This is a genomic window from Sorangium sp. So ce119 (genome assembly GCF_051524405.1).
GTDB lineage: Bacteria > Myxococcota_A > Polyangia > Polyangiales > Polyangiaceae > Sorangium > Sorangium cellulosum_G.
This window is the reverse complement of the sequence record NZ_CP150310.1, coordinates 7,254,262-8,177,007: the sequence shown is the minus strand read 5'-3', so window position 1 is coordinate 8,177,007 and position 922,746 is coordinate 7,254,262. Positions and strand designations below refer to the sequence as shown.

Annotated in this window: 700 protein-coding genes, 3 tRNA genes, 2 other RNA genes, 5 pseudogenes and 1 riboswitch (2 of these 711 cut by a window edge); of the genes and pseudogenes, 369 read left to right on the top strand and 341 right to left on the bottom strand. The window is 72.3% G+C overall.

Annotated elements, in window-relative coordinates:
- Positions 1-184 carry the final stretch of a hypothetical protein gene (locus WME76_RS30830; protein ID WP_437955828.1) on the top strand. Its footprint begins 782 nt before the window's first position, so 184 of the gene's 966 nt are visible here — the last part of the coding sequence; its start codon lies off the left edge, out of view; it ends in the stop codon at positions 182-184.
- Between the two features lie 573 nt (positions 185-757).
- Positions 758-1,993, top strand: a complete 1,236-nt coding sequence (locus WME76_RS30825; protein WP_437955827.1) for a type I restriction endonuclease — start codon at positions 758-760, stop codon at positions 1,991-1,993.
- A 103-nt stretch (positions 1,994-2,096) separates the two neighbouring features.
- On the opposite strand, the gene WME76_RS30820 is transcribed toward WME76_RS30825, so the two are convergent.
- Positions 2,097-4,997 (bottom strand): Hsp70 family protein, encoded by a 2,901-nt coding sequence (locus WME76_RS30820; protein ID WP_437955826.1) that lies wholly within the window; start codon positions 4,995-4,997, stop codon positions 2,097-2,099.
- Between the two features lie 143 nt (positions 4,998-5,140).
- On the opposite strand from WME76_RS30820, the gene WME76_RS30815 reads away from it, so the two are divergent.
- The 3 genes from WME76_RS30815 (at position 5,141) to WME76_RS30805 (ending at position 9,673) form a co-directional block, all read left to right on the top strand.
- On the top strand, positions 5,141-5,650 hold the full coding sequence (locus WME76_RS30815; RefSeq protein ID WP_061617064.1) for an OmpA family protein: 510 nt from the start codon (positions 5,141-5,143) through the stop codon (positions 5,648-5,650).
- A gap of 459 nt (positions 5,651-6,109) precedes the next feature.
- Entirely contained in the window at positions 6,110-6,772 is a 663-nt protein-coding gene (locus WME76_RS30810; protein ID WP_437955825.1) for a hypothetical protein, read from the top strand.
- Positions 6,773-7,231: 459 nt separating this feature from the next.
- The gene (locus tag WME76_RS30805) at positions 7,232-9,673 is read left to right on the top strand and encodes a GH36-type glycosyl hydrolase domain-containing protein (RefSeq protein ID WP_437955824.1); all 2,442 of its coding nucleotides are present in this window, start codon (positions 7,232-7,234) and stop codon (positions 9,671-9,673) included.
- 46 nt (positions 9,674-9,719) lie between these two features.
- Here WME76_RS30805 and WME76_RS30800 read toward each other — a convergent pair whose 3' ends face one another.
- Positions 9,720-11,051: an amidohydrolase family protein gene (locus WME76_RS30800; RefSeq protein ID WP_437955823.1), complete on the bottom strand. Its 1,332-nt coding sequence runs from the start codon at positions 11,049-11,051 to the stop codon at positions 9,720-9,722.
- Between the two features lie 785 nt (positions 11,052-11,836).
- Here WME76_RS30800 and WME76_RS30795 point away from each other — a divergent pair.
- On the top strand, positions 11,837-12,295 hold the full coding sequence (locus tag WME76_RS30795; protein WP_437955822.1) for a hypothetical protein: 459 nt from the start codon (positions 11,837-11,839) through the stop codon (positions 12,293-12,295).
- A 176-nt stretch (positions 12,296-12,471) separates the two neighbouring features.
- On the opposite strand, the gene WME76_RS30790 is transcribed toward WME76_RS30795, so the two are convergent.
- From WME76_RS30790 to WME76_RS30775, 4 genes are all read right to left on the bottom strand, one after another.
- A complete protein-coding gene (locus tag WME76_RS30790; protein ID WP_437955821.1) occupies positions 12,472-13,350 on the bottom strand; it encodes a transglutaminase family protein in 879 nt (292 codons plus the stop codon).
- A gap of 123 nt (positions 13,351-13,473) precedes the next feature.
- Positions 13,474-15,351 carry an Hsp70 family protein gene (locus WME76_RS30785; protein ID WP_437955820.1) on the bottom strand — a complete coding sequence of 626 codons (1,878 nt, stop codon included), beginning with the start codon at positions 15,349-15,351 and terminating at the stop codon, positions 13,474-13,476.
- Complete coding sequence (locus tag WME76_RS30780) at positions 15,348-15,992, bottom strand: DUF2760 domain-containing protein (protein WP_437955819.1); 645 nt, start codon at positions 15,990-15,992, stop codon at positions 15,348-15,350. Before WME76_RS30780 ends, WME76_RS30785 begins: the two co-directional genes overlap by 4 nt.
- Positions 15,993-16,073: 81 nt before the next feature.
- Complete coding sequence (locus tag WME76_RS30775; protein ID WP_437955818.1) at positions 16,074-16,724, bottom strand: hypothetical protein; 651 nt, start codon at positions 16,722-16,724, stop codon at positions 16,074-16,076.
- 341 nt (positions 16,725-17,065) lie between these two features.
- Between WME76_RS30775 and WME76_RS30770 the strand changes: the two genes are divergently transcribed.
- The 3 genes from WME76_RS30770 (at position 17,066) to WME76_RS30760 (ending at position 21,207) form a co-directional block, all read left to right on the top strand.
- Positions 17,066-17,278 (top strand): twin-arginine translocase TatA/TatE family subunit, encoded by a 213-nt coding sequence (locus WME76_RS30770; RefSeq protein ID WP_433928658.1) that lies wholly within the window; start codon positions 17,066-17,068, stop codon positions 17,276-17,278.
- Positions 17,279-17,386: 108 nt separating this feature from the next.
- The gene (locus tag WME76_RS30765; RefSeq protein ID WP_437955817.1) at positions 17,387-20,533 is read left to right on the top strand and encodes an MXAN_5808 family serine peptidase; all 3,147 of its coding nucleotides are present in this window, start codon (positions 17,387-17,389) and stop codon (positions 20,531-20,533) included.
- A 119-nt stretch (positions 20,534-20,652) separates the two neighbouring features.
- On the top strand, positions 20,653-21,207 hold the full coding sequence (locus WME76_RS30760) for a TerB family tellurite resistance protein (RefSeq protein ID WP_437955816.1): 555 nt from the start codon (positions 20,653-20,655) through the stop codon (positions 21,205-21,207).
- Positions 21,208-21,276: 69 nt separating this feature from the next.
- Here the strand turns inward: WME76_RS30760 and WME76_RS30755 are convergent, their stop codons facing one another.
- The gene (locus WME76_RS30755; RefSeq protein WP_437955815.1) at positions 21,277-21,582 is read right to left on the bottom strand and encodes a hypothetical protein; all 306 of its coding nucleotides are present in this window, start codon (positions 21,580-21,582) and stop codon (positions 21,277-21,279) included.
- Positions 21,583-21,663: 81 nt separating this feature from the next.
- Between WME76_RS30755 and WME76_RS30750 the strand changes: the two genes are divergently transcribed.
- On the top strand, positions 21,664-22,644 hold the full coding sequence (locus WME76_RS30750; RefSeq protein WP_437955814.1) for a uroporphyrinogen-III synthase: 981 nt from the start codon (positions 21,664-21,666) through the stop codon (positions 22,642-22,644).
- On the opposite strand, the gene WME76_RS30745 is transcribed toward WME76_RS30750, so the two are convergent.
- Positions 22,623-23,429 carry a hypothetical protein gene (locus tag WME76_RS30745; protein WP_437955813.1) on the bottom strand — a complete coding sequence of 269 codons (807 nt, stop codon included), beginning with the start codon at positions 23,427-23,429 and terminating at the stop codon, positions 22,623-22,625. The genes WME76_RS30750 and WME76_RS30745 overlap by 22 nt on opposite strands.
- A 250-nt stretch (positions 23,430-23,679) precedes the next feature.
- A complete protein-coding gene (locus WME76_RS30740; RefSeq protein ID WP_437955812.1) occupies positions 23,680-26,463 on the bottom strand; it encodes a tetratricopeptide repeat protein in 2,784 nt (927 codons plus the stop codon).
- Between the two features lie 802 nt (positions 26,464-27,265).
- Here WME76_RS30740 and WME76_RS30735 point away from each other — a divergent pair.
- The 3 genes from WME76_RS30735 to pdxA all read left to right on the top strand — a co-directional run bounded on the left by WME76_RS30735 (position 27,266) and on the right by pdxA (position 30,871).
- On the top strand, positions 27,266-28,711 hold the full coding sequence (locus WME76_RS30735; protein WP_437955811.1) for a TldD/PmbA family protein: 1,446 nt from the start codon (positions 27,266-27,268) through the stop codon (positions 28,709-28,711).
- 106 nt (positions 28,712-28,817) lie between these two features.
- Complete coding sequence (locus tag WME76_RS30730; protein WP_437955810.1) at positions 28,818-29,780, top strand: winged helix-turn-helix domain-containing protein; 963 nt, start codon at positions 28,818-28,820, stop codon at positions 29,778-29,780.
- A gap of 71 nt (positions 29,781-29,851) precedes the next feature.
- The gene (gene pdxA / locus WME76_RS30725; RefSeq protein ID WP_437955809.1) at positions 29,852-30,871 is read left to right on the top strand and encodes a 4-hydroxythreonine-4-phosphate dehydrogenase PdxA; all 1,020 of its coding nucleotides are present in this window, start codon (positions 29,852-29,854) and stop codon (positions 30,869-30,871) included.
- Between the two features lie 56 nt (positions 30,872-30,927).
- Here pdxA and WME76_RS30720 read toward each other — a convergent pair whose 3' ends face one another.
- The 4 genes from WME76_RS30720 to WME76_RS30705 form a co-directional block, all read right to left on the bottom strand.
- On the bottom strand, positions 30,928-31,914 hold the full coding sequence (locus WME76_RS30720; protein ID WP_437955808.1) for a ketopantoate reductase family protein: 987 nt from the start codon (positions 31,912-31,914) through the stop codon (positions 30,928-30,930).
- Positions 31,915-31,985: 71 nt separating this feature from the next.
- Positions 31,986-32,438: a D-aminoacyl-tRNA deacylase gene (gene dtd, locus WME76_RS30715; RefSeq protein WP_437955807.1), complete on the bottom strand. Its 453-nt coding sequence runs from the start codon at positions 32,436-32,438 to the stop codon at positions 31,986-31,988.
- A gap of 2 nt (positions 32,439-32,440) precedes the next feature.
- Positions 32,441-32,905, bottom strand: coding sequence for a hypothetical protein (locus WME76_RS30710; protein ID WP_061614790.1), 465 nt, complete (start codon positions 32,903-32,905; stop codon positions 32,441-32,443).
- Positions 32,902-33,630, bottom strand: coding sequence for a hypothetical protein (locus WME76_RS30705; RefSeq protein ID WP_437955806.1), 729 nt, complete (start codon positions 33,628-33,630; stop codon positions 32,902-32,904). Before WME76_RS30705 ends, WME76_RS30710 begins: the two co-directional genes overlap by 4 nt.
- A gap of 657 nt (positions 33,631-34,287) precedes the next feature.
- Here WME76_RS30705 and WME76_RS30700 point away from each other — a divergent pair.
- From WME76_RS30700 to WME76_RS30665, 8 genes are all read left to right on the top strand, one after another.
- On the top strand, positions 34,288-35,865 hold the full coding sequence (locus WME76_RS30700) for a DUF882 domain-containing protein (protein WP_437955805.1): 1,578 nt from the start codon (positions 34,288-34,290) through the stop codon (positions 35,863-35,865).
- 12 nt (positions 35,866-35,877) lie between these two features.
- Entirely contained in the window at positions 35,878-36,426 is a 549-nt protein-coding gene (locus WME76_RS30695) for an NUDIX hydrolase (RefSeq protein WP_437955804.1), read from the top strand.
- 323 nt (positions 36,427-36,749) lie between these two features.
- On the top strand, positions 36,750-37,964 hold the full coding sequence (locus WME76_RS30690; RefSeq protein WP_437955803.1) for a serine hydrolase domain-containing protein: 1,215 nt from the start codon (positions 36,750-36,752) through the stop codon (positions 37,962-37,964).
- 254 nt (positions 37,965-38,218) lie between these two features.
- Positions 38,219-38,605, top strand: coding sequence for a hypothetical protein (locus WME76_RS30685; RefSeq protein WP_437955802.1), 387 nt, complete (start codon positions 38,219-38,221; stop codon positions 38,603-38,605).
- Positions 38,606-38,713: 108 nt separating this feature from the next.
- Complete coding sequence (locus WME76_RS30680) at positions 38,714-39,262, top strand: hypothetical protein (protein WP_437955801.1); 549 nt, start codon at positions 38,714-38,716, stop codon at positions 39,260-39,262.
- A gap of 143 nt (positions 39,263-39,405) precedes the next feature.
- A complete protein-coding gene (locus tag WME76_RS30675; RefSeq protein ID WP_434042492.1) occupies positions 39,406-39,804 on the top strand; it encodes a hypothetical protein in 399 nt (132 codons plus the stop codon).
- Positions 39,725-40,573, top strand: coding sequence for a Smr/MutS family protein (locus tag WME76_RS30670; RefSeq protein WP_437955800.1), 849 nt, complete (start codon positions 39,725-39,727; stop codon positions 40,571-40,573). The genes WME76_RS30675 and WME76_RS30670 overlap by 80 nt, the downstream gene beginning before the upstream one ends.
- Before the next feature lie 8 nt (positions 40,574-40,581).
- Positions 40,582-41,310: a hypothetical protein gene (locus WME76_RS30665; protein WP_437955799.1), complete on the top strand. Its 729-nt coding sequence runs from the start codon at positions 40,582-40,584 to the stop codon at positions 41,308-41,310.
- 136 nt (positions 41,311-41,446) lie between these two features.
- On the opposite strand, the gene WME76_RS30660 is transcribed toward WME76_RS30665, so the two are convergent.
- Both WME76_RS30660 and WME76_RS30655 read right to left on the bottom strand, forming a co-directional pair.
- Complete coding sequence (locus tag WME76_RS30660; RefSeq protein ID WP_437955798.1) at positions 41,447-42,274, bottom strand: hypothetical protein; 828 nt, start codon at positions 42,272-42,274, stop codon at positions 41,447-41,449.
- Positions 42,275-42,299: 25 nt separating this feature from the next.
- A complete protein-coding gene (locus WME76_RS30655) occupies positions 42,300-43,316 on the bottom strand; it encodes an isocitrate/isopropylmalate dehydrogenase family protein (RefSeq protein ID WP_061608404.1) in 1,017 nt (338 codons plus the stop codon).
- 297 nt (positions 43,317-43,613) lie between these two features.
- Between WME76_RS30655 and WME76_RS30650 the strand changes: the two genes are divergently transcribed.
- A complete protein-coding gene (locus WME76_RS30650; protein WP_437955797.1) occupies positions 43,614-44,495 on the top strand; it encodes an OmpA family protein in 882 nt (293 codons plus the stop codon).
- Between the two features lie 88 nt (positions 44,496-44,583).
- Here the strand turns inward: WME76_RS30650 and WME76_RS30645 are convergent, their stop codons facing one another.
- Positions 44,584-45,423, bottom strand: a complete 840-nt coding sequence (locus WME76_RS30645) for an AraC family transcriptional regulator (protein WP_433928615.1) — start codon at positions 45,421-45,423, stop codon at positions 44,584-44,586.
- Positions 45,424-45,514: 91 nt separating this feature from the next.
- Between WME76_RS30645 and WME76_RS30640 the strand changes: the two genes are divergently transcribed.
- Complete coding sequence (locus WME76_RS30640; protein ID WP_437285761.1) at positions 45,515-46,294, top strand: class I SAM-dependent methyltransferase; 780 nt, start codon at positions 45,515-45,517, stop codon at positions 46,292-46,294.
- A gap of 14 nt (positions 46,295-46,308) precedes the next feature.
- Here the strand turns inward: WME76_RS30640 and WME76_RS30635 are convergent, their stop codons facing one another.
- Both WME76_RS30635 and WME76_RS30630 read right to left on the bottom strand, forming a co-directional pair.
- Positions 46,309-48,102 (bottom strand): hypothetical protein, encoded by a 1,794-nt coding sequence (locus WME76_RS30635; RefSeq protein ID WP_437955796.1) that lies wholly within the window; start codon positions 48,100-48,102, stop codon positions 46,309-46,311.
- Positions 48,103-48,342: 240 nt separating this feature from the next.
- Positions 48,343-50,925 (bottom strand): alpha/beta fold hydrolase, encoded by a 2,583-nt coding sequence (locus tag WME76_RS30630; protein ID WP_437955795.1) that lies wholly within the window; start codon positions 50,923-50,925, stop codon positions 48,343-48,345.
- Positions 50,926-51,081: 156 nt separating this feature from the next.
- Here WME76_RS30630 and WME76_RS30625 point away from each other — a divergent pair, with 156 nt between their 5' ends.
- Entirely contained in the window at positions 51,082-51,414 is a 333-nt protein-coding gene (locus WME76_RS30625) for a transcriptional regulator (protein WP_433928607.1), read from the top strand.
- Between the two features lie 34 nt (positions 51,415-51,448).
- On the opposite strand, the gene WME76_RS30620 is transcribed toward WME76_RS30625, so the two are convergent.
- On the bottom strand, positions 51,449-52,402 hold the full coding sequence (locus tag WME76_RS30620; protein ID WP_437955794.1) for a hypothetical protein: 954 nt from the start codon (positions 52,400-52,402) through the stop codon (positions 51,449-51,451).
- Between the two features lie 341 nt (positions 52,403-52,743).
- Here WME76_RS30620 and WME76_RS30615 point away from each other — a divergent pair, with 341 nt between their 5' ends.
- The 3 genes from WME76_RS30615 to WME76_RS30605 all read left to right on the top strand — a co-directional run bounded on the left by WME76_RS30615 (position 52,744) and on the right by WME76_RS30605 (position 56,350).
- Positions 52,744-53,358 carry a hypothetical protein gene (locus tag WME76_RS30615; RefSeq protein WP_437955793.1) on the top strand — a complete coding sequence of 205 codons (615 nt, stop codon included), beginning with the start codon at positions 52,744-52,746 and terminating at the stop codon, positions 53,356-53,358.
- 234 nt (positions 53,359-53,592) lie between these two features.
- Positions 53,593-54,792: a threonine--tRNA ligase gene (gene thrS, locus WME76_RS30610; RefSeq protein ID WP_437955792.1), complete on the top strand. Its 1,200-nt coding sequence runs from the start codon at positions 53,593-53,595 to the stop codon at positions 54,790-54,792.
- Between the two features lie 124 nt (positions 54,793-54,916).
- Positions 54,917-56,350, top strand: coding sequence for a cytochrome P450 (locus WME76_RS30605; RefSeq protein WP_437955791.1), 1,434 nt, complete (start codon positions 54,917-54,919; stop codon positions 56,348-56,350).
- A gap of 46 nt (positions 56,351-56,396) precedes the next feature.
- On the opposite strand, the gene WME76_RS30600 is transcribed toward WME76_RS30605, so the two are convergent.
- Positions 56,397-57,716: a cytochrome P450 gene (locus tag WME76_RS30600; RefSeq protein WP_437955790.1), complete on the bottom strand. Its 1,320-nt coding sequence runs from the start codon at positions 57,714-57,716 to the stop codon at positions 56,397-56,399.
- A gap of 73 nt (positions 57,717-57,789) precedes the next feature.
- On the bottom strand, positions 57,790-58,167 hold the full coding sequence (locus WME76_RS30595; protein ID WP_437955789.1) for a Nif11-like leader peptide family RiPP precursor: 378 nt from the start codon (positions 58,165-58,167) through the stop codon (positions 57,790-57,792).
- A 298-nt stretch (positions 58,168-58,465) separates the two neighbouring features.
- Here WME76_RS30595 and WME76_RS30590 point away from each other — a divergent pair, with 298 nt between their 5' ends.
- From WME76_RS30590 to WME76_RS30580, 3 genes are all read left to right on the top strand, one after another.
- The gene (locus WME76_RS30590) at positions 58,466-59,032 is read left to right on the top strand and encodes a sugar O-acetyltransferase (protein WP_437955788.1); all 567 of its coding nucleotides are present in this window, start codon (positions 58,466-58,468) and stop codon (positions 59,030-59,032) included.
- Between the two features lie 338 nt (positions 59,033-59,370).
- The gene (locus WME76_RS30585) at positions 59,371-60,636 is read left to right on the top strand and encodes a pectate lyase family protein (RefSeq protein WP_437955787.1); all 1,266 of its coding nucleotides are present in this window, start codon (positions 59,371-59,373) and stop codon (positions 60,634-60,636) included.
- A 236-nt stretch (positions 60,637-60,872) separates the two neighbouring features.
- Positions 60,873-61,196, top strand: coding sequence for a hypothetical protein (locus WME76_RS30580; protein ID WP_437955786.1), 324 nt, complete (start codon positions 60,873-60,875; stop codon positions 61,194-61,196).
- Positions 61,197-61,230: 34 nt separating this feature from the next.
- On the opposite strand, the gene WME76_RS30575 is transcribed toward WME76_RS30580, so the two are convergent.
- Entirely contained in the window at positions 61,231-61,374 is a 144-nt protein-coding gene (locus WME76_RS30575) for a hypothetical protein (RefSeq protein ID WP_437955785.1), read from the bottom strand.
- A gap of 219 nt (positions 61,375-61,593) precedes the next feature.
- Here WME76_RS30575 and WME76_RS30570 point away from each other — a divergent pair, with 219 nt between their 5' ends.
- On the top strand, positions 61,594-62,925 hold the full coding sequence (locus WME76_RS30570; RefSeq protein ID WP_437955784.1) for an aminotransferase family protein: 1,332 nt from the start codon (positions 61,594-61,596) through the stop codon (positions 62,923-62,925).
- A gap of 110 nt (positions 62,926-63,035) precedes the next feature.
- Positions 63,036-63,863: a Uma2 family endonuclease gene (locus tag WME76_RS30565; protein WP_437955783.1), complete on the top strand. Its 828-nt coding sequence runs from the start codon at positions 63,036-63,038 to the stop codon at positions 63,861-63,863.
- An 84-nt stretch (positions 63,864-63,947) separates the two neighbouring features.
- Here the strand turns inward: WME76_RS30565 and WME76_RS30560 are convergent, their stop codons facing one another.
- The 6 genes from WME76_RS30560 to WME76_RS30535 all read right to left on the bottom strand — a co-directional run bounded on the left by WME76_RS30560 (position 63,948) and on the right by WME76_RS30535 (position 71,605).
- A complete protein-coding gene (locus WME76_RS30560) occupies positions 63,948-65,228 on the bottom strand; it encodes an RNA polymerase sigma factor (RefSeq protein WP_437955782.1) in 1,281 nt (426 codons plus the stop codon).
- A 128-nt stretch (positions 65,229-65,356) separates the two neighbouring features.
- Positions 65,357-65,806 carry a YciI family protein gene (locus WME76_RS30555; RefSeq protein ID WP_437955781.1) on the bottom strand — a complete coding sequence of 150 codons (450 nt, stop codon included), beginning with the start codon at positions 65,804-65,806 and terminating at the stop codon, positions 65,357-65,359.
- A 198-nt stretch (positions 65,807-66,004) separates the two neighbouring features.
- Entirely contained in the window at positions 66,005-67,009 is a 1,005-nt protein-coding gene (locus tag WME76_RS30550; protein ID WP_437955780.1) for a tetratricopeptide repeat protein, read from the bottom strand.
- Complete coding sequence (locus WME76_RS30545) at positions 67,009-68,619, bottom strand: protein kinase domain-containing protein (RefSeq protein ID WP_437955779.1); 1,611 nt, start codon at positions 68,617-68,619, stop codon at positions 67,009-67,011. Before WME76_RS30545 ends, WME76_RS30550 begins: the two co-directional genes overlap by 1 nt.
- 415 nt (positions 68,620-69,034) lie before the next feature.
- Positions 69,035-69,709, bottom strand: coding sequence for a VTT domain-containing protein (locus WME76_RS30540; RefSeq protein ID WP_437955778.1), 675 nt, complete (start codon positions 69,707-69,709; stop codon positions 69,035-69,037).
- Positions 69,710-70,078: 369 nt separating this feature from the next.
- On the bottom strand, positions 70,079-71,605 hold the full coding sequence (locus WME76_RS30535; RefSeq protein ID WP_437955777.1) for a deoxyribodipyrimidine photolyase: 1,527 nt from the start codon (positions 71,603-71,605) through the stop codon (positions 70,079-70,081).
- Between the two features lie 79 nt (positions 71,606-71,684).
- Between WME76_RS30535 and WME76_RS30530 the strand changes: the two are divergent.
- Together WME76_RS30530 and WME76_RS30525 are read left to right on the top strand one after the other, a co-directional pair.
- A pseudogene (locus WME76_RS30530) lies at positions 71,685-71,969 on the top strand (hypothetical protein); the annotation flags it as partial.
- A 154-nt stretch (positions 71,970-72,123) separates the two neighbouring features.
- Entirely contained in the window at positions 72,124-74,244 is a 2,121-nt protein-coding gene (locus tag WME76_RS30525; RefSeq protein ID WP_437955776.1) for a S9 family peptidase, read from the top strand.
- Positions 74,245-74,322: 78 nt separating this feature from the next.
- Here WME76_RS30525 and WME76_RS30520 read toward each other — a convergent pair whose 3' ends face one another.
- Both WME76_RS30520 and WME76_RS30515 read right to left on the bottom strand, forming a co-directional pair.
- Positions 74,323-74,781: a response regulator gene (locus WME76_RS30520; RefSeq protein WP_437955775.1), complete on the bottom strand. Its 459-nt coding sequence runs from the start codon at positions 74,779-74,781 to the stop codon at positions 74,323-74,325.
- Between the two features lie 178 nt (positions 74,782-74,959).
- A complete protein-coding gene (locus WME76_RS30515; RefSeq protein ID WP_437962170.1) occupies positions 74,960-75,745 on the bottom strand; it encodes a TerC family protein in 786 nt (261 codons plus the stop codon).
- A gap of 478 nt (positions 75,746-76,223) precedes the next feature.
- Here WME76_RS30515 and WME76_RS30510 point away from each other — a divergent pair, with 478 nt between their 5' ends.
- Together WME76_RS30510 and WME76_RS30505 are read left to right on the top strand one after the other, a co-directional pair.
- Positions 76,224-78,371, top strand: coding sequence for a hypothetical protein (locus WME76_RS30510; RefSeq protein ID WP_437955774.1), 2,148 nt, complete (start codon positions 76,224-76,226; stop codon positions 78,369-78,371).
- Between the two features lie 166 nt (positions 78,372-78,537).
- Entirely contained in the window at positions 78,538-78,918 is a 381-nt protein-coding gene (locus WME76_RS30505; RefSeq protein WP_061616178.1) for an STAS/SEC14 domain-containing protein, read from the top strand.
- A gap of 67 nt (positions 78,919-78,985) precedes the next feature.
- On the opposite strand, the gene WME76_RS30500 is transcribed toward WME76_RS30505, so the two are convergent.
- Together WME76_RS30500 and WME76_RS30495 are read right to left on the bottom strand one after the other, a co-directional pair.
- Positions 78,986-81,340: an Rv1355c family protein gene (locus WME76_RS30500; protein ID WP_437955773.1), complete on the bottom strand. Its 2,355-nt coding sequence runs from the start codon at positions 81,338-81,340 to the stop codon at positions 78,986-78,988.
- Between the two features lie 90 nt (positions 81,341-81,430).
- Positions 81,431-81,859: a hypothetical protein gene (locus tag WME76_RS30495; RefSeq protein ID WP_437955772.1), complete on the bottom strand. Its 429-nt coding sequence runs from the start codon at positions 81,857-81,859 to the stop codon at positions 81,431-81,433.
- Positions 81,860-82,548: 689 nt separating this feature from the next.
- On the opposite strand from WME76_RS30495, the gene WME76_RS30490 reads away from it, so the two are divergent.
- The 6 genes from WME76_RS30490 (at position 82,549) to WME76_RS30465 (ending at position 90,876) form a co-directional block, all read left to right on the top strand.
- Positions 82,549-83,997: a CoA-acylating methylmalonate-semialdehyde dehydrogenase gene (locus WME76_RS30490; protein ID WP_437955771.1), complete on the top strand. Its 1,449-nt coding sequence runs from the start codon at positions 82,549-82,551 to the stop codon at positions 83,995-83,997.
- The gene (locus WME76_RS30485; RefSeq protein WP_437955770.1) at positions 83,997-84,869 is read left to right on the top strand and encodes a nitrilase-related carbon-nitrogen hydrolase; all 873 of its coding nucleotides are present in this window, start codon (positions 83,997-83,999) and stop codon (positions 84,867-84,869) included. Before WME76_RS30490 ends, WME76_RS30485 begins: the two co-directional genes overlap by 1 nt.
- A 195-nt stretch (positions 84,870-85,064) precedes the next feature.
- Complete coding sequence (gene hydA / locus WME76_RS30480; protein WP_437955769.1) at positions 85,065-86,468, top strand: dihydropyrimidinase; 1,404 nt, start codon at positions 85,065-85,067, stop codon at positions 86,466-86,468.
- Between the two features lie 52 nt (positions 86,469-86,520).
- Positions 86,521-87,921 carry an FAD-dependent oxidoreductase gene (locus WME76_RS30475; RefSeq protein WP_437955768.1) on the top strand — a complete coding sequence of 467 codons (1,401 nt, stop codon included), beginning with the start codon at positions 86,521-86,523 and terminating at the stop codon, positions 87,919-87,921.
- Positions 87,922-87,924: 3 nt separating this feature from the next.
- On the top strand, positions 87,925-89,313 hold the full coding sequence (preA, locus tag WME76_RS30470; RefSeq protein WP_437955767.1) for an NAD-dependent dihydropyrimidine dehydrogenase subunit PreA: 1,389 nt from the start codon (positions 87,925-87,927) through the stop codon (positions 89,311-89,313).
- Between the two features lie 84 nt (positions 89,314-89,397).
- Positions 89,398-90,876: an NCS1 family nucleobase:cation symporter-1 gene (locus tag WME76_RS30465; protein ID WP_437955766.1), complete on the top strand. Its 1,479-nt coding sequence runs from the start codon at positions 89,398-89,400 to the stop codon at positions 90,874-90,876.
- Positions 90,877-90,910: 34 nt separating this feature from the next.
- On the opposite strand, the gene WME76_RS30460 is transcribed toward WME76_RS30465, so the two are convergent.
- Positions 90,911-94,555, bottom strand: coding sequence for a DNRLRE domain-containing protein (locus WME76_RS30460; protein WP_437955765.1), 3,645 nt, complete (start codon positions 94,553-94,555; stop codon positions 90,911-90,913).
- Positions 94,556-95,039: 484 nt separating this feature from the next.
- Here WME76_RS30460 and WME76_RS30455 point away from each other — a divergent pair, with 484 nt between their 5' ends.
- A complete protein-coding gene (locus WME76_RS30455) occupies positions 95,040-95,459 on the top strand; it encodes a hypothetical protein (protein ID WP_437955764.1) in 420 nt (139 codons plus the stop codon).
- Between the two features lie 87 nt (positions 95,460-95,546).
- Here the strand turns inward: WME76_RS30455 and WME76_RS30450 are convergent, their stop codons facing one another.
- Positions 95,547-96,785 (bottom strand): hydroxymethylglutaryl-CoA synthase family protein, encoded by a 1,239-nt coding sequence (locus WME76_RS30450; protein WP_437955763.1) that lies wholly within the window; start codon positions 96,783-96,785, stop codon positions 95,547-95,549.
- 362 nt (positions 96,786-97,147) lie between these two features.
- Here WME76_RS30450 and WME76_RS30445 point away from each other — a divergent pair, with 362 nt between their 5' ends.
- Positions 97,148-98,452 carry a hypothetical protein gene (locus tag WME76_RS30445; RefSeq protein WP_437955762.1) on the top strand — a complete coding sequence of 435 codons (1,305 nt, stop codon included), beginning with the start codon at positions 97,148-97,150 and terminating at the stop codon, positions 98,450-98,452.
- A 66-nt stretch (positions 98,453-98,518) separates the two neighbouring features.
- On the opposite strand, the gene WME76_RS30440 is transcribed toward WME76_RS30445, so the two are convergent.
- Positions 98,519-99,997, bottom strand: a complete 1,479-nt coding sequence (locus tag WME76_RS30440; protein WP_437955761.1) for a formylglycine-generating enzyme family protein — start codon at positions 99,995-99,997, stop codon at positions 98,519-98,521.
- A gap of 275 nt (positions 99,998-100,272) precedes the next feature.
- Positions 100,273-104,133 carry a serine/threonine-protein kinase gene (locus WME76_RS30435; RefSeq protein ID WP_437955760.1) on the bottom strand — a complete coding sequence of 1,287 codons (3,861 nt, stop codon included), beginning with the start codon at positions 104,131-104,133 and terminating at the stop codon, positions 100,273-100,275.
- Between the two features lie 211 nt (positions 104,134-104,344).
- Here WME76_RS30435 and WME76_RS30430 point away from each other — a divergent pair, with 211 nt between their 5' ends.
- From WME76_RS30430 to WME76_RS30415, 4 genes are all read left to right on the top strand, one after another.
- Entirely contained in the window at positions 104,345-104,956 is a 612-nt protein-coding gene (locus tag WME76_RS30430; protein WP_437285716.1) for a Dps family protein, read from the top strand.
- A 64-nt stretch (positions 104,957-105,020) separates the two neighbouring features.
- Positions 105,021-105,758 (top strand): enoyl-CoA hydratase/isomerase family protein, encoded by a 738-nt coding sequence (locus tag WME76_RS30425; RefSeq protein WP_437955759.1) that lies wholly within the window; start codon positions 105,021-105,023, stop codon positions 105,756-105,758.
- Positions 105,759-106,219: 461 nt separating this feature from the next.
- Positions 106,220-106,753, top strand: a complete 534-nt coding sequence (locus tag WME76_RS30420) for a hypothetical protein (protein WP_437955758.1) — start codon at positions 106,220-106,222, stop codon at positions 106,751-106,753.
- A 595-nt stretch (positions 106,754-107,348) separates the two neighbouring features.
- Positions 107,349-107,693, top strand: a complete 345-nt coding sequence (locus tag WME76_RS30415; RefSeq protein ID WP_437955757.1) for a hypothetical protein — start codon at positions 107,349-107,351, stop codon at positions 107,691-107,693.
- Between the two features lie 325 nt (positions 107,694-108,018).
- Here WME76_RS30415 and WME76_RS30410 read toward each other — a convergent pair whose 3' ends face one another.
- The 10 genes from WME76_RS30410 to WME76_RS30365 form a co-directional block, all read right to left on the bottom strand.
- Positions 108,019-108,441 (bottom strand): hypothetical protein, encoded by a 423-nt coding sequence (locus WME76_RS30410; protein ID WP_437955756.1) that lies wholly within the window; start codon positions 108,439-108,441, stop codon positions 108,019-108,021.
- 471 nt (positions 108,442-108,912) lie between these two features.
- Complete coding sequence (locus WME76_RS30405) at positions 108,913-109,992, bottom strand: hypothetical protein (RefSeq protein ID WP_437955755.1); 1,080 nt, start codon at positions 109,990-109,992, stop codon at positions 108,913-108,915.
- A 241-nt stretch (positions 109,993-110,233) separates the two neighbouring features.
- Positions 110,234-111,895, bottom strand: a complete 1,662-nt coding sequence (locus WME76_RS30400) for a protein kinase domain-containing protein (RefSeq protein ID WP_437955754.1) — start codon at positions 111,893-111,895, stop codon at positions 110,234-110,236.
- A complete protein-coding gene (locus WME76_RS30395; RefSeq protein ID WP_437955753.1) occupies positions 111,889-112,914 on the bottom strand; it encodes a hypothetical protein in 1,026 nt (341 codons plus the stop codon). The genes WME76_RS30400 and WME76_RS30395 overlap by 7 nt, the downstream gene beginning before the upstream one ends.
- A gap of 156 nt (positions 112,915-113,070) precedes the next feature.
- A complete protein-coding gene (hrpA, locus tag WME76_RS30390) occupies positions 113,071-116,841 on the bottom strand; it encodes an ATP-dependent RNA helicase HrpA (RefSeq protein WP_437955752.1) in 3,771 nt (1,256 codons plus the stop codon).
- Between the two features lie 147 nt (positions 116,842-116,988).
- Positions 116,989-117,147 (bottom strand): hypothetical protein, encoded by a 159-nt coding sequence (locus tag WME76_RS30385; protein WP_437955751.1) that lies wholly within the window; start codon positions 117,145-117,147, stop codon positions 116,989-116,991.
- A gap of 349 nt (positions 117,148-117,496) precedes the next feature.
- Positions 117,497-118,561 (bottom strand): DUF1835 domain-containing protein, encoded by a 1,065-nt coding sequence (locus tag WME76_RS30380; protein WP_437955750.1) that lies wholly within the window; start codon positions 118,559-118,561, stop codon positions 117,497-117,499.
- A gap of 887 nt (positions 118,562-119,448) precedes the next feature.
- Complete coding sequence (locus tag WME76_RS30375) at positions 119,449-120,129, bottom strand: hypothetical protein (protein WP_437955749.1); 681 nt, start codon at positions 120,127-120,129, stop codon at positions 119,449-119,451.
- Complete coding sequence (locus WME76_RS30370) at positions 120,126-121,064, bottom strand: PEGA domain-containing protein (RefSeq protein WP_437955748.1); 939 nt, start codon at positions 121,062-121,064, stop codon at positions 120,126-120,128. The genes WME76_RS30375 and WME76_RS30370 overlap by 4 nt, the downstream gene beginning before the upstream one ends.
- Before the next feature lie 13 nt (positions 121,065-121,077).
- Entirely contained in the window at positions 121,078-122,562 is a 1,485-nt protein-coding gene (locus WME76_RS30365; protein WP_437955747.1) for a serine/threonine-protein kinase, read from the bottom strand.
- 725 nt (positions 122,563-123,287) lie between these two features.
- On the opposite strand from WME76_RS30365, the gene WME76_RS30360 reads away from it, so the two are divergent.
- From WME76_RS30360 to WME76_RS30335, 6 genes are all read left to right on the top strand, one after another.
- Positions 123,288-123,935 (top strand): Isoquinoline 1-oxidoreductase subunit, encoded by a 648-nt coding sequence (locus WME76_RS30360; protein WP_437955746.1) that lies wholly within the window; start codon positions 123,288-123,290, stop codon positions 123,933-123,935.
- Positions 123,932-124,390 carry a (2Fe-2S)-binding protein gene (locus tag WME76_RS30355; RefSeq protein WP_437285706.1) on the top strand — a complete coding sequence of 153 codons (459 nt, stop codon included), beginning with the start codon at positions 123,932-123,934 and terminating at the stop codon, positions 124,388-124,390. The genes WME76_RS30360 and WME76_RS30355 overlap by 4 nt, the downstream gene beginning before the upstream one ends.
- Positions 124,391-124,392: 2 nt before the next feature.
- The gene (locus WME76_RS30350; protein ID WP_437955745.1) at positions 124,393-126,654 is read left to right on the top strand and encodes a molybdopterin cofactor-binding domain-containing protein; all 2,262 of its coding nucleotides are present in this window, start codon (positions 124,393-124,395) and stop codon (positions 126,652-126,654) included.
- A 147-nt stretch (positions 126,655-126,801) separates the two neighbouring features.
- The gene (locus WME76_RS30345; RefSeq protein WP_437955744.1) at positions 126,802-130,947 is read left to right on the top strand and encodes a YwqJ-related putative deaminase; all 4,146 of its coding nucleotides are present in this window, start codon (positions 126,802-126,804) and stop codon (positions 130,945-130,947) included.
- On the top strand, positions 130,944-132,236 hold the full coding sequence (locus tag WME76_RS30340) for a hypothetical protein (RefSeq protein WP_437955743.1): 1,293 nt from the start codon (positions 130,944-130,946) through the stop codon (positions 132,234-132,236). The genes WME76_RS30345 and WME76_RS30340 overlap by 4 nt, the downstream gene beginning before the upstream one ends.
- A gap of 75 nt (positions 132,237-132,311) precedes the next feature.
- Positions 132,312-133,490 carry a hypothetical protein gene (locus WME76_RS30335; RefSeq protein ID WP_437955742.1) on the top strand — a complete coding sequence of 393 codons (1,179 nt, stop codon included), beginning with the start codon at positions 132,312-132,314 and terminating at the stop codon, positions 133,488-133,490.
- A 148-nt stretch (positions 133,491-133,638) separates the two neighbouring features.
- Here WME76_RS30335 and WME76_RS30330 read toward each other — a convergent pair whose 3' ends face one another.
- On the bottom strand, positions 133,639-134,094 hold the full coding sequence (locus WME76_RS30330; protein WP_437955741.1) for a GNAT family N-acetyltransferase: 456 nt from the start codon (positions 134,092-134,094) through the stop codon (positions 133,639-133,641).
- Positions 134,095-134,323: 229 nt separating this feature from the next.
- Here WME76_RS30330 and WME76_RS30325 point away from each other — a divergent pair, with 229 nt between their 5' ends.
- From WME76_RS30325 to WME76_RS30315, 3 genes are read left to right on the top strand one after another with little or no spacing between them, the layout of a single operon-like run.
- Positions 134,324-135,043, top strand: coding sequence for a DUF969 domain-containing protein (locus tag WME76_RS30325; RefSeq protein WP_437955740.1), 720 nt, complete (start codon positions 134,324-134,326; stop codon positions 135,041-135,043).
- The gene (locus WME76_RS30320; protein WP_437955739.1) at positions 135,040-135,996 is read left to right on the top strand and encodes a DUF979 domain-containing protein; all 957 of its coding nucleotides are present in this window, start codon (positions 135,040-135,042) and stop codon (positions 135,994-135,996) included. The genes WME76_RS30325 and WME76_RS30320 overlap by 4 nt, the downstream gene beginning before the upstream one ends.
- 28 nt (positions 135,997-136,024) lie before the next feature.
- Positions 136,025-137,053 (top strand): DUF2891 domain-containing protein, encoded by a 1,029-nt coding sequence (locus WME76_RS30315; RefSeq protein ID WP_437955738.1) that lies wholly within the window; start codon positions 136,025-136,027, stop codon positions 137,051-137,053.
- Between the two features lie 4 nt (positions 137,054-137,057).
- Here WME76_RS30315 and WME76_RS30310 read toward each other — a convergent pair.
- A tRNA-Gly gene (locus WME76_RS30310) sits at positions 137,058-137,132 on the bottom strand.
- Between the two features lie 300 nt (positions 137,133-137,432).
- Between WME76_RS30310 and WME76_RS30305 the strand changes: the two genes are divergently transcribed.
- The 11 genes from WME76_RS30305 to WME76_RS30255 all read left to right on the top strand — a co-directional run bounded on the left by WME76_RS30305 (position 137,433) and on the right by WME76_RS30255 (position 150,102).
- Positions 137,433-138,803 carry an FAD-binding oxidoreductase gene (locus WME76_RS30305; protein ID WP_437955737.1) on the top strand — a complete coding sequence of 457 codons (1,371 nt, stop codon included), beginning with the start codon at positions 137,433-137,435 and terminating at the stop codon, positions 138,801-138,803.
- A 428-nt stretch (positions 138,804-139,231) separates the two neighbouring features.
- Positions 139,232-139,438, top strand: coding sequence for a hypothetical protein (locus WME76_RS30300; protein WP_437955736.1), 207 nt, complete (start codon positions 139,232-139,234; stop codon positions 139,436-139,438).
- 136 nt (positions 139,439-139,574) lie between these two features.
- Positions 139,575-140,882 (top strand): hypothetical protein, encoded by a 1,308-nt coding sequence (locus tag WME76_RS30295; RefSeq protein ID WP_437962169.1) that lies wholly within the window; start codon positions 139,575-139,577, stop codon positions 140,880-140,882.
- On the top strand, positions 140,879-141,424 hold the full coding sequence (locus WME76_RS30290) for a glycine-rich domain-containing protein (protein ID WP_437955735.1): 546 nt from the start codon (positions 140,879-140,881) through the stop codon (positions 141,422-141,424). The genes WME76_RS30295 and WME76_RS30290 overlap by 4 nt, the downstream gene beginning before the upstream one ends.
- Positions 141,421-142,590: an MFS transporter gene (locus tag WME76_RS30285; protein WP_437955734.1), complete on the top strand. Its 1,170-nt coding sequence runs from the start codon at positions 141,421-141,423 to the stop codon at positions 142,588-142,590. Before WME76_RS30290 ends, WME76_RS30285 begins: the two co-directional genes overlap by 4 nt.
- Positions 142,591-142,705: 115 nt before the next feature.
- Positions 142,706-144,349, top strand: a complete 1,644-nt coding sequence (locus tag WME76_RS30280) for a flavin-containing monooxygenase (RefSeq protein WP_437955733.1) — start codon at positions 142,706-142,708, stop codon at positions 144,347-144,349.
- Positions 144,350-144,758: 409 nt separating this feature from the next.
- Positions 144,759-145,931: a cytochrome P450 gene (locus WME76_RS30275; RefSeq protein WP_437955732.1), complete on the top strand. Its 1,173-nt coding sequence runs from the start codon at positions 144,759-144,761 to the stop codon at positions 145,929-145,931.
- A 17-nt stretch (positions 145,932-145,948) separates the two neighbouring features.
- The gene (locus WME76_RS30270; protein WP_437955731.1) at positions 145,949-146,989 is read left to right on the top strand and encodes an aspartyl/asparaginyl beta-hydroxylase domain-containing protein; all 1,041 of its coding nucleotides are present in this window, start codon (positions 145,949-145,951) and stop codon (positions 146,987-146,989) included.
- The gene (locus WME76_RS30265; RefSeq protein WP_437955730.1) at positions 146,986-148,248 is read left to right on the top strand and encodes an MFS transporter; all 1,263 of its coding nucleotides are present in this window, start codon (positions 146,986-146,988) and stop codon (positions 148,246-148,248) included. Before WME76_RS30270 ends, WME76_RS30265 begins: the two co-directional genes overlap by 4 nt.
- A 35-nt stretch (positions 148,249-148,283) precedes the next feature.
- Positions 148,284-149,489, top strand: coding sequence for a cytochrome P450 (locus WME76_RS30260; protein ID WP_437955729.1), 1,206 nt, complete (start codon positions 148,284-148,286; stop codon positions 149,487-149,489).
- A 52-nt stretch (positions 149,490-149,541) separates the two neighbouring features.
- Positions 149,542-150,102 (top strand): DUF6817 domain-containing protein, encoded by a 561-nt coding sequence (locus WME76_RS30255; protein WP_433928487.1) that lies wholly within the window; start codon positions 149,542-149,544, stop codon positions 150,100-150,102.
- Positions 150,103-150,165: 63 nt separating this feature from the next.
- On the opposite strand, the gene WME76_RS30250 is transcribed toward WME76_RS30255, so the two are convergent.
- Positions 150,166-151,314, bottom strand: coding sequence for an ATP-binding protein (locus WME76_RS30250; protein WP_437955728.1), 1,149 nt, complete (start codon positions 151,312-151,314; stop codon positions 150,166-150,168).
- A 250-nt stretch (positions 151,315-151,564) separates the two neighbouring features.
- Here WME76_RS30250 and WME76_RS30245 point away from each other — a divergent pair, with 250 nt between their 5' ends.
- Complete coding sequence (locus WME76_RS30245) at positions 151,565-152,182, top strand: ECF-type sigma factor (RefSeq protein ID WP_437955727.1); 618 nt, start codon at positions 151,565-151,567, stop codon at positions 152,180-152,182.
- Positions 152,166-153,791: a serine/threonine-protein kinase gene (locus WME76_RS30240; RefSeq protein WP_437955726.1), complete on the top strand. Its 1,626-nt coding sequence runs from the start codon at positions 152,166-152,168 to the stop codon at positions 153,789-153,791. Before WME76_RS30245 ends, WME76_RS30240 begins: the two co-directional genes overlap by 17 nt.
- Before the next feature lie 30 nt (positions 153,792-153,821).
- On the opposite strand, the gene WME76_RS30235 is transcribed toward WME76_RS30240, so the two are convergent.
- Positions 153,822-154,490 carry a hypothetical protein gene (locus WME76_RS30235; RefSeq protein ID WP_437955725.1) on the bottom strand — a complete coding sequence of 223 codons (669 nt, stop codon included), beginning with the start codon at positions 154,488-154,490 and terminating at the stop codon, positions 153,822-153,824.
- Positions 154,491-154,771: 281 nt separating this feature from the next.
- Between WME76_RS30235 and WME76_RS30230 the strand changes: the two genes are divergently transcribed.
- Positions 154,772-155,020: a hypothetical protein gene (locus WME76_RS30230; RefSeq protein ID WP_437955724.1), complete on the top strand. Its 249-nt coding sequence runs from the start codon at positions 154,772-154,774 to the stop codon at positions 155,018-155,020.
- An 86-nt stretch (positions 155,021-155,106) separates the two neighbouring features.
- On the opposite strand, the pseudogene WME76_RS30225 reads toward WME76_RS30230, so the two are convergent.
- From WME76_RS30225 to WME76_RS30210, 4 genes and pseudogenes are all read right to left on the bottom strand, one after another.
- Positions 155,107-155,211 (bottom strand): annotated as a pseudogene (locus tag WME76_RS30225) (GNAT family N-acetyltransferase); the annotation flags it as partial.
- A gap of 83 nt (positions 155,212-155,294) precedes the next feature.
- On the bottom strand, positions 155,295-156,617 hold the full coding sequence (locus WME76_RS30220; RefSeq protein WP_437955723.1) for a serine/threonine-protein kinase: 1,323 nt from the start codon (positions 156,615-156,617) through the stop codon (positions 155,295-155,297).
- Positions 156,618-156,978: 361 nt separating this feature from the next.
- The gene (locus WME76_RS30215) at positions 156,979-157,713 is read right to left on the bottom strand and encodes a zinc-ribbon domain containing protein (RefSeq protein ID WP_437955722.1); all 735 of its coding nucleotides are present in this window, start codon (positions 157,711-157,713) and stop codon (positions 156,979-156,981) included.
- Between the two features lie 369 nt (positions 157,714-158,082).
- Entirely contained in the window at positions 158,083-158,607 is a 525-nt protein-coding gene (locus WME76_RS30210; protein ID WP_437955721.1) for a GNAT family N-acetyltransferase, read from the bottom strand.
- A gap of 233 nt (positions 158,608-158,840) precedes the next feature.
- Here WME76_RS30210 and WME76_RS30205 point away from each other — a divergent pair, with 233 nt between their 5' ends.
- The gene (locus WME76_RS30205; RefSeq protein WP_437955720.1) at positions 158,841-159,509 is read left to right on the top strand and encodes a hypothetical protein; all 669 of its coding nucleotides are present in this window, start codon (positions 158,841-158,843) and stop codon (positions 159,507-159,509) included.
- Between the two features lie 272 nt (positions 159,510-159,781).
- Here the strand turns inward: WME76_RS30205 and WME76_RS30200 are convergent, their stop codons facing one another.
- Entirely contained in the window at positions 159,782-160,336 is a 555-nt protein-coding gene (locus tag WME76_RS30200; protein WP_437955719.1) for a GNAT family N-acetyltransferase, read from the bottom strand.
- Between the two features lie 241 nt (positions 160,337-160,577).
- Between WME76_RS30200 and WME76_RS30195 the strand changes: the two genes are divergently transcribed.
- Both WME76_RS30195 and WME76_RS30190 read left to right on the top strand, forming a co-directional pair.
- Positions 160,578-160,793 carry a hypothetical protein gene (locus tag WME76_RS30195; RefSeq protein ID WP_433928468.1) on the top strand — a complete coding sequence of 72 codons (216 nt, stop codon included), beginning with the start codon at positions 160,578-160,580 and terminating at the stop codon, positions 160,791-160,793.
- Between the two features lie 419 nt (positions 160,794-161,212).
- Positions 161,213-161,860 carry a hypothetical protein gene (locus WME76_RS30190; RefSeq protein WP_437955718.1) on the top strand — a complete coding sequence of 216 codons (648 nt, stop codon included), beginning with the start codon at positions 161,213-161,215 and terminating at the stop codon, positions 161,858-161,860.
- A 1,179-nt stretch (positions 161,861-163,039) separates the two neighbouring features.
- On the opposite strand, the gene WME76_RS30185 is transcribed toward WME76_RS30190, so the two are convergent.
- Together WME76_RS30185 and ssrA are read right to left on the bottom strand one after the other, a co-directional pair.
- Positions 163,040-163,939, bottom strand: a complete 900-nt coding sequence (locus WME76_RS30185) for an FHA domain-containing protein (RefSeq protein ID WP_437955717.1) — start codon at positions 163,937-163,939, stop codon at positions 163,040-163,042.
- A 537-nt stretch (positions 163,940-164,476) separates the two neighbouring features.
- Positions 164,477-164,821, bottom strand: a transfer-messenger RNA (tmRNA) gene (gene ssrA, locus WME76_RS30180).
- Positions 164,822-165,307: 486 nt separating this feature from the next.
- Here ssrA and WME76_RS30175 point away from each other — a divergent pair.
- Positions 165,308-165,598 carry an oxidative damage protection protein gene (locus WME76_RS30175; protein WP_437955716.1) on the top strand — a complete coding sequence of 97 codons (291 nt, stop codon included), beginning with the start codon at positions 165,308-165,310 and terminating at the stop codon, positions 165,596-165,598.
- Between the two features lie 115 nt (positions 165,599-165,713).
- Here WME76_RS30175 and WME76_RS30170 read toward each other — a convergent pair whose 3' ends face one another.
- Positions 165,714-166,466 (bottom strand): hypothetical protein, encoded by a 753-nt coding sequence (locus tag WME76_RS30170; protein ID WP_437955715.1) that lies wholly within the window; start codon positions 166,464-166,466, stop codon positions 165,714-165,716.
- Positions 166,467-166,876: 410 nt separating this feature from the next.
- Between WME76_RS30170 and WME76_RS30165 the strand changes: the two genes are divergently transcribed.
- Complete coding sequence (locus WME76_RS30165) at positions 166,877-167,935, top strand: esterase/lipase family protein (protein ID WP_437955714.1); 1,059 nt, start codon at positions 166,877-166,879, stop codon at positions 167,933-167,935.
- A gap of 98 nt (positions 167,936-168,033) precedes the next feature.
- Positions 168,034-169,809: a hypothetical protein gene (locus WME76_RS30160; RefSeq protein WP_437955713.1), complete on the top strand. Its 1,776-nt coding sequence runs from the start codon at positions 168,034-168,036 to the stop codon at positions 169,807-169,809.
- Positions 169,810-170,289: 480 nt separating this feature from the next.
- Here WME76_RS30160 and WME76_RS30155 read toward each other — a convergent pair whose 3' ends face one another.
- The gene (locus WME76_RS30155; RefSeq protein ID WP_437955712.1) at positions 170,290-171,852 is read right to left on the bottom strand and encodes a BamA/TamA family outer membrane protein; all 1,563 of its coding nucleotides are present in this window, start codon (positions 171,850-171,852) and stop codon (positions 170,290-170,292) included.
- A 244-nt stretch (positions 171,853-172,096) separates the two neighbouring features.
- Between WME76_RS30155 and WME76_RS30150 the strand changes: the two genes are divergently transcribed.
- On the top strand, positions 172,097-173,737 hold the full coding sequence (locus WME76_RS30150; RefSeq protein WP_437955711.1) for an NTP/NDP exchange transporter: 1,641 nt from the start codon (positions 172,097-172,099) through the stop codon (positions 173,735-173,737).
- Between the two features lie 2 nt (positions 173,738-173,739).
- Here the strand turns inward: WME76_RS30150 and WME76_RS30145 are convergent, their stop codons facing one another.
- The 5 genes from WME76_RS30145 to WME76_RS30125 form a co-directional block, all read right to left on the bottom strand.
- On the bottom strand, positions 173,740-175,302 hold the full coding sequence (locus WME76_RS30145) for a GDSL-type esterase/lipase family protein (protein WP_437955710.1): 1,563 nt from the start codon (positions 175,300-175,302) through the stop codon (positions 173,740-173,742).
- A gap of 52 nt (positions 175,303-175,354) precedes the next feature.
- Positions 175,355-176,866 carry an FHA domain-containing protein gene (locus WME76_RS30140; RefSeq protein WP_437955709.1) on the bottom strand — a complete coding sequence of 504 codons (1,512 nt, stop codon included), beginning with the start codon at positions 176,864-176,866 and terminating at the stop codon, positions 175,355-175,357.
- A gap of 463 nt (positions 176,867-177,329) precedes the next feature.
- Positions 177,330-178,016 carry a TIGR00266 family protein gene (locus tag WME76_RS30135; RefSeq protein WP_437955708.1) on the bottom strand — a complete coding sequence of 229 codons (687 nt, stop codon included), beginning with the start codon at positions 178,014-178,016 and terminating at the stop codon, positions 177,330-177,332.
- Positions 178,017-178,044: 28 nt separating this feature from the next.
- Complete coding sequence (locus WME76_RS30130; protein WP_437955707.1) at positions 178,045-178,713, bottom strand: TIGR00266 family protein; 669 nt, start codon at positions 178,711-178,713, stop codon at positions 178,045-178,047.
- Between the two features lie 52 nt (positions 178,714-178,765).
- The gene (locus WME76_RS30125; protein ID WP_437955706.1) at positions 178,766-179,461 is read right to left on the bottom strand and encodes a TIGR00266 family protein; all 696 of its coding nucleotides are present in this window, start codon (positions 179,459-179,461) and stop codon (positions 178,766-178,768) included.
- Positions 179,462-179,620: 159 nt separating this feature from the next.
- On the opposite strand from WME76_RS30125, the gene WME76_RS30120 reads away from it, so the two are divergent.
- Entirely contained in the window at positions 179,621-182,212 is a 2,592-nt protein-coding gene (locus tag WME76_RS30120) for a protein kinase domain-containing protein (RefSeq protein ID WP_437955705.1), read from the top strand.
- Positions 182,213-182,221: 9 nt separating this feature from the next.
- Here the strand turns inward: WME76_RS30120 and WME76_RS30115 are convergent, their stop codons facing one another.
- The 3 genes from WME76_RS30115 to WME76_RS30105 form a co-directional block, all read right to left on the bottom strand.
- A complete protein-coding gene (locus WME76_RS30115; RefSeq protein ID WP_437955704.1) occupies positions 182,222-182,743 on the bottom strand; it encodes a hypothetical protein in 522 nt (173 codons plus the stop codon).
- 10 nt (positions 182,744-182,753) lie between these two features.
- On the bottom strand, positions 182,754-184,610 hold the full coding sequence (locus WME76_RS30110; protein WP_437955703.1) for an ABC1 kinase family protein: 1,857 nt from the start codon (positions 184,608-184,610) through the stop codon (positions 182,754-182,756).
- A 73-nt stretch (positions 184,611-184,683) separates the two neighbouring features.
- Entirely contained in the window at positions 184,684-185,742 is a 1,059-nt protein-coding gene (locus WME76_RS30105) for a serine hydrolase domain-containing protein (protein ID WP_437955702.1), read from the bottom strand.
- Positions 185,743-185,960: 218 nt separating this feature from the next.
- On the opposite strand from WME76_RS30105, the gene WME76_RS30100 reads away from it, so the two are divergent.
- Positions 185,961-186,836, top strand: a complete 876-nt coding sequence (locus WME76_RS30100; RefSeq protein WP_437955701.1) for a protein-L-isoaspartate O-methyltransferase family protein — start codon at positions 185,961-185,963, stop codon at positions 186,834-186,836.
- A gap of 98 nt (positions 186,837-186,934) precedes the next feature.
- Positions 186,935-187,729: an AAA family ATPase gene (locus WME76_RS30095; RefSeq protein ID WP_437955700.1), complete on the top strand. Its 795-nt coding sequence runs from the start codon at positions 186,935-186,937 to the stop codon at positions 187,727-187,729.
- Positions 187,730-187,832: 103 nt separating this feature from the next.
- Here WME76_RS30095 and WME76_RS30090 read toward each other — a convergent pair whose 3' ends face one another.
- Positions 187,833-188,003 carry a hypothetical protein gene (locus WME76_RS30090; protein WP_437955699.1) on the bottom strand — a complete coding sequence of 57 codons (171 nt, stop codon included), beginning with the start codon at positions 188,001-188,003 and terminating at the stop codon, positions 187,833-187,835.
- 526 nt (positions 188,004-188,529) lie between these two features.
- Between WME76_RS30090 and WME76_RS30085 the strand changes: the two genes are divergently transcribed.
- The 5 genes from WME76_RS30085 to WME76_RS30065 all read left to right on the top strand — a co-directional run bounded on the left by WME76_RS30085 (position 188,530) and on the right by WME76_RS30065 (position 195,959).
- Positions 188,530-189,747 carry a type II secretion system F family protein gene (locus tag WME76_RS30085; protein WP_437955698.1) on the top strand — a complete coding sequence of 406 codons (1,218 nt, stop codon included), beginning with the start codon at positions 188,530-188,532 and terminating at the stop codon, positions 189,745-189,747.
- Positions 189,747-191,111 (top strand): sensor histidine kinase, encoded by a 1,365-nt coding sequence (locus tag WME76_RS30080; protein ID WP_437955697.1) that lies wholly within the window; start codon positions 189,747-189,749, stop codon positions 191,109-191,111. Before WME76_RS30085 ends, WME76_RS30080 begins: the two co-directional genes overlap by 1 nt.
- A gap of 222 nt (positions 191,112-191,333) precedes the next feature.
- Positions 191,334-191,939, top strand: a complete 606-nt coding sequence (locus WME76_RS30075; RefSeq protein WP_437955696.1) for an MlaC/ttg2D family ABC transporter substrate-binding protein — start codon at positions 191,334-191,336, stop codon at positions 191,937-191,939.
- Positions 191,940-192,158: 219 nt separating this feature from the next.
- Positions 192,159-194,624, top strand: a complete 2,466-nt coding sequence (locus WME76_RS30070; RefSeq protein WP_437955695.1) for a tetratricopeptide repeat protein — start codon at positions 192,159-192,161, stop codon at positions 194,622-194,624.
- A 45-nt stretch (positions 194,625-194,669) separates the two neighbouring features.
- A complete protein-coding gene (locus WME76_RS30065) occupies positions 194,670-195,959 on the top strand; it encodes an aspartate kinase (protein ID WP_437955694.1) in 1,290 nt (429 codons plus the stop codon).
- A gap of 213 nt (positions 195,960-196,172) precedes the next feature.
- Here the strand turns inward: WME76_RS30065 and WME76_RS30060 are convergent, their stop codons facing one another.
- Entirely contained in the window at positions 196,173-197,867 is a 1,695-nt protein-coding gene (locus WME76_RS30060; RefSeq protein WP_437955693.1) for a hypothetical protein, read from the bottom strand.
- A 447-nt stretch (positions 197,868-198,314) separates the two neighbouring features.
- On the opposite strand from WME76_RS30060, the gene WME76_RS30055 reads away from it, so the two are divergent.
- The 6 genes from WME76_RS30055 (at position 198,315) to WME76_RS30030 (ending at position 202,486) form a co-directional block, all read left to right on the top strand.
- The gene (locus tag WME76_RS30055) at positions 198,315-199,274 is read left to right on the top strand and encodes a DUF4388 domain-containing protein (protein WP_437955692.1); all 960 of its coding nucleotides are present in this window, start codon (positions 198,315-198,317) and stop codon (positions 199,272-199,274) included.
- Positions 199,271-200,299 carry a PAS domain-containing protein gene (locus WME76_RS30050; protein WP_437955691.1) on the top strand — a complete coding sequence of 343 codons (1,029 nt, stop codon included), beginning with the start codon at positions 199,271-199,273 and terminating at the stop codon, positions 200,297-200,299. The genes WME76_RS30055 and WME76_RS30050 overlap by 4 nt, the downstream gene beginning before the upstream one ends.
- 221 nt (positions 200,300-200,520) lie before the next feature.
- Positions 200,521-200,730 carry a DUF4911 domain-containing protein gene (locus WME76_RS30045; protein ID WP_433928418.1) on the top strand — a complete coding sequence of 70 codons (210 nt, stop codon included), beginning with the start codon at positions 200,521-200,523 and terminating at the stop codon, positions 200,728-200,730.
- Between the two features lie 7 nt (positions 200,731-200,737).
- Positions 200,738-201,460 (top strand): hypothetical protein, encoded by a 723-nt coding sequence (locus WME76_RS30040; RefSeq protein WP_437955690.1) that lies wholly within the window; start codon positions 200,738-200,740, stop codon positions 201,458-201,460.
- Entirely contained in the window at positions 201,457-202,020 is a 564-nt protein-coding gene (locus WME76_RS30035) for a TlpA family protein disulfide reductase (protein WP_437955689.1), read from the top strand. The genes WME76_RS30040 and WME76_RS30035 overlap by 4 nt, the downstream gene beginning before the upstream one ends.
- Positions 202,021-202,099: 79 nt before the next feature.
- Entirely contained in the window at positions 202,100-202,486 is a 387-nt protein-coding gene (locus tag WME76_RS30030; RefSeq protein WP_437955688.1) for a VOC family protein, read from the top strand.
- 360 nt (positions 202,487-202,846) lie between these two features.
- On the opposite strand, the gene WME76_RS30025 is transcribed toward WME76_RS30030, so the two are convergent.
- From WME76_RS30025 to WME76_RS30010, 4 genes are all read right to left on the bottom strand, one after another.
- On the bottom strand, positions 202,847-203,686 hold the full coding sequence (locus tag WME76_RS30025) for an SHOCT domain-containing protein (protein ID WP_437955687.1): 840 nt from the start codon (positions 203,684-203,686) through the stop codon (positions 202,847-202,849).
- An 83-nt stretch (positions 203,687-203,769) separates the two neighbouring features.
- Positions 203,770-205,047, bottom strand: a complete 1,278-nt coding sequence (locus WME76_RS30020) for an aminotransferase class I/II-fold pyridoxal phosphate-dependent enzyme (RefSeq protein WP_437955686.1) — start codon at positions 205,045-205,047, stop codon at positions 203,770-203,772.
- A 406-nt stretch (positions 205,048-205,453) separates the two neighbouring features.
- The gene (locus WME76_RS30015) at positions 205,454-207,382 is read right to left on the bottom strand and encodes a 2-hydroxyglutaryl-CoA dehydratase (RefSeq protein WP_437955685.1); all 1,929 of its coding nucleotides are present in this window, start codon (positions 207,380-207,382) and stop codon (positions 205,454-205,456) included.
- Positions 207,383-207,453: 71 nt separating this feature from the next.
- Positions 207,454-211,062 carry a BadF/BadG/BcrA/BcrD ATPase family protein gene (locus WME76_RS30010; RefSeq protein ID WP_437955684.1) on the bottom strand — a complete coding sequence of 1,203 codons (3,609 nt, stop codon included), beginning with the start codon at positions 211,060-211,062 and terminating at the stop codon, positions 207,454-207,456.
- A gap of 332 nt (positions 211,063-211,394) precedes the next feature.
- Between WME76_RS30010 and WME76_RS30005 the strand changes: the two genes are divergently transcribed.
- Positions 211,395-212,126 (top strand): TetR/AcrR family transcriptional regulator, encoded by a 732-nt coding sequence (locus WME76_RS30005; RefSeq protein WP_437955683.1) that lies wholly within the window; start codon positions 211,395-211,397, stop codon positions 212,124-212,126.
- A 33-nt stretch (positions 212,127-212,159) separates the two neighbouring features.
- Here the strand turns inward: WME76_RS30005 and WME76_RS30000 are convergent, their stop codons facing one another.
- Positions 212,160-212,906 carry a glutamine amidotransferase gene (locus WME76_RS30000; RefSeq protein WP_437955682.1) on the bottom strand — a complete coding sequence of 249 codons (747 nt, stop codon included), beginning with the start codon at positions 212,904-212,906 and terminating at the stop codon, positions 212,160-212,162.
- A 78-nt stretch (positions 212,907-212,984) separates the two neighbouring features.
- On the opposite strand from WME76_RS30000, the gene WME76_RS29995 reads away from it, so the two are divergent.
- Both WME76_RS29995 and WME76_RS29990 read left to right on the top strand, forming a co-directional pair.
- Positions 212,985-213,638 carry a YkgJ family cysteine cluster protein gene (locus WME76_RS29995; RefSeq protein ID WP_437955681.1) on the top strand — a complete coding sequence of 218 codons (654 nt, stop codon included), beginning with the start codon at positions 212,985-212,987 and terminating at the stop codon, positions 213,636-213,638.
- A 95-nt stretch (positions 213,639-213,733) separates the two neighbouring features.
- On the top strand, positions 213,734-214,924 hold the full coding sequence (locus WME76_RS29990; RefSeq protein WP_437955680.1) for an MFS transporter: 1,191 nt from the start codon (positions 213,734-213,736) through the stop codon (positions 214,922-214,924).
- Here WME76_RS29990 and WME76_RS29985 read toward each other — a convergent pair.
- Positions 214,900-217,404: an SUMF1/EgtB/PvdO family nonheme iron enzyme gene (locus WME76_RS29985; RefSeq protein ID WP_437955679.1), complete on the bottom strand. Its 2,505-nt coding sequence runs from the start codon at positions 217,402-217,404 to the stop codon at positions 214,900-214,902. The genes WME76_RS29990 and WME76_RS29985 overlap by 25 nt on opposite strands.
- A 181-nt stretch (positions 217,405-217,585) precedes the next feature.
- On the opposite strand from WME76_RS29985, the gene WME76_RS29980 reads away from it, so the two are divergent.
- From WME76_RS29980 to WME76_RS29965, 4 genes and pseudogenes are all read left to right on the top strand, one after another.
- Positions 217,586-218,155 (top strand): DJ-1 family glyoxalase III, encoded by a 570-nt coding sequence (locus tag WME76_RS29980; RefSeq protein ID WP_437955678.1) that lies wholly within the window; start codon positions 217,586-217,588, stop codon positions 218,153-218,155.
- Positions 218,156-218,374: 219 nt separating this feature from the next.
- Positions 218,375-219,481, top strand: coding sequence for an outer membrane protein assembly factor BamB family protein (locus tag WME76_RS29975; RefSeq protein WP_437955677.1), 1,107 nt, complete (start codon positions 218,375-218,377; stop codon positions 219,479-219,481).
- 190 nt (positions 219,482-219,671) lie between these two features.
- Positions 219,672-219,935: pseudogene (locus WME76_RS29970) on the top strand (zinc-binding dehydrogenase); the annotation flags it as partial.
- Positions 219,936-220,064: 129 nt separating this feature from the next.
- A complete protein-coding gene (locus WME76_RS29965) occupies positions 220,065-221,804 on the top strand; it encodes a carbon starvation CstA family protein (RefSeq protein WP_437955676.1) in 1,740 nt (579 codons plus the stop codon).
- A gap of 43 nt (positions 221,805-221,847) precedes the next feature.
- Here WME76_RS29965 and WME76_RS29960 read toward each other — a convergent pair whose 3' ends face one another.
- Positions 221,848-222,900 carry a Glu/Leu/Phe/Val dehydrogenase dimerization domain-containing protein gene (locus WME76_RS29960; protein ID WP_437955675.1) on the bottom strand — a complete coding sequence of 351 codons (1,053 nt, stop codon included), beginning with the start codon at positions 222,898-222,900 and terminating at the stop codon, positions 221,848-221,850.
- 281 nt (positions 222,901-223,181) lie between these two features.
- Here WME76_RS29960 and WME76_RS29955 point away from each other — a divergent pair, with 281 nt between their 5' ends.
- Both WME76_RS29955 and WME76_RS29950 read left to right on the top strand, forming a co-directional pair.
- Positions 223,182-224,708: an AlkA N-terminal domain-containing protein gene (locus WME76_RS29955; protein ID WP_437955674.1), complete on the top strand. Its 1,527-nt coding sequence runs from the start codon at positions 223,182-223,184 to the stop codon at positions 224,706-224,708.
- On the top strand, positions 224,689-225,246 hold the full coding sequence (locus tag WME76_RS29950) for a methylated-DNA--[protein]-cysteine S-methyltransferase (RefSeq protein ID WP_437955673.1): 558 nt from the start codon (positions 224,689-224,691) through the stop codon (positions 225,244-225,246). The genes WME76_RS29955 and WME76_RS29950 overlap by 20 nt, the downstream gene beginning before the upstream one ends.
- Before the next feature lie 7 nt (positions 225,247-225,253).
- Here the strand turns inward: WME76_RS29950 and WME76_RS29945 are convergent, their stop codons facing one another.
- From WME76_RS29945 to egtD, 5 genes are all read right to left on the bottom strand, one after another.
- Positions 225,254-226,426 carry a PAS domain-containing protein gene (locus tag WME76_RS29945; protein WP_437955672.1) on the bottom strand — a complete coding sequence of 391 codons (1,173 nt, stop codon included), beginning with the start codon at positions 226,424-226,426 and terminating at the stop codon, positions 225,254-225,256.
- A gap of 209 nt (positions 226,427-226,635) precedes the next feature.
- Complete coding sequence (locus WME76_RS29940; protein WP_437955671.1) at positions 226,636-227,343, bottom strand: TlpA family protein disulfide reductase; 708 nt, start codon at positions 227,341-227,343, stop codon at positions 226,636-226,638.
- Entirely contained in the window at positions 227,340-228,038 is a 699-nt protein-coding gene (locus WME76_RS29935; protein ID WP_437955670.1) for a hypothetical protein, read from the bottom strand. Before WME76_RS29935 ends, WME76_RS29940 begins: the two co-directional genes overlap by 4 nt.
- Before the next feature lie 7 nt (positions 228,039-228,045).
- On the bottom strand, positions 228,046-229,374 hold the full coding sequence (locus WME76_RS29930; protein ID WP_437955669.1) for a vitamin K epoxide reductase family protein: 1,329 nt from the start codon (positions 229,372-229,374) through the stop codon (positions 228,046-228,048).
- Positions 229,375-229,514: 140 nt separating this feature from the next.
- Complete coding sequence (gene egtD, locus WME76_RS29925; RefSeq protein ID WP_437955668.1) at positions 229,515-230,501, bottom strand: L-histidine N(alpha)-methyltransferase; 987 nt, start codon at positions 230,499-230,501, stop codon at positions 229,515-229,517.
- Positions 230,502-230,687: 186 nt separating this feature from the next.
- On the opposite strand from egtD, the gene WME76_RS29920 reads away from it, so the two are divergent.
- From WME76_RS29920 to ygfZ, 3 genes are all read left to right on the top strand, one after another.
- Positions 230,688-231,266, top strand: a complete 579-nt coding sequence (locus WME76_RS29920; protein WP_437955667.1) for a hypothetical protein — start codon at positions 230,688-230,690, stop codon at positions 231,264-231,266.
- Between the two features lie 110 nt (positions 231,267-231,376).
- Entirely contained in the window at positions 231,377-231,928 is a 552-nt protein-coding gene (locus WME76_RS29915; protein WP_437955666.1) for a hypothetical protein, read from the top strand.
- Between the two features lie 92 nt (positions 231,929-232,020).
- Complete coding sequence (gene ygfZ / locus WME76_RS29910; protein ID WP_437955665.1) at positions 232,021-233,025, top strand: CAF17-like 4Fe-4S cluster assembly/insertion protein YgfZ; 1,005 nt, start codon at positions 232,021-232,023, stop codon at positions 233,023-233,025.
- A gap of 123 nt (positions 233,026-233,148) precedes the next feature.
- Here ygfZ and WME76_RS29905 read toward each other — a convergent pair whose 3' ends face one another.
- The 3 genes from WME76_RS29905 to uppS all read right to left on the bottom strand — a co-directional run bounded on the left by WME76_RS29905 (position 233,149) and on the right by uppS (position 236,389).
- Positions 233,149-234,474, bottom strand: a complete 1,326-nt coding sequence (locus WME76_RS29905; protein WP_437955664.1) for a Glu/Leu/Phe/Val family dehydrogenase — start codon at positions 234,472-234,474, stop codon at positions 233,149-233,151.
- A 226-nt stretch (positions 234,475-234,700) separates the two neighbouring features.
- Positions 234,701-235,522, bottom strand: coding sequence for a phosphatidate cytidylyltransferase (locus tag WME76_RS29900; protein WP_437955663.1), 822 nt, complete (start codon positions 235,520-235,522; stop codon positions 234,701-234,703).
- 3 nt (positions 235,523-235,525) lie between these two features.
- On the bottom strand, positions 235,526-236,389 hold the full coding sequence (gene uppS, locus WME76_RS29895) for a polyprenyl diphosphate synthase (RefSeq protein WP_437955662.1): 864 nt from the start codon (positions 236,387-236,389) through the stop codon (positions 235,526-235,528).
- Positions 236,390-236,447: 58 nt separating this feature from the next.
- Between uppS and WME76_RS29890 the strand changes: the two genes are divergently transcribed.
- Complete coding sequence (locus WME76_RS29890) at positions 236,448-237,830, top strand: 3-keto-5-aminohexanoate cleavage protein (RefSeq protein ID WP_437955661.1); 1,383 nt, start codon at positions 236,448-236,450, stop codon at positions 237,828-237,830.
- The gene (locus WME76_RS29885; RefSeq protein WP_437955660.1) at positions 237,827-240,613 is read left to right on the top strand and encodes a hypothetical protein; all 2,787 of its coding nucleotides are present in this window, start codon (positions 237,827-237,829) and stop codon (positions 240,611-240,613) included. The genes WME76_RS29890 and WME76_RS29885 overlap by 4 nt, the downstream gene beginning before the upstream one ends.
- 45 nt (positions 240,614-240,658) lie before the next feature.
- Here WME76_RS29885 and WME76_RS29880 read toward each other — a convergent pair whose 3' ends face one another.
- Both WME76_RS29880 and WME76_RS29875 read right to left on the bottom strand, forming a co-directional pair.
- Complete coding sequence (locus WME76_RS29880) at positions 240,659-241,558, bottom strand: sigma-70 family RNA polymerase sigma factor (protein WP_437955659.1); 900 nt, start codon at positions 241,556-241,558, stop codon at positions 240,659-240,661.
- Between the two features lie 203 nt (positions 241,559-241,761).
- Entirely contained in the window at positions 241,762-242,946 is a 1,185-nt protein-coding gene (locus tag WME76_RS29875; protein WP_437955658.1) for a DUF882 domain-containing protein, read from the bottom strand.
- Between the two features lie 293 nt (positions 242,947-243,239).
- Here WME76_RS29875 and pilM point away from each other — a divergent pair, with 293 nt between their 5' ends.
- The 5 genes from pilM (at position 243,240) to pilQ (ending at position 248,639) form a co-directional block, all read left to right on the top strand.
- Entirely contained in the window at positions 243,240-244,301 is a 1,062-nt protein-coding gene (gene pilM / locus WME76_RS29870; RefSeq protein ID WP_433928365.1) for a type IV pilus assembly protein PilM, read from the top strand.
- The gene (locus WME76_RS29865) at positions 244,298-244,942 is read left to right on the top strand and encodes a PilN domain-containing protein (RefSeq protein ID WP_437955657.1); all 645 of its coding nucleotides are present in this window, start codon (positions 244,298-244,300) and stop codon (positions 244,940-244,942) included. The genes pilM and WME76_RS29865 overlap by 4 nt, the downstream gene beginning before the upstream one ends.
- Complete coding sequence (locus tag WME76_RS29860) at positions 244,942-245,577, top strand: type 4a pilus biogenesis protein PilO (protein WP_061618858.1); 636 nt, start codon at positions 244,942-244,944, stop codon at positions 245,575-245,577. Before WME76_RS29865 ends, WME76_RS29860 begins: the two co-directional genes overlap by 1 nt.
- Positions 245,574-246,227 carry a pilus assembly protein PilP gene (locus tag WME76_RS29855; RefSeq protein WP_437285569.1) on the top strand — a complete coding sequence of 218 codons (654 nt, stop codon included), beginning with the start codon at positions 245,574-245,576 and terminating at the stop codon, positions 246,225-246,227. The genes WME76_RS29860 and WME76_RS29855 overlap by 4 nt, the downstream gene beginning before the upstream one ends.
- An 87-nt stretch (positions 246,228-246,314) precedes the next feature.
- Positions 246,315-248,639 carry a type IV pilus secretin PilQ gene (gene pilQ, locus WME76_RS29850; protein WP_437955656.1) on the top strand — a complete coding sequence of 775 codons (2,325 nt, stop codon included), beginning with the start codon at positions 246,315-246,317 and terminating at the stop codon, positions 248,637-248,639.
- 37 nt (positions 248,640-248,676) lie between these two features.
- Here the strand turns inward: pilQ and WME76_RS29845 are convergent, their stop codons facing one another.
- Complete coding sequence (locus tag WME76_RS29845; RefSeq protein WP_437955655.1) at positions 248,677-249,624, bottom strand: LysR family transcriptional regulator; 948 nt, start codon at positions 249,622-249,624, stop codon at positions 248,677-248,679.
- Positions 249,625-249,880: 256 nt separating this feature from the next.
- Between WME76_RS29845 and WME76_RS29840 the strand changes: the two genes are divergently transcribed.
- The 4 genes from WME76_RS29840 (at position 249,881) to WME76_RS29825 (ending at position 256,036) form a co-directional block, all read left to right on the top strand.
- Positions 249,881-251,230, top strand: a complete 1,350-nt coding sequence (locus WME76_RS29840; protein ID WP_437955654.1) for a hypothetical protein — start codon at positions 249,881-249,883, stop codon at positions 251,228-251,230.
- An 11-nt stretch (positions 251,231-251,241) separates the two neighbouring features.
- On the top strand, positions 251,242-253,065 hold the full coding sequence (locus tag WME76_RS29835; protein WP_437955653.1) for an NAD(P)/FAD-dependent oxidoreductase: 1,824 nt from the start codon (positions 251,242-251,244) through the stop codon (positions 253,063-253,065).
- A gap of 134 nt (positions 253,066-253,199) precedes the next feature.
- A complete protein-coding gene (locus tag WME76_RS29830) occupies positions 253,200-253,844 on the top strand; it encodes a hypothetical protein (protein WP_437955652.1) in 645 nt (214 codons plus the stop codon).
- 587 nt (positions 253,845-254,431) lie between these two features.
- Positions 254,432-256,036 (top strand): peptide chain release factor 3, encoded by a 1,605-nt coding sequence (locus WME76_RS29825; RefSeq protein ID WP_433928351.1) that lies wholly within the window; start codon positions 254,432-254,434, stop codon positions 256,034-256,036.
- 31 nt (positions 256,037-256,067) lie between these two features.
- Here WME76_RS29825 and WME76_RS29820 read toward each other — a convergent pair whose 3' ends face one another.
- From WME76_RS29820 to WME76_RS29800, 5 genes are all read right to left on the bottom strand, one after another.
- Positions 256,068-257,768, bottom strand: a complete 1,701-nt coding sequence (locus WME76_RS29820; protein WP_437955651.1) for a DUF885 domain-containing protein — start codon at positions 257,766-257,768, stop codon at positions 256,068-256,070.
- A 254-nt stretch (positions 257,769-258,022) separates the two neighbouring features.
- Complete coding sequence (locus WME76_RS29815; RefSeq protein WP_437955650.1) at positions 258,023-259,213, bottom strand: hypothetical protein; 1,191 nt, start codon at positions 259,211-259,213, stop codon at positions 258,023-258,025.
- 67 nt (positions 259,214-259,280) lie between these two features.
- Positions 259,281-259,940, bottom strand: coding sequence for a DNA-3-methyladenine glycosylase (locus tag WME76_RS29810; protein WP_437955649.1), 660 nt, complete (start codon positions 259,938-259,940; stop codon positions 259,281-259,283).
- Between the two features lie 13 nt (positions 259,941-259,953).
- Positions 259,954-260,427, bottom strand: a complete 474-nt coding sequence (locus WME76_RS29805; RefSeq protein WP_437955648.1) for a peroxiredoxin — start codon at positions 260,425-260,427, stop codon at positions 259,954-259,956.
- 57 nt (positions 260,428-260,484) lie between these two features.
- On the bottom strand, positions 260,485-261,969 hold the full coding sequence (locus WME76_RS29800; RefSeq protein WP_437955647.1) for a sigma-54-dependent transcriptional regulator: 1,485 nt from the start codon (positions 261,967-261,969) through the stop codon (positions 260,485-260,487).
- A 359-nt stretch (positions 261,970-262,328) separates the two neighbouring features.
- Between WME76_RS29800 and frr the strand changes: the two genes are divergently transcribed.
- Positions 262,329-262,886, top strand: a complete 558-nt coding sequence (gene frr, locus WME76_RS29795; RefSeq protein WP_433928341.1) for a ribosome recycling factor — start codon at positions 262,329-262,331, stop codon at positions 262,884-262,886.
- Positions 262,887-263,233: 347 nt separating this feature from the next.
- Positions 263,234-264,097, top strand: a complete 864-nt coding sequence (locus WME76_RS29790) for a Stp1/IreP family PP2C-type Ser/Thr phosphatase (protein WP_433928339.1) — start codon at positions 263,234-263,236, stop codon at positions 264,095-264,097.
- 106 nt (positions 264,098-264,203) lie between these two features.
- Here WME76_RS29790 and WME76_RS29785 read toward each other — a convergent pair whose 3' ends face one another.
- The 4 genes from WME76_RS29785 to WME76_RS29770 form a co-directional block, all read right to left on the bottom strand.
- Positions 264,204-264,770, bottom strand: coding sequence for a hypothetical protein (locus WME76_RS29785; RefSeq protein ID WP_437955646.1), 567 nt, complete (start codon positions 264,768-264,770; stop codon positions 264,204-264,206).
- Positions 264,771-264,880: 110 nt separating this feature from the next.
- Positions 264,881-266,044, bottom strand: coding sequence for a cystathionine gamma-synthase (locus WME76_RS29780; RefSeq protein ID WP_437955645.1), 1,164 nt, complete (start codon positions 266,042-266,044; stop codon positions 264,881-264,883).
- A gap of 86 nt (positions 266,045-266,130) precedes the next feature.
- Positions 266,131-267,015: a protein kinase domain-containing protein gene (locus WME76_RS29775; protein ID WP_437955644.1), complete on the bottom strand. Its 885-nt coding sequence runs from the start codon at positions 267,013-267,015 to the stop codon at positions 266,131-266,133.
- A gap of 9 nt (positions 267,016-267,024) precedes the next feature.
- Positions 267,025-267,936, bottom strand: a complete 912-nt coding sequence (locus WME76_RS29770) for a hypothetical protein (protein ID WP_437955643.1) — start codon at positions 267,934-267,936, stop codon at positions 267,025-267,027.
- Between the two features lie 260 nt (positions 267,937-268,196).
- Here WME76_RS29770 and WME76_RS29765 point away from each other — a divergent pair, with 260 nt between their 5' ends.
- Positions 268,197-268,859, top strand: coding sequence for a hypothetical protein (locus tag WME76_RS29765; protein WP_437955642.1), 663 nt, complete (start codon positions 268,197-268,199; stop codon positions 268,857-268,859).
- A 93-nt stretch (positions 268,860-268,952) separates the two neighbouring features.
- Here the strand turns inward: WME76_RS29765 and WME76_RS29760 are convergent, their stop codons facing one another.
- The gene (locus tag WME76_RS29760; protein WP_437955641.1) at positions 268,953-269,474 is read right to left on the bottom strand and encodes a YqaA family protein; all 522 of its coding nucleotides are present in this window, start codon (positions 269,472-269,474) and stop codon (positions 268,953-268,955) included.
- A 104-nt stretch (positions 269,475-269,578) separates the two neighbouring features.
- Entirely contained in the window at positions 269,579-270,082 is a 504-nt protein-coding gene (locus tag WME76_RS29755; RefSeq protein ID WP_437955640.1) for a response regulator, read from the bottom strand.
- A 341-nt stretch (positions 270,083-270,423) separates the two neighbouring features.
- Here WME76_RS29755 and WME76_RS29750 point away from each other — a divergent pair, with 341 nt between their 5' ends.
- On the top strand, positions 270,424-270,705 hold the full coding sequence (locus WME76_RS29750) for a hypothetical protein (RefSeq protein WP_437285549.1): 282 nt from the start codon (positions 270,424-270,426) through the stop codon (positions 270,703-270,705).
- Between the two features lie 70 nt (positions 270,706-270,775).
- Here the strand turns inward: WME76_RS29750 and WME76_RS29745 are convergent, their stop codons facing one another.
- Positions 270,776-272,158: a hypothetical protein gene (locus tag WME76_RS29745; protein WP_437955639.1), complete on the bottom strand. Its 1,383-nt coding sequence runs from the start codon at positions 272,156-272,158 to the stop codon at positions 270,776-270,778.
- Between the two features lie 318 nt (positions 272,159-272,476).
- On the opposite strand from WME76_RS29745, the pseudogene WME76_RS29740 reads away from it, so the two are divergent.
- A pseudogene (locus WME76_RS29740) lies at positions 272,477-272,734 on the top strand (Uma2 family endonuclease); the annotation flags it as partial.
- A gap of 496 nt (positions 272,735-273,230) precedes the next feature.
- On the opposite strand, the gene WME76_RS29735 reads toward WME76_RS29740, so the two are convergent.
- Positions 273,231-273,306 (bottom strand) — tRNA-His (locus WME76_RS29735).
- Positions 273,307-273,560: 254 nt separating this feature from the next.
- The gene (locus tag WME76_RS29730) at positions 273,561-274,673 is read right to left on the bottom strand and encodes a histone deacetylase family protein (protein WP_437955638.1); all 1,113 of its coding nucleotides are present in this window, start codon (positions 274,671-274,673) and stop codon (positions 273,561-273,563) included.
- 81 nt (positions 274,674-274,754) lie between these two features.
- Between WME76_RS29730 and WME76_RS29725 the strand changes: the two genes are divergently transcribed.
- Positions 274,755-276,203: an MXAN_5187 C-terminal domain-containing protein gene (locus WME76_RS29725; RefSeq protein WP_437955637.1), complete on the top strand. Its 1,449-nt coding sequence runs from the start codon at positions 274,755-274,757 to the stop codon at positions 276,201-276,203.
- Positions 276,204-276,369: 166 nt separating this feature from the next.
- Here WME76_RS29725 and WME76_RS29720 read toward each other — a convergent pair whose 3' ends face one another.
- Complete coding sequence (locus WME76_RS29720; RefSeq protein ID WP_437955636.1) at positions 276,370-277,566, bottom strand: hypothetical protein; 1,197 nt, start codon at positions 277,564-277,566, stop codon at positions 276,370-276,372.
- A 223-nt stretch (positions 277,567-277,789) separates the two neighbouring features.
- On the opposite strand from WME76_RS29720, the gene WME76_RS29715 reads away from it, so the two are divergent.
- From WME76_RS29715 to WME76_RS29700, 4 genes are all read left to right on the top strand, one after another.
- Positions 277,790-278,773, top strand: a complete 984-nt coding sequence (locus WME76_RS29715) for a hypothetical protein (protein WP_437955635.1) — start codon at positions 277,790-277,792, stop codon at positions 278,771-278,773.
- 121 nt (positions 278,774-278,894) lie between these two features.
- Positions 278,895-281,225 carry a transglycosylase SLT domain-containing protein gene (locus tag WME76_RS29710; RefSeq protein WP_437955634.1) on the top strand — a complete coding sequence of 777 codons (2,331 nt, stop codon included), beginning with the start codon at positions 278,895-278,897 and terminating at the stop codon, positions 281,223-281,225.
- Positions 281,226-281,412: 187 nt separating this feature from the next.
- Positions 281,413-282,729, top strand: a complete 1,317-nt coding sequence (locus WME76_RS29705) for a hypothetical protein (protein ID WP_437955633.1) — start codon at positions 281,413-281,415, stop codon at positions 282,727-282,729.
- A 153-nt stretch (positions 282,730-282,882) separates the two neighbouring features.
- A complete protein-coding gene (locus WME76_RS29700; RefSeq protein WP_437955632.1) occupies positions 282,883-283,581 on the top strand; it encodes a DUF4230 domain-containing protein in 699 nt (232 codons plus the stop codon).
- Between the two features lie 94 nt (positions 283,582-283,675).
- Here WME76_RS29700 and WME76_RS29695 read toward each other — a convergent pair whose 3' ends face one another.
- The gene (locus WME76_RS29695; RefSeq protein ID WP_437955631.1) at positions 283,676-284,431 is read right to left on the bottom strand and encodes an SDR family oxidoreductase; all 756 of its coding nucleotides are present in this window, start codon (positions 284,429-284,431) and stop codon (positions 283,676-283,678) included.
- Between the two features lie 109 nt (positions 284,432-284,540).
- On the opposite strand from WME76_RS29695, the gene WME76_RS29690 reads away from it, so the two are divergent.
- The gene (locus WME76_RS29690) at positions 284,541-285,359 is read left to right on the top strand and encodes a helix-turn-helix domain-containing protein (RefSeq protein WP_437955630.1); all 819 of its coding nucleotides are present in this window, start codon (positions 284,541-284,543) and stop codon (positions 285,357-285,359) included.
- 89 nt (positions 285,360-285,448) lie between these two features.
- Here the strand turns inward: WME76_RS29690 and WME76_RS29685 are convergent, their stop codons facing one another.
- The 5 genes from WME76_RS29685 to WME76_RS29665 form a co-directional block, all read right to left on the bottom strand.
- Positions 285,449-286,117, bottom strand: coding sequence for a phosphoribosyltransferase (locus tag WME76_RS29685; protein WP_437955629.1), 669 nt, complete (start codon positions 286,115-286,117; stop codon positions 285,449-285,451).
- 138 nt (positions 286,118-286,255) lie between these two features.
- Entirely contained in the window at positions 286,256-288,082 is a 1,827-nt protein-coding gene (gene arsA, locus WME76_RS29680) for an arsenical pump-driving ATPase (protein WP_437955628.1), read from the bottom strand.
- Positions 288,083-288,340: 258 nt separating this feature from the next.
- Entirely contained in the window at positions 288,341-289,249 is a 909-nt protein-coding gene (locus tag WME76_RS29675) for a PLP-dependent cysteine synthase family protein (RefSeq protein ID WP_437955627.1), read from the bottom strand.
- 110 nt (positions 289,250-289,359) lie between these two features.
- A complete protein-coding gene (locus tag WME76_RS29670) occupies positions 289,360-289,620 on the bottom strand; it encodes a phosphate signaling complex PhoU family protein (RefSeq protein ID WP_437962168.1) in 261 nt (86 codons plus the stop codon).
- 196 nt (positions 289,621-289,816) lie between these two features.
- Complete coding sequence (locus tag WME76_RS29665) at positions 289,817-290,764, bottom strand: ribose-phosphate diphosphokinase (protein WP_437955626.1); 948 nt, start codon at positions 290,762-290,764, stop codon at positions 289,817-289,819.
- Between the two features lie 428 nt (positions 290,765-291,192).
- Between WME76_RS29665 and WME76_RS29660 the strand changes: the two genes are divergently transcribed.
- A complete protein-coding gene (locus WME76_RS29660) occupies positions 291,193-291,399 on the top strand; it encodes a hypothetical protein (protein WP_437955625.1) in 207 nt (68 codons plus the stop codon).
- Between the two features lie 244 nt (positions 291,400-291,643).
- Positions 291,644-291,871 carry a hypothetical protein gene (locus WME76_RS29655; protein WP_437955624.1) on the top strand — a complete coding sequence of 76 codons (228 nt, stop codon included), beginning with the start codon at positions 291,644-291,646 and terminating at the stop codon, positions 291,869-291,871.
- Here WME76_RS29655 and WME76_RS29650 read toward each other — a convergent pair.
- Together WME76_RS29650 and WME76_RS29645 are read right to left on the bottom strand one after the other, a co-directional pair.
- A complete protein-coding gene (locus WME76_RS29650; RefSeq protein ID WP_437955623.1) occupies positions 291,802-292,392 on the bottom strand; it encodes a DUF981 family protein in 591 nt (196 codons plus the stop codon). The two genes, WME76_RS29655 and WME76_RS29650, sit on opposite strands and share 70 nt — an antisense overlap.
- Before the next feature lie 375 nt (positions 292,393-292,767).
- Complete coding sequence (locus WME76_RS29645; protein ID WP_437955622.1) at positions 292,768-293,514, bottom strand: trypsin-like serine peptidase; 747 nt, start codon at positions 293,512-293,514, stop codon at positions 292,768-292,770.
- 707 nt (positions 293,515-294,221) lie between these two features.
- Between WME76_RS29645 and WME76_RS29640 the strand changes: the two genes are divergently transcribed.
- Both WME76_RS29640 and WME76_RS29635 read left to right on the top strand, forming a co-directional pair.
- Positions 294,222-297,287, top strand: coding sequence for a hypothetical protein (locus WME76_RS29640; RefSeq protein ID WP_437955621.1), 3,066 nt, complete (start codon positions 294,222-294,224; stop codon positions 297,285-297,287).
- A 90-nt stretch (positions 297,288-297,377) separates the two neighbouring features.
- The gene (locus WME76_RS29635; protein WP_437955620.1) at positions 297,378-298,001 is read left to right on the top strand and encodes a hypothetical protein; all 624 of its coding nucleotides are present in this window, start codon (positions 297,378-297,380) and stop codon (positions 297,999-298,001) included.
- Between the two features lie 46 nt (positions 298,002-298,047).
- Here WME76_RS29635 and WME76_RS29630 read toward each other — a convergent pair whose 3' ends face one another.
- Together WME76_RS29630 and WME76_RS29625 are read right to left on the bottom strand one after the other, a co-directional pair.
- Complete coding sequence (locus WME76_RS29630; RefSeq protein ID WP_437955619.1) at positions 298,048-298,494, bottom strand: DUF2147 domain-containing protein; 447 nt, start codon at positions 298,492-298,494, stop codon at positions 298,048-298,050.
- A 457-nt stretch (positions 298,495-298,951) separates the two neighbouring features.
- A complete protein-coding gene (locus WME76_RS29625) occupies positions 298,952-300,559 on the bottom strand; it encodes a PAS domain S-box protein (protein ID WP_437955618.1) in 1,608 nt (535 codons plus the stop codon).
- 242 nt (positions 300,560-300,801) lie between these two features.
- Here WME76_RS29625 and WME76_RS29620 point away from each other — a divergent pair, with 242 nt between their 5' ends.
- Both WME76_RS29620 and WME76_RS29615 read left to right on the top strand, forming a co-directional pair.
- A complete protein-coding gene (locus tag WME76_RS29620) occupies positions 300,802-303,525 on the top strand; it encodes a cation-translocating P-type ATPase (protein ID WP_437955617.1) in 2,724 nt (907 codons plus the stop codon).
- Between the two features lie 657 nt (positions 303,526-304,182).
- Positions 304,183-304,803, top strand: coding sequence for a pyruvoyl-dependent arginine decarboxylase (locus WME76_RS29615; RefSeq protein ID WP_437955616.1), 621 nt, complete (start codon positions 304,183-304,185; stop codon positions 304,801-304,803).
- 42 nt (positions 304,804-304,845) lie between these two features.
- Here WME76_RS29615 and ppsA read toward each other — a convergent pair whose 3' ends face one another.
- The 3 genes from ppsA to WME76_RS29600 form a co-directional block, all read right to left on the bottom strand.
- A complete protein-coding gene (gene ppsA / locus WME76_RS29610; RefSeq protein ID WP_437955615.1) occupies positions 304,846-307,176 on the bottom strand; it encodes a phosphoenolpyruvate synthase in 2,331 nt (776 codons plus the stop codon).
- Between the two features lie 144 nt (positions 307,177-307,320).
- On the bottom strand, positions 307,321-309,273 hold the full coding sequence (feoB, locus tag WME76_RS29605; RefSeq protein WP_437955614.1) for a ferrous iron transporter B: 1,953 nt from the start codon (positions 309,271-309,273) through the stop codon (positions 307,321-307,323).
- Positions 309,270-309,626, bottom strand: coding sequence for a FeoA family protein (locus WME76_RS29600; protein WP_437955613.1), 357 nt, complete (start codon positions 309,624-309,626; stop codon positions 309,270-309,272). Before WME76_RS29600 ends, feoB begins: the two co-directional genes overlap by 4 nt.
- Before the next feature lie 206 nt (positions 309,627-309,832).
- Here WME76_RS29600 and WME76_RS29595 point away from each other — a divergent pair, with 206 nt between their 5' ends.
- Genes WME76_RS29595 through hypE form a run of 11 tightly spaced genes read left to right on the top strand, consistent with a single transcriptional unit; the run spans position 309,833 to position 320,315 of the window.
- Entirely contained in the window at positions 309,833-311,074 is a 1,242-nt protein-coding gene (locus WME76_RS29595) for a 4Fe-4S dicluster domain-containing protein (protein ID WP_437955612.1), read from the top strand.
- 6 nt (positions 311,075-311,080) lie between these two features.
- On the top strand, positions 311,081-311,557 hold the full coding sequence (locus WME76_RS29590; RefSeq protein ID WP_437955611.1) for a cyclic nucleotide-binding domain-containing protein: 477 nt from the start codon (positions 311,081-311,083) through the stop codon (positions 311,555-311,557).
- Positions 311,554-312,426 (top strand): FAD/NAD(P)-binding protein, encoded by an 873-nt coding sequence (locus tag WME76_RS29585; RefSeq protein WP_437955610.1) that lies wholly within the window; start codon positions 311,554-311,556, stop codon positions 312,424-312,426. Before WME76_RS29590 ends, WME76_RS29585 begins: the two co-directional genes overlap by 4 nt.
- 5 nt (positions 312,427-312,431) lie before the next feature.
- Entirely contained in the window at positions 312,432-313,208 is a 777-nt protein-coding gene (locus WME76_RS29580; RefSeq protein ID WP_437955609.1) for an oxidoreductase, read from the top strand.
- Positions 313,198-314,613, top strand: coding sequence for a Ni/Fe hydrogenase subunit alpha (locus tag WME76_RS29575; protein WP_437955608.1), 1,416 nt, complete (start codon positions 313,198-313,200; stop codon positions 314,611-314,613). The genes WME76_RS29580 and WME76_RS29575 overlap by 11 nt, the downstream gene beginning before the upstream one ends.
- On the top strand, positions 314,610-315,110 hold the full coding sequence (locus WME76_RS29570; protein ID WP_437955607.1) for a hydrogenase maturation protease: 501 nt from the start codon (positions 314,610-314,612) through the stop codon (positions 315,108-315,110). The genes WME76_RS29575 and WME76_RS29570 overlap by 4 nt, the downstream gene beginning before the upstream one ends.
- Before the next feature lie 4 nt (positions 315,111-315,114).
- Positions 315,115-315,456, top strand: coding sequence for a hydrogenase maturation nickel metallochaperone HypA (locus tag WME76_RS29565; protein WP_437955606.1), 342 nt, complete (start codon positions 315,115-315,117; stop codon positions 315,454-315,456).
- A 2-nt stretch (positions 315,457-315,458) separates the two neighbouring features.
- Entirely contained in the window at positions 315,459-317,828 is a 2,370-nt protein-coding gene (hypF, locus tag WME76_RS29560; RefSeq protein WP_437955605.1) for a carbamoyltransferase HypF, read from the top strand.
- A 2-nt stretch (positions 317,829-317,830) separates the two neighbouring features.
- Positions 317,831-318,076, top strand: coding sequence for a HypC/HybG/HupF family hydrogenase formation chaperone (locus WME76_RS29555; RefSeq protein ID WP_061614726.1), 246 nt, complete (start codon positions 317,831-317,833; stop codon positions 318,074-318,076).
- Complete coding sequence (gene hypD, locus WME76_RS29550) at positions 318,073-319,290, top strand: hydrogenase formation protein HypD (RefSeq protein ID WP_437955604.1); 1,218 nt, start codon at positions 318,073-318,075, stop codon at positions 319,288-319,290. The genes WME76_RS29555 and hypD overlap by 4 nt, the downstream gene beginning before the upstream one ends.
- The gene (hypE, locus tag WME76_RS29545; protein WP_437955603.1) at positions 319,287-320,315 is read left to right on the top strand and encodes a hydrogenase expression/formation protein HypE; all 1,029 of its coding nucleotides are present in this window, start codon (positions 319,287-319,289) and stop codon (positions 320,313-320,315) included. Before hypD ends, hypE begins: the two co-directional genes overlap by 4 nt.
- Positions 320,316-320,413: 98 nt before the next feature.
- Here the strand turns inward: hypE and WME76_RS29540 are convergent, their stop codons facing one another.
- Both WME76_RS29540 and WME76_RS29535 read right to left on the bottom strand, forming a co-directional pair.
- Positions 320,414-321,250 (bottom strand): polysaccharide deacetylase family protein, encoded by an 837-nt coding sequence (locus WME76_RS29540; protein WP_437955602.1) that lies wholly within the window; start codon positions 321,248-321,250, stop codon positions 320,414-320,416.
- A 1,054-nt stretch (positions 321,251-322,304) separates the two neighbouring features.
- Positions 322,305-322,502 (bottom strand): hypothetical protein, encoded by a 198-nt coding sequence (locus WME76_RS29535; RefSeq protein WP_437955601.1) that lies wholly within the window; start codon positions 322,500-322,502, stop codon positions 322,305-322,307.
- A gap of 1,265 nt (positions 322,503-323,767) precedes the next feature.
- Between WME76_RS29535 and WME76_RS29530 the strand changes: the two genes are divergently transcribed.
- A complete protein-coding gene (locus tag WME76_RS29530) occupies positions 323,768-323,950 on the top strand; it encodes a hypothetical protein (protein WP_437955600.1) in 183 nt (60 codons plus the stop codon).
- Between the two features lie 617 nt (positions 323,951-324,567).
- Here the strand turns inward: WME76_RS29530 and WME76_RS29525 are convergent.
- Together WME76_RS29525 and WME76_RS29520 are read right to left on the bottom strand one after the other, a co-directional pair.
- Positions 324,568-324,705: a hypothetical protein gene (locus WME76_RS29525; protein WP_437955599.1), complete on the bottom strand. Its 138-nt coding sequence runs from the start codon at positions 324,703-324,705 to the stop codon at positions 324,568-324,570.
- Between the two features lie 210 nt (positions 324,706-324,915).
- Positions 324,916-325,251, bottom strand: coding sequence for a hypothetical protein (locus tag WME76_RS29520; protein WP_437962167.1), 336 nt, complete (start codon positions 325,249-325,251; stop codon positions 324,916-324,918).
- Between the two features lie 950 nt (positions 325,252-326,201).
- Between WME76_RS29520 and WME76_RS29515 the strand changes: the two genes are divergently transcribed.
- The 4 genes from WME76_RS29515 (at position 326,202) to WME76_RS29500 (ending at position 331,629) form a co-directional block, all read left to right on the top strand.
- Positions 326,202-327,008 carry a M12 family metallopeptidase gene (locus WME76_RS29515; RefSeq protein WP_437955598.1) on the top strand — a complete coding sequence of 269 codons (807 nt, stop codon included), beginning with the start codon at positions 326,202-326,204 and terminating at the stop codon, positions 327,006-327,008.
- Between the two features lie 50 nt (positions 327,009-327,058).
- A complete protein-coding gene (locus WME76_RS29510; protein ID WP_437955192.1) occupies positions 327,059-328,447 on the top strand; it encodes an IS1380 family transposase in 1,389 nt (462 codons plus the stop codon).
- Between the two features lie 262 nt (positions 328,448-328,709).
- Positions 328,710-329,756: an FG-GAP repeat domain-containing protein gene (locus WME76_RS29505; RefSeq protein WP_437955597.1), complete on the top strand. Its 1,047-nt coding sequence runs from the start codon at positions 328,710-328,712 to the stop codon at positions 329,754-329,756.
- Positions 329,757-330,240: 484 nt separating this feature from the next.
- Positions 330,241-331,629, top strand: coding sequence for an IS1380 family transposase (locus WME76_RS29500; protein WP_437955596.1), 1,389 nt, complete (start codon positions 330,241-330,243; stop codon positions 331,627-331,629).
- A 234-nt stretch (positions 331,630-331,863) separates the two neighbouring features.
- On the opposite strand, the gene WME76_RS29495 is transcribed toward WME76_RS29500, so the two are convergent.
- Together WME76_RS29495 and WME76_RS29490 are read right to left on the bottom strand one after the other, a co-directional pair.
- The gene (locus tag WME76_RS29495) at positions 331,864-336,516 is read right to left on the bottom strand and encodes a Kelch repeat-containing protein (RefSeq protein WP_437955595.1); all 4,653 of its coding nucleotides are present in this window, start codon (positions 336,514-336,516) and stop codon (positions 331,864-331,866) included.
- Between the two features lie 439 nt (positions 336,517-336,955).
- Positions 336,956-338,413 (bottom strand): Kelch repeat-containing protein, encoded by a 1,458-nt coding sequence (locus tag WME76_RS29490; RefSeq protein WP_437955594.1) that lies wholly within the window; start codon positions 338,411-338,413, stop codon positions 336,956-336,958.
- 84 nt (positions 338,414-338,497) lie between these two features.
- Here WME76_RS29490 and WME76_RS29485 point away from each other — a divergent pair, with 84 nt between their 5' ends.
- Positions 338,498-339,886, top strand: coding sequence for an IS1380 family transposase (locus WME76_RS29485; protein WP_437955192.1), 1,389 nt, complete (start codon positions 338,498-338,500; stop codon positions 339,884-339,886).
- 93 nt (positions 339,887-339,979) lie between these two features.
- Here the strand turns inward: WME76_RS29485 and WME76_RS29480 are convergent, their stop codons facing one another.
- From WME76_RS29480 to WME76_RS29465, 4 genes are all read right to left on the bottom strand, one after another.
- The gene (locus WME76_RS29480; protein WP_437955593.1) at positions 339,980-342,814 is read right to left on the bottom strand and encodes a kelch repeat-containing protein; all 2,835 of its coding nucleotides are present in this window, start codon (positions 342,812-342,814) and stop codon (positions 339,980-339,982) included.
- Positions 342,815-342,879: 65 nt separating this feature from the next.
- The gene (locus WME76_RS29475) at positions 342,880-344,682 is read right to left on the bottom strand and encodes a PEGA domain-containing protein (RefSeq protein ID WP_437955592.1); all 1,803 of its coding nucleotides are present in this window, start codon (positions 344,680-344,682) and stop codon (positions 342,880-342,882) included.
- Positions 344,683-344,700: 18 nt separating this feature from the next.
- Positions 344,701-346,383 (bottom strand): serine/threonine protein kinase, encoded by a 1,683-nt coding sequence (locus WME76_RS29470; RefSeq protein WP_437955591.1) that lies wholly within the window; start codon positions 346,381-346,383, stop codon positions 344,701-344,703.
- A gap of 634 nt (positions 346,384-347,017) precedes the next feature.
- Positions 347,018-348,520 (bottom strand): serine/threonine-protein kinase, encoded by a 1,503-nt coding sequence (locus tag WME76_RS29465; RefSeq protein WP_437955590.1) that lies wholly within the window; start codon positions 348,518-348,520, stop codon positions 347,018-347,020.
- 463 nt (positions 348,521-348,983) lie between these two features.
- On the opposite strand from WME76_RS29465, the gene WME76_RS29460 reads away from it, so the two are divergent.
- The 6 genes from WME76_RS29460 (at position 348,984) to tnpC (ending at position 359,032) form a co-directional block, all read left to right on the top strand.
- Positions 348,984-349,115: a hypothetical protein gene (locus WME76_RS29460; RefSeq protein ID WP_437955589.1), complete on the top strand. Its 132-nt coding sequence runs from the start codon at positions 348,984-348,986 to the stop codon at positions 349,113-349,115.
- Between the two features lie 130 nt (positions 349,116-349,245).
- Positions 349,246-354,057 carry an nSTAND1 domain-containing NTPase gene (locus WME76_RS29455; protein ID WP_437955588.1) on the top strand — a complete coding sequence of 1,604 codons (4,812 nt, stop codon included), beginning with the start codon at positions 349,246-349,248 and terminating at the stop codon, positions 354,055-354,057.
- Positions 354,058-354,390: 333 nt separating this feature from the next.
- A complete protein-coding gene (locus tag WME76_RS29450) occupies positions 354,391-355,728 on the top strand; it encodes an OmpA family protein (protein WP_437955587.1) in 1,338 nt (445 codons plus the stop codon).
- Positions 355,729-356,597: 869 nt separating this feature from the next.
- Positions 356,598-356,939: an IS66 family insertion sequence element accessory protein TnpA gene (gene tnpA / locus WME76_RS29445; RefSeq protein ID WP_437954793.1), complete on the top strand. Its 342-nt coding sequence runs from the start codon at positions 356,598-356,600 to the stop codon at positions 356,937-356,939.
- A complete protein-coding gene (gene tnpB / locus WME76_RS29440) occupies positions 356,936-357,307 on the top strand; it encodes an IS66 family insertion sequence element accessory protein TnpB (RefSeq protein ID WP_437954794.1) in 372 nt (123 codons plus the stop codon). Before tnpA ends, tnpB begins: the two co-directional genes overlap by 4 nt.
- A gap of 120 nt (positions 357,308-357,427) precedes the next feature.
- Positions 357,428-359,032 (top strand): IS66 family transposase, encoded by a 1,605-nt coding sequence (gene tnpC / locus WME76_RS29435; protein ID WP_437954795.1) that lies wholly within the window; start codon positions 357,428-357,430, stop codon positions 359,030-359,032.
- Between the two features lie 770 nt (positions 359,033-359,802).
- Here tnpC and WME76_RS29430 read toward each other — a convergent pair.
- From WME76_RS29430 to WME76_RS29410, 5 genes are all read right to left on the bottom strand, one after another.
- Positions 359,803-360,807 carry a hypothetical protein gene (locus tag WME76_RS29430; RefSeq protein WP_437955586.1) on the bottom strand — a complete coding sequence of 335 codons (1,005 nt, stop codon included), beginning with the start codon at positions 360,805-360,807 and terminating at the stop codon, positions 359,803-359,805.
- A gap of 37 nt (positions 360,808-360,844) precedes the next feature.
- Complete coding sequence (locus tag WME76_RS29425; protein ID WP_437955585.1) at positions 360,845-361,933, bottom strand: PEGA domain-containing protein; 1,089 nt, start codon at positions 361,931-361,933, stop codon at positions 360,845-360,847.
- Positions 361,934-361,977: 44 nt separating this feature from the next.
- Complete coding sequence (locus WME76_RS29420; protein WP_437955584.1) at positions 361,978-363,636, bottom strand: serine/threonine-protein kinase; 1,659 nt, start codon at positions 363,634-363,636, stop codon at positions 361,978-361,980.
- Positions 363,637-364,283: 647 nt separating this feature from the next.
- On the bottom strand, positions 364,284-365,036 hold the full coding sequence (locus tag WME76_RS29415) for a hypothetical protein (protein WP_437955583.1): 753 nt from the start codon (positions 365,034-365,036) through the stop codon (positions 364,284-364,286).
- A gap of 471 nt (positions 365,037-365,507) precedes the next feature.
- Complete coding sequence (locus WME76_RS29410; RefSeq protein ID WP_437955582.1) at positions 365,508-366,926, bottom strand: sigma 54-interacting transcriptional regulator; 1,419 nt, start codon at positions 366,924-366,926, stop codon at positions 365,508-365,510.
- 483 nt (positions 366,927-367,409) lie between these two features.
- Here WME76_RS29410 and WME76_RS29405 point away from each other — a divergent pair, with 483 nt between their 5' ends.
- Both WME76_RS29405 and WME76_RS29400 read left to right on the top strand, forming a co-directional pair.
- Positions 367,410-368,207: a GNAT family N-acetyltransferase gene (locus WME76_RS29405; protein ID WP_437955581.1), complete on the top strand. Its 798-nt coding sequence runs from the start codon at positions 367,410-367,412 to the stop codon at positions 368,205-368,207.
- Between the two features lie 30 nt (positions 368,208-368,237).
- The gene (locus tag WME76_RS29400; RefSeq protein WP_437955580.1) at positions 368,238-369,023 is read left to right on the top strand and encodes an iron-containing redox enzyme family protein; all 786 of its coding nucleotides are present in this window, start codon (positions 368,238-368,240) and stop codon (positions 369,021-369,023) included.
- Here the strand turns inward: WME76_RS29400 and WME76_RS29395 are convergent.
- Positions 368,995-370,074 (bottom strand): response regulator transcription factor, encoded by a 1,080-nt coding sequence (locus WME76_RS29395; protein ID WP_437955579.1) that lies wholly within the window; start codon positions 370,072-370,074, stop codon positions 368,995-368,997. The genes WME76_RS29400 and WME76_RS29395 overlap by 29 nt on opposite strands.
- 572 nt (positions 370,075-370,646) lie before the next feature.
- Between WME76_RS29395 and WME76_RS29390 the strand changes: the two genes are divergently transcribed.
- Positions 370,647-371,129 (top strand): transposase, encoded by a 483-nt coding sequence (locus WME76_RS29390; protein ID WP_437955578.1) that lies wholly within the window; start codon positions 370,647-370,649, stop codon positions 371,127-371,129.
- A gap of 1,212 nt (positions 371,130-372,341) precedes the next feature.
- Here the strand turns inward: WME76_RS29390 and WME76_RS29385 are convergent.
- A complete protein-coding gene (locus WME76_RS29385; protein WP_437955577.1) occupies positions 372,342-372,539 on the bottom strand; it encodes a hypothetical protein in 198 nt (65 codons plus the stop codon).
- Between the two features lie 445 nt (positions 372,540-372,984).
- On the opposite strand from WME76_RS29385, the gene WME76_RS29380 reads away from it, so the two are divergent.
- The 3 genes from WME76_RS29380 (at position 372,985) to WME76_RS29370 (ending at position 375,164) form a co-directional block, all read left to right on the top strand.
- Entirely contained in the window at positions 372,985-374,076 is a 1,092-nt protein-coding gene (locus tag WME76_RS29380) for a tyrosine-type recombinase/integrase (protein WP_437955576.1), read from the top strand.
- Between the two features lie 254 nt (positions 374,077-374,330).
- A tRNA-Leu gene (locus tag WME76_RS29375) sits at positions 374,331-374,413 on the top strand.
- Between the two features lie 550 nt (positions 374,414-374,963).
- A complete protein-coding gene (locus WME76_RS29370; protein ID WP_061607041.1) occupies positions 374,964-375,164 on the top strand; it encodes a hypothetical protein in 201 nt (66 codons plus the stop codon).
- 298 nt (positions 375,165-375,462) lie between these two features.
- Here the strand turns inward: WME76_RS29370 and WME76_RS29365 are convergent, their stop codons facing one another.
- Both WME76_RS29365 and hutH read right to left on the bottom strand, forming a co-directional pair.
- Positions 375,463-375,768 (bottom strand): hypothetical protein, encoded by a 306-nt coding sequence (locus tag WME76_RS29365; RefSeq protein WP_437955575.1) that lies wholly within the window; start codon positions 375,766-375,768, stop codon positions 375,463-375,465.
- Between the two features lie 149 nt (positions 375,769-375,917).
- The gene (gene hutH, locus WME76_RS29360; RefSeq protein ID WP_437955574.1) at positions 375,918-377,525 is read right to left on the bottom strand and encodes a histidine ammonia-lyase; all 1,608 of its coding nucleotides are present in this window, start codon (positions 377,523-377,525) and stop codon (positions 375,918-375,920) included.
- A 364-nt stretch (positions 377,526-377,889) separates the two neighbouring features.
- Between hutH and WME76_RS29355 the strand changes: the two genes are divergently transcribed.
- Both WME76_RS29355 and WME76_RS29350 read left to right on the top strand, forming a co-directional pair.
- The gene (locus tag WME76_RS29355; protein ID WP_437955573.1) at positions 377,890-379,614 is read left to right on the top strand and encodes a hypothetical protein; all 1,725 of its coding nucleotides are present in this window, start codon (positions 377,890-377,892) and stop codon (positions 379,612-379,614) included.
- 114 nt (positions 379,615-379,728) lie between these two features.
- Positions 379,729-380,718, top strand: a complete 990-nt coding sequence (locus WME76_RS29350) for a D-cysteine desulfhydrase family protein (RefSeq protein WP_437955572.1) — start codon at positions 379,729-379,731, stop codon at positions 380,716-380,718.
- On the opposite strand, the gene WME76_RS29345 is transcribed toward WME76_RS29350, so the two are convergent.
- Entirely contained in the window at positions 380,715-381,485 is a 771-nt protein-coding gene (locus WME76_RS29345; protein ID WP_437955571.1) for an NTP transferase domain-containing protein, read from the bottom strand. The two genes, WME76_RS29350 and WME76_RS29345, sit on opposite strands and share 4 nt — an antisense overlap.
- A 143-nt stretch (positions 381,486-381,628) precedes the next feature.
- Between WME76_RS29345 and WME76_RS29340 the strand changes: the two genes are divergently transcribed.
- Entirely contained in the window at positions 381,629-382,402 is a 774-nt protein-coding gene (locus WME76_RS29340) for an acyl-CoA desaturase (RefSeq protein ID WP_437955570.1), read from the top strand.
- A gap of 97 nt (positions 382,403-382,499) precedes the next feature.
- Here WME76_RS29340 and WME76_RS29335 read toward each other — a convergent pair whose 3' ends face one another.
- Positions 382,500-383,600 carry a hypothetical protein gene (locus WME76_RS29335; protein WP_437955569.1) on the bottom strand — a complete coding sequence of 367 codons (1,101 nt, stop codon included), beginning with the start codon at positions 383,598-383,600 and terminating at the stop codon, positions 382,500-382,502.
- Positions 383,601-383,735: 135 nt separating this feature from the next.
- Here WME76_RS29335 and WME76_RS29330 point away from each other — a divergent pair, with 135 nt between their 5' ends.
- On the top strand, positions 383,736-384,653 hold the full coding sequence (locus WME76_RS29330) for a TIGR01777 family oxidoreductase (protein ID WP_437955568.1): 918 nt from the start codon (positions 383,736-383,738) through the stop codon (positions 384,651-384,653).
- A 533-nt stretch (positions 384,654-385,186) separates the two neighbouring features.
- Here WME76_RS29330 and WME76_RS29325 read toward each other — a convergent pair.
- Positions 385,187-387,058 (bottom strand): HEAT repeat domain-containing protein, encoded by a 1,872-nt coding sequence (locus WME76_RS29325; RefSeq protein WP_437955567.1) that lies wholly within the window; start codon positions 387,056-387,058, stop codon positions 385,187-385,189.
- A 153-nt stretch (positions 387,059-387,211) separates the two neighbouring features.
- Between WME76_RS29325 and WME76_RS29320 the strand changes: the two genes are divergently transcribed.
- On the top strand, positions 387,212-388,477 hold the full coding sequence (locus WME76_RS29320; RefSeq protein WP_437955566.1) for a glycosyl hydrolase family 18 protein: 1,266 nt from the start codon (positions 387,212-387,214) through the stop codon (positions 388,475-388,477).
- Positions 388,478-388,507: 30 nt separating this feature from the next.
- Here the strand turns inward: WME76_RS29320 and WME76_RS29315 are convergent, their stop codons facing one another.
- On the bottom strand, positions 388,508-389,593 hold the full coding sequence (locus WME76_RS29315; protein ID WP_437955565.1) for an acyltransferase family protein: 1,086 nt from the start codon (positions 389,591-389,593) through the stop codon (positions 388,508-388,510).
- A gap of 367 nt (positions 389,594-389,960) precedes the next feature.
- Between WME76_RS29315 and WME76_RS29310 the strand changes: the two genes are divergently transcribed.
- The 5 genes from WME76_RS29310 to WME76_RS29290 all read left to right on the top strand — a co-directional run bounded on the left by WME76_RS29310 (position 389,961) and on the right by WME76_RS29290 (position 393,580).
- A complete protein-coding gene (locus tag WME76_RS29310) occupies positions 389,961-390,539 on the top strand; it encodes a thioredoxin family protein (RefSeq protein WP_437955564.1) in 579 nt (192 codons plus the stop codon).
- Between the two features lie 301 nt (positions 390,540-390,840).
- Positions 390,841-391,101: a hypothetical protein gene (locus WME76_RS29305; protein ID WP_437955563.1), complete on the top strand. Its 261-nt coding sequence runs from the start codon at positions 390,841-390,843 to the stop codon at positions 391,099-391,101.
- Positions 391,098-391,340 carry a type II toxin-antitoxin system RelE family toxin gene (locus WME76_RS29300; RefSeq protein WP_437955562.1) on the top strand — a complete coding sequence of 81 codons (243 nt, stop codon included), beginning with the start codon at positions 391,098-391,100 and terminating at the stop codon, positions 391,338-391,340. The genes WME76_RS29305 and WME76_RS29300 overlap by 4 nt, the downstream gene beginning before the upstream one ends.
- A 770-nt stretch (positions 391,341-392,110) precedes the next feature.
- Entirely contained in the window at positions 392,111-392,818 is a 708-nt protein-coding gene (locus tag WME76_RS29295) for a hypothetical protein (protein WP_437955561.1), read from the top strand.
- Positions 392,819-393,355: 537 nt separating this feature from the next.
- The gene (locus WME76_RS29290) at positions 393,356-393,580 is read left to right on the top strand and encodes a hypothetical protein (protein WP_437955560.1); all 225 of its coding nucleotides are present in this window, start codon (positions 393,356-393,358) and stop codon (positions 393,578-393,580) included.
- 165 nt (positions 393,581-393,745) lie between these two features.
- On the opposite strand, the gene WME76_RS29285 is transcribed toward WME76_RS29290, so the two are convergent.
- Both WME76_RS29285 and WME76_RS29280 read right to left on the bottom strand, forming a co-directional pair.
- Positions 393,746-395,254 (bottom strand): hypothetical protein, encoded by a 1,509-nt coding sequence (locus tag WME76_RS29285; protein ID WP_437955559.1) that lies wholly within the window; start codon positions 395,252-395,254, stop codon positions 393,746-393,748.
- Between the two features lie 2 nt (positions 395,255-395,256).
- Positions 395,257-397,473, bottom strand: coding sequence for an SUMF1/EgtB/PvdO family nonheme iron enzyme (locus WME76_RS29280; RefSeq protein WP_437955558.1), 2,217 nt, complete (start codon positions 397,471-397,473; stop codon positions 395,257-395,259).
- A gap of 500 nt (positions 397,474-397,973) precedes the next feature.
- Between WME76_RS29280 and WME76_RS29275 the strand changes: the two genes are divergently transcribed.
- The 4 genes from WME76_RS29275 to WME76_RS29260 all read left to right on the top strand — a co-directional run bounded on the left by WME76_RS29275 (position 397,974) and on the right by WME76_RS29260 (position 401,960).
- Positions 397,974-399,431 (top strand): porin, encoded by a 1,458-nt coding sequence (locus tag WME76_RS29275; RefSeq protein WP_437955557.1) that lies wholly within the window; start codon positions 397,974-397,976, stop codon positions 399,429-399,431.
- 275 nt (positions 399,432-399,706) lie between these two features.
- Positions 399,707-400,549 carry a hypothetical protein gene (locus WME76_RS29270; RefSeq protein ID WP_437955556.1) on the top strand — a complete coding sequence of 281 codons (843 nt, stop codon included), beginning with the start codon at positions 399,707-399,709 and terminating at the stop codon, positions 400,547-400,549.
- Positions 400,550-401,064: 515 nt separating this feature from the next.
- Positions 401,065-401,403, top strand: coding sequence for a transcriptional regulator (locus tag WME76_RS29265; RefSeq protein WP_437955555.1), 339 nt, complete (start codon positions 401,065-401,067; stop codon positions 401,401-401,403).
- 62 nt (positions 401,404-401,465) lie between these two features.
- On the top strand, positions 401,466-401,960 hold the full coding sequence (locus WME76_RS29260) for an RNA polymerase sigma factor (protein ID WP_437955554.1): 495 nt from the start codon (positions 401,466-401,468) through the stop codon (positions 401,958-401,960).
- A 256-nt stretch (positions 401,961-402,216) separates the two neighbouring features.
- Here the strand turns inward: WME76_RS29260 and WME76_RS29255 are convergent, their stop codons facing one another.
- The 3 genes and pseudogenes from WME76_RS29255 to WME76_RS29245 all read right to left on the bottom strand — a co-directional run bounded on the left by WME76_RS29255 (position 402,217) and on the right by WME76_RS29245 (position 405,921).
- A complete protein-coding gene (locus tag WME76_RS29255; protein ID WP_437955553.1) occupies positions 402,217-403,395 on the bottom strand; it encodes a hypothetical protein in 1,179 nt (392 codons plus the stop codon).
- A gap of 549 nt (positions 403,396-403,944) precedes the next feature.
- Positions 403,945-404,135: pseudogene (locus tag WME76_RS29250) on the bottom strand (IS1 family transposase); the annotation flags it as partial.
- A 595-nt stretch (positions 404,136-404,730) separates the two neighbouring features.
- Positions 404,731-405,921, bottom strand: coding sequence for an IS1 family transposase (locus WME76_RS29245; RefSeq protein ID WP_437955552.1), 1,191 nt, complete (start codon positions 405,919-405,921; stop codon positions 404,731-404,733).
- 291 nt (positions 405,922-406,212) lie between these two features.
- Between WME76_RS29245 and WME76_RS29240 the strand changes: the two genes are divergently transcribed.
- Together WME76_RS29240 and WME76_RS29235 are read left to right on the top strand one after the other, a co-directional pair.
- Complete coding sequence (locus WME76_RS29240) at positions 406,213-406,530, top strand: hypothetical protein (RefSeq protein ID WP_437955551.1); 318 nt, start codon at positions 406,213-406,215, stop codon at positions 406,528-406,530.
- Between the two features lie 502 nt (positions 406,531-407,032).
- Positions 407,033-407,491: a VOC family protein gene (locus WME76_RS29235; protein WP_437955550.1), complete on the top strand. Its 459-nt coding sequence runs from the start codon at positions 407,033-407,035 to the stop codon at positions 407,489-407,491.
- 160 nt (positions 407,492-407,651) lie between these two features.
- Here the strand turns inward: WME76_RS29235 and WME76_RS29230 are convergent, their stop codons facing one another.
- The 8 genes from WME76_RS29230 to WME76_RS29195 all read right to left on the bottom strand — a co-directional run bounded on the left by WME76_RS29230 (position 407,652) and on the right by WME76_RS29195 (position 414,937).
- Complete coding sequence (locus tag WME76_RS29230; protein ID WP_437955549.1) at positions 407,652-408,353, bottom strand: hypothetical protein; 702 nt, start codon at positions 408,351-408,353, stop codon at positions 407,652-407,654.
- 270 nt (positions 408,354-408,623) lie between these two features.
- Positions 408,624-409,562 carry a hypothetical protein gene (locus tag WME76_RS29225; protein WP_437955548.1) on the bottom strand — a complete coding sequence of 313 codons (939 nt, stop codon included), beginning with the start codon at positions 409,560-409,562 and terminating at the stop codon, positions 408,624-408,626.
- A complete protein-coding gene (locus WME76_RS29220; protein ID WP_437955547.1) occupies positions 409,559-410,098 on the bottom strand; it encodes an RNA polymerase sigma factor in 540 nt (179 codons plus the stop codon). Before WME76_RS29220 ends, WME76_RS29225 begins: the two co-directional genes overlap by 4 nt.
- Positions 410,099-410,221: 123 nt before the next feature.
- Positions 410,222-411,289: a hypothetical protein gene (locus tag WME76_RS29215; protein WP_437955546.1), complete on the bottom strand. Its 1,068-nt coding sequence runs from the start codon at positions 411,287-411,289 to the stop codon at positions 410,222-410,224.
- An 11-nt stretch (positions 411,290-411,300) separates the two neighbouring features.
- A complete protein-coding gene (locus WME76_RS29210; RefSeq protein ID WP_437955545.1) occupies positions 411,301-412,578 on the bottom strand; it encodes a lactonase family protein in 1,278 nt (425 codons plus the stop codon).
- A 28-nt stretch (positions 412,579-412,606) separates the two neighbouring features.
- The gene (locus WME76_RS29205; RefSeq protein ID WP_437955544.1) at positions 412,607-413,638 is read right to left on the bottom strand and encodes an HvfC/BufC N-terminal domain-containing protein; all 1,032 of its coding nucleotides are present in this window, start codon (positions 413,636-413,638) and stop codon (positions 412,607-412,609) included.
- Positions 413,635-414,498 (bottom strand): DUF692 domain-containing protein, encoded by an 864-nt coding sequence (locus WME76_RS29200; RefSeq protein WP_437955543.1) that lies wholly within the window; start codon positions 414,496-414,498, stop codon positions 413,635-413,637. The genes WME76_RS29205 and WME76_RS29200 overlap by 4 nt, the downstream gene beginning before the upstream one ends.
- 31 nt (positions 414,499-414,529) lie before the next feature.
- Positions 414,530-414,937 (bottom strand): hypothetical protein, encoded by a 408-nt coding sequence (locus WME76_RS29195; protein WP_437955542.1) that lies wholly within the window; start codon positions 414,935-414,937, stop codon positions 414,530-414,532.
- Between the two features lie 366 nt (positions 414,938-415,303).
- Here WME76_RS29195 and WME76_RS29190 point away from each other — a divergent pair, with 366 nt between their 5' ends.
- A complete protein-coding gene (locus WME76_RS29190) occupies positions 415,304-415,939 on the top strand; it encodes a hypothetical protein (protein ID WP_437955541.1) in 636 nt (211 codons plus the stop codon).
- Between the two features lie 173 nt (positions 415,940-416,112).
- Positions 416,113-416,496: a hypothetical protein gene (locus WME76_RS29185; RefSeq protein ID WP_437955540.1), complete on the top strand. Its 384-nt coding sequence runs from the start codon at positions 416,113-416,115 to the stop codon at positions 416,494-416,496.
- A 46-nt stretch (positions 416,497-416,542) separates the two neighbouring features.
- Here WME76_RS29185 and WME76_RS29180 read toward each other — a convergent pair whose 3' ends face one another.
- From WME76_RS29180 to WME76_RS29170, 3 genes are all read right to left on the bottom strand, one after another.
- On the bottom strand, positions 416,543-416,800 hold the full coding sequence (locus WME76_RS29180; protein ID WP_437955539.1) for a hypothetical protein: 258 nt from the start codon (positions 416,798-416,800) through the stop codon (positions 416,543-416,545).
- 115 nt (positions 416,801-416,915) lie between these two features.
- On the bottom strand, positions 416,916-419,477 hold the full coding sequence (locus tag WME76_RS29175; RefSeq protein WP_437955538.1) for an ATP-binding protein: 2,562 nt from the start codon (positions 419,475-419,477) through the stop codon (positions 416,916-416,918).
- Positions 419,478-419,613: 136 nt separating this feature from the next.
- Positions 419,614-421,236, bottom strand: coding sequence for an ABC-F family ATP-binding cassette domain-containing protein (locus WME76_RS29170; RefSeq protein WP_437955537.1), 1,623 nt, complete (start codon positions 421,234-421,236; stop codon positions 419,614-419,616).
- A 583-nt stretch (positions 421,237-421,819) separates the two neighbouring features.
- Here WME76_RS29170 and WME76_RS29165 point away from each other — a divergent pair.
- Positions 421,820-422,176 carry an arsenate reductase family protein gene (locus WME76_RS29165; RefSeq protein WP_437285430.1) on the top strand — a complete coding sequence of 119 codons (357 nt, stop codon included), beginning with the start codon at positions 421,820-421,822 and terminating at the stop codon, positions 422,174-422,176.
- Positions 422,177-422,264: 88 nt separating this feature from the next.
- On the opposite strand, the gene WME76_RS29160 is transcribed toward WME76_RS29165, so the two are convergent.
- The 4 genes from WME76_RS29160 to WME76_RS29145 form a co-directional block, all read right to left on the bottom strand.
- Positions 422,265-422,978, bottom strand: coding sequence for a hypothetical protein (locus WME76_RS29160; protein WP_437955536.1), 714 nt, complete (start codon positions 422,976-422,978; stop codon positions 422,265-422,267).
- 128 nt (positions 422,979-423,106) lie between these two features.
- Positions 423,107-424,123 carry a hypothetical protein gene (locus WME76_RS29155; protein ID WP_437955535.1) on the bottom strand — a complete coding sequence of 339 codons (1,017 nt, stop codon included), beginning with the start codon at positions 424,121-424,123 and terminating at the stop codon, positions 423,107-423,109.
- A gap of 208 nt (positions 424,124-424,331) precedes the next feature.
- Positions 424,332-425,831 carry a serine/threonine-protein kinase gene (locus tag WME76_RS29150; RefSeq protein ID WP_437955534.1) on the bottom strand — a complete coding sequence of 500 codons (1,500 nt, stop codon included), beginning with the start codon at positions 425,829-425,831 and terminating at the stop codon, positions 424,332-424,334.
- A gap of 340 nt (positions 425,832-426,171) precedes the next feature.
- Positions 426,172-428,244 (bottom strand): hypothetical protein, encoded by a 2,073-nt coding sequence (locus WME76_RS29145; RefSeq protein WP_437955533.1) that lies wholly within the window; start codon positions 428,242-428,244, stop codon positions 426,172-426,174.
- 282 nt (positions 428,245-428,526) lie between these two features.
- On the opposite strand from WME76_RS29145, the gene gndA reads away from it, so the two are divergent.
- Positions 428,527-430,059 (top strand): NADP-dependent phosphogluconate dehydrogenase, encoded by a 1,533-nt coding sequence (gndA, locus tag WME76_RS29140; protein WP_437955532.1) that lies wholly within the window; start codon positions 428,527-428,529, stop codon positions 430,057-430,059.
- A gap of 69 nt (positions 430,060-430,128) precedes the next feature.
- On the opposite strand, the gene WME76_RS29135 is transcribed toward gndA, so the two are convergent.
- The 5 genes from WME76_RS29135 to WME76_RS29115 all read right to left on the bottom strand — a co-directional run bounded on the left by WME76_RS29135 (position 430,129) and on the right by WME76_RS29115 (position 438,325).
- Positions 430,129-430,617: a hypothetical protein gene (locus WME76_RS29135; RefSeq protein WP_437955531.1), complete on the bottom strand. Its 489-nt coding sequence runs from the start codon at positions 430,615-430,617 to the stop codon at positions 430,129-430,131.
- Between the two features lie 339 nt (positions 430,618-430,956).
- On the bottom strand, positions 430,957-432,099 hold the full coding sequence (locus WME76_RS29130; RefSeq protein WP_437955530.1) for a hexokinase family protein: 1,143 nt from the start codon (positions 432,097-432,099) through the stop codon (positions 430,957-430,959).
- 130 nt (positions 432,100-432,229) lie between these two features.
- Positions 432,230-433,279 (bottom strand): AgmX/PglI C-terminal domain-containing protein, encoded by a 1,050-nt coding sequence (locus WME76_RS29125; protein WP_437955529.1) that lies wholly within the window; start codon positions 433,277-433,279, stop codon positions 432,230-432,232.
- A 159-nt stretch (positions 433,280-433,438) separates the two neighbouring features.
- Positions 433,439-433,873 (bottom strand): response regulator, encoded by a 435-nt coding sequence (locus WME76_RS29120; RefSeq protein ID WP_061617238.1) that lies wholly within the window; start codon positions 433,871-433,873, stop codon positions 433,439-433,441.
- A gap of 333 nt (positions 433,874-434,206) precedes the next feature.
- A complete protein-coding gene (locus WME76_RS29115; protein ID WP_437955528.1) occupies positions 434,207-438,325 on the bottom strand; it encodes a chemotaxis protein CheB in 4,119 nt (1,372 codons plus the stop codon).
- Between the two features lie 253 nt (positions 438,326-438,578).
- Here WME76_RS29115 and WME76_RS29110 point away from each other — a divergent pair, with 253 nt between their 5' ends.
- Positions 438,579-439,244: a hypothetical protein gene (locus WME76_RS29110; RefSeq protein WP_437955527.1), complete on the top strand. Its 666-nt coding sequence runs from the start codon at positions 438,579-438,581 to the stop codon at positions 439,242-439,244.
- Between the two features lie 280 nt (positions 439,245-439,524).
- On the opposite strand, the gene WME76_RS29105 is transcribed toward WME76_RS29110, so the two are convergent.
- Both WME76_RS29105 and WME76_RS29100 read right to left on the bottom strand, forming a co-directional pair.
- Positions 439,525-440,142: a hypothetical protein gene (locus WME76_RS29105; RefSeq protein WP_437955526.1), complete on the bottom strand. Its 618-nt coding sequence runs from the start codon at positions 440,140-440,142 to the stop codon at positions 439,525-439,527.
- An 88-nt stretch (positions 440,143-440,230) separates the two neighbouring features.
- Entirely contained in the window at positions 440,231-442,732 is a 2,502-nt protein-coding gene (locus tag WME76_RS29100) for a M1 family metallopeptidase (RefSeq protein ID WP_437955525.1), read from the bottom strand.
- A gap of 477 nt (positions 442,733-443,209) precedes the next feature.
- On the opposite strand from WME76_RS29100, the gene WME76_RS29095 reads away from it, so the two are divergent.
- The 10 genes from WME76_RS29095 to WME76_RS29050 all read left to right on the top strand — a co-directional run bounded on the left by WME76_RS29095 (position 443,210) and on the right by WME76_RS29050 (position 468,426).
- Positions 443,210-444,355 (top strand): hypothetical protein, encoded by a 1,146-nt coding sequence (locus WME76_RS29095; protein ID WP_437955524.1) that lies wholly within the window; start codon positions 443,210-443,212, stop codon positions 444,353-444,355.
- Between the two features lie 11 nt (positions 444,356-444,366).
- Positions 444,367-445,824 (top strand): OmpA family protein, encoded by a 1,458-nt coding sequence (locus WME76_RS29090; protein WP_437955523.1) that lies wholly within the window; start codon positions 444,367-444,369, stop codon positions 445,822-445,824.
- 304 nt (positions 445,825-446,128) lie between these two features.
- Positions 446,129-447,205, top strand: a complete 1,077-nt coding sequence (locus WME76_RS29085; protein WP_437955522.1) for a PAS domain-containing protein — start codon at positions 446,129-446,131, stop codon at positions 447,203-447,205.
- Between the two features lie 565 nt (positions 447,206-447,770).
- The gene (locus WME76_RS29080) at positions 447,771-454,889 is read left to right on the top strand and encodes an acyltransferase domain-containing protein (protein ID WP_437955521.1); all 7,119 of its coding nucleotides are present in this window, start codon (positions 447,771-447,773) and stop codon (positions 454,887-454,889) included.
- On the top strand, positions 454,886-460,621 hold the full coding sequence (locus tag WME76_RS29075) for a type I polyketide synthase (protein WP_437955520.1): 5,736 nt from the start codon (positions 454,886-454,888) through the stop codon (positions 460,619-460,621). Before WME76_RS29080 ends, WME76_RS29075 begins: the two co-directional genes overlap by 4 nt.
- A complete protein-coding gene (locus tag WME76_RS29070) occupies positions 460,618-463,911 on the top strand; it encodes a type I polyketide synthase (RefSeq protein ID WP_437955519.1) in 3,294 nt (1,097 codons plus the stop codon). The genes WME76_RS29075 and WME76_RS29070 overlap by 4 nt, the downstream gene beginning before the upstream one ends.
- An 87-nt stretch (positions 463,912-463,998) precedes the next feature.
- Complete coding sequence (locus WME76_RS29065; RefSeq protein WP_437955518.1) at positions 463,999-464,661, top strand: glutathione S-transferase family protein; 663 nt, start codon at positions 463,999-464,001, stop codon at positions 464,659-464,661.
- Between the two features lie 101 nt (positions 464,662-464,762).
- Positions 464,763-466,169 (top strand): amidohydrolase family protein, encoded by a 1,407-nt coding sequence (locus tag WME76_RS29060; RefSeq protein ID WP_437955517.1) that lies wholly within the window; start codon positions 464,763-464,765, stop codon positions 466,167-466,169.
- Positions 466,170-466,175: 6 nt separating this feature from the next.
- Entirely contained in the window at positions 466,176-466,871 is a 696-nt protein-coding gene (locus WME76_RS29055; protein WP_437955516.1) for a hypothetical protein, read from the top strand.
- Positions 466,872-467,280: 409 nt separating this feature from the next.
- Complete coding sequence (locus WME76_RS29050; protein ID WP_437955515.1) at positions 467,281-468,426, top strand: cytochrome P450; 1,146 nt, start codon at positions 467,281-467,283, stop codon at positions 468,424-468,426.
- Between the two features lie 18 nt (positions 468,427-468,444).
- Here WME76_RS29050 and WME76_RS29045 read toward each other — a convergent pair whose 3' ends face one another.
- From WME76_RS29045 to WME76_RS29025, 5 genes are all read right to left on the bottom strand, one after another.
- Positions 468,445-469,494 (bottom strand): hypothetical protein, encoded by a 1,050-nt coding sequence (locus WME76_RS29045; protein WP_437955514.1) that lies wholly within the window; start codon positions 469,492-469,494, stop codon positions 468,445-468,447.
- Positions 469,472-471,097 (bottom strand): protein kinase domain-containing protein, encoded by a 1,626-nt coding sequence (locus WME76_RS29040; protein WP_437955513.1) that lies wholly within the window; start codon positions 471,095-471,097, stop codon positions 469,472-469,474. Before WME76_RS29040 ends, WME76_RS29045 begins: the two co-directional genes overlap by 23 nt.
- Positions 471,098-471,169: 72 nt before the next feature.
- Positions 471,170-472,216: a TOMM precursor leader peptide-binding protein gene (locus tag WME76_RS29035; protein ID WP_437955512.1), complete on the bottom strand. Its 1,047-nt coding sequence runs from the start codon at positions 472,214-472,216 to the stop codon at positions 471,170-471,172.
- A 22-nt stretch (positions 472,217-472,238) separates the two neighbouring features.
- The gene (locus WME76_RS29030) at positions 472,239-473,021 is read right to left on the bottom strand and encodes a SagB/ThcOx family dehydrogenase (protein WP_437955511.1); all 783 of its coding nucleotides are present in this window, start codon (positions 473,019-473,021) and stop codon (positions 472,239-472,241) included.
- An 11-nt stretch (positions 473,022-473,032) separates the two neighbouring features.
- Positions 473,033-475,183: a TOMM precursor leader peptide-binding protein gene (locus WME76_RS29025; protein ID WP_437955510.1), complete on the bottom strand. Its 2,151-nt coding sequence runs from the start codon at positions 475,181-475,183 to the stop codon at positions 473,033-473,035.
- A gap of 955 nt (positions 475,184-476,138) precedes the next feature.
- Between WME76_RS29025 and WME76_RS29020 the strand changes: the two genes are divergently transcribed.
- Entirely contained in the window at positions 476,139-478,028 is a 1,890-nt protein-coding gene (locus tag WME76_RS29020) for an amidohydrolase family protein (protein WP_437955509.1), read from the top strand.
- A 31-nt stretch (positions 478,029-478,059) separates the two neighbouring features.
- Here WME76_RS29020 and WME76_RS29015 read toward each other — a convergent pair whose 3' ends face one another.
- A complete protein-coding gene (locus tag WME76_RS29015) occupies positions 478,060-479,148 on the bottom strand; it encodes a serine/threonine-protein kinase (protein WP_437955508.1) in 1,089 nt (362 codons plus the stop codon).
- A 617-nt stretch (positions 479,149-479,765) separates the two neighbouring features.
- On the opposite strand from WME76_RS29015, the gene WME76_RS29010 reads away from it, so the two are divergent.
- From WME76_RS29010 to WME76_RS29000, 3 genes are all read left to right on the top strand, one after another.
- Entirely contained in the window at positions 479,766-481,049 is a 1,284-nt protein-coding gene (locus tag WME76_RS29010) for a hypothetical protein (protein WP_437955507.1), read from the top strand.
- A gap of 51 nt (positions 481,050-481,100) precedes the next feature.
- Positions 481,101-481,736: an MBL fold metallo-hydrolase gene (locus WME76_RS29005; protein ID WP_437955506.1), complete on the top strand. Its 636-nt coding sequence runs from the start codon at positions 481,101-481,103 to the stop codon at positions 481,734-481,736.
- 278 nt (positions 481,737-482,014) lie between these two features.
- Complete coding sequence (locus WME76_RS29000; protein WP_437955505.1) at positions 482,015-483,136, top strand: branched-chain amino acid aminotransferase; 1,122 nt, start codon at positions 482,015-482,017, stop codon at positions 483,134-483,136.
- A gap of 18 nt (positions 483,137-483,154) precedes the next feature.
- Here the strand turns inward: WME76_RS29000 and WME76_RS28995 are convergent, their stop codons facing one another.
- The 10 genes from WME76_RS28995 to WME76_RS28950 all read right to left on the bottom strand — a co-directional run bounded on the left by WME76_RS28995 (position 483,155) and on the right by WME76_RS28950 (position 496,617).
- Positions 483,155-484,549, bottom strand: a complete 1,395-nt coding sequence (locus tag WME76_RS28995) for a sigma-54-dependent transcriptional regulator (RefSeq protein WP_437955504.1) — start codon at positions 484,547-484,549, stop codon at positions 483,155-483,157.
- A gap of 193 nt (positions 484,550-484,742) precedes the next feature.
- Entirely contained in the window at positions 484,743-485,141 is a 399-nt protein-coding gene (locus WME76_RS28990; RefSeq protein ID WP_437955503.1) for a CBS domain-containing protein, read from the bottom strand.
- 258 nt (positions 485,142-485,399) lie between these two features.
- Positions 485,400-485,843 carry a response regulator gene (locus tag WME76_RS28985; protein WP_437955502.1) on the bottom strand — a complete coding sequence of 148 codons (444 nt, stop codon included), beginning with the start codon at positions 485,841-485,843 and terminating at the stop codon, positions 485,400-485,402.
- Positions 485,844-485,911: 68 nt separating this feature from the next.
- Entirely contained in the window at positions 485,912-487,531 is a 1,620-nt protein-coding gene (locus WME76_RS28980) for a protoglobin domain-containing protein (RefSeq protein ID WP_437955501.1), read from the bottom strand.
- Entirely contained in the window at positions 487,525-488,058 is a 534-nt protein-coding gene (locus WME76_RS28975) for an adenylyl-sulfate kinase (RefSeq protein WP_437955500.1), read from the bottom strand. The genes WME76_RS28980 and WME76_RS28975 overlap by 7 nt, the downstream gene beginning before the upstream one ends.
- Positions 488,055-489,179 carry a phosphotransferase family protein gene (locus WME76_RS28970; RefSeq protein ID WP_437955499.1) on the bottom strand — a complete coding sequence of 375 codons (1,125 nt, stop codon included), beginning with the start codon at positions 489,177-489,179 and terminating at the stop codon, positions 488,055-488,057. The genes WME76_RS28975 and WME76_RS28970 overlap by 4 nt, the downstream gene beginning before the upstream one ends.
- Before the next feature lie 222 nt (positions 489,180-489,401).
- The gene (locus WME76_RS28965; RefSeq protein ID WP_437955498.1) at positions 489,402-491,360 is read right to left on the bottom strand and encodes a multicopper oxidase family protein; all 1,959 of its coding nucleotides are present in this window, start codon (positions 491,358-491,360) and stop codon (positions 489,402-489,404) included.
- A 227-nt stretch (positions 491,361-491,587) separates the two neighbouring features.
- A complete protein-coding gene (locus WME76_RS28960) occupies positions 491,588-493,474 on the bottom strand; it encodes a multicopper oxidase family protein (protein ID WP_437955497.1) in 1,887 nt (628 codons plus the stop codon).
- A gap of 329 nt (positions 493,475-493,803) precedes the next feature.
- Complete coding sequence (gene xylF / locus WME76_RS28955) at positions 493,804-494,892, bottom strand: D-xylose ABC transporter substrate-binding protein (RefSeq protein WP_437962166.1); 1,089 nt, start codon at positions 494,890-494,892, stop codon at positions 493,804-493,806.
- A gap of 78 nt (positions 494,893-494,970) precedes the next feature.
- Positions 494,971-496,617: a glycoside hydrolase 5 family protein gene (locus WME76_RS28950; protein WP_437955496.1), complete on the bottom strand. Its 1,647-nt coding sequence runs from the start codon at positions 496,615-496,617 to the stop codon at positions 494,971-494,973.
- A gap of 507 nt (positions 496,618-497,124) precedes the next feature.
- Here WME76_RS28950 and WME76_RS28945 point away from each other — a divergent pair.
- Complete coding sequence (locus WME76_RS28945; RefSeq protein ID WP_437955495.1) at positions 497,125-498,216, top strand: sterol desaturase family protein; 1,092 nt, start codon at positions 497,125-497,127, stop codon at positions 498,214-498,216.
- Here the strand turns inward: WME76_RS28945 and WME76_RS28940 are convergent.
- On the bottom strand, positions 498,173-499,075 hold the full coding sequence (locus WME76_RS28940; RefSeq protein WP_437955494.1) for a LysR family transcriptional regulator: 903 nt from the start codon (positions 499,073-499,075) through the stop codon (positions 498,173-498,175). The genes WME76_RS28945 and WME76_RS28940 overlap by 44 nt on opposite strands.
- A 500-nt stretch (positions 499,076-499,575) precedes the next feature.
- On the opposite strand from WME76_RS28940, the gene WME76_RS28935 reads away from it, so the two are divergent.
- The gene (locus WME76_RS28935) at positions 499,576-500,691 is read left to right on the top strand and encodes an ADP-ribosylglycohydrolase family protein (protein ID WP_437955493.1); all 1,116 of its coding nucleotides are present in this window, start codon (positions 499,576-499,578) and stop codon (positions 500,689-500,691) included.
- 54 nt (positions 500,692-500,745) lie between these two features.
- Here the strand turns inward: WME76_RS28935 and WME76_RS28930 are convergent, their stop codons facing one another.
- The 7 genes from WME76_RS28930 to WME76_RS28900 form a co-directional block, all read right to left on the bottom strand.
- Positions 500,746-501,777 carry a tellurite resistance/C4-dicarboxylate transporter family protein gene (locus WME76_RS28930; protein ID WP_437955492.1) on the bottom strand — a complete coding sequence of 344 codons (1,032 nt, stop codon included), beginning with the start codon at positions 501,775-501,777 and terminating at the stop codon, positions 500,746-500,748.
- Positions 501,774-502,001: a DUF6755 family protein gene (locus tag WME76_RS28925; protein ID WP_437955491.1), complete on the bottom strand. Its 228-nt coding sequence runs from the start codon at positions 501,999-502,001 to the stop codon at positions 501,774-501,776. Before WME76_RS28925 ends, WME76_RS28930 begins: the two co-directional genes overlap by 4 nt.
- A complete protein-coding gene (locus WME76_RS28920) occupies positions 501,998-502,654 on the bottom strand; it encodes a ubiquinol-cytochrome c reductase iron-sulfur subunit (RefSeq protein ID WP_437955490.1) in 657 nt (218 codons plus the stop codon). The genes WME76_RS28925 and WME76_RS28920 overlap by 4 nt, the downstream gene beginning before the upstream one ends.
- Before the next feature lies 1 nt (position 502,655).
- The gene (locus WME76_RS28915) at positions 502,656-503,312 is read right to left on the bottom strand and encodes a 4Fe-4S dicluster domain-containing protein (protein ID WP_437955489.1); all 657 of its coding nucleotides are present in this window, start codon (positions 503,310-503,312) and stop codon (positions 502,656-502,658) included.
- Positions 503,309-505,576, bottom strand: coding sequence for a molybdopterin oxidoreductase family protein (locus WME76_RS28910; RefSeq protein ID WP_437955488.1), 2,268 nt, complete (start codon positions 505,574-505,576; stop codon positions 503,309-503,311). Before WME76_RS28910 ends, WME76_RS28915 begins: the two co-directional genes overlap by 4 nt.
- Before the next feature lie 3 nt (positions 505,577-505,579).
- Complete coding sequence (locus tag WME76_RS28905; RefSeq protein ID WP_437955487.1) at positions 505,580-506,623, bottom strand: MFS transporter; 1,044 nt, start codon at positions 506,621-506,623, stop codon at positions 505,580-505,582.
- Positions 506,624-506,966: 343 nt separating this feature from the next.
- Positions 506,967-508,574 (bottom strand): DUF4215 domain-containing protein, encoded by a 1,608-nt coding sequence (locus WME76_RS28900; protein ID WP_437955486.1) that lies wholly within the window; start codon positions 508,572-508,574, stop codon positions 506,967-506,969.
- Positions 508,575-508,879: 305 nt separating this feature from the next.
- Between WME76_RS28900 and WME76_RS28895 the strand changes: the two genes are divergently transcribed.
- The 12 genes from WME76_RS28895 to WME76_RS28840 all read left to right on the top strand — a co-directional run bounded on the left by WME76_RS28895 (position 508,880) and on the right by WME76_RS28840 (position 524,540).
- Positions 508,880-510,166 carry an ABC transporter substrate-binding protein gene (locus tag WME76_RS28895; protein ID WP_437955485.1) on the top strand — a complete coding sequence of 429 codons (1,287 nt, stop codon included), beginning with the start codon at positions 508,880-508,882 and terminating at the stop codon, positions 510,164-510,166.
- The gene (locus tag WME76_RS28890) at positions 510,163-511,074 is read left to right on the top strand and encodes a carbohydrate ABC transporter permease (protein ID WP_437955484.1); all 912 of its coding nucleotides are present in this window, start codon (positions 510,163-510,165) and stop codon (positions 511,072-511,074) included. The genes WME76_RS28895 and WME76_RS28890 overlap by 4 nt, the downstream gene beginning before the upstream one ends.
- Before the next feature lie 116 nt (positions 511,075-511,190).
- On the top strand, positions 511,191-511,958 hold the full coding sequence (locus tag WME76_RS28885; RefSeq protein ID WP_437962165.1) for a carbohydrate ABC transporter permease: 768 nt from the start codon (positions 511,191-511,193) through the stop codon (positions 511,956-511,958).
- Positions 511,955-514,309: an alpha-xylosidase gene (gene yicI / locus WME76_RS28880; RefSeq protein WP_437955483.1), complete on the top strand. Its 2,355-nt coding sequence runs from the start codon at positions 511,955-511,957 to the stop codon at positions 514,307-514,309. Before WME76_RS28885 ends, yicI begins: the two co-directional genes overlap by 4 nt.
- On the top strand, positions 514,306-517,281 hold the full coding sequence (locus WME76_RS28875) for a glycoside hydrolase family 3 C-terminal domain-containing protein (RefSeq protein WP_437955482.1): 2,976 nt from the start codon (positions 514,306-514,308) through the stop codon (positions 517,279-517,281). The genes yicI and WME76_RS28875 overlap by 4 nt, the downstream gene beginning before the upstream one ends.
- Before the next feature lie 571 nt (positions 517,282-517,852).
- Complete coding sequence (locus WME76_RS28870; RefSeq protein WP_437955481.1) at positions 517,853-518,845, top strand: helix-turn-helix transcriptional regulator; 993 nt, start codon at positions 517,853-517,855, stop codon at positions 518,843-518,845.
- Between the two features lie 215 nt (positions 518,846-519,060).
- Positions 519,061-520,047, top strand: a complete 987-nt coding sequence (locus WME76_RS28865; RefSeq protein WP_437955480.1) for an NAD(P)-dependent alcohol dehydrogenase — start codon at positions 519,061-519,063, stop codon at positions 520,045-520,047.
- Positions 520,048-520,168: 121 nt separating this feature from the next.
- A complete protein-coding gene (locus WME76_RS28860; protein WP_437955479.1) occupies positions 520,169-521,074 on the top strand; it encodes a helix-turn-helix domain-containing protein in 906 nt (301 codons plus the stop codon).
- Between the two features lie 126 nt (positions 521,075-521,200).
- Positions 521,201-521,695 carry a VOC family protein gene (locus tag WME76_RS28855; protein WP_437955478.1) on the top strand — a complete coding sequence of 165 codons (495 nt, stop codon included), beginning with the start codon at positions 521,201-521,203 and terminating at the stop codon, positions 521,693-521,695.
- 243 nt (positions 521,696-521,938) lie between these two features.
- Positions 521,939-522,430: a DUF1360 domain-containing protein gene (locus WME76_RS28850; RefSeq protein WP_437955477.1), complete on the top strand. Its 492-nt coding sequence runs from the start codon at positions 521,939-521,941 to the stop codon at positions 522,428-522,430.
- Between the two features lie 122 nt (positions 522,431-522,552).
- Positions 522,553-523,791 (top strand): hypothetical protein, encoded by a 1,239-nt coding sequence (locus tag WME76_RS28845; protein WP_437955476.1) that lies wholly within the window; start codon positions 522,553-522,555, stop codon positions 523,789-523,791.
- A complete protein-coding gene (locus tag WME76_RS28840) occupies positions 523,788-524,540 on the top strand; it encodes a ferritin-like domain-containing protein (protein WP_437955475.1) in 753 nt (250 codons plus the stop codon). Before WME76_RS28845 ends, WME76_RS28840 begins: the two co-directional genes overlap by 4 nt.
- Positions 524,541-524,723: 183 nt before the next feature.
- Here WME76_RS28840 and WME76_RS28835 read toward each other — a convergent pair whose 3' ends face one another.
- The 7 genes from WME76_RS28835 to WME76_RS28805 form a co-directional block, all read right to left on the bottom strand.
- Positions 524,724-525,476: a dienelactone hydrolase family protein gene (locus WME76_RS28835; protein ID WP_437955474.1), complete on the bottom strand. Its 753-nt coding sequence runs from the start codon at positions 525,474-525,476 to the stop codon at positions 524,724-524,726.
- Between the two features lie 159 nt (positions 525,477-525,635).
- The gene (locus WME76_RS28830) at positions 525,636-525,800 is read right to left on the bottom strand and encodes a hypothetical protein (RefSeq protein ID WP_437955473.1); all 165 of its coding nucleotides are present in this window, start codon (positions 525,798-525,800) and stop codon (positions 525,636-525,638) included.
- A 39-nt stretch (positions 525,801-525,839) separates the two neighbouring features.
- Positions 525,840-526,691 (bottom strand): hypothetical protein, encoded by an 852-nt coding sequence (locus WME76_RS28825; protein ID WP_437955472.1) that lies wholly within the window; start codon positions 526,689-526,691, stop codon positions 525,840-525,842.
- A 910-nt stretch (positions 526,692-527,601) separates the two neighbouring features.
- Entirely contained in the window at positions 527,602-528,264 is a 663-nt protein-coding gene (locus tag WME76_RS28820) for a hypothetical protein (RefSeq protein WP_437955471.1), read from the bottom strand.
- A gap of 444 nt (positions 528,265-528,708) precedes the next feature.
- Positions 528,709-529,371, bottom strand: a complete 663-nt coding sequence (locus WME76_RS28815; protein WP_437955470.1) for a DUF4304 domain-containing protein — start codon at positions 529,369-529,371, stop codon at positions 528,709-528,711.
- Between the two features lie 6 nt (positions 529,372-529,377).
- Entirely contained in the window at positions 529,378-530,598 is a 1,221-nt protein-coding gene (locus WME76_RS28810; protein ID WP_437955469.1) for an RHS repeat-associated core domain-containing protein, read from the bottom strand.
- Positions 530,504-530,989 carry an SMI1/KNR4 family protein gene (locus WME76_RS28805; protein ID WP_437955468.1) on the bottom strand — a complete coding sequence of 162 codons (486 nt, stop codon included), beginning with the start codon at positions 530,987-530,989 and terminating at the stop codon, positions 530,504-530,506. Before WME76_RS28805 ends, WME76_RS28810 begins: the two co-directional genes overlap by 95 nt.
- 262 nt (positions 530,990-531,251) lie before the next feature.
- Between WME76_RS28805 and WME76_RS28800 the strand changes: the two genes are divergently transcribed.
- On the top strand, positions 531,252-531,611 hold the full coding sequence (locus tag WME76_RS28800) for a transposase (RefSeq protein ID WP_437955467.1): 360 nt from the start codon (positions 531,252-531,254) through the stop codon (positions 531,609-531,611).
- Positions 531,611-532,753 (top strand): IS3 family transposase, encoded by a 1,143-nt coding sequence (locus tag WME76_RS28795; protein ID WP_437955466.1) that lies wholly within the window; start codon positions 531,611-531,613, stop codon positions 532,751-532,753. The genes WME76_RS28800 and WME76_RS28795 overlap by 1 nt, the downstream gene beginning before the upstream one ends.
- Here WME76_RS28795 and WME76_RS28790 read toward each other — a convergent pair.
- From WME76_RS28790 to WME76_RS28780, 3 genes are all read right to left on the bottom strand, one after another.
- On the bottom strand, positions 532,748-534,598 hold the full coding sequence (locus WME76_RS28790) for an RHS repeat-associated core domain-containing protein (RefSeq protein ID WP_437955465.1): 1,851 nt from the start codon (positions 534,596-534,598) through the stop codon (positions 532,748-532,750). The two genes, WME76_RS28795 and WME76_RS28790, sit on opposite strands and share 6 nt — an antisense overlap.
- A gap of 441 nt (positions 534,599-535,039) precedes the next feature.
- A complete protein-coding gene (locus WME76_RS28785; protein WP_437955464.1) occupies positions 535,040-535,393 on the bottom strand; it encodes an immunity protein Imm33 domain-containing protein in 354 nt (117 codons plus the stop codon).
- Between the two features lie 2 nt (positions 535,394-535,395).
- Positions 535,396-542,082: an RHS repeat-associated core domain-containing protein gene (locus WME76_RS28780; RefSeq protein ID WP_437955463.1), complete on the bottom strand. Its 6,687-nt coding sequence runs from the start codon at positions 542,080-542,082 to the stop codon at positions 535,396-535,398.
- An 856-nt stretch (positions 542,083-542,938) separates the two neighbouring features.
- Between WME76_RS28780 and WME76_RS28775 the strand changes: the two genes are divergently transcribed.
- Complete coding sequence (locus WME76_RS28775) at positions 542,939-543,973, top strand: hypothetical protein (RefSeq protein ID WP_437955462.1); 1,035 nt, start codon at positions 542,939-542,941, stop codon at positions 543,971-543,973.
- A 164-nt stretch (positions 543,974-544,137) separates the two neighbouring features.
- On the opposite strand, the gene WME76_RS28770 is transcribed toward WME76_RS28775, so the two are convergent.
- Positions 544,138-545,232 carry a hypothetical protein gene (locus tag WME76_RS28770; protein WP_437955461.1) on the bottom strand — a complete coding sequence of 365 codons (1,095 nt, stop codon included), beginning with the start codon at positions 545,230-545,232 and terminating at the stop codon, positions 544,138-544,140.
- 593 nt (positions 545,233-545,825) lie between these two features.
- Between WME76_RS28770 and WME76_RS28765 the strand changes: the two genes are divergently transcribed.
- Positions 545,826-547,268, top strand: coding sequence for an RNA polymerase sigma factor (locus WME76_RS28765; protein ID WP_437955460.1), 1,443 nt, complete (start codon positions 545,826-545,828; stop codon positions 547,266-547,268).
- A 482-nt stretch (positions 547,269-547,750) separates the two neighbouring features.
- Here the strand turns inward: WME76_RS28765 and WME76_RS28760 are convergent, their stop codons facing one another.
- On the bottom strand, positions 547,751-548,689 hold the full coding sequence (locus WME76_RS28760; RefSeq protein ID WP_437955459.1) for a hypothetical protein: 939 nt from the start codon (positions 548,687-548,689) through the stop codon (positions 547,751-547,753).
- Between the two features lie 254 nt (positions 548,690-548,943).
- On the opposite strand from WME76_RS28760, the gene WME76_RS28755 reads away from it, so the two are divergent.
- Entirely contained in the window at positions 548,944-549,861 is a 918-nt protein-coding gene (locus WME76_RS28755; RefSeq protein WP_437955458.1) for an undecaprenyl-diphosphate phosphatase, read from the top strand.
- Here the strand turns inward: WME76_RS28755 and WME76_RS28750 are convergent.
- On the bottom strand, positions 549,843-550,127 hold the full coding sequence (locus tag WME76_RS28750; RefSeq protein ID WP_437955457.1) for a cupin domain-containing protein: 285 nt from the start codon (positions 550,125-550,127) through the stop codon (positions 549,843-549,845). The genes WME76_RS28755 and WME76_RS28750 overlap by 19 nt on opposite strands.
- 398 nt (positions 550,128-550,525) lie before the next feature.
- Here WME76_RS28750 and WME76_RS28745 point away from each other — a divergent pair, with 398 nt between their 5' ends.
- The 3 genes from WME76_RS28745 (at position 550,526) to WME76_RS28735 (ending at position 551,568) form a co-directional block, all read left to right on the top strand.
- Entirely contained in the window at positions 550,526-550,918 is a 393-nt protein-coding gene (locus WME76_RS28745) for an RNA recognition motif domain-containing protein (protein WP_437955456.1), read from the top strand.
- 108 nt (positions 550,919-551,026) lie between these two features.
- Positions 551,027-551,209, top strand: a complete 183-nt coding sequence (locus WME76_RS28740; RefSeq protein WP_081426496.1) for a hypothetical protein — start codon at positions 551,027-551,029, stop codon at positions 551,207-551,209.
- A complete protein-coding gene (locus WME76_RS28735) occupies positions 551,206-551,568 on the top strand; it encodes a hypothetical protein (RefSeq protein WP_437955455.1) in 363 nt (120 codons plus the stop codon). Before WME76_RS28740 ends, WME76_RS28735 begins: the two co-directional genes overlap by 4 nt.
- Positions 551,569-551,839: 271 nt before the next feature.
- Here the strand turns inward: WME76_RS28735 and WME76_RS28730 are convergent, their stop codons facing one another.
- On the bottom strand, positions 551,840-552,244 hold the full coding sequence (locus tag WME76_RS28730) for a hypothetical protein (RefSeq protein WP_437955454.1): 405 nt from the start codon (positions 552,242-552,244) through the stop codon (positions 551,840-551,842).
- 377 nt (positions 552,245-552,621) lie between these two features.
- Entirely contained in the window at positions 552,622-552,840 is a 219-nt protein-coding gene (locus WME76_RS28725) for a hypothetical protein (RefSeq protein ID WP_437955453.1), read from the bottom strand.
- A 552-nt stretch (positions 552,841-553,392) separates the two neighbouring features.
- Here WME76_RS28725 and WME76_RS28720 point away from each other — a divergent pair.
- The 4 genes from WME76_RS28720 (at position 553,393) to WME76_RS28705 (ending at position 559,627) form a co-directional block, all read left to right on the top strand.
- Positions 553,393-554,469 (top strand): DUF72 domain-containing protein, encoded by a 1,077-nt coding sequence (locus WME76_RS28720; RefSeq protein WP_437955452.1) that lies wholly within the window; start codon positions 553,393-553,395, stop codon positions 554,467-554,469.
- Between the two features lie 131 nt (positions 554,470-554,600).
- Positions 554,601-557,891, top strand: a complete 3,291-nt coding sequence (locus WME76_RS28715) for a hypothetical protein (RefSeq protein WP_437955451.1) — start codon at positions 554,601-554,603, stop codon at positions 557,889-557,891.
- 69 nt (positions 557,892-557,960) lie between these two features.
- Positions 557,961-559,064, top strand: a complete 1,104-nt coding sequence (locus tag WME76_RS28710) for a deoxyhypusine synthase family protein (RefSeq protein ID WP_433928102.1) — start codon at positions 557,961-557,963, stop codon at positions 559,062-559,064.
- Positions 559,061-559,627, top strand: coding sequence for a hypothetical protein (locus tag WME76_RS28705; RefSeq protein ID WP_437955450.1), 567 nt, complete (start codon positions 559,061-559,063; stop codon positions 559,625-559,627). Before WME76_RS28710 ends, WME76_RS28705 begins: the two co-directional genes overlap by 4 nt.
- An 18-nt stretch (positions 559,628-559,645) precedes the next feature.
- Here the strand turns inward: WME76_RS28705 and WME76_RS28700 are convergent, their stop codons facing one another.
- The 4 genes from WME76_RS28700 to WME76_RS28685 are packed head-to-tail and all read right to left on the bottom strand — an operon-like array spanning position 559,646 to position 563,644.
- Entirely contained in the window at positions 559,646-560,806 is a 1,161-nt protein-coding gene (locus WME76_RS28700; RefSeq protein WP_437955449.1) for a homogentisate 1,2-dioxygenase, read from the bottom strand.
- The gene (locus WME76_RS28695; protein WP_437955448.1) at positions 560,806-561,957 is read right to left on the bottom strand and encodes a 4-hydroxyphenylpyruvate dioxygenase family protein; all 1,152 of its coding nucleotides are present in this window, start codon (positions 561,955-561,957) and stop codon (positions 560,806-560,808) included. The genes WME76_RS28700 and WME76_RS28695 overlap by 1 nt, the downstream gene beginning before the upstream one ends.
- Before the next feature lie 38 nt (positions 561,958-561,995).
- A complete protein-coding gene (gene maiA / locus WME76_RS28690) occupies positions 561,996-562,670 on the bottom strand; it encodes a maleylacetoacetate isomerase (RefSeq protein ID WP_437955447.1) in 675 nt (224 codons plus the stop codon).
- The gene (locus tag WME76_RS28685) at positions 562,667-563,644 is read right to left on the bottom strand and encodes a fumarylacetoacetate hydrolase family protein (protein WP_433928093.1); all 978 of its coding nucleotides are present in this window, start codon (positions 563,642-563,644) and stop codon (positions 562,667-562,669) included. The genes maiA and WME76_RS28685 overlap by 4 nt, the downstream gene beginning before the upstream one ends.
- A 132-nt stretch (positions 563,645-563,776) precedes the next feature.
- Between WME76_RS28685 and WME76_RS28680 the strand changes: the two genes are divergently transcribed.
- Positions 563,777-566,236, top strand: a complete 2,460-nt coding sequence (locus tag WME76_RS28680) for a substrate-binding domain-containing protein (RefSeq protein WP_437955446.1) — start codon at positions 563,777-563,779, stop codon at positions 566,234-566,236.
- A gap of 52 nt (positions 566,237-566,288) precedes the next feature.
- Here the strand turns inward: WME76_RS28680 and WME76_RS28675 are convergent, their stop codons facing one another.
- Together WME76_RS28675 and WME76_RS28670 are read right to left on the bottom strand one after the other, a co-directional pair.
- A complete protein-coding gene (locus tag WME76_RS28675; protein ID WP_437955445.1) occupies positions 566,289-566,642 on the bottom strand; it encodes a DUF1801 domain-containing protein in 354 nt (117 codons plus the stop codon).
- Positions 566,643-566,897: 255 nt separating this feature from the next.
- Positions 566,898-568,304, bottom strand: a complete 1,407-nt coding sequence (locus tag WME76_RS28670; protein ID WP_437955444.1) for an NAD-dependent succinate-semialdehyde dehydrogenase — start codon at positions 568,302-568,304, stop codon at positions 566,898-566,900.
- Positions 568,305-568,516: 212 nt separating this feature from the next.
- Between WME76_RS28670 and WME76_RS28665 the strand changes: the two genes are divergently transcribed.
- The 3 genes from WME76_RS28665 to WME76_RS28655 are packed head-to-tail and all read left to right on the top strand — an operon-like array spanning position 568,517 to position 570,774.
- On the top strand, positions 568,517-569,500 hold the full coding sequence (locus WME76_RS28665; RefSeq protein WP_437955443.1) for a hypothetical protein: 984 nt from the start codon (positions 568,517-568,519) through the stop codon (positions 569,498-569,500).
- Positions 569,497-570,243: a metallophosphoesterase family protein gene (locus WME76_RS28660; protein WP_061617733.1), complete on the top strand. Its 747-nt coding sequence runs from the start codon at positions 569,497-569,499 to the stop codon at positions 570,241-570,243. Before WME76_RS28665 ends, WME76_RS28660 begins: the two co-directional genes overlap by 4 nt.
- Before the next feature lie 36 nt (positions 570,244-570,279).
- A complete protein-coding gene (locus WME76_RS28655; RefSeq protein WP_437955442.1) occupies positions 570,280-570,774 on the top strand; it encodes a metallophosphoesterase family protein in 495 nt (164 codons plus the stop codon).
- Positions 570,775-570,793: 19 nt separating this feature from the next.
- Here WME76_RS28655 and WME76_RS28650 read toward each other — a convergent pair whose 3' ends face one another.
- From WME76_RS28650 to WME76_RS28625, 6 genes are all read right to left on the bottom strand, one after another.
- Positions 570,794-571,615, bottom strand: a complete 822-nt coding sequence (locus WME76_RS28650; protein WP_437955441.1) for an alpha/beta hydrolase — start codon at positions 571,613-571,615, stop codon at positions 570,794-570,796.
- Positions 571,616-571,711: 96 nt separating this feature from the next.
- Positions 571,712-572,371 carry a glutathione S-transferase family protein gene (locus WME76_RS28645; protein ID WP_437955440.1) on the bottom strand — a complete coding sequence of 220 codons (660 nt, stop codon included), beginning with the start codon at positions 572,369-572,371 and terminating at the stop codon, positions 571,712-571,714.
- 142 nt (positions 572,372-572,513) lie between these two features.
- Complete coding sequence (locus tag WME76_RS28640; protein WP_437955439.1) at positions 572,514-573,059, bottom strand: hypothetical protein; 546 nt, start codon at positions 573,057-573,059, stop codon at positions 572,514-572,516.
- A 115-nt stretch (positions 573,060-573,174) separates the two neighbouring features.
- Positions 573,175-573,642: a peroxiredoxin gene (locus WME76_RS28635; protein ID WP_437955438.1), complete on the bottom strand. Its 468-nt coding sequence runs from the start codon at positions 573,640-573,642 to the stop codon at positions 573,175-573,177.
- 104 nt (positions 573,643-573,746) lie between these two features.
- A complete protein-coding gene (locus tag WME76_RS28630; protein ID WP_437955437.1) occupies positions 573,747-574,955 on the bottom strand; it encodes a serine/threonine-protein kinase in 1,209 nt (402 codons plus the stop codon).
- A 105-nt stretch (positions 574,956-575,060) separates the two neighbouring features.
- Positions 575,061-576,476, bottom strand: a complete 1,416-nt coding sequence (locus WME76_RS28625; protein ID WP_437955436.1) for a hypothetical protein — start codon at positions 576,474-576,476, stop codon at positions 575,061-575,063.
- Between the two features lie 143 nt (positions 576,477-576,619).
- Here WME76_RS28625 and WME76_RS28620 point away from each other — a divergent pair, with 143 nt between their 5' ends.
- Entirely contained in the window at positions 576,620-577,354 is a 735-nt protein-coding gene (locus tag WME76_RS28620; protein ID WP_437955435.1) for a hypothetical protein, read from the top strand.
- A 183-nt stretch (positions 577,355-577,537) separates the two neighbouring features.
- On the opposite strand, the gene WME76_RS28615 is transcribed toward WME76_RS28620, so the two are convergent.
- The 4 genes from WME76_RS28615 to recA form a co-directional block, all read right to left on the bottom strand.
- Positions 577,538-578,509 (bottom strand): HDIG domain-containing metalloprotein, encoded by a 972-nt coding sequence (locus WME76_RS28615; protein ID WP_437955434.1) that lies wholly within the window; start codon positions 578,507-578,509, stop codon positions 577,538-577,540.
- Between the two features lie 161 nt (positions 578,510-578,670).
- Complete coding sequence (locus tag WME76_RS28610; RefSeq protein ID WP_437955433.1) at positions 578,671-579,531, bottom strand: hypothetical protein; 861 nt, start codon at positions 579,529-579,531, stop codon at positions 578,671-578,673.
- A 300-nt stretch (positions 579,532-579,831) separates the two neighbouring features.
- Positions 579,832-580,335 carry a phosphohistidine phosphatase SixA gene (gene sixA / locus WME76_RS28605; protein ID WP_437955432.1) on the bottom strand — a complete coding sequence of 168 codons (504 nt, stop codon included), beginning with the start codon at positions 580,333-580,335 and terminating at the stop codon, positions 579,832-579,834.
- 19 nt (positions 580,336-580,354) lie between these two features.
- Positions 580,355-581,527 carry a recombinase RecA gene (recA, locus tag WME76_RS28600; protein ID WP_437955431.1) on the bottom strand — a complete coding sequence of 391 codons (1,173 nt, stop codon included), beginning with the start codon at positions 581,525-581,527 and terminating at the stop codon, positions 580,355-580,357.
- A gap of 521 nt (positions 581,528-582,048) precedes the next feature.
- Here recA and WME76_RS28595 point away from each other — a divergent pair.
- The gene (locus WME76_RS28595) at positions 582,049-583,317 is read left to right on the top strand and encodes a serine/threonine-protein kinase (protein ID WP_437955430.1); all 1,269 of its coding nucleotides are present in this window, start codon (positions 582,049-582,051) and stop codon (positions 583,315-583,317) included.
- Here WME76_RS28595 and WME76_RS28590 read toward each other — a convergent pair.
- From WME76_RS28590 to WME76_RS28580, 3 genes are all read right to left on the bottom strand, one after another.
- The gene (locus WME76_RS28590) at positions 583,265-585,391 is read right to left on the bottom strand and encodes an ATP-binding domain-containing protein (protein WP_437955429.1); all 2,127 of its coding nucleotides are present in this window, start codon (positions 585,389-585,391) and stop codon (positions 583,265-583,267) included. The genes WME76_RS28595 and WME76_RS28590 overlap by 53 nt on opposite strands.
- Positions 585,392-585,474: 83 nt before the next feature.
- Positions 585,475-586,089 (bottom strand): TetR/AcrR family transcriptional regulator, encoded by a 615-nt coding sequence (locus WME76_RS28585; RefSeq protein WP_437285339.1) that lies wholly within the window; start codon positions 586,087-586,089, stop codon positions 585,475-585,477.
- A gap of 74 nt (positions 586,090-586,163) precedes the next feature.
- Positions 586,164-586,898: a tyrosine-protein phosphatase gene (locus WME76_RS28580; RefSeq protein ID WP_437955428.1), complete on the bottom strand. Its 735-nt coding sequence runs from the start codon at positions 586,896-586,898 to the stop codon at positions 586,164-586,166.
- Positions 586,899-586,967: 69 nt separating this feature from the next.
- Here WME76_RS28580 and WME76_RS28575 point away from each other — a divergent pair, with 69 nt between their 5' ends.
- Together WME76_RS28575 and WME76_RS28570 are read left to right on the top strand one after the other, a co-directional pair.
- A complete protein-coding gene (locus WME76_RS28575) occupies positions 586,968-587,525 on the top strand; it encodes a hypothetical protein (RefSeq protein WP_437955427.1) in 558 nt (185 codons plus the stop codon).
- Positions 587,526-587,675: 150 nt separating this feature from the next.
- Positions 587,676-588,902 carry an ArsA family ATPase gene (locus tag WME76_RS28570; protein WP_437955426.1) on the top strand — a complete coding sequence of 409 codons (1,227 nt, stop codon included), beginning with the start codon at positions 587,676-587,678 and terminating at the stop codon, positions 588,900-588,902.
- A 52-nt stretch (positions 588,903-588,954) separates the two neighbouring features.
- On the opposite strand, the gene der is transcribed toward WME76_RS28570, so the two are convergent.
- On the bottom strand, positions 588,955-590,376 hold the full coding sequence (der, locus tag WME76_RS28565; protein ID WP_437955425.1) for a ribosome biogenesis GTPase Der: 1,422 nt from the start codon (positions 590,374-590,376) through the stop codon (positions 588,955-588,957).
- Positions 590,377-590,774: 398 nt separating this feature from the next.
- Entirely contained in the window at positions 590,775-591,707 is a 933-nt protein-coding gene (gene era, locus WME76_RS28560; RefSeq protein ID WP_433928042.1) for a GTPase Era, read from the bottom strand.
- A gap of 672 nt (positions 591,708-592,379) precedes the next feature.
- Here era and WME76_RS28555 point away from each other — a divergent pair.
- On the top strand, positions 592,380-595,109 hold the full coding sequence (locus WME76_RS28555; RefSeq protein WP_437955424.1) for a glycosyltransferase family 39 protein: 2,730 nt from the start codon (positions 592,380-592,382) through the stop codon (positions 595,107-595,109).
- A gap of 164 nt (positions 595,110-595,273) precedes the next feature.
- A complete protein-coding gene (locus WME76_RS28550) occupies positions 595,274-595,774 on the top strand; it encodes a TIGR02266 family protein (RefSeq protein ID WP_437955423.1) in 501 nt (166 codons plus the stop codon).
- 27 nt (positions 595,775-595,801) lie between these two features.
- Here WME76_RS28550 and WME76_RS28545 read toward each other — a convergent pair whose 3' ends face one another.
- Positions 595,802-596,794 (bottom strand): zf-HC2 domain-containing protein, encoded by a 993-nt coding sequence (locus WME76_RS28545; protein WP_437955422.1) that lies wholly within the window; start codon positions 596,792-596,794, stop codon positions 595,802-595,804.
- Positions 596,795-596,813: 19 nt separating this feature from the next.
- Positions 596,814-597,434, bottom strand: coding sequence for an RNA polymerase sigma factor (locus WME76_RS28540; protein WP_061613779.1), 621 nt, complete (start codon positions 597,432-597,434; stop codon positions 596,814-596,816).
- 504 nt (positions 597,435-597,938) lie between these two features.
- Here WME76_RS28540 and WME76_RS28535 point away from each other — a divergent pair.
- The 10 genes from WME76_RS28535 to WME76_RS28490 all read left to right on the top strand — a co-directional run bounded on the left by WME76_RS28535 (position 597,939) and on the right by WME76_RS28490 (position 612,422).
- Positions 597,939-598,850, top strand: coding sequence for a hypothetical protein (locus WME76_RS28535; RefSeq protein WP_437955421.1), 912 nt, complete (start codon positions 597,939-597,941; stop codon positions 598,848-598,850).
- Positions 598,851-598,876: 26 nt separating this feature from the next.
- Positions 598,877-601,285, top strand: a complete 2,409-nt coding sequence (locus tag WME76_RS28530) for a tetratricopeptide repeat protein (RefSeq protein ID WP_437955420.1) — start codon at positions 598,877-598,879, stop codon at positions 601,283-601,285.
- Positions 601,282-605,697: a tetratricopeptide repeat protein gene (locus WME76_RS28525; RefSeq protein ID WP_437955419.1), complete on the top strand. Its 4,416-nt coding sequence runs from the start codon at positions 601,282-601,284 to the stop codon at positions 605,695-605,697. Before WME76_RS28530 ends, WME76_RS28525 begins: the two co-directional genes overlap by 4 nt.
- Positions 605,694-607,052: a tetratricopeptide repeat protein gene (locus tag WME76_RS28520; RefSeq protein ID WP_437955418.1), complete on the top strand. Its 1,359-nt coding sequence runs from the start codon at positions 605,694-605,696 to the stop codon at positions 607,050-607,052. The genes WME76_RS28525 and WME76_RS28520 overlap by 4 nt, the downstream gene beginning before the upstream one ends.
- A 14-nt stretch (positions 607,053-607,066) precedes the next feature.
- Complete coding sequence (locus WME76_RS28515) at positions 607,067-607,315, top strand: hypothetical protein (RefSeq protein WP_437955417.1); 249 nt, start codon at positions 607,067-607,069, stop codon at positions 607,313-607,315.
- 78 nt (positions 607,316-607,393) lie between these two features.
- A complete protein-coding gene (locus tag WME76_RS28510) occupies positions 607,394-607,975 on the top strand; it encodes a hypothetical protein (protein WP_437955416.1) in 582 nt (193 codons plus the stop codon).
- A gap of 257 nt (positions 607,976-608,232) precedes the next feature.
- Positions 608,233-609,615: an AgmX/PglI C-terminal domain-containing protein gene (locus WME76_RS28505; RefSeq protein WP_437955415.1), complete on the top strand. Its 1,383-nt coding sequence runs from the start codon at positions 608,233-608,235 to the stop codon at positions 609,613-609,615.
- A 208-nt stretch (positions 609,616-609,823) separates the two neighbouring features.
- Complete coding sequence (locus WME76_RS28500; RefSeq protein WP_061619254.1) at positions 609,824-610,399, top strand: hypothetical protein; 576 nt, start codon at positions 609,824-609,826, stop codon at positions 610,397-610,399.
- A gap of 95 nt (positions 610,400-610,494) precedes the next feature.
- The gene (locus WME76_RS28495; RefSeq protein WP_437955414.1) at positions 610,495-611,829 is read left to right on the top strand and encodes a hypothetical protein; all 1,335 of its coding nucleotides are present in this window, start codon (positions 610,495-610,497) and stop codon (positions 611,827-611,829) included.
- A 29-nt stretch (positions 611,830-611,858) separates the two neighbouring features.
- Positions 611,859-612,422, top strand: coding sequence for a polysaccharide biosynthesis/export family protein (locus WME76_RS28490; RefSeq protein WP_437955413.1), 564 nt, complete (start codon positions 611,859-611,861; stop codon positions 612,420-612,422).
- 48 nt (positions 612,423-612,470) lie between these two features.
- On the opposite strand, the gene WME76_RS28485 is transcribed toward WME76_RS28490, so the two are convergent.
- Both WME76_RS28485 and WME76_RS28480 read right to left on the bottom strand, forming a co-directional pair.
- Positions 612,471-613,376 carry a PPC domain-containing DNA-binding protein gene (locus WME76_RS28485; RefSeq protein WP_437955412.1) on the bottom strand — a complete coding sequence of 302 codons (906 nt, stop codon included), beginning with the start codon at positions 613,374-613,376 and terminating at the stop codon, positions 612,471-612,473.
- Positions 613,373-615,394, bottom strand: coding sequence for an OmpA family protein (locus WME76_RS28480; RefSeq protein ID WP_437955411.1), 2,022 nt, complete (start codon positions 615,392-615,394; stop codon positions 613,373-613,375). Before WME76_RS28480 ends, WME76_RS28485 begins: the two co-directional genes overlap by 4 nt.
- A 167-nt stretch (positions 615,395-615,561) precedes the next feature.
- Between WME76_RS28480 and WME76_RS28475 the strand changes: the two genes are divergently transcribed.
- From WME76_RS28475 to WME76_RS28465, 3 genes are all read left to right on the top strand, one after another.
- Positions 615,562-616,221 carry a Maf family protein gene (locus tag WME76_RS28475; RefSeq protein ID WP_437955410.1) on the top strand — a complete coding sequence of 220 codons (660 nt, stop codon included), beginning with the start codon at positions 615,562-615,564 and terminating at the stop codon, positions 616,219-616,221.
- Positions 616,218-617,780, top strand: coding sequence for a hypothetical protein (locus tag WME76_RS28470; RefSeq protein ID WP_437955409.1), 1,563 nt, complete (start codon positions 616,218-616,220; stop codon positions 617,778-617,780). Before WME76_RS28475 ends, WME76_RS28470 begins: the two co-directional genes overlap by 4 nt.
- 88 nt (positions 617,781-617,868) lie before the next feature.
- The gene (locus WME76_RS28465) at positions 617,869-618,132 is read left to right on the top strand and encodes a hypothetical protein (protein ID WP_012238561.1); all 264 of its coding nucleotides are present in this window, start codon (positions 617,869-617,871) and stop codon (positions 618,130-618,132) included.
- Here the strand turns inward: WME76_RS28465 and WME76_RS28460 are convergent.
- Both WME76_RS28460 and WME76_RS28455 read right to left on the bottom strand, forming a co-directional pair.
- Entirely contained in the window at positions 618,113-619,144 is a 1,032-nt protein-coding gene (locus tag WME76_RS28460) for an RluA family pseudouridine synthase (protein ID WP_437955408.1), read from the bottom strand. The two genes, WME76_RS28465 and WME76_RS28460, sit on opposite strands and share 20 nt — an antisense overlap.
- A gap of 64 nt (positions 619,145-619,208) precedes the next feature.
- A complete protein-coding gene (locus WME76_RS28455; protein WP_437955407.1) occupies positions 619,209-619,769 on the bottom strand; it encodes an SMI1/KNR4 family protein in 561 nt (186 codons plus the stop codon).
- Positions 619,770-620,511: 742 nt separating this feature from the next.
- Between WME76_RS28455 and WME76_RS28450 the strand changes: the two genes are divergently transcribed.
- Positions 620,512-622,434 (top strand): MopE-related protein, encoded by a 1,923-nt coding sequence (locus WME76_RS28450; protein ID WP_437955406.1) that lies wholly within the window; start codon positions 620,512-620,514, stop codon positions 622,432-622,434.
- Between the two features lie 77 nt (positions 622,435-622,511).
- Entirely contained in the window at positions 622,512-623,033 is a 522-nt protein-coding gene (gene sixA / locus WME76_RS28445; RefSeq protein ID WP_061616461.1) for a phosphohistidine phosphatase SixA, read from the top strand.
- Positions 623,034-623,059: 26 nt separating this feature from the next.
- Here sixA (WME76_RS28445) and WME76_RS28440 read toward each other — a convergent pair whose 3' ends face one another.
- Complete coding sequence (locus WME76_RS28440; RefSeq protein WP_437955405.1) at positions 623,060-624,094, bottom strand: AAA family ATPase; 1,035 nt, start codon at positions 624,092-624,094, stop codon at positions 623,060-623,062.
- 131 nt (positions 624,095-624,225) lie between these two features.
- Between WME76_RS28440 and WME76_RS28435 the strand changes: the two genes are divergently transcribed.
- On the top strand, positions 624,226-625,770 hold the full coding sequence (locus tag WME76_RS28435) for a flavohemoglobin expression-modulating QEGLA motif protein (protein ID WP_437955404.1): 1,545 nt from the start codon (positions 624,226-624,228) through the stop codon (positions 625,768-625,770).
- Positions 625,771-625,828: 58 nt separating this feature from the next.
- Here the strand turns inward: WME76_RS28435 and WME76_RS28430 are convergent, their stop codons facing one another.
- On the bottom strand, positions 625,829-626,251 hold the full coding sequence (locus WME76_RS28430) for a sigma factor-like helix-turn-helix DNA-binding protein (RefSeq protein WP_437955403.1): 423 nt from the start codon (positions 626,249-626,251) through the stop codon (positions 625,829-625,831).
- Positions 626,252-626,347: 96 nt separating this feature from the next.
- Here WME76_RS28430 and WME76_RS28425 point away from each other — a divergent pair, with 96 nt between their 5' ends.
- Positions 626,348-626,605, top strand: coding sequence for a hypothetical protein (locus WME76_RS28425; protein ID WP_437955402.1), 258 nt, complete (start codon positions 626,348-626,350; stop codon positions 626,603-626,605).
- Positions 626,606-626,849: 244 nt separating this feature from the next.
- On the opposite strand, the gene WME76_RS28420 is transcribed toward WME76_RS28425, so the two are convergent.
- Positions 626,850-627,641: an enoyl-CoA hydratase/isomerase family protein gene (locus WME76_RS28420; RefSeq protein WP_437955401.1), complete on the bottom strand. Its 792-nt coding sequence runs from the start codon at positions 627,639-627,641 to the stop codon at positions 626,850-626,852.
- A gap of 84 nt (positions 627,642-627,725) precedes the next feature.
- Here WME76_RS28420 and WME76_RS28415 point away from each other — a divergent pair, with 84 nt between their 5' ends.
- The 5 genes from WME76_RS28415 to WME76_RS28395 all read left to right on the top strand — a co-directional run bounded on the left by WME76_RS28415 (position 627,726) and on the right by WME76_RS28395 (position 633,774).
- Positions 627,726-627,992 (top strand): phosphopantetheine-binding protein, encoded by a 267-nt coding sequence (locus tag WME76_RS28415; RefSeq protein WP_433927994.1) that lies wholly within the window; start codon positions 627,726-627,728, stop codon positions 627,990-627,992.
- Between the two features lie 25 nt (positions 627,993-628,017).
- Positions 628,018-630,336, top strand: a complete 2,319-nt coding sequence (locus WME76_RS28410) for a beta-ketoacyl synthase N-terminal-like domain-containing protein (protein ID WP_437955400.1) — start codon at positions 628,018-628,020, stop codon at positions 630,334-630,336.
- Between the two features lie 29 nt (positions 630,337-630,365).
- Positions 630,366-631,253, top strand: coding sequence for a hypothetical protein (locus WME76_RS28405; RefSeq protein WP_437955399.1), 888 nt, complete (start codon positions 630,366-630,368; stop codon positions 631,251-631,253).
- Positions 631,250-633,163, top strand: coding sequence for a beta-ketoacyl synthase N-terminal-like domain-containing protein (locus tag WME76_RS28400; RefSeq protein ID WP_437955398.1), 1,914 nt, complete (start codon positions 631,250-631,252; stop codon positions 633,161-633,163). Before WME76_RS28405 ends, WME76_RS28400 begins: the two co-directional genes overlap by 4 nt.
- Positions 633,164-633,288: 125 nt before the next feature.
- Entirely contained in the window at positions 633,289-633,774 is a 486-nt protein-coding gene (locus WME76_RS28395) for a hypothetical protein (protein WP_437955397.1), read from the top strand.
- Positions 633,775-633,789: 15 nt separating this feature from the next.
- Here the strand turns inward: WME76_RS28395 and WME76_RS28390 are convergent, their stop codons facing one another.
- From WME76_RS28390 to asnS, 4 genes are all read right to left on the bottom strand, one after another.
- On the bottom strand, positions 633,790-634,704 hold the full coding sequence (locus WME76_RS28390) for a patatin-like phospholipase family protein (protein ID WP_434042078.1): 915 nt from the start codon (positions 634,702-634,704) through the stop codon (positions 633,790-633,792).
- A 41-nt stretch (positions 634,705-634,745) separates the two neighbouring features.
- Positions 634,746-635,498, bottom strand: a complete 753-nt coding sequence (locus WME76_RS28385) for a hypothetical protein (protein WP_437955396.1) — start codon at positions 635,496-635,498, stop codon at positions 634,746-634,748.
- Entirely contained in the window at positions 635,473-636,210 is a 738-nt protein-coding gene (locus WME76_RS28380) for a class II glutamine amidotransferase (RefSeq protein ID WP_437955395.1), read from the bottom strand. The genes WME76_RS28385 and WME76_RS28380 overlap by 26 nt, the downstream gene beginning before the upstream one ends.
- Before the next feature lie 564 nt (positions 636,211-636,774).
- Complete coding sequence (asnS, locus tag WME76_RS28375) at positions 636,775-638,115, bottom strand: asparagine--tRNA ligase (protein ID WP_437955394.1); 1,341 nt, start codon at positions 638,113-638,115, stop codon at positions 636,775-636,777.
- A gap of 64 nt (positions 638,116-638,179) precedes the next feature.
- Here asnS and WME76_RS28370 point away from each other — a divergent pair, with 64 nt between their 5' ends.
- Together WME76_RS28370 and WME76_RS28365 are read left to right on the top strand one after the other, a co-directional pair.
- Positions 638,180-639,019, top strand: a complete 840-nt coding sequence (locus WME76_RS28370; protein ID WP_437955393.1) for a PDZ domain-containing protein — start codon at positions 638,180-638,182, stop codon at positions 639,017-639,019.
- A gap of 14 nt (positions 639,020-639,033) precedes the next feature.
- Positions 639,034-639,561, top strand: a complete 528-nt coding sequence (locus tag WME76_RS28365; protein ID WP_433927974.1) for a TrmH family RNA methyltransferase — start codon at positions 639,034-639,036, stop codon at positions 639,559-639,561.
- Positions 639,562-639,601: 40 nt separating this feature from the next.
- Here the strand turns inward: WME76_RS28365 and WME76_RS28360 are convergent, their stop codons facing one another.
- The 3 genes from WME76_RS28360 to groES form a co-directional block, all read right to left on the bottom strand.
- Positions 639,602-640,135 (bottom strand): GNAT family N-acetyltransferase, encoded by a 534-nt coding sequence (locus tag WME76_RS28360; protein ID WP_433927972.1) that lies wholly within the window; start codon positions 640,133-640,135, stop codon positions 639,602-639,604.
- A gap of 121 nt (positions 640,136-640,256) precedes the next feature.
- The gene (gene groL / locus WME76_RS28355; protein ID WP_433927969.1) at positions 640,257-641,885 is read right to left on the bottom strand and encodes a chaperonin GroEL; all 1,629 of its coding nucleotides are present in this window, start codon (positions 641,883-641,885) and stop codon (positions 640,257-640,259) included.
- 33 nt (positions 641,886-641,918) lie between these two features.
- Entirely contained in the window at positions 641,919-642,209 is a 291-nt protein-coding gene (groES, locus tag WME76_RS28350; protein ID WP_020738934.1) for a co-chaperone GroES, read from the bottom strand.
- A gap of 452 nt (positions 642,210-642,661) precedes the next feature.
- Between groES and WME76_RS28345 the strand changes: the two genes are divergently transcribed.
- The 11 genes from WME76_RS28345 (at position 642,662) to WME76_RS28295 (ending at position 657,967) form a co-directional block, all read left to right on the top strand.
- Positions 642,662-643,267, top strand: a complete 606-nt coding sequence (locus WME76_RS28345) for a hypothetical protein (protein ID WP_433927966.1) — start codon at positions 642,662-642,664, stop codon at positions 643,265-643,267.
- Positions 643,267-643,932: a hypothetical protein gene (locus WME76_RS28340; RefSeq protein ID WP_437955392.1), complete on the top strand. Its 666-nt coding sequence runs from the start codon at positions 643,267-643,269 to the stop codon at positions 643,930-643,932. The genes WME76_RS28345 and WME76_RS28340 overlap by 1 nt, the downstream gene beginning before the upstream one ends.
- Before the next feature lie 154 nt (positions 643,933-644,086).
- Positions 644,087-644,926, top strand: a complete 840-nt coding sequence (locus WME76_RS28335; RefSeq protein WP_437955391.1) for a response regulator transcription factor — start codon at positions 644,087-644,089, stop codon at positions 644,924-644,926.
- A gap of 339 nt (positions 644,927-645,265) precedes the next feature.
- On the top strand, positions 645,266-647,203 hold the full coding sequence (locus WME76_RS28330) for a hypothetical protein (RefSeq protein WP_437955390.1): 1,938 nt from the start codon (positions 645,266-645,268) through the stop codon (positions 647,201-647,203).
- A gap of 72 nt (positions 647,204-647,275) precedes the next feature.
- Positions 647,276-648,280, top strand: a complete 1,005-nt coding sequence (locus WME76_RS28325; RefSeq protein WP_437955389.1) for an AAA family ATPase — start codon at positions 647,276-647,278, stop codon at positions 648,278-648,280.
- Between the two features lie 18 nt (positions 648,281-648,298).
- A complete protein-coding gene (locus WME76_RS28320; protein ID WP_437285292.1) occupies positions 648,299-649,261 on the top strand; it encodes a DUF58 domain-containing protein in 963 nt (320 codons plus the stop codon).
- 2 nt (positions 649,262-649,263) lie between these two features.
- Positions 649,264-651,171, top strand: coding sequence for a vWA domain-containing protein (locus tag WME76_RS28315; RefSeq protein WP_437955388.1), 1,908 nt, complete (start codon positions 649,264-649,266; stop codon positions 651,169-651,171).
- Positions 651,168-653,990: a VWA domain-containing protein gene (locus tag WME76_RS28310; RefSeq protein WP_437955387.1), complete on the top strand. Its 2,823-nt coding sequence runs from the start codon at positions 651,168-651,170 to the stop codon at positions 653,988-653,990. Before WME76_RS28315 ends, WME76_RS28310 begins: the two co-directional genes overlap by 4 nt.
- A gap of 254 nt (positions 653,991-654,244) precedes the next feature.
- Positions 654,245-655,186 carry a homocysteine S-methyltransferase family protein gene (locus tag WME76_RS28305; RefSeq protein WP_437955386.1) on the top strand — a complete coding sequence of 314 codons (942 nt, stop codon included), beginning with the start codon at positions 654,245-654,247 and terminating at the stop codon, positions 655,184-655,186.
- 72 nt (positions 655,187-655,258) lie between these two features.
- Positions 655,259-656,590 (top strand): glutamate--cysteine ligase, encoded by a 1,332-nt coding sequence (locus WME76_RS28300; RefSeq protein ID WP_437955385.1) that lies wholly within the window; start codon positions 655,259-655,261, stop codon positions 656,588-656,590.
- A 63-nt stretch (positions 656,591-656,653) separates the two neighbouring features.
- The gene (locus WME76_RS28295; protein WP_437955384.1) at positions 656,654-657,967 is read left to right on the top strand and encodes a hemolysin family protein; all 1,314 of its coding nucleotides are present in this window, start codon (positions 656,654-656,656) and stop codon (positions 657,965-657,967) included.
- A gap of 1,700 nt (positions 657,968-659,667) precedes the next feature.
- Here the strand turns inward: WME76_RS28295 and WME76_RS28290 are convergent.
- Positions 659,668-661,590: a HEAT repeat domain-containing protein gene (locus WME76_RS28290; protein WP_437955383.1), complete on the bottom strand. Its 1,923-nt coding sequence runs from the start codon at positions 661,588-661,590 to the stop codon at positions 659,668-659,670.
- A gap of 185 nt (positions 661,591-661,775) precedes the next feature.
- Between WME76_RS28290 and WME76_RS28285 the strand changes: the two genes are divergently transcribed.
- From WME76_RS28285 to WME76_RS28265, 5 genes are all read left to right on the top strand, one after another.
- Positions 661,776-662,720: an XdhC family protein gene (locus tag WME76_RS28285; RefSeq protein ID WP_437955382.1), complete on the top strand. Its 945-nt coding sequence runs from the start codon at positions 661,776-661,778 to the stop codon at positions 662,718-662,720.
- Entirely contained in the window at positions 662,717-663,361 is a 645-nt protein-coding gene (locus WME76_RS28280; protein WP_437955381.1) for a nucleotidyltransferase family protein, read from the top strand. Before WME76_RS28285 ends, WME76_RS28280 begins: the two co-directional genes overlap by 4 nt.
- A 90-nt stretch (positions 663,362-663,451) precedes the next feature.
- On the top strand, positions 663,452-665,797 hold the full coding sequence (locus WME76_RS28275) for a xanthine dehydrogenase family protein molybdopterin-binding subunit (RefSeq protein ID WP_437955380.1): 2,346 nt from the start codon (positions 663,452-663,454) through the stop codon (positions 665,795-665,797).
- Positions 665,794-666,276, top strand: coding sequence for a (2Fe-2S)-binding protein (locus WME76_RS28270; protein WP_437955379.1), 483 nt, complete (start codon positions 665,794-665,796; stop codon positions 666,274-666,276). The genes WME76_RS28275 and WME76_RS28270 overlap by 4 nt, the downstream gene beginning before the upstream one ends.
- Complete coding sequence (locus WME76_RS28265; RefSeq protein WP_437955378.1) at positions 666,273-667,196, top strand: FAD binding domain-containing protein; 924 nt, start codon at positions 666,273-666,275, stop codon at positions 667,194-667,196. The genes WME76_RS28270 and WME76_RS28265 overlap by 4 nt, the downstream gene beginning before the upstream one ends.
- Here the strand turns inward: WME76_RS28265 and WME76_RS28260 are convergent, their stop codons facing one another.
- Entirely contained in the window at positions 667,197-667,394 is a 198-nt protein-coding gene (locus WME76_RS28260) for a hypothetical protein (protein ID WP_061618166.1), read from the bottom strand.
- Between the two features lie 246 nt (positions 667,395-667,640).
- On the opposite strand from WME76_RS28260, the gene WME76_RS28255 reads away from it, so the two are divergent.
- Positions 667,641-670,103, top strand: coding sequence for a TonB-dependent receptor family protein (locus tag WME76_RS28255; RefSeq protein WP_437955377.1), 2,463 nt, complete (start codon positions 667,641-667,643; stop codon positions 670,101-670,103).
- A 28-nt stretch (positions 670,104-670,131) separates the two neighbouring features.
- Here the strand turns inward: WME76_RS28255 and WME76_RS28250 are convergent, their stop codons facing one another.
- Genes WME76_RS28250 through WME76_RS28240 form a run of 3 tightly spaced genes read right to left on the bottom strand, consistent with a single transcriptional unit; the run spans position 670,132 to position 674,728 of the window.
- Positions 670,132-671,577, bottom strand: coding sequence for an HTTM domain-containing protein (locus tag WME76_RS28250; RefSeq protein ID WP_437955376.1), 1,446 nt, complete (start codon positions 671,575-671,577; stop codon positions 670,132-670,134).
- On the bottom strand, positions 671,564-673,033 hold the full coding sequence (locus WME76_RS28245) for an imelysin family protein (RefSeq protein ID WP_437955375.1): 1,470 nt from the start codon (positions 673,031-673,033) through the stop codon (positions 671,564-671,566). Before WME76_RS28245 ends, WME76_RS28250 begins: the two co-directional genes overlap by 14 nt.
- Positions 673,034-673,045: 12 nt before the next feature.
- Positions 673,046-674,728 (bottom strand): delta-60 repeat domain-containing protein, encoded by a 1,683-nt coding sequence (locus WME76_RS28240; protein ID WP_437955374.1) that lies wholly within the window; start codon positions 674,726-674,728, stop codon positions 673,046-673,048.
- 201 nt (positions 674,729-674,929) lie between these two features.
- Here WME76_RS28240 and WME76_RS28235 point away from each other — a divergent pair, with 201 nt between their 5' ends.
- Positions 674,930-675,094 (top strand): hypothetical protein, encoded by a 165-nt coding sequence (locus WME76_RS28235; protein ID WP_437955373.1) that lies wholly within the window; start codon positions 674,930-674,932, stop codon positions 675,092-675,094.
- A 66-nt stretch (positions 675,095-675,160) separates the two neighbouring features.
- Here the strand turns inward: WME76_RS28235 and WME76_RS28230 are convergent, their stop codons facing one another.
- From WME76_RS28230 to hisF, 3 genes are read right to left on the bottom strand one after another with little or no spacing between them, the layout of a single operon-like run.
- Positions 675,161-675,544, bottom strand: coding sequence for a TerB family tellurite resistance protein (locus WME76_RS28230; protein ID WP_437955372.1), 384 nt, complete (start codon positions 675,542-675,544; stop codon positions 675,161-675,163).
- Between the two features lie 33 nt (positions 675,545-675,577).
- Positions 675,578-678,334: a hypothetical protein gene (locus tag WME76_RS28225; protein ID WP_437955371.1), complete on the bottom strand. Its 2,757-nt coding sequence runs from the start codon at positions 678,332-678,334 to the stop codon at positions 675,578-675,580.
- Complete coding sequence (gene hisF, locus WME76_RS28220) at positions 678,331-679,143, bottom strand: imidazole glycerol phosphate synthase subunit HisF (RefSeq protein ID WP_437955370.1); 813 nt, start codon at positions 679,141-679,143, stop codon at positions 678,331-678,333. The genes WME76_RS28225 and hisF overlap by 4 nt, the downstream gene beginning before the upstream one ends.
- 191 nt (positions 679,144-679,334) lie before the next feature.
- Here hisF and WME76_RS28215 point away from each other — a divergent pair, with 191 nt between their 5' ends.
- Both WME76_RS28215 and WME76_RS28210 read left to right on the top strand, forming a co-directional pair.
- Positions 679,335-681,314: a zinc-ribbon domain-containing protein gene (locus WME76_RS28215; protein ID WP_437955369.1), complete on the top strand. Its 1,980-nt coding sequence runs from the start codon at positions 679,335-679,337 to the stop codon at positions 681,312-681,314.
- Positions 681,311-682,576 (top strand): hypothetical protein, encoded by a 1,266-nt coding sequence (locus WME76_RS28210; RefSeq protein WP_437955368.1) that lies wholly within the window; start codon positions 681,311-681,313, stop codon positions 682,574-682,576. Before WME76_RS28215 ends, WME76_RS28210 begins: the two co-directional genes overlap by 4 nt.
- 100 nt (positions 682,577-682,676) lie before the next feature.
- Here WME76_RS28210 and WME76_RS28205 read toward each other — a convergent pair whose 3' ends face one another.
- Positions 682,677-684,914 (bottom strand): alkaline phosphatase D family protein, encoded by a 2,238-nt coding sequence (locus WME76_RS28205; RefSeq protein WP_437955367.1) that lies wholly within the window; start codon positions 684,912-684,914, stop codon positions 682,677-682,679.
- 213 nt (positions 684,915-685,127) lie between these two features.
- Between WME76_RS28205 and WME76_RS28200 the strand changes: the two genes are divergently transcribed.
- The 3 genes from WME76_RS28200 to WME76_RS28190 all read left to right on the top strand — a co-directional run bounded on the left by WME76_RS28200 (position 685,128) and on the right by WME76_RS28190 (position 688,417).
- On the top strand, positions 685,128-686,579 hold the full coding sequence (locus WME76_RS28200) for a DUF6986 family protein (protein WP_437955366.1): 1,452 nt from the start codon (positions 685,128-685,130) through the stop codon (positions 686,577-686,579).
- A 56-nt stretch (positions 686,580-686,635) separates the two neighbouring features.
- Complete coding sequence (uraH, locus tag WME76_RS28195) at positions 686,636-686,977, top strand: hydroxyisourate hydrolase (protein WP_437955365.1); 342 nt, start codon at positions 686,636-686,638, stop codon at positions 686,975-686,977.
- A 228-nt stretch (positions 686,978-687,205) separates the two neighbouring features.
- Positions 687,206-688,417, top strand: coding sequence for a formylglycine-generating enzyme family protein (locus WME76_RS28190; RefSeq protein ID WP_437955364.1), 1,212 nt, complete (start codon positions 687,206-687,208; stop codon positions 688,415-688,417).
- A 259-nt stretch (positions 688,418-688,676) separates the two neighbouring features.
- On the opposite strand, the gene WME76_RS28185 is transcribed toward WME76_RS28190, so the two are convergent.
- Positions 688,677-689,363, bottom strand: coding sequence for a TetR/AcrR family transcriptional regulator (locus WME76_RS28185; RefSeq protein ID WP_437955363.1), 687 nt, complete (start codon positions 689,361-689,363; stop codon positions 688,677-688,679).
- A 240-nt stretch (positions 689,364-689,603) separates the two neighbouring features.
- Here WME76_RS28185 and WME76_RS28180 point away from each other — a divergent pair, with 240 nt between their 5' ends.
- The gene (locus WME76_RS28180; protein ID WP_437955362.1) at positions 689,604-690,041 is read left to right on the top strand and encodes a CHRD domain-containing protein; all 438 of its coding nucleotides are present in this window, start codon (positions 689,604-689,606) and stop codon (positions 690,039-690,041) included.
- Between the two features lie 36 nt (positions 690,042-690,077).
- On the opposite strand, the gene WME76_RS28175 is transcribed toward WME76_RS28180, so the two are convergent.
- Complete coding sequence (locus WME76_RS28175) at positions 690,078-691,631, bottom strand: allantoicase (protein ID WP_437955361.1); 1,554 nt, start codon at positions 691,629-691,631, stop codon at positions 690,078-690,080.
- Positions 691,610-692,968 (bottom strand): allantoinase AllB, encoded by a 1,359-nt coding sequence (allB, locus tag WME76_RS28170; protein ID WP_437955360.1) that lies wholly within the window; start codon positions 692,966-692,968, stop codon positions 691,610-691,612. The genes WME76_RS28175 and allB overlap by 22 nt, the downstream gene beginning before the upstream one ends.
- A gap of 192 nt (positions 692,969-693,160) precedes the next feature.
- Here allB and WME76_RS28165 point away from each other — a divergent pair, with 192 nt between their 5' ends.
- The 3 genes from WME76_RS28165 (at position 693,161) to WME76_RS28155 (ending at position 695,831) form a co-directional block, all read left to right on the top strand.
- Positions 693,161-693,985 (top strand): DUF3025 domain-containing protein, encoded by an 825-nt coding sequence (locus WME76_RS28165; RefSeq protein ID WP_437955359.1) that lies wholly within the window; start codon positions 693,161-693,163, stop codon positions 693,983-693,985.
- Between the two features lie 152 nt (positions 693,986-694,137).
- Positions 694,138-695,115, top strand: a complete 978-nt coding sequence (locus WME76_RS28160; RefSeq protein ID WP_437955358.1) for a LysR family transcriptional regulator — start codon at positions 694,138-694,140, stop codon at positions 695,113-695,115.
- On the top strand, positions 695,112-695,831 hold the full coding sequence (locus WME76_RS28155; protein ID WP_437955357.1) for a glutathione S-transferase family protein: 720 nt from the start codon (positions 695,112-695,114) through the stop codon (positions 695,829-695,831). The genes WME76_RS28160 and WME76_RS28155 overlap by 4 nt, the downstream gene beginning before the upstream one ends.
- Positions 695,832-695,847: 16 nt before the next feature.
- Here WME76_RS28155 and WME76_RS28150 read toward each other — a convergent pair whose 3' ends face one another.
- On the bottom strand, positions 695,848-696,654 hold the full coding sequence (locus WME76_RS28150; protein WP_437955356.1) for a class I SAM-dependent methyltransferase: 807 nt from the start codon (positions 696,652-696,654) through the stop codon (positions 695,848-695,850).
- 126 nt (positions 696,655-696,780) lie between these two features.
- On the bottom strand, positions 696,781-700,521 hold the full coding sequence (gene metH / locus WME76_RS28145; RefSeq protein WP_437962164.1) for a methionine synthase: 3,741 nt from the start codon (positions 700,519-700,521) through the stop codon (positions 696,781-696,783).
- Positions 700,522-701,127: 606 nt separating this feature from the next.
- On the opposite strand from metH, the gene erpA reads away from it, so the two are divergent.
- Positions 701,128-701,451, top strand: a complete 324-nt coding sequence (gene erpA, locus WME76_RS28140; protein ID WP_061620261.1) for an iron-sulfur cluster insertion protein ErpA — start codon at positions 701,128-701,130, stop codon at positions 701,449-701,451.
- 426 nt (positions 701,452-701,877) lie between these two features.
- A complete protein-coding gene (locus WME76_RS28135; RefSeq protein WP_061609350.1) occupies positions 701,878-702,729 on the top strand; it encodes a sigma-70 family RNA polymerase sigma factor in 852 nt (283 codons plus the stop codon).
- A 66-nt stretch (positions 702,730-702,795) separates the two neighbouring features.
- Here WME76_RS28135 and rnpB read toward each other — a convergent pair.
- The 3 genes from rnpB to proC all read right to left on the bottom strand — a co-directional run bounded on the left by rnpB (position 702,796) and on the right by proC (position 705,666).
- Positions 702,796-703,260, bottom strand: an RNA gene (gene rnpB, locus WME76_RS28130) — RNase P RNA component class A.
- 361 nt (positions 703,261-703,621) lie between these two features.
- Positions 703,622-704,311: a hypothetical protein gene (locus tag WME76_RS28125; RefSeq protein ID WP_437955355.1), complete on the bottom strand. Its 690-nt coding sequence runs from the start codon at positions 704,309-704,311 to the stop codon at positions 703,622-703,624.
- A gap of 497 nt (positions 704,312-704,808) precedes the next feature.
- Positions 704,809-705,666, bottom strand: coding sequence for a pyrroline-5-carboxylate reductase (proC, locus tag WME76_RS28120; RefSeq protein ID WP_433927880.1), 858 nt, complete (start codon positions 705,664-705,666; stop codon positions 704,809-704,811).
- A gap of 287 nt (positions 705,667-705,953) precedes the next feature.
- On the opposite strand from proC, the gene WME76_RS28115 reads away from it, so the two are divergent.
- Positions 705,954-707,435: a Do family serine endopeptidase gene (locus tag WME76_RS28115; protein WP_437955354.1), complete on the top strand. Its 1,482-nt coding sequence runs from the start codon at positions 705,954-705,956 to the stop codon at positions 707,433-707,435.
- A 60-nt stretch (positions 707,436-707,495) separates the two neighbouring features.
- On the opposite strand, the gene WME76_RS28110 is transcribed toward WME76_RS28115, so the two are convergent.
- Positions 707,496-708,731, bottom strand: coding sequence for a lysylphosphatidylglycerol synthase transmembrane domain-containing protein (locus WME76_RS28110; RefSeq protein WP_437955353.1), 1,236 nt, complete (start codon positions 708,729-708,731; stop codon positions 707,496-707,498).
- Between the two features lie 321 nt (positions 708,732-709,052).
- Here WME76_RS28110 and WME76_RS28105 point away from each other — a divergent pair, with 321 nt between their 5' ends.
- Both WME76_RS28105 and WME76_RS28100 read left to right on the top strand, forming a co-directional pair.
- Positions 709,053-710,177 (top strand): 6-phosphofructokinase, encoded by a 1,125-nt coding sequence (locus WME76_RS28105; protein ID WP_437955352.1) that lies wholly within the window; start codon positions 709,053-709,055, stop codon positions 710,175-710,177.
- Between the two features lie 205 nt (positions 710,178-710,382).
- The gene (locus tag WME76_RS28100; RefSeq protein WP_437955351.1) at positions 710,383-713,676 is read left to right on the top strand and encodes a response regulator; all 3,294 of its coding nucleotides are present in this window, start codon (positions 710,383-710,385) and stop codon (positions 713,674-713,676) included.
- A gap of 33 nt (positions 713,677-713,709) precedes the next feature.
- Here the strand turns inward: WME76_RS28100 and WME76_RS28095 are convergent, their stop codons facing one another.
- On the bottom strand, positions 713,710-714,174 hold the full coding sequence (locus tag WME76_RS28095) for a cytidine deaminase (protein WP_437955350.1): 465 nt from the start codon (positions 714,172-714,174) through the stop codon (positions 713,710-713,712).
- Complete coding sequence (locus tag WME76_RS28090) at positions 714,171-714,965, bottom strand: purine-nucleoside phosphorylase (protein ID WP_437955349.1); 795 nt, start codon at positions 714,963-714,965, stop codon at positions 714,171-714,173. Before WME76_RS28090 ends, WME76_RS28095 begins: the two co-directional genes overlap by 4 nt.
- Positions 714,966-715,123: 158 nt before the next feature.
- Here WME76_RS28090 and WME76_RS28085 point away from each other — a divergent pair, with 158 nt between their 5' ends.
- Complete coding sequence (locus tag WME76_RS28085) at positions 715,124-715,510, top strand: hypothetical protein (RefSeq protein WP_437955348.1); 387 nt, start codon at positions 715,124-715,126, stop codon at positions 715,508-715,510.
- Between the two features lie 120 nt (positions 715,511-715,630).
- On the opposite strand, the gene WME76_RS28080 is transcribed toward WME76_RS28085, so the two are convergent.
- Positions 715,631-715,867: a hypothetical protein gene (locus WME76_RS28080; RefSeq protein WP_437955347.1), complete on the bottom strand. Its 237-nt coding sequence runs from the start codon at positions 715,865-715,867 to the stop codon at positions 715,631-715,633.
- Between WME76_RS28080 and WME76_RS28075 the strand changes: the two genes are divergently transcribed.
- Both WME76_RS28075 and WME76_RS28070 read left to right on the top strand, forming a co-directional pair.
- Positions 715,862-716,797 carry an RNA polymerase sigma factor gene (locus WME76_RS28075; protein ID WP_437955346.1) on the top strand — a complete coding sequence of 312 codons (936 nt, stop codon included), beginning with the start codon at positions 715,862-715,864 and terminating at the stop codon, positions 716,795-716,797. The genes WME76_RS28080 and WME76_RS28075 overlap by 6 nt on opposite strands.
- 35 nt (positions 716,798-716,832) lie before the next feature.
- Positions 716,833-718,101 (top strand): FecR domain-containing protein, encoded by a 1,269-nt coding sequence (locus tag WME76_RS28070; protein WP_437955345.1) that lies wholly within the window; start codon positions 716,833-716,835, stop codon positions 718,099-718,101.
- Between the two features lie 76 nt (positions 718,102-718,177).
- Here WME76_RS28070 and WME76_RS28065 read toward each other — a convergent pair whose 3' ends face one another.
- Positions 718,178-718,483 (bottom strand): PilZ domain-containing protein, encoded by a 306-nt coding sequence (locus WME76_RS28065; protein WP_437955344.1) that lies wholly within the window; start codon positions 718,481-718,483, stop codon positions 718,178-718,180.
- A gap of 74 nt (positions 718,484-718,557) precedes the next feature.
- On the opposite strand from WME76_RS28065, the gene WME76_RS28060 reads away from it, so the two are divergent.
- Positions 718,558-719,679: a hypothetical protein gene (locus WME76_RS28060; RefSeq protein WP_437955343.1), complete on the top strand. Its 1,122-nt coding sequence runs from the start codon at positions 718,558-718,560 to the stop codon at positions 719,677-719,679.
- Positions 719,680-719,713: 34 nt separating this feature from the next.
- Here WME76_RS28060 and WME76_RS28055 read toward each other — a convergent pair whose 3' ends face one another.
- The 3 genes from WME76_RS28055 to WME76_RS28045 form a co-directional block, all read right to left on the bottom strand.
- A complete protein-coding gene (locus WME76_RS28055) occupies positions 719,714-720,277 on the bottom strand; it encodes a hemerythrin domain-containing protein (protein ID WP_437955342.1) in 564 nt (187 codons plus the stop codon).
- A gap of 167 nt (positions 720,278-720,444) precedes the next feature.
- On the bottom strand, positions 720,445-722,688 hold the full coding sequence (locus WME76_RS28050; RefSeq protein WP_437955341.1) for a hypothetical protein: 2,244 nt from the start codon (positions 722,686-722,688) through the stop codon (positions 720,445-720,447).
- Between the two features lie 59 nt (positions 722,689-722,747).
- Positions 722,748-723,152, bottom strand: coding sequence for a PilZ domain-containing protein (locus WME76_RS28045; RefSeq protein WP_437955340.1), 405 nt, complete (start codon positions 723,150-723,152; stop codon positions 722,748-722,750).
- A 48-nt stretch (positions 723,153-723,200) separates the two neighbouring features.
- Here WME76_RS28045 and WME76_RS28040 point away from each other — a divergent pair, with 48 nt between their 5' ends.
- The 3 genes from WME76_RS28040 (at position 723,201) to WME76_RS28030 (ending at position 727,040) form a co-directional block, all read left to right on the top strand.
- Entirely contained in the window at positions 723,201-724,940 is a 1,740-nt protein-coding gene (locus WME76_RS28040) for a class I adenylate-forming enzyme family protein (RefSeq protein ID WP_437955339.1), read from the top strand.
- Positions 724,941-724,992: 52 nt separating this feature from the next.
- Positions 724,993-726,093, top strand: coding sequence for a molecular chaperone DnaJ (dnaJ, locus tag WME76_RS28035; RefSeq protein WP_437955338.1), 1,101 nt, complete (start codon positions 724,993-724,995; stop codon positions 726,091-726,093).
- 101 nt (positions 726,094-726,194) lie between these two features.
- Positions 726,195-727,040 (top strand): pyruvate, water dikinase regulatory protein, encoded by an 846-nt coding sequence (locus WME76_RS28030; RefSeq protein ID WP_437285243.1) that lies wholly within the window; start codon positions 726,195-726,197, stop codon positions 727,038-727,040.
- Positions 727,041-727,317: 277 nt separating this feature from the next.
- On the opposite strand, the gene WME76_RS28025 is transcribed toward WME76_RS28030, so the two are convergent.
- The 6 genes from WME76_RS28025 to larE all read right to left on the bottom strand — a co-directional run bounded on the left by WME76_RS28025 (position 727,318) and on the right by larE (position 737,808).
- Positions 727,318-728,556 carry a TIGR02679 family protein gene (locus tag WME76_RS28025; RefSeq protein ID WP_437955337.1) on the bottom strand — a complete coding sequence of 413 codons (1,239 nt, stop codon included), beginning with the start codon at positions 728,554-728,556 and terminating at the stop codon, positions 727,318-727,320.
- The gene (locus WME76_RS28020; RefSeq protein ID WP_437955336.1) at positions 728,553-732,734 is read right to left on the bottom strand and encodes a TIGR02680 family protein; all 4,182 of its coding nucleotides are present in this window, start codon (positions 732,732-732,734) and stop codon (positions 728,553-728,555) included. The genes WME76_RS28025 and WME76_RS28020 overlap by 4 nt, the downstream gene beginning before the upstream one ends.
- The gene (locus WME76_RS28015; RefSeq protein WP_437955335.1) at positions 732,731-734,002 is read right to left on the bottom strand and encodes a TIGR02678 family protein; all 1,272 of its coding nucleotides are present in this window, start codon (positions 734,000-734,002) and stop codon (positions 732,731-732,733) included. The genes WME76_RS28020 and WME76_RS28015 overlap by 4 nt, the downstream gene beginning before the upstream one ends.
- Positions 733,999-735,621, bottom strand: coding sequence for a TIGR02677 family protein (locus WME76_RS28010; protein ID WP_437955334.1), 1,623 nt, complete (start codon positions 735,619-735,621; stop codon positions 733,999-734,001). Before WME76_RS28010 ends, WME76_RS28015 begins: the two co-directional genes overlap by 4 nt.
- Before the next feature lie 371 nt (positions 735,622-735,992).
- A complete protein-coding gene (locus tag WME76_RS28005) occupies positions 735,993-736,913 on the bottom strand; it encodes an MBL fold metallo-hydrolase (protein ID WP_437955333.1) in 921 nt (306 codons plus the stop codon).
- A 34-nt stretch (positions 736,914-736,947) separates the two neighbouring features.
- Complete coding sequence (gene larE, locus WME76_RS28000) at positions 736,948-737,808, bottom strand: ATP-dependent sacrificial sulfur transferase LarE (protein WP_437955332.1); 861 nt, start codon at positions 737,806-737,808, stop codon at positions 736,948-736,950.
- Positions 737,809-737,953: 145 nt separating this feature from the next.
- Between larE and WME76_RS27995 the strand changes: the two genes are divergently transcribed.
- A complete protein-coding gene (locus WME76_RS27995) occupies positions 737,954-738,757 on the top strand; it encodes an OmpA family protein (protein ID WP_437955331.1) in 804 nt (267 codons plus the stop codon).
- Positions 738,758-738,836: 79 nt separating this feature from the next.
- On the opposite strand, the gene WME76_RS27990 is transcribed toward WME76_RS27995, so the two are convergent.
- Positions 738,837-741,260, bottom strand: a complete 2,424-nt coding sequence (locus WME76_RS27990; RefSeq protein ID WP_437955330.1) for a fused MFS/spermidine synthase — start codon at positions 741,258-741,260, stop codon at positions 738,837-738,839.
- A gap of 220 nt (positions 741,261-741,480) precedes the next feature.
- Here WME76_RS27990 and WME76_RS27985 point away from each other — a divergent pair, with 220 nt between their 5' ends.
- The 3 genes from WME76_RS27985 to WME76_RS27975 are packed head-to-tail and all read left to right on the top strand — an operon-like array spanning position 741,481 to position 745,084.
- A complete protein-coding gene (locus WME76_RS27985; RefSeq protein WP_437955329.1) occupies positions 741,481-743,085 on the top strand; it encodes an ABC transporter ATP-binding protein in 1,605 nt (534 codons plus the stop codon).
- The gene (locus tag WME76_RS27980) at positions 743,082-744,182 is read left to right on the top strand and encodes an ABC transporter permease (RefSeq protein WP_437955328.1); all 1,101 of its coding nucleotides are present in this window, start codon (positions 743,082-743,084) and stop codon (positions 744,180-744,182) included. The genes WME76_RS27985 and WME76_RS27980 overlap by 4 nt, the downstream gene beginning before the upstream one ends.
- Positions 744,179-745,084, top strand: a complete 906-nt coding sequence (locus tag WME76_RS27975; RefSeq protein WP_437955327.1) for an ABC transporter permease subunit — start codon at positions 744,179-744,181, stop codon at positions 745,082-745,084. The genes WME76_RS27980 and WME76_RS27975 overlap by 4 nt, the downstream gene beginning before the upstream one ends.
- Positions 745,085-745,172: 88 nt before the next feature.
- Here the strand turns inward: WME76_RS27975 and WME76_RS27970 are convergent, their stop codons facing one another.
- Positions 745,173-745,769 carry a Uma2 family endonuclease gene (locus WME76_RS27970; RefSeq protein WP_437285236.1) on the bottom strand — a complete coding sequence of 199 codons (597 nt, stop codon included), beginning with the start codon at positions 745,767-745,769 and terminating at the stop codon, positions 745,173-745,175.
- A gap of 68 nt (positions 745,770-745,837) precedes the next feature.
- Entirely contained in the window at positions 745,838-746,368 is a 531-nt protein-coding gene (locus WME76_RS27965; RefSeq protein ID WP_437955326.1) for a hypothetical protein, read from the bottom strand.
- A gap of 107 nt (positions 746,369-746,475) precedes the next feature.
- On the opposite strand from WME76_RS27965, the gene WME76_RS27960 reads away from it, so the two are divergent.
- Positions 746,476-747,729, top strand: a complete 1,254-nt coding sequence (locus WME76_RS27960; protein ID WP_437955325.1) for a M14 family metallopeptidase — start codon at positions 746,476-746,478, stop codon at positions 747,727-747,729.
- Positions 747,730-747,738: 9 nt separating this feature from the next.
- Here WME76_RS27960 and WME76_RS27955 read toward each other — a convergent pair whose 3' ends face one another.
- The 3 genes from WME76_RS27955 to WME76_RS27945 all read right to left on the bottom strand — a co-directional run bounded on the left by WME76_RS27955 (position 747,739) and on the right by WME76_RS27945 (position 754,996).
- Complete coding sequence (locus tag WME76_RS27955) at positions 747,739-748,941, bottom strand: MFS transporter (protein WP_437955324.1); 1,203 nt, start codon at positions 748,939-748,941, stop codon at positions 747,739-747,741.
- Between the two features lie 188 nt (positions 748,942-749,129).
- Positions 749,130-749,765, bottom strand: a complete 636-nt coding sequence (locus tag WME76_RS27950; RefSeq protein WP_437955323.1) for an N-acetyltransferase family protein — start codon at positions 749,763-749,765, stop codon at positions 749,130-749,132.
- A 242-nt stretch (positions 749,766-750,007) separates the two neighbouring features.
- A complete protein-coding gene (locus tag WME76_RS27945) occupies positions 750,008-754,996 on the bottom strand; it encodes a hypothetical protein (RefSeq protein ID WP_437955322.1) in 4,989 nt (1,662 codons plus the stop codon).
- Positions 754,997-755,527: 531 nt separating this feature from the next.
- On the opposite strand from WME76_RS27945, the gene WME76_RS27940 reads away from it, so the two are divergent.
- Complete coding sequence (locus WME76_RS27940) at positions 755,528-757,621, top strand: protein kinase domain-containing protein (protein WP_437955321.1); 2,094 nt, start codon at positions 755,528-755,530, stop codon at positions 757,619-757,621.
- A 61-nt stretch (positions 757,622-757,682) separates the two neighbouring features.
- Here WME76_RS27940 and WME76_RS27935 read toward each other — a convergent pair whose 3' ends face one another.
- On the bottom strand, positions 757,683-758,792 hold the full coding sequence (locus tag WME76_RS27935) for a THUMP domain-containing class I SAM-dependent RNA methyltransferase (RefSeq protein ID WP_437955320.1): 1,110 nt from the start codon (positions 758,790-758,792) through the stop codon (positions 757,683-757,685).
- Positions 758,793-759,068: 276 nt separating this feature from the next.
- On the opposite strand from WME76_RS27935, the gene WME76_RS27930 reads away from it, so the two are divergent.
- From WME76_RS27930 to WME76_RS27895, 8 genes are all read left to right on the top strand, one after another.
- Entirely contained in the window at positions 759,069-759,422 is a 354-nt protein-coding gene (locus WME76_RS27930) for an SPW repeat domain-containing protein (protein WP_437955319.1), read from the top strand.
- Between the two features lie 158 nt (positions 759,423-759,580).
- Positions 759,581-760,315, top strand: a complete 735-nt coding sequence (locus tag WME76_RS27925; RefSeq protein WP_437955318.1) for a pyridoxine 5'-phosphate synthase — start codon at positions 759,581-759,583, stop codon at positions 760,313-760,315.
- Positions 760,316-761,229: 914 nt separating this feature from the next.
- Positions 761,230-762,234 (top strand): pectate lyase family protein, encoded by a 1,005-nt coding sequence (locus WME76_RS27920; protein WP_437955317.1) that lies wholly within the window; start codon positions 761,230-761,232, stop codon positions 762,232-762,234.
- Between the two features lie 307 nt (positions 762,235-762,541).
- A riboswitch (guanidine-III (ykkC-III) riboswitch) is annotated at positions 762,542-762,608 on the top strand.
- Between the two features lie 26 nt (positions 762,609-762,634).
- Positions 762,635-762,952 carry a quaternary ammonium compound efflux SMR transporter SugE gene (gene sugE / locus WME76_RS27915; protein WP_437955316.1) on the top strand — a complete coding sequence of 106 codons (318 nt, stop codon included), beginning with the start codon at positions 762,635-762,637 and terminating at the stop codon, positions 762,950-762,952.
- 65 nt (positions 762,953-763,017) lie between these two features.
- On the top strand, positions 763,018-764,043 hold the full coding sequence (locus tag WME76_RS27910; protein WP_437955315.1) for a dipeptidase: 1,026 nt from the start codon (positions 763,018-763,020) through the stop codon (positions 764,041-764,043).
- 81 nt (positions 764,044-764,124) lie between these two features.
- Positions 764,125-764,889, top strand: coding sequence for a class I SAM-dependent methyltransferase (locus WME76_RS27905; RefSeq protein ID WP_437955314.1), 765 nt, complete (start codon positions 764,125-764,127; stop codon positions 764,887-764,889).
- Positions 764,890-764,954: 65 nt separating this feature from the next.
- Entirely contained in the window at positions 764,955-766,193 is a 1,239-nt protein-coding gene (locus tag WME76_RS27900) for an NAD(P)/FAD-dependent oxidoreductase (protein ID WP_437955313.1), read from the top strand.
- A gap of 72 nt (positions 766,194-766,265) precedes the next feature.
- The gene (locus WME76_RS27895) at positions 766,266-768,026 is read left to right on the top strand and encodes a serine/threonine protein kinase (RefSeq protein ID WP_437955312.1); all 1,761 of its coding nucleotides are present in this window, start codon (positions 766,266-766,268) and stop codon (positions 768,024-768,026) included.
- A 31-nt stretch (positions 768,027-768,057) separates the two neighbouring features.
- Here WME76_RS27895 and WME76_RS27890 read toward each other — a convergent pair whose 3' ends face one another.
- From WME76_RS27890 to WME76_RS27880, 3 genes are read right to left on the bottom strand one after another with little or no spacing between them, the layout of a single operon-like run.
- Positions 768,058-768,915 (bottom strand): hypothetical protein, encoded by an 858-nt coding sequence (locus tag WME76_RS27890; protein ID WP_437955311.1) that lies wholly within the window; start codon positions 768,913-768,915, stop codon positions 768,058-768,060.
- Entirely contained in the window at positions 768,912-769,838 is a 927-nt protein-coding gene (locus WME76_RS27885) for a hypothetical protein (protein WP_437955310.1), read from the bottom strand. The genes WME76_RS27890 and WME76_RS27885 overlap by 4 nt, the downstream gene beginning before the upstream one ends.
- A 9-nt stretch (positions 769,839-769,847) precedes the next feature.
- A complete protein-coding gene (locus WME76_RS27880) occupies positions 769,848-772,037 on the bottom strand; it encodes a TonB-dependent receptor (RefSeq protein WP_437955309.1) in 2,190 nt (729 codons plus the stop codon).
- 294 nt (positions 772,038-772,331) lie between these two features.
- On the opposite strand from WME76_RS27880, the gene WME76_RS27875 reads away from it, so the two are divergent.
- From WME76_RS27875 to WME76_RS27865, 3 genes are read left to right on the top strand one after another with little or no spacing between them, the layout of a single operon-like run.
- Positions 772,332-773,294: an MbnP family copper-binding protein gene (locus tag WME76_RS27875; RefSeq protein WP_437955308.1), complete on the top strand. Its 963-nt coding sequence runs from the start codon at positions 772,332-772,334 to the stop codon at positions 773,292-773,294.
- 5 nt (positions 773,295-773,299) lie between these two features.
- Positions 773,300-774,553, top strand: a complete 1,254-nt coding sequence (locus tag WME76_RS27870; protein ID WP_437955307.1) for an MbnH family di-heme enzyme — start codon at positions 773,300-773,302, stop codon at positions 774,551-774,553.
- Positions 774,553-775,242 (top strand): hypothetical protein, encoded by a 690-nt coding sequence (locus WME76_RS27865; RefSeq protein ID WP_437955306.1) that lies wholly within the window; start codon positions 774,553-774,555, stop codon positions 775,240-775,242. The genes WME76_RS27870 and WME76_RS27865 overlap by 1 nt, the downstream gene beginning before the upstream one ends.
- A 6-nt stretch (positions 775,243-775,248) precedes the next feature.
- Here the strand turns inward: WME76_RS27865 and WME76_RS27860 are convergent, their stop codons facing one another.
- Complete coding sequence (locus WME76_RS27860; RefSeq protein ID WP_437955305.1) at positions 775,249-775,380, bottom strand: hypothetical protein; 132 nt, start codon at positions 775,378-775,380, stop codon at positions 775,249-775,251.
- Positions 775,381-775,544: 164 nt separating this feature from the next.
- On the opposite strand from WME76_RS27860, the gene WME76_RS27855 reads away from it, so the two are divergent.
- The 5 genes from WME76_RS27855 to WME76_RS27835 all read left to right on the top strand — a co-directional run bounded on the left by WME76_RS27855 (position 775,545) and on the right by WME76_RS27835 (position 780,404).
- The gene (locus WME76_RS27855; RefSeq protein WP_437955304.1) at positions 775,545-776,132 is read left to right on the top strand and encodes a hypothetical protein; all 588 of its coding nucleotides are present in this window, start codon (positions 775,545-775,547) and stop codon (positions 776,130-776,132) included.
- Positions 776,133-776,228: 96 nt separating this feature from the next.
- The gene (locus WME76_RS27850) at positions 776,229-777,965 is read left to right on the top strand and encodes an OmpA family protein (RefSeq protein WP_437955303.1); all 1,737 of its coding nucleotides are present in this window, start codon (positions 776,229-776,231) and stop codon (positions 777,963-777,965) included.
- Positions 777,966-777,968: 3 nt separating this feature from the next.
- Positions 777,969-778,490, top strand: a complete 522-nt coding sequence (locus WME76_RS27845) for a Rab family GTPase (RefSeq protein ID WP_437955302.1) — start codon at positions 777,969-777,971, stop codon at positions 778,488-778,490.
- The gene (locus tag WME76_RS27840; protein ID WP_437955301.1) at positions 778,490-779,641 is read left to right on the top strand and encodes a sensor histidine kinase; all 1,152 of its coding nucleotides are present in this window, start codon (positions 778,490-778,492) and stop codon (positions 779,639-779,641) included. Before WME76_RS27845 ends, WME76_RS27840 begins: the two co-directional genes overlap by 1 nt.
- Positions 779,642-779,645: 4 nt before the next feature.
- Positions 779,646-780,404, top strand: a complete 759-nt coding sequence (locus tag WME76_RS27835; RefSeq protein WP_437955300.1) for a response regulator — start codon at positions 779,646-779,648, stop codon at positions 780,402-780,404.
- A 94-nt stretch (positions 780,405-780,498) separates the two neighbouring features.
- Here the strand turns inward: WME76_RS27835 and WME76_RS27830 are convergent, their stop codons facing one another.
- From WME76_RS27830 to WME76_RS27780, 11 genes are all read right to left on the bottom strand, one after another.
- Entirely contained in the window at positions 780,499-781,233 is a 735-nt protein-coding gene (locus tag WME76_RS27830; protein WP_437955299.1) for a high-affinity nickel-transport family protein, read from the bottom strand.
- Between the two features lie 335 nt (positions 781,234-781,568).
- Positions 781,569-781,811: a hypothetical protein gene (locus tag WME76_RS27825; protein ID WP_437285208.1), complete on the bottom strand. Its 243-nt coding sequence runs from the start codon at positions 781,809-781,811 to the stop codon at positions 781,569-781,571.
- 153 nt (positions 781,812-781,964) lie between these two features.
- Positions 781,965-784,670: a vWA domain-containing protein gene (locus WME76_RS27820; protein WP_437955298.1), complete on the bottom strand. Its 2,706-nt coding sequence runs from the start codon at positions 784,668-784,670 to the stop codon at positions 781,965-781,967.
- Between the two features lie 372 nt (positions 784,671-785,042).
- Positions 785,043-785,942: a sterol desaturase family protein gene (locus WME76_RS27815; protein ID WP_437955297.1), complete on the bottom strand. Its 900-nt coding sequence runs from the start codon at positions 785,940-785,942 to the stop codon at positions 785,043-785,045.
- Positions 785,943-785,974: 32 nt separating this feature from the next.
- The gene (locus WME76_RS27810; protein ID WP_437955296.1) at positions 785,975-787,012 is read right to left on the bottom strand and encodes a 2Fe-2S iron-sulfur cluster binding domain-containing protein; all 1,038 of its coding nucleotides are present in this window, start codon (positions 787,010-787,012) and stop codon (positions 785,975-785,977) included.
- 272 nt (positions 787,013-787,284) lie between these two features.
- The gene (locus tag WME76_RS27805; protein ID WP_437955295.1) at positions 787,285-788,205 is read right to left on the bottom strand and encodes a LysR substrate-binding domain-containing protein; all 921 of its coding nucleotides are present in this window, start codon (positions 788,203-788,205) and stop codon (positions 787,285-787,287) included.
- A gap of 40 nt (positions 788,206-788,245) precedes the next feature.
- Entirely contained in the window at positions 788,246-791,887 is a 3,642-nt protein-coding gene (locus tag WME76_RS27800) for a S8 family serine peptidase (RefSeq protein WP_437955294.1), read from the bottom strand.
- 159 nt (positions 791,888-792,046) lie between these two features.
- Positions 792,047-793,573, bottom strand: a complete 1,527-nt coding sequence (locus WME76_RS27795) for a hypothetical protein (RefSeq protein ID WP_437955293.1) — start codon at positions 793,571-793,573, stop codon at positions 792,047-792,049.
- Between the two features lie 8 nt (positions 793,574-793,581).
- On the bottom strand, positions 793,582-796,245 hold the full coding sequence (locus tag WME76_RS27790) for a TonB-dependent receptor domain-containing protein (protein ID WP_437955292.1): 2,664 nt from the start codon (positions 796,243-796,245) through the stop codon (positions 793,582-793,584).
- A 258-nt stretch (positions 796,246-796,503) separates the two neighbouring features.
- Positions 796,504-798,231, bottom strand: a complete 1,728-nt coding sequence (locus WME76_RS27785; protein ID WP_437955291.1) for a serine/threonine-protein kinase — start codon at positions 798,229-798,231, stop codon at positions 796,504-796,506.
- A 362-nt stretch (positions 798,232-798,593) separates the two neighbouring features.
- Complete coding sequence (locus WME76_RS27780) at positions 798,594-799,757, bottom strand: hypothetical protein (RefSeq protein WP_437955290.1); 1,164 nt, start codon at positions 799,755-799,757, stop codon at positions 798,594-798,596.
- Between the two features lie 385 nt (positions 799,758-800,142).
- Here WME76_RS27780 and WME76_RS27775 point away from each other — a divergent pair, with 385 nt between their 5' ends.
- The 3 genes from WME76_RS27775 to WME76_RS27765 are packed head-to-tail and all read left to right on the top strand — an operon-like array spanning position 800,143 to position 804,306.
- The gene (locus tag WME76_RS27775) at positions 800,143-801,828 is read left to right on the top strand and encodes an FHA domain-containing serine/threonine-protein kinase (RefSeq protein ID WP_080682436.1); all 1,686 of its coding nucleotides are present in this window, start codon (positions 800,143-800,145) and stop codon (positions 801,826-801,828) included.
- A 15-nt stretch (positions 801,829-801,843) separates the two neighbouring features.
- Positions 801,844-802,482 carry a hypothetical protein gene (locus tag WME76_RS27770; protein WP_433927756.1) on the top strand — a complete coding sequence of 213 codons (639 nt, stop codon included), beginning with the start codon at positions 801,844-801,846 and terminating at the stop codon, positions 802,480-802,482.
- Between the two features lie 12 nt (positions 802,483-802,494).
- Positions 802,495-804,306, top strand: coding sequence for a hypothetical protein (locus WME76_RS27765; RefSeq protein ID WP_437955289.1), 1,812 nt, complete (start codon positions 802,495-802,497; stop codon positions 804,304-804,306).
- Here the strand turns inward: WME76_RS27765 and WME76_RS27760 are convergent.
- Positions 804,263-805,270, bottom strand: a complete 1,008-nt coding sequence (locus WME76_RS27760; protein WP_437955288.1) for an FG-GAP repeat domain-containing protein — start codon at positions 805,268-805,270, stop codon at positions 804,263-804,265. The genes WME76_RS27765 and WME76_RS27760 overlap by 44 nt on opposite strands.
- Before the next feature lie 37 nt (positions 805,271-805,307).
- On the opposite strand from WME76_RS27760, the gene WME76_RS27755 reads away from it, so the two are divergent.
- From WME76_RS27755 to rbfA, 7 genes are all read left to right on the top strand, one after another.
- Positions 805,308-806,516, top strand: a complete 1,209-nt coding sequence (locus WME76_RS27755) for a phosphoglycerate dehydrogenase (RefSeq protein ID WP_437955287.1) — start codon at positions 805,308-805,310, stop codon at positions 806,514-806,516.
- Positions 806,517-806,859: 343 nt separating this feature from the next.
- Positions 806,860-807,444, top strand: coding sequence for a ribosome maturation factor RimP (gene rimP / locus WME76_RS27750; protein ID WP_437955286.1), 585 nt, complete (start codon positions 806,860-806,862; stop codon positions 807,442-807,444).
- Between the two features lie 30 nt (positions 807,445-807,474).
- Positions 807,475-809,118 carry a transcription termination factor NusA gene (nusA, locus tag WME76_RS27745; protein ID WP_433927746.1) on the top strand — a complete coding sequence of 548 codons (1,644 nt, stop codon included), beginning with the start codon at positions 807,475-807,477 and terminating at the stop codon, positions 809,116-809,118.
- 35 nt (positions 809,119-809,153) lie between these two features.
- Positions 809,154-810,143, top strand: coding sequence for a DUF448 domain-containing protein (locus WME76_RS27740; RefSeq protein WP_437955285.1), 990 nt, complete (start codon positions 809,154-809,156; stop codon positions 810,141-810,143).
- A 15-nt stretch (positions 810,144-810,158) separates the two neighbouring features.
- Entirely contained in the window at positions 810,159-813,314 is a 3,156-nt protein-coding gene (gene infB, locus WME76_RS27735; RefSeq protein ID WP_437955284.1) for a translation initiation factor IF-2, read from the top strand.
- Positions 813,315-813,323: 9 nt separating this feature from the next.
- Positions 813,324-813,719: a DUF503 domain-containing protein gene (locus tag WME76_RS27730; protein WP_437955283.1), complete on the top strand. Its 396-nt coding sequence runs from the start codon at positions 813,324-813,326 to the stop codon at positions 813,717-813,719.
- Complete coding sequence (gene rbfA / locus WME76_RS27725) at positions 813,716-814,090, top strand: 30S ribosome-binding factor RbfA (protein ID WP_437955282.1); 375 nt, start codon at positions 813,716-813,718, stop codon at positions 814,088-814,090. Before WME76_RS27730 ends, rbfA begins: the two co-directional genes overlap by 4 nt.
- 39 nt (positions 814,091-814,129) lie before the next feature.
- Here rbfA and aat read toward each other — a convergent pair whose 3' ends face one another.
- The 5 genes from aat to WME76_RS27700 form a co-directional block, all read right to left on the bottom strand.
- Positions 814,130-814,852 carry a leucyl/phenylalanyl-tRNA--protein transferase gene (gene aat, locus WME76_RS27720; protein WP_437955281.1) on the bottom strand — a complete coding sequence of 241 codons (723 nt, stop codon included), beginning with the start codon at positions 814,850-814,852 and terminating at the stop codon, positions 814,130-814,132.
- A 62-nt stretch (positions 814,853-814,914) separates the two neighbouring features.
- Complete coding sequence (locus tag WME76_RS27715; protein WP_437955280.1) at positions 814,915-815,916, bottom strand: glycosyltransferase; 1,002 nt, start codon at positions 815,914-815,916, stop codon at positions 814,915-814,917.
- A gap of 57 nt (positions 815,917-815,973) precedes the next feature.
- A complete protein-coding gene (gene egtB, locus WME76_RS27710; protein WP_437955279.1) occupies positions 815,974-817,299 on the bottom strand; it encodes an ergothioneine biosynthesis protein EgtB in 1,326 nt (441 codons plus the stop codon).
- A gap of 54 nt (positions 817,300-817,353) precedes the next feature.
- Positions 817,354-818,106 carry a hypothetical protein gene (locus tag WME76_RS27705; RefSeq protein WP_437955278.1) on the bottom strand — a complete coding sequence of 251 codons (753 nt, stop codon included), beginning with the start codon at positions 818,104-818,106 and terminating at the stop codon, positions 817,354-817,356.
- A 96-nt stretch (positions 818,107-818,202) separates the two neighbouring features.
- Positions 818,203-821,091, bottom strand: a complete 2,889-nt coding sequence (locus tag WME76_RS27700) for a carboxypeptidase regulatory-like domain-containing protein (RefSeq protein WP_437955277.1) — start codon at positions 821,089-821,091, stop codon at positions 818,203-818,205.
- Positions 821,092-821,478: 387 nt separating this feature from the next.
- On the opposite strand from WME76_RS27700, the gene WME76_RS27695 reads away from it, so the two are divergent.
- Positions 821,479-822,906, top strand: coding sequence for a sigma-54-dependent transcriptional regulator (locus tag WME76_RS27695; RefSeq protein WP_437955276.1), 1,428 nt, complete (start codon positions 821,479-821,481; stop codon positions 822,904-822,906).
- Complete coding sequence (locus tag WME76_RS27690) at positions 822,903-823,907, top strand: ABC transporter ATP-binding protein (RefSeq protein ID WP_437955275.1); 1,005 nt, start codon at positions 822,903-822,905, stop codon at positions 823,905-823,907. Before WME76_RS27695 ends, WME76_RS27690 begins: the two co-directional genes overlap by 4 nt.
- Positions 823,908-823,984: 77 nt before the next feature.
- Here the strand turns inward: WME76_RS27690 and glmM are convergent, their stop codons facing one another.
- The 6 genes from glmM to WME76_RS27660 form a co-directional block, all read right to left on the bottom strand.
- A complete protein-coding gene (gene glmM / locus WME76_RS27685; RefSeq protein ID WP_437955274.1) occupies positions 823,985-825,427 on the bottom strand; it encodes a phosphoglucosamine mutase in 1,443 nt (480 codons plus the stop codon).
- Positions 825,428-825,567: 140 nt separating this feature from the next.
- Entirely contained in the window at positions 825,568-826,623 is a 1,056-nt protein-coding gene (locus WME76_RS27680) for an SDR family NAD(P)-dependent oxidoreductase (protein ID WP_437955273.1), read from the bottom strand.
- A gap of 155 nt (positions 826,624-826,778) precedes the next feature.
- Positions 826,779-828,110, bottom strand: a complete 1,332-nt coding sequence (locus WME76_RS27675; RefSeq protein WP_437955272.1) for a bifunctional folylpolyglutamate synthase/dihydrofolate synthase — start codon at positions 828,108-828,110, stop codon at positions 826,779-826,781.
- Positions 828,107-828,964, bottom strand: a complete 858-nt coding sequence (gene accD, locus WME76_RS27670) for an acetyl-CoA carboxylase, carboxyltransferase subunit beta (RefSeq protein WP_437955271.1) — start codon at positions 828,962-828,964, stop codon at positions 828,107-828,109. The genes WME76_RS27675 and accD overlap by 4 nt, the downstream gene beginning before the upstream one ends.
- 10 nt (positions 828,965-828,974) lie before the next feature.
- Positions 828,975-829,640, bottom strand: a complete 666-nt coding sequence (locus WME76_RS27665) for a CoA transferase subunit B (RefSeq protein WP_437285182.1) — start codon at positions 829,638-829,640, stop codon at positions 828,975-828,977.
- 29 nt (positions 829,641-829,669) lie between these two features.
- Positions 829,670-830,428 (bottom strand): CoA transferase subunit A, encoded by a 759-nt coding sequence (locus WME76_RS27660; RefSeq protein WP_063827168.1) that lies wholly within the window; start codon positions 830,426-830,428, stop codon positions 829,670-829,672.
- Between the two features lie 280 nt (positions 830,429-830,708).
- Here WME76_RS27660 and WME76_RS27655 point away from each other — a divergent pair, with 280 nt between their 5' ends.
- Positions 830,709-832,115, top strand: coding sequence for a penicillin-insensitive murein endopeptidase (locus WME76_RS27655; protein WP_437955270.1), 1,407 nt, complete (start codon positions 830,709-830,711; stop codon positions 832,113-832,115).
- Between the two features lie 147 nt (positions 832,116-832,262).
- Positions 832,263-832,889 (top strand): hypothetical protein, encoded by a 627-nt coding sequence (locus WME76_RS27650; RefSeq protein WP_437955269.1) that lies wholly within the window; start codon positions 832,263-832,265, stop codon positions 832,887-832,889.
- 108 nt (positions 832,890-832,997) lie between these two features.
- Here WME76_RS27650 and WME76_RS27645 read toward each other — a convergent pair whose 3' ends face one another.
- Positions 832,998-834,122: a hypothetical protein gene (locus WME76_RS27645; RefSeq protein ID WP_437955268.1), complete on the bottom strand. Its 1,125-nt coding sequence runs from the start codon at positions 834,120-834,122 to the stop codon at positions 832,998-833,000.
- Between the two features lie 105 nt (positions 834,123-834,227).
- Between WME76_RS27645 and WME76_RS27640 the strand changes: the two genes are divergently transcribed.
- Both WME76_RS27640 and WME76_RS27635 read left to right on the top strand, forming a co-directional pair.
- Positions 834,228-837,059, top strand: a complete 2,832-nt coding sequence (locus tag WME76_RS27640; RefSeq protein ID WP_437955267.1) for an ATP-binding protein — start codon at positions 834,228-834,230, stop codon at positions 837,057-837,059.
- Between the two features lie 87 nt (positions 837,060-837,146).
- Positions 837,147-837,638, top strand: a complete 492-nt coding sequence (locus WME76_RS27635) for an acyl-CoA thioesterase (protein ID WP_437955266.1) — start codon at positions 837,147-837,149, stop codon at positions 837,636-837,638.
- A gap of 9 nt (positions 837,639-837,647) precedes the next feature.
- On the opposite strand, the gene WME76_RS27630 is transcribed toward WME76_RS27635, so the two are convergent.
- Both WME76_RS27630 and WME76_RS27625 read right to left on the bottom strand, forming a co-directional pair.
- Positions 837,648-838,361, bottom strand: coding sequence for a M15 family metallopeptidase (locus WME76_RS27630; protein ID WP_437955265.1), 714 nt, complete (start codon positions 838,359-838,361; stop codon positions 837,648-837,650).
- 274 nt (positions 838,362-838,635) lie between these two features.
- Positions 838,636-839,031 carry a VOC family protein gene (locus tag WME76_RS27625; protein WP_437955264.1) on the bottom strand — a complete coding sequence of 132 codons (396 nt, stop codon included), beginning with the start codon at positions 839,029-839,031 and terminating at the stop codon, positions 838,636-838,638.
- Between the two features lie 211 nt (positions 839,032-839,242).
- Between WME76_RS27625 and WME76_RS27620 the strand changes: the two genes are divergently transcribed.
- Positions 839,243-839,788: a DinB family protein gene (locus tag WME76_RS27620; RefSeq protein WP_437955263.1), complete on the top strand. Its 546-nt coding sequence runs from the start codon at positions 839,243-839,245 to the stop codon at positions 839,786-839,788.
- Between the two features lie 341 nt (positions 839,789-840,129).
- On the top strand, positions 840,130-840,801 hold the full coding sequence (locus tag WME76_RS27615; RefSeq protein ID WP_437955262.1) for a DUF2378 family protein: 672 nt from the start codon (positions 840,130-840,132) through the stop codon (positions 840,799-840,801).
- A 163-nt stretch (positions 840,802-840,964) separates the two neighbouring features.
- On the opposite strand, the gene WME76_RS27610 is transcribed toward WME76_RS27615, so the two are convergent.
- The 5 genes from WME76_RS27610 to WME76_RS27590 all read right to left on the bottom strand — a co-directional run bounded on the left by WME76_RS27610 (position 840,965) and on the right by WME76_RS27590 (position 851,891).
- On the bottom strand, positions 840,965-842,536 hold the full coding sequence (locus WME76_RS27610; protein ID WP_437955261.1) for a hypothetical protein: 1,572 nt from the start codon (positions 842,534-842,536) through the stop codon (positions 840,965-840,967).
- Positions 842,537-842,751: 215 nt separating this feature from the next.
- Positions 842,752-844,140, bottom strand: coding sequence for an IS1380 family transposase (locus WME76_RS27605; protein ID WP_437955192.1), 1,389 nt, complete (start codon positions 844,138-844,140; stop codon positions 842,752-842,754).
- Positions 844,141-844,342: 202 nt separating this feature from the next.
- Positions 844,343-844,618: a hypothetical protein gene (locus WME76_RS27600; protein ID WP_437955260.1), complete on the bottom strand. Its 276-nt coding sequence runs from the start codon at positions 844,616-844,618 to the stop codon at positions 844,343-844,345.
- A gap of 106 nt (positions 844,619-844,724) precedes the next feature.
- The gene (comJ, locus tag WME76_RS27595) at positions 844,725-845,192 is read right to left on the bottom strand and encodes a competence protein ComJ (protein ID WP_437955259.1); all 468 of its coding nucleotides are present in this window, start codon (positions 845,190-845,192) and stop codon (positions 844,725-844,727) included.
- Between the two features lie 3 nt (positions 845,193-845,195).
- Positions 845,196-851,891 (bottom strand): RHS repeat-associated core domain-containing protein, encoded by a 6,696-nt coding sequence (locus WME76_RS27590; protein WP_437955258.1) that lies wholly within the window; start codon positions 851,889-851,891, stop codon positions 845,196-845,198.
- A 416-nt stretch (positions 851,892-852,307) separates the two neighbouring features.
- On the opposite strand from WME76_RS27590, the gene WME76_RS27585 reads away from it, so the two are divergent.
- Together WME76_RS27585 and WME76_RS27580 are read left to right on the top strand one after the other, a co-directional pair.
- A complete protein-coding gene (locus WME76_RS27585) occupies positions 852,308-852,751 on the top strand; it encodes a gamma-glutamylcyclotransferase family protein (RefSeq protein WP_437955257.1) in 444 nt (147 codons plus the stop codon).
- A gap of 182 nt (positions 852,752-852,933) precedes the next feature.
- Complete coding sequence (locus WME76_RS27580) at positions 852,934-854,721, top strand: sensor histidine kinase (RefSeq protein WP_437955256.1); 1,788 nt, start codon at positions 852,934-852,936, stop codon at positions 854,719-854,721.
- Between the two features lie 57 nt (positions 854,722-854,778).
- Here the strand turns inward: WME76_RS27580 and WME76_RS27575 are convergent, their stop codons facing one another.
- Positions 854,779-855,810 (bottom strand): isocitrate/isopropylmalate dehydrogenase family protein, encoded by a 1,032-nt coding sequence (locus WME76_RS27575; protein WP_433927700.1) that lies wholly within the window; start codon positions 855,808-855,810, stop codon positions 854,779-854,781.
- Between the two features lie 329 nt (positions 855,811-856,139).
- Between WME76_RS27575 and WME76_RS27570 the strand changes: the two genes are divergently transcribed.
- Positions 856,140-857,195, top strand: coding sequence for a serine/threonine-protein kinase (locus WME76_RS27570; RefSeq protein ID WP_437955255.1), 1,056 nt, complete (start codon positions 856,140-856,142; stop codon positions 857,193-857,195).
- 24 nt (positions 857,196-857,219) lie between these two features.
- Here WME76_RS27570 and WME76_RS27565 read toward each other — a convergent pair whose 3' ends face one another.
- The gene (locus WME76_RS27565; RefSeq protein ID WP_437955254.1) at positions 857,220-858,086 is read right to left on the bottom strand and encodes an oxygenase MpaB family protein; all 867 of its coding nucleotides are present in this window, start codon (positions 858,084-858,086) and stop codon (positions 857,220-857,222) included.
- 338 nt (positions 858,087-858,424) lie between these two features.
- On the opposite strand from WME76_RS27565, the gene WME76_RS27560 reads away from it, so the two are divergent.
- The 10 genes from WME76_RS27560 (at position 858,425) to WME76_RS27515 (ending at position 870,641) form a co-directional block, all read left to right on the top strand.
- Positions 858,425-858,769, top strand: coding sequence for a sigma-70 domain-containing protein (locus WME76_RS27560; RefSeq protein WP_433927697.1), 345 nt, complete (start codon positions 858,425-858,427; stop codon positions 858,767-858,769).
- A 220-nt stretch (positions 858,770-858,989) separates the two neighbouring features.
- Entirely contained in the window at positions 858,990-859,349 is a 360-nt protein-coding gene (gene hpf / locus WME76_RS27555; protein ID WP_437955253.1) for a ribosome hibernation-promoting factor, HPF/YfiA family, read from the top strand.
- A gap of 385 nt (positions 859,350-859,734) precedes the next feature.
- A complete protein-coding gene (locus tag WME76_RS27550) occupies positions 859,735-860,214 on the top strand; it encodes a PTS sugar transporter subunit IIA (RefSeq protein WP_437955252.1) in 480 nt (159 codons plus the stop codon).
- On the top strand, positions 860,211-861,506 hold the full coding sequence (hprK, locus tag WME76_RS27545; RefSeq protein ID WP_437955251.1) for an HPr(Ser) kinase/phosphatase: 1,296 nt from the start codon (positions 860,211-860,213) through the stop codon (positions 861,504-861,506). Before WME76_RS27550 ends, hprK begins: the two co-directional genes overlap by 4 nt.
- A complete protein-coding gene (gene rapZ / locus WME76_RS27540; protein ID WP_437955250.1) occupies positions 861,503-862,564 on the top strand; it encodes an RNase adapter RapZ in 1,062 nt (353 codons plus the stop codon). Before hprK ends, rapZ begins: the two co-directional genes overlap by 4 nt.
- An 11-nt stretch (positions 862,565-862,575) precedes the next feature.
- Complete coding sequence (locus WME76_RS27535) at positions 862,576-862,845, top strand: HPr family phosphocarrier protein (RefSeq protein ID WP_433927693.1); 270 nt, start codon at positions 862,576-862,578, stop codon at positions 862,843-862,845.
- Positions 862,842-864,947 (top strand): phosphoenolpyruvate--protein phosphotransferase, encoded by a 2,106-nt coding sequence (ptsP, locus tag WME76_RS27530; protein ID WP_437955249.1) that lies wholly within the window; start codon positions 862,842-862,844, stop codon positions 864,945-864,947. Before WME76_RS27535 ends, ptsP begins: the two co-directional genes overlap by 4 nt.
- A gap of 86 nt (positions 864,948-865,033) precedes the next feature.
- Positions 865,034-867,244 (top strand): bifunctional metallophosphatase/5'-nucleotidase, encoded by a 2,211-nt coding sequence (locus WME76_RS27525; RefSeq protein WP_437955248.1) that lies wholly within the window; start codon positions 865,034-865,036, stop codon positions 867,242-867,244.
- A 47-nt stretch (positions 867,245-867,291) separates the two neighbouring features.
- Positions 867,292-868,716: a hypothetical protein gene (locus WME76_RS27520; RefSeq protein ID WP_437955247.1), complete on the top strand. Its 1,425-nt coding sequence runs from the start codon at positions 867,292-867,294 to the stop codon at positions 868,714-868,716.
- A gap of 71 nt (positions 868,717-868,787) precedes the next feature.
- The gene (locus WME76_RS27515) at positions 868,788-870,641 is read left to right on the top strand and encodes a hypothetical protein (RefSeq protein ID WP_437955246.1); all 1,854 of its coding nucleotides are present in this window, start codon (positions 868,788-868,790) and stop codon (positions 870,639-870,641) included.
- A gap of 54 nt (positions 870,642-870,695) precedes the next feature.
- On the opposite strand, the gene WME76_RS27510 is transcribed toward WME76_RS27515, so the two are convergent.
- Together WME76_RS27510 and WME76_RS27505 are read right to left on the bottom strand one after the other, a co-directional pair.
- The gene (locus tag WME76_RS27510; protein WP_061619089.1) at positions 870,696-871,502 is read right to left on the bottom strand and encodes a helix-turn-helix domain-containing protein; all 807 of its coding nucleotides are present in this window, start codon (positions 871,500-871,502) and stop codon (positions 870,696-870,698) included.
- A 495-nt stretch (positions 871,503-871,997) separates the two neighbouring features.
- Entirely contained in the window at positions 871,998-873,686 is a 1,689-nt protein-coding gene (locus tag WME76_RS27505) for an acyl-CoA dehydrogenase family protein (protein ID WP_437955245.1), read from the bottom strand.
- A 298-nt stretch (positions 873,687-873,984) separates the two neighbouring features.
- On the opposite strand from WME76_RS27505, the gene WME76_RS27500 reads away from it, so the two are divergent.
- From WME76_RS27500 to WME76_RS27460, 9 genes are all read left to right on the top strand, one after another.
- Positions 873,985-874,464: an RrF2 family transcriptional regulator gene (locus tag WME76_RS27500; protein ID WP_437955244.1), complete on the top strand. Its 480-nt coding sequence runs from the start codon at positions 873,985-873,987 to the stop codon at positions 874,462-874,464.
- Positions 874,465-874,474: 10 nt separating this feature from the next.
- On the top strand, positions 874,475-875,536 hold the full coding sequence (cysK, locus tag WME76_RS27495) for a cysteine synthase A (protein ID WP_437955243.1): 1,062 nt from the start codon (positions 874,475-874,477) through the stop codon (positions 875,534-875,536).
- Entirely contained in the window at positions 875,533-876,549 is a 1,017-nt protein-coding gene (locus WME76_RS27490; protein WP_437955242.1) for a ThiF family adenylyltransferase, read from the top strand. The genes cysK and WME76_RS27490 overlap by 4 nt, the downstream gene beginning before the upstream one ends.
- 2 nt (positions 876,550-876,551) lie before the next feature.
- Positions 876,552-876,830: a MoaD/ThiS family protein gene (locus tag WME76_RS27485; protein WP_061619088.1), complete on the top strand. Its 279-nt coding sequence runs from the start codon at positions 876,552-876,554 to the stop codon at positions 876,828-876,830.
- 1 nt (position 876,831) lies between these two features.
- Complete coding sequence (locus WME76_RS27480) at positions 876,832-877,197, top strand: hypothetical protein (RefSeq protein WP_437955241.1); 366 nt, start codon at positions 876,832-876,834, stop codon at positions 877,195-877,197.
- Positions 877,194-878,144: a PLP-dependent cysteine synthase family protein gene (locus WME76_RS27475; RefSeq protein ID WP_437955240.1), complete on the top strand. Its 951-nt coding sequence runs from the start codon at positions 877,194-877,196 to the stop codon at positions 878,142-878,144. Before WME76_RS27480 ends, WME76_RS27475 begins: the two co-directional genes overlap by 4 nt.
- Positions 878,138-878,707 (top strand): Mov34/MPN/PAD-1 family protein, encoded by a 570-nt coding sequence (locus WME76_RS27470; RefSeq protein ID WP_437955239.1) that lies wholly within the window; start codon positions 878,138-878,140, stop codon positions 878,705-878,707. Before WME76_RS27475 ends, WME76_RS27470 begins: the two co-directional genes overlap by 7 nt.
- A 128-nt stretch (positions 878,708-878,835) precedes the next feature.
- Positions 878,836-880,581, top strand: a complete 1,746-nt coding sequence (sat, locus tag WME76_RS27465; RefSeq protein WP_437955238.1) for a sulfate adenylyltransferase — start codon at positions 878,836-878,838, stop codon at positions 880,579-880,581.
- 121 nt (positions 880,582-880,702) lie between these two features.
- Positions 880,703-882,037 (top strand): hypothetical protein, encoded by a 1,335-nt coding sequence (locus tag WME76_RS27460; protein WP_437955237.1) that lies wholly within the window; start codon positions 880,703-880,705, stop codon positions 882,035-882,037.
- A 153-nt stretch (positions 882,038-882,190) separates the two neighbouring features.
- On the opposite strand, the gene WME76_RS27455 is transcribed toward WME76_RS27460, so the two are convergent.
- From WME76_RS27455 to WME76_RS27435, 5 genes are all read right to left on the bottom strand, one after another.
- Complete coding sequence (locus tag WME76_RS27455; RefSeq protein ID WP_437955236.1) at positions 882,191-884,164, bottom strand: serine/threonine protein kinase; 1,974 nt, start codon at positions 884,162-884,164, stop codon at positions 882,191-882,193.
- Between the two features lie 402 nt (positions 884,165-884,566).
- Positions 884,567-884,890, bottom strand: coding sequence for a thioredoxin (gene trxA / locus WME76_RS27450; RefSeq protein ID WP_061615647.1), 324 nt, complete (start codon positions 884,888-884,890; stop codon positions 884,567-884,569).
- A 226-nt stretch (positions 884,891-885,116) separates the two neighbouring features.
- On the bottom strand, positions 885,117-885,557 hold the full coding sequence (locus tag WME76_RS27445; protein ID WP_437955235.1) for an Rrf2 family transcriptional regulator: 441 nt from the start codon (positions 885,555-885,557) through the stop codon (positions 885,117-885,119).
- A gap of 128 nt (positions 885,558-885,685) precedes the next feature.
- On the bottom strand, positions 885,686-887,425 hold the full coding sequence (locus WME76_RS27440) for a hypothetical protein (protein WP_437955234.1): 1,740 nt from the start codon (positions 887,423-887,425) through the stop codon (positions 885,686-885,688).
- Positions 887,426-887,586: 161 nt separating this feature from the next.
- Positions 887,587-889,035 (bottom strand): PLP-dependent aminotransferase family protein, encoded by a 1,449-nt coding sequence (locus WME76_RS27435; protein WP_437955233.1) that lies wholly within the window; start codon positions 889,033-889,035, stop codon positions 887,587-887,589.
- A gap of 155 nt (positions 889,036-889,190) precedes the next feature.
- On the opposite strand from WME76_RS27435, the gene yedA reads away from it, so the two are divergent.
- On the top strand, positions 889,191-890,399 hold the full coding sequence (gene yedA / locus WME76_RS27430; RefSeq protein ID WP_437955232.1) for a drug/metabolite exporter YedA: 1,209 nt from the start codon (positions 889,191-889,193) through the stop codon (positions 890,397-890,399).
- A 94-nt stretch (positions 890,400-890,493) separates the two neighbouring features.
- A complete protein-coding gene (locus WME76_RS27425) occupies positions 890,494-891,567 on the top strand; it encodes an SMP-30/gluconolactonase/LRE family protein (protein ID WP_437955231.1) in 1,074 nt (357 codons plus the stop codon).
- A gap of 34 nt (positions 891,568-891,601) precedes the next feature.
- Here the strand turns inward: WME76_RS27425 and WME76_RS27420 are convergent, their stop codons facing one another.
- A complete protein-coding gene (locus tag WME76_RS27420; protein ID WP_437955230.1) occupies positions 891,602-891,889 on the bottom strand; it encodes a hypothetical protein in 288 nt (95 codons plus the stop codon).
- A 404-nt stretch (positions 891,890-892,293) separates the two neighbouring features.
- Between WME76_RS27420 and WME76_RS27415 the strand changes: the two genes are divergently transcribed.
- From WME76_RS27415 to WME76_RS27405, 3 genes are read left to right on the top strand one after another with little or no spacing between them, the layout of a single operon-like run.
- Positions 892,294-894,477: a hypothetical protein gene (locus WME76_RS27415; RefSeq protein ID WP_437955229.1), complete on the top strand. Its 2,184-nt coding sequence runs from the start codon at positions 892,294-892,296 to the stop codon at positions 894,475-894,477.
- Between the two features lie 38 nt (positions 894,478-894,515).
- A complete protein-coding gene (locus tag WME76_RS27410) occupies positions 894,516-895,211 on the top strand; it encodes a helix-turn-helix transcriptional regulator (protein WP_437955228.1) in 696 nt (231 codons plus the stop codon).
- The gene (locus WME76_RS27405; protein ID WP_437955227.1) at positions 895,208-897,538 is read left to right on the top strand and encodes a M20/M25/M40 family metallo-hydrolase; all 2,331 of its coding nucleotides are present in this window, start codon (positions 895,208-895,210) and stop codon (positions 897,536-897,538) included. Before WME76_RS27410 ends, WME76_RS27405 begins: the two co-directional genes overlap by 4 nt.
- Before the next feature lie 225 nt (positions 897,539-897,763).
- Here WME76_RS27405 and WME76_RS27400 read toward each other — a convergent pair whose 3' ends face one another.
- From WME76_RS27400 to WME76_RS27385, 4 genes are all read right to left on the bottom strand, one after another.
- Positions 897,764-898,621 carry a fibro-slime domain-containing protein gene (locus tag WME76_RS27400; RefSeq protein WP_437955226.1) on the bottom strand — a complete coding sequence of 286 codons (858 nt, stop codon included), beginning with the start codon at positions 898,619-898,621 and terminating at the stop codon, positions 897,764-897,766.
- Positions 898,622-898,806: 185 nt separating this feature from the next.
- Positions 898,807-899,877, bottom strand: a complete 1,071-nt coding sequence (locus WME76_RS27395; RefSeq protein WP_437955225.1) for a 1-aminocyclopropane-1-carboxylate deaminase/D-cysteine desulfhydrase — start codon at positions 899,875-899,877, stop codon at positions 898,807-898,809.
- Positions 899,878-899,979: 102 nt separating this feature from the next.
- The gene (locus WME76_RS27390; protein WP_437955224.1) at positions 899,980-900,441 is read right to left on the bottom strand and encodes a PaaI family thioesterase; all 462 of its coding nucleotides are present in this window, start codon (positions 900,439-900,441) and stop codon (positions 899,980-899,982) included.
- A 64-nt stretch (positions 900,442-900,505) separates the two neighbouring features.
- A complete protein-coding gene (locus WME76_RS27385) occupies positions 900,506-902,134 on the bottom strand; it encodes a long-chain fatty acid--CoA ligase (protein ID WP_437955223.1) in 1,629 nt (542 codons plus the stop codon).
- 302 nt (positions 902,135-902,436) lie between these two features.
- Between WME76_RS27385 and WME76_RS27380 the strand changes: the two genes are divergently transcribed.
- Positions 902,437-903,348 carry a glutathione S-transferase family protein gene (locus WME76_RS27380; protein ID WP_437955222.1) on the top strand — a complete coding sequence of 304 codons (912 nt, stop codon included), beginning with the start codon at positions 902,437-902,439 and terminating at the stop codon, positions 903,346-903,348.
- A 31-nt stretch (positions 903,349-903,379) separates the two neighbouring features.
- On the opposite strand, the gene WME76_RS27375 is transcribed toward WME76_RS27380, so the two are convergent.
- Together WME76_RS27375 and WME76_RS27370 are read right to left on the bottom strand one after the other, a co-directional pair.
- Complete coding sequence (locus tag WME76_RS27375; protein ID WP_437955221.1) at positions 903,380-903,856, bottom strand: YbhB/YbcL family Raf kinase inhibitor-like protein; 477 nt, start codon at positions 903,854-903,856, stop codon at positions 903,380-903,382.
- A 315-nt stretch (positions 903,857-904,171) separates the two neighbouring features.
- Positions 904,172-904,855 carry a hypothetical protein gene (locus WME76_RS27370; protein WP_437955220.1) on the bottom strand — a complete coding sequence of 228 codons (684 nt, stop codon included), beginning with the start codon at positions 904,853-904,855 and terminating at the stop codon, positions 904,172-904,174.
- A gap of 203 nt (positions 904,856-905,058) precedes the next feature.
- Between WME76_RS27370 and WME76_RS27365 the strand changes: the two genes are divergently transcribed.
- The 4 genes from WME76_RS27365 to WME76_RS27350 are packed head-to-tail and all read left to right on the top strand — an operon-like array spanning position 905,059 to position 908,301.
- Complete coding sequence (locus WME76_RS27365) at positions 905,059-905,757, top strand: RibD family protein (protein ID WP_437955219.1); 699 nt, start codon at positions 905,059-905,061, stop codon at positions 905,755-905,757.
- On the top strand, positions 905,741-906,781 hold the full coding sequence (locus WME76_RS27360; protein WP_437955218.1) for a zinc-dependent alcohol dehydrogenase: 1,041 nt from the start codon (positions 905,741-905,743) through the stop codon (positions 906,779-906,781). The genes WME76_RS27365 and WME76_RS27360 overlap by 17 nt, the downstream gene beginning before the upstream one ends.
- A 9-nt stretch (positions 906,782-906,790) precedes the next feature.
- On the top strand, positions 906,791-907,189 hold the full coding sequence (locus tag WME76_RS27355; protein ID WP_061613642.1) for a 6-pyruvoyl trahydropterin synthase family protein: 399 nt from the start codon (positions 906,791-906,793) through the stop codon (positions 907,187-907,189).
- Between the two features lie 59 nt (positions 907,190-907,248).
- On the top strand, positions 907,249-908,301 hold the full coding sequence (locus tag WME76_RS27350) for a glycosyltransferase family 4 protein (protein ID WP_437955217.1): 1,053 nt from the start codon (positions 907,249-907,251) through the stop codon (positions 908,299-908,301).
- 4 nt (positions 908,302-908,305) lie between these two features.
- Here WME76_RS27350 and WME76_RS27345 read toward each other — a convergent pair whose 3' ends face one another.
- Both WME76_RS27345 and WME76_RS27340 read right to left on the bottom strand, forming a co-directional pair.
- Positions 908,306-908,836: a hypothetical protein gene (locus WME76_RS27345; RefSeq protein ID WP_437955216.1), complete on the bottom strand. Its 531-nt coding sequence runs from the start codon at positions 908,834-908,836 to the stop codon at positions 908,306-908,308.
- A gap of 297 nt (positions 908,837-909,133) precedes the next feature.
- Positions 909,134-910,078 carry a 1-acyl-sn-glycerol-3-phosphate acyltransferase gene (locus WME76_RS27340; protein ID WP_437955215.1) on the bottom strand — a complete coding sequence of 315 codons (945 nt, stop codon included), beginning with the start codon at positions 910,076-910,078 and terminating at the stop codon, positions 909,134-909,136.
- Between the two features lie 30 nt (positions 910,079-910,108).
- Between WME76_RS27340 and WME76_RS27335 the strand changes: the two genes are divergently transcribed.
- Positions 910,109-911,578 (top strand): cytochrome P450, encoded by a 1,470-nt coding sequence (locus WME76_RS27335; RefSeq protein ID WP_437955214.1) that lies wholly within the window; start codon positions 910,109-910,111, stop codon positions 911,576-911,578.
- A 64-nt stretch (positions 911,579-911,642) separates the two neighbouring features.
- Here WME76_RS27335 and WME76_RS27330 read toward each other — a convergent pair whose 3' ends face one another.
- The 6 genes from WME76_RS27330 to WME76_RS27305 all read right to left on the bottom strand — a co-directional run bounded on the left by WME76_RS27330 (position 911,643) and on the right by WME76_RS27305 (position 918,990).
- Positions 911,643-912,014 (bottom strand): hypothetical protein, encoded by a 372-nt coding sequence (locus WME76_RS27330; RefSeq protein WP_437285125.1) that lies wholly within the window; start codon positions 912,012-912,014, stop codon positions 911,643-911,645.
- A 443-nt stretch (positions 912,015-912,457) separates the two neighbouring features.
- A complete protein-coding gene (locus WME76_RS27325; RefSeq protein WP_437955213.1) occupies positions 912,458-913,753 on the bottom strand; it encodes an SGNH/GDSL hydrolase family protein in 1,296 nt (431 codons plus the stop codon).
- A gap of 311 nt (positions 913,754-914,064) precedes the next feature.
- Positions 914,065-915,483, bottom strand: coding sequence for a hypothetical protein (locus tag WME76_RS27320; RefSeq protein ID WP_437955212.1), 1,419 nt, complete (start codon positions 915,481-915,483; stop codon positions 914,065-914,067).
- 323 nt (positions 915,484-915,806) lie between these two features.
- Positions 915,807-917,138, bottom strand: a complete 1,332-nt coding sequence (locus WME76_RS27315) for an endo-1,4-beta-glucanase (protein ID WP_437955211.1) — start codon at positions 917,136-917,138, stop codon at positions 915,807-915,809.
- Between the two features lie 156 nt (positions 917,139-917,294).
- Positions 917,295-917,834 carry a hypothetical protein gene (locus tag WME76_RS27310; RefSeq protein WP_437955210.1) on the bottom strand — a complete coding sequence of 180 codons (540 nt, stop codon included), beginning with the start codon at positions 917,832-917,834 and terminating at the stop codon, positions 917,295-917,297.
- A gap of 70 nt (positions 917,835-917,904) precedes the next feature.
- A complete protein-coding gene (locus tag WME76_RS27305) occupies positions 917,905-918,990 on the bottom strand; it encodes a hypothetical protein (protein ID WP_437955209.1) in 1,086 nt (361 codons plus the stop codon).
- Positions 918,991-919,553: 563 nt separating this feature from the next.
- Between WME76_RS27305 and WME76_RS27300 the strand changes: the two genes are divergently transcribed.
- On the top strand, positions 919,554-920,978 hold the full coding sequence (locus WME76_RS27300) for a peptide MFS transporter (protein WP_437955208.1): 1,425 nt from the start codon (positions 919,554-919,556) through the stop codon (positions 920,976-920,978).
- Between the two features lie 161 nt (positions 920,979-921,139).
- Here the strand turns inward: WME76_RS27300 and speD are convergent, their stop codons facing one another.
- The 3 genes from speD to WME76_RS27285 form a co-directional block, all read right to left on the bottom strand.
- Positions 921,140-921,499, bottom strand: coding sequence for an S-adenosylmethionine decarboxylase (speD, locus tag WME76_RS27295; protein ID WP_437955207.1), 360 nt, complete (start codon positions 921,497-921,499; stop codon positions 921,140-921,142).
- Between the two features lie 126 nt (positions 921,500-921,625).
- Complete coding sequence (locus tag WME76_RS27290) at positions 921,626-922,351, bottom strand: hypothetical protein (protein ID WP_437955206.1); 726 nt, start codon at positions 922,349-922,351, stop codon at positions 921,626-921,628.
- 166 nt (positions 922,352-922,517) lie between these two features.
- Positions 922,518-922,746, bottom strand: partial view of a PaaI family thioesterase gene (locus tag WME76_RS27285; RefSeq protein WP_061608946.1) — the final stretch only. It continues 239 nt past the right edge of the window; 229 of the gene's 468 nt are visible here — the last part of the coding sequence; its start codon lies off the right edge, out of view — the gene reads right to left on this strand; it ends in the stop codon at positions 922,518-922,520.

Sequence of the window (922,746 nt, the reverse complement as noted above, 5' to 3'; positions counted from 1 at the left end):
CAGCGGGCTCTGCATCCGGAACAGCGGCGACGCGTGCACCACGGACGCCGACTGCTCCATTGGCGGCTGCGGCGGCGAGCTCTGCCACAACCCCGCCCTGAGCGGCGGCATCTCGACCTGCGACTGCACCAGCCCGGGGCTCGCCTGCGGGTGCGTCGACGGCACCTGCTCCTTCTGGAACTGAGGCCGGCCGTCAGCGGGGAGGCGGGAGGCGCGAGGGCCAGGCGACCTGGGCGCGCGACCTCGTGACCGCCTCCCGGGCGCGCCACGTCTCGCCGGGCGAGTTGCCCATGGCGCGGCGACGACGCGCCATGATGCTCGGGTGATTCGCGATAACGCTTCCACGGCGATCCACGGCTCTTCTGCTGGTGTGCGTCACTGTACCGGCGTTGGGGGGAGCCGGCGAGGGCAGTCACCAGCGAGCGATCAGAGCAGTAGCTCGCGATCCTCGATGCACCGCCGCGAACGCGCCCTCGCGAACAGCACCTGCGCCGTGTCCTTCGTTCACTGGCGCGCGCCCCCATGTGGTCGCGACGATGCCGAAGAGCGCGGTGCTGCCCCGTGAGGAGACAGCGCCGGGCATCCACGGTCATCCGATGTATTTCACCCACCAAACCGTCTTCGGACAGAATTTTCGTGTCGTGATGGAAAGACAACAGGTGTATCGATCAGTCTGAAGGAAAGTGCGCGCTCCTGTCCCGGGGGAGCGACCGCCAGCGAGTCCCGCTGGCTCCAAGCCGGTGCTCTCAGAGGGAATATGGCGCTCCTCGACAACATCCGTCGTCTCAGCGAGAACGTCCGTAGAAGGCAACCTCACACCCGGGGAGAGCAAGCGACCAAGAATGCGCTCATTCTCCCCTTCCTCGACGCGCTCGGGTACGACATCTTCGACCCCACGGAAGTCCACCCGGAATACATCGCCGACTTCGCCAAGAAGCGTCCGAGCGGTCCGTCCGAGAAGGTCGATTACGCGATCTACCTGAACGGCATGCCGATCATGTTCTTCGAGTGCAAGTCTGCGGATACCGAGCCGAACCTCCACAACGGTCAGCTCCAGCGTTATTTCAACGCGACACCGTCGGTGAAGGTCGCCGTCGTGACGAACGGCGTACGGTATCTGTTCTTCACCGATCTCGAAGAGCCGAACATCATGGATGGAAAAGCCTTCTTCGAGTTCGATGTGCTCGCGTTCTCCGAGCGCGACGTCGAGACGCTCGAGGCGTTCTCGAAGGCCTTCTTCGATGCTGCTCTCGTGCGGCATCGCGCCGAGGACATCATCTATACCGGCAAGGTGACGAGCTATGTCAACGAGCTCCTCCGGAACCCTTCGGAGTCGTTCACTCGGTTCCTGTTGAGCGAGATCAACATCACGACCGGGAAGCTCACGGCCAAGCGGGTCGAGAAGTTCGTGCCCATCGTGAAGAAGGCGATCCAGTCGACGCTCCTCGAGATGGCGACCCGCTCGATCAAGCAGGAGACCTACGAGCCCGTGCAGCAAGCCCCCATCGCGGCCGTAGCGGCGCCTCCTCCGGCGCCCCCGCGCCCTCCGGCGGAGTCGCAGCCTGAGATCAACAAGGGGATCGTGACCACAGCCGAAGAGCTCGAGGCTTACGAGATCATACAGCGTATCTGCGCCGACTCGGCGGTGAAGGACAAGCCCCAGGTCCAGTACCTCGACTCGGTGAACTACTTCGGTCTGAACATCGGCAACCGGAAGAAATGGTTCATGCGCCTCTTCTTCGATGGGCGTCGCAAGGCGGTGGTGACGCGCCTCGCCGTCGAGCGCGCCTCGCCGCTCGTCCCGGGCTTCGAGATCGAGCCCGCGCCCGAGAACGTCGGCAAGAGCCGCGTCTACATCGCGGGCCTGAAGGACATCGAGCGTCTGAGGCCCCTCGTGCTCCTCGCCTACGAGGAAGAGGTCAGGCGCGCGGAGGCGAGCGGCGGCGATGATGACGACGTGCCGGCCCCCGCAGCCGAGGCGCTCCGTCACTGACCCGATGACTTCACGCGCAGGGCGCTTCACGTAGGCGGAGGCTGTGGCCGACGCGCGGCGTGGCGCAGAGCGCCGCGAAAGAGCCTAATTCCAGGCCCAGCCCCTACTCGCTCACGAGCCGCAGCCCGACCGGCAGCCCTTCTCCGAAGAACGCCGCGCGCTCGGCCTCCTCCACGGCCACCACCTCGCGCACGGCCCTCACCCACGCCTCCGGCGCGCCCGCCTTGACGAGCCGCCGCTCCACCTCGCCGCGGATCCGGTCGGACACGTCGCGCGCCCGGTCGCCGGTCCTGCGCGCGAGCTGCACCGCGGCCGGCGCGGCCGACGGCAGCCCCTCCCACTTCTCGCGCAGCAGGTGGTCGAGCCACCGCTCGGCCGCCGCCGGCGAGACCACGTGGTGCACGCTCGCGTACGCAGGCACGCGCGCCCCGACGCGGCCGATCGCCGCCCAGAGCCGCGCGTCGCGGTCGGTCCACGTGCGCTCCAGGATCCAGGCGCCGAGCTCGCTCCTTCGGCCGGCGGGCGCGCGCTCGAGCGACGCGCACAGCTCGAGCAGGTCGTCGAGCGCCTCCGGCTTCACCCCCTTCGGCTTCTTCAGCCGCTGCTCGGCCGGGGCGAGGAACGGATCCGCGAGGTCCCGGATCGCCACCTGCAGCGGCTCGTCGAGCCCGCCGGCGACGCGGCGCCACGCGATCCAGAACTGCTGCCACGAGCGCGCCTCCTGCGGGAACGCGAGCCGCTCGGCGAAGAGCGGCGCGAGCGCCGCGATCCGCGCCGGGTCGCCCGCGTCGCCGAGGCCGGGGCGGAGGCAGTAGCCGGCCAGCGACCAGAACACGCGCTCGTGATCGGCCGAGCGCCGCCGCGAGCGCGCGCTCGGCGCGAGCGTGTCGAACAGCGCCCGCGCCGTCTCCGTCGTCCAGGCGGCGCGCTCGCCGAGCACGCGCTCGAGCTCGCGCACGAGGTTCTTCACCTCCCGCGGCGCGACGTCGGGCCGCCCCTTGCCGAACACCCGCTCGATCGCCTCCCGCGCCTCGTCGAGCCGCTTGCCCCCCGGCGTCGCCGCCGCGAGCGGCCTCGCCGGCGCCCGCTCCGCCGGCGCGCCGCCCGTCGCGCCTCCCCCGGCCTCGGCGGCGCCTGCGCCCTCCGCGCCGCGCGCCCCGCGGCCGTCCTCGCGCAGCTGGAACGCGAGCCGGAAGCGGCGCGGCGCCGGGACGCCCACCTCGACGCAGGCGAGATCCAGGGTGCCGATCGCGGTGAGCTCTCCCTCGATCTGGACGCGCACCTCCGCCCGCTTGCCGCCATCGGCGCGCGCGCGCGCCGCGTCGCCGGCGTCGAACGCCACCGCGACCGGCGGGAGCGCCTCGAACCGGTCCTCCTCGAGCGGGACGAGGTCGCCCGCGCGGTCCTCGCGCGCGTCGTCCGACGCGAACAGGTCGAACCGGACCGGTCGGCCCACGACGAGCGCGAAGGTCCGCCCGGCCGCCGCGTGCGCGCTGCCCTCCTTCGCGCCGCGCGGCACGACGCAGACCGCGGGCCGCGGCCCCCCGCCGGCGGGCGGCTCGAGGCCGACGTAGTAGCCGCGCGCCGCGCCCCCCTCGATGCGCACGCCGCGGCCCGCGAGCGCGAGGCCGTAGGCGACCGCGCCCCGCGCCACGGCGAGGTCGGGATCGGCGTGCGGGAGCACGTCGAGCGGCGGGCCGCCCCAGCGCTCGATGACGCGCGCGAGCCGCTCGGCGACGCGGCGCGCGCGGAAGACGCCGCCGTTCAGGAGCAGCGAGGTCGGCCCGAGCGACCCGGGGGCGTGGCGCGCGAAGAACCAGGCCACGTGCCGCGTGATCGCGACGTCGCGCTCGTACGGGAGCCCGAACGCGACGAGCCCGCTCCGCCCGCGCTGCGGCCGCGCGTCCCGCGGCGTCTCCGGGAGGAACCCGTCGAGCACGACGCGCTCGACCTCCTCGCGGCCGAGGCGCGTCGTCAGCGCGCCGCCGACGAGCCGCGCGCCGTGCGAGAGCACGGTGACCGGCGCGTCGTCCGGCGGCCCGGGCGCGCCGTCGGGCGACGCGCCGCCGAGCAGGCGCTCCTTGGCGGCGCGGCAGGCGAGCACGAGCTGCCCGAAGCGCGCCGGGTCGAGCTTCTCGCCGGCGCCCACGAGGCGCGGCTCGCAGAGGTGAGCGAGCGCGAGGTCCATGTTGTCGCCGCCGAGCAGCAGGTGGTGGCCGACCGCGACGCGCGAGACCTCGACCGGAGGACCGTCGAGGGGAGCGCCGTCGGCCGCGCCGGCGCGCCGCGCGACGCGGATGAGCGACAGATCGGTGGTGCCGCCGCCGACATCGCAGACGAGGACCAACGCCTCGCCGCCCGAGCGGGCGAGCAGGGCGTCGAGGCCTCCCGTCCCCGCGAGCCGCATGAAGTCGTAGAACGCGGCCTGCGGCTCCTCGAGGAGCCGCGCCGACAGGCCGGCGCGACGGGCGGCCTCGACGGTGAGCTCGCGCGCGACCTCGTCGAACGAGGCCGGCACGGTGAGCACGACCTCCTGCTCCGCGAGCGGTCGATCCGGGAAGGCCTCGTCCCAGGTGCGCCGCACGTGGGCGAGGAGCCGGGCGCTCGCGTCGAGCGGCGAGACGCGCGGCAGGTCGGCCGCGTCGTCGCCCGCGCCCCAGGGCAGGATCGGCGCCGTGCGATCGACGGCGGGGTGGCAGAGCCAGCTCTTCGCCGAGGCGATGAGCCGGCCGGGGATCTCCCCGCCGCGCCGGCGCGCCTGCTCGCCGAGGACGAACGGCGCGTCGCCGAAGGGGTCGGCCGGCGCCTCGCCGGGCACGGGCGCGTAGAGCAGCGACGGCAGCAGCGGGCGCGCCTCGACCTCCGTGGCCGTCACGAGCTGCGGGATCGGAAAGACGCGGATGGCGCCGGGATCGGCGTCGCGCTCGGCCCACGCCACGACGGTGTGCGTGGTGCCGAGGTCGACTCCGACGATCAGGCTCGGGTTCTTCGGGGGGGCGGACATGCGTGCGCGCAGCAACGATACTGGATCGCCGCGGCGCCTTCCGCCCGCCGCTCCGGCGGGCGGAGCGGCGGGCGACGCGCCGGCGGCTCGCCGGCGGTGTCAGCGCACTTTTTCCGGGCGATTCCCCGTGCTAGAGGCGCGAAATGCGAGCGAACCGAGCGATCTGGCTTGTGGTCATGGGCGTCCTTGCGGCGGGGTGCGGGTCGGCGAAGACCGAGATGTCGCTGGCGGCGAGCGCGACGCCGCCGCCCCCTCCTCCGCCCGCGCCCGTCCAGCCGGCGGCCCCCGCCGAGGCGGTGATCGAGGGGGATCGCATCAAGATCGCCCGCCCGATCTTCTACGACCTCGACAAGGACGAGATCCGGCCCGAGTCGTTCTCGGTCCTCGACGCGGTCGCGAACATCCTGAGGACGCACCCGGAGATCACCGCGCTCACGGTCGAGGGGCACACGGACAACCAGGGCACGGTGGAGCACAACATCAAGCTGTCCGAGCGCCGCGCGAACGCCGTGGTTCGCTACCTCGTCCAGCGCGGCGTCACGACGCCGATGACGGCGCCCGGGTACGGCGCCGGCGCGCCGCTCTGCTTCACGAACGACGAGGGCTGCCGCGCCATGAACCGGCGCGTGGAGTTCCGTATCAAGACGAAGTGAGGAGCCCGCGGCCCGGCGCCCCCGTCGGCCGCGCGTCCTCCCTCCGCCAACACGTCACCCGCGCCCGCTCTCCCGCGCCGCCCGAGCGCCGGGACAACAGGCCAGGTTAACACAGCTCCTCCCTCGAAATCGCCTGCTTTCCGCCGCCCTGCGTCCTCCGTCGTCCCGCGGGGCGGACGGCGCGCGAGAGTGCCTGTCCCTCTGTGCGCCTGTGGGACAAACGACTCCCAAAGATACTCACGCTGCAAATTTATATTGAACGGCGTCTCCCGATCGTGGTTAATACATCACGGGAATACGCGCGCTGAGAGCGACGCGCCGGTCCGAGCAACACATTGCATTGCGTGGTGGATCATGGCGAGCGTTCGTCGTTGTCCGTTGGGGATCGCTTGTCTCGTCCTTTCGGGGCTCTCGTGGCTCTCGCCGCGGCCTGCGGCCGCGCGTGACGTCGACCACCTCATGTGGGCGGAGCGACTCGTCGATAACGTCGCTCCTGAGAACAACGAATACTCGACTGCCAGCTTCGTCTCCTGGGCTGGCGTGTCCGGCGCGCGGCGTTACATGAACCGCACGCAGTGCGCCACCTTCTTGACGGAGATGCTCAAGCGGGGCTACGGGTGGTCCGAGTCGTCGTTCGACGACTGGCTGGGCAGCCGGAGCCCGAGCGCCTCCGCTTACTATGACGCGATCGTCGAGGAGAATGGATTCGAGAGGATCCACGACCTGGGGGACGCGCGCGCCGGCGACGTCATCGCCCTCCGTTATCCTGCGGGCGAGTCGTCGACAGGTCACGTCGCGATCCTCCGCCGGGCGCCAAGGCTGAAGCTCCCGGTCAGCCCCTTCGTGCTGGGCACGTTCCAGTACGAGGTGAGCGTGGTCGACTCGACGAGCTCACACCACGGCCCGTCCGACTCCAGGATGTCCTCCGGCGGCCGGTGGGCCACCGGCGCGGGTTACGGCGTGATGCGCGTCTACACGAGCACGTCGGACACCATCGTCGGGCACACCTGGAGCACGGCCGCCGGCACGGCCTATTATCCGACCACGGCGCGCCAGGTCGCCATCGGCAGGCTGGTGCTCCCCGACGAGGACCGGGACGAGGACTCCGACGACGATCGGTAGCCAAGGGCGCGCGACTGGCACGGTCCCCCAGGCTCACCCCTGGTGCGACGACCGCATGCCCGTCCGAGGTGCGAAGACCGTAGGCCCGAGGACCGCGCGCTCCCACGCCGCGCCGCGCCAGATCGGGCCGCACAGGGACGTGTAAAATTCACGCCGTGCCGTAATCTTGCGTTGTCCGCCACACAGCGGCCACGCCATCGAGCGCGAGGGCGTGGAGTGCTGCATTTCTCCGGGAAAAACGCCGGCCTACGCTCCCGCGGGCCCCGTTGACAACCAGCAGGGCAGGGGTCTAGAGTGGCGGCCCTCTGAGCTCGCTCGGAGGCCCCAGCCCAACAATCATCGGCTTATCGAACCCGGGGCAGCCCTGCCGCTGGGTTTTTTTCTGTCGTTGACGGGAGAGAAGCTCCCCGCTTCCGACCCAGCTTTCGACTCCACCGAATGCACGGAGACCGCGCGTCCATGAGCAATCAGTACGGCCATTTCGACGACGAGAGCCGCGAGTACGTCATCACCCGGCCCGACACGCCGCTGCCCTGGCTCAACTACCTGGGCTCGGACGAGATGTTCGGCCTCTGCACCAACACGGCCGGCGGCTACACGTTCTGGAAGGACGCCAAGCTCCGGCGGCTGACGCGCTATCGGTACAACAACGTGCCCATGGATATCGGCGGGCGCTACCTGTACGTGAACGACGGCGGGGTGGTGTGGAACCCCATGTGGAAGCCGGTCAAGACGGCCCTCGATCGCTACGAGTGCCGCCACGGCCTGGGATACACCAAGATCACGGGCGAGAAGAACGGCGTCGAGGTCGAGGTGCTCTTCTTCATCGTCCCCGGCGAGAACGTGGAGATCTGGCGCACCCGGGTCACCAACAAGAGCGGCGCGAAGAAGGACATCCAGCTCTTCTCCTTCCAGGAGTTCTGCTTCTTCGAGGCGCTCAACGACATGACGAACTACCAGCGCACCTACTCCATCGGCGAGGTGGAGGTCGAGGGGAGCGCCATCTACCACAAGACGGAGTTCCGCGAGCGCCGCTCCCATTACTCGCTCTTCGCCTGCACGCGCGCCGTCGACGGGTTCGACACGAGCCGCGACGCCTTCTGCGGCAGCGTCCACCACGGGCTCCACGAGGCCCAGGTGCCGGCCAAGGGCAAGGCCACGAACTCCAAGGCGTTCGGCTGGAACCCGATCGGCAGCCACCAGGTGAGCCTCTCGCTCGAGCCCGGCGCGAGCGAGACCCTGAGCTTCGTGCTCTCGTACGTGGACCAGGGGGATCTGCCCAAGTTCAAGGCGCCCTTCGTCCTGAACAAGCAGAAGGGCAAGGAGATCCTGGCCAAGTACTCGGCGCCCGGCGCCGTGGACGGGGCGTTCGCTCAGCTCAAGGAGGACTGGGCCGGGCTCCTCGCGAACTTCCAGGCCGACTGTCCGGACGAGCACGCGCGGCGCATGCTCAACACCTGGAATCAGTACCAGTGCATGGCCACCTTCAACCTCTCGCGGTCGGCCAGCATGTACGAGACCGGCATCGGGCGCGGCATGGGCTTCCGCGACTCGAACCAGGATCTCCTCGGCTTCGTGCACCTCATCCCGGAGCGCGCCCGCCAGCGCATCCTCGACATCGCGGCCACCCAGCTCAGCGACGGCACCTGCTACCACCAGTACCAGCCGCTGACGAAGAAGGGGAACGCCGATATCGGCGGCGACTTCTACGACGATCACCTGTGGCTCATCCTCTCCACGTGCGCGTACATCAAGGAGACGGGCGACAAGGGCATCCTCAAGGAGGCCGTGGGCTACGCCGACAAGCAGGGCTCCAAGGAGGACCTCCTGCACCACCTGGAGACGTCCATCGCGTACACGATGAAGAAGCGCGGCCCGCACGGCCTGCCGCTGATCGGCCACGCGGACTGGAACGACTGCCTGAACCTGAACTGCTTCAGCACCGAGCCGAACGAGAGCTTCCAGACCGCGGGCGACGTGAAGGACTCGAAGGCCGAGTCCGTGATGATCGCCGGCCTCTTCCTCTACGCCAGCCGCGAGATGGCCGCCCTGTATGACTGGATGGGCCAGAAGTCCGACGCGGAGCGCATGCGCGGGCAGTACGCCGACATGCTGGCCGTGGTCGAGAAGGAGGCCTGGGACGGCGAGTGGTACCGCCGCGCCTACGACGCCCAGGGCCGCGCCGTCGGGAGCAAGGAGAACGAGGAGGGCAAGATCTTCATCGAGAGCCAGGGCTGGTGCGTGCTCGGCGGTGCCGGCGCGGACAACGGCCGCGCGAAGCAGGCGATGGAGAGCGTGCACAAGCACCTCTACACGAAGAACGGCATCGTGCTGCAGCAGCCCGCGTACTCGACCTATCACCTCGAGCTCGGGGAGGTCACCTCGTACCCGCCGGGCGTCAAGGAGAACGCCGGTATCTTCTGCCACAACAACACCTGGATCCACCTCGGATGGTGTCTGCTGGGCGACGGCGAGCGCGCGCTCGAGTACTATCTCTCCATCTGCCCCTCCGCCAAGGAGAGCCAGATCGAGACGTACCGGGCCGAGCCCTACGTCTATGCGCAGATGATCGCGGGCAAGGACGCCCCCGTCTTCGGTGAGGCCAAGAACGCCTGGCTCACCGGCACCGCGGCCTGGACGTTCGTGTCCGTCAGCCAGGGGATCCTGGGCGTGCAGCCCCAGTACGACGGCCTGAAGCTCGACCCCTGCGTACCCAAGGCGTGGAAGAGCTTCTCCATCTCCCGCCGCTTCCGCGGCGCCACCTACGAGATCAACGTCAAGAACTCGGGGGTGTGCAAGGGCGTGAAGAAGCTCACCGTGGACGGCAAGGCGGTCGAGGGCAACGTGATCCCCCTGGCCCCCGCCGGCAAGACGGTGCGCGTCGACGTCGAGATGGGCTGAACGCTTCCGCCGGAGCGCGCCGCAGCCAGCCCGCGGCGCGCTCGGCTCAGTCGCCCTGGGGGGCGGCGACCCATCGCCCGTTCAACATGACCCGCCTCACGCGGCGCATCGCCCGGATGTCGGCGAGCGGGTCGCCCTCCACCAGGACGAGGTCGGCGAGCTTGCCCGGCTCGACGCTGCCGAGCCGGTCGTCGATGCGGAAGAACCTCGCGTTCTCGGAGGTGCCGGCGACGAGGACCTCCATGGGCGACAGGCCGCTCTCGACGAGCAGCTCCATCTCGCGCTGGTAGGCCCACCCTCGCTCGGCGCCCGGCACCGTGCCGTGGGAGCCGACGACCACCCGCACGCCGGCGCGCCGCGCCGCGCCGGTGAGCCTCATCATGTTCTCGAAGCCGCGCACGTGGGTCTCGGTCGCGCCCTCGTCGTTGGCGCGGCGCTCGAAGATGGCGAGGGTGGGGGTGACGAAGGTCCCGCGCGCGGCGAGCAGCCGGAGGAGCTCGGAGGTCCGCGGCGCGCCGAGGGAGATGCCGCGAAAGAGCTCGTAGCGGCCCTGGAGGCGCGCCTCGTTGCGGGCGATCACCGCCTGCCGGTAGCGCTCCGCCTCGCGCGGCGGCACGAGCGCGGTGCCCAGCGAGGTGATGTGCTCCAGGCCGTCGAGCCCGGCGCGGATCGCCGCCGCGGCGTCCACCGTCTCGAGGTGCGCGGTGGCGACCACGCCGCGCGCGTGCGCGGCCTGCGCGATCGCCTCGACGAGCCCGAGCGGCAGGCGGAAGTAGACCTTGATCGCCGACGCCCCGCGCTCGACCAGCCGATCGACCGCCCAGCGCGCCTCGGCCGCGTCGCGCACGATCAGCGCGCTCTCCGGGTAGGCGGGGTCCGGCCCGTCGAGCATCGGCCCCGCCAGGAAGAGCCGCGGCACCGGGCCGACCCTGCGCGCGGCGTCGTACGCCTCGATCCAGTGCCCGGGCTCGCGCAGCGAGGTCACGCCGCGCTGCAGGAAGAGCGCGGGCAGCGCGTCGTCGCCGTCGATGTGGAAATGCGCGTCGATGAGGCCGGGCAGGACCGAGAGCCCGTCGCCGCGGACGATCTCGGCGCCGGCCGGGACGTCCGTGGCGCCGCGCGCGCCCGCGGCGACGATGCGGTCGCCGCGGACCACGACGACGGCGTCCCGCACGGGCGGCCCTCCGCGGCCGTCGATGAGCGTGGCCCCGACGATCGCGACCGGGCGCGTCGCGTCCGGCCGCGCGATCGGGTTGATCTCCCGCGCGGGCTGGAGCTTCGGCTGCCCTTCCGGCGAGGGCCACTGCACGGGCGTGCTCGCGCAGGCGCACAGGCCCGCGAGCGTCGCCAACAGACACAGGCGCAACCGAAAGCTCATCGTGCCCTCCCCGTGACCTGAACCATGCGGCGACCGCGCGAGGAACGTGCGACGAGCGCGCGCGTCGCCGGCGCATCGCGGCGCGCGTGAGTCCATGTCGCTGGCGCGCAGCGCCCATGACCGCAGCGCGATGTCCGGAGCTGCGGCCGCGGGCGGCTGCGCCGTCGCGCCTCTCATCATAGCAGCTCCGGGCCGCTCGGCCGCGAACACGGGCGCTTTCCAACTTCCACGTTCATGTCGAATGAGCGCTCCGGCGAGGTCCACCGCCGTCTCCAGGCTCGCTCGATCCATCGCCACGGCGCGGCGAGATCCCGGAGCGGCGCCGGGCGCGCGCGAGGCCTTGTCCGAGCTCCGCCATGCGGGGTTTCGTGGGGCACAAGAAGGCTCGGAAATCGTGGCTCGCCGGATTCGGCATGACGCTCTGGTGCCCTCGCGGCGCGGCGCGAATGCGCGCTCGACTCGCGACGGGCGACTGCGGGTCTCCCGCGTTCGGCGCCGGGTCAGGCGATTCCCGAGCCGCGCGGTCCCGGCGGGTTCGTCCTCGGCGGGGCTCGTGTCACTGTATTTCGGTCGGGCGAAGCTCGGAAAGTCGTCTCTGTGAGCCGTATCGAGACAGTTGAGCGTCACAGCCTGGGTGCAGTAGGGTGCCACCGCCGGCGCGCGGGAAACGCCGCGACCGGCATGTCCCGGTGGGACCGGTGACGAAGCGATTATCGAAGGCTGGCGCTCGTTCAAGCGCGCTGGAGGATCTCATGCGTAGCATCAATCTTGTTGGCATTGTCTCGATGGCTCTCATGCTTGGCGCGACCGCCTTCTCCGCGGGGTGCGGGGACGACACGGACGGGGGCACGGGCGGCGGGACGACCGCGAGCAGCAGCAGCACGACCACCTCGAGCGCCACGACCGGCACCGGCGGCGAGGGTGGCGAGGGCGGCGGCGGCGACGGCGGCGGCGGCGGCGGCGGCGGCGAAGGCGTGGAGTGTGTGACCTGCTCGGCGCCCCTCCTCGAGGATGCCGATCCGAACGACCTGTGCGAGTCCTCGTTGCCGAAGTACGTGGCGCTCACGGACTGTATCTGCGAGGCCTGCGGCGCGGCCGACGGCGATCCCTGTTTCAACGAGTGCTCCCCGGAAGGGGCGGAGCAGAGCGACGAGTGTACGGCGTGCGGCAGCATGGTGGCCACCGAAGCGGACGGCGCATGCATCGAGCAGGGCACCGTCTGCCTCCAGGACACCGGCGAGTGATCTCGATGCGCTGAGGTATCGCGGACGCTTCCGACCGATCCTCGGCGATCAGCGCGCGGCCGCAGGGGCAGGCGGGATGCCTGTCGCCCCTGCGGCCGTCTTCGCGCGGGCTCCGCGATGCGCTCCTGCTGGCTGTGATGGGCCCTGTCGACGCGCGGTCGATACCGCAGCGAAGCTCACTCCACCTCGGACACCGTCACATCGACGGTCATCGTCTCCGCGGCGGGCGTGTAGAGCGTCCCCGCCGTGGGGGTGGCGTCCGTGGTGTTGCGGCCGTAGCCGACCCGCACGTGGTCGAGGCTGGGCAGCACGCCGTTCGTCGGATCGAACCCCTTCCAGCCGATGTTCGGGATGTAGAGCTGCGCCCACGCGTGCGTCGCGTCGGAGCCGGCGCGGTTCGTGCCGACATTGCCGGTATAGATGTATCCGCACACGTAGCGCGCCGGAATGCCCAGGAGCCGCGACAGGCAGATGAACAGGTTCGCGAAATCCTGGCAGACCCCGCGCCTGTTGACGAAGACGTCGTGAGGGGTGGTCGCCAGGTCGGTCGCGCCCGGCGTGTACCGGTATTCGCGGAAGAGCGTCAGGTTGATGGCGAAGAGCGTCTCCATCAGGTCCGCGTCGTTCCGCTCGACGAACGACATGGCATAATCGAAGAGCTCCTGGAGCTGGGGGGCAGGGAGCTCGGCGGGGCGCACGTACGGCGCGATGATCGCCTGCTCCCAGGGCATCCAGGCGAGGGGGAACGCGGGCCGGATCTTCGTCGTCGCGAACGCGAACGGATCCGCGTCGAGCAGCTCCACGACCGAGTCGGCCGATATCGTGAGCGCGGTATACGGGGAGGCGATCTCGAAGCGCGTGACCCGGTTTCCGAAGACGTCCTCGAACTCCACCGTGGGGACCTCCGGGTCGATCGCGAGCGCGTGCGAGAGGACGCGCTGATCCCGGTCGACCATCGGGCAGAGATGCAGCTTGTGCACGCTGCGCTCCACCGGGCGATCGTAGGTGTATCTCGTCGTATGGACGACGCGGAGCTTGCGAGTCGTGGGCGCCATGTCGTGGTGTCGTTTCCCGGTGAGCTCTTCCGGCGCCGTCACGGCCCCGCGCGTCGCGCCAGCGCGGCGTGCGCCGGGCTGGCGCGGCGCGTCAGCTCGCTCCCGACGCTGACGCGCCGCGCCTCACGTCTCGGCGCGCACCGACAGCTCGATCCGCCAGCGCTCGTTCGGCTTCTGCGCCTCGCGCGGGATCGCCTCCAGGAGGAGCGTCCCCACCTCGGTGACCGAGGCGCGCAGCCGCACCGGCACCATGTCCCCCTCGCGGCGCCCCTCGGCGGGCAGGGTGACCTCGATCGGCGAGAGCTCCTCGAGCTCGCCCGGCTTCCAGGCCTCGAGCTCGGCCCCGGCCTGGTCGTCCCGGCGCACCGACGAGCTGAAGAAGCGGAAGCGCACCGGCTCGCCGACCACCACCCCGAACTCCTGCGGCGGCAGCGTCGCCTCGGTGCCCTCCTCCATGCCGAACGGCGCCAGGCAGAGCGCCGTGATCGGCGGCTCCAGGCCGGGCACCGCCGGAACGGCCCCCTCGATGCCCACGTAGTACGCCCGCGCCGTCCCGCCGCGGATCCTGAGCCCCCGGCCGCGCCGCGCCAGGCCGTAGGCGGCGGCGCCGCGCGCGACCGCGAGATCCAGGTCGTCGATCGGGAGCACCCGCGGCCGCGGCGCGCCGTCCTCCTCGAGCCAGGCGCCGAGCGTCGCGACGAGCCGCTCGCGCAGCGCCGCGCTCTTCATGACGCCCCCGTTGAACAGCACCGCCGTCGGGTGCAGCAGGAGCGGCGCGCGGCCGGACCCGGCGCTCCCTTCCTTCGGGACGAAGCCCTCCAGCTTCGACGTCGCGCCGGCCTGCCGCCCCAGGAAGGCCGCGAGGTGGCGGGTGATCGCCGGGTCCTGCGCGTACGGCAGGCCGAGCTGCGTCAGGCCGGCGCGCGCGCGGGTCGCGGGGCGCGCCGAGGACGGGACCTCGGGGAAGAACCCGTCCACGAGCGTCCGCGTGATCTCGTCGCGCGTGAGCTCCGTCCGGATCGACGCGCCCAGCAGCTTCGAGCCGCGGCCGGCGATCACGATCGGCGCCTCGTTCATCGACGGATCGCCGAGCAGCCGCTCCTTCGCGACGCGCGCCGCGTGCGTGAGCGACGTCATCTGCCAGCGGTCGAGCTCCTTGCCCTCGGCCGCGAGCTTCGCCTTCACGACGTGCGCGAGCGCGAGGTCCATGTTGTCGCCGCCGAGCAGGATGTGATCGCCGACCGCCACGCGGACGAGCTCGAGCGACCCGTCGTCGCGCGGGACCGCGGCGATCGCGGAGAAGTCGGTGGTCCCGCCGCCGACGTCGACCACGAGCAGCACGTCGCCCGGCTGGAGGTGCTTGCGCCACGCCTCGCCGGCCGCGTCGATCCAGGCGTACACGGCCGCCTGCGGCTCCTCGAGCAGCGTGAGGTCCTCGAAGCCCGCGGCGCTCGCCGCCTCGACCGTGAGCTCGCGCGCGGCGGCGTCGAACGACGCGGGCACGGTGATCACGATCTCCTGCTTCGCGAGGGCGAGCTCCGGATCGTCCTTCGCGAACAGGTGATCCCACGCCTCGGTGAGGTGCTCGAGGTAGCGCCACGACGCCTCGACCGGCGAGATCTTCTCGATGTCCTCGGGCGCGCCGACCGGCAGCGTCGGCCCGCGCCGGTCGATGCCGGGGTGGCAGAGCCAGCTCTTCGCGCTCGAGACGAGGCGCGCGGGCGCGTCGACCCCGCGCGCGCGGGCGTGCTCGCCGACGACGAACCGCCGCTCGGCGTCCCACGGCAGCGCCTGGGGCCCCTCGCTCTCGAGGGGGATGTACATGAACGAGGGCAGCAGCGGCCGCGCCTCGAGCGCCCCCTGCGCCACGAGCTGCGGCACGGCCAGCACCTCGGGCGACGGCGTGAGCCGCGGATCGGCGCCCTCGTCCGGGACGCGCGCATGGGAGAGCGCGCAGTGGGTCGTGCCGAGATCGATGCCGATGATGTAGCGCGCGCTCATAGCTCGACCTCCGCGGGGGCGATGACGCTGGCGTCGTGGCCGGCGACAGGCGTCGGTAGCGATATCTCCTCGGCGCGCCAGCCCCGGTGGCGCAGGACCCCCCGGTACGGCGCGCTCCCGGACACGTTGCCGATGAGCTTGACCTCGGCGGGACTGTAGCCGGCCTCCAGCGTCACCCTGGCCCCCTCGTCCTCGCGCCGCACGGGCGCGAGCTTCGCATGGCCGCGCAGCGCCTTGCGGCAGCCTTCATGGACCATCCTCGCCGCCACACCGACGTCCGCGTCGCCGAACGAGGCGATGTCCTGCTCGAGGAAGTCGACCAGCCGCCCCTCGCGCTGGAGCAGCGCGAGGAGCTGGAGCGCCGAGGTCATGGCGGGCGCGGCCTGCGGCGCGGGCGCGGCCTGCGGCGCGGGCTCCTTCTTCGCGACCTCCGCGGCGCCGGGGAGGCGGGGCGCGCCGCCCTCTCGATCCCGCTCGGCCGGCTCCGGCGCGCCCCGCTCGGCCGGCGGCAGCGCGGCTGCCGCGCGCGCTCGCCAGGCCCGCGCGGCGAACTGCGCGTCGAACAGCACGCGGAAGAAGCACGCGAAGGCGAACCAGAGCCTCGTGGACCAGGGGAGCGGGGGATCGTCGAGATCGGCCACGGCGAAAGCCTAACGCCGAGCGTTGCGATCGGTACAGAGACCGGCGAGCGGGGCCCGCCGCGCGGGTCTCCGCCGGGCCGGTCAGAACGTCGCCCGGAGGACGGGGAAGCGGACCTCGTGCCCCTGCGCCACGCCGAACTTGAACATTTCGTCCTGCGAGTAGAGCGGCTTGAGCGAGAGCGCCGGCATGCCGAGCGCGACCCGGCCCGGCGTGATGTCGACGAGGCCGAGCCGGGGCTGCTCCCAGCGGGCTCCCCGGAGGAACGGCGCTGCGTCCGTCGTGAGCTGAACGTTGATGCCCGGCTGGGGGGGCTCCGCGGCCGGCTCGTTGCGAATGGGCTCGCTCTGGTCCGTCTCCGGCGGCTTGTACGCGGTGGCGTTCAGGGTGACGATGAGGGTCGGGATGACCAGCGCCATGCCGCCGGCGAGCATGTAGAGCGGCACCTCTGCGGGAGGCTCCGAGGCCTCGATGAAGTAGCCGGCGACGCCGCCGCCCGCCGCGCCGAGCCCGCCGAAGACGAGGTAGGGCCAGGCGCGCTCGACCCCGATCGCGCCCATCGTCAGCATCACGACCTCACCGCCGAGCAGCGCGCCGCCGACGATCCCCTTGCCGGTGACGCTCACCTTGTCGCTCGCGTCCGCGTCCTGGGCGCTCGCGCGCTCGGGAGCGCCGGCGAGCACCGCCGCCGCCACCGACGCCCCTGCCAGACAATGCGCTGCCTTTCGATTCATGCGGTTGATCGGCATCGTGTTTTCCCCGTGTCGATGATCGCGAAGCCTGCGAGGGCTGGAGCCCCGGACCGCCGCCGGCGCGCTCCCGCGGCCTGGCGTCCGGTCCGGCCGGTCGGCGACCCGCCTGGGCCGTCGAGCCGTTCTCGATTTCTGAACCGCTGGCGGAGCGAGCCTCCTCCCTCCTCCAGCGAAGCCGGTCGCGCGAGCCTAGCACGGGTTTCAAGGCTCCGAACCGCTGCATTGCCGGTGCGGAGGATGGGTGGTATGGGTCCACCGGAACCGGGCCGCAGCCCGCCGCCGCGTGTCGCGGGGAGCACGGCAGCCTTCGAGGGATCACCGCTATGGGCCGCATTGGACCGCTGGAAATCGCCCTTCTCATCGGGCTCGCCCTGCTCCTCTTCGGCGCGGGGAGGATCGCGGATGTCGGCAAGGGCATCGGCGAGGGCATCCGGAATTTCAAGAAGGGCCTCAAGGACGACGACGACGAGGACCCCGCGAAGCAGCTCCCCGCCAAGACGGACGCGAAGGAAGAGGACACACACAAGCCCGTGTAGTCCCCCCCTCGCGGCGCGGCGCGGCGCGTAGAGACGCGTAGAAACGCGCGCCAGCGCCGCGCGACGCTGGTCGACGCTCGCTGGCGCGCGTCTATACTCGAGCGCCGTATGCCTCACCGACTCCTGGAGCGCATCGTGAAGGCGCTCGTGGTCTCCGCTGCGTTCCCGCTGGCAGCGTACTTCGTTCTTCAGTTCGGTCCCGGGGGGCTCTGGCGAGGGTTCGAGCCGGCGCTCGCGGTCACCGGTCAGGTGGCCAAGGCGCCGTACGACCTCACCCGCCTCGAGGCCGTGAACGAGACGCTCAAGATGATCCGCGACAAGTACGTCGAGCCGGATCGCGTCAAGCCGAAGGAGATGCTGCTGTCCGCGCTGAACGCGGTGCAGCGCGACGTCGCGCAGGTGATCGTCCTCAACGAGGATCCCAACGAGGTCACCGTCCGCGTCGAGACCAGCGAGAAGAAGTTCCGGATCGACAACATCCAGGGCCCCTGGGACGTCTCGGCGCGGCTGCGCGAGGTCTTCAGCTTCCTGCAGAAGAACCTCAAGGGCACCGAGGTCGACCTCCGCGAGGTCGAGTACGCCGCGTGCAACGGCATCCTGCACACGCTGGATCCGCACTCGTCGTTCCTGAGCCCCGAGGCGTACAAGGAGATGAACCTCTCCACGTCGGGCGCGTTCGGCGGGCTCGGCGTCGTGATCTCGATCCGCGATCAGATGCTCACGGTGCTGAACCCGATGCCCGACACGCCCGCGGGCAGGGCGGGCCTCAAGCGGCTCGATCGGATCGTGAAGATCAACAACGAGTCGACGCTCAACATGCCGCTCGACGACGCCGTGCGGAGGCTCCGCGGCGATCCCGGCACCCCGGTCACCGTCTGGGTGACCCGCGAGGGCGAGGGCGGGTGGCAGACCCCGAAGGCGTTCGAGCTGACCCGCGAGGTGATCAAGGTCCGGTCCGTCGAGTCGCGCGCCCTGGACGGCGGCGTCGGCTACGTGCGGCTGAAGACGTTCCAGGCGACCTCGACCGCGGAGCTCGACGCGGCGCTCGACGGCCTGCGCAGCAAGGGGCAGCTGAAGGGGCTCGTGCTCGATCTGCGGGGCAACCCGGGCGGCCTGCTCGATCAGGCCGCGCGCATCGCCGACAAGTTCCTCGCCGACGGCGTCATCGTCTCGACGGTCGGCGCCTCCGAGGGGCGCGAGGAGAAGCGCGCCAAGGGCCCCGGCACGGAGCCGGCGTACCCGATCGTGGTGCTCGTGAGCGGCAACAGCGCGAGCGCGAGCGAGATCGTGGCGGGCGCGCTGAAGAACAACGACCGCGCCGTCATCGTGGGCTCGCAGACGTTCGGCAAGGGCAGCGTGCAGCTCGTCTTCCCCGACGTCACGGCGGAGAAGGCGGCGCTCAAGCTGACGATCGCGCAGTACCTGACGCCGGGCGACATCTCGATCCAGGGCGTCGGCGTGACGCCGGACATCGAGCTCGACCCGATGACGGTCGACGAGCTCGAGATGGATCTCACCGTGCAGAAGGACGGCCTCCGGGAGCGCGATCTCTCGGCGCACCTCTCGAACGCGCGCGCGGCGGCGGCGGGCAAGCCGACCGAGGTGGTCCGCTACCAGCTCACGAGCGCCGATCGCGAGCAGATGCGCGAGCGCGGCGGTGACATCGACGAGGACTTCGCCCTCGACTTCCCGATCCGCTTCGCGCGCGAGCTCGCCGCGCGGATGCCGCCGAGCACCCCGAGGCTCCAGCAGCTCCGGGCGGTGCACGACCACATCGAGCAGGTCGGCAAGGAGGAGCTGGGCAAGGTCGCGGCCGAGCTGGCGAAGCTCGGCGTCGACTGGTCCGACGCGCCCGAGGGCGCGACGGCGGCGGCCAAGTCCGAGCTCGAGGTGAAGGTCGAGACCGATCGCCCGAACGCCGAGGTGACCGCCGGCCAGCCGATGGAGCTCCGGGTCACGGTCAAGAACAACGGCAAGCAGCCGGTCTACCGGCTCCGCGGGACGACGGAGAGCGACAACCTCTACTTCGACAGCAAGGAGCTCATCCTCGGCAAGATCGGCCCTGGCCAGACGAAGACGGCGAAGGCGCCGCTCGGCTGGTGCGAGGTCGAGGGGCGGAAGGTCGGCTCGACGAAGCCGAGGAGGGCCAACGAGAAGCGCGTCTGCAAGATCCCGATGGACGCCCTCTCGCGGAGCGACGGCGTCAAGGTGAAGTTCGAGGTCGCCGGCGCGCCGGAGCCGGCCCCGGTCGAGATCCGGCCCACGGTGCGCGCGCTCGATCGGCCGCTCTTCCAGTACGCCTACCAGATCGTCGACGACCGCGAGGGCAACGGCGACGGGCTCATCCAGAAGGGCGAGCGGGTCAGCATGTACCTGACCGTCAAGAACGTCGGCAAGGGCCCGTCGTACGAGACGCAGGCGAACATCGCGAACCTCTCGGGCGAGGGGCTCATGCTGCACGCCGGGCGCTTCGACGTCTCGAACATCAAGCCGGGCGACGTGCGCAAGGTGGTCTTCACCTTCGACGTGGAGCCGGCGCTCTCGGAGCCCGAGGCGACGCTCACGCTCTCGGTCGGCGATCGCGATCTCCGCGAGTTCGCCAGCGAGAAGGTGAAGATCCCGATCTTGCCGCGCGTCCAGATCAAGGGCGGCGGCTCCACCGTGAAGGCCGGGGCGCAGGGGGCGACGCTGCTCCCGTCGCCCGAGGCGAGCGCGCGCGGCTTCGGCAGGCTCCCTGCGGGCGCCGTGGTCAAGGTGCTCGGCGAGGCGCCCGGCGGGTTCCTCAAGGCCGATCTCGGCGCCAACCGCTTCGCGTTCGTCGCGGCGCGCGAGGTGACCCAGGGCGGCGGGCAGGCGCCCGCGGTGGTCGCGTTCGAGGACGTCTACTCGCACGCGCCGCCGACGCTCGACATCGCCGCGGCGGCGCTGGCGACGACGGCCGGCACCGTGAAGATCACGGGGACGGCGTCGGACAGCGAGCGGCTGCTCGACACCTTCATCTTCGTCGGGTCGCGCAAGCTCTACTACAAGTCGAACCGCGACGGCGCGGACCCGAAGAAGGCGGAGTTCTCGTTCGAGGCGCCGCTCCGGCCGGGGGTCAACGTGATCACCGTCGTCGCGCGCGAGACGCCGGACACGACCACGCGGCGCACGCTCGTGGTGCGCAAGGACGGGCCCGACGGCTCGATCTTGAAGACCCCGAAGTCCGACAACCCGGTCGACGACTGGATTGCGGAGCGCGGGGGCGAGGACTAAGCCGCGGCATGGATCACGATGACGGGCGTAACGAGCGGCGCTTCGCCGGGCAGAGCAGCCCGGCGAGGCGGTGCTCCGTCGGGCTGCCCTGCCCGACGAGGATCTGGTAGCTTCAACGCGTGGGACTCCTCGCCTGGCTGGGCCTGAAGCAGGGGGGCTCGTTCCCGAACCTCGACGCCCTCCTGAAGGAGCTCCGCGCGGCGCTCCCGGACGACGAGGCGGTGGTCCTCCGCTACATCGCGACCGTCATCGTCCTGCTCGGCAAGGTCGCCTGCGTCGACGGCCGCTTCTCCTCCAAGGAGGACGAGCTGCTCCGCGAGCTGCTCACGCACATCGACGGGCTCGCCCCGAGCGGCGTCGACGCGGTGTTCAACGCGCTCCAGGGCAAGCTGCCCGCCCTCCAGGAGGGCGAGGTCGATCGCTGCTACCGCGAGCTCAAGGCGCTCTGCAACGCGAGCGAGCGGGTCGAGGTCGTGCGCCTCTTGATCCGGCTCGCCGCCGCGGACGGCGCGCCCACGCCGGCCGAGCGCGCGGAGATCACGAGCATCGCGGAGGAGCTCGGCGTCCCCCTCGCCGAGATCGAGCCGGACCTCGCCGGCCAGGCCGTGGTTCAGGACGGCTCCCCGGCGACGCCGGACGAGCAACGCGAGCGCGAGGGCGAGACCCGGGGGTGAGGCGAGCAGGCGCGGAGCCGCCGCGCCGCCCCGTCGATGCGTCGCGGAGCCGCCGCGCCGATCCGCCGATCAGTCGCGCGCGTCTCGCTGCTCGGCGGCGCTCTCGGCGCTCGAGGCGCGGCTCGCGGCGCCGAGCGCGCGGCGCTGCTTCAGCGCCGTGAGCGCCACGAAGAGGACGAACAGGACGGCCCCGAGCACCGCCACGAGCACGCCGAAGTTGAAGAGGTAGTGCGCGCCCGCCGCGCCGCCCACGCCCATCAAGAAGATGCCGAGCAGCGCGATGCCCGCGCCGATGACCGGATCGGGGCCGGCGTCGTTCTCCGAGGTCGCATGCGAGAGCCCGCCCCCCTGCACCCCGCCAGCCTCGTTGCTCATCGGATGGCTCACACGAGGAGCTTAGCAAACTGGTCAACCGCCCGAAACCCGCGCGAGCCGGACCCGGGCTATGCTGCGCGGGTGAGCACGCCCACGCACCCCCTGAACGACCGTCCTTCCCCTCCCGCGTCGCCCGACTTCGCAGGGCGCCGCGTCATCACGTTCGAGAGCCGCCGCGCCGCCGAGATGGCCTCGCTGATCCAGCGGTATGGTGGGGTGCCCGTCACCGCGCCGGCCCTCCGCGAGGTCACGATCGAGCGCAACGAGCGCGCGCTCGACTTCGCGCGGCGCCTCACGGGCGCCGAGTTCGACCTCGTGATCCTGTTGACCGGCGTCGGGACCAGGGCGCTCGTGGCCGAGGCGGCGCCCGCGCTCGAGCCCGCTCAGGGCGAGGGGGTGACGTCCGACCAGGACGGTAGCGCGGGGGCCCGGGGCGCCTCCCTCATGGCTGCGGCGCTGTCTTCCGTGCAGCTCGTGGTGCGCGGTCCCAAGCCGGCCGCGGCGCTGCGCGAGCTGGGCGTGACCCGGTTCGTCACCGTGCCCGAGCCGAACACCTGGCGAGAGATCCTCGAGGTCGTCCGTGGGCTCGGCGACCTGAGCGGCAAGCGCATCGCCGTCCAGGAGCACGGGGCGCCGAGCCATGAGCTCTACGCCGGGCTCGAGGCGGCCGGCGCCCGGGTCACGCCGGTGCCGGTGTACCGGTGGGCGCTCCCGGAGGACACCGCGGCCCTCCGGCAGGGGCTGCGCTTGCTGGCGGACGGCGGCGCGGCGATCACGCTGTTCACGAGCCGCGCGCAGGTCGAGCACGCGCTCCTCGTCGCGGCCGAGGAGGGGCTCGTCGAGCGGCTGCGCGCTGGGCTCGGGCGGGGCGTGGTGGCGTCGATCGGGCCGGTCTGCACGGAGGCGCTCCGCGCGGAGGGGATCGAGCCGGATTTCGAGCCCGAGCACCCGAAGATGGGCCACCTGGTCAAGGCGGCGGCCGCGCGCTCGGGCGAGATCCTCGCGCGCAAGGGGAACCAGGGCGACGCGCCCGCGTCGGCTCAGTCCTCGTCCTCTTCGTAGGCGGACTGCGCCACCGTCGCCGGCCGCGGCTCGGGGTGGGGCGCCGCGCCGGCGGCCGCCGCGGCCGCGTGCGGCGCGTCCATGTGTCCCCTGTCGATCAGCTCGGCCCGGTAGAGCACGCGGCCGTCCTCGGCGGTGATCTCGCCGCCCACGTCGCCCCAGGCGAAGTCGTCGCTCTGGAGCGTGCGCATCGTCGCCTTCGTCTTGCCGAGGCGCACGCGGAAGCTGGTCTTCTGGCAGGCGATGGCGGCGCCGCCGACCTCGACGTGCACCGCCTCGGTGCCGAGCACCTCCTCGTTCTCGTCGGCGGCGAGCGCGGTCTTGGCCATCATCGCGTCGTAGGCCGCGAGGGTCGCCGGGCGCTCGGCGCCACCGTCGATCCACGCGGCGCTGAGGATCTCGCCGCGCCGACTGGGCGCGTCGCTCATGCGGACTCGCAGGGCCTCGGTCTCCTTGTCGCCCTCGAGGGTCACGTCGACGACGAGGACGTCCCCCTCGCGCGCGACCACCCGCTGCGTGAGGAGCAGCGGCGTCTTCCTGAAGCTGCCCGAGAACCGGTAGGCCACGTAATCACCGGGCTTGCGCGCGGCGGCCGCCTCCTCGGCGCTCGGTTCCCCCTCGTCGGTCGCGCCCTTCGCGCGCTGCGCGACATCGCGCCGCGCTTCGGCCGCCACCTTGGCGGCGGCGTCGCGGGGGCGGCCGACTCGAGCGTTCGTGTCGATCCCGGCACCGCAGCCAGCGGTCAGCATCGACGTGAGGGCGGCGAAGAGGAGCGGTCGGTTCATGCACCCCCGGTATCCGAGAGCGCCCGTCGTGGCCCAATTTCTGGCATTCCACGGGCGCACCGAGGTTGAGCCTCGCCCGACCGAGGTTGAGCTTCGCCCGACCGAGGTTGAGCTTCGCCCGACCGAGGTTGAGCTTCGCCCGACCGAGGTTGAGCTTCGCCCGACCGAGGTTGAGCTTCGCCCGACCGAGGTTGAGCTTCGCCCGACCGAGGTCGAGCACGCCGGCGCCCGCGAGCGCCTCCGGCTGCGCTCAGGGCAGCTTGCCGCTCGGGAGGAGATCGTCGAAGGCGGAGTCGAACTCGTCCGAGATCATCTCGGCGCCGACGGCGCGCGCGGCGGGCTTCGGGACGTCGATGCGGCGCAGCCGCTCCGCGACGCTGCCGCGCGGGTCGCTGTAGCTCGGGCTCATCCGGGCGACGCGCTGGAAGTAGTAGAGCGCCTGCTCGGGAACACCGAGCATCTCGTAGGCGTTCGCGATCTCGTACGTCAGCGCGAGCTCCTGCTCGACCGTCTTGTGCGAGGCGTGCAGCCCGCGGATGAGCGCGTCGATGCCCGCCTCGATGTCGCCCATCTGGAGGTGGGTCACGCCGATCATCGACTGGCAGACGCACTCCCGCCCGGGGTCGCGGGAGGCGAGCTCGAACTCGGCGATGGCGTCCGCGTAGAGGCCCATCTCCTTGTAGGCCACGCCGAGATCGTAGTGCGTCGACGCGTCGGACTCCGAGACCTGCGCCGCCACCCCCGCCTTGAACTGCTCGAACACGCTCTCGACGCTGACCTGTCGAGGATCGTCCTGGACGCCCGTCACCGAGCCCGGCGCCACCTCGAGCTCGTCGATCATCTTCAGCGACTCGGCGATGTCGAACGCGCGATCCTCGTCCGGACGCTCGCTGCCGCGCGGGACGACCCGCGTGCCGCTCTGGTTGTCCGTCGCCACGCGCGCCTGCGACGCCAGCTCGGTGACGTCGCGCAGCCGCTCCATCAGGAGCGGGTGGTTCGGCAGCCGCGCGAGCTGCTCCTCGAGGATGTTCCGCGCCTCCTCGAACATCCCGTGCTGCGCGAAGAACTCGACCTCCTCGAGCGCGTCCTCGTCGAGCGCGTCCGCGCGCCGCAGCGACCCCGGCGGCACGGAGCGGGCGGACGCCGGCCGGACGGACGCCGGCCGAGCCGACGCCGGTCGGACCGACGCCGGCCGGACCGACGACGGGCTGTACAGGACCGGCGGCGCGGCGAGCACGGGCGGCGGGGGCATCGACGACGGCGACGGCGCCGGCGGCGCCTGAGAAGCCGCCACGGCGAGCGGGTGCGCGGGCGAGCGGCTCGGGTGGACCGACGCCGTCTCCTCGTCGTCGTCGTCCTCGACCTCCTCGACGTCCTCGACCTCTTCGACCTCCTCGACGTCGTCGATCGGGAAGCTCGGCAGCGGCGGCTCGTTCGCGAACGGGTCGTCGAGGTGCGTGACGAGCTGCGGGCGCCGGGGGAGCGCCTCGACGACGCCGTCTTCGTCGAGGGTGTACGCGGGCAGCGGCGCGTCGGGGTCGTAGAGGTCCTGGCTCGGCACCTCGGACGCGTACGCGTCGTTCTCGCCGGACGTCGGCGAGACCTCCGGGCCGGTGTGCTCCTCGTCGGCGAGCTCCTCCTCCTGCGGCACGGCGTAGCCGAGCAGGTTGAGCATCTCCGTGGCCTGGGCGTTCCCCGGATCGAGGAGCAGCACCTCGTCGAGGAGCCTCGCGGCCTCGTCGACGGCGTCTTCGCCGGAGAGCTGCTGCGCGAACGCGAGCATCTCCTCGACCGCTCCGTCCTGGTCGCCCGCCTCGATCAGGATGTCGCAGAGCTTCTCGCGCAGCTCCCGCGCGGCTGGCAGCCGCGCGATGCCGCCCCTGAGGAGGGCGACCGCCTTGTCGTACTGGCGGTCGCGCCGGAAGCTCTCGGCGTGCGCGACGAGCTGCCGCGGGCTCGCCACCGGGGACGTCGAGGGCTGCGACGCGCGCAGCGGGATCGGCGCCGCGGACGAGGGCTCGGCGTCCTCGACCTCGAGCTCCTCCGGCTCGTCGCCCTCGTCCTCCTCGAGCTCGACGTCGATCGACGCGCGCGTGCTCCGCGCCGGTCCGAGCTGGGAGGCGAGCTGGCGGACGCCCTCGTCGTTCGGGGCGCGTGCGACCAGGGCGGAAACGAGGGCGTTGAACTGGTCGAGCCGCCCCGCCTCCTTGGCGATGCGCGCCGACTCCTTCTGCACCTCGATCGCCTTCGCCGGCTGCCCGAGCAGGTCGAAGGCGCGGGCGAGGAGCGCGAGCGTCTCCAGATCCCGCGGGTTCTCCTTGAACGCGATCTGCAGCTTGGTGAGGGCCGACATCCCGTCGCTCGGGTCGCCGCGGTCGAGGTAGATCTCGGCGGCCATGCGGGCGAAGCGGGCGTCCGGGCGGTGCTGCAGCAGGCGCTCGACGACCTTCAGCGCGTCGTCGCGCCGACCGAGCTTGAGCAGGAGCTCGGCCGCCGTCCCGAAGCGCTGGATCGCGGCGTCGTAGTCGCGGACCCGGATCAGCGCCTCGGCGAGGCGGAGATACGCAAGCGGGTTGTTCGGATCGAGATCGACGACCCGCTTGAAGATGTCGATCGCGTCGCGGTCCCGCCCCGCGCGGAGCAGGCGCGTCGCGACCTCGTCATAGGCCGCGAGCGCGTCGCTCGTGAGCCCGAGCTGCGTGTAGATCTCCGCGAGGCGCGGGACGATGTGGCCGAAGCGGTCCTCGTGCTGCGGGACGTGCTTGTGGATGATCTCGCGGATCTGCTTATAAACGGCGATCGCCTTCAGCGCGAAGCCCTGAAGGGAGTAGAACTGGCCGACGCGCTCGTACGTGGTGATCGCCTCGACGTACTCCTCCGTCCGCAGGTAGAGGTCGCCGATCTTGAGCAGCGTCCGGACGTCCTTCGGATCCTCCGCGACCAGCTTCTGGTACTCGGCGATGGCCTTGTCGAAGCGCTTCCGCTCGACAAACTTCTGCGCGGTCTGGAGTACCTTGTCGCGATCGACCGCCACGGCGATGGGAGTCTCCTACTGAGGGCAGCGAGGCGTTGCTCGGGCGCCCCGCGGGCATCCCTCACCTCACCTAAAAACACCTAGCCAATCCCGCTACCACGTACAAGCGCGCGGCATCGGAAGTTCCGGAAGCTACCGCCAAGGTGCTTGTTTGCAGCATGCGCTCCCGCGGGTCCTTGTGGGGAGCGCGGCGACCGCATGGCGCAATGGCGTCGGGCCCCCGCCCCGGTCGGACGCCAGGCAGGTCCGGTCGAGGCGTGTGGAAGAGCGCGCCCCACGATGCAAAAGCGCGCCGATCAGCCGGGGAAGTGCGAAGATCACGGAGAAGACGGCCAGCGCCGTCATCCACGCGAAGACGGCTCAAAGCATAGCAGTCGAGCGACCTTCTTGCACATTTCTGCACACATGTCGGCACCTGGCGCCGCCGTGGATGGCCCCCGCGCCCGCGACGGGACGCGCGCCTGACGCCCGGGCGCGCCGATCTGACGGCGCCGGCGGCGGCGCGCGCCGGATGGCATGGATTCACGCCGCGAGCTCTGCTGTCGGCGGCGTCGCTCGCGTCGCCTGCGCCGCGCGCCCCGGAGCGGGTTCCTGGGCGCGGCTGCGATCGCTCGAACAGGTGGTACGGGGTGTTCAGCATTCCCGGCCGGAGGTCCCGGCGAGGAGGCGCCGCGCGGGCGCGGCCGTGCGCAACGGTTGCGCGCCGAGCGCGCCGCGCCGCGCCGAGCGAGGGCGCCGGGGAGGCCTCGAAGTGGTGACCGCTTCTCGACCGCCCCGGCGAATGGACCTAGAGTTGGCCACCATGTCGCGCAGCCAGGCCTACCGCGCCCCGTTCGCTCCAGGAGAGGAAAATGCCGTCGACGCAGCGCTCTGCGAGCGGCTCCTCTCGGTCGCCCTGTCCAAGGCGGGCGATTACGCCGACCTCTTCTTCGAGTACCGGGCGGGGGGCGGGTTCACGTTCGACGAGGGCATCCTCAAGGCGGCGTCGCGCGGCGTGTCGATGGGGGTCGGCGTCCGCGTCCAGCGGGGCGACGCGACCGGGTACGCGTACACGGAGGACCTCACCTGGGACGCGATGAAGCGCGCGGCCGAGACGGCGGCGCAGATCGCGACGGGCTCCGGCGGCAACCAGAAGATCGAGCTCCGCCGCCGCGAGCTGCCGGGCCGCTACGAGCTGCCCTTCGTCTCGCTCGACGTCCCCGGCCTCGACAAGCGAGCGCTGCTCGAGCGCGCCAGCGCCGCGGCGCTCGCCTTCGATCCCAGCATCGTCAAGGTGGAGGCCAGCTTCGCCGAGGAGGTGCGCGAGGTGCTCGTGGCCACCAGCGACGGGCGGATGGCGCACGACGTCCAGCCGCTCCTCCGCTTCGGCGTGCGGGCGCTCGCCGAGCGCAGCGGCAAGCGCCAGGAAGGCTCGAGCGGCGGCGGCGGGCGCATGACGACGGCCTACTTCGAGGGCAAGTCGCCGGAGTGGCACGCCGAGGAGGCGGCGCGCCAGGCGGTCGCGATGCTCGACGCGCGCGACGCGCCCGCCGGCGAGATGAACGTCGTGCTCGCCCCGGGCGACAGCGGCATCCTGCTCCACGAGGCGGTGGGGCACGGGCTCGAGGCCGACTTCAACCGCAAGGGGACCAGCAACTACTCGGGACAGATCGGCAAGGAGGTCGCGAGCCCGCTCTGCACGGTGGTCGACGACGCGACCCTCCTCCAGTCGCGCGGCACGATCAACGTGGACGACGAGGGCCACGAGCCCGAGCGCAGCACGCTGATCGAGAACGGCAAGCTCGTCGGGTACATGCACGACCGGCTCTCGGCCAAGCACTACGGCCTCACGCCGACCGGCAACGGGCGGCGCGAGAGCTTCGCCGCCGCGCCGATGCCCCGGATGACGAACACCATCCTGCTCGCCGGCCCGCACGATCCCGAGGAGATCGTGAGGTCCGTGAAGCGCGGCGTCTTCGCGAAGAAGTTCGGCGGCGGGCAGGTCGACATCTCGAACGGCGACTTCGTCTTCTCGCTGACCGAGAGCTACCTCATCGAGGACGGCAAGCTGACCGCGCCGCTCAAGGGCGTGAACCTCATCGGAAACGGCCCCGAGGTGCTCCGGCGCGTCACGATGCTCGGCCACGACGTCGCGACCTCCGACGGCATCTGGACGTGCGGCAAGGACGGACAGAGCGTTCCGGTCGGCGTGGGCTGCCCCACAATCAAGATCGATCTCATCACGGTCGGCGGAACGCGGATCGGCTGATTTCAAAGCACGAAACCAGGACGAAACGTGAGCCCCGCAGCGGTGTTGGTGGGTCTTGCGCGGTGCGTCTTGCAGGCCCGACGCCACACCCGTATACGGGGCGGACATGGCGCGTCGAAGCTTCATTGCCATCGTCGGACACGGACCTGACCTGGAGCGCGACGAGGGCGCCGCGTCGGTCCTGCGCTCGCTGGGCGCTGATGTGCGGACCCTCGACCTCTGGGACGATCCGCCGCGGCTCTTCGTCGACGACGAGAGCAAGGCGCGGGCGATCGTCGTCGAGGCGCTCGATCGGCCTGACCTGGCCGCGGCGGCGCTGCGCGCGCTGCGCCGCGAGCCGCGCCTCGAGGAGGTCGGCGCGCTCGTCGCGGTGAGCGTGGCGCAGATCGCGCGGATCGAGCCGTCGAGCGGCTTCGATGACTTCCTGCTGGTGCCGTACGTGCCCGCCGAGCTCTACGCTCGCGTGCGCCTGGTCGAGTGGCGCCGCAGCGAGTTCGCGACCGAGGAGCGGGTGAAGGTGGGCGCGATCGTCATCGATCGCGCGGCCCACGACGTGTCGGTGGGCGGCATGCACGTGCCGCTCACCGCGAAGGAGTTCGCGCTGCTCTCGTACGTGTGCGAGCGGCGCGGGAAGGTTGTGTCGCGGACAGAGCTGCTCCGGCGCGTCTGGGGGAGCCAGTACGAGGGCGGCGCGCGGACCGTCGACATCCACGTGAGGCGCCTCCGGGCGAAGCTCGGCGCGGCGCTGCCGCTCGTGACGCTGCGCGGGGCCGGGTACCGGCTCGAGTCGCCGCTGCCGGGCTCCGGCGGTCCCGAGGGCGGCGATGCGGCCCGCGCGACGCAGCGGGGCGGAGCCGGCGCGGACGCCCACGGCGACGAGCGCGGGGAGTCTCGTGACGAGGGCGACGAGGACGAGGACGAGGACGGCGACGACGAGGGCGACGAGGACGGCGACGACGACGAGGACGGCGACGACGAGCGCGAGGAGACCGCGCGGGCGGAGCGGCGCTCGGGGACGTCGGCGACCGGCGCTGCGACGACCGGGCGCGAGCGGCGTATCACCCGATGACGTCGTCTGAACGCCGCGCGCCGCGTGCCGGCGCCGGTACGCCGCGCGGCGGAGCTCGCTCGCGCAGCGCCGTGGCGCCGCCGATCGTCGCGATCAGCGTCGGGTGCCCCAGCGGGGTCGGCCCGGAGGTGGCCGTGGCCGGCGCTGCGTCCGTCGAGGGCGTGCGCTGCGTGCTCGTCGGCGACGAGGCGGTCCTCCGGCGCGCCGCGCGGCTCGTCCGGGTGGCCGCCCGCCGGCTCGTCGTGGTCGACGGGGGCGCCGCCATCGCGCAGCTCGCGCCCGGCGAGATCGGCGTCTGGTCGGGCAGCGCGCGGCTCTCGCGGCCGAGCGCGTTCGGCCGACCCGAGGCCGAGGACGGCGCGGCGCAGCTCGCGTGGATCGACATGGCGACGGACCTCGTGCGCGACGGCGTCGCCGCGGCGCTGGTCACGGGGCCCGCGTCGAAGCACGCGATCGCCACGAGCGGCGCGCCGGGGTCGGCGGACTTCCTCGGGCACACCGAGCACCTGGGGCGGCGGCTCCGCGCGCGGGAGGTCACGATGGCGTTCGCCTCGGGCAAGCTCGTGACCGCGCTCGTGACGACCCACGTGCCGCTGCGCGAGGTGCCCGAGGCGGTGAGCCCGCGCGAGGTGGCGCGCGCCGCGGTGTGGCTCGCGCGGCTCCTGTCGGATCTCGGCCGCGAGAAGCCGCGCGTCGCGGTCGCCGCGCTGAACCCGCACGCCGGCGAGGGCGGGCTGCTCGGCGACGAGGAGCAGGTGCGGATCGCGCCGGGCATCCGGCTCGCGGCGCGGCGGCTCGCGCGGTCGGGGCCGGCGGCGGAGCTCACGGGGCCTCTCGGGGCGGAGACGGCCTTCCGGCTCGCGGCGCGGGGCGCGCTCGACGGGGTGGTCGCGATGTACCACGACCAGGCCACGATCCCGAGCAAGCTCCTCGGCTTCGGCGAGGCCGTGAACGTCACGCTGGGCCTGCCGATCGTGCGCACGAGCGTCGACCACGGCACCGCCTACGACCTCGCGGGCACGGGGCGCGCCGACCCGCGCGGCATGCGCGAGGCGATCGCGCTCGCGGCGCAGCTCGCGGCCGCGCGCTGACGCTGCCGCCCGCCGACGCTGCCGCCCGCCGACGCTGCCGTGCGCCGACGCGCCGGTCAGCGCCCCGCCGGGCGGCGCTCGATCACGGTCAGCAGCCGCTCGAGCGCCGGCAGGCTCACGCCGTGCTCGCGGCCGAGCGCGACGAGGGTGGCGCCCATCGCGAGGTGCTGCGCGCGGAGCTTGGGGCCGAAGTGGACGTCGAGGAAGCGCAGCGCCTCGGGCGCCACGAGGCGCGCGAGCGCGACCCCGGGCTTCAGCGTGAGCGGGCCGATCGCCCGGGTCAGGAGCTTCGTCCACGGGGCCACGTCGCCCAGCCGGCCCGCGAGCGCCGCGCACTCCTTCGTGGCCTCGAGCGCGGCGCCGAGCACGCCCTCGTCCGCGACGAGCGCGCTGGTGCCGCCGCCCGCGTCGATGGCGGCGATCAGCGGGAAGAACGCGATCGTGGTGGCGAGGTTCTGCGCGTCCACGTCGCGCTCGAGCCGCGCCGGGATGTCGGCGATCGTGAGGCGGCGCGCGAGCTCGTCGAGCAGCGGTCGCTCCGCGGGGGCGCCGCCGTCCGCGTCGATGAGCGTCGACGTGAACCCGACGATCCAGGTGCGGACCACGCCGCGCTCATCGAGGTAGCCCGAGACGCTCGGCATCGCGGGGGTGATGCGGCGCTGCGCGGCCTCCTCGAGCGCCGCGCGCTCCGGGGGCATGAGCGGCGTGAGCACCACCACGGGGGCGGCCGGCCCGCCGCGGAGGAGATCCGCGACAGTCCTGCGCTCATCGGCGCGCGGCGCGACCCCGTCGGGCCGGGGGGCGAGCTGATCGAAGCGCACGGTGACCAGGATGACGTCCGTGTCGGCCGGGATGTCGGCCGCGAGGCGCGGGCGATCGAGCGTGTCACGGCGATCGGCGCTGTTCACCTGCTCGATGACGAACGGCCGCACGTCCGAGACGCGCTCGGGCCGGACCACGAACGTGACGTCGTCTCCCTGGGCGGCGAGGCGCACGCCGTAGATGCGCCCGAGCGCGCCTGCGCCCACGATGCTGATCCGCATGGCTGCCCTCGCTAGCGTGCGCGGCGCCGGGCGGGAAGGGGCGGTCGCCGGCGGCGCCCGTCAGGGCGGCGTCAGAACGTCCGCTTTGAATCGATCAGGATGGTGACCGGGCCGTCGTTCTCGACGAACACGCGCATGTCGGCGCGGAAGCGGCCGGTGGCCACCTCGAGGCCGCGCGCCCGCACGGCGGCGACGAAGCGCTCGTACAGCGCCTCGGCGCGCACGGGCTCCATCGCGCCGTCGAAGCTCGGCCGGAGGCCGCGGCGGACGTCGCCGAAGAGCGTGAACTGGCTGATCGCGAGCACCCCGCTGCCGGGCACGTCCGCGAGCGCCCGCGACATCTTGCCGGCGTCGTCGCTGAACACGCGGAGGCCCGCGACCTTGTTCGCGACCTGGTCGGCGTCCGCGTCGTCGTCGTCCTTCGCGGCGCCGACGAAGACCACGAGGCCGCGCTCGATCGCGCCGACCACCTGACCGTCGACCTCGACGCGCGCGGCGAGCGCGCGCTGCACGACCGCGCGCATGGCTAGCGCTGGGCGGCGCGCGGGGCGGGGGCGGGCTCCGCGCCGTTGCCCGCGCTGAGCCCGAGCTCGCGCATCAGCTTGGCCGTGAGCTTGAAGTAGGTGCTGCGATCGTAGGGCTGGTTGAGGATGTGGAAGTCCTTGCGCACGAGCCCCACGCAGCCGAAGCAGTAGGTGCAGCCGGTGCAGTCGACCGAGCGCACGAGGTACGACGACTGCGTGCACCGCTCGGACGCGACGCAGTGGCTGCACGCGATGAGGTCGCGGCAGCCGCGGCAGTGCGTGCTGTCCGAGCTGCGCTGCGTGTCGACGCAGTAGTGGCACCGCTGGAGCGCCTTCGAGTTGCGGCAGAACGTGCAGTCGACGCAGCGCTCGCACGACACGCACGCGACGCACCGCTCGTTGCCGGTGCCCGTCTCGAACGCCTGGACTAGCTTGCGGAGCTCGGCCTCGAATTCCGCGCGCGTCATTCCGCCTCGCCGCTCGCTTCGGAGATGCCGTCGGCCGCGTGGGGCGCGATGGCCTGCGGGCTCGACGGCCGCGCCTGGAAGCCCGCGTCGGCGGGGGCGCCGCCCGCGCTCGGGGCCTCGGGCCTGCCGCTCACCTGGCGGCGCAGCCGCTCGGCGGCCTCGCGCGTCGCGGGCTCCTCCGCGAACTCCTCGATGCGCCGCAGCCGCGACTCGAGCACGGCGCGCCGCTTCGGCAGCTCGCCGACGAGGATGCCGGAGAGCTCGTCGATCGCCTGCTGGATGCGCTGCTCGTCGCTGTGCTCGAGGAGCTGCAGGTACACGTCCTGCTCCGCGGGGAACGTGTGGCCGGCGCGGAGGAAGTCGTTCGCGGCCTTGGAGATGTTGGGCCGGCCCGACGCGCAGAGCAGCTTCGACAGGAGCTTCTGGCGCTCGACGGCCTTCGGGTCGCTCTGCGGGGGCGGCGCGAGGACGATGCGCCCCGGCGCCTTGGACGCGGCGTCGCGCCCGGATTTGACGCGCGTGCCCTTGCCGTCCTCTGCCTCCGGCTCCTTGCGCGGGGAGAACAGCGCCTCGAGCGCGGCGCGATGTTCCTTCGCCGCCCGCCGGTCCTCGCCGGTCTGGGTCGGGCGCGGCAGCCCCCCGGGGTTCGGCTGACCACGGGCATAGGCGGTGTGGAGCTCGGGATTGTGCCAGACCTTGGTTGCGTCTCTACGAATTCGCCGCATGTCGTGCCCCTGGTGACCTCGGAGCGATCATGGACGCGCCACCGGGCTCGGCTTCCGCATCCCGCGTGTGGCGCCCCGCTTGCATCGGTTGTGTGGTGATTGAGGCTGGTGCGTGTTGGACCGGGCTTCCCCCCGCGATCCGCGATGGCCCGGACGATGTTTCAACGGACGCGACGCCTATCTCTCCGCCGATCGTGTCGATCGCGGAGAAAGGGTCGCGCCGCAGTGCGCCGGGAGGTACCCGGCGGCGGACCGTGTGATGAGGGGCTCTGCCCCCAAGCACCCCGGATCCGCGCTCACGACCCGACCGCAGTCGCGAGGTAGCTGGTTCCTACCACAGCCTCTGGCCAGCGCCGCAGAAAATTGGGCTGCCCTCCGCACTTCATGACATTCGGTCCTCAGAGCTCCTCGATACGCATCGCTCCTCGATCCCTTCTGAGCTTCCGCGAGGGGCGTCCTGGAGACGCTGTGTCGAGGTCGCTGACCTCGTCCCAGGTTCCCTGTCCCCAGGTTGATTCAAGAAGCGGACCGCCGACTGCCTTTCCCAATCCCCATCCCGCGGACGGGCGGCGACGTCGTGTCCGGGAGATCCGATCCCAGGGTGGATGGCATTCGCACCCGACCCGACTGGAGCTTTCCATGATGAGCCTTCGATCCGTGAGCAGTGCAGGCGCGGCGCCGCGGGCCGCGGGGGAGCCCATGCGCAGCGCGGAGCCGCGCGCGCGCCTCACGCGTGCTCGCGCTGCCGTGCTGTCGGTGCTCGTGAGCATCGCGGTGCCGGCCGTCCCGGCGGGGCCGCTGCACGCGGAGCCGCTGCCCAGGGCGCACACCGCCGAGAAGGCCGGAGAAAAGGCCCGCGAAGATGCCGGCAAGCAGGCCCGTCGCGAGCGCTCGCCGGCGAGCGTCGCGGGCGTGGAGCGCGCGGGACACGCGCGCGGGACAGAGGAGCGGGCGAGGCCGCGCCGCGGCGACGCCAGGGCGGCCTCCGCAGCGGGGGCGAGCGGGGACGAGAGGACGGGCGGCGCGGAGAAGCGGAAGAGCCGTAGCGGCGGGAAGGCGCCGCGCGTGGCCGAGAGCGCGGCCGGGAAGGAGGCCGGCGCGGGGAAGGGAGCCCGGGAGAAGCGGAAGGAGAAGAAGAGGGCCGCGCGCACGGTGGAGAGCAAGCGACGGGCGGCGAAGAAGGGGGGGAGCCGCGAGGGGGGGAGCCGCGAGGCGCCGCCGAAGCCGTGCCTCGGTCCGACGCTGTCGATCGATCGCAGCGGGATCGAGCCCGAGCGCCTCGAGCTCGTCGACTGCGCGGGGAGGCCGCGCGAGGAGGCCCGGCGCGCCCTCTCGTTGATCGCGCGCCCGTGGGGCACGCCGCGGCCGTCGCTGCCCGACGAGCGCGCGCCTGCGCGGAAGCCGGAGGCGGCCGGCGGCAAGCGGCGGTCGGCTGGCGACAGGCGGGGAGCGGCCGGGGGCAAGCGGGGCGGGGAGCAGGCCGGGGAGATCGCGCCCGGCGTGCGGCTGCTCGATCCGGGGCTGCTCTCGCGCATCGACGCGCTCGCGCGGCGGTACCCGGGGCGGCTCGTGTCGCTCGTGAGCGGGTACCGGCCGCAGAGCCAGGGCAGCCTGCACCAGACGGGGCGAGCGCTCGATCTGCGCATCGCGGGGGTGCGCAACGACGAGCTCGCGGCCGCCTGCCGCAAGCTCGCCGATACGGGCTGCGGGTACTATCCGAACAGCTCGTTCGTGCACATCGACGTGCGTGCGCCGGGGACAGGGAGCGTCTCCTGGATCGACGCGTCCGGGCCCGGCGAGGTGCCCCGCTACGTCACCGCGTGGCCGCCGCCGCAGGAGGAGCAGCGGGCGGCGCCGGAAGGGGTGTCCGGCGACGATACGGAGGAGGTCCTCCGGCGGGAGCGCCGCGAGAGGCCCGCGACGGCGGTGGCGGCGAGCGCCGGGCTGGAGAAGGCGGCGAGCGCGGTAGTGGAGAAGGGGGCGATTGCCGGGCTGGACAAGGCGGCGAGCGCAGTGCCGGAGAAGGCGGCGACCGCAGTGCCGGAGCCGGAGAAGGCGGCGGGCGCGGCGCCGGAGAAGGCGGCCAGCGCAGTGCCGCAGAAGGCGGCAGGCGCGGCGCCGGAGAAGGCGGCCAGCGGAGTGCCGCAGAAGGCGGCGGGCGCGGCGCCGGAGAAGGCGGCCAGCGCAGTGCCGGAAAAGGCGGCGAGCGGCGCGCCCGCGCGCGGGGCCCTGTAGTATCGAGACCCGATGGGCATCACGATCCCTCGCCGACACACCTCGGCGGTCGCCGGGTTCTTCGGTCCGCTCGCAGTGCACCGCCACGAGGTCGTGGCCGCCGACGCCTCGTATACCGCCTTCACCCTGGAGCTCCCTGACTGGATCTCCGTGGCCGCGATCACCGATGCAGGGGAGTTCGTCCTCGTGCGGCAGCACCGGCACGGCGTCGACGCGGTGACCATCGAGACCGCAGGGGGCATCGTGGACCCCGGGGAGGAGCCGGACGCGGCGGCGCCGCGCGAGCTCCTGGAAGAGACGGGTTATGCGGCGGCCTCGATCGAGCCGCTCGGGTGGGTGCACCCGAATCCGGCGCTCCAGGGGAATCGATGCTTCCTTTATCTGGCGCGCGGCGCGCGGCGGGTCGGCGAGCCCGAGGGCGATGAGCACGAGAGCACCGAACCCGTGGTGATGAGCGCAGACGAGGTGATCGCGGCGATGCAGGACGGCCGGATCAGCCACTCGCTCGCGGTGATCACCTTGCTGCGGGCGCTCGCCGTCGCCGCGGCGCCGCCGCGCTGACCGAGGCGCGCGTCGGACGCCGACGACGCGACGCGGAGTCCCCAGAGTACATGGCGCGCGGGCGCTCCACGCGGAGGGAGATGCACGTCTCCTCCGTCGAGCGCGCGGGGATCCGTGGAGCGGCCTGTCGGCCCGCTCACGCGGCGAGTCGCGCTTTTGTCGTGGGGAGTAGGCGAGAGCACTGCCGCTGTGCGCGCGGGTTGACACGGTCGGATCCCTTGCGCCTTGATGCGCGCCCTTCGCGCGGCGCGCCCCTCAGCCTCTCGGGAGCGGCGCGACGGAGCGCAGCCATCCACCTCGTGGGCACCCTGGAGATCTGATCGATGAGCCGTGCTTTTCGGCGGACCGCTTTCATCGCTTGCGCCGGCCTCGCTTTGCTCATCGGGTGCGGCAGCTCCTCGCCGGCGCCGCTCGACCGGGCGACCGATGCTCACGGCGGCGGAGTCGGGAGCGGCGGAGTCGGGAGCGCTGATGCGGGGAGCGCTGACCCCGCTGACGCGAACGCCGCACCGGACGTCGATTGCGACGGGCTCTCGGCCGAGCTCCAGGGAGCGCTCGACGCCGCCGTGGACGCGCAGCGGCTGCCCGGCGCGGCCGCCGCCGTGAGCATCGGCGGGTGCCGGTGGCGCGGCGCAGCCGGGGTGGCCGACGCCGAGGCCAACGTGGCAATGCAGCCCGATGACCTGTTCCGCGTCGGGAGCATCACCAAGAGCTTCGTCGCCGCGCTGGCGCTGATGCTCCGCGCAGAAGGCCGCCTGTCGCTCGACGACGCTGTCTCCAGGTACGTGGACGGCGTCCCCCGCGGCGAGCAGATCTCCGTGCGGCAGATCCTGAACCACACGAGCGGGCTGTTCGACTTCACCTCCTGTGACGAGTTCTGGAGCGCGGCCCTCGACGATCCCACGCACGCGTGGACGCCCGCGGAGCTCGTCGCGCTCGCGGCGTCGAAGCCGCCGTATTTCGAGCCGGGGCAGGGCTTCGCCTACTCGAACACGAATTACATCATCGCCGGTCTGCTCGTCGAGGCGGCCTCCGGAGAGCCCGTCGGCGAGCTGCTCCGCGCGCGCGTCCTCGAGCCGGCGGAGCTCGCGCACACCTACCTCGACGGCGCCGAGGCGGCCTTACCAGGCCTCGTGCACGGCTACGGGCGAAGCCGGGGGCGGCTCGTCGATACGACGTCCGCGATCGACCCGTCCGCGGCCGGCACGGCGGGCGCGCTGGTCTCGACCACCGGCGACCTCACGCGCTTCTACCGCATGCTGCTGGACGGCACGCTGCTCGGCCCCGCAGAGCTCGCGGAGCTGACCACGTGGGTGGACGCGCCGCTCGGCGAGGGCAACGGGTACGGCCTCGGGCTGTCCCGCCGTGAATCGCCGCTCGGCGTCGAGTACGGGCACGACGGCAGCATCTGGGGCTTCACGTCGTCGTCCTATCACGCGATCGACAGCGACGCTTCCATCACCGTGCTCGTCAACCTCGAGAGCGGCGACGCCGGCAGGATCGTCGATGAACTGTCGAATATCCTGATCATGCCCTGAGCCCGCGTGGGGCGCTGTCACCAGAAGCACGGCACGATCGGGCGCTCCCGCCGGCGTGGCCGCTGTCCACCGCTTGCACACGTGACCCCCTGAGGGCCGCGCGCGCGCGGCCGATCCGAGGTTATCGGGAATCGACGCCGCCGCGCGCAGCGCCGGCGGTGCGTCGCGAACGGGCCTCTCGCTTGCATCACCATGGACGCAGCCTGCATGGGACGACGCCCGGCAAGCCGCTCGCATCGTGAAAGGAGTCCGTGATGAAGCTGGCGAAAGCGCTCGGCGCGCTGGCGCTGTCCGGGATGGCCTTCGGCGCCGCGCAGCTCGCTGCAGCGGGCGGCACAACGCCGATCCAGGATCTCGCGCTCGTCGAGGAGACGACGAGCCCGGCCCTCCCCGACGCTCGGATCCCCCCTGACGACCTCCCGTATGATGGGAGCATCCGGCCGCACCGGCCCTTCCGGCCGTACGAGCCAATCCGGCCGCACCGGCCCTTCCGGCCGTACGGGCCAATCCGGCCATTCCGGCCAATCCGGCCGTACGAGCCGTTCGATCCGTTCGGGTGGCCTCGTGAGCACCGGCGGTTCGAGGCACCGCCGGAAGGGGACCTCCCCATGCCGGTCGTGCGCCTCGGCGAACCTCGCTGACCTTGCGCTGGTACCAGCGCGGGGGCGAGGCGGGTCTCCGCTTTCCCACGTTTGCCGCGCTGCGAGACGGCCGGTCCTCCTCGGAGAGGGCCGCAGGAAGGGAGACTCATGGGCGAAAGAACACGACGCCGGGGCCTCGCCCTCATGACCCTGGCCGCGGCGGCGCACCTCGGGTGCGTCCTCCTCGGGGCGCTCCACGTCGACCCGCAGAGGGCAGGGTGGCTCGGCAGGGTGATCGCCTATCACAGCGCGCTCTCCGGGGCCGACAGCGGCTACAACTTCTTCGCTCCCTCGGTCGGCGCGCTGCCCTGGGCGAGATTCCAGGTGACCGACGCGCGCGGAAGGGTGAACGCCGATGCCCTGGAGTCCGGAGCGAACCACGAGGCGGATCTCCGCGTCAGGAGCCTCGTGTCGCTCTTCCTGACGGAGGAGGACGAGTCGCTGCGGCGCGCGCTCGCAGCCTCGCTGGCAGGCAAGGTGCTCGCGAGGTACCCCGGCGCCGCGAGCGTGGTCGTCCGGCTGGAGATCTGCGATCTCCCCTCGATGGAGGAAACCCGCGGCGGCAAGCGGCCCGCGTGGAACCTGATCTACCGGGCGAAGCTCGTCCCGCTGGCCAGGCTCGCGGCCGGCTCGCAGGTGGAGGGCGGCGCGCCGTGATCGGGCAGGACCGCGGCCGGAGCTCCCCCGCCTCGCAGCCACAGGAGGGCTCCGCTCGGCCGAGCTCGCCCGCGGTGCGCAGCGCGCGGCGCGCGGCGTCGGCAGACGCGGCGGCTCCGCGGCGGTGAAGTATCCTGCGCCCGATGCGCTCCCCCGACTCCGCCGGCGCCGATGCTGCCGGCCCCGGCGCCCCGCAGGCTCCCGCGCCGCGGGCGCCCCTCTCGCCCGCCGAGCTCTTCCACCGCGTCTTCGAGCTCCTCGCGGCCATGGAGGAAGCGCAGCGGGCCAAGGTCATCGACCTCGCGCGGCGCCTCGTCCCCCACCTCACGGCCGAGGACATCCGCAACCCGCACGACTTCCCCGACCTCGATGACCCCGACTGGCACTTCGAGGACGGGCAGCTCGCCGGTATCGAGGCCGTCCGGTTTGCGCTCCGCGGTCTCGCGAGCGATGTTCTGGGGGATGGCGAAGAGCGCGAAGCGCGAGCGAGACCCGAGATCGGCGGCCAGCCCCGCGAAGGCGGCGGCGCGCAAGGCGAGTGAGGCGTTCTACCAGCCGTTCTCCGCGCTCCGGCAGCTCACCAAGCCCAAGCCGAAGGGCGGCGCGCAGGCCGCGGCGCCCGAGGCGAAGCCCAATGCCGCGGCGCCCGCGCCCGAGGCGAAGCTCAGGGCCGCGGCGCCCGCGCCCGAGGCGAAGCCCAGGGTGAAGGCCCCCGCGGCCCACGGCGCCGGCGCGGCGCAGGCGGGCGTCGAGCCGGCGCCGCGGCCCGTCGACCCCGAGACCTTCGCCATCTACATGGCGGGCGTCCGCGTGCTCGAGGACCGCGTGAACCGGATCCCGGTCACCGCGAGCCGCGTCGAGCGGGCCGCGCTCCCGACGCTCGCGTCCGATCCGGACGAGGACGCGCGCTCGCGCATGCGCTCGCTCGTCATCGACGGGATCAAGTTCGAGATCACGGACGACAGCGAGCGCATCGAGGGCAGGCGGCTCGACGTCGACCCGCGCGAGCTCAGGCGGCTCCGCCGCGCCCGCTACGCGATCGACGGCACCCTCGATCTGCACGGCCTGCGGCTCGAGGCGGCGCGCGACGCCGTCGAGGCGTTCGTCTGCAAGCGCCAGCGCGACGGGGACCGCGTCGTCGCCATCGTCCACGGCAAGGGCACCCACTCGCCCCGCGGCCACGCCGTGCTCCGCGGCGAGATCGCCGCGTGGCTCAGCCACGGCCGCGTCGCCCGTCACGTCGCCGCGTTCGCGACGGCCCCGGACGCCGAGGGCGGCGCCGGCGCCCTGCTCGTGCTGCTCGCGCGATGAGGCCGTCGATGCGCGCCCACCTCGCCGGGGCGCCGGCCCCCGCGCGGCGATCGGCCACGCCCGCGGCGCGCCCGGCCCTGTGGCCCGCCGCCGCGCGGCTCGCCGCCGCGCGGCTCGCCGCCGCGCTGCTCGCGCTGCTGCCCGCGTGCGCGGCGGCCCCCGCGGCGCCCCCGCCGCCGCCGCGGGCTGCGCCGCCCCCGCCGCCGCCGTCCACGCTCGGGGACGGCGAGCTCGGCGAGTACCGCTCGGAGCGCTTCGATCTGCGGCTCCCGCTGCCGGACGCGCGCGGCTTCCGCGTCGAGGACGGCGAGGGACCGTGGCTCGTGGCGACCCACGCCGCGTCGTCGACGTCGCTGCTCGTGCGCACCTGGCGGGAGGACGGCCGCGCGAGCCGCGCCGCGTGCGAGGCGCGCGCGCGGCTCTGGCGCGACCTGCCGCGCCCCGACCGCAGCCTCACCGCCGTGGAGCGCCGGATCGACGTGCCCGAGGGCTTCGACACCGTCGTGGAGATCGGCGTCGCGGACGCCCCGCCCGGGGCGCCGCTCGCGGGCTTCGCGGTCGCCTTCGGCGGCTACGGACGGCGCTGCTTCGCCTTCATCGCCGAGACGCGCGCCGCGGGGCCCTCCGCCGAGCGGCTCGTCGCCGAGCGGCTCGCCGCGGTGGTCGAGATCTCGCTCGGCGGCCTCCGCCTGGAGCGCGAGGTCGCGCCCGCGGTGCCGCGCGAGCCGCCGCCCTGAACGCCGCACCGCCAGCCGCCCTGCCGCTCGCGCACCGCCAGCCGCCCTGCCGCTCGCGCACCGCCGGCCGCCCTGCCGCTCGCGCACCGCCGGCCGCCCTGCCGCTCGCGCAGCGCCGCCGCCGCGCCGCCCGCGCTCAGCGGTAGACGCCGCCTCGCGCGCGGGACTCGAGCGCCGCGGCGAGCTCCTCCTCGCCGATCGACCACGCCTCCGCCGACAGCTCGCGCGCCTCGGCGGGCCGCAGCGCCTCCACCGCGTGCGGCACGAGGCGCAGGCGCGACAGCGACAGGAGGCGCTCCAGCGCCTCGGACGTCACGCCGCTCCGGAGCTCCCGCCGCCACGCGCGATCGATCGCGTCGAGCCGCGCGGGGCTCCTCCAGGCGTCGGCGAGCACCACGCGGCCGAGCCGCGCGTCGATGGCGTCGATCCCCGTCGGCAGCGCGACGATCGCCTGCTGCGCCGCGCGCGACGGATCGCCGAGGCCGAGCGAGAGCAGCGCCCGCGCCGCGTCGAGCAGGCGCACCTCGTCGGGCCGGAGCGCGGCGCGGTCGACGTGCGGCAGCCGCTCCAGCGCGATCGCGTAGCGCTCGCGGCGCGCGGCGTCGATCACCTCCGCCAGCGCGCGCAGGACCCTCGCCGTCGGCGGCGAGAACCACGGATCCGCGCACGCGCGCGGCCGCTGCGCCGGATCCTCGAGGTCCAGGGCGGCGGCGCGCCACACCGACGCGCGCGCGTCGACGACGGCGCGCGCCGCCTGCACCGCCAGCACGAAGAGCGCGGCCGCGGGGAGCAGGCCTCTCGCGCCCCAGATCCCGCGGAGGAAGAAGCTCGCCGCGACGATCAGCGCGAGCGCGAGGAAGAGCTGCAGCCGGCGCCTCGCGCCGCCGGCGGAGCCGGCAGCCCCGTCCGTCGCGCCGACGACCTCGGCGCACCGCTCGAGCAGCCACGTCCAGGCAGATCCCACGTCCAGGGGATCAGGATGCCCCCCGCTACGCCTCCGCGCGAGGCCTTTCGATCGCCGCGCAGAGCGCCCGGGTGAAGTCGTCTGTGCTCGCCGCGCCGCCGAGGTCGCGCGTGCGCACCTGGCCGGCGCGGTAGACCTCCGTCAGCGCACGCTCGATCCGATCGCCCGCCTCGTGCTCGCCGAGGTGCCGCAGCATCATGACGGCGCTCTGCACGAGCGCCGTCGGGTTCGCGTAGCCCTTGCCCGCGATGTCCGGCGCCGACCCGTGCACCGCCTCGAAGACCGCCGCCTCGTCGCCGATGTTCGCGCCGGGCACGATGCCGAGCCCGCCGACGAGGCCCGCGCCGAGGTCCGAGAGGATGTCGCCGTACAGGTTCTCGGTCACGAGCACGCCGAGCCGGTTCGGGTCGCGGACCATCGTCATGGCCGCCGCGTCGACGATCATCTCGCCGAGCTGGACCTCGGGGTGCCGGTCGGCGACGCGCCGCGCGCAGTCGAGGGCGAGCCCGTCGGAGAGCTTCATGATGTTCGCCTTGTGGACGATCGTCACCTTGCTCCGGCCGTGCTGCTTCGCGTACCGGAACGCGAACTCGGCGATGCGCGTCGAGCTGCGCTCGGTCGTGAGCTTGATGCTCTGCGCCACGCCGGGCAGGATCATGAGCTCGAGCCCGGCGTAGAGGCCCTCGGTGTTCTCGCGCACGATGACCATGTCGACGTCGAACCGCGGCTCGACGCCCGGCAGGCTGCGGATCGGCCGCACGTTCGCGTACAGGTCGAGCGTCTGCCGGAGCGTCACGTTGACCGAGCGGAACCCGCCGCCGATCGGGGTCGTCACCGGGCCCTTCAGGGCGACCCGGTTCTTCCGCACGGCGTCGATGACGGGGAGCGGGAGCGGCGAGCCGGTCAGCTTCGCGACCTCGATGCCCGCGTGGTGGACCTCCCAGTCGACGGCGACGCCGGCGGCGGAGATCACGTCCTGCGTCGCCGTCACGACCTCGGGACCGATGCCGTCGCCGGGGATCAGCGTGATGCGATAGGCCATGGGCCGTCCCTTAGCAGGTGCGCAGGGGGGAACAATGGGCAAGCGCGCGCGACCGCCGACAGGGCGGGGAGCGCGGCGGCCGGCGGCGGCGACGCGCGGCGCGCCGCGCGCGGGGCGTCGAACGGGGCAGGGGGGCGGGTGGGGGCAGGTGATTGATGCGGCCTTTTACAATCGCGCTCGACCTCGCTAGGGTACGCCTCCGCACGGCCTGACGGGCCGATGTCACCTGGAACCGGGCGCAGGTCGAGCCCATCGATCGTCGCCCATGTTCCGCAACCAGGATGAAGGAGCGTGCTCATGCACCCTCGTGTCTTGAAAGGTCGCAGCACCGCGTTCGCGGCGTTCCTGCCTGCCGTGATCGCGTCGCTCTCGCTGGGGTGCGGTTACTCCGAGGAGGAGTGGAAGGCCCAGCTCGACAAGTACGGCCGCCTCCAGAGCCAGCAGCAGGCGACGGAGAGCCGCCTCGCCGAGACCCAGAAGGCGCTCGAGGCGGAGCAGGCGAAGGTCGCGGAGCTGACGAGGCAGCTCGAGGCGGCCGGCGTCGACATCAGCAAGCTGAACGAGAACCTCCAGGCGACGAGCACCCAGGTGTCGCAGCTCAGCTCGACGCTGGAGGAGCGGGAGAAGGCGCTCGCCGAGTTCAAGGCCCGCGCCCGCCAGCTCGAGCAGATCAAGGCGCGCTTCGAGACGCTGCGGAAGAAGCTGGACGAGCTCACGAAGCTCGGGCTGGCGGTGAACATCCGGAACAACCGGATGGTCATCTCGCTGCCGGGAGACGTCCTCTTCGACTCCGGGCGCGAGACGCTGAAGAAGGAGGGCAAGGACATCCTCGCCAAGGTGGCGACGGTCATCCGGAACGATCAGTCGCTGCTCCAGCGCTACTACCAGGTCGCCGGCCACACCGACAACAAGCCGCTCGCGGGCGGCCAGTTCCGCGACAACTGGGGCCTGTCGCTGATGCGCGCGCGCGAGGTGCTGCTGTTCCTCGTCAGCCCGGCCGACGTCAAGGGCGGCGGCGGCGCGCTCCCGGTCGCGAAGTGGAGCGCCGCGGGCTTCGCCGAGACCGACCCGGTCGCGACGAACGACACCGACGAGGGCCGGCGCAAGAACCGCCGGTGCGACCTCATCGTGGTCCCGAGCGTCGAGGAGATGCTCGACCTCAGGGCGATCACGCAGTAGCCCGGGATCGCGGCGCGCGCGGCGGAAGCGGCGCGCGCGCGCCGGCGTCACGCGCCGGCGTCACGCGCCACGACCGGCGCCTGCGCCGTCAGGCGAGCTCGGTCGAGGCGCTCCGCTCCTCGCCGTCCGGCGAGCGCCCGGCGGTCCTGCGAAACTCGCTCGGCGACTGGCCGGTCTCCGCGCGGAACGCGGCGGCGAACGCGCCGAGGCTCTGAAAGCCGACGTCGAGCGCGACCCGCGTGACGCTGGCGCTCGGGCTCGTGAGCAGGTCGATCGCCCGGAGCACGCGCGCGCGCGTGACGAAGGCGCGCCACGTGACGCCGGTCTCCTCGCGGAACCGCCGCCGCAACGTCCGCTCCGTGGCCCCGGCGAACGCCGCGGCCCGCGAGAGATCGGCGCTCGCGACGTCGCGGAGCGCGCACTCGATCGCCCGCTGCACGGGCCGCGTCCTGCCGCGGGGGAGCCGGTACGTGGCGCCCCGGTCGAGGAGCGGCCCGAGGATGTCCGCCATCGCCGCGAAGAACGTGTTGGCCGCGGCGTCGTCCGGGCGGCGCGCCACCGGCCACCGCCGCGCGTAGATGACCATCTCGCGCAGCAGCGCGGGCACCTCGAAGACCCTCACGGACGCGACCGGGCAGGGGAATGCGGCGGGATCGAAGTAGATCGACACGATGGACGCGTCGCGGCAGGTGGTCGCGTGCCGCTCGCCCGCGGGGATGAGCGCGGCGCGCTGCGGGGGAAGCAGGAACGAGGCGTCGTCGACGTCGAGGCGCGCCGTGCCAGCGAGCGCGTAGAGCAGCTGGTGCCGCTCGTGTGTGTGCCAGGCGTAGGCGGCTCCCGGCAGCTCGTCCTCGTAAGCGAACGCGCGCGCGGGCGCCTGGTCGAGCCCGATCTGCACGAGCCGCTGCGTGGTCTCCGTCGGGGTCAAGACGCGGGAATGCAAGGCATGGCCTCCGGGCGACGATCTTTGTCCGTTCGTCGGCAGCCGTCCAGGCGCAGCCCATCCATGCTCGAGCCGCATGACACACGCCGATCCGACGCATGATGCGCTGATACTGGAACAGTTCACCCGTCAGGCGAGGCCGTTCGCCGAGGTCCGGGCCCACTCGGCGGACGACGCCATGGCGCTGCTGCTCGACGCGCTCGCCCCGTCGCCGAGCGACACGGTCCTCGACGTCGCCTGCGGGCCGGGGATCGTCGCCTGCGCGCTGGCGCCGCGCGTGGCGAGCGTGCGGGGGCTCGACATCGTGCCGGCGATGCTGGACGAGGCGCGCCGGCGACAGGAGACGCTCGGCCTCTCCAACGTCGCATGGGAGCTCGGGGACGCGAGCCGGCTGCCGTATCCGGACGAGAGTTATCGCCTGGTCACGACGCGTTACAGCTTCCACCACCTGCTGGATCCGCTCGTGACGCTGCGCGAGATGGCCCGCGTCTGCGAGGGGAGCGGGCGAGTCGCCGTGATCGACGTGGCGCCCGCCGAGGACAAGCGGGACGCGTACGATCGCGCCGAGAAGATCCGCGATCCGTCGCACGCGCGCGCGCTCACCGAGCGAGAGCTCTGCGCGCTGTTCGACGCGGCGGGGCTCGAGATCGAGAGGCTGGCGCGGTACGGGCTCGAGATGGAGCTCGAGGCCTCGCTCCGGGCCTCGTTCCCGGCGCCGGGCGGGGCCGATCGGCTCCGGGCGCTCTACCGCGCCGACGTGGGCGTCGATGCGCTCGGCGTCGGCGCAGAGCTCCGGGGGGACGAGATCCGCTTCGCCTATCCGGTCGTCATCGTCGTGGGCCGCAAGCGAGGCTGAGGGCGCTCCGCGGCTCAGGGGACCGGCGCGGCCGGGCAGGAGGGGTCGGTCGTCACCTCGACGTCGTCGACGTGCAACGTCTCGCGATCGAGCGGCGCGTCGCAGACGCCGCTGGTCCCTATCTTGAACGAGAGGTGCTGGGGCCTGCCCGCCGTGCGCGGATCCAGGCAGATCGTCTGTTGCGTCCAGCTCTCGCTCGCGGGCAGCGCGGCGCCCGGTGTGGACGAGGCGGTCGCCGCGCTCAGGTGGCTCGTGCGGTACCAGAACTTCAGCGCCGGGCCGGCCGCCCCGTCGGGCTCGGGCACCGTGAACACGGTGGAGGCCGAGGGCTCCCGGCACGGCTTCCGCACGGACAGCGTCAGCGAGACCTCGCCGGAGCGCGCGGCCGTCGGGTCGATGGGGAGCGCGGCGCTACCGCCCGTGGTGTCGTCGTCGTTCAGGACCCATGTCGGCGCGAGGCCCTCGCCGAGGCCGGCGTTCTCGAAGCCGGGATCGAAGATCGGCGCTTCCTCCGGGCAGCGATCGTCGGAGACGAACGCGATGTCGTCGACCGCGAAATCCCGCTTGTTCTCGTCGGTGCACGGCTGGCTGCCCCGGTTGCGGTAGGCGAAGGCGAGCCGGTGCGCCATGCCGAGCGCCCACTTCGGCAAGCAGACGTGGGAGACCTGCGCCTCGCCCTTGCCCGCCAGGGCGGTGAGCTGGTGCGTGCTCAGCAGGACGTTGACGGTGGCGCCCGGGCTGCCCTGGCTCCAGATGCGGAGCGCCGGCTTCGGGAGCGCGGCGGACGGCAAAGGGGCCGAGACCATGCCCTCCAGGGTGGGATACTGGCAGAACAACGTGGTGGCGATATGCCCGCCCTGGCCGCCGCGCTGGCCCAGGCCGCCCTTCACCTCGGAGACGCCGTTCTCCGGGGTCGCCGTCCAGCCGGCGGCCCCTCCCTCGAAATCGCCGTTCAGCACCTGCCCCGGCGGCGGGCACTCGTTCATGGCGCCGCGCTGGATCGCGACGTCATCGAACGCGAGCGTGTAGCCCTGCCCGGTGGCGTCGTCGCAGTGGGGAGAGCGCCGCGAGGGCCCGAGGAGCAGCTCGACGGGCCCGCCGTAGGCGCGCGCTCCCAGGCACACGCGCTGGGGGGCGAAGGACGACGAGGGCATGAGATCGATGTTGCTGAAACTGCCATTGATCCTGACCCCGACCCCGGGGGGGCCGACGCAATCCATCATGGAGTCGCAGCCGATGCGCGCGGCGAACGTGAGCACGAGCGGCTCGGCGCACGCGAGCTCTGGCATCGTGAGCTCCTGAGAGAAGCCGGCCATCTCGCACAGCGCGTCTCTGCCGATGACCCCGGCCCCCGGGTTGCCGTTGCCCTCGGCCTCGGGAGAGACGAGCGCGGCGCCCGTCGTGCTCCAGGCGTCCGCGCTCTGAAACGAGGGATCCGCCGGGCCGCCCTGCCACACGCACTCGCCGTCGACCACCGCGTAGTCATCGGTGCAAGCGCAGCCCACGGTACACGCGCCGTCCACGCAGCGGAGCTCGCCGTCGCACTGACCCTCAGCGCCGCACGGGCAGCCTTCCTCACCGGGTGGACAGCCCGCGCCGCCCGCGCCGTCGCCCTCGCCGCCGGTGCCCCCGCCGACGCCGCCCGCGCCGACGGCGCTCTCTGGACCGCCTTCGCCTCCTGCGCCTCCTCCGCCCGCGTCGCTCGACGCCGCGGGGGCAGGGCCCTGCTCTGCCTCGGAGCAGCCGCTCGCGAGCGCGCCGAGCAAGACCCAGCCGCAGCAGGTCAACGCGCGTGTCCTGGTGACCATCAAATCAAGCTAGCGACCGAACCATGGTGTCGCAAGGTACAGACCCTTTTTCAACAACAAGAGAGTGAGATAAGGAGAACAGGAGAGTGAGATAAGGGGATCTCTCAAGTGGTATCGGGCAAAACCGCAGACGGCGACGCGCGCTCGACGAGCTCGATCGCACAGCGAGGGCTCGAGCAGTGTAGTCCGGCCGCGAGCGCCCGAGAGGCGACTCACGACGTGCCCGCGAGGGAGCGCGCGTCAGCTCCCGGAGGGCGCGCCGGCCGGGCCGAGCGGCGGAGAGGGCACGAGCGGCGAGACAGGGGTCCCCCCGGCGGCGTGCGCGCCGAGGAAGGCCCGCAGCTCGACGAGCAGCGGCCGCGGATCGCCGACGAACGGCAGGTGATCCTGGCCCGGCAGCTCGACATAGCGCGCGTCGCGGAGGAGACCGGCGAGGTCGCGCCCGGCCGCCGCGGGCACGGCCCGGTCGCCGGCCCGGTGCAGGACCAGCGACGGGGCGCTCACGCGGGCCAGCGCGGGCCGGATGTCGGTCGCCGCGTGGGCCCGGAGCATGCGCGCCGCCGCGCTCGGGCTCGCGCCGAGCCGCAGGTACGAGGCCCAGAAGCGCCGGAGCTCGCCGTCGTCCGCCGCCGACGGGGCGAGGCGGTCGAGGAAGAGCGGCTCGCCCCAGCCCGTCCGCACCGCGCGCTCGGCCTCCTCCGCGTCGTCGCCCGTGAGGCCGAAGAGGCACCCCGGCCAGGCCGCCATCTGCGCGGCGCTCCCGAGCGCGATCAGCGCGCGCGCCCGCGCGGGGCGCGCCGCCGCGAGCAGCGCGCACGGCGCGAACCCGGCGCCGACGCCGAGGAGCGCCGCCCGCTCCACGCCGGCCGCGTCGAGCACGGCGAGCAGATCCTCGGCCTGCTGCTCGGCCGGCGCGCCGGCGCCCTCGCGCTCGCTCATCCCGGTGCCGCGCTGGTCGAGCACGATGAGCCGCGCCCACGCGCTGAGCTCGGTGAAGAGCCGGAACGTCGGCGCGTGCTCCCACGCGGCCTCGACGTGCGTCACCCACCCCTGGACGAGCACGAGATCGATCGGCCCGTCGCCCGCGACCTTGTAGGCCAGGCTCGCGTCGGCGCGGGTGGCGAAGCGGGTCTCGGCAGGGCGCGGCTTCGCGGGCGCCCGCCTGGAGGGGACCGTCTCCATCCGCGCGGCGTCGAGCCCGCGCCGCATCGCCTCGGCGATCTGCGCGTAGGCGCCCGACCAGGCCCGCGCGGTGGACGGCGTCCACGCGTCCCCCTCGAGCTCCTCGAGCGCCTCGAGCAGCGCGCGCCCGATGGCGTCGAAGTGCTCGGGCAACGCGGCGTAGGCCGCGTGCCGGCGCCCGAGCGCCTCGAGCAGCTCGAGCAGCTTGTCCGGCGCGCGCAGGTTGTCGATCACGAGCTGCAGCGTCGCGGCGAGCTTGAGCCGCTGCTCGCGCATGTCCGGCGGGAACAGCGCCCGCAGCGCCGGCTCCCGGCCGAAGAGCCGCTCGTAGAAGCGCGCGACGAGCGCCTCGGCGCGCGAGGCGAGGCGCGCGAACGAGGCGCGCACGACGTCCGCGTCCGTCTCCTGCGTCCCCGCCGGGCTCGCCGTGCTCGAGGGGGGCCCGGCGCGCACGATCTGGAACGCCCGGCAGAGCGCCTCGGTCTCCTCGAGCGCGGCCTGCACCTCCTCGGCCGACGCGAAGCGCGCCCCCGGCGCGCGCAGGACGCAGCGGTCGATGACGTCGGCGAGCATCTCCGGGACCTCGGGGCAGATCGAGCGCAGCGGCGGGAGCGCCCGCGCCGTCACCCAGCTCGCGATGGCGTGCAGGTCGAGCCCCGCGTGGGGCAGCCGGCCGGCGCACAGCTCGTAGAGGACCAGCCCGAGCGCATAGACGTCGGACTGCGGCGTGGCCGTGGTCCCGGCCCAGAGCTCCGGCGCGAGGTAGAGCGGCGTGCCCATCATCATGCCGCCGTCGGTCAGGTTGGCAGTCGCGATCGCGCCGAACGCCTCGATCTCCCTGGGGATGACGGTCGTTACCGCCGACATGTCCGCGCGCGGCGGGGGCGGGGGCGCGGCCGGGGCGCTCGGCGCCGCGCCCCCGCTCTCCGGGTCGAGGCGGGCGGCGCCGGGCTGATCGACGAGCTTGGCGAGGCCGAAATCGAGCAGCTTCACCTCGCCGCCCCCGTCGAGCATCACGTTCGCCGGCTTGATGTCGCGGTGCAGGACGCCCCGCCGGTGCGCGGCGGCGAGCCCGCGCGCGAGGCCGAGCGCGATGCGCAGCGCGACCTGCCACGGGACCGGCTTCGGGAGCAGCTCGAGCGGCTCGCCCTCGACGAACTCGTAGGCGATGTACGGCCGCCCGCGCACCTCGCCGATCCGGAAGACGGCGACGACGTTGGGGTGCTGGAGGCGCGCGATCGCGCGGGCCTCGACGCGCAGCCGCTCGATGGTCCTCGGATCGGGGGTGTCGGCGGCGACGAACTTGAGCGCGACGGGCCGGTCGAGGACCTCGTCGTGCGCGAGGTACACGTGCCCCATGCCCCCGCGGCCGAGCGACCGGATCAGCCGGTAATCATCGAAGGTCGAGGGCGGCGCCCAGGGGACCGACGACGACGGGGGCGGCTCGGTGTCGCACGGGGGCCGCTGCGTCGAGGGGACGAGGAGCGGCGCGCCGATGTCGCTCTCGCTCGGGCTCGCCGAGACCAGGGCGCGGCACTCGGCGCAGCCGTCCACGTGCCCGCGGACGCCCGCCGCGGCGTCCTGCGGGAGATGGCCCTCGAGCCAGGCGGCCAGGGCGTCTTCGGGCGGGCACGGGCTCATGCGCTGCTGTTCTCCGGGCGGCATTCTCTGTGCGCGCTGTGGGCAGCGCAATGGCCGCGCGGGAGCTGCCGCGCGGGACGCACCCGCGGACGACTCGCGCCGGCGCGCGGCGCCGGCCGTGGCCTGGTCCCGCCGGAATGTCACGCTCCGGGCATCATGAGCAACCCGAAACCCCCGCCGAGCCCAGCGCCTCGCTCGGAGACGGTGCGACAGGCGCTCCTGGAGGAGCTCCGCAGGACCGCGGCGACCGCGTGGGAGCTCTCCACGCGCCTCGGGATGCGCGAGCGCGACGTGACGCCGCACCTCGAGCACCTCGCGCGCTCGCTGCGCGCGCGCGGCGAGCGGCTCGCGGTGGCGCCGGCGCACTGCCTGCGCTGCGGCTACTCGTTCGACGAGCGGCGCTCGCTCGCGAAGCCGAGCCGCTGCCCGTCGTGCCGGGGGGAGCGCATCGAGGCGCCGCGGTTCCGGATCGACGCCGGCGACGGATGACGCGGCCGCCGGGGCGAGCGCCGCGCGGGCGCGCTCACAGCGCCGGCCGGTCGAGGGGCTCGGCGCGCCTCAGACGCGCGGCGCGCGCCTCCACCTCGCCGAGCAGCCGCGGGCCCGCGCGGTCGCCCGCGCCGGCGAAGAACGCGCGGGCCTGATCGAGATCGCCGTGCGCGGCGTAGAGCTCGACGAGCTCCCGCTCCGCGGCCTCGTCGATCGCCGCCTCCGGCGAGCCGGCGCGCGCGGGGCCGAGCTGCACGATCGCGCGGAGCGCCCGCATGGCCTCGTCCGTGGCGGCGCCGCCGCCGAGGCCCCGCAGGCCCCACGACTTCACGTAGAGCGCGCGCTTGCGCAGCGCGTGAGGCGCCGCGCCGCGGAGCGCGGCGTCGCAGGCGCTCACGGCCTCGTCGAGGCGCCCGGCCGCGAACGCCAGGTTGGCCAGCGCGAGGTGGGCCTCGAGCGCCTCGCCGGACGCCGGGTGCTCCACGGCGAGCTGGCGCAGCCGCGCCTCGGCGCCGCGGCGATCCCCGCTGTCCTGGAGCGCCCGCGCGAGCCCGAGGAGCGCCGGGGGCCGCTGCTTCGCGGCGCGCAGCGCCGGCGCGTCGACGAGCGCGGCGTAGGCCGCGACCGTCCTCGCCTGCACCCGCGCCGCCTCGGCCTCGAGCGCCGCCCGCCGCGCCGCGCCGCGCTCGCCCGTCGCGCCGGCCGCGCCCGCCTGCGCGGCCTCGTCGAGCACGAAGAGCTGCACGCCGATGGCGCGGCGCCGGCTCGCCAGCGACTCCGCCTCCCGGAAGAGCCGCTCCGCCGTCGCCGCGCTCGGGGCCTCGCCGGCGCGCGCCGGAGCTCCCGCGCCGGCGCCCGGGGCCTCGCCGGCGCGCGCGGCGCACCCCGCCGCGGCGACGGCGAGCGCCGCGAGCGCGGCGAGCCGCCGCACCGCCCCGCCGCGGCGCTCCGTGAGACTCCCGTCTTCCCTCGCTGCGCGTTCGAGCATCCGTGAAATGTCCTCTCCTCGCGGCTCGCCAGCGGAGGAAGCGAAACGTCGCGCGCCTCGTCGAGCCGAGCGGCGCGGGAACATAGCGGCGAGCGTCGCGGGGACCAGCGCAATCCACGGCCGGCGCGCCGATTCTCGCCCTGAATGACGCGGAGAAAAGCGCCTTTCCAGCGCCCTGCGCGGCCGCGCACACGCGGCGCGCAGGGCCGAGCGACGCGCCGCCGTGACCGCGCCGGGAGCCCGCCCCGCCGCGGCCCGCCCGTTGCGTCTCGGCCTTCATCTTCCCCGTCCGGGCCGGCGCTTCACACCGGGCGAGGAACGCACCGACGGAGAGTCACGACATGGCGACAAAGGTGAACTGCCTTCCGTTCACGATCCCGACGCTGCCGCGCCTCGGGATCGCCGACATCGAGAAGCGCTTCGGACGGCTGGCGCGCCTGATGTACGACACGAGCGTTCCGCTCGCGACGCTCGAGAAGGAGGTCTATCCGTACCTCGCCCCTGGCATCGAGTTCGTCAATCCATGGCGGCGCGTGCGCGGGGTCGAGACGTACCGGGTCGACCTCTCCGGAGCTCGCGGCTGCGCCCGTTTCGACGTCGACATCTCCCAGCTGAGCGTCCGGCTCTCCGAGCCGCGCCACGCGGGGCGCGCCCTCGTCGACAGCACCCTGTACCTGAGGCTGCTTCCGCGCTGCGCGGTCCCCGTGCGGATGATCCTGAGCTACGACTTCGACATGATCGAAGGAGGCGAGAGCTTCCAGATCACGCGCCACGAGGAGATGTGGAGCTTCGGGGACGTCCTCCGGAGCGCTCCGTTGATCGGCCGCGCGTACGACGCCTTCCGGTCCTGCTCGGGTTACCTCTTCACCGGGGCGGTGCTCCTGTCCCGCGCCCTCTCCGGCGATCAGCCAGGCGCGGGGGCCGCGCGGGCGGCGTCGGCCCCCGCCGCGCCGTGAAGCGGTCCTGCAGACGTCCCGCTTGACGGACTCCGCACGCCGCTATACAACTCTCCTCGTGAACTTCTGTTTCACCGCGACCACGACGACCACTACCCGCAGCGGCGGGATTGGTCTCGTGTGCGTGCGGTGAACTGACGAACACACGAGAAACCAAGCCCCGCCGGAAAATCCGGACGGGGCTCGTCGCATTTCAGCGCTCCGTCCGGCCGGCCATCGCCGACGGAGACTGACATGCTCGACGAGGACGATCATCGTTATCTGGGCCAGCGCCTCGACCTGTTCCATTTCCAGGAGGAGGCGCCAGGCATGGTGTTCTGGCACGCGCGCGGCTTCGCGCTGGTGCGCCTCCTGGAGGAGGCGGTCCGGCGCCAGATGATGCGTGACAGCTATCAAGAGGTCCGCACGCCGCTGATCCTGCGGCAGGCGATCTGGAAGGCCAGCGGCCACTGGGACAACTTCTCTTCCAACATGTTCCGGCTCTCCGAGGAGGATCACGCGGCGGCCATCAAGCCCGTGAACTGCCCAGGTCACATGCAGATCGTGGCCCGCATGGCGCCGTCGTACCGGGATCTGCCGCTGCGGATCGGCGAGCTCGGCATGGTGCACCGGGACGAGCCGAGCGGCACGCTGCACGGCCTCTTCCGCCTGCGCCAGTTCACTCAGGACGACGGGCACATCTTCTGTGTCGAGGAGCAGATCGAGGCCGAGGTCGTGCGGTTCGCGAGCGCGCTCCGCGACTTCTATGCCGGCTTCGGCTTCCAGGACATGGCGGTCGGCTTCTCGACGCGCCCCGCCGAGCGCCACGGGAGCGACGCCGTGTGGGACCGGGCGGAAGCGGCGCTGTCCGCGGCGGCGAGGAGCGCGGGGCTCGATTACCGGGTGCAGCCCGGCGAGGGGGCCTTCTACGGGCCCAAGCTCGAGTTCGTGCTGCGCGACCGGCTCGGGCGGAGCTGGCAATGCGGGACGATCCAGCTCGATCTCGTGCTGCCGGAGCGCTTCGACATCACCTATGTCGATGCGTCGGGCGCGCGCCGGCGACCAGCCATCCTCCACCGCGCGTTGTTCGGCAGCGTGGAGCGCTTCCTCGGCATCCTGCTCGAACATTACCGGGGCGGGCTGCCGTTCTGGCTATCGCCCGAGCAGGTCGTCGTGGTGCCGGTGACAGACGCGCAGCGCGCCTATGCCGAGGAGGTCCTCCTGCGGCTCCGGGAGAAGGGGATACGCGCGATCCTCGACGCGGGCGACGATTCGCTCTCGCGGAAGATCGCCGTCGCGCACGCCGCCGCGATCCCGCTCGTCGCGGTGGTCGGCAAGCGCGAGGCAGAGCGCCGCTCCGTCGCGCTCCGGGAGCGGGAGGGCGGGCACCAGCGCGAGCTCCCGCTCGACGAGGCCGTCGTGGAGGTCGTGCGGCGGAGCGAGCTGCACGCCTGATCGGACGCGCGCCGGCGATCTTCCGGAACCAGACGTCGGCGCGCGTGTCGATCGTGTCCCCGGCGCCTTCGTGCACCCGGCCGGGGACAGCGCGACAACCCTCATGGACCCACGGAGCCACGCGATGGGAAACCTGCCGCCCGGGCCGAGGTCGTTCAGCCTCGTGGACTTCATCCGCACCGGATTCATCTCCCCCGAGCCGGTATTCAAGCGATATGCCGCCCAGTACGGCCCCACGTTTCGCGTGAAGTCGCCGAACGGGATGCTGACCATCACGGGCGATCCCGGGGCGATTCGCGCGATCTACACGGCGGATCCCGAGGTATTCGATGTCTGGGGCGTCGAGTTCACGGAGCCGGTCTTCGGGAGATCGTCGGTGGTGGTGACGACGGGCGCCCGGCACCGGCGCGACCGGAAGCTGCTCGGGCCGCCGTTCAGCGCCGGCGCGATGCGGGGTCACGGCAAGACGATCGCGGACATCAGCCTGGACGTCGCGTCGCGGTGGCGGCCGGGCCGCTCGTTCTCGATGCTCGCGGCGACCCAGGCGATCGCGCTCGACGTGATCGTCCGCGTGGTCTTCGGCGTGCGGGGCGAGGAGCGCATCGGCAGGACCCGCGAGGCCGTGCTCGGCCTCATCGGGTCGCTGAGCCCGAGCTTCATCGTCCTTCCCGCGCTCCGGCGCGATTTCGCCGGCTTCGGCCCTTACGCGCGCAACCAGCGCGCGACCAGGGCGCTCGACGCGCTGCTCGTCGAGGAGATCCGGGCGAGGCGCGCGGCGGGCGACGCCTCGCAGGACATCCTCGGGCTCATGATCAGCGCGCGCCACGACGACGGCGGCGGCATGACCGACGTGGAGATCGCGGAGCAGCTCCGCGCGATCCTGTTCGCGGGCCACGAGACGACGGCCATGTCCCTCGGCTGGGCGATGTACTGGCTGCACCGCGAGCCGGCCGTGCTCGCGCGGGTCGTCGACGAGATCGACGCGCTCGGCCCGGCCCCCGCGCCGGACGCGCTCGCGTCGCTGCCGTACCTGGAGGCGGTGTGTCTCGAGGCGCTCCGCATTCACCCGCCCGTGGTGGACGTCGCCCGGGTGGTGAAGAGGCCATTCCAGCTCGACGGCTACACCATCCCGGCCGGCGAAGCGGTCACGGCCTCTCCGCTGCTCCTGCACGGCCGTGAGGACCTCTATCCGTCGCCCGAGCGGTTCCGGCCCTCTCGCTTCCTCGATCGGAGGTTCTCTCCCTTCGAGTTCATCGCGTTCGGCGGCGGAGCCCGGCGGTGCCTGGGCGCGGCGTTCGCGATGGTCGAGATGAAGGTCGTCCTCGGCACGATCCTCGGAAAATACCGGCTCCGGCTCGAGAGCCAGGCGCCCATCCAGCACGTGCGCCGGGGGCTCACCATGGGGCCGAGCGGGGGTGTGGCGATGATCCTGGAGGGAGAGCGGGAAAGGCGCGCGGCGGAGCGGCGCGCTGCTGCGGTCCAGGGCAGCCAGGCAGAACCGGCGCTCCGGGATCCCGCCGCTCAGCCGCCGGCGCGGTGCCCCATGGGCTTCTCCTGAGCGCCGCTCGGGGGCACGCCGCCGAGCGGGGGACGCATCTCGACGTTCACGGAGCCACCGCGCTGTCGTGCGACCGTCGATCATCGGTCCTGCTGCGGCGCTCCGCGAGGATCGGCAATCCATCGCGCGGCACGAGCGGCCGCCGGCCGCCGACGCCCGCCTCGTAGCCCGCGGGCAGCTCGAACCGGAATTCCCGCACGAGCGCGGCCAGCATCAGCTTCATCTGCAGAAGGGCCGTCCGCTCGCCGATGCATTTGCGCATCCCGAGCCCGAAGGGGATGAACGCCGCCGACGGGCGCTCCTCGTGCAGCGGTGAGCCCGGCAGGAAGCGCTCCGGGAGGAACTCCTCCGGACGCTTCCAGTACCGCGGGAGCCTCTGCATGACATACGGGCTCACGAGCACCTCGTTCCCGGCGCTCACCGCGTGCGGCCCGTGGCGGAACTCCCGCCGCGCCTCGCGCGCCAGCACCCACACCGGCGGGTGCAGCCGCAAGGTCTCCAGCACCACCGCGGACAGCAGCGGGGCGCGCTCCACCGCCGCGCCCTGCGCGCCGATCCCGTCGAGCTCCTCCTCGAGGCTCCTGCGCGCCTCCGGGCGCTGCGCGAGCTCGTGGAGCGCCCAGGCCGACGCGGCGGCGGTCGGAACGTGCGTGACCAGCATCATGACGATCTCGTCGATCATGGCCTGCTCATCCATCAGCCCGGCGTCCACCGCGCGCACGAGCGGATCCAGCAGATCGGTCGAGCCGGCGTTGCCGGCGGCCCTGCGGTGCTCCGCCGCCTCCACGATGGACGCCGCGAGCGCCTCCCGGGCCCGGTCATAAGCCCCCTCGTCGTCCGCGGCGTGGCCCAGCCACGCTTCCACGCGGGGCAGCTCGGTCGCGATGCGCTCGACGACCCGCTCTCCCGCGTCCCCGAGGAGCAGCATCGACGCGCTCCGCAGGGCCATGTCCTCGAGCACCGGCAGCACCGCGCGCACCTCGCCGGTGCGCAGCCGCCCGAGCCCCTCGCGCGCCACGCGCTGGGCGGCTTCGACGCGCGCGCAGACCGCCTCCCGCTGGAACGCCGGCGCGAGCGCCCGCCGGCGCTCGAGGTGCTCGCTCCCCTCGAGGCGCGCGACGCTCCGCGGATACGCGTCCTGCATCCGGTGCGGCGGCGTCTTGTCCGTGAAGCCTTCCCGGTCCGAGAACACCCGGGTGATCGCGGCCGGATCCGAGACGGCAAAGCACGGCTGGAGCCCCAGCCGGAACCGGAAGAAATCGCCGTACGCCAGCGTGCCATCGAGCAGGAACGCGAGGGGATCCTCGCGGAACTCCGGCCAGGAGCCGTGCAAGGGGTGCCCTTTCGGACCGGGGGATGGGATCATGAAGGTCCTCCTGAGAGCGGAGAGCGGGGAGCCGTGGTTCGCGCGCAAGGTGGTGAGAGCGCGCCGGCGTTGTTCAGGACGACAGCAGGTGACCCGCGTCCGAGGGGGCGCGGAGGCTCAGGTACACCGCCGCGTGGCTGAGGTCCGAGGGCGCGCGGAGGCTCAGGTAGACGACCGGATACCCGAAGTCATAGGCCGAGCCGCCGGGCGCCGCGCGCACGTGCTCCTCGTACGCCCTCGCGAGGTCCTCCGCGGTGCACGAGCACCCCGCCTCGGCGGCGATCGCGAGGATGCGGGTCATGTCCCCGTCGGCCTCCGCCATCTTGTCCGCCAGGCGCTCGTCCACCTCGACCTGCGCCAGGAACGCACGCGCGTCGCTGCTCTGCACGTCTCCTGCTCTCGTTCCCTGATCCATGTGAGAGAGACCGATCGTCGCGAGTTGTCCGTTCATGTTGATGAGACCTCCTGTGGGGCCGCCCGAGGCCGCGGTACGGCGGCGGCGATATGCCGCGCGCTGTCCGCCGCCTCCCGGTCTCCCACCTTCAGAGCAGGTCCCGCGCCAGCGCCGCGAGCGCACGAAAGGGCCGATACACCACGCCCTCGCGGCGCGCGTTGTGCGTGAGATTGCGCGAGGCCGCGCGAGTTGAGCGAGATCCTGCGCAATCTGCGCAACCCGCGCGGCCGCTCCTGCTGGACCGGCCGCGCGGGCCGCGGTACTGGCGGCGCGTGCTCACCGACGAGGGAAGAGGATGAAGACCGAGAAAGAAAAGATGCTGGCGGGCGAGCCGTACGACTTCCGCGATCCGCAGCTCTGCGCCGAGCGGCGCCGCGCGCGCGACCTGTGCCAGGCGCTGAACGCGACCCGCGACGAGCAGCAGGACGAGCGCGCCCGCCTGATCCAGGAGCTGTTCGGCGCGCCCGTCGTCGCCTGGATCGAGCCGCCGTTCTACTGCGATTACGGCACCAACATCTCGCTGGGCGAGCGGGTGTTCTTCAACTTCAACTGCGTTGTCCTCGACGTCGGGCCGGTGCGCATCGGCAACAACGTCCTGTTCGGCCCCACGGTGCAGATCTACACAGTGAACCACCCGATGTCCGCGGCGGAGCGGCGCACGGGGGTGGAGTTCTCCCGCCCGGTGGACATCGGCGACGACGTGTGGATCGGCGGCGGCGCGATCCTCTGCCCGGGGGTGCGGATCGGCGCCGGCACGGTGATCGGCGCCGGCAGCGTCGTCACCCGGGATATCCCGGGCGGCGTGTTCGCCGCCGGCAACCCGTGCCGGGTTGTGCGCCAGCTCGACCCGCAAGGGACGTGAGGCGCGCCACAGGACGCTGATCCGGCGCCGCGCAGGCTCGCCGCGCCGGGGCCGAGCGGCGCGGGTCTGACGTCGTGCGGATCGCGGGGATCGAGCTCGTCCCCCTCGCCGCGCCTCTCGGTGCAGCGCCATTCGGCGCCGGGCCTCTGCGGGCGACGTCATGCGCGCCGCCTGGAGCACCTCGGATCGGTGTCAACCGCAGCTGTCAACACGTGTCAATCGCCGGTTGACGGCTCTCCCGACCGGGCGTCTCACCGGCCGGCTCGCATGGCGCTGGATCGTCGTGTGCATGGATCCGTCCAGCGCTCGACGTCATGAGCTGCTGATGAGAGGAACTCGTGAGCATCGAACAATTCAAGTGCCATGTCGGTGTCGCCATGAGGAGATCGACGATGTACGCGACCGCGGTGGCGTTCGGATGCGTGGCCCTCCTGGCCGCGTGCGGCGAGAGCGCGACGGACGACGGCGCGGAGCCCGATCCCGAGAGCGGCGTCACGCCCGGCGGCTCCTCGTCGAGCGGCAGCCCTGGCGCTGGAACGACCTCGGGCGGCGGCTCGGGCGCGACCTCCGGCGGTGGCCCGGGCGCCACGTCGGGCAGCGGTTCGGGCGCCACGACGTCGGGCAGCGGCTCGGGCGGCGGCTCGACTGGAGATCCCACCCTGGTGGGCTTCGCCGCCTACAGCGCCGATGGCCTGGACACCACGACCGGCGGCGCAGGCGGCGAGGTCGTGACCGTGACGTCCTACGCGGAGCTGGCCGCCGCCATCGGCGATCACACCCCGAGGGTGATCCGGATCTCGGGCACCATCGCGGGCCCTGCCGACGTCGAGATGCTGGACGTCGGCTCCAACAAGACCATCATCGGTCTGGGCACGAGCGCGACGATCGACGGCTTCGGCTTCGACATCAACGGCTGGACGCCGGATCTCGTCGCTGCGCACGGCGTCACGTGCGATCCCGACAAGGCGTCGCTCTTCACCCATGTCTCGAACGTCATCATCCGCAACCTGACCTTCATCAACTCGACGGACGACTCGATCAACGTCCAGTGCTACTCCCACCACGTGTGGGTGGACCACAACACGTTCCACGAGAGCTACGACGGCTCCGTCGACGTCAAGCGCGGGTCGGACTGGGTGACGGTCTCGTGGAACCACTTCGTCGAGACGGACAAGACCATGCTGCTGGGCCATGACGACAGCAACGGCCCGCAGGACACGGGGCGTCTGCACGTCACTTACCATCACAACTGGCTCGACCACACCGTCCAGCGGAACCCGCGCGTGCGCTTCGGCCAGGCGCACGTCTTCAACAACTTCGCGAACGAGATCAGCGACTACTTCATCGGCCTCGGCGCGGGCGCCTCCGTGCACGCGGAGGGCAACCACGTCGACACGGTGAAACGCACATCCAAGGATTACGGCGGGACCGACCTGACGTGGACAGACACCAACATCGTGGGCGAGACGCTGCACGGCGGGGTCGAGAACGGCAAGGGGTTCGACCCGACCGCGTACTACGCGATCCGCGCTGATCCGGCAGCCGACATCCCGGCCATCATCATGAGCCAGGCCGGCGCAGGGAAGCTGACCGGGATGGAGTAGCTCTCCGTGGGCTCGACGCCGATCCTGGAGGGGTCTGGCCGAACAGGTCGGTCACGAACCCGTACCGGTCGCCCCAGAACATGTCCCCGAGCGGCACCTCGACGGTCGAGCCCGCCTCGACCGCGCGCTTTCACCTCGCTGCGGCCAATGGAGAGCTGCCCGGCTTGTGATCCGGGCGAGCGGCTCCAGGATAGCCTTCCAGACAGACCCACGGCGCGAGGAGGCGCGAGAGAGCCATGCTGCAAAAGCCTATCGAAGGGGGTGCGTGTTTCCTGTGCGAGGCCAGCTCGGCGCGCTGGAACGACCCGGCGGCCGCCGGGGATCCGGCCCAGGCGGGCCGCGAGACGGAGGGGCTCTCGAGGCGGCTGGACGAGCTGAGGAGCGGGAAGTGCACCCCCGAGGACCTCCGGTCCCACCTCCTGCAGATGTGCGCGATGTGTCAGAAGGTGCTGATGGACGTGGGCGAGGGCGCGACGAAGGACGAGGTCATCTCCCGGCTGGAGTACCGCGTCGCCCGCCTCGGGGACGTGGCGCGGGCGGAAGCCGGGGCCGCGCGCTGAGGCGCCGGCGGGCGTCGCCCCGCCGCGCGGCGGCTCAGAAGCTCGCCTGGGGCGTGCTCTTCAGCGTCGCGTCGAGCGGGGCGACGCCCGCCGGCGGCTCGGCGTCGTGGGCCGAGCCGAACGCCATCTCGATCGAGAGGGCGAGCGACGTGCGAGCGAGGCGATAAGGACGGAACACGGCCTGCCTTTCCAGGCGATCTCGCGCAGCGCGGGGAGGCCGCTCGCGCCGCCCGGGCTTCAGAGGGCGACGGCGCCGCGCGACGGCGACGCTGCGCGGGAGAGCGCGGCGGAGCGCGCCGCCCGGAGCGGGAGCGGGCGAGCGGCGCGGGGAAAATCGCGTGCGAGGAGGTCGGTCCACCCTCTACGCTGGGCGCCTCCTCGAACCGCGAAGGTTGCCATGAGCGATGACATCGTCGAGCTGACCACGAAGCACACGTACGGCACCTGGCGCGCCCAGCGCGGCTGGAAGCCGATCCACGTCACCCGCGCGGAGGGCTGCGCCTTCTGGGACGCGGCCGGCAAGCGCTACCTGGACCTGTCGTCCCAGCTCATCTGCTCGAACCTCGGCCACCAGAACGAGGCCGTGATCGAGGCGATCTGCGCGCAGGCGAGGCAGCTCGCCTACATCAGCCCCGCGCACACGTGCGAGGTGCGGGCCAGGGCGGCGCAGAAGCTGCTCGAGGTGATGCCGAAGGGGCTCGACAAGTTCTTCTTCGCGACGTCGGGCACGGAGGCGAACGAGGCGGCGTTCAAGATGGCGCGGCTCACCACGGGCAAGCACAAGATCATCGCGCGCTACACGTCGTACCACGGCTCGACGGCGGGCTCGGTCGCGGCGACAGGCGACTTCCGCCGCTGGTTCATCGAGCCGGCGGGCAAGATCCCGGGCGTGGTGTTCGGCCCCGAGGTGAACTGCTATCGCTGCCCGCTCGGCCGGAGCTACCCCGAGTGCGGCGTCGCGTGCGCCGACTACCTGGCCTACATGATCGACCACGAGGAGAACGTGGCGGCGGTGCTCGTCGAGCCGATCGTGGGCACGAACGGCGTGCTCATCCCGCCGGCCGAGTACCTGCCGAGGATCGCGGAGGTCGCGCGCAAGCGCGGCGTGCTCCTCATCGCGGACGAGGTGATGAGCGGCTGGGGCAGGACCGGAAAGTGGTTTGCGGTCGATCACTGGGGCGTGGTCCCGGACATCCTGACGACCGCGAAGGGCGTGACGAACGCGGCCGCGCCGCTCGGGGTCGTCGCGACCTCCCGCGCGATCGCGGACTACTTCGACGACAACATGTTCGCTCACGGCCACACCTACGAGGCCCATCCGCTCACGCTGGCCCCCGTGATCGCGGCGATCGACGAGTACCGCCGGCTGGATCTCCTGAACCGCTCGACGAAGATGGGCGCGATCGTGGGCGAGAAGCTCCGCGCCCTGAAGGAGAAGCACCCCTCGATCGGCGACGTGCGCGGGCTCGGCCTCTTCTGGGCGGTGGAGCTCGTGAAGGACCGCGCGACGAAGGAGCCGTTCAACGTGCCGCAGGACAAGGCGGCCCGGCGGCCGCTCGTGGTCGACGCGGTCGTCGCCGAGGCGGCCAAGCGCGGGGTGTCCCTCATGGGCTGGGTGAGCCACCTGCTTGTGGCGCCGCCGCTCATCATCAGCGAGGCGGAGATCGACGAGGGGATCGCGGCGCTCGACGCGGCGCTCGACGTCGCGGATCAGAAGCTCGCGGCCTGAGGCGACGGGGGCGAGGCGGCCCCGCGCGGGCGGTCCTCGGGCCGGCACGACCCGGGGCGCCGCGAGCGGGGTGGGGTGGGGGGCTCGCGGCGCGTGCTATGCTGGCAGGCATGACGGCACGTACGAACGGCTTGCTGCCCCGTCCGCCCCGGAACACCGGGCCGATCGAGCTGCGAGACTTCGGCCCGACCGGCCGCCGGCTGGGCACCGAGGCCGACTGCTACGACGGCAGCCCGTGGGAGCTGCACCGCGGGGAGCTGATAGAGCAGATGGGGAGCAAGGATATCCACGGCATCGTGATGGCCCTCATCGCCGCGCTCTTCCGGACGCACGCGCGCGAGGGGCTCACCGTGATGACGGATGTCTATTGCGACCTCAGCGACCCGGGGGGGCCGTCGCTCCGGGCGCCGGACGTGGTGGTCGTGGGCGATCTGTCGTCGCCGCGGAACGACGCGTACCGCGGCAAGCCGGTGCTGGCCGTGGAGATCCGGGGCACGCAGTCGCGGCGTTACCTGGAAGAGAAGGTGAAGCTCTACCTGGAGCACGAGTGGCCGTGGGTATGGATCGCGCACGCGGAGCGGCGAGAGCTCGAGGTCGTGCGGCCGGGGACGGCGTCGATCACCTACCGGCCGGGCGCGGAGGTGCCGCTGCTGCCGGAGCTGGGCAAGCACGGCCTCGGCGCCGTGCCGGTCGCGGCGCTGTTCGAGGAGCGCGACGCGTCGCGGTTCACGGACGAGTGGGTGCAGGCGCGGGCCGAGGCGCGCACCCAGGCGCGCGCGATCCTCGCGGTGCTCTCGGCGCGCGGGCTCGCGGTGCCGGAGGTGGTGCGGGCCCGGGTGCTCGCGTGCGAGCAGCCGGCGTCGCTGGAGCGCTGGCTGACCAGCGCGGCGACGGCGGCGAGCGCCGAGGCGTTCGCAGCCGCGGTGGATCGGGGGTGAGCCGCTCTCCGCCGCCTGCCCGGCGAGACGGGCGGCGGCGCGGGGCACGCCTCCCGGGGATCGCCCCGCTGGCCGCGCCCGCCGTCACCGCGGCGGCGCCGAGCCGCCCGCGCACGCGGCGGCGCGCCCGAGGAGCAGCGCGCGCTCGCGGGCGTTGCGCGTGAGCGACGCCGCGCGCTCGAACTCCGCGCGCGCCTCGTCGAGGCGGCCGAGCTTCGCGAGCAGGTCGCCGCGCACGCTCGGCAGCAGGTGGTAGCTCGCGAGGGAGCGCTCCGACGTCAGCGCATCCACGACGGCGAGGCCCGCGGCCGGGCCGAACGCCATCGAGAGCGCGACGGCGCGGTTCAGCTCGACCACGGGGGACGGCGTGATCCGGGCGAGCGCCGCGTAGAGCGCCGCGATGCGCGCCCAGTCCGTCTCCTCCGCGGTCCGCGCGCGGGCGTGGCACGCGGCGATCGCGGCCTGGAGCGCGTACGGGCCGAGCGCGCCGCCGAGCGCCTCGGCGCGCTCGAGCGCCGCGAGGCCGCGGCGGATCAGCAGGTGATCCCAGCGCACGCGGTTCTGTTCGAGGAGCAGGATGGGCTCCCCCGACGGGCCGATCCGCGCCCTGGAGCGCGAGGCCTGGATCTCGAGGAGCGCGACGAGGCCGTGGACCTCCGGCTCCTTCGGGACGAGCTCGGCGAGGATGCGGCCGAGGCGGAGCGCGTCCTCGCAGAGCGCGGGGCGCATCCAGTCGTCGCCGGCGGTCGCCGAGTAGCCCTCGTTGAAGACGAGGTAGATGACCTGGAGCACCGACGAGAGGCGGGGGGCGAGCTCGTCGCCGCGCGGGACCTCGAAGGGGACGCGCGCCTCGGCGAGGGTCCGCTTCGCCCGGACGATGCGCTGGGCGACGGTCGGCTCCGGGACGAGGAACGCGCGCGCGATCTCGTCGGTCGTCAGGCCCCCGAGCAGGCGGAGGGTGAGCGCGACCTGCGCCTCGGTCGAGAGGACCGGGTGGCACGCCGTGAACACGAGGCGCAGGAGGTCGTCGCCGACGTCGTCGTCGAGCGCGGCGTCCAGATCCGGCGCGGCCTGCGCCTGCTGGGCCTCGATCTCGTGGCCGAGCTCCTCGTGCTTGCGCTCGAGCCGCTTGTGCCGGCGGAGCTCGTCGATCGCGCGGCGCTTCGCGGTGGCCATGAGCCACGCGCCCGGGTTGTCCGGGACGCCTGACTCGGGCCACCGCTCGAGCGCGGCGACGAGCGCGTCCTGGGCGAGCTCCTCGGCGAGGCCCACGTCGCGCACCATCCGCGCGAGGCCGGCGATGAGCCGGGCCGATTCGATCCGGAAGACCGCGTGGATCGCGCGATGCACATCGGGGGCCGTCACGGCGGCCGATCAGAGCACCTTCCTCCGCCGGCGCAAGCCCTCCGTCCGCCGGGGCAGGGCGCTCCGCCGGGGCAGGGCGCTCCGCCGGGGCAGGGCGCTCGGCCGGGGCGACCCCGCGCGCGCCGCGGCTACTGCTTCCCGGACGACTCCCCGCGCAGGCGCTCCTCGGTCTGCGCGCGCAGGCGCTCCTCCTGCTCCCGGAGCTCGGGCGTGAGCGCGGGGCCGAAGTCCTCTGCCGTGAACACCTGGCGAATCTCGATCTCGGACTCCTCGAGCATCGGGTTGGGGCAGCGCTTCACCCACGCGATCGCCTCTTCCTTCGACTTCACCTCCCAGATCCAGTAGCCGGCGATCAGCTCCTTCGTCTCGGTGAAGGGCCCGTCGATGACGGTCCGCTTGTCGCCGGAGAACCTGACGCGCGCGCCCTTCGCGCTCGGGTGGAGGCCGTCGCCCGCGACCAGGATGCCGGCCTTGACCAGCTCCTCGTTGAACTTCCCCATCTCGGTGAGGAGCTGCTCGCCCGGCATGACGCCCGCTTCGCTGTCCTTGGTGGCCTTGATCAGGATCATGAATCGCATGGTCGTGTCTCCTTGCTTCCGTGGTGGTGGAGCTGGGCTCCGGAGGGTCTCTGGCCCGGGGTGAACCCTGGCTTCATCGTCACGACGAACGGGGGACGGCGGGATCGACACGCCGGGCGATCTTTTTTTGCGGTGACGATAAGCTGGCGAAACGATTGAAAATTATCTGCTCGCCCGCCCGCTGGTCGCACCGGGATCTCAGAAGCGGCTGCGCAGCAGCGCGCCGCCGCCGCCCGGCAGGATCGCGGGCGTGAGGGCGACCGAGGTGCCCTGCTCTGGCGCCGTCAGGAGGAGCACCACGCCAGCGCCGATCCCGGCGAGCCCGAGGACGCCGAGCACGGTGCCTGTGGTGGTGAGCGTCTGACCCTGTGAGCGGAGGGACATGCCGCTCTCGCTGCACTGCGAGGGCGTCGGGCATTCCTTCTCGAGGTCGCCCTTCGTGCCGAGCGCGAGCCCGCCCATGATGAGGCTCCCGCTCACGGCCGCGACGCCGACGCCGCCGACCACGAAGGCGAGCGTGCGCAGGCCGCTGGATGCGGCGCCGGAGGCGTCGTGGGGAGGAGGCAAGGAGGCCTGCGGCGCGGCGGACTCGGGGGCTAGGGCCGGCGCGACGGCGGCCGGCGCGACGGTCGGCGGCTCGAGGCGGACGCCCTTGCGCGCCCCTTCGCCGAGCGACACGCGCGCCTCGGTCTGCCGGCCGTCTGCCCACCTCGCGACGATCACGTGGTCCCCGGGATCGACCGGGAGCTCGCTGCCGACGCTGCCTTGCGACAGCGGCGCTTCATCGAGGCGCAGCTCCGCGGGCGCCGGCGCGCCCTGCGCGAGCTCGATCACCACCCTGGGCAGGCGCGGCGCGAGCTCCGCGAGGCGCTGCTGGGTGACGGGTAGACGGGGGTCGCTGGGCTCCAGCTGCGGCAGCAGCTCCTTGTAATGCCGCGTCGCGCTGGCGATCTGCCCGAGCTCGGCCTCGCACTGCGCGAGGTTGAACAGGGTGCCGCGGGCCGGATACGTCTCCTGGCTCTTGCGGAAGAGCGGGATCGCGCGGGCGCAGTCCCGCGCCTCCACGGCCGCGCGGCCCTGCTCGAAGAGCGCCTGCGCGTCGGCCTTGGCGTTGCTGGGCTGCGCGGCCGCCGCATGGCTCATCGCGCAGACGAGGGCCAGCGAGAGAACGCTCCGTCGAGCGGCGAGATACGTTGTTCGCATCAATCCCACTTGTCTCCCATGTCGGGCGTCTTGCTCGCACCGGCGCGCGATGGCTGTTTGACCGGCAGCGCGGCGGTCGCGCTTGGCTTCGGCTGCGAAGCGATCGCGCTCGGCTTCGGCTGCGAAGCGATCGCGCTCGGCTTCGGCTGCGCTGCGGTCGCGCTCGGCTTCGGCGGCGCTGCGGAAGCTCCTGCGAGCTTCGCGTCGGCTCCGGCCGGAGCGCTCGCGACGGGCGCTGTCCTGGCCGGAGGCGCAGGGGGCTCGGTCTCGGCGGCAGCCATGGTGGGCGTCACCGTCACCGCGCCGGGGGACGCCGACGCAGGCTCGGGCGTCGGGATCGAGGCCGTCGGCGCGCCGCTGTCCGCGGGCCCGCTCGCCGTCAGGCGCCACACCAGGATGAACCCGGCCAGGGCGAGCGCGCCGGCGGCGCCGGCGAGCAGCGCCACGCGGCTGCGCGGCGCGCGCGTCCGCGTCGTGTTGCCCCAGGATGCGTGCGGCAGCGTCGCGTGCGCCGTCCCCGCCGCCTCGCCGCCCGGCGACGACGGCGCGCCGGCGCGAACCGGCATGGGCTCCGTCATGGCCTCGGGCGCGATGGGGGCCTCGCCCCGTGCGGGCGACGACGCGCCGAGCGCGCCGGAGGGCCCAGCGGCCGGCGGGTACCCGGCGCGGGCGGCGGGCTCCGGCAGGAGCCGATCGATGCTCTCGAACGAGAGCCTCGCGCGCTGCGTCCCGAAGGGCGCGAGCACGCGGCCGATCTCGGTCACGCTCTGGACGCGGACCGCCGGGTCCTTCGTGAGGCACCGGCCCACGAGCGCGCCCACGGCCGGCGGCAGATCCGGCCGCAGGGTCAGGATGGAGGTGGGCGTGTCCATCATGATCGCCGCCGTGACCGCGGTGATGCTGTCGCCCTCGAACGGGTGCCGCCCCGTGAGCATGCGATACAGGATCACGCCGAGAGCCCAGATGTCCGTGCGCACATCCGCGTATTTCAGGCTGCGAATCTGCTCGGGCGACATGTAGTGGATCGAGCCCATGATGAGGCCCGTCGCGGTGAGGCTCGCTTCCTTGACGGAGTCGCCGGTGGCGATGAACTTCGACAGTCCGAAGTCGAGGACCTTGAGGAGGGGAGTCCCGTCGGGGCGGCGGGTGAGGAAGAGGTTCTTCGGCTTGAGGTCGCGGTGGATGATGCCGCGCGCGTGCGCCTCGGCGAGCGCCTCGCAGGCCTGGAGGAGGTAGTCGGCGGCCTCGGCGAGCGGGAGGGGGCCGCGGGTCTGGAGCACCTGGCCGAGATCGTCGCCGGTCAGGTACTCGAGCACCATGTAGGCCGCGCCCGAGTCCAGCGTGCCGACATCGATGACGCGCGCGATGTGCTGTCCGTCGAGGGCGGCGGCGGCGCGGGCCTCGCGGAGGAAGCGGGCGCTGGCGTCGGGGAGCGCGGCCGCCTCCGGGAGGAGGAACTTGATGGCGACGCGGCGCTCCAGGACGAGGTGCCACGCCGCGAGGACCACGCCCATGCCGCCGGCGCCGAGCACGCGCTCGATGCGGTACTTGCCCGCGAGGACGTCGCCGGCAACGGGGACGCCGGAGGGGACCGCGGGGTGCTGCTGCATGGTGGGAGGAGAGGGTAGCCGGGGGGTGGTGAGGAGTACAAGAGGAGGCGGCTAAACGAGGAGGTCGGGCCGGCGAGGCCGCGATCGCAGGCGGCGCCTGATGCCCACGGTGGAAGCGCCCGGCGGGCCCGTGAACGTCAGCGAACGTCAGCAGGTCTTCCTCTTCGACCGCTTGGCTGACGCCCGAGGACACGCTTTCATCGGTGCCCGCCTGGCCCGCCTGATCCACGCGCGCGTTCGTCGGCGTCCGCTATCGTGTATCGTGTGCACGTGGCCGCCCAGGTGCTCTCATCGATGTTGCCATCATGTGGAGTCGACCGGCCACGCCCGTCCAGCTGGCTTGATGGCAGCGGGGTTGTCTGGAGCCCGATTCCTCGGCTTCTGCCGGGCGACCGGGGGGCGGCTTTCGCCCGGCCTACGGCTCGGCTCCGAGCCGCTCGGGGCCCTTCTTCTGCTGGAGCCGGTGCTTGATGGCCCCGAAGAGGACGGGCGCCACCGAGACGAAGATGATCAGGTAAACCACCCGCTCGATCTGCTTCGCGTCGAAGATCTTGCCAAGGAAGTACCCGAGGAAGGTCATCGAGAAGACCCAGAGAACGCCGCCCGCCACGTTGAAGATCGCGAAGCGCCGGTAGGCCATCTGGCCCACGCCCGCAACGACCGGCGCGAACGTCCGCGCGAACGGCATGAAGCGCGCCAGGATGATCGTCTTGCCGCCGTGCTTCTCGTAGAACTTCTGCGTCGCGATCAGGTGATCCTTGCGGAACAGCAGCGACTGCTCGCGCGTGAAGATCTTCGGCCCGGCGCGCCGGCCGATCGAGAACCCCACCGCGTCGCCGATGATCGCCATCGCCATCAGCGTGACGTTCATCAGGAGCAGGTTCTGGAAGTTCGTCAGGTTGAGCGGGTTGATGAGCCCCGCGTTGACGAGCACCCCGGCCGTGACGAGCAGCGAGTCGCCGGGAAGGAAGAACCCGATGAGCAGCCCCGTCTCGGCAAAGATGATGATCATCAGGACGGGGTAGCCGCCCCACTCGAGGAGCGACTCGAGCTCCCTCAGCCTGCTGAAAAATTCACGGAGGAGTTCCACGCCCGCTCGATAGCTCACCCCGGCGGCCGCGTCGAACCCCGCGTGCGCCCCCGCGCCGACCCCCCGCCGCCCGCAGCGCTCCCGGCGTCCGGCGCGGCCGCGCCAGCGTCGACGCCGGCCGAGGGGCGCCCGTCGACCCGCGGCGCTGCGCCGCGCCCTCCGGACCTAAGGAATCCCCTCATCTTGCAGCCATTTTCAGCGGGAAAATTGAACAGCGAGGCGGGGAGACGGGGAGTATTGGAAGATTTTCCTCCCCGCCTCCCCGCCTCCCTGTTCAATTTTCCCAAAGAATTCGAGGGGATGCCTCAGCCCGGAACCCCGGGGCGAGCCCCCGCGCCTCACGCCCGGCGCCGGCGGTGGTCGCGCGCGCTACGTCGCATACCGCGCCAGGTACTCCTTGAGGTGCAGCTTCCGGGCCGTGTTCTCGGACGACATGTAACGTACCGTGCCAAAGATCTCCCGCTCGGGGCCCCAGGCCCGATCGTAGCGGCCGAGCACCCAGAAGATGCCCGAGTAGGAGTTCGGATCGCGGCCGTCGAGCGCATAGCGGTTGTTGAGCTCGACCATCACCTCCAGCGCCTCGCGCGGGGTCGGCGACCACTCCAGGATCTTCTTGCCCCAGAGCATCCGCAGGTAGTTGTGAATCCGCCCCTCGCGGAGGAGCTCGCGCTGCGACGCGTTCCAGATCCGGTCGTACGTCGCCCCGGCCGCGAGCGCCTCGAGCGAATAGACGCGCGGGCGCCTGTCGCGCTCGTGCTTCTTCAGCGTCGCGAGCGCCCAGTCCGGAAGAGACTCGTAGTCGGTCGGGTCGCGCTTCCACGAGAGGCGCGGGCCGTCGCCCTCGCTCGCCCCCAGCGCGAAGGCGTTGAACCCGATCTCACGCCACGTGACGAGCTGCTCGAGGAACGCCTCGGCCGAGGGGCTCATCCCCCAGAACCCCTCGCGGCTGCCGCTCGGCCGCTTCACGCCGTCGTCCGGCAGGCCGAGCCGGTCGAGCCGGAAGCCCTCGCGCCGGGCGACGGCGGCGAACACCTCGTGCGCCGCGAGGTGGCCGAAGTGCAGGTACGGCGACAGGCCGCTCGCCGCGCCGGCGTCCGGGTGATCGCGGTCGTCCAGGTAGCGCGGGAGCCGCTCCGAGACGAAGCGCGCGAGCTCCTCGCCGGCCGCCTCGGGGCCGCCCCGGCGGGGCACCGGCGCGACGGCGTGATCGATGGGGAGCGCCGCGAGCGCGGCCGGGTCGCCCCCGAGCAGCGCCGGCGAGGCCGCGGGCCACCGCCGCGCGATCGCGCGGGGGAGGGGAGCCGCCGGCCGGAGCCGCGCCTTCTTCAGCGGATCGGCCGCGGGCAGCGCGCCGAGGTGATCGCCGATCACCCGCTGCCAGAAGATGCGGAACGAGCGCGCCGTCGTGAACACCCGATCGGCCGCGCGGACCGGCAAGAGGCCGTTCGAGTCCACCTGCTCGAGGCGGACCGGCGCCTGCCGCGCCGCCGAGGCGACCATCCGGGGGAGAAAGAAGCACGGGTAGTCGTCCGTCACCACCACGCAGGCCCGCGCCGCGAGCGCGGCGAGCAGGCCCTTGCCCGCCCCCTCCGCCGGCTCGACGTAGGGGTGATACAGCGCGCCCGCCGCCGCGAACCGGCGCGCGTTGTCGGCCATGCCGTCGATCACGAAGCGATGGAGCCTGTCGCTCGCCCAGCGGTAGCCGCACCGGAGCGCCTCGAGCACGACGAGCGGCCGATCGAGCTCCGTCGCCCAGGCGATCGCGCGCTCCAGGCCGAAATTGTGGCGTGTCCGGCGACTCGCGATCATCCAGTAAAGGACGTGATCGCCGCCCTCGCGCACGGGCAGGGCGTTGCGGGTGCGGATCCGGAGATCAGGGACGCTGCTCGCGATCACGCCGGGCTCCTAGCACGGCCCGGCCCGGGGCGCGCAGGGCGACCTGGAATCGCGCACGAAGCGGCGCGAGGGCGGCCGGACCCGGATCCGCGTCATCCCGATGAGCGGTATCACGCTCGAGGGCGTGCGGTTCCTGCACAGCCTCGCGCGCATGAACCGGGATCCACGCCGCGTGCTCGCCCAGGCGCGGCGCGCCGACCACCACAAGACGACGGTGGTGAACTGGCTCAACCCGCCGGACCAGTCGCCGCTCGAGACAACCATCGGATACGAGCAGGTCGCCATCGAGATCACCGAGCAAGCCGCCCTGTCCGAGCCCGATCCATACCTCGCGCAGGTCCATCGCTTCGGCATGCTCGAGGAAGCGGCCTGACGCGCGGTCCATCACCGCGGCGCGACGCGGGGCGACGCGGCGCGACACGGTGATGGACCGGCCCGCGGGATCTGGGTATGACGCTCGGCGCGCGGACGCGGCGCATGTGGGGTGCGGCCGCCGGCTCCGCGCGTCGGGTGAATCCATGAACCTGCCCCAGAAGCTCCGAACGCTGTTCCTGCTGCCCCTCGCCGCGCCGCTCGCCTGCGGCGGCGCTCCGGCGCCCGCACCGGCGCCGCCGCAGGAGGCCGCCGCGCCGCCGCCCCCGGCAGCCGCCCCGGCAGCCGCCGCGCCCGCCGCGCCGGCGAAGGAGGCGCCGCGCGCCGACCCGTCGCTCATGCCCAGGCGCCTGCTCTTCGGCAACCCGGATCGCATGTCCCCCAAGATCAGCCCGGACGGCCAGCGGCTCGGGTTCCTCGCCCCCTCCGAGGGCGTGCTCAACGTGTGGGTCGGTCCGGCCCAGGATCCGAAGGCGGCCCAGCCGGTCACGAAGGAGAAGAGCCGCGGCATCCGGACCTTCCTGTTCCCCTACGCGAGCGATCATGTCCTCTACCGCCAGGACAAGGGCGGCGACGAGAACTGGCATATCTACGCCGTCGAGCTCAAGACCGGCCAGATCAAGGACCTCACGCCGTTCGAGGGCATCGCCGCGCAGATCGAGGGGGTGAGCCAGAAGATCCCGAACGAGGTCCTGATCGGCATGAACGATCGGGACAAGAAGCACCACGACCTCTACCGCGTCGACATCCGCACCGGCGAGCGCAAGCTCGTGCGGCAGAACGACGGCTTCGCGGGGTTCGTCGCCGACGACGACTTCAAGGCGCGGTTCGCGATGCGGATGACGCCCGACGGAGGCCACGAGTTCCTCGACGTCACCGGCAAGGAGCCGAAGCCGTTCGTCGCGTTCGGGCCGGAGGACGCCGTCACGAGCAGCGTGCTCGGCCTCGACGCGGCCGGCAAGACGCTCTATTTCCGGGACAGCCGCGGCCGCGACACCTCCGCGCTGGTGACGCTCGATCTCCGGACCGCGAAGCCCACGGTGCTCGCCGAGGACGCGAAGGCCGATGTCTCCGGCGTCATCCGCCACCCGAAGACGGAGAAGGTCCAGGCCGTGGCCTCCGAGTACGAGCGCAAGCGCTGGCAGGTGGTCGACAAGGCCATCCAGCCGGACCTCGACGCGCTGCGCGCGGTCGCCGACGGCGAGCTGGACGTGCTGAGCCGCTCGCTCGACGACAGGCGCTGGACGGTCGGTTACACGGTCTCCGACGGCCCGGTCCGGTACTACCTCTACGACCGCGGCACGAAGAAGGCGACGTTCCTCTTCTCGAACCGGCCAGCGCTCGAGTCGCAGCCGCTCGCGAAGATGCGGCCCGTGGTCATCAAGGCGCGCGACGGCCTCGATCTCGTGAGCTACCTGTCGCTGCCGCGCGCCGCCGACCCCGACGGGGACGGCAAGCCGGACAGGCCGCTCTCGACGGTGCTCCTCGTCCACGGCGGCCCCTGGGCGCGCGACACCTGGGGCCTCAACGGGATGCACCAGTGGCTCGCGAACCGCGGCTACGCCGTGCTGAGCGTCAACTACCGCGGGTCGACCGGCTTCGGGAAGAAGTTCGTCAACGCGGGCAACCTCGAGTGGGCCGGCAAGATGCACAGCGACCTGCTCGACGCGGTGGACTGGACGGTGGCGCAGGGCATCGCCGACAAAGCCCGCGTGGCGATCATGGGCGGCAGCTACGGCGGCTACGCGACGCTCGTCGGCCTGACCTTCACGCCCGAGACCTTCGCCTGCGGCGTCGACATCGTCGGCCCGTCGAACCTCGTGACCCTGCTCGAGTCGATCCCGCCCTACTGGGCGCCGATGCTCGAGCTCTTCGCCAAGCGGGTCGGCGACCCCCGCACCGAATCCGGCCGCGACCTCCTGCGCTCCCGATCGCCGCTCTACCTCGCCGACAAGATCAAGCGGCCCCTCCTCATCGGCCAGGGCGCCAACGATCCGCGCGTGAAGCAGGCCGAGAGCGATCAGATCGTCAAGGCGATGACGAGCAAGGGGATCCCGGTGACCTACGCGCTGTACCCCGACGAGGGCCACGGCTTCGCCCGCCCGGAGAACGCGCTGTCGTTCAACGCGATCGCCGAGACGTTCCTCGCGCAGTGCCTCGGCGGCTCCTACCAGCCGGTCGGCGACGACTTCAAGGGGTCGAGCGTCACCGTCCCCGTCGGCGCCGAGGTCGTCCACGGCCTCTCGGCGGCGCTCCCCGGGCGCTGATCCCCGGCCGGGGGTCCAGCGCGCATCCGCCACCGTCCTGGGGCCGCGGCGCGGGCCGCCGCGGCCAGGGGGCCGGCCCTACGTCCGCTGCGTGGACGGGGGCCGCGCGCTCCGCCGCGATCCGGGCTCGCTCGCCGCGGGCATGCTCGAGAGGTCGTCGAGCGTCTCGAGGAGCTGCTCCAGGTCGAACGGCTTGTTGATGATCCTCGTCGCGTCCGGGTGGTTCGGGTCGATGCAGAAGCCCGGATCGCTGAGCGCGGTCACGAGCACGACCGGCACCGCCATCCCCTCGGCCGCGAGCGTCTCCATGAGGTGCGGCCCGTCCATGAACGGCATCACGCAGTCGAGGACGAGCGCGTCGGGCGGCGCCTTGGTGCGCAGCCGCTCCAGGGCCTCGAGCGGATCGGTGTAGCCCTCGACGTCGTACCCCTCCGCCAGCAGCACCTCTTCCAGCGTCTCGACGATCGCGTCGTCGTCGTCGACGATGACGATGCGCCGTCGCCGCCCTCGTTCTGCGTCTCCTTGCTCGTCGCTCACGCTCACCTCGGTGGAGAACCCCGGTGTCACTTCTGGGACCGGCCGCTGTCGCCGTCGACCCTCGGACGCCCCGTCTGTGCGAATTGTTTACAGGCTCTCCCGGAGCTCGCGCCAGCGGTCCCGGTCTCCGCCGCCCGTTTGGCCCTTCGTTGGCCGGGCGCGCCGGGCGCGCGCAGCCTCAGGACCTCGGCTGAGGCTGCTCACCCGGGGGCAGGAGATCCGGAGAGCTCGGCAACCTCGTGTGGAGCTGGACAGGCTTCTGGCGCAGCCGGAGGCGCATGTTGATGAGCTCGACGCCCAGCGAGAAGGCCATGGCGAAGTAGATGTAGCCCTTGCTGATGTGCTGGCCCATGCCGTCGGCCACGAGCACCACGCCGATGAGGAGCAGGAAGCTCAGCGCGAGGATCTTCATGCTCGGGTGGCGCTGGATGAAGGCGCCGATGCGCCCGGCGAAGACGAGCATCACGCCCACGGCGATGAACATCGCCACCATCATGATGGAGACGTGCTGCGCCATGCCGACCGCGGTGATGACCGAGTCGAGCGAGAACACGATGTCGAGCAGCACGATCTGCGCGATGACGGAGGGAAAAGACGCCCTCACCTTCGGCTGGTCGTCCCTGTGCTCCTCGACCTCGAGCTTGTCGAACATCTCGTGGGTCGCCTTGCCGATCAGGAACACACCGCCGCCGAGCAGGATCAGGTCACGCCCGCTGAAGTCGTGTCCCAGCAGGCTGAACAGCGTGGCCTTGAGCCCCATCACCCACGAGATCGCGAGCAGGAGGAGCAGCCGCATGCCGAGGGCGAGCAGGAGCCCGATCCGCCGGGCGACCGGTTGCCTCTCCGGCGGCAGCTTTGCCGTCATGATGGAGAGGAAGACGATGTTGTCGATTCCAAGGACGATTTCCAGCGCGCTGAGGGTCGCGAGCGTGATCCAGCCATCGGCGTGAAGAAAGGCGCTCATGTCAGGCATCGGGGTGACCCTCTGTAGCATGAGGCGCCGCGGCTGCCTGCAACGTCATCGTCACGACCGCTCCTCTCCCTGGCGCGGCACCCCGCGAGATCCCAGGGCAATCTCGCTCGCGCATTCAGGGAACCTCGCAAACATTCGAGGCGCGCGGCGCGGAGCGCGCGGCATGCGGCGCAGAGCGCGCGGCATGCGGCGCAGAGCGCGCGGCATGCGGCGCAGAGCGCGCGGCATGGCAGCGCGCGCCAGGCAGCGGGGGAGGGCCGCTTGACGTGGGATGTTGCGATCCGGTACAGATCATAGGAAAGTAAGGTCAAGTGTATCTGCCTTCTTCCTGGCGTTCAGGTGAGCTCCTGAGGGGTGTTGGCGAGCTCGCCGATCAATGCCGCGCCCTCGCCTTGCCACACGGGCGAGGCGACGGGGACGCCTGTTCCTCACCTGGAGCACGTCGTCTCGCGGCGAAGGGGGCGGCCTCGTGACCGTGGCACCGAAGGTCGGCTTTGGGCAGGGGGAGCGCTGGGGGGCCCGCGGCGACGACGAGGCGCTCTCGCTGGAGCGGCCCCTCCTCGAGGACGATCCGCCATCCGAGGTGCCGCAGGCGTGCTGGTTGCAAGGGGACGCGGTCTGGCTGCAGATCGAGGGGCTCGACCACGGCCACCAGGTCGTCCTGCTCGGCGCGATGGGCGCGTGGATCGAGCCCGACTACCGGACCTCGTTCCCGTTCGGCAGCGTGGCTTCCGTGCGCCTCTACTTCCGCGGCGCCGAGATCGGCCCGCTCCCCGCCCTGCTGGCGCTGCAGTCGATGGGCCTGCGGGGGCCGCTCGTCGGGCTGGTGTTCCAGGAGGTGTCGGCCCGCGCGGACGGCCAGATCCGCGACGCGCTGCGCGCCCTCGTGGACGCCGGGGTGGCCAAGCCCGCGGCCGCGAACCTCTTCAGGCCCTCGGCCTCCGACGCCGGGCAGGTGCGCGAGATCATCGACGACCCGGGGCGGGTGCGCGACATCCTGAGCGTCCTCCTGCGGAAGAAGGGGGTCGTCCGCGGCGACGCCGAGGGCGCGCCGTCGATGTGCGTGATGCTCAGCGAGGTGGGCGCCGGGACGGTCCGGTGGTTCGGCATCGAGGGCTGGAGCGAGGCCGCCGCGGTCGAGATCGCCGGACACAGCTCCGTCTTCCGGTTCAACATCCGGGCGGAGCAGGTGCGCCCGGGCGAGGTCGTGTCCGCGCTGCCGGCCAGGGTCGAGCGCGTCCGCCAGAGCCTCCAGCAGCGGGGCGTCGAGGTCGAGCTCACCGCGCGCTTCCTGCACCCCCACTGGCTCCACCTGCCGCCGGTCGAGGCCGAGGTGGTCGACGTGTCCTTCTCGAGCCTGCGGCTCGCGCTCGGGCAAGGGCAGCCCCCGCTCGAGCCGCGGCTCCAGCTCGCGCTGGAGCTCCCGGACGGCGACGACGGCGTCATCCACCTGAAGGGCGAGGTGCGGTCGGTGTCCGCGGGCGAGGGCGCCTCGGCCGAGCTCTGCGCCGTGCACGTCGTCGCCGCGAAGCGCGAGGACGAGCGGCGCTGGCTGCGGCTCGTGTCCCGCATCCTGCACGCGACCACCTACGGAGGGACGGCCTGGCAGGCGGAGTTCTGGGACCTCTTCGCCTCGTCAGGCTACTTCAACCTCTCCGGCCGGCGCCCGGAGCACTTCGAGTCCATCAAGCCGAGCTTCATGAGGATGGCGCAGCGGGCCGCGGCGGCGCCGCACCTCCTGCACAACGTGACCTGCCTCTCCGAGCACGGCATCGAGGGGAACTTCTCGGTGATGAAGCCTTACCACGGCACGTGGATGTTTCATCAGCTCGCGAAGCGGCCCAAGAGCGCCTCGAACCTGAGCTCCCGGCAGGTGCTCCGCGACATCTTCACGCGCTGCTGCGAGTACGCCCTGTCCGACCCGGAGTGCCGGTGGGTCATCGTCTACGCCGAGGCGCACGTCGCGTGGAACGAGCGGTCGTTCTTCGAGTTCGCCCGCAGGCACGAGGCGACGGGGCTCGCCCTCGCGCTGCCGTTCCGCCTCATGGGCGTCGACGTCCCGCTCCTGCCCCCGGCGGGCTCCGGGGCGGACGACGGGCCGCTCGAGATCGGCGAGGCGACCCCGGCGGAGCAGGCGGCGCTGCTCGGGCAGCTCTGCGCCACGTCGCCGCGCATCGTCGCGGAGGCGCTCGATCTCGTGCCGGGCCGGCTCGCGATGGGGCCCTGCATCGAGCGCTGGCGCAGCGCGGGCCTCGAGCGGGAGCGCGCGGTCCTCGTCGCGCGGGCGGCCGGCGAGGCGCTGGCGGCCGCCGTCGTCGAGCTCGGCGAGCTCGGCACGAACCTGTTCCGCCTGCTCGACTCGGTCCGCCTCGTCCCCCTGCGCTCCGGCGGAGACGCCGCGCTCGCCCCGCTGCTCGACGCTGTCTGCGGCTGGTTCCAGCGGCACGACAGGACGTCGTTCATCTACTTCGGCGAGCGCGGCAGGCTGACCTACTCCGGCCCTGCCAGCCTGAACGACCTCGGGGAAGGGCGTCTCTGGATCATCGCGAGGGAGCTCGTCCCGGAGTTCGTGGAGCATGTTTACCGGCTCACCGAGCCCAAGCCGCCTCACCGCTGAGCTCGCGTCGCGTGTTGGCGTCCCGGGAGCGCGGCACCTAGGCTACCCTCGGTCGATCCGGGTCCTCGGGCTCCGCCTTGGTCCCGGCTCTCAGGTCTCGGCTCCGGGTCCCGACTCTCCGGCTCTCGACTCTGGGTCTCGGTCTCGGCTCCCCAGGCGAGGAGGCATGTATCAGCTCAAGATCGACAGGATCAACGCCCTCATCGAGGTCACGTTCAAGGGCGTGGTGCGCGCGGAGGAGGCGCAGGCGTACGCCGCCGAGTACAGGAAGGCGCTCGGCTCGCTCTGCGGCCGGAGGATCCGCGTCCTCGTGGACTTCCGCGGGTTCTCCATCGCCTCCGAGGAGGCGACGGAGCTGCTCCGCGACATCGGGGCGACGTCGGCCGCGATGGGGGTGATCCGCACCGCCGAGCTGGTCCACAGCGATCTCGCGGCGCTGCAGGCGAGCCGGATCGCCCGCGAGGCGGGGACCTCGGGGCTCGTTCGCATCTTCAAGGACGAGGGCGCCGCGCGCGGCTGGCTCCTCGAAGGCCGCGCCGCGCCGTGAGGGCGCGGGCGCTCCGCCGGGCGCTGGCTCACCCGTGCCGCGCCGCGCCCGGCCGGCGCGGCCCCGGTCAGCGCACGACGAGCACGTCCTCGAGCGGGCGGCGGAGCGAGCGCGTCGACGGCGGGCCCGCGAGCGACAGCCGGAAGAGCAGGATCTCCGCCGTCGCGTCGGTGACGTCGAACAGCCGCAGGTACCGCGCCCGCAGCGCCGTCGCGAGCGCGACCGTCTCCGGATCCATCCCCTCGCCGCCGCCCCGGACGAGCCGCGCGAACAGGTAAGGCAGCGTCGCCATCGGGTAGACCGCGATGCCCCGCTGCGTCGCCGTCAGCCACGCCCGCTCGAGCGCCCTCCCGCCCTGGAAGTAGTCCGCGAGCCCGGCGCGCGGCATCGTGATCAGCCCGACGGCCATCGCGCCGGCGATCGCCTTGTGCGCCGTCTTCTCCAGCGCCCTGCCGCCGCCCCAGCGCCGCACGAGCTCGAGCGCGCGCCAGTCCCGGCAGACCCGGAACCCCGCGAGGTCGGCGGGCGAGAACTCGAACGCGCCGACGAAGATGCCGTCCCGGCGCGCCTCCGCCTCCGCCTCGGTCCAGCGGATCTCCTTCATCAGGTCGGCGTGCGTGCGCTGCACGAGCAGCCGCGCGCGATCGCCGGCGCCGAGGATCGCGGCGATCTCCTCGAGCTCCGCCGGCGACTCGAGCAGGTGCAGGTCCGCCCCCGGGACGGACCGGACCGCGGCGGCGAGCGCGGCCCGGTGCTCGTCCGCGAGCGCGGCCCGCTGGCTCTGGCGCCGGTTCGTGTGCCGGAGCCCGATCGCGTCCCCGAGGCCGTCCATCGCGCGGCCCTCGGCGTCGCTCCGCGGCGCGTGCGCGTCGAAGAAGTCGAACGTCGCGACGAGGTCGTCGTCGCCCGCGCGCGGGAAGGGCGCGACGCGAACGCTCAGCCCCTCGCCGTGCGCCGCGAGGACGACGTTCTCGGCGGCCGCGCCGAGCGCGACAACGCCGCCCGTCCCCTGGAAGTCGGCGAGCGACTCGGAGCGCGCCCGGTCGTGGAACAGCCCGAGGCGGCGCGCCTCGTAGACCCAGCGCCAGGGCTGGCAGTTGCCGCCCGAGGGCGCCGCGATCCCCGCCGCGACGATGCGCCGGAGCCGGTCCGGATCGAGCGCGACGGCGCCGTCCGCGCTCCCGAGCGGGCGCGCGAGCGACGCGGGGTCGAGCGCGGGGCCGCGCGCCGGAGGCGCCGCCGGGGCCCGCGGCGTGGCCGTCCCGGCGCCGCGCGCCGCCGCCGCGTCAGGTCCCGGCTCCGGCCCGCTGATGATCTGCTCCAGGTCGACGTAGTACCGGCCCGACCGCACCGGCTCTCCCAGGGCGAGCCGGCGCGCCGTGTCCGCGGCCGCCGCCCCGCCGTGGACGACCGCCGACCCGAGCTGGGGCCACGTGCTCACCGTCTGCTGGATCTCGAGCAGCGACGCGGCGAACCGCGTGGACAGCGTGTCCTGCCCGATGATCTGCATGACATAAGGCACCTTGTCCTCGGTCGACAGCCCGCGGATGCGCGCGGGCGTGAGGTCGCCGACGAGCCCGTGGAGGATCGGCCGATCCGGCTCCAGATCGAAGCGCTCGACGTCGATGAGCCCCCGGTCGCTCGTGTCCATCAGGACGGGGATGCGGTGCGCGCGCGCGCGGAGGCGGAGCTCCAGCTTGATATCGAGGCTGTCGCACTCGTCGACGACGATATCGAGCTTGCCCCCGTCGAGCAGGAAGGCATCCATGTTGTCCGGAGTGACCCCTTCGGAAAAGCACTTTACTTCGAGGAACGGGTCGAGCTCGGCGATGTCGCGCGCCGTGGCGACCACCTTGGGCACGTCGAGGTTGTGCACGCCGGTCCGGATCCGGTTCATGTTCGAGAGCTCGAGGTGGTCGAAGTCCGCGATGCGCAGCTCGCCGGCGCTCCGCTCGAGCGCGACCGTCAGCGCCACCGACTGGCCCACGGAGAGCCCGACGACGCCGATCTTCCGGCCCGCGAGCGCCGCCTGCTCCTCGGCGCTGATCTTGTGCTTGTTGCGGTTGGTGCGCAGCTCGACGAACTCGGCCTCGTCGAGCAGGTGCACGAGGCGGCGCGACCACGGGTAGTGGACCCAGACGCCGTACGCCTGCCGCGGGGCGCCGCGGAGGTGCTCCTCCACGAGCCGCGCGATCTCCTGCTCTCCGAGCGTCCGGCTCGGGTGCCGCGTCTTGACCAGGTCGGCGAGCTGCCGGTCGATCGCGTCGAAGACCTGGAGGCGCGCGTCGTCGCGGAGCAGGCGCCCGAGCGCCTCCGCGTCCTCCTCGCGCGTCGGCCGGAAGAAGCGCGGCCGCCACCCGGCCGACTCGGCGTCTCGTTGCGAAGAATGCGAGATGAGCTGCTGCCAGCCGGTCTTGGTCATCGTTGCTCCGGTACCTCCCCTGCGCCCGCGCGCCGCGCGCCGCGATCAACGCGCGCCCGCGCCGCCGTGACCCCCTGAGCCGCCCCCGGATCAGCGCGTCGTGCGGGGCGCGCGACCCTCGATCTCGAGCCGCATCCTCGCGACCTTGTGGTGCACGAGCGCGGCCTCGGGCCCGTTGACCTCGAGATAGCGCAGCGCCCCCGCGATGTCGTTGCCCCGGAAGGACCTGACCCGCGGGTTGAACCAGCTCAGCGCTATCGAGATCTGCCGCACCAGCAGCGCATCGGTGCAGATGGCCACCGTGAGCGTGTGCTTGCTCACGAAATCGTTGATGGACGAGCGCTGCTTCGCGTTCGGGCCGCCGCCGGCGGTCACCACCAGGGTCCTGGAGCAGGTCGGGGGGAGCGCGAGCACCGTCTGCATGTAGGCCTCCCAGTCCTCGTCGCTGGGCGGTTCCCTGCCGTGGACGGCGATGAGCACGTGCTCCGTCGTGTCGAACAGCATGGTGGGAAGGGTCATCGTCTCACCGAGCGCTCGCAGAGCTTACGTCCTCGCGCCGCCGAGCCGCCAGTTCGCGCAGGCTTCTCCCGGGACGGCCGTGCGTCCAGCGACAGGGCAGGGGTTCGCGAGGTCCACGGTCTGCACCTAGGACGGTTCGATCGACGCAGCAACGATCTGGAGCGACTTTCGACGCGGCGCCGGCGGGGAGGAGCGCGCAGCCCGCGGGGGAACGCGCGCGCCTCGACGCCGCGCTCCGCGACGCCGATCGATGCGATCGACGCGATCGACGCGATCGACGCGATGGACGACCGCCGCGGCGCGCTCGCGTCGCGCCCGCCGCGTCGGGCCAGCCCGACGCCCGCGGGCTGCAGCGGATGACGCCGCCCGAGCGGGACGGCGTTCGCGGGCGCGCGTCGCGCGCGTCGCGCCCAGGAACACCCTGAGTTGTTTCCAAAGGATTTCATGACGTGCTGCTGGGCAGTTGCACCGGAGGCTGCCAGCCACTCTGTGGTCTATACTACGGGATGTGCGTGAGGGGTCTTCCTTGCTCGAGCACAGCGCATGGGCTGTTGCACCGAGGCTTGACGGAGGGCCCCGACCGCATGTAGCGCTCGATCGGTGGGTTGTATTGTCCAGCAGACAGGGCCGGCGCCCTGCCTGCTGCGGTTGGCAATGTGACCACCTCGCGGGGGGAGGGGAGTTTCGCGATGCGCGTGCTGGAAAACTTCATCGGCGGCGCCTGGTCTCGCTCTTCGGGGAAGACGCACCTCGAGGTGAACAACCCGGCGACCGGGGAGCCTCTTGCCAAGGTCCCCCTCTCGACCGCCGGGGACGTCGACGCGGCGGTGAAGGCGGCCCAGGCGGCGTTCCCCGGCTGGAGCGCGACGCCGCCGGTGCAGCGGGCGCGCTACCTCTTCAAGCTGCGCGAGATCTTCGACGCCCACCGCGACGAGATCGCCGCCATCTGCACCTCGGAGCACGGCAAGACGCTGACCGAGGCGAGGAACGATTTCGGGCGCGGCATCGAGAACGTCGAGCACGCGGCGGGCATCCCGACCCTGATGATGGGGCAGGGGCTCGAGGACGTGGCGTCGGGGATCGACTGCCACACGATCCGCCAGCCGCTCGGCGTCTTCGCGGCGATCACGCCGTTCAACTTCCCTCCGATGGTGCCGCTCTGGTTCCTGCCGTACGCGATCGCGACGGGGAACACCTTCATCCTCAAGCCGTCGGAGCAGGTGCCGCTCTCGCAGCAGCGCATCTTCGAGCTGATCGAGCAGGCCGGGCTGCCGCCCGGGGTCGTGAACCTGGTGCACGGCGGCCGCGACGTCGTGAACGCCTTCTGCGAGCACCGGGACATCCAGGGCGTGTCGTTCGTCGGCTCGTCGGCGGTCGCGCGCCACGTCTACAAGAGCGCCGCGGAGGCCGGCAAGCGCGTGCAGGCGCTCGGCGGCGCGAAGAACTTCCTCGTGGTGATGCCGGACGCCGACCGGCTGAAGACGGTCGTCAACGTGGCCGAGTCGATCTTCGGCTGCGCCGGCCAGCGCTGCCTCGCCGGCGGCGTCGTCGTGTGCGTCGGCGACACGTACGAGGCCGTGCGCGAGGCGCTCGTGCGCTACGCGCAGGCGATCGTGCTGGGCGACGGGGCGCAGCAGGGCGTGACCATGGGCCCGGTGATCTCGGCGGCGCACCGGGACCGGGTGGTCTCGTACATCAGCAAGGGCGTGTCCGAGGGGGCGACGCTGCTCCTCGACGGCCGGGACGCGAAGGTCGACGGGTATCCGAACGGCAACTGGGTGGGGCCCACGGTCTTCGACGACGTGCGCCCGGGGATGGTGATCGCGACCGAGGAGATCTTCGGCCCCGTCGCGTGCCTGATGCGCGCGAACGACCTCGACGAGGCGATCGCGATCGCGAACCGGAGCGAGTACGGCAACGCGGCGTCGATCTACACCTCGAGCGGCCGCGCCGCGCGCGAGTTCCAGCACCGCGTCGCCGCCGGGATGGTCGGCGTGAACGTCGGCGTCGCGGCGCCGATGGCCTTCTTCCCCTTCGGCGGCCAGAAAGGCAGCTTCTTCGGCGACATCAAGGCGCACGGCCCGACGGCCATCGACTTCTACACAGAGCGCAAGATCGTCATCACGAGGTGGTTCTGATGGCACGAAACGTACTTGGCGGCTTGATCCAGTGCTCGACCCCGATCCTCGACGCGGGCGCCTCCGTCACGGCCATCCGTGACGCGATGTTCGACAAGCACCTCCCGCTCATCGACGAGGCGGGCAAGAAGGGCGTGCAGATCCTCTGCCTGCAGGAGGTCTTCAACACGCCCTATTTCTGTCCCTCGCAGGACGCGACGTGGTGCGACGTGGCCGAGCCCGTGCCCGGCCCGACCGTCGAGCGGCTCACCGCCTACGCCAAGAAGTACAAGATGGCGATGATCATCCCGATCTACGAGCGGGAGATGGCCGGCGTCTATTACAACACGGCGGCCGTTGTCGACGCCGACGGGACGTACCTCGGCAAGTACCGGAAGACGCATATCCCGCACACGAACGGGTTCTGGGAGAAGTTCTTCTTCAAGCCGGGGAACCTCGGCTATCCCACGTTCCAGACGCGGTATGCGCGGATCGGCGTGTACATCTGCTACGATCGCCACTTCCCGGAGGGGGCGCGGCTGCTCGGCCTGAACGGCGCCGAGATCGTGTGGAACCCCTCGGCGACGGTGGCCGGGCTCTCCCAGTACCTCTGGAAGCTCGAGCAGCCCGCGCACGCCGTGGCCAACGGCTACTTCATCGCCGCCTCGAACCGCGTCGGCACCGAGGCGCCGTGGAACATCGGCAAGTTCTACGGGACGAGCTACTTCTGCGACCCGAGGGGCAGCTTCCTCGCGACAGCGAGCGAGGACAAGGACGAGCTCGTCGTCGCCGAGATGAACCTCGACATGATCGAGGAGGTCCGGAGGACGTGGCAGTTCTACCGCGACCGCCGGCCCGAGAGCTACGGTGAGCTCACGAAGCAGCTCCCCTGACGGCCCTCGGCCGCGGCGGGAGGACGGCTGTCGCGCGGTCGCTCGACGAAGGGCCCTGCGAGGCCCACCGCGGAGGCACCAGCAGCGCCGGGGCGCTGGTCGCGGTCGGCATCTCCCCCGGCGTTTCCCTCGCCATGGCGGCGCCGCCCCCCCGCAGGGGACGCGCCGCCCGGCGCGCACCCGCGGAGAGGCAACATGGGCATCCTGATCAAGAACGGCGAGATCATCACGGCGAGCGACCGGTTCATCGGGGACGTCTACTGCGAGGACGGGAAGATCGTCGCCGTCGGCCCGGGGCTCGCGAAGGAGCGGGCGGGAGACACGGTGATCGACGCCTCGGGCCAGCTCGTCTTCCCCGGGGGCGTCGACGCGCACGTGCACATGGAGCTGCCGTTCATGGGGACGGAGAGCTCGGACGATTTCGAGACCGGCACCGCGGCGGGCGTCGCCGGGGGCACGACCTCGATCATCGATTTCGTGATCCCGAGCCGCGGGCAACCGCTGCTCGACGGGCTCGCGATGTGGAACGAGAAGGCGAAGAAGGCGGTCGCCGATTACGCCTTCCACATGGCCGTCACCTGGTTCGGCGACGACACCCTCTCCGAGATGGCCGTGTGCACGCGCGAGCGCGGTATCCCGTCGTTCAAGACCTTCATGGCCTACCGCGGGGCCATCGGCGTCGACGACCCGGAGCTCATCCAGGTGATGGCGGCCGCCAAGGATCTCGGCGCGCTCGTGACCGTCCACGCCGAGCACGGGGACGCGGTGGTCGCGCTGCAGAAGAAGCTCTCGAAGGAGGGCAAGACCCACCCGCGCTACCACGCCCAGAGCCGGCCCGCGCCGATCGAGGGGGAGGCGACGGGGCGCGCGATCATGCTCGCGCGGGTGCTCGGCGAGCCGATCTACATCGTCCACCTCACCTGCAAGGAGGCGCTCGCCGCGGTCGCCGAGGCGCGGAGCCGGGGGCAGGTGGTCATGGCCGAGACGTGCCCGCAGTACCTCCTGCTCGACGACTCTGTCTACGAGAAGCCCGACTTCGAGGGGGCGGCCTACGTGATGAGCCCGCCGATCCGGCCGAAGGGCCACCAGGACGCGCTGTGGGCCGCGCTGTCGTCGGGGCTCATCCAGACCGTGGCGACCGATCACTGTCCCTTCAACCAGGTCGGCCAGAAGGACATGGGCAAGGACGATTTCACGAGGATCCCGAACGGCGCCGCCGGCATCGAGAACCGCCTCTCCCTGCTCTGGACCTACGGGGTGCTCGCGGGGCGCATCGACGTCCACCGCTTCGTCGACCTTTTCTCGACGCAGCCGGCCAAGATCTTCGGGCTGTACCCGCGCAAGGGCTCGATCGTGCCGGGCGGCGACGCGGATCTCGTGGTCTTCGACCCGAAGGGGACGAGCACCATCTCCGCGAAGACGCACCACCACCGGTGCGACCGGAGCATCTTCGAGGGCTTCGAGGTGAAGGGGAGGCCGACGAGCGTCATCGTGAACGGCCGGGTCCAGTGCTCGGACGGCAAGCTCGACGTGGAGCGCGGCGCGGGCCGCTACCTGCCGCGCCGGCTCGGACCGAGCCAGGGCTCCCCGGCCGTCTAGCCGCCAGCGTCTGTCGATGACCGCATGACCGCATGACCGCGCGAGCAAGAGCATGACCCGAGCCCCAGCACGCCTGTCTCCCCTCCCGTCCGGCCGGATCGAGGAGCGATTCGAGGACAAGAACCCGCGGTACACCGAGGCCGAGGCGTTCGCCGAGGCGAACCGGTGCCTCTACTGCGTCGACGCGCCCTGCATCAAGGCGTGCCCGACGGCCATCGACATCCCGACCTTCATCCGGAAGATCGCGACCGGCCAGGTGAAGGGCGCCGCGCGCACCATCCTCACGGCCAACCTGCTCGGCCAGTCGTGCGGGCAGGCCTGCCCCGTGGAGGTGCTGTGCGCGGGCGACTGCGTCTACAACGCGTGGGGGCGCGAGCCGATCGCGATCGGCCGCCTCCAGCGCTACGCGGTCGAGGCGGCCCTCGCGCAGGGGCCGGCGCTCTTCCGGGCGAAGCCGCCCACGGGCCGGAGCGCCGCGCTCGTGGGCGCGGGGCCGGCGTCGATCGCGGCGGCGGGCTACCTCGCCCTCGAGGGGCACCGCGCGGTGATCTACGAGCGCAAGGCGATCCCCGGCGGGCTGAACACCCTCGGGATCGCGCCGTACAAGATGAAGGGGCACGAGGCGCTCCGCGAGCTCGAGTGGGTGCTGTCGCTCGGGGACATCGAGCTCCGCACCGGCGTGTCGGTCGTCGAGGAGGCGACCGCGCCGGGCGAGATCGCGGCGCGCGACCTGCTCGCCGAGCACGACGCGGTCTTCCTGGGGCTCGGCCTGGGCGACGACGCGCGCCTCGGCATCCCCGGGGAGGACGGCGAGGGCGTGGTGGGGGCGACCGCGTTCATCGAGCGGCTCAAGGCCGATCCGCGCCTCGGGCTCACCGGCGTGCGGCGCGCGGCCGTCGTCGGCGGCGGCAACACGGCGCTCGACGTCGCCCACGAGCTCGCGCTGCTCGGGATCGACGTGGCGATCGTGTACCGCCGGTCCGAGGCCGAGATGTCGGGCTACGCGCACGAGCTCGAGGGCGCGCGGATCGCGGGCGCGCGGCTCATCGAGAACCGGGTGCCTGTCGAGGTGGTGCGCGAGGGCGGGCGGCCCGTGGCGCTGCGGGTCGCGCCGGCGGACGCGCGGCGGGAGGCGCCGCAGGGCGCCGCGCAGGCCGCGGAGGAGCTCGTGCCGGCGGACCTCATCGCGGTCGCGATCGGGCAGAGCCGGGCGACGCGGGTGGCGCTCGCGTTCGAGGGCGTGGCGCTCGACGCGAGGGGGCGCGTGGTGGTCGACCCGGCGACGCACCGTACGGGCAACCCGCGGGTCTACAGCGGCGGCGACTGCGTGAACGGCGGCAAGGAGGTCGTCAACGCGGTCGCCGAGGCGAAGGTCGCCGCGCGCGCGATGCACGAGGCGATGATGCAGCGGGCGGGCGGCGCGGCGCCCGGGCCCGCACCCCAGGGGAGCTGAGCGATGGCCGACCTCTCTATCGACTTCGCCGGGATCAAGAGCCCGAACCCGTTCTGGCTCGCGTCGGCGCCGCCGACCAATACAGGGGATCAGGTGCGGCGCGCCTTCGACGCCGGCTGGGGCGGCGCCGTCTGGAAAACGCTCGGAAACCCGATCGTCAACGTGTCGAGCCGCTTCGGTGGCATCGACTACGGCACGATGCGGCTCATGGGGCTCAACAACGTCGAGCTCATCACCGACCGCCCGCTCGAGGTGAACCTCCGGGAGATGCGCGAGGTCAAGCGGCGCTACCCCGGCCACGCGCTGATCGCGTCGCTCATGGTCGAGACGAAGGACGAGTGGCGCGAGATCATCCGCAAGGCCGAGGACACGGGCGCCGACGGGCTCGAGCTGAACTTCGGCTGCCCGCACGGGATGTGCGAGCGCGGCATGGGCTCGGCGGTCGGCAACGAGCCGGCCGTCCTCCAGGAGATCGCGCGCTGGGCGGTCGAGTTCGCGGCGACGCCGGTCATCGTGAAGCTCACGCCCAACGTCGGCGACATCCTCGAGCCGGGCGAGGCGGCGCTCCGCTCCGGGGCGCACGGCATCTCGCTGATCAACACGATCAAGTCGCTGATGGGGGTCGATCTGGAGCGGATGGTCCCGCTCCCGCGGGTCGGCGGCGCGTCGACCAACGGCGGGTATTGCGGGCCCGCGGTCAAGCCGATCGCGCTCCACATGCTGAGCCAGCTCGCGCGCCACCCCGAGATCGGCCGGCTGCCCATCTCGGGCATCGGCGGCATCTCGAACTCGCGCGACGCCGCGGAGTTCATCGCGCTCGGCGCGACCAGCGTGCAGGTGTGCACCGCGGTGATGCACCACGGCTACCGCATCGTCGAGGAGATGATCGAGGGGCTCAGCGACTGGCTCGATGAGCACGGGATGCGCTCGGTGAGCGAGCTCCGCGGCAGGGCCGTCCCGCAGGTGCAGGAGTGGGGGGATCTCGACCTCTCGTACCGCGTGGTGGCGGACATCAGCCCCGAGAAGTGCATCGGGTGCCAGCTCTGTTATGTCGCCTGCATGGACGGGGCGCACCAGTGCATCCACCTGCCCGGCAGGACGGAGGCGGAGGCGCGCGCGGCGGGCCACACCCACCTCCCGAAGATCATCCCGGATCGCGCGGTGACGGCGAACCCGAGCGGGGTCGCGGCGCCGTCGCGCGTCCCGTTCGTGGACGAGGAGGAGTGCATCGGCTGCAACCTGTGCGCGCTGGTGTGCCCGGTGGCCGGGTGCATCACCATGAGGGAGGTGCCTTCAGGCAAGCCGCCTGAGACGTGGAACGACCGTGTCCAGAAGGGGACGGACTTCGTGCCTGGCGGGCTGGAAGCGACCGCCCGCGCGCGGAGCTCGTGATCCCGGGCTCCTGACCCGCCGGCCTGGAGCCCCCGACGAACGCTCGCGCGCTCGCGCCGGCGGAGCTGGCAGGGAGGAGCATCGATGTCCTTGATAAACGAAGATCTCGCGCCCACGCCCGAGGCGGCGCGCACCTGGAAGCTGGGGCATTTCACGGCGCTCTGGATCGGCATGGCCGTCTGCATCCCCACGTACACGATGGCCTCCGGGCTCATCGATCAGGGGATGAGCTGGCAGCAGGCGCTCGCGTGCGTGGCGCTCGGCAACGTCATCGTGCTCCTCCCGATGATCCTGAACGCCCACGCGGGCACCCGGTACGGCATCCCGTTTCCGGTGTTCGCGCGCGCGTCGTTCGGGGTGACGGGCGCGAACGTGCCGGCGGTGCTGCGCGCGCTGGTCGCCTGCGGGTGGTTCGGCATCCAGACGTGGCTCGGCGGACAGGCGCTCTGGCAGCTCCTCGTGGCGCTGCTGCCCGCGGCCGAGGCGCCGCTCACGTCGGCGGCGTTCCAGGGGGCGATCGGCATCCACCCCGGCGAGCTCCTCGGGTTCGCCGTGTTCTGGCTGATCAACCTCTATTTCATCCTGAAAGGCACGGAGTCGATCAAGTTCCTCGAGACCTGGGCGGCGCCGTTCCTCATCGTGATGGGCCTCGTGCTGCTCGGCTGGGCGTACACGCGCGCGGGCGGGTTCGGCCCGATGCTGTCGCAGCCGTCGAGGATCCCGGAGGGGCAGTTCCTCAGCGTGTTCGCGCCGGGCCTCACCGCGATGGTCGGGTTCTGGGCCACGCTGTCGCTGAACATCCCGGACTTCACGCGGTACGCGCGCAGCCAGCGCGATCAGGCCATCGGGCAGGCGCTCGGGCTGCCGGCGACCATGGTGCTGTTCTCGTTCATCGGCGTCGCGGTCACCTCGGCGACGCCGATCATCTTCGGGGAGCTCCTCTGGGATCCGGTGAAGCTGCTCGCCCGGATCGGCGGCGCCTTCATCATGGTCCTCGCGATGGTGGGCCTGTCGGTCGCCACGCTGTCGACGAACCTGGCCGCCAACGTCGTCTCCCCGGCCAACGACTTCTCCAACCTTTCGCCCCAACGCATCTCGGCCAGGGCGGGCGGCGTGATCACGGCGATCCTCGGGGCGGTGATCCTGCCGTGGAAGCTCATCGAGTCGTCGAAGGGGTACATCTTCACGTGGCTCGTCGGCTATTCGGCGCTCCTCGGGCCGATCGGCGGGATCATGATCGCCGACTACTTCCTCCTCCGGAGGACCCGGCTCGACGTGGACGACCTGTACCGGCGCGGCGGAGTTTACGAGTACCAGGGCGGGGTGAACTGGCGGGCGATGGCGGCCCTCGCGATCGGCGTGCTCATCAACCTCCCCGGCTTCCTGGCCGAGGCGGTCCCGTCGATGAAGGACGCCGTCCCGGAGGTGATGCGCTCGATCTACACGTACGCGTGGTTCGTGGGGTTCTTCGTCTCGGGAGGGCTCTACCTGCTGTTCTCGATGGCCGGCCGGGCGTCGCCCGCGGCCGCGTCCGCGGCGCAGGGGGCGTCCCCGGCGCGCTGACGCGGCCACGCACGGCGCGCGCCGCGCGCCCGGGTCAGGGGGCGAGCTTCACGATGTACGCGTCCCCGTTGTCGTGCGAGCCCGCGCCGATCACGTTGCCGGCGCTGTCCACGGCCACATCGAGGATGCCGCCGTTGTCCACGTCGCCGAGCGGGTCGACCGACCACAGCACGTCGCCCGACGGCGAGAGCTTCGCGATCGCGCCGTTCGGGTTGATGATCGTGTTGCCGGCGCCGTCGACGGCGACGGCATTCTGGCCGTAGTAGCCGTCCCACGAGCCGAGGCCGGTCGTGTCCACGCTCCACAGCGGCGCGCCCGAGGCGGCGAACCTCGCCACGGCGCCGTTGAAGGCGACGACGATGTCGCCGGAGGGCGCCACGGCGACCTCGGCCGACTGCGGCGTGTCGGAGATGATCTGGCTCCACACGTGGTTGCCGGCCGCGTCGAACTTCGCCAGGTACACGCCGTCGTCCATCGGTGAGCTCATGAGCGGCCCGCCGCCGAGGTCGAGGAGGCCGAAGCCGTTGCCGAGGACGATGACGTTGCCGGCGCCGTCCACGGCGACGCCCAGGGGTCCGCCCTCGTACGGGTACGCCGGGAAGGTCCTTGCCCAGATCGGCGCCCCCGCCGCGTCGAGCCGCGCTATCAGCAGAACGGTGCCCGGCTCGCCCCCGAGAGGGCCGGCGCCGAGATCCACCGTGTCCCAGGCGACGGCCGCGACCGCGGCGCCCGAGCCGGCCCGGGCGACCTCGATCTCCCGGAGGCCGCCGATCTGCGCGAGGAGGTCGCCCGACGCGCTGAACCGCCGCAGCGCGACGTGCGCGCCCGCGAGCAGCTCGCCGGAGCCCGACTCGGCGACGCTCAGGTAGACGCCGTCGCCGGACGGGCGCCTGTCCCACACGTAGCGCCCCGCGGCGTCGAGCTTCACGAGGAACGCCGTGTTGTCGATCCCGGCGGGCGTCGGCGCGCCCTGCCCGGCGAAGTCGGCCGGGCCATAGCCGTAGCCGCCGAAGATCACGCTGTCCCCGCTGCCGACCGTGACGGTGTACGCCCGCATCCCCTCGCCCCAGCCGTTGACGAAGAGCCTGCTCCAGAGGACGGCGCCGGGGGCGCACGGCGCGCAGCTCGGGCCCCCGCAGTCGACGCCGGACTCGGCGCCGTTCTGGAGCCCGTCCTCGCAGGTGTCGTGGTAGCAGACCGTGAGCGCCGGCCGCTCCGCGGCGGTCGCGCTCTCGCTGCTCCGCAGGGTGCTCCGCGTGACGGCGTCCTCCTCGATCAGCACGCCGTGGTTGCCCTGCGCGCCGCTCACCCAGGCCTGCGCGAGCGCGGTGACGTCGACGTTGCGGAAGCCGGTGGTGCCGCCGGCCCCGCCGGTGACGAAGGAGGCCTCGATCGCCGGATCGAAGTGGCCGCCGCCGCCGAAGCCGCCCCACGTGACGGTCGACTCCGACCAGGGGGCGGTGGCGCGGTGGACGCGCACGGCGCTGCTGTCGAGCTTGTAGGTCTGGTAGAGCGACAGGGTCGCCGAGGCGATCTCCGCGCTCGCCGGGATGCCGGCGAGGTCGAACCGGAGGAGGCTCCGCCGCGGGCCGCCCGTGCCGGTGCCGGTCGTGAGCGTGGTGCTCGCGCCGTCGTTCCACGAGGGCGATGTCTGCCAGAGCGTCGCGTCGGCGACCCCGCCCTGGCCGCCCCCCGGGCCGCGCCGGATCGTGACGCACCGCGGGTCGCACGCGTCGCCGAGGCCGTCGGCGTCGCCGTCCACCTGCGAGGGGTTCGCGGCGGCAGGGCAGTTGTCCGCGGCGTCGACCACCCCGTCGCCGTCGCCGTCCTGCGCGACCTCGATCGCGGTGGCGGGGGAGCCCACCAGGACCGAGCTCCCCGACACGGCCACGGCCCTGCCGAAGCCGCCGCCCATCGGGCCGCTGCCGGTGAGCTTGGCCCGCTCGATCTCGATCCACTCGCCGGCCGCCGGCGAGAACACGTACGCGGCCCCCGCGTCCGGCTGGTCGCGGCGGTCGGCCAGGATCGCGCCGGCGACCGCCATGTCGCCGGAGATCGCCACCGCGCCGCCGAGGCCGTCGCCGCTCGTGCCGTCGGTCCCGATCAGCCTGGAGTCCATCGTCCAGGCGTCCCCCGCGCGGTCGAACACGTAGGCCATGCCGCGCCCGAGCTGGTACCAGGGCATCGGCGGGCCGAGGACGCCCGGCGCGCCGACGATGATGCGCGAGCCCGAGATCGCGACCGCGCTGCCGAACCGGTCGTACTGCCCCTCCGGCGGCTGCGCCGTGAGCTTTTGCGGGGCGGTCCAGTCGCCCGCGTCGAACACGTACGCGGCGCCCACGCCGCCCTGATCCATCCACCATTCGTGCGCGGGCGAGCCCACGACCACGGTGCCGCCCGCGATCCCGACGGGCGGGGTTTCCCAGGTGTCCTCCCCGGCCGGGGGGGCGAGCTCGACCTCCTCGCTCCAGGCGCCGCCGCTCCGCGCGAACACGTAGACCGAGCGCTCGGCGGAGAGGACGGCCCGGTCGCCGTCGACCGCGACGGCCTGCCCGATGGGGTTGGACGCCCCGCCGCTCGCGACGAGCCTGGCCTGCTCGGACCACGCGCCCCCGCTGCGCACGAAGACGTAGGCGGCGCCCGCGCCCCCGAGCGCCCCGACCACGATCGTGTCCGCCGAGACCGCGACGGAGCGCCCGAAAGAGCCGCCTGCGCCCCCGTCGCTCGGGACGAGCCTGGCCTGCTGCGTCCAGGCGCCGCCGCTCTTCACGAACACGTACGCCGCGCTCCCGGGCGCCCCGACGACCGCGGTGTCGCCGGACACGGCGATCGCGGCGCCGCTCAGGTGGACCTGGGTCGACCCGTCGACCCCGATCAGCGCCGTCCGCCCCGAGGCGGCGAGCGGGTCCACGGTCACCGGGTACGCGGCCCCGGCGGTGTCGACGCGCAGCGACAGCGTGCGCCCGTCGACGCCGAGCTCCATCCACGCCGGCAGCGTCCGCCCCGCGGCGTCGGTGGCGTGCAGGTCCGTGTACCGGAGCGCCACCGCGCCGGAGGCGTCGCGCAGGGCGAGCCCGTCGCCGCCGCCGAGCGGCGCGGCGCGGAGCTCACCGCCGAGGGCGAGCTCGATGACGAGGTCCCGATCCCCCGGGGCGCGGCAGGGCGGCGCCTCGGGCACGGTGAAGCCCTGCTCCAGCCCGAGCGGGCCGTTCACGTACCACTCGACGAGCGTCTCGCCCGGCGAGGCGCCCTGCCGGCGGTACTCCACGCGGTTGTCCGCGGCGCTCGGCGCCGCGCTCGCCACCTTGCGCAGGTCGCCCTCGCACCCGTACCGCGCGGCGGCCATCCAGAAGGACCACGGCGCGTCGCCCTCCTCCGGCGCGATCCGCACGCCCGACGCGCTGAACTCGGACGCGAGCCGGTGCGCGGGGTTGGGCGCCCGCAGGCCCGCGTTCTTGCCGGCCGGAGACGCCTCGACGACCCGGTAACTCTCGGGCGCGCTCGATTGCACGGCCGCGATGTACGCCGCCCGCCAGCGCGCTGTCGCCGACGTCGCGCCCGGCGCCGTGGGCGGCGCCGCCGCGCCGTCGACCGACGGCGCGAGGTCTCGCGGCGCCTCGGTGGGGGCGCACCCCCCCACCATGGCGGCCGCCGCCATCACCTGTCCAATCCTCCCCATCCGATGTCCCATAGGCTGGCTCTCCATCCGGCCGACGCTCCCTCGCGCGCGCGTCCCGTACGTCGCGCGCGCCGGCGCGCTCCGCGCGCGAGGGCATCGAGCTCGGCGGCGCGTGCTCGCAAGGACCGCGCCCCTCGGCCGCCGATGCGCAGCGCCGCCGGCGCCTCCCGCGATCGGCCGCTCCGACGACCGCTTCGATGGCCGACTCGATGGCCGATTCGATGGCCGATTCGATGGCCCCTTCGATGGCCCCTTCGATGGATGGCGCGCCGCTGGCTCCTGGCCGTTGGCCGGCCGTCGGCCGGCCGTGCGACGGAGGCCGCGGGCGATTTCATGACAGGGGCGGAGGGGTGGCCGGAACAACCAACACGAGGGCGACGTGCCCTCGCTGGAGGTCCCATGGTTCCGGAACATCAAGCGACGAACGACCGGCTGAATCGCGGTCTCACCACGAACGCCACGGCGAAGAAAGGGCAGGCCGAGCATGTCTGAACACGAGGAGCGGGCCGAGCTGCTCGAGGACCACCGCGCGGCGCTCGGGCGGCTGCTGCGCGGCCAACGGAGGCGGAGCGGCGCCTCCTCGTCGCTCTCCGGGTATCTCCTCTCCTTGCGAGAGCCGACGGGCTACCTCGTCGCGGCCGGCCTGCAGCAGCGCGACCCGGGGCTCCAGCCCGAGCGCACGCTCCGCTCGGCCCTGGCCGCCGGCGAGCGCGCGCCGATCCTGGTGGGCGTGATGGGGCGCTCGGCGCTGGCCGAGATCATCGCCCCGCTGGCGCCCGTCACGCAGGCGGTCGCGGCGGAGCTCAGGAAGCCGGTCCCCGCCGGCGCGCTGCGCGTCCTCGTCGCGGCGGCCGCCGGGGCGGAGCTCTTCACCGTGAAGATCTCCGACCTGCCCTCCGGCTGAGCGAGCGGCCACGCAGGCGCCGGGGCGCCCCCGGCGCGCGCTCCCCCGCGGGGCGCGCAGCCGGTCAGGCGCTCCGCCGCCGCGCGCTCACCCGCCCGGCGTTCCCTCGTTCGCGTAGACGCGCCGCTCGCTCGAGTCGAGCCCCAGGTACACCACGCGGCGGTCCAGGCTCGCTCCCCCGCGCTCCGCGTTCTCCGGCGCCGGCCGCCGGTCGGCGGCCTCGTCGCTCTGGCGCAGCGCCTCGTACTCGGCGACGGAAGCGTGGCGGCACCCGTCGAGCGGGGCGTCGATCTCGAGCTGCGCCACGAACGCCGCGGCCTCCGGCCGGATCCTGCCCGCGAAGAACTCCGCGCAGCAGCCCGATCCGTAGCTGAACAGCCCGACGCGCTTGCCCTCGAGGGCGCGGGCCTCGGCGTTGAGCAGGGACGCGAGCGCGAGGTAGAGCGAGCCCGTGTAGATGTTGCCGATGCGCGCCGGCAGATCGAGCGAGGGCTCCACCTCGACGGCGAAGCTCTCGTCGGCGGCCTGCTCGGTCAGGCCGTCGATCATCCGCCGGTGCCGGTGGGCCTTGCGGGCCATCTTGCCGTAGGGGACGTGGTAGCAGGTGCGCGCGAGCGGCTCGCCGTCGCCGCCGAGGCGGCGCCACTCGTCGTAGGCCCCCGCGAGCGCGTCGAGGTAGCACTGCACCGAGAAGTGGCCGTCGACGAGCGCCTCCTTGTGGTGGAGCGGCCGCCAGAAGTCGTAGACGTCGCGCGCGTAGGTGCCGGTCCGGCCGACCTCGATCTCGACGAGGCGCGGGCGCTCGCGCACGAGCAGCGCCACGGCGCCGGCGCCCTGGGTCGGCTCGCCCGCCGAGCCGAGGGCGTAGCGGGCGACGTCCGAGCACACGACGAGGGCGGCGCGGCCGCGGGCCGAGCCCGACGCGATCCAGTCCACGGCGTTGAGCAGGCCCGCCGTGCCCCCGAAGCAGGCGTGCTTGGCCTCGAACACCCGGCACGCGCTGGGCAGCCCGAGCAGCCCGTGGAGGAAGGAGGCCGCCGGCTTCGCGTGATCGACGGCGGTCTCGGTGCCCACGACGCAGAGCCCGATGTCCGCCGGGCTCGCGCCCGAGCGCTGGAACAGGCGGCGGGCCGCGTTGGCCCCGAGGGTGATCGGATCCTCATCGGGCGCCGCGATCGCCATCCGGCGGGTGCCCAGGCCGGTCAGGTACTTGGACGGCGCGACGCCCCGGGCCTCGGCGAGCTCGCTGAGCTCGACGAAGCGGCGGGGGACGCCGAGGGCGATCGCATCGATGCCGATGGGGGGAAAGTCAGGACGTAGGCTCATGCCTGCATCCTAGGGGCGCATTGTGCAGGGACCATCGAGCCCCTGCGGAAGCTCGGAGGAGCCCGCCGGCCCGCCGCGGAACGGCCGAGCTCGGCGCCGCGACGCGCGGCGCGCACCGGCTCACGCGCCGCGTACCACCCCGCGCGTCGCGCGCCGGCTCACGCGCCGCGTACAAGCACCCTCACAGGACACAGTGATGGAACAGCCACCGGGAAAAATCGCGTTCGGGTCAAATTCGTCACCACATCTCGTTGCAGTCGTGCAATCTAGTTATTGCGCGTTCGTGCGCCCTAGCGCTCGAGGTTCATGTGAAGCTCTCCCGGTCTACCATGGTGGTTCCGCTTCTTGGGTTGGGTGTTCTGGTGATGACCGGCGCCGCGGGGTGCTCCTGCAGCTCCGGAGAAGGCGGCGCAGGTGCGACGGCGGGAGAGAGCGTCGGTGGGGCCGGCGGGGCTGGCGGCGGCGAGGGCGGCGCGGGCGCGGCCGGCGGCGGGGGCGGCGAGGGCGGCGCGGGCGGCGAGGACGGGATCGGCGTCGGCAGCGGCAACAACACGGGAGGCGCTCCTCCGGTCACGCCGGACACCGCGTGTGTCGCCACGGTCGCCGAGGCGACGCTCACGAAGCGGCCGGTCGACATCATCTTCGTGATCGACAACTCGTCCAGCATGGCGAACGAGATCATCAGCGTTCAGAACAACATCAACGAGAGCTTCGCCTCGATCATCGGCGCGAGCGGCATCGATTACCGTGTCATCATGATCTCCGCGCACGGCACCGCGCAGGCCGACGACTCGATCTGCGTCGGCGCCCCGCTGAGCGCGGCGAGCTGCACGCCGGTCCCGGAGCAGCCGGGGAACAACCCGCCCATCTTCTATCATTACAGCCACGAGATCAGGAGCAATGACGCGCTCTGCGTCCTGCTCGGCAGCTACAACGCCGTCCAGCCCGACCAGTTCGGCATCGCGCCGAACGGGTGGTCGGAGTGGGTGCGCGAGGACTCGCTCAAGGTGATCACCGTGATCACCGACGACCATGTGGGCTGCCAGTCGACCCACCTGCCGCGCAACATCTATATCGACGACACCCGGCAGCCCTGGGACGATGTCGCCGACGATTTCGAGGAGCTGCTGTTCGGCATGGAGCCGGCGGTCTTCGGCGACGCGGCCGCGCCCAACTACGTGTTCCACAGCATCGTCGGTCTCCTCGAGAACACGCCGGCCACGGACGCCTATGCGCCCGACGCCGACGTCGTCGATTCGACGTGCGGCACCGCCGTCGCGCCCGGCACGGGCTACCAGGCGCTCAGCAAGCGGACCGGCGGCCTCAGGTTCCCGCTCTGCCAGACGAGCTCCTATGACGTGGTCTTCCAGGCGATCGCCGAGGGCGTCATCACCGGCGCGGTGGTGCAGTGCGACTTCGCGGTGCCGGAGTCGCCGCCGGGGGAGGTCATCGACCTCTCGACCGTGGTCGTGCAGTACACGCCCGGCGACGGGGGCGAGGTGCAATCGTTCGATCAGGTGCGGAACGCCCAGGCGTGCACCGCCGGCTCGTTCTACATCGACGGCGACATGATCAAGCTCTGCCCCGACGCGTGCCAGGCGGTCCAGTCCGACGCCACGGCGGCGGTCGACGTCCTCTACGGCTGCGACCCCGAAGCGGCGAAGTGAGGTCCGCGGCCGGGCGGCGGCGCCGGTGAGCCCGGCCGCCGCCCGAGCCGCTCGGCTTCCGCGCCGCTAGAGGCAGCAGCGGAAGCCGATGTTCGGATCGCTCTCGAGGCGCCCCCTGGAGGCCGGCGGCTCCCTCTCTCCCCCGCCCACGGGCGGCTTCACACCGCAGAGGAGGTGATCGCTGTCCGAGATCTGCGAGCCGCCACGGACGAGGCAGTTTCCCGTCGCGTCGCAGGAGTTCTCCCACTCGGCCACGTTGCCGCTCATGTTGTACAGGCTCGTCACGCCGCCATCGCACGTCGGGATGGGCGGGGACGGGGAGGGCGGGCCGGGCTTCTTCGAGATCCCGGAGGTCGACTCGGCGCCCACGCACCTGTCCGGCAAATAGCTGTCGCCGTACGGGTAGTCGTTCGCCCCCTGCCCGGAGCACGCGTTGTACCACTCGCTCCGCGCGGCGCTGTCGAACTCGGCCACCGCGTTCTCTCCGCCCCCGATCCTGCCGCAGAGGTGCTTGCCGACATACGCGCAGTACGCGTAGGCATCGCACCAGTCGACGTAGCTGACGGGCTCTCTCCCCTCCGTGTAGGGCCACCCGTTCGAGGGCCGGTAGATGTTCCCGGAGCACGCGGCGGGCAGGCCGGCGAGCACCGGGTTCGCCTGGACGAAGACGTCATATTCCTGCTTCGTCACCTCGTACTGATCGATGCAGTAGCTCCCGCCGCCCGCCACGGGCGCGACCACCATCGACGCGGGGCAGGCGCAGGTACGGGTCGTGGTATTGCAGATCGACGTCGCGCAGTCGGCGCCGGTAGAGCAGCGCTGTCCCGCAGGGCACCGCGTGCTGCACGCCGCCCCGCCGCAGTCGATGTCGGTCTCGCTGCCGTTCTTCACGCCGTCGCTGCAGCTCGCCGGCTGACACTCCTCCTCGACGCAGACGAGCTCGCGGCAGTCGGTCGACCGGGAGCACGCCGCGCCGGGCGTGCAGCCGGGGCAGAGCCCGCCGCAGTCCCTGTCGGTCTCCTGGCCGTTCTTCACGCCGTCGCTGCAGCTCGGCGCCAGGCACCTGCCAGCCACGCAGCTCAGCGACTCGCAATCCGAGCCCACCGCGCAATCCTGGAGGTCCGCGCACGGCGGGCACGCGGGGTTGTCGCCGCGCGGCTTTTCGCCGCCGCCGCAGTCGTCGTCGGTCTCGTCGCCGTCCCGCACGCCGTTGTCGCACAGCGCCGCCGCGCAGGTGAGCCCGGCGCCGCCGGCGCTCTCCTCGCATCGCCCTGAGAGGCAGTCCTCGGGCGCAGCGCACGCCTGGCCCGCGCGGCACGGGGCACAGGTGCCGCCGCAGTCAACGTCGGTCTCCTTGCCGCCTTTCACGTGGTCGGAGCAGTCCGGCGCGAGGTCACCACCGCCGCCGCCCTGTCCGCCGGTGCCGCCGCCCTGTCCGCCGGTGCCGCCCTGTCCGCCGGTGCCGCCCTGTCCGCCGGTGCCGCCCTGTCCGCCGGTGCCGCCGCCCTGTCCGCCGGTGCCCGTCGTGACGCTGCCCGCGGGCACATCTCCTGGCATCGGAGGCCGGTGCGACCTTTCGCTGCTGCACGAGACAGCCACGGCGAGGGCCGCGAGAGGAATCAAGACGACGGACGAGCGGATCATGGAGCTGCCTCCCTGCGTTCGAACACGAGGTCAGAAATCAGGCCCAGCTTACTTGCGATGTCGCCTGTCCAGGGCGACAAAGATTGCTCCCGCCGAGTGGCCGGAAGACCGGAACGACCGCCGGATGTGGCCTCCCCGGCGCCGTGCCGGCCTCTCGGCGCAGGGCGGCGGGCGCTTCAGCCCTCGTCGAGCCACCCGCGGGCGAGCGCGAGGATCCGCGCGTTGTCCGGCACGTCGCGCAAAAAGCGCTCGCGCCAGGCCGGATCGCTGATCCTCCCCGCCCGCACGAGGAGCCCGTTGCGGGCCAGCGCGATCGCGCCCTTGGCCTCGGCCGCCTGGCCCACCGCCGCCAGCGCCTCGGCGTGGACGAGGCCCACGAGGAAGCCCTCCTCCTCGAGGCGGTCGGACTCGAGCCGCGACAGCGCCTCCGTCGTCGCCGCGAGCGCCTCGCCGGCGCGCCCGAGGTCGAGCAGGGCGCGCGCGCGGGCCGCCATCGCCGCGGGCAGCCGCTCCGGCGCCGCCCTCGCGAGCGCCTCGGCCTCGCGCGACTCCACCTCGGCGAGCGCGGGCTCGCCCGCGAGCAGCAGGACCCGCGCGAGCTGGAGCCGGCTCTCGCACTCCCGGCGCCGGTCGCCCCGGCGCTGCAGCGCCTCGATCGAGCTCCTCAGCGCCGCCTTCGCGGCGTCGACCTCGCCCGCGTGGGCCAGCGCGAGCCCGAGGTTCTGCAGCGCGTTCGGCACCCGGTCGTCCAGCGCCATCCGCTCCGCCTCCTCGAGCCCGGCGCGGAGCACCTCCGCCGCCGCCTCGAAGTGGCCGAACTGGACGTAGCAGAGCCCCATGTTGAGCCGCGCCCGGCACGCCTCGCGCCGGTCGCCGATGTCCTCGAACGCGGCGAGCGCCGCGCTCATGCTCGCGATGCACGCGCTCGGATCGCCGTTGTGCTGGCGGAGCAGCCCGTGCAGGTAGAGCAGCTTCGCCTCGATCATGAGATCGGCCGCCGACGCGTCCTCCGTCGCCTGCTCGACCGCGTCGATCAGCGCGTCGACGCACGCGTAGCGGCCGCCGAGCAGCAGCACGATCGCCCCCTCGAGCAGGCACGCGTTCCGCGCGATGAGCGCGCCGGCGAGCGGCTCGGTGCCGAGCACGACCATCATCCAGCGCTCGACGCGCTCGTAGTGGCCCTGCTTGTGCCCCGCCCCGGCGAGCTGCGTGAACGCCGAGAACCACGCCAACGAGCCCGGCGCGAGGTGCCGCGTCGCCTCGATCCCGCGCTGCTCCGCGAGCGCGGGCTCCCCGCGCCAGAGCAGCGCCTCGGCCTCGACCAGGCGGAGCGCGCCCACCGTGGCCGGATCCGGCGCGCAGGCGATGCCGCGCTCCGCGCAGGCGATCGCCGCGGCGAGGTCGTTGCCGTGCAGCGCCTTGTCGGCCGCGCGCAGGTACCACTCGGCGGCCTTGTCGGCCTCCTCGCCGCGCTCGAAGTGCTCGGCGAGCACCATCGGGTCGCCCTCGCCGGCCGCCTCGAGGAAGCTGCCCGCGAGCGCGTGGCCGATGCGGAGGTCGCGCGCGGTCAGCATGCCGTAGGCGGCCTCGCGCACGAGCGCGTGGCGGAAGCAGTACTCCGCGTGATCGCGCCGCCGCCCCTCGCCCCGCCGCACGATCACCTCCCGCCGGAGCAGCTCCGAGAGCAGCGGCGCGATGTCGACGCTCCCGAGCAGCGCCGCCACCGCGCTCGCCCGGAAACTCTCGCCGAAGATGCTCGCCGCCCTGAGGAGCCGCCGCGCCTCGGCGTCGAGCGTCTCCAGCCGCGCCTGCACCATGGCCACCACCGTCTCGGGCTCGCCCTCGCCGTTGCCGTCGGCGACCGCGCGGATCTGCTCCTCGAGGAAGAACGCGTTGCCGTCCGCGCGCTCGACGAGCCGCGCCACGAGGTCGTGCCGCGCGTGCGCGCCGAGCGCCTCGCGCACGAGCCGCTCGCTCGCGCGGCGCGGCAGCGGCGTGAGGTGGAGCTCGTGCGCCAGCCGGCCCTCCCAGAGCCTCGGGAAGACCCGGTGGACGTCGGGCCGCCCGAGCGCCAGCACGAGCAGCGGCATGTCCCGGTAGAGGCGCAGCGCCCCGTCCACCAGCGTGACCGTGGGGAGGTCGCCCCACTGCAGGTCCTCGAGCACGAGCAGCACGGGCCCCGCGCGGCACGCCGCGCCGAGGAAGTCCTCCCAGGCGAGGCGGAGCTGGTCGCCCATGAGCACGGCGTCGCGCCGCGCGAGCCGGAGCTGCACGTCGTTCTCGTCGGGGAACGGCGCGCCGACGAGCTCGCCGAGGAACGCGGTGACGCGCGGCGCCTCGAGCCCCTCGTGCTGCGCGACGCGGCTCCGGACCTTGTGCTGCCGCGCCTCCAGCGGCTCGCCCTCGGCGATGCCGAGCGCGTGGCGCAGCGCGCTCGCGAGCAGGCCGAAGGCGGCGCCGGCGCCCATGGGGTCGCCCTGCCCGATCCAGACCTCGATCCGGTCGCCGCGCTCGCGGAGCTTGCGGATGAGCTCCTGGCGCAGGCGCGACTTGCCCATCCCGGCCTCGGCGGTCACGAGGACGGCGCCGGCGGCGCCCTCGTCGATGCAGCGATCGACCTCCGCCTCGAGCATCGCGAGCTCGCGCTCGCGGCCGACGTACGTGGTCGGCCGGCCGAGGAGCTGCGCGGTGCGCTCGTCGCGCGCGCCGTGCAGGACGCGCCCCGCGGCGTCCTCGGCGACCTCGAACCGGGCGCCGATGAGGCCCGCGGTGACCTCGTCGACGCGGACGCCGGCGAGGGGGAAGCGGTCGTCGTCGGCCGCGAGCATCTGGAAGGCGCGGTCGATCAGCTCGCCGACGGGCACGCGCGCCGCCAGCTCGGCGCGGCCGGTGGCGAGGGCGACGGGCGCGCCGCCGAGCAGCTCCTTGAGGGCGAGGGCGCACCGCGCGGCCCGCGCCGCGAGGTCGGTCGGCGTGCCCGCGCCCGACAGCACGATGATCGGCGACCGGCCCTCGAGGAGCTCGAGCTCGCCGCGGTACTGCTCGGCGACGTCGTGGAGCTGCCAGAGCTGCGCGCGGCGCGGCTCGTCCGCGGCGTCACCCTCGGCGGGGCGCTCGCGGGTGACCACGAGGCACATCACGCGGCGCTCGCCGGTGGTGAGCTCCACCGCCCGCGGCGGGAAGGAGCGGGGGCCGCCCAAGCAGCTCTCGGGCGCGCCGCTCGCGGCGATGGCGGCGAGCTCGGCGGCGACCGCGTCGCCGTCGGCCGGCCGGTCCGACGGGGATTTCGCGAGCATGCGGGCGACGAGGTCGTCGAGCGCGGCGGGGATGCCGGGCCTCATGTCGCGCGCGCGGGGCGGGTCCTCGAGCAGGACCTTCATCAGCACGGCGAGCCCGGCGTTGCCCTGGAAGGCGGCGCGGCCGGTCAGGCACCGGTAGAGGATGCACCCGAGCGCGAACACGTCGACGCGGGCGTCGACGTTGAGCTCGCCGCGCGCCTGCTCGGGGGCCATGTACCCCGGGGTGCCGAGGACGAGGCCGGCGGCGGTGAGCGGCTCGTCGGCGGTGGTGCGGGCGAGCCCGAAATCGATGAGGGTGACGCGATCGAGCGCGCCGTCCTCGAGCAGCAGGTTGGTCGGCTTCAGGTCGCGGTGGACGAGGCCGAGCTCGTGGACGGCGCCGAGCGTCGTCGCGACGTGGAGGCCGAGCGCGACGGTCTCCTCGAGGGTGAGCCCGGTGCGCGTGAGCCGGTCGGACAGCGTCTCGCCGTCGAGCCATTCCATGGCGATGTACGGCTGCCCCCACGCGGTCGCGCCGTGCGCGACGTACCGCACGACGCCGGGCACGCGGGCGGCGGCGAGCGCCTGCGCCTCGCGCGCGAAGCGGCCGAGGTGCTGCGCGCCCTCGGCGGTCAGGAGCTTGATCGCCGCCGGCTGGCCGGTCTCCAGATCGCGGGCCCGGTAGACGGCGCCCATGCCGCCCGAGGCGGCCAGGTGCTCGATGCAGAACCGGCCGTCTATGATGTCTCCTGCCTGCATCGCTCGCCGGGACCCCGAGGATGGTCCTCACCGGCTGCCAGCCTGCCAGCGAGGCGAGCGCTGCGTCCAGTGCTCATTCGGGCCGCGCGCGACGCGCAAGGCGGCGCACCCGTTGAGGAAACCCGCGCGGGGCGGCGCCGCGGCGCGCCGGGCGGGGGTTGCCAACGGGCGATTCGAACGTGAAGAAGGCCTGGTAGCGGGAGGAGCGACCATGGCAACCATGACCCAGTTTCGCGGGCAGACGACCGGGGACGGCCGGCCCGGGGCCGAGGCCCAACCGATCTTGCGCCAGCGCGGGGAGGAGATTCAGCCGTACGGGGCGCTGGCGCGCTATCCGCTCGGCCTGAGCGACGACGTGCGCGCGGCGAGCGTCAAGGCGCTCAATCAGATCTTGAGCGACACGATGGTGCTGCGCGACATGTACAAGAAGCACCACTGGCAGGTGTCGGGGGCGACCTTCTATTCGCTCCACCTGCTGCTCGACAAGCACTATGAAGAGCAGGCCAAGCTGGTCGACGAGGTGGCCGAGCGGGCGCAGACGCTCGGCGGGATCGCCATCGCGATGCCGCACGACGTGGCGGAGATGACGAAGATCGAGCGGCCGCCGCGGGGGCGCGAGGAGGTGCCTGTGCAGATCTCGAGGCTGCTCGAGGCGCACGAGCAGATCCTGATCGAGGCGCGCGAGGCGGCCAGCAAGGCGGGCGAGGCGGGGGACGCCGGGACCGACGATCTGCTCATCAGCCAGGTCGTGCGCGTCAACGAGATGCAGGTGTGGTTCCTGTCCGAGCACCTGGTGGACACGCCGCTCGTCCGGGCGCGGTAGGCGAGGCAGCGGGGGCCGGACGCGCGATCTTGCGCCGTGATCGGCCCTGGGCGACGCTCTCGCCATGCAATTCATCGAGGTGTTCGAGAGCGGCGGTATCGCCGAGGTCGTGTTGAATCGGCCCAAGGTCAATGCCATGAGCCAGGCGGTGCTCCGCGAGATGGCCGACGTCTTCCGGCGGCTCGCGGAGGACGACTCCGTGCGTGGCGTCCTCGTCCGCGGCGCCGGCAAGTGCCTGTCCGCGGGGCTCGATCTGCGCGAGGTGGCGTCGCTCGATCGAGAGCGGCTCGCGGGCTTCCTCGACGATTTCGACGCCGCCTTCGGCGCGGCGTTCCGCTTCCCGAAGCCCTTCGCCGCCGCCGTGCACGGCCACGCGCTCGCGGGCGGCGCGGTGCTCGCGATGTGCGCCGACTACGTCGCGCTCGGCGACGGCGACCACAAGTTCGGGCTCCCCGAGCTCGCCGTGGGGATCCCGTTTCCGCGCGTCGCCTTCGAGATCGTCCGCGCCGCCTGTCCCACCCGCGCGTTCCGGAGGCTCGTCTTCGGGGCGGACAGCCATTCTCCCGCGGAGGTCTTCGCGATGGGCGTCGGCGACGCGCTCTCCGCCGATCCGCTCGAGGACGCGCGCCGCTGGCTCGCCACGGCGTGCAGCCGCCCCGCCGCGGCGTTCCGCTTCGTCAAGGCGAGCCACCGTAAAGAGGCGTGGGAGCGGATCGCTGCGCCGTCGCCCGAGGAGCGGGAGGCCTTCATCGACGCGCTCCTCTCCGCGAAGCAGGCGTTGACAGCGCCGCTCGCGGGGTGAGGCAGGGCATGGCCGTCGGCTCGCGCCGCCGCGGGGTGGTCGGCCTCTGGATGGGCGCGGCCTGAATCGCGTGCAGCGGGCGGTGGGGGGACCGTGGCGGGCGTGCAGCGGGCGGTGGGGGGACCGTGGCGGGCGTGCAGCGGGCGGTGGGGGGACCGTGGCGGGCGTGCAGCGGGCGGTGGGGGGACCGTGGCGGGCGTGCAGCGGGCGGTGGGGGGACCGTGGCGGGCGTGCAGCGGGCGGTGGGGGGACCGTGGCCGCGTGCAGCGGGCGGTGGGGGGGCCGGCCGGTGCCTGTTGTAGACGGTGTCGTGCTCGTTGGCGGGCGCTCCGAGCCACCGACCCGCCGCGCTCGACGCGCCGGTGAGGGTAGAGCGAGGACCTACTGGGGCTCAGGATACCGTTGACACCGCGTCCCGGGGGGAGAAGCATCCGCGACCGGGGGAAGACATGGGATACGGCTTGAAGCTGAAGACAGGCGCGCTCCTGTTGTGCGGCTGTACGTGCGCGCTCGTCGTTGATCCGTCCCCGGCAAAGGCCATCGAGCTCAGCGGTGGCGTGAGCGTGGGTGGAATCCAGATCGGGGCCGACCCAAAGCTTGCGGTGAGCCCTTTTGCCGGGTTGCTCTGGCGTCGAGAGAGAGAGTTCCTGCTCGAAGTCCACCACATGTTCAGCATCCTTCCTGGAGAACGGGTGGGGGCCTACGACCGAACGGCAGTCGCCCTTGTTTACGCGTGGAAGACAGGCAAAGTCAGCCTGGGCCCGTCTCTGTCAGTGTATTGGATGCCGGTGTGCGGAATTGCCATCTGCACCCGAGTGGTAGGGGTTGCTCCGGGCGCCCACGCCCAAACCGACTGGTATCTCTCCGAGGTTTTGGGGGCGTCCGTGAGCGCCAACCTGGACTGGGTCGGTGGAAGCAGCCGTGTGCTTCGAGACAATTTGGTGGCGATGGTCACTGCTGGACCTGTTTGGAGATTCAGTGGAGAGTCGCGATGAACAAGGCTTCTGCTATTGTTCTTATCAGCCTTACAGCGTGTAACTACGATGTGGGTGAGTGCTGGGTCCGCGGCGAGGGGCCGGACGGTGTGGGCGGCGGTGTTATTACCCTGACCACAGGTTCCGGGGACTTCGGGGACGAGCCTCCGGAACCGAGAGGAGCCGAAGAATCTACTGAATGCAAGGACACGGAGCCGAGTCGCCGAGACGACGACAGTCCGTCGCATGTTGACGCTCCGTCCGGTTCTGATGCTCCGTATGAAGCTGGTCTGAAAGTGTTCTGTTCCAAACCCGACCATGGTGCCACATGCTCAGAGCGGTGCTTCGCGAAAGGCGTTGGTTGTGTTGCGCTCGCCGTGCACCCCTACAAGCCTGATGGTGGAAATGGCAAACTATTCTCGTGTAACGATTTGGCGCTCGGGTATATGTGTAGGTATCACTACCCGAATGGCGATGATTGCTATTACCCCTTTGGAGGCCTTCCGTTTCCAAAGGTTTGTTCCTATTCTGGGAACGACTAGGTTGTCGACGGGGCGATGCATGTGCTGTTGTGGCAACGACGAGAGGGAGCGGGGTCCCGCTGAGGGGAATCGTGATGGATACCGAAGAGTTGTTGGTTGAGTTCTATAACGGTGCCCACATGGTTGATGCTGTCGCCGTGTGGGCTTACGTCGTTGCGAATCGGCAGGTCGTCCTTGAGAGTCTCGCGTCGTTCGAAAAGGCGTACGGACAGCTCATTGAGCTTCACGCGGCGGGCAAGCTTGGGGTCGGAACGGCCGACTTCTCATCCGGAAATCTCGAGGTGGTCAAGCGGATCAATCAGCTGATCGAGCCTGGTTTGGACAGCGATGAAGCGCGTCAAGCGGCTCGAGAGATACACGCTTTGGCTGAGCGCTGCGTGCGAGCGTTGAAAGGAAGTGACACGTCGCCGGCCGGGTAAGGAAGTTGATGAAGCCGTGACGGTGGGCAGCTCACACGAGACAAGCCCTATACATACGTGGATTGCTACAGGTGCGGTTTCGATGAGCATGCAGGGCCTCCCGATCTCTGTCGGTGCGACGCACATCGTCTTCGACACGCCAGCAGCAGAGCGTCTGGTGAAGCTCGGCGCCACGAACATCGTGCGCGCCCTGGAGAGCCTCCTCATGGGACCGAGCCGTCGGGATCCGCTGGAGCATACCCGGACGCGTGAGAGGTGGTTTTCTTCGTGTGAAGAGTGTTCGTACAGAGACGAGTCAGGCGAGAGCTTCGATCGGCTCTACTCGTCAGATGTCCGCTGGGAGCCGCCGGTTGTCTTGTGGGTGACAGAGAGCCTCGACGATCGGGTGAACCTCTGGCGTACCTGTAGCTGGTTGCGGCAGCAGTGGATCCGGTGGAGTGACGTTCTCGTCGTTGAGTTCCAGCCTGTGTACGGCACGATGAAGCGGTTTCCAGGGCCGACCAGGATACCGCCGTTCGACTGCTGCGGTTCGGTAGCCCATCATCCCGACGAGGTTCTTCTCGACCGTCTCGGCAAGGCGCGCCCTTGGCCGGTGGAACGCTGCGAGCGCGCCGTTCGCCTCTGGGAGAGCTACGTCGATGAGAACCCCCTGCCGTTCGTGGAGAGCTGCACGCGTGGTGTCGAGGGATTCCCAGAGCTTACACCCCTGTGGGGGGCTCCTCTCTCGCTTCTTTCCCAGAAGAACCACGGAAGGCACCCTACGTCTCAGTCGATACGACGAGCTTCTTCTCGCGATCCTTTCCGTGGAGGAGTGGCAGACTCCAGTGAGGGTGATCTGCAATCAATCGCAGCTCGGGCTGGACTTGAGGGATCTCGTCTCCTGCACAGGGGACCTGTTCCTGGGCGATCGCCTGGCCCGCTGGGCGCAGCATGATGCGAGCGCCGCTGTGGAGCGCGCACCTGGCCCGAAGCCGCCTGGCCACCCGATGCTCTCGAAGGTCTACCGCCTCACCGAGCGTGGGATGCGGCTTCGAGATGAGAGGCTCGAACAGCTCACGGATGCGCCCGTCCTGCCCATCGCTGGGACTGAAGCGTACGCGAGTTCAGCCCCGTGGGTGCTGTTAGAAAGCGGCCAGCTCGCTCGTTTGTGAGGAGCAGCGCGGCAGCGCCGCGGGCGCACGGGGCGAACGAGCCCTCGATGACCTCCCAGGCGGCCGGCTCACCGGCACGGCGCGCAACTGCCGCCGCAATCCACGCCGTTCTCGCCCTGGTTCATCACGCCGTCGGTGCACGAGGGCTCCCGGCAGATGCCCGCCCAGCAGACGCCGCTGTCGCACTCCGCGCCCGTCCTGCACCCTTGCCCGGCCGGACACCGCGGGCACGGCAGCGCGCCGCAGTCGATCCCCGTCTCGTTACCGTTCTGCGCGCCGTCGTCGCACGCGGGCGACGCGCAGCGACCTCCCTCGCAGACCTTGTTCTCGCAGTCGGCGCCCCTGACGCAGGCCTCGCCGTCGGCGCAGGGGCGGCACAGACCGCCGCAGTCCCGCGCGGTCTCCCCGAGCGCGGGATCGACAGCGTTGTTCGTGCAATGGGGCGGCACGCAGAGCACGCCATCGCACGCCAGGCCGTTGAGACAGTCGTTCATCGTGACGTCGCCGGCATAGCAAGCGACGCAGGCGCCCACATGGCACATCCCCTGTGGCTCGCCAGGGCACACCGCGCCCTCGGTCAAGGGCGTGTTGACCGGCCGGCCCTCGCCGCAACTGTCGTACGTGCACGGCTCGCCGTCGTCGTAGACGTCCGACGGGTCCTCGACCTCGACGAGCTCGCCTGCGGTCGTGCACTCCATCCGCCGGCAGTCCCCCTGGCGCTGCGAGGCGATCGGCCCGAAGCGGATCTCCACGTCGCACGCTCCCTCGACGCAGCGGCCGGCGCCGCATGCCGGGCTCGGCGGCCCAGGGCACTCGGCGTCGTTCCGGCAGCCCGCGTCGACGCCGCCGTCGGGCATGCACTCCTCGGTGCCGGGAGCGCACTCCGAGCAGGGCCTGCACGCGACGGGACAATCCGGATCGCTCGACTCGCTGGGAAGGCAACAGATGCGGCTGTCACTGTCGACGCACACGCACCGGCTGCCCGTGCAGACCGCGCCGGGGATGTCCTGATACCCCGTGTGACAATCGGCGTCGGCGGCGCAGTAGCCCCCAAGCCACGGCGCATCTCCGGCGCAAGAGGCGACGAGCCCCGCAGCGATCACGATGAACGGCGCGGCGAGCGCCACGCCGCGAAGAACTGGTCTCATGGCAACAGCACCTCCGGACACCCACCGTCGCTCGCCGGCGAAAGCACCAGCAGAGGCGCACGGACTGCCCATGTGCAGCCCCTCGTATACAGCACTTGAGTTGAGGACGCGCGTAAGAAATCGACAGAAGTGGCCGAGATTCGCTGGAAATTCGGAGTGCGTCAGTGGAACGTGGTGAAGCGCACGCCTGCCCGCTGCGCTCGAATCAAGGTGGCGCGATCGACTGATAATTATGATGGCGTCAGTGGAATGTAGTGGAGCGCGCGCCCGGCCACCGTGCTCCGCAGGTGTACCAGTCGGCGCCGCAGGGCGGCAGCGGCTCGTCCTCCTCGAAGGGCCGACGCGGCGCCGGCGTACGCACCGTCGCCTCCGGGCGCGCGCGCGGCGGCACCGGCGCGGTGCGCGGCGGGGACTCGCGGGGGACGGGCGCCGGCGCGTGGCGCTCCGACAGGGGAGCCGCGGGGGCGGGGACCAGCGCGCAGGGGCGCGGGAGGCGGGCGACGGGCGGGACGCGCGCTTCTCGGGGCGAGACGAGCTCGAACCAGGCGAGGAGCGCCGCTGCGGCCACGAGGGCCAGCGCGCCTGCCGCGCGGGCGATGCGCCGGTGGCGGCGGCGAGGACCGGGCGCCGGGGCTGCCGGTGGTGCCGGGGCTGCTGGCGCCGGCGATTCGACCGGAGGGGCCGGCTGCGGGGGTACGAACGGCGGCTCAGCGACCAAGAGCGGAGGCACCTCGGGCAGCGCGACCGGAGCCGCGAGGGGCGGCGTGTGCTGCGTGTCACGGTCGGCCGGGGCCGTGCGAGGCGGCGCACGCTGGGCGTCACGGTTGGCCGAGGCCGCGAGAGGCAGCGGGGGCTGCTCCTCAGAGTCGATCGCGTCCCCGGGATGCGGCGCATGGTGCCCTACGTCGTCCGCCGAGTCCCCGGGTGGCCTGCTCGTGACGCCGGAGGGCAGCGTCGGCGGTCCGGATCCCGGCGAAGGCGGCGCCGGAGGCGAAGGCGCCGGAGGCCGGGACCGCGCGCCGCCCGCGGAAGGCACCGGGATGCGCACGCCGGAGAGCGCGCCCTGCTCCGGGTCGGCCTGCCAGCGACACCAGCCCTCGATCGCCGCGTGGAGCGCCGCGATGAGCTCCTCCATGCCGCGATACCGGGCGGCGGGGTCCTTCTCGATGGCCCTCTTCACGACGCCGGCGACCGACGGCGGCAGCGGCACGAGGGTCTCGATCGCCTGCGGCGTCCCGTGCTGGACGCAGCGGGCGAGCTCCTCCGGCGCGCATCCCTCGAACGGCCGGCGCAGCCCGAGGAGCTCGTACAGCACGAGGCCGAGCGCGTGCACGTCGGTCCGCTCGTCGAGGGCCGGCGGCGTCGAGAGCTGCTCGGGCGCGCGGTACGCCGTCGTCATCGCCGCGCTCGCCGGGTCCGCCGCTGCCCCCGCGCCGGCGCCGAGACCGAAGAGCTGCGCGAGACCCAGGCCAGGGAGCCTGAACGAGCCGTCTCCGAACAGCACGATGGTGTCCGGGCTGAGATCCCCGTGGAAGATCCCCGAGGCGTGGGCCGTCCTCAAGACCTCCGCGAACTCTGCGACCTGCGAGAGCGCCCATGAAGGCCCGAGAGCCCGCGACCGGCCGTCGAGGAGCACGCGCAGCGACGGACCGTCGCACCGCTCGACCGCCGCCCAGCAGAACGAGGCGCCGACGCCCCCGTCGAGCACCCGCGGGAGCTCGTCGAGGAGCGCGCTCACCGCGCGGAGGCGCTCCAGGGTGTCGAGGAACCCCTCGGGCACCGACGCGCTCACGTACAAGAGCGCGCTCCTGCCCGCGCGATCCACCGCGGCATAGACATCCGCCGGACCGCGGCCGGTGAGCTGCGCGACGATCCGGTACCCGAGCCCAGCGCCGTCTACCATGTCATCTCCAGGCCGAGCTGCGTGCCGACGGCGGTCACCCTGGGGCCGCGGCTCCTCGGCAAGAGCGCGTAGATCAGCGTTCCCGCGCCGAGGAGCGCGCCGGCGGTCAGCGCGACCACGGCGCGCTCCTCGGCGCGCCCCATGGCACCGTAGGCGCTCTGCGCGCGCTGCAGCTCCGCGCCGGCGATCCGGTAGCCGCCGTGGTTGCGCGCGAGCAGCTCGTCGAACCTGCGCTGGTGGCCGTTCGCCTCCGCGAGGAAGATCGCGCCCAGCGTGATGCATCCGGCGGTCGCCGCGCCGCCCAGGAGGACGAGCGCCGTCGCCGGTCCCTCGCTCCCCGGCGCCAACCCCGCCGCCCCCGGCAGCCCCGCCGCCGTCGGCGCGCGCGGCGTCGCCTGCTCGGCGCCGGCCGGCGCCGCCGGAGCAAGGCCGCCGACCGGCGCCGGCGGCGCAAGATCGATGACCAGAAGGCGCGCCTCCCCCGCGCGCACCTCGACGGTGGTCTCCTTCGACGCCGCGCCGAGCGCCGCCCGGACGCGGTGCGAGCCGGGTTCCACGTACACCTCCCCGCCGAGCGGCGCCTGGCCGACAGGCCGGCCGTCGATCGAGAGCTGCGCCCCCGGCGGCACGGCGAACATCAGCGCGCCGACCTCCTGCTTCACGCGCGCGAGATCCAGCGCCCGGCTCGCGTACCGCTCTCGCTCCGCGCCGCTCCGGGGCGCCGGCGTCCTCTCGAGACACAGGGCCAGAAACTCCGCCGCTCTCGCCATGTCCCCGACACGGAACGCGAGCTGCCCCACATTGCACGCTGCCTTCTCGGACGGCGCCAGTTGCCACACCTGAAGCCAGAGGTCCCGCGCCTTCGCGAGCTGCCCTTCCGCCACGGCCCGGTCGGCCGAGCGCTCGAGTCGACGCTGCGCCTCGCTCGCTCCCGTGTCGGCGTGACCGGCCGAGGACAGGGAGACCGACGCGGCGACGATCAACGCTCGAGAGAGGGCTCGCAAGGCCGTCACGCTCATGACGAGCTACATATCAGGTCAGGTCAGGCGAAGGGGAACCTGCCGGCGTTTCCCTGGAGAGACAGAGAAACGAGAAAACAGATCTGAGCGTGAGAAGTCCGTGCGCCGAAAGGGAATGCGACCCGCGGCGCCTCACCGCTCCTCGCGCCGGCCGCGCTATCCCATCATCCGTTTCCACTGCTCCGACAGCCGCTGCGTCGAGACGGGGACAGCGGCCTTCAGCTCGGGCGCGAACAGCGACACCCGGAGCTCCTCTATCAGCCAGCGGAACGACTCCAGCTCTTCCGCGGGCACCCCCTTCTGGCGGAGCGCCTGCTGGTGCTTGAGGTAATCCTGCCAGAACGGCAGCACCTGCGCGGCCTTGGCCTGGTCCTTCTGCGGGCCGTTGGGCAGCCGCTCGAGCCGGATCTGGACCGCCCGCAGGTAGCGGGGCAGGTGGGCGAGCCGGTCGAGCGGGGCGCGCGAGAAGAGCCCCACCGGCAGCAGGAGCTCGACCTGCGTGCGCGCGTCGTCGAGCGCTGGCCTCGGCGCGCCCGGCTTGCCCGTCATCGACCGGAGCATCGCCTGGACGCGATCGAGCTCGACGCCGATGTCCCGCGCCAGCCCGGCGAGCTTGGCCAGCACGCCCTGGAGCGACCGCCGGCCGTCGTCCAGGCGCGCCTGGAACGCGGGGCGCGTCCTCGGGAACGAGGCGGGATCGCCGAGCTGGAATGCCTCGTCGAGCGCGCGCAGCGCGATCTGCCGGGCGAGGCCGGGCTCGCCGGGCGCGACCCGGGCGCCGAGCCCGCTCACGGCCACCGCGCTCCGCAGCGGCTGCTCGAGCTGGCTCATCTTGCCCCCGAGCTGGAGCAAGAGGAGCCGCCGCAGCCCGGCGCGCGTGGCCTCGTCGGCCGCGGCCCTCGAGGCGAGCACGCGCACCGACACGGAGGTCTCCCCGTCGATCAGCGCCGGATAGCCGAACACCTTGTGCCCCCCGGCGTCGACCTGCACGCGCTCGGGCAGCGACTCGACGCCGAACGACGTGAGGCCGTCCCGCTCGATCCCCGCCTTGCCGACCTTCGCCCACGCGTCGCGCGCCCGGCCGGACAGGCGATCCTTGAGCTCCCGCAGGTCGCGCCCCTCGCCGATCGCCCGGCCGTCCTCGCCGATCACGCGGAAATAGAAGCGCAGGTACGGCGGGAGCTCCTCGATCCGGAAGGCGTCGGCCTGCACGCGCTCGCCGGTGCGGTCCTCGACCGCGCGCGCGAGGGCGGGCCGCATCGGGCCCTGGAACGGGCGTAGCTCCGCGGCGATCTCGCGGGCGACCTCCCGCATCGGGACGAGCGCCTTGCGGAGCGACTTCGGCAGCGTCTCGAGCAGCAGCGCGATCTTCTCGGCGTGCCACCCGGGGATCGTCCACTCGAGCTGCTCCGGATCGGCCTGCGGCAGGAGCACGAGCGGCAGCGAGAGGGAGACGCCGTCGTCGTCCTCGCCCGGATCGAAGCGGTAGGCGAGCGGCACGGCCGCCCCGTAGAGATCGAGCGCGTCGGGGTAGCGGTCGGGCGAGAGCTCCGCGGCCTCGTCGAGCAGGACGTCGGCGATCGACAGGTGGAGCACCCGCGGATCCGTGGCCTCGGCCTCCTTGCGCCACGCCTCGAACGTCTTGCCGTTGTAGACCCCCTCGGGCACGCGCCTGTCGAAGAAGAGCTCGAGCGCGTGCTCGTCGGCCAGCATCTCGCTCCGCCTCGCCTTGTCGCGCAGCCGGCTGACCTCCTCGAAGAGCTCGCGGTTCGCGTCCATGAACGGCGCGCGCGTCGCGTACTCCTGCCGGACCAGGGCGTGCAGGAGGAAGATCTGGCGCGCCGCCCTCGGATCGATCGGCCCGTAATCCACCCTCCGGTCGCGCGCGATCGGCAGCCCGTAGAGCGTCACCTGCTCTCTGGCCATCACGGCCGCCGGCTTCGCGGCCCAGTGAGGGTCGCTGTAGCTGCGCTTGCAGAGCGGCCCGGCCGCGGCCTCGATCCACGCGGGATCCAGGGCCGCCGCCATCCGGGCGAAGAGCTGCGATGTCTCGACCAGCTCGGCGGCCATGATCCACGCGGGCGGCTTCTTCGCGAGCCCCGACGAGGGGTGGAGCTGAAAGCGCGTCTGCCGGGCGCCGAGATACACCTTGTGCTCCTGGTTCCACATGCCGATACGGCTGAGCAGGCCGGGCAGGAGCGCGCGGTGGATGGCCTCGCCCTTCGCGGGCGCCGCGTTCGGCGAGAACCCCATGTCCCGCGTGATGCGGCTGAGCTGCCGGTGGACGTCGACCCACTCGCGCATCCGCAGGTACGAGATGAAGTGATCGCGGCATGTCTTCCGGAGCTGGTTCTGGGTGAGCCGGCCCTGCGCGTCCTGGTAAAAGGCCCAGAGCTTCAGGAGCCCCGCGAAGTCCGACCCCTCGTCCTTGAACCTCCGGTGCGCGTCGTCGGCCTGCTTCTGCGCCGAGAGCGGCCGCTCCCGCGGGTCCTGCACCCCGAGCGCGGCGGCGATGATCAGCACCTCGGCGAGCGCCCCCTCGCTCTCGCCGCCCAGGACCATCCGGCCGATCCGCGGATCGAGCGGCAGCTTCGCGAGCTTCCGGCCGATGTCCGTGAGCGCGCCCGACTCGTCGAGGGCGCCGATCTCCTCGAGGACCCGATAGCCCTCGTCCACGGCGCGCTTCGACGGGGCGTCGAGGAACGGGAAATCCTCGATGTCACCGAGCCCGAGCGCCTTCATCTGGAGGATCACGCCCGAGAGGCCGACCCTCAGGATCTCCGGATCGGTGTAGGCGGGCCTCGCCTGGTACTCCTGCTCGGCGTAGAGCCGGAAGCAGACGCCGCTCTGCACGCGGCCCGCGCGCCCCTTGCGCTGATCGGCGCTCGCGCGCGAGATCGGCTCGATCTGGAGCTGGGTGACGCCCGTCCGGGGGCTGTAGCGATTGACGCGCGCGAGCCCGGCGTCGACCACATACACGATGCCTGGAATGGTGAGCGACGTCTCGGCCACGTTGGTCGCGAGCACGATCCGCCGCCCGGGCAACGACTGGAACACCCGCTGCTGGTCGCCCTGCGGGAGGCGCCCGTAGAGCGGCAGCATCGTCGTGTGCGGCAGGCCGTGCCGCTCCAGCTCGGCCATGGTGTCATGGATCTCCCGCTCTCCCGGAAGGAAGACGAGGATATCCCCGCGCGGATCGATGGAGGTGATCTCCTCGACCGTGTTGGCGACGGCGTCGGCGATCTCCGCCTCTCCGGTCTCCGGGGGACGGTGGATGACCTCCACGGGGTAGGTGCGGCCGGAGACCTCGATGACGGGCGCCCCGCCGAAGAAGGCCGAGAATCGATCGGTCTCGAGCGTCGCGGAGCTGACGATGACGCGGAGATCCGGCCGCCGCGGCAGGAGGCGCTCGAGGTAGCCGAGGAGGAAATCGATGTTGAGGCTGCGCTCGTGGGCCTCGTCGATGATGAGCGTGTCGTAGTCCGACAGCCGCGGATCGCCCTGGATCTCGGCCAGGACGATGCCGTCGGTCATGTACTTGACGTACGTCGCCGGGCTCGTCCGGTCCGAGAAGCGGATCTTGTAGCCCACCTCCTTGCCCAGCTCGACGTTGAGCTCCTTGGCGACGCGGGCCGCGACGCTGGTGGCGGCGATGCGGCGCGGCTGCGTGACGCCGATCCGGGCGGACAGCCCGCGGCCCATGGCCAGGCAGATCTTGGGGAGCTGCGTGGTCTTGCCCGAGCCGGTCTCGCCCGCGACGATCACCACCTGGTGCGCCTCGATGGCCCGGGCGATGTCGAGCACCCGCGCCGAGATGGGCAGCTCCTCGGGGAAGCGCACCGGCCCCCCGGAGGGGGGCGGGGACGAGGTCCGGCCGCCGGGGGCGGGCGGCGGGGCAGGATGCTCTTGCGGGACGCGGGTGCTCACGGCGCGAGGGGGTAGCACCTCCCGCCGCGGCGCGCCGTTCGAAGGCGCGCGCTCTGACGAGTACGGGTGGGTTATTTCTGCTGAGCGCTGAAGCCGCGGGCACACGTCGCCCTCCGGGCGTTGGTCTGGCCCGGGATGTTCTTGCGGCTACGCGGCGTCCCCGAGCGCCTTCCGGCGCAGGACGGTGCTCTTCCAGCAGGGCGGCCCCCGGTTGGGGGAGCGGCCTGGAACGTCGGTCGGCTCGCTGAGCGTGGTGAGGAAGCGGGCGATGCTGCTCGGCTCGATGAGCAGGGTGACGAGCTTCATCCTGCCCTTGCAGGGCCGGGCACTCGAGGAGAAGCAACGATGGCTCCGTCACGGGAGCCAGGGCAACACCTCGCTCTCGTCCTACTGCCAATGTGGCCGAGCGCTGGGCGGCTCAGACCCGCGGGGGGATCTTCGCGACCATCTTGGGCGACGCGAGATAGCCGCACCACACGAGGGCTGCGGCGAAGGTGGCTGCATTCGGGATCGCTGGCAGCTCCGCCTCGGTAGGCGGCGGGCGCGGGTCGTGGTCTTCTTGCTCAGGGGGCCTGGCGAGTCCCTCTATCACTTCGGTCTACGGGGCTGAATCCAGTGGGCCAGCTGGATTCCGATCGCGGGTTTACGCTAGCCCTCACAGGCGAGCGAGCCGTCCGTCTTCGAGCAGCACCCAGGGGGCCACAGGTGAGTACGCCTCGGTCCCCGCTACGGGAAGGCGCGGCGCGTCAGCGAGCTGATCCAGTCCCCTGTCTCGGAGCTGCGCGCCACGTTCGGTGAGGCGGTACACCCACGACTTCATCTCAACGTCAGGCCTTACGTCGGGTGCGCGCTCTACGAACTCGTTCGAAGCGTGCCTCGCCCATTGGGCCAGACGATCTTCCAGGAACAGGTCGCCTGTACAGGAGAGGAGCTCCCGCAGCTCCAATCCAGGCTGCGACTTGTGGCAGAACACGGACACGTCAGTTTGGTACTCACCTACCGAGAGGATGGTCAGGATGAGTTCATCGAGTTGGCTGAGGCGCAGGGGACCTTCCGTCGTCTTCCTAGGAAAGAAAGATGACAGAAGCCCCCACAAGGGAGCAAGTTCCGGAAACCCTTCGACACCAGCCATGCAGCTTTCGACGAAGGGTAAAGGATCCTCGTCGGCGTAGCTTTCCCAGAGGCGAACGGCACGATCGTAGCGTTCCACTGGCCAAGGGCACGACTTGGCGAGACGATCCAGAAGAACGTTGTCGAGATGGTCGGCGACCGACGCGGAGCAGTTGAACCGCGGCATGCTCGGTGGCTCGTGAAACCTATTCATTGTGCCGTAGACACGCTCGAGCTCGACGATGAGGACGTCACTGCGCGCGATCCCGAGGTGCCGCAGCCAGCTACAGACCCGCCATACGTTCACTCGTTCATGGAGGCTCACTGATGCCCACAAGACAACGGGCAGCTCCCAGCGAACATCCTGCGAATAGAGCTGATCCCACTTTTGGCCGGATTCGTCTGCACCAGAGCGCTTCTCAGACAAAGAGCACCAGGCCTCACGCGTCCGGACATGTTCCAGGGCATCGAGGCGGCTCGGCCCGACGACAAGGCAATCTGACGAACGCACGACGTTGGCCGCGCCGAGGTGCAACAGGCGGTCTGCTGTTGGTGGGTCAAAGGCAACATGCGTCGCATCGAGAAGGGCAGGCAGGTCCGTCGTATTCATTCGAATCCACAGCTATAGCATTCACTGTACTTGTACGGACGCTTGTCCTGGCAATCTTCGCGACAGTAATCACAAAGGCTCCGATGGCCGATCGGACGCGTGCACCGCCGCCCCATGTCCCTGCACTTTTCGTACATCTCGGTACATGGGTGAACTGGCGAACACGACCCCGCCATCTCAAGCTGTGCGCTGCCCACTTCGTCGTCGTCCGGCTCGTCATCTGCGCCGTTGCTTGGATAATCTCCCGCCCCCTACAGATCCTGTCGGAACTTCATCACCCACACCTCCCGGCTCCACCGTGTCGCAGGTGTAGGTCAAGTCGCATGCCGATGCGAGACCCATCGCGAGTCCGCACAGCACGAGCGCGCTCGCCTTCACCTTCACGCCGTGTCCCATGTCTTCTCCCCGTTCCGGATGCGCGCCTCTGATCTCCCAGCAGAGAGGCGGCGTCAACAGGTGACTTGGCCCACCTTACGTCCGTGCGATTCTTGCACATGGGAGCCGGTGTGCGACCGGCCGCGTGAGTGGTCGAGGCCTGTCGCAGCGAGCTCGGCGACATCTCGGCTACCCGCTGAGTTGTCGCGTCCAAAGCGGATTTTCGGTGATCTTCGTCGTGTTTCGGTCCACAGCGTTCGCCTGACGTGTGCTGATCCTATTCAGGAAACCGAAACGTCTCGGCGGCGATGCGCCTGCTGCGCTGAACGGCACGGCAGCGCCCGCGGTGCCCGGCGCCGCACCGAACGGCACGGCGCCTACCGGCTAGATATCGCCGCCCGTCTCCGCGGCGAGCGCTTCCCGCTCCCAAGGATCGGCTGCCCAGGCGGACGCACCGGCGGAGAGCAGGCAGACTCCCCCGCTTGCGGTGCCGTTCGCGAGGCGGGATCGAGCTAGTCTTCGGCCTCGCACTCCGGCTTCGGGCAGCGACCTTGCACGATGTCGCGGCACGTCTGGTTGCGCTTCGCGTCGTCCGTCTCTTCGAGCGCGCTGTAGATCAGCTGGAGGCGGCACTCGAACGAGCCTTCCTCCTTGAACGGTTTGCACGCATTGAAGATGGGCGGCGCCCCCGCGGCCAGGCACAGGAGCATGCAGCTATCGAGGCTCGTCAGCGCCAGCGTGTCGGGGCACAGCGCCGTGTAGAGGGTGCAGGCCGCCTCGCACCGCCCGATGCACCCGTCGGCGTCCTCCGGGCCGAGCACCCCGCCGGCGGTGCAGCCCGCAGGATCGCCCGACCCCACCGGGCGGCACGCGGCGTACTCCGCGGGCGACGGCATCGCCTCGCAGACAGCGCAGCACGTCTCGACCGACGGATACTGCGGCGTGACCTCGCAGGCATCCATCGACCCGGCGCAGTGCGTCGAGCACGCGGCGACCTCGCAGGGACCGGCCTCCTCCGCGGGCGGCGTGACCTCGGTTCCCTGGCTCGCCTCGCCCCCTCCCTCGTCGATCTCTCCGCCGTCCAGGCTCGGGGGACTGCCACCCTCGCCCCCGGCGCCGGGCAGCGGGGCGATGATCTGGCACCCCGCGACCCCCGCGGCGAAGAGGCACAGCGCTGCGAACCGCGTCGTCATAACGTCCCTCGTACGCCGATGTAGCCGGGCCCGACGGCCCACGTGACGCTCGAGGTCGGCCCCGTCGAGGTCTCCAGGCCGAGGGCGAGCCCGCCGACGGCCGCGCCCGCGATCGCGAGGCCGAACCCCACGTTCGAGACCCAGCCGAGGGTGTTCGCGCTGCCCCGTTCGTCCCCGGAGCAGCTCGCGGTGCCCTGCCGGCACGCCTCCTCGAGGTCGCTCCTCGCGTTCAGGTAGGCCACGCCGGCGCCGAGCCCCAGCGCGAGGCCGGCGCCCGAGGTCGCGAACCCGCCGATGACCCACGGGCTCGCGCCGCCGCCCGGGCTGCGCACCGGCGTGAGCGCCATGTCCAGCGTCGTGACCTCGCGCTCGGGGACGTAGACCCGCTGCCGGGCGCCGACGTAGCCATCGGCCTCGACCTCGACCCAGTGGTTGCCCGGGTCGATCGGGGAGCCCTCGGCCGAGGCCGTCATCGCCTGGCCGTCGACACGTAGCCTGGCGGTGGCCGGGGCGGGCGTGATCCTCACCCGGAGCCGCGGGATGCGCCCGCCGAGCTCGTCGCGCAGGGCCTCGGCCCGACGCCGCGCCTGCATGAACGGCCAGGGCTCTCCCGGGGTCGGGCGCGACGCGGCGATCGTCGACGCGAGCTCGCGCGCCTCGCTGAGCCGCCCGATGGCGGTCAGCGTCTTCGCCACCTCGATGGAGGTCGTGGGCACGCAGACGAGCCGCTCGGCGCGCTGGTAGGCGCGGAGCGCCTCGGCATACCGCTTCTGGGCGAAGAACTCGTCGCCCGCGTACACGAGCTCTCGTGCATCGCTCCGCGCCTTCTCGTCGGCGTCGCCGCCGCCCGTCTCCGGCGCCTGGGCGGCGCGCGCGGGCGCGGCCGCGAGGATCAGGCCGGCGAGCATCAGCAGCGTCCTGGGCCCGGGGTGCATGGCTCTCCTTATGTCAGAAGCCGAGATCGCGGCGAACCCGCGCGCGGTTCGCGACCTTCTTGACCGGCGCGGCCGCGGTGGCGGGCGCAGCCTGGGCGACAGGCGTGCCCGGGACGACGGCGGGCGTCTCGGACGCGGCCGGCGATCTGGATGCGGCGGACCCCTCGGGCTGCGGCGCTCTGGCCTGGGCCTCGGGCCGCGGCGCCGGCGTCGCGCACTGCGCCGCGGGCTCGGCGGCCGGCGGTGCGGCGGGGGCCGCGTGGGCTGCGGGCTCCGCCGGGCCGCTCCCGACCATGGCGAGCGACGCGCCCTGCGCCGCCGGCGCCGTCCGGCCGACGCCGGTGGCGCCCGCCCAGGCCAGCGTGCTGATGCCCATGATCGCAGCCGCCGCCATGGCCCAGGTGCGCGCGCGCGCCAGCTTCCGCGGCGAGCCGTCGCCGAGCGTGCCGAACGGCAGCAGCGTGGTCACGAGCGACAAGAAGCCCTCGGCCGAGGAGAGCGCCTCGCGCGGCGGCATGATCTCGGTCTCGCCGGCGGCCCGCGGGCTGTGCGGGGCGGCGAGGGCGGCGTCGAGCGCGTCGAGAACGACGCGGGCGCTCTGGGCGCGGCGCGCCGGGTCCGGCTCGAGCAGCGACAGGACCCAGGCGTCGATCGCGGGCGGGATCCCCGGGACGAGCCGGGACGGCGGCGGGGGCGGCCCGCGGTCGATCGCGACCGCGACCGACGCGATGGTGGCGCCGTTGAATGGGGTCTGCCCGGTCAGGCAGAAGTAGGCCACGACGCCGAGGGCCCAGAGGTCGCTGTGCGGTCCGACCCGCGCTCCGCCCGCCATCTGCTCCGGCGACATGAAGTGCGGCGTCCCCATGATGGCGCCCGTGACGGTGAGCCGCTCGGCCTCCTCGACGGTGTTCTTGGCGATGCCGAAGTCGAGCACCTTCACGAAGGGCTCCCGCTCGCCTTCCACGAGGAAGATGTTCTCGGGCTTGATGTCGCGGTGGACGATGCCCGCCTCGTGCGCCCGGGCCAGCGCCGCGCCGAGCTGGCGCAGGATGCAGACCGTCTCGCTCAGCGAGAGCCGCTGGCGGCGCTCCACGAGGTCGTGCAGCGTCTGCCCTTCGAGGTGCTCCATCACGATGTAGGGGACGCCCTGATCGGTGAACCCGACGTCGAACACGCGCACGACGTGCGGGCTCTGGATCCGGGCGGCCGCCTCGGCCTCGCGGTGGAGGCGCATGACGGCGAGGGGGAGATCGACGTACATGTCGCGGAGGAACTTCACCGCGACCTGCGTCTTGAGCGCGGTGTGCTCGGCGAGCCAGACGCTCCCCATCCCGCCCTGGCCGAGCGCGCGGATGAGCCGGAGCTGGGAGCCCACCTGCATTCCCGCCAGCGGCCCGCGCTCCGAGCTCGACGGCGCGGTGTGGCAGGTTGCCTCAGCCGGGGCGATCAGGCGCGGCGATGGCTGGGTGGCCTCGCCCATTCCTACCGTCTTGCTCATGCCGGAGCCGGCTTGCATGCGGCGAGCCAGCGCCCGGGATTCGATGGACAGGCGGCCATGAGCTGGAGTTGGCGTGGCGCATCGTGGCGTGCGGCCGCGCTGCACAGATCCCGCGTGACAGTTCGCTACAGGCATGATGGCCGCTGCGGGCCCTTGTCGCGGCGCGCCCTGCACCCACTTACGGCCGCTGTCATCGCGGGTTGCGGGCGGCGCAGCGTGAGGACGGTGACGTCGCTCGATACAGCGGCGGCGCCGGGAGGTCTCTGCCGCTCACCACAGCGCTGAACGGAGGAGGGTCGCGCTGCATTTCCGCGCGAGAGCGCCAGAGGGGCGATCGCGTTTCAACAGCGCATCGCGGGGCGCTCCGGGGCGCGGGGCGCGCTGCGAGGGGGCCGCTGGCGGCGCCGAGCTCGCGATATGGAGAGCGAGGCGACGGGACATGCAGTCGAGCGCGGCGTCGCCTGTCGACGACAGCATGCCACGCGTCTGTGCCATTGCCGACGTCAACGATCCTGGGGAGCGCCGCGCACCCCGGCGAGGTCGAGCGCGGCGTCGAGGACACCGGCTCGGCGCGGCGATCGCGCGCCTCGATGACGGGTCCTCTCGAGGCGAGCGCGGGGCGCTTCACGGCTCAGGCCGCCGTGCGAGCGAGCGAGCGTCTGCGGCGCGCGAGCGCGACGAAAGGCTTGTGCTGCGCGGTCGCAGCAAGCAGTCTAGGCCGCGCGATGCAGCCTCTCCACCTCTGGTTCCTGGCGGGCGTCGGCCTCCTCGCCGCGGCGTGCGACGCCCGCCCCGCGGAGGCGCCGAAGCCGGTCGTCCTTCCCCCCGTCGCGCCGGGCGAGCTCCGCGGCCCGGAGGCGTTCGCGTCGATCCGGGACGACGACGCGCGCGCGGCCTCGATCTTCCTCGAGGCGAGCAAGGTGCTCTTGCACCCGCGCTGCGTGAACTGCCATCCGCACGACGGCGTCCCGCGCCAGGGCGACAGCGGCGAGCGCCACAGCCCGCCGGCCGAGCGCGGTCCGCGCGATCGCGGGGTGGCCGCGATGGAGTGCACGTCGTGCCACCAGGTGCAGAACCTCGAGCTCGCGCGCGTGCCCGGCGCGCCCGGCTGGCACCTCGCGCCGGCGGAGATGGCGTGGCTCGGCAGGTCGCCGGCGGCGATCTGCGCGCAGATCAAGGATCCGGCGCGCAACGGCAAGAAGACGCTCGCGCAGATCGTCGAGCACTCCGCGCGCGACGCGCTCGTGGCGTGGGGGTGGGCGCCCGGCCACGGCCGCACGAAGGCGCCCGGCACGCAGGCGCAGTTCGGCGCGCTCGTCGATGCGTGGGTGAAGGCGGGCGCCGCGTGCCCGCCCGAGGAGGCCCGTCCATGATCATCCTGAAGGTGAACGGCGCCGAGCAGAAGCTCGACGTGGATCCGGAGATGCCGCTCCTCTGGGTGCTGCGCGACGTGCTCGGCCTCACGGGGACGAAGTACGGTTGCGGCCAGGCGCTCTGCGGGGCGTGCGTCGTGCACCTCGACGGCGAGACGGTGCGCGCGTGCGTGACGCCCGTGAAGCGCGCCGCGGGCGGCTCGGTGACGACCATCGAGGGGCTCAGCCCGGGCGGCGATCACCCGCTCCAGCGCGCGTGGGTGGAGCTCGGCGTCCCGCAGTGCGGCTTCTGCCAGTCGGGACAGATCATGAGCGCGGCCGCGCTCCTGCGGAAGAACCCGCGGCCCTCGAACGAGGACATCGACAAGTCGCTCGCCGGCAACATCTGCCGGTGCGGGACGTACACGCGCATCCGGGCGGCGGTCCGCAAGGCCGCCGGCCTTCCCACGGAGTGAAGATGGAACAGCAACGCGTCGTCCTCCTCCGCCGCTCTTTCCTCGCGGGGCTCGGGCTCGCGGTCTCCGGGCTCGCGCTCGGGCTCGCCGACGATGCCGAGGCCGCGCCCGCCGCGCCCGCGGGCGCGGCGGCGGAGCCTGGGCTCCGGACCGGGGTGTTCCTGCACCTCGCGCCCGACGGCACGGCGTCGATCGTCTGCCACCGGTCGGAGATGGGGCAGGGGATCCGCAGCTCGCTGCCGGTGCTGATCGCCGACGAGCTCGGCGCCGACATGGCGCGGGTGAAGATCGTGCAAGGCGACGGCGACAAGGCCTACGGCGATCAGAACACCGACGGCTCGCGCAGCGTGCGCAACGGCTACGAGCCGATGCGGCGCGTGGGCGCGACGGCGCGCGCGATGCTCGTCGCGGCCGCCGCGAAGAAGTGGCGGGTGCCCGCCGCCGAGTGCGTCGCCGAGCAGCACGCCGTCCACCACGCGAAGACGAAGCGCTCGCTGGACTTCCGCGAGCTCGTGGCCGACGCGGCGAAGCTCCCGGTGCCCGACGAGAAGACGGTCGCGCTCCGCCCTGTCGCGGAGCTCAAGCGCGTCGGCGGCATGCTGCCGCTGCTCGACGGGCCGGCGATCGTGACGGGCAAGGCCCAGTTCGGCGCGGACGTGCGGCTGCCGGGCATGCTCACCGCGGTGATCGCGCGCCCGCCGGTCGTGGGCGGCAAGGTCGTGCGGTACGACGGCGCGCGCGCGCTGGCGGTCCCGGGCGTGAAGAAGCTCGTGGATCTGCCGGGGCCGAAGGGCGGCGCTGTCGGGTTCCAGCCGCTCGGCGGCGTGGCCGTCGTGGCGGACTCGACGTGGGCGGCGATGCGCGGCCGGGCGGCGCTGCACGTCGCGTGGGATCACGGCGCGAACGCGGCGTACGACTCGGCGAGCTACCGCGAGGCGCTCCTGTCGGCGGTGCGCGCGCCGGGGAAGGTCGTGCGGAAGGTCGGCGACGTGGACGCGGCGTTCCAGGCGGCGGCGCGCACGATCGAGGCCGAGTACTACGTGCCGCACCTGGCGCACGCGGCCATGGAGCCGCCGTCGGCGGTGGCGCGGGTCGACGCGAAGGGGTGCGAGGTGTGGGCGCCGACGCAGAACCCGCAGGCGGCGCGCACCGAGGTGGCGCGGGCGCTCGGCCTCGACGAGGCGAACGTCACGGTGCACGTGACGCTCCTCGGCGGCGGCTTCGGGCGGAAGTCGAAGCCGGACTACTGCGCCGAGGCGGCGCTGCTCGCGCGGGCCATGGGCGCGCCGGTGCGCGTGCAGTGGACGCGCGAGGACGACGTGCAGAGCGGCTACTTCCACAGCGTGAGCGCGCAGCAGCTCAAGGTGGGGCTCGACGCGGCCGGCAAGGTGACGGCGTGGCAGCACCGGACAGCGTTCCCGCCGATCCCGTCCACGTTCGACGCGAAGGCGAAGACGCCGAGCGAGGGCGAGCTCGGCCTCGGCGTGCTCGACCTCGCGCTCTCGGCCCCGAACGTCCGCGTCGAGGCGTGCGACGCGCCGGCGCACGTCCGGATCGGCTGGCTCCGGTCGGTCTGCAACATCTTCCACGCCTTCGCGGTGCAGAGCTTCATCGACGAGATCGCGCACGCGCGGCAGGCGGATCCGCGCGACGTGCTGCTCGAGGTGCTCGGCCCGGCGCGCCGGGCGACGCCGGCCGAGCTCGGCGTCGACAAGGTCCCCAACTACGGGGCGCCGATCGAGCAGCACCCGGTCGACGTGGGCCGCCTGCGGCACGTGATCGACCGGGTGACGGAGCTCTCGGGGTGGGACGCCGCGCGCAAGGCGGGGCGGGCGGTGGGCCTCGCGGCGCACCGGAGCTTCCTCACGTACGTGGCCGTTGTCGCCGCGGTCTCGAAGGACGCGCTCGGCAAGGTGAAGGTCGACGAGGTGTGGCTCGTCGCGGACCCGGGCACGGTGGTCAACCTGGATCGGGTGCGCTCGCAGATGGAGGGCGCGGTCGTGTTCGGGATGAGCATCGCGCTCCACGGCGCCATCACGGTGAAGGGCGGCGCGGTCGAGCAGACGAACTTCCGCGACTACCCGGTGGTGCGGAGCCCGGAGGTGCCGCAGCGGATCCACGTGGAGATCGTGAAGAGCGACGCGCCGCCCGGGGGCGTCGGGGAGCCGGGGGTGCCGCCGGTGGCGCCCGCGATCGCGAACGCGGTGTTCGCCTTGACGAAGACGCGCGCGCGGGAGCTGCCGCTGCGGCGCCTGGGGCTGTGAGGGGGGCGGGGGGATCGAGCCGGGGGCTGTCGAGGGGGGACGGGTGAATTGAAATTCAACCCGGGGCTGTCGAGAGATGACCGCCCCGGGGCCATCCGGCACGGCAGCGGGTATTGACGCCCTGGCCGGTTCCGCGACCATCGCTTCATGGCACGCACAGCTCCGGTTCCGAACATCCCGGCCATCCCGGGGATGAACCCCGGTGTCTTCGTCATGGGCGGTGGTGCAGGCGGCGGAGGCAGCGGCGGGCGCGGCGGCAACGGGGGCGGCGGAGATCAGGGCGCGGGGGGCAATAGCGGCGGCAACGGCGCCCAGGGCGGTGGCCGCAACGCCGGGAGCTGCGGCCAGGGCAGCGGCGGCGGCTGCCCCAACCCGACGCACGGGGGCGGAGGAGGAACGCAGGCCGGACACCCCATCGATCCGGTCACGGGCCGCGTCTACACCCTTGCCGTCACCGACATGGCGCTTCCGGGAGCGTTCCCACTCGTGATCGAGCGCGCCTACAGCTCCGCGCAGCGCGACCTCGACTACGGGCTCGGCCACGGGTGGAACCACTCGCTCGGCTGGCGCGTCATCGAGCTCCGCCGCCGCAGGGTGCGCATCGTCACGGCGACGGCGCTGGCGTGCGAGGGCCGGTGCCCCGACGAGGGCGAGACCGTGAAGCTCCCAGTCGGACTGCTGACGCGGACCCGCGACGGCTATCTCCTCAAGGCCGACGACGGGATCACGCGGGTCTTCGATGACGTCTTTGCGATCGACAACGAGTTCCGCCTCAGCGCGCTCGTGGACCACAACGGCAACCAGGCCCGGCTCTTCTACGAGAACGGGACCGGCCCGCTCACGTTCGTGAATGACAGCGTGGGCCGCCTGCTTCGGGTACGGAGGCACAGCGACGGCCGCATCGCCGCCTTCGAGGTGAAGAACGCGTCCGTGAGGGGCGCCTGGACGTCGTTCCGAACCTACGAATACGACGAGCGCGGAGATCTGGTGGCCGCGCGCGACGCCCTGGGGCACGCGGTCACGTTCGATTACGACTCAGATCATCGGCTCGTCACGGAGCGCTGGCCCACGGGCCTCGCGGTGCACTACCGCTATGACGAACACGGTCGCTGCGTGGAGACGTGGTGCAACGATCCCAATGAGCGTGCGCTCCTGGCCGAGGGCGTGCCGGAGGTGCTCGCGGACGGCACGCGGGCGAAGGGGTTCCTGCACGCCAAGGTGGAGTATGGCGCCGGCGAGAACAACGTGATCACCTCGCGCGCGCTGCGGAGAATCGAGGTCAACGCATTTGGCAAGGCGGACCGGATCGTCTGGGCGGGGCAGGTGCACGACAACGCGTTCGACGAGGCGGGCGAGCTCGTGGGGTACCGTGACGGCCTCGGGCGCGCGTGGAAGATGGGCGAGTCCGGCGGCGCGTACCGCGTGGTCGACCCGCTGGGTCACGCGACGGAGTACCTGTACGACGACCGCGGCAATGTCGTGGCCACGCGCGGCCCCGACGGCCTGGAGACGCAGCACGCGCGCGACCCGAACGGGAACCTGATCTACCTGTCTGACGCGATGGGGCTCGTCGCGAGCTTTCGCCATGATGAGCGTGGCTGTCTGGTTCACGCCGAGACCGCCGATGGCGGCAAGACGACGATGAAGTACGACGCGCTCTGCAACCGCGTCGAGATCGTCGAGCCTCACGGCGGCACGCGAGCGCTGCGCTATGACTTCCTCGGGCGACTGGTGGAGATGCGGGACGAGAAGGGCGGGGTCCACCGCTGGCTTCATGACGCGATGGGCCGCGTCGTCGAGTATTGCTCTCCGCTCGGCGCGCGCACGTCCACGATCTACGACGAGGCCGGCCGCTTCGCCGGCGAGCGCGACGCCGACGGCCGCTGGTTCCGGCTGATCTACGCGGGCCTCAGCGAGGTGATCGCGGTCGAGCGGAGCGACGGCACGCGCGTCTCGTACGCCTACGATCGCGAGCTCGGCATGGTGCGCATCGTCAACGAGGAGGGCGACGTGCACACCATCGAGCGCGATCTCGAGGGGCGGATCCTCGCCGAGCGCACCTTCGACGGCCGCTCGCTGCGGTACAGGAACGACCAGGCCGGGCGGCTGTCGAGGATCACCTTCGACGATGGCGAGTTCGTCGAGATGACCTACGACGATCTCGATCGGGTGATCGGGCGCGCCTTCTCGGACGACACGTTCCACAGGTTGGAATACGACGAGCGCGGTCGCCTCCTGCACTTCGAGACGGAGGCCGTCCGCACGCAGTACACATACGACGCGCGAGGGCGATGCATCCGTGAGGACACGGCGTTGGTCAACGATCCTTCCTCCGCCGCGAGCGTCCAGCAGCTGTACGACGCCGGCATGAACCGCACGAGGATGGACGTGCCCGGCGCCTTCTCGATCGCCACCCCGCGCGACCCGGCCGGGCGGTGCTCCGCGCTCTTCTTCTCGGATGACAGGGGCGCGGATCAACCGATCGCGACGTTCGCGTACGACCTGATGGACGCCGAGACGGGGCGCCTCTTCGCGGGCGGCGGGGGCATCGCGCTCACGAGGGACGCGCACGGCAACGTCCTCCGCTCAGCCGTCTCCGGCCTTGGTGCGGCCGTCGACCGCCCGGGTGAGCCCATCTGGGTCGGCAAGCTGGGCGGCCCGGAGACCTTGCGGTTCGACTACCGATGGTCGCCCGCCGACGAGCTCCAGGTGCTAGCCGATCGCGATCGCGGGGCGCAGTCCTTCACGTACGACGCGCGCGGCCGCATCGCGCAGAAGCGGCACGAGAAGCGGGCCTGGACCGAAGATTACGTGCTCTCGCCGCGAGGCGACGTGCGCTGGATCGGCGGCCGCGCGCAGTCCCACCTGGTCGGCGGGCGCCTGGTGACCACGAACGGCGCGACCCTCACGTATGACGCGCGCGGCCGGCTCGTGAAGAAGGTGGAGGGGACCGCGGTGACGACCTACGCCTGGAGCGTCCTCGGCCTGCTCTCGGGCATGACGCTGCCCGATAGGACGCGGCTCGAGTTCGTCTACGACGGGTTCGCGCGGCGCCTCGAGAAGCGCGTGATGCGGCGAGACGCGGCGATGGTGCGGCACCGCTACCGCTGGGATGGCGAGGATCTCCTGGAGGAGACGGTGGAGCGCCAGGCGCCCACGGTTGGCGCTGACGTGCCGTTCACGCTGGTGGAGCGCCGGCGCTACGCGTACTCGCCGGACTCACCGGTGCCGATCGCGCAGGCGGTCGACACCGAGGCGGGCCCGGGCGCGTGGAAATACTTCGTGCACCGGGACGGGGCGCCTGTGCCGCTGGCGCTCGTGGATGCCGACGGGACCGTCGACCAGGTCTTCGAGACGGAGGCGTATGGTCGGGTGATCGCGGGCGACGCCGCGGCCACGCTGAGCCGGTTCCCGGGGCATTGGTACGAGCCGGAGACAGGGCTCCACTACAACCGGTGGCGGTATTTCGATCCGGCGAGCGCGACATACCTGAGCCCGGAGCCGCTGGGGCTCGAGGGAGGGCTCGAGGCGTACGGGTACGTGAGCGGGAGGCCGCTCGCCGTGATTGACGCCGATGGGTTGATGGGGTCCAGATTCAACACGCGGCGTCTCCCACGATCTCAGGGAGGCGGCACGCGAGAGTTCACCGGGCAGTCCGCCAGCGAGCGCAACGCCGGAGGCAGGGGGCCGCTGCACGATCTACACCCGGCCGTCGCTGCCGCGCTCCCTCAGGACTCCGGGCGCGGCCAGGGCAGGGACCCGTCCTGGTGTTCCGAGCCCCACGCGATCAGCAACTATCTCCGCGACTACGAGGACCGAAATGGGGTGAAATGCGATCCGGGCACACCGGAGGGCCAGCGGCACCTCCGCCGCGCTCTGCGCCGCATGGGACCGATCGGAAGTACCGACGTAAATGGCACAGATTGCGCGCCGTGCCCCAACTGCTCGCAGACTCTGGCTCGCTTGCACGCGCTGGCGGGCACGGGTCAGCAGCCAGAGACCATTCCCGCGTCGCCCCCAAGAGGTGGACCACCCCTCAACTTCAGGCCCGCAGGCGCGGGGACACCGCTGGATCGCGCGCGGCAACAGGCCGCCCAGGGGAACACGGCGCCTCTGGACGACGCTCGTCGGGCCAACGCGGCGCGCTACCGGCAGCAGCTCGAGGCCGATCGCACAGCAGGTCGCAACAATCACTCGGATGCGGAGATCCAGCGCCGCAGCAATCGTGTTGCCGGAATGACGCCGGGCGTCTTTGGAGGTACCGGCGAAAACAACGATTGGGGTCCGACATGAAGACTCGATTCAACCATCCACTCCTCGGAAGCATCGAAAAGGGCAAGCTCAGCCCCGCGCTCCAATCGATGTGCGGAACGAAGCAGCTCACGGCCTCCCTTTCGGAGTTGAACGAGGTGGCGGACAGGCTTGAGCCGTGGCGTTCTTCGAAGTTCGAGCTGCGCGTGCGCGTTCATCTCGGTAACTTCGAGCCGGAGACGGGACCGGTCACCGCGCTCGACAAGACGAGCGCTCTCGTCAAGGGCGTTGCTCGTCGGGTCGGTCAGGCAAGTCGCCCGTCCCGCCGGCACGGGTTCGAGTGGTACGTCTGCGACGCGGTGCTCGCCCTGCGAGATGATGTGTTCTTGCGGGTGCTGGGCCCCACGGCAGCCAGCCTGCGACCCTGGCTCGAAGAGTGCGCGGCCCTGCGGTTACAGTGCTTCTTTCCGGTGCTTCGAGCCGCCGGAGAGTCGCCTGCCGCGCCCGAGTCGGGCTGGATCGAGTTTCGCGACGACTACGCCGATTCGACGGGGCGTGCGGCTCTGGACAAAGAAGCAGTGCACCTCGATCTCCCGCTTGAAGAGGCGGGCGAACGGTTTAGCCAGAGCGTGATCGGGTTTCTTTGCGCAACCGTCGATCCTGCGTCGAAGACGCTTCCGCTGTCGCCTCGCGCGAGAGAGGCGGCATCGCGCTGGCTCTGTCGGATGCACGACCCCGGCGACCCTGCGCGGCTCGCCTCGTGGGTGCGGGAGAACGGGGGAAGCGAGGCGCTTGCCAGGGTGGCCGCGGACGCCGAGAGTTCGTTCGGCGGTCTGCGTAGCGTCGACCGGATCCAGCGCTTCGGCGGGATCCAGATGCTCGATCGAGCCCTCGCCAAAGGGAGCGTCGCGGAGTGGCCGCTTCAGCAGACGCCGGACGGCCCCGCACTCCTGGTGAGCCCACGAGATTTCGACAACCTCGACACACTCGCGTGCATCACGGAGGACGGCCGGATGTGGGCCTACGGGTTCGGCTGGGACGAGTGGGAGCGAACGAGCGACTCCGTGCGCACGTTCGTCTCCCGCGTCGCGCTGTGGGGACACCCCAAAGAAGTGCCGATTCACGTCTCACGGTCGTCGCACGGCCGTGAGCTCGCCCGGGCGCTCGGCCTGGAAGAGGTTGAAGAGGCCAGCGACTCCACTGGCACCTTCTACGCTGGCGACGCGGCGCTGGTGTTCGAGCGTAGGCTACAGGGCCTGACTGTGACGCGCATGCGGGAGCTTCGCCCCGAGGCGGTGCTCGCCTGGGACGACGTCACCTCGCCTGCCTGAGGCGCTGCGTGTCCGTGGACGCGAACTGCTCGCAACAGCGGCTCGAGGAAGTTGTGAGTTCATCGCAGAGGCTTCATGCTCGACTTTCCCGCGCTCCCCGGCGTCCCGTCCAGCGACCGCGAACGGCTCCGCTCGCGTTTCGCGGCGTGGAACGACAGCTATCTCGCTTGCACGGGCGCCCCCACCGTCGCCCGCGACGAGATCCTCGACGCCGTACGCGCGCGGGGCGGTGACGTGCCGCCTGCCCCGGAGTCGTGTGGCTCCTTCAGGTGGTACGAGGGCTCGGTGCTGGTCACCGAGAGCCGGGATACGTGGTGCCTTTACGCGCGGAGCGCCGAGCAGTTCGTCCCCTGGCTCCGGGCTTTCGGTGAGCGGCAGCCTCGCAAGAGGATCTGGTTCCCTGCCTACTCGGCGGTGCTCGCCGAGAGCGAGCTGCTGGAAGGCGAGGGGCTGCTGTTCGATGACCGGGAGCCGGGCGTCGAGGGGGCCTTCCTGGTGCGCAACGACAGCGCGGCAGTCCGCTACCGCCTCCCTGGCGGGGGGATGTCGCAGGGGCTCGACAAACGAGCGACAGCGCGCTTGCACGCCCCGTGGCAGTCGTCGTTCGACGGCGTGCCCACGGTCCCGGCATTCGTGGTCATCAACGAGGAGGGCTGCCCCGCCTTCCTCGAATGGCTGCATGCGCAGGGACCGTCATCATGCCTCGTCGATGCCGTCTCCGACGCGCTCGGCATCGGGCGTGGCATCCGGCGGTTCGATCGAACCGCCATGTGTGGTCCCGTCCTCTGCCACGCAGAGTTCTTCGCGGGCGCCGCTTCCGCGCAGGCGTTCGAATCGCCGCTCCTCCGCTCCGGTGACCCCTGGCTTCCAGCGGGTGAGCCGTCGCGGCTGCTCGTCGGCTACTGGGACATCGGGACATCGGACGCGTTCCTCTACCTCGGTGAGGACCGCCGCATCTACAGCTACACGTTCGAGGACGACCTGTGGTCCGTCTCCGCGTCGAGCTACGCCGCCTACGTCGAGCGTATCCTTCGTTTCGACGCGAGGATTGCGGCCACGCACGCTTCAGACCTCCCGATCGTCGAGCTCTGCGAGTCTCTCGGGCTCGTGGTCGACCCGAGCGGAACCGATGACTGGGCGACCCTGGCCGTCTCCAACGACCTCGTGGCGTTCCAGCGGCCCGGTGAGCGAGCGTTCCTGAAATGCTTCACCCCCCAGGCCGAGGCAAGGGCGCGCGCGCTCCTCTCGGGGTAGGTCGCCCGCCGAGGCGGCCCCCGACCCTCGGGGCGCCGCGCGCAGTGAGCGTCTGCGCTCCGCAGCTCGCGTTGCCGCGAACTCGCGCTGGAGCCGGTGAAGATCGCGCCCGCGGGGGACATGGCCCCGGGATAGGGACGCGCCGACGCTACGAGGTCCCCGCCTTTCCCCTCTGGTAGATGTCCTTGACGTTGATCTCCATGAAGTTGTCCGGCTTCTCGAGCGGCGTGAAGCCGTACTGCCGGTAAAGCCCGTGCGCATCGGCGGTGGCGAGCAGCGTCCGCCGCAGCCGGAGGCGACCGAGCGCCTCGGTGATGTGCGCGATCAGCGCCTTGCCGTACCCTCTCTGCTTCTCCTCGTCGACGATGAACACGTCGGCGAGGTACGCGAACGTGGCGTGATCGGTGATCACCCGGGCGAACCCGATCTGCGCTCCGGCCTTGTAGACGCCGAAGCAGAGCGAGCCCTGGATGGCACGCTCGACGACCTCGCGGGGGATGCCCTTGCTCCAGTAGGCCGACGCGAGGACGGCGTGGATCCGATCGAGGTCGAGGAGCGACTTGTCGGACGAGATGACGATGTCTTCGCTTGTCTGGTTCTCCACTGCGGCGATCCTCCGTTGCGCGGACATGCCGGGCGATCCTGGCCCCTGACGGTTTCTCCAGTGACCGCTGTGCTCGTCGCGCTCCGGGAGGCCACTCGTCGACGCGCCGGCCGGCGTCAAGCGCGGGCTGCCGGGCGCGTGCTCCTGCGCGTGCCCGTGGTCCTGCGCGCGCCCGTGGACGACGCCCTCGCCCGCGTGCGAGGTTGCCCGTGAGCACCAGGGAAGAAGCATGCTCACGCTCCTCGGGGTCGCGGTCGTGGTCGTCGGCTTCGTCGCCCGGATCCATCCGCTCCTCGTCGTCGCGGCGGCGGCCCTCGTGACCAGCCTCTCGGCGGGGATGAGCCCGATCCAGGCGATCTCCGCCCTGGGCAAGGCCTTCAACGACAACCGCTATGTCAGCCTGGTCTGGCTGGTCCTGCCGGTCATCGGCCTCCTGGAGCGCTCGGGCCTCCAGGAGCGGGCGCGCGCGCTGGTAGCGCGGGTGAAGACCGCCACGACCGGGCGGCTCCTGCTTGTGTATTTCGTGGTACGGCAGCTCACCGCGGCCCTCGGCCTGACCTCGCTGGGCGGCCACGCGCAGATGGTCCGCCCGCTGATCGCGCCCATGGCCGAGGGCGCGGCCGAGAACCGGTACGGGCCGCTGCCGGACCGGACGCGCTGGCTGATCCGCGCCGCTGCGGCGGCGGCCGACAACGTGGCGCTGTTCTTCGGAGAGGACATCTTCCTCGCCATCGCGTCGATCCTGCTCATCAAGGGCTTTCTCGAGCAGAACGGGATCCTGGTCGAGCCGCTCCAGGTGTCGATCTGGGCCATCCCCACGGCGATCCTGGCGCTCCTCATCCACGGGACACGGCTCCTCCTGCTCGACCGGCGGCTCCGGCGTGAGCTCGCCCGCGTCTCCCCCGCGACCCACGCCTCCCACGTAGATGCGGGGGAGCCGCGCGGATGATCACGCTCGATTTCGGCTATGCCGCAGGAGGGCTGTTCTTCGCGGCGTCGGCGCTCCTGAGCGCGGCCGATCGCGAGAACGCGAAGCGCTGGAAGAACGCCCTCTTCTGGGGCCTGCTGGCGACGAGCTTCCTCTTCGGCCCGCGCCTCGGGGATCTCGGGAACGGGGTGCTCGTGATCGCGCTCGTGCTGCTGGCGGGCGTCGGGGGCCTCGGGCAGGGTCGCCCCGCCACGACGACGCGCGAGGAGCGGCTCGCCAGCGCCGAGCGGCGCGGCGACCGCCTCTTCGCCCCGGCGCTGCTCGTCCCGGCCACCGCCCTCCTGGGCACGCTGGTCCTCCGGCGGATCGAGATCCTCGGGACCCCGCTGCTCGACCCGGGGCAGGCCACGCTGATCTCGCTCGCCCTCGGCGTGGTGCTGGCGCTCGCGGCGTCCGTGGCGTGGCTGCGCCCGCCGCTGCTCGCTCCGCTCCAGGAGGGCCGGCGCCTGCTGGACACGGTGGGCTGGGCGGCGATCCTGCCCCAGACGCTGGCCGCGCTCGGCGTCGTGTTCTCGGCGGCCGGCGTCGGCGACGTGGTCGGGCAGCTCGCCGGGGGCGTGATCCCGCTCGGCAGCCGGTCCGCCGCGGTGGCGGCCTACACGGTGGGCATGGCGCTGTTCACCGTGATCATGGGCAACGCGTTCGCGGCGTTCCCGGTCATGACCGCCGCGGTGGGGCTGCCCCTGCTCGTGCGCCGCTTCGGCGGCGACCCGGCGATCGTGTGCGCCATCGGCATGCTGTCCGGCTTCTGTGGGACGCTGATGACCCCCATGGCCGCGAACTTCAACGTCGTTCCCGCGGCGCTGCTCGGGCTGCCCGATCGCGACGCCGTGATCAAGGTCCAGCTCCCCACCGCGTTGCTCCTGCTCGTCGGGAACACGCTCCTCCTGTACCTGCTCGCGTTTCCACGCTGATTCCACGCTGATTCCGCGCCGAGGTCCCATGACGCACGCCCTGACCCCCGAGATCGCCTCGCAGCTCGCCGCCCTCGCGCTCGGGCACGTGACGCGGGAGTACCCGAACAAGCTCGATCACGTCATGACCGGCCCCGAGGACGTGAAGGGCCCGCGCGAGCTGCACCCCCTCTTTCACGGCAGCTTCGACTGGCACTCGTGCGTGCACGGCCACTGGCTCCTCGCGCGGATCCTCCGCCTCTTCCCCGGCGGGCCGGGCGCCGCGCCCGTGCGCGCGCTGCTCGAAGCACAGCTCACGGGCGAGAAGGTCGCCGCCGAGCTGGCCTATCTCCAGCGGCCGTCCAGCCGCGGCTTCGAGCGGCCGTACGGGTGGGCGTGGCTGCTCCTGCTGGCGGCCGAGCTCGCGCGGTACGACACCGAGGAAGGTCGCCGGTGGTCGGCGGCGCTGGCCCCGCTCGGCGACGCGTTCGCCGAGCGCTTCCTCGAGTTCCTGCCCCGGGCCACGTACCCGGTCCGCGCCGGCGCGCACACGAACACGGCCTTCGCCCTGGCGCTCGCGCTGGAGTACGCCGCCGTGAAGGGCGACGAGCGGCTGTCGCGGCGCTGCGCCGAGGCCGCGCGGGCGTGGTACGGCCGCGACGCGGACTGCCAGGCGTGGGAGCCCTCGCAGGACGACTTCCTCTCGCCCGCGCTCATGGAGGCCGAGTGCATGCGGCGCGTCCTGCCCGGGCCGGAGTTCCGCGGCTGGTTCGCGCGGTTCTTGCCGCGCGCGGCGCAGGGCGAGCCCGCCACGCTGTTCCAGCCCGCGACGGTCAGCGACAGGAGCGACGGCAAGATCGCCCACCTCGACGGGCTCAACCTGAGCCGCGCCTGGTGCTGGCGCTCCCTCGCGGCGGCGCTGCCCGGGGGAGATCCCGTCCGCGCCCGCGCGCTCGACGCCGTCGCGCGGCACCTCGACGCCAGCCTGCCGCACCTCGCGGGCGACTACATGGGCGAGCACTGGCTCGCGAGCTTCGCCCTCCTCGCGCTGAGCGATGACGGCTGCTGCAACGTCTAGATTGTGGAGCGGGAGACGGGATTTGAACCCGCGACGTCAACCTTGGCAAGGTTGCACTCTACCACTGAGTTACTCCCGCAAACGTCGATGACACGGATCAAGAAGCCACGCAGTGCGTGTGCGTGGCGCGTCTCAGAGAGAGCTCTGATTGCGCCGCTTCCTCACCCGAGGTCGTCTCCGTCGATGCGCGGCGGAGGAGTACCAACCGGCGTCGCCGTAGTCAAGCGCTGACGTGCGAGATCGCGGCGCTCGCGCCGGCACGAGGAGCTCGGCGCCGGCGCGCCCCGCGATCCGCGGCAGCGCTCCCGCGCGGACGTCCGCGCGGGGCGGGGCGGGGACGTTGACGGTGGAGACCGGCGTCGGTAGCGTCGGGGCGGCCATGAGCGCGCTGGACGAGCTCGCCCTCGCGCTGGGCGACGGCCTGATCACCGACAGGGATGTGATCGATGGCTATCGCCACGATCAGGCGATCTGGGCGACCGGCGGCTGGCCGCGCGCGCTGGCGCGGCCGTCGTCGACGGCGGAGGTGCAGGCGCTGGCGCGGTGGGCGACGCGGCACCGCGTCGCGCTGGTGCCGCGCGGCGCCGGGACCGGGGTGGCGGGCGGGGCGACGGCCGGCGACGGGTGCGTGGTGGTGAGCTTCGAGCGCATGAACCGCATCGTCGCGATCGACGAGGCGGCGATGCTCGCGGTCGTCCAGCCGGGGGTGATCAACGGCGATCTCAAGGCCGCCGTGCGCGAGCGGGGGCTGTGGTACCCGCCCGACCCGTCGAGCTACGCCCTCTCGACGATCGGCGGCAACGTCGCCACCAACGCCGGCGGCCTGTGCTGCGTGAAGTACGGCGTCACGGCCGATTACGTGCTCGGCCTGGAGGCCGTCCTCGCGGACGGGACGGTGCTCCGTACCGGCGGCCGCAGCCGCAAGGACGTCGCGGGCTACGACCTGACGCGGCTCCTCGTCGGCTCCGAGGGCACCCTGGCGATGATCACCGAGATCACGCTGCGCCTGCGGCGGCGCCCCCCGCCGTCGACAACGCTGGTCGCCACGTTCGGGTCGCTCGAGGCCTCGGGGCGCGCCGTCGCGGCGATCGTCCGGTCGGTCGACGCCTCGCTGCTCGAGATCATGGACCGCACGAGCCTCCGCGCGGTCGAGGCCCACGCGCGGCTCGACCTCGACACCGAGGCTGCGGCGATGCTGATCGCGCAGAGCGACGCGCCCGGCTCTGCCGAGCTGACCCGGATGCAGGAGGCCTGCGAGGAGGCCGGCGCGACGATGGTCGCCGCCACCGAGGACGAGGGCGAGGGGCAGATGCTGCTCACGGCGCGCCGCCTCGCGCTGACGGCGCTCCAGCGGCTCGGCACGGTGCTCGTCGACGACGTCGCGGTGCCGCTGCCGCTCTTGCCGGAGATGTTCCGGCGCATCGAGGTGATCGTCGCCGAATCGGACACCCTGGTCGGCACGGTGGCGCACGCCGGCGACGGCAACCTGCACCCCCTGGTCGTCTTCGATCGGGCCGACACCGCGGCCGAGGCGCGCGCCGTCGCGGCCTTCGAGGCGGTGATGGCGCAGGCGCTGGAGCTCGGCGGCACGATCACCGGGGAGCACGGCGTCGGCACGCTCAAGCGCGGCTTCCTCGCCCGCCAGCTCGGCGCGGCGTCGCTCGAGCTGCACCACCGCATCAAGGACGCCTTCGACCCGGCGGGGCTCCTGAATCCGGGGAAGGTGATCGCGCCGCCCGGCAAGCGCTGAGGCGGCCTGCGTCGAGCCCACGCCGCCGCGCCGGCATGACCGGTCGAGCGCTGACCCATGGACAGGCCGCCACGCCATCATGACGGCGTCTGCGCGGCGGTTCGCGGCGAACCGGGATAGAGCCGCGTGAATCGCGGGATCGCCGGCGCTCCTGGCGAGAACGTCGCGCTGCGCCTGAAGCGGCGCTGTCACCGGATCGCGTGGTGGCGCCATGCATCCCGGAATCAGGCCATTGAGATTCGTTATACCACGTCAATCGCTGATGCAGATCGCTTGACGGTCGTTGGTGCTCCAATATAGTCAGCGAGACGGTCGGGCGGATCACAATGGGGTCCGTCGGGCCGCGGGGGCACACGACCGCAGCGGCGCGCGGGCTGTGGAGATGTGCGTCGTCCATGCACCACCACCATGCGTTCACGGAGGCTCGAATGAAGCAATTGATTCAGCGGATCGCCCAGGATCATCTCTGGAATCAGTGGGTCGCGGCCAACTCGGCCGGTGAGCCGGCGCGCGCTGGCGGCCTGGCCAGGAAGGCCGGCTGTATCTCGAGGAAGGCCGGCTGCATCTCGAAGAAGGCCGGCTGCATCTCGAGGAAGGCCGGCTGCATCTCGAAGAAGGCTGGCTGCATCAGCTAGCAGCGTCGTCCGGGCCTGCGAGCGAGGCGGAGATCCCACCGCTTCTGCTGGGGGGCTCCTGCCTCGCTCGCGGCCGCCCGGACCGTGGATGCAACGCCTCGTGATGGCCTGTTCGGCCGTCCTCCTGGAGTCGACCATGGACGCCCATCGACAGACGCTCGCCGAGATGATCGATCAGGTCAGGGACATCCCCATCTACCGCCAGGCAGTCAAGGAGGGCTCCTTCCCGATCCTCGAGAAGCCGGAGATCGCCAGAGGCTTCCCGGACAACTGGATGACCCCGAGGCTCGCCGAGGCGCTGAGCGCCGGCGAGGCGGAGTTCGTCCTGTCGACCGGGACCAACCACGCGCGGATGCAGATCATTCGCCCGCCGTTCTTCCTGCTCAGGTCGTATTACCGGCTGTGGAGCGAGCACCCCGACGTCGACGTCACGTGGCAGCAGGGCTGCCAGCGCGTCTCGATCACCACGGTGCTGGCGACCGAGCACGTGGCGCGGCTCAACGCGAAGAGGCGAGGCGCCGAGGCGCCGGCGCTCCCGAGCCTGCCGGCGCTGCCGAGCCTGCCGGCGCCGCCGAGCCTTGAAGAGCGTCGACTCGACGCGCGCACGGTTTACCTCAACCTGCGGCTCGACCCGGCGCTCTGGGATCGCGGCGACGTGGAGCGCATGCTCGATGAGATGACCGCCGTCCAGCAGGCGCATCCGCGAGGCTGGTACCACCTCGACTGCGACAGCCTCCACCTCGCGCATCTTGTGCGGAAGGCGCTGGCCTGGGGGGCGTGGCCCCGCTTTCCGAGGCCGGCCAGCATCATTCACGCTTACGAGTTCACGCCGAAGAACGTGCGGCGGTTCTTGCAACAGCACTTCGAGTGCCCGGTCATCGACCTGTTCGGCAGCACCGAGCTGGGGTACCTGTACTACAGCGATCGTCACGGGCGGTACTGGCCCTACCTCGACGAGATGCACCTGGAGCTGATCCCGGTCGAGGAGGGCAGCTCGATCCACAGCATCATCGTCTCGAGCGTGCGCAACCCGTACATGCCGCTCATCCGGTATCGATCGGGCGACTGCGCCGAGACGGTCGATGGTTCCCCCGACCCGCTCCGGATCCGCCGGTTCTGCGGGCGCGAGCGAGAGCTGTTGTGGCTCGAGCGCGGGGGCGCGATCTCCCAGGCCCACCTCGACGACTGGATCGCCGCCGCGGCGCCGTCCGTCTTCCTCTATCAGCTTCACCCGGAGGGCACCCGGCAGGCGCGGTTATTGTACACCACCTTCGACGACGCGCCCCTCGACCCGGCCGCAGAGCGCGCGCTGAGGCAGCAGATCCTGGAGGGCGCCGGGCTCGATTGCGCCCTCGAGCGCCGCGCGCACATCGCGATCGGCAAGTCCGGCAAGTACGCGTGGTTGAACCAGGACGGCGAGACGACGGATCGAGGTGGCCTGTGACGATCGAGCGACCGAGGGTGACGACCGCCGCGCTGAGGGCGCTGCTCGGCGATGCGTTCTTCTCCGGCGTGGTGCGGCACTTCGCGCAGACCACCGGCGAGGAGCCGGCGTTCGTCGAGCGCCAGGTCCTCGAGTGTCTGAGATACCTGTACCTGATCTCGCGTCATCCGGAGCCGCTGGTCGGGCTGTTCTTGCCCGTGGAGCAGGCGATCGACGAGATATGGCATTACCTGATCCTGCAGACCCGGGAGTACCGCGAGCTCTGCGAGGAGCGCCTGCCGGGGCGCTTCTTCATCCATCATCGCAGCCTGCCGTACGAGGACTACCAGGAGACGCAGCCGAGCCGGGAGCAGGCGCTCGAGGAGGCGCTGCGCTGGCTGCCCCTGTACCGCGAGGAGTTCGGCCCCTTCGACGAGGGCGCGCTGCCGCACTGGACGATGGTGCGGTTCCTCCACGAGCACCTCGGCCTCTCCCTGGACGCCATCGCGGCGCTCGGCGCGGACGACAAGGCCGCGCGGCCCGACGCAGAGCGGGTCCGTTGATCCGCCGGGCCCTGCGGGCGGCGCCGGCCACGTCCATCAACACGCTGGTCCTGCTGCTGTGTCAGGTCCTCGGGATCGCGGGCGTGGTCGCGATCCAGTTCGCCGGCAGCCTGGTGGGCGAGCGGCTCGCGATGGACATGCGGCTCGCGACCTTGCCGGTGGCCGTGCTGGTGCTGTCGTCGGCCCTGGGCACCTGGCCGGCCAGCCAGATGATGCGCCGCTTCGGGCGCAGGCCCTGCTTCATCGCCGCGGCGCTGCTGTCCGCCGGCTGCCTGTCGCTCGCGGCGCGGGCGGTGGAGCTGTCGGATCTCTGGCTCTTCTGCGCGGCGGTCTGCGGCGTCGGCCTGCAAGGCGCCTTCGTGCAGCAGTATCGGTTCGCGATCCTGGAAGGGCAGCCGAGCGGCAGGGCGCCGCGCCTGCTGACCATGATCCAGCTCGCCAGCGCCGCTGGCATCGTCCCCGGCGTCTCGCTCTTTGGCCTGCTGGAGGGGCGGACGTCCAGCTACATGCCCTGTGCCCTGATGATCCTGGCGGTGCTCCAGGCGCTGGCCGCCCTCGCGTTCGTGGCGTACCGGCCGCAGGAGGCGCTCGTCGCCGGCGCCTCGGCCACGCCCGACGCGCGCGCTCGCGCGCTGTACTGGCCGATGGTGGCCATGGGCGCCGGCGCGTTCCTGGTGATGAGCCTGATCATGGTGCCGACGCCCTTGCAGATGTGCGGCATCGAGCGGACGTCGGTGCAGGAGGCGAGCTGGGTCATCCAGGTGCACCTGCTGAGCATGTACCTGCCCTCGCTCTCGCTGGGCGCCCTGCTGAAGCGGGCGTCGATCGCGCAGCTCCAGGCCCTGGGGCTGCTGTTCCTGCTCGTGGGGTTCCTCGTGAGCTGGCTCCCGGGCTTCGGAGGGCACCTGATCGGGCTGGCGCTCGTCGGGGTCGGATGGTGTTACGTGTTCGTGACCGCGACGACGCTCGTCGCGCGCAGCCGCCCGGGTCCCGAGCGCTTTCGCGCGCAGGGCGTCAATGATCTGTGCGTGTTCGCCGCCAGCGGCGTCGCGTCGCTCACGTCCGGGGGTCTCCTGTCGGCGCTCGGATGGAGCGGCCTGCTCACCCTCGGGCTGGCGCTGGTCCTGGGCCTGATGGCGCTCGCCTGGGACGTCCACCGCGGCTGAGGCCCGGCGGCGGCGGGCCTCAGCCGCGGCGCGGCGCGACACGCATCTTCTCGGGGATCGTGCGGGGGCGCGGGGCGCCTGGGCGCACACCCATGTCCAGAGGGAGGCCAACATCATGTCGGAATCGGAGTCGAGGTGTTCGAAACACGGCGCGGAGCGAGCCTGCCGCTTCGACGCCGTCATCGTCGGTGCCGGGTTCGCAGGCCTGTACATGCTCTACCGCCTGCGCCAGCTCGGCCTCGCGGCGCGGGTCTACGAGGCGGGCGGCGGGGTGGGCGGCACGTGGTTCTGGAACCGCTACCCGGGCGCGCGCTGCGACATCGCGAGCATGGATTACTCCTATTCGTTCTCGCCCGAGCTCGAGCAGGAGTGGAGGTGGACCGAGCGATATGCCACCCAGCCGGAGATCCTGCGGTATCTCGACCACGTGGCGGACAGGTTCGAGCTCCGCCGGGACATCCAGCTCAGGACGCGGGTCGACGCGGCCTCCTTCGACGAGGCGACGAGCCGGTGGTTGATCCAGACGGACGACGGCGCCAGCGTCTCCGCGAGGTTCCTGATCATGGCGACGGGCTGCCTCTCCGTCGCGAAGCGGCCCGACATCCCGGGGATCGACGCCTTCGAGGGCGACTCGTACCACACCAGCCGCTGGCCGCACGAGGGCGTCGACTTCACCGGAAAGCGCGTCGGCGTCATCGGTACGGGCTCGACCGGCGTCCAGGTCATCCCCGTTCTCGCCGAGCAGGCGAGCCATCTCTTCGTCTTCCAGCGGACCCCGTGCTTCAGCGTGCCCGCGCGCAACGCGCCCATCGACCCTGCCCACGAGGCCCGGATGAAGGCGAGCTACCCCGAGCACCGGCGCATGGCCCGCGAGACGCGCGCCGGGGTCGTCATGGAGGTCAACCCGAAGTCCGCGCTGGAGGTGTCGCCCGAGGAGCGAGAGCGCGAGTACAGGGGCCGATGGGAGCAGGGCGGCACCGGCTTTCTCGCCACGTTCTCGGACGTGATGCGCTCCCGGGAGGCCAACGAGACCGCCGCCGAGTTCGTCCGGGCCCAGATCCGCGCGACAGTCCGCGACCCGGCCGTCGCCGAGGCGCTGTCGCCGCGGGGCTATCCGCTGGGCACCCGGCGGCTCTGCGTCGACACGCGCTACTACGAGACCTATAACCGGCACAACGTCACCCTGGTCGACGTCAGGGCGTCGCCGATCGAGGAGATCACGCCGAGGGGGCTCCGGACGCGGCGCGCGGAGTACGCGCTCGACAGCCTCGTGTTCGCGACAGGCTTCGACGCGATGACGGGCGCCTTGACCAGCATCGAGCTCCGGGGGAGCGGCGGCGCGTCGCTGAAGCAGAAGTGGGCCGGCGGCCCCCGCGCCTACCTCGGCATCGCCATCGCCGGGTTCCCCAACCTGTTCACCATCACCGGCCCTGGCAGCCCCTCCGTGTTCAGCAACGCGATCGTCTCCATCGAGCAGCACGTGGAGTGGATCACGGGCTGCCTCACCTTCCTGCGCGAGCGCGGCATCGAGCGCATCGAGGCCACCGCCGAAGCAGAGGACAGGTGGGTTGACCACGTGAAGGAGGTGGCCGACGGCACGCTCTACCCTCTGGCGAACTCCTGGTACATCGGCGCAAACATCCCTGGGAAGCCGCGCGTCCTCATGCCCTATGCCGGCGGCGTCGGCGCCTACCGGAAGACCTGTGATGCCGTCGCGGCCCAGGGATACGAGGGGTTCCGCCTGTCGAAAGCAGGCTGAGGACATCGGCCGGGCCGCGGCGCGGGGAGCCGGGAATCTTTCGCTTTGGACGAACGTCCGGCGCGTCTTCACAGAGCGTCACGCAACTTAACAAATCAACACGTGACCCGATATGGCATCTGTGTTCCGGGGCCGCGTGACATAATTTGATTATGAGAGCGCACGGTTGTCGACGTGGCTCGCACCCGCTCGTCGAGATGCTGCGATACCGGCGTTCGACATGGCGATTGTCTTTGACGACTGACCTGCTGCCGCTTACCTTCAACTCCGTTCTTGCTTGCGACACCTCGCAAAAAGGAGGCCCCCGTGAAGTACTGCTGGTAATCTACAGGCCACCAGAGGGGGCCAAGTCGCATCCCGGCTTGGCCCCCTCGCTCTTTGTGAGAGCAAACCGATGCGAGAAGATCCGATGCCCCGCAGCCCGATCGACTATGATCCGCTGTCCCCCGAAGCCGTCGCAGATCCCTACCCGATCTACGCGCGCCTGCGCGCGTCGTGCCCGGTGCTATGGCATGATCGGCTCGACTCCTGGGTCCTGACTCGCTACCGCGACTGCATCGCCGTGCTGCGCGATCCGGCCAGGTTCGCCAGCGACGCGCGGCGCGCCGGTCACGAGGCGCCCCCCGGCGCGGAGCACCCGAGCTTGCAGGGGCTCGACCCGCCCGAGCACACGCCCATCCGCGATCTGTTCGCCAATGCGCTGCGCGAACAGGCGATCTCCGGGCTCGGTGAGCTCGTCGCCGTGGAGGCGACCGCGGCCTTCGCGCGTCTGGCCGACGCGCCGTCGTTCGACTTCACCGCCGACGTCGCGCGCCCCATCGCGCTCACCGCGATGTCCCGGCTGCTCGGCGTCGCGCCGCCCGCGATCGCGTCGATCGTGGCGCTGTCGGACGCCGTCGAGCGCGCCATGGACGCGGCGCTCGTCCCCGAGGCGATCGGCCCGGCGCTGGCGGCCCGGGGGCAAATGAACGAGCTCATGAAATCGTGGGTCGGCGACGGGCTGAAACCCGGGCTGCTCGCCCAGGTCCTCGACGAACGGCACGGCGCCGGCGTCCCGGAGGCCGCGGTGTGGAGCACGGCGCGGGTGATGTTCCTGGCCGGCTTCAGCACGACCGTGTCCGCGGCGTCCAACATGGTCCTGGCGATGTTCCAGCACCCCGGCGCGCTCGATCGCTTGCGCGACCCTCGCCTGCTCGAGACCGGCGTCGACGAGCTCATGCGCTACGACGGGCCCATCCAGGGCACGAGCCGCATCTGCCTCGAGGCGACCACGATCGACGAGACGCGCATCGAGCGCGGCCAGGTCGTGCTCCTCCTGTTCGGCGCGGCCAACCGCGATCCCGAGCAGTTCGCCGCGCCCGACGAGCTCACGCTGGACCGCCGGCCGAATCGACACCTCGCCTTCGGCCGCGGACCGCACGCCTGCACCGGCACCCAGCTCGCGCGGATCGTCCTGCAAGCGCTGCTCGGCAGCATGCTCCGGCTGCGCGCGCCGCTGCGCCTCGCGGGGCCCGTGCGCCGGCAGCGCCGCGCCACGGTCCGTTATCCCGATCGTCTACCCCTCACCCTCCAGGCCGCATGATGACGAGCGCTGCCCTCATGAACACGCTGCCGCCCGACCAGAGCACGGGCGATCTCGACCCCTGGCCGCTGGCGCCCATCCTCGCGAAGCTGCCCGCGACAGCGCGCCTCTCGCTCGGCTTCGACGTCGCCCGGATGCTGGCCGACGTGAGCGCGCTGCGCGAAAGGGAGTGGTCCAAGCCGACGATCCTCACCGGCGAAGGCGTGAGCCGCGGCGCCGACGTCGACTGGCGCAAGCTGCCGCTCCGCAGCATCGGCGGCGATCCGGACCGGACCGACCCGGGCGGTCCGTCGCTCGAGGAGTTCGCCGACACGCCGTGGCTGCGCGAGGCGCCGTACCTCGCCGAGGTGCTGGCCCGTATCCCGGCGCCGCTGCGCTGCGTGCGGCTGCAGTCGCTCGGGCCGGGCGCGGCGAGCCCGGTGCACAACGACACGAAGCACAGCCTGCCGTGGGGCATCGTCCGGCTGCACGTCCCGATCGTCACGACCCCCGGCGCGATCCTCACCATCCAGGAGGAGACCCACCGCTGGCAGCCGGGTGAGGTCTGGTATGCCGACTTCACCCGTCCGCACCTCGTGCGCAACAGCGATCCGGTGACGCGGATTCACCTGGTGATCGACTGCCATCCCACGCCCGAGCTGCTGCAGCTCTTCCCTGCGGAGTTCCGGGCGCCCGCGGTCGCGGCGAGCACGCTGTTCGCGGCGCCGGCCGTGCGGCTCTCCCTCGCCGAGCGCGACGCGTGCCGGTGCAGCTTCCAGATGCCCAGCTCGTTCCACTCCTTCGAGGAGCCGGACGGCGCGTTCCTCACGGCGCCGCGCACGCGGCGGGCCGCGATCGACGTCCGCGGCGACCGGCTCGTCCTCGTGATCGACGGCGAGCCTGCGTTCTCGCTCGTGCACGTCGGAGAGGGCGAGTTCCGCTTCGCCGGATGGACCCTGGAGCGGACCGTGCAAGTCACGCTCGACCCGACCCGGGCGCCGGTCGTGACGCTGCGCTCGCGCGTGGGGGACCAGACCCGGGTGCTCGATCTTCCCGCGGAGCGCGCGAGGCTCTCGTGACGTCGACGGCCACGATCGCGGCGCCGAGCCTGTTCCGCCATCGCAACTTCATGCTGCTGTTCGGCGCCGACACCATCAGCCAGATCGGCACCCAGATCACGCTGGTGGCGCTGCCGCTCGTGGCCATCCTGGCGCTCGACGCCGGGCCGTTCCAGGTCGGCCTCCTGTTCGCCGCGCAGACCTCGGCGTTCGTGCTCATCGGGCTCCCCGCGGGGGTGTGGGTCGACCGGATGCGCCGGCGCTCCATCCTCATTCACACCGATCTGATCCGCGCCGCGCTGCTCGGCTCGATCCCTGTCGCCTGGTGGCTCGGCAAGCTCAGCTTGCTGCATCTCTACGTGGTGGCCCTCGGCGTGAGCGTCGCCCGGGTGTTCTTCGATGTGGCCTACCAGAGCTACGTCCCCACGCTGGTCGACCGGGGTCGGCTCGTGGACGGCAATGGCAAGCTGGAGATCGTCAACTCCGGCGCGCAGGTCGCGGGGCCGAGCGTCGGAGGCTGGCTGGTCAACCTGCTCTCGGCGCCCGTCGCGATCGTGGCCGACGCCGTGAGCTTCGTTTGCTCGGCCCTGCTGCTCGGCCGCATCGACGCCGCCGAGCCGGCGCCGCAGCGCGCCCGCGCCCGCGGCCTGCTCGGCGAGATCCGCGAGGGCGTTCGCTTCGTGCTCGGCCACCCGATCCTGCGCATGATCGCGCTGCGGTCGGCGCTCGCCAACATGGCCTTCTCGGCCGCGCTGGCGGTGCAGGCGCTGTTCCTGCTTCGAGAACTGGGCCTCTCGCCCGAGGTCTACGGGGTGCTCCTCGCGGCGGGGGCGATCGGCGGTCTCGTCGGTGGGGCCGTTGTCGGACCGCTGACCCGGCGCATCGGCTCGGCGCGCATCATCTGGCTCGGTCCGCTCCTGTTTCAGCCGTTCGCGCTGCTCGTCCCGTTCACCCGGCCGGGCGCCGGGCTCGCGTTCTTCGTGGCCGGCACGTTCGTTGAGGCGATCGGCATCGTTGTCTACAACGTCTCGCAGATCAGCTTTCGTCAGGCGATCACGCCCGAGCGCCTGCTCGGCCGGATGAACGCGACCATGCGTTTCCTGGTCTGGGGCACCATGCCGCTCGGCTCGCTCCTCGGCGGCGCGCTCGGCGAGCGGTACGGCGTGCGCGCGGCGCTGTGGATGGGGATCGGCGGCCTGCTGCTCTCCCTCTTGCCGCTGCTCCTCTCCCCGCTGGTCCGCATGCGCGACCTGCCCGCCGCGTCGATGGAGCCTGCCTGATGAGCGCTCACGTGATGACTCCAGGGAGCCACCCCATGAATCGCATCGAAGAAGAGATCCTCCCGGCGTTCCCCATGCCGCGGCGCTGCCCGTACGCGCCGCCGCCCGAGTACGAATCCCTGCGCGACAAGGCGCCGCTCGTGCGCGTGTCGTTCCGCGACGGACCGCCGATCTGGGTCGTGACGCGGCACGCCGAGGCGCGCGACGTGCTCACCGATCGCCGCATCAGCACCGATCCGACGCGGCCGGGGCACCCGTTCGCGGCGATGGCGGGGACGGCGCAGGAGCAGGCGGGGCAGTTCATCGACATGGACCCGCCCGAGCACGACGTCTACCGGCGCATGCTGGCGGGCGAGTTCAGCGCGCGGCGCATCCGCGAGCTGGGCTCGTTCATTCAGGGCGTGGTGAACGAGCGCATCGACGAGATATCGCGGCGCCGCGAGGCCGATCTGGTGGAGTCGTTTGCCTTCCCGATCGCGACCCTGGTCATCTGCCAGCTGCTCGGCGTGCCGTACAAGGATCGCGAGGTTTTCCAGTCGCGCACGAACCGGATGATCGCCGGCTTCTTCAGCACGGAGGAGGCGATCCGCGCGCGCGCGGAGCTCTGGGGCTACCTCGATGATCTGGTCACGGCGGCCGAGTCCAGCCCGGGCGACGACCTGATTGGCCGCCTGGCCACGGAGCGGCGCACGACCGGCGAGCTGTCGCACGACGCGCTGGTGGGCATGGTGTTCCTCCTGCTCGTGGCCGGGCATGAGACGACGGCGAACATGCTCTCGCTCGGGGTGTTCACGCTCCTCCAGAACCCCGGGGCGCTCGCCGAGCTGCGCGCCCGGCCCGAGCTGTGGCCCGACGCGGTGGAGGAGCTCTTGCGGTACCACTCCATCGTGGACTGGGTGGCGTTCGATCGGGTGGCCCTCGAGGACATCGAGATCGGCGGACAGCGCGTGCGCGCCGGCGAGGGCCTCTTCGTGCTCGGCGCGTCCGCCAACCGCGACGAGCGGGCGTTCGCGAGCCCCGACGACTTCGACATCCACCGGAGCGCGCGCCACCACCTCGCGTTCGGCTATGGGATCCACCGGTGCCTCGGGCAGAACCTGGCGCGCGCGGAGCTCGAGATCGGCTACCGCACGTTGTTCGATCGGCTGCCGGCGCTGCGGATCGTCGGCGATGTCGAGGCGCTGCCGTTCAAGTACGACCGCCGCACCTTTGGCCTGTACCGGCTGCCCGTCGCGTGGTGACCGGCCCGGGTTTCATCATCGAGATGGTTCGACATTCTCTGGAGGGTTGATCATGGAACAGAGCGTCGCATTGCTGGTGTCCCTCGGGGCAGGAACGGTCAAGCACCCGGGAGGGACGCTGCTGGCCCACCTCCTCCGGGTCGAGAAGATGCTGAGGAAGTGGGGCGCGAGCGACGAGATCCGCGAGGCGGGGCTCCTGCATGCGCTCTTCGCGCCCGACGGCTCGCCCGATCCGTTCTACACGATGCTCTCGCTCGACGAGCGCCCGCGCGTGGCCTCGATCATCGGCACGTACGCGGAGGAGCTCGTCTACTTCTATGGCGCGTGCGATCGCGAGTACACCTATCCGCGGCTCATGGATCCGTCCGACCAGTGGCGCGATCGGTTCACCAACGAGGTCAAGACCCCCAGCGACGATCGGCTCCGCGGCCTCATGGAGATCACCGCCGCCAACGAGGTCGACATCGCCAGCCACAACCCCGGCTTCCGCGCCATGTACGGCGCCGAGCTGTTCGAGCTGTTCAGCCGCACGCGCCCGCTGCTCAGCGACGGCGCCTGGGCGCACTGCCAGTCCGTCCTCGGCGAGCAGGCGAGCCAGCATCAGCACGCGTGACGGTCGCGTCTCGCCGAGCCGCCGGGGCCTCGACTCGGGGCCGCCTTGCCTGAGCGGACCGAGCTACGACGAACGCGGGAGCATGACGCGGAACGTGGTGCCGTCGTCCGGCGTGCTCGTCACGTGGATGGAGCCTCCGTGAGCGCAGGCGATCGCCCTGGCGATGAAGAGCCCCAGCCCGAGCCCCTTCGATCGTCGCAGGTCGTCGTGCTGCTGCTCGCCCCGACGAAACGGATCGAAGATCACGGGCAACAGATCGGGCGGGATGGGGCTCCCGCGATTGTGCACCTCGAGCACCGCGATCCCCTTCTGCCCGTGCAGCTTCACCTGCACCGGCTCCTCCGGGGGGCTGTAGTCGACGGCGTTGCCGATCAGGTTCGACACGAGCTGCCCGATCCGGCCCGGATCCCACATGCCCTGCCCGTCGCCCTGGGCGTCGAGGCGGATTGTATGTTCCGGGTGGGAGGACTCGAGTTCCATGATCACTTGCCGGCAGATCGAGTGGAGATCGACCGGCTTCGGTTCGATCGGAAGACCGTCGTGAGAGCGGATGCGCGTCAGGTCGAGCATCTCCTCGACCATCCGCAAGGCCCTCTCGTTGCTCGCCGCGATCCGCTGGACGAGCCGCGCCACGGCGCCCGTGACGTCCTCGCGCTTGAGCAGGGCGGCGGTGGCGCACCGGATGGCGGAGAGCGGGTTGCGCAGGTCGTGCCCGAGGATCGCGATGAACAGCTCGCGGAGCACGACGTCACGGCGGAGCTCTGCGGAGCTCGCCCGTTCCACCTCGACGGCCGCGGTGACCATCGCCTCGTCGAGCGCCGCGTGCACGAGCTGGGCCTCGTCGCCGCCGAGGGGTGCCCTCGCCCGCGCGCACATGTCGATGATCACGGAGCGGAGGGCGCTGAGCTCGCGCAGCTCTTCCGCGAGGGTGTAGCGCTGGGCGATTCGATGAGAGGCGTGGAGCTTGGCGGACTCCGAGCTGCCGATCTCCTCGCCGCTCGCGCCGCCCGGCGTGCCTGGTTGCGCGCTCTGCGCGAGCGACTCGATGAGTTCGTCGAGGATTTTTTGGGTGTAGTCTCTCAGCTCCTCTTCGTTGAGCTCGCAGGCATGGGGGATCTTCGGATCCTTCCGCAAGCGTGATGTCCACTCACGTACGAGCTCGTCCTTTCGTTCACGCAGCAGGAGCGTGATGCGCGACAGTTGCTGGGCCACATGAGCCCCCTTGGTTTCGCTTCCGGTAGGCACGTTCCATCGTGCGTGGAAGCGCGGGCCGCCATCGCCGTGCACCCTGATATGCCACCCGGGAGAACACCGGACGAAGCGTGCAGGCGTACGGTGTACGGCGACTCCGGGCAGACCGCGACACGGCCCTGTGGACTCGGACGTCGCGGCGTGGAGCGCCGTCGGGCTCCTCAGCCCGGCTGTTTGGTGTACGCTCCGGCCCGAGCGAGGCGCACCCCCCATGAACGCGAGCGATCGACGCGCACCCCGGCCGAGCGCCGGCGAGGGCATCACGGTCCTCCTCCACGCGGCGCAGGAGGGCCAGAAGGACGCCGCGGACGCGCTCCTGCACGCCGTCTACGCCGAGCTCAAGATCATCGCCCTGGCCCGCGTCCGCCACCTTCGCGCCGGGCAGACGCTCGGCCCCACTGCCCTCGTCCACGAGGCCTACGAGAAGCTCTTCCGGGACGGCGAGGCCCGCTTCCAGAGCCGCGCCCATTTCTTCGGCGCCGCGTCGCAGGCCATGCGCGATCTCCTCGTCGATCACGCCCGCCGCAAGGCTGCCCAGAAGCGGGGAGGCGACCAGGAGCGCGCTCCCGAGGACGCCATCGACGCGCTGCCCCTCGCGATCGACCTCCCCTTCGAGGACCTCATCGCCCTCGACGAGGCCCTGCGCAAGCTGAGCGAGGAGCACCCGCGCAAGGCCGAGATCGTGATGCTGCGCTATTTCGCGGGCCTGACCGAGGACGAGATCGCCGAGCTCTCCGGCGTGACGACGCGCACGGTCGAGCGCGAGTGGCGGTTCGCGAAGGCGTGGCTCTACCGGGCGCTGCACGGCGGGGATGAGCCCGCCCCTTGATCCGAGCGAGGTAGAGGCGCTCTTCGAGGCAGCGGTCGATCGGCCGAGCCACGATCGCCGGGCGTTCCTGGAGGCTCGTTGCGCGGGCCGCCCGGAGCTCTTGCGGGAGGTGTGGAGCCTCCTCCGGTGCGACGGCGCGCAGCCGGACGGGTTCCTGAACGGCGCCGCCGTCGCCCTGCGCGCGCGGGATGAAGCGCTGAGCCCCGGCGCGCGCGTCGGGCGGTTCACGGTGCTCGACAGGGCCGGTCAGGGCGGCATGGGCATCGTCTACGCGGCGTACGACCCGGAGCTCGACCGCCGCGTCGCCCTGAAGCTCATCGCGCCGGGGACGTTCGATCCCGAAGGTCGGTCCCGCCTCGTGCGCGAGGCGCAGGCGATGGCCAGGCTCTCGCACCCGAACGTCGTTCCCATCTACGAGATCGGCGAGCACGGGCGGGGCGTGTTCGTCGCGATGGAGTTCGTCGATGGCCGGACGCTCCGCGACCTGTCCCGCGAGCCGCCGCGCGCGTGGGAGGCCGTGCTCGCCGCGGGGATCGAGGCCGGCCGCGGCCTCGCCGCGGCGCATCGGGAGGGGCTCGTCCATCGCGACGTCAAGCCGGACAACATCCTGATCGGCAAGGACGGCCGGGCGCGCATCGCCGATTTCGGCCTCGCGCGCCCGCAGCACGAGGAGGACTGGCTGTCTGTCGGCGGTCGCAGCGATGGTGTCCACGGGAGCGGCTCGCTCCGTGGGAGCGGCTCGCTCCGTGGGAGCGGCTCGCTCCATGTGCCCCTCACGGCCGGGAGCGCGTTCATGGGAACGCCGGCCTACATGGCCCCCGAGCAGGCCGAGCGCGTGCCGGCGACGTCGAAGAGCGATCAGTGGAGCTTCTGCGCGACGCTGTACGAGGCGCTGTACGGCGAGCTGCCCTTCGAGGGCGAGGATCTCCACGCGCGGCTCGACCGGGCGCGGCGAGATCTCCTGAGGCCGGCGCCGCCCGGCTCGAAGGTGCCCGCGTGGGTCCGGGACGCGCTCGCGCGGGGGCTGCGCGCGCGCCCCGAGGAGCGCTGGCCGAGGCTCGACGATCTGCTGGACGTCCTCGCCGACCGGCTCGCGAAGAGCTCCGACATCGATCTCACCGTATCGAGGCGCGAGCGTATCCGCTTCGGCCTCGCGATCGGCGCCGTCGGAGTCCTGATGGCGACGGCCGGCGTGGGCCGCTTCGTCCCGGTGGTCCGCCCCGCGCACCTGCTCGTGATGGGCTGCGTCACGGCGCTGATGGTGCTCTCGCTGCTCTGGGCGTTCCGCCGCCCGCTCTCGAGGAACGCGGTGAACCGGCGGATCGTTCATGTGGTGAAGGTGATGTTCGGCGCGATGCTCCTGCACCGGGCGTTCGCCGTGATCACGGACGAGCCCGTGGAGCGCGCGCTCGCGACGAACCTGCTCCTGTTCGCGGCGATCCACGCGACCGCCGCGCCGAGCCTGCCGAGGGCGAGCTGGCTCTCGGCCGCGCTCTGCGCCGCGTGCGCGGCGGCCGCCGCGGTGTTCCCCGAGCACGCCGGCGCGATCTACGTCGCCGGCGTGCTGGGTTCCCTGGCGAACGCGATCGTCGCGTGGCACCTCGATTAGCGCCGCGCCCGCGACGCGCGTGCCTGCGTGCTACTCGGTCACGATGGTGATGGGATTGAAGTAGACCCTCACGCCCGTCTTCGTCCCCGCCTCGTTGCCCTTCGTGTCGCCCACGTAATCCAGCTTGTTGACGAGGTTATCCGGCGCGAACGAGAAGATGTCGTGCGCGTGGTCCGTGTCCGTGTACGTGTGGTTGAAGGAGATCGGGCCGTCCACGTCGACGATGGGGCGGCTCGCTGTGTGCAGGCGGTACCAGGCGGTCCCCTCCGCGTGCGTCCAGTTGCTCCTGGTCTCCAGCGCGTCCATGTAGACGGCGGCCCAGAGCTCGTTGCCGTTGAAGACGCTGAGCTCGACCTGGAGCGACACGCTCGGACCGTGGCCGTCGAACTCGGCGTCTCCGCCGACGCGCGGGGGGACATAGAACCCCGTGGAGAGGCCGACGAGGGTGCTTGTCGAGAGGAGCGCGTCCCCGTCGACGCTCGCCGTCGAGAGCTCCGCGCTGCCATCGATCGCCGCAGGGGACAGCGTGGCTGTCAGCTCGTCGTCGGCGCTCCCGGTCTCCGCGCCGTCCGGGGCCGGGGCGTCCTCCGCGGAGGGGTCGGATTGCGGCTCGGCGGAGGTGGCCACGCAGCCGGGGGCGGCGACGAGCAGGGCGAGGGCGAGGGGCGAGAGGCTGCGGAAGAGGGCGATGTGGTTCATGATGGCTCCCAGGGTCTTCGTTCAGGTCAGGTGTTGAGCGCAGGCGAGCGGTCCCGGGGTGCTTCACCCCGCTGTTCGCTCGCCTCACCCGGTCATCCGGAAGCCGGGAGGAAAACCCGACAGGGGGTCGGTCGATTTTTTCTGGAGGCGCCCGAGGGGCGGGAGCAGGGCGAGGTCTCTGCCGGGCCGCTCTCCCGCCGCGGCCTGGTGGAACGTGCCTGGATGCCTCCTCCGGGGCCCCGGAGCTTCGGGGTCCAGAAGGGGGTGGCGGAGGCAACGGATTGCACCCCCCGCGGCGGGCACCGAAGATCTACTCTGCCGCCAGCGTGATCCGCCTGAGCCGTGAGCGTCTTTTCCGCGCCGACATCACCGCGCTGGAGCGGCTCGCGCGGTGGCTCGATTTGCCGGAGCCACGGCGCTGGCGCACGGAGCGCGAGCGCAGGGCAAAGATCGTCGAGGCGATCGAGAGGTGCGAGAAGCGGCTCGCGAAGGTGGAGGGGGCCGGGCCGCGGGGCCGGATGGGCGGGTAGGCCTGCCTCGGAGAGGTGCGGGCCCGCGCGGAGCGGCGGGGAATGAGCCACCCGCCGACGCAAGCCGCGGTTCCAGGCCCGGCTCTTCACGACGGCGGCGGGCTCCACACGTACGGCGTGGTGGTGGAAACCACGTGCAGTCCCAGCCGTTCCAGGATCGGACGGCTATCCGGCGAGGCATCCACCTGCAGGCCAGGCCGCCGCGACCTCACCGAGCCTGGCGACACCGACCGCTTCGAGTGCCGGTGCTCGCTACATGACGGAAGGCGTAGACTCAGTCCGTCACTCGCCGTCTGATGGGCTTCTTCTCCGGGAATTCGATGATGAAGGTGCTGGCAGGAGGGGGGCTGCTGGCCGCTGGCTCGCCGGGCACGACGGACGTGGCCACCGGCGGTGTGGCGGCTGCTGGAGAGCGCTCCGCGAGCATCCACGCCAAGGCTACCGCGCCGGCCACCAGAATGCCCGCTCCCGCCGCCATGAGCGGCCCAATGGCTCGCGTCGCGCCGCGCCGCTGTTCAGGATCTAACGAATCAGGATGGAGAGGTGCTGTATCCTCCATACGATCCGCTGCCGCCGCAAACGCGGGCTGCATGCTCGCCGGCTGCGTCGCCATGCTCGCCGCCCGTGCACCGGCGACCGCCGGGATCTTCGCCCCGGATCCCGGCGTCGATCGCGCGTGCGTGGCATCGTGCGGCGCGGGCGCTGCGGCATCTGGCTGGAGCCGTGCAATGCTCTCGAAGAGGAGATGGCCTCGCGCGCCGGCGAACGGCAGGAGGCTGCGCGCAAGCTCCGTGACGCTCTGCGCTCGCTGCGCCGAATCCTTCTCGAGGCAACGGGCGACGGCGCGCTCGATCCTCAGCGGAACATCCCACCGATGAGCCGACATCGGCAGCGGCGCGTCGGACAAGATGCTCGCCATGACCGCCATGAGCTCGTCGCCCCCGAACGGCGTGCGGGCCGTCAGCATCCGGTAGAGGGTGACCCCCAGCGCCCAGACGTCGGTGCGCACGTCCGTGTGCTTGAAGCTGCGGAGCTGCTCGGGGGACATGTAGTGGACCGATCCCATGATGACCCCGGTTGCCGTCAGGCTCGCCTCCTGCACAGACTCCGCGCCCGAGAGCAGCATCTTCGACAGGCCGAAATCCAGGACCTTGACGAGCGACGTGCCGTCCGCGCGCTGCGCCAGGAACAGGTTCTTGGGCTTCAGATCGCGGTGGATGATGCCGCGCGCGTGCGCCTCGGCGAGCGCCGCACAGATCTGGAGCCCGTAGTCGGCCGCCTCGCCGACCGGCAGCGCGCCGCGCGTGCGCAGCACATCGCCGAGATCTTCACCGACGAGGTGCTCCAGCACCATGTAGGGCGCGCCGGTGTCGAGCGTGCCGACGTCGAGAACGCGAACCACGTGCTCGCTCTCCAGCGCCGCCGCCGCGCGCGCTTCGCGGAGAAACCGGGCGCTGGCATCCGGGAGCGCGGCCGTGGCAGGCAGAAGGAACTTGATGGCGACCCGGCGACCGAGGACGTCGTCCGTGGCCGAGAGGACCACACCCATCCCACCAGCGCCGAGCACGCGCTCCACGCGGTACTTGCCGACGATCACTTCGCCAGGCCTGGGAACTCCAGCAGGGGGAGGCGCCACGGTCATGCCGTACCAGCCTATCCAGCAGCTGGTATAGGAGACAAGCCCACAGCCGGTGCTTCACGCCCCAGAACACGTGGCATCGGCGCCAGGTGACCAGCGCATCCGCCTGGGACGATTGCAAGGGCCGTGTCAGAGGCGGTCACGCGCGTGCTTCCAGGACGTACTCAGCTCAGGATGCACGACGTCCAAGGCTGGCGCCTCGAGACGCGTTGCCGAGCCGATTTGTCGTGAATGTGACGCAGTGTGCCCATGCCTATGTGTGTCACCTGTCAAGCCGTGCCGGCAACTGAGCGGGCTCGGGGTGTCGGGACCTGCTGGCTCAGGCCGGCTCCGGACCCTTGCTGTTCTGGCTCTTCGGGCTGGACGCGGCCTCGTCGACATCGGCTCGCTCCAGCCACTTCTGCGCCGCGCGCACGAGCGTCTTCACCTCGCGTCGGGAGAGGCCCTCGGCGCGCTCCAGGAACGCTTCGAGCGCCTCCCGAGTCTTCGCCGGCCGCCCTGCATGGGCCTGCAGTCTCCCTTCGTGATAGAGCGCCTCCACGAGCGACGGCCTCAGCCGCAGCGCGCGCCGGGCGGCGGCGATGCCGGCGTCGATGTCGCCGCCGCCGGTGTGCTCGCGGAGCGCGCAGGTCGAAGCGGCAAGGGCGAGCTGGGCGCCGGCATCGTCGGGGTGGGCGTGCGCGGCGGCCACCGCTTCGGCGTGATGCGCAGCGCGCGCCTTGCCCTGCCGGATCTGACGCCGGCAGCGAGCGCAGTGGACCGCGTCAGCGTCGATCATGAAGCGCAGCGTCTCGTACCAGTACCGTTGCTCGGTCGCGCGGAAGACGAAGTCTTCACCGCAGGTGCGACAGCGCCGCTGGCGATCGACATAGAACAGCACCGGGCCGCCGAGGCCGAACACCTGGCGCGAGACGTCGGCGCGCACGGCGCCGGGAGGGAGCTTGCGGGCGTCGTCGGGGTGCAGGTCCCAGAGCGAGAAGCTGCGTCCCTCGGGCGTAGTCACCGTGCGCTCGATCAGACGCAGCGCTCCGAATTCGGAGTTCCACACCTGCACCCTCGCCTCGGGGGAGAGGGGCGATGGATCGCGGCGCGCCCGGCGTCTGGCCATCCAGTACAGATAGCAAGATCAGGGCTCCAGCGCGAGAGCGGCCGCCGTCCTCCGAGGCCGTCTTCTCCCGATCTCGACGGCGGGCGCGCGACGCCTCGTGGCCCTGGCCACGCTTGCGGCGGTCCTGTGCGCGCTGATCCGCTGCAGTGCCTCGCAGCCCGCAAGCTCCTCCGGGAAGGTCGATTGCCGGCCAATCATCAACAATAGCGTTTTTCGTCGCAAGGTCCTATTGTGCTGACGGGCAGGGCTCCTTGCGGCCGAGTTGGCGGATGCGCAGGGCGCCAGTCGCGTGACGCCGGCGTGTGTCGCTCGTCGTCATGACTTGCCGAGATCGAGCCGCATCGCGCAGCGTTGCGCCGGATCGAGGCCGTGGCGCGCCTCGTTCTTCAGGATCGCGATGAGCCGGAAGGATGTCTCTGCTGGTGGCAGCTCTCGGAAGCCCATCGCGGCGTAGAACGGCCCGTTCCAGGGGACGGTCCGGAAGGTGGTGAGGGTGAGTGCCTGGAGCTTCGCGGTCCGCGCCCAGGCGATCACGTGGCGGAGCAAGCGTCGACCGAGCCCTTGGCCCTGGTGGTCGAGGTCGACGTCGAACTCGCGGATGTGAAGCTCGTCGCCGACCGCCTCGGCGCCCAGGAACGCGATCGGCCGGCCGGCGCCGTCGTCGACCACCCAGAGCGTCCCTGCGTGAAGCGCATCTCGCCAACCCTCCGCCGGGGTCACGCTCGTCAGGGTCTCGAAATTCATGTCCGTCCCCCGGAACGCCTCGGCGGCCGAGCGTTCGATCTCGGGGAGGCGAGACAGATCGGCCTCGATGGCTGGTCGTACGAACGTCGAGCGCATGCCGAAGAGTAGCCCGATGAGCGTGCCTCCGGTACCCCCGGCAGAGGCATCTCGCCAACCCGATAACCGTGAGCAGCGTTCACTCGCTTGATCTCCCCGTGCATCGCAGTTCCGGCCCCGGGATCCGCCCCGCCGACCTGGGGCACGCCATGGACGTCCATGGAGCCGTCGGCGCCGGCTCGCGAGCACCTCGGGTCGAGGCGTATCCCGCTGCGATCTGGTAGGATGTCGGGATGCGCTCTCAGAGCCGCCTCGCGTTCCCGTGGCTGATGAGCCTGACGTTGCCCGGGCCGATGAGCCTCGGGATGGTCGGATGCGGGAGCGACGTCGTCGTGCGCGACACGGGGACCGGCGCGGGCGGTCATCACGGAGGCACGGCCGCCTCGTCCTCGACTGGCCCGTCGTCGGCTGACGCTTCCGGCCCCAGCACCACCTCGGACAGCAGCGCTTCGGGCGGCATCGTGGACTGCCTCATCATGGTGGACCAGGACCATCTCCGGATGGATGTGGTCGGCGATGGCTCCTCACAGAGGCTGCCGCTCGGCTGCGGCGAGGACCCGATGCCCGTGGTCCAGATCGTGGGAGGCGGTGAGTGCCGGTACAGCTTGGCTGCGCGCGCGTGCACGACGCCGGAGGGCGGCGCGGCCCTGGAGCTGTATGCGCCCGGGCTGCGCGAGCCTGGCATCAGCGACGAGGCGCGCGTTCGTTACCGCGCCGCAGACGGCGTGGAGTATGAGGCCGCAGATGGACAGGTCGTGCTCGACGAGCTCGGTCATGTGGGCTCGACCGGCAAAGGCAGCTACTTCGCCACCGTGGTGAGCAAGGCCGACGGTGCGGCCACGCTATCTCTCCGCGGGGACTTCGTGCTCTGCCGCATCCCCGACGGGCTGCCCTGCCCGTGAGGAGGTGCTGCCGCAGGGGAGGGCACGTCGTAACGGGCTCATCAAGGACAGCAAGGTTAGACCCAGCAGGCCGCCGGTCGAAGCAACCCATGAGTCACTTGTTCCAGCAGGGATAACAACTCCTGTGCCTCTGCCGACTTGGCATCGGAGCCAGCGTCAAACTGCTCAGATCCATGGCATCCATAGATGTCGTTGCACATCCAGCATACGGATGCCTGAAGAACACGTCCTCGCTGCCGCTCCAGCGTGACCGCCCGGCTCGCGACGCCTCGTCAGGTCGTGCTCGGCCCTCCCTCCGGGTCCAGGTGCCGTTCAGGCGCGGACGCGACCGCGCCGGCAGCCACGTCCGCGTGGTCCTCGTGGGCCACAGGGCCCGTCAGATCGAGGTGATAGAGCGGCAGCGTGCGTCCGGGAATGGCATCCGACGGCGCCTGGCGAAGGTACCGCGCGCCCATGCGCTCGTAGAACGGCGCCGCGAACGGGTCCGCGAGGATCGTCATCCGGCAGCAGCCTCGCCGGCGCGCCTCGGCAGCGACGTGCACGAACAGCCCCGTGCCGACGCCCAGGCCCATGGCGGGCGGATCCACGAAGAGCAGCCCGAGCTCGGCGACGTCGGGCGCCTCGATGTCCAGGCGCGCGACGCCGAGCGCTCGGTCTTCCCTGTCGACGCTCACGAAGACGCGGCGCTCGCCGATGGCCTCCGCGTCGACCAGGAGCGCCGGCGCAGCGAGCCGCAGGAAATCGTCGTCGTAACCCCAGTGCGCCTTCGACCGCCGGCAGAGCGCGGTCAGGGAGCCTGCCTCGTCGAGCCGGGCGAGGCGAATCACGGGAGGCATCCTCTCAGGGTACATCATCGTTGGCTCCGCGGACCCGGGGTCGGCCCCCGTCGACTGGGGCCCTCCGTGGAGCTCCGGGGCGCCCCGCACCCTGGCATCACCCGCCGCGCCTGCTCCCCGTGGCCCACTTACCTCTACGTCACCCAGACGCGGGCCCGGCACCGCTGCCCGACCCGGCTGCTGGCCGTGACGATCGACGCAACGATGGCCCGGTGAACTCTCGCGCAGCTACGTGGAGAAGGGACGGCAGGAGGGCCGGCTGGAGGGAATCCTCGAAGCCAAGGCGAACGACGTCCTCGCCGTGTTCGAAGTCCGCGGGGTGGAGGTCCCCGCCGACGTGCGGGAGCGCATCCTCGCGAGCACCGACCTCGCCGAGCTTGACGGCTGGCTACGCCGGGCCGTCGTCGTCAGCAACGCCCGGGAGCTCTTCGCCACGACGGGCTCCTGAACAACGCCGCCGCTCTGCCTGCCAGCGGCCTGCCACCGTCTCGCATCTTTCGATCGCTCTCGCGGAGCCCCGTGCCCTGACGTCGGGGCACACGGAGGTTACACGGCGGCGCCGCCCCCTCGATGCTCACGGGGTGGAGATCCCCGCCGAGGTGCGAGCCGCGCCCGGCCTGCGCCTCGCCGTAAGCGCCCAGCCATCGCCATGGGGGCGACCCCCTGCGGCACTCGCGAGGGGTCGACCATGGAGCTCTGGGTTTACTTGCGTGACGTGCTCATCCTGCTGCCCACCTGGCCGCCCGAGCGTGCCATCGAGTTCGCCCCCAAGGCCTCGCCAATGGCTCCGCGGCTCCGCGGACAGCGCTCCTGCGCCGCGCCCTGGCACAGCTGAACGCCCGAGCACATTGACGAGGAATCCCTGTCATGACGATACACCGGCGCCCAATGCTCAGACCAGAGGACGCGTGTCGCCGGCTCGCTGCAGCCATCGGGCTCTCGGCTGGCGCCGCGATCGTGCTCTGGCCGAAGGCTGCCCTCGCGAATGCCGGCATCCCGATGATCGTCGTCGCGTGGCCCGCGTCATGGATCGCCTTCGTTCCCGTCGTGCTCGTCGAGGCTGCGGTGGCTCGTCGGGTCCTGGCCCTGCCGACGCGAGAGGCGCTCAAGCTCTCTCTGGTCGCGAACGCATGGTCCATGCTCGCAGGGATTCCGATCACGTGGGCTCTCCTGATGGCCCTCGAGATGCTCGTATGGCCCATGCTGTCGGTGGTTGGCCGTGATCTCGAAGCGGTCCCCTCATTGCTCTTGATACCGATCTATGCTCCGTGGATACCCCCCGTGGAGGAACCTTGGATCGTGTTCGCTGCCGGCGCCTTCCTTTGTGTGCCCTTCTTCTTCGCCTCCGTGTGGATCGAAGCGCGAAGCGCTGGACGCCGCGTGCCGGCGGCCGACGCGCTCCGCTGGGCCAGGAGGGCGAACGCCGTCACCTATGGCTTCTTCCTGGTCATGCTCGCGCTGGCCGCGTGGATGAGTCACGCGGGCAGCGTCGGCGGTTTGACGCGGGTGTCATAGCTCCGCCTTCTGGCCGAAGAGGTGTCGGCGAAGCCGCTCCAGCTCGATGCTGGCGAGCTCCTCACTGGCAGCCGAGTAGTGTCGGTACGAAGATATCTGCGCTCGTTGCTGTGACAAGTGCGTTTACGAGTGTTTTAGTCAGCCCTACCGGGCATGGGCCGGAAAGCATATATCATTAGCATTCGGCAAAGCCCGATTGCGCTACCGCGGCTGGCACTATGGAATTCTTGTCAGGCGCAACATTGAAATTCCCGTCGAAGTTAGCGCTACTTGCCTCGGCTGGGAAACCGGAGACGGTGTGCTGCGCGTCCAGGCCGGCATCGGAAACCCGATCGTTTCGGACAGCTCGTGGATCGAAAGCGTGCTGAATTTCTTCTCGAACAACCACCTAACGCCATATATTGACGCCGAAGTAGCCGGGGCGTTGGGGGGGAGCGGCGGTGTCAAGGAGCTCGGTCCTTGCTCGACGCTTGGGGTACGATCGTTCTATCCCACCGGCTCTAATTTTGACTCCTTCGTATGGGACATTCCGTAGCGTTTGCGGATGCTGCACCGTGGGTGATCGAGCAGTGCTCGGATATGACGTGGAGAGGTGGAGGACCGACCTCCCCCCGGAACGTGCTATGCGCCGATTTCTCGACGAATGTTGACCTGCGAATCCGTCAGGCAGGTCGTACGCGAGCTCCAGCACGAGGCCGGGCGCAACAGGCGGGGAGAGGGTTTCGACATCGGCTTCAGCGATGGCGTCGAGCTCGTCAGGGTCGATCACGCCGGAGGTATCGACGGGGCGGCGGTGCCGGTTGCGTGACGTCGGACGGCGGGCAGGTTTCCCTCGCCGAGCCGAACGCTCCGAGCAAGGGAGCTGAGACGGCGGTGCTCCTGGCGAGCGGCTCCTCGATCGTTCCGCTATGGCTGTACGTGAGCTCCCGGGGTCCTGCCTGCTGCAGGCACGCCTGCCGCCAGGCATCACGCCTCCCCGATCTCGAGCGCCCGCCACCATGACCCGGCCCGCCAGGTCGCGGCGAACAGGCCGGAGCTGTCGTAGGCGAGCTCCAGCACGAGGCCGGGGGCGACGGCAGGGAGGTTTCCGGCCGCTCAGCTCAGCAGAGCGGATCCGGCAAGGTTCGCTCTTGGGCCACGATAAAAACAGGGTTCATAATACCTGAATTGCCCCGTAGGTCAGCCCACGAGTAAAAATCGCATCTCTATGTCGCCAACTCGTATCTGGTCACCATGTTTCAAGCCATAGTACCGGCTTACCGGATTGTCGTTTATGGCGGTTCCATGTGATGAATTCAGGTCGTGCAGAAAATACCCGTATCCATTGCCGCTGCCGCCAACTCGAGTTTTTGTAGAGATGATGCAATGGTGCCTAGACACGCTTGGGTGAATCAGTGTTATGCTGTTTTTGTCCGAGCGACCGATCGTGTTGAATTCATTTAGGTGGATGGGCTGTAGCCCTTGTTTGGTTGCCTTCTCAAGAAGTGCACGTTGGCTGGGTTTGATACGCTCGGCTCGTTGTAGTTCCTCTACTGGATGCGTTCTGTACCAAGATACAAATGTTGGATCTTTTCCAAGTAAGTGGCGAACGCGGTCTATCAAGTCGCTCCATGCTGTATCTGGAACGGCTGTCTCCGATATGACTATTTCTTCGCCGGTCCATCTGTCGCCGAGGATTCCAAGTGGGGTACTTCGCCAGTCGCAGGGGCGTAGTACAGCTGGAACGATGCCTTTTGTGCCTGTAATTAGTGCATCGTAGAGCTCACGGTTGTAGAACTCGTCCATGGCAATATAATCGGCGCTGACTAGAACTATTATTATGTCGGCCGCGAGTATGTGCGAATCAATCTCGGCACTGCGGTCGCTTCCGGGGGCGATGTCTCCAGGATGCCATGCGTCGATACCTTCTCGGACCAGAGGAGCAAGGTGTCTGCTGAGCTGCAACATGTACGGCTCGTCAGCAGGCGCGTACAAGATCGCGATGCAGTACCCTCTCAACTCCCTAAAGTCGTAGCCGCAGTCGCATTGTAAAACAGATGAGTGCCTAGATGCTCCGCACTTTCGACAAACTCTGGTCATGTGCTAACTCCAGAGAGCGTGAGCCGGCTGAGGGCATGCTTGACGCGCCCCTGCGCCTGATGCGCGCATCTCGGTAGCGAGATGCTCAGGGAATGCAGCCCTTCACATGTACGGGCGTCCGGAGGTGTCTCTCTGGTCCTGGCCACTGCCGCCGCTACCTCCATGGATACCCTGATCCGCGAGGCCAGCGGATATACCGTCCCGTGTCAAGACGGGGCATGTGCTCGGCAGGGGGCCGCCGGCAGGGGACCGCAGCCAGGGTAGGGGCCGGCCGGCAGGGCGGGACCCCCCGCCGCCTACATCCCCGCAAAGCTGCGTCCGGTCGCCAGGCTCCGGGCTGCGCCAGCACGGACCCTGGCTCCGCCCCGCCGGCCTGGTGCCCGCCGTGGAGCCCCGTACCCCGGCGTCACCGGCCGCGACCGCTACCGGTATCCTGGGCTACATCCGGCCGCGCAGCGATCCAGCGGCGCCAAAGTTTATCAGGTCACACGCAGGTCACACGCCAAAAAAAAAGACACGGCTCTCGCCGTGTCTTTGTGGTGGAGGCGCCGGGAATCGAACCCGGGTCCGCAAGGCATCCAGTCTACCTTCGTTCACGTGCGTAGTCGCCATGCGCCGGCGACGGCGTTCGTAGATTCGGCTACGACCTATCCCTCACTGAATCTCGACCGCGTTATCGAGGGCGTCCTCACGCGGTCCAGCCCTGTGGTTGACACCCTTGGAGTACTAGGACGACCTTCTCCTCAGATGGCTTAGCGGTTCTTAGGCCGCGACAGCGTATGCGTTGTCGTTCGCACTTGTAACGTCCCGCTTGATAGGCGGAGCAGGAGCCGCCAGCACGCAGACAGACCTTCAGTCCCCACGTCGAAGCCGATCGCCCCCTCGTGGTTCGTTCAGACGGACCAAACATTGCTAGAAACTGCGCTGCCGTCAACCCCTTCGCGCCAGATCGCTCCGCCGCTGGCGCGCCCTGGGCGCCCGGTTCTTCGGCTCGTTCGCCTCCGGGGCCGGGAGCGTCCCGCCTGCTCCGCTCGTTCTTCCTGCCGGCTCCGCTCGTTTCGCCCGTTCTTGCGCGCTTCCGAGCCTCCCTGGTTCCGCGAGGCACGGCTCCCTCCTCCTGCTCGCTCCGGCCGCCGACGCTCCGCTCGCTCCCCGCTCTCCGCCGCCCGCGCCACCGTCGCGCTCGTCCACGCGACCGCCGCGCCTCCCTCCAGGTCCCGCCGTTCCGCTCCGTCTCCCCAATCCCGGCGCACTCCCCCGGCCTCCTCCTCCTCGCCGCCCGCCGCCCTCGTCCGCCTGCCCGCCGCTCTCGACGGCCCCCTCCGGCTCGGCTAAGAACCCCGCGAAAGAAAAGGAGACGCGCAAGTCATGTCGAGGATGGTCCAGTGCGTGAAGCTCGGCCGGGAGGCGGAGGGGCTGGAGAAGCCGCCGCTCAAGGGCGAGGTGGGCAAGCGGATTTACGACAACGTCTCGAAGGAGGCGTGGAAGATGTGGCTGGAGCACTCGAAGATGTTGATCAACGAGTACCGCCTCGACCTCATCTCCGAGGCTGGCCAGCGGATCTGGATGACCGAGCTCGACAAGTACTTCTTCAGCGGCGGGGGCGAGACCGCGGCGCCTCCGCCCGACTACGTGGCGCCCAAGGACAAGCAGGAGTAGCCGTCCCGGCATTGCCGTGACGGCACCGCCGTCCCGGCATCGCCCTCACGGCCTGGCCCTCCCAGCATCGCCGTCCCGGCACCGCCCTCACGCCACCTCCGTCACCCCACCGCCCTCACGGCAGCGCCCCCGGCGCCGGCAGCGCCCCGCCGCTCCGCACGTACTCGATCAGCGCCGCGCTCATCTGCTTGTCGACCTTCTCGCACTTCGCGGTGACCGCCCCCATCGTCGCTCCCTTGCACTCTTTCCTCCGCTCCGCGATGAGCGGCCCCACCTTCTCGTCCGCCTGGAACGCGTCGCGCGTCTTCTGGTCGAGGCTCTTCCACGGGATCGGCGCGAACTTCGGCTTCGGCGGCACGTGCAGCCGGACCTCCTCGGTCATCAGCGACGCGCACGTCCCGTCCCACCGCAGCACGTCGTAGCCGCCCCCGGCGCCGCTCACGACCATGCCCCCCGTGTCGGCCACGCGGCGGTAGAGGATCAGCACCTCCTCGTCGAAGAGCAGCTTGTCGTTCGAGCTCGACCCGCCCGACGCGTTCCACGCCTCGGTGTCGCGCGTGAGGTACCCGCGCGTGAACGGCGACCCCTTGGCGAACAGGCTGAGCGCCACGTCCGGATAGAACCCGCTGCAGAGCCGCTTCACGAACGCCGGCGGCGGCAAACACACGTTGTCCTTCTGCTCGCACGTCGTCGGGACCTGCCTCGACGCCTCCGCCGCCGCGTCGTCCTCCTTCTTCCCGTCCTTGCCGCCCCCGTCCTCCGCCGCCTCGCCGCCGGACTTCTCCGCCGGCGCCGCCGCCTCGGCCTCCGCAGGATCCGGCTCCGCCGGAGGCGGCGTCGCGCCGCCGCAAGCGACGACAAAACCCATCACAACAAGCGCAAAAGTGCTCTGGAAAGTGCTCTGGACAGACCGCATGGCCCATGAACCTACCGGAGCCGGCCCGCCCCTCCGCATGGAAAAACAACGCAGGCCCGCGACGCAATGCGGCAGCATGGCGTCCAATGTGCGTGGCGCATTGCAGGAAGCCGGCGCCACGTTCTCAACGCAATGCGCCAACGGACTGGACAGGTTCAGTTTTCCGACAGCACTTGACACAAGGCTTCCTTCAGCGGAGTCTGCGCTGATTCCGGCAGGAGGTGGTCATGCTGGATCTTGCTTCGTCGGCTATCTCATCCTCGTGCGTTGGCGGTTCGCGTAAGTGCAAGTCTCACACGGACGCTCGCTCGAGGCGAAGACGGGTGTCCGCTGGCCTCGGAGGGTGTGCGATACTCGCCTCCTTGTCTCTCCTCGCCGGCTGCGGTGCCGCGGAGGAGCAGTTCGATCCGTGGGACACCGGCGACGTGATCACGGGCGCCGGGGGTGGCTCGGGCTCGGGCGTCTGGACGGGCGGCCCGGACGGCGAGGACGGCGAGGACGGCTCGGGCGGCGTTGGCGGCGGCTGGCCGTCGGGGAAGCTCGGCCCGCCGTATCCCATCGTGCTCGCCCACGGCTTCTTCGGGTTCGAGGACTTCGCGGGCGCGGGATACGTCAGCTACTTCTACAACCTCAAACAGACGCTCGCCGAGGGCGGTGAGGCGGTCTACACCCCCTCCGTCGATCCATTCAACAGCTCGGCCTACCGCGGCGCCCAGCTCCTCGCGCGGATCGAGCAGATCCTCGCCGCGACAGGGCACGAGAAGGTCAACATCATCGCCCACTCGCAAGGCGGCCTCGACGCCCGCGTCGTCGCGCACGAGCGGCCCGATCTCGTCGCCTCGGTGGTCACCGTCGCCACGCCTCACCTCGGCTCGAAGGTCGCCGACATCGCGCTCCAGCTCGTCGCCCACGAGCGCCTGCAGGACGTGCTCGACGATCTCCTCAACGCCATCGGGGCGCCGCTCTACGATCAGATTGGCAACGAGACGAGCGTCTTCGCGTCGCTCGAGCAGTTCTCGACGCCGGGCATCGCGGAGTTCAACGCGGAGTACACCGACGCGCCCGGGGTGTTCTACGCCTCCTTCGGCGGCCGGACGGACCGCGCGATCGGCGGCAGCGATTGCCTGGCGCTCGACCCGGCGCCCTTCGTCGCGCAGTTCGACGAGGGCCTCGACCCGGTGCACCCGCTGCTCTCGCTCACGGAGACCATCCTCGACGGCGGCTTCGGCGAGTCGATCCCGAACGACGGCCTGGTGCGCGCGCGCGACGCGCGGTGGGGGAACTTCTGGGGCTGTCTGCCGGCCGACCATTTCGACGAGATCGGCCAGCTCTTCGGCCAGAGCCCGGGGGAGGGGAACACCTGGCTCTATATCGACTTCTACCGCGCCGTGATCGAGCGGCTCCGGCAAGAAGGCCTCTGACCCCCGCTGACCCCCCGCCGCGGCGCCCGCGATCCCCGGCGCGCGCCGCCGTCGAAAACCGCCCCGAACGGCGCTCCGTCCAGTACCATCGCGCGCCGATGCTCAAGGCGCTGCTCACCGGCTCGCTCCCGCTGCTCGCCCTGCTCAGCGCGGGCTGCAGCGCCGACGTGCGCCGGTTCCCCCTGCGCGACCCGATCTGGCGCGACGCCGATCTGAACCCCGTCTCGCTGCCCTGCCGGCCCGACCCCGAGGCGCCCAAGGACGACCCGCAGCACCGCCTCTGCACGCCCGAGGAGTACGAGTCCTCGTTCGCGTGGGACGCCGCCGATAACCTCGTGTTCCGGCCGGTGACGCGGTTCTTCGCGGTCGATCCGGGCGGCGAGGCGGTGAACGTCAACAGCGTCGACGAGGTGCCGGACTCGAGCTGGTTCACGAACCGGCTCGGGAAGAAGCCGATGTCCGTCGAGGAGCTCGTGCGCGGGCCGTGCGGCGACAAGACGCTGGACGACGACGCCCCCGACGGCTCCTGGGTCATCGACATGGGCAAGCCGAACGGCGCGAACCCCGGCTTCCGGGTCAAGGTCGAGGGCGTCGGCAAGTTCATGCTCAAGGCCGACCCCGCGGACCAGCCCGAGCGCGCCACCGGCGCGACCGCGATCGCGGCGCGCTTCTACCACGCGGCCGGCTACTGGGCGCCTTGCGACTCGGTGGTCTACCTGAAGCCCTCTGTCCTGAAGCTCTCGCCCGGGCTCACCGTGACCGACAACAGCGGTGTCAGCAGCCCCTTCGACCAGGCCGCGCTCGACGGCGTGCTCGCCAAGGCCGCGAAGCGGGGCGACCGGGTGCGCATGGTCGCCTCGCGCTGGCTGCCGGGCCGCGCCCTCGGCCCGTTCCGGTACGAGGGGACCCGCAAGGACGACCCGAACGACGTCATCCCGCACGAGGACCGGCGCGACCTGCGCGGCGGGCGGCTGCTCGCCGCGTGGCTCAACCACTTCGACTCGCGCGAGCAGAACTCGATGGATGTCTGGCTCGCCGAGGACGAGGACGACAAGGACGCCTCGCCGGGCCACGTGCGCCACTACTACATCGATCTCGGCGACTGCTTCGGCAGCGAGTGGGAGTGGGAGGAGATCTCGAAGCGCCTCGGGCACGCGTACTACTTCGACACCGAGTACGTGCTGCTCGACTTCATCACGCTCGGCATCCCCGAGCGGCCGTGGGACCGGGCGAGGCACGACCCGCAGGGCGACATCTTCGGCTTCTTCAGCGACCGCGACTTCCGGCCGGAGCACTGGCGCGGCGGCTACCCGAACCCGGCGTTCGGGCGGATGACCGAGCTCGACGGCGCGTGGGCCGCCCGGACGCTCGCGCGCTTCACGCCGGAGCTCATCGAGGCGGCGGTGCGGACCGGCGACTTCACCGCGCCGCGGCACACCGCGTTCCTCGTCGACAAGCTCATTCGCCGGAAGCACGCGATCATGGCGCGGTACCTCACGCGCCTGTCGCCTGTCGCCGACGTCGCCGTGGCCTCCCCGGCGGAGCTCTGCGGCGTCGACCTCGCCCGGCGCACGGGCGTCGCGCGCCCGCAGGACCTCCGCTACGAGGCCGCGATGTACGCTGGCGAGTCGCTCTCGCTGCGCGCGCGGCCCGCTGTGCGCCCGTCGCCGGACGGCCGCGTGTGCCTCTCGCTCCCGCACATCGCGGCCGATGGAGGCGCGCCCGACGACGCGCCCTCGCGCTATGCGATCGTCGACGTCCTCAACGGCCAGGCGCCCGGGCCGCTGCGCGCCCACCTCTACGACCTCGGCCCGCGCCGCGGCTACAGGCTCGTCGGCGTCGAGCGCCCCGACGAGGCCGACCCGCCGGGGTGAGCTCGCAGGCGGCGCGCCATCGGCCGTGGGTACCTCTCTCAAGCTGACGCCGGAGTACTGACGGTATTCACCTGCGCGACCAGTCCCACCGGTCCCCCGTCCCCCGTCTCCCCTCTTCCGTCTCCCGTCTCCCGTCTCCCGTCTTCGTCCTGTCGTCTTCGTCCACGTGCTCGTGCGCGTGCGCGTGCGCGTGCTCGTTCTATCCGTTCTCCCGTCACCGCAAGACGTGTAGCGGCATGACCGAGCACGAGCACGAGCACGAGCACGAGCACGCGCACGCGCACGCGCACGAGCACGAAAGAGGGGGACCGAAGATCGGAGACGGAAGACGGAAGACGGAAGACGGGAGACGGGAGACGGAACGGAAGACGCTCTCCTCTGTACCCTCTGTGCCTCTTTGGTTCATTCTCTCTTCACGAACCCCAGCGGACCCTCGTCCGCAGCACCCCCAGCCGCCCTCTCCGCGAGCGCTCCCCCGGCTCAGAACCCGCGGCTGGCGCCGGCCATGAGGCGCAGCTCCTGGAAGCCGGCTCCCTGCTCGAAGGTCTCGGTCCCCGAGCCGATCAGCAGGTCGAACGAGTGGTCGCGCGCGCTGCTCGTGCGCAGGCCGAACGTGAACGACATGCGGAGCAGGTCGAGCTCGAAGTCGCGGAGGTGCTCGCTGAACACGTTGCCCGCGGCGACCTGCACCGAGCCGTCGACGAACGCCCAGATCGGGTAGCGGTACTCGAGCGTGGCCGCGGCCGCGCTCCTGCCGTGGAGGCGCCCCTCGCGGAAACCCCGCATCGGCGCGTCGCCGCCGAGCACCGCGAGCTCGGTGAAGGGGACCTCCGCGACGCCGAGCGGGTCGGCGAAGGCCGCGGAGACCGTGAGGCTCACGACGCGGTCGTGCCCGGTGAGGTCGACGGACCCGCCCAGCGAGCCGCCGTAGCGGACCCACCGGCTCTGCAGCGGTCGCTCCAGGTCGGCGGCGTGCTCGCCGAACAGCTCCAGCCGGACGCCGTTGGCCCGGGCCGGGCGCGGCCGCCGCGAGTCGAGGGCGGCCTGGGCGCCGATCCGGTAGGCCGTGTAGCCCGTGTCGAACGCGGGGGGCAGCGGATAGCGGCCGTTCGCGACCCGCCAGCCGACCGTCGGGTCCTCGCAGCAGACGTCGTCGAACTCGACCGTCTTCGCGCCGGTGTACGCCTCGACGGAGCTGAACGCGTCGAAATCGGCGTGGAGCGTCACGCTGCCCTGGAAGCTCTGGGCGCTGTAGCGGGCCCAGTCGCGCTCCGACGACCTCGGCCCGATCCCCGCGAACAGCCAGTCGGGCCGGGTGTCCGTCTCGCCGCGGAGCTTCACGTACGCGCGCGCGTCGAGCGGGATGCGGTCGGCGACCGTGAGCCTCAGCCAGTCGATGCCGCCGGTCGCCGCGTGGACGCGGAGCTCGTTGCCGGGGAAGAAAAGGTCGTCGTAGAAGAAATAGACCCCGATGCTCGCGCGAAGGTCGAACTCGAGGAACGCCGTCGGGACGATGCCGATGCTGTCGTTCGGCCCGAAGGTGAAGATGTCCTTCAGCTCCTCGATCCACTCGCCCTGCTCCGCCGCGACGGTGAGGTAGCCGAGCGGCCGCCGGACCAGGTACTCGCTGACGAGGTAGGCGGGGAAGAGCACGACGCGCGGCACCCAGAGCAGCACGTCGCCTGCGCTGGTCCCCTCGTCCGCGCGACCATCGTAGTCCGGCGCGGGGCGCCTCGCGCTCGGCGCCTGCGGCGCGGCCGCAGCAGGCCGCGCCGCCGCCGCACGGGGAGCCGCCGGCGGTGCCCCCTGGGCCTGCGCCGGTGGCGCGGCGGCAGGCGCTGGAGGTGCTGGCGCGGGCACCCGCGGGTCGGCGACCCCCGCCTGCGGCGCCGCGCCTCCCGCCTGCGGTGCCTCGTTCCCCGCCTGCGGCATGGCCAGCGCATCGGCGCACACGGACAGCAGCGCACAGCTCGCGAGCGCGGCCGCGCGCCGCCGCCGCACCGTGCCGAGCGCGCGCGTCCAACCCTTCTCTCTCCTGCCCAATCCGCCTCGCCTCTCGCCCGCGAACCCGTCGCGGCGCGGCAGCATAGCGGAGTTCCCGACCCGGACGACGTTTGTCTGTCGCCCCCCGCGCGCGTGTCGCGGCCCTGCCCTGTACGGCGCTTCACAAGCCCTGCGCCGTGAGGGAGGTTGCCGGCCGGGAGCAGGCTCGATAGCCTGCCGCGCTCGGGCATCGGTCCTGTTCCGGTGCCGCCTGATCGGCGGTCTTCCCGGGATGGAGCGGCGCGTGGCGAGCACTGGCGAGAGCGAGACACAATCCCGGGGAGGGCTTCACCGCCTCCTGTCGATCTTCGCCGAGGTGAAGCCGCGCGAGGTGTTCAGCGTCCTCGTCCTGACGCTCAACGTCTTCCTCCTGCTCACCGGCTATTACCTCCTCAAGGTGGTGCGCGAGCCGCTGATCCTGGCGGGCGGCGGGCTCGAGATCGGCGGCCAGAAGCTCGACCTCGACGGCCCCGAGGTGAAGGCCTACGCGGCCGCCGGTCAGGCGCTGCTCCTCGTCGGCGTGGTCCGCGCCTATGGCGCCATGGCCAGGCGCTTCGGGCGCATGCAGCTCACCACCGCGCTCACGCTCTTCTTCGCCGGGAACCTCGTCCTCTTCTACTTCCTCGCGCGGCTCGGCGTCCCCCTCGGGGTGCCCTTCTATCTGTGGGTGGGCTGCTTCAACCTCACCGTGATCGCGCAGTTCTGGTCGTTCGCCAACGACGTCTACGACCCCGAGCAGGGCAAGCGGCTCTTCGCGATCGTCGGTATCGGCAGCTCGCTCGGCGCCATGCTCGGCGCGCAGATCGCGAAGCGCATCTACGTGCCAATCGGCCCCTACAACATGATGCTGGTCGCGGCGGGCGTGCTGCTCGTCTGCCTGTGGCTCACCTACCTCGTCCACCGCGACGACCTCGCGCGCCCCGGCGGCGCCCCGGCCAAGGCCGACGCCCCGCCCGGCGGCGCCTCGGGCGGCTTCAAGATCATCGCGCGCGACCGCTATCTCCTGCTCATCGCCGGCCTGACGCTCGTCCTCAACTGGGTGAACTCGACCGGCGAGTACATCCTCGATCGCACCCTGATCGAGTCCGCCACGAGCGCGCTCGCTCCAGCCGACGCGCCGCGCGACGGCGCGCAGCCGCGCGACGGCGCGCCCGGCGCGTCGGAGCCGGCCTCCCCCGGCGCGGACCCGGCCGCCCCGCTCGCGGCGGGCGCGCCCGTCTACCTCGTCGACCCGCAGGCGTCGCGCCTCCTCGATGGGAAGATCACCGCCGTCAAGGGCGGCGCCTTCGACGTCGAGGCGGGCGGCAAGGTCGTCGAGGGCGCCGAGAAGGGCCTCGTCCACCCGCACACCGAGGAGGGGAAAAAGAAGGCGCTCGGCGCGGTCATCGGGACGTTCAAGGGAGACTTCTTCTACTGGGTGAACACCCTCGGCGTCCTGGTGCAGCTCTTCCTGGTCTCCCGCATCTTCAAGTACCTCGGCGTGCGGTTCGCGCTGTTCATCCTGCCGACCATCGCCCTCCTCGGCTACGCGTCCCTCGCCGTCCTGCCGGCGCTCGCCGTCGTGCGCGTCGCGAAGATCGCCGAGAACAGCACCGATTACTCGATCCAGAACACCGCGCGGCAGGCGCTCTTCCTGCCGGTCGGCCGCGACGCCAAGTACAGCGCCAAGGCGGCCATCGACACCTTCGTCGTTCGCGCGGGCGACGTGCTCGCCGCCATCGGCGTGATCGTCGGTCACCTGCTCGCGCTCTCCACGCGCCACTTCGCGATCATCAACATCGCGCTCGCGCTCGCGTGGCTCGCCGTCGTGGTCGGCATCGCCCGGGAGCACCGGCGGCGCACCGCGGACGACGCGGAGACCCCGGAGGACGCGAAGGCCGCGTAGCCTCAGGGCCGGGGCGCGCTCGCCTTCCAGCCCTCGTAGGCCTCCATCAGGGCGAGGTACAGCCAGCGGCCGATCACCTCGGCCCCCGCGCCCGACGGGTGCGCGAGATCCGCGCCACCGAGACCGCGCTGCACCCAGATCCCCATCGAGCCGGAGCCGCCCATCGCGCCGAACGTGTCGAAGTAGCCGCAGCCCACCTGCGCGGCCACCCGGCGCTGGATCGCCGCGAGCTTCGGGATCACCGGGCGGCTGCGGTAGACCTCGCCCTTCTTGTCGGCGCGGTCCATCGGGCCGACGAGCAGGCACGACGACCCGGGCAGCGCCGCCCGCACCTGGTCGAGCACCGCCTTCATCGTCGACTCGACCTGATCGAGCGGGAACAGCTCGCCGTCCTCGCTCTCGTTCATGCCGTACTGGAACACCGTCAGCGACGGGCTCCGCGCGCGGAGCTGCTCGGCGAAATGGGCGTCGTCGCTCTTGTCGAGGAAGCGGATGCGGCAGCCCTGGATGCCGATCGCGTCGAGCACCACCCCCGGCGTATCCCGCTCCATCCACACGCCGAACGCGCGCACCCCCGGGCCGTGCGCGCGCACCTCGAGCGCGTGCGGGCCGTCGGGGACCTCGTAGGTCGCGATCGCCGAGGCGGCCTGGTCGGCCCGCGTGTCGATCATCTCGCGCGTCTCGCCGTCGATCTTGACCTCCATCCGCCCGCCCTCGGGGTGCTTCAGGTAGTCGACGGCGAACCGCGACACAGCGCGCCCGTAGGTCCCCGTCTCCGCGGTGGCGAAGCGCGAGAACACCCCCGCGCCCTGCGAGCGGAACGACACGCCGCCGAGCCCGTAGAGCCCGTCCTTCGCGAACGGGCCCACCACGCGGCTCACCTGCCAGCCGGGGCCGGCGAAGCGGACCACGTCGTTGTGGAAATATCCCGGCCAGGCGTTGGCCATCAGCATGAACCCGTGGCCCGCGTCGCCGAACCGCTTCTGCAGCTTGCGCCGCAGCGTCGCCGTCACGAAGTCGCTCGCCACGATCGAGTCGCCGAAGTAGGTGACGCGCGCGATCGACCCCGGCGCCTTGCGCTCCACCGCGGCGAGCGCGCGGAAGAACGGCGTCATCGCCTCGCCGCCCGGGTCCTCGATCGGGCGCGGCGGCTTGCCCTCCAGGGCGACCGCGGCGGGCATCAGCTCGACGGCCGCGGCCGGGAGCGCGACCTCCTCGGGCTGGCGCAGCTCGGCCTGCTCGGTGGTCTCCATCGCGAGCGTCGTCTCCCCGATCGACGCCGTCGGCGCCGGCGCCGGGACCACGACGAGCCCCTTGCCCTCGGGCAGCGGCGTGAGCAGCCGCAGCCGCCACAGGTCCGGGTGCGCGTAGGGCACCAGCACGAACAGCGCGAGCGTCGCCAGCGCCAGGGCCGCGGGCGAGGCGAGCCCGTTCCGCGGCGGCGAGGTCGCCGGCGCGTCGTTGTCCGAGGGATCGTGAGCCGGAGGCCCGTGGGCGGGCGCCTCGTGGGCGCTTGCCTCGTGCGCGGGCGGCTCGGGTGCGCTGGTGCTGCGGGAGGATGTCATCGACGCGCGGACGGGACGGAGGAGAGAAGCGCTCGGCGGTACGAGGCCCCGCTCAGGGGACGCGCTTCTCCAGCTTGTCCAGGGCCGCGGTCGCCTTGTCGCGGCAGCTCGCGTCGCCCTGGTGGATGCAGATCGCGCGCAGCAGCTTGATCTCGCTGGCCGACGCGCGCCCGCTCCAGACCTTCGGCTCGAGCGCCCTGCGCTGCGCCGGGTACGTGCTCGAGTCGAGCGGGGAGCCGCCCTGCGGCGCGCCCGACTCCGCCCCCTTCGGCGCCGAGGCCGACGCCGAGGGCGCGGGCGCCGGCGCGTGCGGCGACGGCCAGTACGACGGCGAGCCGCCGTTCGGCGCGGGCTCCGGCTCGGGCGGCGCGTCGGGGTCCACCTGCCGCCGCAGCTCGGCCACCTTCTCGCGCAGCGACGCCGGGACGCTCGTCGTCTTGGCGATCTCGTTCAGCAGCCTGAGCTTGTCGGCCTTCGTCCCGGCCTGCTCGACCTGCTGGAACATCTTCTCCGCCCAGCGCTCCTCGATCTGCTTCTCGACATCCTTGAAGCGCTGCGTCTCCCGGACCGGCGACGTGTCGGCGATCTCCTGCAGCTTCCGGTGCGCGGCCTCGACGTCCCCCGCCTGGAACCGCTCCAGCACGGCGTCGAGGAGCTGCGCGTCGCTGCCCCCCAGCTCCGGCGCGGTCGACGGCGCCTCCGGCTGGGGCACCGGCCCGTTCGAGCGGGCCCGGGTGACCGCGACCACCGCGATCGCGAGGATCACGGCGACGGCGAGCAGGATCCCCATCGCCTTGGTCGCCCCGCCCGTCGAGCGCGACGACTGCACGGCGGGCGCCACGCTCCCGTACGACCCCGGCGCGGCGCCCGCGCCGGGCGAGCCGTCCGGTCCGGCACGAAAAATCTTGCCAGCGGCGACGAAGCGGAGGCGCACGTCGCCGAGCTCGAGCGCGTCGCCCGCCTCGAGCAAGCCTCGCTTGAGCTCGACGCCGTTGATGCGCACGCCGTTCGCGCTCTGCTTGTCGACGACCTCGTAGCGGCCGCTGCCGAGGCTGATGAGCTCCGCGTGCAGGCGGCTCACGGAGCTGTGGTTGATCGAGATCGTCGCGTCCTCGGACCGCCCGACGGTGAAGCGCTCGCCGTCGAGCGGGAACTCCGCGCCCGGGGTCGGGCCGACGACCATGACGAGCCGGTTGGGGCGGGTGTGGAGCGGCAGGTGCGCCGTGCTGCGGCTGCCCGGCGGCGGCGTGGGGCTCGTCACGGCGGACGAGAGCGCCTCATCGACGATCTCGATGCGGTAGTCGCCGAGCTGCACGAGATCGCCGTGGCGCAGGTGCTGCTCGCCGGTGACGCGCGCGCCGTTGACGTACGTACCGTTGTAGCTGTCGAGATCCCGGATGACCCAGCCCTGGCCGTTCTTGGCCAGCGTCGCGTGACGGCGCGAGACGTTGCGATCGGTCAGCCGGATCGAGTTCGACTCTCCGCGCCCGAGCGCATACTCCTCATGGGCGAGGGGGAGCCCCGTCTGTTTCCCCTCGTCATCCTCGATCGTCAGCTTCCACATAGCGGGTTCGGGGCATTCAGGCGAAGCCAGGCTCGCTCCGCGAGCCCCCGTGGATCCATGGCACCCACCGCTCGCCGCACGAGCCTCCTCAGCGAGGCGGGACTACTTTAGCGAGTCCGCCTCCGGGAAGGCAACGACGGCGCGCCAGCCTCTGCCGGGCGGCCGGGACCAAGCCGTATCCATCGGCCAGCGCCGGACGGCGCGCGGGCGCGCCCGGCCCGGCATGGCCCGGCGGTCCGCCTGCCCGCGCCCGCGCGATCCGCGGACCGCCGAGCCATCCGCGCGGCCCGCAGCGCGCCGGCGGGGCGGGGCGCGCCGCGGCGGAGCGTCCGCGCCCGGCCGGCCGGGCGCGGACGTCCTGCCTTGCCCGAGGCCGCGGCCGCGCCCGTGCGCAGCCGCCGCCGAGCGCCCGGGGCCCCGAGGCATTCCGCCCTGGACCGCGGGCTTCTCGTCGCGCAGCGGCTCAATGGCCGCCGCCCACGGGCCGGAACGGGTGGAGGAACGCGGAGAGCGCCCCCGGGTTCCGGGTCTGCAGCCAGAGCCTGCCGTGCCCCTGGAACTCGCAGACGAGCCCCTCGCCCGACAGGAACAGGCCCTTCAGGCCGGCCAGCTTGCGCACCTGGTACCGCAGGCCCTCGGTGAACGCGAGCAGGTGTGTGTTGTCGCAGATATATCCCTCGTGCTCTCGGCCGACGTCGATCGTGTGGATACCGCCGTAGCTCGAGAACCAGATCAGCCCCTCTCCGTAGGCCCGGAGCAGCGACAGGCCGCCCGCGAAGAAGCCCTTCGCCCCCTGCCACTTCGTGTCGAGCGTGATGCCCGGCGTGGAGGCGAGATAGGCGCCCGACTGGAGGAATACCTCCATCCCCGAGCGCAGGATGATGCGCTCGATCGACCCCTCGGGGGCGGGGGCGAGCCGCATCGACTGCATGGGCGCCGTGGCCGTGAAGGTGTTCTGGAAGAGGCTCTCTCCGGCGGTCAACCTGCGTTTGAGCGCGCTGGCGAGCCCGCCCTGCAGGCTCGTCGTCATGTCGATGGCCGGGTCGCGCGCCACCATCGCGCCGCTCTCGGCGATGATCTGCTCGCCGGCGTGCTCGAACGTCACGTGGAGCACGCCGAAGTCGGGGTTGTCTCGGATGTCGTCGCGCACGTGGTCTCCGCCCGTCTCCCCTGTGCCTTCAAGGCTGCCGCGGGGCGAGCCGCGCGCCGATCGCCGCGCCGTACCGGCCGGCGTTGCGCGACTGGACCCACAGGCTGCCGTGCCCCTCGACGTGGCAGACGAGCCCCTCGCCCGAGAGCCACGTGCCGAGCCACGTCGACGTGTTCTTGCCGATCCGGCACGAGAGCGTCGACTCCCACGCTGCGAGGTGGCCCGTGTCGACGATGACGTGGCCTCTCACCGGGACCTCCTCGAGCGCGCCGAAGGCGCCGATGATCATCTGACCTTGCCCCGCCGTCTCCAGCGCGAAGAGCCCCGCCCCCGAGAAGAACCCCCGCAGCCCGCCCGAGCGCGTCTTCACCTCGACGTCGGGGCTCGACGCGACATAGGCGCTGCTCTGGACGCACCATTGCCTGTCGCCGACCTCGAGGACGGCCATGTCCCCGGAGAGCGGCGTCGCGAACAGCACCTCTCCGGGCGCGCCCTCCGCCGTGAACGTGTTCCGGTAGAACGACTCTCCGGCCAGCATCCGCTTGAGGCCCGACATGATGCCGCCCGACTGCGTCTCGACGTGCACGTGGGTCGACATGCCCACGAGCGCGCCGCTCTCGGCGATCACGCGCTCGCCCGGGGCGAGCCGGCACTGCGCGAGGGCCTGGGAGGGGCGGTAGAGGAGATTCACCTGCATCGGACGCCTGTCGATCTGCCTGTCTTCCTTCGTCGCGCGCTCGCTCGCTCGCTCAGGGCGGGAGCAGCGGCGCGAGCCAGCCCACGAGCGCGCCGGCGCTGCGCGACTGGATCAGCACGCGGCCGCGGCCGGTGAGCTCGCAGACGACGCCCTCCCCGGAGAGCACGAGGCCCATGAGCCCACCGCCAGGGCTCCTGATCTTGAGCGCGAGCGACGCGTCGAACCCGACGAGGTGCCCGCCGTCCACCACGAGCGACCCGTCGCACGGGAGCTCCTCGATCGCGCCGTAGCTCGTGATCCAGAGATCGCCGACGCCGGAGGCCTCGATGAAGAAGATGCCCTCGCGCGCGAGCACGCCGCGCAGCCCACCCCAGCGCACCTTGACGTCGATGTCGCCCGCGCTCGCGAGGTAGGAGCCCGTGCTGAAGAGCATCGTCTCGCCCCGGAGGGCGACGTGCTTGACCCGGCCGCTGAGCGGCGGGGCGAGCCACACCCACCCGCCCTCCGGCGCCTCGATCCGGTTCACGAAGAACGTCTCGCCGCCCGCGAACTTCCGGAGCAGCGCGATGAAGAGCGCCTTGAGCCGCCCGAAGAGCCCGGCCCCGCGCCCGGCGTTGAGCCGCACCTCGGTCCGCAGGCTCGGTGAGCGCGCGACCATCGCCCCCGCCTCCGCCGTCAACGCCTCGCCGGGGTCGAGGTGAACCTCCAGCAGCGCGGACGACGGCTCATGCTTGGTGCGATGCTGCATTCGTCCACCCGCGGGGCACGTACATATAACGGACCGACGCCGGGAGCGAAAGCAGGAAGAAGGTGTGTCGAGGTGAGCAGCCCGCGCCGAATCCAGTGTTTTCTGTCCAGCGTCTCGCTCGCGCTGACTTCCAGCCTCCGGCGTGGCTAGACTGAGCGCGTGAGCGACAGGCGATTGACGGCCTCCGAGCCGGCGCCACGCGCGGAGCCGCGCAGCGAGCAGGGGCACGGATCCGGCTTCGTCTCCGCGCCGCAGCGCATCGCCGGGCGCTACGAGATCCTCAGCCTGCTCGGCACCGGCGGCATGGGCAGCGTGTACCGCGTCCGCGACGTGGAGCTCGACGAGGTGGTCGCCCTCAAGATGCTGCGGCGTGATCTCGCCGACTCCGCCGGGATGATCGATCGCTTCCGCCAGGAGGTGAAGCTCGCGCGCCGCGTGACGCACAGGAACGTCGCCCGGACGTTCGATTTCGGCGACCACGACGGCGAGAAGTTCCTCACGATGGAGTGCGTCGAGGGCGAGTCGCTGCACAGCGTCCTCGGGCGGACGGGCCCCATGCCGGCGCAGCAGGTCATCGGCATCGGCTGCGCGCTCTGCGACGGGCTCGGCGCGGCGCACGCGGCGGGCATCGTGCACCGCGACCTCAAGCCCGAGAACGTGCTCCTCGACCGGGGCGGGCGGGTCGTCATCACCGACTTCGGCATCGCCCGCGCTTCGTCCGGGCCGAGCGCCGGCGAGTCGTCGGGCTTCGTCCTCGGCTCGCCCGCGTACATGTCGCCGGAGCAGCTCACGGGCGAGCCCGACATCGACGCCCGCACCGACATCTACGCGCTCGGCATGATCCTCTTCGAGTGCCTGACCCACCGGCGCGCCTGGCCGGGCGCCGGCGCGATCGCGGCCGCCATGTCCAGGCTGAGGTCCCCGCCGCCCGACCCGCGCGCCGTCCGTCCGGACGTGCCCCCCGCGGTGGCGGACGTCGTCCTGAAGTGCATGGCGATGCGGCGGGAGGAGCGCTACGCGAGCGCCGCCGAGGCGCACCGCGCGCTCCTGCTCGCGCGCTCGCGGGTGTCGATCGCCCCGCAGCCGGCCCAGTCGCTCGTCTCGGCCATCGCCGCCGCGTCCGCGGCCACGGGCGTGCCGACGGCGCCGCAGCCGATCGAGCAGAGCCCGACCCGGGTCGCCGCGGCGCCCGAGGCGGTCACCGCGGCGCAGCAGCGGCTCATGTCGCCCACGCTGGCGGCGCCCATGCCCACGCCGGCGCCGACGCCGTCGTCCCACCCGACGCCCGCGCTGAAGACGGTCGCCGTGCTCCCGTTCCGCAACGTGGGCGCGCCCGACGACGAGTACCTCGCCGACGGCTTCACCGAGGACCTCACCGACACGCTCTCGATGACCGCCGGCCTCAAGGTGCGGCCGCGCGCCGCGGTGGCGCGGGTGCGGCTCGAGGGCCGCGACCCCCGGGACGTCGGCCGCGAGCTCGGCGTGCAGGTCGTCGTCGAGGGGTCGATCCGCCGCAGCGGCGGCGGCCACGCCCAGGACGGGCCGCGCTCGCAGACGGCCGCGCCGTACTCGCGGCCGGGGTCGCGCCTCCCGTTCGGCGGCGTGCGCGTGACCGTGCGCGTCATCAGCGTCGAGGACGGGTTCCAGCTCTGGGCGAAGCGGTTCGACAGCTCGCCCGAGGCGCTGCTCGCGGTGAGCGACGACGCGGCCAGCGCCATCGCGGGCGCGCTCACGGTCGACGTCGCCAGCCGCGACCGCGAGGCGCCGAGCGACCCGCGCGCCATCGACCTCTACCTGCGCGCGCGCCACCAGCTGCGGCACCTCTGGTACGGCGACGCCGCGCCGGCGGTGGCGCTCTTCGAGGAGGCGCTGTCGTTCTCGCCGAACGACCCGAACATCCTGTCCGGCTACGCGATCGCCTCGGCGCGGCTGATGGCGGCGCGGGGCGACGGCAGGGCGCAGCTCTCGAAGGCGCAGCAGGCCGCCGAGCGGGCGATCGCGCTCGCGCCCTCGCTCGGCGAGCCGTGGGTCGCCCTCGCGACGGTCCGCTTCAGCGCGTGCGACCCGGTCGCCGCCGTGCCGGCGCTGCGCAAGGCGCTCCAGTGCGCGCCGAGCCTGGCCAAGGCGCACGAGCTGCTCGGCCGCATCCTGCTCGAGGCGGGGCTCGTCGAGGAGGCGGTCTTCCGGCTCGACACCGCGCTGTCGCTCGATCCGGCCGAGCTGTTCCCGCGGTGGGAGCTCGCGCGCGGCCGCGCGCTGCTCGGCGACTGGTCGGGGGCCGGCGCGCTGCTCGACCTGCCGGCCGACGACCCGTCGAGCCGCTTCCACAAGGCGGTGATGCGCGCCCGGTTCGGGCTGTGGCGCGCCCGGCCGTTCCCGATCGACGACCTGCCGCTCGCGACCGAGACCATCCCGATCCAGTACGCGCGCATCTACCGCGACGTGCTCGCGACGTCGCGGCTGTCGGACGAGCAGCGGGCGTTCCTGCGATCGAAGGCGGACAGCACCGAGCCGGGCAGCCGCCTGCGCCCGCTCTTCCTGCAGATGTACGCCGAGATCCTCGCCTACCTCGGCGAGGACGAGGCGCTCTTCCAGGCGCTCGCCGGCGCGGTGGAGGCGGGGCTCTTCGACGCCCTCTGGATGCAGCGCTGCGCGGTCCTCGAGCGCGCCCGGTCCGACGCGCGCTTCGCCCCGCTGCGCGCGCGGGTCGAGGAGCGCGCCGCGGCGATCGTCGCCGCGCTCAAGGCCTGAGCTCGGCGCTCAGCCCCTGCGCGCGCTCTTGGCCGCCCTGGACACGGCGGGCATGAGCACGTCGCCCTCCACGTGGCCGGAGACGTCCAGGATGGTGCGCCCCTCCGCGTCGCGCCCCGGGCGCTCGCGCGTGTAGCGCTCCGTGGGGGCGGCGAGCACGACGCCGAGCTCGCGCGCCGCGCCCGTGAGCTCGGCCGCGAGCGCCTCCTCGACGATGCGGGCGCGCTCGGCGCTCGGCGTGCCGGGGGGGATGGCGACGGCCACCGAGCCCGAGACGACCCCGCCCTGCGCGAGGAGCCCGTGCGGCGAGCCGGTCTTCTGCGCGAGCTTGAGCGCCACGCGCGCCGCCTCCAGGCGCTCGCGCGCGGCGGCGAGCGACGCCGCGCCGCGGCGGAGGACCTCGTGCGCGTCCTGCGACGGATCGCCGCGGTACTCCTCGGCCACCAGAGCGTTCTCTTCCCGGATCCGCGTGACCTCGGCCTCGGCGGCCGCGACGTCGGCCTCGTACTGCGACAGATCGATGGAGCTCATGGAGTTGTCGTCACCCTCGGTTCGTGAACAGGAGGCTGCCCGCGAGCAGCACCCCGGCGGCCGCGGCGCCGTAGAGGCAATAGCGCGCGAGCGCCGCGTGGCCAGCGAGGTAGAGCTGTAGCCCCGCGAAGCCAGCCGCGATCGCGAGCGCCGCGTAGATGAGCTGGCGCACCCCCGTGTAGACGAGCGACGCGGCCTGCGACAGGCCGCGGATCTTCACCTCGGCCTCGCCGCGGTTGGCGCGCGTGAGGTACTTGCGCAGGTCGTCGGGGATCGTCAGCGCCTTGATCCCCATGTCCTTCGCCGCCTCGAGCGCGATCTTGGCCCAGTCGCGGCTGCCGAGGACGAAGTCCTGGAGGTAGGGGCGCACCACATCCATCGGGTTGAGGTCCGGATCGAGCTGCGTGCACACCCCGGTGAGCAGGAGCAGGGTGCGCTCGAGCAGCACGAAGTCGCGCGGCACGTGGAACGCGCCGGAGAGCTCCTTCAGGCCGATGTTCATGCGCCGGAGGTCGATGAGGCTCTCGATGCCCTTCTGCGGGTCGAGCTTGATGTCCTTCAGGTTGAAGGACTCGAGCTTCACCTCGTCCTGGAAGCGCTGGTGGAAGAACTCGACGACCCGCTCGCTCACGTCGACGGTGTCGCGCCGCGACAGGAAGCCCATCTTGCGCAGCGCCTTGATGATCCCGTCCGTGTCGCGGCGGATCACGGCCTCGAGGAACTCGGGGATGCCCTCGCGCATCTCGTGGGAGAGCTCCGCGACGGCGCCGAAGTCGAGCAGGATGAGCTCCCCGCCCGGCCCGACCAGCATGTTCCCCGGGTGCGGATCGGCGTGGTAGACGCCGTCGACGAAGATCTGCTGGCAGAAGACCTGGACGATGTGCCGGGCGAGCGCCTTGCGGTCGACGCCGTGCGCCTCGAGCGCCGCGAGGTCGCCCACCTTGATCCCCTCGACGAACGTCGTCGTCATCACCCGGCGCGTGCAGTACGGGTCGATGGGGCGGGGGAACCGGACCTGCGGCTGGTTCGCGAAGTTGTCGGCGATGCGCGTGATGTTCCTGGCCTCGCGAACGAAGTCGAGCTCCTCCAGGATCATCGAGCGGATCTGGTGGTAGTAGGCGTCGAGCCCCTGCACCGGGACGAACTTCGCGATGATCGCCATGATGCGGCGGATGGTGAGCAGGTCGAGGCGGACGATCTCGTCGATGTCGCGGTGCTGCACCTTCACGGCGACGCGCGTGCCGTCCATGAGCCAGGCCTCGTGCACCTGGCCGAGCGACGCGCTCGCGAGCGGCTCCCTGTGGAAGCGGGCGAAGAGCTGCTCGATGGGGCGCCCGAGCTCGTCGGCGACGCGCGCCGAGATCTCCTCGTAGGGGCGCGGCGGCACCTGGTCCTGCAGCCCCTCGAGCCCCGCGCGCAGGGCGGCGGGGAGGAAGTTCGCCATGATGCTGAGCATCTGGCCGACCTTGATGAACAGGCCCTGGAGCTCGACGATGGTGCGCTCGATGCGGCGCGCGTTCCTCGCGTGGACCTCGTCGACGCGGCCCTGCGCCCAGGCCTCCCCGAGGAGGCGGCTCAGGAAGGAGAACCAGAGGTAGCTCGCGATGACGGTGAACGTCGTGAGGTAGGCGCGGACGAAGCGGCCGCTCTGCGCGGCGTTCTGCCGGAACGACCGCGGCGTCGCGACGGCGCTCCGCGGGAGCGGCGCCACCACCACCGTGGGCGGCGCGGGCGGCGCGGTGGACGGCGCGGGCGGCGCGGTGGACGGCGCGGCGGGCGGCGCGGACGGCGCTCGGGCGGCCTCGGCGGGCGCGCGCAGGAGCCCGGGGGACGAGCTCAGCTCTTCGGGGGCGGCGCCGTGGGACACCGCGGCAGCCTAGCATCGGTCGGCGCCCGCCCGTGAAAACGCGGGTGCGATGCGGTGCGCAACCGTCAGCGCGTCATCGCGCCCGCGCCATCGCCTCGGCGATCGCGTCGTAGGCGGCGGGCCGCGCGCGGCGGATCGCGTCGGAGGTGCGCGTCGGGTGGACCCGGTTCGTGAGCAGCACGCCGACGAGCCCCGCGTCCGGATCGATCCAGAGGCTCGTCCCGGTGAACCCGAGGTGGCCGAAGGTCCCCGGGCCGAACCGGGCGCCGGAGCTCGGCCTCTCGCCGCTCCTGCCGTCGAACCCGGCGCGCAGCGATCCGCCCGGCCGGGGCGCGACGAGCCGCCGGAGCTCGTCGCGCGAGAGCCACGCCGGCCGCTCGCCCGCGAGCGCCTCGAGCAGCGCGACCCCGAGCCGCGCCACGGACATCGCGTCGCCGAAGAGGCCAGCGTGCCCGGCCATCCCGTCGCGCGCGATCGTCCATGCGTTGTCGTCGTGCACCGCGCCGCGGATCACGCCCCCGCGGAACGCGACGTCCTCCGTGGGCACGACGCGCTCGTCGAACCGCGGATCGCGGCGCCTGAGCGCGCGCGCCGGCGCGATCGCCAGCCCGAGCGGCCCGGTCACCTCGCGCGCGACGACCTCGTCGAGCTCGGCCGCGCCGCGCCGCGCGAGCGCCGCGCCGAGGAGCAGGTAGCCGAGGTCGCTGTAGACCGGCGGAAACCCCTCGTCCGGCGGATCGCCCGCGCACGCCTCGCGCCGCCCGTTCGCGCACTCGAGCAGCGCGCGGTGAGGATCGATCGGCGCATCGTCGCCGGGCGGATGGAGCACGCGGTGCGCCTCGAGCCCGGCGCGGTGCGCGGCGAGGAGCTCGAGCGGCACGCGGGCCGAGCGTGTGCCTGCGAGCTCGGGCAGCACCTGACCGAGCGCCTCGTCGAGCCTCACCGCGCCGGCGCGCGCGAGCCGGGCGAGCGCGAGCGCCGTGAGCGGCTTCGTCACCGACGCGAGATCGAAGATCGCGTCCTCCGTCGCCGCGGGCGGCGCCGCGCCGCGCGCGCCCGGCGGCGGGCTGCCCTCGAACCAGAGGTGCCCGGCCGCGCCGAATCCGTACTGGACGTCGTCTCGGGTGCGCATGGCGGCGGCGACGCACGCGCAGGGGGCGGCGCGGTGTTCTTCGACCACGAGCTCTGCGACTCGCGTGAGATCGACGAGGGGCATGCCCGACGATGAGAAGGCTGCCCGTGCGCCCCTGTCAAACGGGCTCGGGCGGCGGGTCGATCGGGCCCTGAGAAAGGCGGAACGACCCCCGAAAAGAGCGAGCGGCGCAGGCGGTCCTGCTTCAGGATCCCGCCGTGACTTCTCCCACGAGCACCGAACTGCGGGCCGCCGTTGCGTCGCTCGCCGCGCTGGCGTCGCGGTACGACGGTCGCCGGCCCGATCGCTGGTCGCCGGTCCCCGAGCAGCTCGACGCGGCCATCGCGCACGACATCGAGCTCGCCGAGGCGGGGCGCGTGGCGCGCGCGCCGCTCGTGGCCGAGCTCGCGCGCCGCTTCGAGTTCCCCGCGCACTACCTCGACGCGATCCTGCTCGTGCCGCGCGAGCGCTTCGTCCTGCCGGAGGACCTCGCGGCCTCCGCGGACGACACCCCGTTGCCGCTCGATCGGGCCGGGCACGCGACCGTGAGCGCGCCGCACGCGTACCTGCTCACCTACAGCCTGCTCGCCCTCGCGCCGGGCGATCGCCTCCTCGAGCTCGGCACGGGGACCGGCTACGGGGCCGCGCTCGCGCGGCGCATCCTCGGCCCGACCGGGCACGTCACCTCGATCGAGATCGACCCCGCGTTGCACGTGCGCGCGGCCCGGCAGCTCGGCGCGCGGCCGGATCCTCGGGGCGACGACGAGGCGCTCGCGTGCAGCAGCGCCGGGCCGTCCTACGAGGGCGCGAGCGTCACGCTGCTGTGCGGCGACGGGCGCTCGCTCGCCGAGCGCGTGCTCGCTGTCGGTCGGACGTTGCCGTCGGAGCGCCCGTGGAAGGTCGCGGTGACCTACGCGCTGACCGCGCCGCCCGCCGCGCTCGAGGAGCAGCTCGCCGACGGCGGCGTCCTTGTCGCGCCGGTCGGCGCCTGGGAGGCCCACCAGGAGCTCATGCGGGTCGAGCGCCACCAGGGCGCGCTCCTCCGCGAGGTCCACGGCGCGGTGCGCTACGTCGCGGAGCGCGGGCGCGGGTAGGGGTCGCCCGCGACGCGCCCTGCGGCGGTCGAGCGGCTCCGGTGCGGCGACCACGCTCCTGTACCCGGCGCCGATCTCGGGCTAACGCAGGAGCGGCGATGCTCGCGGAGGCAAGTTTCAAGGATTTCAAGCTGCTCCGGGACGTGAGGCTGCCCCTTGGCCGGCTCAATGTGCTGGTCGGCCCCAACGCGGTGGGCAAGAGCACCGTGCTGGAAGGCATGCACGACCTGCTTCGGCTTGTCTCGGTGAAGCCCAGGAAGAAGGACAGTCACAAGACCGGCCGTCCGGGGGCGCTCTTCACGGGCAAGCGCGCGCTGGAGCTCCTGATCGCGAAGCCGGACGCCAGGGAGCTCGAGCTGGAGGCCGTCCTGACGGATGGCAGGCGCTTCGGTCTTCGAGGGACGCCGGCTTCACCCGGAGGTCCGGAGGCCGACAGCTTCCGTCTGTGGTTCGGCGACCACGTGCAGAGGGTGGAGCTCGACCTTCCCTGGAGGGACCGAGCCGACGACGAGGGCTTCGCCCAGGCGGTGGCGGCCGGGAGCTGGCCGTTCGAAGTCGTCATCGGCGCCCTTCCAGAGCCCGAGATCGAAGCCTGGCTGATTGCGGCGTGGGTGCCCGAGGAAGAGCCAGAGCGCAAGCGGCATGCGGCCCTCCGCGGCGAACTCCATTTCGACCCCTGCACGAAGCCGGAGCAGCTCACCTCGAAGCGCGAAGCGGATCGCAAGGACGCCAGGCGGATCCTCGAGGTGCTGACCACCACCGGGCGGGGCGCGCTGGAGCGCTGGGCCGACGTTCCTCTCGAGCGTCTCGAAGCCCATGGTGGAGCGTGCGGCCTCGCTCGCTTCGTGCGCGAGGTGCGGGAGCGTCTTGTCCCGATCGTGGAATCCGGCTGAGGCGCCGCTGTCCTTGGCCGCGGGCCGGTCGTTGCGCTTCCGGACCGGAGCCTCCGTCGCCTGGACTACCGGAGCCGTCGCACGGCCTCGCACCGAGGGCTGGTCATGCCGGGTCGACCCGCAGCATGTCCGGGTGGCACACCACCCTGTCCAGATGACGCACTTTCATGTCCAGATGACGCACTTTCATGTCCAGATGACGCACTTTCATGTCCAGATGACGCACCTGAGCGTCCGGATGACACACTCCCGTGTCCGGGTGGCGCATCTCCATGTCCGGGTGAGAGCTGTGACAGTCCGTGCCAAGCCCCGGCGCTTCGTCGGCTCATCGAAGCCGCTGATCCTGGCATCGCGGTGAGCGCCGGCGGGGGTCTCCGCGCGGCGGGGGCGGGTGGGCGCGGCGAGCACCGACCGAGGTGCCATCCGGTGTCAGGGGGCTCCACGTCTCAGGCGCGCCTTGTGTGGCGCGCGACGGAACGTCTCAGGAGGCGTGGCCCGAAGGGAGACATGCCGGGTGGTGTTCTCAGCGCAAGCTCTCCGGTCCCCGTCTTGGCGGATGGCCGAGCGCCCACCCGCCCCCGCCGCGCGGAGACACCCGCCGGCGCGTGCTGCTCGGCATCGCGCTCCGTCCGCCTCCGCGTCCCACCTCGCACCACCGCCCCGCCCCCTGGATCAGAGAACGCCCCACCGTCTTTGACCCCCGGCCTCGCGGAACTTTATCCTGGCGTTCCCCGAGAGGCGGGGCCGCCCCGGCGCGTCGGCTCGGCCCGTCGTGGACCAGGGAGAAGACCGGAAGCACTATGGCGGAGTTCGTTTGGGAGGCGCGCGGCCGCACCGGAGAGATCCGGAAGGGCACGATGGAGGCCGAGAACGAGGCGGCGGTGCAGAACCGGCTCCGCGCCCAGCAGCTCAACCCGACCCGGGTCAAGAAGAAGGGCGCCCAGCTCAACTTCAACCTGAGCTTCGGCTCGGGCGTCGAGGCCAAGGACCTCGTCAAGTTCATCCGCCAGTTCGCGACGATGATCGACGCGGGCCTCCCGCTGGTCCAGTGCCTCGAGATCCTCTCGAACCAGGAGCCCAACAAGGTCTTCCAGGCGGCGCTGCGCGACATCAAGAACACCGTCGAGCAGGGCGCCACGTTCAGCGACGCGCTCCGGCGCCACCCGAAGATCTTCGACGACCTGTTCGTGAACCTCGTCCAGGCCGGCGAGGTGGGCGGCATCCTCGACAGCATCCTGAACCGGCTCGCGATCTACATCGAGAAGCGCGTCAAGCTCGCGCGCCAGGTGCGGGGCGCGCTCGCGTACCCGGTCGCCGTCATCATCATCATGATCGTCGTCATGGTCGTGCTGATGTCGTTCGTCATCCCGTCGTTCGAGACGATGTTCGCCGAGTTCGGCGCGAAGGACGCGCTCCCGCAGCTCACGAAGATCGTCATCGCGACGTCGAAGGCGTTCGTCACCTACCTCCCGCTCATCGTCGTGCTGACGGTGGCCGGGGTCGTCGGCGGGGTCTACTTCTACCGCTCGCCGGCCGGCAAGCGGATGGTGCACCGCGTCCTGCTCAAGCTCCCGATCATCGGCCCGGTCATGCAGAAGATCGCCGTGGCGCGGTTCTCGCGCACGCTCGGCACGCTGCTCGGCTCCGGCGTCCCGATCCTCGACGCGCTCGACATCGTCGCGAAGACGGCCGGCAACGTCGTCGTCGAGGAGGGCCTCATGTACTCGCGCCAGAAGATCTCCGAGGGGAAGAACATGGCCGAGCCGCTCGGCGAGATGCAGGTCTTCCCCGGCATGGTCGTGCAGATGGTCGCGGTCGGCGAGCAGACCGGCGCGCTCGACACGATGCTGAACAAGATCGCCGACTTCTACGAGGAGGAGGTCGACGTCGCCGTCTCCGCGCTGACGTCGCTGCTCGAGCCGCTGCTCATGGTCATCGTCGGCGGCATGGTCGGCGTCGTGCTCATCTCGATGTACCTGCCGATCTTCGATCTCGCCGGCAAGATCAAGGCGGAGTGATGTCGCCGGCCGCCGCGCCCGGCGCGCCGGGCGGCGACGAGGCGCCGCTCGCGAGCCGGCTCACCTGGCTCATCGCGCTGCGCCTCGCGGTGCTCACGGTCTTCCTCGTGGTGACCGCGGCGGTGTACCTCGGCGGCTTCACCCCCGGCGGCTTCTCCAGCATCGTCGCGCTCGTGACGGTCGCCGCGGCGTACGGCGTGTCGGGGATCTACGCGGTGTTCCTGCGCATGAACCGCGCCCTCCGCGCGATCGCCCGCGCGCAGCTCGTCACCGATCAGATCACCTGGACCGCGCTCGTGTACATCACCGGCGGGGCCACGAGCGGCGCCACGTCGCTCTACGGCCTCACCTGCCTCACGGGGGCGATCCTCCTCGGGCTCCCGGGCGCGATCGTCGCGGCGGCGTCCGGCGCCTCCGCGTACCTCCTCCTGTGCGCCGCGCTCGGGCTGCACCTCGTCGGCGTGCCGCCGGATCAGCCCTCCGGGGCCTACGTGACGAGCTGGGGCGAGCTCCGGTACCCCATGTTCGTCAACCTGCTCGCGATCATGGTGGTCACGCTGCTCGCGAGCTACCTGGCCGAGCGGCTGCGCGCGACCGGCGGCCGGCTCGTGCAGGCCACGGCGCGGGCGGAGCAGGCCGAGCGGCTCGCGGCGCTGGGCCGCCTCGCCGCGGGGCTGGCGCACGAGATCCGCAACCCGCTCGGCTCGATCGCGGGCTCCATCGAGCTGCTGCGCACGGGCGGCACCCTCTCGGACGAGGACCGGAAGCTCTGCGAGATCATCGAGCGCGAGACGGCGCGCCTGAACGACCTCGTGGGCGACATGCTCGACCTCTCGCGCCCCCGGGCGCCGGCGCTCGAGGGCGTGGACCTCTCGGTGACGGCGCGCGACGTCGTCGTGCTCGCGGGGCGCTCGGGCCGCGGCGGCGACGTCGAGGTCCGCTTCGAGGGCCCGCCGTCCGCGCCCGTGACCGCCGACGCCGCGCAGATGCGCCAGGTCGTCTGGAACCTCGTGCGGAACGCGATCCAGGCGAGCTCGCCGGGCGCGGCCGTGACGGTGCGCCTCTGGCGCGACGCGGGCGCCTGGATCCTCGAGATCCGCGACCAGGGGCGCGGCATCCCCGCGGGCGCCCGCGACCGCCTCTTCGACGCGTTCTTCACGACCCGCACGCACGGCATGGGCATCGGCCTCGCCGTGGTGAAGCGGATCCTCGACGATCACGGCTTCGCGATCGAGGTGGACAGCCGCGAGGGCGAGGGCACCGCGTTCCGGGTGAAGATCCCGGACGGGCCGCTCGCGGAGGCCGCGGCGGAGCCCCTCGCGATCGCCGCGGGAGATTGCGGCGGAGCTCGCTTCCGCGCATGAATAGCGCGCGACGACGGTCGTCTGCCCCTCCAGAGCGGATCGGCGCCGGCGGATAGCCGTCTCTTTTCGCGATGTTCATGGAGAGCACGGACAGGACGTCATCGAGCCGCCGGGGCTCCCGTCCGACCTGGCAGTCCGTTTGCCTGGCGTCTAGAGACAGGGCGAGCAGCGCGGGCGACCGAGGCTCGCTCGCGGCTCGCAGGTAGAGAAGGAGAACCCCACGTGACACGCAGGATGAACCACCTCTTCGCGGCGACGTTCTCGCTGCTCGCGCTCACGCTCGGCCAGGTCGGCCTCGCGAACGCCGGGCCGGCGACGGACGTCGTCAAGGCCAAGCAGACGGCCCTGTTCGACCTCCTGAAGCAGGGCGGGGGCGAGAGCCAGAAGAAGGTCGGCGCGGTCTTCGACGAGATGCTCGACTACTCGGCGCTGGCGGAGAGCTCGCTCGGCAGCGAGTGGGCCGCCCGGACCGACGCCGAGAAGAAGCAGTTCAGCGATCTGCTCAAGCAGCTCGTGCGCAAGGCCTACGAGCGCAACCTGAAGAAGACGCTCGACTTCAACATCGAGTACACGGGCGAGAGCGAGAGCGGCGGCGTCATCACGGTCAAGACCCGGGCCGTCTCCAAGAAGGACGCGCGCGAGGAGCCGGTCGAGATCGCCTTCAAGCTCTCCCAGAAGGGGAACACCTGGCTCGTGCGGGACATCGTCACCGAGGGCGTCAGCCTGGTGGGGAGCTACCGCGCGCAGTTCACGAAGATCATCAAGAAGGACGGGTTCCCGGCGCTGATCCAGAAGATGAAGGACAAGCTCGCCAAGGGCGACCTCTGACCGGCCTGCCGGCGGCGCTCGTCACGTGAGCGCGCCGCGCCGGGCGGCGCCCCGCGCGGCCTGATCGCCCGCGCAGCCCGGCCGCCGTGGCCGCCCCCCGCGCCCGAGCGCCCCGCGCGCTCCCTCGGCGCGCCCTCCACGCGCCGCTGCACGCGCGTTTCCACGCTCGCTTGCCGTGAACTCGCCTGAATTGCCGCAGGGTTGATACCCTTGGCGGGTATGGCTGCTGGACAGAGGCGCGGCCGGTCGGCGCGCGCGCTGGGCCTTCCGCCGTCGCTCCGCGCGCTCGCGCCCGGCGGCGGTGCGGCCCCGCGTCCGCCCGACGACCGCCCCGTCCTCCGGCTCGCCGTCAGCAAGGGGGCGCTCGCGATCGAGCTCGGCGAGCCGTTCGCGCTCGGCCCGCTCCGCGTGACCGAGCTCGTCGTGCGGCTCGCCGGGATCCGGTTCCCCGTCGACCTCTCCGGCGGCGTCGCGCGCTTCCGCCACCGCCGCGGCCAGCTCGCCCGGATCGCCGTCGAGGTGCAGGGCAGCGAGCTCGCCGGCTGGGCGGCGCCGCGGCTCCGCGGCCTCTTCGGCGAGGGCACCCCGCAGCTCCTCATCGCGCCGATCGAGGACGGCGCGCTCGTCGCGCTGCGATCCGGCGAGACGGCGCTCGCGTTCGACGTCGCCGTCGCGCCCGGCGAGCGCGCGCTCAGGCTCCTGCCGGAGCGCGCCCGCGGCGTCGGCCTCGAGGCCCCGCCGCACGCGCTCGCGCTCCGGGCGCTCTCGCTGATCGCGGGCGCGCACGGGCGCCTCGTCGAGGGCACGGTCGTGCTGGACGCCGCGGTCGAGCGCATCGTCCGCCTGCTCCTCCCCGCGGCCGGCGCGAGGGCGCCCGCGGTGGACGGGGTGCAGTGGACGGCGGTGGCCGCCGAGGCGGGCCGCTTCCGCGCCGAGGGCGCGCTCGGCGAGATGCCTCCAGCGCTGAGCGACCGCGCGCTCCGTGCGCTCGAGGCGGCCGAGCTCGCGGGCGCCGCCGACGAGCTCGCGCTCGCGGGCGGGCTCGATCAGGCGCGCTACCAGTACCTCTCCGCGCTGGAGCGCGCCCCGCGGCACCCCGAGATCTCCTCGCGCCTCGCCTGGCTCGACCTCGTCATCGGCGACCGCGCCGAGGGCGCGCTCTCCACCGTCGTCGAGGCCATGCCCGCCGTGGACGCCGGCCTCCTCGGCGGCGCGCTCCTCGAGGCGGTCGGCGATCGCGACGGCGCCTTCTCGGCGCTCGCCCGCGCCGCGCACGCCGAGCCCTACGGCCCGCTCGCCGCGCTCGCCTGGCTGCGCGCGGCGCGGCTCGCGGACACGTTCGACGTGCGCCTCGACGCGCTGAACCTCGGCGTCGCGCGCGCGCCCGGGCTCGAGTCGCTGCGCTGGGCGCGGCTCGAGGCGCGGCTCGACGTCGCCGACGTGCGCGGCGCGCTCGCCGACGCCGAGCACCTCGAGGCCGCCGCGCGCGGCCCCGACGCGCGCCACGCCGTCTACCGCAGGGCCGCCGAGATGGTCCTCGCGCGCGGCCACGCCGCCGACGCGCGGGCGCTCTTCGAGCGGGCGCTCCGTTACGCGCCCGAGAGCCCCGACGCGGTCGCGGGGCTCGCGCGCTCGCTGCGCGCGGCCGGGGAGGGGAGGCGCGCGCTCGACCTCCTCGCCCGCGCGCGCGCGCTCGTCGCGCGCAGCGGCGCGGGCGGCGAGAGCGCGCGCGCGCTCGACCTGGAGCTCGCCCGCGGCCTGGCAGAGATCGCCGGCGATCTTCCGGCGGCTGTCGCGCGCGTGCGCGCCATCCCGCCCGGCGAGCCGGAGGCGCTGGAGGCGCGCCTGCTCGAGGGCCGCTGGTGCGCCGAGCTCGGCGATCTCGGCGGCGCGTCGGTCGCGCTCGGGCGGCTGCGCGACGCCGTCGAGCTCGCGCTCCAGGGCCGCGCCGCCGACGACGCCGGCTCCGCCCGCGGCCGCGGCGCGCTGCTCGGCGAGGGCCACGCGGCCGTGGCGGCCATGCTCGCCGAGGCCGCCGAGATCGAGGAGCGATCCCGCGGCGATCTCCTCGCCGCGCAGCGCCACCTCGGCCTCGCGCTGCGCCTGCGGCCGCGCGACCCGGGCATCCGCGCCTCCTTCCGCCGCGTCTCGGGCGAGATCGCGCCGCACCACGCCGCGCCGCCCGCCGCGGACGCGTCGATCCCGTCGCCCCCGCGTCCTCGCGCCGACACGTCCACCGAGCTGAACGCGCCCGGCCCGCCCAGCGTCACGCTGGCGGAGGGCCAGTCGCCGCTCCTGCGCGGGTTCGCCCTCGACGACGAGCTCCTCGCCGATCGGCTCGCCGATCGCCTCCGCGCCGATCCCACCGACCAGGGGGTGGCGATGGCGCTCGCCGACGTGCTCGCCCGGCTCGGCCGCGATCTCGACCTCCTCGCCCTGCTCTCGGCGCGCTATGGACGAGGGGGACGAGGCGACCCGGCAGGAGATCGCGCCGCGCCGTCGCGACGTGCTCGCGCGGCTCGCCGCGAGGGCGCGCAGCGAGGGGCGCGACGCCGAGGCGGAGCTCTACGAGATGCTGCTCCACGCCGATCTCCCCTGAGCCTCACCTCGGCGGCCCAGCTCACCGCGCGCCCGTCGCCGTCGCGCGTCCCCGCCGCGCGCTTGGCCCGCGCCCTTCGCCCGTGATAGCCGGATCTCCTGCGCAGCGCGCGCTGCGCCTGGAGGTGCAGCATGGCCGAGGAGCCGCCGAACCGCGTCCACCCTGGGGGCTCGCCGTGCGAGCCGGGCGCCTCGCCCGCGAGGGCAGATCGCCCGATCATCGTGCAGAAGTACGGCGGCTCGTCCGTCGCCGACGTCGACCGGATCGGCAAGGTCGCCGACCGCGTCGTGGCTGCGAAGCGCGCCGGCCATGACGTCGTGGTCGTGGTCAGCGCGATGGGCAAGACCACCGACGGCCTGCTCTCCCTCGCGCGGCAGGCCGCGGCCGTGGGCGGCGCGGGCGGGGATCCTCCCCGGCGCGAGCTCGACATGCTGCTCTCGACGGGCGAGCGCGTCTCGATGGCGCTCCTCTCGATCGCGATCCAGGCCCGCGGCTTCGAGGCGATCTCGTTCACGGGCTCCCAGTCCGGCATCCTCACGAACGATCGCCACTTCGACGCGCGGATCATCGAGGTCCGCCCGTTCCGGATCGAGGACGAGCTCGCCCGTGGCCGCATCGTGATCGTCGCCGGCTACCAGGGCATGAGCTACCGCCGCGAGATCACGACGCTCGGCCGCGGCGGCTCCGACACCACGGCGGTCGCGCTCGCGGCGGCGCTGCGCGCCGAGCGCTGCGAGATCTACAGCGACGTCGACGGCGTGTACTCGGCCGACCCCCGGGTCGTCCCCGACGCCCGTCACCTCCCCGAGCTCGACTGCGCGGTCCTCCAGGAGATGGCCGAGTGCGGCGCCAAGGTGGTCTGCGCCCAGGCGGTCGAGTGGGCGCGCCGCTCCGGCGTGGCCCTCTATGCCCGGTCGACGTTCGACGCCGCCCCCGGCGCGCGCGAGACCATCGTGCGCCGCTCCGCGTCCGGCGCGGCGTCTCCGACGATCGCGGCGCGCGCGATCGTCGCCGAGGCCAACGTCGTCCTCGCGCGCGCCCCCGGCGGTCTCCGGCTCGACGCGCTCCTCCGCGCCGCGGGCGAGCTCGGCGTGAGCTTCCGCGATCTCTCCTTCGGCCCCGGCGGCGGCGCCTTCGTTCTCCCGCTCCTCAACGTGCCCGACTGGCACGGCGCGAAGCGCCAGCTCACCGCGCTCCTGCCCTCCCTCGAGCTCATCGAGGGCCTCGCCTCCGTCAGCGTCGTCGGCGACGGCCTCACCGCCACCGCCGAGCCCCTCGCCCGTTTCATAGAAATCCTCGAGCGCTCCAGCATCGCGCCCCGTTTCACGGTCGCCGGCCCGCTGCGCCTCGGCGCCCTCGTCGACGCCGCCGACGCCGCCCCCGCGCAGCGCCTCCTCCACGCATCGTTCGTCGAGGCCTGATCGCCCCCCGCGACCGCGTAGCCCCGAGTCCCCCACGTCCACGGTAGGCCCCCGGAGAGGGTGTTCTCCGCGCGGGGTGGGGGATGGGCCGATGTCTGAGCCTGAGACATGAGTCATCCGGCTTGCCGGATGGCTCATGTCTCAGGCGAGTTCGGCGGGGCCCCCACCCCGCGCGGAGAACACCCTCTCCGGGGGCCGGCTCCCCGGGAGCTCCTAGTGCTTCCGCTGCCTCGTGAGCGCGACGAGCCCCGCCGAGCAAGCGACCCACACGACCTCGCGCGACCCGTCCCAGGCGATCGCCGCCCGCGGTATCCCCGCCGCGTCGTCCTCTGCAGCGCCGTGAGGCGTCGCCTCGATCTCGGCGATCAGCGTGGGCGCCCCGTTCGACGGCACATGGACGATCTGCGCCCGGCGCTCGCCCTCGCGCGCGACAAGCGCGAGCAGCGGTGAGCCCCTGTGGTCTCCCGCGAACGCGAGCGCGACGACGAGCGGCAGCCCCTCGATCACCCGGAAGGTCTCGCCCCCGTCGCGGGACACGCAGAGGAGCCCCGCCCCCGAGAGCGCGACCGACCGCCCCCCCGACGCCGCCGCGAGCCGCCCGTCGTCGGCCTCCGCCGCGCGCCGCGCCGCCCCGGACAGCGTCACCGCCGGCGAGCCCTCGTCGTCGCCGCGGAGCCGCTCGAGCTGCGGCCCCGCCGCCGTGCTCGTGAGCGCCACGATCACCCCCTCGCTCGCGCTCATCCGGAGCACCCCGTCGCGCAGCGCGGGCCCGAGCGACAGCGACAGCGCCCCGCGCGACGGCGCCGGCGCCGCCTCGCGGCGCGCCGACCCCGGCGTCACGGCCGAGCCGGTCTCCGGCGGGACCACGACCGCCCCGGCCGCGGGCGACCACAGCGTCTTGCCGGACAGCACCCAGAGCCGCCCCGGCGTCATCGCGAGCGTCACCGGCGCGCCGCCCGACCCCCACGCGCCCAGCGGGCTCGCCGTCTTCCCGCGATCGTCGCTCAGGAGCAGGTTGCCTCGGCGCGTGGCGATGAGCAGCGCGGCGTCCGACAGCGCGATCGACGACGCCGACGCGTCGACCCCGGCGCGTCGCGCGGCCAGCGCCCCCGCGTCGACGACGAGCACGGTCCCACGATCGCCGCCCGTCCGGTCCGCGCGCCGCGCGCGACCTCCCGATCGCGCGGCCGGCTCGCTCGCCCCGGGCTCGGGGCCGGCGCCCCCGGCGACGACGTGGCCGCCGGCCACCGCGAGCGTGCTGCACGGCACCGCCGCGCCGGCGCCCTCGACGACGACCCACGGCAGCGCGTCCCAGACCGGCGCCTGATCGTCCGCGAGATCGGGCAGCTCCGCGAGCAGGTCCTCGCCCTCGTACGCGCCGTCCTGATCGGCGTCGAGCGCGGGCAGCTCGCCCTCGTCCACGTCGTCCGACGGATCCTCCCCGGTCCCCTCCGCGCCGCCGTCGTCGCCGTGCGCCCCGCCGTGCTCGTCGAGATCGTCGTTGTCGTCGCCCTCGTGCCCGGTCGCCTCGTCGGACAGCCACGAGCCCGCGTCGGCGTCCGCGATCCCCTCGTGGAGCGCCCCGACGTCGACGCCCTCCTCCGCGGCCTCGTCTTCCCCGGCCCCGGCCTCGTCCTCCGCGAGCTCGACGCCGACCTCGAGGTCGCTCGCGTTCACGTCGTCGAGCCCGCCCTCCGGGTCGTCGAGCGTCTGCAAGAGCTCCTCGAACCCCTCGTCGCGCTCCTCCTCCTCGTCGTGTCCGAGCGGCGGCAGGTCGATCAGCTTGTCATCGTTCTCGTCGCGCTCGCGCTCGAGCTCCTCATCGTCGGCGTCGGTCTTCGGCTGCGGCGCCGGGCACGTCTCGCGGCGCTCCGCCATGCGCTCGCTGCAGGATCGGGGGGCTGACATCGGCGGGAGTGTAGCGCCCCTCGCGCCGCTTTCGCCCCGCGCGACGCACCCGCAGGCGTCCACGCGCGCGATCCACCCTCTCCAGAGCCCGCCCGCCGCCGGTCGCGGCGGCCTCTCCCTCCCGGCCCCGACCAGGAGCCCGCCGCGCTCCGCCGACGCCTCCGCCGGGTACCCGGAGCACGTCAGGTTTGTACAATGTTTGTTCTATACGGGCCCGCAGGGGCCACTTGGTGATCCAGTTCACGAAATATCCGCCACGTATACCTGAGTTTCCGGACGATTTCATGTCGTTCCGGAGGACGCTGTATGTATAATCTTTGTTGAACTTGTTTGACGGAGAATGACCATGGCCATAGAGTCGACTTCGTTATGTTCGACATCGTCGTCTCCTCCGCGCCGGCAACGCCCTTTGCCCATCGCGTCGCGGCTGCGCTTCGCGAGGCCCGCATGCGCGTAGTCACCTGCGAGATCTCGCCGAGCCGCCCGCCGCCGGACGCGCTGCGGGTCGACGCGGCCGTGGCCTGCGCGCAGAGCCCCGCGGCGCTCCTGGACATGGCCCGCTCGCTCCGCGCGACGCTCGACGGCCCGCCGCCGGTGATCGGCGTCAGCTCGTCGCGCGCGATCTTCTCGATGGCGGAGCTCTCGGGGGCGCTCGCGGACGACGTCCCGAGCGCGGTGCTCGCGGCCCAGGTCCAGCGGCTCGCGGCGCAGTCCGAGCGGCAGCGCAGCCGCGTCATCCTGCGCGGCGAGCTCGACGACGTGGGGCTCGACGGGCTCCTCGCCTCGCTCGCGTCGCGCAGCCGGAGCTGCTTCATCCGCGTGCGCGCCGGCGCGCTCCGCGCCGAGGTGACGGTGGACGCCGGGCGGCCCATCCACGCCCGCGCCGACGGCGTGCGGCCCTCGGACCGATGGACCGACGCGCTCGTCGCGCTCGGCGACTGGCATGGCGCCACCTTCGAGGTCGTCGCGAGCGAGGCGAGCGGACCGCAGCGCGCCGAGCGCGAGAGCCACGGCCCCCCGGCGTTCCCCTCCGACGACGCGGCCGACGTGGCCCTCGCCGCCGCGGTGGTGAACGCCTGCACCGCCTACGCGCGCGCCTGGCTCGGCCCCCCGATGACGTCGCGCCTGCTCGCGGCGTCCTGGACCACGGCGCGCGAGCACCACAGCGCGCTCGACGCGTTCGCCATCAGCGGCGACGCGCTCGTCTCCGTGGCCCAGATCGATCGCGCCCGCTCGGCGATCCCGCAGGCGGTCGCCGCCTGGATCGTCGCCTTCTTCGACGCCGCCGCGGAGAAGGTCCCCTCGCGCTTCCAGCGCCGCCGCATCCGGGAGGTCCTTGGCGGGCTCACGCGCCTCGTCGAGCAGGTCGGCTGGGCGAGCGTCTTGTTCGAAGGAGTCGAGCGATGACCCAGATGTCGACGATGGATGAGGCGCCGGAGAGCCTCGCGGAGCCCCTCCCCGCCAGCGTGGAGCGCCTCGCCGAGATGACCTCGCAGGAGGTCGACGACCTCCCGTACGGCTTCATCATGCTGGACGAGGAGGGCGTCGTGCTGCTCTACAACCGCTACGAGCAGCGCATGAGCCGCCTCCCGTCCGACCGGGTCGTCGGCAGGAACTTCTTCCAGGAGATCGCCCCCTGCACGCGGGTCGAGGCGTTCCTCGGCCGGTTCCGCGCGCTCGCGCAGCAGCCGCCCGGCGCGACCGACCGGTTCGCGTTCCGCTTCCACTTCCTGCACGGCGCGCAGGACGTCTACGTCCAGTTCGCGCGCGCGCCGGTCAACCGCGTGTTCATGACCGTGCACCGCGTCCCGCTCGAGCACGACGAGCACGAGCGCCCGGCGACGATCCGCCACGAGCGCGAGCGCGGCCGGCTGAACGGCCCGCTCGGCGCGATGTTCCCGCTCGCGTGGGATCAGGTCGCCGCGCTGCTCGCGCGGGTCGGCCAGGGCGCCGCGCGGGAGCTCGGCCGCGGCGTCGGCCGCAAGATCGCGGGCGTCGCGGAGCACACGGTGGTCGAGGCGGGCTCGTCCGCGCTCGACAAGGCGCCGGTGCTGCTCGCCGTGGGCGCGCTCGACCAGGCGCTCGCCGAGCTCGGGATGGGGCGCCTCGCCGCGGATTTTTCCGTGAACCCCCCGCGCGTCGCGTGCTTCGTGCGGCCGCCGGTCGAGTCCGGATCGATCGAGCTGTCCGCCTTCTACGAGGGCGTCCTCGAGACGACGATCAGCGCGGCGCTCAACGCGGCGCACGTCGCCCGGTGCATCGAGGGGAGCGACCTCGCGGCGACGCCGTGGCGCTTCGTTGTCGTGCCCGTCGAGCGCGCCCACGAGCTCCGCGCCCTCGATGGTGAGCGGCCCGACGATCTCGCGAAGCGTTTTGGTCTCCTCGAGAGCAGCTCGGGGGCCGCGGATCGAGGGACGATCGTGGCCTCTTGACGCGGGGCGGGCGCCGGTCATCCCCGCCCCGCTTCGACCGGCGTGCCCGCTGGATCCCTCCCGCGAGCGGTGCTTAGCTCCGCCGTCCAATGCGCCGGCGCGACAGCAATTCCAGGCCAGTCGCCTCTGCGTCTCCGGCCGGCGAGCGGTCCTCGGCGGCCACCGCGGAGACGCTCGGGTCTGCTCGCGGCCCTCTCTCGGTCGCGGAGGCGAGCGCCGGGATGCTGGTGCAGGACGTGCTGGTGCATCCCGCGGACGTCGTGTTCGTGAAGGGCATCGTCGAGGCGAGCGATGGGATCGCGCTCCTGCTCGCGGATCGCGGCGGGGAGCTCACGCTCGCGGCGCCGCTCGGCCGGGGCGACGAGTTCGCCGAGCTCCTGCTCGATCTGGAGCGGGACGTCGGGGTGCGGCGCCGCGGCGCGCCACGCTGAGGCAGGCATGACGGAGCGCCGCGAGCCGAGCTCGGTCGATCTCACGCAGGAGTCTGCGCTGGATCCTGCTGTCCACGAGGGCGCGGCGCAGGGCCTGCCCGCGGCCTCGGGCGCGCTGCTCGATCCGCGCATCCTCGCCGCGTGGCGGGAGTGGCTCGCCGCGCTCGCGACCGACGCCGAGGCCGCCATCGCGGCGGCGCACGTGTACGGCGAGCTCGGCCCCGAGGCGCGCGACGCGTGGCTCGACGTCCTCGCGGAGGACGCGCCCAAGCTGCCGGTCCCGCCGGTCGCGATCTACGCGCCGCTCCTGTCGGTCGAGAGCGACGAGGAGCGCCGCCAGCGGATCGAGATCGCGATCGGGGAGGGGGAGCGCGCGTCGGGTCCCGTCGGCGGCTTCGCGCTGCGGGGCATCGCCGCGGGAGGCGACCGGGTGGTGGCGCTGGTGACGCCGCTCTACCTCCGCTTCGTGCGGGTGCTCTGGTGCCGCTACCTCCCCGAGGACGGCATCGCGTGGGCGCGGCACGATCCGATCGTCCGCGCGGAGGAGGCGCCCGGCCCCGGGATGCTGCTCGACGGCGCGCAGCTCGAGGCGACGCCGATCAAGCTGGTGATCGAGGAGCTGTGCCACGCGATCCTCGCGCAGCAGCGCAAGGGCGCCGAGCTCCCGGCCTCGCTCCAGCTCTGCGCCGATCTGTTCGACGCCCACCTGGAGGGAGATCCGCTGCCGTGAGGCCGCTCGCGCCGGTCGGCTTGCCGCTGCTCCTGCTCGCGATCGGCTGCGCGGGCCGCGGCGACGCGGTCCGGGAGCCCGCGGCGGGCCCGCCGGCGACCGCGGAGGTCCCGGCGCGCGGCCCGGTGCGCACCTTCTCCTACGAGACGCTCGACGGGCGCGCGCTCTCCACCGCCTCGCTGGCGGGCAGGTTCAGCGTGATCGGCTTCGTCGCGACGTACGACGTGGCGTCCCAGGCCGAGGCGCGGTTCCTCGCGGGGTTGTTCCGCGATCACACGCCGCGGATCAACGCGGCGCTCCTCGTCCTCGAGGCGAGCGAGAACCGGCCGCTGGTCGAGGCCTTCGTCGCCGCGCTGAAGCTCCCGTACCCGGTCGCGCTCGCGGACGCCCCGACGATCGCCGGCGAGGGGCCGTTCGCCGGGCTGCACCACGTGCCGAGCGTGGTCATCCTCGATCCCGAGGGGAGGGAGGCGTTCCGGCACGTGGGCCTCATCACCCAGGAGGCGCTCGAGGAGGTCCTCCGCCGCCTCGAGCGCGAGGGCGCGCGGCCCGCGAGGTAGGCCGCGCGCGCGGCGCCCGCTGGAGATCGAGGCGCCGGTTCTTCGACCGGAGCGCGCCGGGCTGGGCGATGATGGCGCCATGCTCGACCACATCGGCTTTCCGGTTTCGGACTATGCGCGCAGCAAGGCCTTCTACCTGGCGGCCCTGGCCCCTCTTGGTTACGGGCTCGTGATGGAGATCACGCCCGAGATGACCGGGGGCGCGGGAAGCCATGCCGGCCTGGGGGCTGATGGCAAGCCGGATTTCTGGATCGGCACGGGCGCCGCCCTGCAGGGCAAGCTGCACGTCGCCTTCGTCGCGAAGACGCGCGCCGACGTCGACGCGTTTTACCGGGCGGCGCTCGAGGCGGGAGGCGTCGACAACGGACCGCCGGGGCCCCGGCCGCAGTACCACCCGAACTACTACGGGGCCTTCGTGCTCGATCCTGATGGGCACAACATCGAGGCGGTGTGCCATGGCCCGTGAGGGCTGAGGGGTTCGGGGAAGCACGCTCCGCGGAGCTGTGGTCTCGCCGATCGGCGAGATAGAGAGAGACCGCCAGGAGACCTTCCGTCTCCCGTCTCCCGTCTCCCGTCTCCCGTCTTCCGTCTCCCGTCTCCCGTCTCCCGTTCTTCCCTCTCCGTGCGCGTCTGTCGTGCGCGTGCGCGTGCGCGTGCCCGATCCATCCCATCTCCCGTCACCGTGAGACGTGTAGCGGCACAGCGGAGGACGGGGAACGCGCACGCGCACGCGCACGAGCACGAGCGACGGAAGAGGGACGACGGATGACGGATGACGGATGACGGAGGACGTAAGACGGAGGACTCGAGACGGAGAGCCTCGCGATCAGAGCCTGCTCAGGAGATCCGTCTTCTTCGCAGCGAACTCCTGCTCGGTGATGATCCCCTTTTGCCGCAGGTCAGCGAGCCGCTCGATCGCCCCGAAGATATCCGCCTCCTGAGCCGAAGAGGATCGCGGCATGGCAGCCTCGGCCTGCTGCGCCGGAGCGGCCGTGTACCCGGCCCCTGGCGCCTGCTGCACGGCCAGGTCGCCGGACACGATGGGCAAGCTCAGCACGCTCACCACACCATACTGGCTGGTGAACGTGACCGACGCCCCCGACCCTTGCTGCTGCGACACGCCGCCGATCTGGTGATCGAGCGTATCGTAGACGCTGACCCGCCCGTTGACGTCGACCGCCAGACGCCGCGCGCCGGGGAAGTAGGCATACCGGATGTCGTTCTGCGACCCGGTGGAGCTCGGCACCCCGAGATCCCCGGGCCACCAGCTCCCCGAGCCGCCCCCCGACGCCGGGACGAACAGGCTGACCGGCGAGCTACCGAATCCGCCGCTGCCACCTTGCTGCTGCTGCTGTCCACCCTGCGACTGGGACTGGTAGCTCGCAGGCGCAGGCGCGAAGGGCTGGCTGGCCAGGAGACTCGACAGCTCGGAGCACAGGCCCTCCACCTTGGACTTGAGTCCGCTGTTGAACATGTCGCCGACCATGGTCATGCCGCCCTGCATCCACTGCCCCGAGCCGCCGAGCTCGGGGTGGTAGAACTGCGCCATCGTTCCATGACCGTTCACGAGCGCTTGCAGCAGCGTCATCACCGCGTCGGTGCTGACGAAATAGCGCTGTGACAGGTCGGAAACTCTCCGCTGACCTTCGGTGGTGAGTTGCTGCATGATGAGGCGCTCCCGTTGAGGAAGCGCCGAGCGTGGCACGGCGGCCTGTCGCTCGCAATGCGAGCCGAGGGCAACGAGGGAGATCAGCCAGCGAGCTTGCGCGCGCTCGCGAGCTGGACACAGACCGCGACGACCTCCATCGCGACGCGGATCTGATCGAGCGGCGGCATCGACGGCGCGATCCGGATGTTGCGATCGCGAGGATCGCGGCCGTACGGGTACGTCGCGCCGGCGCCGGTGAGCTTCACGCCCGCCTTGTCGGCCAGACGCACGACCTCCTTGGCGGAGCCGTCCGGGGTGTCGAGGCTGACGAAGTAGCCGCCGCGCGGCGTGGTCCACGTGGCGATGCCCTTGCCGCCGAGCTCGCGCTCGAAGATGCTCGTCACCGCCTCGAACTTGGGCCGCAGCAGCTCGGCGTGCCGCTGCATGTGGCCCAGCAAGCCCTTGTAATCCTTGAAGAATCGGACGTGCCGGAGCTGGTTCACCTTGTCCGGGCCGATGGTCTGGATGCCGAGGTGCTTCTTCGCGTCGGCCACGTTCGCGGGGCTCGACGCCATGGCCGCGACGCCGCTGCCGGCGAACGAGATCTTCGACGTCGACGCGAAGACGATCGGCCGGTTGGGGTTGCCTGCGGACTGACACGCCGACACGATGTCCGCGAGCCGGTCGCCCTCGGCGTAGAGGTCGTGGACCGCATAGGCGTTGTCCCAGAAGAGACGGAAATCCGCGGCCGCGGCCTTCATGCTCGCGAGCCGGCGGACGACCTCGGGGGCGTACGTGGTGCCGGTCGGGTTGCTGTACTTCGGGACACACCACATGCCCTTGATCGACGCGTCCTCGGCGACCAGCCGCTCGACCTGAGCCATGTCGGGCCCGGCGTCGTTCAGGTCGACCGTGATCATCTCGATGCCGTGGTGCTGGCAGATCGCGAAGTGGCGATCGTAACCGGGGCTCGGGCAGAGGAACTTGACCTTCGGCTGCTTCGCCCAGGCGCCGTTGCCGTCGGGCACGCCGTGGACGAGCGCGCGGACCACCGCGTCGTGCATCATCGTGAGGCTGCTGGTTCCGCCGACGATGACCTGCGCCGCGGGCACCTCGAGCATCTCGGCGAAGATGGCCTTCATCTCCGGCAGGCCGTCGAGGCCGCCGTAGTTGCGCGTATCCGAGCCGTCCGAGGCGATGAGGTCGTTCGCGCCGGGCAGGGCGAGCATGCCGTTCGCGAGATCGAGCTGCTCGGACGACGGCTTGCCGCGCGTCATGTCGAGCTTGAGCCCGCGGGCGACGAAGGCATCGTAACGGGCCTCAAGCTCCTTGGTGAGCGAGGCGAGAGCATCCGGGGACAACGAGCGCAGTTCGGTCATGGCGGGCGATGTCTAGCAGAACTTGGCGCGCGCGTCGCGACCCGCGTGGATCCCCGCTGTACGCCGCGGAAACGCTGCAGCCGGGCCGCCCGCCGGCGGCGCCCGGTCACCAGGCCTCAGCTCGCGCGTGCAGCCGTGGCGACCGGCTCCGGTGCGCGCTCTGCATGACAGAGGTGGGAGCGGTGGGAGCGCGTTGATTGGCCATGATCTCACGTTCAGAGTGAGGAGGATGCATGGCTGTCCAGACCTTACGCGAGGACGGTGCCCCCGGAGATGGCGCGCGACGGCCCTCGACTGGTTCCAGCGAGGGCCGGGCCGAGCTTGAGCTGGAGGACTGAAGAAGAGGCGCCGGGCGAGCCGCCCGGCGCTCGGTTCACGCGGCGGCGATGGGCTCGCCGCTCTCGGCTCACTCGGCGGCGATGGGCTCGCCGCTGTAGGCCGTGTGGGGCACCTCGGGGTTGTTCTCGAAGTACGCCTTGCCGGCCAGGCGCTTCACCAGCGGGCTGAAGCGCTCGGCGGCCTTGCCGGCGACGATGTCGCGGACCAGCGCGACGTCCTCGCGCGCCCGGGCGAGCGTCTCCGGGTCCGTGACGAACGCCTTCGCGGCCTTGGCCTTCTCCGGCGCGGCCTTCACCGCGTCGCGGAGCGCCCCCGCCGCGGCCCTGGCCTTCACCACGGCGCGCTCGGCGGCCGACTGCTTGATGAGCGGCGCCACCTCGTACACAAGGTTGGCAGCCGAACCGGCGACCCGGTGCGGCGCGTGGTGGAGCGGGCTCGCGTACTTCGGGTTCTTCTCGAGGAACGCGCGCACCTCGGCCTCGGTGACGCCCGCCTCCTCGTAGGCGCGCGTGAGCTCCTGCTCGGCCAGGATGCGCGCCTTGAACATGTACATCTGGATGCGGGAGTAGAAGTTCGTCGCGCCGTCGCCGCTCGTCTCCACCGCGCAGAAGATCGTCCCGGGGTAACGCGAGGTGATCAGCGACTGGACGCCGTCGGAGACGCCCGACGACGGCATGCACCCGAACGGCTTCACGCTCACCGTGACGTGCGCCTTCGACTTCACGGCGTTCACGATGAGCTTGCCGACCTCCATGTGCCCCTCGCCGCCGCGGAGATCGTTGGAGTAATAGTCCTTCGCCACGTCCGCCACGAGCTCCATGTCGGGGAGGTGGTAGTCGAAGAGGCCGAGCGGCAGCGCGAACGCCTGGAAGCCGACGCGCAGCGCCCCCTCGGCGAGGCGCATCGTCGCGAGGCGCTTGGCCACGCCGAACTCGTCGAGGCCGGCGAGACCGTAATTGCCCTCGTCGGCGCCGCGCAGGTCGCGCCGCTCGCGCGTGTCGCGGGCGCACTCCCAGATGTTGTAGAGGAGCCACGCGGTCGTGAGCTGGATGTCGTTCTCGCCGCCCTCGCTCTCGAGGAACCTCTGCAGGGCGTAGTTGCCGTCGCCCTCGGTCGTCATCGCCCAGAACTCGCCGATGATCGACGTCTTCGCCTTGGGACGGAGCTTGTCCACCCGGACGGCCTCGAACTCCTTGCGCGCCTCGTAGAGCGCGCGGAAGACGTTCGTCTGCTCGTACAGCGCCTTGTAGAGGATGCGCTTCGCGCTCTCCATCGCGCGGTTCGTCGCGCCGGGCTCGACCTCGTAAGGCCGGATGCGGTAGCCGAGCGCGTTCAGCGTGTCGCCGCAGACGATCGCCTTGATGATCGCGATGAAGAACGCAGGGTTCATCTCGAGGCCGACGTCGTCGCCCGTCGCCTGGGAGAGGCCGCCCGTCTGCTGGAAGAGCATCACCCGGAAGCCGTCGAAGCCGGCGTCGCGGAGCGCCTTCCGGTACTCGGTCACGTACATGCCGAAGCGACAGGGGCCGCACGCACCCGCGGTCAGAAATACGTAGTTCTTGATGATGTCCTCGGTCGATATCCCCTGCTTGTCGCGCAGGTCGATGAGGTACTTCACCAGGCCGCCGACCGTGAAATAGGTCGGGTTGCACTGCCCGCGGTTGCCGAACTCCTTGCCCGCCTGGAGCCCGGCATTGTCGCTCATCCCGAAGTAATGGACGTTGTAGCCGAGGCCCTTCAGCGCGCCCTCGCACAGGAAGTCCTGCGCGGCGGTGAGGCCGCTGATGAGGAGCGTCACGCTGTCGCGCTCCTTCTTCGTCATCTTCGGCTTGAGCATGTTGTCGACCCACTGGCGCCGCTCGGCCTTGAGCCCGAGCCGCTCCCGCTCGGCCTCCTCGAACGCCCGGAGCTCCGCCTCGATGTCGATGTCAGCCTTGTTGGATCTCGTCTCGCCCACCAGAGGAAGGCGCGTCTTCTGCGTGCTCGTCTGTTCCATGGCGTGGCTTCCCTTCGCTTGGATGCGGGGAAGGGCGGCCGCGCCGTCCCCCCCTCGACCTCGGCCGTATTTCACGCTTCCAAGGGGACGACGGTCCCGTCGGACTGCTTCTTCTTGAGCTGCACCAGCCCCGTCTTCGGCGCCTCGGGCGGCGACTCGGGCGCGACGTAGCTCCGCACCCGGTCGGCGAGCGCGGCGATCTCCTTCTCGAGCGCGGGATCGGTGATCTTGCGCGCCGCCTGCTGCTCCCGCTTCAGCCGGAGCAGCTCGAGGCGCTTCTCGTCGATGCGCTGGGCGAGCTGCGCCTTCTTCTTCGCCGCGTCCTCGAGCGCCTCCTCGTGCAGCTTGAGGCTGTGCGCGTAGGTCTTCACGCGGATCTTGATCGAGCCGCCGGGCTTGTTCGCGTCGATGTCGTGCAGCGCCGCGTACGGCGTGGCGCTCGCGGTCACGATGCTGTCGATGATGCCGTACGTCGGCGCGTCATGACCGCACTTGAAGCTCGAGAGGTCGAGCAGCACGACGTTCGGGTGGCGGGCGGCGAACTTGACCGCCCAGACCTTCTGCGCGCTGTTCGCCGAGTAGTTCTCCGGCCAGACGTCGTTGATGTCGAGCGGGTGCTGGCCGCCCGCGATCTCGTCCTTGAAGTACCGCGCGAGGTACTCCATGTCGCGCGGGATCGACCGCACCGAGAGGATCGGATAGCCGAGCACCTGGAACTCCTCCGGGATACCGTGGTTGAGGCCAGGATCGGAGTGGTACGGCCGCCCGACCATCAGGATGGCGACCCGGTTCTCGGCCTCGACCGTCTCGAGGATCGCCCGCCCCTTGTCCTGGAGGTCGCGCTCGAACTGCGAGAGCGCCCGCATCCCCTCGCGGTGCGCGTGGTCGCTCTCGTCCTCGGTGATGCCGAGCCGCGGGCCCCACGTCTCGAACATCCGGCGCGCCGTCAGCGTCATCTCGGAGAACGTGAGCGGCGGATCGAGGTACTCGATGCCGCGCGTCTTGAAGAAGTCGACCTCCTTCGTGAAGGCGGCCTTCATGACGTCCGGCACGCCCGCGACGATCGGGCAGCTCGTCTTGTCCATCACCCCCTCGCCGAAGCTCGGCACGTGGGTGAGGATGGGGAAGAAGATGTAATTGAGCTTCTTCTCGTCCGAGTGGTGTTGGAACAGGAGGTTGTGGATGTGGGCCTGCGCCACCTTCGAGGGGAAGCACGGATCGATGGAGCCGTACTTGCCGCCCTCGACCCACATCTCCTCGCTCGTCGCGTCGCTGAACACGACGTTCTGCTTGGGGACGCCGAGCGCCTCGAAGTAAGACCGGTAATAGGGGGCCGTCGAGTAGATGTTGAGCACGCGCGGGATGCCGATGCGGGTGCGGCGCAGGCGCTCGCGCGTCTCGGGGCCGCTCCGACGGAACGGGCGCGTCGTCTCGACCCGCCGGATGCCGAGGAAGCCCTTCTTGACGACGACGTCCTTCACCGGTGCGCCTTCGTCGGGCAGCGGCGCCGTGCCGTAGAAGTGCCGGAAGGCGAGCTTCGACTCGTAGTCGACGAGGTTCGGGAACTGCTTCGCGATCTTCTTCCGCTCGGCGACCAGCGCGAGCATCGCCTGCTCGCTCTCGACCGTGCCCTTCTCGCACGAGAAGCCCGAGATGTAGCGGCTCGTCGTCCCGTCCGGCCGCTTCGTGTCGATGAACGTCCGCTTGCACTCGTTCGGGCAGAAGTGGCAGACGGTCTCCTCGTCGTTCTTCGTCGTGTATTCGAGCGCGATCGCCGCGTCGATGCCGATGAACGTCGAGCGGCCCCGGCGCTTCACGACCCGGAGCGTCTCGAACGCGGCGCCGAGCGCGCCGGCCTCGCCCGTGTGCGGGTGGACGAACACCTCCGCGCCGGGGACGCGCTCCTTGATGTAATCGACCTGCGCCTTGACCGCCGCGAGGTTGTACTGCGTGCCGCCCTGGAGCACGTAGCGCGTGCCGAGCGCCGCGAGCCGCGGGATCTGCACGACGTACTGCCACACGTTCTTCGGCAGCACCTGCGCGAGGCCGGCGAGCAGCTCCTCCTTCGAGAAGCCCTCCTTCTGGAAGTTCACCCGGTCGGTGTCGAGGAAGACGGCGCAGCCGTAGCTGAACTTCGGCGCGAGCTCCGCGCCGAACGCGGTGTCGGCGTACTCGGTCACCTTCAGGCCGAACTGGTCGGCCATCGCCTGGAGCAACATGCCGTTGCCCGCAGAGCACGAGTTGGAGAGGCGGAAGTTCGCGATATCGCCGTTCTTCATGAACAGGACCTTGATGTCCTGTCCGCCGATGTCGCAGATGACGTCGACGTCGCCGAAGAACTTCACCGCGCTCATCATGTGCGCGACGGTCTCGACGATGTTGACGTCGGCCCTCATGCACTCCTGGAGCACGTCGGCCGCGTAGCCGGTGCCGCCGAACCCGAGCACCTCGAGCTTGGCGCCCTGGTCGAGCACGTACTGCCGGAGCTGGGCGAGCAGCTCCTTGGCGTCCTGGATCGGGTTGCCCTTCGAGAGCTGGTAGGCCTTGCAGACGATGCTGCCGTCCTCGTCGATCAGCACCGCCTTCGACGAGGTGGAGCCGCCGTCGAGGCCGATGACCCCGCGCACCACCTGGCCGGGCGAGAGCTTCATCGGCGTGAACTTCGGGATGCTGTAGAGCTTTCGAAAATCCTCGACCTCGTCGCGGGTCTTCACGAGCGGCGGGCCCGCGCTCTCGCCGAGCCGCGCCTTGCGGCCGTTCGTCATGTACTCGATGAGCCCCGCCTTGCCGCCGTAAAGACCGACCTCCGGCGCCTCCTTGAGCCCGTAGACGCACGCGCCGAACGCCGCGTAGTACTGCGCGTTCTCCGGGACGAAGATCGTCTCCTCGACCGGCCGGTCCTTCGGCCAGGCGTAGCCGCGCTCGTCCCACGTCTCGGGGATCCGCTTGCGCCAGCACTCCTGGAGGAACGGGAGGTAGGTGTTGGGGCCGCCGAGCAGGAGGACCTTGTGCTTCAGCGTCGAGCCGCGCGTGAGCACCGACAGGTTCTGGAGGACGATCGCGTCGGCGAGGGAGCAGAGGATCTCCGTGGAGGGGATACCGCTCTTCACGAGGTTCACGATGTCCGTCTCGGCGAAGACTCCGCACTTCGCGGCGACGTGGTGGAGCTTCGAGTCGTCGAAGTGGATCTGCACCACCTCGGACGACGGGAGGCCCACCTTGATCATGCACTTGTCGATGGTGGCGCCCGTGCCGGAGGCGCACTTGTCGTTCATCGACGGGGCGGCGGTCTTGTCGCCCGTCTTCTCGTCCCGCTGGAAGATGATGATCTTCGCGTCCTGCCCGCCGAGCTCGATGACGCTGCCCACGTCGGGGTGCAGGTTCTCGACCGCGAGCGTGACCGCGTTGACCTCCTGGACGAACTTGGCGCCCAGGCCGGGGCAGAGGGGCGCCGCGCCGGAGCCCGTCATGAACACCCGCCAGCGCTCCCGGGGCGACGCGGGGAACGTCGCCTCGATGGCCTCGAGGAGCTCGAGCACCTTCTCCGGCTGCTTCGTCTGATGCCGCTGGTAGTCGCTCCAGAGAATCTCGAGCGTCTGCGGATCGAGCACGACCGCCTTCACCGTCGTCGATCCGACGTCGATGCCGACCACGACCGGATCCTGGATCTGCCTTCCCATCGGGGCTCCTCCCACCGCCGTCGCCGGCCACCAGCGGTCCGACTGACTGGCTGGTCAGTCGTGATGGCTACAACGGGATGCCCTGAAAATCAAAAAGATTCGGTGCGTCTTGGTCGTCGCGGATCGGCCATTGCACGCCTTTTCCCGGGAATCTTTGTCCCGGGCGCAAGGTTCCGCCGCCGCGCCCTGTGCGGCGTGTCGCGCGTGTCGCGCGGCGTGTCGTGCGGCGTGCCTCGATTTTTCCGGGGCTTTTCGAGGGGCGTGCCCGGCTGACGTCCGGGTCAGCGTTCGCGCCCCAGGTGACGGGCCGGTGATGGTAAAGCGACCGGCCCATGAACAAGTCCGAGCGCCGCCAAGCGCTGCTGCGCGCGGCGCGCACCGTGTTTTCCGAGAAGGGCTATCACGAGGCGAAGGTCGACGACATCGTCGCGCTCGCCAAGGTCGCGAAGGGGACGTTCTACCTGTATTTCCCCGACAAGCGTTCGGTGTTCGGCGAGCTCGTGAGCGGGCTGTTCTCGCGCCTCGGCGGCGCGATCCTCCGCGTGGATCCGTCGGCGGACGTGGAGGCGCAGGTCAAGCACAACATCCGCGCCATCGTGGCCGTGCTGCTCGACGATCCGGCGCTGACGAGCATCCTCCTGTCGCACGCGGCGGGGCTCGATCCGGCGTTCGTCAAGGAGCTGCGCGCGTTCCGCCAGGAGGTGAAGCTGCTGCTCGAGCGGAGCCTCGCGGAGGGGCAGCGGCTCGGCATGATCGAGCCGGGGGACACCGAGCTCTACGCGACGTTCACGATCGGCGCGCTGAAGGAGGTGCTGTTCGAGAACGCCCTCGAGGAGCAGGCGCGCCCGCGCGAGCGGATCGTCACGGCGCTCTACGACCTCCTGCGGCGCGGCTACCTGCGGATGGACCCTGCGCTCGCGGCGCAGCGCGGGGAACCCCAGGACGACCGGGGCGAGCGGCAGGAGCGGGGCGACCGCGCGGCCGCGCCGGGGGACGCCGCGCCCGAGGCGCCCGAGCGGCCGAGCCCGGCGCGCGGCCGCCGCGCCCGGACCAAGGCGGACTGACCGGCGCGTCAGTCAGGAGGGTGATTACGCCGGTCAGGCCGACGGGGTACGTCGCTCGCGGCGCTCGACGATGTGCGCGAGGAAGTTGAGCAGGGTCCGCGTGCCGAGCTGATCCGGGGAGATGCGGGCGAGGAGCCCCGGGACGTCGAGCCCCTCGGCCGCGAGGACCTCGCGCCGCCACGCGATGTAACCGGCGATGACGTCGTGGTCCATCTCGGGGTGGAACTGCACGCCATAGCAGGTGTTCGAGAAGCGGATCACCTGGTGATCGTCGAGCTCGTTGAACGCGAGGCTCCGGGCGCCCTCGGGCAGCGTGCCGACCGTGTCGATGTGGGTCGCGTGGGTCTCGAAGCTCGACGGGAGGCCGTCGAAGAGGGGGTCGTCGGCGCGGCGCTGGACGCGGATCCTGCCGATCTCGCGGCCGCGCGGGTTGCGGATGACCTCGCCGCCCAGCGCCTGGGCGAGGATCTGGTGGCCGAAGCAGATGCCGAACGTGGGGGTGCCGGCGCGCACGACGTCGCGCAGCCACGCCTCGGCGCGGAGCATCCAGGGCTCGCGGTGGGGGACGTTGGCCGACGAGCCGGTGATCACGAACGCGGCGGTCCCGGGGCCGTCCGGCGGGGGGAACTCGTCGGCGCGGGCGTCGAAGGTGGCGTATCCGCCGCGCCAGGCGGCGCCGATCGTCTGCTCGATCAGGGCCGCGAACTGGCCGCGCCGCTCGAGGACCGGAGGGACGGGCTCACCGGTCTTCACGATGACGATCTTCTTGTCCTGCTCCACCCTTTCAACATAGCAGAGCGCCCGCCGGGCGAGGGCGGGACTTGGCAGCGCGGGGCGGTGGCGCGAAGATGCTCCCGCATGTCTGCCTATGTCGTGTCGCGCCCGGTATGGCGCCGGTTTCGTCCGCGTTTCCTTGCCCGCGCCGCGGCGCACGTCAGGGCGGGCGGACAAGCGGCCATCGTCCTGCCGGACGACAGGGTCGATCTCCTCCTCTCCGTCGACGCGCAGGGAGAGCTCACGGAGCTCGGGCTGTGGTCGCTCCTGTCGATCGAGCAGCAGCGCTTCCGCCGCGTGACCGAGGGCCCGGCCCTGGGGCTCGCGACCGCGCGGGTGAAGCGGCAATACGAGGGCTCGGTCCTCGACTGGTGCGAGCGCGACAGCGTGCATCCCGGGGCGATCCGCGAGGTGGCGCTCGACTGCCTGGAGTGCGGGGCCTGCTGCCACGACGCCAACGTGGTGCTCGACGACGTGGACCTCTCGCGCTGGCGCGTGGCCGGGCGGGGCGACCTCGCGGGGCGCGCGTACGTGCAGCGGGCCCGGGACGGGAAGATCACGCTGCGCTTCGCGGCGAGCGGGCGCTGCCAGCACCTCTGCGAGGACAGGCGCTGCGCGATCTACGAGCTGCGGCCGGACAACTGCCGCGCGTTCGTGGTGGGGAGCGAGGCGTGCCTGTCGGCGCGCGAGGAGACCCTCGGGCTGCGGGACGGGGCGCCAGCGGACGTGACGCGGTAGGCGCGGCGCGCGCGGCGGTGGTGGAGCGGCAGGCGCCGGCGAGCGCCTCGCGCGGGCCGCGGTCTCGTGACAGGGAGCGTGACGTGGAGACGACCATGGAGACAGGGGAGCGTGCGCCTGCCGCGCGGGTCCGGGCGCAGCGCATCGCGGGGCTCCTGATCTTCCTCGCCAACGGCTTCTGCATGGGCACCTGGGTGACGCGCATCCCCGACTTCAAGCGGGCGCTCGCGCTGAGCGAGGCGACGCTGGGCAACGTGCTGCTCGCGCCGGCGCTCGGCGCGTTCCTGGGGATGCCCCTCGCCGGGTGGCTCGTCGCGCGCCTGGGGAGCCGCGCGGTGGCGGTGTCGTCGGGCGCGGCGCTCGCGATCAGCCTGTTCGGGCCGGGGCTCACGCGGTCTCCGCTCGAGCTGTTCCTCGTGCTGACGTTCTTCGGGGCGTCGAACGGCGTGATGGACGTGTCGATGAACGCCAACGCCGCCGAGGTGGAGCAGGCGTGGGGGCGGCCGATCATGTCGTCGTTCCACGCCCTCTACAGCGTCGGGGGCCTCGCCGGCGCGGCGGTCGGCGGGGGGCTCGCGCACGCGGGGGTGACGCCGGCGGCGCACCTGTCCCTCGCGGCGGTGGCGGCGCTGCTCCTCGTCGCGCTGCTCTCGGGCTGGGTGCGGCCCGGCGTCCCGGCGCGGGATCCCCCGAAGAACCCGTTCGTGCTGCCGCCGCGCGCCATGTGGCCGCTCTGCGCGATCGCCCTCCTGTGCATGTTCGGCGAGGGGGCGATGGCCGACTGGAGCGCCGTGTACCTCCGCGACACGCTCGGCACGACGGCGGCCTTCGCGGCGACGGGGTTCGCGGCCTTCTCCGTGGCGATGGCGGCGGGCCGCTTCCTCGGCGACGGGGTGAGCAGCAGGCTGGGCCCGGTCGCGGTGGTGCGGGGCGGAGGCGTCCTCGTGGCCGTGGGGCTCGCCGCGGCGCTGCTGATCGGCGACCCGATGGCCGGCCTGATCGGGTTCGCGAGCGTGGGGCTCGGGCTCTCGTGCGTCGTCCCCACCGTCTTCAGCGCGGCCGCGCGCACCGGCCCCACGGGCACGTCGATCGCGGCGGTCGCGACGTTCGGCTACCTGGCGTTCCTCGGCGGCCCGCCCGTGGTCGGCCACATCGCCGCGGCGACGAGCCTGCCGTTCGCGCTGTCGCTCATCGTCGCCGGGGCGCTCGCCATCGTGCTGCTCGCGGGCTCCGCGGGCGGTCCGGCGCCGGCGCGCGGCGATCAGGGGGCGGGCGCGTCGTCCTGAGCCGGCGGGACGTCGGGCGCCGGCGCGACGCCGGGCGCCGGGGCGCCCTCCGGCGCGGTGACATCCATGGCGCAGCGGAAGCCGATCCAGGCGTGCGCGGTCACGGGCGCGGCGGCGGTGCGGTACGTGGCGGAGAGCTTCTCGGGGCCGTCCAGGAAGCTCCCGCCGCGGACCACCTTGAGCGGGAAGGACGGGTCGCCCTGCGGGTCCTGGCCGCCGGGCGGCGGGAACACGAGGCCGTCGGAGACCCACTCGGACACGTTGCCGGCGAGGTCGTAGATGCCCTCGGGCGTGCGGTCGCTCGGGTGCGCGCCGGACGCGCAGGTCGCGACCTCGGTGCCGCGCGCGAGGCAGCCCTCGTTGCGGTCGTAGCAGGCGCGCTCGCAGGTCGGCGCGTCGTCGCCCCAGACGAAGGCGCGCCCGGCGGCGCCGCGCGCCGCGACCTCCCACTCCGCCTCGGTCGGCAGGCGCCGGCCCCGGAAGCGGCAGTAGCTCTCGGCCTGGGAGTAGTCGACGCAGTTGATCGGGTGTCCGGTCAGGTTGCGCGGCTCGTTGCAGCGCCGCGACCACGTCTCGGCCTCCCGCTGGTCCTCGGACGGCGCCGGCGCCTGCGCGCCGGGCAGGGCCTCGGGGGTCAGCGAGACGTGATCCGCCGTCGAGCACATGCGCTGCTGCATGCAGGCGCGGTAGGCGCGGACGGTGACCTCGTTGCGCTCGATGTAGAAGCCGCGGGTGAGCGTCACCTGGCGCGCCTCGCCCGCGGCGCCGATCGTGGTCGTGAGCGGCGCGATGTAGACCATGTCGGCCGGCGGCGCCGGGAGCGCGGCGGGCGCGGCGGCCGACACCGCGGCCGAGGCGCTCGCCTCGGGGGCGGCGGTGGCGACCGCCGTGGCCGCGGCGGCGCCCGTGGCGGCGCGCCCTGTCGGCGACGCCGCGGCCGAGGCGCGCGCGGCCGGCGCCCGCGCCGGCTTCCTGGCGGGCGTCTGCGTGAGGAAGTACGCCGCCGCGCCGGCGCCGCCGAGGAGGAGCGTCGCGAGGAGCCAGGGCAGCGCCGCGCGGGCGGGGCTGCGGCCGCGCTGCGGCGGGGCGGCGTGCGGCGGGGCGCCCGCCGGGGGCGCGGCGTACGGCGCGGCGCCGGGCGGCGGCGCGGCGCCGGGCGGCTGGGCGGCGCCGGAGGGCTGGGCGGCGCCGGGCGGCGGGGGCGGCGGGCGGGCGGCGGGGTACCCGGCGGGCGCGACCGTCTCGATCATGGAGTCGTCGACCTGCGCGGTCCGGGAACCTCCCGTGGCCAGCGCGCCGGCCGCGCCGGCCGCGCCGCCGGTCGCGCCCGCGCCGCCGTGGCTCACCTTGACGACGGCGGGCCGCGCCGGGGCGGGCGCGCGCGCGTCGGCGACCATCGTCGGCTCGACCGGCGAGCCGGCGTCCCCGGAGGCCACGCCGAGCCCCCGGGCTGCCGCGTACTCGGCGGTCGACAGCCCCCCGCCGTGGTCCGCGCCGGGAGCGCCGAGCCCCGCGCCGTACTCGGCGCCCGACCCGGGGCGCTCGCCGCGGGCCGCGGCCGTGAGCGCGTCCCAGAACTCGCCCGCGCTCGTGAAGCGGTGCTTGGGCTCGATCGAGAGCGCCTTGTCGAGCACGCGCTCGATCGCCTCCGGCGCGTCCGGGAGCCCGCGCGTGCGCAGCGTCGGGCGCACCGCCGGATCGGCCGAGGCGATGTAGAGCTGCGTGGGGTCGTCCCCCTCGAGCGCGCGGTGGCCGCTCACGAGCTCGACGAAGATGAGCGCGAGCGCGAACACGTCGGTCCAGGGGCCCGTCGCGCCGCGGGCCTTGTTGAACTGCTCCGGCGCCCCGTAGCGCGGCGTGAAAGCGCTCGGCCCCTGCCGGGTCGCCGCGAGCGCCTCGGTGAAGGTGGGGTGGTCGGCGAGCACCTTGGCGATGCCGAAGTCGAGCACCTTGAGCGTCCGCACCCCGCCGACGTCGGTGAGGAACAGGTTGGCCGGCTTCACGTCCCGGTGCGCCACCTTGTGCGCGTGCGCGACGGCGAGCGCGCGCGCGGCCGGCGCGAGCAGCTGGAGCGCCTCGGGGATCGACATGCCGGCCTGGCCGCGCTCGCGCCGGTCGCGGAGGTACTGGCCGAGCGTCTGGCCCTCCAGCCACTCGAGCACGAGGTAGGGCACCCACACGCCGGCCTGCGTGGTGAACGCGCCGACGTCGAGCGCCTGCACGATCCCCGAGGTGGCCCGCGACAGCCGGTGCAGGATGCGCCCCTCGCCCCGCAGCGTCTCGAGCAGCGCGTCGCGCTGCGCGGCGTCGAGCGAGGTCGGCAGCTTCAGGCACTTGATGGCGATGAGCTCGCCGAACCCCTCGTGAACCCCGCGGTAAACGACGCCGAAGCCGCCGTCGCCGATGACGGCGGCGACGCGGTACTTCCCCTCGATGGTCTGGCCCGCGAGGCCGAACGGATCGTCGGACGGCTCCATCATGCCCCGCCTCCCTAGCGCGTCGCCGTTCCCAGGCAAAGGGGCTTCCGCGGCTCGCGTCGGCTTGCGTCGGCTTGCGTCGGCCCGCGTCGGCTTGCGTCGGCGTGCGCCCGCTCGCGTCGGCCCGCGTCGAGCTGCGTCCGCGCACGTTCACGCCTGCTTGCATCCGGGGGCCCGCGGCGCCATGCCGGCGGGCATGAAGACACCGCGCGCGCTCGTGATCCTGGCCGAGGGAGCTGAGGAGATGGAAACGACCATCATCGTCGATGTCCTCCGGCGCGCCGAGATCGAGGTCGTCCTCGCCGGGCTCGACGGCCCGGGGCCGGTGCGCTGCAGCCGGGGCGTGCGCCTCGTGCCGGACGCGGAGCTGTCGGCGGTGGCGGGCGACTTCGACGTCGTCGTCCTCCCGGGCGGCAAGGGCGGCGCCGACCGGCTGGCCTCCTCGCCGACCGTCGGGGAGCGCCTTCACGCGCAGGCGCAGGCGGGCCGCGCCGTCGGGGCGATCTGCGCGGCGCCGATCGTGCTCGCGGCGCACGGGCTCTTCCAGGGCAGGAGGATGGCGTGCCACCCGTCCGTGAACGACGTGGTGTCGTCGCACGGCGAGCTCGTCGCGCGGCCGGTCGTCGAGGACGGGCAGCTCGTGACCAGCCAGGGGCCGGGCACCGCGCTTCCGTTCGCGCTCGCGCTCGTCGCGCGGCTCCGCGGTGAGGAGGTCGCGGCGAAGGTGCGCGCGCCCCTGATGCTGCCCTCCTGAACGGGAGCTGCGCTCGGTATCTCTCGAGCGAGCTTCTGCGCCCGGCCAGCTGACAGAACATCGTCTGGCGCGAGCTCCAGAATCCATCGAACGAGGGAGCAACGCGTGGCGCACCTCGGACCGCAGGTGTCAACGTGGTTGGCGGCGCCGGCGCGGGAACCCCGCGGAAACCGTATGGAACGGTGCGTGCACTTTGCCGCGGTCATGAACCGTGGCTTCGTGACATCGATCCTCTGTGTCTCCGCGATCCTCTGCCAGGCGGATGACGCCGCCGCGACATCGTTTGAAGGTCATGACGACCACGCGGTCGTGGCCCTCGACGCGCGTACGGGGGAGCGCCGCTGGGCGTATTACCCGGACAAGCTCACCCAGGCCGAATGCGCGCTGTTCCCCGATCACCTGGTCGTGAACGGCACCGTCGATACGGAGACGCCGATCAGGACGTTTGTCCTCGGTCTGGATCCCGCCACGGGCGCGCGTCTCGACGAGGCGCCGCCGAGCGGGGCCCCGCTCGCCCGATCGGCCACCTTCACGTCGGAGGTGCGGCTCGACAACGGGTGGACGCTGGAGCTCGACGAGGGCAACGATCAGGAGATCACGTTCCTGGACGACCAGGGCGACGTGGCGTGGACGATCCCGAGCAGCGGTTACCCGGAGCACGTGCGCGCCTGGAAGAACACGGTGTTCTGGGAGCTCTCGTATCCCGAGGAGACTGTGCTCTACGCCCACGAAGCGGGCGCGAGCGAGCCGAGCTGGACGTTCGATCCGAAGGCGCTCGTGACCGTGACCGGATGGCCGACCGATCGCCTCCATGTCGAGGCGATAGGCGACGATCTCTATGTCGGCCTCCACGAGCACCTCTTCCAGCTCGACCCCGCGACCGGCGCCGTCGAGCGCCAGTGGGATCTCTCGGCGCTCTCCGGCGTGCCTTTCTCCACGGACGGCCTCGATGGTCCCGGTTTCTTCTACGGCGGTCTGGAGATGGGCACGATCGCGGCCGACGACGATACGCTCGTGCTCGGCTTCGAGGCGCGCCTGCTGGCCCTCGATCGGCGGAGCGGCGATCTGCTCTGGCACGCGGACCCGGACGGCTTCATCGGCCAGCCGTATCCGCTCCTCCACGACGGGCTCCTGGTCGTGACGGCGGGCGAGGAGCTCGCCGGGCCCCGCCCGGCGCGGCCGCCGGAGCCGGCGGAGCCGGCGCCGCAGCTCGAGCGGACCGGCTGCTCGGCCGGCGCGCAGCCCGGCGGCTCTGTGGTGGGGGGCGTGGCGCTCCTCGGCGCGCTCATCGCGGCGTCGCGACGGCAGCGCGCGCGGCGCGGGTGACGCGCGAGGGGCACGGTCGCGCGCTCTGCGCCCTCGTCCCAGAGCGGCGCGAGAGGCAGTCGGTCAGGCCCACGCGCCCGCGCGGCGGCCTCGACGACCGGCGTGTCGCGCGGGCGCGCCGGGCGACGGCGGCGGCCCGGGGCCGCTCCTGCTCTAGAATGGCGGCCGGCCGGCGCGCTCCAGCACGTGCGCCACCGCGGCCGGACGGCTCGCCTGCATTCTTGCGCCAAAGGGCGATCTGTCCGCGCTCTACGTCAAGAACCAGACGCTCCACGGCGTCTTCCTGACCCGGGAGGGCGCGCGCCTGCGCGAGATGACGCCGCTCTTCGAGCGGGGGCTCGCGTCGCCGCTCGTCGCCGGGGTGCTGCCGCTCGAGCAGGTCGCCGAGGCGCACCGCCGCCTCGACTCGGGCCACGGCGCCGGCAAGCTGATCCTCTCGATCGCCAAGGGCTGAGCCGCCCGCCCGCCGCCCCTCGTCGCCGCGTCGCTCCTCTCCGCCGCGCGTCGTCGGCCGTCGTTCCTCGTCCCTGCTCCCTCGTTTGCAGGATCACAGGGGCGCGCGGATGGCCTTATACTCCGCCGCGTGCTGCCGCTGCTCGCCCTGACCGTCATCGTCGTGCTGTGCCTTGGCTACCGCTTCTACGGGAGGCTGGTCGCGCGCAACTACGCGCTCGACGACGGCGCGGTGACCCCCGCGGTCAAGGTGAACGACGGCGAGGACTACGTGCCCACGAAGCCGTTCTACCTGTTCGGGCAGCACTTCAGCGCCATCGCCGCCGCGGGGCCGATCGCCGGCCCGATCCTCGCCGGCCAGACGTTCGGGTGGCTCCCGTGCGTGCTCTGGATCTCGTTCGGCGTCGTCTTCATCGGCGCGGTGCACGACTTCTCCGCGCTCATCGCGAGCGTCCGCCACGAGGCCGAGAGCGTCGCCGAGATCGCGAAGCGGCACATCGGCCGGCGCGCCTGGCTGTCGATGATGATCTTCATCTGGCTCGCGCTCTCCTACGTGATCGTCGCCTTCACGGACATCACGGCGAGCACCTTCGTCGGCAAGACCGAGGAGTTCGAGGGAGGCACGTTCCAGTTCAACCCCGGCGGCGCCGTCGCGGCGGCGAGCGCCGCCTACCTCACGCTCTCCCTCGTCATGGGCGTTGTCGAGCGGTACCTGAAGCCGCCGCTCTGGCTCACCACCGTGATCTTCGTCCCCGCGACGCTCTTCGTCGTCTGGATGGGCACGCAGATCTCGACCGCGTTCGTGCTGCCGGTCGACAACCCGCAGCGCGCGTTCGGCCTCATCATCCTCGTCTACTGCTTCGTGGCCTCGCTCCTGCCGGTCTGGCTGCTGCTCCAGCCGCGCGGCTACCTGGGCGGGTTCGTCCTCTACATCGCGCTCGCGGTCGGCGTGATCGGGATCTTCTTCGGGAACCTCCGGTACCCGGGGGAGTTCGAGCTGCGGCAGCCCGCGTTCACCACGTGGAACGCCGGCGGCGCGACCGGCATGCTCTTCCCGTTCCTGTTCGTCACCATCGCGTGCGGCGCCTGCTCGGGCTTCCACGGGCTCGTCTGCTCGGGGACGACGTCGAAGCAGATCTCGAAGGAGACGCACACCCACCCGGTGGGCTACGGCGCGATGCTGGCCGAGGCGTTCGTCGCGCTGATCGCGCTCGCGACGCTCGTCATCGTGGCGCAGGGGACGAAGCTGCCCGGGCCGGGCAAGATCTACGGCGACGGGATCGGCAGGTTCCTCACCGTGATCATCGGCAAGGATCACTTCCTCTTCGCCGCCACGTTCGGCGCGATGGCGTTCTCCACCTTCGTGTTCGACACGCTGGACGTCTCGACCCGCCTCAGCCGCTACATCCTCGAGGAGCTGTTCCACTGGAAGGGGAGGGTGCTGTCCGCGGCCGCGACAGCGCTCTCGCTGGCGCCGCCGACGCTCTTCATCATGACCGCGCGCCCGCCCGCGCCCGGCGTGCGGCCCGCGTACCTCGATTTCTGGACGCTGTTCGGCACGAGCAACCAGCTCCTCGCGGCGCTGACGCTGCTCGCGGTCACGGTCTGGCTGCACCGCGAGAAGCGGCGCATCTGGTACACGGCGATCCCGATGGTGTTCGTCATGGCGATCACGGTGTGGGCCCTCATCCTCCAGGTGCGGGGCGCGTTCGCCGCCGTACGCGCCGAGGGGTTCACGCTGAACGCGACGACGCTGAACGGCCTCGTGGGGCTCGCGCTGATCGGGCTCGCGCTGTCGCTGATGGTCGAGTCCGTGAAGGCGATGAAGAACGGCCCGGCCGCCGATCCGGTGGCCAGGCCGGCGCGCTGAGGGGGCGCCCGGGCGATCGGCGCGGCGAGCGCGTCCGGCGCGGTCACGCCGCGGCGGCGCGCTCGCGGAGGCGCTGCTCGGCGAGCCGCTCGGCGGCGACGTGCGGCGGCGTGCCGTCGGCCTTCGCCCTCTCGAGGACCAGGAGGACCGTGTCGTGGATGGCGTGGACGCGCCGCTCGACCTCCGCGCGCGACCAGCCGAAGAGGTCCGCGCCGCCGCTCAGCACGCCGCCGGCGTTGGCCACGACGTCGGGCACATAGAGGACGCCGCGCGCCGCGAGCGCGTCGCCGTGGCGCGGCTCGAGGAGCTGGTTGTTGGCCGCGCCGGCGACGATCTCCGCGCGGAGCGCCTGCACGGCGCGGTCGTCGAGGACGCCGCCGAGCGCGCACGGGGCGAAGACGTCGGCATGGACCGCGGCGATCGCGTCCGGCGGCGCGACGGCGGCCCCGAGCTCGGCCGCGACGTGGCGCGCGCGCTCCGGATCGACGTCCGCGACGACGAGCCGCGCGCCGAGCCGGTGGAGCTCCGCGGCGAGCCGGCTGCCGACGCTGCCGCAGCCCTGGAGCGCGACGGTGCGGCCCGCGAGGTCGTCGCTGCCCCAGCGGTGGCGGGCCGCGGCCTGGATCGCGCGGAGCACGCCCCGCGCGGTCCAGGGCGACGGGTCGCCCCCCTCGCCGGCGAGGCCCTTGACGTGGCGCGTCTCGCGCCGGATGAGCTCCATGTCGGCGGGGGTGGTGCCCACGTCCTCGCCGGTGACGAACCTGCCGCCGAGGCGCTCGATGAAGCGCCCGTGCGCGCGGAAGAGCCGCTCCCGATCGAGCGGCTCCGCGCCGCTGCGGAGGACCACGACCGCCTTGCCGCCGCCGACGTCCATCCCGGCGAGGGCGTTCTTGTAGGTCATGCCGCGCGACAGGCGCAGGGCGTCGATCAGCGCGTCCTCGTCGCTCGCGTACCGGAGGAGCCGCGTACCGCCGAGCGCCGGGCCCAGCACCGTGCTGTGAATGGCGATGATCCCGCGGTAGCCCGCGGCCTCGTCGGCGCAGAACAGCACCTGCTCGTGTCCCGTGACGGCCAGGGTGTCGAACACGCTCTTCATGCGGGCCGAGCGTACCATCCCCGCCGGGGCCGCCTGACCCGGCGCGCCGGCCCCTGCGCCGCGCGCGCTCGGCGCAGGGGGGCGATCAGGCTCGGCTGCCCCTGCGGTCTTGGTCGGATCCGGGATGAACGCAGATGGCAAGAATAAAATATAATAATATCAAATGCTTATGACTTTTGAACGGCCTCGCCCGGGGCGCCGTGACCGCCACCCAGAGCGCCCGTCCTCTCGGGTCCGAAAACCGCCAGAGGCGCGGCGGCGGCCGCGCTACGACGCTCTGCATGCGGCTCGACGAGGACGCTTGCTATCGCGCGCTCGAGACCCGCGACCTTCGCTTCGACGGTCGCTTCTTCACGGGTGTGCTGTCGACGGGCATCTACTGTCGCCCGATCTGTCCGGCGCGGACGCCGAAGCGGGAGCGCTGCGTCTTCTTCCCCTCGGCGGCCGCCGCGCAGGAGGCCGGCTACCGCCCGTGCCTGCGCTGCCGCCCCGAGGCCTCGCCCGGGACGCCCGCGTGGCTCGGCACGTCGGCGGTCGTCTCGAGGGCGCTCCGGCTCATCGCGGAGGGCGCGCTGGACGACGCGGACGCCCCGGCGCTCGCGGCGCGGCTCGGGGTGGGCGAGCGCCACCTCCGGCGGCTCTTCCTGCGCCACGTCGGCGCTTCCCCGCTGGCGGTGGCGCAGACGCGGCGCCTGCTCTTCGCGAAGAAGCTCCTCGACGAGACCGCGCTCTCGATGACCGAGGTGGCGCTCTCGTCGGGGTTCTCGAGCGTCCGCCGCTTCAACGACGCGATCCGCGCCACCTACGCGCGGACCCCGCGAGAGCTGCGCCAGGCCGCGTCGCGGCGGGGTGGGGGCGCGGCGCAGGCCGACGGCGCGCCGGACATCGCGCTGCGCCTCCCGTTCCGCCCGCCGCTCGACTGGGGCGCGCTCGCGGGCTTCCTCGGGGCGCGCGCGATCCCCGGCGTGGAGTCTGCGGGCCCCGGCGTGTACCGCCGCGCGGTGCGCGTGGCGGGCGGGCACGGCGTGGTCGAGGTGCGCCCGGTGCCCGGCGAGCCTTGCCTCCTCGCGCGGCTGCGGTTGCCCGGCACCGAGGGGCTGATCCACTGCGCCGAGCGCCTGCGGCGGCTCTTCGACCTCGGCGCGGATCCCGACGCGATCGCGGCGCACCTCGGGGCCGACCCGCGGCTCGCCCCGCTCGTCGCGGCGGCGCCCGGCGTGCGCGTGCCGGGCGCGTGGGACGGCTTCGAGCTCGCGGTGCGGGCGATCCTCGGCCAGCAGGTGAGCGTGCGCGCCGCGACGCAGCTCGCCGGCCGCCTCGTCGCGCGCCACGGCGAGCCGCTCTCGCTGCGCGGCGCTCCTCTGCCCGAGGACGGCGGCGACGGCCTCCGCTTCGTCTTTCCGACGCCCGAGGCGCTCGCCGCGGCCGACCTGACGGACCTCGGCCTGCCGCGGGCGCGGGCGGCGGCGATCACCTCCCTGGCGGCGCGCGTGGCGCGCGGCGAGGTCGCGCTCGACGCCTCGCGCGGCCTGGAGGAGACGGTGCGCGCGCTCGCCAGCCTGCCCGGCATCGGCGAGTGGACCGCGCATTACATCGCGATGCGCGCGCTGCGCGAGCCGGACGCGTTCCCGGCCACGGATCTCGCCCTGCGGCGCGCGCTCGGCGGCGTCTCCGGCGCGGATCTCCTGGTGATGGCGGAGGCGTGGCGCCCGTGGCGCGCCTACGCCGCGGTGCTCTTGTGGACGGCGGACGCGCAGGCAGCGCGGCCCGCGCAGAGGGAGGTGTCGCGTGGAGCTCTCGCTGGATGAGGTCGAGTCGCCGATGGGGATCCTGCTGCTGGCCGCCGGGGGCGGCGCGCTTCACGGCCTCGATTTCGCGGACTGCGCCCCGCGTTTCCGCCGCTCGCTCGAGGCGCGGTATGGCGCCGTCGCGCTCCGCGCCGCCGCGGACCCCTGCGGCTTCTCCAGCCGGCTGAAGGCGTATCTCGGCGGCGACCACGGCGCGCTCGCGGGCATCCCCGTCGAGCCCGGCGGCACGGCGTTCCAGCGCCGCGTCTGGGCGGAGCTCCAGCGCATCCCTCCCGGCGCGACGCGGACGTACGGCCACATCGCGGCGTCGCTCGGCCAGCCGTCCGCGTCCCGCGCCGTCGGCCTTGCGAACGGCCGGAACCCGATCTGCCTCGTCATCCCGTGCCACCGCGTCGTCGGGTCCGGCGGAGAGCTCACGGGCTATTCCGCCGGCATCGAGAGGAAGCGATGGCTGCTCGCGCACGAGGCCGGCGCGCGCGGCGGCTCCCCGGAGCGCCTCGGCGGCGCTGCGTCCCCCGGGCGGGCGCGGGAGCGCTGAGCGCCCTTCAGCGCTGCGCGGCGCGGATGGCGTAAGCGAGCGCGTCCCGGAGGCGGGGGAGCGCCTTCACCGTGAAGCGCTCCGCGTCTATCGCGATCAGCGTCTGCGCGATGGCAGGCGAGATCCCGCAGACGATGCACTCCGCCCCGAGGAGCCCCGCGGCCGACACCATGCGCATCAGGTGACCGGCGGTCTCTGTATCGATGACCTCGACGCCGGTCAGGTCCAGGATCGCGCAGCGCGCCCGCAGCTCCACGATCCCGTCGAGCAGCGCGCCCATCATGTCGGCCGCGCGGCGGGTGTCGACGTAGCCCACCACGGGGAGCGCTATCACGCCGTCCCACACGTGGATCACCGGCGTCGACAGCGACTGGATGGCCGCCCGCTGCTGCTCGACCAGCTCCACTTGCCGCCGGAGCTCCTCCTCGGCGCGCTTCCTCTCGGTGATGTCGACGATGTAGCCCTCGTAGTGGGTGACGGCCCCCGCCCCGTCGCGGTTCACCACCGTGAAGTCGTAAATCCAGCGCACCTCTCCGCCGGGCCGCACCAGGCGGTAATCCTGCTCGAACGTCTTCAGCCCCTCCGCGCTGTACTGAGCGACCTCCGCGCCGACCCGCCCGAGATCGTCGGGGTGCACGAGGCTCGCGTAGGGCACCCGTCCGCTCAGGAGATCCTCGGCGGTGACGCCGAACTGCTGGGCGACGTTGGGGGACACGTACTCCACCGGCCACCCCTCCGCCGCGACCCAGCGGAACACCACCACGGGCCCGCCGGTGAAGAGCCGCCGCTCCCGCTCCAGGGCGTCCCGCTGTGCGGCCTGCCGCACCTCCGCGTCGATGTCGTGGCCCGCGACGACGAGGCGCGAGGCGCCAGGGCCTCCGCCGGGGGCCGACTCCGGCGCCATGGACCAGCTGAGCCAGCGCAGCGCCCCGCCAGGGAGCCGGACCGGCATGCGGACGTCGCGCAGCGGCGCGGGCGCGGCGCGCCCGCGGCTCAGCGCCTCGCGCGCCGTCGCGGCAAGGTCGGGCGGGATCAGGTCGAGGAAACTTCGGCCGATCAGCGCATCGGGCCCGAGGCCCAGAGCGCGCTGCCAGGCAGGGTTGACCCAGGTGATCGTCGCCTCTTCGCCCTCGATGACGGCGAGCAGCTCCCGCGTGAGCTCGATGTATCTATCTGCCAAGTTCACCAGGTTCCCAGACTCTCGCCGCCAGAGGACGCCATCCAGCTACCTCTCGTGAGTTCGCGTGCAAGCGTCGACCCCGAAGGCATTTCAACATGGTCGAGGAGCAGAGGCGCGCGCTCGCGGCCCGCTCCCCGCGCGCGGCTCGTACAGGGCACCGCGGGCTGTGTTGAAAGGCTCGTCGAACGGTCCACTCGCGACCGAGCCGCCTACTTCTTCGCCCCGAACAGCGCCGCGATCGTCGGATAGTCGCTGTCCTCCACGGCCCCCTGGATAACGCACGTCACCTGCCCGCTCGGCGCCGCGATCGCGTGGATCGGCAGCTCGGTCGTCTCCTTCACGCCGAGCGCCCGCAGCCACCCCGTCCGCTGGGGCCCTTCAGGGAGCCAGTACGACGCGCGCACCCCGGTGCCCGGCTGCGCCTCCAGGAAGCGCGAGAGCTGCCGCTCGTCGTCGTCGATCGAGATGAACGCCAGGTCGATCATCACGCCGGCCGCCCGGAGCTTCTGCTGCCACCCGAGCAGCCGCGGCATCTCCTCCAGGCACGGCTTGCACCACGCCGCCCAGAAATTCACCCACACCCACTTGCCGACGCCGAACCCGATGTTCGCCGGCGGCGCCTCCGCGCCCTTGGCCGCCACCGCCGTCAGCCCCCCCGACGAGGGCGCCGGCCGCGGCGACTGCCCCGCGCAGAGGAGCCGCGGCGCTGCCGGCGCTGCCGGCGCCGCCCCCGTCGCGGTCGCCGTGGCGCTCGCCGTCGCCGCGGCGCCCGGCACCGTCACCGCGTTGCTCCGCCCCTGGCCGGGCGTCGGGGGCGGCGGCAGATCCGCCCTCTTCTCCTGATCGCACCCGCCCGCGAGCCCCGCGGCCACGGCCAGGGCGACGAGGGCGCCGCGGACAGACCTGCTCCTCTTCACAGCTGGCAGTCCACCCAGGAGACGAACGCGCTCCGGTTGATGGCCTCTGCCGTACATGCCTTGTTCTTCCGCGAGACGTTCCATTGGCAGTATTCCGCCCCGAGCTGGGCGAACTCGTTCCCGAGCCACAGCATCCCGACCTTCTTGTCCAGGTCCTGCTCCTTCGTCGCGTCGGCGATGTCGAAGAGCACGCTGTTCGCGCGCTTGTGCGACAAGGTCCGGTTGAACTCCGGCGTCCCCGTCTTCGACGCCCGCGCGACGATGAAGAAGTAGCGCGCCCCGCGCCGATCGAGCCACATCTCCTCGATCATCTTCTTCGCGTCGTCGTCGAGCTTCTCCGAGCCGTCGTCGAACATCACGACCCCGCCGCGCTGCTTCAGCGGCGTGAAGAGCGCGTTGAAGTCGTCGTCGCTGATCGACGCGAGCGTCTTCACGTCGGCCGGCTGGCACCCGCGCCGCGCCTCGGCCCCGACCAGCCCGCACGCGTTGAGCACCCGCTGCAGCACCGTCTTGAACGCCGGCGTGCAGTACGGGGCCTCCGCGTCGTTGGCGATCGCCACCGCCGGCCGCACCGCCGCGGCCACCCCCGTCTTCAGGCGCGCCGACGCGGCCTGCACCTGCCCGTGCACCGTCACGCCGGACGCGACCAGCATCGCGCAACCGGCCACGATCCCGATGATCCCTGCGCCTCTCATGATCACCTCACCTCGTCCGGAGGGCCGGCGCGAGCTGCCGTATCGAGTACGACAGCCCGATGTCGGTATCCTCGTCGCAGAGCCGCGTCGTCCCCAGGAACATCTGCGGCGTCGAGACCGGCAGCTTGTTGTCCACGATGTAGCGGAGCATCCGGTTCAGCCGCAGCGCCGTCTCCTTCGAGTCCATGCACGCGTCGAGCCCCGGCCAGCGCTGCCGGATCGCCGCCTGCACGTTGGCGACCCCCGCCCCCGCCTTCGCGCCCTCCAGCAGATCCTCCTGGTTGTCGTAGGCCCACTCGAGCACATCCATGGCCCGGTGATCGCTGCACATGATCGCCTTGGAGAGCATGCACGCGCCCGGGTGCACCGGCCGGTCGAGCATCCAGTTGCAGTCGCTGTCCAGCGGGAAGAGCACCAGCGTCACGTCGAGCTTGTCGAACACGCCCTCGGACACGAGCCGCTGGTGGAACGCCTTGCACGTCGGGCAGAGCGGATCGACGAAGATCGTCGCCGGCTGCACCGCGCCCGCGTGCTTCACGTGGAGCAGCGCGCCGTTCGGCTCGGTCGGCTTCTCCAGCTTGCCGCAGCCGGTCAGGTAGCTCGCGTAGCTCGGCAGCGCGCTCGCGTAGAGCAGCGCCGGCGTCACCGTGCACACGGCGAGCGCGACGAGCCAGCCCGGCAGGAGCAGCGTCGAGCCCATGCGGCGCGCGGGCGCGGCGCCCGGCCCGACAGGCCCGTCGACAGCGCCGAGGGGCGCCATGGGCACCGTGGGCCCCACCGCGGCCGCGCCGGCCCGCGGCGCCGCGCTGGACCAGGCCGCCGCGCGCGCCTGCCTGCGGTCCTCGAGGAACGCCCAGACGCCGCCGGCCGCGAGCAGCGCCGACGAGACGTACATGCCGACGCACGTCTTGCAGAACACCCCGAGGCGCACCGCCGAGATGACCGCCATCATGATCGACACGGCGAGCGGCGTCAGGCCGGCGGCGAAGAGGAAGTGCGCCGCGCGCCGCGGCGCGTGCTGCGCCGAGAGCAGCACGTAGAGCGCGAACGCGGCGAAGAACGCGAACGCGCCCAGCGCGAACAGCGAGATCGGGATACCGCCCCAGAAGCTCTCGCGGAACAGGGCGGAGTAGGGGCTGTACATCGCCACGCGGCACGCCGTGTCGGCGCCCTCCTGCGCGCTCAGCCCGGGGATGAAGCTGCAGTGCAGGTCGTGGACCTGCCGGTCGAGGTGCCGGATGTAGTCGAACGTCGACGAGGCGCTGAACGCCAGGCCCAGCAGCGACCCGCTGAGCGCGAGCGCCGCAGGCCAGCGAGGGTTACGGCTGCCTGACATGGCGCATGTCGTTACGCGAGGGCAGGCAACGCGTCAAATAGGACGCCTGCGCGTTCAGGCATCCCCCGAGGCGCGATCGCGCCGCGCCGCGGATCCCTCCGCGAGACGCATCGCGTCGAGCCCGCCGGCTCATCGGCTGCTCATCGGCTGGCCGCGCGCTCCTCGGCGAGGAGCAGCGTCGTCGAGAACCGCGCGTTCGGCTCGATCCATTGCTTGAAACAGCGGAAGCCCGCGCGCTCCCCCATGCGCACAACGCCGTCCGGCTCGTACTTGTACGAGCTCTCTGTCCAGATGGACTCCCCCTCCTCGAAGGCGATCTCGAGGTCGAGCGCGCCCACGCGGACCGCCTGCCGCCTGCGGCTGACGAGGTGCATCTCGACGCGCGCGCTCTGCGCGTTCCACGCGGCGCGGTGATCGAACGAGCGCAGGTCGAACGTCCCGCCGAGCTCCCGGTTGACGCGCGCGAGCAGGTTCTTGTTGAAGGCGGCCGTGACGCCGAGCGGATCGTCGTACGCGAGCACGAGATCGGCCGCGGGCTTCACCAGGTCGGCGCCGAGCAGCAGCCCGTCCCCGGGGCGGAGCGAGGCGCGCAGCGCCGCGAGGAACGCCGCCGCGGCCTCCGGGTCCAGGTTGCCGATGTTCGACCCGAGGAACAGCACGAGGACCGCGCCCCCGTCGCCCGCCCCCGGCGACCGCCGCGCCGTCGCGAGGGCCAGGCCTTCCTCGTACCGGGCCCGGTGCGCCGACGTCTCCACGCGCGGCAGGCGGCCCAGGGTCCGGCGCGAGAGATCGAGCGCCGTCTCCGACACGTCGACGAGGTGGACGCCGAGGCGCGGGATCCGCTTGCAGAGCGGCGCCGCCAGCAGGGCGAGCTTCTCCCCGCTGCCGCAGCCGAGCTCGACGATCGACGTGCCCTCCCCGAACGGCGCGACCATCTCCTCGGCGTGCCGCTCGAGCAGCGCCCGCTCCGCGCGCGTCAGCGGATACCACGGGAGCTGACAGATCGCCTCGAACAGGTGCGAGCCGAGCGCATCGTAAAAATACTCCGGCGAGAGGTGCTTGGGCGACGCCCTCAGGCCCGCCTTCACATCGGCCATGAAGCGATCGAGGAATTCTGTCCTTTGCATCACAGAAACTTAGCCTCGGACCCGCGATGGCGCCTTGAAATCGATGGAGCCCCAACGATTTCGAGCTGCGTCGCGCGCATTCCGGTGATCCTCCGCCTTTTCTCGCGGGGCAGGCGACCCGTTGCCCTCGCGATTCCCCGCTGCTAGGAGCGCTCCCGGGGGGGATCCGGGACCAGAGCCACATCGATGACGACCCCTGCACCCGGCGCTGCGAGCGGCGCGCCCCACCCTGTGAAGCTCGGTCCGTTCGACGCCGAGTTCCTCGCGGATCTGCCTTACGACCCCTCGGTGCTCTTCTTCGACGAGCTCCTGGAGGTGGACGCCGCGCGGAGCCTGGTGCGCTGCCGCATGCCGACCGACAGGCCGATGCCGCTGGTCGACGCGCAGCGGGCGCACCCTCTGCTGCACCCGCGCCACGTGGCCGGCGCGATCATGGTGCACGCGACGGGGATGCTCGGCTTCGTGCACGCCTACCACCTGCTCGGCCTGCGGCACCGCGAGGGGTGGATCGGTTATGGCACCAACATCCACCGGGTGGTCTTTCGCAAGCTCGTCCAGCCGGGCGCGCCCATCGAGGCGACGTGCATGGCGACGCGCTCTCGGCTCGGTGTGAAGCGCCACATGATCCGTTATGAGTTCGAGTTCCGTCACGAAGGCAGCGTCTGCTACGAGGGTGATCAGACGGCCGTGTGGATGCGCGTGCAGGACGTTCCAGCCATGGATTCCCGGACCGAGGTCGAGGAGAACGAGCGATCCCTCGCTTGACCCGCGCGTCAGGCTCGTCTACCGGCCGTCCCATGCCTGATTTCGACGCGGGATCGATCGTCCCGTCCACACGCGATCTTCTCCAGGTGATCTCCACCCGCAGAAAGAGCATGGCCCTTGTCGGGCTCGTTGGCTCGGAAGCGCCGGCAGAAGATGCGGCGCGGCTGCATGAGCTCAACATCTCGGCGCTCGCGTTCGCCGAGGCGGGGCCTGCCATGCAGGGGGCTGCGCGCGCGACGAAGACCGTGCCGTCGCTCTGCCTGTCGAAGGTGAGCGATCGCGACGGCGCGCTCGCGGCCCGCTACCACGGGGCGGACGGGGTCTGCATCGACGCGCTCCTGCCGCTCGACGAGTGGGACCGGCTCGCCAAGGGGGCGAGGACGATGCGCATGCTGCCGCTCGCGCTGGCCGAGAGCCCGGAGGGGGCCGAGGCCGCCGCGAAGGTCGGCGCGCGCGCGGTCCTGGTCCGGGGCGACTCGGCCGAGGCGGTGATCGCCAGCGTCGCGTCGCTCCCGAAGACGCTCACGGTGGTCGCCGAGGTGCGCTCGGCCGACGCCGACGCGCTCCGCCGGCTCGTGGGCCACGTCGACGCGGCGATCGTCCCGCCGGCGCTCCACACCTCGCCGCAGTTCCCGGCGCTCGTCGCCGAGGTCGATCCCTAGCGCGCGGCGGCCTGCAGCGCGCGGGTGGTCGCCGGCGAAATGTCGCGCCGCCCCTCGACGGCCAGGCCTTCCGCCTCCACGATCCGGCCCCGATGGACCCGACCCACGAACTGGACGAGCAGCGGCGCGCGCTCCGCGAGGGGGCGCTCGTGCAGGCCATGCCCGAGCTCGGGACGCTGATCGTCACCGGCTCGGACCGACAGAGCTGGTTGAACGGCCTGGTGACCTGCGATCTCGCGCCGCAGAAGCCGCTTCCCGCCGGGGCGAAGGCCGCGCCGCCCGCGGGCGGGGCGTACGGGCTCAACGTGGTGAAGACAGGGAAGATCTTCGCCGAGGTGTGGATCGTCGTCGCGGCCGATCGCATCTACGTTGGCGCGCTGCGCGATCGGATCGAGCGGCTCCGCGAGAGCTTCGAGCGCTACCTCATCATGGAGGACGCCGAGCTCCAGGACGCCTCCGACGAGCACGCCTGGGTCTTCGCCCACGGCCCGCGGGCCGCCGATCTCGCGGCGGCCGGGCGCGCGGCCGGCGCGGAGGCGGCGATCGTGGACTGGACCGGCCTCGGGGGCGCGCTGCTCGTGGCGCCGCGGCCGGCCGAGGGCGCTGTCGTCGCGGCGCTCCTCGCCTCGGCCGACGCGGGCCCCGTCCAGCCCACGACCGCGGCGGCGTGGGAGGTGCTCCGGGTCGAGAACAACGTCCCGCGGTTCGGCGTCGACTTCGACGAGCAGAACTTCCCGCAGGAGGCCTCGCTGGAGGAGCGCGCTGTCTCGTTCAACAAGGGCTGCTACCTGGGGCAGGAGACGGTGTTCATGCTACAGATGCGCGGCCACGCCAAGAAGCGGCTCGTGCAGCTCGCCGTCGAGGGGGAGGGCGAGGTGCCGGCCGGCGCGGAGATCGCGCTGCCGGACGGCGCGGCCGTCGGCGAGGTCACGAGTCAGGTCAGCGATCCGCGCGGGCAGCGGGTGATCGCGCTGGGCTACGTGAAGTACAAGCACGCCGTCCAGGGCACGGCGCTCCAGATCGCCGGCCGCTCGGCCGAGATCACGCGCGCGCCGAGCGCGGCGCCTTCGTCGAGCGGCGCAGCGCCGAAGCGATGAGCGCTGCGCCGGACGGGCGCATTCCGTCACGCCGGGCGAACTTCCCAGCTCGCTGTATCCGATTCTCCTCCGGAGCGACTTCGACTCTCCGGAGGGATTTCGACCTTGGCCTGGCGAAGGATCTCAGGGGAAGATCTCGCGCTCTCCGTACACCGCCGCGAGCCGCTGCAGCGCCACCGCATACGCCGCGAGCCGCAGCGTACACTTCTTCTGCCGCGCCATCTCGGTCACCTCGCGGTAGGCCCGCTTCATCGCCTTCTCGAGCCGGGCGTCGACCTCCTCGAGCGTCCACGTCTCCGAGCGCTTGTTCTGCACCCACTCGTAGTAGCTCACCGTCACGCCGCCCGAGTTGGCGAGGACGTCCGGCAGGATGTCGACCCCGCGCTCCAGGAGGACCTTCTCGCCCTCGGGCGTGCACGGCCCGTTCGCGCCCTCGGCCACGAGCCGCACCTGGAGCGAGCTCGCCTCCTCCACGCCGATCTGGTTCTCCAGGGCCGCCGGGATGAAGATGTCCGCCTTGAGCCGGAAGAACTCCTCGCGGCTGATCGGCTTGCCCGCCGGATAGCCCGCGATCGAGCGGTGCTTCCTCACGTAGTCCTGCAGCTTGTGCGGGTTGAACCCCTCCGGGTTGTACAGATACCCGGTGTGGTCGCCGACCGCGACGGTCGAGGCGCCGAGCTTCGAGAGGAGCACTGCCGTGTGCGAGCCGACGTTGCCGAACCCCTGCACGAGCAGCGTCGAGCCGCCGAGGTTCACGTCGTTGTCCTCGGCCCACTCCGTGATGCAATGGACGACCCCTTGCCCGGTGGCCTTCTCGCGGCCGTACGTGCCGCCGGACGCCACCGGCTTGCCCGTCACGACGCCCTTCACCGCCTGCTTGAAGAGCTGGCCGACGGTGTTCATGTACGTGTCCATGGCCCACGCCATCGTCTTCGCGTCCGTGCCGACGTCGGGCGCCGGGATGTCCGTCTCCGGGCCGATGTTCGAGCCGAGCGCATGGAAGAACCGGCGCGTGATCCGCTGGAGCTCGGCGCGCGACACCTCGTTCGGGTTGAACTTGATGCCTCCCTTCCCGCCGCCGAGAGGCAGGTTCATGAGCGCGCACTTCCACGTCATCATCGCGGCCAGCGCCTTGAGATCGTCGAGCGACACCGACTCGTGATAACGAACACCCCCCTTGAACGGCCCGAGGAGGTTGTTGTGCTGGATCCGGTAGCCCTTGAAGAGCCGGATGCTGCCGTCATCCATCCGCACCGGGAAATTGACGATGATCTCGTTCTTGGGCTGGCTCAAGATCGTCGTGATGTAACCCGGCAGCTCGATCAGGCGGGCAGCCTCGTCGAGGTAACCCTGGACGACTTTGAAGAACTCGTACTTGGGCTTCTGACCCGGTGCCGGTGGGTTGCTCACCGGCGGAGTCGTGGACTTGGCACTGAATTGATCTTCCATGGCTCTGTAACTTTCTAGTGCCCGGATCCCCCCGATTCAATGGCGGCCGCGCTTTCACGCGCCGCGTTATCCAATGTCCGGAGACTCGGGACGCTGCGTCAGGCTGGGAATACGCGATGAGGCGCCGCGTTAACGGCGGCTGGACCGCATCGCGGGGCGAGGCTGCGGCGCGGGCGCGGTGCGGGCGGCGCTGGAGGCCGCTGCGCCGCGCGGCGCGAGGTGTCGCTCAGGTCCTTGTCCACAGGACATACAGATACGTGATCGTCCCGGTGACGAGCAGCGCGTCGACGCGGTCGAGGATGCCGCCGTGGCCGGGCACGATCCCGCCAGAGTCCTTGATCCCGAAGGAGCGCTTGAACAACGACTCGCCGAGGTCGCCCGCCTGTCCGAGGCCGCCCGCGACGATCGCGAGCGCGACCGCGTCGACGAGCGGCAGCGATCGCAGGAACCAGAAGTGCGCGACCAGCGCGCCGAGCACCGCGAAGAGCAGGCCGCCGAGGGCGCCCTCGACGGTCTTCTTCGGGCTCACCGCCTCGTAGAGCTTGCGCCGGCCGAGGAAGCGGCCGGCGAAGTAGGCGCCCGTGTCGGAGAACCAGGAGAGCAGCAGCGCCAGCACCACGAAGGAGGGGCCGTCGGCGCCGGCGTCGCGCCGGAGCAGCGCCAGCGCGCCGAGCCCGCCGCCCACGTAGAGCGGGCCGAACGTCATGGCCAGCACGCGCAGCGCCGCGGTGCGCATCTCCCCGAGCCGCACCAGCGTGACGAGCATCGCGACGAACGGGAGCAGGAAGATCAGCGCGAGGAGCGCGCCCGGCGAGCTCGTGTAGCGCCAGATCACGCCGAGGACGCCGAGGGTGAGCGCGACGCCGACGAACCGCGCGGCGCGGTCGTCCGCGTGCGTCATCGCGAAGAGCTCGAGCGCGCCGACGGCCGAGGCGACGGCGACGAGCGCCGCCCAACCCCAGGCGGGGCCGAGGTAGAGCAGCGAGAGGAGGAGGGGCGCGGCCACGATCGCGGTCATGAACCGCATCGCGAGGTTGGAAGCAGCCAAGCGTCAGACTCCCGTCCGTGAACCGTTGTGAGAGGCGAGCTCGCGCGCGCGCCACGGCCGACCGACGTCGCGCGCGCCGTGCGCGCCGACCGGCTCGCCCCCGCCGCCGCCCCCGCCCTGCGACCCGCGCGCGGGCCCGGCGGCGCCGTCGCGCTGCGGCTCGACGCCGCCGTCGCGCTGCTGGTAGGTCGCGATCGCCGCGAAGAGGTCGTCCTCGGTGAAGTCCGGCCACAGCCGCTCGGTGAACGACAGCTCGGCGTACGCGGCGCCGTAGAGCAGGAAGTTCGAGAGCCGCTGCTCGCCGCCGGTGCGGATGATGAGATCCGGCTCGCCCACGCTCAGGCTCGGCAGCCGCGCGGCGAGCAGCGCGCCGTCGATCGCCTCCGGATCGAGCCGGCCGGCGACGGCCTCCATCGCGAGCTCGCGCGCCGCGGCGGCGATCTCCTCGCGCGCCCCGTAGGACAGCGCCAGCGCCAGCGTCATCCTCATGTTGGCGGAGGACGCCTTGCGGAGCGGGTCGAGCACCTCGCGCACGAACTCGGGGAGCCGGCTGATGTCGCCGATCGCGACCAGGCGGATGTCGTTCTCGAGGATCTCGCCGCGCTCGCTCATCAGGAACTCCCGCAGGAGCCCCATGAGCGCGTCGACCTCGTTGCGGGGCCGCGCCCAGTTCTGCTCGCTGAAGGCGTACAGGGTCAGCGCCTCGACGCCGAGCCTCCGGCAGACGCGCACGATCCGCCGCACGGCGGCGCTGCCGGCCTTGTGGCCGGCCTCGCGCGGCTCGCCGCGCAGCTCGGCCCAGCGGCCGTTGCCATCCATGATGATTCCGACGTGGCGCGGGAGATTTCTGGCTTCTACGAGGTTCATCGGCGGGGGGAGTTTCCCTTGTTGACTACCGACTGTCGACTGTTGAGTCTTCGCGCCCATGAGCACTGGGGTTGGTCTCACGGTCACGCTGCGCGTCAGGATGGGCGCGCACGACGCACATTACGCGGGGGAGCTGTGTGACGGCGCGCGTATTCTCGCGCTCTTCGGGGACGTCGCCACCGAGCTCCTCATCCGTCTGGACGGCGACGAGGGTCTCTTCCGCGCGTACGAGGCGGTCGAGTTCCTCGCCCCTGTCCGAGCAGGCGACTTCATCGAGGCGACCGGGGTGGTCACCAAGGTCGGCGCCACGTCGCGCGCGATGGCCTTCGAGGCGCGCAAGGTCGTCGCCAGCGTCCGCGAACCCGGGGTGGCGCCCTCGGCGGCGGACGCGCTGGCCGAGCCGGTCATCGTCTGCCGGGCGCTCGGGACCTGTGTCGTCCCGAAGGAGCTCCAGCGTCGGCCGCGCCTCGTCCTGCCGGCGCTGTCGGCGCCGCCCCCGGACCACGCGCAGCTCCCGGAGCCGCGGCCGATCATCACGCCGCCGCCCCGGATCATCGTCACGCCGCCGAACAGCGCCCTCATCTTGACGGCGGCGATCGTCGGCGCCGAGACGACCCGGGCCCAGACGCCGCACCTGCCCGTCACGCCGCGCGAGCTCGCGGACGAGGCGGCGCGCTGCCGCGACGCGGGCGCGGCGGTGATCCACCTGCACGTCCGGAACCCGGACGGGTCGCCGAGCCAGTCGAGCGCGCTGTTCGCCGAGGCGATCGCGGCCATCCAGGAGAAGACGGACGTCATCGTCCAGACGTCGACGGGCGGCGCCGTCGGGATGAGCGTCGACGAGCGCGCCCAGCCGCTGCTCTGCAAGCCCGAGATGGCGACCCTGAACTGCGGCACGATCAACTTCGGCGACGCGATCTTCGACAACACCCGGCCGCTCATCCGGGATATGGCGGCGCGCATCCGCGCGGCGGGGAGCGTCCCTGAGCTCGAGTGCTATGAGGTCGGCCATATCCACGAGGCGCTCAGCCTGTTCGCCGGGGGGCTCCTCGAGGAGCCGCTCCACTTCCAGTTCGTGCTGGGGGTGCCCGGCGGCATCGCGGCGCGAGAGGACGTGCTCCGCTTCATGATCAGCCAGATCCCGCGAGGCGCCACCTGGGGCGTGGCCGCCGTCGGCCGCCACCAGCGCCCGATGACCGAGCTCGCCATGCAGCTCGGCGGGCACGCCCGGGTCGGGCTGGAGGACAACATCTACCTGGACAGGGGCGTGCTCGCCGAGGGGAGCGCGCCGCTCGTCGCGCGCGCCGCCGCGTTCGCGCGGAGCATCGGCCGCGAGGTGGTCGATCCGGACCGCGCGCGCCAGCTCCTCGGGATCCGCCCGCGCGCCGCGGCGTCCCAGCCCGGCGCCGTCGGAGGAGGGAGCGCGGTCGCGCAGGGATGACCGACCGATCGCTCTCCAGATGGGCCGATCACCTGCGCGGCCGGCTCCCGGTCGCGCTCGGCGTCGCCCTGGTCGGGGCCGCGGCGCGGCTCTCCACGCCGTCGCCGCCCGCTCGCACCGCGGACGCGATCGCCGGGATGCTCGGGGAGGCGATCGGCGGCACGGTCAGCCCGGACGACTTCGTCTGGGAGGAGCGCGGCGGGTTCTTCTCCGACGCGCTGCTGGGCCGCCGGGTGCTGTTCCTGGGCGTCGCGCGCCCGCCGGACGCGGAGGGCGCGCCGGACGGCGCGGCGCGAGCGGGGGAGGCGGAGCGCCCGGCCGACGGCGCGGCGCAGGCGGCGGAGGCCGAGCGCGCGCCGGACGGGCGCGGCGCCGCCGACCTGTACCGCGCGCGCGTGCGGCTCACCCGCTCCGGGCGGCCGGTGAGCCTCGGCGGCGTCCGCAACCTGACCGAGACGCCCCTCGGCGACGACCGCAACCTCGTGGCCCGCGGCCGCCGCGTCGCGGTGACCACGTCGGCCTTCGGCGCCGTCCAGGGGATCACGCTGCTCGATCTCGCCGGCGACGCGCGCCCGCGATCCCTCGGCGAGCGGCTGCGCGCGGCGATCGACGGCTGGATCGAGACCGGCAGCGCGGCCGGCGCGTCGCGCACCGAGATCTGGTTCGACAGCCCGCCCGCGTCGGCGCGGCTCGACCTCGCCGACGAGGCCCTCGTGATGGCGCTCGGGCCCGAGGCGGTGCCGGCGGCGCTGAGCGCCGGCACCGGCGAGCTCGACACGGGCGGCAACGACCCGTTCGGCGCTCGCGCGCACCGCGTCCCGCGCCGCGTGCCTTCGTTCGCGGAGCTCGCCGGGCCGTCCGCCGGACGCCTGCTCGGTTCGGGGGCCGCCGCCGCCGCCGAGCGGCTCGCGCTCGCCGCGGTCCGCGCGACCTCGGGGCTCCGCGCCGAGCCCGCCGGCGCGTACCTGACGCACGGCCCGGCGTCTCCGGAGCCCGCGCCGCAGGGGTGGCCCTCGCTCTGGCCGCCGCCGCCGGTCGCCCCGGCTGTCGATCCCCCGGTGCCGGGGGAGGGGGCCTGGACGCTGGTGGCGCCGTCGCTCCCGCGCGTGCTCCCCGGGATCGAGGGCGACCCGCAGCGCCCGGCGAGCCCGTTCGCCGCCACGACCGTCCGCCCCGACCCGCAGCGACGGGAGATGCTCGTCCACCTGCTCGCGATCGACACGCGGCACATCAAGTTCACCCTGCAGGCCGGCTTCGAGGCGCCCCGGCCGACCGTCGGCCCGCGCGGCACGGGGAAGCTCCCCGACGCGTCCACGCTCCGCGGCGCCATCGGCCTCGGCGTCCACGGGCCGCGCGATCCGGTCACGCGGCCTGCGGACGCGGACGCGGAGGCGCTCGGCATGGTCGTCGGCGGCCGCGCGCTCGTGCCGCCGCGCGACGGCGCGGCGACGCTCGGGGTCGACGTCTCGGGCCGTCCGTACGTCGGCGCGTGGCCATCCGCCGGCGATCTCCAGCGCGTGCCCTGGGCGCTGTGGCAGCGCCCCGCGGCCGCGGGCGCCGGCGCGCTCCGCGGCGAGGGGCCGAGGCGCTTCCCCTGGGCGCTCTGGCAGGGCCCTTCGCTCTTCGATGCGGCGAGCGCCGCGGCCCCGCTCCCCGCCCTCGCCGCCGCGCCCGCGGCGAGCGCCCCGCGCGACGCGGCGCTCCCGCCCGGAGACGGCGACGACCTCGTCGTCGAGCGCGCGGCGCTGTGCGTGACCGACCGCGGCTTCGTCGTCCACGCGTGGGGCGGCGCCCTCGACGCGGCCGCGCTGAGGGCGGCGCTCGCGCGCGCCGGGTGCGTCGCCGGCGTCTCGCTGGGCAGCGCGCCGGACCCGCTCGGGGTCGCCTTCCTGAGCGCCCAGCAGGACGGCAGCCTGACCGCCGAGCGCCTCGCGCCCGCGATGTCGATCGCGCCGCCGGCGCACGTCGCGTCCGCCTCGCCGGGCCCCTTTCTCTACTTCGAGTCGCGATCGACGGACGGCCCGCCGCCGCCCGATCTGTCGCTCCCGGGCGAGCGCGTGGACTGGGCCCAGGACGGCGGCGCGCAGCCGCCCCCCGCGTGGAGCCCGGCCGTGTACGCCGCGAGCGCCGTGCACCTCGGCGCGCAGGTCCGCGTGCACGCCTTCGCGCCGGACCGGTTCCTGTTCCGCCTCCGCGCCGGCTCGCGCGAGATCTCGCCGCGGACCGCGCCGAAGCTCGCCGCCGACGTGCCCGAGGACGAGCGGCAGCAGGTGCTGGCGGCGATCGGCGTCGGCACCGGCCGGCGGCGCGGCCCGCGCGGGCTCGCCGTGGGCGGCACGATCGGCCTCCGCTTCCGCGGCGAGGGGGGCCTGCTGCTGGTCCGCCGGGGCCGCGTCGAGATCCGCCCGGCCGGCGGCGTCGAGCTCGCGCCGGACATGGATGCCACCGAGCTGCCGCTCACCGCCGACGACGGCAGGCTGCGGCCCGAGGCGCGCGAGATCGGCACCATGCGCCGGCGCGGCGCCGCCTGCGTGCTCGAGGACGGCACGCTCCTCGTCGCCACGACGACGTTCGACAGCGACGAGGCGACGACCGAGGCGCTGCTCGACCTCGGCTGCGCCCGCGTCGTCGCGCTCGACCGCGGCGCGCACCGCAACGCCTTCGTGCACCGGGCCTCGGGCGACCCCGCCCTGCAGCAGGCCTACGACGAGACAGCCCTCTTCGCGGTCGGCCTCGCGATGCCCGGCCGGGCGCGCCGGCTCACCGGGGACGCGTCCCCGTGATCGCGTGGGGCCGATAGGGCAGGCGTGGGGCTGACCTGAAGGAGATCAGGCGTGCGAGAGCATGCCGCGGAGCATCCCGAGCGCGCGCGTGTGGAGCTGCGACACGCGCGGCTCGCCGACCCCGAGCTCCGCGCCGATGTCCTTCAGCTTCGCGCCCTCGAAGTAGTACATGCCGATCACGCGCCGCTCCCGCTCGGGGAGCTGGGCGATCGCGAAGGCCAGGGCCTGCCGGGTCGCCTGCGCCGAGATCGCCTCGATCGGGTCGTCGCCCCCGGCCATGTGCACCGACTCCTCGGTGGGCGTCACCTCGCTGAGGCTCACGAAGACGGTCGATCCGCAGGTCCCGGCGGCGGCCCCGGCGGCCTCGACCGCCTCGCGCGCCCGCCTCGAGAGCCAGTCCTGCGCGCGGAGCTCATCGACGATCGCGCCGCGGATCCGGAGCTTCGCGTAGCCGGCGAACGTCTCGCCGTCGCTCCCGCCGTTCTTGCGGAGCGAGTCGACGAGCCCGAGCATGCCCGCGCTGAGCAGGTCGTCGCGCTGCACGTTGGGCGGCAGGTGCCGCGACACCTGCCGCACCAGCTTGCGCACGAGCGGGAAGTACCCCTTCAGCACCTCGGGACGGAGCGGCTCGCGGTCACGCGGCCCGCTCGCGCAGGCCGCGTCGGTACAGCATGGCGGGCCGCTCGCGACGCCCTCCGGCTCCGCCGACCCCCACGCCTCCTCGATCGCACAGGAAGTCGCGGTCTCCGCAGATTCCCAGAAATCGTTCGCGCAGCTTGACGCGACGTCCGCCGACTCCCATGCATCGTGCGCGCGAGCCGCGGCGGGCTCCTGGACCGGGAGGCCCGGCGCCGCATCGAGCGAATCGAGCGACGGGAGACCGAGCGCCGTGGGCGCCTCGATCAGCGCGCGGTCACACGTGTCGACCGGGCACGACGTGCCCATGATGACCGGCTGGACAAACTCTTCCCCGTCACAGCACGGGGGGAGTGACCTGAGAGGAGGGAACCCCTCCCGCTGCAGTCGGGTCGATTGCTGCACGTGAGGTGGATTGGTGCCACAACTCTCGCAGCGTGCAAGCTGGAGCCGTGCAATTGTGTCTGGTGCGGATGTTCAGTGTGTGGATACTAGCCAGCGACCTGGGCAGCTCACCTTCCGCCCGGTGAAGCGGCCGGGACCGGGGTGGGTGCTCCTGAACCCAGGCTCTTCTGTGTGTCCCCGACGCTGCTCCCCGCATCCAGGTTTGTCCCCGTAGTATTCGCGGGTTGCGAAGGCGTGGTGCGGGGTCCGCCTGACCCATACACCTCTTCTTCTGCCGAGAGGGGGACATCCCGCGCGGCCTCGTCGGCCCCGACAGAGCCTCTCGCGCCCTCGTAGCGCGGCGGCTCTCCAGGCCTCGAGTAATCCACCCAGTAGACCTTATCTGATCTGACGTCCAGGTGAACGAACGTCGAGTTGGGGTAATATCCCACTCCCGCGTTGCGAAACCCGCGGCAGAAATCGCGGACCACGGTGTTGGGCACGCCCTCGACCATGAAGTCGACGGCGCGACCGAAGTTGTGGTTGGAGTGCGGGGTGTACTGGGTAGGAGAGTAGGGTCGATAACCGCTCACGACGCGGATCGTCCTGCCGCCGAAGTGGTCGCTCACCATGCCGATGAGCGTGGCGAGCCGCGGGTCGATCGGGATCGACGCGGTGGGCGACGCGCGCATCAGCCGGCTGAGCTTGGGGAGGGCCTTGGGGACGAGGCGCCCCTTCGGCGTGAGCAGCCGGAGCTCGAGCCGCTCGGCGCCGCGCGCCAGGCGGACCCATCCGGGGCGCTTGGACCGCTGCTCGTAGCGCTTGTTCGGCGGCATCGACCGGGCATCGGCCTTCGCGTCCCGCTTCGCCGACCCCTTGCCGCGCGGAAGCGCCTCGGCGGCCCGCTCCTTCGCGCTCGCGCTGCGGTTCCGCTCCGGCGTGTCGCGCCGCGCCGCGCCCCGGGTCGACGCGGCCGGCGCGGACCGCGCGCCGGGCTTGCCCCGCTCGGGGATCACGAGGACGAGGCCCGGGTGGATCTTCTGGCCAGGCTTGAGCCCGTTCGCCTCGCGGAGCGCGTCGACCGTGATCCGGTACCGCTTCGCGATCTTGCCGAGCGTCTGGCCGGCGTAGACGGTGTGCTCGCCGTCCTCGGCGAGCGCGGCGCCGGGCGCCGCGATCAGGAGGAAGGCCGCGGCGAGGGCGGCGAGCGTAGAGCGCAGCCGCGAGGACCGGGGGCGGGGCTCCATCGCGGCGCTGGCGTGGGGCCCGCGGAGGCCGCGGGGGCCGCGGAAACGGGAGAAGTCCGGATGCATGAGGGGACTCTGACCTGACGTCATCCGTGCCCGGCGAACGAGCCCCGGACGGTGCTACCCTGGGCTGGCGCGCGCCGGCCGGTCAACCCGGGGGCGCCGCACCGCATATCGAGCTTCGATAGGCGGGCGGCAGGCAAGCGTAAAGCGGTTTTTTGCCCCGCGATCGGCGGTGGTGCGAAGCTTCGCCGGAAGCGACCAGAAGCCATCCGAGGAGACGGGGCGCGCGAGCGCCGGGCAACGCGGCCCGGGCTCTCCCTTCTTCACCGTGGCGGGCGCGGACCAGGACGGACCGGATGTCGGAAGGCAAGAACTTGATCGGGGTCGACATCGGATCGAGCGCGATCAAGGTCGCTCAGATCAAGGAAGGTCGCAAAGGCTACGGCCTCGTGCGGCTCGGCTACGCGCCGCTCGCGCCGCAGGCGATCGTCGACGGCCACGTGATGAACGCGCAGGCCATCGTCGAGGCGCTCGGCCGCGCCTTCTCCGAGGCCAGGATCCGCCAGCGCGAGATCGCGCTCAGCATCAGCGGCCAGGCGGTCATCATCCGCAAGATCACGGTGCCGCTCATGACCGCCGCCGAGCTGGACGAGCAGATCCAGTGGGAGGCCGAGCAGCACATCCCCTTCGACATCAAGGACGTGCACGTCGACTACGAGGTGCTGCGCCGCCGCCCCGAGGCCGGGCAGATGGACCTCCTGCTCGTCGCCGCGAAGCGCGACGAGATCAACGACTACACCCAGATCGCCAGGACGGCGAAGCTCAAGCCCATGGTGGTCGACATCGACGCGTTCACCGTGCAGAACCTGTTCGAGGTGAACCGCGGCATCCCGCCGGACCAGACGTTCGCCATCATCAACGTCGGCGCGAGCCTCGCGTCGATCAACATCGTGTCGCGCGGCGCGAGCGCGTTCACCCGCGACATCGGCAACGGCGGCAACTACATCACCGAGCAGATCCAGCGCAAGCTCGGCATCAGCTTCGAGCAGGCCGAGGAGTTCAAGTGCGCCAGCGTCACCTCGGGCCCGGGCGGCGTGCCCGCCCAGGTCATCGAGACCATCGAGCAGGTGTGCGACTCCATCGCCGGCGAGATCCAGCGCTCGCTCGACTTCTTCCTGGCCACGAGCGGTGAGGGCGACATGCACCGCATCTACCTGACCGGCGGCTCGTCCAACCTGCCCGCGCTGCCCGCCGCGATCGGGCGGCGCGCCCGGGTGGCCGTCGAGCTGATCCAGCCGATGGAGCGCATCACCGTGGAAGCGAAGGAAGTGAACCAGGAGCTGCTCCGGCTCCGGGCGGCGCAGTTCTGCGTCTCGCTCGGGCTCGCGATGCGCAAGGACCGGGAGAAGCGCTCGTGATCCGCGTCAACCTGCTCCCGCAGCGCGGCCGCGCGCGCGGGGCCCCGCCCCAGGCGAGCCAGCGCTGGCTGCTCATCACGCTCGGCGTCGTGATCCTCGAGATCGTCGCGCTCTTCCTCTTCCACCAGACCAAGGTCGAGGAGCTCGAGGAGCAGACGCGCAAGAACACGGTGCTCCAGAGCCAGATCCAGGACATCCGCACGCTCGTCTCGAACCACGAGGAGATCAAGAAGTCGCTCGAGGTGCTCCGCGCGCGCGAGGACGCGATCGCCAAGCTCCAGGCGGCGCGCAGCGGGCCGACGGCGGTGCTGCTCGAGCTCGCGCAGCTCCTCACGAACGGCAAGGGGCCGACCGCCGACCCGGACAAGCTCGCGCAGCTCCGCAAGGAGAACCCGCTCGCCGTCTACAACCCGTCGTGGGACAGCCGGCGGCTGTGGCTCACGAGCTACGTCGAGTCCGAGCGCACGGTGCGCGTCGAGGGGCTCGCGCGCGACGGCACCGACGTCTACGAGCTCGCCCAGCGGCTGAAGCTGTCGTCGTACTTCTATGACGTGCAGCTCCTGCCGGGGAAGAAAGAGAACGAGAAGTCGTCGCGGCTCGAGCTCGTCTCGTTCGCGCTGCAGCTCAAGGTGAGGTACTGATGGCCACGAAGCCCAACCCCGCGCAGGCCGGCTCGGCGCTCGACCGGCTGCCGCCGCTCGCCAAGGTCGGCGTCGGCGCGCTCTTCGCGGCCCTCGTCGGCATCCTGTACTTCGTCGGCTTCTACGCCGACGTGGACTCCCAGATCGAGGGCGCCGTGCAGAAGCAGCAGGTGCTCCAGGCGGAGCTCACCAAGGCGCAGGCGTCGAAGGCCGCCTACCAGAAGGACCTCGACGAGAAGACCCGGCGCGAGCAGCTCAGCCGCGAGCAGAAGAAGATCCTGCCGGACGAGTCCGAGACGCCGGCCTTCCTGTCGGCGATCCAGGGCGTCGCGACCGTCTCCGGCGTCAACCTGACGTCGTGGAGCCCCACCGAGGAGGTCCCGCAGGAGTTCTTCGCCAAGGTGCCGATGAAGCTGACGCTCAGCGGCAAGTTCCACCAGGTGGCGAAGTTCTTCCACGGGGTGGGGCAGCTCGACCGCATCATCAACCTCGAGGAGGTCCAGATCAAGCAGCCGAAGGTCGTGGGGACCGACGTGGAGGTCGAGGTGGAGTGCCTCGCGACCGCGTTCCGCGCCGTGCGCGCGGGGGAGACCCCGACGAGCGGCGTGAAGCGGCGGGGCGGAGGTGTCCGGTGAGGGGCGGGCGCGCGCTCTTGCTCGCCCTCGGGGCGACCACGGCCCTCGCCCTCGCGCTCGCGGGGTGCGAGGACGAGCAGATCGTCACCTCCACCACGATGCCCGGCGCGGCGCCGCCGGCCACCGCCTCGCCGCCGCGCACCCCCGCGGCCGGCGCGTCCGCGTCCGCGGCGGCGGACGCCGGCGCGCCCGAGATGCCGCCGCTGCCGCTCCGCGAGTTCCAGGAGGCCGACTTCTCGGAGAGCGACCGGAGCCGCGACCCGTTCCGGAGCTTCGAGTCGCTCTTCGCGACGCAGGCCCGGGGGCGGGTGACGATCCAGCGGCAGGTCCTCGTGGATCGCTTCGCGCTCGACGAGCTCAAGCTGGTCGGCGTCGTCTCGCGCGCGCCCGCCCGCGCGCTGCTCACCGATCCGACCGGCCTCGGGTGGGTGATCAAGGTGGGCGACTTCGTCGGCAAGGCCGAGATCGTGCACGCGGGCGGCCCCACCGGCGTCGACGTGGCCGTGAACTGGCGCGTCGACCGGATCCGCGACTCCGACGTCGTCTTCATCCGCGAGGACCCGTCCCACCCGGAGATCCCGCCGACCACGCGCGTGATCGCGCTGAGGCCGCTCGGCGACGCGGACGAGCCGATCCTCGGCAACCCGTGAACGCCACGAATTGGGCCCGCCCCGGGCACCCGAAGTAGCCTCCCGGCAGCGTGACGCGACCTCGCGTCACCGCGAAGCGGGAGTGCAATGAAGAGCAATCGAGACTATCGCCCGAAGCGGGGCGCGCTTCGCCGTGCTGCGGTGCTCGGGGTGATGTTGAGCCTCGGCGCTCCTGCAGGAGACGCAGGCGCCGCTGCCCCGATCAAGGTCAGCGACGTCAGGCTCGCGGCGCCGGCGGACGACAGGGCCGAGATCGTGGTCGCGACGAGCGGCGCGCCGCGCTTCTCGGCGCGGGTCGCGGACGGCGGCAAGCGGCTCCTCATCGATCTCGAGGGCGCCGAGATGAGCGGGGCGCCCGGCGCGATCACGGACGGCAACGCGATCGTGGCCGGCGTGATGACGCAGGGGTTCGGCGAGGCGGCCCGGCGCACAACGCGCGTGCTCGTGCAGCTCGCGCGCCCGGCGGCCTACCGGGTCCGCGCCGAGCAGGGCGCGCTCGTGGTCGAGCTCGCCGCCGCCGCCACGACCGCGCCCATGGCGGCGCGGGCCCCGAGCGGCCCCGCGGCGGCGGCGCCGGCCCGCGAGCCGGCGGCGATCACCGACGTGCGCTTCGAGCACCAGGCGACGATCGATCGGGTCATCATCGAGCTCTCGTCGATCCCGAGCTACCGCGAGTCGACAGGCAAGGGTGGTCGCCGCGTCATCGAGCTGAGCGGCGTGCGGCTCCCGGACGCGCTCCAGCGCACGCTCGACGTCGGCGCCTTCGGCGGCCCGGTGCGCGCGATCTCGACGTTCCGGCGCAAGAGCGACGGCTCGAAGGTCGTCGTCGAGGTCGAGCAGGCCGAGGGCGCGGCGGGCGCTGTCGCGCGCGAGGGGAACGCGCTCGTGCTCAGCGTGGCGCGGGGGGCGCTGCCCTCGACCCTCTCGGGGATCGCCGCGGACGGGCGCGCGGCGCGGCGGACGCGCACGGTCGCGCGCGAGGAGGCGCTCGACGGCGGCGCGCCGAGGATCGAGACGTCGTTCGAGGGGGCGGCGAGCAGCCAGGAGTCGCTGGTCGAGCCGGACCAGGCCGGCGCCTTCACGCCCGCGATCGCCGGGCAGCAGCGGCGGTTCACGGGGCGGCGCATCGACCTCGACCTGAAGGACGCGGACATCCACAACGTCCTCCGGCTGATCTCCGACGTCGGGCGGGTCAACATCGTGACCGCCGACAACGTGAGCGGGACGGTCACCATCCGGATGCGCAACGTCCCGTGGGACCAGGCGCTCGAGACGGTGCTCCAGGCGAAGGGCCTCGGCGTGGTCCGCCAGGGCAACATGATCCGCGTCGCGCCGATCGCCGACCTCAACAAGGAGCGGGAGCTCGCGATCGCGCGGCGCAAGAGCGAGCTCCAGCTCGCGCCGATCGAGACGCGGCTCATCCCGATCAACTACGCGGACGCGCGGGACCTCCAGGATCGCTCGAAGGACATGCTGTCGCCGCGCGGCTCGCTCGCGGTCGACGAGCGGACGAACGTGCTCATCGCGCGCGACGTCGCGGGCAACCTGAACCAGATCGAGGAGCTGGTCCGCTCGCTCGACACGCAGACGCCGCAGGTGCTGATCGAGGCGCGCGTGGTCGAGGCGACGAGCCGCTACGTGCGCGACATCGGCATCCAGTGGGGCGGCGACGGGACGTTCAGCGCGGCGACCGGCAACCCGACGGGGCTCGTGTTCCCCTCGGCGATCGGCGTGGCCGGCGGCGCGACCGACTCGAACACGCCGACCGGCGGCCTCTCGCCGTTCGCGAACCAGGTCTCGAACCCGAACTTCGCGGTGAACCTGCCGGCGATCGTCGGCACCGGGACCGGCGGCGCGCTCGGCTTCACGCTCGGCTCGATCAACAACACCGTCAACCTCGGCGTCCGGCTCTCCGCGGCCGAGGCGAGCGGCATGCTGCGGATCGTCTCGAGCCCGCGCATCCTCACGCTGGACAACAAGGAGGCGCGGATCAGCCAGGGCACGCTGATCCCGTTCTCGCAGATCAGCGCCCAGGGCGTGCAGACGACCTTCCAGGAGGCGAAGCTCCAGCTCCTCGTGAAGCCGCACGTCACCTCGGACGGCAGCGTCGCGATGCACGTGAAGATCAACCGCGACGAGCCGGACTTCAACCAGACCTCGGCCCGCGGCGACCCCACCATCCTGAAGCGCGAGGCCGAGACCGACCTCCTCATCATGGACGGGCACACGGCGGTGATCGGCGGGATCTTCACCCGCAACACCGGCCGGAACCTCGATCAGGTGCCCTTCTTCGGGGACATCCCCGTCCTCGGCCTCCTCTTCCAGCGGCGCCGCGCGAGCGACACGCGGAGCGAGCTCGTCATCTTCCTGACGCCGCGGATCGTGAACCGCGCCGAGGCGCTCGGCCGGTAGCGCGCCGCGGCGGCGCGCCGCCGCGCCCGATCGCCGGTCAGACGCGCTTCCGCCGGGGCGGCTCGCGCATGTGCGGGACGGCGTCCGTCACGAGCCGGCGCAGCCACGCGCGCGCCGGGTCGTGCTCGGTCCGGCTGTTCCACGCCATGGCGATCTCGATCGGCGGCAGCTCGAACGGCAGGTCGAAGGTGCGGAGCGGCAGCACGCTCGAGAACGCCCGGCCGAGGCGCGTGGCCACGGTCGCCACGAGGTCCGAGGCCGCGACGACGTGCGGCAGGAGGAGCACGTTCGGCACGACCATGACCTCGCGGCGCGCGACGCCGCGCGCGGCGATGAGGTCGTCCGCGACGCCTTCGTGCGCGCCGTTCGCCCGGGGCCGGGACGCGGCGACGTGCGGGAGGGCGGCGTAGGTCGGGAGGTCGACGCGCCCGCGCGCGGTCGGGTGGCTCGCGCGCGCGAGCCCGGCGAAGCGGTCCTCGAAGAGCGCCGCGCGGCGGAGGTCCGAGGGGAGCCCGTCCGGCGGGAGGACGCCGATCGCGAGGTCGATCTCGCCGTTGCGGAGCGCGTCCACGGCGCGGGCGTCGAGGGGGAGCAGGTGGACGGCGAGCCGCGGCCCGCCCTGCGCGAGCGCGGCGTTGAGCTGCGGCAGGAGGAGCAGCTCCACGTACTCGGTCGTGGCGATCCGGAAGGCACGGTCGCTCGTCGCGGGGTCGAAGGCCGGCGTCGTCCCGTCGAAGAGGCTCGCGAGGTCGAGCATGATCGCCGCGACCTGCGGGGTCATCGCCTCGGCGCGCGAGGTGAGCGCCATCTGCCGGCCGACCCGGATGAGCAGCGGGTCGGAGAAGAGCTCGCGCAGCCGCGTCAGCGCGTGGCTCATGGCGGGCTGGCTGAGGCCGACCCGGCGGGCCGCGAGCGTCACGCTGCGCTCCTGGAGCAAGGCGTCGAGCGCGATCACGAGGTTGACGTCGATCGCCGAGAGATTCACGGGCGGGATATAGACCGGCCGCGGTATCCACGAAGCGGATACTTACGTTTTCTTGCGCCCCGGGCGCCAGGCGCGGCGATGCGCTGCAAGTGTTTGAAATTACAATAAATGTTGAGCAAATCGCGGCCGCGCGCGAGAAAGCGTGGCGGTGTGGGCGAGATGACCGATCCGGCGCTCGCGGCCGCTGGTCGCGCGGCCGGCCTGGCTGCTACGGTCGCCCGCGGCTCCACCCGACCGGCGGCGCCCCGCGGAGACCATGACATCGACCGTTCTGCTCGGGGGGATCGACTTCTTCCACCTCATGAACGATCGCGCCATGCGATCGCGCGGCCAGGCCGGCAATCACTGCCTGTACGTGCTCGAGCTCGACGGCCGCCTCGACATGGCCCGGCTCGCGGCGCGCCTCGAGCGCGCGACCCGGGCGCTGCCCGAGCTCCGCTTCCGGCTCGACAACAGCGTGCTCGGCCGGGCGGGGCGGCCCCGCTGGGTGGTCGATCACCACCGGCGCGCCCCCGAGCCGCGCCTCCACGAGGTGGCCGGCGAGGGCGAGCGCGCGGCGCGCGTCGAGGCGCTGCTCGCGGACAGGACCTCCGGGGAGCGGCCGTGGGCGCTCGACGTCGTGCGCGCGGCGGGGGAGGGCGACACGGTCGTGTTCCGCCACCACCACGCGCTGACGGACGGCAAGGGCGCCGACCGGCTGGTCGCCTGGCTCGGCTCGGGCAGCGGCGACGCGCCGGACGAGCCGCCCTTGCGGCAGGAGCGGCACGACACCCCGGAGCGCCTGCTGGCCGCCCTCGGCCGCGACGAGCGGCTCGCCCTGGCGCGCGCCTACAAAACCCACGTGCTGGCGCTCGGGCGCGCGCCGATCCTGTCGCTCGCGCGGGCGTGCGCGAGCGACAGGATCGGCGCGCGGGCCGCTGTCTCGCGCGTCCACCGGCTCACGCTCTCGGCGGACGAGACCCGCGCCTTCGACGTCCGGGTGCGGCAGCGCGCGCGCCTCGCCGAGTCGAGCCTCATGCTGATCGCGGCGACGCGGCTCGCCGACAGGGCGCTCGTGGCCCGCGGCTTCGCCCCGCCGCACCACGTGATCCCGCTGCCCCTCTCGCTCGACCCGAAGGCGGGCTCGCGGCGGCTCTTCGGCAACCACCTCACGATGGTCCTGCTCTCGCTCGGCCGCGACGAGCTCCACGACGACGCCCGCGCGGTGGCCCGCCTGGCCGAGCAGCAGCGCGCCATGGTGCGCGACAGGCTCGACCTCGCCATGGTCGCCGCGCTCGATCTGGCGCGCTGGCTCCCCGGCCCGGTCTACCGCTGGCTCGGCGACCAGCCGTTCCAGGGGGAGCTCGCCTCGCTGATCGTCTCGAACCCCGGCGCGGTGACGGTGGAGCGGTTCGCGGGGCTGCCGGTGCGCTCGGCCTACCCGCTGCCCGCGGTGGTCACGCCGCCGGGCTTCCAGGTCATCTTCAGCCGCTTCGGCGGGCGCCTCTCGGCGTCGATCGTCCACGGCGACGGGCTGCTCCGCCCGGAGGAGGCCGCGGCGATGCCGGCCGCGCTCCGCGCGGAGCTGCTCGGAGAGCCCGGGCCGGCGGCGGCGGGCGGGGTATAAGGGCCGGCGTCATGCGCAACGTCGACATCGTCATCATCGGCAGCGGCATCGCCGGCGGCCTCCTCGCGCGTCAGCTCCGCCTCGCGTGCCCCGATCTCGGGGTCCTCGTGCTCGAGGCCGCCCCGGCGATGGAGGATTACAAGGTCGGAGAGAGCACGGTCGAGGTCGCGGCCAACTACATGGTTCGCCGGCTGAACCTCGGCACGTACCTCTACCAGCACCAGCTCCCCAAGAACGGGCTCCGCTTCTTCTTCGACTCGGAGGGCAAGGATCTCCCGCTCCCCCGGATGAGCGAGATCGGCTCCGACCACATGCCGTTCCACCCGAGCTTCCAGCTCGAGCGCGCGCGGCTGGAGCGCGATCTCGTCACCATGAACCGCGCCGCGGGCGCGGAGGTCGAGCTCGGCGCCAAGGTGGTCGACGTCGCGATCGACGGGCGCGGGCGGCACCGGGTCGTCTACGAGCAGGGCGGCGAGCGGCGCGAGGTCGCCTGCCGCTGGGTGTGCGACGCCTCGGGGCGGCGTCACGTGCTCTTCCGGAAGCTCGGCGTGAAGGTCCACAAGGAGACGCGCCTCAACACGGCGGCCGCGTGGGGGCGCTACCGCGGCGTCGCGGGGCTCGACGCGGTGACCGACGCCGCGTGGCGGTCGCGCGCGCGGTACACCGCGCGCCACCTGTCGACGAACCACTTCATGTACGACGGGTACTGGATCTGGTTCATCCCGCTCGCGGGCGACCTGATGAGCGTGGGCGTGGTCTTCGACAAGGACCGGATCGGCGAGGGCTCGGGCGCGGCGCTCCCCGGGCCGCGCACGCGCGCGGATTTCGAGCGGTTCCTCGGCGCCCACCGCGCCGCGCGCGAGCTGCTCGAGGGGGCGGAGCTCGAGGATTTCCAGAGCTACGCGCACCTGCCGTACCACGCAGAGCAGTACTTCTCGACGGACCGTTACGCGGTCACCGGCGAGGCGGGCGCGTTCACCGATCCGTTCTACAGCCCTGGGTCCGATTTCATCGCGACCGCGAACGAGTTCATCACGCAGCTGATCCTCTCCGACGTGGCCGGCGACCGGGCCGGGTTCGAGGAGAGGGTCGCGGCGTACGACGCGTACTATCGATTCAAGTACGACAGCACGCTCCGGCTCTACGAGCGCATGTACCCGATGTTCGGCAGCTTCGAGCTCTACCGGCTGAAGTACCTGCTCGACTTCAACAACTATTACAACCTCGTCGCCTGGCCGTTCATGGCCGAACGCGTGACGGACGTGGGCTGGATCCGGGAGGAGCTCAGGTTCACGGATCTGGTGCTGCGCGCCCTCTCCACGATGGGCGAGCACTTCGCGTCGCTGGCGCGTGATCTACGCGCACGCGGCGAGTACTTCGCGCAGAACGAGGGGCGCTTCGCCAACGGGCTCAACGGCGTCGCGCAGCTCGAGACGCGGCTCGGGCCGACGATCGACGAGGGCTTCCGGCGGGAGCAGGTCGACCGGGCGTACGGGAGCGTGTTCGCGGCGCTGGTGGAGCGGCGGCTCGGCGAGCAGGGGCTGTCGGACCGTGCGCGCCTCGTCTCCGAGCTCAAGCTCCCGCAGGTGCTCGTGTTCCGGGACATCACGCCCGAGCGGCTCTCGCGGCTCCTCGAGCGCATCGCGGAGCGGATGACCCGGGAGCTCCGGGGCGAGTTCCCGGACGCGGGGGTCGAGCGGGTGGAGCTCGGGGCGGGCGGCGAGGTCTCGGTGACCGGGCCGGCCGCGGGGACCAGCACGCACGCGGCGGTGCTGTCGCGGGCCCGGGCGCTCTGGGACGCGTCGGCGGGGTCGCTCGCTCATATTGCCCTCTAGGATCCGGGGAGCTCTGCGAGCTGCCCGCGGTTTCTCCTGTACGCGCGTCCGTTCCGCAGTATCACAGGCGCCTGATGCGGTGGAGAGCAGCAGGTGGGCGTCTGGGTCCGTGGGCGGTTTCGCTGGCGCTGTCGATGGGCGCCGTCGGCGCGTGTGTCAGCGCCGCGGCCGAGGGCGGCGCGTCCCCCGCGTCGCAGCAGGATTCGTCGGGTCAGGGCTGGGTGACCGCGGCGACGCAGGACGCGGGGGCTCCGCGGTGTCCGCACGGCGCGCTGGAGGATCCGCACCGTGGTTTCGTGCGCTGTCTCGAGCCGGGCGAGGCCGATGCTGGCTGGCTCCCGCCGCCGCCGCAGCCCGAGCCCCCCCCGGACGACGCCGGCGCCCCGCCCCCGGATGGCGGCGACGCCGGCCCCATCGACGGCGGCGCCCCGGACGCTGCCGTCGTCTCGGCCCCACCTCCCGTCGTGGAGATCAAGGAGCCCGAGTTCATGAACGGCGACGTCCCGAACGTGGCCAAGCGGCTCGAGAAGGTCTCCCCCGATCTCGCGCAGTGCGTCGCCGATCATGGCGGGCTCTCCGGCGCGTCGGGCAGCGTCAAGATCCAGTTCCTGGTCCGAGTCCGTGGCCGTGCCGAGGGGGTCGAGATCCTCGAGGCCCGCGGTGTGACGCCCGACGCCCAGCGCTGCATCCGTCAATTCCTGAAGAACCGCGCCATCGGCACCCCCAGCGCCGACCCCGTCGGCGTCACCGTCACCCTCTCCCTCCGCGCCGCGAAGTAACGAAGCCCCCCCATCCCCTGCGAGGTGGTCATCCATCCCCTGCGAGGTGGTCATCCATCCCCTGCGAGGTGGTCATCCATCCCTGCGAGGTGGTCATCCATCCCTGCGAGGTGGTCATCCATCCCTGGCGGGGTAGTCCTCGATCCCTGGCGGGGTAGTCCTCGATCCCTGGCGAGGTAGTCCTCGATCCCTGGCGAGGTAGTCCTCGATCCTTGGCGAGGTGGTTCTCGATCCCAGCGGGGGGCCGGTTCTCGATCGCTGCGGGGGCCGGGGCGGGAGGGGGTGGCTCGCGAACGGGCGGGCGGGGGTGGGCCCCACGAATCCGAGGGCCGGCCCGCACCGCAGTCACCACCCTCCGGATCGAGCCTCCCGTTCATCCGGCAATAGCCCCCCAAAAGGCCCGAGTTCGTGGGGGGACCCCCGCCCGCCCGTTCGCGAGCCACCCCCTCCCGCCCCGGCCGTTGCCCCTCGGAGCCCCGGCCGTTGCCCCTCGGAGCCCCGGCCGTTGCCCCTCGGAGCCCCGGCCGTTGCCCCTCGGAAAGGATGGGTTGACGCAGCCCCCACCGCTCCTATCCTGCCCCGCCGCTGTGCCCGACCCGACGCTCACCCGCGAGATCGCCCGCCGTAAGACGTTCGCGATCATCTCCCATCCCGACGCTGGCAAGACCACCCTCACCGAGAAGCTCCTGCTTTACGGTGGTGCGATCCAGCTCGCCGGCGCCGTGAAGGCGAAGAAGGCGCGGGCCCACGCCGTCAGCGACTGGATGGAGATGGAGCGCGAGCGCGGCATCTCCATCTCGACCAGCGTCCTTCAGTTCCCGTACAAGGGCCGCCTCCTGAGCCTGGTCGACACCCCCGGCCACGCCGACTTCAGCGAGGACACCTACCGCGCGCTCATGGCGACCGACGCGGCCATCATGATCCTCGACTGCGCCAAGGGCGTCGAGACGCAGACGAAGAAGCTCTTCCGGGTGTGCAAGCTCCGGCAGATGCCGATCTTCACGTTCGTGAACAAGCTCGACCGCCCCGGCCGCGACCCGTTCGAGCTCATCGGCGAGGTCGAGGAGGTCCTCGGCATCGGCGTCTACCCGGTCACCTGGCCCATCTTCGCGGGCGGCAAATTCCGCGGCGTGTACCACCGCGAGCGCAAGCAGGTGTTCCTGTTCGAGCTCGTCGCGCACGGCGCCGAGATCGCCCCGATGGAGGTCGTGTCGCTCGACGCCCCCGAGCTCGTCGAGGCCGTCGACGAGGAGGGCGCCCGCCAGCTCCGCGAGGACATCGAGCTCATCGACGCCGCCGGCGACGCGCTCGACCGCGACAAGCTCGCCCGCGGCGAGGTCACGCCGATGTTCTTCGGCAGCGCCATCACCAACTTCGGCCTCCCGCAGTTCCTGGACGCCTTCATCGAGCTCATGCCCCCGCCCGCGCCGCGCGGCAGCGACAAGGGCCCCATCGCCCCGGACGACGACCGCTTCACCGCGTTCGTCTTCAAGATCCAGGCGAACATGGACCGCGCCCACCGCGACCGGATCGCGTTCCTCCGCGTCTGCTCCGGCAAGTACGAGCGCGGCATGAAGGTGCACCACGTCCGCCTCGACCGCGACATCCGGCTCACCAACCCGGTGCAGTTCATGGCCCAGGAGCGCACGCTCGTGGAGGACGGCTTCGCGGGCGACATCATCGGCGTCTTCGACCCGGGGCTCTTCCTCATCGGCGACACCCTGTGCAGCGGCTCGCCCGTGAAGTACGCCGCGCTGCCGCAGTTCCCGCCGGAGCAGTTCGGCCGCGTCGTCATGATCGACCCGATGAAGCGCAAGCAGCTCAAGAAGGGCCTCGAGCAGCTCGCGCAGGAGGGCTCGGTGCAGCTCTTCCGGCCGCCGGAGGGGCGCGAGGGCGAGGCGATCCTCGGCGTGGTGGGCGAGCTCCAGTTCGACGTCGTGAAGCACCGGCTCTCGGCCGAGTACGGCGTCGAGGCCCGGATCGAGCGGCTCTCGTTCAGCATGGCCCGCTGGGTCGAGGGCGAGCCCGTGCCCCTCGCCGAGCTCGAGTCGAACCTCTACGGCTACGGCGCCCTCGACGTGCACGGCAACGCGGTCGTGCTCTTCAAGGGCGACTGGCAGCTCGAGAGCTGCGCGAAGGCGTTCCCCAAGACGCGCTTCGTGGAGCTCGGCGGCTCCATCAGCCCGGTGTGACCCGCGGCCGCCGGCTCCGCGCCCGCGGCCGCTACTCCGCCAGCAGCGCCTTGAGGTGCCGCACCGACGGCGAGCCGTAGCTGAGCAGCCGGTCGTGGTAGGCGCGCTCCGTGAAGCCGGGCTTGCCCTGGTGCTCGGCGCGCAGGCGCATCATCTCGGTGAAGCCGTGGTAGTACGTCGTGAGCTGCGCGCTCGTGAGCCGGGCGCGCCGCCACTTGCCGACGGCCTCGCCTTCCTCCTGGAAGGCCTCCTTCGTCATGAGCGCGAGCGCCTCCTTCTCGTCCATCGCGCCCGCGTGCACCCCGTGGTCGAGGATCGCGTTCACGGCCAGGCGCAGCACCATCTTCTGGCGCTGCATCCGCACCTTCGGGCCGCCGAAGCCGTGGTGGGCCATCAGCCACTCGGTGTAGACCGCCCACCCCTCGACGAACGGGCCGCTCGAGAAGACAGCGCGGACCTTCGAGGGGAACCTGTTGTTGTGCATGAGCTGCAGGAAGTGGCCCGGCATCGCCTCGTGCACCGTGAGGTCGGCGAGCATGCTCTGGTTGTACTCGCGGTAGAACGAGTCGACGCGCGGCCGCGGCCAGCCCTCCGGCGTCGGCGCGATCGCGAAGAACGTCTCCTGCTTCGGCTCGAGCGGGCCCGACGCGTCGCAGTAGGCGACCGCGACGCCGCGGCGGTACTCCGGCATCTCGATGACCCGGCACGGCTCGTCCGGGATGCGCACGAGATCGCGCTCGCGGACGAACGCGGTCGCCGCGGCGAGGAGCTTCTCCGACTCCTTCACGATGGTGGCGTTCGTCGGGCGCTCGGCCGCGAGCGCGTCGAGGACCCTCCGGATCGCGGCCATCTTCTCGTCCCGCGTCTCGACCTTCGGGAAGGGCTGCTTGCCGAAGAGCGTCGGCCAGAGCTCCCTCGAGGTCTCGAGCATCTCCGCGTGCGTCTGCGCGAGCAGCGCGCGGGCGTCCTTGACCACCGCGTCGATGTCGATGGACGCGTCGTCCAGCGAGAAGCGGAGCTTCTCCACGAAGCGCGCGCGGCCCAGCCGGAAGTCGCCGTTGCTCCTCGGGAGCAGGTCCTTCTCGAGGAACGCCTGGAAGTCCTCGAGCGCGGCGGCCGCGGCCTTCGCCGCCGCCTCGAGCTCGGCCTTCTGCGCCGGGACCTTCGCGAAGTGCGAAGGCAGCTCTTCCTTGCAGAGCGCGATGAGCCCCTGGTTCTGCGTGATCGCCGTCTCGGTGTGGATCCGCGGGGGCGCCGCCGTGAGCCGCTGCTTCGCGGTCCGGACCAGCGCGGGGACGCCCGAGAGGCGGCCGCCGAGGCTCCGCATGCGCTCCTCGATCGGCGCGAAGCTCCGCGTGATCAGCGGGTCGAGCCCGTCGCCGACGAGGCCGGTGTAGACCATCGGGTTCCACGTCGCCTCGCGGAGCTCGTCGATCGCGAACAGCGCGGAGCGGAGCTGGTTCTCGATCATGGCCGCGTCGACGCGGCCCTGGAGGCCGAGCGCCTCCGCGGGCACCGAGCGCAGCTCGGCCAGCGCGCCCTCGATCGCGCGCCGCCGCGCCGCCTCGCCCTGCTCGCTCACGTCCGGCCACGCGGCGTCGTACCGGTGATCCCCGGCCTCGGTGGCCCGGACCGGCTCGTCCCGCAGGTACTCCTCGAGGACGCGCGTCGACAGCGCCGCGAGCGCCTGCTCCGCGCCCGCCGCCCCGGCCCGGGCGTCGCCCGCGCTCACGACCGCCTCCTTCGCCCCGGGCTGCGCGGGCGGCCGGGCGGCGGGCTCTGCCGAGCCGCACGCGCAGAGGTGCGCGACGAGGAGGGGGACACAGCCGCAAAGCGATCCGCGCAACCTGCGGAGGGCGTGGCGGGCGTGGAATTTGCGGAGAAAAGAAGGCTCATCGGAGGCACCGTGTCGTCGCACCTGCGCGTTCTAGCGCTGGCGAGCGGAGAAGGGAACGTGCGGCCGGGTGAGCCGCGAGGTCGTGGCGATCACGGCGGGCTGCCGAGCGAGGCCTTCGCGATGCGAGAGATCGCGTCCACGTCGCTGTGCACGGCGTCGAGCAGCGGGCCGAGCGCGAGCCGGAGCTGCTTCGTGTTCGGGTGGCGGAGGATGCGCGCCACGTTCTCCGCCGCCAGCTCGCTCAGGTCCTGCTCGGCGTAGCGATCGATGTGGGCGCCCGACAGCGCGAGGCCCGGGAAGGCGGTGCGGCAGAGCGCGTCGACCAGCTCCCCGACGACGCCCGGCGCGATGCCCGCGGTGCCCAGCGCCAGGCGCGCCTTCTGCGCGCTGATCGCGCACGACTCCGCGCGGAGCTGGCTGATCACGGGCGAGCCGAGCGCCGTGTGCCAGCGGGTGAGCTCGGCGGCCCGGCTCGCCTCGAGCTCGCCCGGCGGCGCGTCCGAGGCCGGCAGGAGCGCGGTCAGCACCTCGGTCGCGCCGGGGTCGATCGCGACGCGGCGCACGATGATCAGATCGTGGGCCCGCAGACATCCGATGAGCAGCCGCGCGGACGTGTCGCGCAGGAGCGGCGCGAGCGCGGCCGCGATCACCGTGGGCGGCGAGCCGATGAGCCCGGGGCTCGACCCGCGCCCGTTGCCCGCCCCCGCGCCGCGCAGGCGCGGCGCGCCGGAGCTCGGCGGCGAGCGCACGCTCTTGGGAGGGGGCACGCTCGAGGGCGAGCTGCGGCCGCTGGCCGGCGAGGCGCCCGACATCTGCCCGAGGCCGCGGCTGCTCGCGGGCGCCGCGCCCCAGCCGGCGCCGCTCGGCGGCGGTCGGCTCGACGGGGTGCCCCCGCCCGCGCTCCGCGGCGGCTCGTGGAGGAGGACCGGGCTCGACCCGACGCGCCGCGACTGCGTGGTGCGGTCGGTCACCACGTGCAGCGACGCGAGCTCGATCGCGCGCAGCGCCGGGACGCCGCGCGGCGCGCGGGCCGCGATCGCGGCGGCGAGCTCTGCCTCCCTGCCGAGGAGCGGCGCCTGCGCCGCGATCTCGCGCAGCAGCTCTCCGGCGACCTGCGCGCAGCGCTCCGCGGCCCGGTCCGCGGTGCTCTGCGTCTGCGGCTCCTTGAAATAGAGCGTTAACTTTCCCCTGACGTTCTCGCCGCGCGCCGCCGCCGTCACCACCTGCGATGCGCTCTCGACGTTGGCAGGTTCGCGCCCCCCGAAAGGCCAGAATCCCATACGCCCATTGTCGCGCGATCTCGGGCCCGGGCGCGAGCGCTTCGAGTGTCCGGCGCCTCACGCCCGCTCAATGGCGAGGCGGAACGGACACATAGCGATTCCCACGCTCGTAGAAGCGCCACGGCTTCTCCGCCCACGCACCTGCATAGTCGACGTTGATGCGCGGCGACCTGCCGATGGGGCCCGCGGCGCCGGGGAGCAGCGAGAGCTGGGCGCCGCAGACATCCATCCCGTACGCGGCGCGGTCGAGGCCCAGCGCCCGGCACAGCTTCCCCGGCCCGTTGGTCAGCTCGACCCGCCCGGGCGCGATGCCCCGCCGGCGGCTCATGAGCGCGAGCCCGTTCACCGGCTCGACGGCGCGGACGAGCACCGCGTGCGGCTTCCCCTCCGAGGCCACGACGATGTTGAACGCCCAGTGCATACCGTAGAGCAGAAACATGTACGCGTAGCCCGGCGGGCCAAACATGACCTCCGTCCGCGCTGTCCGGCGTCCTCCGGCGCTGTGGGCGGCGAGGTCTTCCGGGCCGCGGTAGGCCTCGGTCTCGACGATGCGCCCGGCGGCGATGCCCTCCGGCGTCCTGTGGACGAGCACCTTGCCGATGCACGCCCGCGCCACGACGAGCGCGGGGCGGGCGTAGAAGTCGCGGGGCAGCGGCGCCGCTTCAGCGAGGAGCGCGGCGCCGGCGAGGGGCACGCGGCGCGCGCGGGGCTCGGGGGTGGGGGGCACGGCGGGCTCCGGGTCAGACGGCGGGGGGGCGCGCGGCCCGGAAGCGCGCGTCGATGAACGCGAGCACGTCGTCGCGGTGCTTCCTGGCCTGGAGCTCGTGGTGGAACACCGCCGCGATCTCCATCGTGGGCGAGATGACGTAGGTGATCCGCCGGGCGATCCCGACGATCGGCCAGAGGACGTCGTAGGCGCGGCAGACGCCGCGATCGCGGTCGGCGATCATCGGATAAGGGACCTGGTGCGCCTCGGCGAAGCGGCACTGCGTCTTCTGGTCGTCGGTGCTGACGCCGACGATGCTCGCCCCCGCGAGCGCGATCTCGGCGTGGTTGTCGCGGAAGAGCTGGGCCTCGACGGTGCACCCGGGCGTGAAGGCCTTCGGGAAGAAGTACACGACGGTGCAGAGCCCGCCCTGCTGCGACAGCACGAAGCGCTGGCCGTCGATGGCCACCCTGTCGATCTCCGGCGCGCGCGCCCCGACCTTCAGCATGCGGCCGCAATCTGCCGCAACTCGCCGCCCGCGTCGACAGGCGAGGCGGCGCGGGCGTCAGGTGTCGATGCCGAGCCGCTTCAGCCGGTAATAGAGGGTCGTGCGCTGCATCCCGAACTGCCGCGCGACCTCGGCCTTGTTCCCCGCGCAGCGCTCGAGGGCGGCGAGCAGCTCCCGCCGCTCGATGTCGTCGAGCTGGGAGCTCAGGTCGACCTTGGGCCGCGACGACGCCGGCGCGGCGAGCGCCTTGCCTGCCGCGTCCGCCTCGCCTGCCGCCGGCGCGGCGCCATGACGCGCGCGGGCGGGCGGCTCGCTCGGCTGCGGGCGCGCCGTGAACGCGAGGTGCTCGGGCTGGATCACGTCGCCGCGCGAGAGGATGGCGGCGCGCTCGACCACGTTCTCCAGCTCGCGCGTGTTCCCGGGCCACGCGTACGCCGTGAGCTTCGCGATCGCCTCCTCGGAGAGCGAGGTGGCCGCGCGCGCGTTGCGGCGCGCGTACTTGCGCAGGAAGTGCTCGGCGAGCGCCCGGATGTCCTCGCGCCGATCGCGGAGCGGCGGCAGCCTCAGCGGGAACACCGAGAGCCGCGAGACGAGCTCCGGCAGCACGCCCGCGCGCGCCCAGGCCTCCTCGATGCCGGGCGTCAGCGACAGCACGACGCGCACGTCGACGCGGGCGGTCTCCGTCGCCCCGATCCGCTCGACCTCGCCGTCGGTGAGCACGCGGAGCAGCCGCGCCTGCAGCGACGGCGCGAGCGGCGCCGGCTCGTCGAGGTAGATCGTCCCCCGGTGGGCGAGCTCGAGCCGGCCCGCGCGCTCGGTGAACGCGCCGTCGAAGGCGCCCCGCCGCCAGCCGAACAGCTCGCGCTCGAGCGCGTCGCCCCGGAACGCGGCGCACGTCACCTTGACGAACGGCTGCTCCTCCCGCGGGGAGCCGACGTGGATCGCCCGGGCGACGACCTCCTTCTCGGCCCCCTCCTCGCCCTCGATCAGCACGTGCGTCGCCGCCTTCGCCACCTCGCCGATCCGGGCGGAGACCTCGCGCATGGCCTCGCTCTCGCCGGCGATCTCGCCGAAATCGATCGGATCCCGCTGCTCGCGCTCGAGGTAGCCGGCGTAGTGCGCGAGCTGCTCGCGCAGCCGCCGGTTCTCCCGGAGGGTCGCGACCCCGGCGATCGTCTGCCGCAGGACGACGGCGAGTTCCTTCGAGTTCCACGGCTTCTGGATGTACCGGTCGACGGCGCCCGAGTTCACCGCGTCGATGAGCACCGCCATGTCCGCGTAGGCGGTGAGCAGCACGCCCGCCGCGTCCGGCCTCCGCTCCTTCGCCTGCTTGAGGAACTCGATACCGCTCATCCCCGGCATCCGCTGGTCGGCCACGATCACCGCGGGATCGAGCCGATCGAGCAGCGAGAGGGCCTCGGCGCCGCCGAGCGCGTAATGGAGCTTGAACGACTTCCTGAAGGCGAACCGGAACGCATCGAGGTTGTCCTGCTCGTCGTCGACGACGAGGACGTCGAAGCTGTTCCAGTCCAGATCGCGCATCGGGTCGCCCTGCCTCCCAGAGTTACTACAGCTCGGCACGATCGTGACAGCCGAGGCGCGCCAGGGCGGCGCGCGGCCATGGCGCGGCCACGCGGCCGCGGTCGCCGTCGCCGCCGCACCCGCCTCGGTCGGGCGGGCGGGGACGGCGGCTCGCTCGGCGCGCGGTCCTCGCCGCTCGCCGCGCCAGCGTCCGCGCCCGGGCGGGGGCGAGCGTCCTTCCGACCGCGACGCGCGGCGAGCGGCGAGGACCGCGCGCCGGGTGGATCGATTTCTCCGCCGCCCCAGAAATACGCGGTAAGCTCCGCCCCCGCCCGCGAAGAGGGCGGGCTGGGCGAGCCCCACACGGAGGAAGCCGGATCATGCTCGAGGACGTCATCAAGGAGCTGCGCGAAGGGATCGACAAGGCCATCGAAGCTCTCCGGCGAGACCTGGCGAAGGTGCGCACCGGGCGCGCGAACGCGGCCATGCTCGACGGCATCCGCGTCGATTACTACGGCGTGCCGACGCCGATCGTGCAGATGGCCACGGTGTCCGTGCCGGAGCCGCGGCTCATCACGGTCAAGCCCTGGGAGAAGAACCAGGTGAAGGCGGTCGAGAAGGCGATCCGGGAGAGCGATCTCGGCTTGAACCCCCAGACGGACGCGGACCTCATCCGGCTGCCGATCCCGCCGCTGACGGAGGAGCGGCGCCGGGACATGGTGAAGCTCACCAAGAAGAACGGAGAGGAGTGTAAAGTTGCGATCCGGAAACACCGCCGGGACGCCAACGAGATGATCGACGCCTTCGAGAAGGACGGCGAGGTCAGCGGCGACGAGGCCGAGCGGGCCAAGAAGAAGGTCGACGACGTGGTGGCCGAGGGGACCAGGCAGGTCGACGCGGTGATCGCGCACAAGGAAAAGGACATCCTGGACGTGTGACCCGCTGCCGCGGCGACGCGGCTCTGGAGGCGCGGCAGAGCGCCACGCGACGACGGTGCGCGGCGGGGCGGGGGGCTCGGGTCGGGCGTGGGGCGTGGTCCGGAGTCGAGACGGCGGCCGGTGCCCGTGACGACAATGAAGCGTCCAATGAAAAAGAGGCTTGCGGTCCCCCCGGTCCAAGTCGGTAGGATCAGGAAGGTCGGCGAGCAGGCGTCTCGAGACGCCCATTACGGTGCGAGAGGCCCTGCTTGACAGGTTTTCGGTAGCATGAAACGGTTGGTGTTCGAAGCCGAAGGCCCGGAGCCGTCTCAAGGATTCCCGAGGTTATGCGAGCGATCGCTTCAGGAATGACGGACGTTGGTCTCCAACGCGACCACAACGAGGACAGCTACGCCGTCCTGTCGGAGTATGACCTGTTCATCGTCGCGGACGGCATGGGAGGCCACCGCGCGGGGGACGTAGCCAGCCGGCTGGCGACCGAGTCGATCGCGGACTTCTTCCGGTCGACGTCGCGGGAGGACGCCACCTGGCCATTCCACTTCGACACCAGCCTGTCGGAGGAGGAGAACCGGCTCCAGGCGGGCATCCGCGTCGCGAACCGCCAGATCTTCGAGCGCAGCATCCGGTCCCGCGACTGCGCCGGGATGGGCACGACGGTCGTGGGGGCGCTCTTCTCGAAGAAGAAGAACCGCATCTACGTCGGCCACGTCGGCGACAGCCGCGCCTACCGCGTCCGCAAGGGCTCGATCAGCCAGCTCACGCGCGATCACTCGCTGTTCAACGACTACATCATGGCGATGCCCGAGCTCACCGAGGAGCAGCGGGCCGAGCTGCCGCGCAACGTCATCACCCGCGCGCTCGGGATGAACGACAGCGTCGCCGTCGACCTGATCAGCGACGAGCCGCAGCCGGGCGACGTGTACCTGCTCTGCTCCGACGGCCTGAGCGGGATGCTCTCGGACGATCAGATCCTCCAGATCGTGAGCTCGACCGACGAGGTGCCGGAGATGTGCCGTCGCCTGATCGCCAAGGCGAACGAGAACGGCGGCGAGGACAACATCACCGCGCTCGTGATCCGGATCGACGACCAGGACGAGGCCGCGCTCCCGAACAGCGCGACGATCGGCCCGCCCGCCGACTCGCAGCAGGTCAGCTCGGGCGAGCGCTCGACGGTCCCGGCGGCGTCGGCCTCGCGCTCCGAGAAGAGCTGAGGAGCGCCGGCGCGGGGCGCGCCGTCAGCGCCCCGGTGCGCCCTGCGCGCCCCCGGGAGCGCGCATCGTCAGCGACCGCGCGCGCGGGGGCGCTGACGAGCGCAGCTCAGCTCCCGCAGCCGTCGAAGGCGAGGGCGCCCCGCCTGAGCTCGCACGAATAGCCGTCGTTCAGCATCGCCAGGCACTCGAAGACGACCCAGATCTCGCCGGCGTTGACGCCCTGCTCGCTCTCGGGGACGAACCAGAACTCACACGGGGCGGCCGGATCGGAGACGAACGTCTCGCCGCCCGTCTTCACCGAGGAGAAGCTGATGCTGCCGGTGGCGGGCATCTCCTCGGTCGCCGCGGGCGTGATGGCGGGGATGTTGACGCGGATCTCGGCGGCCGTGGCGGGGTTCCTCGCCTGCGCGGAGACCTTGAAGGTGCCCGAGCCGGTCACGGAGCAGTCGATCGTGGCGCCTTCCTCGCCGTCGGTGAGCACGCGGAGCCTCCGGGCCGCGGTCACGTCGCCGAGCATCGCCGAGTGATTCCCCGCGTTGCAGGAGGCGCCCGGGTCGACGAAGTTCATCGAGAACGCGCCGCGCGGGGTGGGCGGCGCCGGGTCGCTGCAGCCGAAGCCGAGCAGGGGGAGGAAGCCGAGCACGGGCACGAAGCCGAGGCGGGCGAGACGCATGGAAAGCTCCGGTGGTAGATGGCGGCCCCGAGGCCGCACATCGCTTCTATCGTACTCCGGGGCCCGCGATCAAACGGCGCCCGCGCGCGGCGCCATGACGCGTGCGGGCGTCAGTCGAGCGCCTGCGCGACGTCCCCCCAGAGGTCCTCGGTCGCCTCCAGGCCGACCGAGAGCCGGAGCAGGCCGTCGGCGATGCCGAGCGCCTCCCGCGCCGCCGCGGGTACGGAGGCGTGGGTCATGATGGCGGGGTGCTCGGCGAGCGACTCGACGCCGCCGAGGCTCTCCGCGCAGGCGAAGATCGCGAGCCGCTCGAGGAACCGCGAGGCGACGGGGAGGCCGCCGCGCACGACGAACGAGATCATCGCCCCGGGCGCGAGCATCTGCCGCGCGGCGAGCGCGTGGCCGGGGTGCGTGGGGAGGCCGGGGTAGTTGACCGCCTGGACGGCGGGGTGCTCGGCGAGCCTGCCGGCGATGACAGCGGCCGACGCGCACTGCTGGCGGACGCGCACGCCGAGCGTCTTGATCCCGCGGAGCACGAGGTAGCAATCGAACGGGCTCGGGACGGCGCCGATCGCGTTCTGCAGGAACCCGACCCGCTCGGCGAGGGCGTCCTCCGACGTGATGAGCGCCCCGCCGACGACGTCCGAGTGCCCGTTCAGGTACTTGGTGGTCGAGTGCGCCACGACGTGGGCGCCGAGATCGAGCGGCCGCTGGAGCACCGGCGTGGCGAAGGTGTTGTCGACGACGAGGAGCGCGCCGTGCGCGCGCGCGATCTCGGCGAGCCCGGCGATGTCGAAGATCTTGAGCATCGGGTTCGTCGGGGTCTCGATCCAGATCATCCGCGTGGCCGGGGTGAGCGCCTTGCGGACGACGTCGAGGTCGCTCATGTCGACCGGGGTCGAGGTGATCCCCATCGGCCGCATGACCTTGTCGAAGAGCCGGAAGGTGCCGCCGTAGACGTCATCGCCCGAGAGCACGTGGTCGCCGGGCCGGAGCGTGTGGAGCAGGGTGGCGGTCGCCGCGGAGCCGCTGCCGAAGGCGAAGCCGTGGCGCCCTCCCTCGATCGCGGCGAGGCACGCCTCGAGCGCCTTGCGGGTGGGGTTGCCGCTGCGCGAGTACTCGAAGCCCTTGTGGTCGCCCGGCCGCTCCTGGGCGAAGGTGCTCGCGAGGACGATCGGGGTCATGACCGCGCCGCTCGTCGGATCCGGCGGCTGTCCGGCGTGGACTGCGAGCGTGTCGAGGGCGAGCCTGTCGTGGCCTAGGTGGGGCTTCATGCGGTCGAGACTTATCTCATGCGCCGCTCGCGTCCACGGGTTTGGCGGCCACGGCGCCGTGGTTGCGCGCGACGTCCGGGCCGTCCTCAGTCCCGCGGCGTGGCCGCGTCGAACGCGTCGAGCAGCGCCCGCGCGCTGCCGGCGCGGCGCGGCGGATCGCGGTCGAGCTCGCGGGCGAGCGCGCGGCGCTGGCCGGGCGAGAGCGCGTCGGCGGCCGCGAGCGCGTCGAGGCAGAGGCCCGACTCGCCGATCTCGACCAGCACCGCGGCCTGGTCGCGCGCGCGCGTGAGCGGCGCGCCGGTGGCGAACGCGACGAGGGTCGCCGCCAGCGCATAGACGTCGCCGGCCGGCGTCGGCGGCGACTCGCCGCGCGCGACCTCGGGCGCGACGAACGGGGCCGTGCCCCGGTCGGCTGTCTCGAGCTCCGGCTCCATGCCGCGGAACCGCGCGGCGCCGAGGTCGACGAGCCCGACGTCGCCGAGCGGACCGAGCAGCACGTGATCGGGGCCGATGTCGCCGTGAACGAAGCGGATCGGGCCCTCGGCGTCCTCGAGCTCCTGGAGCTCGGCGAGGGTCTCGATCGCGGTCCTGACGACGTGGACGACGAGCGAGGCGGGCGGCGGACGGCCGCGGCCGCGCCACCCGTCGAGCACGTCGCGAAGCGAGGCGCCCTCGCGCCGGGTCTCGAGGAGGAACGGGCCGTGGCGGTCGGCGCCGACGCGCGCGAGCGCGGGCAGGGCCGGGTGCCGGGCCAGCGCGAGCGCCTTCGCCTCGCGGACCATGGCGGCGCGCCCGGCGTGCGCGTGGAGGGCGCCGGGGGCGAGGCGCTTGCAGACCAGCGTGGAATCACGCGTGGCGTCAGGCGTGGGACTCCGCGGCTGATCGCTGCGCCGGACCAGCGCCACGTCGAAGGTGGCGCCCGCGCCGAGGTGCTCGATCAGCTCGGTGCCCTCGGGAGCGGGGTAGGGCACGGCGCCGCCTCAGCCGTCCCCGCGCTGCGCGGGGGCGAGCTCCTCGCACGCGCGGAGCCATTGCAGCGCCTCCTGGGCGCCGTCGCCGCCCCGCGTCGCGAGCGTCCACCGCGCGTCGCGCCAGCGCGCCACGAACTCGGCCCAGGGCGCCGGCGCGTCGCCGCGCCCCGACAGGGCGGCGACCCTGTCATCGATGCGCTGGAGCGGGAACACCGGCTTGCCGAGGCCGAACCGCGCTTGCGTCCAGTGGACCACGCTGATGAGGAAGCCATACCGGCAGCGGCGAGTCGCCTCGTTGACGCCCACCACCGGGGACCTCCAGTCGAGGTGGATGTCGTCGAGCTCCGGCAGCCGTGGCTCGCGCTTGCCCACGCAGATGTGCACCGCCTCCTCGTCGGGCCGGTGCACCTCGCGCCAGCTGTCCGCGTCGAGCGGCTCGCCGCCCCGGAGGAGCGACCCGACGGTCCCCGGCAGCGCGCCGAAGAGCGCGCCCCGCTGGTGCTCGATCCCCCCGAGGAGGGTGTCGCGCGCCATGCGGCGGCCGCCCGCTCCCGCGAGCCGGTCGTCGAGGCGCTCGCGCATCGCGGCCGGCTCCTCGTAGACCACCTTGAATCCCGCGCTCCCACCGAACCACACGTTGCGAAGATACCTGATCTGCCTCGACAGCCCGAGCGCAGGGTCGATGTCGCGGAGGCGCTCGAAGATACGCACAACCATGTTGAGGCACGTCGGCCCGAGCCGGGTGAGCGCCTCGCCGAGATCGCGCGGCGGGGGGGCGCCCCAGAACGCGTTGTCCAGGTTGAGCTCCGCCCCGGGGCTCCCCGCGAGCCGGTCGGCGAGGCTCCGCTCGAGCGCCTCGCGCAGCGTTCCGTCGAGCCCACCCAGGTGCGGGCCCGCTCCGGCGTCGGCTGAACCGGTCATGCGGACATCCTATCACGGCCGCCAGCGCGCCCCGAGCGCCGCCGCGCGCGCGCGGCGGCGCGGCCGCGCGGCGCACCCGCGTGAGCGCCGGGCCGCGCGACGGATCCGCCGGCGCGCCGCGCGCTCGCCGCGGCCGCGTTGCGGCCGCCTGTGGGATGGCGGCGCACCTGCACGGGAGGACGACGGGGGCCAACTTTCCCTCGTCTCGTGCTGCATATCACTACCTTCGGCGCGAACGTGATAGAAGTCTTGAGAACGGCATGGATCCCAAGATTCTGGAGATGCTCTTCATCGCTGTGAGCAACGGCGTCGCCCTGTTCATCGGCGCTTACCTGGCGCGCAGATCGTCAGATCTCAGCGCGGAGCGCCGGGCCGAGCACGAGGAGCGGGCGGAGGTCCAGAGACAGCGGCGAGAGGCGCTCCTGGAGCGCCTGACGCTCCAGCGGAGCGCGCTCGACGAGTACGGCCGGATGGTCGTCCGGTGGTCCTCATCGCCGTCGTCGGGGGCGCAGCGGACGAAGGAGGACGACCTCGCGGCGGACCAGGAGTCGCTCGCGATGTACGCGCAGATGGCCAACGCGTTCGGGAGTCGCCAGTTCGCCGAGCAGGCGGCCGCGACGCTGCACGCCGTGCGCGCCGGCCGGGGGAACGCGCAGGTGTTCCCGTTCTCCGTGCAGATCGCCTCTGCCTGTTACCAGGAGATGATCCGGGCGATCTCCGAGCTGGAGAAGGAGATCGGCCTTCCGGCGCCGCGGTCGCCCGCGCGGCCGTTCCTCCCGGACGAGGAGCTCGCGAAAGAGGCGACTCGGCTGTTCTCCAGGAACGTCGTGGAGCGCTCCGGGATCGACCTCGGCATGGTCGATCAGATCCTGGAGCGCGTCCGGGTGAACCAGTCGCCCGAGGAGACGGACAGCCCCCGGTAGTCGGCCCGCCCCGCGCCGCGCGACGGACAGGGGCTCGTCGGGCCTACCGCCTTTGTGAGCGAGGTTCGAGCTCGGGTGACCGCGTACCAGGGCTCACTGGGCCCATCCCAGCCGGATGAGCGCATAGAAGATCAAGAGCCGGGGCACCCGGAACAGCACCAGGGTGAAGAAGTAGCGCGGCGGGATGCGGTACAGCCCCGACAGATAACAGAGCATCGAGAAGGGGACCGGCGAGACGCTCCCGATCGCGATGGCCCAGTATCCATATCGCTCGAACAGGCGATCGATCCTGGGCCGCGTCCGCTCGAGGCGCGCGGCGAAGATGCGGAAACGCGTGAGGTGATTGGCGAGGCGGTAACCCGTGTAGCCGGCGAGGAGCGAGGCCACGGAGATCACGACCATGGGGGCGATCTGCGGCCCTCCCGACGAGATCGCCGTCAGCATGTAGAACTGCGGCGGGATGGGGAACGAGAACGCGTCGGCGAGGTAGGTGCCGACGAACATCCCGGCGAGGCCGAAGCGCTGCACGAACCCGCGGCCGAGCGCGTCGAGCTGGTCGCGCGCGAGGTGCGCCGCGAGCGCGATCAGGCCGAAGAGCGCGCCCAGGCTGAGCACGAGCTGGACCAGCGTGCGCCACAGGTCGCTCCGGCCGCCGCTCGAGCGCGCCTCGCCCTGCTGCGGCTGCGGCTCCGGTCGAGGCTGCGGCGCAGGTCGCGGCGTCAGACCGCCTCCTGCCGGCGGCGCTGCAGCCGCTCGATGATCCGCCTGCTGCGGAGGGTGCTCTGGAAGATCCGCGTCGCCTTCTCGAGGGCGTCGAGGAGCCTTTGCGCCGCGCCGTGCTTGTCGACGTAGGCGAACGGCCGGTGCGCGTTGATGACCTCGAACGAGTCCTTCTCGTCCTGAGTTGCGGAGTAGAAGATCACCGGCACTTCCGGCTGCACCTTGCGGATCTGGTCGCAGACCCAGAAGCCGTCCTGCCCCGACATCCGGACATCGATGATCACGGCGCAGGTGTCCTCGGTGAAGGCGGCGACCCCGTCCAGGGCCGAGGCGCACACGACGACGCGGTACCGCTCCGAGAGCAGGGCGCCGAGCGGCTGCCACGCGCTCCTGTCCTCATCGACCACGAGCACGAGCGGAAGCCGCGTGGACTCGGGCCACTCACGATCCGGCCGCCGGGCCGGATCGGCCCCGAGCAGGGTATCGGGTTCCTTGGCGGGCATTCGTCTCAAGCTCGGCGGGCGCGTCAGGAACGCCCATGACACAATGTACCACGCCCGGCGCATCGGGCCAGCGGGGCGGCGGGGTCGCTCCGGAGCGCGGGGGCTGCCGGGCGCGCGCGCGTCGTGGGGCGCCCCGCCGCGGCGTCGCGCGCGATGCCCCTGGATTTCGTCTATGCTCGGCTCGAGGGCGCGGCCTCATGGTGAGGCTTGCTGGCCCGATGCAGGGCGCTGGTACCGTGTCCGGTCCCGCGCTCGTCCTCTCGTGCGCTGAGCGGGGTGCCGGTCGGCCTCGGGTCGCTCACGCGCGAGAGTCGCCGTTCCACAACCGAGGTGAGCTGCCCATGAAGAACGCAGAACTCCGATCGATGTCCCTCGTCCTCGCCGCCGCGCTCGGCCTCCTGGCCGCGGCCGTCGCGGGGTGCAAGGACGAAGAGGACTTGCACGCGTGCAGCGAGCTCTGCAAGCACCGCATCCTCTGCGCGGAGGAGAACGACACTCCGCCCCCCAGCCAGACGAGCTGTGAGACCGCGTGCCTCGGCCTCGAGGGAGAGGGCCTCGTGGAGCGAACCGAGGAGTGCGTGGCGCTCGCGTCCTGCGACTACGTGGCGTGCGCGGACCGCTGAGCCCGGCGAGCGGGCGGGCCTGCGCGGGAGGCGGGGCGCGCCTCGCCTCCCGGCCGGAGCGGGGCCGCGATCAGAGCTCCGCGTCGCACTCGGGCGCGTCGCGGAGGGGGCCCGAGGTGCGCGGTCCGTCGAAGTGCAAGAGCTCGAGATCGACGAGATCGAGGGTCTTGAACGTGAGGTCGAGCGGGCCGACCGACACGCCGGCTTCCGCCTCGGCATAGGCGCGCACGCCGCCGTCGACCCGCGCGTCGTACGAGCAGTACGGCGGCGCGGTCTCCGCCGCGACGCGCGCGTACGCCTGGACACCGACGTTCGGCCCGAGGACGCCGTACAGGCGCGCCCGGAGCTCCGCGCCGGCGCTCACCTTGCCGGACGCGGTGATCGCGCCGGGGGCCCCGATGGACGCCGTCCCCGAGGCCGAGCACGAGGGCTCCCAGATCGTGCTCCACGTCTCGTCTCTGTAGTCGACCCCGGCCTCGAGCTCGGCGGTCGTCTGCGCCTCGGCCGCGATCTCGGCGGCGGTGAAGGACAGCGCCAGATCGGCCGTCGCCGTCGGCACGACGTTCGTCGTGACGACCACGGGCACCGGCCCCACCCAGAACGTCAGCGTGGGCAGCGGCAGGCTCGGGACGCCCCCGGCGAGCTCGAGCAGATCGACAGCGCAGCTCCCCGTGACCGTGCCGGCGCCGTGGAGCTTGGCGCTCACGTCGAGCTTGCCGGACGCGACGAAGCGGAGCTGCTTCAGCTCCGGCACCGGGTTCAGCTTGCCCCTCGGGCCGACGTGGACCTCGAAATCGAGCACCGGGGAGAGCTCGGCGGTGACGTCGAGGACCGCCGCGCCGTGCGCGGTGACGCCGCACGAGGCGGGGAGGGAGGCCGAGGAGAGCTCGAGGAGCTTCAGCGACGCGCCGGACGAGATCTTCAGGGCTTCTGCCTGGCTCGCGATCTGCTGGCCGCCCTCGTCGCCGAGGTCGCGGGCGCGCGCGACGTGCTCGTCGAGGGCGCGCGCGTACTCGCGGGCGTCGTAGTGGACGTGGAAGTGCCCTTCGGTGATGAACTCCGTCAGATCGGCGGGCGTCGTCTCGAGCGCGACCCGGGCCGCGTCGAGCGCGCGGACGCGCACGACCCGGGCGAGGTAGCCGCCCCCCGCCGTGCCGCCGAGCACGTCGCCCGCGGCGAACGGCGGCAGGCTGCCGTCATGGGTGATGACGAGCTCGTGGTCCCCGAGCTCCGCGGCGACGAACCCCGGCTCCTTCTCGGGCACGCGGGCGCGCTCGGACAGCTTGAGCGGCCGGACGACGTCGACGTCGCCGGGGGCCGGCAACTCGGCATCATCCGCGGCGTCGCTCGAGGCGACGGCGCACGACGCGAGGCCCGGCGCGCCGAGCGCGAGGAACGCAGCAGACATGAGGCGCGCGGCCAGCGCGCGGCTCCCAGGGAGGGTGGTTTTCATGCGCGCGGACGCTACGCAGATCGTGTGGCGAACTGGTTACGGAAAAAAGACTTGCTGTCTGCGGTCGATGGGAGAGTGGCTCACCGCGATGGATGGATATCCAGGGAATCGATGTCTCGGGGCCCGCGGAGAGCGCTTATCGAATCGAGCATTCGCGCCGTGCGGGCGCGCTCATGGTGCGCCGCACGGACGCTCAGGGGGACCGTGCGGGCGTACTCATGGACGGGCAGCTCGCCTCGGCGGCGCTCGCCCTGCTCCTCGCCCCCTTGCCTCACCGCCCGCCCCCCGGCACGCTCCTGCCATGGGCCAGCCCGCCGAGAAGCAGCGCCGGACTGGATCTGCGAGGTCCTGAGCGCATCCACGGAGGACGTCGACCGTGACGAGAAGATGCCGATCTACGCGCGTGAGGGCGTGCGGCACGCGTGGCTCGTCGACCCGATCGCGCGCACGCTGGAGGTCTACGTGCTCGGCGAGGATCGTCGCTGGGGGTCTGCGGTGATCCACCGCGACGCTGCGCGCGTCCGCGTCAAGCCGTTCGACGCCGTCGAGCTCGATCTCTCGGTGCTCTGGGCGTAGCTGGCCGCCGCGCTGACAAGGGCGCTCTGCCCGCGGTGAGGGTGAGCGTCGTAGCTCAGATGAACTCGACCAGTGCGATCCAGTCGTTCGAATGTTATCGGCCGTGCCCCGGGAAGGCTGCTCGGGCGTCGCGAGGAGCTTGCCGAGCGCTTCGTTCGCCACGCGCGCGGCCTCGCGGTCGCCAGCGGCGAGCGCCACCCGCACGAGCTCGGTCATCTGCTCGAGCAGGAGGGCGCGCGGCGAGCTCGTCCCCGACGACGCCGTTGCCGGTCACGGCGAGGACGGCGGGGTGCCGGCGCGAACGACAGGCACGGCGGGCGAGCCGTCGCCCACCGCGAGCGCATGCTCACCAGCGAGGCGCGGCGACGCCTGGGTGGGTGGGGCCGGTTCGCCGGGGGCGGGGTTGAACCCACCGCTGGACCCAAGCCCCCCGGTTTCGTCCACATCTCCAGCCCTCGGGTCGTCGCTTTCGCGAACGAGTTCGGGCAGTTCTACCTGGGGTGAGTAACGGGATTTGAACCCGCGACACCTGGAGCCACAATCCAGTGCTCTACCAACTGAGCTATACCCACCGTTCTTCGCGGCCCGAGGGCTGCGAAGGCCTGGCAGAATACTCAGCTCCGCGCGGAGTGCAATCGGGTACCGCACCGACACGTCGCTGTTTTTTCAACCCGCCCCCGGCGGAGGCGCCGGCGCCCGGCGTCGCTCCCGTCCAGTCCCGGGCCCCCCCGGCGCGGCCCGCGGCCGCCGCCGTCTGCGGCCGCCGCCCCTCGGCCCGCGCGGCCCCGCCTCGGCCCCCCGGCCGTCGCGCCCTCGGGCCGACCGCTCAGAGCGTCGCCCAGCGGCGCATCGCGACCCGGCGGGCCCGGTCCAGATCCGCCCGGTGGCGCGTCGAGATCGGCGCGCGCTGCGCCGGGGGCGGCGCCGATTGCCCCGGCTGCCCGGGCGCGCCCGCCAGCTCCTCGGCCGGCTCGCGGCCGGAAGCCGCGAGCAGCGCCGCCGTCAGCGAGCCCTCGAGCGCGGCCAGGTCGTAGCCGCCCTCCAGGAGGAGGGCGAGCCGCCCCCGCGCCTTCGCGGTCGCCATCGCCGCGAGCCGGCGGCCCATCGCCGCGTAAGCCCCGCGCGACAGCTTCATCCCCGCCATCGGATCGCGCTCGTGCGCGTCGAACCCCGCCGAGACCAGGATCAGCTCGGGCGCGTACTCGTCGAGCACCGGGAGGACGATCTCGTCGAACGCCGCCTCGTAGACCGCGTCCGTCGCGCCGTCGGACAGCGGCACGTTCACCGTGTAGCCCACGCCCTCGCCGCCGCCGATCTCCTCGGCGGAGCCGGTGCCCGGATAGAACGGCCACTGGTGCAGCGAGCAGAACAGCACCCGCGGGTCGTCCCAGAAGACGTCCTGCGTGCCGTTGCCGTGGTGCACGTCGAAGTCGATCACCGCCACCCGCGAGAGCCCGCTGTGGAGCGCGGCCCTCGCCGCCACGGCGACGTTGTTCAGGAGGCAGAAGCCCATGCCGGCCTCGCGCGTGGCGTGGTGACCGGGCGGGCGCAGCAGCGCGACCCCGAGCTGACCGGGGCCCGCGAGCACCGCCTCGACCAGCGCCACCGCGGCGCCGGCGCCCCGCCTCGCCGCGTCGACCGAGCGCGGGACGACGTAGGTGTCGGGGTCAAGCGCCGCGTAGTGGCCGTTGATCCGATCGAGCGACTCCAGGTACCGCGGGGCGTGGACCCGGGCGAGCTCGTCCTCGGTGGCGTCGCGCGGCGTGACGCGCTCCAGCGAGAGGCCGGACGCGGCGCAGCGCTCGATCGCGCGGCGGGCGGCCTCGAGCCGCTCCGGGCGCTCGGGGTGCGCGCCGCGCGCGCGGTGTTGTTCGAACAGCGCGTCGTCGACGACGTGGAGGCGCGGGGCCTCGGAGTGCGGCTGATTCAAGTGCACCATGAGCTGGGTGGAGAGTTGTAGCAGCGCCGCAGCGGATGGTAGCTTGCCCTGAGCCCCGGAAAGAAGGAGTGGAGACGCAGGATGCGCGGAAAGATCATCGCAGTCTTCGCCGTGATTGTCCTCATGGTCGGAGGGCTCGCGTACGCCCTCGCGCGCGCCTCCCTCGGGCAGATCGCCAGCCCGGGCGAGGCGCCCCGCGCGCTCGCGGCCGCCATGGCGCAGCTCCAGGTGGACGGCCTCGTGCTGGAGCGGTGGCTCGCCTCCCACGCGAGCGACCCGAAGCTGCGCGAGCCGTTCAACGCCGGCACCGCCCCGGCCCGCGCCGAGGCGGCCACCAGCGCCGCCAACGCCATCCGGGAGGCGGTCGCCGCCTCGCCCGAGCTGGCGAGGACCCCGCCGTCCCTCGTCGTCCTCGTCGACACGAAGGGCGTGGTGCTCGGGCGGAACGCCTCCGCGCTCATGCGCGGGGACAACCTCGGCGCCGTCTACCCGTCGCTGAAGCTCGCCATCGAGCAGGGCGTGACCGGCTCGGACGTGTGGGTGAGCCGGGCGCGCAACGAGCAGCTCCTCGCGTCCTACGCGCCCATCCGCAGCGACGCCGGGCAGATCATCGGCGCCGTCGCGGTGGGCACCGCGCTGAACGACGAGCGGCTGACCAACGCGAGCGAGCGCACGAGCGGGCGCCTGCTCGTCGTCGCGATGCAGTCGGGCGACGGGCTCGACGTCGTGGCGAAGTCGCGCGACGCTCCGCCGCAGCTCGTCGGGGCGCTCACCGCGTCGCCGGCGAAGGACGGCGCGCTGCACGCGCTGAGCTCCGGGCGGATGGTCGACATCGGCGGGCTGTCCGGCGAGTACAGCGCCGTCGGGCACGCGCTCGACGGCTACGGCGACGGGCGGCGGGCGGTGCTCCTCAGCATCGCGCAGCTCAGGACGCCGGGCCTCGCGAACAGCCTGCTGTGGCCGCTGCTCGGCGTCACCGCGCTCGGGCTCGTGCTCGTCGTCATCGCCGCCTACTTCCTCGACGCGTACATCTCGCAGCCGGTCTCCGAGATCGAGGACGGCCTGCTGGCGATCATGAACGGCCGGACCGACCTCCGGTTCGGGATCGAGCACGCCGAGCTCGGCGGGCTCGTGTTCCGGCTGAACTCGCTCCTGAACCAGCTCCTCGGCGTGCAGGAGGACGAGACCGACGCCGAGGGGCGCCCGTCGCGCGCCCCGACGTCGGCGTCGTTCCGGGACGCCCTCGAGGTCGACGAGCGGATGGCCGCGCTGTCCGCCGACGAGATCCCCGCCGACGCCAAGGCGCTCCTCGAGGAGCCGGAGGACGCCTACTACGCGCGCATCTTCGCCGAGTACGTCGCCGCGAAGCGGTCGCTCGGCGACCCGGTGGACCACATCACCCGCGACGCGTTCGTCGCGCGCCTCAAGGCGAGCGAGCAGGAGCTCGGGCAGAAGCACGGCAAGCCGATGCGCTACAAGGTCGAGGTGCGCGGCAAGGAGATCGTGCTCCTCGCCGTGCCGCTCGCCTAGGGCTCTGCGTCGCGGACCGGAGAGGGATCAACGCGAAGACGCCAGGGCGCAAAGACGCAAAAAATCAATCATTTCATGATTTTTTGCGTCTTGGCGCCTTTGCGCCTTGGCGTTGAATCTCTCTTCTCGCGAGGCAGATCCCTGGCAGGATTTCTGCCCGGCGGAACTAGTGCAGCACGGCGTCCGGGCCCTCGTGCAGCTCGACGCGCCCCGACGAGGGCTCGCGGCGGAGCGCGATCACGTCGGAGAGCTCGCAGCCGAGCGCGATCGCCGGCGACGACGTCGTGACGATCCACTGCACGTTGGGCAGCGCCGCGCGCAGGCGGCCGGGGAGCGAGCGCTGCCGGTGCACCGGCTGCTGCGCCTCGATGTCGTCGATCAGCACCACCCCCTCGGCGAGGCGCGGATCGCCGCTCGGGTGCGCGGACGCGAGCGCGCGGAGCGCCAGCGCGCCGAACGCGACGGCGTGCCGCGCGCTCCGCCCGAGGTCGTCGAAGTCGACGCGCTGGCCGTCCGCGCGCTCGAAGATCGGCTCGAGCCGGAGCGGGTCGACGCCCACGTACCTCGCGCCGTGGCCCTCGAGCAGCGCCGCGAGCACCTCCCTCAGCGCGCGATCGAGGGCGTCGAGGCGCGCTGCCTGCGCGTGCGGCGCGGCGCGCGATCGCGCGTCGGAGGGCGCGCGCGGCAGGACATCCGGCAGCGCTTCTGCTCGCCCTTCCGGTAGCCCGTTTGCCTGTGCGTCCGGCTGCGCGTCTGCGCTCGCGTCCGGTCGCGCGTCCGGCCTGTCCGCCGAGCGGCCGCGCGCGAGCGCGGCGGCGACGGGGATGAACGAGAGCACCTGCTTGGTCTCGCGCGCGAGGTCGGTGCGCGTCGCGTCGTCGAAGCTCGCGGCCGCGCGCACGTCGTAGCGGAGGACGCTGCGCTCGGGCGTCGTCAGCATGACGGACGTGCGCGAGAACCAGCGCGCGCCCGAGAGCGCGACGAGGACGAAGCCCCCCTCCGCCGCGCGCCGCTCGAACAGCGACTGCTCCCTCCGCCGCAGGAGCGCCGCGTCCTCAAGCTCGTCGAGGCGCGCGTTCGGGCTCGCGACGCGCAGCGGGTGCGCGCGCGCTGGATCGTCCGTCCCGAGCATCCAGTCGGTGACCACGAGCGGGGTCGCGCCGTCGTCGGCGCGCGACCTCTGCTGTGCGACCGCGTACCCGGGACGCGTCGACGCGATCGCGGACAGGATCGAGGTCTTGCCGACCCCGTCGCCGCCGAAGAGGACCACGAGCCGGCGCGGCGCGCCGGCGGCGTCCTCGAAGGACAGCGAGAGGTCATCGAAGGGGCCGACGTGGGCGAGGCGGACGCGGGAGAGCAGCACCGACCGCGAAGCTATCACCGCGCAGCGCGCGTGGATCCACGCCGGCGCTGCAGCCGGCGCCGCGCGCCGCCGCGCGCCGGTAGCCTCGGCTGCGTCTGCCGCTGGGGCTGCACCGGCGCGCCCCCGACGCGCCGTGGCATGCCTCGCGGATGCGCCTCCGCCCCGCGCAGCCGGTAGCGCGCGGGGGCGCGGCGGCATAGATTCGTGATCCGGGGTCGTCACCGTGCTGCGCAAGCTGCCTCCGCCGGATTTCCGCTACGTGTGCCTCCACCCGGAGCCCGGCTCGACCGGCGCGCTCGCCGCGGCGGGGACCGCGGGGCTCGCGGGCGTCTCCGCGGCCATCTGGGGCGCCGGGAGCCAGACGCTCTCGCTGGGGCTCATGGCGATGGGGAGCGCGCTCGGCGTGCTCGCGCTGGCCCGCGCCGAGCATCGCCTCCAGGCCCAGCGCGGCGCGCGCGAGGTGACGATGGCCGTCGTCCCCTGGGGCATCCTCGTCGACCCGGACACGGCGCCGCGCGTGCTCCGGTGGCCCGCCGTGAAGCGGGTGAGCGTGGACGTGTCCCACACGATGCGCGGCGGGACCCCCGCCATCGTGTCGAGCCTCGTGACCGTGCACACGGCGCGCGACGTGCTCGCCGGCCGCGCCGCGGGCGCGGTCGACCTGGAGCGGCTCCTCGCCAACCTCGAGGGCTACGCGCAGGAGGCGGCGCGGCCCGTCGCGGCCGACATCGAGGGGCAGACGGCGCTCGGCGACGGCGTGACCGAGCCGATCGCCGCGGCCCTGCTGCAGGCGGCGGACGGCGTGTGCGCGACCAGCCGCGGCTCTGCGCAGCTCGCCCTCCCCGGGGGCGGCTACCGCACGGCGGCGGCGCGCGCGGCGGCGCCCGAGACGATCGCGGTGCTGCGCTCGGCGCTCTCGTGGAGCTACGACTGCCCCGCCGATCCGCGGCCGCTGGCGGCCGTCCTCGCGGGCGAGCTCGGGGCGGCGGAGCTCGTGCCCGAGCTGCTGCGGCTCGCGAGCTCGCCGCACCCCGTGGCCGCCGCGTTCGGCAAGGCCGCCGCGCTCCGCCTCGGTGCGCCGCCGAACCGCGCCGGCTCGCTCGACGAGGTCGCGGCCTTCCTGTTCGAGGAGGACGTCGAGATCGGCAAGCGGTGGATCGCGTCGGGCCCGACACTTTGTTTGCGACCTGGCGCTGAAGCTTGCTAGCTAGAGGGGTCGGCAGCGCGAGCGCTGCGGCGCGAGCGGCCTGCGCGCGGAGGCCGCCGCCCCGCGGCCCTCTGTCCTCACGGCGCGCTGCCGGCGGATCGTCCACCGCGTCGGGTCGGCTATGAAACGGGCTCCGTCGCCACCGAAGCCGTCGTCACGGGCAGCGCGCCGCCGGCTCGCCGCCGCGTGTGTCCTGGGCCTCTCGCTCGCCGCGTGCGCGGAGCACCGCGCGGCCGGCCCGCCGCCGTCGCAGAGCACCGCGCGCGCCGCGCCGCCGGCCGTGCCGTCCGCCGTGAGCGGCGCCGCCGCGGCCGTCGCGGCCGTCGCGTCGCCGGTGATGGACGGCGCGTGGGTCGAGGCGGTGCGCCTCGAGCGCTGGGCCGAGGCGGCGGAGCGGATCGACGCGCTGCCCATGGAGCAGCGGGCGCTGCCCGCGGTGAAGTTCGCGCGGGCGCGCGTCGCGTTCGAGCTCGGCGACCACGGCAAGGCGGTGGAGCTGCTCCACGGCCTCGAGCAGGCGCTGCCGCTGCTCGCCCGCGAGGTGGCGCGCTACCGCGCCGAGGCCGCGTTCGAGGTGGGCCCGTTCCTCGAGGCGGCGGCGTACTTCGAGCGCGCGGGCGGCGCGCCCGGCCTCGCGCGCGCGGCGGTCGCCGCCATGAAGGGCGGCGACCTCGCGCAGGCCCGCGCGCTCGCGGACCGGGCCGTCGTCGCGGCGCAGCGCGCGCGCAAGTCGCGCGACGAGGCGGCGGCGCGGCTCGCGCGGGCGCGCGTCCTGCTCGCCGCGCGCGACGCGGCCGAGCGGTCCGGGGACAAGGGCCCCGCGAACGCCGCCGCGGCGGAGCTCGCGCTCGCGGACCTCCGGTGGATCGTGAAGAGCGCGCCGTCGTCGGCCGACGGGCGCGAGGCCGCGGCGCTCCTCGCCGCGACGCCGGGGCCGCTCTCGCCGGAGGAGCGGATCCAGAAGGTCGACGCCATGGTCGCCGCGGGCAGCGCGTCGCAGGCGATCGCCGAGCTCGACAAGGTCTCGGGCGTGTCCGCGGCGGAGCTGCACCACCGCCGCGCCACGGCGCTTTACCAGGCGCGCGACTACGAGGGCGCGGCCGAGGCGTTCCTCAAGGTCGCGGCGTCGCCGTCGGCGCGCCAGGCCGAGCAGCTCCACCTCGCGGCGCGCTCGCTCTCGCGGCTCCGGCGCGAGGGCGAGGCGATCGAGCGGCACCTCGCGGTCGCGCGCCGGTTCCGCAAGACCCGGTGGGGGGAGCTCTCGAGCCTGCTCTCGGCGCGGCTGCTCATGCAGGTCGGCCGCTACGCCGAGGCCGTCGCGCAGTACGGCCGGTTCCTCTCGGCCTACCCGCGGAGCGAGCGGCGCCGCGACGCGACCTACGAGCGCGCGCTCGCGATGCTGTCGACGAGCAACGCCGCGCGGGCGCGGCAGCCGCTCGAGCAGCTCGCGCGCGACGCGGGCGCGGCCGACGCGGCGAAGCTGCGCGAGCTCGCGGGGCTCGCGGCGCTGCGCGGCGGCGATCGCGACGGCGCGGCGCGGCTCTGGGCGCAGGTGATGCGGGAGCAGCCGCTCTCGTGGGGCGCGCTGCTCGCGCGGTCGCGCCTCGCGGCGGTGGGCGCGCCGATGCCGCCGCTGCTCGTCCCGGCGTCGCTCGCGGACGCCCGGGCGGTGGACGTGAAGCTGCCGCCGGCCGCGGCGCTGCTCGCGTCGATGGGGCTCGACCGCGACGCGGAGGCCCACATCGCCGAGAACGAGCGCGCGGCGACCGCGCCGTACGCGGGCCAGGAGAGCGAGGCGCTCTGCAGGATGTACGGCATGCTCTCGCCCGCGAAGCGCCGCTACCGGGTGGGCACGCAGGCGGTCTCCGCCGCCGCGCTCCAGCGCGCGCCCTCGCAGGCCGATCGCTGGACGTGGGAGTGCGTCTATCCGGAGCCGTACGTCGGCGAGGTGCGCGCGCTCGAGGCGCAGCACGGGCTGCCGCGGGGCCTCGTCCACGCGCTGATGCGCCAGGAGAGCGCGTTCGATCCCGTCGTGGTGAGCCCCGCGAGCGCGGTCGGCCTGATGCAGCTCATGCCGGCGACGGCCAGGAAAGCCGCGAGCGAGCTCTCGCTCGGCTTCGAGCTCGATCAGCTCAAGAGCGCGCCGATCAACCTGCGCCTCGGCGGCTTCTACATCGGCAAGCTGCTCCGGACGTTCGAGGGCAGCCTGCCGCTCGCGACCGCGGCGTACAACGCGGGCCCGACGGCCGTGTCGCACTGGCTCGAGGGCAACATCGACCGGGACACCGACGTGTGGGTGGCGCGGATCCCCTACGACGAGACGCGCACCTATGTGGGTCGCGTCCTCTCGAACCTCGCGCGGTACCAGTGGCTGGACGGCGGCGACGCGTCCGTGGAGATGCTCCCGCTCACGCTCCCCGCGGACGCGCGCGCCCCGGCGGACGCGTACTGAGGCGCGCCACCCAGGTACGCGCACGACGGTCGCGGTTCGACGGACGCCACCGAGGTACGCGCACCGAGGGCGGCCGCCGCCGTACAGCGCGGAGCTTCCTGTCGCGCTGAAATTGCGCTGTGTGCTTGAACTTGCGGGCGGGTGCTTTCACCGTGATGGGGTGGCAGGAACCGCTGGAAGTGACGGCGTGTTCAAGCGCTGCGGGGTTCTCATCCAGCCCTATGCAGACGCCCGCTTCGTCAGCCGGCTGCTCACGTCGGCGCTGGCCTGGCTGCTCGTGCTCTTCTCCATCGCCTCGCTCGTGGAGCCCCTGGCCGGCCGGCTCGCGATGGCGCTCCTCATGCCGGTCCTGCTGCTCGGGTCGCTGCTCGTGCTGCTCTGCGTGGCGTGCGTGCTCTACGCGCCGCTCGCGTGGCTCTGGGCGGCGCTCGGCTCGTCCGGCGCGTCGATCGTCCGGGTGAGCAACGCGCTGTGGATCGAGCGCCCCGGCGATCGGAGCTCGTTCCCGCTCCTCTCGCTCACGAGCGCGCGGCTCTCGAGCTGCGGCGGCGAGGTCGCCCTGAAGACGGACGACGGCGACGTGATCCGCGTGCGCGTCGAGGACTCGGCCGACGCGGAGCGGCTGCTCGGCGCGATCGCCGCCGGCCGGGAGCAGGGCACGTGGAGCGTCCGGCTCCATGACGACGTCGCGCCGCCGCTCCGGCGCCGCCTGTTCGTCGGGGTCGCGTCGCTCGTGTCGCTGATCTGCTGGTCGGTGCTCGATCCGGACGTGGCGCTCTCGCTCGGCGTCGTCACGGGCGCCTCGGCGTGGGCGCTCGCCGCGCTGCTCCGGGAGGGCGCCGCGCCCCGCGTGCTGGTGGCCGGCAGCGACGGGCTGTCGCTGCGGGACGACGCGGGCGAGCGCTTCATCCCCTACGCCTGCATCGAGCGGATCGACGAGACCGCGCTCGGCGTCGAGCTCGGGCTCGCGGGGGGCGAGGAGGTCCTGCTCACGATCGTGCCGCCGCAGCTCCTGCGCGATCCCAGCGAGACGGGGCTCAGCATGGTGCTCGCCGAGCGGCGCCGCGAGCACCTGCTCGCGCTGCTCCGCGAGCGGAGCGGGCGCGGCGCCCCCGAGGCGGGGCGCGCGGGCGCGCTCCTCGAGCGCCGCGGCCTCGCGGCGCCCGCGTGGCGCGCGGCGCTGCGCCGCCTCGTGGACGAGGCCGGCGCCGACTACCGCACGGCGAGGCTCACCCGGGAGCAGGCGTATGCGGTGCTCGAGGACGGCGGCGCGCCGGCCGAGCTCCGCATCGGCGCCGCGCTCGCGCTCTCGTCGTCGCGCGACGACCACACCGCGGAGCGGCTGCGGATCGCGGCAGAGGGGTGCGCGAGCCGCGACGTGCGCCTCGCGATCGAGCAGGCGGCCGAGGGCGAGGTCGACGACTGGACGCTGGAGCGGGCGCTCTCGTCCTCCACCGCGGGGCAGGTCGCCCACGCGCTGCGGTCCACGGCGCCGGCGGCGTAGCGGCCGCCCGTCGCGGGGCGGCGGGTTGATTTCTTCTCGCCTTCCGGCCTTCCTGTTCTCAGTACTCTCTCACGAGGACGCGCGGCCCGTCTGGTCTGTCCAGCCGGGCCGCCGAGGGCGCGTGCTGCGCCCGTGATCGCCGAGGTAGCCCCGATGGAAGGCCCGCTCCAGGATCCTTACGCTTCGGTCGCCGTTCACGCGCCGCGCCCCCCGGCACGCGCGGGCCGCGCCGCGCGGATCGCGCTGCTCGTCGTCGCGGTCCTCGCGTCGGTCGGGTTCGGCGCGCTCGTGGTGGCGCCGCGCCTCCGCGCTCCCGCGCCGGCGAGCGGGGTGGTCGTGCGGCCGTCTCCTGCGCTCGTCATCGCGATCCGCGATCTGGCGCGGCTCGAGACCACGGAGGTGCACGTCGAGAAGGTCGTGGATCTGGCCGACCGCCAGAGCCGCCTGTTCGGCCTGGTGCAGGCGACCGACGCGCTCCTGCTCGTCGCCGTCGGCCACGTCACGATCGGCGTCGATCTCGCGCGGATCGGCGACGACGACATCGCGATGGATCCGGAGACCGGCGTCGCGCGGATGACGCTGCCGGCGCCGGAGGTCTTCTCGACGCGGCTCGACGAGGACGGGACGTACGTCTACACGCGGTCGACGAGCCTGCTCGCGCGGCGCAACGAGCAGCTCGAGTCGCGGGCCCGGAAGGAGGCGACCGAGGCGATCGAGAAGGCCGCGCTCGAGGGGGACGTGATGGCGCGCGCGAGGGCGCAGGCCGAGCGGCAGCTCACGGCGCTCGCGACGCAGCTCGGCGCGAGGCGGGTGGAGATCCGCTGGCGCGACGTGGGCGTCGGCGGGGACTGAAGAGGCCTCGCGATCGCCGCGCCGATGCCCCTTCAGGCTCCGGTCACGACCGCGACGTCGCCGTCCAGCTTGCCCGCCTTTGCCGCTCGCCTCCTCACCAGGGGACCGGGCCTGCGTCGTCCGAGAAGGTGCCAGTCGCTCCGTCGGGACCGAGCAGCGCGAGCCGCACCGGCTCGCGCGCGCCTTCGGCGACGGTGCGCGTCCCGCTGTGGTTGTTGAGATCGGTCGCGACGTAGCCGGGGCACACCGCGTTGACCTTGATCGCGGTGCCGGCGAGCTCCTGCGCGAACGCGATCGTCACCGCGTTGAGCGCGCTCTTCGACGGGCTGTACGCGACGCCGCCGACGCCGCGGTTCGGGCTGGCGGGATCGCTGATCCAGGTCATCGAGCCGAGGCGGCTCGACACGTTGACGATCCGCCCGGTCGGCGCCTCGCGGAGGAGCGGCAGCATCGCCTGGGTCACGGCGATCACGCCGAACACGTTGGTCTCGAACACGGCGCGGACGTCGGCGAGCGAGGCCACGCTCGGCCTCCCGCTCTTGGCGATCTCGTCGACCGTGACCCCGCTCTGCGCTGCGCCTTTGGCGATGCCAGCGTTGTTGACGAGGACGTCGAGCCGGCCGAGCTCGCGACGGATCCGCGCCGCGGCGGCGGCGATCGAGCCGGCGCTCGTGACGTCGAGCGCGATCGCGCGAGCATCGCCGGTGATCTGCTTGGCCGCGGCCTCGCCGCGCGCGAGGTCGCGCGAGCCGACGAGCACGATGTGGCCGCGCGCCGCGAGCTCCTTCGCGATCGCGTGACCGATACCTTTGTTGGCCCCCGTGACGAGGGCGACGGGTTTGTCTTGCATGTCCCCTGGATAGGAATCGCCGCGGGCGCCGCCTTGGCGATTCTTGGCCGGTCGAGCGGGCGCCAAGAATGCCCAAGCCGAGGGGGCGCGTCGGTCCTAGGATGGGGGCGTGGCGACCCGTGCCGACGTTCTTGCCGTCCCCGTGCCCGGTGTGCGCGTTACGCGCTGGTCGACCGACGAGCTCTACGCCGGCATGAAGGATATGTACGCGATCGCTCGCATCGAGGTCGGGCGCTCGGAGTGGTGGTGCCGCGGAAAGGTGTGGAGCTGCGGCCCGGGCTCGTTGCAGATCCTGCAACCCGGCGACGTGCACCGCGACATCTCGCGCGACGGCTCGGGCACGGGCCAGTGCGTCGCGCTCTCGGCGCGCATGGTCGAGGGTGTGATCGGCAAGGTCTGCGTCCATCCACAGCTCGCCGCCGGTGACGAGCGGGGCGCGGCGTTCCACCGCCTGCATCACGCGGTGCGCGCCGGCGCCGATCGTCTCGTGCTCGAGGTCGCGGTCGCCGAGGCGATCGGCGCCCTCGCGGCGGTGGGTGACGCGCCGCGCGAGCACACGCGGCCGGTGCGCCGCGCGATCGAGCTCCTGCGGGAGCGGCTCGCAGAGCCGGTGACGCTCGACGACCTCGCTGCGCACGCCGGCCTCGACAAGTTCCACCTGTGCCGCGCGTTTCGCGCGCAGATCGGCATGTCTCCGTACGCGTACCTGACGCGGCTGCGGATCATGCGCGCGAAGGAGATGCTCGTCGCCGGCGTGATGCCGCGCGACGTCGCCCCGCAGGTCGGCTTCTACGACCAGAGCCAGCTCAACCGGCACTTCCGGCGCATCGTCGGCACGACGCCAGGCCAGTACGCGCGCGGCGTCCACAGCGGGGCTGTATCGAGCTCGGCTGAGCGCCGGGCCAGAGGGTACCCCGACCCACATTAGCTCCCGTTCGCGCGGGCCACCTCGTCCGCCGAGGCGGCCGACGTGGTCCTCCTGGTGGGAAGCCCCTGGCGAGCCGGCGCCGGGCGCCCTCAGGGCTCCTCCGGCGCACGCGATGCGCCCCGGTCGAGCGCGTCCCCGAGCAGCCGACAGACATCCTGCTCGGACACGGGCGCGTAGTCCTCGTACCAGAGTCCGACCGAATAGACAGGATCTCGGATATGGCAATACACGAACTCGCGTGCTCGCCGGGAGAGCTCCGCGTACGCGGCGTGGGACGCGACGGGGACCGCGATGACGATCGCCGCCGGGCCCACGTGCTCGACGGCCGTCACGGCGGCCCGCATGCTCGCTCCGGTCGCCACGCCGTCGTCGACGAGGAGGATCGTTCGGTCCCGGATGTCAGGCGCCCTGTGGCAGCCGTAGTAGACGCGCTCCAGGCGCTCCACCTCCCGGGCCTCCGCATCGGCGAGCCATTGTACCGTCCTGTCCGAGACGCCCAGCGCTCGGCAGAGCTCTTCGTCGACGACCCGGACGCCGCCGCTCGTGACGGCGCCGATCGTCATGCGATGATCGCCGGGGGCCACGATCCGGCGCGCGATCAGCACGTCGAGCGGCGCCCGCAGGAGCTTCGCTATCTCGAAGCCGACCAGCACTCCGCCTCGCGGCAGCGCCAGGACGGTCACGTCCTCCCGCCCCGCGTAGGCGGTCAGCCGCGACGCGAGCTGGCGGCCGGCGTCGGCCCGATCTCGAAATGGCATGTCTCTCCCTCCACCGAGCGCCGCTGGCGGCGCTCGGTGGAGCGTGCAATTGTCCCGCCAGGCGCCGCGCCTGACGCCGCCGGGGCGCTCTGTTCGCGTGGATCGCCTGGTCGCCCCCTGGCGCTCATGCGTCGCGACTCACCGCGACCGTTGATCGTCTTCCTCACGTGCTCGCCGCGCCGGGTGCTCCTCCGCTCCCGGGCCGCGCGTCAGGGCGCGCAGGCGATCAGGGCCGACCGGCTCTTCGGCCATCCAGGGGACGATCGCGATCCTTCGGGCATGCCGTTGGCGCACCGCCTCGATCTGGTCGAGCTCGGCTGCGACGCGCTGCTCGAGGCAGGCGTCCGTGACACCCGTGGCCGCGAGGCTGCTGTTGATGACCCAGGCGAAGGGCTCGATCTGAGCGCGACGCAGATCCGTCTGTAGCCGCGCCGCTTCCGAGACGGGCGTCGTCTCCGCGAGCGTCACCAGCAGGATCTTGGTGTACTGCGGATCGCGCAGCCTCATGAGAGGGGTGACGAGCCGGGCTGACGCGTGCTTCGCGTCAGCGTCGACGGCCATCGTCTGCCGGTGATACGAGCCCGTCGCGTCGAGGAGGAGGAGCGTGTGCCCGGTAGGTGCCGTATCGAGGACGACGAAGCTCGAGCGCGCCTGGGAAACGATCCGGGAAAAGGCCGTGAAGACCGCCACCTCTTCGTAGCAGGGCGAGCGGAGATCCTCGGCCAGAAGGGCTCGTCCCGCCTCGTCGAGGTTGCCCCCGCGGCTCGCCATCACGCGCTCCACGTACACCTTCGTCTCGGCGACCGGATCGATGCGGCTGACCTTCAGGCTGCCGAGCTGGCCGTCGAGCGTCGCGGCGACGTGAGCAGCGGGATCGGTGGTGCTGAGATGAACCTGGTGACCGCGCGACGCGAGCTCCGCGGCGATCGATGCGGCGATCGTCGTCTTTCCCACCCCGCCCTTGCCCATCACCATCACCAGCCCGCGGCCAGGCGCCGCGATCTCGTCGATGAGCGACCGAAGGGGTGGCAGCGATGGCGCCACGAGCGGAGGGACGGCGCGCGTGAGCTCTGCGGACGCACGCTCGTTCAGAAACGCTCGGAGAGCCGGCAAACCGACCATGTTGAAGGCGCGCAGAGGGATCTGCGTCATGGGCAGTCGTCGCAGCCGAGGGGGCAGCTCGCGGAGCGCTGCTCGACCCCGCTGCTCGAGCGCGACGGCGATCGGGTCGGCGGGGTCTCTCGCCTCGAACATCGCGTTGACGACGAGGTGCTGGTTCTGGAGACCCAGCGCCTCGAGTTCGCCCGATGTCCGCTCCACCTCGCGCAGCGCAGCGCGATCAGGCCGCGTCACGAGGACGATGGTCGTGCGTTCACCGTCAGCCAGCGCCTCGACCGCGGCGGCGAACCGCGTCGCTTGCATCTTCAACCCCGAGTGCGGGCCCAGACACGAAGCCCCGTGCGTGGCCGACCCGAGGAAGGTGGACCAGGCGCGCGGCAAGCTGAGCAGCCTCAGCGTGTGTCCGGTCGGCGCCGTGTCGAACAGGATGTGATCGAACGGCGCGCTCTGCTCGTCGCCGGCGAGGAGCGCGGCGAACTCGTCGAACGCCGCGATTTCCACGGTGCAGGCGCCGGCGAGCTGCTCGCGCAGCTCGGCGATCTGGGGCTCGGTCCAGGTGTCGCGGTAGGGCGCGATCACGCGCTCTCGATACGCGTCGGCCGCTCTCTCGGGATCGATGTTGAGCGCGGAGAGCCCGTCGACGCCGGGGATCGGCGTGGGTCGATGACAGAGCGCGACGCCGAGCATCTCGTCCAGGTTCGACGCAGGGTCGGTGCTGACGAGGAGGATGCGCTTCCCGGCGTCGGCGAGCCGGATCGCGGCCGCGCACGCGAGCGCTGTCTTGCCGACGCCCCCCTTCCCCGTGAAGAAGAGGAAACGGCTCGGCTGTTCCAGGAAGCTCGTCAAGCGGCCACCTCCTCGATGCGCGTCGCCTTCATCACGGCTGCGCGGGGGCAGATGCCATCACGCACGCGCAACCGCAAGGCGGTACTCGCCGGTCACCGCTGCCTGACGTCCAGAGAGAAGCAGAGAATCCGGAACGCAGATCGGCCAAGCTCGCCAGACGGCTCGGGCGCGGGGCGCCGGCCGGCCGCGTGGGGGGACGCCGCCGGGCTGGCGCGCGCATGCATCGAGGCGGGCGCGCTGGAGTAGCCGAGCTCCCGCTCAGCGCGAGAACCACGCCTCGCTCAGGTACTTCTCCCCCTCGTCCGGGAACAAGGTGACCACGTTCCTCAGCTCCGGGCTCTTCTCCTTGACCCTCCTCGCGGCCAGGAGGTTCGCCCCGGAAGAGACCCGGACGAAGCAGCCGTGCACCCTTGCGATCCGCCTCGCCTCCTCGATGGCCTCTCCGTCCTCGACCAGGAGGACGTCGTCGATGAGCTCGATGTTGTCGTCGATGAGCGGGGGCACGAACCCCTCGGCGATACCCTCGATCCGGTGGGGCCGGCACACCTCGGACTGGCCGTGCAGCCGCCCGTGGACGAGGGCGCACCGGGCAGGCTCGACGCCGAGGACCTTGACCGCCGGGTTGACCCGCCGGAACGCCCTCGCGAGGCCGATCAGGGTCCCTCCGGACCCGATCGCCGCGACGACCGCGTCGATGCGCCGGCGCCCGAAGGCGCGGAGGATCTCCCCGCCGAGGTGCTTCTCGTGGTCTTCCGCGTTCCAGGGGCTCGCGAACTGGTTCACGTGGAAGTGATCCTTCTCGCTCCCCAGGGCGATCGCGCCTTGCACGGCAAGATCCATCCGGTCCCGCGGGACGGTGCGCACGCCCGCGCCGAACGCCTTCATCATCCTGTAGCGCTCCTGGGAGAGGCCCTCGGGGATGAAGATCGTCACCTTGTATCCTTTCACGGCGCCGACCATGGAGACGGCTGTTCCCGTGTTTCCGGACGAGGCCTCCACGATCGTGGCGCCCTTCTTCAGGAGCCCCGTCGTCTCCGCCTTCTCGATGACGTACCTGGCGAGCCTGTCTTTGACGGAGCCAGAGGGGCTCCGGAATTCGCATTTCACGTGAACGCCGTCGAGCGTCAGCAGGGGAGTCTTGCCTATCTCGTCGAGTATCGTCTTCATGTCCATGGCCCCGCGTTGTCCAGCGCGTGTGCCGGCGCCACGATCTCGCGCCGCGCTCCCCTGCGCTGCTCTGCTGACTCGCGGTGCACGACCTGGACCGCTCGGCTGTGTCACCGCCGCGTCGCGTGCCGGACGTCCTCGCCCCGGACGAGGAACACCACCATCTCGGCCAGGTTGGTCGCGTGGTCAGCGAGCCTCTCCACGTGCTTCGCGAAGAACATCATCGACACGCACTGATCGACGACGCCCGGCTGTCGCCGCATCTCTGCGCGGAGCTCGTCGAACACGTCCACGAGCATCCGATCCACATCGGCGTCCGCGGCGAGCACGCCCTCGGCCTTCGCGACGTCCCGGGTGAGGAACGCCTCCAGCGCGTCGCAGCACCTCGGGCTCGACCGCGAGGACCCGCGCGAGGCAGAGCCGCTGCTGCTGCTCGCTCGTCAGCGCGAGGGCGGGCTCGCACAGCCAGAAATCTGCCGGATTAAACGCTCAGTCCCTCGGCGCGGAGCTTCGCGGGTGCAACCATGCCCGGTCTCTGGCCGAGGAGCGATTCGTTCCCGGGCGGGCTCACGAGGGCTCCCCGTGCGCGAGCAGCGCGTCCAGCGACCTGCCGTCATGGAGCAGCCGGATCGCCTCGGCCAGGAGCCCGTCCAGGCGGACGAGCTCGATCGGGAGCGCCGGGCACGCGGCGGCGGCGACGCTGTTCGTCACGAGGAAGCGGAGCACCGGGAGGGTGGGGAGCTGGATCACCGCCGTGCCAACGAAGAGGGCGTGGGTCGCGACGACGACGATGTCCGGCGCGCAGCCCGCCGAGAGCAGGGCGTTCACGGCGGCCTCGATCGTCCCGCCGGTGCTGATCATGTCGTCGACGAGGAGGGGCGACCGCCCCCGGACCTCGCCCGTGATCGTATGCACCCTGACGTCCTCGCCGCTCAGGCGGGTCTTGTGCACGACGGCGACCGGCAGGCGGAGGAGCCGCGCATGGCGATCCGCGAGCTTCGCAGCGCCCAGGTCCGGCGCCACGATCACGCTGCGTTCGGAGATCCAGGGGCGCGCTGCCTCCAGGAGCAGCGGCGCGGCGCTCAGGTGCTCGAGCGGGATGGAGAAGAACCCCTCGAGCGCGGCGCTGTGGAGGTCGACGGCCACCACGCGCGAGAGGCCCGCCGTCCTGAAGAGATCGGCGACGAGCCGGGCCCCTACCGGCTCCCTCCCCGAGGCGCGGCGGTCGTGGCGGGCATAGCCGAAATACGGCACGACGGCCGTCACGCGCGAGGCCCCCGCGCGGCGACATGCATCCGCGAGGAACAGGAGCTCGAGGATGTGCTCGTCGACCGGTGGGCTCGTCGGCTGGAGGAGATACACGTCCCGCCCTCGCACGCTCTCCCGGATCTGCACGTGAAGCTCGCCGTCCGCGAAGCGGCGCACCAGGGCGTCGCCCAGGCCGACGCCGAGGCGCTCCGCCACGGCCTGCGCGAGAGGGAGGTTCGCGTTGCCCGCGAAGAGGCAGATCTCCATGGCTCTCCGCTACGCCGCGCCGCAGAGGACCGTCTCCCGGACAGCGGCGCGGAAAAGGGGTTGCTCGTGGTGCATCGCGGGACACCTCCTGGACGAGCGCGGCCGCCCTCCTGTGGCCGCCCTCGACGACGCTCTCTGATGCAAGTGATGCAACCCCAGGGCCTGAGCTCTCCGGTGTCGCCCGCTTGCCTCGGCCGTCGTCACGCCGCTCGCCTGCGCGGCGCACCGGCCTCCATGACGGTTCGGTGCTGGCGAGCACGCGGGCTCGCCATCCTCCGCACGCTGCCCGGAAGCGCCGGGACGCCGGCGAACCAGGACGGCGTCGCGGCAGGCGCTCCCGACGTCGCAGGACCCGATGACAGCGAGGCGTCGCATCACCATGTACGCCTCGGTCCTGGGGACATGCCGCTCGCGGATCAGGAGGAGATATGGCCAAGCTTCATTTCGAGCTCGACGAGCGCGAGGCGAGAGACGTGAGGACAGCCCTGTCGATCCGGCTCGTGGGGATGCGAGAAGAGCTGGTCCATACCGATGATCGAGAGTACCGGGCGGACCTGAAGGCGGCGATCGAGCGGCTCGAAGTGGTGCTCCGGCGCCTCGACGCGATCCTGGCCGAGCTGACACCGACACCGTAGAGGTCGGTCGCAGGGCAAGCTGACGTGAGGGAGGCTGCGGCGGCCGAGGCTCGCCACGATCGGCGAGGAGCTCGCAGCGCACAAGCTGCGTACGCACAACTCGGCCTGATCCGCGCGGCGGGGTCCCGGTCGCCCACGAGGTCGCGCGGGCGCTCGAGGCGCCGCTCGACGTCTGGGTGGCGCGCAAGGTCGGCCTCCCGGGGCGTGAAGAGCTGGGCCTGGCGCCGGCTCGGAAGGAGGCGAGGTGTACCTCAACGAGGAGGTGCTGGCGGAGCTCGGCGTCCCCCAGGAGGAGGTCGCGGCGATCGTGGACCGCAAGGCCGCCGAGGTCGAGGCCCGCGTGCAGCGCGACGAAGGGCAAGGAGCTCTGGGAGATGGGATGTGCGCCGTCGAGGTGGAGGTCTATCGCCGCGAGCGCATCTCGATGGGCACCCACTTCCCGAACGCGTCGAGGCCGGGGTGCTTCATGTAGGCCGCGTAGCCGAACAGCGCGAACAGCGCCGCCGAAGCCGCGAGCAGCGCGCCTGCCACCCTCCTCGCCAGCGCGGACCTGTCCATCGCCGGCGCGATCACCAGCCCGAGGCCGCTCGCGCCGTACATCGCCGCGGCGAGCGCTGGATTCTGCGTCATCCCATGGCGCAAGATGACCCACGCGAGCACCAGGTTGGTGATGCCCCCGAGGGCGCCGAGCAGGAGCAAGGGCCCCAGGCGCTCGCCGAGCCACAGCGCCGGCGCGCCGACCACGAGCAAGACACCGAAATACGCGAGCGGCTCTCCGAAGACGATGTTGTATCCGCCCGGGAGGGGCCACGTCAGCACGATGTGAAGACCTGTGATGAGCAGGATGAGCCCGGACGCCCCGAACGCCCACGCGAAGCTGCGGCGGCGACCCTCCGAAGCCCCGAGGTCGGGCGCGCGGAAGAGATAGACGGCCCCGAGCGTCAGCGCCGCTGCCGCCGTGACGAGCGGCAGCGTGAGATAGTTGACGAACATGGATTCCTCATCATGCGAGATCGTGCGCGTGCCGATGGCCAGCTTGCGGGAGCTGGAGATCTCGTGTCTGGGCACGAGATCGACCGGCATGGACGCAACGACCGTGCCGAGGCGGGCTCCTTGCCCGTGGCGCTGAAGGCTCCGAGCGCTCCCGGCCTGAAGCCTCGGCCATCGGGCCGGCTCGCCCGCGGGCGCGATCACTTCGTAACGAGCTCTTCCAACCGCATGACCGCAGCGCTTCGGACCCGGTGACCTCGCGCTGGCTGGCCGGTCGCCACGGGCCGCCGTGACTTGACGAGTCAGGGCCTATTCGCGCTCACACTGGAGCATGGGGCCATGATCACATCTCGCTCCGACATGAAGATGTCCCTGGATTCACGGGCTGGTTCGAACGCTCTGGTCGGGAACGCGGGCCGCAAACGCGGTCGCCCGAGAGACGTGTTCCCCGCGGCAAGGCCAACCTCCCGCCGGGCAGACGTGGGACGCCCAGCATGCGCCGGCTTGCACGAAATCCTTCTCGCCTCTCACGAGAACTCCTTCAACGAGCCCCGAGCGCGCGCCCATGACGACCGATCCGGATCCGCCGCCGTAACTGTCGGTGCTGGCCTTGAAGAAGAGAGCCGGAGCGTTGTCCAGGACCCTCCCGCGCGCTGCGATCTTGGTGGGCAGGCCCAGCGGATTGCCGATGAGGATCAGCTCCTCGTCATCCTCGACCTTCCCGGCACGCCGCAAAGGCAGCGGCTTGCGGCCGACGACGGGACGGTCGAGGCGCACCACAGCGTAATCGCCGAGCACGCCGTTTGCGACGCGCTCGGGCACCTCGCGGCAGAAATATACGTCCTCCGGTCCAACCCGGCTCGGGTCTCGGTCCGACCGGTCATAGGCGGCGCCGAAGACGAAGGCGATGCTGGAGCACACACCGGGGGCGCTCAGACAATGGCCAGCCGTGACCAGCGTGTCTGGCGCGACGAGGAACGCGGAGCACACGCCGCCGAAGACGGGCTGGTCCCGGAATCGCTCCTCGGGACAGAGCGGCCTGCCGCTCGCCTCCATGGTCTCGGAGAGCGTCCCCAGGATGGCGAGCGCGAGCTCGCGTTCCCCGGCTCGCCGGAGCGAGGGCATCGGGGGCATCATGGCCGAGGACCGAGCCCACGCGTAGACGGGCGAGTCGACAGGGTAGTCGCGCTGCTCCTCGCGGCCGTCCTGCTCGTAGATGACGCGCGATGACGCCTCGCCATGGCTCGCAGCTTCGCCACCGGCACAATGGGTGGCACCAAAGAGGCAGACGATTGACCATGCTGTGGGGGATGGTCGCATCGCCCTCAAGCCTCCAGGGTTCGATTGCGACGTGTCGCCGCGGGAGCGGAGGGCAGGTCGAAGCCTGCGGCCCGAAGACGAGCACCCGCCTCGACCTCGTTTCTTCTCGCTAGGAGATGTTCTCGCACCGCGGGCCCAGCGGGTCCTGCACATCCCAGATACAGCCCGGCGTCGCGTTGCAAGTGGCCTCATCTGGGATTCCGGTGCAAGGACCAGGGCTCGGGTTGCGCTCACACTTGCCGTCGACCGGATCCCAGTGGGCCCAACCCGGACCCAACGCACAAGGGGCCACCAGTCTTGTTGCCAACCATCAGTAAAGCGTCCACGTTGAAGAACACTGGATTGGTCCTTGCGATAGCGTCCTCTACCCCCCACGCATCTCCATGAGCAGAATCGTGCTCAGAGGACACATGAGCAGCCGGATCTATCTATGTTGTGGCGGCTGCCGATCCCCCGGCTCTTGCGCCGCGCCGCCCGGATACGGCGGCGGGCCGCGATGAAGCTGTCCAACCTTGCCATGGAGTTTCACTGTGAGTATGCGCAAAACACGCCTGTTCTCGTCGATTTGCATCGCATGGACTCTCCTCGCGGCCGGCTGCGTCGACATGGGCGAGAGCGTCGACACGACCGAGAGCGTCGACACGACCGAGAGAGCCATGAGCGACGCGCCCTTTCTGTCGGGCGATCGCGTCCTAGAGCAGGTGGTCGCGCACCTCGGGCAGAACCCCTCATCGACTGTCCGCCTCGCGCTCGATCGCGCGGTCAATCAGGTCGGCGGCTTCAGCGTCGAGCCGTACCCGTCGGGCGACTGCCGCGGCGAGCCGGAGCGGCTGTACTGGAACGGTGAAGCCGCACACCTCGCGCGCCTCGGCGTGGTCGCCGTCGCCGACCTGCTCGCGCTCGAGGCGGTGACGGAGGGACCGCTCGAGACCGACCTGCTGCGAAGCGCGCCCGTGCGCCCGGGCGATCTCGCGCGCGTCTTCCGCATCCTCGCGAGCACGGAGAGCCCGGCGCTCCTGCTCGAGGCGGCCGCGTCGCTCTCGAACAACCCCGGAACGACGGAAGACGAGCGCCGCGCGCTCGTCGCGTTCGTCGCGGATCTCCTCCAGACCAAGCGTTTCCGCAGCGCGACCGGAGCGCTGCGCACGCCGGACCTCCAGCATCCGCCGAGCGTCGACGAGCTGCTCGTGACGCTGCGGGAGTCGGCCTCGCGCTCGGTCCGCGAGTCGGCCGCTGCGTGGTACGGGAGCGCCGGCACGTTGAGCGCGGCGCAGGCCGACGCCATTCTCGCCGATCCGAGCTATCGCGTGCGTCGCGCGACGGGACGGCTGTTCTGGAAAGGCTCGGACGTCGGCCCCGCGCGGCAGCGGGAGCTCACGCAGTGGTTCGCCTCCGCCGCTGCGCTGAACGAGATGCGCGCGGACACGCTCCGCGAGGACTACGGCGTCCGCGAGGAGGAGAGCGGAAACTGGTCGAGCCTGCCCTCCGGGATCGCCGCGCGCCAGGCGGAGGCGCGCGGGCGGTTCCTCGGCGAGGCGCTCGCGTCCGCGCCTCCGGACGTGGACATTTCCGGGTTCCTCGCGGAGGTCGCGGAGACGGCCGGCGTGACGGACCTGATCGAGGACGCGATCACGGCCATCGGACGCTCCACCGTGCTCTCTGCGGCGGCGCGGCAGAGCGCGCTGCTGTCCTTGTACCACGCCGCCGCGACGGCGAGCTGGCGCGACGTCAATCCCCGTCCGCGCGGCGCGCTGTTCAAGGCGCTCGTGCCGCTCCTCGCCGACGGCGCGGCCTCGGACGCGGACGTCGCCGCGAAGCTCGACGAGGCCCTCGCGTGGCAGCGCAGGAAAACCAACGACTGGCCGGCGCTCCGGGCCGGGCTCGTGAGCGGGTCGCGCGCCGAGCGCATCGACGCGCTGGTGAAGCTCGCGGACAGGCCGCTCGACGAGGTCAACTCGGGGCTCGCGGCGGGGCTCATCGGGCTCACCGACGTCAGCGCAGCGCAGAAGACGCAGCTCCTGAACGACGTCACGCCGTCGCTCGCCGGCTGGCTCGTCCCCATGGCGGCGATCGAGGCCGCGATGGATCCCCGCGCCGTGCTCGCGCGCATCGCAGCGCTCGCGCAGGCGCAGCGCATGCGCCTCGGCGCGGACATGCTGCAAGCGTATACCCGCGCCGCCGCGAGTCCCCACCTGAGCGGTGCGGAGCTGGCGCAGGCGGTGACGCGCTACGCCGGAGCGGTCGACGGGTACTGGGCGCGCCAAGTGCCGGCGGAGATCGCCGGGCTCCTCTCGGTGCTCGACGACGCGCGCGTGAGCGACGACGAGCGCGCGCAGGCATGGCAGGAGATCCTCGCGCCCGCGAGCGCAGCGCCCCGCTGGTTCCTGCTCATCGGCGCGCCGAGCGGCGGGCCGAGCATGAAGGCGATCGCCGCGATCGTGCGCCCGCGTGTCGTCGTCGGCGCGAGCACGTGCTGGAACGGCCACGCAGACCCGGCGACGACGCGCGACGCGCTCAGCTTCATGCTTCTGCCCTACATCATCGAGCCGGCCACCCTGGAGCTCGATCCGCACGTCGTCGTCGCGCAGCGCGCGGCCGCGGTGCGCGCGGCCTCGCAGCACTCAGAGGAGCTGCCGGAAGGCGCCGACCCGGCGGCGGTCTTCGCCCTGCGGCCCGCGTGGAGGAGCGCCTACATCGCCGCGGCCGACCCCGCTCGCGCGAAGTGGGAGAAGCCCGCGGCGGAGCTCGCGCAGGAGGCCCTCGGCATCACGGACGGCGAGGCCATGCTGTACAACGCCGCGCACCGCCTCGCGTTCGCGCGCGACCTGCGCAGCTTGCCGCGCGAGCAGATCGACGCCGTCCACGCGCACCTCGCGCAGCACGGGACCACGGCGCGCGCGCGCGATCAGCACGCCTTCGCGCTCGAGGCGATGTACGGCACGGCGTACGACGCGCTCGCCACCCGCTTCCGCGACGCGGTCGATCTGCGGTGGGATCTCGGCGATGCCGCGCGCGCGCGCGGCGAGGAGGCGGCGCTCGAGGCGATCCTCGGCGCGGCGGGGCACGACTTCGGGATGCTCGACTCGGCGCTCGCGCTGTCGTCGCAGGTCGTCGCCGGCGCTCGGGTGTCGAGCTCGTTCCGCCAAGGGATGCTCGAGTTTGGGCTCGAGGCCGAGCGTTTCTGGGGGACGCTCGGGCTCTGGGCCGCAGGTCCGATCATCGAGGCGCGCACCACCGAGCCCGAACTGTCGTTCATCGCGCGCGCAGATGCGGTCCATGTCTTCGGGCTCGGCAGCGCCAGCGGCAACCGCGAGTTCATCGCGAAGAGCTCGACGTTCGGCTCGATCACGCGCGATCCGCGCATGCCGCCCGTCGCGGCGCTGCAGATCGCGTGGAATCGGCTCGCGCTCGGCCGCTTCAACCTGCGCCGCGGCCTCTCGTACATCGGCTCGGAACGCGTGTCGCCCGAGACGATCACGTCCACGGTCGACGCGGTGCTCGGCATCCGGGCGCGCGACGACGTCGATCCGGAGGAGAAGAAGGCGCTGGGGCGCGCGCTGCTGAGCGTCCTCGAGTAGGCTTTGCCGTTCGATCGTCGAGCCGGCCCCGCTCGGTCCTCCGACGGGAGGTCCGCGCGGATCGCGGCAGCTCTGCTACAAGCAGCCTCCATGGCCAGCACCGACGCGCAGCCCCCGAACGGCGACTACCTGGACCGGCTGATGCGAAGGAACTCCTTCGAAGCGCTGTGGCCCCTGTTCGCAAAAGCGACCAGGCCCGCCAAGGAAATGACCGAGAGCTACTCTGCCCTCTGTCATCTTCGGCCCCTCTTGACCAAGGGCGGCCCATGTCGCGTCATTCACGTCGGGGACGGGGCCCACGCGAGGACCGGGGCCCTCTTTTCGCTGAAGAGCGAGGCGGACAACATCAGCGTCGATCCGCTGCTCAACGTGGCCTTGGTGGAGGCGTGGCGCGATCGCTTCGGCATTCGGCGCCTGGCGTGGCACAAGGCCAGCATCGACGACGTCGCGGATCAGCTCAATGCCCTGCCCCCGATGCCGGTGTTCGTGACGTTCGTCCACGCCCACGTGCACGTGGACAGGGTGCTCGATCGGCTGCGCTGGGACGCGGCCTTCACCCTCGCGTGTTGCTTGCCCGGCCACCAGCTCACGCAGACGCGCGTACCGTTCAAGGAGGGCATCGATCCGAGCGTGCTGTCCACGGGACGTCAGTACCAGGTGGTGGTGAATCCCAGCGCCCCGAGCTTCATCAACGACGAGCGCGAAACCGGATGACCCCACTCTCAGCCAAGGTGCACCACGACCGGTGTAGGAGAAGATGTTACTTCTTCAGCCAGGTCTGGGTCCTGCCGAGGAGGGAGATGCCCAGGAAGCCGCGCACCTTCAGCTTCTTCCCGCCCTCGATCGCCTCGAGCTTGCAGCTATAGGTCTCGCCGTTGTTCGGATCCAGGATCGTACCGTCGTCGTACTCGTCGTCATCGCGGACCATGTTCTTGATGATGACGAGCCCCAGAAGGGGCTTGTTCTTGTCGGCGCCCTCACAGGCGGTGCAGAGCTTCGGCTTCCCCTTCTCGTCGAGCGGCTGCTTCAGGCTCACGATCTTGCCGAAGATCTTCCCGCCCTTCTCGTAAATCTCCACCACCGACTGCTCGACCCCCTGCTCATCGATCGTCCGCCACTGGCCGGTCACAGCGAGAGGATTCGCGAGCACGTGCGACGTGGCGAGGGAGCAACCCAAGGCGGCAAAAAGAGCCAGGAACCTCTTCATGTTGTCAGAACTCCTTTCATCGGTCCGGGAAGCCACGGCGTTCGGCCCTGGCGTGGTGCTTGATTCACATGTCGGTGTGCGCCGTTATGTGCAACATGCCCTGGAGGGGGACGGGGCGCCGCGCCGTTTGTTCATCGGGCCGGAGGGGAGCGGCGGCGGGAGGCGGGGCCCTGGTCATGGCTCCTCTCGCAGCAGCCGTGCGGCGCGGTGGACGTCATTTTTCCCTCGAGGGTACCGAGCGGGCTGGTGGAGCGCAACGGCGCCGTGCAGCGGGGCGCCGGGACGTTTGGTGGCCAGCGAACGGTTGATTCCAGGGGGCTGGATCCGACCGTGGCCAAGCTGTCCATGGCCCGTGCCTCGGCCGCGCGCGTCCGTCCTGCGCCGGAAACTATCAAGATTGCTGCTGTTTCCGGCGGCCGCTCGCCATCGACGGGTTTTCCTGGCGGATTTCTGACACCTACGGAAGCGGCAGCGCGAACTGGAACGTCGTCTTCCCGGGCGCGCTCTCGGCCCAGATCCGTCCCCCATGGGCCTCGATGAGCCCTCGCACGATGTAGAGCCCGAGGCCCAGCCCGGCGGCGCCTGCTGCCTTCACCTCGCGGGTCCGGTAGTAGCGGCCGAACAGCTTCGGCAGCTCCTCCGGCGCGATGCCCTGGCCCTCGTTCTCGACCGCGACGAGCGCCTCGCCGCCCCGCCGCTCCACCGCGATCCGGATGGGCGTCTCGGGGGCGCCGTACTTCGCTGCATTGGAGAGCAGGTTGGTGAGCACCTGCTCCAGGCGCCCGGGATCGGCCAGGAGCGGCGGGACGCCGTCCAGCACCTCGACGTCGACCCGGTGTCCCCTCGTCGCGTCCGCCGTCCGCTCCACCGTCGCCCGGATGAGCGCCGGGAGATCGACCTCCGCGGGCCTGAGATCCAGCCGGTGCGACTCGAGGCGGGAGACGTCGAGCAGATCGCTGATCATCCGGTTGAGCTGCATCGCGCTCGCCAGGATGTGCTGCGCCTTGTCGCTGGACTGCGGCTGCTTCGCGAGCTGGGAGGCCCTGAGGACGATGTTGGTGATCGGCTGACGCAGGTCATGGGCGATGATGCTGGTCCACTCCTCGCGCATCCGCGCGAGCTCCTTCAGCGGGCTGATGTCCTCGCCAGCGACGACGGCCCCGGTGATCTCCCCCGCGCTGTCGCGGAGCGGCGCGGCGGCCATGAGAAAGGTCCGGCACGAGCCGTCCGCCCAGGCGACCACGATCTCCTCGCCGGGGATCGTCTCGCCTCGCATCGCCCGGCTCGAGGGCAGCTCGTCGAGCGGGACGGGGGTGCCGTCCGGACGGCGCAGCCGACCGACGTACTCGCTCCGATCCGCCGCGCCCCCGGTGAGCTCGATCGCGTGCGGGTTCGCGAGCACGCGCTCTGCGCCGTTCCGCTCGATGAGCAGGAGCGGGACGGGCGCGCTGTCGAAGATCGTTTGCAGCGTCCTCCGCTCGGTGTCGAGCTGCGCGAGCAGGCGCTCCCGCTCCTCCTCGGCCCGCCTGCGCGCCGTGACGTCCTCCACCTGGGCGATGTAGTGAATGGGCTCGCCCTTCTCGTCGCGCACCACGGACGCGTGCAGGACGACGGGGATGATCGCGCCGTTCTTGTGGACGTATCGTTTGGCGAGCTGATACCGCGGGATCTCGCCGCGGCGAAGCCGCTCGACCAGCCCCACGTCGGCGTCCACGTCGTCGGCGTGGGTGATGTCCTGGAAGCGGAGCCTCGAGAGCTCGTCGACCGCGTAGCCCACGATCTCGCAGAAGACATGGTTGACGCGGATGAACCGCCCGTCGAGCCCGACGATGGCCATGCCGATGGGCGCGTTCTCGAAGGTGAGCCGGAAGCGCTCCTCGCTCTCGCGGAGCGCCTGCCCGTCCCGCCTGCGCTGGGCGATGTCGCGCCCCTCGGGCGCGGCGCGTTCATCGAGATCGCCCGGCGTCGCGCGGGCCTCGTGGTGCGCGCATCGACGGGGGGAAGCCTTGCAGGCGACCTCGTCTTCCCGACTGCTGGACGCCTCGATCTCATCTGTCGACGCCATGACCCCCGCCTCGAACGGTCGATTGTGGCACGAGAGCCATGCCGCCTGAAGCGTCAACGCGGCAGCGCCATGGGGGTTACCTCCCAGGACGCCGAGCTGTTCATGCTTGGCGCAGCGCCTTGAGCAGCTCGCCTCGTCGGTCCTCGCCCCGTCAGCGCAGGTTCAGCGCGCGCCGTGGCCATCCCGCCAGGGGGCAGCGGGCCGGCTTGCTGCTTGCTACGTGCTGGCCGAGGCCCGCGGATGTGAGTCGCTCGCCCCCTCCTGTTGCCGCGGCCGGACGAGCAAAGCAGCCCCTCGGCACCGGCGCGCAGCCACGCGTCCGTCCCGTGGCGCTCGCCGCGCTCTCGGTCGAGAGGCGAATCCAGGCATTGCGATCCACGCCGAGCGGCCTGACCGAGGCCGAAGCGGCGAGGCGGCGGCTCGCGCACGGCGACAACGAGCCCGCGCCGCCCAGGAAATCGCGGCCGCTCCGGGCCCTGCTCGCGCAGTTCACGCACACGCTCGCGCTGCTGCTCTGGCTCGGCGCCGGGCTGGCCTTCGCCGCGGGCGCCCCGGAGCTCGGGTTCGCCATCGTCGCCGTCGTGGTGCTCAACGGCGTGTTCGCGTTCCTCCAGGAGCACCGCGCCGAGCAGGTCGTGAGCAGCCTGATGCGCCGTATCGCCGTGCGCGCCCGCGTCGTCCGGGCGGGCGTCGAGCGGGGCGTGCCCGCGCGCGAGCTCGTCCCGGGCGACGTGGTCCGGCTCGCGGCGGGGGAGCTCGTCCCGGCCGACTGCATCTTGCTCGGCGCAGACAGCCTCTCGATCGACCTCTCGATGCTCACGGGCGAGACGGCCCCCGTCGATCGCGACGCCGCGCCGGTCACCCCGGCGGGCCGAAGCGTGGAGGAGCTCGCGCTCCCGAGCCTGCTCCCGAGCGGCGCGTCCGTGGTGACCGGCGCGGGCGAGGCGATCGTCTTCGCGACGGGCGCGGAGAGCGCCGCGGGCAAGATCGCCCTGCTCCTCGAGCAGGGCGGGCGCGAGGGCTCGCTGCTCGAGCGCCAGGTCGCGCAGCTCTCGCGCGTCACCGCGGCCGTCGCGGTGATCGCCGGCGCGGCCACGCTGGTGCTCGCGCAGGCGTTCCACCGCGTCGGCCCGCTGGGGGCGCTCACGTTCGCGATCGGCGTGATCGTGGCGCTCGTCCCCGAGGGGCTGCTCCCGACGCTCAGCGTGTCGCTCGCGATCGGCGCGCAGCGCATGGCGGCCCGCGGAGCCCCGGTGCGGCGCCTGTCCGCGGTCGAGGTGGTCGGTTCGGTGACGACCATCTGCACGGACAAGACGGGGACCCTCACGCAGAACACGCTCTCGGTGCGCGGCTTCACCCCCGCGCGCGGCGCGCCCCCGGACGCGGAGCAGGCGGCGCGGCTCGCGGCCGCGCTGTGCAACAACGCGCGTCCGGCGCCGGGGGGCGGCGACTACGAGGGCGATCCGGTGGACGTGGCCCTCGCGCGCTGGGCCGCGGCTGGCGGGGTGGACCTGGCCGAGGCGCGCGCCCGGTGGCCGCGGGTCGCCGACACAGCGTTCGACGCGCGCCGGCGCTACATGGCGGTGACGTGCGCGGCTGGCAGCGCCACGCGGGAGCTCGTGAAGGGGGCGCCCGAGGCGGTGGTGGCGCTGACCGGCGCGCCGGCGCCTGCAGGGCTCGACGAGGCGGTGGTGAGCGCGGCCGGGCGCGGCGAGCGCGTCCTCCTGCTCGCCGTGAGGGAGGCCGGCGGCCCGCTCACGTGCCTGGGCCTGGTCTGCCTGCACGACCCGACGCGGCCGGAGGTCCCCGCGGCGATTGCCGCCTGCAGGCGCGCGGGGGTGCGGGTCGTCATCCTGACGGGCGATCACCCCGCGACCGCGCGCTCGGTGGCTGCCGCGATCGGGCTGGATACGGCGGACCGCCTCGTCGAAGGGCCGGAGATCGACGCGATGGATGACCGGGCGCTGCTGGCGCTGCTCCAGGCCGGCGCGAGCCTCGCGCGGACGACGCCGGAGCAGAAGCTGCGGGTGGTGCAGGTGCTGCGGCGAGCCGGCGAGGTGGTCGTGGTGACCGGCGATGGGGTGAACGACGCCCCCGCGCTCCGCCACGCCGACGTCGGCGTGGCCATGGGGCTGCGCGGCACGGAGGTGGCCAAGCAGGCGGCGGACATCATCCTTTCCGACGACAACTTCGCCACCATCGTTGCGGCCATCGAGGAAGGGCGGGCGATCAAGCAGAATATCCGCCGCTTCGTGAGTTATGTGTTCACGAGCAACGTCGCGGAGCTCGTCCCGTTCCTTCTCTATATCTTCTTCCCGATCCCCCTCCCGCTCGCGATCGTGCAGGTGCTCGCGATCGACCTGGGGACCGACGTGCTCCCCGCGCTGGCGCTCGGCGTGGAGCCGGCGTCGCCCGCGACGCTGCACGTGCCTCCGGAGCCGCCCCGCAAGCCGATCCTCACCCGGGAGCTCGCGCTGCGGACCTTTCTCCTCTACGGAGCCGTCGAGGCGCTGCTCGGCGTCGCCGCAACCTTCGGGTTTTACTGGGCGCACGGCTGGAGGCCGTTCGATTCGCTCGAGTCGTTTCGTGCGCTGGAGCGAGGGGCGGCCACCATGACGTTCATCGGGATCGTCTCGGGTCAGATAGGGTGCCTGTTCGCGCAGCGCGACGGGCCTTTACGGAAGCGGCTCGCGTTCTGGTCGAACCCCTGGGTGGCCGCGGGGCTGGCGATCGAGGTCGCGCTGGTGATGGCGCTGCTCTATGTGCCTGGGCTGAACCGGATGTTTGCGATGGCCCCGGTGGGAGCGGCGTGGCTCCTGTGGCTGCCCGGGGGCGCCGCGGTGATGGTGCTCGCCGATGCGCTGTGGCGCGCCGCGCGGACCGCGCGAGTCAGGCCTGGCGCGGTACAGAGCTGCTCGGGCGGGCCGCCGGCGCGCCGGCGGCGACCGCCTCGAAGTGGGCGGTGACGTGGTAAACGCCTGCCCGGAGATCGAGGCAGAGGCGCAGGCCGCTCTCCTCGAGCACCCGCATCATCGCCTTGTTGGTGAGCAGGACGTCCGCAGGACGTCCGCCTCGAAGCCCGAGATCCTGGGGAAGAGCATCGCGGTCGCCGGGGGAGCCCATGCGGGGCGGAAGAGGGGTGGCAGCCCTGAGGAATCCCCTCAAATTCTTCGGAAAATTCACAGGGAGGCGGGGAGGCGGGGAGAAAAGTCTTCAAAATACTCCCCGTCTCCCCGCCTCCCTGTTCAATTTCTCCGCTGAAAATGGCGTCCACGCCGGCGAGGTCGCGCGTGACCGGACGGCGCATGAACGACGTTACCCCGGCGAAGGGGGATAGCTCCGCGCCAAATGCAGATTCCGCTGCGGTCATGAGGCGCTCCTGCGATGAGGGGACTCGCGCCATCTTGTCCGCGCCCGCGCGGCCCACCCAGCGCTCCAGCGTCGCGCCGGACCGCCCGGACAGCGCGGGTCCGTCGCCGTGGTCCTCGCAGGCGTCGGAGACGCGGGGGCAGCGCCGGCATCTCATGCTGCCGGGGCGCGGGCCCGCGGGGGCATCACGGCGCTCGCGCAAGAACGCCGAGACGTGCGGCGCGGAACCCTGGATGTCCCGGAGGCGAGCCCCGATGCAACAAGAGCCGATTTACCTCACCCGCGTGCCGCTGGCCTACTTCGTCACCTCGGGATACGGCGACACCGACCACGGCGGTGGGCTCGATCCATGGCACACAGGGTCGTTCGATCTGGCCCTGGCGATGGCGGGAATCGAGAACTTCAACATCGTCGTCTGCAGCTCGGTGATCCCGCCGGAGGCGTACGAGATCCCCCTCGAGGTCGCAAAGCCCCACTTCCGGCACGGCGCGGTGATGGAGGTGATCCTGGCCTCCATGAACGGGAGGACCGGCGAGACGGTCACGGCGGGGCTGGGCCGCGTCCGCGTCCGCGATCGGCGGACCGGCGCCTGTCTCGGCGGGTTCGCCGCCGAGTACGAGGGGCACGGCGACGCCGCCACGGCCGCGCGCACCTTGCGTCACGAGCTGGAGGGGATAGTGCTGCGCCGCCATGACGCCGCGCAGGTCGACCTCGAGTACGACGAACCGGCGATCGCCTCGCGCGTGATACAGAACCTGCACGGCACCGCCATCGCCGCGCTGTGCTGGCTCACCTGTTCGTTCCCGGAGCTGACCGAGCCGCAGCGCGAGGCGCTGGGCGCCGCGGAGAATGCGCGGTGTCGCGGGGGTGGTTAGCGAGCAGGGCTCACTGCCAGCGAGCACGGCCCGTCGCCGCCCTCAGGGCCGCCGCGCCGCCTCGAGCAAGAGCCGCCGCTCGGCCGCCGCGATGACCTGGCGCGCCGCCGGCTCGGCGTCCGGGTTCACCGAGATGGACGTGATGCCGAGCCGAACGAGGTGCTCGGCGAACTCGGGGCGGTTCGACGGCGCCTGGCCGCAGAGCGACGAGGTGATCCCGGCCGCCCTGCACGCCTGGATGATCCGCCCGATGGCGTCGAGCACCGCCCCGTCGGACTCGTCGAACAGCTCGGCGCACACCGCGGAGTCGCGGTCGACCCCCAGCGTGAGCTGGGTCAGATCGTTCGAGCCGATCGAGACGCCGTCGATGCCCATGCGCGCGTACTCCGGGATCCAGAACGCGACGGACGGCACCTCGGCCATCACCCACCGGTGCAGCCCGCGCTGGCGGCCGAGCGGGCTCCTGTCCATGAGGTCCAGGCAGGCCGCGAGCTCCCAGCGCGTGCGGACGAACGGGATCATCACATGCAGGTTCGGCGTCTCCTCGCGGACGCGGGCGAGCACCTCGAGCTCGAGCGCGAACAGCTCCGGATCGCGGACATACCGGTAGCAGCCGCGATACCCGATCATCGGGTTGTCCTCGGCGGGCTCGTGCTGCTCACCCCCCTTGAGCCCGCGGAACTCGTTGGTGCGGAAATCGTACGTCCGGTAGATGACCGGACGCGGCTGGAACGCGCGGGTGATGCGCAGCAGCGAGGCCGACATCTTCTGGAGGAACTCGTCGCGGCCGCCGGACGCGACCAAGGCCTTCGGGTGCACGCCGCCGAGCGCGTCGAGCAGCATGAACTCGGCCCGGAGCAGCCCCACGCCGTCCACGGGCAGCGCGGCCACCTCCTCGGCGCGCTCGGCGATCGCCAGGTTCACGTAGAGCCGCGTGCCGAGGACGGCCGGCGAAGCCGCGGGCGCGAAGGCGGCGCCCGGCGCGCGCTCGACCCGCGCCTCGGCCCTCGCCGCGGGCGCGACCCCCGCGGCCGCGGGCGCCCCGTCCGGAGCGGCGCCGGGCGCCTCCGCGGCGGCCCGTTGCCCTTCGAGGACCTTGCCGTGCGCGCCGTCGACGGTGACGAGCTCGCCGTCCCGCAGGGTCCGCGTGGCGGAGCGCGTGCCCACGACGCAGGGGATGCGGAGCTCGCGGCTGACGATCGCGGCGTGGCAGGTCATCCCGCCGCTGTCCGTCACGAGGCCCGCCGCGCGGCGGATGGCGGGCACCCAGTCGGGTGACGTCATGGGCGCCACGAGGACCTCGCCGGCCCTGAGCCGCTGCCCCTCCTCCGGCGAGCGGAGCACGCGCACCACGCCGGACGCCGTGCCCGGGGACGCGCCGAGGCCCGAGACAAGCACCTCCCCGGGGGCGGGGTGCGGCGCGCCCAGCGTGGTGATCGGGCGGGTCTGCACCAGGTACGTCGCCCCGTCCTCGACGGCCCACTCGATGTCCTGGGGCGCGCCGTAGTGCTCCTCGACCCGCAGCGCGAGGCGCGCGAGATCGAGCACCTCGTCGTCCTCGAGCACGCGCCGCGCGCCCTCGTCCTCCGGCAGGTCCACGCGCTGCTCTCCGCCGCCGTCCGGCGCGCGCACCAGCTTGAACGCCTTGTGGCCGACGCGGGCCTCCAGGAGCCGCGGCCCGCGCTTCGCGACCGTGTACGTGTCCGGCTCGACCTGCCCGCCGACCACGACCTCGCCGAGGCCGAACGCCGCCTCGACGACCATGCGTGACGTGTCCTTCGTCGCGGGATCCGCGGTGAAGATGACGCCGGAGCGCTCGGAGCCGACCATGCGCTGCACGACGACCGCCAGGGCGGGCTCCTCGGTGAGGCGCTGGGATTTCCGGTAGCTGACCACGCGCTCGCCGAAGGCGGAGGCCCAGCAGTCGCGCACGCGGTCGAGCAGCGCCTGCTCGCCGGTCACGTCGGTGTACGTCTCGTGCATGCCGGCGAACGAGGTCGAGGCCGAGTCCTCCGAGGTTGCGGACGACCGGACGGCCACGATCGCGTCGGGCCCCAGCTTCCGGTAGGCGCCGGTGATCTCCGCCTGGAGCGCGGCCGGGAGCGGCGCCGCCCGGACGAGGCGCTGGATCGCGGAGCAGGTCGCGCGCAGCCCGGCCGGGTCGTTCGGATCGGCGTCGGCGAAGAGCTCGACGAGCTGCTCTCGCACCCCCGCGGCCTCCATCGCCGCGAGGTACGCGTCGGCGGTGATGACGAAGCCCGGAGGCACGGGTAGCCCGGCGCGCGTGAGCTCTCCGAGGTTGCCGCCTTTTCCTCCGGCGGACGCGACGTCGTTGCGGGACAGCGAATCGAACCAGAGGACGTGCTCGGTCACCGTGTCTCCTCGTCGAGGGCGAGATGAAGCCGCTCGGCGCGCTGCCGCGCCCGCGGCACGCTCGAGCGCCCGCGCGTGCGTCGGCTCTCGGCCCATCCGGCGATGGAGCAAACTGCGGACCCGGCGCCGCCCTCCCGGGCTGGCTCACGGGATCCCGAGCAGCCCGCTCCCTTGATAGACGACGAGCGCCGCGACGTACGCCGCCGCGTAGCTGTAGGCGAGGACGAACGCCGGCCAGCGCCACGTCTTCGTCTCGCGGCGGATCGCCGCCACGGTGCTCATGCACTGGCAGGCCAGGACGAAGAACGCGAGCAGCGCGAGCCCCGTGCGCGTCGAGTAGGCGTGCGTCCCGTCCGGGCGCCTCGCCTCGCGGATCCGCTCGGCGAGCGGCGCGGGCTCGTCGTCGGCGCCCTCGATGCCGAAGATGACGCCCATCGTGCCGACCATGACCTCGCGCGCGCCGAACGAGCCGATGAGGCCGACGTTGATGCGCCAGTCGAAGCCGAGCGGCGCGGTCAAAGGCTCGAGCGCGCGCCCCACGCCGCCGGCGATGCTCGACGCGAGCGGGGTGGACGTGAGCTCGGCCGCCGCGGCCGGCGGCGCCGGCGCCGCGGCGCCCGGCATGGGGACCTTCAGGAGCACCCACAGCACGGCCGAGACGGCGAGGATCACGGTCCCGACCTCGCGCGTGAACCGCCACGCCGCCCGGGCCGCCTGGCGGGCGACCAGGCGCGGCTCGGGGCTGCGGTACGCCGGCATCTCGAGCACCATGGGGAGCGAGCGCCCGCGGGTCGCCGTGCGACGGAGCACGAGCGAGGCGACGAGCCCGGAGAAGATGCCGGCGACGTAGAGCGCGACGAAGAGCAGCGCCTGCACCCACGGGCCGTGGGCGGCGAAGAAGGTCGTCAGGAGGAGCCCGTAGGTCGGGATCCGCGCGGAGCAGGCCATGAGCGGCAGGACGAGGATCGCCGTGAGCCGCTCGCGCGGATCGCGGAGGATGCGCGTGGCCTGCACGGCCGGCACCGCGCACGCGTGCCCCATCAGGAGCGGCAGGAACGCGCGGCCGCTGAGCCCCATGAGCTGGAGCCATCGGTCGACGAGGAAGGCGCCGCGCGCGAGGTAACCGCTCGCCTCGAGCAGCTCCATGGCGACCGTGAGGACCACGATCTGCGGCATGAAGGCGAGTACCGTCCCCGCGCCGCCGAGCAGGCCGTCGACGACGAACGAGGCGGCGAGCCCGCCGCCGAGGGCGCGGGACACGACGCCCCCGAGCTGACCGATCGCCGCGTCGAGCACCTCGGTGGCCGGGGTGGCGACGAGGAAGACGGCGGCGAAGAGCAGCGCCATGAGCCCGAGGAACAGGACCGGGCCGGCCGCCGGGTGGAGCAGCACGGCGTCCGCGCGCGCGGTGAAGGTCCTCCGTCGCTCCGCGGCGGCGTCGCGGCGCGGCGGCTCGACGTACGCGGCGCGCGCGACCTCGTCCGGATCCCACGCCGCGTCGCCCGGGGCCCGCGCGGCGCCCGCGGCGATCGCGTCGAGCCGCGCGGCGACCGCGTCGAGCACCTCGCCGCGCGCGGCCGGGTCCCTCGCGCTCACGAGCAGCACGGGCAGGCCGATGGCGCGCTCCAGCGCGCCGAGGTCGAGCCCGCGCCCCTCGCCCTCGAGCACGTCGCGCTGGGTGGCGACGACGAGCGGCGCGAGCCCGCGCCGCACGAGCTCGCGCGTGAGCCGCAGGCCGAGCGCGAGCTGCGTCGCGTCGAGCACCTGGACGACGAGGCGCGGCCGCTCGGCCTCGCCGGTGCGGTCGAGGAAGCGGCGCGCGACGCCCTCATCCGTCGCGGGATCGACGACGGACTCGATCGAGTAGAGCCCGGGTAGATCCGCGATCGTCACGGCCGTCCCGCCGGCGAGGCGGACGTCGGCGGTGAGGATGTCGACCGTGATGCCGGGGAAGTTGCCGACGTGGGCGCTGCCGCCGGTCAGCCGGTTGAACAGCGACGACTTGCCCGAGTTCGGCCGCCCGAGGAGCGCGACCAGCGGCCGCTCGGCCGCCGCCGGAAGGCGGGGCGCGCGCACCTCGGGGGCGGCGGCGGTCACGGCATCCGCCTGGGCGGGAGCAGGGGCGCGACCCGGATGGAACGCGCGAGCGCCGCGTTGATCGCGAGCTCGCCCCCGGAGCCGGTGCGCACATGGAGGGGGCCGCCGAACGCGGCGCGACGGATCAACGTCAGCGTCTGGCCGGGGCCGAGCCCCATCGCCCCGAGCCATCCGGCGAGCTCGGCGTCGAGGCCGACCTCGACCACGGCCACCCGCTCCCCGGTGCGCACCTCCGCGAGCGGCCCCGCCGCTGCAGCGTCGCGCGCCCCGCGGGGGCATGCGGGCTCGCCCGTCGAGCTCAGCGTGGAGGGGCCTGGGTCGAGGGGGAGAGAGGAGGAAGCGCCGGGAATCATGGTTCGCTGTTGATATTGAAAGTGTAAATCATTTTCATCGGTCGCGCCAGCTCCTGGCCGGCAGCCCTGTGCGGCGCCGGGCACGCTACGGCAGGCAGAGCCCCTCGCAAAGGTGGGCGGGCGCCGGGGCCCAGGCGGCCTGGCGCATGCGCGGTGTTCGTGTGCGGCTCGGAGCCGGCGGCACGGACCGTGCTCACCGGCTCCGCATGAGTGGCGCAGGGACCAGCTTCCAACCTGGCGATCGCGCGGTGCTCGGCCGGCAGGGGATCCCGGCGCTCCTCCAGGGCCTGCGCGAGGAGGGGTACCGGCTCATCGGTCCGACCCTCCGCGGCGGGGCCATCGTGTACGACGAGATCCAGGGCGTGGAGGAGCTCCCGGCCGGCTGGACCGAGCAGCAGGAGGCGGGCCGCTACCGGCTCGCCAGGCGCGCGGACGAGGCCCTGTTCGGCTACGCGGTCGGGCCGCGGTCGCTCAAGCACCTCCTGTTCGTGCCCCGGCTCCGCCTGGTGCAGCTCAGGCGGCGCGGCGGCTCCATCTCCCGGACCGACGAGGCCGAGGCCCCTCCGCGCCTCGCGGTCCTCGGCGCGCGGGCGTGTGATCTGGCCGCGGTCGACGTGCAGGACCGCGTCTTCGTCGACGGCGCGACGCCAGACCCCGACTACGTGGCGCGCCGCAGGAGCCTCTTCGTCATCGCGGTGCAGTGCGGGCAGGCGGGCGGGACGTGCTTCTGCGTGTCGATGCGGACGGGGCCGCGCGCCGAGCGAGGCTTCGACCTCGCGCTGACCGAGCTCCTCGACGGTGGCCACCGCTTCCTCGTCGAGGTGGGCAGCGACGCCGGCGCCTCCTTGCTCGCTCGCGTGGGCGCGCCCCGCGCGGGCGAGGACGACGTCCGCGCGGCCTTCGAGGTCTCGCGCCGCACGGCGACCCGGATGGGCAGGGAGCTCGAGACGGACGGCATCAAGGAGCTCTTCTATCGGAACCTCGATCACCCCCGCTGGGACGATGTGGCCGAGCGCTGCCTCGCATGCACCAACTGCACGCTCGCGTGCCCGACGTGCTTCTGCAGCACGGTCGAGGACGTCTCCGCGTTCGCGGGTCCCTCCGTCGACGTGGGTCGGGACGCCGCGTTCGCGGGTCCCTCCGTCGACGTGGGTCGGGACTCCGCGTTCGCGGGTCCCTCCGAGACAGCCGAGCGCTTCCGGCGCTGGGATTCTTGCTTCTCCCTCGACCACTCGTACCTGCACGGCGGCAGCGTCCGCGCCTCGCGCCGGGCCCGCTACCGGCAGTGGCTCACGCACAAGCTGGCCTCGTGGATCGATCAGTTCGGCACGTCCGGCTGCGTCGGCTGCGGCCGGTGCATCACGTGGTGCCCCGTCGGGATCGACATCACCCAGGAGGCGGCGGCCATCCGCGCTGGAGACGGCGCTGTCGCCGCCGGCAAGGGGTAGGCGACGGTGAGCGCGCAGGAGATCCTCCCCGTCCTCGGAGCCCACCCGTTCCTCGAGGCGCTCCCGGCCGCGCACCTCGCGCGCCTGGCCGAGGGCGCGTCTGCGCGGAGCTTCCCGGAGGGGGCGTTCCTCCTCCGGGAGGGAGGCGAGGCGGACACGCTGTTCCTGCTCACGCAGGGGCGGGTGGCGCTCGAGATCCACCGCCCCGGCCGCGAGCCGGTGCAGGTCGAGAGCCTGTCGGGCGGGGACATCCTGGGCCTTCACTGGCTCTTCCCGCCGCGGCGATGGGTGCTCGACGCGAGGGCGGTCACACAGGTCCGCGCGATCGGGCTCGACGCGGGGCACGTGCGCGCGTGCTCGGACGCCGATCCCGCGCTCGGGTACGCCGTGTCCCTGCGCCTCCTGCGGCAGCTCTACGCGCGCCTGGAGCGCGTGCGGCTGCAGCGGCTCGACGTCTTCAGCCTCGACGGGGCCGAGCCATGACGTTCGTGCCGCGGGAGGCCCCGCTGCCCCTGGCGCCCTCCGCCCCGAACCCCTGGGCGCCGGAGCCGGCGCGCGTGCAGCGCGTCCACCGCGAGACGGCGACGACCTTCACGGCGACGATCGAGGTGCCGGGCCGCCCGGGCGGCCTCGCGTTCGCGCCCGGCCAGTTCAACATGCTCTACGCCTTCGGGGTCGGCGAGGTCGCGATCTCGATCAGCGGCGATCCCGCGCGGCCCGATCGGCTCCTGCACACGATCCGCGAGGCGGGCTCGGTCACGCGCGCGCTCGGCCGCCTCCGCGCGGGCATGGCGCTCGGGCTGCGCGGCCCGTTCGGGAGCCCCTGGCCCGTCGGCGAGGCGCAGGGCGCCGACGTGCTGCTCCTCGCCGGCGGGCTCGGGATGGCGCCGCTGCGTCCGGCGCTCTGCCACATCCTCCGGCACCGCGCCGCCTACGGCCGCGTCGCGCTGCTCTACGGCGCCCGCGGGCCCGAGGACCTGCTCTACCGCAGGGACCTCGAGCGCTGGGGCCGCCGCGCCGACCTGCAGGTGCTCGTGACCGTGGACCGCGCAGGGCCCGGGTGGCGCGGGCACGTCGGGGTCGTGCCGGCGCTCCTGCGCCTCGCCGACTTCGACCCGGGCCGCGCGGTCGCGTTCGTCTGCGGGCCCGAGGTGATGATGCGCTTCACCGCGCGCGAGCTCGAGCGCCGCGGCGTCCCCGGCGAGCGCGTCCACGCCTCGCTGGAGCGGAACATGAAGTGCGCGGTGGGGATCTGCGGCCGCTGCCAGCTCGGGCCGAGCTTCGTCTGCAAGGACGGCCCGGTGCTCCGCTACGACCGCGTGGGACCGCTGCTCGCGGTCCGGGAGCTGTGAGCGCCATGGCACGCCCCGCGAAGCCGAAGCTCGCCGTGTGGAAGTTCGCCTCGTGCGACGGCTGCCAGCTCAGCGTCCTCGACCTCGAGGACGAGCTCCTGTCGCTCGCCGCCGCGATCGACATCGCCTACTTCAAGGAGGCCACCAGCCTCGAGCGCACAGGGCCGTTCGACCTGTCGCTGGTCGAGGGGTCGATCACCACGCCCGCGGACGCCGAGCGCATCCGCGAGGTCCGGCGCCTGTCGAAGGCGCTCGTCACCATCGGCGCCTGCGCCACGGCCGGTGGCATCCAGGCGCTGCGCAACTTCGCGGATGTAAAGGAGTTTCTGTCGGTCGTGTACGCCTCGCCCGCGTACATCGAGACGCTCGCCACGTCCACGGCGATCGCCGACCATGTCCCCGTCGACTTCGAGCTGCGCGGCTGCCCGGTGAACAAGCGCCAGCTCCTGGAGGTGATCAGCGCCTTCGTCCACGGGCGCCGTCCGAACGTCGCGAGCCACAGCGTCTGCGTCGAGTGCAAGATGCGCGGCAACGTGTGCGTGATGGTGACCGGGACGCCTTGCCTCGGCCCGGTGACGCACGCGGGCTGCGGCGCGCTCTGCCCGACCTACCAGCGCGGCTGTTACGGCTGCTTCGGGCCGATGGAGGCGCCGAACATGGAGTCGCTCTCGCGCGCGTTCCGGGCGGCGGGCGTGCCGGAGCGCGAGCTCGTGCGGCTCCACCGCACCTTCAACGCGAACGCCCCGGCGTTCCGCGCGGAGAGCGAGCGGCATGAGCGCTAGCGAGAGGACGCGCACGATCGCGGTCGACTACCTCGCCCGCGTCGAGGGCGAGGGGTCGCTGACGCTCGTGATCGAGGACGGGCGGGCGAAGGAGGCGCGCCTGTCGATCTTCGAGCCGCCGCGGTTCTTCGAGGCGTTCCTCCGCGGGCGGGGGTACGCGGAGGCGCCCGACATCACGTCCCGCATCTGCGGCATCTGCCCGGTCGCGTACATCACGAGCGCCTGCCGCGCGATGGAGGACGCGCTCGGCATCGAGCTCGGCCCGGAGCTCCGCGCGCTCCGGCGCCTCTTCTACTGCGGCGAGTGGATCGAGAGCCACGCCCTGCACGTCTTCCTGCTGCACGCGCCCGACTTCCTCGGCTACCCGGACGCGGTCGCGATGGCGCGCGACCACCGCGACTGGGTCGCGAAGGGCCTCGCCATCAAGAAGGCGGGCAACGCCATCGTCGCGCTCCTCGGGGGCCGGGAGATCCACCCCGTGAGCGCCCGCGTCGGCGGCTTCTACAGCGCGCCGTCCCGCGCGGAGCTCGAGCGCCTGCTCCCCGAGCTGCGCGCCGGGCGCGAGCACGCGCGCGCGTGCCTCTCCTGGATGGCGACGCTGCCGTGCCCGGAGCTCGAGCGGCCCTACGAGTTCGTCGCGCTCCGCAGCGAGGACACGTACGCGATCGCCGAGGGGCGCCTCGTCTCCTCGGGCGGGCTCGACATCGAGGTGCGCGCGTACGACGCGCATTTCGTCGAGGAGCAGGTCCCCTGGTCGACCGCGCTGAGGTCGAGGATCCGGGGGTCGGGGCGGAGGGCGCCGTCAGGCGACCCGGAGCCCCGAACGTCGGAACGCGGGTCGGGGCGGAGGGCGCCGTCAGGCGACCCGGAGCCCCGAACGTCGGAACGCAGCGGCAGCTACCTGTGCGGCCCGCTCGCGCGCTTCAACCTGAGCTTCGATCGCCTGCTCCCCGAGGTCCAGGACGCGGCGCGCGCCGCCGGCCTCGCCGTCCCGTGCCGCAACCCGTTCCGGAGCCTGCTCGTGCGCCTCGTGGAGATCCTGCAGGCGTTCGAGGCGTCGATCCGGATCATCGAGGCGTACGCGCCCCCGCCGGCGCCGTTCGTCGCGCCCCCGGCGCTGCGCGCCGGTACGGGCCACGGCGGCTCCGAGGCGCCGCGCGGCTTCCTGTACCACCGCTACGCGCTCGACGCCGAGGGGACGATCCTGGACGCGAAGATCGTCCCGCCCACGTCGCAGAACCAGCTCTCGATCGAGGAGGACCTCTGCGCGCTGTCGCCGTCGCTCGCGTCGCTGCCGCGCCGCGAGGCCACCGCGCGCGCCGAGCAGGCCGTGCGCAACCACGACCCCTGCATCTCCTGCGCGACGCACTTCCTCACCCTGCGCGTCGAGGAGGCGCCGCGATGACCGCGCGGATCATCGGTCTCGGGCAACGGGCCGCCGGCGACGACGCCGCCGGGCTCGCCGTGCTCGAGGCGCTGCGCCGCCGGGGCCCACCGGGCGACGCGGAGCTCGTCGAGGCGAGGGACGCGAGCGCGCTCGTCTCGCTCCTCCAGACGCCGGCGAAGGTCGTGATCGTCGACGCCGTGCTCGCGTCGCCGCCCGGGGAGGTGCTCGACCTCTCGCCCTCGGATCTCGCCGCCGGCGCCCCTGTCCCGGTCTCGACGCACGGCCTCGGCGTCGGCCAGGCCATCGAGCTCGCGCGCATCGCGGCGCCGGACCGCCTCTCGCCCGACATCCGCATCGTCGGCGTGAGCATCGGCAGGCCACATCAGCGGGGTTTTGGGCGCAGGGCGCCGCCAGGCGACCCGGAGCCCCGAGCGTTCGCCAACGGCCTGTCGACCGAGGTGGCCGCGGCGGTCCCCTTGGCTGTCGCCCGCGTCCTCTCGTTCCTCGGAGGGTGAGCCCATGCACGAGTCGTCCATCGCAAGGCAGCTCCTGTCCGCCGCGCTGGACCGCGCCGCGGCCGAGGGAGCAGCGCGGGTGCTCTCGGTGCGCGGCTGGGTGGCCGAGGCCGAGGCGCTCTCGCCGGAGAGCCTCTCGCTCCACTTCGCGGCGCACGCGCGCGGCACGCCGGCCGAGGGGGCGCGCCTCGAGCTGCGGCTCCTCCACGTCGAGGCGCGCTGCCTCGCCTGCGGCGGCACGTACGCGCCCGACCATCACGTGCTGCTCTGCCCGCGCTGCGGCGGCGACCAGGCGACGCTCCTCGGGCGCCTGGGGCTCGGCCTGGACGCCCTGGAGGTCGAGTAGCCATGCCGCGCCTCGCGCTCCGCGTGCAGGGCATCGTGCAGGGGGTGGGCTTCCGGCCCCTCGTGTACCGGCGCGCGTCCGCGCTCGGCCTGGGCGGCTGGGTGCGAAACCGCCCCGGCGGGGTCGAGATCGAGGTGCAGGGGCCGGAGCGGAGCCTTCATGTCTTCGTCTCGGGCCTGATCGACGAGCCCAGCGCGCCCGCGCGCGTCGAGCGCATCGAGATCGAGCAGCGCGCCGAGGAGGAAGCCGGTCCGTTCCAGATCCTCGGCAGCGAGGCGGCGAGCGGGGCGCGTCCGTCGGTGGCCGCGGATCTCGCCGTCTGTGAGGCGTGCGCCCGCGAGGTGGACAGCGAGACCGGCCGCCGCCGCCGCTACCCCTTCACGAGCTGCGCGCAGTGCGGACCCCGCTACACGATCCTCTCGGGGCTCCCGTACGACCGGGCCAGGACCACGATGGAGCGCTTCGCGATGTGCCCTGCGTGCGCCGCGGAGTACGAGGACCCCGCGGACCGGCGCTTCCACGCGGAGCCGATCGCCTGCCCTGCGTGCGGCCCGCGCGTCGAGCTCGTGGCCGCAGCCGGAGATCCGATGGAGCCGAGCCTCCGGGGCTCCGGGTCGCCCGACGGCGCCCTGCACCCCGGACCACAGCCCGACGTCCGGGGCGCCGGGTCGCCTGACGACGCGCTCCGCGAGGCCGCGGCCGCCGTGCTGGCGGGGAGGGTGGTCGCCGTGAAGGGGCTCGGCGGGTTCCACCTGCTGGTCGACGCGACGTCGCCGGACGCCGTCGCGCTGCTGCGCCGGCGGAAGCGCCGCGACGCCAAGCCGTTCGCGGTGATGTTCGGCTCGCTCGACGCCGTGCGCGGCGCCTGCCACGTGTCTCCCGCGGAGGCGGACGCGCTGCGCGGCCCCGAGGCGCCGATCGTGCTGCTGCGGCGGCTCGCGCCTGCCGCCGCGCGGGTCGCCATCGCCGAGGCGGTCGCGCCGGGCATGGCGCGCCTGGGTGCGCTGCTTCCCTACACGCCGCTCCACCGGCTGGTGCTCCAGCGCGTCGGGCGCCCGGTGGTCTGCACGAGCGGCAACCTCTCGGACGAGCCGATCTGCACCGACACCTCGGACGCGCTCGGGCGCCTGGGCGGCGTCGCCGACCTGTTCCTCGTGCACGACCGGCCGATCGCTCGCCCCATCGACGACTCCGTGGCGCGCGTCGGTCCGGCCGGCGTCGAGCTCCTCCGCCGCGCTCGTGGGTTCACCCCGCTGCCGCTCCCGCTGCGGGTCGACGCCCCGCCGATCCTCGCCCTCGGCGGCCACCTGAAGAGCACGACGGCGCTCTTCTTCGACGGCCAGGTGGTCGTCAGCCAGCACCTCGGCGACGCGCACACCGCCGAGGGCGCCGCGCTCATCGAGCGCACGGCCCTCGACCTCGCGCGCCTGTTCCGGGTGCGGCCGGAGCGCGTCGCCTGCGACCTCCACCCCGACTACGCGGGGACCCGCATCGCCGAGCGGCTCGCGGCGGCCTTCTGCGCGCCGCTCGTCCGCGTGCAGCACCACCACGCGCACCTCGCCGCCTGCATGGCCGAGCACGGCCTCGACGGACCGGTCCTCGGCCTCGCGTGGGACGGCGCCGGCTACGGGCTCGACGGCGCCCTCTGGGGCGGCGAGGCGCTGGTCGTGGACGGGGCGTCTTTCCGCCGCGCGGCGCACCTCCGCCCGTTCCCGCTGCCGGGCGGGGAGCGCGCCATGAGGGAGCCGCGCCGCGCCGCGCTCGGGCTGCTCTGGGAGCTCCGCGGCGAGGGCGCCCGGGACCCCGCGCGCGCCTGGTTCCGCGAGGCCGAGCTCGGCCCGCTGCTCTGCATGCTCGCGCGCGGGACGGGCTCGCCGCGCACGACCAGCGTGGGGCGCCTGTTCGACGCGGTGGCGGCGCTCGCGGGCCTGCGCGGCACGGCGAGCTTCGAGGGGCAGGCCGCGATGGAGCTGGAGTCGCTGGCCGAGGCGGCCGGCGCGCAGGCGGGCTATCCGCTGCCGGTGCGCGCCGGCGCGCCGGGGGAGCCGGCGGTGATCGACGCCGGCCCGCTGATCGACGCGGTGCTGGGCGACCGGCGCGACGGCGCGCCGCCCGGCGTCATGGCGGCCCGCTTCCACGCGGCGCTCGTGGACGTCGCCGAGGCGCTCGCCGCCGCGAGCGGCCTCGGGCGCGTCGTGCTCTCGGGTGGGTGCTTCCAGAACGCGCTCCTCGCCGCGTCGATCCGCGCGCGCCTCGCCGCGCGCGGCGTCGAGGTCTACACGCCGCGGCTCTACCCGCCGGGCGACGGCGGCCTGTCGCTCGGCCAGGTCTTCGTGGCCGCGCGGCGCGGCGCGGGCGCGCTGGAGGGATGACCATGTGCCTCGGCGTCCCTGGCAAGGTCCTCGGCGTTGCAGGTGGCGACCTCCGGCTCGGCCGCGTCGCCTTCGGCGGCATCGTCAAGGAGATCTGCCTTGCCTACGTGCCGGAGGCGGAGGCCGGCGATTACGTGATCGTGCACGCGGGCTTCGCCATCAGCCGCATCGACGAGGCGTCGGCGCGGCGGACGCTCACCTACCTCGATGAGCTCGGCGCGGCCCGCGAGGGGGAGGATCCGCGATGAAGTTCATCGACGAGTACCGTGACGCGCGGCGCGTCGGGCCGTACGTGGAGGCGATCCGGCGGGCGGTCTCTCGCCCCTGGTCGATCATGGAGGTCTGCGGCGGTCAGACGCACGCCATCGTCCGCTTCGGCCTGGACGAGCTCTTGCCTCCGGAGATCGCGCTCCTGCACGGCCCCGGCTGCCCGGTGTGCGTCACGCCGATCGAGCTCATCGATCGCGCGCTCGAGATCGCCTCGCGTCGCGAGGTCACGTTCTGCTCGTTCGGCGACATGCTGCGCGTCCCAGGGTCGAGCGACGACCTGTTCGCGGTGAAGTCGAGGGGCGGCGACGTGCGCGTCGTCTACTCGCCGCTCGACGCGCTCGCGCTCGCCGAGCGCCTGCCGGACCGCGAGGTCGTCTTCTTCGCGGTCGGCTTCGAGACCACGGCGCCCGCGAACGCGATGGCGGTGTTCGAGGCCCGGCGGCGCGGCGTCCGGAACTTCTCGCTCCTCGTGTCGCACGTGCTCGTGCCGCCCGCGATGGAGGTGATCCTCCGGGCGCCGGATCGGCGCGTCGACGGGTTCCTCGCGGCGGGCCACGTCTGCACGGTGATGGGCGTCGACGCCTACCGCCCGCTCGCCGCCGGGCACCGCGTCCCCATCGTGGTGACGGGCTTCGAGCCGATCGACATCCTCCAGGGCATTCTCCTGTGCGTCCGGCAGCTCGAGGAGGGCCGCGCCGAGGTGGAGAACCAGTACGCCCGCTCGGTGCGCGAGGCCGGCAACGAGGCCGCGCAGCGCATGATCCGGGAGGTCTTCGAGGTCGTGCACCGGACCTGGCGGGGCATCGGCCCCATCGCCCGGAGCGGCCTCGGGCTCCGGGCGCCGTACGCGGACCACGACGCGGAGCGGCGGTGGGCGCCGTCAGGCGAGGCGGAGCCCCGAATGTTGGACCGGGGTTCGGGGCGCAGGGCGCCGTCAGGCGACCCGGAGCCCCGAATGTTGGACCGGGGTTCGGGGCGCAGGGCGCCGTCAGGCGACCCGGAGCCCCGAGCGGCGACCCCCTGCAAGAGCGGCCTCGTGCTCCAGGGGATCATCAAGCCGCCGGACTGCCCCGCGTTCGGCACACGCTGCACGCCGGAGACCCCGCTGGGCGCCACGATGGTCTCCGCGGAGGGCGCGTGCGCGGCCTACTACCGTTACCGGAGGGCGGACCCGCCGTGCGGTTCGAGATGAGCTGCCCCGTGCCGCCGCGAGAAAGGACGATCCAGCTCGCTCATGGGGGTGGCGGGCGGCTCATGCGCGAGCTCATCGAGCGCGTCTTTCTGCCCGTGTTCGACAGCGGTCCTCTGTTGGCCCGTCACGACGGCGCCGTGGTGCGGCTCGGCGGCGCGTCGCTCGCGTTCACCACCGACAGCTACGTCGTGCATCCGCGCTTCTTTCCCGGAGGCGATATCGGCACGCTGTCCGTCTACGGCACGGTGAACGACCTGGCGATGACGGGCGCCCGGCCCGCTTACCTGAGCGCCGGCTTCATCGTGGAGGAGGGGTTGCCCATCGGCGAGCTCCAGCAGATCGCGCTCTCGATGCGCGCCGCTGCGGAGGTGTGCGGGGTCGAGCTCGTGACGGGCGACACCAAGGTGGTCGACCGGGGCAAGGGAGATGGGCTGTTCATCAACACCGCCGGTATCGGCCTGGTGCCCGAGGGCGTCGTCATCGCGCCGCGCCGGGTCCGGTCGGGGGATGTCGTCCTCGTCAGCGGCGACGTGGGGCGGCACGGGATCGCGGTGCTGTCCGTGCGTGAGGCGCTGGCGTTCGAGGAGCCCGTGGAGAGCGACTGCGCGCCTGTCGCCGAGCTCACGGCGGCGCTGCTCGAGTCGGGGGTCGACGTCCACTGCCTGCGGGATCCGACCCGCGGCGGGCTCGCGGCCGTGCTCAACGAGATCGCGCTCGACGCGGGCGTCCACGTCGAGGTGGAGGAGGCGCAGATCCCGGTGGAATCTGCGGTGCTAGGGGCGTGCGAGCTGCTCGGGCTCGACCCGCTCTACGTGGCGTGCGAGGGCCGGCTCGTCGCGTTCCTGCCGGAAGCCGAGGCCGAGCGCGCCCTGGCGAGCCTGCGCGACCACCCGCTCGGCCGCGGGGCCGCGCGCATCGGTCGGATCGTGGGGGAGGGGCGGGGGAGCGTCGTCCTGAGGACCCGGCTCGGGACCCGGCGCACGCTCGATCTGCTCTCGGGCGAGCAACTCCCGCGCATCTGCTGAGAGCGCGACTCGCTCGCTCGGCTTCTGGTTCCGCGCCTCGGTGTCATCGGGTCACGATGCCGAGTGACGGTCATCGCGTCGATCGGGAGCGGCCGCGTTCACTCCGCAGCCAGCCTGCGGGGCGGAGGCGTCGCGCCGCGGATCGCCTGCCGGACCGTCAGGACGACGACGCGGCCCGCCTCGCGCTCTTCCGCGAGCCAGCCGAGGAGCGTGGAGAAGTCCTCTTTGGACATGCTGTAGTCGTCGCAGGCGTCACAGATATGGTGGAAGGTGAGCTGTATCCAGCCGTCAACCTGCTGCGCGCTGCGGACGAGAGCCTGGATTCTGGGAAGGCGGTGAACGCGGCGGAGGGAGCCGGGGGTACGGGTGGCCATCGGGTCGCGCGGGGGGATGGTCTCCGCCCCCGTGCAGAAGATGCATGGGGCGAAGCCGACTCCTCCAACCTTTCTTGCGCTTTCGTAGCCGCAGGCGCGCACCTGTTCGGCGCTGGCCCTGTCGTGAGCGCCATCGGGGTACGCGAAGTCGCTCACGTCGAAACCCAGCGCGAGGAGAGCGCGACGATCATCGCAGATCTGGTGGCGCAGCTCTCCGGCAGGGAGCCCGGGCAGCCGCGCGTGATCGATGGTGTGGCCGCCGATCTCGTGGCCGTCGGACGCGAGCGCGCTGAGCTGCGCGACCGTCAGGTAGCCGGGGCGGTCGAGTCGACCGCTGTTCACGAAGAACGTGGCATGCATCCGGTGCTGGGCGAGGATGGAGCGCGCGGAGAACTGATTCGCCAGCGTGTCGTCGAACTCGAGCGATACAACAGCGACGCCGGGGGGACACCCTGTCAGGAGGACCGAGGCGAGGAGGATGGCGGCGAGGCAAGCGCCGATGCACAGCAGCACTGCCTGGTCCTGGCGCGTCGGGAGGCGCCGCGCGCCGCCCCTCTCCATGCGTAGGATCTCCACAGCAGAGATCGCCGTATCATCTGCCGTGCCTGCTCCTCCGGCGTCCTTCCACGGAGATCCTCGCGCTCTGCGCCTTCCGGGAACGTCTGGCGCTCCTTCCGGGACAGCGAGCGACGGAGATTGGCAAAGACCGGCTGCTGCCGAAGTAGAGCGGGTCCGCTTGGCGCTACCAGCGGCGTCGCGTGGGCGCGCGCGGCGGACCGGGGGCCAGCCACGACAGCGCTGGTCTCCCAGCTCTCGGTGCTGGGCGCTCCGCGCGGAGCCGCCCCGAGGTGGAGCGCCGCCACGCTCGAGGGCGCCGAAGGTCCCTCAGGGTGTGGTTCCGCGAGCTTGCTGGCCCTCTCTCGAAGGCGTCTCAGGCGTGGGCGCGGCCCGCGGCGCCGGGGGAGGGGAGCCGGCCTCCTGAGCGAGCGCTCCGGAGCGAGGACCAAGCCGGCCGACGAGCGCGGCGAGCGCGGCTTGCACCGCGGCCTGGGCTTCGTGGAGCTCGTCGAGGCGACGTACCCAGTTCGAGAAGCGCACGCCCGGCGGTCGTCGCGGGATCGGCTCCCGCGGGTCCGGCCCAGCGCCGACCGCGGCCCGGGCCTTCGTGCGCCGTGCGAGCGCCTGCTCGAGGACACGCTCCTCGGGGCGCTGCCGTGTCTCAGGGTAGACGAGCCCGGCGCAGCGTCGGCAGCGCAGGCCCGGCGCAGCGAGGTACAGCACGGCCGCGCGCGCGGAGCATCCGGGACAACGCGCCCAGAGCCGGAGGCCGCCGGAGGCCACGCGGGTCGTCTCGAGCTGCACGGTGATCGTCCCGGCCAGCACGAGGCACGCGCCGACGATGCCAAGCTCGACATCGGTATCGACCTCGCCGCGTCGGGCGGCGCTGGCAAGCGCAGCGACGTTTACAGAGGTGATCTCAGCGGTCCTGCGCCCGGGCACGCCGGTATCGTAGCATGGCTCGATGCCGAGCTTCGAGAGCAGCGGCGGAAGGTCCAGGTCATCGAGGCCGGCGCGCTCTTACCTTGGCGACGATACCTTCGTGCCGGATTCCACCTCAACGGAGCGCGTTCTCTCGCTCCCAGCGCTCCTGCGCCGCGATCGCCTCGTCCGCGGCGCGGACACCCGAGACGAAGAGCGCCGCGTGCTCAGGGTCGTCCAGGTCGAGGCCAAACCGGAGCATCCGGGCGCGGTCGCGCGGCGGGACGGAGCGGAGGATCTCGGCGGCGGAGCGGGCGCGGCGGGTGGAGGTCATATTACGAGCATACCAGCGTTGCGGGGTGACGTCGTGAACGAGAAGTATACCAAGGTGCCGCTCGTCGATCCCCGGCTGCCGTGCATGAGAACCGTCCTCGGCTGCCCGTCTGTGGAGTGCAGCAGCGGAATCCTCGACGGGACGGCGGGTCTTCCGCCTTGAGAGCTCCCCGCGGCTTCGTCGCAGCTCCATGCGCATCGGCTGTCGCTCGGAGCGCGCGACGGACGACGCCGAGCATGGCGGGCGGCGCAGCGGCGGTGCTCGGTGAGGCCGGCCTCGTGCCGGGCCCCTACGCTGGCGGGCTGCCGCAGGCGTGAGCGCGGCCGCACATCGCGGTAGAAGAGAGCCGCCATGCCCCGCAGGCCCACGGGAGCGCTCTTCCGCAGCGCCGCTGGCCGGCTCTACGTCCGCGTCCTCGTCGGCGACAACGACCGCGAGAGCTTCCCGCTCGACCTGAAGCTGACCGAGCACCTCGGGCGAGCTCGCGCGCATGTACGCCGACCACGTCAAGCCGAAGCGCAGCGTGGAGCAAGACGTCTACCGGCTCGACCGCCACGTGTACCTGATCGCGGGTCGTGTCCCCGTCTCGACCTTCACGCTCGACGACACGGAACGCGTCATGCGCGCGCTCCCGCCGATGGCGCCTGCACCGCGTCGTCACATCGCGCAGCTCCTGCACCGGCTCATGGCGATGGCCGTCTCCTCGCGACGAACCCGCTGCCCCGCGGCTTCCTCCCGAAGCTCGGCCCTGCGAAGGCGAAGGCGTGCCTCTACCCAGAGGAGGACGCTCGCCTGCTGGCCTGCACCGCGAGCCCGCTGTGCTGGCGCGTCCTGTGGGGCTTCCTGAACCGCGAGCGCCCGCGCATCAGCGAGGCGGCAAGCCTGCAGGTGCAGAACGTCGACCTCGACCGCGGGGCGCTGCGCCTGGAGAAGACCAAGACGAACGACCCCCCCGCCTCGGCGCTCTCCCCCGGCGTGTCGCAGGCGCTGCGCGCCCGGCTCGCGCTCCGCGGCAACCCGGCCCCCTCCGCGCCGCTCTTCGTCAACGAGGAGGGCGATCTCTTCAGCGTCGAGCACGCCGCCGAGCGCTTCCGCGCCTACCTCCAGCTCGCGCCGGCATCGATCGCCCGGAGCTCTTCGAGGACTTCGACGAGCGCCAGCAGGTCCGCGCGCACGACACGCGTTCGACCTTCATCACCGTCGCGCTGGCGAACGGCCGGAGCGAGACCCGGGTCGCCGACCGGACCGGGCACCGGAGCTCGATCATGGCCCAGAGGTACCGGCGGGCGGCCAGGACGTTTGCAGAGCTGGGCCTCGGCGAGCTAGCTCTCGCCGAGGCGATCCCCGAGCTCGGGGGAAAAGCCAGCGGAATGGCCAGCGAAGGGGGTGGTGCGGAGCAGGGCGAGACGATAATATCCAGCAAAATCAACCACTTGGCCCCGTGGTGAAATGGCAGACGCGGTGGATTCAAAAGGCGCTCTGGGCGGGGGAATGGGGGCGAAGCGGGGAAATTGCCGGGGAAATCGCAGGGGGGTGGCGACGGATCGACGCGGTTGGAGCGGGGGTGTGACGATTCGGAGGGGGCGCGTGGCGATTCGATTGGAGGGAGTGGGGTAAGGGGAGAGCGGGGCGGAGAGGGGGAGGGGGCGAGGGCGAGGGCGGCGTCGGTGAGGGCGATGCTGCTTGTGCAGCTCGGGGAGGGGCTGGCGGCGGCTGTTGCGGCAGGCGATGTCGAGGCCGCGCGCGTCGCGCACGAGGCCATCGGGCGGCTGCTCGGAGCGCCAGCAACAAAGGCCGAGGCCGCGGCGGACGTCCTTGACCTCGCCCGAGAGCGGAGGGGCCGATGATGTGCGGCGTGGCTCCAGAGGCGGGAGTGTCGCTCGTCCAGCTCGGCGCGATCGGCGTCGAGGGCAGCCGCGGGCGGTAGCGCAGCAACAGGTCGTGCTTCGCCGCACGGTCAAGCCCATCAAGGCCCTTTGAGGATGTGCTGGGCCCCTCGGCGCCGCCGGCCACGGTGGCGCTCAAGTCCTGCGGTGAGGCGTGGGCGGTGCACGATCGGCTGAGCTCATAGGGCAACCACGTCCTTGTCCTGGATACCATACGCAGCCGGCAGTTGGGCATCGCCCAGCACGGCCGCAAGAACGACCGTATCGATGCCGAGCACCTGGCGCGAGCCGTCGAGCGAGACGCCCCGGCGCGTCACGCTCCGGTACGCTCGCCGTGCGCAAGGCCGCAGTCGTAATGGTCGGCTGGCGCAGCCCGTGCTCGTCCGTCCGGTCGGGTACCGGACGCCGGCGGGGACCAGTTTGTGCTGCTTTCCGTTTGGGATTCCGAAAACGATCTCAGCTCAGCGCCCTCGAACGGAGTGCATAAGGACGGCGCGCTGCCCCGCGGCGAGCTTAGCGTTAAACCGCTATGCGAACTTGTAGATGGTTTCCGCGAAGATGTGGGTCTGGGCGACCGTCGAGCTCTCCCACACGCCGTCGTAGCGGATTTGACCGTTGCCCACATCGAGCTGCTGAGAGTGAACGAGGCGCTTTTCACTGGCCAGCCCCTGCTCGTTGCGCGTGACGAAATCGTTGAAGGTCCAACCCAGCGCTCGGGTCGTTCCCCGACTGCCGTCTTCCCACGCGCCGTCGTAGCGGATCTGGGCGCCGCCGATGTCGTAGGCTTGCATGTGGACGAGGTACTTTCCGGCCGCGATCTCCTGATTGAAGCGCGTCGTGAAGTCGCCGAGCGCCCACGAGATCGCGCAGGTGGTCCCCCGGCTGCCGTTTTGCCAGACACCATCGTACGGTGTGCTGCCGACAAGGTGGCGGATGGGGGCCCGTGATCCAGTTCGTCAACGCCTACCTGTCGGGATGCTTCGGTACGCTACTCCCAAAGTGGCATTCACGTCGTCGGCTCGGCGATCCATACTTCGGTTATCAAGTTTCAGTTGCGGGGCGCGCGTGATGTGTTAGGCCGGTATGATTTTTGTTAAGAGCGCCATGCGTAGAAACATCTTCCGCTAACGTAGGGTAGTCTCGCAGCTGGAACTTGATGTGTCCGAAATGTCTAAACATCATTCTCCCAGCTGCCGATCTCTTCTCCCTGCTCGCGCGCCCTCGTCATAATCGCGTTCAGATTCCGCGGCGCGTACTCGGCCTTGCGACGGGGTGGTCGCCGGGATCAAACCGAGACGGGCAAGCGGCGCTCTGCACCGCTCCGCACCAAGCGCTTCAGCCAGCGCGGCGCGTCCACGACTGGCTGCGTGGGCCAATGGCCGGCCGATCTTGTGCCGAGGGGAGCGTCACCACGGGGAGTCCGGCCGGACGCAATGGCCGTGTGTTCGCGTGACGCACCGGCGATTCGCGCCGAATGGCTGGCTTCGTCGCAGCACGCTTCCAACTCACCCGCGGGCTTCCGGCGGGCACATCTTCTGCAGGCCGACGTCCGAAATGCGTCGCCTCCTGCGAGGTTTGGGAGACGCGGCGCAGCGCCAGCTGCGTCGTCGCCCTGCGACTGTGTGATCGAGGAAGTCGTCGGACCCCCAGCGACGAGGGCAGACGACATGCGTATTCGTACCGAACGAAAGGCGCTCCGCGCGCTGACAGACGTCGTCGATGGTCCAGGAACGCATCTTCGAGTGCCGGTCTCCGTGACGGGACCTCTGCGCTCGTGCAGTAATCGACATATGTCTATGCAGGAGCTTTACCCATGAAGAAGAACAAGACTCACTTGAGGTTTCCGGCAGCCACAAAGGACATTGCGCCGCAGAGCGAGCGCCCCCCCAGCGAGACGAACTGTCCTGGGACGCCCCGCCAACGCGTGGCCTTCTCTGCTGCCGCCGCCCTGCTCTCAGGTATCGCGTCGTGCGTCGTGGAGCCGTCGGACTGGGTTGAATTGACGGCCGACGCACAGTCGCCGCTCTATGCCCTGTCGACCAGCATCTGGACGACGACGAGCATCCCGGTATGTTGGGAGACGGCCGGCAATGCGACGGAGAAGGAGTGGGTTCGGTCCGCCGTCAAATCTACCTGGGAGTCCACAACGGGCGTGGTCTTCGAGGGGTGGGGACAGTGCAATGCCGCCACCTCCTCAGGGATCCGGATCCGCACCGCAGACGAATGGCCATCGACCAACGGCCTGGGCTCGCAGCTCAACAACATACCGAACGGCATGAGGCTCAATTTCTGGTACACCTTCAGGGCGCAGGACCCGAACGGGCAGCTATATCAGCCGTTCGGCGCCTGCCAGGGCGCAGCGCGCGAGAAGTGCACTCGCGCGATCGCCGTCCACGAGTTCGGCCATGCCCTGGGCTTCGCTCATGAGCAGAACCGGCCGGACACCCCGGCCACATGCACAGCCGGCCCGCAGGGCACGAGCGGCGATCAGCTGGTCGGCGACTGGGATCTCATGTCCGCGATGAACTATTGCAACCCGCAATGGAACAACGGCGGGCAGCTGAGCGTGGATTTCGCGCCTACCATGCCGATCCGGGGCGTGAGAAATCCGGCGAGGTAAACGGAACGCCTTGAAAGAAAGGCTCGGCGTGGCGACCCGCCCGGGTTGCTATGACCAAACGAAGACGCACGCCGAGCACCTCCAAGGTGCGCCGACGCGAGCTCGGGTTCAAGAGCAAAGGCGATGGGCGGCACCAGGAGCGAATCCGGCGGCCAGACCCTTCCAGGATTCACGTCGAGCCCTCGGAGAAGAACCTGACGGGCATCGCAGGACTTGCTCCCTTCGGCGCCTTCCTCCGGGAGCTCGGCGTCGACGCGGCCCTGAGCCGCAGGTTTTTCCGGCTGAAGACGGGCCGTTCGGTCATCTACCCAATGGCCGCACAGATGCGCCTGCTGATGGACTGCGCGCTCGCCGGCGAGGAGCGCGTCTTCGGCATCGAAGCGCTCGCCGTCGATCCGCTCTTCGTACGTCTCGCAGGCGGGGTCGTTCCGAGCATCGACACCGTCTATCGGGACCTGTGCCGCTTCGATGAGCAGGCGCTCGAAGCGCTGCACAGCATGGTCGTCGACCACGGGCTCGCCCTCGTTGCTCGCCGAAAGCACCGGTTCGTGCACATTGACGTCGATACGACCGTGGAGCCGCTCTTCGGGATGCAGGAGGGGGCGCTTCCGGGCCCGAACCCGCGCTACCACGGCCGGCCGAGCTATCACCCGATCCTGGCGCGCATCGCCGAGGCCGACGCTATCGTGGGAGCCAAACTGCGACCCGGCGATACGAGCTTCGGCGAAGCCGATGTACCGTTCGTCGAGGAGTGCATCGACCGGGCGCGCGCCGCAGCGCCAAGCGCGGTCATCTACGTGCGGATCGATGGCGCGGGCGATTGCAGCGCGCTGATGCACGCCGTCGCCGCGAGGGGATGCTTTTTCCTGACCAAGGCGCGGATGAGCCCCGATCTGGTGGGCATGGTCGCACACGCCACCGGATGGCGTACCATCGACCGGGATGCCGACGGTCGTCCTCGACGGCAGGTGGCCGAGGTGCCTTTCCGGCGCGGCGATTGGCCGGATGGGGTCCGCGTCATCGCCGTACGCACACGCGACCGGGAGAACGGCAAGCAGATCTACCTTTGGGAAGGCCTCGACTACACGGTGCAGGTCTTCTTGACCAACGAGCCGGTCGAAGCGCCGGAAGATGTAGCGGCGCGATATGACCTGCGCGCGGGCATCGAGCCGCTCATCGGCGATCTCAAGCACGGGTGGGGATGCGGTCGCGTGCCGAGCCACTGCTTCAACGCCAATCATGCCGCGCTGCTGTTGAAGCTGCTGACCGCCAACCTGATGCGCCGCTATGTGCTGGACCACGTTCCGCAGCTCGCGAGCTGGCGAACGCCGTGGCTTCGCCGCGCGCTGATCCTCGTCCCGGGAAGGTTGGCCCGGTCGAGCCGGGGCACGAAGCTGCACGTGCCGGAGCGCTCGCAGCTCGCCCGCTGGCATAATTGAGCCCGAAACCAGCCGAAACCATAGCGGGGGTAAGGGGGGCGTGTGTTTTCGTGACGCTCTGGAAGCGCATCGTTGTAATCGGCGTCGCATTCGTCAGCGGAACGCCGCTGGCGCGTCGCCGTCGGCCCACTCGTGCCCCATGGGCGCGAAATCTACGCTGAGTACCGGCGACGTCGCCGGAGCACGTCGCTTCTATGGCTATCCCGCCGCGCAGGATCAGCAGTTCGTGGCCGCCGACGTCGACGGCAACGGACGCTGTGACATGCTCCAGCTGTGGAGGAGCTGGGGATCCATCCCGATGTGCAAGTACTCGGGCGGCGGGTTCACCTGCACGAACCCGGCGGCGACGCTCTACGACTGGGGCGACCCCGAACAGCAGTTCCTGACAGGCGACTTCGACGGCAACGGCTGGTCCGATACCATCCAGGCCTACCGCAAGTGGTCCTCCATTCCGAGGTGCCTCTCGACGGGCACCGGCTGGTCGTGCAGCAATCCATCTGCCACCATTTGGGACTGGGACAGTGCGGAGCAGCGGTTCCTCGTCGGGCGGTTCAACTGGGATAGCCGTGACGACGTCATTCAGGTCTACCGGAAGTGGTCGAGCATCCCTCTGTGCTTGTCGACGAGCAGCGGCTGGTCGTGCAGCAACCCCGCGGCGACGATTTACGACTGGAACTCGCCCGAGCAGCAATTCCTCACCGGCGACGTCAACGGGGACGGCCTCACCGACGTCCTTCAGACCTTCCGTGAGTGGGCGTCCATTCCCATCTGCCTGGCGAACGGGAGCGGCGGCTGGTCGTGCAGTAATCCGTCTGCCACCATTTGGGACTGGGACAGTGCGGAGCAGCGATTCCTGGTCGGGGACTTCAACGCCGATGGCAGGAGCGACGTCATCCAGACATACCGGGAATGGGCCAGCATCCCGCTGTGTCTCTCGACAGGAAGCGGCTGGTCGTGCAGCAACCCCGCGGCGACGATCTTCGACTCCGGCTCCTACGAGCAGCAGTTCCTCACCGGGGATTTCAACGGGGATGGCCGGACGGACGTCGTGCAGGCCTACCGTGGCTGGAGCAGCATCCCGCTGTGCCTTTCGACGGGCAGCGGCTGGTCGTGCAGCAACCCCGCGGCGACGATCTTCGACTCAGGGTCGAACGAGCAGCGGTTCGTCGCAGCGGACGTCAACGGGGACGGGAGAACCGATATCATCCAGACGTTCCGAGGCTGGAGCTCCTACCCCGTGTGCTTGTCCACCGGATCGGGCTGGAGCTGCAGCAACGTCTCCGCAAGCGTCTACAACCCCGGCTACTGAGCCGTGCCCCTATCGCGGAGCCCACATCGCCCCCATTTTCCAGGCCCGTTCCGACGTCGCGCTTTCCTGGTGGGCAGCGCCTTGCAGTATGACGCGCCGAAGAGACGCCATAACTTCACGGCCAACTTCTCTGACACCGGGGGGAACTGCTGGCCGACCTCGCCGGGCGCCTGCTCGCAAGGAAGTCCAAGCGCTTCTGTGGGTGTCAAGAAACTTCAGTTTCTTGAGCCTCTGGGTCGAGTCGATCGGACAGAATCTACCCTAAGCGATCTCGCTCGCGTCAGAAGTCCCAGAAATATCAACTTGTTAGCTGAGCTTGTTGAGAGCGAGATTGCCGCTGTGAGCTGCCGTGGCCCCTTGCAAGAGATGATGCTTTCAGCGTGGATTTCGCGCCTACCATGCCGATCCGGGGCGTGAGAAATCCGGCGAGGTAAACGGAACGCCTTGAAAGAAAGGCTCGGCGTGGCGACCCGCCCGGGTTGCTATGACCAAACGAAGACGCACGCCGAGCACCTCCAAGGTGCGCCGACTCGAGCTCGGGTTCAAGAGCAAAGGCGACGGGCGGCACCAGGAGCGAATCCGGCGGCCAGACCCTTCCAGGATTCACGTCGAGTCCTCGGAGAAGAACCTGACGGGCATCGCAGGACTTGCTCCCTTCGGCGCCTTCCTCCGGGAGCTCGGCGTCGACGCGGCCCTGAGCCGCAGGTTTTTCCGGCTGAAGACGGGCCGTTCGGTCATCTACCCAATGGCCGCACAGATGCGCCTGCTGATGGACTGCGCGCTCGCCGGCGAGGAGCGCGTCTTCGGCATCGAAGCGCTCGCCGTCGATCCGCTCTTCGTACGTCTCGCAGGCGGGGTCGTTCCGAGCATCGACACCGTCTATCGGGACCTGTGCCGCTTCGATGAGCAGGCGCTCGAAGCGCTGCACAGCATGGTCGTCGACCACGGGCTCGCCCTCGTTGCTCGCCGAAAGCACCGGTTCGTGCACATTGACGTCGATACGACCGTGGAGCCGCTCTTCGGGATGCAGGAGGGGGCGCTTCCGGGCCCGAACCCGCGCTACCACGGCCGGCCGAGCTATCACCCGATCCTGGCGCGCATCGCCGAGGCCGACGCTATCGTGGGAGCCAAACTGCGACCCGGCGATACGAGCTTCGGCGAAGCCGATGTACCGTTCGTCGAGGAGTGCATCGACCGGGCGCGCGCCGCAGCGCCAAGCGCGGTCATCTACGTGCGGATCGATGGCGCGGGCGATTGCAGCGCGCTGATGCACGCCGTCGCCGCGAGGGGACGCTTTTTCCTGACCAAGGCGCGGATGAGCCCCGATCTGGTGGGCATGGTCGCACACGCCACCGGATGGCGTACCATCGACCGGGATGCCGACGGTCGTCCTCGACGGCAGGTGGCCGAGGTGCCTTTCCGGCGCGGCGATTGGCCGGATGGGGTCCGCGTCATCGCCGTACGCACACGCGACCGGGAGAACGGCAAGCAGATCTACCTTTGGGAAGGCCTCGACTACACGGTGCAGGTCTTCTTGACAAACGAGCCGGTCGAAGCGCCGGAAGATGTAGCGGCGCGATATGACCTGCGCGCGGGCATCGAGCCGCTCATCGGCGATCTCAAGCACGGGTGGGGATGCGGTCGCGTGCCGAGCCACTGCTTCAACGCCAATCATGCCGCGCTGCTGTTGAAGCTGCTGACCGCCAACCTGATGCGCCGCTATGTGCTGGACCACGTTCCGCAGCTCGCGAGCTGGCGAACGCCGTGGCTTCGCCGCGCGCTGATCCTCGTCCCGGGAAGGTTGGCCCGGTCGAGCCGGGGCACGAAGCTGCACGTGCCGGAGCGCTCGCAGCTCGCCCGCTGGCATAATTGAGCCCGAAACCAGCCGAAATCATAGCGGGGGTAAGGGGGGCGTGTGTTTTCGTGACGCTCTGGAAGCGCATCGTTGTAATCGGCGTCGCATTCGTCAGCGGAACGCCGCTCGCGCGTCGCCGTCGGCCCACTCGTGCCCCATGGGCGCGAAATCTACGTTCAGAGCACGATCTCACATCATCGTCGTGGACCTCGCCGACGTCATCGACATTCGCTCGCATCGAAGCGGCCGCCTTCACGCCACCTTGCGCGGATGCCGGGCACCCAGGGCGGCGAGGGCGAACACGAAGAGCGCCGCCAGCATTCGGGGCGAGGGGGAGGGGGCGCCGGCAGCAGCGAGGGCGCAGCCGCTGGTGTCGTGGTGGAACGCGTCGAGCGGCGCATCGACGCACTGATGCGTCCGGTCGCAGACCTTACCGTCCACGCAATCGCGGACTGAGTCGCAGCGGGTCAGGCATTGTCCTGTGGCCTTATCGCATGCATACGACTGGCAGATCTTCGGCTCGCCGGCCACACACACGCCGTCCTCGCAGTGGTCGTCTGGCGTGCACGGGTCGCGATCGCGGTCGCAGGTGGCGCCGTCGTCCTTCGCTGGGTTGTCGCACGTGCCCGTCGACGGATCGCAGCTGCCCTGCTCGTGGCACGCATCGGGCGGCGGGCAGAGGACCTCGTCGAGTCCCGTGCAGCTCTGGCTCTGGCACTCGTCGCGCCGGGTACAGAGGTTGCCGTCATCGCAGCTGGCGCCCTCGTCTTTGGGCGTCTCCGGCGAGCAGCGCCCGGTCGTCTCGTCGCACTTGCCGTGCTTGTGGCAGTCGTCCGACTCGGTGCAGTCCACTGACGTGCCCCGACAGACGCCGCGCTGGCAAACATCGCTCTGCGTGCACTTTTTGCCATCGTCGCAGGGGACCTCGTCAAGCGGCTCGCAGGTGCCCGGGAGCCGGGCGCCACTGGGAATGAGGGTGATATCGGTGGTGACGGCGCAGACGTAGCAAGGGCCGCCATCGCAGGCCGCGTCGCAGCAGACGCCGTCGACGCAGAAGCCGCTCTGGCAGTCGGCCGCTTGGTGGCACAGCGTGCCATTGGAGAGGAGCTCGAACAGCTCGGCGGTGGCCAGCGGGAGCCCGCCCGCACCGACGCCACCGACCACGAGCACCGTCCCGTCGTCGAGCAAGAGCCCCGCGGGCTCGCTCCGGGGCGTCTTTAACGGGCGGGCCTCGTGCCAGACATTCGCGGTCGGGTCGTACAGCTCCGCGCTCGCCAGCGGGCCGCCAGCATCGGCGCCGCCCGCGACCAGGACCCGTCCGCCCGGCAGCTCCATGGCCACATGGTCCGTGCGTGGATGGCGCATGGGCGCCGCAGGCGAAAAGGAAAGGGTAGCCCAATCGAAGAGCTCTGCCCGGGCAAGAACTCCATCGCTGCTCGCGCCGCCAGCGATCAGCACCTGACCCGTCCGCAGAAGCGTAGCGCTGTGGCCGGTTCGGGCGTTGCGCATCTTCGCGGGAAGCAGTTCCCAGCGAGCGGTGCTCGGGTCGTACAGCTCTGCGTCGCTGCGAGCGCCAACATCTCCCCAGCCTCCGACAGCCAGCACCTGCCCGCTCGACAGTCGCGTCGCGGTGAATTGCCAGCGGGCCGCCCACATGGCGCTGCGGGATGTCCATTGGTCGGTGTCCATGTTGTATTGCTCGACATCGCGGAGCGCGCCGAAGGAGCCCCAACCGCCGGCGACCAGCACCTGGTCGTTGTTGAGACGGACCGCAGCGTGGTAGGTGCGGGCGCTGCTCATCGCGCCCGCGGGCAGCCAGGTTTCCTCCGCCGGGTCGTACCGTTCCGTGCTCGCGAGACGGCCGTCGGAGCTGTTGCCGCCCGCGACGAGCACCTGGTCGTTCGGCAGCAGCGTCGCGGTGTGACCGTGACGGGCGCTGTTCATCATGGCGGCCGGGAGCCAGATTCGGCTCGCTGGATCGTACTGCTCGACGCTCGCCTCGTAGCCGGCGTTGCTGAGTCCGCCGGCGACCAGCACGCGATGGTCGGGCAGCGGCGTCACGGTGGGGTGGACACGGCCGGTGAGCATTGACACCGCCGTGTTCCAGCACCCAGCCGGGTCGTACAACTCCGCGCTCGCGAGCGAATCACCGATCGAAAAACCGGAGGCGTCGTAACTGCCGCCCGCGACCAGCACCTGCCCGCTCGGCAGCAGCGTCGCGGTGGGATAACCGCGGGCGATGTCCATCGAGCCGGAGGCCACCCACGTTCCCGTCGCCGGGTCGTACAGCTCCGCGCTCACGAGAGAATGACCGGAGGCGTAGTCAACGCCGCCGGAGACGAGCACCTGCCCGTTCGGCAGCAGCGTCGCGGTGTGACCATAGCGGGCGATGGCCATCGAGCCGGCCGGCAGCCACGTCCCCGTCGACGGGTCGTATAGCTCCGCGCTCGCGAGAGACCCATTGGAGTCATGGTCATAGCCGCCCACGACCAGCACCTGCCCGCTCGGCAGCAGCGTCGCAGTGTAATCACGACGGGCGGTGCCCATCGAGCTGGAGGGGTGCCAGGTGTTCGTCGCTGGGTGGTACAGCTCCGCGCTCGCGAGAGACTCATTGGAGTCATCGTCATAGCCGCCCGCGACGAGCACCTGCCCGCTCGGCAGCAGCGTCGCGGTGTGCTTATAACGAACAGTGCCCATCGAGCCGGCGGGCTGCCAGTTTCCCGTCTCCACGTCGTACAGCTCCGCGCTCGCGAGAACACCGGAGACGTGGTCATAGCCGCCCGCGACGAGCACCTGCCCGCTCCGCAGCAGCGTCGCGGTGTGACCAGAGCGGGCGGCGCCCAGCGAGCCGGCGGGCAGCCACGTTCCCGTCTCCGCGTCGTATAGCTCCGCGCTCGCGAGAGACTCATTGGAGTCATCGTCATAGCCGCCCGCGACCAGCACCTGCCCGCTGGGCAGCAGCGTCGCGGTGTGATCATAGCGGGCGGTGCCCATCGAGCCGGCGGGTTGCCATGTTCCCGTGGCCGCGTCGTATAGCTCCGCGCTCGCGAGAGAATCATTGGAGTCATCGTCATAGCCGCCCGCGACCAGCACCTGCCCGCTGAGCAGCAGCGTCGCGGTGGGATAACCGCGGGCGATGCTCATCAAGCCGGCGGGCAGCCACGTCCCTGTCGACGGGTCGTACAGCTCCGCGCTCGCGAGAGAATCAACGGAGTCGTAGTCAACGCCGCCGGAGACGAGTACCTGCCCGCTCGGCAGCAGCGTCGCGGTGTGACCATCGCGGTCGGTACCCATCGAGCCGGCGGGAAGCCACGCTCCCGTCGCCGATTCGTACAGCTCCGCGCTCGCGAGAGAAGCACGGGAGGCGCGGTCATAGCCGCCCGCGACGAGCACCTGACCGCTGGGCAGCAGCGTCGCGGTGTGAAGAGCGCGGGCGGTGCCCATCGAGCCGGCAGGCTGCCATGTTCCCGTCGCCGGGTCGTACAGCTCCGCGCCCGCGAGAGAACCATCGCGGATGTCGTAGCTGCCGCCCGCGACGAGCACCTGACCGCTGGGCAGCAGCGTCGCCGTGTGATCATAGCGGCCGGTGCCCATCGAGCCGGCAGGCTGCCATGTTCCCGTCGCCGGGTCGTACAGCTCCGCGCGAGAATCACCGAAGATTTCGTCAACGCCGCCCGCGACGAGCACCTGCCCGCTCGGCAGCGGCGTCGCGGTGTGATGATAGCGGGCGGTGCCCATCGAGCCGGTAGGCTGCCATGTTCCCGTCTCCGCGTCATACAGCTCCGCAGTCGCGAGAGAACCACCGGAATCGTAGTCATAGCCGCCCGTGACCAGCACCTGCCCACTCGGCAGCAGCGTTGCGGTGTGACTATCGCGGGCGGTGCCCATCGAGCCGGTGGGCAGCCATGTTCCCGTCGCCGGGTCGTACAGCTCCGCGCTCGCGAGATAACCACCGGAGGCGTAGTCAACGCCGCCCGCGACCAGCACCTGCCCGCTCGGCAGCAGCGTTGCGGTGTGATGACGACGAGCGGTGCGCATCGAGCTGGCGGGCTGCCACGTTCCCGTCGACGGGTCGTACAGCTCCGCGCTCGCCAATGAAACACCTAAGACTTCGGCAGCGCCGCCCGCGATCAGCACCTGTCCGCTCGGCAGCAGCGTCGCGGTGTGACCACGACGGGCGGTGCCCATCGTCCCCGTCGCCTGCCACACCGGATCCACCAGCACCTCCTCCCCGCTGGCCTGCACCCACAGCTCGATCCGCTTCCCCCGCGCCGCGAGCCGCGCCGCGATGGCTCTCCCCCCTCCGGCATGCGCCTCGGGCGCCGTCACCCGCATCCGCGCTCGGCCGCCCTCGTCCACCACCGCCACCGCCTCGCCCTCTTGCCGCAGCGCCGCCCCCTCGACCTCCCACACCGCCACCGGCGCATCGCTCGTCACCTGCTCCGCCGCGAGCAGCAGCCACTCCTCCGCGCCCCCGCCCGCCATCGCCGTCCAGTACGACCGACCTCCCGGTCGCGCATACGTCACTGCGCTCCCTTCGAGCGCCCCCTCGCCCGCCACGCCGACCTCGCGCACTTCGAACGCAAACCCTCTCTGCCCGCGGAAGCGCAGCCCCTGCTCACCCCGCGCAGGCAACACCGCCTCGATCGTCTCTCCCGCGGGCCGGAACCGTCCCGGCACCTCCCCCCGCGACCGCGCCACAAACCCCTCACTGGTCGCCACGAACCCGGCGCCCGCCCCGAGCACCTGCGTCATCTGCTCCGGAAAGCGCCCGCGCAGCACCTCGCTTGCCCCCTGCGAAGGCTCGCCCGCGCCGCTGCATCCGACCAGCGCCCCGAGCGCCAGCACGAGCAACCCGACCCAGCAGCCAAGCAGCCCGTATCTCGGCAAGAACGCGAATTGCATAACCCCTCCCGCAAGCGTCAAAGCTCGAACCGCGCCCCACGGTCGGCGCCACGCCGAAGGCGACACCGCCCACCAGCGTCTCCGCGCTGAACCACCCATCGCCGTCGCGACCGGCGTGGATCCTGTCCGCCTCGCGCCACGCCGGCCGCGACACCGCGAACATCGCCCGCGGCGCCCATCGCGCTTGTGGTCCGCGCGGGATCTCCGACGACGTTGAGCGACGTGCGCCAACCGCTCATCGCCTGCATCACCGAACGTGCCCGGTCCGGCACCCCGAACCTGAAGCCCGAGCTCCGCGGATACCCACCGCAGAGCTCGCCGTCGCTCACGACCACCACCCCCGCGCTGCACCGGTTCCCGCACGCGCCCGTCACGTCGTCCCCCGAAGCTCGGCACGAGCCGCATCGCCGTCCCATGCCGCCATCGATCGCAGGCGCCTTCACGCCACAGCGCGCGGGCGCCGGGCACCCAGGGCGGCGAGGGCGAGCACGAAGAGCGCCGCCAGCGTCCGGGGCGAGGGGGGCGGGGCGCCGGAAGAGGCGAGGGCACAGCCGCTGGTATCGTGGTGGTACGCGTCCGGCGGCGCATCGACGCATTGATACGTCCGGTCGCACACCTTGCCAGCCGCGCAATCGCGGACCGAGCTGCAGCGGTTCAGGCATTCTCCTGTGGCCAGGTTACACGCATACGACGCGCAGTTCTTCGGCTCGCCCGCCGTGCACATACCGCCCTGGCAAACGTCGCTCTGGGTGCAAACGTTGCCGTCGTCGCAGGCGACGTCGTCGACCGGCTCGCAGGTGCCCGGGCTCCGGGCGCCGGTGTGGAGGAGGGTGATGTCGGTGGTGACGGCGCAGACGTCACAGGGGCCGCCGTCGCAGGCCGTGTCGCAGCAGACGCCGTCGACGCAGAAGCCGCTCTGGCAGTCCGTCGCCCGTCGGCACAGCGTGCCATTGGAGAAGAGCTCGAACAGCTCGGCGGTGGCCAGCGGGCCCCCGTCGGCGCCAACGCCGCCGACCATGAGCACCGTCCCGTCGTCGAGCAAGAGCCCCGCGGGCTCGCTCCGGGGCGTCCTCAACAAGCGGACCTCGTGCCAGACGTTCTCCGCTGGATCGTAGAGCTCCACGCTCGCCAGCGGGCCGCCGGCGTCGGCGCCGCCCGCGATTAGCACTCGTCCGTCCGGCAGCTCCGTGGCCACATGGCCCGTGCGCGCATGGCGCATGGACGCCGCGGGCGCAAAGGACAGGGGCGCCGGATCGAAGAGCTCTGCCCGGGCAAGAACGCCATCGCTGCTCGCGCCTCCAGCGATCAGGACCTGACCCGTCCGCAGAAGCGTGGCGGTATGGCCGGTGCGGGCGTCGCTCATCCCCAAGGGAACCGGTTCCCATTGGTCGGTGCTCGGATCGTACAGCTCTGCGTCTCTGAGAGCGTCAATGTCTCCCCAGCCTCCGACCGCCAGCACCTGCCCGTTCGGCAGCAGCGTCGCGGTGAACTGCCAGCGGGCCGCCTGCATGGCAGTGTTGCAGGGAATCCATTCGTCGTTGATCCGGTCGTATCGTTCGGCATCGCCCAGCGCGCTGCCGCTGCCCCAACCCCCGGCGACCAGCACCTGCCCGTTCTTGAGGCGGACTGCAGCGTGGTAGCTGCGGGCGCGGTTCATCGCGCCGGCGGGCAGCCAGGTTTCCTCAGCCGGGTCGTACAGCTCTGCGCTCGCGAGAGGGCCGTCGGAGCTATTGCCGCCCGCGACGAGCACCTGGTCGTTTGGCAGCAGCGTCGCGGTGTGAGCATGACGGGCGCTGTGCATCGGGGCGGCCTGGAGCCAGGTTCGGCTCGCTGGATCGTACTGCTCCACGCTCGCCTCGGAGTCGACGTTGCTAAGCGTGGATTTCGCGCCTACCATGCCGATCCGGGGCGTGAGAAATCCGGCGAGGTAAACGGAACGCCTTGAAAGAAAGGCTCGGCGTGGCGACCCGCCCGGGTTGCTATGACCAAACGAAGACGCACGCCGAGCACCTCCAAGGTGCGCCGACGCGAGCTCGGGTTCAAGAGCAAAGGCGATGGGCGGCACCAGGAGCGAATCCGGCGGCCAGACCCTTCCAGGATTCACGTCGAGCCCTCGGAGAAGAACCTGACGGGCATCGCAGGACTTGCTCCCTTCGGCGCCTTCCTCCGGGAGCTCGGCGTCGACGCGGCCCTGAGCCGCAGGTTTTTCCGGCTGAAGACGGGCCGTTCGGTCATCTACCCAATGGCCGCACAGATGCGCCTGCTGATGGACTGCGCGCTCGCCGGCGAGGAGCGCGTCTTCGGCATCGAAGCGCTCGCCGTCGATCCGCTCTTCGTACGTCTCGCAGGCGGGGTCGTTCCGAGCATCGACACCGTCTATCGGGACCTGTGCCGCTTCGATGAGCAGGCGCTCGAAGCGCTGCACAGCATGGTCGTCGACCACGGGCTCGCCCTCGTTGCTCGCCGAAAGCACCGGTTCGTGCACATTGACGTCGATACGACCGTGGAGCCGCTCTTCGGGATGCAGGAGGGGGCGCTTCCGGGCCCGAACCCGCGCTACCACGGCCGGCCGAGCTATCACCCGATCCTGGCGCGCATCGCCGAGGCCGACGCTATCGTGGGAGCCAAACTGCGACCCGGCGATACGAGCTTCGGCGAAGCCGATGTACCGTTCGTCGAGGAGTGCATCGACCGGGCGCGCGCCGCAGCGCCAAGCGCGGTCATCTACGTGCGGATCGATGGCGCGGGCGATTGCAGCGCGCTGATGCACGCCGTCGCCGCGAGGGGATGCTTTTTCCTGACCAAGGCGCGGATGAGCCCCGATCTGGTGGGCATGGTCGCACACGCCACCGGATGGCGTACCATCGACCGGGATGCCGATGGTCGTCCTCGACGGCAGGTGGCCGAGGTGCCTTTCCGGCGCGGCGATTGGCCGGATGGGGTCCGCGTCATCGCCGTACGCACACGCGACCGGGAGAACGGCAAGCAGATCTACCTTTGGGAAGGCCTCGACTACACGGTGCAGGTCTTCTTGACCAACGAGCCGGTCGAAGCGCCGGAAGATGTAGCGGCGCGATATGACCTGCGCGCGGGCATCGAGCCGCTCATCGGCGATCTCAAGCACGGGTGGGGATGCGGTCGCGTGCCGAGCCACTGCTTCAACGCCAATCATGCCGCGCTGCTGTTGAAGCTGCTGACCGCCAACCTGATGCGCCGCTATGTGCTGGACCACGTTCCGCAGCTCGCGAGCTGGCGAACGCCGTGGCTTCGCCGCGCGCTGATCCTCGTCCCGGGAAGGTTGGCCCGGTCGAGCCGGGGCACGAAGCTGCACGTGCCGGAGCGCTCGCAGCTCGCCCGCTGGCATAATTGAGCCCGAAACCAGCCGAAACCATAGCGGGGGTAAGGGGGGCGTGTGTTTTCGTGACGCTCTGGAAGCGCATCGTTGTAATCGGCGTCGCATTCGTCAGCGGAACGCCGCTGGCGCGTCGCCGTCGGCCCACTCGTGCCCCATGGGCGCGAAATCTACGCTAAGTCCCCCGGCGACCAGCACGCGATGGTTGGGTAGCGGCGTTACCGTGGCATGGACACGGCCCGTGCGCATCGACGCCGCGGTCGCCCAGCGCCCAGCCGGGTCGTACAGCTCCGCGCTCGCGAGAGGCCCACCGGAGCTGTGGCCGCCCGCGACCAGCACCTGCCCGCTCGGCAGCAGCGTCGCGGTGTGCCAAAAGCGGACGGTGCCCATCGAGCCGGCGGGCTGCCAGGTTCCCGTCGATGGGTCGTACAGCTCCGCGTTCGCGAGAGGCCCACCGGAGCTGTCGCCGCCCGCGACCAGCACCTGCCCGCTTGGCAGCAGCGTCGCGGTGTGTTCATTACGGACGGTGCGCATCGAGCCAGTGGGCTGCCAGGTTCCCGTCGATGGGTCGTACAGCTCCGCGCTCGCGTCATCGCCGTCATCGCTGTCATCACCGCCCGCGACCAGCACCTGTCCGCTCGGCAGCAGCGTCGCGGTGTGATCATAACCATAGCGGGCGGTGCGCATCGAGCCGGTGGGCTGCCAGGAGTTCGTCACCGGGTCGTACAGCTCTGCACTCTTGTCAAAGCCCCCCGCGACCAGCACCTGCCCGCTCGGCAGCAGCGTCGCAGTGTGATGAGAACGAGAGGTGCCCATCAAGCCAGCGGGCTGCCAGGTGTTCGTCACCGGGTCGTACAGCTCTGCGCGCGGGTCAAAGCCGCCCGCGACCAGCACCTGCCCGCTCGGCAGCAGCGTCGCGGTGTGATGAGAACGAGCGATGCCCATCGAACCGGCGGGCTGCCAGGTTCCCGTCGCCGGGTCGTACAGCTCCGCGCTCGCGAGAAAAAGACCGGGGACGTCGCCGCCCGCGACCAGCACCTGCCCGCTCGGCAGCAGCGTTGCGGTGGGATAAGCGCGGGCGACGCCCATCGGGCCGGCGGGCTGCCAGGTGTTCGTCACCGGGTCGTACAGCTCCGCGCTCGCGAGAGGCCCCCCCGGGGCAAAGCCGCCCGCGACCAGCACCTGCCCGCTCGGCAGCAGCGTCGCGGTGTGACCATAACCATAGAGGGCGGTGCGCATCGAACCGGCGGGCTGCCACGTTCCCGTCGATGGGTCATACAGCTCCGCGCTTGCGTTATCAAAGCCGCCCGCGACGAGCACCTGACCGCTCGGCAGCAGCGTCGCGGTGTGATCATAACGGGCGGTGCGCATCGAGCCGGCGGGCTGCCAGGTTCCCGTCCATGGGTCGTACAGCTCCGCGCTCGCGAGAGGATCCTCAAAGGCGTGGCTGTAGCCGCCCGCGACCAGCACCTGCCCGCTCGGCAGCAGCGTCGCGGTGTGATGAGCGCGGGCGGTGCCCGTCGGGCCGGCGGGCTGCCACGTTCTCGTCGCTGGATCGTACAGCTCCGCGCTCGCGAGAGGACGATCAAACGCGTCTTCATAGCCGCCGGCGACCAGCACCTGTCCGTTCGGCAGCAGCGTCGCGGTGTGAAAAGCGCGGGCGGTGCCCATCGAGCCGGCGGACTGCCAGGTGTTCGTCACCGGGTCGTACAGCTCCGCGCTTGCGAGAGAAACATCGGAGGCGTCGTCAGCGCCGCCCGCGACCAGTACCTGTCCGTTCGGCAGCAGCGTCACGGTGTCAAGAGCGCGGGCGGTGCCCATCGAGCCGGCGGACTGCCAGGTGTTCGTCACCGGGTCGTACAGCTCCGCGCTTGTGAGAGAACCACCGGAGGCGTCGTCAAAGCCGCCCGCGACCAGCACCTGTCCGTTCGGCAGCAGCGTCGCGGCATGAAGAGCGCGGGCGGTGCCCATTGAGCGGGCGTCCTGCCACGCTCCCGTCAACGGGTCGTACAGCTCCGCGCTTGCGAGAGAAACATCGGAGGCGTCGTCAGCGCCGCCCGCGACCAGCACCTTCCCGTTCGGCAGCAGCGTCGCGGTGGGATGACGGCGGGGAGTACCCATTGAGCGGGCGTCCTGCCACGTTCCCGTCGATGGGTCGTACAGCTCCGCGCTCGCGAGAGAATCATTGGATGCGTCGTCACGGCCGCCCGCAACCAGCACCTGCCCGCTCGGCAGCAGCGTCGCGGTGTGAAAAGCGCGGGCGGTACCCATCTCCCCCGTCGCCTGCCACACCGGATCGACCAGCACCTCCTCCCCGCTGGCCTGCACCCACAGCTCGATCCGCTGCCCCAGCGCCGCTAGCCGCACCGCGATCGCTCTCCCCCCGCCGGCATGCGCCTCGGGCGCCGTCACCCGCATCCGCGCTCGACCGCCCTCGTCCACCACCGCCACCGCCTCGCCCTCTTGCCGCAGCGCCGCCCCGTCCACCTCCCACACCGCCACCGGCGCATTGCTCGTCACCTGCTCCGCCGCGAGCAGCAGCCACTCCTCCGCGCCCCCACCCGCCATCGCCGTCCAGTACGACCGACCTCCCGGTCGCGCATACGTCACCGCGCTCCCTTCGAGCGCCGCCTCGCCCGCCGCGCCGACCTCACGCACCGCGAACGCAAACCCTCTCTGCCCGCGAAAACGTAGCCCCTCCTCGCCCCTTGCAGGCAACACCGCCTCGATCGTCTCTCCCGCGGGCCGGAACCGTCCCGGCACCTCCCCCCGCGACCTCGCCACAAACCCCTCGCCGGTCGCCACGAACCCCGCGCCCGCCCCGAGCACCTGCTTCACCTGCTCCGGAAAGCGCACACGCAGCACCTCGCTCGCTCCCTGCGAAGGCTCACCCGCGTCGCTGTCACTGCATCCGACCAGCGCCCCGAGCGCCACCACCAGCAGCACGACCCAGCAGCCAAGTAGCCCGCACCTCGGCAACAACGCGAATCGCATGACCCCTCCCGCAAGCGTCAAAGATCGAACCGCGCCCCCACGGTCGGCGCCACGCCGACGGCGACACCGCCCACCAGCGTCTCCGCGCTGAACCACCCATAGCCGTCGGGACCGGCGTGGATCCCGTCCGCCTCACGCCACGCCGGCCGCGGCACCGCGAACAGCACCGGCACCTCCAGCCCCGCGTTCAGCTCGACATGCTCGCTGAGCGACCACCCGACGCGGACCTCGGGCGTGACGAACACGAAGCGCGCCGCCTGCGTCCCGACGACCGTCCCCACCGAGTAAGCCGCCGCGCCCACCGTGCGCGCGTCGAACGATCCGCGCCGCGCGTCGGACATCGACCCGAAGACGCCGCCCGCGCCGAGCCGGAAGTGGATCGGCAAGCCCGCGTCGAGCGCGTAGCCGACCCACGCGCCGACGAACAGGCCGCGCAGCCGCAGCACGTCGTCGACCTGGCCAAGGACCGTCGTATCGCCCGCGGCGTCCACCTCGCTCGCCGTCGGCGCAGCAGGGTCCCCGACGACGTTGAGCGACGTGCGCCGCCCGCGTATCGCCTGCTTCACCGAGAGCGCGCCGAACGACGCCCCGAACCCGATGCCCGAGCTCAGCTGGTACCCGCCGCGGAGCACGCCGTAGCTCCCGGCGCCCACCCCCGCGCTGCACCCCGTCCCGCATGTGCCCGCCACGTCGCCCCCGAAGCTCGGCGCGATCAGCACCGCCGTCCCCAGCTCCACGAGAAAGCGCGGCGGCGGCGGCGGCTTGCGCCAGAAGGGCGACCCGGGATCGCGCTCGAGCTCCACCGAGAGCACCTCCCGCCCGCCGCGCGCGAGCGCAATCGCTTGCGTCGTGGGCAGGAACCCCTCGGCCGTGACCTCGACGGTGTGCTTCCCCGCGCGGACCTGCCCTTCCCACGAACCGCGGCCGAGCGACACGCCGTCGAGCGACACCAGCGCGTTCACGGGCACGGGCGCGATGCGCAGCGCGGCGTCGAGCTCCTCCGCCACGAGCCGCACCAGCGCGACCTCATCCACCCGGAGACTCACGCGGACCGGCGCGGTGCCGAGGCGGCCCGCGCCGCGCAGGAGCACCACGTGCGCGCCGGGCGCGAGCGGCACCGAGAGCGGCGCCGCCGAGGTCTTGCCGACCTCGACGCCATCGACGACCACCGAGAGCTCCCGCCCGCGCGCCTCGACGACCCGGAGCGTCCCCACCTGCTTCAGCCGGACCAGGCGCGCCGCAACGCGCGCGGTCTGCCCGCCCGCGACCTCGACGCGCGTCTCGAACGGCTCGAAGCCCTCCTTGTAAACGCGCACGCCGTGGCTGCCCGCCGCGACCCGGAGCGGCGCGAGCAGCGGAAAATCCCCCCGGTGCTGCCCGTCGACGGTGATCGTCGCGCCGGGCTCGGCCTGCTCGATCTCGACGGTGCCGACGAGCCCGCGCAGCGCGATCACCTCACGCTGGATCGCGTCCCGCCTCGGGGCATCCAGGGCCTCCGAGAAGTCGCGCAGCACGACCTCGAAGAGACCGAGCGCCTCGTCGAAGCGCTGGAGGCGCTTCAGGCTCTCGGCGGCGCCGACCGTCGCGCCCCAGCTCGGGTAGAGCTCCCTCGACGCCTGGAACTCCGCGAGCGCGGCGCTGAAGGCCCCCTCCTGGTAGAGCTTCCTGCCCTTGAGAAAGCGCGCCCTCGCTTCGTTCTTCGCGTCCTCGGGCGGCGCGCTCTCCCCGGCCGGCGGCTCAGGCTGAGCGAGCGCAACCCCCGGCGACACGAGCGCGGCAGCGAGCAGGACCGCGATCGCTTTGGCCCGGCGTTGAAGCATGGTGGGGGAGGATACGGTTTACGGGATGTCGTCGGGGATCAACGACCCCGTCGTGGACGTATCGCTCGGGGCCGCGGGCGGCATAGGCGCCTCTGCTGCTCCCGGCGGCCTCCTGGCCGGCGGCGTCGAAGGCCTCGGCTTTGCCGTGACGAGCTGCATCCTGGACGGAACGGCGCCGACCTCGGTCAGGATCACCTCACCCCGCAGCTCGTCCTTGCCCTTGAAGAGCCGGACGCGATGCCGGCTGCCCGGCGCGCCCTCGATCGTCACCTCGCCGCGGTCGACCGTCGCCAACGCCCCGTCGATTTCCACCGATACGTCGGCCGGCGACACGGCGAGCCTCGCACGCTGGAGGGCAGGGGGAGGCGCGGCGACAACGGACGCTGTGCTCTCCGGCAGCGCAGCCGGCGCCATCGCAGAGACCGAGGGCGCCGCGGCCTCGCTGGGCGAGACGCTGTCCTGCTGGTTCGCCGCCCGCGAGAGGCTGAAGGTGATGACCACAGCGGCCGCCGTGAGCCCCATCGTCGCGGCGACCACGCGGCGCGCGCGCGACGGAGGATCGCTCGGGCCGTTCGGCCGCGCCGTCGCATCGCCGGTGCCCGTGGTGACGGTCGACTGCGCGGTCGTCGTGGAGTCGGCGGCGGCTCCTCGCAGCATCCAAGGCGCATCCTCGGTCTTCGCCGACTCTGAGGCCGTGCTCCCCACGCGCACCGCGATCCGCGTGCTCATCCGCCGGTGTGCGTCGTCCGGTGGGAGCGACATCGGACGCTTCGGCGCGATCACGGCGCACGTCGCCTCGCTGACCGGGACCAGGTGCTCCTCGCGGAGCGAAAAGCCGTGGGGGAGGAGCGGGCGGATCGCGTCGAGCATCGCTGCCGCGCTCGGGAAGCGATCGCCGGCGTCGAACTTCAGCGTGCCATGGACCACGGCCGCCACCTCCGGGCCGACCCAGGGCGCGAGATCCTGGATCGGCTCGGGGCGCACCGAGCAGATCGCCATGATCAAGTCGCCGAACGCCTCGATGTGCTCGTGCGGAACCCTCCCCGAGAGCGCGCGGTAGAGGACGATGCCGAGCGACCAGAGGTCGGTGCGGTAGTCGATGTCGCTGAGGCCCCGCGCCTGCTCGGGCGACATGTAGCGCGGTGAGCCGATGATTCCTCCAGTGCGGGTGAGGCCCGTGGTCGGGCCGCCCTGGTGCGGCTCCGGCTTGATCTTGGCGATGCCGAAATCGAGGATCTTGACCACGACCTCACCCTCGCCGCGGCGCGCGAGGAAGAGGTTCGCAGGCTTGATGTCCCGGTGGACGATGCGCGCCTCATGGGCCTTCTGGAGAGCCACGCAGACCTGTGCCGCGATGCGAAGGGCGGTGTCGGGCTCGAGCTTGCCGACCCTGTCGAGCAAGCGCTGGACGTCTTCCCCTTCCAGGAGCTCCATCACCATGTAGGGCGCCCCGGTCGCAGGATCGGTCCCTGCGTCGCGCACCCGGACGATGTGCTCGGTGTCGAGCGCTCCCATCGCCCTCACCTCGCGCTGGAAGCGTCCGATGCTGCTCTTGCTGCGGTTCAGCAGCTCGCTCTCGACGCACTTGAGCGCCAGGCGCTCGCCGGTCTCGACCAGCTCGACCTCATAGACCGAGCCCATCCCCCCTTGGCCGAGCAAGCGGAGCACCCGGTACTTGTCGTTGAACAGCACCCCGATCACAGCGCACGCAGCATACGCGATGGACGAACGCCGGGGAACGAGGGACCGCAGACTGACAACGCCCAGGGGGTACTCTACGTGGAGTACACCCCTGATCGTCGGCAGTTTCTGCTCACCGACGCCTACGAAGCGACCGGAGCAACGGCGATGGAGCAGCGCGGACGGTTCGTCGATGACGAGCTCGCCGGTTGCCCCGGCGGCCGCGGAGAGCTGCCCGAGCAGCACCTGTGGGCCGACGGTTACCCAGGGCGTCGTCTGGTCCCTCGACGTCGCCGCGGGGTTGGCACGCCGAGGCGAACTCGTAGGGCTCGCGCCCGCGTCCCTCACAGAGCTCCCAGGGGTAAGCGACCGTGCTCCGCCAGCGACCCCGGGCGCGGGTCCAGTCCGGCGCCGGGGGTGGCGCGACGGGGCGCATGCGCTCCAGGTGCACGACGGGAGAGCACTAGTCGCGCTTTCCGCGCCACATGTGCGACAGGCGAAAGTGCCGCGTCCAGCCGCGGCAGGCTGGATCAGGATGAAGCCCCAGGCCTTCGAACTGCCCGAGCCACGCGGCGACGACGCCCTCGGCTTGGTCGACCGACACGGGCGCGCCAACGGCTGGACGATCCGGCGGCCATGCGCCGTGTACTGGTCACTAGTTTGCTGCCGAGGCGACCCCCGCAGGGAGAGGTGGTGTCGTCTGTGTGCCATCCGCTCCGCCCGCATGCGGCGGCTGTGGCAACTCGAGCTTCTTCGGGTACGCGCCCGATTCTGTCACTACGACGTCAAACATGTCCGAACTCTGCATTTTGAAGACGCGAACACGATGTATGCTACCGAGCTTCCCCTCGAACTCGAGAATACCATGCCGCATCGTCGCGGGCCGCCCGTCGACTTCGACCGAAGCGTCAACGGGCAGCACCTCCAGTTTGACAACGCGTTTGGACGGCGGTAGCTGCATCACCGCCTGAATCCGCTGTAGGGTCGGCTGCGCTGAGGGCTGGCCGGTGACCACGCTCCTCGCGCGATACACGCTGTATGCGCCAAGACCACTGGCGAGCAACACGCCGACTCCGACTGCGTGCGAGAGGCGGCGCCGCGCTAGCTCTCGCGGCCGCGGCGCTGCGGCCTCTTCGCTGGGTGCAGGGACCGTGCTGCTCGAGGTGAGCGTCGTGGTGTTCAACTCGCGCTCGGTCGGACCCTTGCTCGTTGCGACGCAGGTTCTGTCGGCCACCAGCGCACGCTCGGCGTCCGTGAGCGGAACGAGCATGCCCTCGTCAAGGGCGAGATCGCCGTTGAGCAGCGGCATGATGGCCTCCAGCATCGCTGCGGCGCTCGGGTAGCGCTGCTCACGGTCGTGCTGGAGAGCCGTGTGCACGATCCTCGAGATCTCCGGCGGAACCCAAGGCGCGAAGTCCCGCACGGGCGGGGCCGGATCGTGCACGATCGCGGCGACGAGCCCGACGAACGCGTCGATGTGCTCATGCGGCGTGCGCCCCGCGAGCGCGCGGTACAGGACGATCCCAAGCGACCAGATGTCGGTCCTGTGATCGATCTCCCTACGCCCCCGCGCCTGCTCCGGCGACATGTAGCGCGGGGTCCCGAGCGTGGTCCCTGTCTCGGTGAGACCTGAAGAGGGGTCGTCCGAGCCGTGGGGCCGCCGGATCTTCGCGATGCCGAAATCTAGCAGCTTGACGACGATCGTCGGGTCTCCCTCTCGGCGCGCGAGGAACAGGTTAGCGGGCTTGATGTCCCGGTGCATGACGCCGGCTTCGTGAGCCTTCTGCAGGCCCACGCACGTCTGCGCCACGACCCGTAGCGCGACCAGCGGCGGTAGCGGGCCGAGCCGGTTGAGGAGCCGGCCCAGATCCTCGCCGCGAAGCAGCTCGATGACCATGAAGGGCGCGCCTGTCTCGATGTCCTTGCCGCTGTCGAGCACGCGCGCGATGTGGTCGGTGTCGATCCCGCCAGCGACTCGCGCCTCGCGCTCGAACCGCCCGAGGGCTGAGCCGCCGCGCTCCGCCCTCTCGGGGTTGATGAGCTTGACCGCGACGCGCCGCTTCTCGGCGAGATCCTCGGCCTCGTAGACCGCCCCCATCCCCCCTTCGCCGAGCATCGAGCCCAGCAGGTATCTACGATTCAGCGTCTTGGCGTTCATAACGCAGCGTTCTGAAAGGCTACTCCAGCAGGTTGAGGTCGCTCGTTCCGCGGCGGCCTGGTCGCGGTCGCCCTGCCAAGCGGCTTCATACCATGAGCGCCGCGCGTTCACGAGCCTCCTCAGACAACGCGCGCTGCTGCGACGCTCCGCGCCCGGGTGCCAACAAAAATTTGTAAAATCCATGACTTATGCGGACGCGTCGGCACGACGCTCGGCCGAGGAGCCTGTGCGCCCCGAAGAGGCGAGAGCAGGCCGGCGGTGAGCCACCGGGCCGCCGGTCGACCAGCACACCGGCGCGGCGGAGCGAGTGGAACCAGCGCTCGGTTTGACCGCCAGCGGTACGCCGCGTCCGCCCCGCCGGACGCAGGACTGATCCCCCCGCTTCCGCTGCTTGGATCAGGAATTTTCCTGTCCGAATCAGCTCTCCGCACGATGTCGGCGCGATACCGCGTTAGGGGTCGAGGTGATCGAGCCGGCACGAGCACAACCTCGACGTTCACCGACCCGCGAGATGACCGGCGCCGAGCTGCTCGTCGCGAGCAACTACACGTATGCCGAAGGCGATGCTCCGGAGGTGACCGAGACGAAGGCCTGACCGAGCTTGTCGCCGCGCCCCGGTCCAGGTCACCCCGGCCCGGGCCATCGCGACGCTCCAGAATGAGCCGTCGCATCCCTCGGAATACCCGGCTGGATCACGACTGGGCTTCCTGGGTATCCTCAAGATCATGGAGAAGCACCCCACAGCACACGACGCTCTCAGCGGCGGGTCAAGCGGCGTCGTGTGCGCGACGCGGCTCGCAGGCGCCGAGCGGCAGGCCCATCCCGGGGACTACGCAGCGCCTGGAGACCTGGGCGCTCCGCTGAATCGCGCGTCCCCACCTGCGACCACCGTCGAAGCCGGTGCTGACGCAGCGGGCACGTTGGAGCGGAGCAGTACGGTTGCAGCGGGCTCCGTCATCCGGCACTACGAGCTCATCCGTGAGCTCGGCAGCGGCGGCATGGGAACCGTCTTCCTCGCCCGGGATACGCGCCTTGGTCGCCTGGTCGCCATGAAGGTCCTTCTCAAGTACAGCGGCGAGCGCGCACAGCGCTTTCTGATCGAGGCTCGTGCCACAGCGCACATCAATCACGAGAACATCGTCGTGATCCACGAGCTGGGAGAGCACGGCGAACGGCCCTACATGGTGCTCGAGTACATCAAGGGCAAGACGCTGGCCGAGCTCCTCGCCAAGCCGCGCGGTGACCAGGAAGGCGAGCGAGACGATGAGGACGCGGAGGCGCCGCCCTCCGTATCGACGGGCGCCGGCCTGCCGCCGGGACGCGCTGTCGAGCTGATGATCCCGGTGGTGCGTGCGCTGGTCTGCGCCCACGACCGTGGCGTTGTCCACCGCGACCTGAAGCCGTCCAACATCATGGTGAGCGACGCGGGCACGGTGAAGGTGCTCGATTTCGGTCTCGCCAAGCTGCTGGGCGCGGGCGACGATGGTCGCGCCGCCACCGGTGAGGTCGCGCTGGCTGAAACCCTGCTCGCACAGGAAGCGAGCGGGGTGTCGCTGACCGGGGCTGGCGCCCGGCTCGGAACCGCGCCCTACATGTCACCGGAGCAATGGGGCGGAGGCCCCGTGGATCATCGCACCGACATCTGGGCGGTAGGCATCCTCCTGGCCAGGCTCGTGCTCGGACGCCATCCGCTCGCGCCTCTGTCGCTGTACGAACTGTCGACCATAGGCCGCCTCACCGTGCCCATGCCCAGCCTTCGGGAGATGCGCCCAGAGCTCGGCAAGCTGGCCTCGATCATCGATCGTTGTCTGATCAAACGACGGGAAGACCGGCTCGGCAGCGCCCGCGAGCTGCTCGCTGAGCTCGAAGCGCTCGCGCCCGCGTTCTCGCGGTCCACCGCGGGGGAAGACCAGAATCCCTATGCTGGCCTGGCCTCGTTCCAGGAGAGCGACGCAGAGCGCTTCTTCGGCCGGTCCCGCTCGACTGCGGAGGTGGTGGGCCGGCTCGCCGAGCAGCCGCTCATCGCTGTCGTGGGGCCCTCAGGGGCAGGCAAATCGTCGTTCGTGCGCGCCGGGGTGATCCCCGCATTGGACCGCACCGGCGACGCCTGGGAATCCTTCACAATCCGCCCGGGGCCTCACCCGCTGGCCGCGCTGGCCGAGCTGCTGCTCAACTGCGCCTTCGATTCGTCGACCCAGGACGGCGCCATCTTCGCGCGCGAGGCGTCCAGCCCGATGACCAGGGATCGCGAGGGGGTCGTCGCGACGCTGCGCGCCGAGCCAGGGTTCCTCGGCGCACTGCTTCGCGCGCGGGCCCGGCGCAAGCTCAAGCGCATCCTCCTCTTCGTCGACCAGTTCGAGGAGCTGTACACCCTGGCGCGCGACGGCGAGCGCGAGCGCGTCGCGTTTTTCGCGTGCCTCGCCGGGGTGGCAGACGACCCGGGCTCGCCGCTGCGCGTGGTGCTCACGTTCCGCTCGGACTTCCTCGATCTCATCACTGAGGCCCACGCCGCCGCGGTCGGGTTGAACCGCGGGATCATGCTGCTCCCGCCCATGGACCGCGAGGGGCTACGCGAGGCGCTCGCACGGCCGCTCGCGGCGGTGGAGCACCGATTCGAACCGCCGGAGCTGGTCGAGGAGATGCTCGATGCGCTGGAGCACACCGCCGGGGCGCTTCCGCTGCTCTCGTTCACCGCTGCCAAGCTGTGGGAGCAGCGCGACCGGTCGCGGCGCCTCCTCACCGAGGTGAGCTATCGGCGCATGGGCGGCATAGCCGGAACGCTGGCCGGCCACGCCGATGCGGTGCTGAACGCCATGTCGTCCAGCGAGCGCGCGATGGCGCGCGCGGCGCTGCTCAGGCTCGTCACGCCCGAGCGAACTCGGGCGGTGTGCATGCTGGGCGAGCTCTGCGAGATGTCTGCGGTGCCCTCCGACAGAGATCGGGTGCTGCGCCGCCTCATCGACGCTCGGCTGCTCACGGTTGAACGCGGCGGTGCCGCAGAGGCGACGGTGGAACTCGTGCACGAGTCGCTGATCGCCGCCTGGCCGACGCTGGCGCGGTGGGTGGCTGAGGTCCACGAGGACGCGGCATTCCTCTCGCGGCTCCGCAGCGCCGCTGGCCAATGGGAGGCGAGCGACCGCTCCGAGGATCTACTCTGGCGCGGGCAGGCGGCGCGGGATGCAAAGCGCTGGCGCGCGCGGTACTCCGGCGAGCTGGCGCTCGGAGAGGAGCGCTACCTGAAGGCCGTCATCGCGCTGGCGAGACGCGCGCGACATCTGCGCTGGCGAATTGCGATGGGCGCGATCGGTGGGCTCGCGACGATCGCCGTCATCGTGTCGTACCTGGCGGTTCGAGCGGAGCGGACGGCGGCCTGGGCGCGCGATGAAGCCGCGATCGCCGCGAGGCAGGCCGCGCGCGCGGACGAGGAGGCGGTTCGCGCTCAGTCCGAGGCCCGGCAGGCGCGCAACGCCACGCGGACGGCCGCGGCGCGCGAGCTGCAGGCCGATCCCACGACCATGCTCGCGTTGCTGCGCGAGGTGGAGCCGCCGGATGTGCCGCGCGGGTGGTCCGAGCTCTCGCGCCAGGCGTTGCAGGCCGGGCTCGCCCATGTGGTGCTCATTCATCCGGAAGCGGTCCTGGGGGCCGCGTTCAGCCCGGATGGCAAGCGCATGGTCACGGCGTGCTTCGACAGGATGGCGCGCGTGTGGCGCGCCGACGGCACGGGCGAGCCCCTGGTGCTCCGCGGGCATGAAGATCGGGTCTGGTCAGCGGTGTTCAGCCCGGATGGCAAGCGCATCGTCACGGCGTCCTTCGACAAGACGGCCCGCGTGTGGAGCGCCGACGGCACGGGCGAACCCGTCGTGCTTCGCGGGCACGAGGACCGGGTCAGGTCGGCGGCGTTCAGTCCGGATGGGACGCGCATAGCCACCGCGTCGTTCGACAAGACGGTGCGCGTGTGGAGCGCCGATGGCAGCGGCGAGCCCTTGGTGCTTCGCGGGCATGAGAACTCGATCTACTCGGTGGCGTTCAGCCCCGACGGCAAGCGCATCGCTACGGCGTCACAGGACAGGACGGCGCGCGTGTGGAGCGCCGATGGCACGGGCGAGCCCCTCGCGCTCCGCGGCCACGAGGATGGGGTCAACTCGGCCGTGTTCAGCCCGGATGGCAAGCGCATCTTGACGGCGTCCCTGGACAAGACGGTACGTGTGTGGAGCGCCGACGGCAGGGGAGAACCTCTGGTGCTTGGCGGCCACTCGGCAGGTGTGTACTCCGCGGCGTTCAGTCCCGACGGTGAGCGGATCGTCACGGCGTCCTTCGACAAGACGGCGCGCGTGTGGAGCGCGGATGGCATGGGTGAGCCGCTGGTCCGACGCGGACACGAGGACGGCGTCTACGCGGCAGCGTTCAGCCCCGACGGCAGGCGAATCGTCACGGCGTCGTTCGACAAGACGGCGCGCGTGTGGAGCGCCGACCGTACGGGGGACCTCCTGATCCGTCGCGGGCACGACGACGGGATCTACTCGGTGGCGTTCAGCGCTGACGGCAAGCGCATGGTGACCGCCTCATGGGACAAGACGGCGCGTGTGTGGAGCGCCGAAGACACCGGCGAGCCCGTGGTGCTTCGAGGGCACCACGACCGGGTCACTTCGGCAGTGTTCAGCCCTGACGGCAAGCGTGTCGCCACGGCGTCCTTCGACAAGACGGCGCGCGTGTGGAGCGCGGATGGGGCGGGCAGCCCCGTGGTGCTCCGGGGGCATGAAGATCGGGTCAATTCGGTGTCGTTCAGCCCTGACGGCAAGCGTGTCGCCACGGCGTCCTTCGACAAGACGGTGCGCGTGTGGAGCGCCGACGGAGTGGGCGAGCCCGTGGTGCTCCGGGGGCATGAAGATCGGGTCAATTCGGTGTCGTTCAGCCCTGACGGAAAGCGCATTGTCACCGCGTCCTGGGACAAGACGGTGCGCGTGTGGAGCGCCGACGGAGCGGGCGACCCCGTGGTGCTCCGCGGTCATGAACACTGGGTCATCTCAGCGGCGTTCAGCCCTGACGGAAAGCGCATTGTCACCGCGTCCTGGGACAAGACGGTGCGCGTGTGGAGCGCCGACGGAGCAGGCGACCCCGTGGTGCTCCGCGGTCATGAACACTGGGTCATCTCAGCGGCGTTCAGCCCTGATGGCAAGCGCATCGTCACGGCGTCTCAGGACAAGACCGTCCGCCTATGGAACTCCGATGGCACGGGCGATCCGATCGAGTTTCGTGGCTCAGATCGGGCATACAACAGCGCGGCATTCAGCCCGGATGGGAAGAGAATCGCCGCTGCGTCCGACGACAAGAATGTATGGGTGTGGCCCGACATCGAGCCGCTCCGCGGCGTGGACGATCCCAGGCTGTGGACGGCGACCACGTACTGCCTGCCGGTCGAGCAGCGGATCAAGATCTTGAACGTCCCTGAAGACACCGCGCGCGTCAACCGGGAAGCCTGCTTGCGCCGGGTCGAAGAGGCCCGCGCAACGACCAGCGCGTCTGACTTGGACCCATGAGCAAGAGAGCGCAGCGGATTACGCGCCAGTTTGACGCCGAGACCGGCAGCTATCGAGGCGGCGGCCCTTCACTTGGTCAGATCCTCATGCGCGCGCTGGCCTCGTCCGTGCAGGGGCGGGGCAGATGGGCGCTCGCAGGTTCAGCCTTGTCGCGCTACGCGAGGGACCCCCGCTCACGCAGGACGGGCGAAGGCACCCATTACCTCCGCGACATGACGGCGAGGTAACAGAACTCGCCAGGCTCCAGCTCCGAACCGCGTACCACTTTAGTAGACAGGCCAGCCGCCGGTTTCGTTTGTGAGTCAACCGCGCGGTGCTCTAGCATGCGGAGGCATGATTGAATGCCTCGGTCGAGCTCTGGTGTTCGTGGGTTCGATCCTGCTTCTGGGCGCTGCGGAGGCCAGCGCTCAAGAGCTCGGCGATATCGGGCTCAACCGGTTCGCTCCTGCCCCCGTTGGGGATCCCTTTCAGGAGGTACAATCCCCAACGATCGGTGGGCACATCGTTCCACGCGTCGAAGTGATCATCGATCACGCAGACGAGCCGCTCGTCCTGGAGCCCAGATCCGAGCACGGCGCCGTCGTCAGTCATCAAACGTTTCTGCACGTCAACGGGTCGCTCGCGCTCTGGGACCGCTTGCTTGTCTCCGCCGTGATGCCCGTTGCCATCGACCAGGACGGCGAGCGACCGACAGCGTACAACAGGACATTGCCTTCGCCGCAGCGCGTCGCGATGGGCGATGTGCGCGTAGGAGCCCGCGTTCGTCTCAGCGGAACCGAGGACGACGCTTCCTCTCAGTTCTCCCTGGGGACCGATCTGTACCTACCTACAGGTACGGCCGGTGCGTTCGTGAGCGATGGCGGGCTGTGCCTCGCGCCGCACCTTCTCTTCGGAGGTAGCGACGAGGGTTTCCTGTGGAGCGTCAATCTGGGCGGGATGTTCCACGACTCAGAGAGTCCTTCCGCGCTGACGTACGGCGGCGGCGCCGGCATGTCCCTCTGGGGAGGGAGATTGCTCCTGTCGACAGAGCTGAGCGCGGCGACCACACTCAACGCGATTGTAGCGGAGGCGTTCAAGGACGACGAACACAAGCCGCACCTCCCGGGAGAGTTCGTCTACGTCAAGGATGCGAATCGATCTATCAAGCAAGAAGTCGGACACAACATCGAGCTTCTTGTCGGCGCGCGTGCCCGTCTGCTCAAGGGCGTCTCGGCAGGCCTGGCAGCCGGTCCGGGGCTCACGAGCGGCATCGGGACCCCGGCTTACCGTATCGTCGCGACGCTGGGCTGGGAGCTGCCCCGCGATCGCGACGCGAAGAATACCCCGGACGCCGACAGCGATGGAGTCGTCGACGCGTCCGATGCTTGCCCGTACGTGTTTGGGCCGCAGGGCTCCGCTTCGTCGCGGAGCGGCTGCCCGGACATGGATCCCGACGGTGATGGCATCGAGGATCCCGACGATGCATGTCCCGATGAACGAGGCGTCCAGACGAAGAACTGGCACAGCAACGGCTGCCCTCCAGTGGACGATCCAGACGACGACGGCATCCCCGACGCGGTGGACGCCTGTCCTGACATGAGAGGCAAGCCCAGCAAGGACCGCAAGGCGAACGGCTGCCCTGACGCGGCAAGCGCCGAAAAACACGACAGTGTGATGGCAGGACCGAGATAAAACCGTGTTCACAATAGATCGATTTGTACGTGGCTATTTGATGCGCAGGGCCACTCGTTGGCTTGATTTCGGCAGCTTGCGAAATGGTGTTCGTTGTCACTGATAAGGGATCAAATGGAGAGACTCGTCATGTCCGAAATTTGCTCACATGCGGACCGAGCATGGAAGCCGTCGGTCCGCGGTCGTCCACAAAAGAGACCATCTGGCTGGCGCCGGGTAGCAGGCAAATGGGGGATCCTGGTTCGACGTGCGCTTCGCTGGGCTGCGGCCGGCGGGGCGGTGTCACTGACGGCGGTTTCTGCTCCGGTGGCAGCTAGGGGCGAGACGAGGGACGTCAGGGTAGAAGAAGCGCCTCTGGACGACGCAGCGCCGCTGCATGGGTCCTCGGTGTACCTCATGTCAATGCGCGACCAGGACGCGCCGTATGCGAAGATCAGTTGCATGACCGCCGACGAGTGCCCGGCTGAGTGTGCTGAGCAGAGATTCTGTGTTGACGGGATGTGTTTGCCGAGCCCCATACCCGACGGTACTCCCTGCTCGGACGGCACGTGTGAGGCGGGTGAGTGCGTACCAGAGCTGACCCTCCGAGGTGGCGGTTGCACGTCAGCCGCGCAGTCACACGGCGGAGCTGATCTCTGGGCGGTCCTCATCGTCGCCGTGGCGGCGTGCAGGCGACAGGTGCGTCGACGCTCTTGACGGGAGGTTCGCGGTCGACACAGGCAGCGCCCAACGCATCGATCGGCTTGCTCGATTCAGTCGCCAGCGCGTCAGCGACGTAGCGCACCAGGTGTTACCGGGGTACGCGTTCTGCGGACCCCATCCTGTCTTCGAGCCTCTGCGCCGCTTAGAAACCGGCGCCGGAGGTATCGATGGACGAGAGCACACGCACCTGGCGCGACCGCGTGGCGCGCTGGCACAAGAGCGGGCACTCCGCCCGCGTGTTCGCGGAGCAGGAGGGGGTCAACGCCGGCACGCTGTACTCGTGGAGCCGCCGACTGGGCATGAAGCGGAGCGACTACCGGCAGCGCTCGGAGAAGGCGACGCTGCCCACGTTGCTCCCGGTGGTGGTCGCCCCGTCGGGCGCTGCGGCCTGCCCTTCGGGCGCGGCGCTGGAGATCGTCTTCCCAGACGGCGCGGTCGTGCGCGTACCACCGACGTTCGACGAGGAGACATTGGCGCGCGTTGTTCGAGCGCTCGGGGGTATGCGATGATCCCGGGCCGCGTCTCGATCTACGTTGCCACCGAGCCGCTCGACCTGCGCCGGTCGTTCGATGGCCTCGCTGCTGTCGTGCGGGAAGTGCTACGGGAGGACCCGCTCTCCGGAGCGCTGTTTCTCTTTTTCAACAGGGCAGCTGACCGCTGCAAGGCCCTGTGGTGGGACCGCAGCGGGTACTGTCTTCTCTACAAAAGGCTAGAGCGCGGAACGTTTCGAGTCCCGCGCGCAATCACACCGGGTGGCACGAGCGTCATCATCGACGCCGCCGAGCTCGCGAAGATCCTGGAGGGCATCGCGCTTGCGCCCTCGAAGCTGCGGCGAGAGGTCCGCCTCGCTGAGGCTGCACCCCCTCCAGCCCCCTGATCCTACCTGATAGCACTGCATTCTCGCGGGCAGCACCCATGGTTGCATTCCCGCGAGACGCTGTAACTTTCCTCAACAAGCCCCTTCAAAAAGCAGGAGCTCACGAGTACTTACCGCCCCGTGAGCAAGCCGGTCGAAGAGCAGATTCGCGAGCTCAAGGACAAACTCGCGCGCGCTGCCCACGAGCGGGACGAGTACCGCAAGCTCTACGAGCTCGCCAGCATCGAGCTGGAGCGGCTTCGCCGGCACATCTTCGGCCAGAAGGCCGAGCACGTCGACCCCGGGCAGATGCAGCTCGCGTTCGACGCGATCGTACAGATGCTCGCGGGCGCCGGTGCGCAGCCGGACGCGGGCGCGACCGGCTCGCCGGAAGGCCGCGATGACGCCACGCCGAACGGCTCTTCCGGCGGCGGGGACAAGGGGCGCCAGGCCCGCCCGCACGGGCGGCAACGCCTGCCCGAGCATCTGCCTGTCGAGCGGATCGAGCTGTTGCCGCCGGAGGCGCAGGATGAGCGCGCGACCGCGCTCGTCCGCGTCGGCGAGGAGGTGTCGGAGACGCTGGAGTGGCGGCCCGCGAGCTTCGTGCGGCTGCAGATCGTGAGGCCGAAGTTCGCGGTCAAAGGTGAGCCCGAGCAAGGCATCACGATCGCCGACGTCCCCGACAGCCCCATCCCGCGCTGTCTCGCCGGTCCGGGTTTGCTCGCGCACGTGCTGGTGAGCAAGTACGCGGATCACTTGCCGCTTCACCGGCAGGAGAAGATGTTCGAGCGCTGGGGCCTTCACCTCTCGCGCTCGACGCTGTGCGGTTGGGTCGAATCGTGCGCCGACAAGCTCGCGATCCTCGTCGGGGCGATGGCCAAGGACGCCCTGAACGCGCACTGCATCGCCATCGATGCCACCGGCGTGCTGGTGCAAGCAAAGGAAAGGTGCCGGCGGGGCCACTTCTGGGTCCTGGTGGCGGACCGAGATCACGTCCTGTTCCGGTTCACGCCCCATCACAACCAGGATGGCCCCAAGGAGTTCCTTCGGGGCTACAAGGGCTATGTCCAGGCCGACGCCTCCAACGTCTACGAGCAGCTCTTCCGCACCGAGCAGGTGACCGAGGTCGGTTGCTGGGCCCATAGCCGGCGGAAGTTCTTCGAAGCGATGACCTCCGACCGGGAGCGCGCGACAGTCGCCATCGGCTTCATTCGCAAGCTCTACGCGATCGACAAGGCGACCAAGGAGCTGCCTCCGAGCCGCCGGACCGAGAAGCGCCGGACGGATGCCGAGCCCGTGCTCGTGGCCTTCCGCGCCTGGCTTGAGACAGAGGACGTGCTCGTCCTGCCGAAAAGCCCCATCGCCGGGGCCATCGGCTACGCGCTCAATCAGTGGACCGCGCTCACTCGCTTCCTTGAGGATGGTCGGCTCCGCCTGGACAACAATCGGAGCGAGCTTGAGCTCCGCCGCGAAGCCGTCGGCAGGAAGAACTGGCTCTTCGTGGGCAGCAAGGACGGCGCCGAGTGGAACGCCACTATCGTGTCGCTCATTGCCTCCTGTGGGCTGAACGGCATCGAGCCCTGGGCCTACCTGCGCGACGTGTTGATCCTGCTGCGAACCTGGCCTCCCGAGCGGCTCATCGAGCTCGCTCCCAAGTCCTGGAAGCAGACCCTCGAGAACACTGACGCTCGGCAGCAGCTCGCGGCCAGTCCGTGGCCTCGGGCGCCGGCCGCGGCCGCCAGCTGATCGCTCCCCGGCCTCGCCGTCCGCTGCCGCAGGCACCGGCGCCCCCTTGCCGGCCGCCGGACTCGCCGCTCGCCGGCGTTGCTGCGCTGGTGCCGCCTCTTCGGCGCTCGCTCGGCCGACGCGTGGCCTCCGGCGCCTCGTCGACGACTCGGGGTCGGCAGTGGCATCGGCGGCACGCGGCTTCGCTGCCGTGCGCCTGCGGGCGACCTGCACGCGGGCGGGGAGATCGGCATCGACCGCCGCTTTACCCGCTCGCTGCTGCGCCCAACCACCCTTCGCCGCAGGCCGCTCTTGCTCTCGCATCGCGTCGCGAATCTACGGCGACGGCACGCACCTCGCGAGGATGGGGTCTACAGGACGGATACTTACCGGGCGTGGGCACACGCTTCCGCTTGACGCGCCGCGTCCAGCCCGACCCGAGCTGCGGTTGAGCTTCGACCTCCGTCGCGCCTGCGCGGAAGGCGATCTCATCGCGCGGCAGGCTGCGGAGCGATCTGGAGTTGTTGCGCGATCACCGGAGGCGTCGCTCGAGCGTTCACCCGCAGCAGAATCTCAGACCCCGAACTCGGTAGCCCCCGTCCCGAGCTCTTCGGGTTCGCTGCTGCGGTAGGCGCACGTGACGGGAACGAAGCCGATCAACATTCCCGCCATCGGTCTCTCCTCGTCATGGTGATCCGTTCACGTCGTCGACGAGCTCGCGGAGGGTCTGAACTCCAAGATGTACATTTAAGCTCTTGATAATGCTGGCATCGCCGAATCAGGAACGGCCTTCAGTACAACGGAGGACGACACAAGGGCCGCTCCGGTGTCCTGTGTGGGCACTCCGGTGTAACGTGGGCAAGCAGAATGTTCTCGACGTCGTCCTCGTGCTTGCGGAGCTCCTCGCAGAAATCCTCCGGCAAAGTGACCGTACCTTCGCTCACGGAATCTGGGATCCGGTCGAGAATTTCATCGGGAATGGTAGGTACGACCAGGCAGTTGTTGCCTTCGCGATCACAGATCCCCAAGTGCTTCGCCGACTCCTTCATCTGGAATGCTACATTAACCTCCCTGAGAGTCTTGCTGGCCAAGGCCCTTCGTAGTAGGCCATCCTTCTTCAGCTCGAATGTGCACGGCTGGCCCTCCTTTGGGATTTCGACTGCCTCCGCAGGGACACTGGCGCTATCGAAGCAATCCTGAACGTCGAAGCATTCGAGCGCGCCCTTTGCTGGATCGAACTCGCTCGGAACTGACAATTTTTGGACTGGTATGCACCTTGCTGAGGCGCACACGTTCTCGACTCTTTCGCCCGATTCATCATCCGGTTCTCCATCCGGACAAGTCGACGTGCCGGTGACTTTAAAGTTTGATTCAACCTTCTTTTTAACCATACGGGTACAAAGAAACTCGAGCGGAACGAACGTCGTCAACGACGCATGCTCAGGTAACGTGACGACCCTCTTGTTGTAACCTCGGGCTATTCCGTTCTCACCGCCGTTCCAGGCGGTCACCTCTACTGTCACCGGCGCTAGCGGATCCGGCTCCGGTGCATCGAAGACGATCGAGCCCGGGATTGTAAGCTTGATGTTTCGGTCGTCGGTGCCTGAGACCGAGAAAGCATTTCGATACTTCACCGAGCCAGAAACCGAAACGATCAATGAAATCGTATCGATGTTGTTGACAAGACCCATGTCTGTGTCGATGTACACTTCCAGCTTGCCTGACGGCGCGCAGGCTGCCGCTTCGACTGAGGCAAGAAGGCAGGCCAGTGACGCCATTCGATGCGGTGTCATCATGGTATGGATCCCTCGCGTCGGTTGCTTATCGTGTTGCTCATCGTAACGGGTACACCACGTTCACTTCAGGACTGCTCCTCGATGGATCCGTCCGCATCTCGAACATGCTTGCGATGCCGCCCGCCGCCACGGCGGTCAAGACGGCAGCGGTCGTGACCCACACCCATACCGGTCCTCCCCGCGGAGGGCGCGTTGTGTCGAGGGGCATCTCGATGCGCCGGGTCTCGCCGTTCAGCAGAGAAACCTCTCGCTCCTTCGGGAACATGCCGGGCGCGGTCACGAGCAGGCTGTGCCCGCCTATCGGCACGGTGCCTTCCCAACGTTCCCTGGCAACCACCTTGCCGTCGAGGGCGATCTGGTCGTTGCGACCAGCGGTGATGAGTAAACGCGCGCGCTGAACCTCCCTGGTGAGCCTCGCGTGAAGGTCGAGCGATTCCTGACCGGAGACCTCGACGACACGCTCGTACTTCGTGAACCCCGGCTTCACGATCCGAATTCGTCGCCTGCCGACGTCCACGCGGAGCCGCGCCTTCAGGGGAGTTTTCCCACGAGACTCGTCATCGACGAACACCTCGGCGCCAGCCTCGCTGACGTCGATGCTCATGAAGCTGATGTACGGTGTTACCGCCCGCACCAGTTCAGCTGCATCCTGCCGGTCAGCCGCGCTGAGCAGCGGGCTGGGATCCTTTTCGATCTGGGACGCCAGATCCGCCACCCGTGTGTAGTGTCCCAGGAGTTGCTCGCAGCGCGCGATGAACCAGAGCACACCGGGATCTTTCGACCGTTCGTAGCTTCCGCGGAACTTGATGAGCGCGTTAGCGTAATCTTTACTCTTGAGCAGAGCCCGCCCCGCGTCGAAATCAATCCGCGCGAGCCCGTTGAGACGTGTTTCGAGCGCAGGCGGCGTTACAGCGGGCGACGGAGCCGCGGCGGTAGAATCCGCAGCGTTCGGAGCAGGCGGCGTTACGGTCGTAGACGGTGCGGGCAGGCTCTCCTTGGGAGGATCAGTTGGGGGGTCCTGCGCGTCGGCCCGTGCGACGCAGAGAGATAGTGAGAGCCCGATCGAGACCTTGACGAGGCTCAGCTGCGGGCCAGAGCGCGGCCATGGCGGAATGGATACTCGCATGTTCCAGTTTCCTTCGTCTCACAGCTCGTAGTTCGACGAGCTATTTAAATATGCCTCTCAATGATTGATCCCGGGTCGTTGTCCGTTGCAGATGGACGCGCAGGGTTGCTCGGTGCCGGCGGGGGCGCAGTGCTGCTCGGTGGCGGAGTGTCCTCGCGCGAAGGCTGCGCGGGTGGGGCCGGCGGCTTAGGCTGCGGAGCTGTCGGGTCCTTCAGGGTGGCGCTGTTCGTCTTTGCGGGTGGTGCTTCGGCATTAGAGCCCTCCTCCGGCGCCCTGTCTTTCTCGTTCGAGGGACTCGCGGCCGCGATTGGCGCGGACCCCGGCTTATGTATCTCGGCAGCGTGAGCGATTTTGGCCCCGACTGGCTCCAGTTTGGCCACATCGCCCGCTCGCCACCGCACGAAGGTGTGCGTGACGGCGATGCCGGCCGCTACCGCAAGCGTCGTGATCCCGGCGATGGTCGCGACCTGCTTCTCTCTCAGCTTCGTGGGTAGCCGGCCTCTACTCTGTTCCGTCAACGCCTTCTCCGGCTTAGGCATGGCTCTTACCTTCGGCGGTCCGCTCTCGTCCTCGGCATGGGGCGCAGATTCACGACGTTCCGCCGGCGACCTACCCGGTTTGTCGTCGTTGTCCGATCGGATGGTCGACTCCATGCCGATCGCCGCATCCGCATCCGCCTCCTTTGGGATCTCGGACGTACCACCAAAGGAGGACTCAGGGGGGGGGGCGCCCGGAGGTGGCCGTCCGCTATCATGTCCCTGCGGCGCGGGCTGTGGAAGCGGGAGGCCCAGGAACCGCGAGGCACGGACGGCGCACTGCGCGGCCTCCGGAGGACCGAACGGCGCGATCGCCCATGCGAGCTCGGCGATGTTCTGGAATCGGTCCACCGGATTCCTCTGAAGGCAACGCATGATCGCCTGCTCGAGCTCTTTCGGCAGATCGGGGCGCAGTTGGCCCGGGGGGGTCGGGGATTCCTCTTGCACCCACATGATCAGCTCGGTGAGCGACTGCGCGGGGAACGCGGCTCGTCCGGTGAGGATCTCGTAGAAGAGCGCTCCGACGGACCAGATGTCGCTTCGCTGGTCCACCTGGCGAGCCGAACGCAGCTGCTCTGGACTCATGTAGAGAGGAGAACCAAGCAGGGCCGAACTCTTGGTGAGCCCCAGCGCTGGCGCGCCGTCCGCAGCATCGCCGATGGCCTTCGAAATACCGAAGTCGAGCACCTTCACGGTCCGAAAACCGCCTGCTGTGTTTGCGAGAAACAGGTTCGATGGCTTCAGATCGCGGTGGACAATCCGCATGGCGTGTGCTTCCGCGATCGCCTCGCATGTACCCAGCACATGCAAGGTGGCCTCGATGACGGATAGGGGACCGTCTTGCCGGAGCACGCGCGCCAGATCCTTGCCTTCGAGGAACTCCATCACCATGTAAGGTTGGCGGTTCGGCAAGTCTGCGACATCGATGACGCGCACCACGTGCGCGCTCGAGAGGCAGGCCGCAAGCTGGGCCTCCCGCCGGAACCGCTCGACCACCTCGGGCGTGGCCTCTGGCAACAGGAACTTGATCGCTACAAATTTTCTCAAATGAAGGTGCGTGGCCTTGACAACCAGGCCCATGCCACCCTTGCCCAGGACATCCTCTACCCGGTACTTCTCGGCGATGAGATCCCCGACCGACACCGGGCACTCCAGAGGAGCGCTCATGTTCGCGTCATCGCGCGTTGAACCAGATTGCTCATGCGATCCTCCCAGAAGCTTGTATGGCAAGCATACACGATCCACCGCTTGTATTCCAAGCGGATCTGCGCATGATTCGCACTTTGCGTACCGGACCCAGGGACGGCGCGCGCGCCTGAACGAGCGCCGCTCGCGCGCATACAATGCAAGCATGGAGCGCTTTGGGGGTCGCCTCGAGATCGTGGTCGGCGGGACGCGGATGGGAGCCCGGACTCGCCGGTCACGGAGCGATGTTCGACCCGATGCAACCGCTAATCCAGAGAGGCCGCGGAGCTCCTGTGCTGGTGAAGCTGTCCTTCGGTAATGCCGCTTCGAGCCGGATCCGTTCCGGTCGATCTACGGCCGGGAGCGCACGGCCTCCCTCCCTCAATTTATGGAGGACGCGAGGCGTGAGCGCACGCTGGTCTAGTAGATGACATCGAGAGCTGACGTCGCGCGCTGGACGTGCCCCGATGATTGTAGACGAATAACCTCGTGGCATGTTCAGCGTTGCCGGAGCGTCACCCATACGAAACAGGCGGAATGCAATCGCCAGCCGCTGCCCTGTGCGCGGGCGCCGAGGCGTCCGATCCGGAGCATCTTCCATTCCGTTCGCGCATCTGGTTCCTTCTTCCTCAGCGGAGCCTGCCGACGAGCAGGCTGCGCTCTGATTGAGAAAAATATTCGGAAGCCGCGAGGGTGCTCCAGGTGTACCCGACGGGCCGCCCCCTCTCGTCCGCGTAGAGACGCATGACGCCGACGCCTGCGCCCGGGTGCCACGAGCCGTCGGGGTTGAGCCTGGTATCGGTAGCGCCGTGGCCCGACTTGCTCGAGTCGACAATCGCGAGCTCGTACTGCGACGTGCCAGAAACAGCTGGAGGAGCCGCCGCTCTTGGTACAGGAAAATCGACGATGAGGCCGACGTGCCCGGAGTCTTCGCCCCCGTCAGGGTACCTGATGGCGATGATGTCGCCGGCTCGGACGCTGTTCACGTCTTGGATTTTTTCGAACCGCCGCTCGGTCGCGATGGCGTCATGATATGCCGCTGCGTTCGGGCTCGCGCTGCCGAACCATGCCGTGACGTCCGCGTCCGAAAGGTTGAAGGCCTGACGGAGCACGTGCGTGAGGAAGGTCCCACACACGCTGCGGTTCCTGTAGTCGAGCGATCCCTCGACGCCCGCCCAACGAACAAAGCTCGGATTGCGCCCGTACTCGTTGTGCTCGGGTTCGATGTTGTCCACCAGCTCGCGAGCCCAGAGCACGTGGCTCGGTACGGTGTCCGATTCGACGTGCGTCGGCGCAGGTCCGGACCCGCATCCAATCGCCATGAAGGTTATCACGGCAATGGATCCGCCCTTACGGAGTCGTTGCAAGTGCAAAAATCCCACGTGCCTGTTCCTCCGGCTGCCATCAGTGGCGCCTCTGGCGTCGCGGAGGCGACCGGCGGGCGAGCATTGCGTTAACCATCGCCCGGCAGATCGAGCGCGCGAGCGCCGTCGTTAGCGGGAGCAGTGAGCAACAACCGCGCCATGCGCTTCCACTCGGCGCGCCGCCGATCGCTGAGCGACGGAGGGGCTCAGGGCGCTCTGAGGTGCGGCCAGCTGCCGATCAGGCAAGCTGGAAGAAGAGCTGGTGCGCGTCGCGGTGTAACCCCCGCGTAACCAGACTCTTGTTCCGGAACGTCTGCTGGAAAATGCGCTTCAAGCTGTGAGCTGAAGGCTGTTACGGGGGTGTAACGGGTGTAACGGATGTAACGGGTGTAACGGGTTGAAGATGTCGCGAGTCCGCGCCGGAAGACCGGAGGGCGACGGGAGACCTCTCGCGAACCTTTGTTGGCCGTTCCTTGCGCCCGGCCTGCGTCAGAATTCGCTGTTCGCCCGGAACTTCCTGAGCTCGATGCCGTACCGCTTCAGCCAGCGATGGATCTGCACGCGCTGCTTGCCCATCGTTCGCGCCACAGCCGTAACGTTGCCCTCGTGCTGGCGCAGAAGGCGGACGATCTCCTGGCGTCGTGCCTCTTCATCGCTCTTCTGGTTGGCGGCCGCGCTCACGAGGGCGTCCTGCACCCTGGAAGGCAGGTGCTCAAGCCCGATCTCTTCCTTCTCGCTGGCGAGCAGGAGCGCCGAGGACAAGGCCTTTTCTAGCTCGCGCACGTTCCCGTCCCATCGATGCTGGAGCAGCGCCCGCGCCGCACCGGGCTTGATTTTGAGCCGCTCGGCGAACTCCGGAGTGGCGCGCCGGAGGAGCGCCGCCAGGAGCAAGCCGAGATCTTCACGGCGGTCGCGCAGAGGAGGCAGCTCGATGCGGTGTCCGGTGAGCCGATTCAGCAGATCCGCCCGAAATTTACCGTCCTCGACCATGCGGTCGAGCGGCTGGTGCGTCGCCGCGACCACCCGCAGATCCACCGGGACCGCGCGCGTGGCCCCTACGGGGCGCACCTCGCGCTCCTGGAGCACGCGGAGCAGGACGGCCTGCGCGTGCGCCGGCAGATCGCCGATCTCGTCGAGAAGCAGCGTTCCGCAATCGGAGGCGCGCACGAGTCCAGGGCTGTCCGACACGGCGCTGGTGAAGGCGCCCTTGCGGTAGCCGAAGAGCTCGCCCTCGATGAGCTCGCGCGGCAGCGCGGCGCAGTTGATGGGCACGAACTCGCCGGTGCGGCCCGAGAGAACGTGGACCGCCCGCGCCAGCAGCTCTTTGCCCGTGCCGGGCTCCCCCTCGACGAGCACCGGGACCGTCGACCGCGCGACCAGGGAGAGCCGCGCGAAGGTCCGACCGAGGGATGGCAGCATGGTCGCGAGCCCGGGGGCGAGCGGCCGCAGGCTGGCGCCGTCGAGCAGCGAGGGCTCTTCCTCGTCCAGCGACACCGAGTCGCGATAGATGAAGAACGTATAACCGATCTCCAGCACGTCGCCGTCGACGAGCTCCGCGCGCTTCCGCTGGGCACCATTGACGATACACCCGTTCTTGGAGCCGAGATCCTCGACCATCCATCGATTCGAGGCTTGCCGGAGCACGGCATGCTTCGACGACATATGTTGATCTTCAGAACGAATCTCAAGCGTGCGGCGCGCCCCCTCGTCCCGGCGAACGAAGGCTCGCGGCCGACCGCGGCCGACGAACACTTCGTCGAAGCCGTAAAGCGAGAGGCGGACTGGAGGCGCGAGCGGGCGATGGCTCTCGAGCACGAGGTAGAGATGCGGGCTGCTCGGGCGCGCCGAGCGCTCTCGTGTCTCGGCCGAAGAGGAGAGTGTGGTGCTGGTATCGAGATCGCCGTGCACGGGCCCAGACGTACCCAGTCGCGCGGACGCAGTCAATGGTGGCGTCGCGGCACATCGAGCGAGCGCTGCGCGGGAAGCCTTTCCCTTCTCGAGCACGCTGATGAGCCCGCCCAGCGACGATCGATGCGCGCGCAACGACGGTTCCCTCGAGCGCGGGGGCACCTCCACCCACGCGGGACGGTCCCGGCACGCAGGCGGCCAGCTCAACCCTGATCGCTTCCCCATCGCAGAGAGCACACGAGGACTCATCTCCACCACGCCCGCAGACATCGCCCAGACGCCTCCGTACGAATGAGAAAGCCGAATGGTGCTCCGGACCTGAAGACACGCTGAGCGCACCACGGGCTCATGTGGCACGCCCGTTGCAGGCGTCGCGCTGCACACGCTGTAGAGGCTGTGAGGTCTGCTGGAGCCCGCCGGCGATTGCGCCGCGAGCCCGGACCCGATCTTGGAACGCCTGCGCGTCAGGCCGGAGGAATAGACATGATCTCGCTTCAATGCCGTATCGCTCACACGCGCAAGGATCTTGACGATGCGCTCCGTATCCGCTGGGAGGTCTTCGGTCAGGAGCTGGATCTCATCGCGGCTGCGCCCGCCGCGCCGCGTGAGGTCGATCCGTACGACACGCTCGATACCACGGTCCATTTCGTCGTCTACGCGGACGGGCAGCCCATCGCGACCACTCGGCTGCTCTTGCCCAACCCTGAGATTGCATTCGCCCGCCGCGGTTGGCTTGGCCTGGATCTGGAATCCAGGTTCGATCTCGGTGCCCTCCATGTCCAGGGGCTCTCGCTGGCGGAGGTCACCCGTTTCTGCGTCCTCTCGCGGCATCGGAGCAGCGGAGCTTTGGATGCGCTCCATGCCGCCATGCTCGAGGAGAGCCGGCATCGCGGCATCACTCACTGGGTCGCCGCGGTGAACGCGGAGACCGACCACGCAGGGGACGCGAAGATCATCCTTCAGGTGGCTTCCGCGCTCGGGCTCGTGAGCCCCCGGGTCCAGGTCTCGCCGCTCGGCGGCGATCACCCGCCGACCTCTCCTGGCTTCCCCTTCTACAGCGATGAGGAGCGCGTGCGGGCCCACTCTGGCGCTCTCGGCGGGCTGCGACTGCCCCGGCCGCTCAGGGTGTTCACCCGCCGGATGGCCGCGCGTTTCATCGGTCCAGCGCGGTACGACAGCCGATTCCGTCGGTTCGCTGTGCCCCTGTTCGCCTCGGTGGAGGAGCACGCGAGGGCGCCGCGACCGGTGAGGACCACGCCCGTTGCGCAGAGGGCCGCCTGACCGAAAACCCATCTTGAACGGAGGATCACCATGACGACGAACGCGATGGACTGGATCACCGCCCTCGATCAGGAGATCGACGCTCTGCTCATCCGCCTCGACGCGGATCCTGCGGCCCGCCGGCTGTATGACGGCAGCGCGACGGCTAGGGAGTACGCGGCGTTCCTCGAGCAGATCTATCATTACGTGCGCTGGACGCGCCCTCTGTGCGCCCAAGCCGGCACGCGGCTCGAAGCGAGATGCATCGGGCGCTCGAGCGAGGCTTCTTCCGCGGATGGACGCGTCATTCTGTCGGCTCTTCTGCTCCGCAAGGCCGAGGAGGAGTCCGGGCACGAGCGATGGGCGCTTGACGATCTCGCGGCCCTCGGGCGCGACCCGGAGGCGGTCAGGCGCGCAGATCCCGCGCCGGCGACACAGGCCTACATCGCCTGGAGCCGCTATACCGCGGAGGCGGGCGCACCCGAGGCCTTCCTGGGTACAGCCTACGTGCTCGAGGCGCTCTCGACCCGCCGCGCTGGAGACGTTGCAGCGCGCCTCGTGGCGCGCGCCCGCATCCCTGGCATCGAGGGCGCGGTGCGGTTCCTGCGGGGGCACGCCGACGCCGACGAGGGGCACGTACGCGAGCTCGCCCAGTTGCTCGCGACGATCCCCTGCCCGGACGCACGCGAGGCCATCCTCCTGTCGGCGAGGATCACGCGGACGCTCTATCCGGACATGATCGCCGGTGCGCTGGCCGGCGCGATCTCGCAGAGCCCGGCGGCGACGAAGCGGGGGACGACGGATCACGTCAGCCCCGCTGCGCCGCGTGAACCATGAGTGCTGTCCGACTCGGTACCCCCAAGGCGTCGTAAATTCGCTGCAGGTGCTTTTTGACGGTCGCCGGCGTGCACGCGAGATCCTCCGCGATCAGTGCATTGTCCCAGCCGCGCAGCACGCGCTCCGCTACCTCGACCTGCCGTTCTGTAAGCCGCTCTCTCCACACCGCCGGAGCTGCTGCGACCGCCGTTCCCTCGCGCAGCTCCAGCACCCACAACTTCCGTCCCCGCTCGACGAACGGCACGAAAACGACGCGCAGTTCACCGTCCGATGTGCGTCGCACCCACGGCGCAGCCTGAGTGCAGGAGGCAGGCGCGGCCGCGGCGGCAGCGAGCGCATCGGCGAGCGGCATGGGGAGAGCGCTGGCGCTCCGCTCCACGGGGGCGAACCAGCGTTCAAGTAACGCCTCGGCGCCCGCGCTGCGCGAGAGCAGGGCAGCTGGCGGGGCGACCACCAGGACCTCCATCCCCTCGCGGCGGAGCGCCGCCTCCAGCGCGTCACCGCGTCGCACCGAATCGCCGAAACGTCGGCAGCTCCGCGTCGCGGCCGCGATCGAGGGGGCGAGTTGCTGCATTAGGGCCCGGTCACGGTCGGAGAACGGGCGCTGCCGGTCGCGGTAGAGGGTGATCCCGCCGTGCCAGCCCGGCTCCACCGCGAGCAGGACGGCCATGGCCTGCTCCAGCCGCATCCCGAGCTCCCGGCTGCGTCGGTACATCAAGCTCCGCTCGATGGCCCCGCGGGGTAGCATCTCACTGTCACGCAGCACCACGTTCGGCTGCGCGATCACGGCGCTCCGGACGAAGTCGTGCGGCGCGAGAGCGGCGTACCCCGCGAACAGCTCCGGCGGTAGATCGGCGACGGCCCAGTCGTATGCAGTGGGGTCCCCGGGGAGCGAGACGCAGAGCGCGCCGTGGTCCGCCGGCAGCAGCTGGCAGAGCGCGCCGTACGCCCCGCGCAGGACTTCGTGGAGATCCAGGGAGCTGTGCAGGATTTCGAGGAGTTGCCACGTGATCCGCTGCTCCCGCGCCGTCAGGTGGATGGAGGATCGCATCGGGGGTAGAGAATATCCGATGCGCGATTCATCGTGCGCATGCGTACCACCAAAGGGGTACGGGACCGTCCCGGCGGCTCGGAAGCCGAAGCTCAAGGGCCACTTGGCCGAGCAGTCCGGCGTAATGCGTAACGTCCACCGCCGTCTCCCGCGCGTGATGACCTTCTGGTGGTCCTCCCCTGCTTCCATGGACATCCTCGACGGCCCAGAGGGCGCGGAACGGCCTTCGCCGACGCAGCGACCCACAAGGTGGCGTGCGCGATGCTGAGCGCGAAGCTCCGCCGCGCGCTGGGCCTGGAGGCGGCCGCCTGGCTCGAGCAGCGGGCAGTGACCGGGGTACTGTGGCCCTCCTAGCGTTCAGTACGGCCGGGCAGGTGACGCAGCCCGCGCGGCCTACTACTGCAGCCGCGGTTAGGGAGCCCCGGCGCGGGCGAGCGGCCGTTTGCGGCGGCGCCTGTAGCAAAAGGCGCGAGCCTGGGCGCGCTTTCGGCGTCGTGGCGCTGTCGGCCGAGACGGGGGTGCATCTGACGACGCTCTCGCGCTGGCTTCGCGGTGCTCGTAGCCTCGTGCCCATGTCCGACGACGCTCGCCGCTCCGCGCCTCCGCCCCCCTCTGCCGCTCGCCGCCCCGCGGACTGGACCCCGGAGCAGAAGCTGCGCGCGGTGACGGACGCGGCCGCTCTGTCCGCGCGGGGGTTGGGCGAGTTCCTCCGCCGCGAGGGGGTGCACGAGGCGCAGTTCACCGAGTGGCGTAAGGCCGCGCTGGAGGCGCTGGGCGGGCCGGCAAAGCCCGGGCACGGCTCGGCCCCGTCGCGGCGCGTTCGGGAGCTGGAGAGGCAGCTGCGGCGCGAGGACAAGGCGCTGGCCGCGGCGGCGGCCATCCTGGTGCTCCAAAAAAAGCCCAGGCCCTCTGGGGGGACGGGGACGACTGCCACGTCGCAGGGTCATGGGGCCACCCCGTCGCAGGGTCATGGGGCCAGGGGGAGACGCCGCGATCGGCCTCGACCATGCCCGAGACCGCGAAGCGCGTCGAGGTCCCCGGAGCCGGGCGCGTAGCGACCGGCGACGTCTCTCTTTTCGCAGGGTCATGGGGCCACCCAGGCCCCAAGGAGCTCCCGAGCAGGGGTCGCGGGGCCGCGGCGCTCACGAGCAGGCAAGTTCACCCTGCCCCCGACGCCGCCGGCCTTCACGTCGACGAGGGGAGCGAGGTATGCCCAGTGGAGCGAGGGGGTCAGAGGCGCGGCCCCGGGCTCGACGTCCTCGCCGGGGCCGCAGCGGCTACCGCCGCTTGTTGCGTGGATGGATGGGTGGCTTGCTGCGCGCGGGCACCGGCGCGGCCGCGTTGCTCTCGTCGAGCTTCGGCTTGAGCCGTGGCCTGTACGACTCGCCTCGACGCGGCGTCGCGTGGGCGCGCGTGGCGGACCGGGGGGGCCAGCCACGACAGCGCCGGTCTCCCAGCTCCAGATGCTGGGCGCTCCGCGCGGAGCCCCCCTCGAGCGAGGTGGAGCACCGCCACGCTCGAGGGCGCCGGAGGTCCCTCAGGGTGTGATTCCGCGAGCTTGCTGGCCCTCTCTCGAAGGCGTCTCAGGCGTGGGCGCGGCTGGCGGGGCCGGGGAAGGGCAGCCGGCCTCCTGAGCGACCGCTCCGGAGTGGGCACCGAGCCGGCCGACGAGCGCGGCGAGCGCGGCTTGCACCGCGGCCTGGGCTTCGTGGAGCTCGTCGAGGCGACGTACCCAGTTCGAGAAGCGCACGCCCGGCGGTCGTCGTGGGATCGGCTCCCGCGGGTCGGGCCCAGCGCCGAGCGCGGCCCGCGCCTTCGTGCGCCGTGCGAGCGCCTGCTCGAGGACACGCTCCTCCGGACGCTGCCGTGTCGCAGGGTAGACGAGCCCGGCGCAGCGGCTGCAGCGCAGGCCCGGCGCAGCGAGGTAGAGCACGGCCGCTCGCGCGGAGCACCCGGGGCAACGCGCCCAGAGCCGGAGGCCGCCGGAGGCCACGCGGGTCGTCTCGAGCTGTACGGCGATCGTCCCGGCCAGCACGAGGCGCGCGCCGACGATGGCGAGCTCGACGTCGGTATCGACCTCGCCGCGTCGGGCGGCGCTGGCAAGCGCAGCGATGTTTACAGAAGTGATCTCAGCGGTCCTGCACCTGGGCACGCCGGCATCGTAGCAGGGCTCGATGCCGAGCTTCGAGAGCAGCAGCGGAGGCTCCAGGTCATCGAGGCCGGCGCGCTCATACCTTGGCGACGATCTCTTCGTGCGGGATTCCACGTCAACGTAGCGCGTTCTCCCGCTCCCAGCGCTCCTGCGCCGCGATCGCGTCGTCTGCGGCGCGGACACCGGAGACGAAGAGCGCCGCGTGCTCAGGGTCGTCCAGGTCGAGGCCAAACCGGAGCATCCGGGCGCGGTCGCGCGGCGGGACGGAGCGGAGGATCTCGGCGGCGGAGCGGGCGCGGCGGTAGGACGTCATATTACGAGCATACCAGCGTTGCGGGGGGACGTCGTGAACGAGAAGTATACCAAGGTGCCGCTCGTCAGCCGCTCGTCACTACCCGGCTGCCGTGCATGAGAACCGTCCTCGGCTCCCGTCTTTGGGGTGCAATAACGGCATCCTCGACGGAACGGCAGGTCTTCGACCTTGAGAACTCCCCGCGACGACGGCCCTCGAGCCGACGTTCCCGCTGCCGGTGATGCGCCTCGGAAAGCTGCGTCTTGTCGGGCGAGCGGCGTTCATCGCCCGGCTCGACCCGGCTCGAGACGCAGCATGATGCCGCCGCCGCGCTCCCGGAGCGCGCGACGGACGACGCCGAGCACGGCGGCGGTGCTCCCTGAGGCCGGCCTCGTGCCGGGCCCCTACGCTGGAGGGCTGCCGCAGGCGTGAGCGCGGCCGCGAATCGCGGTAGAAGAGAGCCGCCATGCCCCGCAGGCCCACGGGATCGCTCTTCCGCAACGACGCTGGTCGGCTCTACGTCCGCGTCCTCGTCGGCGACAACGACCGCGAGAGCTTCCCGCTCGACCCTAAGCTGACCGAGAAGCAGGCCGAGCAGCGCAAGGAGCTCGTCGCCGACTTGGCCGTGCGGCTGCGCGCCTCGCGCAACGTCACGCGCGACGCGATCGTCGCCTTGCTGGAGCGTGCGGCGGTACGCGAGGGCAGGGCGCTCCGCGACGTCATCGCGGCGGTCGATGTCGTCTGCAGAGGCGGCGCGCAAGCGAAGGTGGTCCCCGGCGGCGACTCGGTGCCGAAGCAGGTCACCGTCCAGCAGTTCGGCGAGCTCTGGACCTCGGGCGAGCTCGCGCGCATGTACCCCGACCACGTCAAGCCGAAGCGCAGCGTGGAGCAAGACGTCTACCGGCTCGACCGCCACGTGTACCCGATGGCCGGGCGTGTCCCCGTCGCTGCCTTCACGCTCGACGACGCCGAGCGCGTCATGCGTGCGCTGCCGTCGATGTCGCCCGCATCGCGTCGTCACATCGCGCAGCTCCTGCACCGCATGATGGCGATGGCCGTCTTCCCCTGCTGCCTCCTCGCGACGAACCCGCTCCCCCGCGGCTTCCTCCCGAAGCTCGGCCCCGCCAAGGCGAAGGCGTGCCTCTACCCTGACGAGGACGCCCGCATGCTCGCGTGCACCGCGATCCCGCTCTGCTGGCGCGTCCTCTGGGGCTTCCTGAACCGCGAGGGCCCGCGCATCAGCGAGGCGGCGCGCCTCCAAATCCAAGACGTCGACCTCGATCGCGGCGCGCTGCGCCTCGAGAAGAACAAGACGAATGATCCCCGCGCGTGGGCGCTGTCCCCCGGCGTGCCGCAGGCGCTGCGCGCCTGGCTCGCGCTCCGCGGCAACCCGCCTCCCTCCGCGCCGCTGTTCGTGAACGAGGACGGCGACCGCTTCAGCGTCGAGCACGCGGCCGAGCGCTTCCGCGCCCACCTCCAGCTTGCCGGCATCGACCGCCCGGAGCTCTTCGAGGACTCCGACGAGCGCCAGCAGGTCCGCGCCCACGACAGCGCTTGATCTTCATCACCGTCGCCTCGCGAGCGGCCGCAGCGAGACCTGGGTCGCCGACCGGACCGGGCACCGGAGCTCCGTCAGACCCCAGAGGTACCGTCGGGCGGCCAGGACGTTTGCAGAACTGGGCCTTGGCGAGCTAGCTTCCCTCGCCGAGGCGATCCCCGAGCTCGGGGGCAGGGGAAAAGCCACGGGGAACGTCACAGAAGAGGGTGGGGACGACACAGCGAGACGAAAAACACCAGTAAAATCAACCACTTGGCCCCGTGGCGAAATGGCAGACGCGGTGGATTTAAAATCCGCGGCCCGTACGGGCGTCCCGGTTCGAGTCCGGGCGGGGCTACCTTCATGTGCGGCGCGCCGAGCTCCCCCAGGCCGGCTGAGCTCCACGCTGGGAGCTGCCGCGAGCCGCCAGGTGAGCTGAGCCTCAGCCTGGAGGTGCCGAGCCGCTGGTCACCCTTCTGCGTGGCCGCCTCATGGGCGTCTCGCTACCGGCTGCGTCGCGCTCTCTCCTCTCCTCCTTCTCTCCTCTCCTCTCTCCTGCTGCGGCGCTCGTCCAGCGCCGCACCGGATACACGCTCTGCCGGCGCCCACGGCGTCTCACACCGTCCGAGGTTGTGTCGCGCTTCCTCTGCCCTCTGCCGCGCGGTCGGCGCGCTGCCTTCAGCCTCCCGCGGCGGCGGCTACCTGAGCTGCTTGCCCGCCTCGAACGGGGCCGTGTCGCTCTCTGTCCCTCGTGACGCCGACCTGCCCGAGGCGTCGCGTGGCCGTCGCGGCCGATGGCGTCCTGTCTCGGTCTGACTCGGTCTGAAGGGAGGCCTGCCGCTGCTGGCTCCCGTGTTCGCTGGGCTCGACAAACCAAGTGGACTCGATTAATGGGAGCGCCACGATACATGGATCTGGACATCGACTGTCTGCGTGAGGCCAGGGTAGAGAACGTAGAACGGCTTGCGCACGCTCTGGGCGTCAAGCTTCCCGAGCACAAGCGCCACGACAGGCGCGCTTACTCCCGCGAGCTCATTCGCGTCGTGATGCAGGGCATCCGGCGCGACGCCGAGCGGTCGCGCGGCCGCAGGTTCTTCGGCCGTAGCTGAAAATCTACCCCACTGTAACAAGCGCGTTGAACGGCGCGGGCCGGAGTTGCCCCGCTCGTCAGGCCCGACCGAGAGCCTCTCGGAGACGGTTCACTCCGTCTCGACCGGCTCCACCGTGCTCCTGGCACCCCGGTAAGCTCCCGGGCTACCTCTTCGCGGTGTGGGGGATGGGCCGGTATCTCCTGGCACCCCTGTAGGCTCCTCGGGCTGTTCTTCGCGCCGGGGGCCGATCAGCTCGAAACGCCCTCCTCGCCCGGCGCCCGTCAGCTCAGACCCCGCCCCCTCACCCCCGCCCCAGCTACCGCCCCTGCGGCTTGCTCCGCATCGCCAGCCGCCCCCCCGTCACCCGGCTCCGCGCCGCCAGCAGCAGCGGCGCCGCCGGCGTGAGCGGGTCCACCAGGTCATTCACCTGGAGCATCGCCTTGTCCGCCACCTTCCACGCCGCCGCCTGACCCGACGCCCCCTGCTGGGGCGAACCCGCCAGGTCCAGCGCCCGGCTCAGCTCACGGCCCACCCGCGCGATCCGAGCGAGCTCCTCCCGCGACGCGCCCCCGTCCTTCGCCGCCGCATAGATCGCCCGCACCACCCCGAGCAGATCTCGCACGGCATCGAATGGAAACGGCGGGGTGCTGACCGGAATGGGCACTGCGCCAATGTACAGCAACTCGCCGTTTGATGGAGCATTTGCATTCCGATGACTCGCGTAAGATTTCCACAGGATCGTCTCAGTTGTAATTTTGGAAACAGAAAAAATCAGTTGAGCGCTCCCACCGCCTCCTCGACCGCCCCGATCAGCGCCCCGCCTCGGATGAGCTCGGCCGTCGCCGCGATGTCGCGGTAGAGGGGCCGGTCCTCGGTGAGCTCCGGCACCACCCGGCGGATCGCCGCGTGGGCCGCCGCGACGCCGGCGCTGGGCCGGAGCGGGCGCCGCTGGTCGACCCCCTGCGCCGCCGTGATCAGCTCGATCGCCAGCGAGCTGCGGACGTTCTCGATCACCTGCGCGAGCTTGCGGGCGCTGATGCTGCCCATGCTCACGTGGTCCTCGCGGCCGGCGCTCGACGGGATCGAGTCGACGCTCGCCGGGTGGCAGAGCACCTTGTTCTCGCTGACGAGCGAGGCGCTCGCGACCTGGGCGATCATGAACCCCGAGTGCAGCCCGCTGCGCGGCGCCAGGAACGGGGTCAGGCCCGTCGAGAGCGCCGGGTTCACGAGCTGCTCGACCCGCCGCTCGCTGATGTTCGCCAGCTCGGCCGCCGCCATCGCCGCGAGGTCCAGGGCGAGCGCCACCGGCTGCCCGTGGAAGTTGCCGCCCGAGATCAGCTCCGCCCCGCCCTCTCCGCCCGCGCCGCCCTCTCCGCCCGTTCCGAGGAACACCGTCGGGTTGTCGGTGACGCTGTTGACCTCGCGCGTCAGCACCTCGGCCGCCCACGCGAGCGCGTCGCGCGTCGCCCCGTGCACCTGGGGCATGCAGCGGAGCGAGTAGGCGTCCTGCACCCTCGGGCAGTCCGCGTGGCTCTGCATGATCTCGCTGCCCCCGAGCAGCGCGCGCAGGTTGCCGGCCGTCCCCGCCTGGCCCGGGTGCGGGCGCACGCGCATGAGCCGCTCGTCGAACGGGCGCTTCGAGCCCATGAGCGCCTCCAGGCTCACCGCGCCGGCGATGTCCGCGACCGTGCAGAGCGCGGCCGCGTCCCGCAGCGCCAGCGCGCCGAGCGCGGTCATGTACTGGGTCCCGTTGATCAGCGCGAGCCCCTCCTTCGCGGCGAGCTCGATCGGCGCGAGGCCGGCCTTCCCGAGCGCCACCGCGCTCGGCATGAGCTGCCCCTCGAAGCGCGCCTCCCCCTCGCCGATGAGCGCGAGCGCGAGGTGCGCGAGCGGCGCGAGGTCGCCCGACGCGCCGACCGAGCCCTGCGCGGGGATGCGCGGGCACACGCCCCGGTTCAGCAGCTCGGCGAGCAGATCGAGCACCTCCGTGCGCACCCCCGAGTGCCCCAGCGCGATCACCTGCGCGCGCAGGACGATCATCGCGCGCACCTCGGCGTCGCCGAGATCGGGCCCCACCCCGCACGCGTGGCTCCGCACGAGGTTCCGCTGGAGCGCCCGGATGTCGTGATCGGCGATGCGCGTCTCCGCGAGCGCGCCGAACCCGGTGTTGATCCCGTACACCGCCGGCGCCGCGTCGCCCGCCGCCGCGATCGCGTCGATCGCGCGGCGCGAGGCCGCCGCGCGCTCGCGCGCCTCGGCGCAGATCGCCACCGGACGGCCGCGCCGCGCGACGTCCTCGAGATCGGCGAGCGAGAGCGGGCGGCCCAGGAGCAACGGAGGAGGAGAAACAGCGGAGGCGTGCGGCGTCGAGAGGGTCACGAGGGCGCACGCTAGAGCGGCGGATGCCCCGAGAAAAGGCGCCCGCGCGGCCGTGATCGGCGCCGTCCGTCCGCTCGCCAGGACCGGACCAGACCCCCCGGCGTCGCTCCCCTGGAAACCGCGGAACCGTGCTCTGGCCGGAGCGACGACGCCGGACACGACCGCCCGAAGCACCGGCGCTTTCCCCCTTTCTTTCGGCGCTCTGGCCCTGTCCGGCTCACCCCCCGGAGCCCGGATCGCGGCCAGCGCGCTCCCGGGGCTCCCGCCGGCGACGGAAGAATCCGGTGCCCCGCCGGGATCGATCCGCCTATCCTTCGCCGGGCGCGTTTCCCGGCCGGGCGCCGGCGCGCGATCGCTTGCTTCCATGCGTTTCGCCTTCGCCTCCTCCGCCACGCTTGCGTTTGCTGTCGGGCTCGTCTCGCCGGCCGCCGCTCAGCCCGCCGAGATCGCGAGCGCGAACGCAAACGCAAGCGCCGATCGCGGCGCACCGTCGGCCGCCGGCGACTTCGAGGAGCGGCTCGTCCTCGACACGGGTCGCGCGCCGCTGCCCCCGCCCGACCCGGACCGGACGACGTTCTCGCTGCAGGGCGAGTACCAGCTCCGCTACCGCGCCATGACCGACCTCCGGCTGCGGGCGCCGCCCCTGTCCGATCCGGGCGCCACGACGCTCGGGCAGCACCAGTACATCGCGCACTGGCTGCGCCTCTCGCCGCGGCTCCACCTCGCCGACAAGGCCTCGATCGTGGCGCAGATCGACGTCGTCCGCGGGCTCATCGCCGGGGACACCACGCGGCACGTCGAGCAGGTGCGCGACGCGCGCGCCGAGCTCTCGTGGTACGAGGTGCACCCGCGCCACCTCTACCTGGAGGTGCCGTCGTCGGCCGGCGTCCTCCGGGTCGGCCAGCAGGGCGCGCACTGGGGGATGGGGCTCCTCGTCAACGACGGCGAGCGCGCGACCCTCTTCGGCGACCCCGAGCGCGGCTCGCTGATGGAGCGCGTCCTCTTCGCGGGGACGCCGATGGGCCCGAGCGGGCCGCTCCTCGTGACCGTCGCGGCCGATCTCGTGTTCGAGGACAGCGCGGCCGACCTGCTCGGAAACGACGTCGAGGGGCAGGACGAAGGGGAGGGGGATCGCGCCCTCCAGGCGGTCATCTCGGCGCTCTGGCGCGCGCGGCGCGGCGAGATCGGGGTCCACGGCGCGCTGCGGCGGCAGACGCGCGAGCGCCGCGCGAAGACGAGCCTCGCCCAGTTCACCGAGACGCTCACGGCGGCGGTGCTCGACGTGGCCGGCAAGTTCAACGCGCCGGTGCCGGGGGGCGGCGCCCACGTCTACGGCGAGCTCGAGGCCGCGGCGATCCTCGGCTCGACGTCGTTCGTGCCGAGCGGGCCCACGCCGCCCTCCGGCCCGGGGGCCCAGCGCGCGCCCGTGTCGGTGCGCTCGATCGGCGGCGCGGCCACGCTCGGGGCGGTGCACGTCGCGGGGCGCGGGCCGCGGCCGGCCGATCGGTTCGGGCGCGTCGTGACCGAGATCGAGGCCGGCTACGCCTCGGGCGACGACGACCCGCGCGACGGCGTGGCGCGGCGGTTCACGTTCGACCCGAGCCACAACGTCGGGCTCCTCCTGTTCGACCATGTGCTCGCCTGGAAGACGGCGCGCGCGGCCACGATCGCCGAGCGGGAGCTGTTCGCCGCGTCCCCCGAGCCGGGCATCCGGTGGCTGCCCTCGAAGGGCGGCGTGTTCGGCGCCGCCTACGTGAACCCGCGGATGCTCGTGCGGCCGGCGCGCTGGCTCGACCTGAAGGCCGGGGCTGTCATCGCCGAGACGACCGCCGACCTCGTCGATCCGTACGGCCCTGGCAGGGCGGGCGGCGGCCTCTCCACCTACGACGGCGGCGACCGGCGCCGCCACGATCTCGGCGTCGAGCTCGACATCGGCGTCGACGCGCGCATCGCGATGGGCAGGCTCGTCACCATCCAGCTCGGCACCGAGGCCGGCGCCTTCTTCCCCGGCGGCGCGTTCGACGACGCCGCGGGCGCCGAGCTCCCCGACCAGTACCTGCTCACCCTCAAGCTCGGCGTCATCCACTGACCAGGGCTCCCCGGCCGCCGGAGGCTCGTGTAGAGGTCAACAAGACGCGAAGCGACACGGCAGAGCTTCGCCCGGCAGAGCCTTCCCCTGGCAGAGAGAGATGGGAGAGACACGATGCGCAAGCGACTCGCGCTGAGCCACCTTCCGACCCCGATCCAGCGCCCGCGGCGGCTCGCCGAGGCGCTCGGCTTGGACCTTCATGTGAAGCGCGACGACATGACGGCGGGCGCGGAGGCCGGCAACAAGATCCGCAAGCTCGAGTACCTGCTCGCCGCCGCGCAGGAGGAGGGCGCCGACTGCGTGATCACCTGCGGCGGCCTCCAGTCGAACCACGCGCGCGCGACCGCGCTGCTCTGCGCCTCGCTCGGCCTGCGCGCGGTGCTGTTCCTGCGCACCGCCGTCCCGTCGGCCGCGGCGCCGCTCGAGGGCAACGTGCTGCTCGACCGGCTCGCCGGCGCGGAGATCCGGCTGATCTCGCCCGAGGCGTACCGGAGCCGCGAGGCCGTGATGGCCGAGGCGGCCGCCGAGATCCGCGCGGCGGGCGGCCGGCCCTACGTGATCCCGGAGGGCGGCTCGAACGGCCTCGGCGCGCTCGGCTACGTGCGCGCGATGGAGGAGATCCGCAAGCAGCTCGACCTCGGCCTCGCGGGCGGCAAGCCGTTCGACGTCATCGTGCACGCGTGCGGCTCGGGCGGGACGGCGGCCGGAACGGCGCTCGGCGCGTCCCGCTACGAGGTGGCCGGCGAGGTGCGCGCGATGGCGGTGTGCGACGACAGGGCGACGTTCGCGCGCGTCGCGCTGGGGATCATGGACGACGCGCGCGCGCTCGATCCGCGCCTCGGCGCGCCCGCGCACCTCGTCATCGACGACTCCGCGAAGGGCCCCGCCTACGGGGCGTCCACGCCCGAGCAGCGCGCGCGGATCGTGAAGGTCGCGCGGCTCTCGGGGCTCGTCCTCGACCCGGTGTACACGGGCAAGGCGTTCTCCGGCCTCTGGGACATGGCCGAGCGGGGCGAGCTCTCGGGCAAGCGGGTGCTGTTCCTCCACACCGGCGGCCTCCCCGGGCTCCTCGCGCAGGCCGCGGACTTCACCGACGCCCTCTAGGTCCCGCCGCGCCACCACGCGTCCGCGAGCGACGCGTCTTCCAGGGTGTCGATCTCCATGTAGCCGCCGTGGGTGTCGACCTTGTGGAGCGCGGCCCCGGACTCGATCATGCTCTGGAGCAGATCGATGAGGTAGGCGCGCCGGAACGTGCGGCCCTCGCGGAACTCCGGGCGCTCCGAGAAGGCGGCGCGCGCGGCGTCGAAGGCGGCCAGGAACTCCGAGGCGCCCCGCGCCGACAGCTTCATCACCCCGATGAACTCGCCCGTCGCCGACGCCGGCGGGATGCGGCGCGAGAGCTCCACGACGCGGCCCGCGCCGTCGGCGCGGAGCTTCTCGGCGTCGGTCTCGGGGTGCTGCGAGCGGTTCACGTACCGCCGCCGCCAGTCCGTGTCGCAGGCGAGCGCGATGTCGTGCGGCGAGCGCACCAGATCGGCCACGATCTCGGGCCGGTAGACGATGTCCGCGTACGTCGAGACGAAGCCGCCCTCGAGGTGCTCGCGCGCGCAGAGGAGCGAGAGCAGGATGTTGTTCTGCTCCCAGTCGCGGTTCTCGACGTACGTCAGATCCGGGTACGCGGCGCGGATGACGTCGGCCTTGTAGCCGCAGACGAACACGACGTCCGACCGCTTGAAGCCGCCCGCCGCGAGCGCGTCGAGGATGCCGTCGAGCATCGGACGGCCGAGGATGGGGACCAGCGTCTTCGGCAGCTCTTCGGTCAGGTGACGCAGCCGGCTGCCCCGGCCCGCCCCGATGATCACGGCCTTCACGACGCCGCCGTTACCACGGCCAGACTCGGGCGATCACCGCGACATGAGAAGCAACCAGAAACCCCACGGATCCAGGCCTCCTTACGGAATCGTGACCGTGAGGTGACCCCCTGCCCGCCGACCCACGGGCTAGAAACCAAAGCATGGAGATCGCGGTCGTCCTCATCGCCCACTCTACGCTCTCGGTCTTTTTCCAGACCTTCTTCCTGCACCGGTACGCCTCGCATCGGATGTTCACGATGTCGAAGCGCTGGGAGCGGATCTTTCATTTCCTGACGTATCTCACGCAGGGCTCCTCGTACCTCGTGCCGTGGGTCTACGCGATCTTGCACCGCATGCACCACGCCTTCAGCGACACGCCGAAGGACCCGCACTCGCCGCGGTACTACTCGAACGTCGCCACGATGATGTGGGACACCGCGAAGCGCTACGACGCGATCTACGACGGCACGGCCGACGTGGAGCCGCGCTTCCTCGGCGGCTACCCCGAGTGGCCCACGCTCGACCGCATCGGCAACTCGTGGATCAGCCGCCTCGCCTGGGGCACGGGCTACGCGGTCTTCTACATGGCCTTCGCCTCGCACTGGTGGCAGTTCCTGTTCCTCCCGCTCCACTGGACCATGGGCCCGCTGCACGGCGCGATCGTGAACTGGTGCGGTCACCGCTACGGCTACCGCAACTTCAACAGCGACGACGACTCGCGCAACACGCTGATCCTCGACGTCGTGACGCTCGGCGAGCTCTTCCAGAACAACCACCACAAGTACGCGATGAGCCCCAACTTCGCGGTGCGGTGGTTCGAGATCGACCCGGCCTATCAGGTCATCCGCGTGCTCGCCTGGCTGGGCATCCTCCAGATGTCCGACAAGCGCCAGGTCGCCCGGCTGGAGCCCGAGGTCGCGCAGGCCGAGGGATAGCGGCGATCGGCCGCCGGCCGCGCGTCAGGCGCGGCCGCGGTCGGCGCGGGCCGTCGAGCGAGGCGCGCGGAGCCGAGGCACCGCGCGCCTCTCCTTTTCAGGCGTTCTCGTACAGCAGCCGGAACGCGCCGGGCACGTCCCTCGGCCCGACCTGCTCCTTGCGCTTGTTGAACTCCGGCAGGCAGGCCTGATAGGCCGCGTCCACCCGGAGATCGCTGCCGTCGTAGCCCGGGCGCCAGATCTCCATCGTCTCGCGCGCGAGGTCGATGATGTCCTTGAACTGCCCGCGCTCCTTCAGGATCTGCGTGCTGAGCCCGTACATCAGGAGCCCGCCGGGGATGGCGCCGAGCGCCGTCGTCGCCAGGGCTGGATAGCAGATGCGCGACGTCAGCACCCCGAACCGCTCCCGGATCTCCGCCATCGTCTTGCGCTGGAGCAGCTTCGCGCCCGCGAGCGGCCCCATGGCGTAGACGGGATCGTCGCTCGGGTAGTCGTAATCGCAGAAGGACACCACGCTCTCGCCCCTCGCGAGGAGCCCCGCCGCGGCGAGCGGCTCGGCCCACAGGAGCGACGACGTGCCCATGAACTTGTTCGTGCGCTCGATGTCCGCGTCGTTCGCGACGTCCACCTCGACGAGCCCGAGCTTGCGGATGTTCTCGGGGCGCGAGAAGTCGGGGATCTGGAGCACCGCGTCGAACGCGACGTCGAGGTCCTTCACCTTCGTCGGCCCGTGCTCCGCGTACCGCTTCATCGCGCCGGCCGCGATGCCGTTCACGAGGTGCACCGCCCGATACCGCTCCTTCAGCGCGGCGACGACCTCGTCGATCACCTGCGGCTTCGTGGCGTCGTTGTTCCAGAACCGCGCCGTGAGCCCCTCGGCCTCGGCCGCGTCGCTGATCGCCTTCACGTGGTGCGGGCCGATCTGCATCTTCTCGCTGTCGAAGTGCACGGCGAAGACGGCGGCCCGCTCCCCGAAGAGGAGCTGCAGCGCGAGCGCGCGGGTCATGCCGTTCGATCCGCCCAGGATCAGCACGGCCGTGTCCGGGGCGATGCGCGCGCCGGCCGGGCTGATGCGGGCGCGGTGCTCGGCGAGCTGCTCGGCCGCGACGCGCGCGCCGTGCTCGGACAGCGCCCCGACGAGCGCGCGGCGATCGAGGCCGCCGAGAGGAAGCTTCTTGAAGGTCTCTAGGTCATCCATCACGTCCGGCGTCTTACCGTCTCCCGCGCTCCGCGTCACGACTGGACAGCTCGCCGCCGTCCGGGCGCGCCTCCTTTGCGACGCCGGCGTCCGAAGCGGGAGCCCCCTCCGTCCGAGCCGTGATAGAACGATCCTGTGAAGACGGTTCTTGTCACTGGCGGCAGCGGGTTTATCGGGCGCGGTCTGGTGAAGGACCTGCTCGCGCGGGGCGATCGCGTGACGGTGCTGACGCGCGACGTGGCGCGCACCCAGGCGGCGCTGCCGGGCGCGCGCGTCGTGTCGTGGAGCTCCGACCGGCCAGGCCCGTGGTTCGAGGAGGTCGACGGGGTGGACGGGGTCATCCACCTCGCGGGCGAGTCGATCGTCAAGCGCTGGTCCGAGGACGCGCGGCGCGAGATCGTGAGGAGCCGCATCGACACGACCCGCCTCATGGGCGAGGCGATCGGCAAGGCGAAGCGCAAGCCGGGCGCGTTCCTCTGCGCCTCCGCGGTCGGCTACTACGGCCCGCAGCCGGGCGAGCGGGTGCTCGACGAGGACGCGCCCCCCGGCGAGGGCTTCCTCGCCGACGTCGTCGTCCACTGGGAAGAGGCGGCCCGCGCCGTCGAGGAGCAGCACGGCGTCCGGTCGGTGCAGCTCCGGATCGGCGTGGTGATCGGCGAGGGCGGCGGCGCGCTCGACAAGATGATCGCCCCCTTCCGGTTCTTCCTGGGCGGGCCGATCGGCGACGGCAAGCAGGTGACCTCGTGGATCCACCGCGACGACGTCGTGGGGCTGACCCTGCTCGCCCTGGACAACGAGGCGGTGCGCGGCCCCCTCAACGTGACCGCGCCGCACGCGGCGACCGGCGAGGAGGTCGCGCGGGCGATCGGCGCCGTGCTCCGCCGGCCGTCGTGGCTCCGCGTGCCCGAGGCGATGGTGAAGCTCGGGATGGGCGACGCGGCCGAGATCATCACCACCGGGCAGCGCGTCTATCCCCGCCGGGCGGAGGCGCTCGGCTACCAGTTCCGCCACGCCCGGCTCGTGCCGGCGCTCGAGTCGATCTTCAGCCGCTGAGCGCGCGCCGTCCGCCGCGCGCCGTCAGCCGCGCGATCGTCAGCGCGCCGAGCGCGCCGGCGCGCTCTCCCGCGTGGCCCGCGGAGGGGCTGGGCAGCCGGGCGCCGCGCGCCGCGGCGCCCGGCTGCTGCCCGCGCAAAAGAAAGAGCCGCCGGTGGCGCGCTGAGAAGTCGACCGTTGTCGAGCAGCGCACCATCGGGAGCCCGGACGGCGGTTTCCCAGCGCTCCCCCAAGCGCTCCGTCCGCTTTCATGTTTACGACATCATGCACCGAGAAGCTCTCGGGATGAGTTGGATTGGCGCGTGCAGGGTATCCCGACTGGAGGCCGCCGTGCACCCCCTGCGGCACACGCGAGAACCAAAGTCGTTAGGGAATCCCCCTTGCCGCGGTGCGCAATCGCAGGGTTGCTCGTCTGAGGCGGTTTTTCCTGCGTGAGCGGGGGTGGGGGCAGGGCGCCGGTTTTTGCCTCTGTCCAGACAGGTGACCACCCCGGCTCGGCTGGCGGTCGGCGGGCGGCGGGGTCGATCGAGCGCTCAGTGGCTGATGCCGCGACTCTGGAGGATCTCGCGCACCACGGCCTGCGTGGAGGTCGGCAGATCGGCGAGCGAGCTGCGGGCGAGCTCCACGAACTTCATGCCGCGCGCGCGCTTGAGCGCCTCGACGGCGGCGGCGCGCTCCTCGGCGCCCTCGTGCTGGAGGATGCCGAGCAGCAGCTCGCCGGCCTCGAGGGTGTCTATCTTCGCGATCGCGCGGACGGCGCTGGCGCGGACGGCGGGCGCCTGGGACTCGCGGTAGATGCGGGCGAGCGGGTCGAAGGCGTGGGCGAAGCGGAGCTCCTCGAGCGCGCGCGCGGCCTCGTGGACGACGGTGGGGTCGGGGTCGACGAGCGCGTCGCGCAGCGTGATGAACGTGCGCTTGTAGAGGAAGCGGGAGAGCGCGCGGACGACGGCCACCCGGATCTTCGGCTCGGGGCGGCGGAACAGGTGCTCGAGCGGCGAGAGGATCGTGTAGAGCTCGACCGTCGCGAGCTGCTCGGCGAGGCTGATGAGCTGTTGCGCGGGCGACCGCGAGGCGGGCGCGGCATCGGGGGTCGCGCCTTCGACGGCGAGCGCGGTCAGCCGGGCGAGCATGGCGCGGCGGCGGGTGACCTCGGACCACTGCGCCGGGTCGAGGACGATGTCGCCGCACGCCTGGCTCGCGCTGCCGGCCTGCTCCCACTCGACCAGATCGATGTGCCAGACGTCGGGGAAGCCGAGCTCGTGGCGGAGGTGCGCCGGCAGCGGCGAGGCGTCGATCGGCAGGTCCTGCGCGTCGACGTAGCGGCCGCCGGCGCGGGCGTAGTGCTTCTTGCGGGTCTCCTCGAGCGGGAGCTGCGTGAGGGCGCGGTAGACGCCCCCCACCTTGCTGTACTGCCCCGCCTCGCCGAGCGCGATCACCGCGGCGAGCAGCGCGTTCTCGGCGATCTCGGGCGGGGCGGCGCGCTTCTGCGAGACGGCGGACACCTCCTGCCAGAGGCGGGCCTGCGTGAGCACGGCGAAGTTGGCGACGGCGGCGAGGCCCTCCTTGCGGGCGTACGTGGCCATCTCGCGGGCGAGCGTGGCGGCGGCGGAGATCTCGCCCTGCTTCTCGGCCGCGGCGACAGCCTCCTCGTAGGACTGGAGCGCGTAGTAGCGCAGGTGGTCCTCGCGCAGGATGCGGATGACGTTCACGTAGCCCTCGAGGACGTGCTCGAAGGCGCGGCTCTCGCGCCCGACGGCGATGAGGACCTGGTAGCAGTCGAAGGCGCGCTCGCGCTGGCCGATGGTCTCGTACCGGTCGGCGGCCTCCTCGAGCAGGTGGACGGAGGCGAAGACGGCCTCGCGCGCGGCCGCGGCGTCGCCGGTGCGGAGCGAGGTGCGGGCGAGGTTGAAGCGGGCGAGGCCGGCGGCGTAGAGGTCGCTGCCCGACGAGGAGAGGAGCTGGGCGAGGCGCGACCAGAGGGCGCGGGCGCGCGCGAAGTCCTGGCCGCGCTCGCGGGCGATGGCGGCCTGCGCGACGAGGCCGGCGGCCTCGTACTCGTCGGCGGCGCGGGCGTAGAGCCGCTTCTGCCGCTCGGGGTCCTGCTCGCGCTCGGCCCAGGCGAGCATGGTGCGGGCGCGGTCGATCGGCGGCACGTGCGCGATGAGGTGGCGCTGGCCGTGCTCGCTGCCCGCGTACCAGGCGACGGTGAGCGCGCTGCGGTGGTCGCCCAGCCGGACGAGCACGTCGCGGAGCTCGTCCGTCATGGCGACGTAGTCCTCCTCGCGCGCGATGGTGTGCTGGAGGGCGCTGAAGAGCGCGTCGCGCGCGCGGGAGAGATCGCTCCTGGCCAGCGCGGAGCGGGCCTCGTCGCGGAGCTCGTGCAGGGGGCGGACGCCTTGGGTCATGCGCGCAGCGAGCGTAGTACAACGCCGCGGCGCCGGCGCGCGGCGATGGAGGAACCGTCAAACGGCGCATCGCGGGCGCGGCGTGAGGCGCCCTCCGGAACGGCGAGATCCCGCCTGACGCTGCGGCGGGCGGTCTGTTACAGCGCGGCCGACATGAAGCTGTTTCCTCTGGCTCTGCCGATCACCTGCGCCGCTGCGTCCGTCCTCTCCTGCGGCGACGCGGGCCAGCGCACGCCGCTGGTCCTCGACGCGCCGGGCGCCGAGCTGGCCGCGCCGGGCGCGCCCGAAGCGCCCGACGTGTCCAGCGTGTCCAACGTTGGGCGCGCCGCTCCGCCGCGCGATGCGTCGTCAGGCGATCACCGCTTCTGCGGCTGGCTGCACGAGTTCCTCGGGGATCCCGCGTCGACGGAGCTCGGGTACGACACCTTCGCGGCCCACGCCGGGGCGTTCGACGCCGTCCACCCGAAGTGGTGGCGCGTCGCCTCGCCGACGACGTTCGAGAACCACCCGCGCGGCCGGGCGACGCCGTTCGCGGGCTTCCACGACCGGCGCGTCCTCGACGCGACGACGGCCGGCGGAGAGCGCACCCGGCTCGTCCCGCTCGTCGCCGCGGTCGACAGGCCCGACGTCGTCGCGGTGCACGCGATGATCCACGACCCCGCGCTCCGGGCGCAGCACGTGGCGGGCCTCGTCGCGATCGTGATGGAGAACGGCTACGACGGGATCGACGTCGACTACGAGCACCTCGCGTCCGTGCTCGGGCCGGGCGAGACGGTCGAGGCCGAGCGGTCGGCGTTCTCGGCGTTCATCGACGCGCTCTCGCGGGCGCTGCACGCGCGCGGAAAGACGCTCTCGCTCGCGGTCCCCGCGGTCGCGTCCGCGAGGGGCGTGTTCGACTACGAGGCGCTGAGCGCCTCGGCGGATCACGTGCACGTGATGAGCTACGACTACCACTGGGGCGGCGGGCCGCACGCGGGCCCGGTCGCGCCGCTCGGGTGGCTGAAGCGGACCGTCGCGTACATCGGGGGGATCGACGGCGGCGCGCGCCGGGAGAAGTTCATCCTCGGGCTGCCGAACTACGGCCTGGTGGGGCCGGCGTCGCCGGAGGGCGGGGGCGCCGTGGTCGGGTGTGAGCCGCTCAGCAAGTGCCGGGAGCTCGCGGGCGACGGTTACGCGACGAGCACCGACCACATGAGCCGGTGCTCCGAGGACGGGGGAGAGCGGTTCGCGCCGGGGAGGGCGCCGAACCGGGTGCTCGCGAGCGGCGAGCACCTCTTCTTCGAGGATCTCGGGTCGCTCGAGGAGAAGGTCGTCGCCGCGCGGCAGGGCGGGCTCGGCGGGGTGACGTACTGGAGCATCGGCGGCGAGCCGGGCGGCGCGGCGTTCTTCTCGATGATCGAGCGCCACTTCCCGAGGTGATCGCGGCGCGTGACGCCGCCCCGCGGCGCCTCAGACCCTGAGGAAGATGCCCCGCCGGTGGAGGGGGTAGAGGAGCACGAGCCAGAGGGCGACCGCCGCGAGCGCGAAGGCGAGGGAGGCGTTCAGCGGCGAGAGCCACGACGCGAACAGGCGCGAGTACAGGAGCTCCAGCGCGCTCGTCCTCGCGCCGTCGTCTCCGGTGCTGGTCACGAAGAAGAGCAGGTGTCCCATCATGGTCGAGCCCACGTAGGCTGCGATGGGGTTGGCGCCGAAGATCAGGAATGGCGCGCCCCACCGCTGCCATCGCTTCACGTCGACGATCCACATGCAGGCGGCGAGGACGACCGCGGCCACGCCGGCGGTGAACAGCGCGAACGAGCTCGAGTAGAGGCTGCGGTTCCAGGGGAACGCGCGGCTCCAGAGCAGGCCCAGCGCGATCCCCGCGGCGCCGGCGGCGAGGAGCCCGGCGATGCGCGCGCGGAGCCCGGCGGTCGCGGTCAGCCAGCGGCCGGCGAGGCCCCCCAGCATCACGGTCATCGCCGCGGGGAGGGTGGCGAGGACGCCCATCGCGTCCCAGCCCTTGCGCGCGATGTGCCCTCCGAGGAGAGCGCGGTCCACGAGGGCGGGCAGCGTCCGGTGCGGGTCGTCGAGCGGATAGCGCCGCAGGACGAGCCAGTAGCCGATCAGGGCCGCGGCGATGATCACGGCCTGCTGCCGGGCCGTGGTCCTGAGGCTGAGGAGCGCGGCGAGCATGTACGCGGCGCCGATGCGCTGGAGCACGCCCGGGATGCGCAGCTCGGTGAGGCGCTCTGCGGGGAAGAACGGGAACGCGGAGAGAAACAGCCCGAGCAGGATGAAGATCGCGCCGCGCCGGACGATCTGCCGGGCGAGCTCGCCGTCGGTCGCGCCCCGCGCGCGGCGCGCCGACAGCGAGATGTGCAGGGTCACGCCGATGATGAAGAGGAAGGCGGGAAATATCGTGTCGGCGAGTGTGCAGCCGTCCCAATGGGAGTGGGCCAGGGGCGGATAGATGGCCGGGAAGCTGTCCTGGAAATTGACGAGGAGCATCGCGACGATCGTGATGCCACGGAAGATGTCCAGCGATTTGAGTCGCATCCGAAGAATGTAGTGCGCATGGATCGATGGGCCACGGAAGCGTGGCTATCTCGTGCGCTGTCGGTCAGCGGCATTGCTCCTGTGGCTCTCTGTTCGCGGGTGTCTGGCGTGCCCGGTTGTTCGGAGGTTCGATGGCGGGGGGACTGAGGAAGCCGCCCGCAAGCGGCCGGCCGCCCGACAGCCGCCCTCGGCCGCCCGACAGTCCTAGCGCCCCGCCCGAGGGGCGCGCCGAGCCCGCGGCGGCCGGGGCGGGGAGCGGCCGCGCTGCTTCGCCGGCCGCGCTGCGGCGCCCGTGTGCGTGGCGCGGGTGTTCCTGCCGTCCCGCGTGGTATGGTGCGCGCCGTTACAGCGATAGGAGAATCCTGCCATGGCACGCACCCCGTCCACGATGCTCGAGCTGGGCACCCCGGCGCCCGACTTCCGGCTTCCGGATTACACCGGAAAGCAGGTGGCGCTGTCGGACTTCACCAGGGAGCGGGCGCTCCTCGTGATGTTCATCTGCAATCATTGTCCGTTCGTCAAGCACGTCCGCCACGAGCTCGCGAAGCTGCGGCGCGATTACCGCCCGGAGGATGTGGCCATCGTGGCCATCAACTCGAACGACATCGCTGCTTATCCGGCGGACAACGCCGAGGCGATGGCGCGGGAGGCGCGCGAGTTCGGCTACACCTTCCCGTACCTGCTCGACGAGTCGCAGCAGGTCGCCAAGGCCTACCGTGCCGCCTGCACGCCGGACTTCTACCTCTTCGGCCCGGATCGCCGGCTGGTCTACCGCGGCCAGCTCGACGACAGCCGCCCTGGCAATGACGTCCCGGTGACTGGCCGCGATCTCCGCGCCGCGATCGACGCGGCGCTCGCGTCGGCGCCCATCCCCTCGGATCAGCGCCCGAGCATCGGGTGCAACATCAAGTGGAAGCCCGGCAATGAGCCGGAGTATTACGGATGAAGTTCCTGGGAAATTCGACGGCCTGACGCTGCGGAAGGATCCGGTCCTTCGGGCATTCCGGCTTGTGCCGGTAGTCCACGGCGAGCACATCTCGGAAGAGGAGCGCGAGGCGGTTGCGGCCGCTGCGGGCGGCCCCTGGATACCCGGCGAGAAAGTGACGGCCGAGATCGGCGGCGGGCGGAAGCTGGGGGCGGCTCGTGGCTCGTGGTGGGCTCTCCGCCAGAGCATTCCGGCTCGCCGTGCGCATTTTCCATGCTCGGCGCCGTCGATCCGGGGAGGGGCGCGTAGTACCCTCCCGGACATGAGCCCCCGACGAGACAGCGCCGCCCCCGCCAGGAAGCCCGTGATCCCCGAGGACGACCCGGTCTGGCAGGCCGTGCTGCGCGCGCCGACGCGCTACGACGAGGAGATCAGCGACGAGGAGCGTGCCGCGGTGGCGGCTGGCGCGAATGCCCCGGGGATCCCGCGCGAAGAGGTCATCGCGGAGCTCCGGAGGAGAGCGGAGGCCGAAGGCGCAGGCGCCGAGTTCGATGAGCTGATGCGGGCGCGCCGTCATCGATGACCTGGCGAGTCGAGTGGACGCCGCAGGGCACCGTCTCGCTTCAGCGGATCCCATGGCAGGACGGTGAGCGCATCGACGCGGCCGTCCAGCGCTTCGCAGCTACCTCAGAGGGCGACGCATACCGGCTTCCCGGAGACGACATCACGACGGTGCGGCTCGCCGTCGGTTCCTACCGCGTCCGCGCCACGTTCGACCCATGGGACGGCACGATGCGGGTCTGGTGGGTGTACCGGGTGTAGCGCGCCCCGCGGCCGGCGATACGGAGCGCTACCAGTGCTCCTGCGTTCGTGACCTCTACTCGCACGCGCAGATCCCGCCGTGGTGTGAGCAGCATCCGCGTCGTGGCGTGGAGCAGGTTGGCGACACGCTGCCGTCGCAGCAGCAGACACGGCCGACGTTCTGAGCAGCGCGCTCCCGAGCCTCGGCGGCGCGCTCCGCCGCGTGCTGCCGCTCCCGCGCCGACTCGGAGGCGGCATCGCGCAGCCTAGTGAGCGTGTTCCGCAGGGAGGCCGCCTCGTAGGCGTCGTCCGTCGCGGCGAAGATAAGGCGCTCGGTCTCCGGGTTGCAGACGCCACGCGGACAAGCCTGGCGGAGCGCCTGCTCGCGGCCCGACGGCGTCATCGCGCGGTAGCGCTGGACCCGCGGGTCACGTGGCGGCGCGGCCGCGGTTGGCCGTGTCGGTGTGGTCGGCCCGACCGCGATCCGGGCGCTTGAAGCCGAGGCTGACGCCACCGAAGCCGGTGGAGCCGCTGCGGTCTGCTGCTGCACTAGGGGGCGCGCTCTCGGCGACCGGCGCGGCACCATCACGGCCGTGGCCACCGCGAAGGAGAGCGAGCCCGCCGTCAAAAGCGCGGCCATGACCGCGCATCCAGTACCTATGGCCCGATCGCCGTCCCCCATGGGCGGCAGTCTACAACTGATCGGACGGCGGCGGTGCGAGCGCCAGATGCGCGTCGCTCCGAGCACCAAACGGCAGTCAGTCGCCTCCCGATGCTGGTAGCCTGATTGCATGGGGGACGACAACCCGATGCGTTGCGCGCGGTGCGACATGCGGGCGCCGGAGGGGCAGACCTACTGCGACGCGTGCCAGCGGGTGCGGCGCGCCCAAGCGGCCGACGACGACGCGGGCTGGGGCGGGCTCACGTTCATTCAGAAGACTGGCGTCGTACTTCTGTTGTCCGCGATGTTCGCGTTTCTCGTGTCGAAGGGATTCGACGACCTGCCGGCGCCCAGCGGCCCGCGTCGGAACCCGGACGCCGACACGTTCGTCAGGGCCGTGAGTGCGAACCAGGCGGTTCGCGAGCGCCAGGAGCGAGAGCAGCGGGAGCGCGAGCGGAAGCAGGAGAAGGCGCGCCTCGCGGCCATCGAAGCGGCCAGGCCACCGGCGGAGCGCGCCGTCCTCGCGACCGAGGCCCTCACAAGCGACGGCGGTGACGCGAAGAAAGCCTACTGCCGCGCCCGGGAGTTGCTTGACCCGATCGAGCCCAAGGACAGAGGAGCAGCGGACGTCCGCAAGGCGCTGTCGCTCATGAGGTCGAAGGCGGCTCTTGTGCTGCAGACCGAGCGCGCCGCCTTCGAGAAGACGCGCGGGCTGATGTGCCGCGACGGCACAATGAGCCTCACCTGCCGCTGCCATGGGCCGCACCGCGGATGCTGTTCCCATCACCGCGGCGTCTCGGGCTGCGAGCCGCTACCGACGGAGGTCTCCTGCCCGTAGCCGGCGCGCGCAGTGCAAGGGGCTCAAGCGCGCCACGGTCGATGACGATCCGGGGCTCGCCGAGACCCAGCGTGGGCCGGCGTGTCGGGCGAAGCTGCTCGCGGTCGACGCGTCAAGCTGGGCGCCGAGGTGTGGCGCCCGGCATGCGATGTGATGTTCGTCGGGGCCGGACGGCTATGTGTGCCCATTTTTGAATGAACATTCAATGATGTCTGTCCGAGGCTCTCGCCGGCAGGCGAGTGGCTGAGCGTCAAGACGGCGCGAAGTCTGCCGCGGCTCGGGAATGACCTGTACCCGACCGGGATGCCGACGTTCCCTCGGCATCCCCACTGGGGGGGCTCCCCCGGTGCCCGCCGCGCGCGTCGTGGCGATGGCGAGCGCGTGGTACCGAAGCCCACGGCCCAGCTCGCAAAGCCTGAAGGCGACCTCAACAGCACACGTGTCGGCCATCCCTCCAGGCGCAACGTGTTCTTCTCCCGCCAGGCGCACGGGTGTACGCTCCATCGGTCAGCCGCTCAGCGCGGCCGAGGAGGAACGATGTCATCCTACGAGACCAAGTTCGTGGAGGCGGACAACGCCGAGAAGCTGACGGAGCTGGTGCAAGCGGCGGAGCACGAAGGTTGGGAGTTCGTCTCCTCGCAGATCACGATGGTGTGGGTGAATGCTCCGCCGCACCGTGAGGGAGCGCCGGCCGGTCATGTCCAGAAGTGCATGCTCGCGGCCTTGCGCCGCCCCATGACATTTGGCGAGCAGAGCAAGTGAAGCCCCCGTCGCCGTCCGCCTCGTTGCCCTGCGGCTCAGCCTCCGCGGCTCCCCTCCTCCCCCATCCATCCCCGTAGGCCCGAGGAGGGAGGTGCCGCTGCACGGCGCCTGGGGGATGGGCCGATGTCTGAGCATGTGCCTTGAGCCTCACCCGCAGGGTAAGGCTCAAGGCACATGCGAGTTCGGCGGGGCCCCCAGGCGCCGTGCAGCGGCACCTCCCTCCTCGGGCCGGTCCTGCCGGTCCTGCCGGTCTTTCTCCCCGAGAATGGCCTTCGCCGCGCTCGCCCGCGCCGCCCCGCTCGCCACCGTCGCGTGGTCGACGACCCAGTGCGCGTCCAGCAGATCCAGGTAATCGAGGTCGAGCTGCCCCCCGGAAGGCAGCATGAACACCGCCGAGATGTGCGCGTGGTTGCGCACCGCCTGCACCATGTCCCGCGGAATGTAGAGCGCCGCGTGCGTGAACAGGTGCACCACCGGCGTCCGCGGGTCGTGGTGCCGCGTCAGATCGAGATCCGTCGCGAGCTCCGCGAACACCCGCGCCGGGTTCCTCCCGCGCTCCCCCTTGAACGACAGGAGGTGCGCCGTCGGGAGCTGCCCGTTCTTCGCGCGGTAGAGCTCGTAGAGGCGCGCGTCGAAGAAGCGGAACGCCACGTCCTCGCCCTCCAGGAGCAGCCGCTTGCCCGTCGCGATCGCCATCCCCCGGGCGAACGTCTGCCGGTCCCCACGCATCGAGGCCGACGCGTCGATCAGCAGGTAATGAATGCGCTTCTGCTCGTCCCGGCTCTGCTCGCGCGAGAAATACAGCACCTCGTTGTCCGCGATCCGGCGCGCCAGCTCCATGTCGTCCCAGGCGAGCTCCGTCAGCACCATGCTGTCGATCGAGCCGCGCGTGCCCAGCCCCGAGTAGCCGTGCGCCGCCGTCGTGCCCGCCGCCGGGCGCGTCTTCGTCTCGAGCACGCTCGGCAGGATCTCCAGCGAGAAATTCACGATGTCGTTCGCCTCGGGCGACGACAGCGCCGCGAGCAGGTCGACCTGGGCGAGCGCCCCGGCCGACGCCTCCGAGCCCAGCATGCCGAACAGCCGCAGCGTCTCGATGTCGAGCGCGTCCGACATCGTGAGCACGTAGAGCCGCGAGACGTCGAGCGCCTCCAGCGCCCGCTGCTCGAAATCGCGCCGCGCCGACAGGAACAGCCCGCGGAGCTGCGGCTCGATCCCGTCGAAGAGCGCCGCGTCCACCGGCAGCATCGCCCGGTACGCCGGCGGCGTGTGCGTGCGCGCCGCGACAGCGCCGAACAGGCGCGACAGCACCACCGTGACAAGATCGTCGTTCATCCGGAGCTGCGACGCCCCGCGCGCCGCCTCGCTCTCGGCGAGCTCCCGCAGCACCGCCCGGTACCCCTCCAGGATGCGCTCCGCGTCGCGGAGCCGGGTCGCGAGCTCCCTCGGCTCGCACCGCGGGCCGAGCTCGAGCTGCTCGCGCGGCGTCGAGAAGAGCAGCCCCGCGTCGTGCACCATCGCGAACGGCAGGACCACCCCGAGCCGCTCCAGGCTCTGGTGCCAGCGGATCGCGCGCAGCGCGAGCGACGAGCTCAGCGGCCTGACCTGCGAGAACGCGAGCGTGCCGAGCGGGCCGGCGATCGAGGGGTTCGCGAGCTGCGACGCGGGGACGGGCACGGCTACAGGTTCGTCACGCAGCGGAAGCCGATGCCCGGCGCGCTCGCCGTCGCCACCTGGTGGTAGCGGAACGCCGGGTTGAGCCAGAGCGGGACCCCGCCGTTGTAGCCGCCGCCCCGGATCGCCTTGCGATCGCCGGCCGGCGCGCCCTTCGGGTTCACCTGCTCCTCGTCCTTGTAGGTCTCGAACCAGTCCGCGGTCCACTCCCACACGTTGCCGACGACGTCGTCGGCGCCGAACCTCGTCTTGCCCTTCGGGAACGAGCCGACCGGCGCCGTGCCGAAGAAGCCGTCGTCGGCGTCGTACATGCGCGTGGTCGGCCGGAGCCCCCGCGCCTTCTCCCACGCCGTGCACTCGACCCCGCACGCGTTCATGAAGGTCTGGTCCCCGGGCTCGTCGCCCCAGGGGAACCTGCGCCCGTCGGAGCCGCGCGCCGCGTACTCCCACTCGGCCTCGGTCGGCAGGCGCTTGCCGTGGACCTCGCAGTAGGCGTCCGCCAGGCTCCACGGCACGCAGTTGATCGGGTGCTTCTCGAGCGCTGGCTTGCCGAAGGTGCAGAGCTCGGCGAGGGCGGTCAGCGTCTTCTGGTGCTCGGCGGCGGACACCCCGTCCTGCTTCGGGAAATCGGGCGTGGTCGGCGGCCGCTTGCACTCCCCCTTGTCCGAGCACGCCTTGTAGTCGCCCGCGGTCACCTCGTGGACGTCGATGCAGAACGTGTCGAGCGTCACCTTGTGCGCGGGCTGCCACAGCCTGAAATCCGGCTCGTCGGAGCCCATGAAGAACTTGCCGCCCGGCACGAGCACCATGCCAGAAGGACACTCGGTCCGGCGCGCGGCCGACGCGGCCGACGCGACCGGCACGGCCGCGGCGCTCGCCGTCGCGATCGCGGACGCTGTCGCGACCGGGGCGCTCCGCGACGCGTCCTCCGCCGCGGGCGGCGCGCCGCGGAGCAGGCTCCACGCGAGGGCCCCGCCGGCCGCGAGCACGGCCGCGGCGCCCCCGAGCGCCAGCGCGCCGCGCGACCGCGGCGCCGCCGTGGTCGTGGGCCGCTGTGTCCCCGCGTCGTTCGCGGTGCCGCCCGTCGTGCTCACCTCGGCCCCGGACGCCGGCGGCGCGGAGGCGGCCGTCCCCGGCGCCGGCGCGGTCGGGGGCGCCGCCATCGTCGGCGCGACCTGCGGCCAGGACATCCGCGGGGCGGAGACGCGGGCCGTCGGCGCGCCGGACGAGGGCCCCTGCGCCCCGCCGCCCGTGACCGCCCAGCCCGGGTTGTCCGGGAAGACCGCCCGGTGCAGCGCGGCCCAGAAGCGGCCCATGGTCGGGAAGCGATCGGCCGGCGCCACGGCGAGCGCCTTCGCGAAGACCACCTCGAGCTCGTCGCTGACGGCGAGCCCCATCGTCCGCGGGGTCGGCCGGCGCGACGGATCGCGGCTCGCGACAGCGAGCTGGAGGTAGTCGTCGCCCTCCAGCGCCGGCGCGCCGCCCAGCATCACCTCGATCATGATGAGCGCCATCGCGAACACGTCGGTCCAGGGGCCGGTCGCCCCGTGGGTGCGGCTGAACTGCTCGGGCGCGCCGTAGCTCGGCGTGAACGCGGTGATGTCCTTGCCCGTGTGGGCGAGCGCCGTCGCCGCCGCCGCGTGCTCGGCCATCACCTTGGCGATGCCGAAGTCGAGCACCTTCACGAACGTGGAGGCGTCGCGCGGGGGGCCGATGACGAACAGGTTCGCCGGCTTGATGTCGCGGTGCGCGATGCCCCGCGAGTGCACGAGCTCGAGCGCGACCGCCGCGGACTCGAGCAGCGCGACCGTCGCGTACAGGTCGCGCGCCGGCAGCCCTCGAGTCGCCTCCTCGTGGAGGACCCGATCGAGCGGCTTGCCGTCGAGCCACTCGAGGACCATGTAGGGCAGCCACTGCCCGTCCGGCGCGTTGAACGTGCCGATGTCGCGCGCCTGGACGATCGCGGCCGAGCGGCTGGAGAGCTCGGCCATGAGCTTGCCCTCCTGGATGAACGACTGGAGGAGCTGGTCGCGCTGCTCCGGCGGCGCGCCCGCGAGGAGGGTGAAGCACTTCAGGGCGACGGGCTGCTTCCAGATGACGTGCTCGGCCTTGTAGACGACGCTGAAGCCGCCTTCGCCGACGGCGTGGTCGATCCTGTACTTGTCGGCGATGAGGGTGCCGGAGATGTCGAGCGGATCGCGGCGGTCCGGGTTCTGGCTCATGAAGTCCCTGCGCAGCGCGGCGGGGCGCCGGTCGAGCGTCTCGCGCCTGCGTCGAGGCCATCTTAGTGGGCCCGCCGTCGGTTGGAACCCTCTCGCGCACCCGCCGCCCTCGCCGCCCCCGGCGCTCGCCGCGCGCCGCGCCGCCTCGGAGCAGCGCAGCCGCGGGGCGCGGCGCGCCGTCGTGCGTCCGATATGACGGATGGGATCGACTGCGATGTGTGGCAGCGCACGCGTCGGATCTCGGCCCGCACAGCGCGTCCTGCGATGCTTGACAGCGATCGTCGTCCGTTATATTGGACGTTTCACGGTGGCTCCCCGCTGGTGCCGCTGCTGCCCGGCTGCGCGCTGGTGCCAGCGGCCCGGCGTCTGTGCGCGTGGCGCGAAGCGCAGGCCCGGGAGCGATGGTCGGCCGCTGGCGAGGGCGTGGTGCGCCCTCGCGCGGGCGGCCGTGCCTGCCGGACGCGTCGTCGGCAGACGGTTTGATCCGAGGATAAGCCGCTTTGAAATCGATCAACGGAACGAAGTCGCACACGATCTATGCGGCGGCGGCGCTCTCGCTCGCCGCCGCCGCGCTCCCCTCGCAGGCGTCTGCGCAGGCGCCCGCGGCGCCGCCAGCGCCCCCCGCCCCGCCAGCCGCTGCCGCCCCGGCAGCGGCCACGGTGGCGGCCCCGGCGCCCGGTCAGGCCGTGGCGGCGGGCGGCGTCGAGGAGCTGAATCGCCGGGTCGCGGAGCTCGAGCAGCAGCAGCGCGCGCTGCAGGAGCGCCTCGACGCCGAGCGCCGGGCGGCGGCCGAGGCGGCGGCGAGCGCCGCGGCGAGGCAGGCGCAGGCGGCGAAGGACAAGGCCGGCGAGGCCAGCGTGACGGCCGCGCCGGGGAAGGGCTTCACCGTCAAGACGGCGGACGGCGGCTTCTCGTCCACGATCCGGGCCCGCGTGCAGATCCGCGAGACGTTCACGCACACGGACGAGGACGACACGCACGAGATCAACGTGAGGACGGTGCGCCTCACGACGAACGGCCATTTCATCTCTCCCGATCTCAAGTACAACGTGCAGCTCGCCTTCGGCGGCAACGACTTCGAGAGGGACAGCCCCTCTCCCATCTTCGACGCCTTCGTCGAGTACACAGGGATCCGCGATCTCAACGTGCGCGTCGGCCAGTTCCTCGCCCCGTTCGACCGGGCGCGGACCCTGCGCGAGGTTTCTATCCAGCAAACCGAGCGCCCGATCGCCGTCCGCGAGTTCAACCTCGATCGCGACGTCGGCCTGATGGTCTCGTCGCCCGATCTCTTCGGCCTGGGAGGCAAGCTGTCGTACAACCTCTTCCTTGGCGGCGGCGAGGGGCGCAATCGCTTCGGCGCCCAGGAGCACGGCCCGCTCGCGGTGGCGCGGCTCGCCGTCCGCCCGTTCGGAGCGTTCGACGACGACCAGGACGGCGACCTCACGCGCGAGGCGAAGCCCCGGCTCGCGGTGGGCGTCACGGGCGCTTACAACCACCAGACCAACCGCCAGAACAGCACCTTCGGCACGACGCTCACGCTCGGCGCGGCCGACTACCTGCACGGCGCGGCCGATCTCGTCTTCAAATACGCGGGCTTCTCGCTCGCGGCCGAGGCCGTCGCGCGCCACGCCGAGCGGGATTCCTTCGAGGGCGAGGCCGACGGCGCGCCCGTGCAGGAGTGGACCCGGTCGGGTTACGGCTACTTCGCCCAGGCGGGTTACCTGCTGACCGACCACCTCGAGGTCGCCGCGCGCTGGGACCAGATCTTCGCGGAGCGCGGCACCGATCCGAAGCTCGTCGATCTCGTCGCCGCGCAGGGCAAGCAGGTCGGCGGCGGGCTCAATTACTATCTGAACGGCTATGCCCTGAAGGTCCAGGGCGACTATTTCTACATCTTCGGCGAGGACGCCTCCGAGGGCCGCCACGTCGCCCGCCTCCAGCTCGACGCGAGCTTCTGAAGCGGAGAGTTTCCGGAGGGGAAGGGCGGTCCCGGGGAGCGCGCGCTCCGGGGCCGGAGGGCTCGGCGACGCGCTGGAGACGACCTGCGTGCTGGGCACGTACGCGGCCAGGCCGGCCAGGCCAGGCCGGCCTGACCTGGTCACGCCAGGCCAGGTCGGGAGCATGCATGGGCGGTGGAGAGCACGAAGCCCCGAGGGCCGCGCGCGGCTCCGTTCTTGCCATGGCGTTCCGCCCCGGCCTGGTTGAACAGGCTGTCTCAGGGAAGGAGTCCACCATGGCACGTTCATTCACCTCCCAGGATCTCGTCGCTCTCCCCCGCCTCACCGCCGCCGAGTCGGTCGTGCTCGCCACGGAGCTCATCACGGTGGCTGACGCCAGGGAGAAGCAGCTCAGGCCGAAGAAGCTCCCGGAGGCGATCGGGCGATCGAAGGGGCGCCTCGTCGCCGCGGTCGCCACGCTCGAGGCGCTCACCCGGCCGCAGGGGGGCGATCCGGTGGAGACGAGGACCAAGCCGAAGGCCGATCGCACCCTCGACAACGCGTATAGCGGGACGTTCGACTGGCTCGGAGGCTGGTGCAAGCTCCCTCCGGAGCGGAACCCGCACCTCGATGAGGCGAAGGATCTCTTCAAGCTCCTTTTCCCGGACGGCCTCTCGTTCACCCGGCTCCCGTACAAGCTCGAATGGAAGGAGTCGAAGGCGCGGCTCGACGCGATCCGCGGCGCGCGGCATGACAGGACGTTCAAGAAGCTCGGCGGCGAGGCCTTCCTCGCGCACCTGGAGGAGGCGCACGAGGCCTATGGCCGGGCGCTGCACATCACCGCGCCGAAGCCCGAGAGCGCTCCGACGGGCGACGTGCGCGCCGCGTTCCTGGCGGCGCTCGCCGCCCTCCGCGACTACGCGACCCGGGTCGCCGCGCACGCGGACCCGGACGTGCCCGGCAGCGAGGCGGTCAGCGCGGCGCTCCTCGCGCCGCTCGCGGCGTGGGAGTCTCGGCCTTCCGGCGCGACCGGCGGCGCCGGTGCCAGCGACGTTACCGAGACGCCCGCCGCGCCGGGGGCGCCGTCCGTGGAGCCGCCGCTGGAACCGGAAGAGGAGCCCCTGGCCGATCCGGCGTGAGCCGCGCTTGAACGCGGTGATTCGCCTCACGTTCTCGTAAAAAAGCAAGCATTCTTCACAAGATACATCTCCGCGGACCACAACGCGTTGTGGTCGAGGGCGAGCGCGCTCGCGGGGGACCAGGTCGCGTTGTGGTCTGGGGCGAGCGCGCTCGCGAGGGGACCAGGACGCGTCGTGGTCTGGGGCGAGCGCGCTCGTGGGGGGACCAGGTCGCGTCGTGGTCTGGGGCGAGCGCGGTCGTGGGGGGACCAGGTCGCGTTGTGGTCTGGGGCGAGCGCGCTCGCGAGGGGACCAGGACGCGTCGTGGTCGAGGGCGAGCGCGCTCGCGAGGGGACCAGGACGCGTCGTGGTCGAGGGCGAGCGCGCTGGTGGTGCCCTAATTAGCCTTCCTCCGCCCCAGTTTGACTCCGACTCTCGCGTGAACGGTTAGGCTCCCCCGGAAGTAGGCGCAGCCCGCGGCGACGGCAATCGCCCGGGCTGCATGGTCCGACATCCGCTCACACGGAGCCGAACAAATGCAGTTATACCTGATCCCACCCGAGGGTGGGCAAGGCGAAGGTGCGCCCGCGCGCCGCCGCCGCCGATCCATCCCCTGCCTCTCCCTGACCCCACAGCAGCGCAAGCGCCTCCGGGCGGCGCTCCGCAACCTCCGCGCCGCGTACGGCTCATGGTCCTGCCTCGCCGAGGTCATGGGCATGTCCGTTGTCGCGGTCGAAGCCATCGCGAACGGCCGCGAGAACGGATCGCCCGCGACCGCGCAGCGCGCCGCCAAGGCGGCCGGCATCACCGTCGAGCAGCTCCTCGGCGGGCTCGTCGCCGCTGACCGCTGCCCCACGTGCGGGAGGTCCGGATGAAGCCTCGGCGGAAGGGGGCCCGACGCCCGCCTGCCGCGCGACATCCCCGGAAGCGCCCGCCGATGGAGGCGCTCCTCGCCGAGCGCGGCATCGTCCGCGCGACGCTCGCCGGCATCCCGAAGCGCGACCGCGCCGACGTGGAGCAGGCGGTGTTCATCGGCGCGTGGAACGCGGTGCGGCGCGGGCTGTACCGGCCGGACCCGCGAGCCGAGCCGCGGGCGGCTCTCCGCGCGTGGCTCCGCGGCGTCGCGTGGCGGCAGGCGGCCAAGTACCTCGGCAGCGCGTACGTGCGCCGCTTCATCCTGGACCCGCAGCCGCTCGGCAGGCTCCGCGGCATCGTCGGTCCGAGCCTCGACGCCCAGGTGGAGGCGCGCGACCTGCTCAGGGCGATCGAACGGCTGGAGCCGCGCCACCGCGAGATCCTGCTCGCGGTCGACACGCCGGAGACGCTCTCTGCGTACGCCGCGCAGCGCGGGATGAACCCGTTCACCGCCGCGTCCCGCCTCCGCATCGCCCGCGCCATGCTGGCCCTGCGGATCCAGCGCTGGCGGCGGTGACGGTCCGGCTCGCACGCCGGGCGAGGTCCTGCGGGAGATCGCCGTCATGGCGCAGATGGAGGAGGACGGCGGCGGGTAGCTCAGCCGCCCGCAGGCCCCGGCGAGCCGGCATCGCGGCGAACTGGGGCCTGCTGCGCTTGCTCCGCTCGCGGGCCCGCTGGCGCGACGTCAGGTAGAGCGCGCCTCGCGCTTCGTCCTGCGCGAGATCGCCGCCATGGCGAAGGCTGAGAGCGGCGGGTAGCGAGCGGCCGGTCGCTTATGGAGCGTCGGTTCCCGGCGACGGGTGCGCGCCGCCTTCTGTCCCATCCATCGGAGAAATAGAGCGAAGCGTGTTGGATTCGTGAAGGTGTCCTGCATGGGTCACCGTGGATTGCACCTCTATGGTGACCACGTACCTTGAGCCCCTGCCTACAGCCACCGACGCGTGCGTCTCCAGCACTTCCGGGTCAACTCGTCCTTCGTACTTATCATCGCTAGACTCATCCGTGAACTCGAAATCTAGCTTGGTGGAATCGAACGCCAGAAACGTACCAACAGCCTTGACTGTCCGGGGCTTCCCGACCTGCCCCCTTGGAAATGCCGACAGCACTCGGGCTGCCGCGTAGCCTGACACGAACGCGGAGCCGGACGGCCAGCGCGTGAGCAGTTGAAGGTCTTGCTTCTGCAAGTGCCCTAGAAGCTCTCCGTACCTAGACTGGACGCGCGGGCCTAGCTTGGCGAAAGCTGAACTGAGCTTCGCAGGGTCATCTCCAGCATTGGCCAGCGACTCAAATTTCTTCGCCACTTCGTTGAACACGTGTTCGTCCGACGGACTAACATGGAGCACAAGAGATCCGTGTCCAGCGGCCCCGAGAGACAATTCGGCCGCATTCGCCAGTACAGACGGCCACCGCCCTCGCTCCTTGGGCCCCTCATCCGTAATGGACTGTGCGATAGCGTTCCATAGTCGCTGAAACGAATCCAGAACGGATGATAGCGCCCTAAACGCAACGCCGCTGCTGCGAACAACGCCACCTCCGTCAAGGCGCAACTCCGGGAACTCTGGGACGGCCTGGGCAAATTCCTCTCGCACTGCTCGCGGCAACAGCGCGCCGCGCTTAGGTAGATCGGCGTCCGTGAGCAGCGTCGGGTCGTAGTCCCATGACCTTAGCGGCCTCCCATCGTGAGATACGTCGACGACGAAAACCACGTCCTTGAGCAGCGCGTCGCGGATGGTGAGCGCGCCGTCAAAAAGCGCTTTTCGTTCGGTTTCTGTGATGTAAGCCTGAACCCATCGGACGCACGACTCATCTTCGTCAGACGCGACGGCGAGCTTAACACCGATCGCGTCTCTCAGAGTAACAACCTGCGGGCCGTTGTACTCTACGAGCACGTGCTCAATGTCGTCGTTCGGAGCAGTGTGTAGTTGCTCGGAAAGATTCCAGGAGCTTCTCACGGCAGCACCTTGAACATGGTGTGGCCGATGCGGAGGTACTTGGCTCGCAGCCACATGGAGTAGTGGCCCTTCCTCCCCGTCTGCTTTATCTTACCGTGCTCTTTGGACATCTCAGCGCGCGCGATGTGATGGTTTAGAAGCCTTGGGGACGCGTCGCGTGTCTCAGCAAGATCTTCAGTGTTTCTGGCGCACGATAGCGAGGCCCTCTCGCATGGCGGTTTACGCACGAAGGAGTTTCGGTCCACCGAACACTCCAAGTCGCTCGTAGTCGGAGGGTTTGTGGCAACGAGCATGTAGACCGCGCCATCCAGGTCGTCAGCATCTGGTGGGGGGCATGCCGCTGTGGGGAAATGAGCAGGCCACTCCGCATCGCCTGCGGCTTCGACGGTACTTGGTGCTCGTTGCGGCAATTGTCGCGCGTCGGACATTGGCGGCGCATGGTCGCGCGGCGGAAGCCGAAACGCAACGCTCCATGGACCCGTGCTGCGCACCATCGACCCAGCATGGATCATTTTCGATCCATATGCAAGGGACGGTCCATTGCGTGCCTTGGTCGAACAAGCTCATCTGCACCATGCGCCTCGGCCCCGGTGCAGGCGGCGGCTCTGACGGCGGCGGCTCCGGCGCGGGACCTGCTGGCGGCGCAGGCGCCACGGGCGCAGCCGCCGCGTTTCCGACCAGCCGGAGGAACCCGCGCCCGCTCCGCAGGGCCCTGGCGGGCGCCGTGGCGTCCCTGCGGGCAGTTCGGGCAGGACGCCGCTCCTGTCACGCCATCACGAAGCGCGTCGAATGTCCGGAGATGCCCGACCCGGGCTCGGCCTTCATGGCGGAGCGGGACGCCGCGACCGGCGAGGCTATCTTCGACCTCCCAGCATGGTCCATATGCTGGATGAGTCTGCCTGAATTGTTAACAGCCGCCGCATAATCCGTGTTAGCGAATGGGCGTACCATACACGGAGGATCCGTTTGTGCTAAAATCAATCATGCGATCGCTCATCGCCTGTGGCTACGTTGCCGCTCTGGTCGCTATGCCTGCCTGTATGTCGTGGGACGCCGCGGACGGATCTGAAGAGGAGGAGTCCTCGCCCATATCAGAAGAAGCAGCGCAGGCGGAACCGCAGGTGAATAGCCATGGCCAATGCTGTAAATGGCACTGCAATAATCCGGATAAGATCTTCTACGATGCGGGCGTGACTCAGCAATGCAACGCGTACGCTGAGGCATGGTGCCGTTCGCGTGCGCGTGGCTGGAAACACGGAGACGCTTGGTGGGGTGTCTGCAACCCATAAATGTGGGCAGTCGGATGATTGCCACACATGGCTTGAAACGACCCAACTATACCGCGGTCGGGTCGACGGGCGGGTCTCCGAACAGACTCAACTGGATCGGCATCCGCGGCTTCGGCCTCCAGGAGAACAGGTCGAGCTGACGGGAGGGCTCGGTCGCAGGCGCAGCGGGGTCGACGGCGGCTCGCGTGGCGGATGCTGCGGCGGACATGGGAGCGGGCGGAGGCGTCACCGGGGCAAGTCCTGGCGTTTTGGGCGGCGGCTGCGGCCCGGGGTTCGTGCCGGTGCTCCCGCCGTCCACCACGCGGAGCCAGCCTCGCCCGGCGGGGAGCTCCCGGGCGGTCCCCTCCGGCTTCGGGATGGCAAGCGGCTGCGGCTGCGGCTTCTCGCCCTGGGGCTCTGCCAGCGCGGCGACCATGAGCTCTTCCAGGGTCCACACGTGGTCCGTGACGCCTGCCGCCATGGCGGGGGTGACCCGCATGTTCCGCGGGATGTGGCAGAGGTTCGTGTAGACGTAGTGCAGCGAGACCGCGGCGCAGTGCCGGGACAGCTTCTTCGAGAACGCGAGCGTGCGGCGCCGCAGCCGGGCGTTCCACTGCCGCGCCGTGAGGTTCGACCGCTCGATCGCGTACGTGGTGGTCTTGTCGTGGTCCGGCGTGCCGTAGATCGTGCGCTTCTTGATGAAGTCCACGCCGTGCTCGACGGCGAACTTCTCCGACGTCCCCGGCTTCCCCGGGCGCGCGCTGAACGTCTTGATCATCTGCGCGTACGGCACGGCCGGCCCGAAGTTCACCGCGATCGGCTGCGCGTACAGCCCGAGCCCGTCGGTGGTGATCTGCGGCATGACGACGAGCCGCGCGCGCACGTCTTCGACGAGGGCATCGGCGCTCTCCTGGTCGCGCTTCCCGACGTGCCAGGCGATGATGAGCTTGCTCGTCCGGCAGATGGCCGCCCACGTCCACTGCTCCCCCACGGCCGCCGCGTCGTCCTTCGCGGCGTCCACCTTGTTCTGGCGCTTCCTGCACCACGAATGCTGCTCGTCCAGGTCTACGAGCGGGCAGGTCAGATCGCGCACCACGCGGTCATGGAGCCGCGCGCAGCCCTCGCCGACGAGCTGGCCGAACCGCTCGATCGTGTCCTGGTGGACGCCCGTCATGCGCGACGCGGCGCGGATGCTGGTGCCGTTCACGAGCGCGGCGAGCACCTCTAGCCGCCGCTCCGCCGGGAGCACGTTCGCCATGGGCCTTGCACCTCTCCGGACGCGGGCCCATGATCGCAGTGCGACGTGCGACGGGTGGCCCAACCATCCGGCGTTCCGCAGCCCCGCTCTCAGGTGCGAACTGAGGGCGGGGCGCTTTGCTAAGTACCCATGAAGATAGCACCGAACGCCTTGTTTTCTCGGCGTTTCCGCGCGGCTAGGACGGACGTTGTCACAGCCGTAGAGCGCGATCGCAGCCTGTTTGCCGAGCCGGATGCGCTGTTGACGCCGCGAGGTCTCCGGGTCTCAGCGGGCCCGTGGTAGGGTCGCAGCATGCGCGTGCGGCTCATCCTGGAGAACGGCGGCCACGACCTGACGAAGGTCGTCGAGATGGACGAAGCGCCCGCGGTCGGCTTAGGCGTCATGGCGGAGCGCGAGCGAAGCGTGGTCAGCGTCGAGCATGACGCGGCGCGCGGGGAGACGGACGTCTACCTGCGGGAGGACGCGCTCGACCTCAAGATGCAGACCCTACCAGAGGCGCACCTTGCCTACTTTGACCTGATGAAGGGCGACGGGTGGGAGATCGAGTGCTGCGCGTGGAGCTCAGGCACCTTATCGACCGGCAGGACGAGGACGAGCCGGCCCCGCTGAACTGAGCGGCGTCCGCGTATGGACCGGGGTGGTCGCCGTCGACACATGCGACCACCGCGGTGTCGCAGGCGTCAGGAAATCGGGGCCAGCAAGCTACGCCTCAAAATTTTCAGCCTCGTTATCCTGCCGATGAGAACCAAGTGTTTCTTCGGCCGCTTCCACTCGCGGCCGGGAACGTCGGCAATGATCATGCCAACATCAAGAGAATGAGGGTTGACGCGAACGAGCATTCCGGGGAGGAGGCGAATTGGTTTTTCCATTGCCCCCCAAAAGTACTCGGTCCGGCGTCGATGTATCGCGCGGTCCGCGACTCGCGACAGCGGGCGTCTGCCCTAATTAGGGCACCACCAGCGCGCTCGCGAGGTGACCAGGACGCGTCGTGGTCGAGCCACGCCGGTCGGGCGTGCAGGTGAAATTTTTCCAATACGTGGGCGGAGCGATCCTCCATGCTGGCGGAGAGCCGGATCGTCGGTGCGCCATGCGAGCAAGAAGGAGCGCGACGATGACGAAGAGCCAGGTCCACCCCGTCCCGGAAGGTCAGGTGTGCTTTCCCTACCTGAGCGCGCGCGGCGCCTCGGAAGCCATCGAGTTCTACAAGCGGGCGTTCGGCGCGCGCGAGGCCTCGCGCATCGAGATGCCCGACGGGCGGATCGGCCACGCCGAGCTGTCGATAGGCCGGGCCCGGTTCTTCCTGTCGGACGAGTACCCTGATCTCGGTGCCGTCGGTCCCGAGACGCTGGGGGGCACGAGCGTGAGCGTGGTCGTCTACGTGGAGGACGTGGACGCGCTCGTGGCGCAGGCGGCTGCGGCGGGCGCGACGATCGAGCGCCCGCCGCAGGACCAGCCGCACGGCGACCGGATGGCCTGGATCCGCGATCCGTACGGCCACCGCTGGGGGGTCGCGAGCCGGATCGAGGCCGTCTCTCCGGAGGAGATGCAGAAGCGCCTCTCGGCGACGTAGCTCCGTGTCGAGGAGGTTCGAAGAACCAGAGAGAATGAACCACAGAGGCACAGAGGGCACAGAGGGAGAGAGAATGAAAAATCTCTCTCTCTCTCTCTCTTCCTCTGTGCCCTCTGTGCCTCTGTGGTTCAAATTCTTCTCCATCACGGAGCAAGGGACGTCATGGGCATCGAGCTGCGGTGTATTCGCCGTTGGCGTCGAATTCTTGGGTATCGGTGCCGCTCAGCCGGACCACGACCTCCGCGGCGTCGATGCTCACGATCTCCATCGTGCCGGACCTGAAGGAGCCTTCGCCCCACCAGCAGTCGCCCCGGTCGGGGCGGCTCACAACGTAAGACGAGAACAACACATCCGGCGCGCTCAGATCGATGATGCCGGGCACCTGCAGCGCAGGGGGAATGCTGATGCCCAGCTGCCAGTTGCCGCAGCCGGTGGTCCAGGATGGATCCGCGCAGGAGCTCACCGGGGCGCCGAAGATGATGAAGAGATCATTCGGAGAGGTGCCCGGCCCGCCGCTCCCGGCGGAACTGCTCCCGGAGTCGTTCGACCGTTCGGGGAACTCATTCCTGAAGAGCGCGATCGCGCCAGCCGTCGCCGGCTCGGGGCCGCCCCCGGTGGAGCTGGCGCCGCCGACGCCGACCGACGAGCCGCCCCCGGTGCTGAAGTCGCCGCCGTTCCCGACCGACGAGCCGCCCCCGGTGCTGAAGTCGCCGCCGGTGCCGCCGCTGCCGGTCATATGGGCGTCATCATCGGGCCCTGCCTCTTGACCGCTGTCGTCGCCGACCTTCACCAAGGCGGTGCATCCGGCGCCGAAGGTCTGGAGCATCATCAGCCCAAAGAACAAGGAAATGGGTGTCTTCATGGGGCGTCGCATTTCTATCTCCCCGGGCCTGTCAGCGCAGCCCGTTGTCACTCCATGAATGGCGTCGTTCGTCTAATTTTATGATCTCCTGATCGAGCTTCGTTCGGGTACGACGGTGCGCCTGATCGAGGCGGCGGCGGGAAATTGAACAGGGAGGCGGGGAGACAGGGAGTATTTGAAGATTTTTCTCCCCGTCTCCCCGCCTCCCTGTGAATTTTCCGAAGAACTCGAGGGGATGTCTCAGCTTGGCGCGAGCAGAGCAGTCGCCTGTCACCGCTGCGCGTCTCTCAGCTCCGGAACGAGGATCTCGAGCCTGCGGCGGTAGGCGGAGCTTGGATGCGCCTCGACGAAGCGGTTCGCGCGAGCGAGCGCCTCGCCGCCGCGGCCGAGCGCCTTCAGCGCGCCGACCGCGATCACCTCGCGCTCCTGGGCGAGCGCGCCGCCCGGGAAGCGCGCGAGGTGGGCGTCGGCGAGCGCGAGCGCCTCCGCAGGGCGCGCCGCGAGCGCCTCCTGCGCGCGCTGCAGCAGGCCGAGCTCCGTCTCCGCGTCGTGCAGCGCCGCCTGCGCCGCGCCGCCCGCGGCCGGAGCGCCGGCCGTCGAGGCGGACGCGCGCGCGGGCAGCGGCGCGCCCGCCGGGGCGCGCGGCGGCCCCGGAGCAGGCGCGCGCGGCCGTTTCGCCGCGGAGGGTACCTCCGCGGGCATCTCCGGCGCCTCCGCGGCGGGTGCGGTCGCGGCCTCCGCCGGCGCTGCGGTCGCGACCACCGCCGGGCCAAGCGGCGCGGCCGGCGGCGCGAGCGGCGCGGCGGGCGGCGGCTGCGAGGGCGACGGCATGAGCCACACCGCCCCGACGAGGACGACGCCGAGCGCCGCGCCGATCCCCAGGCCGGAGAGCACCGACGGCGGTGCGACAGCCGCCGTCGACGCGATCGCTGCCGGCGCGCCCGCGCCCACGCCGGTCGCCGGGGCGCCCGCGCCTGCGCCGGTCGCCGGGGCGCCCGCGCCGCCGCCGGTCGCCGGTCCACCGCCCTCCGCCGGGCCGCCGGGGCCCTGGCCGCCCCCCGGTCCGTCCGGCAGGTGGAGCGGCAGCCGCGCGGCGAGCCGCGCGAGCTGCGCCCTGTCCGGCGCGTCGCGCCGGGCCGCTTCGAGGGCGACGCGGAGCACGTCCGACCCGCCGCCCGAGCCGATCTGCCTGCGAGGATCGCCGCTCATACGTTGCTCCCCTCGGTCACCCGCGCAGCCCCGGCCCGCGGCGCGCCGAGCTCGTGCCGGCGCATCGCCGCCTCGATCTGCGCCCTCGCCGCGCGCAGCCGCGAGTACGCCGTCTGCAGCGGGCACCCCGCCGCCTTCGCGATCTCCGCCATCGGCAGCTGCTCGATCTCGTGCAGGACGAACACCGCGCGCTTGTCGTCGTCGAGCTGATCGAGCGCCGCGTCGAGCCGGTCGAGCGCGCGGCGACGATCGAGGGTCTCGTCCTGCGGCGCCGCCATGACCTGCTCGGGCACGGTCTCGGCCACCTCTTCGCGCCTCCGGTGCGGCCGCCGCCGGTACTCCGACGCGAGCCGCAGGCAGATGCCGTAAAGCCACGTGCGCAGCGCCGAGCTGCCGTCGAAGGTGTCGAGCTTCCGATGCACCGTGAGGAAGACTTCCTGGCAGACGTCCTCGACGTCGGCCTCGCCGACGCCGAGCCTGCGCAGCACGCGCCACACGTACGCCGCGTTCTCTTCGAAAATCTCCTCGAGGGTCATCGCGAGAGGCCGGGGCGCAAGGATCGCCGGCCCTTGCCCTGGATGGTCGCGAGCGCGAGGTTTTATGAAAGAAAAGCGACGCCGGGCATCGAATCCGTGGAATCGGTGTAAATCGCCGAATCGTTACGGGAATTCGACGCCGAGCAGGACGTCCGCCGTCCCGGCGAGCGGCGCCATCTGGAACACCTCGCGGGTCCGGTCCTGTGCGTCGGTGTAGTAGAAGGTGTCACGCACGATCGGCACGATCAGCCCGAGGCCGCCGCCCGCGGTGAGCGGGCCGACGAGCCGCCGGGTGAGGCGAATGTCGAGCGCGCCGCCCGCGGTCAGGCGCTCGTCGGTGCGGTCGACGCCGAACCCGAGGCCGCCGACGCGGAGCGCCCCGAGGCGGACGCCCGCGCACGCGGCGAGCCGCGTCTCGCTCCCGATCGAGACGGGGCACGCGGACACGAACCCCTCGCCCCAGGCGAAGCGCGTCGACGCGGCGCCGGTGGTCGGCTCGTTCGGCAACCAGACGGCCCCCCCGACCTCGAACGACCAGAGCCGGGGCGGCGTGAGGCGCGCGCGGAGCGCGACGGCGACGCCGAGCGAGGGGAGGAGGCCGAGCCCGAAGAGCGGACCGGCGCCGACCTCCACGCGCCACGGCGCCGGCGGCGGAGGCGCCGGCGGCGGGACCGGGACCAGGACGCGCTGGACGATGACCTGCGGCGCCGGCGGCGCGGGAGGCGGCGCCGGCGAGGGCGCGGGCGCCGGAGGCGGCGCCGGCGCGGCCAGCGGAGGCGGCGCGCCGGGGGACAGCTTCGCGCTGGGGTCGATCATGAGCGCGATGGCCAGGGCGAGCTCGTCGTCGATCGCGCTGCAGCGCGGCGACGCCGTGGCGATCTCGCGCGTCCCGAGCACCGCGCCTCCCGCGTCGGCGACCGCGATCACCGCGCGCCACCCGCCGGAGCCGCCCGGCTCGATGCGCCCCTCGATGGTGAGCTCGGCCCGGGCGGCCGAGACGAGCGCCGCGCGCCCGAGGCGCGCCTCCACCGCCTGCGCGAGCGCGCGCGCCCCGACGCACGCCTCGGCGCCGGCGAGCCGCACCCAGCTCAGCGACGCCGTCTGCTCCCCGGCGGACGCGCGCGCGGGGCGCGCCGCAGCGACGAGCGCCGACGCGGCGAGCGCCGAGGCGACGAGCCCGAGGCGTGCCACGCGGCGCGCGGTCACGGGCCCGGCGAGGCCGCGATCCCGACGTAGGTGGGCTCGGGGACCTCGGTGACGCGGCCGGTCGGCCGGAGGGCGCCGGTCGCCTCGTCCACGTGGAACGCGACGATGTTGCTCGAGCGCTGGTTCGCGACGAGCAGCAGCTTGCCCGTCGGCGAGAGCTGGAAATGGCGCGGCGTCCTTCCCTGGGTCGGCGCGTGGCCGACGAGGGTGAGCGCGCCGCGCTCGGGGTCGACCGCGAAGATGGCGATGCTGTCGTGGCCCCGGTTCGACCCGTAGACGAACTTGCCCGACGGGGCGACCTGGACCTCGGCGCAGGCGTTCTCCTCGGCGCTCGCGCCGTCCGGCAGCGTCGAGACGGTGGCCACGGCGGAGAGCGCCCCGCGCGCCGGATCGTAGCTCAGGGTCGTGATCGAGCCGGCGCGCTCGTTGATCAGGTAGGCGAACCGGCCGCTCGGGTGGAAGTCGAGGTGCCGCGGGGTCGTGCCCGCGGGGAGCGCGAGGGTCGGCGGGGTGTTCGGCTCGATCTGGCCCGTGCCCGCGTCGAACGTGAACTGCGCGATCGCGTCGGACCCGAGGTTGGTGACGAAGGCGAAGCGGTTCGCCGGGTCGGTCACGGCGTGGTGCGACAGCGCCCGGGGCCCGAACGCCGCCTCGTCCACCGCCTGGCCGAGCGCGCCGTCCTGGCCGACGGGGAGCACCGCCGCGGTGCCGCCGCCGTAGCTGGCCACGAGGACGAAGCGCCCGGCGCGATCGGTGGCGAGGTGGGCAGGGCCCTGGCCCCTCGACGAGGCCCGGTTGATGAACGCGAGCGTCCCGTCCTCCGGGCCGATCCGGAACGCGCTGACCGCGCCCGACATCTCGCCGTCCACCTCATCGAGCTCGTTCACCGCGAAGAGGCGGCGGCGCGCGGGGTCGACGGCGAGGAACGTCGGGTTCATCTCGGCGTCGATCGGGCCCTGCACCGCGGAGAGCGCGCCGTCGGCCTCGTCGAGGCGGAAGACGAAGATCCCCTTGCGGCCCCCGACGTAGACCAGGGGCGCGCTCGCGGGCTGCGGGCCGCCGTCCGCTCCGCCGGAGCTCGCGCTGCTGCCGTTCGTGCCGCTGGCGCCTGTGCCGCTGCCGTTCGTGCCGCTGCTGCCCGTGCCGTTGCCCTGGCCCATGCTGTCACCGCCGCCGCTGGTCCCCGAGGGGGTCCCGCCCTTCGGGGGGCCGCCGCCGGAGTTGCCGCACCCGAGCCACAGGCCGGCCGCCAGCCAGAAGAGTGTGCGCTGCATCGATCGATCGATGTCCTCGGATCCTGCGTTACCCACGGCCCGCGCCGCGGGGCAAGCGCGACGGCGCGGCGGCGCCGAGGAGCGCCCCGCGCTCGGCGAGGTCGCTCAGCAGGGCGGCGGTGCTCTCCAGCACCGGGCCGTCGACCGGCCGGCCCAGCGCGGCGCAGCCCTCGACCACGGCGTCCCGGAGCGCGGCGCCCGCGAGGAGCCGGCCGAGGATCTCGGCCGCGAGCGGCGTGAGCTCCAGGAAGCGGACCACGTGCCCGGCGTCGCGGTACACGAGCAGGCTCGTCGGCTCGCGGACCGGCGCGTCGCGCGCCGCCTCGCCGCCCTCCAGCCGGTGGACCGCGTGCTCGTGGCGCACGAGCGCCGCGGCCCGCTGGAAGCGCGCCCCCCGGTCGAGCGAGAGCTCCTCGCCGGACGCCGGCGCGCCCGCCGCCGCGTCCTGCGCCCCCGGCGCGCCCGGCGCGTCCAGCGCCCCCGGCGCGCCCAGGTCGCCCGGCGCGTCCAGCTCGTCCGGCGCGCCCGCCGGCCCGCCGTCCTCGTCGCCGTCCGGCTCGGCGCACGACGCCGCGAAGGCGGCGAGCTCGTGGCGCGCGAGATCCGCGAGGTACGCGGGCACCTCCGGGTCCCCGGCCCAGCGCGGCGCCGCGAAGCCCACGAACTCGAACGCGACGTCGCGGAGGTAGCGCGACCGGGGCAGCTCCACCTCGAGGAAGCGCGCCACGTCCGCCTCGAACCGCGCGCCGAGCCGCGCCGCGGTCCGCGGGATCCCGGCGCGGATCGCGCCCGTCAGCCCGCGCCGGATCAGGCCCCGGTAGAGCAGCAGCCGCCCGGGCGGGAGCGAGGCCATCGCCTCGAGGTCCGCCCCCTCGACCCCGGCGCGGGCGAGCCACGCGCGCGGATCGGCCGCGATCGCCGCCTCGTCCGGCTCGCTCACGCTGCGCTGGAGCGCCCGCTGCAGCGCCGCGAGCTCCGGCGGCGGCTGGCTCGACGCCGCGCTCGTCTCGCACGTCCCGCTCGTCCCGCGCGTCCCGCTCACCGCGCGCGCCGCGCTCACGCCCCGGCCTCCCGCGCGGCGAGCCCTCGCCGGTACGCCGCCTCGACCTCGGCGCGCTCGGCGAGCAGCGCCTCGAGCGGCGGCACGTCGTTGTCGCGCTCGAGCACGACAGGCACCGGCCCGGTCCGCGCGACGGCGCGGGCGAGCAGGTCGAGCACGGGCGCGATCACCGGCGCGCCGTGCGTGTCGACGAGGACCCCCGCGTCGTCGCGCCACGCGTGCCCCGCGACGTGCATCGACACGACGCGGCCGGCCGGGATCTTCTCGAGCAGCGCGGCCGCGTCGACGCCGTGGTTCCGGGCGTTCACGTAGAGGTTGTTCACGTCGAGCAGCAGCCCGCAGCCGGCGCGCTCGAGCACCTCGCCCAGGAAGTCGGCCTCGTCGAGCGCGGCGCGGCCCGGGACCAGGTAGTAGGTGATGTTCTCGATCGCCATGGGCCGCTCGAGCCGTTCCTCCGCCTCGCGGATGCGCGCCGCGGCGTGCGCGGCGGCCGCGGAGGTGAGCGGCAGCGGCAAGAGGTCGTGGACGAACCTGCCGTCGACGCCGGAGAAGCACAGGTGGTCGCTGTGGAACGGCGGGTCGAGCCGCCCAAGGAACCGCCCGAGCTCGCGCAGGTAGCCGGCGTCGAGCGGGTCGACCCCGCCGACCGACATCGTGAGCCCGTGCGTCAGGATCGCGCAGCGCTCCCGGACGCGCTCGATCGCGGCGGGGAAGTAGCCGCCGCGGCGCATGTAGTTCTCGGGGGAGAGCTCGAAGAAGGGGACGGGCAGCGCCGCGCCGCCGTCGAGCAGCTCGAGCACCTCGTCGAGGAACTCCCAGCGGAGCCCGAGGCCGACGCCGGTGAGCGCGCTGCCGGTCATGGGGGGCACGGGGAGGGCGGGCCGACCGGGGTCAGCCGCAGGTGCCCTGGCCACACCCCGCGTGGCCGGGCTTCTTGCCGGCGGCCTTCTTCGCGGCGGGCTTGGTCGCCGGGGCGGCGGCGGGCGGCGTGGGCGCGGTGGGGGCCGGGGTGGCCGTGGGCGCGGCCATCGGCGAGGTCGCCGCGGACTGCACGTCGGTCGGCGGCGCGGGGGCCGGCGGCGCGGCCTCCGGCGCGGCGACGTTCGCGCCCGCGGCCGCGTCGCCGGAGGTGGTCTCGGCCGGGGCGGCGGGCGCGGCCGGCTCGGCGGGCACGGCCTCCTGCTCGGCGGGGACCTCGGTGGCGTTGACCGGCGCCTGCGCGCCGCCGCAGCCGCTCAGCACCATGGCGCCGGTGCTCAGCGCGGCGAGGGTCTCGTAAATGCTCTTCTTCGACAGCATCGTGTGCTCCTCTGGTTCTCGTGATCGACGGGCCTGCACCCCCTACGGGCGAGGCGTGATCCGGTTTCACGGCGGCGTCCGGAGCCCCGTTTCATCTCAGACCCGCCGCGGCGCCGCAACGGCTCACGGGCGGCGCCGCGACGGCTCACGGGCGGCGCCGCGACGGCTCACGGGCAGCGCCGCGACGGCTCACGGCGGACGGCGCGCTGCGTGGTTCCGGGGGCGCTGCGGCCGCACGGGCGCGGGCGTGCGCGGCGGGGCGGGGGCGCCGGACCTGCGCTGCACAGCCCCATGTGGCCTGAGGTGTGCACACGGCGGTCGTCGTAGTCGGAACACCGGCCAACGGATCCAACAGGGGAGGACTGCATGAGCACGCGACGACGCGCGGCGGCGACCATGGCCGCCGCTGCCACGATGGCGCTCGCCGGCGCGGCGGGGGCGCAGGACGCGGGGCGCGCGGAACAGCGCGATCGGCCGGCGGGCAACGTCCCTCCGGCGGATCGGCCGCTCATCCGGCGGATCCCCGAGCCCGCGGTCGCGGTCGAGGGCGGCTTCGGCATGCTCGGGTACGTGGGCGGCGCCGCGGGCGTCGGGCCCACCTGGAACGTGCGCGTGACCGGGACCATGTCGCCGCGCGTGGCGATCGAGGGCAACTACATCGGCTCGGTGAACGAGCGCGCGACGGTGGCCAGGTCGCTCGTGATGACCTCGTTCGACGCGGGGGTGCGCTACAACGTCCTGCGCGCCGACGACGCGATCGTGCAGCCGTTCGTTGTCGCGGGCGTGGGCTACACGGGCTGGGCGGGCGAGGGCGGCGACGCCTTCGCGCTGGCGGTGCCGCTCACCGTCGGGGTGGAGCGGCTCGTCACGCGCAACGTCAAGCTGGGCGCCCGGATGAGCTTCCGCCCCGCGTTCTTCGACGACCTCGCCGTGCGCGGCGCCGCGAACCAGACGGGCGGGGACAGCTGGGCGCTGCTCGCGCACGGCGGCGGCGCGTTCTGACCGGGGCCGGGGCGCGCGGGTCGTCCCGGTCCGGGGCGCGCGGGTCGTCCCGGGCCGGGGGAGGGGCGAAACCGCCGGGGAGGCGCCGCTCCGTGGAGTAGTCTGCCGGGCGCGCCGGGCGGCGACCTGCCTTTCGGGTCCCGGCCGGCCCTCAACCCACGGAGAACGCCGGCATGAACACGCGCAGCAGCTCGCCCCGGCGGGGCCTGCTCTTCCTCTTCACGGGGCTCGCGCTCGCCTCGAGCGCCGCCTGCACGACCCCGCAGCAAGCGACCCAGGGCACGTCGACGACGGCGACGGACGCCACGGTCGCCAGGCAGGACAACGGCTGCGCGACCGGCCCGCTCCTCGACTGCCCCGAGGGGCAGGTCGACGGCTGCGCCCTCGGGACCACGACCGAGCACCGGTGCGTGCCGGCGGGGCCGGGGAGGTGCCTCGACATCCGGGCGGCGCTCGTGAAGTGCCAGGACAACGAGATCCTGACCCACGACGGCTGCCCCGAGCCGGCCTACATGCAGCGGTGCGCGCCCCGGTCCCGGCAGCTGCAGCAGCCGTGAGCCGGCGGCCCACCGCGGGCCGCACTTCCGCCAAAATTCTTTTTAATTACGAAGGCTTGCGGCCCGAATTGCCCGCGGGGAGCTTCGTGTCCGAGACGATCGGCCCGCCCTCGTACGAGCCGGCGCCGCCCTCGCTGCCCCACGTCTCGACCTCGCCGGGGGGAGCGTCGTCGCGTTCGCCGGTCGACGTGATCGGCCCGCGGACGCCGGGGACATCCGCCTGCGGGTGAGGCTGCTTCGCCTCGCTCACCTCGCGCTCGGGGCGCGGCGTGCCGAGCTGGTCCTGCGTCTTCTCGTCTCCCATGGTTCCTCCTTCCGTGGACCCCTGGGGCCGGCGCGCTCGATCGTCCACTCCTCCGCCGGCGAGCCCGCCCGCCGTCGCGCCGCGGCCGTCGCGCCGCGGCCGTCGCGCCCGCCGCTCAGCCCGCGCCGAGCCCGAGGGGGATCGTGAACCTGAAGGTCGTCCCCACCCCCACGCGGCTCTCCACGCCGATGGTCCCGCCGTGCGCGACGACGAGCTCCCTGGCGATCGCCAGGCCGAGCCCTGTGCCCTTGTAGCCGTTCCGCTGGCCGCGCCAGAACCGCTCGAAGAGGTAGGGCAGCTCGTCCTCCGGGATGCCCGGCCCGGTGTCCGCCACCGCGAAGACGACGTGCTCCTCCCGGCGCTCGCACCGCACCGTGATCGCCCCCTGGGCGCCCGTCACCTTGAGCGCGTTGCTCAGGAGGTTCGAGAGCACCTGGAGCACGCGATCGCGATCGCACACGACGATCGGCACCTCCTCGTCCGACGTCGCGGCCAGGCGGACCCCCTTCTCCTGCGCCTGCGGCTCGAACGTCTCGACCGCCTCCCGCCCGATGTCCCGCGGATCCTGCGGCTGCCGGCGCAGCTCCAGCCGGCCCGCGCGCAGGCTCGCGAAGTCGAGCAGGTCGTGGATCAGCCTGTCCATCCGGTGCGCCGAGCGCTGGATCGCCAGGATCGCCTTCGCGTCGCCCTTGTCCCCGGCGCGCGCCGCCGCGCGCTTGGTCATCACGGCGGCCGCGGTGATGATCGCGCTCAGCGGGTTCCTGAGGTCGTGCGACACGGTGGCGAGCACGTTGTCCCGCAGCTCGATCGCGCGCTGCGCGGCCTCGTAGAGCCGCGCGTTGTCCGCGGCGAGCGCGGCCCGCTGCGCCAGGTCGTGCGCGACAGCGAGGTCCGCCTCGTCGTAGATCCGGCCGGACGCCGCGGTCCCCAGCGCGATGCAGCCGAAGGCGCGGCCCCGCGCCACCATCGGGACCAGCATGACGGAGGTGATCCCGAGCTCGCGGACGAGCCGGCGGAAGCCGGCGTGCTCGGCGAGCGGCGCGATCAGCGGGTGGGAGAAATCCCGGAAGAGCTCCGGGCGGTCGCCGCCGAGGACCTGCTCCATCACCGCCGACAGCGCCGGCAGCGGCTCCACCTCGCGCAGCAGCGCGCGCGCCCGCCGGACCTCCTCCGGGTTCACGTGGGTCACGGTGACCCGCCGCGCCGCCTCGACCACCGGCAGCGTGTGGATGACGCACCAGTCCGCGAGCTCGGGGACGGTGAGGCGGCCGAGCCGATCGAGCGTCCCCTGGAAGTCGAGGCTGTCGCTCAGGGAGGCGCTGGCGGCCGCGAGGAAGCGCTGCGCCTGCTCGGCGCGCGTCCGCTCGGTCATGTCGAAGAACGTCACGACGCCCGCCGAGACGCGCCCCTCCGGGTCCAGGACCGGCCTCGAGCGCACGAGGATCCGCCCCCACGTGCCGTCGCCGCGGAGCACGTCGATCTCCTCGTCGTCCACGACCTCGCCGGTCGTGACGGTGCGCGCGAGCGGCCACTCCCACGTCTCGTACGCCTTGCCGGACCGCGGGTGGAAGCCGCGGCCGATGTAGCCCTCGATGCTCTGGATGCCCTCGAACGACTGCCGGAAGATCTCCGTGGCCTGCCGGTTCGTGAGCAGGACGCGCCCCGTCTGCCGCTCGCCGATGATGAGCCCCGCCGGCATCTGCTCGATCACCGTCGCGAGCAGCGCGCGGGCGTCGTCGGCCTGGTGCCGCGAGGCGCGCTCCTTCGCGACGAGCTGCGCCTGCACGATGATCCCGGTCGCCCGGCTGGTCATCGTGCGCAGCATCAGCATGTCCTCCTCGGAGAACTCCTCGGCGTTGCGCGAGCCGAGGATCGCGACCCCGATGGCGCGCCCCTCGTGGATCAGCGGCACGCCGTAGACGGCGCGCAGCCCCCTCGACCGGATCTCGCGCGCCGTCACGGGCAGCGTCCGGAGCGCGGCGTCGAGCGACGCGGGCCCGCGCAGCGCGAGGACCGCGCGGGCGAACGCCCGCGACGCCTCGAGCGGGGGGCCGAGCAGCGGCCCGTCGTCGAGGCCCGCTGTCGCGTGCACCTCGAGGGCGTCGCCGTCCACGAGCAGGACCATCGCCACGTCGACGGCCGCGGCCGCCTCGCGCGTGGCGCGGATGAGCGCCCTCAGGAACGCGTCCAGGTCGCTGCTGCCGAGGGCGGCCGTCGAGATGGCGTCGAGCGCCTGGAGCAGGCGCACGCGCGCCTCCTGGTAGCGCGTCACCGCGTCGGCGATCGCGTCGTCGATCGCGCCGTTCAGCCGGATCAGCTCGCTCCCCCCGCCGCCCCCGCCTTCCCGCTCCCACAGCTCCAGGATCACGGCGCGGAGCGCCGCGTACTCCTTCACGACGTCGGCGAGGTCGTACCCCTGGGCCAGCCGGTTCAGCGCGTGGTGTCCGGGGATGCCGCGGAGCCTCTGGTCGACCTCGGCGCTGGTGCCCGCGCCGCCCGCGACCTCGGCGACATAGGCGAGGACGCTCGGGATATGGTCGGTGAGCATCGGATCCGACGGCGACCGCGCCGGGCTCAGGGCGTGCGCTCGCTGCTTCCACGCCCCCAGGATCGCGTCGCGGTGGCGCCGGATGAAGTCGGAGAGCCGCTCTTCGTTCGGTCTACCGAGCTGATCCATGCGGTCCTTTACGATAGCGCGAAACCTTGAGCATGTGTTCACCTCGCGCCGCGCGCCGATATCGGTGACGTCGAGTCGAGCCTGGGCGGAGCTCGATCGGCCGCGCGCCGCGCGCCGCGCGCCGCGAGGGCGCGGTTCAGCTCCGGAGGCCCGGCGCCTCGTGCCCGCTCTGGGCGACGTACTCCAGGTATCCGCCGCCGTAGACGCGCGGCCCGTCGGGCATGAGCTCGAGGACGCGGTTGGACAGCGCCGCGAGGAAGCGGCGATCGTGCGAGACGAACAGCATGGTGCCCTCGAACGACGCGAGCGCCCCGACGAGCATCTCCTTGGTGGCCATGTCGAGGTGGTTGGTCGGCTCGTCGAGCACGAGGAAGTTCGGCGGGTCGTAGAGCATGATCGCGAGCACGAGCCGGGCCTTCTCGCCGCCCGAGAGGATGCGACACGGCTTGTCGATGTCGTCGCCGGAGAAGCCGAATGCGCCGGCGAGCGTGCGGAGCGAGCCGATCGACGCCTGGGGGAAGCTCGCGACGATCGACTCCCAGACCGAGCGGGTCGGGTCGAGCAGCTCCATCGCGTGCTGCGCGAAATACCCGAGCTTGACGCTCGCGCCGACGCTCACCGCGCCCGCGTCCGGCGCGGCCGCCCCCGCGATGAGCTTGAGCAGGGTGGATTTGCCGGCGCCGTTCACGCCCATGACGCACCAGCGCTCCCGGCGGCGGATCAGCAGATCGAGCCCGTCGTAGATGGGCCGTCCGCCGTACGTCTTCTTGACCCCCTCGAGGCGCGCCACGTCGTCGCCCGAGCGCGGGGCGGGCTTGAACTCGAAGCGGATCGTCCTCCTGCGCTTCGGCGGCTCGACCTTGTCGATCTTCTCGAGCTTCTTCACGCGCGACTGGACCTGCGCCGCCTTGGCGGCCTGGGCCTTGAAGCGCTCGATGAAGCGCATCTCCTTGGCGAGCATCGCCTGCTGGCGCTCGTACTGCGCCTCGGCCTGCTGCTCGTTGATGGCGCGCTGCTGCTCGTAGAACTCGTAGTTGCCGGAGTAGCTGGTGAGCTCGCCGCCGTCGATCTCGATGATCTTGGTGACGATGCGGTTCATGAACTCGCGGTCGTGCGAGGTCATGACGAGCGCCCCTGGATACTGCTTCAGGTAGCCTTCGAGCCAGATGATCGACTCGATGTCGAGGTGGTTGGTCGGCTCGTCGAGCAGGAGCGCGTCAGGCCTCATGAGGAGGATGCGCGCGAGGGCGACGCGCATCTTCCACCCGCCCGAGAGGTTGCCCACGTCGTCGTCCATCACGGCCTGGCTGAAGCCGAGGCCGGCGAGGATCTCGCGCGCCCTCGCGTCGAGCGCGTAGCCGCCGAGCTCCTCGTAGCGGGCCTGCGCCTGCCCGAAGCGCTCGATGAGGCTCTCCATTTCATCCATGCGCTCGGGGTCGGCGAGGGCGGCCTCGAGCTCGCGGAGCTCGGCGGCGACGACGGAGACGGGGCCGGCGCCGTCCATGGTCTCGGCGACGGCGCTCCTGCCCTTCATCTCGCCGACATCCTGGCTGAAGTAGCCGATGGTGACGCCGCGGTCGATCGCGACCTGGCCGCCGTCGGGCGCCTCCTCCTTGGTGATCATGCGGAAGATCGTGGTCTTGCCCGAGCCGTTGGGGCCCACCAGGCCGACCTTCTCGCCGCGGTTCACCGCCGCGGAGGCCTCGAGGAAGAGGATCTGCTTACCGTGCTGCTTGCTGATGGAATCGAGGCGGATCACGAGGGGGCGCTGCCGCTCGAGGCGGCTCCTTTCCGCGCACGTATACCAGACGCCCCGCCACGCGCCGCGGCATTTCGTCCGCCGCGGGCGGCCGTCGCGGCGCGCTGGTGACCCGTATCGATCCGGGCCTTTCTCGCCCGTGCATCGAGGTCTTTGCTCTGGAGAGCTCGCTTTTCTCCCTCGCGATGGAGAATCGCCCCTGCGATGGCCCTCGGTTCGTGGCGACGTCGGCGCCTCTCCCTCATTTCCATCGGAGGCCGGCGGTCCGATCGGCCCACCGGCAGAGAGCGCACCATGGTTGTGAGCGGCACAACCGGCGCGAGCGGCGCGGCGGGCGCCTGACCGAGCGCCGCGCGGAGTGAAGGGGAGAAGAATTTTGAACCACAGAGGCACAGAGGGCACAGAGGAAGAGAAGAAGAGGGGAGAAGAGGGAAGCAGAGGGAAGCAGAGTGGAAGAGAGGATGAGAATTTTATTTTCTCTCTTCCTCTGTGCCCTCTGTGCCTCTGTGGTTCGATTCTCTTCTTCTTTATCTCCGTCGAGGAGCCGCTTGCTCTCTGCCGGCGGTGGGGGCAGAAGGCCCGCATGAGCAAGGTTCAGATCCTGTCGTATGCAGGCTGCAGCACCTGCAAGAAGGCGCTGAAGTGGCTCGGCGAGCGCGGCGTCGACGTCGCCGTGCGGCCGATCGTCGATGAGCCGCCGACGGCCGAGGAGCTCGCCAGGTGGGTGCCGGCGAGCGGGCTCCCGGTGCGCCGGTGGCTCAACACGAGCGGGCAGAGCTACCGCGCGCTCGGCAAGGCGCGGGTGGACGCCGCGAGCGACGAGGAGGTCGCGCGGTGGCTCACCGAGGACGGGAAGCTCGTCAAGCGGCCCGTGCTGGTGAAGGGGAACGAGGTGCTTGTCGGCTTTCGCGAGGACGACTACGCCGCGCTGTTCGGCTGACGCTCCCGGGGGCATCCAGGGCAGGCGTTCGAGACGACGTCGCCTTCCACAGACAGGCGCGGCCTGCAGAGAGGCGCGGCGGGGCGCCTCAGGGCGCCGAGGGGAAGCGGCCGGTACGGACCTGGCTCAGCTCGAACGAGCTCTCCGGGTCGAACTTGTTGTCCGTCGTGCCCTTGCGCGTGCGGCTGACCACGACGTCCACATCGCAGGTCTCGGGATCCTGCGAGCGGGTCGACTCCAGCGTGCCGGCGTCGATGGTGTAGGTCCCCGGGTCGCCCCCCACGTCGATCCGCACCGGGAAGATGCAGTCGCCGTCCACGTGGATCGCCATGTCGTCCCCCGACCCGCTCGGCGACCACGCGATCGTGATCTCCTCGTCGCGCGGGACCGCCTCCCTGGGCAGCTCCTCGAGGTCGAACGGGTCGGGGAGCGTCCCGGCGTTGCCCGTCGCGTCGTCGTCGTCCTCGCGGTCGAGCGCCACCGTGAACTCGGTGTCTCCGGCGCCGACGTCGAAGTCGGCCACATAGACCCCGGTGCCCTGGGCCGACATCTCGACCTCCTCGCCGTCCGCCGCCGCCGAGATCCGGTCTCCGCCGCTCAGGATGACGTACGTGTTGCTCTCGTCGCCGCCGACGCGGAGCGTGGCCTTCAGGCTCGTCGACGACGCGCTGTCGGCGGTCGCCTCCAGGGTCGCCGAGATGCCCCCGGTGCGGATCTGCTTCGAGTCGAGCGTCTCCGTGCAGCCCGCGAGCAGGCCAGTCGCCGCGAGCCCGAACATCGCCATCGTGGTCTTCGTGATCATGAGTTGCCTTTCCTTCGTCACCGCGTCCCCGCCCGGGCGTGTCGACCTGTAGTTTTTCATTGATACTACAATTCGCCGCGCTCCCCTGCGGATCGCACGATTTCGACGAGCCAGGCGCGGTGGCGAGCTCACCAGTGGCCGCGCACCGCGACGCCGCCGCCGGTCGGCGCCGCGAGCAGCGACCAGCGCAGCGCGCCGACCTGCCCGACCTGCGGGCGAGGCGGGGGCGGCTCCGTCAGGAAGAGCAGCACCGCCGCGCCGGCGAGCACGCCGCCGGCGCCGAAGCCGATCGTGCTCGCCAGCCCGAGGTCCTTCGCGCGGTCGCCGGCCGCCTTCCCGACGGCGCTGCACGCCGCCACGCCGGGCTGACCGGGGACGTCGTCGCACTCGTCGTCCGCCAGGCTGCTCTCGCTGATCGCCATCCAGCCCGTCACCGACCCGAAGATCAGCGCGCTCGCGGCGAGCCCGCCCGCCACGTAGGTCACGACGCGCCGGCCGCTCGGCCCCGCGTCCGGCGGCGGCGGCGCGGGGCGGGCCCCCGGCGGCACGACGGCCCGATCGCCCGGACCCTGCGGCTTCACGGGCGGCGGTGCCTCGGCGGGGGGCTTCACCTCGAGCTCGATGGTCCTCGACTCCGACGTGTCGATCGTGAACCGCACCTCGTGCTCGGGCCCGCCCGGCGCCCTCGTCGTCACGACGTGCTCCCCCGGGTTGACGGGGAGCGCGATGCCGAGGGACGGCTCCCCAAGGGTGATTCCGTCGCGCTGCACGACCGTGCCCTGGGGCGCGTCGGGCGGCAGCGACAGCGTGAGTTGCGGCACGAGCGGCGCGAGCGCGTCGCGCTGCTCGAGGGCGACGTCGTAGCGCTCGCGCTGCTGGAGCTTCTCGGCCTCCGACATGCGGGAATACAGCGCCAGAAAATCGTTGTAGCGCGCGACGGCGGTGGCGATGCGCCCCCACCGCGCCTCGCACTCGGCGAGCGTGAACAGCCGCCCTGGGCGAGGATCGAGCCGATGACTCTCGCTGAGGGCAGGGCAGCCCGTCGGATACCGGCCCGCCAGCATGTCCGCGAGACCGCGGTTGAACAGCGACTCGGCCACCGCGACGGCGTCGGGTTGCGCGTTGGCGGGAGCGGCGATAGCCATGCTCAGCAAGCCGCCCAATAGGGGCCCAGACCAGACGAGGCGCATCGGTTGACGCATGAGATATCATCCCTGGTATCCCCCCAGGGAAGAAAGTCATCGCGCCGCTGCCGCTGCCGCTGCATCGCGTCGCCGCCGTTGCATCGCGCCGCTGCCGCTGCACCGGCCCGCCGCGCAGGCCGCTGCGTCGGCCCGCCGCCAGGCCGCGGGATCAGTCCGCCGAGTAGAGCGACTCCCGGGGCCTGGCCGACGAGGAGGCGGACGGCTGCGTGGACGGCCCGGGCCCGGCGCTGGCCGACGGCGCCGCGCTGGCCGACGGCGCCGCGCGAGGCGGCGCCGTCGAGGATCTCGCGCTGGCGGATGCTGCTGCGGGGGCGGGCTTCCGGTCGCCACCCTCGTGCGGCGCGGAGGCGCTCGCCGCAGGCGTCGCGGGCGCCACGAGCTCGAGCGCTCCGGCCGTCTCGGAGGCCCTGGGGAGCGCGGGGACCGGCGCGATGAAGGACGGCGTCGAGGTCGGCAAGGGGGGCGCCGACGGGGCCGCCTGCGCGCGAGCTGCGCCGCCAGGGGCGGCGGGCGCGCCCCCGCGCAGCGACGCGATGGCGATGGCGCCTCCGCCGATCAGGGCGAGCGCCGCGAACGCGAGCGTGGAGCGGCTCCGCGGCTTCGCGGCCTGGACCCTGGTCTCCACGCCCGTGTTGGAGGACTGGGCGGCCACCGGCACCGAGGAGGACGCCGCCGCCGGCACCGAGGAGGGCGCGGCCCCCTGGCTCCCGCGCGGGAACGGCGTGTCCACCGCGGAGAGGCGCGACGACCTCATCGGCGGGGGCACGATGTCGAAGACATCGGCGAGCGCCTCGACCGCGGCCGATGCGGTCGAGAAGCGCGCCTCGGGGTCGCGCGCCGTCGCCTTCGCGAACCACGGATCGAAGGCCGGGGGCAGCTTCACCCCGTCGGCCTCGGCGCGCGCACACGCGGGCTCCTGCGGGCCGTGCATCGCGATCACCGCGAACGCGAGGCTGTTGCTGAACTCCCGCATATCGTTCAGCCAGTACGCCTTGCCGACGAGGAGCGTGTACGCGATCTGGCCGAACGCGAAGAGATCGACGGCCTTCGTGATCGACTCGCCGCTGAACTGCTCAGGCGCCATGTAGAGCGGCGTCCCGAGGGCCGCGGTCGTCGCCGAGTCGACCGCGGTCTCGGCGACGAGCTTGGCAATGCCGAAATCGAGCACCTTGATGCGGAGCTCGTCGTCGTCGTCGCTCGCCGCGAGGAAGAGGTTCGCCGGCTTGAGATCGCGGTGGACGACGCCGGCGGCGTGCGTCTTGTCGAGGGCGATCGCCGTCTGGCGCAGGTAGGTGACGGTCTCCTCCGGCGACAGGCGGCCGGCGCGGCGGACGCGCTTGCTGAGCTCCTCGCCGCGGAGCAGCTCCATGACGAGGAACGGCATGCCGGTCTCCCCGTCGATGCCGGCGTCGAACACCTCGACGATGTGCTCGGTCGCGATGCGGGCGGCGACGCGCGCCTCGAGCTTGAACCGGGCATGGAACTCGGGGTTCTCGGCCAGGTGCGGGTGCATCACCTTGAGCGCCCGCCGGCGCTCCGTCTCGACGTGGACGACCTCGTAGATCGCGCCCATCGCGCCGGTCGCGACGCTGCGCACGACGCGGTACCTGCCCGCGAACAGCCTCCCTTCGACGAAGCTCAGCGACATGGGTCCACCGCGTCGAACGAGCTTACACCATGAGGTCGCACGCCTGCACTCGGGAACTGGTTGTGGTTTGCCCCCCTACAGCGCTCGCCAGGTAGGGCCCAAGGAATGACGGCGTGGTGATCATTTCGTCATGACGATCTCGTTGACGCTGCCGGCGGCATCTCGATGCCGCGATCTCGGATCTCGGGCCGACGTTCCCTGACAGGCTCGAGATGGGCGTCATCGAGATTTTCGCCATGCAGTTCAATCACGGTGAGCGGGAAGCGTCCACCCTCTGGATCGACCCCGGCCATTCCTGCCGCTGGACGCGGCGCGCGCCGCGTCCAGCGGCGGGCCCTCGTCAGAGCACGAGCACCGCGAGCAGCCGGGGACCGTGGAACAGGTCGAACCCGCCGATGTCGATCTTGCGGCCGATCGTGTAGGTCGTCTCGTCGCCGCGCCTCGTCGCGTGGATGCCGGACACGATCCCCTGGCCGACCGCCTCGACGTTGTAGGACAGCTCGGTGAGCAGTCGGAGCCGGCTGAGGTACGAGGTCAGCCGGAGCCGGAGGCCCACGGACAGGTTGCCGGAGAAAGCGATCATCGTCGCCTCGTCGACCTCGCGCTCGCCGCCGGGGACCGAAGGGTCCCCCGAGAAGGCGTAGCGCACCGGGCCGGCGCCGCCGTACAGGCCGATGTCGCCGAAGGGCGCGAGGCGCGGCCACTCGCCGTTGCCCATCCGCAGGCTGAAGCCGCCCTGGTAGAACCGCGACGTCACGCTCTGGGCTGGGCTCTGCCGCTCGAACAGGTAGATATCGCCCTTGCCCGGCTCCCGCTCGCGGAGCTCATAGAAGATGCGCGGGAGCTTGTAATCCATGTACCGGAAGCCGGCGAGCAGCTCCTCGAGATAGAGATCGTCCGCCGCCTCGGGGAAGAGCTTCGTCACGTCGAAGCCGACGTCGATCTGGCGGACGAGGAGCTGAAACGGCGCGCTGGCGACGACGCCGGCGTCGCGCCCGGTCGCCGGATCGACGGCGATCTCGGCCACGTCGCCCGAGGTGAACCGCGCGACCTTGAGGCTCGTGCGGAGGCCGACCAGGTCGGCGCCGATGTCGAAGACGTCGCTCGCGAGGCCGTTCAGGCCGATCAGCTTGCCGAGCGAGCTGTCGTAGCGGATGTCGCCCCCCGACGAGAACAGCCGGTCGGTCTTGAACCCGGCGTTGAGGCGCGCGGCGTCGCGCACGTGCTCGAAGTCGTACGTGATCATCGCCCGGCCGCCGACCATGAACACGGGGTCGACGTCGTAGGCGAGCCGCCGCGTCCTGCCCCGGTAATCGTTGATGCCGCCGGACGAGTTCGGGCTCGCGATCTGGTGGAAGAAGAGGAGCTCGACGTCGCCCTTCAGCCGGAGGTGGACGGCGTCGAGGCTGATCGCCCTGCCCTGGTCGAGCAGGCTCTCCTGCATCTCGAAGCCCGCGGTGTCCTCGATCGGCGTCCGCGCCGGCACGGAGAGCGCCTCGGCGCAGGCGGAGAGCGCCTCGCGCTGCTCCTCGAGCACCCGGGAGAGCGCCTCGGCGCGCGCCACGGCGGCCGCGTAGCCGGGCTCGCCGCGCGCGACGCGCCGGGCCTGCTTCACCACGTAAGGCGCCACGGCGAGCGCCTCGACGTGCATGCGCAGGAGGAACGACACGGCGCGGAGCGCGTCGCGCGCGATCGTCGCGGCGGGCTCGTGCCCCGCGCTCGCCGCGCGGAGCGCGGCCGCGGCCGCCGCGATGTCGCGCTGCGCTCCGGCGAGCGCCCGGCGCCGCGCGGCGGCCCGCGCGCGCGGCGCCGCAATCTCGGGCGTGTCCGGGGCGCCGAGGGGCCTGCCGGCCGAGAGCCGCGCGACGGTCCGCTCCTCGGCCGCGAGCGCCCTCGCGTGCTCCGCGAGCGCCTCCCACGCGGCGGGCAGGCCGCTCGCCGCGCTCGCGCCGGCCGCGCCGGCCGCGCCGCGAGCGTCCGACGCCGGCGCCGCGAGCGCGGCGAGCGCGTCGAAGAGCCGCGCGAACGCGGGCGGCGACGGCCGTGGCGCCCTCGCGCGGGCGAGCGCCTCGTCGAGCTTCACGCGGTAGAGCTTGGCGAGCGGGACCTCGTGCTCGCCGTCGTACGGGGGCGCCTCCTCGAAGCGCTCGCGGAGCCGCTCGCCCTCCTCGTCGTCGAGGCGGAGCGCGGCGATCCACGCGTCGCCCGGGGAGTAAGGGGTGCGCGCGAGGACCTCGTCGGCCAGGGCGGCCGCTCGCTCCAGATCGACCGCGCGATCGTCGATGATCGCGCGGCGGGCGTCCTCGTTCGCGAAGGCGCGCGCGGCGCGGACGTTGTACGCGGGGGGGACGCAGGCCGAGGCCGAGGCCGCGGCGAGGAGCAGGAGGCCTACGAGCGCCGGGCCCGGTCGCACGGGCGAGAGCGTACCACGGCGCCCGAGCGCGGCTCCACAGCGGCCGCGGCGGCGCGGCGGCGGGCGAGACGCGCGCGGCGGCGGCCGGCGGGAGAGGCGCGCCGGCCGGTCGCGACGGCGCTGGACGCCGCGCCGCTGGCCTGCTCAGAATGCGCGGCCGTGGCTGCCAGCCGACCCAAAGATCGACGGCGCGCGGGACGATGCCTTGCTGAGCCGGCCGATCCGCACAACAAGAGCGGTCGCTGACGGAGCATGAGCAATGTGTGAAGGAGAAGAACTGGGATGAATGATGCCACATCCAGCTGCGACATCGGCATGATCGGGCTGGCCGTCATGGGCGAGAACGTCGCGCTCAACATGGCCGACCACGGGTTCAAGGTGGCCGTGTTCAACCGCACGGTGCAGGTCGCGAAGGACTTCGTCGCCCGCAACCCGAGCACCCCCGGCGGCCTTGTCTACTGCGAGACGCTGAAGGATTTCGTCGGCGCCCTGAAGAAGCCGCGCAAGGCGGTGATCCTGGTCAAGGCCGGTCCGCCGGTGGACATGGTGGTCCAGCAGCTCCTCGAGGCGGGGATCGAGCCGGACGACATCGTCGTCGATCTGGGCAACTCGCTCTGGACCGACACCATCCGGCGCGAGAAGGAGTACGCGTCGAAGTGCAAGTTCTTCGGCTCCGGCGTCTCGGGCGGCGAGGTCGGGGCGCGCTTCGGCCCCTCGCTGATGCCCGGCGGCGACCCCGAGTCCTGGAAGCACCTGGAGCCGATCTGGCGCGCGATCGCCGCCAAGGTCGACCCCCAGAACGGCAGGCCGCTCGAGGGCGCGACCCCCGGCAAGCCGGTGGAGGGCGGCGTGCCCTGCACGGCGTACATCGGGCCGAACGGCGCGGGCCACTACGTGAAGATGGTCCACAACGGCATCGAGTACATCGACATGCAGCTCATCTGCGAGGCGTACACGCTCCTCGACGGGCTGCTCGGGATGTCGAAGGACGAGATGTCGCGCGTCTTCTCCGAGTGGAACAGCGGCGATCTCGACTCGTACCTCATCCAGATCACCGCCGACATCCTCCAGCAGAAGGACCCTGTCCAGAAGGACAAGCCGTTCGTCGATTTCGTCCTCGACACGGCGGGTCAGAAGGGCACGGGCAAGTGGACGAGCAGCAACGCCCTCGACATGGGCATTCCTGCGAACGCGATCGCCGAGGCGGTGTTCGCGCGCTGCCTGTCGGCGCTGAAGGACGAGCGCGTCGAGGCCTCGAAGCAGCTCACCGGCCCGACCCCGACCCCGGTCCAGGACCGTCAGGGCACGATCACCGCGATCCGCGACGCGCTGTATTGCTCGAAGATCTGCGCTTACGCGCAGGGATTCCAGCTCATGGCCGCGGCCCAGGCCGAGTACGACTGGAAGCTCGATTTCGGCACGATCGCGAGCATCTGGCGCGGCGGCTGCATCATCCGCGCCCGGTTCCTCCAGAAGATCACGGAGGCGTACACGCGCAATCCCGGGCTGACGAACCTCCTGCTCGATCCGTACTTCAACGAGCAGATCAAGAACGGTCAGTCCAACTGGCGCAAGGTGGTCTCGATCGCCGCGCAGAACGGCGTCTGGGCGCCGGCGTTCATGTCCGCCCTCTCGTACTACGACGGCTACCGCGCCGCCCACCTGCCGGCGAACCTCCTGCAGGCGCAGCGCGACTACTTCGGCGCGCACACCTACGAGCGCACGGACCAGCCGCGCGGCAAGTTCTTCCACCTCGACTGGCCGCACCCCTCCCGTCCCCAGCTCGACATCAAGGGCACCGGCGGCGGGCACTGATCCCTCGCCAGACTCCCCTCCTGAGCTCGCAGGCCTGAGCAGGGCCATCCGGGCCGCCCGGAACCCCGCTCAGGTCAGGCTGATCCGCGGCCGCAGGTTGCGCTCCCGCAGGAACGGCTCGAGGTCGTCCACGACGTCGAGCTGCACGCCGGCCAGGCTCATCGCCGCCGCGATCGTCTGGATGCCCATGCGCCCCAGCTTGTTCATCTCCGGGGGCGGCCGGACCACGATGTGCTCGATCCGCTCGCGCACGCTGAGCCCCCACTGGGTCAGGATCACGCGCGCCTCGGTCTCGTACCGCACCATGAGCGCCATGTCGTAGAGGAAGTAAGCCCGCTCCCCGGGGCGCATCACCGCCACGAGCTTCTGGTACCCGTCGACCGAGATGAACCGCGCGATGTCGCCCGTCGCCGCCGTCTCCCGCAGGAGCTGCACGAGCATCCCGGCCGGCTGCGTGATCCACACGCCGACGCTCCCGCTGTCATCGACCAGGTGCGGCTGCCTTCGGAACGCGAGCTTGCGGTTCGACGGGAGCATCTCTCTAACGACAATAGCCATTCTGGCTACCAGGGCCCGCCCGCGACAACCGGCGGCGCACGACCGGATCGGCCAGGCCGCAGCTCGCTCCTGTTTCGCACCTCACCGGCCAGCCCCTCCCATGTCGCCCACGCTGCGCCATCGTGGTCGCAAACGGCGGATACGGCCAGAAATGTGTGATCCCTCCGATCTCGAGGCGCCCGGGTCGTATCCCGGATCGCATCGAGCGGGCCCGGGTGGGCGCGCTGCGCGCCTCGACGGGGGCTCCGGGAGCGCGAGATCTCGGGAAGATCGCTGGATCCTCGACGGCGCGCCCGCCGGGCGCCCTCCGCGCCGCGCGGGGGGGCGGCGCGCCGGCGATCAGGCGAACAGCGCGGCGCAGGCCGAGCCGATCAGGTTGACGTGCTCGAGCCGCGCGATCCGGGGCTCGACGCGCGAGCCGACGAGGGCGCGCAGCGTCTCCTGCACCCGCGGCGCATAGCGCGGGTCGCCCCAGAAGAGGCTCCCCTCCGCGAGGATGCCGACCCCAGGAGGCGTGTCGAGCACGTCCACGACCGCCGCGAGCGCCGCCGCCACGAGGTCGGCGGAGCGCTGGAGGAGCTCGCCGGCGACCCGCCGCGCGTCGCCCGCGCCCTCGTCGCGGAGCCGCACGAGATCCGCAGAGCTCGCGAGGGGGGCGTGGTCCGGGCACAGCCGCGCGAAGAGCCGCGGCAGGTAGGCCCCGGACACCGCCTTCTCGAAGCGCTGGGCCCCAGGGTTCTCGGAGGCCGCGTCGACCTCCGCGTCGAACGGCTGGAGGTGCGGCGGGTTGAAGTTGCCGTTCTCGAGGTTGACCGCCATCGGGGCGACGAAGTGCCCGGTCTTGAGCTTCGGGATCCGGCCCGCAGGGAGGAACGTGGCCATGTTCGTCCCCGTCCCCACGATGAGCCCGATGAACGCCGCGGGCTGCGCGCCGCCGTGCGCGAAGGCACCCCCGAGCAGGCTCGCCACCGTGTCGTTCAGCACCCGGACCGGGCCGGGCCGGAGCTTCCGCGCGGCGAGCGCCCGGCCGAGCCGCTCGCCCACGTTGGTGCCCGCGACCCCCGCGACCTGGACACCCTTGGTCCAGCGGAGCAGCCGCGCGTCCAGCGACGGCAGCGTCTCCGACGGATACGAGAAGCAATAGCCCACCGGCAAGCCGTGCACGGGGCCGAGGCGCTCGACCAGCTCCGCCTGGACATCGAAGAAGGCGTCGGCCGTGATCTCCGGCCCGCCCGGGAACTTCGCCGGCTCGGGCCCGGCCACGAGGCGCGACACGCCGCCCGGCGCGAGCTCCACGACCGCAGCGCGGAGGTTCGTGCCGCCGGCGTCGACCACCACGGCGCGCCCGGTCATCCCGTCCGGCGGGGGCGCGAGGTAGGCAGGGAGCGCGGCGATCTCGGTGCCCGGCGTCGAGAGGCCGAAGACGGTGCGCGCCGCGAGGGTGCGGCGGATGTCCTGGAGCTCGGAGAGCGAGAGCTTCATCGGGGGAATGCTTACCCTCTGGCTTCAGAGAAGGAAATAACTTTGCACGTCGCGCCGCGAGCGTGCTTGATGAAGGCCCCGCTCGGACGGCAGCGCGCCAGCGCCTGGCCGCCGGCGATTGCGCTCTGCGTCACCTCGAGGAGGTGGCCGAAGAGCGGTTGTCGTCCACACCGAAGACGACGGGATAGACAACGCTGGCGACGCCCTTGTTGTCCGCGGGGGAGGGGAATCGGAGGCCGCGGAAGACGTCGAGCACGCAGTCGATGACCTTGTCGTCGCGGAGCGGCGGGGCGGGCGAGGACGGCGCGGCCGCGCCGGGCGAGGGGAGCGCGATCAGCAGGGGCGCGTCCGCGGGCGGTCGGTCGGCGTCTCCCGCGTACGTCACCTTGCCCTGGCCGTCGACGACGAGGTGCACGGGTATGCGCCCTTCGAGCTTGGGATTCTTGCGAAGGCCCTTTTCGTAGCAGGCGCGCATGGCGCCGAAGTTCTCCTGGACGACGCGCCGCACGACGTGGGGCGGGATGTGGGCTTTGCCCTTGATCGGCTCATACGGGTTGCTCTTGCAACGGCCGACGATGCTCCGCACCACCTTCGCGTCCTTGTCGAGCTCCCGCTCCAGCCCGGCGCGCGCGGAGCCGGCCTTCTTCAGGTTGGGCTTGTTGAGGATGAGCGACGCCCGCAGCTTGCGGATCGCGGTGCTGGTCCGAGCGAAGCTATCCCGGATGTGCCTGGCCTCGCGGGCGAGCTCGGGGTCGGCGGGGCGGACCGCGGGCGCGCCGGCCCAGAGGTCGAGCCGATCCGCGATCCGCAGCAGCACCTCGGGCGGCGTGCTCAGGTCGGACTCCCGGAGCACCTCGATCATCCGCGAGGCCTTCTGCACCTCGGGCCCGAGCGCCTTGCAATCGGCCTCGGTCGAGCGCTCGCCGCGCTTCTTCCCGGGCGAGGCGGCAGGGGCGCGCTCCTTCGAGGGGACGGGGACCGGCGCGCGCGCCTTCGAGGGCTCGGGCGCGCCGTCGCGGGCGAGCCGGCTCCCGGGCGAGCGCAGCGCGGCCCGCTCCTTCTCCGCGAGCGACGGCAGGGCGAGCTCCTCGGGCGCGGGCAGCGCGAACGCCTCGGGCGAGGGCAGGGTGAGCCCCAGCAAGGCATGAACTCCGACGAGGACGAGCAACGCGCTTCGCATCGGTTCCTCCGACGTGGGTCCGACGTACGGTCCGCCGATTTGATACAGTACACCGGTCCGGACAACGGCTGCAGGCGAAACCGGTGGAATCCTTCAGGAAGGTGGGACACCCGGGGCAGGGGGACGGCGACCCTGCGAGGCCGCCCCGGCATGCGCGGCTCAGTACGGCGAGGAGGGCGGCCGGTCCACCTGGTCCGCCTTGTCGGCGTCCGCCGCCGGGGACTTCGACGAGGCGGCGATGAGCTCCCGGATGCTCCGCTCGAGCTGCTCTATCCGGATCGGCTTGCTCAGGAACATCGAGTTCTCCACCTGACGGAGGCTCTCCCGGATGGCCGGATCCCGCGTCCCGGTGAGCAGGATGATCGGGAGGTCGGCGCGGATCTTCCGGACCATGGAGACGAGCGTCAATCCATTGATGTCCGGCAAGTAATAGTCCGTGACCAGCACGTCGGCCTGCATGATGAGCGCGCGCTCCTCCAGGGCCGATCGGCCATTGAAGAAGCAGGTCACGTGATGCCCGTCGAGCGACAGGATGTCCTGCCACCCCTCGCACAGCTCCTCGCTGTCCTCGACGATGATGATGTTCAGGAGCATGCTGTCACCACCGCGTGAACCTGCGTGTTGACTGCACGCCGGGCATTCCTGACGGATTAGCAGCTCACGCGACGGGCGTCGAGGGATCCACTCCCCGCGGCCCGCCGTGCTCAGGCGTCAGCGGACTCCGAGATGCCGCGCGGGAGGCGCCGCGCAGGGCAGAGCGCGGTTGGATCTTGTAGTTCATGTACAATTGTGGTCCAGATCGCTTCATCAGGCGAGGGTGCGGGCCGGGGATCACCCCGCGACGCCTCGATGAGCGATGACCGATGACCGCCGGCCGGATGCGACGACCGCGGCGGTGGGCGCCCGCGATCCGGCGGCCTCACGGCGTCACATGGGCTTCCGGGGCAGCTCCAGCTCGAAGCACGTATTCTTGTGATCCATCACGAGGCGCAGATCGCCGCCGTGGTGCTGCGCGATGTTCCGCGAGAGGCTGAGGCCGAGCCCGGTGCCGTGCTCTTCCTTCTTCGTCGTGAAGAACGGCGTCATGATCTTCTCCGCGAGCGCGGGGTCGATCCCCTTGCCGCTGTCGATCACGCGCACGTAGACCAGGTCGTCCGACGATCGCGCCTCGATCCGGATCCACCGCTCCCGGAGGGACGAGATGGCGTCCACCGCGTTGTTGAGCAGGTTGATGAGGATCTGCACGATCTGGACGGGATAGCAGTCGATGACGAGGTCCTCCCGCGGCAGATCGAAGCTGAGGTGGGCGCTCGCCTGCTGGAGACGGAAGCCGCTGACGCGGACGGCCTCGCGGACCAGCTCCTGGACGTTGTGAGGGCGGAGCTTCTCGGACTCCATCCTGGTGATGGACTTGAGGCCCGAGATCACGTTGGTGATGTTCTCGACCATCCCATCGACCTCGACCGCGATCCGGGACAGGCGCTCCTTCTCGATCTGCCCGCGCTCCGCCAGCCGCTTCAGCAGATCGGTCTTCGTCGTGATCACGTTGAGCGGCGTGTTGATCTCGTGGGAGATCCCGGCCGCGATCTCGCCGAGGGAGGCGAGCTTGCTGAACCGCGAGAGCTCCTCTTGCTGGGAGAGGATGAGCCGCTGCGCCTGGACCCGCTGGGTGACGTCGAAGATGAGGAGGATGAGGTAGCTCGGCTCCTCGCCGCCGAAGCTGATGGTGGCGGTCCTGAGCTCGATCCAGAGCTCGCCGCCCGCCTTCTCCGCCAGGTTGATGGTGAACGACGCGAGCGGGCTCTGGCGGGCCGCCTCCGAGAGCTCGGCGATGCGCGTCGACTCCGCGCCGCTCAGCACGACGTCGAGCAGCTCGTCGAGCGGCAGCCCGTGGAGGTCGGGCGCGCCCCTGCCGACCTTGTCGGCGAACTCGTTCGAGGCGAAGGTCACCCGGTACTGCCCCTCGGCCGACTCGAGGATCGCGAGGCCCGCGTTCGAGGCGGAGACGACCTTCTTGAAGACCTTGAGGTGCTGCTCCTGGAGCACCCGCTCGGTGATGTCGAGCGCGATCGTGCAGACGGACTGGGCGTTGCGCCGCTCGTCGAGCAGGGGGAACTTCGACGACAGCCAGTACCGGAGCTTCCCGCCCACGTGCAGGCTCTCCTCGAGCCACATGGACGACCGGGCCTTCAGCACCTCGAAGTCGCGCTCTCGCATGGCGCTGCCGGACTTCGGGCCGAACAGCTCCTCGTCCGTCCTCCCCAGCACCTCTCTCTCGGAGCGCCCGAGGACGTCGCAGAAGCGCTGGTTGACGTAGACGTAGGCGCCGATCGAGTCCTTCATGGTCACGAGCGCCGGCGTGTTGTCGAGGATGGCGGAGAGCCTCTCCTTGCTGACCCTGCTCTGGGTGAGCGCGTGCACGGGCTCGGTGTTGTCGACGAAGCTGAGCACGGCCCCGTCCACCTCGCCCTTCGACCCCTCGATGAGCTGGATGCACGCCTCGAAGTGCCGGTCGAGGACCTCGAGCTGGTGCCGCATCGGCCGACGCTCCTGGAAGCTCGCGGCGACCATGTCGAGGACGGGCTCGACGCTGAGGTGGGAGAGGGCGGCGCGGATGTGCTGGCCGCGGTCGACCTCCGAGATGCGGAAGAGGTGGCGGGAGGCTGGGTTGTAGTCGGTCAGGCGGAGGTTCTTGTCGACGACGAGGAGGGGATAGGCGATGGCGTTCTGGATCGCGACGAGCCGCTGGTTGAGCGTCAAGAGCTCGGACGACTTGACGTTGATCTCCTGGTTCAGCGTCGTGAGCTCCTCGTTCGCCGACTGGAGCTCCTCGTTCGTGGTCTCCAGCTCCTCGTTCGTGGACTGGAGCTCCTCGTTGGACGACTGGAGCTCCTCGTTGAGGGCCTGCAGCTCCTCGCTCGCGGTGTCGTGCTCCTCGATGACCGTCTGGAGGTGCTCGCGCGCCGCCGCGAGCTCCTGCTCGAGCCGCCAGATCTGCTCTTCCGGCGCGAGGCGGGAGCTGCCCGCGGGCGCCCTGACGGGGCGGGGGGGGTCGTGCGGCGCGTGACCGAAGGAGATGATGAACTCGGTCCGGCCGTCGGCGGAGAGCGGGACGACCGTGAGCTGGATCTTCCGATCCTCGCGCTCGATGACGAACGCGTGCCGCTGGTCCCCGCGCGCGGCGTGACCCGACCGCTGGGCGCGGTGCAGCAGCGCGCCCAGCTCGGCCGCGACATCCGGCGGGAGGAGCTTCTGGATCGTGACGGTGGGGTCGCCCTTCGGGAAGCGCAGGTACCTGTTGGCGCCCCCGAAGACGTGCCGCACCCGGTGGTCCTCACCGACCAGGACCGAGTCCGGGGCGAAGCCGTTCACCATGGAGGTGAAGAGATCCAGGGCCGTGGTGGACTGGCGATCCTTCGTGATGAGCGCGCTCTCGCGGTTGAACTCCTGCCTCGAGTACGAGCGCGGGAGACCGCCCTTCTTCGCGGACCGGATGAAGATCTTCGCGTTCTTGTCCGTGAGCTCGAACAGGTCGCCCGCCGTCGTCGCCGACTCGGACTTGCCGAGGAACAGGACACCCTGGGTGTCCATCGCGAAGTGGAACGTCCTGAGCGTGTGCTCCTGCAGGTGGGAGTTGAAGTAGATGAGGACGTTGCGGCACGAGACGAGATCCAGCTTGAGGAACGGCGGATCCTGGGCGACGTCGTGGCGCGCGAAGACGATCGCGTCGCGGACGTAGTCCTTCACCTTGAACCACTGGTCCTGCTCGTCGAAGTACCTGGACCGGAGCCGCGGCGGGATGTCGGCGACCGAGGTCTTCTGGTAGAGCCCCTTGCGCGCGGCGGACATGGCCTGCTCGTCGATGTCTGTCGCGAAGATCTGGACGTTGAGCTGCTTGTTCGCCTTCGCGAGCGCCTCGAAGACGAGGATGGCGATAGAGTACGCCTCCTCGCCCGTGGCGCAGCCGACGACCCAGGCGCGGAGGTTGTCGCCGGTCTGCTTCTGGTCGATGCGCTCCGCGACGGCGGCCGCCAGGGCCTTGAACGAGGGCTCGTCGCGGAAGAAGGACGTGACCGAGATCAGGATGTCCTGAAAGAGGACCCTGCCCTCCTCGGGGCGCAGGCGGAGGTAGTCGGCGTAGGCGTCGATCGACTCGCTGTGCGTGGCGATGACGCGCCGCTCGATGCGCCGGCGGACGGTGGACTGCTTGTACTTGGCGAAGTTGACCCGGCTCGCCGTCTCCAGGAAGGAGAGGATGCTGTGGTACGGGTCCTGGTAGGTCAGGCCGAGCTGCCGGAGCGAGGCGTCCGGCTGGTCGGGGCGCTTGGCGAGCTCGTTGAACTTGCTGAGCTGATTGGCCATGTCCTCCAGGCCGAGCTCGAGGTCGACGGCGCCTGTCTGCTTGGCGGCGCGCGGCATGCCGTCGTACTTGGCCGACTCGGGGGTCTGGCAGATGGTGACCCCGCCCGCGGCCTTGATGGCGCGGACGCCCTGCGCGCCGTCCGACCCCGTGCCGGAGAGGACGACGCCGATGGCGTTCTCGCCGTAGTGCTCGGCGATCGACTTGAAGAAGAGGTCGACCGAGGGCTTGGGCCCCACCTTGGCCTCGGGGCGGCGCAGGAGGAGGGCGCGGCCGTCGGCGATCACATTCGCGTTGGGCGGGGTCACGTAGACGGTGTTCGCGCAGAGGTCCTCGCCCTCGGAGACCTCTTTGACGCTCAGGGACGTGGAGTGGCTGATGATCTCGACAAGCCGACTGCGGTGCTGCGGGGCGAGGTGCTGGACGATGACGAGGCTCATCCGGTCGGCGCTCTTCAGGCCGCCGATCAGGATCCGGAGCGCCTCGAGGCCGCCCGCGGAGGAGCCGATCCCGACGACGTAGGAGGGGGGCGCGTGGCCGGCGGGCGCTCGAGGAGCAGGCGCCCCGGCGTCCTCGCCGGCGGGGACGAGCGAGCGGGCATCCAGATCCGGTGCGGCCTGCGCCGTTGCCGGTTTCTTCTTCCTGCTGGATGGCCGCCTGGCGCGGCTGCTGTTCTTCGTTCTCATGGACAACAGGGCGCGGGCGGAGGGGTCGAGAGAATATCGGATGCGCGCGTAGGGAGCCATCCGATACCACGCTGCGCGCGGCGGCGCAGGGGCTCCGTCGTCGTCGGCGAGGCGGGCGACGCGGGCTCGGCCGCGGCGCGCCCGGCCAGGATCGCGGCGGCGGAGCGCGGGGGCTGCCGCGCGGGCCGGGGATCGTGCAGGATGCAGGGCGCCTCACGCGGAGGGACGCGAGAGGCGGTCGAGAGTGTGCAAGGTGAGCAAGCGCGAAAAGAACGGCCGCGGCGTGGGCGGGAAGGACGATCACGGCAAGGGCGGGGGCGAGCTCGCGGAGGCGGCGCGCGCGCTCGAGCGCGAGCTCCTCCGCTTCGAGGAGCTCGCGGAGTCGGCGCGGAAGATGTCGCTCGACACGCGCAAGGGCATCGAGCGCGCGGCGAAGTCGACGACCGAGGCCGCGGAGGCGCAGCAGCGCGTGAGCGTGGCGCTCGGGTCGCTGATCGCGGCGATCGCGGCGGCGCGGGATCGCCACGAGGCGACGGCGACGGCGCTGGCGGCGCGCGGCGAGGAGATCAAGCGGCGCGCAGAGCAGCTCGGGGGGCTGTTCCAGCGGTTCGCGGCGCTCGCCGAGGAGGGGCGGGGGATCAACCTGCTGGTGCAGGAGACCGCGACGCGCCAGCGCGACGCTGCGACGCCGGAGCAGATCGGCGAGGTGGTGACGGCCATGGACGAGGTGGAAGTGCGCATGGGGCGGCTCGCGGACGAGGCGCGCGAGCTGGTTCAGGCGGCCACGGCGGCGGGGATCGCGGATCTGGCAGAGCAGGCGGAGGGGATGCGGCAGCAGGTGACCGCCATGCGGAACAAGGTGGGGCTCCTGCGAAAGGGGATGATCGCGCGGCTGTCCGGGGGGACGGGGGACAACTAGTTCCGCCCGCCAGGATTCCGGCCAGGGATGAGGAGAGATTTGAACGCAAAGGCGCCAAGGCGCAAAGACGCAAAAAGGCATGAAATGATTGATTTTTTTGCGTCTTTGCGCCTTGGCGCCTTTGCGTTGAATCTCTCTTCTCGCGAGGCAGATCCCTGGCAGGATTTCTGCCCGGCGGACCTAGGGAGATCGCGGGACGGGACAGCCCGACCCCCGACGAAAGGGCCTCCCGTGGTTTCGTGATGGGCCGAGAGGAGCTGTTTGAAGGCTTCCGGAGGGGCTATCCGCCGGAGGGGGCGCGGCAGAGGGTGAAGTAATGATCGAGGGACTTCTCTCCCTTGTACGCGGCGCCGATCGAGACGTGCTTCGAGACGCGGCGCATGAAGTCGCGCGTTCCGTCGTAAACGAAGGATTGAAGGCCCTTGCTGTTCGGGACGACCGGAGGCCAGCCGTCAGGCACGGGGCCGTCCGGGACCTGGAAGTAGTCGATCACGATCGCGCCGCGCTCCTGCCACGCAGGATTGCCGGCGGTCGGGAGCGCGACGAAGAACCCAGGGCCAACCCAGGAACGCGTGAGACCCTCGTTGTAACCAAAGAGACGCGCGCTGCCGTCCTCGGGGACAGCAAAACGCTTCTCGAAGAAACGAAAGGGAGAGGGGAGAGGAAGGCTGTTCCGACCCTTGTGATGCACGCCCACACGAGGTGGAGTGCCGTCCGGGACGAAGAAGTCGAGCGTGAGCGAGGGGGCCTGGCTCGCCGCGACGTAGAGCGCGCGCTGATCGGCGCGGCTCGTCGTCGACAGGGCCAGGAGGCGCTCGTCGTGCGTCAACCCGTCGAGATGGTCGGCGAGGCGAGCGACGGGGGCGCCCTGGCGAAGAAGGTGGATGAGCTCCGACATGGGGAGGCGAGCATAGCAGCGCTCGGTGCCGGCGCAGGTGGCCAGACGCGCCGCGAAGGGCCCGGCGAGGTGGGCTGTCGCGAGCGCTTCAGCCGCAGCCGGCCGGAGAGCGCAGCAGGGAGAGGGGGAGCTCGGTCAGGTCGGCGCCCTCGACGGCCGCGGCGAAGCGGTCGAACGCGCGCTCGTCGCCGGCGGTCAACGCGACCGCGGCGCAGACGGCGGAGGGATGGACGGAGCGGGCGGCGCGCGAGCGGAGCACCCGGATCAGGCCCTCGAGCGCCGCCTCGTTGCCAGCGGCCGTGGGCGCCGCAGAGGACAGCACGGCGCGGAGATCGGCGTTGAGGACGTCGGCGACGTCCGTCTCGCCGAGCACGCGGACGAAGAGGGCGCGCCACGCGGGGAGGGCGGCGGGGTCGAGGCCCTCGAGGTAGGCCGCGAGGTGCCGGATCGCGAGCACGCGCGCGCGCACCGAGCTCGCGGCGAGCGCGACCTGCCCCCACGCGCGGAGCGCCCGCTCGGGCGGCAGCCGGAACTTGGACAGGAACTGGAGCCGCGCGTCGGAGACCTCGCCCGACACGAGCCCGGCCTCGAGCGCGGCCCAGTCGTCGGCGAACAGCGCCTCCGGCGAGACGACCGCGCCGCACGCGGCGTAGCTGTCGACGTAGTCGAGCCCGTAACTGTAGGGCGCCGCGGCGAGCACGCCGGTGAGCACGCTCGTCCACGCGTCGCGGACCTTGGCGTCCAGGTCCGGCGCGCAGGCGGCGTCGCACGCGGCCGCGATCGCCACGGCCCGGGCGGCGTCGGCGTCGAGGGCCTCCACGAAGGGCTCGAACTGCTCGGGGGCGAGCCCCTCGGGCAGTCCGCTCTGCAGCGCGGCGAGCTGGTGCGCGCCGCCGACGTCGAGGAAGCGCTCGACGCCCCCGGGATCCGACGGGACGCGGAGCGGGGCGACGGCCGCGGCGTAGGCCTCGAGATCGCGCTCGGCGCCCAGGAAAGCCCGCTCGGGGTGGCGATCCTGCGGGTCGACGAGGAGGAGCTCGGACGGGCGCCGGGGCGCCACCTCGACGCGCTCGCCGGGCAGGAGCGCCTGCGCGCGGGTGAGGCCGTCCGCGGTCACCCAGGCGAGCTCCAGCGGCGCGACGAGCGCGCCGTCGGGGTCGCGCAGCGTCACGAACGCGCCGCCCGTGGGCCCGGGCTCGACCTCGAGCGACGGGAGCGCCCTGGCCGCGACCGCGCGGCGCGCGCGGGCCGTCGCCTCCGGGCCGAGCGCGGGCGCAAAGGCGTCGAGGAACTCGCCCGTGCCGATGCTGCCGAAGCGGCGCGCCTCGAGGACGCCGCGGAGCGTCGACCAGAAGGCGTCCTCGCCGGTGAGGCTGCGGATCTGGGTGAGCAGCCAGGCCGCGCGGCCATACGGGCCGCTCGTGTACTTCTCGTCCGGCGCGAGCGACGGGTCGCGCACCGCGTCGCCGTCCCTGAGGCCGAGCTCGTCGCCGTTCAGCGTCCCCGCGCCGCTCTCGTCCGTGTAGGCGCGGACGGCCTCCTGCTCGAGCAGCGTCGCCATGCCCTCCTTGATCCAGAGGTCGTCCCACGTCGCCACCGTGACCAGATCGCCGAACCACTGGTGCGCGAGCTCGTGCGTCGTGAGCAGGAGGTCGGAGGCGAGCGCGGGCTGCGTGCTCCGCTCCTCGCGCTGGAAGCTGATCCCCGCGTGCTCGATGCCCCCCGCGGAGAAGTCCGGCAGGAGCACGAGCGCGTACTTCTCGAAGGGGTACGGCACGAGCAGCTCCTCGAAGCGGCCGATCGCGCGCGAGAGCTCGTCCAGCATCGCGCCGTGATCGCCGGGGAGCCCGCGGCGGCGCCAGACCGCGAGGGGGAGGTCGCCCCTCGCGCCGCGCTCGACCTCGAAGTCGCCGACCGCGAACGCCATGAGGTACGTCGGCAGCGGGTAGGCGGTCTCGTAACGGACGAGGCGGCCGGCGGCGCCGAGATCCTCGTCGCTCACGAGATCGCCGTTCGCGATCAGCGACTCGCCGCCGTCGACGCGCAGGGCGACCGAGAACACGGCGCGATCCGAGGGCGCGTCGTGGCAGGGCATCCACCGCGACGCCCCGAGCGGCTCCGAGACCGTGTAGACGGCGCGCACGGCGACGGGGTCGCCCAGGCGCGCCGGCACGGCGCGGAGCGCGTCGCCGGAGAGCGCCTCGTAGTCGATCTCGATCTCGATGGGACCGCCGGCCGTCGCCTCGGGCACGCTCGAGAGGTCGATCGCGAGCGCGTCGCGCGCGAGGTCGATCGCGTGCGGGAGCGCGCCGCCGCCCTTTTGCCGCACGTCCTTCACCTCGGCCACGGCGCTGTCGAGCACGACGCTCCGCGGGCCCTCGCCGGTGAACGACAGCGTGAGGCCGAGCGTCGCGACCAGGCGGCTCCGCTCCCAGTCGAACTCGCCCTGCAGGTCGTAGCGCTCGACGTCGAAGGCGCTTCCCTCGAGCGGCGCCGGGCCTTCCCCCGAGCACGCCGCGGCGAGGGATCCAAGCAGCAGGCACGCCCACCGGAACGCTCCGGGGCGGTGTTTCTGGACAGTGCAGTGCATCCGGTATCCTCGGTCGAAATCGGTCGAAGAAGACATCGTCTCGCGCGGCCAGGGCCCGACGTTCGGTGCGCCCGAGCGTTGGCCGCGCCGCGCCGCGCCGCGACGCATAAATGACCGCGGGACAGTTACAGAAACCGGGCGCGCGGCCAAGCGGGGCGCGCGCGCCGGAGACCGCGGCGGGAGGCCCGGCTCCGACGAGAGAGCGCGCCCGGTCGCTTGCATTGTGCGCGAGGAGACGCGCGTGGCGACGGGTGCGTGTGCTTGCGACCCTTGCGCACTCCAGGCGCAAAACGCCTTTCATTTGCAAGGGTTGCGCGGACCTGTGCGAGGATGCTCCCCGCCATGGCACATCACAGAACTAGGTGCGTACGGGGGCGCTCATGCGTCGCGCCGCTGGCTGTGGGGGCGGCGCTCGCTGTCGCGCTCGGGCCGACGAGCTCGGCCGCTCAGACGTGGACCGGCGGTCGGACGACGCCGGTGCTCGACGAGATCGTCGCGATCGACAAGACAGGGGAACCGCAGTGGCCCTACAGCGACGAGGACGTCGCGGGGGACGGCGCGGCGAGCTTCGCGGCGCCGGAGCAGTCCATCGACTTCCGCACCGCCTACGCGGTCGCCGACGCCGGGCGGCTGTGGGCGCGCGCGTACGTGTCGGGGACGGCCGCGATCGGCGCTGAGGCCACGCTGTTCGTGTTCATCGACGCGGACAGGAACCGGGGGACCGGCGGCACGGCCGAGGCGACGGAGATCGACCCGCGGTTCACGGCCGACGAGTCGATGGGCGGCTACGAGTTCGTGCTCGGCGTGAAGGGCGACGGCACGCTCTCGGGCGTCTGGGCCTTCGGCGCCGCCGGGAGCTACGAGCCGGTCACGGTCACCGAGATGCAGGTCGCTACCGAGGTAGGGACCGACGTCGACCCGCTGCTGATCAACGAGGCGACGCACGGGTACGCGCAGGGCTCGATCGACCTCGACGTCGTCGGCGTGAGCGCGGCGTGCGAGGCCAACCTCTACTTCCGCTCGGTGAACGACGCGGCGTCGGGGGGGCCGGGCGATCTCGACATCGGCCTCTCCGCCCCGTGCGTGGCCGACGACGGCGACGACGACCGCGTGCCCGACGTGATCAACCCGCCCACGGGCTGCACGCGCGACGCGGACTGCGCGGGCGCGGGCGTGTGCGTCGACGGGGACTGCGTGCTGCCCGTGTCGTGCGTCGACGCGACCGACTGCGACCCGGACGAGGTCTGCTCGCCCGATCACCGGTGCATCCCCGCGCCGTCGGGCACCTGCACGTCGAACGCCGAGTGCGGCGACCTCGTGTGCGTGGACGGGCAGTGCGGCCCGTGCTCGCTGGGCGGCGCCCAGTGCGGCGCGGACGCGCGCTGCGCGCCGACGGGGCGCTGCGTCGAGGGCGCGGCGTCGAGCGGCGCGGGCGGGCCTGTAGATCCGGGCGGGCCCGGGGAGCCGGACCTGCTCGAGGGCGACGCGGTCCAGGGCGGCGCCTGCGCCTGCACGGCGGGGCCCGCGCCGATCGGCGGGGGCGCGCTGTCGCTGCTCGCCGTCGGCGGGCTCGCGCTCGCCTGGCGGAGGCGCCCGCGCCGCGGGGCCGGAGGGGACCGATGAAGAGGAGACCCATGCGCGCACGGATCATCGCTGCCACCGCCTTCACCGTCCTCGCCGCCGCGACGAGCGCGTCGGCGCAGGAGACGGACATCGACATCGAGCGCTTCAAGCCCGCCGTCACGCACGACGCCTTCGTCGTCACCGAGGGCTCCGGCGTCCGCGAGCCCGCGGACCCGTGGGCGTTCGGGCTGTTCCTCAACTACGCGCGCAACCCGCTCATCGTCGCGACGGGCGCCGGCGACCTGCGGCGCCAGATCGTGAGCGGCCGCCTGGGCGCCGACCTCATGGCCTCGGTCACGATCGCGGAGCCGTTCGCGCTCGGCCTCGACGTGCCGTTCTTCCTCGCGCAGTCGGGGGAGGGCTCGCCGTCGTTCGCGGGGCTCGGCGACATCCGGCTCGTGCCGAAGCTGCGCCTGCTCGACGACCGCGACTCGATCGGCCTCGCCCTCGTGGCCGAGCTGCGCGTGCCCACGCACACCGGCGACTTCTCGGGCGGCGCGCGCAACGTCGTGTTCTGGCCGCGCATCGTGCTCGATCACCGCTTCGCGCCAGGCCTGCGGCTCGGCGTCAACGCGGGCGTCGCGATCCGCGAGGGGACGACGTACGCGAACGTCGAGGCGGCGAGCGAGCTGACGTACGCCGCGGCGCTCGGCTACCGCTTCGGCGGCATCGACGGCAAGGTCGAGATCGGCGCGGAGGCCAACGGCGGCATCGGCTTCGCCGCGGACGACCTGAAGGAAGAGGAGACGCCGCTCGAGGCGCTCGGGTACGTGAAGATCAACCCGAACGAGGAGTGGGAGATCACCGCGGGGCCGGGCATCGGCGCGCTGGCCGGCTACGGCGTGCCGATCTTCCGCGTGTTCGCGGGGGTGAAGTACACGCCGACCTCGCACGACGGCGACCACGACGGCGTCGACGACGAGCGCGATCAGTGCCCCGACGTCCCCGAGGATCGCGACGGCGATTACGACAGCGACGGCTGCCCCGAGGAGGACGCCGACGACGACAAGGACGGCGTGCCGAACTCGGACGACGAGTGCCCGGACGAGAAGGAGACGATCAACGGCGTCGAGGACGATGACGGATGCCCGGACAAGGGAGATCCGCAGGTCTCGTACGAAGAGGGCGAGTTCGTGATGCGCGACACGATCCGCTTCCGGAGCGGGTCGGCGGAGCTCGAGCCGGAGTCGTACAAGACGCTCGACCAGGTGGCGCTCGTGATGAAGGCCAACCCCGAGATCGAGCGCGTGCGGGTCGAGGGGCACACCGACGAGACCGGCACCCGCGAGCTGAACCTGCAGCTCAGCCAGGAGCGAGCGGACACGGTCCGGAAGTACCTCATCCAGAAGGGCGTCAGCCCCGGCCGGCTCACGGCGGAGGGCTTCGGTCCGGACAAGCCGCTCGCCGAGGGCGACGACCCGGCGAGCCTGGCGAAGAACCGGCGCGTGGAGTTCGTGATCGACGAGTGACGCGCCCGCCCCGGAGGGCGCGCCGCTGAATGCCTCGTAGTCCTCCACGAGCGCGAGGCGCGCCACACCACAACCGAGCTGCTCGCGGATCCGCCCTGCGGCGGCGCCGCTGCCGAGATCGCCTGGGCTGCTCAGCCTGCGCGCCCCCGGGCGAGCTCCGCCTTCGGACCAGGAACGGAGTGTATCAGGTGCTGCGTCGAGGTAAGCGCCCTCGGACGCAGGGAGAGGCCTTGCTCACCGAGTGCACTCCGCGCTACGTCTACGCATGGACGGACGGGAGAGCTCGCCGATGATAGAAGAGCCGTTGGGGCAGCGTGCGGAGTCAGCCTCGGGAGCCCCGGTTCCCTCCGGCGAGGAGGCGAGCGCGGCGGAGGCGAGCGTGGACGAGCTCAAGGCCGAGATCGCGCGCCTCCGCGGCCGCGTCGCTGAGCTGGAGTCGGCGCCGCGCGACGACTCGAGGGCTGGCGTCGAGGAGCGTGTCGTCTCCCCGAGCGTCGGGCAGCACGGCTATGACTACCTCGTCGCCCTCGTCAATCATGCCCCCAACATCTTCTTCATCAAGGACCTCGAGCATCGCTACGTGGCGATCAGCAGGCTCGCGGCGCAATACCAGCAGATGACGCCCGAGCAGGCCCTCGGCCGCAGCGAGCGCGACGTCTTCCCCCCGGAGATCGCCGAGAAGATGATCGCGGAGGAGGTGGAGGTCCTCGCCAGCGGCAAGCCGCTCGAATACGAGCAGGAGCTGCCGGACCCGTCCGGGACCCGCTACTTCTACACCATCAAGTTTCCCATTTACGATACGAAGGGCGCGCCGCTCGGGGTGGGCGCCTTCGTCACGGACCTCACCGATCTCAAACGTTCGGAGCTCGATCGCCTCTCGATGAAGGAGCAGGTGATCAGGGCGCAGCAGGCCGCGATCCGCGAGCTGTCGACGCCGCTCGTGCCGCTCGGGCCGGGGGTGCTCGCGATGCCGCTCGTGGGGACCATCGATAGCATGCGGGCCCGCGAGATCCTCGAGACGCTGCTCGACGGGATCTCCCAGCAGAGCGCCCACACCGCCATCCTCGACATCACCGGCGTTCGCTTCGTGGACACCCAGGTCGCCAATGCGCTCGTGAGCGCCGCGCGAGCGGCGCGGCTGCTCGGGGCTCGCGTGGTGCTCACCGGCATCACCCCGGCCGTGGCGCGAACGCTCGTGGACCTGGAATCCAGTCTGGACGGTATCGTTACCCTGGGCACGCTGGCGAGCGGCATCAGTTATGCGATGAGGGCCGGCGACAGCAAGAACAAGATGCCGGCACGCCCGGGCAGCCCCGCGACAAGCAACGGCGCTCTCCAGGCGAACCCGGCCACCGGCGCTGCGCCGCTGGCTCCGCGGTAGTCCGACCTCTTCATCCTCCTGCGCCGCGGTCGCCCGGCGTCTTGATGACGCTGCGGCGCCGCGCCCGCGGTAGCCCGACCTCTTCATCTTCCTGTGCCGCGGGACCGGCGCCGCGCCGCACGCGCCCGATCTCCCCTGTTGCGCCTGCGTCGCGAAAATTCACGCATCCTGAAGTCGAGATCGTGCAGGCGCTGCGCCGTCGAGCGAAGGGGCCGCGCGCGTCGTGGAGCCCCGCGTCCAGAGGCCGCGAGCGGCGACCCGTCAGGCAAGCGACACTCATGGTCGCTTCGGTTCGGCGCATTTCACCTACACGCCGACTCCTTTAGATAAAATGTCTTTACTCTGTACGCTATTACACTGCTTTGTTCGATAGTGAGTGGCCGAGTCCTGGATTGCGAGACAAGCTCATTCGTGAAGCGAGCGGGGGCGGCCATTGAGGGGGGCTGAGGGGATGGCGTCGTCCCCGGGATAGCGCCTGTCTTGCTCGCGCTTCGCTTTTGCAGTCCGCTTCGAGCGTCTTGCGCCGAACATTCATCCACTTGCTGCCCGAAGCCGAGGCATCCACATGCAAGTACAAAGTGTGGCCCGCACAACGGAGCTCATCCGGGATTGGCTCGTCGATCGCATTGCGACGACGCGGGGCGTCGACCCGCGGAGCGTCAATGCTCACGAACAATTCAGTCGTTATGGAATCGACTCGCAGGGCGCTGCTGTCCTCATCGACGAGCTCTCGCGGAGGCTCGGTCGCCCTCTATCACCCCTCCTGATCTGGGAGCACTCGACCCCGGACGCCCTGGCGCGCCACCTCGCCTCGCCAGCGGGCGCGGCGCCCGCGGCCCCGCGCCGGCCTGCGGGGATCGCCGCGGCAAACGAGGCAGAGCCGATTGCGATCGTCGGCGTGGCCTGCCGCTTCCCCGGGGCCCCGAGCCCCGGCGCCTTCTGGCGGCTGCTCCGCGAGGGGGTGGACGCGATCGCCGAGGCGCCGCGGTCGCGGTGGGATCCGGACGCGCTCTTCGACGCCGACATCTCGGCGCCAGGCAAGATGAATACCCGCTCTGGCGGGTTCCTGGACCACATCGACCAGTTCGATCCGCAGTTCTTCGGCATCTCCCCGAGAGAGGCTGTCCACATGGACCCCCAGCAAAGGCTCATGCTCGAGCTGTCCTGGGAGGCGCTCGAGGACGCGGGGATCGCCGCCGGGGAGCTCAAGGGGAGCCGGACCGGCGTGTTCTTCGGGGTGGCCTGGATGGACTATGGAATGCTGGTCCACCGCGCCGGGCCCGAGGCCCTGACCCAGCACTCGGCGATCGGCTTCCACCACAGCATCGTGGCCAACCGCGTCTCGTACGCGCTCGGCCTGGAGGGGCCGAGCCTCTCCGTGGACACGGCGTGCTCCGCCTCGCTCGTGGCGGTCCACCTCGCGTGCGAGAGCCTCCGTCGGGGCGAATCGACGCTGGCGCTCGCCGGCGGCGTGAACCTGAACCTCATCCCGGAGAGCACGATCGGCGTGTCCAAGTTCGGCGCGCTGTCGCCGGGCGGGCGGTGCTTCACCTTCGACGCGCGCGCGAGCGGGTACGTCCGGGGGGAGGGAGGCGGCGTTGTCGCGCTCAAGCCCCTCGCGCAGGCCATTCGCGACGGAGACCCCATCTATTGCGTGATCCGAGGCAGCGCGGTCAACAACGACGGCGCCAGCAACGGCCTGACCGCGCCCAACCCCGCCGCCCAGGAGGCGCTGCTCCGGGCGGCCTACGCGCGGGCCGGCGTCGACCCCGCCGGGGTCCATTACGTGGAGGCGCACGGAACAGGGACCCTGCTCGGCGATCCGATCGAGGCCAGGGCGCTCGGCGCGGTGCTCGGCGCGGGCCGTCCGGCGGAGCGGCCGCTCCTCCTCGGATCGGTGAAGACCAACATCGGTCACCTCGAGTCCGCAGCGGGCGTGGCGGGGCTCATCAAGGTGGCGCTCTGCCTCAGACACCGGGAGCTGCCGCCGAGCCTCCATTTCGAGACGCCCAACCCTCATATTCCCTTCGACGATCTGCGCCTCGCGGTGCAGCGCGCGCTCGGCGCCTGGCCCGAGCCGGAGAGGCCCGCGCTCGCGGGGGTCAGCTCGTTCGGCATCGGCGGGACGAACTGCCATGTGGTGCTCGAGGGGCCGTGGCCCTCCCAGGCAGCGCTGCTCCCGCTCTCCGCCGGGAGCCCCGGCGCCCTGCGCGCGCTCGCCGGGGAGGTCCTCGACGACCTCGCGGCGTCGGGAGACCTCGCGCCGCTCTCGAGGATGTGCCGCCGGGCGGCGGCGCGCTCGAGCGACGAGCCGCACCGCCTCGCGGCGGCGGCGCGCTCTCCTGGCGAGCTCCGGGGGCTGCTCGAAGGGTACCTCGCGGGCGAGGCGAGGCCCGGGCTGGCGGTGGGCCATGCGCCGTCCGATCAGCGCCCGAGGCCTGTCTTCGTGTTCCCCGGCCAGGGATCGCAGTGGGCCGGGATGGGCCGATCGCTCCTCCACCGCGAGCCCGTGTTCCGGGCGGTCGTGGAGCGGTGCGACGCGATCATCCAGGAGCACCTGGGCTGGTCGCTGCTCGCGCTCCTCGCGGCGGGCCAGGGCGGGCCGTGGCTCGACGCGATCGACGTGTCCGTGCCCGCCATCGTCTCCGTCGAGGTCGCGCTCGCGGCGCTGTGGCGCTCGTGGGGCGTCGAGCCCGCCGCCGTGGTGGGGCACAGCGTCGGGGAGTGCGCGGCGGCGCACGTCGCCGGCGTGCTGAGCCTGGAGGACGCCATCCTGGTGACCTGCGAGCAGAGCCGGCTCATCGCGCGGCTCCGCGGCCGCGGCGCGATGGGGCTCGTGGCGCTGTCGTGGGAGGACGCCGGAAGGGCGCTCGCCGGCCACGAGGGGCGCCTGTGCCGCGCGGTGCGCGAGAGCCCGGCGTCGACGGTCGTGGCGGGGGACCCGGAGGCGCTCTCCGAGCTGCTCGCGGCGCTCTCCGGACAGGGCGTCTTCTGCCGCCGCGTGCACATCGAGGTCGCGCCGCACACGGCGCAGATCGACGCCCTTCGGGGGGAGCTCTTCCAATGCCTGCGCGGGGTGAGGCCCGGCCCGGCGTCGGTGCCGATCGCCTCCGGCGTGACCGGCTCGCTCCTCGACGGCGCGCGGTTCGACGCCGAGCACTGGGTGCGGAACCTCGCCGATCCGGTGCTCTTCGCGGACGCGGCGTCGCAGCTCGCGCGGGAGGGGTACGCCACCTTCCTCGAGGTCAGCCCCGCGCCGATGGCGAGCCGCGCGATCCAGGCGTGCGCCGAGCACGCCGGCCGGCAGGCGATCGTCCTGCCTTCCCTCCGCCGGGGCGAGGACGAGCGCGCCGTGCTGCTCGAGTCGCTCGGGGCGCTCCACGCCGCCGGCCAGCCGGTGCGCTGGGAGGCGCTCCATCCGGCCGGCGAGGAGCCGCCGCAGCTCGTGCCGCTGTCGGCGCACCGGCCCGAGGCGCTCGCGGCGCTGGCGGAGGCGTGCCGGGACCTCGTCCGAGAGACGCCGGCGGAAGAGAGCCCGAGCCTCCGCGATCTCGCCTACACCGCGGGCGTCCGGCGCGGCCACCACGACTGCCGCGCGTCGATCGTGGCCCGATCGCGAGAGGAGCTCGCCGAGCTGCTCGACGCGCTCGTGCGGGGCGAGCCGCGCGAGGGCGTCGCCCGCGGCGAGCGGAGCCCGGGGAGGCGGCCGAAGATCGCCTTCGTCTTCCCGGGCCAGGGCTCGCAGTGGGTCGGGATGGGGCGCGCGCTCGCGGAGGCCGAGCCGGTCTTCCGGGCGACGCTCGAGGCGTGGGACGGGGCGATCCGGCGCGAGCTCGGCTGGTCGCTCCTCGAGGAGATCGGCGCCGACGAGGGCCGCTCGCGGCTCGACCGGATCGACGTCGTGCAGCCCGCGCTCGTCGCGGTGGAGGTGGCCCTCGCGGCGCTGTGGCGGTCGTGGGGGGTCGAGCCCGACGCGGTGGTGGGCCACAGCATGGGCGAGGTCGCGGCGGCGCACGTCGCGGGGGCGCTCTCGCTGGAGGACGCGGCGCGCGTCATCTGCCGCCGCAGCCGGCTCCTCGGGCGGCTCCGCGCGGGCGGCGCCATGGCGCTCGTCGAGCTGCCGCTCGCCGAGGCGGCCCGCGCCCTCCGCGGCCACGAGGATCGCGCCTCGGTGGCGGCGAGCAACAGCCCGAGGTCCACGGTGCTGTCCGGGGACCGGGGCGCGCTGGAGGACATCCTGGCCGGGCTCGAGCGGCGCGGCGTCTTCTGGCGCTGGATCAAGGTGGACGTGGCCTCGCACAGCCAGCACGTCGATCCCCTGCTCGACGAGCTCCGGGAGGCGCTGGCGGAGGTGGCGCCGGCCGCCGCGCTGGTGCCGATCGTCTCGACGGTGACGGGGGAGATCGGCCAGGGCGCCGAGCTCACGGCGGCGTACTGGGTCCGGAACCTCCGGGAGCCGGTGCTGTTCTCGCCGGCGGTGGCGCGCCTCGCCAGCGACGGCCACGCGCTGTTCCTGGAGATGAGCCCGCACCCGATCCTCGCGCCGGCGATCGAGGAGGGGCTGCGCGACGGGGGGCACGAGGGCGTGGCCCTCGGCTCGCTGCGGCGCGGCCACGACGAGCGGCGGACGATCCTCGCGGCGCTCGGGGCCGTGTACGCGTACGGCCACCCGGTGGACTTCAGGCGGCTGTTCCCCGAGGGCGGCCGCGCGGTCCGGCTGCCGAGCTACCCGTGGCAGCGCGAGCGGTACTGGATCGACGACGGCGCGCCTCGCGCCCCGGCCCGCGCCGCGGCGACGGGCGGCGCGGAGCTCGGGCACCCGCTCCTCGGCCGCCGCCTCAGCTCGTCGATGCAGCCGGGGACCCATTTCTGGGAGCAGGAGATCGGCGTCGATCGGCTGCCCTACCTGGCGGATCACCGCCTCCAGCAGGACGTTGTGCTGCCGGGGGCCGCCTTCGTGGAGATGGCCCTGTCGGCGGCGGCCGAGCTGCGCGGCGCCGCCGAGGTGGCGATCGAGGCGGTCGTGTTCGAGCGGATGCTCGTGCTCCCGCCGGAGGGCGGGCGGAGAGCCCAGCTCGTCGTCACGGAGGACGGCGCCGGGGAGGCGGCGTTCGCCGTGTCGAGCCTCGACGGCGGAGCCTGGGCCCGGCACGCGGCCGGGAGGCTGCGGTGGCGCGAAGGCGCGGCGGGCGAGGCGCCGGGCGGGGAGGCGCCGGGGGCGATCCAGGCGCGGTGCCCGCGCGAGATCAGCGGGGCGGAGCACCACGAGCGCCTCGGCGCGGCGGGGCTGTCGTTCGGCGAGAGCTTCCGGGGCCTGGAGCGGCTCTGGATCGGCGAGGGGGAGGTCCTCGGGCGCGTGCGCATGCCGGGAGCGCTGGGCGAGGAGGCGCCCGCCTACCGCGTGCACCCCGCGCTGCTCGACGCGTGCTTCCAGGCCGCGGCAGGGCTGCTCGACCTCGCCGCGGCGCCGGCCGGGGCCATGACGGTGCTTGTCGCGCTGGAGCGCCTGCGCGTCCTTCGGAGCCCGGGAGCGGCGCTCTGGGCGCACGGCCGGCTGCGCTCCGGAGACGGCGTCGAGGCCGGCGAGGTCACCCTGGATCTGCGCCTGCTCGACGACGCGGGGCAGACCGTGGCGGACGCCGAGGGGCTGCGCCTCCGGCGGCTCTCCCCGCGGGCGCCGGCGCGGCGCCACGCCGCCGACGCGTGGCTCCACGGCGTCGCGTGGCGGCGGAAGGACCTCGCGGCCGAGGCGCAGCGCGCGCCGCGCGCGCTGCCGCCCGGCGCCTGGGTGCTGCTCGGCGACCGCGGGGGGACGGCCGATGCGCTCGAGTCCCTGCTGCGCGAGCGCGGCCAGCGGTGCGTGCGGATCGCGGCGGGCGACCGGTACGCGCGCCTCGGGCCGGATCTCTACGCCGTCGACCCGTCGGACCCCGGCGCGATCCACGCGGCGCTCCGCGACGCCTTCGCCGGCCAGCCCGCGCCGCGCGGCGCGCTGCACCTGTGGAGCCTCGACGCCGCGGCGCAGGAGGCGACGGCGGAGGCGCTCGCTGCGGATCAGGCGCTCGGCGCGCCGAGCGCGCTGCGCCTCGCGCAGGCGCTTCTGCGCATGGGGTGGCGCGACACGCCGAAGCTGTGGCTGGTGACGCGCGGCGCCCAGGCGGCGGGCGCGGGCTCTGCGGCCGTGTCGGTGGCGCAGGCGCCGCTGTGGGGGCTCGGCCGGACGCTGGCCGTCGAGCAGCCGGAGCTCGGGTGCGCGCGCGTCGACCTGAGGCCGGACGGCGGGGGCGCGGCCGCGCGGGAGGACGCGCTCGCGCTGCTGCGAGAGCTCGAGGCGACGGACGGCGAGGGCGACGTCGCGCTCCGATCGAGCGGCCGCCACGTGGCGCGCCTCGCGCGCGCCGCGCCGGAGCTGCTCGCGGAAGGGGGCGCGCGCCTCGACGGCGAGGGCTCGTACCTGATCGCCGGAGGCCTCGGGGGCGTGGCGACGTCGGCGGCCGCCTGGATGGTCGCGCAGGGGGCCCGCCACCTCGCGCTCGTCGCCGAGGACGACACCCCCACGCCGGCCTGGGCCAGCGCCAGGGAGGCGCTCGAGGCGGCCGGCGCCGCGGTGCGGGTCGTGCGCGCCGACGTGGCGCGGCCCGGCGACGTGGCCAGGGTGCTGGCGGAGATCGATCGGAGCGCGCCCCCGCTCCGGGGGATCCTCCTCGCGCCCGAGGCGCTCGAGGACGGGGCCGCGCTGGAGCTCGACGCGGCGCGCCTCCGCGACGGGCTGGTCCGGAGGGCGCTGGGCGCGTGGAACCTGCACGCGATGACGCGTGAGCGGGGGCTCGACCTCTTCGTCCTGTACGCGTCCGGCGCGTCGCTGATCGGCTATCCCGGGCAGGCCGCCGACGCGGCGGCGAGCGCGCTCCTCGGCGCGCTCGCCCAGCACCGGCGCGCGAGCGGGCTCCCGGCGCTGAGCGTCCACTGGGGCGATCTCGCGGCGCGCGGCCCGGAGGCGGAGCCGCAGCGCCCGGCGGCGCGGCCGTCGCACCGGGGGATCGGCGGCTTCACGCCCGCGCAAGGCGCGGAGGTGCTGGCGCGGGTGCTCGCCGCCGACATGCCCGAGATCGGGGCGATCGACCTGAACTTGCGCCAGTGGGTCGAGTTCTACCCGAGCGCGGCGGGCGCGCCGCTCCTGTCGGAGCTCCTGAGCGCGGAGCGCGGCCCCGAGGAGGCGGCGGCGCCGACGCCGTCGCGCTTGAAGGCGGCGCTGGAGGGCGCTCGGCCCGAGCGCCGCGCGGCCGTCGTGGAGCAGCACGTGCGCGAGGAGCTCGGCAAGAGCCTGCGCCAGGACGCGTCCCGCATCCCGCGGCTCGCGCCGTTCAGGAGCCTCGGCCTCGACTCGCTCATGGCCATCGAGCTCCGGAACCGGCTGGAGTCGAGCACGGGGCTCAAGCTGTCGGCCGCGCTGCTGTTCACCTACGGCGACGTGGCGTCCCTCAGCGACCACCTGCTGCGCGAGCTCGGGCCCGCGCCGGGCCCGGCAGAGGCGGCGCAGCGCGCGCCCGGGAGCGGAGGCGCCGCCGCGCCGGCCGATCTGCTGTCGGGCCTCGAGGAAGAGATCGCGGGCATGTCGGACGACAGGGCCGAGGAGCTGCTGCTCCAGAGCATCCTGTCCGTCGCGGGAGGGCCGGTCGGATGAGCAGCGAACAACTGCCTGTCGTCAAGCAGGCGCTCCTCACCATCAAGAAGCTGCAGGCGAGGCTCGACGCGGAGGTGCGCGCGAGGACCGAGCCCATCGCGATCGTCGGGATGGCGTGCCGCTTCCCCGGCGCCGCGACCCCGGAGGCGTTCTGGGAGCTGCTCGAGCAGAAGCGCGACGCGGTGACCGAGGTCCCGGCGGCGCGGTGGCCCGTCGACGCGCCGGAGCCCGGCGGGGCCGAGCAGCGCGCCGCGCGCTGGGGCGCGTTCGTGAAGGACGTGGACCTCTTCGACGCGCGCTTCTTCGGGATCACGCCGCGCGAGGCGAAGAGCATGGACCCGCAGCAGCGCCTGCTGCTCGAGGTGACCTGGGAGGCGCTGGAGCGCGCGGGGCAGCCGCCGGAGCGGCTCGCGGGGACGCGGGCCGGGGTGTTCGTGGGCGTCGTGATGACGGACTACGACCGGGTCTGCGCGGCGGCGGACGCGGCGCTGGACATGTACGCCATCACCGGCACCGGGCACTGCTTCCCGGCCGGGCGGCTGTCCTACGTGCTCGGGCTGCAGGGCCCGAGCATGGCCGTGGACACGGCGTGCTCGTCGTCGCTCGTCGCGATCCACCTCGCCTGCCAGAGCCTGCGCGCCGGGGAGAGCTCGCTCGCCGTGGCGGGCGGCGTGAACCTCATGCTCGCGCCGTGGCTGACGCAGGCGCTCGTCGCCTCGCAGGCGCTCTCCGTCGACGGGCGCTGCAAGACGTTCGACGCCCAGGCGAACGGCTTCGTGCGCGGCGAGGGCTGCGGGATGATCGTGCTGAAGCGGCTCTCGGACGCCCTCGCCGACGGCGACCCGGTGCTCGCGGTGATCCGCGGCTCGGCCGTGAACCAGGACGGCCGCTCCACGGGCCTGACGGCGCCGAGCGTCCTCGCGCAGAAGGCCCTGCTGCGGCAGGCGCTCGAGAGCGCCGGCGTCTCCGCCGCGGACCTCGGGTACGTCGAGGCGCACGGGACCGGGACGCCGCTCGGCGATCCGGTCGAGATGGAGGCGCTGTCCGACGTGATCGGCGGGCCGCGCGACGACGGCTCCACCTGCGTCCTCGGGGCGGTGAAGACGAACATCGGGCACCTCGAGGCGGCCGCCGGGGTCGCGGGTGTCATCAAGGCGGTGCTCGCGCTGCAGCGCGAGGAGATCCCGGCGAACCTGCACTTCAAGGCGCTCAACCCGCGGATATCGCTGGAGAAAACGCCGTTCGTCATCCCGACCGAGCCCGTCCCGTGGCGGCCGGGGGCGCGGCGCCGGCTGGCGGGGGTGAGCTCGTTCGGGATGAGCGGGACCAACGCCCACGCCGTGCTGGAGGAGGCGCCGCGCCCGCCGGTGGCCGCGGGCGACGGCGCCGCGCTCGACGAGGCGGACGCGCCCGCGGTCGTCGTTCCGCTGTCCGCGCGCAGCCCGGGGGCGCTCCTCGCGCTGGCGCGGTCGTACCGGGACTTCCTGGCCGACGGGGGCCGCGCGGGGGCGGTGTCGCTCCGGGACGTCGCCTACACCGCGGCGGTCCGGCGCGGGCACCACGAGCACCGCCTCGCGGCGGTGGCGCGCTCGCGCGAGGAGCTCTGCGCGCTGCTCGACGCGGCCGCGGGCGGCGCGGAGCGCCCGGGGCTCGCGCGCGGCCAGGCGAGCGCGGAGCAGCGGCCGAAGGTGGTGTTCGTGTTCCCGGGCCAGGGGTCGCAGTGGCCGGGCATGGGGCGCGATCTGCTCGCGAGCGAGCCGGTGTTCCGCGAGGCGATCGAGGCGTGCGACGCGGCGATCCGGCGGGAGACCGGGTGGTCGCTCCTCGACGAGCTGGGCGCGGACGAGGGCCGCTCGAGGCTCGGGCAGATCGACGTCGTCCAGCCGGCGCTGTTCGCGATGGAGGTCGCGCTCGCGGCGCTGTGGCGATCGTGGGGCGTGGAGCCCGACGCGGTGGTCGGCCACAGCATGGGCGAGGCGGCGGCCGCGCACGTCGCCGGGGCGCTGAGCCTGGACGACGCGGCGCGGGTCATCTGCCGCCGGAGCAGGCTGCTGCGCCGGCTGAGCGGGCGCGGGGCGATGGCGGTCGTGGAGCTGCCGCTGGACGAGGCCGAGGCGGCGATCGCCGGCCACCGGGACAGGCTGTCGGTCGCGGCGAGCAACAGCCCGCGATCCACGGTGCTGGCCGGCGCGCCGGAGGCGCTGGAGGAGGTGCTCGCGGCGCTCTCGGGGCAGGGCGTCTTCTGCCGGCAGATCAAGGTGGACGTGGCGTCGCACAGCCCGCAGGTGGAGCCGCTCCGCGGCGAGCTCCTCGAGGCGCTCCGCGAGATCGCGCCGGGGCCGCCCCGCGTGGCGATGCGGTCGACGGTGACGGGCGGCTGGTGCGACGACGAGGCGCTCGACGCCGGCTACTGGGCGCGGAACCTGCGGGAGCCGGTGCTGTTCTGCCAGGCGGTGGAGGAGCTGCTCGAGGGCGGCCACGCGATCTTCGTGGAGATGAGCCCGCACCCCGTGCTGCTCCCCGCCGTCGAGGAGGCGCTGCGCCACGGCGACCACGGGGGGGCGGCGGTGCCGTCGCTGCGCCGGGACCAGGGGGCGCGGCGCGTGCTGCTGGAGTCGCTCGCGGCGCTCTACGCGCGCGGCTACCCGGTGGCGTGGGCGCGTTTGTTCCCCGCGCGCGGCCGCTGCGTCCCGCTGCCGACCTACCCGTTCGAGCGCGAGCGGCACTGGATCGACGCGGGCGCGCGGCCGGCCGGCGCGCCACGGACGCCGCGGCGGGCGCGCGGCGAGGCGGCGGCGCACCCGCTCCTCGGGGCGTCGTTCTCGGTCGCCACGCAGCCCGGCGCGCGCTTCTGGGAGCGGGACCTGAGCCCCGACGGGGCGCTCGGCTACCTGGCGGACCACCGGGTCGAGGGCGAGATCGTCCTGCCGGGCGCGGCCTACCTCGAGATGGCGCTCGCCGCGGCGGCGGAGGTCCACGGCGAAGGGGCGCGCGCGGTCGAGGACGTGACGTTCGAGCGCATGCTGGCGTTCCCGGAGGCGGGCGCGCGGTCGGTCCACGTCGCGCTCGTCGACGACGGCGCGGGCCGCGCCTCGTTCCAGGTGTTCACGCGCGACGACGAGGGCGGCGGCTGGACGCGCCACGCCGCCGGCAGCGTGCTCGCGCGGCCGACCGGCGGCGCCGAGGCGCCGCTGCGCGAGGCGGCGGGCGACATCGGCGACCTCCGGGCGCGCTGCACGGCGGCCGTCTCGGCCGCGGAGCACCACGAGCGGATGCGCGCGATCTCGATCCACTACGGCGCGAGCTTCCAGGGCCTGGAGCAGCTCTGGCTCGGCGAGCGCGAGGCGCTCGGCCGGGTGCGCGCGCCGGACGGCGTGGCGTCGTCGGCGGCGGCGTACCGGCTCCACCCCGCCCTCCTGGACGCCTGCTTCCAGGTGCTGGCGAGGCTGTTCCTCGCCGACGACGCGCTGCGCGCGGGCGACGGCGCGCTGGTCCCGGTGGGGGTCGAGCTCGCGCGGGTCCACCAGCGCCCCACCCGGACGGCGTGGGTGCACGCGCGCCTGCGCCCGCGCGAGGCCGGGGAGGTCGGGCCGCCCGTGGGGGATCTGCGGATCCTCCAGGACGACGGGCAGGTCGTCGCCGAGGTCCGGGGGCTGCGCGCGCAGCGGATCGCCGCCGGCGCGCTGCTCGGGCGTCACCCCGGGCGCCATCCCGCGGAGGAGTGGCTGATCGCGCTCGACTGGCGCCGGGCCGGCGATCTCCAGGAAGCGCCGGCGAGGGCCGCCGCGCCGTCCGCGGGCGCCTGGGTGATCTTCATGGATCGCGGCGGCACGGGGGCGGCCCTGGCGTCGCTGCTCGAGGAGCGAGGGGAGGCGTGCGTGCGGGTCGCCGCGGGCGCGCGCTACCGCCGCGTCGAGCCGGCGCTCTTCGAGGTGGATCCGGCCGATCCCGAGGGCTACCGCGCGCTGCTCCACGACGCGCTCGGCGGCGACGCGGCGTGCCGCGGGGTGGTGCACCTCTTCAGCCTGGACGCGACCGCGGCGGACGCCACGACCGCGGCGACGCTCGAGGCGGATCAGCGCCTGGGGAGCCTGAGCGCGCTCTACCTGGCGCAGGCGGTGCTCCAGCGCAGGTGGCGCGACCCGCCGCCGGCGTGGCTCGTCACGCGCGGGGCGCAGCCCGCGGGGGCCGGGGCCTCGCCGCTGTGCGTGGCGCAGGCGCCGCTCTGGGGGCTCGGGCGCACCCTCGCCATGGAGCACCCGGAGATCGGCTGCGCGCGCGTGGACCTCGACCCGGTCTGGGCCGCGGACGAGGCCGCGCGCGCCCTGCTCGGCGCGATCTGCGCGAGCGACGGGGAGGACCAGATCGCGCTGCGCGCGGACGGGCGGTACGTGGCGCGCCTCGCGAGGAGCTCCTTCGCCGCGTGCGCGGCCGCGGCGCGGCGCGGGGCCGCCGGGGCGCCGGCCCGGCCGGGCGTGCGCGCGGACGGCACGTACCTGATCGTCGGCGGGCTCGGGGGCCTCGGGCTCGGCCTGGCCGGGTGGCTGATCGCGCAGGGCGCCCGCCACGTGGCGCTCGTCGGCCGGAGCGGCGCGCCGGAGGCGGCGCGGGCGGCGATCGACGCCATGCAGGCGCAGGGGGCCCGGGTGCTGGCGCTCCGCGGCGACGTGTCGCGGCCCGACGACGTGGCCCGGGTGCTCTCCGAGATCGACGCGCAGATGCCGCCGCTCTGCGGGGTCGTGCACGCGGCCATGGTGCTCGAGGACGCCACGGCGCTCTCGCTCGACGCGGAGCGCTTCCGGCGGGTGATGGCGCCCAAGGTGCAGGGCGCGTGGAACCTGCACGAGGCGACGCGCGACCGCGGGCTGGACCTCTTCGTGATGTACTCGTCCGCGGCCTCGCTGCTCGGGCCCTCGGGGCAGGGCAGCTACGCGGCGGCCAACGCGTTCCTCGACGCGCTCGCGCACCACCGCCGCGCGCTCGGCCTCCCGGCGCTGTCCATCAACTGGGGCATGTTCTCCGAGGCGGGCGGCGTCGCGGCGCGGGGGCTCGGGGACCGCCTTACGCACCGCGGCGTCGGCGGCTTCACGCCGGCGCAGGGGCTCGAGGCGCTGGGGCGGCTGCTCGAGGGCGCGCCGGCGCAGATCGCGGTGCTCCGGCTGGATCTGCGCCAGTGGCTCGAGTTCTACCCGAGCGCGGCGGGCGCTCCCTTCCTGTCGGAGCTGCGGCAGGCGGAGCGGAGCAGGGCGCGCGAGACGTCCGATGCGGGCCGCGCGCCGCGCCTCCGCGAGGCGCTGATCGAGGCGGAGCCCGCGGAGCGCGCGCGGCTCCTCGAAGAGCACCTCCGGGAGCAGCTCGGGCGCGTCATCCACCTCGGCGCGTCCATGGTCGACGCCACGGCGACGTTCCGCAGCCTGGGCGTCGACTCGCTCATGGGCCTCGAGCTGCGCAACCGCCTCGAGGCGAGCCTCGGGATCAGGCTCTCGGTCGCGCTGATGTTCACCTACCCGACGGTGGCGTCGCTGGCGCAGCACCTGATCGACAGGATGGACCTGCCGCCGCCGGACGCGGCGCGCGTGAAGCCGACCGAGGCGAGCGCGGCGCTCGGCGACGCACCGCGCGCCGCGCCTCCGGCGCAGCTCAGCCGGGACGAGATCCTCGCGTTCATCGATGAATCCCTGAACCGCGTGAACAACGGCCAGGACGAGATCCTGGGGAGCGAGAGACGATGACCACCTCCGCCATCTCCGAAGACGAGTACCTCTCACGCCTGCTCAAGGCGGCGACCGCCATCAAGGAGCTCGAGGCCAGGCTCCGCGCGGTCGAGCGCGAGAAGACCGAGCCGATCGCGATCATCGGCATGGGCTGCCGCTTCCCCGGCGGCGCGGACGATCCGGAGCGCTACTTCCGCCTCCTCGAGGCGGGCGTCGACGCCGTGTCCGAGGCGCCCCCGGGGCGCTTCGCGCTCGATCCGCCCGGGTACGACGTCCTGCCATGGGGCGCTTTCCTGAACGAAGTCGACGGGTTCGACGCGCACTTCTTCGGGATCTCGCCGCGCGAGGCCGTGAAGATGGACCCGCAGCAGCGCCTGCTCCTCGAGGTGGCCTGGGAGGCGCTGGAGCACGCCGGCATCGCCGCCGATCGGCTGGCGGGGACGCGCACCGGCGTCTTCGTCGGCATCACCACGAACGACTACCAGCTGCTCAGCGCCGCGGGGGCGCCGGAGGAGCAGGACGCGTACGCCGCGACGGGCAACGGCCACTGCTTCCCGGCCGGGCGGCTGTCCTACGCGCTCGGCCTGGAGGGGCCGAGCATGGCCGTGGACACGGCGTGCTCGTCGTCGCTCGTCGCCGTCCACCTCGCCTGTCAGAGCCTGCGCGCGGGCGAGAGCACGCTGGCGCTGGCCGGCGGGGTCAACCTCATCCTGTCGCAGCTCATCACGCGGCTCATCGAGCAGCTGAAGGCGCTCTCGCCGGACGGGCGCTGCAAGACGTTCGACGCGCGCGCGAACGGCTTCGTCCGCGGCGAGGGGTGCGGGGTCGTGGTGCTCAAGCGCCTGTCCGACGCGCTGGCGGACGGCGACCGCGTCCTCGCGCTGATCCGCGGATCGGCGGTCAACCAGGACGGCCGCTCCTCCGGCCTCACCGCGCCGAACCTCCTCGCGCAGCAGGCGATGCTCCGGCAGGCGCTGCAGAGCGCCCGCGTCTCGCCCGCGGACGTCGGCTACGTCGAGACCCACGGGACCGGGACCTCGCTGGGCGATCCCATCGAGGTGGAGGCGCTCGCCGGCGTGCTCGGGCAGCCCCGGGACGACGGCTCGGTGTGCGCGCTCGGCGCGGTCAAGTCGAACATCGGGCACCTGGAGGCCGCGGCCGGGGTGGCGGGGCTGATCAAGGCGGTGCTCGCGATGGAGCACGGGGTCATCCCGGCCAACCAGCACTACCGGACGCTGAACCCGAGGATCGATCTCGCCGGGACCCCGTTCGTCATCCCCACGCAGAACCTGCCCTGGGCGGCGGGGGGCAAGCCCCGCATCGCCGGCGTGAGCTCGTTCGGGCTGAGCGGCACCAACGCGCACGTCGTGCTGCAGGAGGCGCCCGCGCCCGCCGCGGCCGCCGTCGCGGGCGAGCGGCGATCCGCCGTCGTGGTGCCGCTCTCGGCCCGCAGCCCGGGCGCGCTCGTCGCGCTGGCGCAGGCGTACCACCGCCACCTGACGGAGGCGCCGCGCGACGGCGCGGCGAGCGTGCACGACATCGCCGCCACGGCGGCCGTCCGGCGGAGCCACCACGAGCACCGCGCGGCGATCGTGGCCCGCTCCACGGAGGAGCTGGCCGACGCGCTCGCGGCGCTCGCCTCCGGCGCGCCGCGCCCCGGGATCGCGAAGGGCCGGGCCAACCCGGCGTCGCGGACCCGGCTCGCGTTCGTGTTCTCGGGGCAGGGGTCGCAGTGGGTCGGCATGGGGCGCGCGCTGCTCGCGACCGAGCCCGTCTTCCGGGCGGCGCTCGAGGCGGTCGACGCGGTCGTGAAGCAGCACGCCCCGTTCTCGCTCGCGGCCGAGCTCGCCGCGCCGGAGGCGAGCGCGCGCCTCGACGAGACCGAGGTGGCCCAGCCGGCGATCCTGGGCATCCAGGTCGCGCTGTCGGCGCTCCTCGGCGCGTGGGGCGTCGCGCCCGACGCGGTGATCGGGCACAGCGTGGGCGAGATCGCCGCCGCGTACGTGGCCGGCGTGCTGAGCCTGGAGGAGGCGGTGCGGCTCGCGGTGATCCGCGGGCGGATCATGCAGCGCGCGACCGGCGGCGGGAAGATGGCCTCCGTCTCGCTGAGCGCCGCGGACGCGGCGCGCGCGCTCGAGGGGTACGAAGACCGGGTCTGCGTGGCCGCGATCAACGATCCCGGCTCGGTGGTGCTGTCGGGCGAGGCGCCCGCGCTCGCGGAGCTCGTGGAGCGCCTCGGGCAGCGGGGCGTGGCGTGCCGCTCGCTGAACGTCGACTACGCGTTCCACTCGCCGCAGATGACGCCGCTCGCGGGCGAGCTCATCGCGGCGCTCGGCCCGGTCGCGCGGCGGCGGGCGTCGCTGCCGATGTACAGCACCGTGACCGGAGCGCGGGTGTCCGGCGGGGAGCTCGACGCGGTGTACTGGGCGCGGAACATGCGGGAGCCGGTGCAGCTCGCCCGCGCCGTCGAGGCCGCGATCGCCGAGCAGCACCGCGCCTTCCTGGAGGTGGCGCCGCAGCCGGTGCTCGCCGGCTACCTGGAGCGGTGCCTCGCCGCGTCGGCGACCGAGGGGCACGCGATCCCCACGCTGCGCCGGGGGAAGGATGAGCTCCGGTGCCTGATGCAGTCGGTCGGGGCGCTGTACGCCTGCGGCGCCGCCGTGGATTTCCGGCGGCTCACCCCGGAGGGGCGCTTCGTCCCGCTGCCGACGTATCCGTGGCAGCGGCAGCGGTACTGGCTCAACCCGTCGCCCGAGCCGCGGGCGCCGCGCCGCGAGGCCGCGCCGGCCCATCCGCGCCCGAGCGCGCTGCTCCTCGACGGCGTCCCGATGGCGCGCGACGGCGTCGCCGCGGCGGCCAACGTCCTCGCCGCGACGGCGAGCCTCCTCGCGGCGGCGGGCGACGGCGCGGCGCTGGAGAGCGCGGGCGCGGCGCTGGACGGCGCGGGCGCGGCGCTGGACGGCGCCGCCCCGGCGGCGCGCGCGCCCGGGACGCCGACGCCGTGGGTCGAGCGGCTGCTGGCGCTCCCCGCCGAGGCGCGGACGGCGGAGGTCGAGGCCGCCGTGAGGGCCGACGTGGCGGCGGTCCTGCTGCTGCCGGACGCGCGCGACATCCCCACGGATCTCCCGCTGCGCGAGCTCGGGATGGACTCGCTCATGGCGGTGGATCTGCGCCACGAGCTGTCCGCGCGCACCGGCCAGCCGGTGCCGTCGACGCTGGCGTACGAGTATCCGACGGTCCAGCTCCTCACGCGCTACCTGCTCGAGCACCTGCCGCCGGCGGAGCGCGCGGTCGACGGGCGCCGGTGACAGGCGCGCGGTCGCGGCGCGCCCGCGGAGACGCCGGGTGCGGCGCCGATCGAGGACGTGAACGGCGAAGGCAACAAGGAGGTTCCCATGAAGGTCTATGGCATGCCGGAGAGCACGTGTACGCAGAAGGTCTTGACCGTCCTCGCCGAGAAGGAGCACGAGGCCGAGATCGTCGAGGTGAACGTGCTGATGGGCGAGGACAAGACCCTCCCCGAGCACCTGGCGCGGCACCCGTTCGGGGAGATCCCCGTGCTCGAGGACGACGGGTTTCTCCTCTACGAGTCGAGGGCGATCATCCGTTACCTCGATAAGCGCCTGCCCGGCGCCTCGCTCACGCCGCGCGATATCCGGGAGTGGGCGCGGATGGAGCAATGGATCAGCTGCGAGCAATCGTATTTCAGCGGGCCCGCCTATGACGTGATCCGGAGCGGGCCCGTCTACAACCTCGTCTGGAGCAGCCCTGGCGCTGTGTACTTCCCCCCGCCGCCCGACGAGCCGATGCTGAAGAAGGCCAAAAAGGACGTGGCCCTGGCGTTCGACGTCATGGACAGGACGCTCTCGACCCAGCCGTACCTCGCCGGCGGGACGTTCTCGCTCGCGGACATCACGCACATGCCGTACATCAATTACCTGATCGCCTCCGGCGGCGGCGACTTCGTGTCGAGCCGGCCCGGCGTGGCGGCCTGGTGGGAGCGCGTCACCTCGCGCCCGTCGTGGCGTAAGGTCGGGAGGGTGCTGGGACAGTCCTGAGCGGTCGAACTATCCATCTTCCTTACTCCCTCTCGCTTTGCCTGCTTCATGGACTCGGCGTCGGCGCCGGCGCGCCGTCGCAACCGGAAAGGAGCTCTCAGATGGAACATGCCGACACGCTCGTTGTGCACGCACACGCCTTGACCATGCGCGGAGACGGCGTGGGGTACATCGGCGATGGAGCGGTCGCGATCGAGGGTGGGCGCATCGCGGCGGTCGGCACGACCGCGGAGCTCTCGGCGCGGTTCACCGCCGAGGAGCGGATCGACGCGACAGGCCACGCCATGCTCCCGGGGTTCATCAACGCGCACCTGCACTCGACGGTCAACGTGATCCGCGGCGTGGCGCAGGACGTGGACCACTGGCTCGAGAAGGCCTACTGGATCTACTACAAGTACGTGAACGACGCGGACGCGCTCGCGCGCTCGCGCTTCACCCTCCTCGAGGGGATCAAGTCGGGGATAACGACCTTCCTCGACCACATCGCCCCTTTCCCCGGCTGGCCGCAGGCGTACGCGGCCGCGGGCGTCCGGGGTCGCCTCGCCGCCTCGATCAGCGCGCTCGGCATGGACGCGAAGCTCGACGGGCTCTATCCGCTGGATCCGGAGGTCGGCGACGACATCGACGCGGCCGTCGCGTTTGCGCGCGAGTGGAACGGCGCGGCGGAGGGGCGCATCACCGTGCTGCTCGGGCCGGTCGCGGCGGACGCCGTGCTCCGGGAGCATCTCCAGAAGATCAAGCGCGCCGCCGATCGCGAAGGCCTCATGATCCACATGCACGTGGCCCAGGGAGATCGGGAGATCGCGCAGGTGCTCGCGCGCCACGGCCAGCGGACCCCGGCGTACCTCGACGAGCTCGGCTACCTGGACGATCAGCTCATGGCCGTCCACCTCACCGAGGCGACGCAGGACGAGGTGCAGCTCATGGCCCGCCGCGGCGTCCGCATGATGCTCTGCTCCAGCGCCATCGGCCTCATCGACGGCATCGTGCCGCCGGCGCTCGCCTTCAAGCAGGCGGGCGGCACGGTGGCCCTCGGCTCGGACAACAGCGCGTGCTCGATGTTCAACGAGATGCGGCTCACCGCGCTGTTCAACAAGATCGCGCGGCGCGATCCGAAGGTGATGCCGCCCTGGGAGGTGCTGCGCATGGCGACCATCGACAGCGCGCGGGCGATCGGCCTCGGGGATCAGATCGGGTCGCTGGACGTGGGCAAGCAGGCCGACCTGATCCTCATCGATCTCCGCGAGCCGAGCCTCTCTCCGCTGCTCGACTCCCCGGTGCGGAACATCGTGCCGAACCTCGTGTACAACGCGCGCGGCACCGAGGTGAAGAGGGTGATGGTCGCGGGGCGGACGGTGATGCGCGACGGAGAGGTGCTCACGATGGACGAGCGCGCGGTGCTCGAGGAGGCGCAGGCCGCGGCGGACGCCATCGCGCGCCAGGTGGCGTCCGACCCGGGCCACGACGGGCTGGCGCTCGTCGCGGCGATGAGGAGCGGCAAGCTGTGAGGATGGATGGCGCGACGTCGGGTCGCGCCGGGGAGGTCAGCCATGGTGAAGGCGCGTCGAGCCAGCGTCACGGACATGGATGCGATCATGCGGGTCGAGGAGGACTGGCCCGAGTACCAGCGGGCGAGCCGGGAGACGATGCTCGTCCGGCTCGCGAAGTTCCCCCAGGGGTTCTGGGTCTTCGAGCAGGACGGCGAGATCATCGGCACGCTCACGAGCTGCCTGACGCGGTACGAGCGCAGCGGGGGCAAGGGCTTCAGGAGCTGGGATGAGGTGACCAACCACGGCAACCTGCCGGACGTCGACATGGCCACCGCGAACGCCCTCTACCTCGTGTCGGGCACGCTCCGGCGGGAGGCGCGCGGGGCCCGGGGCTATGCGCTCCTCATCGAGACGCCGGTCAGGCTGGCCGAGGAGCTCGGCCTCGATTACGTCGTCGCCGGGGCGAAGATCCCCGGTTATGACGCCTACTGCCGGCGGCACGGCGAGGTCGACGCGCGCGACTACGCGTTCATGGAGCTGAACGGGTGCCTCATCGATCCGTTCCTCGAGGTGTACAGGGGCTACGGGTTCACCGTGCCCGACAGGGATCACATCGTCAGCGACTTCTACCCTGACCCCCCGAGCCGCAACCACGGAGCGATCGTCGTGCGGGAGCTCAAGCGCTCGGGCAGGGGCGATGGCGGACTCAGCGGTCGATGAACGAGGCGTGGGCTGCAACACGCTTGTGGGGCGTGGCCGCGACGTGCGGTGACGTATGGACTTTCCGGACTCCCCCTACGAGCCGTGGGTTGCATGTCTGGTGTCGTGTCGAACCGTGCGATGACGGCTGAGCGCGTCATCGCGTCTCCGGCGCGCTGTCCTACATTTACAGCGGCCGGCGCGCAGGATCGCCGGGCAGAATACTCCGTTCCATCCTGGCACCTCTGTCTCCCTGATTCCGTTCGTCCAGGTGCTCGCTGATCGGGCCGGTTGCCTGCGCCGGTGCTACGATGCACGGTACCCCGAATTCACCAGGAGCCGGTTCACGATGGGAGTCCGTGGCGCTGCGCCGAGATACGATCTTCTCGGTCCTGAATTCTCCGCCAATCCACACCCGACGTTCCAGCGCATGCGGACCGAGGCCCCCGTCTACTGGGACCCTCAGCTCAACGTCTACTGTCTGACCCGCTACGAGGACGTACAGCTCATCCTGCGGGATCCGCGCTTCTCGGCGGAGCGCGTCGATTACTACATCAGCGGTGTCCCTGCGCTCTTGCGGCAGAAGCTGAAGCGGTACGACGAGTTCATCGCTCACTGGATGGTGCTCGCCGACCCTCCCAGGCACACGCGGCTGCGCAGCCTCGTGGCCCGGGCGTTCACGCCCCAGGTGGTCGAGGGGCTGCGCCCGCTGGTCCAGCGGGTCGCGGACGAGATGATCGACGCGGCGTCGGCCAGGGGGCGCATGGACCTCCTCGGTGACCTCGCGTACCCGCTGCCCGGCGTCGTCATCGGGAGGCTGCTCCGGATCTCGCCGGCGGACACCGAGCGGCTCAAGGGGTGGTCCGACGCGCTCTTCCGGCTGCTCGGGGCGCCGGTGCCCGACGAGGACACCATCGAGCTCGGCCATCAGGGGGTCGTCGGGTTCGAGGAGTTCCTCCGCGGCCTGATCGCGGAGCGGCGGGCGCACCCCGGCGACGACGTCCTCAGCCGGCTCCTGCTCGCGGAGGAGCAGGGCAGCATGCTCAGCGACGCCGAGCTGATCTCGACGTGCGCGCTGCTGCTCGCCAGCGGTCACGAGACGACGACGCACCTCATCGGCAACGGCGCGCTGGCCCTGATCAACCACCCTGACCAGATGCAGATGCTCCGGGAGGATCCGCGGCTCATCGACAAGGCGGTGGAGGAGATCCTGCGTTACGCCGGTGTCGGGTACCAATCGTCCCGCCGCGCCCGCGAGGACGTCGAGATCCGCGGCGTGCGGATCGAGGCAGGTCGGATCGCGTTCGGCTTCCTCCTCGCGGCGAACCGCGATCCAGATCGCTTTCCGGACCCGGAGCGGATGGACATCCTGCGCAAGGACACCCGGCACGTCGGGTTCGGCGGCGGGATCCACTTCTGCCTGGGCGCCCAGCTGGCGCGCGTCCAGGCCCAGGTCGTGCTCAACACGATCGTCCAGCGGCTGCCGGACCTCGCGATCGCCGAGCCCTGCCTGGAGTGGATCCCGAGCTTCCTCGTCCGCGGCCTCCGCGCGCTCCCGGTGACCTTCTCCGCCTGAGCGCGCGCCGGCCGCCCGTCAGAAGCGGCCCTGGATCGCCAGCCCGCCGCCGGTCGTCCCGAGCGCGGGCATCACCACGACCCGCGCCGCCGCGGGCTCCGCGTCGTCGAGCGACGTCACGAACAGCGCGACGCCGGCCGCGAGCCCGATGCCGCCGACGACGAAGCCGACGTTCGAGAGCGCCGCGGCGCTCCTGGCGTCGTCGACCAGCGCCACGCCCTTGTCGTCGCAGAGCGTCTCGGTCCGGCAGTGCTCGTCCTGGGCCCGGTTCCACCGCGCGCTCGCGATCAGCCCGAAGATCGAGCCCGTCACGACGCCGGCGACGCCGACGCCGCCGGCCACGAAGGAGAGCGCGCGGCGCGTGCTCGCGCCGCCGTCCCCGTCGCCGCCCCCGGCGGGCCGGGGCGGCGCGTCGGGCCGCGGATCGACCGGTCCGGCGGGCTGCGGCGCCGCCGCTGCCGCCGCCGCCGCCGCGGGGTCATCCTCGAGCGGCGGGATCTCGACCGTGACGGTGTTGCCGGGGCCCGCGGTCTGCGCTTCCGCGGAGAACGGCCTCTTGCCGGGCGCGGTCGCCTCGACGCGGTGCTTGCCCGGATCGACAGGGAGCGGCGCGCCCCACGCCCCCGCGTCGAGGACCGCGCCGTTGCGCCGCACGACGAGCCCGTCGGCCGGCGCGCGCACCGCGACGGTGAGGCGCTCGAGCTTCTTCTCCAGATCGGCCGCGCGGCGCGTCGCCTTGGCCTCGCGCTCGGCCTGGCCGGCGCGGCTCGCCATGTCCGCCGCCTCGCGGAACGCCGCCCAGGCGCTCGCGGTCCGGCCGACGCGCTCGAGGCAGTCGGCCAGGTTCCACTGGGTGCCGTAGCCTGGATCGAGCCGCTGGCTCGCCGCGAACTTGGGGCACGCCTCGGCGAGCTTGCCCTGGGCGACGAGCTCGCGCCCCTCGCGGAAGAGCGCCTCGGCCGCCGCCGCCTGCTCCGCGGAGGGCTCCGCGCGGGCGACGCCGGCGGAGAGCGACAGGAGCGCGGCGACACACCACGCGACGCGGCTATTTCCTCGATGTCTCGTCATCGTCGTTCCTCGGGGGCCTGGGGGTCGCCGGCGGCCTGGCGGACGGCCTGGGCGCCGGCGGGCGTGCGGCGGGCCTCGCGGACGCCAGCGCCGATGCAGCGGCGGGCGCGATCGACGTCGGCGGCGCCGTCGCGCTCGTCGTCGGCGAGGGCGGCGCCTCGGGCGCCGTCGAGGCCGCGGCGGGCGAGAGGCCGGGCGTCGGCGCCTCGGCGCGCGGCGGCTCGGGTTCGGCGCGCGGGGGCTCGGGCTCGGCGCGCGGGGGCTGCGGCTGGTCGGCCGAGGGCGCGGCCGGCGGCGACTCGCCGCGGAGCGCGATGTGGATGCCGGCGCCGACCGCGACCGCGGCGGCGAGCATGCCGCCGGCGAGCAGCGCGACGGGCGGGCGCGCCGCCGTGCGCTCCGGGCGGTTCGACAGCCGCACGCTCGTGGCGGGCGCCGTGCCCGACAGCGCGTGCGTCCCCGCCGGCGGCTGCGACCCCGCCGGCGGCTGCGACCCCGCCGGCGGTTGTGACCCCGCCGGCGGTCGCGGCTCCGTCGGCGGTTGCGGCCCCGACGGCGTATGCGGCCACGCCGCCGGTTGCGGCCCCGACGGCGGTTGCGGCCACGCCGCCGGTTGCGGCCCCGACGGCGTATGCGGCCACGCCGCCGGTTGCGGTCCCGACGGCGGTTGCGGCCCGAGCGACGCCATCGACGGGCGGGACGCGCGCGCGTCGGCGCCGAGCGGCGCGAGCATCGCCTCGACGATCGCCTCGCCGTTCGGCAGGAACGCGCGCAGCGCGGCCGCGAGCTCGCCCGCGCTCGCGGTGCGGCCGGCCGGATCGATGACCAGCGCCCGGTGCACCACGTGGGCGACCTCCGGCGGCACCCACGGCGCGATCTCCTGGATCCAGCGCACGGGCGTCGTGCAGATGGCCAGGACGAGCTCCCCGAGGCCGGTCAGGTGCTCGTTCGGCCGGTGCCCCGAGAGGGCGTGGTACAGGCTGACCCCGAGCGACCAGACGTCCGAGCGCGCGTCGACGGCGCCGCTGCCGCGCGCCTGCTCGGGCGACATGTAGAGGGGCGAGCCGAGGAGCGCGCCGCTCTTCGTCATCCCGCCGTTGCCGAGGCCCTGGTCCGACATCTTTGCGATGCCGAAGTCGAGCAGCTTGATCACGCGCTGCCCGCCGTGCTTCCGCGCGAGGAACAGGTTCGCCGGCTTGATGTCGCGGTGGACGACGCCGGCCTCGTGCGCGCGCTCGAGCCCGAGGCACGCCTGCAGGCCGATGCGGAGCGCGAGATCGACAGGCAGCGGGCCGAGCCGCTCGATGAGGGCCTGCACGTCCTCGCCCTCGAGGAACTCCATCGCGATGTACGGCGCGCCGGTCTCGCGGTCGCGCCCGGTGTCGAACACCTGCGCGATGTGCTCCGACTCGACCGCCCCGACCGCGCGCGCCTCGCGCTGGAAGCGGCGGAGCACGTCGTCGTCCGCGGCCTGCCCGAGGATGACCTTGACCGCGACGCGGCGCCCGGTGCCGGTGTGCCGCGCCTCGTAGACCGCGCCCATCCCGCCCTGGCCGATCAGCCGGAGGATCGCGTAGCGGTCGTCGAGGGTCCGGCCGATCATGGCGTCGGGCCGGCGGCGGCGTGGGGGCGAGCCCTCTTCACGGCCGCAGGTTAGAGCACCTCCGCGCCCGCGTCACCCCTCGCCGCACACGCCGCACCAGGGCAGCCTCACCAGCGCGTGGTGCGACGTCTCGAACGTCGAGAGGTCCTGGATCAGCACCCGGCCCCCGAGCCTCGACGGCGTGTACCCGGAGAGCACCTTGAGCGCCTCCATCGCCGCGAGGTGGCCGAGCATCTGCGCCATGGCGCCCGCGTGGGGCGGCGACCCGCGCTCGATGGCCGGGGCGCGCGCCGCGAGCGGCGGGTTGAGCGCCTCGGCCGCCGCGCAGACCCGGCACGCCGTCTTCCCCGGGATCACGAGGGGGCCGAGGACGGCCGTCGTCCCCGCGAGGTGCGCGAAGAGCGAGGCGACCTGCGCGCGGTGGCCGAACCGCGCGACGCGCGACAGGAGCTCCGCGTCGTCGCCGCGCGCCGCCGCGACGACGAGGTGAGGCCGCCCCTCCGGCGAGAGGAGGTCCCCCGCGTCGAGCGCCGCGGCGGGGCTCTCGTCCACGCGGCACCGCGGCGCGCGCTCGCGGATCAGCGCCGCCACGGCGCCGCGGCGGGGCGCGCCGAGCGCCGCCTGGCCGCGCTCCCGGAGCACCGCCGCGTCGCGCGGGCCGACCGCGCCGTCGTCGATCAGGCGCAGCGCGGAGATCCCCGCCGCGGCGAGCGCGAGGGCCGCCGCCGCGCCCCAGGGATCGAGGCCCACGACGAGCACGCGCGCGCTCGCCAGCCGCTGCGCCGCCTGCTGCGGGGCCGTCGACCACCTGCGGAGGAACTCGGCCTGCCCGCGGAGGCGCTCGCGGTCCGCGGGCTCCGCCGCGTCGGGCGCCGGCTCGACGAGGCCGCGCGCCTCGAGCAGATCGAGGAACGCGGTCACGCTCTCTCGCGAGTAGTCGGCGAGCGCCTCGACGATCGCCTCGCGATCGCGCGACCCGTCGAGCAGCGGCGCCATCCGCTCGAGGAACGCGCTCACGTCCGCGCCGGTGATCTGGAAGGTGCCGAGATCGGATCGGAGGATGACCCCCGCGTCCGTGGGCGTGATGCTGGCCGAGCGGCTGAGTCGAATTCTGGACATGGTGCTCTCCGACGCTCCGTGTTCAACCGCGCGGCGGCCCTGCCGGGCCCTCTGCCGGACCGGGCTGACCGATGCAGACGACGTACATGGCGTCCTCCTCGGCCGGGAGCGCCAGGAAGGCCTTGAGCTCATCGTCGTAGAAGCCGCCGATCGCCACCGGGCCGAGGCCCATCGCCGTCGCGACGAGATAGAGGTTCTGGCCGACGTGCCCCGCGTCGAGCCACAGGAAGCGATAGCCGCGCTGGCCGTACTTCCACATGGTGCGGAACGGGACCGCCGTGATGATGACCACGACGTTGGTGCTCAGGACCATCGTCTGATCGAGCGTCAGATCCGTGAGCGCCGCGTGCGCGAGGCCTCCCCGGCGGAGCTCGAGCTCGTGCGCGCGCGCGTCGTAGTGGTAGAGGCCATCCGGGAGATCCTCCACGGCCTGCGTCGCCACGTAGATCTCGAGCGGGTACAGCCCGCCGGCCGAGGGCGTCGGGCGATCGCAGCCCCACTCTCCGTCGACCTTCCGCGCGCCGCGGACGCCGTAGCTCGCGTGAAGGAGCCGCCCGAGCGTCTCCAGGGGCATCGGCCTGAGGGCGAACTCGCGGATCGACCGGCGCCGCTCCAGCACGTCGCCGAGCGGGGCGTCGATGGCGAAATCGCGCCCGGGCAGCGGCGTTCGCGCCGATCCGGCGTAGGTGCGGAAGCCGAGCGGCTGGAGATCCGCGCCGAACGCCGGCTCCGGCGTCCGCGACCTCACGTGGGACGACTGGAGGTGATAGAGCCGCGCGACGTCCGTCTCTTTGCTCCTTGCCATGGTCTCCTCGCTCAGGCCATCGGGTGAGGGTCCGGGTTGATCCCGCGGGGCGCCATGGACCGGAGGCGCGGATTGCCGAGCTGCGCCAGCTCGTGGCCGAAATGGATCTGCTGGAAGTCGGGCCCCACGGCCCGCGCGACGCGGAACGGCGTCGCCGCGAGATCGGGCGACGTCACGTCGACGATGGCGATGCGCAGCCCCGCGGCCGTCACGCGCCGGGTGAGCTCGGACAGCGAGGTGTCCTCGGGCTCCTCGAGCTCGGCGGCGGTCACCGTGCCGCCCTGGCGGAGGAAGGCGAAGGCCGCGGCGCGGCTCCGGGGGACATAGTACGTCGCGTGATCGTCGAGCGTGCGCACGTCCTCCGGTCGCTCCGGGACGGCGGGCATCTCGCCCGTCATGAGGCGGAACGCATAACTCCCGATCTGGCCCTGCTCCAGGATGGCTTTCTTGATCGCGGTGAGGGGGCTCAGGTGGGCGGCGATCGAGACAACCGCCCCGGGCCAGCGCTCTCCGTCGCCGTACCCCACGCACATCACCACGGGGACCGCGACGCCCGCGTCGAGGAGATACAGCTCGATCCGGGCGCCGCGCTCCTCGATCTGCCGGGCGATCTCGTGCACCTCGGGCTCGATCGCGTCGTCGGGCAAGATCCGCCGCCCCGGCCGGCGGGCGAGCCATGAGATCATGTACGTGTCGCGCTCGATGAGCTCGAGCGCGGCCTTCATCGACGCCGCCTCGAGCGTCGGGCCGGCGGCGAGCCCGTTCGAGGTCACCTGGCAGAAGTGCGCCTCGGGTCCGGCGCAGTAGCTGTAATAGGCCGCGAGCGCCGGGACGTACACGGGCGCGCGGGTGTCCAGCCAGCGACCGAGGACCCAGTCGATCGGCGTGGTCGGATCGATCCGGGTATAGGGGAAGTCGGGGCGCGCGTACTGCGCGTCGTCATAGAGACAGAGCCGCTCCGGAGCGATGAAGTCGCCCTTCATCTCGGCGACCGAGGCGCGGAGGAGCGCGCCGTGGTCGACGCGGCTGGATCCGTAGCGCTCGACCGCCTCGCCGGTCGCCCTGATCAGGGCCTCGACGGCCGTGACGCCCTTCCCGGTGCCGATCTCCGGCTCCTGGCAGCGGTGGGGGCCGTGGCGCCCGCCCTCGGTGTAGTTGCTGAGCAGCGCGGTGGCGACGACCGGCGCCTCGGGCGCGAGCGCCGGGCTCAGCGCGGCCAGCCTGAGCTCGTGGACGATGCCGGTCCGCGGGTCGACGACGCCGGCCAGGAGCCGCCGGAGCTCCGCGGCGTCGCGCGCGGCGTTCAGCGGCGCGCTCGGGCCCCGGCGCGCCGCCCCCGCGCGCAGGGCGGCGGCCGCGCCGCCGCAGATCGCGCACCAGGGCATCTGCAGGACGGCGTGGAACGACGCCTCCAGCCCGATCAGGTCCTGGATCACGAGGCGCCCCGCGAGCGGCGACGCGCTCCGGCGCACGAGCAGATCGACGGCCGCGAGCGCGACGGCGTGGCCGAGGAGCGCCGGCATCGGCGCGAGGTACGTGCGCGCGCGGGGGCCCGGGCGCTCGGCGAGGAGCGACGCCTGGAGCGCGTGATCGGCGTCGGGCTCCCGGCTCGTCGCGAGCCTCCGGAGACGGCAGCAGTTCCAGCACGCGGTCTCGCCGGGCACGACGGCCGGGCCGATCACCGCCTCGAGCCCGTCGAGGTGCGCGCTCAGAGAGAGGAGCGAGGCGGCGTGGGCGAACCGCGCGGCGCTCTGGAGGACGAGGAGATCGTCGCTCGAGACGCAGGTGAGGACGAGATCCCAGGCGGTGTCTTCCTGGACGAGGGGGCCGTCCGCGGCGGCGACGAGCGCCCCCGCGGTGACAGCGCACCGGGGAGCGAGCCGCGACAGCGCGAGGGAGAGGGAAATCGCGCGCTCTTTCCCGAGATCCGCCTCGGCGAAGGGGCCGAGATCGTCCGTCGTGACGCTCCTGTCGTCGAGGACGTGGAGCGCGCCGACGCCCGCCGACGCGAGCTCCACGGCCGCGACGGCCCCCCACGGCTCGAGCCCCACGACGAGGACACGCGATCGCGCGAGCTTCTCGCGCTCTCCCTCCCGCGCAGGAAGGGCGGTCCCCTCGAGCTGTGAACTGGCGACCGGTGAGCTGGGCAGTTGGATGGCCACGCGAGATCTCCAGGGATGGGCGGGGCGGCGGCGTCTCCGCCTGTCCGCGCTCCTCGTTCGTCAAAGAGCTTCGATGCTGGCGCTCGAGGATCGATGCGCCGGGGAGCGAGGGGGAGAATCACGTCATGGTCGACCGCCACGCCACCTGGCGCGATGAGGAGCGATCCCAGGAAGACGGGAAACCGCCGCGGAGATCCTCCGCGCTCCTCGCCCTCCCGGGATCCCTCGTTCACCGCTGGTCCGGGCCTAGCGGCAGCCGCATCCGTGACAAGGACGGTGACAGCCGCAGCCGTGACAGCCGCAGCCGTGGCAAGGACGGTGACAGCCGCAGCCGTGGCAGCCGCAGCCGTGGCAAGGACGGTGACAGCCGCAGCCGTGACAGCCGCCGCAAATGCGGCTGGACCGATTCGCTATTTCTATTGCCTCCAGCCTGCCCGACAGCTCGTCGATCGCGCTGCGCAGCTCCTTCACGGAGAGATCCAGGACCTTCGGCGCATCATTCCCGTCGTTCGAACCACTCATGATAGAACCTCCCAGTGGTAAGTGGGGCTCGCAAAGACCCTTGGCAATTCGACGATCGATGAGTCGACGGCGAGAACATTGACGCCATTTCATGTCATCCACGGCGGTCCGGCGCCGGCGGCGCGAGCGCCCCGCGGCGGCGCGCTCGCGCGCCTTCTCTCTCGCTCGTCCCGGCGCTCGCGGCTCTCCTTTCGGCCCTGAATCACCCGGGGCGCCGCGAGGCAGGGGAGAGGCTCGATATCGCCCTCCCGACGCGATCCGGGTCGGCGCGCCGTTTCTGCGCGACCCGAACAACCCTGGACAACGCGGCGCCATGCGCGCGCGCATCCATCGCGCCGTGAGCGCGGCCTCATTGAATTGCCTTTCGTCGCCCTCTCCGGTACCGGGCCCGCCTCCCTCGTGAGCGCTCATCGCTCATCAGCAAAGGAGTGTCATGCATCGTACTTCGCTCGGGCTTGCGATAGGTGGTCTCCCTTTCTTTCTCCTTGCTTCGTCAACGTCGCTCGCAGGGTGCGGCGCCCCCGAGCGCTCCGCGCCTCACGCCCTCGTCGAGGTGGGGTGTTCGGGCTGCACCGTGCTGAGGGGAGGTACGGTCTTCGACGGCGCGCGCGCGGGCAGGGCGACGGTGGTGATCGAGGGGGACAGGGTGAAGCAGGTCGCCTTCGACGAGCGCGACGACGTCGAGGTCGTGGGCGGCGAGGTCGTGGACGTCTCCGGAAAGACGATGCTCCCCGGCCTCATCGACCTCCACGTCCACTCGCTGAGCGCCGCCGGGCCTTACGCCTATCACGATGGCGACCTCCACCTCGAGGACCACACGAAGGCGATGCTCCGCTCGGGCGTCACCTCGTACCTCGACCTCGGCTCGCCCCAGCGCGTCATCTTCGAGCAGCGCGCGCGCGCTCGCGCCGGCGAGGTCCTCGCGCCGCAGCTCTTCGCGGCCGGGCCGCTGCTCACCGCGACGGGCGGGCACCCCTGCTATCACGGCAGCCCGCCCGGCGATTTCTGCCTCTTCATCGATTCTCCCGCCGACGTCGCCGGGGCCTTCGAGGCGCTCCTCCCGGGCGCACCGGACTTCATCAAGATCGTCCTCGAGTCCGGCGGATCGCGGCCGCTCCCGCGCCTCTCGCCCGACGCCGTCGCGTCGATCGCGCAGGCCGCCGGGGCCGCGGGCGTCCGCGTCATCGCTCACGTGGCGGAGGCCGAAGACATCGAGGTCGCGCTCGACGCCGGCGTGACGCTCTTCGCGCACCTGCCCGATCAGGACCTCATCTCGTCCGAGCTCGCGTCGCGGATGGCCGCGGCGGGGGCCGTCGTCGTCCCGACGCTCTCCGTGATGGACGGCCTGTACCGCGTCGCCCACGGCGCGCTCGACGGGCTCGACGACCCCGCCCTGCGCGACGACGTGCCGGCCGACGTCATCGCCGCCCTGCGCGACCCGTCGTTGCTCGCGGACATGACGACAGCCGGGTACCGCGAGATCGTGAAGGGGTTGCGCGACCGGGCGATCGCGAACCTCGCCACCTTGCACCAGGCCGGGGTCACCGTCGCCACCGGCACCGACGCGGGCAACCCGGCGGTCTTCCACGGGCTCGCCCTGCCCCGCGAGGTCGCGCTCCTCGTCGAGGCCGGGATGCCGCCGATCGACGCGCTCGTCGCCGCCACGCGCGCGGCCGCGGACGTGCTCGGGCGGCCCGATCTCGGGCGCATCGAGGAAGGGGCGCTCGCGGACGTGCTCGTGGTCGACGGCGATCCGCTCGCCGACGTCCGCGCGCTCGAGCGGGTCTCGCGCGTCTACAGAGCGGGTGTCCTCCTCGATCGGGACGCGCTCGCGCTGCCCCGCGGCGCGAGCCTCGCGCGGCAGCCGCGCACCGGCGCCGGCCCCGGCGAGACGTGCCTCGCCGCGCCCGAGTGCGGCGACGCGCTGTCGTGCAGCCCGGATCAGCGCTGCGCCGCGACCTGCGACGGCCCCTCGGCGTGCGGGCCGGGGAGCGCGTGCCTCTACGACGGCGGCTCGCCGACCGGCGGCTCCTGCGCGGCGGGCGACGGCTGCGACCTCTTCGCGCAGGACTGCGAGAACGGCGCCGCGTGCGTGTTCCTGGGCAACGGCGCGACGTCGTGCTGGTACGCGGGCGCGGGCTCGGGCGGGCAGCCGTGCGACGCCCTCTTCTCCTGCGCGCCCGGCAGCGTGTGCGACGAGCGATCGGGCACATGCAAGGACCTCTGCGACCCGAGCGGCGATCGCGCCCGCCCGTGCCCGGGCGGCAGGAAGTGCGTCGACAGCTCCTCGATCGCCGGGCTCCCCGTGGGCCTCTGCGAGTAGGTCGCCGCGGCCCTCTCCTATCGCGCCGCGCTCACCGCGACACGAGCAGCCAGGCGATCACGCTCCCCAGCGTGAAGAACAGGATGCCCGCGCCGGTGATCACGGCGCGCGACGTCCGCCGCTCGAGGAAGCTGGCCGCGGCCTTGAGGCTGGCCGGCGCGGCGATGCTCAGCTGCTCCGGCCCGCTCATCTTCTGGAGCGCGGCGTCGAGCGCCACGACCACGGCGCGCGCGTGGGGGAAGCGGTCGTCCGGATCCTTCGCGAGCAGGCGCATCACGACCGCCTCGAGCGCGGGCGGGACGACGACGCCCGGGGTGCGCTCGGCGATCGGCGCCGGCACGGCCGATCGGTGCTGCGCGAAGAGCGCCGAGGGCTCGACCGCCGTGAAGGGGTGCTTGCCCGCGAGCATCTCGTAGAGGATCACGCCGAGCGCGTAGAGGTCGGCGCGCCTGTCGACCGAGCGCATGCCGAGCGCCGCCTCGGGCGCCATGTACGCCACCGTGCCGAGCAGCACCCCGGCGTTCGTCAGCGAGCGGCGCGAGCCGTCGTCGGTGGTGAACGAGAACTGCTCGACCGGCACCTTGGCGAGGCCGAAATCGATGAGCTGGACGCGCTCCTCCGGCCCGTCGAGCACCATGATGTTGAGCGGCTTCACGTCCCGGTGGATGATCCCGAAATCGTGCGCCGCGTTCAGCGCGGTCGCGAGCTGTCGCGCGATGTTCGCGGCGCGGACGGGCGGGACGGGCCCCTTGTCGATGAGCTTGCGCAGCGTGGTGCCGCGGATGAACTCCATCACCATGAACCACGCGCCGTCGTCGAGCTGGTTGATCTCGTAGACCGCGGCGACGTTGGGGTGGAAGATGTGACGGCCCGCGATGGCCTCGCGCTCGAAGCGCTCGATGAGCTCCGGCAGCTCCTCGGCGTCCGGGTGGAGCACCTTCACGGCCACGTCCTCGCCGGTCGCGAGCTTCTTGGCCCTGAAGACGGCGGCGATGCCGCCCATCGCCACGAGCTCCTCGATGCGGTACCGGTGCAAGAGCGTGCGCCCGACGAGCGCCAGCGCCCGCTCCCGCGCCGCGTCGCTCGCCTGGCCCCCCGCGATGAACATGGGCCCGCTCATGAGGTCACGCCTCCGGGCCTCAGCGCGCGCGCTCGCGCGTCGGGCGCACCAGCGCGGCGCAGGGCGCGCAGCACCACGCCGTGCCCGCGAGGCGCCTCGCGGCGGAGCGGCGATTCCACCCTGGCTGACAACGTGCGCTCAGACACCCGGCGCCCGAGGGTAGCGCCCCTCCGGGTCCAGCGCCATCGCCACCGTTGCGCCCCGGGACGGATGCGAGCTCGTGAGCACCGCGAGCGAGCGTCCGCGAGCGCAGAGGCTGGAGCTCTCGGAACGCGCGTGAGCCGCGCCGCGCGCGGCAGCGTGACGGAGAGGCGCTGTCCGGCGAGGTGCAGAGTCGCGCCGTCCGAGATGCGGAGTCGCGCCTTCGCCCCCATCGCGCGTCGTCCGCCGCCCGCCTCCAGCGCGCGCGACCACCTCTCGGCAGATCCCGCGACGTCGCCGCGATCCGGCGCCGGCGGACGCGCGCTGAGCGGTCCCGCCGATCTGCCAGGAACACCCCACATCCGCGCCTGTCGTGCGCGGACGAACGGCGCATGCGCGACTCGTCAAGTTCGCAGATGCGTTTTCTCGACGGCCTCGTGTAGCCTGTATCGGTGGAGGTTTCCATGCAGAGCACAATGCGTCGCACCGTTCTCCTCGCGCTCTTCTCCGGATTTGCCGTGGCAGCTTGCTCCGCCCCTGATGCGTCGAGCCTCTTTGCCAGCGGGGGGGCCGGGCCCGGCAGCGTGACGTCGTCAGGCGGGGGCGAGGGCGGCGCGCCGGGCGAGGGCGGTGGCGGGGGCGCGCCGGGCGAGGGCGGCGGGAATGGCGTGGGCGCGGGCACGGGCGGGGCCGGAGGCGAGGGCCCTGTCATCGTGGATCCTCCGGTCTGCGGAGACACCTACGTCGACTGCGACGCGGACGCCGAGAACGGCTGCGAGGTGAACGTGATGGGCGACGCCCTGCACTGCGGCACCTGTCCCGTCGCGTGCCGCGGGAGCTGCCAGGAGGGGACCTGCGTCTCCACGAGGACCCACGCCACGGGCCAGCGGGATCCGGTGTACATCGCCGTTGCCGGCGGCGACCTGTTCTGGACCAACGGCGATGAAGGCATGGTCATGCAGTGGTCGCACGAGACCGACGAGGCGAGCGTCATCGCGTCCGATGAGGTCGACCCGGCGGGCATCAAGGCCGACGACACGTACGTCTTCTGGGTCAGCCAGGGGCGGCGCGACCCGTACACCGGCGCGGTGATGCGGTGGCGGCGCGGGGGCGACGAGGCGCCGTCCGCCCTCGCCGCGGCGCAGACCGCGCCCTTCGGCGTCGCGCTCGACGACGAGTTCGTCTACTGGACCAACCGCGAGGGCGGCGGCGCCGTGGTCCGCGCTCGAAAGGACGGGAACGGCAACGGCCCGTTCGTCAAGATCTGGAGCGGCGGGGGGTCGCCCCACGGGGTCGTCGTCGACGACACCCATGTTTACTGGACCGTCCTCCCCCAGGACGAGGACGAGACGGACGGCCGCGTCATGGCCGCGCGCAAGGACTCCACGGGCGAGGGGCCGTTCACCACGATCGCGACCCTCCAGGGCCAGGTGCGCGAGATCGCGCTCGACGGGAGCCACGTCTACTGGACGACCAGCAGGACGGGCACCGTGGTGCGCGCGCCCAAGGTCGGCGGGCAGGGGGAGGTCACGGCGCTCCTGACCGGGCTGCCCAACCCGCGGGGCATCGCCGCCGACAGGACCGGCGTTTACGTCACCGACCCCGAGTCGGTGAACATCATCAAGATATGGCCGAACGGCATCATCGGGGCGTTCGTCGCGCGCGAGGCGTCGCCTTACGGCATCGCGCTCGACGCGGAGCGCGTCTACTGGACGAACGGGCTCGGCTCGAACGGCACCATCGAGAGCGCCCCGAAATAGGCGCGCCCGCCGAATGCGGTACCCGGCCGGGGCGTGCTACAAGCTCGCCCCGTGCTGCTCGAGACGTTTCCCGTCGGTCCGCTGGGCTGCAACTGCTCGATCCTCGTCGACCCTGCCAGCAAGGGCGCGGTGGTCATCGATCCCGGGGGCGACTTCGACGCGATCCGCGCCCGCCTCGAGCGGGCCGGGGCGAAGGTCGCGGCCATCGTCCACACGCACACCCATATCGATCACGTCGGCGCCACGGCGCCGCTCCAGCGCTGGTCGGGCGCCGCCGCGCGCATCCACGAGGCCGATCGCTTCCTGTACGACATGCTCCCGGAGCAGGCGGTGTTCCTCGGCATCGCGACGCCGGAGCGGTGCGAGATCGACGGCGACCTGAACGACGGCGCGGTGGTGAAGGCGGGCGGGCTCGATCTCCACGTGCTCCACACGCCGGGGCACACGCCCGGCAGCGTGTCGTTCCTGGTCGAGGCGCAGGCGGGCGCGGTGGCGTTCACGGGGGACACCCTGTTCCGGCGCGGCATCGGCAGGACCGACCTGTGGGGAGGCGACTCGCAGGCGATCTTCTCCTCGATCCGGGGCAAGCTGCTCACGCTCGACCCGTCGACCCGGGTCGTGACCGGACACGGCCCTTCCACGACGATCGGTGAGGAGCGCGACAGAAACCCTTATCTGAGGGGGTGACGACCGGCCGCTCTCGTGCGGTGAGCCGCCGGTGAGGCGAGCTCGGGCGGAGCCATCGTCCGCAATCGCATCGATCGGTCGGAACGCGCGGTCGGCGCGCGCGGATTGCACAATTTTCGCGAACGCGCTCCGGATGGAACAGCCCCCGCGCCGGCGCGCCTCTTCTGCGAGAAAGTGCTTGCATCCCGCCAGGATTCTTCTGAAAAATGCCGCACGACGAGCGCAGCGTCGGCGCCCCTGCGCCGGTAGGCCGCTGTCCGTCGCGGAAGTCGAGCACGATGAGCACCGATAGCGCGCCCGCCACGAAGGTCGATCTGGAGATCCTCCCCACGCAGCACCCTCTCGGCGACGCGGAGCGCGCGCAGCGCATGCAGAGCCCTGGCTTCGGGCGCGTGTTCACCGAGCACATGGTGGCGATCTCGTACTCCGCGGACAGGGGCGGCTGGCTCAGGGGCCAGCTCAGGCCGTACGCGCCGATCACGCTGGATCCGGCGGCGATGGTGCTGCACTACGGTCAGGCGATCTTCGAGGGGTTCAAGGCGTACCGCCAGCCGGACGGGCGCATCAAGACGTTCCGGCCGGAGGCGAACGCGCACCGCTTCAACAGCTCTGCCCGCCGGCTGGCGATGCCCGAGATGCCGGTCGGGCTCTTCGTGGGCTGTGTCGACGCCCTGATCCGCCAGGATCGCGCGTGGGTGCCCGCGGCGGTGGGCGAGAGCCTGTATATTCGACCGCTGATGTTCGCGACCGAGGCGGCGCTCGGGGTGCGGTCGTCACGCGACTACGATTTCCTGGTGATCGCGTCTCCTGCGGGCGCGTATTTCCCCCAGGGCGTGAAGCCCGTGACGGTCTGGATCTCCGAGGATTTCGTCAGGGCGGCGCCTGGCGGCACGGGCGCGGCCAAGTTCGCCGGCAACTACGCGGCGAGCCTGCTCGCGCAGATGAACGCCGCGGCGGAGGGCTGCGCGCAGGTGGTCTGGCTCGATGCCGTCCATCGCCGGTATGTCGAGGAGATGGGCGGAATGAACATCTTCTTCGTCTACCAGGAGGGTGGCCGCACGGTGGTGGTGACGCCCGAGCTGACAGGCACGCTCCTCCCTGGCATCACCCGCGACAGCATCATCCAGCTCGCCCGTGATTTCGGCTATGCCGCGGAGGAGCGCAAGGTCACCTTCGACGAGTGGCGCTCTGCGGTGCGCGAGGGCCGCATGACCGAGGCCTTCGCGTGCGGCACGGCCGCGGTGATCACGCCCATCGGCGCGGTGAAGTCCCGGGAGGGCACCTTCGCCATTCACAACAACGAGACCGGCCCTGTGGCGGCGCGCTTCCGCGAGGCGCTGCTCAACATCCAGCACGGCCTCGCCCCCGACACGCACGGCTGGATGCACGACGTGGTCTGACGTCCCTCGGCGAGCGCCTCAGTCCGCGGCAGACGCCTTCTTCGACTTCGCCGACATCCCGTATTCGTGCAGCCGGTACTGGATGGTCCGTATGCTGATGTCGAGGAGCTCGGCCGCGCGCGTCGTCGACCCGTTCGTCGCCTCGAGCGTCGACAGGATCGCGTACCGCTCGATCTCCGCCATGGTCGCGCCCGGGATCCGCAGCGCCCCCTTGGCGACCGGCGCCGCGTCGATCGGGAGGTGGTCCGCGTCGATCTGCGTGTCGTCGCACAGCACGACGGCCCGCTCGATCGCGTTCTCGAGCTCGCGCACGTTCCCCGGCCACCGGTGCGCCACCAGCTTCGCCCGCGCCTGATCGGTGAACCCCTCGATTTTACGATGGTTTTCGGCGGCGAACCGCCGCAGAAAATGGTTCGCCAGGAGCAGCACGTCCGTGTCCCGCACGCGCAGCGGCGGCATGTCGATGTGGACGACGTTGAGCCGGTAGTAGAGGTCCTCCCGGAACTGCCCCTCCTGCACCGCCGCCGCCAGATCGCGGTTCGTCGCCGCGATGAGCCGCACGTCGACCGACACGGTCTCGTTCCCGCCGACGCGCTCGAACGCCCTCTCCTGGAGCACCCGGAGCAGCTTCACCTGCGTCGCGGGCGCGATCTCGCCGACCTCGTCGAGGAACAGCGTCCCCCCGTGCGCCTGCTCGAAGCGCCCGACGCGCCGCCTGTCCGCGCCGGTGAACGCCCCGCGCTCGTGGCCGAACAGCTCGCTCTCCAGGAGCGACTCCGCGAGCGCCGCGCAGTGCAGCGTCACGAACGGCGCCTTCGCGCGCGGCCCCTTCGCGTGGATGGCGCGCGCGAGCTCGCCCTTGCCGGTGCCGCTCTCGCCGGTGATGAGCACCGTCGCCCGCGCGCCCGCCACCTGCCGGGCCATCCGGTAGACCTTCTGCATCGCCGGGCTCGCCCCGATGAGCCCCTCCACGCCCTCGCCCTCGCGCTCCCGGAGCTGCCGGCGCAGGTTCTCCGCCTCGACCCGGAGCGCGCTCCGCTCCTGCGCCCGCTCGATCGAGAGCAGCAGCGCGTCGAAATCGACAGGCTTCGTCAGGTAGTCCTCGGCCCCCGCCCGCATCGCCTGCACCGCCGAGGTCACGTCCCCGAACGCCGTCACGACGATCACCGGCAGCGACGGATCCTGCTCGCGCAGCCTCCCGAGCAGCGCCATCCCGTCCATCCTCGGCATCTTCAGGTCGGTGACGACCACGTCCGGCGGCCGCTCCGCCGCGATCTCGAGCGCCTCGGCGCCGTCGGCCGCCGCGTCGACCGCGTAGCCCTCCTGTCGCAAGAGCTTCTCCAGCCCCGAGCGCGCGCTCGCCTCGTCGTCCACGACGAGCACCCTCGAGCTCTGTCTCTTCTCGGCGTTCATGTCGTCCCTTCCGCAGACCGCCGGAGGATACCGCGCCTTCGAGGCGTCGCGACCCTCCTTTGACCGCAGCGCGTCAGGGCGACAGGCAAGCACCGCCCCGAGGGCGACGCAAGATCCTCGCTCCGTCGCGCTGCGCGCGCGCGTCTCGCGCGTCTCGCGCGTCGCGTACGGTTTCGGGGACGACGGCGCGCCGTCAGCGGCTCTCGGTGCTCTCGACGTTGTGGTGGATGCCGGCGCCCAGGTCGGCCAGCTCCTCGGCGAGCAGGACCGTGAGATCGTCCGCGGTGACGATGCCGGTCACCTTGCCGTCGTAACGGACGATCGGCAGCCGCCGGACGCCGCGCTCGCGCATCAGGCGCAGCGCCGTCTCGATGCTGTCGGTCTGCTGGAGCGTCGTCGGATCGTACGTCACGATCTCGGACACCAGCGTCTTCTCGGGCTCGCGCGCGTCGGCCATCACCCGCAGCACGAGATCGCGATCGGTGAGGATGCCAATGGCGCGCGCCCCCTGCGTGACGACGACGCACCCGACGCGGAACTCGCGCATCCGGCGCGCGACGGCGGTGGCGGTCTCGGTGAGCTCGGCGCTCACGGCGCCATGTTCGAAGCGGCTGAGGGACATGCCCTCATCCAGTGCACGACCCGCGCCACGGAAGGCGACCCGGCCGCTCCGCCCTGCGCCGCGCGCGCGGCGATCGCGCCGGCGGCCAGGGCCGGGATGCGACGCGGGAATCACGGGAGGGATCGCCTCGGCGGCGGCGGGTCGGGCGGGGCCCGAGGGGGCGGCGCCTCGCAGCGGTTGCGCGCCGGCGCAAGCGGTTCGCCGGCGCCCGGCGCGCCCGCGGCCGGCTCAGGCGAGGGGAGGGGACGAGGAGGAGAGATGCGGCTGTGCGTGCGCCACGCCGGAGAACACCGCCTCCACGCTGCAGCGGAGCTCGGCGCTGAGGGCGCCGTAGTCGACCGGCTTGGTGTGCACCATCGCCGCGGGCGCGAACCCCCGCCCGAGCCGCGCCACGAGCTCGGGATACCCGGTGAGCACGAAGAGCGGGAGATCGGGCCTCAGCGACCGCGCGAAGCGCGCGACCGCCATCCCGTCGGCGTGGGGCATCCGGAAGTCCGTCACCAGGATGTCGGGGAGCGGCGTCCGGGCGAGCCGCGCCATCGCGAGGGCGCCGTCGGTGGCGAGCTCCACCCGGAAGCCGTCGTCCTCGAGCAGGCGCGCGAGCAGACGGACCGTGCGGACGTCGTCGTCGACGAGCAGAATCAGCGGCTGTTCGATGCTGTGCGATTCCACGCCGGGCGATCTTCCAAGTTGCGTGCCAGCGCGGGCCGCCCCTCGCGCGCCGCGAGGAGCGCAGGATCTCAGCCGGAGAGCCGGATCGGGAGCGTGACGCGGAACAGCGTCTTCCCCGGGCGGCTCTGGAACTCGATGCTCCCCTCGTGATCGGTGATGATGCGGTGCGCGATCGCCAGCCCCAGCCCGGTGCCGTTCGGCTTGGTGGAGTAGAACGGATCGAAGATCGGCGCGTCCGGGTTCGGGACGCCGGCGCCGTCGTCCTCCACCTCGATGACGGCCTGGCGCGGCTGGCGCCGCGCGCGGAGCACGACCGTCCCGTCCCTCGACGGCGCCACCGCCTCGATCGCGTTGCGGAGGAGGTTCAGGAGGACCTGCTCGATCTTGGCGGGATCGAGCTCGAGCACGATATCGGTCGACGGCAGATCGACCTTCACCTCGGCCTGCGCGCTGGCGCCGTCGCACGCGAGGGCGAGGCGGACCGCCCGCTCGCAGAGCGAGGCGACCGACGTCGGCGTCAGGACAAGCGGCTTCGGCCGCGCGAAGTCCAGGAACTCGCTCACCAGCACCGACAGCCGGCGGATCTCGTCGCGGACGACCTTGATCGCCTCCACCGTGTCCGGGTCCTTCATGCCGGCGCGCGCGAGCCCCCGCTCGAGGAAGGTCACGTGGAGCTGCGCGCCGTTCAGGGGGTTGCGGATCTCGTGCGCGAGGCCGGCCGCGAGCGTGCCCACCGCGGCGAGCTTCTCGCTCTGGCGCACCCGCGCGGCGAGCGCGTTCTCGTCGGTCGTGTCCTGCCCGATCGCGAACAGGACCACCTCGTCGTCCGCCGCGGAGGGCGCGTAGGCGAGCTGCCACCGCACGTCGCGGATCTTGCCGGCGCGCGTGCGCAGGCTGCTCTCCAGGAGATCGGCGTCGGCGCGGCGGCCCGCCGCGATCTCCTTCACGAGCGCGCCGTGATCGGCGTGCAGCTCCTCGGGCAGGAGCGTCTCGACGAACGGCATCCCGAGGATCTCCTCGCGCCCGAGCCCCGTCATCCGCTCGGCCTCCCGGTTGAACAGCCGCACGACCGCGTGCGCGTCGAGGCCCACCACGAGGACGCGCGCGAGCTCGACGGCGCTCTTGTACCGGTGCTCCGTGCGCGCGAGCGTGCGGCCGACCTCCTCCCGGTCCAGCCGCTCGGCGCGCTGCGCGCGCGCGAGGAAGTCGTCCCGGTACGTCTCCAGCATGATCGCGAGCTCGAGATCGAGCACCTTGCTCACCGCCGCCCGGACCGGGATCATGTCGCCGCCGAGGGCGCTCCAGGCGATCTCCTCGAACGCGAGCCGGATGAGGTTCATCGCCGTGAACATGTAGTGCTGGGGCAGGCCGGCCCGGACGTGCACCCGCCCGATCTTCGCGGTCTCGTCGAAATACGCGTCGTCGTAGGGCCCGGTGCAGATGCGCGTCATCCAGCGGACGAGCGAGCGCTTGAGACGTTCCACCTGCTCTTCTCCGGTGAAGACCTCGTGAGCGCCCTCGTGCTCGCGGATGCGGTCGTAGAACTCGTCGGCGATGCGGCGGAAGTGGGGCTCCGCGTGCGCGCGGAACGCGGCGAGCCGGCCCGCGTCCTCCTCGGTGAAGCGAACGTACCGCTTGATCTCGTCGAACAGCGTCTCCACCGCGGGCACGGCGTCGGAGCCTACCACGAGCACACTTCCGCGGCGGGGGACCAGGATCTCGCGCGCTCCACGATCGCCCCGAGCGCCGCGTCGTCCTCGCCGCCGCGCGCGACGAGCTCCGGCGAGCGCGGCGGCTCGTAGTCGAGGCCCGCGCCGGGGAGCTCGCCGATCTCACCGGCGCCCGCCGACCGGTAGAGCCCCTTCGGATCGCGCGCCTGGCAGACCTGGGGGGAGACCTCCAGGTACACCTCGAGCAGCCGCGGCGCGAGCGCGCGGGCGCGCTCCCGGTAGGCGCGGCGGTGCGCCGTCGCCGCGACGATCGCGACGAGCCCCTGGCGCGCGATCAGCGCCGACAGGCGCGCGAGGGTCTCGTAGAAATCGTCGCGGCCGCGCGGATCGTAGCCCGGCCGCGGCACGAGCGCGTCGCGCACCTCGTCGCCGTCGAGCAGGCAGCTCGCCCGGCCCTCGTCGAGCAGCGCGCGGTGCACCCGCGCGGCGAGCGTCGATTTGCCCGACGCGGGCAGCCCCGTGATCCAGACGACCCCGCCGCTCACGCGAACACCCGCTCGGCGTCGTCCGGATCGAAGCGCTCGGCGTCGAGGGCGCGCTCCGCGAAGCCGAGCAGGGCGTCCCTCGCGCGCGGCGTGACCGCGGGGTACCAGGCCGGGTTGGCCAGCACGAGCGCGCGCCACGCCAGGAACGGCGCCGCCACCTCGAGCACGCCCGCGTCCCCGCTCTCGTCGAGGTACACCCGCCAGAACCGCTGCCACAGCGCGCGGAAGGCGCCCTGCCACGCGCCGGGCGCGTCCAGCGCGAAGAAGACGTAGTTGACGGCGAGGCACGCGACGTCATCCGCGGGGTCGCCCTGGGATCCGCGGCTCGTGTCGAGCAGCGTGAGCTGCGACTTCTCGTTGAACACGACGTTGAACGGGTGGAAATCCCCGTGCGTGCGCGCGAGCCGCCGATCGCGGCCGCGCAGCTTCCATCGCCACGCCACGCAGCGCCGCTCGATGGCCTGGAGCCGCTCCGGCGGCGCGCCGGGCGCGTCGGCCGGGTAGCCGTCGATGATCCCGAAGATGCCCTCTCCGTGGCCCACGAGATCGCGCACCGCGCGGCGGTAGCTGCCCGGCTGCGCGCCGGGCGCCGCGTGGAGCGCGACGAGGTACCTGGCGAGCGCCTCGCAGCGCGCGAGATCCCGCGGCGTCGCGCGGCCCTCCGCCGCGATCCGGCGCAGATCCTCGGCGTAGATCCGCCCCTCCGCGTACGTCGTGAGCAGGTAGAACTCGCCCGCGTCGACGAGCGACAGGAACCGCCGATCATGGGTCAGCGTGCCGATGTCCACCACCTGGACGTGCGCCGGGATCGAGCCGAACGTGTCGAACGCGAGCAGCACCTCCGCCGCGCGATCCGATCGCCTGTCGTGTCCGAACGCGTCCGCGGTCACGGTGTGCAGGACGAGCCGCTGCATCGAGCCGTCGCGCCGCTCCACCGTGATCCGCCGCGGGGCGCCGTACCCGGCGGCCTTCTCGGTCCCATCGCGGCTCGAGCCCCCGTCGGGCCCCATGGGGGTGACGTCGACCACCCGCGCGTCGGGCAACACCGCTTCGATGAGCTGACGGACCGAGCCGAGCGGATCCAGCTCGGAGGAGAGGGACGAGACGGGTGGAGCGCCCATGGTCTCTTCAAAGAGAGCGTGGTGACGTTCTGACATGGCCATGTGATCCGCGTGAACGGCAAGAAGCAGGCCGGATGCTGATGAGCCTGGCCCTGCCGCGACCGGGGCTGGGATGGGGGATGGCGGCGGCCGGATGAGCGCGAGCCAGGGCGTCGGGCTAGGCCGGTCGCGCCGCAGGACGTGCGTCCCCGCGCGAGGCGTGCGTCCCCGCGCGAGGCGGGCTCAGCGCCGCGGAATGTCGGCGGGCATGGGCCCGATCTGATAAGGCCGCATCATCTCGTTGTCCTCGTGTTCCAGGATGTGGCAGTGCCACACGAACCGGCCGGATCTGTCGAACCTCAGCTTGATCCGCGTGATCTCGTCGGGATACGCGATCACGGTGTCCTTGAAGCCCTCCTCCCCGTCGTCCGGACCGCGCACGCTGCCGTCGGCCGACTCGCGATTGACCACCTGGAACTGGACCGCGTGGACGTGGATCGGGTGCGCATCCATGGTGAAGTTGTGGAGCTCCCAGATCTCGGTCGATCCGGTGGCCGGGTTCTCCGAGACGGGATCGTCCCAGTGCAGCGGCGTGGGCACGCCGGAGAACGTGCCCAGCAGGGCTGCTCTCGGGCCCACGTCGGGGTCGACCGCGGAGCTCTCCTCGTTCAGCGACAGCCGCCGCGCCGCGCGCGCCTCTCCGAGCGGCTCGAACGACGGCAGCCTGAGCCGGTGAGGGGGCGTGCTCGTGTCCCGGCTCGTCGCCTTCACGACGCGGAACTGCATCACCTGCCCTGTCGTCGCCGGGTCGGCGGGCACCAGGTCGCCGGGGAAGGGCGCGTCCGGGCCGAGGTTGAGGAGGACGATCTCGGTGCCGGCGCGGACACGGCTGAAGTCGACGATCACGTCCGCGCGCTCGGCCGGAGCGAGCAGGAGCGTGTCGCGCTCCACGGGGCGGGGCAGGAAGCCTCCGTCCGAGCCTATCTGCCAGAACCGGAGGCCGTTCTCCATCTGCAGGATCAGGAACCGCGAGCTGCTGCCGTTCAGGATGCGGAAGCGATAACGTCGCTGCTCGACCTCGAGGTAGGGCCACGCCCGGCCGTTGACGACCATGACGTCGCCGAAGAACTCCGGGACCCAGTAGGGCGAGATGTCGCCGCGCGGGATGTACAGATCGGTGTCTTCGGCCGGGAGCCCGCGGCTCCTCGGGTAAAAGAGCGACCCATCGTGGTTGAAGGAGCGGTCCTGGATCACGAGCGGGATCTCGTACACCTTGGCATCAGCGCAGTCGCCGGGCGCCGGGGCCGGTCCGGGGAGCGTGCCGCGCGGAAGATCGTCCGGGCCGCCGCGCAGCAGGTAGAAGCCGGCCGGCCCCGCGTAGACGTTGAGGCGGGTCATGCCGAGCGTGTGATCGTGGTACCAGAGCGCCGTCGCCCGCTGGTCGTTCGGGTACTCGAACACGGCCGACCCGGGCTCCCACAGGTCCCCGAGCGGCGACGTGCGCTTGTAGTAGTCGTAGAACGTCCCGGTCTTCGCGTAGTCGCGCGGGATGCCCCTCGCCGCGGGGAGATACCAGGCCTCCGGATAACCGTCGCTCTCCTGCCGCACCCCGGCGGCGCCGTGGAGGTGCGTGACGATGGGCACGGGGCCATGGTACGGGTCCGGCGGGCACTCGCCCGCGAACGTGGGCCGCATGTCGCGGCCTTCCACCCCGCCGGGCGGGTTGGCCCAGTGGAGGGTCGGGTCGACCGTGAGCAGGTGCGGCAGGAAGCGGCCTGTCACCGGGTGCTTGAGGTCGTTGATCCACTTCACGCGCACCGGCCTCCGCCACGTCGCCTCGATGGTGAACGCCGGGTAGCTGAACGTCTCGGGATGATGAATCGAGCCGTATCCCCACACCCTTGTCGGGCCCCTGTGGAGCCCGGGCGGCAGGATGTGCTGTTCGAACTGCCGGACGGCGATCTCGTAGTCATCGAAGCGCGAGCCGCGCTCATCGTGCCTGCCGGACCTCGGCATGACAGGCGGTATGAGCAGCGGGAGGCTGTACCGGTGCTCGGCGATGTCGACGCCGGGGAGGGTAGGTCCGGAGTCGTCGAGCGGTCGACACGTATCGAAGAACGCCCTCGCCAGACCGCCGCGTCGGAGCACCAGCAGCCCGCCCGTCGCGGCCAAACCATGCTTCAGGAGCCGTCTTCGTTCCATGGAGGACATCGCATCTCCTTGCCTCACAGCCCGGCGCCGCGAGCGCGGGATATGATGATGGGCGCAGAGAACCGAGCAATCCAGGAGTCTCCGGATCCGGGAGGCTCCATGATCATGAACGATGGTCCGGGTCCGGGAGGTCCCCGGCGGGATCGGCGGTCCGGCCGCGCGGCCGCGGTCGCCTCGGACGACGCGCCGGGCGCGGGTCGTGGTCGCGCGCGGCGCGGCTAACGTCTCGGGCTGTCGTCCGGGATCGGGCCGATGTGGTAAGGCCGCATCATCTCGTTGTCCTCGTGCTCGAGGATGTGGCAGTGCCACACGAACCGGCCCGGCCTCTCGAATCTCATCTTGATGCGCGTGATCTCGGAGGGCAGCGCGATCACGGTCTCCTTGAAGCCCTCCTCGCCTGCGTCCGGCGGGCGCGGCGGCCCGTCGAACGGCTGGCGATCGACGATCCGGAAATGGACCTCGTGGACGTGGATCGGGTGCGCGTCCACGGTGAAGTTGTAGATCTCCCAGACCTCGGTCGACCCGACGGCCGGGTTCTCCGTGATGGGATCGTCCCAGCAGAGCGGCCTCGGCGCGCTGGAGTCCGCAGGATCCCCGACCGTCCCGAGCAGCGCTGTCCTCAGGATCCCGGCGTCGGGCTCCAGCCCGGAGCTCACGTCGTTCAGGGACAGCCGCCGCACGACCTGCTCGTCCCCGAGGGAGGGGAGCGGCGGCAGGGTGAGCCGGTGAGGGGGCGTGCTCGTGTCCCTGCTCGTCGCCGGCACGACGCGGAGCTGCATCACCTGCCCAGTCGTCGCCGGGTCGGCCGGGGCGGCCGTATCGCCGGTGAAGGGCGCGTCCGGACCGAGGTTGAGGAGGACGATCTCGGTGCCGGCGCGGACCCGGCTGAAGTCGACGATCACGTCCGCGCGCTCGGCGGGAGCGAGCAGGAGGGTCGCGCGCTCCACGGGGGCGGGGAGGAACCCTCCGTCGGCGCCTATCTGCCAGAACGGCAGATCGTTCTCCAGCTTCAGGATCAGGAAGCGTGAGCCGCTGCCGTTCAGGATGCGGAAGCGATAACGTCGCTGCTCGACCTCGAGGTAAGGCCACGTCTGGCCGTTGACGACGATGACGTCGCCGAAGAACTCCGGGACCCAGATCGGCGAGATATCGCCCCTCGGGATGTAGAGGGCGTCTCGCGGCGGGGAGAGCCCGCGCGTGCCCGGATAGGAGAGCGAGCCGTCGTGGTGGAAGGAGCGGTCCTGGATGACGAGCGGGATCTCGTACACCCTGGCTCCCGGACCGTCCCCCGGCCGCGGGGCTGGTCCGGGGAGCACGTCGTGCGGGAGGTCGTCCGGTCCGCCGCGCAGCAGGTAGAAGCCGGCCGGTCCCGCGTAGACGTTGAGCCGGGTGATGCCGAGCGTGTGGTCGTGGTACCAGAGCGTCGTTGGCCGCTGGTCGTTCGGGTACTCGAACACGGCCGCGCCCGGCGCCCACAGGTGCCCGAGCTGCGACGTGCGCTCGTAGTGATCGTAAAACGTCCCGGTCTCCGCGTATCCCTCCGGGATGTCGGTCGCCGCCGGGAGGTACCAGGCTTCCGGATAACCGTCGCTCTCCGGCTGCACCCCTTCGGTTCCGTGGAGGTGCGTGACGAACGGCACCGGGCCCCGGTACGGTCCCGGCGGGCGGTCGCCTGCGAACGTGGGCCGACCGTCGCGGCCTTGCGCCCCGCCGGGCGGGTTGGCCCAGTGGAGGGTCGGGTCGACCGGGAGCAGGTGAGGGAGGAAGCGGCCCGTCGCGGGGTCCTTCAGATCGTTGATCCACGTCACGCGCACCGGCCTTCGCCACCGCGCCTCGATGGTGAACGAGGGATAGGCGAACGTCTCCGGGTGATGAACGGAACCGTAGCCCCACACCTTCGTCGGCGGCAGGCCCAGCTCGCCCGGCAGGACGTGCTGCTCGAGCTGCCGGACGGCGATCTCGTAGCGATCGAGGCAGGCGCCGTCCGCGTCGAGCCCCGGCGCCGCCGGCATGACGGGCGGGATGATCAGCGGGCGCGTGTACCTGGGGATCGCGGCGCCTGGGAGCGTCCCGGCCGAGCCCGGGACGGCGGGGCACGCCGTCATGGCCGCCCTCATGACGCCGCCGCGCTGGAGCACCGGGAGCCCGTCGCGGCCGGACCGCGCCGCCCGAGCTGTCGTTGCTTCATCGAGGACATCGCATCTCCTTGCCGCGCGCCGCGCGCCGCGCGCGCGCAGCATCATGACCAGCGCGCGGGCCCGAGCCACTCGGGAAGCGCCGGATCCGAGGCGGAGGGCGCGCGCCCGCGCCCGCAGGACGGGGACGGAAGCGGCCGACGGTGGATGGCAGAGGAGGAGAGGAGGCGCTCGCCGTCAGATGTCAGCGATGGGCCATCTGACGGCGAGCCAGGCGGTGAGCGCGTCCCGGGCAGGCCCTACTTGGCCGCGGGCCACTGGTCCTTCGGGACGTCCTTGTAGACCTCCTCGACCTTGTGGAACCCGTCGGCGATCACCGTGGAGGCGAGGTTGTCCTTGTCCACGGCGATCGGCGCGATGAGGACGCTCGGCACGTCCTTCTTCCCGTTGTTGACCGTCTGCGTCTTCTCGCCGAGCTGCTCCTTCTTCGCCATCTTGATGGCGAGCTCGGCGGCCTTCTCGGCGAGCAGCTTGAGCGGCTTGTAGACGGTCATGCTCTGGGTGCCGGCCGCGATGCGCTGGCACGCGGCGAGCTCGGCGTCCTGCCCCGAGACGACGACCTTGCCGGCGAGCTTCTGCTCCCCGAGCGCCTGGACGGCCGCGCCCGCGAGCCCGTCGTTCGAGGCCACGACCGCCGTGACGTTGTTGTTGTTCTTCGTGAGGGCGTTCTCGGTGATCTTGAGCCCCTCGACCGGCTGCCAGTCCTTGGCCCACTGGTCCGCCACGACCTTGATGTCGCCCTTGTCGATGAGCGGCTTCAGGATGTTCATCTGCCCGTCGCGGAAGAGCTTCGCGTTGTTGTCGGTCGGAGATCCGCCGATGAGCACGAAGTTCCCCTTCGGGTGCGTCTTGACGAGGTGCTCGGCCTGGAGCTCGCCCACGCGGACGTTGTCGAAGGACACGTAGAGGTCGAGGTCGGAGTCGAGGATGAGCCGGTCGTACGCCATGACGGGCACGCCCTGCTTGTGCGCCGACTCGACGATGGTGGCCGTCGTCTTGGCGTTGTGGGGCACGACCACGAGGACGTCGACGCCCTGCGTGAGCAGGTTCTCGGCCTGCGAGTTCTGCAGGGCGTCGTCGCTGTTCGCGGACTGCACGAGCACCTGGGCTCCGAGCGACTCGGCCTTCGCCTTGAACAGGTCGCGGTCGCGCTGCCACCGCTCTTCCTTCAGGGTATCCATCGAGAAGCCGATCGTGATCTTCTTCTTGTCTGTACCCTTGGTGTCCGCGCCCTTCGCGGCTTTTTCCTCTGTCTTGCCCGCGCCCACCTCGTTGCTCGGCTCCGGCTTCGAGCAGCCGGCCGAGAACGCGAGCGAGAGCAGCGCCATGAGAAAGGCAGAACGACGAATCAAGGTGACCTCCGCGTCAGATGAAGGGATGTGGGGCTGTGATGGGGCCCGACGTGGTTATTCGATGGTGTTGATCTGGTCGGCGTAGCTCATGATGGTGTTCAGCGTCTCGGTGTCGCCGTCGTACACCGAGTACCAACCCTGGAGCTCGTGGGGCGGATCGCCGATGTAATCCTCCCCGAGATGCCAGTAGTCGTTGCCGTCGTCCGTCGGCCTGCCGGTCCCGGCCCAGGCCCAGAAGTTGACGCCGGCGAGCTCCTCGTTGGCGACGACGGCGTCGAAGAGCGTGGCGTAGTACTCGTTCCGCTTGGTGACGGACGACTCGACCGCCTCCGACTTGTCGTCCCGCGCGAGCCCGAACTCCTCGACGACGATCGGCTTGTTCAGCGCCTTCGCGTGCTCGATCTGCAGATCGATGTACTCGTTGGTCTTGGTGATCGCCTCGCTCAGCGACCTCGCCTCGTTGCTGTCGATCGGCAGCGACGGGTCGTACCACTCCCAGTTCTCCGGCCAGACGTGGAAGGTGAGGTAGTCGATGCCGGCGACGTCGTGGAACTCCCTGAAATCGCTGTTGGCGTAGTCGCCCCAGTTGTAGGACAGGTCGCCCTCCGAGCCGATGGAGACGAGGTGGTTCGGGTCGATGTCCTTGATGAACTTCGCGTTCCGCTCGACCCAGCGCTTGAAGACCCCGCCCCAGCCCTTGAAGGAGCGCGGCTCGTTGCCGAGCTGCCACGCCATGATCCCCGGGTGGTCCTTCAGCTTCTCGATCAGGACCTTGGCCCGGCTGAAGTAGAACTCCTGCGCCTTCTTGTTGCAAAAGAACAGGCTCGAGAGGTCCATCTGGTCGGGCCAGGGGTTCGTGCTCGGATCGAGGACGCCCGAGTGCGGGATCGCCCACGCGTCGATCGCCACGGCCTGGCAGTCCTCGCCGGTGCCCTCCTGGAACCGGATCGAGTCGGCGAACGGCACGTGGTGGTCTGCCGCGAGCAGCTCCGCGCCCGTCTCGGGGTCGGTCAGGCCGACCTGGTAGTCGCTGAAGTCCTCTCCGCAGGTGGTCTCCGGCTGGTCGTGCGCCCACTTCATGTACTGCGGCATCCCGCCGGACCAGTGCCAGAAGTCGTTCAGGGTCATCACGGCCTTCATCCCGCGGCTGTGCATCTCGTCGAGCACGTTCTTCAGGTGGGCCGCGTAGACCACCAGCGCCCGATCGGCGCACGGCGCGTCGTTCGACGCCGGATAGATCCGCTGCGGTCCGAACTCCTCATCGTTCTGCTGGGACTCCGGGATGTCGCCCTCGGCGAGCGCCATGATCCGGAGGTTCAGTACGCCGTGCGCCTGGAGGATGTCCAGCTCGGTGCGCAGGCGCTCGAGGCTCACGAAGGGAGCCGCCCAGAAGTTCGTGCCCATGTACTTGTACGGTTTCCCGTCGAGCGTGAGCTTACTCCCGTCGACGCGGACGTAGCACTTTTCGGCATCCTGGGCGCAGTCGATCGCCTCGCCCCCGCCGTTTCCGTCCCCGCCGTTTCCGTCCCCGCCGCTACCGGTCGCGCCGCCGCCGGCGTCCCCGCCGCCGCCGCCCGTGTCGCCGCCGCCGGTGTTGTCGGAGCCGCCCGTGCCCCCGGAGGGCGACGGGTTGGCCGGGTCCTCCGAGGAGCACGCGGCGAGGGTGAGCAGACCCAGAGCAAGCAAGAAGGTTCTGTTCATTGGTGGGTTCCTTACCTGGTTCGAGGTTCGTTTCTCAAGAGTGGCTGAGCGCCATCGCTCGACGCACCGGCCGGTTCGCGGCGGTGCGCCGAGCGGTGGGGCCGCCGTCGTGGTGGTCGTCGTCTCGCCGGCGATGCTCGCGAGCTCCCCCGAGTGTCACGCGCATACAATTCTCCGCTCGGGGTGGTCGCTCCCACCGTCGCGGCCCGTGGCAGACCACTTAATCGGTTCAGCGTCAACAGGGAACGGGGCGCTCGGCCGGCTGCTGCCGTGTGGCCCGCGCGGCGCTCTCCACGCGGCGTGAGCCGGCCTTCCTGTGGGCGCGGGCACGCCCCGGGCGGGGAATCCGGGCGTGGGCCCGAGCGGGTCGGACGCTCTGCGCGCCGCGCGTCGCGGTCGGCCGGTGGCCGTGTCGCGGCGTGTCGTCAGGCGTGCCGGGCGCGTCCGGGCTACGATGAGCGGGCGTGAGCCGGCGCGCAGCGCGGCGGCTCCGCGGAGGCGTGGGGCATGTCGCAGAGCCTGATCCTGCTTGCAGTACCGGCCTTCTTCGCGCTCATCGGCGTCGAGCTCTGGCTCTGTCGCCGCCGCGGGCGCCGCGATTACCGCTTCTCCGACGCGCTCGCCAACCTCTCGTGCGGGGTCGGGCAGCAGGTCCTCGTCTCGGTCGTGAGCGGCGGCCTGCTCGTCTATCTGTTCCTCTTCGAGCGCGCCGCGCCGGTCCGGCTGCCGCCGTCCGCTGCGTCGACCTGGCTCGCCTGCTTCGTGGCGGTCGACTTCTGCTACTACTGGGCCCACCGCACGAGTCATCGGGTGAACTTCCTGTGGGCGGCGCACGCGGTCCACCATCAGAGCGAGGACTACAATCTCTCGGTGGCGCTGCGTCAGAGCTGGCTCCAGCGGGCGCTCTTCTGGCCGTTCTTCTGGCCGCTCGCCCTGCTCGGCTTCCCGCCGGCGGTGCTCGTCACGACCTACACGCTGAACATCCTTTATCAGTTCTGGATCCACACGCAGCTCGTCGGCCGCCTCGGTCCGCTGGAGTGGGTGCTCAACACGCCGTCTCACCACCGGGTGCACCACGGCGTCGACGCGCCCTATCTCGACCGGAACCACGGCGGCGTGCTCATCGTCTGGGATCGGCTGTTCGGCACGTTCTGCGCGGAGGCGTCGCCCCCGCGCTACGGCGTGGTCCAGCCGCTCGCGAGCTTCAGCGCGCTGCGCGCGAACCTCGACCCGTGGCGCAGGCTCGCGCGCATGGCGGCGGCGGAGCCGCGCCTCGTGGGCAAGCTGCTCGTCTTTCTCCGGCCGCCGGAGTGGCGGTCCGAGGCGGCCCCGCCCGAGGCGGGCCCGCTGCGCACCGACCCCGGCTATGTCCTTCACGACGTCGAGCGCCCCTCGCCGATCCGCGCGCTCGCGGCGGCGCTCTTCGTGGCGGCGCTGCTCGGCGCGATCGCGCTCCTCGGCGCGGCGCCTGGCCTCGCCGCCGGCCCGCTGTGGGCGGGGGCGGCCGTCCTCCTCGCGGCGCTCACCGCGGTCGGCGCGCTGCTCGACGGCCGGCTCAGGGAGGGCAGGGCGCGGCGTCGGCCTCGATGGGTCGGCTAGCGAGGAGGTCGTCCAGCAAGGCGCGCAGCGCCACCGACTGGCCGGCTGCCCGGGTATACAGGGCGGTCGCTTGCATCACCGGCAGCTCGAGGTCGGGGAGCAGGCGCACCAGCGATCCTCGTTCCAGGTCACCCAGCGCGAGGAACTCGGGCACGAAGGCGATGCCCAGCCCGGCCCTCGCGGCGTCCCGCGTGACGATCATGTTGCCGGTGCTCATGCGCCAGGGCACGCGCACCGTCTCCTCGCCGACCTTCCACTGGCTGAGCTCGGGCCGCGTGACGATGGCGGCGTGCCGGGTGAGGTCGGCGGGGCTCCTGGGCGTGTCGTGCTGCTCCAGCCAGCTCGGCGAGGCGACGATGACCATCGTGACGGCGGCCAGCTTTTGGCTGATCAGCTCGCTGTCCTTGATCGTCCCCATGCGGATGGCCAGGTCGTAGCCGTCGCTGACCAGGTTGACGCGCCCATCGTGGAGGTGCAGGTCGATGCGAATCGACGGATAACGCTGCATGAACGAGAGCAGGCGGGGCGCGATCGCCGCCTGGCCATAGGCGACGGGCGCGGTGATGCGCAGCAGCCCCGAGGGCGCCGCGTGGTCGCTCTTGACCTCCGCGGTCGCCTGCTGCGCGTCTCGGACGATGGGCAGGACCCTGTCGAAGAAGCGCCTGCCCGTATCCGTCAGGCTGAGCGCGCGCGTGGAGCGGATCAACAGCGGCGCGCCCAGCCGCTTCTCCAGCAGCGCGAGGTTGCGGCTGATGGTCGCCTTGGGCAGCCCGAGCGCCCGGCCGGCCGCGCTGAGCGAGCCTTCCTCGACGATGCGAACGAACATCGACAGACCGGACAGATCATCGGGTTCCCTCAATGCTCCGCTCCTCGAACGCGGTCGTTCCAGGAGGCCACCTGGCGCCGCTGCGGGCATCTTCGCACAGTCTGGACGTGATCCTAAGCGTGGCGGCGCCGGCGCGGCGTCCCTCCTCGCAGGGAACCGCGCCGACGATCTGCCGGGGCAAGGTGGCCAGCGTGCTCCGGGTCAGCTTCGATGTGTGGCTGATTCGTTGAACTGAACAGGGAGGCGGGGAGGCGGGGAGAACGATCTTCACATACTCCCCGTCTCCCCGCCTCCCTGTGAATTTTTCTGGAGAATTCGAGGGGATGCCTCAGGTGAAACAAGGCTCCATCCCGCCGCGGTTCTATCTGGAGTCGCCGAGCGGACCCTCGGGCGACGCCGCGGCGGCGCGACATGATGTCTACCGGCGCTGACGGAGCCTGCCAGGATGGCGAGCTGCGCCGTGGGCGAGCGCGTCGGGCGGCGCGGATCTCCGCGGATGCGCAGCGGGCACGGTCCGTGAATGGAGCGCTCGCATGTCCATCCAGACGACACCCATCGATCGCGAGGACCGGCTCACCGGCGTCCTCCTTGGCGTGGCGGTCGGCGACGCGCTCGGTCTTCCCCGAGAGGGCCTCTCGCGCCGCCGCGCCGCGCGCCTCTTCGGCTCGGCGCCGCTCGAGCATCGTTTCGTGCTCGGCCGCGGGATGATCAGCGACGACGCCGAGCACGCGTGCATGACGGCCCAGGCGCTGCTGGCCGCGCCCGAAGACGCCGCGCGGTTCGCGCGATCGCTCGGGTGGCGGCTCCGCGGCTGGCTCGCCGCGATGCCGGCGGGCGTCGGTTACGCCACGTTGCGCGCGATCGTCAAGCTATGGCTCGGCTTCTCTCCGGAGCGGAGCGGCGTCCGCTCGGCCGGCAACGGCCCCGCGATGCGCGCGCCGATCCTGGGCGCCGCGCTCGCGCTCGCGCCCTCGCGCATCGAGCCGATGGTGCGCGCGTCCACGCGCCTCACGCACACCGACCCGCGCGCCGAGGAGGGCGCGCGGATCATCGCCCTCGCCGCCGCGTATGCCGCGGTGCGCGCGCCGGAGCAGGTGAATCCGGCCGAGCTCCTGGCGCTGCTCCGCGAGCGCGTCTCGGACGGGGAGCTCCGCCGCCGGCTCGACCGCGCGGCGGAGCTGCTCGCCCGGCCCGCCTCGGCGGAGGACTTCGCCGCGGCGATCGGGCTTCACGAGGGCGTGAGCGGCTTCATCGTGGACACCGTGCCAGCGGCCCTGTTCTGCTGGCTCGCGAACGTGGGTGATTTCCGGCGCGCGGTGGAGGACGTCATCCTGCTCGGCGGCGACGCCGACAGCACCGGCGCCATCGTCGGCGGCCTCGCCGGCGCGACGCTGGGGGCGCGCGCCATCCCGGAGGCGTGGCTCGGCGGGATCGCCGACACCCCGCGATCGGTCGGGTGGATGCGGCGGCTCGGCGCGCGCCTCGCGCGGGCGTTCCGCGGCGAGGAGGCGGGCGCCGCGCCGGGGGAGCGCGCTTCGGGCGGGGAGGGGCCACTCGGCCTCTTCTGGCCTGTATTGCCGGTGCGCAACCTCATCTTCCTGGCGCTGGCGCTGAAGCACGGATTCAGGAGGATGCTGCCGCCTTATTGAGCCGGGCCGACGACCGTTCGCCGAGGCCTCGCCCGGCGCCGGGGGGGCCTCGCTCTAGGAGCGCTGCGCCGAGCGGGCGAGGTGCAGCGCCAGCCCGACCGCGGTCGTGAGCCACGCGGCGAGCGCCACGTACACGAAGCGGAACGAGATCTCGATGAGGTACGGCGCTTCGACGGCGGTGGAGAGGCGCGCTGTCGACACCGTGTACATGCCGAGGGGGAACACCGCACCCCAGTACAGCGGATCGTACCGCAGCGGGAAGCGCTGGTGGACGTGACGCCAGATGCCGAGGATCACCAGCATCGGGATCCACCAGGTCGCGGTGGCCCACCAGAGCAAGGTCATGCCGCGGAGGAACGACAGGAGCTGCCCGAGGACCGGCGAGTGCGGCGCCGCCGCGACGAGCGTCGCCCCGGCGAGCGCCGAGATGGCGGCCGCTCCCATGTTGATCCAGTAGGGCGGCGCCAGATCCGACGGGCTCATCGCGAAGAACGCATAACGATAGAAGATGATCCCGATGATCCAGAGATAGAGCATCCCGCCGCCGAGCCACATGGCGAGGCAGAAGAGCAGGACGGGCGGCGCGTCGTCGCCGAGCCGCGTCGCGAGCTGCGTGCCGAGCACGCTGACCGACTGCGCGGCGACCACGGCGATCAGCCAGCCGCCGTTGATGCCGTGAGCGAGCGTCGGCTTCTCGAGCTTGACGAAGAGGATGGTGAAGACGGCGTAGGTGAGGACGGCCCAGAGGGCGATCCCGGCGACCCAGAGGACGAACGCCGCGCGGTGAGCGCCCCCGACCAGCAGGCACTGGGAGCCGAGCACGCAGGTCGCCGCCACGGCCGTGAAGAAGCCGACCGAGCGGCCGTGATCGAGCAGGTCCGCGAGGACCCGGTCCCGGTGGCGGACGACGCGCGCGATCGCGAGCGCCCAGAGGGCCGGGTAGAACACGAGGTTGAGCCCGAAGAGCGCCCTCGCCACGGCGCCGAGCCCGACGATGTGACACGCCAGCGACACGATGCCGGTCGCCATGACGAGCGCGAAGTACGCCGGGTGCATCCCGGCCAGGCCGCCGGGCGCCGCCGTCACAGGCGCCCGAGATAGCGGAGGAGCCCCAGGTTGAGCGCGAGGCACGCGGCGCTGGCGCCGAGCGCCGGCCACACCACCCCGTCATCTCCCCCGAGGAAGGCGTTCATCGTCGCCGTGAACAGCCAGAGCTGCAGGGCGACCAGGATCAGCAGCATGCACAGGACGCCGTGGACGATGGTGGTCCGCTGCGCGCGCGCCCGATGGCGTTCCGGCCGCCGGTTCATACGGTCCTCTCGTGCACGCCGATCGCGAACACCTCGCCGCCGACGATCTCGAGCTCGATGCGCGGCAGCGGTCGAGGCGGGGGCCCTGCGATGTTCCGCCCGGTGGCGAGGTCGAAGTAGCCCTCGTGGCAAGGACACCGGATGACACCCTGGTCGATCTGCGGCACCACCGCGCACGACAGGTGCGTGCACTTCTGGCTGAACGCCACCACGCCGCCGTCGGCGAGGCGGATCAGCAGGCAGGCGTCGTGCTCGCCGGGGTAGTCGAACACGATCGCGGAGCGGACCGGGACGTCGGCGAGCGCGGCGATCCGCTTGCGCGGCGGCGGAGGACGCCGCTCCCGCACCAGGCTCTGCGCCGCGATCCACGCGTGGCCGGCCGTGAACGCGCCGCTGGTCAGGACCAGGAACCGGGCGAAGTCGCGCCGCGCGACGTGGTGGTCCCGGGGCCAGTCGATCGCGAAGTCCTGCCGCCACCGCGGCTGCTCGTCGAGCGGCTGGCCGTCCGGCGCGACGGTGACGTCGTCGGGGTCGCGGGTCGGCTCGTAGACATCGGCGCGGGTCGTCCCGGTCAGCCCCTGGCGCTCGGGCGCGTCGAGGCGCGTGTCCAGCGCGAGGGCCTCCTCGAACCGGCGCTGCGGATCGTCAGGCATCTCAGACCTCCACCTCGGCGAACGGATCGGGGGCGTCGGCGAGGACCGGCAGCCGGACCGCGCGGCTCGCCGGGCGCTCGTCCATCGCCGCGGTCACGTCGATGTGCGCCGGCGCCGCCGGCCGGCGAGGCACCATCACGTTGACGCGGGTCGTGATCGTCTGGTCGCCGAACCTGAACGTGTTGGTCGGCATCGACTGCGGCCGGAGCGCGATGCTCTGCTCGCGCGTCCCGAAGAACAGCGCCTGGCTCGGGCAGACCGTCGCGCACATCGGCTTCTTGCCGACCGACGTGCGGTCGTAGCACATGTCGCACTTCATCATGATCGCCCGATCGATGTAGAGCTCGGGCACGCCGAAGGGGCACGCGACCACGCAGTTGCCGCACGCGATGCAGCGCGGCTTGCGCGCGCTCTGCACCACGCCGTCGCCGGTGCGCTTGATCGCGTCCGCCGGGCAGACCTCGGCGCACGTGGGCTGCTCGCAGTGCATGCAGACGACCGGCACCGTCTGCACCGAGCTGCCGCGATCGACGTACTCGAGGTGGATCATCGACTCGCCCCGGTGCGTGTCGCACTCGGTGCACGCCTCGACGCACGCCCTGCAGCCGATGCACCGGCTCGGATCGACGAAGAACTCGAGGTGCTGGGGTACGCTCATTGCTGCGGCTCCCGCTCGGCGGCGTAGGCGGGCGGCCCGTCGGCGCGCCGCAGCCGACAGCCGCAGACCTTGTACTGGGGGATCTTGCTGACCGGATCCTGGGCGGCGACCGTGAGCCGGTTCGCGCTCTTGTCGCCGGGCCAGTGGTACGGGATGAAGAGCGTGTCCGGGCGGATCGTCGTCACGACCATCGCGCGGAGCGTGATGGCGCCCCGGCGCGTCTCGCACGTCGCCCACTCCCCGTCGGCGATCCCGAGCTTCGCGGCGAGCCGCGGGTGCAGCTCGATCTTCGGCTCGGGGTAGTGCATCACGAGCGGGCCGATCCGGCGCGTCTGGGTGCCTGAGAGGAACTGGTTCACGACGCGGCCGGTCGTCAGGAGGAGGGGATACTCGTCGGACACGTCGTCGACCGGCACGCGGTATTCGGCGACGTTGAACCGCGCCTTGCCGTCGGGGAAGTAGAACCGGCCCTCCCCCTTCGCGACCGGGTTGTAGCTCCCCGGCTCGAACAGGCGCGGTGTCCCCTGGTGGTCGGGGGTCGGCGCGCCGGTCCGGGGATCCTCGCTGTAGCAGGGCCAGAACACGCCCATCTGCCGCTCGATCTTCTCGTACGTGATGCCCGAGTAGTCGGCGACGCCGCCCTTGCTCGCGATCCGCAGCTCCTCGAAGATGGCGTGGGGGCTCTCGAACGTGAAGCCCTTCGGGCGGCCGAGCGCGCGGGCCAGGTCCTGGATGACCACCCAGTCCCGGCGCGCCTCGCCGGGGCAGTCGACGGCCTTGTTGATCTTGATGACCCGGCCTTCGACCTGCGTGACGGTCCCCTCGTCCTCCTCTTGCAGGCTGCCGGGGAGCACGAGGTCGGCGTGGCGCGCGGTGTCGTTGAGGAAGAAGTCGATCGCGACGTAGAAGTCGAGCTTGTCGAGCGCGCGCGCGACGAACTGGTTGTCGGGCAGCGACACCTTCGGGTTGAAGCAGATGGAGAGGAGGCCCTTGATCTCGCCGGCGTCGATCTTCCGGAACATCTCGTACGCGTCGACCCCCGCCCCCGGCAGGTCCTGCTCGTCGACGCCCCACACCGACGCGATGTAGCGCCGGTGCTCCGGGTTCCGGATGTCGCGCCAGCCGGGGAGCTGGTCGCACTTCTGGCCGTGCTCGCGGCCTCCCTGGCCGTTGGCCTGGCCGACGATCGTCCCGTAGCCGCTCTTCGGCTTGCCGATGCGCCCCGACGCGAGCACGAGGTTGATCGTGCCGAGGGTGTTCTCGACGCCGTTCGAGTGGTGCTCGATCCCGCGCGCGTGGAGGAGGAAGCTCGACCGCGCCGTCCCCCAGAGCTCCGCCGCCTGGCGGATCGACCGCTCGGGGACGCCGGTGACCTCCGCGGCCCGCGCGACCGGCCAGCCACGGCAGTACGCGGCGACCTCGTCGAACCCGACCGTCTCCTGATCGATGAACGCGCGGTCGATCCAGCCGTTCTCGATCATGAGCTGGAGCACGCCCGCGAAGAGCGCGGCGTCGCGCCCGGGTCGGACCGGCAGGTAGAGGTCGCAGGTGCGCGCGATCGGCGTGATCCGCGGATCTTGCACGATGACCTTCGCGCCCATCTCGCGCGCCTGCCAGATGTAGTTGGTCGTGATCGGCGAGCACTCGGCCACGTTCGAGCCGGCGATCCAGATCACCTCGGTGCCGACCATGTCGGACCACGGGTTGGTCGTGCGGTCGATGCCGAACGCCTTCTTGTTCGCGGCGCCCGCGCTGACCATGCACAGCCGGCCGTTGTAGTCGATGTACGGCGTCTTCAGGCAGACCCGGGCGAACTTGCCGAGGAGGTACGTCTTCTCGGTGGTGAGGCTCGCGCCGCCGAGGACGCCGACCGAGGCCGGGCCGTGCTGCTCCTGGAGCCGCGCGATCGCGCGGGCCGTGCTCTCTATCGCCTCGGCGTACGGGATCGCGCGGAACCCCGACGGAGCGGCCGGATCGCGCCGCAGGGCGGTCAGCAGGCGATCGGGGTGGGATCCCTGGAGATACCGCTTGACGCCCTTGGGGCAGAGCATTCCCCGGTTGAAGGGGAAGTCCTCCCACGGCTCGAACCCGATCACCTCGTTGTGGCGGACCTTGAGCTGGATACCGCACTGCTGGCCGCAGAAGCAGCAGTGCGTCTTGACGAGGCGCTCTGGCTCATCGGAGGTGTTGCCGCGCGTGCGCGCCGACAGGTGCGGGCCGAACGCCCGGGTGATCGCGAGATCATCGACAGGGAGGGTCGCCATCGCTCAGCCTTTCTGCTGCCACAGCGCGCCCTGCGCAAGCCCGAACAGGGCGCGGCGGCAGGTCGGGCAGATCTGCTGGTAATGGGTCGCGCGGCCGGAGGTCTCGTAACGAAAGCCGAGCTCGCGCTCGACGGAGATGAGGTCGCGGATCATCGCGGCGGACGCGAACTCGCGCGAACACCGCGCGCAGCGGGCCTGCTCGGCGCGCGCGCCGGCATCCTTGTAGAACCCGACGCCGAACTGCGCGGGCCGCTGGAAGATATGAAAGAATTTTCCGAACGGCAACCAGAGAAGGGTCACGATCACCGTGACCGCGTGGAGGATCGCGAGGAAGTCATATGCGTAGCCCCGGAGCCACGTGTAGCTGACCGTCAGCATGAGGCCTGTGACGCTGATCGCGCAGAGGAGGACCAGCGGCAGGATGTCTTCCGCGAACTGCTGCACGGCCGCCGCGCCGTGGTCGATCATGCGGCGGCGGAAGGCGAGCATGACCCCGGCGAGCACGAGGAACGACGACCAGACGAGGCCGTGGAACACGAGGAAGGCGAGCCACGAATCGACGGGGAAGTCGCCTGCGGGGAAGCCGAAGACGAAGGTGCGGTAGGTCTGGAGATCGCCGGGCACGGTCTCGAAGTGGATCCAGCCCCAGACCAGCGGGAAGGTGATCGCTGACGCGAGGATGCAGCCCCACATGAGGAGCCAGTGCGCGAGGCCGCGGAGCGCGCCGCGCCGGAAGATGAAGCGGTTGCCGGCGACCTCGGTGCCGGTGCGCTGGGCGAGGCGCGCGAGGTTCCCGAAGAACGACCGCGGCGCCAGGAAGGCCTGCCAGCCGCGGCGCCAGTACATCCGGGTCGGCGGGCGCTGCAGCCACATCGCGTACCGGTACGTGATGCCGAACGTGGCGAAGAGCGTCGCGAAGGTGTAGCCGACCAGGGCGGCGTCGAAGTGGGCCAGGTTGCGCGAGCCGAGGACGATCATCGCGGCGAGCGCGGCGGTGAGGACCGCCGCCCAGAGCACCGCGCGCAGGACGTGTGATCGGGATCCCATGGCGGCGCATCTTGGCAGGTTTCGGGGGCGAGCGGTGCGCGAGGATCGTCTCGCGCGCGCAGGACAGGATCAGCGCCTGAGCGACCTCATCGGCGCGCGCGGCCGTCCTGCGGCCGGTGGGTGGTGCTCACATCGGATTGGAGGGAGGACTCGACCGGCTGCGAATCCACCGGAGCAGGATGAACATCGATGTCGTGTCGGACCTCCTCGGCGGCGCCGACCTGTTCGGCGCCCTGCGGAACATCGAGGCTGCCGGCGCGGGCGCGCCGGCGACGGGCTCTCCGGCGCCCCCGAGCTGCAGCCTTGAGAGGGCACCCTGGCGCGCCGGACGGCGCGCGGGCGCTCAGGGAGCGGGGGTGAAGGCGACGGTGAGCGTGTAGGGGCCTCCGCCGATCGGCATGTAGGTGTCGACGATGACGAACAGCGGCTCGCCGCCGGTGACATCGATCGCGAGCGTCTCGTCATCGCCGCGGCCTCCGCCGTCGGCGCACTCGAGCTCGGAGCCCGAGTCCGCGCAGCTCTCGCGCAGGTAGAAGCCCAGGTCGGCCTCAGCGGACAGCGTCAGCGTGAGCGTGCCGTCGCTCGGCGGCGTGAACCTGTGGATCGCCTCCGGCAGGTCCCATCCGATGCAGCTGCCTTCGAACACCGACGTGCCGGCCGCCGTGCTGCCCGTGTTCTCGCCGATGACGAGCTCGGCAGCGTCCTCGCACAGCACGTCGGGCTCGTAGGCGCACGTGGCGGAGCATCCATCGCCGCTCGTGGTGTTGCCGTCGTCGCACTCCTCGATCGAGCCGACGGACCCGTCGCCGCAGACGATCGGCGTGAAGCTGACGTTCAGCGTGTAGGGACCGGCCTCCCGCGGCTCATAGGCGTCGACGACGATCGGCACGGCCTGGCCGTCGCTCACGTGGATCTCGATCCGCTCTTCGTCGGGCAGACCGTCGTAGGGGGAGCTCTCGTCGGAGCAGTCGATCTCGGAGAGCATGTCCGCGCACGAGCTGCGGGCGTAGACGCTGTGATCGGTCGGCGACTCGAGCTCGATCAAGAGCGTGCCCGACTGCCCGGTGGGCGGCGTGAACAGGTGGATCTCTTCCGGTCCGTGCCCCGTGTTGCCGAGGAAGCACGTCCCTTCCAGCCCGCTCGTGCTCCCCGACGTATCGCCGTGGATCGTCGTCGATAGGATGGGTGTCGCGCTCGCGCAGGCGGCCTCGGCGACCGGGGTGCAGGTCGCGGCGCATTCGGTGTCCGCGCAGTCGTAGGACCCGTCCCCGTCGTCGTCCTCGTAGTTCGTGCAGTCCGTCTCGCCGAGCGTGCAGACGCCGCTCAGGGTGTCGCACGCGCCGCGCGCGGGGCACTGCGCGTTCGAGGTGCACCTCGGGACGCAGGCCCGGATGCCGCCGCCGGTGTCCTCGCAGGCATACCCGTCGCGGCACTCTGACGACGCGCCGCAGAGCGAGAGACACGCGCCCTCGCCCTCGAAGAGATCGACACAGACCCCGCCGTCGCACGCTCCGCCCGGCGTTGGCTCGGCCGCCGGATCACACAGGACCGAGCAGAGCCCAGATGGGTATCCGAATTCCTCCTCGGAGAGGCAGATGTCCCCGGCGCACTCATCGTCCGTCGCGCAGGCCTCGTACAGCGTGCCCGCCGGCCCGCCGCCGCCGCCGCTGCCACCGGTGCCAGTGGGGTCGGCGCCGCCGCTGCCGCCGGTGCCGGTGGGCTCTGCGCCGCCGCCGCCGGTGCCGGTGGGCTCTGCGCCGCCACCGCCGCCGGTGCCGGTGGGCCCTGCGCCGCCGCCGCCGGTGCCAGTTCCGTTGCTCGTGGCGTCGACGCCGCCGTCACCGCCAGAGCCGCCATGGCCGCCGGCGCCCCCTTGGCCGTCATCGTCTCCGCATCCCGCGGCTACCGATAGCGCCAGCACGAAAATACCTGCAACGAGTCGTACGTTCATCTATCTGCTCCAACGCAAGAGAGAGCCGTCATAACGCGGGTGAGCCTGACTCCACGGCGCAGCGTGACGAGTTCTTCGGCGCACCCGCTCCGCCTCGATGAACGCGTGGTCAGCGAATTCCTTCACTTAACCGGTTTGTGTGAAATTTACAATGAGGGCAAACGCCCGGCAACTTCGGCGCATACTCAACGACTTTCTTCCGCTTAACCGGTTGTGTGAACGTTAACATGCGGGTAAACATCCCGGCAACTCGAAGCGCTTCGACGAGGAGGGCCGACGTCTACTTCTCGTCCCGGAGGAATTTTATGATCGGAAGAGTCAAGGGCGCAGCGCTGCTCGCCGTGCTCGCCGCAGGTGCCCTGACGCTGGCCGCGTGCGGCCGCAGCGACGACGGCGCGTCCGGCGGCAAGGAGCTGCGGGTCTGGCACTACGAGGCTCCCGGCAGCGCCATGGGCGTGGCCTGGAACGAGGCCATCAAGGAGTTCGAGGCCACCCATCCGGGCGTGAAGGTCAAGCTCGAGGAGAAGGGCTTCGAGCAGATCCAGAAGACCGCGCCCATGATCCTGAACTCCAGCAGCGCCCCCGACGTCATGGAGTACAACAAGGGCAACGCGACCGCCGGGCTGCTGTCCAAGCAGGGCCTGCTCCAGGACCTCACGCCCGAGGCAACCAAGCGCGGCTGGGACAAGCGGATCGGCCCGGGCGTGCAGGTCGTCGCCAAGTACGATGAGAAGGGCATCATGGGCGGCGACACGTGGTACGGCGTGCCGAACTACGCCGAGTACACGCTGGTCTACTACAACAAGGACCTGTTCAAGAGACACGACATCAAGGTCCCGACCACGTTCGACGAGCTCACCAAGGCGATGGACGCGTTCGTCGCCAAGGGCGTCACCCCGCTGGCCAACGCCGGCGCCGAGTACATGGCGCAGCAGTACGTCTACCAGCTCGCGCTGGACAAGGCCGACCAGCCGTGGGTGAACGCGTTCCAGCGCTACACCGGCAAGACCGACTTCACCGACCCGGCCTGGACGCACGGGGCGACCACGTTCGCCGACTGGGTGACCAAGGGCTACATCGCCAAGAGCTCGGTCAGCACCAAGGCCGAGGACGCCGGGGTGGGCTTCATGAGCGGCAAGTTCCCGATGATGTTCTCCGGGACCTGGTGGTTCGGGCGCGTGGCCAAGGAGGCCAAATTCGACTGGGATACCTTCGTGTGGCCCGGCGCCAAGATGACCCTCGGCTCGGGCGGCAACCTGTGGGTCGTCCCGGCGGGAGCGAAGAACAAGCAGCTGGCCTACGACTTCATCGACATCACGCTGAAGAAGAAGATCCAGGACATCCTCGGCAACGCCGGCGGCGTCCCGGTGGCGGCGGACAGCGCGGCCATCACCGAGCCCAGGGCCAAGAAGCTCATCGACGGCTTCGACACCCTCGCCCAGTCGAGCGGCCTGGCGTACTACCCGGACTGGCCGGTCCCGGGCTTCTACGACCAGTGGGTCTCGCATACCCAGAAGCTCATGAACGGCGATCCGCCGCAGTCGGTGCTCGGCGGCATCCAGAAGACGTACGACAGCGGGCTGCCCAAGTGACAGCACGCAGCTCGACAGGGCGTGACGGGCTCGCCTACCTGCCCTACCTGATCCCCGGACTGCTGCTGTTCTCCGGGGTCATCGGGGCGCCGTTCCTGATGAACGTCGGGACCAGCTTCACCGAGTGGGCCGGCGTCGGCACCCCGAAGTGGGTGGGGCTGGACAACTACCGGGAGCTGGCGACGGACGGCGAGTTCTGGGCGTCGTTCCGTCACAATATCCTGGTCATCGTCGGGATGGCGATCATCCCGACGATGATCGGGCTCGTGCTGGCCTCCGCCCTGACCGACCTGATCGACCGGCACTTCGGCCCGCGCGCCGCCAGCGTCCTGCGCGCCTGCATCTACCTGCCGCAGGTCCTGCCGATCGTCATCGCGGGCATCGTCTGGAGCTGGCTGCTCGCCCCCGAGAACGGGGCGGTGAACGACCTGCTGGACGCGATCGGGCTCGGCTCGCTCGCGCACGACTGGCTCGGCGATCCCGCCACCGCGCTGTGGAGCGTCATGGGGGTCATGGTCTGGATGCAGATCGGATTCCCCCTCGTGATCTTCATGTCCGGGCTGCAGCGCGTAGACCCCTCGCTGTACGAGGCGGCCGAGATCGACGGGGCCTCGTGGGCGCAGCGCTTCTGGCACGTCACGATCCCGCAGATCAAGCCCGAGATCTTCGTGGTGCTGCTGTGGACGACGATCGCGGCGCTCAAGGCGTTCCCGCACATCTTCGTGCTCACCAGGGGCGGCCCAGGAGGCGCGACCAACGTGCCGTCCTACTACTCCTACGTCCATTTCTTCGAGAAGACCGACGTCGGCTACGGCTCGGCGATCGCCACCGTGCTGACGCTGCTCATCCTCGCGCTCACCATCGCCTTCCTGCGGCTGCAGGGCCGTGAGCTGGGGGAAGAGCAGTGACCGTGGCGCTGGCCCAAAGCCCGGTGAGCGCGCCCGCGCGGAGCCGGCCGCGGCGGCGCCGCCGGGGCCCGTCGGCCTACGCGGTGCTGGTGGCGCTGAGCGCGCTCGCCGGGATCATGCTGATCCCCTTCGCCGTGGTGGTCTTCAACGCGCTGAAGACGCCGGAGGAGTACACCGCCAATGGCCCGCTCGCCCCACCGGAGGGAGTCTATCTCGAGGGGATCAGGGAGTTCTGGGAGCGCGTCGGCTTCGGCGATGTCCTGCTCAACAGCCTGCTCATCAGCGGCTCGGTGGCCGTGCTCGCGGTCCTCTTGTCGGTGCTGAACGCCTACGCGCTGGGCGTCGGCCGGATCAAGCTCCGGATGTCGGTGCTGGTCCTCTTGCTGATGGCCAACACGCTGCCGCAGGAGTCGCTGGTCTACCCGCTGTACACCCTGGCCAACAAGCTCGGTCTCTACGACACCCGGATCAGCGTCATCATCGTGTTCACCGTCATCCAGAGCGCGTTCGGCACCTACCTGCTGTCGTCGGTGATGTCGGCGTTCCCCCGGCCGCTCCTGGATGCGGCGCGGATCGACGGCGCGAGCCGGTGGCAGATCCTGTGGCGGGTGGTCGTGCCGGTCGTGTGGCCCACGCTGACCGTGATGCTCGTCTTCTTCTTCATCTGGACCTGGAACGAGTTCCTGATCCCCCTCATCTTTCTCATCTCCAACGACAACCAGACGGTCTCGGTCGCGCTCGGCGTGCTGCAGGGCCAGCGGCTGATGGACGCCACCATGTCCAGCGCCGCCGCGCTGCTCGGCCTGCTGCCGACCGTCGTCTTCTTTCTCATTTTCCAACGCACGCTGTCGCGCGGCCTCACAGCAGGAGCGATCAAGGAATGAAGTTCAGCGACGGTTACTGGATGATGCGCAAAGGCGTGCACGCGGCTCACCCGGCGGAGGTCCTCGACATCGACGCCGGGCCGGCGACGTTCGTCGTGCACGCGCCCGTCCAGCGGATCCGGCACCGCGGCGACCTGCTCAAGGGCCCGGTGGTGACCGTCTCCTGCGCATCCCCGATGCCGGGCGTCATCGGCGTCACCATCACGCACTTCGCGGGCGAGCGGCCCCGCGGCCCGGCGTTCGAGCTGACCACCGACCCGACCGGGGAGGTGACGGTGGACGAGGACGCGGCGACGCTGACCTCCGGCGCGCTGTCGGTGCGGGTCGGGCGTCGCGAGGGGTGGAGGCTGGACTTCCTGGCCGGGGGCCGCCGCCTCACCGGCAGCGCGCAGAAGGCGATGGCGATCATCGACACCGACGACGGCCGCCATTACGTGCGCGAGCAGCTCGACCTCGGCGTGGACCATTTCGTGTACGGCCTCGGCGAGCGGTTCGGGCCGCTGGTCAAGAACGGGCAGGCCGTGGACATCTGGAACGCCGACGGCGGCACGTCCAGCGAGCAGGCGTATAAGAACGTGCCGTTCTTCCTCACCAACGCGGGCTACGGCGTGTTCGTCGACCACCCCGGGCGCGTGTCGTTCGAGGTGGCCTCCGAGGCGATGGCGCGGGCGCAGTTCAGCGTCGAGGGCCAATCGATGCGCTACTTCCTCATCTACGGGCCGACGCCGAGGGAGATCCTGCGCAAGTACACCGCGCTCACCGGGCGGCCCGCGCGGGTGCCGGCCTGGTCATACGGGCTGTGGCTGTCCACCTCGTTCACCACCGATTACGACGAGGCGACCGTCACCTCGTTCATCGACGGGATGGCCGAGCGAGACCTGCCGCTCAGCGTGTTCCACTTCGACTGCTTCTGGATGCGCGAGTTCCGGTGGTGCGATTTCGAGTGGGACCCGCGCGTCTTCCCCGACCCGCCCGGGATGCTGCGCCGGCTCAAGGGGCGCGGCCTGCGCATCTGCGTCTGGATCAACCCCTACATCGGGCAGCGCTCGCCGCTGTTCGAGGAGGGCAGGGCGCGCGGCTACCTGCTGCGGCGCCCGAACGGCGACGTGTGGCAGTGGGACCTGTGGCAGCCGGGCCTGGCCGTGGTCGACTTCACCAACCCCGAGGCCCGCGCGTGGTACGCCGAAAAGCTCGACGCGCTGCTCGACATGGGCGTGGACTGCTTCAAGACCGACTTCGGCGAGCGCATCCCCACCGACGTCGTCTACCACGACGGGTCCGACCCGGAACGCGCGCACAACTACTACGCCTACCTCTACAACCAGACGGTGTTCGAGCTCTTGCGCAAGCGGCGCGGCGAGGGCGAGGCGGTCGTGTTCGCCCGCTCGGCCACGGCGGGCGGGCAGCAGTTCCCGGTGCACTGGGGCGGCGACTGCGAGTCGACGTTCGAGGCGATGGGGGAGAGCCTGCGGGGCGGCCTGTCGCTCGGCATGTCGGGCTTCGGCTTCTGGAGCCACGACATCGGCGGGTTCGAGGGCACCCCCGACCCGGCGCTGTTCAAACGATGGATCGCGTTCGGGCTGCTGTCGTCGCACAGCCGGCTGCACGGGAGCCGCTCCTACCGGGTGCCATGGCTGTTCGACGAGGAGTCGGTGGAGGTGCTGCGGCGCTTCAGCCGGCTGAAGATGCGGCTGATGCCCTACCTGGCCGGGGCCGCGCGGCAGGCGTACGGCGAGGGCTTACCGATGATGCGCGCGATGGTCGTCGAGTTCCCGGACGACCCGGCCTGCACGCATCTGGAGCGGCAGTACATGCTGGGCGACGACCTGCTCGTGGCGCCCGTCTTCTCCGCCGACGGGGAGGTCTCCTATTATGTGCCGCGCGGCGTGTGGACGCACTACCTCACGGGGGAGCGCGTCGAGGGCGGCCGCTGGGTGCGCGAGCGCCACGGGTTCGACAGCGTGCCGCTGCTCGTCCGGCCGGGGGCGGTGATCCCCGAGGGCGCGGTGGAGGACCGTCCCGACTACGACCATGCGAACGGGGTGACGCTGCGCGTGGTCGAGCCGGCGGACGGCGCCCGCGTCACCACGGTGATCCCGGGCGCGGACGGGGACGCGGTCACGACGTTCACCACGTCCCGGCGCGGCCCGGTGATGCGGGTGGAGGCCGCGGGCGCCCCAGGTGTCTGGAACGTTCTCCTCGTCAACCGCCGCGTCGTGGCCGTTGAAGGCGGGGAGAGCGGGGAGCACCCGGGAGGAGCGCTGGTCAGGGCGGCCGGCGGCGAGCTGGTCATCACGCTGGAAGAGAAGGGCTCAGCCACGGCACGCGGCCCCAAAGGAGACGACCGATGAAGAGATCTCGCTTGATCACTGCTTCCGTTCCGTTCGCCCTCGCGCTGGCGTTGCACCCGTCGGACTCGAGCGCGGGTGACATGCTGCCGTTCCAGGACCCCGGTCTGCCGATCGAGGTCCGCGTCGACGACCTGCTCGGCCGGCTCACGCTCGACGAGAAGCTCTCGCTCTTGCATCAGTTCCAGCCTGCCATTCCGCGGCTCGGCATTCCGGACTTCAAGGCCGGCACCGAGGCGCTGCATGGAGTGGCCTGGTCGACCGATCGCGACAACGGCGGCGCCGTCGTGACGGCGACCGGCACGGTGTTCCCGCAGGCGATCGGCCTGGCGACGACCTGGAACCCGGATCTCATCCTGCGGGTCGGCGAGGCTGTCGGAGACGAGGTTCGCGGCTATCACGCGCTCGCCCCTCGCGTCTGGGGTCTGCAGGTATGGGCGCCCGTGGTCAACCTCCTGCGCGACCCGCGCTGGGGGCGCAACGAGGAGGGCTACTCCGAGGACCCGCTCCTCTCCGGTGTGATCGCCACCGCCTACGGGCGCGGCCTCGAGGGGGACGACCCGCTCTACCTGAAGACCGCGCCGGTCATCAAGCACTATCTCGCCAACAACAACGAGATCCGTCGTGACACCACGTCGTCGAACCTGCGCCCGCGCGTGAAGCACGAGTATGACGAGCTGGCCTTCAAGATGCCCATCGCCGCCGACGCCGTGACCGGCGTCATGACCTCCTACAACCTGGTCAACGGCAGGCCGGCCACCGTCAATCCGGATGTCGGCGACGTCGTGCGGAGCTGGACGCAGAAGACGCTCTACAACGTGTCCGACGCCTGGGCCCCCTCCAACTTGACCAGCTCGCAGCGGTACCTCGCCACGAAGGAGGAGGCCTTCGCGGCGACGCTCCTGGCCGGCGTGGACAGCTTCACCGTCGACAACAACGACAGCGCGCCCACCATCGAGACCCTCCGCTCGGCGCTCGCGCAAGGGCTCCTCGCCGAGGAGGACATCGACGCCTCCGTCGAGCACGTCCTCTCCGTCCGCCTCCGGCTCGGCGATTTCGATCCGGAGGGGGGCCCCTTCGCCGGCATCGGGCCCGACGTCATCGACAGCCCGGCGCACCGCCAGCTGGCCCGCCGGGCCGCCGACGAGGCCATGGTGCTGCTCGAGAACAAGCGTCGCCTCCTGCCGCTGGACCCGTCGGCCACGCGGCGGATCGCGGTCGTCGGGCCTCTCTCGGACACGCTCTACACGGACTGGTACTCCGGGGCGCTCCCGTACCGGGTCACGCCCCTTACCGGCATCCGCGAGCGGCTCGGCGGCGCCACGATCCTCTCCAGCGAGGGCGTGGACCGGATCGTGCTGCGCGACGTCGCCAGCGGCCGTTACGTGAGCGCCGGCGCGGACGACGATGGGGACATCCTCCGCGTCAGCGCTGCCAGCGCGGGTCCCACCGAGGAGTTCGACGTGTTCGACTGGGGGCAGGGCATCGTCACGTTGCGGAGCGCAGCCAACGGCAAGGTGGTCGACCGCTTCAACTTCGGCGCCAACTTCGCGAACCGCGCCGCCCAGCCCTACGACTGGTTCGTCCAGCAGCAGTTCGTCCTCGAGCCGCAGGGCGACGGCACGCACGTCATCCGCTACGCCGGATACGAGAAGGCGTTCGACTGGGCCGGACCCGAGGTCTACCTGACCATCGCCGAGGACGGCGCGCTCGCCCTGACCGCGACCGAGGCGGCCGACGCGGCTCGCTTCGAGGTCGACGTGGTCCGGAGCGGCGTGGATGAAGCGGTGCGCGCGGCGACAGGCGCCGATGCCGCCGTGGTCGTCGTTGGCAGCATGCCGTTCATCAACGGGCGGGAGGATCACGACCGCACGACGATGGCGCTGGCCGCGGGGCAGTCCGCCCTGGTACGGGCGGTGCTCGCCGCCAATCCGCGCACCATCGTCGTGCTCGAGACCAGCTATCCGATGACCATCCCGTGGGAGAAGTCCCACGTCCCTGCCATCCTGTGGACCACCCACGCGGGCCAGGAGACCGGCCATGCCATCTCCGACGTCCTCTTCGGCGACCACAACCCTGCCGGGCGACTGACCCAGACCTGGTACCGCTCGGCGGACGACCTGCCAGACATCCTCGAGTACGACATCATCAAGGCCCGGCGGACGTATCTCTACTTCGACGGTGATCCGCTCTATCCGTTCGGGTACGGGCTGTCGTACTCGACCTTCGGGTATGACAACCTCCAGCTGAGCGCCCGGTCGGTCCAGGCCGGCGACACGATCTCGGTGCGCGTCGACGTCACGAACAGGAGCCAGCGGGCCGGCGACGAGGTCGTTCAGCTCTACAGCCGCCAGCCGTCGTCGCGCGATCCGCAGCCCGCCAAGCAGCTTCGGGCGTTTCAGCGGGTCCACCTCGCGCCGGGCGAGAAGCGGACGGTCGAGCTCGATTTCGCCGCCTCCGACCTCGCCCACTGGGACGTGACTCGGGGCCGCTGGGTGCTCGAGGCGGCTGGCGTCGAGCTGATGGTCGGCTCCTCCTCGGCGGACATCCGCCGCCGCACGACCGTGCGCGTGCGCGGCGAGCGCATCCCGGCGCGCGACCTCGCCCGCGAGACGCGGGCAGTCGACTTCGACGACTATGCCGGCATCGAGCTGGTCGACGAGAGCATGGAGTGGGGCGATGCCGTAGGCGCCACCGCGGGCGACTGGCTCCGCTTCTCCGATGTGGAGCTGGGCAGCGGCGCCAGCCACTTCAGCGGCGGGTTCGCCCGCGCCGAGGCGGGCGACGCGCTCGTCGAGATCCGGCTCGACGATCCGGTCCGCGGCAAGCTGGTTGGGACCGCCGTCGTGCCGAGCACGGGCGACGTGTATGCATACGCCACCGCGACCGCCGAGCTCGACGGCGCTTACGGGCGACGCGACGTCTACCTCGTGTTCCGTGGGGCCGCCCGCCTGTCCACCTTCGCGATCGACTGAGGCAGCTGCGGCGCTCGCGGCCATGGGACGCCGCGCGTCGCGGCCGCCGGCCGGATAGCTCACCGCCGAAGCGGCCGAGCCGGGATCATCGGCGTGGACAGCTCCGCTAGCCGGCTCTGCTGCACCCGGATGCTCTCCTCCTGCAACGCTGCGCGCTCGCGCTCTGCGTTCTCCCGCGCCGACATATCGAGCGCGAGCCGGGTGCTCGGCGAGCGCCTCCGCCGCCGCGGCAGCGAGCGTCGCGGCCCGGCGCCGCAGGCTGCTTCGTTCAGGCGGCCCCCTGGATGGGACGAGGCAGCCCAAGCGGCGCCTGGACCCATGATGCCAACCACACCGGTGATGCGGCGGGCCCTTGACCACGGGCGACGCGGCGGCGGAGGGCGCCCCGATGGGCGGCACCGGAGCCGCCCTCGGCGGCGAAGCAGGCGGCAAACGATGGCAATCGCCACTATTTTCGGCGGCCGCTCGTCACCGACCGGTCGTTCTGGCGGGGATTTCTGACGTTCGGAGCCGGGCGGAGCTCGCCCTCGCGCCCGCCCGGCCGGGGTCGGCGCGTGGTATGACGTGCTCGATGGAGATCATGCGGATGGACGGGAGCGAGCGCGATCTCGAGGAGTTCGCGGCCGGCGTCCTCCGGAGCGCCGCTGCGATCGAGGCGCCCACCCCGTTCGAGCGCCGGATACGCTGGGATCTGCGGGGGAACACGGGCTCCATCAGCGCCTTCACCCTGCGCTCCGGCATCTCCCTCGCTGCGGTCCGGTGCCGGTGGGAGCAGGCGGCGGCGATGGTCGTCGAGCACGCGCCGATGGTGCTGGAGTTCGTCCTGTCGCGGGGGCCCGTCATGCGGGTGAGGAGCAGCGATGGAGACGACCATCTCCTCGGGGGCGGGACGTTCCATGTCGGCCAGGTGAAGAGGCCGATGAGGCTCGTCTGCGAATGGGACGAGTCCGCCCGCGGTCAGGATCAGGACAACATTTGCCTGACCATCGACGCCCGGCGGCTCTGCGAGCTCCTCGGCGCGAAGGTCCTGCCCGCGCCCATCGAGCGGATCGTGGCCCACACTGGGGGTTACCCGCGCGCGGCGCAGGCCATGTCGACGCCCCTGTACCGGCTGCTCGACGAGATCCTCGGCTGCGATGCCAGGGGGGTCTCCCGGCAGCTTCACCTCGAGGCCAAGGGGCTCGAGCTGATGGCGGCCATGGTCGATCTGCTGGAGGAGAGCGAGCGCGCGGCGTCGCCGGTCCTCTCTCAGCACGACATCGCGCGCCTCGAGCGGGCGCGGAGCATCCTGCTGGCGCGCATGGTCGACCCGCCGACGCTGCCCGAGCTCGCGCGGCACGCGGGGCTGAACGAGGTGAAGCTCAAGGAGGGCTTTCGCGCGCTCTTCGGCGCGCCTGTCTTCACGTACCTCCGCCACCACCGGCTGGACGAGGCCCAGCGCCTGTTGCGCCAGCGGGCGTGCAACGTGACCGAGGTGGCGCAGCGGGTCGGGTACGAGAATCCGAGCAAGTTCGCGGCCGCGTTCCGCAAGCGGTTCGGCGTGAGCCCATCGACGTTGGGCTGAGCGCCCCGGGGAGGGCGACGCTCACCTGCCCCGGCGCCGGGGCGCGGGGGCGCCGGGGCGCGAGGGCGCGGGGACGAGGGGTGGGTACCGCCGGGCGGCCGCGCGGGTCACGGTCTTCCCGCGCGGAGCGGAAAGGCTCCTGCGCGGAGCGGCGGCGCGCACCGTCCGGGATCACCATCGCAGCGGGCGCGCGGGGGCTCGCCCGGGAGAGTTCGATGAAGGCGATTGTTCAGTACGAATACGGCTCGGCCGACAACCTGCGCCTCGAGGAGATCCCCACGCCGGCGCCCGGGGACGACGGCGTGCTCGTGCGGATCGAGGCGGCGGCGGTGAACGCGGCCGACTGGCACATGATGCGGGCGGATCCGTTCTTCCTTCGGTTCGCCGGCTTCGGGCTCCTCGCGCCGAGGCACCGGGTGCCCGGCGCGGACATCGCTGGTCGGGTGGAGGCGGTGGGAAAGAGCGTGACCCGGTTCCGGGTGGGGGACGAGGTGTTCGGGGATCTGTCCTCTCACGGGTGGGGCGGCTTCGCGGAATACGTCTGCACCTCGGAGGAGGCGCTGGCCCCGAAGCCGTCGAACGTGAGCTTCGAGGAGGCGGCGGCGGTCCCGATGGCGGCGGTGACGGCGCTCCAGGCGCTCCGCGACTGCGGGCGGGTCCAGGCCGGGCAGCGGGTGCTCGTCAACGGCGCGTCCGGGGGCGTGGGGACGTTCGCCGTTCAGATCGCGAAGGCGCTGGGCGCGGAGGTGACCGGGGTGTGCGGCACCGGAAACGTCGATCTGGTGCGGTCGCTGGGCGCCGATCACGTCGTCGACTACACGCGCGTGGACGTCACCCGGAGCGGGCACGAATACGACGTGATCCTGGACTCCGCGGCGTACCGAGCCGTCTCCGATTACCGGCGCGTGCTGCGGGACGGCGGCACGTACGTGCTCATCGGAGGGACCACGGGGGCCTTTCTGCGGGTCGGGCTCCTGGGGCTGTGGTCCGGGTCGAGAGCGATGAAGCTCCACGCGGCGCGCCCGAACGCCAAGGATCTCGTCGCCGTGAAGGAGCTGATCGAAGGGGGCAGGGTCATGCCCGTGATCGATCGGCGTTATCCCCTGAGCGGGGTGCCGGACGCGGTCCGCTATGTGGAGACGCTGCGCGCGCGGGGGAAGGTGGTGATCACGCGCGCCACCGAGGTCGCCGGGCCGTCCTGATCGCGCGAGCGTCCCGCTCGTCGCTCGACCGCAGCTCCGCGCGCCCGGAATCCCCTCGCCGCGGCCTCCCCGCGCCGCGCGCCCCCACCCATGGCATGCTGCCTCCTCCCCCGGGCGCCCCATGCACTTCGTCACCCGCACCCCGTCTCCCCCTCTCGCCCGCTTCGTCGGCCAGCTCTGGTACTACGCCGCCCCCGAGCTCCCCGATCTGCTCGAGCGCGTGCTCCCCACCGGCTCCATGAGCCTCCTCATCAACCTCGCCGAGGACGAGCTCCGCTGGTACGACCCCGCCGCGGCGACCGCGACCGCGGCCGCCGCCGCCGCCGCCCTCGCCGCCCCCGCCGCCCCCGCCCCCTCGCCCGCCCGCTGCCACCGCCTCTCCGGCATCGCCGTCTGCGGCGCCCACGCCGAGCACTTCGCGATCGACACGGCCGAGCAGCGCGCGATCGTGGGCGCCGAGTTCACCCCGGGCGGCGCGTTCCCGTTCTTCGGCCCCGACGCCGAGGCCCTCGGCGGGACCCACGTCTCGCTCGACGCGCTCTGGGGCCGCGAGGCCGCCCTCGTCCGCGAGCGCGTCCTCGAGGCGAGCACCCCCGAGGCCAGGCTCCGCGCCCTCGAGTCCGCCCTCGCGGCGCGTCTCCTCCGCCCTCCCGCGCGCCTCTCCGCGCGCTCGCCCGCGCGCGACCCCGCGGTCGACTTCGCGCTCGCCGCCTTCGCCGACCCGTCCCGCGCGTACACCGTCTCCGACGTCATCGGTCAGCTCGGGATGAGCTCGCGGCGGTTCATCCGCAGCTTCACCGAGCAGGTCGGCCTCACCCCGAAGCGCTACTGCCGCGTGCGGCGCTTCCAGCAGGCCCTCTCGGCGATCGATCGCCGAGAGCGCGTCTCGTGGGCCGGCGTGGCTGCCGCGTGCGGCTACTACGACCAGGCGCACTTCATCCACGACTTCCGCGCCTTCGCGGGCCTGACCCCGACCGAGTACGCCGCGAAGCGCCGCGAGCGGAACCACGTCCCCCTCGGCGGCTGAGCCGCCCCTGCCACCCGACCTGGCGCCCTCGGCTGCCCCAGCCCTGGCAGCAGCGCCGCGCCGGCGGTTGATCCGGCCGGCACGTTTTTACAATACCCGCTCTGCGCCCGTGGACATGCTCCGTCCATGACCAAGCGACAGCACCCCATCGCCCCGCCCCCGTACCACACCCTCGTGGCGCACCTCGTCGTCGCCGGCGCGTCGGACGCCATCGCGTTCTACAAGAAGGCGTTCGGCGCGACAGAGAAGCTCCGCCTCGCCGACCCCAGGCTCGGCGGCGCCATCGTCTGCGCCGAGCTCGTGATCGGCGACTCCCTCGTCAGCGTCGCGGACGAGGCCCCCCAGTGGAACGCGCGCGGCCCGAGGGCGCTCGGCGGCACGCCGATCGCCCTCACGCTCAACGTCGAGGACCCCGACGCCGTCGCCGCGCGCGCCGTCGAGGCCGGGGCCAGGATCATCTATCCCATCGACGACCAGTTCTACGGCCGTCGCGAGGGGAGGATCGAGGACCCGTTCGGCCACCACTGGGTCCTCTCGGCCGTCATCGAGGACGTCTCCGTGGAGGAGATGCAGGTGCGCATGGCCAGGTGGTGGGAAGAGACGGGCCCGAGCAAGACCTGATCCGCAGGCCGCGGACATCGATCCTTCCTCCGAGCTTCGACAGCCCGCCTCGGCCCGCCTCGACAGCTCACCTCGCCCGGGCGCTCCCTCACGCCCGCGCCACACATCGCTGCAGAGCCCGCTCATGGCGCGCCACGACGTCTCTGGATTCCATCTCACCCACCACGTCTGTCGAGCCCGCCAATCCGCGCTCCGGCCCTCGCTGGAGCCCGCAGGGCATGCTGGTTGCGTGTGGCCGCGGTCATGCTGACCTTCGATGCGCTGCTGGGGCAGGGCCATGAAGACGAGCCCCTCGCCCACTACGTCAAGCTGATGGGGACTTACCTGGCCCTGTCGGCTGGCGCCTTCGCGCTCATGGAACGTGCCGGGCGACCGCTTCCGTCGCGCATTCCCCTCCGCGACGCGGCGCTGCTCGGGCTCGCCACGAACCGCCTGAGCCGGCTGATCACGCGCGACAAGGTGGCCCGCGCGGTGCGCGCGCCGTTCACCGACGTGGAGCAGGACCCCGCGGGCGGGACGCACGAGGAGCCGCGCGGCGAGGGCATGACGCGCGCCGTCGGAGAGCTCCTCACGTGTCCTCGGTGCGCCGCGATGTGGGCCTCGCTGGCGTTGACCATCGGATATTTCGTGTCGCCCCGCGTCACGCGAGGAGCCTCTTTCCTGCTCGGCGCCGCGGCGATCTCGGACTTCGTCAACACGTGGTACGCGCACGTCATGAGCGCCGGAGGAAAGTAGCGCCCAGGCGATTTGCGACAGACGTGGCCAAGTGCCCCATCGCGGCGCTTGACCCTCGCGAACAGGGCGGGCGTTCCCGCGTGGAGCGCCCCTTGCACACACCCCGGAGACTGGAGGTCAAGGTGGCACTTGATTTGTTGAACGAGCGGGGCACCCCGCTCGACAAGCAGCAGTTCGATTGGCGGGAGCTGGTCAGCATCCCGTCCAGCAAGCTGAACGATGACGCGTTCACCCGCGTCCGGATCATCTTGATGAACGGCATCGAGTCGGAGGCCGTGCGCTTCTCGCATGCCTGCGCCCGCATGAACGGCGCGCTCCAGCGGGAGCTCGCCCTCATCCGCCGGGTCGAGCACCACCAGCAGACGATGGTGAACTGGCTCCTGCCGGGCGATCTGTCCGTGCTCGAGACCACCATCGGCTTCGAGCAGGTGGCCATCGAGGTCACCGCGTCGGTCGCGATGCATGAGCCCGACGAGTACATGGCGCAGGTGTACCGGTTCGGGATGCTCGAGGACTTCGACCATCTCTACCGCTACTCGGCGCTCATGGACCGGGTGCACGGCAAGGACTCGAACAACATCCTGCAGTGTTACACGGACGTCTGCCCCGGCAGGCCCACGAGCGTGGAGCACCGTCACCCCGACGACGACCTGCGGGCCCCCTACGACCGGAGGACGGCGGCGCCGCTCACCAAGCTGCACGCGCTCACGATCATGGCGTCCGAGCACCAGACGCACGACTATTACATGAACGTCGGGCCGACGTTCGCCGACCCCATGGCGCGGCAGCTCTACGCGGAGATCGCCTCCATCGAGGAGCAGCACGTCACGCAGTACGAGTCGATCATCGATCCCAGCGAGACATGGCTCGAGAAGTGGCTCCTGCACGAGGCGACCGAGGTCTACAATTACTATAGCTGTGCGCAGTCCGAGTCGAACCCCCGGATCAAGGCGATCTGGGAGCGGTTCGTCGATTACGAGCTCGGGCAGCTCCAGCACGTGCGCCGCCTCTTCGAGAAGATCGAGGGGCGCGACGCGGCGGAGATCCTGCCGGCGGAGCTGCCGGATCCCATCGAGTTCAGGAGCCACCGCGAGTTCGTCCGCCGCGTGCTGCAGGGCGAGGTGCACCTGCGCGCGGTCGGGAAGAACATCGTGGATCCGCGCCAGGTGCCGGAGACGCCGCAGACGCTCGCCTACCGTGATCGGCTGAACATGGCCGGCTCGCCGTCGGAGACGGTGGCTGCGGGGTACGTGTACGTCCCCGGGACGGAGCTCGCGGTCCAGGCGGCGCAGGGCAAGCAGGCGAACGGCAACGGCGCGAACGGCAACGGCGCGAAGGTTTACAAGATGAGGTCAGCATGAAGGCCGAGACGACCGCGGGGATGAACCGCACCGGAATGGACATGTCGCCGATGGACTCGAAGGAGCTCGTCGTGGGCGCGCGGATCATGCCCCCGAGCAGCGCGGGCGACGATTCGGCGATCGCCAGCGTCATTGCCCATTACGCGCGTCGGGAGGAGCGGGTCGGCACGATGCCTCCTCCTGGCACGCTGAAGGGCGCCGTGAAGACGGCCCTCCAGGCGCTGAAGGGCGAGGCGCCGCTGGTCCTGCTCGACAAGCTGGGCGAGCGCCTCGCCTTCGAGCGGGCGGGCAGCCGGCTATGGAAGGGCGTGCTCGCGAAGTTCGACGCGCTCGGGTCGTTCGAGGGTGGGCCGACGCGCGAGGAGATCGAGCTGATCTACCGCGAGGAGTCGGAGCACTTCCTCCTGATCGCCTCGGTGATCCGGACCCTCGGCGCGGATCCCACGGCGGAGACGCCGCTGGCCGACGTCCACGGGGTCGCCTCGTGTGGCCTGATCAAGGTCGTCACCGATCCGAGGACGAACCTGGCGGACGCGCTGGAGGCGATGCTGATCGCCGAGCTCACGGACAACGATGCCTGGGATGTGCTCATCGACATTTCCCAGGGCCTCAACGACGAGGAGCTCATGAATCAGTTCATGGCCGCGCGCGCCGCCGAGGCGCGCCACCTCACGATGGTGCGGACCTGGATCAAGGCGTCGGTGATCGCCCGGGCGAACGGCGACCACGCGAACATGGTGGCGAGCTGATCCCGAGGCTCGTCGCGTAGATCGGCTCAGGACCGCGCGTCGCGGGCGCCGGGCGGCGGGGGGTTCCCCGGCGCGCCCGGCGCCCGCGCGCGTTTTGTGGGCGGGCGGGGGCGCGTCTCGTGGTGGGCGGGCGGGGGCGCGTCTCGTGGGCGGGCGGCGTGGCTCGGCGCGCCGCGCGGCGTTTCAGCCTGAGCGGTGATCGAGGATCTCCTCGAGGAAGCTCCGCATCGCGGCCCACGACCGCCTGGCGGCTGCGGCGTCGTACCGGATGCCCGCCTGCGGGAGGTTCGCGCCCGGGTAGGTGAAGGCGTGCATCGCGTGGCCGTAGGCGTGGATCTGCCAGTCTGCCTTGGCCTCGGTGAGCTCGCGCGCGAGGGCGAGCACGTCGGCGGGGGGCGCCATGGGGTCTTCCCAGCCGTGGAGCACGAGCACCTTGGCCGTGATGGGCGCCTGCGGTCCCAGGTTCGGCGGGTGCAGCAGGCCGTGGAAGCTCACCACGCCTTGCAGGCCCGGCGGGGCGCTCCGCGCGAGGTCGAGGACGCACAGCCCTCCGAAGCAGTACCCGATGGCCGCGATGCGGTCGGGGTCGGCCAGCGGGTGCTGTCTGGCCGCCGCGAGGCCCGCCAGGAGGCGCCTGCGGAGCAGGCCGCGGTCCTCCAGGAACGGCGCCATCAGCCGCGAGTTGTCGTCCATCTCGCCGCCGCGGACCCCTTTGCCGTACACGTCGATGGCGACGCCGACGTAGCCCAGGCTGGCCAGCTCCGCGGCCTTCTCGTGCATGGCCTCGTTCTGCCCCGCCCAGGCGTGGGCGATGAGGACGCAGGGCCGCTTCGCGGCGCTGGAGGCGTCGTGCGCGACGTACGCCTCGCAGATCGTCTCGCCCTCGGCGTAGTCGAGGCGTTCGGTGTGGATCGGAGGGGGTGTTTGGAGCGGCATGGAGTGTCCCTTTCGAGCGAGACAGCGTTCTATCCCGGATGCGCCCGGCGCCGCCACGTCATGAGCCTGGTACAACCGGCTCCGTCATTTCATGGCCCGCGCCTCGTCGTGGCTGCCACAGGGTGAGCTGGTCGACGCGCCGGGCACCGGGGACCGCGCTCAGCTCTCCGTCATGACCTCGTCGGCGGAGGTCGCGGTGAGCAGGCCGCGCAGGATGTCCGGGTGGTTGGCGAAGATTCGCCGGGAGACGAAATCGTTCTTCAGGTCGGCGAGGCGCATGCTCCAGCTTTGCAGGCGCGCGCCGCGCGGCGCAAGGTGGGCCATGCTTCCGGTGCGGTCGCATTGCCGGAGCCAGGGCCGGCGTCAGGCCGGCGCGCTCAGCTCCCCGCCACCCTCCGCGCCAGCCCCGGTCGCCGGCGCTGCCGGAGAGGCCGGCGCTGCCGGGGAGGCCGGCGCTGCCGGTGCGCCGCTCGCCGCCTCGCCCCTGGTGGCGCCCTGCGCGCGTCGGGCGCCGGTCTCGCGGTGCGCGTCGAGCGGGCGGAGGGCCCTCCGGACGGTATCGAGCGTCGCGGGGTCGTCCTCGTCGACCATGCCGGCGACCTTGGTCGCATAGCTCACGATGGCGGACTGGATGGCGCGTACCACGGGGGTGAGGTTCGATGTCGCCGCGGCCTCCTTCTGGAGCCTGTCTTTCACCATCATGTCGTAGCGGGGCACGACGTTGCCGATCTGCTCGAGGAACTCGGGCCCTGCGAGCGCGTCGATCTCCGGCTGGAGCCCCGCCTCCTGGATGTGCTCGACGATGGAGGCCATCACCGTGTTCTGCACGGAGTACTCGGCGGCGAGGAACGACAGGCCGTCATCGCCGAAGAGCTCGTTGACGAGCTCCCCCGCGCGCCGCGCCTTCGGGAAGCGCTCTGCGGGCAGCATCGAGTACGCGACGAGGCGCATGCGCAGCGCTCCAAAGCTCGCGTCGGCCTCCCGGTCGAGGACGCGCCCGTCTTCCTCGGACAGGACGCCGTTCTCGCGGCGGCGCGCGGTGAGCGCCTTCTGGCCTGCCTCCGCGGCGGCCTTCAGCTTCGTGCACGCCTTGGCGACGTTCTCGGGCGCCGCCTCGGGACAGGCCGCGACCAGCGCGTTGGCGAGGGTCACGCCATTGGCGATGTTGATGATGGGAGCGCGAACATACACCGAAGCATCGAATGTTTGGTCCATGGTGCCACGCTATGAACGCGGGTATATCGAGTCCAGCGCTCTGGACGTCGCCAACGTGCTCCCGGTGATGCGGCGGCGCCCGAGAGCATGGATGCGACGCGGGCCGTGGAGCGCCGGAGGCAGAGGGCACGCGCGAGGGGGGTGAAGGGAGGAGAAGGATTGATGGTTTTGTTGCTGTTCATCTCTCTCCCTGTACGGCGGAAGCTCTCCGTGAACACGGGAAGGGGATGGCGGCGCTAGGGGACCCCTGTGTCCGGGAGCCTTCCGGGGTGGACGGGCGGGTCGTGTCCCTGCGGGCGACGCCGGGAGGGTTGCCGGACGGGTCGACGACCTATCGGCGATGCCGGTGGGGTTGCCGGACGGGTCGGCGACCTATCCGCGACCCCCAGAGGGATCTCCGGACAGGTCGTCGACCCGGTGGCGACACCGGGAGGGTTCCCCGGCAGGTCGCCGACCTGACCGGGGATGCCCTCGCGCTTTCTGGAACGGGTCGCCGCCGTGCTGGCGCAGGCCCATCGGGTTCTTCTCGGAGCTCGTCGGCCTTCTGGGAAGGCCGGCTGGCTTGCCGGAGAGGGGGCGCGACCCGTTCCGGAGGCCTCGGGGGTTCCAGCGCCCGTCGATGCGGGTGCGGCGATCGTCCCGGTGCGGAACGATGCGTTGCCGGACGCCCATCCTGGCTTCCGGCGTCCCATGGGCCAGCACGCCCGCGGCGTGCAGCAGCCCATGCCCGACGCCGGCGAAAGGGACCGCCCCGAGCAAGAGCCCGGCGATGAACCCTCCCTCGATCTGGACATAGGGGTTCTGCGACCAGTCGATCGGCGCCGCGGTCACCGGCTGCGGCACATGCCCGGACGAGCTTCCGGTCGTGCTGACGTCGACCGGCGGCGCCGCCGCGCCGACCTCCGCAGCCTCACGCGGACCCTCTACCTGATTGAAGAAGGGATGGTTGGGTTCGAGCCCGCTGCAACTCAGGATGCGACGCACCTCCGGATCGTTGTGGAACTTGCTGGTCGCCGTCGTAGGCGAACGTGACCGTGCTCGTGCCTTGCGTGATGCGCTCCGGCAGGTCGAACGGCGTGTAGCGCACGGCCGTGCCGCCGGGGCGCGCGATCTGATTTTCGACAGCGTCGTAGCCGAAGCTGCCCGTGACGAGCGCTGCGCCGGTGGCGGCGTGCGGGTGCGACGGATCGTCGTAGGCGAGCGTGCCGGCGTCCGACGTGAAGGTGAGATTGCCGTCCGGCGCGTGGTCGTAGCGGATCGCGCAAGGCGCCGACGCGCTCTCCGCCTCGCTGAAGTACGCGCAGGTCAGCCGCTGGAGAGCGTCGTACCGGAAGCGCTCCGTCGTGTTCCGGCGCTGAAGCGCATCGGTGCGGTGTGTGAGGTTCAGGAGATCGTCATACCCGTAGTCCAGGTCTTGCACCTCGGCGAAGCGGGTGTACCCGTACTTCTTGTCGCCATCCGGGCTCGTGAGCGTGTGGAGCTTACCGATCCCGTGCGCCGCCGTGTACCAGGTCCACTTCGTCGTCCGAAGCTCCGCTCGACGCCGAAGCGCCCGAAGCCGTCGCACTGCCACTCGGTGACGGGCTCATTCGGGCCGACCCGCCTGAGCAGCAGGCCGAGCGCGTCGTCGTACGCCATGAGGGACGCGTGGCCGGCCGCATTCGCGTATTTCTCGGGGAACATGCCGCGTGAGGGGCCGGCACTGCGATGTCCCGGCCGCCGCGCTGCACTCCTTCTGCGTCTGGAGCTGACCGAGCACCCAGCGCTCGGATAGATCCCTTGCGCCCGCCTCACCCGACGCCCGGTCGGCAGCGTGAAGTAGGTCGCGTTGTGGTTCGTCGGGACGACCGTCCGCTTCACGTCGACGAACGCGATCTCGAACTGCTCCGGCCTGGGCTGGCTCGGCAGCTCAGGAGCCCAGCGCCATGTGTGCTGGACGTGCCCCGCGAAGGAATCGAGTAAAACCCAGTGGCGCATCGCTGATTCCGCCTCCGTCGTGTCCCGAGTCCACGTTGCCTCAGGCGATCAGCGGATTGGAGCGACTGTCGGCCCGCCACCTGTTTGCAAAGGCAACGATCACGTCTTGGAGCGGTGTCCTCTTCGATTGTCGCACGGCTTCCTCGATGCACGCTGAACATCTGTCGGCATCCCCGAGCTTTCTCCAGATTACGGCGGCATAGGCCATCCGCAATGCCTGAGCGCGAGGGTCGATTAACTCGTCGGCTCCTGTGCACGTGGAAGAGAGAAACTCCGCGACCTGGTACTCGGCTTCGAATCGTCCAAGAAATGGAATCACCGAGTCGGTCGTCCTCATGGCGACGTCCCGTTGAACTTCGACGTATTCGTCCGTGTCGTCGGAGTCGCCAAGCTCCCACCAAATATCGAGCCGCGACGCGGTCAACATGCCAATTCTCGCGCTAATGCAGCAATCCGTCAGCTTGGGTTGAGCAGGCTCAGGAAGGTTTCGGAAGGTTGATGTCACGTGCGAGAGATGTACGCCGCAGTTGAGGGTGAAGCTCACCCGGTTGCCCTTGTTCCATCGTGAGCGCTGCGCATTTACAACATGCGACACCGCGTCGATTCGCCGGATATAGTCATCGCCCCGTCGCTTGAATCCATGAGGCGTTAGTGCGCTGGAGAGCGTTTCGTGAATAGTCTTGCTGATGCGGTTCTTTGTCATGATCGTCTATGGCTCGTAGTAGATTATTCGACCTTTCTTGCCTGTCGCACGTTCATAGCGCGTCATTTGTCTCCTGCCTGCAGCTCGCCCGCTGGGCGTATCGGGTTTCAACTCGATGGGATGGCCCTTGGGGGTAATCGCGTCAGGGACGACTGTCTTTCCTGTCGCTGGATCCACCAAACGCGGTTCGGCTTGCCACCCGGGCTTCGCTCTCACTTTTTCCGCAAACTCTCGATGAACCGACCTGCCACGAGCAGCCGTCGCACTATCTCCTCCTCTTGCGGCAGGTGCGGCCGCCTGCGGGGCGGTGACTGCCGGTCCTTGCGACATCAGCGCCTGCGACAGCCCCTGGATCCCCGCCGCGATGTTCCCGACCCCACCGACGACGAGCCCGGCCGACACGGCGATCGCAGGCACGCCGATCGCCGCGCCGACTCCGGTGGCGCTCGTGATGCCCCCGAAGACCTCCCCCGTCAAGCCCCCGATCGTGACGGCGAGCCCACCCACGATCTGCCCGATGGCCAGGCCCATCCTGGCTTCCGGCGTCCCATGGGCCAGCACGCCCGCGGCATCCAGCAGCCCATGCCCGACGCCCGCGAAAGGAACCGCCCCGAGCAAGAGCCCGGCGACGAACCCTCCCTCGATCTGCACATAAGGGTTCTGCGACCAGTCGATCGGCGCTGCGGTCACCGGCTGCGGCACATGCCCGGACGAGCTTCCGGTCGTGCCGACGTCGACCGGCGGCGCCGCCGCACCGACCTCGGCAGCCTCACGCGAGCCTTCCACCGGGCTGGGCACCGTCTTGAGGCACTCGAGCCCGCTGCAAGTCAGGATACGCTGCACCTCGGGATCATCGCGGTAGCCTTCGTAATTGGGATCGACCGGAAGCCGGTACTCCGGCTCGAACCCGCTCGGATCCACGTAGTTGAGCGGGCTGTCGAGCACGTAGCTGTAGGGATTCCAGCTCTGCCCGAAGAACACGAAGGAGACGCGCGGGTCGGTGGTCAAGAACCGGCCGATCCCGGGATCGTACATCCTGCCCTTCATGTTCACGAGCCCGAGCTCGTCATCGCTCTCGCGCCCGGTGAACCCCCCGGCGCGAGCAGCTTGCCGTTGCCGTGTCGCTCGCGTGTCAGCCTTTCGAGTTCTGCAACTCGTCGCAGTCGAGTAAGCCCGCGACGAACTCAGCAAAATTCTGTGCCAAGAGCAGGATGCTGCGGTCCTCATCGACGTACGCCACCCGAGGCTCGCCCTCCGGACCGCATTCACGGTAGTCGAGCATCACCGTATCGTGACCACCGGATGGCGTGTCACAAATGACGACACCAATGTCGGGATACCCCCACTCCTGGATCAGGCATGCACTACCAAGCTCACCATCTATCCCTCGGTCAAATCCGAGTCCGAGGAGAGCGGAGATCTCGACATGGTCCTCAGCCCATGATGTGCGCCTGGTCGTTCGGAAACACCTTCGAACCGGAATTCCGCCGTTTCTTTCATGAAGCACTTCGATATAGGCGTCAGGCAACCTGACTCCAAGATTCGCCTGTGCACGGCCAACCATCTCACTGCTGAGAGGCGGGCCTGAATACATGGAATTGTCATCGAAGAATCTCACGTCTGCCTCCTCGGCGTTATCTGAAGCCGCCGGTGTGCCCTGTGTATTTGTGTACATTTGTCTCGACCAGCTGCATGAGGCCCTTGTCCTCCCTCTGTGCCAACGTCGGGTGAGACAAGCTCCCCCTGGAAATCTGTGGTGAGAGGGCGGAGAATGGACCTGACCCGTGCCGAAGCCTTCCCATCTCCGATCCGTCGATCCTACCCCCGCCCCAGCGGCGCAGGGCGCTGCTCCCCGCCCGAGTGGCGCCGCCGTCGAGAGCGTGCCGAAGCCGGGCAAGAGGCGGAAGTTCTCGGCGGCGGAGAAGCTGCGCATCGTTCGCGCGGCGGCCGCGTGCACCCAGCGCGGGGACATCGAGGCGCTGCTGCGCCGCGAGGGCATCTACAGCTCCCTCCTGACGGCGTGGCGCAAGCAGCTCGCCCTTCACGGCAGCGAGGCTCTCGCGGGGCGCAAGCCCGGCCGCAAGCCGAAGCACGACGCGAAGGACCGGCGCATCGCCGAGCTCGAGAAGCGCTCGGCGCGGCTCGAGGAGAAGCTCGCGCTCGCTGAGAAGCTCATCGACCTCCAAAAAAAAGTCTCTGCCATTCTGGGCGTCAATCTCACGACCGACGAAGAGCGCTGATGGACGTCATCGAGGAGCTCGATGACCCGCACGTCCCCATCGCGCAGGCGTGTGCGGCGCTCGGCGTCAGCCGCGCCACGCTCTACCGGCAGACCCAGCCCGCGAAGCCGCCGGCGCTGCCCGAGCCCGCTCCGAGCCCATGCCGGCTCGGTGACCCCGAGCGGCAAGCCGTGCTCGACGTGCTGCATAGCGAGGAGTTCGTCGACCAGCCCCCGCCGGAGGTCTACGCGACGCTGCTGTCGCGCGGCGTCTATCTCGCCTCCATCCGCACGATGTACCGGCTGCTCGCCGCCTCCGGCGAGAGCGGGGAGCGGCGCGCCCAGCGTGGACCGATGGCGCACGCCAAGCCGACGCTCACCGCCACGGCTCCCAACCAGATCTGGACGTGGGACATCACCAAGCTGCGCGGGCCGCTCCCTGGGGTCTTCTACTGCCTGTACGTCGTCCTCGACCTGTTCAGTCGCATGACCGTCGGCTGGCTGCTCGCCGAGCGCGAGAGCGCAGAGTTCGCCGAGCACCTGTTCGCAGAGACCGTCGCCCGCCACGGCGTCGAGCCCGGCTCGCTCACGGTGCACGCCGACCGCGGCTCCGCGATGCGGTCGGAGGGGCTCGCTCAGCTCCTCGGCTCCCTCGGCGTCGTTCGTAGCTTCAGCCGGCCTCACGTCAGCGACGACAACGCCTTCTCCGAGTCGCAGTTCAAGACGCTCAAGTACCAGCCAGACTATCCGGACCGCTTTGCCTCGCTGGCTCACGCACGAGCGTGGTGCCAGGAGTTCTTCAGCTGGTACAACGACCTTCACCAGCATTCTGGACTTGCGCTCTTCACACCTGCTGATGTATTCTACGGCCGAGTCGAAGATGTCGCGGCTCGGCGCCAGGTCGCCCTGGACGCGGCCTACGCCGCGCATCCGGAACGCTTCCCGAACGGGTCACCCGTCGTGCGCAGGCCGCCCGCTTCGGTAGCCATCAACCCGCTGTCCGTTGACGATGCTGCCGGAGAGGCCGCGGCGCCAACGCACACGGCCACGACCAGCGCCGCGCCCGAACCTGGCGCCACGCCCACCGCCGTGCCGCGGCCGCCCCGACCTCGACCGCTCGGGTCTCAGAGCCGGAACGCGCCCCTGCGCGCGATCCACTCATAGGATTCTCGTCCGGCCTGTCTCAAACCTGTTGGCATTCTCCGCCTGGTGGTGGTGCCATGTGTACCCAGCGGGAGTTTCCTTCAGCCCAGCCGCGGCGTTCGCTCGCGCGAAGTCCGTCGATCGCGAACCGGAAAGCTCGATTCGAACGTCGGCAACATTCGGATGCCGATATGATGAGAAGTCTGGGTATCCGCTCTTGTCGAATGGGACCCCAGTCTTTGGGTGTGGTTTGCCGGCCAGATGCACATTGCGAACTGGACCTATCGACCCTTCGGCGGGCACCGTCCCCTGCGGTCCCTGATTCCCCGACCCCTGCGACATCAGCGCCTGTGACAGTCCCTGGATCCCCGCCGCGATGTTGCCGACGCCACCGACGACGAGCCCGGTCGACACGGCGATCGCAGGCACACCGATCGCCGCGCCGACTCCGGTAGCGCTCGTGATGCCCCCGAAGACCTCCCCCGTCAAGCCCCCGATCGTGACGGCGAGCCCACCCACGATCTGCCCGATGGCCAGGCCCATCCTGGCTTCCGGCGTCCCATGGGCCAGCACGCCCGCGGCATCCAGCAGCCCATGCCCGACGCCGGCGAAAGGGACCACCCCGAGCAAGAGCCCGGCGATGAACCCTGCCTCGAGCTGGACATAGGGGTTCTGCGACCAGTCGATCGGCGCCGCGGTCACCGGCTGCGGCACATGCCCGGACGAGCTTCCGGTCGTGCTGACATCGACCGGCGGCGCCGCCGCACCGACCTCGGCAGCCACACGCGAACCTTCCACCGAACTGGGCACCGCCTTGAGGCACTCGAGCCCGCTGCAAGTCAGGATACGCTGCACCTCGGGATCATCGCGGTAGCCTTCGTAATTGGGATCGACCGGAAGCGGATACTCCGGCTCGAACCCGCTCGGATCCACGTGGTTGAGCGGGCTGTTGAGCACGTAGCTGTAGGGATTCCAGCTCTGCCCGAAGAACACGAAGGAGACGATCGGGTCGGTGGTCAAGAACCGCCCGATCCTTGGATCGTACATCCTGCCCTTCATGTTCACGAGCCCGAGCTCGTCGTCGCTCTCGTGCCCGGTGAACCCCTGCGTCGTCTTGCTGGCGAACGACGCCGGCGCGGGCTCTCCCCACACGGGGTTCCTGCGCTGCCCGAACGGATCGTAGCTCCGCCGTTCGATCACGTCGCCGTCCTCGTCGGTGAGCGCATCGACCGAGCCGAGGTGGTCGACGTGCACGTACAGTGCGCCGTCATCCGCCCCTCCCCGGGTGACGATCGCCACGACCCGCTCCGGCGAGTGCACGTAGTACCGATGCTCCACGGTGCCCGACGCCGCCTCGGTGACCCGCTCGTAGAGATCGCCGAGGTAGAGCGTCTCCTTCTCGGATGTCGTCTTGCGGATCCGCTGCTGATCGCCGTCGTAGCCGAACGTGACCGTGCTCGCGCCCTGCGTGATGCGCTCCGGCAGGTCGAACGGCGTGTAGCGCACGGTCGTGCCGCCGGGGCGCGCGATCTGATTTCCTACAGCGTCGTAGCCGAAGCTGCCCGTGACGAGCGCTGCGCCGGTGGCGGCGTGCGGGTGCAACGGATCGTCGTAGGCGAGCGTGCCGGCGTCCGATTTGAAGGTGAGATTGCCGTCCGGCGCGTGGTCGTAGCGGATCGCGCAAGGCGCCGACGCGCTCTCCGCCTCGCTGAAGTACGCGCAGGTCAGCCGCTGGAGAGCGTCGTACCGGAAGCGCTCCGTCGTGTTCCGGCGCTGAAGCGCATCGGTGCGGTGTGTGAGGTTCAGGAGATCGTCATACCCGTAGTCCAGGTCTTGCACCTCGGCGAAGCGGGTGTACCCGTACATCTTGTCGCCATCCGGGCTCGTGGGCGTGTGGAGCTTACCGAGCCCGTGCGCCGCCGTGTCCCAGGTCCACTTCGCCGTCCGAAGCTCCGCTCGACGCCGAAGCGCCCGAAGCCGTCGCACTGCCACTCGGTGACGAGCTTATTCGGGGCGACCCGCCTGAGCAGCAACCCGAGCGCGTCGTCGTACGCCACGAGGGATGCGTGGCGGCCGCATTCACGTATTTCTCGGGGAACGTGCCGCGTGAGGGGCCGGCACTGCGATGTCCCGGCCGCCGCGCTGCACTCCTTCTGCGTCTGGAGCTGGCCAAGAGCCCAGCGCTCGGTGTCGTTCTTGAACGTCCGCGTGACGTTGAACGTGAGGTCGACGCCGTTCGTCGAGACCCCCTCGGCGCGCGCATTCTCGCCACACATTCAATCAGGGACGACCCTGGGCGACGAGGTACTACTCATTCAGCAACGACGGATCCTTCCAGACATCCTCATACTCATCAGCGACGAGGAAGCGCCACCCGGGAGGAAGACCGAGGAAGCGAAAGGCAATGGGGCACCATTCTACGAGGTGCGCAACGTGCAACGGAACGAAGAACTCCGGATCGTCGCTCAACTCCTCCCCCGCCCAAATGTACCAACCGGTAGTGTCGCCTGTCGGTTGGTGCCGAAGACCGTTGACAGGCAGCAACCCTTCGCGCACGTTCCGCGCGATTCCGATCTTCAATTGCGGCGGCGAAGCAATGAATTCTGCGCCGTGGCGTTTGCATAGTTCCTGTTGCGCGCGCGTCGTCTCGTCCACGTTCATGGCTAGTCTCCTTCCAGAAGTCGACGCTGTCCACCAGAGTACCTGCTCATGTCGGCACCCTGCCGAGCAGAGCAGGTCGGACATTGCGGCTGCACAGCGTCGACGCTTCTCATGCGTGTCTTGTCGATAGTGCCCGTCGCATAGTGTTCCTTTACCAGTGGCGTCTTGTGGTCGGCAACCTGTTTAGGCGTGACTGCGCCGCAATCCACGCAAGGCTTCCCCTGCACAGATGCCCGCTGGGCCGGTGTGGTGGCGCCACTCGGCCGCTTGTAGGGGACCGTAGCCTTCGTTCCGCCGCTCGAGGTCGAGGGCGTGCCTTGCGGGCCCGTCCTGCCCGACCCGCTTGACATCAGCGCCTGCGACAGCCCCTGGATCCCCGCCGCGATGTTCCCGACCCCACCGACGACGAGCCCGGTCGACACGGCGATCGCAGGCACACCGATCGCGGCGCCGATGCCGGTGGCGCTCGTGATGCCCCCGAAGACCTCCCCCGTCAAGCCCCCGATCGTGACGGCGAGCCCACCCACGATCTGCCCGATGGCCAGGCCCATCCTGGCTTCCTGGGTCCCATGGGCCAGCACGCCCGCGACATCCAGCAACCCGTGCCCGACGCCGGCGAAAGGAACCACCCCGAGCAACAACCCGGCGACGAACCCTCCCTCGAGCTGCACATAAGGGTTCTGCGACCAGTCGATCGGCGCTGTGGTCACCGGCTGCGGCACATGCCCGGACGCGCTTCCGGTCGTGCTGACGTCGACCGGCGGCGCCGCCGCTCCGACCTCGGCAGCCTCACGCGAACCTTCCACCGGGCTGGGCACCGTCTTGAGGCACTCGATCCCGCTGCAAGTCAGGATACGCTGCACCTCGGGATCATCGCGGTAGCCTTCGTAATTGGGATCGACCGGAAGCGGGTACTCCGGCTCGAAGCCGCTCGGATCCACGTGGTTGAGCGGGCTGTTGAGCACGTAGCTGTAGGGATTCCAGCTCTGCCCGAAGGACGGAATCGAAACGATCGGGTCGGTGGTCAAGAACCGGCCGATCCTGGGATCGTACATCCTGCCCTTCATGTTCACGAGCCCGAGCTCGTCGTCGCTCTCGTGCCCGGTGAACCCCTGCGTCGTCTTGTTCGCGAACGATGCCGGCGCGGGCTCTCCCCACATCGGGTTTCTCCGCTGCCCGAACGGATCGTAGCTCCGCCGTTCGATCACGCCGCCGTCCTCGTCGGTGAGCGCATCGACCGAGCCGAGGTGGTCGACGTGCACGTACAGTGCGCCGTCTTCCGCCCCTCCCCGGGTGACGATCGCCACGACCCGCTCCGGCGAGTGCACGTGGTACCGATGCTCCACGGTGCCCGACGCCGCCTCGGTGACCCGCTCGTAGAGATCGCCGAGGTAGAGCGTCTCCTTCTCGGGTGTCGTCTTGCGGATCCGCTGCTGGTCGCCGTCGTAGGCGAACGTGACCGTGCTCGTGCCTTGCGTGATGCGCTCCGGCAGGTCGAACGGCGTGTAGCGCACGGCCGTGCCGCCGGGGCGCGCGATCTGGTTTCCGACAGCGTCGTAGCCGAAGCTGCCCGTGACGAGCGCTGCGCCGGTGGCGGCGTGCGGGTGCGACGGATCGTCGTAGGCGAGCGTGCCGGCGTCCGACGTGAAGGTGAGATTGCCGTTCGGCGCGTGGTCGTAGCGGATCGCGCAAGGCGCCGACGCGCTCTCCGCCTCGCTGAAGTACGCGCAGGTCAGCCGCTGGAGAGCGTCGTACCGGAAGCGCTCCGTCGTGTTCCGGCGCTGAAGCGCATCGGTGCGGTGTGTGAGGTTCAGGAGATCGTCATACCCGTAGTCCAGGTCTTGCACGTCGGCCGCGCCGCTCTGCGTCACCACGCGTCCGAGGCGCTGCTTGTCGGCGTGGTAGCTCCGCGTCGTGATCGCGCCGTTGCCGAACACCTCCTCTCGAAAGCGCCCCGCGTCGTCCACGTCTGTCAAGCGCCAGTATGCGTCCTTCGTCTGGCTGTCACGCACGGCGAGCACATGGCCGTGCGCGTCGTGATCGTGGGCCACGACGAACGACGCCGCGCCGGAAGGCGCAGGATACGTGACCGTATCGACACGGCCGAGATCGTCGTAGCCCAGGCTGGCCTCCAGGGGAGCGCCCTCTCCCTCGATGCGGAGCGTGATCGTCTCGATCTGGCCGAAGCGGGTGTACCCGTATGTCTTGTCGCCATCCGGGCTCGCGAGCGTGTGGAGCTTGCCGATCCCGTGCGCCGCCGTGTCCCAGGTCCACTTCGTTGTCAGAAGCTCGGCGCCGTGCCGGTCCACGCGCGAGTCGGGTCGGCCGAGCGCATCGTAGGCCCACGTGACCTCGCGCCCGAGCGCATCGGTCGACGACATCAGCTCGCCGAAGCCGTCGTGGATCGAGCGCGTGGTGCCCCGATCGGGGTCGTCGAGCTGCCGGACGCGGCCGAACGCGTCGCGCGTCATGCGCGTCACCGCGCCGCCAGGATCGGTGACCGCGTGCAGCAAGCCGAACGGGCCATAACCGTAGCGGGTGATCCCGTCGGCTGCATCGGTGATGGACTCGGTTCGTCCCAGCGGATCCTGCGCGGTCACGGTCACGTGGTCGAGCGGGTCGGTGACGCGCACGAGCAAGCCATCGTACTCCGTCGTCGTGACCGCGCTCCACGGCGTCGTGGTGCGCACTTCGCGGCCCAGGGCGTCGTACTCGTAGCGCTCGTACAGCCTCTCGCGCTCGGGCGTCTCTTCGCTGACCGGCACCGAGCGCCGCGCGATGTGCTCGCCCAGCGCATCGTACCCGATCTCCTGCATGATGCGCTTCGCCTCGCTCGAGCCCTGCGCCGCCTCCGGTTCGGGCGCGTGCCACCACCACCGGATCGGGCGACCGAGGCTGTCGAATTCGAGTGTGTCGTCGGCGCCGCCGGTCGTGGTGCTTCGCTCCGTCACACGCCAGGCGTCCTGGTTAGGGCCACCGTCCTTGGTGCGCGAGAGCGCGATCGTCGTCGTGGTGCCGTCCGGGCGCCGCTCGATGCCGAGGCGCCCGAAGCCGTCGACCTGCCATTCCGTGACGAGCTGATTCGGATCGACACGCCTGAGCAGCACGCCGAGCGCGTCGTCGTACTCAACGATCGTCGTGTGCCCGGCCGCATTCACGTAGCTCTCGGGGAACATGCCCTCGTCGTCGAGCTCCGCGCTGGATGTGCGCCGGTGGCCGAAGGCGTCCTCCGCCGTGACGCCGATGATGTTGCCGAAGTCATCGTGCGTGGTGGTGACCTTCAGCTTCGTGTCGGGCAGGCCGTCGTCGCTCTCCGTGGACTCGGTGTCGACCTCGCCGTAGATCGTCGTGGTCCGCGTGAGGGTCCGGCACCGGGAACTGCCCGCTGCGGCGCTGCACTCCTCCTGCGTCTCGAGCTGGCCGAGGACCCAGCGCTCGGTGTCGTTCTTGAACGTCCGCGTGACGTTGAACGTGAGATCGACGCCGCTCGTCGAGGCCTCCTCGGCGCGCACGTTGCCAAAGTCATCGAACTCCGTCACCTTCGACACCGAGTCGCGCAGCAGCGTCGCGCCGCCGCCTCCGCCCTCGACCTGCCGCACGTACGTCTCGATCGCGGGCGGCTCGCCGCGCGGGGGCGGATAGGTCCCTTGCGCTCGCCTCACCCGGCGCTCCGTCGGCAGCGTGAAGTACGTCGCGCCGTCGTTCGTCGGGACGAGCGTCCGCTTCATGTCGACGAACGAGAGCTCGATCTGCTCCGGCCTGGGCTGGGTAGTCAACCCCGGCGCCCAGCGCCACGTCCGCAGGACGCGCCCCGCGAAGGGGAAGACCTGGAGCTCGTCGTCGTACGTGACGTGGTCGTAGACATCGAGCGTCGCGGCGCCCGTGTCCAGATCGGTGACAATCCGCTCTCCGAACCCGAGAAATCCCCTGCCCAGCCGATGATAGCGCCCGTCGCGGTAGCTGACCTCGAAGCGCCGCTGTCGATCCGCGCCGTTGTTGAGGGCGTATGCGCTGACCACCCGTCGCGGTCCCACGACGCAGCGGCGCGGATGGCCGCAGTCGTCCGCCGCGCCGGAACGCGCGAGGTAGAGCGGGCTCTCCCGCGCCGGATCCTCCGCGCTGTCGTCCGCCGCCGCCGCCGCGTCGGTCAGGTGTCCGTACGAGATGCTCACATTGGGCACGAAACCCGGCTCGGTCGGCTCGTGGGCGTTCATTCCGTCGGAGATCGCGACCAGCAGATCCTGATCGGCCGAGAGGCTCTGGAAGATGGTGAACACGCCGCCGAGCGTCAGGATGACGTCCTGGGCCCCGTCTCCGTCGACGTCGCCGGTGCGCGGCCCGCGTGGATCGGCGAGGGTGATGGCATCGCCGAGGCTGGCCTCGAACGGCACCTGCGGGTTGACGAGCGTGAACGTCGGCCCGTTGCGGTCGCCCGTCGCCAGGAGGACGGCCCACGACGGCAGCGCATCGGAGCCGCCCAGCAGCATGCCCGGAGGGACGGGCATCAGGAGATCCTGCCGCCCGTCGCCATTGAAGTCGAGCGGCACGGCGAACCGGAAGAACGCGTCCTGGTCCGGTAAACCCAGCAGGTCGCCGAAGCTGAACGCGTCGACGGTACGGAACGGCGAGGACACGAAGGTCGGCCCCGTGTTGACGTAGGTGGTGAGCTGGTGGTGGTTGAAGCCGGATTCGACGGCATCAGGCAGGCCATCGCCGTTCACGTCGAGGAAGACCACGCGGCCCCCGGGGCCCGCGACAGGTAGCGCGGTGTCGAGCACCTCCCAGCGCTCATCGCCGCGGCGCATGATCGCGTCGTAGCTCGATCCGGTGAGCACCGTCCCGTCACCGAACCGCTTCAAGGACGGCACGATGAGATCGATCTTGCTGTCGGCGTCAACGTCGAGCGTATGGAATTCCGTATCGCAGGGATAGCCGGTGAGCAGCTCGATCGATTCGCCCCTGGGGTCGAATCCCGCGGGCGTCCCGCCGCGTGCGGGCCGCCAGATGTGGACGGTCCACACGGCAAAAAGCGGGAGCGGTGCCTGCCCCTCGCGGGCGTGGTCCTCGCACTGGATCAGATCCGGCGCGCCATCGCCGTCCACGTCGGCGAGGTGCATCGACGCGCCGGGGCTGCTCAAGGTGGGCGGCGCAGGCGTGCTCTTGAGCGGAAAGGGCCTGCGGATGCCCGTGTCATGGAGCGCGAAGGTCCAGTCCGGCCGGGACAGGAGCACATGCCACGTGACCTCGGCACCGTAAACGTCGTGGAGCAGGACGTCCATCCGCCCATCGTCGTCGTAGTCCAGCACGGTCCCGAGCTCGGGCTGAAGCGTGGCCGGGTCGGAGGGCCCGATCGGATCGGCGACCGTGGGCCACTCTTCGAGGAAGGCGAGCTCCGCCGGCGCGAAAAAGGACGGCGATGCGCGGGGCCCGAGGTTTCGCGCCGCCAACCACGCGGTGATCGGGTTGCTCGGTGTGCTGAGCGCCGCGACCATGTCCGGAATCACGAGGTCGTCGCGCCCATCGCCGTCGAGGTCGAACACCATCGGACTCGCTCTCTCCGAGACCGGCTCGTCGATGTCCGTCGTGAGTCGCTTGAACCCGGGCGTGGCACGGCTGTACAGGAATCGCGTGGCGGGCTTGCAAACCCCGTCGCTCGCACACTCCTCGACCTGCGTGAGGAGCGTGCGGCTCGTCGCCGGGTTGAGCTCGTAGCGGAACCCGTAGCGCCGGACCAGGGTGTCGCTCGGGCCGAGCATCTGGATCTCCTCCAGACGAAGCGAGCGCTGGAGCGCCATGCCGCCGGCGTAGCCGGTGCGAATGGCGGTCGGGTCCTTCGTCCCGTACACGAAGCGCACCGCTCGGGAAGGCTCGAGCGACGGCGTGCCCTCGAAGCTCGTGTAGCGGATCTCGTCCACCGCGTACTCGGCGGCATGGCCGTCCTCCGCCTCGGCGACGCAATACGTGTACGTCATGCCGTTGCCGCGGCCGTCGCGGGCCTTGTTTGCGAGCCACGCGCGCGGGACGCCGCCCCGCGCGAGGGGTTTTCTGCCCTCGGTGCGCCCGTACTCGACGACACGGCCGGACGGCAGGTGCACCTCGAAGAAGAGCGCCTCGGCGGGCGCAGCCCCTTCGGGAGGGTAGTGTCCGACCACCTTGACGAAGGTATCCGGAAACGTCCGGTACTCGATGATCCCAGGCGCCTGTCCCACCGGAACGAGGCGCTGGCCATCGAGGCAGAGCTCGTCCTCGCCGTCGTACCTCACGCCGCGGATCTCCCCGTCCTGCGCGAGCGTGCTCGGACATCGCGTGATCGCGGAGAGCCCTGCGATGGAGAAGCCGGCGCCGAGCACGCCGTCGCCGCCATCGCTGCGATAGACGAGCTGGAGCCGAGGTCCCATGCCCGCGCGGGAGGGCACGGTGGTCAGTTCCATCGTAACCACGGCCTCCCCGGTGCTCGAGACGGAGAACGTCCCCGGAATGGTGCCGGCGGCGACGGTCTCGACTTCCGGCGCGGGGCGGGGCGTCGCAGGGCCGTGTGTGCCCTGGGTCCGGCAGGCGACGAGGCCGGGGGGCGGCTCCAGGGGCGGGCCGCCGAAGATGCACTGGCATCCTCCCTGCGCGAGCACGCAAGCGAGAAACATCAAGAGCGGGATGATCGTCCGGAGAACGCGTCGAAGAACGAGCGCCATCGCAGCCTCCCTCGCACCGAGGAGGCCATGGCGCTGCGGACCGAGTCAACCGCTGATCTTGAGTCGATACCCCCTTGCCTATGATGAGCTCAAGGCATTCGTCAGGGCATCTGTGCCCGGCCGGCTGCACGCGCAGCAGGGTTGCGCTGTGTCGACGACGCTTTCGGCCGTCCGCGCTGGAGGCGCAGCAAGGCGAGATCGAACGGACGGTGCATCACCATCATCGCCCGCCCATTGCGCTCGGTGTGGCCCTGGCGGTGCTCACCGGGGTCGGCCATGCAATCAACCGGGCCATGATGGCCCGTCGACGAGCTTCCACATGCGCCTTGCCGGCGCCCGCGCTGCGAGAGGTTCTGGGCTTGCCGGACGGGTTGGCAACCTGTCGGCGACGCCGGGAAGGTTGCCGGACGGGTCGGCGACCCATCGGTGATACCCGGAGGGTCCCCGGACGGGTCGCCGACCTGCGGGCGATGCCGGGAGGGTTCCCCGGCAGGTCGCCGACTTGCCCGGAGATGCCCCCCGGGCTTTCTGGAACGGGTCGCCCTCGTGCTGGCGCATGCCGATCGGGTTCTTTCCAGAGGTCGTCGACCTGCTGGAAAGGCCGGTGGGTTTCCCGGAAAGGGTGATCGACTCGTTCCGCAGACCTCGAGGGTTCCAGCGCCGGCCAGGGTGGGCGCGGCGGGTCGTCCCGGTGCGGAAAAATGCATTGTCGATTGCCGGTCGTGCTTCGTAATTCCACTCGGAGCAGGTCGCAGCCGGTCGTGGCCCCTCGACCTTGACCTGGATCCGGTGCCTGACGCTCGAGCGGAGTCCCTTGCGCCATCCACGTCTGAACATTCTCGGGTGGAGTCTTGTCGTGTCCCTGCTGCTGGTCGCGCCGCCGGCCCTCGGTCTGGCTCCGCCGGGCGGCGCGCGGCTGTCCTACGCGCGCGGCCCCGGCGCGGAGGGCTGCCCCGACGAGCAGGTGCTCCGAGACGTCGTCGCCGCGCAGCTCGGCGGGACCGACCCGTTCGTGGACGGCGGCGGCCGGCACGTCGAGGTGGTCGTCGCGCGCAAGGGGCGCCGTTTCCTTGCGGAGATCGCGCTGTACGACGGCGACGGCCGGCGGCTCGGCGGCCAGGAGCTCACGAACGCAGCCTGCGGGGCGCTCGTGGAGGACGTCGGCACCGCCCTCGCCATCGCGCTGCGCCCTCCGCGCGCGGTGAGGGAGCCGGCGCCGCCGCCCCTGGCTCCGTCGCCGCCCCGTGCTTCGTCAGAGCCCGCGGATCCGGCGCCGGAGGCGGCCTCCCTGCCGGCGCCGGAGGCCTCGCCGCGCGCGGCGGCCCCTGCGTCGGTGCCGCCGTGCCAGCCGTGCCTGCCCGCCGCTCCGGCGCGGCCCGTGCGGCGCCCGGGCCCCTCGCTGGCCTGGCCGCGGCTTCAGGTCGGCCTGGGGGCGCTGATCGCCGGCGGCATCGCGCCAGCCCCGGCGGTCGGGGTCTCGGCATCGGTGGGTGCACGGTGGGAGGCGTTCTCGCTCTCGCTGGAGGGAGGTTGGCACCCGCCGGTCGCCGCCGAGCCGTACCGAGGCAGGGTCTTCGGGGTGTCCTGGCTCGGTGGCTCGGTCGTCCCTTGCGGGCATGCAGCCTCGTTCTTCGGCTGTGGCCTCGTCACAACAGGCCGCGTGCGGTACTCGGGCCTGGTCAACTTCGATGGAGAAGCGGAGCTCCCCTACGCGGGGCTCGGATTGCGCGGCGGCGTGGAGATCCCGTTCTCGGATCACCTCGCCGTACAGCTCACGGGTGAGCTCCTGGCCAACATCGCGCGATCCGCCTTTTATTTGCCTGGCGATGCGAGCTTGCTCGTGGGCGGCACCTCCAGGGCGGGAACCCTGCGCGTCGTCGGTCTGTACTGAAGTGCAGCAACCCCACAGCGACTCGCGCGGCCATGCAGGGGTTCAGCGCTGTGGCAGCGTCGGTGGTACCCTGCGCTTGCGGCCGATCCGTCCTGGAGCTCTGCAGCATGACCTGTCCGCTGGCGATGCGATGAGCCTGCCGAGAGGCCTGGGCCCAGCCTGTATCAGGCAGGCACGGGCGGCTCCTGCAGGCAGCAGAACGTCGCGGCGCCGCGCAGCGCGATCTCCCCCACAGGCTCGCCGCCCGCTGGTGCGCATGTGCCTGGCTCCAGGCTGACAACGCTCGCGGATTTGCTCCCGAGCGCCGTGCCGGGGGAGATCGCGCCGCAGAAGGGGGCCTCGGAGCTCACCACCACGCCGACGACGAACTGCGAGCACGCGACGTCGCTGAACGCGGACGCCAGGATGCTGCACGTCGCTCCGCTCGGCTCGGAGCAGCCGCAGGGGGCGCAGCCGCGCGTGTCCTCGGCGCTCGAGTAGAAGACGTGCCGGTCCGGGTAGGTCGCCGGGCAGTCGTGCTCTCCTTCGTGGTGGATGCACGTGAGGAATCCCTCCGGCGGCGCGCCGTCGCCGGCCGGCGGCGCCGGGGTGCAGGTCGTCCCGGGATCGCCGCACGAGGCGACCAAGGTACCGGTGCACGCCCGTGCGAGGAGCGCGAAGCTCCCGCCGGTCCCTGGCTCCTCCGGCCCTCCAGGTCCCTCGACGACCCTCGGCGCGCAGCTTCCGGGCAGCACGCGCGGCGCGGGGATCTCGAGCGACTGCGCGCACAGGGCGCCGTCGCACACCTGTCCGGCGGCGACCGCGTTCGTCGAGCTGCACGCGCCGTCCCATCCGTCCGGTGCCGCGAACGAGGTCTCGATCACGCCGGGGACGTCGCAAGGAAAGCTGGCGTGGGCGCGCCACGCGGCCGGCAGCTCGCACGAGGCGTCCGGCGGGTCGCACAGGCAGGTCGGGCATTCGTGCGGCGGCGCGGTGAAGTCTGCATGGCCCTCGTAGCCGACGCTGGGCGCGGAGGCGGGGCAGTCCGGCGCCTGGTCGGGCGGGCCGACCCAGAGCAGCGCCGGCTCGGACCATCCGAGCGGCGCCCTGGGCGCGCACTGCCCCGGGCAGGCCTGTGGCAGGGTGGGGTCGAACCCGGGAGCCATGGCGCTGTCGAGGTCGTCGTCCGCACCCGCGTCGTTGCAGGCGTCGCCTGCGTCGGGACCGGCATCGCCGCACGCATCGGTGCCGTCACCGCCATCGATAGGCTCCTCGTTCACGAGACAGGGGGTCCTCTTGATTCCAGGCTCGGGATCCCAGGGGCAGTACCAGGCTTCGGCAGTTCCACAGCCACCAGCCCAGGTCCCCAGCACGAGGACCGTGGCGCTCCATGCCATCCAGTTCCCGCCCCTCAGAGGTCGACCCCACGCTCTCATCGTCTCATCCCCTCTCGAGCAGCGGCGCAGCGGCCCGGTTCGCCGTGCTACGGCACGAGCGCCTCCGCACAAAAGCACAGGAAGAACGACGCGAGAAGCCCCCTCGGCTCCTGGATTACGCCTGGGGCCTTCGTGCAACCACCGCATCGTTACTCGATCCATGGCGAACATCTCGCACCCGTCCACGCCTGCTGAGCCAGCCCCGGCCACGAGAGGCCCAGAGCGCGCCAAGAGCTCGCGACAGGCCCAGTCGACCTCCGGTCGCGCACGATTTCGCAACGGAATGGAGATGCGTCACGTAATACGCCAGGGCGGCGGTGGCCTACGAAGAGGCCGCAGGCAGCCGCCGGGCGGAGCCGCCCGCCCCCCGGTCCTTTTTCTGGACCGCGGACGATTTCGCCACAATCCGGCCCGTCTCGCCGGAACAAGGGACAACGATGAGGGAGTCACCACCCCGCCGGCCGTCGCCGGCCCCCGCCCCCGACGCCGTTCCTGAGCCCTCGGCAGCGCCGCCGCCGCGGCCCTCGTTCGAGGAGGTCTACACCAGCCTGTTGCCCTACGTCCTCCGGGTGCTCTGGCGGATGGGGGTCCCGGCGCGGAACCTCCGCGACGTGGCGCAGGACGTGTTCCTGGTCGTCCACCGCCGCTTCGAGGAATACGACCCTTGCCTCCCGATCAAGGCGTGGGTGGCGGGCATCGCGTCGCACCTTGCCCTGCGGCACCAGCGGCTCGCCAGGAACCGGCGCGAGCTGCTCGCGCGCTCCGAGGCCGAGCGCATCGACGTCGCGGATCCGGGGTGCGACGCGGAGGAGCTGTGCGCGCGGGCGGAGACGCAGCGGATCGTCCGGGCGCTCGTGCAGGGCATCGAGGGCGACCGGCGCGCCGTCTTCATCCTGTACGAGCTCGAGGGCGTCGACATGCGCAGCATCGCCGAGGCGCTCCACCTCTCGGAGAACACCGCATGGGACCGGCTGCGGCGCGCCCGCAAGGAGCTCGCGGCCGCGGTCAGGCGGCTCTGCGCGCGCGACCGCGACGCGCTCGGCGTGCATGGCGCGCGCCTCGCGCTGGCGCCGCTCGCCCTGGCCGATGGGCCGCTGCTGCTCGATCTCGGGGACGCGCGGCTCGACCTGCCGGAAGACCTCGGCGCGCTGCTGTGGGCGCGGCTCCAGGGGCTGCTCGCCTCCGGGGAGGGCGAGGGGAGCGCGCCCGTCAGCGATGCCGCACAGGCCTTCTCGCCCGACGACGAGGCGCTGGAGGCTGCCGCTGGGGTGGAGGCGAGCCGCGCCCCCGCGCGCATGGCGAGGGCGGGCTTCGAGGTCTTCGAGGCGGCGCGGGCGAAGCTCGTCGTGGCCGGCGCGGCGCTGTTCCTGGCCGGCGCCGGGGCTGGCTCCGGCGCGACCCACGCCCTCCGGTCGCGCGCCGCCCCGCCGGAGGTCGCCCTGGCGCGCGGCGGCGCGCTCGCGGCCGTCGCGGTCGGTTCGGGCGTCACGGCGGCGCGCGTCGACGTCACGATGTCCCCGGCATCGGCGGCCTCTGCGCCGGCGTCCTCGGTGTCGGCGGCAGCCGCACCGGCGCCGTCCGCCGCGACCGGCGCGAGGGCGGCCGTCCCGCCGCTGGACGCGGACCTGGCCCTGATCCAGCGCGCCATCGCCGCGCTCGGCGCGGGAAGGGCGGCCGAGGCGCTCGACGCCCCCGACCGCCATGCGCGGAGCTATCCCCGCAGCCCGAGAGCCCAGCAACGTGAGACCCTGGCGATCCAGGCCCTCGAGCAGAACGGCCGGCGCGCCGAGGCCGCGGCGCGAGCCGCGCGGTTCCGCACCTCATTCCCGGGCAGCGCGTACCTGTCCGCCATCGAGGATGCGTTGACCGGCACCCCGTGAAGGCGAGTCCTCTCTCTTCTCCTTACCTCCTCTCGATGGCTCGACGGACAGAGCAAACCGTCGAGGCACCCTGAGCGCCAGCAACTTCATCTCTTCCTATCCTGGCGTCCTGGCCGTTCAGGTCTCTTGCTCCGATCCCTTCAGCCAGCCCTCGCGCGCCGACGATTGCCAAGCCGCCGCGCGCTTCCGGCGCAATCAGGCGTCTGAAACCGAGCGCGTCCGATCGATCTCGCAGCGAATCGCGAGACCTTCAGAGAACTCGCGCGCATGGATGCGCCGTCCGAGAAGCAGCGCTGGCTTGCCGCACGCCGTGACAGTGGCGTGCTCCGGCGCGTCGTCAGAACCGTCCTCCTCGGCGACGACCTTCCCCGCAGCCTCCCCCCGCCCCGCCGAGTCGTCCTGCGCCGGAGATCCCGGTGACCCGTCGCCCGCGCGGTGCGCCGCCTGCTCCGCCGTCTTCCGCGCCGCTCCGCCCCGCGGTCTCACCGCCCGCGGGCGCCCTCCTCGCGGAGCGGCGCCTGATCGAGGCCACGCTCGTCGCGTGCGGTGTCCCCGCGCGGGATCGCGAGGATCTGCTCCAGATCGTGCTCCTGGCGGCCTGGAACGCCGTCCAGGCCGGCAGGTACTGTCCCCACCCGGGGGCCGACCCGCGCCGCGCGCTCCAGGCGTGGCTGCGGGGCATCGCGTGGCGGCAGGCGGGCCACCATCTGGGGCGCGCTCACGTCCGCCGCGAGGTCCCGGTCGACGAGCCGCGCGCGCTGGTCGACGAGGGCAGCGTCGCCCCGGAAGGCAGGCTCCTGGCCCGGGCCGCGCTCCGCGCGCTCGCCGGGCTCCCCGCGCCACATCGCGAACTCCTCCTCGCGGCGGCAGGTCCCCGGACCATCTCCGCCCATGCCAGGGCGCATGGCCTGAGCCCGTCCACGGCCGCCCGCAGGCTGCACCTCGCCAGAAAGGCGCTCGCCCGCCGGATCGCGCGGCGGCTCTGGTGAGTCCGGGAGCCGAGCGGCGCAATCCGAGATCTGGGGCGGGGACGGCCATCGCTTGAGCGTGCCTTCCACGGCAGCTCGCACATCGGCCGATTCGATGTCCAACCCGAGCTTGGTGTTCGAGAAGAGTTTGCCGCTGGAGTCCTGGAAGAACGTCTCGAGCTGTCCTCCGAGCGTTTCGGACCGTGAGCGGGCCATGCGAGCGACCACGCCTTGAAAGTGCTTGTCGATGGGGATCTTCACGGCATCCCCCCGGAACACGGCACGTGGAGTGGGCGCCACAAGGAACGATTCTTCCCCGCCGTGAAACAGTCCGTACGTCGCGTAGGCCACGTACGTCTTCCCCGAGTTGTTCGGCCCGATGATCACCGTGAGCGGCGCGAGATCCAGCGTCGTCCGCCTGATCGTTCCCAGATTGGAGAAGGTGATCTTCATCGGGTCGGCAGCCTCTCCGGCAAGGCTGCTCCTGTCTGCGTCGCAGGGCCACCACGAGGTGCGCGCAGCGGCCATACGGGCCCGCCAGCGTGATCGGCGCGGAGCGTCGGGCGAAAGTGATTCCAAGGCGTCTCAAAAATGTCAAGCGTGAAGCGGCTCACCTCGCCGCCGCCGCTGCGCCGCCGTTCCGCCACGCGGGTCGAGCCCGCACGCGCCCGATCCCCGGCGACCCCGGTGCGGCTATCCTCCGCGCAATGTTCTGGTTCGATGCCGTCCTGCTCGGGGTCCTCGAGGGCCTGACCGAGTTCCTCCCCGTCTCGTCCACCGGTCACCTCATCCTGCTCGGCGCGTGGCTCGGCCACCAGAGCGAGGCGGCGAAGACGCTCGATATCGTGATCCAGCTCGGCGCCGTCCTCGCCGTCGTCGTCTATTTCCGCGAGCGCCTCGCCGTCACCGTGCGCGGCATCGTCCGGCGCGATCCGGACAGCCTCCGGCTCGCGCTCGCCCTCGCGTTCGCCTTCTTCCCCGCGGCCCTGGTCGGCCTGCTCTTTCACAAGGCCATCAAGGCCTACCTCTTCGGCCCGGGGCCCGTCGCCGTCGCGCTCATCGTCGGCGGCATCCTGATGGTCGCCGTGGAGGCCGTGCGCCGGCGCCAGCCCGACCAGGGCGCCCCCCGCCTCGAGGACGTCACCCTCCAGCGCGCCGTCGCGATCGGCTTCGCGCAGTGCTTCGCGCTCTGGCCTGGGGCGTCGCGCTCGATGACCACCATCGTCGGCGGGCAGCTCTCCGGCCTCAGCACCGCCGCGGCCGCCGAGTTCTCGTTCCTGCTCGCCATCCCGACCCTCGGCTCCGCGACGATCTTCGACCTCGCCAAGAACGGCCGCGCCCTCCTCGACGCGCCCGGCGGCCCGGCCGCCCTCGGCGTCGGCCTCGCCGTCTCGTTCGCGGTCGCCCTGCTCGTGATCGCGGTCTTCCTGCGCTACCTCAAGCGCTACGGCCTCGCGCCGTTCGGCTGGTACCGCATCGCGCTCGGCGCCGTCGTCCTCTGGCTCTGGCTCGCCAGCCGCTCCGCCCCCGCCGAGGCCGGCGCCGCGGCCTATGGGCCCGCGGCGCCGAGGGACGTCGCCGCCGCAGAGGCCGGCGCGCGCGGCGATCACCCGAGTCGTCCGTAAGCATACAGCCAGCGGGCCGTCGTCCCCCCTTGGTTGCGCACCGTGTGCACCACGCCGGCCGGGATCTCGATCTCCTCGCCGATGCCGGGGGTGATCGTCCGTCCCCCGAACTCCAGCTCGAGCTCCCCTTCGAGCACCATCAAGAGCTCGTCCTCGCCGTGAACGTAGTCCTTCCAGACGCGGCCGGGCGGGTCGGTCCAGAGCCCACCGTGAAAGCCGCGCGCGCGCCATCGCTTCAACACCTCATCGCGAATCGCCGTGTCCATGCCCTCATCTTGCCCGTTACGCAGGATTTGGCTCGGAGCGCGCGCCCTGGACGAAGGACGAAGCCGCCGCGCTCGCGAAGCTCTCGACGCCCTCGCTCGCTCAACATCCCCGACGGAAGGCCCGGCGACGGAAGACGGAACGGCTACTTGCGAAAGACGTCGCGTCGGGCTAGGATGCTCCTCCTCACGAACGTCCCTGGCCCTCGACACGACGCTTTCCCTCTTCCCTCTTCTGCACGAGGGAGACTGCAGCTCGCTCGGACGACTGGACGACGCACCGTGTGACTGCGCGGGAGTTCCGCGCGGCACGTCTCCGTTCGATCCGTTACGGCTTCGTCGGATGGCAGACCGAGAGCGCCACATGGCGCAACAGAAGGCCGTAAAAAGAGCAGGATCGCATGGGAAATCGTCTTTACGTCGGAAACCTTTCGTTCAGCACCACCCGCGAGACCCTCGAGTCCGCTTTCGCCGCAGCCGGCGAGGTCCGTGAGGTCGCGATGCCGACCGACCGCGAGACGGGGCAGCCCCGCGGCTTCGCGTTCGTGACCATGGGCTCCGCCCAGGCCGCGACCAGCGCCATCTCGCAGATGAACGGCGCCGTCCTCGACGGCCGCGCGCTCAAGGTCAACGAGGCGCAGGAGCGCCCGGCGCGCGGCTTCGGCGGCGGCGGCGGTGGTGGTGGCGGCGGCTTCGGCGGCGGTGGCTACGGCGGCGGTGGCGGTGGTGGCTACGGCGGCGGCGGCGGTGGTGGCCGCGGCGGCCGCGGCGGCGGCGGTCGCGACCGGTACTGATCACCAGCGCGGCGCGGCGGCGCTCGTGCGCCGCCGCGTTTGCGCTTTCAGAACGCGCCAGATGGCGCCGATGAACGCGCCAGAGGGCGCCGAAAGGCCTGGTTCCGCATGCAGAAGCAGGGAGCATTGAAGCGGCAGAAGGAACGCGCACGGCAGGAGAAGCAGCGCGAGAAAGACGCGAACCGCGTCGCGCGCCGCAGGGAAAAGGGGCCTGGCGACAGCGCTTCACCGGGAGAGGATCCGGACATCGCAGGGATCATCCCCGGGCCTCAGCCTCCGGTCGTCGAGTGAAGACCGCAGCGCCGAGCCTGGGCGCCGAGAGCGCCCCGTCCGAACCAGCGAGCGATCTGGACAGCTCGGCGCAGACCACCGCGCGGCAACAGTTCATCGAGCAGAGCGCGACCACGCTCGGCCAGGCATGGGCGAAGCGGTGGCGGCAAGACCTTCATCGCGAAGGCCGCCCCGCCGCCGGCGGGTGGCCCGGAACGCTGCGTGAAGCGCGAACTCAGGTCGAGATCACCCTCCCCACCGAGATGCTCCACCGCAAGATGGCGGCCATCACCGGCGTGGAGCGCGAGCTCGCGGCCCGAACCGCGTACGCGAGCGCCCGCAACGAGTGGCGCCGGCATCTCGAGCCCGAGACGCCGTGATCCGGCCGTCTCGCCCGGCGCTCTGAGCCGCCGGGCGGAACGAGAGCGCCTCCTCAGGCCCGGCCCCGCGGCCAGGCTGCTTCCCACGACGCTTTCTCACGATCTGCTGTGCGGTCCGACCGGTCGGTCGACCTCGCCCGGAGTGATGCGGGATCCCCGCTCGTTCCCGGTGCGCTCGATGGCCTGACGGCTGGGTGGGCTCGGCCGTTGGCGACGTCCGTCCGATGGCGCCTCGTCGCCCGAGGCGCGCCTCGGGCGACGACCGCTCGTCCTAGGCGTCGGCGCCGGCGCGGTACGTGGCGGTGGCGACGTAGCGGAGGACCCTGGAGCAGAACTCGCCACCACAGCTCCCCCGACAGGCGCACTCACCCTCGAAGCGCGCCGCGCCCGACTGGAGGGCGCTCAGGATCTCCCGCGTCACGTCGTAACCGCCGTTGTCGCAGGAGGAGTACGAGCACGGCATCTCGAACAGCGCGTGCGCGTGCTCGACGACGACTCGGCGGATGTATTGCGTGTCGTTGGCGAGCCCATTGGACCGGGTCTCGCGGATCTCCAGGTTCAAGCTCGCCAGCTCCGGGACCTTCTGAAGGAGCTTGCCAGCCGCCTGCTCTCGCTTGCCGCGGAGGAGCATGCGCTCTTCCCGCTCGATATTCCTGCGACGATTCGCTGAATACATCGACCACCTCTCGCTCGCAGGAATGCACCAAGCCCCTGCCCTCACTCAGTATAGCGCAGGTGAGGGGGCCGCGCATGCACAATCTGGGCTCGCCAGGATGGCGTCGATCGACGACGAGCTGGTGTAACGGAAGAGCGCCTGCGTCGGATCCGGCGTCGCGCGGGACAGCCAATCACGGCGGCGCGCCGCGCTGGCCGCCGCGCCCGAGGAACCCTGTGCGGAAGACCTCGACGGGAATGACGAACACAGGAGCGCGCGAGGCAAGCTGAACCATTTCACGCCATCCCGATCCCATTGCGCTCCGCGCCGTTCCGTCCCGTTCCGAGCGCGTGGCCGGGAGGTCGGCGCGGCCGCGGTTCTTCGCCGCCTCCGCGCGCTCAGTCCTCGTCGGCGAGGACGAGCCCCTCCAGCTCGGTGAGGTTCGTCCTCGCGGCCTTCAGCTTCGTGAACGCCTCCTTGACGACCTCGCTGACCGCCATCTTGTCCGCGCGCGGCGCGACCTGTATCGCCCCGAGCGCCTGCTCGAGGTTGCCCTCTGCAGCGGCGATCTCCTGCTTCGCCGCCGTGACCTTTTCCAGGAGAGTCTTCTTGTTCATCGACTTGGCCTTTCGACGTGCTGCGCGTCGCGAGGAGCACTTCACCCGCGAACCGCGGCGAGGTAGGGCGCGGGCGCCCTTCGGTCCGGGCAGCAAGGCAGCATAGGCCAGGTCCCGGCCCGAAGGGGGCCGAAGCGAACACAGGCGGCGCCGGCCGGCGCGGGGCGCCTCGAACCACCGCTCCGGCGCGGCGACCTGAGCCGGCCGCCGCCTCGGCGCGTCGGCGGCAGCGGCCGCTGGACGGATGGGGCGGTCCGGTCGGGCGGAGCAACAGCGGGACCCCTCTCTCGAGGGGTCGCCTGCGGGGCACGTCGTCGCGGCGCGCTGGCGAGCCACTGCGGCCACCGATCTGCGCGACCCCCGGCGTGATCGCCTGTCGCATGAGAATCGGTGGGTGTTGAGCGTAATGGGGTGAGTGCGTCGAGCGAGCGTGGGGTCAGGGCGGGGGTGGGAGTGAAGGAGAGAGGAGCTCCGAGAAAATGTCGATCATCGCTCATCGCATCTCGGGAGAGCGCTTCCTTCGCCGGAGAACGGCCTTATGGTGTTCTCGATATGCGCGAAGCAGCCCTGTGCGACCCGCCGCGGTCGCCGTCAGAGGAGACTCCACACCAGCACGAGGAGCGGCTCGCGCGCGCCACCGCGCTCGCGGCCTGCGCGCCCGTGCCCGCCCGCCAGGGCCGCGTCCTCGCCGGGACCGCCGGGTGGACCGACCCCACCCTGGTGAAGAGCCAGCGGTTCTATCCGAAGGGCGCGTCGAGCCCGGAGCAGCGGCTCCGGTTCTATGCGTCCCAGTTCCCCGTCGTCGAGGTCAACTCGAGCTATTACGCGCTGCCCGGCCCGGCGATGGTCGAGCAGTGGGTCAGGCGGACAGACCCCGACTTCGTGTTCAACATGAAGGCGTTCGCGCCGCTCACGCAGCACCCGGTGGAGCCCGCCCGCCTCCCCGCGGACCTCCAGCGCGCCTTGCCGGGAGCGCTCCTCGACAAGCCGCGCCTCTACCCGGGCGACCTGCCGGCCGAGGCCAGGGACGTCCTCTGGGAGCGCTTCAGGCAAGCGATCGCGCCGCTGCAGGAGGCGCGCAAGCTCGGGTACGTGCTCTTCCAGTTCCCCCCGTGGTTCACGGCGACGCGCGGCAACGTGAGGGTCATCGAGGACTGCCGCGCGCGCCTCGACGGGGTTCCGCTCGCCGTCGAGCTCCGGCACGCGTCGTGGGGCGAGCCCGACCGGATCGAGCGCGTCGTGGACTTCCTGCGAGACCTCGGCGCCTCCTACGTCGTCGTCGACGAGCCGCAGGGCAAGGCGAACAGCATGCCTCCCACGGCCCTCGTCGCCGATCCGCGCCTCGTCGTGGTGCGCTTCCACGGCCGGCGCGCGGAGACCTGGGACGCGTCCGTCAGCGTGAGCGAGAAGTTCAGGTACGTTTACGACCCCGCGGAGCTCGATCCCTGGGCGGAGACCGTCGAGCGGCTCGCCGGACAGGCGGAGCGGGTCCACGCGATCTTCAACAACTGCGTGTCCAACTACGCCGTGCTCGGGGCCAAGGGGCTCATGGCGATCCTCGCCCGCCGCCGGGCCGCCGATCTGGAGCTGGAGAGCCCGCCGGCCGCGGCCGCGCCGACCGTCCACTGAGCCTCTCCCTCGACTCTCGGTGTCCGTGGACACCCTGGTTCGGCTGGAGTCTGGAGTCCGGGTGGGGGGATCGACGCCGCGAGCGGCCCGGGCGCCGACGCTGCCCAGGATCCAGGGTAGTCTCCGCGGCGATGACGCAGCTCAGAGCGGCGGGCGCTCCCCGCCTCGCAGCGCCGCCGCGCCGGTCGCAGGGGGCCGCCGTGCTCCTCGCGGCGCTCGCGCTCGTCCGCTGCGGGGGGGCGCCGCCCCGGCCCGCGGCGGGGGAGAGCCGCGCGCCCGCGGCGACGCCCCCGCCGCCGTCGGCGGAGCCGCTGCGCGCCCGCTGGGTCGACGCGAGCGGCGCGACAGCGATCGGCCCCCGGGTCGCCGGCGGCACGGTCGCGCTGCTCGGCGGCAGGCGCTTCCTCGTGGGGAGCGACGGCGCCGCGCGGCTGGAGACAGCGGCCTGCCCCGAGCCGCTGGTCGAGCTCACGCTCGTGCCGTCCGCCGCCGGCGCGCGGCTCGTGGGGCGCGGGGTCCACGGCGTCTACCGCTTCGACGATCCGCTCGGCGCGCCGGCGCTCCTCGCCCGGTCCGAGACCGAGCTCCTGCGCATCGGCGGCGGACCCGGCGTCGTCGCGGTCTGGGACGCGGCCTCCGACGTCCCGACCTTCCTCGACGTCGAGACGGGGCAGCCGCGCGCGCTGCCGGGCCTGCCCGCGCTGCCGCTCCGCGCGGTCGCGTTCCGGGACCTCCAGCAGGGGGCCGGGCTCTTCGAGGCGGCAGGGCTCGCGGTCACGGCCGACGGCGGCGCGTCGTGGCGCCCCGTCGCGCCGGCGCCGGGCGGCGACGGGCAGGCGGGCGACCCCGCGGACCTGCTCCGCTTCGACGGCCTGCGCCTGCGCGGCGACGACCTGCTCGCGCTCGCGCGGGGCTCGGCCCTGGCGGCCGAGCAGCGCGAGGCGCTGATCCACGTCGCCGAGGCGCGGCTCGCGCCCGCGCCGTCCGCGTCCCCTGCGCTCGACGGCCGCGCGACCGACCCCGGCGCGCCGCTGCTCCGCTGGATCCAGGCGACCGGGCGGCACCCGCTCGAGGTCGCGATCGCGAGCGGCGCCCGCGGGGCGGGGTTCGCTGTCGCGGCGAGCCACGGTCTCCTCGCCCGCGTGGACCTCGCCTCCGGCGCGCTGCTGGAGCTCGCGCCCTTCGGCCGCGGCGCCTGGGTCGACGCCTGCGGCGCGGGGCGCGCGGGGCGGTCGGCGTGGGTGGCCTGCGCGCTCGGCGACGAGGCGCCCGCGCGGCGCGACGTCCACGACCCCTTCGGCGTGCTCCAGGTCCCGCTCGCCGGCGGCCGCCTGGGCGGCGAGCCGCCCGTCGTCCTGCGGAGCGGCGAGGCCGAGCTCCGCGTGTCGCCGAGCGGCGGCGCCATGCTGCTCGCGCCGTGCGACGCGGACGAGGAGGGCAGCGCGTGCGTGCGCCAGCCGGGCGGGCAGTGGATCACGGTCCGCCCGGGCACCGACATCCACTGGCGCGGCGCCGGCCCGCTCTCCGACGGCCGGATCGCGATCGTGCGCGGCCTCTGGGACAGCGACGTCGCCCCCCGCGAGGCGCCTGCGGCCCGCCCGGCGCCCGCGCCGCGCGGCGGCGACGGCCGCGCGGGCGCCGCGCCCGGCGCCCACGTCGCGGTCATCGACGCCCGCGGCAGGGAGCAGCCCCTGATCCCGCTCGGCTGGCTGCGCGACGGGGGCGGCGACGTCCACGTGGTCAGCCCCATCGAGGAGGGGCACGACGGCGCCCTGTCGTTCGTCGTGGCCGACGAGGCCGGCGAGCTCACCGCCGTCGTCGCGCCTCCCGGCGGGCAGGCCTCGCGCACCCGTCTGGCCGGCGCCGCGCACGCCCTGATCCACGCCGGCCACGGCGTCGCCGTCGGGGAGGGGCAGGTGCTCGCGTCGTCCGACGCCGGCCGCTCGTGGGCGCCCGTCGAGGTCCCGGCCAGCGCCGCGCGCGCGATCGCGGAGCTCGGCGACCTCCTCGCCGAGCCCGGGGTGCTGGCCGTCAACGACGTCGGCCTGAAGATCGACGCTCACCTCCGCGTCGGCTGGGGGCCGGCGCTGCTCTTGAACAGGAGCGCGCCCGCCGCCGGGCCGGCGCCCGGGGCCGCGCCGCTCCTGCCGCACCGCCCGCCGCCGGCGCCCGCGCTCCCGGAGCGCGCGCTCGCCTGCTCGACGCAGCCGGGGCCGCCGGGCTCGCCGGGGGTGCCGCCGCCGGGCAGCGCGCAGGCGGCGCTCGCGCTGCTCGCGGGGGACGCGCGGCCGGGACCGGCCGGGCAGGGGCACGTCTCGTCGGCGAGCGACCGCCGCTGGGGCCTGCTCTCCACGGTCGCCGCGCTCGAGGTGCGCGCGTCCGACGGCGCCGCCGGGGGCGCCGGCCAGCGCGGCGCCCATGGCACGGGCGCCGCGGCGCGGCGGGCGACGTGGACGCTGCGCTGGCTCGACCCGACGGAGCTCCAGGGCAGGGTGCGCGCGTGGACGGGCCCCGCGCCCGAGGGCGTCGGCGGCGACGCGACCCTCGCGCGGTTCGCGGCGTCCGGCGACCGGGTCGTCTTCGGGGTGCGCGCCGCCGGCCGCGACCTCCTGGTCCGGGCGAGCCGCGGCGGCGGCGCCGAGATCGCCGAGGTGCCGCAGGAGCTGATGCCCGAGGCGGAGATCGCCTTCAGCGAGGCGCCGGACGGGCCCATCGCGTGGATCCGCGACGCGTGGCTCGTCGTGTGGTCCTCGGGCGAGGCGCCCCGGCCGATCGCCGCGCTCGCGGGCCGCGGCGCGCGCGCGCTCGGGCAGCCGACGAGCGCCGGCGTCCCGCTGCTGCTCAGCTTTCGCGATCTGGCGCTCGCCCGCACGGTGCCGATCCCTCCCGCGGAGAAGACCGCGCCGCGAGCGCCCGCGCAGGCGGCGGCGGAGAGGGGCGCGCGCGAGGCGCCGGCGCAGGGGCTGCCAGCGGGCGCGCTCGCGAAGGCCCCGCCGCTCCTGCCGCTCGACGGCTGGGAGATCGCCCCGAATGTCCGCACCGATCTCACCCGCCTGCCGGCGTGCGGTGCGCGCCCGAGCGGCGCGCGCTTCCTGCTGGATCGCGCGAGCGCCTTCGCGACCGTCGACGGCCACGGCGCGCCCGCGAGCGCGGCGGTCTATGACGTCCGCGTGTCAGGCGGTCACGCCTGCGTCGCGAAGATCGCCGCCCTGATCGATCCCGATCGGCGCGGCGAGGCGCGCCCCGGCGCGGGCCCGCCCGCGTTCGTGCGCGCCGATCTCGCGGCCCGGCGCGCCGAAGGCGGCGAGCTTGGGATCGGCGAAGGCGCTGGGAGACCCGGAGGAACCGCGCGCGGAACCCTGCGAGGAACGACGCCTCCAGCAGCGCGCCGCCTCGCGTGCTCCCTGCCTGTCCGGCCCTGAGCTCGCGCGCGCCGCGAGGAGCTTCGTGCTCGACGCCCTACCCCCCGCGCGGCTATATGTTCGCGCGCCATGTCCTCTTCGAAGCATCCGCGCTCCTCGCACCGCCATCTCGGCGATGGGGTTGAAGACAAGCTCGTCCCGCTCGAGGCGCTCGACCCGCTGAAGATCGGGTCGTTCGACGACCTGCTCCGCGCGATGAGCAAGACCGCGTTCAGCGGCCGCGCGCTCGGCGAGGCGTCCGACGTGCTCGAGGCGATGGTGCGCGACGAGGACTGCCTGGTCGTGGCGACCTTCTCGGGCGCGATGACCGTCGCCAAGATGGGCGTCGTCATCGTCCGGATGATCGAGGCGGGCATGATCGACTGCATCATCAGCACCGGGGCGCTCATGGCGCACGGGCTGAGCGAGGCGGTCGGCCTGACCCACTACAAGGCGAACCCGACCATCTCCGACGAGACGTACTTCGACAAGGGGTACAACCGCGTCTACGACACGCTCGAGATGGAGAAGAACCTCAACGCCATCGAGGTCTTCGTCCGGAAGGAGCTCGACAAGCTCGACCCCGGGTCGCCCTGGTCGAGCGAGATCATCTGCCGCCAGCTCGGCAAGGCGCTGGCCGACATGGGCGACTCGCCCGGCGTGCTCCGGAGCGCGTACCTCCGCAACGTGCCCGTCTACGTGCCCGCCTTCACCGACAGCGAGATGGGCCTCGACGTCGCGACGTGGATGCTGCGCAAGGTGAAGGCGCAGCACGGCGACAAGCCGGGCTTCGACGTGTGGCGCGAGGCCGTGCCGCCGCCGTACAACCCTTTCCTCGACCTCCTGAGCTACGCCCGCCTGGTCCGCACGAAGAAGCGGCTCGGCATCTTCACCATCGGCGGCGGCGTGCCGCGCAACTGGGCCCAGCAGGTCGCGCCGTTCTACGACATCGTCGGCGACCGCCTCGACATCGAGGTCGAGCACCCGCGGTTCCAGTACGGCGTCCGCATCTGCCCGGAGCCCGTGCACTGGGGCGGCCTCTCCGGCTGCACCTACTCCGAGGGCGTGAGCTGGGGGAAGTTCACCGCGCCGGGCGAGGGCGGCCGCTTCGCCGAGGTGTACGCGGACGCCACGGTCGCGTGGCCGCTGCTCGTGCGCGCGCTGCTCGAGCGGCTCGGCAAGATGCCGAAGTGAGGGAGCAGGCCCGCGTGCGCGCCGCCATGCCCCGCCCGTCGCGCCCCCTGCAGGCGCTCCTCTCCGCGGCCGTTGCCGGCGGCGCGCTCGTGGTCGCCGGCTGCCCCTCGCCGGACGAGCGCGCCTGCGACGCCGTCTGCGACTGCACCGGCTGCAGCGAGGCGAGGTACCTCGAGTGCCTCGACGAGGCAGAGACCACGCGGAAGGCCGCGGCGGAGGCGAGCTGCGCCGGCGCCCTGGACGAGCTCCTCGTCTGCCTCGAGGAAGAGCTCGAGTGCAAGGACGACGTGTTCTTCTTCGACGGCTGCGAGGACCAGGAGGCGCGCCTCGGCGAGTGCGGCATCTCCGTCTTCCGCACCGCCTGCGAGCTGGCCAACGATCGCCTCACGGAGTGCGGACAGGGCGCGCCCCTCGGGACCGACCCCGCGTCGTGCATCGGACAGACCGAGTGCAACGCGCGCTGCATCGCCGAGACGTCCTGCGCGGGGCTGAACGGGCTCGATCCGGAGGAGAACGTGCGCTTCGGCGAGTGCACGAACCTCTGCTTCTTCCAGATGCCCTGAGCGCTCGCCCTCGCGCGATCAGGCGCCCGCGATGAAGCTGTCCTGGTAGGCCGGGTCCTCGACAGCGAGCGCGGCCGGCGTGGCGGTGAGCGGGCGGATCGTGTCGAGCATGACCGCGAGCTCGCTCGTCTCGCGGCTCCCGAGGCTCGCCTCGTAGGCGCCCGGGTGCGGCCCGTGCGGGACGCCGGCCGGGTGGTGCGAGATGCTGCCGGGGCCGACGCCGCGGCGCGAGGTGAAGTTGCCGCGGCAGTAGAAAAGGAACTCGTCGCAGTCGACGGACGAGTGGGGGTAGGGGCAGGGGACGGCCTCCGGGTGGAAGTCGACCGGGCGCGGCACGAAGCTGCAGACGAGGGCGCCGCGCGCGGCGAACGTGCCGTGCCAGTCGGGCGGCAGGTGGACGAGCCCGACGCGCGGCTGGAAGCTCAGGATCGGGAACGCGAACGGGTACACCGTCCCGTCCCAGCCGACGACGTCGAGCGGCGAGCGCTCGCAGGCGAAGCCGTGGAACGCGCCGCCGCGCTTCACGACGAGCGCGCGGATGCCCTCGTCGAGCGGGCCGACGAACGTGGGCCGCCGGAAGTCGCGGTGCGAGTACGGCGCGTCCATCCGGAGCTGGCCGACCTCGTTGCGCCACTGGCGCGGCAGGTGGAGGCCCGCGGCCTCGATCGAGAGCCAGCGCTGGGGCGCGGCGTCGGGGAGGAAGCGGTAGAAGAGCCCCTTCGGGACGACGACGTAATCGTCCTGCTCGAAGCGCAGGTCGCCGAGCATCGTGCGCAGGACGCCGCCGCCCTGAAAGATGAAGAACAGCTCGTCGGCGTCCGCGTTCGCGAAGTACACCGGATCGGCGGCGTCGGGCTGGGCGAGCCCGATCACCACGTCGTCGTTGAAGAGCAGCGGCGCGCGGCAGTCGATCGCGGGCCCGCCGCGCCGCGGCAGGTCCTGCGACCGGTAGTGCCGCTTCGCGAGCGGGCGCGGCGGCGCGGCGACAGGCAGCGCGAAGCCGTGCGCGGCCGGCGCGGCCCGGTGCTCGTGCGGCCGGCGCTCGTGGTAGGCGATCGTGTAGGGGCCGTCGAAGCCCTCGCGCGTCAGGCACTCCTCGTAACGGAGCTCCCCCGCCTCGCTCCGCAGGGCGATGTGGTGCTTGCGGGGGACGGTGCCCGCGACGACGCGGTCGAGCATCAGCCGTGCCCCTCCGCCTTCTGCTGCCGCTCGATGCTCTCGAACAGCGCGCGGAAGTTGCCGGCGCCGAAGCCGCGGTCGCCCTTGCGCTGGATGAGCTCGAAGAAGAACGGTCCGGCGTCGGGATCGCGGTGCGTGCCCGACGACTCCTTGAGGAAGATCTGGAGCAGGTACGACCGCGCGCCGTCGCCGTCGACGAGCACCTCGAGCTCCCGCAGCGCCGCGACGTCCTCGTCGATCTGCTCGATGCCGAGCTGGCGCACGCGCTCGGGCAGCATGTCGTAGTAGGCGGGCGGGGTCGGCATGAACTCCACGCCCCGCGCGCGCATGCCGCGCACGCCCGTGAGGATGTCGTCCACCGCGAGCGCCACGTGCTGCACGCCGTCGCCGCGGTGCTCCTCGTTGAAGACGTTGATCTGCGAGCTCTTGAAATGGGGGCGGTAGGGCTCGTTGTTGGCGAACTTCACGCCCGAGCCCGGGTCCCACATCACGGCCGAGCGCAGGCCCGAGCCGTGGCCGGCGTCGCTGGCGACGTCGTTCGTGTGAAACGCGATCTTCCAGAACGGCTCGAGCCCGAGCACGTGCTCCATCCAGAGCAGGGCGGGCGCCATGGTCTGGAAGTTCGAGGTGATGTGATCGAACCGGGCGATGCCGAACCGGTTGTCGCCGCCGCGCGGCGCGTCGTGGGCCACGCAGCCGGGGAACAGCGCGGGGTAGCCGCGGCGCTCGACGAAGCGGAAGGTGGTGTCCCCGAACGGCGTCGTGATCGAGAACGAGGCGAAGGTGCCGCCGCCGTCGGTCGCGCGGTGGATCTCGTCGATCGGCGTGCCCCCGCGGCCGTCGAGCAGCCGGAAGGCGCGGTCGATGTCCTCGACCTCGAAGACGATCGTGCCCACCCCGTCGGGGTGCTTGCGCAGGTAGCGCCACGCCCGCCCGCCCTCGCCGAGCGGCTGCGAGCAGACGATGGCGCACTCGCCGGCCTGGAAGACGACGGACCGCTGCGCCGCCGCCGCGTTGAGCTCGGGCGAGCTCGCGGCGGTCTCCTGGAAGTCGAGCTTCTCCGTGTAGAACCTGCGGCTCCGCTCGAGGTCGCGCACGTAGTAGTGCAAGGCCTCCAACCGCTTGATGCCGATCGACTCCACCTTGGCCATCCGGGTCCTCCGTCGCGAAGGGTCCACGCCGCGTCGCGCTACGCGCCGTCCGGCACCGCGTCGGCCTGGCGGTCGGCGTGGGCGGCCTGGAAGGCGGGCAGCGCCATGCACGCCGCCTCGATCCGCGTGAGCGTCGAGAGCGGCGCGAGGTCGACCTCGTATCGCCGCGCGTTGTAAAGCTGGGGCACGAGGAACACGTCCGCCACCGTGACCTCGTCGCCGACGCAGAACCGCCCGGCGTGCTCGCCCGCCGCCGCCTGGAACGCGGCGAGGCCCGACCCGATGAAGCGCCGGGCGAACGCCCTCTGATCGCCGCCGAGCTCGTTCTGCACGTACTTCAGGGTGGCCGTGTTCTGCATCGGCTGGGTGCCGGAGTTGATCATCTCCGCGAGCTGCCGCGCCCTGGCGCGCAGGTACGGATCCGCCGGCAGGAGCGGCGGCGACGGGAACAGCTCCTCGAGCAGCTCGATGATGGCCACCGACTGCGACACGCGGCGGACGGCGCCGCCCTGATCGAGCTCGAGCAGCGGCACCTGCGCCATCGGGTTCCTGGCCCGGTAGTCGTCGCGGAGCTGCTCGCCGCCGTCCCGCACCAGGTTCACCGGCCGGTACGCGTGCTCGATCCCCTTGTGGGCGAGGGCGATGCGCACGCGCCAGCTGCACGAGCTGCGCCAGTAGCCGTAGAGCGTGATCCCCTGGACCGCGGCGCTCATCCGGCCACCACCCGCTGCGCGATGCGCCCGAACAGGCTCTCTCCCGAGCGATTCAGCATCTCGATCATGATCGTGTCTCCTGGCTTCATGAACGGCGTCCTGGCCACCCCGCCCGAGAGGATCTCGAGCATGCGCTTCTCGGCGAGGCACGACACCCCGCGCGCCGGGTCCTGGTTCGACACGGTGCCGCTGCCGAGGATCGTCCCGGCCGTGAAGCTGCGGGTCCTCGCGACGTGCGCGATGAGATCGAAGAACGAGAAGTGCATCTCTGGGCCGGCCTCGGGATCGCCGATGAGCGCGCCATTGTAGGTCGAGCGGAGCCGCAGGTGGACGCGCCCGTCGCGGAGCGCGTCGCCTAGCTCGTCCGGCGTGAGGGCGAACGGCGAGAACGCCGTGGCGGGCTTCGAGCTGAAGAACCCGAACCCCTTCGCGAGCTCGGCGGGGACGAGGTTGCGCAGCGTCACGTCGTTCGCCAGCAGGAACAGGCGGATGTGCCGGTGGGCCTCGTCGCGGCGCGTGCCCTGCGGGGTGTCGCCGAGGACGACGCAGACCTCGGCCTCGAAGTCGAGGCCCCAGGACGCGTCGGCCAGGACGATGTCGTCGGTCGGCCCGAGCAGGACGCCGGAGCCGCCCTGGTACACCAGCGGATCGGTCGTGAGCGTCTCGGGCGGCTCGGCGCCGCGCGCCTTGCGCACGAGCACGATGTGATGGATGTACGCGGAGCCGTCGATCCACTCGTACGCGCGCGGCAGCGGCGCGGCGAGCTCCTCGACGACGAGCGGCGAGACCGCCGCGCCGCCGCGCTCGATCGCGTCGGCGAGGCGGCGGAGCGCCGGCTCGGCGCGGTCCCAGTCGTCGAGCGCGGCCTGCAACGTGGGGAAGTCCACCCCTGCGGGCGCGTAGGCGAGCCCGTCCCGGCGGACGACGATGAGCGTGCCGTCGCGGCCGGGGCCGCGGAGAGAGGCGAGCTTCATGCGGGTGCGAGCTCCTCGTCGCGTTACGGTGGTCTCATCGTCTCCGCTTGACAAGCACGAGCCGGGTCACGCCTGCTAGGGCGCGTTCTCCCTTGTGCCCTGCGCAGCGAGTGACCGGCTGAACGGATCCGCATGAACACCGGACTGGATGTTTTCTCGACGCTCCATCACCTCGTGCAGCGCGCCATATCCAGCCTCCCCGGCGTACAGCGCGGCAGCCTGCTCGCGCGCGCGGGCCGGCGCCTCGCGTACAGGGCGGCCGTGGGGCTCGACGGCGTCCTCCCCGGCCGGCTGCACATGCCCTCGGACGGCGGGCTCGTCGGCGCGTCGGCGCCGTTCGGCCCCGCCGCGGCGCCCGAGGCGGCGCGCGGCCCGTGCCTCGTCCCCGCGGCGGCGTGGTACCGGGCGCACCTGCCCGAGGTCGCGGAGCGGCCCGGCTGGCCGCCCGAGGGCGCGCACGTGCTGGTCGTGCCGGTGCCGGTGTTCGGCGCGCCGGCCGCCTACCTCGCGCTGGAGCAGCCGGACGCGACGCCGCTCGCGGGCCCCTACCGCGCGCTGCTCGAGTCCGTCGTGGAGAGCGCGGGCGCCGCGCTCGAGCGGCGTGGGCTGTTCGAGGAGAAGGCCCAGGTCGCGCAGGAGCTGCGCCTGCTCGAGGACGTGCTGAGCGCGGTCGCCGAGTCGGTCGATCTCCTGGAGCTCATCGAGACGCTCGCGGACGGGATCAGGAGCGTGCAGACGGGCCCGCGCTGGAGCACCATCGACCTCGCCATCCTGGAGGACGCGGCGGGCGAGCGCCGCGCGGACGAGGGCGGGGAGGGCGGCGCGCCAGGCCCGCACGACCGGCGGACGATCCGCCTCTACAGGGCGCCGCGCCGGCCCCTGACGGCGTACTGGAACAACGTGCGCGACGGCGCGCTGGCCGCGGGGCGCGACCTCCGGGTCGCGGTGGAGTTCAGGAGCGGCATGTCGTCCGGGCCCGCGGCCCAGGAGGCGTCCCTCGAGGAGGGGATCCGCCGGCGGGTCAGCGGGATCGCGATCGCGCCCATCGATCCGGTGGCGCTGGAGCCATCCATCCGTCGCGCGGCCGAGGCGGGCATCCCGGTCGTCGCCATCGATTCACCGCCCGTCGAGGGCAGCGCCTGCTCGCTCTACATCGGCACCGACAACCGGGCCGCCGGGCGGATCGCGGGCGAGGCGATGCTGCGGCTCCTGCCGCAGGGGGGCGAGATCGCCATCCAGGTGGCCTCCGCCGCCGTGGCCAACGCCCGCGGCCGCATCGAGGGCTTCTGCGGGGCGCTCGCCGGCTCCTCGGTCCGCGTCGACTCGCTCTCGGAGAACCTGTTCGACCCGGATCGCGCGACCGAGCTCGGCCTGGAGGTGGTGCGGTCGAAGCCCTACCTCGCCGGCGCCTTCGGGGTGTGCAGCGAGAACGGCCCGGGCCTCGGCCGGGCGTCGATGGCGCTCGGGCGGTCCGGCGACATCAAGCTCATCGCCTTCGATCTCATCACCGCCACGGTCGCGATGCTCCAGGAGGGCGTGATCCACGCCGCGGTCGTGCAGCGCGAGTACGACATGGGGTACCGCGGCGTGCAGGCGCTCCGCGACATGGCGGCGCGCGGCGTCGCGGCGGCGCTCGCGGACCTGCCCGCGTCGCGCTCCATCGACACGGGGGTCGACCTCGTGACCGTCGAGCGGACGCCCTTCTCGATCGCCCTCTCGGATCACCTGGCCATGAGCTCCGCCCGCCGGATCGCGAACCGCAGGCTGGGCGCGGCGACGGGCGCCAGGGCGCTCGAGTTCCTGGTGATCGGGATGGCCGAGCGCGAGTGCCTCGTCAACGACGAGCGCGCGCCGGTCACGGACGACTCCCTGGTGGGCCGGGTGATGAGCGCGTGCTGCTCGCTCGTCATCGACACCGCGTCGAGCGAGTACCAGCGCTTCAGCGACGTCGCCGAGGCCCGCTTCAGCGGCGCGCGCACGATGGTCGGCGTGCCGCTGCTCTCGCGGGACGCGGTCCTCGGGGTCCTCGTGCTCGCTAGCCCGCAGCCCGACGCGTGCTCGCCGACCGATCTCGCGCTGCTCGAGCGCGTGGCCGCCGTGGCGGCCGTCGTGCTCGAGAACGCGCGGCTGCTCGCGCGGATCAAGGAGCGGACGAGGGAGCTCGAGTCGCTGAGCCGCCGCCAGGAGGCGCTGCTCGACACGATCGCCCGGATGGCGAGCCCGGTGGTGCCGATCGCGCCGGGCGTCCTGGTCATGCCGATCGTCGGCGCGCTGGACGCGCAGCGGTCCGGCCGCTTCCTCGAGGGGATGCTGCGGGAGATCACCGAACACCAGGCGCGCGTCGTGCTCATCGACGTCACCGGCATGGCGGTCGTCGACGCGGGCGCGGCGAGCCACCTCGCGCAGGCGGCGCGCGCCGCCGGGATGCTCGGGTCCGAGGTGGTGCTCGTCGGGATCGCGCCGGAGGCGGCGCGGCTCATGGTCGAGCAGGGGATCGAGCTCGACGGCATCGTCACCCGCTCCACGCTGGAGCTCGGGTTCTCGTACGCGCTCGGCAAGATGGGCGGGCGCGTCGTCTACCGGCGCGGCTGACCCGGGGCGGCGGCCCCGGCGCTCCTCGCGCCGGCGGCGCCCGGCGCTGCGATCAGCGGTCCCGGTGGAGCTCGAGCGCGGCCGCGACGAGCGCGGCGATCTTCGGGACGTCCACGTCCCTGGCGGAGCGGATGTGGACGTTCCTGGCCTGCTTGGCGTTGCCGGTGAGCAGGCCGTTCGGATCGGGCATCTCGGCGCCCTGCTCGAACCCGAGGTTCACGCCGAAGCGCTGCGGCGCGAGCCAGCAGATCTGGTGTTTGTGCCCGTCGCCCATGCGGAAGCTGATGATCCGCCAGCCCGGATACACCTGCTCGTGCACGTCGGGGATGAGGCGGAGGAGCAGCTTGCGCACGCGCAAGGTGAGCTGCTGCGCCTCGGGAGGGTACTCGCTCAGCAGCGCGGCCACGGCCGGATCGTCCGACACAATCGAAGACGGTAGGTCGCCGTGCACGAAGACGCAACCGGCTGCGCGCTCAACGCGACGTTCCGGTTCGGGCGCTTTCAATCCGTTGGGGCGGTGAGCGGTCACTCGCGATCACGCTGGATGAGCTGGGGTGACTCGGCGTGACTCGGCGTGACTCAGGGTGACTCGGGGTTACGCCGGATCACCCCGGGTTACCCCGGGCGACGCGGGGCACCTCGGTCGATCGGGTGACGCGGTTCACTCGGTCGCGGGCAGGCCTCTCGGCCGCTCGTCCTTGGCGATCCAGACGGTCTTGATGTTCACGAACTCGCGCAGGCCGTACGACGAGAGCTCGCGGCCGTGGCCGGACATCTTGACCCCGCCGAACGGCAGCCGCGGATCGGACACGACCATGCCGTTGACGAACACCTGGCCAGCCTCGACCTCCTCGATGAGCCGCTCGCGCTCGGCGGGGTCGCGGGTCCAGACGCTCGCCCCGAGCCCGAAGCGGGTGGAGTTCGCCATGGTGATGGCCTCGTCGATGTCGGTGACGCGGAAGACCGCGGCGACCGGGCCGAACAGCTCGTCGTCGGCGGCGGGGGAGGGGCTCCGCACGTCGGTGAGCACGGTCGGCGGGAAGTAGTTGCCCGGCCCCTTCAGCCGCTTGCCCCCGGTCAAGAGGAGCGCGCCCGCGGCCACCGACGCGCGCACCTGCTCCTCGAGCTCCGCGGCGATCTGCGGCGTGGCGAGCGGCCCGACGTCGACGGACGGGTCCATCGGGTCGCCGACCCGGAGGCGCCGCATGGCGGCGACGAAGCGCTGCTCGAACTCCGGCACGATCGACTCGTGGACGATGAAGCGCTTCGCCGCGATGCACGACTGGCCGTTGTTGATGATGCGCGCCTTGATCGCGGTCCCGACCGCCGCGTTGAGGTCGGCGCTCGGCAGGACGATGAACGGATCGCTGCCGCCGAGCTCGAGCACGACCTTCTTCAGATGCTTGCCCGCGTGGGCGCCGACGCTGCGCCCCGCGTTCTCGCTGCCGGTGAGCGTCGCGGCCGCGACGCGCGGGTCGGCGAGGAGGCGCGGCACCGCCTCGGTCCCGACGAGCAGCGCCTGGAAGACCCCCTCCGGGAACCCGGCGCGGCGGAGGACGTCCTCGATCGCGAGCGCGCAGCGGGGGACGTTCGAGGCGTGCTTGAGGAGGCCGACGTTGCCGGCGATGAGCGCGGGCGCGGCGAAGCGGAAGACCTGCCAGAACGGGAAGTTCCACGGCATGATGGCGAGCACCGGGCCGATCGGCTGGAACGCCACGTAGCTCTTGCCGGCGTCGGTCGCGACCTCCTCCGGGGCGAGCAGGCGCTCGGCGTTGTCGGCGTAGTAGCGGCACACGGTCGCGCACTTCTGGGCCTCCGCGACGGCGGATCCGATGGTCTTGCCCATCTCGATCGTCATCAGCCGCCCGAGCTGCTCCTTCTCGGCCTCCAGGATCTCGGCGGCGCGGCGGAGCCTCTGGGCCCGCTCGGCGACCTCGGTCCGTCGGAAGCTGCGGAACGCGGCGTGCGCGCGCGCCACCTTCTGCTCCAGCGCCGCCGACGAGAGGGGCTCGAACGTCTCGAGCGTCTCTCCTGTCGCCGGGTTGATCGTCGCGATCGCGGTGTTCACGGATGTGCCTCCTCTTCGAGCGCCGGGGGCCGCGCCCCGTCGCCTGCCTGCGCAGAGCGCGCCGAGCGATCCCGGCAGGCGAGCTTGGTCCAGACCCGCCTCTCCTTGCAATGGTCAGCGACGGCGGGCCCGCGCATCTTCCCTCCTCGTCGCCGGCGCGTGAGGGCGCAGGGGGGTCGCCATCGCACGTCCTGTTCATTACGCAGAGGGGGATGGTCCGCAGCGGATCCCCTGCCGCGAGCGACGCCGAGCGCGCAGCTTCAGCCTGGGCGTCCCGCGCCGGCGAGCGCGCGGCGCTGTCGCCTCCGGTCGATGATGCCGCCGGCCTGCTCTGCTGTGCGGGCGAGCTGGAGGTGCGGGTACGGGCGCTGGAGTCGCTGCTGTGCGCCGGTGTGCCGTTCATGGTGGCGGGCGCGTATGCCTTCTTTGCGTACACCGGCATCTTCCGGGACACGAAGGATCTCGACGTGATGCTGGAGGAGCGGGACGTGCCGGCGGCGTTCAGGGCGCTCGAGCGGGCCGGGTTCGAGACGGAGCTGCTCGATCCGCGGTGGATCGGCAAGGCGCACGCGGGCGAGCGCTTCATCGACCTCATCTTCTCGTCGAGCAACGGCCTGGCGGTGGTGGACGGCGGCTGGTTCGAGCACGCGCGTCCGGCCACGATCCTCGGCCACTCCTGCCTGATCGCGCCGGTCGAGGAGATCATCTTCACGAAGGCGTTCGTGGACGAGCGGGAGCGGTACGACGGGGCGGACGTGAACCACCTCATCTACGCGTGCGGCGACGAGATGGACTGGGAGCGGCTCCTCGCGCGCTTCGGTCCGCACTGGGAGGTGCTGCTCGCGCACCTCACGCTGTACCGCTTCGTCTATCCGGGCGCGCGGAGCCGGGTGCCCGGGTGGCTCATCGAGGAGCTCTGCCGGCGCACGCTGGAGCAGTCGCGGGCGGGCGACGCGCCGCTCCGGGTCTGCCGGGGGAACCTGATCAGCCGCCGGCAGTACCTCCACGATTACGAGAAGCTCGGCCTCGTGGCGGCGCCGCCCGCGCCCGAGCCCGAGGCGATGCGGGCGCCGCTGTGCCGGAAGGGTCGGCGGCCCGGGGCGCGGCAGCGCCTCGGCAAGGCGGCGGAGCCGGGCGGCCCGGAGCGCGCGGCCGTGGAGGTCGAGGCGTCGCGGCTTCGCAAGCCGGGGTCATGAGCGCCGGCGCGGCGGAGAACGGGGACCGCGGCAAGCGCCGCGTCGCGGCGGCCTCGGACCTGCATTGCCGGCCGGAGCACGGCGGCAGGATGCGCGAGCTCGTGCGGGCGGTGAACGCGGAGGCGGAGGTGCTCGTGCTCTGCGGCGATCTCACCGATCGCGGCCACCCCGAGGAGGCGAAGGTGCTGGCCGACGCGCTCTCCGGGCTGTCGGTGCCGTGCGCGGCCGTGCTCGGCAACCACGACCTCGATCGCGGCGCGAGCGCGGAGATCGCGAGGCTCCTCGGCGACGTGGGCGTCGAGGTGCTCGACGGAGATCACCTGATCTTGCGCGACGACATCGGGGTGGCCGGCGTGAAGGGCTTCATGGGCGGCTTCGGGAACGCGACGCTGCAGGCGTTCGGCGAGGGGCCGCTCAAGGCGTTCGTCCAGGAGGCCGTGACCGAGGCGCTGAAGCTCGAGGCGGCGCTGTCCCAGCTCGACACCGACAAGCGGATCGTGATCATGCATTACACGCCGGTGCTCGACACGACGGTCGGAGAGAACGTGGAGATCAGGCCCTTCCTTGGGACGAGCCGGCTGGTCGCGCCGATCGATCTGTACGGCGCGGACGTCGTCTTTCACGGGCACGCGCACCACGGGGCGCTCGAGGGGCGGACGCCGAAGGGGACCCCGGTCTACAACGTGGCGATGCCGCTGCTCAGGAAGCTGACCGGGAGGCCGTTCCTCCTGGTCGAGGTGTGACCGCGTGCGCCGGATGGAGCCCTCTGGGGAGCCCTCATGACGGACCGACGAGCGCCGCGGGAGCACCGGGTCGGCGTCATCTCGGACACGCACGGGCTGGTGCGTCCGGAGGCGCTCGCCGCGCTGGCTGGCTCGGAGCTGATCCTGCACGCGGGCGACGTCGGCGGCCCCGAGGTGCTCGCCGCGCTGGCGGCGATCGCGCCTGTGACGGCGGTGCGCGGCAACAACGACCGCGGGCGCTGGGCGGACGGCTTGCCGGAGCGGGCGACGGTGCGGGTGGCGGACGCGACCCTGTTCATGCTGCACGACATCAAGGAGCTCGAGCTCGACCTGGGCGCGGCACGGCTGTCGGCGGTGGTGGCGGGGCACTCGCACCGGCCCGCGATCCGGGAGGAGGGCGGCGTGCTCTTCCTGAATCCCGGCAGCGCGGGGCCTCGCCGCTTCAAGCTGCCCCTGTCGGTCGCCCGGGTGGTCGTGCGGGGCGCCGCGGTGACGGCCGAGATCGTGGAGCTCGGGACCAAGGCGCCGTAGGGACGCGCGCGCCTCGGGCTCAGTGCTTCTGCAGGAAGCCGCGTATCGCCCCGAAGTAGGCCGACGCGAAGGAGAGGAGTTCGTTGTGGCCGGCGCCGTCGATCAGGCGCAGCTCCTTGTTCTCGTGCGGGACGGCCGCGTGGTTCTCGCGGGCGTGGAACGGCGGGAGCAGGCTGTCGTGCGCGCCGTGCAGGGAGAGGACCGGGATCTCGACGTGCCTCAGGAGCTCCGAGTTCGAGAGGCGGCGGTGCGCCTCGTCGCGCAGCTCGCCGAGGTCGATCTGGAAGAGGGCGAGGAGGTGGCGCACGTCGCTGAAGCCGCTCTCGAGGATCAGCGCGCGGTACGCGTCGCCGCGGTCCCTGGCGATGCGCGAGGCGGGCGAGCTGCCGAGCGAGCGGCCGAAGAGCAGCGGCTTCGGCGGCCGGTCGAGGCCTGCCTCGCGGCTCTTCTCGGCGAGCTCCCGCTCGAAGAAGGCGGCGACGTGCGCGGGGTCGTCGTGGAGCGAGCGCAGCGTCGGCCGCCCGCCGCTCCAGCCGTAGCCGCGGTAATCGACGATGAAGAAATTCAGGCCGAGCTGCTGCCACGCCCCGGCGATGTCGTCGTAATCGGGGACGGTCTCGCCGTTGCCGTGGAAGGCGAGCACGGTCGGGCTCCGCGGGTCGGCCAGGTGCCAGCGCGCCCCGAGCGTCACGCCGGGGGCGACGGGAATGTCGTGGTCCGTCGCGCCGGCGGGCGGGTTCGTCTTCACCCGCCTGGGGTAGAAGACGCCGGCGGCGCGAGGGCTCGCGTCGAGCTCGCGAAAGAGCTCATCGAGGGAGCTGCTGGTCTCGTCGGTCGGCATGGCGTGATGGCTCTCCGTGGTACGGCAGGGGTGATGCAGATGCAGAGGACAGCGTATGTAGCGGATGCATTCGCTACCGGCGCAGGCCGTGCCACCTCACCCGTTGTTCGCGGCGACCTGCCCTGCCTTCCACCTGGCCCTGAAGGCGCGGTACGCCTCATCCATCTCGCCCCAGATCCTGCGCGTCAGCTCCTGACCCCCGATGAACTCCACGTAGCGCGCGAGCTTGGGCCGGCGGGTCAGCGCGTCGTCACCCTGCTCTGTCAGCATGGTGGCGTAGAACAGCCACGGAACCAGCGCACAGTCGGCCAGCGAGAGCGCCTCCGAGGCGGCGAATCCGTCCCCGGCCAGGAAGATCTCGAGCGCGTCGAGGCCCTTGTCGAGGCCGGCGCGCTCCGCCGCGGCGTCGATCTTGAAGCTCGGGTCGTTGGTCGCCCGCAGCAGCGACATGACGCCGCCGCAGTAGAGATCCACGGTGCGAACGACGAGGCGCACCCGGGCGCGGGCCTCGGGCGTGGCGCCGAGCAGCGATGGTGTGGGGAAGGCGTCCTCGAGGTACTCGCAGATAACGAGGCTCTCCGGCAGGAAGAAGCCGTCGTGCTCCAGCACTGGCATCTTTCTGAGCGGGTTCATCCGCTGGAACTCGGGAGTGCCCAGCGCCGCGCGGCTGAGCTCGAACTTCAAGCCCTTGGCATGAGCCTGCATGCAGACGCGCGAGACGAACGGAGAGCCGGCGGAGCCGTGAAGGATCATCATGGTCGTTCGCTTCCTCGTGTGGTGAGGAATCGCCATATCACCGCCGTACAGCGCGCACCAGGCCAGGGCGATAGCCCGCCGGTCCCGTCCCTCTCGAGCGCGTCCGCGAGCGCGCACCTCGAGAGGCCCATCTGCCGCCCGTTTATTCCTCGACCCCCCCGTCCACCGCCGGCACCAGCTCGATATCGACCTTCTGCGGGATGAAGTCCTCGCACATCTCGCTCATGACCGGCGTGAGCGTCTGCTCGAAGTCCTCGTAGCCAGTCCCCGAGATCTCGACCCGCGTCACCCCCGCGGTCCACAGCTCGCAGACGAGCGCCTCCAGCGCCTCGGGAGGAGGCGCTGCGCGATCGACGGCGCACACGAGGTTGGCCTCGTCGAGCGTCTTCCAGGTGGTCGGGTCGTCGAGGACGAAGGTCGGCTCTTCCGCCGCGCTCCACGCCACGCGAACCGTGGTGTCCCGCGGAACAGGGCCGCCCGGCGCGCGCACGGTGATCGTGAACATCGCCTCTCGCGGTCCCGCCGGGCACCCGCCCGCGCCGCCCACGCCCGAGCCGCCGGCCCCGCCGCCTCCCGCGCCGTCGCAGGCCCCCACGGCGGCGGCGGTCGCGAGCGCCGCCAGGGAGAGCGCCGCAAGCGCCGTGAGCGATAGGACTCGACCCGGCGCGAAGGAGGGGCGTGCAACCACGAAGACGGCAGGATAGGGGCGCAACTCCGGCAAATCCAGCGGGAGCAGGCTTTGTACAGGCCCGTCCCGCTGGCTCTCCGCGCTACCCCCTCACGCTTCCCTGGCGGTCTTCAGCTCAGGCCTGGGCCTTGAGCTCGGCGATGTCGTTGAGGAGCGCCTGCTCGTGCCCGTCCGGCTTCACCTTCAGGTACGTCTTCCGCAGGACGCCCTGCGGATCGATGACGAACGTCGTCCGGTCCCAGTACATGGTGCCTTTCCACTCGCTCTGCCCGACGCCCGCGGACTTGAGCAGCTCGTGGTTCGTGTCGGCGAGCAGATCGATGGTGAACGAGAACTTGTCGCAGAAGCTCTTGTGCGACGCGACGTCGTCCTCGCTGACGCCGACAACGGCGATGTCGGCCTTGTCGAAGTCCTCCTTGGAGGCGGTGAACGACTTGCCCTGGATGGTGCACCCCGGCGTGTCGTCCTTCGGATAGAAATAGACGACGAGCCATTTGCCCGCGAAATCCTCGAGCTTCACGGTCTTGCCGTCCTGGTTCGGCAGGGCGAAGCGCGGGAACGGCTTTCCAATTTCGACGCTCATCTTCTCTTTGCCTCTTCTGTGGGCCGGAGGATGGCTCCTCCCGGCCGGTGACAGGTGATGGGACGGCCGAGCGGCGCGGTCGTCGCGCCGCCGCCCGCGCGGGATCAGCGCGGGATGAGCCCCCGGAACCAGGCCGCGACCGACGAGGACGACTCGTCCTGGTGCATCGAATCCGGCCCTTCCAGCTCATCGGCCAGCCCCCCGAGAGGCCCCTCGCTGCGCGGCGGCGAGGAGCCCTCGCGCTCCTCTCCGTGCATCAGGCCCGTGGCCCCGTCCAGGGTGGGGAGCAGGCTGAGCCCGCTGCCGCCCGCGGTCGGCTCCTTCGTGAGCGACTTGAACTCGAGGAGCATCATGTCGATGAGCTCGGCGATCTTCTGCGTCCCGTCGACAGCCCGGGCCGGCCCGCCCTTGGCGCGCTCCACGAGCGCGGCGACGTCGTCCTCGCTCACCGGGCGGCCGTAGCGGTAGAGGAAGCGGGTGAGGTCGCGACCGAGGTCGCGCGCGGCGCGGTAGCGGGCGTCCGGGTCGCGGGCGAGCGCGCGGCGGATGATCTGCTCCAGGTCGCGCGGCACCTCGCTGTTGAGCTGCTGGAGCGACGGGATCACCGCGTCGCGCACGAGCCGCACCGTGATGTAGTCCGAGTCGCCGAGGAAGAGCCGGCGCCCGGCGAGCATCTCCCAGAGGATGATCCCGAGCGCGAAGATGTCGACGCGCTGGTCGACGCCCTGCTCGAGCACCGTCTCCGGCGCCAGGTAGCCGAACTTGCCCTTGATGATGCCCGCGTCGCTCTCGGCGAGCTGGCTCGACGCCTTCGCGAGCCCGAAGTCCACGATCTTCACCTCGCCGTAGCGGGTGATGAGCACGTTCGCCGGGGTGATGTCGCGGTGGACGATCTGGAGCGGCTTGCCGTCCGCGGTCGCAAGATCGTGCGCGTAGGCGAGGCCCTGGCACATCTTGGCGGCCATGAACGCGGCGACCTCGACGCTCATCGGGCGGCCGACCTTCTTCTGGTGCTCGAGGAGGGCCCGCAGGTCGGCGCCGTCCACGTACTCCATGACGATGAAGTAGGTGCCGTCGCCGACCCCGATGTCGAACACCGACACGACGTTCGAGTGCGACAGGTGCGCCGAGAGGCGCGCCTCGTCGAGGAACATCGCGATGAACTGCTCCTTCTTGCTGAGCTGCGGCAAGACGCGCTTGATCGCGACCTGCTTCTTGAACCCCTCGATCCCCGCGCTCTCCGCGACGAAGACCTCCGCCATGCCGCCGGAGGCGAGGCGCTTGATGACCCGGTACCGCTGCTGCTCGGACATGCCCTGCTCGTCGTCCTCCCGCCCCGTCCCGTTGGGTCTGCCCAGTCTAGCGGCTCGGCGCGCGCCGCGGATGAAATCCACGCGGCGCCGCTCGCGCGCCCCGCGTCATCGGAACGTCGCGAGCGCCGCGACCGTCGCGAACGAGAGCCCCACGAGCGCCGCGAGCGCGAGCACCGACAGGAGCGGCTCCGCCCGCGCCGCCGCGAGCAGCCGGCCGCGATCTTCCCTGGACAGCGGCGCTCCGGCGGCCCCGTCCTCGCCTGCGCCTCCGGACGCCGCGGCGAGGTGCGCCTCCAGCCGGCGCCGCGCGGCGCGGGATCGCAGCGCGAGCAGCAGCATCTCCGCCGCCGCTGTCGCGCCGAGCACAGCGAGCCCCGCGCGCCGCGCCCGTGACGCGCGGGCCCGCTCGCGCGCCTCCGCCGCCGGCAATCCGTCCGCGAGCAGCGTCACGCGCCGCGGCGAGGCCTCGCCTGTTGCCGCGGAGAGCGGCCACGCCACGGTGCCTGCGCCCTGCTCGTACGGGTCGCTCGCGACCACCGCCCAGCCCGCCGCGAGGCGCGCCGGTCCGTCCGGGAGCGCCAGCGTCCCCGCGAAGAAGCCTGCGCCGTCCGGCGCGAGCGGCACGACCGCGCCGCGGAGGCGGCCGCGCGCGCCGCCGATCGACACGTACGCCCGCGGCTTCGGCGCCGGCGAGACCAGCCGGAGCGCCGGCTGCTCACCCCCGAGCCCGCCCGGGTCGAGCCAGATCGCGCCCGGGATCACCGGCAGCCTCCCCTCCCACGATCCGCCCGCGCCCGGCGGCCCGCCCGGCCGCGTCGCGCGCAACGTGAGCTCGACGGCGTGCGACAGCGGCTTGAGCGAGAGCTCCGCGGCGCCGCGCGCGTCGGCCACGACCTCTATCGGCCCGCTCCCTCGCCCCTCGAGGTCCGCCCCGACGGCGCTCGCCTCGACGCGCGCCCCCGCGATCGGGGCGCCGTCCTCGGTCTCGACAGCGACGCGCACCGGCTCCGGGAACGGCGCGGCCATGGCACCTCGCGCGGCCGTGACCCGGAGGCGGAGCTCCCCGTGCGCCGCGCCCGGCAGCGCGCTCGCGTGCGCCGCGCCCGGCAGCGCGCTCGTCTCCGCCGGGAGCGGCGGCGCGAGCGGCACCTGCTGTTCCAGGAGCACCTCGCCGCCCCGCGCGATCCGCACCACCACCGGCGCCGTCAGCCCGTCCGGCGCCCGCAGCAGCGCCTCGCCGATACCGTCCGCGTCGATCGGGCCGATCCATCGCTCGAGCGGCGCCCCTGCGGACGCGGCGCTCACCTCGAGCTCCGGGATGGCCGCCGGGTCCTCGGCCCCGTAGAGCCGGCGCACCCCTTCGATGCGGAGCGCCAGCGCCTCGCTTCCGGCGACGGGCGCTCCCCACACCCTCACGCCGGTGGTCATGCGCTGGGAGCCTGGCCCCAGGAGCACGCCGGCGGCGAGCCCCATGCCGAGCGCGGGCAGGACGTAGGTCGCCGCGTCGAACGTCGAGGCCATCGCCGTCCAGCATACCGCTCCGCCCGTCGGGCGCGGTCGAGCAGTGCGTCCAGGCTGGCTGCTCGCGCCGAGCGCTGGCCGTGCGGCCATGCTCGCGCCGAGCCCCTTTGCGTCCTGGCGTCTCCTCCGATAGGAAGCCGCCGATGGCAGCCGACAGACCGGTGAAGCGCAAGCGCAGGGGCTCGGGGTCCACGGGGCAGGGCGGCGACGTCTTCCTGCGGCAGCGGACCGATCCGCGGAGCGAGCGACGTTTCGAGCCGAAGGCGTCGGTCGCGCACGGCCTCACCTGGCTGGGCATGTCCGTCGCGGCGCTCCTCGCGGGCGCGGGCGTTTACGGCCAGTGGTTCCGTGGTGAGGGGGCGGGCGCGCACCCGTATGCGCCGTACCTGCTCCTCCTCGCGGCGCTCCTCGGCGCGGCGTCGGCGCTCTTCGGCCAGTGGTCGATGAAGCCCATCCGTGTCGGCGATGCCGGCGTGGCGATCGAGAACGGGCCTGGCGAGATCGAGCGCATCGGCTGGAACGACGTCACCCGCCTGTTGCTCACCGAGGCCGCGCTCACGGTCCAGGGCAGCGGCACCGCGATCGCCATCCCGCTCCGGACGCACCTCCCGGCGGCTTCCCGCGCCCTGGCCGAGGCGAGGTCGCGCGTCCCCGCGCATGCGACCGAGATCAAGGAGGGCGCATTGCCGCCGCCCGACGACGCCGCGGGCGAGGTGCGCTCTCTCGAGCCTCCCCAGGTCGCCGGCCTTCGTTGCAAGGTGACCGACAAGCTCATCGCCTTCGAGGCCGACGCCCGTCTCTGCGGCCGCTGCGGCGAGCTGTACCACAAGGACGGCGTCCCCCCTCGCTGCGCCACCTGCTCAGCCCCCCTCCGCTGAGCGACGGGCGCCCGCTTCGGATACGGGCCCATCTCGACGTTTTCGGTGCTCGGCGCACCGGAGTGCGCCTGTGCGCCGAAAACGCCGATCTGGGCCCGTCTCCTGTGCGGGCGCCCGCCGCTCGGTAGCGGCCTGGCTTCATTCTGATCTGAAACGGTGGGCCCTCCGCCGCCGCGTCCGCCCTCAGATCCCGAAGCGCGCCGCGTTGTCCCGGAGGAAGGCGATGTAGACGTCGGACTCCTGGTGGGAGGGCACCTCCCCGGACTCGACCGCTTGCTCGAGCGCCCGCTTGATCTCGCCGACCTTCCGCGACGGCGGCAACCCGAACGCCTGCATGATGGCGTCCCCGATCCCGCTCGGCAGCGGCGGCACCACCGCGTCCTGGGCCTGAACCTGCAGCACCCGCTCGGCCAGATCGCTGATCTGCTTGAGCCCCTTCCGCTTCTTCTCGGGCCGCTTCGTCGTGATGTCCGCCCGCGACAGGTCGAGCACGTCGTTCAGGCAGCCGCCCATCTCCTTCGCGAAGCGGCGCACCGCGCTGTCGGTCCACGACGGCTCGTACTGGCTCGCCCGGAGGTGGTGCAGGATCAGGAAGCGGATGCTCCCCTTCAGCGCCTCTTCCTTCGCGAAGAGCGGCAGCCGCCGGTCGATCTTGTCGAACATGCGCGCGCCGACCTCCGCGTGACCGAAGAAATGGACCTCGCCCGTCGGCGAGATCGATCGCGTCCTCGTCTTGCCGATGTCGTGGAGCAGCGCCGCCCACCGGACCTCGAGCCTCGGGACCGCCTGACGCACCACCTGCTTCGTGTGCTTCCAGACGTCCTTGTGCCGCCACTCCCCATCGCCGAACCCGACCATCGCCTCGACCTCGGGCAGCATCGCCGCGAGCGCGCCCGACTCGAGCAGCGCGTCGAGCCCGGCCTCGGCGTCACGGCTCATCATGATCCGGTCGAGCTGCTTGCGGACATCCGGCAGGTAGATCGCCGCCGCCGCCTTGAAGTCGGCGGGGCGCCCGGAGATCACCCGTGGCGAGGTGCGTGGCTCGGAGGACGCCTCGGGCTGCGCCGCGTCAGCCCTCTCTGCTCGCTCCGCGGCCCACTCGAGCGCCTCCATCGCCCGCTTCGGGCTCGCTTCCTGGGTGACGATCTCCTGCACGCTGGCCTTCCACACTTTCGAGGTTACGGGGTGGTTCGCCCGTGCGGCGCCGGCTCACCCGGCCCGACGGGGGTCCGCCGGTTTAGAGCCAGCCGGTACGCCGCGCAATGGTTCGTCGCTCGGCCCCGCCCGATCGCGCGGGGCCGCCGTGCGGCGGCGCGTCAGGTGCGGAGGAGCCTGCCCACGTGGTCCTTCTCCCAGGCGAGGGCGCGCTCGTAATCGCGGAACAGCCGCTCGCGGGCGAGGAACTGGGGCGGATGCAGCATCCGGCGCCCGTTGCCGTGGCTCGCCGGCATCACGTGGTGGAGCATCTCGTGGTAGATGACGTAAGAGATGAAGTAGCGGGGGACCCAGGGGCGGTCGAGCACCGGATGGATGCGGATCAGCCGCTCGATCGCGGAGTAGCTCCCGAGCTTGATGGTGCGCCGCGGCTTCTTCGCCCTGGTCCGCTTGCCCCAGGTGATCAGCGAGTCGACCACGCCGCCGAAGTACGCGTGGTTGAGCTTCTGGAACAGGCTCAGCAGGTCGTGCGTCCGCCCCTGCGTGCTGAGCGGCGTGCTCACCGGCCGGCTCGCCCGGATGCGATGGCCGTTCTCGTCGATGTACTGGCCGACCAAGAGCGACGCGGCCCGGTCCTGGTTCACCACGTACCGGACGAGCGCCTCCTGAACGACCGCCGGCGCATCCAGGAACATGTGATGGACGCGCGCCTGCAGGATGCCCTCCCGCAGCGACGAGGAGATCATCTGCCGGAAGTTGTCGGTGACCGAGAGCAGGACAGGCCGCTTCTGGGCCAGCTCCAGGCGCCGGATGAGCGCCTGGCGCGCCCCTTCGTGCACGAAGATCTGCGGCTGACCCGAGGGCAGGTCGATGTCGATCGGGTGGTGCCGCGGATCGGGCACCCGGACGACGGCCCGGGAGACGCGCGGCCACAGGGATGAGGACGCTGCGCCCTTCCCACCGCTGCGCGACAGACGGCCTGGAGGGGGTTGAGCGAAGGGGAAGGCCATCTGTCCCGCCATCTCAATCCTCCTTATTTGGGCGTATTCTCGGGTGGGATCCTTGTCAAGCGAGCGACCGAAATCATCGGAATCATTCAGTTTTGTGAAACCGTGAGCGGGGGATCGGTCCCGCTGGAGGGGTAGGGCGGACGTCTCGGCCGTCGCCCGCTCCCGATCTGGATTTCCACCGTAAATTCATGCACTTGCCCCGGTCACCGCGATCCGCCGCGGGGGATCGCCCCGGTCGAGCCACCTTCCGCCTGGGACGCGAGCTCGTTGCTTCATGACACGGCGCACCCGCCCCGCCACGCGCCCGCCTCGCTAGGCGAGCGCGCGGGGGTCGAGGATCCGCGCCACGCGCCATCGACCCTGAGACTGCGGGGTCGGCTCGGGCTCGAGGGCGACGATCAGGGCGGTGGTGAAGCTGGAGAGGAGCAGGCCGGTGGCGCCCCGGCCGGGCGGGTCGATGAGCGTACGGACGAGGTGCTCCACGTTCGGCTGGTGCCCGACCAGGAGCGCATCGGCGCCTCCCCGGGCGAGCGCGGCGACGAGCGCCAGCGGCAGGCCTGCGTCGAGCGCGAGTTCGTCCTCGAGCTCGACCTCCGGCGCGCCGCAGATCGGCGCCGCGATCTCGGCGGTCTCGCGGGCGCGCGCGAGGGGGCTCGCGAGCACCCGCGCGAGCGGGGCGCCCCCGCGGACGCGGCGGAGCTCGTTCGCGACCCGCTGGACGCGCTCGCGGCCCTCCGGGGTGAGCCTCCGATCGGCGTCGCGTCCGCTCCGCGCCCGATCCTCCGCCGGGCCGTGCCGCATCACGTAGAGGTGCATGGCGGTGCGTCGGCCGGCGTCAGTTCGTCTTGCCCGGGGTGCGCCGGGCGTCCTGACCGGACGGGGCCGGCTCGCCGCGTCCCTTCGCCGGCGCCGGCGCCTCGGCCGCCCCGCCCTTGGCGCCGGCGTTCGCGGCGCCGTTCGCCGCGGCGCCGCCGCCGGCGCGCGAGACGCCGTGCTTCGCGAGCACCATCTGCTCGATCTTCTCGAGCACCGCCGGGTGCTGCTCCAGGTAGGTGCGGGCGTTCTCGCGGCCCTGGCCGATGCGCTCGCCCTGGAACGAGAACCAGGACCCGCTCTTCTCGATGATGCTGGCCTCGGTCGCGAGGTCGATGACGTCGCCGCTGTGGCTGATGCCCTGGCCGTAGAGGATGTCGAACTCCACCTCGCGGAAGGGGGGAGCCATCTTGTTCTTCACGACCTTGACGCGGGTCCGGTTGCCGACGACCGCCGGCTCCTTGCCGCCCGCGGCGGCCTCCTTGATGGCGCCGATGCGGCGGATGTCGAGCCGGACGGAGGCGTAGAACTTGAGGGCGTTGCCGCCGCTCGTCGTCTCGGGGCTGCCGAACATGACGCCGATCTTCATCCGGATCTGGTTGATGAACATCAGCAGGCACTGCGAGCGCGAGGTCGTCCCGGTCAGCTTGCGGAGCGCCTGGCTCATCAGCCGGGCCTGGAGGCCGACGTGGCTGTCGCCCATGTCGCCCTCGATCTCCGCCTTGGGGACGAGCGCGGCCACGGAGTCGACGACGATGATGTCGACGGCGTTCGAGCGGACCAGCATGTCGGCGATCTCGAGCGCCTGCTCGCCGTAGTCCGGCTGGGAGATGAGCAGCTCCTCGGTCTTCACGCCGAGCTTCTTCGCGTAGTTCACGTCGAGGGCGTGCTCGGCGTCGATGAACGCGGCCGTCCCGCCCGCCCGCTGGACGGCCGCGATGGCGTGGAGGGTGAGGGTCGTCTTGCCGCTCGACTCCGGCCCGTAGACCTCGACGATGCGGCCGCGCGGGTAGCCGCCGATGCCGAGGGCGATGTCGAGGCCGAGCGAGCCGGTCGGCACGGCCGCGACCTCGTCGTGCAGCGACTGCCCGTCCTTGAGGCGCATGATCGCGCCCTTGCCGTACTCCTTCTCGACGCTGGCGATCGCGAGCTCCAGGGCGGCGGACTTCTGCTTGGTGTTCTTCTCGTCACTCATGCGTACCTCGGGGAGGGGGGCCGACGGGGAGGGGAGGCCGACGGGGATCGTGGAGGCGGATCCCCGATCGGCGGGGCGACAGTTTCCGCCAGACCTTTACTGTCCAGTTGTTCAGGAAGCAAGACCCCCGCACCCCGGATAGGACCGACAACGTCCGCGCATGTCGAGCAGGGACCTTGCCGAGCACGGTCGGCGCCGGTCTTCTCGACGGCGTCCCGGGGCCGTGCGTCTGGAGCGTGGGTTCTCGGGTTCACGGGGTCACGGCCGCGCGTTCTGGATCGCGCGGACCAGGATGCACGCGGAACGCGCGCGGGCCAAGGACGGATGAGCGTTGATGACGTCGCGGGCGGAGCCGTTGTTTCCCGGCTGCCGGGGAGTCTCACAATCCAGACAACAATCGTGATCGTCCCTCGGCGGGAACACTGGCGAGCTCTTCACCTCTGGGCCACACCTCCCAGGTGGGGGGCGGGGGGCGTCTTTTCCCAGGGTTTTCCCTGGGTCGGTACGAGCTCGTCCTGCGGGTGGCCGCAGGCGAGATGGGGGAGGTCTGGGCGGCGCGGCTCAGGCGGGAGCACGGGTTTCAGAAGCTCTTTGCCATCAAGGCGCTTCGTCCCGAGCTCTCGCCCGATCCGGACGCCGTGCGGATGTTCCTCGACGAGGCCGCGCTGGCGGCGCGCATCAGGCACCCGAACGTGGTGCCCGTCGTCGACGTGGGAGAGAAGGAAGGCACGCTCTTCTACGTCATGGAGTGGGTGAGCGGCGAGCCGCTCTCGTCGGTGCTGCGCGCCGCGCGCGGGCGCCCGGCGCCGGTGCTCGCCGCGGCGCGGCTCGCCTACCAGATCTGCGCGGCGCTCGACGCGGCGCACGAGCTGCGGGACGAGCTCGGCAATCCGCGCGAGCTCCTTCACTACGACGTGTCGCCGGACAACGTGCTCATCACGTCCGAGGGGCTCGTCCGGCTGGTCGAGTTCGGCATCGCCAGGTTCGAGGAAGAGCGCCTGTCCGAGCGCTTTCCCCGGGCGCCGCGCAGCGCCGCGGCCGCGGGCGGCGAGGGGAGCGCGCTCCTGTTCAGGAGCAGCGCGCCGTACATGGCGCCGGAGCACATCCGCGGGCAGCCGTGCGACCGGCGGTCCGATCTCTTCGGGGTGGGGGTGCTGCTCTACGAGCTGCTGTCGGGCGCGCATCCCTTCCAGGCCGACGACAGCGAGAGCACGATGACCCACATCGCGAGCGAGCGGCCCGCCGCGCCGCTGTCGTCGCGCGCCGCCCCGTCCCGGCGCGGGTTCGCGGAGCGGCTGAGCGCGCCGCCTCCGCCCGAGCCGATCCCGCCTGCGCTCGATCGGCTCGTCTCCGAGGCGCTCGCCAAGTCGCCCACGGCGCGCACGGCGACGGCCGCGCAGCTCATGCGCGCGCTCGAGGAGGCGGTCCCGGGCGCGGCGCACCCGGGCAACGACGCGCTGGTCGCGGGCTGGATCGGCCAGGTCCTCGGGGACGCGTCCCACCTCCGGACGCAGCAGCTCCGCGCGGCGCTCGAGTCGCTCGACCCGGGGGGCGACTCGGCCGTGGAGGGGGAGCTCCCGCCCGCGCCGCGGCGCTGGGTGCAGGCGGCGTGGGCCGTCGCGGCCGCCGTCCTCGGGTGCGCGCTCGCCGGGACCACGGCGGTGGGGGACTGCCCCCTCCCGCGGCCCGCGATCACGGCCCCCGGCGGGCCGCGCGCGACGAGCGCCGCGAAGATCGTCAGCGCTCCGCCGCGTCCGCCAGGAGCGGAGACCACGCCGCGCCGGCGATGAGCCAGAGCTGGTGCGACGCCCGCGTCACCGCGACGTGGAGCCGCCGGCGGGCCTCGTCGGTCATCGGGTACGCCGCCGCGGTCGCGTCCGGGACGACGACGTAGTCGAACTCGAGCCCCTTCGCGCTGTCCACGTCGGTGACGTCGATGCCCGGCTCGAACGAGAACTCCCCCTCGAGCACGAGCCTCGCCTCCGGCAGGTCCGCGACGAGCGCGTGGAGCTCCCGCGCGGCCTCGGCGTCCCGCGCGATCACGGCCACCGAGGCGCGGGGCTCGCGGCCGGCGAGGTCGCGGAGCGCGCCGGCGAGGAACAGGTGCGCCTGCGCCTCGCCCGGGAAGCGGAAGAGCCCGACCGGCGCGCCGTCCCGCGCCGCGCGCGCGGGCGCCTCGGGCGCGAGCTTGCCGAGGAGCCGCTGCGCGAGCTCCGTCACCGGCCGCGGGCACCGGTACGACACCGCGAGGCGGCAGGTCGCCGCGTCGCCCACGCCGAGCGTCGAGAGCGCCGCGTCCCACCCGGCGAAGCTCGACGAGGTCTGCTGCGCCTCGTCGCCGGCGAGGGTCACGCTGCGCGCCTCGCCGAGGAGCTTGCCGAGCACGAACAGCTCGAACAGCGAGACGTCCTCGGCCTCGTCGAGCACGAGGTGCGACCACCCCGCCCCGTCGAGCCCGCGGCGCGCGGCGCGCAGGAACAGCAGGATCGGCAGGTCGTCGACGTCGAGCGTCCCGGCGAGCTCGTCCGGCGTCCCCTCCGCGATGGGGCGGCCGTCGAGCGCCCGCTTCATCTCGGGCACGATGATCGCGGCGAGCTCTTTCTCGAGCGGCTCGGCGATCTGCAGCACGGTGTGGCGGACGGTCTCCTCGACGGCGGTCCGCGGCAGGTCCCCGCCCGAGTCGGCGACGACGCCCTCGAGGAACCCTCGATCCGTGAAGACGTCGGCGAGGCGGCGGCGCAGCCGCGGGAGCGTCGTGCTCGCCGGGGCGAGCTTCGCGAAGCGGCCGCTCGACAACGCCCGGTAGAGCGCCGGGTGGCGCTTGAGGCTCGAGACGAGCGCCGGCGGGTCGGCGCACAGGGCGATCGGCCGGCCGAAGACCTCGCGCGCGGTCGCGGCCGACCAGGCGTCGAGCGTCTTCACCTGCGCCTCGCCCGCGCCGAGCGGCGCGAGCAGGCGGCGAGACAGCCGCGCGAGCCCCTCCTCGGGGACGACGACGCTCATGGCCGAGAGCGGGTACCGCGCGGGGTCGAGCGCCGCGATCCTGGCGAGGCGGTGCAGCGCCACGGTCGTCTTGCCGCTCCCGGCGCTGCCGAGCACGAGCAGCGGCTGCTGCGCGGGCGCGCACACAGCGGCGTACTGATCGGGGTCGAGCAGGGCGGTGACGTCCGCGGTCCTCGCGCGATCCAGGGCGCCGGCGCCGACGCCGAGGCTCCCGGGGCGCGCGGCCGTCCCCGCGCCGCCCGGCTGCATGGCGAGCGACGCGCGCTCCTCCACGATCCACCGCGTCCCCGGCCCCTCGCCCCGCTGCGTCAGGACCAGGCCGTCGCCGACGATCCGGGTGAGCACGCCGCGCTCCACGACGACGATGCGGCGCGCCTTGACCACGCCCTCGGCGACGCGCCCCGGGAAGGTCTCCTCGTACTCGTCGCCCTCGCGGTACCGGTAGAAGATCTGCGCCACCGGCGCGACGCGCCAGTCGAGGATCCGCACGTCGGCCGACGGATCCAGGAACGTCGCGTGGCCGAGCAGGTAGTCCCTCGCCCCCTTGCCCTCGTCGACCCGGAGGTGGGCGAGGTACGGGCAGCGCGGGTCGGGCAGCGCCTCCCGGGTCTCCTGCTCGATGAGGCGGTGGCGCACGCTCATCTCGAGGAGCACCGCCGGCAGATCGTCCGCGGACGCCGCGGCCGCCTCGTCGCGGAGCTCCCGGAGCGCGGCGATCGACCTGAGCTCGCGCGGCGCGGCCGGGCGAGCGCCGCGCTGTCGCGCCCTCTCCAGCGCGGCGCGCACGCGCTCGAGGAGCGCCTCCTCTTCCTCGAGGACGGCGCGCGCTTCGACCGGCAGATCAAGCCTGCTTTCCAGCATGGTGGCCTCCGTGCGCCCCCGCCGCGGCGGGGGCGAGCTCGCGATGAATGAACGGTGCGTTCACTTTTGAGACAAAGCGAACCTCATGCGAAGAAGCTCTTGAGCCCCGCGAGGTGGTACTTCGCGTAGCCGTCGACCGCCTCGCGGATGGCGGCGCCGTCGTCGAAGCGCGCGAGGGTGCTGACCATCGTGCCGACGAGGCTCCGGTAGATCTGGTCCAGGTTGAACCGCATCGCCTCGGTCACCCGGAGGCACGGGTCCAGGGCGCGGAAGTGCTCGATCGCCAGCTCGGCGAGGCGCCCGACGGTCTCCTCGGCGAAGCGCTCGTACCTGGAGCCCTCCGCGCGCCCGAGGAGGATCACGACGCGCAGCCTGTTCTCGATGCAGAAGCGGAGGAGCTCCTCGGACGCGAGGTGGTACGTGGCCGTCGGCGGGAGCGTCCGGACGTCGTCCACGCCGTCGAGCGCCTTCACCCGGCGGCGGAGGAGGAGCGCGAAGGCGCGGACGAAGCGGTCGTCCACGACCGCGTAGAAGAGCGCGTCCTTGTTCGCGTAGTACCGGTAGATGTTGCCCGTGGAGACGCCGGCCGCCCGGGCGATCTCGGCCATGGTGGCGCTCTCGTACCCCTTCCGCGCGAACACCGTCAGCGCGGCAGCGGCGATGCTGTCCTGCACGTCGTCTTTGAGGACCTGCGCCATGGCGAATAGTGAACGGAGCGTTCACTTATAGCCGGGCGCGCCGTCCCGTCAAGGGACCGGGGCCCCTCGTCGTCTCAGGGCTCGACGCGTCCTTCGAGGATCGCGCGCGGGCCGTCGGTCAGCAGGAACGTCGCTTCCTCGTCGCCGACCCTGGCGAAGAGGGCCTTGATGCCGTCGCGCACGTCGGAGACGTCCCTGGCCGCGTGGGCGTCGCTGCACGCGGCGTAGTAGTACCCTTCCTCGAGGAGCCGCTCTGCGACCCGGCGGGGGGTGCGCCCGTACTTGCCGGTGAGCGCCGCGACGTCGAGGAGGAGCACGGCGCCCGCGTCGAGCAGCGGATCCAGCGAGGCGCTGTCGTCGAAGACCGGCTCGTAGCGCTCGGGGTGGGCGATGACGGGGCGGAGCCTGCGGCGGCTGAGGTCGAAGATCCGGTCCGCGACCCGGACGGGGAAGCTCCGGGTCGGGAACTCGACGAGGACCGCGCGGCCGCCGGGGTAGGGGAGGGCGCTGCCGTCGAGGAGGCGCTGGAAGACGATATCGTCGAAGAAATGCTCGGAGGAGAGGTCGAGCGCGGGCAGGTCGGGCGCGCTGTCGGCGCAGCGCAGGGCGGCGCAGGTCGCGTCGTAGGCGGCGAGGAGGCTCTGCCGGGTGTTGTCGAACATGCCGGGGCGCATGTGCGGCGTGGCCACGACGGTGTCGAACCCGGCGCCCCGGAGCGCGGTGAGCAGGGCCAAGCTCTCCTCGACGGTGCGGGCGCCGTCGTCGATGCCGGCGACCCAGTGGCAGTGGAGATCGATGAAGCCGCGCATCGCGATCGAACTTAGCAAAGTTGGCCGCCCCCGTGCGCTACGACCATGCTTCGCGCCGAGGAGGTGTTCGTGTCGTTGTCGTTATCGAACCAGCAGCTTGTGCCTCGGCGCGGGTCGGATGACTGCGCGGGCGGCCAGCGCGGCGATGGGCTGGAGGGCCACGCTCGGCGCGCGGTCGACCCGGGCGCGCTCTCGGCCGAGGGGGCGAACGAGAGGGGGGCGTCCGCCGCGACAAAGGATGAGGCCTCCCCCGCCTCCGAACGGCGGCGCCGCCGCAGCGACGATCCGATCACCGCGCTGCATTACCAGCTCTCGACGACGCGCTCCGAGGCGAACCTCGACGTCGTGGTCCTGGTGGACGACAGCGGCTGCCTCGTCGCGGGGGCGGGCGCCTGGCCGGCGTGCGAGGAGCTCGCCGCCTACGCCCCGCTCCTCGCGAACCCGGACGCTGTCCAGAACGCGGCCGTCGGCTCGCGCATCGCCGCGCTCACCGCGGAGGTCGAGGTCCAGAGCCTCTCCGTGGCGGGCGGCGAGGTGCTGCTGTGCGGCCGCGGCGGCACGGCGGAGCGCGGCGCCTCCATCGCCCGCGCCGCCGCGGGCTGCCTGCGCATCCTCCGCGCCGCGTGAACGCTCGCGCCTGACCGCTCGCCGCGGCGCTGCGTGAGCGCTCGGTCGCTCGCGCTCGCCGCCGCCTGAGCGCGCTCGCCACGGCGCAGCCCGGGCGCTCGCGCCTCCCCGGTTCGTGCTACAAGGGGCCGCGACCTCAGGTCGCGCGCCATGCCCGGCCCGCTCGCACCCCCTCGACATCACACCCCCGCCGTCCCTGCGTCCCTCCGGCCCGACGACGCCGGCCTCGCCCCGCTGCTCGCCTCCCGCAGGGTGATCCTCTGCGTCGGCTGCGGCGGCGTCGGCAAGACGACCACGACCGCCGCGCTCGGCCTCGCCGCGGCCCGCCGCGGCAAGCGCGTCCTCTGCCTGACGATCGACCCGGCGCGCCGCCTCTCCCAGAGCCTCGGGCTCGAGGAGATGAAGACGGAGGCCCAGACGATCGAGCCCGCGCGGTTCGCCAGGGCCGGCATCGACGTGCCCGGCTCGATGACCGTCATGATGCTCGACACGAAGTCGACCTTCGACGGCCTCGTCGCGTCGCTCGCCCCGTCGCCGGAGCAGCGCGACCGGATCCTGGGCAACGTCCTTTACAAGTACATCTCCACGTCGCTCGCGGGCACGCAGGAGTACATGGCGATGGAGAAGCTCTACGCCGTGCGGAACGACCCGGGCTACGATCTCGTCCTGCTCGACACGCCGCCCACGGCGAACGCGCTGGATTTCCTCGACGCGCCGGAGCGGCTCGTGGGCGCGATCGACAGCGCGGCGACGCGCTGGTTCGTGCAGGCCTTCCAGAGCTCCGGCAGGCTCTCGCTCAACCTGCTGGCGCGCTCGACCGCCGCGGTGCTGCGGGGCATCGGCAAGCTGACCGGCAGCGGCTTCCTCGAGCAGGTCGCGGCGTTCATCAGCGAGATGAACGCCGTCTTCGGCGGCTGGAAGCAGCGGGCGGACGCGGTGGCCTCGGCGCTCCGCGGCCCCGACGTGGCGTACGTGCTCGTCACGACGCCCGATCCGCTCTGCGTGCGCGAGGTGCTGTACTTCGCCGACCGCCTGCGCGAGCAGGCGATGCGCCGCGACGCGTTCGTCGTGAACCGCGTCCACCCGGAGTACGGCGCGCTCCCCGGCGCCGCCGAGATCGCCGCCGCGCTCGGCGGGAGCGGGCTCGCGCTCGGCCCCGACGCCGCGCCGCGCCTGCTCCAGGCCGCCCAGGACGAGAGCCGCATGGGCAAGCTCGATCAGCTCAACCTGATCGCCCTCGAGGCGGCGCTCGAGGATGAGCAGAGCGGCGGCAGCGTCCGCGTCGACGTCCCGGCCTTCCCGTACGACATCTACGACGTGGCCGGCCTGGCGAGGATCGCCGACGTGCTGGCGCCGCTGCCCCGCGCGGCGGGGTAGAGCGCGCGCGCCCGACGCGCTGACGCGGTCCCGGCCGCGCGGCCGCGCCGGGCTAGCTGCGACGGCGGCGCTCCTTGTACTTCACCCGGACCGGCACGCCCTCGAGCCCGAACGCCTGCCGGAGCTGGTTCGCCACGTAGCGCCGGTAGCTGAAGTGGAGCTTCTCGGGATCGCTCGCGACGACGACGAACAGGGGCGGCGAGGTCTCGGCCTGCGTGACGAAGAACAGGCGGGGCGCGCGCCCGCCGTGCGTGGGCGGCGGGTGGGTGAGGAGGATCTGCTCGAAGAAGCGGTTGAGCTCTCCGGTGGGCACGCGCTTCCGGTACGCGTCCGCCACCTGGCCCACGGTCTCGAGGAGCTTCGCCACGCCGCGCCCGCTGCGCGCGCTCACATGCACGATCGGCGCCCACGGTACGAACGCGAGCTTGTCGCGGGCGTCCTCCTCCGCCTTCGCGAGCGCCTTCCGGTCGAGGAGATCGATCTTGTTGAGGCCGATCACGATGCCGCACCCCCGATCGACCGCCAGCCCGAGGATCTTCGCGTCCTGCTCGGCCACGCCCTCGGCCGCGTCGCTGAGCAGGAGCACGACATCGGCCCGCTCCATGGCGCGGATCGCGTGCATCACGCTGACCGCCTCGACGGCGCTGTCCTCCTTCGTCACCTTCGCCTTGCGGCGGATGCCGGCGGTGTCGATCAGCAAGAGCCGCTTGCCGTCGCGATCGACAAGGGTGTCGATGGGATCGCGCGTCGTGCCCGGCTGCGCGTCGACGAGCATCCGCTCCTCGCCCGAGATGCGGTTCACGAGCGACGATTTCCCGGCGTTCGGCCGCCCGACGATGGCGATGCGGAGCGCGCCCTCGGCCGACAGCTCGGTCGCCGCGGGCTCGGCGGGCAGCGCGGCCTCGATGGCCATCTCCAGGTCGGAGATGCCGCGGCCGTGGAGCGCGCTGATCGGGATGAGCCGCTCCATGCCGAGGCGGTACAGCTCCGCCGCCTCGGCCTCCGCGCGCGGCGAGTCCGCCTTGTTCGCGACGTAGATCACGGGCTTGCCGGCGCGGCGCAGGAGGCCGAGCTCGGCGTGCTCGGAGGGCGTGACCGGCGTCACGGCGTCGAGCACGCACACGATGACGTCGGCCTCGGTGATGGCGAGGTCGATCTGCCGCTTGATCCCCTGGCGCATGGGATCGTCGCTCTCGGGGTCGAACCCGCCGGTGTCGACGAGCGTGAACCGCCGCCCCCGCGAGGTGACGTCGCCGTAGTGGCGGTCGCGCGTCACCCCGGGCTCGTCGTGGACGATGGCGACGCGCCTGCCGACCAGCCGGTTGAACAGCGTGCTCTTGCCGGTGTTGGGCCGCCCGACCAGCGCCACGATCCCGGCCGAGGGGATCGGCGCCGGCGCGTCGGCCACGGCCTCCTCGGCCGCGGCGACCGCCTCCTCGGCGAGCTCCACCTGGAGCTCGTCTCGGTCCTCCACCCGCTCGAAGCGGCTCTGCTCGGCGGGAGCGCGCCCCTTGCCAGGGCCTGAACCGCCGCCTTTCCGGGACCCGGCGGGCGCCTTGGTGGATCCGGCCGGCGCCTTGCGGGCTGCGGCAGGTGCCTTGGCCGGCGCGGCAGGTGCCTTGCCGGACCCAGCGGCGGCCTTGCCGCGCCCGCCAGCGGTCTTTGCGGGGGCGCTGGCGCCCGTTCTCGAAGCGCCGGCGCCTGTTTTCGAGGCGCCGGTGCCCGCTCTCGAGGCGCCAGCGCCCTTCCGGGGACCGACGCCGCCCCTTGCGCCCTTGGCCTCGGGGGCGTCGCCCTTCTTCACCGCCCGGCCGCCTTTGGCGGCGCCCTGGCCACGCTTGGACAATCTGGAAAGAGCTGGTTTTGCCGCGCTCACGAGGCGTCTCCCTTGTTGTAGCCGAGCTCTTCCAGTCGCTGCAGCGACTCGCGCCACTCCGGCGTCACCCGTACCCAGAGCTTGAGGTTCACCTGCCGTCCCACGAGCTCCTCGATGCGCAGCCGGGCCTCCGTGCCGATCCGCTTGAGCTGCTCCGCGCCGGCGCCGATCAGGATCTTCTTCTGCCCCGGCCGCTCCACGTGGATGGTCGCGTCGATGTGCAGCGCGCCGTCGCCCGTCGGCTCGACGTAGCGCTCGATCTGCACGGCGCTCGCGTGCGGCACCTCCGCCTTCGTCGCGCGGAGGATCTGCTCGCGGACGTACTCGGCGGCGAAGAAGCGCGTCGGCCTGTCGGTGAGCTCGTCGGGCGCGAAGCTCCAGTCCCTCTCGGGGCAAAGCTTCCCCACCTCGTCGAGCACGCGCCGGACGCCGTCCTCGCGCAGCGCCGAGATGGGCACGATCGCCGCGAACTCCCGGAGCTTGGCGAACGCGTCGAGGAGCGGCAGCAGCAGCGCCTTGTCCCGCATCCGGTCGACCTTGTTGAGCACGAACACCACCGGCGCCTCGCTCCCGAGGTCCGCGAGCAGCGTCAGGTCGCCCGGGTGCGGCGCGAGCGGCGGGCCTTCCTCGTCTTCCTTCACGCGCCGCGGGAGGCGCGCCGGATCCGGCGCTTCCGTCACGAACACGATGACGTCGGCGCTGCGCGCCGCCTCGCGCGCGGCCTGGTTCATGACCCGCCCGAGCTCCGTGCGCGGCCGGTGGAGCCCCGGCGTGTCGAGCAGCGCGATCTCTGCCGGGCCGTGGTGCACGACCCCGAGGATCGCGTCGCGCGTCGTCTGCGGCGTCGGCGAGACGATCGCGAGCGGATGGCCGAGCGCCGCGTTGAGCAGCGTCGACTTGCCCACGTTGGGCCGCCCGACCAGGGCCACGCGCCCGGATCGCCTCGGCAAGGAGGCGTCGGCCTGCTCCGTCGGCCTCGGTCCGTCGCCCTTCCTCCGCTGCGGCTGCGCGCCGCCCCGCGCGCCCGCCGCGCGCTCCCTGGGCGGTCGCCCCTTCGCGCCGCCGCCGGGGCCCGGCCCACGTCCGGTCGGGCTGCGGGCTGCGTCGGGTGAGCGCGCCGCGGAGCGCCGCTTCTGCGCAGCCCGCTCCGCGCCGCCCTGCTCCGCGCCGCCTCGCCTGGCCGCTCCTTCAGCGCCGCCCCGGTCGCCAGCGCGCTCCGCGCCGGTCCGCTCCGCGTCACCCCGCTTGCCAGCGCGCTCCGCGCCGCCCTGCTTGCCCGCGCGACGCGGCCCGCCTTCGGCGCGCGCCTCGCTGTCGCGCCGGGGCGCGCGCCCCGGCGGTATCGCCGCATCGCCGGCCCGAGGCTCCTGGCCGGAGGGCGCGCCGCGGCGGCTGCCTCGGCCATCCTTCTTGGCAGGGCGGGAGCCAGCGGCGGCCCGGGAGGGCTTCGGTGCCTGCGGGCGCGCTTTCGCGTCCTGGGGCGTGCTCTTGAGACGGCCTTTCACCACGCCGCGCGCGATAGCAGACGCCAAGGGGGGCCACAAACCATTCCCTTCGATCCGTGGTCAAGCGCGCGCGAAGGCGGTAAGGGGTTGCCTCGCATGTCGAGCGACCACCGAGGGGACCCACACAGCGGAGCCCCGCCCGCCGTCCCCGAGCCGCACGAGCGCGAAGCCCCGCCCCCTGCCGGGGCGCCGCCCCGCGAGGAGCGCTCGGCAGAGATCGGCGGTGCGCCGGCCACGGGGCGGTCCGGCGCGGTCGCTGGCGCCCGGCAAGGCGGCCCTGCGCGGCTCGTGGCCCTCGCGCTCGCGGCCCTCGGGCTGCTGCCCCTCCTCGGCAAGAGCGGCATCTGGGACCCGTACGAGCTCGACCGGGCCGACCTCGCCCGCCGCATCGCCATCCACGCCTTGGGCGCGCGCGGCCTGGATCTCGAGGGTTCCGCCGGGCAGATGCCGACCCTGACCGACCTCGGGATGGGCGAGCTCGGGTTCACCTCGATGGCGCTTGGTTTCCGGCTGTTCGGCCTGCACGACTGGGCCGGGCGCCTCCCGCTCGCGCTGTGGGGGCTCGCCGGCGCGCTCGTCCTGTACGAGTTCCTCGCGCGCCTCGTCGACCGCAAGGCGGGCCTGTACGGCGTCGCGGTGCTCGTGACGATGCCGCTCTACGTGATGCAGGCCCGCACGATGCTGGGCGACATCGTCACCATGGCCGCGCTCACGATGGCGTTCTGCGGGCTGACCGGCGCGCTGATCGAGGGCGCGCGACCCGCGCCGCGGGCCGTCCCGATCGCGCCCGTCGCGTGGATCGCGGTCGGGCTCCTCGGCCTCGCCGCCGGATACCTCAGCCGCGGCCTGCTGATCGGCGTCGCCATCCCCGCGCTCGGCGCGGGGCTCACCTGGCTCCTGCTCCGCACGTCCGGCGCGTGGTCCGCGCCGGAGGGCCCGCGCGCCACGCTGGGCGACCTCGTGGGCGGCGCGGCGCTGCTGCTCGGCGTCGCCGCGGCCGTGAAGGGCGTCGCCGTGCTCGCGAGCGCGAGCGCCGGCGAGCCGCTCCCGCGCGCCCTCGGCGTGGCGCTCCTGAAGAAGCCGCCGGTCGAGTCCACGTTCGATCTCACGCTGCGCCAGCTCGGACACGCCCTCTTCCCGTGGAGCGCGTTCCTGCCGTTCGCCATTGGCCGGATCTTCCGCGCCCCTGCCGCGGACCGAGCGGCCGCCGCGGCCGCGCCCGGCCTCGATCCGGAGGCGTGCGTCCGCATCGCGCTCGTCGTCACGTCGGCGCTCGCCTACGGCGCCTTCGCGCTGCTCGCGCCGCACGCCGGGGCGCTCCCGTTCAGCGCCCCCGCGCTCCTCGCCGCGATCGCCGCGCTCGCCATCCGCGATCTCGAGCGCGGCGCGCCCTCGTCCCGGGCGCTCGCCGTCGGCTGCTCCGTGCTCGCCTTCGTCCTCTACCGGGACCTCGTCCTCTCGCCCGACAGGGCCCTCAGCGTCTTCTCCGTCGACAAGCCCGTCTTCCCGAAGAGCTTCGAGGACGAGGCGGCCTCGGCGATGCGCCTCGTCCTGCTCGTGTTCGCCGGCCTCGTGGCGCTCACCTGGTTCGAGGAGCAACCCCGCGCCCTCGATCGCGGCCTCAGGGCGTGGGCGCGGCGCCTCGCCGATGACGGCCACGCCGGTACCGTGGAGCTCGCCCGCATCTGGAACGGCAACCTGCTGTTCCTGCTGATCGTCCTCGAAGCGGCGCTCATCGGCGTCGGCGCGATGCTCTTCGTCGGCAAGCGCGTCGGGTGGGGGACCGTCGCGAGGATGCCGAACCACCTCGCCGCTGTCGGGATGAACGCCTGGTGGGCGCTGCCCCTGCTGCTCGGGGCGGGCCCCGTGGTGCTGATCGCGATCCGCGACGCGTTTCGCTTCGTCGTCGCGCGCACCTCCGTCCCCCGCGCCCTCGGCACGCCGCTCGCCGGCCTCATCGCCGGCTTCCTGCTGAGCTTCTGGTACTACCCGGCGCTCGCGGCCCAGCTCTCGCCGAAGGAGGTCTTCGAGTCGTACGAGACGCTGCGCAGGCCCGGCGAGCCGCTCGCGACGCTCGGCGTCCGGAGCCGCGCCGCAGCCTATTACCAGGGCGGCGAGATCACCTCGTTCAGCGATGCCCAGCAGGCGTTCACCTGGCTCGCCGCCCCCGCGCCGACGGGCTCCGCGGACGGCGCCTCTGCTTCCGCTTCCGCTTCCGCCGCGCGTCGCTGGCTCGTCGTGAAATCCGACGAGCTACCGAGGCTGAACAGCCTCTTCCGCAAGCACCACAAGCGCAACCTGCCCGTGCTCGACGGGCGCTCGAGCCAGATCCTCCTCGCGTCCAACGAGCTCGGCGGCAGGCCGAACGAGAGCTGGCTCAGCCGCGTCGTGCTCGACGAGCCCGCCGCTCCCGCCAACCCGGTCGACGCGATGTTCGAGGATGAGCTCGAGGTGCTCGGCTGGGAGCTGACCGACGACGAAGGCCGGCCGGCCTCGAGCGTGGTCCCCCAGAAGAGCTACCACCTGCGGACCTACTTTCGCGTCCACCAGCCGATCACAGGCAACTGGAAGATGTTCGTTCACATCGACGGGTTCCAGCGCCGCTACAACGGCGATCATCCGGTGCTCGAGGGCCGCTACCCGCTGAGCCTGTGGCAACCGGGCGACATCCTCGTGGACGACCACGAGCTCCAGCTCGAACCCAACTTCACCCCGGGCGATTACACGCTCTACTTCGGCTTCTTCGCCGGCGAGACGCGCTTCCAGGTGACGCGCGGGCCCGAGCACGAGAACCGCGTCCGCGGCGGAGTCATCCGCGTGCGGTGAACCGCCGTTGTGGGATTCCCGACGCCTGCCGCATCGCGCGGCCTCTCGCCGCGAGTGCGAGCCCAGGAGGCGAGCGCGATCCCCGGTGTCGAGCGTCGTCGATGCGCGGGGTCCGGTGTCGAGCGCCCTCGACGCGCGTGCGGAAAGCGGCTAGTCGCAGAAACATGACCGGGGGCCGTGGTGATTCCAACCATCCGCCCGAGGCGCCTGGTGGTTCATCGGGCTCCCGCGCGCAGGCCAGCGCCTATGGTGACGCGAATCATGCCGGCGAGGAGACCGAGCGCGAGAGCCTCGCCCCGGACTCGCTCGACCGCCGCTCGTCCGAGCGCCTCGACGTCACGTGGCTCGTCGACTGCGAGACCGACGACACGTTCCTCTACGCATCGATCACGAACATCTCGGAGATGGGGATCTTCGTCCGCACGACGCAGCCCCTCTCGATCGGCACGCGGCTGACGCTCCGCTTCTCGCCGCCGGGGTCCGACGGCTCGTACGTGCTCGAGGGGACGGTGCAGTGGGTCAATGAGGTGCGCCCGCTCCACGACAACCCGAACCCGGGCATGGGGATCCGCTTCGTCGATCTCACGCCGGACGATCGCGAGCGCATCGTCGACACGATCAGGACGATCGCCTACATCCGCGACGCTCCGGTGCCCTCGAACTGACGCGGGCGCCCGCCCGGCGGCGCGCCGTCAGCGTGACATCGTGGCGGGAGGCTCCGCCTGCGCGGGCCGCGACGCGCCCTGCTCGTCGCCCTCGGCCGCAGGCGGAGGCACGGCGGGCGCCGCCGCCTTCGGCGCGGCGCGGCGCGCCGCCGAGGCGCCCGCGGTGGCCGCCGGGGCCGCGTTCTGCGCCTTCGCGCGCCCGGCGGTCTCGTCGAGGCCCGCGAGCATTTGCTCGGCGCGATCGCCATAGCCCTTGGCGGAGCGGAGCGCGAGCAGCAGCTCGCGCGCCTTCTCGGCGTCCCCGGAGGCCTGATAGCACCTGGCCGCGTCCCACATCGCCGCGTGCGCGGCCGACGTGCCCGGGTACTGCGCGCCGATCTCGTCGAGCTTGCCGAGGGCGGCCGCGCAGCCCGACTTGCGCTGCAGCGCCTGCGCATCCCGGAGCGCGACGCTCGCGCCGTCCTCGGGAGCCCCGGCTGCGCGCGCGCTCTTCTCTCTCGTCGCCTCCATCGCCCGGGGCGGCTCGCTCGCCTTGGCCTCGGCCAGGCGCCGGCCCTCCTCCTCTGCGGCGGGGGCTGCCGCGACGGGCGCGGCGACGCTGGGCGGCTCGTGCTGATCCGACGCAGGCTGGCCCCACTCGGTCACCCGCACGGGCGCCACGCCCGTCTTCGGCCGCAGCAGCAGCAAGCTCGATCCGATGACCAGAACGAACAGCGCCGCCATCGCGAGCTGCGGCCGCATCGCGTGGCTGCCCGCCCAGGCGAGCGCGCGGAGCGCCTTGCGCCGGAACGGCGTCTTCTTCTGCGCGACCTCGACCGCCTCGAGGATCCGCGCCTCGAGCTCCTCGCTCGGCTCCTCGAGCGGCAAGGAGCTGACGTCGCGGGCCGCGCGCAGCCCCGAGAACGCCGCGGCGCACCGGGCGCAGCCGTCCATGTGCCGCTTCATGGCCGCATACGTCAGCTCGTCGAGCTCGTCGTAGAGCGCGTCCATCACGTGCTGATCGAACTTCTCGCAGTCCATAGGCAGCTCTTCCGGTGCGCTAGCGCAGCGCCCTCGCGTAATCCTCGTACTCCGAGAGGGCCTCCTGGAGCCGCTCGAGGGCGTAGCGCATGCGGCTCTTCACCGTGTTCTCGGGCACCCCGACGATCTGGGCGATGTCCTTGAAGGGCACGTGCCCGATCTCCCGGAGGAGGAAGACCTCCCGCTGCTCGTGCGGGAGCCCCTCGACCGCCCGGACGATGAGCTGCCCCATCTCGGTCCCGATCGCGACCCGGTCCACCGCGGCCTGAGGCGCCGGGTCCGCGGTCCGCTCGCCGAGCGTGGGCCCGTCGCCGCCGTCGCCGGAGCCCTGGTCGAGCGACGGGTGGCGCCGGAGCGCCATCTTGCGCAGGTGATCGATGCAGACGTTGCGCGCGATCGCGTAGGCCCAGGTGGTGAACCTCGCCTCGTGCTTGAAATCGGAGGCGCTCTGCACGATCTTCACGAACACATCCTGCACCAGATCCTCGGCGACGGCAGGCCCGCGGACCTGCCGCAGGATGAAGTTGTAGATGGACGTCTTGTGCCGCCGGACGAGCCCGGCAAACGCGGCGCGGTCCCCGCCCTGGAAGCGCATCATCAGCGCTTCGTCCGTGACCTCCTCTCGAGAAATCGGGACCATCCTAGCTCCCGGAGCGGCCGAGCCTCTGCGGCGCTCCTTCGGCGGCCCGAGCGGCGGGGTGTTCGTGGCGACCACCGCGGCGTCGGATCGGACGCGCAGCGCGGCTCGAAGATCTGAGGCGCTCTCCTTCCCCTGACACAAGCGCACCTTAGCGGATCCGCCCCCGAGCGAGCGAGCCCCCTTCGCCCGTGAACAGGGCGGCTCGCGCGGAGGCGCTCGCCGGACGGGAGCCCCGGCGCGCGGCGTCCTCGGCAGCGCGTCGCTCGCTTGCCGGGGAGCTTGCCGGGGACGCCGGCCGCGCGCGGCGCGGAAAGAGGGCTCCGGCACGATTCCGGCTGCATCGTGTGGCGCCGTCGTCGCGTCGCAGGCGACGGACGCCCCGCGGGACAGAGGAAGCTGTCCAGGTCGTTGCGCTCGGAAGCCTGCCGCCACTAGACTCGCCGGCATCGGGCGTGAGGTCGCCCCCCTCTGCTGACGAGGGTTAAACCACGAGGTTACCTTTCGATGCGACTTATCAGGATGCTGGCTGTGGGGGTGGGGGCCTCGTTCTTGATGGCCATGCCCGCCCTTGCCCAGAGCCCGGGCGGCGCGACGGGCAAGACCGCTGCCCCCGCCGCCTCTGTGGCGCCGGCCGCCTCGACACCGCCGGCTGCCCCGACGGCGCCGGCCGCCTCGACAGCGAAGGGAGCGCAGCCCGCCCCTGCGCCCGCTGCCACGGCGGGCGCGCCGTCCGCGGGCACGGCGGCGTCACCGGCCACGGCGGGCGCGCCGTCCGCGGGCACGGCGGCGTCACCGGCCACCGCCGCCGCGCCGGCTGCCGGCGCTGCCGGCACCGCCGCCGCGCCGGCGATGGATGGCCCGACGTACTCGGTGCGGCTGCGCGACCTGGAGCAGCGCATCGATGAGCTCAAGGAGCAGATCCGCCGCAGCCACACGCGGCTCTCGCTCCTCAGCGACACGATCCTCTCCGGGGGCGGCGCCGGCTCGCGCGCCTCGATCAAGTTCAACAACGAGCTCTCGACCGCGTTCCGCGTGACGCGCGTGCTGATCGTCCTGGATGGCGCCGTCCAGTACAACAAGACCGATCAGTCCGGAGCCCTCGCGGAGCAGTCCGAGATCCCGATCTTCAACGGCTCGGTCCCGCCGGGGGATCACACCCTCCAGGTCCTCGTGAACCTGCAGGGCAACGGCTACGGGGTGTTCTCCTACCTCCGCGGCTACCGCTTCGAGGTGCGATCGAGCCACTCCTTCACGGCCGTCGAAGGCAAGACGATCAACCTCCAGGCGGTCGCGTTCGAGAAGGGCGGGGTGACGACCCCGCTCGAAGAGCGGCCAGCGGTGCGTTTCGTCGAGAAGATCGTGAGCGGCCTCGCGGATGCCCCCGGGCAGCCGGCCGCCGCCGCGGGTGGCAAGTAGCATCGAGCTCGTTAGGACAAGTCGCCATGACCTGGGACTCCGGATCGCGGGTAATCCCTGCCTTGCTTGGCCTGCTCACGCTCGGCGCGGCGACCACCGCGGCCCCTTCCGCAGCGTGGGCCCTGGACTCCGAGCGCGCCTACTCCAGCGCGTCTCAGCAGATCAGCAGCGTCTCCTCCGGGCTGGGCGCCATCCAGGCGGCGATCCAGAAGTCTCGCGGCGAGGAGCGCACGCCGGCGCAGCGCATCGCGGACGCCGTCCTGTTGATGGGCTCCCGGGACTACGAGCGCGCGGCCAACGTGCTGAACCAGGTGGTCGAGAAGTACCCTGACCATCCGACGGCGTTCCCGGATGCGCTGACGCTGCTCGGCGAGACGTACTTCCGCTCGAAGCAGTACCTCTCGGCGCGCCGGGTCTTCCAGCGGATCGTCTCGAGCGGCGCCGAGCCGCGCTTCGCCGCCTACCAGGCGAAGGCGCTCGGCCGGCTCGTGGACATCTGCCTGCGGATCAAGGACTACGACGCCCTCGACGCCGTCTTCGCGTCGATGAACAACGTCCCGTCCGGCGCGGCGGGGAGCGCCCTCTCGTACGCCCGCGGCAAGGGCCTCTACGTGAAGAAGGACTTCGGCGGCGCGAAGGCAGCGCTCGGCGCGGTCGACCCGCAGAGCGAGTACCTCCACCAGGCGAGGTACCTGCTCGGCCTCATCGCGGTGAAGGAAGCGACGCCCCCGCCGGAGCCCCTCAAGGAGGACGAGGCGCCCGCGGCGGTGCCCAAGACCCGCTACGTCGCCGCGATCGACCTGTTCCAGCGGGTGACGCAGCTCCCCGCCGACACGCCGGAGCACCGGCGCGTCATCGACCTCGCGTGGCTCGCGATCGGGCGGCTCTTCTACGAGGCCGACCAGTGGGCGCAGGCCGTGCAGGCGTACGGCCACATCGATCGCGTCTCGCCCGAGTTCGGGACGATGCTCTACGAGCTCGCCTGGGTGTATGTGCGCCTCGGCGACGTCGACCGCGCCCAGCGGTCGCTCGAGATCCTCGCGATCGCCGAGCCAGACAGCCAGAACATCGCGGACGGCTCGCTGCTCCGCGGCGACCTGATGCTCCGCGCCGGCCGCTTCGAGAAGGCGCTGAAGGTGTACGAGGGGGTCCGCGCCACCTACGACCCGATGCGCGCGCGCGTGGACGCCTTCCTCGGCTCGACGAGCGATCCCGCGGTCTACTACGACAAGCTGAGCCAGGAGCAGCTCGAGGCGCTCGACACGAACTCCGCGCTCCCGCCGCTCGCGGTGCAGTGGGCGCGCGAGGCCGAGGACGGCCCGGCGGCGTTCGCGGTGATCGACGACATCAACCAGTGCCGCGAGCTGATCAAGCAGTCGAACGAGCTGATCGAGAAGCTGAACGCCGTGCTCAGCTCGCCCAACCGGGTGCGCGCGTTCCCGGAGCTCAGGGCCGGCGAGGAGAAGGCGCTCGCGCTGCTCAACCGGGTCGCGCTGGCGCGCCTCGCGCTCGGCCAGGGCATGGACGACGTGGAGGACGGCTCGCTCTCGGGCGAGATCGGCAGCGTGCGCGCGAGGCGCCGCGCGCTGGAGAAGCGCCTCTCGCGCGTGCCCGTCACCGACGCCGACTTCCAGGAGCGCGAGACGCAGGCGCTCCGCCAGTGGAACACCCAGTCGCAGCGCCTGCAGCAGCTCACGCTGCAGATGGACACGCTCCAGGCGACGATCAACGGCCTCCGGCGGGTGCTCCGCGAGGGCCCGCAGGCCGGGGTCGTCCGCGATCCTGCGAGCATCGCGCGGTTCGAGGCAGAGCTCGCGCAGAACGAGCGCGACCTCGCGCTGTACCGCCAGCAGTCGGACGTGCTCCGCCGACAGATCAGCGCGGGCCGGGTCCAGGTCGGCTTCGGCGATCAGCGCTTCGTCGAGGACGCGCAGGTGCGCAAGGCCCACCGCGACGCGTTGACGCGCGAGGTCGAGCTGGCCGCCGCGGGCGCCGGCGGCCAGGATCTCGCGGCGTACGCCCAGCGGATCACGCCGGTGCTCCGCTCCGGCGACGCGGCGGACGCCAGGCTCGAGGCTGCCCTCCGCGAGATCGAGGGCGAGGTCGCCCAGAAGTCCGCGGGGCTCCGGCAGATCGTCGGCCGGGAGACGGCGAGCGTCGTGCACTACTCGGTGCAGCTCGAGGCGCTCGACCGCGAGGCGCGCCTCGTCGTCGGCGAGGTCGCGATGAGGAACTTCGGCCTCGTCCGCGACCGGCTGAAGAACATCATCCTCCGCGCCGACGTCGGCATCACCGAGGAGGCGTGGGAGGTCCGCGAGGAGCAGATGACGCGTGTCCGCAGCCTGCAGGTCGAGCGCGCCCGGGAGGATCGGGTCCTCAAGGAGGAGCTCAACGAGGTCCTCGACGACAGCGGCGATCCGGAGGATGAGAAGTGAGCAAGGAGCATGGCGGCGCGAGCGCGCCGCAGAACTCTGACCTGCCGCGCGCAGAAGCACGGGCGCAGATCCTCGGGCCCGGGGCCGCGCGCGCGCCGCACGGCCGCGGCGTCGAGCGCGCGGGGCGCCGGCGCCCGCGCGGCGCGCTCGGGTTCGCCAGCCTCGCCCTGGTGCTGGCGGTCGCGCCGCTCGCGCTCTCCCAGCCGGGCGGCCAGCCCGCGCCTGCGACCTCCGCCGTCCCTGCGACAGCGCCGACGACGCCAGGCGCCCCTGCGCCCGCTGCGCCCGCTGCGCCGGGCGCCCCCGCGCCCGCTGCGCAAGGCGCCACGCCGCCCGCCGCGCAGCCTGCGGCCGCCCCTGCGCCCGCTGCGCTTCCGCCGGTGCAGCCCTTCGCGCCCCCGATGTCCGCCGGGCGCAAGCAGGCGCCGCCGCCGCCTCCTCCGACGCCCGCCCAGCTCGCCGCGCTCGCCGCGCTCGAGAAGGAGGCGTCCGCCTACGAGAAGGCGGCCCGCGACTACCGGAGCGCCATCACGCGCATCGTGCAGCACCACTACGAGGACCGGCGCCGCCGCATCCTCTCGGCGCTCGACCGCGAGATCGAGACGGAGCGGAAGGGGCTCCGCGACGCCCGCGAAGAGGCGATCCGCCGGCTCGAGGTGTTCGTCCAGCGCTACAGCGGCCCGAACGCCCACCCGGAGAACACCCCCGACGCGATGTTCCGCCTGGCCGCGCTCTACGAGGAGCGCGCCCGCACGGACTCCGACGCGAGCGAGGACCTCAGCGCCGCGCTGCTCCCGGCCATCGCGCTCTACAAGCGCGTGATCAGCGAGTTCCCGCAGTACCGCGAGCTCGCCGGCATCTACTACTACCTCGGCCACGCGCTGAACGACTCCGTGCGATTCCCCGAGGCGCAGCAGGTGTGGCGCTCGCTCGTGTGCCACAACAAGTACCCGTACCCGGTCGCGCCCGATCCGAAGGATCCGACGCGCGACACCGTCGGCAGGCTCCCTCAGGACCACGACGACGACTACTGGACCGGCTGGGAGGCGCGCCACCCGACGCCCATCGGCTCGACGCCGGGCGGCCGGGCGATCCAGCCCGCCCGCAGGGCCGGGAGGGGGCAGGCGCCCGTCGTCGAGGACGAGACGGCCTACACCAGCCCGTACCCGGACGAGTGCCAGCCGATCCCGCAGAAGACGGCGCTCGGCGCCGAGCCCCGCTACATCGCCGAGGTCTGGTGGCAGATCGGCGACTACCACTTCAACGAGATCGACCGCGCTGGCGGGCCGTTCAACTACAACAGGGCGGAGTCCGCGTACCGGCAGTCCATCAAGTACAAGAAGCCGCCGGTCCACGGCGTCGCGATGTACAAGCTCGCCTGGACGTACTTCAAGCAGCAGCGCTACGAGACGTCGGTACGCCAGTTCATCGAGCTGCTCCGCTACACCGACGAACAGGAGAAGCTGACCGGCGATCCTGGCGCGGATTTCCGGGCGGAGGCGTACACCTACATCGCCGGCTCGCTCACGTACCTCGACTTCGTCGGCCCCGGACCGGACGAGCCGTACATCCCGCGCAACGACGTCCTCGACGTCGAGACCGACCCGCGCATGGCCGAGCAGAAGATGCGGGTGGCCATCGAGCGCGTCCAGGATCCCAAGCTGATCCCGCAGGATCAGAAGTGGACGGTCGAGATCTACAAGGCGCTCGCGATGGAGTTCAAGGAGCTCAACCAGTATCGGAACACGATCGAGGTGAGCGAGATCATCCTCCAGAAGTGGCCGATGCACCGCGACGCGCCCGTCGTCCAGAACCAGATCGCGGACATCTACGACACGCTCACGTCGCAGTCGCGTGAGGGCACGGCGGAGCGGGCGCTGAACTCGGCGAAGGCGCTCGAGGCGCGCACGAAGCTCGCCCAGTACGTGGGGACGACCCCGTGGGTCGAGGCCAACAAGGACGATCCCGAGGCGATCCAGACCGCCGAGCGGCTGGTGCGCGGCGGGCTCCGTCGGGCCGCGGCCGATCACACGAACGCCGGCAGCGCCCTCGTGCAGCAGGCGCTCACCGTGAGCGAGAAGGAGACGCGCGACCCGATCTTCGAGCGCGCGCTCAGCGAGTACCGCCTCGCCGCGCAGGGCTGGGCCGGCTACCTGGCCCAGGACGAGAACGCCCCCGACGCGTACGAGAGCCGGTACTGGCTGGCCGACGCGCACCACATGGTCGTCGTGATCACGGTGGCGATGGATCGCTCGCCCACGCGTCAGGAGGTCGAGCTGGCGCGGAGCTCCGCGGTCGGCGTGCGGGACTCGAACGAGGACGACAAGTACCTGCAGCCGGCGGCGTACATGGTCGTCGACACCGCCCACCAGGCGCTCCTGGATCGACACAAGCTCTTCCAGCGGACGAACGGCGCCGAGGGCCTCGAGCCGCGCGAGAAGCTCAAGATCGTCGGCGAGGGCGACGAGCAGCGCGTGATCGCCGAGCCGCTGCCCCCCGAGGTCCAGGCGGCCGTCACCGCGCGGGACGAGTACATCCAGCGCGTCCCCCCCGCGCTCGACGCCCCCAAGAACATCGACCTCTACGCGTTCCAGGCGGCCGACTACTACTTCCTGTACGGCCAGTTCGCCGAGGCGCGCAGGCGGCTCGAGCCCATCTACAACACGCAGTGCGGCAAGACGGAGTTCGGCTACAAGGCGTGGGAGCGGCTCACGACGATGTCGAACCTCGAGAACAACGTCGAGCAGAGCCGCAAGCTCGCCGAGGCGGCGCTCACGCGGAGCTGCGCGGTCAGCGAGGAGCAGAAGCTGAAGGAGGGCGACATCGCCCGCCCGACGATCTCTCGCGGCTACTACCTCGACGCCGCCCGGGCCTTCGAGAAGGCCGAGAAGATGCCGGACGGCCCGGCGCGCGTCGCCGCCTGGCGCGAGGCCGCCGCGCTCTACCGGGTCGCGCTCGAGAAGGCGCCGGCCCGCGACGAGGCGCCGGAGGCCGCCATGAACGGCGCCTATTGCTACAAGCAGGTCGGCGACTACGACCAGGCCATCGAGATGTACTCCCTGTTCATCAAGGAGTACGGAAACGAGGCGAACCTGGCGAAGCTCGAGAAGGGGGACCCGGAGGCGAACCCTCCGAAGAACCCCGATCCGAAGCGCTACGCCGACCGGGTGAAGTACCTGAAGCAGGCGTACGACGCGCTCTCCGCCGCGTACGTCCTCTTCTTCAACTACCGCAGCGCGGCCGAGACGTACGACACGATCGCGCGCAACACGCGGTTCGAGCAGGCGGCGCGCCGGGACGCGGCCCGGAACTCGGTGCTGCTCTACGCGAACATCGGCGAGCGTGACAAGATGACCGCCGCGCGCGCCACCTTCATGGGCCTGAACCCGCCCCCTGAGCAGAAGGCCGACATCGACTTCCTCGTCGCGTCGGCGGACCTGAAGGCGTGGGACGAGCAGGGGTCCGACGAGGGCCCGAACCGCGCCGCGCGCACCAAGGCGATGCAGTCGATGGAGGCCTACTACGCGGCCAACAAGAACAACCCGGCCGCGAGCGCGTACGTCGTCCAGGCGGCGTACCACGCGTCGAAGATGCGCGCCGCCGCCGCCGACCCGCGGGCGCGAGAGTGGTGCAAGAACACCATGACGGCGTTCACGTCGTTCCGGAATTCGGCGACGGGGGACAAGCCGAAGGCGCTCGGGTCGCTGCAGGCCGACATGGCGGCGGAGTGCGCCTACAAGGCCATCGACGACCGCATCAAGGCCGAGTTCGACTACGACACCGGGCACCACCGCTACGAGGGCGTCATCGACCAGGTGAAGCGCGCCTTCGAGGCCGACATCAAGAAGGCCAACGACAGGTACTGGAAGGAGCTCCAGGAGGTCATCACCGCGTACGAGTCGAGGCAGTGGTCCGCCGCCGCGCGCGCGCGGCAGGGCTCGCTCTACGACTCCTGCCGAACCGGCCTTTACAACGCCCGCCCGCCGGGCCTCCGGCTCTACACGGACAAGGAGGAGAAGCTCCTCAAGCTCGCCGAGACGAGCGATCGCGAGGACCTCCAGGAGACGGCCGACGCGCTCCGCCAGAACCGGCGCGAGCAATGGCGCGCCGCGCGCGAGCGGCTCCTCGCCGACGCCGACCAGGCGATGGTGAAGTTCTACGTCGAGTCCGTCGTCTGGGCGAAGGCGTGGAAGGTCCGGAATCCGTCCGTGGATCACGCGATCCAGCGGCTCGCGTTCTTCACGGACATCCTCGGCGACGCCAAGCTCCGCGAGTGGAGCCAGGGGATCATCGATCCCGAAACGAAGCGCCCGTTCGAGTACAAGGATGGCCTCTTCCTCCGGACGCGACCCGGCATGACCCCGCCGCTCGCGCCCGACGGCCTCCCCCTGCCCCTGCCGGTCGTCCCATGAAGCGCCGCCTCCCTGTCACGCTCCTCGCTTGCCTGCTCGCGGCCCTGTCGCCGTTCGCCCTCGCGTCTTGCGGCGAGGAGGCGACGCCGCCGCCGAAGGCGCCCACCCGCCCGGTGGGCCCTGCCGGCGCGACCCCGCCCGTCCAGGCGCCGTACGGCATGACCGACGCCCCGAGCTCGGCGCGGCCGTACGATCAGCCCGCGCAGACCGCGCACCCCGCGATGAACGCCCGCGCGGCGGCGGTCTACCAGAGCGGCCTGCAGGCGTTCGCGAACGGCGACCTCGCCAACGCGCGGGCGCTGTTCGCGCAGGCGACGCAGGCCGACCCGCGCGCCCACCAGGCGTTCTACTCGCTCGGCGTGGTGCAGGAGCGGCTGCGCGACCCGGGCGCGGGCGCGAGCTACCGCCAGGCGTTCACGCTCGTGCCCGACTACGAGCCCGCGATCATCGCGTACGCGATGCTGCTCGCCAGGAAGGACCAGCTCGGCGAGGCCGAGCGCCTGCTCAACGAGAAGCGCGGCCAGATGCCGAAGTCGGCGGCCGTCGCGGCCACGCTCGCGGAGATCAAGTCGCTCCAGAAGGACACCGGCTCGGCGCAGCGGCTCGCGCAGGAGGCGCTGAAGATCAACCCGGACTACCGGCCGGCGATGGTCACCATCGCCCGCGATCACTACAGGAACCGGCGCCTCGACCTCGCCCTGTACGCGCTCCAGGCGATCCTGGACGGGTTCGAGCCGGTCAGCGAGAATCCGCCGCGCGACCGGGACAACGCCGAGGCGCTGCTGCTCCGTGGCCTCATCTACCGGGAGCAGGGGCAACGCGCTGCGGCGCTCGAGGAGTTCCGCAAGGCGGTCACGCGCCGCCCCGATCTCGTCGAGGCGCGGGTGCAGCTCGCGACCTACCTGCTCGAGGCGGGCAACGCCCAGGAGGCGCTGCCGCTCCTGGAGGGCGCCGTCCGGTTCGACTCCGAGCACATCGCCGCGCACCTCAACCTCGGGGACGCTTACCGCCTCCTCGAGCGCTACACGGACGCGAAGCGGGAGTTCGACTGGGTCCTCGCCCGCAACCCGAACCTGCCGCAGGTCCACTACGATCTCGGCCTGCTCTACCTGTTCGCCCCCAGCATTCCCGGCATGACGCCGAAGCAGCAGGTGGCGGAGGCGATCAAATCGCTGACGAAGTTCCAGGAGCTGCGCAACAAGGGCCAGCGCGACGACTCGGAGGAGCTCCTGAACCGCGCCAAGCTCAAGGAGGGCGAGCTCAACGCGGCTGCCGCCGCAGCGCAGCCCGCGGCCCCGCCTCCTCCTGCTGCCCAGGCCGACGGCGGCGTGGCCGACGCCGCGACCGACACGTGAGGGAGACCATGAGCATGTACAAGGCACTTGCGCTGGGTTCGGTCCTGCTCGCGACCCTCTGCCATGTCGAGCGCGCGGACGCGCAGGAGAAGGGCAAGCAGCGCGGGGTCATCACGCTCGCGGAGGTCACGATCACCGGCCGCATCCAGAAGCCGATCGCGGCCGTCGACGTGAGCCGGATCCAGCCGAAGCTCACGCTCGCCGAGCTGCGCCAGCCGTTCCTCGACCGCATCGAGCAGGCGATCTTCAAGGAGCCGTTCTAGCGCCGCGCGCCGGAGATCCTGCCCGATCTCCGGCTCCCGCCTCACCCCGAGATCCCCGCGCGCGCCCGACCTGCCGCCGTGTCCGCCGTGCTCTTCATCGCGCTGTCGATCGCGGCGAGCGGCGCCTGCGCCGCCGTCTCGTGGCGCCACCCGGCGCAGGTCGCGGCCGCGACGGGCGCAGACCTGACGGCGCTCGCGCGCTCGCTCCGCGCGCTCCCCGTCGACGCGCGGCTGGCCGAGCTGGCGCGCCGATCGCCGCCCGGGAGCTGGGAGCGCCGGCTCGCCGACGAGCTCCTGTCCGCCGCCGGCCCGCGCGCGAGGGTCGCGACGGCGAACGATCTCCTCGTCGAGATCGAGCAGCGGCTCGACGTCGCCGCGGGTTGGCCGCGCGCGGCGGCGCGCCTGTCGGCGCTCGTCGCGCTGCTCCTCGCCACGCTCTCCTACCTCGCGCAGGTCGGCCCGTCCGTCATCGTCTTCGTGCTCGGCGCGGGCGCCGCCGGCGCGATCGCCTCCGCGGCGGCGGGGCGCGCGGGCCGCGCCGCCGCCGCGCGCAAGCGCGAGGCGATCGACGCGCTCGTCGACGTCGTCCTGGGACCGCTCGACGGAGCCGTCAGGAAACCTCCCGCACCATCGCGGCGTCCGCGCCGCGCGTCCCGCTGAGCGCGGGCTCGCTCTCCTGGACCGCCCGTGCGCGTGCGTGTACCCTCGCTGGCTGTGGTGTCCTTCGCCGCGCAGCGCTTCTCCCGCGGTCCGAGGCCCGGGGCCTGGCGGGCCCCGGAGCGCGGCTCCGGCCGCCGGGCGCGCGCGGCGTCGATCCCTGCTTCGTCCCCTCTCGCCCGGAGTCCCTTGGAATGACCCAGCAGCACCCGCTCCCCACCCCGTCGCGCCCCGGGCAACCCGGGCAGATGACCGCGGTCATGCGGGCGGTCGCACCGGTGACCGGCCCGAAGGTCCTCAGGATCGGCCTGGTTCAGGGAGGGAAGGTGATCGAGGAGCGCGTCATCAAGCAGCGCACCCACGTCACCATCGGCCCCAGTGAAAAGAGCATGTTCGTCATCCCGAGCAAGAGCATCCCGCCGAGCTTTCGGCTGTTCGAGCTCGTGGGGGGCGAGTACTTCCTCAATTTTCTCGACGGGATGACCGGCCGGGTCGCCTTCAAGTCCGGCGTCTCGGAGCTCTCTGCGCTCAAGGGCTCCGCCAAGCGCGCGCCGGCGGGCAACGCGCAGGCTTACCAGATCCAGCTCAGCGAGGAGGCGCGCGGCAAGATCGTCGTCGGCGAGACGACGTTCCTCTTCCAGTTCGTCGCGCCGCCGCCGGCGCAGCCCAAGCCGCAGCTACCCGTCTCGGTGAGGACGGGGATCGCGAGCGACATCGACTGGACGACCACGATCATCGCGGCGTTCTCGTTCCTGTTCCACTTCGGCGCCGTGGGCTCGATCTACTCCGACTGGATGGACCCGGTGGTCGACGATGAGGTCGACGTCGCGCAGCTCCTCGAGTCCGTGAAGCAGCTCCCCCCTCCGCCGGTGATCGAGCAGCCGAAGGACAACGCCGACGCGCCTGCCGCGACTGCGGCGCCCGCCGCGGAGGCGCCGAAGGCGGCGAGCGGCGGCGGGAACAAGGGCGCGGCTGCCGGCCCGGCGAAGGGCTCCGGCGGGATGAGCGACGCCCGCGCATCGGCGCTCACCAACGAGCTCGCGCAGCTCGACATGCAGATGCTGGGCGCGCTCAACTCGAGCGGGAACGCGACCTCCAGCGTCCTGAGCTCGGGCGACGTGCCGACCGGCCTCCTCGAGAACGCGGCCGCCTCCGGGTCCGGCGTCGGAAAGGGCGGGGTCGCCGGGCTGAACATGGGCGGCGCCGGCGGGGGCACGGTGCGCCCTGGCGCGGCCGGCGGCGGCGGGCTCGCGAGCATCGGCAACACGGGGACCAGTGGTCCTGCGACCGCCGGCTCGGCGCAGACGGTCAAGGGGCCGGTGGGCAACGCGCAGGTCGGCGGCGCCGCGGTCTCCGGCGGGAGCGTCTCCAATGCGCCCTCCGTCGTCGCCGGAATGACCGCAGGATTCCGTCGTTGCTACAACAAGGGGCTCCAGGAGGACCCGGGCATGAAGGGCTCGGTGAGGATCACGGCGAAGATCGGCCCGAACGGCGAGGTGATGTCAGCCACCCCGTCGGGGGGCTCCGGCCTCTCCGGGACGGTGATCTCCTGTGTGGTCGCGCGCGTCCAGAGCGCGCAGTTCGCGCCGCCCGAGGGCGGCGGTGCGACCGTCGTGATCCCTGTCACGTTCGTGAGCCAATAGCCCCGATCGCGCCTGAATCCTTGGACAAAGCGCAATCCCGTCTCCTCGCCCGAAGTTGAATGGCGCGCCGACGTCGCGCATCCAATGGGGAAGAACGTCGTACGGGTCCACCTGACGGCGAGTTACGGCCTCTCGGCACGCTCATTGCGTTTTGACAATTACGTCTGCCCGCACTTATAATCCGCGGGCCTGACTTTCGGAGGCTTCGATGAAGCGCGAACAGATCCCCGGCTTTGCAGCAGTAGCGCTGATCTCGGTCGTCATCGGCCACGGCATCGCTGCTGCACAGGCGCAGACGGCGCCGCCGCCGGACGCGTCCGCGGGACTTGCGCGGCAGGTCACCCTTTCCCCGGCGGAGCAGCTCGCCCAGAGCGAGACCTTCCTCGCCCGGATGGACGGGGCCCGCACGTCGGTGCGTCGCCAGCTCGAGACGGCCCGGTCGCAGCGTGACGTCGTGAAGACGCTATGCCTCAACGACAAGCTGAATCAGATCGACGTCGCCATCCGCTCCGCCCGCGAGCGGCGGCAGGGGTTGGAGCTCGCGGTGAACCGGCGTGATGCCGACCTCTCCAACCATGAGTTCACGATCCTGACGGTGCTGCGGCAGCGCTCCGAGCAGTTGACGGCCGAGGCGAACCAGTGCATCGGCCAGGAAGCGGGATTCATCGGCGACAGCGCCGTCACGGCGACGATCGATCCGAACCTTCCCAAGGACGATCCTTCCGAGTATCCCGTCAGCCAGATCATCATCGAGCCGCCTGCGTGCAGTAGCTGTTTTCGGTAGGCGACCGCCTCTCTCGGATTGCCACTGCCCAATAGGCGATGAAACTTCGTGAAACCATAGCCGCTGCCGTAATCACACTCACCCTTTCCCCGGCGTTGGCCCTGGCGCAAGACCAGCCCTGGCTCAAAGATCGCCGCTATACAGAGGGCATCGGCATCCGGGCCGGCGACCTCGAGCTGCACCCGGGGATCGCGGCGGAGTTCGGCTATGATTCCAACTTCTTCCGCAGGGCCGAAAAGGACAGCGCCGGCGAGGATGACATCGGTCCGGTGGGCTCGTTGCGGCTCCGGATCACGCCGTCTTTCTCGCTCTCGACGCTGAGCCAGCAGCGCCTGGAGGTGACGCCCGACGCGCCGCCGCCGGACGTCGAGTTCCGCGGCGGCATCTCCGCGACGTACGACGAGTTCTTCCCGGTCTCCGGCACCGAGACGGGGCAGGAACGGCTGAGCGATCAGCGGAACGTCGGCGGCCTGCTCGACGCCAGCCTGACGATCCTGCCCCGCCGCCCGTGGTCCGCGATCCTCGACGCGTCGCTCGGCCGGACCATCGCGTCCTCCGACATGGGGCTCTCCAACCAGAGCTTCCGGCGCATCCATGCCGACGCGGGAGCAGAGCTGGTATGGACGCCGGGAGGGGGGCTGTTCGACTGGCGGCTCGGTTACCGCTTCCTGGGCACGTTCTTCGAGGTCGACGAGTTCGAGGGGCTGACGAACTTGCAGCATGTGGTCCGGACGCGCGGCCGCTGGCGCTTCCTGCCGCGCACCGCGCTCATCTACGACGCGTCGCTGGGGTTCGTCGATTATCCGAACCCGAGCTCGCAGCATTCCTCGCATCCGCTGCGCGCGCAGCTCGGGATCAACGGTCTCGTGACATCGTCGTTCGGTCTCCTCGCGATGGCCGGCTGGGGCGCGAGCTTCTACACGCCGGAGAGCGATACGGCCGTGGTCCACGACTTCGACAGCGTCATCGGCCAGCTCGAGCTGAAGTGGTTCCTGACGCCGAACCCGGGGACCGATCCTGAGGCGGCGACGCTCGCGCTGTCCTCGCTGTCGGCGGGCTTCACGCGCGATTTCCACGACAGCTTTCTCGGGAGCTACTACGAGCGCGACCGCGGTTATCTCAAGCTGACCTACTTCTTCGGCGGGCGTTTTCTGCTGATCGCCGACGGCGGCGTGGCGGCCCACGTGTATCCAGGGATCCCGGAGGAATCGGGTAACCTCCTCGGGCGCGTGGATCCGTGGACCGACGTTCGCATCGATGCCTCGCTGTTCGGCGAGTACCGGATCGGGGACTCCCTGGGGATCAACTCGACCCTTCGGTACGGCAACAACGTCAGCAGCACCGCCGTGGCGCCTCGCGGAGTTGACCCGGGGAACTATCTCGGGTGGCAGCAGTTCGAGGCCTACCTGGGCGTGCGCTGGTTCATGTGATGCGGCGTTCTCGTCCGTGGATTGCCGCCTTGCTCGCGCTGGCGATCGCGGCGTGCTCATCGCGCCAGCCCGAGCCGGTGAACCTCCCCCCTCCCGTGGAGGCGACGACCATCGGGGTCGGGGACGTCTTCGAGCTCCGCGTCGTGGGGGAAGACAAGCTGCCCTCGACGTTCACCGTCGCGCCGGACGGCACCGTCGACTTCCCCTACGTGAAGCGGCTCAAGGTCGCAGGCCTGGAGCCGCAGGAGGTCGCGGAGCTGGTGCGGGCCAAGCTCATGGAGGGGCAGGTCCTCACCGATCCCAGCGTGAGCGTGAGCATCCGGGAGTACAACTCGAAGCGGGTCGAGGTGCTCGGCGAGGTGCAGAAGCCCGGGTCCCTGCCGCTTCAGCCCGGCATGACGCTGCTCCGCGCCATCTCGATGGCAGGAGGCTTCAACAGCGTCGCGAACAAGGATCGCGTCACGATCCGCAGGAAGTCCCAGGGCAAGACCGTGTTCGCCACGGTCTCGGTCGAGGACATCATCGACAACAAGATCCCCGATGTGCCGCTCCAGGCAGGGGACTCGATCAACGTCGCCCAGCGCGTCTTCTGAGCGGCCCCGCGCCGTCCGCCACCTCCGCCGAGGTGGCGCGCGGCGCGCTCAGTTCTTCCGCGCGAGGCGGAACTGCTTCTTGCCGGTGGCCGGATCCACGGTGGGGGGCTCGATGCGGAGCATCGTCAGCGAGACCTCGCGCACGCGGCCGTCGCGCTCCTGGCGCAGGCGGATCCGCTCGCCGTCCGAGCTGATCACGGTGCACTCGCCGAAGTGGAAGTGGGTCACGCTGTCGCCCACTTCCGGATAGGCCTCCTCCTCCTGGCGACGGCGGATCGGGCGCTGCGGCAGCGGTATTCCGGCGGGCTCAGCGGCGGGCGCCGCCGGTCCCGCGCGCGGCGGCTCCGGGGCGGGCGCCTGCGGCGCCGCGCGGGGCGGCTCCGGGGTTGCAACCGGCGGCGCGGTGCGGACCAGCTCCGGGGCTGGCGCCTGTGGCGCCGCGCGGGCCGGCTCCGCGGCCTGCGTCGGAGGCGCCACGCGGGGAGCCTCGCCCACGGTCGCGGGGAGGGTGGTCGCCTGGGCTGCGAGCTGCATGAGGCCGGTGCGCTCGTCGAAGGTCCGTACGAGCGGCAGGTCGTCGAACACCGTGACGCGGAGCTCGAGCCCGTAGACCCGCGCCCACACGAGCTCGCCGGCGGCGAGCTGGAGACCGACGCCGGATTCACGCGTGAGCGTGGCCGACAGGCGGACCGACGTCTCGCCCTGCTGGAGCGCGATGCTCCCCGAGAGCGCCGCGACGTCGCAGGGACCCTCGAGGACGCGCGTCTTCGCGTAGGCGCGGGAGGCTTGATCGAACAGCGCGATCTCCGCCTGCTCGAGCGAGCCTACCCCTTCGATCCAGCCGGCGCGCGCCTCGGCCTCGTCGAGGGCGCGCACCAGCGCGGCGGGGAGTTCTTCGCCTCGATCGAGGCGGATGATCAAATGACGGGCACGGCGTGCCTCGAGAACGTTCATCGCAGTTTCTTCTCTCCGGTCGTCGAGGAGGCTGCGCCCGGCGCACGGGGGGCCTGTTCCGAGCGCCGAGCACGGGTCGCCGTCACCTCGATCTGGGGCGCGCCAGGCGCGCGCTGAGCCGATGTGTCGCCAGCGGCGGCCGTGATCCGGTCCGCCGGGATGCCTGCGCTTGCGAGGAGCTCCTTGACCGCGCTCGCGCGCGCGCCGGCGAGCTCGATCCCGCGCGTCGACTGATCGCCCTGACGGTCGGGATACGCCTCCACGATGATGACGTCGAGCGGCATGCGCCCGCGCAGGAGCTGGGCGATCATGCCGAGCTGCGCCGCCAGCGCCGGCGGCACGCGCGCGCTCCCCGCAGGGAAGCGGGCCAGGCCATCGAGGACGACGCGATCGCCGGACCACCGCGGCAGGGACCTGCCGGCCGGCTCAGGGCAGCCGTCGGCGTCGCTCGTCCCGTCGATCGTCTCGGCGGTCGTCGGGCACGCGTCCGCCGCGTCGGCCACGCCGTCCTCGTCGTTGTCGCGCTCGGGGCAGCCGTCGTCGTCCTGGAAGCCGTCGCGATCCTCGGCCTCGCCCGGACACCGGTCGCTGCTGTCGGGGACCTGATCGATGTCGTTGTCGGGATCGGGGCAGCCGTCGTCGTCCTTGAAGCCGTCGGCGTCCTCTGCGCCGTTCGGGCACGTGTCGCGCGCGTCGGGGATCCCGTCGCCGTCGTTGTCGGGATCGGGGCAGCCGTCGCTGTCCTGGAAGCCGTCGCGATCCTCCGCGGCGTTCCGGCAGGTGTCGTCGTCGTCCGGCACGCCGTCGCCGTCGTCGTCGGCGTCGGGGCAGCCGTCGCCGTCCTGGAAGCCGTCGATCGTCTCGCCCTCGTCCCGGCACCTGTCGCGCGCGTCGGGGATCCGGTCGCCGTCGTTGTCGGGATCGGGGCAGCCGTCGCCGTCCTGAAAGCCGTCGCGATCCTCGGGCACGAGCGGGCACTGGTCGTCGCGATCCTCGACCCCGTCCGCGTCCTCGTCGCGCCCCGTCGGCGCGTAGCGGAGCCCCAGGTTGAAACGGAAGCGCGGCGAGGTGAGCGCGGGCTCCGAGGAGAACGGGATGGATCCCCCGCCGCCCGCGGTCAGCGAGACGTCGCCGGCGAGCAGCGGGGCGCTCGTGGCCGAGAGGATCCACTCCGCCGGCACCAGCGCCGCGCCGCCGGCTGGCCGGTCGGCGAGCGTGTAGAGGGCGAACGCCTCCGCTGAGGCCGTGAGCCAGCGGTCCGGCAGCACGTCGACCGCGACGCCGAGGGCGCCGAGGAGCTGCGAGCCGACCTCGGTGCTCACGAGCGCGCTCGAGCCACGGAGCCGGGCCCCGATCTCGGTCGCGACCCTGACCTTGCCGAGCTGGTACGCCGCGGCGACGCTCGGCGCGAACGTCGCGGTCCCGGCGCTGGCGAAGACGGTCTCGTCGCCGGTGGGGAGGCCGAGCTCCAGGCGCGCGGCGAGCGAGAAGCCGTCGAGCGGACCGCTCCGCGGCGGCGGCACGATCGCGAGCGCGGCGCCCACGCGCGCGTCGCGCAGGACGCTGCGCTGCAGCTCCGTGTCGGTGCCGAGGACATCGGAGAAGCCAGAGCCATCCTGGTAAAGGGTGACGGGCGCGGCGATCGTGACCTCGAGACGGTCCGTGAGCCCGAGCGACCACAGGAAGGTCGCGTCGAGCATGTTGTCCAGCAGATGGACGATCGTCCCGTCGGGGTCGGGCGACGCGACGCGCAGGCCCACCGGCCGCGACAGGTAGCTCGCCACGACCGCGAACGACGCCCTCGCGCTCGGGGCCGTCGCCGTGCTGCCCACGGCGAAGAAGGGGCCGGCGCCCGCGTGAGGCCAGAGGTTGTCGGCGTCGATGCAGCCCGACAGCCCGCTCGCCGGCGCGCACTCGTCCGCGCGCGCCATCGCCGGGAGGGAGATCGCCATGGAGACGCCAGCGGCCACCAGCAGCGGGAGGCTTGATCGTGCCGGCACCCTCCAGTTGGCGCGCATCGCGCCCGACCCTCTACTACTGCCGGGGTGAGAGTCAAAACAGCAATCGTCTCGGCACGATCCGGGAGGGGCCCGGGGCTCGGGCGCGCTCCGCGTTCCGCGGTCGCTCCCGCGCCGTGCTAGGACCACGCCCGGCCGGGGCTGGCGCCGCCGGCGTCCGCACGATCATGATCGACGACTCGCATCCGCTCCTGCTCGGCTCCGGCTCGCCGCGCCGGCGAGAGATCCTGACCACGCTCGGCCTGCCTCTCCGCGTCGCGGCGGCCGAGGTCGACGAGGCGGGGCGCGCCGATGAAGGGCCCGCGGCCTACCTGGAGCGGGTCGCCCTGGCGAAGCTCGCGGCCGCGCGGCGCCTCGACCAGGCGGTCGGGGCCGGCGCGATCCTCGTCGCAGACACCTCGGTCATCCTCGGCGATGCCATCCTCGGCAAGCCGCGGGACGAGGCCGACGCGCGCGCCATGCTCCGCGCCCTCTCGGGTCGTGAGCACCAGGTCTGGACGCGGTTCGCGATCGCGGACGGCGGTCAGGCCGATCGCGCCTGCAACGCCGACCAGGGACGCGCCGAGGCGCTCCACGCTGAGACGGTCATGTCCCGGGTGTGCTTCCGCGAGCTCGACGACGACGAGGTCGCGTCGTACGCGGCGACCGGCGAGGGGCTCGACAAGGCCGGCGCCTACGCGATCCAGGGCATCGGCGCGTTCGCCGTCGCGCGCATCGACGGCTCTTACTCCAACGTCGTCGGCCTGCCGGCGTGCGAGGTCGTCGCAGCGCTGCGGGCCACGGGATTGCTCGCGCGCTTTCCGCTGTCGCCCGCGCGCTCGTCATGAGCGCGGACGCACCGGCCGCCGCGCGTCGGCGCGACGGGGCCGCGATCTTCGCCCTCGCGCTCGCCGCGCGTGTCGCCGTCGTGGCCTGGGCGGCCGGGCGCTTCCCGCCCACCGCCGACGGCACCTACTACCACCGCATCGCCGAGCGGATCGCCGCGGGGCTCGGCTACACGTGGCTCTGGCCGGACGGCGTGGTCACGTACGCCGCGCACTATCCGGTCGGCTATCCGGGCGCGGTCGGCGCGCTGTACGCGCTGCTCGGCGCGCACGCCGCGGTCGCGATGCTGCTGAACGCCGTCCTCGGCGCGCTCGCCGCGCTCGCCGTCCACCGCCTGGCGTCCCGCGCTGCGCCGCGATCGCGCGTCGTGCCGGCGCTCGCGGGCGCGCTCGTCGCCGTCCACCCCGGGCTCGTCGCGTACACACCGGCCCTCATGACCGAGGGCGTCACCGGCTCGCTCGTCGCCTGCGCCGCGTGGGCGTCCGCGTGGGCGCGCGATCGCCGCCCCGCGCTGGCCCCGTTCGCCGTCATCGGGCTGCTCGTCGGCGCCGCCACCCTCGTCCGCCCGCAGGTGCTCCTGCTCGCGCCCGTGTTCGCCGGCCTCGCCCTGTCGGGGACCGCGCCCGGCGGCACCCCCCGCCCTGCTGCATCCTTCGCCGCGCGGGCAGCGCGACGCGCGGCGCCCGTCCTGCTCACGGTCATCGTCGCGCTCCTCGTGTGCGCGCCCTGGACGGCGCGCAACTGCGCGCGGATGAACCAGTGCGCGCTGGTCAGCGTGAACGGCGGCTGGAACCTCCTCATCGGCGCGGACCCGGCCTCCACCGGCGCCTGGGCGCCCATCCAGGTGCCCGAGGCGTGCCGCGAGGTCTTCGACGAGGCCGGCAAGGACGCCTGCTTCGGCCGCGAGGCGCGCCGCTACATCGCGGAGCACCCCGGCGCGTGGCTCGGGCTCGTGCCCTGGAAGCTCGCGGCGACGTTCGACTACTGCGGCGCGGCCGGGTGGTACCTGCACGACGCGAACCCGGCGGCCTTCGACGAGGCCGACAAGATCGCGCTCGGCGCGGTCGAGGCCGTCTTCGAGCGCGCCGTCCTCCTGCTCGCCCTCGCCTGGGCGGCGCTCAGTCCCGCGCGAGCGCCCGGCGCCCTGCATGGCCGCGCTCGCGGTCCCTCGCCCGCTCAGCGCGCGCTCGGGCTGGCTCGGCTCGCGCTGCTCGCGCTGGGGATCGTCGCCGCGCTGCACGTTCATGCGTGGGTGGGCTACATGGCCCTCCTCGGCCTCGCGCTGCTCCAGGGGCGCGCGCTCCTCCGGGGGCCGGTGCTCGCAGGCGCCGCGATCGCCGTCCTCGCCGCGACCGCGGCGACGCACGCCGTGTTCTTCGGCGCGGGGCGCTACGCGCTGGTCGCCTTCCCGCTCCTCACGGGGCTCGCCGCCCTCGCCGCGGCGCGGCAGGGCTCCGAGCTGCCCCGGCCCGGGGCGCCGCGCGCGACGGGCGGCGCCCCGGGCGAGGCGATCGAGGCGGTCTCCGCGCCCCCGCGCGGGTCAGACGACGAGCTACTTTGACAGCGCCGCCTGCGCTGCTGCATCCTAGGCGCCCCTCGGCTCGGGAGCGCGTGCCCCCGGCTGGCGACGAACCCTGGAGGAGAGACGGATGCCCTTGATTGAAACGGAAGAGGCGGCGCGCCGCCTCGCGCGCGCCATCGCAAGCGATCTCTCGCTCTACAACGAGGAGAAGATCGTGCAGGGCATCCAGCAGGATGACCTCTTCACGGTCCTGTCCGAGGAGATCGAGGAGGGGCGCGCCCTGTACAAGAGCCGCGTCTCGCCGGACCTCTACCAGAAGAATTTCTACGACCGCGCCCTCGTGGACATCCTCATCAAGTCCAAGGGCCACATCAAATCGAAGATCTGGTAGCGAGCCCCCGGAGCTGGTCGAGCGCCCTGCGCATGTCCGCCGGCAGCGCGCTCTCCCAGCGCATCGGCTTCTGCGTGGCGGGGTGGATGAACCCGAGCACGCGCGCGTGCAGGGCCTGCCGCCCGAGCTCCTCGGCGATCGCCCGCACCGCCGGCTTGTTCGGCGGCTTGCCGTAGAGGGGATCTCCGAGGACCGGCGTCCTGCCGCGCTCGGCCAGGTGCACCCGGATCTGGTGGGTGCGCCCTGTCTCGAGCGAGCACGCGACGACGGTCGCCGCGTCGCCGAGCCTCTCGAGCACGCGGACGTGCGTCACCGCGCGGCGCGGCGCCGCGGCGTGCGTGCCGGGAGCGCCGGCGCCGCCGCGGACCCACGACGTGAAGCGGAGCCTGTCGGTCGGGTGGCGGGCGTGCAGCGTGTCGTACGTGGCGTCTCGCGCCTCGCCCGCCACGATCGCGGCGTACTCGCGCTCGATCGCGTGGCTCGCGAACCGCTGCTTCAGCGCCTCGCGGGTGGCCTCGTCCTTGGCGACGACGAGCAGGCCGCTCGTACCTCGATCGAGCCTGTGCACGATCCCGGGGCGCACATGGCCCATCGGATCGCGCGGGTCGGCCGGCGCCAGGGCGAACCCGGGCAGGGCGAGCAGCCCGTTGACCAGCGTGCCCGACTCGTGCCCGCGCGCCGGGTGCACGACGAGCCCCGCGGGTTTGTCGATCACGAGCAGGTGCTCGTCCTCGTACACCACCGGGATGACGACGTCGGGCTCGGCGGCGGTGGATGACGGAGGCGGCTGTTCCGGCCGGATCTCCAGGAGGGCGCCCGATCGCACGGCCACCGACGCGCGCGCGGGCTCCCCGTCGACGAGGACCCGACCGGCGCCGATCCACCGTTGCACCGCCGCGCGCGAGGTCGCGCGGCCGGCGCGCTCGAGCAGGAGGACGACCAGCTTGTCGAGCCGGTCGCGGGGGTCGCCGTCGCCCACCTGGAAGTGGAGCGATTCCGCACCGGCAGCCATCGCGTTCGTCACGACCCTCGTCCGCAGCCGAGCGGCGCCAGCGCGCGGGCGTCGCTGCGCTCGATCAATACTCCGTGTCGCCCTCGTCGTCCTCTTCGGCGGTCCCGAGCTCGGGGTTGAGCGCGACGTGCGACTCGAGATCCTCGAGGCGCTGCGCTTCGGACAGCCTGGCGAGGCCGCACTGCTCGACGAGGTACAGGTCGAACGCGGTGTAGCGCGGGAAGACCCGGACGTTCGTGTCCTCGTTGTCGAGGCCGAGGATGACGAGCTCGCCGTCTCGCCTGGCCTCGCCGAGGTAGAGGGCGTTCCACGGCTTACCGGGGAGGTTGGGCAGCCGCACGACCTTGCCCCGGAGCCGCGACTCGGTCCAGCCGAGGTCGGTCTTCGCTTCGGCGAGCTTGCGGACCGAGGTGAGCTTCGGTCGAGGCGCCGAAGGATCGCGCCCGAAGCGATGCCGCCCCTTGAACCGCGGGCCCAGGCTATCGAGCGTGAAATCGAACTCCAGAAACGCCCGCAGCGTGGGCGGCAGCTCGACCATCAGCTTCGACTCGAGCGCATCGAGCGCCGCCGGGCTCGCTCCCACGGCGGCATGGCTGGAAGGGCGCTTCTTCAGATGCGCGATCACGCGCTGCACAAGTTCAACGCCACGTTCGATCGGTGCCATGTATCCACGGGCCGCAGTTGCGCGGCGCTCTTCAGGGCCCGGATGGGCCTCACTGGGGCCGCATTCGGGCCCCGGTTGTCGCGCGCTCGGGCGGCACTCTACATCAGCCGACCGGGAGCGCGTCCCTCTATGGTGCCTACCGGTCCCGTCCGCTCGGTGTCAACCCGCGATCGCACCGAGGGTCGAGGATCCTCCGCCCGGGCTGCGCCACATCACCGGCGCCCCGAAGATCGCGGCCCGCTTCGCGTCCGCACGCTGAGGGCGCGCCGCGCCCGCCAGATCAGGAAAGCGAGGGCGCCGAGCACCACGGCGGCGCCGACCGCCAGGATGACCCATTGTGGCGCAGGGTAACGGCCGCGCTGTAAACCGGGAGGCGGCCGCTCGTACTCTATCTGGAGCTGCGCGACCACCGAGCCTCGTTACACGCCCAAGCGCCGACCTGCAACCAATCAAGGCGCGGCCCGACCGGATTGATGCTGCGCCGCCCGCTTGCCCGGCGCCTTCGCGCCCCCGCGGCAGCGCTCGATTCAGTCCAGCGGGGTCGAGCAAGACGCCGCCGCGTCAAGGGCTCAAAACTTGCTTCCCTGGAAAGCCGGGTGTGTACAGTGGACCGACGCGTGGCCATGCGGCCGGTGCGAGAGGGTGAGAGATGAAGCCGGGCTCTTCAGCATGGGTCGGGGCAGCGCGCCCGCGGTCCCCAGGGATGCGACGGATCTTCTTCGCGCTGGCGGCGTGCGCGGCCCTCGGCGGGTCGGCGGGGGCGTGTGGTCGGACGAGCCTCCTCGCGCTCTCTGACGCGGGCGCCGGGGGAGGCAGCGGCATCGGCGGCAGCGGCATCGGCGGCAGCGGCAGCGGCATCGGCGGCAGCGGCATCGGCGGCAGCGGCATCGGCGGCGCCGGCGGCTTCGAGGCGTGCCGCGGTCCTGCGGATTGCGACGACGGAGACGCGTGCACGAGCGACGTCTGCGATGGCGGGCGCTGCGAGCACGCCCCCCGCGACGACGACGGCGACGGCCTTCGTCCGCTGGTGTGCGGCGGGATCGACTGCAACGACCTCAATCCGGCCGTCTTCCCGGGCATGCCTGAGCGTTGCACGGACGCGGCGGACAACGACTGCAACGGCGTCGCCGACTGCTTCGACCCTGCGTGCGCCACGGCGGAGACCTGCGGCTGCAGCCCGAGGCCCGGCGGCGAGGACTGCCAGAACGGCGTCGACGACGACTGCGACACCATCGTCGACTGCTTCGACGCGGAGTGCGCGGGGACCGCGGCCTGCGGCTGCTCCGCCTCCGAGACCGGCAGCTGCGGCGACGGCTTCGACGACGACTGCGACGGCGCCTTCGACTGCGAGGACGTCGACTGCCGCGCCGACCCGCAGTGCACCTGCAGCTCCCAGGTGGAGGCCTGCGATAACCGCGCGGACGATGACTGCGATCTCCTGGTCGACTGCGGCGACCCGGACTGCCGCGGCTTCTTCCCCTGCGCGTGCGCGCCGCCCGGCTCGCCGGAGAAGTGCGACGACGGCTTCGACAACGACTGCGACGGGCGCGTCGACTGCGCGGATCCCCAGTGCATCTCCGCGCCGTCCTGCGACGTGTGCGTGCCCGAGGTCTGCGACGACGGCCTCGACAACAACTGCGACGAGCGCGTCGACTGCGCGGACAGCGCGTGCATCTTCGCGCCGAGCTGCGAGCCGACGCCGGAGCAGTGCAACAACCGCCTCGACGACGACCATGACGCCCTGGTCGACTGCAGGGATCCCGACTGCGCGAGCAACCCGCTCTGCGTGCTCGCGCAGGCGAACTGCCTGTCGCCGAAGCTCCTCCCCGGGACCGGCACCTACACGGGCGACACCACCGGCCACGTGAGCGAGACCCGGGGCGCGTGCGGCGGCGACGCCGGCGAGGCGGTCTTCTACTTCGTGCTCACCGCGCCGTCTCGCGTGCACCTCGACTCCCGCGGATCGAGCTTCGACTCCGTGCTCTACGTGCGCACCGGCGTCTGCAACTCCGGCCGCGAGATCGGGTGCGACGACGACAGCGGCGGCGAGTCGTGGTCGTCCCGGCTCGAGTTCAGCATCCTGTACCCGGGCACGTACTTCGTCTTCCTCGACGGCTATACGATCGATCCCGCGAGCGGGGCGAACCAGGGTCCCTTCACGCTCAACGTCGAGATCGTCCCGAACCCGAGCGAGGTCTGCGACGACGACATCGACAACGACGGCGACCGCTACGTCGACTGCGCCGATCCCGGCTGCGCCACCTTCGGTCCGTGCCGCAACTGCGCGCGCGGCGCCGCGCCGGGCCCCGAGTTCGGGACCGCGGCGTGCACGGACGGGATCGACAACGACTGCGACGGCACGCTCGACTGCGCCGACGAGGACTGCAGCGCAAGCGACTTCTACGTGACGGAGTGCTGCGACGGCTTTGATGAAAACGGCAACGGGATCCCTGACGATTTCAACTGCCGATGCGCCTCCGACGCGGATTGCGACGAGGGGCAGATCTGCTACACGCACACGTCGTCCACGTGCGGCATTCCGTGCAGCGCCTTCTTCGGGAGCGTCTGTCCCTTCGTCGCGCCGGGGTCGCACTGCAACGCCGCGACGAACCAGTGCGAGTTCTGACGCGCCGCAGGTCGGCGCTCCCGTCCTGCGGCGCGCGGCGCTCCCCCGCCAGCGGTCACCCGGGCTAAGGTCACGCCATGGAGATCCTCATCATTCGCCACGGACAGGCCGTGGACGACGCGCCCGACCTCGGCGACGCCGGTCGCTGGTTGACGGGCAAGGGCCGCAAGGTCACCCGGCGCGTCGCGAAGTGGCTCGCGAAGCAGAAGGACCGCTGTCCTGCGGTGATCTGGACGAGCCCACTCGTGCGCTCCGTGCAGACCGCGGAGATCATCGCCGAGGCCGCCGAGCTGACGGATGAGGTCTCGGTGGTCGCGGAGCTCTCTCCTTCACGCGACACCGCCGAGATCCTTCGCTTGCTGGCGCAGCATCAGGGCGCGCAGCCGCTGGCGCTCGTGGGGCACGAGCCCTCCTTGTCGGCGCTGGTGACGTCGCTGGTCGGCGACATCGGCTGGACAGGCCTGAAGAAGAGCGGCGTCGTCGCGGTGAGCTGGGACGGGCGCGGGCCCGGGGTCGTGCGCTTCGCCCTGGATCTGAAGGCCATGAAGGCGGTCAACCCGGTGAAGGAAGCGCAGCAACAGGCGCCTCGGTCCCGGTAGACGGCGCCCGCGTCCGGGCGCCGCGCTCAGCGCACCGATCGCTCCACGGCGCTCAGCACGTCGACGTCGCGGACGCCGTCCGCCTCGGCGCGGTACGAGAGCACGATCCGGTGCCGCAGCGCCGGGATCAGCAGCGCCCTCACGTCATCCACGTCTGCAGCGGCCTCGCCGCGGAGCGCCGCGCGCGCCTTGGCCGCGATCACGAGCGCCTGGCTCCCGCGCGGCCCGGCGCCGTAGCGCACGTAGTCTCGGACCTCCTGCGCCGCGCGCTCCGTTCCCGGCCGCGTCGCCCTGGTGAGGCGCACGGCGAGGTCCACGGCCTCGTCGGTCACCGGGATCCTCGGGACGAGGCGGCCGATGGCCCGCACCTCGCTCGCCTTGAGCACCGCCGTGATCGCCGGCGGCCTCCCCGAGGTCGTCCGCCGCGCCACCTCGCGCTCCTCGGCCTCGCTCGGGTACGTGACGTGAATCTCGAGCAGGAACCGATCGAGCTGCGCCTCCGGCAGCGGGTACGTCCCTTCCTGCTCGATCGGGTTTCGGGTCGCGAAGACCTGGAAGGGGTCGGGGAGGGCGTGCGTGGTGGTCCCGACGGTCACCTTGCGCTCCTGCATCGCCTCGAGCAGCGCGGCCTGCGTCTTCGGCGGCGTCCGGTTCACCTCGTCCGCGAGGACGAGGTTGTGGAAGATGGGTCCGGGCTGGAAGCGCAGGCTCCGGGAGCCGTGCTGCTCGTGCAGCACGTCGGTCCCCGTGATGTCGGCGGGCAGCAGATCCGGCGTGAACTGGACGCGCCCGAAGCTGAGGTCGAGCGCTCTCGCGAGCGACGCCACGAGCAGCGTCTTGGCGAGCCCTGGGACGCCGACGAGCAGCGCGTGACCGCGCGCGGCGAGCGTGATCAGCATGGCCTCGACGACGTCGTCCTGCCCGACCACCGCTTCGGCGATCGCCGCGCGGAGCCGCCTGGCCCCATCCGCGGTGCGCTCGAGGAGCGCGGCGTCCGACAGGGAGCTCGACTCCTCGTCGGCGGTCATCGCGACGTCATTCCTGTGCTCGGGATCGCTCATGGGGGCAGGGCTCGTACCCTGAGGCTGCGATGCCGACAAGGACCGGGCGCCGCCCGTCCTCATGGCGGCGGAGGTCCGGCTCCCGTGGAGGTTTGCTCGGACAGGTGCGCCGGTGTTAGCAATCGGTTGTCATGGCGCAGAGCTCTGAGGCCCGGGAGAGGATGGGGGCGCGCGAACCGGACGGGGAGTCGCAGCACGGGCTCGAAGCGAGCGATCCGGCGGACGAGCCCTACAGCAATGGCGCCGGCGCGGCCGACGGAGGCGTGGTCGCCTCCGCCACGGCGGGGGAGGACGGCCATGACGGCGGCGGTGGGGAGAGCGGGGAGGCGCCGTCGGCCCCGCTCGAATCGCTGAACCTGCGCGACGGGCCGATCCCGCACGCGCCGATCCCGCCGGTCGCGGGGCCGTGGCGCTCTTACAAGGAGATCCTCGCCAATCTGGGCCAACGAGTCCTCGAGGCGCAGCGACCGCTCCGCATCCTTCAGGCGCTCCGGTGGGAAGCGGAGGTCGAGGAGCAATTTCTCCGCTCGAAGCAGCGCGAGCTGCCCAAGGTGACCTACTCGGACGACCTCGGCTTCGATCCCGCGGCCAAGCAGCGCGAGATCGAGGAGATCCTCCGCGACGCGGAGCGGGAGCTCGGCAAGCGCGATCGGCTCGGGCAGATCCTCCGCGCGACCGCGGACGAGTACAGGAAGGTCGTGAGCATGCTCATGGGGCGGGGAACGAAGGCGTTCTACACGCTGTCCCGCGAGCTCTACGGCTCCCCCAAGGACAAGCTGCCGGACGGGAAGACGAGCGTGCGGGACATGGGCTTCGTGCTCTACGACCTCCTGACGGCGATCGGCGGCGAGCGGCTCGGCCCGCCGCAGCAGCGTGAGATCACGGCGGAGATGGCGGCGCTCGAGCTGAACGCCCGCTTCGATCGCTTCTTCGGCGGCGCGTCGATCCGCGTGCAGGTGGACGACTCGCTCCTCGCCGATGCCGCTGCCGGGAGCGACTACGTGAAGATCCGGAGCGGCGCGATGTTCTCCAAGAGCGATGTCGACATCCTCGAGGCGCACGAGGGGTGGGTGCACGTCGCGACCAGCTTGAACGGGCAGGCTCAGCCGGTGGCGCGTTGGCTGGCGAAGGGGCCCCCGCGCACCACGGCAGTTCAGGAGGGGCTCGCGGTCCTGGTCGAGATCCTCACCTTCCGGAGCACGCCGCGTCGGGCGAAGAAGCTGAACGACCGCATCCTTGCGGTGGACAAGGCGGAGGACGGGGCGTCATTCCTCGACGTGTTCGAGTGGTACCGCACCGAAGGGTACGAAGAGGACGAGTGTTTCCAGAACGCCCGGCGCGTCTTCCGCGGCGGCGTGCTTGCGGGGGGGGCGCCCTTCACCAAGGACGCCTGCTACTGCAAGGGGATCGTCCTCAACTACGCCTTCATGCGCGCCGCCATTCAGCATGATCGCGCGATGCTCATTCCCTTCCTGTTCGTCGGGAAGGTCGCGCACGAGGACGTCCCCATCCTCCATGCGCACGTGACCGATGGCATCGTCCGCCCGCCGCCGTATCTCCCGCCGATGTTCGACGACATGAACGGGCTGGCGATCTGGATCTGCTACTCCTCCTTCTTCTCCCGCCTCGGGGGGACGGCGATCGCCGAGCACTACGGCAGGATGCTGGAACACTGAGCGCGGCCGACCCTGCCTCGGGCGGCGGGGCTCCATGCAGCGCGTCCGGCGAGGCTGCTCAGAAGGTTGGTGCTGCGACGGCCAGCGCGTCGGCCCGGGCCGCCGGCGCGCAGGCGATCGCGCGTGTCACCGCGACCCAGATCCGGTGCCGGATGGCGACTGGCACCTCGGGGATCAGCCGGGCCGCGTTCATGAGCGACTCGTCCTCGATGGCTCGGGAGCGCTCGGCGACCGGGAGCCTCAGGGGGTCGCGCAGCGCGCGGCGGTCCTCGGCGTTCATGCGCTTCACGGCCACGCGGAAGTCCTCGCGGGCGAGCCTGAGGCGGTTGCGCACCGTGTTCTCGTTGACGTCCAGGTCGCGCGCGATGTCGGCGGTCGTGAGCTCGAGCAGGTCGTGCATGATCAAGATGATCCGCCGGTCAAGATCGATCGCTCCGAGCAGCCGGCCGACGAGCTGGCCGCTCTGCTCACGGGCAAGCATTTGCTCCGAGCTCAGCGCCGGGTCGGCGCGATCGAACGGCCAGCTCGTCCCGGCGCCGACCGCCACCTCTCGACGACGGTGGGCCCGCCCACGATAATGGCCAACCTGTCGCCAGGCGATGCCGAACAGCCAGCGCCTGAGGGGGTCGCGGAGCGGGTTCGCGGGGTGCGGACCGCTGCGGCCCGGGCGAGGGCCATCGTCGCGCAGGGGATGTTCGGCGCGCGCCTCGTGGGGACTGCGCCCTGGATCGAAGCCGTCGAGCGCGTGGTACGCAGCGATCATGACGTCTTGCAGGACGTCGTCGACGTCGCGCTCTGCCACCCCGAGCCAGCGGAGCGCTTGCCGAAGGAATGACAAGCCTACAGCGTACACGGTCTCGAAGCTGGGCCGCTCTGGCAGCGGCACGTGCTCAAGGGGCTGTTGCATGCCTGAACTTACGTGCAGCAGCCCCCGCCGATTTGAAAATCGTCACGCCACCCGGACGAAGCTGTTTCGATCGTAATCCGCCCTACGGCATGGCGGCCTGGTCCAGGGAGCAGGAGCAACCTGGACGTCGCCTCCGGGGTGGTTGAAGAAAGCTGGCCCGTGCGTGGCGCGCTCACTTGCCCTGGAACATCGGCTTGCGCTTCTCCATGTACGCGGCGATCCCCTCGCGCGCGTCCTCCGACGCGAACAGCTCGGCCTGGAGCTCGCGCTCGAGGGCGAGCCCCTGTTCAAGACCAACCTCGAAGCCTGTCTGCACGGCGCGCTTGATGCGTCCGACCGCCAGCGCCGCGCGGTCCGGGAGCGTGAATGTATGACTGTACGCGAGGATCCGGTCCATGAACTCGTCATGGGAGGCCGTCTCCCAGACGTCGTTGACCAGGCCAACCGCGAGCGCCGTATCGAAATCGAACGTCTGCCCCTCGCACATGAGCTGGATCGCTCGAGATTTACCGATGAGTCTGGCGAGGCGCTGGGTGCCGCCCGTGCCAGGAAGGACGCCGAGCGCGACCTCCGGGAGCCCGATCTTGCCGGCGCCCTTGCGCGCGATGCGGAGGTCGCAGGCCATCGCGATCTCGAGGCCGCCGCCTACAGTGTGGCCGTTCAGCGCCGCGATGCAGAGCTTTGGCGTGTGCTCGAGGCGGCTCAACGTCTCGTTCGCGTGCAGACAGAAGTAGTATTTGAACGTCGGGTCCGATTCGCGGAGCATGTTGATGTTCGCTCCGGCGCAGAAGAACTTTTCGCCATGCCCGGTGACGACGATGACATGTACATCGTTGTCGAAGCGGGCCTCGAGGATGGCCGCATCGAGGTCCTTCATCATCTCGTGCGTGTAGCCGTTGACGGGCGGATCATTGAGGGTAAGCAGCGCGACGCCGGCAGAGGTGGCGTAGTCGACGAGAGCCATGGGCGCTCTTTACCAAACCGACAGAAAAAGCGCTGCCCCCTGGTAGAAAGGCGCGGAATTGTGCTACCCCGCAGGGAAGTACTCATGAACGCGCAGGACGTGCGGCAGAAGTTAAAAGAGCTCATGGTCGAGGAGCTGAACCTCGAGGGGAAGACGCCGGCCGACATCGACGACGCCGCGCCGCTGTTCGGCGAGGGGCTGGGCCTCGACTCGCTCGATGCGCTCCAGCTCGCCATGAGCGTGGAGGAGCGCTTCGGCGTGCGCATCCCGGAGGGCGACGAGGCGCGGCCGATCTTCGCGTCGGTGGACGCGCTCGTGGCCCACATCCTCAAGTCGACCGCGGCGGCGTGATCGCGCCGCAGAGAGCCGTTCGAGCGTGCGAATCTGGGTGACGGGCGTCGGGATCGTCTCGCCGCTGGCGCGCGGGGCGAGGGCGACGATGGACCGGCTCGTCGCAGGAGAGCGGGCCTTCGCGCCGCTCTCCCTGTTCGAGATCCCGGGGACACGCGCGCGTATCGCCGCGGAGGTCCGTGGTCTCTCCGCCGAGGAGGTCGCTCCCCCGGGCGAGGCGGAAGGGTGGTCACGCACCGACGCGATGGCCGTGCTCTCGGCGCGCGAGGCGCTCGCGCACGCGGGCATCGACCCCAGGGCGACGCCGGTCGACCTGGTGGTCGGCGGGACGACGGCCGGCATGTTCGAGACTGAGGAGCTGCTCGCCTGGCTGTCGCATGATCCCAGCGCGATCGCCCCGTTGAAGCGGATGCTCTCGCACCCGCTCTCGTCGACGGCCGATCACGTCCGCGCCGCGGTGGGGCCGTTCCGGCGGGCGAGGAGCGTCTGCAGCGCCTGCTCGAGCGGCGCGAACGCCATCTTGCTGGGCGCAGCCTGGCTCCGGGCCGGCCTGTCCACCCGCGTCCTCGCGGGCGGCGCTGACGGCCTATGTCGGCTGACGTACACCGGCTTCGGCGCGCTCGCGGCCGTCGATCCCGAGCCGTGCCGCCCGTTCGACAGGCGGCGCGCAGGGCTGAACCTCGGCGAAGCCGCGGCGTTCCTGCTCCTCGAGTCGGAGGAGGCCGCGCGTGCGCGCGGGGCAGAGCCGATCGTCGAGCTCCGCGGCTGGGCCACCGGCGCCGAGGCGCACCACATCACGAACCCCGAGCGCGAGGGGCGCACCGCCGCCCGCGTCATGCGCGACGCGCTCCGGTGCGCGGCGCTCGCGCCCTCGGATCTCGATTACGTCAACGCGCACGGCACGGCGACGCCGCTGAACGACGTCATGGAGAGCGCGGCCCTGCGCGCCTGCCTCGGCGCCGAGGTGAGCCGCATCGCCGTCTCGTCGTCGAAGGGGCAGATCGGGCACACGCTCGGCGCGGCCGGCGCGATCGAGGCAGCGATCACCGCCCTCGCCATCGCGCGCGGCGTGATGCCGCCGACCAGCGGCCTCGAGGAGGTCGATCCCGAGTGCCAGCTCCTGCACCTCAAGGAAGCGCGCGAGGCGCCGATCCGCTCGGCGATGTCGAACTCGTTCGGCTTCGGCGGCACGGACAGCGTGCTCGTGTTCGCGCAGCCCGGTCGGTTCCCGCCGCCGCCCGGCGCCGGCGGCGCGCCGCGGCGGCGCTCGGTCGTCGTCACCGCGGCCGCGACGATCGGCCCGCTCGGCGTCCTTTCATCCCGCGGCGGCGCCGCCTACCTCGAGCCTGGCCCTCCGCCGGCCGAGGGGCCCATCGCGTTCAACACGGGCGCGCACCTCGACCTCGCGCGCGCGAGGCGGCTCGACCGCGCTGGCCGGCTGACGACGGCCGCGGTCCTCACGGCGATCGAGGACGCCGGGCTCGGGGGCGCGGCCCAGCTCGACGCCGGCGCGAGCGCGGGCGATCCGGCGGCCGACGCCGCGCCGAGCCGCACGCTGCCCGGCGCCATCGTCGGCGCCTCCTTCGGCAGCGTCGACGCCTCGACCGCGTACATGCGGCGCATCTACGACAAGGGGGCGAAGTACGCGAGCCCTGCCGATTTCCCGAACCTCGTTCCGTCGTCGCCGGTCGGGCACGCCTCCATCTATCTGGGCCTCCGCGGGCCGGTGTTCGCCATGGCCGATCTCGGCGCGACGGCGGAGTCGGCCATGGTCACGGCCATCGAGCTCATCACGGCCGGGGAGGGCGAGGCGCTCGCCGCCGGCAGCGTGGAGGAGGCGAGCCCCATGATCGAGCGATGCCTCGGCCCGATCTGCTCGGAGCTCGTCAACTGCGGCGTGCGGAGCGAGGGCGCCGCCGTGCTGCTCTTCGAGAGCGCCGCGCGGGTGCGCGAGCGCGGGGCACGCCCCATCGCGACGGTGGCCTGGTGGAACTCCTGGCGCGGCGACGGCGTGGGGATGCTCGCGGGAGCACCAGCGCCGCTTCCCCTCGACCCGTCGGCCGACGGCGCGCAGCGAGCGCAGCCCGGCGTCTCGACGCCGGCCGCGGTGTTCGTCGGGCGGCAGGAAGATCGCCTCGTCGCCTGCCTGCGGGGCACGCCCTGGGCCGAGGTGCCGCGGTCCACGCTGGCGTCGCGCTCGGGTGATCACGAGGGCGCCGGCGGGTTCGCCGCCGCCGCGGCCGTCGCGGCGCTCGCGAGCGGCGCCCTCGCGAGCGTGCTCATCCTGGGCGGCGCACCCGACCGCGGATACGCGATCCTGCTGGTCGCTCCCGGCGACGCGTGACCACTCCGCTCCGTGGCGCCGACCGTCGCATGCGCCGCCCGGCGAGCGCCGCGTGTCTCCTGCTCGCGCTGGCGTGCGCTCCCGCCTGCGCCGCCCAGGGAGCGCGGCGAGGCGGAGCGCTCGACGCCGAGTTCGCGCAGCTCCTGCCTCGCCCTTCGCCTGACGCGCCCGCCGCGCGGCCCGATGCGTCCGCGTGGCGCGCGGGGCGACAGCGCCTCGCCGACCTCCGCCGCGAGGTCGAGGGGGCCGGCCCGCGCACGCTCCGCGTCCGCCTGGCGCTCCGGGAGCCGCGCACGGGTCAGGTGCTCGAGGCGCGCGGCGCGATCGCGATCGCCCCGCCGGCAGCCGCGGTCGACGGGCGCGCGCGCGGGGCGGGGAGCGCGGCCGTCGAGCCGGACGGCGCGCTCCGGATGATCCTCCTCGGCCCGGGCGGCACCACCGCGCTCGATCTGTGGACGCGCGGCGACCGCTTCCGCTTCGCCCTCCCCGCGCTCGATCTCCTGAAGCGCGGCGACGCGTCGACGCCGCGCGCGTCGCTCCGCGGCCTGCCGGTGGACTTCCTCCGCTGGTGGATGCTCCACCCCGCGGCGGGGACGCTGCTCTGGTACGAGCGCGCCGCGAGCGCGGACGCCTTCGTCCTGCGCGACGGCGACGCCGTGATCGAGCTGCGGATCGACGATCGCGGCTCGATCGGCGCGCGCCGCACGACGTGGTCGGCCGCCGGCGACGCGCGCCGGCGCCAGCTCGACGAGGAGGTCGTGATCGCCGAGCGCATGGGCTGCGGCAACGTCCGCTACGCGCAGGCCTCGACCGGGCTGCTCGTCACCGTGGTCTGCGAGGCCGAGGAGCGCGATCGCGCCCCGGATCCGCGCGCCTTCGCGGATCCCGACGCGATCCGGCCGGGGGACGGCTCATGAGCGACGCGTGCGTGATCGCCTCGGGCGCCGTCTCTGCGCTCGGCCTCGGCCCGCTCGCCCACCGGGTCCCTGACGCCGGCGAGCCCGCGCCCGTCGCCATCGCGCACGACGCGGAGCTCGCGCGCGCCGGTCTCCAGCGGCCCTTCGCCGCGCGCGCCCCCGCGGAGCTCGGCGTCGCCTCGGGCCCCGATCGCGCGACCGATCTCCTGAAGGCGGCGCTCTCTCAGGCGCTCGCGACCCTGGAGGCCGTGCGCCCGGGCTGGCGCGGCGAGCGGATCGGCATCGCCCTCGGCACCTCCAGCGGCGGCATGCTCACGGCGGAGCGGTTCTTCGCCGCGCGGGCCGAGGGCGCCGACGCCGGCGCGCTCGCCGCGCTGGCCCCTGGCGCGACCTATTTCGCGCCGTTCAACGACGCGCTCGCCGCGTTCGGGCTGGAGCGGACCCCCTTGCGCACGCACCTGCTCGCGGCCTGCGCGGCGAGCACCCTGGCGATCGGCCTCGGCCTCCGCTGGCTCGATCGCGGCGCCTGCGATCTCGTGCTCGCCGGCGGTTACGACGCGCTCAGCGTCTTCGTCGCCGCCGGCTTCGAGGCGCTCCGCGCGACCACGGCGTCCAGATCGCGCCCCTTTCGTATCGGCCGCGACGGCATGGCGCTCGGCGAGGGCGCCGCCGTGATCGCCCTCGTCCGCGAGGATCGTCGCCGCGGCGCCCCGGTGACGGCGCGCGTCGCCGGCTTCGGCGCATCGACGGACGCGGTGCACATCACCGCCCCGGATCGCACGGGCTCGGGGCTCATGCGCGCCGGCGCCGCGGCGCTCGCCGACGCCGGGTGGCCTGCCTCGCGCGTCGGCCTCGTCAGCGCCCACGCCACGGCGACGCCCTACAACGACGCGATGGAGTCGCGCGCCATCGCCGCGCTGCTCGCGGCGCCCCGCCCTGCCGGCGGCCCGGACGGGCTGCCTGGCGGCGCTTCGGTCTCTCCGCCGGTGGTCCACCCGTTCAAGGCGCAGATCGGGCACACGCTCGGCGCAGCGGGCGCGCTCGAGTCGCTCGCGGCCGCCGCCGCCCTCTCCGCGCGCATCGCCCCCCCGGCGGCGTCGGAGGGCGAGCTCGACCCCGACGCCCCGGCGCTCCTGCTCGAGCGCGCCGAGCCTCGCCCGCTCTCTGCGGCCCTGAAGCTCTCGGCGGCCTTCGGCGGCGCCAACGCCGCGCTCCTGCTCACGTCTTCCCCGAGCGGGCGCAGCCCGCGGCCCGCCCGCCCCGTCTACCTGCGCGCGCATGCGCGCGTGACCGGCTCCGATCTCGGGCACCTCGCCGAGGCGACCGGCATCGCGCGCGACCGCCTCGCGCGCCTCGACGCGCTCTGCCGGCTCGGGCTGTCCGCGGTGGCGGCCCTCGCCGCGGCCGTCGGCGCCGACTGCCTGCGCGGCGCCGGCATCGTCGCGGGCCACGCGCTCGCGACGCTCGACACCAACGAGGTCTACGACGCCCGCCGCCGCGCGCGCGGTGCCCGCTTCGTCGAGCCGCGCCTCTTCCCCGCCACGTCGCCGAACGCGATCGCGGGCGAGTGCGCCATCGCGTACCAGCTCACCGGCCCGAGCTTCGCGGTCGGCGCCGGGCTCGGCGGCGCGCTGGAGGCGCTCCGCGCCGCGGCCGAGCTCGTCGCGTCCTCCGACGCCGATCGCATGGTCGTCCTCGCGGCCGACGACGCGGGTCCGGTCGCGCGCGAGCTCCTCGGCCTCATCGGCGCGCGGTCGCGGGCGTTCACCTGCGGCGCCGTCGCGCTCCTCCTCCAGGCGGACCCAGGCGACGCGGCGCGCCTGCGCGAGGTCGATCTCGACCTCCCGGTGGACCACGAGGGCCCGGTCGGCCACCTCGCCCTCCTTCGCTGGCTCGAAGACCGCGGGTAGCGCCGGTACGCCCGTCCGCGCCATCCGCGGCGTTCTTGATCGCTTCGCTTGCCGATCTGCACCCCGATCTGGCAAGGTCCCGGGCCGGAATCAGCAGCTTCCCCTGAGCGTTGTCCTGCCCGCGTATGCTCTGCCGCAAAACAAACGCTGTCGCTTCACTATTCGTCGTCGCTTCCACCCTCCTCGCCGGCTGCGCGACCCACTACATCCCGAACACGGATGTCGAGGACAACGACGACAACCGCAAGATCATCTCGTTCTGCGAGAAGTACCGCAACGCGGTGGAGAGCAAGAACGTCGGCGCGCTCCTCCAGCTCGCCTCACCCAAGTACTACGAGGACGGCGGCAACATCGATGCGGCGGACGACCTCGATTACGCCGGCCTGCGCGAGTACCTCAACGGCAAGTTCCAGGACGCGCGCGCCATCCGTTACGAGATCCGTTACCGGCGGGTTCTCAGGGAGGACGACGTCATCTACGTCGACTACACCTACAGCGCCAGCTACCGCATCCCGGGTCGCAAGGGCGAAGAGTGGCGCCGCAAGGTGGAAGACAACCGCCTCGAGCTGGTCGAGCACCAGGACGAGTACCGCATCGTCGCGGGGATGTAGCGCTCGGCCGCGGCCCTAGTTGAGCGCGCTCTTCGAGGAGGGGGCATCGAAGACGCCCTTCTCCTTCGCGGCGGCGAGCACGCGGAGCGCCGTCCGGTAGCCGCGCAGGACGAGCGGCTTCGCGGCGAACCGGTTCATGTAGCTGTACCGGCCGACCGCGGGCGCCACGTCCAGGAAGGTGACGTTCGGGTAGAGCTTGGAGAGGAGCTCGACGCCGCGACGCTCCTTCTCGGCCAGCAGGATGCTGAGCGACTGCCGGACCACGCCGGGCGCGCCGCTCCTCGCGATCGAGCGCTGCGACCCGTCGCGCTCCTCGGGGCGGTAGATGTTGGAGATGATCACGATGTTCGCGCCAGCGTTCACGGCGACGTCCGCGGAGAGCGTCCGGATCACCTCGCCGCTCAGGTGATAGCGGCCGTTGATGCGGTAGGGCCGGAACAGGCCGGGCACGCAGCAGCTCGCGGCCACGGCCTGGCTGATCGGCGTCGCCTCGTCGTAGCCCGGGCCGAAGACGACGCGCTTGGCGCTGTCGACGTCGACCGCGGTCACGTAGACCGCGTGCGGGAGCTGCCGGAAATCGTTGATCGGCAGCGTCCGACGCACGTAGCGCTCGAGCCGATCGATCGAGAACACCCCCGAGCAGAGGTACCCCGGGTCGAGCAGATCGCGCAGGGCGGGCGCTCCGAAGAAGCTCGACACGTGGAGGCGAGGCCCGCGGTGCCGGCGCCGCCACGGCAGGCGGTAGGCGTCGAGCAGCACATCGAGCGGGATGTCCTGCCCGTACGTCGCGCTGACCAGCGCGCCTGCGCCCGCGCCCACGTAGATCTCTGGATGAATCCCCAGCTCTTCGCAGGCCTTCAGCACGCCGAGGTGCGCCAGGCCTCGCGCCGCCCCCCCGGAGCCAACGAACGCGATCTTGAGGCGGCTCATCGAGCGCTGATGTTGCCGGAGATGCGGCACGAGCGCAAAGGCTACTGTAGCTGGAAGTCCTCGAGCAGCCGATAGATCCTGAATCGCGGTCCGTCTCGCCGTAACCAGACCACGATCTCGTCTCCGAGCAGCCGATCGGCAGCGATCCGGGCGGTCGTGATCGGCACCCGGATCACGACGTCCTGGTCGTCGAGCGTCTCCGGCTGGATCGCGGGGTGCTGCGGCGTCGCGAGCACGTCCTCGGCCCGGAAGATCTGGAGCTCCGACTCGCGATAGACCGGTTCACCGGCGAGCTTGCCGTACTCGAGCCGCCGGAAGCGCTGCTCCCACCAGAGCCCAGCGCTCGGCGGCTGCCCTTGTCCGCCGGACCCGGTCTGGATCGCGAGGGCGTCGCGCGTCAGCAGCTCGCTCAGCGCCTCGCTGTCCTCGGCGGTCACCCGCTGGAAGAACTCGGCCACGACGTCCAGCGCCAGGCCGATGCCGAGCGGCGTCCGAAGGGTCACGACGCCGTCGCGGGCGTCGGCTTCATTCACCGGCCGAGGGGGCGTGCTCGCCGGATCGATCGCCACGCCGTCGGGCCGGCGACGCTCCTCGGGCAGCTCGGAGGCCGCGGGGAACGAGGCCGCTCCGCCCAGCCCGCACCCGAGGAGGGACGAGCCGAGGAGCGCGACGAGGATCAGCGAGGGAGGCGCCGGCGGCGCTTGCGCGGCGTCAGGGACGCCGGCCGGCGAGGGGTGCGCCCGGCGCCCCAGCGGGACGTGGCGGCGTTCAGATCGGCTCGATCGCTGGCTCATCGGCGCGCGTGAACGTCACGATCGCACGCTCACCGACGGGGGTCCATCCCGCGGGGGCCTGGTCGTCGTCGAAGTCCGACGCGACGAGCGTCAGCCGGCTCGCCGCGTAGTCGGGCATGCGCATGCGACCCAGGCCGCCGTCGCTCAGCAGCCGCTCCATGTCCTCGTTGCCCTGGTAGATGCGGTACGCCATGGGCGTGCCGCCGTGGGCCACGAGCAGGTACTCCGGGTTCGTGACCACGATGTTCATCGCGCTCGGCCCGGCCCCTTCCTCTGCGCAGAGCCGATCGACGAGCGCGATGGAGGACCGGAGGGCTGCCCGCGCGCTCGCCGCGTCCACGGTGGGCCGATCGAGCTGGTTGCTGTCGTGGAGGAAGGACAGGAACAGGTGGAAGAGGATCTCGCTGTCCGTCTCGCCGCGGACGTCCCGCTGGAGAAACTGCGGCAGCGAGTCGCTGAGCTGGCTCCGCAGCCGGGCGAACCCTTCGACCGTGCCGGTATGGGCGAACAGCCACTGCCGGTAACGGAACGGGTGCGTGTTCTCGGTGCGCAGGCTGCCGACCGTCGCAGCCCGGACATGCGCCACGAGGATGTCGGCGCGCACGTCCCTGGTCATGTCGACCAGGCTGATCTCGGGCCGGTCGTCGATCGGTCGGCGCTTGAGGAGAATCTCTCCTCCCTGGTAGAAGCCGACACCCCAGCCAGGGATCACGCCCTCCCTTCGGCGGACGACGAGGGCACGATCTTCAAGCTCGATCGCACGCGCGCCGAGATCCGGACGGTTACCGATAAAGCCGACGAGACGAGCCATAGCTTTGTCCTCGCGAGTTGGGTCGGGGGGCGGGGGCAGTGTCCGGCTCGCCGGTAGAGCGCTCCCTCATCTGCAAGCAGGGGTGGCTCCGTCGGTCGGCCGCGTGAGCGTGGGGCGCGGGTTGCGCCCTATGCTTTCTTGATACGACAGAGTCGCCCTGCAAGCGGAGCAAAAACGGATCCCCAGCGGCGAGGCTGGCCGCGGGCACGGCCTGACCACACTGCCCGCCGCGCGTCGCGCCGGTCGCGTGACCTCTCACTCCTCGCGCTCACCGCTTCCCCTGCCGTTGCCACATGCGCGGCGAGATCTCTCGCGCACGGGTACGCACGGGTGCGTGCGAGGCGCGGCTAACCTCGTCTGCTTTCACGCGTCAGCCCGTCGCGTCGACGTCGTGGCGCATCGCGCCGTGGGCCGAGCCGCTCGAAACAACGCCAGAAATCCCGGCGGGATCTCTGACGCGCGGCACTACGGCGCGAGCCGGTTCAGCATGCGCGGGAACGGGATCGTCTCGCGCACGTGAGGCAGGCCGCAGATCCAGGCGACGCTCCGCTCGACGCCGAGCCCGAAGCCCGCATGCGGGAAGGTGCCATACCGGCGCAGATCCAGGTACCAGCCGAACGCCTCGGGGGGCAGCTTGTGCGCCTCAATTGCCCGCTCGAGCGTGCCGAGATCGTCCTCGCGCTGCCCGCCGCCGATCACCTCACCATAGCCCTCTGGCGCCAGGACATCGACGCACAGGGCGAGCCGGGCGTCCGTCGGATCGCGCTTCATGTAGAAGGCTTTCACCTGGGCCGGATAGCGGTGGATCATGACGGGGCGATCGTACCGGCTGGAGATGATCGTCTCGTCCTCGCCCCCGAGGTCCTCGCCCCAGGGGAAGTCCGTAACTCCAGCTTCTCCCGCCGTTTTGCGCTTCTCCGCGCGCGCCTCGTTCAGGATGGCGACGGCCTCGTCGTAACGGATGCGGGGGAACGGCTTCTTGACGGACTCGAGCTTCGTCACGTCGCGCTCGAGCACGGCGAGCTCGGGGCGGCGCCGCTCGAGGACGCGCTCGACGATGAAGCAGAGGAAATCCTCGGCCAGGTCCATGTCGCCGTCGAGGTCCATGAACGCCACCTCCGGCTCGACCATCCAGAACTCGGCCAGGTGGCGGCGCGTCTTCGACTTCTCCGCGCGGAACGTCGGCCCGAAGCAGTACGCCTTCCCGAATGCGGCGGCCGCCGCCTCCATGTAGAGCTGCCCCGACTGGGTGAGGTACGCCTTGTCGCCGTGGTAGTCGGTCTGGAACAGCGTGCTCGTCCCCTCGCACGCGTTCGGCGTGAAGATGGGCGCGTCGACGAGCGTGAACCCGCGCCCGTCGAAGAAGTCGCGGATCGCCTGGATGATGGTGTGACGCACGCGCAAGATCGCGTGCTGCCGCCTCGAGCGCAGCCAGAGGTGGCGGTGATCCATGAGGAAGTCGGTCCCGTGCTCCTTCGGGGAGATCGGGTACTCGCCCGTGGTCGGGCCGAGCAGGCGGAACCCGGACGCGATGACCTCGAAGACCCCGGCCCGCTTCGGGTGCGCCTTCACCTCGCCGGTGACCTCGATCACGCTCTCCTGCGTGACCTTGTCGGCGGCCGCGAAGACCTCGTCTCCGACGTCGCTCTTCGCCATCACGCACTGGACGGCGCCGGTGCCGTCGCGCAGCTCGAGGAAGTGGAGCTTCCCGCTCGAGCGCTTGTTGTAGAGCCATCCGCGGAGCGCGACAGTGCGGCCGACGTGCGCGCTGAGGTCGCTGGTAGCGATGACGGGCAGGTCCTGCATGGGCGCCGGAAATAGCACGGTTTAGTTGCGGCTGACGCCGGCTCCGGCCAAAAATGGCGCCATCTTGGCCCGCCGAAAGCGTCGCGCGCTCTGCCTGCCTGTGTTCCTCAAGCTGCTCGCCGCGGCGGGCGTGCTGCTCGGCGCAGGCGGCTGCTCGGCCCTGTACCCGGAGCTCGAATCCCGGCTCCACAAGCCGCCTCCGGGGCAGGAGCTCCATCCTCCGCCGCCCGAGGACGTCCGGTGGCTCCGGATCGTCGGGGCGCGCGTCCCGGAGCGCACTCGGGACGGTCGAGCCTGGGACCCCCCCGGTGACGGTAGCCTCCCGGACCCCTACGCCCGCGTCCTCGTCAACGGCGCGGAGCTCTTCCGGACCGCCGTGCAGTCGGACACCGTGGAGCCGACCTGGCCCGATGGTCCCAGCGGAAACTTCCGCGTCGCGCCCGAGGACTGGCTCCGCGTCGAGGTCTGGGAGTCGGATCCGCTCGTCGACAAACCGATCGGCGTGCGCGACATCGGCCGCCCCACCGACGCGCAGCGCGCCGCCAGCGAGATCCAGGTCGATCTGGAGGGGGGCGGCTCGCTCACGCTGGCCTTCCAGCCGGCCCACGCCAGGATCGGCCTCGGCCTCTGGTACCAGCTCTACTCGGGCTCCGCGTTCATCTCGCGCACCGTGGAGGGGGGGCCCGCCGAGCGCGCCGGGCTCCGCAAGGGCGACGAGGTGCTCGAGATCGCGGGGCGGTCCGTGCGGAGCCTGACCGTCGCCCAGATCCGCGGCGCGCTCGACGCCGTGCCGCGCACCGGGCTCGTGCTCCTGGTCAAGCACGCCACGGGCGCGACCGAGCGGCTCCGGGTCCACGCCGGGCCCATCTACCCGCTGTTCGAGCGCTTCGGCGCGGTCGAGTGAGGAGCCGGCGCGCCGTGAAGATCCCGCCGTTCGGGCTCACGACCCGGGAGATCCGCGAAGAGCTCGCGCCCCTGCGGAACGACTTCTCGGTCGCGGTGTGCCGCGCGAAGAACCCGTTCAACATCGGCGCCATCATCCGCGTCGCCCACTCGTTCCTGGTGCGGGAGATCTTCCTGATCGGGACCGAGCCTTATTACGAGCGCGCCTCGATGGGCATGCAGAAGTACGAGACCCTCATCGAGTGCCCCGACGAGGCAGCCTTCCTGGAGGCGGCGCGCGGCCGACCGCTCATCGGCGTCGAGCGCGACCACGCGCGGCGGACCCTCTGGGAGGCGCCGCTGCCGCACGGGCTCGTCTTCCTCTTCGGCAGCGAGGACGACGGGCTGCCGCAGGTGCTGCTCGACGCGTGCGAGGACGTGATCGCGATCCCCATGTACGGGATCAACCACTCGTACCCGGTGGCGATCGCGGCGGGCATGACGATGTGCGAGTGGGCGCGGCGGCGCGACCCGCGCGGCGGCGTGATCCGCGCGGGCGGGTGAGCCGCGCCGCCGCGGGCCGCCTGCCGGCGGAGGCGCGTCGCTACTCGCGGAAGCGCTCGAAGACGAGCAGCTCGCCGAGGAGATCGTGCTCGAGCGTGCCGGCAGCGCGCATCCCGAGCTTCTCGATCACCCGGAGCGACGCGCGGTGCCAGGCCGGCGTGGTGGCGATCACGCGCCTGACGGCGGCCTGCTGCAGCGCCCAGTGCAGGACGGCGCGCGACCCCTCGGTCGCGTAGCCCTGCCCCTGGGACCTGCCCTCGACGCCGTAGCCGATCTCCACGGTGCCCGTGGCGTCGGGCCGGCCGTTCAGCACCACGCTGCCGACGACGACGCGCTCCACCTGGCCGCGCGTCACCATCAGCCGCGTTCCCCACAGGAAGGCCTCGGGATCGTCGCGCAGCCGGTCGAGCGGCGAGCTGAAGGCGCGCTCGACGAGCGCGCGCCCAGGCCACGCGTCGGGGAAGCGCGCGCCGGACAGGGCCTCGGCTTCCAGGCGATCTCCGCGGATGACCGCCTCGAGCAGGGGCAGCGAGACCGGGGTGAGATCGAGGCGCTCGGTAGTCAGGGTGCTCATCGCGGACCTGCGGCGGATCAGATCACGCGTCGCGGCCTGCCGGAAGTCGAAATGGCGAAGGGCCGACTTCCCCGTGGGGAAGTCGGCCCTCGCCGGCCAGGCTTATCTGCCTGGGCCGCGATCAGAAGTCGTGGCCGTGGCCCGCGTGGGCGCCGCCGGCCGCCGCCTTCTCCTCCTTCGGCCGCTCCGCGATGAGCGCCTCGGTGGTGAGCATCAGGCTGGCGACGCTGGCCGCGTTCTGGAGCGCCGACCGGACGACCTTGACCGGATCGATGACGCCCATCTCGAGCAGGTTGCCGTAGTCGCCCGACGCCGCGTTGTAGCCGAACGAATCCTTGCCCTCGCGCACCTTCTGCACGACGATCGAGCCCTCCTCACCGGCGTTGGCCGAGATCTGGCGGAGGGGCTCCTCGATGGCGCGGCGGATGATGTTCACGCCGAACCGCTGCTCGTCGTTCACCTGGAGCTTCTCGAGCGAGCTCTGCGCGCGGATGAGCGCCACGCCGCCGCCCGGGACGATGCCCTCCTCGACGGCCGCGCGGGTCGCGTGGAGCGCGTCCTCGACGCGGGCCTTCTTCTCCTTCATCTCGGTCTCGGTCGCAGCGCCGACCTTGACCACCGCGACGCCGCCCACGAGCTTCGCGAGCCGCTCCTGGAGCTTCTCGCGGTCGTAGTCGCTCGTCGTGTTCTCGATCTGCGCGCGGATCTCCTGCTGCCGGGCCTTGATCTTGTCCTTCTTGCCCTGGCCGCCGACGATCGTGGTGTTGTCCTTGTCGATGATCACCGTCTTGGCGCGGCCGAGATCGCTGATCGTGACGTTCTCGAGCTTGAGGCCGAGCTCCTCCGCGATCACCTGGCCGTCCGTCAGGGTCGCGATGTCCTTCAGCATCTCCTTGCGGCGATCGCCGAAGCCCGGCGCCTTCACGGCCGCGCAGTGCAGCGTGCCGCGGAGCTTGTTCACGACGAGCGTCGCGAGCGCCTCGCCCTCGACGTCCTCGGCGATGATGAGGAGCTGCTTCTGGCTCTTGGCGATCGCCTCGAGCACCGGGAGCAGGTCCTTCATGTTGGAGATCTTCTTCTCCGAGATGAGGATGTAGCAGTCCTCGAGGTTCGCCTTCATCGCCTCGGGATCGGTCACGAAGTACGGCGAGAGGTAGCCGCGGTCGAACTGCATGCCCTCGACCACGTCGAGCGTCGTGTCGGCGCTCTTCGCCTCCTCGACCGTGATCACGCCCTCCTTGCCGACCTTCTCCATCGCGTCGGCGAGGAGCTTGCCGATCGTCTCGTCGCCGTTCGCGCTGATCGTGCCGACCTGCGCGATCTCCTTCGCGTCCTTGGTCTGCTTGGCCGAGCTGTGGAGGTGCCCCACGATCGCCTCGACCGCCTTGTCGATGCCGCGCTTGATCTCCATCGGGTTGTGGCCCGCCGCGACGAGCTTGGAGCCCTCGCGGTAGATCGCCTGCGCGAGCACGGTCGCGGTGGTCGTCCCGTCGCCGGCGATGTCGCTCGTCTTCGAGGCGACCTCGCGGACCATCTGGGCGCCCATGTTCTCGAAGCGGTTCTCGAGCTCGATCTCCTTGGCGACGGTCACGCCGTCCTTGGTGACCGTCGGGGAGCCGAAGCTCTTCTCGATGACGACGTTGCGACCCTTCGGGCCGAGCGTGACCTTCACCGCGTCGGCGAGGGCGTTGACGCCCGCGAGGATCATGCTGCGGGCGGACTCGTTGTAGATGATTTCCTTGGCTGCCATGGTGTCTCTCCTAAGTTCCTGCTGTCGCCCGCGTCACTTCTCGATCACGCCGAGGATGTCGTCCTCGCGGAGGATGAGGTGCTCCTCGCCGTCGATCTTGACCTCGGTGCCCGAGTACTTGCCGAAGAGGACGCGATCGCCCTCCTTGACGTCGAGCTTCCGCACGGTACCGTCCTCGCCGACCTTGCCGTTGCCGACGGCGATGACCGTGCCCTCGATCGGCTTCTCCTTGGCCGTGTCAGGGATGTAGAGACCCCCCTTGGTCTTCTCTTCTTCCTTCACGCGCTGAACGATCACGCGGTCCTGGAGCGGTCGAATCTTCATGTTTGCGAATCCTCCGGGGACGAGCGCCGCGTCCCACGAGACGGCAGGACCCCGGCGGCCTGAACGAGCGGCCGCGAGATCCCATACGTTTGCAGCCTGGGCACTTTGCTAGCACTCGCTTCCGACGAGTGCTAGCGGGCGGCGCGGAAGATAGCCACCCCCTGGAGGGTGTCAAGCGCGGCTCCGCCCGGCGCTTCGCGCGTTAGCAGCCAGGCGCTGGGGTGGCTGTAAGTCCCGGAGATTGCAAGAGAAGTGCGGGGCGTGTAGCTGGGCTCGGCGGGGTCCGTCGGCTAAAGTGACCGTATGAGGGCGGAAATGCGGCAGCACAGCAACGCGACGCCCTCACGGTCTCCGGCCCGATGGAGGCTGACAGGACGTGTCTGGTTGACCTGAGCGCGCGGTGGCCCGGGTTACGTCGGTATCCAGGGCACCCGCGCAAGTGAGGTGCCCCCGTGAGCCAAGCGATCTCTGTGTCCCCGAGCATGACCCGCTATTTCCAGGAGGTTGTGGACGAGGCGCTCCGAGTTCGGAACGTCGCCGCGACCGAGGCGGCGTCGAGCTACCTCGTCGGTCTGCTCTGTGCTTTCGCTCACCCGGACGAGCACGCCGAGTCTGCCTTCAACCAGCCCCTGACCTTTCTGCTGCGCGACGCCCTGGAGGCCTCCGGGGCCGAGCGTTTCCGGCGGCTGCGCAACCTCGGCGACGGCGTGCTCTACGCGGTCGGCTTCTTCGGCGGCCATATCGAGCTCAAGGGAGTCGACCGCGGCTACGTGGTCGGGGTCGGCTCGACCGCCTACCACCATGCCGCCGCTATGCTGCGCCTCAACGCGCGCGTCGGCCAGGGCCCCGATGTTCTTTCGGAGATGGCGGAGAAGTTCGAGCGCTTCGCGGCCGTCCTGAACGACGTGGCCGACGGGACGCTCGCGTCCGGTGCCCGGGACGAGCGCTCGGTGCTCCGGCTGTACGAGCGCTGGGTCCGCACCGGCTCCAGCCGCCTCGCCGAGGAGCTCGGGGCGCGCGGGCTCGTGCCGAGCCGCGGGACTGGCGGGCTCAACTGATGCGGGGCGCGACCTTCACCGCCCGGATCCAGCAGCACCTCGCGCGAACCTACGCGCTCGATGACGCGCCCGCCGTCGACGACTTCATCCGGCCGACGGACGGCGGCGCCCGCGAGGCGCTGCTGATCCGGCACGCGGACGGGGACATCGAGGTGGCGCTGCACCTGCCCCGCCGCGCGATCTCGCGGGGGGGCGCGGGGACGTTCGACGAGATCTGCCAGATCGTCGAGGGGGTGAGCCACTTCCTCTACGTGGCCGAGCGGGCGCGCCGGGAGCTCCCGGCGACCCAGCTCGAGCTCGAGCTCCAGGCCGAGGTCGACAAGTACGTGCTGCTCGTCCACGGCGGTCTGGCCGAGGAGGTCGAGCTCCCGGGGCCGCCGCTGGGGCGCCGCGACGAGGGCGCTCCGCCCGGGCCGCGGCGCTTCGAGCCCGAGCGCGCCGCGCGGATCCGCGCTCACCTCTTCGAGCGGGTGACCTTCATGGATCCCCCGGGCACGGAGACCGGTGACCGCTACCGGATCGCGAACGACCTGGCGGCGCGGTTCGCTGGCCGGCTCGAGGCCGAGTTTGCCCGCCGCGGTCGGCACGCCGAGCTGCTCGCGGCGCTGCGCCGCTTCTACGCGGCGGGGCAGACGGAGAAGATCGCCCTCGCGCGCGCCGCGTAACCACGCGGCACGTCGATGGCGCTCGGCGTCGCCGTCGGGGGGGGGACGCGGGACGGCGCCGAGCTCGCGCCGCGGCCGCGCGGGCTCGACGCGCGGCGCGAGGATTGTTCTCTCTTGACCGGTTCGCGCGCACGTACTCTCATCCGCATCTACGATGCCTTCCGCGAGCATGAAGCCGCCCCGCGTGCTGGTGGCTGAAGACGAACCGGCGATGTTGAGCCTTGTTGCGCGTCACCTGAGGAACCTCGGCTTCGCCGTGATCGAGGCCTCCGAGGGGGACGCCGCCTGGGAGCTCGCGCGCGAGCACACGCCGGATCTGGTGATCCTGGACGTGATGATGCCCGGCATGAGCGGCTGGGAGATCTGCAAGCGGCTGAAGGGCGACACGTCCGACGGTCGGCCCTTCGCGAACACCGGCGTCATCATGCTCACCGGGATCGGTGAGAACCTGAACGAGATGACCTCGCCGCTCTTCGCGGCGGACGCCTGGCTGAACAAGCCGTTCGACTTCGGGGACCTCGACGCGTGCGTGCGCGAGACGCTCGCGCGTTACGCGAAGGCGCTGCCTGGATCGAACGGCAGCCAGGCGAGCGGCGAGGGCGAGGAGAACGAAGAGCCCGTGTCTGAGCCGGCGCCGCGCGCGCAGCAAACGTCGGGGGCAAACGGCGCCGCGACCCACAAGGCGGCCGCGAAGAAGGCGGCGCCCAAGAGGACCGCGGCGAAGAAGACGGCTGCGGCGAAGAAGCCGGCCGCGGCGAAGAAGGCGGTCGCGAAGAAGGCGGCCGTGAAGAAGCCGGCCGCGAAGAAGGCCGCGCCGAAGAAGGCCGCGTCGAAGAAGGCCGCGCCGAAGAAGGTCGCGGCGAAGAAGCCGGTGGCGAAGAAGCCGGCTGCGGCGAAGAAGTCAGCCGCCTCGCAGAAGTCGTCTGCAAAGCAGGGCGCGGCGAAAAAGCCGGCTGCCAGCAAGGCGGCACCCAAGAAGAAGACCGCGAAGTGATCGAGCCCGGGGCCCGCGCTGCGCGCGGCGCCCGGTCCCGTTGTTCTCACGCCATGCACGCGCTCGGCCGCCAGGCCGAGTCGAGGGACGCCGCCCGGACACAGACCTCGGGGCGATGGTCCTCACGCGTCGGTCGACATCGCGCATCGATGCCGTCTGTCCGCTGACGTGGAAGCTGCCCTGCGCGGGGAATCGTCAGGGTTTGCCGCGCGTCATGCTCTCGCGCGCCGCGCGCCGCGTCTCCAGGAACTTTCGGGCGCGTGACCCGTCAGCGGGTACAATGCTGCGACGTTTCCACTTCGAGGGCCCCCGCGGGGGGCGTCCGGAGCGCTGAGCACCGTGAGCGACTCTCGCACGAAGCACCTGGACCGCATCCGCAGCGCCGCGTTCGCTGTCGAGCTGAGGCTCCGGTTCGGACGCGCGCTCCGCGCCGCGCCGAGCGCGCTGACCGTCGCGCTGGCGATCGCCGCCGGCACGCTCGCGGTCCACAAGGCGCTTCCAGCGCACCTGGGCGAGCAGCGCGCGCGGCAGCTCCTCCTCGGCGCCGGGCTGCTCGTCCTCGCCACCCTCGTCGTGGCCATGCTGCGCCGGCTGCCTCCGCGCGCGGGCACGATGGCGCTCGACCGGCACCACGGCCTCCACGACCGGCTCACGAACGCCCTCGCCTTCGACGCGGTGCCCGCCGCGCAGCGGACCCCCCTCATGGAGGCGGCGATCGACGACGCCTGCGAGCACGCCGCAGGGCTGCGCCCCGCCGGCGCCGCGCCGCTCGCCGTCCCGCGCGAGCTCCTGGCGTCGGCCGCGGTCGGCCTCGGCGTGCTCGCGGTGGCGCTGCTCGAGGTGCGGACGCCGCGCAAGACGGCGCCCGTCGCGCAGACCATCGACGCGCTCGCCATGTCGCCCGACGACATCGAGCTCTTCAAGGACGCGGCGAAGGCGCTCGACCGGCCGGACCAGAGCCCGGAGATGAAGTCGGCGGTCGAGCGGTTCAACCAGCTCATCGAGGACATCGCCAACAAGCGCCTCGATCGGACCGAGGCGTTCCGCCGCATGGAGGCGCTCGAGCGCGAGCTCCTCAAGGGGGCCGAGGCCGACCTGAAGGCGCTCGAGGAAGCGCTGAAGGAGACCGGGCTCGACCTCAAGAAGAGCGACCTGGCGAAGGGCGTCGGCGAGTCTCTCGAGAAGAAGGACCTCGAGAAGGCGAAGAAGGACCTGAAGGAGCTCGCCGAGAAGCTCCGTGACAAGAAGCAGAAGTTCGACAAGGCCGAGATCGAGCGGCTGCGCAAGGCGCTCGCCGAGGCGGCCTCACGCCGCAAGGAGGCCCTCGCCGCGATCAACGAGAAGCGGGCCGAGGTGCGCGAGCAGCTGCTCAAGCAGAAGCAGAAGGCCTCCACGAGCGACCAGCAGAAGGCCGAGGAGGAGCGGCTGCTCAAGAAGAAGGAGCGCGAGCTGGAGCGGCTCGACCGCGACGCCGAGCAGAAGGAGCGGACCGGACGCCAGCTCGACCGGCTCGACCGGGAGCTCGCCAAGGCCGCCGAGGACCTGATGCGGGATCTCGGGATGTCGGCGGACGATCTCGAGCAGGCCGCCGAGGACATCAACCGGATGCAGCAAGAGGAGATGTCCGAGCAGGAGAAGGAAGAGCTGCGCCAGAGGCTCGAGGAGCTCCGGGAGCTCGTGCGCCAGCAGGGGCAGGGCGGCAAGCAGCGGATGGCCAGGATGCTCCGCTTCGGCAAGCGCGCCCGCGGCAACCAGGGCGGCGGCGAAGAGCAGCAGGGGCAGGGTCAGCAGGGCCAGGGCCAGGAGGGCCAGGGCGAGCAGCAAGGGCAGGACGGCCAGCAAGGCCAGGGCAAGGGCGGGCAGGGCCAGGGGCAAGAGCTGGTGATCGGGCCCGGCGGCAAGAAGATCCTGATGCCGGGCGGGCAAGGCCAGGGGCAGGACGGGCAGGGGAGCGGCCAGGGCAACAGCAACGGCGGCAACCAGCCGGGCGGCGACGGCGCCGGCTCCGGCCGCGGCGGCGAGGTCGCGGGCAAGCGCACGGACCCGAAGATGGGGACGCAGGACGTCCAGGCGCAGGGGCTCGACACCCAGGAGGGGCCCTCGAACAGCGAGGTCATCCTCAGCGCGGCCGAGCGGGGCTTCAAGGGAACCGGCTACAAGAAGGTCTTCACCGACTATCACACCGTCGCAGAGCAGCAGATCAACAAGGACCAGATCCCCGATGGATACCGGTTCTACGTGAACCGGTATTTCCAGCTGATCAGGCCGCGCGAGTGAGTCGAGCCGGCGGCTCGAACGCGACCGCGCCTCCACGGACGCTCCGCGACAGCGGGCTCGAAGCAGGAAGCTATGGCCGACAAGACGAAGGAAGCAGCGCGCGCTGAGGTGGACGAGTTCCGCGCGAGCATCGGAGGGCTGCGCGAGGAGGTGGGGAAGGTCATCGTCGGCAACCGCGAGGTGGTCGACGGTGTGCTCACGTGCATGCTCGCGGGCTCGCACGCGCTGCTCGAGGGCGTGCCGGGGCTCGGCAAGACGATGCTCGTCCGCACCATGGCCGAGGCGCTCGACCTCCAGTTCTCGCGCATCCAGTTCACGCCCGACATGATGCCGGCGGACATCATCGGCACCACGGTCATCGACGAGAGCGCCGGCGGACAGCGGTCGTTCTCGTTCCGCAAGGGGCCGATCTTCGCCAACATCGTCCTCGCCGACGAGATCAACCGCGCGACGCCGAAGACGCAGAGCGCGCTCCTCGAGGCCATGCAGGAGCACCGGGTCACCGTCTCGCGCCAGAGCTACACGCTCGAGGAGCCGTTCTTCGTCCTGGCGACGCAGAACCCCCTCGAGAGCGAGGGGACGTACCCGCTCCCCGAGGCGCAGCTCGACCGGTTCTTCTTCAAGCTTCACGTGCCGTTCCCGAGCCGTGACGAGCTGAACTCGATCCTGGAGCGGACCACCGGGACCGAGGCGATCGCGGTCCGGCCGGTCCTGAACAGGGAGCGGATCATCGCCATGCAGCGGCTCGTGCGCGAGGTGCCCGTGGCGAAGCACGTCCAGGACTACGCGGTGCGGCTCCTCCAGGCCACGCACCCGACCGAGGGCGAGAGCCTCGACGAGGTGAAGCGGTTCGTGAAGTTCGGCGCGTCGCCGCGCGGGGCGCAGGCGCTGCTGCTCGCCGCGAAGATCCGGGCGCTCTTCGAGGGTCGGTTCGCGGCGTCGGTGGACGACGTGCGGGCGTGCGCGCTCCCCGCGCTGCGCCACCGCGTGCTCCTCAACTTCGAGGGAGAGGCCGAGGGCGTGAAGACGGACGAGGTGCTGCAGGCGATCCTCAAGCACCTGCCGGAGAGCAAATGAGGGAACGTCGAAGGTAGCATGGGGCTCTTCGACGCGTTCAAGAGGGCCGCCGCGCCGCTCCGACGGCTCTCCGGGCTCTCGCCGCTCTCCGCGAGCGCCTCCGACGAGGATCTCTTCGACGACGAGTTCCAGCGCAAGCTCGACTACCTCGCGATGGTGAGCCGCCGCGTCTTCTCCGGCGCGATGCGCGCGGAGCGGCGGACCAAGAAGACCGGCTCCGGGGTCGAGTTCGCCGATCACCGCGACTACGCGCCCGGCGACGATTTCCGGTACCTCGACTGGGCCGCGTACCAGCGCTTCGACCGGCTCCTCATCCGGCTTTACGAGGAGGAGGAAGACCTCTCGATCTACTTCATCCTCGACACGTCGGCGTCGATGGCGTTCGGCGACGGCGCGAAGCTGCGTCACGCGAAGCGCCTCTGCGCGGCGCTGGCGTACGTGGGGCTCGCCAACCTCGACCGCATCGCGATCGTCACCGCGACCGACGAGATCAGCGGGCGCATGCAGTCGACCCGCGGCAAGGCGCGGATCTTCAGGATCTTCCGCTTCCTCGGGCAGGCGCGCGCGGACGGCGCGACCGACCTCGGGGAGGCGATGAAGACCTTCGTGGCGCAGCACAAGCGGCGCGGGCTCGCGGTCATCCTCAGCGATCTCTATGACCCGGTTGGCTTCGAGCGCGGCATCAACGTGCTCCGGTACAACCGCTTCGAACCGTTCGTGCTCCACATCGCCGACGCGCGCGAGGCGCGGCCCGCGCTGCGCGGCGACGTGCGCGTCTACGACTGCGAGACCGGGGAGGAGCGCGAGGTCACGGTGACCGCGAAGGTGCTCGATCGCTACGCCGCGGCGCACGAGCAGTACCTCGACGAGATCCGCCGCTTCTGCACGTCGCGGCAGGTGAGCTACTTCCGCGCCGACGTGTCCGTCCCCTTCGACGAGCTGATCCTGCGCGTGTTCCGCAGAGGCGGCTTCCTCCGGTAGCCATGCTGCACTTCACCGGCGTCCCGCTGCAGACCCTGCTCCAGATCGGCGCCCTCGCCGGGGCCGTGGTCGTCGTCTTCTACATCCTCAAGCTGCGCCGGCGGCCCGTCGCCGTCCCCTTCTCGAAGATCTGGGAGCGCGTCCTCCGGGACAAGGAGGCGACGAGCCTGTTCTCGCAGCTCAAGCGGCTGCTCTCGCTGCTCCTGCAGCTCGCGCTGCTCGCGCTGCTGCTGCTCGCGCTCGGGGATCCGCGCCCGCAGGCGAACCTCGTCGAGGGGCGCAACATCGTCGTGCTCATCGACGCGAGCGCGAGCATGCAGGCCATCGACGTCGCGCCCTCGCGCATCGAGCTCGCGAAAGAGGAGGTCAGGAAGATGGTCCGCGGCCTCTCCGGCAGCGACCGCATGCTGCTGGCCCAGATGGACGCGGCCGTCACGCCCCTGTCCACGCTCACCGGGGAGATCGCCGACCTCGAGGCCGCGGTCGCGGCGGTGAAGCCGACCGACGCGACCGCCGACTTCGCGCGCGCGCTCCGCTTCGCGGGCGACACCCTGAGCGGGCTGCCGTCGCCGGAGATCATCGTCGTGAGCGACGGCGCGCTGGGCGAGCCGGCCGACGCCGGCGGGCCCGTGCGCCTCGGCGACGTCAAGCTGTCGTTCCTGCCCATCGGCAAGGGCTCGCGGAACGCCGCGATCACCGGGTTCTCGGTGCGGCGCTACCCGCTCGACAAGAGCCGCTACGAGGTGATGCTCGAGGTCACGAACACGAGCGACGAGCCGCTCGATCTCGAGCTGTCGCTGCTCGGCGACGGCCAGCTCACCGACCTGACGCGCATCCGGCTCCAGCCCAAGGAGAAGCTGCCCCGCTTCTACCCGAACCTCTCCGGCGCCTCGAAGACGCTCGAGGCGAAGCTCGCGCTGGCCGACGGCAGCTCCGACGACTTGCCCGCGGACAACCGCGCCTACGCGCTGCTCCCCGAGCGGCGCCGCGCGCGCGTCCAGGTCGTCACGGCGGGGAACATGTTCCTCGAGGCGGCGCTGCTGCTCGACGAGTACCTCGACGTGACGTTCGTCGAGCCGCAGCGCTACCCGGCGGCCGCCTCGTTCGACGTGACCATCTTCGACGGCGTGGCGCCGACCGTCGCGGCGGGCAGCGGCAGCCTGCTCTACCTCAACCCGACCGGGACGGGCCTCCCGTTCGAGGTGGGCAAGGAGGTCCTGGACGACGATCCGAACTACCGCCTGGGCTTCGACGAGCTCGACGCGAAGCACCCGCTCCTGCGCTACACGGCGCTCGGCGACGTGAACATCGCGCGCGCTCACACGCTCAAGGGCATCAAGGAAGACCGGGTCGTCGGACGGAGCTACAAGGGCCCGCTGCTCATCGAGGGGCGGCGCGGCGGCGTGAAGTTCGTCGCGCTCGGGTTCGACGTCCGCGAGAGCGACTTTCCCCTGCGGATCGCCTGGCCGCTCTTCCTGCTCAACGCGATCAACAACTTCGTCGAGGAGGACACGAGCTACATCTCCTCGTTCCGCACGGGCGTCGTCTGGCACATCCCGGCGTCCTCGTCCGCGGAGACGGCGAGCCTGGAGCAGCCCGACGGGACGAAGCGCATGGTCCCGATCCAGGACGGGCGCGCCGTGTTCCTGGGGCAGCACGCCGGCTTCTACACGCTGCGCGTCGGCGGCGCTGGCGCGGAGGAGGAGAGCACGTTCGCCGCGAACCTCTCCGCGCCGCAGGAGAGCGCGATCGCCCCCGCCGCCGAGCTCAAGGTCGACGGCCGCGGCGCGGGCGCCGTGAGCGAGTTCAAGATCGGCGTTCGCCGCGAGCTCTGGGTCTACCTGCTCGCGGCGGTGCTCCTCGTGACCGCGATCGAGTGGTTCACGTACCACAGGAGGGTGACGGTGTGAGCGCGTTCCGTGGCCGCAAGTTCCGCGTCGTCGCGTGGGCCATCACCTGCGTCGCCCTCGGCGGGATCCTGTTCTGGGCGTACCGGAAGTACGTCCTCCTCCATCCGGATCCGACGCTCACGTGGGTGCGCGAGGGGGTGAAATACGAGCTCCTCAACCCGAAGATGCTCGGCGCGCTCCTGCTCGCGCCCTGGTTCGTCGGGGTCCTCGCGGGGTCGCTCGCCGACCTTCCCCTCCCGCAGCGCGTGCTCTCCGTGCTGCTGCGCATCGCCTTCGTCGCGCTGATCGCGCTCGGGCTGTCGCGGCTCGCGAAGACCGCGACCACGGAGAAGGTCGCCACCATCTACCTCATCGACGTCTCGGAATCCGTGACGGACGAGGCGCTCGACGACGCGCGCGCGACGCTCGACAAGGCCTTCGCCGAGAAGCCGGAGGACGGCGTCATCAAGGTGATCACGTTCGCGCGGCGCCCGAGGCTCGTCGAGCGCGCGGCCGGCGAGGCGGCAGGGGGCGACGCCGAGCGGCGCGCGCCGGCGATCGGCCGCCACCTCGACGAGAAGGGGCAGCGCGGCGATCTCGGCGCGGGATCGAACCTGCAGGCGGCGCTGCAGCTCGCCTACGGCCTGTATCCGCCCGGCCACCTGAAGCGCGCCGTGCTGATGTCGGACGGCGTGCAGACCGACGGCGACGTGCTCGCCGAGGCCAACCGGGCGCGCGACTTCGGGGTGCGGCTGTTCTCGATCCCGTACCGGCGGCCCGCGCCGCCCGAGGTCGCGGTGCGGGAGCTCAGGATGCCGGACCGGGTCAAGGTCGGCGAGACGTTCGAGATCCACGCCGATATCTACGCCAGCCGCGCCACGAAGGCGCGCGCGCGGTTGTTCCAGGGGGAGGCCCTCAACGGCCTCGAGGGCATCCGGGATCTCGAGCTCAAGGCGGGGCCGAACGACGTCATGTTCAAGAGCGTCGTGCGCATCGCGGGGCAGGTGACCTACGCGCTCGAGCTCGACCAGATCGCGGACGACAAGTTCAAGGAGAACAACCGGTACGCGACCACCATCGACGTGCCCGGACGCCCGTCCGTGCTCTACATCGAGGGGACGCCGCAGCACGCTGGCCCGCTCTCGAGCGCGCTCACCGCGCAGCAGCTCGACGTCGACGTCAGGCCGCCGGCCGGCTTCCCCGGCTCCCTCAAGGAGATGGAGCGCTACGACTTCCTGATCGTGTCGGACACCCCGAAGGAAGCGCTCAGCCTGCAGGGACAGGAGATCATCGAGAGCTACGTGCGCGATCTCGGCGGAGGGTTCCTCTTCGCCGGCGGCGAGTCGGGGTACGGCCTCGGCGGCTGGTACCGCACGACCATCGAGCGGATCTTGCCGGTACGGATGGACAACGAGCGGAAGAAGGACATGCCGAGCATCGCGATGGCGCTCGTCATGGATCGCTCGGGGTCGATGACCGGGCTGCCGCTCGAGATGGCCAAGGCCGCGGCCAAGGCGACGGCGGGGGTCCTGGGATCGGACGACCTGATCGAGGTCATCGCGTTCGACTCGGCGCCGACCCGCTACGTGAAGATGCAGCCCGCGCGCAACCGCTCGCGCATCGCCGGTGAGATCGCGCGCATCCAGCCAGGCGGCGGGACCGAGATCTTCGCTGCCCTCGACGCCGCCTACCAGGACATGACGGTGACGCAGGCGCGCAAGAAGCACGTCATCCTGCTCACCGACGGCAAGGCGTCGACGGGCGGCATCCGCGACCTCGTGTCCGCCATGATCGCCGAGTCGATCACCGTGACCACCGTGGGGCTGGGCAACGATCTGGACGAGCAGCTCCTCAAGATGATCGCCGACGTGGGCGGCGGGCGCTTCCACGCGGTGCCAGACCCGAACAACCTGCCGCGGATCTTCACCAGGGAGACCGAGATGGTCGCGCGCGCCGCGGCCGTCGAGGAGTGGTTCCCGGTGACCCAGGTCGGCGACGCTGCGTTCCTCCGCGGCATCGACGTCCGCACCGCGCCGAACCTGCACGGCTACGTTTCGACCAAGCTGAAGCCATCGCCGGCCCAGGAGCTGCTCACGAGCGACACCGAGGAGCCGATCCTCGCGCGGTGGCGGGTCGGCCTCGGGTGGACGCTGGCCTGGACGAGCGACGTGAAGGCGCGCTGGGCCGTGGAGTGGCTGAGGTGGCCGGGCTTCGAGAAGTTCTGGGGGCAGCTCATCCACGAGCACATGCGCCAGAAGCACCGGCGCGAGCTCGACATGAAGGCCGAGATCGTGGACGGAGAGCTGCGCGCGTCCGTCGACGCGTTCGGGGCCGACGACCGGTTCGAGAACAACCTGACCTCCCGGCTCAGCATCATCGGGCCCGAGCCGGGCGGCACGACGCGGGTCGTCGACATGCGTCAGACCGCGCCGGGGCGGTACGAGGCGGCGCTCCCGCTGGACCGGTACGGCTCCTTCCTGCTGCGCGCGGAGCACCTGCGCGAGGCCGAGGACGGCTCCCTGCGAGCTGTCGCGGTCAGCTATGGCCACGTCTCGAACCCGTACCCGCGGGAGTACGCAAGCTTCGAGCCCGAGCTCGCGACCCTCGAGAAGGCTGCGGTGTCGACCGGCGGCGCGGTCGATCCGAACGGCGTGGCGGCCATCTTCGACCCGGCAGGGGAGAAGGTGACCTTCCACGAGGAGCTCTGGCCGCGGTTCATCTACGCCGCCATGGCCGTCTTCCTGCTCGACCTGTTCGTCCGGCGGGTGCGGCTCTTCGACCGGAAGTTCGTCGCCCGCCGGGGCCGCGGGCCGGGGGGACAGAGGCTCCCGGCTGTATGACATCGGGCCGGAGCTTCCCCGCCATGGGACGGCCCGGTAGCACAGCCGCGCCCTCATGACCGCCGATCCCCCGTCCCGCCCCGATTTCGCGCCTTGCGTGGGCGAGCTTTCGTCAGGTAGTCCCCGACTGCGCTGCATGGATCGCTGTGCCCCAGCCCGCCGGCCTGCACCATTTCGCGACGCGGAAGGGCCGTCTTGGGCTAGTTTCCCCTTATAGACCGGTGGTAGAGGAGCCCTGGAAAGCAGCGAAGGACGTGAACGCGCTCGAGGCCTCCACCTCTCGGCCTCCGGTAGGTCGTCCGCTCATCATCAGCGGCGATCCGCTCGCATCGCTCCGCTACCGGGGCGCTGCGGTGTCGTCCAACACCGCCCTCGGCCGGCTGCTCCGTGAGTCGCCCAGGGCGATCGCGGAGCTCCACGAGCAGGAGATCGCGCTCGGGATCGACGTGGTCCGGGCGCTCACGTCCGCGACGACGACGCGCGCGCTGGCGCCCATCGGCATGGCGTTCCGCGCCGCCGCGCTGACCGGGACCGCCGTCGAGCTCGCGAGCGAGGCGGCGGGCGCAGCCTCGCGCCGCGTGGCGGTGGCCGGTATCCTGGGCCACACTGCCGCCGCGCCCATGGCCGATCGGATTGCGGAAGATTACGCGGTCCATGCGGCCAGGCTCGCGGCGGCCGGCTGCGAGATCCTCGTCGCATGCGGCTTCGAGCCAGCCCAGGCGGCGTGCGTCGCCCCCGCGGTCGCGCGGCTCGCGCGCCGCGCCGCGGTGGTCAGCGCCAGCACGACGCAGCTCGCGACGTGGGCTCTCGTGGAGCTCGACGGCGCCGGGCGCACCGTCGACGGCGAGGGCTTCGAGGAGGTCGCCCGGGGAGCGCTCGACAGCGGCGCCGACGCGCTGCTCTTCGAGATCGCGTCGGTCGACCTCGGGCTCAACATCCTCCGGCGCCTCGAGGGCGTCGCCCACGAAGCCCAGGTCGGCGTGCTGCTCAGCGCCGACACGGCGCAGGCGGGCGGGGCAGAGCGCCCGGCGCCCGCCGAGGTATGCGACGCCTGGGCCGCATCCGCGATGCGGCTCATCGAGGCGGGCGCGCGGATGCTCGGGGGAGGAGCGGGGACAACGCTGGCGCACCTCGGTGCGCTCGCGAAGATGCTCCGCACGGCGCAGCGCGCGCCCCTGCTGAGGCGTGCGCTCTAGGCGAGAACGAAACAAACCGGAAACGTGATGATGGCCGACGCAAGCCACGCGAGTGAGTCGAAGTCTCAACCGTTGAAGACGTTCGACGATCTGCTGTTTCCCTTCCACGAGGCCGTGAAGCCCGAGTCGGTCCACCGGATCGGCGCCGAGGCGGAGAAGTTCGGGGTCGACGCCAGGACGGGCGCCGCCATCCCGTACGAGGGCGAGCGGAGCATCCTCTCCGTGCTCCAGGCGCTCGTCGAGCGGCACGGGTGGACGCCCGAGCACGAGACGCCCGACGGTCCGCTGATCGCGCTCGTCCGGGCCGGCGCCTCGGTGACGCTGGAACCCGGAGGGCAGCTCGAGCTGTCCGGGGCGCCCCTCGAGACCATCCACCAGATCTGCTCGGAGATGTCCGGGCACCTCGCGGAGCTGCGCGACATCTCCAGCGAGCTCAACTTCGCCTGGCTCGGCATCGGGTTCCACCCCTTCGCGTCGCAGGCCGAGCTCTCCTGGGTGCCGAAGGCCCGCTACGCGATCATGCGGCGCTACCTGCCGACGCGCGGGGCGCACGGCCTCGACATGATGCGCCGCACCGCCACCGTGCAGGCGAACTTCGACTACGCCAGCGAGGAGGGCGCGATGCGCGCGCTCCGCGTGGCGCTCCGGCTGTCCCCGCTCGTGACGGCCATCTTCGCGAACTCCCCGTTCTACGAGGGCGCGCTGTTCGGCGGCCGGAGCTACCGCGCCAGGGTCTGGCTCGACGTCGACCCCTCGCGGCAAGGGCTCGTCCGCAGCGTGCTCGAGCGCGGCCGCCGCTTCTCGGACTACGTCGCGTGGGCGGTCGAGGCGCCGATGTTCCTCATCAAGCGCGACGGCGAGGTGATCGAGAACACGGGACAGACGTTCCGCGACTTCCTCGAGCACGGCTGCCAGGGGCACCGGGCCACCCGCGCCGACTGGGAGATGCACCTCAACACGCTGTTCCCCGAGGTCCGGCTGAAGCGCACCATCGAGGTCCGCGGCGCCGACTCGCTGCCGGCCAACCTGATCTGCGCGCTCCCGGCGCTGTGGGCAGGCATCCTGTACGACGCGCGCGCGCTCGACGAGGCCGACGCCCTCTCCGAGAGCTTCCGGTTCGACGAGCTCGAGGCCGCGCGCCCGATGATCGCCGAGCGCGCGCTCCGCGCCACGTTCCGTGGCAAGCCGCTCGCGGCGATGGCCGAGCAGCTCGTCTCGATCGCCTCGGGCGGCCTCGAGCGGCGCGCGCGCCTGAACAAGAACGGCAAGGATGAGCGCGTCCACCTCGAGCGGATCAGCGCGCTCATCGCCAGGGGGCAATCGCCGGCAGATGCCCTCGTGGATGGGCTCAGCAACGACGACCCGGATCTGCGGAGTAAGATCCTCGATCGTGCGAGGATCTGAGCGCGGCTCGCCGCCCGGGGGGCGCGGGGGGCCTGGCGCACCGGGCAGAGGACGTCGACCTGCATGACGGTTGTTTATCTCCTAGGCACCGCGCTTCTGGTGCTCCTGAACGCGTTCTTCGTCGCTTCCGAGTTCGCCATCGTCAAGATGCGGCCGACGCGCCTGGAGCAGCTCGTGCGCGAGGGCGACGCGCGCGCGCGGCTCGCGCTCCAGATGTCGCAGCGGCTCGACGCGTACCTCTCCGCCAACCAGCTCGGCATCACGCTCGCGTCCCTCGGGCTCGGCTGGATCGGCGAGCCGGCGATCGCTCACCTCATCGAGCCGTACCTCGCGCCGCTCGGCGCGTGGGCGGGGATCAGCGCGCACGCCATCGCCGTCGGCATCGCCTTCATCGTGATCACGTCGCTCCACACGGTGATCGGCGAGCTCGCGCCGAAGTCGCTCGCCATCCAGCGCACCGAGAAGGTCACGCTCTGGGCGGCGCGGCCGCTGCACGGGTTCTTCGTCCTGATGTGGCCGGTGATCTGGGCGCTGAACTCGATGGCGAACGGGTTCGTCCGGCTGTTCGGGCTCCGGCCGGCGGGCGAGGAGGAGATCGCGCACACCTCGGAGGAGCTCCGGATGCTCTTGACCAGGAGCCCCGCGGGGCTCGACCCGGCGCTGCGCAGCATGCTCGTGCGCATCTTCGACCTGCGCCGGCGCACGGCGCGGCACGTGATGTCGCTCCGCTCCGACGCGGCGACCCTGCGCGCGAACATGACGATCGACGAGGCGGTGCGGATCGTCGCCGACGCCGGGTACTCCCGGTACCCGGTGCTCGACGAGCACGGCAAGAACGTGCTCGGCTACCTGCACCTGCGCGACCTGTTCGACGTCCTCAGCCAGCGCCGCCGCGCGACGCGCGTGGCCGAGCTGCTCCGCAAGCCGATCTTCGCGCGCGAGAACACGTCGGTCGAGCGTCTCCGCCTCGAGATGCAGGCGCGCCAGGTGCCGGTGGCGATCATCACCTCCGCGTCGGGCGAGTTCATCGGGCTCGTCACGATGGAGGACCTCATCGAGGAGATCGTCGGCGAGATCCGCGACGAGAACGACGAGGAGGTGCCGCCGATCCACCGGCGCGGCGGCGGCATCGTCGACGTCGACGGCCGCGTGCTGCTCGCCGACCTGGAGCGCGACGCGCACATCGTGCTGCTGCCCGAGGTGAAGACCGTCGAGACGGTCGGCGGCTACATGCTCGGCCGGCTCGAGCACCCGCCCGAGGCGGGCGAGCGGGTGGAGTGCGAAGGCTACACGCTCGTGGCGATGGATGTCGCTGGCCGGAGGGTGCGGCGCGTCCGCATCGTCCCGACCGAGGTCGCCGGGGGCGAGCGGTCGTGACGAGCGCCGCCCCCCGCGCCGCGGATCGACGAAACCGTGCCGTCCGTCGAGGGCGCCGCCCCGGGAGGTTCGCGGCGAGGCACGTCCCCCGGAACCGGTCGTCCGGGGGGCGAGCTGCACACGGATCCAGGTACAAAGTTCGGCGGACCGGTACTACGCTGGCTTCGTAAGTGGAAACGCTTGCAACTCGGATCTTGCGCGATGGCCCGGTGAACGAGCTCGACGCCGTCGGCTGGGCCATCCGTCTCGCGAAGCGGATCGAGGCGCTGCACGCGCTCGGCGTCGCGCACGGCGCCATCTCGCCCGAGTGCGTGCTGACGGCCGCGGTCGATCGCACCTCGAAGGCGATCCTGGCCGATCTGCGCCAGACGCCGAGCCGCATCGCCTACCAGTCGCCCGAGCGCGTCGCGGGCGGGACGCTGTCGCCCGGCGACGACGTGTGGGCGATCGGGGCGACGCTCTACGAGGTGCTCACCGGGACGAGCGCCTTCGGAGGCGGGAGCGACGCCGAGACGCGGCAGCGGATCGCGAGCTCGTCGCCGGCGCCGCTCGCCGTCTTCGACGTCGGCGACGACGATCTCCAGCGGATCCTCGACGACGCGTTCCACCGCGATCGCGCCGCCCGCACGACGAACGCCGCCGCCTTCCGGCGCGCCCTCGAGGAGTGGCACCCCGATCCCGCGGCGCGCACGCTGCTTCCGCTCGACGACGAGGACTCGACGAGCGACGAGGACGACGACGAGGTGCGCACGCTGATGCGCGTCGCGCCGCTGAGCTCCGCGCAGCTCGACCAGATCATCGCGCAGCGCGCGGCGGCCGCGTCGGCAGGCCAGCCGCCGCCGCCCATCCCGCCCGAGCGCCCGCAGCCGCCGACGGCGCTCGCCGGCGCGTCACCCCCGAGGCCGGGCGCCGCCCCGATGCCGCGGGCAGCCGTGGACGCTCCCGCCGCGCGCGCCCGCGCGCCGGTCCCGTCAGGACGCCTCCCGGGCATGGGGGCGGTCCCGCTGACGCAGTCGTTCGGGGAGGATCGCGACGAGGACGAGTTGACCGTCATGCGGGAGGGATCGGCCCTGGCAGCGCCGCGCTCCAGAGGGACGGCGTCCGTCGCGCACCGGGTGAGCGGCGTCGGGCAGCCTGGATCGGGCGCGGCGTCGCCGGCCAGCGGCCATCGAGAGCAGTCCGCCCTCGGCGTGCCAGCGCCGCCGTTCGCCGGGCGCGATCGCCCGGCCGCGGGGCGCGACGCGCTGGCGGGGCTGCACCTGCAGAAAGACTCCATGCCGTTCCTCGGCGATACCGACGACGACGACGGCATCCACGACGAGCCGACGCTGGACGCGCCCACGGTCGTCGACGACAGGGACGACGACGACGAGGACGACGTGCCCACGCGGAGCCGGGAGGCGCCGCCGTTGACGCCCGTCGTGCCGCGCCAGGCAGCGGCGGTGGCGCCGTTCAGCGCGCCGCAGGCGCTCGCCGAGGGCACGTCGAGAGGCCGCGCCCCCGCAGCGCCGCCCGAGCGCGCGGCGGGCGCGCCTGCGGCCGCCGCGTCCGGGAGCGCCGACGCGGGGAGCGGCAGGGTCCCCGGTCCGAGCGCCGCGGCCGCCGGCGCGCTCATCCCGCTGCAGCAAGCCTCGCCGCCCCCGCAGCGCGCCCTCGCCGCGCCGACGAGCGCGGCCCCCGCGCAGCGGGCGGCGCAGGTCTCATCCGCCGCGCCGTCGACCTCGCCCGTCGGGCGGCCCGACGACGGGGGCTTTGACACCGAGGCGCCGCCCGACCGCTCGGGGCGGCTCGGGATGGTGATCGCGGTGATCGTGGCGCTCCTCCTGGCGGCGGGGGCGATGCTGTTCGCCGCGGAGCTCGGCCTGCTGGGGGCCGCGCCCACCGCGCCCGGCAGGGGGGTGGTCGATCCGGTCCCCGCGCCGGCGGTCGCCTCGATCGGGGATGGCCTGCGGTCGGAGCGCCTCCTTGTGGAAGCTCTGGATCTGGGCGTCGAAGCCGCCCATGTCCACGCGCTGCATCGCCTCGGGCCGCAGGCCTGAGCGGCGCGCGATCGCCTCGGTCCGCTCGGGGAACGGCGAGATCCACACCAGCCTGCCGCCGGGCGCGAGGGCGCTCGCGGCGCCCTCGACGAAGCGGTCGAGCATCGCGTCGAGGTCCCCCGTGCGCTCCACGCGCCGCCCGAGGGGCGGGTTCGTCAGGATCAGCGTGGGCGCGTCGCCCGGGGGCGGCGCGCCGCACGCGTCGCGCTGGAGGAGCTCCGCGCCGCGCGCGCCCGCGGCGTCGAGGTTCTCGCGCGCGATCTCCAGGGCGCGGGGATCGCGATCCGAGCCCACGAGCCGCCGGTACGGCCCGAGCAAGGCGCGCTCGCAGAGCTCCAGGCCCGAGCCGACGAACGGATCCCAGATCACGTCGTCGCCGCGCACCCCGGCGATGCGCGCGAGCGCCGCCGCGATGGTCGGGTGCGACGCCGCGGGCACGTCGCCTCGGCGGTAAGCGAACCGCGGGTCGGGCAGGCGCGGCGCGAGCTCGACCCGGACCCGGCCGGCGCCCTCGTAGACGACCACGTCCCACGTGCTCTGGGTCGGATCGTTCACGAGCTCCGGGGCCTCGGCCTCCACCGCCGCGGCCACGCGGAACACCGCCGCCCGGCGCTTGCCGCCGCCGGCCCAGTCGATGCGGTAGCGGATCGCGCCGACGGTGAAGCGGCGCAGGATCTCGCGCGACTCCCGCGAGAGCAGCCGCTCGGCGACGGCCGCGGCGAGGTCGGCGCCCGCGTCGAGCTTCCGCAGCGGCAGCGGGAACGCGAACGACAGCATCGTGCGCGCCCCGAACAGGACGTCGAGCGGCCCGCTCAGCGTCGCCTCCACGCGCGTGCCGCCGCACGGATCGCTCCGGAGCTCGGGGACGAGCCCCCCGCCGGGAGACCCCTTGTCGAGCGTCGCGAGCTCCTCGGCGAGGATCGCCTCGAGCCCGCGCCGGCACCGCACCGCCACGCGCGCGGGGCGCTCCGGCGCGCGATCGCCGGCGATCTCCGACAGCTCGCCGCGCGACAGGGTTCGCCGGGCCAGGAGCTCGGCGCGCGCGCGCACGCCGGCGACAGCGTCGTCGCCGCCGAGCTCGGCCAGCGCCTCGAGCGCGGCGCCGCCGCCCACCTTGCCCAGCGCGTCGATCAGCGCGCGGCGGACGTCGGGCGAGCCCTCGCCGCGCGCGGCCTCGGCGAGCGCCTCGGCGACCAGCGGCCGCCCGGCGTCCGCCGCGGGCAGCTTGCCGAGCGCCACCGCCGCCATGCGGCGCGTGCGGCGATCGTCGTCGCGCAGGCAGGCGAGCAGGTAGCCGCGCGCGCGCTCGGCGAGCTCGGCGTCGAGCGGCGCGGCGGCCATCAGCTTGCCGACGAGCCGGGTGAGCGGCGCGCGCAGCGACGGCGCCGCGCCGGCGGCGCGATCGAGCGCGGCGGGCAGCGCGGCCGCGCCGGCGCGGCGCAGCGCCCGCTCGGCCAGCTCGGACGGCTCGCCGGCGGTCTCGAGCAGATCCATCAGGGCGGCGAAGTGGCGGCGGCCCGGCGTGAAGCCCGGATCGGAGAGGGCGCGCTGGAGGTCGGGATCGGGCGTGGCGGTGGGGCTCATCGGGTCTGGGATCTCCGCGTTCTCATGGGGATCCCGGCAGGTCGAGCCGGCCGGCATCCAGGACTCCTGCGCCGCTCGCCGCGCGCGGCCGACTTTCGCGACAAGCGCGGCGCTCCGGCAAGCTCTTTCATCGCCGGGCCTCTCGGCGCTCTCGTTTTCGGCCTCCGGGTCGCTAGAGTTCCACCATGCCGGATCCGAGCCAGGTCATCCCGCGAACGGCGTTGCCGCACGACGTGCTGCGCGCGGCGCTGGGCGCGCTCGAGGCGGGGCGGCGCGTGGTCCTCGCCTCCGTGGTGGCGCGGCACGGCTCGGCGCCGTCGACGCCCGGCCAGAAGCTCTGCCTCTTCGATGACCTCACCGCGATCGGCACGATCGGCGGCGGCGCCGTCGAGCGGGCGGCGCTCGGCATGATGGCGCGCGCGCTCGGCGAGCTCGCCAGCACGCCCAGGCTCGAGACGTTCCGCCTGGGCCCGAGCCTGGGCATGTGCTGCGGCGGCTCGGTCGAGATCCTCATCGAGCCGATGATGCCCGCCGTGCACGCCCTCGTGATCGGCGCCGGGCACGTGGGCGCGTTCGCCGCGCCCCTGCTGGCGTCGCTCGGCTTCCGGGTCACCCTCTGCGACGCGCGCGTCGCCGCCGCCGACCCGGCCCGCGTGCCGCCGCCCTTGCCGCTCGCCGGCGCGTTGCCCGCGCACGACGGCGCGCCGCGCGAGGCGGGGACGGCGCCCGGGGAGCAGGTGCGGCTCGTGCTCGCCGATCACGACGACCCCGAGGTGATCGCGGGCATGCCGAGGGACCTCGGCGAGGCGGCCGCGCTCGTCATGACGCACGACCACGGCCTCGATCAGGCGGCGATCGAGTGGGCGCTCGCGCGCGGCTTCGGCTACGTGGGCGGGGTCGGGAGCCGGGCGAAGGCGGCGCGCACGCGGGCGCGCCTCGAGGCGAAGGGGGTGCCGGAGAGCGACGTCGCCCGGGTCAGGATGCCGGTCGGCGTCGACATCGGGGCGCGCACGCCGGCGGAGATCAGCGTCGCCCTCGCCGCGGAGCTGGTCGCCTGGCGCGCGGGGCGGCAGCGCGCTCGATGGTCGCCGGTCGTCACGGCGCAGGCGGGGGAGGAGCAGGGCGGATGAAGAGCGTGATCACGATCGTGCTCGCCGCGGGCGCGGGCAAGCGGCTCGGAGGTCCGAAGGCCCTCCTGGCCTGGCCCCCGGCGACGAAGGGAGGGGTCGAGCGGCCGCTGGCGCTCGCGCACGCCGAGGCGCGCCTCGCGGCCGAGAGCGCGCGGGTGCTCGTGGTGGTGCGCAGCTCGGTCTTTCACGCGCTGCTGGCCCACGTGCGGCCGGGCGTCGACCTTGTCGCCTGGACCGCGCCGGACGACCTCGGCCCTGCGGGATCGCTGGCCGTCGCGGCGCCGCGCATCGGCGACGCCGACGCCGTCATCGTCACGCCGGTCGACGTGCCCCCCGCGAGCGCCGCCACGGTGGCGCGGCTGCTCGCCCGGCTGGAGGCGGGCGCGACCTCCGCGAGCTCGGCGCCGCCGCTCGCGGTGCGGCCGCGGCACAACGGCCGCGGCGGGCATCCGGTGGTGCTGCGCGCCGAGGCGCTCCAGCGTTACCTCGAGGCTGACCCACCGCCGCTCCGGGATCACCTGAGGGCGCTCGGCGACCGGTGCGTGGACGAGGAGGTGGACGATCCGGGGGTGCTGCACGACCTGAATGTCCCGGTCGACGTGATCCGCGTCCTCGGGGGCCCGCCGCGCTTCCTGGCCTGAAGGCGGCCGGGGCCGTCGGCGTCGCGCGGCGCGCCCGCTGTCGACGTGGCCCGGGGGACAGGGCTATCGTCAACAAGGAGGAGCACACGAATGGCGACGAGCCCTCCTGCTTCAGCGAGCGCCGTGGGGATCAGCGTGCCCCGGACCGACGGCCCTCCCAAGGTCACGGGGGCGTCTCGCTACGTCGACGACCTCCCGGCGATGCCGGGCGAGATCTTCGGGCGCACCGTGCGGAGCCCCGTGCCGCGCGGGATCCTCCGGGGGGTGCGGCTCGACCCCGCGTTCGACTGGAGCGACGTCACGGTGGTGCTCGCCGAGGACGTCCCGGTCAACGTGGTCGCGCTGATCCTGGACGATCAGCCGATCCTCGGCACCGGCAAGGTGAACCACGCCTACGAGCCGATCGCCCTGCTCGGCTGCGCGGACCGGCTCAAGCTCGCGCGGGCGGTCCAGGCCGTCACGCTCGACATCGATCCGCTGCCGCCGGTGCTCGACGCGCGCGCCGCGCTCGAGGGCGACGAGATCATCTGGGGCGCCGACAACGTCCTCAAGCGGTACCTCATCACGAAGGGCCGCGCCGACGTCGAGCGGGAGCAGAGCGAGGCCGCCATCGACGCGGCGCTCGCGCGCTGCGACGTGGTCGTCTCCGGGACGTACGCCACGCACCACCAGGAGCAGCTCTACATCGAGCCGCAGGGGGTCGTGGCGTGGTGGGACGAGGCCGGCGCGCACGCGACCGGCTCGATCCAGTGCCCGTTCTACGTGCAGAAGGCGTTCCTGAAGGCGTTCGGGCTCCCGCCCGACCGGATCCACGTCACGCAGTCGGTGACCGGGGGCGGCTTCGGGGGCAAGGAGGAGTACCCGTCGATCATCGCGCTTCACGCGGCGCTCCTCGCGAAGAAGAGCGGCCGCCCGGTGCGGATGATCTACGACCGGACCGAGGACATCGAGGCGACGACGAAGCGCCACCCGGCGTCCTGCGAGATCACGAGCGGCTGCGATCGCGACGGGACGCTCCGCGCGCTGAAGATCCGGATCCTCATGGACGGCGGCGCGTACGCGACGCTGTCGCAGGTGGTCCTGTCGCGCGGCGCCCTCCACGCGTCGGGCGCCTACCGCTGGGACGACGTCTGGATCGAGGCGACCGCGGTGGCGACGAGCACGCCGCCGAACGGCGCCTTCCGCGGCTTCGGCGCGCCGCAGACCATCTGGGCGATCGAGCGGCACCTCGACCGCGTCGCGCGGGAGCTCGGCTGCGATCCGCTCGACCTGAAGGCGAAGAACGTGCTGCGCCCCGGCGACTCGACCTCGACCGGGCAGGTGCTCCGCGCGAGCGTCGCGGGCGAGGAGTGCATCGCGAGGGCGATCGAGGCGAGCGATTACCGGCAGAAGCGCGCGGCGGGGCCGGTCGTGCGCGGGCGCGTGGCGCGCGGGGTCGGGCTGTCCGTGTTCATGCATGGCGCGGGCTTCACCGGGTCGGGCGAGCGCTACTACAAGGGCAAGGTCGCGCTGGATCTCGCGCCGGGCGGCCGGCTCCGCATCCGCACGGCGTCCACGGACATCGGCCAGGGCACCGAGACGGTGTTCCGGCAGATCGCCGCGGACGCGGCGGGGCTGCCGATCGACAGCGTCGAGTTCGCGGTGCCGTGCACGACGACCGTGCCCGACTCGGGGCCCACCGTGGCGTCGCGCACGGTGATGGTGGTCGGCTCGATCCTCGAGGCCGCGGCGCGCGAGCTGGCGGGCCGCGTGCGCGAGGAGCAGGAGGCGGCGCGGGCGGCGTGGCAGCACGACGGGGAGGGCGGCGCGGCGGAGGCGCCGCCGGCGCTGACGTTCGAGGAGGCGGCCGACCGGCTGCTCGCCCGCGAGGGGCAGGTGACGTCGCTGAAGCAGTACGAGCCGCCGGGCTACGTGCGCTGGGACGACGAGGCGTACAAGGGAGACGCGTACCCGTGCTTCGGCTGGGCGTGCGACGTGGCCGAGGTCGAGGTCGACCTCGACACCTTCGAGGTGACGGTCGTCGACTTCTGGTCGGCCACCGACGTGGGCAAGGCGATCCACCCGATCATGTGCAAGGGGCAGATCGAGGGCGGCAGCCTCCAGGCCATCGGCTGGGCGCTCTCCGAGGAGATCGTCTGGCAGGGCGGCAAGATCAGGAACCCGCGGATGACCAACTACATCATCCCGACGTCGCTCGACGCGCCGCCGTTCCACGTCGTCCTTGTCGAGGAGCCGTTCCCGTTCGGGCCGGGCGGCGGGGCCAAGGGCATCGGCGAGATGCCGATGGACGGCGGCGCGCCCGCGATCGCCGCGGCGGTGGAGCACGCGACGGGGATCGCCGCGCGCGCGCTGCCGCTCACGCCGGAGCGCCTGTTCGAGGCGGCGCGCGCCGCCGCAGCGCCGCGGTCGGCGGCGGGGAGGGGGGATCGCGCATGAAGGTATCGCTCGTCGTCAACGGCTCGCCGCGCGAGGTCGACCTGCCGCCGCTCTCGCGGCTGCTCGACGCGCTCCGGGGGCCGCTCGGGCTCACGGGCACGAAGGAGGGGTGCGCGGAGGGCGAGTGCGGCGCGTGCACGGTGCTGATCGACGGCGATCCCGTGAACGCGTGCCTCGTCGCGATCGGCCAGTGCGAGGGGCGGCGCGTGACCACGGTCGAGGGCCTCGCCGGCGCCGGGCACCTGTCGCCGCTCCAGCGCTGCTTCATCGAGGAGGGCGGCGCGCAGTGCGGCATCTGCACGCCCGGCATGCTCCTCGCCGCCGAGGCGCTGCTCGTGCGGAACCCGGACCCCTCGGAGCTCGACGTGCGCGAGGCGCTCGCGGGCAACCTGTGCCGCTGCACCGGCTACCAGCGCATCGTCGAGAGCGTCCGCGCCGCGGCGTCGCTGCGCCGGGGCGGGGGAGGGACGGCGCCGTGAGCATCACCGATCTCCGCCTGTTCGAGATGCGGCGCGTCGCCGGGCTCGGCCCGCTGTGCGAGCTCGTGGCGGAGCAGGCGGCGCTCGGCGCGCCGGTCGCGCTCCTGGCCGGCGGCACCGACTGGATCGTCGAGCGGGAGCTCGGGCCTCCGCTGAAGATTTCCACCGCGGACCCGGCGGGCGCCGCGCCGGCCGCGCCGCCGCTCGTCGTGGACGTGTCGCGGCTCGCGGACCTGCGCGGCGTCTCGCTCTCCGGCGACACGCTCCGCGTGGGCGCCGCGACGACCTACCTCGAGATGCGCCGGAGCGACGTGATCCTCGAGCGGGCGCCGCTGCTCGCCCGGATGAGCCGCGACGTCGGCGCGGTGCAGATCCAGGCGCGCGGCACGCTCGGCGGCAACCTGGCCACGGCGTCGCCGGCGGCGGACGGCGTCGCCGCGCTCGCCGCGTACGACGCGACGATCGTGGTGCAGAGCGTCCGGGGGGAGCGGCGCATCCCGATGAGCGCGCTGCAGACGGGCTACAAGCGCACGTCGCGCGCGCCCGACGAGGTGATCGTCGCCGTGGAGATCGCGCTGCCGGCGCCCGGATCGCCCTGGTACTGGCGGAAGGTCGGCGCGCGCCGGGCCCAGGCGATCTCGAAGGTCGCGCTCGCGGGCGTGGCCGAGGTGCGGTCCGGGCGGCTCGCGCGGCTCGGGCTGGGGATGGCGTCGGTCGCGCCCACGACGGCGCTCCTGCCGAGCGTGCGCGCCCTCTGTCTGTCGCGCCCGATCGCCGAGCTCACCCCGGACGAGGTGGACGCCGCTGTGGCGCAGGACATCTCGCCCATCGACGACGTGCGCTCGACGCGGGCCTACCGGGAGCACTGCGCGCGCAGCGTCGTGCGAGAGCTCCTCCGGCAGCTCGGCGCGCCGGTCTGATCACTCCATCCAGTCGAGCTGCATGGCCACCGGTCGGCGTGCGCGCCCGCCCGGCCGCGTCGGCCGCTCGCGCGGCGGCAGCGCGGGCGGGAGATCCTCGTCGTGGCAGCGAGCGCACTGGCGGGGGGTGTTGGTCCCGGCCTGGAAGATGGTGATGCAGCCGCAGGCTGGGCAGATCATGCCGATGTCGTGGTTCATGAGCACTCCTCGACGACGAACGCTCCGGGACGGCCCGAGCGGCGGGAGGATGCGCTGGAAGGGCGACGCGAAGGCGACGGCGCTGCAACATCGCGTGGAAGCGTGGACGCGTCTCCATGGCCCGGCGCCTAATTGATTTTGACTTTCATATCAGGCAGGTACGTGATAGTCGCCGCCTCAAATGCCGCAGCCCGCCGAGCGCGCGGCGCGGTGATCGTCTGTCGTTGTAATATTCAGTACATTTCAATGCTGCTCCGTACCTCCCTGCGTCGGCTCGGCCTGGCGGCGCCTGCGCTGCTGCTCACCCTCGCCCAGGCCCATGCGCAGTCTCCCGGACCGAGCTCGGAGCCCGCTGCGGATCCAGCCGCTCCGGAGGCCCCTCCTGCCGCCGGATCCGGGCCGGAGGGCCGGGACGCTCCTGCCGCGCCAGAGCAAGCGGCCCCCGGCGGTGAGGCGCCGGTCGCGGGCCAGGACGCCACCGCGCCGGAGAGGACGGCCCCGGGTGGCGGGGCGCCGGTCGCGGGCCAGGACGCCGCCGCGCCGGAGCAGGCGGCTCCCGGCGGTGAGGCGCCGGCGGGCCAGGACGCCGCCGCGGCGGAGCAGGCGGCGCCCCGCGCCGACGCGCCGGTGGAGGTCACGGTCGCGGGCACGCGCGTGACGAGGACCGCGGGCTCTGCCCATGTGATCAAGGGGCGCCAGCTCGAGCGCTTCGAGCACGACGACCCGCACGCCGTGCTGGGCAGCGTCCCGGGCGTGTACGTGCGAGGCGAGGACGGGCTGGGGCTGCGGCCGAACATCGGCGTGCGCGGCGTCAACCCCGATCGCAGCAAGAAGGTGACGTTGATGGAGGACGGCGTCCCCATCTCGCCCGCGCCGTACTCCGCGCCGGCGGCCTACTACTTCCCCCTGATCACGCGCATGTCGAGCGTGCGGGTGATCAAGGGGCCGGGCGCCATCGCCTACGGCCCGCAGACCGTGGGCGGCACGGTGGATCTCATCACCCGGTCCGCCCCGTCGCTCGCCTCGGGCGCGCTCGACCTCGCCTTCGGCGAGTACGGCTACGGCAAGGCGCACGGCTACGTCGGGACGAGCGACGGCCAGATGGACGTCCTCCTCGAGGGCGTGCACCTCCGGAGCGACGGCTTCAAGGAGCTCCCGAGCGGCGCCGACACCGGGTTCTACCGCAACGAGGTGATGCTCAAGGGCAGCTACGTCGTCGACCCGACCGCCCGGATCAAGAACGAGCTCCGCCTCAAGCTCACGTACTCGGAGGAGCTCTCCAACGAGACGTACCTCGGCATCACCGACGCGGACTTCGAGCAGAACCCGCTCCGCCGCTACGGCGTGAGCGCGCTCGACCGCATGCGCAACCACCGCACCGCGGTCGCCCTGACCCACGTGATCGAGCCGTCCCGCGACCTGTCCGTGACGACGACGGTGTACCGGAGCGACTTCTCGCGCGTGTGGCGCAAGGTGAACGGCTTCCGCGGGGCCAACCTGTTCGACGTGCTCGCCGCCCCCGACTCGCCGCAGAACGCGGTGTACCACGCCGTGCTGACCGGGCAGCTCGACAGCTCGACGCCGGGGGAGACGCTGCTCATCGGACCCAACGAGCGCGACTTCGCCGCCCACGGCGTGGAGACCCGCGTCCGCTGGAACACCGCCACGGGGCCCGTCTCGCACCGCGTCGAGTACGGCCTGCGCCTGCACTACGACCGGGTCGAGCGCCGCCACAGCGAGAACGGGTTCCTCGTGCTCGGGGGCGCGCTCGTGCCGGACGGCGGACCGACCGTCGTGACCCAGCTCAACGAGGCATGGACCGAGGCGCTCGCGCTCCACGCGAGCGACGCGGTGACGTGGCGAGCGCTCACGGTGACCCCCGGCGTCCGGGTCGAGCTGATGCGCTCCGCGTTCGTGGATCGCGCGGCCGGCACCGAGCAGACGCGGGTCGCGCAGGCGCTCCTGCCCGGCGTGGGCGCCTACTACGCGATCACCGAGGCGCTCGGGATCCTGGCCGGCGTCTACCGCGGCTTCAGCCCCCCGGCGCCGGGGAGCGACGCGCACGTCAAGCCCGAGCTCAGCGTGAACTACGAGGGCGGCGCCCGCTTCGCCGACGGGCCGCTGCGCGCCGAGGTCATCGGCTACTACAACGATTACGCGAACATCACGGACGTGTGCACGCTGTCGAGCGGCTGCCTCGACGCGGACCTCGACCGCCAGTACGACGCGGGCGAGGCCCGGATCTACGGCGTCGAGGCCTACGCCGAGCACGAGATCCCGGTCGGTCAGCTCAAGCTGCCGATCAACGCGGCATACACGCTCACCCGGACCGAGTTCCTCACGAGCTTCACCTCGGACGACCCCATCTTCGGCCGGGTGGCGAAGGGGGACGAGATGCCCTACGTCCCGCGGCACCAGGTGAGCCTCTCGGTCGGGGTCGAGCACGAGCGCGCCGGCCTCAACGTGGGCGCCAGCTACGTGTCGGCCATGCGCGAGAGGGCGGGCGGCGAGCCCATGTCGAAGGCGCTCGCGACGGACGAGCAGCTCCTGATCGACGCGAGCGCCAGGGTGCGCGTCGTCGGGCCGCTCGTGCTCTACGCGAACGCGCGCAACGTCCTCGGCTCGCAGTTCATCGTGTCGCGCCGCCCGTTCGGCGCCCGGCCGAACGCGCCGCGCTGGATCCAGGTCGGGGTGAAGGCGTCGTTCTGACGCGGCGCCCGGCGCGGCGCTGCGCCGATCAGAGCGGCCGGATGTGCGGCGGAGGCTCCTTCGGGCCCGGGAGGATGTAGGACGCGGGGCCGATGCCGTCGCGCACCGAGGCGAGGTCGACGCCGGGATCGATGAGGCGCGCGATGCGGCGGCCGTTGAGCGAGACGAGGGCGTCGGCGCGCACCTCGACCGGCCCGCGGCCGCGGCGCTCGAAGTCGTCCCGGATGTGGCGAGAGAGCTGCAAGATGAGGTCGGGCTGGCCCGCCATCTCGCGCTCCTGGAGGCGCGTCAGGTACTCGCGCGGGCTCACGTGCCACGTCCGGCCGGTCTGCCGGTTGCGGACGACGAAGGTGATGCTGCCGTTCTTCTCGCGGACCATCACGCGCCAGGAGAAGCGCATCCCCTGCTCGTGCCAGCGCACGTCGCCGCCGTAGGCGAGGAAGCGGAGCGGCAACGCGAGCTGGACCGCGCAGTACGCCGCGCCGATCGCGAGGCCGACCGCGCCGAGCCGACGCGAGGGCGGCGCGCCCGGCGCGAGGGCCGGCGCGGGCGAGGGCGGCGCGCCGGCGCCGCGGCGGCCGAGGAGCGCGCGCGCCCGGGCGAGGAGATCCCGGGGCCACGACGGGGGGAAGAACACGAGCGCGGACAGGACCATGATCACCGGGAACATGCCGATCGGAAACAGCGCGCGCGTGACGGCGTGGAACAGGATCACCGCGGCGTAGGCGAACGGGCGGAGCCGCGGGACGAGGAGCAGCCAGACGATGCTTGTGTCGAACAGGAACCCCGCCCAGCTCATGAGCGGCGCGGCCCACGGGTGCGTGAAGAGCGGGCCGAGGACGGGCATGTCCGTGCGCGATCCGAGCCAGATCCGGAGCGGCTGCGCGTGGAGGAGCCAGTCGGCGTGGGCCTTGGCGAGCCCCGCGAACGTGTAGACGACGCCGACCTGGAAGCGGAGCAGGTAGAGCCACGCGGCCGGGACAGCGCGCTCGTGGCGCCGCGCGAGCAGCGCGTCGATGGACCACGCGCGGTGCGCGGGCGACGCCGCGAGCAGGAGGCCGAGCAGGCTCGCGAGGTAGTAGTGGTTGAGGTACGTCGTGACGTCGATGACCTGGAGGTAGGTGAAGCCGACGACGAACAGGGGCGCCGCGACGCGGAACGCGAAGCCCAGGGCGATCGCCAGGGCGAGCCCCGCGAGCGCCCAGAACAGCGCGTGCATCCCGGCCGGCGGGAGCGGCTCGACCCAGGCGAGGCCCCAGTACTTGAAGTGAAAGCTCGTCTTGACGAAGAGCTCGTCGATCCAGCCGTACGCGATGAAGCGCGCCATGCTCACGCACATCGTGAGCCCGAACAGGGCGCGGAACGCGGCGAGCCAGGCGATGTCGACCGGGCGAGACAGCGCCGCGGCGGCGCGCGACCACGCGGCCGCGAGCCCGCGGGGGCGCGCGCCGCCGGGGAGCTCAGTCGTTGTCACCTTCCGACGACCGGGGCAGCTCGAGGTTCAGCGTGGTGACGAGCTCCGTCTTGAGCAGGTCCGTCAGGGCCTTCACGGCGTTGTAGACGGCCTCGACCCTCGCCCTGTCGGTCGCGAGGGCCTGCTCGATCGGCACGTCGAGCGCGTCGACGGCCGCCTCGGCCCCCGACAGCGCGGCCAGCATGCGATCGGCGAGATCGGCCGAGCCGACCTCGCGCAGCCAGTCGTCGAACCCGACGCCCTGGCCGCCCTCGCCGCAGCCCTGGAACAGCCGCCGGAAGCCGCTCAGGTTGGCCCGGAGGTGCGCCGTCGAGGCCTGGGCGAAGCGGGACTCCAGCGCTTCCGGGCAGGTGGGCGTGGTGCAGTCCTCGGTGAAGCCGAGCGGCCGGCCGAGCTTCCAGTCCTTGAGCTCCTTCTCGATGTAGAACATCGCGTCGCTCACCGCGTTGAGCGCGTCCTGCTCGGTCGCGTAGACGGGGCTCCCGCGGCCGGCCTGGGTGAGCTTCTCCCGGAAGCTCCCCGCCTCGGGCGCCCAGGCGCGCGCGAGCGCGCCCGCGCGGGCGAGCACGTCCGCGGCCGCCGCGGCGGCGTAGTCGGCCTTGCGCCGCGCGAGATCGCCGGCGCCGAGCGCCGCCCAGGTGCCGCTCGCGTTGATGGGCGAGAACTGCGAGCACGCGTTGTCGGCGCCGCCGTAGAAGACCAGGTACTCGAGCGCCGCGAGGCCGCGGGCGTTGATGAGCGACGAGGAGAAGCTCGGCTGCGCGTAGGCCCGGCTCACGATCTGCTCCTCGATCTTGCACCGGCTGACGAGCGGCCAGGCGTAGATCTGATCGCGGAGGTCCTGCCCGCCGGGCTGCGTGGAGCTCGCCGCGGGGCCGAAGCGGAAGACCTCCGCCTCTTGCCACACCCGCATGGCCGCGAGCCAGGCGCCGCGCGCGGCGGCGGCGTTCGGCTCGCCCGGGTCGCGGGCGAGGGCCGACGCGCGGTCGTTCAGCGCGCGCGCCTGCGCCTCGAACTCGCAAGCGCGGTTCAGCGCGCAATCGGCGGCCGCCGTGAGCAGCTTTGCCTTGCTGAAGGGCCCCCCGTCGACGGGGACCGGGGCGCACACGTCGCCGCCGACCGGGTCGCCGCCCCCCGCGCCGGTGGTCGCCGCGGTCGTCGACGCGACGGTCGCGTCGCCCGTGGCGCCGCTGCCGGTCGAGGTCGCGGCCGGCGCGCCGCCGCCGCCGCTGCTGCCCGACGGCTGCGGCCCGCCGGTGTCCGGCGGCAGCCCGCCGCTGCCCGGCGGCTGCGCGCCGCCGGGGCCGCGTCCCGTGTAGACCAGCTCGTCCGGGGGCGGCTTGCGGCACGCGACGGCCATGGTGAGGCCGAGGAGCGACAGCACGAGCGCCGTCGGGAGGCGGCGGGCCCCCCGCTCGTTCCAGGCGCGGTTCATTCTCGGCCTCACGGTGCTCATGGATCGGTCGCGTCAGTCCCGCGAGGCCGGGACCGGCAGCAGGACCAGCGTCGCGTCGTCGTCCTCGGGCCCGTCGCCGTCGGACCGGTACCCGACGGCCGCGAGCCAGGCGCCGTCCGGAGACACCGCGACGCCGTAGAGCGAGTCGTCGGAGCGCTCGAAGCTGTAGCGCCGGTGTCCGCTCGGATCGAAGCGCGTGTCCGGGGCGCCGTTCCGATCGTACACGGCGATCAACGCGTCGACGTTCCCTGTCGCCGGGGCGGCGCTGCCGACCATCACGACGCGATCGTCGGGCAGGGCGAGGAGGTTGCGCCCGCGGTCGTTGTCGCCCGCCACGTCGAGCACGATGCCGCCGCCCACGCCCCAGGAGGCGTCGAACCCACCCGTGGCCGTGACGCGGAAGGACACGAGATCCACGGCGCCGCTCTCCTCGGCGCGCCCGTAGCCGGTGGTCACGTACTTCCCGTCGGACTGGCGGGCCGCGCCGTAGGCCTCGGCCATGCCGACCGGGAACGGCGAGAGCCTCACGACGCCGTCGGCGGAGAAGGTCGTGTCGGGGGTCCCGTCGGCGTTCAGCCGCAGCAGCACGATCTGGTTCCTGCCCGCGACGTTCGTGTAGCCGGAGGAGAAGATCTTGCCGTCGGCCTGCACGAAGCCGTTGCGCGGGTTGTCGCCCAGGTTCAGCCCGTCGACGTCGAGCGTGTGGACGCCCTCGGTCGCGAAGGTGGTGTCGAGATCGCCGTCCGCGGTGAGCCGCACGATCGCGCGGTCACGGTCGGCGCGGTCCGCCGCCTTCTTGCTGGCGAACAGGACCAGGCCGTCGTCGGCGTCGCGGTCGACGCCCCAGAGCAGGTCGCCGGTGTTGCCCTCGCCGGCGCCGAGATCGACGACGGCGACGCCGTCGGTGCCGAAGGTCGTGTCGAGCGTGCCGTCGGCATTGAACCGGACGACCGCGATGTCCGCGTCGGACGGCGTGGCGCTCGGGTCGTGCTCGACGTTGCCTGCGAGCACGACCTTGCCGTCGGACTGCACGACGACGCCGCGCGCGGTCTCTGCGGTCCTGCCCGCGACCACGTTGACCTTCGCGATCCCGTTCGTGCCGAAGGTCGTGTCGATCGAGCCGTCGGTCTTGAAGCGCGCCACCGTCATGTGGGTGTCGCCCTCGACGGCGACGTGCCCTCCGGCGTAGGCCCTGGACTCGGCGTCGAACGCTACAGCCCACAAGCGGTCGTCCGCTGCCTCATCGAGCGCCACGACGCCGGCGAAGCCGTTCGACCAGGGCTCGTCACCGGTGCCGCCGCCACCTGCGCCGCCGTCACCGCCGGTGCCCGCGCCGCCGGTGCCGCCGCCCGCGCCGCCCGTACCGCCACCTGCGCCGCCGGTGCCCGCGCCGCCGGTGCCGCCGCCCGCGCCGCCCGTACCGGCGCCTGCGCCGCCGTCGCCGCCGCCTGCGCCGCCGTCGCCACCGCCTGCGCCGCCTTCACCGCCGGTGCCGCCCTCACCGCCGGTGCCCGCGCTGCTGCTCGTCGAGGTCGCGCCGGCTGCTCCCCCGGTGCCCCCGGCGCCACCGGCGCCCGGCGTGTCGTTCGTGTCGTCACCGCATGCGGCCACTCCGCCGAGCAGCACGCACCAGGAGAATCCGAACGTGGCGAGCGCCGTCCGCGGTGCGGACAGCCAGGTTCTCTTCGCAGACATGATCGACGGCTCCCTCATGATGTTGATAATGAAAGTCGTTTACGGAGGGGGCTGTTTTCTGCCATGGTGACCGTCCTGTCAAGACATTCCGCTACACCCGCCCACTCGAGGTCCGTTCCCGCGGGGATCCTGCTGGAACGGATCTCGGCGTGGCCTTCGCGTGGTCTGCGCTGAGCGGCGATCGCCCGTGCGTCCCGCGGCGTGAATTTCTTCTACTGGGACTGGTTCTGCGCGCCCGGGCTCGGCGCGGTGCTCCGGCGCATCGGCGCGCGCGTTCGCGAGCGCATCAAGGTGGTCATCCAGACCTGCGCCCGGTGGCCCTCGGGCATCGGCAAGTCGCTCGGCAGGGGGCTGCGCGATCTCTGAACCACCGCGCCGCAGGAGCGCCGGCGGCGGCGAGGCCGGCAGCGCGCGGGCCGCGATGCCGCCGGGTCAGAGCAAGGTGAGGAGGCGCCGGGCGCGCGCCTCGGCCGCCTGGATGAGCTGCTCGGACTCGAGCTCGGGCAGCTCGAGCCTCTTGCACAGCGCGGCGATGTACTGCTTCTCCGCGTCGTGCTGCTCGCCGTCGACGAAGGTGAGCAGCACGGCGTGCTGGAGCAGCGCGCGGCGGTCGTCGCCGCCGAGCTCGGCGAGGGGCACGTCCTCCAGGGTCTTCTTGTCGGCGGCGTAGGCGCGGATCTCCTTCGCCTGCTCCTCGCTCGCCTCGAACGCCGCGATCAGCCCCTCCACCATCTCGCGCTCTGCGTCGTGGAACTCGCCGTCCGCCCACGCCACGCTCACGAGCGACTTCACGATCGCCATGTTCATCTCTTGCATGGCGACGAGTTTCGTCGCTCCCCCGGGGCAACGTCAATCGTGAGGGGGCGGCGTCCTCGCCTCCGCGCGCGGCACGGCGTGGAGCGCTCCGCGCGCGAGCGGCTCCGCCAGCGAGGCGAAGAGCTCCGGCCGCAGCGTTCCGACGAGCACGGCGCAGAGCAGGGCGAGCGCGACGAGCGCGAGCCACAAGGATAGACCCCTCCGGCGCGGGGCCACGAGGGGCGCAGGCGGCCTGCTGCGCTCGTCGAGCGCGCCGAGCGCGGCGCTCTCGGACGGAACGGGAGGCCTCGCCGCGGTGAGCGGCGAGCGCTGCTTGAGCGCCGCCAGCGCGGAGATCGCGGAGAGAGCGGTGACCGGAGGCGGCGTGAGCGTGGGGTCGAGGCCAGCGAGCGCCTTCATGCTGCGCGCGGCGCGGCGCTGCGCGCTGTGCTCCGACTGCGCGACGAAGCGCGCGACGAGCTCGTCGACCCGGGAGGGCCCAGCGCCGTCCGCCGGCGGGCGCGCGCTCCGGGAGCGGCGCGAGGCGCTCCACACGATCGCGTCGATGGGGTCGAGGCCCGCGGGGCACGGCTCCTCGACCGGCGCGGCGTTCGTGGGCGGCGCGTCGGCGCGCGCGGACACCGGGGCCTCGGAGGTCGGCGGCGGCGCTGTCAGGGCCGCGGGGGCGGGCGCGCCCGGAGCGTCGTCGGCGCGGTGCGCTGGGATCGGCCAGGGCAGCGTGTGCCGCGCGGCCGGCGTCTCCTCGAACGGCGCGACGCTCGCTCGCGAATGGGCGGACGCGGCGGCGACGTCGCTCCGCTGGACGAGGGGCCAGCCGCCGTAAGCCGGGGTGACCTGGAGCGCTGGCGCTGCCTCGAGAAGGACATGGATGGCGGGGGCGCGCGCGGTCTCGACGGCGTCGGCCGGGACATCGGCGGCGACGGCGGGAGCGTCGGCCGCATGGGCGACGTCGACGGGGGCGTCGGCGGGAGCGTCGGCCGGGACATCGGCGACGTCGCCGGGGGCGTCGGCTGCATGGGCGACGTCGACGGGGGCGTCGGCGGGAGCGTCGGCCACATGGGCGACGTCGACGGGAGCGTCGGCCGCATGGGCGACGTCGACGGGGGCGTCGGCGGGAGCGTCGGCCGCCTGGGCGACGTCGACGGGAGCGTCGGCTGCATCGGCGACGTCGGCAGCCGCATCGGCGACGTTGGCGGGAGCGTCGGCGGCTGCGCCGAAAGCATCGGCGACGTCGACGGGAGCGTCGGCGGCTGCGCCGAAAGCATCGGCGACGTCGACGGGAGCGTCGGCTGCATCGGCGACGTCGGCAGCCGCATCGGCGACGTCGGCAGCCGCATCGGCGACGTCGGCGGGGGCGTCGGCGGCTGCGCCGAAAGCATCGGCGACGTCGACGGGAGCGTCGGCGGCTGCGCCGAAAGCATCGGCGCGGCTGGTGACCGCGGCGCTCTCGGGCACCATCATCTCGGCCCAGACGGCGGTGGCCACGGTCGGCGTCGGCTCCTGCGAGAGCGGCGCGACGCCGGCGGGCTCCGGGGAGAACTCGACGAGGATCGACTGGGTCGGCGTCGGCTCCTGGGAAGGCGGCACGACGCCGGCGGGCTCCGGGGAGAGCTCGACGAGGAACACCTCGATCCCCTCGGGGCTCGTCAGCGCCTGGCCGCACGACGTAGCGTCGCGCGCGAGCGGCGACGACGCCGGCGCGGCGCGCTCCTCGGCAGGAGCGACGGCCGCCACCGCCGGCGCGGGCGTCGCCACGCGGGCGATCGGGGCCACGGGCGCGATCGCGCGCGCAGGCTCGATGAGCTCCGGGATCGCCGGGATCTCCGCGGGCGCCCCCGTCATCTCGATCTCGACAACCGCCTGCACGACGGTGGGCGTCGGCTCCGGAATCACCTCGACCCGCGCGTCGATGTGCGTGGCGTGCTCGGACGCCGGCGCGATCTCGGAAGGCAGTCCGCTGGCCTCGGATGCGGCAGCGGCCTCGGCGACATCGCCCGCGATCGCCGGCGCCGGGGCCGTCTGCCCGGAGGTCGCGATCGCGACCAGCCCGGGACTGAGGGTCAGCTCCACGACGGCAGGCGCGACCGGCCCAGGGCTGAGGGTCAGCTCCACGACGGCGGTGGTGAGCGGGGCGAGCGGCGCGCCGGCGACCTCGGCGCGCGCCGCGCTCGCCTCCTGACCGCGCGTCGCGCCCGCGGCCTCGTCGGCCCGCGGGCCGACCACCGCGCCGCGCGTCGCGACCTCGTCATGAGCTCCGGGCGTCGGCGCGCGCGCCGCGCTCGCGGCCGGCGCCGCCTCCTCGCTCGCCTCCAGCGCCGCCGGCCTCGCCTGCGCCGCCGGGCGCGCCCGCTTCAGCCGGCCGGCCTCCTTGGCGCGCAGCGTCTCGCGGGCGAGCCGCGCCAGCGCGCGTCGGGCGGCGTTGCGGTTCACCGGGATCAGCGCGGCCTCGAGCTCCCGCGCGACAGCGTCCGGGTCCTGCTCCGACGCGGGGCGCGGGCGCGCCGTCGTCGCGAGGTTCGGCATGCTCCCGGCGGACGCGGCGAGCAGCCGCGCGAGCAGGTCGCGCAGGAGCCGCGCCGCCTCGGCGGGCGCCACCGGCTCGCCGCGCGTGCGCACGGTGACCGTGCCCTCGGTCGTGAGCAGCACCGCGCGATCGTCGAGCCGCAGCGGCAGCCGCGACGTCGCGTCGCTCACCGCCAGCGCGAGGTAGCCCGACGTCTCCGGCACCAGCGAGGCGCACCGCGCGTGCGCCGCCGCGAGGACCTCGTCCAGCGTGACGCAGGCGCTCACGAGCGCCCCCGCGCCGCCGCGGCGCCCGACCCGCCCGGGCGCGCCGGCCTGACCGGCACGCCCGCCGCCTCGAGGTACGCCTTCGCCTCGCCGATCGTGTACTCGGCGTCGTGGAAGATCGACGCGGCGAGCGCGGCGTCGGCGCCGCCCTCGACGAGGCCGGCGCGCAGGTGATCCAGCGTCCCGACGCCGCCCGACGCGATCACCGGGACCGGCACCGCCCGCGCGATCGCGGAGGTCAGCAGGAGGTCGTACCCGTCCCGCGTGCCGTCGCGGTCCATGCTCGTGACGAGCAGCTCCCCGGCGCCGGCGCGCGCGATCTCCTCCGCCCACGCGACCGCGTCGCGCCCGGTGTCGCGCCGGCCGCCGTGGGTCACCACCGTCCAGGCCACGCGCGAGGGATCCGCGATCCGGCGCGCGTCGATCGCCACCACGATCGCCTGCGTGCCCCACCGGTCCGCGGCGCGTCGCACGAGGTCGGGATCGTTGACCGCGGCCGTGTTGATCGCCACCTTGTCGGCCCCCGCGTGGAGGAGCGCCTCGATGTCCTGCTCGGACTTGACGCCGCCGCCGACCGTCAGCGGCGTGAACAGCACGTCCGCCGTGCGCGCCACGACGTCGAGGATGATGCCGCGCTTCTCGTGCGACGCGGTGATGTCGAGGAACGTGATCTCGTCCGCGCCCTCGGCGTCGTAACGGCGGGCGGCCTCCACGGGATCGCCGGCGTCCCGCAGCCCCACAAAGCGGACGCCCTTCACGACGCGGCCGTCCTTGACGTCGAGGCACGGGATGATGCGCTTCGCGAGCATACGTCCGCGTTAGCGTACCCGCCGCGCCCGGGCCAACTGTTGCGCGGCGCCCCGGCGGCCCCGGCGCCAGGGCCGCGGGGCGCGCTCTCCCGCGGGATAGCCGCGGTTTCCAGCGGCTGGGCCGGCCCCGCCGCGCGGAACGCAGCGCCCGGAGCCTGACCGCGCCGCGGTTCCTCGCTACGATGGCGCCCATGCACTGCCCGCACTGCGGGAAACCCATCCACGAGGGCTCGGTCGCGTGCCCCCACTGCGGCGCCGCGCTCGCGCCGCCGGCCGGATCGGGCCCCCATGGCCCGAGGCCCGCGGCCCGCACCATGGTCGGCGTCGCGCTCCCCGATCTGCTCCGGCAATCGACGCCCGTCCCGGCCGACCCGCGCGGCGCGGTCCACGGCGGGGCCGCGCTGCCGCCCATGGCCGGCGCGCCGGGCGCCGCCTCGCGCACCATCGTCGGCATGCCCGCCGCGGTCTTCGGTCCGGCGCCCGCGCCGCCGGACCCGCGCCTCGCCGGGGGCACGCTCGTCGTCGGGACCCCGCCCATGGCCGGCCCGGGAGCGCGCCTCGACGCGGCCGCGACGCAGGGCGCGCGCTTCGACGCCGCCGCGACGCAGGGCGCGCCGCCCCTCGACCACACCGTGCCGCTCGCGCCGAGCATCGCCGCGGCGCGCGCCCCGGCGCCGCCGCCGGCCGCCTCCCGCACCCTGGTGGGCGTCGCCCGGCCCGGCATCGCCCCGCTCGCGCCCGGCGCGCCGGCCGCGTTCGACCCCGCCCCCGATCCCGACCTCGAGTCGCGCTACCAGCCGGCCGCCGAGCTCGGCGCCACGATCGCGCCGATCCGCGGCCGCGCCCCGGCGCTGCGGAACCCGGCGCTCATGCACCCGCAGCGCCTGAACCTGAAGCACCGGCTCGGGCCGCTCCCGCCGCCGAGGAAGCGCGCGCGCACCTCGCGCCGGGCCGTCGCCGTCGTCGCCGCGGGCGGCGTGCTCGCGCTCGGCGCGGTGCTCTTCGCGCTGCTCTGGCCGAGCGCGCCCCCGGTGACCGCGCGCGCCCGCGCCGACGCCGGCGGCCGCGAGGTCATCGAGCTCCGCTGCGAGACCTGCCCCGACGGCACCGCGGTCTCCATCGGCGAGGGCCGCGCGACCATCGCCGGCCGCGTCGCGCACATCCCGCTCGCGAGCCCGCTCTCCGTGGGCGAAAACCGGATGAAGGTCGCCATCGACCGCCCCGGCAGCGGGCGCGACGAGACGGTCGGCGTCTCGATCCACGTCGCCTACCGCATCCGCCCCGACCTCGGCACGTTGCAAGGGGAGCGCCCCTCGATCCAGGTCGTGGTCGAGGCGAGCAAGGGCACGCAGGTGGTCCTCGACGGCAAGGAGGTCGCGCTCACGAGCGGCCGGGCGATCGTGGCGATCGACGTCACCGAGGCGGTCACGGGGCCCTCGGACGAGACGAAGACGCTGAGCCGGCAGGTGCCGTATACCGTCACGCCGCCCGACGGCCCGCGCGAGCAGGGCATGGTGAGCGTGGCGGTCGGCATCGCCCCGCTCGTCATCGAGGCGCCCGGCCCGAGCGTTGTCATCGACAAGGAGAGCTTCGTGCTGGCCGGGCGCACGGCGCGCGGGGCGCAGCTCTTCGCCGGCGCGCACCCGATCGCGGTTCGCCCCGACGGCACCTTCGCCCACGTGATGAACGTCTCGTCCGTGGGCGCGACCCAGTTCGAGGTCCGCGCGAAGATGCAGGGCATGGCCCCGCGCATCGCCAAGATCGCGGTCCGCCGCGTCGACCGGATCGACACGGCCGCGAAGGAGTTCGCCGCCAGGAGCCCCCTCGGGTACGCCGCGCTCGCCGCGGGCGGCGCGGACCTCATCGGCAAGCCGATCGCGCTGAGCGGCGAGGTCCTCGAGACGCGCCGGCAGGGGTACTCGACGCTGCTCCTGCTCTCGGTGTCGCCCGCGTCCGGCTGCAAGGAGGGCGGCGCGACCGCCGCGAGCGCGGGCGCCGGGCAGCGCGCCCCGGGGGGGTGCAAGGTCCGGCTCGTCCACGGCGCCGAGAACCCCGCCCAGCGCGGGGACGTCCTCACCGCCTACGGCACCGTCGCGCCCCCCTTCACGGCGCCGGACGGCGTCGCGATCCCCGAGGTGTGGGTCGAGTTCACCCAGAAGGGCGCCCGGTGAGCGCCGTCCGCGCGAACGATCGCAGCGCGCGCCGGCCGCGTCGCCTGTGGCGGGCGGGCCTCGCCGCGGCGGCGGCGCTGCTCCCCGCCGCGGCGCCGCTCGCCTTCGCCGACGCGGTGGACACGAGCCGGCCGCACACCATCGTGGTCGGCGCGCCCCGCGGCTTCGCCCCCAGCGAGCGGCTGGACGCGCGCCGCACCGGCCGCTCCGCGGCGAGGCTGCCCTTCCCCGCGCGGGAGGCCTGGCGAAGGCAGCTCCGCGGCGGCATCGACGCGGCGCCGCTCGCGGACGCTGACGGCGATCTCCTCCTCACGCTGACGGTCCCCGAGGTCGTCAAGCTGGGCGCGGACGGCCGGGAGCGCTGGCGCGTGCGCATCGGCGACAGCGCGCCGCTCGCGCCCGCCGTGCTCACGAGCGACGGCACCCTCGCGCTGATCACCTCGTCCGGCCTCGCCGTCGGGCTCACGCCCGCGGGCGGCGTGCGCTTCGCGGTCCCCCTCGGCCTCCGCGGGCGCGACGCCGACGTGACGCCGCTCGCGCTCGACGACGGCGGGCTCGTGGTGGCCGCGGGGCGCTCCCTCGTCGAGCTCACCGCGGACGGCAGCGTGCGCGCCCGCGCCGAGCTCCCCGATCGCGCGACCGGCGCTTTGCTCGCGGGGCCGGACGGCACGCTCGTGACCACCGAGTCGGGCGCGGTGCTGACCTGGCGTCCTCCCAGCGCGCCGCGCCGGCTCGGCTCCTTCGGGGGCCTGCCTCGCCGCGGCGCCGCGCTGGCCGACGCCCGCACGCTGCTCGCGGTCGTCGACGGCCGCCGTCTTGTCGCCCTGGATCTGCCCACCGGGACCACCGGGGTCCGCGCCGGCAGCGCCCTCGGCGCGCTCGACGGGCCGCCCGCGATCGGCGCCGGGGGCGTCGCCGTGGTCCTCTCGGCCGGCGGCCTGCTCCTCGGCGTCAACGCCGCCGGCGACGAGGCGCTCCGCGTCGCCCTCGATCGAGCGCCGGCCGCCTCGCCCGCCGACGCCGGCCTCTCCGGCCTCCTCGGCCCGCTGGACGCGAAGCCGAGCCCGCCGGTCGTGATCGATCGCGCCGGCCGCGTCGGCTTCGCGCGGGCGGGCGGCCGCGCCGGCGTCGTCGAGGCGGACGGCAACGTCTCGATCGCCGCCGAGCGCCTCTGCTCGACGCCCGTCGCCGTCGTCCCGGCCGGCGAGGAGCGCATGGCGATCGCCTGCCGCGACGGCACCGTGGTGATGCTGGCCCGCTAGTCTCGACCTGGGCATGGCTGCCCGGTGTCAGGCAGCTGTGTCCAGCCCGAGACAAGGCTCCCTCCCGACGAGGGGCGGGCCCGGCCGGCGCGGGGCCGGGCTACTCGTCCCAGCCCACCGCGTCCGGGTTCCACTTCCTCCAGGTGCCCTCGTTCTCCCAGTACAGCTCCGACGGCTCCCCCGCGGCCGTCTTGATCGTCTTGAACCGCGCGGACGTGATCTGCTCTTCGAGCGCGCCCGTGTCCGCCTCCTCGTACAGGGGCGCCGCGAGCGCGCTCTCGGGGAGCAGGTACATGGTCACCACGAACTCGTCGGCGTTCGCCTCGGCGATGCAGAACCCGTTGCTGTCGGCCTTGCAGAAGGCGAGGTGCGGGTTGATCTTCGTCTCGCTGTCGACGAGGAGCTTCTCGATGTTGCTGGCGATGTTCTCCGCGCTCGGGACATCCTTCAGCAGCGGGTGGCTCGCCACCTGCTTCTGCAGCGTCGAGCGGAGCGTGGACGCCGAGACCGCGGCGCCGACGAACTCCACGATCTTCGTCGTGGGGGCGGTGTCCACGGCCGGCGTCCCCGCGAGGAAGGCGCGGAGATCGCCCGTGATCGCCACCGCGTTGCCGCGCTCGGCGAGCGCCGCGATGAGCTCGTTCCGCTCGGCGCGAAAGCCGTCCCAGCCGTCGCAGCTCAGGTAAAAGCGCCGATTGAGCGGCTCCGTGGCGGACATCGTGAGGTCGATGGCGAGCTGGGAGAGGCAGTGCTCGTTCCCCCACACGGTCCATGTGCTCTTCGACTCCTTGACTGATTTCATGAACCACGCCTTCTGCGCTTCGCCCATGACGGGGGTGTCCCCGGTGAACAGCGACGCCGCGTCGAAGGCGTCCTTGACCACGAGGTAACGCGACCCGAAGGCGCTGTAATAGTCGGTCTTCCCGATGTCGGCGTAGGAGATGCCGCGATCCATGTAGGGGAGCAGCCGCTCATCGACGGGATCCAACGGCTCTTCCCGCTGCTCGTTCAGCTTCGCCACGACCGCGTTGATGAAGGTGGCGCTGATGAGGCGGGGCCGCTCGTTCTGCGCGTATCCGAAGCTCGGATCGAAGCCGAACGTGGGCGCGATCTCCACGAGCAGATCCCTGTAGCGGCCTTCCGCCAGGGTGTCGATGTCGTCGTAGGGTTTCGCGTACGGGGGAGGGGTCCCGAACTGCTCCACGAGCCACGCCTGGTTCACGACGACCTTCCCCGGGAAGGCGTCCTCCGGGATCAGGTGATCCGCCCGGTAAGAGCGGAGATCCGTCATCACGAGGTGGACGTGCTTCCCGAAGGTGAAGTCCCGGTAAATGGTGATGTCATCCGGGTACTTGGCCGCCTTGCTGTAGCGGAAGTCGTCGCCCGCCGGATAATCGACCGGCATGTACTCGAACCAGGCCTGATTCGCCGCCTTGCGCCGGTCCTCGTCGGTCTCCGGCTCTCGGCCGTTGAAATAGGTGGCAGTCGCGCCGTGACAGTCGTCGGAGAACTCGTGATCGTCCCAGACGGCGATCATGGGGAAGCGCTCGTGCAAGCGCTGCAGCGCCCGGTCGCTCCGGTACGTCTTGTAGAGCTCCCGGTAGTTGTTCAGCGATCTGGCGGCGTGGTACTCGACGCCCTCCGCCGGCGTCAGGGCGATGGCGCCGTTCACGTCGGAGAGGGCGATCTTGCGCTGCTCGGAGGGCGTCTGGAAGCTCGGGTCGCCGGTCGTCTCGTAGACGTAGCCCCCGAGGTGGACGACGAAATCGATCTGCTGATTCGCGAGGGCTGCATAGGCGTTGTAGTAGCGACCGACGTAGTCCTGACACGACACGAAGGCGAAGCGCACCGGCACGTCCGCGTCGGGCGCCGGCGCCGTCCGCGTCCGCCCGATCCGCGAGCTGAAGCAGCCCTCTCCCGTCGTGTAGTAGAACCGGTAGTAATAGGTGGTCCCGGGGCTCAGGCCGCTCACCTTGACCTTGACGCAGTAATCGAACTCCGCCCGGGCCGTCACGGGGGCCCGCGTGCTGCCCGACCCGGCGACGGCCACGTTGCTGGAGCCCGGCTTGAGCTCGACGAGCTGGGTGAACGCCTCGTCGAGCGCGACGACGAGCGCCACGGCGAGATCCGTCTTGTGGCCGCCGTCGAGGACCCGGGTCCACAGCACCACGCTGTCGGGCCTCGGGTCTCCGGAGGCCACCGACTGGGGGAAGAACGAGTCGTCCTCGTTCACGTCGCAGGCGCCGGGCAACCCGTCTTCCTCGGAGCAGGCAGTCGGCACGACCACCGAGCCAGCGGTCACCAGGGTGGCGCGAAGAAAGTCTCGGCGTCTCATCATCGATTGAAGTCCTCCAATGACGGATACACCCCGGGCGCTGCGCACGCAACGGCGGCGCCGGGGCCGCCTGCCGCGCCGCCGCCCGGGCGCTCGTCGCGCTCGCTCGGGTGGCGCGGGTCGCAGCATGCCGCCGCCTCGCGGGCAGCGCGAGCGCTACTTGACGTGCCGAGTCAGGCGGCATCTCGTGGTCGCCCGACCTGCCGAAGGCACACCATGTTCCGGACAAGCCTCTCCCCTGAAGCGCTGCGCGGCGCGCTATCGCGCCCCCGCAGCGGGCATCCTGCGTTCGACCGCGCCGGCGCGCGCGGCGCGGCGGCCGCGCGCCAGCCGGTCCACACCGTCTACGGCGGCGCCCACCTGTTCAAGGCCGACACGGCCCGGAAGCTCGGGGCGGTGGCGCTCGCCGCCCTCGCGGAGCACGCGCCCGACTTCGCCGCCTTCGCGCGCGCGCTCGGCCTGCCGGGGGCGGACGAGCTCCCCGAGGGGCGCGCCGAGGCCGCCGCCCTCGCCGCCGCGCTCGACGCCGGCGAGGCCCCCGCGGGCCGCGCCTCCGCGCCGGCGCGGTTCGCGCATGCGGTGCACGCGCGCGTGCTCGACAAGCTCGGCCGCGAGCCCGTGGAGGACCTGCGCATCGATTTCGAGGATGGATACGGCGTGCGCCCCGGCCACGAGGAGGACGCGCATGCCGCGGCGGCGGCGCGCGAGGTCGCGCTCGGCATGGCTGCGGGCGGCCTGCCTCCGTTCCTGGGGATCCGGGTCAAGGCGCTGGGCGAGGCGTGCGCCGAGCGGAGCCTCCGCACGCTCGACATCTTCCTCACCACGCTGGTCGCCGCGTCGGGCGGCGCGTTCCCGCCCGCCTTCGCCGTGACGCTGCCGAAGGTCGTCGCGCCCGAGCAGGTCTCCGCGCTGGCCGACGCCCTCGACGCGCTCGAGCGCGCCCTCGGCCTGCCCGGCGGCGCGATCCGGATCGAGCTGATGGTCGAGACCCCCGCCTCGCTCTTCGGCCCCCGCGGCGAGATCGCCTTGCCCGGCCTGGTCGAGGCGGCCCGCGGCCGGTGCGTCGCGGCGCACTTCGGTGCTTACGATTACACGGCGAGCTGCGACATCACGGCGGCTCACCAGCACCTCGCCCATCCGGCGTGCGACTTCGCGCGACACGTGATGCAGGTCGCGCTGGCCGGCTCGGGGCTCTGGCTTTCCGACGGCGCGAGCAACATCCTGCCCGTCGCCCCGCACCGCGCGCGGCCCGGCGGGACGCCGCTCACACCGCAGCAGGTGGATGACAACCGTCGCGCGGTGGTGGGCGCGTGGCGGCTCAAGTACGGGCATGTCCGGCGCGCGCTCGAGGGCGGCTACTACCAGGGATGGGACCTCCACCCCGCGGAGCTCCCGGCGCGCTACGCCGCGGTCTATGCCTTCTTCCTGGAGGGCGTCGACGCGACCGCCGAGCGGCTGCGGAGCTTCATCGAGCGGGCCGCCCGGGCGACCGTCGCCGGGACGGTGTTCGACGACGCAGCGACGGGGCAGGGGCTCCTGAACTTCTTTCTGCGCGCGGTCAGCGCGGGCGGGATGACGGAGGCCGAGGCGGCGGAGCGGACCGGCCTCGCGCCGGACGAGCTCAGGGACCGCTCCTTCCAGGCCATCGTGGCGCGCCGGAGCGCGTGATATGAGCGACCGGCGAGGACGGCGTCGCGGGGACGCCTGAGCCGCGGGGAGGACCGATGAGCGCGATCACGACGCACGTGCTGGACACGTCGCGGGGCCGCCCGGCGAGCGGCGTGCTGGTGGTGCTGGAGGTCGGCGACGGCGGCGATTACCGGGAGATCGGCCGGGGCACGACCGACGACGACGGCCGGCAGAGAGGCTTGCTCCCGCAGGGCGAGCGGCCGATCCAGGGCACGTACCGGCTCACCTTCCACACCGGCGCCTACTTCGCGGCGCTCGGCTCCGAGAGCTTCTACCCCACCGTCTCGATCCTCTTCGAGATCCGGGACCCGGCGCAGCACCACCATGTCCCGCTGCTGCTCAGCCCTCACGGCTACACCACGTACCGGGGCAGCTGAGCGCGCGGCAGCGCGCGCGCACCCCGCTGCGCGCTCGGGCGCGTGACCCGCTCGTCCCTGGCGGGCTCGCGCGATGGGTTCGCCGCGGCGACGGCCCGGGCGAGACGCAGGGGGATGGGCACATGGTACGATGTGCCAGTGCCCGGTGCCGGGCGATCGAGAGGGGGAATGGTGAGCGCTCTACGAAGTCCGTCGGGTGAAGCTCGGGGTTACTGGCGCGCTGCTGGCTTGCTGGCGGTCGCGACGGCCGCGCTCTGGTCGGGGTGCTCGACGACGGTGCGGGACTTCGTCGACCAGGGCGGTGCTGCGGCGGCTGGCGGCGCAGCAGGTGGGCCGGCGGCCGCGGGAGGCGGCGGCGGTGACGCAGGCGGCGGCGAGGCTGGTGGTGACGGGATCGGCGGTGGCGAGGCAGGCGGCGGCGGCGAGGCAGGCGGCGGCGGCGAGGCTGGTGGTGACGGGATCGGCGGTGGCGGAGGGAGCTCCGTCGCGTGTTCTCCCGAGGAGACGCGGTGCGCCGGCGAGCTCGTGGAGGTGTGCGGCAGCGACGGGCGCTGGGGGCACGTCGGCTGCGCCGGGTGGTGCGGCGCGGGCGCCGCGGGCTCGTGCGTCGTGCCGCCGAGCTGCCGCGCGGGCGGGCCTGGAGCAGGCGAGGCCTGCGGTCCGGAGCGGGACCAGCCCTGCTGCGCGAGCCCGCGCGTTCCGGGCGGCAGGTACAACCGGAGCAACCAACCCGCGCACCCCGCGGAGGTGAGCGATCTTCGCCTGGATCGATACGAGGTCACGGTCGGACGGTTCCGCAGCTTCGTCGAGGCGTACCCCGGGAGCCGGCCTGGCGCCGGCGCGGGAGCTCACCCGCGGATCCCGCGAAGCGGCTGGGACGGCGCGTGGGACTCGCGGTTGCCGGAGGGCCAGGCCGAGCTGAGGGAGGGCTTGAAGTGCAATCCGGGATTGCACTCGTGGACCGACGACGTGGGTGAGAACGAGGCCAGGCCGATCAGCTGCGTGAGCTGGTTCGTCGCGTTCGCCTTCTGCGCCTGGGACGGCGGGCGGCTCCCGACAGAGGCGGAGTGGAACCACGCGTCGGCCGGAGGGGGCGAGCAGCGGAGGTTCCCCTGGGGCAACGCGTTTCCGAACTCGACGTATGCCGTGTACGACGCCGCGGGCAGCGCGGTTGTCGGATCGAGATCGCCGCGAGGTGATGGCGTGTGGGGGCAAGCCGATCTCGCGGGAAACCTGTGGGAGTGGACCCTGGATTTCGAGGGGCCATACCTCGACCCCTGCGTCGATTGTGCGAACGTCGAGGGGGGCTCGGCGCGGGTGATCCGCGGCGGTAGCTGGTGGCAGCCCGACGAGGAGGAGATCTCCACGGTCTTCCGGGACGCGTGGGATCCGACCGATGTCACCGACGCGCTCGGCGTCCGGTGCGCAAGGCCGCTGTAGCGCCGGCCGCGCTTGCTGCGGCCGGCGCCGTGGGGCGTCGTTCAGGGGGAGATGAGGTAGATGACCGAGAAGGCCACGACGAGCGTCGTGGCTGCAAGCGCGATGAGCTTGGGTACGGTCAAGTTGTCTTCGGTCCTCGGGTTGTCTGTGCTCATCGGGTGCCTCCGCGGTGCTCTCTGCGCGCCTCGCGCGCGCCCGTCTCGTGGCAGAAGGCGGACTCGTCGTCAACCCTGGGCCGGCCGCGGCGGACCGAGCGCGCTCACGCCGGTGTCTCTGCCGCGGCGCCGGCCGCGGCGGCGCCCTGTCCGCCCGCGTGCATCATGGCGAGCCTCACCACCTCCGGCAGCAGATCGGCGAGCAGATCGCGCAGCGACGTCCGGTCGAGCTCGTGACGTTCGACCCAGTCGAGGCTGGTCGCCTCCACGAACCCGATCCACCCGCGCAGGGCCACCTTGAGCGCCGGAGGCCGCCCGGCCACCGGCACCTCGGCGAGCAGCTTGTCGAGGAAGCGGCTGCGCGTCTCCTCGATGATCGCCAGCACCTCGGCGTCCGAGCCGATGCCGCCCCGGAAGACGGCCGCATAGGAGATCCCCTGTCGCTCGACATAGGCCAGGTAGGCGTCCAGCCCGGTGCGCAGGCGCTCGGGCACCGGCACATCGTCGACGTCCAGCGACCGCTCGACGAGCTCGCGCGCCGCTTCGCGCAGGACGGCGATGTAGAACTCGCGCTTGGTCGGAAAATAATGGTAGAGAAGCCCTTTCGAGATCCCCGCCGCCTGCGCCACCTCGTCGATGGCGACTTCGTCGTAGGCTCGCTGGCTGAAGAGCTCGAGCCCCAGCGCGAGCAGCTGCGCGCGGCGCGCGTCGAGGTCGAGCCGCTGCCGCGGCGGCTTGCCCTCGACGCGCCGGGACGTCGCGGCGCGGGACGGCTTTCGTGTCGAGATCATGAGCGGGGGGCTACTTTACGCTCCTGCTGATCCGGGTTCAATCGCGGCAGGAGCGGCGACTCTGCTCCATACGTCGCGCGGGCGGCGTTCTTGGCGCCTTCATCCGGTGCGTGTCGTCGGTGCGCCGCCGCGCGTCATCGGCTGTCGCGCGGGGTGTTCCTTGCGGCGCGGTGGTCGGCGTCGTCTTTGCTCCTGTGGCGCTCTCGCGTTGTGCATCCCCGGGATGTGCAGGAGGGAGACATGCAGCATCTCACGATGTCCGCTCTGGGCGCCGTCCTCCTCGCGACGACGTTTGCCGTCGCGGCGTTGCCCGAGCGCCCGGTCCGCCCGATCACGGCGGCGCTGAGCGGGCGTGACGAAGTGCCCGGTCCCGGCGATCTGGACGGGAGCGGGACGGCCCGCCTCACCCTCGATCTCGCCCGCGGCGAGGTCTGCTTCGACCTGGCGGTGGCCGGCATCTCCCCCGCGATCGCGGCGCGCGTTCACGAGGGCCCTGTCGGCCGCGCGGGCCGGGGCGTCATCACGCTGATGCCCCCGACGGGCGGCAGCTCCAGCGGCTGTGTGCCCGCGCCTCGCGACGACCTCGGGGCGTTGCTCGCCGATCCCGCGAGGTATTATGTCGCCGTCCGCACCGCGGATTTCCCCGAAGGCGCCTTGCGAGGCCAGCTCTCCCGGTGATCGATTGAAGGCGATAGGCACCCTTCCTTCGGCCCGCTAGCCCCCCCAGAGGAGCTTCTTCAGCCGGATCTCCGTGATCTTCCGCTGCTCCTCCGCGGCGATGCCCAGCTCCTCCTCCGGCGTGTGCTCGATCCGCTCCCGCAGCATCGTGAGCATCTCGTCCGCGCTCTTGCCCGTGGCGCACACGATGTAGATGAACCCGAACTTCTCGTCGTAAAGGCGGTTGTACCGCGCCATCTCCTCCCGCGTCTCGTGCGCCGCCGCGCTCATCCCCGCCTGCTCCTGGCTCGAGAAGCGCCTCGCCGTCGCGCTCGTCTCCGCCGCCTCCGCCTGCGCTCTGGTCTCCCCGATGCGCGGGTGCGCGCGGAACGCCTCCAGCCAGTCCTCCGCTCCGAGCCGCGCGAACCCCTGCGCCGCCGCCGCCAGGAGGTGCTCCTCGTCGCGGAACGGCCGCGCCGCCGCCATCTGCGACGACCACGCGGACGACCCGCACGCCGCGCGGAGCTCCGCCGCCGCCTCCAGCTCCGTGAGCGCGTTGAGCCAGCGGAGCCGCTGCGCCGCCGCCCCGCTCCGGGTCGCCCTCCCGAGGATGCGGAGCCGGCTCACGCCGCCGTCCGGATAGATGTTCAGGCGGACGTGCGTGAACGGCCCCGTCGCGCGGAGCTCTTCCTCGAAGAGGTGACGCGTGTGCGCCTGGAGCTTCGTCCGCGGCACCATCTCCCGCCACTCGTTCGCTCCGCCGAGCTCCTCCGCCGCGCGCCCCGCCGCGTCGATCCCCTCGATCATGCAGCTGTCGGGGTAATTGCCCTTGAAATGGTTCGTGTCGACCTCGATCCGGCCGATCTCCCCCTGCGCCGCGAGCGCCACGAGCGCCCAGTCGTACCCGGGCCCGCGCCGGCGGCGCGTCTCCCAGCCTTCTCCCATGTTCGCCGCCCGACCGGGCATGATCAGGTTGTGGCGAACCCCGAAGAACATGTCGCTGCACGACAGCACGCTCGCCCCGTTCTCCGCGGCCGCGAGGTCGATCTCCGCGCCCGGACGATCGAGCCGCCGCCAGTCGGGGACGGCGTCGCCGTACACGCGGAGCCGCGCTACCCCGCCGTCCGGATAGATGTTCAGGCGAAGGTGCGTGAACCGCGACGAGCAGCTCACCGCGAACGCGTTCTGCGCGTCGCCCGCGAGCGGCGAGCGCGGCAGGACCTCGACCCAGTGCGTCCGCGGATCGAGCAGCTCGTCGACCCGCGCGTCGGGCCGCGCCGCGCACGCCTCGATCGAGCAGTGCTCCGGGTAATTGCCCCGGAAGAACGCCGTGTCGACGATGACCCCGCGGAGGATCCCGGGGAGACCCAGCCGGACGAGGCACCAGTCGAACCCGGGAGTCCGTCGCCTGCGCGTCTCCCAGCCATCCATCCATTTGCCGCGATCGGTGTACTCGTGCTCGAGGAACACCGGCTTCGACGCCCTGAGCAGGTTCTCCTTCGGCGCGAAGAACTCGTCGTTGGCCGCGAGCACCGCGCCGCCAAGGCGCTCCGAGGCCAGGTCGAGCGCCTCCGCGAACGCGGGCCCCGTCACCCCTCTCGCTTCAACCATCGCCCTCTCGCCTCCCTGGCGAAGCCCCCGCGCTCATGGACCTTCTCGCCGCGGAGGTACGTGGCCTGAACGACGCCGTGGAGCTCCTCGCCGGCATACGGCGTCACCTTGTGCCGGTGCTGGATGAGCGGCGGCTCCACCCGGAAGGTCGCCTCGGGATCCCAGATCACGAGATCCGCGTCGAACCCCCTCTCGATCTCCCCCTTGCGGCGCAGCCCGGCGAGCCGCGCCGGCCCCCGGCACAGCCACGTCGCGAGCCGCTCGAGCGGGATGCCCCGGCGCCGGGCGTCGGTCCACACGATCGACAGGCCGAGCTGCAGGCTCGAGATCCCGCCCCAGGCCGCGTCGAAGTCGCCGGCCTCGAGCCGCTTGAGCTCGGGGGTGCACGGGGAGTGATCGGAGACCACGAGATCGATGAGCCCGCCCTGCAGCGCGGCCCAGAGCTCCTCGCGGTTCTGGCGCTCCCGGATCGGCGGGGCGCACTTGAACGGCGTCGCGCCGTCCGGGATCTCCTCCGCCGCGAAGTGCAGGTAGTGCGGCGTCGTCTCGGCGGACAGCGCGGCGCCGCCGTCGCGCGCCTGCCTCAGGATGCCGAGCGCCGTCGCCGACGAGAGGTGGACCACGTGCGCCGCCGCGCCCGTCGCCTGGCAGAGCGACGCGAGCAGGGCGATCGCCTCGTCCTCCGCCTCGCGCGGCCGCGAGCGCAGGTAGGCGGCGTACGTCCGCGGATCGAGGCCGGCGATCGCCGCGCGCGCCGCGTCGATCGGGCCGGGGAGCTCGGCGTGGACGAGCAGCGGCGCCCCCGTGCCCGCGAGCACCTCGAGCGCCGCCCGCAGGTCGGCCTCGGCGACGTGGCCGAACTCCGCCACGCCCGAGTCGACCATGAAGCACTTGAACCCGAGCGCCCCGGCCTCGAGCAGCGGCAAGAGCTCCCCCGCGTTGCCCGGGACGGCGCCGCCCCAGAAGCCCACGTCGACGAGGCACCGGCCCTCCGCGGCCCGCGCCTTCTCCTCGAGGTGCGCGACGGTCGTCGTCGGCGGGATGCTGTTGAGCGGCATGTCGACGAGCGACGTGACGCCGCCCGCGGCCGCGGCGCGCGTCGCCGTCTCGAACCCCTCCCACTCGGTCCGCCCAGGCTCGTTGATGTGCACGTGCGCATCGACGAGCCCGGGCATCACCACCGCGCCCGGCGGCGCGTCCACGACAGGGCAGCCCTCCGGCACCTCGTCATGGCCCGCGACGTCGACGATCGTGCCGCCCTGGATGTGCACCGAGGCCGGCCGCACGGCGCCCCCGGTGACCACCCGCAACCCGCGAACGATGAGGTCCGGCGTCATCAGGGACTCGAGGGTACCACGGCGCCGGGATGACAGGCGGGCGGCGGGCCGTCCCGTCGCCGCCGCCCGCCGGCGCCCGGCGCGCTGGATCCAGGCCGGATCCACGCCGCGCTCGCTGCCTTTGACCCGGGCGTCCGGGCGCCGCGTCGCGCGCTGCTTGAGCTCCCGCCGCCCAGCTCCTACGGTGCCCGCGTGAGCGCCGCTGGCCGAGCTGCGCCGCGCCAGGGCGGCGCACCGGGGAGCAGCCCCGTTCCCTGGGACCCGCTCTTCCACGAGAAGAGCCGGCTCTACTGGCCCATCCGTCCCCGGGCCGAGGCGTTCGCGGGGTGCGCCGGCTGGCCGCCCGTCGAGGACTACAACCGGGCGCTCGGCGACGGCTTCCCCGTGCGCTTCGCCGAGCAGGCGCCGCGGCCGCGGCGGCGCCGGCGGCGCGCGCCCGTGGACCCTGCGGCGCTCTACGACGCGCGCATCCACGTCGAGGGGTGCGTGCCCACGCGGCCGAATAACTGGCACGACTTCCTCAACATGCTCGTGTGGGCCGCGTTCCCGCGCGCCAAGGCGGAGCTCCACGCCCGCCAGCACCGGGCGATCGCCGCGCGCCTCGAGCCCGGCGCGGACGCGCTCCCTCCCGCGCGCACGCGCGAGCTGGACGGGCTCGCGCTGCTCGACGAGGGCGGGCTCCTGCTGCTTTACGACGCGCACGCGCGCCGCGCGCCGCTCGCCGACGCCTCCGACCTGCGCCGCTGCGCCGACGAGGCGCGGGACGCCGTGCAGCGCGGCGAGGCCGCGGCGCTCGTCTTCGGCCACGCGCTCTACGAGAGCCTCCTCCAGCGCGGCCCGCCGGTCCACGCGATGGCGCAGCCGATCCCGTGCGACGCCCCGCTGCCCGCGGCGCCCGACGCGCTCGTCGCGCTGGCCGACGCGCGCCTCTGCGAGGCGCTGCGGTCGCCGGACACCTTCGCGCACCCCGAGCGCAGCGCGCGTCTGCCGCTCGACGAGCGCATCCTGTGCAGGTGAGCGCCGCCGCGGCGGGGTAGGGGAGGCGCCCAGCGCGCCGGTGCGCAGCGGTGCTGTGCATTTTCGCACAGCCGGCGCGCGCATTTGCCGCCTCCCCGGTACGCTGCGGGCGGCGCATGCTCGCGCGGCGTGGCCGGGAGATTCGCATCGTGATGAGCTGGGACGACCTGCGGTATCTCCTCGCCCTCTCCCGGGCGGGCTCCCTCGCCGGCGCTGGCCGCGCGCTCGGCGTCGATCACACCACGGTGGGCCGCCGGGTCGAGGCGCTCGAGGCGTCGCTCGGCGTCCGCCTGTTCGTGCGGTCGCCCTCGGGCTACGCGCTCACCAGCGAGGGCCTGACCCTGATCCCCGACGTCGCGCGGGTCGAGGAGGCGATCCTCGCCATCGAGCGCGGCAGCCTCGGGCGCGATCAGCGCCTCACCGGCGCCGTGCGCGTCACGGTCGCCGAGGCGTTCGGCAGCCGCTTCCTCGCGCCCCGGCTGGGCGCGCTCCACGCGGCGCACCCGGGGATCTCGGTCGAGCTCGTGACGGCGATCCGCGCGCTCGATCTCTCCCGGCGGGAAGCGGACATCGCGGTCCGTTTCTTCCGCTCGGCCGAGGGCGGCCTCGTGGTCCGCAAGGCGGGCGTGGTCGGCTGGGCTGTCTACGCCGCGCGCGCGTACGTCGAGCGGCGCGGCGCGCCCACCGCGGCCGATCTCCCGGCGCACGCGCGCATCGGCATCGAGGCGCCCGGCGCCATGCCGCCGGAGCACGTCTGGTTCGAGCGCATGGCCGCCGGCGGCCCCTGCGTCTTCCGCAGCAACAGCACCGCGTGCATGCTCGGCGCCGCGCGCGCCGGGCTCGGCGTCGCGCTGCTGCCGTGCTTCATCGGCGATCTCGAGCCGGACCTCGCGCGCATCGCCCTGCCGGACGAGCCCCGCCGCGCCATCTGGCTGACCGTGCACCGCGACCTCCAGCACACCCCCCGCGTGCGCGCGGTGCTGGACGCGATCGCGCGCGTGCTGGCCGAGGAGCGCGCCCTCCTCGGCGGCGACGCCCGCCCTCCGCGGCCTCCGAGCGGCCCGACCGAGGACGGGATCGCCCGGGCCGCGCCCCGCAAGCCCCGACGAACCAAGGAGACCAAACGATGACCACCGCCCCGCTTCACCTGTATATCGGCAGCAAGAACCTCTCGTCCTGGTCGCTCCGGCCGTGGCTCGCGATGTCCCACGCGGGCGTCCCGTTCGAGGAGCACGTGATCCCGTACGAGCTCCCCGACTGGGTCGACCGGGTGGCCCAGCACTCGCCGACGCGCAAGGTGCCTGTCCTGCGCCACGGCGATCTCGTCGTGTGGGAGTCGCTCGCCATCTGCGAGTACGTGGCGGAGGCCTTCCCCGCAGCGCGGCTGTGGCCCGAAGGGCGGGAGGCCCGCGCCGTGGCGCGCGCGGTCAGCAGCGAGATGCACTCGGGCTTCTCCGACCTGCGCCGCGAGCTGCCGATGGACATCGCGCGGCGGCACCCGCGGCGCCACGTCTCGGAGGGCGCTGCCCGCGACATCGCCCGCGTCCTCGGGATCTTCGGCGACTGCCGCGCCCGGTTCGGCCAGGGCGGGCCGTTCCTGTTCGGCGCCTTCTCGATCGCGGATGCGATGTTCGCGCCCGTGGTGACGCGCCTGCTCTCGTACGACGTCGAGATCGACGAGGCCGCGCGGGCGTATGCGGCCACCGTCACGTCGCTCCCCGCGATGGCGCGCTGGTCCGCGGCGGCCGCGGAGGAGGTCGCCAGGAATCCGCACATCACCGCGCCGGCCGGCAGCTCGTACACGAAGGCGGGCGGCGGGGCGGCGGGGAGCGCCGCGGCGCCCTGAGCGAGCGGCGCTCCTCTCAGGGCGGCCGCCGCGCCGAGAGCGCGTAGACGAGCGGCAGGCGGCGCCCGAACCTCTTCATGCGGAACTGCCCCGGCGGGCCTTCCTCCATGTCCGGGAAGATGTCGTAAGGCGACCAGTCGAGCTCGCGGAGCCGCTCCAGCGTGAGGCCCGCGTCGAGCAGCGCTGTCACCACCGTGCCGATCCCGTGGTTGAAGCCGACCTCCTGCAGCGTCACGGGCGCGTCGCGGTCGGCGTACGTGCCCGTCTGCTCGGTGTGGATCGGCTCGCCGAGCCCGTCGTACGCATAGGCGACGCGCTCGAACGCGTCGTCGAAGATCCACACGACGGGGTGGAACTCGATGAGGTGCAGGACGCCCCCCGGCTTCAGGCACGCGGCGGCCGCGCGCGCCCAGCGCGCCATGTCCGGGAGCCACCCGAGGACTCCATACGAGGTGAAGACGATATCGAACGTCTCCCCGCCGAGCGCCGCGGGGGCGTCGTAGGTATTCGCCTCGACGAAGCGCGCGTCGAGCGAGAGCTCCTCGGCGAGCGCGCGCGCGGCCTTGACGGCCTCGTCGGAGAGGTCCAGCCCGGTGACGCGCGCGCCGAGCCGCGCCCAGGAGAGCGTGTCCTGACCGAAATGGCATTGCAGGTGCAAAAGCGTCTTGCCGCGCACGTCGCCGACCTGCTCGAGCTCGATGGGCTTGAGCGAGCTCGCGCCGGCCCGGAACGAGGCCAGATCGTAGAACTTCGAGGCCAGATGGACCCGGGTGCGCTCGTTCCACGCGGCGCGGTTCAGCGCGAACCAGTCGGCTTCGGCCATGCCGCGACCTTATCACGGCGTCCGCCGCGCTGTCTGCGCCCGCGCGGTCGACCGCGCGGGCGCAGACAGCGCGCCCCCGGGGCTCATCACCTCATTCGCCTGATCGCCGCCTCAGCACGGCAGCGCTCACTCCGGGGCAGCCGCCTTGGGGTCGTATCCCAGGCTCGGCGACAGCCACCGTTCCACCTCCTCGACCGCCATCCCCTTGCGCTTCGCGTACTCCGCGACCTGATCCCTGCCGATGCGCCCCACCATGAAATACCGCGCCTGCGGGTGCGCCAGGTAGATGCCGCTGACGCTCGCCGCCGGCATCATCGCGTAGGTCTCGGTCAGCTCGATGCCGACCGAGGGCGCGTCGAGCAGCGAGAACAGCTTGCGCTTCTCGGTGTGATCCGGGCACGCCGGATACCCGAACGCCGGCCGGATCCCGCGGTACTTCTCCCCGATGAGCTCCTCGTTGGTCAGCGCCTCTCCCGCGCCGTACCCCCAGTCCTTGCGCGCCCGCGCGTGGAGCAGCTCCGCGAACGCCTCCGCGAGCCGGTCCGCGAGCGCCTTGGCGATGATCGCGCTGTAGTCGTCCTTGTCCTTCTCGTACGCGCGCACCACCTCATCGAGCCCGAGCCCGGCCGTCACCGCGAACGCCCCGACGTGATCGGCGAGCCCGCTCTCCCGCGGCGCCACGAAGTCGGCGAGCGACAGGTACGGCCGCTCGCCGCCCACGGCCTTCTCGCCGTCCTCCTCGGCGGCGCCCGCGGCCTTCACCTGCTGCTGGCGCAGCATGTTGAACCGGACGAGCTCGCGCGCGCGCGCCTCGTCCTCGTAGAGCACGATGTCCCGCTGCTCCCCGCTCGCCGGCCAGAAGCCGTACACGCCCCGCGCTTGGATCAACGCGCCATCGATGATCCGCTGCAGCACCTTCTGCGCGTGGTCGAACAGCTCGCGCGCCGCCTCGCCGTACTGCGGGTGCTCCAGGATCTGCGGGAACGGCCCCCGGAGCTCCCAGGCGGTGAAGAAGAACGTCCAGTCGATGTACTTCGCGATCTCCGACAGCGGGACGTCGTCCACCACGCGCCGCCCCGTGAACGACGGCGTCGCGATGTCCTCGGGCCGCCACGCGACCTTGAGCCGCCCCTCGTCCGCCGCGGCGAGCGTCACCAGCGGCTTCGCCCGCTTCCTCGCGAACAGCTCGCGCAGCTTGGCCTGCTCCGCCCGGTTCTGCGCGTCGAAGGTCTCCCGGTTCGCCTTGTCGAGCAGGCTCGACACCACGCCCACGGCCCGCGACGCGTCGAGCACGTGCACCACCGTGCCGCTGAACTCCGGCGCGATCTTCACGGCCGTGTGCTGCCGGCTCGTCGTCGCCCCGCCGATGAGCAGCGGCAGCCGGATGCCCCGCCGCTCCATCTCGCGCGCCACGCTGACCATCTCGTCGAGCGACGGCGTGATGAGGCCGCTCAGCCCGATCATGTCGGCCTTCTCGTTCAGCGCCGCCTCCAGGATCCTGTCCTGGGGCACCATCACGCCGAGGTCGATCACCTCGTAGTTGTTGCACCCGAGCACCACGCCCACGATGTTCTTGCCGATGTCGTGGACGTCGCCCTTCACGGTCGCCATCACGACCTTCCCGTGCGACGACGAGGCGCCCGCGGCCCGCTCGGCCTCCATGAACGGCATGAGGTACGCGACCGCGCGCTTCATCACCCGGGCGCTCTTCACCACCTGCGGGAGGAACATCTTCCCGGCGCCGAACAGCTCGCCGACGATCTTCATCCCGTCCATCAGCGGCCCCTCGATGATCGAGAGCGGCTTGTCGTACTTCTTCCGCGCCTCCTCCACGTCCGCCTCGATGAAATCGACGAGCCCCTTCACGAGCGCGTGCGACAGCCGCCCCTCGACCGGGCCCTCGCGCCAGGCGAGGTCGAGCTCCTTCTTCTTCCCCTTGCCCTTCACCTGTTCGGCGAACTCGACGAGCCGCTCGGTCGCGTCCTGGCGCCGGTTGAAGATGACGTCCTCGACCCGCTCGAGCAGGTCCTTCGGGATGTCCTCGTACACCGCGAGCTGCCCCGCGTTCACGATGCCCATGTCCATGCCGGCGCGGATCGCGTGGTAGAGGAAGGCCGAGTGCATCGCCTCGCGGACCACGTTGTTCCCGCGGAACGAGAACGACAGGTTCGACACGCCGCCGCTCACGCGCGCCCCCGGGCAGGTCGCCTTGATGATCCGCGTCGCCTCGATGAAGTTCCTGGCGAAGTCGTTGTGCTCCTCGATGCCGGTCGCGATCGCGAGGATGTTCGGGTCGAAGACGATGTCCTGCGGATCGAAGCCGACCTCCTCGGTGAGGAGCTTGTAGGCGCGCTGGCAGATCGAGACCTTCCGCTCCACCGTCTCGGCCTGGCCGACCTCGTCGAACGCCATCACCACGACGCCCGCCCCGTAGCGCCGGACGGTGCGCACCTTCTTGAGGAAGTCCTCCGGCCCCTCCTTGAGGCTGATCGAGTTGACGATCCCCTTGCCCTGGATGCACTTGAGCCCCGCCTCGATGACCGACCACTTCGAGCTGTCGACCATGATCGGGATGCGGGCGATCTCGGGCTCGGTGGCGATGAGGTTCAGGAACGTCGTCATCGCCTGCTCGGAGTCGAGCATGCCCTCGTCCATGTTGACGTCGAGGATGTTCGCCCCGCCGCGCACCTGATCCAGCGCCACCTCCAGCGCGGTCGTGAAGTCGCCCTTCTTGATGAGCTCCATGAACCGGGCCGAGCCCGTCACGTTCGTCCGCTCGCCGATCATCAGGAAGTTCGTGTCGGGCCGGATGACGAGCGTCTCCAGGCCGCTGAAGCGCCCGAAGCCGTCGCGCTCCGCGGGCACCTGCCGCGGCCTGAGCCTCGCCGTCGCCCGGGCGATCGCGCGGATGTGGTCCGGCGTCGTCCCGCAGCAGCCGCCGACGATGTTCACGAGCCCGCCCTCGGCGAACTCCGCGAGCAGCCGCGACGTGGTCTCCGGGAGCTCGTCGTACTCGCCGAACGCGTTGGGCAGGCCCGCGTTCGGGTAGCAGCTCACCCGCGCCCGCGCGAGCTTCGCGAGGTCCACGAGGTAGGGTCGCATGTCGCTCGCGCCGAGGGCGCAGTTGAGGCCCACGCTGAGCGGCCTCGCGTGCTCCACGCTCGTCCAGAACGCGTCGATCGTCTGGCCTGCGAGCGTCCTGCCGCTCCGGTCGGTGATCGTCACGCTGAGCATGATCGGCAGGCGCCGCCCCTTCTCCGCGAAGACCTCCTCCATCGCGACGAGGCACGCCTTCATGTTGAGCGTGTCGAGGAACGTCTCCGCGAGGAGCACGTCGGCCCCCCCGTCGACGAGCCCGCGCACCTGCTCGGCGAATGCCCGCTCCAGCTCGTCGAACGTGACCGCGCGGAATGACGGATCGTTCACGCTCGGCGAGATCGACAGCGTCTTCGGCGTTGGCCCGATCGACCCCGCCACGAAGCGCGGCTTGTCCGGCGTGCGCGCCGTCCACGCGTCGGCCGCCTTCCGCGCGATCTGCGCCGCGGTCAGGTTGATCTCGTAGGCGAGCGACTCCAGGCGGTAGTCGGCCTGGGCGATCGAGGTGCCGGTGAAGGTGTTCGTCTCGATGATGTCGGCGCCCGCCTCGAGGTACGCGCCGTGGATCTTCGCGATGACGTCCGGCCTCGTCAGCACGAGCAGATCGCTGTTGCCCTTGAGGTCGATCGCGTGGTCGCGGAAGCGGTCGCCGCGGTAGTCGGCCTCGCCCAGGCGGTAGCGCTGGATCATCGTGCCCATCGCCCCGTCGAGGCACAGGATCCGGGTGTCGAGGATCTCTTCGAGGCGCGCGGGGCGTTCGCTTCCGTTCATGGCTCTGCTCTTCTCCTGGGCTTCTTCGCCGTGGGGGCTCCGGCCGCGGGGCAGCCGTCCTGCGGGGCGGGCTGCGCAATCCGACTGCGCGAGCTGCGTGACGTCGGCGATCTCCGCGACGGTCAGCTCCTCGCGGCCGAGCAGCGCCAGCAGGCGGGCGCGGGTCGGGTCGCCCAGCAGTCGGAGGAGCTCGGCCGTGGTGCTGAGATCGGGGCAATAAGTATCTTCCAATCCGGATGACAGGATGGGATGCTGGCGGTCCTGCTCCCGGGCGTCAAGCGCCGGCTGCGGGCGGGCGAGGGCGGCTGCTCCTGAGAGGGGGGAGCGGATCGCGCGGCGTCGTCGCGCCGGACCGGCGGCCTGGCCGCGCCCGACCCCGGCCCCCGCCGAGCCGGACGACCGATCCGGGCCTTGCCGTACGCCGCTGCGGCTGAGGCACTGGCGGATATCGCTGGAGGTGCGTATCTTTGGCTAGCCCTGAGCACCCCACCCCAGGGCACGGCCGGCCGGGCTCACGCAGGGTCGACCTTCGACCCGCGGGGCGAGCGCCCTTCGGGAAAGAACCCGCCGTCCCCCGCCGGACACAGCACGCAGAGGAGATTCAGGATGATCACGATCACAGAGAAGGCAGCCGAGAAGGTGATGGAGATCGCGACCGCGGAGGAGCTGCTGGGGCAGGGGTTGCGCTTGCGCGTCGTGGGCGGCGGATGCGCGGGCTTCTCGTACGACCTCTACTTCGAGGACAAGCCCACCGAGTTCGATGAGGAGTTCGAGGACCGTGGAATCAAGCTCTACATCGACCCGTTGAGCTTCCAGTACCTCGACGGCACCGAGATCGACTACGTGGAAGGCCTCCACGGCTCGGGCTTCAAGTTCAGCAACCCGTCGGTGAAGAGCACCTGCGGTTGCGGCTCGTCGTTCTCCGTCTGATCCGGCTCGCTCCTCCCCCGGAACCTCGCTTCCGTCCTGGCTTGCTCCGGACCTCCCCGGAGCGGGCGACGTGAGATGCACACGGGCAGCCTGAGCGCTTCCGCCCGGAGCATCCCGACCTTCCCGGCTCTCTAGCGCATCCTCTTTCCCTCCGTGCTCGCGCGGGCGAGCCGGAGCCGCCGTGCGCCAAGGGTTCCCAGCCACGGTGTACAAGCTGCCCGCCCGGGGCGGCATGCCAACTGCATCGCAGCCTTGGTGGGCTGCTCCCTTCTGAATCTCGAACCAACCGCGCCGTCGGCAAGTGCCGGCGGAACGATCAACGCGATCGAGGTCCGTCGCAAGCCGGCCTCGAGAGCAGGAGTCGAGGTCCGGCGCAGGCCGGCCTCATCAATCGAACCGGGGTCGTCGGACCTCGAAGGAAACCCTGTGCAAACGTCCCGAGATCAGGCCAGCGCTGTATCGCGCTACATCACGCATGTTCGGCAGATCCCGGAGCTGTCGCGCGAGGAAGAGGTCGAGCTCGCTCGACGGTGGCGGGACCACGGCGACGAGCAGGCCGCGGCCGCGCTCGCGCTCGCGAACCTGAGGCATGTTGTCTCGATCGCGATCAGCTACCGGCGTTACGGAATTCCGCTCTCCGACCTCATCGCCGAGGGGAACTTCGGGATCGTCCACGCGATCCGCAAGTACGACCCGGATCGCGGAAATCGCTTCGTGACCTACGCGGCCTACTGGATCCGGGCGTACATCCTGAACCACGTCATCCACTCCTGGAGCCTGGTGGGCGTGGGCTCGGGCCCGCTCCGCTCGAAGATGTTCTTCCGGCTGCGCCGGGAGCGGGCGCGCATCGCCGGCCTCGTCGGCGAGGGGGAGGAGGGCGATCGTCTCCTGGCCGAGAAGTTCGGCGCGCCCGCGGAGAAGGTGCTGGAGATGGCCCACCGGCTGGAAGCCCGGGACGTCTCGCTCGACACCAAGGTGTTCGAGGACGGCGCCCGGTCGCTGGTCGACACCCTGCCGGCGGACGACCAGGACCAGGAGGAGCGCTTCTCCCGCGCGGAGGAGGGGGCGCTGCTCCGCGAGCGGCTCACGCAGGCGGTGGAGAACCTCGACCCGCGCGAGCGGTACATCGTCGAGACCCGGATGATGGCGGACCCGGAGGAAGAGCTCTCGCTCGCCGAGATCGGGCGTCGCCTGGGCGTATCGCGCGAGCGGGCTCGGCAGCTCGAGGCGCGCGCCAAGAAGAAGCTGCGCGATCGGCTCCAGCCGCTGGCGGCGTAGCGCCTTGCCACACGTGAGCGCCGGTCGAGCACAAAAGCACGGAGCCCCGCCGGGGCGGGGCTCCGTGGTCGCAGGGGACGTAAGCCGAGTTCTGTTGCGCGGGGGGTCGCCCCCCTCGCGCTGGCGATCATTCCTCTAGGACGCGCGTCGCCGCGCGCCTCAAGCAGCCAACCCGGAGGCCTGGGGCGGGCAGCCCTCGCCGCGACGGCTGTCGCCGTCGTGGACGCCTCCCTACGCGGCCTTGCTCCAGGTGGGGTTTGCCGTGCCGCCCTTGTTGCCAAGGGCGCGGTGGGCTCTTACCCCGCCGTTTCACCCTTGCCGCGCGGCGAGCCGGCGGCGGCTCGGAGCGCTGCCCTTGCGGGCAGGGGGCTCCTCGCCCTCGCGAGGCGCGCGGCGCGGCGGTCTGTTCTCTGTGGCACTTTCCTCGAGATCGCTCTCACCGGGCGTTACCCGGCACCCTGCCCTGCGGAGCTCGGACTTTCCTCCCGCGCCCGGGTTTCCCCGGCCGCCGGCGATCGCCTGTCCCGCTGCGACGCGGCGAACATAGCGAAGCGCCGGCCGATCGCCAACACCTCCGCGCGGCGCTGGCGCTGCTCGCGCCGCTGGGGGGCCTGGCGGCGAGCGGCGCCAGGGGGCGCGACGCCGGGCCCGCGGAGACGGCGGCCGGGTGGAGCCATCTCGCGGGTCGCGCCGGCTTCATTACGCTGGATGGGTCGCCCTCTCTCGTGGCGTTCTGTGACATCTGTGGCAATTCGCCCGGCCACGCGCCGACCGCGTCACGAAGGGAGAGACCCTGATTCAGGTCCCGAGCGGTCCTCGGTATCGTCCACGACGGCGTTCGCGCTGGCGCTCGGCGCAGTCGCCCGCGCGTCTCACGTGTTCCGCAGCGCGATCACATGCAGACTGGGGAGCCCTCCCCGATGTGCGGGCAGTGCGTCTCCGCGTTGGCTGCGGCCTCGGTGAGATGGTACAGGCGGCAGGCAAGCGTGTTGCCCGTGCTGTCCGGACCCGCGTAGAGCGTGTCTGCATCGAAATTGGCGGCCTCCGCCTCGCAAACCGCGGTGTCCGCGAACACGTCGGGACACGCCTCGGGCGCGACCAGACAGAACGACTCGACCGGCGAGCCGCAGACCTCGCCGCCGCCCGGACCCGCGTGGATGCAATGGGTCATGGCGTTCGTCGCGGCCTCTCCAGCATGGTAGGCGCGGCAGGCAAGGGAGTTGCCGGTCGTGTCCCCCGCGGTGCCCTCGGGGAGGTCGGCGCAGTAGGCCTCACACGACGCCTGGCTGCCGTACTGAGCGAGATCGTCGGTACAGTTCGCCATGACGAGCTCACAGTAGGAAGCACAGCTCACGTCCGGCGCGCCGCCGCCGCCCCCATCGCCGCCGCCCCCTTCACCGCCGTCGCCGCCTTCACCGCCGCCGCCGGTCCCGCCGCCAGCGCCGCCGGTACCCGTGCCGGAGGTCGTGGTGGTTCCGGTACCGCTGGTGCCACCGTCGTCGTCATCACCACAGCCAGGGAGCGCGACGAGCGACCCAACGACCGTCAATATGCCTGCAAAGAGAAATCGTGATGTCTGCATGTGATGGAGTCTCAGACCATCAGCTCTCCAGGTCAAGCCTCGTCACGACCAGGCGCTTTGGCCTGTGAGCGAGCATCGTTCGACAAACCCGAACATGCATGGAATGACGCGGCCTTCCGCTCATGGTCGCGACAGCGGGCCTCGCGCGAGCCCGCGATACGAGGAAAATCGAGCTCTTGAGTTCGCCAGCGGCCATGCGCCGCTGTCGTCCTGACGGATCCGTTCGACGCGCTCCGCTCCTCCACGTCGGCGCCGCGCGTGATGCGCTCGATGGGAAGTGAGGAGAAACCAGAGAGCAAGATGGCGGCGCTGCTCCGGGAACTCACCATCACAGCGGAGGGAGACTCCCTCTCTCCGCGTCAGGCGAGTACCGGGGTCGTGCCACGCCCTTGTCGGCTCATGCCACCTGGTCGCGGCGCAGGCCGCCCCTCCGGATCCGACGGAGCGGTCCTCGACGCCCGGCGAGGGCGCGCCTCTGGCGTGCTGCGCTCTTCGCGTCAGCTACGGCGGAGCTTCTGCGCCATCTGGGCGCCGAGCTCGGCGGAGCGATTGGACGCGGCCTCGACCGCGTCGATGAGCGTGCGCCGGAGGCCGCCCGCCTCCAGCGTGTGGAGGCCGGCGATCGCCGTGCCGCCGGGGCTCGTCACCATGTCCTTCAGGCGGCCGGGGTGCTCGCCGGTCTCGAGCTGGAGCTTGGCGGCGCCGTACACCGTCTGCGCGGCGAGCAGCAGCGCGGCGTCCCGGCCGAGCCCGACCTTCACGCCGCCGTCGGCGAGCGCCTCGATCATCAGCATGACGTAGGCGGGGCCGCTGCCCGACAGGCCGGTCACCGCGTCGAGCAGCGACTCGTCGAGCACGACCACGCGGCCGACCGCCTGGAACAGGGTCCGCGCGATCTCGACGTCGTCGCTCGTCGCGTGGCTCCCGGCGGCGATCGCCGTGGCGCCTGCGAGCGCGATGGCGGCGGTGTTCGGCATGCTGCGGATGACGCGCGCGCCTTCCGGCAGGCGGGCCTCGAGGGCGTCGATCGGCACGCCGGCCGCGACCGAGATGACGACGTCGTTGCCGCCGAGCCCCGCCGAGATCGGGGCGAGGATGCGATCGACGATCTGCGGCTTGACGGCGATGACCAGGACGTCAGCCCACCGGCAGAGCGCGTCGTTGTCCTCGGTCGTCTCGATGCCGTAGCGCTCGTGGAGAAACGCGAGCCGCTGGCTCTTGAGATCGCTCGCCCGGATCTGCCCCGCGCCCACGGCGCCCCCCTGGAGCAGGCCTCGGATGAGCGCCTCTGCCATGTTCCCACCGCCAAGAAACCCGATCTTGCGTTCTCGCAGTCGGCCCTCGTCGCTCTGCATCGCTCGCCTCCAGGAGCGCGCACCCTAGCAGCCCTGCCGCGCTTGCGGCTCAAATCTCGACGGGCGCCGTCGCCGGCGGTGGCGCCGCCATGGACGGCGGGCCGGCGCGCGGCGCGCGACGCGCGCCGTCTACCGCCCGGTCGCGCAGCGCCTGCCGCGCCGGCGCGCGGCGCCGCTCACCCTTGTCAGCGGGCGGGTTGACGTTATTTCTGCGGCGGAATGAACGCCGCGCGTCCCCTGTTCGCCGACGCAGGACGGGACCCCTTCGAATGCCCGACGGAGATTCCATGATTCAAGCGGTTTCCTTTCGCTCCCGCGCTTCGGTCCTCGCGCTGCTCTCGATGGCGGCGCTCTCGCTCGGCGGGTGCGGTCAACAGGCTCACGCCACGCCTCCCTCCACCCAGGCCGCGGCCGTCGCGCCGCCCGACGCGGCGCCGCCCGTGTCGACCGTCACGCTCCCGCCGGCGCCGGTGCCGGCCACCTTCGACGTCGCTGCGCTGTCCGACCGGGTCAGGCCCATGGTCGTCAACATCACGACGACCCATGAGTCCGCGGGCCGTGAGGGGCTCGATCCTTTCGAGTTCTTCTTCGGCCCCCAGGGCGGCCGCGGCGCCCCGCGCGGCGGTCCGCGACCCACGCAGACCGCGCTCGGCACCGGCTTCATCATCGACCCGAGCGGCTACGTGGTGACGAACGAGCACGTCATTCACGAGGCGTCCGGCGTCCGCGTCCGGCTCGCCGACGAGCGGGAGTTCGAGGCCGAGGTCGTCGGCCGCGATCCCAAGCTCGACCTCGCGCTCCTGCGCCTGAAGGGGGCGAACGGCTTGCCCGTGGCGCCGCTCGGGTCGAGCGAGCAGCTCCGGGTCGGCGAGCACGTGCTCGCGGTCGGCAACCCGTTCGGGCTCGGCCACACCGTCACGCTCGGCATCGTGAGCGCGAAGGCGCGGGCGATCGGCGCGGGGCCCTACGACGACTTCATCCAGACCGACGCCTCGATCAACCCGGGCAACAGCGGCGGGCCGCTGTTCAACTGGCGGGGCGAGGTCGTGGGCATCAACACCGCGATCCGCGCGGGCGCCAACGGCATCGGGTTCGCGATCCCGATCGACGCGCTCAAGGACGTGCTCCCGCAGCTCCGCGAGAAGGGGTTCGTCGAGCGCGGCAAGCTCGGCCTGCTGTTCCAGCCCGTCACGCGCGACCTCGCCGCGGCGCTCAAGCTGGACACGCCGCGGGGCGCCCTCGTCGCCGAGCTCGAGCCGGGCGGCGCCGCCGCGCGCGCCGGCATCAAGGCGGGCGACGTGATCGTCGAGGTCAACGGCGTCCCGATCCTCCACGCCGAGGAGCTGCGGCGCAACGTCGCGCGCAACGCGCCCGGCTCCGAGATCAAGGTGACCGTCGTGCGCGCCGAGAAGCGGCACGAGGTCGTGGCCCGGCTGGACGCGCTCCAGGACGAGGAGGGCGACGCGGCGAGCCGCCCGCGGCCGACGCAGGGCGCCCGGCCCGATCGACAGCAGAGCGCCGAGAAGCTCGGCATCCAGATCTCCGACGCGGCCGGCGGCGGGGTGCGGGTCGACGGGTTCGCGTCGGGCATCGACGTGCAGGAGATCCAGGTGGGCGACGTGATCCTCGAGGTGAACGGCGCCCCGGTCAAGGACGTGGCCGGCCTCCGCGCGGCCATCGCCAAGGTCAAGGACGGGTCGGTCGCGCTCCTCAAGGTGCGGCGCGGCAAGGTCGTCCAGTTCGCTGCCGTGCCCATCCCCGCCCGCTGATCCCGCCCTCGCGCTGCGCCGCCGGCCCCCGCGCGGCCGGCGCGCGCCGGCGCTCCCGCGTCACCCCACGCCCCGCCGGCCAGCGGCCTCCTCCGCGCCCCCGGCGGCGCGCGCCGCCTCGGCCACGCGCGTCGCCTCCTCGAGCGCGCGCTTCTCCGCCTCCGTCTGCTTCACGCGCTCCTCGAGCACGTCGGCGCCGAGGTAGCGGAAGACGTAGACGCCGCCGACGAACATGCAGAGGAACAGGGCGAGCACCCGCCAGAGCACGACGTACGGCACCACGAACGCGCCCTGCACCCAGGGCGACATGAGCGCGTTCGAGCCGAGCTCGGCGACGCCGCTCGCGCCGGGCGTCGGGGTCATGTAGAGCGCGAAATTGAGCAGCGTCTGGACCAGGATCACCTGGAAGATCGGCGGGCCCACCGAGACGAAGGTCGAGGGCGAGGTCGGGATGCCGAGCCCGAGCAGGATGAAGTAGGCGACCGCGAACCGCGAGTAGAAGAAGCCGAACGTGAGCAGCAGCGCGGCGGCGTAGGCGCGCTTGCCCCGGCGCATGTAGATGCGGAAGCCGTGGTGGAACTCGTCCACGCTCCGCAGCAGGCGCGCGGTCGTGCTGCCGGGCGCGGCGAGCGCGGCGTCGGCGCGGGCCCGCAGCCGGGGCACGCGCCGGGCGCCCAGCAGGACGGCGCGCAGGAGCTTCCCCAGCGGCACCGAGAGCGCGCGGACGATCGCCTTGAGGAGCGGCGGGTACGCCGCTGCGGCGATCAGCGCGACCAGCCCGGCGCCGAACATGACGACCGTGAACAGGAGCAGCCACTCGATCTGCTGGCCCCCTTGCACGACCAGCATCCCGCCGTGCCGCAGCGCGAAGAGGGCCACGGCGGAGAGCAGGAAGAACAGGACCGTGCACGAGGCGGCGAGCAGCGAGGCCGTGGCCATGTCGACCAGCCGCATGCCGCCGTGCACGAGCACCGCCGCCTGCGAGGGCGCCGCGCCGGCCTGCCCGGGGGTCACGCCGGCGCAGAACATCAGCACGAACTCCGAGGTGATCGCCGTGCGGACGCGGAGCCCGGGCCAGAGCACGCGCCCGAGGACCCAGATCCTGAGCCCCCCGAACACGCCCTCTTGCAGCGCCAGCGCGGCGCCGACGAGCAGCCAGCCCGGCCGCACGTGCGCGAGCCCGGCGGCGAGGCTCGCCTGCTTGTCGTGGATCTCGCTGTAGAGCACGTACGCGAACGACGCGAGCGTCAGCGTGACGATGAGCTGGATGCCTCGGATCAGGGTGGCGCGGTTCATACAGGGACGCGCGGACGGGGTGACCGCAGCGCATGCCCCTATACCCCGCGGCGGCGCGCGCGACCGTAACGCCGGCAGCCCTCCGGAGCGAGTCACCCCCGGGGCGGCCCCGGCCGCAGCACGCGCGCGCCTCGTGCGGTCGAGTGCGAAGGTCGCTTCGCGGCGGCGCTCTCTCGCGTTGCGCTGCTCCGGTCCAGCGCGCAGCGCGGGCCGCTGTTCGTCGACGCACAGCGCGGGGCCGCGCGCCTCCGCGCCTTTCGATGCCGCGGCGAGGAGTTGTCTATTGCGTCGCCGAGGAGGGCTCGCAATGCTGCGCGCCTCATGGCGACACGCAAGATCGCTATCAGCACCGGCGGAGGCGACGCGCCCGGGCTCAACGCTGTCATCCGTGCGGCCACGCTCGGCGCGCTCGAACGTGGCTGGGAGGTCTGGGGCATCCGGCAGGGGTACCGCGGGTTGCTCGAGGACGCTCCGGACGGGCTCATCCGGCTCGATCGCGAGCGCGTCCGGGGGATCGCGCACCTCGGCGGCACCATCCTGGGCACCGCGAACCGCGGCGATCCGTTCCACTACCCGACGCCGGGCGAGCACGGGCTCGTGCCGCGGGATCGGTCCGGCGACCTCGTGCGGCGCTTCCGCGAGCGCGGGTTCGACGCGCTCATCTCGGTGGGCGGCGACGGCTCGATGCGCATCGCGCACGAGCTCGTCCAGCGCGGGTTGCCGCTCGTGGTCGGCGTGCCGAAGACGATCGACAACGACGTCTGCTGCACGGACATCACGTTCGGCTTCGACACGGCCGTCTCCATCGCGACCGAGGCGCTCGATCGGCTCCACACCACGACCGAGGCGCACGAGCGGATCATGGTCGTGGAGGTGATGGGGCGGCACGCGGGCTGGATCGCGCTGAACGCCGGGATCGCCGGCGGAGCCGACGCGATCCTGATCCCGGAGATCCCGTTCCGGTACGACGCGATCGCCGACAAGATCCGCCTCCGGGAGTCGCGCGGCCGGCGCTTCTCCATCGTGGTCGCGGCGGAGGGGGCGTACTCCGAGGGCGGAGAGCTGACCATCAAGGACGCGGGCGACGCCTTCCGCCGCACCGCCGTCCTCGGGGGCGTGGCCGAGCGCGTGGCGAAGGAGCTCGCGGCCCGCACCGGCAAGGAGGCGCGCTCCATGGTGCTCGGCCACCTGCAGCGGGGCGGCGGGCCGACGACGGCGGACCGCTTGCTCGCGCTCCGCTTCGGCGCGGCAGCGACGCGCTTCCTCGTCGAGGACTGCGGGAGCGGCATGGTCGCCCTGCGCTCGAACCGGATCGAGCTCGTCCCCCTCGCCGAGGTCGCCGGCAAGACGAAGACCGTGCCGCTCGACTCGGACTCGGTGGTCACGGCCCGTGAGATGGGCCTGTGCTTCGGCGACGAGCCGCCCGGCCACTTCACCGAGCGGTGATCTGCCAGCGCGCGAGTCCGCCGCCGCCCCGCTTCCCGGCAAAAGGCACCTGAATCGTCCGGTATCGCACCTCGGACGTGGACCTCATCGCTCCTCGCGTCAGCGGCCGGACGGCCTGAGCGGCGCGTCCAGCCTCGTGTTTGACACTCGTCGACGGGGGCCGATATCTTGGGTTCCCCTCCGAACCCGCGCATACCCCCGGAACATGACGAAAGTCCTCGTATTTGAGAGCGATCCGGCGTTCGCCGGGGAGCTCCGCACGGAACTTGGCCGCCTCGGCTGCACCGTCCAGGTGGTCGACGACGGCAACGTCGGCCTGCAGGTCGCTGCGGCCGAGCGCCCCGACCTCATCCTGCTGTCGATCGAGCTGCCGCGCATGAACGGCTTCTCGGTCTGCAACAAGCTCAAGAAGGACGCGCAGCTCAAGGACGTCCCGCTCGTCATCATGTCGAGCGAGTCGAGCGAGGAGACGTTCGAGCAGCACCGGAAGCTCAGGACCCGCGCGGAGGACTACATCCACAAGCCGATCGCGTTCGGCGAGCTCCTCGAGCACATCCGCAACTACGTCCCGCTCGACGGGGACGACGCGGAGGCCGATCCGATCATGATCGACGAGGCCGAGGTGCTCGAGGCCGACATCGACGAGGACTCGGGGGACCCCACCATCATCACGGCGACCGTGGTCGCGAACGGCGCGCGCGCGAGCGCCGCGCCGCCTCCACGGCCGCCGTCCGTCGCTCCGCGGCCGCCGTCCGTCGCTCCGCGGCCGGCGTCCGCCGCGCCGCCTCCGCCGTCCGCCGCGCCGCCCGCCGCCGCGCAGGATCCGCGCGTCCGGACGTCGAGCCCGCCGAGGCCTCCGCAGGGGACCGCCGCGCGATCGGAGCCCCGCAAGCAGGACGAGGACATCGAGGAGTTCATCGGCGGCGCCTTCACCCGGCTGATCCGCGACGAGGACGAGCAGCGGGCCGACGACGAGCGGACCAAGTCCAGGTCCTCGGTCGTGCCGTCGACGCGGACGCCGGTGTCCACCTCGACGCCCCTGCCCGCCTCGGTGCCTCCGCCCGTGAGCTCGTCGCCGGTCGCTGCCTACCGCGCGCCGGTCTCCGAGCGCGGGGCCGCGTACCGCGCGCCCGTCTCCGAGCGCGCCGCCTACCGCGCGCCGGTCTCCGAGCGCGGGCCGGCGTCCCGCGCGCTCGTCTCCGAGCCCGGGCGGCTGACCCCTGCGCCGTCGGCGCCGCCCTCGCCGCCGCGCTCCGACGTCGACGCGGTCGAGATCGAGCGCCTGCGCGCCGAGCTGGACCGATCGAAGGACGAGATCGTCCGCCTCACCAAGGAGGTGGCCGCTGCGCGCGCGACCTCGCTCCGCCTGGAGAACGAGCTCTCCTCGACGAGCGATGGCAGCCAGGAGACGGCCCGCCTGCGGCGCGAGGTCGACGAGCTCCGGGCGAAGCTCGCGACCGGCGGCGCCGCCAGGCCCGGCGGCGTGTCGAGCCGCGAGTTCCTCGATCTGCGCGAGGCGCTGAACAAGAAGGACAAGGAGATCCTCGGCCTCCGCGATCAGATGTCGCGCAAGGACAAGGAGCTCCTCGAGCTCAGGGACCAGGCGCTGTCCCTCGAGCGCGAGAAGGCCGATCAGATCGACAAGATCCTGGAGCTCGAGCGCGCGAGCGAGGACCTCGACGGGCAGGTCGCCTCGCTCCGCGCCGACAAGGAGCTCGCCGCGAAGCGCGCCGACGACTTCAAGGCGCGCACCGACAAGCTGCAGGCGCAGGTCGCCGCGCGCGACGCGGAGCTGTCGGGGGCGCGGCAGGCGCTGATGGCCGCGGAGTCGGCGCACACGGAGGCGCTCCGCGCCGCGGCGGAGGAGAGGTCCCAGGCGATCGCGGCCGCGGAGGCGTCGGCGCAGCGCGAGATCGAGGAGCGCACGCAGGCCGAGCGCGAGCGCCTCGAGGAGGCGACCGCGGCGCACCGCGCGGAGATCGACCGGCTGAACGCCGAGCACGCCGCCCGGTCCGAGCAGCAGGCGACGGAGCACCGCGCGGCCATCGACAGGCTCGCCGGCGAGCACGCCGCGGCGATCGAGCGCCTCAGGGCCGAGTCTGCCGCGACGGCGGACGGGCTGAGGGCGGAGCACGCCGCGGCGATGGACGCCCTGAAGGCCGAGCACGCCGCGACGACGGACGCCCTGAAGGCCGAGTCTGCCGCGACGGCGGACGGGCTGAGGGCGGAGCACGCCGCGGCGACGGACGCCCTGAAGGCCGAGCACGCCGCGGGGCTGGACCGGCTGAGGGCGGAGCACGCCGCGGCGGCCGAGGCGGCGCAGCGCGAGCAGGAGGCCGCCCTCGAGGCGCTCCGGCGCGAGCACGCCGGCGAGGCGGAGCGGCGCGACCGGGAGCACGCCGCGGCGCTGGACGCGGCGCGGGCCGAGCACGCCGCCGCGGTCGAGCGGCTCCACGCGGAGCACGCGGCCGCGCTGCAGGGGGTGCGCGCCGAGCAGGTCGCCGCGATCGAGCGGCAGCAGGCCGAGCACGCCGCCGCGACCGAGGCGCTGCGGGGCGAGCACGCCGCCGCGATCGAGGCGCTGCGGGGCGAGCACGCGACCGCGGTCGAGGCGCTCCGGCGCGCGCACGCGGAGGAGAGCGAGCGGCGCGATCGCGACCACGCGGGCGCGCTGGACGGCCTCCGGACCGAGCACGCGCGCGCCCTCGAAGCGCAGGCGGAGGAGCACGCGCGGGCCATCGAGCGCCAGGCCGCGGAGCACGCGGCGGCGGTCGAGCGCCAGGCGGAGGAGCACGCGGGGGCGCTCGCGGCCGCGCGGGAGGACTTCGCGTCGCGGCTCGCGGCCCGGGAGCGCGAGCTCATCGAGGAGCGGGAGCAGGCCGTGCGCGCCGCCGAGCAGGCCCACGCGGCGCGGGTGGCCGATCTCGAGGCGCGCGCCGCCGACCGGCAGACCCAGCTCGAGGCGGCGCACGCGCAGGCGCTCGCCGATGCCCGCGGGGCGCATCAGACCGAGCTCGCCGAGCGGGAGACCGCCTGGGCGGCGCAGCGGCACGAGCTCGACGAGATCGCCCGCGGGCTCTCGACCGAGCTCGGGCAGGCGCGCAACCAGGTGGCGCACCTCGAGGCCCGCGCTCACGAGCTCGAGCAGCAGCTCGAGCAGCGCGCCGGCGAGCTCACCGCCCGCGGCGAGGAGCGCGATCGCCTGCTGGGCGAGCTCGCCGAGCGGGCGCGCGCGCTCGAGGCGATGCAGGGCCGGCTCACCGAGGCCGAGCAGCGCGAGAGCGAGCTCGGCGCGCAGCTCTCGCACCGGACCGAGGAGCGCGACGCCCTGAGGACCCACGGCGAGCAGCTCGCCGAGCAGCTCGCGGTCGAGCGCGCCCGCCTCCAGAAGGCGCGCTCCAGGTGGGGCGACGACCGCGTCTCGCTCGAGCGCGCGCGGGAGGCGCTCGCCGCCGCGCTGTCCCAGATCGAGCAGGCCGAGGCGCTGTCGGTCGAGTGAGCCCGACCGCGCCGCCTGGAGGGCGCGGGGCGGTCAGCGCGAGAGCGCAGCCGCCCCGAACGCCTCCGGGAGGAGCGCCGCCAGCGAGGTGGTCCGCGGCGGCACGCCCGCGTCCCCGGGGGCGATGAGGCGGATCGGGAGATCCACGGCGAACTCGGCCAGCGTCTGCCGGCACATGCCGCACGGGCTGCCGAGCACGGGCCCGCTCGTGGCGACGGTGAGCGCGATCGGATCGCGCTCGCCGGCCGCGACCATCTGCACGATGGCCGAGCGCTCGGCGCAGATCGTGAGCCCGTACGAGGCGTTCTCGACGTTGCAGCCGGCGAACACGCGGCCGGAGCGCACGAGGATCGCCGCGCCTACGCGGTAGCCCGAGTACGGCGCGTGCGCCCGCTCGCGGACGGCGAGGGCCGCCCGGCCGAGCGCATCCCAGTCGATCGCCGGCGCCGCGTCGGCCGCGGCGGGCGCCTCGCCGGCGTCGTGCGGGCCGCGGCTCACGACGCCGCGCTCCCCGCCGCGACCTCGGCGCCCGCGCGGCGCACCCACGCCGAGAGCAGCGCCGTGAACCGCGCGCGCGCCTCCCTGGCGGTCTCCTCGACCTCCCTGTGGTCGAGCTCCCGCTGCGTCAGCCCCGCCGCGAGGTTCGTGACGCACGAGACGGCCGCGGCCGGCACGCCCATGTGCCTGAGCGCGATGATCTCCGGGACCGTGCTCATCCCGACCGCGTCGGCCCCGAGCGTGCGCAGCATCCGGATCTCCGCGGGCGTCTCGTACGTCGGCCCGAGCAGCCCGGCGTAGATCCCCTCACGCAGCGCGACGCCCGCGTCGCGCGCCGCCGCCCGCGCGAGCTCGAGCAGCCTGGGATCGTGCGCGTAGGTCATGTCGGGGAAGCGCTTGCCGAGCGCCTCGTCGTTCGGCCCGACGAGCGGGTTCGTCCCCATCAGGTTCAGGTGGTCGACGATCAGCATGAGGTCGCCGGCGGCGAAGCCGTGGTTGATGCCGCCGGCCGCGTTGGTCAGGAGCACGGCGCGGCAGCCGAGGCGCGCGAGCACGCGCACACCGAACACGACCTTCGCGAGCGGGTGCCCCTCGTAGAGGTGCGCGCGCCCCTGCAGGCAGGCGACGGGCACGTCGCCGACGCGGCCGGCGCACAGGAAGCCGGCGTGCCCCGCGACCGCGGGCCGCGGCATGCCGGGGATCGCCGCGTAGGGCACCTTGACGAGATCGGAGAGCTCGTCGCCCCAGCCCCCGAGCCCTGATCCCAGCACCACGCCGACGCTCGGAAGCATCGGAATTTGTTGGCGAATGACGCGAGCGGCCTCGTCGAGCTCGGGAAGGATTGTCACCGCGACAAGCTACCCCAGGGCGACGCGGGGGGTAAACGTCGCAGATGCACAGCGGGGGCGCCCGTGATAGGGTCGCCGCCCTTTCGGGGCAAGTGACGACGATGGGCACCAAGATCGAAGATTTCTTGAAGGAAAAGAAGATCGACCCCCGCCGCATCCTGGCGGTGTCGGTCAAGATTGAGCGGTTGCAGCCCGAGGATCGGGCGATCCGCTTGACCAAGCGGCTGGCGCGCGGCAGCGAGGACGCCGCGAAGAAGAAGGAGGCCGCCGGCGCCAAGAAGCCGCGCAGCGGCCGTCCGGTGACGGACCGCACGCTCAGCGCCGCGCTGCAGGGCAAGGCGATCAGCGGCCCCGCGAAGACGCGGCTGCTGCGCGCGGTCAACCAGATCCTAGAGCAGAAGAAGCAGGAGAAGGTCGCGCTGTCGGCGCTCTTCGACCTGCCGAAGAAGGGCGGCGCTGCGGCCGAGGGCGCCGAGGCCGCGGGCTGAGCCGACCGGACGGTCCGGACGGCACTCGAGCTCCCTGATCCCCGGCTCGAGCGCGCGCTGGCCTGAGGCCGGAGCGGGCTCGAGCCGGGTATTTTTTTCTGTCGGAGCCGAAGCCGGTCGCTACGCGCGATCCCGGCGGCGGGAGCCCAGCTCGAGCAGATCGGCGGCGACGAGGGCCACGGTCAGCGACACGGCGATGAAGATCATGCGCTGAAGGTCGCGCCGATGTGCCTCAAGGAACAACTTTTGTGCGTTCCCGGCGCGACAGCCGCCCTGGGCTAGCTCCGGGGCGGCGAGCGTTCGCGCGGCGCCGCATGAATGATCCGGCTGCCCGGCGCACCAGACGCCTTCGTGCATACCGTGGCGATCGAGGCAGGGGCGTTGTGGGCGCACCTCTCGCGGTCGTTCTTTCCGTTCCCCGGGGGAGCGCTGGGCGGCCGCGGCGACGATCTGCCCGGGCAGGCTGCCGAGGCCGTCCGGGTGGCCCTCGACGCGGTGTTCGCGGGCGACGACCTCCTGCGCCGTCCGGCGGTGGCCCTCCTGCCATCGAGCTCCATGAGCGCCGAGCGGGCGGATAGGCTTCCGCCCGTGACCGAGCCCGACGACGTGGGCGAGTGGATCCGCCGGTTCCAGAGCGGCGATCCGACGGCCTTCTCCGAGATCTTCCGCCGCTATCGCCGCGACGTCGCGCGGCTCGTCTTCAGGATGCTCGGTCCGACCGCCGACGCCGAGGACGTGATCCAGGAGGTCTTCATCCAGGTGCACCGGAGCCTGGGCGACTTCCGGGGGCAATCGAAGTTCACGACGTGGCTCCACCGGGTGACGGTCAACGCCGTGCTGATGGCGCGGCGCGCGGCGCGCAGCCGGCCGGTGTTCGCCGGCGAGCCGAGCGCGGATCACGAGGTCGACCACGGCATGCTCCCGGACGAGGACGCCGCGCGCGCTCGCAGGATCGACGCCTTCCGGAGGGTGCTGGAGCGCCTGCCCGAGAAGAAGCGGGTCGTCTACGTCCTGCACGAGCTCGAGGGCATCGCGCCCACCGAGATCGCGGAGATCGTCGGCGCGCCGGTCCTGACGGTCCGGACGCGCCTGTTCTATGCGCGCCGCGAGATCGAGGAGATGATGCGCGGTGAGCCGGCGCTCGCCCAGCTCGCCGCCGAGCTGGCGGAGGGCGGCGCGGGGAAGGCGGACGGCGCGGAGGGGACGCGCGCGCGAGGTTCTGGGGGGGGCGGTGCTGCGGGGTTCCCCGCGGCGGATCGAGCGGCTGTCGATACGGAGGACATGTGAGCGGCGCAAAGCAGTACGAACGAGCACGCGAGCACATGGAGCAGCTGCTCCGCGCCGAGGAGCCTCCGGAGCCGCGCTGGGACGCGATCGAGCGCGAGCTGTTCGCGCGGATCGAGAAGCCCGCGCCCGTCCGCCGCGCCGCGCCGCGCGAGCGCCCGCCGCTCGGCCGCGCGCTCGGGTTCGCCGCGGCCGCGGCGGCCATCGCGTTCGCGATCCTCGCGGCCGGGCGCTCTGCCCCGCCTGTCGCGGTGACGTCGGCGCCGCGCGCCCGCGATCTCGCGGAGATCCCGCGGGCCCCCGGCGCGGCCGACGATCTGGACTTCCGCGCCCTCCGGCCCGGCGACTCCATCGAGACCGCGGCCTATGCGGTCTCCTTCGCCGATGTCGGCTCGGTGCGCTGGACGCTCCTGCCGAACAGCCGCGCCGTGGTGCGCGCCGTCGGGGCGGCGGGGGTCGGCCACGTGGTCGCGCTCGAGCGAGGCTCGTTGCGCGCCGACGTCGTGACGCGCGCGCCCGAGGAGGGGCTCGTCGAGGCGTTCGCCGTCGAGGTGGACGGCACCCGCGTCGCGGTGCACGGCACGCTGTTCACGGTGACCCGCCTGGACGGGCGCGTGGAGGTCGACGTGGAGCACGGCACCGTCGCCGTCGGTCCGGCGGCGTACCGCGGCGCGACCACCGCGCACCTGCTCGTCGGCCCGTCGCGCGGCACCTTCTCGCTCGACGGCGGCCGCGAAGCCCGCCTGCTCCAGCGGCCCGCGGAGCAGGACAGCGCCCCCGCCGTCGCGTCCCGTGCGCCCGCGCCGCCGCCGGCTCCGTCCCGACCCGCGATCGCCGGCGCGCGTCCTTCGAGCGGCCCTGCGTCGGTCGCGGCGGCCGCCGCGCACGAAGAGGAGCCCGCCGCGCCCGCCGGCTCCTCGGTCGCCGAGCCGGTCGCCGAGCCGACCGCGTCGTCGCCCGCCGAGCCGGCGCCCATCGCCGCGGCGCCGTCCGCTTCGGAGCCGGCCGCCGTGGAGCCGGTCCCAGAGGCGCAGCCGGCGTCCGCTCCGCCCGCGCTCACGCCCGCCTCCGTGCAGTCGACCCTGTCCAGCTGTTTCGCGCGCGAGACGGCGGGGAGCTCGTCCTTGATCCGCAGGTCGATCGTGTCGACGCTGCGCATCTCCGTGCGCCCCGACGGCAGCGTCGCCGGCGTGCGCTTCGACCCTCCGCTCCGGCCTGCGCTGCAGGCTTGCGCGGAGGGCCTCTACCGAGGGCGCTTCGAGGGCGGCCCGCGGCAGATCGAGATCCCGCTGACCATCGAGGACTGAGCGCGGCGCGCTGCCCGGAATCGCTGCCCGGAGAGGAGCGCGGCCGCGCAGCGCGGCGCTCGTCGACGCGCCGAGATCAGAGCGAGCCGAGGAGCTGCGTGAGCGCGTAGGTCTCCCGCGCGCCCATGACCCCGAACTGCACCCCCATGCCTTCGGGGGTGGTCCACCGCACGATCGAAGGGATCACGGCGGGCTGCTTCAGGCCCGACAGGGACAGCAGCACCTCGACGCTCGCCCCGAAGGGAGCCGGCGAGGGGGTCTCGATGAACATCCCTCCGAGGCTGATGTCGCGGCATCTCCCGTCGATGCGCGGACCATCTCCCATCCGGAACGCGATCGAGAGCTCGACGGGCTTGCGCGGGTGCTTTCGGTGATCTTGCACATTCCTCCTTGGCCGGCTGCGCGGCGCTTCACGTGGCGCGCGTGGGGTATTCTGGAGCGCAGAGGAGACGATCAATGTCGCGAGCCGAGAGCGTCGCTGTCAAGCGCCGGGAGCCGCGCGCGGCTCCATCGATCCGCGCGCGCGATCGCGCACCCGCGCAGGCCGACGCGGGCTCGCGCCGCGGCTGGAAGCGGCACCTCGAGGGCTGGGAGCCGGGGCTCGTGGCCGTCTTCATCGCGGGCGCCGCGGCGACCCTCGCGGTGCCGCGCGCGGTCGAGCCCGCCGAGCTGCCGCTCCCGCTCGTCGACGCGCGCGCGCTCACGCGCGCGCGCGATGCGGACGTGACCCGCGCCCGCGAGGCCGAGCAGCTCGGGCTCGACGCGGAGGTGCGCGAGCTCGGCTCCGCGATCCGCGCGTTCGGGGTGGTGGACGCCGGCGCGGATCACACCGAGGCCGAGCTCCTCGCCGCGCGCAAGCGCGTGCTCGACGCGGTGGGCCCCGCGCTCGCTCAGGGAGACGAGGCGGTGCTCCGGCTGCGCGCCTACCAGATGAGCTCGTTCATCCGCGAGGTGCGCCGCTTCGAGGCGACCGGCGAGGAGTCCGACGAGCTCCGCGAGCTCGGCGGCAACTTCCTCGGGCTGCTCCGCCGCAGCGGGTGGCTCGGGCGAGGGGAGGCGAAGCCGCGCGGCGAGGCGCGCCGCGTCGCCATGGATGGCAACGTGCTCGGGGTGCTCTTCAAGAAGCGCTGGGGCGCGATCGTGGGCGTGCAGCGAGGTCCCTTCGGCATCTCGCTCGACGAGGAGCGCGCCCTGTTCAGGTTCCTGCTCTCGCACCCCGTCGGCGCTGCGAGGGGCGCGCAGGACCTCGCGGCGCCTCCCGCCGAGCAGACGGCGGCGCGCCTCGAGCAGGCGAGCGAGCCAGCGCCGCGCTCGCCCGCGCCGGCGCTCCGCGCGGCCGAGGCGCAGCGCGCGGAGGAGCAGTACCGCCTGAAGAAGATCGACGAGCTCGCCGCGCTCGATCCGTCCTATCCGCGGCACCTCGCCCGCGGCGTCGCGCTCTATCGGCTGGGGAGGTTCGCGCAGTCGGCGGAGGCGTTCCGCAGCCACCTGGAACAGCACCCTGACGGAGCGCACACGCTGCGCGCCCAGAACTACCTGCGCGCGGCGGTCGAGCGCGCGCGCGAAGAGCAGCTCTAGCGCCGGCCGCGCCGTCGAGGCGCGGCGCCGGCCGCTACGGGCCCCTGCGCATCCCGCCGGGGCGGTAGGGGCGCCCGCTGATCCCCTTGGCGGGGTTGCCCTGCGCGCCGCGCCCCCGGCGCGTCTCCATCTCGTGCATGATCCCCTGCATCGCCGAGGGCTGCAGGAAGCGGCGCGCGGCCGGGAAGACCTCCTGCTCCTCGCAGGCCACGTGGCGCTGGTGCGCCGCGCGCAGATCGTCGATGAGCTGGGGGAGCACCTCGGCCGCCTCGGCGCCGCCGTCCCGCTCGATCGCGGCGCGCAGCGCGTTGATCGCGCGCTGGTGCGCCTTGTGCTCCTGCCGGAGGCGCTCGAGCGTCGGCGCGATGGCCTCCAGCACCGCGAGCCGCGGGAAGAGCGATCGCTCCTCGTCCTCATGGTGCCGGCTCATCGACCGCTCGAAGTAGGCGACGACGCCGGAGAGCCCCTCGAGCGCGCCGGCGCGCCCCCGAGCATCGCCGAGCGCGCGCGCGGCGCGCGCGAGGTCGTTCAGGTTCTCTTCCAGGCTCCGGTGAGCGGCGGCGAGCTTCTCGAGCGGATCGTTCCGGTCATCGGGCATCAGGCGATGATCGAGCAAGAACGCGCGGCCGTGGGAACTTTTCTTTCCCGGACAGGCCCCCGCGACGCTGCTCGCCGGCGCTGATCATCCGACCTCTCGCCACCCGCCCAGCGCGGGGGACGAGATCGCACCTGTCGTCCCCCGTCAGGGATCAGCGACGCGCGGCGCTAGGGCAGGCTCGCGTTGCGCGGCACGTCGAGGCGCAGCTCGGGGGCCAGCATCTCGCGCGCGAGGTGCACCTCGAGCAGGTCGATGACGGGGCTCTTCGACACCGCCCGGAGCCGCTCGTCCGCGCTGGCGTCGCCAGCCGCCTTCCTGGCCATGGCCGTGTAAAATTGCGCCTCCACGCGCTGCGCCGCGCTCTGGGCCAGCTTGCCGAGATCTGCGTCGCTGATCCGGCCGTTCGCCCACGAGGCGAGCTTCCCTGTCCACGAAGGGCGACCCACCGAGCCCTCGAGCGCGCGGCCCGCGGTGCCGTCGGTCGCGACGCCGAGGGTCCGCTCCAGCAGCAGGACCCACAGCCCGCCGTAGACGAGATCCTCCTCGCCGACGTTCTCGTCGAGGCCGCGCTTCAGCGCGCGCCGCGCCGCGGGGAGGTCGCGCCGGACGAGCGCGCGCCCCACGGCGTCGAGCATGGTGGCGCCGAGCTGCGGCGGCTCGGCGGCGACCAGCGCGAACGCCCGCTCGAAGGCCCGCACCGCGCCCTTCTCGTCGCCGTAGCCGTCGAGGATGCGCCCGAGCAGCCGCTCCACGCGCGCCTTCGCGCCGGGATCCCGCGCGCGCTGCCGGGCGTCGAGCGCGGCGGTGAGCGCCGCGTCGAGCGACTCCTTGGCCCGGTCCTGCGTGCCCGCGTCGCGGTGGAGCTCGAAGGCGAGCAGGTGCGCCTGGATCACCTCGAGCGGCGAGGTGCGCGCGTCCGGCGCGCCGAGCGCCCGCCGCACGTCCTCCAGCGCGGCCTGGGGCTCGCCCGCCTGCCGCTCGGCCATCGCGAGCACCGTGAGGCCGTTGACTGTCGGCTCGGCCGCCGTCGCCGCGCGGAACAGCGGCAGCGCGGCGGCGAGGTTGCCGGCGCGCAGCTCGAGCGACGCCATGAGCGACCGGACGCGCGCGCTCGACGGGTCGAGGGCGGCGCCGCCGCGCGCCGCCCGGTCGGCGAGCACGAGCAGCGGCGCCGCGGCGTTGTAGGTGCGCCGGGCGGCCTCGAAGTCGTCGCTCGACGCCTCCACGGAGAGCGCGCTCAGCACGAGCCCCAGCGCGGATCCGAGCGCGCCGGGGTTCGGCCGATCGCCGAGCGCGCTGGCGACCACGAGCGGCGTCGCCTCGGACATGCCGAGGCGGATCATCACCTGCGAGAGGAGCGTGGCGTTGTCGTAGCTCAGCGGATCGCGCCGGTACGCCTCGAGGGCAGTGCCCCAGATCGCCCCGTTGAGCAGGTCCTGCGAGATCCCGGTCTCGGCGTCGCGCTCCTGCGTGTCGTGGTGCGCGAAGGCCCCGGCGAGCGCCTGCCACGAGGCCGCGTCGTCGTCCGTGGCGGCGGCCTTGAGCCGCTCGTACAGGCCGGGCGGGATCACCCGGCGCGCGCTCGTGCGGTCGATCTGCTCGATCGCGCCCTTCGCGTCCCCGTAGCGGAGGAACAGCGCGGCCATGCTCGCGCCGCCGGACTCCAGCGCGCGGGCGGCCTCGACCGCCTCCTCGCGCTCCGGTCGCTGCCCCCCTTGCCGGTACTCGATGTTGAACTCGATCGCCCTGTCGATCCACGCCGCCGTGGCGGCGGCGGCGCGCTGCACCGACTCCGGGCGGCTGTCGAGGAGGGCGCGCGCGACCGACGCGCGCTGCTCCATGCCGAGCTGCTCGAGCGGCCCGCCGGTGCGCGTGTCCTTCATCCAGCGATCGAGCGCGGCGAGGTGCTCGTCGACCTCGGCGCGGGCCCGGCTGCCGCTCGGCAGCGCGGCGGCGCGGAGCTCCATCAGCGCGCGCACCCGGCCCTCGTCGCCCCGCGGGCTCAGCCGCTCGATCGCGGCGGAGAGGGCGCGCTCGCCCACGGCGTCGATCATCTCGGCGTGGCCCTCGCCGGGGCGGACGAGGTAGAGCGCGCCGAGGACGCTGTCGACGCCCCGCTCCTGCTGTCCAGCGTGGAAGCGCGCCGCGGCGTGCGCGAGCTGCCGGCGGACGACGCCGATGAGCAGGCCCGTGCGCTGCGGGCTCGGCTTGCCGTCGCGCACGATCGTGTAGAGGCTGCCGGAGAAATCGGCGTCGCGGACCTCGACCGCCGCGGCGCGGCCCTCGGCGCCTGGCGGCCCCTTCGCCCCCGGCGAGCCAGAGGCCGCGCAGGCGATGGGGGAGAGCGCGAGGGCGAGCGCGGCGAGACCCCGGGCGAGACGGCGCCGGGGGAGCAGGGTCGGCAGCGACATTGCGGGGCAGTGTACACGGGCGACGCGTGAGCGCACCCCCCGGCGCTCTGCCTGCGGCGCTACCGTGGGCCCTCGCCGACCCTGCGGCCGAGCAGCTTGGACGCGAGCGTCTCGCCGAGCTCGTTCAGCATGAGCTGCTCGACCACCGACTCGGTCGCGGCGCGCTCCGCGTCGCTCGCGTACTGGAACTCGATGCCCATCCCCGCCGGGGCCGACTCCGTCGCCTCGGCGGGCGTCACGATCCACTTCACCCGCCCGCGCAGGCGGAGCGGCTCGGCCAGGTTGCGGATCGAGAGGGCGAACACGAACTCGGTGCCGATCGCGAGCGGGCGATCCGTGCGGATGAACGTCCCGCCCTTCGAGATGTTGCGGGTGTAATCGGCGAAGAACGTGTTGAGTCGCTTGTACTCTACGCTCAGCTCGATCGCGGCGCGATGGGCTGAGCGGCGGTCAGTCTCCGTCACCACGCCACCCTATCACGGCGCGCGCGGGCCGGAGTAAAGTCGCCCGCCATGGATCTCGGTGGTGCCAGGGCCGCGCTCGCGAGCGGGCGGCGGAGGATCGGCGCGCTCAAGGACGAGGCGCTCGGCGCCGGGCGGGCGGTGACGCAGGCGGGGCTCCTCGCCGCGCTGCGTTGGCCGGGGCTCAAGGTCCTCGCGCGCGAGCTCGCCCGGGGCAAGGCGAACCCGTCGCTGCTGTTCCGGTTCCACGCCGAGAACAGCCCGCACCGGATCGCGGTGGTCGAGCCGCTGAGCCTCGCGGGCCGTGCGGCGGAGCGCGACGCGAGGGCCCCGGCCGAGGACCGGGTCTACTCGTTCTTCGCGACGAACGAGATCATCGATCGGCTCGGCTACGCGCTCGATCGCCGCGGCGTCGGCCCGGGCGCGACGGCGCTGCTCGCGATCAAGAACCGCCCCGAGTTCGTGATGCTCCAGATCGCGCTCGCCCGCGTCGGCGCGTCCGTGGTGACGACCTCGTGGCGCTCGACCCCCGCGGAGCTCTCGTACCTCGCGGGCCACTCCGGGGCGCGCCTGCTCGTGTTCGACGCCGACATCGCCGACGTGATCCGCGAGGCCGCGCCGCTCCTCGAGGGCATCCCGCGCGAGGGCATGATCGCGGTCGGCGAGGGCGCGCCGGGCTTCTCGCGCCTCGACGAGCTCATCGCCGAGCGCGGCGCGGCCCCGGACCGGAGCGAGCGCGCGGCCGTGGTGATGTACACGTCGGGCACGACCGGCAAGCCGAAGGGCGCGGTGCGCGGCTTCGGCGGCGGGGTCGTCGCGTCGGCGCTCGGGGCCATCGGCGCGACGCCGATGCGGGTCGGCGACGTGCACCTCGCCGTGTGCCCGCTCTACCACCTCACCGCGATCGGCTTCGTCAACCTGTCGCTCATCCTCGGCGCGACGATCGTGATCCTCCCCGAGTTCCAGCCCGAGCTCTTCCTCGAGGCGATCCAGCGCTACCGCGTGACCACGACGGCGGTCGTCCCGACGATGCTCCACCGCGTGCTCGAGCTCGGCGAGGCGCGCGTCCGCGCGTACGACACGTCGTCGCTCACCGCCATCTTCACGGGCGGGGCGCCGCTGCCGCCGGCGCTCGCGGCGGAGGCGATGCGGGTGCTCGGCGACAAGCTCTTCAATTTCTACGGCGCGACCGAGACGGGCATCGTGACGATCGCGGGCCCCGAGGATCTGCGCGCGTCGCCGGGCACCATCGGGCGCCCCGTCGCCGGCAGCGAGCTCATGCTCGTCGGCGAGGATGGCCGGCCGTGCGGCGACGGCGAGGTGGGCGAGCTCTACGTGAGGAGCCCCCTGCTCGTCTCCGGCTACCACAGAGATCCCGACGCCACGCGCGAGTCGATGCTGGACGGCCACTTCTCGGTCGGCGACCTCGCGCGCCGCGACGCGCGCGGCTGCTACCACATCGAAGGCCGCAAGCGGGACCTGATCATCTCGGGGGGCCTCAACGTGTACCCCGCCGAGGTGGAGTCGGTCCTCCACGATCACCCGGCGGTCGCCGAGGCCGCCGTGGTGGGCGTCCCGGATCGCGCCTGGGGGGAGCGCGTGCGCGCGTTCGTCGCCCTGCGCCCCGGCGCGGCCGCGAGCGAGGACGACATCAAGGCGCACTGCCGCGCGCGGCTCGCGGGCCCGAAGATCCCGCGCGAGGTCGTCTTCGTCGACGCGCTCCCGCGCAACCCGACGGGCAAGGTGATGAAGCGCGAGCTCGCCGGACCCGAGGCGAAACCCGCGGGATGAGCGCCGCCGTAGCCGCTGTCCCGGGGGCGCGATCGATGCTATTTCGCTCGGCGTGCGGGACCCGTACGAAGTGCTGGGCGTCGAGCGTTCCTCGACGCAGGATGAAATCAAGAGCGCGTTCCGGCGGCTCGCCGCGCAGCACCACCCCGACAAGAACCCGGGTGATCAGGGGGCGCACGTCCGCTTCAAGGAGCTGAACGCGGCCTACCAGATCCTGAGCGATCCGCAGAAGCGCGCGGCGTTCGATCGGTTCGGCCCCGCCGCCGTCGGCGCCGCTGGCGGCTCGGGCTTCCAGGGCGTGCCCTTCGACATGCAGGACCTGAACCTCGACGCCATCTTCGGCGACCTCCTCGGCGCCCTCGGCATCCGGGTGGGCGACCGCGGGACGCTGCAGAAAGAGGTGCGGATCAGCTTCGAGGAGGCGGCGTTCGGCTGCACGAAGCAGATCACCTACGATCGCGTCGAGCCGTGCGGCGACTGCGCGGGCTCGGGCTCCGCGCCCGGCGCGTCGACCGAGCGCTGCGCGGCGTGCGCGGGCCGCGGCCGCGTCCGGATGCAGCAGGGCATGTTCCCGATCGCGATCGAGCGCCCCTGCGGGCGCTGCCGCGGCACCGGCCGCATCGTGACCGATCCGTGCAAGACGTGCCGCGGCGCTGGCCTCGCCGCGAAGCAGAAGACCATCGAGGTGACCATCCCCGCGGGCGTCGAGAACGGCGCGACCCGGCTCGTGGAGCGCGGCGGCAACGCCGCGCGCGCCGATCGCGGGCCGGGCGACCTCGAGCTCACCATCCGGGTCGCGCCGCACGACTTCTTCCGCCGCGTCGGCGACGACGTCGTGTGCGCCGTGCCGATCTCGTTCGCGCGCGCGGCGCTCGGCGGCGAGCTGGAGATCCCTACGCTCGACGGGAAGGGCCGGCTGCGGATCCCCCCGGGCACGCAGCCCGGCTCGGTGCTCCGCATCAAGGGCAAGGGCATACCGCGCCGCGTCGTCGGCGGCCGCGGCGATCAGCTCGTCGAGGTGAGCGTCGAGGTGCCGACGCAGCTCACCGCGACGCAGAAGGAGCTCATCTCCCAGCTCGCGAAGGATCTCGGCGAGAACGTGCAGCCGCAGCAGGCCAGCTTCATGGACAAGCTGAAGGGGCTGTTTGGTTGACCTGCCGCGCGGCCGCGGGCGATCCTCCGTGTCCCGCTGAGCGCCGAGGCACGAGCCCTGCCTCGCGCGCCTGAGCCGAGATGGCGACGGAGGCATCGGACATGGACAAGCCGAAGTTCATCGACGTCCTGAGCGACTCGACGGGAGAGACGGCGGAGAAGGCCGTTCGCGCCGCGCTGCTCCAGTACCCGGACGCGGGGGTGCAGATCCGCCTGCACACCCGGGTGCGCACGCCGGAGATCGCGCGGCCCGTGCTCGAGCGCGCGGCCAGGGAGGGCGCGCTGGTCGTGTTCACCGTGGTGAGCCCGGAGCTGCGCGAGTTCGTGCACGGCGCCACGGCCGAGCTGAACATCGAGGCGATCGATCTGATCGGCTCGCTCATCGTCCGGCTCGGCACCTTCCTCGACCGGGAGCCGATCAACCTGCCGAGCGCGATGCTCCCGCTCAGCGAGGAGTACTTCCGGCGCATCGAGGCGGTCGAGTTCGCGGTCAAGAGCGACGACGGCAAGGAGCCGCGGAACTTCAAGAAGGCGGACATCGTCCTCGTCGGCGTCTCCCGCACGTCGAAGACGCCGCTGTCGACGCTGCTCGCGCAGCGCGGCCTCAAGGTCGCGAACTACCCTCTGGTGCTCGGCGTCCCCCCGCCGCACGAGTTGCTGGAGGCGCCCCAGGACAGGATCGTCGGCCTCACCATCGGGATCGACCAGCTCTGCGCGATCCGGCAGGCGCGCCTGCGCCAGCTCGGGATGCCCGCGGAGACGAACTACGCGATGCGCGAGCACGTCCGGGAGGAGCTGGATTACGCGCGCCGGCTCTTCGACGCGCACCCGGACTGGCCGGTGGTCGACGTCACCGGGCGCGCGATCGAGGAGACGGCGGTGATCATCCTCGAGCACCTGAAGGAGCGCGACGAGCGCGCGAAGGCGGCGCGCGCGACGCTGATGTGAGGCCACGCGCGGGGCGTCGCGACGCGCCGCGGGGTAGGCGGCGTGTCCAGATGGGCGGGCGGCGTGTCCAGATGGGCGGGCGGCGTGTCCAGATGGGCGGGCGGCGTGTCCAGATGGGCGGCCGGCGTGTCCAGATGGGCGGCCGGCGTGTCCAGATCGGCGGGCGCGAGGTGCTGTCGCCGTCGGCCCGCCCCGCTTGGGCTCGGCCGGCGGGCACCCCGGCTCAAGGTGCGTCGTATGCTGCCGTATTCTTCGTATGGCGAGCCGTGGTGGCTGATCAGCGCGCGCCGGCGGCCCGCAGGTCAGCGAGCAGCGCCTCGGCGACTCCCTCCTCGTGCACCGCGCGCCCGTCCTCGCGCATGGCGGCGCCGAGCGCCTCGTCCCAGGCCGCCGCCACCGGCGCCCCGGCGAGCTCCGCCCCCTTCGGCGCTTCGCGGTAGTCCGCAACGCCGTACCGCCATGGCAGGGCGCCGTGGCGCCCGATCACCACGTTCCCGATGCGGACGCCTCCCCAGTCGAAATCGCCGTGGTACCGCAGCGTCGCCCCGGCGCCGCGGAGGCGCTCCAGGAGGAGCCGCGCCGCGGTCCGGACCTGCCCCTCCACGCAGACGAGCGGCGCCCCCCGCGGCCCGAGACGCTCCGCCGCCGCCGCCAGGATCGCAGGGTTCTCGCAGACGAACACCTCGCGGCCCGACACCTCGAACCGCGGCGGCGCGCGCCGGAGCTGCCGGACCGTAAGCCGCACCGGCTCGCCTTCCGCCGCATGCATCGCGAGCACCCGCCCCGAAAGGCCGTCCGGCGCCGCACCCAGGTTGAGCACCAGCGCCGAGGTGCTCAGCTCGTCCAGCAGCACCCCCGCGCCGTCCCACGCCTCCCGCCGGTCCGCGGCGCGCTCCCAGCGCGCCACGCCGGACAGCGCCGCCGCGAACCGGATCACCAGCGCGCCGAGCGGCGCGCCCACATCGAGCCCGTGGCTGTCCCCAGCCACCGCCGCCGCGAGCTCCGCCAGCAGGATGCCCTCCGCCGGCAAGCGGCGCACCGCCTCCACCGCCTGCCGCACAAGCCGCCGCGCCGCCACGAGGTCGCCGCACGACAGCCGCCGCACGAGGCCGCTCGCGCGCAGCTCATCGAGCCACGCGTCCACCTCCGGCCGGCCATCGTGCGTCGCGGCCGCCTCCTCGAAGATCGCCTGGTAGGCCGCCTCCACCCGGGCCGCCTCCGCGCGGCGATCCCACACCGGCCCCGCCAGCGCCACCACCGCAGCCTCCAGGCCTGCGCAGAGATCCGCCGCCCGCAAGAGCTGGTCGAGCTCATCCAGCGACACCGACAGGATCGCGCCGCGCACGATCCGGCCCAGCAGACGCTCCACCGCGGCGCGCTCCGCCGCCGAAGGATCACGGCGCCGCACGGCCGCGCCCCGCAACGGCTCGCCCCGCTCCAGCCGCCGCCGGGCCTTCTCCATGATCCACCCGAGCTCCGGGGTGCCAAGGACCGCCCGCAGCCGGTCGCCGCTCACGAGGCGCCGTTGCGGAACATCGGCCCCGGCGCGCCGCCAGGCGGGGGCTCCGCCGGCGCCGCCGCGCCGCTCGAGCGCACCCGCTCCCGGCCGTTCCACACCCATCGCGTCACCCCGACCGCGTCGATGTCCGGCTTCACCGTGAGCTGGTGGATCGACAGGCTCGGCAGCGTCGCGTAACAGCCCCACTCCCGCTCGCTCGTCATCACGAAATCCAGGTCGAACGCCGCCAAGAGCCCCATGCACTTCGCGCGCATGTCCGGGTCGATGCCCACGAACGCCTCGTCGAGCAGGATCAGCCGCGGCGCGTGCGGATCCGCGCTGCGGTAGTGCGCCGCCGCCGCCGCGAACTGCGGGATCGTCAGCGCCAGCGCCTTCTCACCGCCCGAGCCCGTGCCGTACGTGCGCCGCGTCAGCCGCTTCCAGACACCGTCCTGGTGGCGCTCCACCGCGAACGCGTGCCACGCGCGGTAATCGAGCGCGGTCGCGAGCTGCTCCTGCCAGCTCGCCGCCTCGTCCCGCGCGCGCACCTCCTCGATCCGATCCTTCAAGAACCCCGCGAGCAGCTCGCGATCCGCGAGCGACCAGGTGCCGCCCGCGCGCATCAACCGCTGCCTCGCCTCCGGCAGCCCCGGCGGACCCTCCGCGAGCGGCGTCCACGAGAAGCGCAGCCTCATCCCCGTGCTCGTCGGGCGCGCTTCGAGCTCCTGGTTCATGTCGCGCACCATCGTCTCGCACCGGTGCAGGAGATCGTGCAGGTGGCTCGCGACCTCGCCGATGAGGTGGTTCTCCAGCACCTCCCGCTCGCGGGCGTCCAGCATCATCCGGCGGTGCGCGACCTCGTCCGCCAGCATCCGCTGGAGGTCGTGAACCGCCCACGTCCGATCCTGGAACGGCACCGTCACCGCGATGAGGCCGTCCTCGCTCGTCGTCTGCGGCCCGTAGCCGTGCGGCAAGAGCGCGTCCCGCAGCGCCTCCACGTGCTGAAAAATGCCCCGCTGCTGCCGGTCCCACACCCGGTCGTCGTGCTCGACATCGCCGCTCGACGCCTCGATCCTACGCGCCACCTCGACCGCCCGCGTCGGCGACCACCCCTCGCCCATCTCGACGTCCGCGAGCTCCAGCACCGCCAAGAGGCGCGCCCGCGCCATCGCCGTGAGCGCCTCGATCTGCGTCGCCCGCTCGGTCGTCGCCCGCTCGAGATCGTCGCCGAGCGGCTTCAGCCTCTCCTGCGCGCGCCCCTCCGCCACGCGCGCGTCGCCGTGGGCCCTCCGCGCGCCCTCGAGCGCTTTCTCGAGCGCCGCGCGCCGGTCCCGCGCCGCCGCGAGCTGGCGCAGGATCTCCTCGACCCGCGCGCCCGTCGTCCGCTGCAGCGTGTCTCGGCGCACCTCCGCGTCGTGGCGCCGCGCCACCGCGCGCTGCCGCGCCTCCGCGCGATCCGCGACGCGCTCGGCGGCGAGCCGCGCCTCCTCCTCCGCCTGGCGCGCGCGCCGAGCCGCCGCCGCGGCCGCGCGCGCGGTCGGCCACAGCGCCGCAGCGGCCTGCACCAGCGCATTCAGCGCCGCGTCGTGGCGATCCAGCGCGCCGACCCACGCCGTGAGCCGCAGGTCCCGGGCGGTCCGATCCCGCTCCGCGAGCGCCAGAGCCTCGCGCTCCTGGCACGCCAGCGCGCGCTCCTCCTCCGCGGCCGCCGCCGCGCGCGCGTCAGCGACGCCCGCCGCAGCCGCCTGCTCCGCCGCGAGCGCGCCCCGCACCGGTGCGTCCGATGGCGCCCGGGCCGCCTCGTCCCGAGCGGCGCGCTCGCGGCGGTCGAGCTCCGCCAGCGCGGCCCGCGCGGCCTGTCGCGCCGCCGCCGCCTCGCGGAGCTCCGCCTCGATCGCGGCGAGCCGCCGCTTCCGCGCCGCCTCCCGCGAGGCCTGGCCGATGTGCTCCGCCTCCGGCTTGGCCCCGGCGCCGTGCAGCGGCCCCAGCGCGAAGCTGCCCGAGACGTCGACCCAGACCCGACCGGAGCCCCGCCGGGCGCCGACGCGCGCGAGCAACGCGTCCACCACGTCCTGCGGCACCGGCGGGGCGCTCGCGGCGTCCCCCTCGCCGCCCGCGGCGCTCGATGCTGGCGCCGCGCGCAGCCAGCGGCCGAGCTGCCGCTCGCGCGGGAGCGCCGTCACCTCGGCGCCCGACAGCGCCGTGTCGAGCACGCCCTCCGCGAGCAGCCGGCCGTCGGGCATCACCCACGCGTCCAGCAGGCCGGACGCTTCGAGCGCCGCCTCCAGGCCCGCCCGCGCGGCCGCGTCGAGCTCGGGCGCGAACTCGCAGAGCTGCCACAGCGGCGCACCAGCGCGCCCCTTGCGGGCATCCGGGGCGCGCGCGGGCGGCGGCAGCGGCGGGCGATGCGCACCGCGCTCGAGCGCGGCCCGCTCTTCCTCCAGCGCGCGCAGCTCCTCTTCCGCCGCCGCGATCGCGCGGTCGGCCTCGGCCCTCGCCGCCGCGATCCGCCCCTGGACGTCGGCGAGCGCGCGGTGCGCCACCCGCGCCGCCGGGCCCTCGCCCTCGCCGTGCTCGCACCACGCCGCGAGCGCGTCGCACAGCGCCTCGACCTCCTCGCCGGAGACGCAGAGCTCCGCGAGCCCGAGCGCCCACGCGCGCCACGCCGTGACGAGCGCGTCCGCCGCCTCCTCGCGCTTCGCCTGCGCCTCGCGCGCCCGCTCCCGCGCGCGCTCGAGCCGCGCGGCGGCCGCCTCGAGCGCCGCCCGCGCGCGCTCCAGCGCAGCGCGCGCCGCCTCGAGCTCGCCCTCGAGCTTGCGCGCGAGCGAGACGCCCCGGCGGCGGTCGGCCACGCCGGCGTCGAAGCGGGCGCGCGCCCCTGACAGCGCGCGCTCCGGGTCGGCCTCCCAGGTCGACGCTGGGGGCTCCGGGTCGCCTTGCGGCGCCCGGGGCCAGAAACCCCAGCCCTCGGGCAAGGTCGGCGGCGGCAGCGCGACGGCCGAGGCCGCGCCCTCGGCCGCGGCGAGCGTCTCTGCCAGCGCCTCGCGCTCGGCGCGCGCGTCGGCTTCGGCGGCCTCGCGATCGCGCGCGCGCCGCTCGGCCTGCTCCGCGGCGCGGCGGTGCTCGCGCTCCGCGTCGTCCGCCTCGCGCGCCGCAGCGTCCGCCGCGCGGCGCGCCTCGTCGAGCGCGCGCGCCTGATCCATCTCGGGGCGCTGGCTCAGCGTCTCGACCTCGCGCGCCGCGCCGCTCGCCTCGAGCGACGCCTCCTGCTCGCGCGTCGCCGCCGCCTCCGTGGCGGCCTTCGCCTGCCCGAGCGCCGCCTCCGCGGCCCTGAGCTCCCGCATCGCGGCCTCGTAGGCGGCGTGCGTGCTCCGCACGCCGGCCGCGCGCCGCCGCGCCGCGACCCGAACGTAGCGGCGGTACTCGTCGACGAACGTCGCCGACGCCGCGCTCGCCGCGAGGAAGCTGTCGAGTCCGGCGCGATCCGCCTCCAGGCTCCGGAACGAGTCGGCGAGGTCGGCCACGACCGCCGGCGGGACCGGCGGCAGCGCGCTCGACAGGGCCTTGGAGAGCTGCGCCTCGTCGAGCTTGCGTGAGAGCTGCGGCTGCCGGAGCTGGATCAGGAGGTCGAGCAACGCGTCGTACCGCTCGCCCAGCCGGAAGAGCCGGCGATCGACAGCGGCGCGGTAGGCGGCGGCGCTCGTGAACACCCCGCCGCTGTCGCCGATCTCCGCCTCCAGCCGCTCCTTGCCGAGCGCGACCCCCGCGCTCTGCAGGAACAGGTCGCGCCCGACGCGCTTCGAGGTGACGAACAGCCACTTGCTGGCGAGCCCGCGCCCCTCGACGGCGTGCAGCCCGCAGCCGAGCGTCAGGTAGTGCTCGGTCCCGTCGTCGTCGCGCCGGCCGAGCTCGATCCAGGTGTAGCCGCGCCGCTCGTCGTAGCGGCCGAGGAGCAGGTTCCACTCGATCCGCTTCGCCGGGTCGGCGTCCGGCTCCAGGCGGTGAGGGCTCACCTCCCCGTCGAGCAGGAACGGGAGCTGCAGCGCGAGCACGCGCGACTTGCCGCTACCGTTGTTCCCTCGCAGGAGCAGCCGGCCCCCTTCGAAGTGGAACTCCTCGTTGTCGTAGCGGTAGAGGTTGAGCAGGCCGCTGCGGAGCGGCTGCCAGCGTCGGGTCGTGGGGGAGGGCAGGGTCACGGCGTGCTCTCGGTCGTGGTGAGGGGCGGCGTGCTCGTCGGCTCGGCGAAGCGCATCGCCGCCTGCGCCGTCGTCGCCTGCGCCCGCGGGGCGGCCGGCGCGGCGACCGCGTACCGGGCGAGCGCCGGGAGCGGCTCGATGCCCGCCGGCGTCCAGCGCAACAGCCGGAGCGCGGCGAGCCGCGTGAGCGCCATGTCGGTGAGCTCGACCTCCGCGTCCGCCTCGGTGACCGCCTTCTTCCAGCGCCCCCGGTGCGCGGCGATGAGCTCCGCCACGCGCTGCTCGACCGCGGCCCGGCCGACGCGCTTCTCGTTTCGCGCGCAGCCGGCGAGCCACTCCGCGACGAGCAGCGTCAGGTGTCCCTCGGTGCCCTCCTCGGGCATCGCGAGGTCGGTGAGCTCCTCGTGGGGATCGACCATGGCGATCCCCTCGCGCCGCACCTCGGCCACGAGCCCGGTCGCCGCCTCGATCTCGCTGACGATGAACGGCCGCTGGCTCGTGAGGTAGGCGCGCTCGTCCGGGCCGAGGTCGTCGTAGTAGACGACCGGATCGTCGAGGAGCCTGCGAAAGAGGCGGGCGCGCAGCGCCTGGTTCCTGGCGTCGTCGGTCTCGGGGGCGAGCTCCTCGACGAGGGCCGCGAGCCGCGCGGTGAGGTCCTCGGCCTCGATGGTCGACGGGCCGCGGCGCACGCTCAGCATGGCCGCCAGGGCGGGCCGATTCACGTTGTAGAGCACGTCGCGGCGCTGATCGGCGATGAACCCCTGCTCCTCTCCCGCGACGCGCGCGAGCACGCGCAGCGAGAGGAGGAAGCGGACGACGTGGACGAGGTCGCGCCGCTGGTCCTGCACCTCGAGCGCGAAGGCGCCGGCCCGGGCGAGCGCCGGATCGCCGGCGAAGTAGCCCATCATGCGCTCGGCGAGCCGCCCGAGCGTGGTCTGGCGGTCCTCGCCTTCCAGGGCGAGCAGCGCGAGGCAGAGCAGCACGTAGCGGCGCCGCGTGAAGGGGGTCTCGTGGTGGGGGTCGAGCGCGGGGCGCGTGCCGTCGGTGAGGTCGGCCGGGGTCTTGCGCAGACGCGCCTGATCGATCTCGACGTGCAGCGACCAGCGGGGATAGCGGGCGAGCCAGGCGCGGAGCGCCGCGGCGTGGCGCCGCACGAGCAGGAACGACGCGGCGTGCGCGTCGGCCGCGGGCAGGAGCGGGCTCTTCAGGAGCGCTCGCATCGCCTGCTGCTGCTCGTGCCGCGCCTGGGCTTCGAGGGCGCGCGTCACGGGCTCTGCGCCGGCGCGTGCGGGGATGCTGCCGGCGCGTGCGGGGATGCTGCCGGCGCGTGCGGGGATGCTGCCGGCGCGGGCGCGGGCGCGCGGCGCCCCGTGGGGGCGGCCTCCTCCGGCGCGAGGGCGCGCAGCGTGATGACGTGATCCGGACCGCTGAAGGCGCCGGCGGGCGTCGTGATGGTCGCGATGCGGCCGTCGCCGGTGGGGGTGAGCGAGATGGCGATCGCGCCGTCCGCCGAGAGGATCTCGCCGTCGCCGGCGGCGAGCGCCTCGCCGAGCCAGTCGAGGAGCAGGTCGAAGGCGAGGGGAGCGAGCTCGCCGATCTCGGACAGGCGCGTCGGCCGGCCGGTCGCGAGCTGGGCGCGCGCCGCCTGGAGCGCGAGCGCCTCCTCGTCCTGCTGGGCGAGGAGGAGCGCCTTCTCGCGGGATCGGTCGATCACGCCGCTCTGTCGCCCGGGCCGGGCGTGCCGGCCGGTGGCACGGAGGCGCGGCGAGATGCGGAGCGGGGGCGCGTCGAACCACGACCTGGCGGCGGGGACGGGCGCGGCCTCGCGCTCGGCGAGCGCGGCCTCGTTGATGAAGAGGTGCCGGGCCGAGGCGAGGCCGAAGGCGGCGCGCCAGAGCCGGTGGGCGTCGGCGTCGCTCGGGGCCGCGGCGAACCAGCGGGCGAGGGCGCGGAGGTCGGCGGTGCGGTCGCTGCGGGTGAAGCGGCGGTCGTGCAGGCTGGCGATGGCGGCGAGGAGGGCAGGGATCGCCGCGCGGGCGCGGGCCCTGAGCTCCTCGGCTTGCGACGGGGCGCCCGGGTGGCCGATGAACCAGCCGCGCAGGCCCTCGATCCGGGCCTCCCACCGCGCCGCAGCGGCCTTGAAATCGGCCTCGTCGCCGCCGAGCGTGTCGGCGATCTCGCGCCGGCCGGCGCTCTCTGCGAGCCGGCGCGCCGCTGCGCTATCGATGCGGCCGAGCAGCTCGGCGATATCGGCGGTCGCGATCACGAGCTGACCGACGAAGCGCTCGAGGTAGTCGATGAGCCGCTGCTTGTAGGCGAGGAAGCTTTGCACGTCGGCCCCGTGCAAATCGATGCTTCGCTGGAGGCTCCCCATGAACGCTTGCGCTTGCGTGGTGAGCTCGTCGAAGCGTGCGCGCAGCGCCGAGAGCGCGAGGTGCACCGCGCTGTCATCGAGCTCCTGGCGGTCGCGGTCGTCGAGCATGCGGACGACGTTCTCCAGCAAGGTGCGGATATCGCCGAGGGCGGCCGCCTGGAGCTCGCCGCGCCGCGCGAGCGTCTCGAAGTAGGTGCCCACGGCGCGCTCCACGGCCTCTCCCTGCGGCGTGAGCTGGTAGAGGAAGCGGGGACGATAGAATTCCTCGACGGTCGCGACGTCCGCCGTGTCCAGGTGGGATTGCAGGTTCCCCCACTCGCAGAGCTTGTGGAGCGCCGCTTCGACCGACGCCGAGTCGATGCTGCCGTCGCGGACGGCACGGCCGACGTCGGCCGGCCTGAGGTGCAGCACGAAACGCTCTCGCGCCTCGACGAACGATCGCATGATGGCGCGGTAAAGCGCCGCGTTCTCCACCGTCAGGTAGGTGAAGGCCGGAAGCTTCGCGGACGACATGTCCATGACCCCTGAGCAGCTCCTGCACGCTCGTGCGCTGGTGTCTTTGCCCGCAGCGCGTCGCCGCTACCTGTGCCGGTATCGTATCGCTGTCAATCGAGGGTTGCGGCCGATCCTGACGGATCCACCGGCGCGGAGCATTGCTGTTATGCAGGGTAAATTCTCGTGGTCTTTCGCTTCCCCTCCTCATTATGGATCGTGCCTCGTTGTTTTGGCTCGTGCTGGAGGTCTCCTGCCGGAGAGGCTTCGTGCGGTATTCTCGACTGACCGACGCGCCCTCCGGCGGCCGGCCGAGGCGCACCGCGGCCGGCGCGCGCGGCGCTCCCCGACCGGCGCGCGGAACGGCGCGCGGCGGTCGCCGCCGCGCCCGCTCAGCGGGCGAGCGCCCGCGTCTCGCCCACGTCGAGGATCCAGAGCGCGTCGCCCGGGAGCCCGCGCTCCTGCCAGCCGGCGCGCACCCGCTCCGGCGGCTCGCCGGGGGGCTCGTCCGTCAGCCGGTAGGTGCCCCAGTGCATCGCCACCAGCCGGCGCGCGCCGAGCAGGAGGCTCGCCTCGATCGCCTCCTCCGGGCACATGTGCTGGGGCTGCATGAACCAGCGTGGATCGTAGGCGCCGATCGGCAGCATGGCCCAGTCGATCGCGCCGGCGCGCCGGCCGATCTCCGCGAAGCCGTCGAAGAGCGCGGTGTCGCCCGAGTGGTACGCCGTGCCCTCGGCGGCGCGCATCAGGTAGCCGCCCCAGAGCGCGTCGTTCCGGTCCCAGGGAAAGCGCATCGACCAGTGGCGCGCGGGGACCAGCGTGATCTCGACCCCGCCGACGGTGGTGGCGCCCCACCACTCGAGCTCGACGATCTGCTGCGCGCCCGCCTTGCGGAGGATCGCCTCGTGGCCGACGGGCGCGATGTAAAGCGGCGCGCCGCCGAGCTGGGACAGCGTCCACGTGTCGAGGTGGTCGCGGTGGTTGTGGGTGATCAGGACCGCGTCGATGGGCGGCAGCTTGCCGAGCGGGATGCCGGGCGGCGCGAGGCGGCGCAGCGGCCCGGGCCCGTCGCGGTAGATGGGGTCGATGAGCAGCTTCGCCCCGCCCAGCGCGACCAGGAAGGAGGCGTGCCCGATCCAGGTGAGCGACGGCGCGGCGCTCGCGACGAGCGCGCGGTCGTAGGCGCGCGCGGGCGTCGAGAACCCCCCGGGATCCTTGCGGTTTTTGCCGGCGATGGCGTCGACGACCTTCCAGCGGAGGATGTCGGCCGGGCCGCGGCGCGGCTGCGTCGCGAGGTGATCGAAGCGTCCCATGGTCGGCGGTCCTCTCGGCGGGGCGCGCCGCCGGTCAGCTCACGATCTTGAGGGCGCGGCCGACGAGGACCTCGTTGTGGCTGCCGGTCCTGTACCCGCCGAGGTCGAGCGTCACATAGCGGAAGCCGTGCCGCTTGCCGGCGGCGACGATCTCGGCGCGGATCGACGGCTCGGCGGCGCGCGTGAGCTCGCCGGCGTCGAGCTCGATGCGCGCGAGGTCGTCGTGGTAGCGGACGCGGACCTGGCGGAAGCCGAGTCCGCGCAGCGCGGCCTCGAAGCCGCCGATCTGCGCGAGCCGCTCGCGCGTGACGCTGGTCCCGTAGGGGATGCGGCTGGAGAGGCAGGCGGCGGCCGGCTTGTCCCAGATGGGCAGGCCCACGCGCGCGGCGCCGGCGCGCACGTCGGCCTTGCTGAAGCCGAGCTCGACCAGGGGGCTCAGCACGCCCGCCTCGCGCGCCGCCTCGAGGCCGGGGCGGTAGTCGCCGAGGTCGTCGGTGTTGGTGCCGTTCAGGATCGCCGCGAGCCCCCACTCGGACTGCTTGCGCACGGCGATCCGGTAGAGCTCGCTCTTGCAGTGGAAGCAGCGGTCGGGGTTGTTCGCCACGTAGCGCGGGTCGTCGATCTCGGACGACTCGACCAGCCGGTGGTCGGCGCCGATCAGGCGGGCGATCGCCGTGGCCTCTTCCTTCTCGGCCGGCGCGAGGCTCGGCGAGACAGCGGTCATCCCGACGGCCCTCGGGCCGAGCTCCTGGTGGGCGACCGCGAGGACGAAGGCGCTGTCGACCCCGCCGGAGTAGCAGACGAGGACGGAGCCGAGCTCGCGAAGGCGGTCGCGGAGCCGGGCGAGCTTGTTGTCGATGGGCGAGCCCTCGGGCGTGGGCGACGGCGCGGACATGGCTCGCTTCCTTTACCACACGCCGCATGGCGCGCCGGTCGGCCCGGCGCCCGCGGGATCGCGCCGCCTGCTTCCGGCCCCTTGTGCCCGCTCCCGCCAGGTTACTTGCGGTTCGAGCGCGGGTTCTGACACGCTACAGGGCGAGATGGACTCGAAGAGGAAGCAGGCAGGGCGCACCGCCCTGCCGTTCGCGGTCGCGGTGGCGCTCGCGGCCGCCGCGCACGCTGGTCAGGGGTGCGGAGACAACCGGCTGCCGCCGCGGGACCTGCCGCGCGCCGACGAGCAGCGCCCGCTCCCGCGCTGGTACCCGGAGAAGGCCTGGTCGGAGCAGGGCGGGGAGAGCCAGGTCTACATCGAGGGCAAGATCGTCTTCGAGACGAACAAGGCGGTGATCCGGCCGGGCAGCGAGAAGACGCTGGAGACGCTGCTCCAGTTCCTCAAGGAGCACACGGAGGTGACGCGGCTGCGGATCGAGGGGCACACCGACGCGCAGGCGAGCGAGGAGCACAACCAGGACCTCAGCGCGAAGCGCGCCCTCGCGGTCGCCAACTGGCTGGTCGATGGCGGGGTCGACAACCTCCGGCTGATCGCGGTCGGCTTCGGCGAGTCGCGCCCGCTCGGGCCGAACGAGATCGCGGCGGGGCGCAGCGAGAACCGCCGGGTCGAGTTCCACGTCGCCGAGGTGAACGGGCGCCCCTTCCTGGGGCAGGACCCGTACGCGGGCGGCCTCGCGCTGGAGGTGCTGAGCCTGGACGAGCGCAAGCTGCGCGCGCAGCAGGCCGCGCAGCCGAAGGCGCCGCCGCTGCGCAGGGGCTTCGTGGCGACGGGCGACGAGGTCAGGCCGGTGCAGGTCAAGCCGCGGGGCCAGGCCGCGCCGGAGGGCGAGCCGCCGGCGCCGAGCGCGCCGGCCAAGGACGGCGCGCCAGCGAAGCCGGCGGACGGGAGCTGAGCGACCTCGGAGGCGGTCGCCGGCGGGCGGGGGCCGGCGCCCTCGGAGGCGGTCGCCGGCGGGCGGGGGCCGAGCGCGCTCAGGGCCCGAGGTGCCGCTCGCGCGGCGACCGCGTGCGGTACCGCTCCAGGAGCGCGAGCGTCGCGTCGAGCGACGCGTCGTAGGGGAGCACGTTGCCCTTCGGCGTGGCGTACTCGAGGTAGAGGTTGTCGTCGGTGGAGAGGATCGGCCCGCCGTCCTCGGCGGCGTCGGCGATGAGCCGGTCGAGGTCCTCGCCAGAGGTCACGAGGTCGCCGAGCAGGTCCGCGAGCCGCGCGCCGGCGAGCGCGGGCTGGAGCGCCGGGCGCGCGTCGAGCGCGGCGAGGCGCGCCTCCGAGGCGACGAGCGGCGCGGCGCTCGCGACAAGGATGCCCTGCGCGCCGCCCACGAACAGCGCCACGTGCGGGAAGGCGCTGCGCATCGTCCGCACCACGGCGGCGAGCTCGCGCCGCCGGATGTGGTGGAGCTGCACCCATTGCTGCAGGATGCCACCCTCGGCGAGCCGGGAGCGGGCGAGCTCGTAGAACTCGCGGCTGTAGAGGCTCGCCGCGCCCGCGAACCAGACGCTGGAGAGCTCGATCGTGATGAGGTCGTAGCGGCGCTGCGCGACGAGCAGCTCGTTCCTGCCGTCGTTGAGCGAGAGGCGCACGCGAGGGTCGTCGAGCGCCTGGAGGCTCGGGCCCGCGAAGAAGCGGCGAGAGGCCTCGACGATGGCGGGCGAGATCTCGACGACGTCGATGCGCTCGAAGGGGTAGGCGGCGATGGTGCCGGTCGTCGTGCCGGTGCCGAGGCCGATGACGAGCGCGGCGCGCGCGTCGCGGACGAAGAGCGAGGGGAAGTGCGCGAACCGCCGCTGCGCCGTCATCTCGGGGCCGTCGTCGCCCTGGAACTTGCCGTTCGTGTACATGGTCGAGACGCCGGCGCGGTGCGCGACGGTGGTGACGCCGCCGTGCACGTCCTCGCGCACGAAGTCGATGCGCTCGGGGCGCGGACCCATGGCGAAGTAGACGTTCGCGCCGCTCGTGAGGCGCGCCATGTCCCAGCGGGGCGCGAGCGCGGCGAGGGCGGCCGCGGCGGCGGCGACGGCGAGGGCGCGGGGGAGCTCGGCGCGGGCGCGCGCGGCGGCGAGGACGGCGGTCAGGGCGAAGGCGAGCGCGATCGCGAGGAGGGCGCGCTCCGAGCCGAGCACGGGCAGGAGCAGGTAGCCGGTAACGATGGATCCGGCGATCGTGCCGAGGGTGTTGGCGGAGGTGAGCCGGCCGACGCGCGCGGCCACGTCGGCGTGCGCGGCGGCGCGCGCGAGGAGGAGGGGGAACGTGGTGCCCATGCACAGCGTGGGCAGCGCGAGGATCGCGAGCGCGGCGAGCGCGCGGCACGCCTCGCGGCCGGCCCAGCTGTCGACGTGCTTGCCCGCGAAGGCGAAGATCCGCGGGAGCTGGTCCCAGAGCGGGATGGTGGCCGCGAGCGAGAGGGCCGCGGAGACGAGCCCGCGCCAGAGCGCGCCCTCGCCGTGGCGGCGCGCGAGGACATGCGAGCGCGCGGCGCCGGCCGCGAGGCAGACGAGGAAGACGGCGAGCATCAGCCCGAAGGCGTAGGCGCTGTTGCCGATGAGCAGCGCGAGCAGGTGCGTCTGGACGACCTCGGCGGCGAAGACCAGGAAGCCCGAGGCGAACGCGAGCGGGAGCAGGAACGCCGGCTCGCCGCGGTCGGCGAGGGCGGCGTCCAGGGAGCGAGCCTCTGGCGAGCGGGCCTCGGGGGAGCGGGCCCCGGCAGAGCGAGCCGACGCCGCGGCGTCGAGCGCGGGCGCCGCGCCGCGGAGCCCGGCGGCGATCGCGACGGCGCCGAGGGCGAGGTTGGCGATCGCCGCGGACCAGAGCGCGCCGCGGATGCCGAGGTGCGGGAGGACGACGTAGGCGCCGGAGAGCGCGCCGGCCGCGCCGCCCGCCGTGTTGATGGCGTACAGCGAGGCGAGGCGGCGCGCGGCGTCGTGGTCCGCGGGGGGCGCGCCGCCGTCCGGCGCGGCGCCGGCGTCGGCGCGGACGATGCGCGAGAGCACGGGCAGCGTGGCGCCCATCGCGACCGTGGGGACGACGACCACGAGGGCCGTCAGCGCGGCGCGCGCCGCGGTGAGCAGCGTGAGCGACTCCGGCGCGGCGCGGGCGACGGCGACGTAGGCCGAGGTCAGGGCCTCGAACAGGAACGGCGAGACGGCGCAGATCGCGCCGACGATCGCCTCGAGCGCGCCGTAGACGACGAGCGGGCGGCGGGCGGACGCGGCGTGCCGGCCGCCGAGGTGCGCGCCGAGGGCGAGGCCGCCCATGAAGGAGGCGAGGACCGTGCTCACGGCATAGGCGGTGGCGCCGAAGACGTAGGCGAGCAGCTTGGAGAAGGCGACCTCGTAGAGGAGGCCGGTGGCGCCAGAGACGAAGAACAGGGCGGCCACGAGCGGGAAGCGGGAGCGCACGGGCGCGCACGCTAGTACAGGCGCGGGAGGAGGAGGCATCTTAGCGGCGCGCGAGGGGCGCTCGATGTGCCGTCCTCGGCGGCGCTCCTCGGGCAAACCCGGACCTCCAAGGAGCGCCGGCGCGACTGGCGTCACGCCAGGGCGGGCCGCTTATCCCGGGCGTGATCGCCCAGCGTCGCCCCGCCGTCGCGCCGCCGCGCGCGCCCTGGAGCCCCGCTTCATGACCGCGCCGCCGGCCGCGGGGGCCCTCGCGCCGGCCGTCGCCGGCCCGGGCGCGGCGATCGAGCTCGACGACGTGAGCCGCCGCTATGGCGCGCAGATCGCCGTGCGCGACGCCTCGCTCCGCCTCGCGCCGGGCGCGCTCCACGCGATCGTCGGCGAGAACGGCGCCGGCAAGTCCACGCTCCTCAAGCTCGCCGCCGGCGTGCTCGCGCCCGACGCCGGCGTCGTCCGGGTCGACGGCGTCCCGCTCCGGCCGGCGACGCCCGCCGAGGCCGCCCGCCGCGGCGTGGGCATGGTCCACCAGCACTTCATGCTCGTCGGGAGCTTCCGCGCGCTCGAGAACCTCGTGCTCGGCTGCGAGCCCGCGCGCCGCGGGGGGCGCCTCGACCTCGCCGCTGCCCGCGCCGGCGCCGGCGCGCTCATGCAGGCCGCGGGGCTCTCGATCCCGCTCGACGCCGTGACGTCCGCGCTCACCGTGGGCGAGCGGCAGAAGCTCGAGATCCTGCGGGTGCTCTACCGCGGGGCCCGGGCGATCCTGCTCGACGAGCCGACGGCCGTGCTCTCTCCGCTGGAGGCCGACGAGCTGTACGCGACCCTCCGGCGCCTCGCGCGCGAGGGCCGCACGGTCGCGGTCGTGACCCACCGGCTCGACGAGGTGATCCGGTTCGCGGATCGCGTCACCGTGATGCGCCGCGGGCAGGTCGCGCTGTCCTGGCCGGCGGTGCGCCGGTCGGCGGACGTGGAGCGCGAGCTCACCTGCGCGATCATGGGCGGCGAGCCGCCGCCGCAGGTCGAGCGGCCGCCGCTCGCCGAGGGCGCGCCCGCGGCGCTCGAGGTCGCCGGGCTCACCGTGACAGGCGCCGGCGGGCGGCGCCTGCTCGACGGCGTGAGCCTCGCGGTGCGCGCGGGGGAGATCGCCGGCGTCGCGGGCGTCGAGGGCAACGGCCAGCGCGAGCTCGTGCGCGCCCTCGCCGGGATGGAGCCGCGCGCGGCCGGTCGCGTCGCCGTCGGCGGGGTCGAGATCTCCTCGTGGGGCATCCGCGCGCGTCGGGCGTGCCTCGGCGTGGTGCACGAGGACCGCCACGCCGAGGGCCTGCTCCTCGACGCACAGGTCCGCGACAACCTCGTCCTCGGCGACCTCGGCGAGCTGCCGCGAGGCGCCCGCGGGCGCGCCGCCGAGGCGGCCCTCGTCGCGCGCCGCGTCGCCCGCTTCCGCGTCGAGCCGCCGGATCCGGCCCGCCTCGCGGGCGAGCTCTCCGGCGGGAACCAGCAGAAGATCGTGGTCGCGCGCGCGCTCGACCGCGTCGCGCCGGCGGCGCCCGGCCCGGGCGAGGCGACCCGCGCGCCGCGGCGCGCCGCCGCGGTCCTCGCCCAGCCGACCCGGGGCGTCGACGTCGGCGCCGCCGCGGTGATCCACGCGGCCATCGCCGAGGCCTCCAGGGCGGGGCTCGCGATCCTCGTGATCAGCGCGGACCTCGGCGAGCTCCGGCGGCTCTGCCACCGGCTGCTCGTGATGCGCCAGGGCAAGATCGTCGCGAGCCTGCCCCCGGGGTGCTCCGACGAGCAGATCGGGCGCGCGATGCTCGGCCTGGAGGCCGCGTGAGCGCGGCCGGCGCGCCGTCCACGCCCGCGCGCTGGCGGCGCCCGCTGCGCCGGCTGCAGGCGGGCGCCCTCCCGGCGGCGCTCGTGCTCGGCGGCATCCTCCTCGCCCTGAACCTCATCTCGTTCAGCTTCGGCGAGGCGCCGATCTCGGTGCTGGTCCGCGCCTTCGAGGGCACGTGGGGCACCCCGTACGGCGTGGGGCAGGTGCTCTTCAAGGCGACCCCGCTCCTCTTCACCGGGCTCGCCTTCTCCATCGCGCTGCGCGCCGGCCTCTTCAACATCGGCGCCGAGGGGCAGGTCGCGATGGCGAGCCTCGCGGGCGCCGTCGTCGCGGCCGGGCTCCCCCCGGGCACGCCGTGGGCCGTCGCCGTCCCGGCGTCGATCGGGTGCGCCATGGCGACCGGCGCCGGCGTCGCGCTCGTCCCCGCGCTCCTGCGCGCGCGCCTCGGCGCCCACGAGATCATCAGCGGGATCATGATGAACCGCATCGCCGACGTGCTCGCGCCGTGGCTGCTCGCGTCGGTCCTCGGCGCGGCGGCGATGCGCACCGCGGACGCCATCCCCGCGGCCACGCTGCCGCGGCTCGACCGCTTCGTCCCCGCCCTGCGCGGCAGCGCCGCGAGCGTCGCCTTCGTCCTCGCGGTGGCGCTCGCGTTCGCGGCGCACCGCGCGCTGTCGCGGAGCCGCGCGGGCCGCGAGATGCGCTTCGTGGGGCTGGGCGCCGAGGCCGCGCGCGCCGAGGGCATCGACGTGCCGCGCCGCCGCCTCGCGGCGATGCTCGCCTCCGGCGCCGTGGCCGGCGCCGCCATGACCGCGACCACGCTCGGCTACAAGGGGTACTACGAGCTCGGCCTCGGCGCGGGCGCGGGCTTCTCCGGGATCCCGGTCGCGCTGCTCGGCCGCGGGACGCCGCTCGGGCTCGTCCTCGCGGCCGTGCTCTTCGGCACCCTCGAGCAGGCCGGCCTCGCCGTCAACGCGCGCGTCCCGAAGGAGGCGATGGACGTGCTCGAGGCGCTGGCCATCGTGCTCGTCGCCGCGGCGTCGGGCCTCGGCGAGCGCGCGCGCGGCCCGCGCCTCCCCGGGGCGGCGCCGCGGTGAGCCCGCCCGCGCTCGTGATGGCCGCGGAGACGCTGCGGATCGCCGCGCCGTACGCCTGCGCGGCGATCGGCGGCATCTGGGCGGAGCGCGCGGGCGTCGTCCAGATCGGCCTCGAGGGGGTGCTGCTCGCGAGCGCGTTCGCGTCGGTGGCGGTCGCCCTCGCGACGGGCAGCGCGGCGGCCGGCCTCGCCGCCGCGATCGCCGCGGGCGCCGCCCTCTCGCTCGGCCACGCGTTGCTCGTCGAGCGCGCCGGCGTGCACGCCGTCATCAGCGGCATCGCGCTCAACCTGCTCGCCTACGCGGGCACGCGCCTCCTCCTGCGCGGCCTCTACGACAGCTCCTCGAGCTCGCCCGCGATCGAGGGCTTCCGCGCCGGCCCGACAGGGAAGAGCGGCGCGGCGCTGCTCGCGCGCGTGCTCCTGGATCCGATCGCCCTCGCGGCGGCGCTCGCGGTCGCGGCCACGCCGCTCCTGCTCGCGCGCACCCGCTTCGGGCTCCGCGTGCGCGCCGTGGGCGAGGACGCGGTCGCCGCCGCCGCCGCGGGCGTCCCCGTGACCCGCGTCCGCTGCGCCGCGCTCGCGCTGTCCGGCGCGATCTGCGCGCTCGGCGGCGCGCACCTCGCCTATGACCAGCACCGCTTCGACGCCGGCATGTCGAGCGGCCGCGGCTTCATCGCGCTCGCGGCCGTCGTCGTGAGCGGCCTGCGCGCCGGCCGCGCGGCGCTCGCGTGCCTCGTGTTCGGCGCGCTGGAGGCCCTCCAGATCGCGCTCCAGCCCGCGGCGCGCGGGGCGTCGCGCGCGGGCGATCTCGTGCAGCTCCTGCCGTACGTCGCGACGCTCGCGGCCCTGGCGCTCGCGGCGCGGCGCGCGGCCGCGCGGCCCGGCGAGCGCGCCGATCCGTGACCTACCTCGTCGGATCGCCGCGGCGCGGCGCGCGGCCGCGCGGCCGGGCGCGCCGGCGAAGGGCGCCGCGCCGCCGCGGCGCGGGCCGTCAGGGCTCCGCGCTCTTCTCCGGCGCGATGCCGTCCCACCAGGCGGCGAGATCGATCTCGATCGCGTCGAACGGCGCGGCGCGCACCTTCTCGTCCGCGCCGTGGATGCCGAGCTCCATCCACCTGCCCTCGACGTGCTGGGCGACGAGGAGCGTCCGGTCGCGGGGATCGACGTACCAGATGTGCGGGACGCCGATCCGATTGTAGAAGCGGCGCTTGACGATCTGGTCGTAGCTCGCGGTGCTGGGCGACAGGATCTCGCAGACCCAGTCAGGCACGACGGTGATGGGGCCCTTGCTGGGGAGCGCCGGGAGACGTTCCCGGCGAAAGCCCGCGAGGTCGGGCGACACCTCCGGCGCGCCGGGCAGCTGGATGCTCGGCTCCGGGAGGATCCACCAGCCGCCCGGGCCGCCCCGCCCTCGCTGGAACGGGTTCGTCAGGTCCGTCGTGATCAGCCCCTCGACGCTCGCGTGCGGGGCGCGCGGGCGAGGGAAGGCGTAGAGCGTGTCGTCGAGGATCTCGCCGCGCCAGGTCGGCGGCAGCGCCTCCAGGTCGGCGAGCGTGGCCGGACGGACGAGCCGAGGTGCGAGTTCCATGGGGCGCGATCATCGTACCGCAGGAAGGAGGGGGGCGCTCCGCGGACGAACCTGTCCCTCGCCGCCCGTCACCAGCCCAGCCGCTGCAGCCGCTCCCGCGCCCCCTTCACCCCGAAGATCGTCTCCTCCCCGGGCGGCACGACGGGCGCGAGCAGCACCGCCGCGAGCACCGCGGTCACCAGCAGCGGCGCGCGCGCGTCGTCGCCCGCGACCTGCGGCTCGCGCACCTGCCACGCGCGCCGCGCCCGCCCGAGCAGCGCATCGAACCCGCGCCCGCCGATCGCCCGCACCCCCGCCGCGGCCGCCGCCCGGACCAGGGGCGCGCGATCCAGCGGCACCGTCAGCACGAGCACCCGGCTCGACGCGCCGCCCGCGCGCGCGACGTCGACCTCCACGGCGTCGGCCATCGGCGTGCCCCCCGACGGGTACGCCTTCTTCTGCACGAGCGTGAGCTCCGCCCGGAAGAAGACGCGCGCCTGGTGCGCCCACCGGTGCTCGTCGATCCGCGCCTCGGGCTCCGGCGACAGCAGCGACCAGCCCTCGCTCGGCCGCAGCAGCTCGATCCGTCCTTCGGCCCACCCATTTACGTCGAATTCCATACGCGCGCCCGCTGCCACGGTAATCCGGGAGCGACCAGGTCCCGATCGCGCGAAGGCGCGACCGGCGCTCCGTGATCCATGTCATCTAGGGTAAAGGTTAGCCCTGCATGCCGAAGTCCGATCAGGGGTCGGAAGAGCAAGGCCGGGCCGCCCTGAGGGCGGCCCTGTTCGTACATCGCCGCGCTCCGCTCTCGCGCCTGCTCGCTCGTCGCGGGCTCGGCCCCTACCGCGGGTACGGCGAGCTGCTCGAGGCGCTCGACAGGCTCGCCGACCGCGGGGCGCAGCTCTCGCTGATCGGGCGCTCGGTCCGCGGTGAGCCGCTGCTCGCGGTTCAGCTCGGCGCCGCCGCGCCGGCCGGCCACCACCAGGAGCGCGCGGACCTCTCGGCGGTGCCCGGCCAGCGCGGGGGAAGCTCCGGGGGTGGGGGGAGCCCGCAGCGCACGGGGAGCCCGCGGCGTGGCGGCAGCTCGCTGAACGGCGCGCCCGGTCCCGGGGCGCACCACGGCGTCGGCGCGACGGCCGACGCGGACGATCGTGCGCCGGACGACGCCGCCCTCGCGCAGCCGGCCGAGCGCGCCGGCCCGCTCGATCGGCGGGGCCCCGGCGGCGCAGGGCCGCGCGAGCGCGCGCGGACGACGGTGATCCTGTCCGGGATCCACCCGCTCGAGTGGATCGGCGTCGAGACCCACCTCGCGCTGCTCGAGCGCCTCGCGGCCGAGGACCTCGGCGGCCGGTCGATCTTCGCCGTCCCGATCGTGAACCCGGACGGGCTCCTCCGCGTCGAGATGAACCTCCGCTCCGGGCGCCGCCGGTACGTGCGCGGCAACGCCCGCGGCGTCGACCTCAACCGGAACTTCGACGCCGGATGGTACGAGCGCGGCCTCGTGCAGCGCCTCGTCGGGCTCGTCTCGTCGCCCGGCAGCCGCCCCGCGAGCGAGCCGGAGGTCGAGGCCATCGCGCACGCGCTGTCCTCGCGCCGGATCGATCGCGCCCTGTCGCTGCACAGCGCCGGCGGCGCCGTGCTGTACCCGCCGGCGCACAGCCTCTGGCCCGTCGCCGACGCCGCCGAGCACCGCGCCTTCGCTCTGCGCGTCGCGCGCGCCGCGGACCGCAGGCCGTACCGCGCCATGTCGTACGTCCGCTTCGCCTGGGGCATCCGCAAGGCGGGCCTGGAGATCGACTGGCTCCACGATCGCCACGGGGCGCTGTCGCTCCTCGTCGAGTGCTCGCGCGGCGAGCTCGGCCTGCGCCCGTCGCGCCTCGTCGAGCCGTTCGCCTGGTTCAACCCCCGCAAGCTCGACGACGCCGCGCCGCAGCTCGTCGAGGCCGTCCTGCCCTTCGTGAAGGGCGCGCGCGCCTGAGCGCGCCGCTCAGAGCTCGACCGGCTCGCCGGCGGGGAGCTTCTGCGCGCCGAGGATGAGGCCGACGACGGCGAAGGTCGCCGCCATCAGGCCGTACGCCGTGAGCGCCCGGTGCTCGATCAGCCAGCCGGCGCCGATCGGGCCCACGATCTGCGAGACGCTCGCCAGCGACTGGCTCACGCCGAGCGCCGCGCCCTGCTCGTCGCGGCCGACGCTCTTCGTGAGCAGCGTGGTGATGCTCGGCCGCACGACCGCCGAGCCGAACGCCCCGACCGCCACGAGCAGCAGCAGCGCGGGCAGCCCGTACGCCGCGCCGAGCAGGCCGTAGCCGATCACCATCGTGGCGAAGCCGACCACCGCGAGCCGCTGCTCGCCGTACCGCTTCGCGAGCCGGCCGAGCGCGCCGCCCTGGATGCTCCCGCCGATGAGGCCCGAGAAGGCGAAGATGTAGCCCGTCTCCTTGACGCCGAAGGCGAAGCGCCGCTCGAGGAAGAGCGCGAGGCCGCCGATCAGCGTCGAGAACGAGAGGGAGAAGGCGAAGAACTCGAGCAGCCGGCGCCGCGCGAGCGGCCGGTCGAAGAAGCGGCGGAAGGCGTCCCCGCGGCCGACGGACGCCGGTCGGGCGGCCCCGGCTTCGGCCGACTCGGTCGCGGCCGCCGGCGCGATCGGCTTCGCGGGCAGCAGCGTGGCGGTCAGGAGGATCGACGTCAGCGACAGCGCCGCCGCGCCGAGGGCCGGGGCCCCGTAGCCGAACCGGCTCGCGAGCTCCCCCGTGATGGCCGGGCCGAGCAGGAACCCCGAGCCGAAGGCGATGCCGATCAGGCCGAACGCCCGCGTGCGCTCCTCCGGCCGGGTCACGTCGCTGATGTACGCCTGCGCGATCGTCAGGTTCCCGGCCGTGAGGCCGTCGATGATCCTCCCCAGGAAGAGCATCCAGAGCGAGCTCGCCGAGCCGAGCACCAGGAACCCGATGAACGTGCCGGTCTGGCTCGCGAGCAGCGTCGGCTTGCGGCCCACCCGGTCGGAGATCCGCCCGAGGATCGGCCCGGAGACGAGCTGACAGACCGCGTAGCTCGCCGCGAGCACGCCGACCACGAGCTCGCTGGCGCCGAAGTGCTCGGCGTAGAACGGCAGCAGCGGCAGGACGAGCGTCAGGCCGAGGACGTCGACGAAGACGGTCAGGAAAATCGGCAGGAGCGGCGAGCGGCGCATGGTGGCTCTCGGGGGCGATGGACTGCGGGGGAGGACCCGGGCGGTCCGCGCCGGCGATGGTCGGGGCGGCGGACGGGCGTCCGGACGGCGGTGTCCTCATGACCCATCTGCGCGGCGGCGTGTACCCTCCAGCGCTCCCCGGCAGCCCGCCCGGCCCGCGGGCCGGCCCAGGGCCCCCTCGCGGCGGCTCAGCGCGTACCTCGCCCTGATCGCCCTGCCTGCTCCGCCTGCTCTGCCTGCTCTGATTGCCCCGCCGCGCGCGGCTCGGGCGCGTGGAGCGCGAGCGTCATCTGGATCTCGTCCAGGATGACGCCGTCGACCCGGAACGCGTCGTCGCGGGTGCCGGCGGGGACGAAGCCCATGCGCGTGTAGAGCCGCACGGCGCGCTCGTTGTTGGAGAAGACGCCGAGATCGAGGTAGGAGAGGCCCGCCCTGTCGCGGGCCCACGCGATCGCCGTCTCGAGCAGGCGTCGGCCGTGGCCCTGCCCCGTGTACGGGCGGAGGATGCCCATCGCGACGACGGCGCGGTGGCACTCCGACCGCACGCGGCCGCCGCGCAGCTCGATGTGTCCGACGACGCGCGGCCGCGGCTCGCTGGACAGGAGCAGCCAGGCCCGGCCCCAGAGCGGCTCGTCGAGCGGCTTGCTCCAGCGCTCGCGCGCGCTCTGCTCGACCTCGTCGGGCGCCAGCGACGTCGCGACGGCGAAATGAGGCGCGCCGTGCCGGCCGGACTCGGCCACGTGCTCGATGACGTAGGCCATGAAGGCGCGCGCGTCCGAGCGCTGCGCCGGAACGATGGCGGGGAGGGCGGGGGAGGGGTCCATGCCGTGGCGCGCGCCGCGCCGCGGGCAGCGTAGTGCCGCGGCAGCGCGCGTGCGACCGGGAAAGGCGGCGGCGCAGGCGACGCTCGAGCCGGCGACCCGACGGTCTGCGCGGAGCGCCTCGCGCGCGGGGCAGGCAGTCGCCCGCGCGCGCTCGGCTCGCTCAAGCTGGAGGGGGAAAGGAGGACCGGAGGAGAGGAGGGCGGGGGCCCCGGCGCGGGGCCCCCGGCGCGACAAGCCGCGGATCAGTCGCCGTAGATGCCGAGCTGGTCAGGAGCCGCGAGGCCGAACTGGGCCATCATCTGGAGCAGGTAGTCGGGCACCGACTTGTAGCTCTTCAGCTCGTACGCGTAGTGGTTCTTGTAGATGGTGAGCTGCGTGCAGTTCGGGTTGACGTTCTGATCGCAGGCCGGCACCTCCTTGAGCGCGCCGAGCGGGGGCACGTCCTTGATCGCGGGATCCGGGACGATGATCGCGACGCCATCCGGGTGGTACGTGAGCATCGCGCGGCCGTACCTGTTGAAGCCCTTGCCGTACGCGGCGACGTACGCGGGATCGGTGGGGATGCTGGGGATGCTGCCGTCCGGCGCCAGCTCGCCGGGCTCCAGTTTGCCGACGTACTTCTCCGTGTCGAGCTGGTACCCCTTCGCGGTGAGGGCGTTGGCGTACTCGAGCACGCGGGCCGCGATGCCCTTCTGCACCCACTTGCCGCCGGAGGTCTCGCAGGAGGCCCGGTCCGCGCCGGTCCCGAAGAGGCACTCCATGCCGTACGTGCGGGCGTAGTAGATCTGCCCGGACGACGGGTCCTGCCACTCGATGCGCTGCTCGATCCCGGGCTCCGCGTCGTGGCCGAGCCGGTAGATGCGCATCATGTCCATCCAGTTCGTCTTGCCGTTCGCGGGGATGTACGCGAGCGTCCAGGCGACCAGGAACTTCTGCACCTCCCAGCCGACCTGCGGGTCGACCGCGACGGTCCGGCTCACGGTCTCCGGGTTGAAGTCTCCGCCGATGTAGTTCGTGCAGAGGTTCTTCCCGTCGCTCGGGAAGCAGACCTGCGGCCCCTCGGTCGGCCACCAGCTCACCCAGCCCATCGGGCGCGACGGGAACTCCTTCGCCAGCGGATCGGGATCCGTCGTGTTCGCGTCGAGCAGCGGGAAGCCGTTCTCGTCGGCCTCCAGGCGCGGCGCGAGCAGCGAGCGGTCGCCGGTGAGGGCGTTGGCGAGCAGACGGCGGTACCCCTCGGGGAGGATGTCGGCCATGCCGACCGCGCGGAAGCGGGCGTCGTAGAAGTCGCGGCGGGAGCTGCTCACGAACCGGTCCTCCGACTCGGAGAGCAGGATCGCCGTGCTGATCTTGTCGTAGTAGCTGCCCGCGTTGATCGTGTAGTCGGTGTCGAAGTCGCCGTTGTTCTCCGAGTTCGCGTTCTCGAGCGGGTGACCGCCGAAGCCGATGTCCTTCAGGTAGCCGGTCGAGCCGTTCGGGATCTGCACCAGCACGGGGCTGTTCGTGGTGCCGCCGAAGCCGCCGAAGTCGGTGCCGGCGCCGTAGTCGTCGCCGTCCTTGTTCGAGCGGAGGACCGGGTCGTTGAACAGCGGGTCGCGCAGGTAGTGCGGCCCCTCCTCCGGGCGCGAGAGCTGCCTGGCGAAGTGGTCGAACGCCACCGTCGCGGCCACGACGTTCTCCTGCAGGCCGCCGTCGATGAGGAGCGGCCACAGCGTGTCGAACGACAGGCCCTGGTTCGTCGCGAGATCCTGGTAGATCGTCCCGAAGAACCCGATGCCGCCGGCGATGCCGAGCAGCTTCTCGTTGTACCGGCCGTACGAGCGATCCGCCGCGCCGCGGACGCTGAACGTCGTGCGGCCGCGCCGGAAGTTGTCGAAGATGTGCCTGTTCTCCTGCTGGGTGATCAGGAACATGAGCTGCTCGTACGGGTCGGCGCCGTTGTCGTGCCGGAAGACCGAGACGTTGCCGGTGTCGGCCCAGTTGTCGCTCGCGAACGCGTACGGGACGCGGACGCGCTTCTGCTCGTCGACCGCCGGCCCGCCGCGGAAGCTCCCGAGCGAGGTCTCGCCGTCCTGCGGCTTGCGCAGGTTGCGCCACGCCACGTAGTCGACCGGCTGCTGGCGGCAGCGCTTCGTCTCGCCGTCGACCGTGACGACGCCGCCGTCGATGACCTGGTGCCACTTGCCGTCGAGGCTCTCGTTCCAGCTCGCGGGCGGCTTCGCCGGCACCTCGTAGCAGTCGGTGATGACGTTGTACTGCGACTGGAGCTGCGAGTAGTGGAAGTCCGTGACGCTGTCGTCGGTCCTCGAGAACGTCCCGTACTTGATGCCCGCCAGCCCGCCGAAGGTGTCGGTCGCCGCGAGGAGCGCGCCGCCGATCTTGCCGCCGGCCTGGTAGTTGCGGTCGCCGTTGTCGTAGACGCTCACCGTGTCGCCGTAGAAGAAGCGCGCGGCGGCGAAGTCGTAGACGCCCAGGCCGACGAGGTCCTGCGAGACGTCGCCCGGGTAGTCCATGACCGTGGAGTGCTGGAACATCCAGATCATGTTCTTCTGCTCTTCGTCCGTCATCGCGTCGAAGTAGCGGGGGCCGACGCACTCCGCGGGATTCTGGCCCGCCGCGCCGGTGCACGGCTCCGTGATCTTCCCGTTCTTCGTCCTGAGCTGCCAGTACTGGGGCCGGAAGAAGAGCGAGGCGTAGGTGCTCACGAAGTTGTGCCGGAGGCCGACGGAGTGCCCCATCTCGTGCGCGATGACCGCGTACTGATAACGGCGCTGGATGTACTTGAACATCCGCTCGTGGCGCGCCCGCTTGTCCGCGGACGTCTCGTTCTCGCCCACGGGGAACTTCTCGCGGAGCGCCTCCGCGAGGCCGGTCATCGCCGACGCCTCGGGGGCCTCGTGCAGGATGCAGGCGCCGCGCGCGGCGAGCGCGTTGTCGTGCATGCGGCGGAGCTCCGACTGCACCTTCGGGTTGTTCATCGCGAACGGCGAGGCGGCGGCGGCGAGCGGGCCCTCGATCGGCATGCCGGCGGGGACGCCCGCGCGCTGGAGCATCGCCGGGTTCATGAGCTCCGCCTCGGCGACGGTGCCCCGGGCGGCCTTCATGCGGGCGCTCACGACCGCCTGCTGCGGGGAGGGGATGTCGCCCCGCACCGCGATGTCGGCCACCTCGGCCTTCATCGGCTTGAGGAGCGCCTTGATCTGCGGGGAGGCGCCCTGCGCGACGAGGTCCTTGTACTGCTCGGGGTCGAGCTTCGTGGCGCTCGCGAGCCGCGACGTGACCTCCTGCCTGGTCATCGTGGGGCCCTGGCCGCCGCCGGAGACGCGGCTCGCCTGCGCCCAGTCGCGGATGTACTTGCCCTCGGTGATCTCGGAGGTCGGGAGCTCGCCGTTGATGTAGCGGACGAGATCGACGAGCCCCTGCGCCGCGGAGTCGGTGACGTGGCTCCAGATGTTGATGCTGGCGGCCACCTTCTCGCCCGTCACCGGGTCGTCGGCGTCGACCATGATGCCCCACGACGAGGGGGTCTGCGGCTTCTCGATGATGAGGACGCTGTGGTAGCGGAGGTCGCCGAGCCGCGGAGAGAGCCCCTCCTCACCGCAGGACGGGTGATCGCTCGAGATGACGGGGTTGTGGCAGAGCACGAACACCGGCTGCTGCGCCACGACGGCGCCGATGGCGAGCGTCGCCTGATCGTCGCCGCGCCGCGCCGAGAGCTCGGCGACGGCCGCCCTGGCGGCGTCGTCGCACGCCGGAGCGTCCCAGCCGTTCTCGCGGCGGCACGTGTTCAGGTCGCGGGAGATCGCGATGGCCTCGTCGATGTCCTCCTGCTGGCCCTTCCACATCGGGAACCGGGCCTCGCAGTCCTGGCCGCCGGTCTTCCGGCACTCGACGAGGCGCGACGTCTGGATCGCGGTCTTCATCGCGAGGTCCCACTCCTCGGTGGCCCAGTTGGTCGCCTCGAAGAGGTCCTCCGACGTGTCGCCGCCGATGTACCAGGGGATGGTGACGGCCTCGCGCTGCGCGTAGGGCAGCGTGCACTTCTGCTTGTACACGTCGCACTGCGAGCCCGGCCCGGCCGCGGCGCACTCGTCGGCGGTGCCGTCGTTGTCCTCGTCGCGGTTCGGGTCGGCGGTCAGGTCGCCGGCGACGTGGGTCGTCTCGGGGGTCGCGCAGGCGATCGCGCCCTCCATCGTCTCCGGGGTCTCGTAGAAGTGGCTGCGCTTCCAGAGGTTGTAGCGGGCCGCGAAGCGCCGCCACTGGTTGTCCACGAGGCCGTACTTGCGGTCGTAGCCGTAGCGGTAGTCGAAGTTGAAGATGCCGAACGCCTGGAACCGGACGCCGTCGAAGTCGACCGGCTCGTAGTCGGTGTCGACCACCCTCTTGAACGACTGCCGGATCTTGAGCTCGACCGGGTTGCAGTTGCCGTACGGGTCGGTGCCGCCGGCGAAGTCGCCCGGGAGCATGCAGGACGGGAACTTGTCGATGCCCCAGCCGAGGCTCGACAGGTCGATCATCGCCGGCGTGGCGAACGCCTTCGTCGTGACGTCGAAGTAGCCGGCCTCGGGGTCGAGGTGCGGGGCGTCCTCGGCGGTCTCGTCGTCGGTCTGGCTGACGTGGTAGGCGAGCGGCTCGTACTCGATGCCGCCGTAGAGGCCGAGCTGCGAGAGGGTGTCGAAGTTGTAGGCGTCGGTGGCGAGGTTGCGCGACCAGTCGACGCGGATGTACGGGCGCTTGTACCAGGGCAGGTCGGTCGTGTTCTCGACGACGACGTTCGCCTTCTCGCCCGTGGCCGGGTTGTAGTCGTTCTTGATCTCGAAGTGCGACTCGATCGCGTAGCTCGCGACGATCTGGCCGTCGTTCGTCGCCTTCTTGGTGACGCCGTTATAGCTGTTGCCCTTGCCGTCGGTCCCCTCGATGCGCTCGTAAGCGAGCCGAGCATTGAGCTGGTGCTCGGTGATCTCCCATTTGATCCGGGAGACAGGCTGGGCATACGTCGACGTGAACAGGCCATCCTGTGCGGCGCCGTACCCGACGTCGATGACCGTACCCCGCATGTAGAACTCGGGGTCGTCGGAGATGTCTTCCAGCTGGTCCCCGACGAAGAAGGACTTGGGAAGGACGTCCCTCTGCACCCTGTTAATGTCGTCGCGCTCCTGGGCGCAGCCCGCCCCCACGACGGTCGTTGCGACGGTACCGAGGAGCACCGCACGCTTTAAAATTCGATTCATCAACGATCCTCCGAAGCTGCCTGTCGAGATCGATGCGCAAGCCGGCCCTTCGCGACGCACACGGCGCGACGCGAGGTAACTCCCCCAGGCAAGAACGCTGCCAACGCGCTGCCAGCGTTCGATTCCGTGCCCTTTCGATAAGTTAAGCACCTGTCGCACATTTGCACCGGGGGTGGCGTTAAAGAGTTAACTGCTGCCTGTCGAGCCCGCGACGGCGCCGTGTGCGGGGTGACGGTGGTCGGGACGGCAGGTCGCGCGAGCGCGGGCGGCAGCAGCGCGCGGCGTGGCGCGGCGCGCTGCTGTGCCCGGAGCGCGCCGCCGCCGAGGTCGACAAGTCGTCCGCTGTCACGTTCTTTGATATGGTCGCCGCGTGCACTCTGCCTCGCATCGATCGCGCGGGTCGCGCAGGCGCGCGGACAGCCCTGGCGCCGGTGCGCTGCTGCACGGGCGGCGCGGCGGCCCGGGAGCGAGCGAGCGGTACGGACGCCCGCGGCGTAGCGGGCGGGGCGAGCGGCGGCGGGTGCCAGGCGCATGAGGCACGAAGCTCTCCTCGGCCGCAAGGTGGCCGGGCGGTTCACGATCACCCGCTTCCTCGGCGAGGGCGGGATGGCCAGCGTCTTCGTCGCCGAGCGCGACGCCGAGCCCCGCCGGGTGGCGCTCAAGATCATGAACCCGGAGTTCACCGCCGATCGCGCGTTCGTCCGGCGCTTCCAGCGCGAGGCGAAGGCGGCGGCGCGGGTCAAGCACCCGAACTCTGTCAAGATCTTCGAATACGGGATCGAGGGCGCGCTCAGCTACATCGTCATGGAGCTGCTCACGGGGGACGACCTCTACGCGCTCCTCGAGCGCCACGGCGCGCTCGGCCAGGCGAGGGCGGTCCGGCTCGTCTCAGAGGTGTGCGAGGCGCTCGCGGTCGCCCACGAGATGGGCGTCGTGCACCGCGACCTGAAGCCCGAGAACATCATGGTGGTCGCCGACCCCACGCACCCTCACGGCGAGCGCGTGAAGGTGCTCGATTTCGGCATCGCCAAGATCCTCGACACCGCCACGCCCGGCGATGAGCCCGACATCCACGCGGACCCGCTGTCCGTCGTCACGCGCGCGGGCACGTTCGTCGGTACTCCGGCCTACATGTCTCCCGAGCAGTGTGGGCTGCTGCCCGTCGATCAGCGGACCGACCTGTACACCTGCGGGGTGCTGCTGTTCCAGCTCGTCACGGGGCGGCTGCCGTACGAGGGCGAGACGCCGCTGCACACCGCGACGCTCCACATCCACGCGCCGGTGCCGGCGCCGCGCGGCTCCGCGCCGGGGATCGACCCGCGCCTCGAGGCGCTGATCGTCAAGGCGCTCGCCAAGGACCCGGCGGCCCGGCACCAGACGGCGCGCGAGCTCGGGTATGGGCTGCGGAGCCTGCTCGCCGATCTGCCCGACACGGCGGTGGGGCTCGGGCCGATCTCGCGCCGGCAGCCGAGCTCGCTGTTCTCCCGGGAGGCGCCGCCGGGGCGGACGCCGCAGTCCTCGTTTCCGCCGCTGACGTCGCTGCCGAGCTCAACGTCGGTGCCGCTCTCTCCGCCCGGCGCGAGGCCGGAGGTCTCGATCGAGTCGGCCCGGACGCTCGTCTCCGGCGGATCGGGCCGCGAGGCCGGACCGGCGCCGGTGCTGCTCCACACGCCCCCCTCGGAGTTCCCGCCGACGCTCGATCCGACGCAGATCCAGGCGCCAGCGGGCGGCGAGGCGCAGCGCTGGTCCGGGGAGTCGGTGCCGGAGATCTCGCTGCAGCTCCCGTCCTGGACCCACGGCCCCAGCGAGGCGCTGCTCGCGGGGAACGGCCTGGCGTCGCCGAGCTCGTCCGACGATGCGGGAGACGACGACAGCACGTTGACGATGGTCCGCCAGGACGAGCTGCGCGCTCCGCCGAAGGTCCGCGTCCACACGGCGTCGTACGATGAAGGGGACGAGCTCGACCTCACGCCGCCCGGACGCGACGTGAAGGCGACGCTCCGCTCGGCCGAGGATTTCGGGCTGGGCACGCCCGAGAAGCGGGCCGAGGTCGGCCTGGTGCGCGTCGACTCCGCGCCGGCCGCCCCGCCGGTGACGCCGCAGAGCCCGCAGTTCGACGCCGGCGCGGCGTGGGACAGGCGGTCGAGGCGCGTCACCAGCAACACGCTCCGGCTCGTGTCGTCGCACGGACCGGCCGAGAGCCAGCTCCCCACGGTGACGCCCGGCGAGCTCCAGGCGGCGAACCCGACGGGGTTCGGCGCGGCGCCCGAGTTCGGCGAGGCGCCCGAGTTCGGCGCGGCGCCCGAGTTCGGCGCGGCGCCGGAGCTCGGCGCGGCGGGCGCGCAGGTCTCCGGGGGCGCCGCGGCGGTGGTCCGGGCGAGCGCTGCCGCGGCGGCCTCGCCGGGCTCGCTGCCGCTCGGGCTCGCCGCGACCCTCGCGGAGCAGCGGGCGGCGCTCGAGCGGCGCGCGACGATGCCCGACACGTTCGTCGTGCCCCAGGCGCCGCCCGCGCCGCCGGCGCGGGAGCCGAGCTGGCTCGCGGGCAAGCGCGGGCTGATCATCGGCTTCGTCGCCGGGATGCTCATCACGGCGGCGGCGATGTTCCTGCTGATGCGGCACCTCTGAGGCGCGCCGCGCGATGGAGCGCGCCGCGCGGACGCGGCGAGGCGCGGAGGCGGCGCGCGCCTCAGGGGAAATCGTACGTGAGCAGCCGGCACTCGATCGGGCCGTTGAACACGGTGAGCGAGCGCTCCGGCCGGCGGCGCATCGCGCGCTCGATCTCCTCGGTGCCTGAGAGGACGGCGACGCGGTGGCCCGCGAGCCGCGAGAACGCGGCGGCCACGTCGCGGTAGAGCGCGGCCGTGCCGGGGAGGCGCTCGCCGTAGGGCGGGTTGGTCAGGACGTGCCCCGGCGGCGCCGTCGGGGCGAGCGCCGTGATCGACTGGCAGCGGACGTCGAGCTGCACGCCGGCCATCCGGGCGTTGCCGAGGGTGATCTCGGCGGCGCGGGGGTCGATGTCGGCGGCGAGGATCGGCGGGCCCTCGGGTTGGATCCGCGCGCGGGCGGCGTCGCGGAGCGCGGTCGTGCGCTGCGCGGCGGCCTGATCGTGGCAGGCCCACCGCTCGAAGCCGAAGCGCTGCGCGCGCAGGCCGGGGGCGATGTCGCGCGCCCAGAGCGCGGCCTCGAGGGCGATCGTGCCGGCGCCGCACATCGGGTCGACGAGCGGGCGGGCGCGGTCCCAGCCGGAGAGGCGGAGCAGGGCGGCGGCGAGGGTCTCCTTGAGCGGCGCCCCGCCGATGTGCGTGCGGTAGCCGCGGCGGTGGAGCGCGGCGCCGCCGAGGTCCGCGTAGAGCGTCGCGCGGTCGCGGACGAGGTGGACGAAGAGCGCGAGGTCCGGGTCGTCGAGGTCGACGGACGGGCGGGCGCCGACGCGGCGCCGGATCTGGTCGACGATGGCGTCCTTGGTCCGCTGGGCGATGAACTGGGTGTGGGTGAGCGCGCTCGAGCGGCAGGAGGCGCGGACGGCGAGCGTGTGGACCGGGCTCAGGTAAGGGGCCCAGTCGACCCCGGAGACACCCTCGTAGAGCGCGTCCCCGCTGGGCGCGTCGAAGGAGGCGAGCTCGGCGAGCACGCGCACGGCGGTGCGGAGCTCGATGCAGGCGCGGAAGCCCTCGTCCGGGGCGCCGGAGAAGTGGACCCCGCCGCGATCGGCGCGGACGCCGCGGAAGCGGTGCTCGCGGAGCTCGTCGCGGAGGGCGGGCTCGGTGCCTTTGGCGGCGGTCGCGAAGAAGTCCATGGCGACGGGGCTTGTAGCCGATCGATCGCGCGGCGGCCCTCACGAACGCGCCCGTCCGGCCCGCGCGGCGGGCCGCGGCCGTGGCACTGGATTCGCACGGACACCGGGTGAGCTCTTTGATGTGTGGGCCGGGCGCAGGCGCGCCGGCGCCCGGCGCGCGAGCGCCCGGCAGGCGGGCCGGCGCCCGGGAGAAGAGGTGAGCGGACTCGGCGAGAGGGCGAGAGCCTTGCGCGGCGGAGAGCGCCGGCACGGCCCTGCTGACGGGGAGGTAAAGCCATGCAGCAGCATCAGATGACGGCGGCGCGCGGTATCAACATCGCGCTCGGGATCTGGTTGTTCATCTCCGCCTTTCTCTGGCGGCACAGCCAGGATCAGTTCACGAACACCTGGGTGGTGGGCGCGCTCTGCGTCGCCTTCGCCCTGCTCTCGATCTGGGCGCCCAAGGCGCGCTACCTCAACACGATCCTCTCGATCTGGCTGTTCGTCAGCGCCTGGGCGATACCGGCGCTGTCGGTGGCGACGGTATGGAACAACGTGCTCGTCGCGGTCGCCATCCTCGTCGTCTCGCTCGTGCCGACCGTGCCCGTCGCGCGCGGGGTGCGGGGCTCGGGGGCGGCGCCGCGCCTGTAGGGCGCGCGGGCAGCGCCGGCCGGCGCCTCCGCGCCGGGCGCCGCCCTGCCGGCCGGTCGCGCTCCAGCGGCCGGCGCGCGGCGTGTTCGCCTCGCGGCGGCGATCGTGTATAGCGGCGTCGCGAGCGCCGCGCACAGAGCCCGCGAGAGGATGCCCCGATGAAGCTCAGCGTCAACGTGAACAAGATCGCGCTCCTGCGGAACTCGCGGGGACACGACGCGCCCAACGTCCTCGCGTTCGCGCAGAAGATCGTCGGGTACGGGGCGCACGGCATCACGATCCATCCGAGGGCCGATCGGCGGCACATCACGCCGGACGACGCGCGGGAGGTGACTCGCCACATCACCACGGTGGAGACGAATTTCGAGGGCGACATCCGCGAGGAGTTCCTCGATCTCACGCTCGAGCTCCGGCCGACGCAGTGCACGCTGGTCCCGGTCTCGCCGGGGGAGCTCACCTCGCACCGCGGCTGGGACGTCGCGAAGTGGCGCTTCCTCCTCCAGCCGGTCGTGAAGCGGCTCAAGGAGGAGGGGATCCGGACGAGCCTCTTCGTCGAGGCCGATCCTTCGGTGGTGCCGCTGGTCGCGGAGCTGGGGGCCGATCGCATCGAGATCTACACAGGGCCCTATGCGCAGGCGTTCGACCGCGGCGACCACCGCGCGGAGCTCGACAAGATCGTCGCGACCGTGAGGGCCGCGGTGGACCTGGGGGTCGGGATCAACGCGGGGCACGACCTCACGGTCGACAACCTCGGGCCGCTCGTCAGCGAGGCGCCGCAGATCCAGGAGGCGTCGATCGGCCACCACCTCGTGGCGCACGCGCTGGAGGTCGGCATGCGGCAGTCCGTGGCGGACTACCTCATGGCCGTCGAGGGGCGATACCAGCCGCGTTAGGGGGGACCGAGCAGAGCTCTCTCCACGGGGGCCTTGCCGTCGATCCGGAGAGTGGGAGTTGCTCTCCTCTCTCGTCCTGGTGCCACTGGCGTCGTGGCGGTTTGTCTTGTCCTGTTCTTCATGTTCCTGTGGTGGACTTGAACGTTGCGCAGCGGCGGTGAATGGATGCTTTGCTGAGCTGGTGCTCTGGCGTCGCTCGGACTCGATAGATCGGCGCGTCGGGCGAGGCTGGTAGTCTGCCGCCGGGCCCGCGTTTTGCGGCGTTCTGGGCCGCATGTCGTCGCGGGTAGGTGCGCCTCGGCTCGCCATCAGCCCGCCTGGTCGCTGCGCGCGCAGGATAAGCCAGGTTTGCTCCGTCTGGCGAGTTGAAATCGCATGATCGCTCCTGATGTGCCCTGTCGCACGGATTGGCAATTATCGATTGCCACTGATGAAGACTGCCCTGTAGGGTCATCGCACTACGGCTTTACGGTCAAAGACGTACGGAAGGGGAGCGAGACGTCATGACATCTATGCCTACTTGTTCTTTCATGGGCGCACAGGGGATTCGCCGCTTCGGCTGCATGATCGCGGCGGTCTCGGCGCTCAGCGCGCTGTCGGCTCCGGCGAGCGCGCTCCCGGCGTTTCCCGGCGCAGAGGGCTTTGGCGCCGTCGCGACCGGGGGGCGCGGCGGGCGCGTCATCAAGGTCACGAACCTGCGGACGAGCGGGGCCGGGAGCCTCCAGGCGGCGCTCGACGCGACAGGGCCGCGCACCATCGTCTTCGACGTGAGCGGCGTCATCGAGGGAAACGTCACCGTCAGGAATGGAGACGTGACGATCGCAGGACAGACAGCGCCAGGCGCCGGCATCACCGTGCGCGGACGCCTGATCTCCAGGTACTCTGACAAGGTCAACAACGTCATTGTAAGATTCTTGCGTGTCCGTCCCGTGTTCGACGGCTCGGACGGGGCCCAGTTCGACGGGGCGCAGTTCTCGCTGAACTCCAGGCTGATCCTCGATCACGTGTCGATCGCCTGGGGCGTCGACGAGACCCTCGACCTCTACGAGGCGGACGACGTGACCATCCAGTGGTCGACCATCGAGTCGTCGGCGACCACGGGGCATCCAGAGGGGGCGCATAATTACGGTCTCATCAACGGTCCTGACGGCCATCGGATCACGATTCACCACAACCTGTTCGCCCACCACAAGGCGAGGTGCCCGGCGGTCGCGAACGGGCCTGCCGATATCCGCAACAACGTGGCTTACAACGTCAGGCACGGGTTCGTTCACCACAACCAGGCGAGCGGCCAGTTCAACATCGTGGGCAACGCCTACATCAAGGGGCCGAGCGATCAGCTCATCCCCTTCTATTTCGACGGGAGCGCCGGCGCCGGGCTCAAGTACTTCCTCGCCGATAACTACATCGATGACCCGGGTAAGTTCACGGGTGTCGTCGACAACCCGTGGCAGAGGCCCTACCTCCACCCGAGCTTCAGCCGGCTCAACAAGCCCGAGTCGCACCGCGCGACGACGCAGTTCAACTTCGCGCGCGACGTCCCCGGGTACACCCCCGTGACCACGCACCGCGCGCAGGACGCCCAGCGGCTCGTCCTCGCGCAGGCGGGCGCGCTGCCGCACGACGTCGTGACGAAGGGCGTCCTCGCGAACGTCGCGCGCCGCGACGGCGCGTGGGGCGCTCGCACCGTGAGGAACCTGATGGAAGGGCTCACCCCGGGCACGGCGCCCACCGACGCCGATCGCGACGGGATGGCGGACGCATGGGAGCGCGAGCACGGCCTCAACCCGTCGAACGCCGGCGACCACACCAGGGTGATGCCGTCCGGTTACACCGCCATCGAGGAGTACATCAACGAGCTCGCCGGGGCGCTGATCAGCGAGGCAGAAGGCAGCCTCGCGATGGACCAAGGCGACTAGGCCAGGACACCGAACGGGTCGAAACCCCGAGAGAACGAACCACAGAGAGGGCACAGAGGGCACAGAGGGCACAGAGTTTTTTTGTTGTTCCTCTGTGCTTCTGTGGTTCAAATCTCTTCCCTCCTGGGGGGTTCAAGCTGAACGGCGCTCCAGCGCGCACCACCGGGGCCGGTCGAACAGCGCTGCGCTGTCGCGCTGTGCAGCGGAGTGGACCGATCGGGCCGACGACGGCAGCTGCGGCCGCCCGGCCGGTCGCGCCCGCGCCCGGCCTGGGGTTTGCGCTGACGACCGCCCCTGCTAGGTTGCCGGCGGCGTCCCGGTGAGGGCGCCCCGGACGAGACGCGCCGTACCCGGTCAGGACAAGACGACGCAGCCACATCACTCACGAGGAGATGTCGTCATGTCCTGGCTGGTGTTGCTGCTGGCGGGCCTGCTCGAGGTCTGCTGGGCCATCGGGCTCAAATACACACAGGGCTTCACGCGCCCGCTGCCGACGGTACTCACCATCGCCGCGATCATCGCGAGCCTGTACCTGCTCGAGTCCGCCTCGCGCACCCTGCCCATCGGCACGGCCTACGCCGTCTGGGTCGGCGTGGGCGCGCTCGGGGCGGCCATCGCCGGCATCATCCTGTTCGGCGAGCCGGCCACGCCCGCGCGGCTCGGCTTCCTCGCGCTGCTCGTCGTGTCCATCCTCGGCCTCAAGCTGTCCAGCCCCTGAGCGTCCACCGCGCAACCGCGGCGAGCGCGCGGCCGACCGCCCCCGGCTCGACTACCCTCGTGTCCATGCACGGAACCCCGGAAGCCCGCGCCCTGCACGCGCAGTTCCCCGCCATCGATCTGCACGCCGACAGCCTCATGTGGTCGCGCTGGGTCGGCTACGATCTGCACGAGCGCCACGAGCCGCCGCTGCCGTTCGCGGCGCTGGGCGGGCACGTCGACGTCCCGCGGCTCGTCGAGGGCGGCGTCGGCGCGCAGTTCTTCGGGCTCGTCTCGCTGCCGATCGGACAGCGGCGCGGCCTCGCCGCCGTGATCGAGGAGCAGATCGACCTCCTCGAGCAGGCCGTCCGCGCGCAGCCCGGCCGCCTCGTCAAGGCGCGGACCGCCGACGACGTCGAGGCGGCGAGGGCCCGCGGCGCGGTCGCGGCCCTGCTCGGCGTCGAGGGGGCCCACGCGCTCGAGGGCGAGCTCGACACGCTCGAGCGCTTCGCGCGGCGCGGCGTGCGCTACCTCGGGCTCTGCCACTTCACCGCCAACGAGGCGTGCTTCCCCGCCTACGGCAGCGGCCGCAACGACGGCGTGGGCCTCACCCCCTTCGGCCGCGAGGTCGTGCGCCGCGCCGAGGACCTCGGCGTCATCGTCGACCTCGCGCACATCAACCGCGCCGGCTTCCTCGAGGCCTGCGCCCTCGCGCGCCGGCCGCCGCTGGTCAGCCACACGGGCGTCGCCGGCGCGTTCGATCACTGGCGCAACATCGATGACGACCAGCTCCGCGCCGTCGCCGACCGCGGCGGGTGCGCCGGGATCATCTTTTGCCCCATGTACCTCGGAGGCAACGGGCTCGAGCCCGTGGTCAAGCACCTGCTCCACATCATCAACGTTGCCGGCGAGGACACTCCGGCGCTCGGATCCGATTGGGACGGCTTCATCATCCCCACACGCGAGCTCCGCGACGCCGCGCACCTTCCGCTCTTGACGGATGCGCTGCTCGCAGCGGGGTTGAGCGAGCGCGTCATTGCCAAGGTGCTTCGAGGAAACGCGATGCGCATCCTGAGCGATAATCCGCTTCCAACGCGGCTCGCCGTTGCGTAGCCTCTCCCTCAAGGGGGCAGTCGGGGCGGGTGGTCCCTCCGGCGCTGCTCGAGGTCTCTCCACGCGGAGCGGGTGCAGCCTATGACTCTCCATCGCCTCGCCGCGCAGGGCTACGCGACGGCAGCGGACGCCTACGAGAAAGGGCGCCCCGATTATCCGCGCGGCGCGATCGAGCTCCTGCTCGACACGCTCCGCATCGACGCATCGAGCACGGTGCTCGATCTCGGCGCGGGGACGGGCAAGCTCACGCGCCTCCTGGCGCCGACGGGCGCCCGGCTCCTCGCGCTCGAGCCGGTGGAGGGGATGCGCCGCAAGCTGAGCCAGATGGTCCCGTCCGCCACCGTGCTCGACGGCGTCGCCGAGGCCATCCCCCTGCCCGAGGCGTCGGTCGACGCCGCCGTCGCCGCGCAGTCGTTCCACTGGTTCCACGGCGATCTCGCGCTCGCCGAGATCCACCGCGTGCTCCGGCCGAGGCGGCGCCTCGCGCTGCTCTTCAACCTGCGGGACGAGCGCGTCGACTGGGTCGCCCGCATCTCCCGCATCCTCGACCGCTACGGCCGGGACGCCCCGGTCCACAGGATCGGCGCGTGGCGCCGCCCCTTCGCCGACACGAGCCTCTTCGCGCCGCTCCGGGAGCACGAGCTCACCCACGTGCAGGAGCTCGACCTCGACGGGCTCCTCGAGCGCGTCGCCTCGATCAGCTACATCTCCGTCCTCCCGCTCCAGGAGCGGTACTCGGTCCTGAACGAGATCCGCGACCTGGCAGCGACCCACCCGGACCTGGCCGGAAAGAGCGTGTACCTCTTCCCGTACCGCACGCTCGTGGCGTCGTACGAGCGGCGCTGAGCGGCCCGCAGGCGGACGAGCATCGGCGAGCCCGCGGCCGGCGCGACGTGCTAGAGCGGCGCCGCATGTCGGCGAACGAGGTCGTGATCGTCGGCGGCGGGCCGGCGGGCATGAGCACGGCGATCTTCCTCGCCCACCATCGCCCGGCCCTCGCCGACCGGATCGTGGTGCTCGAGAAGGAGCGCTACCCCAGGGACAAGTGCTGCGCGGGCGGGCTCGGCGAGCGAGCGGACAGGACGCTGTCGGTCGCCGGGGTGATCATCGACGTGCCGTCGGTCCCGGTGAACGGCGTCAGCGCGGCCTTCCAGGACGGCGAGCTCGCGCTCCGCGAGGGGCGCATCGGCCGCGTCGTCCGGCGCGTCGAGTTCGACCGCGCGCTCGCGCTCGCCGCGCGGGCGCGCGGCGTCCGCATCGTCGAGGGGGCGCGGGTCACCGCCGCGGCGCTCGGCCCGGACGGCGCGCGCGTCGAGAGCTCGGCCGGGGACTTCGCCGGCCGGGTCGTCGTGGGCGCGGACGGCGTCGGCAGCGTCGTGCGCCGCGCGATGGGGCTGCCGTTCGGCAGGCTGCGCGCGCAGGCCGTCGAGGTCGACACCGAGCCCGTCGCCGGGGACCCGGCGCGCGACCTCCTGCACTTCGAGATGCGGGATCGCTCTTTCCCCGGCTATCTCTGGGATTTCCCTACGATCGTGGACGGGCGCGAGCTCGTCTGCCGGGGCGCGTACGTCCTGCACGAGGGCGCGCTCGGCGCCGGGCGCGGGGCGGGCGGCGCGCCCGACGCCGAGCGCGTCCTCCGCCGCCGGCTCGAGGCGCTCGGCCTCGATCCGGACCGCTACCGGCGCAAGCGCTTCGCCGAGCGCGGCCTCGACCGGACGGCCGCGATCGCGCGGCCCGCCGCGCTGCTCGTCGGCGAGGCCGCCGGCATCGATCCGATGCTGGGCGAGGGGATCGCCCAGGCGATCGCGTACGGCGCCCTCGCGGGCGCGTACCTCGCCGAGCAGCTCGAGGCCGGCGATCTCCGCTTCGACGACTGGGGTCGGCGCGTGGAGCGATCGCTCCTCGGCCTCGACATCCGCTTCCGGCGCCGGGTGATGCGCGCCTTCTACGGCGCGCCGCGGGAGCGCGTCGAGCGCTACGTCCTCGACGAGCCGTCGTTCCTGCGCTTCGGCATGCGCCATTTCGCCGGCAGACCCCAGCCGGCGCCGGACGCGCTCCGCGCGGCGGCGACGGGCGCGCTCGTCGCGGGACGGATCGGGATCGACCACCTCCTCGCGTCGCTCCCGCCGCGCGCCGCCGCGCACCCGTAGCGGCGCGGCGCGCCCTGAGCGAGGCGCGCGCGAGCATCGCCCCCGGCGGCGAGCGTGATAGCATCGGCCGCCATGATCGCGCCGTTCCAGCCGGCGGTCGGGATGCTCTTCGGCGAGTTCCGGATCGTGCGGCCCCTCAGCGCCGGCGGCATGGGCGCCGTGTACGTCGCCGAGCAGGCGAGCACCGGCCAGCTGCGGGCCCTCAAGCTGATGCACCCCCAGCTCTGCGCCGACACCCGGCTGCGCGAGCGCTTCGAGCAGGAGGCGCGCGTCGGCGCGCTGGTCGAGAGCGATCACATCGTCCAGGTGATCGGCGCCGGCGTGGACCAGGCGAGCGGCGTGCCGTGGATCGCGATGGAGCTGCTCGACGGGGAGGACCTCTCGGTGCGGATGCGGCGCTGCGGGCTGTTCTCGCCGCAGGACACGCACGAGATCTTCCGGCAGCTCTGCCACGCGCTCGGCGCGGCCCACCGGGCGGGCGTCGTGCACCGGGACATGAAGCCGCAGAACATCTTCCTCGCGAAGAAGAGCAGCGCGACGGCGCCGTGGTCGGTCAAGGTGCTCGACTTCGGCATCGCGAGGGTCGCCGCGGAGGCGAACACGATGGCGACCGCGTCGCTCGGCACGCCGCTCTGGATGGCGCCGGAGCAGACCGAGGCGCGCGGGCAGATCGCGCCGGCGACCGACGTGTGGGCGCTCGGGCTGATCGCGTTCGCGATGCTCACCGGGCGGATGTACTGGCGCGCCGCGAACGACCCGATGGGGACCGCGATGCCCGTGCTGCTCCGCGAGATCCTGATCGAGCCGCTCGACCCGGCGTCGGTGCGCGCGACGGCGCTCGGGCGCGCCGGCTGCATCGTGCACCCGTTCGACGCCTGGTTCGCGCGCTGCGTCGCGCGCGACCCGGCGCAGCGCTTCCCGACGGCGCAGGAGGCGTTCGACGCGCTCGGGCCCGCGCTCTTCGTCGATCCGCGCCTCGCGCGCGCCCCCCTCTCGGTGGCGCCGCCCGGGGCCGCCGTGGCGGTCACCGCCGCGGGGCAGCCCTCGCCGCTCTCGCTGAGCGGGCCGACCGAGGTGTCCGTGGACACGCAGCGCCCGCCGTCGACGGGGCGCGGCGCGCGCGCTCGCGCATCGCTCGCCGCCGATCCGGCGAGCGCGCCGGCGCAGCGGTCGCGGCCGGGCGCGTCCGTCCCGCCGGGCAGCGCGCCGGCCGTGGCGAGCAGCGGTCCGGCGGAGGGCGCTCGCCGGCCGACCCGGTGGGGGCCGGTGCTCCTCGTGTGCGGCCTGCTCGGCGGCGCCACGGCGGCGGCCATCTCGTACGCGGCCGGCCGGGAGCCGGGCGAGGTCGCCCTGGCGCAGCGCCTGCCCGCGCCGGCGCGCCCGGCGGTGGTCGGCGCGGGCCCCGGCGACGAGGCGCGCGCGCCGGCGCCGGCGAGCGCCGGGGAGAAGGCGCCCGCCCCTTCCCAACCTCCGATGCCGCTCCTGCCGAGGGCCTCGCGGCCGTCGCGCGAGGGCGCCGCGGCCGCGGCCGCGACGGCCGCGGCGTCACCGACGGCCGCGGCGAGGCCGTTCGATCACGCAGCGGCCCACGCGGCGCTGCAAAGCAAGGGGGCGAACGCGCGCATCCACTGCAAGGGAAAGGCGGGGCCGAAGGCGGTGTCGGCTCGGGTGTTCTTCAACCCCGCGGGCGCCGTGCAGCGCATCATGATCGCGCCGCAGGTCGCGATGACCCAGGCGGGCGGGTGCGTGCAGATGATGCTCGGCTCCGCGCGGGTGCCGGCGTTCGACGGGACCGAGCTCCAGGAGGTCTCGACGACCGTCGCGATCGAGTGATCGCGCTGGCCGAGCGCGCGTCCGGCGCCGGTCACGGATCGACGGAGACGCACTCGCCCTCGCCCCGGAAGTGCCCGAGCGTCCGCGAGAGGGCCGTGACGAAGGCTCCGAGATCATTGATGTTTCCGGCGCTGCCGGTCCCGTACGTGCCCTCGTCGATCGCGACGAGGCGCACCGCCGCGAGCTCCTCCAGCGTGACGGCCCCGTCGTCGTCGGCGTCCGCGGCGGCGATGGGCGCGAAGCGGCGCGCCGCGGTCGCGGCCTGGAGGTCGTCGTAGAAGAAGTGGTCGCCGTGGATCGTGAGCTCCACGGTGTCCGCGCCGCCGTTCGTGACGAGGACGCCGTCGGTCTCCTTGCCGCCCTTCTCGCCCTTGCAATCGGCGTAGCGCGTCGCGGGCGAGAAGGTCCAGTCGAGGCGCTTCTCGACGTCGCCCTTCCGCGCCGTCGCCTCGATGTGCACCGACGCGCCCGCCCCGATCATGAGCGCCCTGTCCGCCTCCGTGGCCCCGTCGAGCGCGGTGTCCGCGTCCGCGGGGCCGATCTCGTAGGAGACGCTCTCCCAGGGCTTCGCCTCGAGGGCGTCGAACGTCACCACCGGCTTCGGGCCGGCCTTCGTGTGGTCGAACAGGATCGAGCCCTGCATGCGCGCCCCGACGTTCCCGTCGCGATCGGCGACGGTCACGTCCCGGAGGACGAACAGGAACTTCTGGTACTGGATGCTCCAGCCGTCCTCGAGATCGGCGGCCGGGATCTCCTGCTCGATGTAGTCCTCGCCCCAGGTGGTGAACTCCACGCGCCCCGCCCCCGACGCGCCGTCGCCGCCGCAGCCGGCGAGCGCCCCCGCGGCGAGCGCCCACGCCGCCGCGCCCATGGCCCTGCTGATCCTCATCGCTGCTCTGCCTCCCATCTCTCCGAGTCGTCCGGTCGCGCTGGTTGCGCGGGCGAGCCGGGCGCGAACGAGAGCGCGTAGGCGGTCCCCTTCTTCAGCCCGCGCGTGAAGCCGCGCAGGGCCTGGCTCTCCGGCTCGAGATCGACAGGCGCGCCGTCCTCGCTCGCGGCCAGCTCCTCGAAGTCGACCTGGTCGAGCCAGACCGAGGGCTTCACGACGAGCGTGACGACGCCGGGCCCGTCGAGGAAGGTCTCCTCGAAGGCGCACCCCTCCACCGACGGCTCGCCGGTCGCGGCGTCGACGACGTCCGCGGCCAGGGCGCGCGCGCGGAACACCCGCGCGACGTCGCCCTTCTCGGCGCGGCCCTCGACCGCGACCACGTGCCCGCCGAGCGCCGCGGCGAACGGGCCCGCGGGCGGCGCGCCGAACGTGAAGCGCGCGGATCGCACGACGCCGCTCACCGCGTCCGCGTCCGCGAGCGCTGTCGTCCCCTGCAGCAGGTCGACCGAGGTGGGCTCCGCCATCTGGCCCCTCGCCTCGCCGCTCTGGTAATGGCCCGGGTGGGCGTGCGCCTCGGGCACGGCCCACCGGGCGAGCCGATCGAGCAGCGGGCGGGCGCCGCCGCGGCCCGGCGCCGCGCGCCCCGCGGTGAGCGGGGCGCCCTCGAAGTAGTAGAGCGGCCCGACCGACAGGTGCGCCCTCGACAGCGTGACGGTCCAGCCGAGCGCGGTGGTGAACGGCGCGACCGAGGCTGCGTCGGCGGTGACCTGCGTGGCGAGCGTGAGGCGCTTGCCGCTGGTCGTGTCGCCGTCGCCGGCGCCGCACCCGGCGAGCGCGCCCGCGGCGAGCGCCGCCGCGAGGAGCCCCGCGGCGCCGGGCGCGGCGCGCCGCCGGGAACTGTCCTGTGCCGTGATCGATGTCATCGAGGGACCTCAGCCGAGGGTGAGAGAGAGCGAGGCGAAGACGCTGCGCGGGGCGCCGACCGTCACGTGGCGCGCGGGCAAGAGGTCGGGCGCCGCGCCCCGGGTGAAGCTCGACGGGTAGACGAACTCGCCGTCGAACCAGGCCGCGTCGAGGAGGTTGTAGACGTCGAGCCCGAGCTCGACGCGGTCGTAGCGGAGGTGCGCCGTCACGTCGGTGAGGAGCGCGTCGTGGCCGATCTCCCCGAAGGGCAGGGGGCGCCGGTGGAGCAGCGTCACGCCGGCGCCGGCGCGGGCCTCGAGGCGCCGGCCGAAGAGCGCGCCGAGGCGCGGCGTCACCGCGAGATCGGCGCGCGCGACGACCTGCGGCACGAACGGCAGGAGGTCGCCCGCGGCGTAGCGCCCGCCGGCGGCGGTGAAGGCGGCGCGGGTGTACGTCAGGCCGACGCTCGACACGAGCCACGGCGCGGGGTGCGCGACGGCGTCGAGGGCGACGCCGGTGCGGGCCGTGGCGGGCACGGGCTCGTTGCGGCCGGTCGCCTCGTCGAAGACGAGGTCCTCGCTGAGGCGCGCGTGGAACAGCGCCGCCGACGCCCTCACGCGCTCGTCCGCGTAGCGGAGCCCCGCCTCGGCGGAGAGCGCGCGCGTGAACGGCGCCCGCTCGCCGTCGCCGAGGCTGCGCGCCTGGGGCGAGCGGAACCCCTGGCCCACGCTGGCGAGCGCGCGCAGCCCGGGGAGCAGCGCCACGTCGACCGTGCCCTTGCCGCCCACGTGGACGCCCTGCGCGCCGCGCGCCGCCGCGCCCTCGCCGGCGTCGTCGAGGACCTGGTACGCGAGCCCGTCGGCGCGCAGCCCGCCGCGCACCTCGATCCGCCGCGCCGGCCGGATCGACGCGTCGAGGTAGCCGGCGACGTCGGTCGCGCGCACCCGCGCGTCGACGAGCGTGGCGGTCGGCCGGTCGTCGACGGCCGCGAGGCGCCGCTGCGACTGCTCGATCCAGTCGCTGCGCGCGACGAATCCCGCCTCGAAGGTGTCGCGGTCCGAGAGCAGCGGGAGCCGGAGCCGGTACGACGCCGTGGCGCCCACCGTGATCGCCTCGTTGCGCTGCTGCGTGGCGTCGCCGGAGGCCGGATCCTCGAGGTAGCCGGTGAAGTTCGAGCGCAGCCGGAGCGCGCGCAGCACGACGAACGGCGCGAGCGAGAGGCCCTCTCCGGGGGCGTCGCCGGCCGTGCGCAGGTCGAGGACGAGCTGCGCGCGCGACGAGTCGCCGCCCTGGTCCGGGTCGTACGAGGCGAAGCGGTCGACCTTGCCCGCCTCGATGTCGTCGAGGCGCAGGACGCCGGCGGAGCCGAAGCGCGCGGCGAACGCCGACGCCATCACGCGCGCGCTGAGCCCCGCGGCGGGCTGGTAGACGCCCTGCGCGATGAACGAGGTCCGGCTCGCGGCGCGGGCGGGGCCGAAGCCGTCGGTCTCGTACGCCTCGAAGGCGGCGAACGTGGCCTCGTCGGCGTGCTCGGGGTGGTAGGCGAGGAAGAGCCGGCGCGCGCCGTCCGAACCGGCGCCGGCGGCGACGGTGATCCCCGGCTCGTCGTAGCCGAGCTCGAAGCGCACGGAGCCGGCGACGGCGAAGTCGCCCTGGCGGGGGTCGTACGATCCGGGCTGGGCGCGGAGCTCGCGGATCACCTCGGGCATGACGAAGTGGAGGTCGGCGTAGCCCTGCCCGTGGACGTTGGACACCTCGTTGACCGGCGCGCCAGCGACCCAGATCTCGAGGTCTTGCCCGTGGACCGCGTCGAAGCCGCGGAAGAAGATCTGGTGCGCCTTGCCCTCGCCGCTGTGCTGGGTCGTGAACACGCCCGGGACGAGCTGCAGCGCGTCGCTCGCGGTGCGGTGCGGCGCGGCCCTCACCTCCGCCCGCTCCCGCACCGTCTCCGAGGCGCTGCGCGGCGGCCGCGCGCCCTGGACGACGACCGCGACGGGCGCGCCCCCGTCGGCCGCGGCGGGGGCCTCGCCGCCCTCCGGCGGCGGCGCCGGCGTCCCGGGAGCCGCGGCGGCGTGGGCCTCGCCGCCTCCAGGCGGGACCGCCGGTGTCCCGGGAGCCGCGACGGCGGGCGGCGCGGCGACGTCGTCGTCGGCGCGTGCCGCCGCGGCGACCGTGGTGATAAGGAGCGGCGCGAGCGTCGCGCACAGGGAGCGGATCATTCAGTCGGGCGGGTCGTAGCACGATTTTCCATTTTCGTGCCACGATCTGGACGGGCTCGTTCGTCTGGCTCGTCGCGCGCACGCGGGTCGCGGCGTCCCAGGCGGCGAGCGAGCGGCGCCCGCGTCATCCTCTGGCGGCCGGGCGCGGCGCCGGTCCGGTCGAGCGCTCTTTTTCGACGTCGACCCGACTCGCGCTCTGGAGCCCACCGCGATAGCGATCGCGACAACATGTCGCATTCAGCTCGGTTGCGACGCGGCCTATCGTGGCGCGCGTCGTTCCCCAGGAGGGCTCTCATGAAATCCGGTCTTCGTGCATCACGGCTCTTGTTTCCGCTGGTCGGCGTGGCGCTCTCGCTCATGGCGTGCGGCGGCGAGAACGGGGCGAATCCCGTCGACGCCACGGCGACCTCGACGGGCACCGGCGGCGCCGGCGGCGGGGGGAACGGCGGCGCTGGCGGCGCCGGTGGCGCCGGCGAAGGTGGCGGCGGGGCAGGGGGCGATGACGGGACGATTCCCGTCGAGTTGCGGTTCGAAGGCCGCGTCGGCGACGACGTGTTCTCCTGCGAGGACTCGTACGCAGTCGGCACCTCGCAGACGGAGGTGAGGCTCAACGACTTCCGCCTGTACATTCACGACGTGCGCCTGCGCCGTGCCGACGGCGAGGAGGTGCCGGTCGCGCTCGATCAGGACGGGCTGTGGCAGCACCAGAACGTCGCGCTCCTCGATTTCGAGGACAAGTCGGGGAGCTGCGCCAACGGGACGCAGGACACGAACTCGGTGGTGCGCGGGGCGGTCCCGGCCGGGGCGTACGACGGCCTGTCGTTCAAGGTGGGCGTCCCGTCCGAGCTCAACCACGACGATGCGTCGGTGGCGCCCTCGCCGCTCAATCTGTCGGGGCTGTGGTGGAACTGGACCGCCGGGTACAAGTTCCTGCGCATCGACAGCGCCGCAGAGGCGGACCAGGGCGCCTTCCTCGTGCATGTCGGCAGCACCGGATGCGTCAAGGGCGCGGACGACGAGGTGACGTGCGATCGCCCGAATATCGCCGAGGTCGTCCTCGAGGGCATCGACCCGCTCACGACGAAGGTGCTCGTCGACTATGCAGCGCTCGTGCTGGACAGCGACGTGGGGGGGAGCGAGGGCTGCATGTCAGAGCCGAACAATCCCGAGTGTGCACTGGTGTTCACCCGGCTCGGCATCGACGTCGCCGATGGCTCGCCGCGCCCCGAGCATCAGGCGTTCTTCAGGGTAGAGTAGGGGTGATGACGATGTCTGCTCTGGGGGCCGCTCTCCGCGGCTTCGCCACTTCCTCTCTCGTCGCCGCGCTCGCGGCCCTCTCCTCCGGCTGCGGCGACAGCGCGGACCCGCCGGACGCCCCCGGGTCGACCGGGGACGGCGGCGACGACCAGGGCGGCGGCGGGGGCGAAGGCGGCGGCGGAGGGAGCGAGGGCGCGTTCGACTGGGGGCTGCCGCCGGGCTTCCCGGTACCGAAGGTGCCGCAGGACAACCCGATGTCGGCGGCGAAGGTCGAGCTCGGCCGGCGGCTGTTCTACGACAGGCGCCTCTCCGGCAACGGCACGTACTCCTGCGGCTCATGCCATCTGCAGGAGCTCGCGTTCACCGACGGCCTCGGGAGCGCCAAGGGGTCGACCGGCGAGATGCACTCGCGCGGCTCGATGAGCCTGGCCAACGTCGCGTACCTGACCACGTTGACCTGGGGGAATCCGCTCCTCGACTCGCTCGAGGAGCAGGCGCTCCTCCCCATGTTCGGCGAGACCCCGGTCGAGCTCGGGCTCGCGGGCAGGGAAGAGGAGCTGTTCGAGCGGCTCCGCGACGAGCCGCTGTACCGGGAGCTCTTCCCCCAGGCCTTCCCGGGCGACGACGATCCCATCCAGCTCGCCAACATCACCAGGGCGATCGGCGCGTTCGAGCGGTCGCTGATCTCGTACCGCGCGCCTTATGACCGGTATCGCTACGACGGCGACCCCTCGGGGATGTCGGAGCCGGCGCTGCGCGGCATGGATCTCTTCTTCTCCGAGAGGCTGGAGTGCTTCCACTGCCACGGCGGCTTCAACCTGTCGGACTCGGTGCAGCACGATGGGACCACCTTCACGGAGGTGATGTTCCACAACACCGGTCTCTACAACATCGGCGGGACCGGGGCGTATCCCGAGGGCAACGCCGGGGTCTACGACGTCTCGGGCGTCGAGGCGGACATGGGCCGGTTCCGCGCGCCCACGCTGCGCAACATCGCGCTCACGGCGCCGTACATGCACGACGGCAGCGTCGAGACGCTCGAGGAGGTGCTCGACCACTACGCCGCGGGAGGGCGTACGATCGCGTCCGGTCCCAACGCGGGTGTGGGGAGCGAGAACAGGTTCAAGAGCGAGCTCATCAGAGGGTTCGAGCTCACGGCAGAGGAGAAAGCAGACGTGATCGCTTTTTTGAAGAGCCTGACCGATGACGAATTTCTGACGGACCCGCGCCACGCGGATCCGTGGGCGGAGGCGCCGTGATGAGCCGGAGACCGTTCCTGCGACGAGCGCTGCTCGTCCCTGCGCTGGCGGCGCTCGTGTCGGCCGCGATGTACGCCGGGGCGTGTGGCCACAGCCACGACCACGCGTCGAGCGGGACGTCGGCCGGGCCGGAGCTCGACGACGTCATCTACGAGGGCGGCGCGACCGACGAGGCGCTGATCGTGCTGCTCGCCGCGGAGCCGAAGGACGAGCCCTCGCAAGGGACGGCGTTCGACGCGCCCGAGGACGGCGCGACGCTCCCCGGCGACGCCGCGCCGGCGCTGGCCTTCCACATCGCGGGCGCGGCGCAGGGCGCAGGGCCCGCGCCGGCGCTGCGGCTCGCGACGGGCGACGCGCCGGGAGCGCGGGAGGCCGGCGGGGCGGGGGCGCCGGTCTGGGCGGAGCTCGGCGCGCTCCTCGGGCCGGCGCGCGCGGCGCTGGCGCACGGGACGCCCGTCAACGGGCGCGCTTACTTCCTGGTCTTCTCGACGCCGGAGCGCGAGGGGCTGCTCCGGGTGTTCACGACCAAGCTGACCTACACGCCGGACGCGGCGGCCTGGGACAAGCTCCGCGCCGCCGGCGCGCCGATCACCGTCAGCGTGATCAACGCCGTGTTCGAGAACAACCGCATCGTGCAGGGCGGCGGCCCGTTCACGGGCGAGCCGGTCACGTTCTCCGTCGCGCCCTGAGGACCATCAGGTGGGCCCGACGGCGGCGGCGCTCGCGGCGGCGGCGCTCGCGGATGCAGGCGCGCCGGCGCCGGCGGGCGCGTTGCCGCAGGCCGCGAGGAGGGTCGCGGCCGCCACGAAGGTTCGCGGAGTTCGCATCGGCGCATCTTGGCGATCGTCGCCATCGCCTGCGCGCTGCGCCGCCCCGGAGCAGCCGAGCGGCTCCGGGACCGCGCCGCGGCGAGGCCAGCCTGACCCCCGAGGGCTACCAGCGGCCGTGGCGCTGACCCATGTAGCGAGCGACGGAGAGGGGGATCTTCATCATGACCATGAGGACGGGCGGGCGGACGGAGCACGACGCGACCGCAGCGCAGGTGGAGTCCGCGATCACCAACAGCCTGGAGCAGGTCCGCGATATCCTTTGCGGCGCCCAGCTCCGGGAGCTCGCTCGCCGGCTCTCGCACACGGACGCCCAGCTCGCCGTCCAGGCGGAGGAGCTCCGGAGCGAGGCGCGGCGGCGCCTGGACGTGCTGGAGGCGCACGTGCGGAAGGAGATCGAGGCGCTCAGCGCGACGCTCGAGGCCCAGCGCGCGGCCAGCGCCGGCACGCTCGGCAACGTCGCGCGCGAGTCGCGGGAGGCGATCGCGTCGTTCGAGCAGCGGATCCAGCGGCTGGAAGATCTGGTGACGCGCACGCACCGCGAGTTCAGGCATCAGTTCCTGGAGCAGTCCAAGGCGTTCCTGGACGAGACGCGGCGCACGCGCGACGAGCTGAGCGCCACGTTCGAGCGCGAGCTCGCCGCCTGGGCCGACAGCACCGACGCGGCCCTGCCGGACTCGCCGACGCGCGAGGGGACCGCCGAATCGGAGCGGTACCCGAAGTCGGAGCAGCGCTCTGACGAGGCCGCCTGAGGCGCCGGCGCCGCTCCGGCGAGCGGCGCGGACGCGGAGGCCCGGAGACGACCGATGGGACAGCCGAGAGCGCGCCGCGGGACGCCCCCGCCCTCCATGACGCTCGAAGACCTCCGCCCCCTGCTCGTGGGCCCCGAGCAGCGCCGGATCCGGCGGATCGAGGAGCGGCTGGACCACTCCATGGCCGAGATGGTCGCGGAGGTGCTGCCGCAGGCCGTGGTCGAGAGCCGCAAGCAGGGCGAGGCGCTCTCGTGGGCGATGGAGCCGATCCTCACCGTCGCGATCCACGAGAGCGTGCGCCGGGACCCGCGGGCGTTCGCGGACGCGATCTCCCCCGCCATGGGCTCGGCCATCCGCAAGGCCGTGGCCAGCGCGCTCCGGGCGATGCTCCAGCGCCTCAACGAGGTGCTCGCCCGCAGCCTGTCCTGGGAGAGCGTGCGCTGGCGCCTCGAGGCGCGGCGCACGGGGCGTCCCTTCGCGGAGGTGGTGCTGCTCCGCTCGATGGTCTACCGGACCGAGCAGCTCTTCCTGGTCCACCGCGGGACGGGGATCGTCCTCGAGCACGCGAGCGTCGACGACATCCCCTTCAGGGATCCCGATCAGGTCTCGGCGATGCTCACCGCCATCGACGCGTTCGCCCACGACGCGTTTCGCACCGACGCGCGGCTGGAGCGCTTCCGCGTGGGCGATCTCACGGGGTGGGTCGAGCACGGCCCGTCGGCCCTCCTCGTGGCGATCGTGCGCGGCGCGGCGCCGCACGGCTACGAGCTCGCCCTGCGCGAGGCGCTGGAGCACGTTCATCTCACCTACGGCGCCGAGCTCGCCGATTTTCGCGGCGATCCGGCGCCGTTCTCCGGGTCCCGCGAGCTGCTCTGTCGCTGCCTGTGCGAGCAACGCAGGTCGGCCCCGCGCCAGGGCCGGGCCGCGCTCACGGCGGCCGCCCTGCTGGTCGCGATCGCCGCGACCGCCCTCGGCCTCTGGTTCCGCGCCTCGTGGCGGGACGAGCGCCGCTTCGCCGACTGCGCCGATGCGCTGCGGCGCGAGCCCGGCCTGCTGGTGACGTCGGCCGAGCGGCACGGGGGAGAGTACGCGTTCGCGGGCCTGAGGGATCCGCTCGCCGCGGACCCGAGGGCCGTGATCGAGCGCGGCGGCCCCGCGCGCGCCGCGGTCACGATGCGCTTCGAGCCGTTCTATTCGCTCCATCCGCGGATCGTCGAGCGCCGGGTGGAGCAGGCGCTGCGGCCGCCGCCGGGGGTCTCCCTGGCGCTCCGCGACGGCGTGCTCGTGGCGAGCGGGATCGCGCCCGAGCGCTGGATCGAGCGCGCGCGGTGGTCCGCGGCGGTGCTCCCCGGCGTGGCGCGGTTCGACGGCGACCGCCTCCTCGCGCAGGAGTCGATCGACGGGGCGCGCGCCGCGGCGCGCGCCCTCGGGCAGATGGAGATCCTCTTCGACCGGGGCGCTGCCCGGCTCGACGCCGAGCAGCGCGCGCGCGTCGAGGAGGTCGCGGCCGCAGCGCAGCGGCTGTTCGCGCTCGCGCGCGAGGCAGGCATGACCGCCGAGATCCGCGTGATCGGCTACGCGGACCCGGTCGGCTCGGAGGCGTCGAACCGAGCGCTCAGCCTGGCCCGCGCGGAGCACGTCGCGGCCGAGCTCGTCGCGCGGGGCGTCCCTCCGGACCGGCTGCGCGCGAGCGGCGCGGGCCTGCGGCGCGAGGTCTTCCCCCCGTCCTGCTCGAGCGGGGCCGGCGGGACCGGGTGCGCCCCCGGCGCCGACGCGCGGCGCGCGCGCAGCGTGATCTTCCTTGTGGACCTGCGCGCGGGGCGCAAGGAGTGAACCATGGGGGAGAGACGCAAGGTCTGCGTGCTGGGAGCCACCGGAGTCGGCAAGACCAGCCTCGTCGCCCGCTTCGCGCGCAGCATCTTCTCCGAGAGTTACCGGACGACCATCGGCGTGGCGATCGAGACGCGGCGCGTGAGGTCCGATGACCGCGAGCTCGATCTCATCCTCTGGGACCTGAGCGGAGAGGACGAGTTCCAGGACGTCCAGATATCGTACGTGCGCGGCGCCGCGGGCTTCCTCATCGTCATCGACGGCACGCGGCGCGCCACGGTGGAGACGGGGCTCCGCCTCCACGCCGCCGCGCGGGGGATCGCGGGCGAGCTCCCGTCCGTCATCGCCCTGAACAAGGCCGATCTCACGGCGGCGTGGGAGATCGACGAGGCCGGCGAGGCCCGGCTGAGGAAGGCGGGGCTCCTGGTCACCAGGACGAGCGCCAGGACCGGCGCCGGGGTCGAGGGCGCGTTCTGCGCGCTCGCGCGCGCGATGCTGGCGAGCGAGGTGCCGTTGTGGCGGGGGTGATGGCCGTGGACGCCTCGCTGCTGGCGGCGCTTGAGAAGCTCGTGCTCGAGCGCCTGGACGACGGCGCCTTCGTCGTCCGCGGCCAGCCGCCGCCGTGGTTCCTCCGGCTCGGGATCCCGCCGCCGCGCGAGGGGCCGCTCCAGATCGACCGCGCGCTGCCGTTCCTGGAGGTGTTCCTGCCCGAGGCGGAGCGGGCCTGGTCCACGGAAGGCACGCAGAGCGTGCAATCCGACTGCTGGACGCAGATGACCGAGGACGGCGAGGCGCTGCACCTCGAGGCGACGGCGCTCTGCGTGGGCGCGTCGCGGCTGATCGTGATCACCCGGAACGACGCGTTGCTCCACGAGCGCCGCCGCTTGCTCCAGCGGGCGCGCGAGCTGCGCCTCCTGCACGACGCGCTGTCGCGCGAGGTCGAGCGCAAGGACGTCCTGGTCCACTGCATCGTCCATGATCTCTCCGGCCCGCTGAACAGCCTCCTCGGCGCGCTGTCCCTGTTGCAAGAGCAGCCGCTCCCGGAGAAGAGCGGCGCGCTCGCCGCGGTCGCGCTGAAGGCCGCCCTGCGGCAGCGCGAGCTCATCCGGGAGATCCTCGACACGTTCGCCGCCGAGGGGGCCGCGCTCGACGCCGCTTCGGACGACCTCGCCGCGGTGGCGGATCTGCGCGTCACCGTCGCGCAGGTCGTCGAGGCGCTCCTGCCCATGGCGTGCAGCCGGGGGGTCCGCCTGGAGGGACCGCCGGCGCTCGTCGACGGGCCGCCGTGGAGCGTCGTCGGCGAGGAGCGCAGGCTCGCGCGCGTGGTCTCCAACCTCGTCGAGAACGCGCTCCGCTTCACGGCGGCGCGCACGTCGGTGCGGGTCCTCCTGCGCGACGAGCCAGGATGGGCGCGCGTGGCCGTGGAGGACGAGGGGCCGGGCGTCTCGCCTTCCATCGCGCCGCACCTGTTCCAGAAATTTGCGCACGGCCGCGACCCGGGGGCGGGCAGCGGCCTCGGGCTCTACGGCGCCCGGATCGCGGTGGAGCGGTGGGGCGGGGCGATCGGGTACGAGCCGCGGCCGGAAGGCGGGGCGCGGTTCTGGATCCGCTTGCGGCGCGCCGGCGCGGCTGGCGGGGCGCGGGGCGCAGGGACCCAGGGACAGACGCAAAGGGAGTGATGCCATGGCCAAGCTCTTGCTGGTCGACGATGATTCGGGGACGCTCGCGTGGATGGCGGAGGCGCTGGAGGGCGCGCCGTACGACGTCCGGACGGTGAGCAGCGGGAGCGCGGCGCTGGAGCTGCTGAGGACCTGGAGGCCGGACCTCATCGTCACCGACTTCCTGATGCCCGAGATGGACGGCTTCGCCTTCACCCGCCTGGTGCAGTCGCGCGAGCGGGTGCCCGTGATGCTCGTCTCCGTCGTGAACAAGCCGGCGGAGGCCATCCTGCGAGGGGTGGCCGGCTACGTGCGGAAGCCCGTCACCGCGGTGGAGCTCCGCGCCGCCGTCGAGCGGGTGCTCGGCGCCGTCGAGGGGGTCGCCATCCTCGTCGTGGACGACGACGCGGAGATCCGGGCGTGTTACCGGCTGATCCTCGAGCCGCGCTTCACGGTGCTCGAGGCCGAGAACGGGCGTGACGCCCTCGCGCTGCTCGCGCGCGAGGCGGTGGCGCTGGCCATCGTGGACGTCCACATGCCCATCATGAACGGGGTGGAGCTCATCCGCGCGATGCGCGACGACGCGCGGTTCTGCACGATCCCGGTCGTGGTGCAGACGAGCGATCGGGCGGCCGCGCGCGCGCCCGTCTGGACCGACCTGCACGTGGCGCAGACGATCCTGAAGGACGAGTTCATGGACTGGCTCATGACCCAGATCGACGCGCACCTCGCGCCGGGGCCGCCGCGCGAGGCCGAGCGCGCGTGGTCGTCCGCGAGCCGATGACCAGCGTCGGGAGGGCCGAGGTACGGCCGGCGGGAGAGGAGGCGAGGTCCTCGCGCGCGCGCGCCGCGCGCGTGAGGCGCGGATCCGCGGGCGCTCAGCCGGGCGTCCACTGCGGGTTCGCCGTGAACAGGCCGGAGCCGACGCTGATGTCGTAGGCCAGGAACAGGCCGAAGCCCACGCTGAGGAGGCCCGCGACCGCGGCGAGCGCGTGGTGCATCCCGCCGAACCGCGCGCGCGTGAACGCGAACGGCACCGCGAGGGCCCCGGTGATCAGCATCATCCCGGCGACCGTGCCCACGCCGAACAGCGCGATGTAGCCGACGCCCCACCGCGGGTCGCGCACCGTGGTGAGCACGAGGAGCGCCACGGCGGCCGAGCCCGCGAGCCCGTGGACCACGCCGATGAGCAGCGGCCGGAGGCTCAGGTAGACGCGCGATCGCCCGAACACGCGGTCCGCCCAGCCGAGGTCGTGCCGGTGCCCCTCGTGGTGCTCCGCGGCCTGCGCCGGCGGCTCGCCTCGCCGGACCGCCCGGTAGATCCGCGTGAGGTGATACCCCCCGAGGCCGATGAGCATCAGCGCGACCGCGAGCTCCATCGCCAGACCGACGTGCGGCGGCACCACCAGCCCGAACAGCAGGATGGCGCCGCCGATCACCATCAGCGTGAGCGTGTGGCCGAGGCCCCACATCGCGCCGATCAGCAGCGCCACGCCCAGGCTCCGCACCCGGCTCACCACCGTCGCCACCGCGATCACGTGGTCCGCGTCGGTCGCATGGCGCATGCCGAGAGAGAACCCGAGGAGCAGCAGCGGAAATGCCGAGGCGATCATGCCTCGTCTCGTAGCACGGACCGCGCGCGCCGTGCTACGCCGCCAACCGGCGCCCCGGCGCCCCGGCGCCCCGGCGCCCGCGACCCGAGCCCTCCAGATCGGCCGAGCGCTGCCGGCCGTCGTCCGCGGGCTCAGCTCGAGAGATCGCCGGCGATCTCACCGCGACAATCCAACGACATCCGATCAGCGCGGTTGGGAAGGCGCGCTCATCCGTGACAGCGACAGCGACTGCATGGTCGCTCTTCTATAGTTGCGCGCGCCTTCCAGCGCGCCTCGAGGAATACAGACTCCTTGCAACAGCGCCAGAAAACGACGGCGCCGCTCAGCCAAGCATGTCAGTTCGCGCTGTCTCGACTCAACGCGTCGATGGCCTGCTGCATCCAGACCGCGTCCTCTTCAGCCTGCTTCAAGCCATGCATCATCTGCGCGCGCAGCGTCCCCGAGGTCTCGCGGATCCCGCGCCGAAACACGTCTGCTGCGCGCTCGTGGACGACCTTGAGCCACGGGGCCAGGAGGCGCCTGTCGAGCGGCCCGGGAGCGTCCAGGACGGTGATGCAGGCCTCGATGGCCTCGCGCATGGCACGGGATTCGAGCGCGTCGGCGAAGGCGGAGAACTGGAGAAGCGACTCTCGCAGCGCCGCGCGACCGGTCGATGAGACTCTCTCTGTCATGGCCGTGCTCAGCGTACCACCTGACCGAGGCCTCCGCCCGTGCGCGCGCCGCGATTGCGGTCAACGCAGGTGGGATCGCCCCGCCGTCTCCAGCAGCATCGCGAGCACGAGCGGATCGCCGAGCCCTCGCTCTGCGCCGATGTGCGCGCGGAGGCGCGTCAGGCGTGCAGCGTCCTCCAGGAACAGCGGCTCGTCCAGCCGGGCCGCGGCCTCGTGGAGGATGCCCTCGCGCTCGGCGAGGAGCGCCGCGGCGCCGTCGCGGTCGCCGCGTCCGACGCGGGCAGCGGCCTCTGCGAGCGACTCGCCCGCGGCGAAGCCCTGAAGAGTCCGCGTCACCGAGGCGTCGACGGACGCGGCGCTCGCCGCGTCGTTGTCGGCATGGCGCACCTCGATCGGGATCTCCTCGATCACGTTCTTCCTGGAGAGGCGGTCCTTGTACCTGAGCTCGACGCTCGCGACGGCGCGCCTCCCTGCGCCCGGGCCGACGCTCAGCTTGAGCAGCAGGGCGTGCCGGTCATCGCGCGCGAACATCGGCATGAAGAAGCGCATGCCGCCCGCGGCGTCCTCGCGGCGATCGGCCGCGATCCGGTCCCGCGACAGCGCGGCGACGTCCGCCGCGATCTCCTGGGCGCGCACCCGGGAGGCCTCGGCGTCGCTCAGCCGGCGCGAGCCGTAGACGCGGAGCAGATCGACGCCGCTCTTCAGGCGCACGCGCACCTCGACCGCGGTCGCGACCGGATCGAGGCGCCTGTCGAGCTCGGTCGAGAGCGCCGGCGCGATCTGCTCGGGGTCGCGCAGGTAGTAGTAGCCGCCGGCCCCGTCGCTCGCGATCGCGCTCATGAGCTGGCTGTCGTAGTCGTCGCCGAGCCCGAGCGCGCTCGTCTGTATGCCGCGCTGGAAGGCGTCGAGCGCGAGCCGCGCGAGGCGGTCGCCATGGGTGAGGCCGCTCGTGGCGCGGCCGTCGGAGACGAGCAGCACCACGCGCACGGCGTCCTCGGGGATGCCCGGCCGGCTCGCCTGCGCGTAGCCCAGCGAGAGCCCGTCGCCGATGTTCGTGCCGCCGCCCTCGCGGATCTCGTCGATGGCGCGGCGGATCGCCGCGCGGCGCGGGCCCACGGGGCCGTCCTCGATCATCACGTCGGCGCCGGTGGAGAACGTGGTGAGCGAGAAGTCGTCCGTGGGCGCGAGGCGGTCGACGAGCGCCTGCGCCGCGCGGCGGGCGCTGTCGATCGGCGCGCCGGCCATGGAGCCGCTCGTGTCGAGGACGAGGTGCACCGAGAGGTGCGGCCGCGCGGGCGCCGCCGCCGCCGCGGAGCGGAGCGCGAGGCGCAGGTGGAAGGCGCCGCCGCCCGGCGCGAGCGCGGCGCGCTCCAGGTCGGCGCGCAGGCCGAGCGCCTTGCCGGGATCGATCGGGATCTCCGGCGCGTAGCGGGCGCCGACGTCGCCGACGAGCGCGCGCTCCCCCGCGGGCACGATGCCGCGCGCGACGGCGGCCTCGAACGCGGCGAGGTGGCCGCCCCCGGGCCGGTAGGTGGTGGCGAAGCGGCCGTTCGGATCGAGGGGGGCCTCGGGCGCCGGGGCGTAGGCGTGGGCGGCGGCGCCCGGCGCGGCGGTCGTCGCGGCGCCGCCGAGGCGCCCGCGCCCGCTGCCGAGCCCCTGGCCGGACCCTGCGCCGGCGCCGTGGCCGATGGTCCCGACCGCGCCGAGCCCCAGCCCCCAGCCGCCGCCGGCGTCCGCGCCGCCGTTCAACGAGAGGCCCGCGCCGCCCGCGGACGTTTGCGGGCTGTCGAGCCCCCACGGCGCGCCGGGCGCGCTCGGATCGCCGCCGCTTCCCTGGTTGAGCAGCCCGATCATCCCGAACTCCGCAGCGTCGCGCAGCGCCTCCTGCGGCGTCGCGCGCTGCGCCGGTCGATCGCTCGGGCCGGCCACCCCCCACCTGTTCCCGGTCGCCATCCCGCGCGCGGTCGCGCCGCCCATCGATCCTTCCTCGCCCCTCGCCCGCGCCCCCGTGCCGCCCTCCTTCGCGTCCGCGTTCTGCTCGCCCTCCAGCTCGGGCGACGCGCGCAGCTCGCGCTCGTCCGCGGCGGCGAGGTACCGCTGCACGAGCGCGATCCGGTCGGCGCTCATCCCGGAGGACGGGTCGACGAGCGACGGAGCCCAGCGCGCGAGCGCGCCGAGGACTCCGAGGTGCAGGACCGCCGAGGCGGCGTGCAGGGCGAGGCTCTTCCGGCTCACGAGCGCGCGGCGCACGCGCTCGCCCGCGGCGGTGTCCGCGCCGATCTGGATCCGCACGCCCGCGAGCTCGACGTCGACGCGGGCGTGCGCGGGGAGGGGAACGAGCACCGCGCGCGGCATGTCCGCCACGTCCGCGCGCGTCGCGCCGGCGTGCCGCGCGCGCGCCTCGTCGGCGGGCAGGGGCGCGCCGTCCAGCGTCAGGGTCCCGGTCGCGGCGCCGAGCAGGACGAAGCGGACGCGCCCGGCGCGGTCGACCTCGAGGAGCGGCGCGCGACGCGCGCCGAGCACGCGCTCGGGGAGGAAGACATCGCACGGGCGACCGTCGTCGCGCTGCTCGCCGACGTCGAAGGCGCGCGGCGGCGTGAGGTGCTGGACGAAGAGGACGGTCGCGCCCCATGAGATGAGGATCTCCACGGAGCGCACCGCGTCGGCGGCGTCGCCGGCGGCCGCCGCGTCGGGTCGCCCTGGAGCGGTGGTGTTCGCATCGGCCGCGGCGCCGTCGGCGGCGCCCGTCGTGTTCGCGCTGGGCATGGATCTCCCCTGTGCGCCGCGCGGAGCGGCGCGCTCATGTCGCCAGAAACCCGGTAGAGGGCGCGTGGATCTGCGCCCTCGCGGCGAGGCGCTCCGGCCGCGCTGGCCGGCTGTCCCTCGCGCCCTGAGAGACATCGGCTTCGCGGCGAGGTTCCGGCGGCGAGGTCGCGGCGCTCATGACGGCGCTGCTCGGCGTGGGGGCTGCCCCGCGGCCGTCGCCGGTCCGCGCTGCGCGCCGGGAGGGGGCGCGCGCTGACGGCGGCCCGTGGTGACGGCCGAGCCCGCGGCGGGCGGGCGCCGCGGTCGAGGCGGCCCCGGGCTGCCGTCGAGGCCGCTCCGGCTGCGGTCCAGACCCTTCCCGGGACAGGTGGCTCAGCGCACCACGACAGCGCGGCCCTCGGCCGTGTAGATCACCGCCTCTGCCGCGGCGAGCGCGGCCGCCGGAGGCGAATGTTCGACCGACCGGCGACGATCCGTCCTCTCCTTGGTCGACCGCACGAACGGCCAGAAGAGCTGCTCGGCCCAGGGCTCGACCGGCGCGCCCTCGGGCAGCCCGAAGCCCTCCTGCCGCGCATGCGGGATCATGAGCGTGCCATGGAGCGCATCGAAGCAGATGAGCGCGGCGCCGTAGTTCTTCATGGCATTGCCGAAGCGGCCGACTCCATGGTGGACATGGTGGGTGTCGGGCAGCGAGATGATGCGCTCGAGCACCCACATGACAGGACGCGTGAAGCGGTGGCGCTGGAGACGCAGATCCCAGCGGAGATCGCAGTGCTCCATCAACCCGATCACGGTCCTGAAGGACAGCCCGGCCACGTAGGCGCCAGGCTGGCCGAGCCAGACGACGGCCGGGGCCAGCCACGCGCTTGGTACCAGCAGATACCACAGCCAGTTCTCCCGGTATGTGACGGCGACATTCATGTTGCGCGGCACGTGGTGCGGTTTGTGGATACGCCATAGCCACGGCCACTCGTGGCTCTTCCGGTGCACCCAGTACGTCCCGTACTCCTCGAGGAGCACGTAGATCGGGAAGGCCAGCCAGAAGCTCACGCCCGCGAGCGCGCCCTCGGAGCGCGGCCAGAGAGCTCTGAATACCCAGAACGAGGCGCCGAAGGACGCGCCGCGCATCAACACGGAGGTGCCGAGGGACAGGAGACCCGCGCCGAGCTCCCGCATGGTGAGCACGCCGGGGCGCCGGTACAGGCCGAACACGATCTCGACGGCGGCGAAGAACGCGGTGAAAACCAGGATGATCAGCGCACTTTTGAGCATGGGGGTCCTCCTTTCGTGTGTCGTGCGCGGGCTCAGGCGCCCGCCGAGGCGGCGAGGGCGACCGAGCCACGGTCCAGGAACCTGTCGTGATGCAGGTGCTCCGGCTGGATCCTGCCGCGCAGCACGTCGAGCGCGGCGTCGATCATCCCGGGCGGACCACACAGGTAGGCCGCGCAACCGGCGTGGGCCACGGCGGCCTCACGGAGGATGTCGGTGACGTGCCCCATGCGCCCTGTCCAGCTCGAGCCTTCGGGCTCCTGCGAGAGCACGGGCACGAAGGCGAACCGCCCTCGCCATCGCTCCTCGATCGCGGCGACGGCGTCGAGCGCGTAGAGGTCCTGCTGGGTGCGCGCGCCGAGGACCAACGTCACGTCGCGGGCGAGCCCGTCCGAGATACCTTGCTCGAGGATCGCCTTGATCGGCGAGAGGCCGGTGCCTGCTGCCACACACAGGAGCGGCCGCTCGGCCTCGTGATAGCGGAAGCTGCCGTGTGGGCCCGAGAAGCGCAGGCGCGCGCCCGCGCGACCGGCGGCGAAGAGCCAGCCGGTGAAGGCGCCGCCCGGCACGTGGCGGACATGAAAGAGCGCTCTTCGCGGCGACGTCCGATCCGGCGCCTCGGCGAACGAGTAACAGCGCGGCTCGCTGAGCCCCGGGACGCCGGGCACGGTGAGCTGCGCATACTGCCCGGCCGCATAGCGGACCTCCGCGGCGAGGCCGACCTCGACTTCGAGGATGCCGGGCGCGAGCGGCGTCACGCGCGTGATTCTCGCGTCGGTCCGCACCGGCGCCGGATCCGCCGAGCGCCCGCGGGCGGTCCCCGGGACCTCGACCACTACCTCCTCCGACTCGGCCAGGCTCTGGCAGGCGAGGACGAAGCCGGCAGAGAGCTCCTCGGGCGTGACGTGGCGAGAGATGTCCTTCTTGAGACGGAGTTGACCCCTCGTGAGCCGGCACTTGCAAGCGCCGCACTCGCCCACGTTGCACATCTGCGGAAACGGGATGTTCCCGCGCACGGCTGCGCTGAGCAGCGTCTCCCCGACCTCGATGGGAGCCGCGCGCTCGCTGCCCACGACATGGAGCGTCCCGCGTCGGCCGCTCCTTCGACGGACGAATGAAAATCCTATCATGATGTCATCTCTCCCTGTGGAGGCTCCCGGAGCTCGCGTCTGTTCGTCGCGGATCCCGCGACCCGCGACGTCTCCCTGCCGGGTGCGCAATTCATGGATGGCGGCCCGCGAAATGCCCAATCAAGAAACGATATGAGGCAGATGGTCAGCGTGAATATTCCGCTGAATTCAAGCTCGCGCGCCTGCGCGCGGTCCAGGCCGCACGCCGAGGCAGATCAGACGCGGCCGCAGAGCTCGATGAGGGAGCGCCGGAGCCACTGATGGGCCGGGTCGGCCTCCTGGCAACCACGCCACATCATGAACAGCGGGATCGGGTGGACGGGCAGCGGACAGCTCACCACCCGTACGGGGAAATACTGCTCGAACAGCCGTGCCAGGGGCAGCGGCAGCGTGCAGACGAGGTTCGACTGCGAGACGATGAACGACATCGACTGGTAATGGGGAACCTGCACTCGCACGCGCCGCGATCGCCCCACGACGGCCTGGATCTGCTCGGCCAGGTCGGTCTGGCCCTCGCGCGGCTCGAGGACCACGTGCTCGAGCGCCATGTACTCGTCGAAGGTCAGCGAGGGCCCGACGGTCGGATGAGCCTGGCGCACCAGCGGGACGAACTCGAGGTCGAGCACGCGCTGTCGCCGGAACCCCTCGTCCGGGATGACGACATGATCCAGGACGAGCTCGACTTTCCCGAGCCGCATCTCATTCTGCAGCGAGGCGCCGGGCTCGCTGCAGATGTCGAGCCGGACGCGGGCCCCAAGTCGCTCGAGCCACTGCACGAAGCGAGGCAAGAGGATGGCCTCTCCGAGGTCGCTGAGCCCCAGCTTGAAGGTGTGGCTCGCCGTGCAATCGAAGGCGTCGGGCTGTGCGAGCGAGGACTGGATCAGGTCGAGCGCGCCGCGGATCGGGCCGGCGAGCGAGAGGGCGCGCGGCGTTGGCGCCATCTCCTTGCCGCAGCGCACGAAGAGATCGTCGTCGAACAGGAGCCGCAGCCGGGTCAGGGCGCTGCTCACGGCCGGCTGGGTCATGCCGAGGTGCTCGGCTGCCCGCGTCACGTTGCGCTCCGTGATCACCGCGTCCAGCACGGTGAGCAGGTTCAGGTCCACGGCGCGCAGGCGGGGAAGCGGCGGTGCGCTCATGCAAAAGGGAGCGCAGCCCCCGATGCGCCGCCGCGCGGCGTCACGCCCTCCGCCGCCGCCCCCACAGCGCCGCCGCCCCGACCAGCGCCGCCCCCAGCGCCGCCCCCTTGCCTCGGTCTCCCTCGCCCCGCGGCTCCCCCGGCGTCGCGCAGGAGCAGCCGCCGCTCGGCCGCAGGAACACCGTCTCCTGCTGCGGCGCCTCGCACAGGTCCACGGTGAGCGGCCGCGCCGCCCTCCTCTCGCCCCCCTGCTCCAGCGGCGTCCCGAGGTTCCCCGTGTTCCGGTTGTCGTGGTGGAAGCTCTCCCACGCGACGAGCGCGTCCGTCGTCGCCTCGGTGTGCCAGGCGAAGAGCCACCCGTCGCGCGTGCCCACCGCGATCTCGAGCCTCCCGTCGCCGTCGATGTCGCCGACGGCGGGCGTCGTCGAGATCGACTGGCCCGTGAACTTCGGGAACCCGCGCGGCTCCCGGCCGCACCCGTCGAAGGCGTGCAGGAAGTAGCCGCTCGATCCCGTCAGCACCTCGGGGTAGTCGTCGCCGTTCAGATCGACGACCGCCTGGCTGTTCCCGATCGTGTGGTCCTCGAGGACGAACGGGGCGCGCGGCAGCATCGCCCCCGACCTGCCGCTCCAGATCCCGAGCAGGTGAGGCCCGTGGCGCCCCGCGCCGCGCGCGCCCAGGAGGGTCGCCGCCTCCGCCTCGGAGGCGCCCGCGGCGATGACGTCCGGGGTGCCGTCCTGATCGATGTCCCCGAGCGCGGGCTGCGAGAGCAGCGGCAGCATCGTCCGGGCCCCCGCGGCGGGCGAGAGGGGGCCGAACCTCGGATCGAGCCCGGCCTGCGCGCCCCCCTGCGCCGGCGGCAGCGCGCCCGCGGGCGTCGCCAGCAGATCCGCCTGCGCGCCGGGCGACGCCGGGAGCAGGAGCGGCGGCGCCCCGTTGCCCTGCACGACGGCCGTCAGCGCGCCGTCGATCTCCCCGACGACGCCCGACCCCGTGATCCCCTCCGCCGCGAGCGGGGCGAGCGCGAGCGACGGCATCGTCACGGGCCAGCCCGCGAGCACGGGCCCGGACGGCGCCGCCGTGCCGCGCGCGTCGAGCACGTAGACCGCCCCGGCCTGGCCGTCCTTGCCGAGCTGCTCGCTCGATCCGACGAGCAGATCCGGGAGCCCGTCGCCGTTGAAGTCCCCGACGGCTGGTGCCGCGAGGACGCGGCTCCGCGCCGGCTCCGCGGCGAGCGGGCCCGCGTAGTGCACCTCGACCGGCCAGCCGCGCAGCGGCGCGCCGCCGTCGTCGAACGCGTGGACCCGGCCGTCGAACGCCGCCTGGATCACGTCGAGCCGGCCGTCTCCGTCGAGGTCCGCGAGGACGGGTGAAGCGAACGCCCCCCGCGCGATCCGCGCGCTCGGGGACATGCACGGCGCGCTCGCGGGCGCCCCGGGATCGAGGGGGCAGGAGGGGATCTCGGGCAGCCGCACCGGCCATCCGTCCCTGACCTCGCCGTCCGCGCCGACGACGTAGATCGTGCCCGGCCAGGTGGAGATCGCGATCTCCTGCGCGCCGTCGCCGTCGAGATCCGCGATCGCGGGCGCGCCCAGGATCGGCTCGCGGCCGAGCTCCAGGTCCACCTCGCGGTACGCCGGAGCGTCCCCGTAGACGGGCGCGGCCGAGGGCGGCGCGGGCTTGGCCAGGCCGTCGGTGAGGCGCGTGAGGAACGGGAACCCGAGCAGGTCCGTCGGTCCCTTCGGCGTCATCTTCAGCACGTGCAGCGCGCCGCCGGCCGTCGGATAGACGAGCTCGCGGACGCCGTCGCCGTCGATGTCCGCCATCTTCGGGCTGCCCTCGCCGCTGTCGCCGATGGGCCGGGGGAACCCCTCGACCAGCGTCGGATCGCTGTCGACGTGGTAGGTGCGCCGCGCCTCGCCCTCGACCTTGTCGATGGCGCCCCCGTAGCGGGCGACCGCGCGGACGCGCACCGTGATCGCGCGGTCGTTCTCCCCGTGGGGGCTGTCGGGGTCGCGCGTGTGGGACAGGGAGATGGTGCGCACGTCGAGCGAGGCGAGCGGGCCCTGGATGCCGGTGACCACCGTCGGCGCGACGTTCACCTCCTCGTGGAGCACCTTGAAGTCCGCGTCGCGCGGCTGCGCGCCCGACGCCCACGCGACCGTGTAGTCGTACGTCCTCGCCCGCTTCGCCGAGATGGTCCCCTCGATGGGCACCGGCCCCTGGACCTGGTCCTTGTAGAGGACCTCGAACCACCGCGGCGACGTGATGTCGATCGCCGGCGGCACGCGCCCGTCGCGGAGCGCCTCGACGGCGCGGTTCGCGTTGACGCGCCCGTGGCCGAACCGCTGGTCGAACCCCGGCTGCGACCAGCGGTACGGCGAGTCCGGCTCCCGCGACTCCGGCACGTCGACGTCGTCGGCGCTCGCGATGAGCAGCCCCTGCGCCTCCCCCGGGGCCAGGGTCACGCCGCGCTCCAGGGCGGCGGCGTAGAGCAGCCCCGCGACGCCGGCGAGCCCGGCGGTCGCGTCGCTGGCGCAGCCGTCGCTCGACACGGCGAGCAGGTTGTTGCCGCCGAAGCTCGAGCACGGCGAGGCGTCGAGGAACGTGGTCGACGCCGTGACGGTCTGGCCGTCGTAGCGGACGGCGCTCACCGGCAGCGCGTGGTTGCTCGTCGCGGGCACGCTGTGGTGGCGCGAGCCCTGGTTGCCCATCGACGCGACGACGAGCGTCCCCGTCGCGTGGGCGTGGTCGAGCGCCGCCTGGAGGAACCGGGTGCTGTCGATCGCGGTCACCGGGCACTGCACGACGTGGGCGCGGCGGTCGGCCGCGTAGAGGAGCGCCTTCGCCAGGTCCTGCGCGTCCGCGACGTGGCTGTCGCCGACGCGCAGCGGGATGATCCTGCAGCGGGGGCAGGCGCCCGCGCCGCCGAGCCGGTTGTTCGTCTGCGCCGCCGCGGTCTTCGCGCCCTCGGTGCCGTGGCCGTTCCGGGTGTCGTCGAACGGATCGTTGTCGTTCTTGAAGAAATCCCAGCCCGCGATGTCGTCCACGTAGCCGTTCTGATCGTCGTCGACCCTGTCCGAGAAGTGCAGCAGGAGGTCCCCGGCGTCGAGCCGGCCGTTCCCGTTCCTGTCGCCCCTCGGCCGCCCCTCGGACGGCTCGGGCCTGAGCGACGGCGTGTCCTTGTAGTCCGACGCGGAGAGGATCCCGTCGCCGTTGCAGTCGAAGCCGGCGAGCTCGCCGTCGCCGCCGCACGGCGCGTCGTCCGCGTGCCGCGGCTTGTGCGGCGCGAGCTCGCCCGGGTTGAGCCACACCTTCTCGAGGAGATCTCCGTCTCCCCAGAGGATCCCCGAGTCGGTGACCGCGATCCTCACGCGCGGGTCCCCCTGCGTGAGCCGCCAGGCGAGGTCGATCGACATGCCGGTGGCGGACTCCTCCGGACGGGGGCTGAGGCGCCCGCTCGGGGTCGGGAGGAAGGAGTAGAAGCTCCACTGCCCGCTCTGCGTGGCCGAGAGGCCGTAGTCGGGGTCGATCGGCCAGCTGTCCGGATCGGCCATGTCCGACGCGTCCGCCGAGGTGGGCGGCGGCCAGTCGCCGGAGGCGTCGGACGGAACCAGCGCGCCCGCCGCGGCGCCGCCGAGCGCCCCCAGGAAAGCCATCGAGGGAAAGCGAGTGCGGCGCATGCCGGGACCCTACCATCGGTCCGTGCGCGCGAGGCAACCGGCGCTTTCAGCAGGAAATCGGCGCCTTCGTCGCGCCGCGCGCGCCCGGATCGCGGAGGTCTCCGCGCCGCGATCGACGGGGCGCGCCGCCGCTCGGGCGCGCCGGCGCCGCGGCGTCGATCAGGGCGCGCAGATCGCCGGGGTGGGGTGCTCGGCGCAGTACGCCGGGTCATCCGGCGGACCGATGCGCAGCACGACGTCCTGCGACTCGAGGCGCGGCCGCGCGCCGCAGACCGCGGGCGACGTCGCCGGCTCCGACGGCGCGCACACGCCGGCCTCGTTGGGCACGGTCCAGGCCTGGCCGGTGCCGTAGATGAGGTTGAGCGCGTAGCGCCCCTCGGGCAGGCAGCCGTACACGATCGTGATCGCGCGCCCGAACTGCCGCGAGAGCGCCGCCTCGACCTCGGCGACGTCCTCCTCGGCGATGATGTCGTTGCCCTCGCCGTCCTGCGCGCGGCTGATCACCAGGACGCCTCCCTGCGCCGGATCGGTCGGGTGCATGCACAGCGCGGCGGGCCGGACGCCGATGACGGCGCTCTCCTTCGGCCCGAGCGGCTCCGCGCCGAGCGTGGCCGTCGTCACGAGGTCCTCGTAGATCGTGAGCCCCTGGATGAGCACCGCGGGCGCGGCCTGGCCGACCAGCCTGTCGTCGCCCTCGAGCTTCGAGAACACCGAGATCGGGAAGAGCGCCGGGATCAGCGCCGAGTCCGGGACGTGATCCTCCCCGTCGATCTCTCCGTCGCCGTTCACGTCCTGCCGCGCGTACGCGAGGGTCGGCGCGGCCTCGCCGCCCACCGGCAGCGAGAGCGGGGGCGCCGCCGCGCTCGCGACCTCCTTCTGGGGCACCCCCGCGGCGAGCTGCAGGCGCAGGAGCGACGCCTCGGTGCCCGCGGGGTTCGTCGGGCTGAACACGTCGAGCAGGAAGTCGGACGCCATGACCACCTCCCCCGCGCTCTGCGTGACGCCGGACGGGGGCGCGAGCACCTCGGCGACGTGGAAGACCGGCCGCTCCAGCGGCAGCGGGAGGCCGAGGGTGACCGCGATGCCGCTGACGCGCGCGCCCGTCTCGGGGATGGGCGCGGCCAGCGTGACCTCGCGGTAGCGCGGGGCCGCGCCGCCGAGCACCTCGGCCGCGTTCTCGATCGCGCCGCCGGCCACGTCGCCCCGGCTCGGCAGGTTGGCGATGCTGAAGGTGGGGTCGAAGTTTCCATCGTGGTCGTAAAAGCCGCGGATCTGGTAGGTGCCGGCGGGCAGCGGCGACATCCTCCACGTGGCGCTCACGGTGACGGGCGGGTCGTCCGGCGCGGGGCAGCGGAGCGCGCCGTCGGGGGCGACGTCGAGCGCCGCGCCCAGGCCGCCGAACAGCTCGTCGCCGGGGATCACGTCGATGCTCGCGGCGGAGGTGCCGAGCCCCTCGGGCGGCGGCAGCAGGCGGGTGTCGAAGCCGAGCACGATCGCGGCCCCGACGACGCGGCCGTCCTTCGTGCAGGGCCGGGGGCCGGAGTACGTCACCGTGCCGTCGAGCACCCCGGCGGGGCCGCTCTGTTCCGGCAGCGGGATGAAGACGTCCGCCTCCTCGCAGCCCGGGAGGGCCGCGAGGAGTACGCCGAGCAGGGAGAGGCCGGTGCGGAGGCTGGGTCCGAGCATGGAGGTGCCTAGAGGGAGTACCGGAAGAAGCCCATGAAGCGCCGGCCGATGCGGTTGCCGAACGGGTGCATCTGCAGCGGCTGATCGCCGATGCCGTCGAGCGCGTTGAAGACGGTCGCGGAGATCTCGGCGCGGTTGTCCAGGAAGCGGTAGCCGAGGCGCGCGTTGAGCAGCGTGTACGCGGGCAGCGGGTAGATGTTGGTCGCGATGACCGTCCCCGTCGGGACCTGCTCGGCCCACTCCTGCGACGACTGGTAGTGGAACGTGACCTCGCCGTCGACGCCGACCGGCGTGCGGACCTGGACCCCCGCGTTCACCTTGTGCTGGCTGGTGCGCCTGTCCTCGAGGGCGTTGCACCCGTCGGGGCGCTGCTGCTCCGACAGGTTGAGCGCGTAGTTCGCGAAGATGTCGAGCCCCTCGACCGGGTAGACGCGGCCGCCGAGCTCGCCGCCGACGACGTGGTAGACGTCGCACTGGTTCTCGAAGCCGCCGAACCCCGAGGTGTAGCGCCCCGTCTCCGGGTTCAGCCCCCCGACCCCCTGCGCGCGCTGCGAGAGCGTCATGCGCTGCGGCTCGGCGAGCACGATGAGATCGCTCACGCGGTTGTAGTACGCGGTGACCTCGAACTCGAAGAAGTCGCTCTGCTGGTTCAGGTAGCTCGCCTCGGCGGTGATGATCTGCTCCGGATCGATGATGAAGCCGGACCGCACCGGCGGCCGCGTGGTCGAGAGCAGCTCCAGGCCGGGCAGCGCGAGCTGGATCGGCACGTCGACGTACGCCTCGAGCGCCGTGGGCGAGCGAAACGCGGTCGAGCCCGAGAGGCGGATCGCCTGGCGATCGGTCGGCTTGACGATGACGGAGCCGCGCGGCGACGGGATGAGCCGCTCCAGGTAAGGCACGTAGTCGAGCCGCCCCGAGGCGACCAGCGTGACGCGCTCGCCGAGCTTCATCGAGTCCTGGAGGAACACCGAGCCGTGGTGCTCGATCGGCATGTCGCCGTCGAGGTAGCTCCACTCGGTCGCCTTGAGCCGGTAGCCGAGGCCGATGTGGAAGTCGTGGACGACGGACGCGGGCGCCCGGAGCGTCTTCACGAACTCGAGCTCGGCGTTCACGACGTGCTGCTGCGGCCGCCCCGCGTACAGGGTGTGCCCGAGGTACGCGGCGTTGAGCAGCGAGTACCCGTCGAGGTTCGCGTAGTACGTCCGCGCGTTGATGTTCTCGCTGCGGTACGCGACCGCGACGTCGGCGTTCGTGACCTCCAGGTTGTAGTCGTTGAACGGGCCGATGCCGTAGATGTCGAGCTCGCTCCTCGCGTAGCCGGCGCCCACGTCGATCGCGCGGCGCGGCCCGAGCCGCTGCGACGCCCGGAGGTCGATCCGGACGTTCTGCGCGCCGAGATCCTGGCTCTGGCCGCTCGTCTCGAGGTCGATGCGGTCGTCCGCGACCTCGCGCGTCCATCGCGGGTAGCGCGTGTAGCCGGCGGACAGGCGGTACGCGAAGTCGCCTTCCCGCGCCGAGGCCCACACCGAGCCGTAGCCCTGCTGGTGGTCGCCGTAGCCCGCGCGGAAGCCGCTCTTCCCGGCGCCGGGCTCGATCGTGATGATGTTGACGATGCCGGCGAAGGCGTCGGCGCCGTAGAGCGCGGAGCCCGGGCCGCGCACCACCTCGATGCGCTCGATCTGGTCGACGTCGATCGAGAGCGCCTCCCAGAAGGTCGAGCCGAGCACGTCGTTCTTGACCGTGCGCCCGTTCACGAGGACGAGGAGCTTGTTCGCGAGGCGGCTGTTGAAGCCCCGCATCGAGACGTTCTCGTCGCCGCCCGTGATCTGCATGACGTCCATGCCCGCGACGCGCCGGAGCAGCTCCGGGATGCGGGTCGTCCCGGAGAGCCGGATGTCCTGGCGGGTCACGATGGTCGTCGAGTTCGGCGAGTCGAGCGGGCTCTGGGCGCCGCGCGACGCGGTGATGACGGTCTCCTGGTAGACGTCCTCGGTGCGGGCCGCGCCGACGATCCCCGCGGCGTCGGCCGGGGCCGTCCCGCGCCTCGGCGCCGGCCTCGCGCCCGGCCCCTGCGCGCCGCCCGCGGCCTGCTCGCCCGCGGCGGGCTGTCGGTCGGTGGGCCGGGCGGGGGCGTCGCCCGCGGCGGGCTGCTGCGCTCCTGGCTGCTGCGCTCCTGGCTGCTGCGGCGCGGGCGCCGTCGGCTGCTGCGGCTCGGGCGCCGGCGCGGCGCGCTGCGCGGCGAGGCGCTGCTCGAGCTGCGCCACGATCCGGGTCACCTGCTCGCGGTCCGGGGGGTCGCTCGCGATGTACTCGCGGTAGGCGGCGAGCGCCTGCTCGACGTTGCCGGCCTCGGCGTGCGCGCGCGCGATGTTGAAGACGACGTTCGGGTGCGGGAGGATCTCGTTGGCCTTCAGGAGCTGCCGGATGCCCTCGTCGTACTGCTTCTGCGCGATGAGCTCCATGCCGGCCCGGAAGTGGATGCGCGCCTCGGTGCGGGCGTCGGCGCGGGCGCCGCGCGCGGCGGCCATCGCGCCGACGAGGGCGGCGCAGGCGCAGAGCCTGCGCGCGAGCGCCGCCCTGCTGCGCGGCCCCGCGGCGCGGGCGTCGTTCGTCGGGGGGAGCGCCGGGCCGGCGTCGCGGCGGCCGTGCGAGCAGGAATCGGAAGACGACATGGGTTCGCCCTGTCCTCAGCGGGGCCGGGGATAACGGCGATCCTCCGGCGACATGGGCCGGGGCGCGACGGCGATCCCGGCGGGAGCTCGGGAGCATCCACGGAGCTGCTCCCCACATCACATCGAACACGTCCTCCACGCGCGGGCGCCCGGTACGCCCCTCGCGCGAGCGCGAAGCCACTGCGGCGATGTCACGAGCTTGCAAACGCGAGAGCGCCGCAGACTCTACCAGAGTTGCCCGGCGCGCGTCCGCGCTCGTCAGTAGGGGTTGCTCTTGTACGGCGCGCTCTTCGGGACCTTCGCGACGTTCGCGACGTTCGACCTGGGCTTGCTCGGGGTCCCCGGCGCGGAGCTCGCGGCCGGGTCGAGCTTCGCGCGCACCCGCTCCTCGGCGCTGGAGACGCGCACGGTCGCGGGCTCGTAGCCCTGCTTCTCGAAGACGAGCTCGTGCTCCGACGCGAGCGCGGCCGCCGACCCTCGCCACACGATCTCGCACGGCGTCTCGGCGCAGAGCTCCTTGTTGCCTTCCCTGACGGCCGCCCCGGGCGGCGCGCTCTCGACGTGCAGCGTGCGCGCCGCGGGCGTGAGCGGCGCGGCGGGCGCCGTCTCCGCGGGCGGCGTGCTCCCCGCGCCGGGCTCGCGCGCCGGCGCGCCCGTCTGCGCGATCGGCGCGCGCGACGTCACCACGGCCGCGACGCCGACCCCGGCCGCGACGACCGCGGCGATGGCCCAGGGCACCAGCCTTCGCCCCGGGCCGGCGCCGGGCTGGGTCGCGGAGAGCCCCTCCACGGGCGGCGCCGCGCGCGGCCCCATGGAGTCCGTGATCGAGGGGGCGACGAAGGAGGGCGCCGCCGGCGCCTTGAGCGCGCTGTCCGTGGCGAGCGGGCCCGTGAGCGTGGGGGGCGAGCTCGTGGGAGGCGACGAGTTCGGCGTCGAGAGGCCCGGGAAATCGCCGGTCACCGTGGAGTACGACGGAACCGACGGGTACGACGGGTACGACGGCGCCGACGGGCGGTGGCTCGCCATCCCTGTCCGCGCGGGCAGCGTCTCGCCCGTGTCGCGCGTGGAGATGCCGCCCGCGGTGAACTTGAGCGCGGCGACGAGCTCGTTCATCGACGAGAAGCGCTGCGCCGGGTCCTTCTCGAGGCAGCGATGGACGATCCCCTCCATCGTCTGAGAGATGGAGAGCTGCGGGTTGTACGTCTGCATGGGCGGGACCGGGTCGTTGACGTGCGACATGAGCGTCCCGACGCTCGCGCCCTTGTCGAACGGCACGTGGCCCGACAGCATCTCGTACATCATCACGCCGAGCGCGTAGATATCGGTGCGCGGGGACACGTCGTTGCCGGAGATCTGCTCGGGCGCCATGTACTTCGGCGAGCCCATGAACAGGCCCTGTTGCGTGAGGTTCTCGCCGCTCTCGGTGTCCTTGACGAGCCCGAAGTCGAGCACCTTCACGTGGTCGTGCTCGTCCTCGTGATCGACGAGCAGCACGTTGCCCGGCTTGAGGTCGCGGTGCACGACGCCGAGCGCGTGCGCCTCGCGGAGCGACCGGCAGATCTGGCGGGCGATGTGCGCGGCGCGCGCCTCGGGGAACGGCCCTTCCTCGCGGAGCACGCGGTGGAGGGTCTTCCCCTCGATGTACTCCATCGCGATGTAATAGATATCGTCGTCGCTGTGGCCGTAGTCGAACACGGTCACCGTGTTCGGGTGCGTGAGCTTCGCCGCGGTCGACGCCTCGAGGAAGAAGCGACGGTGGAACTCGGGATCGTGGTCGCCGTCGTACTTCGGGCTCAGCACCTTGAGCGCGCAGATGCGGCCGAGCGGCGCCTGCTCTGCCCTGTAGACCTTCCCCATGCCGCCGCGCGCGATGACGCTGACGACCTTGAAGCGGCCGTTGATGACACGCCCTAGCAGCGGGTCCGGCGCGGCAGCCTTCGATGTCCTCGAGCTGCCGGTTACCTCTCCCTGTCGGCCGTCAGGCATGTCGTGCCTCTCCTCGGGCAGCGTGAGGAGGTGAAGATTGGACGCACAGCAGCCGCCTCAGGAGCAGTGTGACTGAGGCGACTCTGACGTGTCAATCTGCAGTGCCACGACACGCGCTTGAAATGCGTGGACTTCGGTGCGCTGCCGTCCGGACGGTCGGTGAGCGCGGCGACGGCGCGCGGCGCTGAGCGCCGGCGTCCGGGAACGAACGTGGCTGTCGCGTCACCGACGTGAAACAGAGCAGCGCGTGCTCCGTTCGGGGGGAGCTGCGTCACGCTGCGTTTGGATCGTGGACGGACGCGCGGGTGGATCGTGGACGGACGCGCGGGCGTCGCGGTGGTGGAGGGGCTCGCCCGGGCGGCTCAGCGGCGGACGGCGATCGCGAACAGGAAGCCTCCGCCCGGCAGAGGGCCGCCGATCCAGAGGCGGTTCGCCTCGTCGGCGACGAGCGAGAGCGACGTGCCCGCCGTCGCGAGATCCAGGAGCGGCGCCGGGGCGCCGTCGGTCTGCACGCGACCGCCGTCGTCGGCGAAGGCGACGGCGACCGGCGCGAGGGCCTCGTAGGTCGCGGGGTCGGTCGGCTGGAAGACGACGAGTCCGGGCGCGCCCTGCTCGGGCGCGAGGGCCGCCAGGCCCATGCCGCCGCCTGGCAGCGTGAAGAGGGCGTCGCCCTCCGTCGGCCCGGCGCCGCGCGCGATCGCGCCGGCCGCGAAGCCGCGCGCCTGCTGCGATCCGTCGGCGGCCGGGAGCACGGCGAACACGTTGCCGCGCCGATCGGCGGTGACGGGGCCGGAGCTGTCGCCCCACGCGGCGACGGCGGCGGGCGCCGCGCAGCTCGCGTCGTCTTCCGGCACGAGCCGGGCGTCCTGCCCCGCCGCGCCGCAGCTCTCCGCCGCATAGAGGCCGCTCGACCCCGCGGTGGGATCGCCGAGCGGCGACAGCCCGGTGTAGAGCAGGCGCCCCTCGACGGCGGCGGCCGTGAAGAAGCCGTTCACCTCGTAGCGCTGCGCGACCGCGCGGTCCTCGATCAGGATCAGCTCCCCGAGCGTGTCGGGGAACGCGCTCGTCCACGAGATCGCCGTCCAGCCGAAGAACGGCAGGTCCACGGCCTGGCCGCCGAGGAAGGCGCCGGCGGGGACGCCCGCGTCGACCTTCTCCCGCGCCGCGGTGAGATCCCCGGTGGCCCCGTCGGGCGGCGTGAGCCGCACGATCTCCGCCGCGCCCCCGGCGTCGCTCCGCACGAACATCGGTCCGCCGTGCCGCCCCCACGTCACCGAGGCGAAGCCGATGTCCTCGTCGGTCTGGTAGGCGGCGACGGCGCACCACGCCGGGTCGACCAGCGAGAAGAGCGCGTCGTGCGAGCCCGCGTCCAGGCACCCGACGCCGTCCGGGCCGCCGCCGCCGCCCGACGCTCCAGCGCTCCCATCCGTGTCGTCGCCGCAGCCCGCCGCGAGCGCCGCCGCCGCGCAGAGCGCCGCCGCGGCGAGGTTCGTTCTTCCGTGTTGGATCCAGCCGTCCCAGCGCATCGTTGCCTCCAAGGAGCCGCGGCGCTGCGGTCCGGCCATCGCGCCCGTCGTGGGCTCTCCGGACCCGCGGGGGCCGCGCCGCGCGGCGCTTCACCGGCTCGCTGGCCCGGCGGACCTCGCGGCGCCAGCGCCGGCGCGCGGCCGTCAGCGCCGGGCTGACCGAGCCGCGTAAACAAATCGGCGGCCATCGTCAAGAGATCCCGGCGCCCGGGACGTCAGGGGCGGCGATCTCGGCCCAAACCAGCGGCGGGGCGGCCGGTGTTGCCCTGTGTCCGGCCTGTCCCCCAGAACGACCGTTGCGCTCCACGTTCAGATGGACGACGCTGTGCGCCGCAGCCGGTGTCGGGCACGCTCCGGTTCGCGCTCCTTTTATCCACCGCGGGCCGTGACCAAGACACCCCCCCCTCCCATCACTGCCGGAACGGTCATCAACGATCGTTACGACATCCGTCAGAGCCTCGGTAAAGGCGGCATGGGCGAGGTCTTCCTGGCCTTCGATCGCTCCACGCAGCAGACCGTGGCTCTCAAGGTGGTCCGCGAAGAGTCGCGCATGCCAGGCGACGACGAGGCGCTCCGCCAGGAGCTCCTCCTCGCGCGCTCGGTGGGCCACCCGAACGTCTGCCGCGTGCACGACCTCGCGCCGAGCCCGTGGGGCCCCATCCTCGTGATGGAGCAGATCCCCGGGCAAACGCTCCACACGCACATCCGCAAGCGCAAGGCCCAGGGTGGCTACACGGCGGACGAGTTCCGCAAGATCGCGAGCGAGGTCTGCAACGGGCTCGCGGCGATCCACGCGCAGGGCCTCGTGCACGGCGACCTCAAGCCCGGCAACGTGATGGTCTCCGAGGGGCGGGCGGTCATCCTCGACTTCGGCTTCGCGCAGGAGCGCGCGCGCGCCTCGGCGCGCCGCCCCGGCGCGCCGCCCGACGGCGGCACGCCGAACTACATGTCTCCCGAGCGGCTGCGCAACGGCGGCGCGAGCCCCGAGGACGACGTGTACGCCATGGCGCTCACGCTCTGGGAGATGTGGACCTGCCGCGTCCCGGAACCCGGCTACAAGCCGCGGCTCAAGACGATGAAGCAGCAGATCATGTTCGACGTGCCGGCGGGCCTGTCGATCGACGAGGTGCGGCAGATCTTCCGCGGCCTCAACGAGGACCCGTCGATGCGGCCGCAGGCGCGGCACATGCGCTTCTTCAACCCGTCGCAGCTCACGACGAGCCCGATCCAGCTCCCGCGCGAGCGCCTCGATCCCGGCCCGCCGCCCGGCGGCGCGCTCAAGCTGAACTTCACCCCCGGGGCGCAGTCGCTGCTCGTGACGTACGCGACGAACGCGCCCGAGATCGTGGGCTCGCTGCTCCCGCTGCACGACACGAAGCTCGCGCTCGGCCGCCGCAGCGATCAGAGCCTGTGCGTGCCCGAGGCGACCGTCTCGGGGGCGCACGCGATCCTGAAGTGGCAGACGGGCTCGTGGCTCATCGAGGATCAGGGCAGCACGAACGGCACCTACGCGGACTTCAACTACGAGCGCAAGTCGCAGGTCTCGCTGCTGCACGGCGGCGAGGTGCAGGTCGGCGAGTGCCGGATGAAGCTCGTGACGTTCGGCCCGGACTCGCCGCAGCACCGGCGCGCGAAGCAGTACCTCGCCAAGCGCGACGGCCTCACCGGCCTGCTCGTGCGCGAGCACCTGATGAAGGCGATCGACGAGGACGGCCTGTTCGCCGACTGGGCCGAGGTCCCGATGCAGGTCGCGCGCTACGAGCTGCGCGGCCCGAACCGGCAGGTGAGCGAGCGCCCGACGATCCTCGAGATGCTCGCGCTGCGCAAGGCGGCGCAGCGGGTGATCGATCTGACCGAGATGCTCCTCCTCAGCCTCACGCCCGCCGTCGCGGGCCGGACGGGGCCGCTCAAGTTCGTGGTGTCGATCGTCGGTCCGAGCATCGACGAGGCGCGCCACGTGGTCGAGCAGGTGGTCGCGCAGGTGCAGGGGATGCTCCCCGAGACGCTCGAGCTCGGCGCGACGCTGGTGAAGGGCGAGCCCGGGCGCCCGGCGCGGACGCTCATCGACTGAACCCGAACGCGTCCGATGAACAGCCGGCCTCCGTTCCCGTCCAGCCCGCCGTCTCAGCCCTCGCCGTACCGCTACCTCGGTCGCGGCGGCAGCGAGCGCCCCGTGCGGCTGCAGATCATCATCGCGCTCGTCGCGGGGCTCATCGTGGTGGCGGTGCCGCTCTACCTGTGGCGCCGCCCGCGGCCCGAGTCGATCCCGTCCGCGGACGCCGCCACGGCGGACGCCGGCGCCTACGCGTGGGACGCGGGGGCGCTCGCGGACGCGGGCGCCGGGCTGCCGGAGGGCGTCACGCTGTCGCCGTTCACCACGATCCGCTGCGAGAACCCCGGCCCGGGCAGCACCCCGCCCGACCGCTGCGACCACGTCACGTTCTTCGAGGACGCGCTCTCGCGCGCGATCCGCGACAACGTCCAGTGCGCGCCGACCGGCAAGACGAGCATCACGGTGAGCTTCGTCCTCGAGATGGACTTCCGGCGCAAGCGGACCAACCTCTACGTGGGCAAGTCGACCACGGTGAGCCGCGCGAGGACGAAGGAGCTGCTCCGCTGCGTGAAGCGGGCGATGCCCACGCCGGACTGGGGGACGATCCCGCACCAGTACGTGAAGTACAAGGTCAACGTCATGGCGACCTACCCTGCCAGCGAGTCCTTCTGAGGCGAGCGGGCCTTGCGTCGCGCATCGATCGTGCTGGTGCGCTGCGCGCTCTCGCTCTCCGGGGCGCTCCTCGCGGGCGCGGCGCACGCCCAGCAGCGCGCGCCGGCCGCGGCCGCTGAGCACGCGGGCTACTCGAGCTACGAGAGCGCCACGATCGATCGCGCCCTCGCGCGCCTCGGCGCGACGCTCGATCCTGCCCCCGAGGGCAAGATCGTCGAGGGGATCGACGTGGTCCCGTTCGAGGTGATCGAGGACCGCGATCCGGCGCCCGGCTTCCTGAACTGGTTCCACGTTCTCTCGAGGCCGTACGTCATCCGGCGCGAGGTGCTGCTCTCTGTCGGGCGCCCCTACGAGCAGGCGCTCGCCGACGAGTCGGCGCGCATCCTGCGCGGCCTGAGCCAGCTCTCGCTCGTCCTCGTCTTCGCCGTGCGGGGCAGCGCGCCGGACAGGGTGCGGGTCGCCGTCGCCACCAAGGACGTCTGGAGCCTGCGCCTCAACTCGAACTACCGCTTCGCCGGCGGGCAGCTCGAGTACCTGTTCCTGCAGCCCGCCGAGACGAACCTGTTCGGCGTCCACCACACCATCGCGGCGCAGCTCGCGCTCGATCCGGGCGCGCTCTCGCTCGGCGTCGCCTACGCGATGCCGCGGGTCGGGGGCAGCCGCGTGCGGCTGCGGACCGAGCTGAACGCGATCGTCGGTCGCGAGACCGGCGAGCTCGAGGGCTCCAGCGGGACGTTCGTGTACGGGCAGCCGCTCTACGCGACCGAGGCGGAGTGGGCCTGGGAGGCCGAGGTCACCTGGCGCGACGAGGTGACCCGCCGCTTCATCGGCACGCGGCTCGCCACCTTCGACGCCGCGGCGACGCCGGCCGACGACCGCATCCCTCACCGCTACCGGAGCGATCTCCTGGTCGGCGGCTACACGGTCACGCGCAGCTTCGGCGGCCGCGGCGCGGGGAGGTCGGCGGGCGTGAAGCACGACGTCTCGGTGGGCATCGAGGCGAGCCGCAAGGTCTACCGCGCGGACGAGCGCGCGGGCTTCGCCCCGTCGGCGGTCGCCGAGTTCGAGGAGCAGGAGATGCCTGTGAGCGACACCCGCGTCGCGCCGGTGCTCAAGTACTCCACGTACTCGACCCGCTTCTCGCGCGTGCTCGACTTCAACACGCTCGCGCTGCAGGAGGACTACCGGCTCGGCCACGAGCTCTCGATCGCGATCTACCCGGTCACGACCGCGCTCAACTCGACCCGGAGCTTCCTCGGCGTCTCCGCCGCCGCGGCGTACACGGTCGCGCTCGGCGACGGCCTCGCGCGCGCGGTGGTCGAGACGGTCACCGAGCTCGATCGATCGCAGATCTTCGACGCGTCGATCGAGGCGCGCGCGCGCGTGCACACGCCGAGCTTCGGCGTCGGGCGGCTCGTGTTCGACGTGCGGCTGTTCGACCGTTACCGGAACTACCTCAACCGGCGGCTGGTGCTCGGCGGCGACACGCGCCTCCGCGGCTATCCGTCGGCGGCGTTCATCGGCGAGGACGTGCTCTCCGCGAACCTGGAGTTCCGGACGCGCCCGCTCGAGATCTGGTCGTGCCAGATCGCCGGCGCCGCCTTCTTCGACGCCGGTGACGCCTTCAACGGCTACGACGACCTGCGCCTCAAGCAGTCGGCGGGCTTCGGGATACGGGCCCTCTTCCCGCAGCTCAACCGCGTGGTCATGCGCGCCGACTGGGGCTTCCCGCTCACGCGCGGCTACAAGGAGCCCGACGCCCTCCCGGGCGACATCGTCGTCACCTTCGGTCAGGCGTTTCCGATGCTCCCTGCGGACGAGTAGGCGCGCCGCCCGCGCCGCGCGGTCCCTCCCTGGCCGGCGCGCCCGCCGGGGGGGCCTCGGCCACGCTCGCCACCCGGGCGCGGTGCGCCGCGAATGCCGGCTGCAGGCCGGGCGGCACCGGCTCCCGATCGAGCGCCGCCAGCGTCTCCTCCTCCGGCCTCCCCGCGAGCAGCGCGTGCCAGGCCTGCTCGAGCGCGCGCCGCAGGCGCCCCGCGTCGTCCTTCGGCGGCTCCTTCCGCTTGCCCCCCGGACCGTGGTCGTCCGCCCCCGCGCGCGCCTCGTGGAACGCGCGCGCAGCGTCGCCCCGGTGCGTGTAGCGGCCGCCCTCGAAGCCCGCGACGTCGAGGAGATCCGGCGCGATGGGATCCCCGTCCTTCACGGGGGCGCGTCCGGCCAGCTCCAGCGTTCCGTCCTGGTCGACATCCAGCGCAAACCGCGGGGGCACCGCGAGCTCGACGGCGTACCTCGAGGCGCCGAACGGCTGCACGGCCCATACTTCCAGGTCGCCTGCCTCGTTGCCGAGCACGACGTCCGGAGCGCCGTCGCGGTTGAGATCGGTCCCGGAGCGGAACATCCCGAGCTGCTCCGCCGCGTCCGGCGCCGTGCCTGGCAGGAGCGACGGCACGAGCCGGGTCGCCTGGCTCCGGTCCACGCGCCCGCTGTCGAGGGGCCCGGCCGCCATGACCACGCCCCGCGGCGTCGCCACGCGCACGGCCGAGGTGCGGCGCCCGAGCGCGTCGGTGCCGGCATAGCCGCGCAGCACCACCTCGCCGCCGCCGCGCGGGAGCCCGCCGCGGAGCTCGACCTCCAGCTCGAGCCCGAGCTCGGCGGCCTCCACGTCGATGGCGCGCAGATGCGCGTCGAGGTCCGGGGGCGCGACGTACGCGCCGAGGGGCGGCTTGCGCGCGGCGCCCCAGGGAGAAACCTGATGATCGCTGGCGCAGGAGAGGAGCAGAACGCCCATCGTCAGCGTGAGCTTTTCTGTTACCGTTCCCGTCCGCATGCGCCTGCTAGTCGCCGATAAAATGGATCTCTCGGCTCTGGAAGAGCTCAAGGTACTCGGGATCCAGATCGAGTCCCGGCCGGAGCTGACCAAGGACACGCTTCCGGCGGCCCTGGACGGAATCGGCATCCTCGTCGTTCGTTCGACGGAGGTCACGGCGAAGGCGATCGAGGCGGGACGGCAGCTCAACCTGATCGTGAGGGCCGGGGTCGGCGTGGGCACGATCGACGTCGCGGCCGCGAGCGCGCGCGGCGTCTACGTGGCGAACTGTCCCGGCAAGAACGCCACCGCGGTCGCGGAGCTCACGATGGGGTTCATCCTCGCGCTCGACCGCCGCCTGGTCGACGCGACGTCCGAGCTCCGGGCCGGCCGCTGGGAAAAGGCGAAGTACTCGGTGGCCCGAGGCCTGTTCGGCCGGCGGATCGGGATCGCGGGGCTCGGCGCGATCGGCCGCGAGGTGCTGCTGCGCGCCCGCGCGTTCGGCCTCGAGCCGCACGCCTGGTCGCGCTCCCTGACGCCGGGGCGCGCCGCCAAGCTGGACGTCAGCTACGCCCGGACGCTGGAGGATCTGGCCGCCCGCTCGGACATCTTCACCATTCACCTGACGGCGACGCCGCAGACGCGTGGCATCGTCAGCCGGAGCGTCCTCGAGGCGCTCCCCGACGGCGCCATCGTCGTCAACGTCGCGCGCCCCGAGGTGCTGGACTACGCCGCGCTCGAGGAGCTCGTCCCGCGCAAGGGGCTGCGCGTCGGCCTCGACGTCTTCTCCAGCGAGCCCGACAGGCCCTCGGCGCCCTTCGAGTCGCACCTCCTCGGGCGAGGGCTCGTCTACGGGACGCCGCACGTCGGCGCGCAGACGGAGCAGGCGCAGCGCGCCGTCGCCCTCGAGACGGCCCGGATCATCCGCGCCTTCATGACGGAGGAGGAGCTCCCGAACGTGGTCAACATCTGCGCGACCTCGCCCGCTCGCTACGCGGTCGTCGTCCGGATGCTGGACAAGGTCGGCGTCCTCGCGAACACCCTCAGCGTCATGAAGCGGCACGGGATCAACATCGAGGAGATATCAAACACCGTCTTCGAGGGGGCGACTGCCACCTGCACGAAGATGCGGGTCTCCGGCCGGCCGAGCGAAGCCTGCCTGAAGGAGATCGCGGCGTTCGAGGAGGTCCTGCATGTGGATATCGTCGCGCTGCCCAACCTCGCGTGACCGCGTGACCCTGGCGTAGCCGCCGTGAAGCGCCGCGCCGTCGGCCTCCGGCGCGGCGCGGCGTGGGGGGACACGCACGGACGAGCCGGCCGGGAGATCCCCGGCCGCGCAGGGGCGGTTTGCCCGTATCCCCCCTTGCATGAAGGCCCGCATTCGACTAGCTTGTCCGCCGACAACTAGGCGGATCCGCTGAGCCGGGTTCCCAGTTCGGGAATCGGCTCTTTTTTTTTGGCGCAGGGGCGCCGGGCACCGTCGCTCGGGGTTCATGGCGCTGAAAAGTCCCGGATTCCCCAGGGCTGACGTCTCTCACATGCCGGAACCGATGGAGCCTACGACCAGAGCCGTGTTCGATCTTGGTCGCGTCCGCGACGCGATCGCGCCGGTGCTCGCCTCGCACGGGGTCACGCTCGTCGATCTCGAGTGGACCACGGAGCGGGCGGGCTGGACGCTGCGGCTCACGATCGAGCGCGAGGGGTCGGCGGATGCGGGCGGCGGCGTCACCCTGGAGGACTGCGCGGACGTGTCGCGCGACGTCTCATCGGTCCTCGACGTCGAGGATCTCATACCCAATCATTACAACCTCGAGGTCAGCTCTCCAGGCCTCGATCGGCGGCTGCGCACGGAGGCCGAGTTCGCTCGCTTCCGCGGTCGGACGGCGAAGGTGAAGCTGTCGCGCCCCGCGCCGGACGGTCAGCGGCTGCTCCGGGGCGAGCTCCTGGAGTCCGCGGAGGGGCGGGTCGCGGTCCTGGTCGACGGCAAGCAGATCGAGGTCCCGTTTTCGGATGTCGTGGAGGCGCGCCTCGTGTTCGAGCTCGCGTCGCAGCCCAAGCCCAAGAAGGGGCAGCGTCAGGGCAAGGAGGCCGCCAAGGGGTCGGCTCCGCGGCCGGCCTCACAGCGGAGCGAGCGCGGCTCCGAGAAGCGCAAGTAGAGAGAAGAAAGATCAGGAGACAGGGACGTCATGGCAACGATGGCAGCGATGCCGACCTCGGAGACGAGCCTCGGCAGCATCCTCGATCAGGTCGCGAAGGAGAAGGGGATCGACAAGAAGATCCTCGTCGAGACGATCGAGGCCGCGATCTTGAAGGCCGCGCAGAGCGTCTTCGGCCCCACCCGCGAGCTCGAGGCGCGCTTCAACGAGGACACCGGGCAGATCGACCTCTTCCAGTACATGACGGTGGTCGAGGCCGTGGCGGAGCCGGAGCGCGAGATCTCCATCACTGACGTGGACAAGCTCAAGCTGGACGCGACCCTGGGCGAGGAGCTCGGCTTCCAGGTCTTCTGGCGCCCCGAAGACGCGGAGAAGGCGCGCGATCAGGACAAGGAGTACGGCGACATCCTGAAGCTGAAGCACGGCCGCACGACCTTCGGGCGCATCGCCGCGCAGACGGCGAAGCAGGTCCTGCTCCAGCGCGTGCGCGACGCCGAGCGCGATCTCATCTTCAACGAGTACAAGGATCGCAAGGGCGAGCTCATCCGCGGCATCGTGCGGCGGTTCGAGAAGGGCAACAACATCATCGTCGACATCGGCCGCACCGAGGGTGTGCTCACGTTCCGCGAGCAGACGCCGCGCGAGACGTACCGGCCCGGGGACCGCATCGTCGCGTACGTGAAGGACATCGATCGCGAGGCGCGCGGCCCGCAGGTCATCCTCTCCCGCTCCGACCCGCGCCTCGTCGAGAAGCTCTTCGAGGCCGAGGTCCCCGAGATCTACGAGGGCATCGTGCGGATCGTGTCGGTGGCCCGCGAGCCGGGCGCCCGCTCGAAGATCGCCGTGACGAGCCGCGACGCGGACGTCGATCCGGTGGGCGCGTGCGTCGGCATGAAGGGCTCGCGCGTGCAGGCGGTGGTCCAGGAGCTCCGCGGCGAGAAGATCGACATCGTGCCGTTCGACCGCGATCCGGCGCGCTACGTCATCGCCGCGATCCAGCCGGCCGAGGTGCACAAGGTGATCGTCGACGAGGCGGACGGGCGCATGGAGCTCGTGGTCCCCGACGAGAAGCTGTCGCTCGCGATCGGGCGCAAGGGCCAGAACGTGCGGCTCGCCGCGCAGCTCACGAACTGGAAGCTCGACATCATCAGCGAGACGAAGTTCAAGCAGATGGAGGAGGAGGCGATCTCCGCCCTCCAGCAGATGGACGTCGTGACGGAGCAGATCGCGAAGTCCATGTACCGGCTCGGCTTCCGCGCGCTGGAAGAGGTGAGCGAGGCGTCCGTCGAGGAGCTCGCCGCCATCCCGGGCCTCGGCGGCGCCGAGGCCGCCGAGCGGATCAAGGCGCAGGCGGACACGACGATGGAGCGGCTCCGGCAGGAGCGCATCCGCTCCGCGAGCTCGCGCACCGAGCCGCTCACCGATCGCGAGCGGCTGATGTTCATCCGCGGCGTGGGCGACCGGACGGTGGTGCTGCTGGAGGAGGCCGGCTACCGCAGCGTGGAGGACGTGCTGCGGGAGGACGAGGACCGGCTGGCGATCCGGACGGGGCTCGGCATCAAGAAGGCGCGCGCGATCAAGCAGGGCGCGCGGGAGTTCGTTGAGAGCGAGCAGAAGGTGCTCGATGCGGCGCGGGCGGATGTTCGTCGCGCCGCGGAGGCGAGGCACGCGTAGGCTGGGGGGCGAGAGGACCGAGGATGGAATCAGCGGTGAGCAGACAGAACGGCGCAGGTGAGCGCGAGCCCCTCGAGGGGCGCGTGCGCACGTGCGTCGGCTGCGGGGAGCGCGTCGGCGTCGATGACGCCCGCGGCGCACGTCCGCTCGTCCGGCTCATCCTCGGCCCCGGCGGCGTGATCGCGGTCGACCCGGGCGACGGCGGCTTCGGCCGCGGCGCGCACGTGCACCCGCGGAAGGACTGCCTGGCGGGCGCGGTGGCCCGGGGCCTCGCGCGCGCCGCCAAGGGGCGTGTCCACGCGATCGTGGGGAGCGCAGGCCTGGACGTGGAGGGCGCCGGCGCTCAGGCCGCGCCGGGCGCGGAGCCGCTCACGACCGTCTCGCTGGCGCGGGCGATCCGTGAGGCGACGGAGCGCCGGATCCAGGGGCTCCTCCGTTCCGCGGTTCGCTCGCAGCGCGCGGCGATCGGGGCGGACGCGGTTGTGGGGTCTTGCGCGCGGGGCGAGGCCGCGCTCGTGCTGGTCGCGTGCGACGCGGCGGCGGGCGCGGATCTGCCGGAGGTCCGGCGGGCGATCGCCGAGGGGCGCGCCGTCGCATGGGGCAGCGGGCAGGCGCTCGGCGCCCTCGCCGGCGGCCCGCGCGAGCGCGGCGTGGCCGTGATGGCCATCTCGTCGGCGTCGATCGCCGCCGCCGTCGCGAGCGCAGTTCACGTGGTGGATACTTGCGCCCGGATCGAGCGGGGCGAAGACGCAGCAGAGGGTGGGCGGGGCGGCGCCGGTCGGCGAGGTCGACCGGCGCGCCATGCGTCCACGCGGTCGGAGCAGGGCGCGCGGCCTGCTAGCGGCGAGGAGCCGCCGGCGCCAGAGAGTGGGGTCGGTCGGCTTCTTGCAACTGCGCCGGGGACCGGGGAAGGCGGCGCGGTCGGGGGCAGGGGGGTGGTGTCCGGTTCCGCCGGACGCGCCTCGACGGTGGACAGAGTGGCCGCAAATCGTCGCCCGCGCGGATGGGTGAGGCGGATTGGTTAACGTGGAGCGAGGTGCATGAGCAAAGTCCGGGTCTACGAGGTCGCCAAGCAGCTGAACATGGACCAGAAGACGCTGGTCGCGCTCTTCCAGTCCATGGGTATAGGCGACGTGCGCAATCACATGAGCGCCGTCGAGTCCGACGTCGTCGAGCGGGTTAAGCGGCACCTCGAGCGGCAGAAGTCGCCTGAGGTGGTGGAGGAGCGGATCCGCCCGACGGTCGTCAAGCGCCGCGCGCGGCCGGGGGCTGAGCCCGAGGCCGAGGCGCCCGTGCGCGCGGCTCCGGAGCCGGCGCCCTCTCGGCCCGCGGCGGTGCCGGCCCCCGTTTCTTCGTCGCCCGAGCGCGCTGCTCAGGAAGAAGCGCAGGTCCGTCGCCCCGCTCCGCCGCCGCCCACCGCTCCCGCAGCAGCGCCCCCGGCGCCCGCGCCCGAGCCGGTGGTCGCCGCGAGCCCGCGCGAGCCCGAGCTGGCCACCGCCCCCAGCGCGCCCGCTCCCGCAGCGCCCGCCCCCGTCGCGGCTGCCCCCGCAGCGCCGCCCGTCGCGGTCACGCCGGCAGCGGCGCCTGCCGAGCCGGCGCCGGTTGCGCCGTCCGCGGCGGCCGCTGCTCCGGCGGAGCCCACACCCGCCGCGGCGCCTGCGGCCGCCGAGGCGAAGGCGGTCTCGCCGGAGCCGAAGCCGGCAGCTCCTGCCGCTGCGACGCCGCCGGTGACCGCCGCGGCGCCTGCGCCCGCTGCGCCCGAGCCCACCGCGGCGCAGGCTGCAGCGCCCGCCCCGGCGCAGGCCACCGCGCCTGCAGCGCCCGCGCCCACCGCGGCGCAGGCTGCAGCGCCCGCTCCGGCGCAGGCAGCGCCCGCCCCCGCGCAAGCGGCCGCACCCGCGGCGCCTGCGCGTGCGACGTCCACGCCTGCCGCGTCCGCGCCGACCCGTCAGCAGTCCGCGGCGCCCGCGCCTGCTTCGGCACAGGCGTCGTCTCGGCCGGCGTCCGCCGCGCCGCAGCGGCCGGGAGCGTCGGCACCGACGACGAGCGCGTCGCGTCCGCCGCCCCGTCCGACGTCGCCGCCCGCGTCGGCGCCTGCGGCCAAGCCGGAGGACGCAGCGGCCGGCTCGTCCGCTCAGGCGCCGCGCCGCCCGTCCTCGCCGCCGAAGACCGGCATCGAGGTGTGGCAGGGTCGTCCCGGCGTCACGATGCCCGCTGCACGCCCCGGCCCGCCGCCGGCGCGGCGCACGACCTACGATCCGCGCGCCAACGCCCAGCAGGCGCGCCCCGGCGGTCCCAGCTTCGGGCCGGGCGGCCGGTCCATGCCCGGCGGCCGGAACACTCGCCCGGGGATGTTCGGGCGACCGCGCCCGGGAGGCGGCGGGCTCCCGCGCAAGCCGGTTCAGGTCTCCACGCAGGAGATGGCCTCGCACAAGAAGGTCATCAAGATCGAGGAGCAGGTCACCCTCCAGCAGCTTGCCGCGAAGATGAGCCTGAAGGCGACCGACGTGCTCATGCGGCTCCTGTCGATGGGCATGACGGGCGTGAACATCAACAGCACGCTCGACGCCGACACCGCGAAGATCCTCGCGAGCGAGTTCGGCTGGAGCGTCGAGGACGTGGCCGTCAGCGAGCAGGACACGCTGACCGCGGCCATGCAGGCCGGGGTCGACGTCGACGAGGACGTCGAGATCCGTCCGCCCATCGTCACCGTCATGGGTCACGTCGACCACGGCAAGACGTCGCTGCTCGACCGGATCAGGAAGGCCGCCGTCGCCGAGGGCGAGGCGGGCGGGATCACCCAGCACATCGGCGCTTACCGCGTCGAGACGCCCCGCGGCACGATCGCCTTCCTCGACACGCCGGGCCACGAGGCGTTCACGGCGATGCGCGCCCGCGGCGCCTCGCTCACGGACATCGTGATCCTGGTGGTCGCGGCCGACGACGGCGTGATGCCCCAGACCAAGGAGGCGATCTCGCACGCCCAGGCGGCGAAGGTGCCGATCATCGTCGCGGTGAACAAGATCGACAAGCCGGGCGCCGACGAGGACAAGATCAAGCGCGACCTCGCCTCGCTCGGGCTCCAGCCCGAGGAGTGGGGCGGCGAGACGATGTTCTGCAGCGTCTCGGCGAAGCAGGGGACGGGCATCGACCAGCTCCTCGAGTCGGTCCTGCTCCTCGCCGAGGTCCAGGACCTGCGCGCCAACCCGAAGAAGCGCGCCAGCGGCACCGTCATCGAGGCCCTGCTCGATCGCGGCCGCGGCCCCGTCGCGCGCGTCATGATCCAGGACGGCACGCTCCGCACGGGCGACATCCTCCTGGCTGGCGCCGCGTGGGGCAAGGTCCGGGCGATGACCGACGAGCTCGGGCGCTCCGTCGCCGAGGCCGGCCCCGCGACGCCCGTCGAGGTCCTCGGCCTCGCCGAGGTGCCGAGCGCGGGCGATCCCGTCCACGCCGTGAAGGACGGCAAGACCGCGGAGGAGATCGCCGAGACCCGCCGCAAGAAGGCGTCGAAGACGCTGATCCCGCAGGACTCGCGCGTCTCGCTCGAGTCGATCACGAAGAACCTGCAGGAGGCCGATCAGCTCGAGCTCAAGCTGATCATCAAGGGCGACGTGCAGGGCTCGGTCGAGGCGATCACCCACGCGCTGGCGAAGCTCTCGACCGAGAAGGTGAAGGTCACCATCGTGAACGGCGCCGTCGGCGGCATCACCGAGGGCGACGTGAACCTGGCGGTCGCGTCGAAGGCGATCATCGTCGGCTTCAACGTCCGGCCGGCCGGCAAGGCGGGCGCGCTGGCCGAGAACGAGGGCGTCGAGATCCGGCTCTACAACATCATCTACAACGCCGTCGACGACATCCGAAGCGCGATGGAGGGGCTCCTCCCCGCGACCAAGGTGGAGAAGGTCCTCGGCCGCGCCGAGGTCCGCCAGGTCTTCAAGATCACGAAGGCGGGCATCGTCGCCGGCTCGATGGTCATCAACGGCTCGGTCAAGCGCACCGCCGAGGCGCGCCTCATCCGGGAGAACGTCGTGGTCTGGACGGGGCGCCTCTCGGGGCTGCGCCGCTTCAAGGACGACGCGAAGGAGGTGGTCGAGGGGTTCGAGTGCGGCATCTCGCTCGACGGCTACTCGGACATCAAGGAGCGCGACATCATCGAGAGCTTCGAGATCGAAGAGGTCAAGACGAAGCTCTGAGTTTCCTAGATGTTCGTCGGCGTCCTCCGTCTCCGCCTCGATATCGTCGGGGCCCGCTCCCTCAAGGACAAGCGCAGCGTGGTGCGCTCCTTGAAGGAGCGGGCGCAGAGCCGGATGCGCGTGTCGATCGCCGAGGTCGGCGTGCTCGACGACCCGCGGCGGGCGACGCTCGGCGTCGCGGTCGTCTCGAACTCGGCGGCGATGTGCGACAAGGTCCTCGCGGACGTGGCCGCGATGGCCGGGTCGCTGCCCCACGCCGTCCTCACCGATCGGGCGACCGAGATCGTGCCGTTCGGCGAGGGAGGGATGGGGGTGCAGGGCGGCATCGAGCAGGCGCTCGATCGCGGCGATGAGGATCTGGGAGCGCCCTCGGGCATGTTCGAGGACGCAGAGGACGACGAATGAGCGGCACGGTGAAGCGGGCGACGCGGGTCGCCGAACGGCTCCGCGAGGATCTGTCCAATCTGCTGCGGGAGCTGCGCGACCCGCGGCTCGCCGGCGTGCTCGTGTCGCGCGTGGACATCACGGACGATCTGCAGAGCGCCAAGATCCACGTGCGCCACGAGTTCGGGGCGGAGGACGAGGCGTCGCGACGCGCGCTGCTCAAGGGGCTCGACGCGGCGTCGGGCCGGCTGCGCAGGGACGTCGCCCGCACGATGGGGCTGCGCGTCGTGCCGACGCTGCGCTTCTTCTACGACGAAGGCCCCGACGCCCAGCGGCGGATCGAGGAGCTGCTGCGGGAGATCAAGGACGACTCGGGCGGCGAGCGCTCCTAGCGCCGGGGACGGCCCCGGGCGCGCCGCCCCCGGGGGCGATCACCGGGGGATGAGCCGGTCGATCGCCTGCGCGGGCTCGAGGTCGAAGCGCCACGGCCCCATCTTCGTCGGGGCGTCGAGCGCCGCCTTCAGAGCGCGGAGGAACTCGCGCCGCGGCCACTCCACGGCGCCGAAGCGCTCGAGGTGGTCCGTGTACACCTGGCAGTCCACCAGCGCGAAATCCCAGGCGACGAGGTTCCCGAGCAGCGTCGCGAACGCGACCTTCGAGGCGTCCGGCGCGCGCGCGAACATCGACTCGCCGAAGAACATCCGGCCCAGCGACACGCCGTAGAGGCCGCCGACGAGCTCGCCGTCCGACCAGCTCTCGATGCTGTGCGCGATCCCGGCGGCGTGCAGCGCGGTGTACCCGGCGATGAGCTCCTCGGTGATCCACGTGCCGCCCTGCCCCGGACGCGGCGTCTCGCTGCAGGCCCGCATGACGTCCCCGAACGCCGTGTCGGCCCGCACCTCGATCCCGCCCCGCCGCACCCGCTTGCGCAGCGAGTGCGGGATGTGCGCCTCGCGCGGCGGCAGCACGAAGCGCGGATCCGGAGAGAACCAGAGCAGCGGCAGCCCCTCGTGGGGCCAAGGGAAGATGCCCCGGCGGTAGCCGGCCAGGAGCCGCTCCGGGGAGGCCTCGCCGCCCACGGCGACGATCCCCTCCGGGGTGGCGCGCTCGGGCGGAGGGAAGTCGAGCTTGCTCGTGAGCAACGGGACGCGCATCGCTGTGGAGCGAATCCTCCCATCAGCGCGGGCGCTTGCAAAGCGTCGCTCGGCGCGCGCGCTCAGGAGGCGCACACATAGTCGGAGCCCTCCACGAAGCCGCGCGCCCCCAGGTGATCGCGGATGAGCGCGCGCGCCCCCCGCGCCCCCACGGCGACCACGATCATCTGCGCGCCTCGCTCCAGCCGCGACGGGTCGACGATCGGCGCCCCCTGCGCGGTCCGGCCTATCTTGCGCGGATCGATGTCCACGAACCGCTCCGGCGGAGCGCCGTTCCGGGCGAGCGCCCTCGCCAGCTTCCGGCCGGTCTTGCCCGCGCCCCATACCGCCACGGGGCGCGCCGTGCCCAGCTTCCTCGCGAGGTAGTGCGCCTTGGCCTCGAGGAAGCGCTCGATCGCGTACCGCGGATCCGCGAACGTGGCGCGGCCCTCGCGGTGCCGCCAGCGCAGGCCGAGCTCCGGGAGCTTCGCCATCCGCACGCCCGCGGCGTCGAGGCGCAGCCACAGGTCGTAGTCCTCGGCCCACGGGGCCTCCCGGAACCCGCCCACCTGCTCCAGCGCGCTCCGCCGCAGCATCACCGACGGGTGGCACAGCGGCGACTCCACGAACATCTCCCGCGCGTGATCCTCGGGCGTGATGATCGAGTTCAGCCAGTCCACGTAGCGCAGCATGCCCTCGCCGACCGGCCCGGCCGCGAACGCCTCGACGCGCGCGCCGACGACGCCGAGCCGCGGATCGCTCCGGAGCGCCTCGACCTGCCGCGCGAGCCGACGGTCGACCGAGATGTCGTCGCCGTCCATGCGCGCGAGGAGCTCGCCCCGCGCTGCCTGCGTCGCGCGGGAGAGCGCCCGCGCGATCCCCACGCCGCCCGCGGCGACCGGGATGACGCGGCGGTCGCGCTGCGCGATGCGCGCGACGGTGGACGGGCCGGCGTCGGTCGAGCCGTCGTCCACGGCGATGACCTCGAGGTCGAGGTCGCGCTCGGCGAGCACGCTCTCCAGCGCCTCCTCGATCGTCGCCTCTGCCTGCCGGTACGGGAGCAAGACGGAGACGAGCGGCGCCACGCCAGGACCATGGCGGCGCGCCGGCGCAGCGTCCAGGAGAAGGGGCCCGCGCCCGCGTCAGACGTCGCGGGCCAGCCGGATGCCGCTCATCTGCCAGCGCGCGTCCGGCGGGAAGAAGTTCCGGTACGTCGTGCGGATGTGGCTCGCAGGGGTCGCGCAGGACCCGCCGCGGAGCACGAGCTGGTTGCTCATGAACTTGCCGTTGTACTCGCCGAGCGCCCCCGACCACGGGCGAAACCCGGGGTACGGCGCGTACGCGCTCGACGTCCATTCCCACACGTCGCCGAGCATCTGCCGCGGGGCTCCCGGCCGCGATGGCGCAGCCGCGGGCTCGGGGTGATAGCGCCGGCGCTCGGCGAAGTTCCCCTCGAGCGCCGCCTCGCTCCGCGCGGCGCCGCCGCGGCCCTCCTCCGCGCCGGCGAGCGCGCCCTGCGCCGCGGTCTCCCACTCGGCCTCGGTCGGGAGCCGCGCGCCTGCCCACCGGGCGTAGGCGTCGGCCTCGTAGTAGCTCACGTGGCAGACGGGCTCGTCGACGTCGACCTCACGGAGCCCGTGGAGCGTGAACAGCTCGAACCGGCCGTCGCGGCGCTCCCAGTAGAGCGGCGCCTCCCACCGGTTCGCGACGACCGCATCCCAGCCGCTCGACAGCCAGAGCTCCGGCCGCGCGTAGCCGCCGTCCCGCATGAACGCGAGGTACTCGCCGCACGTCACCGGCCGCTCCGCGAGCGCAAACGCGCCCACGAACACGCGGTGGCGCGGCGCCTCGTTGTCGAACGCGAACGCGCCCCCGCCATGGCCGATCCAGCGTACGCCCTCGGCGTGATCGAGGTAGCGGAGCTCCCCGGCCGCGCCGCCGGCCCGGCCCGGCGGCGCGCCGCCGAAGATCGCGGGGCGCAGCGGGTTCTGCGCCATCGCGTGCTTCAGGTCGGTCAGGATCAGCTCCTGGTGCTGCTGCTCGTGGTGCAGCCCCACCTCGATCGTGAACGCGAGGTCGGCGACGTGTCGACCCGCGGCGAGCTCGTCGAGCAGCGCCCGCATGCGCTCGTCGACATGGCGCCGGTAACGGGTTGTCTCCTCCACGGTCGGCCGCGACAGGATCCCTCGCTGCGGCCGGCTGTGCCGCTCCCCCACGCTCACGTAGTACGAGTTGAAGAGGTACCCGAACTGCGGGTGAAACGGCGTGTACCCGGCGCGCTCCCCGAGCACGAACGTCTCGAAGAACCATGTCGTGTGCGCGAGGTGCCACTTCACCGGGCTCGCGTCCGGCATCGACTGGACGACGTGGTCCTCGGGGCAGAGCGGGGCGCAGAGCGACTCCGTGAACGCCCGGACGGCGTCGTACCGCGCTCTCAGCCCGCCCGCGGCGCGTTGCGCCTGTTCCATCGCGTTCCCTCGGGTCCTTGGTTTCGCGAGGCGCCTCGCCGCGGCGAGCGGAGCCTAGCGCTTCTTGAAGTCGCCGAGGTGCGTGACGTACCAGCGACCCTGCCAGGAGATGATCGTGTGTACGTCGATGCTCGCTGGCTTCCCGTCGATCTCGTACTTCAGCTTGCCGTGCAGGGAGCGGTAATAGCCGATCTTGTTGACCTCGTCTCCCGGCGGCACCCACTTCGGCCTGGAGCCGACCTCGAAGCCGACGAACCGCGCGCCGTCCCAGCTCTTGCGCTTCCGGTGCATCGCCTTCACGTCGTTGAGGTAGGCGGCGTGGAGGTTGTCCCAGTACTTGCCGGGGTCCTTCACGTCCTTGAGCGGGATGAACGGCTCCTTCGGGAACCAGAACGGATCGGCGAGCGCCGGCTCGTTCTTCACGATGGCGTCGAGCAGCGCGCTGGCGCGCGAGGTGAGCTCCTGGCTCTCGGGCGGCGGCAATATCTTGTTCGTCGCAGAGAACGCCGCGTCGCCGGCGTCCGCGGGAGGCGCCGCTCCCGGCTGGAGCGGCCCGTCGGCCGCCGCCGTCTCGGCGCCCATGCGAGCGCCTCCGTCCTGCGGCAGCTCCGGCGTCGCTGCGTCCTGCGGAGGTGGCGCCGACGCCGCGCCGGCCGCGCCTGATGTCGCTGTCGCTGCTGCCGCCTTCGGCGAGGTGCCGGCCGAGGGGAGCTGAGCGCTCTCGGCGGGCCGGGCGTCCGGCGCCGGCGTGGGCGCCGCGCAGCCCATGACCACGGCGAGCGCGCCCACGACGACCTGCTTGATCATGCGCATGCCCCTATCGCAGCGCCCCGGCGTCGACAAGCGATGCCGGGGCGCTGGAGCGCGGCCGGGCCGCCCGCCCGTCCGACGGGCGGACGTGGCTCACTTCTCGAGGATGATGAACTGCACGCGCCGGTTCTTGGCCTTGTTCGCGGGCGTGACGTTCGGCGCGACCGGACGGTCCTGCCCGTAGCCCTTCGCGACCAGCCGCGAGCCGTCCACGCCGGCCCTGGTCAGCCAGGCCCGCACCGAGTTCGCGCGGGACTCGCTGAGGGTCTGGTTGTGCTCTCGCCCGCCGGTGTTGTCGGTGTGCCCCTGGATCTCGACCTTGCGGATGTTCGGATTCCGCTGGAGCACGTCCGCGATCTCCTCCATCAGCGCGTTCGAGTCGCCCAGGATCTTCGCCGAGTCGGTCTCGAAGTGGATCTGCTTCGAGATCTTGATCTCGTTGCCCTGCACCTTCACGAGCGAGACCTTCGGCCGCTTGTTCACGGTGAGCTGCGCGCGCGTGTCCTCGCTGGTCCGGACGTCGGCCTGGTTGACGTGGTTCATGTAGCCCTGCGCCTCGACCTTGAGCGTCACCGCGCCGGCCGGCAGATCGGGGAAGCGGAAGGCGCCGCTCGCGTCGGTCGTGGCGGTCTGCTCGCGCCCCGTCGCGTCGACGAGCCGGATCGTCGCGCCGGCGACCGCGTCCCCGCTCTCCGCGTCCTTCACCGTCCCGACGACGTTGCCGGTCTTGGGGAGCGCCTCGAGCGAACAGTCGACGTCCACGAATGTGGTCCCTTGCGGCTGTGCCGGGTTCGGCGCCATGCCGGGCAGCCCCGGCTGCGGTCCGAACTGACCGGGCTGCCCCGGCTGCGGACCGAAGCCGCCGGGCTGCGGACCGAAGCCGCCCGGCTGTCCGGGCTGCGGACCGAAGCTGCCCGGCTGTCCGGGCTGCGGACCGAAGCCGCCGGGCTGCGGACCGAAGCTGCCCGGCTGTCCGGGCTGCGGACCGAAGGGCCCCGGCTGCGCGCCGAAGCCGCCCGGCTGTCCGGGCTGCGGACCGAAGGGCCCCGGCTGCGCGCCGAAGGCATCGGGCTGCGGGCCGAACGCCCCAGGCTGCCCAGGCGCTGCCCCGCCGGCGAGGATCGTCGCCTGGCACGTGCCCGGCTTGTAGCCGTTCGCCCGGACGTTGAACGTGTAGGTGCCCGGCTCGAGGTGCCGCGTGAGGAAGCGGCCGTCCGGCCCTGTCGCGTACGGCGGCTGCGGGACGCCCTCGACCGAGACGATCGCGTCCGCCACCGCCGCGTCGGGCCGGTTCTGCTCATGCACGAGCCCGCGCACGAAGGTCTGCGGCGCAGGCACGAGCTGCGGCGGCTCGCGGATGATCTGCGGCGCGGGGGCCGGCGGCGGCTCCTTCTGCTTCGTGTCGTACGCGTAGCCGATCCCGAGGTAGAGCGTCCACGGCGCCTGCGGCGCGACCTCCTCGATGAACACGGAGGTCGCCGACAGCCCGAGGTCGAACGCCGCGTGCCCGGACAGCCCGCGGAACGCCTTCTCGAACGGCGTCACGCGCACGCCGAGCGACAGCCGCGACGGCGCCGCCGCGTAGCCCGGCCCGCCCTGGTTCTGCGGATCGGGCGACGCGAAGTCGTCGAGCCCGAGGCAGACGTCGCCGCGCGACACGCGGCTCGTGTGGCACTCGTAGCCCTGCCGGTTCACCGGGATATCCAGGGTGTACTCGAGGTACGGCTGCACCTTCGGCAGCGGCATCTCCACGCCCAGATAGGTCTGGAAGAAGTCGACCCGGTTGATGCCGAGCCCGAACCGCTCGATGCGCGAGATCGGCTGCCGATCGCGGCCGTCCCTGAACGCCAGGGCCCGCTGCTGCTCGACCTCCTCGACGAGCACGCCGGAGTTGTCGAGCTTGTAGCCGAGGTTCAGGTTGACCCGCAGCGGGAACCCCTTGCCCTGGGGCTTGCGGAGATCGAGCGTCGCGAGCCCGCGGAAGACCGCGCTCGTCCCGCCGCCGGCCAGGCCGACGTCGCCCGTCCCGTTGAGCAGGAGGAGCTGCGCCTCGCCGCCGAAGGCGAGCGGCTTGCCGATCTTCGTCGGCGTGAACGCCTTCACGCCGAACGTCGTGTCGCCGAGCACCTGCAGCAGCCGGGGACGACCCTGATCGTTCGCGTTCGCGAATGTCCGGATCGCCGCGTAGCCCTCGAGGAAGGGCAGGGGGGTCGCGTTCAGCGCGAACAACGCGCCCACGTGGCTCGCCGAGTCCTCCAGCGCGTCGGGGCCGCACGTGATCGGCTGGCCCGCGGGCGTCGACTCCGTCGGATCGCAGAGGAAGCCGCTCGTGGAGAACCAGTCGAGCAGGAACGACACCCGGAACGTGCCCGGCGCGCCGGAGCCTGCGGTCGACGTCCTGAGGAGGCCGGTCGAGCCCCAGAGGTTCGGCTGCGCCGTGAGCGACAGCGCGCGCTCCTGCTCGTCCCACGCCGTGGAGGAGGGCGCCGTCGCGCTGGCTCGCGCGCCCTGAGCGCCGGCGGACGCCTCCGCGCCGAACGTGAAGCTCGCGTCCGGCGGCGGCTGACCTGGCGAGGGCGCCGGCCCGAACTGCGGAGGCGGAGCGCCGCCCGGGAAGCCCGGCTGCGGCCCGAACTGCGGAGGCGGAGCGCCGCCCGGGAAGCCCGGCTGCGGCCCGAACTGCGGAGGCGGGGCGCCGCCCGGGAAGCCCGGCTGCGGCCCGAACTGGGGAGCGTCGCCCGGAGAGCCCGGCTGCGGCCCGAACGGGCCAGGCTGAGCGGGAGGAGGCTCGGACCCGAACGGCCGAGGCGGCGCCGGCTGCTGGCCGGGCGGCTGCGGTCCGAAGGGCGGCTGCGGTCCGAAGGGCGGCTGCGGCTGCTGCGCCTCGGCGGCGCCCGCGAGCGTGAGACAGCCGACGAGCGGCAGCGCCGTGAGCGCAGCGCGCCGGGGCCTGTCGGCGAACACCTTCAGAAGCGTATGCATCGAGCCTCATCCGCGAGGTCGATCAAGGAAACGCCCGCCAATCGGGACGGTGGAGACCTCGCGCGCGGCCCGTTGTACCACTGCGGGCGGCCCACGAAACAGCGGTTTTCGTCGGCGGCAGATTCGCGACAAGCCGCGCCGCGCAGCTCAATAAGTGCGGCCTCGCTGCGGCTTCCGCGACCTCGCCTCGAGGTGATGCCCAGTCGTCGGCGCCTCCCGCGAGCGCTCTGCGCGCCACGTCCTCCGTCGAGCCGCGCGCGCGGCGCTCTGTCGCGCGGGCGACCCGGTCGCAAACGTGCTGGACCGCTGCGCCCCGCGCTCCGGGCGCTCCTCGGCCGAGGCCGAGCCGCCGCCCAATCCAGCGGGCGCGCATGCTAGGAAGCCACCATGGCATCCCGCGGGCGTATCCTGATCGTCGACGACGAGGCCAACGCGCGCGCGGCGCTCTCCGAGATCCTGCGCGAGGAGGGGTACACCACCGAGACGGCGGCGGACGGCTTCAAGGCGCTCGGCAAGCTCGAGGAGTTCGCGCCCGATGTCGTCCTGACCGACCTGAAGATGCCCGGGCTCGACGGCATCCGGATGATGGAGAAGGCGCAGCTCGCGCTGCCGGACGCGACGTTCGTCGTGATGACCGCGTTCGGCACCATCTCGAGCGCCGTCGAGGCGGTGAAGAAGGGCGCGTACAACTACCTGACGAAGCCGCTCGATTTCTCGGTGCTCGCCGTCGTGGTCGAGCGCGCGGTGGAGCGGGCGAAGCTGCTCCAGGAGAACTCGCGGCTGCGCGAGCGGCTGCGCGAGCGCAACGCGTTCGGCCACGTGATCGCGGGCCACCCGGGCATGGTGAAGCTCGTCCGGCTGGTCGAGCAGGTGGCGCCGAGCCGCGCGAGCGTGCTGATCGTGGGCGAGACGGGCACGGGCAAGGAGCTCGTCGCCGAGATGATCCACCGCGCCAGCCCGCGGGCGAAGGCGCCGCTCGTCCGGCTGAACTGCGCCGCGCTGAGCGAGTCGCTCCTCGAGAGCGAGCTGTTCGGCCACGAGCGCGGCGCCTTCACCGGCGCGGTGGGGCGCCGCGAGGGCCGCTTCGAGCAGGCGAACGGCGGCACCCTGTTCCTCGACGAGGTGAGCGAGATCCCGCTCGCCACCCAGGTGAAGCTGCTGCGCTTCCTGCAGGAGCGGACCTTCGAGCGGGTCGGCGGCAACGAGACCCTCAAGGTCGACGTGCGCATCCTCGCCGCGTCCAACCGCGACCTGCGCCAGCGCATCGCCGAGGGCCTGTTCCGGGAGGATCTCTATTACCGGCTCAACGTCGTCACCCTGGAGATCCCGCCGCTCCGCGACCGCCGGAGCGACATCCCCGAGCTCGCGACGTTCTTCCTGGGCCGCTATGCGCAGGAGAACGGCAAGCGCATCGAGGGCTTCACCGACGAGGCGCTGTCGGCGCTGACGAGCTACTCGTTCCCCGGCAACGTGCGCGAGCTGGAGAACGCGATCGAGCGCGCGGCGGTGCTCTGCGACGGCCCGCGCATCGAGCTCCGGCACCTGCCGGCCCAGATGTCGTCCGAGCCGGCGGAGGCGGCCGACGCGATGCCCCGCATCCCCGGGAGCACCATCTACGACCTGGAGCGCTACGCGATCCTGCGCACGCTCGAGGCGTGCAAGGGCTCGACCTCCAAGGCGGCGACGATCCTCGGGATCAGCCCGCGCAAGATCCAGTACAAGCTGCACGAGTACAGCGCGGCGAACGCGCGCGGCCGGGCGAGGCCGGGCGACGGCGCGTCCGGCGAGCATCCCGAGGGTGAGGAGGGCGCATGAGCAGCGGAGCGGAGCCTCTCGTCGAGCAGCGCGCAGGGCGCGCCGCGCCGGCGCGCTCCGACGACGAGGTGGCGGACGGCGAGCTCTTGATCGACGTGCGCGGCCTGATGAAGACGTTCCGGGTGGGCTTCTTGCGCCGGAAGGCGGTCGAGGCGGTCAAGGGGGTGAGCTTCGGCGTGCGCCGCGGCGAGATCTTCGGCTTCCTCGGCCCGAACGGGGCCGGCAAGACGACGACGATCAAGATGCTGACGGGCCTCATCTCCCCGACGGGCGGCGAGGCGTACCTGTTCGGCGCGCGCGTCCCCTCGCCCGAGGCGCGCCGGAAGATCGGATTTTTGCCAGAGAATCCGTATGTTTACCCGTATCTCACCCCGCGCGAGTTCGTCGAGCTCTGCGGCCGCCTGTCGGGGATGCGCGGCGCGGCGTTGCGCACGCGGACGATGGAGGTGCTCGATCAGGTGAAGATCGCGTACGCGGCGGATCGTCAGGTGCGCCGGCTGTCGAAGGGGATGCTGCAGCGCACGGGGCTGGCCGCCGCGCTGGTCGCCGACCCGGAGATGCTGATCCTGGACGAGCCGATGAGCGGCCTCGATCCGGTGGGTCGCAAGGAGGTCCGCGATCTCATCTTCGCGGAGCGCGACCAGGGCCGGACGATCTTCTTCTCGACGCACATCCTGAGCGACGTCGAGGCGATGTGCGATCGCGTGGCGATCCTGCGCGAGGGCCAGGTGGTCGTGAGCGGCGCGATCCGGCAGCTCCTGCGGGGCGACGTGCTGCGCACCGACGTCACGCTGGCGGGCGCGAGCCGCGCCCTGCTCGGGGAGCTCGGCGCGAAGGGGTTCGCGACCTCGGTCCGGGGCGACGTCGTCGTGGTCGACGTGGAGGGCGAGGCGCGCGTGCGCGAGGTGCTCCAGGAGGCCCTCACGGCGGGCGCGCAGGTCGTCGAGGTCACGCCGCGCCGCGAGACGCTCGAGGACCTCTTCATGCGTCGCGCGCTCTGATCTTCATCCACGGTAGGCCCGAAGAGAGGGGATCCGCCGCGCGGCGAACTCCCTCCCCTCGGGCCGGGCAACCTTCTCTAGGCCGTGGCCCCCGCGACGTCCTGCTTGGCCGCCTCGATGATCTCGAGCGCATACGCTCCGATGGTCGACGCGTCCTCCCCCTCGACCATGACGCGCAGCTTCGGCTCCGTCCCGCTCCAGCGCACCAGGATGCGCCCCTTGTCGCCGAGCGTCTTCTCGATGCGATCCACGGTGAGCCGCGTCCGCTGCATGCTGTCGAGCGGCAGGCGCGTCGCGAACGTCGCGTTCTCCAGCACCTGAGGCACCCGCTGCATCGCCTTCGAGGCGAGCTCGCTCAGCGGCTTGTCCTCCTCCGCCATGATCGCGAGCACCTGCAGCGCCGCCACGATGCCGTCGCCCGTCGTCGCGTGATCCAGGAAGATGAGGTGCCCCGACTGCTCCCCGCCGAACGAGTAGCCGCCGTTCCGCATCGCCTCCACGACGTACCGGTCACCGACCGCCGTCCGCACCACGTGCCCGTTGTGCGCCTTGAGCGAGCGCTCCAGGCCGAGGTTCGACATCACCGTCGTCACGATCGTGTTCCGCGGCAGCTTGCCCGTGCGCAGCATCCGCAGCGCGCAGAGCGCCATGATCGCGTCGCCGTCCACGACCTCGCCGCGCTCGTCGACCATGATCACCCGGTCCGCGTCGCCGTCGAGCGCGATGCCGATCGCCGCGCCGCGCTTCAGCACCTCGGCCTTCACGTGCTCCGGGTGCAGCGCGCCCGTCTCGCGGTTGATGTTGCGGCCGTTCGGCTTCACGCCGAGCGCGGTCACGTGCGCGCCGAGCTCGCTGAACACCAGGGGCGCCACGCGGTAGGCCGCGCCGTGCGCCGCGTCGACGACGATCTTCACGCCGTCGAGCGACAGCGCCGTGGGGAACGTGCTCTTGCAGAACACGACGTACCGCCCCCGCGCGTCGTCGAGCTTCACCGCGCTCCCGATCGCGGCGCCCACCACCCGCGCCTCATCGAGCTCGTGGCTCTCCATGAGCCGCTCGATCTCCTCTTCCTCCGTGTCGGGCAGCTTGTACCCGTCGGGCCCGAAGATCTTGATGCCGTTGTCCTGATACGGGTTGTGGCTCGCGCTGATCACGACCCCGGCGTCCGCCCGCATGCTCTGCGTGAGCTGCGCGACCGCCGGCGTCGGGATCGGCCCGCTCAGCATCACGCGCCCGCCCATCGCGCACACGCCGGACGCGATCGCGGTCTCGAGCATGTAGCCGGACAGCCGCGTGTCCTTCCCGATCACCACCCGCACCTGCCGGGACTTCCCGTGGCTCGCGACGAACGCGATCGCGCGCCCGAGCCGCAGCGCCATCTCCGGCGTCATCGGCGGCTGGTTCGCCACGCCGCGCACCCCGTCGGTGCCGAAGAGCTTGCGGCCTGCGGACTGCTTCTGCGGTTCGCCCGTCGCCGACGGAGCGCTCTCCTTCTGATCCTTCTTGGTGTGCTTCGGCACGGTCCCTCTCTGTGGTTTTGCGCTGAGGAGACCACCCTTAGCAACCTTTGCCAAGGCAGCCTACGGGCAATCGCCGGCGTGGGACCGAGGCGCGCTCGCCGCGCCGCGCGCCGTATCGGCGGAGCGGCCGCTCGTCGCGCTCATCGCGCAGCTTCCGGCGGCGCCTCGTTGTTGCGCCGCGCCGCCTCGTTGCTCAGGCGCAGCAACACCGACCTCTGCGCCGGCGTGCGCAGGTCCCTCCCGCGCGTCGTGCCCTCGACGCCGCGCGGCGCCGGCAGGAGCGCGTTGACCAGGCCCATCAACCGCACCGTCGCCTGCGGCGCGATCCCGTGCGCCCAGCTCAGCAGGTGCGCCGACAGCCCGAGCTTCACCTCGGGGCGCCCCTCCCGCGCCGCCGCCACCACCCGCCGGGCCGCGCGCCGCGCGTCGATCGTCGCGACAGGGATCGACGAGGCCAGGCCGAACCAGCCGAACTCGAGCTGCTGGTTGCCGCCGAACTCGGCGTTGTAGATCGACCCCGTGCGCATCGGCCCGGGGATCACCGTCGTGACACGCGGGCCGCGCGCGCTCCCGTGGGAGAGCTCGGCCTGGAGGCTCTCCGAGAAGCCCATCATCGCGAACTTCGACGCGTTGTACCCGAGCAGGTGCGGCAAGGCGACGCGCCCGCCGATCGACACCACGTTCACGATGCGCGCCGCGCGCCCCTGCTTCTCGAGGTGCGGCAGCGCGCTCAGCGTCGTGTGGACCGCGCTCCAGTAGTTCGAGCGCATCGCCTCGTTGAGCTCCTCCGCGCTGAGGTCCTGCATCGGCGCGACCTGGATCACGCCGGCGTTGTTCACGATCACGTCGATCCGGCCGAACGCGCGCGCCGCGCCGTCGATGAACGCCTCGGCCGCGGCCCGGTCGCCGAGGTCGCACGCCGTCGCGTGCACCTCGATCCCGAGCGCCCGCAGCCGCTGCGCGGCCCGGTCGAGCGCACCGGCGTCGCGCCCGGCGATCGCCACCCGCGCGCCGTGCCGGCCGAACTCCTCGGCCAGGAGCAGCCCGAGCCCGCGGGAGCCGCCCGTGATGACCACGACCCGGCCGCGCAGGTCGAGCCGCCGCAGGGCGCGGAACGCCGTCCGCGCGAGCGCGGCCGCCCCGAGGGCTGCCGCAGGGAAGAGCACCGGCGAACGTCGCTTCTTGATGAGTGCCATGGCGCCGGAACCGGCATCGCGCGTGCCAGCCGGCGCGCCGGCGGGCAGCGACGCGCCTGCACATGGGCGCTCCCGCGGCGGTCCTCTGCGGTGCTCGCTGGCGGTGTTCGCTTGCGCCCGCTCAGCGCTCGCGTCTGCTCCGAGCTCGCGCCGGCTCAGAGCGTCACGACCGGATCCGGCGTGATGCCCAGCAGCGCCGACCGCACCTCGCCGACGAGGTAGATCGAGCCGGTCACGACGACGAGCTCGCCCGGCGCGGCGCCCTCGATCGCCCCCGCCACCGCCGCGCCCGGGTCGCCGATCGGCTCGCCCGGCGCGACCTCGCGCAGCGCCTCGAGCGGGGCGGCCGCGCGGCCCTGCGGCGTCACGTAGAACCGGCGCTGCGCGCGCGGCGCGAGCATCTGTAGCATTTCGCCCCACCCCTTGTCGGCCATCGCGCCGAACACGAGCGCGGTGCGCGCGGCGCCCGGGCCCTCCTCGTCGAGCCACGCCGCGAGCGCCTGCGCGCCGTGCGGGTTGTGCGCACAGTCGAGCAGGACCTGGGCGCCCCCCGCGTCGAGCCGCTCGAGCCGGCCGGGCCAGCGCGCCGCGGCGAGCCCCGCCGGCAGCGCCCGCTCGATGTCGGGCCACCGGCCGGCGAGCTGCCAGGCGACGCCGCACGCCACGCCCGCGTTCTCCGCCTGGTGCGCCCCCCGAAGGCCGAGCTCCACCTCGATCGCGCTGCGCGCTGGCCCCGCGACGCGGGTCGCGCGCGCTCCAGGCCCCGCGCTCCCCGCGCGCCCCACCGCGATCTCGCCCGCGCGCCCGCCGTGCTCCGCCCGCGCGACGCGGACGCGCGGCCCGGCGCCGACGGCCTGCGCGGCCGCCTCGATCGCGGCGTCCGCCTCGGGATCGAGCGGGCCGAGCACCGCGGGCGCGCCCGGCTTCAGGATGCCGGCCTTCTCCCTGGCGATGTCGGCCAGCGTCGGGCCGAGCAGCGCCTCGTGATCGAACGCGATCGACGTGATCGCCGTGCAGAGCGGCGCCGCGATCACGTTGGTCGCGTCGAGCCGCCCGCCGAGCCCCACCTCGAGGATCGCGAGGTCGACCCCGGCGTCGCGGAACGCCACGAACGCGGCCACCGTCAGCGCCTCGAAGAACGTGAGCGGCGAGGGGACCCGCTCGAGCGCGGCCGAGAGCGCGGCCTCGAGCGCCGCGTCGCCGATCATCTCCCCGCCGATGCGGATGCGCTCGGCGAAGCGCGACAGGTGCGGCGACGTGTAGAGGCCGGTGCGGAGCCCGGCCTCGCGCGCGATCGACTCGACCATCGCGCACACGCTGCCCTTGCCGTTGGTGCCGGCGACGTGCACCGCGGCGAGGCCGGCGTGCGGGTCGCCGAGCGCCGCGAGCGCCTCGCGCACCCGGTCGAGCCCGAGCACCATGCCCCGGGGCGCCCGCTGCCCCAGCGCCTCGAGCAGCGCCGGGAGCCGCGGCGCCGCGGCGCTCATCGGCGCGCCCGGCGACCGCCCGCGAGGTGATGGAGCAGCGTCCCGAGGTACGCCTTCATCTCGAGGCGCGGCACGATGGCGTCGACCATCCCGTGATCGAGCAGGAACTCGGCCCGCTGGAAGCCCTCCGGCAGCGTCTGCCGGATCGTGTTCTCGATGACCCGGGGGCCCGCGAAGCCGATGAGCGCCTTGGGCTCGGCGATGTTCACGTCGCCGAGGAAGGCGAAGCTCGCCGCGACGCCGCCCGTGGTCGGGTGGAGCAGCACCGAGAGGAACGGGAGCCGCGTCTTCCGGTACCGCTCGAGCGCGGACACGCTCTTCGCCATCTGCATCAGCGAGAGGATGCCCTCCTGCATGCGCGCGCCGCCCGACGACTGGAGCAGCACGACCGGGAGCTCCTCGCGGGCCGCGCGCTCGAACAGGCGGGCGATCTTCTCGCCGACGACCGAGCCCATGCTCCCGCCCATGAAGGCGAAGACGAACGCGCCGTACGCGATGTCGCGGCTGTCCAGCCTGGCCCGGCCGATCTCGATCGCCTCCTTCGCGCGGCCCTTCTTGTGGAGCGCCGCGACGCGGTCGCGGTAGCTCTTGCCGTCGCTGAACCGGAGCGGATCGTTCGGGGCGAGGTGGTCGTCCCACTGGGCGAGCTCGCCGTCGTCGAGCAGGAGCCGCCGCCAGCCGTCGGCGTCGAGCTTGTGGTGGTGGCCGCACTGCGAGCACACCTCGAAGGTGCGCGCGAGCTCGGCGGCGTCGTGCGTGTGCGCGCAGCCGTCGCAGCGACGGAACACGCCCGCTCCCAGCGAGCGCTTCTCGCTCGCGTCGGTCGTCGGCAGGGTCTTTTCGGGCCAGGTCATCGGCGCACCTTCAGGCGCTCCCGAGGTCCATCTCCTTCACGTCGGAGGGGACCCGGAGCGTTGGTTGTGTCTTCTCCTGCACCTCTCGGGCGCTCACGCCTGGCGCGAGCTCGCGCAGCACGAGCCCCTCGGGCGTCACGTCGAGCACGGCGAGGTCGGTGATGATCCGGTGGACGACGCCCCGCCCGGTGAGGGGCAGCGCGCACTCGTTCAGGATCTTGGGCGCGCCGTTCTTCGCCGCGTGATCCATGATCACGACGACGCGCTTCGCGCTCACCACGAGATCCATCGCCCCGCCCATCCCCTTCACCATCTTGCCGGGGATCATCCAGTTGGCAAGATCGCCCTTCTCGGAGACCTCCATGGCCCCGAGGATCGCGAGGTCGATGTGGCCGCCCCGGATCTGCGCGAACGACTCGGCGCTCGAGAAGATCGCCGAGCCGCGCAGCATCGTCACCGTCTCCTTGCCGGCGTTGATGAGGTCCGGGTCCTCCGACCCCTCGACCGGGTAAGGGCCGATGCCGAGCAGCCCGTTCTCGCTCTGGAGCACCACCTCGATCCCGGCGGGGATGTAGTTGGCGACGAGCGTCGGCATCCCGATGCCGAGGTTGACGTAGTAGCCGTCCCTGAGCTCCAGCGCGGCGCGCTGCGCGATCTGTTCCCGCGTGAGTCCCATCGTGTCCCCTGTCCCTGGGCCGCGCGCGGCTAGGCCGCCGAAGCCTTCCGCACCGTGCGCCGCTCGATCCGCTTCTCGTAGCGCTCGCCCTGGAAGATCCGGTGCACGAAGATCCCGGGCGTGTGGATGTGATCCGGGTCGAGCGAGCCGACCTCCACGAGCTCCTCGACCTCGGCGATCGTCACCTTCGCGGCCATCGCCATCATCGGGTTGAAGTTCATGGCGGTGTGGCGATAGACGAGGTTGCCGAACCGGTCGCCCCGCCAGGCCTTCACGAGGGCGTAGTCGCCGCGGATGGCCGGCTCGAGCACGTAGTCGCGGCCGTCGAACTGCCGGATCTCCTTCTTCTCGGAGTACCTCTTCACCGTGCCGTCGGCGTCGTAGAGCACCGGCAGCCCGCCCTCGCTGATGGCCGTGCCCGCGCCCGTCGGGGTGTAGAACGCGGGGATCCCGGCGCCGCCGGCGCGGATGCGCTCGGCCAGCGTGCCCTGCGGCGTGAGCTCGACCTCGAGCTCCCCGCTCAGGTACTGCCGCTCGAACTCCTTGTTCTCGCCGACGTACGACGAGATCATCTTCCGGATCTGGCGGTTCTGGAGGAGGACCCCGAGCCCGAAGCTGTCGACGCCGCAGTTGTTGGACACGACCACGAGATCCTTCGTGCCGAGCTCCCGGAGCGCCGCGATGCAGTTCTCCGGGATGCCGCAGAGGCCGAAGCCGCCCGCGAGGACCGTGGCGCCGCTCGGGATGTCCCTCACCGCATCCAGCGCGCTCTTGTAGACCTTGTCCATGGCCGCACGAGAGGTAGCCCAACTGGCCGCGAGGCAAAAGCCTCCGCTGCCGCCGCGGCACGCCGTCACGGCGGCGCCGCAGCGCGGCACAGGGGACGGGCGGCGCCGGCCGTGCTCGTCGCCCCGCGGCGCCGCGCGTCGAGCCGCGCCAGCGCGCGGCGAGCGCCGGCGCGCTCGCCTTCGGTGGAGGCGCTCGTACGTCCACGGTCGCTCCACCGCGCGGCGCGACAGGGCCGCCGGCTTCTTGGCCCTGCGCGCCGAAACCCCGTAACGGACCGGTGTGCCTCGACCGCTCCCCCTGCTGCTCACGATGCTGGCGCTCTCCTTGCCCGGCTTCCGGTCAGCCGACGCCGCGACGGAAGCGCCGGCGCGATCCATCGCGGCGTCACCGGCGCGCGGGGCGTCGCCGCGCGCGGGCGCCGGCGCGAAGGGCGCCGGCGCGAAGGGCGCCGGCGCGAAGGGCGCCGGCGCGAAGGGCGTCACCGCGCGCACGCCGCGCGCGCGCCTCGCGAAGGACCCGGCCAAGGGGCACCGGCCGCGCGCCAGCGACGCGGGCGCGAGGTCGACCGAGCCCGCCAAGCGCAAGGCCGCGCCCCCGACGCCCGCCTCGTCGGTCGGCCATCCGAACGAGGGGCGCCTCGAGGGGGGCGTGCGGCTCGACTCCTCGCGCAAGGACATCCGCGTCGTGCCCGCCTACGCCCACGCCGACGTGCGGTGGGGGCTGCCGGCGCTCGTCGGGATGATCGAGCGCGCGGCGCGCGGCGTGGCCAGGAGATACCCGGGCGCCGTGCTCGAGGTCGGCGACCTGTCGCGCCAGCGCGGCGGTGAGGTCCACCGGCACGGCTCCCACGAGAGCGGCCGCGACGTCGACCTCGGCTTCTACGCGCTCGACGCGCGCGGCAAGCAGGTGCACGCGCCGTTCTTCCTGCGGTTCAACGCCCGGCTCGCGTCGACCAACATGCCCGGCGCGCGCTTCGACGTGCCGCGCAACTGGCTGCTCGTGCAGCACCTGCTCACCGATCCGCGCGCCCGCGTGAGCCACATCTTCATCTCCGATCCGCTGCGGCACGCGCTCGTCACCCACGCCAAGCGCATCGGCGTCTCCCGCGCGCTGCTCGTCCGCGCGCAGCTCGCCATGATGCAGCCGACCGGCTCCGAGCCGCACGACGACCACATGCACGTGCGCATCTCCTGCCCCGGCGCCATGCGCGGCACCTGCATCGAGCTCGCGAAGAACGCGCCCTCGTTCCGCACGCGCGCGCGGATGGCGAAGGCGGCAAAGGCGCTCCGGACCCCGGCCGCGCGCGCGCCGGGAAGAGCCGCGCGCTCCGAGAAGGCGAACGCTGCGACCGCGGCGCCCGCGAAGCGGCCCCGCGAGACCGAGGCGAGCGGGCGCGATCCCGCGAAGCGAGCGCGCCCGGAAGAGCCGCGCCGCGACGGCTCCCGCCGGGAGGAGCCGCGCCCCGAGAAGGAGGCGCGCCGGGCCTCGCCGCGAGCGGGCGACGGAGAGGCGCTCCCGCTCGCCGCCGCGCGCGCGGCGGCGCAGCAGCCCATGGGCGGCCTCGATCTGTCGTTCCTCCGCCGCTCGGCGCCCTCCGCGTCCCAGGAGGAGCTCGAGGCAGACTCCGACGGCGCCGACGCGGGCGGCGCGCTCGACGAGAGCGGGGCGCTCAAGATCACGGACTGAGACCCGCGATCCCTGCTCCCCCGCGCTAGCGCCGATCGGATAACGCCGTGCGTCGAAGGTGGCCCCGCATTCCCTAACCGGGAGTCCTCCCGTCTAGACCCGGCGAGAAATCCGCGTGCAGACTGGGGGAGTTGAAGGGGGGTGTTCATGCGTCAAGCGGACTCCCACACCTCGATTCCCACGCTTCCCTCCGCTCCCTCGCTCATCGCCAGGGGCAATGATCGCCGCGCGCTGCTCGCCGCGCTCACGTTCGTCGACAGGCCGCCCCGGAGCGCGGCAGCGCTCGCGGCGTGGTTCGAGAAGCACCTCGTGGCGCCCGGGTGGATGCCGCGCCCGGGCCACGTGACCGAGGGCTTCTCCGAGCAGGTGACGCTCTGCCCGGCCGTCTCCGCGGATCCTGACGAGCCCGAGCTCCAGGGGCTCGTCGACGCGGCGCGGTTCCGCGTGCTCGCCTCGCTCCGCGCCTTCATGCCCCCGGCCGCGGACGATCGCTTCCTCGCCGCTGCCGTCAGCGGCGGGCGCGTGCGCCCCGCCGGGGACGCCGCGCTCTGGGAGCCGTCCCCGCGCGAGGAGGACCTGCTCAGCGACATCGTCCTCAGCCTGTTCGCCGCCGACATCCTGAGCTACCGCGAGTTCCACGACGCGTACCTCTGCGTCTGCAAGACGTGCCTCCGCATCGACTTCGATCCGAGCACGTCCGGCCGCACCGGCTGCCCCGAGCACCAGCCGACCGCCACGGTCAGCGTGATGCGCCGCAGCCGCCCGCCGATCTGAGGCCCGGCCCGCGGGCGCGCTCACCCGCGCCGGTCCCTGGGCTCCCGCCCGCGTGGCCCTCGCGCTCGCGCTCGCGCGGCCCTCGCGCTCGCGCCTACCGCCCGGCGCTCAGAGGCAGCCGAGGCGGCACCTGGACGCCTCCTCCAGGCACGTCGACAGGCAGCTCTGGTAGCGCTCGTACTGGCTGCTCTGCGTGGGCTCGCTGCCGCATCGCGTCGCCCTGCACGCCTTGTGGCGCCGCTCGCACGCGCCCAAGCACCCGGCGTTGCCGGCCGCCGGGAGGTTGCCGGCCGCGGCGGGCGCGCGGCGCTCCGCGGCCGCAGCGGGCGGCGGCGCGCTCGGGGGCTCCGCGTCCGGCGGACCGCCCTGCGCCGCCCGCTGCGCGGGGAGCGCGGGCGCCGGACCGCAGCGCGCGAAGGCGCGGCGCATCACGTCCTCCGCCGCGCCCGGCGGGATCTCGCACGCCCGCGCCACGCTCTCGATCCGGCGCTCGACCGCGGCGGCCGCGCGCGCCGCGACCCCGTCCGGCCGCGGCGCCGGCGGCGCGGCGCTCGCGGGCGCCGCGCTCGCGCGGCCGTCGCCCGCGCGCGCGGCCTCCTCGCCCGGCGCGCTCGACGCCCTGCCGATCAGGAAGGCGACGACCAGGCTGGCCACCACGAGCCCCAGGGCCGCGAGCAGGAGGCGAGAGTCGACGCGGCGCGACGCGCGCGCCGGCGCTCGCTCGGCGGCGCCCGGGGCGCCGGCCGGCCGGTATGCCGGCGCGGCGCCGGGCGCGCGCGCCCTCGTGGGCTCGGGCACGGGGACGCCCGGCGTGCGCGTGGTCGGCGGGATCGGCGGCGGCGCCAGCGTCGGCGGGATCTGCGCGGCAGGCGAGGGGGCCTGCAGCGGCGAGAGGTTCGGCAGCGGCGCCGGCCGCGGGATGTCGGTGTGCGCCTGTCCGACCGACGACGCGGGCGGCACCGTTCGTAGGTCGGGCCACTCCACGAGCGGCCTCACGGCGCGGAGGTGCTCGACGAGCGACCAGAGCTCGCGCCGCTGCTCGAAGCGGCGGACGAGCTCGTGCGCCGCGCCCTTGATCCCCCGCTCCCAGGGGATATCCGGCACACCGAGCTCCTGCGCGAAGCGGCGCAGCTCGGCCAGGCTGAAGCATGCCGCGATGCGCCCGCGGATCTCCGCGGCGTCGCGCGCCGTGCTGCCCGCGCTCCGCGGCCCTCCCGTGACCTCGTCATCCACGCCCTGCAGCTTACCGCACACGCCACGGAAGCCGAACCTGGTATAGGCTCCGAACATCGTGTCCCGCGCTGCGGCAGCCGGGGGACGTGGAGGCCAGAAGGGGAGATGAGCCGAGAGGACAGTGCAATTGGCGCGGCGCCGCCCGCTCGCGCACCGCTGATCGGGCGCGAGGCCGAGCTGTCGGCGCTGGCGCGCGCCCTCGAGGCGGTCGAGAGGGGGCGCTCCACCCGCGCCGTGACGCTCGTCGGCCCCCCGGGCATCGGCAAGAGCAGGCTCGTGCGCGAGTTCCTCGAGCGGCAGCGCCAGGGCTCCTCCGCGCTGCGCGTCACCTCGGGCAGCGCCGGCGACATCGCGTCGGCGTACGGCATCTTCACGCGGCTCCTGCGCGCCCGCTTCGGCCTCTCGGACGGCATGGACAAGGACGCCGCCCGCGCCGAGGTCCGCGCGCAGGCGGCGCACGTGATGGGCGACCGCAAGGTCGGGGACGTCATCTACTTCCTCGGCCAGTTCATCGGGCTCGCGTTCGGCGACAGCCCGCTCACCCGCGCGGTGCAGGACGACCCCGCGCAGGCCGACCTCATCCGCCGCGCCGTCCTGAAGGCGTTCCTCGAGGCGGACGCCGCCCACGGCCCGCTGTGCCTCGTCTTCGAGGACCTGCACGCCGCCCACGACGACTCGCTCTCGCTGCTGCGCTACCTCATCGAGTACCTCGCGGGCCCGGTGCTGATCGTCTGCGTGGCCCGCCCGGAGCTGCTCACCCGCCAGGACGACTGGGGCAAGGTCGGCGAGCGGCGCCACGCGCTGATCGAGCTCGCGCCGCTCGCCGAGGCCGAGTCGGCGGCGATGGCGAGGGCGCTGCTCGCGCCCTGCATGCCGAGCGGGAGCGATGACGTCGTCGTCGTCGACGCCGCGGGCGCGCAGTCGCAGCCCCGGCCGGGCGCGCCGCCCGAGCTCGTCGAGGCGGCGTGCGCCTTCGCGAACGGCAACCCGGCGCTGCTCGAGCAGATGGTCCGCATCTGCCACGACCAGGGCGTGATCGAGGAGCTCTCGCCCGACTCCGCGGGCGGGCCGCGCTGGCGCGTGCACCTCGGGAAGCTGTCGACGGCGAGCCTGCCGATGACCGTCGAGGACGCCGTGAACGTCCGCCTCGCGGCGCTCGACCAGGAGAGCCGGCTGCTGCTCGAGCAGGCCGCGACGATCGGCCCGGTGTTCTGGAGCGGCGCGCTGTTCGTGCTCGGCCGGGCGGGCTGTCAGGCCCCCGAGCTGTGGGGCGAGGAGGAGAGCGACAGGGACCTCGACCGGATCCACGCCGCGCTCCGCTCGCTGTGCGACCGCGGCTACCTGCGCAAGCAGGGCGAGTCGAGCTTCGCGGGCTCGGACGAGTACGTGTTCGTGCACGACAACGAGCGCGAGGCGCTCCAGAAGCGGATGAGCGCCGCGGCCCAGCGGCGGTATCACCACGCGGTCGCCGAGTGGCTGGAGCAGCAGGTGGCGGTGCGCGCCAGCGAGGAGTTCCTGGCGCAGCTCGCGACGCACCGCGAGCGCATCGGCGACGCGGTGCGGGCGGGGCTGTCGCTGCTCGACGCCGGGGACGTGGCGCGCGGGCGCTACTCGAACGCGAAGGCCGCGGAGTACTACGCGCGCGGGCTGTCGCTGCTCGGCGACGGGCACGTCGCGCGCCGCATCGACGCGCTCCACGACTACGGCGACGTCCTGCAGCTCGCCGGGCGCATCGACGACGCGCTCGCCGCCTTCCGCGAGATGCTGACGCTCGCCTACCGGCTCGACAACCGGCGCAAGGGCGGCGCCGCGCACAACCGCATCGGGCGGCTCTACCGCGACAGCGGCTCGCTCGACGAGGCCGGCAAGCACCTCACGACCGCGCTCCGCCTGTTCGAGGGCGCGCGGGACGAGCGGGGGAAGGCCTCGACCATCGACGACATCGGCAAGCTGCACTGGCTCCGGGGCGAGTACCAGGAGGCGCTGAAGTGGCTGCGCGACGCGCTCGCCCGCCGCGAGCAGATGGGGGATCGCCGCTCGATCGCGCTCTCGCTGAACAACCTCGGCCTCGCCCTGCAGGACTCGGGCGAGTTCAAGCAGGCGCTCGCGACGTACGAGCGGTCGCTCGCGATCCGGCGCGAGATCTCGGACCTGCTCGGGGTCGTGATGAGCCTGAACAACCTCGGCATGGTCGCGCAGGATCAGCGCGACCACCGCCGCGCGCTCAAGCTGTTCGAGGAGGCGCTCGAGGTGGCGCGGCAGGTCGGGGATCGCAACCGCACGGCGCTGATCCTGACGAACATCGGCGGGACGCTCTACCGGAGCGGCGATCCCGACCAGGCGGTGCGCGTGCTGCAGCAGGCCGAGGAGCTCTGCGACGAGCTCGGCGACCGGCTCGGGCTCGCCGAGGCGCGGCGGGCGCTCGGGAAGGCGTACATGCTGCGGGGCGACCTGGAGAAGGCGCGCGACTCGATCAGCCGGGCGGTGGACCTGTTCGCCTCGGTGCGGAGCAAGGTGCACCTCGGGATCGCGCTGCGGACGCTCGGGGAGATCACGGCGGCGGGCGGCTGGGGGAGCGCGAACACGAAGAGCGCGCGCGCCTATTTCGCGCGCTCGGTGAGCATCTTCGAGGAGACGGGGAACGAGCTCGAGCTCGCGCGCACCTTCCAGGCCTACGCGCGGTTCCTGACGACCGACCGGAGCTTCGTCGCGAACATGGCGGCGCGGCGCGAGGCGGTGACGATGAACGAGCGGGCCGAGGCGATCTTCGGGCGGCTCAAGATCACGGCGGCGCGCCTCGAGGACGAGCCCACGCTCCCGACGGGCCCGCCGGGGCTCGCGAAGCCGCCGGTCGCGTCGAGCCCCGGGCGCGCGGCCTCCTCCGCCCCGGAGGAGCCGTCGTTCCCGGGGCCCGGCACGGCGTCGACGTCGAGCTGACGCCGGAGCGGCGCGCGCGGCGCCGGGGGCGGCGCGCGCGGGCCGGCGTGCTCTGGCGCGGGCGGCGGCCCGTGATACGCCTGCCGGGTGAACGCCCAGCCCGCGAAGCGCGCCGCCGATTCGGTCACGACCATGACCGAGTACGTCCTGCCGACGCACGCGAACGCGCTCGGCTCGATCTTCGGGGGCCAGGTGCTCGCCTGGATCGACCTGTGCGCCGCCATCTGCGCGCAGCGGCACACGGGCAGCACCGTCATCACCGCCGGCATCGACGACCTCTCGTTCGACCGCGGGATCAAGGTCGGCCAGGTCGTCCGCCTCGCGGCGCGGGTGACGGCCACCTTCCGCACGTCGCTCGAGATCCTCGTGTCCGTCGAGGGGGAGGACGCGGCGACGGGCGACGTCTGGCCCACGGTCACGGCGTTCGTGACGTTCGTGGCGGTCGACGCGTCGCTGAAGCCGACCGCGGTGCGGCCGCTCCGGCTGGAGACCGACGAGGATCGCGCCCTCGCCGAGGCCGCGGCCGAGCGGCGCGCCCGCCGGCTCTCCCGACGCAGCGGCGGCCGCGGCGGCGCGTGACCGCTCGCGCTACTTCGCCGTGAAGCGATCGGGGTTGCCGAGGAACTCGAAGTGCATCGTGTCCTCGAGGTCGTCGTGGCCGAGCCAGTCGAAGCCGTAGCGCTCGAACGCCTTGATCCAGCAGCGGGTGAGCGCGGTGCGCTCGTAGGCGGTGCGCTTCTTCTCCTGGCAGAGCGGGCTCGTGGGCCACGGATCGACGCAGCCGCAGCACGGGTTGCGGTCGGGGTCGATGTCGACGGCGATGCCGAAGAGGTGGTTCGAGATCTCCGCGCCGCGGTAGCTGTTCGCCGTGCGGAACCCGCCGACCGCGCGCGGCGTGTAGCGGCGCGGCTTGCCGGAGCACGTCGCGCGGATCCGCTTCTCGACGCAGTGGAGCGGGGGGGCGATCTTCTCGTGGATGGAGAGCGGCAGGCCCATGAACTGCACCGTCGTGGCCTGGGAGTGCGCGCTCTCCGGGTTGAAGCGCCGCGTCTCCTCGGTCTCGACGTGGCCGTAGCGCTCGGCGAGGTAGCGGACCGCCTTGGCGTGCTTCTTCGGGACGAGCATGCCCTTCTGGACGAAGGTGCGCCGCTTCAGGAACTTCTGCGGGCTCTGCGGGCGGCACTCGACCTGCTTCGGCTTCTTGCTCTTGCTCTTGGCCCGGGCGGTCTCCTTGGCCTCGGCCACGGGCCCGTCGCCGAGCCCCAGGGGGCCGGCCGCGAGCAGGGCGATCGCTGCTGCCACGAGCAGATGCACCCGTGTCCGGCCGTTCGCGTTCACGCGCGGAGGTTAAGCAGGCCGAGCGAAGGGCGGCAAGGACTTGCCGCAAGTGGCCGTCAGGAGAGCGCTGTCAGGAGGCAGGAGCGCACCCAGCCGAGGGATGGCGCGCTCAGGGGCGCACCCAGCCGAGGGATGGCGCGCTGCGTCTCCGGGAGGGCGCGGCTGCACGGCAGCGACACCATCGCGCGCGACGGATCGCGGATGGCGAGCGCGCCGCGCGGCCGCCCAGCGGCCGGTCTCATGGGACGCTCCACGGCGAGCAGATCTCCACGAGCACGCCGTTCAGATCGCGCACGTAGGAGATCCGCTGGCCCCAGGGCACGTCGTGGGGCTGCTCGACCGGCGTCGCCCCGGCCTCGACCGCGCGCTGGAACGCCGCGTCGACGTCCTTGTTGGCGACGCAGATCTCGAACCCGGGCGGGCGCGCGCCGGCCCGGTTCTTCACGAACTCAGGGAGGCTCTTCTGGGCGAAGTCCTCCTGCACGAACCCGAGCGGCACGTCTCCTTGCATCTGGCAGTACTCCTTGTCGCCGGAGATGAACTTCCGCTCGAAGCCGAACGCGCGCTCGTAGAACGCCGCGGCCTCCACCGTGTCGGGCACATAGATCATCACTCCGCCGATGGCTGCGCTCATGAGGTCCTCCTTGCGGGCGTCCGGCCCGCACGCGACGGCATCATGGGACCGCCCTCCTGACAGCGTGCTGTCAGGAGACGAGGGCCCCCGGCGCGGTCCGGGGCGGCGGCGCGCGAACTCGGCAGGCGCGGCAGCGCCGACGCTGTCACGCCGCCGCCGCCGGGCGACATGCGGTGGCTCGAGGGACGAACGGCGCGCGATACTCCCGCGCATGAACTCGCTGTTCACATTTCGCTCCATGGCCGAGAACAACGCCTGGTCGAACCACCGGCTCCACCGCGCGTGCGCCGAGCTCACCTTCGATGAGCTCACGGCCGAGCGGACCAGCTTCTTCCCCTCGATCCACGAGACCCTGACGCACATCCTGCACGTCGACTGGTACTACCTCGACGCGCTCGAGCGCGGCGGCCGCGGCCTCGCCATCTTCAAGGACGTCGCGCCGTTCACCGACTTCGCCGCGCTGCGGCAGGCGCAGCGCGAGGCCGACCGCCGCCTCATCGCCTTCTGCGAGCGGCTCGCCAGCGACGCAGCGATCGACGACGAGGTGCAGATTCAGCGCGAGGATTACGTGCAGGTCGATCGGGTAGGAGGCGTGCTGTTGCACCTCTTCGTCCACCAGATCCACCACCGTGGGCAGGCGCACGCGATGCTCGCCGGCACGCGCGTGAAGCCGCCGCAGCTCGACGAGTTCTTCATGGCGGCGGAGCTGCCGCTGCGCGAGGCAGAGCTCCGCGAGCTCGGTCTGCCGGTGCGGTGACGCGGCGCCTCGGGCGGGGCGCACGGTGATGTACCTGGGCATACGCGCGCTCGGGCCGAGCGGAGGCGCCGGACCGTCCTCGCCGCCGCCTCCGGTTGCAGCGCTGAAGCGGCGTTGCATCCATGCAAGGGAAATCTCGCGAGAACCCCCGTGTTCGCGCGGTACTCGTCTCAGGGTGAGACGGCATGGCCATTGCACCGTCGGACGATGTTCCCTCCGCTGCGGTGGTTGCCGCAAGTGGTCCCGAGTCGAGGTCTTTTGCGCGCGAGCTCCCCATGAAAGAGGTCCGCAGCGATCAGCGCCGGCAGGCGAACGAGACGCCGATCCCCAGGAGCGGTGTCATGCGCACCGTCCCTCGAAGCGTCATGCCGGCGAGCGCGCCGGCCAGTGAGGGGACGCTCGTCGGGCCGAACGGCGCGTCCTTCGAGGTACGTCCGTCCGATCCGCTCCTCGGCAACGTCGACATCGACGGTGTGGTGGCGGTGGTCCCCGAGTTCTACGCGATGAAGGGGATGTTCTTCAACGCGCTGGCGGCGACGCTCGGGGAGCGGTTCGTTCAGGTGGTGGCGACGCTGTCGAGCCCGCCCCGCGGCGGGCTCTACCTGCCGTTCTCGGACTATCCGATGCGCGACTTCCTGCGTCTCTACGACGCGGCGGCGCGCCTCTCGCACCCGAACCGCAGCTCGCGCGAGGCCTACCGTCGCCTCGCGCGGCAGCAGGTGGCGGCCTTCCGGGAGAGCGCGCTCGGCCGGATCACGATGCACCTCGCGACCGATCCGGGCGCCGCGCTGATGCGCTACACGGGCAGCCTCGGCGCCCTCGTGAAGGGCCCGTCGGCGCGGGCGCGGCAGCTCGGGCCGTCGGAGGTGCAGATCGACATCGGCGGCTTCCGCGGTGTGCTGGAGTACCCGCTCGGGAATTTCGAGGCGCTCGTCCTGGGCTATGGCGCCAAGCCGACCATCTCGGTGGATGTGCGAGGGCCCGATGCGCTGCAGTTCGTCGTGAGCTGGTAGGCCCGCGCCGGCGCTACGGTGGTCAAGGGGAGGGGGATCCGGTGGCGGAGCGCTCGGTGAAGAGCTGGGCGCTCGACGAGAAGCGGAGTGCGGGCAGCAGGGGGAGCGAAGGATCGAGGCGGGTTATCGAGCGCTCTTCAGGGGCCGCGGGCGCGGCGAGCGTTCAGAGCGGCTGGGGCTCGGGCTCAACGGGCTGGGACTTCTTCCTGGCAACGGCGGCGCGCGCCCGCTGCTCGGCGCGCCGCGCTTCGTCCGCCGCCTCCTCGTAGGGCGAGAGCAGCCTGTCGCGGAGCAGCGCGTGCGTCTCGTCCTTGTCGTCGTCGTACTCGGCGTGGACCTGGACCATCAGCGTGCCGTAGGCCTCGTGCCATGCCTCCACCGCCTTGATCGCCGGATCAGCGCTCTTCGCCTCGGTGACGCCGAGCTTCTGCCCGTACAGCTCGGTCCAGCGCCGCAGGCGACCCACCTCGGCCGAGAGCCCGAGTCGCTCGATAGCCGCCTTCACGTCCTTGCGCTCGAGCGCCTTGATCATCGCGCTCATGCGCACCCATTGCTGGGAATGGACGAGACGGATGAAGTCGATGCCCGACGAGAGCACCTCGGAGCGCACCAGCAAGGCGTCGCCGCGACGCGCCGCCTCGTCCTCGGTCAGCGGCAGGATGCCGTCATGATCGAACGCGCGCTCGATGGAGTCGAGCTGGCTGTTGAAGGCGCCGATGCACCGGTCGGTGCCGCGATCGATCTCCACCATCGTGGCGTCGGTGCCCCCGAGCGCCTCGAGGGCCCCGGTGGCCGCGATGACGGCATGGGCGGCCGCGTCGACCTTGGCAGACATCTTGATCTTCTTCGACTTCAACGCCTCCCGGTGAGCGGCGAGCTTGGTTCCTGCAATGATGCACCCGCTCGGCGTGAGCCGGCGGGCGAGAAATGCGGAGTTGGCCATCCGGCCGGAGTATCGCCGTCCCTGCGTCTCGACAAGCGCACAGCACGCCTTCCACGCGGATTGCAAGGCGGCGGCGGTCCCCCCACCGCGGATTGCAAGGCGGCGGCGGTCCCCCCACCGCGGATTGCAAGGCGGCGGCGGTCCCCCCACCGCGGATTGCAAGGCGGCGGCGGTCCCCCCACCGCGGATTGCAAGGCGGCGGCGGTCCCCCCACCGCGGATTGCAAGGCGGCGGCGGTCCCCCCACCGTGGACGCCGGCGCGCTGCACCTTCTGCACCGAGCGGGCGGAACCGTCGGGCTCCACATAGACCCAGAGGACAACCGTGCCGGTGATTTGACGACGCCCAGGCGAGCGAGACGGCCATCCGCCTGGTTCACGACGATCTCGATCAGCACGGCCATGTCCGTAGCGCCGCGGAGCTCCGGGGTCGCCTTGCGTGCAGCCGTCAGCTCCTCCTCGTAGATGGGGTGGAGGCGTTCGTGCACGGAGTTGATGTACAGCGCGAAGGGGACGCGGGTCTTGCCGAGCGCGACGAGGTTCCCGGCCCGGACCTCGGGGACGTACGCATCGGAGAGCGCCCGCGCGGCTCGCCACTCTTCGATCCTGGGCCTGCGACGCACGTCGGTGGGCGTCGCCGAGGGGGGGACCTCGGAGCAGGAGGCCGTGAGGAGCACGATCGCTGCCAGCTTGAGGACGGAGCCATGTATTCTCGTGGTTGTTCCTTCGCTCACGTTGACCTTCGAGCGCAGAGTATACAGTCTGGCCATGCTATGAGCGTCGAAGCTGTTCATTCGGGCTCCAGCTTCTTCCTTTGTTCGTAGTCCAAAGGATGAGCGGTGGCTCGTTCAGCGTAGATTTCGCGCCCATGGGGCACGAGTGGGCCGACGGCGACGCGCCAGCGGCGTTCCGCTGACGAATGCGACGCCGATTACAACGATGCGCTTCCAGAGCGTCACGAAAACACACGCCCCCCTTACCCCCGCTATGGTTTCGGCTGGTTTCGGGCTCAATTATGCCAGCGGGCGAGCTGCGAGCGCTCCGGCACGTGCAGCTTCGTGCCCCGGCTCGACCGGGCCAACCTTCCCGGGACGAGGATCAGCGCGCGGCGAAGCCACGGCGTTCGCCAGCTCGCGAGCTGCGGAACGTGGTCCAGCACATAGCGGCGCATCAGGTTGGCGGTCAGCAGCTTCAACAGCAGCGCGGCATGATTGGCGTTGAAGCAGTGGCTCGGCACGCGACCGCATCCCCACCCGTGCTTGAGATCGCCGATGAGCGGCTCGATGCCCGCGCGCAGGTCATATCGCGCCGCTACATCTTCCGGCGCTTCGACCGGCTCGTTGGTCAAGAAGACCTGCACCGTGTAGTCGAGGCCTTCCCAAAGGTAGATCTGCTTGCCGTTCTCCCGGTCGCGTGTGCGTACGGCGATGACGCGGACCCCATCCGGCCAATCGCCGCGCCGGAAAGGCACCTCGGCCACCTGCCGTCGAGGACGACCGTCGGCATCCCGGTCGATGGTACGCCATCCGGTGGCGTGTGCGACCATGCCCACCAGATCGGGGCTCATCCGCGCCTTGGTCAGGAAAAAGCATCCCCTCGCGGCGACGGCGTGCATCAGCGCGCTGCAATCGCCCGCGCCATCGATCCGCACGTAGATGACCGCGCTTGGCGCTGCGGCGCGCGCCCGGTCGATGCACTCCTCGACGAACGGTACATCGGCTTCGCCGAAGCTCGTATCGCCGGGTCGCAGTTTGGCTCCCACGATAGCGTCGGCCTCGGCGATGCGCGCCAGGATCGGGTGATAGCTCGGCCGGCCGTGGTAGCGCGGGTTCGGGCCCGGAAGCGCCCCCTCCTGCATCCCGAAGAGCGGCTCCACGGTCGTATCGACGTCAATGTGCACGAACCGGTGCTTTCGGCGAGCAACGAGGGCGAGCCCGTGGTCGACGACCATGCTGTGCAGCGCTTCGAGCGCCTGCTCATCGAAGCGGCACAGGTCCCGATAGACGGTGTCGATGCTCGGAACGACCCCGCCTGCGAGACGTACGAAGAGCGGATCGACGGCGAGCGCTTCGATGCCGAAGACGCGCTCCTCGCCGGCGAGCGCGCAGTCCATCAGCAGGCGCATCTGTGCGGCCATTGGGTAGATGACCGAACGGCCCGTCTTCAGCCGGAAAAACCTGCGGCTCAGGGCCGCGTCGACGCCGAGCTCCCGGAGGAAGGCGCCGAAGGGAGCAAGTCCTGCGATGCCCGTCAGGTTCTTCTCCGAGGGCTCGACGTGAATCCTGGAAGGGTCTGGCCGCCGGATTCGCTCCTGGTGCCGCCCATCGCCTTTGCTCTTGAACCCGAGCTCGCGTCGGCGCACCTTGGAGGTGCTCGGCGTGCGTCTTCGTTTGGTCATAGCAACCCGGGCGGGTCGCCACGCCGAGCCTTTCTTTCAAGGCGTTCCGTTTACCTCGCCGGATTTCTCACGCCCCGGATCGGCATGGTAGGCGCGAAATCCACGTTCAGTGCCGTGCTCAGTGGACTGGTCGGGGTGAGGAGCGATCGAGATTCGAGTTGCCACGCTCATCGCTCCCTCCGTGCGGTGTCCACTCTAGTCGCTATGCGTCGTAAGTGGCGTAGTGGATGATTCGCTCGCACTTTTCGTTGATTGATGCGTCTGATCGGCTGCGAAACTCTTCGAGGATCCGTCGAATTGTGTCGACTTCGAGGAGATACTCGTAGCCAAGGGCCTTTGCTTCGTCGGTGACGCGGTAGTCCTCAGTCAGTCGGAAGACTCTCGCTTCTGAGTCGGGGCGCCATTCCGGCTTCGCGCAGATCACGTCCCCACGATCCATCTGGTCGATCTCGGCGATCAAGTCCAGTAGCTTCGCCATGTCAGAAATCCTTTCCCCAGAAGGTGAACCCTCCACGGCCCTGGGGATGCACCTCGCTCCGCCATGAGAGCCGAACGCATCTCTCATCTTTCCGGTCGCGCGGGATCTACGGCGCCGCTGGTTGCGCGTCCATTAACAGTTCCTCCTCTGGGGAAAGCGCTTCATCGGCACGAAGAACCCTGGGGTAGGTGGTGCCTGGTACGAAACGAAACTTGCACCACATCCCTGAACTGTCGCGCCGTCCATGCTCGAAGAGCAGCGTGTAGTCTCCCGCCGGCAGTTCAAATTCGACTGTCTCGATGATGGTACCCACCTCCACGCCAACGCCGGTTGGAACATGGAACGGAACATGAATCGCTCTGATCGTCGATGGCGAAACGTCGAGCGTCGTGCCCTTTTCCACGGTGACCGTGGCTGACCCCTCTGCATCGAGAGTACGAAAGGATACGCTGCCCGGCCTCCATGAAAATCCCTGTGCTGTATGCCTGTCGGTCCAGTCGTTGAATGGGTTCTTTAGGTTTGATTGGAATGCTGAAATTTGTGAATACGCGACTTCCAAAATGATGGCGGACATGGCCTACTCCACGACGATTCTGACCCTTGTGCCGTCGGGGAGACCCCGGCACTGGTTTCCGATACACGCCCCTGCGCCCATGTTGTCTGCTGGCGAAACCGGACGAACGCTCGCCCCAGAACCACCTTCCCTGAACATCGCTGGCGGGTATTCATCCAGATGTTTGCCCGGAAGCTTCTCGTAGTTGCCAAGCGCTGCGGCTCGTCGTGCCGCTGTCCCCCCGCGATCGATCGTCAAGATTGACGGGTGCCCGGCCGCCTGTGCATCCCTTATGTGTCCGGCCGTTTCCGGGTACCGGGAAGTCGGCACCCGGATTGCCGGAGCTCCCCCTCTGGCGGCTCCGACCGCCGCCGACTCCTCCGCGGCCGCCCCCAGTCCTCTTCCCATCCCGAAGATGGTGGCCGCCGCAAGGATCGCCGACCTGGTCGCCGCCGCGCCCGCCTCCCGGTAGTCCCCACGGTCGATCGCGAGCGCCGTGTCCGCGGCGCCCTGCCCGATGTGGTAGAGCGGGTTGACGGCGTTCAGCGCGCCGAGGATCCCGCCCTCCTCGTGGCCCTCCACGATCGCTCCGCCGAGCTCGTAACCGCTGTAAATCCCGAACGTCAGCGCGTTCAGCACCAACATCCGCGCGATTCCCACCCCGACATCGCGCGTGCCCTCCGCGGCGCCCAGCAACGTCTGGCCGACGACGGTCCCGGGGCCGCCGGCGCCGGCGTGCTCCGGCGAGACGGTCACCGGCTGCGGCGCGTAGCCCGACGAGGTTCCGGTCGTGCTCACGTCGACAGGCGCCGTCGTCGCGCCGACCTCCGCGGCCTTTGCCGCGTCCGGGGCATTCGCGGGCTTGGGCGTGCGCCATGGGGGCCGAGGGCCTCTGGAGAACGCCTTACACCCGCCCTCGCAAGATAGGGGGAGTCCGTCATCCCCGAGGCCCCCTGCAGGCTGCGACCCGTCAGGCGCTTGTAGCTCGGCCTGGAACCCGCTCGGATCCACGTAGTTGAGCGGACTGTTGCGCACGTAGCTGTACGGGTTCCAGCTCTGACCCGAGAGCGGCGCCTGCACGATCGGATCGGTCGTCAAGAACCGCCCGACCCTCGGATCGTAGATCCTGCCCCGCATGTTGACGAGCCCGAGCTCGTCATCGCCCTCGTGCCCGGTGAATCCCCGCGTCGTCTCGCTGGAGAACGACGCCGGCGCGGGCTGTCCCCACTCCGGGTTTCTCCGCTGCCCGAACGGGTCGTAGCTCCTCCGCTCGATCTCGTCGCCGTCCTCGTCGGTGAGCACGTCGACCGAGCCGAGGTGGTCGACGTGCACGTAGCGCGTCCCCGGCTCGGCGCCTCCGCGGGTCACGATCGCCACCACCCGCTCCGGCGAGTGGACGTGGTAGCGATGCTCCACCGCGCCCGTCGCCGCCTCGGTGACCCGCTCGACCAGATCGCCGAAGTAGATCGTCTCCTCGTCCGGCGTGGTCTTGCGGATCCGCTGCTGGTCGCCGTCGTAGGCGAACGAGACGGTGCTCGCGCCCCGCGTGATCGTCTCCGGCAGATCGAACGGCGTGTAGCGCACCCGCACGCCCCCCGGGCGCTCGATCTGGTTGCCGACCGCGTCGTAGGCGAAGCTGCCACCGCCCGCCCCCGTGACGGCGTGCGGGTGCAGCGGGTCGTCGTACGAGAGCGTGCCGACGTCCGACTTGAAGGTGAGGTTGCCGTCGAGGTCGTGCTCGTAACGGAGCGCGCACGGCGCCGACGCGCTCTCGGTGGGGCTGAAGTACGCGCACGTCAGCCGATCGAGCGCGTCGTGGCGGAACCGCTCGGCCCGGTGCTGCGGCTGGAGCGCGTCGGTCCGGTACGCGAGGCTCAGGCGCGCGTCGTAGCCGACCTCGAGGTCCTGCACGAGGGTCGCGCCGCTCCGGGTCACCAGGCTCTCCAGCCGCTGCTTGTCCGCGTAGTAGCTCCGCTCCGTGACGGCGGCGCCGTTGCCGAACGCCTCTTCCCGGATGCGGCCCGCGCTGTCCACGTCGGTCAGGCGCCAGTACGGAGAGCGCGTCACGCCGTCGCGCACGCCGATCACGTGTCCGTGGGCGTCATGGTCGTGGGCCACGACGAACGGCGCCGCGCCGGCCGGCGTGGGGTACGTGATCGTTGCGACGCGGCCGAGCGCGTCGTAGTCGAGCCGGCTCGTCAGCAGGGCGCGCTCCCCGTCGATGCGGAGCGTCACCGTCTCGATCTTGCCGTGCCCGTTGTACGTGTACGTCTTCTGCCCATCGGGGCTCGCGACCGCCTCGAGCTTGCCGATGCCGTTCTCCGCCGTGTCCCACGTCCACGTGGTCGTCCGCCGCTCGGCGCCGTCCTCGTCCACGCGCGAGGCGGTGCGCCCGAGCGCGTCGTGCGCGAATGTCGTCACCCGCGCGAGCGCGTCGGTCGACGAGACCAGCTCGCCGAAGCCGTCGTTCGTGAAGAGGGTCGTGCCCCGATCGGGATGGTCGAGCTGCCGCACGCGCCCGAACGCGTCGCGCGTGGTGCGCGTGAGCGCGCCGCCCGGCGCGGTGACCGCGTACAGCGCGCCGAACGGGCCGTACGAAGAGCGGGTGACCCCGAGCGCCGCGTCGGTGACGGCCACCGGCCGCCCCAGCGGGTCGCGCTCGACCACGGTCACGTGATCGAGCGCGTCGGTGATCTCGACGCGCAGGCCATCGTGCTCCGTCGCCACGACCGCACCCCACGGCGTCGTGTGCCGCACCTCGCGGCCCACCGCGTCGTGCTCGTAGACGTCGACCAGGAGCTCGCTTTCCGGCGTGCCTTCGCGCACCGGCACCGAGCGCTGCGCGATGTGCTCGCCGCGCGCGTCGTACGCGATCCGCTGCATCAGGCGCGGCGGCTCGCCCGTGGCGCCCTCCACGGCAGGCCCGTGCCAGGACCACCGGATCGGGCGGCCGAGGCTGTCGTATTCGACCTCGTCGTCGGCGCCGCCGGTCGTCGTGGTCCGCTGCACCACGCGCCAGGCGGCCTGATCCGGGCCGCCGTCCCTGGTGCGCGACAGCGCGACCGTTGTCTGCGTGCCATCCGGCCGGATCTCCAGGCCGAGCCGGCCGAAGCCGTCGTACCTCCACTCGGTCACGAGCCCGTTCGGATCCTCCCGCTCGAGGAGCGCGCCGTGCCCGGCGTCGTGCTCCACCCGCGTGGTGTGGCCGGCCGCGTCGACGTGCGTCTCGGGATACATCCCCTCGGGGTCGTACGTCGTGCTCCACGACCGATGGTGGCCGAACGCGTCGTCCGCCGTGACCCCCGTGACATTCCCGAACGCGTCCCGCGTGACCACGACATCCAGCTTCGTGTCGGGGATGCCCTCGTCGCTGTCGATGGACTCGGTGTCGATCTCGCCATGGACCGTCGTCGTGCGCGTCAGGGTGCGGCACTGCGAGAGCCCCGCGGCCGCGCTGCACTCCTTCTCCGTCTGGAGCTGGCCGAGAACCCACCGCTCGGTGTCGTTCTTGTAGGTGCGCTCGACGCCGAGCGTCAGGTCGACGCCGCCGGTCGAGACCTCCTCGGCGCGCACGTTGCCGAACGCGTCGAACTCCGTCACCTTCGCGAGCGAGTCGCGCAGGACGGTCGCGCCGCCTCCGCCGCGCTCGACGCCATCGACGTACGCCTCCACCGTCGGCGCGGCGCCGCGCTCCGGGGGATACACCCCTTGCGCCCGCCGGATCCGGCGCTCGGTCGGCAGCGTGAAATAGCTCGCGCCGTCGCTCGTGGGCACCAGCGTCCGCTTCACGTCGAGGAACGAGAGCTCGATCCGGTCCGGTCTGGGCTGATCCGGCAACCCCGGCGCCCAGCGCCGCTCCTGCTCCACCTGTCCGGCGAACGGAAACGCCTCGAGCTCGCCGTCGTACGTGACATTGTCGTAGCGCTCGGCCGTCCCGGCGCGGGTGTCGAGATCGACGAGGACGCGCTCACCGAAGCCCAGGAAGCCGCGCCCGTGGCGATGGTAGCGCCCGTCGCGGTACCGGACCTCGAAGCGCCGCGGCCGGTCCGCGCCGTTGTTGATCGCGTAGGCGCTGACGACCCGCCGAGGCCCCACCGCGCAGCGCCGCGGGTAAGCGCACTCGTTCGCGGCGTCGTCACGGGAGAGGTAGAGCATGCTCTCCCGCTCCGGAGATTCCGCGGCGGTGTCGTTCGTGATCGAAGCGTCGATGAGATGGCCGTAAGAGACGCTCACGTTCGGCACGAAGCCCGCGTCGGTCGGCTCGTGCGCGTTCATCCCATCGGAGACGGCGACGAGGAGATCCTGATCGGCCGCGAGGTTCTGGAAGATCGTGAAGACGCCGCCGATCGGCAGCACCACGTCCTGGGCCCCGTCGCCGCTGACGTCCCCGACGCGGGGCCCCTGCGGCTCGGCGAGCGTGACGGCGTCCCCGACCGCCGCCTCGAACGGGATCTCCGGGTCGACCAGCGCGAACGTCGGCCCGTCGCGCGCGCCCGTCGCCTGCAGGACGGCCCAGGAGGGCAGCGCGAGGGATGAGCCCGGCAGGGTGCCCGGCGGCACCGGCATGAGCAGGTCTTGCAGCCCGTCGCCGTTGTAGTCCAGCGGCGTCGCGAGCCGGAAGAACGTGTCCTGATCGCCGAGGCCGACCGGTCCGAGGCTGTCGACCGCCGGCGCGTCGAAGGTCGTCCCCGTGTTGAGGGTCGTACGGAGCCCGCGATGGCTGAAGCCGGATTGCACGGCGTCGGGCAGGCCATCGCCATTGACGTCGAGGAACACGGTGCGGCCGCCCGGAGCGGGCTGGGGGAGCTCGGTGTCGAACACCTCCCAGCTCCCGTCGCGCCCGCGGGTGAGCGCGGCGTAGGTCGACGCGGGGAGCATCGTGCCATCGCTGAACGTCAGCACGGTCGCCACGACGAGATCGACCTTGCCGTCGGCGTTCACGTCCAGGGTCTGGATCTCCATCTCGCAGGGAAACCCGTTGAGAGGGGCGAGCGACTCCCCCTCGGGGTCGAACCCTGCCGGCGTCCCGTCGCGCTCCGGCTTCCAGCGGTGGACGAACCAGGTCGCCTCGAGGGGGTTCTGGGTCAGCTCGCGGCTGTGGTCGTCGCACTGGACCAGGTCGGGTACCCCATCGCCGTCCACGTCGGCGAGGTGCATGGCGCCCTGGGGCATGCTCAGCCCGGGCGGCGGGACGCGGAGCGGGAATGGCCGGCGGATGCCCGTGTCGTGGACCTCGAAGCTCCGGTCCGGCCGGGCCAGCAGCACATGCCAGGTGTCGGTGGCGCCGTGAACGTCATGGAGCAAGACGTCCATCCGGCCATCCTGGTCATGGTCGATGGCCGTCCCGAGCTCCGGCTGAAGGAGCGTCGGATCGGCGGGCCCGTGGGCATCGGCGACCACCGGCCAGTCCTCGAAGAGCGCCAGGGTTGCGGGCGCGAGGTGAGCCTCCGACTCGCTCGAACCTTGATTGTGTGCGACGAGCCAGTTCGTCACAGGATTCCGGGGCGTGCTGAGCGCCGCGTGCGCGTCCGGGAGCACGAGGTCGTCGAGCCCGTCGCCGTCGATGTCGAACAGCATCGGGCTGGCCTTCCTGGAGGTCGGACGGGCGATGCTCGTCGCGATCCTCCGGAACCCGGCCTCGCCGCGGCTGTACTGAAAGCGTGTGGGCGGCTTGCAGACGCCGTCGCCCGCGCACTCCTCGACATTCGCAAGGAGCTTCCGCCGCGTCGCCTCGCTGACCTCGTACGTGAACCCGTAACGCCGGACCAGCGCATCGCCCGCGCCGAGCATCTGGATCTCGCCGAGGCGCAACGCGCTCTGGAGCGCCATGCCGCCCGCGTAGGATGTCCGGACCTCGGCCGGCTCCTTCGTCTCATACACGAACCGCACCGCCCGCGAAGGCGCGAGCGCCGGCTCGCCCTCGAAGCTCGTGTATCGGATCTCGTCGAGCGCGTACTCCGCCGTGAAGCCCTCCTGGGCGTCCGCGAAGCAGTACGCGTAGGTCATGGCGTTGCCGCGGCCGTCGCGCGCCTTGGTCGCGAGCCACGCGCGCGGGGCGCCGCCCAGCGCGCGCGGCTTGCCGCTGTCGGCGCGCCCGTACTCGATGACGAGCCCGGACGGCATCATCGCCTCGAAGAACAGCGCCTCCGCGGACGCCCTCCCTTCCGCAGCGTGGTGCCCGACCACCTTGACCATCGTGTCGGGGAACGTCCTGTACTCGATGGTCCGCGGTGCTCGTCCCACCGCGATGAGGCGCTTGCCGTCGAGGCACAGCACGTCGTCCCCATCGTACGCCACTCCCCGGATCTCCCCGTCCTGCGCCAGGTTCTTTGGACATCGTGTTATCGCGGACAGCCCGGCGATGGAGAAGCCCGCCCCGAGGAGGCCTTCGCCGGCGCCGCTGTCGTGATGGAGCGCGAGCCGCGGCTCCACGCCCGCGCGCCCCGGGACCGAGGCCAGCGGCATCACATAGGTCGCCTCGCCCGTGCTCGTGACGGAGAATGTCCCCGGTATCGCACCGGCGGCGACGGTCTCGACCCCATGTGCATCGCCCGCTCTCGGGGCCACACCCGGATCTCGTGTCCTGCAGGCGATGGTGCCCTGAGGACGAATCGGCTGGAGCTCGGGTGCGCACGTACACCCCGCCTGCGCCAGCACACACACCACGAACATCGCGAGCGGGATCAACGCCCGCACAATGCACCGCGGAACAGGCGTCATCACAGCCTCCCTCGCGCAGAAGCGCATGGATCTCTCGCGCATGTCAAGCGCAGAGCTCCGCGGGTCATCCCTCGCTCATGCCGTTGTCGAAGCGTTCGTGAACGCATCTGTTCGCCGATCGCGTGAGGGCGAGATCGGCGCTGCTCCACCTCAGGCGATCGGCTTTCGGACGCGCGGACATCGACCAGGCGAGATGCGATATCCATTGTCCGGGGCCCCGGCTCGAGCAGCTCCCCCGGCAACCTCGTTCGAGGCGCTCCCCGGAGTCCCAGCTCCTCTCGCCAGGCAGGTGCAACATTCCTCTGGAGCTCCAGCGCCCGCGACGTCGTCGGCCTTCCCCCCGCCGGCCTTGCGCTCGCTCCCTGCCTTTGCGAGGGTCGTTGCCGGGCCGGCGAGCCCGTCGCGAGGACCACGCCATGACCACCAGCGAGATCGCGCTCTTCGTCTACGACAACCTCATGAAGGGCGAGGACCAGCATGAATGGCTCGCCTCGGCCCGCTCGCTCGGGGAGGCGACCACGACCCCCCAGTACGCGCTCGTCGACCTCGGCACGAGCGGCGCCCTCGTCCAGGGCGGGTTCGTCGCGGTGACCGGCGAGCTCTACGCCCTCTCGCCCGCCGCGCTCGCCGCGCTCGACGTGCACCGGGGACACCCGATCTTGCACCGGCGAACCGCCATCCGCCTCGCCGACGGACGCGAGGCCCAGGCCTACCTCCTCTCGATGGAGCAGGCAGCAGGGTGCCGGCGCGTCCGCGAAGGCGACTGGCGGAAACGCCGCGGCGCACCCGGCGCCACCCGCTCCCGGGACAACAGCCCGCTCGTGAGCTGGGCGAAACGCCGCTTCGACCCCTCCCGCTGACAGCTCGGCCCACCGCCTCCGGCCCGCCACGCGCCGCCCCGTCACCCGCGCGCCGCCGCCCCGCGCCGCCGCCCCGCGACGCGCCGCTCGCCGCCCGTCGCGCCACCCCGCCCGGACGCCATCCACCTCCCTCCGCTCGAGCGGCGCCTGCCTGCGCAGGTGCTAGGGCATGGTGAGGAAACGTGACGAGGACCTCGGGGCATGACCGCCTCCCGGGCGCGACCGGAGAGCCCGCATCGGCCACCGCGCAGCTCGCGGGAACGGTCGCCGAGGCGTCCGCCGCGCTCTCGGGGAAGCTCGACCCGCAGGAGCTCCACCCCACCCTCGTCGCGCTGGCCGCCCGGCTGCTCGGCGCCGACGTCGCGCTCCTTCACAGCGCGCCGGCAGACGGCGCGCTCCCCATCCGCCTGCTCGCCTCGCACGGATCGCCGATCGCGCTGCCGGGCGAGCGCACCGCGGCGCTCGACGACCTCCCGAGCACCCCGTCCCTCGTGCAGCGGGCCGCGCAGAGCCGATGCGTCGAGCACACGGCCGCGGACGAGGCGGCGCGCGAGCGCTTCCACGACGTCCGCGCCATCGAGGCATGCCTGGGACCGTGCTGGGTGCTGTGCGCCCCCCTGCTCGGCGCAGACGGGCTGCTCGGCGTCCTCACCTGCGCCCTCGCCGGCCGCAGCGCGCCGCCGCCGGAGCTCCTCCCGCGCGTCCAGGCCCTCGGCGCGCTGTTCGGCCTCGCGCTCCAGGCCGCCGAGCGCGCGGCGGAGCAGCGCGCCGAGCGCCGCCCCGCGGACGCGCTCGACGACGCCCCCGCCGCGCGCTCGCCCGCGCTGCAGCGCGCCGAGGCCCTCCTCCAGGACGCCCGGGCCGCGCTCCGCGACGCGGACGGCCGCCTCGCCGCCGAGCGGGAGTGGCTGCGCATCATCATCGAGGATTTCCCCGTCGCCATCGCGATCTTCGACGAGCGCGGCGGCCGCTCGCTCCTCGCGAGCCGCCGCTGCGAGCAGCTCTGCGGCGGCCCGCACCCCCTCAAGACCCCAGGGTGGCCCGAAGGCGCGCCGTGCGTGCGCCTGTGCCAGCCGGGAGGACGGCCGCTCCTGCACCACGAGATGCCCCTCGTCCGCGCGGCGCGCGGCCAGGGGATGACCTGCGAGGAGCTGTGGTTCCGGAGGCCGGACGGGAGCTACGTGCCCGTCATCGTGAGCGCCGGCCCCATCCGGGACGACCACGGCGCGATCCTCGGCGCCGTCGCCAGCTACGAGGACGTCACCCATTACGCAGAGCGCGCCCGGCTCCGCGAGGAGTGGACCTCCATCGTCGCCCACGACCTCAAGCAGCCGCTCACCGCGATCTCCGCCTACGCGGGCATGCTGTCGCGGCGGTCCCAGGACACCTCGGGGTGGAGCGAGAAGATCCTCGCCAGCGCCCGGCGCCTCGAGCAGATGATCGACGACCTGTTCGACGCCTCGAAGATCGAGGCGCGGCGCTTCTCGATCGAGCCGCGGCCGACGGACCTCGGCGCCCAGCTCCGCGCCGCCGTCGAGCTCGCGGCAGCCGAGCGGCCCGATCGCGCCGTCGTGCTCGCCGTCGACGAGGGGGTGCCGCCCGTCCTCGTCGACCCGGCGCGCATGGACCAGGTGATCGGAAACCTCCTCCTGAACGCCGCCAAGTACGGCGACCCGAGCGCGCCGACCCGGGTGACGCTCTCGCGCCGCGGCGCCGAGGTGGAGGTGGCGGTCGAGAACCGCGGCCAGGGCATCCCGCCGGACGAGCTGCCGAGGCTGTTCCAGCGGTTCCAGCGGCTGTCGTCAGGCCCGTCCAGCAACGCCCCGCCCGGCACCGGCCTCGGGCTCTACATCTGCAAGGGGATCGTCGAGGCGCACGGCGGCCGGATCTGGGCGCAGAGCACGCCGGACGAGTCGACGTCGTTCCACGTCTCGCTCCCGCTCCCGGGAGCGCCCGCGGGCGACGGCTGACCCCGCGCCCGCGGCGGTGACGCCGGCCGCGAGGCCCGCCGCGCCCGCCGCGTTCGATCAGCCGTTCTTGATGCGCGCCACGATGGCGTCCGTGAGCGTCTTCGTGTCCGCCTTGCCGCCGAGATCGCGGGTGCGCACCCCGTCCGCGTTGAGCGCCCCGTCGATGCCGGCGCGCAGGCGGGTCGCGAGCTCCTGCTCGCCCACGTGATCGAGCATCATCGCGGCGGCCAGCATGAGCGCGATCGGGTTCGCCACGCCCTTGCCGGCGATGTCCGGCGCCGAGCCGTGCACCGCCTCGAAGATGGCGGCGTTGTGCCCGATGTTGGCCCCCGGCGCCATGCCGAGGCCGCCGATCAGGCCCGCGATCTCGTCCGACAGGATGTCGCCGAAGAGGTTCGTCGTGACGATGACGTCGAACTGCCACGGGTTCAGCACGAGCTGCATCGCGCACGCGTCGACGATGCGCTCGTCGGTCGCCACGCGGCCCTCGAAGGCCCGGCCCACCTCGCGCGACGTCTCGAGGAAGATGCCGGTGAGCGCCTTCATGATGTTCGCCTTGTGGACGATGGTGACCTTCTTGCGGCCGTGCTTCTCGGCGTAGTTGTAGGCGTACTCGGCGATGCGGCGCGAGCCGACCCGCGTGTTCACGCCCGAGCCGATCGCCACCGCGTGCTCGTCGCTCCCGATGGGGATGTAATGCTCGAAGCCCACGTACAGGCCCTCGAGGTTCTCCCGCACGAGCACGATGTCGATGTTCTCGAAGCGCCCGCCGGGGATCAGCGTGCGCGCGGGCCGCACGTTCGCATAGAGCTGGAACTCCTGCCGCAGGCGCACGTTCGAGGACCGGTATCCGCCGCCGATCGGCGTCTCGAGCGGCCCCTTGAGCGCGAGCTGCGTGCGGTGGATGCTGTCGAGCGTGGCCCGGGGCAGCGGGTCGCCGAAGTCCTTCACGCCGGCCATGCCGGCCACGCACGTCTCCCACTCGAAAGGCGAGCCGAGCGCGTCGAGGGCGCGCAGCGTCGCCTCCACGATCTCGGGGCCGATGCCGTCACCAGGGATGAGGGTCGCGGTCTGCTTCTGTGATGTCACGGGCTGTGTCTCTCGGGCTCGGGGTCCATCGCGTCGACCAGGAAAGGCGCACGCATAGCCGAGGTCCGCGCCGCGATCTACCTCCCGGGACGGTAGATCGAGCACTCGGACGGAACATCGTGATGTGCGTTCTGCCCTCTGCGCGCTCCTGATGTTTCGAGTGTTTCACGCGCTCCGCGCTGGTCCGCGCGCGTCCATGTCGCTCCGAGCTCGTCCGGCGTGTTTCGTGTCGTGGTCCGCGTTGTTTCACGTTGGTTCACGTACGATGGCCCGCCGGGGCGCAAGTTCCTTGAGGATCCGCGCCCGCGCCCGCATCATGTCGCGCGCCCATGATCTGCCCGCGCTGCCATCGCGGTTACGCCGACCGTTCGTACGCGTTCTGCCCCGACGACGGCGCCCGCCTGGTCCAGTCCCTCTCGGCCGCGCCGCCCGCGCAGCCGACGCGGCAGTTCGGCGCCGTCCTCGAGGATCGCTACGTCATCCAGGGCTTCATCGGCGCGGGCGGGATGTCGCGCGTGTACCTCGCCGTGGACAGCCACACGAAGGAGCAGGTCGCGATCAAGATCCTGAACCGCAGCTTCGCGGCCGACCGGACCCAGCGGGAGCGGTTCCTCCGCGAGCTCGAGGTGGCGGCCGAGCTCGGGCACCCGAACATCATCCGGGTCCTCGACGCGGGCGATCGCAAGGACGGGTCCCCCTTCATCGTGCTCGAGCTCCTCACCGGCGAGTCGCTCGGCGTCCTGCTCCGCCGCGAGGTGGCCATGAGCGAGGCCGTCGCGCTGCCGCTGATCCGGCAGGCGGCGTCGGCGCTCGCCGCCGCGCACGCGGCCGGGATCATCCACCGCGACGTGAAGCCGGACAACATGTTCCTCGTCCGCTCCGCGGGCGGCCCGCGCGTGATCAAGATGATGGATTTCGGCTTCGCGAAGCTGCGATCGGGCCCCACGACCGCGGCGGGCCTCGTGCTGGGCACCGTCCCCTACATGGCCCCGGAGCAGGCCCTCGCCGATCCCGTCGACGGCCGCACCGACGTCTATGCCCTCGGCATCACGATGTTCCGCATGCTCGCGGGCCAGCTCCCGTTCTCCTCGCCGGACGACGTGGTGGTCGTCGCCCAGCACGCGTGCACCGCGGCCCCCCGGCTGAGCACGATCCGCCCCGGCATCGATCGGCGCATCGAGGCGCTGGTCGCCACCGCGCTCCGCAAGCTGCCCGGCAACCGCTTCGACTCGATGCAATCGCTCCTGGAGGACGTCGAGCGAATCCTCGGCGTCCGCCCCGGCGAGCCGATCGGGGCGCCGCTCAGGAAGACCCCGGACGTCTACGAGCCGGTGAACCCGGCGGCGCGCGAGGCGCTGAAGTTCCTGCGCCGCCAGCTCCCCTGAGCGCTCGCGCCGGGCGCGCCCCGATCACCGCGCGCCGAGGTCCTCGACGCGGTAGCCGTCCGGATAGGTGCGGGTCTTCTTCCTGGTGAGCAGGCGCGGCTCACGCCGGCGGGGCATGGCCCGCAGGACCGGGCCGCGCGCGCGGAGCGCCCCCTCGACGAGGCGCCGCAGGGCGGGCGAAGGCCGCGGCAGCCCGAGCGCGTCGAGCAGACGATCGTCGAAGATCGCGTGGACGACCCGCGCCCCGAGGGGCCGCAGCGCCCTCGGCAGCACCCAGCTCAGCATGAGGTCCCGCGTCGCGACGGCGAGCCTCCGGTTGTCCTCGGAGAACCGCATGTGCTCCGCCTCGAAGTCCACGTTGAACCGCTCGAACGCCTCGTAGCTAGGCGGGATGTCCCTGATGTTCATGAGCGCCCCGACCTGCTTCCAGTAGTGGTACGTCGCGAGCTTCTCCTTCCCGGTCAGCGGGCGCCAGCCGAAGCGCTCGTTCCAGCGCACGGGCTCGAAGACGAACGTCGACAGCGTGTACAGGTACTCGTCGTTCGGGATGGTGTAGCGCCTGTGCTGCTGGTTCATGCGCCGCAGCGCCGCCCGGCCGCGCTCGCTGTCGTATCCGTTCTCCAGCATCTCGGAGAGGATGAGCACCGTGTCGTCGTAACGCTTCTGGGTGCGCTCCAGGAACTCGCCAGTCCGCACGAGGAGCGGTGAGCTCTTCGCGATGCCGAAGATGCGGACCAGCGCGAGCTCCAGGGCGCGCTGCGTGTCCCACGGGAAATCGTAGCACGTCGAGAGAAATGTGATCTCCTGGTGATCCTCGACGGGGTCGAGGTTCGCCTCGATGTGGTCGCGGATCGCATGGCGCGATCGCGACTCGGGGGGGAGCCAGCGCATGGAGATCTCCTGTCGCGTATCCGCTCGATGTCGACTCGGTATCTACCATCAACCCTCCGCGGCTCCTGCCGGAAACGTCGTTGACGTTGTCGAGCGGTTATCGAACGGATGAAATGCGCCCGGGCGGACGTGGCGCGCGGACGCGGCGCGCGGACGCGGCGCGCCCTGGGCCCAGGGCCGGGGGAGGCGGGCGCCCGGCGGCGAGCAGGCGGTGACCGGCGGCGGCGGCCGGGCCGGCGGCCGCGACGATCGCGGACCTGCGACCCCGGGGCTCGAGGGGCTCAGTCGTGCGGGCGTCGGGGCGTGCGCGGGCTGCGCGCAGGTGCCACCCTAGCTCCGTGCGGCCCGTCATTGACGACATGATCCAGGAGCTCCTCACACGCCACCGCTCGAGCGGCAGGGTGGACCTCAACGACATCGCCGAGGTCATCGATCGCCGGGCGGTCTCGTACGAGGAGGTGGAGCACATCATCGATCGGCTCGAGTCCGAGGGCCTCCGCGTCGCCGAGCCGCTGGATCCGGGGGACGTCGAGGTGCTCCGCGCCGTCCTCGAGAGCGCCAGGCGGCTCGCCGCCGAGCTAGGGCGCAGGCCCACCATCGGCGAGATCGCGCTGGCCTGTGGCCATGCCCCGCACGCGGTGCGCCGGGCGCTGGAACAAGCGGGGCGCGCCAAGGCTTGTTGAGAGGGGCGTGCGGCCCGCGCCGGGCGCGTCGCGGCGCGGCGCGGCAAGGCGCAGCGACGGCGCAAGGGAGCGACCCAGAGCGAAACCAACAAAACGAAAGGGCACCTTCGTTGATGGAAGACCGGAGCTCTACAGCGGTGTTACTATGGAGATGGAGGGGTGCTCTGTAGCCGTAATCGATTGTTTCATCTACGCATCAGGGGGAAGGAAGGCTGGCCCGATGAACATCACGATCACGTTCCGGCACATGGTGGGTACCGAGGCCGTCAAGAAGCACGCGCACGAGAAGGTGGCCAAGCTTCAGAAATTCCTGAGGCAGGCGATGACGGCGCAGGTGACCCTCTCGGTCGAGGGCCTGGACCACGTCGCCGACGTGCGCCTCTCCTCGGGCAGCCTGGCGTTCCAGGCGACCGAGCGGGGTGAGGATATGTACGCCTCGATCGACATGGTGCTGGACAAGCTCGAGCGGCAGATCCGCGATGGCAAGGGACACACCATCGCCCGCAAGCGCAATGGCACGAGCGCGGGCGAGTACGCCGCCGAGGTGGAGCGAGAGGCCGCGGCGCGCTCCAGAACGTGAGCCAGCGCGCCTGCCGCTGAGGCCGCGGCGCGCTCCCGGATGTGAGCCGCCGCGCTCGTCGCGGGCGCGGCGGCGCAGGGCGCTCGTCGCGCCTGCGACGGGCGCGGCGCGCTCCCCTGCGCAACCTGCCCGGGGAGCGCTGCCGCCGCGCCCGCGACGAGCGCGGCGGCAGCCCGCAGCGACGCGTCGACCACGGCGCGGGCGCAGCAGCGGAAGAACACCTCCCTCCGGACGGCTCCTCGCGATAGCGTCCTTGAGTCGCGTACCCGAGGTACCCAGGGTACGATGGCAACGTCGGCGCGCCTGGCCCTGGCCGAGCGCAGCGCCGGCCGTGCCGCGTGCGCCACCCAGAGCCCCCTCACCTCGCCAGAGCGCCGAAACCAGCATGCAAGTCTGCGACATCTTGACCGCGCACCAGGTATCCGTCGCCAGCGAGCAGGAGGGGGTCGTCCGCTCGAAGGCGGACGCGCTCCGCCGGCTCGCCGCCCTGCTCGCGACAGGGCAGCAGGGGATCAAGAGCGAGGACGTCGAGCGGGTGCTCGCCGAGCGCGAGCGCCTCCAGTCCACCGGCGTCGGCAGCGGCGTGGCCATCCCCCACGGCGCCATGGAGGGCGTCGAGCGGCTGATCGGCGCGGTCCTGCTCTGCCCGAAGCCGATCGACTTCGACGCGATCGACGGGGCGCCGGTGTCCATCCTCGTCGCCGTGGTCGGGCCGAAGCGGGCCACCGGGGAGCACCTCAAGACCCTGGCGCGCATCTCGCGGCTGCTGCGGGACGAGACGTTCAGGAAGCGGTTGCTCGGCGCCTCGACCGGGCGGGCGGCGTTCGAGCTCATCGCCGCGGAGGAAGGGAGGTCGGTACCGTGAGCGACGCGCGCGGCAGCAGACAGGACGGGGACCGGGGCGACCGGGGCGCTCCGCCGGGCGGCGGAGGGCGGGTGGACCGCCCCGTGCTCACGGTGCGGAGCCTGATGGCCGACGAGGGGCTCGGCATCGAGCTCTCGCTGATCGCGGGCGCGGCGGGCCTCGACCGGCCCATCATGAACACCCGCATCCAGAAATCGGGGCTCGCGCTCGTCGGCCACTTCCACGGCATCGTCCCGACGCGGGTGCAGATCCTCGGCCAGACCGAGCTCTCGTTCCTCCACAAGCTCTCGCGCGAGGACCGGCTCCTGTCGCTGCGCGGCTTCTTCGAGCTCGGCCTGTGCTGCGTCATCCTCACGCAGGGCGACCAGCCGTTCGAGACGAACAGCTCCGGGATCGGCTTCTTCCCCGTGCCGGAGCTCGCGCAGTGCGCCGAGGAGTCCGGGACGCCGCTGCTGATCTCGGCGGTGCGGTCGAGCGTGACGATCACCGCGCTGCACGCGCTGCTCGACGATCGCCTGGCGCCGCGCATCCGCCTGCACGGCGTGCTCGTCGACGTCTTCGGCGTGGGGCTCCTGCTCATGGGGTCGAGCGCGATCGGCAAGAGCGAGTGCGCGCTCGATCTGGTGATGCGCGGCCACCGGCTCGTGGCCGACGACGCCGTGGAGTGCGACTACCGCCCGCCCGGCATGGTGTTCGGCGCCCCGGCGGAGCTCCTCCGCTACCACCTCGAGGTGCGCGGCCTCGGCATCCTCAACGTGAAGGACCTCTTCGGCGTCACCTCGATCCGCGAGCGCAAGCGCATCGACGTCGTGGTGAAGCTCGTCGAGTGGTCGAAGGACACCGAGTACGACCGGCTCGGGCTCGACGAGCGGTACCACACGATCCTCGGCGTGAAGATCCGGGAGCTCGTCATCCCGGTGCGGCCCGGCCGCGACATGGCGTCGATCCTCGAGGTCGCCGCGCGCAACGAGCTCCTGAAGAACGCCGGGTTCCACGCGGCGCGCGAGTTCTTCGGCAACGTCGAGGGCGAGTTGCTCGGCGAGCGCACGCCGGAGGAGTCGTCGGTGCCGCCGCCCGTCAGGTTCGCGGAGGAGGGGACGCAGCGGAGCGCGGCGCCGCCCGGCCCGCCCCGGCCGCCGCGGCCCGGCCACGACAGGGACGCGCCGAGCCCGCCGAGCAGCGCCTTCCGGCAGCCCCCGGACCGGGGGAGGCCGCCCCCCGACCGACCGGGCTCCGGGTTCGTCGCCACGGAGTCGTCGGTGAGCCTGCCGCGGCCGAGGAGGCGAGGGTGAGCGGCGCGAGCGGTCCTCCGCAGCCGCCGGCGCACGCGCCGTCCGAGGCGGCGCCGGGGCGGGTCGTCGTGGTCACGGGGCTGTCCGGCGCGGGCAAGTCGACGGCGCTCCACGCGCTGGAGGACCTCGGCTTCTTCTGCGTCGACAACCTCCCGACGTCGCTCGTCCGGCCGGCGGTCGAGGCGTGCGAGGCGGGCGGGATCACCCGCATCGGGCTCGGCATCGACGTCCGGGTCGGCTCGTTCCTCGCGGGCGCCACGGCGGCGCTCGACCAGATCCGCGTCGGCCGCGACGTCGTGATCCTCTTCCTCGACGCCTCGGACGAGACGCTGCTCCGGCGCTTCAGCGAGACGCGGCGCCCCCACCCGCTGACCACCGGCGGCAGCGGCGCCATCGCGATGCTCGACGGCGTCCTCCTCGAGCGCGAGCGGCTCGCGTCGCTGCGGGCCCGGGCCACCATCGAGCTCGACACGACGCGGCTGTCGACGCACGACCTGCGCCGCGTCGTCCTCGAGCGGCTGCGCCCGGCCAAGGTGGATCTGCCCGTGATGTCCACCCGCTTCGTCTCGTTCGGTTACAAGTACGGCATCCCGCTCGACGCCGACCTGCTCCTCGACGTCCGCTTCCTCGACAACCCGTATTTCGTCCACGGCCTGCGCGAGCTGACCGGCAACGACGAGCCGGTGCGGGACTACATCCTCAAGAACCCGGACGCCCTCGAGTTCATCGGCAGGACGGAGCAGCTCCTGTCGTTCTGCATGCCGCGCTACGCCAGCGAGGGGAAGAGCTACCTCACCGTCGGCATCGGGTGCACCGGCGGCCGGCACCGGTCCGTCGTGCTCACCAACGTCCTCAGCGACAGCCTGCGGCGGAAGACGGGGCTCCCGATCACGGTCGTTCATCGAGACGTCGCCCGGGCGAGCGGGAGTATAGTACCCTCGGTGGGCGAGGGGCTGGCCGGGACCCCGAGCGTGGACCTCCGGCTGACGCCGACTGGGGTGGCCGCGCCGGAGTCTCGCCCGGCATCGGGCAAGAGCGTGACGGGGGGCGAGCGGTGACGACCGATGCGGTGACGAGGCGTTTCACCATCATCAATGTGCGAGGGCTGCACGCGCGCGCCGCGACGAAGCTCGTGCAGCTCGCCGGGCGGTACGACTGCGAGATCTCGCTGACCGGGCCTGATGGGCAGTCGGCCAACGCGAAGAGCGTGATGGGCGTGCTCCTGCTCTGCGGCTCGATGGGCACGCAGATCGAGGTCCGCGCGACGGGCGATCAGGCCGGCGAGGCGGTCTCGGCGATCGGCGAGCTCATCGCCGCGCGCTTCGGAGAGCCCGAGTGACGCGCGGCCGGAGCGCGCTCCCCGCGGGGCTCCCGGGCGACCGTCCCGTGGCGGCGGACGCCGCCGGCGGCGAGGCGGCGGAGTCCGGCGTCCGGAGCGACGCGATGGCGCCGGGGGCCCGGAGCGACCTGGCGCCGCCGACGGCCCGGAGCGACCCGGCGCCGGCTGGCGCCCGGCGCGACTCGGCGCCGCCCGCGGCCCGGGGCGACTCGATGCCGCCCGGGGCCCGGAACGACTCGATGCCGCCCGGGGCCCGGACCGAGACGCTGCGCGGCATCTCCGGCTCGCCGGGCGTCGCCATCGGCTCCGCCGTCGTGATCGGCGGCCACCGGACGGATCACCCGCGCCGCCGCGTCAGCTCCAGCGAGATCGCGGCGGAGCTCGCGCGCTTCGAGGCCGCTGTCGAGCGCGCGCAGGACGAGCTCCGCGACATGTCGAAGCGCCTCGGCAACCACCGCGCCGAGGCGTCGATCCTCGAGGCGTACCTCCTGATGCTCGGCGACGAGACGCTCGCGGACGCCGTGAAGCGCCAGGTCACCGAGGAGCGGCGCTGCGCCGAGTGGGCGGTGGCGGCCGCGTGCGAGGCGATCGCGGGCCGCTTCGCCGCGCTCGACGACCCGTACCTGCGCGAGCGCAGCCACGACGTGAACTTCGTCGGCGAGCGCCTGCTGCGCGCGTTCACGCTCCCGCCCCAGGAGCCGCCGTCGTCGCGGGACACGTCGCCGCTCTCCACCCGCAGCCTGATCGAGCTGCAGAACTCGATCGCCATGCCGGCGACGTTCGGCGCGGCGATCCCGCGCTTCTCCGGGCCGACCATCGTCGTCGCGCACGACCTGTCGCCGGCCGACACGGCGGCGATGGTCGACGAGCCGGTCGTCGGCTTCGTCACGGAGGTCGGCACCCGCACGAGCCACACCTCGATCATGGCCCGCGCGCTGGAGATCCCGGCCGTGGTCGGCGTGAGCGACGTGCTCCAGCGCGTGATCACGGGCGACGTGGTCGTGATCGACGGCCTGCGCGGCACGGTCATCGTGCGCCCCGGGCCCGCCGAGCTCGCCGAGGCGCGCGCCCGCGCCGAGCGCCACGTCGCGCTCGCCAAGGAGCTCTCCGAGTCGCGGCACCGCGCGGCCGAGTCGAAGGACGGGGTCAAGGTGTCGCTCCGGGCCAACGTCGAGCTCCCGGCCGAGGCGATCCTCGCGCGCGACCAGGGCGCCGACGGCATCGGCCTCTACCGGACCGAGTTCCTCTACATCGATCGCAAGTCCCCGCCCACCGAGGACCAGCAGTTCGAGATCTTCCGCGCCGTCGTCGAGGCGCTCCGCCCGAAGCCGGTCACGCTGCGCACGTTCGACATCGGCGGCGACAAGTTCGTCTCCACCTTCCAGGTTCCGCCCGAGATGAACCCGATGCTCGGCCTCCGCGCCGTGCGGCTCGCGCTCTCGCGGCCCGACGTGTTCCTCGAGCACCTGCGCGCCATGGTGCGCGCCTCCGCCTACGGCGACGTGCGGATCATGATCCCCATGGTCGCCGGCCTCGGCGAGCTCCGGCAGGTGCGCGCGATGCTCCGCCGCGCGCAGGAGCAGGTGCGCGCCCGCGGGCAGCCCTGCGCCGACGAGATCCCGCTCGGCGTGATGATCGAGGTGCCGTCGGCGGCGATCATGGTCGATCACTTCGCGCGCGAGGCCGCGTTCCTGAGCCTCGGGACGAACGACCTCATCCAGTACGCGCTCGCGGTCGACCGGACCAGCCGCTCGCTCGCCTACCTCGCCTCGCCGTTCGATCCGTCGATCCTCCGGCTGATCACGAAGGTGATCCAGGCGGGCCAGGATTTCGGCCGGCCGGTCTCGCTCTGCGGCGCCATGGCGAGCGACCCGCTGGCCGCCCTGCTCCTGCTCGGCCTCGGCCTCCGCGACTTCTCGATGGAGGCGGCGGCGATCCCGGAGATCAAGGAGACGCTCCGGCGCGTGTCGGTCGCCGAGGCCGAGGCGGTCGCGGCCGAGGCGCTCGCGTGCGCCACGGCCGAGGAGGTCGAGTGCTGCGTCGCCGCGGCGTTCGCCCCGGATCTCTTCGACCTGCTCACGGGGGAGCGCGGCGCGAAGTGACCTGCGTCGCAGGTCGACGGCCTCGTCGTCTTCACCTCGTTTTCGCTTGAGCTCGCGTGGCGGGCTTCCTAGCGTGACAGCGCTTCATGAAGTCCTGTAAAGCCATGGATGCGGCGCCGGGCGCGTCCCGCGTGTCGCGCGCGCTCGCCGCCGGCGCGCTCGTGCTCGGCCTGTGCGCGGCGGGCTGCGAGCAGGAGCAGCCGCCCACGCGCCTCGTGGGGCAGGCGCACCTGACGCTGCTCCACACGTCGGACATCCACTCGCGGCTGTTCCCGTACAACCTGCAGCTCGGCCAGGTCGACGCGGGGCTCGGCCTCGGCGAGGCGACCACGATCGCGAACGTCGGCGGCGCCGCGCGGATGTCCCACATCATCGGCCGCGAGCGCGCGCGGTCGTCGCGCGCGCTGCACCTCGACGGCGGCGACTGCTTCCAGGGCGCGCCGATCTTCAACTTCTACGCGGGCGAGGCGGAGATCCGCACCCTCGGCGCGATGGGCGTCGACGCGATGATCGTCGCCAACCACGAGTTCGACCGCGGCGCGCTGAACCTCGGCATCCAGCTCCAGCACAACGCCGGCTTCCCCATCCTCGCCGCGAACTACCAGCTCGAGGACCCGGCGCAGCCCGGCGCCTCGCCGCTCGGCGCGATCCTGCAGCCGTTCACGGTCTTCGATCTCGAGGGCCTCCGGGTCGGCGTCATCGGCATGGGCAACCTCTCCAGCCTGACGTCGATCTTCGAGGCGCCGAACCGGCTCGGGATCACCCCGCTCAGCACCACCGAGGTCGCCCAGTTCTACGTCGACCTGCTCCGCCCCACGGTGGACGTCATCGTCTTCGTCACCCACCTCGGGCTCGACGTCGACGAGCGGATGATCGAGACGACGACGGGCATCGACGTCGTGCTCGGCGGGCACAACCACATCGTGCTCCAGCCGCCGAAGCATGTCCGCGACTGCTCGCGGTACTACGACGAGGAGAAGCAGAGCCACTACATCCTGCTGAACGACGAGCGCTCCCCCGAGGAAGGCGAGAAGCTCCGCCGCTACTGCAAGCCGCGCGACGTGGTGCTCGCGCACTCCGGCGCGTTCGCGAAGTTCGTCGGCCGCCTCGACCTCGTGCTGTCCAGGGACCCCTCGGAGCTCGGCGCCGACTACGACCCGTTGAACGGCTACGAGGTGGTCTCGAACCGGTACGAGCTCTTCCCGGTGACCGAGGACGTGCCGGCCGATCCGATCGTGGCGTCGGTGCTCGAGCCGTACGGGCAGGGGCTCGACGCGCTCGCGAACCTCGACCTTCTGGTCGGCTACGCGCTCGACGGCTCGCGCCGCGTCTCGACGAGCGGCGGCGACTCGCCGCTCGGCAACCTGATCGCCACGGCGATGTGGCTGCGCCTCGGCATCCAGACCGATTTCGCGCTGACGAACACGACGGGCATCCGCGCCGACCTCGTGCCGGGCCCGGTGACGGTCGAGCAGATGTACAACATCTTCCCCTTCGACAACTCGATCTCGAAGATGCAGCTCTCCGGGCTGGAGGTGCAGGACCTCTTCGACTTCGTAGCGCGCCGCTCGGCCGGCCGCGGGTGCGTGTCGCAGGCGCAGATCGCGGGCGCGCGGGTCGTCATCGACTGCGCCGCCCGCGCCTCCGGGGGCGCCGCGCCCGGCGTCGCGACCCGCGTCTACATCGGCGCGCACGAGCCGCGGATCGCGTGCCCGAACGGCGACGCCGACTGCCCGGGCGGCGCGGTGGGGAGCTGCGACGTCGAGGCCAACCGGTGCTGGCAGCCGATCGACCCGCTCGCGACCTACGAGCTCGCGACGTCGAACTACCTCGCGCAGGGCGGCAGCGGGTTCCGGGTGCTCCAGCGCAACACGACGCAGTTCGACACCCAGGTGCAGCAGCGCGACGCGCTCATCGATTACATCCGCGCCGGCAGCCCGTGCGGCGCGGGCGACGACGGCAAGCTGCCGTCGTGCCGCGTGGACGGCGACTGCGCCGAGGCGCTCGGCGAGGGCTACGTCTGCGCGTGCCCCGAGTCGGTCGTCGAGGGGCCGGTGTGCCGGACCGGCGACGCCCCGTGCTCCGCGGGGGCGTGCGTGCTCGCGCGCTGCCGCGACGACGTGGCCGGCTACCAGCGCGACGTCTGCGCGGCGGCGCCCACGGCCGAGCTGCAGCGGCAGTGCGAGGGCGCGCTGGCCCCGTGCAGCGCCGCCGGCGAGCAGTGCAAGTACCTCGCGTGCGTCGACCGCCGGCTCGGCAACTTCTCCGACGGCCGCCTGCGGATGGTGGGCCAGTGACGGCGCGGGTGCGGGCGAGGCGTTGCGCGGCGCTCACGGCGTCCACGATGCTCGCGGCCACGGCCCTCGCCGGGTGCGGCAGCGACGGCGGGCCCCTCCGCGGGGTCTCGAGCTTCTGGGTCAAGGTCGAGAAGGTGAACGGGGAGGCGCCGCCGTCCGCCGACGAGCCCCTGCCGGCCAACCGCGGCGACACGGTGGACACCTGGGACTTCCGGATCGAGGCGCGCGACCCCGCCGGCCGCCGGGCGGATTTCGACGGCATGGTCCGGCTCAGCGTCGAGCCCGGGGCCGTGATCGACGTCGAGTCCGACGACGAGGGCGTCGCGGTCGGGCGCAACATCCTCCTGCGCGACGGCGTCGCGGTGGGCGCGGTCCACGTGACGGCCGTCTACGGCCCCACCCGGCTGTGGGCCGAGGACATCGGCTACCTGCCCGCGCCCCGCGACGTGCGCGACCGCCCCGCGTGCTCGAACGGCGCCAACGACGACGCCCCCGGCGACGTGCTCATCGATTTCCCCGCCGACCCCGGGTGCGCCTTCGCCGACGACGACACCGAGGAGGGGGGCACCTTCAGCGCCGGCGCCTCCAAGCCCGTCGCCTACGCCCTGCCGCGCGTCGCCGACGTCCAGGGCGGCGGCTCGGCGACGCCCTACGCGTTCGAGGGGATCCAGATCAACACCGCGGCTCCCCAGCGCGTCGTTGTCACGCGCGTCGCGAGCGACGGCTTCTACGTCACCGATCTGGCCGGCCAGGAGAGCGGCTATAACCACCTCTTCGCGTACAACTTCAACACCCCTTCCAACATGCGTGTCTGCGATCGGCTCGAGTACCTCGCGGGCACCGTGAACGAGTTCTTCGGCTTCACCGAGCTCTCATTTCCCTCCTACGAGATCGCGCGCGTCGAGGAAGGGGAGGCGTGCGCGGTCCCGGAGCCGGCCCTGCTCGACGGGCGGACGATCGCCGACGCGGGGGCCATGGAGCGCCTCGAGAGCGGGCTCGTGCGCGTCGAGGGCGTCCACATCAGCAAGAACTTCGGCCCGCGGCCCGCGCGCGACAATGTGTTCGCCCCGGACCAGTCGAACTGCGACCTGAACGGCGACGGCCAGGTCGACTTCGAGAGCGCGGCCGAGGGGCGGTGCGCCAATGCGTGCTCGCGCGACCCCGAGTGCAGCGAGTGGACGAGCTACTCCGCGCGCGGCAACTACAAGGTCACGGACGGATCGACCATGATCCAGATCCAGACCGGCACGGTGAGCGAGTTCGATCCGACGTCGCACCGGGGCCAGGCGCTCGGCTCGGTGACTGGCACGCTCCGGAACTTCTCGGGCGGCTCGCTGAACTGGACCATCGAGGCCCGCTGTCCGGACGACCTCGTCTGCGACGCGCCCGGCTGCGCGCCCGCCGCGAAGACCTCGAAGGAGGCCTGCGTGCGGCCGCGCAGCCTCGACGACAACGACGCGGAGACCAACTAGCCCTCTCTCGTTCGCCGCGGCCGCGCCGCCCCGCCGCATCACCCAGGCCCCAAGGAAGTCCACCGCCCGCCATGCACCGAAGCGCGCTCCTAGCCCCCGCTGTTTCCGCGGCCCTTCTGCTCACCCTCGCGCCGGCGGCGCAGGCCCAGCCTCAGCCCGCCCCCGACCCGGCCGCGCCTGCGCCCCCGCAGGCGCCCGCCGCGCCGGCGCAGGAGCCCGCCGCGCCGGTCCTCGAGCCCGCCGTGCCGGCCCCGCCGCCCGCCCAGGTGCCCGCCGCGCAGCCGTCGCCCCCGGCGCCTCCTCCGCCGCCCCCGCCGCCCCCGGCGCTGTCCCAGGCGCCGATGCTGGCCGAGCTACCGCGCCCGCTGCCCGATCCGCCGCTCGACCCGGAGGAGCTGCCCGTCCGGGTGGGCGACGCCATGGACACGCGCCTCACCTGGACGCTCGGCGACGACGATCTGCTCCACGACACGGGCCAGACCCAGGCGATCTCGCCGAACCTGAGCGTCGGCGACCGCAAGCAATACCGGCTCTTCTTCGACAACCTGAACTCCCGCTTCAGCGGGCGCGAGAACCTGACGCACCTCGCGCTCTACAAGCGGATGCCGGGGTTCATCCCGCGGCTCGACACCGAGGCTTCGCTCGTCCTCCGCGTCGACCTCGGCGCGCTGTCCAGGAACAGCAACAACGTCAATCAGGCGTTCTACGACGCCGGGTCGTTCATCCGTGCCTTCTATCACACGGACGGCAGGGCCGACGGGAAGACCGGTGTCGGCGTCACGCTCTGGCCGCTCGACACCGACCGGTTCCGGCTCGGCTACCTCTACGACATCTCGTGGGGCGGCACGAACGCGTCGATCAACCAGTCGATCTTCCCGCGCATCATCGGCACCGCGCCCGGCGCGAAGGTCCAGTATGACGCCGAGCGGTTCAGCGTGTATGCCGGGTTCAAGATCGCCAGCCTGACGCAGACGGAGCGGGTGCTCGCCTCCGGGACGAGCGAGGTCGAGCGGGTCAGCATCTCGCAGTCGAACTACGGTTTCCTCGCCGGCGGCGGCGTCGAACTCCACCCCTACGTGCACGCCGACCTCGGCGCCGGATACTTCCAGCAGGGCAGGTTCGACTGGCCCGACGTCGCGGGCGAGCCGGTCTACACGTACGGCGCCTCGGCCCGCGTCGTCGCGCATACGAAGAACGAGCCGATCCCGCAGTCGGTGGACTTCCTGCTCTACCGCAACGACCCGAACAAGCCGCAGATCATCTTCAAGCCCGAGTCGTACACGCCGGGCAAGACGACGTGGGCGGTGAGCCTCGAGGCGTCGAACCTCTACCAGAACCTCAAGGACTTCGAGTCCGCGGGCGTGACCACCCATCAGGCGGCCCGCGCCGGGGCGCTCCAGGCGGTCATCAAGTCGGGGTACGCGCGCGCGAGCGTCACCGGCATCTACCGCGATCTGCCGTTCGTGCTGCGCAACCAGCCGAGCTTCATCCCGTTCCAGACGATCCCCGACACCCGCGGCGCCTCGACGTCCGACGAGCTGTTCTTCGCCCTGGCCGCCGACTACTACATCGCTTCCGCGCGGCTCACCCCCGGCCTCGGGGCGGGGCTCCAGCTCCCCGCCTCGTTCAGGACGACATCCTTCGACGCCTTCGACGCGCCGATCGCCCGCACGGTCGTCGTGCGCGAGCAGGGCAACCTGTCGATCCTCCCTTACAACACGTCCGCTGTCCCCATCGTCCAGGCCCGCGCGAGCCTCAGGTGGGATATCAGCAAGATCCTCTCCGCGGTCGCGTGGGTCCAGTACGTGCGCGACAACAACGGCACCTTCATGGAGCGCGACCCGTCCGAGGGCACGGTGGCGCTGCGCACCTTCGTGAGCCCCGACTTCTTCGGCCTCGGCACGAGCGTCCAGGCCCGCTACTGACGCGGCGGCCGCGCGCGGCCTCCCCCGTGCCCCGCGCGCCGCCCCCCCGGCGCCTCACCGCGGCTGGAACGCCTTGAACGCCGCCACGGCCCGCTGCGTGGTGCTCACGGTCTCGACGATGCGGAAGCCGCCGCGCAGGTAGAACCCCTCGAAATGCAGGACGCTCTCGCCCTCGGCGGGCTCGATCTCCCAGTAGCGCGAGAGCTCCTTCGACGTGCCGAGCACGGCGATCCGCCGCCACCCCGACGGGATCATCCCCGTCCATTCCGGCCCGCGCTTCTCCGTCAGCTCGAAGTCGTCGCGGCTGTGCTTCACCCGGAAGCTCGCGTCCGGGCCCGAGCCGATGCGCGCGTCGAGCATGCCCCCGGGCGGCCCCTTGGCCTCCTGGTCTTGCCGCCGCGGCCCGCGCTTGCTCACCCGGTAGCTCGCGACCGAGTGCGGGTCGAGGTAGTAGGTGCCCCCTTCCTTGCTCGCGCGCAGCCGCCCCGCGTAGATCGCCTGGCGCACGGCGCTCTCCGAGATCCCGAGCTGCTGCGCCGCCTCCGGCACCGTCACCGTGTAGCGCGTCCGCGGCGTGGTCACCGCCGCGTCGAGCGGCAGCCGCTTGCGCGCCACGCAGTCGAGCATCACGTGGAACGCCGGATCGCGGTACACGTCCGCCGTCGCGACGCTCCGGCCCGCGACCGAGGTCCTGTCCAGCAGCGGGTTCTCCGGGCCGAGGACGAGATCGGTCAGCTCGGCCTCGGACACCGACGGGTCCTTGGCCGCCGCCATCACCCGGCACAGGAACGTCCCGAGCTCGCCGGTCGGCGTCGCGAACTCGACCGTCTCGCCGGATAGCAGCGTGTATTGCGTCTTCATCTCGCCCCTTCGCAGCTCGTCGTGTGCGCTCACCACCGCCGCGCGCCGCACGCGTGCCCGGGGCCACGCGAGCCCGATCCGTCCACGAGGCGGACGGAGTCCCTCACCGGCGCCGGCACCGGCGCCCGCAGGCGGATCTCACCCGGCCGGGGAGGTCGGGCCGGCGGGCCCCGGCCCCGATGGACTCGAGAGACAGGACCGCCCGCACGTCACCCCGTCGGGCACGCGTTCAGCACCGCAGCTACGTATTACTGTATGCCCGTTCAGCTAGTTCCGTCTAGTGCCTTCGCGCGCCGATAGGACAAAACCCGTCCGGTGTCGGAGCGGAACTCCATCCGCAACTATCTGAAAACAATCATTTATTCTGTTGGCTTAGAACGAGCGAACCTCACGGAAAAATCATCGGCCCCTCCGGACAGGGCCGGCAGGGCGGCGCTCGGGCCGGCGAAGCGCCGGCCCCACGGGGGCGCTGTTCAGTATCTGAGCGCTGTCTGTTCAGGTAGCGAGCCGCTGCCGCGTCTCGGCGAGGGCCTGGATCGTGTCGGCGTCGTGGTCGCGGATGAGGTCCACGCCGTTGCGCGCGAACTGGACCGCCGCGGCCAGCGCGGTCCGGCTGCGCTCGCGGTCCATGGCCCACGCCGCGTGCCGCACGAGGAGCGCGAGCTCCAGCGCCCGGCCCAGGGTGATCGCCACCCGGCGGGCGCCCGCCTCGAGGCCGTCGCGGTCGGTGGCGCCCATCTCCTTGATCCACGCGCGGGCGTGCGACACAGCGCGCGACGCGGCCGTCTCGGCCTCGGCGAGCTTCGGCTCGACGACGCCGGTGAGGAGCCGCGCCACCTCGGCCGCGAGCACGTCGAGCGAGCTGTCCTTCTGGATCACCCGCAGCGCGTCGAGCGACAGCACGTTCGTCGTGCCCTCCCAGATCGGGAGCACCTGCGCGTCCCGGAGCAGCCGCGGCAGCCCCGTGTCCTCCACGTAGCCGGCCCCGCCGAACGCCTCGAGCACCTCGCTCAGCACCGACACCGCCTGCTTCGCGGTCGTGAGCTTCGTGATCGGGATGATCAGCCGCAGGAGCTTCGCCTCCGATTCGGTGAGCGAGCCCGTCTCCTCGCGCCCGAGCAGCTCGATCGCGCGGAAGGTCAGGTGGAAGGCGCCCTCGAACTCGGCCTGGAGCTCGGCGAGCGTGTCCATGTGCAGCGGCTTCTCGGCGAGCGACGAGCCGAACTGGACCCGGCGCTGGGCGTAGGAGCGCGCCAGCGCGAGCCCCCGGCGCATCGCCGCGACGGCGCTCACGGCGTTCCATGTGCGCGTGACGTTGAGCATCGGCGCGATCGCCCGGACCCCGTTCACGAGCCCGGCGACCGGCGTCGCCAGGGCGCCCTCGAGCGCGATCTCGGCGGTCGGGAGCTTCCGGGTGCCGAGCTTGTCCTTCAGCCGGTTGATCCGGATGCCCTCGCGGCGCCCCTCGTCGCCCGCGAGCTCCACGTAGAACAGCGCGAGCCCGCGGCTGCCCTCCGGGTTGCCCTCGGGGCGCGCGAGCGCGAGCGCCATCTCGGACGTGGCGGACGAGGCGAACCACTTCGTCCCGTGGAGCCGGTAGGCCCCGTCCGGCCCGGGCCGCGCCACGGTCTCGGTCCGCCCCACGTCCGAGCCGCCGGTCCGCTCCGTCATCCACTGCCCCGACGTCCACGCCCGCGCGGGGTCGCGGCTCGTCAGCCGGGGGACGGCGCGGTCGATCAGCGCGCGGTTGCCGCTCGCGAGCAGCGTGCGCGCGGCGCCGTCGGTCATCGCGAGCGGGCACGTGTACACGTCGCTGGACGGATCGAAGAGGTACGCGAGCGCGAACTGGTGGACCCGGGAGAAGGCGCCGTGCGCCCGCTCGTACGCCGCGGCGACGACCCCGCGCTCGCAGGCGATGCGGGCCGCCTCCTTCCAGAGCTGCGTCACCTCGACGTGGTCGACGCGCTGGCCCCAGGCGTCCCACGGCGTGAGCTTCGGCTCGTTCGGGCGATCCGCGAGCTGAAGGCGGTAGAGGTGGCCGCCCGCGAGCTCGCCCATCTCGTGCAGCGAGGGCGTTATCGACGCGGCCACCTCGCGCGGCAGCACGCGCGCGAGGTAGGACCGCAGCACGCGGTCGTCGTCGTACTGGTTCCCGAGCGTGGGGGGGTCTTGATAGAAAGCCACCGGCCGACTCCTGGGTTGGTGCGCCGCAGCCCGGGCGACGCGGGGTGTTCGCGTCGCCCGCGTTCCGCGCGCCCATGCGGGCACGCGCGGCGACTCGCAGCCTCGATAAACTCGAAGCTACTGAACCCGTCCCACCCGGTTCAACAGGAAGCCGAAGCCGCGTCGCGGTGACGCAGCGATCGGTGAACCTCTGCTGTCAATTTCGCTGCGATCGCCGGCTACTGTGCGCTATCCGGGTGCCTTGTCGCACGGAGAGAGGCACAGGTGGTCGCCTGTCCGGCTGTTCTTGACTTCTCCGATGCACCAATGCATATCGCTGGCGGTGAAGCTCTCGAACAAGGGTCGCTACGGTGTGCGCGCATTGTTCGATATCGCCTTCCACAATGACGGGCGGCCGACCCAGATCCGCGAGATCTCGGAGCGGGAGGTCATCCCGGCGCGCTTCCTCGAGCAGATCTTCCAGGATCTGAAGAAGGCCGGGCTCATCAGCTCGAAGCGGGGGCCGCGCGGCGGCTACCACCTCGCGCGGCCCGCGAGCGAGATCAGCCTGGGCGACGTGGTCCGCGCGCTGGAGGGGCCGGTCGCGGTGCTCGCGCCGGACGACGACGGCAGCCCCGAGGGCTCGCCGCTCGACCCGCCCACCGCGGTGTTCCACGATCTCGCGACCGCGATCGAGCGCTGCTTCGACTCGGTGTCGATCGCCGACGTCTGCGAGCGCGGCGTCGAGCTCGGCGTGCGCCGCAAGGGGCGGCCCGAGCGGTCGACCTACGTGATCTGAGCCGACGACCATGACAAGCCCCGACCGAGCCGCCCCGTCCACCGGCGTCCCCCGCGCACCCGCGGAGGACGCGGCAAAGCTCCCGCCGCTGCCGTCGCACCCGCGCGTCGTCGACAGCGTGCTCGACCTCGTGGGCGACACGCCGCTCTACGAGATCCGCCGCGTCGACGCGGCGACGCCCCGCGGGCGCGTCTTCGGCAAGGCCGAGCAGCAGAACCCGGGCGGCTCGCTGAAGGACCGCATCTGCCTCGCGATGATCGAGGGCGCCGAGGAGCGCGGGCTGCTCGGCGCCGGGCGCGGCGGCGTGGTCATCGAGCCGACGTCGGGCAACACCGGGATCGGGCTCGCGATCGTGTGCGCGGCCAAGGGCTACCGGTGCATCCTGACGATGCCGGCGAGCATGAGCCTCGAGCGGCGGCAGCTCCTCGAGGCCTACGGCGCGGAGGTCGTGCTGACCGAGCCCGAGGAGCAGATGGAGGGCGCCATCGCGAAGGCGCGCGCGCTCGCGGCCGAGATCCCGGGGGCGGTCATCCTCGGACAGTTCGACAACCCGGACAACCCGCGCGTCCACGCGGAGACCACGGCGCGGGAGATCCTGCACGCGATGGCCGGCCTCGACGACGCGCCCTCGCGGCCCGGTCCCCGGCAGTCGCTGACGATCGACGCGTTCGTCGCCGGCGTGGGGACGGGCGGGTCGGTGAGCGGCGTCGGGCGCGTGCTCAAGCGGGTGCGCCCCGGGACGCGGGTCATCGCGGTCGAGCCCGAGTCGTGCGCGACGATCTCGCGCGGCGAGCGCGGGCCCACGAAGATCCAGGGGCTCGCGGCCGGGTTCGTGCCCGAGAACTACGACCGGAAGGTGGTCGACGAGGTGCGGACGGTGAGCGATCGCGCCGCGTACGAGACGAAGGCGGCGCTCGCCCGGCAGGAGGGGCTGCTCGTCGGCATCAGCGCCGGCGCCGCGGTGCGCGTGGCGCTCGACGTCGCGCGCGAGCTCGGCCCGGACGCGAACGTCGTGACCGTCCTCTGCGACACGGGCGAGCGGTACTTCAGCCTCGACGAGTACTTCCGATGAGCGGCGGCGACGGCGAGACGGTCCGCGGGTGCGTGCTCCTCGTCGGCGCGGGGGGGATCGGCGGGCCCGCCGCGATCGCGCTCGCCGCGGGGGGCGTCCGCGACCTCCGGGTCGTCGACGACGACCAGGTCGAGATCACCAACCTGCACCGGCAGATCCTGTTCGACGACGGCGACGTCGGCCGCCCGAAGCTCGAGGCCTTCGCCGAGGCGCTGCGCCGCCGCTCCCCGCGGCTCCGCGTGGATCGCAGGAGCGGCCGCTTCACGCCGAGCGCGGCGGCGGCCCTGCTGCCGGGCGTCTCGGTCGTGGTCGACGCGACCGACAACTTCGCGTCGCGGTTCCTGATCGCCGACGTGTGCCGCCTCACCAGGACCCCGGTGGTGCACGCGGCCGCGGTGCGGTGGCGCGCGACGGTGATGGCGGTCTCGGCGGACGGGGGGCCTTGTTACCGCTGCCTGTTCGAGGACCTGCCGACCGGGGACGCGCCGGACTGCGCGACGGCCGGGGTGGCGGGCCCGGTGTGCGGCGTCGCCGGCGCGCTCGCGGCGGACCGGGCGCTCGCGATCCTGGCGGGCGACGGCTCGGTCTTCGGTCGGATCGCGACCTTCGACGGCCTCTCGGACACGCTGCGGAGCGTCCCTGTCGCCGCGCGGTCGACCTGCGCCCTGTGCGGCGAGCGCGCCGCGATCTCGACGATCGACGCCTCGCGTTACGTGAACGCGTGCGCGAGTGATCTCGACAGCGGCTCGCCGACCCACGTTGAAGGCGAGCGCGACAGCGACTCGCCGACCCACGTTGACGACGAGCGCGACAGCGACTCGCCGACCCACGTTGACGACGAGCGCGACAGCGGCTCGCCGACCCACGTTGAAGGCGAGCGCGACAGCGGCTCCCCGACCCACGTCGACTCCCGGACTCACGTTGATGGGGACCTCGAAAGTGGATCCCCGACCCACGTTGCAAGGAGCCGCGAAGGCGGCTCCCCGACCCACCTCAACACTGGAGAGCAATGACCATGGCTGACACCGCGACCGTCCGCATCCCGACCCCGCTCCGCACCCTCACCGGCGGGGAGGACGAGGTCAAAGCCGCCGGCGGCACCGTCGGCGAGCTCATCGAGAACCTCGAGAAGAGCTACCCGGGCATCCGCGACCGACTCCTCGACGAGAAGGGCGTGCGGCGCTTCGTGAACATCTTCGTCGGCGACGAGGACATCCGCTTCCTCGACGGGCTGAAGACGCCGGTGAAGGGCGGCGATCAGATCGCGATCGTCCCCGCGATCGCCGGGGGCTGAGGTGGACGACCCGCGCTATCTCCGCCAGGTGCTGCTCGCGGAGATCGGTCCACAGGGGCAGGCGAGGCTCGGGGCGGCGACGGCGCGCGTGCTCGGCGGCGGCGGCGGCGCCCCGCCGCTCGCGCACGAGGTGGCGGAGCGCTACGCGCGCGGCGCCGGGTTCGGTGCGGTCGCGGCGGGCGCGATCGATCTCGACGCGCTCGCGCCGGCCGACCTCGTGACGTCGCCCGCCGCGCGCGCGGTCCTGGCCGGGGCGCGGGCGGCGCTCGCCGAGATGCGCGCCGCGCTCGGCCTGAGCAGCGCGCGGCCCGGGAGCACGACGCCCAAGAGCACGTTGCCGAAGAGCACGTTGGAGGACGGCAGGTGAGGCACTCGCTCGTCCGTTCCCGCCGGATGGCGTCGGTCATCGACGCCGTGGGTGACACCCCGCTCGTGCGCCTCTCGCGGATCGGCCGCGAGACGCCCTCGGTCGAGGTGTACGCCAAGCTCGAGTTCACGAACCCCGGCGGCTCGGTGAAGGACCGCGCCGCGCTACGGATGATGAGCCGCGCGGCGGCCGACGGCCGCCTGACGAGCCAGAAGACGCTGATCGACTCGACGAGCGGCAACACCGGCGTCGCGTACTCGCTCTTCGGCGCGGCGATGGGCTTCAAGATCGCGCTCGTCATGCCGTCGAACGTGTCCAAGGCGCGCAAGGACATCGCGCGCGCGTTCGGCACGGAGCTCATCTTCAGCGACCCGATGGAGGGCTCCGACGGCGCGATCCGCCTCGTGCGCAAGCTGGTCGAGGAGAACCCGGAGAGGTACTTCTACCCGGACCAGTACTCGAACGAGGACAACCCGCTCGCCCACTACCACGGCACGGCGCGGGAGATCCTCGACGCGGTCGGCGACCGGATCACGCACTTCGTGGCCGGGATCGGCACGAGCGGCACCATCGTCGGGACGAGCCGCCGGCTCCGGGAGCACCACCGGCCGATCCGCTGCGTCGCGGTCGAGCCCGCGGACGCGCTCCACGGGCTGGAGGGGCTCAAGCACCTGCCGAGCTCCCTGGTCCCCGCGATCCACGACGAGGCCGCCTACCACGAGACGATGCGGATCACGACGGAGGACGGCTGGGACATGTCCGATCGCCTCGCGCGCGAGGAGGCGCTGCACGTGGGGCACTCCGGCGGCGCGGCCGTCTTCGCGGCCTTCGAGATCGCGAAGCGCCTGCACCGCGAACAGCAGGGCGGGTGCGTCGTCGCGATTGTCCCGGACCGGGGCGACCGCTATTTTGCGCCCATGAAATGGGAGAAGCGTTACGTATGGTGATGTCTCACCCGTGGACCGCCGGCGGGGTCGTCCTCAAGGCCAGCGTGCTCAAGGCCGTCGAGGCCGAGGCGCTCGCCGGCTACGCGCGCGACGAGGAGGCCTGCGGCTACCTGAGGGGGCCCGAGGGCGAGCCGCTGCTCTGCGACGAGCACGTCCGGATGGAGAACATCGCGAACAAGCTCCACGCCGTCGACCCGGAGCGGTACTTCCGGACGGCGCGGACGTTCTTCGACTTCAACGGCAAGCGCTTCTCCGACGCCGTCGAGAAGGGCGCCGCGGAGGGGCGCCCCGTCAAGGTGCTCTATCACTCGCACCTCGACGCCGGCGCCTACTTCAGCCCGACCGACGCCGCCATGATGAGCGGCGGCGAGCCGCCGGCCGAGGAGGGGGGCCAGATCGTGATGGGGCCCGGCCCGGCGTTCCCGCTCGCGTTCCTGGTCACCAGCGTGCGCGGCGGCGCCGACGAGGGGCGCCCCGACGCGGCGCCCCGCGTCGCCGAGCACCGCCTCTTCGTGTGGGACGGCGCCGCGTTCGTCGCGTCGACGTTCTCCGTCGTCGATTGATCTCACCGCGCCGGGGCCCGCGCTTCCGCCGCCCCGCGCCGCCCGCATCCGCTTGCAGGGGCTCTGCACCCCGAGGCCCGAGAGGCCGAGTCCGTAGTCGTCACTTGATCATCGAAGGAGTTGCCTAAATGTCAGGTTTTGTTGTCTGGTTCACCGGTTTGAGCGGCGCAGGCAAGAGCACGCTCGCGGCGATGCTCTCGGCCGAGCTCCGCGCCCGCTCCGTCCATGTGGAGGTGCTCGACGGCGACGAGGTGCGCACGAACCTCTCGAAGGGCCTCGGGTTCTCCAAGGAGGACCGCGATACGAACATCCGGCGGATCGGATACGTGGCGAAGCTGATCGCCCGTTCGGGCGCGTGCGCGATGACCGCCGCGATCAGCCCGTACAAGGCGATCCGTGACGAGCAGCGGGCGCAGACGCCGCATTTCGTCGAGGTGTACTGTTCCTGCACGATCCCGGTGCTCACCGAGCGGGACGCGAAGGGGCTCTACAAGAAGGCGCTCGCGGGCGAGATCAAGAACTTCACGGGCATCGACGACCCGTACGAGGCGCCCGAGAACCCCGAGGTCGTCGTCCACACCGACAAGGAGACCAAGGAGGAGAGCCTCGCGAAGATCCTCGCGAAGCTCGAGGAGCTCGGGTACGTCCCGCGCCGCGGCGCCGCCGTGGCGGTGTCCGGCGCCGCGGCCGCGGGGGCGGCGGCGGGCGGGGCCCGCGGGCTCATCGCGCCGCACGGCGGCGAGCTCGTGAACCGGTGGGCCGAGGGCGCGGAGAAGGCGGCGCTCGCGGAGCGGGCGAAGGGGCTGCCGGTCATCGAGCTCGACGAGCGCACGGAGAGCGACGTCGAGATGATCGCGGTCGGCGCGTTCTCGCCGCTGCGCGGCTTCATGAACTCGAAGGACTACCTGCGCGTCGTGCGCGAGATGCGGCTCGAGAACGGCCTGCCGTGGTCGATGCCGATCACGCTCGCCGTCTCGGAGCAGGCGGCCGAGGGGCTCCGCGTGGGCGGCGAGGCGGCGCTCCGCGCGCGCGACGGCCGCATCGTGGCGGTCATCGAGCTGAGCGACAAGTGGCGGCCGAACAAGGAGCTCGAGGCGCAGGAGGTCTTCCGGACGACCGAGACGAAGCACCCTGGTGTCGCGTACCTGATGGGCACGGGCCCCGTGTACGTCGGCGGCGAGATCCGCGTGCTCGAGCGGCCGGTCGAGTCGCCGTTCCCGGCGTACCACCGGGACCCGGCGGTGACGCGGGCGTACTTCGCCGAGAAGGGGTGGCGCCGCATCGTGGGCTTCCAGACCCGCAACCCGATCCACCGGGCGCACGAGTACATCACCAAGACGGCGCTGGAGATCTGCGACGGCCTGATGATCCACCCGCTCGTCGGCGCGACCAAGTCGGACGACATCCCGGCGGACGTGCGGATGCGGTGCTACGAGGAGCTCATCGCGAAGTACTATGTGAAGGACCGCGTGCTCCTCTCGATCTACCCGGCGGCGATGCGCTACGCGGGCCCGCGCGAGGCGATCTTCCACGCGCTCGCGCGCAAGAACTACGGCTGCTCGCACTTCATCGTGGGGCGCGATCACGCCGGCGTGGGAAGCTACTACGGCACGTACGACGCGCAGGAGCTCTTCAATGTGTTCAGCCCCGGCGAGCTCGGCATCACCACGCTCAACTTCGAGAACGCGTTCTACTCGACGGTGGTCGGCGCGATGGCCACGGCCAAGACGGCGCCGGGCGACGCGTCGACGCAGGTCAACCTGTCGGGCACGAAGGTGCGCGAGCTGCTCCAGCGCGGCGAGCTGCCGCCGCCGGAGTTCTCCCGCCCGGAGGTCGCGAGCATCCTCATCGAGGCGATGCGCAGCTCGAAGTGACCGTCCCGGCCTGACGGCCGCGGCGCGCGGCGCCGTCGATCGGGGCCGCGCGGCGCCGGGGACGGCGCGCGCGGCGCGCGCCGCGGTCCTCTCGCTGCTGACCGCGCTCGCCGGGCTCTCCGTGGGGGGGCCGGCGCGCGCGGACCTCAGCGACGACGCCGCCCGCGTCGCGCGGATATGGTCGCTCTCCGGCGCGCGGGTCGCGCGCCTTCCCCCTCTCTTCGTCGAGCACGGCCGCTCCAGGCTGATCGCGATCTCCCCGCCGCCGGCTGGCGCGGCTGGCGCTGCCGCCGGCGCGGGCGGTCGGGCCGGCGCCGCGGGCGCGGCCCGCGATCCCGGCGCGGGCCGCGTGAAGGCGGACGAGTGCCTCACGGTGGCGTTCCTCGCGCCCCGCATCGTGGAGTTCACGGTGGAGCCCGAGCTCGCCCCGGGCGACGCCTCCGCCCTCGAGGGCCTCGTCGGCCGGCTGCGCGGCCGGGATCCCGACGACGAGCGCCGCGTCCAGAGCGCCGCTGGCGCCGCGATGATCACGCGGTGCGGGCCCGCGCGCGAGGAGCTGCGGCGCGTGACGGTCGACATGCTCTCGTCGCGCGGCGCCCTCGACGTCGTCGTCGCGGCGTCGAGCGGGGTGCCGGACCGCGTCGCGTCGATCTTGCCGGAGCGGGCGTTCGGGCCTGTCGCGCCGCGCGGCGACCCGGGGCGGCCGGCGGAGCCCGGGCCGCTCGACGCCCGGGTCGGGCGGGCGGCGCGCCGGGCGCGCGCGGACGGGGCGCTGCGCGTCGTGCCGACGGACCTGCGCGCCTCGGTGGTCGGGACGGGGCAGTTCTCGGTCAAGCTCTCCGAGGGCTGCCATCGCGTCGACCTGATGGCCGAGGTGCCGAGCGCCACGGTGCGCCGCGCGACCGACATCGACGCGGAGGCGCGGGAGGCGGGCACGGGGCGGCTTCTCGATCGCGACCGGTCCGACGCGCCTGACGCGCGGCTCGATTTCTGCCTCGGCGAGCCCGGGGTCGTGGAGGTCCCTTTCCTCGGGGCCGCGGGCCCGGTGAAGGTCGTGCTGTCGGACGCGCAGTGGTCGTTGCCCCCCTACGTACCCGGGCACTTCGGCGCGCGCGCCCGGGGCAACCTGGCCGCCGCGCTCCACCGCCGCCATGCGCCCGCGCCCCGCGCCCAGCCGATCGCCGAGGCCGTCGGCACGCAGGGCGACACGCTCGTCCCGGTCCAGATCGAGCCGGGCCGCTGCTACTTCGCGGCGGCGGCGCTCGTCCGCGGCGAGCTGCGCGCGCTCCGGATCTCCGCCGAGCTGGGCGACCGCGCCGCGCGCGACGACGCCGGCGACCGCAGCGAGGGCGCCGGCGTCGCCTTCTGCTCCGATCTCGAGGAGAGCGCCGCCCTCCGCGTCGCCGCGCGCGGCAACTCGCCCGTCTGGGCGCTCGCGGTCTGGCCGATGGACTGACGACGGCGGGAGAGAAGAGAGATTGGAACCCCAGAGGCACAGAGGGCACAGAGGGGAGAGAAGAGAATCAATTAAATCATTTTCTCTTCTTCTCTCTCCTCTGTGCCCTCTGTGCCTCTGTGGTTAATTTCTCTTTCTTTATCCGGATCCCACTCACGCGGGCGTGCGGCGGCTGCGCGGGCGGCGGTCGGGGACAGGCTCCGAGTTGGGGCTGGCCACGGCGTCCGACTGAGCGCGCTCCGGCAGGAGCTGGCGGAGCTGCCAGGCCTGCAGGAAGGCGCGCCGCTCCGCGTCGCGCAGCGCGTGCTGGTGCTGGCCCATCATGAACGCCGGCACGACCAGCATGAACAGGGTCGTCAGCGTCAGCGCCGTCATGGTCGGGATCTCCGAGTGCTCGACGGCCTGCGGCAGGATGACCATCGCGCCGCCCGTGAACTCGTACGAGCGAGGCAGGACGCCCGAGTACTCGATCCACGCGGCGGCCAGCACCGCGGCGCAGCCGGTCACGACCACGGCGACGCGGTACGCGTTCCGGTAGGTGAACGAGTTGCCGTACGTGAAGATCACGAGGAGCATCGGCATGAAGAGCAGCGGCCCGAAGCCGCGCCCGATGCAGAGGAAGCTGAGGACGTTGAACACGAACCCGGCGTAGGCGTACCACTCCGCCGACGGCCGGTGGACGAGGCGCGCGGCGATGCCCTTCATCAGCGCCGCCAGGGCGGTGAACGCCAGGATGAAGCCGAAGACCTGCCACTCCCGGATGCCCAGCCACACCGCGGCCACGAGCGTCGCGATCGCGGTCGCGAGCAGCTCGGCGCGGATGCCCGCGTGGAGCTGCAGCCGGTGCCGCGCCGCCGCGGCCGCGTCGAGCTCGGCGAGCACCTCCTGCGGCATCTCGCGCGGCGGCTCGGTCAGGACGCGCCGGAGCGTCTCCAGCGCGCGCTCGTTCGACGGGTCGAGCGCGAGCGCCTGGCCGACCTCGCTGAGCAGCGCCTTGCGCGCGCCCTCGGCCTCCTTCCCGCCGGCGAGCGCCTTCGCGATCTTCTCCTCGGCCACCCCCGCGTGCCGCGCCGCCAGGCCGCGGCGCAGCTCGACGTCCTTGTCGCCGTCGAGGAACCGCTCGACCGCCTCGTAGAGCGCGCGCGCGGACGGGAAGCGCTCGGCCGGATCGCGCCGCGTCGCCTTCACGCAGATCGCGTCGAGCTCCGGCGGCACCTCGCGCTCGGGCGCGCGCACCGACGCCCGCGCGTCGGCGCCGTGGATGAGCGAGTCGAGCATCTCGTTGCGATCCTTCTTCGGGTGCAGCGGCTTCAGCGTGAGCAGCTCGAAGAGGATCGCCCCGAGCGAGTAGACGTCGCAGCGCGCGTCGAGCGTGTCGACGCACCCCTGCGCCTGCTCCGGCGACATGTAGCCGAGGGTCCCGAGCACGTCGCCGGGGATGGTCCTCGTGCTCATCGGGTCCTCGCCCATGTCGATCGTCTGGAGCGGCGAGTCCATGAGCTTGGCGACGCCCCAGTCGAGCAGGTACACCTCGCCGAAGTCGCCGAGCATGATGTTCGCGGGCTTGAGGTCGCGGTGGAGCACGCCGCGCGAGTGCGCGAAGTCCACGGCGATGCAGACCGACGAGAACGCGGTGAGCAGCTTGCGGCGCGAGAAGCTCTGCGTGGCCGCCGCGTCGCCCTCGCGGAGCTCGTTCAGGATCCTCGACAGGGTGAGCCCCCGGAGGCGCTTCATCGTGAAGTACGCCGAGCCCTTGGCGTCCACGCCGAGGTCGTAGACGGGCACGATCGACGGGTGCTCGAGCTGGCCCTGCACCCGGGCCTCGCGGATGAACCGGTGGCGGAGCGTCGTGTCGCCCTGGTGCTCCGCGCGGATGACCTTCATGGCGACGTCGCGGCCGATGCGGCGGTCCCTGCAGAAGTGGACCTCCCCCATCCCGCCGACGCCGAGCAGCGCGCGCACCTCGTAGCGGGGGCCGTCGCTGGCGATGTCCGAGAGCTCCGCCCGGGCGCGGCCCGGGTTCACGGGCGTGGGGCTCTGGCCGTGCGAATCTCCGCCCTTTCCGCGAGATTTTCGCATCTCGGGGAGCTGCTCGAGCGTCTCGAAGTCGTCGTCGAACAGAGCCATGGCCTTCGGGAAGCCAGGCTCATTCGCGCCGTGCCAGCAAAACCCCACACCGGCAGGGCTCCGCGTGACGACCCCCGACCTCCCGACCGGCGGGGGCGAGAAGCGCTGCGGATCGCTGGGCTTCCTTGACGAAAGGATCTCGTATCGGGTGGTGATGTCAACGGGGTGATGCGTCCGTGGAAGACAGAGGACGAGCCATGCGGCGCCGCCCGCAACACCGCACGTTCGGGGTGAATGCGCGCGAATCGCGTGAAATGAAGGGCGATGTCGGGAGGCCGGCGCTGCGGCGCCGCGGCGCACGATCGCGGGCGCGAGGGCCGCAGGACGACGCGGCGGAGCGCGGAGCTGGTGTTCCGCAACACACGGCACAGGCCCGCCGGGGGCGCGCCGCGCTCGGCGTGCTCAGCGTCCGAGGAGCGCGAGCAGCGTCTTCTTGTTCGTGAGGCCGATGTGGCGTTTCACCGGCTCGCCGTTCTGGAAGGCGACGACCGTCGGCAGACCCCGGATCTCGAACCGCTTCGCGGCCGCGGGCGACTCGTCCACGTCGAGCTTCACCACCTTGACCTGGCCCGCCGTCTCCTCCGCGATCTCGTCGACGATCGGCGCGAGCCGCTTGCAGGGGGCGCACCAGGACGCGGAGAAGTCCACGAGCACCGGTGTGTCCGTCTCCAGGACCTCTCGAGCGAAGTTCAGATCGTTGACCTCAATGACGTTCCTGCTGCCCATGGCGCTGTCCTTTCCGTTCATCTCGGGAACGAGCGGCCCTGGCCGCGGCGCGCCGGCTCGACGCCGGCGCTCGCTCGACAGCCACGCTCGCATGAACTGTTATAAACACGGTTTCAGTTTCCGCCAGGGGAGGGGGACGCCGGGCGTGCGGCCTCGCGGGGCACGCCCGGGGCAGGGGAGGGGCAGGGGACGAGGAGCGCCCGGCGGGGGCGGAGATCCGGAGCGGTCAGTCCGCCCTGGCGGGCGCGGGGCGGCCGAGGTGCTGCGCCCGGAGCGCGACGTCGGCGACGGTCGTGTGCGCGAGGCCGCGCAGGAGGCCCTCGTTGGCCGCCGCGGCGACCTCGTCGAACGCCCGCTGGATCCCCGCGCCGATCGGGCACCGCGCGTTCGGCTCGCACGGGCTCGGCGCGATGGCGCCCTCCGGCTCCACGGCGGCGTACACCTCGCTCAGCCGGATCGACGCCGCCGGCCTCGCGAGCCGGTAGCCGCCCGCGCGCCCCTCGCGCGCCTCGATGAGCCCGGCCTGCGACAGCCGCGCGAGGATGCGCCGCAGGAACGCCGGGTTCGTGTTGATGCTCGCCGACAGCGCGTCGCTGGCGCAGCTCTCGTCGGACTGCGCGAGCAGCGCGAGCGCGTGCGTGGCGATGGCGAAACGACCCGAGGACATCAAGGGACCTCTCGGCGGACTCTGCGGGACGGAGGGGACGCGCGGCCGCGTGAAGGAGCGAGCCTGTCGAATCTGAGGGCTCCGGGCCGCCCGATGTCAAGGCGCCGGGCGGGGCGCCCCGGGCCTGCTCAGGGCGTCCGCGCGGACGTGCGGGTCAGCACGAGCGCCTCCCCCTTGCCCGCGGCGAGCCGGAGCTCGATCGAGGCGGGGACCGCCGCCGGGCCGGCGCAGCGGCTCTCGGACACGACGTGGCGCGCGCGGGCGAGCGAGCTCTCCCCCGTCGAGGTGTCGACGAGCCGCAGGTCGACGCCAGCGCCCTCGGCGTCGAGCGCCGCGATGACCTCGGCGCACGTGTTGGGCGGGATCTGCAGCGGGAAGATCTTGAGGCGCGCCGCGTCGAGCGCCACGGCCTGCGCCGCGGCGGCGGCGCCGGCGTCGGCGGCGCCTGTCGCGCTCATGCGCGCGAGCAGCCTCGCGGCGGCGATCGGGTGGGCCACGAGCGCGGGCGGGGCCTTGAGCTCCTTGCGGACCTCCACGGCGAACGGGCCGGGCTGCGCCATCGACTCGACGTCGACCCGGGCAGGGCCGCCGCTGCCGCAGGTGAAGAGCGTCGCCTGGGCGCCGCCGCGGGCGCGGCCGAGCAGGGCGTGGTCGTCGCTCCAGAGCTCCGCCAGCACGTCGGCGAGCGGCCTGCCGGCGAGCACGTCGATCCGGGCGCAGCCGGCCGGCAGCTCGACCGGCAGCGTCGTCCGGCTGCCGAGCCGCGCGGTCCCGGTCGAGACGCGCGGCGCGCCGTAGCCCCTGCCCGCGAGCGCGCGGCCGTGGGCCGCCCTCACCTCGGCGAGGTCGCGGCCCTCGGTCGCGCGCTCGATCGGCGTGGCCCCGGAGATCTCCGCCTCGGCGCCCGGCTGCGAGCGGCCGACGACCACGGCCACGAGCCCCTGCGTGCCCCGCGAGCGGATCGCGATCGAGAGCTCGATGGAGGCCGTCGAGCAGAGGAGCAGCGTGCGATCCGGCCCCCGCTCCCGGGCGCGCGCGACGATCCTGCCGGTCTCGTCCTCGGCGACCACCTCGAGCGAGGCGACCTCGTCGCTCGGCGAGACGAGCACGTCGAGGCAGCGGCCGCCGTCGAGGGTGGCGCCGATCCGGCTCGCGGTCCGCGAGCCCACGGGGAGCGCGACGCGCCGGACGTCCTCCCAGCGCGCGCCGATCGCGCCGCGGTGCGCCCTCACCTTCGCCTCCAGCCCGGGCCACGACTCGAGCCGGCCGCTCTCGTCGCCGGCCCTGCCCCGCGCGCCGACGGCGCGGGCGACGGCGTCCGCCGCCTTCTCGGGGACGCCCTGCACGCCGACGCTGACCGCCCCGGCGCCCGACATGACGCGCGCCATCACGTAGAGCCGCCGCGGGTGCGGCGGGCAGACAAGGATGGAGGCGCGCGCGTCGGCGGCCTCGTCCGTGGAGAAGGCGCTGCCGTCGTCCTCGAAGGCGAACAGGTCGACGTCGCCGATGGTCGGCGAGACGCGCGCCATCGCGAGCATGCACTCGCCGGCGGGCACCTCGACGAAGGCGCCGAGGCGATCGCCCTCGGACACCATGTCCGCGCCGACCACCCGGAGCGGGCCCGCGCCGGCCTGAGCGGCGCGCTGCGCGTCCCGGCCGAGCAGGGTGCTGCCGTCGATGCGATCCGGCAGCGGGCGCAGCACCTCCGTCGCCGGCGCGCCCGGCGCGGCGGTCGCCCCGGCGCGGCAGGCGGGCAGGACGGCCAGCAGGGCCGCGAGCGTCCGGGCCGCGCGGGCGGGCGACGGGCGGGGCGCGGACGGCGGGGGAGGCGCGGGCGACGGGCGGGGCGCTGGGTGTCGGGGACGCAAGGTCGTGGGCTCGTCGGGGCGCGCCGTCGGCGGGGCGCGCTGTCGAGAGACGGGGTTCTACTTCAGGGCGGGTACGGCAGCCAGGGCGCGCCGGTCATCGGCGGTCGCGCGGCGCGCAGGCCTCATGTCGCCCATGTCGGCGATCTCGCCCGTTGCACCCTTCACGCCTCGGCCACCTCGGCGCAGATCCGTCCGAGCGTCCGGACCGCGTGCTCGATGAGGTCGGTGAACGGATAGCCGCAGTTGATCCGGATGTAGTTCGAGAACCGGTGCTTGGCCGAGAAGATGGGGCCCGGCGCGACGCTGATGCCGTGATCCAGGGCGCGCTCGTGCACGTCCAGCGCGCTCGTGCCGGGCGGCAGCTCGACCCAGAGGACGAATCCGCCCGCGGGGCGGGAGACCCGGGTGCCAGGCGGGAAGTGCTCGGCGATCGCCTCGCTCATACGCGCGACCTGGCCGGCGAGGCGGCGCCGGAGCGCCCGCAGGTGGTGGTCGTAGCCGCCGATCTCGAGGAACTCGGCGACCGCCATCTGCGGCAGGGTCGCGCAGGCCACGCTCTGCCCGAACTTGAGCTGCTCGACCTCGTCGAGGAAGCGGCCGGGGGCCGCCCAGCCGACCCGGTAGCCCGGGGCCATCGTCTTCGAGAACGACGAGCAGAGCATCACGAGGCCCTTGCGATCGAACGCCTTGGCCGGGCGGGGGCGGACGTCGCCGAAGTGCAGGTCGCCGTAGATGTCGTCCTCGATGAGCGGCACCTCGCGGCGCGCGAGCATCGCGACGAGCCGCTCCTTCGCCTCGTCGGGCATGGCGCTGCCGAGGGGGTTGTTGAAGTTCGGGATCGCGAGGCACGCCTTGATGCGGTGGCGGCCCAGCATCTCCTCGAGGACGTCGAGGTCCATGCCCGTGCGGGGGTGCGACGGGACCTCGAGCGCCTTGATGCCGAGGCTCTCGATGAGCTGGAGGAGCCCGTAGTACGCCGGCGACTCCAGCGCGACCGTGTCGCCGCGGCGCGCGACCGCGCGCAGGCAGAGGTGGAGCCCCTCCATGGCGCCGACCGTGGTCACGATGTCGTCCGCGCCGAGCGCGACGCCCCACTCGACCGAGCGCCGGGCGATCTGCCGCCGCAGCGCCGGCAGGCCCGGCGGCGGGTCGTACGAGACGCCCGCGCCGCCCGCGCCCCGCGCGATCGCGGCGAGGATGCGGTTCAGCTTGTCGGTGGGCAGGAGCTCGGGGCTCGGGCACGCCGCGCCGAACGGCACGATGTGCGGATCCCGCGTGGCCCGGTACACCTTCGTGACCAGGGCCTTCACGCTGACCCGCGTGGCGGTGCTGCTGGCGCGCGCGGCCCGCGGCTCCGGGAGCGTGAGGACCCGGCGGGCGCGGACGTAGTGCCCCGACTGCGGGCGCGCCTCGACGAGGCCGCGGTTCTCGAGCTGCAGGTACGCCTGGAGCACCGTCGCGACGCTGACCCCCTGCTGCCGGCTCAGCCGCCGCACCGAGGGGATCCTGTCGCCGGGCCGCAGCGTGCCGCGCGCGATCAGATCGGCGATGTGCGCGGCGACGCGGTCGTAGAGGTGGGCATCGTCCTGCTGCTCGATGGGCGCCTGCACGAGGGACGAGTGTACAACCGGGCGACCCCTGCGGTACCGGTACAGCCGGCAGGCGTAAGGACCAGCACAGTCGCCACTTTCCGCAACTGTACCGGCCTCAATGCCCGGAAGACTGCCTCTGTGCCGGTCGCCCGCCAGACCGCAAGCTCCGTCACATGAAACTGGCCTCACTTGTTCCGGACGCGCAGGCGCGCGTCCGAGGCGCTGCGCGGATCGAGCTGGGGAAAGGCGGCCTGTGGACCCGCCGCCTCCGGGGCGGTCCGCTCGTCCTGAGCTGCACCGCCGGCGCGGTCTGGGTCACCCGCGAGGGGGCGCCGGACGACGTGGTGCTGGAGGCGGGGGCCAGCTATGGAGGCGCGGGGCGAGGGCTCCTCGTGGTGGAGGCGCTCGAGCCGGCGCAGATCGCGGTGGCCGACGGGGCGGAGAGGACGGCGCGGGCGGCGCTCGAGAGGGCGCGGGCGGCGCTCGAGAGGGCGCGGGGGAGCTGGCTCGTGCTCCTCTCGCTGGCGGCGCTGTACCTCGTCTGGGGCTCGACGTACCTGGCCGTCTCGGTCGCGCTCGAGACGCTGCCGCCGTTCCTGCTGGCGGGGGTGCGCTTCACGACCGCGGGCGCGCTGCTCTACGGGGTGCTGCGGCTGCGCGGCGTCCCGCGCCCGACGCCGCGGCAGTGGGGCGCGGCGGCGCGGGTCGGCGTGCTGCTGCTCGTGGCCGGCAACGGGCTGGTCGTCGTCGCGCAGCAGTGGGTGAGCTCCGGGGTCGCGGCGGTCGTGGTGTCCACGATGCCGCTCTGGCTGGCGCTGTTCACCACCGTGCGGGCCGCGCGCGGCGGCGCGCTCGGCCCGCGCGGCGCGCCGGAGGTGTCGCGGGGCGAGTGGGTCGGGCTCCTCATCGGGTTCGCGGGCGCGGCGCTGCTCCACCTCGGGGGCGCCCTCCATGCGGAGCACGCCGGGGCGCTGCTCATCGTGCTGGCCCCGGTCGCGTGGGCGCTCGGCTCGCTGTACAGCCGGACGACGCCGCTGCCCGAGGGGCCGATGGCCGTCGCGGCGGAGATGCTCGCCGGCGGCGCGGTGATGCTCGGGATCAGCGCGATCGCGGGCGAGCGCCTGGCGGCGGCGCCGTCCTCGCGGTCGCTCCTCGCGCTCGCCTATCTCGTGGTGTTCGGCTCGATCGTGGGCCTCAGCGCGTACACGTACCTGCTCAGGAACACGCGCCCGGCGATCGCGACGAGCTACGCCTACGTGAACCCGATCATCGCGATCGCCCTCGGCGTCCTGCTCGGCGGCGAGCGCGCCTCCGCCGCGACCTGGGTGGCCGCGGCGGTCATCGGCGCCGGCGTCCTCATCGTCTCCAGGGCGCGCCACTAGAGCGCCGCTCTGCTCCGCGCGATGCCGTCGCGCGCCGTCCGCCGTAGGCAATGCGGGGGGCGCCGTGTAGTGTGCGGCGCGAGGAGGCGAGTAGATGAAGAGAGGTTTCCGGCTGCTCGGATGGGCGCTGCTCCTTTCGAGCGCGCCCCCGGCGTGCGGCGGCGACATCGGTGGCGACGTGGCGGGCGGCGAGGCGTCGGGCGGCGACGGCGGGGCCGGCGCGACGACGGCCTCGAGCGCGGGCGGCGGGGGCGCCGGCGGGGAGGGCGCGACGACGAGCGCGAGCGCGGGCGGCGAGGGCGCCGGCGCGGGCCCGACGGGCGCGTGCGCGGAGCTCGCGCCCGGGCCGATCGAGCCGAAGCGGATCACGGACGTGTTCAGCGGCAGCGAGGACTTCGCGTTCAACGGCCAGGGCCACATCGTCGCCAAGCAGGGGCCGAACCTCATTCGCTATGACGCCACCGGGCAGACATCGAACTTCGCGTCGCTGCCGGGCGCCGTGCTCGGGCTGAGGTACCGGCCCGACGGGACCCTCGTGGCCGCGCTGCCGGAGGCCGGGGCCGTCGTCGAGATCTCGACGATCGGCGTGGTCAGCGACTTCGTGGAGGGCCTGTCGACGCCGAACGGCCTGTCCGCGGACGCGGACGGCAACGTCTGGGCGACGGAGACGGCCGGCAACCGGGTGATTCGCCTCAACCCGGACGCGACCGTCGACGAGATCGCGGGCGGCGAGCCCGAGGTGAGCCAGCCGAGCGGCATCGTCTTCGACCCGGCGCGCAGGGTCGTCTTCTACACGAACGCCTCCGCCGGCGAGATCCGCAGGATCGACCTCGCCGCGCGCGACGATGAGCCCGCGCGCCCGGCGCTCGTGACCACGGTGGCCTCGGCCGTGCTCGACGGGCTCGTCCTCGATACGTGCGGTCACCTGTACACGATCGATAACAAGGACAGGGGGCTCTACCGCGTGCGGCTCGACGCGACAGGCGCGGCCCTCGGAGAGCCGGAGCTCCTGGCGAGCTTCCCCACCTCGGTCGCCAATGCGCAGTTCGGATCGGGCCCCGGCTTCAATGGGAAGACCCTTTACGTCGGCGGCGCGGCCGGCTCGATCTACGCTGTTGCGCTGGATATCGGCGGCGCGCCCGTCCCCGCGCCGCCGGAAGCGCCCTGATGAGCGCCCCCCGGCGGCGCGCCGGAGCGAGGATTCAGCGGGCGCCTTCGGCGGCGGCCACGTCGCCCTTCTTGAGCTTCCCTTGAAGCTCACCGAGCTTACCGGCCGTCCGATCGAGCACGCGCGCGGCGTTCTCGAGCGCGATCCGCCCATACCCGATGGCCACCTCGGCCCAGGAGGTGCCCAGCTCGCGCAGCGTCTCGACGAAGGGCGGCTTGGCCGCCGGCGTCGAGGCGCTCGCATCCGCCTGCCCCGCGTGCGCGGCGGTCCCGTTCACGCTGTTCTCGGCCTTCGGCTCGCTGATGCTCTGCGTCTCACTCATGATCTGCCTCCCACTTCGTTATGTCCCCCCGCGATGCACGCGGGCGTACAGAGATGATGAATCGAGCGATGGCCCCAGCGCCTCAGGCGTCGCCCGCCCCCGCGAATCGGCGAGACGCGATGTGAACCTGGAGCCCCGGGGCCCTGTGAGCGACCATGCCAGTGAACGGAGCCGGATTCGCGGCTTCGTCGGAGGGCACAAACGCGTCGTCCCGACACTGCGACGCGTCGCGTTAGCTGTCAAGGTCGCTGTCGATTTTGTTGCAGTCGTTTTTCACTCGGTAGTCTGATGAGGACGCTGCGGCGGCCATCGCGTTCGCTCGGCAGGTCAAAGAAGGGAGTTTCCCTATGTCGCTAGCGCGCTGGAACCAGGCCGCGCGTTCAAGGCTCTCTCGGCTTCTCGTCGTGCTGCTGCTGCTCGTCGTCCCCTCGCTGGCGCTGGCGCAGGCGGCGGTCGAGCCCACGGGGGCGCCCGCGGCGGGCGCTGCGCCCGCGACGCCCGCGGCGAAGGCGGGCGCGGCGGCGCCGGCTCGCGGGGCTGCGTTGCCGCCGGACTCGTGGGCCGGTCAGCTCGAGATGCTCTCGCGCTGGGTCGAGCAGCGCGGCGCCGCGGGGAAGTGCGCGGAGCGGTGTTACGCGCTCGACAGGCTGCGCATCACCGGCGCGGTGGGCGAGGGGCCGCTCCAGTTCGAGCTCTCGGGCGGGGTGCTCGCGGACGGCCCCGTGGCCGTGCCGCTCTTCGGGCCGCCGGAGCACGTCCGCATCGAGGCCGTGCTCGACGACGGGAGGCCCGCGTCGCGCCGCGAGGCCGCGCCGATCAGCTTCGAGGGGAGCCATTACTATCTGTGGACGGCCGCGCGCCGCTTCGTGCTCCGGGGCACGCTGTCGCTCGGGGGCGACCTCACGCTCCTCGTGGCCGGCCCGCTCAACTCGTTCGAGGCCGACGTGACCGGCGGCTCTGTCGCGGAGGGCGCGCGGCTCTCGGGGCTCTCGGGGGCGGCGCTCCACTTCAGCACCGAGGGCGGCGAGGCGGCGCAGAGCGCGGGCCCCACGGTCTTCCAGCTCTCGCGCGCGGTGCGGGTGGGGCGCGAGATCGGCTTCGAGTACCGGCTCGTGATGCGGTCGGGCACCGATCTCGGCGTGGTGCGCCTGCCGCTCGCGTTCGGGGAGAAGGTGCTCGACGTCTCCGGCGCGAGCGGCTTCCGGGTCGAGGGCGGGGAGCTCGTGCTGCCGACCTCGGGCCGCGCCGCGGAGATGACGATCTCGGGCACGCTCCCGAAGGTCGGCGCCTTCTCGCCCGACCCGCGCTCGGCCTACGAGTGGTGGCTGTTCGAGTCCGACGCGGAGCACCGGCTCACCGTGAACGGCGCGCGCCAGGTCGACGCGGCCGAGTCGCCGATCCCGCGGACCCAGGCGACGTCGCGGCTCCTGCTCGTGCAGCGAGGGCAGAGCGTGGAGGTCAAGGTCGAGCCGCTCGCTGGGGTCGAGGTGCTCGCCGCGGTGGTGCGCGAGCACCGCCGCACCCTGGTCCTGACCGAGCGCGGGGACCTCGTGGCCGACGACGCGCTGAGCTACGAGAACAACGGCATCGACTACCTGACGTACGCGCCCGGCGGGCGGCCGATCTACCTGGCCACCGACGGCAAGGCGCAGCGGATCATGCACCAGGGCGCGGCCGCGGAGGAGGTCCTCGTCCCGCTGCAGACGGGGAGCCACACGATCCAGGTGCAGTCGCTGGCGCAGGCGGCGGTGCGCTCGATCGGCGGCACCATGGCGCTGCCGATGCCGAGCTACCCGCTCACCGCGAGCCGGATGGCGCTCACGGTCGGCCTGCCCGAGAGCGTGCTGCCGGTCGCGCTGCTCGGCGGCGACCGGCCGGTGTGGTTCGCGGACGCGGGCGACGCCCTCGCCGTGGCGGTCGGCTTCGCGGCGGCGTGGATCGCGGTCCGCCCCGGCCCGACGGCGGGCCGCGGGCGCGTCCGCGCGCTGCGCGTGCTGGGCGGGCTGGTCATGGCGGGCCTGTGGTTCGTGGCGCCGGCGACGTTCGTGGCGCTCCTTGTCGGGATCGCGACCGGCGCGGCGGCGTGGCTCGCGGGGCGGCTGTTCCGGGGCGCGAGCCGCGCGGCCGCGATGGTGGTGCTGCTCGTCGCGGGCGGCCTGGCGCTGCTGATCGGGCTCTTCGCGATCTCGGCGGGGCGCTACCAGGGCGAGCGGTGGGACTCCGCGTACGAGACGGCCGCGCCGTCGACCGCGTCGGTGCGCAGGGCCAAGGACGACGACCAGGCGAAGGGCGGCGGCGCCTCCCTCGCGCCCGGGGGCGCCGTGCTGGAGGGGGTGACGCCGGTCGCGCTGGCGCTCCCGAGCTACGCGAGGAACCTCCACGTGAGCCGGGAGCTCGTCACGGAGGAGCGCGCGTTCCGCCCCGTGCTCGTCTACACGACGGCCTCGGCGCTCGTGCCGCTCGCGCTCCTGTGGCTGGCCGGGGTCGTGGTCCTCCTCGCCGCGCACCGCGCGCCGCTCACGGAGATCTACCGCCGCGCGTCCGCGCGCCTCGCGCGCAGGCCCGAGGACGGCGCGCCGGCGGCCTGACGGGGCGCGCCGGCGCCGGAGGACGGGGACGCGCCGCCATGCGGAGGGCCGACCGGCTGTTCCAGATCGTGCAGCTCCTGCGCCGGCGCCGGGTCACGACGGCCGCGCGCCTCTCGGAGGAGCTCGAGGTCTCGGAGCGGACCATCTACCGCGACATCCGCGATCTCATCGCGTCGGGCGTGCCGATCGAGGGCGAGGCCGGCGTCGGCTACGCGCTGCCCCGCGGCTTCGATCTGCCGCCGCTCATGTTCCAGGAGGACGAGATCGAGGCGCTCGTGCTCGGCGCGCGCATGGTGGGGAGCTGGTCCGATCCGGCGCTCGTGCGCGCCGCCGGGCGCGCGCTCGCGCGGATCGAGGCGGCGCTGCCCGACCGCCTCCGGCCGAGGGTCGCCGCGAGCGCGCTGTTCGCGCCGAGCTTCCACATCCCCGAGAGCGCCACCGCGCACCTCGCCGAGCTGCGCGCCGCGGTGAGCGAGCGCCGCAAGATCCGCTTCGGCTACGCGCGCGCCGACGGCGCCCGCTCGACGCGGACGGCGCTCCCGCTGGGGCTCTTCTTCATGGGCACCGGCTGGTCGCTCGCCGCGTGGTGCGAGCTGCGCGGCGCGTTCCGCGGCTTCCGACTCGACCGCATGAGCGATCTCGAGATGCTCGACGCGCGCTTCGACGAGACGGAGGGCCGGACGCTGCGCGACTACTTCGTGTCCAGGGACGCCGAGACGGAGGGCCATCGATGAATTCCACGAGGCTCCTGCGCGCGCGGTGGTGGCCTGGGCTCGCCGTGGCGCTCGCGCTCCTCGCGCTCGTCGCGCTCCGGATCGCGCAGCTCGGCCGCCCTCCGGACGTCGTGCCGGCCAGCGCGCCGCCCGAGGCGTTCTCGGCCGAGCGGGCCCGGGAGCACCTCGCGCGCATCGCCGCGGAGCCGCGCCCGACCGGCACCGCGGCCCACCGGCGGGCGCGCGAGTACCTGCTCGCGCGGCTCGCGGAGCTCGGCGTGCAGGCCGAGGTCCAGCGCGCGTCGGTGCTGAGCCGGCAGTGGGGCCTGCCGTACGACGCCGCGCGCGTGGAGAACGTCGTGGCGCGGCTGCCGGGCGCGGACAGCACCGGGGCGGTCGCGCTCGTCGCGCACTACGACTCGGTGCCCGGCAGCCCAGGGGCCGCCGACGACGGCAGCGGGGTGGCGGCGCTGCTGGAGACGCTGCGGGCGCTGAGGAGCGGCGCGCCGCTGCGCAACGACGTGCTGCTCCTGTTCACCGACGCCGAGGAGGGCGGCATCCTCGGCGGCAGGGCGTTCATGGCCGAGCACCCGCTGCGCGGCGAGGTGCGGATCGCGCTCAACTTCGACGCCCGCGGGGCCGGCGGCGTGGTCGCGATGTTCGACACCGGGCCCGGGGACGCGTGGCCCGTGCGCGAGCTCGCCCGCGTCGCGCCCTACCCGGTGGCCTCGTCGCTGTTCCCCGAGGTGGCGCGGCGCATGGGCCACAGCACCGACCTCAGCGTGTTCAAGCGGGCCGGGATCCCCGGGCTGAACTTCGCCTTCAGCGACGCGGCCGCGCACTACCACGCGCCGTCCGACACCCTGAGCAACCTCGACCTCCGGAGCGTGCAGCACGCCGGGGATCAGGCGCTGTCGCTCGCGCGGCGCTTCGGCGCGCTCGACCTCGGGCGCCGGGACCGCGCGGACGCCGTGTACTTCAACACCTGGGGCGCCCACCTCCTCGCGCACCCGATCGGCTGGGTGCCGTGGATCGCCGCGCTGATCGCCTGCCTGTTCGCGGGTGTGGTGGCGCTGGCGCGGCGGCGGGGGGTCGCGTCGCTGGGCCGTATGTTATCGGGATCGCTCGCCTTTCTGACGATCCTTCTCGGCGTCGCCGCCGCGGTGGGCGGGCTCGCGTGGGCCCTGCGGCGCGTCCACCCGGTGCTGCGGGTGATGCCGTTCGAGCCGTACAACGCGCCCGCGTACCGGCTGGCGCTCGCGCTCCTCGCGCTCGCGGCGTCCGCGGCGGGCTACCGGCTCGTCCGGGCGCGCCTCGGGGCCTGCGACGCCGCGCTGGGCGCGCTGCTCCTCTGGCTGCTGCTGCTCGTCGCGTCGAGCCTCTCGATGCCGGGCGCGAGCTTCTACTTCGCCTGGCCGCTCGCGTTCGCCCTGCTCGGCGTCGCGGCCGTGACGATCCGGCGCGGCGACGCGCCGCCCGCGTGGCCTCCGACATGGCTCGACGCCGCGCTCCTCGTCGCCGCGGCGGCGCCGGCGGTCGCGCTGGCCGTGCCCGGCCCGTACCTGCTCTTCGTCGCGCTGGGCCTGCCGATGGCGGCGGCGCCGGCGCTCGCTGTCGCGCTCGTCTTCGGGCTCTTCCTGCCGCACGCCGAGCTCCTCGGCGGCGGTCGCTCGCGGCGGCTCGCGCTCGCCTTCGCGCTGCCGGGCGCCCTGGCGCTCGTGGTCGCCTGCGCGACCGGCGGCTTCAGCGAGGCGCGGCCGCGGCCGGCGAGCCTCGCCTACGCGCTCGACGCGACGGCCGGGGAGGCCCACTGGCTCTCGGCCGACCGGGACCTCGACCCGTGGACCGCGGCCCACTTCCCGGACGATCGCGCGCAGGCGCCCTCGTTCACGGTGCCGTTCGTGCGCCTGACCCGGCAGAGCGAGGCGCCTGTCGCCGCGCTGCCGCCGCCGTCGCTCGCGGTGCTCGGCGACGTCACGCGCGGCGGCGTGCGGTCGCTCCGGCTCCGCATCGCGTCGCCCCGCGGCGCCCCGTGGCTGCTCGCCGAGGTGGCGTCCCCGACCCCGGTGCTCCGCGCGGAGGTGGACGGCCAGCGCGTGGAGGAAGCGGTCCGCGGGGCGCAGGTGAAGCGCGATGTCCGGTGGGGGTTCACCTACATGGGATTGCCGCCGGGGGGCATCGAGTGGTCGCTGGAGGTCGAGGACTCCGGCCCGATCGAGATCCGGCTGATGGACCAGACCTACGAGCTCCCGCGCGACCTCGTTCGCGCGCCGCGGCCGAGGGACATCATGGGGGTGCCGTACCGGCTCGCGGATTCGACGTTCGTGAGCGCGTCATTCTCGCTCTGACGCCGCCTCGGCACGCCGCCCTGGTCTCATGAGAGAGGGAACCACAGAGGGAGAGAAGAGAGATTTGAACCACAGAGGCACAGAGGGCACAGAGGGAAGAGAAGAGAGATAGGAACTACAGAGGAACAGAAGAGAGATAAATAATTATTCTCTTTTCTCTTCTCTCTCCTCTGTGCCCTCTGTGCCTCTGTGGTTCAAATTCTTCTCTTCTGTGCGCCCCGCCGCTCAGTCGACGAAGATGGGCTCGCAGTTCGTGAACGCGAGCGTCGACTGGATCACGAAGTTCGACTCGGTCGTGTGCCGCTCGGCGTGGAAGAAGTCGAGCGGATACTCCTGGCCGGGCACGATCCCGAGCTCCTCGGCCATCCGGTCGAGATCGAGCTCGTCGGACTGGGGGCCGTGGAGGCCGCCGAGATCGATGGCGAGACGGTTGTTGATGAACACCCAGAGGTCGTCGTCGCCGGTGAACGAGAAGACCTCGCCGCCCTTGTAGACGAACTTCATGTGGAGCTCGAACGTGAAGTGGAAGTTGTGCTCCCTGCCCTCGTTCCCGAAGCCCCCCCGGTCGATGGGGAAGAACGCCCGGTTGTCATAGGTGGCGATGCCGTCCGCGCCCACCACGGGCGTGATGGTGAACTCGATCGGCATGTTCACCCCCTGGACGTCGCGGTACCACTGATTGAACTCTTCCGGCCCGGTGGTGTGCTCGGTGGCCCCCTGGTGCGCATAGACGGGCTTCTGATCCGGGCCCAGCTCGCGCGCGACGATCCCCTTCAGGCCGCGGCCCTGGAACGTCTCGAAGTCGGGGTGCCCGTCCCCGTCCTCGTAGGCGCGGAAGTCGCGCACGATGCCCGTGAGCTTCGCGTCGCACCCGCTGCCGCTGCCGCTGCTGCCATTGCCCGCGCCCGGCCCCGCCGCCACGCCGCTCCCGAAGTCGTCGCCACCCGCGCCCGACCCGTTCCCGGCGCCGGCGCCGGTGTCCCCGGATCCGCTCGACGCGTTGTCGCCGCCGCCGCAGGCGACGCCGGTCAATGCCAGCAGCATCGCGAGCGGAACGTACCAGTTCGATTGGAGGCGAAGCATGCGAAGTCTCCTTTTTAAGCGCGTTGCGCGTGGTGCGCGGACAGGCGCCACGGCAGCCAAAGCAAACAGCCGCCGAGGGCGCAAGAGAGAAAGCGATCTTACCCCGCCGCGATGTCGAGGCGACGTACAAATTCATCTCCGTGCGATGGCGGCAGGACGCCGCAAGGCGGCGATATGTAGGTTCCTTATCGAGAGCCGCCGCCGCAGTGGGCGCCGAGGCGCCGCGCCAGCTCGGGCGGGAGGCGCTCGCAGAAGCCGTCCGGCCTGGGCAAGGGCTCGCGCCGCGCCGTGTGCCAGAACAGCACCGGGCCGAGCCGCCGCGCTCGCGCGTCGGCCAGGAGCGCGGCCATCGCCTTGCCGGTGTAGACCGGCTCCAGCGAGATGCCCTCGGCCGCGAGCGCGTCGCAGGCGGCGAGCGACGCGGCCGTGGGGGAGCCGTAGCCGCGGCCGAGGTGGCCGTGGACGAGGTCGATCGGGGCCGCGGGGGGCACGGGCGCGATTCCCGCGCGCGCGGCCAGGAAGGCGCGGAGCTCGGCCGTGAGGGCGCGCAGGCGGAAGCGCGAGGCGAGGAGGCGCTCGACGACCGCGACGGCGACGACGCGCGAGCGCAGGCCGCCGAGCGAAAGGCCGACGGCGAGGCCGGCGGCGGTGCCGCCGGAGCCGAGCGCGACATAGACGCGCGCGGGCTCGGGGAGCTCGCCGGCGCGGACCTGCGCGCACAGCTCGAGCGCCGCGCGCGCGGCCCCCACCATGCCGAGCGCCGACGTGGCGCCGAGCGGCACGATCGCCGCGCCCTCGCCGTCCCGCGCGCGGAGCGGCAGGAAGAGCGACGGGCGCGCGAGCGCGAGCTCGAGGCGCGACGGATAGAAGCGGATCGAGGTCGGCCCCGAGGCCGTGAGCGCGAGGTTGTCGATCACCGCGCGGGAGAGGTCGGTCCAGAAGAGGTGCGCGTGCACGCGCCGGCCGAGGCGCTCCGCCGCGACGACGAGCGCCGCCACGTTGCCCGAGCCGATGCCGCCCGCCGCCGACCACGCGGCCGCCGTCGACAGCGGGGGCGCGGCGAGCAGGTACTCGAGCTTGCGCATCTTCATCCCGCCGTGGAGGGGCTCGCACAGGTCGTCGCGCTTGATCCCCAGGAAATCGAGGCCGAGCGCGGCGGCGAGCCGCGGCAGCGCCGTGACCGGCGAGGGCCCGACGACCCAGCCGAGCCGGGGGATGCGGTCGATCCTCTGGAGGGCGGCGGCTACGTCGCGCAACGGGGGCTCCTCGCGAGGGCGGCGGTGGTCAGGCGGCCAGGCGCTCCGTCGGTCAGCGGGTCAGACACGCGGGCGATCGGGTACTCCGGCGCTCGGGGGGGTTCAACCCGGCGTGCCGGCGCGCTGCCCCGCGAGCACCGCGTCCGGCTCCAGCACGAGCAGGCGCACGCGCCCCGAGGCGCAGAGCCGGCCCTGCTCGTCGTGGACCGAGCCCTCCCAGACCTGCGTGCGGCGCCCGCGGTCGATCGGCCGCGCGACGGCGCGGAGCCGCCCCGACCGGACCGCGCGCAGGAAGCTCGTGTGGTTCTCGAGACCGACGACCGTGCGGCCGTCCGCCAGGGCGTTGAGCGCCGCGCCGATCGACGCCAGCGTCTCGACGATCCCCGCGTGCACGCCGCCGTGCACGATGCCGTAGGCCTGCCGGTGCTGCGGGCCGATGTCGAGCTCGGCCTCGACCTCGTCGCGCGTGGCGCGGATCAGCCGCAGGCCCATCGCGTTCATCCAGCCGTCGACGCCCGCCGCGTTGAGCGCGGCGGCGAAGTCCTCGGGATCCCCTTCGGCCATTGGGGCAGCCTAGACCACGCGCCGCCGGGATCGTCGGGCGATTTCGCGGGCGCGCGCGGGCACGTCAGCCCGGGGGCCGCTTCGTGAGCAGATCGCCGAACTCGTCGCGGAGCTGCGACTTCAGGAACTTGCCGGTCGAGGTGCGCGGGATGCGCTCGACGAAGAGGACCTCGTCCGGGATCCAGAACTTCGCGAAGCGGGGATCGAGGTGGGCGCGGAGCTCGTCCTTCGAGGCGGCCTGGCCGGGCCGCAGCACGACGGCCGCGAGCGGGCGCTCGCCCCAGACCGGGTGGCGCGCGGCGAACACCGCGGCCTCGAGGACGGCGGGGTGGCTCATGAGCGCGTTCTCGAGCGCGACCGAGCTGATCCACTCGCCGCCCGACTTGATCACGTCCTTCGCGCGATCCGTGATGCGCATGTACCCGTCGCCGTCGATCGTCACGACGTCGCCGGTCTTGAACCAGCCGTCCTTCGTGAAGCGGTCCTCGCCCTCGTCGCCGAAGTACGACGAGGCGACCCAGGGGCCCCGCACCTCGAGCTCGCCCATGCTCCGGCCGTCCCAGGGCAGCGGCTGGTCGTCCGCGCCGACGTGGCGCTGGTCGACGAACGGGACCGGAAAGCCCTGGGAGGCGCGCGTGTCGAGCGCCGCGGCGGCGTCCAGGTCGAGGCCGCTGCGGAGGTGCGCGATGGTGCCGAGCGGGTTGGTCTCGGTCATCCCCCAGGCGTGCGTGACCACGAGCCCGTGGCGCGCGAGGAAGCCGTCGATGAGCGCGGGGGGCGCCGCCGAGCCGCCGATCACCATCGCGCGCAGCGACGAGAGATCCCAGCGCTTCGGGTGCTCGTCGAGGAGCGCGAGGATGCCGAGCCAGATGGTGGGGACGCCGGCGGCGAACGTGACGCGCTCGCGGGCCATGAGATCGAGCAGCGACGCGGGGTCGAGGTGCGGGCCGGGCAGGACGATCCTGGCGCCGGTCGCGACCGCCGAGTACGGCAGGCCCCACGCCATCGCGTGGAACATGGGCACCACGGACAGGACAACGTCGCTGTCGCGGAAGCCGAGCGCGTCGTGCATGCACGAGACGAGCGTGTGGAGGACGATCGATCGGTGGCTGTAGAGGACGCCCTTCGGGTTGCCCGTCGTGCCGGAGGTGTAACAGAGCATGGCGGCGGCGCGCTCATCGAGCCGCGGGAAGTCGAAGTGATCGGGCTCGGGCGCGAGCAGCGCCTCGTAGTCGAGCCCGTCGCCCTCCACGGGGCCGTCGTCGCCGACGACGATGACGCGCTGGATGCAGCGGGCCTGGGGCGCGAACTTGCGGTAGAGCGGGAGGAGCGAGCGGTCGACGACGAGGACCTTGTCCTCGGCGTGCGAGGCGATGTACCCGAGATCGCTCGGGTGGAGGCGCAGGTTGAGGGTGTGGACGACCGCGCCCATGGCCGGGACGCCGAGGTAGAGCTCCATGTGCCGGGCGTGGTTCCAGCAGAGCGTGGCGACGCGATCGCCCGCGCGGACGCCGAGCCGCGTCAGCGCGTGCGCGAGCTTCGAGGCGCGGCGGTGGAGATCGGCGTAGGTCGCGCGGGAAGAGGTCCTGTCCGGGTTCTGCGTCACGATCGCGCTGCGGGCGTGGTACGTCCTCGCCCGCTCGAGGAAGTGCGCGATCGTCAGCGGATAATCCATCATGCGGCCGGCGAGCATGGGCGGTGCCTCCTTGTCCCGCGCGGGGCGCGGGGAGCGGTCGAATCGGTCGATGCGATGAGGAGGGCTCCGCGAGGACGCCGCGACGCGCGGCGCTGCCCCCCGGGGGCGTAGGCTAGCGGCTCGCGGGCGGCGTGGCGCGGGGGAACGCGGCGGCGCGCTCGCCGGCGGCCGCCCGGTCCGGACGCCGGGCGAGCGTGAGGGGCCTCGGCGTGCGATCGCAAGATCCTCCAAGAGCGGCGCGGGGCCGGTGTCCTAGGGTGGCCATCGACGCGACGAGGTCGCACCAAGGGAGATCGTTCATGCACGAGATCATTCTTCACCACTATCCATTGTCGCTCTTCGCGGAGAAGATCCGCCGGATCCTCGCGTACAAGAAGCTGGCGTGGCGATCGGTCGAGCAGCCGATCATGGCGCCGAAGCCCGATCTGACGCCGCTCACCGGGGGATACCGGCGGATCCCGGTCCTGCAGATCGGCGCGGACGTCTACTGTGACACGGCGTGTATCGCGCGGCGCCTGGAGGAGCTCCGGCCGGAGCCTGCCTGCTTCCCGGCGGGCCAGCGCGGGCTGGCCGCGATGATCGAGGACTGGGCGGACCATCGGTTCATGCAGCAGGTCGCGCCGCCGATGGTGGTCGAGCTGTTCCATGTCCTGCCGCCAGGCATCCTCGAGGATCGCGCGGCGATGTCGCCGGCGCTGAGCAAGGAGGCGATCTTCGGGGCGGCGCCGCACGCGCTGAGCCAGGCGCGGCTGTCGCTCGATCGGCTGGAGGGCCAGCTCCGCGACCGGCCGTTCCTGCTGGGCGACGCGTTCTCGATCGCGGACGCGGCGTGCTTTCACCCGGTCTGGTTCATGAAGCACAGCGCCAAGCTGTTCGCCGAGGTCGAGGCGCGGCCGGCGGTCGCGGCGTGGTTCGCGCGCATCGAGGGCTTCGGCCCGGGCGACGCCCGGCCGATGACCCCGGCCGAGGCGCTCGCGATCGCCCGCGCGTCCGAGCCGGCGGACGTCGCCGGCGGGGAGAGCGCGAGAGGGGAGGAGCTCCGGCCGGGAGATGCGGTGACGATCGCGGCCGACGATTACGGGACCGACGAGATCCGCGGCGTGGTGGCGCGGATCTCGGCGTCCGAGATCACGGTCCGGCGGCAGGATCCGGCGGTGGGAGAGATCGCGCTGCACTTCCCCCGCGCGGGATATCGCGTCAACAAGCGGTGAGCCGCGCCGCCGTGGCCCACGGCGGGCGCCGCTACCGCTCCGTCTTCTGGTACGTGCCCACGAGCTCGACATGGGCGACCACGTGGCCGGCCATCGCCTGTTCGAGCTGGGCCTTCGTCGGTGTGCCGAGGTCGGGCAGGACCGTATCCAGGGCATAGAGCTTGTGGAAATAGCGGTGCCTGCCGACCGGCGGGCAAGGGCCACCATAGGTCGGGCGCTTCCAGTCGTTCAGGCCCTGGCGGGCGCCCTCGGGGAGGCCGCCGTCCGCAGCGCCTGCGGGCAGGTCGTTCGCCGTGGGCGGGAGGTTGTAAACCACCCAGTGCACCCACGTGGTCTTCGGGGCGCGGGGGTCGGGCGCGTCCGGGTCGTCCACGATGAGCGCGAGGCTGCGTGTGCCCGGCGGCAGCGAGGACCAGGTGAGCGGCGGGGATCGATCGGCCCCCTCGCAGGTGTGCTCCATCGGGATCTCGCCGCGCTGCGCGAATGCCGGCGACGCCAGGCTCAGCATGGTTTTCCCTCCTCCCGGGGGCTGATCGGCGGCGCGCTCACCGCTCGGAGCGCGCTCGGCGGTGGCGCACGAGACGAGCACGAGCGCTCCGAGCATGAGACGGGCAGCACGGGTCATCGGCGGACGATTCCTCCCCCCGCGCACCAACCTGCGTCCGGACCCGCGCCGGCGCCATGGCGCCACGCCGGCGATCGCCCTTTTCATGGCTGTCGCGGCTGCTCACCTGCCCGCGGTCCAGCGGTCGAGCCAGGAGGCGGCGTCAACCTGGAATCAGGGCGTCAACCTGGAATCAGGTGGAATTCCGTGTTTGCTGCTCTAGCGCGCGGAATGCGCGCATCGGAATGCGCGCATGTGGAAGCGGCGTTGCTCCTCGGGATAGATGTGCTCCTGCCCGACCGGGCACGCGCGGCGCGACAGGCATCCTCCGGTCATGCACGCCGCGCCGGCCTGCGCGTCGAGGTGACCGACGCAGGCGGCGACATCGTAGTTGCCGGGGGAGAAGGCGGACACGGGGCAGGCGCGGAGACAGGGCCTGTCGGCGCACGACGCGCAGGGGCTCGGGAGGTCGTCGCGCGGCGGGAGCGACAGCCGCTCCGGGAAGGCGAGCGCGGCGCGGTAGCCGTGCCAGAGGCCGAACCGCGGGTGGATGAGGATGCCGAGCGGCGACGGGTACACCGCCTCGGCTCGCTGCGCCCAGCGCTGGAACGGCCAGTAGGGAGGGCCGGTGAACGGGAACAGGGCGGCCGCGCCGAGCTCCGCCGCGAGCGCGGAGACCACCGCCAGGGTCCAGTCGTCGAGCGCGAGATCGGGGGCGTCCTCGCGGGCGCGCGAGAACGCGCGCCACATCGACGGGCCGGCGTTGCCGAGCAGGACGAGCGTCCCCGCCGGGAGATCGCCTGCGGGGGGGACGCCGTCGTCGTCGCCAGGGTGGAACCCGCCGCGCAGGGGGATGCCGGCGTGGTCGCAGCGCGCCGAGAGGGCAGGCCAGTCGATGGGCATCGCGGCGCGATTAGAGCGCTCGGGGCGGCGCGGCAAGCGAGCGCTGGGGCGGAGCGGCGCGCGCTCCCCGAGCCGGACGTTCTGATCTAGAGTGGCGCCGTGGCCCGGAGGCTCCGTTGCCGGCTCGGGATGACGCCCCAGTCCCCCCTCGCCCGCGCGGCGCGCGCGATCAGCCCCGTCGCGCGCGGGATCGCGAGCGCGGGATGAGCGCGCCGCGACCGCTGGTCACGCTCCACTTCGCCCAGACGCTGGATGGTCGCATCGCGACGCCGGGCGAGCGCGTGGGGCTCAGCACGCCGGCGGGGATCGAGCACGCCCACCGGGCGCGCGCGGACCACGACGCGGTGCTCGTCGGGATCCGCACCGTCGTGATCGATGACCCGCTCCTGACCGTGCGCGCGTGCGCAGGGCCCCAGCCCGCGCGCGTCGTGCTGGCGAGCACCCTCGGCGTGCCGGAAGGGGCGCGGCTGCTGATGGCGTCGGGGCAGCCGTCGTCAGGACAGCCGCCGGGCGGGCGCGTGATCGTCGTCGGGGCCGCGGGGCGGGCGACGGACGCGGCGCGGGCGCGGCTCGAAGCGCGCGGGGCGGAGGTCGTCGTCGTGCCCGCGAACGACCGCGGGCGCGTGTCGCTGACCCACGCGCTGGCAGAGCTCCACGCGCGCGGCGTGCGGCGGCTGCTCGTCGAGGGGGGCGGCATGGTGCTCACGTCGTTCCTGCGCGCGCGGCTCGCCGACCGCGCAGAGGTCGAGATCGCGCCGCGCCTGCTCGGCGACACGGCGATCCCCGCGGTCGGCGCGCTGGGAGAGGCGCCGCTCGCGTCGGCGATCGACCTGCGAGAGCCGGCGGTCGAGCTCCTGGGAGGCAACGTGCTGCTGCGAGGCGAGATTGGCTACCCCGACTGACGCCGGCGCGCCGCCCGAGGCCGGCGCGCCGCCCGCGCGCGAGCTCTGGTTCGTCGGACCCGGCCTCGTCGAGGTGCGGCACGGCGCGCCGCCGCGCGAGCCCGGGGCCGGCGAGGTCGTGGCGCGCGCGCTCGCCTCGGGCGTGAGCCAGGGGACGGAGCTCCTCCTCTACCGCGGCGAGGGGCCGACGCCGTTCGATCCGTCGCTCGACGCGGAAGGCGCGCCCACCTACCCGCGCCGCTACGGCTATGCGTGGGTGGGCGAGGTCGTCGCCCGCGGCGAGGGCGCGGCGCCCGCGCCCGGCGACCGCGTGTTCGCGCTGGCGCCGCACGGGGATCTGCACCTGCTCGGCCCGGGCGCGGCGCGCATGCTGCCCCGCGCGATCCCGGGCGGGCGCGCGGTGCTGGCCGCGAACCTGGAGACGGCGATCACGTGCGTGTGGGACGCTGGGATCGGGCTCGGAGACGCGGTGGTGGTGCTCGGCGGCGGGGTGGTCGGGCTGCTCGTCGTGGCGCTCGCGCGGCGCGCCGGCGCGGTGGTCCGGCTGGTCGAGCCGAGCGAGCGGCGGCGCCAGGCCGGGCTCGCCCTGGGCGCGGCCACGGCGATCCGGCCGGAGGACGACCGGCCGCGGGGCGACGCGGACGTCGTGATCGCCGCGACCGGGGACCCGAGCGAGATCGACCGCGCGATCGAGCACGCGGGGCGCGAGGCGACGGTGACGGTGGCGTCGTTCTACGGGGCGCGCACGAGCCCGGTCGCGCTCGGGTCGGCGTTCCACCGCCGCCGCCTGCGCCTCCGCGCGAGCCAGGTGTCGACCATCCCGCCGGAGCGCGCGCCCCGCTGGGACCACGCGCGGCGCTTCGCGCTGGTCTGCGCCCTGCTGGAGGACGCCGCGCTCGACGCGCTGCTGGATGCGCCCGTCCCGCTCGACGACGCGCCGTCGGTGTACGCCGCGCTCGCGGCCGAGCCGGGGGCGCGGCTGCAGACGGTCTTCCAGTACGGATCGCGATCGGCTACGCCGTAGGCACAGGCCATGTTCCTCCTCGGCGTCAGCGATCACGTGATGATCGCGCACAGCTTCTCCGATCCGTTCTTCGGCCCGGCGACCCGGATGCACGGCGCGACGTACTCCATCGAGGTCGAGATCCGCGCCAGGGCGCTCGGGCCGCACCACGTGGTCATGGACATCGGCGCGCTGCACGCGTCGCTGCGCCGGGCGCTGGACACGATCGACTACCAGAACCTCGACGAGCACCCGGCCTTCCCGGGGCGCACCTCGACGACCGAGCGCGTGGCCGAGCACGTGGCCGCGCTGCTCGCCGCGGACATCGCGAAGCTCCCCGAAGGCGAGGCGCCGGTCCCCGGCGCGACGCTGCGGGTGCTGGTCCGCGAGTCGCCCACGGCGTACGCGGGCTTCGAGCGGGACCTGTAGCGCCCGCCGCAGCGGCGCTGCCCGCGGGGGTAGCTCAGGCCAAGCGGCTCTCCGGACCCATGCGCGTCGCCTGGATCGTCTACGGCGCCCTCGACCAGACCACGGGCGGGTACATCTACGATCGGCTCGTCGTGGAGCGGCTGCGCGCGCGCGGTGACGTGGTGGAGGTCGTGTCGCTCGATCCTGCGCCGCGGTCGCGCGCGCTGGCCGGGATCGCGCTCGCGCGGCGCCTCGCCCGGATCGACCCGGCCGTGGTGGTGGGGGACGAGCTCTGCTTCCCGGAGCTCGGGCCGGCGTTCGCGGCGCTGCCGCGCCGGATCGCGCGCGCGCTGCTCGTGCACCACCTGAGCGCGTGGGAGCTGCCGCCCGGCCCGCGGCGCGCGGCGCTCGCGCTCCGGGAGGCGGCGGTGCTCCGGCTCTCCGACGCGCGCCTGGCGACGAGCGCCACGACCGCGGCGCGGCTCCGGCGCGAGCACGGGGTCGACCGGGTCGACGTGGCGCCTCCCGGCGCGGACCGGCTCCCGTTGCTGCCCCGCGCCGCCAGGGCGGAGCGCAGCGGGCCGCTGCGGATCACCTTCGTGGGGAGCTTCATCCCGCGCAAGGGGCTGCTGGAGCTGCTCGCGGCGTTCGAGCGGGTCGGGAGCCCGCGCGCGACGCTCGCGCTCGTCGGCGACGCGGCGCGCGACCCGGCTCACGGCGAGCGGGTGCGCCGCGCCATCGCGGCGTCGGGGTTCCTGCGGGCGCGCGTGGTGGTCCCCGGCGTGCTCGGCGACGACGCGCTCGCGGCCGAGCTCGCGGCGACGGACGCGCTGATCCTGCCGTCGCGGCTCGAGGGCTACGGCATGGTGCTCACCGAGGCGGTCCGCGCCGGCGTGCCGGTGCTCGCCGCCCGCGCCGGCGCGATCGCGGAGGTGGTCGAGGACGGCGCGGAGGCGCTGCTCTGGGACGACGCCGAGGGCCTCGCGCGGGCGCTGTCCCGCTTCCTCGACGACGCGGCGCTGCGCTCGAGCATGAGCCGCGCGGCCGTGGTCCGGTCCGCGGCGCTGCCCACGTGGGACGGCGCCGCGGCCGCCGTGCGCGCGGCGATCGCGCGGGTGGCGCCGGGGCGCTGAGCCGTCACTCCGGCGCGGCCGCCGGGGCGCGCAGGACGCACCGCTTGGCGCGGACGAACGCGTCGAACCGCGCCTCCTGCAAGCCGTCCGCGTCGACCGTCCGGTCTTTCAGCAGGCACGCCTCCACGGAGAGCTCCGCTTCGTACGGGTCCTTCTCGCGCGTGGTCTTGTGGTTGAGCTGGCAGACGCCGTTGAGCCCGTCGTCCCCGAGGTGGACGGACACGTTCCAGGCCTCCTCGGTCGCGTCGAGCGACGCGCGGAGGATGACCCCCCAGAACCCCTTCTTCTCCCGGATGGGGTCGTTGAAGATCATGACTTCGAACTCGTCGTCTTGTATCCCACAGTCCGTGTACCAGATTCGCTGGTGGTCCTCGTCGAACGCGACCGCTGTCTCCCCGTTGTTCCCCGTGTCGAGGAAGAACTGCGTCGCTCCCAGGGTGAGCACGGCTCTCCCGGCGACCAGCGGCGGCTCGAAGTCGCTGCCGCACCCGAGCGGCGCGAACAACAAGGCGGCGGCGATCGGTATTCGGTACATGGGTGTCCTCTGTCGTGAGGATCCAGCGCGCCCGATCTACAAGTCAATCATCAAATCGACCGATTCACACGCTCGATCATGGCAAAATGAATTGGTCTATGGGAATGATGCAGCCCTGAGCGGTTGAGAAAAGCGTCATCTCGACGCGAGTCTGCCGACATTCCGGATGAGCGAGAATCCAGCCAATTCATGGCAATTCCGATCGACTCATCGGAATGGATGCCTCCTCCGTGGTGCACCTCACCACATCCTGGAACTCTTCCGCAGGCGGCGTCTGCCTCCCGCCGGCGCCGTCGGCTACCTGCCGCCCGCGAGCAGCCCCGCCGCCTCGTCCCGGAGCCGCCGCGTGAGCGCCGCGTCGTCGCCGCCCCCGTCCGCGAGGACCGCCGCTTCCCGCGCCTCGCCGAGCCGCACCCGCACCTCGACGTCGTCGAAGCCCGGAAGCGCGATCTGCAGGAGCGGCGCCAGCGTGGTGATCCCCCGGCGCTCGGCCCACCGCGTGACCGCCAGCCGCTTCGCCCGCGGCGAGTGCACCCCCGAGACGACCGCCACCGCGACCCGCCCCGCCGCCGCCGCCGCCGCGCGCAGCAGCGCCCCGGCGCTCGGGTGCCACGCCCCGAGCAGCGCCTCGCCCGCGCCCGCGAACGCCGGATCCGCCTCGATGCGCCCCGCGGGGAAGTGGAGCAGCGCGCCCCCGCCGCGCAGGTGCCGCAGCGCGCGGCGCAGGCCGGCGGTCCGCGCCGCGAGCTCGCGCGCGCCGAGCGCCCCGTCGATCGGCACGAAGAGCAGCCGCCGGCTCACCTCGGGCAGCGCGCGCAGGAACCGCCGCTCGGCCGCGACGATCATGAGATCGCGCCGGCCGAGGGCCGCCATCAGCGCGAGCGCGTCGTGGGCGCCGGGGTGGTTCGACACGACGAGGAGCGCCCCGCGCGGCGGGGGCGCGGCGTCCGCCGTCCAGCGCGCGCCGAAGCCGGAGAGCGCCTCCCGCGCCGCCACGTGGAGCCCCGCCTCGCCGGTGCGCCGATCGAAGCGCGCGAGCACGCGCCCGAGCGGGATCGAGGGGAGCGCGAAGGCCGCGCGCCCGGCGCGGCGCACCCACGCCGGCGCGCCGCCGAGGCCGAGCGCCGCGACCATCTCCTCGCCCGACAAGTTCGCCAGCTCTCTCTCCAGCGGCCCCGTCATGCCGGCCGTCTCTACCCGCGTCGCGCCCGCCACGCCAGCGCCCGCGTGTGGGGTTTGCATCGAGGCGCGCCCGCTCTGTATGAAGAGAGAATGAAACCCATCTGCCCTGCTCCAGACGACCCCACCCGCCGCGGCGCAGAGGCTGCGCGTCCGCGTCGGACTCTCGCGGACCTCCCGGGGCCCAGGGGGCTGCCGTTGATCGGCAATCTGCACGAGCTCCACCCCGACCGCTGGCACCTGGAGTTCGAGCGGTGGTGGCGCACCTTCGGAGACATGTTCGTGGTGCGGATGGGCCGCCAGCCGATCCTCGTCGTGGCCGAGGGCGAGCTCGTCCGCGACGTGCTCCAGCGCCGCCCCGCCGTGTTCCGCCGCACGCGCACGATCGAGGACGTGTCGCGCGAGGCGGACATGGTCGGGCTGTTCTCGGCGGACGGGGAGGCGTGGCGCAAGCAGCGGCAGCTCATCAATCCGACGTTCCACGCGCGGCACGTCGAGGGCTTCTTCCCGAGCATCCGCGAGATCACGGGCAGGCTGCGCGCGCTATGGTCGCGCGCGGCCGACGAGGGGGCGGCGCGCGACGTCCTCGGCGATCTGATGCGCTACGCGGTCGACGTCACCTCCTCGGTCGCCTTCGGGCGCGACCTCAACACGCTCGGCGGCGGGCCGGACGCGCTCCAGGAGCACCTCCAGCGCGTCTTCCTCGGCCTGAACCGGCGGATGCTCGCGCCGCTGCCCTACTGGCGGTACCTGGGCCTCCCCGCCGACCGCGCCTACGACCGCGCGCTGGTCGCGGTGAAGCGGCTCATCCTCGAGATCGTGGCCGCGGCGCGGCGCGAGCTCGAGGGCGGCGCGGACCGGCCCGCGCGGCCGCGGACGCTGCTGGAGCTCATGATCGTGGCGCGCGACGGCGAGAACCCGAAGGCGCACCTCTCGGACGCGGAGGTCTACGCGAACGTGCTCACGATGCTGCTCGCGGGCGAGGACACGACGGCGAACACGCTCGCGTGGATCCTCTATTACCTCGGCTCGCGCCCCGACGTGCAGGCGCGCGCCCGCGAGGAGGCGGACCGCGTCCTGGGCGGCGGCCTGATTCCCACCCTCGAGCAGAGCAAGCGCCTCGAGTACACGAGCGCCGTGACCCAGGAGACGCTGCGCCTGCGCTCGGCGGCGCCGCTGCTCTACCTCGAGGCGAACCACGACACCGCGGTGGGCGACGTGGCGGTGCCCGCCGGCGCTGGCGTCGTGGCGCTCACGCGCGCCATTGGCAGGAAGCCCGAGTATTTCAGCGATCCGGAGTCGTTTCGCCCCGAGCGCTGGCTCGCGGGCGCGCCCGCGACGCTGCCCCACGAGCCGCGGATGGCGCTCGCCTTCGGCAGCGGGCCGCGCATCTGCCCGGGCCGCTCGATGGCGCTCCTGGAGTGCGCCGTGACCGTGGGGATGGTGCTCCGGAGCTTCACGGTGCACCTCGCGGATCACACGGCGCCGGTGCGGGAGCGGATGGCGTTCGCGATGCAGCCCGAGGGGCTGCGCGTGCGGTTCACGAAGCGCGCGTGCGCGTGAGGGCTCCTTCGCGCGCCTCTCGCTGCTGCGACCTCGCGGGGCGGGTTCGGCTCGCTCGCGCGGCTCAGCTCAGGGGCGAGCGGTTGACCAGGGGGAACGGCTCGACTTCCGCGTCGTCGGGGTTCATCGAATCCCTGCTGTACCCCATCTCCTGCTCGGCCGTCGTGATGATGAAGGGGCCCCCGATCTCCTCGGGATCCACCATGTCCTCGTAGTCTTCCGTGGTGTCGCCCTTGCCCGACGTCGCCGAGGCGAGATACTGCTCGGCGATCTGCTCGGCGAACTCGTCCACGACCTCGGTCGGGCCGTCCCCGGGGTCGGGGATGAACGCATTGCGGTCGTCCGCGCGAGACGCGCTCTTGCGCGCTGCGTCCACGAAATCCTGTCCGTGGCTCCTGCTCATGGCCCGCTGAGAGCCGTCTTGCTTGGTCTGCATGGATGATCTCCTCACTCGGCGGCGCGCTCTCACGCGCTTTCAGCAGCGCCGCCCGTCCGGTGTTCCGAGGTGAAGAGATGCACCGCGTGTACCAGGACTGGATCGACGCCCTGAACAGCGGTTTGGCGAGGGGAGCTGATCGGTGCTCGCGCTCCGGCGCGCCGGCGCTGTACCCGACGTGCGTCGGATGTAGCGGCATGCCACAGCCGGCGAGACGCGCCGGTGGCACGATGCCCCGGCGCCGCTGTGCGGGGGCGACGCCGGGGCGCCGCGTCGTCCGGCCGTTCTTCCGGGTTCGAGCACCGATGTCGCCGGACGGCTCTCCGGCGGAGCGCTGCGACGAGCTCTTTGACGGAATCGTCGATGGAAAAGGGGGAGGAGCTGCGGCGCGGTAGCGCGGGGCGCAGGGCAGGAGCGATGTCCCTGCGCCCCGCCGCCGTGCCTTACCAGCCGAGCTCTGCCTTGATCGCCGCGGAGAGCTGCGTGGCCATCAGCTCGTTCGTCTTGGCGCTCGGGTGCCAGTCGCAGCCGAGCCCGTTCGCGGCGCCGTCCTGCGCGGGGAACTCGAGGAGGCGCACCCGATCGTCGCCGCTGGCGGCCCGGTCCTCCACCACCTGGCCGATGTAGGCGCGCGCCCTGGTGAGCGCCTCGGCGCCCTCCGGGTACGAGTCGCTGAGCATGGGCCCGATGGTGCAGAAGATGAACGCCTCCGGGTAGTTCTCCCGGACCGTCTCGACGAGGCCCGCATAGCCGTTCGTGAACGGCTCACGGAACTGGGCGTCGCCCGGGACGTTGATGCTGAAGTCGTTCGTGCCCAGGTTGATCACCACGACCTGCGGCGCCCAGGACGAGAAGTCCCAGGCGGGCTGCTCCTCGTCGGCGATCGTCCGGCCGTAGATCTCCGGCATGGTGTCGGCCGCCTCGTCATCGTAGTTCCGGATCACGCCTCTTCCGGACCAGGCGATGATCGCGGTGTCGGCCTCGAGCAGCCGGCCTGTCAGCGCGCTGTAGGCGAGGTAGTTGTTCTCCGTGTCGCTCGTGAAGGGGCAGGTCTCGTCCGCGCCGTCGATGCCGTAGCCGGCGGAGATCGAGTCGCCGATCACCTCGATCCGGCGCTCGGGCGCCGGCGGGACCGGCAGGAGCGCCTCGCCCTGCGCCGGGACGAACTCGACGAACTGCGTCACGCCCACCAGCGGCTCGGTCCGGCGGTGGAGCAGGAGGTCGTGCTCGCCGTCGGGCAGCCCATCCACGACCGTGTAGAGGTCCTTCTGGTTGTTGACCTTGAGGACGCCCCTCGACTCGCCGTCCACGACCACCTGGAAGAAGTTGGACTGATCCGGGGTCGACTCGTCGTTGAAGCGGACGCTGAGCGATGTCCCCGAGAACCGCGTGACGATCGCGCTGCCAGCCCACGAGAAGCGGGGGCCTTCGGGCTTCGTGGTGTCGAAGCGCCCGATGAAGCGGATCGTGTCACCGGACGAGTTGTCCCCGCCGGTGCCGCTCGCGCTCGACGTCGTCGCGCCCGCGCCGCCCTGGCCCGCGCCGCCCTGGCCCGCGCCGCCCTCGCCGGCGCTCGCGGTGCTCGCGGTGCTCGACGCGCTGCTCGAGGTCGAGGCGCCTCCGCCAGAGCCCGCCGTTCCGTTCGGATCGTCGTCTCCGCAGCCGGTCAGCAGCGCCGACCAGGCGATGCAGAGCACGGAAGCGACCCTCGAGAAGGTGAAATAAGCCTCTGTTTTCATGCGCGCGAGGATGCTGCAGGTCCGTGGCGCACACAACACCAATCTTCGCCTGGGAACCGGGGAAGATGCCGCGACGCGGGGGTGAGCGTCCGGTCACGCTGCCAAAGCACCTTCCGGGGATTGTCGCTCTCGGAGCCGGCGATTCAGCGCGTCTCTGACGCGCCGCACGCGCCGCACGCGCCGCACGCGCCGCACGCGCCGCACGCGCCGCGATCGAGGCGCGCCGGGCGGCGGCGTCCGGCGCCCGCTGCCCCGCGCGCGCTCAGGAGGGGATCGTGTGCTTCGCGGCGGATCGATCGTCGCCGAGCGGCTCAGTTCCAGGTCCGGTTCTGGTTCCGGTGCTCGGATCGGCCGTTGTCGTCCGCCTGGGGGTGTTCGCGGCCCTGCGAGGCGCGCACGTCGTCGCGCTCGTGGATCCGGGTCGAGTACCCCTGCGGCAGCTCGTCGCCCATGAAGCGGCCGAACCCGGGCCGGCGCTCGGGCCGGTTGTACAGGTCGCCGCGCCCGGTGCGCTCCTGGCCTTGACCGTGGCCTTCGCGGTCCTCGCCGCGGCCCTGAACCCCGCGGTGCTCGTCGCGATCGTGGCGGCCGCCGAATCCGCCCCGCTCGTCGCCTCGGCCGAAGTGGCCGGGGTTCTGGTGCTCGTCGCCGCCGCGATAGCCGCGGCTCTGGCCCTCGCCGCGCCCGTAACCGTGGCTCTGTCCCTCGTGACCGCGGCCCTGGTGCTCGTCCTGCCGGCCGTAACCGCGTCCCTGGTGCTCGTCCTGCCGGCCGTAGCCGCGTCCCTGATACTCGTCCTGCCGGCCGTAACCGCGTCCCTGATACTCGTCCTGCCGGCCGTAACCGCGTCCCTGGTGCTCGTCCTGCCGGCCGTAGCCGCGTCCCTGGTACTCGTCTTCGCGCCCGTAGCCGCGGTGCTGGTTCTCGCGATCCTGGTAGTCCTCGCGGCCCTGGAAGCCGCGGTGCTGTCCCTCGCCGCGGCCCTGGCCGTAGCCGCGACTCTGTCCCTCGTGGCCGCGGCCCTGGTACTCGTCCTGGCGACCGTAGCCGCGGTTCTGGTTCTCGGGGCCCTGGTCGTCGTGGCGGTCCTGGAAGCCCCGGTGCTGCCCCTCGTCCTCGCGGCCATAGTAGTCGCGCCCGTAGGCGCCGCGGCCCGGGCCCTCGTCCGGCCCTGTGAACCCGCGGTTCACGTCACGACCGTAGTAGCCGCGGTTCTCCTCTCGCCCTCGCTGCGCCGAGCCGAACCCCCCGCGCTCGTCCTCCGCGCCCCGCCCGCCGAATTGATTGCCGCGCCCGCCGCTCTGCGCCCACGAAGGGCTGTCCTGCCCGTACGCGCGGTGCTCCTCGTGCTCCCGGTAGCCGCGGCCGCCTTGACCGCGGTGGTCCTGGCCGCCCGTGCCGTAGCCCCGCTGGTCCTGCCCGCGCTGGCCGCCCGACTGCCACTGGCCCCTGCCTTCGTCGCGACCTCGCTGTCCGTACTGTTGCTGTCCGTACTGCGGCTGCCCGTACTGCGGCTCCTGGCCCCGCTCGCCTTGCCGGCTGCCGCCGCTCTGGTTCGCGTAGTTGCCTCGGCTGTAGGAGCCTCGTCCGAACGCGTCACCCTCCTCGTGGCCACGGAAGTCGCGCTGATCGTGGTTCCCCTGAAAGCGCCCCTGCTCCTCCCGGTGACGCCAGTCCTCGCGCGTCCCCTCGTCACGGAAGCCTCGGTTCTCGTAGCGATCTCTTGCCATAGCGCTCTCCTGTCTGGGTGCTGGTTCACAACCCTCGACGGCTCACACAGGCGGCACACCTCCGTGAGCGGTGGGTCCACTTGCCCAGCAACCGACGTGCCCGGGAGGGGAACCGGAGGGGAAGTCGCACCGACGACCTACTCAGCGGCACCGCAGCGTCCGGTCGAGCGACGTCATGCGCCAACACGCCACACGCTGGGGCAAGCTGTCACTCGAGCACGGCCTCTCCCGTTCAGGACGAGCGCGCCGCGCCGGCGTGACGGCCGAGCTCGGATGTCGATGGCGGGACGTTCAGCGCCGGGGCCGCGCCGCTCGCCCCGTGCTCAGTACCGCGTCTCGCAGGGGTGCTGATCGGCGAACGCCTTCGTGGCGCTCTTCGCGGACGACCAGGGGAAGTTCGTGTCGGTGATCGACCAGGAGAGCGCGCCCGCATACCGGAGCTCGTAAAGGTCGCTCACGAACCTGTCGTAGGTGACGTTCATCCCGTCCATGTTGCTGGGGAACTCGCCCATCACGACGGGCTTGTCCGTGAGGCCGTACTCGGAGAGCGGCTTGTTGTACGGGTACCACTCGTTGACCCACCCGTACATGTGCACCTGGTAGAAGTCGACGTCCGCGTGGGTCCACGCCTGACCCCACTTGATCGCGGCGCTGCCGACGCTCACGGGCGCGCCCGTCTCGCCCCGCAGCACGGCGGCCGACTCCTTGGCGAGCGCCTCCATCTGCTGGTGCGTGACGAGATCGAACTTGCTCGAGTCCCCCTCGAAGGCCGGGTCGCCGCCGTAGAGGCTCGGCCCCGTCATCGCCCACTCGGGCTCGTTGATGACGTCCCAGGCCAGCATGCGATGCCGGTGCGGGCTCGACGCGACCGTCTGCGCGATGGGCGTGACGACGTTCTCGATGAGCCGGGCGCGACGGCTCGCGTCCGCGACGATGGGCCCCATGCTCCAGACCGACAGGCCGCTCGGCGGGTTGTGCGTCGTCTTGTAGAACCCGTCGAAGGAGAACAGCGTGAACATCACGTTCACCTCCGCCTGGTCCGCGAGCTCGAGCGCCGCCTGGATGTCCTGCACCGAGGTGCCCCCGAGCCCGGTCGGATTGCCCTGCCCGTCGAAGGTGATCTGGTCGCCGTAGAAGCGCGGGTAGATCCACCAGCGGACCACGTCGACGCCGTGGGCGCGCATGTCCTGCAGATCGGCGAGCACCTGGTTCTTCTTCCCCGAGATGCCCGCCTGGCTCCACCGGGTCTGCCCGCCGAAGTCCGCGCCGAAGTCGCGCCAGGCGTAGTTCACGCCGTACATGAAGCGCCGGCGACAGTCGATCTCGACCCCGCCCTCGAACGGACAGGTGTCCTCCGCGGCGCAGGTGCCGCCCTCTCCCCCGCTGGAGCTGGTCGCGGTGGGCCCGCCGCCGGTGCCCGCGGGCCCGCCGCTGCCCGTCGTGCCGCCGCCGCCGGTGCCGGCGGGCCCGCCGGTGCCCGTGCCCGCGGGCCCGCCGCTGCCCGAAGCGCCGCCGCTGCTCGCCGTGCCGCTGCCCCCGGTGTCGCCGCCCGCGCCGTCCAGGCCGTCCAGGTCGACGTCGTCCAGATCGCTGACACAGCCGGTTCCAGCCGCGGAGAGCTGGAGCACCCCAAAGACAATAAGCCAGTTGCGCATGCCGCCATTATCGCCAGAAACGTGCGGTGAGCCAACCGGATTTGTTAATCGGTTCAGTGACTCACTGCGCAACGTTCTAGCTTTGTTACAAGATCATGATCCCAGCGGCCGTGAGGAGATGATCTGCTCTCGTCACAGGGCACACCGTATCGCGCCTTACCGGGAAGGACCGCGCGGCCTCGGGTGGATCCCCATGTAGGCCGCCGCGCTCTTCGCCGCGGGGTCGTCGGGATGGCGCTCGATGAGGTCTTCGGCGAGGCTGCGGGCGTCGCCGATGCGGTCCATGCGCACGAGCGCCCGCACGCGGAGCTGGCCGCGCTCGGCGGCGCGCGGGCTGTCTCCGAGGTCGCGCGACGCCGCGTCGTCGAGGCGGAGCACCTCCTCCGGGTCGGTCGCCAGCGCGGCGCGCATTCGCTCGATGACGCGGGCTTCCGGGTCGCTGTCCGGGGCCGCTTCCGGCGCGTGTGCCGCGGCGCTCACGGTGGCAGCGGCGGGCGGCGGTGACGGGGGTGCGGAGGGCGGCTCATCGCGCCGCTGCGTGGTGTCGTCGTCGCTGGACTCCACGCTCGCCGGCCGCTCCTTCGCGGGGGGGCGCTCGCCACGGCTCATGACGAGGAAGGCCGCCGCGGCGAGCGCGGCGAGGGGCAGGCCGAGGAGCAGCGCGCGGCGGGAGCCGGACGGTCGAGGGGCGTCCACGGCGGGCCACCGTAGCGCGGCGGGGCGGCCGGCGGTAGCGGTCGCTCCGGGAGGGGTGACGGGCTCCTCCTCACCGGAACGCGCCGAGGCCGAACGACATGCACGGCTCGCCGTCGCGCGCCGCGAAGGCCGCGAGCTGCTTCTCCGGCGGATACATGTACCCGAACAGCGTGCACATCTCGTTGTCCCCGAGGCCGAACCTGAGATCGTGCTCCGACGTGTTCCGGAACCGGCACGCATACCGGAGGGAGTCGCCCTCCTCGAGCGTGATCGCCGTCCGGTACACCTCGATATCGCCCTCCAGGTCGAACGCGCCGCCCTCGTAGACGCGCCTCTCGCCGCCGTCCTCGCGGACGACGTCCACGTCGAAGGCCTCGGCGTAGCGGTGCGTGTGCGGCATGAGCGACACGATGTTCCCGCCGAACGTCGAGCACGTGGCGCCCACGCTCCGGGTGGCGCGCGGCGGGACGAGGAAGTCGTTCACGTTGATGACGAACGGCACGAGCTCCTCGGCGCGCTCCGAGAGAGGCATGGTGAAGAAGTCATAGGCGAGCTCGACGACCGCGGGCTCGGCCGACGGGTTGAGCAGGTGGACGCTGGTCGCGATCTCGCGGGACGTATCGAGGGTGAAGCCCATCCCCGGCGGAAACGCGAGCGTCTCCTCGCCGACGACCTGGGTGGAGCTCGCGAAGAGGACGTCCGGGATGACGTCGGGCAGCGCGCCAAAGGGATCGTCGGCGCCCGGATGGCAGCCCGGGTAAGGGTTCGGCCCGAACGCCGGATTGACTGGCTTGGCGATGACGTTGCTGTGGTGCAGCCCCGCCGTCGTGTAGACGCGCGCCGCGTGGACGGTCGTGTTCACGAGGGCAGGGAAGGGCCATGAGAGGCAGAAGGTCGTCTCCTCGCCGGGCGCCAGGGTGCGCGGCGGCGCGATGATCCGGAAGCCGCTGCGCGGCGGCTCCGGCAGCGCGAGCCGGGCGGGCGGCGCGCCGAAGGCGACGACGTTGTCGCGGTCGACGCGCTCCTCCGGCTCGTAGCGGGCAGCGGGATGGACGCACCGCCCGCGAAAGAGCTCCTCGCCGGGAGCGCACGCCGCGGGCGGAGAGGGCTCGAGTCCGGCGCAGGCGGAGAGGAGCAGAGTCCACGGGAGACACATCGAACGTGCTCTGTCCGCGGGGACAAAGCGAGTTTTGGTTGGTTGCATCACAGGCCATCTGCGACCGGCGGTGTCTCACCGGAACCCTCGACGGTCGATTCCCGTGCTGCGCAGGAGGGCCTCACGCGGCCAGGGCGGAGCCGGCGATCCCGCCCGCGGCGCGCTCGGCGCAGCCCCTCGCGCGCTGTCGCGTCGAGGCGCAGGCGGGAGCTGTCCAGCGCGGGCCCGCGTCGTCCAGCGCGGGATGACGCTGTCCATGCGCGGGCGGCCGCCGCGCCGCATGGCCGCGCGGGCGAGGCCGTCGCTCCGCCGCGCCGGGCTGCGGCGCGATCGCGCGCGGTCCGGCGGCGACCCGCTTGCCTGGACGACGCCCCTGCGGCCTCGGCGCGCGGGGCTGCCCACGCGGACACCCTGTTCGCCCGGGTCGACGCCGTGCGCAACAAGGGCGTGACGTGGGCGCCGCGGATCGCGTAGCATCCGCGAGCCGAGGGGCAGCGTGCCCCACGATCCCCTGCATCGCCCGACGACCACGCAGCGTGGTCCCAGCTCGTGGAGAGGTAGCATTGAGCGAGCAAGCAACCGAGCCGGCCCTTCCCGTCACCGCTTTCGAGAGGCGCTTCAAGCACCCGCCGGGGCTCGTGATCCTCTTCTTCGCGGAGATGTGGGAGCGCTTTTCCTATTACGGCATGCGCGGCCTCCTCAAGCTGTATATGGCGAACTACCTGTTCGTCGCGGCGAGAGAGGCATACCAGGGGTGCCGCCAGCACGCGCAGCCGTGCGATCTCATCCCTGGTAACCCGGACTCGGTGCTCGGCTGGGAGTTCATCAGGGGCTTTCTCCCGAGCGCGCCCGGCGAGCAGGCGTCCATGCTCTACGGGCTGTACACGGGCCTCGTTTACCTCACCCCGTTCTTCGGCGGCATCCTCGCCGACAGGGTGTTGGGCCAGCGCAAGACGGTGGTGGTCGGCGGCGTCCTGATGGCCATCGGACACTTCGTCATGGCCTTCGAGAATTCGTTCTTCCTCGCGCTGCTCCTGCTGATCCTCGGCAATGGCGCGTTCAAGCCCAACATCTCGACCCAGGTCGGCAGCCTGTATCCGAAGGGTGATCCGCGCCGCGACGGCGCCTTCACCATCTTCTACATGGGCATCAACCTCGGCGCCTTCATCTGCAACTTCGTGTGCGGCACGCTCGCCGCCGTCTACGGCTGGCACTATGGCTTCGCCGCCGCCGGCGTCGGGATGTGCCTTGGGCTCGTCGTCTACCTGAGCGGGCAGAAGTACCTGGCCAAGGACAACCTGACCAAGGCGTCGGAGGGGACGGGCGAGCAGAAGCAGCCGCTCACCAGCGACGAGTGGAAGCGGGTCGGCGCGCTCGTGGCGCTCTGCGCGCTCAACGTCGTCTTCTGGGCGGTCTACGAGCAGCAGGGCAACACGATGCAGAGCTGGGCCGACGAGAAGACGGTGTGGCCCAGCGTCCTCGGCTTCCAGATCCCCTCGACATGGTTCCAGTCGGCGAACCCGCTCTTCATCATCCTGTTCGCTCCGCTCCTCGACATCTTCTGGCGCTGGCAGGCGAAGCGGGGCACGGAGCCGACCAGCGTCTCGAAGATGGCGATCGGCTGCACCGTCCTCGGGCTGTCGTTCATCGTGATGATCCTCGGCGCGCAGGCCGTCGGCGACGGCAAGGGCAGCCTGTTCTGGCCGATCTTCTGCACGCTGCTCCTCACGATCGGCGAGCTCTACCTGTCCCCCATCGGGCTGTCGCTCGTGACGAAGGTCTCTCCGGTCCGGATCGTGTCGATGATGATGGGCATGTGGTTCGTCTCGAGCTTCTTCGGCAACACGCTGAGCGGCTACATCGGCATCTTCTACGAGCGGTGGTCGAAGGACATGTTCTTCCTGCTGCTCACCGTGCTCGGCGTCGGCGCCGGCGCCGCGATGTTCGCGTTCAACAAGCCGCTCCGCCGCGTGATCGGCCAGCACTGACCCGGACCCTCGCCTGACGCAGCGCCCTCCGAGGAGGGCGCGCGCGGCACCCTCCTCGTCTCACGCGACGCGCTCCTCGCCTCACGCGACGCGCTCCTCGCCGGACGCGACGCGCTCCTCGCCAGACGCGACGCCCTCTCCGGAGGGGGCGCGCTGCCGCGTCAGGGCGCCCGCGCCCCGCCGGGATCCACGATCCGCTCGTCGAGGGTCGCGAGGCGCCCCTCGGGTAGCGTGCTGCCGATGGCGGCCACGGCGCGGCGGACGCTCTCCAGCGTGCTGCACGAGGCGACGTCGACGAAGAGCCGGCCCGACTCGGGCCAGGAGTGCAAGGCCACGTGCGACTCGCCGACGACGGCGCATGCGGTGATGCCCTGCGGCGAGAACGGGACGACCACCATCTCGAGCAGCGTGAACGACCCGGCGGCGACGGCCGCCTCCAGCGCCCCGCGGAGCGCGGCCGGGCTGTTCAGGAAGTCGAAGGGACACCCCTCGAACAGGGCAAGCGCGATGAAGAGCTGCATCGGTGAGCGAGCGCGGGGGGCCGCGCCGGCTGCGTAGGGTAGCCGAGCGCGCGCGCTGCGGAACCTGAAACGGGGGCGTGGCGCGCAGCCATCGCAGGACGGCCGGACGGCGCCGCCGCGCCGCGCTCAGCGCCCCCGCGCGACCTGGACGACCTCCCGCACCCGCTGCCCGCCCAGATCGAAGCGCCCCTCGAGCCCCGCGAACACGAAGCTGTTCAGGCGCCTCCCCGGCACCTCGCGGCCGCGCATCGACCCCCCGGTGTTCTCCCAGAGGAACAGGTTGAGCCCGCCGCCGACCGACGGCCCGAGCGCGACGCTCTCCGACATGCGCACGTCGATCACCGCCTGGAGGCGCCCGAGCTCGATCCCGTGGGTCACCGTGTCGCCCCGCACCCCCGGCGCCGCCGCGGCGGTCCACAGCGCCCGGTACCCGCTGCCCAGCGAGATCACCGGGTCCACGCGCTCGAACGGCGCCAGGTGGAAGCTCGCCTCCGCGCCCAGCGTCATGCCGCGCACGTCGCTCCCGCGCCGCTCCGCGCCGGGCGCCATGTACTGCTCGTAGCTCGACGTCAGCCCGAGGCCGACCCCCGGCACCGCGCGGTACACGAGCTTCACGCCCACGCCCGCCCCCGGGCCCGACACGTCGCGCAGCCGGCGCTCGCTCCCGATGTCGCCGAACCCCTGCGCGTACCCGAGGTTGAGGCCGACCTCGAGCGCGTTGGCCGGCGCCGCCAGCGGAGAGCGCAGGTAGCTCGGCGGGACGTCGCCCTCGAAGTCCTGCGCGGAGGCGACGCCCCCGCAGAGCACGGCGACCACCCCCGCGGCGATCGCGACCCCGGTGTTTGCCTTCATTGCGGATTCTCCTCGCTGCGCGGCGCCGCGAGGACGGCGGATCCGATCCGCGAGCCACGCCGGGAACGCCGCGCGCCGGGGCGCGAGCATCGCGTGTGCCACGGAGGCGGCGGGCAACGCGTTCCCGGTCGCGGACGGGCCGCCCGCGCCGCGCGTCAGGCGGCGTCTACCAGCGGTGGTAGGCCGGGTGGCCTTCCTTCACCGCCACGAACGTCCCGCGGCACGTCGCCGTCACCCGGCCCCCGGCCTCGAGGGTCGCCTCGACCACGACGCGATCGCCCTCGGCCTCGGCCACCTGCGCCCGCAGGCGCACCGGGCCGAGCGGCGTCGGCTTCTTCAGCTTCACGTGGAAGTCCGCCGTCACCGTGCACGGCGGCGCGTCGGCCCCGCGCGCC

What these genes read in the sequence shown, in the direction of transcription:
- WME76_RS30825 (WP_437955827.1), top strand. Translation starts at nt 758, where the DNA reads ATGGCGCTCCTCGACAACATCCGTCGTCTCAGCGAGAACGTCCGTAGA.
- WME76_RS30820 (WP_437955826.1), bottom strand. Translation starts at nt 4,997, where the DNA reads ATGTCCGCCCCCCCGAAGAACCCGAGCCTGATCGTCGGAGTCGACCTC.
- WME76_RS30815 (WP_061617064.1), top strand. Translation starts at nt 5,141, where the DNA reads ATGCGAGCGAACCGAGCGATCTGGCTTGTGGTCATGGGCGTCCTTGCG.
- WME76_RS30810 (WP_437955825.1), top strand. Translation starts at nt 6,110, where the DNA reads ATGTGGGCGGAGCGACTCGTCGATAACGTCGCTCCTGAGAACAACGAA.
- WME76_RS30805 (WP_437955824.1), top strand. Translation starts at nt 7,232, where the DNA reads ATGAGCAATCAGTACGGCCATTTCGACGACGAGAGCCGCGAGTACGTC.
- WME76_RS30800 (WP_437955823.1), bottom strand. Translation starts at nt 11,051, where the DNA reads ATGAGCTTTCGGTTGCGCCTGTGTCTGTTGGCGACGCTCGCGGGCCTG.
- WME76_RS30795 (WP_437955822.1), top strand. Translation starts at nt 11,837, where the DNA reads ATGGCTCTCATGCTTGGCGCGACCGCCTTCTCCGCGGGGTGCGGGGAC.
- WME76_RS30790 (WP_437955821.1), bottom strand. Translation starts at nt 13,350, where the DNA reads ATGGCGCCCACGACTCGCAAGCTCCGCGTCGTCCATACGACGAGATAC.
- WME76_RS30785 (WP_437955820.1), bottom strand. Translation starts at nt 15,351, where the DNA reads ATGAGCGCGCGCTACATCATCGGCATCGATCTCGGCACGACCCACTGC.
- WME76_RS30775 (WP_437955818.1), bottom strand. Translation starts at nt 16,724, where the DNA reads ATGAATCGAAAGGCAGCGCATTGTCTGGCAGGGGCGTCGGTGGCGGCG.
- WME76_RS30770 (WP_433928658.1), top strand. Translation starts at nt 17,066, where the DNA reads ATGGGCCGCATTGGACCGCTGGAAATCGCCCTTCTCATCGGGCTCGCC.
- WME76_RS30765 (WP_437955817.1), top strand. Translation starts at nt 17,387, where the DNA reads ATGCCTCACCGACTCCTGGAGCGCATCGTGAAGGCGCTCGTGGTCTCC.
- WME76_RS30755 (WP_437955815.1), bottom strand. Translation starts at nt 21,582, where the DNA reads ATGAGCAACGAGGCTGGCGGGGTGCAGGGGGGCGGGCTCTCGCATGCG.
- WME76_RS30745 (WP_437955813.1), bottom strand. Translation starts at nt 23,429, where the DNA reads ATGAACCGACCGCTCCTCTTCGCCGCCCTCACGTCGATGCTGACCGCT.
- WME76_RS30735 (WP_437955811.1), top strand. Translation starts at nt 27,266, where the DNA reads ATGTCGCGCAGCCAGGCCTACCGCGCCCCGTTCGCTCCAGGAGAGGAA.
- WME76_RS30730 (WP_437955810.1), top strand. Translation starts at nt 28,818, where the DNA reads ATGGCGCGTCGAAGCTTCATTGCCATCGTCGGACACGGACCTGACCTG.
- WME76_RS30720 (WP_437955808.1), bottom strand. Translation starts at nt 31,914, where the DNA reads ATGCGGATCAGCATCGTGGGCGCAGGCGCGCTCGGGCGCATCTACGGC.
- dtd (WP_437955807.1), bottom strand. Translation starts at nt 32,438, where the DNA reads ATGCGCGCGGTCGTGCAGCGCGCGCTCGCCGCGCGCGTCGAGGTCGAC.
- WME76_RS30710 (WP_061614790.1), bottom strand. Translation starts at nt 32,905, where the DNA reads ATGACGCGCGCGGAATTCGAGGCCGAGCTCCGCAAGCTAGTCCAGGCG.
- WME76_RS30705 (WP_437955806.1), bottom strand. Translation starts at nt 33,630, where the DNA reads ATGCGGCGAATTCGTAGAGACGCAACCAAGGTCTGGCACAATCCCGAG.
- WME76_RS30695 (WP_437955804.1), top strand. Translation starts at nt 35,878, where the DNA reads ATGGGCATCACGATCCCTCGCCGACACACCTCGGCGGTCGCCGGGTTC.
- WME76_RS30690 (WP_437955803.1), top strand. Translation starts at nt 36,750, where the DNA reads ATGAGCCGTGCTTTTCGGCGGACCGCTTTCATCGCTTGCGCCGGCCTC.
- WME76_RS30685 (WP_437955802.1), top strand. Translation starts at nt 38,219, where the DNA reads ATGAAGCTGGCGAAAGCGCTCGGCGCGCTGGCGCTGTCCGGGATGGCC.
- WME76_RS30680 (WP_437955801.1), top strand. Translation starts at nt 38,714, where the DNA reads ATGGGCGAAAGAACACGACGCCGGGGCCTCGCCCTCATGACCCTGGCC.
- WME76_RS30675 (WP_434042492.1), top strand. Translation starts at nt 39,406, where the DNA reads ATGCGCTCCCCCGACTCCGCCGGCGCCGATGCTGCCGGCCCCGGCGCC.
- WME76_RS30670 (WP_437955800.1), top strand. Translation starts at nt 39,725, where the DNA reads ATGGCGAAGAGCGCGAAGCGCGAGCGAGACCCGAGATCGGCGGCCAGC.
- WME76_RS30665 (WP_437955799.1), top strand. Translation starts at nt 40,582, where the DNA reads ATGCGCGCCCACCTCGCCGGGGCGCCGGCCCCCGCGCGGCGATCGGCC.
- WME76_RS30655 (WP_061608404.1), bottom strand. Translation starts at nt 43,316, where the DNA reads ATGGCCTATCGCATCACGCTGATCCCCGGCGACGGCATCGGTCCCGAG.
- WME76_RS30650 (WP_437955797.1), top strand. Translation starts at nt 43,614, where the DNA reads ATGCACCCTCGTGTCTTGAAAGGTCGCAGCACCGCGTTCGCGGCGTTC.
- WME76_RS30640 (WP_437285761.1), top strand. Translation starts at nt 45,515, where the DNA reads ATGACACACGCCGATCCGACGCATGATGCGCTGATACTGGAACAGTTC.
- WME76_RS30635 (WP_437955796.1), bottom strand. Translation starts at nt 48,102, where the DNA reads ATGGTCACCAGGACACGCGCGTTGACCTGCTGCGGCTGGGTCTTGCTC.
- WME76_RS30630 (WP_437955795.1), bottom strand. Translation starts at nt 50,925, where the DNA reads ATGAGCCCGTGCCCGCCCGAAGACGCCCTGGCCGCCTGGCTCGAGGGC.
- WME76_RS30625 (WP_433928607.1), top strand. Translation starts at nt 51,082, where the DNA reads ATGAGCAACCCGAAACCCCCGCCGAGCCCAGCGCCTCGCTCGGAGACG.
- WME76_RS30620 (WP_437955794.1), bottom strand. Translation starts at nt 52,402, where the DNA reads ATGCTCGAACGCGCAGCGAGGGAAGACGGGAGTCTCACGGAGCGCCGC.
- WME76_RS30615 (WP_437955793.1), top strand. Translation starts at nt 52,744, where the DNA reads ATGGCGACAAAGGTGAACTGCCTTCCGTTCACGATCCCGACGCTGCCG.
- thrS (WP_437955792.1), top strand. Translation starts at nt 53,593, where the DNA reads ATGCTCGACGAGGACGATCATCGTTATCTGGGCCAGCGCCTCGACCTG.
- WME76_RS30605 (WP_437955791.1), top strand. Translation starts at nt 54,917, where the DNA reads ATGGGAAACCTGCCGCCCGGGCCGAGGTCGTTCAGCCTCGTGGACTTC.
- WME76_RS30600 (WP_437955790.1), bottom strand. Translation starts at nt 57,716, where the DNA reads ATGATCCCATCCCCCGGTCCGAAAGGGCACCCCTTGCACGGCTCCTGG.
- WME76_RS30595 (WP_437955789.1), bottom strand. Translation starts at nt 58,167, where the DNA reads ATGAACGGACAACTCGCGACGATCGGTCTCTCTCACATGGATCAGGGA.
- WME76_RS30590 (WP_437955788.1), top strand. Translation starts at nt 58,466, where the DNA reads ATGAAGACCGAGAAAGAAAAGATGCTGGCGGGCGAGCCGTACGACTTC.
- WME76_RS30580 (WP_437955786.1), top strand. Translation starts at nt 60,873, where the DNA reads ATGCTGCAAAAGCCTATCGAAGGGGGTGCGTGTTTCCTGTGCGAGGCC.
- WME76_RS30570 (WP_437955784.1), top strand. Translation starts at nt 61,594, where the DNA reads ATGAGCGATGACATCGTCGAGCTGACCACGAAGCACACGTACGGCACC.
- WME76_RS30565 (WP_437955783.1), top strand. Translation starts at nt 63,036, where the DNA reads ATGACGGCACGTACGAACGGCTTGCTGCCCCGTCCGCCCCGGAACACC.
- WME76_RS30555 (WP_437955781.1), bottom strand. Translation starts at nt 65,806, where the DNA reads ATGCGATTCATGATCCTGATCAAGGCCACCAAGGACAGCGAAGCGGGC.
- WME76_RS30550 (WP_437955780.1), bottom strand. Translation starts at nt 67,009, where the DNA reads ATGCGAACAACGTATCTCGCCGCTCGACGGAGCGTTCTCTCGCTGGCC.
- WME76_RS30545 (WP_437955779.1), bottom strand. Translation starts at nt 68,619, where the DNA reads ATGCAGCAGCACCCCGCGGTCCCCTCCGGCGTCCCCGTTGCCGGCGAC.
- WME76_RS30525 (WP_437955776.1), top strand. Translation starts at nt 72,124, where the DNA reads ATGAACCTGCCCCAGAAGCTCCGAACGCTGTTCCTGCTGCCCCTCGCC.
- WME76_RS30515 (WP_437962170.1), bottom strand. Translation starts at nt 75,745, where the DNA reads ATGAGCGCCTTTCTTCACGCCGATGGCTGGATCACGCTCGCGACCCTC.
- WME76_RS30505 (WP_061616178.1), top strand. Translation starts at nt 78,538, where the DNA reads ATGTATCAGCTCAAGATCGACAGGATCAACGCCCTCATCGAGGTCACG.
- WME76_RS30500 (WP_437955773.1), bottom strand. Translation starts at nt 81,340, where the DNA reads ATGACCAAGACCGGCTGGCAGCAGCTCATCTCGCATTCTTCGCAACGA.
- WME76_RS30495 (WP_437955772.1), bottom strand. Translation starts at nt 81,859, where the DNA reads ATGACCCTTCCCACCATGCTGTTCGACACGACGGAGCACGTGCTCATC.
- WME76_RS30490 (WP_437955771.1), top strand. Translation starts at nt 82,549, where the DNA reads ATGCGCGTGCTGGAAAACTTCATCGGCGGCGCCTGGTCTCGCTCTTCG.
- WME76_RS30485 (WP_437955770.1), top strand. Translation starts at nt 83,997, where the DNA reads ATGGCACGAAACGTACTTGGCGGCTTGATCCAGTGCTCGACCCCGATC.
- hydA (WP_437955769.1), top strand. Translation starts at nt 85,065, where the DNA reads ATGGGCATCCTGATCAAGAACGGCGAGATCATCACGGCGAGCGACCGG.
- WME76_RS30475 (WP_437955768.1), top strand. Translation starts at nt 86,521, where the DNA reads ATGACCCGAGCCCCAGCACGCCTGTCTCCCCTCCCGTCCGGCCGGATC.
- preA (WP_437955767.1), top strand. Translation starts at nt 87,925, where the DNA reads ATGGCCGACCTCTCTATCGACTTCGCCGGGATCAAGAGCCCGAACCCG.
- WME76_RS30465 (WP_437955766.1), top strand. Translation starts at nt 89,398, where the DNA reads ATGTCCTTGATAAACGAAGATCTCGCGCCCACGCCCGAGGCGGCGCGC.
- WME76_RS30460 (WP_437955765.1), bottom strand. Translation starts at nt 94,555, where the DNA reads ATGGGGAGGATTGGACAGGTGATGGCGGCGGCCGCCATGGTGGGGGGG.
- WME76_RS30455 (WP_437955764.1), top strand. Translation starts at nt 95,040, where the DNA reads ATGTCTGAACACGAGGAGCGGGCCGAGCTGCTCGAGGACCACCGCGCG.
- WME76_RS30450 (WP_437955763.1), bottom strand. Translation starts at nt 96,785, where the DNA reads ATGAGCCTACGTCCTGACTTTCCCCCCATCGGCATCGATGCGATCGCC.
- WME76_RS30435 (WP_437955760.1), bottom strand. Translation starts at nt 104,133, where the DNA reads ATGCAGGCAGGAGACATCATAGACGGCCGGTTCTGCATCGAGCACCTG.
- WME76_RS30430 (WP_437285716.1), top strand. Translation starts at nt 104,345, where the DNA reads ATGGCAACCATGACCCAGTTTCGCGGGCAGACGACCGGGGACGGCCGG.
- WME76_RS30425 (WP_437955759.1), top strand. Translation starts at nt 105,021, where the DNA reads ATGCAATTCATCGAGGTGTTCGAGAGCGGCGGTATCGCCGAGGTCGTG.
- WME76_RS30415 (WP_437955757.1), top strand. Translation starts at nt 107,349, where the DNA reads ATGGATACCGAAGAGTTGTTGGTTGAGTTCTATAACGGTGCCCACATG.
- WME76_RS30405 (WP_437955755.1), bottom strand. Translation starts at nt 109,992, where the DNA reads ATGAGACCAGTTCTTCGCGGCGTGGCGCTCGCCGCGCCGTTCATCGTG.
- WME76_RS30400 (WP_437955754.1), bottom strand. Translation starts at nt 111,895, where the DNA reads ATGGTAGACGGCGCTGGGCTCGGGTACCGGATCGTCGCGCAGCTCACC.
- WME76_RS30395 (WP_437955753.1), bottom strand. Translation starts at nt 112,914, where the DNA reads ATGAGCGTGACGGCCTTGCGAGCCCTCTCTCGAGCGTTGATCGTCGCC.
- WME76_RS30385 (WP_437955751.1), bottom strand. Translation starts at nt 117,147, where the DNA reads ATGAAGCTCGTCACCCTGCTCATCGAGCCGAGCAGCATCGCCCGCTTC.
- WME76_RS30380 (WP_437955750.1), bottom strand. Translation starts at nt 118,561, where the DNA reads ATGAATACGACGGACCTGCCTGCCCTTCTCGATGCGACGCATGTTGCC.
- WME76_RS30375 (WP_437955749.1), bottom strand. Translation starts at nt 120,129, where the DNA reads ATGACGACGCGGTTCGCAGCGCTGTGCCTCTTCGCCGCGGGGGTCGCG.
- WME76_RS30370 (WP_437955748.1), bottom strand. Translation starts at nt 121,064, where the DNA reads ATGCACCCCGGGCCCAGGACGCTGCTGATGCTCGCCGGCCTGATCCTC.
- WME76_RS30365 (WP_437955747.1), bottom strand. Translation starts at nt 122,562, where the DNA reads ATGAGCAAGACGGTAGGAATGGGCGAGGCCACCCAGCCATCGCCGCGC.
- WME76_RS30360 (WP_437955746.1), top strand. Translation starts at nt 123,288, where the DNA reads ATGCAGCCTCTCCACCTCTGGTTCCTGGCGGGCGTCGGCCTCCTCGCC.
- WME76_RS30355 (WP_437285706.1), top strand. Translation starts at nt 123,932, where the DNA reads ATGATCATCCTGAAGGTGAACGGCGCCGAGCAGAAGCTCGACGTGGAT.
- WME76_RS30350 (WP_437955745.1), top strand. Translation starts at nt 124,393, where the DNA reads ATGGAACAGCAACGCGTCGTCCTCCTCCGCCGCTCTTTCCTCGCGGGG.
- WME76_RS30345 (WP_437955744.1), top strand. Translation starts at nt 126,802, where the DNA reads ATGGCACGCACAGCTCCGGTTCCGAACATCCCGGCCATCCCGGGGATG.
- WME76_RS30340 (WP_437955743.1), top strand. Translation starts at nt 130,944, where the DNA reads ATGAAGACTCGATTCAACCATCCACTCCTCGGAAGCATCGAAAAGGGC.
- WME76_RS30335 (WP_437955742.1), top strand. Translation starts at nt 132,312, where the DNA reads ATGCTCGACTTTCCCGCGCTCCCCGGCGTCCCGTCCAGCGACCGCGAA.
- WME76_RS30325 (WP_437955740.1), top strand. Translation starts at nt 134,324, where the DNA reads ATGCTCACGCTCCTCGGGGTCGCGGTCGTGGTCGTCGGCTTCGTCGCC.
- WME76_RS30320 (WP_437955739.1), top strand. Translation starts at nt 135,040, where the DNA reads ATGATCACGCTCGATTTCGGCTATGCCGCAGGAGGGCTGTTCTTCGCG.
- WME76_RS30315 (WP_437955738.1), top strand. Translation starts at nt 136,025, where the DNA reads ATGACGCACGCCCTGACCCCCGAGATCGCCTCGCAGCTCGCCGCCCTC.
- WME76_RS30305 (WP_437955737.1), top strand. Translation starts at nt 137,433, where the DNA reads ATGAGCGCGCTGGACGAGCTCGCCCTCGCGCTGGGCGACGGCCTGATC.
- WME76_RS30300 (WP_437955736.1), top strand. Translation starts at nt 139,232, where the DNA reads ATGAAGCAATTGATTCAGCGGATCGCCCAGGATCATCTCTGGAATCAG.
- WME76_RS30295 (WP_437962169.1), top strand. Translation starts at nt 139,575, where the DNA reads ATGGACGCCCATCGACAGACGCTCGCCGAGATGATCGATCAGGTCAGG.
- WME76_RS30280 (WP_437955733.1), top strand. Translation starts at nt 142,706, where the DNA reads ATGTCGGAATCGGAGTCGAGGTGTTCGAAACACGGCGCGGAGCGAGCC.
- WME76_RS30275 (WP_437955732.1), top strand. Translation starts at nt 144,759, where the DNA reads ATGCCCCGCAGCCCGATCGACTATGATCCGCTGTCCCCCGAAGCCGTC.
- WME76_RS30270 (WP_437955731.1), top strand. Translation starts at nt 145,949, where the DNA reads ATGAACACGCTGCCGCCCGACCAGAGCACGGGCGATCTCGACCCCTGG.
- WME76_RS30260 (WP_437955729.1), top strand. Translation starts at nt 148,284, where the DNA reads ATGAATCGCATCGAAGAAGAGATCCTCCCGGCGTTCCCCATGCCGCGG.
- WME76_RS30255 (WP_433928487.1), top strand. Translation starts at nt 149,542, where the DNA reads ATGGAACAGAGCGTCGCATTGCTGGTGTCCCTCGGGGCAGGAACGGTC.
- WME76_RS30245 (WP_437955727.1), top strand. Translation starts at nt 151,565, where the DNA reads ATGAACGCGAGCGATCGACGCGCACCCCGGCCGAGCGCCGGCGAGGGC.
- WME76_RS30240 (WP_437955726.1), top strand. Translation starts at nt 152,166, where the DNA reads ATGAGCCCGCCCCTTGATCCGAGCGAGGTAGAGGCGCTCTTCGAGGCA.
- WME76_RS30235 (WP_437955725.1), bottom strand. Translation starts at nt 154,490, where the DNA reads ATGAACCACATCGCCCTCTTCCGCAGCCTCTCGCCCCTCGCCCTCGCC.
- WME76_RS30210 (WP_437955721.1), bottom strand. Translation starts at nt 158,607, where the DNA reads ATGCGCTCGACGTTCGTACGACCAGCCATCGAGGCCGATCTGTCTCGC.
- WME76_RS30205 (WP_437955720.1), top strand. Translation starts at nt 158,841, where the DNA reads ATGCGCTCTCAGAGCCGCCTCGCGTTCCCGTGGCTGATGAGCCTGACG.
- WME76_RS30190 (WP_437955718.1), top strand. Translation starts at nt 161,213, where the DNA reads ATGACGATACACCGGCGCCCAATGCTCAGACCAGAGGACGCGTGTCGC.
- WME76_RS30185 (WP_437955717.1), bottom strand. Translation starts at nt 163,939, where the DNA reads ATGACCAGAGTTTGTCGAAAGTGCGGAGCATCTAGGCACTCATCTGTT.
- WME76_RS30175 (WP_437955716.1), top strand. Translation starts at nt 165,308, where the DNA reads ATGTCGAGGATGGTCCAGTGCGTGAAGCTCGGCCGGGAGGCGGAGGGG.
- WME76_RS30170 (WP_437955715.1), bottom strand. Translation starts at nt 166,466, where the DNA reads ATGGGTTTTGTCGTCGCTTGCGGCGGCGCGACGCCGCCTCCGGCGGAG.
- WME76_RS30160 (WP_437955713.1), top strand. Translation starts at nt 168,034, where the DNA reads ATGCTCAAGGCGCTGCTCACCGGCTCGCTCCCGCTGCTCGCCCTGCTC.
- WME76_RS30145 (WP_437955710.1), bottom strand. Translation starts at nt 175,302, where the DNA reads ATGACATCCTCCCGCAGCACCAGCGCACCCGAGCCGCCCGCGCACGAG.
- WME76_RS30140 (WP_437955709.1), bottom strand. Translation starts at nt 176,866, where the DNA reads ATGTGGAAGCTGACGATCGAGGATGACGAGGGGAAACAGACGGGGCTC.
- WME76_RS30130 (WP_437955707.1), bottom strand. Translation starts at nt 178,713, where the DNA reads ATGCAGGTGAATCTCCTCTACCGCCCCTCCCAGGCCCTCGCGCAGTGC.
- WME76_RS30125 (WP_437955706.1), bottom strand. Translation starts at nt 179,461, where the DNA reads ATGCAGCATCGCACCAAGCATGAGCCGTCGTCCGCGCTGCTGGAGGTT.
- WME76_RS30115 (WP_437955704.1), bottom strand. Translation starts at nt 182,743, where the DNA reads ATGAGCTCCATCGATCTGTCGCAGTACGAGGCCGACGTCGCGGCCGCC.
- WME76_RS30105 (WP_437955702.1), bottom strand. Translation starts at nt 185,742, where the DNA reads ATGCGCACCCGAGACGACGTCCAGTACGGATTCGGCGCGGCCGGGCAC.
- WME76_RS30095 (WP_437955700.1), top strand. Translation starts at nt 186,935, where the DNA reads ATGCTCGCGGAGGCAAGTTTCAAGGATTTCAAGCTGCTCCGGGACGTG.
- WME76_RS30090 (WP_437955699.1), bottom strand. Translation starts at nt 188,003, where the DNA reads ATGGAGATGCGCCACCCGGACACGGGAGTGTGTCATCCGGACGCTCAG.
- WME76_RS30085 (WP_437955698.1), top strand. Translation starts at nt 188,530, where the DNA reads ATGGCGGAGTTCGTTTGGGAGGCGCGCGGCCGCACCGGAGAGATCCGG.
- WME76_RS30080 (WP_437955697.1), top strand. Translation starts at nt 189,747, where the DNA reads ATGTCGCCGGCCGCCGCGCCCGGCGCGCCGGGCGGCGACGAGGCGCCG.
- WME76_RS30070 (WP_437955695.1), top strand. Translation starts at nt 192,159, where the DNA reads ATGGCTGCTGGACAGAGGCGCGGCCGGTCGGCGCGCGCGCTGGGCCTT.
- WME76_RS30065 (WP_437955694.1), top strand. Translation starts at nt 194,670, where the DNA reads ATGGCCGAGGAGCCGCCGAACCGCGTCCACCCTGGGGGCTCGCCGTGC.
- WME76_RS30060 (WP_437955693.1), bottom strand. Translation starts at nt 197,867, where the DNA reads ATGTCAGCCCCCCGATCCTGCAGCGAGCGCATGGCGGAGCGCCGCGAG.
- WME76_RS30055 (WP_437955692.1), top strand. Translation starts at nt 198,315, where the DNA reads ATGCGCGTAGTCACCTGCGAGATCTCGCCGAGCCGCCCGCCGCCGGAC.
- WME76_RS30050 (WP_437955691.1), top strand. Translation starts at nt 199,271, where the DNA reads ATGACCCAGATGTCGACGATGGATGAGGCGCCGGAGAGCCTCGCGGAG.
- WME76_RS30045 (WP_433928418.1), top strand. Translation starts at nt 200,521, where the DNA reads ATGCTGGTGCAGGACGTGCTGGTGCATCCCGCGGACGTCGTGTTCGTG.
- WME76_RS30040 (WP_437955690.1), top strand. Translation starts at nt 200,738, where the DNA reads ATGACGGAGCGCCGCGAGCCGAGCTCGGTCGATCTCACGCAGGAGTCT.
- WME76_RS30030 (WP_437955688.1), top strand. Translation starts at nt 202,100, where the DNA reads ATGCTCGACCACATCGGCTTTCCGGTTTCGGACTATGCGCGCAGCAAG.
- WME76_RS30025 (WP_437955687.1), bottom strand. Translation starts at nt 203,686, where the DNA reads ATGCAGCAACTCACCACCGAAGGTCAGCGGAGAGTTTCCGACCTGTCA.
- WME76_RS30020 (WP_437955686.1), bottom strand. Translation starts at nt 205,047, where the DNA reads ATGACCGAACTGCGCTCGTTGTCCCCGGATGCTCTCGCCTCGCTCACC.
- WME76_RS30015 (WP_437955685.1), bottom strand. Translation starts at nt 207,382, where the DNA reads ATGGAACAGACGAGCACGCAGAAGACGCGCCTTCCTCTGGTGGGCGAG.
- WME76_RS30010 (WP_437955684.1), bottom strand. Translation starts at nt 211,062, where the DNA reads ATGGGAAGGCAGATCCAGGATCCGGTCGTGGTCGGCATCGACGTCGGA.
- WME76_RS30005 (WP_437955683.1), top strand. Translation starts at nt 211,395, where the DNA reads ATGAACAAGTCCGAGCGCCGCCAAGCGCTGCTGCGCGCGGCGCGCACC.
- WME76_RS29995 (WP_437955681.1), top strand. Translation starts at nt 212,985, where the DNA reads ATGTCTGCCTATGTCGTGTCGCGCCCGGTATGGCGCCGGTTTCGTCCG.
- WME76_RS29990 (WP_437955680.1), top strand. Translation starts at nt 213,734, where the DNA reads ATGGAGACAGGGGAGCGTGCGCCTGCCGCGCGGGTCCGGGCGCAGCGC.
- WME76_RS29985 (WP_437955679.1), bottom strand. Translation starts at nt 217,404, where the DNA reads ATGATGGAGCCGTCCGACGATCCGTTCGGCCTCGCGGGCCAGACCATC.
- WME76_RS29980 (WP_437955678.1), top strand. Translation starts at nt 217,586, where the DNA reads ATGCCGGCGGGCATGAAGACACCGCGCGCGCTCGTGATCCTGGCCGAG.
- WME76_RS29960 (WP_437955675.1), bottom strand. Translation starts at nt 222,900, where the DNA reads ATGAAGAGCGTGTTCGACACCCTGGCCGTCACGGGACACGAGCAGGTG.
- WME76_RS29955 (WP_437955674.1), top strand. Translation starts at nt 223,182, where the DNA reads ATGCGGCTCGACGAGGACGCTTGCTATCGCGCGCTCGAGACCCGCGAC.
- WME76_RS29935 (WP_437955670.1), bottom strand. Translation starts at nt 228,038, where the DNA reads ATGAGAGGCGCAGGGATCATCGGGATCGTGGCCGGTTGCGCGATGCTG.
- WME76_RS29930 (WP_437955669.1), bottom strand. Translation starts at nt 229,374, where the DNA reads ATGTCAGGCAGCCGTAACCCTCGCTGGCCTGCGGCGCTCGCGCTCAGC.
- egtD (WP_437955668.1), bottom strand. Translation starts at nt 230,501, where the DNA reads ATGCAAAGGACAGAATTCCTCGATCGCTTCATGGCCGATGTGAAGGCG.
- WME76_RS29920 (WP_437955667.1), top strand. Translation starts at nt 230,688, where the DNA reads ATGACGACCCCTGCACCCGGCGCTGCGAGCGGCGCGCCCCACCCTGTG.
- WME76_RS29915 (WP_437955666.1), top strand. Translation starts at nt 231,377, where the DNA reads ATGGCCCTTGTCGGGCTCGTTGGCTCGGAAGCGCCGGCAGAAGATGCG.
- ygfZ (WP_437955665.1), top strand. Translation starts at nt 232,021, where the DNA reads ATGGACCCGACCCACGAACTGGACGAGCAGCGGCGCGCGCTCCGCGAG.
- WME76_RS29905 (WP_437955664.1), bottom strand. Translation starts at nt 234,474, where the DNA reads ATGGAAGATCAATTCAGTGCCAAGTCCACGACTCCGCCGGTGAGCAAC.
- uppS (WP_437955662.1), bottom strand. Translation starts at nt 236,389, where the DNA reads ATGAACCTCGTAGAAGCCAGAAATCTCCCGCGCCACGTCGGAATCATC.
- WME76_RS29890 (WP_437955661.1), top strand. Translation starts at nt 236,448, where the DNA reads ATGAGCACTGGGGTTGGTCTCACGGTCACGCTGCGCGTCAGGATGGGC.
- WME76_RS29885 (WP_437955660.1), top strand. Translation starts at nt 237,827, where the DNA reads ATGACCGACCGATCGCTCTCCAGATGGGCCGATCACCTGCGCGGCCGG.
- WME76_RS29880 (WP_437955659.1), bottom strand. Translation starts at nt 241,558, where the DNA reads ATGGGCACGTCGTGCCCGGTCGACACGTGTGACCGCGCGCTGATCGAG.
- WME76_RS29875 (WP_437955658.1), bottom strand. Translation starts at nt 242,946, where the DNA reads ATGCATCCGGACTTCTCCCGTTTCCGCGGCCCCCGCGGCCTCCGCGGG.
- pilM (WP_433928365.1), top strand. Translation starts at nt 243,240, where the DNA reads ATGTCGGAAGGCAAGAACTTGATCGGGGTCGACATCGGATCGAGCGCG.
- WME76_RS29860 (WP_061618858.1), top strand. Translation starts at nt 244,942, where the DNA reads ATGGCCACGAAGCCCAACCCCGCGCAGGCCGGCTCGGCGCTCGACCGG.
- pilQ (WP_437955656.1), top strand. Translation starts at nt 246,315, where the DNA reads ATGAAGAGCAATCGAGACTATCGCCCGAAGCGGGGCGCGCTTCGCCGT.
- WME76_RS29840 (WP_437955654.1), top strand. Translation starts at nt 249,881, where the DNA reads ATGACATCGACCGTTCTGCTCGGGGGGATCGACTTCTTCCACCTCATG.
- WME76_RS29835 (WP_437955653.1), top strand. Translation starts at nt 251,242, where the DNA reads ATGCGCAACGTCGACATCGTCATCATCGGCAGCGGCATCGCCGGCGGC.
- WME76_RS29830 (WP_437955652.1), top strand. Translation starts at nt 253,200, where the DNA reads ATGGGCGCCGTCGGCGCGTGTGTCAGCGCCGCGGCCGAGGGCGGCGCG.
- WME76_RS29815 (WP_437955650.1), bottom strand. Translation starts at nt 259,213, where the DNA reads ATGGGATTCTGGCCTTTCGGGGGGCGCGAACCTGCCAACGTCGAGAGC.
- WME76_RS29805 (WP_437955648.1), bottom strand. Translation starts at nt 260,427, where the DNA reads ATGCTGAAGGTCGGGGCGCGCGCGCCGGAGATCGACAGGGTGGCCATC.
- WME76_RS29800 (WP_437955647.1), bottom strand. Translation starts at nt 261,969, where the DNA reads ATGCGCGATCTGGACTGGAACAGCTTCGACGTCCTCGTCGTCGACGAC.
- frr (WP_433928341.1), top strand. Translation starts at nt 262,329, where the DNA reads ATGCTCGAGGACGTCATCAAGGAGCTGCGCGAAGGGATCGACAAGGCC.
- WME76_RS29790 (WP_433928339.1), top strand. Translation starts at nt 263,234, where the DNA reads ATGACGGACGTTGGTCTCCAACGCGACCACAACGAGGACAGCTACGCC.
- WME76_RS29785 (WP_437955646.1), bottom strand. Translation starts at nt 264,770, where the DNA reads ATGCGTCTCGCCCGCCTCGGCTTCGTGCCCGTGCTCGGCTTCCTCCCC.
- WME76_RS29780 (WP_437955645.1), bottom strand. Translation starts at nt 266,044, where the DNA reads ATGAAGCCCCACCTAGGCCACGACAGGCTCGCCCTCGACACGCTCGCA.
- WME76_RS29770 (WP_437955643.1), bottom strand. Translation starts at nt 267,936, where the DNA reads ATGACCGGTTCAGCCGACGCCGGAGCGGGCCCGCACCTGGGTGGGCTC.
- WME76_RS29765 (WP_437955642.1), top strand. Translation starts at nt 268,197, where the DNA reads ATGGATCCCAAGATTCTGGAGATGCTCTTCATCGCTGTGAGCAACGGC.
- WME76_RS29755 (WP_437955640.1), bottom strand. Translation starts at nt 270,082, where the DNA reads ATGCCCGCCAAGGAACCCGATACCCTGCTCGGGGCCGATCCGGCCCGG.
- WME76_RS29750 (WP_437285549.1), top strand. Translation starts at nt 270,424, where the DNA reads ATGAAGAACGCAGAACTCCGATCGATGTCCCTCGTCCTCGCCGCCGCG.
- WME76_RS29745 (WP_437955639.1), bottom strand. Translation starts at nt 272,158, where the DNA reads ATGAAAACCACCCTCCCTGGGAGCCGCGCGCTGGCCGCGCGCCTCATG.
- WME76_RS29730 (WP_437955638.1), bottom strand. Translation starts at nt 274,673, where the DNA reads ATGGTGCACTTGAATCAGCCGCACTCCGAGGCCCCGCGCCTCCACGTC.
- WME76_RS29725 (WP_437955637.1), top strand. Translation starts at nt 274,755, where the DNA reads ATGCGCGGAAAGATCATCGCAGTCTTCGCCGTGATTGTCCTCATGGTC.
- WME76_RS29710 (WP_437955634.1), top strand. Translation starts at nt 278,895, where the DNA reads ATGAAACGGGCTCCGTCGCCACCGAAGCCGTCGTCACGGGCAGCGCGC.
- WME76_RS29700 (WP_437955632.1), top strand. Translation starts at nt 282,883, where the DNA reads ATGGAAGGCCCGCTCCAGGATCCTTACGCTTCGGTCGCCGTTCACGCG.
- WME76_RS29695 (WP_437955631.1), bottom strand. Translation starts at nt 284,431, where the DNA reads ATGCAAGACAAACCCGTCGCCCTCGTCACGGGGGCCAACAAAGGTATC.
- WME76_RS29685 (WP_437955629.1), bottom strand. Translation starts at nt 286,117, where the DNA reads ATGCCATTTCGAGATCGGGCCGACGCCGGCCGCCAGCTCGCGTCGCGG.
- WME76_RS29675 (WP_437955627.1), bottom strand. Translation starts at nt 289,249, where the DNA reads ATGAAGACGATACTCGACGAGATAGGCAAGACTCCCCTGCTGACGCTC.
- WME76_RS29665 (WP_437955626.1), bottom strand. Translation starts at nt 290,764, where the DNA reads ATGGAGATCTGCCTCTTCGCGGGCAACGCGAACCTCCCTCTCGCGCAG.
- WME76_RS29660 (WP_437955625.1), top strand. Translation starts at nt 291,193, where the DNA reads ATGGCCAAGCTTCATTTCGAGCTCGACGAGCGCGAGGCGAGAGACGTG.
- WME76_RS29650 (WP_437955623.1), bottom strand. Translation starts at nt 292,392, where the DNA reads ATGTTCGTCAACTATCTCACGCTGCCGCTCGTCACGGCGGCAGCGGCG.
- WME76_RS29645 (WP_437955622.1), bottom strand. Translation starts at nt 293,514, where the DNA reads ATGCCCTCGCTCCGGCGAGCCGGGGAACGCGAGCTCGCGCTCGCCATC.
- WME76_RS29635 (WP_437955620.1), top strand. Translation starts at nt 297,378, where the DNA reads ATGGCCAGCACCGACGCGCAGCCCCCGAACGGCGACTACCTGGACCGG.
- WME76_RS29630 (WP_437955619.1), bottom strand. Translation starts at nt 298,494, where the DNA reads ATGAAGAGGTTCCTGGCTCTTTTTGCCGCCTTGGGTTGCTCCCTCGCC.
- WME76_RS29625 (WP_437955618.1), bottom strand. Translation starts at nt 300,559, where the DNA reads ATGGCGTCGACAGATGAGATCGAGGCGTCCAGCAGTCGGGAAGACGAG.
- WME76_RS29615 (WP_437955616.1), top strand. Translation starts at nt 304,183, where the DNA reads ATGCAACAAGAGCCGATTTACCTCACCCGCGTGCCGCTGGCCTACTTC.
- WME76_RS29600 (WP_437955613.1), bottom strand. Translation starts at nt 309,626, where the DNA reads ATGATTCCCGGCGCTTCCTCCTCTCTCCCCCTCGACCCAGGCCCCTCC.
- WME76_RS29595 (WP_437955612.1), top strand. Translation starts at nt 309,833, where the DNA reads ATGAGTGGCGCAGGGACCAGCTTCCAACCTGGCGATCGCGCGGTGCTC.
- WME76_RS29585 (WP_437955610.1), top strand. Translation starts at nt 311,554, where the DNA reads ATGACGTTCGTGCCGCGGGAGGCCCCGCTGCCCCTGGCGCCCTCCGCC.
- WME76_RS29580 (WP_437955609.1), top strand. Translation starts at nt 312,432, where the DNA reads ATGGCACGCCCCGCGAAGCCGAAGCTCGCCGTGTGGAAGTTCGCCTCG.
- WME76_RS29575 (WP_437955608.1), top strand. Translation starts at nt 313,198, where the DNA reads ATGAGCGCTAGCGAGAGGACGCGCACGATCGCGGTCGACTACCTCGCC.
- WME76_RS29570 (WP_437955607.1), top strand. Translation starts at nt 314,610, where the DNA reads ATGACCGCGCGGATCATCGGTCTCGGGCAACGGGCCGCCGGCGACGAC.
- WME76_RS29565 (WP_437955606.1), top strand. Translation starts at nt 315,115, where the DNA reads ATGCACGAGTCGTCCATCGCAAGGCAGCTCCTGTCCGCCGCGCTGGAC.
- hypF (WP_437955605.1), top strand. Translation starts at nt 315,459, where the DNA reads ATGCCGCGCCTCGCGCTCCGCGTGCAGGGCATCGTGCAGGGGGTGGGC.
- WME76_RS29555 (WP_061614726.1), top strand. Translation starts at nt 317,831, where the DNA reads ATGTGCCTCGGCGTCCCTGGCAAGGTCCTCGGCGTTGCAGGTGGCGAC.
- hypD (WP_437955604.1), top strand. Translation starts at nt 318,073, where the DNA reads ATGAAGTTCATCGACGAGTACCGTGACGCGCGGCGCGTCGGGCCGTAC.
- hypE (WP_437955603.1), top strand. Translation starts at nt 319,287, where the DNA reads ATGAGCTGCCCCGTGCCGCCGCGAGAAAGGACGATCCAGCTCGCTCAT.
- WME76_RS29540 (WP_437955602.1), bottom strand. Translation starts at nt 321,250, where the DNA reads ATGGAGAGGGGCGGCGCGCGGCGCCTCCCGACGCGCCAGGACCAGGCA.
- WME76_RS29535 (WP_437955601.1), bottom strand. Translation starts at nt 322,502, where the DNA reads ATGACCTCCACCCGCCGCGCCCGCTCCGCCGCCGAGATCCTCCGCTCC.
- WME76_RS29530 (WP_437955600.1), top strand. Translation starts at nt 323,768, where the DNA reads ATGGCCCAGAGGTACCGGCGGGCGGCCAGGACGTTTGCAGAGCTGGGC.
- WME76_RS29515 (WP_437955598.1), top strand. Translation starts at nt 326,202, where the DNA reads ATGAAGAAGAACAAGACTCACTTGAGGTTTCCGGCAGCCACAAAGGAC.
- WME76_RS29510 (WP_437955192.1), top strand. Translation starts at nt 327,059, where the DNA reads ATGACCAAACGAAGACGCACGCCGAGCACCTCCAAGGTGCGCCGACGC.
- WME76_RS29505 (WP_437955597.1), top strand. Translation starts at nt 328,710, where the DNA reads ATGCTCCAGCTGTGGAGGAGCTGGGGATCCATCCCGATGTGCAAGTAC.
- WME76_RS29500 (WP_437955596.1), top strand. Translation starts at nt 330,241, where the DNA reads ATGACCAAACGAAGACGCACGCCGAGCACCTCCAAGGTGCGCCGACTC.
- WME76_RS29495 (WP_437955595.1), bottom strand. Translation starts at nt 336,516, where the DNA reads ATGCAATTCGCGTTCTTGCCGAGATACGGGCTGCTTGGCTGCTGGGTC.
- WME76_RS29490 (WP_437955594.1), bottom strand. Translation starts at nt 338,413, where the DNA reads ATGGTAGGCGCGAAATCCACGCTTAGCAACGTCGACTCCGAGGCGAGC.
- WME76_RS29485 (WP_437955192.1), top strand. Translation starts at nt 338,498, where the DNA reads ATGACCAAACGAAGACGCACGCCGAGCACCTCCAAGGTGCGCCGACGC.
- WME76_RS29475 (WP_437955592.1), bottom strand. Translation starts at nt 344,682, where the DNA reads ATGCTTCAACGCCGGGCCAAAGCGATCGCGGTCCTGCTCGCTGCCGCG.
- WME76_RS29465 (WP_437955590.1), bottom strand. Translation starts at nt 348,520, where the DNA reads ATGAACGCCAAGACGCTGAATCGTAGATACCTGCTGGGCTCGATGCTC.
- WME76_RS29455 (WP_437955588.1), top strand. Translation starts at nt 349,246, where the DNA reads ATGGAGAAGCACCCCACAGCACACGACGCTCTCAGCGGCGGGTCAAGC.
- WME76_RS29450 (WP_437955587.1), top strand. Translation starts at nt 354,391, where the DNA reads ATGATTGAATGCCTCGGTCGAGCTCTGGTGTTCGTGGGTTCGATCCTG.
- tnpA (WP_437954793.1), top strand. Translation starts at nt 356,598, where the DNA reads ATGGACGAGAGCACACGCACCTGGCGCGACCGCGTGGCGCGCTGGCAC.
- tnpB (WP_437954794.1), top strand. Translation starts at nt 356,936, where the DNA reads ATGATCCCGGGCCGCGTCTCGATCTACGTTGCCACCGAGCCGCTCGAC.
- WME76_RS29430 (WP_437955586.1), bottom strand. Translation starts at nt 360,807, where the DNA reads ATGATGACACCGCATCGAATGGCGTCACTGGCCTGCCTTCTTGCCTCA.
- WME76_RS29425 (WP_437955585.1), bottom strand. Translation starts at nt 361,933, where the DNA reads ATGCGAGTATCCATTCCGCCATGGCCGCGCTCTGGCCCGCAGCTGAGC.
- WME76_RS29420 (WP_437955584.1), bottom strand. Translation starts at nt 363,636, where the DNA reads ATGAGCGCTCCTCTGGAGTGCCCGGTGTCGGTCGGGGATCTCATCGCC.
- WME76_RS29405 (WP_437955581.1), top strand. Translation starts at nt 367,410, where the DNA reads ATGATCTCGCTTCAATGCCGTATCGCTCACACGCGCAAGGATCTTGAC.
- WME76_RS29400 (WP_437955580.1), top strand. Translation starts at nt 368,238, where the DNA reads ATGACGACGAACGCGATGGACTGGATCACCGCCCTCGATCAGGAGATC.
- WME76_RS29395 (WP_437955579.1), bottom strand. Translation starts at nt 370,074, where the DNA reads ATGCGATCCTCCATCCACCTGACGGCGCGGGAGCAGCGGATCACGTGG.
- WME76_RS29390 (WP_437955578.1), top strand. Translation starts at nt 370,647, where the DNA reads ATGTCCGACGACGCTCGCCGCTCCGCGCCTCCGCCCCCCTCTGCCGCT.
- WME76_RS29385 (WP_437955577.1), bottom strand. Translation starts at nt 372,539, where the DNA reads ATGACGTCCTACCGCCGCGCCCGCTCCGCCGCCGAGATCCTCCGCTCC.
- WME76_RS29380 (WP_437955576.1), top strand. Translation starts at nt 372,985, where the DNA reads ATGCCCCGCAGGCCCACGGGATCGCTCTTCCGCAACGACGCTGGTCGG.
- WME76_RS29370 (WP_061607041.1), top strand. Translation starts at nt 374,964, where the DNA reads ATGGATCTGGACATCGACTGTCTGCGTGAGGCCAGGGTAGAGAACGTA.
- WME76_RS29355 (WP_437955573.1), top strand. Translation starts at nt 377,890, where the DNA reads ATGCGTTTCGCCTTCGCCTCCTCCGCCACGCTTGCGTTTGCTGTCGGG.
- WME76_RS29350 (WP_437955572.1), top strand. Translation starts at nt 379,729, where the DNA reads ATGCGCAAGCGACTCGCGCTGAGCCACCTTCCGACCCCGATCCAGCGC.
- WME76_RS29340 (WP_437955570.1), top strand. Translation starts at nt 381,629, where the DNA reads ATGGAGATCGCGGTCGTCCTCATCGCCCACTCTACGCTCTCGGTCTTT.
- WME76_RS29335 (WP_437955569.1), bottom strand. Translation starts at nt 383,600, where the DNA reads ATGGATGACCTAGAGACCTTCAAGAAGCTTCCTCTCGGCGGCCTCGAT.
- WME76_RS29325 (WP_437955567.1), bottom strand. Translation starts at nt 387,058, where the DNA reads ATGACCCAAGGCGTCCGCCCCCTGCACGAGCTCCGCGACGAGGCCCGC.
- WME76_RS29320 (WP_437955566.1), top strand. Translation starts at nt 387,212, where the DNA reads ATGAAGCTGTTTCCTCTGGCTCTGCCGATCACCTGCGCCGCTGCGTCC.
- WME76_RS29315 (WP_437955565.1), bottom strand. Translation starts at nt 389,593, where the DNA reads ATGCGACTCAAATCGCTGGACATCTTCCGTGGCATCACGATCGTCGCG.
- WME76_RS29310 (WP_437955564.1), top strand. Translation starts at nt 389,961, where the DNA reads ATGGCACGCACCCCGTCCACGATGCTCGAGCTGGGCACCCCGGCGCCC.
- WME76_RS29305 (WP_437955563.1), top strand. Translation starts at nt 390,841, where the DNA reads ATGAGCCCCCGACGAGACAGCGCCGCCCCCGCCAGGAAGCCCGTGATC.
- WME76_RS29300 (WP_437955562.1), top strand. Translation starts at nt 391,098, where the DNA reads ATGACCTGGCGAGTCGAGTGGACGCCGCAGGGCACCGTCTCGCTTCAG.
- WME76_RS29295 (WP_437955561.1), top strand. Translation starts at nt 392,111, where the DNA reads ATGGGGGACGACAACCCGATGCGTTGCGCGCGGTGCGACATGCGGGCG.
- WME76_RS29290 (WP_437955560.1), top strand. Translation starts at nt 393,356, where the DNA reads ATGTCATCCTACGAGACCAAGTTCGTGGAGGCGGACAACGCCGAGAAG.
- WME76_RS29280 (WP_437955558.1), bottom strand. Translation starts at nt 397,473, where the DNA reads ATGAGCCAGAACCCGGACCGCCGCGATCCGCTCGACATCTCCGGCACC.
- WME76_RS29270 (WP_437955556.1), top strand. Translation starts at nt 399,707, where the DNA reads ATGGCACGTTCATTCACCTCCCAGGATCTCGTCGCTCTCCCCCGCCTC.
- WME76_RS29265 (WP_437955555.1), top strand. Translation starts at nt 401,065, where the DNA reads ATGCAGTTATACCTGATCCCACCCGAGGGTGGGCAAGGCGAAGGTGCG.
- WME76_RS29260 (WP_437955554.1), top strand. Translation starts at nt 401,466, where the DNA reads ATGGAGGCGCTCCTCGCCGAGCGCGGCATCGTCCGCGCGACGCTCGCC.
- WME76_RS29245 (WP_437955552.1), bottom strand. Translation starts at nt 405,921, where the DNA reads ATGGCGAACGTGCTCCCGGCGGAGCGGCGGCTAGAGGTGCTCGCCGCG.
- WME76_RS29240 (WP_437955551.1), top strand. Translation starts at nt 406,213, where the DNA reads ATGCGCGTGCGGCTCATCCTGGAGAACGGCGGCCACGACCTGACGAAG.
- WME76_RS29235 (WP_437955550.1), top strand. Translation starts at nt 407,033, where the DNA reads ATGACGAAGAGCCAGGTCCACCCCGTCCCGGAAGGTCAGGTGTGCTTT.
- WME76_RS29230 (WP_437955549.1), bottom strand. Translation starts at nt 408,353, where the DNA reads ATGAAGACACCCATTTCCTTGTTCTTTGGGCTGATGATGCTCCAGACC.
- WME76_RS29225 (WP_437955548.1), bottom strand. Translation starts at nt 409,562, where the DNA reads ATGAGCGGCGATCCTCGCAGGCAGATCGGCTCGGGCGGCGGGTCGGAC.
- WME76_RS29220 (WP_437955547.1), bottom strand. Translation starts at nt 410,098, where the DNA reads ATGACCCTCGAGGAGATTTTCGAAGAGAACGCGGCGTACGTGTGGCGC.
- WME76_RS29210 (WP_437955545.1), bottom strand. Translation starts at nt 412,578, where the DNA reads ATGCAGCGCACACTCTTCTGGCTGGCGGCCGGCCTGTGGCTCGGGTGC.
- WME76_RS29200 (WP_437955543.1), bottom strand. Translation starts at nt 414,498, where the DNA reads ATGACCGGCAGCGCGCTCACCGGCGTCGGCCTCGGGCTCCGCTGGGAG.
- WME76_RS29195 (WP_437955542.1), bottom strand. Translation starts at nt 414,937, where the DNA reads ATGCTGTCGAAGAAGAGCATTTACGAGACCCTCGCCGCGCTGAGCACC.
- WME76_RS29190 (WP_437955541.1), top strand. Translation starts at nt 415,304, where the DNA reads ATGAGCACGCGACGACGCGCGGCGGCGACCATGGCCGCCGCTGCCACG.
- WME76_RS29185 (WP_437955540.1), top strand. Translation starts at nt 416,113, where the DNA reads ATGAACACGCGCAGCAGCTCGCCCCGGCGGGGCCTGCTCTTCCTCTTC.
- WME76_RS29180 (WP_437955539.1), bottom strand. Translation starts at nt 416,800, where the DNA reads ATGGGAGACGAGAAGACGCAGGACCAGCTCGGCACGCCGCGCCCCGAG.
- WME76_RS29175 (WP_437955538.1), bottom strand. Translation starts at nt 419,477, where the DNA reads ATGGATCAGCTCGGTAGACCGAACGAAGAGCGGCTCTCCGACTTCATC.
- WME76_RS29165 (WP_437285430.1), top strand. Translation starts at nt 421,820, where the DNA reads ATGAGCAAGGTTCAGATCCTGTCGTATGCAGGCTGCAGCACCTGCAAG.
- WME76_RS29160 (WP_437955536.1), bottom strand. Translation starts at nt 422,978, where the DNA reads ATGATCACGAAGACCACGATGGCGATGTTCGGGCTCGCGGCGACTGGC.
- WME76_RS29155 (WP_437955535.1), bottom strand. Translation starts at nt 424,123, where the DNA reads ATGGCTATCGCCGCTCCCGCCAACGCGCAACCCGACGCCGTCGCGGTG.
- WME76_RS29150 (WP_437955534.1), bottom strand. Translation starts at nt 425,831, where the DNA reads ATGTCGCTGAGCTTCGTCGAAGGGAGGCTGTTCGCGGGCAGGTACCGC.
- gndA (WP_437955532.1), top strand. Translation starts at nt 428,527, where the DNA reads ATGAATGATGCCACATCCAGCTGCGACATCGGCATGATCGGGCTGGCC.
- WME76_RS29135 (WP_437955531.1), bottom strand. Translation starts at nt 430,617, where the DNA reads ATGGCTATTGTCGTTAGAGAGATGCTCCCGTCGAACCGCAAGCTCGCG.
- WME76_RS29130 (WP_437955530.1), bottom strand. Translation starts at nt 432,099, where the DNA reads ATGAAGCTCTCGCTCTCCGAGCTCCAGGACATCCGCCGCACCCTCGCG.
- WME76_RS29125 (WP_437955529.1), bottom strand. Translation starts at nt 433,279, where the DNA reads ATGCGAAGCGCGTTGCTCGTCCTCGTCGGAGTTCATGCCTTGCTGGGG.
- WME76_RS29120 (WP_061617238.1), bottom strand. Translation starts at nt 433,873, where the DNA reads ATGCTCCTGAACATCATCATCGTCGAGGACAGCGAGGAGCTGTGCGAG.
- WME76_RS29115 (WP_437955528.1), bottom strand. Translation starts at nt 438,325, where the DNA reads ATGAGAACGAAGAACAGCAGCCGCGCCAGGCGGCCATCCAGCAGGAAG.
- WME76_RS29105 (WP_437955526.1), bottom strand. Translation starts at nt 440,142, where the DNA reads ATGTCGGAGCTCATCCACCTTCTTCGCCAGGGCGCCCCCGTCGCTCGC.
- WME76_RS29100 (WP_437955525.1), bottom strand. Translation starts at nt 442,732, where the DNA reads ATGCACTGCACTGTCCAGAAACACCGCCCCGGAGCGTTCCGGTGGGCG.
- WME76_RS29090 (WP_437955523.1), top strand. Translation starts at nt 444,367, where the DNA reads ATGCGCGCACGGATCATCGCTGCCACCGCCTTCACCGTCCTCGCCGCC.
- WME76_RS29080 (WP_437955521.1), top strand. Translation starts at nt 447,771, where the DNA reads ATGCAAGTACAAAGTGTGGCCCGCACAACGGAGCTCATCCGGGATTGG.
- WME76_RS29075 (WP_437955520.1), top strand. Translation starts at nt 454,886, where the DNA reads ATGAGCAGCGAACAACTGCCTGTCGTCAAGCAGGCGCTCCTCACCATC.
- WME76_RS29070 (WP_437955519.1), top strand. Translation starts at nt 460,618, where the DNA reads ATGACCACCTCCGCCATCTCCGAAGACGAGTACCTCTCACGCCTGCTC.
- WME76_RS29065 (WP_437955518.1), top strand. Translation starts at nt 463,999, where the DNA reads ATGAAGGTCTATGGCATGCCGGAGAGCACGTGTACGCAGAAGGTCTTG.
- WME76_RS29060 (WP_437955517.1), top strand. Translation starts at nt 464,763, where the DNA reads ATGGAACATGCCGACACGCTCGTTGTGCACGCACACGCCTTGACCATG.
- WME76_RS29055 (WP_437955516.1), top strand. Translation starts at nt 466,176, where the DNA reads ATGGCGCGACGTCGGGTCGCGCCGGGGAGGTCAGCCATGGTGAAGGCG.
- WME76_RS29050 (WP_437955515.1), top strand. Translation starts at nt 467,281, where the DNA reads ATGCGGACCGAGGCCCCCGTCTACTGGGACCCTCAGCTCAACGTCTAC.
- WME76_RS29045 (WP_437955514.1), bottom strand. Translation starts at nt 469,494, where the DNA reads ATGACGAGACATCGAGGAAATAGCCGCGTCGCGTGGTGTGTCGCCGCG.
- WME76_RS29040 (WP_437955513.1), bottom strand. Translation starts at nt 471,097, where the DNA reads ATGATCGGCCGGACCCTCGACGACCGCTACGCGATCCTCCGGCTGATC.
- WME76_RS29035 (WP_437955512.1), bottom strand. Translation starts at nt 472,216, where the DNA reads ATGTCCAGAATTCGACTCAGCCGCTCGGCCAGCATCACGCCCACGGAC.
- WME76_RS29030 (WP_437955511.1), bottom strand. Translation starts at nt 473,021, where the DNA reads ATGGCAAGGAGCAAAGAGACGGACGTCGCGCGGCTCTATCACCTCCAG.
- WME76_RS29020 (WP_437955509.1), top strand. Translation starts at nt 476,139, where the DNA reads ATGCATCGTACTTCGCTCGGGCTTGCGATAGGTGGTCTCCCTTTCTTT.
- WME76_RS29015 (WP_437955508.1), bottom strand. Translation starts at nt 479,148, where the DNA reads ATGAGCGGGCCCATGTTCATCGCGGGGGGCCAGGCGAGCGACGCGGCG.
- WME76_RS29010 (WP_437955507.1), top strand. Translation starts at nt 479,766, where the DNA reads ATGCGTCGCACCGTTCTCCTCGCGCTCTTCTCCGGATTTGCCGTGGCA.
- WME76_RS29000 (WP_437955505.1), top strand. Translation starts at nt 482,015, where the DNA reads ATGAGCACCGATAGCGCGCCCGCCACGAAGGTCGATCTGGAGATCCTC.
- WME76_RS28995 (WP_437955504.1), bottom strand. Translation starts at nt 484,549, where the DNA reads ATGAACGCCGAGAAGAGACAGAGCTCGAGGGTGCTCGTCGTGGACGAC.
- WME76_RS28970 (WP_437955499.1), bottom strand. Translation starts at nt 489,179, where the DNA reads ATGGGCGCTCCACCCGTCTCGTCCCTCTCCTCCGAGCTGGATCCGCTC.
- WME76_RS28965 (WP_437955498.1), bottom strand. Translation starts at nt 491,360, where the DNA reads ATGGAACGAAGACGGCTCCTGAAGCATGGTTTGGCCGCGACGGGCGGG.
- WME76_RS28960 (WP_437955497.1), bottom strand. Translation starts at nt 493,474, where the DNA reads ATGACGGCGTGCCCCGCCGTCCCGGGCTCGGCCGGGACGCTCCCAGGC.
- xylF (WP_437962166.1), bottom strand. Translation starts at nt 494,892, where the DNA reads ATGGCGCTGCTCTCGCTCGCGTTCTCGGCCGGCTGCTCGAAGCCGGAG.
- WME76_RS28950 (WP_437955496.1), bottom strand. Translation starts at nt 496,617, where the DNA reads ATGAACAGAACCTTCTTGCTTGCTCTGGGTCTGCTCACCCTCGCCGCG.
- WME76_RS28945 (WP_437955495.1), top strand. Translation starts at nt 497,125, where the DNA reads ATGTCGCAGAGCCTGATCCTGCTTGCAGTACCGGCCTTCTTCGCGCTC.
- WME76_RS28935 (WP_437955493.1), top strand. Translation starts at nt 499,576, where the DNA reads ATGTCCATCCAGACGACACCCATCGATCGCGAGGACCGGCTCACCGGC.
- WME76_RS28925 (WP_437955491.1), bottom strand. Translation starts at nt 502,001, where the DNA reads ATGAACCGGCGGCCGGAACGCCATCGGGCGCGCGCGCAGCGGACCACC.
- WME76_RS28920 (WP_437955490.1), bottom strand. Translation starts at nt 502,654, where the DNA reads ATGCCTGACGATCCGCAGCGCCGGTTCGAGGAGGCCCTCGCGCTGGAC.
- WME76_RS28915 (WP_437955489.1), bottom strand. Translation starts at nt 503,312, where the DNA reads ATGAGCGTACCCCAGCACCTCGAGTTCTTCGTCGATCCGAGCCGGTGC.
- WME76_RS28910 (WP_437955488.1), bottom strand. Translation starts at nt 505,576, where the DNA reads ATGGCGACCCTCCCTGTCGATGATCTCGCGATCACCCGGGCGTTCGGC.
- WME76_RS28905 (WP_437955487.1), bottom strand. Translation starts at nt 506,623, where the DNA reads ATGGGATCCCGATCACACGTCCTGCGCGCGGTGCTCTGGGCGGCGGTC.
- WME76_RS28900 (WP_437955486.1), bottom strand. Translation starts at nt 508,574, where the DNA reads ATGAACGTACGACTCGTTGCAGGTATTTTCGTGCTGGCGCTATCGGTA.
- WME76_RS28895 (WP_437955485.1), top strand. Translation starts at nt 508,880, where the DNA reads ATGATCGGAAGAGTCAAGGGCGCAGCGCTGCTCGCCGTGCTCGCCGCA.
- WME76_RS28885 (WP_437962165.1), top strand. Translation starts at nt 511,191, where the DNA reads ATGCTGATCCCCTTCGCCGTGGTGGTCTTCAACGCGCTGAAGACGCCG.
- yicI (WP_437955483.1), top strand. Translation starts at nt 511,955, where the DNA reads ATGAAGTTCAGCGACGGTTACTGGATGATGCGCAAAGGCGTGCACGCG.
- WME76_RS28875 (WP_437955482.1), top strand. Translation starts at nt 514,306, where the DNA reads ATGAAGAGATCTCGCTTGATCACTGCTTCCGTTCCGTTCGCCCTCGCG.
- WME76_RS28870 (WP_437955481.1), top strand. Translation starts at nt 517,853, where the DNA reads ATGGAGATCATGCGGATGGACGGGAGCGAGCGCGATCTCGAGGAGTTC.
- WME76_RS28865 (WP_437955480.1), top strand. Translation starts at nt 519,061, where the DNA reads ATGAAGGCGATTGTTCAGTACGAATACGGCTCGGCCGACAACCTGCGC.
- WME76_RS28860 (WP_437955479.1), top strand. Translation starts at nt 520,169, where the DNA reads ATGCACTTCGTCACCCGCACCCCGTCTCCCCCTCTCGCCCGCTTCGTC.
- WME76_RS28855 (WP_437955478.1), top strand. Translation starts at nt 521,201, where the DNA reads ATGACCAAGCGACAGCACCCCATCGCCCCGCCCCCGTACCACACCCTC.
- WME76_RS28850 (WP_437955477.1), top strand. Translation starts at nt 521,939, where the DNA reads ATGCTGACCTTCGATGCGCTGCTGGGGCAGGGCCATGAAGACGAGCCC.
- WME76_RS28840 (WP_437955475.1), top strand. Translation starts at nt 523,788, where the DNA reads ATGAAGGCCGAGACGACCGCGGGGATGAACCGCACCGGAATGGACATG.
- WME76_RS28835 (WP_437955474.1), bottom strand. Translation starts at nt 525,476, where the DNA reads ATGCCGCTCCAAACACCCCCTCCGATCCACACCGAACGCCTCGACTAC.
- WME76_RS28830 (WP_437955473.1), bottom strand. Translation starts at nt 525,800, where the DNA reads ATGGCCCACCTTGCGCCGCGCGGCGCGCGCCTGCAAAGCTGGAGCATG.
- WME76_RS28825 (WP_437955472.1), bottom strand. Translation starts at nt 526,691, where the DNA reads ATGGACCAAACATTCGATGCTTCGGTGTATGTTCGCGCTCCCATCATC.
- WME76_RS28815 (WP_437955470.1), bottom strand. Translation starts at nt 529,371, where the DNA reads ATGACAAAGAACCGCATCAGCAAGACTATTCACGAAACGCTCTCCAGC.
- WME76_RS28810 (WP_437955469.1), bottom strand. Translation starts at nt 530,598, where the DNA reads ATGAGGACCGCAGCATCCTGCTCTTGGCACAGAATTTTGCTGAGTTCG.
- WME76_RS28795 (WP_437955466.1), top strand. Translation starts at nt 531,611, where the DNA reads ATGGACGTCATCGAGGAGCTCGATGACCCGCACGTCCCCATCGCGCAG.
- WME76_RS28790 (WP_437955465.1), bottom strand. Translation starts at nt 534,598, where the DNA reads ATGTACGGGTACACCCGCTTCGCCGAGGTGCAAGACCTGGACTACGGG.
- WME76_RS28785 (WP_437955464.1), bottom strand. Translation starts at nt 535,393, where the DNA reads ATGAACGTGGACGAGACGACGCGCGCGCAACAGGAACTATGCAAACGC.
- WME76_RS28780 (WP_437955463.1), bottom strand. Translation starts at nt 542,082, where the DNA reads ATGGCGCTCGTTCTTCGACGCGTTCTCCGGACGATCATCCCGCTCTTG.
- WME76_RS28765 (WP_437955460.1), top strand. Translation starts at nt 545,826, where the DNA reads ATGAGGGAGTCACCACCCCGCCGGCCGTCGCCGGCCCCCGCCCCCGAC.
- WME76_RS28760 (WP_437955459.1), bottom strand. Translation starts at nt 548,689, where the DNA reads ATGAAGATCACCTTCTCCAATCTGGGAACGATCAGGCGGACGACGCTG.
- WME76_RS28755 (WP_437955458.1), top strand. Translation starts at nt 548,944, where the DNA reads ATGTTCTGGTTCGATGCCGTCCTGCTCGGGGTCCTCGAGGGCCTGACC.
- WME76_RS28750 (WP_437955457.1), bottom strand. Translation starts at nt 550,127, where the DNA reads ATGGACACGGCGATTCGCGATGAGGTGTTGAAGCGATGGCGCGCGCGC.
- WME76_RS28745 (WP_437955456.1), top strand. Translation starts at nt 550,526, where the DNA reads ATGGGAAATCGTCTTTACGTCGGAAACCTTTCGTTCAGCACCACCCGC.
- WME76_RS28740 (WP_081426496.1), top strand. Translation starts at nt 551,027, where the DNA reads ATGCAGAAGCAGGGAGCATTGAAGCGGCAGAAGGAACGCGCACGGCAG.
- WME76_RS28730 (WP_437955454.1), bottom strand. Translation starts at nt 552,244, where the DNA reads ATGTATTCAGCGAATCGTCGCAGGAATATCGAGCGGGAAGAGCGCATG.
- WME76_RS28725 (WP_437955453.1), bottom strand. Translation starts at nt 552,840, where the DNA reads ATGAACAAGAAGACTCTCCTGGAAAAGGTCACGGCGGCGAAGCAGGAG.
- WME76_RS28720 (WP_437955452.1), top strand. Translation starts at nt 553,393, where the DNA reads ATGCGCGAAGCAGCCCTGTGCGACCCGCCGCGGTCGCCGTCAGAGGAG.
- WME76_RS28715 (WP_437955451.1), top strand. Translation starts at nt 554,601, where the DNA reads ATGACGCAGCTCAGAGCGGCGGGCGCTCCCCGCCTCGCAGCGCCGCCG.
- WME76_RS28710 (WP_433928102.1), top strand. Translation starts at nt 557,961, where the DNA reads ATGTCCTCTTCGAAGCATCCGCGCTCCTCGCACCGCCATCTCGGCGAT.
- WME76_RS28700 (WP_437955449.1), bottom strand. Translation starts at nt 560,806, where the DNA reads ATGCTCGACCGCGTCGTCGCGGGCACCGTCCCCCGCAAGCACCACATC.
- WME76_RS28695 (WP_437955448.1), bottom strand. Translation starts at nt 561,957, where the DNA reads ATGGCCAAGGTGGAGTCGATCGGCATCAAGCGGTTGGAGGCCTTGCAC.
- maiA (WP_437955447.1), bottom strand. Translation starts at nt 562,670, where the DNA reads ATGAGCGCCGCGGTCCAGGGGATCACGCTCTACGGCTACTGGCGCAGC.
- WME76_RS28685 (WP_433928093.1), bottom strand. Translation starts at nt 563,644, where the DNA reads ATGAAGCTCGCCTCTCTCCGCGGCCCCGGCCGCGACGGCACGCTCATC.
- WME76_RS28680 (WP_437955446.1), top strand. Translation starts at nt 563,777, where the DNA reads ATGAACACCGGACTGGATGTTTTCTCGACGCTCCATCACCTCGTGCAG.
- WME76_RS28665 (WP_437955443.1), top strand. Translation starts at nt 568,517, where the DNA reads ATGGTCCGCAGCGGATCCCCTGCCGCGAGCGACGCCGAGCGCGCAGCT.
- WME76_RS28660 (WP_061617733.1), top strand. Translation starts at nt 569,497, where the DNA reads ATGAGCGCCGGCGCGGCGGAGAACGGGGACCGCGGCAAGCGCCGCGTC.
- WME76_RS28655 (WP_437955442.1), top strand. Translation starts at nt 570,280, where the DNA reads ATGACGGACCGACGAGCGCCGCGGGAGCACCGGGTCGGCGTCATCTCG.
- WME76_RS28650 (WP_437955441.1), bottom strand. Translation starts at nt 571,615, where the DNA reads ATGCCGACCGACGAGACCAGCAGCTCCCTCGATGAGCTCTTTCGCGAG.
- WME76_RS28645 (WP_437955440.1), bottom strand. Translation starts at nt 572,371, where the DNA reads ATGATGATCCTTCACGGCTCCGCCGGCTCTCCGTTCGTCTCGCGCGTC.
- WME76_RS28635 (WP_437955438.1), bottom strand. Translation starts at nt 573,642, where the DNA reads ATGAGCGTCGAAATTGGAAAGCCGTTCCCGCGCTTCGCCCTGCCGAAC.
- WME76_RS28630 (WP_437955437.1), bottom strand. Translation starts at nt 574,955, where the DNA reads ATGTCCGAGCAGCAGCGGTACCGGGTCATCAAGCGCCTCGCCTCCGGC.
- WME76_RS28625 (WP_437955436.1), bottom strand. Translation starts at nt 576,476, where the DNA reads ATGGCCTCGACGTTCGACGCGGCGACCTACGTCCTGCCCGCGCTCGGC.
- WME76_RS28620 (WP_437955435.1), top strand. Translation starts at nt 576,620, where the DNA reads ATGGCAGCCGACAGACCGGTGAAGCGCAAGCGCAGGGGCTCGGGGTCC.
- WME76_RS28610 (WP_437955433.1), bottom strand. Translation starts at nt 579,531, where the DNA reads ATGGCGGGACAGATGGCCTTCCCCTTCGCTCAACCCCCTCCAGGCCGT.
- sixA (WP_437955432.1), bottom strand. Translation starts at nt 580,335, where the DNA reads ATGCACCTCTACGTGATGCGGCACGGCCCGGCGGAGGATCGGGCGCGG.
- recA (WP_437955431.1), bottom strand. Translation starts at nt 581,527, where the DNA reads ATGAGTGACGAGAAGAACACCAAGCAGAAGTCCGCCGCCCTGGAGCTC.
- WME76_RS28590 (WP_437955429.1), bottom strand. Translation starts at nt 585,391, where the DNA reads ATGCTGGAAAGCAGGCTTGATCTGCCGGTCGAAGCGCGCGCCGTCCTC.
- WME76_RS28585 (WP_437285339.1), bottom strand. Translation starts at nt 586,089, where the DNA reads ATGGCGCAGGTCCTCAAAGACGACGTGCAGGACAGCATCGCCGCTGCC.
- WME76_RS28580 (WP_437955428.1), bottom strand. Translation starts at nt 586,898, where the DNA reads ATGCGCGGCTTCATCGATCTCCACTGCCACTGGGTCGCCGGCATCGAC.
- WME76_RS28570 (WP_437955426.1), top strand. Translation starts at nt 587,676, where the DNA reads ATGCCCGGCCCGCTCGCACCCCCTCGACATCACACCCCCGCCGTCCCT.
- WME76_RS28555 (WP_437955424.1), top strand. Translation starts at nt 592,380, where the DNA reads ATGTCGAGCGACCACCGAGGGGACCCACACAGCGGAGCCCCGCCCGCC.
- WME76_RS28550 (WP_437955423.1), top strand. Translation starts at nt 595,274, where the DNA reads ATGACCGGGGGCCGTGGTGATTCCAACCATCCGCCCGAGGCGCCTGGT.
- WME76_RS28545 (WP_437955422.1), bottom strand. Translation starts at nt 596,794, where the DNA reads ATGGACTGCGAGAAGTTCGATCAGCACGTGATGGACGCGCTCTACGAC.
- WME76_RS28540 (WP_061613779.1), bottom strand. Translation starts at nt 597,434, where the DNA reads ATGGTCCCGATTTCTCGAGAGGAGGTCACGGACGAAGCGCTGATGATG.
- WME76_RS28535 (WP_437955421.1), top strand. Translation starts at nt 597,939, where the DNA reads ATGCGACTTATCAGGATGCTGGCTGTGGGGGTGGGGGCCTCGTTCTTG.
- WME76_RS28530 (WP_437955420.1), top strand. Translation starts at nt 598,877, where the DNA reads ATGACCTGGGACTCCGGATCGCGGGTAATCCCTGCCTTGCTTGGCCTG.
- WME76_RS28520 (WP_437955418.1), top strand. Translation starts at nt 605,694, where the DNA reads ATGAAGCGCCGCCTCCCTGTCACGCTCCTCGCTTGCCTGCTCGCGGCC.
- WME76_RS28515 (WP_437955417.1), top strand. Translation starts at nt 607,067, where the DNA reads ATGTACAAGGCACTTGCGCTGGGTTCGGTCCTGCTCGCGACCCTCTGC.
- WME76_RS28505 (WP_437955415.1), top strand. Translation starts at nt 608,233, where the DNA reads ATGCGGGCGGTCGCACCGGTGACCGGCCCGAAGGTCCTCAGGATCGGC.
- WME76_RS28500 (WP_061619254.1), top strand. Translation starts at nt 609,824, where the DNA reads ATGAAGCGCGAACAGATCCCCGGCTTTGCAGCAGTAGCGCTGATCTCG.
- WME76_RS28485 (WP_437955412.1), bottom strand. Translation starts at nt 613,376, where the DNA reads ATGAACGTTCTCGAGGCACGCCGTGCCCGTCATTTGATCATCCGCCTC.
- WME76_RS28480 (WP_437955411.1), bottom strand. Translation starts at nt 615,394, where the DNA reads ATGCGCGCCAACTGGAGGGTGCCGGCACGATCAAGCCTCCCGCTGCTG.
- WME76_RS28475 (WP_437955410.1), top strand. Translation starts at nt 615,562, where the DNA reads ATGATCGACGACTCGCATCCGCTCCTGCTCGGCTCCGGCTCGCCGCGC.
- WME76_RS28470 (WP_437955409.1), top strand. Translation starts at nt 616,218, where the DNA reads ATGAGCGCGGACGCACCGGCCGCCGCGCGTCGGCGCGACGGGGCCGCG.
- WME76_RS28465 (WP_012238561.1), top strand. Translation starts at nt 617,869, where the DNA reads ATGCCCTTGATTGAAACGGAAGAGGCGGCGCGCCGCCTCGCGCGCGCC.
- WME76_RS28460 (WP_437955408.1), bottom strand. Translation starts at nt 619,144, where the DNA reads ATGGCTGCCGGTGCGGAATCGCTCCACTTCCAGGTGGGCGACGGCGAC.
- WME76_RS28450 (WP_437955406.1), top strand. Translation starts at nt 620,512, where the DNA reads ATGCGACGGATCTTCTTCGCGCTGGCGGCGTGCGCGGCCCTCGGCGGG.
- sixA (WP_061616461.1), top strand. Translation starts at nt 622,512, where the DNA reads ATGGAGATCCTCATCATTCGCCACGGACAGGCCGTGGACGACGCGCCC.
- WME76_RS28440 (WP_437955405.1), bottom strand. Translation starts at nt 624,094, where the DNA reads ATGAGCGATCCCGAGCACAGGAATGACGTCGCGATGACCGCCGACGAG.
- WME76_RS28435 (WP_437955404.1), top strand. Translation starts at nt 624,226, where the DNA reads ATGGCGCAGAGCTCTGAGGCCCGGGAGAGGATGGGGGCGCGCGAACCG.
- WME76_RS28430 (WP_437955403.1), bottom strand. Translation starts at nt 626,251, where the DNA reads ATGCTTGCCCGTGAGCAGAGCGGCCAGCTCGTCGGCCGGCTGCTCGGA.
- WME76_RS28425 (WP_437955402.1), top strand. Translation starts at nt 626,348, where the DNA reads ATGGCCAACCTGTCGCCAGGCGATGCCGAACAGCCAGCGCCTGAGGGG.
- WME76_RS28420 (WP_437955401.1), bottom strand. Translation starts at nt 627,641, where the DNA reads ATGGCTCTCGTCGACTACGCCACCTCTGCCGGCGTCGCGCTGCTTACC.
- WME76_RS28415 (WP_433927994.1), top strand. Translation starts at nt 627,726, where the DNA reads ATGAACGCGCAGGACGTGCGGCAGAAGTTAAAAGAGCTCATGGTCGAG.
- WME76_RS28405 (WP_437955399.1), top strand. Translation starts at nt 630,366, where the DNA reads ATGCGCCGCCCGGCGAGCGCCGCGTGTCTCCTGCTCGCGCTGGCGTGC.
- WME76_RS28400 (WP_437955398.1), top strand. Translation starts at nt 631,250, where the DNA reads ATGAGCGACGCGTGCGTGATCGCCTCGGGCGCCGTCTCTGCGCTCGGC.
- WME76_RS28395 (WP_437955397.1), top strand. Translation starts at nt 633,289, where the DNA reads ATGCTCTGCCGCAAAACAAACGCTGTCGCTTCACTATTCGTCGTCGCT.
- WME76_RS28390 (WP_434042078.1), bottom strand. Translation starts at nt 634,704, where the DNA reads ATGAGCCGCCTCAAGATCGCGTTCGTTGGCTCCGGGGGGGCGGCGCGA.
- WME76_RS28385 (WP_437955396.1), bottom strand. Translation starts at nt 635,498, where the DNA reads ATGAGCCAGCGATCGAGCCGATCTGAACGCCGCCACGTCCCGCTGGGG.
- asnS (WP_437955394.1), bottom strand. Translation starts at nt 638,115, where the DNA reads ATGCAGGACCTGCCCGTCATCGCTACCAGCGACCTCAGCGCGCACGTC.
- WME76_RS28360 (WP_433927972.1), bottom strand. Translation starts at nt 640,135, where the DNA reads ATGAGCACCCTGACTACCGAGCGCCTCGATCTCACCCCGGTCTCGCTG.
- groL (WP_433927969.1), bottom strand. Translation starts at nt 641,885, where the DNA reads ATGGCAGCCAAGGAAATCATCTACAACGAGTCCGCCCGCAGCATGATC.
- groES (WP_020738934.1), bottom strand. Translation starts at nt 642,209, where the DNA reads ATGAAGATTCGACCGCTCCAGGACCGCGTGATCGTTCAGCGCGTGAAG.
- WME76_RS28340 (WP_437955392.1), top strand. Translation starts at nt 643,267, where the DNA reads ATGCGGGGCGCGACCTTCACCGCCCGGATCCAGCAGCACCTCGCGCGA.
- WME76_RS28335 (WP_437955391.1), top strand. Translation starts at nt 644,087, where the DNA reads ATGCCTTCCGCGAGCATGAAGCCGCCCCGCGTGCTGGTGGCTGAAGAC.
- WME76_RS28325 (WP_437955389.1), top strand. Translation starts at nt 647,276, where the DNA reads ATGGCCGACAAGACGAAGGAAGCAGCGCGCGCTGAGGTGGACGAGTTC.
- WME76_RS28320 (WP_437285292.1), top strand. Translation starts at nt 648,299, where the DNA reads ATGGGGCTCTTCGACGCGTTCAAGAGGGCCGCCGCGCCGCTCCGACGG.
- WME76_RS28315 (WP_437955388.1), top strand. Translation starts at nt 649,264, where the DNA reads ATGCTGCACTTCACCGGCGTCCCGCTGCAGACCCTGCTCCAGATCGGC.
- WME76_RS28295 (WP_437955384.1), top strand. Translation starts at nt 656,654, where the DNA reads ATGACGGTTGTTTATCTCCTAGGCACCGCGCTTCTGGTGCTCCTGAAC.
- WME76_RS28290 (WP_437955383.1), bottom strand. Translation starts at nt 661,590, where the DNA reads ATGAGCCCCACCGCCACGCCCGATCCCGACCTCCAGCGCGCCCTCTCC.
- WME76_RS28285 (WP_437955382.1), top strand. Translation starts at nt 661,776, where the DNA reads ATGCCGGATCCGAGCCAGGTCATCCCGCGAACGGCGTTGCCGCACGAC.
- WME76_RS28280 (WP_437955381.1), top strand. Translation starts at nt 662,717, where the DNA reads ATGAAGAGCGTGATCACGATCGTGCTCGCCGCGGGCGCGGGCAAGCGG.
- WME76_RS28275 (WP_437955380.1), top strand. Translation starts at nt 663,452, where the DNA reads ATGGCGACGAGCCCTCCTGCTTCAGCGAGCGCCGTGGGGATCAGCGTG.
- WME76_RS28270 (WP_437955379.1), top strand. Translation starts at nt 665,794, where the DNA reads ATGAAGGTATCGCTCGTCGTCAACGGCTCGCCGCGCGAGGTCGACCTG.
- WME76_RS28260 (WP_061618166.1), bottom strand. Translation starts at nt 667,394, where the DNA reads ATGAACCACGACATCGGCATGATCTGCCCAGCCTGCGGCTGCATCACC.
- WME76_RS28255 (WP_437955377.1), top strand. Translation starts at nt 667,641, where the DNA reads ATGCTGCTCCGTACCTCCCTGCGTCGGCTCGGCCTGGCGGCGCCTGCG.
- WME76_RS28245 (WP_437955375.1), bottom strand. Translation starts at nt 673,033, where the DNA reads ATGAGCACCGTGAGGCCGAGAATGAACCGCGCCTGGAACGAGCGGGGG.
- WME76_RS28240 (WP_437955374.1), bottom strand. Translation starts at nt 674,728, where the DNA reads ATGTCTGCGAAGAGAACCTGGCTGTCCGCACCGCGGACGGCGCTCGCC.
- WME76_RS28230 (WP_437955372.1), bottom strand. Translation starts at nt 675,544, where the DNA reads ATGCAAGAGATGAACATGGCGATCGTGAAGTCGCTCGTGAGCGTGGCG.
- hisF (WP_437955370.1), bottom strand. Translation starts at nt 679,143, where the DNA reads ATGCTCGCGAAGCGCATCATCCCGTGCCTCGACGTCAAGGACGGCCGC.
- WME76_RS28215 (WP_437955369.1), top strand. Translation starts at nt 679,335, where the DNA reads ATGCACTGCCCGCACTGCGGGAAACCCATCCACGAGGGCTCGGTCGCG.
- WME76_RS28205 (WP_437955367.1), bottom strand. Translation starts at nt 684,914, where the DNA reads ATGATGAGACGCCGAGACTTTCTTCGCGCCACCCTGGTGACCGCTGGC.
- WME76_RS28200 (WP_437955366.1), top strand. Translation starts at nt 685,128, where the DNA reads ATGTTCCGGACAAGCCTCTCCCCTGAAGCGCTGCGCGGCGCGCTATCG.
- uraH (WP_437955365.1), top strand. Translation starts at nt 686,636, where the DNA reads ATGAGCGCGATCACGACGCACGTGCTGGACACGTCGCGGGGCCGCCCG.
- WME76_RS28185 (WP_437955363.1), bottom strand. Translation starts at nt 689,363, where the DNA reads ATGATCTCGACACGAAAGCCGTCCCGCGCCGCGACGTCCCGGCGCGTC.
- WME76_RS28180 (WP_437955362.1), top strand. Translation starts at nt 689,604, where the DNA reads ATGCAGCATCTCACGATGTCCGCTCTGGGCGCCGTCCTCCTCGCGACG.
- WME76_RS28175 (WP_437955361.1), bottom strand. Translation starts at nt 691,631, where the DNA reads ATGGTTGAAGCGAGAGGGGTGACGGGGCCCGCGTTCGCGGAGGCGCTC.
- allB (WP_437955360.1), bottom strand. Translation starts at nt 692,968, where the DNA reads ATGACGCCGGACCTCATCGTTCGCGGGTTGCGGGTGGTCACCGGGGGC.
- WME76_RS28160 (WP_437955358.1), top strand. Translation starts at nt 694,138, where the DNA reads ATGAGCTGGGACGACCTGCGGTATCTCCTCGCCCTCTCCCGGGCGGGC.
- WME76_RS28155 (WP_437955357.1), top strand. Translation starts at nt 695,112, where the DNA reads ATGACCACCGCCCCGCTTCACCTGTATATCGGCAGCAAGAACCTCTCG.
- WME76_RS28150 (WP_437955356.1), bottom strand. Translation starts at nt 696,654, where the DNA reads ATGGCCGAAGCCGACTGGTTCGCGCTGAACCGCGCCGCGTGGAACGAG.
- metH (WP_437962164.1), bottom strand. Translation starts at nt 700,521, where the DNA reads ATGAACGGAAGCGAACGCCCCGCGCGCCTCGAAGAGATCCTCGACACC.
- erpA (WP_061620261.1), top strand. Translation starts at nt 701,128, where the DNA reads ATGATCACGATCACAGAGAAGGCAGCCGAGAAGGTGATGGAGATCGCG.
- WME76_RS28125 (WP_437955355.1), bottom strand. Translation starts at nt 704,311, where the DNA reads ATGCAGACATCACGATTTCTCTTTGCAGGCATATTGACGGTCGTTGGG.
- proC (WP_433927880.1), bottom strand. Translation starts at nt 705,666, where the DNA reads ATGCAGAGCGACGAGGGCCGACTGCGAGAACGCAAGATCGGGTTTCTT.
- WME76_RS28115 (WP_437955354.1), top strand. Translation starts at nt 705,954, where the DNA reads ATGATTCAAGCGGTTTCCTTTCGCTCCCGCGCTTCGGTCCTCGCGCTG.
- WME76_RS28110 (WP_437955353.1), bottom strand. Translation starts at nt 708,731, where the DNA reads ATGAACCGCGCCACCCTGATCCGAGGCATCCAGCTCATCGTCACGCTG.
- WME76_RS28105 (WP_437955352.1), top strand. Translation starts at nt 709,053, where the DNA reads ATGGCGACACGCAAGATCGCTATCAGCACCGGCGGAGGCGACGCGCCC.
- WME76_RS28100 (WP_437955351.1), top strand. Translation starts at nt 710,383, where the DNA reads ATGACGAAAGTCCTCGTATTTGAGAGCGATCCGGCGTTCGCCGGGGAG.
- WME76_RS28090 (WP_437955349.1), bottom strand. Translation starts at nt 714,965, where the DNA reads ATGCTTCCGAGCGTCGGCGTGGTGCTGGGATCAGGGCTCGGGGGCTGG.
- WME76_RS28085 (WP_437955348.1), top strand. Translation starts at nt 715,124, where the DNA reads ATGGGCACCAAGATCGAAGATTTCTTGAAGGAAAAGAAGATCGACCCC.
- WME76_RS28080 (WP_437955347.1), bottom strand. Translation starts at nt 715,867, where the DNA reads ATGCACGAAGGCGTCTGGTGCGCCGGGCAGCCGGATCATTCATGCGGC.
- WME76_RS28070 (WP_437955345.1), top strand. Translation starts at nt 716,833, where the DNA reads ATGGAGCAGCTGCTCCGCGCCGAGGAGCCTCCGGAGCCGCGCTGGGAC.
- WME76_RS28060 (WP_437955343.1), top strand. Translation starts at nt 718,558, where the DNA reads ATGTCGCGAGCCGAGAGCGTCGCTGTCAAGCGCCGGGAGCCGCGCGCG.
- WME76_RS28055 (WP_437955342.1), bottom strand. Translation starts at nt 720,277, where the DNA reads ATGCCCGATGACCGGAACGATCCGCTCGAGAAGCTCGCCGCCGCTCAC.
- WME76_RS28050 (WP_437955341.1), bottom strand. Translation starts at nt 722,688, where the DNA reads ATGTCGCTGCCGACCCTGCTCCCCCGGCGCCGTCTCGCCCGGGGTCTC.
- WME76_RS28040 (WP_437955339.1), top strand. Translation starts at nt 723,201, where the DNA reads ATGGATCTCGGTGGTGCCAGGGCCGCGCTCGCGAGCGGGCGGCGGAGG.
- WME76_RS28030 (WP_437285243.1), top strand. Translation starts at nt 726,195, where the DNA reads ATGGACAAGCCGAAGTTCATCGACGTCCTGAGCGACTCGACGGGAGAG.
- WME76_RS28010 (WP_437955334.1), bottom strand. Translation starts at nt 735,621, where the DNA reads ATGTCGTCCGCGAAGCTTCCGGCCTTCACCTACCTGACGGTGGAGAAC.
- WME76_RS28005 (WP_437955333.1), bottom strand. Translation starts at nt 736,913, where the DNA reads ATGGGACGCTTCGATCACCTCGCGACGCAGCCGCGCCGCGGCCCGGCC.
- larE (WP_437955332.1), bottom strand. Translation starts at nt 737,808, where the DNA reads ATGTCCGCGCCGTCGCCCACGCCCGAGGGCTCGCCCATCGACAACAAG.
- WME76_RS27995 (WP_437955331.1), top strand. Translation starts at nt 737,954, where the DNA reads ATGGACTCGAAGAGGAAGCAGGCAGGGCGCACCGCCCTGCCGTTCGCG.
- WME76_RS27985 (WP_437955329.1), top strand. Translation starts at nt 741,481, where the DNA reads ATGACCGCGCCGCCGGCCGCGGGGGCCCTCGCGCCGGCCGTCGCCGGC.
- WME76_RS27970 (WP_437285236.1), bottom strand. Translation starts at nt 745,769, where the DNA reads ATGGAACTCGCACCTCGGCTCGTCCGTCCGGCCACGCTCGCCGACCTG.
- WME76_RS27965 (WP_437955326.1), bottom strand. Translation starts at nt 746,368, where the DNA reads ATGGAATTCGACGTAAATGGGTGGGCCGAAGGACGGATCGAGCTGCTG.
- WME76_RS27960 (WP_437955325.1), top strand. Translation starts at nt 746,476, where the DNA reads ATGCCGAAGTCCGATCAGGGGTCGGAAGAGCAAGGCCGGGCCGCCCTG.
- WME76_RS27955 (WP_437955324.1), bottom strand. Translation starts at nt 748,941, where the DNA reads ATGCGCCGCTCGCCGCTCCTGCCGATTTTCCTGACCGTCTTCGTCGAC.
- WME76_RS27950 (WP_437955323.1), bottom strand. Translation starts at nt 749,765, where the DNA reads ATGGACCCCTCCCCCGCCCTCCCCGCCATCGTTCCGGCGCAGCGCTCG.
- WME76_RS27945 (WP_437955322.1), bottom strand. Translation starts at nt 754,996, where the DNA reads ATGAATCGAATTTTAAAGCGTGCGGTGCTCCTCGGTACCGTCGCAACG.
- WME76_RS27940 (WP_437955321.1), top strand. Translation starts at nt 755,528, where the DNA reads ATGAGGCACGAAGCTCTCCTCGGCCGCAAGGTGGCCGGGCGGTTCACG.
- WME76_RS27935 (WP_437955320.1), bottom strand. Translation starts at nt 758,792, where the DNA reads ATGGACTTCTTCGCGACCGCCGCCAAAGGCACCGAGCCCGCCCTCCGC.
- WME76_RS27930 (WP_437955319.1), top strand. Translation starts at nt 759,069, where the DNA reads ATGCAGCAGCATCAGATGACGGCGGCGCGCGGTATCAACATCGCGCTC.
- WME76_RS27925 (WP_437955318.1), top strand. Translation starts at nt 759,581, where the DNA reads ATGAAGCTCAGCGTCAACGTGAACAAGATCGCGCTCCTGCGGAACTCG.
- sugE (WP_437955316.1), top strand. Translation starts at nt 762,635, where the DNA reads ATGTCCTGGCTGGTGTTGCTGCTGGCGGGCCTGCTCGAGGTCTGCTGG.
- WME76_RS27910 (WP_437955315.1), top strand. Translation starts at nt 763,018, where the DNA reads ATGCACGGAACCCCGGAAGCCCGCGCCCTGCACGCGCAGTTCCCCGCC.
- WME76_RS27905 (WP_437955314.1), top strand. Translation starts at nt 764,125, where the DNA reads ATGACTCTCCATCGCCTCGCCGCGCAGGGCTACGCGACGGCAGCGGAC.
- WME76_RS27900 (WP_437955313.1), top strand. Translation starts at nt 764,955, where the DNA reads ATGTCGGCGAACGAGGTCGTGATCGTCGGCGGCGGGCCGGCGGGCATG.
- WME76_RS27895 (WP_437955312.1), top strand. Translation starts at nt 766,266, where the DNA reads ATGATCGCGCCGTTCCAGCCGGCGGTCGGGATGCTCTTCGGCGAGTTC.
- WME76_RS27890 (WP_437955311.1), bottom strand. Translation starts at nt 768,915, where the DNA reads ATGAGGATCAGCAGGGCCATGGGCGCGGCGGCGTGGGCGCTCGCCGCG.
- WME76_RS27885 (WP_437955310.1), bottom strand. Translation starts at nt 769,838, where the DNA reads ATGACATCGATCACGGCACAGGACAGTTCCCGGCGGCGCGCCGCGCCC.
- WME76_RS27880 (WP_437955309.1), bottom strand. Translation starts at nt 772,037, where the DNA reads ATGATCCGCTCCCTGTGCGCGACGCTCGCGCCGCTCCTTATCACCACG.
- WME76_RS27875 (WP_437955308.1), top strand. Translation starts at nt 772,332, where the DNA reads ATGAAATCCGGTCTTCGTGCATCACGGCTCTTGTTTCCGCTGGTCGGC.
- WME76_RS27870 (WP_437955307.1), top strand. Translation starts at nt 773,300, where the DNA reads ATGACGATGTCTGCTCTGGGGGCCGCTCTCCGCGGCTTCGCCACTTCC.
- WME76_RS27865 (WP_437955306.1), top strand. Translation starts at nt 774,553, where the DNA reads ATGAGCCGGAGACCGTTCCTGCGACGAGCGCTGCTCGTCCCTGCGCTG.
- WME76_RS27860 (WP_437955305.1), bottom strand. Translation starts at nt 775,380, where the DNA reads ATGCGAACTCCGCGAACCTTCGTGGCGGCCGCGACCCTCCTCGCGGCC.
- WME76_RS27855 (WP_437955304.1), top strand. Translation starts at nt 775,545, where the DNA reads ATGACCATGAGGACGGGCGGGCGGACGGAGCACGACGCGACCGCAGCG.
- WME76_RS27850 (WP_437955303.1), top strand. Translation starts at nt 776,229, where the DNA reads ATGACGCTCGAAGACCTCCGCCCCCTGCTCGTGGGCCCCGAGCAGCGC.
- WME76_RS27845 (WP_437955302.1), top strand. Translation starts at nt 777,969, where the DNA reads ATGGGGGAGAGACGCAAGGTCTGCGTGCTGGGAGCCACCGGAGTCGGC.
- WME76_RS27840 (WP_437955301.1), top strand. Translation starts at nt 778,490, where the DNA reads ATGGCCGTGGACGCCTCGCTGCTGGCGGCGCTTGAGAAGCTCGTGCTC.
- WME76_RS27835 (WP_437955300.1), top strand. Translation starts at nt 779,646, where the DNA reads ATGGCCAAGCTCTTGCTGGTCGACGATGATTCGGGGACGCTCGCGTGG.
- WME76_RS27830 (WP_437955299.1), bottom strand. Translation starts at nt 781,233, where the DNA reads ATGATCGCCTCGGCATTTCCGCTGCTGCTCCTCGGGTTCTCTCTCGGC.
- WME76_RS27825 (WP_437285208.1), bottom strand. Translation starts at nt 781,811, where the DNA reads ATGCGCGAGGCCATCGAGGCCTGCATCACCGTCCTGGACGCTCCCGGG.
- WME76_RS27820 (WP_437955298.1), bottom strand. Translation starts at nt 784,670, where the DNA reads ATGCCCAGCGCGAACACGACGGGCGCCGCCGACGGCGCCGCGGCCGAT.
- WME76_RS27815 (WP_437955297.1), bottom strand. Translation starts at nt 785,942, where the DNA reads ATGCTCAAAAGTGCGCTGATCATCCTGGTTTTCACCGCGTTCTTCGCC.
- WME76_RS27805 (WP_437955295.1), bottom strand. Translation starts at nt 788,205, where the DNA reads ATGAGCGCACCGCCGCTTCCCCGCCTGCGCGCCGTGGACCTGAACCTG.
- WME76_RS27800 (WP_437955294.1), bottom strand. Translation starts at nt 791,887, where the DNA reads ATGCGCCGCACTCGCTTTCCCTCGATGGCTTTCCTGGGGGCGCTCGGC.
- WME76_RS27795 (WP_437955293.1), bottom strand. Translation starts at nt 793,573, where the DNA reads ATGCTCGGACCCAGCCTCCGCACCGGCCTCTCCCTGCTCGGCGTACTC.
- WME76_RS27790 (WP_437955292.1), bottom strand. Translation starts at nt 796,245, where the DNA reads ATGTCGTCTTCCGATTCCTGCTCGCACGGCCGCCGCGACGCCGGCCCG.
- WME76_RS27785 (WP_437955291.1), bottom strand. Translation starts at nt 798,231, where the DNA reads ATGCCTGACGGCCGACAGGGAGAGGTAACCGGCAGCTCGAGGACATCG.
- WME76_RS27780 (WP_437955290.1), bottom strand. Translation starts at nt 799,757, where the DNA reads ATGCGCTGGGACGGCTGGATCCAACACGGAAGAACGAACCTCGCCGCG.
- WME76_RS27770 (WP_433927756.1), top strand. Translation starts at nt 801,844, where the DNA reads ATGAACAGCCGGCCTCCGTTCCCGTCCAGCCCGCCGTCTCAGCCCTCG.
- WME76_RS27760 (WP_437955288.1), bottom strand. Translation starts at nt 805,270, where the DNA reads ATGGGCGTTCTGCTCCTCTCCTGCGCCAGCGATCATCAGGTTTCTCCC.
- WME76_RS27755 (WP_437955287.1), top strand. Translation starts at nt 805,308, where the DNA reads ATGCGCCTGCTAGTCGCCGATAAAATGGATCTCTCGGCTCTGGAAGAG.
- nusA (WP_433927746.1), top strand. Translation starts at nt 807,475, where the DNA reads ATGGCAACGATGGCAGCGATGCCGACCTCGGAGACGAGCCTCGGCAGC.
- infB (WP_437955284.1), top strand. Translation starts at nt 810,159, where the DNA reads ATGAGCAAAGTCCGGGTCTACGAGGTCGCCAAGCAGCTGAACATGGAC.
- WME76_RS27730 (WP_437955283.1), top strand. Translation starts at nt 813,324, where the DNA reads ATGTTCGTCGGCGTCCTCCGTCTCCGCCTCGATATCGTCGGGGCCCGC.
- rbfA (WP_437955282.1), top strand. Translation starts at nt 813,716, where the DNA reads ATGAGCGGCACGGTGAAGCGGGCGACGCGGGTCGCCGAACGGCTCCGC.
- aat (WP_437955281.1), bottom strand. Translation starts at nt 814,852, where the DNA reads ATGCGCGTCCCGTTGCTCACGAGCAAGCTCGACTTCCCTCCGCCCGAG.
- egtB (WP_437955279.1), bottom strand. Translation starts at nt 817,299, where the DNA reads ATGGAACAGGCGCAACGCGCCGCGGGCGGGCTGAGAGCGCGGTACGAC.
- WME76_RS27705 (WP_437955278.1), bottom strand. Translation starts at nt 818,106, where the DNA reads ATGATCAAGCAGGTCGTCGTGGGCGCGCTCGCCGTGGTCATGGGCTGC.
- WME76_RS27700 (WP_437955277.1), bottom strand. Translation starts at nt 821,091, where the DNA reads ATGCATACGCTTCTGAAGGTGTTCGCCGACAGGCCCCGGCGCGCTGCG.
- WME76_RS27695 (WP_437955276.1), top strand. Translation starts at nt 821,479, where the DNA reads ATGGCATCCCGCGGGCGTATCCTGATCGTCGACGACGAGGCCAACGCG.
- WME76_RS27690 (WP_437955275.1), top strand. Translation starts at nt 822,903, where the DNA reads ATGAGCAGCGGAGCGGAGCCTCTCGTCGAGCAGCGCGCAGGGCGCGCC.
- WME76_RS27680 (WP_437955273.1), bottom strand. Translation starts at nt 826,623, where the DNA reads ATGGCACTCATCAAGAAGCGACGTTCGCCGGTGCTCTTCCCTGCGGCA.
- WME76_RS27675 (WP_437955272.1), bottom strand. Translation starts at nt 828,110, where the DNA reads ATGAGCGCCGCGGCGCCGCGGCTCCCGGCGCTGCTCGAGGCGCTGGGG.
- accD (WP_437955271.1), bottom strand. Translation starts at nt 828,964, where the DNA reads ATGACCTGGCCCGAAAAGACCCTGCCGACGACCGACGCGAGCGAGAAG.
- WME76_RS27665 (WP_437285182.1), bottom strand. Translation starts at nt 829,640, where the DNA reads ATGGGACTCACGCGGGAACAGATCGCGCAGCGCGCCGCGCTGGAGCTC.
- WME76_RS27660 (WP_063827168.1), bottom strand. Translation starts at nt 830,428, where the DNA reads ATGGACAAGGTCTACAAGAGCGCGCTGGATGCGGTGAGGGACATCCCG.
- WME76_RS27650 (WP_437955269.1), top strand. Translation starts at nt 832,263, where the DNA reads ATGCGTCAAGCGGACTCCCACACCTCGATTCCCACGCTTCCCTCCGCT.
- WME76_RS27640 (WP_437955267.1), top strand. Translation starts at nt 834,228, where the DNA reads ATGAGCCGAGAGGACAGTGCAATTGGCGCGGCGCCGCCCGCTCGCGCA.
- WME76_RS27625 (WP_437955264.1), bottom strand. Translation starts at nt 839,031, where the DNA reads ATGAGCGCAGCCATCGGCGGAGTGATGATCTATGTGCCCGACACGGTG.
- WME76_RS27620 (WP_437955263.1), top strand. Translation starts at nt 839,243, where the DNA reads ATGAACTCGCTGTTCACATTTCGCTCCATGGCCGAGAACAACGCCTGG.
- WME76_RS27615 (WP_437955262.1), top strand. Translation starts at nt 840,130, where the DNA reads ATGCGCACCGTCCCTCGAAGCGTCATGCCGGCGAGCGCGCCGGCCAGT.
- WME76_RS27610 (WP_437955261.1), bottom strand. Translation starts at nt 842,536, where the DNA reads ATGAACAGCTTCGACGCTCATAGCATGGCCAGACTGTATACTCTGCGC.
- WME76_RS27605 (WP_437955192.1), bottom strand. Translation starts at nt 844,140, where the DNA reads ATGACCAAACGAAGACGCACGCCGAGCACCTCCAAGGTGCGCCGACGC.
- WME76_RS27600 (WP_437955260.1), bottom strand. Translation starts at nt 844,618, where the DNA reads ATGGCGAAGCTACTGGACTTGATCGCCGAGATCGACCAGATGGATCGT.
- comJ (WP_437955259.1), bottom strand. Translation starts at nt 845,192, where the DNA reads ATGTCCGCCATCATTTTGGAAGTCGCGTATTCACAAATTTCAGCATTC.
- WME76_RS27590 (WP_437955258.1), bottom strand. Translation starts at nt 851,891, where the DNA reads ATGACGCCTGTTCCGCGGTGCATTGTGCGGGCGTTGATCCCGCTCGCG.
- WME76_RS27585 (WP_437955257.1), top strand. Translation starts at nt 852,308, where the DNA reads ATGACCACCAGCGAGATCGCGCTCTTCGTCTACGACAACCTCATGAAG.
- WME76_RS27570 (WP_437955255.1), top strand. Translation starts at nt 856,140, where the DNA reads ATGATCTGCCCGCGCTGCCATCGCGGTTACGCCGACCGTTCGTACGCG.
- WME76_RS27565 (WP_437955254.1), bottom strand. Translation starts at nt 858,086, where the DNA reads ATGCGCTGGCTCCCCCCCGAGTCGCGATCGCGCCATGCGATCCGCGAC.
- hpf (WP_437955253.1), top strand. Translation starts at nt 858,990, where the DNA reads ATGAACATCACGATCACGTTCCGGCACATGGTGGGTACCGAGGCCGTC.
- WME76_RS27550 (WP_437955252.1), top strand. Translation starts at nt 859,735, where the DNA reads ATGCAAGTCTGCGACATCTTGACCGCGCACCAGGTATCCGTCGCCAGC.
- WME76_RS27525 (WP_437955248.1), top strand. Translation starts at nt 865,034, where the DNA reads ATGAAGTCCTGTAAAGCCATGGATGCGGCGCCGGGCGCGTCCCGCGTG.
- WME76_RS27520 (WP_437955247.1), top strand. Translation starts at nt 867,292, where the DNA reads ATGCTCGCGGCCACGGCCCTCGCCGGGTGCGGCAGCGACGGCGGGCCC.
- WME76_RS27515 (WP_437955246.1), top strand. Translation starts at nt 868,788, where the DNA reads ATGCACCGAAGCGCGCTCCTAGCCCCCGCTGTTTCCGCGGCCCTTCTG.
- WME76_RS27510 (WP_061619089.1), bottom strand. Translation starts at nt 871,502, where the DNA reads ATGAAGACGCAATACACGCTGCTATCCGGCGAGACGGTCGAGTTCGCG.
- WME76_RS27500 (WP_437955244.1), top strand. Translation starts at nt 873,985, where the DNA reads ATGCACCAATGCATATCGCTGGCGGTGAAGCTCTCGAACAAGGGTCGC.
- cysK (WP_437955243.1), top strand. Translation starts at nt 874,475, where the DNA reads ATGACAAGCCCCGACCGAGCCGCCCCGTCCACCGGCGTCCCCCGCGCA.
- WME76_RS27490 (WP_437955242.1), top strand. Translation starts at nt 875,533, where the DNA reads ATGAGCGGCGGCGACGGCGAGACGGTCCGCGGGTGCGTGCTCCTCGTC.
- WME76_RS27485 (WP_061619088.1), top strand. Translation starts at nt 876,552, where the DNA reads ATGGCTGACACCGCGACCGTCCGCATCCCGACCCCGCTCCGCACCCTC.
- WME76_RS27470 (WP_437955239.1), top strand. Translation starts at nt 878,138, where the DNA reads ATGGTGATGTCTCACCCGTGGACCGCCGGCGGGGTCGTCCTCAAGGCC.
- sat (WP_437955238.1), top strand. Translation starts at nt 878,836, where the DNA reads ATGTCAGGTTTTGTTGTCTGGTTCACCGGTTTGAGCGGCGCAGGCAAG.
- WME76_RS27455 (WP_437955236.1), bottom strand. Translation starts at nt 884,164, where the DNA reads ATGGCTCTGTTCGACGACGACTTCGAGACGCTCGAGCAGCTCCCCGAG.
- trxA (WP_061615647.1), bottom strand. Translation starts at nt 884,890, where the DNA reads ATGGGCAGCAGGAACGTCATTGAGGTCAACGATCTGAACTTCGCTCGA.
- WME76_RS27445 (WP_437955235.1), bottom strand. Translation starts at nt 885,557, where the DNA reads ATGTCCTCGGGTCGTTTCGCCATCGCCACGCACGCGCTCGCGCTGCTC.
- yedA (WP_437955232.1), top strand. Translation starts at nt 889,191, where the DNA reads ATGAAACTGGCCTCACTTGTTCCGGACGCGCAGGCGCGCGTCCGAGGC.
- WME76_RS27425 (WP_437955231.1), top strand. Translation starts at nt 890,494, where the DNA reads ATGAAGAGAGGTTTCCGGCTGCTCGGATGGGCGCTGCTCCTTTCGAGC.
- WME76_RS27420 (WP_437955230.1), bottom strand. Translation starts at nt 891,889, where the DNA reads ATGAGTGAGACGCAGAGCATCAGCGAGCCGAAGGCCGAGAACAGCGTG.
- WME76_RS27410 (WP_437955228.1), top strand. Translation starts at nt 894,516, where the DNA reads ATGCGGAGGGCCGACCGGCTGTTCCAGATCGTGCAGCTCCTGCGCCGG.
- WME76_RS27405 (WP_437955227.1), top strand. Translation starts at nt 895,208, where the DNA reads ATGAATTCCACGAGGCTCCTGCGCGCGCGGTGGTGGCCTGGGCTCGCC.
- WME76_RS27400 (WP_437955226.1), bottom strand. Translation starts at nt 898,621, where the DNA reads ATGCTTCGCCTCCAATCGAACTGGTACGTTCCGCTCGCGATGCTGCTG.
- WME76_RS27390 (WP_437955224.1), bottom strand. Translation starts at nt 900,441, where the DNA reads ATGGCCGAAGGGGATCCCGAGGACTTCGCCGCCGCGCTCAACGCGGCG.
- WME76_RS27385 (WP_437955223.1), bottom strand. Translation starts at nt 902,134, where the DNA reads ATGCTCGCCGGCCGCATGATGGATTATCCGCTGACGATCGCGCACTTC.
- WME76_RS27380 (WP_437955222.1), top strand. Translation starts at nt 902,437, where the DNA reads ATGCACGAGATCATTCTTCACCACTATCCATTGTCGCTCTTCGCGGAG.
- WME76_RS27375 (WP_437955221.1), bottom strand. Translation starts at nt 903,856, where the DNA reads ATGCTGAGCCTGGCGTCGCCGGCATTCGCGCAGCGCGGCGAGATCCCG.
- WME76_RS27370 (WP_437955220.1), bottom strand. Translation starts at nt 904,855, where the DNA reads ATGCCCATCGACTGGCCTGCCCTCTCGGCGCGCTGCGACCACGCCGGC.
- WME76_RS27365 (WP_437955219.1), top strand. Translation starts at nt 905,059, where the DNA reads ATGAGCGCGCCGCGACCGCTGGTCACGCTCCACTTCGCCCAGACGCTG.
- WME76_RS27355 (WP_061613642.1), top strand. Translation starts at nt 906,791, where the DNA reads ATGTTCCTCCTCGGCGTCAGCGATCACGTGATGATCGCGCACAGCTTC.
- WME76_RS27350 (WP_437955217.1), top strand. Translation starts at nt 907,249, where the DNA reads ATGCGCGTCGCCTGGATCGTCTACGGCGCCCTCGACCAGACCACGGGC.
- WME76_RS27345 (WP_437955216.1), bottom strand. Translation starts at nt 908,836, where the DNA reads ATGTACCGAATACCGATCGCCGCCGCCTTGTTGTTCGCGCCGCTCGGG.
- WME76_RS27340 (WP_437955215.1), bottom strand. Translation starts at nt 910,078, where the DNA reads ATGCAAACCCCACACGCGGGCGCTGGCGTGGCGGGCGCGACGCGGGTA.
- WME76_RS27335 (WP_437955214.1), top strand. Translation starts at nt 910,109, where the DNA reads ATGAAACCCATCTGCCCTGCTCCAGACGACCCCACCCGCCGCGGCGCA.
- WME76_RS27330 (WP_437285125.1), bottom strand. Translation starts at nt 912,014, where the DNA reads ATGCAGACCAAGCAAGACGGCTCTCAGCGGGCCATGAGCAGGAGCCAC.
- WME76_RS27325 (WP_437955213.1), bottom strand. Translation starts at nt 913,753, where the DNA reads ATGAAAACAGAGGCTTATTTCACCTTCTCGAGGGTCGCTTCCGTGCTC.
- WME76_RS27320 (WP_437955212.1), bottom strand. Translation starts at nt 915,483, where the DNA reads ATGGCAAGAGATCGCTACGAGAACCGAGGCTTCCGTGACGAGGGGACG.
- WME76_RS27315 (WP_437955211.1), bottom strand. Translation starts at nt 917,138, where the DNA reads ATGCGCAACTGGCTTATTGTCTTTGGGGTGCTCCAGCTCTCCGCGGCT.
- WME76_RS27305 (WP_437955209.1), bottom strand. Translation starts at nt 918,990, where the DNA reads ATGTGTCTCCCGTGGACTCTGCTCCTCTCCGCCTGCGCCGGACTCGAG.
- speD (WP_437955207.1), bottom strand. Translation starts at nt 921,499, where the DNA reads ATGCAGCTCTTCATCGCGCTTGCCCTGTTCGAGGGGTGTCCCTTCGAC.
- WME76_RS27290 (WP_437955206.1), bottom strand. Translation starts at nt 922,351, where the DNA reads ATGAAGGCAAACACCGGGGTCGCGATCGCCGCGGGGGTGGTCGCCGTG.